This is a genomic window from Paenibacillus sp. FSL L8-0502 (assembly GCF_038593055.1).
Classification (GTDB): domain Bacteria; phylum Bacillota; class Bacilli; order Paenibacillales; family Paenibacillaceae; genus Paenibacillus; species Paenibacillus polymyxa_D.
The window spans coordinates 3,460,416-4,383,161 of the sequence record NZ_CP151958.1; the positions used below are offsets into that span (position 1 = coordinate 3,460,416).

801 protein-coding genes, 15 tRNA genes, 3 rRNA genes, 1 other RNA gene, 13 pseudogenes, 3 riboswitches and 5 other annotated features (2 of these 841 running past the window's edge) are annotated in these 922,746 nt (G+C 45.2%); of the genes and pseudogenes, 153 read left to right on the forward strand and 680 right to left on the reverse strand.

Annotated features, from left to right (window positions below; genetic code table 11):
* Both lpdA and NSQ57_RS14885 read right to left on the reverse strand, forming a co-directional pair.
* A protein-coding gene (gene lpdA, locus NSQ57_RS14880; protein ID WP_069012719.1) for a dihydrolipoyl dehydrogenase crosses the window boundary here: on the reverse strand, positions 1 to 206 show its 5' end (the start). 1,216 nt of this gene lie to the left of the window's left edge; only the first 206 of its 1,422 coding nucleotides appear in the window; it begins with the start codon at positions 204 to 206; its stop codon lies beyond the left edge, outside the window.
* 126 nt (positions 207 to 332) lie between these two features.
* A complete protein-coding gene (locus NSQ57_RS14885) occupies positions 333 to 566 on the reverse strand; it encodes a hypothetical protein (RefSeq protein WP_165147045.1) in 234 nt (77 codons plus the stop codon).
* A 208-nt stretch (positions 567 to 774) separates the two neighbouring features.
* Here NSQ57_RS14885 and NSQ57_RS14890 point away from each other — a divergent pair, with 208 nt between their 5' ends.
* Both NSQ57_RS14890 and NSQ57_RS14895 read left to right on the forward strand, forming a co-directional pair.
* Positions 775 to 1,371 (forward strand): thymidine kinase, encoded by a 597-nt coding sequence (locus NSQ57_RS14890; protein ID WP_029517279.1) that lies wholly within the window; start codon positions 775 to 777, stop codon positions 1,369 to 1,371.
* A 171-nt stretch (positions 1,372 to 1,542) separates the two neighbouring features.
* A complete protein-coding gene (locus NSQ57_RS14895) occupies positions 1,543 to 2,319 on the forward strand; it encodes a sporulation protein (protein WP_029517278.1) in 777 nt (258 codons plus the stop codon).
* 106 nt (positions 2,320 to 2,425) lie between these two features.
* Here NSQ57_RS14895 and NSQ57_RS14900 read toward each other — a convergent pair whose 3' ends face one another.
* The 34 genes from NSQ57_RS14900 to NSQ57_RS15065 form a co-directional block, all read right to left on the reverse strand.
* The gene (locus NSQ57_RS14900) at positions 2,426 to 2,830 is read right to left on the reverse strand and encodes a hypothetical protein (protein WP_069012721.1); all 405 of its coding nucleotides are present in this window, start codon (positions 2,828 to 2,830) and stop codon (positions 2,426 to 2,428) included.
* 368 nt (positions 2,831 to 3,198) lie between these two features.
* A complete protein-coding gene (locus NSQ57_RS14905; RefSeq protein WP_342424979.1) occupies positions 3,199 to 3,510 on the reverse strand; it encodes a hypothetical protein in 312 nt (103 codons plus the stop codon).
* Between the two features lie 14 nt (positions 3,511 to 3,524).
* Entirely contained in the window at positions 3,525 to 3,752 is a 228-nt protein-coding gene (locus NSQ57_RS14910; RefSeq protein WP_342424980.1) for a hypothetical protein, read from the reverse strand.
* A 113-nt stretch (positions 3,753 to 3,865) separates the two neighbouring features.
* Positions 3,866 to 5,566, reverse strand: coding sequence for a methyl-accepting chemotaxis protein (locus NSQ57_RS14915; RefSeq protein ID WP_342424981.1), 1,701 nt, complete (start codon positions 5,564 to 5,566; stop codon positions 3,866 to 3,868).
* A gap of 300 nt (positions 5,567 to 5,866) precedes the next feature.
* A complete protein-coding gene (locus NSQ57_RS14920; RefSeq protein ID WP_342424982.1) occupies positions 5,867 to 6,616 on the reverse strand; it encodes a class I SAM-dependent methyltransferase in 750 nt (249 codons plus the stop codon).
* Between the two features lie 379 nt (positions 6,617 to 6,995).
* Complete coding sequence (gene spo0A, locus NSQ57_RS14925; protein ID WP_029517271.1) at positions 6,996 to 7,799, reverse strand: sporulation transcription factor Spo0A; 804 nt, start codon at positions 7,797 to 7,799, stop codon at positions 6,996 to 6,998.
* A gap of 216 nt (positions 7,800 to 8,015) precedes the next feature.
* Positions 8,016 to 9,176, reverse strand: coding sequence for a SpoIVB peptidase (spoIVB, locus tag NSQ57_RS14930; RefSeq protein ID WP_069012724.1), 1,161 nt, complete (start codon positions 9,174 to 9,176; stop codon positions 8,016 to 8,018).
* Positions 9,177 to 9,299: 123 nt separating this feature from the next.
* Positions 9,300 to 11,018, reverse strand: coding sequence for a DNA repair protein RecN (recN, locus tag NSQ57_RS14935; RefSeq protein ID WP_342424983.1), 1,719 nt, complete (start codon positions 11,016 to 11,018; stop codon positions 9,300 to 9,302).
* Between the two features lie 58 nt (positions 11,019 to 11,076).
* On the reverse strand, positions 11,077 to 11,526 hold the full coding sequence (argR, locus tag NSQ57_RS14940) for a transcriptional regulator ArgR (RefSeq protein WP_013310809.1): 450 nt from the start codon (positions 11,524 to 11,526) through the stop codon (positions 11,077 to 11,079).
* Between the two features lie 16 nt (positions 11,527 to 11,542).
* On the reverse strand, positions 11,543 to 12,019 hold the full coding sequence (locus NSQ57_RS14945) for a hypothetical protein (protein WP_340955807.1): 477 nt from the start codon (positions 12,017 to 12,019) through the stop codon (positions 11,543 to 11,545).
* 155 nt (positions 12,020 to 12,174) lie between these two features.
* The gene (locus tag NSQ57_RS14950; RefSeq protein ID WP_029517267.1) at positions 12,175 to 13,026 is read right to left on the reverse strand and encodes a TlyA family RNA methyltransferase; all 852 of its coding nucleotides are present in this window, start codon (positions 13,024 to 13,026) and stop codon (positions 12,175 to 12,177) included.
* Positions 13,027 to 13,102: 76 nt separating this feature from the next.
* On the reverse strand, positions 13,103 to 15,001 hold the full coding sequence (dxs, locus tag NSQ57_RS14955) for a 1-deoxy-D-xylulose-5-phosphate synthase (protein WP_318627127.1): 1,899 nt from the start codon (positions 14,999 to 15,001) through the stop codon (positions 13,103 to 13,105).
* Between the two features lie 107 nt (positions 15,002 to 15,108).
* Positions 15,109 to 16,032, reverse strand: coding sequence for a polyprenyl synthetase family protein (locus NSQ57_RS14960; protein ID WP_069012726.1), 924 nt, complete (start codon positions 16,030 to 16,032; stop codon positions 15,109 to 15,111).
* A complete protein-coding gene (gene xseB, locus NSQ57_RS14965) occupies positions 16,004 to 16,264 on the reverse strand; it encodes an exodeoxyribonuclease VII small subunit (protein ID WP_013310814.1) in 261 nt (86 codons plus the stop codon). The genes NSQ57_RS14960 and xseB overlap by 29 nt, the downstream gene beginning before the upstream one ends.
* Positions 16,254 to 17,618, reverse strand: coding sequence for an exodeoxyribonuclease VII large subunit (xseA, locus tag NSQ57_RS14970; protein ID WP_165147057.1), 1,365 nt, complete (start codon positions 17,616 to 17,618; stop codon positions 16,254 to 16,256). Before xseA ends, xseB begins: the two co-directional genes overlap by 11 nt.
* 12 nt (positions 17,619 to 17,630) lie before the next feature.
* Positions 17,631 to 18,488, reverse strand: a complete 858-nt coding sequence (gene folD, locus NSQ57_RS14975) for a bifunctional methylenetetrahydrofolate dehydrogenase/methenyltetrahydrofolate cyclohydrolase FolD (protein ID WP_029517261.1) — start codon at positions 18,486 to 18,488, stop codon at positions 17,631 to 17,633.
* Between the two features lie 37 nt (positions 18,489 to 18,525).
* A complete protein-coding gene (gene nusB / locus NSQ57_RS14980) occupies positions 18,526 to 18,975 on the reverse strand; it encodes a transcription antitermination factor NusB (protein ID WP_013310817.1) in 450 nt (149 codons plus the stop codon).
* A gap of 136 nt (positions 18,976 to 19,111) precedes the next feature.
* Positions 19,112 to 19,345, reverse strand: a complete 234-nt coding sequence (locus NSQ57_RS14985) for a DUF2273 domain-containing protein (RefSeq protein WP_023989248.1) — start codon at positions 19,343 to 19,345, stop codon at positions 19,112 to 19,114.
* A gap of 15 nt (positions 19,346 to 19,360) precedes the next feature.
* Positions 19,361 to 19,900 (reverse strand): alkaline shock response membrane anchor protein AmaP, encoded by a 540-nt coding sequence (amaP, locus tag NSQ57_RS14990; RefSeq protein WP_029517260.1) that lies wholly within the window; start codon positions 19,898 to 19,900, stop codon positions 19,361 to 19,363.
* A gap of 73 nt (positions 19,901 to 19,973) precedes the next feature.
* On the reverse strand, positions 19,974 to 20,387 hold the full coding sequence (locus NSQ57_RS14995) for an Asp23/Gls24 family envelope stress response protein (protein WP_029517259.1): 414 nt from the start codon (positions 20,385 to 20,387) through the stop codon (positions 19,974 to 19,976).
* Positions 20,388 to 20,512: 125 nt separating this feature from the next.
* On the reverse strand, positions 20,513 to 21,856 hold the full coding sequence (gene accC / locus NSQ57_RS15000; protein WP_029517258.1) for an acetyl-CoA carboxylase biotin carboxylase subunit: 1,344 nt from the start codon (positions 21,854 to 21,856) through the stop codon (positions 20,513 to 20,515).
* Between the two features lie 61 nt (positions 21,857 to 21,917).
* Positions 21,918 to 22,409 carry an acetyl-CoA carboxylase biotin carboxyl carrier protein gene (gene accB, locus NSQ57_RS15005; protein WP_029517257.1) on the reverse strand — a complete coding sequence of 164 codons (492 nt, stop codon included), beginning with the start codon at positions 22,407 to 22,409 and terminating at the stop codon, positions 21,918 to 21,920.
* 138 nt (positions 22,410 to 22,547) lie between these two features.
* Positions 22,548 to 23,372, reverse strand: coding sequence for a SpoIIIAH-like family protein (locus NSQ57_RS15010; RefSeq protein WP_340955811.1), 825 nt, complete (start codon positions 23,370 to 23,372; stop codon positions 22,548 to 22,550).
* Between the two features lie 62 nt (positions 23,373 to 23,434).
* Entirely contained in the window at positions 23,435 to 24,076 is a 642-nt protein-coding gene (gene spoIIIAG / locus NSQ57_RS15015; protein ID WP_342424984.1) for a stage III sporulation protein AG, read from the reverse strand.
* Positions 24,077 to 24,092: 16 nt separating this feature from the next.
* On the reverse strand, positions 24,093 to 24,863 hold the full coding sequence (spoIIIAF, locus tag NSQ57_RS15020) for a stage III sporulation protein AF (protein ID WP_342424985.1): 771 nt from the start codon (positions 24,861 to 24,863) through the stop codon (positions 24,093 to 24,095).
* A gap of 39 nt (positions 24,864 to 24,902) precedes the next feature.
* Positions 24,903 to 26,093 carry a stage III sporulation protein AE gene (spoIIIAE, locus tag NSQ57_RS15025; RefSeq protein ID WP_029517253.1) on the reverse strand — a complete coding sequence of 397 codons (1,191 nt, stop codon included), beginning with the start codon at positions 26,091 to 26,093 and terminating at the stop codon, positions 24,903 to 24,905.
* Between the two features lie 12 nt (positions 26,094 to 26,105).
* Positions 26,106 to 26,495, reverse strand: coding sequence for a stage III sporulation protein AD (spoIIIAD, locus tag NSQ57_RS15030; protein WP_013310826.1), 390 nt, complete (start codon positions 26,493 to 26,495; stop codon positions 26,106 to 26,108).
* A gap of 8 nt (positions 26,496 to 26,503) precedes the next feature.
* Positions 26,504 to 26,707 (reverse strand): stage III sporulation protein AC, encoded by a 204-nt coding sequence (spoIIIAC, locus tag NSQ57_RS15035; RefSeq protein ID WP_010345636.1) that lies wholly within the window; start codon positions 26,705 to 26,707, stop codon positions 26,504 to 26,506.
* 12 nt (positions 26,708 to 26,719) lie between these two features.
* Positions 26,720 to 27,238 carry a stage III sporulation protein SpoIIIAB gene (gene spoIIIAB / locus NSQ57_RS15040; protein WP_029517252.1) on the reverse strand — a complete coding sequence of 173 codons (519 nt, stop codon included), beginning with the start codon at positions 27,236 to 27,238 and terminating at the stop codon, positions 26,720 to 26,722.
* Positions 27,231 to 28,226, reverse strand: coding sequence for a stage III sporulation protein AA (gene spoIIIAA, locus NSQ57_RS15045; protein ID WP_340955815.1), 996 nt, complete (start codon positions 28,224 to 28,226; stop codon positions 27,231 to 27,233). Before spoIIIAA ends, spoIIIAB begins: the two co-directional genes overlap by 8 nt.
* A 413-nt stretch (positions 28,227 to 28,639) precedes the next feature.
* Positions 28,640 to 29,893 (reverse strand): aspartate kinase, encoded by a 1,254-nt coding sequence (locus NSQ57_RS15050; protein ID WP_165147069.1) that lies wholly within the window; start codon positions 29,891 to 29,893, stop codon positions 28,640 to 28,642.
* A 194-nt stretch (positions 29,894 to 30,087) separates the two neighbouring features.
* Positions 30,088 to 30,645 carry an elongation factor P gene (gene efp / locus NSQ57_RS15055; protein ID WP_029517249.1) on the reverse strand — a complete coding sequence of 186 codons (558 nt, stop codon included), beginning with the start codon at positions 30,643 to 30,645 and terminating at the stop codon, positions 30,088 to 30,090.
* A 33-nt stretch (positions 30,646 to 30,678) separates the two neighbouring features.
* On the reverse strand, positions 30,679 to 31,752 hold the full coding sequence (locus NSQ57_RS15060) for a Xaa-Pro peptidase family protein (protein ID WP_340885765.1): 1,074 nt from the start codon (positions 31,750 to 31,752) through the stop codon (positions 30,679 to 30,681).
* A gap of 81 nt (positions 31,753 to 31,833) precedes the next feature.
* Entirely contained in the window at positions 31,834 to 32,415 is a 582-nt protein-coding gene (locus NSQ57_RS15065; protein ID WP_340955816.1) for a YqhR family membrane protein, read from the reverse strand.
* A gap of 285 nt (positions 32,416 to 32,700) precedes the next feature.
* On the opposite strand from NSQ57_RS15065, the gene NSQ57_RS15070 reads away from it, so the two are divergent.
* The 3 genes from NSQ57_RS15070 (at position 32,701) to NSQ57_RS15080 (ending at position 35,185) form a co-directional block, all read left to right on the forward strand.
* The gene (locus tag NSQ57_RS15070; RefSeq protein ID WP_340955818.1) at positions 32,701 to 33,699 is read left to right on the forward strand and encodes an iron-siderophore ABC transporter substrate-binding protein; all 999 of its coding nucleotides are present in this window, start codon (positions 32,701 to 32,703) and stop codon (positions 33,697 to 33,699) included.
* Positions 33,700 to 33,864: 165 nt separating this feature from the next.
* Positions 33,865 to 34,857, forward strand: coding sequence for a DUF1385 domain-containing protein (locus tag NSQ57_RS15075; protein ID WP_342424986.1), 993 nt, complete (start codon positions 33,865 to 33,867; stop codon positions 34,855 to 34,857).
* A gap of 7 nt (positions 34,858 to 34,864) precedes the next feature.
* The gene (locus NSQ57_RS15080) at positions 34,865 to 35,185 is read left to right on the forward strand and encodes a hypothetical protein (RefSeq protein ID WP_342424987.1); all 321 of its coding nucleotides are present in this window, start codon (positions 34,865 to 34,867) and stop codon (positions 35,183 to 35,185) included.
* A 119-nt stretch (positions 35,186 to 35,304) separates the two neighbouring features.
* On the opposite strand, the gene NSQ57_RS15085 is transcribed toward NSQ57_RS15080, so the two are convergent.
* From NSQ57_RS15085 to mntR, 3 genes are all read right to left on the reverse strand, one after another.
* Positions 35,305 to 36,294 (reverse strand): patatin-like phospholipase family protein, encoded by a 990-nt coding sequence (locus NSQ57_RS15085; RefSeq protein ID WP_342424988.1) that lies wholly within the window; start codon positions 36,292 to 36,294, stop codon positions 35,305 to 35,307.
* Positions 36,295 to 36,389: 95 nt separating this feature from the next.
* The gene (locus NSQ57_RS15090; protein ID WP_165147075.1) at positions 36,390 to 38,132 is read right to left on the reverse strand and encodes a family 10 glycosylhydrolase; all 1,743 of its coding nucleotides are present in this window, start codon (positions 38,130 to 38,132) and stop codon (positions 36,390 to 36,392) included.
* Between the two features lie 136 nt (positions 38,133 to 38,268).
* Complete coding sequence (gene mntR, locus NSQ57_RS15095; RefSeq protein ID WP_029517241.1) at positions 38,269 to 38,694, reverse strand: transcriptional regulator MntR; 426 nt, start codon at positions 38,692 to 38,694, stop codon at positions 38,269 to 38,271.
* Positions 38,695 to 38,946: 252 nt separating this feature from the next.
* Here mntR and splB point away from each other — a divergent pair, with 252 nt between their 5' ends.
* Positions 38,947 to 40,011: a spore photoproduct lyase gene (splB, locus tag NSQ57_RS15100; protein ID WP_023989268.1), complete on the forward strand. Its 1,065-nt coding sequence runs from the start codon at positions 38,947 to 38,949 to the stop codon at positions 40,009 to 40,011.
* Here the strand turns inward: splB and NSQ57_RS15105 are convergent.
* From NSQ57_RS15105 to adhE, 8 genes are all read right to left on the reverse strand, one after another.
* Positions 40,004 to 40,720 (reverse strand): cytochrome c biogenesis protein CcdA, encoded by a 717-nt coding sequence (locus NSQ57_RS15105; protein WP_029517240.1) that lies wholly within the window; start codon positions 40,718 to 40,720, stop codon positions 40,004 to 40,006. The two genes, splB and NSQ57_RS15105, sit on opposite strands and share 8 nt — an antisense overlap.
* Before the next feature lie 160 nt (positions 40,721 to 40,880).
* Positions 40,881 to 42,899: a methionine--tRNA ligase gene (gene metG, locus NSQ57_RS15110; RefSeq protein WP_029517239.1), complete on the reverse strand. Its 2,019-nt coding sequence runs from the start codon at positions 42,897 to 42,899 to the stop codon at positions 40,881 to 40,883.
* Between the two features lie 414 nt (positions 42,900 to 43,313).
* Entirely contained in the window at positions 43,314 to 43,604 is a 291-nt protein-coding gene (yidD, locus tag NSQ57_RS15115; protein WP_029517238.1) for a membrane protein insertion efficiency factor YidD, read from the reverse strand.
* Between the two features lies 1 nt (position 43,605).
* Positions 43,606 to 44,097, reverse strand: coding sequence for a Fur family transcriptional regulator (locus NSQ57_RS15120; protein WP_039270917.1), 492 nt, complete (start codon positions 44,095 to 44,097; stop codon positions 43,606 to 43,608).
* A gap of 253 nt (positions 44,098 to 44,350) precedes the next feature.
* Positions 44,351 to 46,573, reverse strand: a complete 2,223-nt coding sequence (locus NSQ57_RS15125) for a copper amine oxidase N-terminal domain-containing protein (RefSeq protein ID WP_341070962.1) — start codon at positions 46,571 to 46,573, stop codon at positions 44,351 to 44,353.
* A 219-nt stretch (positions 46,574 to 46,792) separates the two neighbouring features.
* A complete protein-coding gene (pflA, locus tag NSQ57_RS15130; RefSeq protein ID WP_029517235.1) occupies positions 46,793 to 47,551 on the reverse strand; it encodes a pyruvate formate-lyase-activating protein in 759 nt (252 codons plus the stop codon).
* A 51-nt stretch (positions 47,552 to 47,602) separates the two neighbouring features.
* A complete protein-coding gene (gene pflB / locus NSQ57_RS15135; RefSeq protein WP_029517234.1) occupies positions 47,603 to 49,864 on the reverse strand; it encodes a formate C-acetyltransferase in 2,262 nt (753 codons plus the stop codon).
* A 328-nt stretch (positions 49,865 to 50,192) separates the two neighbouring features.
* On the reverse strand, positions 50,193 to 52,805 hold the full coding sequence (gene adhE, locus NSQ57_RS15140) for a bifunctional acetaldehyde-CoA/alcohol dehydrogenase (RefSeq protein ID WP_029517233.1): 2,613 nt from the start codon (positions 52,803 to 52,805) through the stop codon (positions 50,193 to 50,195).
* 258 nt (positions 52,806 to 53,063) lie between these two features.
* Here adhE and NSQ57_RS15145 point away from each other — a divergent pair, with 258 nt between their 5' ends.
* A complete protein-coding gene (locus NSQ57_RS15145) occupies positions 53,064 to 53,780 on the forward strand; it encodes a Crp/Fnr family transcriptional regulator (RefSeq protein ID WP_013310849.1) in 717 nt (238 codons plus the stop codon).
* Between the two features lie 138 nt (positions 53,781 to 53,918).
* On the opposite strand, the gene NSQ57_RS15150 is transcribed toward NSQ57_RS15145, so the two are convergent.
* Entirely contained in the window at positions 53,919 to 54,686 is a 768-nt protein-coding gene (locus NSQ57_RS15150; protein ID WP_029517232.1) for a class III extradiol ring-cleavage dioxygenase, read from the reverse strand.
* A 318-nt stretch (positions 54,687 to 55,004) separates the two neighbouring features.
* Here NSQ57_RS15150 and NSQ57_RS15155 point away from each other — a divergent pair, with 318 nt between their 5' ends.
* Entirely contained in the window at positions 55,005 to 55,304 is a 300-nt protein-coding gene (locus NSQ57_RS15155; RefSeq protein WP_342424989.1) for a hypothetical protein, read from the forward strand.
* 124 nt (positions 55,305 to 55,428) lie between these two features.
* Here NSQ57_RS15155 and NSQ57_RS15160 read toward each other — a convergent pair whose 3' ends face one another.
* From NSQ57_RS15160 to NSQ57_RS15185, 6 genes and pseudogenes are all read right to left on the reverse strand, one after another.
* The gene (locus NSQ57_RS15160; RefSeq protein ID WP_034095058.1) at positions 55,429 to 55,773 is read right to left on the reverse strand and encodes a helix-turn-helix domain-containing protein; all 345 of its coding nucleotides are present in this window, start codon (positions 55,771 to 55,773) and stop codon (positions 55,429 to 55,431) included.
* Between the two features lie 246 nt (positions 55,774 to 56,019).
* Positions 56,020 to 56,751, reverse strand: coding sequence for a ThuA domain-containing protein (locus NSQ57_RS15165; protein ID WP_342424990.1), 732 nt, complete (start codon positions 56,749 to 56,751; stop codon positions 56,020 to 56,022).
* 20 nt (positions 56,752 to 56,771) lie between these two features.
* Entirely contained in the window at positions 56,772 to 57,740 is a 969-nt protein-coding gene (locus NSQ57_RS15170) for a sugar phosphate isomerase/epimerase (protein ID WP_029517230.1), read from the reverse strand.
* Between the two features lie 75 nt (positions 57,741 to 57,815).
* Positions 57,816 to 58,898 carry a Gfo/Idh/MocA family oxidoreductase gene (locus NSQ57_RS15175; RefSeq protein ID WP_029517229.1) on the reverse strand — a complete coding sequence of 361 codons (1,083 nt, stop codon included), beginning with the start codon at positions 58,896 to 58,898 and terminating at the stop codon, positions 57,816 to 57,818.
* Entirely contained in the window at positions 58,891 to 59,658 is a 768-nt protein-coding gene (locus NSQ57_RS15180) for a sugar phosphate isomerase/epimerase (protein ID WP_340955836.1), read from the reverse strand. Before NSQ57_RS15180 ends, NSQ57_RS15175 begins: the two co-directional genes overlap by 8 nt.
* Positions 59,659 to 59,842: 184 nt before the next feature.
* Positions 59,843 to 60,136 (reverse strand): annotated as a pseudogene (locus NSQ57_RS15185) (Gfo/Idh/MocA family oxidoreductase); the annotation flags it as partial.
* Between the two features lie 166 nt (positions 60,137 to 60,302).
* Between NSQ57_RS15185 and NSQ57_RS15190 the strand changes: the two are divergent.
* On the forward strand, positions 60,303 to 61,121 hold the full coding sequence (locus tag NSQ57_RS15190; RefSeq protein WP_029517226.1) for an AraC family transcriptional regulator: 819 nt from the start codon (positions 60,303 to 60,305) through the stop codon (positions 61,119 to 61,121).
* An 84-nt stretch (positions 61,122 to 61,205) separates the two neighbouring features.
* Here NSQ57_RS15190 and NSQ57_RS15195 read toward each other — a convergent pair whose 3' ends face one another.
* The 5 genes from NSQ57_RS15195 to NSQ57_RS15215 form a co-directional block, all read right to left on the reverse strand.
* On the reverse strand, positions 61,206 to 62,690 hold the full coding sequence (locus tag NSQ57_RS15195; protein WP_341039559.1) for an alpha-N-arabinofuranosidase: 1,485 nt from the start codon (positions 62,688 to 62,690) through the stop codon (positions 61,206 to 61,208).
* A 318-nt stretch (positions 62,691 to 63,008) separates the two neighbouring features.
* Positions 63,009 to 63,287 carry a hypothetical protein gene (locus tag NSQ57_RS15200; RefSeq protein WP_029517224.1) on the reverse strand — a complete coding sequence of 93 codons (279 nt, stop codon included), beginning with the start codon at positions 63,285 to 63,287 and terminating at the stop codon, positions 63,009 to 63,011.
* A gap of 95 nt (positions 63,288 to 63,382) precedes the next feature.
* Positions 63,383 to 63,703 carry a hypothetical protein gene (locus NSQ57_RS15205; protein ID WP_342424991.1) on the reverse strand — a complete coding sequence of 107 codons (321 nt, stop codon included), beginning with the start codon at positions 63,701 to 63,703 and terminating at the stop codon, positions 63,383 to 63,385.
* 72 nt (positions 63,704 to 63,775) lie between these two features.
* Positions 63,776 to 64,720, reverse strand: a complete 945-nt coding sequence (locus NSQ57_RS15210) for a Gfo/Idh/MocA family oxidoreductase (RefSeq protein WP_029517223.1) — start codon at positions 64,718 to 64,720, stop codon at positions 63,776 to 63,778.
* Positions 64,721 to 64,885: 165 nt separating this feature from the next.
* A complete protein-coding gene (locus NSQ57_RS15215; protein WP_029517222.1) occupies positions 64,886 to 65,575 on the reverse strand; it encodes a TerC family protein in 690 nt (229 codons plus the stop codon).
* Positions 65,576 to 65,925: 350 nt separating this feature from the next.
* On the opposite strand from NSQ57_RS15215, the gene NSQ57_RS15220 reads away from it, so the two are divergent.
* Together NSQ57_RS15220 and msrA are read left to right on the forward strand one after the other, a co-directional pair.
* Positions 65,926 to 66,543 carry a TVP38/TMEM64 family protein gene (locus tag NSQ57_RS15220; protein WP_029517221.1) on the forward strand — a complete coding sequence of 206 codons (618 nt, stop codon included), beginning with the start codon at positions 65,926 to 65,928 and terminating at the stop codon, positions 66,541 to 66,543.
* A gap of 178 nt (positions 66,544 to 66,721) precedes the next feature.
* Positions 66,722 to 67,693 carry a peptide-methionine (S)-S-oxide reductase MsrA gene (gene msrA, locus NSQ57_RS15225; RefSeq protein WP_342424992.1) on the forward strand — a complete coding sequence of 324 codons (972 nt, stop codon included), beginning with the start codon at positions 66,722 to 66,724 and terminating at the stop codon, positions 67,691 to 67,693.
* Between the two features lie 108 nt (positions 67,694 to 67,801).
* Here the strand turns inward: msrA and NSQ57_RS15230 are convergent, their stop codons facing one another.
* Complete coding sequence (locus NSQ57_RS15230; RefSeq protein WP_342424993.1) at positions 67,802 to 68,605, reverse strand: lipid II flippase Amj family protein; 804 nt, start codon at positions 68,603 to 68,605, stop codon at positions 67,802 to 67,804.
* 151 nt (positions 68,606 to 68,756) lie between these two features.
* On the opposite strand from NSQ57_RS15230, the gene NSQ57_RS15235 reads away from it, so the two are divergent.
* Positions 68,757 to 68,948: a hypothetical protein gene (locus NSQ57_RS15235; protein WP_029517218.1), complete on the forward strand. Its 192-nt coding sequence runs from the start codon at positions 68,757 to 68,759 to the stop codon at positions 68,946 to 68,948.
* Between the two features lie 113 nt (positions 68,949 to 69,061).
* Here NSQ57_RS15235 and NSQ57_RS15240 read toward each other — a convergent pair whose 3' ends face one another.
* Positions 69,062 to 69,766, reverse strand: a complete 705-nt coding sequence (locus tag NSQ57_RS15240; protein WP_029517217.1) for a YitT family protein — start codon at positions 69,764 to 69,766, stop codon at positions 69,062 to 69,064.
* A 460-nt stretch (positions 69,767 to 70,226) separates the two neighbouring features.
* The gene (locus tag NSQ57_RS15245; RefSeq protein WP_342424994.1) at positions 70,227 to 71,117 is read right to left on the reverse strand and encodes a DMT family transporter; all 891 of its coding nucleotides are present in this window, start codon (positions 71,115 to 71,117) and stop codon (positions 70,227 to 70,229) included.
* A gap of 301 nt (positions 71,118 to 71,418) precedes the next feature.
* Between NSQ57_RS15245 and NSQ57_RS15250 the strand changes: the two genes are divergently transcribed.
* From NSQ57_RS15250 to NSQ57_RS15260, 3 genes are all read left to right on the forward strand, one after another.
* Entirely contained in the window at positions 71,419 to 71,820 is a 402-nt protein-coding gene (locus NSQ57_RS15250) for a hypothetical protein (RefSeq protein ID WP_049816977.1), read from the forward strand.
* 148 nt (positions 71,821 to 71,968) lie between these two features.
* Positions 71,969 to 72,505, forward strand: coding sequence for a spore germination protein (locus NSQ57_RS15255; RefSeq protein WP_342424995.1), 537 nt, complete (start codon positions 71,969 to 71,971; stop codon positions 72,503 to 72,505).
* 140 nt (positions 72,506 to 72,645) lie between these two features.
* Positions 72,646 to 72,948: a Ger(x)C family spore germination C-terminal domain-containing protein gene (locus tag NSQ57_RS15260; RefSeq protein ID WP_165147087.1), complete on the forward strand. Its 303-nt coding sequence runs from the start codon at positions 72,646 to 72,648 to the stop codon at positions 72,946 to 72,948.
* 14 nt (positions 72,949 to 72,962) lie between these two features.
* On the opposite strand, the gene NSQ57_RS15265 is transcribed toward NSQ57_RS15260, so the two are convergent.
* A complete protein-coding gene (locus tag NSQ57_RS15265) occupies positions 72,963 to 75,488 on the reverse strand; it encodes a transglycosylase domain-containing protein (RefSeq protein WP_342424996.1) in 2,526 nt (841 codons plus the stop codon).
* Positions 75,489 to 75,704: 216 nt separating this feature from the next.
* Between NSQ57_RS15265 and NSQ57_RS15270 the strand changes: the two genes are divergently transcribed.
* Complete coding sequence (locus tag NSQ57_RS15270) at positions 75,705 to 76,973, forward strand: DNA polymerase IV (RefSeq protein ID WP_029517212.1); 1,269 nt, start codon at positions 75,705 to 75,707, stop codon at positions 76,971 to 76,973.
* 150 nt (positions 76,974 to 77,123) lie between these two features.
* Here the strand turns inward: NSQ57_RS15270 and NSQ57_RS15275 are convergent, their stop codons facing one another.
* From NSQ57_RS15275 to NSQ57_RS15290, 4 genes are all read right to left on the reverse strand, one after another.
* Entirely contained in the window at positions 77,124 to 77,411 is a 288-nt protein-coding gene (locus tag NSQ57_RS15275) for a stage VI sporulation protein F (protein ID WP_013310877.1), read from the reverse strand.
* Positions 77,412 to 77,522: 111 nt separating this feature from the next.
* The gene (gene recG / locus NSQ57_RS15280) at positions 77,523 to 79,571 is read right to left on the reverse strand and encodes an ATP-dependent DNA helicase RecG (protein WP_029517211.1); all 2,049 of its coding nucleotides are present in this window, start codon (positions 79,569 to 79,571) and stop codon (positions 77,523 to 77,525) included.
* A 1-nt stretch (position 79,572) separates the two neighbouring features.
* The gene (locus NSQ57_RS15285; RefSeq protein ID WP_029517210.1) at positions 79,573 to 80,442 is read right to left on the reverse strand and encodes a DegV family protein; all 870 of its coding nucleotides are present in this window, start codon (positions 80,440 to 80,442) and stop codon (positions 79,573 to 79,575) included.
* Between the two features lie 49 nt (positions 80,443 to 80,491).
* Complete coding sequence (locus NSQ57_RS15290; RefSeq protein ID WP_029517209.1) at positions 80,492 to 82,276, reverse strand: DAK2 domain-containing protein; 1,785 nt, start codon at positions 82,274 to 82,276, stop codon at positions 80,492 to 80,494.
* Positions 82,277 to 82,785: 509 nt separating this feature from the next.
* Here NSQ57_RS15290 and rpmB point away from each other — a divergent pair.
* Positions 82,786 to 82,974, forward strand: a complete 189-nt coding sequence (rpmB, locus tag NSQ57_RS15295) for a 50S ribosomal protein L28 (protein WP_013310881.1) — start codon at positions 82,786 to 82,788, stop codon at positions 82,972 to 82,974.
* Positions 82,975 to 83,198: 224 nt separating this feature from the next.
* Here the strand turns inward: rpmB and spoVM are convergent, their stop codons facing one another.
* The 17 genes from spoVM to NSQ57_RS15380 form a co-directional block, all read right to left on the reverse strand.
* A complete protein-coding gene (gene spoVM / locus NSQ57_RS15300; RefSeq protein WP_010345573.1) occupies positions 83,199 to 83,279 on the reverse strand; it encodes a stage V sporulation protein SpoVM in 81 nt (26 codons plus the stop codon).
* Between the two features lie 390 nt (positions 83,280 to 83,669).
* The gene (gene rpe, locus NSQ57_RS15305; RefSeq protein WP_029517208.1) at positions 83,670 to 84,338 is read right to left on the reverse strand and encodes a ribulose-phosphate 3-epimerase; all 669 of its coding nucleotides are present in this window, start codon (positions 84,336 to 84,338) and stop codon (positions 83,670 to 83,672) included.
* Between the two features lie 4 nt (positions 84,339 to 84,342).
* Complete coding sequence (gene rsgA, locus NSQ57_RS15310; protein WP_029517207.1) at positions 84,343 to 85,260, reverse strand: ribosome small subunit-dependent GTPase A; 918 nt, start codon at positions 85,258 to 85,260, stop codon at positions 84,343 to 84,345.
* Positions 85,261 to 85,332: 72 nt separating this feature from the next.
* On the reverse strand, positions 85,333 to 87,612 hold the full coding sequence (gene pknB, locus NSQ57_RS15315; RefSeq protein WP_029517206.1) for a Stk1 family PASTA domain-containing Ser/Thr kinase: 2,280 nt from the start codon (positions 87,610 to 87,612) through the stop codon (positions 85,333 to 85,335).
* Positions 87,609 to 88,385 (reverse strand): Stp1/IreP family PP2C-type Ser/Thr phosphatase, encoded by a 777-nt coding sequence (locus NSQ57_RS15320; RefSeq protein ID WP_029517205.1) that lies wholly within the window; start codon positions 88,383 to 88,385, stop codon positions 87,609 to 87,611. The genes pknB and NSQ57_RS15320 overlap by 4 nt, the downstream gene beginning before the upstream one ends.
* 6 nt (positions 88,386 to 88,391) lie before the next feature.
* Positions 88,392 to 89,432 carry a 23S rRNA (adenine(2503)-C(2))-methyltransferase RlmN gene (rlmN, locus tag NSQ57_RS15325; protein WP_029517204.1) on the reverse strand — a complete coding sequence of 347 codons (1,041 nt, stop codon included), beginning with the start codon at positions 89,430 to 89,432 and terminating at the stop codon, positions 88,392 to 88,394.
* 187 nt (positions 89,433 to 89,619) lie between these two features.
* Positions 89,620 to 91,035, reverse strand: coding sequence for a 16S rRNA (cytosine(967)-C(5))-methyltransferase RsmB (rsmB, locus tag NSQ57_RS15330; RefSeq protein WP_165150240.1), 1,416 nt, complete (start codon positions 91,033 to 91,035; stop codon positions 89,620 to 89,622).
* Complete coding sequence (gene fmt, locus NSQ57_RS15335) at positions 91,032 to 91,991, reverse strand: methionyl-tRNA formyltransferase (RefSeq protein ID WP_069012749.1); 960 nt, start codon at positions 91,989 to 91,991, stop codon at positions 91,032 to 91,034. The genes rsmB and fmt overlap by 4 nt, the downstream gene beginning before the upstream one ends.
* A gap of 6 nt (positions 91,992 to 91,997) precedes the next feature.
* Positions 91,998 to 92,495 carry a peptide deformylase gene (gene def, locus NSQ57_RS15340; RefSeq protein WP_013310890.1) on the reverse strand — a complete coding sequence of 166 codons (498 nt, stop codon included), beginning with the start codon at positions 92,493 to 92,495 and terminating at the stop codon, positions 91,998 to 92,000.
* A gap of 139 nt (positions 92,496 to 92,634) precedes the next feature.
* The gene (gene priA / locus NSQ57_RS15345) at positions 92,635 to 95,211 is read right to left on the reverse strand and encodes a primosomal protein N' (protein WP_029517200.1); all 2,577 of its coding nucleotides are present in this window, start codon (positions 95,209 to 95,211) and stop codon (positions 92,635 to 92,637) included.
* Positions 95,211 to 96,515: a bifunctional phosphopantothenoylcysteine decarboxylase/phosphopantothenate--cysteine ligase CoaBC gene (gene coaBC / locus NSQ57_RS15350; protein ID WP_341070972.1), complete on the reverse strand. Its 1,305-nt coding sequence runs from the start codon at positions 96,513 to 96,515 to the stop codon at positions 95,211 to 95,213. Before coaBC ends, priA begins: the two co-directional genes overlap by 1 nt.
* Positions 96,516 to 96,605: 90 nt before the next feature.
* Entirely contained in the window at positions 96,606 to 96,809 is a 204-nt protein-coding gene (gene rpoZ, locus NSQ57_RS15355; protein ID WP_013310893.1) for a DNA-directed RNA polymerase subunit omega, read from the reverse strand.
* Positions 96,810 to 96,931: 122 nt separating this feature from the next.
* Positions 96,932 to 97,504, reverse strand: a complete 573-nt coding sequence (gmk, locus tag NSQ57_RS15360) for a guanylate kinase (RefSeq protein WP_013310894.1) — start codon at positions 97,502 to 97,504, stop codon at positions 96,932 to 96,934.
* Between the two features lie 14 nt (positions 97,505 to 97,518).
* Positions 97,519 to 97,779 (reverse strand): DUF370 domain-containing protein, encoded by a 261-nt coding sequence (locus NSQ57_RS15365; protein ID WP_005548256.1) that lies wholly within the window; start codon positions 97,777 to 97,779, stop codon positions 97,519 to 97,521.
* A gap of 56 nt (positions 97,780 to 97,835) precedes the next feature.
* On the reverse strand, positions 97,836 to 98,723 hold the full coding sequence (locus tag NSQ57_RS15370) for a YicC/YloC family endoribonuclease (RefSeq protein ID WP_029517198.1): 888 nt from the start codon (positions 98,721 to 98,723) through the stop codon (positions 97,836 to 97,838).
* Between the two features lie 35 nt (positions 98,724 to 98,758).
* Complete coding sequence (locus NSQ57_RS15375) at positions 98,759 to 100,645, reverse strand: bifunctional homocysteine S-methyltransferase/methylenetetrahydrofolate reductase (RefSeq protein WP_341070973.1); 1,887 nt, start codon at positions 100,643 to 100,645, stop codon at positions 98,759 to 98,761.
* A 147-nt stretch (positions 100,646 to 100,792) separates the two neighbouring features.
* Complete coding sequence (locus NSQ57_RS15380) at positions 100,793 to 101,815, reverse strand: hypothetical protein (RefSeq protein WP_029517196.1); 1,023 nt, start codon at positions 101,813 to 101,815, stop codon at positions 100,793 to 100,795.
* 255 nt (positions 101,816 to 102,070) lie between these two features.
* Between NSQ57_RS15380 and NSQ57_RS15385 the strand changes: the two genes are divergently transcribed.
* A protein-coding gene (locus NSQ57_RS15385) for an IS1182 family transposase (RefSeq protein ID WP_342424997.1) occupies positions 102,071 to 103,470 on the forward strand; the annotation gives its coding sequence in 2 pieces (ribosomal slippage) (positions 102,071 to 102,638 and positions 102,638 to 103,470; 1,401 coding nt in all).
* Positions 103,471 to 103,596: 126 nt separating this feature from the next.
* On the opposite strand, the gene dapF is transcribed toward NSQ57_RS15385, so the two are convergent.
* On the reverse strand, positions 103,597 to 104,430 hold the full coding sequence (dapF, locus tag NSQ57_RS15390) for a diaminopimelate epimerase (protein WP_029517632.1): 834 nt from the start codon (positions 104,428 to 104,430) through the stop codon (positions 103,597 to 103,599).
* Positions 104,431 to 104,539: 109 nt separating this feature from the next.
* Positions 104,540 to 107,338 carry a calcium-translocating P-type ATPase, SERCA-type gene (locus NSQ57_RS15395; RefSeq protein ID WP_029517633.1) on the reverse strand — a complete coding sequence of 933 codons (2,799 nt, stop codon included), beginning with the start codon at positions 107,336 to 107,338 and terminating at the stop codon, positions 104,540 to 104,542.
* Positions 107,339 to 107,567: 229 nt separating this feature from the next.
* Here NSQ57_RS15395 and NSQ57_RS15400 point away from each other — a divergent pair, with 229 nt between their 5' ends.
* A complete protein-coding gene (locus NSQ57_RS15400; protein WP_342424998.1) occupies positions 107,568 to 109,313 on the forward strand; it encodes an NFACT RNA binding domain-containing protein in 1,746 nt (581 codons plus the stop codon).
* A 93-nt stretch (positions 109,314 to 109,406) separates the two neighbouring features.
* On the opposite strand, the gene NSQ57_RS15405 is transcribed toward NSQ57_RS15400, so the two are convergent.
* The 9 genes from NSQ57_RS15405 to NSQ57_RS15445 form a co-directional block, all read right to left on the reverse strand.
* Positions 109,407 to 110,276: a PHP domain-containing protein gene (locus NSQ57_RS15405; protein ID WP_039270856.1), complete on the reverse strand. Its 870-nt coding sequence runs from the start codon at positions 110,274 to 110,276 to the stop codon at positions 109,407 to 109,409.
* The gene (locus NSQ57_RS15410; protein ID WP_069010585.1) at positions 110,276 to 111,232 is read right to left on the reverse strand and encodes a selenium metabolism-associated LysR family transcriptional regulator; all 957 of its coding nucleotides are present in this window, start codon (positions 111,230 to 111,232) and stop codon (positions 110,276 to 110,278) included. The genes NSQ57_RS15405 and NSQ57_RS15410 overlap by 1 nt, the downstream gene beginning before the upstream one ends.
* Before the next feature lie 211 nt (positions 111,233 to 111,443).
* A complete protein-coding gene (locus tag NSQ57_RS15415; protein ID WP_340885824.1) occupies positions 111,444 to 111,881 on the reverse strand; it encodes a hypothetical protein in 438 nt (145 codons plus the stop codon).
* 228 nt (positions 111,882 to 112,109) lie between these two features.
* Positions 112,110 to 112,370 carry a YlbG family protein gene (locus NSQ57_RS15420; protein WP_029517637.1) on the reverse strand — a complete coding sequence of 87 codons (261 nt, stop codon included), beginning with the start codon at positions 112,368 to 112,370 and terminating at the stop codon, positions 112,110 to 112,112.
* Positions 112,371 to 112,408: 38 nt separating this feature from the next.
* Positions 112,409 to 112,849 carry a YlbF family regulator gene (locus tag NSQ57_RS15425; protein ID WP_013310906.1) on the reverse strand — a complete coding sequence of 147 codons (441 nt, stop codon included), beginning with the start codon at positions 112,847 to 112,849 and terminating at the stop codon, positions 112,409 to 112,411.
* A gap of 108 nt (positions 112,850 to 112,957) precedes the next feature.
* Positions 112,958 to 114,982, reverse strand: coding sequence for a helicase-associated domain-containing protein (locus NSQ57_RS15430; RefSeq protein ID WP_342424999.1), 2,025 nt, complete (start codon positions 114,980 to 114,982; stop codon positions 112,958 to 112,960).
* A 6-nt stretch (positions 114,983 to 114,988) separates the two neighbouring features.
* Complete coding sequence (locus NSQ57_RS15435; protein ID WP_340955864.1) at positions 114,989 to 116,755, reverse strand: DNA repair helicase XPB; 1,767 nt, start codon at positions 116,753 to 116,755, stop codon at positions 114,989 to 114,991.
* 297 nt (positions 116,756 to 117,052) lie between these two features.
* Entirely contained in the window at positions 117,053 to 117,481 is a 429-nt protein-coding gene (locus NSQ57_RS15440) for a CBS domain-containing protein (protein WP_029517640.1), read from the reverse strand.
* An 84-nt stretch (positions 117,482 to 117,565) separates the two neighbouring features.
* Positions 117,566 to 118,771 carry a M20 family metallopeptidase gene (locus NSQ57_RS15445; protein WP_340955866.1) on the reverse strand — a complete coding sequence of 402 codons (1,206 nt, stop codon included), beginning with the start codon at positions 118,769 to 118,771 and terminating at the stop codon, positions 117,566 to 117,568.
* Between the two features lie 249 nt (positions 118,772 to 119,020).
* Here NSQ57_RS15445 and ftsW point away from each other — a divergent pair, with 249 nt between their 5' ends.
* Positions 119,021 to 120,280, forward strand: coding sequence for a putative lipid II flippase FtsW (ftsW, locus tag NSQ57_RS15450; RefSeq protein ID WP_340955867.1), 1,260 nt, complete (start codon positions 119,021 to 119,023; stop codon positions 120,278 to 120,280).
* A gap of 226 nt (positions 120,281 to 120,506) precedes the next feature.
* Here ftsW and NSQ57_RS15455 read toward each other — a convergent pair whose 3' ends face one another.
* Positions 120,507 to 120,872 (reverse strand): Asp23/Gls24 family envelope stress response protein, encoded by a 366-nt coding sequence (locus NSQ57_RS15455; RefSeq protein ID WP_013310912.1) that lies wholly within the window; start codon positions 120,870 to 120,872, stop codon positions 120,507 to 120,509.
* A 192-nt stretch (positions 120,873 to 121,064) separates the two neighbouring features.
* Between NSQ57_RS15455 and cax the strand changes: the two genes are divergently transcribed.
* On the forward strand, positions 121,065 to 122,135 hold the full coding sequence (gene cax, locus NSQ57_RS15460; RefSeq protein ID WP_029517643.1) for a calcium/proton exchanger: 1,071 nt from the start codon (positions 121,065 to 121,067) through the stop codon (positions 122,133 to 122,135).
* 141 nt (positions 122,136 to 122,276) lie between these two features.
* Here cax and NSQ57_RS15465 read toward each other — a convergent pair whose 3' ends face one another.
* The 5 genes from NSQ57_RS15465 to NSQ57_RS15485 all read right to left on the reverse strand — a co-directional run bounded on the left by NSQ57_RS15465 (position 122,277) and on the right by NSQ57_RS15485 (position 127,264).
* Positions 122,277 to 122,567: a YlaN family protein gene (locus NSQ57_RS15465; RefSeq protein WP_007431028.1), complete on the reverse strand. Its 291-nt coding sequence runs from the start codon at positions 122,565 to 122,567 to the stop codon at positions 122,277 to 122,279.
* 141 nt (positions 122,568 to 122,708) lie between these two features.
* A complete protein-coding gene (locus NSQ57_RS15470; RefSeq protein ID WP_013310915.1) occupies positions 122,709 to 122,951 on the reverse strand; it encodes an HPr family phosphocarrier protein in 243 nt (80 codons plus the stop codon).
* 89 nt (positions 122,952 to 123,040) lie between these two features.
* Positions 123,041 to 124,156: an aminopeptidase gene (locus NSQ57_RS15475; protein ID WP_340885832.1), complete on the reverse strand. Its 1,116-nt coding sequence runs from the start codon at positions 124,154 to 124,156 to the stop codon at positions 123,041 to 123,043.
* Positions 124,157 to 124,232: 76 nt separating this feature from the next.
* Positions 124,233 to 125,084 (reverse strand): hypothetical protein, encoded by an 852-nt coding sequence (locus tag NSQ57_RS15480; protein ID WP_342425000.1) that lies wholly within the window; start codon positions 125,082 to 125,084, stop codon positions 124,233 to 124,235.
* 194 nt (positions 125,085 to 125,278) lie between these two features.
* Positions 125,279 to 127,264 (reverse strand): sensor domain-containing diguanylate cyclase, encoded by a 1,986-nt coding sequence (locus NSQ57_RS15485; RefSeq protein ID WP_029517646.1) that lies wholly within the window; start codon positions 127,262 to 127,264, stop codon positions 125,279 to 125,281.
* 436 nt (positions 127,265 to 127,700) lie between these two features.
* On the opposite strand from NSQ57_RS15485, the gene rpsD reads away from it, so the two are divergent.
* On the forward strand, positions 127,701 to 128,300 hold the full coding sequence (rpsD, locus tag NSQ57_RS15490; RefSeq protein WP_013310919.1) for a 30S ribosomal protein S4: 600 nt from the start codon (positions 127,701 to 127,703) through the stop codon (positions 128,298 to 128,300).
* A gap of 78 nt (positions 128,301 to 128,378) precedes the next feature.
* Here the strand turns inward: rpsD and NSQ57_RS15495 are convergent, their stop codons facing one another.
* Entirely contained in the window at positions 128,379 to 129,248 is an 870-nt protein-coding gene (locus NSQ57_RS15495; RefSeq protein ID WP_029517647.1) for an AraC family transcriptional regulator, read from the reverse strand.
* 201 nt (positions 129,249 to 129,449) lie between these two features.
* Positions 129,450 to 130,703 (reverse strand): tyrosine--tRNA ligase, encoded by a 1,254-nt coding sequence (tyrS, locus tag NSQ57_RS15500; protein ID WP_013310921.1) that lies wholly within the window; start codon positions 130,701 to 130,703, stop codon positions 129,450 to 129,452.
* A 65-nt stretch (positions 130,704 to 130,768) separates the two neighbouring features.
* Positions 130,769 to 131,034: a binding site (T-box leader), on the reverse strand.
* A 135-nt stretch (positions 131,035 to 131,169) separates the two neighbouring features.
* Between tyrS and NSQ57_RS15505 the strand changes: the two genes are divergently transcribed.
* Complete coding sequence (locus NSQ57_RS15505) at positions 131,170 to 134,193, forward strand: transglycosylase domain-containing protein (protein ID WP_342425001.1); 3,024 nt, start codon at positions 131,170 to 131,172, stop codon at positions 134,191 to 134,193.
* Between the two features lie 88 nt (positions 134,194 to 134,281).
* Here the strand turns inward: NSQ57_RS15505 and acsA are convergent, their stop codons facing one another.
* Positions 134,282 to 135,997 (reverse strand): acetate--CoA ligase, encoded by a 1,716-nt coding sequence (acsA, locus tag NSQ57_RS15510; RefSeq protein WP_340885840.1) that lies wholly within the window; start codon positions 135,995 to 135,997, stop codon positions 134,282 to 134,284.
* Between the two features lie 240 nt (positions 135,998 to 136,237).
* Between acsA and NSQ57_RS15515 the strand changes: the two genes are divergently transcribed.
* Positions 136,238 to 136,870: a GNAT family N-acetyltransferase gene (locus NSQ57_RS15515; protein WP_069010578.1), complete on the forward strand. Its 633-nt coding sequence runs from the start codon at positions 136,238 to 136,240 to the stop codon at positions 136,868 to 136,870.
* A 13-nt stretch (positions 136,871 to 136,883) separates the two neighbouring features.
* On the opposite strand, the gene NSQ57_RS15520 is transcribed toward NSQ57_RS15515, so the two are convergent.
* The 4 genes from NSQ57_RS15520 to NSQ57_RS15535 form a co-directional block, all read right to left on the reverse strand.
* Positions 136,884 to 137,582, reverse strand: coding sequence for a 5'-methylthioadenosine/adenosylhomocysteine nucleosidase (locus NSQ57_RS15520; protein ID WP_025724019.1), 699 nt, complete (start codon positions 137,580 to 137,582; stop codon positions 136,884 to 136,886).
* Positions 137,583 to 137,696: 114 nt separating this feature from the next.
* The gene (gene ccpA / locus NSQ57_RS15525) at positions 137,697 to 138,704 is read right to left on the reverse strand and encodes a catabolite control protein A (protein WP_029517652.1); all 1,008 of its coding nucleotides are present in this window, start codon (positions 138,702 to 138,704) and stop codon (positions 137,697 to 137,699) included.
* A 107-nt stretch (positions 138,705 to 138,811) separates the two neighbouring features.
* Entirely contained in the window at positions 138,812 to 139,153 is a 342-nt protein-coding gene (ytxJ, locus tag NSQ57_RS15530; protein ID WP_069010576.1) for a bacillithiol system redox-active protein YtxJ, read from the reverse strand.
* A gap of 101 nt (positions 139,154 to 139,254) precedes the next feature.
* A complete protein-coding gene (locus tag NSQ57_RS15535) occupies positions 139,255 to 139,701 on the reverse strand; it encodes a hypothetical protein (protein ID WP_039270826.1) in 447 nt (148 codons plus the stop codon).
* A gap of 338 nt (positions 139,702 to 140,039) precedes the next feature.
* On the opposite strand from NSQ57_RS15535, the gene NSQ57_RS15540 reads away from it, so the two are divergent.
* Positions 140,040 to 140,570 carry a type 1 glutamine amidotransferase domain-containing protein gene (locus NSQ57_RS15540; protein ID WP_029517654.1) on the forward strand — a complete coding sequence of 177 codons (531 nt, stop codon included), beginning with the start codon at positions 140,040 to 140,042 and terminating at the stop codon, positions 140,568 to 140,570.
* Positions 140,571 to 140,763: 193 nt separating this feature from the next.
* On the opposite strand, the gene ptsP (NSQ57_RS15545) is transcribed toward NSQ57_RS15540, so the two are convergent.
* The 4 genes from ptsP (NSQ57_RS15545) to aroA form a co-directional block, all read right to left on the reverse strand.
* Complete coding sequence (ptsP, locus tag NSQ57_RS15545) at positions 140,764 to 142,509, reverse strand: phosphoenolpyruvate--protein phosphotransferase (protein ID WP_342425002.1); 1,746 nt, start codon at positions 142,507 to 142,509, stop codon at positions 140,764 to 140,766.
* Positions 142,506 to 144,389 carry a glucose PTS transporter subunit IIA gene (locus tag NSQ57_RS15550; protein WP_023989337.1) on the reverse strand — a complete coding sequence of 628 codons (1,884 nt, stop codon included), beginning with the start codon at positions 144,387 to 144,389 and terminating at the stop codon, positions 142,506 to 142,508. Before NSQ57_RS15550 ends, ptsP (NSQ57_RS15545) begins: the two co-directional genes overlap by 4 nt.
* A 302-nt stretch (positions 144,390 to 144,691) precedes the next feature.
* Positions 144,692 to 145,126, reverse strand: coding sequence for a CoA-binding protein (locus NSQ57_RS15555; RefSeq protein WP_029517656.1), 435 nt, complete (start codon positions 145,124 to 145,126; stop codon positions 144,692 to 144,694).
* 33 nt (positions 145,127 to 145,159) lie between these two features.
* On the reverse strand, positions 145,160 to 146,452 hold the full coding sequence (gene aroA, locus NSQ57_RS15560; RefSeq protein WP_165150279.1) for a 3-phosphoshikimate 1-carboxyvinyltransferase: 1,293 nt from the start codon (positions 146,450 to 146,452) through the stop codon (positions 145,160 to 145,162).
* A 267-nt stretch (positions 146,453 to 146,719) separates the two neighbouring features.
* On the opposite strand from aroA, the gene NSQ57_RS15565 reads away from it, so the two are divergent.
* Positions 146,720 to 147,025: a rhodanese-like domain-containing protein gene (locus NSQ57_RS15565; protein ID WP_010345522.1), complete on the forward strand. Its 306-nt coding sequence runs from the start codon at positions 146,720 to 146,722 to the stop codon at positions 147,023 to 147,025.
* 248 nt (positions 147,026 to 147,273) lie between these two features.
* On the opposite strand, the gene gndA is transcribed toward NSQ57_RS15565, so the two are convergent.
* Together gndA and NSQ57_RS15575 are read right to left on the reverse strand one after the other, a co-directional pair.
* A complete protein-coding gene (gene gndA, locus NSQ57_RS15570) occupies positions 147,274 to 148,680 on the reverse strand; it encodes an NADP-dependent phosphogluconate dehydrogenase (protein ID WP_013310934.1) in 1,407 nt (468 codons plus the stop codon).
* Positions 148,681 to 148,853: 173 nt separating this feature from the next.
* A complete protein-coding gene (locus NSQ57_RS15575) occupies positions 148,854 to 149,453 on the reverse strand; it encodes a hypothetical protein (RefSeq protein ID WP_039270817.1) in 600 nt (199 codons plus the stop codon).
* A gap of 279 nt (positions 149,454 to 149,732) precedes the next feature.
* On the opposite strand from NSQ57_RS15575, the gene NSQ57_RS15580 reads away from it, so the two are divergent.
* Complete coding sequence (locus NSQ57_RS15580; protein ID WP_165150291.1) at positions 149,733 to 150,365, forward strand: DUF1054 domain-containing protein; 633 nt, start codon at positions 149,733 to 149,735, stop codon at positions 150,363 to 150,365.
* 25 nt (positions 150,366 to 150,390) lie between these two features.
* On the opposite strand, the gene NSQ57_RS15585 is transcribed toward NSQ57_RS15580, so the two are convergent.
* On the reverse strand, positions 150,391 to 151,674 hold the full coding sequence (locus NSQ57_RS15585; RefSeq protein ID WP_165150293.1) for an MFS transporter: 1,284 nt from the start codon (positions 151,672 to 151,674) through the stop codon (positions 150,391 to 150,393).
* Positions 151,675 to 151,861: 187 nt separating this feature from the next.
* Between NSQ57_RS15585 and NSQ57_RS15590 the strand changes: the two genes are divergently transcribed.
* Positions 151,862 to 153,337 carry an aminotransferase class I/II-fold pyridoxal phosphate-dependent enzyme gene (locus tag NSQ57_RS15590; protein ID WP_029517663.1) on the forward strand — a complete coding sequence of 492 codons (1,476 nt, stop codon included), beginning with the start codon at positions 151,862 to 151,864 and terminating at the stop codon, positions 153,335 to 153,337.
* A 110-nt stretch (positions 153,338 to 153,447) separates the two neighbouring features.
* Here the strand turns inward: NSQ57_RS15590 and NSQ57_RS15595 are convergent, their stop codons facing one another.
* Both NSQ57_RS15595 and NSQ57_RS15600 read right to left on the reverse strand, forming a co-directional pair.
* Complete coding sequence (locus tag NSQ57_RS15595) at positions 153,448 to 153,753, reverse strand: DUF1292 domain-containing protein (protein ID WP_007431055.1); 306 nt, start codon at positions 153,751 to 153,753, stop codon at positions 153,448 to 153,450.
* Between the two features lie 79 nt (positions 153,754 to 153,832).
* Positions 153,833 to 154,390 (reverse strand): hypothetical protein, encoded by a 558-nt coding sequence (locus tag NSQ57_RS15600; RefSeq protein WP_013310940.1) that lies wholly within the window; start codon positions 154,388 to 154,390, stop codon positions 153,833 to 153,835.
* Between the two features lie 201 nt (positions 154,391 to 154,591).
* Between NSQ57_RS15600 and NSQ57_RS15605 the strand changes: the two genes are divergently transcribed.
* Positions 154,592 to 155,350, forward strand: a complete 759-nt coding sequence (locus NSQ57_RS15605) for an MBL fold metallo-hydrolase (RefSeq protein WP_340932583.1) — start codon at positions 154,592 to 154,594, stop codon at positions 155,348 to 155,350.
* A gap of 122 nt (positions 155,351 to 155,472) precedes the next feature.
* Here NSQ57_RS15605 and NSQ57_RS15610 read toward each other — a convergent pair whose 3' ends face one another.
* Both NSQ57_RS15610 and NSQ57_RS15615 read right to left on the reverse strand, forming a co-directional pair.
* On the reverse strand, positions 155,473 to 155,709 hold the full coding sequence (locus NSQ57_RS15610) for a DUF3892 domain-containing protein (RefSeq protein ID WP_029517665.1): 237 nt from the start codon (positions 155,707 to 155,709) through the stop codon (positions 155,473 to 155,475).
* A gap of 87 nt (positions 155,710 to 155,796) precedes the next feature.
* A complete protein-coding gene (locus NSQ57_RS15615) occupies positions 155,797 to 156,240 on the reverse strand; it encodes a GNAT family N-acetyltransferase (protein WP_029517666.1) in 444 nt (147 codons plus the stop codon).
* A 125-nt stretch (positions 156,241 to 156,365) separates the two neighbouring features.
* On the opposite strand from NSQ57_RS15615, the gene NSQ57_RS15620 reads away from it, so the two are divergent.
* A tRNA-Val gene (locus NSQ57_RS15620) sits at positions 156,366 to 156,437 on the forward strand.
* A 249-nt stretch (positions 156,438 to 156,686) separates the two neighbouring features.
* Here NSQ57_RS15620 and nirD read toward each other — a convergent pair.
* Both nirD and nirB (NSQ57_RS15630) read right to left on the reverse strand, forming a co-directional pair.
* Positions 156,687 to 157,016, reverse strand: a complete 330-nt coding sequence (gene nirD, locus NSQ57_RS15625; protein ID WP_029517667.1) for a nitrite reductase small subunit NirD — start codon at positions 157,014 to 157,016, stop codon at positions 156,687 to 156,689.
* 12 nt (positions 157,017 to 157,028) lie between these two features.
* Positions 157,029 to 159,461 (reverse strand): nitrite reductase large subunit NirB, encoded by a 2,433-nt coding sequence (gene nirB, locus NSQ57_RS15630; protein ID WP_342425003.1) that lies wholly within the window; start codon positions 159,459 to 159,461, stop codon positions 157,029 to 157,031.
* A gap of 446 nt (positions 159,462 to 159,907) precedes the next feature.
* On the opposite strand from nirB (NSQ57_RS15630), the gene NSQ57_RS15635 reads away from it, so the two are divergent.
* Complete coding sequence (locus NSQ57_RS15635) at positions 159,908 to 160,510, forward strand: ANTAR domain-containing protein (protein WP_340932587.1); 603 nt, start codon at positions 159,908 to 159,910, stop codon at positions 160,508 to 160,510.
* 19 nt (positions 160,511 to 160,529) lie between these two features.
* Complete coding sequence (locus NSQ57_RS15640) at positions 160,530 to 161,603, forward strand: anthranilate phosphoribosyltransferase (RefSeq protein WP_340932589.1); 1,074 nt, start codon at positions 160,530 to 160,532, stop codon at positions 161,601 to 161,603.
* A 126-nt stretch (positions 161,604 to 161,729) separates the two neighbouring features.
* Here the strand turns inward: NSQ57_RS15640 and NSQ57_RS15645 are convergent, their stop codons facing one another.
* Entirely contained in the window at positions 161,730 to 163,910 is a 2,181-nt protein-coding gene (locus NSQ57_RS15645) for a molybdopterin oxidoreductase family protein (protein ID WP_342426132.1), read from the reverse strand.
* Between the two features lie 81 nt (positions 163,911 to 163,991).
* Positions 163,992 to 166,166 carry a nitrite reductase large subunit NirB gene (nirB, locus tag NSQ57_RS15650; RefSeq protein WP_342425004.1) on the reverse strand — a complete coding sequence of 725 codons (2,175 nt, stop codon included), beginning with the start codon at positions 166,164 to 166,166 and terminating at the stop codon, positions 163,992 to 163,994.
* Positions 166,167 to 166,585: 419 nt separating this feature from the next.
* Between nirB (NSQ57_RS15650) and NSQ57_RS15655 the strand changes: the two genes are divergently transcribed.
* The 4 genes from NSQ57_RS15655 to NSQ57_RS15670 all read left to right on the forward strand — a co-directional run bounded on the left by NSQ57_RS15655 (position 166,586) and on the right by NSQ57_RS15670 (position 173,074).
* Positions 166,586 to 167,827 carry a nitrate/nitrite transporter gene (locus NSQ57_RS15655; protein WP_029517674.1) on the forward strand — a complete coding sequence of 414 codons (1,242 nt, stop codon included), beginning with the start codon at positions 166,586 to 166,588 and terminating at the stop codon, positions 167,825 to 167,827.
* 379 nt (positions 167,828 to 168,206) lie between these two features.
* Entirely contained in the window at positions 168,207 to 169,925 is a 1,719-nt protein-coding gene (locus tag NSQ57_RS15660; RefSeq protein WP_318627887.1) for an NAD-dependent malic enzyme, read from the forward strand.
* Positions 169,926 to 170,024: 99 nt separating this feature from the next.
* The gene (locus NSQ57_RS15665) at positions 170,025 to 170,984 is read left to right on the forward strand and encodes an AEC family transporter (protein WP_029517676.1); all 960 of its coding nucleotides are present in this window, start codon (positions 170,025 to 170,027) and stop codon (positions 170,982 to 170,984) included.
* A gap of 326 nt (positions 170,985 to 171,310) precedes the next feature.
* Entirely contained in the window at positions 171,311 to 173,074 is a 1,764-nt protein-coding gene (locus NSQ57_RS15670; RefSeq protein WP_342425005.1) for a HAMP domain-containing methyl-accepting chemotaxis protein, read from the forward strand.
* A gap of 96 nt (positions 173,075 to 173,170) precedes the next feature.
* On the opposite strand, the gene NSQ57_RS15675 is transcribed toward NSQ57_RS15670, so the two are convergent.
* From NSQ57_RS15675 to NSQ57_RS15705, 7 genes are all read right to left on the reverse strand, one after another.
* Entirely contained in the window at positions 173,171 to 174,223 is a 1,053-nt protein-coding gene (locus tag NSQ57_RS15675) for a glycosyl hydrolase 53 family protein (RefSeq protein ID WP_341070983.1), read from the reverse strand.
* Complete coding sequence (locus NSQ57_RS15680) at positions 174,220 to 176,337, reverse strand: beta-galactosidase (protein WP_342425006.1); 2,118 nt, start codon at positions 176,335 to 176,337, stop codon at positions 174,220 to 174,222. The genes NSQ57_RS15675 and NSQ57_RS15680 overlap by 4 nt, the downstream gene beginning before the upstream one ends.
* A 26-nt stretch (positions 176,338 to 176,363) precedes the next feature.
* A complete protein-coding gene (locus NSQ57_RS15685) occupies positions 176,364 to 177,242 on the reverse strand; it encodes a carbohydrate ABC transporter permease (RefSeq protein ID WP_029517680.1) in 879 nt (292 codons plus the stop codon).
* 27 nt (positions 177,243 to 177,269) lie between these two features.
* Positions 177,270 to 178,160 carry an ABC transporter permease subunit gene (locus tag NSQ57_RS15690; RefSeq protein ID WP_029517681.1) on the reverse strand — a complete coding sequence of 297 codons (891 nt, stop codon included), beginning with the start codon at positions 178,158 to 178,160 and terminating at the stop codon, positions 177,270 to 177,272.
* Positions 178,161 to 178,411: 251 nt separating this feature from the next.
* Positions 178,412 to 180,094, reverse strand: coding sequence for an extracellular solute-binding protein (locus NSQ57_RS15695; RefSeq protein ID WP_029517682.1), 1,683 nt, complete (start codon positions 180,092 to 180,094; stop codon positions 178,412 to 178,414).
* A gap of 136 nt (positions 180,095 to 180,230) precedes the next feature.
* On the reverse strand, positions 180,231 to 181,856 hold the full coding sequence (locus tag NSQ57_RS15700; RefSeq protein ID WP_341039610.1) for a response regulator: 1,626 nt from the start codon (positions 181,854 to 181,856) through the stop codon (positions 180,231 to 180,233).
* Positions 181,831 to 183,651: a sensor histidine kinase gene (locus NSQ57_RS15705; protein ID WP_029517684.1), complete on the reverse strand. Its 1,821-nt coding sequence runs from the start codon at positions 183,649 to 183,651 to the stop codon at positions 181,831 to 181,833. Before NSQ57_RS15705 ends, NSQ57_RS15700 begins: the two co-directional genes overlap by 26 nt.
* 114 nt (positions 183,652 to 183,765) lie before the next feature.
* Between NSQ57_RS15705 and NSQ57_RS15710 the strand changes: the two genes are divergently transcribed.
* Positions 183,766 to 183,942, forward strand: a complete 177-nt coding sequence (locus NSQ57_RS15710) for a hypothetical protein (protein ID WP_176715684.1) — start codon at positions 183,766 to 183,768, stop codon at positions 183,940 to 183,942.
* Here NSQ57_RS15710 and NSQ57_RS15715 read toward each other — a convergent pair.
* Positions 183,935 to 184,375, reverse strand: coding sequence for a NucA/NucB deoxyribonuclease domain-containing protein (locus NSQ57_RS15715; RefSeq protein WP_029517685.1), 441 nt, complete (start codon positions 184,373 to 184,375; stop codon positions 183,935 to 183,937). The genes NSQ57_RS15710 and NSQ57_RS15715 overlap by 8 nt on opposite strands.
* Before the next feature lie 140 nt (positions 184,376 to 184,515).
* On the opposite strand from NSQ57_RS15715, the gene NSQ57_RS15720 reads away from it, so the two are divergent.
* Positions 184,516 to 184,710 carry a hypothetical protein gene (locus NSQ57_RS15720; protein WP_029517686.1) on the forward strand — a complete coding sequence of 65 codons (195 nt, stop codon included), beginning with the start codon at positions 184,516 to 184,518 and terminating at the stop codon, positions 184,708 to 184,710.
* A 385-nt stretch (positions 184,711 to 185,095) separates the two neighbouring features.
* Positions 185,096 to 185,398: a hypothetical protein gene (locus tag NSQ57_RS15725; protein WP_013310964.1), complete on the forward strand. Its 303-nt coding sequence runs from the start codon at positions 185,096 to 185,098 to the stop codon at positions 185,396 to 185,398.
* A gap of 74 nt (positions 185,399 to 185,472) precedes the next feature.
* On the opposite strand, the gene NSQ57_RS15730 is transcribed toward NSQ57_RS15725, so the two are convergent.
* The 5 genes from NSQ57_RS15730 to NSQ57_RS15750 form a co-directional block, all read right to left on the reverse strand.
* Positions 185,473 to 187,350 carry a tenascin gene (locus NSQ57_RS15730; protein ID WP_342425007.1) on the reverse strand — a complete coding sequence of 626 codons (1,878 nt, stop codon included), beginning with the start codon at positions 187,348 to 187,350 and terminating at the stop codon, positions 185,473 to 185,475.
* Positions 187,351 to 187,470: 120 nt separating this feature from the next.
* Positions 187,471 to 187,893 carry a hypothetical protein gene (locus NSQ57_RS15735; RefSeq protein WP_029517688.1) on the reverse strand — a complete coding sequence of 141 codons (423 nt, stop codon included), beginning with the start codon at positions 187,891 to 187,893 and terminating at the stop codon, positions 187,471 to 187,473.
* Positions 187,894 to 187,909: 16 nt separating this feature from the next.
* On the reverse strand, positions 187,910 to 188,578 hold the full coding sequence (locus NSQ57_RS15740; RefSeq protein WP_029517689.1) for a uracil-DNA glycosylase: 669 nt from the start codon (positions 188,576 to 188,578) through the stop codon (positions 187,910 to 187,912).
* A gap of 259 nt (positions 188,579 to 188,837) precedes the next feature.
* The gene (locus tag NSQ57_RS15745; RefSeq protein ID WP_341039612.1) at positions 188,838 to 189,500 is read right to left on the reverse strand and encodes an S-layer homology domain-containing protein; all 663 of its coding nucleotides are present in this window, start codon (positions 189,498 to 189,500) and stop codon (positions 188,838 to 188,840) included.
* Positions 189,501 to 189,617: 117 nt separating this feature from the next.
* Positions 189,618 to 191,678 (reverse strand): glycosyl hydrolase 115 family protein, encoded by a 2,061-nt coding sequence (locus NSQ57_RS15750; RefSeq protein WP_342425008.1) that lies wholly within the window; start codon positions 191,676 to 191,678, stop codon positions 189,618 to 189,620.
* A gap of 257 nt (positions 191,679 to 191,935) precedes the next feature.
* Between NSQ57_RS15750 and NSQ57_RS15755 the strand changes: the two genes are divergently transcribed.
* Positions 191,936 to 193,879, forward strand: coding sequence for a serine hydrolase domain-containing protein (locus NSQ57_RS15755; protein ID WP_342425009.1), 1,944 nt, complete (start codon positions 191,936 to 191,938; stop codon positions 193,877 to 193,879).
* A gap of 177 nt (positions 193,880 to 194,056) precedes the next feature.
* Here the strand turns inward: NSQ57_RS15755 and NSQ57_RS15760 are convergent, their stop codons facing one another.
* Complete coding sequence (locus NSQ57_RS15760) at positions 194,057 to 194,323, reverse strand: hypothetical protein (RefSeq protein WP_340932611.1); 267 nt, start codon at positions 194,321 to 194,323, stop codon at positions 194,057 to 194,059.
* A 317-nt stretch (positions 194,324 to 194,640) separates the two neighbouring features.
* Here NSQ57_RS15760 and cysK point away from each other — a divergent pair, with 317 nt between their 5' ends.
* Positions 194,641 to 195,579, forward strand: a complete 939-nt coding sequence (gene cysK, locus NSQ57_RS15765) for a cysteine synthase A (protein ID WP_029517693.1) — start codon at positions 194,641 to 194,643, stop codon at positions 195,577 to 195,579.
* 437 nt (positions 195,580 to 196,016) lie between these two features.
* Here cysK and NSQ57_RS15770 read toward each other — a convergent pair whose 3' ends face one another.
* Entirely contained in the window at positions 196,017 to 196,364 is a 348-nt protein-coding gene (locus NSQ57_RS15770; protein ID WP_069010548.1) for a YolD-like family protein, read from the reverse strand.
* An 854-nt stretch (positions 196,365 to 197,218) separates the two neighbouring features.
* Positions 197,219 to 198,445: a serine hydrolase domain-containing protein gene (locus NSQ57_RS15775; protein WP_069010547.1), complete on the reverse strand. Its 1,227-nt coding sequence runs from the start codon at positions 198,443 to 198,445 to the stop codon at positions 197,219 to 197,221.
* Between the two features lie 299 nt (positions 198,446 to 198,744).
* On the opposite strand from NSQ57_RS15775, the gene NSQ57_RS15780 reads away from it, so the two are divergent.
* Positions 198,745 to 200,538, forward strand: coding sequence for a hybrid sensor histidine kinase/response regulator transcription factor (locus NSQ57_RS15780; protein ID WP_209949536.1), 1,794 nt, complete (start codon positions 198,745 to 198,747; stop codon positions 200,536 to 200,538).
* Positions 200,539 to 200,581: 43 nt separating this feature from the next.
* Here the strand turns inward: NSQ57_RS15780 and NSQ57_RS15785 are convergent.
* Positions 200,582 to 200,860, reverse strand: a pseudogene (locus tag NSQ57_RS15785) (transposase); the annotation flags it as partial.
* A gap of 466 nt (positions 200,861 to 201,326) precedes the next feature.
* Between NSQ57_RS15785 and NSQ57_RS15790 the strand changes: the two are divergent.
* Positions 201,327 to 201,434 (forward strand): annotated as a pseudogene (locus tag NSQ57_RS15790) (IS30 family transposase); the annotation flags it as partial.
* A gap of 382 nt (positions 201,435 to 201,816) precedes the next feature.
* Here the strand turns inward: NSQ57_RS15790 and NSQ57_RS15795 are convergent.
* From NSQ57_RS15795 to NSQ57_RS15830, 8 genes are all read right to left on the reverse strand, one after another.
* Positions 201,817 to 202,155 carry a hypothetical protein gene (locus NSQ57_RS15795; protein WP_342425010.1) on the reverse strand — a complete coding sequence of 113 codons (339 nt, stop codon included), beginning with the start codon at positions 202,153 to 202,155 and terminating at the stop codon, positions 201,817 to 201,819.
* Positions 202,152 to 203,378, reverse strand: a complete 1,227-nt coding sequence (locus NSQ57_RS15800) for an MFS transporter (RefSeq protein WP_342425011.1) — start codon at positions 203,376 to 203,378, stop codon at positions 202,152 to 202,154. The genes NSQ57_RS15795 and NSQ57_RS15800 overlap by 4 nt, the downstream gene beginning before the upstream one ends.
* Positions 203,375 to 204,508, reverse strand: a complete 1,134-nt coding sequence (locus NSQ57_RS15805; protein ID WP_342425012.1) for a glycosyltransferase — start codon at positions 204,506 to 204,508, stop codon at positions 203,375 to 203,377. The genes NSQ57_RS15800 and NSQ57_RS15805 overlap by 4 nt, the downstream gene beginning before the upstream one ends.
* A 22-nt stretch (positions 204,509 to 204,530) precedes the next feature.
* Positions 204,531 to 205,232: a polysaccharide deacetylase family protein gene (locus NSQ57_RS15810; RefSeq protein ID WP_342425013.1), complete on the reverse strand. Its 702-nt coding sequence runs from the start codon at positions 205,230 to 205,232 to the stop codon at positions 204,531 to 204,533.
* A 30-nt stretch (positions 205,233 to 205,262) separates the two neighbouring features.
* Positions 205,263 to 206,429 (reverse strand): glycosyltransferase, encoded by a 1,167-nt coding sequence (locus NSQ57_RS15815; protein WP_342425014.1) that lies wholly within the window; start codon positions 206,427 to 206,429, stop codon positions 205,263 to 205,265.
* Between the two features lie 24 nt (positions 206,430 to 206,453).
* Positions 206,454 to 206,975, reverse strand: coding sequence for a phosphatase PAP2 family protein (locus tag NSQ57_RS15820; RefSeq protein WP_029517704.1), 522 nt, complete (start codon positions 206,973 to 206,975; stop codon positions 206,454 to 206,456).
* A complete protein-coding gene (locus tag NSQ57_RS15825) occupies positions 206,953 to 207,579 on the reverse strand; it encodes a VTT domain-containing protein (protein WP_049816997.1) in 627 nt (208 codons plus the stop codon). The genes NSQ57_RS15820 and NSQ57_RS15825 overlap by 23 nt, the downstream gene beginning before the upstream one ends.
* A gap of 201 nt (positions 207,580 to 207,780) precedes the next feature.
* Positions 207,781 to 208,362, reverse strand: coding sequence for a polysaccharide deacetylase (locus tag NSQ57_RS15830; protein WP_342425015.1), 582 nt, complete (start codon positions 208,360 to 208,362; stop codon positions 207,781 to 207,783).
* 918 nt (positions 208,363 to 209,280) lie between these two features.
* On the opposite strand from NSQ57_RS15830, the pseudogene NSQ57_RS15835 reads away from it, so the two are divergent.
* A pseudogene (locus tag NSQ57_RS15835) lies at positions 209,281 to 209,609 on the forward strand (LuxR C-terminal-related transcriptional regulator); the annotation flags it as partial.
* A 1,214-nt stretch (positions 209,610 to 210,823) separates the two neighbouring features.
* On the opposite strand, the gene NSQ57_RS15840 reads toward NSQ57_RS15835, so the two are convergent.
* Positions 210,824 to 210,909 (reverse strand) — tRNA-Leu (locus tag NSQ57_RS15840).
* Between the two features lie 236 nt (positions 210,910 to 211,145).
* Here NSQ57_RS15840 and NSQ57_RS15845 point away from each other — a divergent pair.
* Both NSQ57_RS15845 and NSQ57_RS15850 read left to right on the forward strand, forming a co-directional pair.
* Positions 211,146 to 211,304 carry a hypothetical protein gene (locus NSQ57_RS15845; RefSeq protein ID WP_013311032.1) on the forward strand — a complete coding sequence of 53 codons (159 nt, stop codon included), beginning with the start codon at positions 211,146 to 211,148 and terminating at the stop codon, positions 211,302 to 211,304.
* 129 nt (positions 211,305 to 211,433) lie between these two features.
* Positions 211,434 to 211,622: a hypothetical protein gene (locus tag NSQ57_RS15850; protein ID WP_023989396.1), complete on the forward strand. Its 189-nt coding sequence runs from the start codon at positions 211,434 to 211,436 to the stop codon at positions 211,620 to 211,622.
* A gap of 75 nt (positions 211,623 to 211,697) precedes the next feature.
* On the opposite strand, the gene NSQ57_RS15855 is transcribed toward NSQ57_RS15850, so the two are convergent.
* The 3 genes from NSQ57_RS15855 to NSQ57_RS15865 form a co-directional block, all read right to left on the reverse strand.
* Complete coding sequence (locus tag NSQ57_RS15855) at positions 211,698 to 211,850, reverse strand: hypothetical protein (RefSeq protein WP_322251737.1); 153 nt, start codon at positions 211,848 to 211,850, stop codon at positions 211,698 to 211,700.
* A 95-nt stretch (positions 211,851 to 211,945) separates the two neighbouring features.
* Positions 211,946 to 212,272, reverse strand: a complete 327-nt coding sequence (locus NSQ57_RS15860; protein ID WP_023989398.1) for a YnfA family protein — start codon at positions 212,270 to 212,272, stop codon at positions 211,946 to 211,948.
* A 52-nt stretch (positions 212,273 to 212,324) separates the two neighbouring features.
* Positions 212,325 to 212,507, reverse strand: a complete 183-nt coding sequence (locus NSQ57_RS15865; protein ID WP_029517708.1) for a hypothetical protein — start codon at positions 212,505 to 212,507, stop codon at positions 212,325 to 212,327.
* Between the two features lie 353 nt (positions 212,508 to 212,860).
* Here NSQ57_RS15865 and NSQ57_RS15870 point away from each other — a divergent pair, with 353 nt between their 5' ends.
* Both NSQ57_RS15870 and NSQ57_RS15875 read left to right on the forward strand, forming a co-directional pair.
* A complete protein-coding gene (locus NSQ57_RS15870; RefSeq protein WP_342425016.1) occupies positions 212,861 to 213,139 on the forward strand; it encodes a hypothetical protein in 279 nt (92 codons plus the stop codon).
* 31 nt (positions 213,140 to 213,170) lie between these two features.
* On the forward strand, positions 213,171 to 214,202 hold the full coding sequence (locus NSQ57_RS15875; RefSeq protein ID WP_342425017.1) for a glycosyl hydrolase: 1,032 nt from the start codon (positions 213,171 to 213,173) through the stop codon (positions 214,200 to 214,202).
* Positions 214,203 to 214,274: 72 nt separating this feature from the next.
* Here NSQ57_RS15875 and NSQ57_RS15880 read toward each other — a convergent pair whose 3' ends face one another.
* The 6 genes from NSQ57_RS15880 to NSQ57_RS15905 form a co-directional block, all read right to left on the reverse strand.
* Positions 214,275 to 214,490, reverse strand: coding sequence for a hypothetical protein (locus NSQ57_RS15880; protein ID WP_013311038.1), 216 nt, complete (start codon positions 214,488 to 214,490; stop codon positions 214,275 to 214,277).
* A gap of 186 nt (positions 214,491 to 214,676) precedes the next feature.
* Complete coding sequence (locus tag NSQ57_RS15885) at positions 214,677 to 215,780, reverse strand: glycerol dehydrogenase (RefSeq protein ID WP_029517711.1); 1,104 nt, start codon at positions 215,778 to 215,780, stop codon at positions 214,677 to 214,679.
* A gap of 133 nt (positions 215,781 to 215,913) precedes the next feature.
* Positions 215,914 to 216,462, reverse strand: coding sequence for a GNAT family protein (locus tag NSQ57_RS15890; RefSeq protein ID WP_029517712.1), 549 nt, complete (start codon positions 216,460 to 216,462; stop codon positions 215,914 to 215,916).
* A gap of 201 nt (positions 216,463 to 216,663) precedes the next feature.
* Positions 216,664 to 217,650, reverse strand: coding sequence for a ketoacyl-ACP synthase III (locus NSQ57_RS15895; RefSeq protein ID WP_340955927.1), 987 nt, complete (start codon positions 217,648 to 217,650; stop codon positions 216,664 to 216,666).
* A gap of 31 nt (positions 217,651 to 217,681) precedes the next feature.
* Positions 217,682 to 218,032, reverse strand: a complete 351-nt coding sequence (locus NSQ57_RS15900; RefSeq protein ID WP_029517714.1) for a hypothetical protein — start codon at positions 218,030 to 218,032, stop codon at positions 217,682 to 217,684.
* A 183-nt stretch (positions 218,033 to 218,215) separates the two neighbouring features.
* Complete coding sequence (locus NSQ57_RS15905) at positions 218,216 to 218,869, reverse strand: cell wall hydrolase (protein WP_340932626.1); 654 nt, start codon at positions 218,867 to 218,869, stop codon at positions 218,216 to 218,218.
* 457 nt (positions 218,870 to 219,326) lie between these two features.
* On the opposite strand from NSQ57_RS15905, the gene NSQ57_RS15910 reads away from it, so the two are divergent.
* The gene (locus NSQ57_RS15910; RefSeq protein WP_165149139.1) at positions 219,327 to 219,992 is read left to right on the forward strand and encodes a cupin domain-containing protein; all 666 of its coding nucleotides are present in this window, start codon (positions 219,327 to 219,329) and stop codon (positions 219,990 to 219,992) included.
* Positions 219,993 to 220,104: 112 nt separating this feature from the next.
* Positions 220,105 to 220,335: a hypothetical protein gene (locus NSQ57_RS15915; protein ID WP_029517718.1), complete on the forward strand. Its 231-nt coding sequence runs from the start codon at positions 220,105 to 220,107 to the stop codon at positions 220,333 to 220,335.
* Positions 220,336 to 220,524: 189 nt separating this feature from the next.
* Here the strand turns inward: NSQ57_RS15915 and NSQ57_RS15920 are convergent, their stop codons facing one another.
* On the reverse strand, positions 220,525 to 220,653 hold the full coding sequence (locus tag NSQ57_RS15920) for a hypothetical protein (RefSeq protein ID WP_013371969.1): 129 nt from the start codon (positions 220,651 to 220,653) through the stop codon (positions 220,525 to 220,527).
* 168 nt (positions 220,654 to 220,821) lie between these two features.
* On the opposite strand from NSQ57_RS15920, the gene NSQ57_RS15925 reads away from it, so the two are divergent.
* Entirely contained in the window at positions 220,822 to 221,088 is a 267-nt protein-coding gene (locus NSQ57_RS15925) for a DUF2642 domain-containing protein (protein WP_025719729.1), read from the forward strand.
* A gap of 71 nt (positions 221,089 to 221,159) precedes the next feature.
* Here NSQ57_RS15925 and NSQ57_RS15930 read toward each other — a convergent pair whose 3' ends face one another.
* Entirely contained in the window at positions 221,160 to 222,704 is a 1,545-nt protein-coding gene (locus NSQ57_RS15930) for a GH25 family lysozyme (protein ID WP_029517719.1), read from the reverse strand.
* Positions 222,705 to 222,943: 239 nt separating this feature from the next.
* Positions 222,944 to 223,969, reverse strand: a complete 1,026-nt coding sequence (locus NSQ57_RS15935) for a putative sulfate exporter family transporter (RefSeq protein ID WP_069010298.1) — start codon at positions 223,967 to 223,969, stop codon at positions 222,944 to 222,946.
* A 118-nt stretch (positions 223,970 to 224,087) separates the two neighbouring features.
* On the opposite strand from NSQ57_RS15935, the gene NSQ57_RS15940 reads away from it, so the two are divergent.
* On the forward strand, positions 224,088 to 224,975 hold the full coding sequence (locus NSQ57_RS15940; protein WP_029517721.1) for a LysR family transcriptional regulator: 888 nt from the start codon (positions 224,088 to 224,090) through the stop codon (positions 224,973 to 224,975).
* A 60-nt stretch (positions 224,976 to 225,035) separates the two neighbouring features.
* Here NSQ57_RS15940 and NSQ57_RS15945 read toward each other — a convergent pair whose 3' ends face one another.
* From NSQ57_RS15945 to NSQ57_RS15975, 7 genes are all read right to left on the reverse strand, one after another.
* The gene (locus NSQ57_RS15945) at positions 225,036 to 226,613 is read right to left on the reverse strand and encodes a glycoside hydrolase family 43 protein (RefSeq protein WP_340932632.1); all 1,578 of its coding nucleotides are present in this window, start codon (positions 226,611 to 226,613) and stop codon (positions 225,036 to 225,038) included.
* Positions 226,614 to 226,629: 16 nt separating this feature from the next.
* On the reverse strand, positions 226,630 to 227,586 hold the full coding sequence (locus NSQ57_RS15950) for a pectinesterase family protein (RefSeq protein ID WP_029517723.1): 957 nt from the start codon (positions 227,584 to 227,586) through the stop codon (positions 226,630 to 226,632).
* Positions 227,587 to 227,611: 25 nt separating this feature from the next.
* The gene (locus NSQ57_RS15955; RefSeq protein ID WP_029517724.1) at positions 227,612 to 228,496 is read right to left on the reverse strand and encodes a prolyl oligopeptidase family serine peptidase; all 885 of its coding nucleotides are present in this window, start codon (positions 228,494 to 228,496) and stop codon (positions 227,612 to 227,614) included.
* 23 nt (positions 228,497 to 228,519) lie between these two features.
* Positions 228,520 to 229,881, reverse strand: a complete 1,362-nt coding sequence (locus NSQ57_RS15960; RefSeq protein ID WP_318627874.1) for a glycoside hydrolase family 28 protein — start codon at positions 229,879 to 229,881, stop codon at positions 228,520 to 228,522.
* Between the two features lie 171 nt (positions 229,882 to 230,052).
* Entirely contained in the window at positions 230,053 to 231,573 is a 1,521-nt protein-coding gene (locus NSQ57_RS15965; protein WP_029517726.1) for an extracellular solute-binding protein, read from the reverse strand.
* 28 nt (positions 231,574 to 231,601) lie between these two features.
* Positions 231,602 to 232,225, reverse strand: a complete 624-nt coding sequence (locus NSQ57_RS15970) for a DUF624 domain-containing protein (RefSeq protein ID WP_029517727.1) — start codon at positions 232,223 to 232,225, stop codon at positions 231,602 to 231,604.
* Between the two features lie 21 nt (positions 232,226 to 232,246).
* The gene (locus NSQ57_RS15975; protein WP_023989418.1) at positions 232,247 to 233,206 is read right to left on the reverse strand and encodes a sugar ABC transporter permease; all 960 of its coding nucleotides are present in this window, start codon (positions 233,204 to 233,206) and stop codon (positions 232,247 to 232,249) included.
* 268 nt (positions 233,207 to 233,474) lie between these two features.
* On the opposite strand from NSQ57_RS15975, the gene NSQ57_RS15980 reads away from it, so the two are divergent.
* Entirely contained in the window at positions 233,475 to 234,374 is a 900-nt protein-coding gene (locus NSQ57_RS15980; protein ID WP_013311057.1) for a carbohydrate ABC transporter permease, read from the forward strand.
* Here NSQ57_RS15980 and NSQ57_RS15985 read toward each other — a convergent pair.
* The gene (locus NSQ57_RS15985) at positions 234,371 to 236,632 is read right to left on the reverse strand and encodes a helix-turn-helix domain-containing protein (protein WP_069010294.1); all 2,262 of its coding nucleotides are present in this window, start codon (positions 236,630 to 236,632) and stop codon (positions 234,371 to 234,373) included. The genes NSQ57_RS15980 and NSQ57_RS15985 overlap by 4 nt on opposite strands.
* A gap of 168 nt (positions 236,633 to 236,800) precedes the next feature.
* On the opposite strand from NSQ57_RS15985, the gene NSQ57_RS15990 reads away from it, so the two are divergent.
* Positions 236,801 to 238,297: a GDSL-type esterase/lipase family protein gene (locus NSQ57_RS15990; RefSeq protein ID WP_342425018.1), complete on the forward strand. Its 1,497-nt coding sequence runs from the start codon at positions 236,801 to 236,803 to the stop codon at positions 238,295 to 238,297.
* Positions 238,298 to 238,590: 293 nt separating this feature from the next.
* On the forward strand, positions 238,591 to 238,923 hold the full coding sequence (locus NSQ57_RS15995) for a hypothetical protein (RefSeq protein WP_069010293.1): 333 nt from the start codon (positions 238,591 to 238,593) through the stop codon (positions 238,921 to 238,923).
* 255 nt (positions 238,924 to 239,178) lie between these two features.
* On the opposite strand, the gene NSQ57_RS16000 is transcribed toward NSQ57_RS15995, so the two are convergent.
* From NSQ57_RS16000 to lspA, 12 genes are all read right to left on the reverse strand, one after another.
* Positions 239,179 to 239,718, reverse strand: a complete 540-nt coding sequence (locus NSQ57_RS16000; protein ID WP_342425019.1) for a GNAT family N-acetyltransferase — start codon at positions 239,716 to 239,718, stop codon at positions 239,179 to 239,181.
* Positions 239,719 to 239,941: 223 nt separating this feature from the next.
* A tRNA-Ile gene (locus tag NSQ57_RS16005) sits at positions 239,942 to 240,015 on the reverse strand.
* A gap of 124 nt (positions 240,016 to 240,139) precedes the next feature.
* Positions 240,140 to 240,304 (reverse strand): hypothetical protein, encoded by a 165-nt coding sequence (locus NSQ57_RS16010; RefSeq protein WP_014282411.1) that lies wholly within the window; start codon positions 240,302 to 240,304, stop codon positions 240,140 to 240,142.
* 147 nt (positions 240,305 to 240,451) lie between these two features.
* Entirely contained in the window at positions 240,452 to 241,093 is a 642-nt protein-coding gene (gene pyrE / locus NSQ57_RS16015) for an orotate phosphoribosyltransferase (protein WP_013311063.1), read from the reverse strand.
* Positions 241,090 to 241,884, reverse strand: a complete 795-nt coding sequence (gene pyrF / locus NSQ57_RS16020; RefSeq protein WP_080658631.1) for an orotidine-5'-phosphate decarboxylase — start codon at positions 241,882 to 241,884, stop codon at positions 241,090 to 241,092. Before pyrF ends, pyrE begins: the two co-directional genes overlap by 4 nt.
* 67 nt (positions 241,885 to 241,951) lie before the next feature.
* Positions 241,952 to 245,167, reverse strand: coding sequence for a carbamoyl-phosphate synthase large subunit (carB, locus tag NSQ57_RS16025; RefSeq protein WP_340932641.1), 3,216 nt, complete (start codon positions 245,165 to 245,167; stop codon positions 241,952 to 241,954).
* Between the two features lies 1 nt (position 245,168).
* Complete coding sequence (gene carA / locus NSQ57_RS16030) at positions 245,169 to 246,305, reverse strand: glutamine-hydrolyzing carbamoyl-phosphate synthase small subunit (RefSeq protein WP_029517734.1); 1,137 nt, start codon at positions 246,303 to 246,305, stop codon at positions 245,169 to 245,171.
* Positions 246,306 to 246,366: 61 nt separating this feature from the next.
* Entirely contained in the window at positions 246,367 to 247,689 is a 1,323-nt protein-coding gene (locus NSQ57_RS16035) for a dihydroorotase (RefSeq protein ID WP_029517735.1), read from the reverse strand.
* 59 nt (positions 247,690 to 247,748) lie between these two features.
* Positions 247,749 to 248,663 carry an aspartate carbamoyltransferase catalytic subunit gene (locus NSQ57_RS16040; RefSeq protein ID WP_023989427.1) on the reverse strand — a complete coding sequence of 305 codons (915 nt, stop codon included), beginning with the start codon at positions 248,661 to 248,663 and terminating at the stop codon, positions 247,749 to 247,751.
* The gene (gene pyrR, locus NSQ57_RS16045) at positions 248,660 to 249,226 is read right to left on the reverse strand and encodes a bifunctional pyr operon transcriptional regulator/uracil phosphoribosyltransferase PyrR (RefSeq protein WP_029517736.1); all 567 of its coding nucleotides are present in this window, start codon (positions 249,224 to 249,226) and stop codon (positions 248,660 to 248,662) included. Before pyrR ends, NSQ57_RS16040 begins: the two co-directional genes overlap by 4 nt.
* A 504-nt stretch (positions 249,227 to 249,730) precedes the next feature.
* On the reverse strand, positions 249,731 to 250,702 hold the full coding sequence (locus NSQ57_RS16050) for an RluA family pseudouridine synthase (protein ID WP_039272237.1): 972 nt from the start codon (positions 250,700 to 250,702) through the stop codon (positions 249,731 to 249,733).
* Between the two features lies 1 nt (position 250,703).
* The gene (lspA, locus tag NSQ57_RS16055; protein WP_023989430.1) at positions 250,704 to 251,195 is read right to left on the reverse strand and encodes a signal peptidase II; all 492 of its coding nucleotides are present in this window, start codon (positions 251,193 to 251,195) and stop codon (positions 250,704 to 250,706) included.
* Positions 251,196 to 251,430: 235 nt separating this feature from the next.
* On the opposite strand from lspA, the gene NSQ57_RS16060 reads away from it, so the two are divergent.
* Positions 251,431 to 252,165, forward strand: a complete 735-nt coding sequence (locus tag NSQ57_RS16060; protein ID WP_069010288.1) for a TraR/DksA C4-type zinc finger protein — start codon at positions 251,431 to 251,433, stop codon at positions 252,163 to 252,165.
* A gap of 22 nt (positions 252,166 to 252,187) precedes the next feature.
* Here NSQ57_RS16060 and NSQ57_RS16065 read toward each other — a convergent pair whose 3' ends face one another.
* The 37 genes from NSQ57_RS16065 to NSQ57_RS16245 form a co-directional block, all read right to left on the reverse strand.
* Positions 252,188 to 252,580, reverse strand: a complete 393-nt coding sequence (locus NSQ57_RS16065) for a DUF5665 domain-containing protein (protein ID WP_342425020.1) — start codon at positions 252,578 to 252,580, stop codon at positions 252,188 to 252,190.
* A 140-nt stretch (positions 252,581 to 252,720) separates the two neighbouring features.
* Positions 252,721 to 255,810: an isoleucine--tRNA ligase gene (gene ileS, locus NSQ57_RS16070; protein ID WP_165149107.1), complete on the reverse strand. Its 3,090-nt coding sequence runs from the start codon at positions 255,808 to 255,810 to the stop codon at positions 252,721 to 252,723.
* A 79-nt stretch (positions 255,811 to 255,889) separates the two neighbouring features.
* Positions 255,890 to 256,171 (reverse strand) — a binding site (T-box leader).
* A gap of 167 nt (positions 256,172 to 256,338) precedes the next feature.
* Complete coding sequence (locus NSQ57_RS16075) at positions 256,339 to 256,848, reverse strand: DivIVA domain-containing protein (protein WP_023989434.1); 510 nt, start codon at positions 256,846 to 256,848, stop codon at positions 256,339 to 256,341.
* A gap of 172 nt (positions 256,849 to 257,020) precedes the next feature.
* Positions 257,021 to 257,803 (reverse strand): YlmH/Sll1252 family protein, encoded by a 783-nt coding sequence (locus NSQ57_RS16080; RefSeq protein WP_342425021.1) that lies wholly within the window; start codon positions 257,801 to 257,803, stop codon positions 257,021 to 257,023.
* An 8-nt stretch (positions 257,804 to 257,811) separates the two neighbouring features.
* Positions 257,812 to 258,069: a YggT family protein gene (locus NSQ57_RS16085; RefSeq protein ID WP_029517743.1), complete on the reverse strand. Its 258-nt coding sequence runs from the start codon at positions 258,067 to 258,069 to the stop codon at positions 257,812 to 257,814.
* Positions 258,070 to 258,076: 7 nt separating this feature from the next.
* On the reverse strand, positions 258,077 to 258,529 hold the full coding sequence (locus tag NSQ57_RS16090; RefSeq protein WP_069010286.1) for a cell division protein SepF: 453 nt from the start codon (positions 258,527 to 258,529) through the stop codon (positions 258,077 to 258,079).
* Entirely contained in the window at positions 258,520 to 259,221 is a 702-nt protein-coding gene (locus NSQ57_RS16095; protein WP_342425022.1) for a YggS family pyridoxal phosphate-dependent enzyme, read from the reverse strand. Before NSQ57_RS16095 ends, NSQ57_RS16090 begins: the two co-directional genes overlap by 10 nt.
* Before the next feature lie 8 nt (positions 259,222 to 259,229).
* Positions 259,230 to 260,114, reverse strand: coding sequence for a peptidoglycan editing factor PgeF (gene pgeF / locus NSQ57_RS16100; RefSeq protein ID WP_342425023.1), 885 nt, complete (start codon positions 260,112 to 260,114; stop codon positions 259,230 to 259,232).
* Positions 260,115 to 260,195: 81 nt separating this feature from the next.
* Positions 260,196 to 260,540, reverse strand: a complete 345-nt coding sequence (locus NSQ57_RS16105; protein WP_176715675.1) for a YlmC/YmxH family sporulation protein — start codon at positions 260,538 to 260,540, stop codon at positions 260,196 to 260,198.
* 112 nt (positions 260,541 to 260,652) lie between these two features.
* Positions 260,653 to 261,435, reverse strand: coding sequence for an RNA polymerase sporulation sigma factor SigG (gene sigG / locus NSQ57_RS16110; RefSeq protein WP_007431182.1), 783 nt, complete (start codon positions 261,433 to 261,435; stop codon positions 260,653 to 260,655).
* Between the two features lie 96 nt (positions 261,436 to 261,531).
* Positions 261,532 to 262,272, reverse strand: a complete 741-nt coding sequence (sigE, locus tag NSQ57_RS16115; RefSeq protein ID WP_176715674.1) for an RNA polymerase sporulation sigma factor SigE — start codon at positions 262,270 to 262,272, stop codon at positions 261,532 to 261,534.
* A 104-nt stretch (positions 262,273 to 262,376) separates the two neighbouring features.
* Positions 262,377 to 263,363: a sigma-E processing peptidase SpoIIGA gene (gene spoIIGA / locus NSQ57_RS16120; RefSeq protein WP_029517748.1), complete on the reverse strand. Its 987-nt coding sequence runs from the start codon at positions 263,361 to 263,363 to the stop codon at positions 262,377 to 262,379.
* Between the two features lie 188 nt (positions 263,364 to 263,551).
* On the reverse strand, positions 263,552 to 264,676 hold the full coding sequence (gene ftsZ, locus NSQ57_RS16125) for a cell division protein FtsZ (protein WP_013311084.1): 1,125 nt from the start codon (positions 264,674 to 264,676) through the stop codon (positions 263,552 to 263,554).
* 67 nt (positions 264,677 to 264,743) lie between these two features.
* Entirely contained in the window at positions 264,744 to 266,015 is a 1,272-nt protein-coding gene (gene ftsA, locus NSQ57_RS16130; protein ID WP_039272246.1) for a cell division protein FtsA, read from the reverse strand.
* A 199-nt stretch (positions 266,016 to 266,214) separates the two neighbouring features.
* Positions 266,215 to 266,979, reverse strand: a complete 765-nt coding sequence (locus tag NSQ57_RS16135) for an FtsQ-type POTRA domain-containing protein (RefSeq protein WP_340885914.1) — start codon at positions 266,977 to 266,979, stop codon at positions 266,215 to 266,217.
* A gap of 56 nt (positions 266,980 to 267,035) precedes the next feature.
* Positions 267,036 to 268,346: a UDP-N-acetylglucosamine 1-carboxyvinyltransferase gene (gene murA, locus NSQ57_RS16140; RefSeq protein ID WP_342425024.1), complete on the reverse strand. Its 1,311-nt coding sequence runs from the start codon at positions 268,344 to 268,346 to the stop codon at positions 267,036 to 267,038.
* Positions 268,336 to 269,241 carry a UDP-N-acetylmuramate dehydrogenase gene (gene murB, locus NSQ57_RS16145; RefSeq protein ID WP_029517752.1) on the reverse strand — a complete coding sequence of 302 codons (906 nt, stop codon included), beginning with the start codon at positions 269,239 to 269,241 and terminating at the stop codon, positions 268,336 to 268,338. The genes murA and murB overlap by 11 nt, the downstream gene beginning before the upstream one ends.
* 146 nt (positions 269,242 to 269,387) lie before the next feature.
* Entirely contained in the window at positions 269,388 to 270,497 is a 1,110-nt protein-coding gene (murG, locus tag NSQ57_RS16150) for an undecaprenyldiphospho-muramoylpentapeptide beta-N-acetylglucosaminyltransferase (RefSeq protein ID WP_165149089.1), read from the reverse strand.
* 6 nt (positions 270,498 to 270,503) lie between these two features.
* A complete protein-coding gene (gene spoVE, locus NSQ57_RS16155) occupies positions 270,504 to 271,601 on the reverse strand; it encodes a stage V sporulation protein E (RefSeq protein ID WP_318627865.1) in 1,098 nt (365 codons plus the stop codon).
* Positions 271,602 to 271,650: 49 nt separating this feature from the next.
* Positions 271,651 to 273,072, reverse strand: coding sequence for a UDP-N-acetylmuramoyl-L-alanine--D-glutamate ligase (murD, locus tag NSQ57_RS16160; RefSeq protein WP_039272249.1), 1,422 nt, complete (start codon positions 273,070 to 273,072; stop codon positions 271,651 to 271,653).
* A gap of 4 nt (positions 273,073 to 273,076) precedes the next feature.
* Positions 273,077 to 274,045, reverse strand: coding sequence for a phospho-N-acetylmuramoyl-pentapeptide-transferase (mraY, locus tag NSQ57_RS16165; protein ID WP_013311092.1), 969 nt, complete (start codon positions 274,043 to 274,045; stop codon positions 273,077 to 273,079).
* 22 nt (positions 274,046 to 274,067) lie between these two features.
* A complete protein-coding gene (gene murF, locus NSQ57_RS16170; protein ID WP_029517756.1) occupies positions 274,068 to 275,471 on the reverse strand; it encodes a UDP-N-acetylmuramoyl-tripeptide--D-alanyl-D-alanine ligase in 1,404 nt (467 codons plus the stop codon).
* On the reverse strand, positions 275,471 to 276,958 hold the full coding sequence (locus tag NSQ57_RS16175; protein WP_029517757.1) for a UDP-N-acetylmuramoyl-L-alanyl-D-glutamate--2,6-diaminopimelate ligase: 1,488 nt from the start codon (positions 276,956 to 276,958) through the stop codon (positions 275,471 to 275,473). The genes murF and NSQ57_RS16175 overlap by 1 nt, the downstream gene beginning before the upstream one ends.
* Positions 276,959 to 277,013: 55 nt before the next feature.
* Positions 277,014 to 278,930: a stage V sporulation protein D gene (locus NSQ57_RS16180; RefSeq protein WP_025721601.1), complete on the reverse strand. Its 1,917-nt coding sequence runs from the start codon at positions 278,928 to 278,930 to the stop codon at positions 277,014 to 277,016.
* 82 nt (positions 278,931 to 279,012) lie between these two features.
* Complete coding sequence (locus NSQ57_RS16185; protein WP_342425025.1) at positions 279,013 to 281,367, reverse strand: penicillin-binding transpeptidase domain-containing protein; 2,355 nt, start codon at positions 281,365 to 281,367, stop codon at positions 279,013 to 279,015.
* Between the two features lie 60 nt (positions 281,368 to 281,427).
* Positions 281,428 to 281,808 carry a hypothetical protein gene (locus tag NSQ57_RS16190; RefSeq protein ID WP_029517759.1) on the reverse strand — a complete coding sequence of 127 codons (381 nt, stop codon included), beginning with the start codon at positions 281,806 to 281,808 and terminating at the stop codon, positions 281,428 to 281,430.
* Positions 281,809 to 281,832: 24 nt separating this feature from the next.
* Positions 281,833 to 282,783: a 16S rRNA (cytosine(1402)-N(4))-methyltransferase RsmH gene (gene rsmH, locus NSQ57_RS16195; RefSeq protein ID WP_023989455.1), complete on the reverse strand. Its 951-nt coding sequence runs from the start codon at positions 282,781 to 282,783 to the stop codon at positions 281,833 to 281,835.
* Between the two features lie 17 nt (positions 282,784 to 282,800).
* On the reverse strand, positions 282,801 to 283,238 hold the full coding sequence (gene mraZ / locus NSQ57_RS16200; protein ID WP_013311099.1) for a division/cell wall cluster transcriptional repressor MraZ: 438 nt from the start codon (positions 283,236 to 283,238) through the stop codon (positions 282,801 to 282,803).
* 332 nt (positions 283,239 to 283,570) lie between these two features.
* Positions 283,571 to 284,836, reverse strand: a complete 1,266-nt coding sequence (locus tag NSQ57_RS16205) for an adenosylhomocysteinase (protein ID WP_318627862.1) — start codon at positions 284,834 to 284,836, stop codon at positions 283,571 to 283,573.
* Between the two features lie 65 nt (positions 284,837 to 284,901).
* On the reverse strand, positions 284,902 to 286,533 hold the full coding sequence (gene bshC, locus NSQ57_RS16210; protein ID WP_342425026.1) for a bacillithiol biosynthesis cysteine-adding enzyme BshC: 1,632 nt from the start codon (positions 286,531 to 286,533) through the stop codon (positions 284,902 to 284,904).
* A 122-nt stretch (positions 286,534 to 286,655) separates the two neighbouring features.
* On the reverse strand, positions 286,656 to 287,594 hold the full coding sequence (locus NSQ57_RS16215) for an ATP-binding cassette domain-containing protein (protein ID WP_029517761.1): 939 nt from the start codon (positions 287,592 to 287,594) through the stop codon (positions 286,656 to 286,658).
* An 11-nt stretch (positions 287,595 to 287,605) separates the two neighbouring features.
* On the reverse strand, positions 287,606 to 288,556 hold the full coding sequence (locus tag NSQ57_RS16220) for an ABC transporter permease (RefSeq protein ID WP_013311103.1): 951 nt from the start codon (positions 288,554 to 288,556) through the stop codon (positions 287,606 to 287,608).
* A gap of 4 nt (positions 288,557 to 288,560) precedes the next feature.
* Positions 288,561 to 289,493, reverse strand: coding sequence for an ABC transporter permease (locus NSQ57_RS16225; RefSeq protein WP_039272253.1), 933 nt, complete (start codon positions 289,491 to 289,493; stop codon positions 288,561 to 288,563).
* 197 nt (positions 289,494 to 289,690) lie between these two features.
* Positions 289,691 to 291,394 carry a peptide ABC transporter substrate-binding protein gene (locus tag NSQ57_RS16230; RefSeq protein WP_340932662.1) on the reverse strand — a complete coding sequence of 568 codons (1,704 nt, stop codon included), beginning with the start codon at positions 291,392 to 291,394 and terminating at the stop codon, positions 289,691 to 289,693.
* A gap of 153 nt (positions 291,395 to 291,547) precedes the next feature.
* Positions 291,548 to 291,937, reverse strand: coding sequence for a DUF3397 domain-containing protein (locus NSQ57_RS16235; protein WP_013311106.1), 390 nt, complete (start codon positions 291,935 to 291,937; stop codon positions 291,548 to 291,550).
* 4 nt (positions 291,938 to 291,941) lie between these two features.
* Positions 291,942 to 292,901, reverse strand: coding sequence for a 2-dehydropantoate 2-reductase (locus NSQ57_RS16240; protein WP_340956092.1), 960 nt, complete (start codon positions 292,899 to 292,901; stop codon positions 291,942 to 291,944).
* Between the two features lie 126 nt (positions 292,902 to 293,027).
* Positions 293,028 to 293,678: an RsfA family transcriptional regulator gene (locus tag NSQ57_RS16245; RefSeq protein ID WP_039272257.1), complete on the reverse strand. Its 651-nt coding sequence runs from the start codon at positions 293,676 to 293,678 to the stop codon at positions 293,028 to 293,030.
* A gap of 297 nt (positions 293,679 to 293,975) precedes the next feature.
* Here NSQ57_RS16245 and NSQ57_RS16250 point away from each other — a divergent pair, with 297 nt between their 5' ends.
* A complete protein-coding gene (locus NSQ57_RS16250; protein ID WP_341039646.1) occupies positions 293,976 to 295,061 on the forward strand; it encodes a hypothetical protein in 1,086 nt (361 codons plus the stop codon).
* A gap of 101 nt (positions 295,062 to 295,162) precedes the next feature.
* On the opposite strand, the gene NSQ57_RS16255 is transcribed toward NSQ57_RS16250, so the two are convergent.
* The 5 genes from NSQ57_RS16255 to NSQ57_RS16275 form a co-directional block, all read right to left on the reverse strand.
* Positions 295,163 to 296,494, reverse strand: a complete 1,332-nt coding sequence (locus tag NSQ57_RS16255; RefSeq protein WP_029517767.1) for a PhoH family protein — start codon at positions 296,492 to 296,494, stop codon at positions 295,163 to 295,165.
* A gap of 301 nt (positions 296,495 to 296,795) precedes the next feature.
* Complete coding sequence (locus NSQ57_RS16260) at positions 296,796 to 297,857, reverse strand: LCP family protein (protein ID WP_039272259.1); 1,062 nt, start codon at positions 297,855 to 297,857, stop codon at positions 296,796 to 296,798.
* A 125-nt stretch (positions 297,858 to 297,982) separates the two neighbouring features.
* Positions 297,983 to 299,824 carry a translational GTPase TypA gene (gene typA / locus NSQ57_RS16265; protein ID WP_029517769.1) on the reverse strand — a complete coding sequence of 614 codons (1,842 nt, stop codon included), beginning with the start codon at positions 299,822 to 299,824 and terminating at the stop codon, positions 297,983 to 297,985.
* A gap of 291 nt (positions 299,825 to 300,115) precedes the next feature.
* Positions 300,116 to 300,607 (reverse strand): hypothetical protein, encoded by a 492-nt coding sequence (locus NSQ57_RS16270; protein ID WP_039272260.1) that lies wholly within the window; start codon positions 300,605 to 300,607, stop codon positions 300,116 to 300,118.
* Between the two features lie 94 nt (positions 300,608 to 300,701).
* Positions 300,702 to 301,361: a TerC family protein gene (locus NSQ57_RS16275; protein ID WP_342425027.1), complete on the reverse strand. Its 660-nt coding sequence runs from the start codon at positions 301,359 to 301,361 to the stop codon at positions 300,702 to 300,704.
* Positions 301,362 to 301,578: 217 nt separating this feature from the next.
* Here NSQ57_RS16275 and NSQ57_RS16280 point away from each other — a divergent pair, with 217 nt between their 5' ends.
* Positions 301,579 to 302,274, forward strand: a complete 696-nt coding sequence (locus NSQ57_RS16280) for a TerC family protein (protein ID WP_069010274.1) — start codon at positions 301,579 to 301,581, stop codon at positions 302,272 to 302,274.
* A 73-nt stretch (positions 302,275 to 302,347) separates the two neighbouring features.
* Here the strand turns inward: NSQ57_RS16280 and thiI are convergent, their stop codons facing one another.
* The 6 genes from thiI to NSQ57_RS16310 all read right to left on the reverse strand — a co-directional run bounded on the left by thiI (position 302,348) and on the right by NSQ57_RS16310 (position 307,156).
* Positions 302,348 to 303,574, reverse strand: coding sequence for a tRNA uracil 4-sulfurtransferase ThiI (gene thiI, locus NSQ57_RS16285; protein ID WP_209949506.1), 1,227 nt, complete (start codon positions 303,572 to 303,574; stop codon positions 302,348 to 302,350).
* A 1-nt stretch (position 303,575) separates the two neighbouring features.
* Complete coding sequence (locus NSQ57_RS16290) at positions 303,576 to 304,724, reverse strand: cysteine desulfurase family protein (RefSeq protein WP_165149077.1); 1,149 nt, start codon at positions 304,722 to 304,724, stop codon at positions 303,576 to 303,578.
* Positions 304,725 to 304,882: 158 nt separating this feature from the next.
* The gene (locus NSQ57_RS16295; RefSeq protein WP_318627858.1) at positions 304,883 to 305,575 is read right to left on the reverse strand and encodes a lytic transglycosylase domain-containing protein; all 693 of its coding nucleotides are present in this window, start codon (positions 305,573 to 305,575) and stop codon (positions 304,883 to 304,885) included.
* A gap of 222 nt (positions 305,576 to 305,797) precedes the next feature.
* Positions 305,798 to 306,190 (reverse strand): hypothetical protein, encoded by a 393-nt coding sequence (locus tag NSQ57_RS16300; RefSeq protein ID WP_322251723.1) that lies wholly within the window; start codon positions 306,188 to 306,190, stop codon positions 305,798 to 305,800.
* Positions 306,191 to 306,234: 44 nt separating this feature from the next.
* Complete coding sequence (locus tag NSQ57_RS16305; protein WP_029517777.1) at positions 306,235 to 306,462, reverse strand: DUF1540 domain-containing protein; 228 nt, start codon at positions 306,460 to 306,462, stop codon at positions 306,235 to 306,237.
* A gap of 187 nt (positions 306,463 to 306,649) precedes the next feature.
* On the reverse strand, positions 306,650 to 307,156 hold the full coding sequence (locus NSQ57_RS16310) for a YpuI family protein (protein ID WP_029517778.1): 507 nt from the start codon (positions 307,154 to 307,156) through the stop codon (positions 306,650 to 306,652).
* 186 nt (positions 307,157 to 307,342) lie between these two features.
* On the opposite strand from NSQ57_RS16310, the gene NSQ57_RS16315 reads away from it, so the two are divergent.
* Positions 307,343 to 309,223 carry a S8 family peptidase gene (locus tag NSQ57_RS16315; RefSeq protein ID WP_318627856.1) on the forward strand — a complete coding sequence of 627 codons (1,881 nt, stop codon included), beginning with the start codon at positions 307,343 to 307,345 and terminating at the stop codon, positions 309,221 to 309,223.
* Positions 309,224 to 309,280: 57 nt separating this feature from the next.
* Here the strand turns inward: NSQ57_RS16315 and NSQ57_RS16320 are convergent, their stop codons facing one another.
* Both NSQ57_RS16320 and NSQ57_RS16325 read right to left on the reverse strand, forming a co-directional pair.
* Positions 309,281 to 309,511, reverse strand: a complete 231-nt coding sequence (locus NSQ57_RS16320; protein ID WP_080658632.1) for a hypothetical protein — start codon at positions 309,509 to 309,511, stop codon at positions 309,281 to 309,283.
* An 88-nt stretch (positions 309,512 to 309,599) separates the two neighbouring features.
* Positions 309,600 to 311,075, reverse strand: coding sequence for a PLP-dependent aminotransferase family protein (locus NSQ57_RS16325; protein WP_029517780.1), 1,476 nt, complete (start codon positions 311,073 to 311,075; stop codon positions 309,600 to 309,602).
* Between the two features lie 116 nt (positions 311,076 to 311,191).
* Here NSQ57_RS16325 and NSQ57_RS16330 point away from each other — a divergent pair, with 116 nt between their 5' ends.
* Positions 311,192 to 312,412, forward strand: coding sequence for a PLP-dependent aminotransferase family protein (locus tag NSQ57_RS16330; protein WP_029517781.1), 1,221 nt, complete (start codon positions 311,192 to 311,194; stop codon positions 312,410 to 312,412).
* A 415-nt stretch (positions 312,413 to 312,827) separates the two neighbouring features.
* Here the strand turns inward: NSQ57_RS16330 and rnpB are convergent.
* The 33 genes from rnpB to NSQ57_RS16495 all read right to left on the reverse strand — a co-directional run bounded on the left by rnpB (position 312,828) and on the right by NSQ57_RS16495 (position 354,823).
* Positions 312,828 to 313,226: RNase P RNA component class A (gene rnpB / locus NSQ57_RS16335), an RNA gene on the reverse strand.
* A 79-nt stretch (positions 313,227 to 313,305) separates the two neighbouring features.
* Positions 313,306 to 313,872 carry a flavin reductase family protein gene (locus tag NSQ57_RS16340; RefSeq protein WP_342425028.1) on the reverse strand — a complete coding sequence of 189 codons (567 nt, stop codon included), beginning with the start codon at positions 313,870 to 313,872 and terminating at the stop codon, positions 313,306 to 313,308.
* Positions 313,873 to 313,933: 61 nt separating this feature from the next.
* Positions 313,934 to 315,049, reverse strand: coding sequence for a Nif3-like dinuclear metal center hexameric protein (locus NSQ57_RS16345; protein ID WP_342425029.1), 1,116 nt, complete (start codon positions 315,047 to 315,049; stop codon positions 313,934 to 313,936).
* Entirely contained in the window at positions 315,025 to 315,786 is a 762-nt protein-coding gene (locus tag NSQ57_RS16350) for a tRNA (adenine(22)-N(1))-methyltransferase TrmK (RefSeq protein WP_342425030.1), read from the reverse strand. Before NSQ57_RS16350 ends, NSQ57_RS16345 begins: the two co-directional genes overlap by 25 nt.
* Complete coding sequence (locus tag NSQ57_RS16355) at positions 315,783 to 316,622, reverse strand: hypothetical protein (RefSeq protein WP_029517785.1); 840 nt, start codon at positions 316,620 to 316,622, stop codon at positions 315,783 to 315,785. Before NSQ57_RS16355 ends, NSQ57_RS16350 begins: the two co-directional genes overlap by 4 nt.
* 87 nt (positions 316,623 to 316,709) lie before the next feature.
* Positions 316,710 to 317,843, reverse strand: coding sequence for an RNA polymerase sigma factor RpoD (rpoD, locus tag NSQ57_RS16360; RefSeq protein ID WP_007431230.1), 1,134 nt, complete (start codon positions 317,841 to 317,843; stop codon positions 316,710 to 316,712).
* A 43-nt stretch (positions 317,844 to 317,886) separates the two neighbouring features.
* The gene (gene dnaG / locus NSQ57_RS16365; protein WP_029517786.1) at positions 317,887 to 319,761 is read right to left on the reverse strand and encodes a DNA primase; all 1,875 of its coding nucleotides are present in this window, start codon (positions 319,759 to 319,761) and stop codon (positions 317,887 to 317,889) included.
* A complete protein-coding gene (locus NSQ57_RS16370; protein WP_029517787.1) occupies positions 319,754 to 320,230 on the reverse strand; it encodes a YaiI/YqxD family protein in 477 nt (158 codons plus the stop codon). Before NSQ57_RS16370 ends, dnaG begins: the two co-directional genes overlap by 8 nt.
* Positions 320,231 to 320,345: 115 nt before the next feature.
* Complete coding sequence (gene glyS / locus NSQ57_RS16375) at positions 320,346 to 322,421, reverse strand: glycine--tRNA ligase subunit beta (protein WP_342425031.1); 2,076 nt, start codon at positions 322,419 to 322,421, stop codon at positions 320,346 to 320,348.
* Positions 322,414 to 323,301, reverse strand: a complete 888-nt coding sequence (gene glyQ, locus NSQ57_RS16380) for a glycine--tRNA ligase subunit alpha (RefSeq protein ID WP_023989480.1) — start codon at positions 323,299 to 323,301, stop codon at positions 322,414 to 322,416. Before glyQ ends, glyS begins: the two co-directional genes overlap by 8 nt.
* A gap of 403 nt (positions 323,302 to 323,704) precedes the next feature.
* Positions 323,705 to 324,457, reverse strand: a complete 753-nt coding sequence (gene recO / locus NSQ57_RS16385) for a DNA repair protein RecO (protein ID WP_013311133.1) — start codon at positions 324,455 to 324,457, stop codon at positions 323,705 to 323,707.
* 42 nt (positions 324,458 to 324,499) lie between these two features.
* Positions 324,500 to 324,637 carry a YqzL family protein gene (locus NSQ57_RS16390; RefSeq protein ID WP_080658633.1) on the reverse strand — a complete coding sequence of 46 codons (138 nt, stop codon included), beginning with the start codon at positions 324,635 to 324,637 and terminating at the stop codon, positions 324,500 to 324,502.
* A gap of 507 nt (positions 324,638 to 325,144) precedes the next feature.
* Positions 325,145 to 326,047 carry a GTPase Era gene (gene era, locus NSQ57_RS16395; RefSeq protein ID WP_029517791.1) on the reverse strand — a complete coding sequence of 301 codons (903 nt, stop codon included), beginning with the start codon at positions 326,045 to 326,047 and terminating at the stop codon, positions 325,145 to 325,147.
* A 49-nt stretch (positions 326,048 to 326,096) separates the two neighbouring features.
* Positions 326,097 to 326,471 (reverse strand): diacylglycerol kinase family protein, encoded by a 375-nt coding sequence (locus tag NSQ57_RS16400; protein ID WP_025722122.1) that lies wholly within the window; start codon positions 326,469 to 326,471, stop codon positions 326,097 to 326,099.
* Complete coding sequence (gene ybeY, locus NSQ57_RS16405) at positions 326,471 to 326,968, reverse strand: rRNA maturation RNase YbeY (RefSeq protein ID WP_029517792.1); 498 nt, start codon at positions 326,966 to 326,968, stop codon at positions 326,471 to 326,473. The genes NSQ57_RS16400 and ybeY overlap by 1 nt, the downstream gene beginning before the upstream one ends.
* A 55-nt stretch (positions 326,969 to 327,023) precedes the next feature.
* A complete protein-coding gene (locus tag NSQ57_RS16410) occupies positions 327,024 to 329,270 on the reverse strand; it encodes an HDIG domain-containing metalloprotein (protein WP_069010263.1) in 2,247 nt (748 codons plus the stop codon).
* A 95-nt stretch (positions 329,271 to 329,365) separates the two neighbouring features.
* The gene (locus NSQ57_RS16415) at positions 329,366 to 330,337 is read right to left on the reverse strand and encodes a PhoH family protein (protein ID WP_029517794.1); all 972 of its coding nucleotides are present in this window, start codon (positions 330,335 to 330,337) and stop codon (positions 329,366 to 329,368) included.
* 6 nt (positions 330,338 to 330,343) lie between these two features.
* On the reverse strand, positions 330,344 to 331,537 hold the full coding sequence (yqfD, locus tag NSQ57_RS16420; protein WP_029517795.1) for a sporulation protein YqfD: 1,194 nt from the start codon (positions 331,535 to 331,537) through the stop codon (positions 330,344 to 330,346).
* Entirely contained in the window at positions 331,534 to 331,827 is a 294-nt protein-coding gene (gene yqfC / locus NSQ57_RS16425; protein ID WP_029517796.1) for a sporulation protein YqfC, read from the reverse strand. The genes yqfD and yqfC overlap by 4 nt, the downstream gene beginning before the upstream one ends.
* Before the next feature lie 381 nt (positions 331,828 to 332,208).
* Positions 332,209 to 333,618, reverse strand: a complete 1,410-nt coding sequence (locus NSQ57_RS16430) for an amino acid permease (RefSeq protein ID WP_165149027.1) — start codon at positions 333,616 to 333,618, stop codon at positions 332,209 to 332,211.
* 421 nt (positions 333,619 to 334,039) lie between these two features.
* Complete coding sequence (locus NSQ57_RS16435) at positions 334,040 to 334,618, reverse strand: hypothetical protein (RefSeq protein ID WP_069010261.1); 579 nt, start codon at positions 334,616 to 334,618, stop codon at positions 334,040 to 334,042.
* A 44-nt stretch (positions 334,619 to 334,662) separates the two neighbouring features.
* A complete protein-coding gene (floA, locus tag NSQ57_RS16440; RefSeq protein ID WP_029517799.1) occupies positions 334,663 to 335,664 on the reverse strand; it encodes a flotillin-like protein FloA in 1,002 nt (333 codons plus the stop codon).
* Positions 335,665 to 335,707: 43 nt separating this feature from the next.
* Positions 335,708 to 337,075, reverse strand: a complete 1,368-nt coding sequence (locus NSQ57_RS16445) for an NfeD family protein (RefSeq protein ID WP_029517800.1) — start codon at positions 337,073 to 337,075, stop codon at positions 335,708 to 335,710.
* 279 nt (positions 337,076 to 337,354) lie between these two features.
* Positions 337,355 to 337,798, reverse strand: a complete 444-nt coding sequence (locus NSQ57_RS16450) for a GatB/YqeY domain-containing protein (RefSeq protein WP_013311146.1) — start codon at positions 337,796 to 337,798, stop codon at positions 337,355 to 337,357.
* A 16-nt stretch (positions 337,799 to 337,814) separates the two neighbouring features.
* Positions 337,815 to 337,988 (reverse strand): 30S ribosomal protein S21, encoded by a 174-nt coding sequence (gene rpsU, locus NSQ57_RS16455; protein WP_005547957.1) that lies wholly within the window; start codon positions 337,986 to 337,988, stop codon positions 337,815 to 337,817.
* Between the two features lie 171 nt (positions 337,989 to 338,159).
* Complete coding sequence (locus NSQ57_RS16460) at positions 338,160 to 338,519, reverse strand: histidine triad nucleotide-binding protein (RefSeq protein ID WP_025722131.1); 360 nt, start codon at positions 338,517 to 338,519, stop codon at positions 338,160 to 338,162.
* A 162-nt stretch (positions 338,520 to 338,681) separates the two neighbouring features.
* Entirely contained in the window at positions 338,682 to 340,025 is a 1,344-nt protein-coding gene (locus tag NSQ57_RS16465) for a PLP-dependent aminotransferase family protein (RefSeq protein WP_069010259.1), read from the reverse strand.
* Positions 340,026 to 340,353: 328 nt separating this feature from the next.
* Complete coding sequence (locus NSQ57_RS16470; RefSeq protein ID WP_029517802.1) at positions 340,354 to 340,758, reverse strand: hypothetical protein; 405 nt, start codon at positions 340,756 to 340,758, stop codon at positions 340,354 to 340,356.
* A gap of 260 nt (positions 340,759 to 341,018) precedes the next feature.
* Complete coding sequence (locus NSQ57_RS16475) at positions 341,019 to 344,414, reverse strand: SMC family ATPase (RefSeq protein ID WP_342425032.1); 3,396 nt, start codon at positions 344,412 to 344,414, stop codon at positions 341,019 to 341,021.
* Positions 344,411 to 345,595, reverse strand: a complete 1,185-nt coding sequence (locus NSQ57_RS16480) for an exonuclease SbcCD subunit D (protein ID WP_341039658.1) — start codon at positions 345,593 to 345,595, stop codon at positions 344,411 to 344,413. Before NSQ57_RS16480 ends, NSQ57_RS16475 begins: the two co-directional genes overlap by 4 nt.
* A gap of 28 nt (positions 345,596 to 345,623) precedes the next feature.
* Positions 345,624 to 349,643 (reverse strand): helicase-exonuclease AddAB subunit AddA, encoded by a 4,020-nt coding sequence (addA, locus tag NSQ57_RS16485; RefSeq protein WP_341039659.1) that lies wholly within the window; start codon positions 349,641 to 349,643, stop codon positions 345,624 to 345,626.
* Entirely contained in the window at positions 349,640 to 353,206 is a 3,567-nt protein-coding gene (addB, locus tag NSQ57_RS16490) for a helicase-exonuclease AddAB subunit AddB (protein ID WP_069010255.1), read from the reverse strand. Before addB ends, addA begins: the two co-directional genes overlap by 4 nt.
* A 237-nt stretch (positions 353,207 to 353,443) precedes the next feature.
* Positions 353,444 to 354,823: a class I SAM-dependent rRNA methyltransferase gene (locus NSQ57_RS16495; RefSeq protein ID WP_341039660.1), complete on the reverse strand. Its 1,380-nt coding sequence runs from the start codon at positions 354,821 to 354,823 to the stop codon at positions 353,444 to 353,446.
* Between the two features lie 394 nt (positions 354,824 to 355,217).
* Between NSQ57_RS16495 and NSQ57_RS16500 the strand changes: the two genes are divergently transcribed.
* A complete protein-coding gene (locus NSQ57_RS16500; RefSeq protein ID WP_341039661.1) occupies positions 355,218 to 356,240 on the forward strand; it encodes a Na/Pi symporter in 1,023 nt (340 codons plus the stop codon).
* Here the strand turns inward: NSQ57_RS16500 and NSQ57_RS16505 are convergent.
* The 5 genes from NSQ57_RS16505 to prmA all read right to left on the reverse strand — a co-directional run bounded on the left by NSQ57_RS16505 (position 356,230) and on the right by prmA (position 360,727).
* Positions 356,230 to 356,664, reverse strand: a complete 435-nt coding sequence (locus NSQ57_RS16505; protein WP_342425033.1) for an NUDIX domain-containing protein — start codon at positions 356,662 to 356,664, stop codon at positions 356,230 to 356,232. The genes NSQ57_RS16500 and NSQ57_RS16505 overlap by 11 nt on opposite strands.
* Positions 356,665 to 356,768: 104 nt before the next feature.
* Positions 356,769 to 358,112 (reverse strand): tRNA (N(6)-L-threonylcarbamoyladenosine(37)-C(2))-methylthiotransferase MtaB, encoded by a 1,344-nt coding sequence (gene mtaB / locus NSQ57_RS16510; protein ID WP_341039662.1) that lies wholly within the window; start codon positions 358,110 to 358,112, stop codon positions 356,769 to 356,771.
* 1 nt (position 358,113) lies between these two features.
* The gene (locus NSQ57_RS16515; RefSeq protein WP_029515345.1) at positions 358,114 to 358,878 is read right to left on the reverse strand and encodes a 16S rRNA (uracil(1498)-N(3))-methyltransferase; all 765 of its coding nucleotides are present in this window, start codon (positions 358,876 to 358,878) and stop codon (positions 358,114 to 358,116) included.
* 188 nt (positions 358,879 to 359,066) lie between these two features.
* Positions 359,067 to 359,759, reverse strand: coding sequence for a site-2 protease family protein (locus NSQ57_RS16520; RefSeq protein ID WP_029515346.1), 693 nt, complete (start codon positions 359,757 to 359,759; stop codon positions 359,067 to 359,069).
* Positions 359,760 to 359,761: 2 nt separating this feature from the next.
* Positions 359,762 to 360,727, reverse strand: a complete 966-nt coding sequence (prmA, locus tag NSQ57_RS16525; protein ID WP_165148997.1) for a 50S ribosomal protein L11 methyltransferase — start codon at positions 360,725 to 360,727, stop codon at positions 359,762 to 359,764.
* A 39-nt stretch (positions 360,728 to 360,766) separates the two neighbouring features.
* Between prmA and NSQ57_RS16530 the strand changes: the two genes are divergently transcribed.
* Positions 360,767 to 361,165, forward strand: coding sequence for a hypothetical protein (locus NSQ57_RS16530; RefSeq protein WP_141695525.1), 399 nt, complete (start codon positions 360,767 to 360,769; stop codon positions 361,163 to 361,165).
* An 84-nt stretch (positions 361,166 to 361,249) separates the two neighbouring features.
* On the opposite strand, the gene NSQ57_RS16535 is transcribed toward NSQ57_RS16530, so the two are convergent.
* The 10 genes from NSQ57_RS16535 to hrcA form a co-directional block, all read right to left on the reverse strand.
* Positions 361,250 to 361,435: a YfhD family protein gene (locus tag NSQ57_RS16535; protein ID WP_029515349.1), complete on the reverse strand. Its 186-nt coding sequence runs from the start codon at positions 361,433 to 361,435 to the stop codon at positions 361,250 to 361,252.
* Between the two features lie 24 nt (positions 361,436 to 361,459).
* Positions 361,460 to 361,834 (reverse strand): hypothetical protein, encoded by a 375-nt coding sequence (locus tag NSQ57_RS16540; protein WP_069012560.1) that lies wholly within the window; start codon positions 361,832 to 361,834, stop codon positions 361,460 to 361,462.
* A 168-nt stretch (positions 361,835 to 362,002) separates the two neighbouring features.
* A complete protein-coding gene (locus NSQ57_RS16545) occupies positions 362,003 to 363,199 on the reverse strand; it encodes a malic enzyme-like NAD(P)-binding protein (RefSeq protein WP_029515351.1) in 1,197 nt (398 codons plus the stop codon).
* Positions 363,200 to 363,262: 63 nt separating this feature from the next.
* Complete coding sequence (locus NSQ57_RS16550; RefSeq protein ID WP_318627849.1) at positions 363,263 to 364,609, reverse strand: 2-hydroxycarboxylate transporter family protein; 1,347 nt, start codon at positions 364,607 to 364,609, stop codon at positions 363,263 to 363,265.
* 121 nt (positions 364,610 to 364,730) lie between these two features.
* Positions 364,731 to 365,438, reverse strand: coding sequence for a two-component system response regulator DcuR (dcuR, locus tag NSQ57_RS16555; RefSeq protein WP_029515353.1), 708 nt, complete (start codon positions 365,436 to 365,438; stop codon positions 364,731 to 364,733).
* Positions 365,431 to 367,086 (reverse strand): DcuS/MalK family sensor histidine kinase, encoded by a 1,656-nt coding sequence (gene dcuS / locus NSQ57_RS16560; RefSeq protein WP_080658565.1) that lies wholly within the window; start codon positions 367,084 to 367,086, stop codon positions 365,431 to 365,433. Before dcuS ends, dcuR begins: the two co-directional genes overlap by 8 nt.
* Before the next feature lie 155 nt (positions 367,087 to 367,241).
* Positions 367,242 to 368,372: a molecular chaperone DnaJ gene (gene dnaJ, locus NSQ57_RS16565; protein ID WP_029515355.1), complete on the reverse strand. Its 1,131-nt coding sequence runs from the start codon at positions 368,370 to 368,372 to the stop codon at positions 367,242 to 367,244.
* A 247-nt stretch (positions 368,373 to 368,619) separates the two neighbouring features.
* A complete protein-coding gene (dnaK, locus tag NSQ57_RS16570; RefSeq protein ID WP_342425035.1) occupies positions 368,620 to 370,464 on the reverse strand; it encodes a molecular chaperone DnaK in 1,845 nt (614 codons plus the stop codon).
* Between the two features lie 177 nt (positions 370,465 to 370,641).
* On the reverse strand, positions 370,642 to 371,214 hold the full coding sequence (gene grpE / locus NSQ57_RS16575) for a nucleotide exchange factor GrpE (RefSeq protein WP_029515357.1): 573 nt from the start codon (positions 371,212 to 371,214) through the stop codon (positions 370,642 to 370,644).
* A gap of 121 nt (positions 371,215 to 371,335) precedes the next feature.
* Positions 371,336 to 372,367 carry a heat-inducible transcriptional repressor HrcA gene (gene hrcA, locus NSQ57_RS16580; protein ID WP_029515358.1) on the reverse strand — a complete coding sequence of 344 codons (1,032 nt, stop codon included), beginning with the start codon at positions 372,365 to 372,367 and terminating at the stop codon, positions 371,336 to 371,338.
* Positions 372,368 to 372,694: 327 nt separating this feature from the next.
* Between hrcA and NSQ57_RS16585 the strand changes: the two genes are divergently transcribed.
* Positions 372,695 to 373,261 carry a hypothetical protein gene (locus NSQ57_RS16585; RefSeq protein WP_342425036.1) on the forward strand — a complete coding sequence of 189 codons (567 nt, stop codon included), beginning with the start codon at positions 372,695 to 372,697 and terminating at the stop codon, positions 373,259 to 373,261.
* 82 nt (positions 373,262 to 373,343) lie between these two features.
* Here NSQ57_RS16585 and NSQ57_RS16590 read toward each other — a convergent pair whose 3' ends face one another.
* From NSQ57_RS16590 to gpr, 6 genes are all read right to left on the reverse strand, one after another.
* Positions 373,344 to 373,820 carry an N-acetyltransferase gene (locus NSQ57_RS16590; protein WP_029515360.1) on the reverse strand — a complete coding sequence of 159 codons (477 nt, stop codon included), beginning with the start codon at positions 373,818 to 373,820 and terminating at the stop codon, positions 373,344 to 373,346.
* 156 nt (positions 373,821 to 373,976) lie between these two features.
* Entirely contained in the window at positions 373,977 to 375,164 is a 1,188-nt protein-coding gene (hemW, locus tag NSQ57_RS16595; protein ID WP_029515361.1) for a radical SAM family heme chaperone HemW, read from the reverse strand.
* Between the two features lie 335 nt (positions 375,165 to 375,499).
* Positions 375,500 to 377,314, reverse strand: coding sequence for a translation elongation factor 4 (lepA, locus tag NSQ57_RS16600; protein WP_342425037.1), 1,815 nt, complete (start codon positions 377,312 to 377,314; stop codon positions 375,500 to 375,502).
* A gap of 71 nt (positions 377,315 to 377,385) precedes the next feature.
* The gene (locus tag NSQ57_RS16605) at positions 377,386 to 377,901 is read right to left on the reverse strand and encodes a hypothetical protein (RefSeq protein WP_029515363.1); all 516 of its coding nucleotides are present in this window, start codon (positions 377,899 to 377,901) and stop codon (positions 377,386 to 377,388) included.
* Positions 377,902 to 377,929: 28 nt separating this feature from the next.
* Entirely contained in the window at positions 377,930 to 379,189 is a 1,260-nt protein-coding gene (locus tag NSQ57_RS16610; RefSeq protein ID WP_029515364.1) for a stage II sporulation protein P, read from the reverse strand.
* Positions 379,190 to 379,411: 222 nt separating this feature from the next.
* Positions 379,412 to 380,413, reverse strand: coding sequence for a GPR endopeptidase (gene gpr / locus NSQ57_RS16615; protein ID WP_029515365.1), 1,002 nt, complete (start codon positions 380,411 to 380,413; stop codon positions 379,412 to 379,414).
* 198 nt (positions 380,414 to 380,611) lie between these two features.
* On the opposite strand from gpr, the gene rpsT reads away from it, so the two are divergent.
* Positions 380,612 to 380,884, forward strand: a complete 273-nt coding sequence (gene rpsT, locus NSQ57_RS16620) for a 30S ribosomal protein S20 (RefSeq protein ID WP_013311181.1) — start codon at positions 380,612 to 380,614, stop codon at positions 380,882 to 380,884.
* 143 nt (positions 380,885 to 381,027) lie between these two features.
* Here rpsT and holA read toward each other — a convergent pair whose 3' ends face one another.
* The 8 genes from holA to NSQ57_RS16660 form a co-directional block, all read right to left on the reverse strand.
* Positions 381,028 to 382,059 (reverse strand): DNA polymerase III subunit delta, encoded by a 1,032-nt coding sequence (gene holA / locus NSQ57_RS16625; protein ID WP_029515366.1) that lies wholly within the window; start codon positions 382,057 to 382,059, stop codon positions 381,028 to 381,030.
* A gap of 213 nt (positions 382,060 to 382,272) precedes the next feature.
* The gene (locus NSQ57_RS16630) at positions 382,273 to 383,730 is read right to left on the reverse strand and encodes a zf-HC2 domain-containing protein (RefSeq protein WP_165148979.1); all 1,458 of its coding nucleotides are present in this window, start codon (positions 383,728 to 383,730) and stop codon (positions 382,273 to 382,275) included.
* Positions 383,727 to 384,275: a sigma-70 family RNA polymerase sigma factor gene (locus tag NSQ57_RS16635; RefSeq protein ID WP_013311184.1), complete on the reverse strand. Its 549-nt coding sequence runs from the start codon at positions 384,273 to 384,275 to the stop codon at positions 383,727 to 383,729. Before NSQ57_RS16635 ends, NSQ57_RS16630 begins: the two co-directional genes overlap by 4 nt.
* Before the next feature lie 403 nt (positions 384,276 to 384,678).
* Positions 384,679 to 384,891, reverse strand: a complete 213-nt coding sequence (locus NSQ57_RS16640) for a hypothetical protein (RefSeq protein ID WP_069010454.1) — start codon at positions 384,889 to 384,891, stop codon at positions 384,679 to 384,681.
* A gap of 126 nt (positions 384,892 to 385,017) precedes the next feature.
* A complete protein-coding gene (locus NSQ57_RS16645; RefSeq protein ID WP_340887098.1) occupies positions 385,018 to 387,591 on the reverse strand; it encodes a ComEC/Rec2 family competence protein in 2,574 nt (857 codons plus the stop codon).
* A complete protein-coding gene (locus NSQ57_RS16650; protein WP_238794850.1) occupies positions 387,521 to 387,673 on the reverse strand; it encodes a hypothetical protein in 153 nt (50 codons plus the stop codon). Before NSQ57_RS16650 ends, NSQ57_RS16645 begins: the two co-directional genes overlap by 71 nt.
* Positions 387,674 to 387,851: 178 nt before the next feature.
* A complete protein-coding gene (locus NSQ57_RS16655) occupies positions 387,852 to 388,370 on the reverse strand; it encodes a cytidine/deoxycytidylate deaminase family protein (RefSeq protein WP_069010453.1) in 519 nt (172 codons plus the stop codon).
* Positions 388,371 to 388,459: 89 nt separating this feature from the next.
* Positions 388,460 to 389,107, reverse strand: coding sequence for a ComEA family DNA-binding protein (locus NSQ57_RS16660; protein ID WP_165148973.1), 648 nt, complete (start codon positions 389,105 to 389,107; stop codon positions 388,460 to 388,462).
* A gap of 294 nt (positions 389,108 to 389,401) precedes the next feature.
* Here NSQ57_RS16660 and comER point away from each other — a divergent pair, with 294 nt between their 5' ends.
* On the forward strand, positions 389,402 to 390,247 hold the full coding sequence (comER, locus tag NSQ57_RS16665) for a late competence protein ComER (protein WP_029515371.1): 846 nt from the start codon (positions 389,402 to 389,404) through the stop codon (positions 390,245 to 390,247).
* On the opposite strand, the gene leuS is transcribed toward comER, so the two are convergent.
* Positions 390,228 to 392,666 carry a leucine--tRNA ligase gene (gene leuS / locus NSQ57_RS16670; protein WP_069010451.1) on the reverse strand — a complete coding sequence of 813 codons (2,439 nt, stop codon included), beginning with the start codon at positions 392,664 to 392,666 and terminating at the stop codon, positions 390,228 to 390,230. The genes comER and leuS overlap by 20 nt on opposite strands.
* A gap of 61 nt (positions 392,667 to 392,727) precedes the next feature.
* Positions 392,728 to 392,985, reverse strand: a binding site (T-box leader).
* 184 nt (positions 392,986 to 393,169) lie between these two features.
* Between leuS and NSQ57_RS16675 the strand changes: the two genes are divergently transcribed.
* Positions 393,170 to 393,559, forward strand: coding sequence for a tautomerase family protein (locus NSQ57_RS16675; protein WP_029515373.1), 390 nt, complete (start codon positions 393,170 to 393,172; stop codon positions 393,557 to 393,559).
* A 72-nt stretch (positions 393,560 to 393,631) separates the two neighbouring features.
* On the opposite strand, the gene NSQ57_RS16680 is transcribed toward NSQ57_RS16675, so the two are convergent.
* From NSQ57_RS16680 to spoVAC, 15 genes are all read right to left on the reverse strand, one after another.
* Positions 393,632 to 394,405, reverse strand: a complete 774-nt coding sequence (locus NSQ57_RS16680) for a class I SAM-dependent methyltransferase (RefSeq protein WP_029515374.1) — start codon at positions 394,403 to 394,405, stop codon at positions 393,632 to 393,634.
* Between the two features lie 3 nt (positions 394,406 to 394,408).
* Positions 394,409 to 395,317: a S1-like domain-containing RNA-binding protein gene (locus NSQ57_RS16685; protein ID WP_029515375.1), complete on the reverse strand. Its 909-nt coding sequence runs from the start codon at positions 395,315 to 395,317 to the stop codon at positions 394,409 to 394,411.
* Positions 395,314 to 395,661 (reverse strand): ribosome silencing factor, encoded by a 348-nt coding sequence (rsfS, locus tag NSQ57_RS16690; protein ID WP_013311194.1) that lies wholly within the window; start codon positions 395,659 to 395,661, stop codon positions 395,314 to 395,316. The genes NSQ57_RS16685 and rsfS overlap by 4 nt, the downstream gene beginning before the upstream one ends.
* Positions 395,658 to 396,254: a bis(5'-nucleosyl)-tetraphosphatase (symmetrical) YqeK gene (gene yqeK, locus NSQ57_RS16695; RefSeq protein ID WP_341039668.1), complete on the reverse strand. Its 597-nt coding sequence runs from the start codon at positions 396,252 to 396,254 to the stop codon at positions 395,658 to 395,660. Before yqeK ends, rsfS begins: the two co-directional genes overlap by 4 nt.
* Positions 396,238 to 396,828: a nicotinate-nucleotide adenylyltransferase gene (gene nadD, locus NSQ57_RS16700; RefSeq protein ID WP_341039669.1), complete on the reverse strand. Its 591-nt coding sequence runs from the start codon at positions 396,826 to 396,828 to the stop codon at positions 396,238 to 396,240. The genes yqeK and nadD overlap by 17 nt, the downstream gene beginning before the upstream one ends.
* Positions 396,829 to 396,845: 17 nt before the next feature.
* Positions 396,846 to 397,142 carry a ribosome assembly RNA-binding protein YhbY gene (yhbY, locus tag NSQ57_RS16705; RefSeq protein WP_013311197.1) on the reverse strand — a complete coding sequence of 99 codons (297 nt, stop codon included), beginning with the start codon at positions 397,140 to 397,142 and terminating at the stop codon, positions 396,846 to 396,848.
* 68 nt (positions 397,143 to 397,210) lie between these two features.
* On the reverse strand, positions 397,211 to 398,080 hold the full coding sequence (aroE, locus tag NSQ57_RS16710; RefSeq protein WP_029515378.1) for a shikimate dehydrogenase: 870 nt from the start codon (positions 398,078 to 398,080) through the stop codon (positions 397,211 to 397,213).
* Between the two features lie 110 nt (positions 398,081 to 398,190).
* Positions 398,191 to 399,318, reverse strand: a complete 1,128-nt coding sequence (gene yqeH, locus NSQ57_RS16715) for a ribosome biogenesis GTPase YqeH (RefSeq protein WP_069010449.1) — start codon at positions 399,316 to 399,318, stop codon at positions 398,191 to 398,193.
* Complete coding sequence (locus tag NSQ57_RS16720; protein WP_013311200.1) at positions 399,311 to 399,841, reverse strand: YqeG family HAD IIIA-type phosphatase; 531 nt, start codon at positions 399,839 to 399,841, stop codon at positions 399,311 to 399,313. Before NSQ57_RS16720 ends, yqeH begins: the two co-directional genes overlap by 8 nt.
* Positions 399,842 to 399,949: 108 nt before the next feature.
* Complete coding sequence (locus NSQ57_RS16725; RefSeq protein WP_029515380.1) at positions 399,950 to 402,160, reverse strand: transglutaminase domain-containing protein; 2,211 nt, start codon at positions 402,158 to 402,160, stop codon at positions 399,950 to 399,952.
* Complete coding sequence (locus NSQ57_RS16730) at positions 402,157 to 403,404, reverse strand: DUF58 domain-containing protein (protein WP_318627844.1); 1,248 nt, start codon at positions 403,402 to 403,404, stop codon at positions 402,157 to 402,159. Before NSQ57_RS16730 ends, NSQ57_RS16725 begins: the two co-directional genes overlap by 4 nt.
* A 3-nt stretch (positions 403,405 to 403,407) precedes the next feature.
* The gene (locus NSQ57_RS16735; RefSeq protein WP_039272322.1) at positions 403,408 to 404,367 is read right to left on the reverse strand and encodes a MoxR family ATPase; all 960 of its coding nucleotides are present in this window, start codon (positions 404,365 to 404,367) and stop codon (positions 403,408 to 403,410) included.
* Between the two features lie 215 nt (positions 404,368 to 404,582).
* Positions 404,583 to 404,939 (reverse strand): stage V sporulation protein AE, encoded by a 357-nt coding sequence (spoVAE, locus tag NSQ57_RS16740; RefSeq protein WP_013311204.1) that lies wholly within the window; start codon positions 404,937 to 404,939, stop codon positions 404,583 to 404,585.
* Positions 404,936 to 405,958, reverse strand: a complete 1,023-nt coding sequence (gene spoVAD, locus NSQ57_RS16745) for a stage V sporulation protein AD (protein WP_029515383.1) — start codon at positions 405,956 to 405,958, stop codon at positions 404,936 to 404,938. The genes spoVAE and spoVAD overlap by 4 nt, the downstream gene beginning before the upstream one ends.
* Positions 405,955 to 406,461 (reverse strand): stage V sporulation protein AC, encoded by a 507-nt coding sequence (gene spoVAC / locus NSQ57_RS16750; protein ID WP_029515384.1) that lies wholly within the window; start codon positions 406,459 to 406,461, stop codon positions 405,955 to 405,957. Before spoVAC ends, spoVAD begins: the two co-directional genes overlap by 4 nt.
* A 185-nt stretch (positions 406,462 to 406,646) precedes the next feature.
* On the opposite strand from spoVAC, the gene NSQ57_RS16755 reads away from it, so the two are divergent.
* Positions 406,647 to 407,726 (forward strand): M42 family metallopeptidase, encoded by a 1,080-nt coding sequence (locus NSQ57_RS16755; protein WP_069010446.1) that lies wholly within the window; start codon positions 406,647 to 406,649, stop codon positions 407,724 to 407,726.
* 98 nt (positions 407,727 to 407,824) lie between these two features.
* On the opposite strand, the gene NSQ57_RS16760 is transcribed toward NSQ57_RS16755, so the two are convergent.
* Positions 407,825 to 408,541 (reverse strand): metal-dependent hydrolase, encoded by a 717-nt coding sequence (locus tag NSQ57_RS16760; RefSeq protein WP_209949476.1) that lies wholly within the window; start codon positions 408,539 to 408,541, stop codon positions 407,825 to 407,827.
* A 479-nt stretch (positions 408,542 to 409,020) separates the two neighbouring features.
* Here NSQ57_RS16760 and NSQ57_RS16765 point away from each other — a divergent pair, with 479 nt between their 5' ends.
* Positions 409,021 to 409,734 (forward strand): expansin EXLX1 family cellulose-binding protein, encoded by a 714-nt coding sequence (locus NSQ57_RS16765; protein ID WP_340956189.1) that lies wholly within the window; start codon positions 409,021 to 409,023, stop codon positions 409,732 to 409,734.
* 262 nt (positions 409,735 to 409,996) lie between these two features.
* On the opposite strand, the gene map is transcribed toward NSQ57_RS16765, so the two are convergent.
* Both map and NSQ57_RS16775 read right to left on the reverse strand, forming a co-directional pair.
* Positions 409,997 to 410,743 carry a type I methionyl aminopeptidase gene (map, locus tag NSQ57_RS16770; RefSeq protein ID WP_029515388.1) on the reverse strand — a complete coding sequence of 249 codons (747 nt, stop codon included), beginning with the start codon at positions 410,741 to 410,743 and terminating at the stop codon, positions 409,997 to 409,999.
* A 26-nt stretch (positions 410,744 to 410,769) separates the two neighbouring features.
* Positions 410,770 to 411,489 (reverse strand): TetR family transcriptional regulator, encoded by a 720-nt coding sequence (locus NSQ57_RS16775; RefSeq protein ID WP_318627840.1) that lies wholly within the window; start codon positions 411,487 to 411,489, stop codon positions 410,770 to 410,772.
* 266 nt (positions 411,490 to 411,755) lie between these two features.
* Between NSQ57_RS16775 and NSQ57_RS16780 the strand changes: the two genes are divergently transcribed.
* Positions 411,756 to 414,017, forward strand: a complete 2,262-nt coding sequence (locus NSQ57_RS16780; protein WP_069010441.1) for a helix-turn-helix domain-containing protein — start codon at positions 411,756 to 411,758, stop codon at positions 414,015 to 414,017.
* Between the two features lie 76 nt (positions 414,018 to 414,093).
* Here the strand turns inward: NSQ57_RS16780 and NSQ57_RS16785 are convergent, their stop codons facing one another.
* The 5 genes from NSQ57_RS16785 to NSQ57_RS16805 form a co-directional block, all read right to left on the reverse strand.
* Positions 414,094 to 415,635: an extracellular solute-binding protein gene (locus NSQ57_RS16785; protein ID WP_029515391.1), complete on the reverse strand. Its 1,542-nt coding sequence runs from the start codon at positions 415,633 to 415,635 to the stop codon at positions 414,094 to 414,096.
* A 111-nt stretch (positions 415,636 to 415,746) separates the two neighbouring features.
* Positions 415,747 to 416,640 carry a carbohydrate ABC transporter permease gene (locus tag NSQ57_RS16790; protein ID WP_340932712.1) on the reverse strand — a complete coding sequence of 298 codons (894 nt, stop codon included), beginning with the start codon at positions 416,638 to 416,640 and terminating at the stop codon, positions 415,747 to 415,749.
* A gap of 18 nt (positions 416,641 to 416,658) precedes the next feature.
* Positions 416,659 to 417,654, reverse strand: coding sequence for an ABC transporter permease subunit (locus tag NSQ57_RS16795; protein WP_029515393.1), 996 nt, complete (start codon positions 417,652 to 417,654; stop codon positions 416,659 to 416,661).
* A 207-nt stretch (positions 417,655 to 417,861) separates the two neighbouring features.
* On the reverse strand, positions 417,862 to 419,052 hold the full coding sequence (locus NSQ57_RS16800; protein ID WP_342425038.1) for a copper amine oxidase N-terminal domain-containing protein: 1,191 nt from the start codon (positions 419,050 to 419,052) through the stop codon (positions 417,862 to 417,864).
* Between the two features lie 142 nt (positions 419,053 to 419,194).
* Positions 419,195 to 420,082, reverse strand: a complete 888-nt coding sequence (locus NSQ57_RS16805; RefSeq protein ID WP_039272332.1) for a DMT family transporter — start codon at positions 420,080 to 420,082, stop codon at positions 419,195 to 419,197.
* A 217-nt stretch (positions 420,083 to 420,299) separates the two neighbouring features.
* Between NSQ57_RS16805 and NSQ57_RS16810 the strand changes: the two genes are divergently transcribed.
* Positions 420,300 to 421,049, forward strand: a complete 750-nt coding sequence (locus tag NSQ57_RS16810; RefSeq protein WP_318627835.1) for a YdcF family protein — start codon at positions 420,300 to 420,302, stop codon at positions 421,047 to 421,049.
* A 105-nt stretch (positions 421,050 to 421,154) separates the two neighbouring features.
* Here the strand turns inward: NSQ57_RS16810 and NSQ57_RS16815 are convergent, their stop codons facing one another.
* On the reverse strand, positions 421,155 to 421,616 hold the full coding sequence (locus tag NSQ57_RS16815) for a DUF523 domain-containing protein (RefSeq protein WP_039272334.1): 462 nt from the start codon (positions 421,614 to 421,616) through the stop codon (positions 421,155 to 421,157).
* Between the two features lie 114 nt (positions 421,617 to 421,730).
* Positions 421,731 to 421,893: pseudogene (locus tag NSQ57_RS16820) on the reverse strand (sigma factor); the annotation flags it as partial.
* Between the two features lie 241 nt (positions 421,894 to 422,134).
* On the opposite strand from NSQ57_RS16820, the gene NSQ57_RS16825 reads away from it, so the two are divergent.
* Together NSQ57_RS16825 and NSQ57_RS16830 are read left to right on the forward strand one after the other, a co-directional pair.
* Positions 422,135 to 422,764, forward strand: coding sequence for a TetR/AcrR family transcriptional regulator (locus NSQ57_RS16825; RefSeq protein WP_340956197.1), 630 nt, complete (start codon positions 422,135 to 422,137; stop codon positions 422,762 to 422,764).
* Entirely contained in the window at positions 422,761 to 423,735 is a 975-nt protein-coding gene (locus tag NSQ57_RS16830; RefSeq protein ID WP_342425039.1) for an alpha/beta hydrolase, read from the forward strand. The genes NSQ57_RS16825 and NSQ57_RS16830 overlap by 4 nt, the downstream gene beginning before the upstream one ends.
* Before the next feature lie 158 nt (positions 423,736 to 423,893).
* Here the strand turns inward: NSQ57_RS16830 and sigK are convergent, their stop codons facing one another.
* Both sigK and NSQ57_RS16840 read right to left on the reverse strand, forming a co-directional pair.
* Positions 423,894 to 424,595 (reverse strand): RNA polymerase sporulation sigma factor SigK, encoded by a 702-nt coding sequence (gene sigK / locus NSQ57_RS16835; RefSeq protein ID WP_013311218.1) that lies wholly within the window; start codon positions 424,593 to 424,595, stop codon positions 423,894 to 423,896.
* 280 nt (positions 424,596 to 424,875) lie between these two features.
* Complete coding sequence (locus tag NSQ57_RS16840) at positions 424,876 to 425,247, reverse strand: hypothetical protein (protein WP_029515399.1); 372 nt, start codon at positions 425,245 to 425,247, stop codon at positions 424,876 to 424,878.
* A gap of 217 nt (positions 425,248 to 425,464) precedes the next feature.
* Here NSQ57_RS16840 and NSQ57_RS16845 point away from each other — a divergent pair, with 217 nt between their 5' ends.
* On the forward strand, positions 425,465 to 425,974 hold the full coding sequence (locus NSQ57_RS16845) for a discoidin domain-containing protein (protein WP_069010434.1): 510 nt from the start codon (positions 425,465 to 425,467) through the stop codon (positions 425,972 to 425,974).
* Between the two features lie 49 nt (positions 425,975 to 426,023).
* On the opposite strand, the gene NSQ57_RS16850 is transcribed toward NSQ57_RS16845, so the two are convergent.
* The 7 genes and pseudogenes from NSQ57_RS16850 to NSQ57_RS16880 all read right to left on the reverse strand — a co-directional run bounded on the left by NSQ57_RS16850 (position 426,024) and on the right by NSQ57_RS16880 (position 437,633).
* Positions 426,024 to 430,610, reverse strand: coding sequence for a fibronectin type III domain-containing protein (locus NSQ57_RS16850; RefSeq protein WP_342425040.1), 4,587 nt, complete (start codon positions 430,608 to 430,610; stop codon positions 426,024 to 426,026).
* Between the two features lie 193 nt (positions 430,611 to 430,803).
* The gene (locus NSQ57_RS16855) at positions 430,804 to 431,682 is read right to left on the reverse strand and encodes a hypothetical protein (RefSeq protein WP_342425041.1); all 879 of its coding nucleotides are present in this window, start codon (positions 431,680 to 431,682) and stop codon (positions 430,804 to 430,806) included.
* Between the two features lie 213 nt (positions 431,683 to 431,895).
* On the reverse strand, positions 431,896 to 433,365 hold the full coding sequence (locus NSQ57_RS16860) for a hypothetical protein (protein ID WP_342425042.1): 1,470 nt from the start codon (positions 433,363 to 433,365) through the stop codon (positions 431,896 to 431,898).
* Positions 433,366 to 433,638: 273 nt separating this feature from the next.
* Positions 433,639 to 435,121: pseudogene (locus NSQ57_RS16865) on the reverse strand (Ig-like domain-containing protein).
* A 478-nt stretch (positions 435,122 to 435,599) separates the two neighbouring features.
* Positions 435,600 to 436,430 carry a siderophore biosynthesis protein gene (locus NSQ57_RS16870; RefSeq protein WP_069010429.1) on the reverse strand — a complete coding sequence of 277 codons (831 nt, stop codon included), beginning with the start codon at positions 436,428 to 436,430 and terminating at the stop codon, positions 435,600 to 435,602.
* A 10-nt stretch (positions 436,431 to 436,440) separates the two neighbouring features.
* Positions 436,441 to 436,893, reverse strand: a complete 453-nt coding sequence (locus NSQ57_RS16875) for an AAA family ATPase (RefSeq protein WP_069010428.1) — start codon at positions 436,891 to 436,893, stop codon at positions 436,441 to 436,443.
* Positions 436,894 to 436,895: 2 nt separating this feature from the next.
* Positions 436,896 to 437,633 (reverse strand): tRNA(His) guanylyltransferase Thg1 family protein, encoded by a 738-nt coding sequence (locus tag NSQ57_RS16880; protein WP_318627367.1) that lies wholly within the window; start codon positions 437,631 to 437,633, stop codon positions 436,896 to 436,898.
* Between the two features lie 20 nt (positions 437,634 to 437,653).
* Between NSQ57_RS16880 and NSQ57_RS16885 the strand changes: the two genes are divergently transcribed.
* Positions 437,654 to 437,959: a DUF4395 domain-containing protein gene (locus NSQ57_RS16885; protein ID WP_342425043.1), complete on the forward strand. Its 306-nt coding sequence runs from the start codon at positions 437,654 to 437,656 to the stop codon at positions 437,957 to 437,959.
* Between the two features lie 27 nt (positions 437,960 to 437,986).
* On the opposite strand, the gene NSQ57_RS16890 is transcribed toward NSQ57_RS16885, so the two are convergent.
* Positions 437,987 to 438,334 carry a DUF2294 domain-containing protein gene (locus NSQ57_RS16890; protein WP_013311231.1) on the reverse strand — a complete coding sequence of 116 codons (348 nt, stop codon included), beginning with the start codon at positions 438,332 to 438,334 and terminating at the stop codon, positions 437,987 to 437,989.
* A gap of 117 nt (positions 438,335 to 438,451) precedes the next feature.
* Positions 438,452 to 438,880 carry a MarR family transcriptional regulator gene (locus tag NSQ57_RS16895; protein ID WP_069010426.1) on the reverse strand — a complete coding sequence of 143 codons (429 nt, stop codon included), beginning with the start codon at positions 438,878 to 438,880 and terminating at the stop codon, positions 438,452 to 438,454.
* A gap of 156 nt (positions 438,881 to 439,036) precedes the next feature.
* Here NSQ57_RS16895 and NSQ57_RS16900 point away from each other — a divergent pair, with 156 nt between their 5' ends.
* Positions 439,037 to 440,347 (forward strand): amidohydrolase family protein, encoded by a 1,311-nt coding sequence (locus NSQ57_RS16900; RefSeq protein ID WP_069010425.1) that lies wholly within the window; start codon positions 439,037 to 439,039, stop codon positions 440,345 to 440,347.
* Between the two features lie 236 nt (positions 440,348 to 440,583).
* Here the strand turns inward: NSQ57_RS16900 and NSQ57_RS16905 are convergent, their stop codons facing one another.
* From NSQ57_RS16905 to moaA (NSQ57_RS16940), 8 genes are all read right to left on the reverse strand, one after another.
* Positions 440,584 to 442,119: a right-handed parallel beta-helix repeat-containing protein gene (locus NSQ57_RS16905; protein WP_342425044.1), complete on the reverse strand. Its 1,536-nt coding sequence runs from the start codon at positions 442,117 to 442,119 to the stop codon at positions 440,584 to 440,586.
* 244 nt (positions 442,120 to 442,363) lie between these two features.
* Entirely contained in the window at positions 442,364 to 443,029 is a 666-nt protein-coding gene (modB, locus tag NSQ57_RS16910; RefSeq protein WP_039274516.1) for a molybdate ABC transporter permease subunit, read from the reverse strand.
* Positions 443,030 to 443,056: 27 nt separating this feature from the next.
* Positions 443,057 to 443,878, reverse strand: a complete 822-nt coding sequence (modA, locus tag NSQ57_RS16915; protein ID WP_342425045.1) for a molybdate ABC transporter substrate-binding protein — start codon at positions 443,876 to 443,878, stop codon at positions 443,057 to 443,059.
* 102 nt (positions 443,879 to 443,980) lie between these two features.
* On the reverse strand, positions 443,981 to 445,054 hold the full coding sequence (locus NSQ57_RS16920; protein WP_029515414.1) for a thiazole biosynthesis adenylyltransferase ThiF: 1,074 nt from the start codon (positions 445,052 to 445,054) through the stop codon (positions 443,981 to 443,983).
* 64 nt (positions 445,055 to 445,118) lie between these two features.
* Positions 445,119 to 445,850, reverse strand: a complete 732-nt coding sequence (locus tag NSQ57_RS16925; protein ID WP_029515415.1) for a molybdenum cofactor biosynthesis protein MoaE — start codon at positions 445,848 to 445,850, stop codon at positions 445,119 to 445,121.
* Between the two features lie 56 nt (positions 445,851 to 445,906).
* On the reverse strand, positions 445,907 to 446,155 hold the full coding sequence (locus NSQ57_RS16930; protein ID WP_039274509.1) for a MoaD/ThiS family protein: 249 nt from the start codon (positions 446,153 to 446,155) through the stop codon (positions 445,907 to 445,909).
* Between the two features lie 133 nt (positions 446,156 to 446,288).
* Positions 446,289 to 447,101, reverse strand: a complete 813-nt coding sequence (gene fdhD / locus NSQ57_RS16935; RefSeq protein ID WP_039274507.1) for a formate dehydrogenase accessory sulfurtransferase FdhD — start codon at positions 447,099 to 447,101, stop codon at positions 446,289 to 446,291.
* Between the two features lie 40 nt (positions 447,102 to 447,141).
* Positions 447,142 to 448,155: a GTP 3',8-cyclase MoaA gene (gene moaA, locus NSQ57_RS16940; RefSeq protein WP_069010421.1), complete on the reverse strand. Its 1,014-nt coding sequence runs from the start codon at positions 448,153 to 448,155 to the stop codon at positions 447,142 to 447,144.
* 640 nt (positions 448,156 to 448,795) lie between these two features.
* Here moaA (NSQ57_RS16940) and fdhF point away from each other — a divergent pair.
* The gene (fdhF, locus tag NSQ57_RS16945) at positions 448,796 to 451,738 is read left to right on the forward strand and encodes a formate dehydrogenase subunit alpha (RefSeq protein WP_342425046.1); all 2,943 of its coding nucleotides are present in this window, start codon (positions 448,796 to 448,798) and stop codon (positions 451,736 to 451,738) included.
* A gap of 12 nt (positions 451,739 to 451,750) precedes the next feature.
* A complete protein-coding gene (locus NSQ57_RS16950) occupies positions 451,751 to 452,233 on the forward strand; it encodes a DUF1641 domain-containing protein (RefSeq protein ID WP_342425047.1) in 483 nt (160 codons plus the stop codon).
* Positions 452,234 to 452,315: 82 nt separating this feature from the next.
* Here the strand turns inward: NSQ57_RS16950 and NSQ57_RS16955 are convergent, their stop codons facing one another.
* The 6 genes from NSQ57_RS16955 to NSQ57_RS16980 form a co-directional block, all read right to left on the reverse strand.
* Positions 452,316 to 452,669 carry a hypothetical protein gene (locus tag NSQ57_RS16955; RefSeq protein WP_029515421.1) on the reverse strand — a complete coding sequence of 118 codons (354 nt, stop codon included), beginning with the start codon at positions 452,667 to 452,669 and terminating at the stop codon, positions 452,316 to 452,318.
* A gap of 163 nt (positions 452,670 to 452,832) precedes the next feature.
* On the reverse strand, positions 452,833 to 453,834 hold the full coding sequence (gene kdgT / locus NSQ57_RS16960; protein ID WP_342425048.1) for a 2-keto-3-deoxygluconate transporter: 1,002 nt from the start codon (positions 453,832 to 453,834) through the stop codon (positions 452,833 to 452,835).
* 48 nt (positions 453,835 to 453,882) lie between these two features.
* On the reverse strand, positions 453,883 to 454,890 hold the full coding sequence (locus NSQ57_RS16965) for a tripartite tricarboxylate transporter substrate binding protein (RefSeq protein ID WP_342425049.1): 1,008 nt from the start codon (positions 454,888 to 454,890) through the stop codon (positions 453,883 to 453,885).
* Between the two features lie 129 nt (positions 454,891 to 455,019).
* Positions 455,020 to 457,467 (reverse strand): AraC family transcriptional regulator, encoded by a 2,448-nt coding sequence (locus NSQ57_RS16970; protein WP_342425050.1) that lies wholly within the window; start codon positions 457,465 to 457,467, stop codon positions 455,020 to 455,022.
* A gap of 215 nt (positions 457,468 to 457,682) precedes the next feature.
* On the reverse strand, positions 457,683 to 459,347 hold the full coding sequence (locus NSQ57_RS16975; protein WP_029515425.1) for a HAMP domain-containing methyl-accepting chemotaxis protein: 1,665 nt from the start codon (positions 459,345 to 459,347) through the stop codon (positions 457,683 to 457,685).
* Positions 459,348 to 459,374: 27 nt separating this feature from the next.
* Positions 459,375 to 460,379 carry a BMP family ABC transporter substrate-binding protein gene (locus tag NSQ57_RS16980; RefSeq protein ID WP_029515426.1) on the reverse strand — a complete coding sequence of 335 codons (1,005 nt, stop codon included), beginning with the start codon at positions 460,377 to 460,379 and terminating at the stop codon, positions 459,375 to 459,377.
* 284 nt (positions 460,380 to 460,663) lie between these two features.
* Here NSQ57_RS16980 and NSQ57_RS16985 point away from each other — a divergent pair, with 284 nt between their 5' ends.
* Positions 460,664 to 463,840, forward strand: coding sequence for a cytochrome P450 (locus NSQ57_RS16985; protein WP_342425051.1), 3,177 nt, complete (start codon positions 460,664 to 460,666; stop codon positions 463,838 to 463,840).
* Between the two features lie 95 nt (positions 463,841 to 463,935).
* Here the strand turns inward: NSQ57_RS16985 and NSQ57_RS16990 are convergent, their stop codons facing one another.
* The 4 genes from NSQ57_RS16990 to NSQ57_RS17005 form a co-directional block, all read right to left on the reverse strand.
* Positions 463,936 to 464,523: a restriction endonuclease gene (locus NSQ57_RS16990; RefSeq protein ID WP_029515428.1), complete on the reverse strand. Its 588-nt coding sequence runs from the start codon at positions 464,521 to 464,523 to the stop codon at positions 463,936 to 463,938.
* 175 nt (positions 464,524 to 464,698) lie between these two features.
* Positions 464,699 to 466,108 (reverse strand): aspartate ammonia-lyase, encoded by a 1,410-nt coding sequence (aspA, locus tag NSQ57_RS16995; protein WP_029515429.1) that lies wholly within the window; start codon positions 466,106 to 466,108, stop codon positions 464,699 to 464,701.
* A 185-nt stretch (positions 466,109 to 466,293) separates the two neighbouring features.
* Positions 466,294 to 466,839, reverse strand: a complete 546-nt coding sequence (locus tag NSQ57_RS17000; protein ID WP_069010415.1) for a GNAT family N-acetyltransferase — start codon at positions 466,837 to 466,839, stop codon at positions 466,294 to 466,296.
* A gap of 112 nt (positions 466,840 to 466,951) precedes the next feature.
* Complete coding sequence (locus tag NSQ57_RS17005) at positions 466,952 to 467,353, reverse strand: VOC family protein (RefSeq protein WP_029515431.1); 402 nt, start codon at positions 467,351 to 467,353, stop codon at positions 466,952 to 466,954.
* 396 nt (positions 467,354 to 467,749) lie between these two features.
* On the opposite strand from NSQ57_RS17005, the gene NSQ57_RS17010 reads away from it, so the two are divergent.
* Positions 467,750 to 468,913 carry an aminotransferase A gene (locus tag NSQ57_RS17010; protein WP_318627377.1) on the forward strand — a complete coding sequence of 388 codons (1,164 nt, stop codon included), beginning with the start codon at positions 467,750 to 467,752 and terminating at the stop codon, positions 468,911 to 468,913.
* 512 nt (positions 468,914 to 469,425) lie between these two features.
* On the opposite strand, the gene NSQ57_RS17015 is transcribed toward NSQ57_RS17010, so the two are convergent.
* From NSQ57_RS17015 to NSQ57_RS17045, 7 genes are all read right to left on the reverse strand, one after another.
* Positions 469,426 to 470,499, reverse strand: a complete 1,074-nt coding sequence (locus NSQ57_RS17015) for an ABC transporter substrate-binding protein (protein ID WP_029515433.1) — start codon at positions 470,497 to 470,499, stop codon at positions 469,426 to 469,428.
* Positions 470,496 to 471,317, reverse strand: coding sequence for an ABC transporter permease (locus NSQ57_RS17020; protein ID WP_322252249.1), 822 nt, complete (start codon positions 471,315 to 471,317; stop codon positions 470,496 to 470,498). Before NSQ57_RS17020 ends, NSQ57_RS17015 begins: the two co-directional genes overlap by 4 nt.
* Entirely contained in the window at positions 471,307 to 472,119 is an 813-nt protein-coding gene (locus NSQ57_RS17025; RefSeq protein WP_023989586.1) for an ABC transporter permease, read from the reverse strand. Before NSQ57_RS17025 ends, NSQ57_RS17020 begins: the two co-directional genes overlap by 11 nt.
* On the reverse strand, positions 472,109 to 473,218 hold the full coding sequence (locus NSQ57_RS17030) for an ABC transporter ATP-binding protein (RefSeq protein WP_029515434.1): 1,110 nt from the start codon (positions 473,216 to 473,218) through the stop codon (positions 472,109 to 472,111). The genes NSQ57_RS17025 and NSQ57_RS17030 overlap by 11 nt, the downstream gene beginning before the upstream one ends.
* Positions 473,219 to 473,293: 75 nt before the next feature.
* The gene (locus tag NSQ57_RS17035) at positions 473,294 to 474,430 is read right to left on the reverse strand and encodes an N-acetyldiaminopimelate deacetylase (RefSeq protein WP_029515435.1); all 1,137 of its coding nucleotides are present in this window, start codon (positions 474,428 to 474,430) and stop codon (positions 473,294 to 473,296) included.
* 181 nt (positions 474,431 to 474,611) lie between these two features.
* On the reverse strand, positions 474,612 to 475,325 hold the full coding sequence (gene dapD / locus NSQ57_RS17040) for a 2,3,4,5-tetrahydropyridine-2,6-dicarboxylate N-acetyltransferase (protein WP_029515436.1): 714 nt from the start codon (positions 475,323 to 475,325) through the stop codon (positions 474,612 to 474,614).
* Between the two features lie 212 nt (positions 475,326 to 475,537).
* On the reverse strand, positions 475,538 to 476,446 hold the full coding sequence (locus NSQ57_RS17045) for a hypothetical protein (protein WP_318627379.1): 909 nt from the start codon (positions 476,444 to 476,446) through the stop codon (positions 475,538 to 475,540).
* A gap of 239 nt (positions 476,447 to 476,685) precedes the next feature.
* Between NSQ57_RS17045 and NSQ57_RS17050 the strand changes: the two genes are divergently transcribed.
* Both NSQ57_RS17050 and NSQ57_RS17055 read left to right on the forward strand, forming a co-directional pair.
* Complete coding sequence (locus NSQ57_RS17050; protein ID WP_318627380.1) at positions 476,686 to 477,630, forward strand: DMT family transporter; 945 nt, start codon at positions 476,686 to 476,688, stop codon at positions 477,628 to 477,630.
* A gap of 75 nt (positions 477,631 to 477,705) precedes the next feature.
* Positions 477,706 to 478,569, forward strand: a complete 864-nt coding sequence (locus tag NSQ57_RS17055; RefSeq protein WP_342425052.1) for a sulfurtransferase — start codon at positions 477,706 to 477,708, stop codon at positions 478,567 to 478,569.
* 299 nt (positions 478,570 to 478,868) lie between these two features.
* On the opposite strand, the gene NSQ57_RS17060 is transcribed toward NSQ57_RS17055, so the two are convergent.
* From NSQ57_RS17060 to NSQ57_RS17105, 10 genes and pseudogenes are all read right to left on the reverse strand, one after another.
* Complete coding sequence (locus NSQ57_RS17060) at positions 478,869 to 479,234, reverse strand: hypothetical protein (RefSeq protein ID WP_069010409.1); 366 nt, start codon at positions 479,232 to 479,234, stop codon at positions 478,869 to 478,871.
* A gap of 138 nt (positions 479,235 to 479,372) precedes the next feature.
* Positions 479,373 to 479,999: a class I SAM-dependent methyltransferase gene (locus NSQ57_RS17065; RefSeq protein ID WP_342425053.1), complete on the reverse strand. Its 627-nt coding sequence runs from the start codon at positions 479,997 to 479,999 to the stop codon at positions 479,373 to 479,375.
* Between the two features lie 21 nt (positions 480,000 to 480,020).
* Positions 480,021 to 480,476 (reverse strand): DinB family protein, encoded by a 456-nt coding sequence (locus tag NSQ57_RS17070; protein ID WP_029515442.1) that lies wholly within the window; start codon positions 480,474 to 480,476, stop codon positions 480,021 to 480,023.
* Between the two features lie 234 nt (positions 480,477 to 480,710).
* On the reverse strand, positions 480,711 to 480,836 hold the full coding sequence (locus NSQ57_RS17075; protein ID WP_342425054.1) for a hypothetical protein: 126 nt from the start codon (positions 480,834 to 480,836) through the stop codon (positions 480,711 to 480,713).
* Positions 480,837 to 480,869: 33 nt separating this feature from the next.
* Positions 480,870 to 481,605 (reverse strand): annotated as a pseudogene (locus NSQ57_RS17080) (class I SAM-dependent methyltransferase).
* Positions 481,606 to 481,954: 349 nt separating this feature from the next.
* Positions 481,955 to 482,641 (reverse strand): hypothetical protein, encoded by a 687-nt coding sequence (locus tag NSQ57_RS17085; RefSeq protein ID WP_342425055.1) that lies wholly within the window; start codon positions 482,639 to 482,641, stop codon positions 481,955 to 481,957.
* A gap of 848 nt (positions 482,642 to 483,489) precedes the next feature.
* On the reverse strand, positions 483,490 to 484,077 hold the full coding sequence (locus NSQ57_RS17090; protein WP_342425056.1) for a hypothetical protein: 588 nt from the start codon (positions 484,075 to 484,077) through the stop codon (positions 483,490 to 483,492).
* A 933-nt stretch (positions 484,078 to 485,010) separates the two neighbouring features.
* Positions 485,011 to 485,424: a GNAT family N-acetyltransferase gene (locus tag NSQ57_RS17095; RefSeq protein ID WP_069010404.1), complete on the reverse strand. Its 414-nt coding sequence runs from the start codon at positions 485,422 to 485,424 to the stop codon at positions 485,011 to 485,013.
* 88 nt (positions 485,425 to 485,512) lie between these two features.
* Complete coding sequence (locus NSQ57_RS17100; RefSeq protein WP_342425057.1) at positions 485,513 to 485,962, reverse strand: GNAT family N-acetyltransferase; 450 nt, start codon at positions 485,960 to 485,962, stop codon at positions 485,513 to 485,515.
* 302 nt (positions 485,963 to 486,264) lie between these two features.
* The gene (locus NSQ57_RS17105) at positions 486,265 to 486,822 is read right to left on the reverse strand and encodes a TetR/AcrR family transcriptional regulator (RefSeq protein WP_342425058.1); all 558 of its coding nucleotides are present in this window, start codon (positions 486,820 to 486,822) and stop codon (positions 486,265 to 486,267) included.
* A gap of 240 nt (positions 486,823 to 487,062) precedes the next feature.
* Between NSQ57_RS17105 and NSQ57_RS17110 the strand changes: the two genes are divergently transcribed.
* Entirely contained in the window at positions 487,063 to 487,812 is a 750-nt protein-coding gene (locus NSQ57_RS17110) for an SDR family NAD(P)-dependent oxidoreductase (protein WP_342425059.1), read from the forward strand.
* A gap of 243 nt (positions 487,813 to 488,055) precedes the next feature.
* Here NSQ57_RS17110 and NSQ57_RS17115 read toward each other — a convergent pair whose 3' ends face one another.
* The 20 genes and pseudogenes from NSQ57_RS17115 to NSQ57_RS17210 all read right to left on the reverse strand — a co-directional run bounded on the left by NSQ57_RS17115 (position 488,056) and on the right by NSQ57_RS17210 (position 507,766).
* Positions 488,056 to 488,511 carry an NUDIX domain-containing protein gene (locus tag NSQ57_RS17115; protein ID WP_071644342.1) on the reverse strand — a complete coding sequence of 152 codons (456 nt, stop codon included), beginning with the start codon at positions 488,509 to 488,511 and terminating at the stop codon, positions 488,056 to 488,058.
* Between the two features lie 276 nt (positions 488,512 to 488,787).
* Positions 488,788 to 488,988 (reverse strand): hypothetical protein, encoded by a 201-nt coding sequence (locus NSQ57_RS17120; RefSeq protein WP_342425060.1) that lies wholly within the window; start codon positions 488,986 to 488,988, stop codon positions 488,788 to 488,790.
* 386 nt (positions 488,989 to 489,374) lie between these two features.
* A complete protein-coding gene (locus tag NSQ57_RS17125; protein ID WP_069010401.1) occupies positions 489,375 to 490,061 on the reverse strand; it encodes a hypothetical protein in 687 nt (228 codons plus the stop codon).
* A gap of 117 nt (positions 490,062 to 490,178) precedes the next feature.
* Positions 490,179 to 490,532 (reverse strand): hypothetical protein, encoded by a 354-nt coding sequence (locus tag NSQ57_RS17130; protein WP_069010400.1) that lies wholly within the window; start codon positions 490,530 to 490,532, stop codon positions 490,179 to 490,181.
* 215 nt (positions 490,533 to 490,747) lie between these two features.
* Positions 490,748 to 491,116 (reverse strand): hypothetical protein, encoded by a 369-nt coding sequence (locus tag NSQ57_RS17135; protein ID WP_029515456.1) that lies wholly within the window; start codon positions 491,114 to 491,116, stop codon positions 490,748 to 490,750.
* 223 nt (positions 491,117 to 491,339) lie between these two features.
* Positions 491,340 to 491,690 (reverse strand): annotated as a pseudogene (locus NSQ57_RS17140) (hypothetical protein).
* Between the two features lie 770 nt (positions 491,691 to 492,460).
* Positions 492,461 to 494,182, reverse strand: coding sequence for a helix-turn-helix domain-containing protein (locus tag NSQ57_RS17145; RefSeq protein WP_342425061.1), 1,722 nt, complete (start codon positions 494,180 to 494,182; stop codon positions 492,461 to 492,463).
* 109 nt (positions 494,183 to 494,291) lie between these two features.
* On the reverse strand, positions 494,292 to 495,068 hold the full coding sequence (locus NSQ57_RS17150; protein WP_029515459.1) for a (2Fe-2S)-binding protein: 777 nt from the start codon (positions 495,066 to 495,068) through the stop codon (positions 494,292 to 494,294).
* A 1-nt stretch (position 495,069) separates the two neighbouring features.
* Positions 495,070 to 496,110: an iron-siderophore ABC transporter substrate-binding protein gene (locus NSQ57_RS17155; RefSeq protein ID WP_342425062.1), complete on the reverse strand. Its 1,041-nt coding sequence runs from the start codon at positions 496,108 to 496,110 to the stop codon at positions 495,070 to 495,072.
* A 619-nt stretch (positions 496,111 to 496,729) separates the two neighbouring features.
* The gene (locus NSQ57_RS17160) at positions 496,730 to 497,230 is read right to left on the reverse strand and encodes a hypothetical protein (protein ID WP_016821718.1); all 501 of its coding nucleotides are present in this window, start codon (positions 497,228 to 497,230) and stop codon (positions 496,730 to 496,732) included.
* 213 nt (positions 497,231 to 497,443) lie between these two features.
* Positions 497,444 to 498,847 (reverse strand): caspase family protein, encoded by a 1,404-nt coding sequence (locus tag NSQ57_RS17165; protein WP_342425063.1) that lies wholly within the window; start codon positions 498,845 to 498,847, stop codon positions 497,444 to 497,446.
* Positions 498,848 to 499,097: 250 nt separating this feature from the next.
* A complete protein-coding gene (locus NSQ57_RS17170; RefSeq protein WP_342425064.1) occupies positions 499,098 to 499,490 on the reverse strand; it encodes a hypothetical protein in 393 nt (130 codons plus the stop codon).
* A gap of 186 nt (positions 499,491 to 499,676) precedes the next feature.
* Positions 499,677 to 500,336 (reverse strand): hypothetical protein, encoded by a 660-nt coding sequence (locus NSQ57_RS17175; protein WP_340932774.1) that lies wholly within the window; start codon positions 500,334 to 500,336, stop codon positions 499,677 to 499,679.
* A 281-nt stretch (positions 500,337 to 500,617) separates the two neighbouring features.
* Entirely contained in the window at positions 500,618 to 501,427 is an 810-nt protein-coding gene (locus tag NSQ57_RS17180; protein ID WP_340932776.1) for a class I SAM-dependent methyltransferase, read from the reverse strand.
* Positions 501,428 to 501,633: 206 nt separating this feature from the next.
* Positions 501,634 to 502,005 (reverse strand): hypothetical protein, encoded by a 372-nt coding sequence (locus NSQ57_RS17185; RefSeq protein ID WP_040103232.1) that lies wholly within the window; start codon positions 502,003 to 502,005, stop codon positions 501,634 to 501,636.
* 193 nt (positions 502,006 to 502,198) lie between these two features.
* The gene (locus tag NSQ57_RS17190; RefSeq protein ID WP_340932780.1) at positions 502,199 to 502,825 is read right to left on the reverse strand and encodes a hypothetical protein; all 627 of its coding nucleotides are present in this window, start codon (positions 502,823 to 502,825) and stop codon (positions 502,199 to 502,201) included.
* 177 nt (positions 502,826 to 503,002) lie between these two features.
* Entirely contained in the window at positions 503,003 to 503,491 is a 489-nt protein-coding gene (locus tag NSQ57_RS17195; protein ID WP_340932781.1) for a hypothetical protein, read from the reverse strand.
* A 1,215-nt stretch (positions 503,492 to 504,706) separates the two neighbouring features.
* Positions 504,707 to 505,693, reverse strand: a complete 987-nt coding sequence (locus tag NSQ57_RS17200) for a hypothetical protein (RefSeq protein ID WP_340932783.1) — start codon at positions 505,691 to 505,693, stop codon at positions 504,707 to 504,709.
* Positions 505,680 to 507,203 (reverse strand): AAA family ATPase, encoded by a 1,524-nt coding sequence (locus tag NSQ57_RS17205; protein ID WP_340932785.1) that lies wholly within the window; start codon positions 507,201 to 507,203, stop codon positions 505,680 to 505,682. Before NSQ57_RS17205 ends, NSQ57_RS17200 begins: the two co-directional genes overlap by 14 nt.
* A gap of 359 nt (positions 507,204 to 507,562) precedes the next feature.
* Positions 507,563 to 507,766 carry a helix-turn-helix transcriptional regulator gene (locus NSQ57_RS17210; protein WP_010345194.1) on the reverse strand — a complete coding sequence of 68 codons (204 nt, stop codon included), beginning with the start codon at positions 507,764 to 507,766 and terminating at the stop codon, positions 507,563 to 507,565.
* A 171-nt stretch (positions 507,767 to 507,937) separates the two neighbouring features.
* Between NSQ57_RS17210 and NSQ57_RS17215 the strand changes: the two genes are divergently transcribed.
* Positions 507,938 to 508,225, forward strand: coding sequence for a hypothetical protein (locus NSQ57_RS17215; RefSeq protein ID WP_028542323.1), 288 nt, complete (start codon positions 507,938 to 507,940; stop codon positions 508,223 to 508,225).
* A 157-nt stretch (positions 508,226 to 508,382) separates the two neighbouring features.
* Here the strand turns inward: NSQ57_RS17215 and NSQ57_RS17220 are convergent, their stop codons facing one another.
* The 8 genes from NSQ57_RS17220 to NSQ57_RS17255 form a co-directional block, all read right to left on the reverse strand.
* Positions 508,383 to 508,964, reverse strand: a complete 582-nt coding sequence (locus NSQ57_RS17220) for a hypothetical protein (protein WP_340932788.1) — start codon at positions 508,962 to 508,964, stop codon at positions 508,383 to 508,385.
* A gap of 171 nt (positions 508,965 to 509,135) precedes the next feature.
* Positions 509,136 to 510,131 carry a hypothetical protein gene (locus tag NSQ57_RS17225; RefSeq protein WP_340932789.1) on the reverse strand — a complete coding sequence of 332 codons (996 nt, stop codon included), beginning with the start codon at positions 510,129 to 510,131 and terminating at the stop codon, positions 509,136 to 509,138.
* Between the two features lie 43 nt (positions 510,132 to 510,174).
* A complete protein-coding gene (locus NSQ57_RS17230; protein ID WP_340932791.1) occupies positions 510,175 to 510,300 on the reverse strand; it encodes a hypothetical protein in 126 nt (41 codons plus the stop codon).
* Positions 510,301 to 510,337: 37 nt separating this feature from the next.
* Positions 510,338 to 510,466 (reverse strand): tyrosine-type recombinase/integrase, encoded by a 129-nt coding sequence (locus NSQ57_RS17235; protein ID WP_231517242.1) that lies wholly within the window; start codon positions 510,464 to 510,466, stop codon positions 510,338 to 510,340.
* Positions 510,467 to 510,829: 363 nt separating this feature from the next.
* On the reverse strand, positions 510,830 to 511,210 hold the full coding sequence (locus NSQ57_RS17240; RefSeq protein WP_340932795.1) for an immunity 22 family protein: 381 nt from the start codon (positions 511,208 to 511,210) through the stop codon (positions 510,830 to 510,832).
* 157 nt (positions 511,211 to 511,367) lie between these two features.
* On the reverse strand, positions 511,368 to 513,431 hold the full coding sequence (locus NSQ57_RS17245) for a methyl-accepting chemotaxis protein (RefSeq protein WP_342425065.1): 2,064 nt from the start codon (positions 513,429 to 513,431) through the stop codon (positions 511,368 to 511,370).
* Between the two features lie 284 nt (positions 513,432 to 513,715).
* The gene (locus tag NSQ57_RS17250) at positions 513,716 to 514,255 is read right to left on the reverse strand and encodes a CueP family metal-binding protein (RefSeq protein ID WP_165149793.1); all 540 of its coding nucleotides are present in this window, start codon (positions 514,253 to 514,255) and stop codon (positions 513,716 to 513,718) included.
* 229 nt (positions 514,256 to 514,484) lie between these two features.
* Complete coding sequence (locus tag NSQ57_RS17255; protein WP_342425066.1) at positions 514,485 to 516,872, reverse strand: polyprenyl synthetase family protein; 2,388 nt, start codon at positions 516,870 to 516,872, stop codon at positions 514,485 to 514,487.
* A 177-nt stretch (positions 516,873 to 517,049) separates the two neighbouring features.
* On the opposite strand from NSQ57_RS17255, the gene NSQ57_RS17260 reads away from it, so the two are divergent.
* Positions 517,050 to 517,619 carry a TerD family protein gene (locus NSQ57_RS17260; protein WP_342425067.1) on the forward strand — a complete coding sequence of 190 codons (570 nt, stop codon included), beginning with the start codon at positions 517,050 to 517,052 and terminating at the stop codon, positions 517,617 to 517,619.
* A gap of 43 nt (positions 517,620 to 517,662) precedes the next feature.
* On the opposite strand, the gene NSQ57_RS17265 is transcribed toward NSQ57_RS17260, so the two are convergent.
* The 4 genes from NSQ57_RS17265 to NSQ57_RS17280 all read right to left on the reverse strand — a co-directional run bounded on the left by NSQ57_RS17265 (position 517,663) and on the right by NSQ57_RS17280 (position 521,902).
* Positions 517,663 to 518,583 carry a hypothetical protein gene (locus tag NSQ57_RS17265; protein WP_165149789.1) on the reverse strand — a complete coding sequence of 307 codons (921 nt, stop codon included), beginning with the start codon at positions 518,581 to 518,583 and terminating at the stop codon, positions 517,663 to 517,665.
* A 212-nt stretch (positions 518,584 to 518,795) separates the two neighbouring features.
* Positions 518,796 to 519,737 (reverse strand): ADP-ribosylglycohydrolase family protein, encoded by a 942-nt coding sequence (locus tag NSQ57_RS17270; protein WP_165149787.1) that lies wholly within the window; start codon positions 519,735 to 519,737, stop codon positions 518,796 to 518,798.
* Positions 519,738 to 519,821: 84 nt separating this feature from the next.
* Entirely contained in the window at positions 519,822 to 520,907 is a 1,086-nt protein-coding gene (locus tag NSQ57_RS17275) for a hypothetical protein (RefSeq protein ID WP_341071043.1), read from the reverse strand.
* Positions 520,907 to 521,902: a hypothetical protein gene (locus NSQ57_RS17280; RefSeq protein WP_209950147.1), complete on the reverse strand. Its 996-nt coding sequence runs from the start codon at positions 521,900 to 521,902 to the stop codon at positions 520,907 to 520,909. The genes NSQ57_RS17275 and NSQ57_RS17280 overlap by 1 nt, the downstream gene beginning before the upstream one ends.
* 182 nt (positions 521,903 to 522,084) lie before the next feature.
* Here NSQ57_RS17280 and NSQ57_RS17285 point away from each other — a divergent pair, with 182 nt between their 5' ends.
* Complete coding sequence (locus NSQ57_RS17285; protein ID WP_318627423.1) at positions 522,085 to 522,735, forward strand: hypothetical protein; 651 nt, start codon at positions 522,085 to 522,087, stop codon at positions 522,733 to 522,735.
* Between the two features lie 34 nt (positions 522,736 to 522,769).
* Entirely contained in the window at positions 522,770 to 523,339 is a 570-nt protein-coding gene (locus NSQ57_RS17290; protein WP_342425068.1) for a DUF1697 domain-containing protein, read from the forward strand.
* Positions 523,340 to 523,433: 94 nt separating this feature from the next.
* On the opposite strand, the gene NSQ57_RS17295 is transcribed toward NSQ57_RS17290, so the two are convergent.
* Both NSQ57_RS17295 and NSQ57_RS17300 read right to left on the reverse strand, forming a co-directional pair.
* Positions 523,434 to 526,841, reverse strand: coding sequence for a hypothetical protein (locus tag NSQ57_RS17295; RefSeq protein WP_342425069.1), 3,408 nt, complete (start codon positions 526,839 to 526,841; stop codon positions 523,434 to 523,436).
* Positions 526,842 to 527,060: 219 nt separating this feature from the next.
* Positions 527,061 to 528,806 carry a methyl-accepting chemotaxis protein gene (locus NSQ57_RS17300; RefSeq protein WP_069010522.1) on the reverse strand — a complete coding sequence of 582 codons (1,746 nt, stop codon included), beginning with the start codon at positions 528,804 to 528,806 and terminating at the stop codon, positions 527,061 to 527,063.
* Positions 528,807 to 529,154: 348 nt separating this feature from the next.
* Between NSQ57_RS17300 and NSQ57_RS17305 the strand changes: the two genes are divergently transcribed.
* Entirely contained in the window at positions 529,155 to 529,742 is a 588-nt protein-coding gene (locus NSQ57_RS17305) for an alpha/beta hydrolase (protein ID WP_245249137.1), read from the forward strand.
* Between the two features lie 106 nt (positions 529,743 to 529,848).
* On the opposite strand, the gene NSQ57_RS17310 is transcribed toward NSQ57_RS17305, so the two are convergent.
* The 9 genes from NSQ57_RS17310 to NSQ57_RS17350 all read right to left on the reverse strand — a co-directional run bounded on the left by NSQ57_RS17310 (position 529,849) and on the right by NSQ57_RS17350 (position 539,487).
* On the reverse strand, positions 529,849 to 530,385 hold the full coding sequence (locus NSQ57_RS17310; protein WP_342425070.1) for an SMI1/KNR4 family protein: 537 nt from the start codon (positions 530,383 to 530,385) through the stop codon (positions 529,849 to 529,851).
* Positions 530,386 to 530,437: 52 nt separating this feature from the next.
* A complete protein-coding gene (locus tag NSQ57_RS17315; RefSeq protein WP_209950142.1) occupies positions 530,438 to 530,872 on the reverse strand; it encodes a hypothetical protein in 435 nt (144 codons plus the stop codon).
* 28 nt (positions 530,873 to 530,900) lie between these two features.
* Complete coding sequence (locus NSQ57_RS17320; RefSeq protein WP_342425071.1) at positions 530,901 to 531,560, reverse strand: DUF2625 domain-containing protein; 660 nt, start codon at positions 531,558 to 531,560, stop codon at positions 530,901 to 530,903.
* 35 nt (positions 531,561 to 531,595) lie between these two features.
* Positions 531,596 to 532,114 carry a hypothetical protein gene (locus NSQ57_RS17325; protein WP_069010518.1) on the reverse strand — a complete coding sequence of 173 codons (519 nt, stop codon included), beginning with the start codon at positions 532,112 to 532,114 and terminating at the stop codon, positions 531,596 to 531,598.
* Positions 532,115 to 532,144: 30 nt separating this feature from the next.
* Complete coding sequence (locus NSQ57_RS17330; RefSeq protein ID WP_342425072.1) at positions 532,145 to 533,305, reverse strand: immunity 26/phosphotriesterase HocA family protein; 1,161 nt, start codon at positions 533,303 to 533,305, stop codon at positions 532,145 to 532,147.
* Between the two features lie 83 nt (positions 533,306 to 533,388).
* Positions 533,389 to 534,396: a phosphotransferase gene (locus NSQ57_RS17335; protein ID WP_029515486.1), complete on the reverse strand. Its 1,008-nt coding sequence runs from the start codon at positions 534,394 to 534,396 to the stop codon at positions 533,389 to 533,391.
* 93 nt (positions 534,397 to 534,489) lie between these two features.
* Positions 534,490 to 535,488: a helix-turn-helix domain-containing protein gene (locus NSQ57_RS17340; protein WP_029515487.1), complete on the reverse strand. Its 999-nt coding sequence runs from the start codon at positions 535,486 to 535,488 to the stop codon at positions 534,490 to 534,492.
* 28 nt (positions 535,489 to 535,516) lie between these two features.
* Positions 535,517 to 536,710 carry an MFS transporter gene (locus NSQ57_RS17345; protein ID WP_342425073.1) on the reverse strand — a complete coding sequence of 398 codons (1,194 nt, stop codon included), beginning with the start codon at positions 536,708 to 536,710 and terminating at the stop codon, positions 535,517 to 535,519.
* Positions 536,711 to 536,724: 14 nt separating this feature from the next.
* Positions 536,725 to 539,487 carry a family 78 glycoside hydrolase catalytic domain gene (locus NSQ57_RS17350; protein WP_340886104.1) on the reverse strand — a complete coding sequence of 921 codons (2,763 nt, stop codon included), beginning with the start codon at positions 539,485 to 539,487 and terminating at the stop codon, positions 536,725 to 536,727.
* A gap of 260 nt (positions 539,488 to 539,747) precedes the next feature.
* Here NSQ57_RS17350 and NSQ57_RS17355 point away from each other — a divergent pair, with 260 nt between their 5' ends.
* On the forward strand, positions 539,748 to 540,752 hold the full coding sequence (locus NSQ57_RS17355) for a hypothetical protein (RefSeq protein WP_342425074.1): 1,005 nt from the start codon (positions 539,748 to 539,750) through the stop codon (positions 540,750 to 540,752).
* A gap of 128 nt (positions 540,753 to 540,880) precedes the next feature.
* On the opposite strand, the gene NSQ57_RS17360 is transcribed toward NSQ57_RS17355, so the two are convergent.
* The 4 genes from NSQ57_RS17360 to NSQ57_RS17375 form a co-directional block, all read right to left on the reverse strand.
* Positions 540,881 to 541,282, reverse strand: coding sequence for a hypothetical protein (locus NSQ57_RS17360; RefSeq protein ID WP_029515491.1), 402 nt, complete (start codon positions 541,280 to 541,282; stop codon positions 540,881 to 540,883).
* Between the two features lie 22 nt (positions 541,283 to 541,304).
* Positions 541,305 to 541,631, reverse strand: a complete 327-nt coding sequence (locus NSQ57_RS17365) for a hypothetical protein (protein ID WP_165149765.1) — start codon at positions 541,629 to 541,631, stop codon at positions 541,305 to 541,307.
* Between the two features lie 94 nt (positions 541,632 to 541,725).
* Complete coding sequence (locus tag NSQ57_RS17370; protein WP_342425075.1) at positions 541,726 to 542,580, reverse strand: CbrC family protein; 855 nt, start codon at positions 542,578 to 542,580, stop codon at positions 541,726 to 541,728.
* Positions 542,581 to 542,695: 115 nt separating this feature from the next.
* Entirely contained in the window at positions 542,696 to 543,898 is a 1,203-nt protein-coding gene (locus NSQ57_RS17375) for an MFS transporter (RefSeq protein ID WP_342425076.1), read from the reverse strand.
* 360 nt (positions 543,899 to 544,258) lie between these two features.
* Here NSQ57_RS17375 and NSQ57_RS17380 point away from each other — a divergent pair, with 360 nt between their 5' ends.
* Together NSQ57_RS17380 and NSQ57_RS17385 are read left to right on the forward strand one after the other, a co-directional pair.
* Positions 544,259 to 546,019 carry a methyl-accepting chemotaxis protein gene (locus tag NSQ57_RS17380; RefSeq protein WP_342425077.1) on the forward strand — a complete coding sequence of 587 codons (1,761 nt, stop codon included), beginning with the start codon at positions 544,259 to 544,261 and terminating at the stop codon, positions 546,017 to 546,019.
* Positions 546,020 to 546,320: 301 nt separating this feature from the next.
* Entirely contained in the window at positions 546,321 to 547,883 is a 1,563-nt protein-coding gene (locus NSQ57_RS17385) for an S-layer homology domain-containing protein (RefSeq protein WP_342425078.1), read from the forward strand.
* A 90-nt stretch (positions 547,884 to 547,973) separates the two neighbouring features.
* Here NSQ57_RS17385 and NSQ57_RS17390 read toward each other — a convergent pair whose 3' ends face one another.
* From NSQ57_RS17390 to NSQ57_RS17525, 28 genes and pseudogenes are all read right to left on the reverse strand, one after another.
* Entirely contained in the window at positions 547,974 to 548,936 is a 963-nt protein-coding gene (locus NSQ57_RS17390) for an AraC family transcriptional regulator (protein ID WP_340932817.1), read from the reverse strand.
* A gap of 129 nt (positions 548,937 to 549,065) precedes the next feature.
* Complete coding sequence (locus NSQ57_RS17395) at positions 549,066 to 549,461, reverse strand: hypothetical protein (RefSeq protein ID WP_029515498.1); 396 nt, start codon at positions 549,459 to 549,461, stop codon at positions 549,066 to 549,068.
* Between the two features lie 42 nt (positions 549,462 to 549,503).
* Positions 549,504 to 550,487, reverse strand: a complete 984-nt coding sequence (locus NSQ57_RS17400; RefSeq protein ID WP_342425079.1) for a sensor domain-containing diguanylate cyclase — start codon at positions 550,485 to 550,487, stop codon at positions 549,504 to 549,506.
* A gap of 24 nt (positions 550,488 to 550,511) precedes the next feature.
* Positions 550,512 to 551,318: an alpha/beta hydrolase gene (locus tag NSQ57_RS17405; protein WP_069010507.1), complete on the reverse strand. Its 807-nt coding sequence runs from the start codon at positions 551,316 to 551,318 to the stop codon at positions 550,512 to 550,514.
* 86 nt (positions 551,319 to 551,404) lie between these two features.
* Positions 551,405 to 551,755 (reverse strand): hypothetical protein, encoded by a 351-nt coding sequence (locus NSQ57_RS17410; protein WP_342425080.1) that lies wholly within the window; start codon positions 551,753 to 551,755, stop codon positions 551,405 to 551,407.
* A 19-nt stretch (positions 551,756 to 551,774) separates the two neighbouring features.
* Positions 551,775 to 551,932: pseudogene (locus NSQ57_RS17415) on the reverse strand (methyl-accepting chemotaxis protein); the annotation flags it as partial.
* A gap of 146 nt (positions 551,933 to 552,078) precedes the next feature.
* Positions 552,079 to 553,536: a 6-phospho-beta-glucosidase gene (locus NSQ57_RS17420; RefSeq protein WP_342425081.1), complete on the reverse strand. Its 1,458-nt coding sequence runs from the start codon at positions 553,534 to 553,536 to the stop codon at positions 552,079 to 552,081.
* Between the two features lie 30 nt (positions 553,537 to 553,566).
* Positions 553,567 to 555,480 (reverse strand): beta-glucoside-specific PTS transporter subunit IIABC, encoded by a 1,914-nt coding sequence (locus NSQ57_RS17425; RefSeq protein ID WP_342425082.1) that lies wholly within the window; start codon positions 555,478 to 555,480, stop codon positions 553,567 to 553,569.
* A 107-nt stretch (positions 555,481 to 555,587) separates the two neighbouring features.
* A complete protein-coding gene (locus NSQ57_RS17430) occupies positions 555,588 to 556,421 on the reverse strand; it encodes a PRD domain-containing protein (protein ID WP_165149749.1) in 834 nt (277 codons plus the stop codon).
* Between the two features lie 585 nt (positions 556,422 to 557,006).
* Complete coding sequence (gene moaA / locus NSQ57_RS17435) at positions 557,007 to 558,023, reverse strand: GTP 3',8-cyclase MoaA (protein WP_341071059.1); 1,017 nt, start codon at positions 558,021 to 558,023, stop codon at positions 557,007 to 557,009.
* A gap of 37 nt (positions 558,024 to 558,060) precedes the next feature.
* The gene (locus tag NSQ57_RS17440) at positions 558,061 to 558,294 is read right to left on the reverse strand and encodes a MoaD/ThiS family protein (protein WP_029515506.1); all 234 of its coding nucleotides are present in this window, start codon (positions 558,292 to 558,294) and stop codon (positions 558,061 to 558,063) included.
* A complete protein-coding gene (locus NSQ57_RS17445; protein ID WP_342425083.1) occupies positions 558,287 to 558,730 on the reverse strand; it encodes a molybdenum cofactor biosynthesis protein MoaE in 444 nt (147 codons plus the stop codon). The genes NSQ57_RS17440 and NSQ57_RS17445 overlap by 8 nt, the downstream gene beginning before the upstream one ends.
* Before the next feature lie 85 nt (positions 558,731 to 558,815).
* Positions 558,816 to 559,835 (reverse strand): ThiF family adenylyltransferase, encoded by a 1,020-nt coding sequence (locus NSQ57_RS17450; protein WP_029515508.1) that lies wholly within the window; start codon positions 559,833 to 559,835, stop codon positions 558,816 to 558,818.
* On the reverse strand, positions 559,828 to 560,982 hold the full coding sequence (locus tag NSQ57_RS17455; protein ID WP_029515509.1) for a nitrate/nitrite transporter: 1,155 nt from the start codon (positions 560,980 to 560,982) through the stop codon (positions 559,828 to 559,830). The genes NSQ57_RS17450 and NSQ57_RS17455 overlap by 8 nt, the downstream gene beginning before the upstream one ends.
* Before the next feature lie 166 nt (positions 560,983 to 561,148).
* Complete coding sequence (locus tag NSQ57_RS17460) at positions 561,149 to 561,679, reverse strand: hemerythrin domain-containing protein (RefSeq protein WP_029515510.1); 531 nt, start codon at positions 561,677 to 561,679, stop codon at positions 561,149 to 561,151.
* Between the two features lie 22 nt (positions 561,680 to 561,701).
* Positions 561,702 to 562,349, reverse strand: coding sequence for a response regulator transcription factor (locus NSQ57_RS17465; RefSeq protein WP_023989699.1), 648 nt, complete (start codon positions 562,347 to 562,349; stop codon positions 561,702 to 561,704).
* A 7-nt stretch (positions 562,350 to 562,356) separates the two neighbouring features.
* Entirely contained in the window at positions 562,357 to 563,421 is a 1,065-nt protein-coding gene (locus tag NSQ57_RS17470) for a sensor histidine kinase (protein WP_029515511.1), read from the reverse strand.
* Positions 563,422 to 563,874 carry a GAF domain-containing protein gene (locus tag NSQ57_RS17475; protein ID WP_029515512.1) on the reverse strand — a complete coding sequence of 151 codons (453 nt, stop codon included), beginning with the start codon at positions 563,872 to 563,874 and terminating at the stop codon, positions 563,422 to 563,424.
* Between the two features lie 45 nt (positions 563,875 to 563,919).
* A complete protein-coding gene (gene narI / locus NSQ57_RS17480; protein ID WP_029515513.1) occupies positions 563,920 to 564,603 on the reverse strand; it encodes a respiratory nitrate reductase subunit gamma in 684 nt (227 codons plus the stop codon).
* Entirely contained in the window at positions 564,603 to 565,169 is a 567-nt protein-coding gene (gene narJ / locus NSQ57_RS17485) for a nitrate reductase molybdenum cofactor assembly chaperone (protein WP_342425084.1), read from the reverse strand. Before narJ ends, narI begins: the two co-directional genes overlap by 1 nt.
* Positions 565,162 to 566,739 carry a nitrate reductase subunit beta gene (narH, locus tag NSQ57_RS17490; protein ID WP_028542275.1) on the reverse strand — a complete coding sequence of 526 codons (1,578 nt, stop codon included), beginning with the start codon at positions 566,737 to 566,739 and terminating at the stop codon, positions 565,162 to 565,164. Before narH ends, narJ begins: the two co-directional genes overlap by 8 nt.
* Positions 566,729 to 570,403, reverse strand: a complete 3,675-nt coding sequence (locus NSQ57_RS17495) for a nitrate reductase subunit alpha (RefSeq protein ID WP_342425085.1) — start codon at positions 570,401 to 570,403, stop codon at positions 566,729 to 566,731. Before NSQ57_RS17495 ends, narH begins: the two co-directional genes overlap by 11 nt.
* Before the next feature lie 198 nt (positions 570,404 to 570,601).
* A complete protein-coding gene (gene modB, locus NSQ57_RS17500) occupies positions 570,602 to 571,279 on the reverse strand; it encodes a molybdate ABC transporter permease subunit (protein WP_341039749.1) in 678 nt (225 codons plus the stop codon).
* On the reverse strand, positions 571,276 to 572,130 hold the full coding sequence (gene modA / locus NSQ57_RS17505; RefSeq protein ID WP_341039750.1) for a molybdate ABC transporter substrate-binding protein: 855 nt from the start codon (positions 572,128 to 572,130) through the stop codon (positions 571,276 to 571,278). Before modA (NSQ57_RS17505) ends, modB (NSQ57_RS17500) begins: the two co-directional genes overlap by 4 nt.
* 29 nt (positions 572,131 to 572,159) lie before the next feature.
* Entirely contained in the window at positions 572,160 to 572,879 is a 720-nt protein-coding gene (gene ric, locus NSQ57_RS17510; RefSeq protein ID WP_029515518.1) for an iron-sulfur cluster repair di-iron protein, read from the reverse strand.
* Positions 572,880 to 572,988: 109 nt separating this feature from the next.
* Positions 572,989 to 574,410: a protoporphyrinogen oxidase gene (hemG, locus tag NSQ57_RS17515; protein ID WP_208332668.1), complete on the reverse strand. Its 1,422-nt coding sequence runs from the start codon at positions 574,408 to 574,410 to the stop codon at positions 572,989 to 572,991.
* Positions 574,394 to 575,509: a TIGR04053 family radical SAM/SPASM domain-containing protein gene (locus NSQ57_RS17520; RefSeq protein WP_069010498.1), complete on the reverse strand. Its 1,116-nt coding sequence runs from the start codon at positions 575,507 to 575,509 to the stop codon at positions 574,394 to 574,396. The genes hemG and NSQ57_RS17520 overlap by 17 nt, the downstream gene beginning before the upstream one ends.
* Positions 575,510 to 575,523: 14 nt before the next feature.
* Entirely contained in the window at positions 575,524 to 576,312 is a 789-nt protein-coding gene (locus NSQ57_RS17525; protein WP_049816889.1) for a YwiC-like family protein, read from the reverse strand.
* 169 nt (positions 576,313 to 576,481) lie between these two features.
* Between NSQ57_RS17525 and NSQ57_RS17530 the strand changes: the two genes are divergently transcribed.
* Complete coding sequence (locus NSQ57_RS17530) at positions 576,482 to 576,904, forward strand: hemerythrin domain-containing protein (RefSeq protein WP_029515522.1); 423 nt, start codon at positions 576,482 to 576,484, stop codon at positions 576,902 to 576,904.
* 29 nt (positions 576,905 to 576,933) lie between these two features.
* Here the strand turns inward: NSQ57_RS17530 and NSQ57_RS17535 are convergent, their stop codons facing one another.
* The 5 genes from NSQ57_RS17535 to NSQ57_RS17555 all read right to left on the reverse strand — a co-directional run bounded on the left by NSQ57_RS17535 (position 576,934) and on the right by NSQ57_RS17555 (position 580,548).
* On the reverse strand, positions 576,934 to 577,731 hold the full coding sequence (locus NSQ57_RS17535; protein WP_069010496.1) for a hypothetical protein: 798 nt from the start codon (positions 577,729 to 577,731) through the stop codon (positions 576,934 to 576,936).
* A gap of 78 nt (positions 577,732 to 577,809) precedes the next feature.
* Positions 577,810 to 578,277 carry a hypothetical protein gene (locus tag NSQ57_RS17540; protein ID WP_341039751.1) on the reverse strand — a complete coding sequence of 156 codons (468 nt, stop codon included), beginning with the start codon at positions 578,275 to 578,277 and terminating at the stop codon, positions 577,810 to 577,812.
* 52 nt (positions 578,278 to 578,329) lie between these two features.
* A complete protein-coding gene (locus NSQ57_RS17545; protein ID WP_039274393.1) occupies positions 578,330 to 578,800 on the reverse strand; it encodes a DUF6097 family protein in 471 nt (156 codons plus the stop codon).
* 99 nt (positions 578,801 to 578,899) lie between these two features.
* Positions 578,900 to 579,601: a DUF1963 domain-containing protein gene (locus NSQ57_RS17550; protein WP_165149720.1), complete on the reverse strand. Its 702-nt coding sequence runs from the start codon at positions 579,599 to 579,601 to the stop codon at positions 578,900 to 578,902.
* A 20-nt stretch (positions 579,602 to 579,621) separates the two neighbouring features.
* Positions 579,622 to 580,548 (reverse strand): cell division protein ZipA C-terminal FtsZ-binding domain-containing protein, encoded by a 927-nt coding sequence (locus NSQ57_RS17555; RefSeq protein ID WP_341039753.1) that lies wholly within the window; start codon positions 580,546 to 580,548, stop codon positions 579,622 to 579,624.
* Between the two features lie 160 nt (positions 580,549 to 580,708).
* Between NSQ57_RS17555 and NSQ57_RS17560 the strand changes: the two genes are divergently transcribed.
* From NSQ57_RS17560 to NSQ57_RS17575, 4 genes are all read left to right on the forward strand, one after another.
* Complete coding sequence (locus tag NSQ57_RS17560) at positions 580,709 to 581,455, forward strand: hypothetical protein (protein WP_341039755.1); 747 nt, start codon at positions 580,709 to 580,711, stop codon at positions 581,453 to 581,455.
* A 269-nt stretch (positions 581,456 to 581,724) separates the two neighbouring features.
* Positions 581,725 to 582,810 (forward strand): WXG100 family type VII secretion target, encoded by a 1,086-nt coding sequence (locus NSQ57_RS17565; RefSeq protein ID WP_341039756.1) that lies wholly within the window; start codon positions 581,725 to 581,727, stop codon positions 582,808 to 582,810.
* 35 nt (positions 582,811 to 582,845) lie between these two features.
* Positions 582,846 to 583,682, forward strand: a complete 837-nt coding sequence (locus NSQ57_RS17570; RefSeq protein ID WP_341039757.1) for a hypothetical protein — start codon at positions 582,846 to 582,848, stop codon at positions 583,680 to 583,682.
* Complete coding sequence (locus NSQ57_RS17575; RefSeq protein ID WP_069010490.1) at positions 583,675 to 584,160, forward strand: DUF5381 family protein; 486 nt, start codon at positions 583,675 to 583,677, stop codon at positions 584,158 to 584,160. The genes NSQ57_RS17570 and NSQ57_RS17575 overlap by 8 nt, the downstream gene beginning before the upstream one ends.
* Positions 584,161 to 584,334: 174 nt before the next feature.
* On the opposite strand, the pseudogene NSQ57_RS17580 reads toward NSQ57_RS17575, so the two are convergent.
* The 3 genes and pseudogenes from NSQ57_RS17580 to NSQ57_RS17590 all read right to left on the reverse strand — a co-directional run.
* Positions 584,335 to 584,493, reverse strand: a pseudogene (locus NSQ57_RS17580) (5'-methylthioadenosine/S-adenosylhomocysteine nucleosidase); the annotation flags it as partial.
* Positions 584,477 to 585,652 carry an aminotransferase class I/II-fold pyridoxal phosphate-dependent enzyme gene (locus NSQ57_RS17585; RefSeq protein WP_341039758.1) on the reverse strand — a complete coding sequence of 392 codons (1,176 nt, stop codon included), beginning with the start codon at positions 585,650 to 585,652 and terminating at the stop codon, positions 584,477 to 584,479. The pseudogene NSQ57_RS17580 and the gene NSQ57_RS17585, both read right to left, overlap by 17 nt.
* 69 nt (positions 585,653 to 585,721) lie before the next feature.
* Positions 585,722 to 586,561: a MetQ/NlpA family ABC transporter substrate-binding protein gene (locus tag NSQ57_RS17590; RefSeq protein ID WP_341039759.1), complete on the reverse strand. Its 840-nt coding sequence runs from the start codon at positions 586,559 to 586,561 to the stop codon at positions 585,722 to 585,724.
* Between the two features lie 289 nt (positions 586,562 to 586,850).
* Here NSQ57_RS17590 and NSQ57_RS17595 point away from each other — a divergent pair, with 289 nt between their 5' ends.
* Positions 586,851 to 587,408, forward strand: coding sequence for a YdhK family protein (locus NSQ57_RS17595; RefSeq protein WP_342425086.1), 558 nt, complete (start codon positions 586,851 to 586,853; stop codon positions 587,406 to 587,408).
* 86 nt (positions 587,409 to 587,494) lie between these two features.
* Here NSQ57_RS17595 and NSQ57_RS17600 read toward each other — a convergent pair whose 3' ends face one another.
* From NSQ57_RS17600 to NSQ57_RS17620, 5 genes are all read right to left on the reverse strand, one after another.
* On the reverse strand, positions 587,495 to 589,378 hold the full coding sequence (locus NSQ57_RS17600; RefSeq protein ID WP_342425087.1) for a stalk domain-containing protein: 1,884 nt from the start codon (positions 589,376 to 589,378) through the stop codon (positions 587,495 to 587,497).
* 159 nt (positions 589,379 to 589,537) lie between these two features.
* Positions 589,538 to 589,825: an antitoxin Xre/MbcA/ParS toxin-binding domain-containing protein gene (locus tag NSQ57_RS17605; RefSeq protein WP_039274373.1), complete on the reverse strand. Its 288-nt coding sequence runs from the start codon at positions 589,823 to 589,825 to the stop codon at positions 589,538 to 589,540.
* Positions 589,826 to 589,838: 13 nt separating this feature from the next.
* The gene (locus NSQ57_RS17610) at positions 589,839 to 590,324 is read right to left on the reverse strand and encodes a methylated-DNA--[protein]-cysteine S-methyltransferase (protein ID WP_049816894.1); all 486 of its coding nucleotides are present in this window, start codon (positions 590,322 to 590,324) and stop codon (positions 589,839 to 589,841) included.
* 25 nt (positions 590,325 to 590,349) lie between these two features.
* On the reverse strand, positions 590,350 to 590,910 hold the full coding sequence (locus tag NSQ57_RS17615; RefSeq protein WP_039274368.1) for an Ada metal-binding domain-containing protein: 561 nt from the start codon (positions 590,908 to 590,910) through the stop codon (positions 590,350 to 590,352).
* Positions 590,911 to 590,947: 37 nt separating this feature from the next.
* Complete coding sequence (locus NSQ57_RS17620; protein WP_342425088.1) at positions 590,948 to 591,736, reverse strand: isocitrate lyase/phosphoenolpyruvate mutase family protein; 789 nt, start codon at positions 591,734 to 591,736, stop codon at positions 590,948 to 590,950.
* Positions 591,737 to 592,001: 265 nt separating this feature from the next.
* Here NSQ57_RS17620 and NSQ57_RS17625 point away from each other — a divergent pair, with 265 nt between their 5' ends.
* Positions 592,002 to 593,006: a chitosanase gene (locus tag NSQ57_RS17625; protein ID WP_342425089.1), complete on the forward strand. Its 1,005-nt coding sequence runs from the start codon at positions 592,002 to 592,004 to the stop codon at positions 593,004 to 593,006.
* A 227-nt stretch (positions 593,007 to 593,233) separates the two neighbouring features.
* Here the strand turns inward: NSQ57_RS17625 and NSQ57_RS17630 are convergent, their stop codons facing one another.
* A complete protein-coding gene (locus NSQ57_RS17630; RefSeq protein ID WP_029515541.1) occupies positions 593,234 to 593,605 on the reverse strand; it encodes a hypothetical protein in 372 nt (123 codons plus the stop codon).
* Between the two features lie 514 nt (positions 593,606 to 594,119).
* On the opposite strand from NSQ57_RS17630, the gene NSQ57_RS17635 reads away from it, so the two are divergent.
* Positions 594,120 to 594,857, forward strand: coding sequence for a GNAT family N-acetyltransferase (locus NSQ57_RS17635; protein WP_342425090.1), 738 nt, complete (start codon positions 594,120 to 594,122; stop codon positions 594,855 to 594,857).
* Positions 594,858 to 594,958: 101 nt separating this feature from the next.
* On the opposite strand, the gene NSQ57_RS17640 is transcribed toward NSQ57_RS17635, so the two are convergent.
* From NSQ57_RS17640 to NSQ57_RS17655, 4 genes are all read right to left on the reverse strand, one after another.
* Entirely contained in the window at positions 594,959 to 596,131 is a 1,173-nt protein-coding gene (locus tag NSQ57_RS17640) for an MFS transporter (protein ID WP_342425091.1), read from the reverse strand.
* 71 nt (positions 596,132 to 596,202) lie between these two features.
* Positions 596,203 to 596,481: a metalloregulator ArsR/SmtB family transcription factor gene (locus NSQ57_RS17645; protein ID WP_029515545.1), complete on the reverse strand. Its 279-nt coding sequence runs from the start codon at positions 596,479 to 596,481 to the stop codon at positions 596,203 to 596,205.
* 223 nt (positions 596,482 to 596,704) lie between these two features.
* Positions 596,705 to 597,442 (reverse strand): SDR family oxidoreductase, encoded by a 738-nt coding sequence (locus NSQ57_RS17650; protein ID WP_340886129.1) that lies wholly within the window; start codon positions 597,440 to 597,442, stop codon positions 596,705 to 596,707.
* A 49-nt stretch (positions 597,443 to 597,491) separates the two neighbouring features.
* A complete protein-coding gene (locus NSQ57_RS17655) occupies positions 597,492 to 597,773 on the reverse strand; it encodes an Atu4866 domain-containing protein (RefSeq protein WP_340932842.1) in 282 nt (93 codons plus the stop codon).
* 198 nt (positions 597,774 to 597,971) lie between these two features.
* On the opposite strand from NSQ57_RS17655, the gene NSQ57_RS17660 reads away from it, so the two are divergent.
* The gene (locus NSQ57_RS17660) at positions 597,972 to 598,901 is read left to right on the forward strand and encodes an AraC family transcriptional regulator (RefSeq protein ID WP_342425092.1); all 930 of its coding nucleotides are present in this window, start codon (positions 597,972 to 597,974) and stop codon (positions 598,899 to 598,901) included.
* Positions 598,902 to 599,041: 140 nt separating this feature from the next.
* Here NSQ57_RS17660 and NSQ57_RS17665 read toward each other — a convergent pair whose 3' ends face one another.
* Together NSQ57_RS17665 and NSQ57_RS17670 are read right to left on the reverse strand one after the other, a co-directional pair.
* Positions 599,042 to 599,692 carry a hypothetical protein gene (locus tag NSQ57_RS17665; protein ID WP_342425093.1) on the reverse strand — a complete coding sequence of 217 codons (651 nt, stop codon included), beginning with the start codon at positions 599,690 to 599,692 and terminating at the stop codon, positions 599,042 to 599,044.
* Between the two features lie 118 nt (positions 599,693 to 599,810).
* Positions 599,811 to 600,848 carry a LacI family DNA-binding transcriptional regulator gene (locus NSQ57_RS17670; RefSeq protein WP_039274347.1) on the reverse strand — a complete coding sequence of 346 codons (1,038 nt, stop codon included), beginning with the start codon at positions 600,846 to 600,848 and terminating at the stop codon, positions 599,811 to 599,813.
* Positions 600,849 to 601,188: 340 nt separating this feature from the next.
* On the opposite strand from NSQ57_RS17670, the gene NSQ57_RS17675 reads away from it, so the two are divergent.
* The gene (locus NSQ57_RS17675; protein ID WP_029515549.1) at positions 601,189 to 602,241 is read left to right on the forward strand and encodes a 2,3-butanediol dehydrogenase; all 1,053 of its coding nucleotides are present in this window, start codon (positions 601,189 to 601,191) and stop codon (positions 602,239 to 602,241) included.
* Between the two features lie 186 nt (positions 602,242 to 602,427).
* On the opposite strand, the gene NSQ57_RS17680 is transcribed toward NSQ57_RS17675, so the two are convergent.
* The gene (locus NSQ57_RS17680) at positions 602,428 to 604,422 is read right to left on the reverse strand and encodes an AraC family transcriptional regulator (protein WP_342425094.1); all 1,995 of its coding nucleotides are present in this window, start codon (positions 604,420 to 604,422) and stop codon (positions 602,428 to 602,430) included.
* A gap of 274 nt (positions 604,423 to 604,696) precedes the next feature.
* On the opposite strand from NSQ57_RS17680, the gene NSQ57_RS17685 reads away from it, so the two are divergent.
* Both NSQ57_RS17685 and NSQ57_RS17690 read left to right on the forward strand, forming a co-directional pair.
* Positions 604,697 to 606,040: an amino acid permease gene (locus NSQ57_RS17685; RefSeq protein ID WP_340956375.1), complete on the forward strand. Its 1,344-nt coding sequence runs from the start codon at positions 604,697 to 604,699 to the stop codon at positions 606,038 to 606,040.
* A gap of 7 nt (positions 606,041 to 606,047) precedes the next feature.
* Complete coding sequence (locus NSQ57_RS17690; protein ID WP_342425095.1) at positions 606,048 to 607,205, forward strand: VanZ family protein; 1,158 nt, start codon at positions 606,048 to 606,050, stop codon at positions 607,203 to 607,205.
* A gap of 143 nt (positions 607,206 to 607,348) precedes the next feature.
* Here NSQ57_RS17690 and NSQ57_RS17695 read toward each other — a convergent pair whose 3' ends face one another.
* From NSQ57_RS17695 to NSQ57_RS17725, 7 genes are all read right to left on the reverse strand, one after another.
* On the reverse strand, positions 607,349 to 608,002 hold the full coding sequence (locus tag NSQ57_RS17695) for a nitroreductase family protein (RefSeq protein WP_069010473.1): 654 nt from the start codon (positions 608,000 to 608,002) through the stop codon (positions 607,349 to 607,351).
* Between the two features lie 52 nt (positions 608,003 to 608,054).
* Positions 608,055 to 608,447 (reverse strand): MarR family transcriptional regulator, encoded by a 393-nt coding sequence (locus NSQ57_RS17700; protein WP_013311380.1) that lies wholly within the window; start codon positions 608,445 to 608,447, stop codon positions 608,055 to 608,057.
* Between the two features lie 243 nt (positions 608,448 to 608,690).
* Positions 608,691 to 610,067: an NADP-specific glutamate dehydrogenase gene (gene gdhA / locus NSQ57_RS17705; protein WP_029515556.1), complete on the reverse strand. Its 1,377-nt coding sequence runs from the start codon at positions 610,065 to 610,067 to the stop codon at positions 608,691 to 608,693.
* A 381-nt stretch (positions 610,068 to 610,448) separates the two neighbouring features.
* The gene (gene thrC / locus NSQ57_RS17710; protein WP_342425096.1) at positions 610,449 to 611,840 is read right to left on the reverse strand and encodes a threonine synthase; all 1,392 of its coding nucleotides are present in this window, start codon (positions 611,838 to 611,840) and stop codon (positions 610,449 to 610,451) included.
* A 216-nt stretch (positions 611,841 to 612,056) separates the two neighbouring features.
* Positions 612,057 to 613,400, reverse strand: coding sequence for a TldD/PmbA family protein (locus tag NSQ57_RS17715; protein WP_342425097.1), 1,344 nt, complete (start codon positions 613,398 to 613,400; stop codon positions 612,057 to 612,059).
* 3 nt (positions 613,401 to 613,403) lie between these two features.
* On the reverse strand, positions 613,404 to 614,798 hold the full coding sequence (locus NSQ57_RS17720) for a TldD/PmbA family protein (protein ID WP_342425098.1): 1,395 nt from the start codon (positions 614,796 to 614,798) through the stop codon (positions 613,404 to 613,406).
* Positions 614,799 to 615,156: 358 nt separating this feature from the next.
* On the reverse strand, positions 615,157 to 615,423 hold the full coding sequence (locus NSQ57_RS17725; RefSeq protein ID WP_052452895.1) for a hypothetical protein: 267 nt from the start codon (positions 615,421 to 615,423) through the stop codon (positions 615,157 to 615,159).
* 108 nt (positions 615,424 to 615,531) lie between these two features.
* On the opposite strand from NSQ57_RS17725, the gene NSQ57_RS17730 reads away from it, so the two are divergent.
* Entirely contained in the window at positions 615,532 to 615,756 is a 225-nt protein-coding gene (locus NSQ57_RS17730) for a helix-turn-helix transcriptional regulator (protein ID WP_165081852.1), read from the forward strand.
* A gap of 210 nt (positions 615,757 to 615,966) precedes the next feature.
* Here NSQ57_RS17730 and NSQ57_RS17735 read toward each other — a convergent pair whose 3' ends face one another.
* The 4 genes from NSQ57_RS17735 to NSQ57_RS17750 all read right to left on the reverse strand — a co-directional run bounded on the left by NSQ57_RS17735 (position 615,967) and on the right by NSQ57_RS17750 (position 620,806).
* Positions 615,967 to 617,022: a hypothetical protein gene (locus NSQ57_RS17735; RefSeq protein WP_342425099.1), complete on the reverse strand. Its 1,056-nt coding sequence runs from the start codon at positions 617,020 to 617,022 to the stop codon at positions 615,967 to 615,969.
* Entirely contained in the window at positions 617,023 to 617,970 is a 948-nt protein-coding gene (locus NSQ57_RS17740; protein WP_165081848.1) for a hypothetical protein, read from the reverse strand. It lies immediately after the preceding gene.
* Positions 617,971 to 618,289: 319 nt separating this feature from the next.
* Positions 618,290 to 620,107: a DUF4209 domain-containing protein gene (locus tag NSQ57_RS17745; protein WP_342425100.1), complete on the reverse strand. Its 1,818-nt coding sequence runs from the start codon at positions 620,105 to 620,107 to the stop codon at positions 618,290 to 618,292.
* A 12-nt stretch (positions 620,108 to 620,119) separates the two neighbouring features.
* Positions 620,120 to 620,806: a restriction endonuclease gene (locus tag NSQ57_RS17750; RefSeq protein ID WP_342425101.1), complete on the reverse strand. Its 687-nt coding sequence runs from the start codon at positions 620,804 to 620,806 to the stop codon at positions 620,120 to 620,122.
* 398 nt (positions 620,807 to 621,204) lie between these two features.
* Here NSQ57_RS17750 and NSQ57_RS17755 point away from each other — a divergent pair.
* A pseudogene (locus tag NSQ57_RS17755) lies at positions 621,205 to 622,034 on the forward strand (methyltransferase domain-containing protein).
* A 445-nt stretch (positions 622,035 to 622,479) separates the two neighbouring features.
* Here NSQ57_RS17755 and NSQ57_RS17760 read toward each other — a convergent pair.
* On the reverse strand, positions 622,480 to 624,720 hold the full coding sequence (locus NSQ57_RS17760; RefSeq protein ID WP_342425102.1) for a right-handed parallel beta-helix repeat-containing protein: 2,241 nt from the start codon (positions 624,718 to 624,720) through the stop codon (positions 622,480 to 622,482).
* 200 nt (positions 624,721 to 624,920) lie between these two features.
* Here NSQ57_RS17760 and NSQ57_RS17765 point away from each other — a divergent pair.
* A pseudogene (locus NSQ57_RS17765) lies at positions 624,921 to 625,172 on the forward strand (phenolic acid decarboxylase); the annotation flags it as partial.
* A gap of 943 nt (positions 625,173 to 626,115) precedes the next feature.
* Here NSQ57_RS17765 and NSQ57_RS17770 read toward each other — a convergent pair.
* Positions 626,116 to 626,538 carry a GNAT family protein gene (locus NSQ57_RS17770; protein ID WP_342425103.1) on the reverse strand — a complete coding sequence of 141 codons (423 nt, stop codon included), beginning with the start codon at positions 626,536 to 626,538 and terminating at the stop codon, positions 626,116 to 626,118.
* Positions 626,539 to 626,963: 425 nt separating this feature from the next.
* On the opposite strand from NSQ57_RS17770, the gene NSQ57_RS17775 reads away from it, so the two are divergent.
* Both NSQ57_RS17775 and NSQ57_RS17780 read left to right on the forward strand, forming a co-directional pair.
* Positions 626,964 to 629,954, forward strand: coding sequence for a YwqJ-related putative deaminase (locus NSQ57_RS17775; RefSeq protein WP_342425104.1), 2,991 nt, complete (start codon positions 626,964 to 626,966; stop codon positions 629,952 to 629,954).
* Positions 629,944 to 630,417: a toxin-antitoxin system YwqK family antitoxin gene (locus tag NSQ57_RS17780; RefSeq protein ID WP_340956443.1), complete on the forward strand. Its 474-nt coding sequence runs from the start codon at positions 629,944 to 629,946 to the stop codon at positions 630,415 to 630,417. The genes NSQ57_RS17775 and NSQ57_RS17780 overlap by 11 nt, the downstream gene beginning before the upstream one ends.
* A 122-nt stretch (positions 630,418 to 630,539) precedes the next feature.
* Here NSQ57_RS17780 and nfi read toward each other — a convergent pair whose 3' ends face one another.
* Positions 630,540 to 631,217 (reverse strand): deoxyribonuclease V, encoded by a 678-nt coding sequence (gene nfi, locus NSQ57_RS17785; RefSeq protein WP_340956445.1) that lies wholly within the window; start codon positions 631,215 to 631,217, stop codon positions 630,540 to 630,542.
* Between the two features lie 813 nt (positions 631,218 to 632,030).
* Here nfi and NSQ57_RS17790 point away from each other — a divergent pair.
* Complete coding sequence (locus NSQ57_RS17790) at positions 632,031 to 632,390, forward strand: putative zinc-binding protein (RefSeq protein WP_013311396.1); 360 nt, start codon at positions 632,031 to 632,033, stop codon at positions 632,388 to 632,390.
* A gap of 354 nt (positions 632,391 to 632,744) precedes the next feature.
* Here NSQ57_RS17790 and NSQ57_RS17795 read toward each other — a convergent pair whose 3' ends face one another.
* The 4 genes from NSQ57_RS17795 to NSQ57_RS17810 form a co-directional block, all read right to left on the reverse strand.
* On the reverse strand, positions 632,745 to 633,869 hold the full coding sequence (locus tag NSQ57_RS17795; RefSeq protein WP_340956448.1) for a serine hydrolase: 1,125 nt from the start codon (positions 633,867 to 633,869) through the stop codon (positions 632,745 to 632,747).
* Positions 633,870 to 634,181: 312 nt separating this feature from the next.
* Positions 634,182 to 634,706, reverse strand: a complete 525-nt coding sequence (locus tag NSQ57_RS17800; protein WP_342425105.1) for a VOC family protein — start codon at positions 634,704 to 634,706, stop codon at positions 634,182 to 634,184.
* 51 nt (positions 634,707 to 634,757) lie between these two features.
* Positions 634,758 to 635,384, reverse strand: a complete 627-nt coding sequence (locus NSQ57_RS17805; protein ID WP_318627503.1) for a type 1 glutamine amidotransferase family protein — start codon at positions 635,382 to 635,384, stop codon at positions 634,758 to 634,760.
* Between the two features lie 109 nt (positions 635,385 to 635,493).
* The gene (locus tag NSQ57_RS17810; protein ID WP_340886138.1) at positions 635,494 to 636,456 is read right to left on the reverse strand and encodes a YafY family protein; all 963 of its coding nucleotides are present in this window, start codon (positions 636,454 to 636,456) and stop codon (positions 635,494 to 635,496) included.
* Positions 636,457 to 636,832: 376 nt separating this feature from the next.
* Here NSQ57_RS17810 and NSQ57_RS17815 point away from each other — a divergent pair, with 376 nt between their 5' ends.
* Both NSQ57_RS17815 and NSQ57_RS17820 read left to right on the forward strand, forming a co-directional pair.
* Entirely contained in the window at positions 636,833 to 640,021 is a 3,189-nt protein-coding gene (locus tag NSQ57_RS17815) for a contractile injection system protein, VgrG/Pvc8 family (RefSeq protein ID WP_340956456.1), read from the forward strand.
* Between the two features lie 4 nt (positions 640,022 to 640,025).
* The gene (locus tag NSQ57_RS17820; protein ID WP_340932874.1) at positions 640,026 to 640,448 is read left to right on the forward strand and encodes a hypothetical protein; all 423 of its coding nucleotides are present in this window, start codon (positions 640,026 to 640,028) and stop codon (positions 640,446 to 640,448) included.
* A gap of 476 nt (positions 640,449 to 640,924) precedes the next feature.
* Here NSQ57_RS17820 and NSQ57_RS17825 read toward each other — a convergent pair whose 3' ends face one another.
* The 10 genes from NSQ57_RS17825 to NSQ57_RS17870 all read right to left on the reverse strand — a co-directional run bounded on the left by NSQ57_RS17825 (position 640,925) and on the right by NSQ57_RS17870 (position 651,843).
* Entirely contained in the window at positions 640,925 to 641,806 is an 882-nt protein-coding gene (locus tag NSQ57_RS17825) for a carbohydrate ABC transporter permease (RefSeq protein ID WP_039273008.1), read from the reverse strand.
* A 55-nt stretch (positions 641,807 to 641,861) separates the two neighbouring features.
* On the reverse strand, positions 641,862 to 642,743 hold the full coding sequence (locus tag NSQ57_RS17830; RefSeq protein WP_039273005.1) for a sugar ABC transporter permease: 882 nt from the start codon (positions 642,741 to 642,743) through the stop codon (positions 641,862 to 641,864).
* Positions 642,744 to 642,769: 26 nt separating this feature from the next.
* Positions 642,770 to 644,113 carry an extracellular solute-binding protein gene (locus NSQ57_RS17835; RefSeq protein WP_165149579.1) on the reverse strand — a complete coding sequence of 448 codons (1,344 nt, stop codon included), beginning with the start codon at positions 644,111 to 644,113 and terminating at the stop codon, positions 642,770 to 642,772.
* 136 nt (positions 644,114 to 644,249) lie between these two features.
* Positions 644,250 to 645,050, reverse strand: coding sequence for a response regulator (locus NSQ57_RS17840; RefSeq protein WP_165149581.1), 801 nt, complete (start codon positions 645,048 to 645,050; stop codon positions 644,250 to 644,252).
* A gap of 2 nt (positions 645,051 to 645,052) precedes the next feature.
* Entirely contained in the window at positions 645,053 to 646,813 is a 1,761-nt protein-coding gene (locus NSQ57_RS17845) for a sensor histidine kinase (RefSeq protein WP_029515621.1), read from the reverse strand.
* 297 nt (positions 646,814 to 647,110) lie between these two features.
* Positions 647,111 to 648,103 (reverse strand): Gfo/Idh/MocA family oxidoreductase, encoded by a 993-nt coding sequence (locus NSQ57_RS17850; RefSeq protein WP_340956457.1) that lies wholly within the window; start codon positions 648,101 to 648,103, stop codon positions 647,111 to 647,113.
* A 166-nt stretch (positions 648,104 to 648,269) separates the two neighbouring features.
* Complete coding sequence (locus NSQ57_RS17855) at positions 648,270 to 648,713, reverse strand: HEAT repeat domain-containing protein (protein WP_029515623.1); 444 nt, start codon at positions 648,711 to 648,713, stop codon at positions 648,270 to 648,272.
* Between the two features lie 119 nt (positions 648,714 to 648,832).
* Positions 648,833 to 649,174 (reverse strand): cupin domain-containing protein, encoded by a 342-nt coding sequence (locus NSQ57_RS17860; protein WP_165149587.1) that lies wholly within the window; start codon positions 649,172 to 649,174, stop codon positions 648,833 to 648,835.
* Between the two features lie 75 nt (positions 649,175 to 649,249).
* A complete protein-coding gene (locus NSQ57_RS17865) occupies positions 649,250 to 650,500 on the reverse strand; it encodes a PTS ascorbate transporter subunit IIC (RefSeq protein ID WP_342425106.1) in 1,251 nt (416 codons plus the stop codon).
* A gap of 320 nt (positions 650,501 to 650,820) precedes the next feature.
* Positions 650,821 to 651,843: a substrate-binding domain-containing protein gene (locus NSQ57_RS17870; protein ID WP_029515627.1), complete on the reverse strand. Its 1,023-nt coding sequence runs from the start codon at positions 651,841 to 651,843 to the stop codon at positions 650,821 to 650,823.
* A 378-nt stretch (positions 651,844 to 652,221) separates the two neighbouring features.
* Here NSQ57_RS17870 and NSQ57_RS17875 point away from each other — a divergent pair, with 378 nt between their 5' ends.
* Together NSQ57_RS17875 and NSQ57_RS17880 are read left to right on the forward strand one after the other, a co-directional pair.
* On the forward strand, positions 652,222 to 653,415 hold the full coding sequence (locus NSQ57_RS17875) for a glycoside hydrolase family 5 protein (protein WP_342425107.1): 1,194 nt from the start codon (positions 652,222 to 652,224) through the stop codon (positions 653,413 to 653,415).
* A 215-nt stretch (positions 653,416 to 653,630) separates the two neighbouring features.
* Positions 653,631 to 653,960 (forward strand): hypothetical protein, encoded by a 330-nt coding sequence (locus tag NSQ57_RS17880; RefSeq protein WP_029515629.1) that lies wholly within the window; start codon positions 653,631 to 653,633, stop codon positions 653,958 to 653,960.
* 145 nt (positions 653,961 to 654,105) lie between these two features.
* Here NSQ57_RS17880 and NSQ57_RS17885 read toward each other — a convergent pair whose 3' ends face one another.
* Both NSQ57_RS17885 and NSQ57_RS17890 read right to left on the reverse strand, forming a co-directional pair.
* The gene (locus NSQ57_RS17885; protein ID WP_029515630.1) at positions 654,106 to 654,687 is read right to left on the reverse strand and encodes an NAD(P)H-dependent oxidoreductase; all 582 of its coding nucleotides are present in this window, start codon (positions 654,685 to 654,687) and stop codon (positions 654,106 to 654,108) included.
* Between the two features lie 74 nt (positions 654,688 to 654,761).
* A complete protein-coding gene (locus tag NSQ57_RS17890; RefSeq protein ID WP_209949784.1) occupies positions 654,762 to 655,346 on the reverse strand; it encodes a TetR/AcrR family transcriptional regulator in 585 nt (194 codons plus the stop codon).
* Positions 655,347 to 655,628: 282 nt separating this feature from the next.
* On the opposite strand from NSQ57_RS17890, the gene NSQ57_RS17895 reads away from it, so the two are divergent.
* Positions 655,629 to 655,808: a hypothetical protein gene (locus NSQ57_RS17895; RefSeq protein ID WP_238437886.1), complete on the forward strand. Its 180-nt coding sequence runs from the start codon at positions 655,629 to 655,631 to the stop codon at positions 655,806 to 655,808.
* On the opposite strand, the gene NSQ57_RS17900 is transcribed toward NSQ57_RS17895, so the two are convergent.
* The gene (locus NSQ57_RS17900; RefSeq protein ID WP_080658569.1) at positions 655,786 to 656,427 is read right to left on the reverse strand and encodes a DUF4183 domain-containing protein; all 642 of its coding nucleotides are present in this window, start codon (positions 656,425 to 656,427) and stop codon (positions 655,786 to 655,788) included. The two genes, NSQ57_RS17895 and NSQ57_RS17900, sit on opposite strands and share 23 nt — an antisense overlap.
* A gap of 446 nt (positions 656,428 to 656,873) precedes the next feature.
* Here NSQ57_RS17900 and NSQ57_RS17905 point away from each other — a divergent pair, with 446 nt between their 5' ends.
* Positions 656,874 to 657,287 (forward strand): DUF4183 domain-containing protein, encoded by a 414-nt coding sequence (locus tag NSQ57_RS17905; RefSeq protein WP_013311418.1) that lies wholly within the window; start codon positions 656,874 to 656,876, stop codon positions 657,285 to 657,287.
* A 161-nt stretch (positions 657,288 to 657,448) separates the two neighbouring features.
* On the opposite strand, the gene NSQ57_RS17910 is transcribed toward NSQ57_RS17905, so the two are convergent.
* Positions 657,449 to 658,186, reverse strand: coding sequence for a cyclase family protein (locus tag NSQ57_RS17910; protein ID WP_023989797.1), 738 nt, complete (start codon positions 658,184 to 658,186; stop codon positions 657,449 to 657,451).
* 380 nt (positions 658,187 to 658,566) lie between these two features.
* Here NSQ57_RS17910 and NSQ57_RS17915 point away from each other — a divergent pair, with 380 nt between their 5' ends.
* Positions 658,567 to 659,850: a pectate lyase gene (locus tag NSQ57_RS17915; RefSeq protein WP_029515634.1), complete on the forward strand. Its 1,284-nt coding sequence runs from the start codon at positions 658,567 to 658,569 to the stop codon at positions 659,848 to 659,850.
* Positions 659,851 to 659,997: 147 nt separating this feature from the next.
* Here the strand turns inward: NSQ57_RS17915 and NSQ57_RS17920 are convergent, their stop codons facing one another.
* From NSQ57_RS17920 to NSQ57_RS17940, 5 genes are all read right to left on the reverse strand, one after another.
* Positions 659,998 to 661,065: an ABC transporter ATP-binding protein gene (locus NSQ57_RS17920; RefSeq protein ID WP_029515635.1), complete on the reverse strand. Its 1,068-nt coding sequence runs from the start codon at positions 661,063 to 661,065 to the stop codon at positions 659,998 to 660,000.
* A 214-nt stretch (positions 661,066 to 661,279) separates the two neighbouring features.
* Entirely contained in the window at positions 661,280 to 662,659 is a 1,380-nt protein-coding gene (locus tag NSQ57_RS17925) for a HAMP domain-containing sensor histidine kinase (RefSeq protein WP_340956461.1), read from the reverse strand.
* A 2-nt stretch (positions 662,660 to 662,661) separates the two neighbouring features.
* Positions 662,662 to 663,372, reverse strand: a complete 711-nt coding sequence (locus tag NSQ57_RS17930; protein WP_209949782.1) for a response regulator transcription factor — start codon at positions 663,370 to 663,372, stop codon at positions 662,662 to 662,664.
* Positions 663,373 to 663,540: 168 nt separating this feature from the next.
* Positions 663,541 to 664,038: a hypothetical protein gene (locus tag NSQ57_RS17935; protein WP_340956463.1), complete on the reverse strand. Its 498-nt coding sequence runs from the start codon at positions 664,036 to 664,038 to the stop codon at positions 663,541 to 663,543.
* Positions 664,039 to 664,195: 157 nt separating this feature from the next.
* A complete protein-coding gene (locus NSQ57_RS17940) occupies positions 664,196 to 670,444 on the reverse strand; it encodes a WIAG-tail domain (protein WP_342425108.1) in 6,249 nt (2,082 codons plus the stop codon).
* Between the two features lie 189 nt (positions 670,445 to 670,633).
* Between NSQ57_RS17940 and fabV the strand changes: the two genes are divergently transcribed.
* Both fabV and NSQ57_RS17950 read left to right on the forward strand, forming a co-directional pair.
* The gene (fabV, locus tag NSQ57_RS17945) at positions 670,634 to 671,821 is read left to right on the forward strand and encodes an enoyl-ACP reductase FabV (RefSeq protein WP_342425109.1); all 1,188 of its coding nucleotides are present in this window, start codon (positions 670,634 to 670,636) and stop codon (positions 671,819 to 671,821) included.
* A gap of 295 nt (positions 671,822 to 672,116) precedes the next feature.
* The gene (locus tag NSQ57_RS17950) at positions 672,117 to 672,269 is read left to right on the forward strand and encodes a DUF1540 domain-containing protein (RefSeq protein ID WP_013311427.1); all 153 of its coding nucleotides are present in this window, start codon (positions 672,117 to 672,119) and stop codon (positions 672,267 to 672,269) included.
* A gap of 190 nt (positions 672,270 to 672,459) precedes the next feature.
* Here the strand turns inward: NSQ57_RS17950 and NSQ57_RS17955 are convergent, their stop codons facing one another.
* Both NSQ57_RS17955 and NSQ57_RS17960 read right to left on the reverse strand, forming a co-directional pair.
* Complete coding sequence (locus NSQ57_RS17955) at positions 672,460 to 672,663, reverse strand: hypothetical protein (RefSeq protein WP_049816899.1); 204 nt, start codon at positions 672,661 to 672,663, stop codon at positions 672,460 to 672,462.
* A 93-nt stretch (positions 672,664 to 672,756) separates the two neighbouring features.
* Complete coding sequence (locus tag NSQ57_RS17960; protein WP_029515642.1) at positions 672,757 to 673,128, reverse strand: DUF4190 domain-containing protein; 372 nt, start codon at positions 673,126 to 673,128, stop codon at positions 672,757 to 672,759.
* A 223-nt stretch (positions 673,129 to 673,351) separates the two neighbouring features.
* On the opposite strand from NSQ57_RS17960, the gene NSQ57_RS17965 reads away from it, so the two are divergent.
* Positions 673,352 to 673,939, forward strand: coding sequence for a hypothetical protein (locus NSQ57_RS17965; protein ID WP_029515643.1), 588 nt, complete (start codon positions 673,352 to 673,354; stop codon positions 673,937 to 673,939).
* A gap of 11 nt (positions 673,940 to 673,950) precedes the next feature.
* Here the strand turns inward: NSQ57_RS17965 and NSQ57_RS17970 are convergent, their stop codons facing one another.
* The 5 genes and pseudogenes from NSQ57_RS17970 to NSQ57_RS17990 form a co-directional block, all read right to left on the reverse strand.
* On the reverse strand, positions 673,951 to 674,298 hold the full coding sequence (locus tag NSQ57_RS17970) for a hypothetical protein (RefSeq protein WP_029515644.1): 348 nt from the start codon (positions 674,296 to 674,298) through the stop codon (positions 673,951 to 673,953).
* A gap of 177 nt (positions 674,299 to 674,475) precedes the next feature.
* Positions 674,476 to 679,989, reverse strand: coding sequence for a S8 family serine peptidase (locus NSQ57_RS17975; protein ID WP_342425110.1), 5,514 nt, complete (start codon positions 679,987 to 679,989; stop codon positions 674,476 to 674,478).
* A gap of 524 nt (positions 679,990 to 680,513) precedes the next feature.
* Positions 680,514 to 682,138 (reverse strand): annotated as a pseudogene (locus NSQ57_RS17980) (S8 family serine peptidase).
* Positions 682,139 to 682,657: 519 nt separating this feature from the next.
* On the reverse strand, positions 682,658 to 684,439 hold the full coding sequence (locus NSQ57_RS17985; protein WP_342425111.1) for a SulP family inorganic anion transporter: 1,782 nt from the start codon (positions 684,437 to 684,439) through the stop codon (positions 682,658 to 682,660).
* A 29-nt stretch (positions 684,440 to 684,468) separates the two neighbouring features.
* Positions 684,469 to 684,798: a metalloregulator ArsR/SmtB family transcription factor gene (locus NSQ57_RS17990; RefSeq protein ID WP_013311437.1), complete on the reverse strand. Its 330-nt coding sequence runs from the start codon at positions 684,796 to 684,798 to the stop codon at positions 684,469 to 684,471.
* 548 nt (positions 684,799 to 685,346) lie between these two features.
* On the opposite strand from NSQ57_RS17990, the gene NSQ57_RS17995 reads away from it, so the two are divergent.
* From NSQ57_RS17995 to NSQ57_RS18005, 3 genes are all read left to right on the forward strand, one after another.
* A complete protein-coding gene (locus NSQ57_RS17995; protein ID WP_342425112.1) occupies positions 685,347 to 686,804 on the forward strand; it encodes an RtcB family protein in 1,458 nt (485 codons plus the stop codon).
* Between the two features lies 1 nt (position 686,805).
* Positions 686,806 to 688,086: an AAA family ATPase gene (locus tag NSQ57_RS18000; RefSeq protein WP_029515648.1), complete on the forward strand. Its 1,281-nt coding sequence runs from the start codon at positions 686,806 to 686,808 to the stop codon at positions 688,084 to 688,086.
* Between the two features lie 262 nt (positions 688,087 to 688,348).
* Complete coding sequence (locus NSQ57_RS18005) at positions 688,349 to 689,503, forward strand: MFS transporter (protein ID WP_342425113.1); 1,155 nt, start codon at positions 688,349 to 688,351, stop codon at positions 689,501 to 689,503.
* 118 nt (positions 689,504 to 689,621) lie between these two features.
* Here the strand turns inward: NSQ57_RS18005 and NSQ57_RS18010 are convergent, their stop codons facing one another.
* From NSQ57_RS18010 to NSQ57_RS18020, 3 genes are all read right to left on the reverse strand, one after another.
* Complete coding sequence (locus NSQ57_RS18010; RefSeq protein ID WP_069012511.1) at positions 689,622 to 690,374, reverse strand: amino acid ABC transporter ATP-binding protein; 753 nt, start codon at positions 690,372 to 690,374, stop codon at positions 689,622 to 689,624.
* Between the two features lie 14 nt (positions 690,375 to 690,388).
* Entirely contained in the window at positions 690,389 to 691,057 is a 669-nt protein-coding gene (locus NSQ57_RS18015; RefSeq protein ID WP_069012510.1) for an amino acid ABC transporter permease, read from the reverse strand.
* A gap of 73 nt (positions 691,058 to 691,130) precedes the next feature.
* Positions 691,131 to 691,982 (reverse strand): amino acid ABC transporter substrate-binding protein, encoded by an 852-nt coding sequence (locus tag NSQ57_RS18020; protein WP_165149613.1) that lies wholly within the window; start codon positions 691,980 to 691,982, stop codon positions 691,131 to 691,133.
* Positions 691,983 to 692,261: 279 nt separating this feature from the next.
* Here NSQ57_RS18020 and NSQ57_RS18025 point away from each other — a divergent pair, with 279 nt between their 5' ends.
* The gene (locus NSQ57_RS18025; RefSeq protein ID WP_069012509.1) at positions 692,262 to 693,563 is read left to right on the forward strand and encodes an MFS transporter; all 1,302 of its coding nucleotides are present in this window, start codon (positions 692,262 to 692,264) and stop codon (positions 693,561 to 693,563) included.
* Positions 693,564 to 693,681: 118 nt separating this feature from the next.
* Here the strand turns inward: NSQ57_RS18025 and NSQ57_RS18030 are convergent, their stop codons facing one another.
* Positions 693,682 to 693,939: a GlsB/YeaQ/YmgE family stress response membrane protein gene (locus tag NSQ57_RS18030; protein ID WP_013311445.1), complete on the reverse strand. Its 258-nt coding sequence runs from the start codon at positions 693,937 to 693,939 to the stop codon at positions 693,682 to 693,684.
* Positions 693,940 to 694,236: 297 nt separating this feature from the next.
* On the opposite strand from NSQ57_RS18030, the gene NSQ57_RS18035 reads away from it, so the two are divergent.
* The gene (locus tag NSQ57_RS18035) at positions 694,237 to 694,500 is read left to right on the forward strand and encodes a YkgJ family cysteine cluster protein (RefSeq protein ID WP_238437904.1); all 264 of its coding nucleotides are present in this window, start codon (positions 694,237 to 694,239) and stop codon (positions 694,498 to 694,500) included.
* Positions 694,501 to 694,536: 36 nt separating this feature from the next.
* Positions 694,537 to 695,487: an alpha/beta fold hydrolase gene (locus NSQ57_RS18040; protein ID WP_069012508.1), complete on the forward strand. Its 951-nt coding sequence runs from the start codon at positions 694,537 to 694,539 to the stop codon at positions 695,485 to 695,487.
* A gap of 130 nt (positions 695,488 to 695,617) precedes the next feature.
* On the opposite strand, the gene NSQ57_RS18045 is transcribed toward NSQ57_RS18040, so the two are convergent.
* Positions 695,618 to 695,941 carry a DUF3817 domain-containing protein gene (locus tag NSQ57_RS18045; protein ID WP_029515655.1) on the reverse strand — a complete coding sequence of 108 codons (324 nt, stop codon included), beginning with the start codon at positions 695,939 to 695,941 and terminating at the stop codon, positions 695,618 to 695,620.
* A gap of 151 nt (positions 695,942 to 696,092) precedes the next feature.
* Here NSQ57_RS18045 and NSQ57_RS18050 point away from each other — a divergent pair, with 151 nt between their 5' ends.
* Positions 696,093 to 697,097 carry an LLM class flavin-dependent oxidoreductase gene (locus tag NSQ57_RS18050; protein ID WP_069012507.1) on the forward strand — a complete coding sequence of 335 codons (1,005 nt, stop codon included), beginning with the start codon at positions 696,093 to 696,095 and terminating at the stop codon, positions 697,095 to 697,097.
* 331 nt (positions 697,098 to 697,428) lie between these two features.
* Here the strand turns inward: NSQ57_RS18050 and NSQ57_RS18055 are convergent, their stop codons facing one another.
* From NSQ57_RS18055 to NSQ57_RS18070, 4 genes are all read right to left on the reverse strand, one after another.
* Positions 697,429 to 699,042: a cellulase family glycosylhydrolase gene (locus tag NSQ57_RS18055; RefSeq protein WP_342425114.1), complete on the reverse strand. Its 1,614-nt coding sequence runs from the start codon at positions 699,040 to 699,042 to the stop codon at positions 697,429 to 697,431.
* A gap of 404 nt (positions 699,043 to 699,446) precedes the next feature.
* On the reverse strand, positions 699,447 to 699,698 hold the full coding sequence (locus NSQ57_RS18060) for a hypothetical protein (protein WP_039273050.1): 252 nt from the start codon (positions 699,696 to 699,698) through the stop codon (positions 699,447 to 699,449).
* Between the two features lie 228 nt (positions 699,699 to 699,926).
* Positions 699,927 to 701,687: a dihydroxyacetone kinase subunit DhaK gene (dhaK, locus tag NSQ57_RS18065; RefSeq protein ID WP_342425115.1), complete on the reverse strand. Its 1,761-nt coding sequence runs from the start codon at positions 701,685 to 701,687 to the stop codon at positions 699,927 to 699,929.
* Position 701,688: 1 nt separating this feature from the next.
* Complete coding sequence (locus NSQ57_RS18070; RefSeq protein WP_069012504.1) at positions 701,689 to 702,822, reverse strand: glycerol dehydrogenase; 1,134 nt, start codon at positions 702,820 to 702,822, stop codon at positions 701,689 to 701,691.
* A gap of 188 nt (positions 702,823 to 703,010) precedes the next feature.
* On the opposite strand from NSQ57_RS18070, the gene NSQ57_RS18075 reads away from it, so the two are divergent.
* Complete coding sequence (locus NSQ57_RS18075) at positions 703,011 to 704,042, forward strand: PocR ligand-binding domain-containing protein (RefSeq protein WP_069012503.1); 1,032 nt, start codon at positions 703,011 to 703,013, stop codon at positions 704,040 to 704,042.
* Positions 704,043 to 704,212: 170 nt separating this feature from the next.
* Here NSQ57_RS18075 and NSQ57_RS18080 read toward each other — a convergent pair whose 3' ends face one another.
* From NSQ57_RS18080 to NSQ57_RS18185, 22 genes are all read right to left on the reverse strand, one after another.
* Positions 704,213 to 705,145 (reverse strand): DUF2167 domain-containing protein, encoded by a 933-nt coding sequence (locus NSQ57_RS18080; protein WP_342426133.1) that lies wholly within the window; start codon positions 705,143 to 705,145, stop codon positions 704,213 to 704,215.
* Positions 705,146 to 705,910: 765 nt separating this feature from the next.
* Positions 705,911 to 706,531 (reverse strand): suppressor of fused domain protein, encoded by a 621-nt coding sequence (locus tag NSQ57_RS18085; protein ID WP_029515664.1) that lies wholly within the window; start codon positions 706,529 to 706,531, stop codon positions 705,911 to 705,913.
* A 56-nt stretch (positions 706,532 to 706,587) separates the two neighbouring features.
* Positions 706,588 to 707,076, reverse strand: coding sequence for a hypothetical protein (locus NSQ57_RS18090; protein ID WP_342425116.1), 489 nt, complete (start codon positions 707,074 to 707,076; stop codon positions 706,588 to 706,590).
* A 10-nt stretch (positions 707,077 to 707,086) separates the two neighbouring features.
* Entirely contained in the window at positions 707,087 to 709,813 is a 2,727-nt protein-coding gene (locus NSQ57_RS18095; RefSeq protein WP_342425117.1) for a hypothetical protein, read from the reverse strand.
* A 24-nt stretch (positions 709,814 to 709,837) separates the two neighbouring features.
* Positions 709,838 to 710,227, reverse strand: coding sequence for a DUF4280 domain-containing protein (locus tag NSQ57_RS18100; protein ID WP_342425118.1), 390 nt, complete (start codon positions 710,225 to 710,227; stop codon positions 709,838 to 709,840).
* A gap of 15 nt (positions 710,228 to 710,242) precedes the next feature.
* Positions 710,243 to 710,767 (reverse strand): hypothetical protein, encoded by a 525-nt coding sequence (locus NSQ57_RS18105; RefSeq protein WP_342425119.1) that lies wholly within the window; start codon positions 710,765 to 710,767, stop codon positions 710,243 to 710,245.
* Positions 710,749 to 711,396, reverse strand: coding sequence for a hypothetical protein (locus NSQ57_RS18110; protein ID WP_342425120.1), 648 nt, complete (start codon positions 711,394 to 711,396; stop codon positions 710,749 to 710,751). The genes NSQ57_RS18105 and NSQ57_RS18110 overlap by 19 nt, the downstream gene beginning before the upstream one ends.
* Complete coding sequence (locus tag NSQ57_RS18115; protein WP_342425121.1) at positions 711,393 to 712,805, reverse strand: phage baseplate assembly protein V; 1,413 nt, start codon at positions 712,803 to 712,805, stop codon at positions 711,393 to 711,395. The genes NSQ57_RS18110 and NSQ57_RS18115 overlap by 4 nt, the downstream gene beginning before the upstream one ends.
* Positions 712,802 to 713,401, reverse strand: a complete 600-nt coding sequence (locus NSQ57_RS18120) for a hypothetical protein (protein WP_342425122.1) — start codon at positions 713,399 to 713,401, stop codon at positions 712,802 to 712,804. The genes NSQ57_RS18115 and NSQ57_RS18120 overlap by 4 nt, the downstream gene beginning before the upstream one ends.
* 25 nt (positions 713,402 to 713,426) lie before the next feature.
* Positions 713,427 to 714,203, reverse strand: a complete 777-nt coding sequence (locus NSQ57_RS18125; RefSeq protein ID WP_342425123.1) for a DNA and RNA helicase — start codon at positions 714,201 to 714,203, stop codon at positions 713,427 to 713,429.
* A 107-nt stretch (positions 714,204 to 714,310) separates the two neighbouring features.
* Entirely contained in the window at positions 714,311 to 714,889 is a 579-nt protein-coding gene (locus tag NSQ57_RS18130; RefSeq protein WP_029515674.1) for an RDD family protein, read from the reverse strand.
* A 68-nt stretch (positions 714,890 to 714,957) separates the two neighbouring features.
* The gene (locus tag NSQ57_RS18135) at positions 714,958 to 715,470 is read right to left on the reverse strand and encodes an RDD family protein (RefSeq protein WP_029515675.1); all 513 of its coding nucleotides are present in this window, start codon (positions 715,468 to 715,470) and stop codon (positions 714,958 to 714,960) included.
* 62 nt (positions 715,471 to 715,532) lie between these two features.
* Positions 715,533 to 718,184 carry a molecular chaperone gene (locus tag NSQ57_RS18140; protein ID WP_029515676.1) on the reverse strand — a complete coding sequence of 884 codons (2,652 nt, stop codon included), beginning with the start codon at positions 718,182 to 718,184 and terminating at the stop codon, positions 715,533 to 715,535.
* A gap of 31 nt (positions 718,185 to 718,215) precedes the next feature.
* The gene (locus NSQ57_RS18145; RefSeq protein WP_134902813.1) at positions 718,216 to 718,905 is read right to left on the reverse strand and encodes an iron-dependent peroxidase; all 690 of its coding nucleotides are present in this window, start codon (positions 718,903 to 718,905) and stop codon (positions 718,216 to 718,218) included.
* Positions 718,902 to 720,221, reverse strand: a complete 1,320-nt coding sequence (locus NSQ57_RS18150) for a normocyte-binding protein (RefSeq protein ID WP_069012495.1) — start codon at positions 720,219 to 720,221, stop codon at positions 718,902 to 718,904. The genes NSQ57_RS18145 and NSQ57_RS18150 overlap by 4 nt, the downstream gene beginning before the upstream one ends.
* A 44-nt stretch (positions 720,222 to 720,265) precedes the next feature.
* Positions 720,266 to 722,143, reverse strand: a complete 1,878-nt coding sequence (locus NSQ57_RS18155) for a serine/threonine protein phosphatase (protein ID WP_340956508.1) — start codon at positions 722,141 to 722,143, stop codon at positions 720,266 to 720,268.
* A gap of 22 nt (positions 722,144 to 722,165) precedes the next feature.
* Entirely contained in the window at positions 722,166 to 722,996 is an 831-nt protein-coding gene (locus NSQ57_RS18160) for a protein phosphatase 2C domain-containing protein (RefSeq protein WP_342425124.1), read from the reverse strand.
* Between the two features lie 41 nt (positions 722,997 to 723,037).
* Complete coding sequence (locus tag NSQ57_RS18165; RefSeq protein WP_342425125.1) at positions 723,038 to 723,565, reverse strand: FHA domain-containing protein; 528 nt, start codon at positions 723,563 to 723,565, stop codon at positions 723,038 to 723,040.
* Between the two features lie 67 nt (positions 723,566 to 723,632).
* Positions 723,633 to 724,181, reverse strand: a complete 549-nt coding sequence (locus tag NSQ57_RS18170; protein ID WP_342425126.1) for an FHA domain-containing protein — start codon at positions 724,179 to 724,181, stop codon at positions 723,633 to 723,635.
* A 32-nt stretch (positions 724,182 to 724,213) separates the two neighbouring features.
* A complete protein-coding gene (locus NSQ57_RS18175) occupies positions 724,214 to 724,663 on the reverse strand; it encodes a DnaJ domain-containing protein (protein ID WP_342425127.1) in 450 nt (149 codons plus the stop codon).
* Between the two features lie 130 nt (positions 724,664 to 724,793).
* Positions 724,794 to 725,219, reverse strand: coding sequence for a hypothetical protein (locus NSQ57_RS18180; RefSeq protein WP_013311475.1), 426 nt, complete (start codon positions 725,217 to 725,219; stop codon positions 724,794 to 724,796).
* Between the two features lie 119 nt (positions 725,220 to 725,338).
* Complete coding sequence (locus tag NSQ57_RS18185) at positions 725,339 to 727,507, reverse strand: hypothetical protein (RefSeq protein ID WP_023989860.1); 2,169 nt, start codon at positions 727,505 to 727,507, stop codon at positions 725,339 to 725,341.
* Positions 727,508 to 728,147: 640 nt separating this feature from the next.
* On the opposite strand from NSQ57_RS18185, the gene NSQ57_RS18190 reads away from it, so the two are divergent.
* A complete protein-coding gene (locus NSQ57_RS18190; protein WP_340956514.1) occupies positions 728,148 to 730,235 on the forward strand; it encodes a vWA domain-containing protein in 2,088 nt (695 codons plus the stop codon).
* 43 nt (positions 730,236 to 730,278) lie between these two features.
* On the opposite strand, the gene NSQ57_RS18195 is transcribed toward NSQ57_RS18190, so the two are convergent.
* The 15 genes from NSQ57_RS18195 to gcvH form a co-directional block, all read right to left on the reverse strand.
* Positions 730,279 to 731,190, reverse strand: a complete 912-nt coding sequence (locus NSQ57_RS18195; RefSeq protein ID WP_029515684.1) for a serine/threonine-protein kinase — start codon at positions 731,188 to 731,190, stop codon at positions 730,279 to 730,281.
* Between the two features lie 177 nt (positions 731,191 to 731,367).
* Positions 731,368 to 732,621, reverse strand: a complete 1,254-nt coding sequence (locus tag NSQ57_RS18200) for an OFA family MFS transporter (RefSeq protein ID WP_069012491.1) — start codon at positions 732,619 to 732,621, stop codon at positions 731,368 to 731,370.
* Between the two features lie 190 nt (positions 732,622 to 732,811).
* On the reverse strand, positions 732,812 to 733,576 hold the full coding sequence (locus tag NSQ57_RS18205) for a LytTR family DNA-binding domain-containing protein (RefSeq protein ID WP_029515686.1): 765 nt from the start codon (positions 733,574 to 733,576) through the stop codon (positions 732,812 to 732,814).
* Positions 733,573 to 735,234 (reverse strand): sensor histidine kinase, encoded by a 1,662-nt coding sequence (locus NSQ57_RS18210; RefSeq protein ID WP_176715758.1) that lies wholly within the window; start codon positions 735,232 to 735,234, stop codon positions 733,573 to 733,575. The genes NSQ57_RS18205 and NSQ57_RS18210 overlap by 4 nt, the downstream gene beginning before the upstream one ends.
* Positions 735,235 to 735,276: 42 nt before the next feature.
* A complete protein-coding gene (locus tag NSQ57_RS18215; protein WP_029515688.1) occupies positions 735,277 to 735,525 on the reverse strand; it encodes a hypothetical protein in 249 nt (82 codons plus the stop codon).
* A gap of 189 nt (positions 735,526 to 735,714) precedes the next feature.
* A complete protein-coding gene (locus NSQ57_RS18220; RefSeq protein ID WP_342425128.1) occupies positions 735,715 to 737,211 on the reverse strand; it encodes a methyl-accepting chemotaxis protein in 1,497 nt (498 codons plus the stop codon).
* A gap of 284 nt (positions 737,212 to 737,495) precedes the next feature.
* On the reverse strand, positions 737,496 to 738,137 hold the full coding sequence (locus tag NSQ57_RS18225; protein WP_342425129.1) for a 50S ribosomal protein L25: 642 nt from the start codon (positions 738,135 to 738,137) through the stop codon (positions 737,496 to 737,498).
* 232 nt (positions 738,138 to 738,369) lie between these two features.
* Entirely contained in the window at positions 738,370 to 740,904 is a 2,535-nt protein-coding gene (pulA, locus tag NSQ57_RS18230; protein WP_029515691.1) for a type I pullulanase, read from the reverse strand.
* Positions 740,905 to 741,159: 255 nt separating this feature from the next.
* Positions 741,160 to 742,815 carry an ABC transporter ATP-binding protein gene (locus NSQ57_RS18235; protein WP_340932917.1) on the reverse strand — a complete coding sequence of 552 codons (1,656 nt, stop codon included), beginning with the start codon at positions 742,813 to 742,815 and terminating at the stop codon, positions 741,160 to 741,162.
* Positions 742,808 to 744,961: a DUF454 family protein gene (locus NSQ57_RS18240; protein ID WP_340886192.1), complete on the reverse strand. Its 2,154-nt coding sequence runs from the start codon at positions 744,959 to 744,961 to the stop codon at positions 742,808 to 742,810. Before NSQ57_RS18240 ends, NSQ57_RS18235 begins: the two co-directional genes overlap by 8 nt.
* 214 nt (positions 744,962 to 745,175) lie before the next feature.
* Complete coding sequence (locus NSQ57_RS18245; RefSeq protein ID WP_342425130.1) at positions 745,176 to 746,321, reverse strand: mannitol-1-phosphate 5-dehydrogenase; 1,146 nt, start codon at positions 746,319 to 746,321, stop codon at positions 745,176 to 745,178.
* Positions 746,318 to 746,752, reverse strand: a complete 435-nt coding sequence (locus NSQ57_RS18250) for a PTS sugar transporter subunit IIA (protein WP_165149651.1) — start codon at positions 746,750 to 746,752, stop codon at positions 746,318 to 746,320. Before NSQ57_RS18250 ends, NSQ57_RS18245 begins: the two co-directional genes overlap by 4 nt.
* Entirely contained in the window at positions 746,749 to 748,827 is a 2,079-nt protein-coding gene (locus NSQ57_RS18255) for a BglG family transcription antiterminator (protein ID WP_342425131.1), read from the reverse strand. Before NSQ57_RS18255 ends, NSQ57_RS18250 begins: the two co-directional genes overlap by 4 nt.
* A gap of 81 nt (positions 748,828 to 748,908) precedes the next feature.
* Positions 748,909 to 750,387 (reverse strand): PTS mannitol transporter subunit IICB, encoded by a 1,479-nt coding sequence (locus tag NSQ57_RS18260; protein ID WP_340956525.1) that lies wholly within the window; start codon positions 750,385 to 750,387, stop codon positions 748,909 to 748,911.
* Positions 750,388 to 750,814: 427 nt separating this feature from the next.
* The gene (gene gcvH, locus NSQ57_RS18265) at positions 750,815 to 751,207 is read right to left on the reverse strand and encodes a glycine cleavage system protein GcvH (protein WP_069012484.1); all 393 of its coding nucleotides are present in this window, start codon (positions 751,205 to 751,207) and stop codon (positions 750,815 to 750,817) included.
* A 300-nt stretch (positions 751,208 to 751,507) separates the two neighbouring features.
* Positions 751,508 to 751,699, forward strand: a riboswitch (glycine riboswitch).
* A gap of 176 nt (positions 751,700 to 751,875) precedes the next feature.
* Here gcvH and gcvT point away from each other — a divergent pair.
* The 3 genes from gcvT (at position 751,876) to gcvPB (ending at position 755,951) form a co-directional block, all read left to right on the forward strand.
* Positions 751,876 to 752,976 carry a glycine cleavage system aminomethyltransferase GcvT gene (gene gcvT, locus NSQ57_RS18270; RefSeq protein ID WP_340886200.1) on the forward strand — a complete coding sequence of 367 codons (1,101 nt, stop codon included), beginning with the start codon at positions 751,876 to 751,878 and terminating at the stop codon, positions 752,974 to 752,976.
* Between the two features lie 126 nt (positions 752,977 to 753,102).
* Positions 753,103 to 754,458 (forward strand): aminomethyl-transferring glycine dehydrogenase subunit GcvPA, encoded by a 1,356-nt coding sequence (gene gcvPA, locus NSQ57_RS18275; protein ID WP_342425132.1) that lies wholly within the window; start codon positions 753,103 to 753,105, stop codon positions 754,456 to 754,458.
* Positions 754,455 to 755,951 carry an aminomethyl-transferring glycine dehydrogenase subunit GcvPB gene (gene gcvPB / locus NSQ57_RS18280; RefSeq protein ID WP_342425133.1) on the forward strand — a complete coding sequence of 499 codons (1,497 nt, stop codon included), beginning with the start codon at positions 754,455 to 754,457 and terminating at the stop codon, positions 755,949 to 755,951. Before gcvPA ends, gcvPB begins: the two co-directional genes overlap by 4 nt.
* Before the next feature lie 118 nt (positions 755,952 to 756,069).
* Here gcvPB and ptsP (NSQ57_RS18285) read toward each other — a convergent pair whose 3' ends face one another.
* From ptsP (NSQ57_RS18285) to NSQ57_RS18330, 10 genes are all read right to left on the reverse strand, one after another.
* Positions 756,070 to 757,782 (reverse strand): phosphoenolpyruvate--protein phosphotransferase, encoded by a 1,713-nt coding sequence (gene ptsP / locus NSQ57_RS18285; protein ID WP_029515702.1) that lies wholly within the window; start codon positions 757,780 to 757,782, stop codon positions 756,070 to 756,072.
* Positions 757,775 to 758,050 carry an HPr family phosphocarrier protein gene (locus tag NSQ57_RS18290; protein WP_013372579.1) on the reverse strand — a complete coding sequence of 92 codons (276 nt, stop codon included), beginning with the start codon at positions 758,048 to 758,050 and terminating at the stop codon, positions 757,775 to 757,777. The genes ptsP (NSQ57_RS18285) and NSQ57_RS18290 overlap by 8 nt, the downstream gene beginning before the upstream one ends.
* Before the next feature lie 110 nt (positions 758,051 to 758,160).
* Positions 758,161 to 760,206, reverse strand: a complete 2,046-nt coding sequence (ptsG, locus tag NSQ57_RS18295; RefSeq protein WP_029515703.1) for a glucose-specific PTS transporter subunit IIBC — start codon at positions 760,204 to 760,206, stop codon at positions 758,161 to 758,163.
* A gap of 238 nt (positions 760,207 to 760,444) precedes the next feature.
* Positions 760,445 to 761,320: a PRD domain-containing protein gene (locus tag NSQ57_RS18300; RefSeq protein WP_029515704.1), complete on the reverse strand. Its 876-nt coding sequence runs from the start codon at positions 761,318 to 761,320 to the stop codon at positions 760,445 to 760,447.
* Between the two features lie 189 nt (positions 761,321 to 761,509).
* Positions 761,510 to 763,045 (reverse strand): flotillin family protein, encoded by a 1,536-nt coding sequence (locus NSQ57_RS18305; RefSeq protein ID WP_134904679.1) that lies wholly within the window; start codon positions 763,043 to 763,045, stop codon positions 761,510 to 761,512.
* A gap of 48 nt (positions 763,046 to 763,093) precedes the next feature.
* Positions 763,094 to 763,612 (reverse strand): membrane protease regulatory membrane protein, encoded by a 519-nt coding sequence (locus NSQ57_RS18310; protein WP_029515706.1) that lies wholly within the window; start codon positions 763,610 to 763,612, stop codon positions 763,094 to 763,096.
* A 174-nt stretch (positions 763,613 to 763,786) separates the two neighbouring features.
* Positions 763,787 to 764,950, reverse strand: a complete 1,164-nt coding sequence (locus NSQ57_RS18315; RefSeq protein WP_069012479.1) for an iron-containing alcohol dehydrogenase — start codon at positions 764,948 to 764,950, stop codon at positions 763,787 to 763,789.
* 184 nt (positions 764,951 to 765,134) lie between these two features.
* Positions 765,135 to 766,778 carry a UDP-glucose--hexose-1-phosphate uridylyltransferase gene (locus NSQ57_RS18320; protein ID WP_029515708.1) on the reverse strand — a complete coding sequence of 548 codons (1,644 nt, stop codon included), beginning with the start codon at positions 766,776 to 766,778 and terminating at the stop codon, positions 765,135 to 765,137.
* A gap of 17 nt (positions 766,779 to 766,795) precedes the next feature.
* Positions 766,796 to 767,785 (reverse strand): UDP-glucose 4-epimerase GalE, encoded by a 990-nt coding sequence (gene galE / locus NSQ57_RS18325; protein ID WP_013311504.1) that lies wholly within the window; start codon positions 767,783 to 767,785, stop codon positions 766,796 to 766,798.
* A gap of 1 nt (position 767,786) precedes the next feature.
* The gene (locus tag NSQ57_RS18330; protein WP_342425134.1) at positions 767,787 to 768,965 is read right to left on the reverse strand and encodes a galactokinase; all 1,179 of its coding nucleotides are present in this window, start codon (positions 768,963 to 768,965) and stop codon (positions 767,787 to 767,789) included.
* 219 nt (positions 768,966 to 769,184) lie between these two features.
* On the opposite strand from NSQ57_RS18330, the gene NSQ57_RS18335 reads away from it, so the two are divergent.
* Complete coding sequence (locus tag NSQ57_RS18335; protein WP_069012478.1) at positions 769,185 to 770,051, forward strand: AraC family transcriptional regulator; 867 nt, start codon at positions 769,185 to 769,187, stop codon at positions 770,049 to 770,051.
* Between the two features lie 126 nt (positions 770,052 to 770,177).
* Here NSQ57_RS18335 and mgrA read toward each other — a convergent pair whose 3' ends face one another.
* From mgrA to NSQ57_RS18355, 4 genes are all read right to left on the reverse strand, one after another.
* On the reverse strand, positions 770,178 to 771,176 hold the full coding sequence (mgrA, locus tag NSQ57_RS18340; RefSeq protein WP_039272878.1) for an L-glyceraldehyde 3-phosphate reductase: 999 nt from the start codon (positions 771,174 to 771,176) through the stop codon (positions 770,178 to 770,180).
* A gap of 84 nt (positions 771,177 to 771,260) precedes the next feature.
* Complete coding sequence (locus tag NSQ57_RS18345) at positions 771,261 to 772,001, reverse strand: NAD-dependent protein deacylase (protein WP_340886205.1); 741 nt, start codon at positions 771,999 to 772,001, stop codon at positions 771,261 to 771,263.
* The gene (locus NSQ57_RS18350; RefSeq protein WP_342425135.1) at positions 771,998 to 772,768 is read right to left on the reverse strand and encodes an HAD family hydrolase; all 771 of its coding nucleotides are present in this window, start codon (positions 772,766 to 772,768) and stop codon (positions 771,998 to 772,000) included. The genes NSQ57_RS18345 and NSQ57_RS18350 overlap by 4 nt, the downstream gene beginning before the upstream one ends.
* A gap of 14 nt (positions 772,769 to 772,782) precedes the next feature.
* Positions 772,783 to 773,589 carry an alpha/beta fold hydrolase gene (locus tag NSQ57_RS18355; RefSeq protein ID WP_342425136.1) on the reverse strand — a complete coding sequence of 269 codons (807 nt, stop codon included), beginning with the start codon at positions 773,587 to 773,589 and terminating at the stop codon, positions 772,783 to 772,785.
* 313 nt (positions 773,590 to 773,902) lie between these two features.
* Here NSQ57_RS18355 and NSQ57_RS18360 point away from each other — a divergent pair, with 313 nt between their 5' ends.
* From NSQ57_RS18360 to ilvD, 3 genes are all read left to right on the forward strand, one after another.
* A complete protein-coding gene (locus NSQ57_RS18360; protein WP_069012476.1) occupies positions 773,903 to 774,937 on the forward strand; it encodes an acyltransferase family protein in 1,035 nt (344 codons plus the stop codon).
* Between the two features lie 176 nt (positions 774,938 to 775,113).
* Positions 775,114 to 775,362, forward strand: a complete 249-nt coding sequence (locus tag NSQ57_RS18365) for a general stress protein (protein ID WP_023989894.1) — start codon at positions 775,114 to 775,116, stop codon at positions 775,360 to 775,362.
* A 344-nt stretch (positions 775,363 to 775,706) separates the two neighbouring features.
* On the forward strand, positions 775,707 to 777,395 hold the full coding sequence (gene ilvD / locus NSQ57_RS18370) for a dihydroxy-acid dehydratase (RefSeq protein WP_039272868.1): 1,689 nt from the start codon (positions 775,707 to 775,709) through the stop codon (positions 777,393 to 777,395).
* A gap of 99 nt (positions 777,396 to 777,494) precedes the next feature.
* Here the strand turns inward: ilvD and NSQ57_RS18375 are convergent, their stop codons facing one another.
* Complete coding sequence (locus tag NSQ57_RS18375; RefSeq protein ID WP_069012475.1) at positions 777,495 to 778,880, reverse strand: polysaccharide deacetylase family protein; 1,386 nt, start codon at positions 778,878 to 778,880, stop codon at positions 777,495 to 777,497.
* 179 nt (positions 778,881 to 779,059) lie between these two features.
* Between NSQ57_RS18375 and NSQ57_RS18380 the strand changes: the two genes are divergently transcribed.
* The gene (locus NSQ57_RS18380; RefSeq protein WP_209949778.1) at positions 779,060 to 780,214 is read left to right on the forward strand and encodes an AI-2E family transporter; all 1,155 of its coding nucleotides are present in this window, start codon (positions 779,060 to 779,062) and stop codon (positions 780,212 to 780,214) included.
* Here the strand turns inward: NSQ57_RS18380 and NSQ57_RS18385 are convergent.
* The 11 genes from NSQ57_RS18385 to NSQ57_RS18435 form a co-directional block, all read right to left on the reverse strand.
* Positions 780,202 to 781,977, reverse strand: coding sequence for a penicillin-binding protein 2 (locus NSQ57_RS18385; RefSeq protein ID WP_342425137.1), 1,776 nt, complete (start codon positions 781,975 to 781,977; stop codon positions 780,202 to 780,204). The genes NSQ57_RS18380 and NSQ57_RS18385 overlap by 13 nt on opposite strands.
* Positions 781,978 to 782,103: 126 nt before the next feature.
* Positions 782,104 to 784,350: a methyl-accepting chemotaxis protein gene (locus NSQ57_RS18390; protein ID WP_342425138.1), complete on the reverse strand. Its 2,247-nt coding sequence runs from the start codon at positions 784,348 to 784,350 to the stop codon at positions 782,104 to 782,106.
* Between the two features lie 224 nt (positions 784,351 to 784,574).
* Positions 784,575 to 785,906 carry a U32 family peptidase gene (locus NSQ57_RS18395; protein ID WP_342425139.1) on the reverse strand — a complete coding sequence of 444 codons (1,332 nt, stop codon included), beginning with the start codon at positions 785,904 to 785,906 and terminating at the stop codon, positions 784,575 to 784,577.
* A 32-nt stretch (positions 785,907 to 785,938) separates the two neighbouring features.
* Positions 785,939 to 786,868: a peptidase U32 family protein gene (locus NSQ57_RS18400; protein WP_342425140.1), complete on the reverse strand. Its 930-nt coding sequence runs from the start codon at positions 786,866 to 786,868 to the stop codon at positions 785,939 to 785,941.
* Between the two features lie 11 nt (positions 786,869 to 786,879).
* Positions 786,880 to 787,908, reverse strand: coding sequence for an endolytic transglycosylase MltG (gene mltG, locus NSQ57_RS18405; RefSeq protein ID WP_342426134.1), 1,029 nt, complete (start codon positions 787,906 to 787,908; stop codon positions 786,880 to 786,882).
* Between the two features lie 94 nt (positions 787,909 to 788,002).
* Positions 788,003 to 788,308: a DUF1292 domain-containing protein gene (locus tag NSQ57_RS18410; protein WP_013311522.1), complete on the reverse strand. Its 306-nt coding sequence runs from the start codon at positions 788,306 to 788,308 to the stop codon at positions 788,003 to 788,005.
* Complete coding sequence (locus tag NSQ57_RS18415) at positions 788,305 to 788,607, reverse strand: DUF1292 domain-containing protein (protein WP_013311523.1); 303 nt, start codon at positions 788,605 to 788,607, stop codon at positions 788,305 to 788,307. Before NSQ57_RS18415 ends, NSQ57_RS18410 begins: the two co-directional genes overlap by 4 nt.
* Before the next feature lie 13 nt (positions 788,608 to 788,620).
* Positions 788,621 to 789,037: a Holliday junction resolvase RuvX gene (gene ruvX, locus NSQ57_RS18420; RefSeq protein WP_029515724.1), complete on the reverse strand. Its 417-nt coding sequence runs from the start codon at positions 789,035 to 789,037 to the stop codon at positions 788,621 to 788,623.
* A gap of 9 nt (positions 789,038 to 789,046) precedes the next feature.
* Complete coding sequence (locus tag NSQ57_RS18425; protein ID WP_007431624.1) at positions 789,047 to 789,307, reverse strand: IreB family regulatory phosphoprotein; 261 nt, start codon at positions 789,305 to 789,307, stop codon at positions 789,047 to 789,049.
* Between the two features lie 136 nt (positions 789,308 to 789,443).
* Complete coding sequence (gene alaS / locus NSQ57_RS18430) at positions 789,444 to 792,077, reverse strand: alanine--tRNA ligase (protein ID WP_029515725.1); 2,634 nt, start codon at positions 792,075 to 792,077, stop codon at positions 789,444 to 789,446.
* A 351-nt stretch (positions 792,078 to 792,428) separates the two neighbouring features.
* The gene (locus NSQ57_RS18435) at positions 792,429 to 793,496 is read right to left on the reverse strand and encodes an AI-2E family transporter (RefSeq protein ID WP_342425141.1); all 1,068 of its coding nucleotides are present in this window, start codon (positions 793,494 to 793,496) and stop codon (positions 792,429 to 792,431) included.
* Between the two features lie 211 nt (positions 793,497 to 793,707).
* On the opposite strand from NSQ57_RS18435, the gene NSQ57_RS18440 reads away from it, so the two are divergent.
* Positions 793,708 to 795,681: a methyl-accepting chemotaxis protein gene (locus tag NSQ57_RS18440; protein ID WP_342425142.1), complete on the forward strand. Its 1,974-nt coding sequence runs from the start codon at positions 793,708 to 793,710 to the stop codon at positions 795,679 to 795,681.
* Between the two features lie 165 nt (positions 795,682 to 795,846).
* Here NSQ57_RS18440 and NSQ57_RS18445 read toward each other — a convergent pair whose 3' ends face one another.
* From NSQ57_RS18445 to NSQ57_RS18460, 4 genes are all read right to left on the reverse strand, one after another.
* Entirely contained in the window at positions 795,847 to 796,059 is a 213-nt protein-coding gene (locus NSQ57_RS18445) for a hypothetical protein (protein WP_013311529.1), read from the reverse strand.
* A gap of 10 nt (positions 796,060 to 796,069) precedes the next feature.
* Positions 796,070 to 796,591: a PRC-barrel domain-containing protein gene (locus NSQ57_RS18450; RefSeq protein WP_029515728.1), complete on the reverse strand. Its 522-nt coding sequence runs from the start codon at positions 796,589 to 796,591 to the stop codon at positions 796,070 to 796,072.
* 136 nt (positions 796,592 to 796,727) lie between these two features.
* A complete protein-coding gene (locus NSQ57_RS18455) occupies positions 796,728 to 797,879 on the reverse strand; it encodes a cysteine desulfurase family protein (RefSeq protein ID WP_029515729.1) in 1,152 nt (383 codons plus the stop codon).
* 10 nt (positions 797,880 to 797,889) lie between these two features.
* Positions 797,890 to 798,309 (reverse strand): Rrf2 family transcriptional regulator, encoded by a 420-nt coding sequence (locus tag NSQ57_RS18460; protein ID WP_013311532.1) that lies wholly within the window; start codon positions 798,307 to 798,309, stop codon positions 797,890 to 797,892.
* A 304-nt stretch (positions 798,310 to 798,613) separates the two neighbouring features.
* On the opposite strand from NSQ57_RS18460, the gene mnmA reads away from it, so the two are divergent.
* Positions 798,614 to 799,735 (forward strand): tRNA 2-thiouridine(34) synthase MnmA, encoded by a 1,122-nt coding sequence (gene mnmA / locus NSQ57_RS18465; protein WP_342425143.1) that lies wholly within the window; start codon positions 798,614 to 798,616, stop codon positions 799,733 to 799,735.
* 90 nt (positions 799,736 to 799,825) lie between these two features.
* Here the strand turns inward: mnmA and NSQ57_RS18470 are convergent, their stop codons facing one another.
* The gene (locus NSQ57_RS18470) at positions 799,826 to 800,290 is read right to left on the reverse strand and encodes a DinB family protein (protein ID WP_069012468.1); all 465 of its coding nucleotides are present in this window, start codon (positions 800,288 to 800,290) and stop codon (positions 799,826 to 799,828) included.
* A gap of 99 nt (positions 800,291 to 800,389) precedes the next feature.
* Here NSQ57_RS18470 and NSQ57_RS18475 point away from each other — a divergent pair, with 99 nt between their 5' ends.
* Positions 800,390 to 801,220 carry a PPK2 family polyphosphate kinase gene (locus NSQ57_RS18475; RefSeq protein ID WP_165149671.1) on the forward strand — a complete coding sequence of 277 codons (831 nt, stop codon included), beginning with the start codon at positions 800,390 to 800,392 and terminating at the stop codon, positions 801,218 to 801,220.
* Between the two features lie 114 nt (positions 801,221 to 801,334).
* Here the strand turns inward: NSQ57_RS18475 and crcB (NSQ57_RS18480) are convergent, their stop codons facing one another.
* From crcB (NSQ57_RS18480) to NSQ57_RS18555, 16 genes are all read right to left on the reverse strand, one after another.
* The gene (gene crcB, locus NSQ57_RS18480) at positions 801,335 to 801,691 is read right to left on the reverse strand and encodes a fluoride efflux transporter CrcB (RefSeq protein ID WP_029515732.1); all 357 of its coding nucleotides are present in this window, start codon (positions 801,689 to 801,691) and stop codon (positions 801,335 to 801,337) included.
* Positions 801,688 to 802,089, reverse strand: a complete 402-nt coding sequence (gene crcB, locus NSQ57_RS18485; RefSeq protein WP_029515733.1) for a fluoride efflux transporter CrcB — start codon at positions 802,087 to 802,089, stop codon at positions 801,688 to 801,690. The genes crcB (NSQ57_RS18480) and crcB (NSQ57_RS18485) overlap by 4 nt, the downstream gene beginning before the upstream one ends.
* A gap of 85 nt (positions 802,090 to 802,174) precedes the next feature.
* On the reverse strand, positions 802,175 to 803,485 hold the full coding sequence (locus NSQ57_RS18490) for a replication-associated recombination protein A (protein ID WP_029515734.1): 1,311 nt from the start codon (positions 803,483 to 803,485) through the stop codon (positions 802,175 to 802,177).
* Positions 803,486 to 803,843: 358 nt separating this feature from the next.
* Positions 803,844 to 805,985: a UvrD-helicase domain-containing protein gene (locus NSQ57_RS18495; RefSeq protein WP_029515735.1), complete on the reverse strand. Its 2,142-nt coding sequence runs from the start codon at positions 805,983 to 805,985 to the stop codon at positions 803,844 to 803,846.
* Positions 805,986 to 806,220: 235 nt separating this feature from the next.
* Positions 806,221 to 808,038 carry an ABC transporter ATP-binding protein gene (locus NSQ57_RS18500; RefSeq protein ID WP_029515736.1) on the reverse strand — a complete coding sequence of 606 codons (1,818 nt, stop codon included), beginning with the start codon at positions 808,036 to 808,038 and terminating at the stop codon, positions 806,221 to 806,223.
* Positions 808,039 to 808,135: 97 nt separating this feature from the next.
* Positions 808,136 to 809,434 carry an NCS2 family permease gene (locus NSQ57_RS18505; RefSeq protein WP_029515737.1) on the reverse strand — a complete coding sequence of 433 codons (1,299 nt, stop codon included), beginning with the start codon at positions 809,432 to 809,434 and terminating at the stop codon, positions 808,136 to 808,138.
* 174 nt (positions 809,435 to 809,608) lie between these two features.
* A complete protein-coding gene (locus NSQ57_RS18510; protein ID WP_029515738.1) occupies positions 809,609 to 810,358 on the reverse strand; it encodes a tRNA threonylcarbamoyladenosine dehydratase in 750 nt (249 codons plus the stop codon).
* Between the two features lie 152 nt (positions 810,359 to 810,510).
* The gene (aspS, locus tag NSQ57_RS18515; protein WP_029515739.1) at positions 810,511 to 812,289 is read right to left on the reverse strand and encodes an aspartate--tRNA ligase; all 1,779 of its coding nucleotides are present in this window, start codon (positions 812,287 to 812,289) and stop codon (positions 810,511 to 810,513) included.
* 85 nt (positions 812,290 to 812,374) lie between these two features.
* A complete protein-coding gene (gene hisS, locus NSQ57_RS18520) occupies positions 812,375 to 813,619 on the reverse strand; it encodes a histidine--tRNA ligase (protein WP_342425144.1) in 1,245 nt (414 codons plus the stop codon).
* A 1,215-nt stretch (positions 813,620 to 814,834) separates the two neighbouring features.
* Positions 814,835 to 815,434: a TetR family transcriptional regulator gene (locus NSQ57_RS18525; protein WP_340932966.1), complete on the reverse strand. Its 600-nt coding sequence runs from the start codon at positions 815,432 to 815,434 to the stop codon at positions 814,835 to 814,837.
* Between the two features lie 294 nt (positions 815,435 to 815,728).
* Positions 815,729 to 818,002: a PEP/pyruvate-binding domain-containing protein gene (locus NSQ57_RS18530; RefSeq protein WP_342425145.1), complete on the reverse strand. Its 2,274-nt coding sequence runs from the start codon at positions 818,000 to 818,002 to the stop codon at positions 815,729 to 815,731.
* 476 nt (positions 818,003 to 818,478) lie between these two features.
* The gene (locus tag NSQ57_RS18535) at positions 818,479 to 818,949 is read right to left on the reverse strand and encodes a hypothetical protein (RefSeq protein ID WP_069012463.1); all 471 of its coding nucleotides are present in this window, start codon (positions 818,947 to 818,949) and stop codon (positions 818,479 to 818,481) included.
* A 59-nt stretch (positions 818,950 to 819,008) separates the two neighbouring features.
* Entirely contained in the window at positions 819,009 to 819,515 is a 507-nt protein-coding gene (locus NSQ57_RS18540; protein WP_029514821.1) for a type 1 glutamine amidotransferase domain-containing protein, read from the reverse strand.
* Between the two features lie 231 nt (positions 819,516 to 819,746).
* The gene (locus tag NSQ57_RS18545; RefSeq protein ID WP_165150826.1) at positions 819,747 to 819,908 is read right to left on the reverse strand and encodes a hypothetical protein; all 162 of its coding nucleotides are present in this window, start codon (positions 819,906 to 819,908) and stop codon (positions 819,747 to 819,749) included.
* 118 nt (positions 819,909 to 820,026) lie between these two features.
* Positions 820,027 to 820,473, reverse strand: coding sequence for a D-aminoacyl-tRNA deacylase (dtd, locus tag NSQ57_RS18550; RefSeq protein WP_069012461.1), 447 nt, complete (start codon positions 820,471 to 820,473; stop codon positions 820,027 to 820,029).
* A 137-nt stretch (positions 820,474 to 820,610) separates the two neighbouring features.
* On the reverse strand, positions 820,611 to 822,788 hold the full coding sequence (locus tag NSQ57_RS18555) for a bifunctional (p)ppGpp synthetase/guanosine-3',5'-bis(diphosphate) 3'-pyrophosphohydrolase (RefSeq protein ID WP_025720225.1): 2,178 nt from the start codon (positions 822,786 to 822,788) through the stop codon (positions 820,611 to 820,613).
* Positions 822,789 to 823,057: 269 nt separating this feature from the next.
* On the opposite strand from NSQ57_RS18555, the gene uraA reads away from it, so the two are divergent.
* Entirely contained in the window at positions 823,058 to 824,368 is a 1,311-nt protein-coding gene (gene uraA, locus NSQ57_RS18560) for a uracil permease (protein ID WP_318627548.1), read from the forward strand.
* Between the two features lie 137 nt (positions 824,369 to 824,505).
* Here the strand turns inward: uraA and NSQ57_RS18565 are convergent, their stop codons facing one another.
* The 7 genes from NSQ57_RS18565 to NSQ57_RS18595 form a co-directional block, all read right to left on the reverse strand.
* Positions 824,506 to 826,563: a methyl-accepting chemotaxis protein gene (locus NSQ57_RS18565; protein WP_341039872.1), complete on the reverse strand. Its 2,058-nt coding sequence runs from the start codon at positions 826,561 to 826,563 to the stop codon at positions 824,506 to 824,508.
* A 222-nt stretch (positions 826,564 to 826,785) separates the two neighbouring features.
* Entirely contained in the window at positions 826,786 to 827,298 is a 513-nt protein-coding gene (locus tag NSQ57_RS18570) for an adenine phosphoribosyltransferase (protein ID WP_029514814.1), read from the reverse strand.
* Between the two features lie 69 nt (positions 827,299 to 827,367).
* On the reverse strand, positions 827,368 to 829,764 hold the full coding sequence (recJ, locus tag NSQ57_RS18575; protein ID WP_342425146.1) for a single-stranded-DNA-specific exonuclease RecJ: 2,397 nt from the start codon (positions 829,762 to 829,764) through the stop codon (positions 827,368 to 827,370).
* A gap of 33 nt (positions 829,765 to 829,797) precedes the next feature.
* Positions 829,798 to 830,754 (reverse strand): cation diffusion facilitator family transporter, encoded by a 957-nt coding sequence (locus tag NSQ57_RS18580; protein ID WP_029514810.1) that lies wholly within the window; start codon positions 830,752 to 830,754, stop codon positions 829,798 to 829,800.
* A gap of 199 nt (positions 830,755 to 830,953) precedes the next feature.
* A complete protein-coding gene (gene secF / locus NSQ57_RS18585; protein ID WP_051718082.1) occupies positions 830,954 to 831,871 on the reverse strand; it encodes a protein translocase subunit SecF in 918 nt (305 codons plus the stop codon).
* Positions 831,861 to 833,117, reverse strand: a complete 1,257-nt coding sequence (gene secD, locus NSQ57_RS18590; protein ID WP_039275022.1) for a protein translocase subunit SecD — start codon at positions 833,115 to 833,117, stop codon at positions 831,861 to 831,863. The genes secF and secD overlap by 11 nt, the downstream gene beginning before the upstream one ends.
* A gap of 90 nt (positions 833,118 to 833,207) precedes the next feature.
* A complete protein-coding gene (locus tag NSQ57_RS18595; protein WP_013311570.1) occupies positions 833,208 to 833,465 on the reverse strand; it encodes a post-transcriptional regulator in 258 nt (85 codons plus the stop codon).
* Positions 833,466 to 833,772: 307 nt separating this feature from the next.
* On the opposite strand from NSQ57_RS18595, the gene spoVB reads away from it, so the two are divergent.
* Positions 833,773 to 835,347 (forward strand): stage V sporulation protein B, encoded by a 1,575-nt coding sequence (spoVB, locus tag NSQ57_RS18600; protein ID WP_342425147.1) that lies wholly within the window; start codon positions 833,773 to 833,775, stop codon positions 835,345 to 835,347.
* 5 nt (positions 835,348 to 835,352) lie between these two features.
* On the opposite strand, the gene NSQ57_RS18605 is transcribed toward spoVB, so the two are convergent.
* A complete protein-coding gene (locus tag NSQ57_RS18605; RefSeq protein ID WP_039275025.1) occupies positions 835,353 to 836,129 on the reverse strand; it encodes a DUF421 domain-containing protein in 777 nt (258 codons plus the stop codon).
* Positions 836,130 to 836,335: 206 nt separating this feature from the next.
* Between NSQ57_RS18605 and NSQ57_RS18610 the strand changes: the two genes are divergently transcribed.
* Entirely contained in the window at positions 836,336 to 836,725 is a 390-nt protein-coding gene (locus tag NSQ57_RS18610) for a TIGR04086 family membrane protein (protein ID WP_039275026.1), read from the forward strand.
* Positions 836,726 to 836,812: 87 nt separating this feature from the next.
* Here NSQ57_RS18610 and yajC read toward each other — a convergent pair whose 3' ends face one another.
* From yajC to NSQ57_RS18945, 67 genes are all read right to left on the reverse strand, one after another.
* Positions 836,813 to 837,148 carry a preprotein translocase subunit YajC gene (gene yajC, locus NSQ57_RS18615; RefSeq protein ID WP_029514804.1) on the reverse strand — a complete coding sequence of 112 codons (336 nt, stop codon included), beginning with the start codon at positions 837,146 to 837,148 and terminating at the stop codon, positions 836,813 to 836,815.
* Positions 837,149 to 837,182: 34 nt separating this feature from the next.
* Entirely contained in the window at positions 837,183 to 838,322 is a 1,140-nt protein-coding gene (gene tgt, locus NSQ57_RS18620) for a tRNA guanosine(34) transglycosylase Tgt (protein WP_342425148.1), read from the reverse strand.
* Between the two features lie 20 nt (positions 838,323 to 838,342).
* A complete protein-coding gene (queA, locus tag NSQ57_RS18625) occupies positions 838,343 to 839,371 on the reverse strand; it encodes a tRNA preQ1(34) S-adenosylmethionine ribosyltransferase-isomerase QueA (protein WP_029514801.1) in 1,029 nt (342 codons plus the stop codon).
* 7 nt (positions 839,372 to 839,378) lie between these two features.
* On the reverse strand, positions 839,379 to 841,472 hold the full coding sequence (locus tag NSQ57_RS18630; RefSeq protein WP_342425149.1) for a SpoIID/LytB domain-containing protein: 2,094 nt from the start codon (positions 841,470 to 841,472) through the stop codon (positions 839,379 to 839,381).
* A gap of 229 nt (positions 841,473 to 841,701) precedes the next feature.
* A complete protein-coding gene (gene ruvB / locus NSQ57_RS18635) occupies positions 841,702 to 842,709 on the reverse strand; it encodes a Holliday junction branch migration DNA helicase RuvB (RefSeq protein WP_013372650.1) in 1,008 nt (335 codons plus the stop codon).
* Positions 842,710 to 842,759: 50 nt separating this feature from the next.
* Positions 842,760 to 843,374 carry a Holliday junction branch migration protein RuvA gene (gene ruvA, locus NSQ57_RS18640; protein WP_307347889.1) on the reverse strand — a complete coding sequence of 205 codons (615 nt, stop codon included), beginning with the start codon at positions 843,372 to 843,374 and terminating at the stop codon, positions 842,760 to 842,762.
* On the reverse strand, positions 843,371 to 843,874 hold the full coding sequence (gene ruvC / locus NSQ57_RS18645) for a crossover junction endodeoxyribonuclease RuvC (RefSeq protein ID WP_029514797.1): 504 nt from the start codon (positions 843,872 to 843,874) through the stop codon (positions 843,371 to 843,373). The genes ruvA and ruvC overlap by 4 nt, the downstream gene beginning before the upstream one ends.
* 229 nt (positions 843,875 to 844,103) lie before the next feature.
* Positions 844,104 to 844,808 carry a BofC C-terminal domain-containing protein gene (locus NSQ57_RS18650; protein WP_029514796.1) on the reverse strand — a complete coding sequence of 235 codons (705 nt, stop codon included), beginning with the start codon at positions 844,806 to 844,808 and terminating at the stop codon, positions 844,104 to 844,106.
* Between the two features lie 115 nt (positions 844,809 to 844,923).
* Positions 844,924 to 844,997: transfer RNA gene (locus tag NSQ57_RS18655), tRNA-Pro, on the reverse strand.
* 7 nt (positions 844,998 to 845,004) lie between these two features.
* Positions 845,005 to 845,084: transfer RNA gene (locus NSQ57_RS18660), tRNA-Leu, on the reverse strand.
* A gap of 12 nt (positions 845,085 to 845,096) precedes the next feature.
* Positions 845,097 to 845,173, reverse strand: a tRNA-Arg gene (locus NSQ57_RS18665).
* 5 nt (positions 845,174 to 845,178) lie between these two features.
* Positions 845,179 to 845,253: transfer RNA gene (locus tag NSQ57_RS18670), tRNA-Gly, on the reverse strand.
* Positions 845,254 to 845,288: 35 nt separating this feature from the next.
* Positions 845,289 to 845,364, reverse strand: a tRNA-Lys gene (locus tag NSQ57_RS18675).
* A gap of 28 nt (positions 845,365 to 845,392) precedes the next feature.
* Positions 845,393 to 845,469, reverse strand: a tRNA-Asp gene (locus NSQ57_RS18680).
* 26 nt (positions 845,470 to 845,495) lie between these two features.
* Positions 845,496 to 845,572, reverse strand: a tRNA-Met gene (locus tag NSQ57_RS18685).
* 29 nt (positions 845,573 to 845,601) lie between these two features.
* Positions 845,602 to 845,677 (reverse strand) — tRNA-Val (locus NSQ57_RS18690).
* A gap of 10 nt (positions 845,678 to 845,687) precedes the next feature.
* Positions 845,688 to 845,759 (reverse strand) — tRNA-Glu (locus NSQ57_RS18695).
* Positions 845,760 to 845,776: 17 nt separating this feature from the next.
* Positions 845,777 to 845,868: transfer RNA gene (locus tag NSQ57_RS18700), tRNA-Ser, on the reverse strand.
* A gap of 3 nt (positions 845,869 to 845,871) precedes the next feature.
* Positions 845,872 to 845,947: transfer RNA gene (locus NSQ57_RS18705), tRNA-Asn, on the reverse strand.
* A gap of 19 nt (positions 845,948 to 845,966) precedes the next feature.
* Positions 845,967 to 846,083: ribosomal RNA gene (gene rrf, locus NSQ57_RS18710) — 5S ribosomal RNA — on the reverse strand.
* Between the two features lie 150 nt (positions 846,084 to 846,233).
* Positions 846,234 to 849,160: ribosomal RNA gene (locus NSQ57_RS18715) — 23S ribosomal RNA — on the reverse strand.
* 286 nt (positions 849,161 to 849,446) lie between these two features.
* Positions 849,447 to 851,002 (reverse strand): 16S ribosomal RNA (locus tag NSQ57_RS18720).
* Together the 16S, 23S and 5S rRNA genes with 11 tRNA genes alongside form the textbook arrangement of a ribosomal RNA operon.
* 492 nt (positions 851,003 to 851,494) lie before the next feature.
* A complete protein-coding gene (locus NSQ57_RS18725; RefSeq protein ID WP_342425150.1) occupies positions 851,495 to 853,093 on the reverse strand; it encodes a LysM peptidoglycan-binding domain-containing protein in 1,599 nt (532 codons plus the stop codon).
* 159 nt (positions 853,094 to 853,252) lie between these two features.
* The gene (gene ilvE / locus NSQ57_RS18730; RefSeq protein ID WP_165148833.1) at positions 853,253 to 854,137 is read right to left on the reverse strand and encodes a branched-chain-amino-acid transaminase; all 885 of its coding nucleotides are present in this window, start codon (positions 854,135 to 854,137) and stop codon (positions 853,253 to 853,255) included.
* Between the two features lie 17 nt (positions 854,138 to 854,154).
* On the reverse strand, positions 854,155 to 855,054 hold the full coding sequence (pheA, locus tag NSQ57_RS18735; RefSeq protein WP_342425151.1) for a prephenate dehydratase: 900 nt from the start codon (positions 855,052 to 855,054) through the stop codon (positions 854,155 to 854,157).
* Positions 855,051 to 856,019, reverse strand: a complete 969-nt coding sequence (gene thrB / locus NSQ57_RS18740) for a homoserine kinase (protein WP_165148813.1) — start codon at positions 856,017 to 856,019, stop codon at positions 855,051 to 855,053. The genes pheA and thrB overlap by 4 nt, the downstream gene beginning before the upstream one ends.
* Positions 856,020 to 856,046: 27 nt before the next feature.
* The gene (locus NSQ57_RS18745) at positions 856,047 to 857,333 is read right to left on the reverse strand and encodes a homoserine dehydrogenase (protein ID WP_029518429.1); all 1,287 of its coding nucleotides are present in this window, start codon (positions 857,331 to 857,333) and stop codon (positions 856,047 to 856,049) included.
* A gap of 43 nt (positions 857,334 to 857,376) precedes the next feature.
* Positions 857,377 to 857,814 carry an ACT domain-containing protein gene (locus tag NSQ57_RS18750; protein WP_013311587.1) on the reverse strand — a complete coding sequence of 146 codons (438 nt, stop codon included), beginning with the start codon at positions 857,812 to 857,814 and terminating at the stop codon, positions 857,377 to 857,379.
* A gap of 157 nt (positions 857,815 to 857,971) precedes the next feature.
* Complete coding sequence (gene obgE / locus NSQ57_RS18755) at positions 857,972 to 859,282, reverse strand: GTPase ObgE (RefSeq protein ID WP_039272573.1); 1,311 nt, start codon at positions 859,280 to 859,282, stop codon at positions 857,972 to 857,974.
* 13 nt (positions 859,283 to 859,295) lie between these two features.
* Positions 859,296 to 860,033, reverse strand: coding sequence for a Spo0B domain-containing protein (locus NSQ57_RS18760; protein WP_029518427.1), 738 nt, complete (start codon positions 860,031 to 860,033; stop codon positions 859,296 to 859,298).
* A 146-nt stretch (positions 860,034 to 860,179) separates the two neighbouring features.
* Positions 860,180 to 860,497, reverse strand: a complete 318-nt coding sequence (gene rpmA, locus NSQ57_RS18765; protein WP_039272574.1) for a 50S ribosomal protein L27 — start codon at positions 860,495 to 860,497, stop codon at positions 860,180 to 860,182.
* A 5-nt stretch (positions 860,498 to 860,502) separates the two neighbouring features.
* On the reverse strand, positions 860,503 to 860,841 hold the full coding sequence (locus NSQ57_RS18770; RefSeq protein WP_013311591.1) for a ribosomal-processing cysteine protease Prp: 339 nt from the start codon (positions 860,839 to 860,841) through the stop codon (positions 860,503 to 860,505).
* A 13-nt stretch (positions 860,842 to 860,854) separates the two neighbouring features.
* Complete coding sequence (rplU, locus tag NSQ57_RS18775; protein WP_013311592.1) at positions 860,855 to 861,166, reverse strand: 50S ribosomal protein L21; 312 nt, start codon at positions 861,164 to 861,166, stop codon at positions 860,855 to 860,857.
* Positions 861,167 to 861,179: 13 nt separating this feature from the next.
* Positions 861,180 to 861,267 (reverse strand) — a sequence feature (ribosomal protein L21 leader region).
* A 98-nt stretch (positions 861,268 to 861,365) separates the two neighbouring features.
* Positions 861,366 to 862,550 carry an Rne/Rng family ribonuclease gene (locus tag NSQ57_RS18780; protein WP_340932982.1) on the reverse strand — a complete coding sequence of 395 codons (1,185 nt, stop codon included), beginning with the start codon at positions 862,548 to 862,550 and terminating at the stop codon, positions 861,366 to 861,368.
* A 47-nt stretch (positions 862,551 to 862,597) separates the two neighbouring features.
* On the reverse strand, positions 862,598 to 863,476 hold the full coding sequence (locus NSQ57_RS18785) for a M50 family metallopeptidase (protein WP_029518424.1): 879 nt from the start codon (positions 863,474 to 863,476) through the stop codon (positions 862,598 to 862,600).
* Positions 863,469 to 864,314: a M23 family metallopeptidase gene (locus tag NSQ57_RS18790; protein WP_340932984.1), complete on the reverse strand. Its 846-nt coding sequence runs from the start codon at positions 864,312 to 864,314 to the stop codon at positions 863,469 to 863,471. Before NSQ57_RS18790 ends, NSQ57_RS18785 begins: the two co-directional genes overlap by 8 nt.
* A 340-nt stretch (positions 864,315 to 864,654) precedes the next feature.
* Positions 864,655 to 865,452 carry a septum site-determining protein MinD gene (minD, locus tag NSQ57_RS18795; RefSeq protein WP_013311596.1) on the reverse strand — a complete coding sequence of 266 codons (798 nt, stop codon included), beginning with the start codon at positions 865,450 to 865,452 and terminating at the stop codon, positions 864,655 to 864,657.
* A gap of 3 nt (positions 865,453 to 865,455) precedes the next feature.
* Positions 865,456 to 866,118 (reverse strand): septum site-determining protein MinC, encoded by a 663-nt coding sequence (gene minC, locus NSQ57_RS18800; protein ID WP_165148804.1) that lies wholly within the window; start codon positions 866,116 to 866,118, stop codon positions 865,456 to 865,458.
* A gap of 82 nt (positions 866,119 to 866,200) precedes the next feature.
* Complete coding sequence (gene mreD, locus NSQ57_RS18805; RefSeq protein WP_029518421.1) at positions 866,201 to 866,731, reverse strand: rod shape-determining protein MreD; 531 nt, start codon at positions 866,729 to 866,731, stop codon at positions 866,201 to 866,203.
* Positions 866,731 to 867,552 (reverse strand): rod shape-determining protein MreC, encoded by an 822-nt coding sequence (mreC, locus tag NSQ57_RS18810; RefSeq protein ID WP_029518420.1) that lies wholly within the window; start codon positions 867,550 to 867,552, stop codon positions 866,731 to 866,733. Before mreC ends, mreD begins: the two co-directional genes overlap by 1 nt.
* A gap of 55 nt (positions 867,553 to 867,607) precedes the next feature.
* Positions 867,608 to 868,642: a rod shape-determining protein gene (locus NSQ57_RS18815; protein WP_013311600.1), complete on the reverse strand. Its 1,035-nt coding sequence runs from the start codon at positions 868,640 to 868,642 to the stop codon at positions 867,608 to 867,610.
* A 106-nt stretch (positions 868,643 to 868,748) separates the two neighbouring features.
* A complete protein-coding gene (radC, locus tag NSQ57_RS18820; RefSeq protein ID WP_342425152.1) occupies positions 868,749 to 869,441 on the reverse strand; it encodes a DNA repair protein RadC in 693 nt (230 codons plus the stop codon).
* A 13-nt stretch (positions 869,442 to 869,454) separates the two neighbouring features.
* Positions 869,455 to 870,063 carry a Maf family protein gene (locus NSQ57_RS18825; RefSeq protein ID WP_039272577.1) on the reverse strand — a complete coding sequence of 203 codons (609 nt, stop codon included), beginning with the start codon at positions 870,061 to 870,063 and terminating at the stop codon, positions 869,455 to 869,457.
* Positions 870,064 to 870,085: 22 nt separating this feature from the next.
* Positions 870,086 to 870,328, reverse strand: a complete 243-nt coding sequence (locus NSQ57_RS18830; RefSeq protein ID WP_023989955.1) for a DUF4321 domain-containing protein — start codon at positions 870,326 to 870,328, stop codon at positions 870,086 to 870,088.
* A 121-nt stretch (positions 870,329 to 870,449) separates the two neighbouring features.
* Positions 870,450 to 871,670, reverse strand: a complete 1,221-nt coding sequence (locus NSQ57_RS18835; protein WP_340956574.1) for an SPOR domain-containing protein — start codon at positions 871,668 to 871,670, stop codon at positions 870,450 to 870,452.
* A gap of 163 nt (positions 871,671 to 871,833) precedes the next feature.
* The gene (murC, locus tag NSQ57_RS18840) at positions 871,834 to 873,213 is read right to left on the reverse strand and encodes a UDP-N-acetylmuramate--L-alanine ligase (RefSeq protein WP_013311605.1); all 1,380 of its coding nucleotides are present in this window, start codon (positions 873,211 to 873,213) and stop codon (positions 871,834 to 871,836) included.
* Between the two features lie 6 nt (positions 873,214 to 873,219).
* The gene (locus NSQ57_RS18845; protein WP_342425153.1) at positions 873,220 to 874,596 is read right to left on the reverse strand and encodes a folylpolyglutamate synthase/dihydrofolate synthase family protein; all 1,377 of its coding nucleotides are present in this window, start codon (positions 874,594 to 874,596) and stop codon (positions 873,220 to 873,222) included.
* 36 nt (positions 874,597 to 874,632) lie between these two features.
* The gene (locus NSQ57_RS18850) at positions 874,633 to 877,299 is read right to left on the reverse strand and encodes a valine--tRNA ligase (RefSeq protein ID WP_340932987.1); all 2,667 of its coding nucleotides are present in this window, start codon (positions 877,297 to 877,299) and stop codon (positions 874,633 to 874,635) included.
* A 53-nt stretch (positions 877,300 to 877,352) separates the two neighbouring features.
* Positions 877,353 to 877,637: a binding site (T-box leader), on the reverse strand.
* Positions 877,638 to 877,708: 71 nt separating this feature from the next.
* Positions 877,709 to 879,046: a LysM peptidoglycan-binding domain-containing protein gene (locus NSQ57_RS18855; protein ID WP_318628060.1), complete on the reverse strand. Its 1,338-nt coding sequence runs from the start codon at positions 879,044 to 879,046 to the stop codon at positions 877,709 to 877,711.
* Between the two features lie 126 nt (positions 879,047 to 879,172).
* On the reverse strand, positions 879,173 to 880,087 hold the full coding sequence (locus NSQ57_RS18860; protein WP_209950330.1) for an RluA family pseudouridine synthase: 915 nt from the start codon (positions 880,085 to 880,087) through the stop codon (positions 879,173 to 879,175).
* Complete coding sequence (gene hemL / locus NSQ57_RS18865) at positions 880,084 to 881,388, reverse strand: glutamate-1-semialdehyde 2,1-aminomutase (RefSeq protein WP_069011263.1); 1,305 nt, start codon at positions 881,386 to 881,388, stop codon at positions 880,084 to 880,086. Before hemL ends, NSQ57_RS18860 begins: the two co-directional genes overlap by 4 nt.
* A gap of 30 nt (positions 881,389 to 881,418) precedes the next feature.
* Positions 881,419 to 882,417, reverse strand: a complete 999-nt coding sequence (hemB, locus tag NSQ57_RS18870; protein WP_069011262.1) for a porphobilinogen synthase — start codon at positions 882,415 to 882,417, stop codon at positions 881,419 to 881,421.
* 48 nt (positions 882,418 to 882,465) lie between these two features.
* Positions 882,466 to 884,022 (reverse strand): uroporphyrinogen-III C-methyltransferase, encoded by a 1,557-nt coding sequence (gene cobA / locus NSQ57_RS18875; RefSeq protein ID WP_342425154.1) that lies wholly within the window; start codon positions 884,020 to 884,022, stop codon positions 882,466 to 882,468.
* Between the two features lie 4 nt (positions 884,023 to 884,026).
* Positions 884,027 to 884,953: a hydroxymethylbilane synthase gene (gene hemC / locus NSQ57_RS18880; protein WP_209950328.1), complete on the reverse strand. Its 927-nt coding sequence runs from the start codon at positions 884,951 to 884,953 to the stop codon at positions 884,027 to 884,029.
* Position 884,954: 1 nt separating this feature from the next.
* Entirely contained in the window at positions 884,955 to 885,602 is a 648-nt protein-coding gene (locus NSQ57_RS18885) for an NAD(P)-dependent oxidoreductase (protein WP_069011260.1), read from the reverse strand.
* A gap of 8 nt (positions 885,603 to 885,610) precedes the next feature.
* Complete coding sequence (ccsA, locus tag NSQ57_RS18890; protein WP_029518408.1) at positions 885,611 to 886,438, reverse strand: cytochrome c biogenesis protein CcsA; 828 nt, start codon at positions 886,436 to 886,438, stop codon at positions 885,611 to 885,613.
* 16 nt (positions 886,439 to 886,454) lie between these two features.
* Positions 886,455 to 887,849 (reverse strand): glutamyl-tRNA reductase, encoded by a 1,395-nt coding sequence (gene hemA / locus NSQ57_RS18895; RefSeq protein WP_029518407.1) that lies wholly within the window; start codon positions 887,847 to 887,849, stop codon positions 886,455 to 886,457.
* A 246-nt stretch (positions 887,850 to 888,095) separates the two neighbouring features.
* Positions 888,096 to 888,494: an adenosylmethionine decarboxylase gene (gene speD / locus NSQ57_RS18900; RefSeq protein ID WP_025365654.1), complete on the reverse strand. Its 399-nt coding sequence runs from the start codon at positions 888,492 to 888,494 to the stop codon at positions 888,096 to 888,098.
* Positions 888,495 to 888,762: 268 nt separating this feature from the next.
* Positions 888,763 to 889,350, reverse strand: a complete 588-nt coding sequence (locus tag NSQ57_RS18905) for a hypothetical protein (RefSeq protein WP_029518406.1) — start codon at positions 889,348 to 889,350, stop codon at positions 888,763 to 888,765.
* Positions 889,351 to 889,637: 287 nt separating this feature from the next.
* Entirely contained in the window at positions 889,638 to 890,249 is a 612-nt protein-coding gene (yihA, locus tag NSQ57_RS18910; RefSeq protein WP_029518405.1) for a ribosome biogenesis GTP-binding protein YihA/YsxC, read from the reverse strand.
* A gap of 18 nt (positions 890,250 to 890,267) precedes the next feature.
* Entirely contained in the window at positions 890,268 to 892,604 is a 2,337-nt protein-coding gene (gene lon / locus NSQ57_RS18915; protein WP_342425155.1) for an endopeptidase La, read from the reverse strand.
* A gap of 110 nt (positions 892,605 to 892,714) precedes the next feature.
* Positions 892,715 to 894,442, reverse strand: coding sequence for an ATP-dependent protease LonB (gene lonB, locus NSQ57_RS18920; protein WP_029518404.1), 1,728 nt, complete (start codon positions 894,440 to 894,442; stop codon positions 892,715 to 892,717).
* A 218-nt stretch (positions 894,443 to 894,660) separates the two neighbouring features.
* Positions 894,661 to 895,779, reverse strand: a complete 1,119-nt coding sequence (gene ispG / locus NSQ57_RS18925; protein ID WP_025718670.1) for a flavodoxin-dependent (E)-4-hydroxy-3-methylbut-2-enyl-diphosphate synthase — start codon at positions 895,777 to 895,779, stop codon at positions 894,661 to 894,663.
* A gap of 110 nt (positions 895,780 to 895,889) precedes the next feature.
* The gene (clpX, locus tag NSQ57_RS18930) at positions 895,890 to 897,146 is read right to left on the reverse strand and encodes an ATP-dependent protease ATP-binding subunit ClpX (protein WP_013311623.1); all 1,257 of its coding nucleotides are present in this window, start codon (positions 897,144 to 897,146) and stop codon (positions 895,890 to 895,892) included.
* A gap of 12 nt (positions 897,147 to 897,158) precedes the next feature.
* On the reverse strand, positions 897,159 to 897,749 hold the full coding sequence (gene clpP, locus NSQ57_RS18935; protein ID WP_016324659.1) for an ATP-dependent Clp endopeptidase proteolytic subunit ClpP: 591 nt from the start codon (positions 897,747 to 897,749) through the stop codon (positions 897,159 to 897,161).
* Positions 897,750 to 898,160: 411 nt separating this feature from the next.
* Positions 898,161 to 899,474 carry a trigger factor gene (gene tig / locus NSQ57_RS18940; RefSeq protein WP_028541569.1) on the reverse strand — a complete coding sequence of 438 codons (1,314 nt, stop codon included), beginning with the start codon at positions 899,472 to 899,474 and terminating at the stop codon, positions 898,161 to 898,163.
* Between the two features lie 143 nt (positions 899,475 to 899,617).
* Positions 899,618 to 900,526 (reverse strand): hypothetical protein, encoded by a 909-nt coding sequence (locus NSQ57_RS18945; protein WP_185156363.1) that lies wholly within the window; start codon positions 900,524 to 900,526, stop codon positions 899,618 to 899,620.
* Positions 900,527 to 900,783: 257 nt separating this feature from the next.
* Here NSQ57_RS18945 and NSQ57_RS18950 point away from each other — a divergent pair.
* From NSQ57_RS18950 to NSQ57_RS18960, 3 genes are all read left to right on the forward strand, one after another.
* A tRNA-Arg gene (locus tag NSQ57_RS18950) sits at positions 900,784 to 900,857 on the forward strand.
* A 311-nt stretch (positions 900,858 to 901,168) separates the two neighbouring features.
* Entirely contained in the window at positions 901,169 to 902,248 is a 1,080-nt protein-coding gene (locus tag NSQ57_RS18955; protein ID WP_069011259.1) for a hypothetical protein, read from the forward strand.
* 16 nt (positions 902,249 to 902,264) lie between these two features.
* Entirely contained in the window at positions 902,265 to 903,029 is a 765-nt protein-coding gene (locus tag NSQ57_RS18960; RefSeq protein ID WP_029518401.1) for an exodeoxyribonuclease III, read from the forward strand.
* A gap of 86 nt (positions 903,030 to 903,115) precedes the next feature.
* On the opposite strand, the gene NSQ57_RS18965 is transcribed toward NSQ57_RS18960, so the two are convergent.
* The 3 genes from NSQ57_RS18965 to NSQ57_RS18975 form a co-directional block, all read right to left on the reverse strand.
* A complete protein-coding gene (locus NSQ57_RS18965) occupies positions 903,116 to 903,379 on the reverse strand; it encodes a hypothetical protein (protein WP_342425156.1) in 264 nt (87 codons plus the stop codon).
* An 86-nt stretch (positions 903,380 to 903,465) separates the two neighbouring features.
* Positions 903,466 to 903,744 carry a hypothetical protein gene (locus NSQ57_RS18970; protein WP_029518399.1) on the reverse strand — a complete coding sequence of 93 codons (279 nt, stop codon included), beginning with the start codon at positions 903,742 to 903,744 and terminating at the stop codon, positions 903,466 to 903,468.
* Positions 903,745 to 903,762: 18 nt separating this feature from the next.
* Positions 903,763 to 905,109: a GH1 family beta-glucosidase gene (locus tag NSQ57_RS18975; RefSeq protein ID WP_342425157.1), complete on the reverse strand. Its 1,347-nt coding sequence runs from the start codon at positions 905,107 to 905,109 to the stop codon at positions 903,763 to 903,765.
* Positions 905,110 to 905,420: 311 nt separating this feature from the next.
* On the opposite strand from NSQ57_RS18975, the gene NSQ57_RS18980 reads away from it, so the two are divergent.
* The gene (locus NSQ57_RS18980) at positions 905,421 to 906,461 is read left to right on the forward strand and encodes a LacI family DNA-binding transcriptional regulator (protein ID WP_342425158.1); all 1,041 of its coding nucleotides are present in this window, start codon (positions 905,421 to 905,423) and stop codon (positions 906,459 to 906,461) included.
* A gap of 86 nt (positions 906,462 to 906,547) precedes the next feature.
* On the opposite strand, the gene glpK is transcribed toward NSQ57_RS18980, so the two are convergent.
* Positions 906,548 to 908,041, reverse strand: a complete 1,494-nt coding sequence (gene glpK, locus NSQ57_RS18985) for a glycerol kinase GlpK (RefSeq protein WP_342425159.1) — start codon at positions 908,039 to 908,041, stop codon at positions 906,548 to 906,550.
* Between the two features lie 32 nt (positions 908,042 to 908,073).
* The gene (locus tag NSQ57_RS18990; RefSeq protein ID WP_069011256.1) at positions 908,074 to 908,898 is read right to left on the reverse strand and encodes an MIP/aquaporin family protein; all 825 of its coding nucleotides are present in this window, start codon (positions 908,896 to 908,898) and stop codon (positions 908,074 to 908,076) included.
* Positions 908,899 to 909,216: 318 nt separating this feature from the next.
* On the opposite strand from NSQ57_RS18990, the gene NSQ57_RS18995 reads away from it, so the two are divergent.
* The 5 genes from NSQ57_RS18995 (at position 909,217) to NSQ57_RS19015 (ending at position 915,259) form a co-directional block, all read left to right on the forward strand.
* A complete protein-coding gene (locus NSQ57_RS18995) occupies positions 909,217 to 910,698 on the forward strand; it encodes a PTS transporter subunit EIIC (protein WP_029518394.1) in 1,482 nt (493 codons plus the stop codon).
* 197 nt (positions 910,699 to 910,895) lie between these two features.
* Positions 910,896 to 912,179, forward strand: a complete 1,284-nt coding sequence (locus tag NSQ57_RS19000) for an extracellular solute-binding protein (protein WP_342425160.1) — start codon at positions 910,896 to 910,898, stop codon at positions 912,177 to 912,179.
* A gap of 33 nt (positions 912,180 to 912,212) precedes the next feature.
* Complete coding sequence (locus NSQ57_RS19005; protein WP_340956590.1) at positions 912,213 to 913,088, forward strand: sugar ABC transporter permease; 876 nt, start codon at positions 912,213 to 912,215, stop codon at positions 913,086 to 913,088.
* Between the two features lie 22 nt (positions 913,089 to 913,110).
* Entirely contained in the window at positions 913,111 to 913,938 is an 828-nt protein-coding gene (locus NSQ57_RS19010) for a carbohydrate ABC transporter permease (protein WP_250240135.1), read from the forward strand.
* A 148-nt stretch (positions 913,939 to 914,086) separates the two neighbouring features.
* Complete coding sequence (locus NSQ57_RS19015) at positions 914,087 to 915,259, forward strand: iron-containing alcohol dehydrogenase (RefSeq protein WP_340956596.1); 1,173 nt, start codon at positions 914,087 to 914,089, stop codon at positions 915,257 to 915,259.
* Between the two features lie 57 nt (positions 915,260 to 915,316).
* Here the strand turns inward: NSQ57_RS19015 and NSQ57_RS19020 are convergent, their stop codons facing one another.
* On the reverse strand, positions 915,317 to 916,735 hold the full coding sequence (locus tag NSQ57_RS19020) for a sodium:alanine symporter family protein (RefSeq protein ID WP_340956598.1): 1,419 nt from the start codon (positions 916,733 to 916,735) through the stop codon (positions 915,317 to 915,319).
* Positions 916,736 to 916,895: 160 nt separating this feature from the next.
* Positions 916,896 to 916,990: riboswitch (glycine riboswitch) on the reverse strand.
* 18 nt (positions 916,991 to 917,008) lie between these two features.
* Positions 917,009 to 917,085: riboswitch (glycine riboswitch) on the reverse strand.
* A 165-nt stretch (positions 917,086 to 917,250) separates the two neighbouring features.
* Positions 917,251 to 918,708, reverse strand: a complete 1,458-nt coding sequence (locus NSQ57_RS19025) for a glycoside hydrolase family 1 protein (RefSeq protein WP_069011251.1) — start codon at positions 918,706 to 918,708, stop codon at positions 917,251 to 917,253.
* A gap of 213 nt (positions 918,709 to 918,921) precedes the next feature.
* Here NSQ57_RS19025 and NSQ57_RS19030 point away from each other — a divergent pair, with 213 nt between their 5' ends.
* The 3 genes from NSQ57_RS19030 to NSQ57_RS19040 all read left to right on the forward strand — a co-directional run.
* Positions 918,922 to 919,893 (forward strand): LacI family DNA-binding transcriptional regulator, encoded by a 972-nt coding sequence (locus NSQ57_RS19030; RefSeq protein WP_029518387.1) that lies wholly within the window; start codon positions 918,922 to 918,924, stop codon positions 919,891 to 919,893.
* A gap of 233 nt (positions 919,894 to 920,126) precedes the next feature.
* Positions 920,127 to 920,969 (forward strand): PRD domain-containing protein, encoded by an 843-nt coding sequence (locus NSQ57_RS19035; protein ID WP_023990001.1) that lies wholly within the window; start codon positions 920,127 to 920,129, stop codon positions 920,967 to 920,969.
* 233 nt (positions 920,970 to 921,202) lie between these two features.
* A protein-coding gene (locus NSQ57_RS19040) for a beta-glucoside-specific PTS transporter subunit IIABC (protein ID WP_342425161.1) crosses the window boundary here: on the forward strand, positions 921,203 to 922,746 show its 5' portion. Its footprint extends 313 nt past the window's final position; the window shows 1,544 of its 1,857 coding nt (coding positions 1-1,544); it begins with the start codon at positions 921,203 to 921,205; the stop codon falls past the right edge of the window.

Here is a 922,746-nt window from a genome sequence, read left to right on the forward strand (position 1 = left end):
TATTGTGCACTTTCCTTAATTGTCGCATATACTTCCGCACTGCGCAGCAAGGCCTTACTCGGAATGCAACCACGGTGCAGACAGGTTCCGCCAAGCTTGTCCTTTTCGATGATAACCACTTCTTTGCCAAGCTGGGCGGCACGAATAGCTGCTACATACCCCCCGGTTCCTCCACCCAAAATAGCGACATCACAATGTATAGTCATGTTTCTCCTCCATTAACAATTGATTATATATAGCTTATTGTACTCTCTTTATTTCACTGTACAAAATATAGCGTTTAGGCATAGGCTACAAAAAAGTTAACCATTTAATCCAGATCTCTTTCCATATCATTCATACAGCGCATCTCGTAATTTGGTAGACATCCTTGAACTTTGTGCTGATTTGGCTCGCAGCGCCTTGCGAAATGATTCATTTTGCTTGCGCAGAAAGTTCAGCTCTGTCTCCAGCTCAGTGATGAGTTCTATAGCTTGCGGGCTAATCAGTCCTTGCTCCAGTAATGCTCCTTTTTTGGCACTATAATCCGTATTTTTTTCGTCCATGCCTTTCACTCTTCCCTTCATTCCACTACGCTTCACCATATCATGCCCGCGGCGGCAGAGCAATGACGACCACATTTACGTTTTAGGAATGGACATACAAAAACATGTCGAAAATCAATATATTTTCTCTAGTCTGTATACGGCTGGTTATGGTAATCTATAATGGCGTTTTCTTTCGGAGAAGAAGATTAACAGTGTTATGTACATGTTAGAGAGAGGGGAATTCGCTTTGCCTACAGGACGAATTACGATTATTACAGGCCCCATGTTCAGTGAAAAATCCGGCGAATTGATTCGCCGCTGTCAAAAACTAATCCAATACGGGCATCGTAAAGTGGTCGCTTACAAACCCGCTGAAGATAATCGTTATGCCGAGGACGAAATAGTAAGCCGGATCGGATATCGGCTGCCCGCTATCTCTATCCCCAGAAAACTCACAGATGAGCTCGTTCAGCGTATTTTGCAAGAAACACAAGATGCCGACGTGGTTGCCTTTGACGAAGTCCAGTTTTTCAGTCGTCATATTATGTCGCTCGTACAAGAGCTAGCTTATTGCGGCAAGCATGTCATTGCCGATGGGCTGAATCTGGATTACCGAGGCAAGGAATTCGGCTATGTCGGTGGTCTGCTCGCCATGGCGGATGACATCGAGAAGCTGACTTCCTTTTGCGCTGTATGTGGCAGCTCGGAAGCAGTATTTACGCAACGTATGGTAAATGGTAAACCTTCCACTGTGGGACCTATTGTGATGATCGGCGACTCTGAGGCTTATGAGCCTCGTTGTCGAAATTGCTTTATACCTCCTCATAAAGTGAACTGCGATTAGTAGACAGATGGATCGACAAACTGCAATATGCCTACGTGAGTACCAGTGACTTTTTTCTTGCATTTTTTTGGAACGATTCGAATCATTCCCCCGTATATCCGGTTAAGCTGTACAAGTTTTTAGTCTTCGTTTGTATATCATGACCATGAGATTATATGGGGGGAAGGAATAATGAGTTTCTTTAACAAAATCTTAGCAAGCGCAGGAATCGGTTCAGCTAAAGTCGATACGCTGGTGGATCAAGCCGTATATGTGCCTGGGGAAGAACTTAGTGGCGTCATGCGCATCAAAGGCGGCAAAATTGATCAGGAAATCGGCAAAATTGACATCGAGCTCAAGACTGAATATATCGTGGAGCACGATGATAAAAAAACTACCACCACCTGCTGCATTGCACGAATTAAGGTATCTGACGGCTTTCATCTAGAGCAAGGACAAGAGCTTGAAATTCCTTTTTCCTTCAGATTGCCGTTGGAAACTCCTGTTACTCACGCCAAACAGCCCGTCTGGCTGGAAACAGCATTAGATATTGGCATGGCTTTGGACCCGACCGATCGTGATTCACTCAAAATTGAGCCACATCCCTATATGAATACAGTGTTTGAGGCGGTTCACCTGTTGGGTTTCCGATTCCGCTCCTCCTCATGCGAACGTCACCCCAAGCTTGGACGCAGTGTTCCATTCGTGCAGGAGTTTGAATTTACGCCCGGCTCGGAATATGCACGGGATATCGAGGAACTAGAGTTGGTTATGCAGTTGGAACCCGAGGGTGTGCATGTGCTTGTAGAAGTAGACCGCAGGGGCAGAGGGTTGTCTGGCTGGCTGGAGAGTGCCTTTGATATGGATGAGCGTCATGCCTGGTTGAGCTTAAGCCGGGAAGAGCTATCCTATGGACCAGATCACATAGCAGATGCGCTTGAGGAATTAATTGACAGGCAACTTAGATAACAATGTAGAACATAGGCAAAAAACTCCTAACCAATTACTACATGGGTTGGGAGTTTTTATTAGTTTAAGAATTCTCTTAATGATGGTCCTCAACAGTCTGTATAGACTAAAGTGGCAACATATCTTGTCTTTCCGCCTTATGCTTACACTCTTTGCAGACCCCATACAGCGATCCATTGTCATCCGCATAGAAGGTTAATTTCTCTTCTTTTTTACAAAAGGAACATTTTTGCTTGCCAGTGCCCTGGATTGAGTCAGACAGTCCAAATCCAGTTTGGGCCTGAATACCTGCTGCTTTTGTATTCACGCGTGAACCGGAAGACCCTTTAGACTTAGATTCATTTCCAGTGCGGGATTGTCGAGCAGACTTACGAGGACGAAATTCAACGACATTACTGCCCCGCTGTTCATTCACTTGTTTGTTGCTGCTGCGATTACGCCTTGCTTTAACAATCCAACCCAATGCCACCAACAACACGCCGAAGAACACCCAAGTCAGACTATTCCACATGCTCTCATCCCCGCCTTTGCTTCAGAATCAATTGGGTTAATACCACTAGCCCGTTCAATGCGATGACTTAGCCTATAGTTTTATTCATTAAAATATACCCGTGTGTACAGCCTTTGTGCTGTTCATCCAATGCCTACCCACATAAAAACCGTACCCTCCAATGCAACATCCGACTCGCCTCTTAGCAAGAAATTGAGCATGTTAGGTAAATCATCTTCTCCTGAGGAGTACATTGACCGTTTTACAAATTGTACATCATCCTTTTGAAAAACGATAATATCTACTCTATGGAAATCGTTCTCCTTATCAAAATGCTTATCTACTGCTCAATGGTGAGAACAAGAACAAAAATGCCTCAGATGGCTACATTACTCCCCTTGATAATAAAAATCAATGAATCTTTTCGTCAACGGATTAAACTTATCAAAGCGTTTGCGATGCGGTAAAAAACCTGACTTATGTACTCGTTCTGCTAGTGTTTCTATATGTTCAAATCGCTTGAAAAAAGGCAACGCGAAAGTGTAGATATCTTCAATAATCTCTTGGATCACGCGCTCTCTTTCTGCTTCTGTGGACACAAGGTAATCCCTGTTTCCCGTATATTTCTTGGTCAGAGCAATCAACTCACTCTGAAAACAAGCCCCCGTACTATACTTCTTTTTTATTTTTTTGGATTCCACGATAATATAAACTTTTAATGCACCATATTTAGTCGCACCAAAATAAATTCAAATATAAATTCCTTGGTGTCTTTTTTCAAAACTTTTCTGCTTTTCAGATACTTAAAATTATTCAAAAATGGTGTGGCTATGATTTTATCTATCGCTAACTGACGTAGGTCACTTGCTTTAAGTTCAGTCTTATTGTCCATGATGTCACTCCAACCCAAAGAATTTCCCACCATTATATCATATCGTTCCAATTACAGGCTCTTCTTATCTCCACTCTTTAATTGCAATGTATTAATAAAAAACAGAAAAAAGCCGCTCACAATAGAGCAGCTATTCCTCTGAGACATAAAAAGCAGTATATGAATTATACTTTGAATTTACCAATTTGCCCTTGCAGATCTTCTGCCATTTTGGACAGGTTTCTTGCAGAGGAAGCAATTTCCTCCATCGATGCCAGTTGTTCTTGAGTCGCAGCAGACACGTGCTGTGTCCCGGCTGCAGCCTCTTCAGCAATTGCTGAAATTTGTCTGACAAAACCAACAATCTCATCAGTACTTGCAGACATTTGTTCTGATCCGGCAGAAACCTCTTCAATTTCACTGGCCACTTTATTTACGGTTTCCTGAATGAGTTCAAAGGATGCGCCTGCATTTTGTACAACTTCACGCCCTGTCATGACATCCTTCCCGTTGGATGCTACCGCCTCAATTGCATGGGAAGTATCCTTTTGAATCAATCCCACAAGCTCCGTAATTTGTTGAGCAGAGTGAGCTGATTGTTCGGCCAACTTGCGAACTTCGCCTGCAACTACAGCAAATCCGCGACCATGTTCCCCTGCGCGGGCCGCTTCAATCGCAGCGTTCAAGGCAAGAAGGTTGGTCTGACTAGAAATATTGGTGATAACATCAATGATCTTGCCAATTTCGTCTGAGCGCTCTCCCAATCCACCCATGAGATCTGCTAATCCATTCATGGAATCATTCACGGCATTCATCTGCGTAACTGCCTGCTGAATCATCTGGTTACCTTCAGCCGATTTATGGGCTGCATCTTGCGCAGATGCGAATACATTTTGCGCGCGGATGGCGATTTGCTCAACACCGATAGACATTTCCTCAATAGCTTGGGACGATTTCGTCACCATATCCACCTGGTCTCCTGTTCCAGTAGCTACTTCTTGCACCGTTTCGGTTATTTGTGCAGAAGCTTGGCTGTTTTGCTCTGCACTGGCCGTCAATTCTTCTGAGGAAGTGGTTACCAACTCAGTCGTCTTACTCACAGATTGAATCAGTTCACGAAGGTTCTCAACCATAACATTGAAGGAATGTGCCAATGTACTGATCTCGTCCTTGCCCTTCACATCGATAGCTTCACTTGTAAGATCACCCGATGCAATACTTTCAGCAGCACGACTGATCCGCAAGATAGGTTTAGAAATGATTTGGGCTATGATGATTGCCATGATCAATGCTAATATAACGGCTGCTATACTCAAAACGATGACCAATTGTCTCCCTGAAATAAAGTTATCAACAGCTTCTTTCGTAGTCTGTTTAGATCCGTCTGCATTCAATTTAATGAGCTGACTGATCATATCGTTTGAACTATACCATAACTTATAGGACTCTTGATGAAGGATGCTTGATTGAGTGTAATCATTAGCTTTACCCGCTTCAATCACTTCTGGCAACTTAGCCAAATACTCCGTATAATTTTTGGAGAATTCTTCATACATTTCGCGTTCTTTAGGGGTAGCAATTAATTTTTCGTATGTTTTTCGGCCGTCCTCAACCTTTTTTAGAACCTTATCAAATTCGGCCTGAACCTTCTCCATTTCCTCCGCGTCGCGTTCTACAATAATGTTTAATGAGATCCGCTCTACATCAGATATATCACCATTTAGTGTTCCCAGGATAGTCACACTTGGCATCCAATGGCTATCTATTTCCATCGAAGTGTCGCCTAAATTTTTCATTTTTGAGATAGATGTTGTACTAATGACAATCAATAATATTATTACCGCAAGAAAACCCAATATCAATTTTGTTCGAATGTTAAATTTCATATATTCGCTCCTCAGTTCTCTTTATATTAGATACTATATCGACAAGAAACGACACATAGTTTATATCAAAATTAAAGAGAATTTCAGAACTGTCTACAAAAGGAAAATTTTTCTTTGTGATGGTTAGCGGAACTAATTCAGGTTTATATTATATACCTCTTGTAGAGTATTATGTTTTATAATTCCCAACAATTGTACCGTCATATATAGCAAGAGAGATGCTGCAAATCTTTATTCACTTATTGCATCAAACTTCTAAGTTTAAAAAAAAGATACCCAAAACGGGTATCTCTTTATGTTTTACTTCCTAGCAATCACCATAAATCGTTCTGAATTTGTCCTTATTCCTATTTCGGTTTGGTTTTCCAAAATAAATTGTTGGAGTATTTGAAAATCAATTTCTTTTTCTCCGAAGTTAGGAACTATTGGAGTGTATTTCAAGAGAAATATTAAGTCTGCAGGAGTCTGATAATATTCGGTTGCATTGAATTCAAATGACTGTATGTCGTTAAAGCCCGCATCACTTAATTCCGTAATATATTTAGCTTTTAACGAGTCTTTCTTAGCACCCCATGCCTGTCCTCTTCCAAACGCTTCTTTAATATTTAATTTGTCGTTTTCGCTTACTTGCTGTGTCAGGAACATACCACCCTTTACTAACACCTTTTCTATTTCTTTTGCATAAAAACATGAGTGTCGAGAAGAGATTACATTAAAGAAGTTCTCAGGAAAATTTAGATTTTCAGCACCCATCTGGAGAAAACGAACATTTGCTATGTCTGATTCAGCAGAATTCTTGGTTGCTGTTTCAATCATTCCGGTGGAATAGTCAATCCCAACTAGAAGTAATGCAGAATCTGCTATTGATAAAATGGCTTCCCCGCCGCCAGTACCGATGTCAAGCAATATGTCCGACTTCTTGCATGTCTTCGCTACTTCATTGTAGAAGTCCCATTTTACGCCTTTGGAGATACATTTCACGTTACTGAAATCCCATCCGTTGATTTTTCCAATCTTATCATAAAACTCTTTATACTCTATTGAATTCATTTACTTTTCACCTTCCAAATAAGGATAAAAGCTACGGGCTAGCAGACCGATATTCAAAATTTTAGTTTGTTTAGTCAAAAGGATAGACTCCCCCCTTGACGGCTGGTACGCGTTTTTTCCAACCCGGAAACTAAATACTTCGAACAGTACGGAAAGACATCCGATTCACCTCATTTGAAAGATTGTTTTAATTATAAAAAATACCGCTCCTTTACTGGTGTCTGGAAGAACCAATAAAAAGGCGGTATTAGTTGTCCACTATTCAGAAGTATATCGGTATCGGGACGGCTGTTGTGGAGATTCGTAGCCGTCCCTACAATTATCATTGATAAACGTCAAAACCCAAGAATTCCTTGCTTCATCAATCATTCTGGCCCTTTCAGGACACCTTGTTCTCAATTCTCAGCTTATCTGCCACCATCGCTATGAACTCTGAATTGGTTGGTTTGGACTTACTGATATTAATGGTGTAACCGAACAGGTGTGAAATGCTGTCGATATTTCCGCGGGTCCATGCTACCTCGATAGCATGACGAATGGCGCGTTCTACGCGAGATGCCGTCGTTTTGAACTTTTCGGCAATTGCCGGATATAATGTTTTGGTGATGGCTCCTAAAATTTCGATATTATTGTACACCATCGTAATGGCTTCACGTAAATATTGATAGCCCTTGATGTGAGCTGGTACACCAATTTCATGTATGATGGCCGTGATACTGGCATCCAGGTTTTTCGTCTTACCCATAGGTACAACGTTGGACCGCATGGATGAAATGGTCACCGGACTGCTGTTAACTAACTGAGGTCCCACCAATTGGCGAACACGGTTAGCCAGCACTTCCATGTCAAACGGCTTCAAAATATAATAAGATGCCCCGAGCTGTACGGCCCTCTGTGTAATATTTTCTTGACCGAATGCAGTCAGCATAATGATTTTCGGCTGTGGAGTCAGGTTCATTTCTCTCAAACGCTCCAATACACCCAGACCATCCAGATGAGGCATAATAATATCCAAAATAAGTACATCAGGTATGTTGCGGGATTCTGCGATGCGTTGGAGCACTTCTTCGCCGTTATAGGCGATTCCTGTAACTTCCATATCCTCCTGATCGGAAATATATTCAGCAAGCAAATTCGTAAATTCCCGGTTGTCATCAGCCAACAATACCTCAATTTTTTGCAATGTACTTCCTCCTCATTGAGTGATATTCCATTGTGATATCTGTTTACAGTATATAAATATTTCTTGTCGGAGTATATGATTTCGACATCGAATTATGAATTCCTTCTGTCGAAAATTATTTTTATTTATTTTTTTTATAGTTTCTATTATAATTGATTCTTTATCTTGCAATTATGAGCTATTCCCCTGCTTTTCGACAAAAAAATCTTAAGGCCACTAGCTCGCCTTAAGATTAGAAGATGATTTTAAGCTTACGTTATTCTGCATGATTCCTGCATCGCGCAGCATCCATTCGATAAAACAACCGTAACCTGATTTAGGATCATTCACAAATACATGTGTTACAGCCCCGATAAGCTTACCATTTTGGATGATCGGACTACCGCTCATTCCTTGCACGATTCCCCCGGTCTTATCCAACAGCTTTGGATCTACAATACGAATCACAAGTCCTTTGGTTGCCGGTTTGTCCTGCTGAGAAATGTGTACAATTTCCGCCTGAAACCGCTGAATTTGTTGACCTTCCAGTACAGTCAAAATTTCTGCAGGTCCTTCCTTTACTTCATTCGCAAGAGCCACCGGAATAGGAGTCGAATACAATCCATATTGCGGCTCATCTGACATTTTCCCAAAGATTCCGAAATTCGTATTTCGTTCAATATTTCCTAATACCCGATGATCTTTGAGAAAATGAGCGCGTTTTTCTCCTGGTTCCCCACTTTGGCTTTTCGCAATTGATGTCACATTGGACTGCACAATCTCTCCGCTTCCCACGACAATAGGGGTTTGGGTATTCATATCGGTAATTACGTGGCCCAAGGCCCCGTATACACCTTGGTCTGGTGCGTAAAACGTTAATGTACCTACACCTGCAGCCGAGTCCCTAATATACAACCCAAGCCGCCATGCTTTATCATCCTGATCATATGCTGGTGTTAACTTGGTGGAAATGGTCTGCTCACCTCGACAAAGCGTAATGTCGAGCGCCTTTTTATTCTTACCTGCTTCGTCTACTACTTCAGCAACCCTTGCCAGGCTATTGAGTGGTTTGCCGTTCATGTGTGTAATCCGATCCCCTAGGCGAATCCCCGCTGTTTCACCAGGTGATACCTTACGATCATTACTTTCCTGAATGATATGGTGACCGACGACAAGCACTCCTGAAGATTTTACTTTAACCCCAATCGTCTGCCCTCCCGGGTATACTTTTAAATCGGGAATTACACTTTCTTGGGTTGTCCTCACGCTTTTAGAACCGAACAAATCCAAAGAAGCTTGTGGAGGCAGCGCTGCTTGCACATGCTGAGCGTTACCGATAGAACACATAAGAAAAACAAGCAAAAGACCGAGCAATTTGATCCTGGAGTAAAAATTCAATGGCTGTCACGCTCCCTTTGCTTCTTTCGCTTGACGAGTAAAGGTGGTCGCCAATTGCGTACCTATAAGGTAACCTTGCCCCCAGGCTTTTATAACTGTTAAACATTACGCCGGCCGCTCTTTTCAGGCTTTCTTTCCTTCCGCCAAATTCAGCATTTCCTGTGCGTGATGCAATGTTTTTTCGGTAATTTCCACACCGCCCAGCATCCGTGCCAATTCTTTAACACGCCCGTCCTCCGTAAGTCCCTCAATTTGAGTCATGGTCCGTCCGTCATGAACATTTTTCTCAATAAGGTACTGATGATCTGCCATACATGCCACCTGTGGCAAATGAGTAATGGAGAACACCTGACAAACGGAAGATAAACGATATAGCTTCTCGGCAATGGATTGAGCTGCACGACCACTCACCCCAGTATCCACCTCGTCAAAAATGAGTACTGGAATTTGATCATGACGCGCAAAAATACTTTTCATCGCCAACATGATACGTGATAGCTCACCGCCTGAAGCGATCTTACCAAGTGGACGTAATGGCTCACCTGGATTAGGGGAAATAAGAAATTCAGCATTATCAATGCCCTGCTTGGTAGGTCTTACCTTCAGACCTTTGTACTCATATCCGCGTGGATCTTCAATTGGATCAATGCGCACCTTGAGTGACGTTCTTTCCATCTGTAGGTCTTTTAACTCCTGCTCCACTTGCTCTGCAAGCTCTTCAGCGCAAATTTCACGTGCTTCTGTAAGCTCTTCCGAAATCTCAAGCAAATCGGACAGCAACTCGTCCCGTTTTGCAATGAGCTGCTCCAGCCGCTCATCTTTATTTTCCAGCAGATCGGTTTCCTGCTCAATACGGCTATAGTATTCCAAAATCTGCTCTATACTATCACCATATTTTCGCTGTAATCCGGTAATTTGATTCAAACGTTGTTCCACTTCATGCAGCTTGCCTGGATTAAATTCAATATCCTCACGATAAGAACGTAATTGGAATGCTGCGTCCTCCAACTGGTAAAAAGCAGACTGAATCTGCTCTGCAATGGGCTGAAGGCTTTTGCTGTCATAGTTTTGGACATCGTTCAATCTGGACAACACGTTATTGATCGTATCCAGTCCACCTCTGCCGCTTAAGAGTTCGTATGCTCCTGATATCCCATCCATCATTTTCTCACTATGGGATAGCTTGACCCGTTCTTCTGCCAATAATTCATCTTCTCCCAATTTCAACTCCGCCGCAGCGATCTCTTCTAGTTGAAATCGGTACATATCCAAAAGCTGATAAGCCTTTTGACTGGAGCTTTGCAGTTCTCTTACTTCTTTTTCCGCTTTGACAAAAGCATTGTAACGCTCCCGATAAAGCGTTTTGACCTGACCGATCACCGAATCACCGAACGTATCCAGCAGCGCCAGATGGCGATCTGCACGTAGCAGGCTTTGATGCTCATGCTGCCCGTGTATATTGACGAGTTGTTCACCTACCTCACGCAGCATCGTTAAATTAACCATCTGGCCGTTAATTCGAGAAGAGCTTTTTCCCTGAACCGTAAGTTCACGACGAATTAGCAAATGCTCCTCCGCATTAGCCTTAATCCCTTGTTCCTCAAGTGTATTCCAAACGGGATGTTTTACTGGCAGTTCAAACAAGGCTTCCATCTCTGCTTTATCACAACCGTAACGTACTAAATCAGCAGAGCCCCTACCGCCTGCAATTAGCCCAAGCGCATCGATAATAATGGATTTACCAGCACCTGTTTCCCCGCTCAACACATGAAACCCTTTATAAAAATGAACATCGACGGCCTCTACGACCGCCAAATTCCGTATAGACAAAGTGACCAGCATCGTTCTTTCACCTCTATGATGTACAAATTAAAACGCCTAATATGCGTAGCCATTATAATTAGGAAATGTAGCCCATAAGACGATTCACGATAGCTTCGCTGTTTTCTTCCGATCGGCAAATAATCAAAATGGTGTCATCTCCGCTAATCGTACCCATAATTTCGGACCATTCAATATTGTCCAATAAAGCAGCAATCGAGTTGGCTGTTCCCGGCAGACACTTCATCACAATCAGATTGGTTGTGTAGTCAATATGCAAAAAGTTATCAACCAACGTACGTTTCAGTTTCTGGGCTGGATTGTAGCGCTGATCTGAAGGCATCGAATATTTATATCTGCCATCGTCCATTGGGACCTTGATGAGCAGTAGCTCCTTGATATCACGCGATACGGTCGCCTGCGTGACCTGAAAACCAGCCTTACGCAATGCTTCAACCAGATCATCCTGCGTCTCAATCTCATGTTGTGAAATAATTTCCCTAATTTTAATATGTCGTTGACCCTTCATATAATCCTCCTATGGATTAACCTTCATATTCCTCTTCTACGAGGTCTTCCACTAATGTAATAAGGCGAATACTTCGCTCGTCCGTATCAACGTACAATACACCCGCGCAACCCGGATAGAGCAATAAATACGGCATGAGCCTGTCCCTTAAATCAGGACCACTCCACTCCATTGGTTTCTTGCGGCGTGACGTTTTGACCATATATGTCGAACCGTTTCGTACAGCCACGTAGTCTATAAACAAACGGCTATACACGGTATGTCCGTTCACTTTAAAAGCAAGCGGTATTTTCATCTTCCCGCCCACTACTTCATATCCTGCTTCTTCGAGTAGGTCTGTGGCAGGTCCTTCGTCCAAGTCCTCGTTAATCGGTATCGTCTTTAGCACAAGCGGCTCTGGCTCCTTCAACCAGGCACGTAGGCTATACAAAGCCCATATTCCTAATATCACCCCGATCACAGCGATGATAACCGTATCATATCTTGTGTCCATGGACCGATCACCTCATGGACATATTCTAGGACAAGATGTAAAATCCCTTTTCCTTTGTACATCTCATTATAGGCGAACGTGAGTTCTATAATCAATCCCTCACACCAAAAAGAGGTTCCCTTAAGTTCACAGAACTCATGGAGAACCCCTGAATGTTACTTACGCGATGGACCATTATTAAAAGTCTGACCTGCTTCCTGAACGGTACGTTCAATCAGTGGTCTGAAATCCATCTTCTCCAGCTGCGATTCTGCAGCAGGAAACCCATCCAAACGCCAATGCGCTAAAAATTCAATATTGCCTTCTCCACCTGTAATAGGCGAATAAGCCAAACCTTGCAGCGTAAGTCCAAGCTCATGTGCAAACATCAGAATGGTCTGCAACACTTCTTTATGCGTAGCAGGATCACGGACCACACCGGATTTTCCGACCTTTTCGCGTCCAGCTTCGAATTGCGGCTTGATTAGAGCTACAATATCAGCAGGTTGATGCAACAAGGCAAGCAACGGGGGCAAAATAATACGTAATGAAATAAAGGAAACGTCAATACTAGCAAAATTCGGCACGGAACCATTCAAATCCGCGGGTGTCATATATCTGAAATTCGTTTTCTCCATTACGCATACTCGTTCATCATTACGAAGCGACCAATCCAGCTGGTTATAACCCACATCAATGGCGTATACGTATTCAGCTCCATGCTGAAGCGCACAATCCGTAAAACCTCCAGTGGACGAGCCAATATCCAGCATTGTCCTGCCCTTCATATCCAGCTCAAATTGACGGATGGCCTTCTCCAGCTTCAATCCTCCACGGCTTACATACGGATGCACCGAACCCTTAACTTTAAGCTCGCTGGCGCGTGGTACCTTCATCCCCGCCTTCTCGATCCGTTCGCTGTCCGCCAGCACTAGCCCAGCCATAATCGCAGCTTTAGCTTTTTCACGGCTTTCAAAAAAGCCTTGTTCTACAAGTAATACATCAATGCGTTCCTTCGGAACAGACATGTTAATCTCCCTTTAGGCAGCCAGGCTGCTCTTGTCATACTTTTTATAAACGTCATGGTCTTCACTTCAAGTTACCCTATACAGATTGTCCCATGCCATATGCTGGCTCAGCAGCCCATTTACGCAACTTTAAGCATACATCTTCAATGGTGAGACCTACTTCAGCACGCTGCTCTTTGATGGAGCCATGCTCCACGAACAGATCGGGAATCCCCATTAGGCGCACCTGTGCCTCTTGTATTTCGGCTTTAGCGTAAAATTCCAGTACAGCGCTACCCAAGCTTCCTGCTTCAGAAGCTTCTTCCAATACGATCAGCTTCGTATGCTGACGAGCCAGCTCACGCAACATATCCTCGTCCAAAGGTTTCAGGAAACGAGCATTCACGACGCCCACTTGCAAACCTTCCCGTTTCATCGCCTCCGCAGCCTCTGTCGCCACCTGGAGCATCGGTCCTGATGCAATTACAGCAAAGCCCTCACCCTTACGCAGGAGCTCCCAACTGCCGATGGGAATAGCCTGTAATTCTTTATCCAACGGCACGCCAACCACATTAACACGTGGGTAACGATAAGCAATTGGACCATCTTCATAGTCGAGCGCTGTTTTCATCATATGACGTAGCTCGTTCTCATCCTTTGGCATCATAAGCACAAGATTGGGGATATGACGTAAGAATGCCACATCAAACACGCCATGATGAGTTTCCCCGTCAGCCCCAACAAAACCTGCACGGTCAATCGCGAACATCACATTCGCATTATGACGACAGATATCATGCACAATTTGGTCATAAGCACGCTGCATAAAAGTGGAATACACCGCAAACACCGGCTTCATCCCTTCCATTGCCAACGCAGCACACATGGTAGCTGCATGCTGTTCAGCAATACCGACGTCAATCATACGGCTAGGAAACTCTTTACTAAACGGTACCAGTCCTGATCCACCAGGCATAGCAGGTGTGACCGCAACGATGCGCTCATCCTGCTCAGCCAACTCAATCAGCGTTCGGCCGAAAATTTCCGTATACATCGGATTACCCACAGCTTTGAGTACCTGGCCCGATTCAATCTTGTAAGGACTGATCCCGTGCCATTTGTGTGAATCTGCCTCCGCAGGTTTATAGCCCTTGCCCTTGGTGGTTACGACATGCACCAATACAGGGCCAGTGACATTATCAGCCTGCTGGAAGGTTTCGATTAGCTTCGGCAAATCATGTCCGTCCACTGGACCGAGATACGTAAGTCCCAACTCTTCAAACAGTACACCAGGCACCATCATATATTTAAGACTGTCCTTGACACGGCCAGCCGATTTGGCAAGTTTACCGCCGATCGCGGGTATTTTTTTCAGCAAAACTTCCAGCTCATCTTTTGCTCGCAAATAATGACGGTCCGAGCGGATTTTGCTCAAATAATTATGCATGGCCCCTACATTAGGTGCTATGGACATTTCGTTGTCATTCAGAATGACCATTAAATTTTTGCGCTCATGTCCGATATGATTCAACGCTTCGAAGGCCATCCCCCCAGTCAGCGCGCCGTCTCCGATCATTGCAATGACTTTATTGTCCTCGCCCTTCAAATCTCGAGCCAAAGCCATTCCCATTGCGGCCGACAGAGAAGTGCTGCTATGACCGGCTTCCCAAACATCATGCTCGCTCTCACTTCTTTTTACAAAACCACAAAGTCCATCACGCTGACGAAGTGTATCAAAACGGTCCATTCGCCCTGTCAATATTTTGTGTACGTAGGCTTGGTGCCCAACGTCATAAATCATCTTGTCCTTCGGACTGTTATAGCAATAATGCAGGGCGATCGTGAGCTCAACCACTCCCAGATTCGATGCCAGATGCCCCCCAGTCACGGACAGCTTCTCAATCAAAAAGCTCCTGATTTCCTCGGCTAGAGAAGTCAACTCCTCAACCGACAGTGATTTCAGATCGCCTGGTTGCTTTATGTGTGGAAGCAGCACGCATATCTCCCCGCTTTCCTTCAAGTTTGTGAGTAAAGTTAACAAGTATTATATCACACTTTTTGACTGTGCTTAAACGCAGACAAGTCAAAACAGCTCTAACGCAACTAATGATCACGCTTCATCAGGTAATCGGCTATCTCCAGCAAACGAGAAGAATCGGGAATACCACTCTCTATTATCACTCTTTTAGCAGATGCGGTGAGTTCCTCTACCTGCTGCAAAGATGCGTCCATACCAATGAAATACGGATAGGTGACCTTCTCTTGTTCAACATCACTTTGCGTTTTCTTACCCATTTTACTCTCATCGCCTATGAGGTCCAGTATATCGTCCTGTATCTGAAAAGCCAGCCCCAAGTCTCGTCCAAAGCGGCGAAGCGCCTCTAATTGACCCTTGTCTGCCCCACCAATCCGTCCACCTGCCAAGAGCGAGAAAATAATCAAATCAGCAGTTTTATGAAGATGGATATATTCCAGTTCCTCGATCCCCGTCATTCCTTGCTCGCCTGACATATCGGCGACCTGTCCGCCTACCATGCCCCGCGCGCCACTCATTTCGGACAAATCCTCAACTATGGACAATAGCGAATCAGACGAAACACCGTGACGCCGTCCTGCTTGCACAATACTGTAAAAGGCATGGGTCAACAAAGCATCACCCGCAAGGACGGCAACCGCCTCGCCGTATACCTTATGATTCGTCAGCTTACCTCGCCGATAGTCATCATCATCCATGGCTGGCAAGTCGTCATGAATGAGGGAGTACGTATGTACCATTTCTACCGCACATGCCACTGGCAGCGCAGCTTCCCTGCTTCCACCGAATGCTTCAGCAGCAGCGATCACAAGCAGAGGCCGCAGCCGTTTTCCGCCTGCGGTGAGTGAATAATTCATGGATTCTCGAAGAACATCGGGAATGTCCCAATCGGCCGGGAATTGCTCGGTCAGTGCGGACGAAACCGCATCCGTCGTCCCGGTCAAATATTCCTTGAACGACGGTCTATTCAAGTCCTTCACCGCCGTTTTCATCCAGTCCCCCACCAAAAGGCTTCTTGCGCAAATCTCCATCCTCTTCCACGATCATTTCAATTTTACGTTCAACCTGCTCCAGCTTCTGACTGCAAAGTTGAGACAACTTCATCCCCCGCTGGAACAAATCAATGGCTTGCTCCAGAGGAACGTCTCCATGCTCCAGTTGTCCGACAATTTCTTCAAGAGCAGCCATAGCTGCTTCAAAATTCAATTCCGTTTCATTCGCCACCGTGCTTCGCGTCCTCCTTCATTCCCCATACTTGGCAGTCCAACTGCCCATCACTCACTTTAATCTTGATGGAATCTCCCGGCTGTACGTCTTTGAGCGACTTAATCAGCCGTTTTTCCTGCTCATCGTATACCAAGCTATAGCCTCGGGCCATGACTTTGAGTGGGCTCAGCGCATCCAGTTGACGAATTCCCGTGTGCAACTGCTGCCGTCCCGTTTTCGTAATAGCACGCATCGCAGACTCCAGCTGACGTTGCGCCATATCCGTCTGCTTGCGTGCTGAACGAATTTGTTCACGCGGATTAAACCGTTCTAGTACCTGACGCATACGTGCGTTCTTTTCTGCGTTCAAACGAGAACGGTTACGCGCTGCGCGGATTAGACGCTGATGCAGCATGTCCATTCGCTCTGCATGCTGTAGCATATAGCGGCGTGGGTGCAGCAGGACTGGTGAACGCTGAAGCCTCGCCAAGCGTACACGGCTGGTTTCCAGCCGCTGCCGGAGGGCGTTGCGCAACCGTTGCTCCCGCTGGAGCAGCTGATCCCGTAGCTCTGCCTGATTAGGCACGGCCAACTCGGCTGCTGCGGTTGGCGTTGCCGCACGTAAGTCAGCCACAAAATCGGCAATGGTAAAATCCGTTTCGTGTCCAACTGCCGAAATAACCGGAATGACCGATGCGTAAATGGCGCGCGCAACCGCTTCCTCATTAAACGCCCACAGTTCTTCCAACGAGCCACCTCCCCGTCCGACAATCATCACCTGAACCTCTTGCATACGATTCATAGTTTCAATTGCCTTGACGATCGAGGGGGCGGCACCTTTTCCTTGTACAAGCACAGGATACAACACAATTCCAGCCTGCGGGTATCGCCGCTGAAGTGTCGTAATAATATCACGCACAGCCGCTCCAGTCGGTGACGTAATCACGCCAATGGTTACTGGATGGGCAGGGAGGTTACGCTTACGAGCAGTATCAAACAGTCCCTCTGCATCCAGCTTTTGCTTGAGCTGCTCGTAAGCTAAATAAAGGCTTCCTATACCATCAGGCTGCATTTGAGTCGCATAAAACTGATATTGTCCATCTCGTTCGTACACGGATACGTTTCCCCGGGCAATAACACGCGTACCTTCTTTCGGTACGAAAGGGAGCCGCTGATTATGGGTTGCAAACATAATCGAACGTATGCGGCTCCCCTCATCCTTGAGCGTAAAGTACATGTGACCACTTGAATGATGCGTAAAATTAGAAATTTCCCCGCGTATCCATACATCAGACAGCACCTGATCCGACTCCAATTTCATCCGGATATAACGATTCAGGTCCTTTATAGAGTAAATACGTTGTTCAGCCACAGGCAGCTGTCCTTATGCCAAACCGTGCGACCGCTTGGCCGCTACGAGCGTATTTTGCATCAGCATCGTAATTGTCATCGGCCCTACTCCGCCGGGAACAGGCGTAATCGGACCAGACACTTGCTTCACGCTCTCAAAATCAACGTCCCCCGCCAGCTTTCCGTTCTCCAGACGGTTCATCCCTACATCTATCACTACCGCTCCGGGCTTCACGAACGAAGCATCAATAAAGTTGGCTTTGCCGATCGCAACGACTAAGATATCTGCTTGTCGACTTAGGTCCGCAATATTCGCTGTACGGGAGTGGCACATCGTAACCGTAGCATTTTCACGCTGCAACAATAAAGACACTGGCTTGCCCACGATATTACTGCGACCAATAACTACCGCATGTTTACCGGCTATCTCCACTCCAGCACGCTTAATTAACTCAATGACTCCAGCAGGAGTACAAGGCAATAGACTATCGTCACCGATGACCAAATTCCCTACGTTCACCGGATGGAATCCATCCACATCCTTCTCCACTGCAATCGCGTCAATGACAGCTTTTTCATGAATATGCTTTGGCAACGGCAGTTGCACCAAAATTCCATGGATGGTACTTTGATGGTTCAGCTTGTTTACCAGTTCCAGTAATGCTTCCTGCGAAGTATCTGCTGCCAACCGATGAACCTCGGAGTAATAGCCGAGATCATGGCATGCCTTTTCCTTGTTTTTAACATACACTTGCGAAGCGGGATCTTCGCCTACCAATACAACAGCCAGTCCGGGTTGAAAGCTGTGCTCTTTCAAACGAATGACCTCTTGCTGAATGCTTGCGCGAATATCCTGAGAGATTTGTTTACCATCAATGATCGGTGCTGACATGTTTTACCACTCTCCAACCTGATTCAGTAGTCTCTACTTAAAAACGTGCTTTCAATTGCTCCAGTTCTTGTATCACTCGCCCCAGTACGCCATTAACAAATTTACCGGATTCCTCGGTACCAAAGTGCTTCGACAACTCAATCGCTTCATTAACAGCTACCTTGGCTGGAACATCCTCACGGAAAATCATCTCATATGCCGCAAGCCTTAAAATTTGACGATCTACACGTGAAAGCCTGCTGATCTGCCAGCCTTTAAGATAATCCACCAGCAGCCCATCAATGGCTTCCTTGTGCTCCCACGTACCCCGCACATGCTCCAAGACATACGCTCTTAACACTGCTGCATTTTTAACGACAACTTCCGCTTCGTTTTCCTCAGCGGCTTCCTGAAGCAACATGTCCACGGCTGCTGCCGCATCCACTTCATTCATTTCCATATGGTACATACTCTGTACCGCTAATTCCCTCGCCAGACGTCTTTTCATGCCCTGCCTCCTACGCTTGCCTATATCTATTTTTCATTCTAACCAATTTCCACAAAAAAACCTGTGAACGCATCCTCCAAAACGTTGGGCGCAAAGAAGCTACAGCTCTATTTTTGGAGAACACGTATCACAGGGTTCATTTAAAAGGACGCCAACGTTGCGACAACCAATCGCCCCATTCCTTCCAAGGGAGGAATGAACCGAGCGCTGAATCGCTACGTCTTCCTAGCGTATATCCGATGAACACCATCAATGCAAAGAACAACATATTCCAAAAGCCTGCCCACAAATAAATAAAACCGAAAAAAATACCAGCCGTGATCCCCATGATCCGGCCCTTGTAACTTCCCCATATTTCTTTCCAGGGCATCAGGGAAAATCACCTCTATTCCACACGACTCTTAAAGCTGGGTGACTGAGAAACATTAGCGATGTACACCGATACATTGGACACAGGAATTCCTGTAATTTCTTCCACATGATCGTGTACCCCCTTTTGTACCTCGGAGGTTAACACCGGAATGGAGCTTTCCCCGTCTACAACCGCCCGAATCGTAATATCAAGTCCCGAATCCAACACACGAACGCGTGCTTTCAAATCCTGCATCCCGCGAAATCGGGAAGCTGCTTTGAGGCACAGATTTTCAATGGTATCCACTGAAATCTGAATGTCACCGTATTCCGTTCGTTGATCAATAGAATGCTGTACGGTTTGGTTCCGTCGAATAGAGATATAAAAAAAACGAAGACTCAATAACAACAGAACCCCTGCAATAATCAGGCTGGTAAACCACACTACTCGCTCATCCTCAATACTTAAAACATACGGAATGGCCCCGCTCAGGAGGAGGATGGCGAGAATGGAAATAATTCCGATACTTAAGCTGTACAAGAACAGCAGAAGTCTGTCCATAACTTTAGCCACGAAACGCACAGCCTCCTTAAATTAGAGTAAACCCTCGACCCATAAGGGTCGGGGGTTTGTACAAAGTATCGCTCTATTTAACCCGTCCGGCGCCCAGCACTTCCGGCTCTTCTACTTTATCGGCATTTTTGAATTGAACATCATGAATTTGCACGTTCACTTCAACAACGTTAAGACCTGTCATGTTCTCAATCGAACGCTTAACATTATGCTGAATAGCAGCAGCCACCTCAGGCAGACGGTTACCGTACTCAATAATGACGGAGACGTCTACAGCAGCTTCACGCTGTCCGACTTCCACTTTTACACCTTTAGATAAATTTTTGCGGCCTAGCAGTTCGGCAAACCCACCAGCAAATCCGCCACTCATTCCCGCCACGCCCGGTACCTCAACGGTAGCCAGTCCGGCAATGACTTCAATAACTTCTGGGGCAATTTGAATCTCCCCAATTTCTGTACGTTCGAATTCGGTTGGCACTGTGCTCATACCTTCAACACCTTTCGGTCAAAATAAGTTTCATTCCAGCTTTAGATTTCAAAGCAGACATGCTCACTTATTATCCATACTATATCATTTGGCGTTCATTATGACAAACGGAGGAAATATACCGATTAAACTTCGTTTTCCTCCAAAAATTTAATATCAAAATCGCCTTTAATAAAGGTCGGATGCTCTAGCAAGCGCTGATGAAAAGAAATCGTTGTGGGTATGCCCTCAATAGCAAACTCAGTCAAAGCCCGCTTCATTTTGGCAATTGCATCCTGCCGTGTAGGTGCCCACACAATCAGCTTGGCGATCATAGAGTCATAATAAGGAGGAATGCTATAACCTGGATATACTGCACTGTCTACCCGTACCCCAGGACCGCCTGGAGGCAGATAAAATCCGATTTTACCCGGTGCAGGCATAAAATTACGATCCGGATCCTCAGCGTTAATACGGCACTCTATCGCCCAACCATTGATGGTGACTTCTTCCTGCGTAAAGGAAAGCGGATGCCCTTCAGCGACAGAAATCATTTCCTTAATCAGGTCTACACCAGTAATCATTTCTGTTACGGGATGTTCTACCTGAATACGTGTATTCATTTCCATGAAATAGAAATTGTTGTCCGGGCCGAGCAAAAATTCGAGAGTACCTGCACCAGAGTATTGAACGGCCAAAGCTGCACGAACAGCTGCCTGACCCATTTCTTCACGGACATCCTGCGAAAGTACAGGACATGGTGCTTCCTCCAACAACTTCTGACGACGACGCTGCACAGAGCAGTCCCGTTCGCCCAAATGGGCAACATTACCATGCTTGTCCGCTATGATCTGTATTTCCACATGTTTCATACCGGTCAAATATTTTTCTAGGTACACACCCGCATTGCCAAATGCTTTTTGCGCCTCCTGCTGAGCGGTAGTGATTTGCTGAATGAGGTTATCCTCATCTTCGGCGATACGAATACCTTTACCTCCGCCTCCTGCTGTGGCCTTGATAATTACCGGATATCCGATATCACGTGCGATGCCGATCGCATCCTGCAAATCCTCAACCAGCCCGTCTGAACCCGGAATAACTGGAACTCCGGCATCCTTCATGGTCTGCTTAGCTACGGCCTTATCTCCCATTTTGTTAATGGCTTCAGGAGAAGGACCAATAAACGTAATATTACACGATTCGCAAATTTCAGCGAAGTCTGCGTTTTCCGCCAAAAATCCGTAACCTGGATGAATGGCATCACATTCAGTCAATGTAGCAACGCTCATCAGATTCGTAAAATTAAGGTAGCTGTCCTTAGATAGCGTCGGTCCGATACAGTAAGCCTCATCTGCGAGACGCACATGTAACGAATCCTTGTCAGCTTCCGAATATACAGCAACTGTCGAAATATTCATTTCGCGGCAAGCGCGAATGATACGAACCGCAATTTCTCCACGATTCGCAATCAATACTTTTTGAAATGTCATGACTTTATCCTCCCTGGGAGCAGTCTTGCCGAACCCTCAAAAGAGGGTGCAAACAAGCTTTTTACTCCGGTTTCACAAGGAACAATGGCTGGCCATACTCGACCAACTGTCCGTTTTCGGCCAAAATTTCCACAATTTCGCCCTTCACTTCAGCTTCCAGCTCGTTCATCAGCTTCATCGCTTCAATGATACATACCGTTGTTTTTTCGCCCACTTTGCTGCCGATACTCACATACGGAGCCGTATCCGGTGATGAAGAACTATAGAAAGTGCCTACCATCGGAGATACGATTTTATGTAGATTGCTTGCATATTCCCTCGGTTCTCCAGCAGTTGTAGATCCAACATCGGACTGTACTTGTGGATTTGGAATAACAGCTTGTGGTGCCACTGCATAAGCAGGTGTTGCCACAGGAGCCTGTACTGTAACGATTTCGCTTTTGCCCGGTTTCCGGATCAACAAGCGAGTTCCTTCATTTTCAATTTCAAGCTCATGCACAGACGTTTCATCCACCAGCTTGATCAATTCCTTAATCTCGCTTAATTTAAACATCTCTATTAATCACTCCTTCAGCATTTTGCCGGTTGCTGATAACATTGTTGAAACAGCTTTATGTATTATATCACAATCATTAAAAATAGAAAGAGCCCGGAATAATGCAGAAATCCGGGCTTTTTCGCGTTTTTTGTCTTATTGTGTAACATATTGGACACTGATCTTATCCTGCGTTACATTCAGTTCCTTCATGACTTTGTCGACAATTGTTACCGCTTGCTTAGCATCCAATTTTTCACTCAGAACCACTACTTTGTATTTATCAGCGTCTTCCTCACGGACGACCGCATTGGCGAACTGTTGCTGAAGCTCTTCTTCAATTCCAGTAATTTTAGCCTGCTTATCTTCAAGTACATGTAATTCCTTTTGAGCCTCCGCAGCTTTCTTTGGTGTGCTGTCGTTCATTGCGGTAGTCAGTTCATCATTTTTCTTCTGATTTTCCACGTCCCGTTCCAGCAAATAGTTGTCAATCACAGCTGCTGCTGTAGGTTGAGCAGCTTGATCAGTTGCCACTTGATCCAGTACCTGCTGGTCGGTTTTGGCTGTAGAGGCTGCTTTGTCGTCACTTTGTGCTGTCGCGTCCGTCTTAGTCGCTGTTGTGTTTTGATTGGATGTCGCCGGTTCAGTAGTAGGGGTAGCTGCCGTACCTTTGTCGCCTTTTGAGTTTTCTGTTGCTGGGTCAGTTGTAGAAGCCGTATCCGACTTTGTGGAATTTGCTGATGCTCCATCAGTTACTTCTCCATTCGTCACTACTTCGTTTACCTTCAGTTCGTTCAATTGTTCCTCTGCCTTCGTCGTTGCTTCCTGTGCAGCATCCTGCTTATCCTTGCTCACTTGCTCGCTATCGGCTACTGGTGGATTTGCAGGGCTTGAGTCCTCCGTAAACAAATAATACGCAGACAGCACGACCATTAAACTCAGCATGGACACCAGCCAAACGGTTTGTCTTTTATTATTCATGTTCCGTCCTCCATATTCATTAATGGTTTAAAATATAAACTTCTTTGTTCCCGAATTCCAAATTATCCCTGCTTGCGCGGTACGACTGAAATTTTGTAGGAAGGTACATTTAGCCCCTTCTGTACAGCATCGACAATTAGCTGCTTCACTGTAGGGTTTTCTGCCCCCATAGCCACAACAAGCACTCCCCTCACCTGCGGTTTTACTTTTTTGGTCACAATCGGGGTGTGCTGACCACCAGATGATTCATAGGTGACAATTTCGCCATCACGTGTATATTGAGTAGTGTGCCGTTGTCCACCATTGGCGTCCGTCTCATTGTTCTCTTCCTGCATGTCCTTTACATTGCGTTGAACGATAACTTCTTCGGTGGAGTCTACCGTAACCATGACATCAACGGTTCCTACGCCAACAATCTGCTCCAGCATCTGTTTCATATTGTCCTCAAAAACCTTCTCAATCCCGGCAAAAGAACTTTTTTCACCTGTTGTTGTCTCTAACGTAGGCTCATTTTTCATCACGCCAGGCGGCTCACGCCCTACGTTTTCTGGATCAACCTTTTTTACATTAACGAATGAATTAAAGAGCATAATCGCTACACCGATAAGGCCAAGAATAAGCAACCAACGAAATGAATTGAACCTTTTCGCCCCATCCGCCCCTCCACCCAGCCATTGCTCCAGCTTTTTCAGCCATTTGCTCATTTCTGCTCACCTCCTGTTACCATTCATGTGTTCCATCCTGCGAAGAAAGCACCTGAACATTTTTGCTATCTATCCCCCATTTTTCACGTAAAAGTCCTGTAATTAAGCCAAATGCTTTCGTATCTGTTGGCTTTCCGTCCTCAACAGTTTTGTCAGGATTACGATCATCCTCTCGCGTTCCTTCATTAAAATCTGAAGTTTTTGCATGTGTTGGCTCTACACGAATATTCACTGTCTTTTCGGCTACAGGCTCCACCATAATCGGCTTGACATCTGCACCAGGCGAGACGTCTGTGTTTTTCTTTTCTTTTTCTGGCTGCTGTTCTGCCAATTGGACCACTACCGACTGGACACCCGTTCCTGCCTCCAGCCCTGATTCCTCCTGTTGAATCTTTGCAAGGGTAACCTGGACCGACTGAATTGCTAACCCAGTATACTGTTCCAACTGTCCTTTCATTTCCTTAGCTACCTCTTTGCCAGCCCATTGCATGGAGCTTTGTTCTTGCTGTAGCTTTAACTGGCTGCCTTTTGCTAGAATCTCCTCCAATGTCGGTTCCCTCTTGCCTGTCTCAGCCTGACGTTGAAGATCCAATGCTCGCCCTAGAATCTCGGAAGGACTGGTGCTCAGTAAGCGCACGACCGGAGACAGCAACGTCAGCAGAATAAGCAGGCTGAGAACGAGTTTGACATATCTCTCCATAGATCGGCTCGGTAAGATCATATCGACAAAAGAAGCCAGCAACACGATTAGCACCAGTTCCTTGAGCCAGCCTCCCAGCCAGGTCACGTCACTCTCCTCCCCCCTTGTTGGTTTACGTGCATTGGTTCACCTCATCATGACTGTCATATTGCCTGCTGCGAGCATGACTGTAATTGCAAGGAAGGACATCAATCCCACTGCTGCCAGCGCCGCGAAAACATAAATCATGCTCTTGCCGATCGCATCCAGACATGCCACGATAGGCGTATCACCCAAAGGCTGCATGATCGCTGCTGTCACTTTATAAATGAGCGCCAGCGTCAGAATCTTGAGGGCGGGAAAGGCGCATAGGAACAAAATAATAATGACTCCTACCAGACCAATGGCATTTTTAACGAGCAGCGAAGCCGAAATAACTGTATCTGTCGCATCTGCCAACGCCTTGCCGACCACCGGAACAAAGCTACCTGTAATATATTTGGCTGTACGGATCGTTAATCCGTCAGTAACGGACGATGTCAAGCCTTGTACCGAAATGACTCCTAGAAAAATGGTCAGCAGCACTCCCAGCACTGCTACTCCAGCGTTCCGCAACAGATCGGCTAGCTGGGTCAGCTTGTATTTGCCCGTCAGCGAGTTGACCAAGTACAGCACAGCCGAGAAGAACAGCAGCGGGAAAACCAGCGTATGAATGACTGTTCCGACTGTGTTGATCATAAATACAATCAGCGGGTGGGTCACCGAAACTGTTACGACGTTCCCCATCGAGGCTAGCATAGTAAACAGCAAAGGCAACATTGCCATCATGAAGTGAATCATGCTATCAATCGCTTCTTTGGCATAACCAATCGCTACACTAAAGCTATTAATCGCCAAAATGATAATGACCATGTATACGATAGCGTAGGCCACTTTGCTGACCTGTTTGCTTTCAAAAGCGCTTTGTAGCGTTTCCAGCACCATACTCATAATGCTGAGCATGACGATGGTGACGAGCAACTTGGCATTTACTCGGATTTCATGGATGAAAAAATCAGCTATAGCGCTCAATACACCCTTTATGCTGAACCCTTCACCGCCTGGAAGCAGCATGTCCATGAAGGAAGGCGTTTTCTGATCAGGGAAAAATCCGCCATATTGCTGCATGAGCCCGTCCCAATAATGTTCTACTTCATCTTTGGGCATTTGCTCCGCCTGCTGTCTGATCCATTCGTTTGTCGGTGTATCTGCAAAGAGGAACGCAGCCGAGGCACACCATAGACATAGCAGCAACATTGCAATTACTTTGAGATTCGGCATGCCCCCCAGCCTTTTCATGGCATCACCCCCTCAGGCGGGCATCAGCTTCAGAATGGTATCAATAATAATGCTGATAATTGGGATTGCGAGCACCATAATGAGTACCTTTCCGGTAAGCTCAATTTTGGAAGCAATCCCGTCTTGTCCTGCATCCCGAACGATTTGCGCTCCAAATTCAGCAATATAAGCGATACCGATTATTTTCAAGACGGTTTTAAAATAGATCATGTCCATGCCTGAAGACCGGGCCAGTCGCTCCAGTACAGCAACCACAGATCCGATCTTGCCAATCAGCAGCAAAAAAATGACGATTCCCGCAGCTGTTGCAATCAAAAAGGCAAACATCGGCTTCTGTTCCTTAATGACTAAAATAAGGACTGTGGCAATGAGGGCGAAGCCCACCACCTGAATAATTTCCATGTGTCCACCTACTGAAAAAGAAAGATAGATTTGATCTCTTGCAGAAGGTTATCCAGCATTCGCACCACCATGAACAGGACCACGACGAAGCCGATGACCGTTACCCAGTGCGCCATGTCTTCTTTGCCCATTTGCTTTAATACGGTATGAATCATAGCGATAATAATGCCAATTCCGGCAATTTGGAAAATTGCGTTCACTTCTAAATTCATTCGAGCACCCCGCTAATAGATCAAAATGACGATCAATGCTCCGATCAGCAGTCCCAGGCTCCTGCTCATACGCTCGTACCTCACCTGATCTGCCTGCGCCTGCGCTTCCTCATGGGATAACTGCTGGATGGTCAACGCAATGTGCTTGATCTGGTCTTCACGGTCGCTGGTTCCAAGACTGTAAGCAAGCTGCCGCATCGCTTCCTTCTCGGCTTGCTTCATAGAGGAACGGCTCCACGAGTCTTCAATGGCTTTATGCAAGCTTTCTCTGGCAGTCAGGCCAAAAGAGGGGTGCATCCAGCGTGAGGCTTGCTGAAACAGAGTGCGTAAGGGCTCTCGCAAGGGCTCTCCTGTCTTGGCGAAAGCATCTGGTAGCGGAGACACCCCGTAGGAAACCTCGGTGGTCAATCTTTGCAGCGCAAGAATCAACTCCCTGATTTGCCGCGGCCTCATTGCAAACTGCCTTGCCCGTTGCCAACCTGCCAGCGTAGCGGCCAGTATAACCAAGGCTGCACCCAGCAGCTTAAGCATAGGAGATGCCCCCATTCTGCCCTTCTCCAGACAGTGTAAGCCTGCGTTGCTTGGCATCTGCCAGTCGGAATGAGACGCCCCGGCTCGTCCGCTCCAGCATGACGTAGAGTTGAAATAGCTCTTGTCCTGTAGTTAATCCAGCAAAAGCAGACCGGGTCGCCATTTCAGCCACATCGCGACCATGTGCGGAAGCAATGACTGCAATGCCTGCATGGAGCGCTTCGCGCACCGCCTCCGCATCTTCCGGTCGTCCGATTTCATCAACAATGAGGACATCCGGTGACATCGAGCGGATCATCATCATCATGCCTTCTGCTTTCGGACATCCGTCCAATACATCGGTGCGAGGCCCGACATCAAAACCCGGGATACCTTTGTGACTACCAGCGATCTCAGAGCGTTCGTCTATAATGCCTACCTTGAGTCCATTCCGTCGCCCCCCATGGCTTTCCATCCCTCCGTAACTGAGTTGCCGAGCCAAGTCCCTAAGCAGTGTCGTTTTGCCATGCTGAGGAGGGGACAAAATGAGGGTATGCCGGATTTTCCCGGACATTCGATCTGCTACATAAGGCAATATCCGATCAGCTATGCCGGGAATTGCACGCGCAATTCTTACATTAAAGCTGCTTATATCCCTCAAATGCTCCACTCGTCCTCGGTTGAGCACGGTTCTCCCTGCCAAGCCAATACGATGACCGCCAGGGATCGTAATAAACCCTTTACGAAGCTCCTCTTCCATCGTATAGAGGGAATGATTGCTGATAAAATCCAGCAGTCGGTGGGCATCCTCACGGTCAGGCTTATAGGCTTCCACAGGGTTCAAAGTCAGCTGACCAGCAGACGTTACAAAATGATGTTCACCGTTTGCATTAATTTCCAACGGCCTTCCTTCCCTGACCCGGATTTCTTCCAGTTGCTCAAATACCGTTTCTGGAAGCCTTCCGAGTATACCGTGCAACGGTTCGGGAAATAACTCCAGCCATTCCATACCGATGCAGCCCCCTCACAGTTGTCCTTTTTCTTTAAGACAAGTCTATGGTTGACTCTCGCTTTTTATGCCGAAAATATATTGAAAACCTAGGCAAACTTTTGCTAACTCCTATCAACGCTCAACAGACCTTTCTCCCGCTTGTTTAAGCACCATTCTCTAATTTGCACAAATAAAAAAGGGCCTCTCAAAGCCTTGTCGGCTAAGGGAAACCCTTGGGTAGAAAAGATAGATTCAGAAAAAAAGAGGCTGCCCCTCAGTTTAACTCTCACTGATGGAACAACCTCTTAACCTACTGCTGTATTCTATGATTTATCAAACTATAAATAGAAGGCATATAATGTATCAACCTTTACCTGTCATAAGCATCGTTCACATTAGCCATATTCAGTGTCTAGATCACGTTGCAGTTATTAACGACGGTCTTTCGGTCCACCCACAAACGCTTGCTCCTCGGTGTCCAGGTTATAAGCTGTATGCAACGCCTGAATAACCTCATGAAGCTTACCCGCTTCAATTACACACGATACTTTGATTTCAGATGTGCTTACCATTTTAATGCTAACGCCTTGCTCTGCCAGTACGGCAAACATTTGCGCAGCAACACCCGGATGGCTAACCATTCCTGCACCTACAATGGAAACCTTCACCAAGTTTTCCTCAGACGTTACTTCACGGTACGGAAGCTCTCCACGAATACCTTCCAGCGTCTCCAGTGCCGCTTCACGATCCGTCAGAGCTACTGTAAAGGAGAAATCCGCTTTACCAGCTTCAACCCCGCTCTGTACAATAATGTCTACATCAATTTTGGCTGCCGCCAGTGTTCCAAATACTTTCGCCAGTACGCCGGGAATATCGGCGACGCCCAAAATACTGATTCTTGCTACATTTTTATCATATGCAATCCCACTGACTACAACGCCTTGTTCCATTACTGCATCCTCCTTTACGACCGTTCCTTCATTATGGTTAAAACTGGACCGCACGATCAGCGGTACCCGGTTATGTTTGGCATATTCTACCGCACGAGGATGCAATACAGCTGCACCCAGATTAGCTAATTCCAGCATTTCATCATAAGAAATTTCTTTTAGCTTACGAGCAACCTTCACGATCCGTGGATCTGTTGAATAAATGCCGTCCACATCCGTGTAAATTTCACAGGCATCCGCTTGAATCGCCGCCGCCAGCGCAACCGCCGTCGTATCAGATCCACCACGTCCCAACGTCGTAATGTCTCCCTCTACAGACATCCCTTGGAAACCAGCTACAACAACGATCTTGTTGCTGCTCAGTGCATCCAGCACACGCTGAGGTTGAATATCCGTAATCCGTGCTCGACCAAAGTCAGATTCAGTACGGAAACCAGCCTGCCATCCCGTAAACGATACCGCTTCATGACCCAACTGCTGAATAGCCATCGACAACAAGGCGATTGAAATTTGCTCACCTGTCGTCATCAACATATCCAACTCACGTGCAGGCAACTGCTCATTCAACAATTTGGCCTGGTCAATCAGTTCGTCTGTCGTGTCTCCCATTGCGGAAACGACCACTACACATTGATGCCCTTCACTCTGTTTCTCCACAACGCGTTTTGCCACGCGTTTCATGCGCTCCGTGTCACCGACGGAACTGCCTCCGAATTTCATGACATACAAAGACAACGATATTCACTCCCTCAGACTCAGTATGTAACCTTGAGATGGCACCCAACGACTTGAACGTGACATCCTGCGGAATAACTTTAGTACAGTATAATACGAAAGTGCTGTGCGGAGCCATTGTTTTTTAATATTAGTGCTTATAAAAATATCCCCTGCCCTTCACAAGGACAGAGGAAATCTAAAAGCAGCAAATTTTATGCGCGAGACATGTATTTGCCGTCACGTGTATCAATTAACAATACGTCATCTTGGTTAATGAACAAAGGAACTTGAACATTCAAACCCGTTTCCAATTTGGCATTTTTGGTAGCACCTGTAGCTGTATTACCTTTAATACCTGGTTCTGTTTCGATTACTTTGAGTTCCACGCTGGTAGGCAGGTTAATACCCAGGATTTCGCCATTATAGCTAACGATATTTACATTCATGTTTTCTTTCAGGAAGTTAAGTTCCCATTTCAGTTGATCGCTGGACAATGTGAATTGATCATATGTTTCATTATCCATGAATGTATGATCGTCTGCACTAGCATACAGATAAGATACACCGCGGTTTTCGATTTGCGCCCGACCGATCGTTTCACCCGCACGGAATGTACGTTCAACGGTGTTACCGTTACGCAAGTTTTTCAACTTGGAGCGTACGAATGCTGCACCTTTACCCGGTTTTACGTGTTGGAAATCCAGCACCGTAAAAATATCTCCGTCTACCTCGACGGTCAAACCTGTTTTAAAATCATTAACGTTAATCACTAAAATACCCCTCCTACAGGACTGTTATCGTTATTAAACGACTGTAAATTCTTTGCTCGAATGTGTTAATAATTTGATGCCGCTATCTGTAATAACGATATCATCCTCGATCCGTACACCGCCCAATCCAGGCACATAGATACCTGGCTCGACCGTTACCACCATACCCGGCTCCAGAATATCATCACTCGCCTTCGACAGGCGTGTAGATTCATGTACTTCAAGACCCAGACCATGACCTGTACTGTGCCCGAAATTGTCTCCATAGCCATGGCTTGCAATAATATCCCGGGTCAGTGCATCCGCTTCACGGCCTGTCATGCCCGGCTTAATATGTTCAAGTGCGTGAAGTTGCGCCTTAAGTACAATATCGTAGATCTCACGCAACTGGGGCGCTAAATCCCCTTGTGTGGCCACTGTACGTGTCAAATCGGAGCAATAGCCATCCAGCAACGCACCAAAATCAAACGTAATCAGCTCGCCTGCTTGTACTAACTTAGCACTGGCTACGCCATGAGGCAATGCCGAACGAACCCCAGAAGCCACAATTGTGTCAAATGAAGAGGATGTAGCTCCCTGCTTGCGCATGAAGAATTCCATTTCCAGATCCAGCTCACGCTCGCTGACACCTGGCTTGATGTAAGGTAAAATGTGTGCAAAAGTAGCATCTGCCAAATCCGCTGCCCGCTGCATCACTTCCAGCTCTTCTGCATCCTTGTACACCCGTAATTTCTCTACAATGCCCGACACCGGAACCAGTGAAATAGGTGACAAATCTTCGCTATAAGCTTTATGCGTCGCAACAGTTACAGCGTCTTGCTCAAAGCCTGTTTCGCTGATCTGATGGGAAGACAGCAATTCTTTCACCGTTTCCATGACCTGTGCAGCGTGCTGCACTACCGTGAAGCCTTCGGCTTGTTCGGTCGCTTGCGTCATATAGCGAAAGTCAGTCAGCAAATAGCTATGGGATTCCGTAATCAGCACATAACCTGCCGAACCTGTGAAGCCTGTCAAATATCGACGATTGACAGGGCTAGTAATCAGCATAGCCCGCAGATTATGCTCGCCCAGCGCCTGCCGCAGCTTTAACACCCGGTCATTCTTCATCTTTCATTCCGCTCCCCTCTGTCAAATAACCAAATGCTATTTTAACACAGGGAATAGGCGCTTGAGAAGTTTTTGTTACGTTCAGCCCTCAGCTTTCTCAGGCTCGCGCTTTCTTTCATCCGTATACTCGACAGCAACGGTATATCCGATAAATAGTCCCCACAGTAAAAACACACAAATTTCCGTATATAAGGAATTCCATGTTAACCGATCAGGAGCATTCATCATTCCTAGCTTAGGACCTGTTAATACAAATAAAACAACCCACCAAATCAGGCCATACACAATGCCGGGTAAAGGACCCTTAAATCTGCGCAGCAACAGAGTGTACACCAGTGAAGCTACGACGGATAATCCAATAAAAAACAGTAGCCCTACCAGATGTCCCGCCATGGTGTTCATAAATGAATGCTTGAAAAAAGGCTCTGCGAGAAAACCAGGCGCTACTACGGTAAAGTGCAACTTATAAAACAGCCAGCGCAGCAATCCCCAGAGCAAACCCGAAAAAAAACCCAACTCAAGCGCAAAAGGAATGAGAGGCGTATGTATTTTGCCTGACTGCTGCCTGCCCCTACCACTGTCGTTATGATTACGTGGATCCTGAGATCCACGAGGCTGCTCCTGTTCATGTCCTATCTTGGGTATAGAGAAGGTTTCGCTCATGTTGTTTAATCCCCTTTCAATATGAAAACTTTTTCCCATCGTAAAGACTATTGCAATCGGAAATGCATGTACTTCCATCGGATTCTGCATTCCATTTTGCTGGTAGTATGCTCCAAGGGGGGAGAGTTTAACAATGAACAGGAATGCTGAATAATGGCAGCTTTCGACTTGAGTGCACGGACCCGTTTTTTACATTGACAAAATTTCAATCCTCTATCATAATATAATGGTGAAAATGATAATCATTATCATTTTATAAAAACATATATACGGGAGAACGCTTCTATGAAAAAGGGATTCATCGGGATTTTATTGTTAATGGTTTTTACGCTCACTCTGGCAGGTTGCGGAGCAGCCGACAATGCATCGGACAAAGATCAGGTAGCCACGGGTAGTAAACCGACTGACACAGCGACCGGTCCTGTGACGGTAAAGCATAATCGTGGTGAGGTCACGCTCGACAAGCCCGCACAGCGTGTCGTAGTGCTGGAATGGACATTTACAGAGGATTTGGTTGCGTTGGGCGTTCAGCCGGTGGGTAATGCTGACAATGCCAACTACAAGGTGTACGTGACACCGGAGGCGGCTCTGGATAGTAGCGTGGTCGATGTCGGCACGCGTAACGAGCCGAATCTGGAAGCGATTGCTGCATTGAAGCCGGATCTGATCATTTCCAATGTTGATGGGAATGAAGCTATCTATGAGCAACTTAAGGCCATCGCTCCTACGATCGAATATAATCTGAACAATGGTAATGGCTACGATCATGATAAAATGGTAGAAATTTTTAATAGCATCGCGGTTGCTCTGGGAAAAGAAGACAAAGCTAAGCAGGTGCTTGCCGAACTGGATCAGCATTATGCTGAAGCCAAAGAAAAGCTCGCCGCTGCTGGCAAATCGGATTATCATTATGTACTGACACAAGCTTTCACTTCGCAAAATGCGGCCAGCCTCCGTATGTTTTCGGATAACTCAGTCGTCGTGGCAACACTGGCGAAGATCGGTATGATTAATGATTGGAAACCAAGCAAAGTTGAACCGTATGGCTTTACAACCGTCGGTATTGAAGCTCTGTCTGCTGTTCAGAACAGCAACTTTATCTATATTGTGCAGCCGGACGATGATGTTTTCGGGGCACCTATGAAAAATAATTCGGTCTGGAACGGTCTGAATTTCGTTAAAGAAAAACGCACCTATCCACTGAACGGTACGACATGGACATTTGGCGGCCCCCTCTCATCAAAAGGACTGGTTGACCAGGTTGTTGGGGCAATTACGCAATAGGTTGTTTCCGAAGTTTTATAATGAGTAGCATTTATGTGAGCAGTCTGACGCTCCATAAATGCTTTTTTTATAAGCCTGTGGTTACACCAGTTTCATCTAACTAGATATTCCCTTCCAAATTCGATACAATATACAAAAAAGCATGTATTAAGAGAGGTGAGACGGTTGTCACAAGCATCCAAGCCTGTGAGCTACGGTGGTCAGGCAGTCATTGAAGGTGTCATGTTCGGCGGCAAGCGTGTCAATGTCACGGCAGTTCGCCGCAAAACTGGCGAAATCACATATTTGGAAGTACCACGCAAGGAGCAATCCTGGGTATCCAAATTCCGCAGAATTCCTTTATTGCGGGGGATTGTAAGCATCATCGACTCCAGCGCCAAAGGTACCAAGCATTTGAACTATTCAGCTGATGCGTATGCTGATGATGAAGTAGATCCGGAAGAACGCGCTGAGCAAAAGAAAAAAGAAGAATCTCGCTGGAGTCTGAGTATGATGATCGGTGTAGCGGCAGTCGGGATTATCTCCTTTTTGTTCGGCAAAATTGTGTTAACCCTCGTTCCGGTTATTGTAGAGAATTTCCTGTTCGGCAGCTTATTTCACAGCCAAATTTTGCATAACCTCGCCGAAGGAGCCATTAAGCTGATTCTGCTGCTGGCTTATTTATGGGGTATTTCCCAAACTCCGTTAATTAAACGATTGTTTCAATATCACGGTGCAGAGCATAAAGTAATTACGGCATTCGAAGCTGGGGAAGAACTAACCCCGGCCAATGTGCAAAAATACAGCCGTCTGCATTATCGCTGCGGTAGCAGCTTTATTATGCTGACCGTGATCATCGGGGTACTTGTCTATTCCCTATTCACCTACGATAATCTGTGGGAGCGTATGGGGCAACGGCTTCTACTGCTTCCGATCGTACTGGGGCTTTCTTTTGAATTTCTCAAGCTGACCAATGCTCTTCGTGAAATTCCGGTACTTCGTTATTTAGGTTACCCCGGTCTGTGGCTGCAACTACTTACCACCAAAGAACCGACTGATGATCAAGTGGAGGTATCCATTGCCTCATTTAAGCGTATGCTTAAATTGGATGCTGAGTTGGAAAATGTACCTGTAAAGGAGACCTTCAACAGTCCTGCACTTGATCCTGTGAAAGGATGAGTGAATAATGAACAGACATGCTGTTATTTTCTGGCTTACCCTTGCTTTGGGTGCATATGGGATTGTGGATATGCTGTGGAGAGGAAGTTGGGGCTTTCTCATGAGTTTACTCATTCCCGTCCTTGTTTTTGTAGTTATATTTCTGCTATACAAATACCTGCCAGGACAAAGCAATCGTACTCCCAAAATCAAATCCTCTGTGCGCACCATGGCCAAAACAGCCAACGCACGTAAGCAGCAGACTACGGGCAAGCGCAAAGCGTATCCTTTTCATGTGATTGAAGGTTCCAAGGGCAAAAATGAAGAAGAACAACCTAAATATCATTAACGATAATAATCATCCTTTAAAATGCAGCACAAAGGAGCCGTCACCCGCATATTCAAATATGACCGGGAAGAGGCTCCTTTTTTACACCCTTTTAAATTACTTTAACTGCCAATTAGTGTTCATTTCATAGCGTACATGGTATCCTTCATCAATTGGTATTTGCTATACTGCTGCTGGTAAGAAGTGATGCTCCATTTGTGGAAAAAAGCATCCCCTGCCTGCACACCGGAAGCATACAGCAAATCACTTTGCACTGTAGAAATGTTAAATTGTGCAGTGCGGATCCCCAATGTTGGAATTTTAATCGTCCGATACCGATTCTCCTGCTCAATATATCGTTCATCGTGTGCTGATAGCATGGTATCGAAAATAGCCTGCAGCATGGTCAAAGGACCCCGTATATAAGAAACTTTGGTCTCCGTACCCGTCTTGCCCACCATTTGAAACCCTACCGTTGGAATCGTTTTGGCCTCACGTTCATTTACAGGCTCATCAAAAAGCCACAAAGGCAAATTGCTTAGTAAAGCCCCATCAACTACAAATACAAATTGCTGGGAAAAGGTTTTTCCCTTGGCAAGTGCAGAATCAAGTCTTAACATAACGGGATCAAAAAAGTAAGGGATACTTGTGCTCATCCGAATGGCCTTTGCTACCTCCAGTGAAGAAGGATTTATACCAAAACGTTTGATATCCTCAGGTAGCACCAGAATGCGTCCATTCGTGATATCTGATGCAATAATGCGCAGTTTGCCAGGAGGTAAATCCGCAAACGTACGCACTCCCTTAGCTCGTAACAGCTCACGTACCCAGTGCTCCAGTGCCTCCCCTGAGTAGAGACCTTTTTTAAGAAAGATACGAGCTGCTGGTCCAATCCACTTAATATTGAACACTGGAGAACGTCGTAACAACTTGACCAAGGGGGTTTTCTCAATTACGGCTTTCATTTCATCCGCAGAGTATCCCGCAGCCAATAAAGCAGCTACAATAGCACCTGATGATGTACCTGCTAAACGATTGAATACAATTCCATGCTCCTCCGCAGCCTTAACTGCACCCGCCAGCGAAATTCCCTTAACCCCTCCACCCTGGAACACAGCATTGATCAGCATAGATCAAAAAACCTCCGTTCTCTTGGGAGTAAGCAGTTCTACTGCTTATCTATGAGAACGGAGGCCCAAATAGAACCTATATGATCCAATTTATATCACATTTGATAATAATTTTGAAGAAGCTGAATGAGTCCATATGGATTTTTACGCAAATGCTGTGCACTAAAGTAAATATCCCCTTTGACCTGTTTATAATCTTTGTTCAGTTCAAGCTGCTTAATTAGCTCTTGAGCCGTTTGCCAGCCCTTTTCAGGGGTGCCGATTTTATACGGAGAATGACCGATATACAGCTTAACATCTGAATTTTTGACCTCATTGGACCACCATGCGACAAGCTTGTCATATCCCGCCGCAGGGAAACCGATACTCCAGTAAACTTGTGGAGCTACATAATCAATCCACTCTTTGTTAATCCAGGTTCTCACATCCGCAAACGTCGTATCATACGCTGTAACGCCTGCCTTCGTGTCTGAACCCGTTAAGTCCTGAGATTTGTTACGCCATACCCCAAAAGGGCTAATTCCGAATTGAACCTTAGACTTGCTGGCATGAATGCTTTTGCCCAAATCGCGAACAAAACTGTTCACATTATCTCTCCGCCAGTCGCCCTTATTAGAGATTTTGTTGGCATTATATGCTTTGAAGGTCGCATCATCATCAAAAGTCCCGCTGTAAGGATAAAAATAATCGTCCAAATGGACGCCGTCAATATCATATCCGTTCACGACCTCCATAATCGCCGCAATGACATGCTGACGTGCAGCCGGAATTCCTGGATTGATGTACAATTGGCTACCATTCTTAACAATCCAGTCCGGGTGTTGATTAGCCACATGGTTTGCAGCCAAACCGCTGGTTGTTCCTGTAGAATTCGCACGGAACGGATTAAACCAGGCATGGAATTCCATCCCTCGCTTATGCGATTCGCTAATCATAAATTTCAAGGGATCATAGCCTGGATTTTTACCTTGGGTGTTGGTCAAATACTTGCTCCAGGGTACGAGACTTGACGGGTAGAGCGCATCACCGCTGGCACGAACCTGAACAAATACCGCATTGATGCCCATCCCCTGCAAATCATCGAGCATTTTAGTAAACTCCTGCTTTTGCTTCTCGGAGCTGCTTCGGGCAGCGGAAGAAGGCCAATCTCCATTGATGGTAGAAATCCATGCCCCACGCATGGAAGTTGAAGCCTTTACCTGAACAACATTTGCCTGTGAAGAACTTGAACCGTCCTCACTAGTAGACGTTGACGGTGAAGTGACAACCGTCTGCTCATTATCGCTGGCTCCCTGATCCGTACTTACACTCTCCTGATTGCCAGATGCAGACGTATCTGATGTGGAAGCACTGTTTCCCGCCGAGCTACTCCCACCCGTAGAGACACCTTCCTTACCACTGCTTAACGTAATGACTCGCTCTGAAGCTTGCCAATCCACTTTTAATCCCAACTCTTCCCCAACAAAACGCAGTGGCACCATGACTCTTCCGCTTGTCATACGGGCAGATGCATCCAGTCGAACTGACTTACCATTCACCGTAGCGCTTTGTGCACCATTCTCCATAGATATATTTTTGTTCTGTGCTGTAATCGTTACCGTACCGGACGATTCCGACCAGTTGACCTGAGCGCCCAATCCCTCACTAATCACTCGCAAAGGAACCATCGTAACATTGGCTCCCTGTACAATATACGGTGATGCGTCACTTTGCAGGGACTGTCCGTCCAATATAATTTCAATATCACCAGTTGAAGCTGCTTGGACTCCAGGAACGATGGCAGTCTGCACTGCTAAGAGTATGCCTGCAGCCAATGCCACTATTTTCTTTCGATTCATATTATTACAATCCTCCGCTAACCCTGTTAATTTTAACCCCTATATTGTCCTGCTATATAATGGATAGACGCTAATCACCGGACATTTGTTGCGGTCGGAACAAATAAAAAAGCATCGTCCATAAGGACAGATGCTTTTAGGAATCTCCACTCAATTCCTTGTGTATGTCATGAAGCTGGCGCAAGCGATCTTCATCCCGACGAAAATATTCAACCAATGTTTCGATACGGGTGATGGAATCCCAGCTCAAATGATGCTCAATACCTTCCACATCTTTATATATCAGGTCCTTCTCAACCCCAATCATATCCAGAAATTGCTCTAATAACTGATGGCGATCAACCAACCGTTTGCCGACCTTTTTCCCTTTTGGTGTCAAAATCAGTCCCCGATACTTCTCATATACAAGATAATCGTCCTTATCCAACTTCTGAATCATTTTGGTGACGGACGAAGGATGCACCTCTAAACCCTCTGCGATGTCCGAGACACGAGCATATCCCTTCTCATCAATCAGTTGGTAAATGCGTTCCAAATAATCTTCCATGCTTGGCGTTGGCACTTGTTTCCCTCTTTTCTGTTATTGAACGGGCGCTTACCGCCTTCATTTCCTGCGTTAAACCTACTATGTAATGATACATGTTATCATTGCCCATTGGCAAGTCTCATCCCTTCACTCACATCTATTGCCACGATTTGTTCAATTTAAGCCGGGTACACTAATATCGTCGTCCCTGTATCGTTTACTTCTGCGGCAATATGTTAAAGTTGGACACCAGAGCACTGTGGATTTATTTTGAAAGGAGCGTTAGCCATGTCTACGCTTGAGCGTACTCCTGTCCAAACCAGAGGAACCAAGCCATTTTTGCCTGACCTGGTGTTTTTTGAGCCAGACGCACTAAATTATCCCAAGGGCCAGCGTATTATGGATTGGGTTAAAGCCAAGGATATTCCGTACCGGATGACTACCTCTCACAACCGAATTACCAATTTACCAGGTGAAACTGAAGTTGAAAAGTACCGAATGGCAAAAAAAACTTTGGTAGTTGGTATCCGTAAAACGTTAACTTTTGATCAATCCAAGCCTTCTGCTGAATATGCCATCCCCATTTCGACTGGTTGCATGGGGCATTGTCACTACTGTTATTTACAAACAACCTTGGGAGCAAAGCCGTATATTCGTGTATATGTCAACACTGACGATATCTTATCAGCAGCTAAAGCTTATATCGAGGAGCGTGCGCCTGAAATTACCCGTTTTGAAGCAGCTTGTACCTCCGATCCGGTTGGTTTGGAGCATATCACCGGAACGCTTGGAGACTTGATTCGTTTCATGGCAGATGAGGAATTTGGCCGTCTGCGTTTTGTTACTAAATATCATCATGTTGATCCATTGCTGGATATTAAACATAATGGTCATACTCGCATCCGCTTTAGCATTAATTCCGATTATGTTATTAAACAGTTTGAACCTGCAACTTCCCGCTTCGAGGAACGTATTGAAGCCGCGGGCAAAATCGCACGAGCCGGTTATCCGCTTGGGTTCATCATTGCACCCATCATCTGGTATGACGGCTGGGAAGAAGGTTACGGCGAGTTACTGCGCAAATTGGGAGAAACCTTGCCCCAGCATGCTACAAAAGATTTGACGTTCGAATTAATACAGCATCGCTTCACCAAAACATCCAAAGCTGTCATCGAGAAACGTTATCCGAAAACCAAGCTGGAGATGGACATAGAGAAACGCAAGAAAAAATGGGGACGCTGGGGACAAAACAAATACGTTTATCCCGATGAACAGCAAAATGCACTGCGAGAGTTTATCACAGAGCGTATTTTTGAACATTTTCCTTTAAGTCGTATTGAGTATTTCACATAACTAGCATCCAACCCGGGGTAATCCGTTGTAAAAATAGCGTTACATCGGTCATATGATCCGTTACCAGTAAAATGCCAGTGATAACAAGTAGTATGCCACCTGTTTTGATGAGGATGGAGGTATAGCGAGAGGATAGCCGAACAGAGCCTACCAGCAAAGCTAATACAAAAAATGGAATCGCAAACCCGAGCGCATAGCCTGTAATCAGTTTGAACCAAATGTGATGCTCTACTGCAGCCAAAGCGATAATAGCTGTTAGCATGGGACCGATACAGGGCGACCAGCCTGCCGCAAAACCAATTCCGATTACAAAGGAACCGGCGTACCCGGCAGGCTTCCATGTCCAGCGAAGCTTATGCTCCCTCATTAGAATCAAAGGACTTACCACACCGAGAGATACCAGTCCCATTAGTAAAATAAGTAACCCTGCTACCACTCTTAGCGTATCCCCATAATTGGCAAACCATTCTCCAAGCAACCCGACACCTGCACCCAGTGAATAGAAAACGACCGAAAAGCCCAGTACAAAAGCAAGTGTATGCCCCATCGTACGATAACGAACCTCGGCCTTATGCCGTCCTTCAGCCAGTTCACGCGCAGACATCCCTGTCATATACGATAAATAAGATGGATACAGCGGTAAACAACACGGTGAAAAAAAAGAAACCAGTCCGGCTACTATCGCCAATCCGGCGTTAATATCTGTCATCCTCATTTCCTCCCCTGTCTTAAGTGAACACGAGCAAACAAGCCCTGCCTACTAAACATACGTGTAGCGGGAGCAAAATATGATGCACGCCAAAAAGCGCATGCCCAAGAAGAATGATTCTCGGGCATACGCTCATTACGTTCTTTTATTAACTAGCGTACTACTTTACAACTGCACCATTCGGCATACCTTCCGGTACGGTGGCGAGCGTAAGCTGATCTCCATGTGAAGCTGCCAAAATCATACCTTGCGACAGCTCTCCCCGAAGTTTTACCGGCTTAAGATTGGTCACACAGATCACCTTGCGCCCAATGATATCTTCAGGTGTATAAAACTTCGCAATCCCTGATACTACTTGCCGCTGCTCATAACCAAGATCAAGTTGGAGCTTCAACAGTTTATCTGCCTTCTTCACAGGCTCGCAAGCGACGACCTGAGCAACGCGCAGTTCTACCTTGGCAAAATCCTCAATGCCAATCTCTTCCTTTGCCTCCGGCGCTTCCTGGCTCGTCTCAGATGCATTCTGTGGTTGAACTTGTGTCGTAGCTTCCTCTGGTTTCTTACCTCCTGTCATTGCTTCCACGATAAAAGCAACCTCTTGCTCTGAATCCAGACGTGGGAAGATCGGATTACCTTTGACCAACTGTGTTCCTTCCGGAATACGACCAAACTGCTTGCCGCTATCCCATGTAGTCAGCTCACCTTGGCTAATACCGAGCTGTTCCCAAATTTTATGAGGAGCACGGGTTAAGAATGGCTGAAGTAAGATGGAAGCGATGCGCAAGCTTTCTACCAAATGCAACATAACCGATGCCAATTCACGACGTTTTGCCTCATCCTTAGCCAAATTCCATGGTTGCGTCTCGTCAATATATTTGTTGCTACGGCTAATAAATTGGCTAATCGCCGTTAATGCCACGGAAAACTCCATGTTTTCCATGGCTTCTTCTACTTTGCTATAAGTCGATGTTGCCATGTCTTCCAGAGCTCCGTCGAATTCTGTTACATTTGCTTCATAAGCCGGAACCTTGCCGTCAAAATATTTATCTACCATCGCCACGGTACGATTCAACAAGTTGCCCAGATCATTTGCCAAATCCGAATTAACTCGATCTACAAAACTTTCTGGTGTAAATGTTCCATCTGCCCCAAAAGGCACCTCGCGCAGCAAGTAGTAGCGAAGTTGGTCCAGACCATAACGGTCAATCAACGTTACCGGGTCTACCACATTGCCTTTAGATTTCGACATTTTACCATCTTTCATAAGTAACCAACCATGTGCAAATACTTTTTTAGGTAACGGAAGATCCAATGCCATCAGCATGATTGGCCAATATATCGTGTGGAACCGTACAATCTCTTTACCCACGATATGCACATTTGCTGGCCAAAATTTATCGTACAGCTCAGTATTAGAAGAACCATATCCCAAGGCTGTGATGTAGTTGGAAAGTGCGTCAATCCAAACGTATACGACATGCTTCGGGTCCCCCTTGACCTTAACACCCCAGTCAAAAGTTGTACGGGAAACAGCCAGATCCTCTAGCCCCGGCTTGATGAAGTTGTTAATCATTTCTTTTTTCCGGGATTCCGGTTGGATAAACTGCGGGTTCTCTTCATAAAATTGCAGCAACCGATCAGCATACTTGCTCATGCGGAAAAAGTAGCTCTCTTCCTTGACCAATTCTACAGGGTGTCCACTATCCGGGCTCTTACCTCCAGTCACATTGCCTTTAGCGTCCTTCACCACGTCAACCAGCTGAGTTTCTGTGTAGTACGTCTCGTCAGGGATGCTGTACCAGCCTTCGTATTCTCCCTTGTAAATATCGCCTTGTTTTAATAAACGATCAAAAATTTCCTGTACGACAGCCTTATGACGTTCCTCCGTAGTACGGATAAAATCGTCATTGGAAATGTCGAGCTTCCGCCACAGGTCTTGGATGCCTGCCACAATGTCATCTACGAAACGTTGTGGCGTTTTTCCAGCTGCACTTGCCTTTTGCTCAATCTTCTGACCATGCTCATCCGTTCCTGTCAAATAACGCACTTCATAACCGCGTAGCCGCTTGTAACGGGCCATTGCATCTCCCGCAACTGTCGTGTAAGCATGACCTATATGTAGCTTGTCGCTCGGATAATAGATCGGTGTCGTAATGTAAAATGTGTTCTCATTGGACATGTATGTTGCCTCCTGTTTTGTTCACGGCAGCTCGATAAGACCTGCTGACATGATGGTACTCCAATTTATGAATTTGGAACAAATTGGGCACAAAAAAGACCCCCGCCCCTATGGGACGAGAGTCACCTCACGCGTTACCACCCAATTTTCCTGTATCCTCGCAGACTACAGGCTTCACCGGTCACATCTGACCGCCCATTAACGCTGGAACACGCCTCCCCCTTACGTTTGCCTCCCGTGCACAAATAACTGTGGCAAATACGCTCGAAAAAGGTTCCTCCAGGACCATATTCAGGCTTCACTCCAGACCGGTTTGCAGCTAACCCCGGCTCTCTGTACTGGACAATTCACCCTACTCATCCCTTCGCAGGAAAACAATATTAACCAAAATATAACCAAATCCGCATAGCGCTGTCAAGTCAGACTCTTCTCGGAATGAGTAGCCAAACGATCTTCGCTAGACCTGTCTGTCTCCTTTTTTGCAGGAGGAACCAAATCTACGCCTCCTGGATGAAAGGGATGGCATTTGGCTATACGCTTAGTAGCAAGCCATGAACCTTTGAGCGCACCATGCACTTCTACCGCCTCCAACGCGTACGCTGAACACGTTGGATAGAATCGGCAGGTAGCCGGCTTTAACGGTGAAATATAGGAACGATAAAACTTAATCGGAGCCTGTACCACTCTGCGTGTGGTGATTTTCATTTCAGTAGCCCCCGTGGCTGTGAGTGTGACTGCTCGTCTGTCTGAATCCCCCATCCGAATTACTATCAGTATGTCCATTCTTCTGTTGACATTCTTTACAATAACCAAAAATTTCAAACTTGTGCTCGACGATTTGGAATTGATCCGTTGTATCCGTCATTTGCATTGGGCAAAAAGAAATCGGTAATGTTTTCTGACAGCTCAAGCAAATCATATGGTGATGGTGATGATGCTCATTACAGCTCACCTTGAACTTCATTCCATCCTCAAAAGATACCTGTTCCAGCACACCTAATTCCTGCATTACACGCAAATTACGATAAACTGTATCAAAGCTAAGTCCACTGTACTTCTTACCCATATATTCATAAACGTCTTTGGGGGACAGATACCCTTCATTCTCGGAAAATAACGTGGCCAACGTTTTGCGCTGATCTGTAATACGCAGCCCCTGAGCGGACATTGTTGCAATAATCTCATCCTTTGTCAGCATGCGTTTCACCCTCCCCTGTCTGTAGTTTCAGGTTTTCTGATGCAGGCTTAGGCTTGCATCTATTTATTATACCACGATTAAAGTCAATATTATAAGAGATATTCGCATCTATACATAAGAAAAAGACGCTCTCCAGCGCTACGATCAAATTCGCAGCAGGAGAACGCCTATATTCTGCAAGTGACATCGACTTTTAAACGGTGAATGACGAGACCCAAGGTCTAAGCCGGTAAACAGTACCGGTTAATTCATATTAATTTTTAATAGCTGGTAAAGGCATAACTACTACGGAAACCGGCAAGTTACTTCCTGCAGCAGCAGTGAAATACATCTCTACACTTTCCTCGATATGCCCTGTGCGATACAGCACACTCATCTCATTTGGAGCCCATACCGAGCCGTTTGTCGGGATACCCACAACCTGATTGTTTACCATCGCATAGCCGGAATATTCGCCTCCACGCGGGTTGAACGTAATCAGTGAATACGGCGCTACATGATCCAATTTAACTTTATATACAACACCAAAATTACCGGCATTGGAAGCAGAAGAGCCGTCCAGACCATCCGTACCAATCAGGTTCGGGTCTACCTTATTATCGCCAAGAACGATACGTTGAGCTGTTTTACCAACCTCTTCGGTATAATTGAGTGAGATATCCGAATTAGCGTACGTTCCACGGTTATGAATACCGTCCTTAGGCAGTTTTGCCAAAGTAGGCAACACGGTCAACGGATCTGTATTTGCATCTAACACAATAACCGTGTATTGAATAGGTTGATCCGTATATAAATCGGATAACAGAGAAATGACTTGTTTTTGCTTGATTTTTTGTGCGTTCAGATCCTGTAAAATAACGCGGCTTTCGCCAGGATTTAGAACTGTGCTAGAACGCTTGCTTCCATCCTGCATGGATTGAAAATATCGTTGAATCGAGACTTTACCCGCAGCCGTTGCAAATTCAGATGGTCCGGCAAAACCGGAATTTTCGACATTCATGTTGGCAGGAGTAATATTGTTGTTGGTTGCAATCACGTACATTTTCACATCTCGACCCGTTTCATTCACATGATGGACGAGTATGCGCGTGCTTCCTGATCCGGTTTCCTGATACACAATTCCGTCCTGAAATACACGTTCCGGGCTGTTAGCACGGATCAAAAGACGCGGTGAAGATGTACTTGTCAAAGGAATGGTAGCCATGGTAGGCACCTGACTGCCGTCTACTGTATATTTATCACCATATGGTGTGAAGATTTTATTGAAATCATCTTCGTTGTACAGCAGTTCATTCGTAATTTTAATCGTTTCACTTTTGGTACCTGTTGCGCCGTGCTTATCAGTCACGGTTAACGTAATCGTTACATCACCTGGTTGGAAGAAGGCAAGTTTCTTGTTCTCCCAATCACGCTTAGTAATAGCATTCTCATCATCCGTACTCAGGTCCGTAATGGTGATCTTTTCACCCATCTTGTACTCTTTTTTATCTGTAGTAAACAGAGCGACTGGCGGTTGGTTCGGCGGTCTTACTGTAATTGTAACTGAGTAAGGATCACTCCAGTTTCCAGCTGAGTCAAGAACAGAATAGGTAACTACATATGTACCCGGCTCCTGAAATACGTCCTGCTTACCTTCCCAACGTTGGTTCACAATCGGTAGACCTGTAGGAGAAGATTCCTTCGTCAAATACGTAACTTGGGTTTCGCCCGCATAGATATCTTTTTGCTGAACCGTGAAGGAAGCTTTAGGCTTCTGATTCAAATCCATGATAACTTGTTTAGTCGTATTATTCACAGTATAAGGAATATTTAAGGCCTGTGTAATCGAGGTCAACGGCACCATAAATACGTTCTTTTGCTGAAAAGCCGGTCCCTTCATTTGTCTGGCTTCACCGTTAACCGTATAAACCTTGCTGTCTGTTTTGAAGCGCAGGACATTTGTTCCTTGTGTGATTACGGTTTCTTTGGTGGCAGTGTCATAACTAAACTGCAATCCGACACGGCTGACAAGAGAACGGATAGCTACATAGGAAACTCCGTCCTTAACAGTCATCGGCTGAGTTGCCGTATATACCTGTCCGTTTTGTTCCATTTTCGCACTGTTTAAATACAAAATCAGTTGATTAGCCCCCATGTTTGTTGGAGCTCCACCAGGATTGGTGATCGTTCCGTCTCCACCGTATACATCATTGGATACGTTCGATCCGTTGGTTGTATCCGTAGGCAGGCCAGTCAATGGATCATTGGTTACGCCTGTGTTATCTGGTGTTACCGTGTTGTTTTGTGTGCCTGTTCCCTCTTGAGCTCCGATACTATTCTGAACGCTGGAATCAGCAACATTGGTCTGAGCCTGCTGTGCGCTAACCGAATCGGTGGATTGAACGGTTGTTGATGCTGCTTCTGCTCCTACAGGGGCTACTGCGGCCACCTGAGCTACCGCCAAAGCGGTGAGCATGGTCCATTTCTTGAAATTCATTGTCTGTCTCCTTCTATCACCAAATTATTATCATTCCCGTAAAAAGTCATACTATTAGACGCGTCAGTTGTTAAAAAGTTTCTGGAAATTTTGCTTATCATGAAAAAAAGGGAACTTTCTCCTGTGACTGCAAAAAATTCAACAACAAAAAACCGCCACCCATCTGACCTGATGTGGCGGCGGCTTCATTACTAAGAAATAGCTTTTGCACCATTTACATTATGATGGACGACAGACAGCATTCTTTCCTGCAGTCTCCAGACGACCCTCTTCAATGAGTCGGTAAGCACGTTGAACTTCTTCGTCTGTAGGAGATGGAACTCCCTCCAACGGATACTCCTTACCGAGCATTTCCCACTTGTAAACACCCATTTGATGGTAAGGTAAAATTTCGAATTTCTCGACTCCGTTCAACGTTCCGATAAACCGTCCCAAATTCAATAAATCTTGCTCGTCATCATGAATACCCGGTACAAATACGTGTCTAATCCACATTTTACGCCCTTGCTCAGACAACCAGCGAGCTGTGCTTAGCATACGGTCGTTGGACTTGCCTGTAAGCTTAATATGCTTGTCGTTGTCAATATGCTTAATATCAAGTAACACCAAGTCTGTTACGTCCAGCAGATCATGGATACGGCCCGCATCATTAAAGCCATTACTGTCCAGTGTCGTGTGCAAATTCCAGCGACGTTTCACTTCTTTGAACAGCTCTGCTACAAAATGAGCTTGCAATGTCGGTTCTCCACCGGATACGGTCAATCCGCCTCCCGAAGAACGGTAATAGGCTAAATACGGTTCAATTTCAGCCAATACTTCCTCTAGGGTCATTGGATTGCCTTCATTCAAGGCCCAAGTGTCCGGATTATGGCAATACTGACATTTCAACAAGCATCCTTGCATAAAGAGCACGAAGCGGATGCCGGGACCATCGACGGTCCCGAAGGTTTCCAATGAGTGTATGTGTCCTTTCAACATGTTGCATCATCCTTCCCGCATCCGCTATGCGTGCGTCATTGTAATACTTATTTACATTGTACCGTGGAAAGTACGGTTAATAACATCCAATTGTTGTTCACGAGTCAGCTTGATAAAGTTAACGGCATAACCGGAAACACGGATCGTCAGCTGTGGATAGTTTTCTGGGTGTTCCATTGCATCCAACAGTTGTTCGCGAGCAAACACATTGACATTCAGATGATGTGCGTGGCTTCCAAAATAACCATCCATCATCGAAACGAGGTTTGTTTTGCGTGTTTCTTCTTCTTTACCCAGTGCTTTAGGCACGATAGAGAAGGTGTTCGAGATACCATCCAGACTGTGTTCATAAGGCAATTTGGCTACGGAACTCAGAGATGCCAAAGCACCTTTTTTATCACGGCCGTGCATTGGGTTTGCCCCTGGTGCAAACGGTTCGCCTGCTTTACGTCCATCCGGTGTTGTACCTGTTTTCTTACCATACACCACGTTAGAAGTAATAGTCAGTACAGATTGAGTAGGAAGCGCATTACGATAAGCTTTATGCTTGCGAATCATGCTCATGAAGCTCTCTACCAGTTCCACAGCGATGTTATCTACACGGTCATCGTTGTTACCGTAGCAAGGGTATTCGCCTTCAATTTCAAAGTCCACAGCAATCCCTTTTTCGTTACGGATTGGTTTAACTTTTGCAAATTTAATGGCACTCAAGGAGTCGGTAGCAACTGACAGACCCGCAATACCACAAGCCATGGTGCGGAGAATATCACGATCATGCAACGCCATTTCAATGCGTTCGTAGCTATATTTATCATGCATGTAGTGAATAACATTCAAAGTGTTCATATACAGTTTTGCCAACCATTCCATCATAGGTTTGAAGCGACTCAACACTTCTTCATAATCCAGAACTTCACCTGTAATGGCTGGGAATTCAGGCCCTACTTGGACGCCAGATTTTTCATCTTTACCACCGTTAATTGCATACAGCAGAGCTTTAGCCAAGTTAGCACGAGCACCAAAGAATTGCATTTGTTTACCGATTTTCATTGCCGATACACAACAAGCAATACCATAGTCGTCTCCATAAATCGGACGCATCAGATCGTCATTCTCGTACTGAATGGAGCTAGTTTCAATAGAAACTTTCGCACAATATTTTTTGAAGCCTTCAGGCAATTTTTCCGACCACAGTACAGTCAGGTTCGGTTCCGGTGCAGGTCCCAGATTGTAGAGGGTGTGCAGGAAACGGAAGCTGTTTTTAGTTACCCGAGTTTCTCCAGTTACGGACATACCACCAATGGACTCAGTAACCCAAGTTGGATCTCCACTGAACAGTTCATTATAGTCAGGTGTGCGCAAGAACTTAACAATACGCAATTTCATAACAAAATGATCGACCAGTTCTTGAGCTTGTTCTTCTGTCATTGTACCCTCTTCCATATCACGTTGAGAGTAAATATCAAGGAAGGAAGATACACGCCCTAAGGACATTGCTGCACCATTTTGTTCTTTGATTGCTGCAAGATATCCAAAATATACCCATTGGAAAGCTTCTTTCGCATTGTTAGCAGGTTTTGAAATATCAAAACCGTGCTCAGCAGCCATTTGTTTCAGTTCATTCAAAGCACGAATTTGCTCGGAAATTTCCTCACGCAGACGAATTACGTCTTCTTCCATGGAATCAACTTCAAGGCTTTTCAGTTGCAGCTTTTTATCTTGGATCAAGAAGTCTGCACCGTATAAAGCTACACGACGATAGTCACCGATAATACGACCACGGCCGTATGCATCTGGCAGACCAGTAATGATACCAGCTTTACGAGCTGCTCTCATTTCATCTGTATAAGCGTCAAATACACCTTGGTTGTGAGTTTTACGAATATGAGTGAAGATATCAATGATACTTTCTGGCACTTCAAAACCATAGGCTTTGCAAGCGTCGATCATCATTCGAATTCCGCCAAACGGCTGTAAAGAACGTTTGAATGGAGCATCTGTTTGTACACCGACAATTTGCTCTTTATCCCGGTCTAGATAACCCGGTTTATGTGAAATAATAGTGGATGGCGTATTCACGTCTACATCAAGCACGCCGCCGTTTGCCAACTCTTTTTTGGTAAGATCGGATACAATATCCCACAATGCAGTTGTGTTGGCCGTAGGACCAACCAAAAATTCTTCATTGCCAACATAAGGTAAGATATTGGTTTCAATAAAATCGTTGACGTTGACTTCTTTAGTCCATTTGCCTTTTTTAAAACCTCTCCAGCCAGATTGTTGCTCTTGTAATTCTCTCTCAATCACCGACATGTAAATCCCTCCAAATTGTTTGGTCTTCCGGACTTGTGATTTTTTTCACGATAAAGCTATTTCTTGAGCCCGGCCTGTTCACCGATGCCTTACGCTCAGTGTCGGGACCTTTCTTACACCCTTATTGTAGAATAATGATAGAGTGTAGTATGTGACAAAAATCACAATATGAGTGATTTTTGTCACTTTATTTTCCCTAGCTTCGCGCCTATATCCTTAGCCTTGCCTTTCACCTCCCTTCCCAAACCAACAGGCCCTCTATATAGAGAGCCTGCATCGGTATTGAACGAGAAAATGCTTTTTCACAAGCCTCTTCTTACCTATTATATTATTGGTCAAAACGTCCGTAGAAGGCATTGCGATAGACATCAGCCAACTCAGTAACCAGTGGCAACTTAGGATTCGCAGTTGTACATTGATCTTCAAATGCGCGGTCAGCCAGATAATCTACACGTGATTCGAAATCTTTCGCATCGAAACCGATTTGTTGGAACGATTCCTCGATACCGAGTGTTTTGTTCATTTTACGGATCGCTTCGATCAAGCTGTTAACCCCTTCTTCGGTGGTGCGTGCAGGCAGTCCCAGTATGCGCGCGATTTCTGCATAACGCTCATCCGCAACAAAGTGCGAATATTTAGGGAACGAAGCAAATTTTGTCGGTTTTTTCGCATTATAACGAATAACGTGCGGCATCAAAATGGCATTCGTGCGGCCATGCGCTGTATGGTATTGTCCACCCCATTTATGTGCAAGACTGTGGTTAATGCCCAAGAATGCATTAGCAAACGCCATACCAGCAAGTGTGGAAGCATTATGCATTTTTTCACGAGCCAGCTTATCACCGGTCAGAGCCGATTGTTCTAGGTATTGGAATACCAATTGAATGGCTTTAATTGCCAGACCATCTGTGTAGTCATTAGCCATTACGGACACGTAAGCCTCGATAGCATGTGTCAGAACGTCCATACCTGTGTCCGCTACAGCTGTTTTAGGCAGCGAATATACAAACACTGGGTCAATAATTGCCACATCAGGAGTCAACTCATAGTCAGCCAGTGGGTACTTCGTGTCGCCCAGGTTTTTGTCCGTAATTACTGCGAACGATGTAACTTCGGAACCTGTACCCGATGTTGTAGGGATAGCTACAAATTGTGCTTTTTGGCCCAGACGTGGGTACTTGTAAATCCGTTTACGGATATCCATGAATTTTTGTTTTAAGTTATTGAAATCAGTATCTGGATATTCATAGAACATCCACATGCCTTTAGCGGCATCCATTGGCGAACCGCCGCCCAGTGCGATGATGCAATCCGGTTGGAAACGTCTCATCATTTCAGTACCACGTTCTACCGTAACTGTCGATGGATCTGGCTCTACTTCAGAGAACACTTCGATAGCTACTGGTGTTTGGCGCTGATGCAGATAATGAATAACACGATCTACATATCCCAGTTGTACCATCATAGGGTCTGTGATAATAGCTACACGTGTGATATCAGGCATTTTAGCAAGATACTGTGTCGAATTTTTTTCAAAATAGATTTTGGAAGGTACTTTGAACCATTGCATATTCACCGTCCGTTTCGCCACCCTTTTCACATTAATCAGATTGACTGCCGATACGTTCGACGAAGTCGAGTTACGACCGTACGAACCGCAACCAAGTGTCAACGAAGGAAGATTGGTGTTGTAAATGTCGCCAATTGCACCATGTGTGGAAGGTGCATTTACAATGATACGTCCTGTTTGCAAACGGTTTGCAAACCGAGCGATAACATCCTCATCGTTCGAATGAATAGCGGACGAGTGACCCATGCCCCCGAATTCCACGACTTCAGCAGCGCGTTGAATACCTTGTTCCGCATTTTTTACTTTATAGCAAGCCAATACAGGACTCAATTTTTCCGCAGACAATGGGAATTTTGTTCCTACCCCTTCAATCTCAGCGACCAAAATTTTAGTTCCTGCTGGTACTGTAATACCACTCATTTCAGCAATTTTCACAGCAGACTGCCCGACAATAGCTGGGTTCACTGCACATTTCTCGACATTCATAGCTCCTTGAGTGAGCTTAGCTGCTTCTTCTTTATTTACAAAATAGCAACCGTTAGCGATCATCAATTTTTTCACTTGTTCGAAGATTGGCTCTTCGATAATAACCGCTTGCTCCGAAGCACAAATCATACCGTTATCAAAAGATTTCGAGAGGATAAGATCGTTCACGGCCTGTTTGATATCTGCTGTTTTTTCAATAAAGCAAGGCACGTTACCAGGACCTACACCAAGTGCTGGTTTACCGCAGCTATAAGCTGCCTTAACCATGCCTGATCCACCAGTTGCCAAAATTAGCGCCACATCAGGGTGGTTCATCAATACATTGGTCTTATCCATCGAAGGTGCTTCAATCCATTGAATACAATCGGCCGGAGCACCATGTTTAACAGCTGCTTCGAGCAAGACGCGGGCTGCTTCCGCACTACACGATTGAGCAGATGGATGGAAACCGAAAATGATTGGGTTACGTGTTTTAATGGCAATCAGCGCTTTGAACATCGTAGTCGAAGTCGGGTTTGTCACTGGAGTGATCCCCATGATAATACCGACTGGCTCTGCTATCTTTTGAAAACTGTCAAAATCATTGTCTTCAATGACACCGACGGTTTTTTCATTTTTGATACTATGATAGATATATTCTGTTGCAAACATGTTTTTGGTGATTTTGTCCTCGTACACACCGCGTCCTGTTTCTTCAACAGCCAACTTCGCCAGGTACATGTGTTTATCCATCCCTGCGAGTGCCATAGCTTGTACGATTTCGTCAATCTGTTCCTGATTCATACTCATGAAAGCTTGCTGTGCCCGGTTCCCCCGGTCAATCAGCGTTTGAATATACTGCTCTGCGCTTTGCTCTTTTTGAATAACCTCGTTTTTAACAGCCATTTCCCTCATCCTCCTGTTATCTCGTGTACTATCTCTTGTTCACGCACTGATCGTAACACAGCTTTTCAAGATATATTGTGATTTTTTTCACAATCTATTTAAAATTTTATTTTATGAAGTGAATTAAATCACAAAGTTTGGAATTCTGCCACTTTTACCCCCTCTTCTTGCCCCAAAAACTCATTGCACAAGTATATAATGAATTTGAATTGATCAAGTTGCAGATAAAAAACATAGGATACAAAGGGGAAATGGACGATGAGAAACCCTACAAATGTAATGGAAGCCCGCGGCAACACCTGTTGCTTCTCGGAGGCCAGCTTCAACCGATTGCAAGTAATGATGAAAGATCGAGTTATGCCAGAAAGCTCGCATCTGTTCTGGGAAGGAGATACAGCGGATAAGCTGTTTTATATTAAGCGCGGACGCGTGAAAGTAACCAAAACAACGGATGAGGGCAAGGAACTTATTCTATATATGTATCAAAGCGGCGATCTTGTTGGTCAAGCCGATCCATTTTTCGGTACTAAGCATTCCTTTTCTGCTGAGGTTCTGGAAGACAGTGATATTGGCGTAATCGATCATACAGATTTGGAACTGCTTATTTGCCAGCATTGTGATTTTGCGATTGACTTTATGAAATGGATGGGTTCACATCACCGCATTACTCAGACTAAGTTCCGCGATTTGATGATGTACGGCAAGCCAGGCGCTTTATGTTCAACGCTCATTCGTCTATGCAATACCTATGGTGAGCCTCACGGCGAACATATCCTGATTCATAAAAAAATTACTCATACTGACTTATCAAATATGATCGGTGCGACCCGGGAAAGCGTAAACCGGATGCTTAGTGATCTACGTAAGAAAAATGCAGTTGAATATGATAATGGTATGATTGTTGTCAAAGATTTGGAAATGCTGCAAGGTGTATGTCATTGTGAACTATGCCCTCGTGAGATTTGCCGGATATAATAAATCGTTTTTTTATGTAAAAGGGAGTGTTATAAGCCACTATAGCTTATAACACTCCCTAATTTATTTCCACTCCCCTACTTATACAGGAGCAGTAGCGAAGCATTTTAATGACAGTCCTTCTTCTGGCAACACTCTTTAAAACTGTAAGCATAGATAACTTAAATTCCCCATCTCATAGCTTCTATGGATAACCTTGGCTTTGTTTGCAGGATTGCCACTCCCCATTGCAATAAACAACGGTACAAAGTGTTCTGCTCTGGGTACGGCCTGGCGAGCATACGGTGCTTCGCTTTCATAGTGATCCAAAGCCTCTATATCTCTACTTTGTACTTTTTCAATAATCCAATCATCAAAATCTATAGCCCAAGGTTCTGTTTTCGTTTCCCCCCATTTGACGATACGCAGATTATGAACAGTCACTCCACTACCAATGACCAGAATATCCTGTTCTCCCAGTCCTCGCAGCACTTCACCAATAGCATATTGTGCTTTGGGTGAGAGATATGGATTTACAGAGATCTGAACTACCGGAATGTCTGCCTCAGGATACATACGATGCAACAATGTCCAAGATCCATGATCCAATCCCCTCACCCGATCAGTTTCTACGTCAATGCCCTTTTGTTCATATAATTTTTTCAGCTTATTGGCCAGTTCCACAGAACCATGTGCTGGATATTTCACTGTGTACAGTTCCGGTGGAAAACCGCCAAAATCATAAATGGTATCGTACACGTCATCCATCGAACTGATTGTCAACGTTTGTGTTTCCCAATGAGCAGTAAAGATAACTATTGCTTTAGGACGAATACTTTTCCCCAGTTGCTCTAAAAATGAAGTATAGTCCGTCTGTTCAATAGCAAGCATCGGTGAGCCATGGGCCAAAAATAAAGATGGCATCATATAAAGATCCCCTTATCATCAACAATTTATTTTATTCATCAAGTAACTTTATGTAAGTAATGATACATAAGTAATAGAGTCATGTCAACACAGATTTTAACATACACTTAAAGGTCAAAGATTCTATAAATAAAGATTGATATAGGTATAATGTCATAGTAATATGTAACTAATAAATTTTAAAATTTCACTTTATTTCGATACAAAGGACTGGTTTCTATGGAGATACATACTTCTAATTGCCCAAAATGCGGTTCCGTTTTTCGTCAAAACCTTAGAAACCTCTGTAGTACTTGTATTCAGGAAGAAAATATATTCTTGGACCGCTGTTCTAACTATCTATGGAAGCATCCTTCTACTCATACTCGCCAGCTCAGTGACGTAACTGGTACACCTATAGAATTGCTCACAGATTGGGTAAGAGCAGGCAAATTTCCCTCCACATACAGTCAGCTTGATTATCCTTGTGAGTCCTGCCGTTCCCCTATTTATGCAGGGAGACTTTGCCATTCCTGTCTGGGTACATTCCGTTCGGCCGCGCTGGATATTCAAACCCGTGTGCCCCGCCGTGCAACAGCAGCATTATTCTCAGTTGCAGGGCGCGCCAAAGGTTATTAAGCCTTGCTGCCTATGCACATCATTTCTGCAAAATGGATAAGTAGTCCTATACGCAAAATAAAAAACAGCCTTTTTCCTAGGAAAAGGCTATTTTGCTATGAAAAACGCTTATTTAGTTTGGTGCTCATCTAATCCATTCCTCAGCCCAAAATTGAATCTGTTCCATAACCGGCTGAAGTGCACGGCCTTTAGTTGTTAGCTCGTATTCAATGCGGACAGGAGTTTCCGGATATACATGACGTGTAAGAATTCCTTCATTTTCCAAATCTTTCATCCGCTCTGATAACATTTTGTCACTCATTGTGGGAATCAGATTGGAAATATCCTTAAACCGCTTAGGACCGCTCATCATGGATTGAATAATTAATCCATTCCAACGCTTGCCCAAACATGAAAAGGCGGTTTCAAAACGCGGACACATTTTTGTACATTGCGGTTGACTCTCCAAATTTTTCACCTTCTTTTGCATTTCGGTTTGATAAAGCTTTCCTTTTGTTAGTATATATCATTTTAGCACACTTTATCCCGAAAGAAAACACTTTCTTCTTAAATTAAATACCTGCGCCGATAAAGTTGCCATGACCAAAACTGATTATACAACAAACCAACACAGCAGGTATATGTCTAAATCGTTAAATCAAAAAAGGCGGAATCCCCAGAGGTTCCGCCTTTCAATCTATTCATTATATAGCTCATCAAAATGTGATGATTATCATTATACCAACACTCCACCGAGAGGTCTTACCGGTTCACTTCTACCATATATTGGTTTGTTAATATTTGTTGGAGAAGTCCAACGAATACTATTGGCAATAACCTTCAAAATATCAGGCTGGTAATAAGTCGGATAGGTCTCATGGCCTGGGCGGAAATAGAATATCTTACCGCTACCTCGGCGGAAGGTACATCCGGTTCTAAATACTTCGCCGCCTTCAAAGTTACTAACAAATACCAGTTCATCCGGCGTAGGAATATCAAAGAACTCGCCATACATCTCTTCCTGCTTCAACAATATTTTGGCGTCAATGCCTTCTGCAATGGGATGTGACGGATTCACCGACCAAATAATCTCCTGTTCACCTGCCACCCTCCATTTCAGATCGCAGCTAGTGCCCATCAGGGCTTTGAATGGCTTGGAAAAATGGCCTGAGTGCAGCACGATTAAGCCCATTCCTTCCTGCACTCGCTTGACAACACGCGCCGTAACTTCATCGCTCACCTGATCATGGGCTTTATGCCCCCACCACAGCAGCACATCTGTGGAATTCAAGACTTCTTCTCCCAAACCATGCTCTGCATCATCACGCAGTGTAGCTGTTCGAATGGCAAATCCCTCTCCTGCCAGGCCGTCAGCCAACGCTTTGTGTATCCCGTCAGGGTATATCTGTTTGGCTTCATCATTCAACTTTTCGTTCAAAAATTCATTCCAAATGGTGACGTTAATCATCAACATTTCCCCCTATTAGGTTAGACCCACCACATCTCGCTCAGCGGTTCTTCAATCAGTACCTGGCGAAGATTGTGGACAGCCTTAGTAAAGCCCTCTTCCACGGACATCAGACCATCTTCATGCTCAATACTCACTACATGATCGTATCCCACCAGGCGCAGAGCACTGATAATATCTGCCCAGGTTTTTACATCATGTCCATAACCCACAGTACGGAACTGCCAAGCGCGATCTAGCATTTTCGTATATTCCTGCATATCGGTAAGTCCATATTTATTTACATTAATCGGATCAATCGTCGTATCCTTGGCATGAAAGTGGTGAATAGCTCCCTCTCGGCCCAAAATTTGAACTGCCTGCACAGGGTCAATTCCCTGCCACCACATATGGCTCGGATCGAGATTAGCACCAATAACCTCTCCCGCAGCTTCACGTAAACGAAGCAAGGTCGCTGGTGTATGAACGGAGAAGCCTCCGTGTAGCTCCAATCCAATTTTAACATGATGATCTGCTGCAAATTTCCCCGTCTCGGTCCAGTAAGGAATAATTTTATTCTCCCATTGCCACTTCAACACTTCTTGAAAATCATTAGGCCACGGAGCCACAGGCCAGTTTGGATATTTCGCATCCTCATGATCTCCCGGACAGCCGGAGAAAGTGTTCACAACTGGAACTTCCAGCTTTTCTGCCAATCGAACGGTTTTAAGAAACGTATCATGATCAGCCTGGGCCAAATGCTTTTGCGGATGAAGAGGATTGCCGTGACAGCTAAGTGCGCTAATCGTTAGTCCGCGGGACTCTACTGCCTTTTTAAAATTTTTGAGCGCTGCATCATTCTCCAGCAATTCATCCGGCTTACAATGCTTATCCCCCGGGTTGCCGCCTGTACCGATTTCTACAGCATCCAATCCTTGAGAAGCCACATAATCCAACGCTTCCTCCAGCGAACGGCCACCGAACAACACCATAAATACTCCAAGTTTCAAAAGAAATCCCCCCTGTATCATATGTGAAAAAAGCTGCTTTCATTATAACGATGGTCTATTCGGGATAATTACGGCTTAGTCAAAATAGACAGCTTTTCCCGTACGTGCCGATTCATAGATAGCTTCCAAAATTTCAGTAACAACCAGTGCCTGTTCCGGCTTCACAAGAGGTTCTTTGTCGTCCAGAATAGATTCGATCCACAGGCGGGCTTCGCGGTCTGCTTCATTTTCCGTCTCCCCAGAGTAAAAGGCAACACCACCTGCATCCAGATCTATTTTCGTATCAAACAAACGGCTGTTCTTTTCTCCGTTAATGCGCAATCCATCCTGCATATCGGCTCCGCCTTCGGTACCGCATAACAGTGTCTTCGCTTCGCCAAACTCTACAACGTTTAATGCCCAGCTGGATTCCAGTACAATCGTAGCTCCATTTTGCATCGTAATAAAACCAAAAGCTGAGTCCTCTACCTTAAATTCCTCAGGGTTCCAAGGCCCAAAGGCATTTGCCGCATCTTTACGATCCCCTAGCTTATGGAAAGTTGAACCTAGTACGCTTTTAGGCTTGTAATTATCCATCAGCCAGAGTGTCAGGTCTAGTGCATGCGTGCCAATATCAATAAGAGGACCACCGCCCTGCTTCTCTTCATCCAAGAATACTCCCCAAGTCGGAACCGCGCGACGGCGTAGAGCAATGGCTTTGCCCAGATAAATTTCTCCAAGCTCTCCTTGCTCGACTAATTGCTTCAGGTACAAACTGTCATCACGATAACGGTTTTGATACGCTATGGACAGCTTCTTACCTGTGCGGTTGGCCGCATCAAGCATCTCCCGTGCTTGCTCAGCAGTTTTAGCCATCGGCTTTTCACACAGCACATGCTTACCTGCCTCAAGCGCCGCTACGGTAATTTCCGAGTGCGAGTCGTTAGGTGTACATACATGTACGACTTCAATGTCTTTATTTTCTAACAGCTTACGGTAATCGCTATAAACTTGCGAGCCATCAACACCAAACTTTTCTGCTGCCTCTTCAGCGCGCTCCTGAATGATGTCACAAAATGCAACGATCTCCGCACGCTTCTGCTTGGCAAGACTCGGCAAGTGTTTGCCGTTGGCAATGCCTCCACAACCAATAATCCCGATTTTAAGTGTTTTAGACATGAATATTTCCTCCCTGAGCTGCGTATTGTTGGAGCCATTTAATGCTGGTTTCAATGCTTTCGATTGGAGGGTTTGAGCAGAAATCCTGTTCCACGACGACCCAATCCACACCTGCCTGAATAGCGGCGTCTGTAATGGCCTGAAGCTGCACTTCGCCTTTGCCAAGCTCTACAGTCACTGCTTTTTGCTGCTCGTCACGTGCCATATCCTTTAAGTGAATGATAGGCAGGCGTCCATTATAACGTCCGATGTATTCCACTGGATCATAGCCCCCGTAGTATACCCAACAAGTATCCATTTCGACCTGTAACAAATCATCGGAAACTGCATCATATAAAGCATCGAATACTGGGCGATCATTGATCTTTTCTGTTAATTCAAAATCATGATTATGATAAGCCAGTATCAAACCCTGTTCCTTCACTTTTTCACCAATACGATTTAAATTAGCAAAAAGTTCATCCCACTCCCGCTGTTCTTCGGTTAAATAAGGAACGATTAGGTACTTATTGCCCAATTCTTTGTGGTATGAAATCTCCTCATCCAAATGATTCAGCAAGCGAGAATATTGTACATGAGTTCCGACAACTTCCAGATTCAGTTCATCCAAGAGCGCTCTGACATCCCTGGCATTGCGTCCGAAAAAGGTATGAAATTCTACTCCTTTATAGCCAAGCTCAGCTATCTTGCGCAATGTACCTTCAAAATCCTGTTCAAGCTCTTCCCTTACGGTGTACAATTGCAATCCTACTTTAGCCATTACCCTTCACCTCTTTAAGTTAGGAACCATTATATCTGTTCCATAATACACATCCTCGTCCGGCTTGAACGTACTTACCAGCGTAATGTATTGCCTTCCAATGATGAGTGCTGAAAAGCATGCATGGCTTCTAACACATGGTAGGCCAGCTCAGCATTGGCACGATGGTCCGTGAATTTCAATGCGCCAAAGGCTTTTCACTGTACACATGCTTGCCTGCCTCTAGTATCGCTATATCTGACCATACGTGGCTGCCAGGCACGGTCAGATTAAATACAAGCTCAATTTCAGGCTGGCGCAGTAATTCATCCGATTTGTATACGTTTTCAATGTTGAATTTATCGGCCCTCTCCTTTGCCCTCTCATCCAGTAAATCAGCGATGGCCACCACTTCAATGAGTGGGCTCTTTTGGAGATTTTCAAGATATACCGAGCTAATAGTACCGCATCCGATAATCCCGGCCTTCATTCGTTCCACGTCGTCACACTCCTTGGCCTCCAACATGTACTTTCTCATCTAACATGTAAGCTTTACAGTTCACATAGTATTCTATTTCTGTTTCGTTTAAAATGAATAATATGATTAAAACATGAACAATCTGGTCAATATTTGAAACAGCCATATGCCCAAAGGAGTCATCATCATGTCTATCGTCGAGCCTTGTCAGGTTCTTACCGCAGGCTATTCCTTCCATCGAAAGCCCTTTTATTCGAACCAGCCTGAGGGGATCAAAAATTATTTATTCCGTTTGCAAACAGATGGACGTTGCCAAGCCCGCATTAACGGGGAAATGACACGGATTGAGGCAGGTGACCTACTGTTATTCAATCCTACCGAGCCTTATGAACTGGATATTCATAGTGAGTTGAATCCCATGGGAGAGCTGGTCGTGGAAAGCGGAGATTATCACATTTTTTTCGGTGGTTCCTGGGTAGATGAGTGGTGGAACCATCATAAACGACCCAACAGAATTAAGGTTCAGCTCACAGAAGCCCTGCTTGGCCTATTTCGTCAGCTTGTGATGGAGCAACGACGTATTTCTAATCCTTACCCGGAAATATCAAGTTATTACATACGCATTTTATGTTTGGAGTTTGACCGTATGCTATCCGATCATCCTATCGCTACTCATCATAACTATCTTGCGTATCAGATTAAAAATTATATTGAAGAAAATGCATCCTCTAACTTCAAGCTAGATGACGTGTCTTCACACGTCGGTATCAGCGTATCCCGAGCAGTGCATCTGTTTAAGGAAACATTTGATACGAGCATTATGCAGTACACGCTGGACATCAGGCTTAACATGGCGAGAGAACGAATCATTTTCAGTCCCATGTCACTGGAACAAGCCGCCGAATCGTCAGGATTTGCAAATTACACGTATTTTCACCGTGTATTTCGTTCCCGCTTCGGTATGTCGCCTAAGGAATTCAGGGTGATTCACCGCGAGCAATTGTAGGACAAAGAGAGCGTTCACCTGAACGCTCTCTTTGTTCATAACCAATAATAGTGGATGCTGCTTACATACCACGACCCAGCTTTTTTACGGAGCAATTGTCAGCATCACTACTGACATTGGTGGCAGTGTAACATCCAAATGCTGACCTTGAAGCTGATAGGATGTGAAAGCTTCCTTTTTCACACGCTCTGGCTGATCAAACGTATTATGTGCCTGCATATCGTCGTTGGCAAGGACAACACCACTGATCTTTTTAACCTCTTCCAGTCCTCTTAGCTCCAAATTCAAGTTTGCCGACACGCCCGGATGGACGTTGCAAAAGCTGATATGAATATTACCATCCTGCGCCTTGGAGGCGGACACGCTTACTTGCGGGATGGAATCCCCGTCATATTCATAATCGCCTACCTTTACATGAACAGCCAGTGCTTGCGCATCCTGATGCACCTTAAACATTTCAAATATATGGTATGTCGGCGTCAACAGCATAGCAGGACCTTCGGTCAGAACCATTGCTTGTAAAACATTGACCATTTGAGCAATATTCGTCATCTGTACTCGGTCATGGTGATTATGGAAAATGTGTAGATGCAGCCCAGCTACCAGCGCATCGCGCATCGTATTTTGCTGATACAGGAAGCCCGGATTGGTCCCTGGCTCAGTCAGGAACCAAGTTCCCCATTCATCGACAATCAGTCCGACCCTTTTGTCAGGATCATATTGGTCCATAATAGCAGAATGACGAGTAATCAATTCATCCATGTGCAGTGATTTTTTCATCGTCTCGAACCATTCCGCTTCATCAAAGCCGAGTGCTTGCCGTTTCCCTTCCCAGTTTCCCGGGATCGTATAGTTATGCAGGCTCAAACCGTCCATAAGATGCCCAGCTTCACGCATCAACACTTCGGTCCAACGATAATCGTCCACATTCGCCCCACCTGCAATCCGATAAATGCGGTTCTCGCCATAGTTACGGACATATGTCTGATAGCGGCGATACAGATCGGCATAATATTCTGGGCGCATGTTACCGCCACAACCCCAGTTTTCGTTACCCACTCCAAAATATTTGAGCTTCCATGGTTTCTCACGACCGTTTTCCTGACGCCATGCAGCCATTGGGGACTCTCCATCGAAGGTCATGTACTCTACCCATTCCGACATTTCCTGAACTGTACCACTGCCGACATTTCCACAAATATAAGGCTCTGCATCTAACAGCTCGCACAATTGAAAAAACTCATGTGTGCCAAAATGATTATTTTCAACCACACCGCCCCAATGCGTATTTACCATTCTCTTACGATTTCCTTTGGGTCCGATACCATCTTTCCAATGATATTCATCGGCAAAACAGCCTCCCGGCCAGCGCAGCACAGGAATATTCAGCTTTTTCAGCGCTTCCACCACATCATTACGAATTCCGTTTGTGTTCGGAATCGGTGAGTCCTCTCCAACCCATATGCCTTCATAAATGCAACGTCCAAGATGCTCAGCAAATTGTCCATAAATGTTTTTATTAATAATGCCTTGTTTCCAATCGGTATTAACAACAATAGAACCCTTCACAACAAACCCTCCCAAAATATTAAGATTGTTGGAACATCCGCATAAATGTTTACGCTTTCATTTTGGTGTAAATATCACTCATTCCACCGAGCTTCTTTCGATTTTAATTTTTACGCATCATCACATCTAGCGAACATTAATATAGTTATTAATAATTAAATAAAAATATTTCACGTGTTTAATATATTTTATTGTCTACTTTTTGTCAATCTTTAAGAAAAGATCCAATCAAACCAAAAAGCCTGCCATTAAGGCAGACCAAGGTATGATTACTTTAACACGTAATCCAGGTTCAGCCGAGCCTGAGCATTGTATCTTTTAGGCTGTTCCTATCCACCGTGAACCATGGTAACTGGGACAATTTTGAGCTGCCGCCAAAGCACGTACACGAACAATACTTCCGCTGATACCACACGTATGTCCGGACATTAACTCTTCACATTGTGAGCAGGCCAACAGTCTGGCTTCGTACACTTCATCATTTACACATTCCATTTTGGGTCTCATGTTGGTTAGAATTCTGGTAATTTGCTCTTCCGATATCGAGATATCTCTTTCACAACCTTTGCAGGTGCTTGGCACAGGTATATCTTCCATCGTCAGCTTACCTCCCCATCAACAATGTCTTAAGTAAATATAGTGAGTCCATGATGCCATAAATGATAACAGTATATCCTTTATTCTGGCTATCCCTATTTCCATTCCGACGTAAGGCTGGCAGCCGCCTCGGATACGACCATCGCCAAGTCCTCATTTCCGAACATGGATAGTACCCCTAATACTGTATCCAGCGGAATATCACCCGCTTCTTCACGCGATACAGTCAATTTGCGTACTCGTAGCAGACGCTCGTTGCTATCCTGATGCGGATACGCTACACGATATAATTCCTCTGGCTCCAACCCGTGATTGATACACCATTGCGCAAATACAAGAATCATCATATCTTCTTCTTGCTTATAATTTTCGATGATGGCTTCTTCTAGCTGTTTACCACGATTATCTTCTTCCATTCATTCATTTCTCCTTCAACCTAATTCTTGATGTCTGTCTGGACTGTTAAGATCATGTTCGGACGTTCCATATTAATCACTCAAACGGTTGATCAGTTCGTCAGCCAGCATATGGCTTTCCAATACTTTTCCAGCTCGTACAGCACACTCCTCCGGACGATGAATATGCTCCAGAAAATGATTCACGACTCCTGTGAATCCTCGTCTTTCCAAAATCGTATCCCAGCTTCCAAAAGCTTGCGTTAATGGTGAATGATTTTTTTGCATAAAAACAGCCTGTTCCATATTTGTTACTTCAACAGACCGTCCTGCCCCGTGAAGCTCCAGTTTTTCTATGTCAGCTCCTGCCTGTCTACTCATACTGTAGCTTCCGGTGGCATTTCCCAAACGTACAGTCCCGAACGCAGCATCCATATATCCTTCACTCGTCGTATTCAGACTACTATGCAGCAGTTCATAATCATCGCCACCCAGCCACAAAAGCAAGTCAAGCATATGAATTAAATCATCATAAACCGTCTGTGCCGCCGGTCTTCGATCATATCCAGTACGATGTTTAATAGCCGCACATTGACTGAATCCACCCGCTTCCTCTAACCAAGCCTTAGCAGCAACATAATGCGGGGCAAAACGCCGATTAAATCCCACCGCCAGCAGCACGGCCTGTGCTTCCGCAAAAGCGGTCATTTCCAGATTCTGACGAACATCATAGGACAACGGTTTATCCACATACACGGCAATCCCTTTTTCAATACACGCCATAACCAGATCAAAATGAGCTTCGGTCGCGGCATGTATAAATACAGCTTCCGGTTCCCATGCCAGCATCTCCTTCACATCTGTCGTTCCTCTAGGCAACCTATATTGCTCCATGACGGAACTTACCGGCTCCTGTGAACGGTTCATGACACCTACAATGTCTACACCTTGGTGTGCAGCCAGTAACGGCAAATATACTTTACGAGCAATACCACCCAGTCCCGCAATGGCTACCCTTGTCTTCGTTTGCTTGTCCATATCATTCCCACCTCTAATCACTCATTCATCTGTTGTCTAGTTTACATGGAAGTCTGCTGACAAGTAAAGAAAAGAGACTGCTCCGGGTCCAGTTGGACAATAACGGAACAGCCTCTATGGCATGAACATTCAGCTTCAGCTAAGTTTACCTCAATGTAAGTTAGCTTAGGCGTGCTGCACTTGCTTTCTTGTTTTTTCACTTTTGATTTTTTTAACACGCATCCCAATGGCTACAACCAGAACCACAACCAGAACCTCAAAGCCGTATTTAACGACCCCGTTCATAAACCAGTGTGCAATCAACGGTTCCGCCACCACCATTTTGGCAGCAGTATAAGCAAGTACAGCAGCCCCAATCGTAATAACTACTGGGTAACGTTCTGTCAGCTTCAAGATAATCGTACTTCCCCACACCATGATTGGAACAGAGATTGCAAGACCCAATATAACGAGTAGCATATTTCCATGAGCTGCGCCCGCTACAGCAAGTACATTGTCGAGCCCCATCATCGTATCCGCGATAATAATGGTGCGGATCGCTGCCCACATTTGATTCGTGGCTGAAATTTCATGCTTCTTCTCTTCGACCAGTAGCTTATAGGCGATATAGATAAGTGCGAGTCCCCCAATCAAACGCAATCCATAAATTTGCAATAAATACGTGACCAGCACCGTAGCAATCACACGAATGATGACCGCTCCGACCGTCCCCCAAATAATGACCTTCTTTTGATTGGCCTTATCAACATTGCGAGCCGCCAAACCGATTACGATTGCATTGTCACCAGCTAGCACCAGATCAATGATAATGATGGATACTAATGCGGTTAAAAACTCAATTGACAACAAATCCATACGTTTCTCCCACCTTTTTTATTTATTTGTTATACTGTACATAGTTCAGCGCTTTATACTAAAAAAGCGCCATTTCACGGAATCCGGAAACGGCGCTGACCCAAATTTGGCATCAAAAAAAGACCATTTACCCGGATTCCTAAAATCCTGGCAAAGGTCTCGCTTACAACATTACGTTGCCAATAAAGCCGGGGATTAAAAATCCCGTAATGACGACTTTACTCGTTGAGCTACTCCCCTTTGGGAACTATTCTATTAGTGGCAGTATAGCACACATTATTAGGAATGTGAACCCTATTTTTTTCTGTATAAGCGATAAGCCGTACAGGGATATTGAAAGAGGTATGTAAATGAAAAAATGGCTACTTGCCGCTGCTTATGTTTCGCTGCTTTGCATCGCGTTTATCTACAGATATGATTGGCTCGCCTGGGCGGACAAGCAAACCTCCTTTCCAGTTCTGCTACTGCTCGCATTTTTATTCGCGTTAATACCGTTTGTGCCTTACAAGCTGATTATCGCTTCTATTGCTTATGCCGCAGGTCCTTGGCAAGGTGCTCTGATTTGCTGGCTAGGCACTACCATGGCTGCACTGGTCGTTTTCATTGCAGTACGTACCCTGTTTCGTGACAAAGGACGAGCCTATTTGAAGCGGGTTCCTGCATTGGAGCGCTTCAATCGGGTCATGGAAAGGGAGCCTTTTGCTGCTGTTCTGCTGGCTCGCCTGATTCCGGTCATCCCCCAGGCAGCGGTAAATGTATACGCTGGAGTAGCGGGGTTTCCGTTCTGGAGCTTTATCCTAGGTACAGCTATTGGCAAGCTTCCCGCAATTGCGGTGTATGCTTATGCTGGCGGCACCTTTGCAGAACACCCAATCACTGGTTTGCTCATTTTGGTGCTATATACTGCATTGGTGGGCGGCGGCTTTATACTCTACCGAAAAAGGCTTCAACGCATCAATAGAATTTAATGCGACAGTTTGCTACCGTTTCTGTAGGATGTTTCATGGCGATTTTGGGGACAGAGCCAGTTACACTGCCGTTTGGTTTCTGACGTTTCGTTGGATTTTGCAAAAATCTCGTATATAATTTAATTGTAAGCTATTTAAATAACAACTAATTAAACATTCTCAGATTGGAGTGACAAATATGAGCACCAACAATCCACACACGGTAGAAAAAGCAACTTTTGCAGGTGGCTGCTTCTGGTGCATGGTTTCCCCTTTTGAGGAATTACCCGGTATTTTGAAGGTTAGATCTGGATACACAGGGGGACATACCGAAAATCCTACCTATGAAGAGGTATGCTCTGAAACAACGGGGCATGTGGAAGCCGTACAGATTACATTTGATCCACAAGTTTTCCCGTATGAAAAACTGTTGGAGCTATTCTGGCAGCAGATTGATCCGACGGATGAAGGTGGACAGTTTCACGATAGAGGTTCATCTTACCAAACGGTTATTTTCTATCATAATGAAGAGCAGCGAATCAAGGCAGAAGCTTCTAAAGAAGCTTTGGCTCAAAGTGACCGCTTCGACAAGCCCATTGCTACACCGATCCTGCCTGCGACCACTTTTTATGAAGCAGAAGAATATCATCAGGACTACCATAAGAAAAACCCCGCTCATTACAAACGCTACCGCAAAGGTTCGGGACGTGAGGATTTTATCGAACAAAATTGGTCTGACAAGATTGATAAATCCGATCTTAAAGATCGGCTCACGCCTATTCAATACGAAGTAACTCAAAAAAACGCGACCGAGCGCCCTTTTCAAAATGAGTTTTGGGATCATGAGGGTGAAGGCATTTACGTAGATATCGTATCAGGAGAGCCCTTGTTCAGTTCATTGGACAAATATGATGCAGGTTGCGGTTGGCCCAGCTTTACCCGTCCGCTGCGCAGCTATAATGTCAAAGAAAAAACCGATCTCAGCCATTTTATGATCCGTACCGAGGTGCGAAGTCGCGAAGCTGACTCCCATTTAGGGCATGTATTCGATGATGGTCCTGGTCCAGATGGTCTGCGTTATTGCATCAATTCCGCCGCGCTCCGCTTCGTGCCTCAAGCAGACTTGGAACGTGAAGGATACGGAGCATATAAGTCATTATTTGAACAGTAAGTAACCATAAAATCATTGGAGCTGACCCGCGATCTATCTTTAATAGATGATCACGGGTCAGCCCTTTTTTGGGATATGGCAGCAGCACATCATTACGAAAGCTAGCAATTAACTCATTACCCATCCAAGCCAAATTGCTAGCGGTACTAGCAATAGCTGAGCTAATAAAGTACCTGCCAAACGCGACATGATCATCCAGCCGTACATACTGTTCATCCGAGTTAAGGGTAGCTCCCCTCGTAGCGTTTTCTCCGACAGTACCGCCAATCTTGGATCAATTAACAAGGTCAATAATACCGTTGCAACGCCATTGATTAGACCTGACGACATTGACATTGCTGTACCTTGTGCAGGCCACAGGAATGAAGCATATAAAGCAGATACTACTCCTGTTGTATAAATCGCAGTAACGGTTATATTCAGAATAATTAGACGTTTGGGTATCGCTCCGCTAATCAATGAAGTAAGCATAGACCAGGTGGGACGTTTTATGTAGTAGCCTGCATGTTTCCAGCGACTTCGCAGCATTAAATGACGCACCAAAGCCGGAATAGATCCGGTATGCTCCAAATGCACAATCCATCTGGCTGACATGCGTACCACTGTTGGATACAGTAATATAGCAAGTATGGTTCCAACGGTTGCTGCCAGCAGTACCCCATGCATATATAGTTCCAGTCTAATATCCGTTCCGCCCACTTGTGCTGCAGCTTTAGCCTGATCGACCATCCCTCCGAGTAAAGGCCCCTGCGCCATGTTAGAGGTGCGTGAAACCAACAGCAGCATTCCCGCAACGGTTAACGCTAATCCAATCCGACGCGCTCGCAAACCACCAAGCCGCAGAGCATAGGACAAGCTATCTGTAGTATGAATGATGATAGTCAGCAAAAAAACAAAACCCCAGGTAAGCAAATGCTTCACTCCTTTTTCTGGTATTCTGCACACCATTATACGCTTTTTCTCAAGATACATTTTACAATATATTCATTTCTTTGATTTCCGTTTGTTTAATCCTACAACGGGTAATACATAGTACATCATCTGCTATAAGGAGTGTGCAACTATGCCTTGGAACAAACATGATTACCCTCCATCCATGAAAAACCTGGAACCTCGTGTGCGAGAAAAAGCCGTTGATATTGCTAACGCTCTACTCCGTGACGGCTATGAAGAAGGTCGCTCGATTGCGATTGCCACTTCCCAAGCCGAGGAATGGAACGATAATCATCCAGCCGAGCAAGATGAGAAACAGTAGAAAAAATATAAAACGGACGCATTCAGTCTACTTTAAAACCTTCCTGATAGAAGCTGAATACAGCGAAAGGGTGTTACGTAAGAAGATTTCTCTCCTAACGTAACACCCTTTCCTTATTGACGAAGGCTGTGGACGACCGGCACTGTTTTGGCAACTACCTTTTTAGCGGGAATAGCCGCTGGCAGTACCTTTTTCACAGGTCGGTGCAGTTGGAACGTGGTCGTCCATGTAATTATTTTTCCGGCAAGCCACACAGCCAGTATTGTAAACATTGTTTCCTTCATAGGCAGATACAATAGTGATAATCCCAGTACGATGATGTCACTGACAATAAACACGTTGCCGATTTTCCACCCGCGCCACTCACTGATCAGCAGAGATAAGATATCATCGCCCCCGGTTGCTCCACCGAATCGCAGTACGATTCCGGCTCCCAAACCTGTAAGCACCCCACAAAGTAGAGCAGCTATCAGCAGATTTCCATGTAGATCTATAACCAGAGTCGAATACTTCTCAAATCCTGCATAAAACAGTGAAAAAGCGACGGCTCCGATTAACGCAAGCAGCATAAATCTTTTGCCCTTCAGTACCCATGCCAGCAATATGACGGGAATATCAAGCAGCAACATACTCCATGCTGGAGATATGCCAAACGCGTAATGTCCCAGCAGGGCCAAGCCTGCAAATCCGCCTTCTGACAAATGATTTTGGGCATTAATGTGATAGTACGTAAAAGCTAAAATGCATGTTCCGAGCAACATGACAGCAATCTGTCTCAATGCTCCATTGTTCACGATAGATTCGTAAGTTTTCCTCATACAGGCTCCCTCGGTTTCTCGTAAGTTTGATGTGGATGAACCCACTCTTACGGAAACTACCAGGTAAGATGTGCCTGGAGGACTTGGTCCTTCGCATGTACAATCCCCTCTTCCGCAGAGTTGGCTTTCGCAACTTGACGTTACTCCGCGGAAAAGCTAAGTATAAGACAGATCAAATCGTTTCCAAATCGTCCTTTGGGGAAGTATCCTTCGGGGACACATGGTATCCTGATCCTTTCTTTTGTGGAATAAAACTCCGACATTTCTGTGGTACATATAATTCTATAATTTATTATACCACACCTTGTCACCTGCTAAACAGCTTGCTTTTTTGCTGCACCATATTTTATTTTATGTGTGAGCATGCTTTATTGTATGTGTGAATTAACGCATTATACCGAAGGTTTGGCGAATGTACATTTAATATAACCCAAATCGTATTTTATTTTTGTTTAGATTATTATCCACTTAATTTGGCGGTTCTACGCTGATTGGCCATAAACACTCCTCCAAGTATAAGGACCAGCCCGGTTAGAACGTTCCAGCCGATATGTTCATTCAAGAGCAAAAAGCCCCATACAATGGCACTTACTGGTACAAAATACGTCACCGAAGAAGCAAATTCCGCACTCCCCCGCAAAATCATGTAGTTGAACAAAATATATGCTACTCCTGATCCCAAAACTCCCAGTCCTATAAGAGAACCCAATACACCTGAATCAGAAACAATCGACAAATCAGGTCTCTCCACCATTGCCATCATAATGCCACCCCCTACCACCGCACCAAGCAGTGTCGCAAAGGTAGCCTGATACATGGAAAGATTGGAAAGAAAACGTTTGGAGAGCTGTGTTCCAAATCCGTAGCAAAGAGTCGCAAGCAGCATACACCCAAAACCCACAGGATCAACAGAAATAATAGATGCAGGATTAATACCCAATAAAATAATAATTCCTACAAAAGCGAGACCCATTCCTAACCACTGCATTCGATGAAAAATAGCTCCGAAAAAAACAAGCCCCACCAACATGGTCCATATGGGCGTGGTAGCATTCAATACAGAAGCCATGCTGCTAGCTATTCTGGTCTCGCTAAAACCGATCAATGTCCATGGCAAGACCATGTTGACCGAAGCTACCAGAGTAACCGATTTCCACGGAATGCTTTTGATTTTAAACGGCCTGCGCATAAGTATCATTAACAAGACAATAAAAATAAGCCCAAAGCTGGACCTGAGAAATACAATAGTCCACGGCCCTACCTGATGTAGCAACAACACCTTGATAAACATAAACGAACCGCCCCAAATGAGGCTCAACAGTAATAAAGCTGCATATAACGAACGTGACAATATGTATACCTTCTTTCTCCACTTTCTTAAGTTAAATAGTAAAGGCTGACCGCAGTCAGAACGATCTCCCCTTTTATGTAAGTTTTTATCCATTAGCTTAACATAAACTCTGTTTGACTGTCATTGGCGATAAACGTAAGATTCTTTACATAATGGCACATGGGTATCGCTCCCCATCACTTTTCCAATAATTGATGATTGCTTTAGCCATGGAAAAATTCCTATGATGAGGTATAAATAGAACATACGTTCTATATACTGATTATATATTGTATTCTTACTCGGAGTAAAGGAGATTTTTATGCCAAGCCAAAAGATACTGAACCACAAGAGCAAAGCTCCTTTACCTTCTGAAGAAGACACAGGGCTGGTCAAGATGTGTGTACTTTTAACTCTTGTTCTGGATGTGCTGGAACGAGACATTCGTATTATAAATACCTCTCCTCTAAAAATGCCCGATTTGTATGTTCGTAGCCTGACTGGAGTACAACAGCGCGTAGCTGTTCAATTAGCAGAGACAAAAGCGCGAATGAAAACACTAGGAATTAAAATTTACAGCGAAATCCGAAATCATGAAGGCGTAGAGGTTTTGTATGTATGCCGTGGCTATCAAAGGCGATTTTTCATGCTTTCATCCTTTGCTCGCAGCGAGGTCCGGCGGAAACTGGGACACTATCTAGGAATTGATCCGACGCAAGATTAAGCCTCCTTGTAATCTGGTGATTCAAGAATGGATAAGTCACCAGATCATGGATAAACTCAGTCCATTTGGCACACATTATGCCTATCTCATCCAAAAGGAGGTGCTCTCTTGGCTGGACATGACGCAGCTTCCGTTGAATTAAGCAGAAATGTTTGAGCAGTTATCCATCAATCTGAATCTGATTCGCAAACAAATTGTCACCCCGTCACTGGTTGTACGCTACTTTATGTGGGATCTAAAATCCCGAACTAAAATCGTTATTGTCTATGTTCAAGACTTGGCTAATCCTGAGCTGGTGAAAGCAGTGAAAACGAGAATTAAAGCAATCTCCTCCGATATGGCGCTCCCTGCCGGTTTTATTCAAGAATTTAAGGAGGACAATTCTTATTCTCTTCCCTCAATAGCTCAGACGGAACGACCGGATCGTGTGACCGCCAATCTAATGGAGGGACGGATTGCGATTTTGGCTGATGGTAGCCCAACTACTCTAATAGCTCCCATCTCTTTTTCTGCATTTTACCAAAGCCCAGACGATTATCACGCTCGTTGGATTATTAGTTCATTTCTAAGAACGATTCGAATGACGAGCTTTTTAATCGCTTTTACGCTGCTTGCCATTTACATTGCGACGATTACTTTTCATCCAGCTATTTTGCCATTAGAGCTGGCGCATATCATCAAATAATAACTAGGAATTGATTCTACGCCCAATAATTTTACTTATTTCCCCCTAATTGTGTTCCCTTTTTCTGCTGCTGATTCTATCCTATCTCTTCAAAAAAAAGGAGGGACCTGAAACATAAAAAAAAGAGCAGAGCGCTTGGAATGCTGACTCTACTCATGTTTATAACAGGCTGCTGGGATCAGAACAATTTGAAGGATGCCCGATTGGCAAATGCATCGGCTTATGATCTCACTCCTGAAGGCGTGTTGTCGCAAACGCTAGAGACTGTAGATGATCCTCAAAGCAATCAGGAAAATGGATGTGATGCCTTTGGCGTAGACAGACAGTTGATCGCTCATCATCCAGTAGTATGGAAAAGTGTAGATTGGAATGAAGAATACCCCAATGTTCGTTTTCATCCGCAGGTCACTGTAGACATTGTTGGGAACGGCATTTTAAACTAAACCGTTCCTGTCGTTTAGTTTTTGGGTTGATCAGATATTATTTCTGGATAAGTAACTTCGTCAGATTGGTTTTTTGGAGTCTCACTCTGGCTTTCCGATTCAGAAGGAGTCTCCTGTTCATTTTCAACAGAAGGTTGCGAAGTATCTGTTGATGGCACATCGTTGTTCTCATCAGGCATATCTACTTCTGTGTCTGCGTCAGGAACAGCAGGATCCGTTTCCTCTGGTGGAATTTTCTCTTGATCTATTGCAGGGACCTCAACCTCTGGGACTGCTTTTTCCTTGATATCTGGTTTGGATGGGACCACTGGTCTAGCAGAACGCGGAATCTGTTCTCTTCCAACCTCGGTAGGCACATATTTTTGATTAAACCAGTCAGTCACGAGTTGACCCGATTGACGGGAATAACGCCCTGGTAGCTTACCTGTAAGGCTAGAAACCGTAACTCTTACAACACCTTCCGGCTGTATAAAGTGCTTATTCTTAAAAAGCTCAGGCTGGTCCTTGACCGCCTCATTCATGATCAGTGCCCACACTGACTGTGCTCTGGAATGACCTTCTTGAGATAATGTATTAACCTGTTGGCGGTAACCAGCCCAGACGCCTAGTGTAACGTCAGGTGTGTACCCCATAAACCACACATCACCAAAGTTTTGTGTCGTACCGGTTTTACCGGCGATATCAATGGCACCGTAGCTTTTAAAAGTATTTTGCAGACGTTTGCCAGTTCCCCTCGGATCTGATATAACCGTTTTGAGCATATCCGTCATCAAAAATGCGGTTTGCTGCGAATATACACGTCTCGTCTGCGGTTTAAATTCATATACGATCTTCCCGTTGGCATCCGTAATTTTGCTGATCAGATGAGGTGCATTATATACACCCATATTGGGAATCGTTCCATATGCTGCGGTCAGTTCCTCGACGGATACCCCTTTACTTAGTCCACCCAAAACCCCTGTCTGTGCATGTTCATCCTGCGACTGAATGGTCGTAATTCCAAGAGAACGCACAAAATTCCAAGCGTTAGGAATTTTAACTTCATATAAGAACAGCCTCAGCGCAGGGATGTTGATTGACCGATTGAGTGCTTCACGGGCTGTCATAAGCCCCTCGTACCGTCTGTTATAATTTTTAGGAATATGATAACCTTTACGTCCGTCTTTCAATATGATTTGTGAATCATCAATAAGACCGGCTGGCTGAGTGTAGCCTTTTTCCAAAGCAGGTAAATAAGCAGCAATAGGCTTCATGGCAGAACCGGGCTGACGTGTCATTTGAGTTGCATAGTTCATTTGCTCGGTATTAAAATCTCTGCCCTCGATCATACCAAGTACAGCCCCTGTTTTATGATCAATCATGATTGCTGCAATCTGCTCTAATCCCTTCTTCTTACTGTATGGAGAAAAGTTTTGTGGATTGGCTGCAATCTGCCGCATATTATTATAAATTTTCTTATTTATCGTTGTATAAATTCGATATCCGGACCTTTGCAACTCTTCTCGCGTATTTTGAAGAAGCTCGGCATGCTCAGGCTTGGAAATTTCGGCTGGCGTGATATCCGGATTTTGCTGGAGCGCTAACAATTGGGCCGCTTCCCGCTCTGTCTCCAGCATCAAATAAGGGAATGTGTTATAACTTTTTTCGCGATGTGGCGCAAGAGTGGCTTTCACATCAAATTGAAGCGCCTCATTATATTCGGATAGCGTAAGTTTACCTGTTGCCAGCATTCTTCCCAACACGACACGTTGACGCTCCATCGCTTTATTGAAGCCTTCTTCATCAAAGTTCCCTTTACCATCAAAAGCGGAATAAACAGATGGCAGTTGCGGGAGACCTGCCAAATAAGCCGCCTGAGCAATATGAAGCTTATGTAGATCACTTACATTGAAAATTCCTAACGAAGCAGACTTGATTCCATATAAATTGTAACCAGCGGAACCATTACCAAAAGGCATTTTGTTTAAGTAAGCCGTTAATATTTTATCCTTGCCCATAAACCGTTCCATACGCAATGCTAGCAGCATTTCCTTCACCTTGCGGCTGTCCGTCTTATCCAGACTGAGAAAAACCCTTCGGGCTACCTGCTGCGTCAGTGTGCTGCCGCCTGTTTGGCGGTTTTCATTCAAAAGCTTCTGCTTAACGGCACGAGCTGTTCCCTTTAAATCCACACCACGGTGCTCATAAAATTGGCTGTCTTCCGTTGAAATGAGGGCGTCCACAATCGACTGAGGGACATCCTTCAGATCAACGAGCTGTCGATCCTCCTCCATGCGCATTCTTCCAACCGGAGTTACCTGATCATTAAAAAATACAAAGCTGGTCAGAGCGTTCTCATTTACCTTTTCATATATCAACTGACGTGATCGTACAGGTTCATCATGAACCAGTGCCGCTACATAGCCGGATATAAGACCTCCAGCAAATAGCAATCCAAGTACACCCGCAAACGAGAACCACTTGATATTAATTAGCAAAACTCTGCCAAAAATACGCCACCTACTGCGTTTTTGAGATGATGGTCGACGTTTTGGGTTCATAAAAATGGTTTTCTCCCCTCAATATTCATTCATTTCCACTTGTTTTTGCTCAAGATATTATGATACGCCATGTTAGGTTTTACGTAAACTCTAACGTTCCAAAAAATACATTTGTATTAGGAACACTTGTTCTGTATATAATACTACTATAAGAGTATACATTCAAGAATATTTTGGTAGGATGATCAACACCTATCAGGAGAGGAGGTCGAATTTTTGAAGGAACGCAGAAATAGAACCATATTCTTATCGGACTGCCAAAGTTTTTATACCAGCATCGAAAAAGCAGATGATCCCAAATACCAACATAAGCCACTCGTTGTGGCCGGTGACCCTGCACTTCGTTCAGGCATTATTTTAGCTGCATGTCCGCTGGCCAAAAAATACGGTATATCTACAGCAGAACGTCTGGGAGAAGCGGTGAAAAAATGTCCTGACCTTATCATTGTACGCCCGCGTATGCAGCATTATATCGATGTCTCATTAAAAATAACAGAAATCTATAATGAATATACGGATTTGGTTGAAGTTTTCAGCATTGATGAACAGTTTCTGGATATGAGCGGAAGTCTCTCTCTGTTCGGAGATCCGGTGAGTATTGCAAGTGAAATTCAGCAAAAGGTACTGGCACAAACAGGAGTATGGATTCGAATTGGCATCAGCTCCAACAAAATGCTGGCTAAAACCGCGACAGATATATGGGCTAAAAAAAATGACAGTGGCATTTTCTTGTTGCCTACATCCGATATTGCAGCGTTGCTGTGGCCTCAGCCAGTACGTCTTATGTTCGGCATTGGTTCGCGTATGGAACGGCATTTGGAGAAGCTTGGACTACACACCATTGGAGATATCGCACGTACCCCCTTACCCCGGCTACAGGACAGATTCCGGTCTCATTTCGGCAAGCAGTCCGATATTCAGGCAGAGGTGATATGGCGGACTGCTAACGGGATCGATCACAGCCCGGTCAAGCCGGAAACATTTAATACACCTCCCAAATCCATCGGTCATATGATGACTCTTCCCCGCGACTATCTCCAGCCTGCGGAAGTGGAAACCATCCTGCTTGAACTAACAGAAGAGGTGTGTCGGGACGCCCGCCGCAAAGGATATATGGGCTCAGTTGTGACTGTTCATTGTATATGCAGTCCCTACGAGGCACCAACTGGGTTCTCCCGACAAATGAAGATACCCGATCCTACAAACCATACCCAAAAAGTATATGAAACCGTTAAAAAAATCTTTTATACTTTTTGGAATCATATGCCCGTGAAGCGCGCAGGGGTTACTTTAAGCGGATTGGTGGATGATCAACTATATCAGTTGGATTTATTTGAGGATCAGGAGCGATCCCGTGCTTTGGAAAAGGTGACGGACACTTTAAAGGATCGGTATGGTCAGTCCATCATCATGCGAGCATCATCGTTAACAGATGCCGGGCAGGCCATGGAACGCTCTATCAAAATTGGCGGTCATTACAAATAAAAAGTCTCATGATAAGTACACACTAGCTATTGCCCGGGGAATGAACTAAAACAAACCAAAAAGGATCGCCTGATATCAGGCAATCCTTTTTTTATCTGTGCTTCACAAAAAAACATGGAGAACGCTTTGAAGCACCTCTTCAAATAGCAATCAACGGAACATTCCCCACAGCTTGATTAGATGAAATGTATTGGACGGATCAATTTTTTGTGCCAATACGAAGGCGGTCAATTGCTCCTCCTGCGCAGCCGTCAAACGCTCGTTTAAAATAGCAGAAGTGGACTTCACAAGATGACGCACCTTAGCTTTATTTTGCAGGTCCGCTTTAGTCACACCTTCAATCTGCTGCTTAACCCGCTCCTTGAGCGCACGATTCTTCATTTTCAACTTAATCCGCTCCACCAGTTGCGGACTGATTCCATATTGCTGATAGCTCAATGTTGCCACACCTCCCATATCATTCGGTCATTCCCAAATATATGACGGCCAGCCTGTCCATTGTGCCTATCTGTTTAAAACGTTTAAAACAATCTCATAATTCATGGTGGATTAGTCGATGAGATCCCCCTGAAAAATCTGCTCTTTTTGCAAATAACCGCGCAATGCTTCATACTGCGGAGATGTCCAAAAGGACGCATCCTTGATTAGATCAGTTGCATCCTCACGCGCCTTTTCCAGCACCTCAAAATCCGCTACCATATCTGCTAAACGAAACTCGGGTAGCCCACTCTGCTTGGTACCAAAAAAGTCACCCGGCCCCCTCAAATCCAGATCGCGTCTAGCCACCTCAAAACCATCGTCCGTATCGGTCATAACCTTCATCCGCTCCTGACCAACCTCCGACTTAGGGTCAGCGATCAATACGCAATACGAGGCATGTGCACCCCGTCCGACTCGTCCACGTAATTGATGTAACTGGGATAGTCCAAAACGATCCGCATCCATAATGATCATTAGTGTCGCATTGGGAACGTCTACCCCTACCTCCACAACCGTCGTTGAAACGAGCAACTGAATTTCATTCGCATAGAAAGAACGCATAACTTCTTCCTTTTCTGCGGGAGTCATTCGTCCATGTAATAGCCCAACGCGGTAATGTGGAAAAGCCTGCTGCATTTGAATATGCAAATCGATGGCATTCTGTACGTCTAGCTTCTCCGACTCTTCAATCAACGGACAAATCAGATAAGCCTGCCGTCCCTGGTCTACCTCGCGGGAAATAAAACCAAGTACCCGATCCATCAGTTCGTGCTTCACCCAATAGGTGGAAATTGGAATACGCCCCTTCGGCCGCTCTGACAACGTAGAAACATCCATATCGCCAAACGCAGTGATGGCCAGCGTACGAGGGATCGGTGTGGCCGTCATCGTCAGCACATCGGGATTATAGCCTTTGCGACGCAGTACACTTCGCTGGTTCACTCCGAATCTATGCTGCTCATCCGTTACAACAAGCCCAAGCTGACGAAAATATACATCCTCCTGAATGAGAGCATGGGTGCCTACTACAATGTCCAGCAGACCCATTTGGAGAGCAGCTAGCAGTTCCTTACGCTTCTTCCCGGTTGTACTCCCAGTCAGTAGACCAACGCTGATTCCAAAGGGTTCAAACAGCTTGTGAAGCGATCGCATGTGCTGCTCGGCCAATATTTCGGTTGGCACCATCAGCGCTCCCTGAAAACCGGAACGTACTGTGGCAAATAAACCGATGGCAGCAACAACTGTTTTACCTGACCCAACATCCCCCTGAAGCAGACGGTTCATACAATAAGGTGAGCGTAGATCGTGCAGTATTTCAAGCTCTACCTTCTTCTGTGCATCCGTTAATTCAAAAGGCAAAGCCCTTACAAATTCACGAATCGTGGCGTTATCCACCGTATGTACCACCCCGTCCGCACGACCGCGATTTAACGCCCGGAATGCCAGCATTTTCAGCTGAAATAAAAACAGTTCCTCATACACCATCCGCCGACGAGCCTCTTGCCCCTCGCGGTTGTCCTGAGGCTGGTGTATACCCGCAATAGCCTGCTTGCGCGGCATCATACTATATTTGCGTACAAGCAACTCAGGCAATATTTCGGGGATCATTTCACCAAACTGCTGGAGCGTCTGGTTCATTATTTTTCGCATCCAGCTTTGGGTGATCTTGCCGCCTATAGAGTACACCGGTTGAAGTGTCCCCGAGCGGGCTACCCCTTTATCAGGAAACTCAGAATCTGCAACAGTCATCTGCATACGTTTGAGGTCCCATTTACCAGTCACCACAATTTCACGACCTGAGGTTAGCTGCTCCTTCATGAAATGCCGATTAAACCACGTTGCGGTAAACATCCAATCCTCGGCCATCAATTTACAAGTCAACCTTGATTTGCGCCCGTAACGCTGAAGCACTGGAATGCCCATAATTTTGGCTTGTACCGTAATCTTATCTCCGTCCTTCACTTCGCTTAGCGAGCGCAGTCGGTAATCTTCATACCGAAACGGATAATATTCCAGCATATCCTGTATGTTAAAAATGCCAAAAGCGTGAAGCTCTCCCTCTTTGAGAGCACTCACGCCATGTATTTGTTTTAAAGGTATTTGATCCAATTGCAGCATATTACCTCTCATCTCCGGCCGGCCACACAAAAATGCCAATCGTTCCTGGCCCTACATGGGTCCCAATCACAGCGCCAAGTTCAGTATATATTCGATCTCCTAGCTCAAAATGCTCTGCCAGCTGAGCCACGAACGCTTCTGCCGCTGAGCGATCTGCCGTATGACCCACAGCAATATTAATTTTTTGGCCTTTTAAGTCCCGCTCCAGTAGTTCAATAATTCTCGCTGTCGCTTTTTTATGCCCTCTCGCCTTATCAACCGAATAAATAATGCCTTCTTTGTCAATCGAAAGTATCGGCTTAATGTTAAGCAACGTGCCCACCATTGCCGCTGCCTTACCAATACGTCCGCCTTTTTGTAAGTATTGCAGGGTATCCACCAAGAAATACAAACAACGGCGCTCTCCACGACGTTCCACAGCCCGAACAATATCAGCCGGGGAGTGCCCAGCTGCCGCCAGCTCTGCCGCATAAACCACTAGCATACCGTATCCGTATGAAGCTGATTTGGAATCCACCACAGTCACTCTATGTTCATGCTTCTCCAGCATGGATTTGCCCAGCAGAGCAGACTGATACGTTCCGCTCACACCCGAGGATAAATGGATAGAGATAACCTGGCTCTCAGGGTATTGCTCCAACAGTGTCGTGTACGTCTCCAAAAAACGGGCTGGTGAAGGCTGTGAAGTCGTAGGCAGCTCATCAGCCCGTACCAGTTCGCTGTAAAACTGCGCCGCTGACATCTCAATGCCGTCCAGGTAAGCTGCGCTGCCGAACATCACTGTCAGTGGTACAACGACTATACCGAGACGGTCTGCTAATTCCGGTGGAATATCAGCCGTGCTATCCGTCAAAATGATGGTACTACTCATCAGTCAGACCTCCTTTTGTAGTGGACTTCCATGGACGCGCAAAAGCACATCAGGTTTCCACTGAGAACAAATAAGGATAAATCGGCTGACCACCTTCATGAACTTCCACTTCAGCATCCGCATAATTTTCTTCAATCCATGCAACAAGCTGATCTGTGTCTTGTTGATTCGCGTCCGAACCTGTAAGAATCGTAACAATTTCATCGCCATTCACCAGCATTTTCGCTAGCAAAAGACGGGACGTTGCCATTAAGTGTTCCTCGGTCGCAACAATCTTGGAATCCTGAATACCGATGTAGTGCCCTGCTGTAATATGCAGATCATCAAGCGTCGTATCCCGTACCGCGTAGGTCACTTGCCCAGACTTCACCCGGGTGACTGCGTCACGCATATTGTCCTGATTCACCTCAAAAGCCTCTTCCTCCTGGAAGGCAAATGCTGCCGCAATGCCCTGAGGAATTGTTTTGCTCGGAATAACCGACACCAAACGTTCCATCTCTAGCAGTTCACGTGCTTGTTCTGCCGCCAAAATAATATTGGAATTATTCGGAAGAATAAAAATATGTTGAGCCGCAATCGAGCGGGCCGCATTAACGAAGTCCTCTGTGCTCGGATTCATTGTTTGGCCGCCAGCAAGGACAACATCGACGCCTAAACTTCTGAAAATATCAGCAATTCCTTCACCGGAAGCCACAGCTATAAAACCAAAGGATGCCAGTTCATGAGCGGGAGGCTCAGACGGCTCTTCCTCACGTACAGGCTCTGTTGGTATTTCAGCAAACCACTCAGGCTCAGGAGCAACATCCATACCCGCAGACAACAAATCACGATGCTGCTCGCGCATATTTAAAATACGAATCTGTGTAATTTCTCCGTAACGCAGTGCCAAATTCAGTACTTCACCAGGAGCCTTAGAATGCACGTGAACCTTGATGACGTCATCGTCTGAAATCACGATAATAGAATCACCATCTACAGATAACGCTTTCCGGAAGGCTTCCTCATCAAAATAGGTACCTTGCGCATCGCCCAGTTGTCGATTAATAAAAAACTCCATATCATACAAAAATTCAATATTATCCGTTTCGAGCTTCGCTTGCGCAGAAATCGGCGCATCTGGGGAAGGAACAACTGCAGGAGCAGTAGGTCTCTCCGATACGTGAGGAGCAAAAACCTGGCGTGCATTATCACTTTTTGCAATTGGAGACGTCACCAAGCCGCTTCCAAGATGCTGCATAAAGCCTTCATAAATATACACAAGACCTTGCCCACCCGAATCTACAACTCCTACTTGCTTCAGTACAGGGAGCATGTCCTGCGTCATGGCAAGCGTTTCCTTCGCTTTGGCAAGCACTTCTTCCATCAGTTCCGTGATATCGTTCGTCCGGCGCGAGAAAAACACAGCATGCCTGGCCGCTTCCTTCGCCACGGTAAGAATTGTACCCTCCACCGGCTTAACCACCGCCTTGTAGGCCGCATCCACCCCGCTCTGCAATGCCGATGCGAACTGAAGGGTATTCAATTCCTCGTATGGGGCAGCGTAACGGCTGAAGCCACGAAACAACTGAGACAGGATAACCCCTGAATTGCCGCGGGCTCCCATCAGCAAACCTTTGGATAATATGCCGGACATGACACCGATGGAGGAAGAATCCCCCCTCTTTAATTCCGTTACGCCCGCGCTCATCGTCAAATTCATGTTGGTCCCCGTATCACCGTCTGGCACCGGGAATACATTTAGTGAATTGACATGTTCCGCATGCTGCTGTAATTGTTCCGCCCCGGCTAAAACCATTGCGGTAAAATCTGTTCCATTCAAAGAACGATTACTCAAGAGAATTCCCCTTCCTAGCTTAATACACTTGTTTTACTATCAACCTTCACCACACCTTATTCAACTGTGCCTACAGGTTCAATTAAATTATACTAAAGCCAGACGACGAATACGAATGTCACACTTTCATAAGCTCTTGTACTCACGTCTGGTTGTTCTTCTACAGGTCATATACAATGAAAAACCAGTCAACTGCCCCACAATAAATCATCGGCTGGAATGATAACTATAGTCCCGCCTCTGAACCGCCGGCATGACTGGAATAAGAATTCACATTCCATTTAAATACAAAATAATCGCAACAATAACTATCCCATATTGTACTATAATGCGAAAGAGAAATAAATAAAGTTTTTGAATCAGTTGACGGAGCTTTTTTGACTATGATATTATATTTAAGTATTGTTTTGTTCAGGTTAGTGACTTACAAAGTCCGGCTGACCCAGTCGGCCTGAAGAGAGACCCGTTCCATATGGAATTTGGTTATTTTCAGAATAGGAGGTGGAATCATGTCTCGTAAATGTTCTGTAACAGGCAAAAAGCCTGGCAGCGGTAACCACGTATCTCACGCTAACAACCGTAATCGCCGTACTTGGGGCGTCAACGTACAAAAAGTTCGCATTCTCGTTAACGGTAAACCGAAACGCGTTTATGTCAGCACTCGTGCATTGAAAGCCGGTAAAGTGACTCGCGTGTAGTCGTAAAAAAATATCGTTATAAACAAAAGGCACCTCGTTTTAAACGGGTGCTTTTTTGGTTATTCGAAAAGTAATATCCGCCTAGTTCAGGAGAACAAAATGTCAGGCACCTTCCCGTGCGTTCTTATCTTTTACTACCGAGCTACCTATCTGTTATGCCCGGGAAGCGTGCCCTGTGTACCTCTAGCTTTCATCCTACATCCTGTGTTTACATTACGTTGAATTCAGTTTTTCTGGAATGTATTCAAAATGGCTTTAACGAATCCACCCAGAAATTTTGGCAGCTTGATTGTGTAAAACTTCATGCCTCACCCTCCCCATCATCCTCCTGCATCCGTTCTCTGTAGTTTATGCAACCTGTCAAGGGTTGTTACCCCACAAAAAAAGGCTACATGAGAATCCCGCTCATGTAACCATATTTATGCACAACCATCCCAGGCTATACCATCAGACAAGTCCGCGAACATAGAGATATGCTGAGAGTATGAAAATAAACAGGATATAATAAAGTACGCTGCACACCACAAAACCTATTCGTAAACCACGCCGTTCATTTTTACGAAAATAAAACAGCACAACTAGAACAGCCAAAAGTGAAAGAACGGCATTCCAAGGAGCCTTCACAAGCGAGAAACAGCTAAGGGTCAACCCCGTCGCCATGCTCGCGGCAGTCATCCACAATGCTTCGGTCAGCTTCACTTGGACAAACGAGCTGCACTGTCCCGAATCGTAGCAATAGCCGCTGCGCGGTCTGCTCTGCCGAATACCGCACTACCAGCCACCAGCACGTTAGCCCCCGCTTCAAATACGGCTGGTGCCGTCTCCTCCGCAATACCTCCGTCAACCTCGATATGTACGTCTGGACGACCCAATTCGTTCAACCAAGCACGGATTTGTCTGATTTTATTCAACGTCTCTGGAATGAAGGACTGTCCTCCAAAGCCAGGATTGACCGTCATCACTAGAATCATATCTACATTTGGCAGCACTTCCTTGATCGCGTATGGTGAAGTACCCGGATTGAGAGCCACTCCAGCCAGAGCGCCTTGCTGCTTGATCAAGTGAAGGACACCATGCAAATGAACACACGCCTCAGCATGAACAGTGATGATATCGGCTCCTGCTTTTACGAAATCGCCAATATAACGTTCAGGATGCTCAATCATCAGATGAACATCCAAGGGAAGAGTCGTATGCGGACGAATAGCCTGAACGATAGGTGGACCCAATGTAATATTGGATACAAAATGTCCATCCATTACATCCACATGAATCCAGTCTGCCCCTCCTGCCGCAGCTTCCGCAACTTCACTGCCCAAGCGAGCAAAATCAGCGGATAAAATCGACGGTGCTATTTTTAACATAAACTTAGTACCTCCGTTTTTTTTCTTTTAATTCCTGATAGAACTGCAAATAGCTATCATACCGTCCCTGTGAAATATGTCCTTCTTCCAGGGCCTCTCTTACTTTACAGCCAGGCTCGTGAATATGGGTACACCCCCGAAATTTACATCCTTCCGCATACTGCTGGAATTCACGAAAACAGGGAGATAGTTCATCCACACCCAGCTCCAGAAAATCCAACTGGCTAAACCCCGGCGTATCTGCTACAAACCCTCCGTTGTCTAAAGGAATAAGCTCTACATGACGAGTCGTATGTCTTCCTCGGCCCAGCTTATTGCTTATGGCGCTCGTCTCGAGCGTTAACCCAGGCTCCAAAGCATTAAGCATGGAAGACTTCCCTACACCTGACTGCCCGGAAAACACGCTGATTTGACCAGCCAACAGCTTCTTAAGCTCAACCGTTCCTTCTCCGGTACGGGCACTGGTTACCAGCACTTCATAACCGATCTTCCGGTACATTTCCTGAACGGTCAGCACGGTGTCATCCTCTGAAGGGCTGCCTTCATACAAATCGCGCTTAGTCAGACAGATAATCGTATCCAGCCCGGCGTGCTCAATATGGACTAAAAATTTATCCAGTAAAGGCAGGTTTAAATCCGGCTCACGCAAGGAAAACAGCAGCACAGCAAGCGTGGTATTAGCTACCGGAGGACGAATCAGCTCCGTTGTACGCTTTCTAATCTCCTTGACCATACCTTCCCCGTTCTCAGTCAGTTCGTAAACGACCCGATCACCGACAAGAGGCGTGATCTCTTTTTTCTTAAAAATGCCGCGTGCTCTGCATTGTACCGTAGCTTCGCCAGATACCGGACGCCCATCCTGATCCAGGCTGGAGACATAATAATATCCGCTAAGCGCCTTGACGATCAGACCTTCAGGCATGTGTAAGATGTCCTCCTTCATAATGTTTAAGTTTTATTGCGTATAGCAGGTTGAACATCTCCTATTGCACGTTTACTGATGCTGAACAGCCTCAATCACTTTTTCCTTCTTTTTGTGGGAAGCGTGACCTGGGTTGTTTTTATGGCTAACTGCCAACTCACTGCGCGTAGCCCCCGTGGAATTCGTTCCAGGAACAAAGGCGGAAGGGTCACCATTACCTCCTGTGCCCTCCTGATTGTTCGAGTCGCCTCCACCGTCACCACTATCATTAGAAGATCCCCCGTTATCACCTTCCTCGCCGTTTCCACTTCCATTTTGCGAGGAATTACCATCAGGTGTATCCGTTGGTGAAGTTCCAGCAGGTGGGGCAATTTGAGGCATCGTCACTGTTCCATTTTTCGCATCAATATAAGAAACCGGATACGTATCAATAAAGTCACCATCTCTAAATACTGAGACAACACTGTCTTTGTTCGGAGCCATTAGCAGGTTGATAGTGAACACCTGTGTCGTATTAATTGTACGGCTTCCCCATTCCTGATTTTCTCCACGTGCATCCGTATAAGTAATACGAATTTTGCTGTTTTTACCCTCTTCCTTCGGTGCAACAGGCACATTAAATGGCAGCGTAATCGCTTCTGGCGGGTAACCAGTGCTTACATAAAACGTAATTTCCGTATTTGGTGGCAACTCACTGCCTGCCTCGGACGGCCATTGTTTGGTTACTCTTCCTTTTTCCTGCTCATAGCTAAATTCTTCTTTAATCGAGCCAACCTTCAGCCCTGCCTTTTTGACCTCATTTTCCGCTTGGTTCTGCGTTTTCCCTACGAGACTTGGCATTTTTACAGTGTCAGCGCCCTTGCTGACTGTGAGCACAACTTGGACTGAATCCTTATCAAATGGCTCATTTGCAGCTGGAGTCTGACTAAGGACGGTCCCAACGGCCTGATCACTGAACTGCTCATTTTGCTGAATCTGCGTCTCCTTAATTTGCTGGGCGGTCAGCAGCTTAACAGCATTCTCGTAGCTTTGGCCTTTTACATCCGGCATTGGGGTGAGCGGCTTGGCAATCCCGACTTTCAGACTAATCTTGGTTCCTTCCTTGACTAAAGAATCTGCAGGATAGCTTTGATAAAATACAATTCCAGGCGCGATCCCCTCTTTGTATTCATGCTGGATTGGCTCCTCAATGAGTAAACCCGCTTTACTGAGATTAACCTTCGCTTGGTCTTCTGTTTGTGTCAATACACCTGGTACTTTTACCTCAGGCACGACAAGTACACTTTGCACATAGTACACCACTCCGCCCATGCACAGAAGTAACACCAACACTAGTGTTACCCACAAGATCGCTTTTTTTCTATTTTTCTTGGACGATTGCTTGCTCGGAAGCTGTTCAGACTCACGCGGTTGGGCAGGTACATCTTCCCCGCTAGAAGACATCCCTAATTGTTGAGGCTTAATAGCCGGAATAACCCGTGTTTGATCCTCATCATCCAAATGTGTAAACTCCAGCTTGGATTCATTACGCCGTCCCGGCAGCAAACAGGTTTCCAAATCTTTTAGCATTTCATCTGCCGATTGATAACGCTCTTCTGGATTTTTGCGCATGGATTTTAGAATGACATTTTCCACACTTTGCGGAATCAACGGATTAATTTTACGCGGTTCCTCAAACTCCTCTTGCAAATGCTTGAGCGCTACACTAATTGGACTTTCTCCGAGGAAAGGGAGCTGCGCCGTCAGCATTTGATATAAGACAATACCTAAAGAATATAAGTCCGATTTTTCGCCGGTGACGACACCCTTTGCATGCTCAGGTGAAAAATAATGAACAGAACCTACAACAGAACCCGTCTGGGTAATGGTCGTTGACGTAACAGCTCTAGCAATCCCAAAATCGGTTACCTTAACCCGTCCATTACGTCCAATTAATATATTATGAGGCTTGATGTCTCGGTGAATGATCTGATTTTGGTGAGCATGCTCCAGCGCATCACAAATCTGGGAAGCAATCCGTACTGCTTCATCCACTTGCAATGGCGCACGTTCTTTAATAATCTCATTCAAATTTTTACCTTCGATGCACTCCATTACAATATAATGGATTTCATCCTCTTGGCCGACATCATAAATACTGACCACATTCGAATGCGAAAGCGAAGCCGCAGACTGCGCCTCACGCCGAAACCGGCGAATAAATTCCTCGTCATGAACAAATTGCTGGCGCAACACTTTAACTGCGACATTGCGATTCAGCAAAATGTCTTGAGCCTTGTACACCAGAGCCATACCGCCGCCACCGATACGCTCAATAATTTCGTATCTTCCCCCTAGCAGGTGCCCGATCATGCGTCACACCCCTTTTCATTCAATGAAACCGTGTCATCGGGCAATTCAAACAAAGCTACAGTAATGTTATCGTCTCCTCCGGCAAGCAACGCCAGATGTAGCAGACGATCCGCACGCTCCTCCAAAGGATTCTCTGCGGCACCTACTACTTTACTGATTTGTTCTTCCGTTACCAGATTGCTTAATCCGTCGCTACACAGTAACAGTACATCGCCTTTATCCAGCGTAATGGAGTCAATATCCACTTTCACCTCGGAATCAGTGCCCAGCGCCCGTGTCAGTACATTGCGACGAGGATGGTTCTCCCGTTCTTCCTTACTGATCTGACCGTTTTTGAACAGCTCGTTAACCAAAGTATGGTCTTCTGTAAGCTGACGTACCGCTCCTTTGGATATGACATAGGCGCGACTGTCACCGATATGTCCGATAATTCCGGATGCGTCGTATAGTAAAACCGCAACAACTGTCGTTCCCATATTATGATACTTCTCATCGCGTGCAGCCGTCTGGAAGATGACTTCATTGGCATGCAAAATAGCGTCGCTGAGCGCCGCCGTCAAAGAATGTGCGGATAATCCGCTCTCCAGCGTCGCCAAATCAGCGGCAAGTGTCTCTACCGCAAGGCGGCTGGCCGTATCACCGGCCAAATGCCCCCCCATACCATCGGCAACAATCCCAAGAATATAGCCTTGCTCTAAGTGCCTGATCCAGGCAGAATCCTCATTCACCGAACGTACACGTCCGACATGGCTGACATGAACTGTTTTGATCAAATGGTTTCACCCCAACTCCATATGCTTTGCACGCAACTGACCGCAGGCAGCGGCAATATCGTGACCCTGTTCACGCCGGATCGTCACATTGACGCCTTTTTCGGCAAGAATACGTTGAAAATTAAAAATATCGCTACGCGATGTGCGCACATACTTGCGCTCAGGCACATGGTTGACTGGAATCAAATTAACGTGACACAGCATGTCCTTTAACACATCCGCTAGCTCTTCAGCATGTTCTGCCTGATCGTTTACCCCACCAATCAGGGCATATTCAAACGAAATTCTCCGCCCCGTCTTAGCAAGATAGTAACGTAGAGAATCCATAACATCCTTAAAGGGATAACGCCGATTTACAGGCATTAGCTTCGACCGAAGTGCATCATTAGGCGCATGAATGGATATTGCCAGATTAATCTGGGTATCCTCGTCGGCAAATTTATAAATATTCGGTACAATACCGCTGGTCGACACTGTGATATGACGTTGACCAATGTTCAGACCTTTTTCATGAACCATTGTACGCAAAAACGTCATGGTCGCTTCATAGTTTTCGAAAGGCTCGCCCGAGCCCATAATCACGATGCTGCTCACTCGTTCATTCGTTTTATCCAAAATTTTCTGAGCCTGTACTACCTGTGCAGTAATTTCACCAGCTGTCAGGTTTCGTTTGAGGCCTCCAAGCGTCGAAGCACAGAAAGTACAACCAATTCGGCAACCCACTTGTGTCGTTACACAAATACTGTTTCCGTAATTGTGTCTCATAATGACCGTTTCAATGGCATGATCATCATGCAAACCGAACAGGAATTTTACTGTACCGTCCTTTGATTCCAACTTTGTAATTTCACTAAGCGTCACAAAACTAAATTGCTCCTCAAGCTTCTCTCTCAGCGCCTTGGGCAAATTCGTCATCTCGCTGAAATCATTGACCCGCTTCACATACAGCCAGTCAAAAATTTGTCCTCCACGAAAAGCAGGCTCGCCATTGTTCTTGGCCCAGTCCTGAAGCTCCTCCAAAGTTAAATCATATATAAAAGGTTTCATCAATGTTTGCACCCGTTCCTTCTTCATTAAGTTCTGTTTGATCGCAGATCGTATTTTTCATTCTTCCTATTTTAGCACAAATCCCTGAGGGGGTAAAAATTTTTCGTTTTCATGCAAAAAACCGCCGGAAATGTTCCGGCGGAATGTGGAAATGCTGGTGGGCAGCTGCATGGAATTCTCTTCCGCGCTATTTCACCCGACGCAGGCGCGCGATATAAAATCCGTCGCTGTGGAAATGCTGCGGTAACAGCTGTACCGAGCCTCCCTGTATACTATCCTTTTCGCGGCTCACGTCCGGGAAGGAATGACCCTCTGCCAATTCATACTCTGGATGTTCGCTTAAAAACCGAGTCAATTGTCCTTCATTTTCGTCCGGCTCAATCGTGCATGTGCTGTAGACCAGAATACCACCTGGCTTCAACAGTCCCGCTACACTATCCAGCAGCTCATGCTGAAGCTGTGTAATGTCGCGAACATCCTGCGCAGTTTTACTCCAACGCAGGTCCGGTTTACGACGAATTACTCCAAAGCCAGAGCATGGCGCATCCAGCAAAATACGGTCAAAAGAAGCTGGGGCATATCGTTCCTTCAGTTCTAGCGCATCACCAGTGACTGTTTCCACGGCATCCAGGCCAAGTCGTTTAGCCTGTTCACGGATTAATTGATGTTTATGGGCATGCAGATCATTTGCAATGATCTGGCCGCGATCCTTCATCAGCTCAGCCATATGAGCTGTTTTGCCGCCTGGAGCGGCACAGCAATCCAGTACCAGCATACCGGGCTCAGGAGCAACTGCTTCGGCAACGAGCATAGAGCTTTCATCCTGTACGGACAGCAAGCCGTCCGTATACCACGAGGTAAGCGCCATATTGCCACCGCTACGAACAACAATGCCATAGGGACTAACTGCCGAAGGAACGGCATCAAGTCCTTTTGAGCGCATCTCGTCCAGCAGCTGATCACGGCTGGTCATTGTCGTATTCACCCGTACGCTGACCGCAGGGGGCATATTATTAGCCTGACAAATAGCCTCAGCAGTATCTGCACCGTATTGCTTAATCCAACGCTTAACCAGCCACTGTGGATGAGAATGTTCTAATGAAATCCGTTCCTCTGGTGACAAATCGTCAGGAATACGCAGCTTGTCCGGCTCACGCAGCATGCTGCGGAGCACGCCGTTGACCATACCGGAAATCCCCTGATGTCCACGACGCTTGGCAATGGTCACCGCTTCACTAACGACTGCATGATCTGGAACTCGATCCAGATACACCACCTGATACACACTCATCCGCAGCAACGAACGTACCCAAGCCTGAAGCTTGGCCGTTCCTTTTTGAACAAATTTATTCAAAAAATAATCTAGTGTATTTCGGCGTGCGACTGTACCGTATACAAGTTCAGTCGCCAAACCAGCGTCACTTGCAGATAAACCTGCCTGCTGAAGTCGACGATTCAATTCAAGATTGCTATACGCACCCTCTTGCTCCACACCGGTCAACACATCAAGTGCAACTTCCCGCGCCGTCTGTTTGCGAGTATTGCCGGATCTGGCACCCACTCCCTTGCCTTGGCCTCCCCGACGGGAGTGACTCCCGCTCATCCGAGCACCGTGCCTGGCTTCATCTGTCCGCCGCGCGCAAAGGTTCCGGCATCCATAACCTTTTTGCCAGCCGGTTGAACCTGAGTCAGCCAAAGAGTTCCTTCGCCTGTCTGCACCTCAATGCCACGAGCGGTCAATTGAAGAACCGTTCCGGGTGCTGGAGCATTTGAGCCACTCACTTCATTATTTATGAAAGGCTGCTCAGCAGCCCATATTTTAAAAACATTTTCCTCCCAAAGCGTAAACGCGCCCGAAAAAGGAACAAGGCCGCGGATCCGGTTGTATATCTGCTGTGCATTGTCACTCCACGAAATACGCTCATCGTCGCGGTTCAGATTCGGAGCATAGGTCGCCTCGTCCTCGTTTTGCGGCGTACGGTCTGATTGCCCAGCCAGCAATTTAGGCAGCTCGCCCTGCAAAAGCTTTGCTCCAGCTACGCTTAGCTTCTCAAAAATCGTACCGGAGGTATCCTCCGGTCCTATAGCAACCTCAACTCGCGATATCATATCGCCAGTATCCAGTCCTTCTGCCATATACATCAGCGTCACACCCGTCACGGTCTCACCGTTAATAATCGCACGCTGGATCGGTGCACCTCCCCGATAACGGGGAAGTAACGAACCATGCACATTCAGGCAGCCGAAACGAGGCAGGTCTAGTACGGATTTTGGCAAAATTTGCCCATAGGCTGCGGTTACGATCAGATCAGGACGCAGCTCCGCCACCTGAGCCACCGCTTCTGGCTGGCGCAGGCGGGTCGGTTGCAGTACAGGTAATCCGCGTTTTTCTGCCGCTTCCTTAACTGGTGTAGGCGTCAATATTTTTTTCCGTCCCTGTGGCTTATCGGGCTGTGTAATCACACCGACCACGTTATAACCATTATCCAATAACATGTTCAACGATGGCACTGCAAACTCAGGCGTACCCATAAAGATAATACGAATGTCTTGACTCATCGAACCTCACTCTCCTATCTGACGGTTCGGTCCTGGCTGTTCCAGCGCAACCTCATATACTTTTTCTGCAATATCCGTGAACAAAATTCCATTTAAATGGTCGATTTCATGCTGAAAAGCACGAGAAAGCAATCCTGTCGCTGTAACGGTAATGGCCTTACCCTCGCGGTCCAGTCCCTTGACTGTAACTTTCTCGGCACGACGCACATCCCCGTTCAACCCTGGTATACTCAGGCAGCCTTCTGGACCCAATTCCTCCCCTTCTTCGGCCACGATTTCTGGGTTGATCATTTTAATCAAACCATGTTCATCTCCAGCATCTACAACGATGAGACGCTTCAAAATACCTACTTGCGGAGCAGCAAGACCTACACCCTCCGCTTCATACATCGTATCTGCCATATCGTCGAGCAGCTTTTGCACGTTAGGTGTAATTTTAGTAACTTCCTTTGCTACTTTGTGCAATACATCATCCGGCTCCAACACTATAATTCTAATTGACATGACAACAGAACACCTTCCTCTTTATCCTTTTTCCTTCGTTTAGGCTTAACTGTATTCATCACAAACGCGACTGCTACATTATCCTATGTACGGACGACTTGTCCGCATTAATTGTGCTAATAACTTTTGTGGCAACGCTCTACATAAGCATTTGTGGATCAACATCCAGACTAATCAGCAACTTTTGCGCCTGTGCGGATTCGGCCATTTCATCAGCTACTTGCTGAGCCAAACTAATCGCGTCGATATTTCCACGCCATTTTATCATACATTGAAATCGGTATCTATTCTTGATTCTCGAAATGGGAGAAGCTACTGGCCCCAAAATGTCGAGTACATCCGATGTAAGACGATCCATATTCCCGAACCAGCCTCGTTGTCTGGCCCGTCCCTGTAGTGTTGCTGAATAATTCTCTGCCAGCCGGACCAGCACCGGGAGTTGTTCATGAGAAAAGGTTACCAAAATAAGACGGCAATATGGTGGATAGTGCAAATTGCGGCGGTGTTTCAATTCTTCCCTCACAAAAGAAGCATAATCATGGCGACTTGCGTGAATCACCGAATAATGCTCTGGAGTATAGGATTGTACGAATACTTCCCCTGGCAATTGATGTCTCCCAGCACGTCCAGCTACTTGTGTTAACAGCTGAAATGTCTTTTCCGCAGCCCGAAAATCCGGTAAATTGAGAGCTGAATCCGCAGTAATGACACCAACCAGTGTCACATCGGGAAAGTCCAGGCCTTTGGCAACCATTTGAGTACCGAGCAGCACGTCCGCTTTTTTATCACGAAATTGCTTGAGGAGCTTTTCGTGGGCATTTTTTTCTGTCGTTGTATCAACATCCATTCGAACAACACGTATACCGGGGAATAGCTTCGCCAGCTCTTCTTCCACTCGCTGGGTACCTGTACCGAAATAGCGAATATGCTCACTACCGCATTCAGGGCAAGTCTGAGGCACAGGCTCGGAATAACCACAGTAATGACAACGTAAATTGTTCGACCGCTGATGATACGTAAGCGAAATATCACAATGCGGACAGCCCGCCACATAGCCACAGCTACGGCACATGACGAATGTGGAGTGTCCACGCCGATTCAACAGGAGCACCGTCTGCTCCTTACGCTCTAACCGCTCTGCAATCCCATTATGCAACGCACGGCTAAACATAGAGCGGTTGCCAGCACGCAGTTCCTCACGCATATCCATGATATGTACTTCGGGTAACGTGTTCCCCAATGCGCGAGTTGGCATTTCAAGTAGCAACGGCGCAAACTCGTCGTTGCTTTGTGAGCGAGCCGCATAGTAGCTTTCCAGCGACGGTGTAGCCGAGCCGAGAATAACGACAGCCCCATGCTGATGGGCTCTGCGAATGGCGACATCACGCGCATGGTATTTAGGTGTCTCTTCCTGCTTATAGGACGTTTCGTGCTCCTCATCCATAATAATAAGACCTAACTCACGAAAAGGCGCAAATACTGCCGAGCGAGCACCAATCGCCACTTTCACACGGCCTTCGCGTATTTTGCGCCACTCATCGTACCGTTCTCCTCCAGACAACCTACTGTGCATCACTGCTACCTGATCGCCAAACCGACCTTTAAAACGCTCAACCATTTGTGGGGTTAACGATATTTCAGGTACCAGCACAATGGCCTGCCGATTCTGCTCGATACAACGTTGAATCGTCTGTAGATAAATTTCCGTCTTACCGCTCCCCGTGACTCCATGCAACAAATAAGCTCCTTGCTCACGCGTGTCCAGCTGGCGAATAATCCGTTCATACACCGACTGCTGCTCTGCTGTGAGAGGGAGTGGCTCTGTAGGCTTGAAGTGTCTGCCCCGGTACGGGTCGCGGAACACTTCGACATCCTCCAGCAACACATAGCCCTTATCTTCCAGCGCCTTAACCGTTGCAGCAGACACACTCAATGAGGTCATGACTTCCTTGAGCGACAGAGGCAAAAACTCGCTACGTTCCAGCAAAAAAGCAAGTACCTCCCGCTGACGCTGTGCTTTGGCAGAAAATTGCTCCAGTACCGTTGATGCCTCGTCTATGCCGATAGCCAGATCAACGGATTTCATGGTCTTTTTGCCAAGCTTGTCTTTAATAACTTGACTTTCCTGAAGCACACCCCGGCGTAACAGTGATTTAATAACCTCCGCTTCCTCAGGGAAACGTCGACTGAGTTGCTGCAACGGGACTTGCTCCTTCTCCTGAATGAAGCTGACAATCCGACGCTCTGTCGGATCACTCATACCATCGTCGGTCAGAAGTGCCCATTCGAGCTCATCGCCCTGATTCGGTTGTATACTACGCTGTGGATGCGTTAACTCATGCTGTTCCGCAATTGAGATATAACGTTCTGCTTTGCCTTTGAGCGCGGTAGGAATCATCACTTGCAATGCCATAATTTGATTACAAGCATAACGTTCACTCATCCACTTGCCCAGTTCGACTAGGTCGGCAGATAAAGGTGGCACCAAATCCAGCAACTCCTGAATCGCTCTCATCCTGTATTTCGGTGGTTCCTCAGCTGGGACTACCGAGATGACGAAAGCCTGCACCGTCCGTTTGCCAAATGGCACAGCTACCCGACTACCCGGCTCAATCCAAGGTCTCATTGAATCCGGTATCAGATAATCGAAGGTGCGGTCCGTATCCTTGGCAGGTACATCGACAATGACCTTGGCAACTAAATTGCCCGTCTCCATTAATGCAGCACCCCACCCATGCGTCCCGCGGCTATAGTAAGCAACTTACGCGCAACTTCTTCCTTTGACTGTACAGGAATACGCTCAACGATCCCGCTTCGGTCATAAATTTGAACAGCATTCGTATCGACGCCAAAACCAGCACCATTCACAGTTACATCGTTTGCCGCGATCAAATCACAATTTTTACGTTCTAATTTATCTTTCGCATACGTCTCCAAATGTTCAGTTTCAGCTGCAAAGCCAATTAAAAATTGATGTTTCTTACTCCGTCCGAGTGATTCTAGAATATCGACGTTCTTCACTAACTCTAGCGTAAATACACTATCTTTTTTCTTGATCTTGGTCTGTGCTATCTCACGTGGTCGATAATCTGCAACTGCAGCAGCCATAACGACCATATCGCTCGTTTCCCATTGTTTTAATACAGCTGCGTACATGTCTTCAGCCGACTGGACTCTTTCAAGCATAATACCAGCAGGCGGTTCCGCACTGGTATTGGCAGCAATCAAGTGCACCTCTGCCCCCATCTTTTGAGCCACTTTTGCAATGGCGAAGCCCATTTTTCCAGATGAATCATTTGTGATATAACGCACTGGATCAATTCGCTCGATCGTGCCTCCAGCCGTTACAATGACTTTTTTACCTAAAAACACCGATTCATTCTCATTCACAGGTGACTCAGGCACTTGAGCCTCCACAGATTCGCCACCAAACCATCGGGATTCAGACTTAATGTTGTTTTTTTGTTCCTGGGCTTGCTGATCAAAAAAGTGCTCTATCGTTTGCACAATTGTGTCCGGCTCTTCCAAACGTCCTTTGCCAACGTAACCGCAAGCCAGTAATCCTTCACCAGGCTCAATCATCTTCACACCACGTGATACAAGCGTCTCCATATTTTGCATGACTGCCGGATGAGTGTACATATGTACATTCATCGCAGGTGCCACCATAATAGGCGCTGTTGTAGCCAACAACGTTGTAGACAACATATCATCAGCAAGGCCATGCGCCATTTTTCCAATAATATTCGCAGTTGCAGGTGCAACAAGCACCAAATCAGCCGCATCTGCCAGATGAATATGGGATACGACGGACGGCTCTCTTTCATCAAACGTATCACTGTACACCGGATTACGAGAGAGCGACTGCAGTGTAAGCTCGGTAATAAACTCCTTAGCAGAGGCTGTCATAATCACATGAACATCGGCGCCCTTTTGTGTCAACCTACTACATAACGCAGCCCCTTTGTAAGCAGCAATTCCACCGGTTATACCAAGAATAATAACTTTCCCCTTCAACATCGTTAACTCCCCCTGACCTAAAAAAATAACAACCTTGCGGTTGTCAAAGGAATTGGCATTGCGCCCGGTTATAATAGTTGTGTATAATTCTTACTCGTCTTCGCCGCTTTCAAGACGCAGATGATCCGCGTAAATCTCTTCCAACGCCACTCCAACCTGTTTGTGGGATTTAGGATTCTTGAGAGTCGTCTTTTCACCCTCGCGCAACTGTCTGGCACGACGTGAAGCCGCTACAACCAACGAATACTTACTATCTGCCTTTTTCATCATTTCATCAATGGAAGGATACAGCACGAATAGACACCTCTTCATGTAGTTTTGGGACTGTATAAGCTGAACTCCAGTGTACACCTTCAAGCTCAGCTTATACAGTATTATTTCTCTTTAGGTACGCTTGGCATATGTAAAGCCCTCGTTTAAGGATGAACCTTACAATGTTCGGCGATAATAATGGATTCTATTCGTTTACAAGCGAAATCAATCTCATCATTGACAACCGCATAATCATAGTGACGCAACAGATTCATTTCATCCACAGCTACCGACATACGGTGGTCTATGGTCGCTTGAGTTTCTGTGCCCCGTCCCCTGATTCTATCCTTTAATTCATCTAGCGAAGGCGGAAGCAGAAAAATGAATATGCCTTCTGGAAATTTTTCTTTAACCTTTAGCGCTCCCTGAACTTCAATCTCCAGAAAAATATCTTTTCCCTGCGCAAGCGTCTGATCTACAAAATCACGTGGAGTACCATAATAGTTCCCTACATACTCAGCATACTCCAGCATTTCATCTCGTTCAATCATACCCAAAAATTCTTCACGCGTTTTAAAAAAATAGGTCACTCCATCCTGTTCACCCGAACGAGGTGTTCGAGTTGTAGCAGAAACGGAGTACGTTATCTCTGGTAGCTTGTCACGCAATGCGTTGCCTACCGTCCCTTTACCGACACCCGAAGGTCCGGATATTACAAATAATAATCCCTTAGCCATAGTACACTCCATTTTTATTCGTCATTGTCATCATCTTTAGTGGATAGGCGATGAGCGACCGTCTCCGGCTGCACCGCAGACAGGATTACATGATCACTGTCTGTAATAATAACAGCCCGCGTCCGGCGGCCATAGGTAGCATCAATTAGCATATGACGGTCCCTGGCTTCCTGTATAATCCGCTTGATCGGAGCAGACTCCGGACTGACGATGGAGATAATTCGGTTGGCCGACACGATATTGCCGAAACCAATATTGATCAATTTGATTGCCATATTCAGGTCTTTCCCCCTATACATGTGACTCTTGCAGCCGTGCCGCTACCAGGTAGCTACTCAATATTTGCAGCCTGCTCACGAATTTTCTCGAGCTCTGCTTTCATCTCAACGACCAAATTAACCAAGTTGAGATGATTAGCCTTGGAGCCGATCGTGTTGACTTCTCTATTCATTTCCTGGATTAAAAAATCTAATTTGCGACCGGCCGGCTCGTCCGATAGCAGCAACCCCTTGCACTGCCCAAAGTGACTTTGAAGCCGGGTAAGTTCCTCATCAATATTGCTGCGATCCGCGAATAACGCAATCTCCATTCCGAACTTATGTTCATCAAGCGTAAATGAACCGTCCTGAAGCTCTTTAAGCCTGTGTTTCAGCCTGTTACGGTAGTCGCTCACAACATGAGGAGCCAGCACCGTCATTTCATGATGCAGGGATTCCAGACGTAAAATACGGGATTTCACATCTTGCGCCAAATGCCCGCCTTCTCGCCTTCTCATCTCCAGTAAACCTTGCAAAGCTTCATTCAAAGCTCGCTGTAGTTGCTCTTCCCAGTCCTCTTCGTCTCCATGGAAAGCCTCTCCAGGCTCACCCAGAACGTCAGGCAAAGCAAGAATATCGCTTATCCCTAACGTTCCTTTCACTCCATAACGATCCGCCAGCTGCTCCGCTGCATGCAGGTAAGCCTGCACCACAGTGTCATTTAACCGCGCGGCGGGCATCTGTTCTTCATCACGTTCCCTGTGGATAAAGACATCGATACGACCGCGTTTAATCTGCTGTTGAACCGTTCTTCTCAAGCCATCTTCGTAACGAGTCCATTCGCGCGGAATTCTCATCATCACTTCGCAATAGCGGTGATTTACCGATTTCAATTCCAAGCGCACTTTATAGCCCTCATAATGAAGGATAGCTTGACCGTATCCGGTCATACTCAATGACATCGGCATCACATCCATTATACTATTGTAATTGATTATTATAGTCGAAACAAGGGGGCCTGTGCGCGGCCTGATTTTTGCCATACGTAAGAAGTCAGTTCAGCTGTCATTTCATAGAACATAAATGGAGTCATAAAATAGATACCATTAAAATGTTCCATTGCCGTATTGAGTAGCTCCTTGGCAATAGACACACCCATTGTTCGTCCTTCCGGACCCTCAAGACCAGACATACGTGCACGCACCTCATCGGATAACTGAATGCCTGGTACTTCATTGTGCAAGTATTCTGCATTGCGCCCACTAGCCAGCGGCATAATACCGATAAAAATCGGTACTTCCAAATGTCGTGTCGCTTCCGCGATGGCTGCAATCAACTCGTGGTCGTATACGGGCTGAGTCATAACATAGTCGGCTCCGGAGGCAATTTTCTTCTCCAACCGCTGTACGGCTTTACCCAAATGCTTGACGTTAGGATTAAATGCGGCACCTACCACAAAATTAGCTTTCTGCTTCAGTGGCTTACCGGAAAATGCGACACCATCATTTAATTGCTTGATCATGCGTATGATTTCAAAAGAGGTCATATCATACACCGAACTGGCGCCTGGCAAATCACCGAACCGCGCCGGATCTCCAGTAACCGCCAGTACATGGTCAATACCGAGCGCGTCAAAACCCATCATGTGGGATTGAGTACCAATCAGATTGCGATCACGACATGCTATATGAATTAATGGACGCAAGCCTGTTTCAATACTGACCAAATGTCCAAGCGCCATGTTGCTCATGCGAGTGACTGCAAGCGAGTTGTCAGCCAGTGTAAGCGCGTCGGCCCCGGCTTTCTTCAACGCATGAGCACCTTGCATAAACCTCGTAATGTCCAGATCGCGCGGAGGATCCAGTTCTACAATGACCGTATGTCGTTCCTTTACAAGATCCACGATGTTGGGCTCACTGGTATGTCTGCCATTTCCTCGTTCCCTTTCATCTGCAATCTGCTCCGCCACTTGAAAGGACTCTTTCGACAAAGCTTCTTTTGAAGCAAGAGGAGGCGGTTGCAAACGGTTCAAGGCTTTGGATATAGCAGCAATATGATCCGGTGTAGTTCCGCAGCAACCACCGAGCAGCCTCGTTCCCAGGTCTACAAAGGTTTTGGCACATTCTCCAAAATATTCAGGTGATGCACCGTATACATAGTGACCGTCCACATAATCTGCTAGTCCCGCATTCGGATATACGGACAACGGTACAGACAAAGGGCCGTCCAGCTGCTCCATTACACTCATAATTCCCTGCGGACCCGAGTGACAGTTAAATCCAAGGATGTCTGCCCCCTCATTACGCAGCACCGAAAAAGCTTCCGCCACTAAAAAACCATCCTGAGTACGACCAACCTGATCGACCGCAAACTGACAAATCACCGGAATATCACTATATTTACGTACACTGTGAAGCGCTATGCGTATTTCATCCAGTGAATAAAACGTTTCGCACAAAATACCGTCGACTCCTTCGGAGAGAAGGGCATCAATTTGCTGTTCATAGTTTCTTGCCAGCTCCAGCTTTGATATGTTAAGCCGTTTGCCCCCACATATGGAACCCACTGCACCTACCACATAATGTTCAGGTCCGGCCGCATTTCTGGCAATTCTCACACCAGCACGATTGATCTCTTCTACCTTAGATTCCAGTCCAAACCGGGCTAACTTATAATCATTTGCAGAAAATGTATTAGTCTCCAGCAATCGAGCTCCTGCACTTAAATATTGACCATGCACGTCTGATATAACATCAGGCGAAGTGATGTTCAGTTCTTCGAAAGACGTATTTACTGGAAATCCTAGCTGATATAAAAAAGTCCCCATTGCGCCGTCTCCGACAATAATTTCACGATTCAGCACAGTACGCAAATCCGGTTTCATGTCCTCTGCTCCACCCCGCTCTTTATTTTCATACTAATGTAACATAAAGAGACTTCAAACATAAGCCAAAAACTAAAAAAGCCGCCCCACTCCCCGACAATATGATATCAGGAGTAGAGCGGCTTGATTCATCTTTTCTATTTCCTACTACATTTTCCCAACGGAAGAATGGAGAGAGTAAGCGTAAAAAGTCCCTTTTTTATTTACTTTAGCCACAATAGAATCCGTTCCCTTTTGCTGCTTGTAGAACGTATATTGATTCCCTTGAACTTTCACTTTATAGCCGGTCAAATTGATATTAAACAACATCTGAGCCTTGGGCTTGACTAGCTTCAAAGCTTCTGAGGCAGTATATTTCGGGCTTGCAAATGTTTTTTTGAAATCTGCGTCATCATTCCAATCCACCCCATAGGTGGATACGGCCAGCACTTTACCGGTTACCGCGCTAATTTTGACCTCACTGGCCTCGTTTGCATCCTCAAACGACCAATATGAAAGCCCCTTCGTTTCGTCCTTGTACCGTGAAGCGTGCTGCACCTTAATTGGCTGTCCACTCACACGCTTAAATGTGTTCATTGCACGGTTCAGTATCAGAGGGTCCACCCGCTTCAGCGCATAGTCCGCGTTGATGGTAATAGCGTTACCTCGATCCACATCCACATACAACGAGGAAGCCTGTTCACCTGCGCCCCAAAATACCCAGTAATTTGATGGCTTGTTGGACTGATAAGGGGATTTGACCCGCCAAAATGCTTCAAATTGCAAAGGACGCTTGCTGTCAAACGCTTTGGCGCTGTTTAGCACTTTCGTCTTGAGTGGCGCGTTCATCGCTTTTCCCAAGCTGCTTATTTTATATCGTATGGTTGTAGAATCTACTCTATTTTTTTCTTTATTATATTCTGTCTGTAACGTAGCAGTTCCATCTTCCAGTCCGCCCTCTACAATCCAAGTTTTCCCCATATCCGTCACATCGTCAAATTGAAATGCTGTCTTCGAGCCGATGAGTTCTTGCACCGCTTTTTCTAAACGGCTTACCACTGTCGGAGTTAGCGACCCAACCTGCTTATCCGTCGTTTCCGCGGCGGCCGGAATGGTCGCCGCCTGAACCGGAAGCGCGGTGGCTACAAATATGAGGACTGCAACTGCTGAAATCCAACGAAATTTCCGCACTATGAACGGCCTCCTTATTGTTTTTCATTTTCTATATTATACATCGTTCAGGCGCCAAAAAAAGACAGAATGTTGCTTTGTTCATCATATTCCTTGTATACAGGGGCATCTAAGTCCAAAAAAAGAAGACCTACTAAGGTCTTCTCAGATTGTCGAGAAAGTCTCGACAGCCTATTTTATGTTAATTTTGTTTAAGACGACACCGCGTTAATGTTGTATAATATAGGTAACTATTGTAGAACGGATGGTGTTGATATGCTACGCTCCAACCGCGAAAAACAACAATCCTACGAATTTGTTTCCATCGAAAATCTGGTTCCTCAAGATCACTTGCTCCGCAAAGTAGATAAGTATATCGATTTTTCGTTTATCGATGATAAAGTTCGACCACTGTATTGTGCAGACAACGGGCGTCCTGCCATTGATCCTACCGTATTGTTTAAAATGATCTTTCTCGGTTATTTCTATGGCATTCGCTCAGAACGGCAACTCGAGCGAGAAATTCAGACGAACCTAGCTTATCGTTGGTTTCTGGGGTTGGGCTTAACGGATAAAGTTCCGGACCATACGACGATTAGCTGGAATCGTCGCACTCGCTTTAAAGACACCACGATCTTTCAAGATATCTTCGATGAAATTGTGCTGCAGGCGATCTCTCACCGAATGGTGGGTGGGCGTGTTCTCGTCACCGATTCCACACACGTCAAAGCCAATGCTAACAGGCACCAGTACATCAAAGAACAAGTGTTGCAGAATACTAAAGACTATATGGACGAGCTGAACGAAGCGGTGAAGGATGACCGGAGAAACCACGGAAAAAAGCCTTAAAATCCCGAGAGGAAGTGAACGAAGAAAAAGAAATTAAAGTGAGCAAAACAGACCCGGACAGCGGCTATATGATCCGTGATGGCAAGCCCGAAGGCTTCTTCTATCTGGACCACCGCACGGTGGATATGAAGTACAATCTGATTACGGACGTGCATGTGACACCAGGGAATGTACATGATTCTGTCCCCTATTTGTCCCGTTTGGATCGCCAAAGAGAACGTTTTGGTTTTCAAGTAGAAGCTGTTGCACTAGATTCAGGTTATTTAACAACGCCGATTTGCCGAGGTTTGCAGAACCGAAAGATTTTTGCCGTGATTGCTCACCGAAGATTCCATCCCAGACAAGGACTGTTTCCGAAATGGAAGTTTGAATACGATGCCAAACGCAATGCGTATAGATGCCCAGCCCAACAGGAACTGCCCTACCGAACGACGGACCGTAAGGGATACCGGCAGTATGCCTCTGACCCAGCTCAGTGCCAGCATTGCCCACTGCTAAGTCAGTGTACCCAGTCTCGAAACCACCGCAAAGTGGTGACTCGGCATGTCTGGGAAGACAGCAAAGAGTGGGTACGGAGCAACCGGCTGAGCCCATCTGGTAAAAAGCTGTACCGCAAACGAAAAGAGACGATTGAGCGAAGCTTCGCGGATGCCAAAGAGCTCCATGGGTTTCGCTATTGCCGTTTGCGCGGTCTTCCAAACGTCAGGGAACAAGCCCTTATGACGGCAGCCGCGCAGAACATGAAGAAGATGGCGATCCACCTAGCTCGCCTGGAGAAACAGGGGTACCCCCCCTGCTTCTCCAGAGACCAGAGCATTATGATGTAAAAAAGAAACCCACGTCTCAAAATGACGGGGTTTCTCGACAATCTGAGAAGACCTACTAAGGTCTTCTTTTCACTCACTTCTATACGATTCATAAGTAGTTGCACGTTATCTTTATAGTCACATGATTCAGAACAGACGACCTTCGTACACGATCTCAGCCGGACCCGTCATATATATGTGATTATCTTCCTCGCTCCATTCGATATCCAGATCGCCGCCCTTCAGGCTTACAATGGCGTGGCGGTCGCTATATCCGTTTAGTACAGAAGCAACAAGCGTAGCACAGGCTCCGGTTCCACAAGCTAGCGTCGGCCCGGCTCCTCTCTCCCATACTCTCATATCTATATGCTTACGGCTACGTACCGTGGCGAACTCAACATTTGTTTTTTTAGGGAATAACGGATGGCATTCCAGCTTTGGCCCCCAGGCTTCCAGATCAAAGCTTGGCGCATCCTCCACATAAATGACACAGTGCGGATTCCCCATAGATACAGCCGTAAAGCGAAAACCACTTCCTCCAGCTTCAATGGGCTCATTAATTACGCTAGTCAGATCCAGAGTAGTCGGAATCTTCAAACCCTCAAGAATTGGCTCTCCCATATCTACCTTCACCATACGAACAAGTCCATTCTCTACAGTTAGTTCGACCTGCTGCACACCTGCACCCAGCGTCTCAATCGTGATCTGTTCACGGTTGATATGCTTACGGTCATATACGTATTTGGCAGCACAACGGATAGCATTACCGCATTGTTCGGCCTCTGAGCCGTCCGAGTTAATAATGCGCATGCAGAAATCCGCTTTTTCTGATGGCAATATATATACCAACCCATCGGCGCCAACACCAAAATGTCGATCACATAGCCGAACAGCTAATTCCGAGGCGTCAGACGGCAACTCCTGATGCCCAAACCAAACGATAAAATCATTACCTAGACCGTTCATTTTTGTGAATTCCATAGCTTACCTCCGCCGTTGCTGCTGATGTCATGTTCCTCATGAAGCTTTGATCCCATGATATCATACAGGGCAATAGTGGGAAAGCGATGCGATATGCATAACCCGATTTCTAGGATGAAAACTTCGTACGTCCCGCTGAAAAGTGTGTATTTCCGCCGCGACGACGGTTGCGTCGACCGCCCCACACACTTCCCGCTCCCATCAGAAACGTCGGAATCCCAGCTGCGACAATGGATAGCGCCCACTCACGCAAACCGAGCGGTACCGTTTTGAAAATAGGTTGCAGCATAGGCACGTACATAACCACTAGCATTAGTACTATTGAAGACAGCACGGCAAGCACAAGATAACTATTTTGAAACGGATTACGATGGAAAATAGAACGGGAACTGCGGCAATCAAACACATGAATTAACTGCGCCAGAACTAGCGTAGCAAAGGCAACGGACTGTGCTTTGATCAGTTGTCCTGCGTCATCCGGTGCAATACGTAATGTCAGCCAGAAGGCCGCTAGCGTACATAAACCAATCAACAAGCCACGACTAATGATTTTCCAGCCCAGTCGACGAGCAAAAATATTTTCCTTTGCGCCACGAGGTTTGTGCTCCATGAGATCCTTTTCTGGTTGGTCCACCCCCAGAGCCATCGCTGGTAGGCCATCTGTCACCAGATTCACCCATAAAATCTGGATCGGTAACAAAGGTAATGGCAGCCCGGCCATCATGGCAAAAAACATCGTCAAAATTTCACCCACATTGGAGGCGAGTAGATAACGGATAAATTTACGGATATTCTCGTAAATATTCCGTCCTTCCTCAATTGCGGCTACAATCGTAGAGAAATTATCATCACTCAGAACAAGCGCAGCCGCTTCTTTGGTCACGTCCGTTCCTGTAATACCCATTGCAATGCCGATGTCCGACGCCTTTATCGCTGGAGCGTCATTGACGCCATCTCCAGTCATGGCTACGACATGTCCGCGCCTTTGCAGTGACTTGACGATCCGTAGCTTGTGCTCCGGCGAAACCCGTGCATATACAGAGACGGTATCAACGGCTTTGTCCAGCGACGCATCATCCATCGCAGACAATTCCTGTCCTGTTAACACGTGGGATCCGCGCTGAAAAATGCCCAGCTGCTGTGCAATGGCCTCTGCAGTTGTACCGTGATCTCCGGTAATCATCACAGTGCGAATGCCAGCACGACGACACTTGCCAATGGCTTCGCGAACCTCGCGACGTGGCGGATCAATCATGCCTGTCAGCCCGATAAAGATCAGTTGTGCTTCAGCCTCCTCAACCGTGGAGACACGCTCATGCGAGCGGATATCACGGTAAGCGACACCAAGTACACGTAGCGCCTCCGAGGCCATTCCTTCGTTAGCTGCCAGTACCTTTTGGCGCAGCGTACCCGTTAACGGAACGACATTTCCTTCCCATAAAATGTAGGAGCACTGGCCCAGCAATACATCCGGTGCACCTTTGGCAAAGACAATGTGTCCTCCCTGGTGGCGTACGAGTACCGACATTCGCTTCCGATCCGAGTCAAAAGGAAATTCTCGCTCCCTTGTGTATAGCTCATATAGCCCTTGTCGCGTGACTCCGCCCTTGGCAGCTAACGTGACCAGCGCTCCTTCCGTCGGATCACCCTTTAGCTCCCAAACGGAGGACGGCGTCGGCTCTTTGGTTTTCTTTTTCGAACGTAGCTCCTCTGTATCGGCTTGAACAATTTCCGCATTGTTGCAAAGCACACTGGCTTGCAGCAGTCTACGCAGAGATTGTCCGTTTTTAAGATCGGCAGGAAGGTCTCTATCCATAATATGCCCGTGAGGGTCATAGCCCTCTCCCGTAACTCCCCAGAAGCGGCCGTCCAGCCATAGCTTGGTAACCGTCATTTTATTTTGGGTCAGGGTACCCGTTTTGTCGGAACAAATGACAGATGCACAGCCGAGCGTTTCAACAGAAGGCAGCTTACGCACAATCGCCTTTCGTTTAATCATACGCTGCACACCCAATGCGAGCGCAATCGTCACAATAGCTGGCAACCCTTCCGGTATAGCCGCCACAGCCAAGCTCACTCCGGCCAAGAACATGCTCATGGCTGGCTGTCCATGTAAAATGCCTGCTACGACAACGAGCACCGTTAGCGCCAACGCTACGATAATCAAAATTTTGCCCAATTGCTCCAATCTGTGCTGCAACGGTGTCTCCTGCGACTCCGTATTTTCTATCAAGTCTGCGATCTTACCCATTTCGGTACTCATACCTGTACGTATAACTATTCCTTGTGCGGTTCCTCTAGTCATCATCGTGCCCATAAAACCGATGTTTTTTTGATCCCCAAGTGGTACCTCGGCGGCATGAATAGGGCGGCAATGCTTACTCACCGGAACCGATTCACCTGTCAGGGCGGACTCCTCTACATCACAGCCGTTCGTACTCAACCACCTTACATCTGCGGGAATGCGATCACCACTTTCCAGCAGCACAATATCACCCGGTACCAGTTCTCTGGCTTGAACTTGAATTCGTTTTCCGCCCCGCAACACTTTGGCCGTCGGAGCCGATAGTTGTCTCAAAGCTCGCAATGAACGCTCAGCTCTGAATTCCTGTACAAAGCCAAGAATTCCATTCAGTACAACAATAGCAATAATGGTAATCGCGTCCAAATACTCGCCAAGCAGGCCGGATATCAGGGTCGCTCCCATCAATACAAGCATCATAAAATCCTTGAACTGGTTGAGCAGCAGCAAGATCGCCGAAACTCGCTTCCCCTCGCTCAGCTCATTCCATCCTGACCTTTCTCTTCGTTCCGCAAGCTGTTCCTCCGAAAGACCCTGCTTCGGGTCGACTTCCAGACTTGTTGAAAGCTGTTCATTGCTTAATTGGTGCCAGTGTGCTTGTTCCATTCTCCCCAATTCCCTCCCGGTCAGATAGTCCGCTTCCGTCGGTTGTGCGTAGGATGGCTGCCCGTTATTATATTTTTGTGCCGCGATTGCTGATAAGCTGGACAGACTTTCTAGATTCAATCTATTCGGACAGGATCTGAAATATCACAAAGCCGCTTAAGTTTTGTCCCAAAGTTATGTATCATAGTAGGAAGGCGAAAATACATTTGCTTCAAAGGAGAACATAATTATGGCATTGGACGGAATCGTAACCCGCGCTATCGTACACGAACTGCAAGGCATCCGAGGCGGGCGCATTAATAAAATACATCAGCCAAACGATCGCGATATCGTGCTGAATCTGCGGGCACAAGGCGGAAGCGTAAAGCTGCTGCTGTCAGCTAATCCGACCTTCCCGCGTGTACATTTTACAGAACAAAGCTTTCTTAATCCGACAGAAGCTCCTATGTTTTGTATGCTTCTTCGCAAGCATTGCGAAGGAGGCGTTATTGAGAAAATCACGCAGGTGGGCATGGAGCGTATTATTCACATGGATGTACGTCAACGTGATGAACTGGGAGATGTTTCACTCAAACGAATTATCATTGAACTGATGGGCAGACACAGCAACATTATTTTGCTTGACCCGGAAACAGGCGTGATGCTAGATGGCATTCATCATGTTACACCGTCTATTAGCAGCTATCGGGTCATTATGCCCGGCTTTCAATACACGGAGCCTCCTGAACAAAACAAGCTGAATCCACTAGAAACAGAAGAGGCGGCTTTCAGATCCTCGTATCAAACAGCGATTGAGGCCGAAGAAACCCCCAAACGCTGGATCGTGAACACTTTTACCGGGCTCAGTCCCCTCATTGCTGAAGAGATACTAACTCGAGTAACTAATGAAGTATCTGGTGGTAGTGATCATTCACTATGGAGTACATTCAGTCACATCATGGATGACGTGCGGAATCATCGTTTTCAGCCGGTATCTGGACTAAATGCACAAGATAAAGTGATATTCTCAGCTATTCCGCTGACGTTGATCCAAGGAGAACGTAAGGAATACGCTACGATCAGTGAGTGTATGGAGGACTTCTTCGGTGAAAAGGCAGAAAGGGATACGGTTAAGCAAAAGGTCAGTGACCTACTGCGGTTTCTGCAAAACGAGCGAAGTAAAAATGTAAAAAAACTCGACTATCTCCAGCAGGATTTGGCCGAGGCGGAAGATGCCGATCAATTTCGCATTTATGGAGAGTTGCTGTTCGCTTCGCTGCATGAGGTGAAAAAAGGGGACAAAGAAGTGACGCTCACCAACTTCTATGATGAGGAACAGCGTCCAATGTCCATCCCACTGGACCCACTACTCAACCCGTCGGATAATGCACAACGGTATTTTAAAAAATACAACAAATATAAAAACAGCCTGGCTGTCATTGACGAACAACTGGAGAAAACACACGAAGAAATCCGTTATATGGACAGTCTTCTTCAGCAGCTAGCCCATGCCTCTATGAATGACATTGAGGAAATACGTGAAGAACTGGTTCAGCAGGGCTATCTCAGAGATCGGGTCAAAAAAGGAAAGAAAAAGAAGAAAAACGACCGTCCAACCCTGCACGTCTATACATCATCCGAAGGTATCGAGTTACTGGTTGGCAAAAACAACTTGCAAAATGAATATGTAACAAATCGACTGGCCGGACCAAATGACACCTGGCTGCACACAAAGGATATTCCGGGGTCACACGTCGTTATACGTGCTGAGCAATTCGGAGATGCGACGCTGGAGGAAGCAGCTCAACTCGCTGCTTATTTTAGTCAGGCCAAGCAGTCCAGCAGTGTACCTGTGGACGCCACCCTGATTCGACATGTACGTAAGCCTAGCGGAGCCAAACCTGGCTTTGTCATCTACGACCATCAGCGTACGCTTTTCATTACACCCGATGAGGAACTAGTCAAAAAGCTGCCGAATCGCATCAAAAACGGCTAAGTCCTACTAGCCTATTGAATCCACAAAAAAAGCCCTTTGTTCTTTGCACGATACACTTCTTGTGTTCCATGCATAAGGCAAGGGGCTTTTTATTTACTTTTGTCCAACAGCAGCCTTCCTCAATTCCTCGACTACCTGCCCTTCCACACTACGGCTACCCAGATCACCGTGAAAAATAACACCTTGACGCGCGCCGTGAAAATCCGAGCCGCCAGTTGCAATGAGCCCATATTGCGCCGCCATCGCAGTATATCGGCTCTCAGCCTCAGCATCATGGTCCGAATGTCGCACCTCCAAGCCCGCAGGCTTCGCCTCCTCTATAATAGAACGAACCAGCTCATCATTTCCGTACAAGCCAGGGTGGGCCACCACGGGTACCCCTCCTGCTTCACGAATCCAGTTTATGGCCTCCGCAGGCTCTACACGGGGTACAGACACATATCCGGGCGCTCCTTCCGCCAAGTAACGGTCAAACGCGTCCCGCATATCCTTCGCATATCCTTTTTGAACCAGCGTATCCGCCATATGCGGACGTCCAATGCTTTCATCTGGTGCCAGCGGTCTGCCCATCGTAGCCACCACTTCATCCAGTGTGATTTCCACACCCAGACTACGCAATTGACTCAAAATCAAATCATTACGGGTATCCCGTGCCTGGCGAAGCTTTTCCAACCGTTCCAAAAACACTTTATTGCGGTAATCCATAAAATAACCGAGTATATGAATATCCTTATCGCCAGCTCGAGTACTAATTTCCACTCCTGGCACCACAGTAATTCCTATGCGTTTTCCCTCTTCCAGAGCTTCCTCCAGGCCAGCTACCGTATCATGATCTGTAATGGCCACACCTGCCAGTCCTTTTTCCTTGGCCCAGCGCACATTATCTGCAGGTGGTTGCATTCCGTCAGATGCTTGGGTGTGTGTGTGTAAATCATATCGTTTTACGTTAATCTGCTCCTTCATTATACATCCTCCTTCTCTTTCACCTTTGCAAGCTCGTCCTGCGAGTCCCTCAGGACGTCCGTTCCCTGATCATGACGACGCAAGTAAGACAGGAAGGTTACTACCGGAATCGGCAACAACGCCGACTTCAAATGAATTGCATAAAATTCTCGTTTGAACGTGATATCTGAAATATTTACAATTTTCAATAATCCGAGCGCAACTTCATGCTTCACCGAAGATGGTGATAGCATGGTAATACCCAGTCCAGCCTCCACCGCCGATTTAACCGCTCCAGTGCTCCCCATCTCCATTACAATCCCAAGTCGGGAGGCATCCATACCACGATTTTTCAGCTCATCTTCTATTACTTGACGTGTACCAGATCCCTTTTCTCTGGCTACAAAAGGATGCTTGAACACATCTTCCAGAACCACTTTTTTAGCCTTGGCCAGCGCATGTCCTGAAGGCACAATCAATTTCAGTTCGTCCTGCATCACAGGTTCCACCACGATATCCGGATGCTGGACTGGGGCCTCAATCAGTCCTAAATTCAGCTGATGTTTTAGTATATCATCCATAATCTGAGTTGTATTCATCACATTCATCGCCATGCGTATATGAGGGTATTCCTGACCAAACGGTCCCAGCATTCTGGGTACAATATACTCACCAATCGTTAGGCTGGCGCCAATATGCAATCTTCCCTCCAACATGTGAGTAAAAGCAGACATCGCCTCGTCAGCTTCCCTGATCAGTTGCATGCTTTTTTTCGCAAAAGGCAGGAGTGTCGCTCCCGCCTCTGAAAGTTCGATTTTTTTAGTCGAACGTTGCAGCAGTTTTGTGCCAAAATAATCTTCCAAAGACTGAATTTGCATCGTCACCGCAGGTTGTGTCATATGCAGCGCTTGTGCCGCCGCCGAGAAGCTCCCGCGTTCCGCTACGGTATAAAAAATGTGCAACTGATGAAAGTTCATACTGACAGCCCTCTCCCCTCTGTTCTCCCTATTTTAACATAAGAAAAACGTCTGTCGAAGCATTTCCAAGTAAACTTACTGAATTGGGTAGTTTTATTATTGGAAAATAAAAAAAGCATGCAGCTAATAAGTGCATACTTTCTACTTAAACTTAACGGTATTCAGGAAGTTTGGAGATTTTTTCATCTGAAGCCGTTCTCCAAATGACCGTCTATTTTTGCTTACGAGTGCTTTTCATCAGTGTCATGCGCCGCGAATGGCGTAACCATGAATAGTATGACTTCAAATCCCTTAATTCAATGGTCTCCGACATCCGGCCCAAAAAGGTAATGACAATCATTTTGTGAAGCGGATTCCCCGCAATATCCATCTCGCCGGGCAACTCTCCAAATTCGGCCACGACGACCAGATCACCATCAATTAAATATACATCCTCTTCGTTATGATAATAGGACTCCATCCTGTTTTGCTTCAGGCATTCCCAAAGCCAGGCGGCGATATGATTCGTCTCGGACTGTTTCTGCTCTACCCGATCTAAGTAACGTGATTTCGCATGATTTGTTATCACGATATCGGCGACTTTTTTATCGCCCATCTCCACGTAGAACGGTTCGTATGTACTCCATCGCTGCATTGCTTTGTCACGCACGGGATCACTCTCCCCACCAGATAGGTCTTTATATCTACCAATATATTCATATGTTACCTCAACAGACCCGGGACTACAAGTTACAAAATTGAAGTTTATGGGTGATATTTAAGATTTTTTAGGTCTAACAGCATCAAGACCATTATGCAAAAGTCCTGACTTCACGAAAAAAAGCCAGCCTGTAGGCTGACCTTTCAAAAAATGTTTACAATTTATAGACATTTAATATTATATTTCATATTCTTTCATCTTTTCCTTATCGTCGTTGTAATCCGTCCTAATCTCATTTCGAAAAGAGCGCTCGACCTTACGCACATAGGAAAGTCTGCGAATATTTTTAACGGTGTCTTCTGCCCGATCCGCATTCATATATATCACTACATAATGCATACGCTTTGAAATAAAGTGGACATTTCCGTATTTCTCCAGATTGCGGGCAGCCTTGATATCGCTTACCCAAATGATGTACCCTGTCCGCTCGGCAAACATTCGCTTCATCTCCCCCCACTCGGTATCATTCCTATGACCTATCCACAGGAGCATTTCCCTCCGCTGCCACATCCGCCTTTTTTCACATTCGGATCATTGCTCGGCACCTTAATAGTCTCGGACACGGAATATGCAATCGTTTCAGACATGGCATGAAGCATATCATCCAGCGCCTTTTCGGCTCGTTTGAACTCCTTAACATCCACGAATTGTTCCAGTTCCAGCTCAACGACCTGCACTGCATCCTTCGCTTCATGATAGTTCGGATGAAAATGCCCAAAACGCTCCGTTTCCGCGAATAGCTCCTTTTTGGCATCCAGCTTGCGTACACACGCCTGAATAGACGGATTCAATTCCACACGCTGTTTCCAATATAAATAATCCGATACCTCAAAGGATCGGTTGACCATATCGCCCAATTCATAGGCGTTAATAAGCACTTCTGCCATATTGACCGTGTTCAATTCGGCTACGCTCATGAATGTTCATCTCACTTTATATAAAGTTCTACCCTGTAAAAGTAGACTCATTTATCATACCACATCCTTCTTTTGAGAAGAAGGAGTTTCATGCACTTCCTGGCCCTACTATGTAAAAGGAACCAGCAAGCGCATGTCTGACCATTCACTTGGCTGTAAGGTCGCAGGAGAAAGTGTTTCGTCATCCCTTCCTGAGGCATACCAGCCTGTGACACTCCATGGTGCACCGGAAACCACCGCCTCCGGTATCCATTTAACCTCTTTCCCACCGATTCGCAGCCCCACAGCAGCCTGCCAACGAATCGCTTGCTCGATCAACTGCCGGGCAGTGGAAGTATGGTAACTTCTCCATTCTTTTGTCCATGAGGAGGGGACTGTAGATCTTTCTGGAAAATAGTCAGACGGATCAGGCAGTGTATGCTCTTGTTCGTAAAAGTGCAGCGTTCGCCCTGTATAAACCAAACCTGCTCTCCCCTCTTGGGAAAATATAGAACGGGCTTGAATAGGTTCGGACTCCATTTCACTGTTGAGGCTGCCTGAATTTATGTTCTCTGTTTCCGAAATCAGTGGATAATGATGAGCTGGCTCGTCCACACCTTCGGGTTCACGACGTGGACCTAATCCTATTGCAGCAAGCGTTTTTCGTATTTTGACAACAGAGCTCGCCGGAATAATAAAGTCCTTGTCGCCAAGCCGTTCCAGCAATCCTTCCAGCGCGGGATGGCGTGCAACCATGTCTGCATCCTCCTGTGTGCTACATCGCAAAAGTGTTACCGTTGCAAATGCCGTCCGTCCGACATCGCCTGCCCACTGTTCTACCGCCATACGTACATGATCAGGCACGCCTGTCCGGCTGAACTTGTCCAGTAGAGCAGGAATTGCTTTAGCTTCCATCCCTAACTCGATTGCCTCTGTAACACTTTCTCTGGTGATCCGGTATATTGCCATCCGATCTCCTGTCACACGTTCACAGCAGCATTCCAGTCGCCAGCGCACATCATATGCCACATCTGGCGGAACCAATATTTCAAAATCAGGTTGTACATAAAAAGTACCTTGTTCTTGATTTGTATCCTCGTAATTATTGGGACGAAGCATGTCTAACACAGATACATTCCAGCGAAAACACAGTTTACCCGATGCAGTCTGGCCCCAATCACCCATTCCAAACGCAGTCAGGGCCTTCAGCCAACCCTCCAATCCCTCCATGAAAGATCCATTAAAATTAAAATCAGAACCCGTTTCTCCCGCAAACCCTTCCGGATTTGAGGTTGTAGGAATAAGGTCTAAAAGGGCGCCGTTCTTGGAATCAGCTCCGCTCGTACTCTCCTGCTGGATTAGGCCTACTTGAAGCATCCATTGCAGCAGACACTTGATAGATATCCACCCTTCTATTCCCATATACTGGGAGACGGCACACAGCATATAGCGAAAATGCTGCATGGATGCTTCGGCCTTGCCGTATCTTTCCATGAGTGTAGCAAAAATATGCTTGCGCATTTGCCAAGCAGACAAACGAATCCAAGTCGCCAGTTCCGTTTCCTGAATGCGAAAAGACACCGTTTCTTTCACTAACAGCCCCAAACTGAGTAGCAAATCCATCATGACCACCGTTTGCACAGGATACAGCTCTGCATGCGCATAATGCAACCCAAGACCCATCAGGTCCTCCGGGCGAAAGGGGGTCAGTTCATTCAATTTTTGCAATGATCGCTTATGTATGGTTCCTTTGGCCGTCAAAGGGACGCCCTGTACTGCAATACGTGACAACGCATGCAGCAATTCCGACTTCAGGCCTGTCATTGATTCATGTACCGTTATCGGATGATCCGAATGCATCATGTTCATTGGATTTTCCTCTAACAACATATCGTACAGATCCGGTAGTCGATAAACCGGGATATATAAAATTCGTTCGCCCCACGATTTGGTAACAGCCTCCAGCCAGCCCCGGGCACGTAATCCACGCAGTGCCAGTTTCGTTTCGACTCCGCTTAACGATCCCCGGGTAAGCTGTATAGGTTCTTCTTCCTTCATGGGCTGTCCCGCGTGCCGAATAAAGCATCGTCTAAGTACCAGCAGCTCATCCGATGAAAGCTCATTCCAGCTGTCTTGCGTGTTCGTTACGCCCATTCTTGATTAGGCCTCCTTTTTCTTTCCACGATCTCCAGACTTAGCATCCCTGCTTCCAATAGCCTCTGTCACACTAAATCTGCGAACCGCATATTCATAGCCTTGCTCAATCAGGAACAGCTGACGACGAGCTGCAAAATCCATCTCCTTGCTATTCTCCGTCACTAGAGCATAAAAATAAGCTTTATTCTCGCCTGACTTTGGTCGCAAAATGCGTCCCAGTCGCTGCGCTTCTTCCTGGCGAGAGCCAAAGCTGCCCGATACCTCTATGGCTACTGCTGCATCCGGCAGATCCACCGCAAAGTTTGCAACCTTGGACACCAATAGGGTCCGAATTGCACCCTTGCGGAATGCATCAAACCAACGCACCCGCTCCGTCTGGCTCATTGAACCCGTAATCAGTGGGACACCGAGCTCCTGAGCCAATGTACGCAACTGGTCCAAATATTGACCAATAATGAGCGTGGGCAAACCACTGTGCTGCTGCATCAGGCTACGCACCGCCTCCAGTTTGATCGGATTTTCGGCTGCAATTCGGTACTGCTGTCTGCCCTCAGCACGCATACTTCGCTCCAAAAGTTCAGCTGTCATTGGAAGCCGCAACTCCACACAATCGACCTGAGCGATCCAGCCCTGTCGCTCCAGCTCCTTCCATGGCATATCATACCGTTTGGGCCCAATTAAAGAGAACACATCCCGTTCACAACCATCCTCTCGAACCAGCGTGGCCGTTAACCCCAAACGACGGGTAGCCTGAATGTCAGCCGTCGCCCGGAATACTGGCGCGGGCAGCAAATGAACCTCATCATATATAATGAGTCCCCACTTCCGCTCACTCAGCAGTTTCATATGCTCAAAATCCCCATCCTTGGTGCGACGGTGTGTCAAAATTTGGTATGTTGCCACCGTAATCGGGCGCACTTCTTTTTTCTGACCACTATATTCCCCGATGGAATCGGCAGAAATATCCGTCTTTTGCTTTAATTCTTCTACCCATTGCCGTACAGAAGTAGTATTAGATGTTAGAATAAGCACTTCACACTGAAGCCGATTCATCACCGCCATGCCTATCACTGTTTTTCCAGCTCCGCATGGAAGCACCAGTACACCACTACCCCCTAAGCCGTCGGCTCCTTCAAACGCATCAGCGGCCTTTACTTGATAATCACGAAGCCGCAACTTCGTTTGTCCCTTTCCCAAGGTAAAACTAAGCTGATTCCCTTCAAGATAGCCTGCCGTATCCACAACGGGATATCCCAAGCGAGTTAATTCCTGCTTGAGCAAGCCCCGACTTTCGGGCGGGACCGATGCGCTTTCCTCATCAACGCGAAGTAAACCAAGCTGTATTAGCTCTTGCTTGGTCAGTAGCTCATCCAGTAAAGCGGGGGTCTCTGCTGCCAAGATCAAGCGATCACCTATTGCATAGCTGTTGGCTTTCCCTGTCTTTATACCTCCGTTTTCTTTCGTACCTCGTGAAAGCGTCAACGTCCCATAGCGAGAAACGAGCTGTTCAATATCATTCAACAAATCACGTGGAATATCCCAACGGGAAATGGAATACAAACTATTTTGAATGTCCTCAGCACTCCATCCGAGGGCAACTGCATTCCACAAAGACAGTGGAGTGATGTGGTATGTATGAAAAGCGGACGGACTTTTAACCAGCTCCGCATAAATCTGCAACTGTGAACGAGCCCATTCCGAACCGGGCAAGCCCATTTCCAGCAGAACGGTAAAATCACGTTGTACAATACAAGGATGATCTGGATTCATGACTACCTCCTGATAATCTAACAATACATCATTTTAAAGTTGAATCAATTTCATAACTCATTAAAGTTTGGTGGTTGTAACTAGATACAGACAAATCGAATCATTTTGATCTATAACTAGTTTTGATTGAAGCAGCTAAAGGTATTATGAAATTGATTTAGTTATATAATAAATAGCTTATCCGTTTATTCGAATATCAACCAGAATAGCAAGGAGTCCAACCCATATTCGGGTTGAACTCCTGATTTAACGCCCGGGGTTAAGACCCCCCAACAAATGCCTACCTTAATTATTCTTCTAGTGGACCTGCTCGGAAATATGACTAAGCGCCTCTCCAGCGTTGTCTGCAAAAATATTACGAACAGCCAAATCCCCGATTGAGACAATCCCGATCAGACGGTCTCCTTCCGTCACAGGCAACCGACGGATTTGCTGCTCCGCCATCAGTTCAGCTGCTTGGTCCACCGACATGTCCGCACTGGCTGTACGAATACCTGTCGTCATAACCGTATCGACTGAACCCGAACCCGAATTTTTAGCCGCATAACCGCGAACGACAAGATCACGGTCCGTTACTACGCCGATCAACTTATCACTGCCTTCGCTTTCCACAACCGGAATAAAACCAGTATCATTGTCCTTCATTTTGACCGCAATTTCATAAATATTGTCCTGCGGGGTAACCGTTACGCATTCTTTAGTCATAACTTCCTGAACCTTTTTCATGGGTACTCCCTCCTTTTCAAGAGTAGGGTACCCCATTTCATTCAGCTCATACTCCAGATTGAACCGTTCCCAATTCAACTCATTTTAGCCCTTAATTGCCCCTGCTTTTCGTTCCGCAGCGTATCCCGTAGACATCGCAATAAACAACCGAACCGCGTTAATCATAGCATCCTCATCAAAGTCAAATTTAGGATGATGGTGTGGATAAACCGCTCCTTTAGCTGGGTTACCCGCTCCTACGAACATGAAGCAACCTGGCACACGTTCCAAATAATACGCAAAATCTTCAGCAGGCATCAGCTTCGACGCTTCCTGTACATTCTCCTTGCCGAAAACAGATTTTGCTTCATTAAAGAAACGAGATGCTTCATGTGCGTCATTGACAACTGGTGGGTATCCCATAATATAGCGAACCTGTGCTGTTGTACCGTATGTTGCGGCTGTGAGCTCTGTTACCTCATGCAGTCGCTCCTTCATCACCGTTCGTGTCTCCTCATCAAACGTACGAATCGTTCCACTCAAGCGACACGTTTCTGCGATCACATTTTGCGCAGAGCCCCCTTGGATGGTTCCCACCGTCAGCACGGCAGGTCGTAATGGGTCGACTGAACGACTTACGACACTTTGCAATTGCATGACAAGAGCTGAGCCCGCCACGACACTATCATTAGTGGACTGAGGCATCCCACCATGCCCACCCTTACCTGTGATTTCAATATAAAAATCATCTGCCGCCGCCATCAGCGGCCCTGCACAACTCGCAGCCGTTCCGACAGGAAAAGGTGTCCATAAATGGATACCATAAATGACGTCCACACCTTCCAATATACCATCCTTTATTACACTGACCGCTCCGCCAGGCAGCAATTCCTCCGCAGGTTGGAACAACAACCGAATTTCTCCTTGCAGCTCGTCCCGATTCAGACTGAAATAGTAAGCCGTTCCAAGTAGCGCGGATGTATGTCCATCATGGCCGCAAGCATGCATGGCTCCGTCTACGTTGGAGCGATATTCACATTCCTTTTCATCCTGAATAGGAAGAGCATCCATATCGGCACGCAGCAGGACGACAGGCCCGGGTTTAGCACCACGAATGGTGCCTACAACACCGTGTCCCCCTACCTGACGGCGAATCTCGATTCCCCAACTCTCCAACTTATCCGCTACAAAAGCTGCAGTTTTGCTTTCCTGAAAGGAAATTTCGGGATTCTTATGTAAATGTCTACGCCACTCCACCATATTTTCTTGCAACTGGTCAAACCAGGTCTTGTCTAGCGCATGTTGTGTCATATTGCTCCACCTCTCCTTTTAAAGCACCGGGCAAGTTCCCGATTCATCTTGCAGCGTCACCACGTATGCACCGCTGCTCTCAAGTCTTCATTTTTATCCTATTGTAGCAGATATGGAATTGTTGTGATATCTGTTGCTTCAGGGAGGTTGCAGAAGCCCATCAAACATAATATGATAAAATGGGTAAACGATAAAATGATAACCGTCTGCGAGGAATATACCTTGTGGCGAATACCGGGGGAAGCTGATATGAGAAATACGAAGCCGGAGACTCGAAGAAGAGGCACACCGGATTTCCAATTGCTGATCCTCACTTTGTTACTGGTTGGATTCGGTGTAATTATGGTATTTAGCTCCAGCTCCAGCGTAGCTTTGCTGAATAAAGAATATAATTTTGACTCTTTATATTTTGTGAAGCGCCAATCTGCATTTGCTGTACTTGGACTTTTTATTATGTTGGTAGCTATGAATATTAAGATGGAAAAATATAAAAAGCTTTTTGTACCTTTATTTTTCATAACTATATTACTGCTAATCATCGTTCTTTTTACAGGCTCACTTAACGGCGCAAAAAGCTGGCTCAGGTTTGGTAGTGTTGGTTTCCAGCCAACGGAGCTTGCGAAAATTTCCATCATTCTTTACTTATCTGCACTGATTGTCAAAAAAGGAGATCGCTTTAGAGATCTGCGGACTGGCTACATACCTGTAACAGTCATTGTAGGCTGTGTTGCAGGACTCATCATGCTTCAACCTGATTTAGGCTCCTGCTTCATTTTGGTTGCTACGAGTGGTCTGATTATTTATGCCGGGGGAGCCAGTGTCAAGCATATTACAGCATCCATTGTTCTGCTCGTGCTAGGCGCTTCCATCGTATTTGGTATTGGGTCGTTGTTTGGAGGAGATTCTGGAACCACAGATGGACAAGTTGCTGCCAAGCAAGATTATAAAATCGGACGCTTTCAAGCCTTTCTTAATCCCGAGAAATATAGACAAGGAACGGGATACAATCTGGTACAGTCCTTGCAAGCTATAGGTGAAGGCGGCTTAAACGGCTCAGGCTTTGGTAAAGGTATTATCAAGCTTCACTATCTTCCTAATTCATTTAATGATTTTATCTTTTCTGTAATTGGTGAAGAATTCGGATTTATCGGAACAGCCATATTCCTGATGCTATATTTGTATTTCATTTGGCGAGGCATGATCATTGCTCTGCGTTGCCATGATCCGTTCGGAACGTTGGTAGGCACCGGTATCATGGGTTTGATCGCCATTCAGGCCTTCATTAACATCGGCGGTGTAACCCAAACGATTCCTATCACTGGCGTAACGCTTCCATTTATCAGCTTTGGTGGCTCCTCCTTGCTTGTCATGATGTTTTCGATGGGCATTATGCTCAGTATTTCTCGTGAGAACACCAAACAAGCGGTGCAGGAACGCACCACAGGGGTGGCTGTCCGTAATGAAGTACCCAATCGCTTTCAAACTCGTAGAACCAACCGTTTTCGCTAAAAAAAGAACTTCCAAGGACCACTTACAACGGTGGCTTTGGAAGTTCTTTTGGTTATGTATAAAAATACGGAAACCCTCTGCAAAAATGGCTATGCTGTTGATTCATAAAACGAAAACTGGCGATTCTATAACCACCAGTTTTCGTGTTTTTATTCGGGTTATCCTACGGAATTCCCGGCATGTATACAATTGGTTAAAAATGTAGCATTATCGGTCCTTGATTCTATTACACTGCGTCGTCCTTGAACGCGACACCTTCCACTTTTACGTTCACTTCCACGACCCGCAAACCTGTCATACTTTCGACGGCTTCTCGTACATTTTGCTGAAGAATTCGGGACACCTCATGAATAGGTGTTTCGTAGAGTACGATAATACGTAGATCAATGGCAGCTTCCAGCTGTCCAACCTCCACTGATACGCCTTTTTGCACATTTTTACCGCTCAGCCTTTTGGCCCAGCCTTCCGATAAACCACCTGACATTGCAGCAATGCCCGGTGTCTCTAATGCGGCCATCCCGGCAATTTTACCTACGACATCGTTGGAAATCTTGATGTTTCCTGCTTCCAGTTGTTGAATTTGCTCTGCCATGACCTATGTCCCCCTTCATCCATCCTTTATTTGTATTGTAAAGCCTCAGCCACTCCAAATGCAAACCCTACGTATGAAAAACAACTTTCGTTTACAACCTATATCATTTTGGGTATATTAATTTAGAAAATCCATACAAGTGACAGCTTTCACCAAACTTGTACACATTTATTGATATCGAGGTGCTCTTCATTGAAAAAATGGTTATCTCCCGCTTTGCTTATAGCGACATTTGCTCTTAGCGCAGTCGCCCATTACACGCATTGGAACGCTATAGCCCAATTTGTCATTTGTGCAATTTCTGTTGTATTCGTAGCCGGTTTCCTCGGCAGGGCGACCGAAAGCGTCGCGCATTATGCTGGCCAACGTTTAGGTGGATTCTTAAATGCCACCTTTGGTAACGCAGCCGAACTGATCATCGCCATCTTTCTTGTTAAAGAAGGTCTTTACGATATGGTAAAGGCTAGTCTTACTGGTTCTATCATCGGCAATCTGCTGTTGGTGCTAGGAGCAAGTCTGTTCGCTGGCGGTTTAAAGTACAAAGTACAAAATTTCAATATATCGCTGGCTGGATTAAGTGGTTCTCTGATGATTGTGGCTGTTATTGCCTTGTTCGTTCCAGCTGTCTTTTTGAACACACACGTTATCACGGATAGCGAATCAGATACGCTCAGCCTCATTGTCGCAGGCACGCTCATTGTCGCGTATATTGCGTGGCTTATTTTTTCTATGATTACGCATAAGGACTATTTATCTGATGTGACCGAACAAAAAGATGAAGAATTACCACATGAGCATGCCCCTGTATGGTCCAGAAACAAATCCATTGCCTATTTGATACTTGCTACCGTCATGGTCGCTTTTGTCAGCGAATGGCTGGTAGGTACGCTGGAGGTGTTTACGACCCAATTTGGGCTCAGCGAATTGTTCGTAGGTGCCTTCCTCGTCGCTATTATTGGTAATGCAGCCGAACACAGCGCTGCTATTTTACTGGCGATGAAGAATAAAATCGGTGCATCGGTTGAAATAGCTGTCGGCAGCAGTTTGCAAATTGCGCTATTTGTTGCCCCTGTGCTGATATTTGTCAGTTACTTTATGGGAAACACGATGAATATTGTTTTCACTACTATTGAGCTGGTCGCCATTGCTGTCGCTGTATTTATCGCCAAATCCATCACCCAAGACGGCTCAACCAACTGGTATGAGGGGCTCATGCTATTGGTAGTGTATGTATTGTTAGGTGTATCCTTCTTTCTTGTGTAGCTTTTTAAGGTTTTAAAATGTTCATTAGGATGGTGGAAGGGGATGCGCTTTTACCATCCTAAAAGAACATTTTTTTAAAAAAAGGCATCAAAAAAAGCATGCTCTCAAGCTCCGCATGCTCTCATCAATTCAACCGTCTTCCTAATTGGCCTTATTATTCATGGCCTCATATAGAATAGCCAGATTGCGTTCCAGCTCACTGACCAGCTGTTTACCTACCATTTCCGGAAGAAGTCCAGCGCGAACCGCAAAATCCACTTCCTTGGAAAATCCGTACATCTGAGTATCCAGCACTTCCTCATAGAGAGGGCAATAACGGGTTGCCAGATTCTCCATCTGTACTTCAATAAGCTTCTTTATTTTATCTGCATCTTCCTGAAGCAGATTAATAGCCTTGATATTCAATTGTTCCTGCAAATCAGATGAAGTCATGGATTCTTCCCCCCTATGTCTCAATGTCGCACAAGACGTCCTATCCTTAATATTAGACCAAATTGCAGGCTAATACAAGAACCTGACAAAAAAAGCATCCCTACAGTTACAGGTAGGGATGCTTTTGCTTCAAGAATAAAGTTAGCTGGCTACTGAAATATGAAGTCCGTGCTTCTCGAACACCTCGATGATCGCTTTCTTGGCTTCCTCCGCATCTGGTCCATGAACGTGTAGTTCATAGCTATGGCTGCTGACTAGGGTCGTAAACAAGCCCAGTATACTTTTCACATCAATATACTTATTTTCGGAATGAAGGACGATGGAAGAGGTGAACTTGCTCGCCGTCTGTGCAATTTCAACAACCGCCGCGTTATTATTGGACATAGAAATCCCTCGCTTTACTGAATTGTCATGTATCGTTACTCATCCATAATGATACATTGAAATCGCTTTCTCAGCAAGAACGGATATCGTTATTTTAAATTTTCAGGGTTTAATGGCTCCAGCTCAGGCAGTACAAAGATGCCATCTTTACGAATCAAAACATCGTCAAAATAAATTTCACCACCGCCATATTCTGGACGCTGAATCAACACCAAATCCCAGTGGATCGATGAACGATTACCGTTATCCGCTGTTTCATAAGCTTGACCCGGTGTAAAATGTAAGCTGCCGGCGATTTTCTCGTCAAACAAAATATCCTTCATTGGATGTAAGATGTGCGGATTAAACCCGATGGCAAACTCGCCAATATAACGTGCTCCCTCGTCAGAATCGAGAATATCATTCAGCCGCTTCGTATCGTTACTCGTCGCTTCCACGATCTTACCATTTTCAAAACGGAATTTAACATTTTCAAAAGTAATGCCATTATACAGGGTTTGTGCATTGTAGCTGATCGTTCCGTTAACGGAATCACGTACAGGCGCGCTGTATACTTCGCCATCCGGGATATTACATTGACCTGAACACTTGATAGCTCCAATTTGCTTAATAGAGAAATTCAAATCCGTACCCGGTCCACTAATCCGTACCTTGTCCGTCCGATTCATCAGGTCTGCCAATGCATCTTGAGCTTTGTCCATTTTTGCATAATCCAGATTACACACATCGAAATAAAAATCTTCGAACGCTTCTGTGCTGATATTCGCCAATTGAGCCATGCTGTCATTCGGATAACGCAGCACTACCCATTTGGTGTGTTTCACCCGTTGTTCGCTATGTACCGCATGCTGATAAATGGAATTATACAATTTCATTTTATCTTCCGGCACATCTGACAAATCATTTACATTTTCACCTGCACGAATTCCGATATAGCAGTGCATTTGCTTCATCCGGTTAAGGTCAATCTCAGCCCAGGTCTCCAGCATCTCCTTTGTCGCGTGACGAAGCATGGCGCTCTGTACCTTACGGTCTGTAAGTTGTACAAAAACATTTCCACCTTTTTTACCAACTTCATGAATGATGGCGTTAAGTAAGTCGCGCTCTGTACCAATCATTTCGATTAATACATTTTCTCCAGGCTGCACTTCAACAGAGTAACCTACTAAATTTTCCGCCAGCTTAAGTATTCTAGGATCTTTCATGTAGTGTCTCTCCTTCTCTATTTCATTCTTTTTGAACAATGGTTAATTCAAAGTCCATTGTATCACGCCCGCCACGTTACTTGTAGTCCTCAAAAGTAACTCTGGTTATCAAAGCCTCTTGATGCAGATCTTCATTCGCTCCCTGTCGGGTAATCTGGCATTCGGATGAAAGCTTTAAGGGTAAACCTGTTTGGCGATCTATGGTCAAATGATACACCGTATGCACAATTGATTGCTCCAGCTGGTTGTTCATATCCTCACAACTTTGCGCCCATATTTGGCTCAGCTTCTTTCGCAGCTCTCGATTCGTTCCTGTCTGCTGCGTTTTTAATATCACGATTTGAGGGTTTAACGTATTCATTTCTTTTATTAAACGATCTTTCAACCAGCGCTTTGCCGAAGCAGATTCCGGTTCAATCCTCAACACCCAAGTTCCCCGGGCAGCTCCCGTTTCCATACGAATGCTCTTATTCAGTGTATTTAATTCCTCAAGCTCCTGAATCGGATTGAAGCGATTTAACATACCATTTCCAACCACAGGAGGATAACCGGATGTCAGCGAAACCCATTTCCCACTCTGACGAATAAAACGTTCCTGTGTAACATCATGCTCGGACTTACCTTGTTTCAGAGCTGTGTAGCCACCTTGCTTACGGAAAGCCTCTGCAGAACCCCAGTGCATGGTCAATTCATCGTGATTTCTTAGCCTACCGCGATATTCAAACTGCTTATTCGTTGGCAGACCACTGTCTGCTCTAATTGCAGTCCGTCCAGTAAACGTTACCATCTCTTTGCCAGCCATTCCTGCAACTGCTCTCTTAAAAATCTGCTCAGGCGTATATTGTCGATCCAGTGCACAACCACTTAACACACCTATTACAAGCAACACACCACAAACCTGCATCATCCATTGCTTTTTCCAATGCATCCCATCATCCGTCCTATCCTGAACATAACTGTACTCATGAGCAATAATCCTGCTTCAAGCCAGTTATGCTACCTGGTTCACTTCATCGTGTTATCCCTATAGTTCAATCATACACACGATATAGCTACGTTTAGGATTACCTGTCCGCAATGGGTTATACAAGACAAAAAGAGAACATTCCCTAGGAATATTCTCTACACATTGGCTACATGATCAACAACTATTCGATTGCGTCCTTCATTTTTTGCTTCGTACAAGGCCATATCAGCCCTATAAAATAAAGATTCAATACTGATCTGCTCGTCCAGCCAGTTCCATTCAGCAATCCCGCAAGAAACAGTCACCTGAGGCTCAGTTTCATGCTGTACGCGGTAACGTATTTTTTCTGCATATCCGAGCGCTTGCTGTACCCCCAGCTGCGGTAAATAAATGGCAAGCTCCTCGCCGCCCCATCTCGCACATACATCCTCATCGCGAGTCGCCGAACGAACGATATTGCTGACGCTTTTCAAAATTTCGTCACCCGTCTGATGCCCATGCGTATCATTCACCTGTTTGAATTGATCAATATCTACCAAAATAAGAGATCCACAGAAATCCTTTTCCTGATGTTGCTGAATGATTTGGTCCACATAATGACGTACATACAGACCTGTTAACATATCCATATTAGCCAACCGCCGCACCTCAGCGTGCAGCATAGCATTGGTTACCGCCAACCCGATATGAGGGGCTAGCATTTGCAACATTTTGTAATTATCGTAAGAGAAAAAGTGCGGAAGCTTGCTGGACAATAGTATAACCCCTTTAGGAGTACCGCTGGTCTTCATAGGTACAGCCATCAAAGACTGGGAGTGCGTCGCATCCATAAAATGAGAGGATATCTTCCCATCCTTTCTATAGTCCGACACAATCACTGGTTCCCCTGTTAAGCGTATTAGTCCAGCAAATCCATCTTCAAGAGGGTAACTTTCCAGTCTTAAGCTTTCCACATTACTCGACATGACCTTAAAACAGTTTCCATCCTGGTCAAGCTGTACAATACAACAAAAGTCCGCCATGAACATTTTTAATAACTCCTGCACGGCAAATTCAAATATTTCATTTAACTTCAGGCTCTGATTCAAGCGCTGAACCAGTTCATTAATGAGACGCAATTCATGGATAAGTACATTCGATTGCTCAAGCAGCTTTGCATTTTCAAATGCGGTGCCAGCCGTATCCGCCATCATGGCAATCAGCTCTACATCCACTTTTTTCATACTATCCGCGCCCGATGGAAGAATCATATGGAAAACACCGTATACGCCCTGCTTACCACGTAATGGGATGCCGATTTCAGTTATTTCATCTTGTGTACCGACAGGCTCATTCACAGCCATTTGCCCTTTCATAAATGCACGGACGCATACATCTTCGTCCCGTTCATGCAGCAGTAAAGGTTTGACCTGCGGATTGCGACTATGTCGATCCTGACTCATATACAAGGTGATATCTACATGGGGAAACAAATAGGCGATGCTCCCGAATACCTCATCCAGCACGCCTTCTACGTCAATTTTGTCATGCATCCGTTTTACAATCTGAAATAAAATAGAACGGCGTCTACCTTCACGATCGCTTCGATTCCGCATCCCAAGGACATCTTCCATAAATATGTACTCAAACTTCGTGTAAAAGCAGGATTTAAAATGTAAAGCAGCTGATAACAATGTGTCCAGATTTGGGACAGAATGTTGAGCAGGCCGTGTAAAACGAAGAGCGGCAAAGGGCTCGCTCTTGTAATTACGGCATAGTATGGGAACCATATACACAAACGAAAGGCTTCCATCACGAAGTTTGCGCTGGCTCACTTCCATCTCTCTAGATATGCAACAACGTTCGACCAAATCCAAATCCTCGTCATCATCTTCTTTTTTACCAGCAACACGAACACCTATAAAATTAAAAACAGCAGTATATTCTTCGTTAATCCAGGATATACCATTGCCCTGTTGTAACCAACTCCGATATCCTTGAACAAGCAGCTGGTTAATATAGGGGAAATCATAGGGTGTCATATCCATGTTCTGGAGCCAGGCAAAAGAAGTATATCCTTTATCATCAAACAGCGGAGCACCGCTAGCCTGGACCGTTTTACTGTCAAGCATTTGCTGATCCGTTGTTGAAAATTCCGACATATTAAGGCGCTCCTTCACAGCAAAATTAGCTGTACCAAGACAGCGGCTATACACCACTATAGCTCATAATATGATCTATTTTACTCCCAACTCTAGAAATTTGCATCCATTTTCCAGAAATTCGTCCCACTTTTTTAGTTCTAAAGCCCTATCGACAAAATTTGACGTTTTCATTCTTTTTCTCTTCTTGACATTGACCTACTCTTACATGTAGTATATATTATTGAAAAAGACTGTACGGCAGAACTATCTACTGTGCGGATCTTAAATTTTGGGCGTAACAGTTTGTGTCACCCTCATCTTTTTTGTTGCTGACAGGACAGCGGCTGAACTTTTCTGTCAGTAGTGCGTCTCACCTTAATAGGTAGCGCCGAACAAATTGGAGCGCAAAGAGAGCCCCAACTCAAATTTTAATTATGAAGGAGTTAACTCTATAATGGCACGTTACACTGGTCCTAAATTTAAATTGAGCCGTCGTCTCGGTATTTCCCTGAGCGGCACAGGTAAAGAATTGAAACGCCCTTTCCCTCCGGGACAACATGGTGCAAACCAACGGAGAAAAATCAGCAACTACGGTATGCAGCTTCAAGAGAAACAAAAGTTGCGTCACATGTACGGCTTGGGTGAAAAACAATTCCGTACCCTGTTCAACAAAGCTCAACACATGCACGGTATCGCTGGTGAAAACTTTATGTTCTTGCTGGAAAGCCGCCTGGACAACCTTGTATTCCGTCTTGGCTTTGCTAATTCCCGTGCAGGCGCACGTCAATTGGTAGCTCACGGTCACGTTACTGTGAACGGTAAAAAAGTTGACATCGCTTCTTACCAAGTAAGCCCTGGCGACGTGATCGGTCTTCGTGAAAGAAGTCGTTCCCTGTCTTCCATCAAAGAAGCTTTGGAAAACCGCAACCACTTGGTAGCTTACCTGGAGTACAATGACGCAGCTCTGGAAGGTAAATTCATTCGTTTGCCTGAGCGTGGCGAATTGTCCCAAGATATCGATGAAAAACAAATCGTCGAATTCTACAACCGCTAATCCCTGCATTAGCACCAAAAAGCACCCGAATTTATTCGGGTGCTTTTTTTATATTCCTTATGATCGAGCCTGAGAGTTTTATTCAATGGGGATGTATACTTTCATGCTCAAATGATCTGGATAGGAGGAATTCATCACGTCCGTAATTTCAAAATCTGGTCCCTCCCTCCGTTCAAAATTAGAATTAGGAAGCCATGTGCCATAGATAAAGTCTCGTATATTCTGAACCCGTCCATCTGAACCCGAAGCGTCAAACTCAGCATACTTCCCTGCTGGAATCTCCATATATATGAAACCCTCTGCCAGTTCATTTGACTCTTTTTCAACTGCCTCGCCCACCACAAATGAAAATGCACCATTGTCTTCAAATCGACAGGCAACCCCATATGACATTCCCGGTGCGATCTTGTTCGGGATACACATAAAATATTCATTGGCTCCAAAGTGCCCATAAAATCCTGGAATTTCTTTATAGTGCTGCTCATTATTCAGATTTGTTTTATATTCATACCCTATAATTTTGGTCGTTTCGAGCTGCAATATCACTGGCTTGTTCACATCCAAATCCCCCTTCGTATTTTTTTGATAATCCAGAAAATTAATTTTGCTTTGTCCAGGAAGCTCAATATCACTGTTACGATATTTCCCAGGGGTGATCCCAAAATTCTTTTCAAAAGCGCGGGTAAAGGCTTCTTGCGAGTTGTACTGAAACTCAATAGCAATGTCCAACACTTTTTGATTGGATTGTTTTAGCTGTTCAGCCGCCTCGGACAATCTTCTCCTTCTTATATACTGTTGAACCGTAAAACCCGAAATGGCCTGAAAAACCCGCTGGAAATGAAAAGCTGAAAAGCATGCCTGTGAAGCAATATCGGCAATTTTTAGATCCTCCCGGAGATTCAATTCAATAAACTCAATCGCACACTGAATTCGTTTAAAATAGTCCATATAATCCTTCCCCACACTCGTAATTATTCTGATTATCGATCCTACACCCAAATTGTGCAACCCACGTTTTCATTATGTATAACTCTTCACCTACATGTTTGATTATTTGTGCTAAGTTTACCATGACTTTTCACTTGGCAGAAATAAAAAAGCAACGCTGAGATCGAGACAATCTCAGCGCTGCTTTTGAATATATTTTCATTATCCAAGCTTGATTTTAGCAAATTTCCGTTTACCTACCTGCACAATGTCGCCTTCCTTCGGCGTGTATGCTTCGTTCACATCGGTCCATTTCTCTTCGTTAATTTTGACCGAACCCTGCTGAATACTGCGCTTGGCTTCACCGTTAGATGCTGCAAAGCCCAGATGAGTCAGCAACTGGATCACACGAATGCCACCTTCTTCTAACTGATCAGCCGTCAAGGTGAACTCTTCAATATCGTCAGGCAGCGCGCGCTGCTGGAATACGGTCACAAAATGCTGCTTCGCTGCTTCCTCTGCTTCTTCACCATGGTACATGCGCACTAACGTTCCAGCCAGCTTCATTTTGGCATCACGTGGATGCACTGAGCCGTCCTTAACACCTTTCGCCAGCTCTGCCAACTCCTCGTTGTTGATATCCGTTGCAAGCTCAAAATATTTCAGCATCAGCTCATCAGGAACGGACATGGATTTTCCGTATATTTCGTTCGGCTCCTCATCAACACCAATGTAGTTCCCCAAGCTTTTACTCATCTTCTGAACTCCATCCAGCCCTTCAAGCAATGGTAAAGTAATAGTAGCCTGTGGCTCAACTCCGTATTCTTTTTGCAGGGTTCTACCCATCAGAAGATTAAACTTCTGATCCGTTCCCCCTAATTCAATATCGCTTTGGAGAGCCACGGAATCCATGCCCTGCATCAGCGGGTAAAAGAACTCATGGATGCTGATCGGCAATCCGTTTTGGTACCTTTTTGTAAAATCATCCCGTTCCAACATACGGGCAACCGTTACTTTGGCCGACAGGGTTACTACATCAGCAAAAGACATTGGCCCTAACCATTCGGAATTGTAAAATACCTTTGTTTTTTCAGGATCGAGAATTTTAAAAATTTGTTCCTTGTATGTTTGGGCATTGCGCTGTACATCTTCCTCAGTCAGTTGCTTACGAGTCTCCGATTTACCTGTCGGATCACCAATTCTGCCTGTAAAATCTCCGATAATCAGTTGTACTTGATGGCCTAATTCCTGGAACTGGCGCAGTTTGTGCATAACAACCGTATGTCCGATGTGAATGTCGGGAGCAGATGGATCAAGGCCCAGCTTAATTTTGAGCGGCTCGCCGCTAACGACCGATTTGATCACCTTACGCTTCAGCTCATCCTCCGGTACAATTTCCGCTACACCCCGCTGTATCACCTCTAGCTGTCGTTCTACCTCTACCTGTTGCTCCGGCTTCAATTCTTCCCACTTCATCCTGTATACCTCCTATTTTTCATCCAAATATTACATATTAGACAAACCAAAAAGCCCCTTTCATCCCAAGGGACGAGAAGGAGCTACTCGCGTTACCACCCTAATTAAAGAAACGTATGTCAAAGACAGACATTTCTTTCACTTCATTCCTATAACGGGCCTACACCCGGTACTGGATTACTATGGTGCTTCGCAAACCTGCAAAAGCTTTCCATTCATCCAGACAGCTCCAGACGGTAATTCAAAGGAGGGACGCTACCGATTCACACCACCCATCGGCTCTCTGTACAACGTGAATCCGCCTTCTACTGAAGTCTTTCTCTGCTTTTCACGATATTTACTTTGACCTATTTATAACACACTGCTTTTATGTAGTCAACGACACCAAAAGACAGGCTTTTTAGCATATGGGTTCATTTTGTAATTTTATGCTATAATAATGGCTGTTATAAAGGAGGAAGACTTAATGGTTGAAGAAAAAAACAATGTATCAGAGCCAAAGCCTTCCCGCTTGCGGACAACCATGCGAAGGCTCGGCCGTGTCATAAAGTGGGTCGTCATCATCGGTTTTATGGGGGCACTATTTGCAGGAGGGGCGGCCGCCGGCTATGTTGCTTCTATTGTAAAAAGCGAACCCGTGCGTTCCAGATCCATGATCCTACAGGAAATAGATAAGAATGCAATTACAGGCTTCGCTTATTTCAATGATGGCTCTCCCATCGGACAACTCCGGACAGAAGAAGATCGAAGACCTGTCACGTTTAAGGAGATTCCACAACTCGTCATTGACGCAGTCATTGCCATTGAAGATAATCATTTTTACGAGCATAAAGGTGTCGATCTATCGGGAACACTGCGTGCTGTGAAGCAAAAGGCACTGCATGAATCCGTACAAACCGGGGGTAGTACCCTCACCCAGCAGCTTGCGCGTCGTGTCTTTCTAAATCTCGATCGCACGGATGATCGCAAGGTCAAAGAAATTTTGCTGTCTCTGCGCCTTGAGCGCTTCCTAAGCAAGCAACAAATTATTACGGCCTATCTTAATAAAGTACCTTTTGGTAACGGTTCAAGCGGTTACAACGTCTTTGGCATTAAAGCAGCGGCCAAAGGTATCTTTAATGAGAATGATCTGAACGAGCTTAATATAGCCCAGGCTGCCTATCTGGCAGGTTTGCCACAGCTTCCTTCTTCCTATTCTGCTTACAACGGTAAGGGTGAGTTTAATGAAGCTGGCTTTAAAAGAGCCATCAACCGCCAGCACCTGGTGCTCAGTCGAATGCTGGAGGAGAACAAAATCAATAAAGCACAGTATGATGAAGCGATGGCTTTTGATATCAAAAAATCTCTCGCACCACGTACTGTTAAGGCTTATAACACCTATCCATATCTTATGATAGAAACAGAACGACAAGCTGCGCAGGCACTCATGTCTGTCACCAATCCGGGTCAAGCAGCTAATGCCAGTGCAGATGCCAAAACCAAGGACGATAATGATTTGCTCAAAGAAGCTGAACAGCAGCTTCGCACAGGCGGTTATATGGTGTACACCACCATTGATAAGAGCGTATACAAATCTATGCGTCAAATTGCAGAAAATAAGAATAACTTCTCTGCCACTAGTAAAACCAAGGGTGACGAACAAGCAGCGGCTATTCTGATTCAGCATAAAACAGGCGCCATTCTTGGAATGATGGAAGGTCGGGACTTCCAAAAGGAGCAGATGAATTATGCCACCCAGATGGTTCGTCAGCCGGGTTCGGCAATGAAACCGATTGCTGCCTATCTCCCTGCATTGGACAGCGGTCTTGTGCAGCCTGGTAGTATCGTGGATGATGCCCCTATTATTTTGAAAGATGGCAGTAATGGGTATCACATTCCGAAAAATTCTAACAACCGCTATCAAGGATTGGTCACGGCGCGTTATGCACTGAATCAATCGCTCAATACGGTAGCACTCAAGCTGTTTAACGAAAAAGTAGGGATCAGCAAAGCCTGGGCTTTTGCCAAGAAGCTGGGCATCACCACCTTGGAACCCAGTGATAACAACGCCCAAACGGGTGTACTTGGCGGCTTGGCCCATGGGGTGACCGTCGAGGAGCTTACGAATGCATATGGAGCCATTCCAAATGGCGGTGTGTTTAATGACGCCTATATGATCGAAAAGATTGTGGATTCGCAAGGCAATATTATATACAAGCATCAGCCTAATCCTGTGCAGGCCTTCTCACCGCAAACCGCCTACCTGATGACAGATATGTTGCGTACAGCCGTGTCTGAGGGCACAGGCAGACTGGTGAAGCGGAACTTTGATCAATCCGGTAAGATTCCGATTGCCGGCAAGACAGGCACTACGCAATCCTACACTGATGTTTGGTTCGAGGGCTTTACGCCTGACGTCACACTGGGTGTATGGGTTGGTTACAAGCAACCTGTCAATAAGCTTGAAACGAAAGTCCAAAAAGAGCGGGCTCGCCGCTTATGGGCTCTAATCATGAATGAAGTAACAACTAAAGATGCTCAGCTGTTCCAAACGGACAGCTTCAAGAGACCTGACGGCATTGTAAGCCGTACAGCATCCGCGTATGGTTCGGACATTTATAACAGTAAGTATCCACCTAAAAACAGTGAAAATGGTGTGAGTCGTGCGAAATATATTACCTACCAAGGTGTGAATTATATTCCACGCGATGGTACACCGGATGATATGTTATATGAACGGACCGTTAGGAAACGGGAAAAGTCAATCTCAGAATTGATTAAAGAGCTTCAGCAAGCCTTTAAGGTGATGAGACGACATAATTCGTTGTCCTACTATCTGCCTCAGGATGCAGATAAGGAAGCTCCTACTCAGATTGATCCACGCAAGGACGATGGAGCAGCTCCTAACGCTCCATCTAGCGTCAACGTAAGCTATAGTGATGGTAAAGCCATAATCAGCTTTAGCCCAAGCGGAAACAGCGACGTCGTAGGATACCGTCTGTATCGTTCTACAGATGGGGGGAGCTTCCAACGGCTTGGCAAGGTCGTTATGGCTGACAGCTCCAAGGTGTTCTCTGACAGCCCTGGGGGCAGCAGCTCTAGCTACTACGTGACCGCCGTTGATGTGGGCGGCCATGAGTCCGGTCCAAGCACGAAAGCAAGCGCAACACCTGTAGTGCCACCTGCAGATTCTGAGTCTCCAGACGTTCCGGGCGAGGGAGATGGAACAGGTGAGCAGCCTACAGAGGTCCCTACTGCCCCTGGACAGCCTCAAGCTAAAGCCGCAGGCTCATCCGTAGCGCTCCAATGGAGCGCAGGTAAGTCGGCGGACGCTATTACAGGCTATAACGTGTATTACAGCGAAAGCGGTGCGGAGCCTTTTACAAATATAGGCTCTACCGCATCTACCAGCTTTGAATATAAGTCGAAGAAAAAGCCAAAAGGCTGGTTTCGTGTCACTTCCATGAATGCCATGGGGGAATCGGCTCCTTCTGGAGCCGTCCGTCCATAACTGAAGACAAGAGTAGAAAGTGATAGGAGTCCCCTTAGCCATTAAGGCTTTGGAGACTCCTTTTTTTAATTCTAATATACACTGTACTTCAATCCTCTATGGTAGATAAGTCACCTGTAGGAAGGTTAAGCTCCCAGGCTTTCAACACGCGTCTCATAATTTTACCAGAGCGGGTTTTGGGTAACCTTTCCTTAAATTCAATTTCGCGTGGAGCAGCATGGGCAGACAGCCCTTCCTTAACGAAGCGATAGATGTCCTGCTGTAAAGCTTCAGACGGTGCATAGCCTTCACGCAGTGCAACAAAAGCTTTGATAATCTCTCCCCGCACGGTATCTGGTTTTCCAATGACTCCGGCTTCCGCTACAGCAGGATGCTCCAGAAGCTTGCTTTCCACCTCAAAAGGGCCGATTCGCTCTCCAGAGGAGTTAATGACATCATCAATCCTACCCTGAAACCAGAAATATCCATCCTCATCCATGTAAGCCGAATCACCCGATACATACCAACCGGGAAAGCGGAAATATTCCTGAAACTTGTTCGGATTGTTCCATATACGATTCATCATGGATGGCCATGGTGTACGGATCGCCAAGTGACCCATCCGGTTAGGAGGCAACACCTGCCCTCTGTCGTCCAAAATAGCAGCTTGAATACCTGGGAGTGGCTTTCCCATCGAACCCGGCTTAATCGGCAGCTCAGGGTAATTACAGATCAACTGTGCGCCTGTTTCCGTCATCCACCAAGTATCATGAATGCGCTGTGTATATACTTGCCATCCCCATCGCACCACTTCGGGATTCAGCGGTTCCCCAACGGATAATACATGCCGCAGACTGCTGAGATCATATTTGGAAACAACCTGCTCCCCTGCGCTCATCAGCATCCGAAACGCTGTAGGAGCACTATACCATATGGTCACTTCGTGACGCTCAATCGTACGGTACCAGTCTTCCGGGCTGAAACGCCCCCCACGAATGACATTCGTCGCTCCATTTAGCCATGGAGCAAAAATACCGTATGACGTTCCCGTGACCCAGCCAGGATCAGCAGTACACCAATACACATCATCTTCCCGCAAATCCAGCACCATTTTGCCAGTATAGTAATGCTGAATCATTGCATTTTGCACATGATACACGCCTTTGGGCTTGCCTGTTGAGCCTGATGTATAGTGAATAATTAATCCATCTTCACGATCCAACCATTCAGGCTCAAGTTCCTCTGAGGACGTAAGCATTTCTGTCTCAAAATCGATAATTCCCTGCTCGCGTTCATCCATATCACCAACCACAAAAATATGCCGTAGCTCAGGAAGCTCCTCACGTTTTACCCGTGACAGAAGCGCAGGTGTGGTCACTAATGCAACTGCCCCACTATCCTCCAATCGATCCTTAACCGCAGTTTCCATAAACGCCTCAAACAATGGACCGACAACAGCCCCTACCTTTAGAACACCAAGTAAACTAATAACCAGCTCAGGTGAACGTGGCATGAAAATAAACACCCGCTCCCCTTTACCAATACCGTATTTGCGCAGCACATTTCCGAACCTGTTAGAGCTAGCACGAAGCTGAGAGAAGGTGTAGGTTTCATGACGGTTTGCGTCACAATACAATAGTGCCGCTTTCTCACCCCGTCCTTCCTGTACATGTCGATCAATGGCTTCATGTGCCATATTTACCTTGCCTGTTTCATACCACGTAAAATGACGCTCTGCATCCTCCCACTGAAAGTTGTTGTAAGCTTGTTCATACGGGCCCATGTTGGATGTGGGAACTACAGTCTGGAGTTCTTCAATCTTCATGCGTTCAGCCTCCTCACAATGGATTAATGAGAAACACGCAGGACAAGATAACGCTTACAAAAATCAATAAAGCAGATAGATTCCTTTGGTTTACTGGTTGATTTAAATTGTGAACATTTTATGTCTAAAACAGTATATCATAGGTCACGATGTGACGACCATCCTTTTCATTTAATTGTTTTTTTGCTATAAGTATGGGATATGAGGAACGAGCTCATGGCGAACAAGGAGGGCGTACGTATGCAGCATTTAAAACTGTACCACTCGGATACGCTGGATCATAACGGACAAACAATCTATGTAGAAGGCCCCGTATCCGCGGATCAACTACGTTCATTTCAAATGCACAAGCAATTAGATGCCTTTCGCAAACCAAGGGAGCAATTCGACGCGTTGGTGGATATTTCGGAACTGCCAGAAGGCAGAATTATCATTGCCCACAACGGGGAAACCCTTTTGGGATATGTTACTTTTCATTACCCAGATGAGATGGAGCGCTGGTCGGAAGCTGGCATGAAGGATTTATTGGAACTCGGAGCTGTTGAGGTAGCCGATGACTATCGTGGTCTAGGCCTGGGTAGCCGAATGATTCGGATTGCCTTTGAGGATGGACAGCTTGAATCCTATATTATTTTTACGACCGAATACTATTGGCATTGGGATTTAAAAGGCAGCGGTCTCTCCGTATGGGAATACCGCCGCATGATGGAGCGTCTAATGAAAACTGTAGATATGGTCTGGTACGCCACGGATGATCCTGAAATATGCTCACATCCTGCTAACTGTCTGATGGTACGAATGGGAAAGGATGTGCCCCTCGCATCACAAGAGCAGTTTGACCATATCCGATTTGTCCGAAGATTCATGTATTAAAAAAATTATACCATTAGCCCAAATGCTTGAGCATGAACTCCACAATACGATGCGAACGATGTGAAGCTTCTACCGTAAATTCAGCATAATTAACGTGGGCCGATCCATCAGCCTTATCTGACATAGATCGTAGTACAACATAAGGCACAGCGTTCATATGAGCTGTCTGAGCCACAGCCGCACCCTCCATTTCGGTACAAGCGCCGTCCATTTCCTGATGCAATGCAGTCACTAACTCACGATTTGCAACAAATTGATCGCCAGAAAGTACCTTGCCGACAATATACCGATCGCCAAACGATTTGCAGGCTTGCTCAGCTAGACTTACAAGCTCGGGATCAGCCACAAACTCTGAGGTGTCCTGATAAGGAATGACCCCTCTGGCATAACCCAAAGGCGTTACATCCATATCATGCTGCATACATGTTGATGAGATGACAATATCCCCAATGTTTAAATCAGGATGAACCGCCCCTGCCACTCCCGTGAATATAATCTGTTCTACACCAAAATGATCAATCAGGATTTGTGTTGTTACCGCAGCATTAACCTTGCCTACACCGGATTTACAGACGACGACTCTTTGCCCGTGAATGATTCCTGTAGTGTAAGTGATTCCAGCCTTGACCGTCTTACTCGCTTCCGTCATCGCTGCCAGCAGCAATTCAATCTCTTCATCCATAGCACCCATTAATCCATAAAGTCGGCTCATTACGCATCCCTCTATTCTTAGTTTGATGATGATGTCCAGAAGAAGCTTTATATCCACGAAAAAAGCTCCATCAAAGGAGCTTTCATCGAAGGTATATCCTATTCAGCACTGCGTCTAGTCTAAATAATTAACTGACAACCGCAAAATAGTTTCATGCGGCAAAATAACGCGAGGGTTCTCCACGTTTTCCTTTTTCATCAGCTTGGTCAGCAAACGCATCGCTACCGCACCCAAATCGTACATCGGTTGCGCGACGGTTGTCAGCTGAGGACGAACCATAGAGGCCATACGAATATTATCAACACTGATTACCGAAAAATCATCAGGAACTTTCAATCCCTCATCCTGAATACTATGGATCGCACCAATTGCCATTTCATCCGTTGCAGCAAAAATCGCACTTGGCTTCTTCTTCAGGCCGAGAAAATATTTCATGGCTTCAACACCAGATTCATAACGGTAGTTCCCGATTCGCACCAGATCCTCCTGATAATCAATTCCGGCTGCTTCCAATGCTCTCTTGTAACCTTGGAAACGTGCATAGCCGTTTGCAGGGTCTTGAAGCGTACCACTGATCATTGCGATTTGACGGTGTCCATGGCGGATCAACGTGTTTACTGCATCAAAAGCAGCCGCTTCATGGTCAATATCGACCGAAGGATAGCTTCCTTTTTCATCACTCGTTGCACATAGAACGATAGGGACCGCAGCTGTATGGAACGCCTGAATATGCTCGTCCGTTACTGTACCACCCATGAACAGAAGACCATCCACTTGCTTTTCAAGCAATGTGTTGATGACACGAATCTCTTTTTCTTTTCGCTTGTCGGCATTACACAAAATAATATTATAGTGATACATATTCGCTATATCCTCAATACCGCGTGCAATTTCTGCAAAAATTGAGTTCGATATATCCGGTATAACCACGCCGACGGTCGTTGTCTTCTTGCTGGCCAGACCTCTAGCGACCGCATTTGGGCGATATCCCAATTGTTCAATCGCTTCGTACACTTTCTTGCGGGTCTGAGGTTTCACATTAGGATTATTGTTAACTACGCGGGACACTGTGGCCATTGAGACACCAGCTTCGCGAGCTACATCATAGATCGTTACCGTCACATTCCTTCTCTCCATTGCCAATAAATTTTCAACCGAATCCTAGATCAACTAATTAGAACCATGATACGACAAAATACTACTTTATGCAACGACAGCACACATTCTATCTATGTGAGATGATCGTGGAGTGCACGGGCTGTAATATTCGAATGGGATGTATGCCAAACAGCTTCTCCGCCCTTGATTAAAATGGCCTGCGGGGATTCATGCTTCACCTGAAGCCTGTCCGCGGTTTCATTGGACACCGGCCGATCTTCTACTACATAAATGATACCGTATTCAATATTTTCGTTGGGAGCGTCATGCAAATAGGACTCCACTTCCTGATATGCGCCTGCACTTATCGGACAACGTGTGCTATGTTTAAAGAGAAGCAACGGCTTGTCTGATGACGCTTCCAGAGCCGTATCTAATTGTTGAACAGTAGTCATTTTTGTCATCGTCGCCATTGGATATACATTCCTTTCTGTGTCTTGTCGTATGGCCTATTCCCATCGTAACAAAAAGAACATGTAAAATCCAATGGTGACCATGAAAATTTTCATATTTTTTAGTTTTTTGTATTTGTAAATACCGATTCACTGGTAAAACCGGATAATTGGACCAATTTTTTCTCTACATCATTCATCCAATCTTCGTCTCCCAGACTTCTCGCATAGCGATAAAGATCCAGTAAGAGATTAATTCGAAGCTCCATCCGCTCCTCCAAAGCAGATTGCCAATCTACATTGGGATTGTCCGCTTCCTCCAGTACAAGCTTGCGAATGATTTCTGCCAGTTCATTGTTGCGAGCAAAAGAAATTCTCCGCGCCGTAGGTTTGCTCCCTAGACTTTGTAATAGTGCCTTAATGTCCTTCGTCACATGCTGCAAAACCTCACTGGAAAAGCATGACGAGCATGAGAATACAGGGACGTGCAAAATTTCAACCTTGTCCGCATAGATTACCTTTCGCAGTTCCAGTCCCATCGGTTTGCCACATTGACATTGCTTTTGCATTTAACCACCTCATTACGTAGGATCAAACTATACGAGGATCTCATCAGAATCCAAATATATCTATCTACTAGTCTAATAAATATTTGTTAACTCCATTAAATCTATCATACCTTGTTTTATTTCGACTTTGGGACTTCAAATCCTTCCACACGTTGCAGCTATGAACAAATTACCAAAGCTTTGGCGGGTCAGAAAATGACGACAATTGCCGTCAAAGAGCAGACTACTAACATAAGAATCTGCGAAGGAATGGACTTCGGGCGTTCTTTTTCTTAAGATGTAAAAGTACAGATTACAAAACAGAGGTGTCATCATGTGACGCACGAAAGGATGGTTGGATGTCAAGACTTGCCGGAAAAAAGGTTATCGCCCTAGTGGATGAGGAATTCGAGGATCTGGAGCTGTGGTATCCGATTTACCGTGTTCGTGAAGAAGGCGCAGAAGTGCATTTAGCCGGTGCGGAAAAGGGTAAAAAATATATTGGAAAATATGGCGTACCTGCCGAAGCGGAATATGCCTTTGAGGAACTGAATAGCAGTGATTATGACGGGATTCTTGTCCCTGGCGGTTGGGCACCTGATAAACTGCGCCGCTATCCCAAGGTCATTCAACTCGTACAGGAGTTTCATGCTGCTCATAAGCCAATTGGACAAATCTGCCATGCAGGCTGGGTACTGATCTCTGCTAAAATTTTGGATGGTGTTACGGTAACCTCCACACCAGGTATTCGTGATGATATGGAAAATGCAGGAGCTACCTGGAAGGATGAAGCTGTTGTGACGGACGGACATATTGTTTCTGCTCGTCGGCCGCCTGATCTTCCACCTTACGGAAAAGCGTTCTGCGATTTGTTAGCAGATAACACCTAAACCGTAATCACAACAGACTGTCAACAAGATGAAAAAAGAACCTTCAAAACCATGAATGAGGTGGTTTTGAAGGTTCTTTTTCGTCCAAATCATGCTACGCCATTAAGGTTTGTCACGACAAGTCTAACAGTATGGAGTTTTTGGCTCCCCCCAAAAGTGTATGCTAATTGCGAAGCTTTGCGGACATTACATATTACTGCCGTCCAGGCCCGGCCGGAGTGCAGCTGACATTAGCTGCAGTCAGCTTGTCTTCAATCGCTGCACCAGTGGACATGCCAAAGCAAACCTGAGCGACCGTCGTTGCCTCAGATGCAGTCGTATTCAGCACACGATGCTTGACCCGCAATAAAGATTGGGGAGACATGCTGAGTTGATGTATCCCCAGTTCCAGCCAAAGCGGAACGGACCGTTCATCTCCAGCCATCTCACCACATACACTCACATCAATTCCTGCTTGATGTGCCGCTTGTGCAGTCATGCGCAGCATTCGAAGTACAGCTGGATGGTATGGATGGTACATATGTGCAATCTGCTCATTCATACGGTCTACAGCCAGCACATATTGAACCAGATCATTCGTTCCGATACTAAAAAAATTGGTTTCAGCTGCCAATAAATCAGCGATCATCGCTGCAGCCGGTACCTCAATCATAATTCCTCGCTGAATGTTCGGATTATAGGCAAGCCCTCTTGCATCCAAATCCGCCATAGCCTCCTTCAAAAGAGCATCTGCCTGGCGGACCTCCTCTACAGATGAGATCATCGGATACATTACCTTGATATTTCCCATTGCACTGGCTCGCAAAATTGCAGTCAACTGGGTTTTAAACAATTCTTTCCAATCCAGACTGATCCGTATAGCACGGTAACCCAGAAAAGGATTTTCTTCCTCTGGTAGTTGAAGATAGTCCAACGGCTTATCTCCACCGATATCCAAGGTACGGATGACCACAGAGTGGTTTCCTGCCTTTTCTGCTATCAGCCGATATACTTCATACTGTTCCTCTTCATCTGGAGCAGATTTGCGATCCATGTATAAAAATTCCGTGCGGAACAGTCCTACACCTTGAGCGCCATGCTTCAAAGCTGCCTCCAGCTCTTTAATCGAACTAATATTGGCCGCCAGCCTCAGGGTGGTTCCATCCTTAGTCACGGCATCTACAGAAGCAAGTACCTGAAGCTGCTCTTTTCTACGTCGCTGCTCGTCGCGCAAAATTTTATAATGATCAGTTACCGTTTTTTCCGGATTCACATAAACTTTGCCCAGGTCTCCGTCCACAACCATTATGTCTCCCGTTTGAACGGGCAAATTCAGTTTGCTCTCCAGTCCTGAAACGAGTGGAATCCCAAGTGCACGGGCCATGATCGCAGAATGCGAAGTTTTACCACCATTCATAGTTACAATCCCTAAAACATAGCTAGGATTCAAGTGTGCCGACTGGGAGGGTGAGAGCTCCTTGGCTACCAGAATATAGGGCTGTGTGTCCTTGGGAAGAGTCACCTCCGGTGCACCCAGCAAATGCTTGAGCAGCCGGTTCCCCACATCTTTGATATCGATTGCCCGCTCCTTCATATATTCATCGTCCAGTAAATCAAACATTGTCACAAAATGATCAATGGCTTCCTTCACGGCCACCTCGGCCGCCTTGTACTGACGCTCAATAATTCCACGAATTTCATTCATGAATTCCGGATCTTCCAATATCGCAAGATGAGCATCAAAGATGCTGGATTCTTCTGGCCCCACCATCTCTCGAAACTCATCCTTAATAAACTGGATTTCACTTTTGGATGTGCGTATCCCTTCATACAAACGTTCAAATTCCTTTGCAAGATCTACCGCATCCATTTTTTGATCAGGTAAATCCCACTCCCAGCTCGGCAGGACAAATGCCTTCCCGATTGCCACACCTGCTGCGGCGCCGATGCCTTCTATCATGTTTCTACCCCTCCAACATTCCTGTCATGCAGCACAACGGACATTACCGAGGCCTGACCTTTTTTCACTGTTTTAAACGGAGCAAAGCTCCACGACTTGACGCGATCCGGATTCGTGATGACCATAGGAGTCACCAGCGATGGAGCTTGCTCTCGTAGCGCCTGCAAATCAAATTTGATCAGCAATTGCCCCGGTTCCACCGTATCGCCTGCTTCTACCATAGCAGTAAAATTCCCTTTTAGCTGTGAAGTATCAATCCCGATGTGAAGTAGAACTTCAAGTCCTTCTCGTGTGGAGATGCCTAAAGCGTGCATGGTCGGATACAAATGCATCACAGTACCATACACCGGAGAAACAAGTTCACCGCGTTCAGGAACAAAAGCAACACCGTCCCCAACCAGCTTCGTCGCAAAAATTTTGTCAGGCACTTCATGAATCGGTAGCATTTTTCCATGTACAGGAGCGTTGAACAAAATTTGAGGGAGATCACGCTCCATCAGCTTCGCGATTTCCTCACGAATCAGTTCTGAATACGTTCCGAATACAACCTGCAAATTACCCCCACCCAGATTGATAAGCCCAGCCGATCCCAAAGCCTTCATCGCTCCGGTATCAATCAGCCTGTCATTGTGGACGGTCAGCCGCAAACGTGTGATGCAGGCCTCTACTTGCACAATATTTTCCTTCCCGCCAAGTGCTTCCAAAATAAGCGGAGCACTATAAGGAATATTGCCGGCCCAATCCTCCAGAACCGAACCTTCCTCGCGTCCAGGAGTTGGAATACGGAACCGCCGGATAGCCCATCGAAACAGTACATAATACACAAGCCCGTACGCGACTCCCACTGGAATTAACAACCAGGCGTTATGTGAGAGATGAAAATTAAGGACATAATCTATAAAACCCGCCGAATAGGAAAATCCGTGATGAATATCCAGCTCAAAGGTAAGCCACATGGCCAGCCCAGACATAACTGCATGCACGAGGAACAAATAAGGAGCAGCAAACAAAAAGGCAAACTCAATCTGTTCCGACACTCCAGTAAAAAAGCAAACAAGCGCAGCTGTCAAAAATGTTTTTTGCACCTTTGGCTTCAAATCTTCACGCGCTTCCTGAATGATCGCCAGCGCAATGGCAGGGATCGCAAACATCATAATGGGGAACAACCCGGACATGAAATAGCCCGCTGTCGGATCGCCAGCAAAAAACCGGGGTAAATCTCCCTGCACAACGTTACCAGACGGTGTTTTATATGTACCCAGTTGAAACCAAAAAATATTATTAAGCAGGTGGTGAAGACCAAAGGCCGCCAGTAGTCGGTAGAGAATACCGTAGATAAACAGTCCAAAGCCGCCCAAGCTCGATTCCAAACCTACTATAAATTGCAGCCCTCTCTGTATGAGTGGGGCAATAATTAGCATGAGTCCTGCAAACACAGCCGAGAAGAGGCCAATAAGCAGCAGAACAAATCGGGTACCTCCAAAAAATTGAAGCACCTCGGGCAATTTGATGCTTTTGAAGCGATTATAGGCCACCCCTGAAATGACCCCCAAAATGATACCAATGAGCGTCGCCGGTTGAATGAGTCCGTTTCCAAATCTCAATGTGACCTGATCGTATATAGCCATACCAGCCAATGCTGCCAGTCCCGCCTGACCTGCCTGATTCGACATACCCAGGGCAACACCAACCGCAAACAAATATGGCAAAAAATAAAAAATCCCGTGTCCTGCCGCATTTGCCATATCAGACACCATGGGGAATCCCCATGTCGACCAAGGAAGGCTGCCGAGACTTAGCAATATTGCAGCGGCTGGTAGCACCATCGTCGGGAGCATGACAGCACGACCGAGCTGTTGTAAGGATCCGAGCCAATTCATGGCATTCCTCTCCTTTCTATCCCTGATGGTAAGCCGAATAAATACTTTTGTCAAAGCAATGATTCCATCTGCCAAAATATTTATTTACGCTACTACAGGTCCAAAGCTTTATCATCACAAGATAACACTATGAATCCGTTTAGATCCATTTCATCAACAAGGCATACATACATTATATGAATTCCTGAGAGGATAATATACTGTACCATATTCCTCATTTCGCACCAAAAACCTTCAACCCTGTGAAGCAAGGGAAGAAGGTTTTTATTCATCTGCGTATAGCACAGATTACTGATCCATGTTTATCCTTTACGCACAGCCTGGGTCACTGAGTCCTCCACCTTAATGCAACGGTCCATAATAACCGTCATTCCATGCTCCTGCGCAATGTCAGCGGCTTCCTGGCTTATAATTCCCTGTTGAAGCCACAAAACCTTAGCTCCAATAGCAGCTGCTTCACGCGCAACCTCTGCACAGTATTCACTGCGGCGGAATACATTGACCAGCTCCACAGGCTCAGGTACTTCAGCAAGACTGGCATAGCAAGTCTCCCCAAGAATCGTTTGCCCTGCCGCCGCAGGATTAACCGGAATAATCCGATATCCCCGTTTCTGCATGGCATAAGAAACCATGTATGAGGTACGGTCCGATTTATCAGACAAACCAACAACCGCTATATTGCCTACTTGTTCCAAAATGGTTTTAATCTCTTCTCTCGACGGATTTTCAAAAGCCATCCTGTTCCCTCCTATTCGCATCTTCGTTTGTTTTTATTTTACCCATTCTACAGAAGCACCAAGCGTCGTTAGATGGTCAAAATACTGCGGATACGATTTGGCGACATGATGTGCGTCCTTAATCACTAACGGCTTCTGTGCGCGCAAACCAACAATCGTCAAGGCCATAATAACACGGTGATCAAAATGCGCATTAATTTCCACGCCACCTTCGACACCCTCCGGTCTGCCATGTACGATAATTTCCGCTTGGCGTTCTTCTACCTGAGCTCCAGCCTTGGTCAGCTCATTCAAATAATCGGTAATGCGGTCACATTCCTTATATCGTAAATTTTCCACGTTATAAAAACGGGACGTGCCTTCAGCAAATACAGCCGCAGCCACCATTGCGAGCACAGCGTCTGTTGCAGCATCACCGTCAAATTCGACAGCTTTCAATCGACCATTGCCCTTCACAACGACGGTATCGTTCTCATGTGTCAGTGGTACTTCCATCATGCGCAGCACATCTACGATAGCGCGTTCTCCCTGTTTGCTCTGCTCCTTAAGACGATGGATGGTAACATCGGAATTCGTTACTGCAGCAGCCGCCAGCACCGCTGCACTCCCTGGATAGTCTCCCTGTACCGTATACGTACGTGGCTGATAGGATTGCCGTCCCGGGACACGGAAAAACATGTAATCATCGCTTGCATGAATGATAATACCAGCCTCTTGCAATACCTCCAGAGTCTGCCCAATGACCACCTTGGATTTCAAATCATGCAGCACTTCGATTTCACTGTCTTCCTCCAGTAAAGGCGTAAGGAATAGCAGGGCGCTCAAATATTGTGAGCTAACCGAGCCGGACACCTGAATTTTACCGCCTTTCGCCTGACCACCCTGAATACGAATTGGCAACTTACCTTCACGATGGTCTACTTTCACACCCAATTGCCCCAGTGCATCGATTAGATCATCATGTGGTCTTTTGCCCAATGAGTCGGGATATGTATTAACAAATGTAACATCCGGACATAGAGATGCAATACCCATCAAAAAACGGAGCACCGCTCCTGCATTTCCCACATTCAATTCCTTCACAGCTTGAGGATGGCTACCAAAACCTGTAATAACTATTTTTTCATCATCCTCTTCCAGTACTGCACCCAGATCGGCGATACAACGACGCATAGCATCACTGTCTTCACTATGGGCAGGATAATAAATGGTACTTTGTCCCTCAGCAAGTGCCGCAGTGAGCAGATAACGAGTAGTGTAGTTTTTAGAGGACAGGGCCCCAATCTCTCCTTGCAAGGAAGGGGTAGGTCTAACGATAACATCCATAATGTACATGCTCCTTTTCGGTTCAACCATCCTATTATACGTTAATTATACAAGTTGTAGCTCATTTCTCCACCCAAAAAAATAAGAAATATTAATCTAGGTCACCCGAGTGAATCCCGTCGGTTATTTAATCTATACCTGCCTTCAGGATTAAGCCGATTGACAGCCTAGAGATAGCTTAGCTATCATACATAGAGTGTGTGTGACATTTTGCACACGTCAAAAACATACGTAGCACCCATTATATATCAGAAAAGAGGTCCGGCCATGACGCAAATCGCCCTGATTGAACCTTCTGAGTTGCGCGCACGTCTGCAAGCAGGAGAGCAATTGCAACTAATTGACGTCCGCGAAGCGGAAGAAGTAGCGGAAGGCATGATTGAAGGTGCCAAGCACATTCCGCTCGGACAGCTTCCGGGTCGTCTTGAAGAAATTGAACGCACCGGTGAAATTATCTTTATTTGCCGGAGCGGTTATCGCAGTGAACGAGCCTGCGAATATCTACAGCAGCTAGGTTATGAAGGCTGTACTAACATGACTGGCGGCATGCTGCAATGGTCACAGGAGCAATAGAATACCTACTTCACAAAAGAGACGGGAACCTTCCCGTCTTTTTTGTTTTAACTCAAAGCTTAGACGCGGTAATGCATTAAAATATTTTGTCCCTATCATAACATAGCGCCAAAAGATTACACAATCCTCTACTGCCATCATAATCGTATCCATAATTATAAATTAAAAAACGGAAGCTTCTTCTACCCATAGGGCAAAAAAGCTTCCGTTGTATTACATAATGCTATTCATACATATCCGTTCGTTCATTAGAACCATTGATGATGGAATACGCCTTCTTTGTCCACACGTTTGAACGTATGGGCACCAAAGTAGTCACGTTGTGCTTGCAACAGATTTGCTGGCAAACGCTCAGTGCGGTAGCTGTCATAGTATGCAAGCGCGCTGGAGAAACCAGGCACTGGAATACCTTGGGATACAGCCACGGAAATCACTTGACGCCATGCATCTTGATACGTTTCAACTACATTTTTGAAGTAAGAATCCAGCAACAGGTTTTTCAAGGCAGGATCGCGGTCATATGCATCCTTGATATTTTGCAGGAATTGCGAGCGGATAATGCAACCGCCGCGGAAGATCATAGCAATTTTTCCGTATTTCAAATCCCAATCATATTCATCGGAAGCTGCACGCATTTGAGCAAAACCTTGAGCATAGGACACAATTTTACTTGCAAACAGTGCTTTACGTACGCTTTCGATAAATTCTTTCTTGTCGCCACTGAAGGACTCAGCATTAGGACCGCTCAGCACTTTGCTTGCCGCAATGCGCTCGTCTTTCATAGCAGACAAGAAGCGGGAAAATACAGATTCAGTAATCATGGACAATGGCACACCCAGATCCAAAGCGCTTTGGCTTGTCCATTTACCTGTACCTTTTTGACCTGCAGCATCCAAGATAACATCTACCATTGGCTTGCCTGTTTCAGCATCGTACTGGGAGAAGATGTCAGCTGTAATTTCGATCAGGTAGCTGTCCAGTTCCCCTTTATTCCATTCCGTGAAGATTTCATGCAGCTCTTCTGCATTCACGTTTAGGACTGATTTTAACAGGTGATACGCTTCACCGATCAATTGCATGTCACCGTATTCGATACCGTTATGCACCATTTTTACATAGTGACCAGCACCGTCGGGACCGATATATGTACAGCATGGGTCGCCTTCCACTTTAGCAGAGATTGCCGTTAGAATCGGCTCTACCAGTTTATAGGCACTTTCTTGTCCACCCGGCATGATCGCAGGACCATTCAAGGCACCTTCTTCACCACCGGACACGCCTGTACCAATAAAGCGAAGTCCTTTTTCCTCCAGCTCCTTGCTGCGGCGCTGTGTATCAGGGAAGTAGGCATTGCCTCCGTCTATAATAATGTCGCCCTTGTCCAGATGAGGCACAAGCTGTTCAATCGTGGCATCTGTAGCTTTACCAGCTTGAACCATGATCAGGATTTTACGGGGCGATTCCAATGAGTTCACAAATTCTTCAATGGAGAAAGTACCCGTCAGTTTTTTACCTTCTGCTTCTTTGATAAGATCGTGCGTTTTTTCTGGAGAACGATTAAAAACCGAGACAGTGAAGCCTCTGCTCTCAATATTAAGGGCTAAATTCTTACCCATTACCGCCAGGCCGATCACACCAATTTGCTGTTTTGCCATCTGGTTCCTCATCCTTTGCAACATATTTTGTCTTCTATATCGCCGCTTTACCGCATTACACTTTATGTGAATCGGAATACGTGCACTTCTATTTTAACGTTTTTGGTGTAAGAAGTGAACCCCTGTCTATTCACAGATGAAAACACCCCATTTACATGAGGTGTTCAGATGTACTACGCTTCCATCATCAGCAGTTGGTGGGATAGCGTTTGCAGGCGCTCATGGCAATTCCCGATTTCAGCCTTATCTCCATCTGTCATCGCTGTGAACAGCTTCTCCAATGCATCGTCCACTTCCATTTTAAGCAGCAGCAGTCGGGTTTCTCCTTCATTGGAAGCGTACATATCCTCCATTTCCTGTGCTGACAGCACCGGTCCCTTCTGATAAATAACACGCTGCTTAAAGCCTGTAACCTCGACCAGACGAATGACCTCACCAAACAAAATATTTTCTACTAAAATATGATGGTCCTTGACTCTTTTGACAATGGCATGGCCCCGGGTGCTTCCAATCAGCTTCTCCAGCCACTCAGCCAGCTTGGCATCGCGAATTACATAATCTCCAGCCAGCTTGTAGTGTCCTGTGCGCAATTGTTGAAAACGGAGCTTCACCAGCTTGCGCCCGGTTCTCACCGACAAAACCAGATACGACTCATCCTCGCTCCAGTACAGCGAATACCCTTCCGATATCAAATCCTTGATCAGATTATGGATATGCCGACGGCTAAACCGGAGCTCTAGATTGCAATATTCTACCTCACAGCCCTTGTTCACGGCATTCCCTCCTTTTTCAAGTCCGATTCAAGAAGTCCGGCTACAGCAAGCCTGCGGCTTTCCCGCTTGATCTTCCCTTGCTCTATTTTATACTTCATTTTATGTAAGGGTACTTGGTTATTTGACCTATTTTTATGAGTAACAGCGCACAATCCTACTTTTGCCTTATATGCTTGTACCGAGCCTGGCCTAAAGTCGGTCAAGCCCGCTGACATTATGCTATAATCGGACATATTACGCCACACGACATGGCTTAACCCATTTACAGGAGGAAAAGGAATGACATTTAGTGGATTTACTGCAAAGGACTTCGATGTTTTTGAAATACCGGGGTTGGAGCCTCGTATGGAAGTGCTGATTCAGCAGATTCGGCCCAAGCTGGAAGCGATTGGCGAGGAATTAGCTCCATTTCTAACAGACTTATGTGGGGAGCCTATGTATGTTCACGTTGCCAAGCATGCACGACGCAAAGTCAATCCCCCGATAGATACATGGGTAGCCTGGGCGGCAAATAAGCGCGGGTATAAGGCGTTGCCCCATTTCGAGGTAGGTATGTTTGCTTCCCATATTTTCGTCATATTCGCAGTCATTTATGAAAGTCCCAATAAAATAACGTTTGCCCAGGCGCTTGAAGCCAACCTGAGCGATGTGCGCTCTAACATACCGGGCCATTTTTACTGGTCCATGGATCATATGGCTCCAGAAGGTACAGAACAGCAGCACATGGACACTGAAGAGTTTCAAACGATCATCCACAAGCTGCAACAGGTAAAAAAAGCCGAGGTCATGTGTGGGCTCCGTATTGATCGTAATGACCCTCTCGCCAGTGACGGAGCAGCATTGCTGCAGACGGTGCGTTCCACCTTTGAGCATTTGCTGCCGCTGTACCGAATGTCTTTCTCAAAAGAGTAGCCCTCGCTGCTTTTCAAGGCGCTGTTCAGGCCTCCACAGTCTTCCTGCGTGGATTCCGCGCCAGAGCCAAGTGGCAGCCAAACATGAGCAGCATCACGACCCCACTGATGATAAATGGAGCTGTGTGTCCAGCACGGTCCCATAGCACTCCTGAAACGAGCGGGCCTATAACCATGCCGGAGCCTTGAAGTGTTAAAAAAAAGCCCCATACCGTTGCTCGCTCGTTTTCCGGAATCAGTCGGGCAAGAAACGTGTTCCATGCAGGCAAAATGAGCGCATATCCCAAACCAATAAGCGCTACGGATACAAACACCAGCGGAATAGATCGAACGATTGAGAAGAAAAACAGCGTAATTCCGGCTAACAAAAAGCCAACATGTAGAAAATACTCCGTTCCAAGTCGGTCGACCAATTTGCCGCAAGGGATCAGTGCCAGCACAGTCACCCCACCGCCTGCAATCAGGAGCACGCTGTACAAGTTCGGTGAAATCCCAAGGTCCGTCCGAGCGTATAGCGTAAGTACTGGGCTGATCAAACCGATAACAAAAGACTGCAAAAACAGCGCCGGGTAAATTAACGGATTGACGTTAAGCTTTGTTTTGAGTACGCCGATCGTCTCTTGGATTCCCCTTAGAGTCCCCCGCTTCTGCTTTATGTACCCATCAGACGACACTAGAGCGCTCTGTTTGAGGTCATCTTTGTCAGCAGACCTTTTCGGTCCTGGCAGCATCAGAGCAACCAACAACAACACAATACTGCATCCTATCAACATCATGAACACCATGCCGTAAGAATGTCCATAGTGGGATATGGCGAAGTTCATAATGAGCGGGCCCAATCCCGTTCCGCCCATAGACGCAATTTCCAGTGTACCCATCGCCGCGCCATTGCTGTTATTAGGCCCGGACATTTCAGTCGTTCCGGTCATAACACAAGGCCAGAGCGGAGAAGTACCTAGACCGAGCAGCAGACACGCGACGACGAGCCACACAGGCTCTGTCAGTACGCTCAGCATAATAATCGCTACAAGCGTAAACAACAGCGCGGTCGACATCGTTCCACGGTAGCCGAGTCGTTCAGCCATCCAGCCCGCCGGTGCCCGAAACGCGTTGTCTCCAAAATACTGAAGTGAAAAGGCCAAACCAATAATCCCGGCCGACAAACCAAGCGTTTCTCCCATATATACCGGCAGGATGGATACCAGAAGTGATCCTTTCATAAATTCGACCAGAAATACCAAAACCCATAATTTAGTAAAGAAAGGAACCCACAACCGCTGCGGAGCTTTTTTTCGTCCTATTTGTCTCATCTAATCCACATCCTCCACCTTCATTTTTTGGCTATAAAGACCGGGTTCTCCGCCTACTCCACTCTTTCGCAAATAAATGCGCCCTCAATCGCTTGCATTCCTACTTTAAACTGCTATACTCAATTTTGTTCTATTATCACTTGCACAGGATTGTCGAAATCCTGCACGAAAGGTTGTGACAACACTAATGAATCAAAGCAACACCCCGCTTTTTACTGCTTTGAAAAAGCATGCTCAGAGCAACCCGGTTCAATTTCACATCCCAGGTCATAAAAAGGGAGTGGGAGCAGATTCGGAATTTCGCGAATTTATGGGGGATAATGCCTTTTCCATAGATATGATCAACATCGCTCCATTGGACGATCTGCATCAGCCTTCAGGCGTCATCGAAGAAGCTCAAAAGCTTGCAGCAGAGGCCTTCGGAGCTGATTATACGTATTACAGTGTACAGGGGACAAGCGGAGCCATCATCACCATGATTATGTCGATTTGCATGCCTGGTGATAAAATTATTGTACCCCGAAACATACACAAATCTATAATGTCTGCCATTATCTTCGCTGGTGCGAAGCCGGTATTCATTTCTCCAGTCAGTGATGAGAATCTCGGTATTCACCACGGGGTTACAACCAAGTCCGTACGCCGGGCATTGGAACGCCACCCTGACGCCAAGGGCGTCCTTGTTATCAACCCGACATATTACGGTGTGTGCGCCGATTTGAAGGAAATTGTAGATCTCGCTCACAGCTATAATGTGCCGGTCCTGGTCGATGAGGCTCATGGAGTACTGATTCATTTTCACTCTGATCTACCGATGTCCGCCATGGAGGCGGGAGCAGACATGTCAGCTACAAGCGTTCACAAGCTGGGTGGTTCCTTGACTCAAAGCTCAATCCTGAATGTAAATACGAAAAACGGATTCGTTAATCCGCAGCGTGTACAAACGATTTTCAGTATGCTGACAACAACGTCGACTTCGTATATTCTGTTGGCTTCGTTAGACACATCCCGACGTAATCTGGCCCTTAACGGTCATGAAATAGCACAACGCGCCCTTGATTTGGCTGAATATTGCCGCTCAGAGGTTAACAAGATTGAAGGGCTATATTGCTTTGGTAGTGAAATTCTCGGCACGGAAGCTACCTACGATTATGATCCAACCAAAATTACGGTTCATATCCGCCATTTGGGCCTTACCGGATACGATGTGGAAAATTGGCTGAGAGATCACTATAATATCGAGGTTGAACTTAGCGATATGTACAATATTCTTTGTTTGGTGACCCCTGGGGATACCAAAGAGGAAATTGAAATTTTGTTGAAAGCTCTGCGTGAGCTGGCTTCTCTGCACTATTCCACAGGTCAGGAGCATGAGCTGGTTGTAAAGATACCAGATATCCCTCAGCTCTCCCTCATTCCAAGAGACGCTTTTTATGGAGATACGGAAATCGTGCCCTTCAAGGAATCTGCTGGTCGCATTATTGCAGAATTCATTTATGTGTATCCACCGGGTATTCCGATCTTACTGCCAGGAGAAGTTATTTCGCAGGACAATATTGATTATATTGTTGATCATGTAGAAGTAGGCCTGCCTGTTAAAGGACCTGAGGACCGAACAGTACATCAGGTGAAGGTTATCGTCGAGACTGACGCTATTTCATAATATTGATCGGACAACACATGCTTACAAAATATGTTGATAGTTAACAAAAAAAGCCCCTATTTGGGGGCTTTTTTTTCTTGAAGAGCTTATAACAGCTGCTATTTCCAATTCTATTCGTATTGGGCAACAAGCTCGCTATATGCAGCTTCTACACGTTTCCACTCATCTTCGTCCTCAATATTGTAAAGCACCATTTCTTCGTTTTCTTCTTCCATACGAAGAATAATGCCATCCGCTTCGGGATTGCCTCGCTCAAGCAGAAGAGCATAAACGTGATCTTCTACATCAAAGGTCTCTACCAGCACCATTTCTACATCTTTACCATTTTCATCAGTTAGCGTAAGAACCATTTCTTCATGTTCGTGGTCATGATCGTGGTTGCAGGCTTCACCGTGTTCATGTTTGTGATCACTCATGGAAATACCTACCTTCAAATTGTTTTATTTTCCCCCGTATCGTAACATGATCAAGGGTGCAGGTCAATTTGTGGTATGCCTAATTTATCGCTGTAATGACTTTTTCGGACACCAAGGTATAGCTGCCGTCTTTGCTCTCTTTAATATAGAAACCAACCCGGTAATTCCCTGCTGTTTTGAAATCATACGTAAAGTCGTTCGTACGGAACCAGAAGTTATCCTTTTGCGCTCCTTTGATATCTTGAGACTGAATATCCTTCACGTTGCCCGAAGGGTCGGTGATCGCTACCTTCACTCCGGAGATATCTGTTTTCAAGGTATCAATTTGACTAAATACATTAAATTTCACTTTATTGCCTTTATTCACGTTACCAAACACAGTATCTCCCTTGAACAGGAACATATGCACGTTAGGCTGGTCGAAAACAACTTTTCCACCGGATGGATCAAAATTTACAAGTCCGTTAAAATCACGGATGGGCACATAAGTCTTCCCATCAATGACAACTGCACCATCTTTTGACACCTCTCCATTAATAATCAACTGCACTTGGTCCTTGGCGGATTCCGCCGAAATGGCGGTCCCTCCCATTATTGAAAAGGCCATCATTAGGGCCATCACTCTTCTCCATTTCATCACTACTAATCCCTCCATCGTCATCTGTTAAAAACCTTCTGTCGTACATTTATACCTAGCTCAGCCGCACAAGTTGCGCTGTGTTTCACAAATTGTCCAAAGTTTTTACAGAAGGAGCCAAATCTTTAGTTCCAGCAGCATAGGTGGTAAAATACGACTGTAGAATGTCCTAGTACACAAAGTCTGGAGGATAGATCCATTATGAGCCTAACGATACAAATGCTTGGCACAGGCAGTGCCTTTGCCAAACATTATTACAACAACAACGCGCTGCTGGACAGCGGAGAAGGCAAACTGCTAATCGATTGTGGTACAACCGCTTCGTTAGCATTACACCAAATGCGCGTTCCTTTGCCTGATATTGACGCCATTTTAATCACACATATTCACGCAGATCATGTCGGAGGTTTGGAGGAATTCGGTTTTCAAATGAACATTCTCCATCGTCGCAAGCCTCTACTTTATATCGCCGAACCCCTAATCCACCCTTTATGGGAGCATACACTCAAGGGCGGGATGTCACAGCAGGGTATGATTGACAAGCTTGAAGATGTATTCGAGGTAAACGTAATAACGCTTGGTGTGCCCACTACATTAGTATCCGGTATCCAGGTGGAGCTGATCCCTACACGGCATATTCCTGGTAAAAACAGTTATTCCTTATTCATAAATGACCGACTTTTTTATAGTGCAGATATGGTTTTTGACCCTGATTTGCTTCATCATCTGGTGCATGAACGAGGATGTCGGAGTATTCTGCATGAGGTTCAATTACAAGGTGCCGGAGAAGTCCATACGACGTTGAACGAGCTGCTAAGCTTGGCGCCATCTCTTCAAGAGCGGATTCATTTGATGCACTATAGTGATGATATGGAACAATTCAGGGATAAAGCTGGCGTCATGTCCTTTCTGGAACAGCAACGATTATATCAACTTGCAGAGTTGGAACGTGCAGAGTAGCATGCTAAATACAGCTTAACAATTAACAAAAAGCCGCCTGGCTATCCTTTGTAGGAAAGCCAGGCGGCTTGCTAGTTCTTGAATATATTGATGAACTTGCATTCTAATGTTGCGAGTTAAGGTCAGAACAATGGCAGTTGATCCAGGTTATTAGAAGGATCTCCGTCGGCATCTCCCCGAATTCGTTTGCTGCCATCCTTGGCCTTGAAAACGTTAACGCCTGCAATTGAGCCTGTCTCAATCTCATTCAAAGCTTGGCTATAATCTAAAATTCGACCGGTAGATGTCTGAAAAGACGTAAGGTCGCCATCCCCGTTTTTACGTACTGCTGTAATTTGCTCCCGTTCTGTATTAGCCATGCTGTATCGCTCCTTATCCATAATATAGTGGAGGAACTTTTACTAGCATGCGCATTGTACAGATTTGTATGCACCTTGCGCTGCCGACTACAACTTTTTGCGCATACGAACATGCGGTATTCCCGCATCGTCAAAAGGTTCATCGGAGATCGTCTCGTAGCCAAGCTTTTCGTAAAACTTCTCGGCTTGACATTGGGCATCTAGCAACGAGTATCTTAACCCCAATTCACGTGCACGTTCCTCCAGTGCTAGCAGTAATACACGTCCATAGCCTGCGGCACGATGCTCCTTGAGAACGGCAATACGTTGCATTTTAGCTGTATCTTCCTCATAGTATGTCAACCGACCAGTGGCCACCATTTCACCATGTTCACAAATTAGCAAATGATGGGCCGTATCTCCCAGCTTGTCATAATGGTCAATTTCTAAATCGAGAGGAACCTTTTGCTCATCGACAAACACTTTGGTACGGATCGATATTGCCTCCTGTAGCTGCTCCTCTGTTGTTACACTTATAATTTCTGCGGCCATCACCTGTTCCCCCTATCATTAACTCCAAATTCGAATTATATATATAAATGGTCATGAAGTACAGGCTGACTTCTATTTTTTCACTTTACATATATGGTTAATACATGATATTATCTAATAACCGAAGGACGGTAGCTCAGCGGGAGAGCATTATCTTGACAGGGTAAGGGTCATGGGTTCGATCCCCATCCGTCCTATTCGTCAAAAGCCTTGATATTCAAGGCTTTTTTGTTTGTCTAGAGATAAATCCAGTTATCCTGTTTTTTAATCAAAATGATACTTATAAGATAAAAAAGCCGCCCGGAAAGATAGGGTCGACTTTTCTGTATACTCAGATCGTTGTAATTTAACAATGTCATTTTTTCTTCAGCAAAGCTTTTCACCTTAATCCTTCTATTTATATAGAAGAAAAAAAACAGGACCTCAGCACAATACGCATAGAACTCTTAGATTACGATATAAACCGCCCCGCTCTCACCGTCAATCTCCGTCGGGTAAGCAGTCACACATCCAGTATCTGGCTCTTGCACCCGGCCAGTGGAAAGGTCAACTTTCCAGTCATGGAGCGGACAATGGATTGCTGAGCCACATATCATTCCTTCGGATAACCGTCCCCCTTTGTGCGGACAACGATTCTCAAGTGCATGCACGCTGCCATCGCTCAGACGGAATACAGCTATTTCTGTATCATGAATGCGAACTGTCCTTGCTCCACGTCGGTCAATTTCGTTCAAATTAGCTATTCTGATTCTGTTGGTTGTCGTATTGGTCTCCATTTTGTCAGCCCCCTATTCCATTACTGGCTTAAGTTCCGGCAGCTGCACAAAATTTTTGCGCAGCTCTTCGTTGTGAATAATTTCGTGCCACGGATCAGTCGTCGTGCTTAATGTCTCTTCAATTCTGGTCACCAGTTGCTTCCTCGTCTCTGCATCCGAAAGTGCCTGTTTGATGGATTCCACTCCGACCCGTTCCAACCAATGGGCTGTGCGTTCGTTCCAATTGGCCTGCTCACGATAATACTGCAGATAGGCACCGGTCCATTCCATCACTTCATCCTCGGTTCTAACGGTACAAAGTAGTTCAGCTGCCCGAACCTTGATACCCCCGTTACCTCCAACGTAGATCCCCCAGCCACCGTCAATAGCAACGACGCCCAAATCCTTGATCGTCGCTTCAGCGCAGTTACGCGGGCAACCGGACACAGCCAGTTTGACTTTGGATGGAGCATTCAGACGTTCAAATGCCTTTTCCAACCGGATGCCCATCCCCATAGCATCCTGAGTGCCAAAGCGGCAAAAGGTGTTACCTACACACGTCTTAACCGTTCTCAAAGTCTTTCCGTAGGCATATCCAGACGGCATATCCAACTCGGCCCAGATCCCTGGCAAGTCCTCCTTTTTCACACCAAGCAGGTCAAGACGTTGGCCACCCGTAAATTTGACCAGAGGCACATTGTATTTCTCCGCGACAGCAGCAATTTTCTTCAGGTCGGCAGGTGATGTAACTCCTCCATAAATGCGGGGCACGACAGAATAGGTGCCATCTTTCTGTATGTTGGCATGGTACCGTTCATTCGTGAATCTGGATTCCTTCTCATCCTCATAATCCAGTGGCCATAGCATACCTAGATAATAATTGAGGGCCGGCCGACATTTCGTACAACCTTCCGGTTCGTTCCATCCCAGCACATTCATCACTTCTTTGACACTCTTCAATCCCATCTCCCGAATGCCATCAATGATCGCTTCCCGGTCAAGCGTCGTACAACTACAAATCCCCTCTTTCATTGTTTCTCCGGCTTCTGCGCCTGCGTATAACTGTAAGAGTCCCTCCACTAATGGCTTGCAGCCGCCACATGATGCCGATGCCTTTGTGCATGCCTTAATATCCCCGACACTCCGGCAGCCAGCCGCAACCGCCTCTCCAATGTCACCCTTGGATACACCATTACATCCGCATACAATTTCGTCATCAGGCATCTGCTCCAGCATCATGGTGCCACTAGCTTCTGGTTGACCAGGATTGAAGCCAAGTAATAACTCTTTCTCTCGGCCAACCACCGACTCGCCACTTTTGATCAACGAAAACAGCATAGCTCCGTCAGACGTATCCCCAAACAGAACGGCTCCGACCAGTTTTTCTTCCTTGATTACGATTTTTTTGTAGACGCCACCAATATCATCCTGATACCGCAGGGAACGTGTTCCCGGTTCATCCTTGTAATCCCCTGCTGAAAACACGTCGACACCCGATACCTTCAACCTTGTCGAGGTAACAGAACCACTGTAGCCGGGAGTCTCCATTCCCGCGAGTCGCTGAGCCAGTACACCACCTTGCTCATATAATGGAGCAACCAGCCCGTAAGTGATTCCCCGGTGTTCTGCACATTCGCCAACGGCGTAGATGCCGGGGATGTTCGTTTCCATGTGATCATTTACGATGATCCCGCGGTTTACAGGGATTCCCGCCGACACCGCCAGTTCAATGTCTGGTTTGATGCCTACCGCCATAACGATCAGATCCGCTTCCAGCTCGCTGCCATCGGCAAATTTCAACCCTTCCACGCGGCGACGCCCTGTTATAGCCGCCGTCCGCTTATTGACCAGAAATGTCATTCCCTGCTCCTCCAGCTCGCGCCGTAGCAGAAGGGAAGCAGCCTCATCCAGCTGCCGATCCATAATATATCCGTTAATATGAATAACTGTGACGTCCATCCCCAAGTTAAGCAGCCCCCTGGCTGCCTCTAGTCCAAGCAATCCGCCACCGATGACGGCTGCTTTTTTGTGCGTCTTCGCCGTCTCCATCATCGTTTCACAGTCACGAATATCCCGGAAACCGATAACACCATCCTTGTCGGCCCCTGGAAGCGGCAGAATAAAGGCTTTAGAACCCGTTGCCAACAACAATAAATCATAAGAGATGCATACGCCGGAGCGTGATGTCACCTGCTGCTTTTCCGTGTCGATAGCTGTGACAGGATCATCGGTATACAATCGAATATTGTTGTCTTCATACCAACTCCAGTCGTTGATGACAATATCCTGCAAACCTGCCCCTCCCGCCAGAACGGAAGACAGCATGATCCGGTTATAGTTTGGATGGGGCTCGGCCCCGAATACCGTAATCTCATAGCTACCTGGTGCAAGCTTCAGCAAATGTTCGAGAGTGCGTATCCCCGCCATTCCGTTGCCGATCAACACTAACTTTTGGATATTGTTCATCAGGTCACTCCCCTTCCATTGGTATCCTCAAAACATAAAAAGCCTGCTTCACATATGGGGATTCAAAATATCCCCCCACATGAGAAAACAGGCTCCATTGCCGTTTCATCGAATACGCCGTTGTATCCATCAGAGTATGGAATTAAAAAGTATTGTAGCTAATATATAATGGTTCAAATGATATGTCAACATTCCTAACGCATAAACTTATAAAAAATTATATTTTATCACCATGTAACATGTCTATGACGTATAAAATATCACTTCCCTACAAAATTAGGATTGATTTTCAGACCAAAACACGCCAAAATGGTTTAAAAGTCCGTTTTAACTTGATGATGGTGGAAAAATAAAGCAGACGGATAAAATCACATGTCATATTTGTTATCAATGAATATCATCCCCATCGCTAACTACCCTTCATATTACAGAGAGGAGGAGCCCGCTTGCGTTCCTTGTTGGTAATTCACTTACATTCTGACCATGTATCTGAGCAGACACACGCCGTTTCCTCATGGCAGGCAGGACCTGAACACCTTTTAGAATCCAACGGATACCTAACTCTGCCCTGCCGCAATGAATCTGAAATCAAACAGCTAATCCTTAATGCAGATGCGGCGGTACTAAACATCCCTGTAGGCACGATTAGCATGTGGGGTGGCAGGCTGGAGCAAACCAAAGCGGTCCCGTTGCTCTGGTGGTGCAGCGCAGAATCAGCGCTATCATCGACAGAGGCTTGTGAAGCTGATGTCACTGTTGATGGCATTCTAACCCCTTCTATGGCAGCCCATGAGCTGAATTGGGCTCTTCATTTTAGTGCCAAACGCTTTTTTGAACGCCAGCACTGGCAAAGTGAACGCAAGCAACTGACCGCTCGGCTGGAAGAACGCAAATGGATTGATATGGCGAAAGGAATACTTGGAGAAGTAAACGGTATCCCGGAAGCGGAAGCATATGATGTGCTACGGAAAAAAGCAATGAACGAACGCAAACGTATCGTTGATGTGGCCATTTCTATCGTCAAAGCGCAGCAAATGTTAAAAGCATAAATCTGAAAGGGGCCTGAACATGAATATCATTGAAATATTAAAAGAAGTTGGTCGTGGCAAAAGGGGCGCCCGGGATCTGAATTACGCCGAAGCCGAAGCTGCTGCCGAACTTATTATGACCCAATCAGCAACCCCTGCTCAAATCGGAGCTTTCTTTGCCGCGGAGCGCATTAAAATGGAGAGTGTTGGCGAGCTGGAAGCATTCGTAAACGTCTGTCGTAAATATACCCATCGCTTCCCGATGCAGGAAGGTATTGATTTCGCCGGTCCGTATGATGGCAGGAAGTCTTCATTTATTGCCACCTTCGCAACGGCCTTTCTACTCGCCTCATGCGGAATTCCTGTAACGATGCACGGCAGTGCACCTCTCCCTCCCAAATGGGGTGTTACGCTCCCGCTTTTATTGCAGGAAATGGGGGTAACGCCCCGGAACATGACGCGTGAAATCGCCGTTCATGCCGCGAAGCTGACTGGTGTACTGTTCGTAGCCTCCGAACAGTGGTGCGTGCCTCTGCGAGATATGCGGCCCATTCGCGAAGAACTGGGGCTTCGCACAGTGCTGAATACTGCCGAGAAACTGGTTGATTACGGTTCTTCCCCATATATTGTATTCGGCGTTTTCCACAATACTGTGTTCGAAAAGACGGCGAAACTCATACAAAATCTGAATTACCACAGAGCTCTGATCGTCCAAGGGAGCGAAGGATCGGAGGATCTGTTCATCGATCGGCCGACCCGGACTTACCTGCTTGCTAACGGCGAAGTATCATTACAGGTTATTGATCCGGAAATGTACGGACTGGATTCGGTGGTACCAGAGCATAACTGGACCCCCGCTGAACAACTGCGCATTACGGAGGAAGTGCTACAAGGCACAGCTTCTATAGCCTTTTCGAATCAAGTGTTACTCAACAGTGCGGTCCGGCTGTTCGTTGCAGGGCGAGTTGACTCCATAGAGGAAGGTTTGTATACCTGCAAACCGCTGCTAGAAAATGGGCACGCCTGGGGTTTGTATTGTCACTGGCGGGAAGCCATGCTCAGAACAGAAATAAAAACGGGAGCAGACAGATCTGAAACCCGATTGCATTTATAATTACTGGCGTCACGCAGTCTAGTGATTACGAGCCCTAAACTGTCCAACTCAAAAAGGCTAGCTCCCTCACTCATACAAGGGGGCTGGCCTTTTATGCAAAGAAAAAGTCACTTACTCCGTCCTGCTCTAGAACTCCGACCATTCCTCGTTATCTGCACTGGTTGCGGCTGCAGCCAGATGAAGGGGACGGATGCGTACAGCTGCCGTTTTGAAGCCAGGCATCCGACAGAACGGATCAAGATCAGGGCGGGTCGCCCGATTAACATTTTGTATCCCACCCCAATGCATGGGCACGAAGAGCGTATCTTCGCGGATATGTGGTTTGATCCGGCTGCGGACAGTGAAGCTGCCGCGCTGTGATGCTATTTCTACCCACTCCCCGTCCCTGATGTGCCAGCGTCGCGCTGTCCGCGGATGAATTTCCACATAATTCTCAATCTCTCGCGCGGCCAGCGACGGACTTCTGCGCGTTTGTGCACCGGTCAAATAGTGAGCCAGTACACGGCCGTTCGTCAAAATAAGCGGGTACTCCTCTGATATCTCCTCTCCTGCTCCACAGCTTTCAACCACCGTAAAAACAGCCTTTTGATCAGAATGGGCAAAGGTTTCCCGAAACATTGTATCCATACCGGCTCTGTCCGTAGACGGGCATGGCCAATATACTCCTTCTTCACGACGCAGCCTGTCGTATGTGATCCCGTAGTAATCGGCAGGACCGCCCCGGCTGGCGAGCCGCAGTTCTTCAAAGATATGCTCGGCATCCCTGTACGAGAAATAGCCGCCCTTGTTTAGCTTTGCAGCCACCTGACACAAAATGTTCCAGTCATCTCTAGCCTCGCCTGGTGCGGGCCTCGCCGCTTCCCGTAGCAGAACGCGGCCCTCCAGATTGGTCATCGTCCCCATATTCTCCAAATAAGATGTCACAGGCAAAACGACGTCAGCCATTCGCGCGGTTTCCGTGAGAAACATATCCGCCACAACCAGCAGATTCAGCTTTTTGAGGGCTTTCTCCACCAGCCGGACATTCGGGTTAGATACAATAGGATTAGAGCCCATCACGAACAAAGCTTGGATTTGTTTCTGATGGACAAGCTCCATCATTTCATAGGCGGACACCCCTTTTCCTGGCAAACTGCTTGGTTTCACTCCCCATACGGACGCCACATAGGCTCGATCTTCTTCATCCTCAATCGATCTGTAACCAGGAAGCTGGTCAGCCTTTTGGCCGTGCTCTCGTCCCCCTTGCCCGTTTCCCTGACCTGTGATAGCTCCATAACCGCATCCTTCCCTTCCAATCTTGCCAGTGGCCAGCACCAGATTAAGAAATGCACGCACCGCCATATGTCCATCTGTCTGCTGTTCAACACCCCTGGCCGTAAAAACGATGCCCGTCTCCACACTGCCAAAGGCACGTGCTGCCTGCTGGATCATTTCTACTTCAATTCCGCACAACGCAGCCGATTCTCTCAGATCCACACCCTTCAAATGAGTCAACAGCTGGTCATAGCCGTTGGTCCGCTTGCGGATAAACTCTTCATTCGCAAATCCCTCATCCACGATGACCTTTAGCATGGCATTGGCCAGCACAGCATCCGTACCCGGCTTGATTTGCAGGTGCAAATCAGCGGCGGCCGCCGTTGGTGTCGCGCGCGGGTCAATTACGATGACAAAGGCGCCGTTTTCCTTCGCCTGGTGAAAGTAAGGCATTAAGGTCGGCTGGCATTCAGCGATATTCGTACCTGCGAGCACAATACAACGAGCCAACGGAATATCAGCCAGCCTGCAGGTCAGTCCGCGATCAATGCCAAACACTTTACTGCCAGCGGATGCCGCTGCCGACATGCAGAAGCGCCCGTTATAGTCGATATATCGCGTACCTACAGCCACTCTTGCAAATTTGCCGAGTAAATAAGCCGTTTCATTGGAGAGTGAACCTCCACCGTAAATTCCGATTGCATCAGGACCTTGTGTGGACAGTAGCGTAGAGAAACTGCTAGCTATAGTATCCAACGCCTCCTCCCACTTGACGGGAACCAGTTGACCCTCTTTGCGAATGAGGGGCTGTACCAGCCTTTCCGCATGAGTCGCATGCTGATGCGCATTCATTCCCTTGATGCACAACCTACCCTGCGAGGCTGCATTATGCTTCCCTTCCGCCTTATACACTGTACGAATGATACCCGCAAGTGTCTCTGTACCCGTGCTAACGGTCATCTTACATTGCACGCTGCAAAACGGGCACTGCGTATCCATTACTGACGGTACATGTAGCCCAGCTTCCGGTTTGCCTTCTCCCGACTGACACATCAAAGCCACCTTCCTTTCGCCATTTTTCGGAATTTTATCGTCTGCACGATAGATAATTCGCCATAACTCCAACTCAACCCGTCATCCTGTCAGCATTTTGGTCCGCAGACTACCCGCTAGACCACTTCGAAGAGCAGCGTCAAGCACACTTTCCCGTAATGCCAGAACACCAGTCCTTTCAATCCACTCCCACATTTTTTCCCCATACCGGGCACTATGTCGGTATATTTGCAAGCAAGTTGCAGTCAGCAGAACCGCTTCTGTCGGGTCTTCCTCCAATCCAAGCAGGTGCCCCTGGCGAACCGGATGCTCTGCATGGCCACCCGCATAGACCTCCCAGCCTGCTGGAGAACGAGATATTCCAATATCGTGGACAAGTACACCTCCGGGATACGCCGATCCAGGACAAATAGCAACTGTAACTAACGCTGGCAATGCGAGACTTCCCCATAAAGTTGCCAACCGCTCTCTTAGCCAGGCTACTTCTACAAATGCCTGATCCATCAGATCCGACTCAACAAAAGACCGATCCTCGGCATTTAGGTTCGTAAAGCGCAGACCCGCAGAGGGCGCCTCTCCTCCGTACTGCGGTGTGACCTGAACCGCAACGCCAGCCCCTAATGGATTTGTCGCAGATCTGTCGCGCAACCCGAGAGATTCCAAGTAATAAAGTACAGCCGGACGACACAATTCACACCCCTGCTGTCTAGTCCAACCGAGACGGGATACTACTTCACCTGGAGTCTGACAGATTGCGTCCACCATAGCTGTTTTAAGCGAATCATGATCGTAATGCGTACATCCACACACAGGGACAATTTCTTGGGCGGTTGGAGTAACTACAGGTCCGGAATCTGTGGATCGGGACAAAATATTTTTGACCAGTGCAGCCACCAGCGGCCGACATCCCCCACAGGAACCGGACGCTTTGGTCCGGCTCTTCACCTCTTCCACCGTCTTCAGCTTATCCGTGGCAATCGCTCGCAAAATAGCCCCCTTACTCACGCCGTTGCATGCACATACCGTTTCTTCTTCCGGCAGTGCGGCTGCCGCATCCTCTGCTTTGCTCCGGCTGTTATCCCGGGATGTAAGCTCTGTAGCGGACGCCCCGCGCCGTACCATTCCGAGCAACGAGGTACTTTCCGCCGTATCTCCGTACAAAATGGCGCCAGTGACAGCACCGCCGTGCATCATCACTTTTTTATAAACCTCCAGCATCCCGTTATATTCCATAACTGCTGTCTCGTTTCCCTCATCGCGAATGTCTCCTGCGGAAAACACATGGATCCCCGCTACCTTGAGCTGCGCATACGGAATCGTCCCTTCATAGGGAGCCGTTTCACGACCACAAATAACTTTTGCCAGCACTTTGCCCTGCTCATATAGCGGCGCCACCAGTCCGTATGAAATCCCCCGGTGCTCAGCACATTCGCCGACGGCATAAATACCAGGAATACTCGTGCGCATATAATCATCCACGACAATGGCGCGGTTTACAGTCAGACCGCTATCCTGAGCTAATTCGATATTCGGTCGGATACCAACCGCCAGCACAACCAAATCCGTGTCCAGCCTGTTCCCGTCCGCAAACATCAAGCCTTGTGCCCTGTTTCGGCCTATGATGTTGACCGTTTCCTTCGCCAAATGAAACCTCATGCCCTGTTCCTCCAACTTTCGCTGCAGAAGCACAGCTGCCGTCCGGTCAAGCTGACGGTTCATAAGATACTGCGCATTATGAACAACCTCAGTTTCCATCCCTAGATTCAGCAGGCCTTGAGCAGCTTCAAGTCCTAACAGCCCCCCTCCGATAACCGTGGCCCTGCGGTATGTTTTGGCATATCTAGCCATGGTTTCACAATCATTCACATCACGAAAAGCAATTACTCCCTGTTTTCGCACTCCAGGAATGGGCGGCATGAAAGGCAATGAGCCCGTTGCCAATATGAGCATGTCATAAGGTTCTTTCATGCCGGATTCCGTTTCCACCATCCCGGCTGCAACATCAATACGACAGACGCGTTCACCCGCGTACAGCTTTACCCCGTTCTCTTCATACCAGTCCCAGTCATGGGTAACGATATGTTTAAATGAGCTCTCCTCCTGAAGCATTTTGGACAGGAGCACTCGGTTGTACCCGGGACGGGGCTCTGCACCAAATATCGTGATTTGGAACCGCTCTGGCTCCAAATTGAGTATTTCCTCCACACATTTGATGCCTGCCATACCATTGCCGACGACGACCAGTTTTTTCATCATGTTAAACCAGCCCCATTCTCCGAATAAAATAAGACAGAAAAAGCCCTTCTCCATTCAATGGAAAAGGGCACCGTTGCCGTAAAAGTCGGCACATCGTTGTGCCGATATGTATCTAAGATTACTGAATTGTGAATGTCATGTCAACATTCAATACATGAAAACTATATTTTCACCTTTTATTTAATTTTTTTCTCGAATTTGTGTTATGTATATTGACATACATTAGATCCTTTTTTATAATTTGAATTAAAATCACTCCAACGTGATCATACCAAGTCGACTCACAATGAAGTGTGTCAACCACGGCAATGAAGCCGCAAACCGTTTCCTAGATACCATGTAGGGGCGATTTGCGGCTTTTCATGTTCAAATTACATTTTGCAGACAAAGAACAACAATTAGAACAGGAGAGATGGAGAATGAACAAAAAAAGTTTCTGGAAAAGCGGACACAAGCCCACCTTATTTGGTTCCTTTCTGTATTTTGATATCAGTTTTATGATATGGGGGATGATCGGACCGTTGGCCGTTGTAATTGCCAATGATTATCCAATGGACCCTGTACAAAAAGCCAATCTTGTCGCTCTACCCATACTCGGTGGTTCCCTGCTGCGGCTCGTGCTCGGATTCATGTCGGATTATATCGGTCCCAAGCTCACAGGACAGATTGGTATGCTTGTCACGATCATCCCGCTTTTGCTCGGCTGGCTGTGGGTTGATTCGCTGGAGCAATTATACGTTGTTGCCCTACTCCTGGGCGTAGCTGGAGCTTCATTTGCAGCTGCGCTGCCGTTAGCCGGTCAATGGTACCCCAAAGAGCATCAAGGCTTGGCTATGGGAATTGCCGGAGCCGGTAATAGTGGTACCGTCCTTGCGACTTTGTTCGCCAACCGCATTGCTCAACATTTTGGCAGTTGGGAAGCCGTTTTCGGATTGGCCATCCTCCCCATCTTAATCGTCTTCATTCTGTTCAGTATTTTTGCCCGCAACAGCCCTCACCGCCCGGCACCAAAAAATCTGTCGCAATATGCTTCGGTGCTCAAACAGAGGGATGCCTGGGTATTCTGTGCCTTTTATTGCGTGACGTTTGGCGGATTCGTTGGCCTTTCTAATTATTTGACTATTTTCTTCAATACCCAGTATGGCCTCTCCGCGGTACATGCCGCCGATTTTGCAACCGTTTGTGTGATTGCCGGAAGCTTTTTTCGTCCTGTAGGTGGTTTTTTATCCGATCGGATTGGTGGTTCACGCATGCTAATGTACTTGTATGCGGGGGCCGGGATTATGCTCGCCGGCATTGCGTTTTTACCGCCACTTACCGTGGTAGTTGTGCTGCTGTTCGTAGGCATGATGTGCCTTGGCGCTGGCAACGGCTCTGTATTCCAGCTCGTGCCGCAGCGCTTCGGCAACGAAATCGGGCTCATGACCGGCATCGTCGGCGCTGCTGGTGGCATAGGCGGGTACTTTCTCCCTCTTATACTGGGTCATCTGTACAAATCAACGGGTTCCTATATGCCGGGCTTCATCTGTCTGAGCCTACTTACGTTCTGTGCCTTTACCCTCGTCATCATAATGCAATTGAAATGGCGTAACAGCTGGATGCGACGCTCTGCTACAGTTACTGATGAAGCCGTCAATCGCATTGGAGAATTAAATGCCTGATATTCATTAAATATAAAGCTGCGAAGCATTGAATTGTCCCTCAATCATCCCTATAGCCCAAAAAATGGCTTAACTTCGTTTATATAAAATGAAGTTAAGCTATTTTTCATGCACACTCAATCGAATCACACCTATAAAAACTATGATAATTATCACATTTGATCAATGTTTTCCGAAAATATTATGAAAATTAAATGAAATTTTCATTTAAAAAACATTGAAAATCGCTTTTATTTTCATAATTTCTCTTATGTAAACACTTATATAACCATTTTTCACACAACATACTTGTTCACTTGGTTTAAAATAAGGCGTATACTTGTTCACGAATTGTTCAAGGATGAACTAAATGTAATTTTCTAGAAAGAAGGAATTAAAAATGCGTGCTTTTCATTTTACGGAAGACGGATCTATCGAAACCAAATTAACCGGAAAAGATCTACTTGCCAACCCACTGCTGAATAAAGGAGTGGCTTTTACCTTGGAAGAACGGAAACAACTTGGACTTGACGGTCTCCTTCCTCCTACGATATTAACTATTGAGGAACAGGTTCAACGGGTTTACGAGCAATTTCAGAGCCAACCGGATAATTTGCGTAAAAATGTTGCGTTAAATGATCTTTTTAATCGCAATACGGTCCTTTATTATCGTTTGCTCTCTGAGCACCTAAGCGAAATGCTCCCGATTGTTTATACACCAACAGTAGGCCAGGCTATACAGGAATACAGTCATGAATATCACAAGCCCGGTGGTATGTATTTATCTATTGATAATCTGGCGGGTATCGAAGAGGCTTTTAAGAATTTGAACCTGGACCCTGATGATATCGACCTGATCGTAGCCACAGATTCCGAGAGTATTTTGGGAATCGGGGACTGGGGAGTCGGAGGTATTAATATCTCTATTGGTAAGCTTGCTGTGTATACAGCTGCTGCTGGTATAGATCCTAGCCGGGTGCTGGCAGTTGTTCTTGATGCAGGTACAAACAACGAGAAGCTATTGGAAGATCCTTTATATATGGGGAATCGTCACAAACGTGTACGTGGAGAACAATATGATCAATTTATTGACACTTATGTTCAGGCTGCACTTTCCTTTTTCCCGAATGCTCTGCTGCACTGGGAAGATTTGGGCAATGTCAATGCACGGAACATTATCAATAAATACGGAAATAGTATTTTGACTTTTAATGACGACATTCAAGGTACTGGAGCGGTTACACTCGCAGGTGTGATGTCCGGTGTTCAATTGTCCGGAATCCCACTGAGCAAGCATCGGGTTCTAGTCTTTGGTCCAGGAGCTGCCGGAATCGGCAATGCAGACCAAATTAGCGCCGCCATGATGCTGGAAGGACTGTCAGAAGCAGAAGCAAGACGTAACTTCTGGGCTTATGATTACCGTGGCCTGCTTACCAACGAAACAGAAGGACTTTTTCCATTTCAGGTTCCTTATGCGCGTGATGCTGCAGAATGCCGTGACTGGGAACATGCTGAAGATGGAAAAATCCCTCTGCTTGAAGTCATTCGCCGCGTGAAACCGACGATTATGATTGGTACTTCCGGTGTTAGTGGGGCATTTAGTGAGGAAATCGTTAAAGAAATGGCCAAACATACAGAACGTCCTATAATTATGCCTATGTCCAACCCGACTCCACTTGCAGAAGCAACTCCGCAAGATTTGATCCACTGGACCGAAGGAAAAGCCCTGATTGCCACAGGAAGTCCTTTTGAGCCGGTGATCTATAACAATATTAAGTTTGAAATTGGGCAATCCAACAATGCTTTCGTGTTCCCGGGTCTTGGTCTTGGCGCAATCGTGGTAAAATCCAAAATCATAACAGATAGCATGTTTGCTGCAGCTGCCCATGCAGTAGCTCAAATGGTGGATTTGTCGCAGCCTGGTGCTTCCCTGCTGCCAAAAATCAATGAATTACGCGAAGTATCTGAAGCGGTAGCCGTGGCTGTGGCCAAGGCAGCAGTTCAGGATGGAGTAGCGCGTCATCAACCGGACGATATCGCACAAGCAGTTCGAGATGCGATGTGGGACTGTAAATATAAACCCATCAAACAATATGGTCAGGAAGCGGTCCTGGTTTAAAAAATAGCGAACAACATCAAATTTATACTTGCATACGCAAAGTGATTATTTAACTGATGTCCGCCATTTTTGGCGGACATCTTCATTGGAGGCGACATCATGGCTACAGGTCATATTTTTATTATCTTAATTCCTATTTTCTTTGTCATTTTAATTGGTTATTTCGCAGGATTGTTTAAAGCTTTTAACCCCGCTTCTTCTAAGGGATTAAATACACTCGTGACGAAGTTTGCTCTACCCGCACATTTGTTTATTGGGATTACGACGACACCAAGAGAGACGTTGATTCAAAAGTGGCCCTTTCTTGTGGCTTTGCTACTTGGTGTAATCGGCTTTTATATTGTATTGCTCATTGTTTATCGCTTAATTGCCAAAAAAGGCCTGACTGAATCCTCCATGTTCGCATTGAATTCAACACAGCCTTCTTTTGCATTCATGGGAATTCCGGTTCTGGGCAGCTTGTTCGGAAGTGCGGCAGTCGCCATCCCGATTGCGATTACCGGGATCGTCGTTAATGCCATTCTTGATCCGCTTGCAAGTATTTTGGGAACGGTCGGCCAGCGCAAAACAACAGAATCCGACGGCACTAAAGGCAACTTATTTAAAGTCACTATGAAATCAGTCCTTCATGGACTCAGCGAGCCACTTGCCTGCGTACCTTTGTTTGGTGTCATATTGACTCTATGTGGATTCCACGCTCCGAAACTTTTACAATCCATGTTTGATCAAATCGGCAATGTTACTGCCGGTACAGCCCTATTTGCCATCGGGGTAACCATTGGTATCAAGAAGATTACGTTCAGTCCAAAAGCACTTAGCATTGCTGTGCTGAAAGCCATCGTAATGCCTATTGTTATGCTCGGTATTGCTGTTCTGATAGGACTATCCCATGAAGATGTAAGCAAAGCCGTACTGCTTGTCGCTTTTCCCGGCTCGGCTGTGGCCGCTATGATTGCTACCCGTTATGAAACACTGGAAACGGAAGCTGCATCTGCATTTGTTATTAGCTCAGTCTTATCGCTCATTTCACTACCCTTGCTCATTTCACTTCTTTTATAAGGGACAGAAAAGTTAAGAACCCTCAATGCAATCCAGGTATTTATAGGTGTAAAGCAAACCCGTTTGTCCTCATTTATCTTATTTTTTAAATATTGTCTGAACAATAAAGTGATTTAGTAAGAATTGAGTTGGAAAAACAACATAAATCCAGTTTGCCGACAAGCGGCGGCCCCATCGTTTCATTCACTCGGGGGCCGCCGTTCTTTTTGTATAACCTTCTACTCTCCCTTTTAATAAATACCTAACAATTAGAAAGCAAATTGTCGAAATATATATGGGATAGGTTGTATATGAAACTAAATCGCTAATTCAAAGGAGAAGAAAACGTGAAAAACTTGAAGTGGAGAACTATGTCCTTTTTTGGTAAAAATCTATTAATCTCTTTTCTTAACATCGTATTAATAGGAGCTATTCTCATCACATCCAGCTATATACTTCAAAAGAACATTCTCACCACGCAGCTGCAAGACCAAGTTAAGGTATTGACTAAAAAATGGGCAGAAGATGTTGATAAAACAAAAGTACAACAAGCATTGAATGAAAAAGATTATAACGGCTCTGTGCAACAAGATTTACGCAAATTTCTCGATTCTATTCACACACTTTATCCTAACGTTGCCCAAGCTTACATATTCGGCACAGAGCTAACAGAAGGAAATCAGACCTCCATTATTGGCGTTCCCACAAATTTAGTCCAAGCTTTCCAAGACTTAAAGATGAACATTGGGGACATGTACACTCTTCCTGACGAAAATGCACAAGCCGTAAATAAGATGCTTCAATCTAATGAATCAGCATTAAGCAGCTTTTACACGGACGAATATGGCACATGGACTACTATTGTTTACCCGATTACAGATGCTAGCGGGAAAGTCACAAGTGCGATTTACTTTGACGTAGATGCGAGCTCTGTACCTACCGGCCTTCATAAATTGCTTGTATACGGTGTTTCACTGCTCATTCTGTTTCTTGCCATCTTCTTAACGATTCAATATTTACTGGTAAAACGCACCCTCTCCCCGATTCGTAGCCTGATGAAGGGCATTGAAGAAGTCAGCGAGGGAAATCTGAATGTAAAAATCAAGACAGGCGAGGACGACCTTGGCATTATCAATCAAAAATTTAATTCAATGATCAAACACCTTAACGATACAATGGTGAAAGTACAGGATACCACGCAAGAAGTTACGGGATCTGCCCAGGAATTGTTAATCATTAGCGAGAAAAACAGTACGAATACGAACGTCATTAACAGCAATATTCAGGAAATAACCCAAGGGCTTGAAGCTCAGGATCACGCAGCACTTGAAAGCTCCAGAGCTATGAATGAAATGTCGACGGTTATCCAAACCATTGCGGAGAGCTCCTCTTCCGTAGCCGATCAAGCTTATTCTATGGAAAAACGCTCCGTTGAAGGCAATCAGGTAGCCCAAAAGCTTTCCGCTCAAATGGACTCCATCTCCACTACAATGGAAAGCACAGCTGATTCCGTTAATGCGCTGCAGAACCGTTCTAACGAAATCAGCAATATCGTCAGCATCATTACAGGCATTGCCAGTCAAACGAATCTGCTTGCACTGAACGCTTCTATTGAAGCTGCCAGAGTCGGTGAAGAAGGCAAAGGTTTTGCAGTCGTAGCGGGAGAAGTGCGTAATTTGGCTGAGCAGTCTCAAGAGTCTGCCAAACAAATCGCGGAGCTTATTGAAGAAATCCAAAAAGAAATTGAGCAAACTGTAAAAGGCATCAGCGTTGGTACAAAAGAAGTTCACGTCGGGCTGGAAGTTACAAAGCAGACAGGCGAAATGTTCTCTGAAATTTTAGATGCGTCTAATAAAGTGTCGTCACAAATCCAGGAAGTATCCAGTGCAACGGAGCAGATCTCGGCCAGCACGCAGGAAATGTCAGCTACCTCTGACGAGCTGTCTTCCACAGTTAGCAAAACAGTGGACAGCAGCAAACAAATTGAACAAACCATTGGAGAACAAGCTGAATCCATGGCTTCTATTGTCAAAGCTTCTGACAAGCTTACATTGATGTCTGGCGAGCTGGAAGAGCTTATTTCTTTCTTCAAGGTAAACCGAGAAGCCTAATTTTATAACTTCTAAATAGCCATAGATAACAGTAAAGAACCTCTAATCTGCATATAATGCGCATCAGAGGTTCTTTGATATACTCTTACGTACTTCTTAATTTATAAATCCTTCCAAAGCTGAAGTTGGCTTACCGTCAGCCTGCCAAGCACCTTTGTTATAACCCTGATTGTAACCTGGAGTTGCAGCAGGCTCCCAATAAAATACCCCTGTACCTTTACCGCCTCCGATGTTCCGAACCTTCGTTTTGATTGCAAATATAAATGACTTGGAAGCCGCAGGTTCATTATATTCCATCCCGATTTCACTGATGACAATACCTTTGCCGTATTTTGCAATGAGGTTATTGGCATTGGTAATCGTCTGATCCACCTTGCCCTGCCAGTCCGAAGGAGACGGATACAGAGACAGCCCGATGAGATCAAACTGAGCTCCATTATCAATCAGCCCGCCGATATTCCAGTTCAACACGGAATCATTATCTCCATTGGCTAAATGTACGATCGTTTTAGTACTACTGCTTACCGATTTTACAGCATTATTACCTGTATTGACGAGCCAGGCATAGTTTTTCATGTTCACTGAAGCTTTGCCATCTTCCCAGAGCATTCCATTGTTCGTCTCATTACCGATCTGCACCCAGTCCGGTGTTACCCCCTTGCTTTTCATCGTGTCCATAACATAGACCGTATGGGACCAGACTGCATCCATAAGTTGTGTAAATGTGAAATTGCGCCACGCATAAGGTTTGTTCTGTTGCCCTGGATCTGCCCAAGAATCACTATAATGTAGAGTCAGCATAACGCTCATACCTAACTTTTTAGCTCGTTGCGCCAGTTCTGCTGCCTTTTCGGCATTCATGTATCCGCTTGCATAATCTTTCATGTCAGGGTTTACCCACACACGGATACGCACCGAGTTGATCTGATAGTCATCTCGCAAAATTTGCAGTATATCTCGACGAACACCCTTCTTATCCTTCCAACTCATACCTTGCGCTTCCATTCCTGCTACCCAGCTTATATCTGCTCCTTTGGCGAAAGCAGGGGCGGCCGAAGCCGCACCCAACCCTACAGAACCGAACGGATACAATAAGCTGGATAACAAGATCAACATCGCAAATACCATCGTGCGGTTACCTGTTTTCATAAGTCATCTCCCATCCGAATTGTATACTTCTCATTGCGCTCTGTCTTTAAAACCTTAACAGCGTAGGCATCCAATTGAATGCTACCGTCATCTATCACATGATTTTCAAGCATATCCGCATAAGTTCGTCCATCCAACATAATCTTTTGCGGCTCATGCGTGAAATTCAATATGAAAATATAATCATGAACTCCATCGGTACGAATCGCCGTATTCACTCCATGAGGCAACTTCACATTGAGCGCTTTACTGATTCCTGCATCATCAATTAAACTTCTGTAAAAATGACTGTGGAATAGTCCGATGTTGCGTGATGCGATGTAATAAGCCTTTCCTTGTCCCAAACGGTTCACCGTCAAAGCTGGGCGTCCTGCATAAAAGTCTGAACCGTACACAGCCAGTACCTCTGCACCCTCTGTATGAATGAGATCACACAATTCTACAGCTTCATACTCCCCTTGCAGATCCAGCTCATTGCCTTCAACCGGCAAAATGTGATTACGGTCATGATCATGCAATCCGTCAATCTCTTCCGACCAGATCCCCAGCGTCTTACGAAGCGGGCCCGGAAAGCCTCCAAGGAAGCACAAATCATGTTCATCTACGATACCAGACCAATAGGTTGCTACGAAAATACCACCGTTTTCAACAAACTTCTGTATACGCTCCCCCACACCGCTGCGGACCATATATAACATCGGAGCTACCAAAAGTTTGTATTTGGAGAAATCTGCATCCATATGAATGACATCTACAGGCATACCCTGCTCCCACAGCGCCAAATAATGCGCTTCAGCTGTCTCTTCATATTTTACACCTTTGTTCCGCGGTCCCTGTGAATCGTTGATTCCCCAACGGTTCTCCCAGTCAAAAATGACTGCGGCCTCCGCCGGTACAGATGTACCGATAACCTCCTCCAATTTTTCCAGCGTATTACCGACATGGGTCACATCCCCGAATACCCGAGTGTGCTCATGTCCGACATGATCGACAACCGCACCATGCAGCTTTTCACTCGAACCGCGGCTTTTCCGCCACTGAAAATATTGAACGGTGTCTGACCCGTGTGCCACAGCCTGTAAAGACGAGAGCAGATGCATTCCCGGCCGCTTCAGCTTGCTAACGTCTTGCCAGTTCGTCAAACTTGGTGTACTCTCCATGAGCATCCAAGGCTTACCTCCCTTGATTGAACGAATAATATCATGCATCATGGCCACTTTAGCAGCCTGACGGCTATCATCTCCCTCACGATCATGCCATGTTGGGTAACTATCCCAGGATATAACATCGAGCAGATCAGCAAACTTCCAGTAGTTCAATCCTTCAAAAAACTCCATCAAATTGGTTGTGACCGGAATTGCTGGATTTGCAGCCTTGAGCGGCACAATCTCATGCTTGATAAAATCTGCGGTCTGATCGGTCACAAACCGTCTCCAGTCCAAATTCATGGCATGAACCTGTGTTTCACCGTGAGGTGCCGGGGACTCAACTTGGCTCCAGTCCGTAATCGTATGACTCCAAAAGGTCGTCCACCATGCGTGATTTAGCTTGTCCAGCGTACCGTATTTATCCTGGACCCAAGCGCGAAATGCCTCCTGACAATAATCACAGTGGCAATCTCCACCAAATTCATTGGAAATATGCCAGCCAATAACAGCCGGATGGTTAGCATAACGCTCGGCTAGCTTCGTATTCATGATACGTACTTTTTCCCGGTAAACAGGCGATGTAGCACAGTGATTATGGCGAAACCCGTGCAGATTACGGACACGGTTAGCCTCCACACGCAGCACCTCAGGATATTTTTGTGACATCCAGGCTGGTCTTGCTCCACTAGGAGTAGCCAAAAATGCATAGATTCCGTTCTCAGCAAACGAATCCAGAATACGATCCAGCCACTCAAACGTAAATACACCTTCCTCAGGCTCCAATGATACCCATGAGAAAATGCCAACAGACATCACGTTACATTTGGCTAGTTTCATTAGACGAATATCCTCCGCTAACACCTCAGGGTAATGCTGCCATTGCTCCGGGTTATAGTCCGCTCCATGCAGCATACGTGGAATTCGCTCACTAATCGGGGGGTACTTAGTTATGTTTTGATACGTCACTGTAAATCATCTCCTTATTATTTCTATTACTCTTTGACGGAACCTAGCGTCATACCTTTAACAAAATACTTTTGTAAAAATGGATATACAATGAGAATAGGCGCTGCACCAATGAAAATTTGCGCTGCATTAACCGTCGTTTGAGAAAGTAATTCCATCTCCTTTGGACTCATGCTCATGGAACTCATGTCCTTCTGAATAATTACAGTTTGCAGGAACGTCGCGAGCGGATAGTCCTTTGCATTGCTCAAATAGAGTAGACCGTCAAACCAGGAGTTCCAATGAAATACCATACTAAACAGCGCAATCGTCGCAATGGAAGGCATGGATATCGGTAAAAAGATACTAAACAATGTCCGAAAATGTCCTGCTCCGTCGATCAATGCGGCCTCTTCCATCTCTTTGGGAATTCCTCTAAAAAAGTTCAACATAAGGATGACCAGAAATGTGTTGACCGCTCCTGGCAAAACAAGTACCCAGAAGCTATCCATGAGATGGATCTTTTGAATAACCATATAGAATGGAACCAGACCACCGTTAAAAATCATGCTGAACACGAACAACCATGAATATACGTTTCGGCTACGGAACACAGATGTTTCCTTTGAAAGTGGATAAGCAGCTAAAAAGGTAATCAGCAGTGTCAAGCCGGTTCCCAATACAGTCCGACAGACAGAAATCCAGATGGAGTGCAGAAAAATCGGGTTATTCATTGTCTTCTTATAGGCTTCTAATGAAAACTGCACTGGCCACAGTCCAACCAGATTGGCATCTGCTGCTGATTTAGCACTAAATGATACCGCCAACACATGAATCAGTGGAACGATACACATGATAGACAACATCACTAGTAAGCAAATATTAAACACATTGAAGATGCGGTATGGCGTTGTTTTATGATACATGACTCTCCCTCTTTCAGCCTCGTGGAATCAGAATATGCGGTAACCTGCCCATTTGTAAGCAAGTCGATAAGATATCAGAATGAGAATCATACTGATAACGGATTTGAACAAGCCGATAGCGGTGGCAAAGCCCATTTCCCCATTGATTAACGCTGTCCGGTAGACGAATGTATCAATAATATCGCCTTTTTGGTAAACCAGTGGATTATAAAGGTTGAAAATCTGGTCAAAACCGGCATTCAGTACATTGCCAAGTGCAAGCGTTCCAACAACGACTACCATCGGAATTAACGAAGGTACAGTGATGTGTAGCGTCTGTCTCCAGCGGCTCGCTCCATCCATTTCAGAAGCCTCATACAACGAAGGATTAATACCCGCCAGTGCAGCGAGAAATACGATGGTGTTGTAGCCGAACTCCTTCCATATATCTGAAACAATGACAGTAAATCGAAACCAGTTATTATCTCCCAGAAAAAAGATAGGCTGGATCCCGAAACTACCGAGAATACGGTTCATAAATCCATCTGTAGCCAACAGGTCAATCAGAATTCCGCCCAAGATGACCCACGACAGAAAGTGTGGTAGATAAACCAGTGTCTGAATGGATCGCTGAAGTCCGACCTTGCGAATTTCATTCAGCAGTATAGCAAAAACAAACGGAACCACCAGATTGAAAAACATCTTTAACACAGCAATAATTAGTGTATTCCAGACAACTTGAAGACTGTCCTCCCGTTGAAACAAAAAGCGGAAGTTATCCAGTCCAACCCACTCGGAACCCGTTATGCCTAGCCAAGGCTTGTAATTTTGAAAGGCCATCACGATGCCGCCCATCGGAATGTAGCTGAATACAATTAAGAAAATGATGGCTGGCAGCAGCATGATATGAAATGGCCACGTACGTTGCAGACTTCTCATTGCAGTTCCTCCTGTAACTTTCATTCATGGTATACTTCAATTATAAAAGCGTTTTCGCAGTCCCGACAGTTCAAAAAACCAACATACATGGCACAAAAGCAATCATTTTTTTAAGCTCGCCAAACGAATAAAACTTTTTTTCAAATACACCATGATAGCGCATTCATTTCCACTCGATACGGGTGAAACTGTAGTAAAAAGGCTGCCCACCTCGGGACAGCCTTCCTACTCTGTTACAACATCATTGGTTTTTACTTTTCGACGCTTTTATACCATTCGTTTACTTCATTTGTAATTTGTTCGCCACCCGCTGTTTTCCACGTCTGCACAAAGGTATCAAAAGCAGAGATCGGCTGCTTGCCATAAATAATTTCATTGAAGGTCTGACTTTCAATTTTATCCAGATAGTCCTTTTTAGCCTTCATGGTTGGCGTAGTTGGACCTGTGAACTGATCTTTCATGGAGATATCCTTCTGTTCCATAAGCACTTTGGCAGCTGCAGGAGTACCTTTCCCGTAGTTCACCATTACATCTTTCTCCAGACGGGTCTTCGGTTCTGCGCCGTTAGCCAAACTTAGCAAAGCCTTCATTTGGGCATCAGGTATACGCGCACCATCACGAACCAGCAAATAACGAATAGAGTTTACATAACCGCCTGGTATTTTATCGATAGACATTAGCTTTCCGTCCGCATCCAAATCATAATCGTAGCCCTTAAACAGCCCATTCGACAAATCGCTATCCGGTTTGGCATTAGCATAATGGTCAAACAAATAGTTTTGATAAGTGAAAAAAGCTTCAGGATGCTGCATTTGTTTGTTGATTAGTACAACACCATTGGTGTATTGCGTACCGTGACGCATGGCTTTGTTGTCAGGACCTGCTGGAATCTTAATCGGCTTCCATATGGCACCCGGCGCATTTTTGACTGTATCCTGAAGCGGCCAGCCGCTCATCCAATATGGCCCAGGAATCATGCCGGCTGTTCCTGCGACTGTAGGTTCTGCCGTTTTATTTTCATCCCACAATGCTGCTTCCTGAGGGATATATCCCTTTTTGAGCCACTCGCTCAGCTTTTGCAAACCCGGCTTCATGCCAGGCTGCACGGAGCCATATTCCAAACTGCCATTCGCGCCTTTGTTCCACTGCTGAGGTAGTGTGCCATATGCCCCGAAAATCCAGGACGGGTCACCCATCCAAGTGTTCATGGATGTTTTAAAACCGATACTGAGCGGAACCACTTTGTTCGGAGCCAGTCCGTCCGGATTTTTATTTTTAAAGGCATCCATCACTTTTTCCAGATCATCCATCGTCTCAGGAGCCTTCATACCCAGCTTATCCAACCAATCTTGTCGTACCCACAATACATAATCATGGTTATAGGCGAAATCAAGCACAGGAATACCCATTTTCTTACCATCTCGGCTATACTGATTCCATACATTCGTATCCTGATTCATCGCCTGCTTCCAGGAATCCGAAGCGTACTTGTCAAACAATGGACCAGCCTCTGCAAACATACCGGAATCGATCATGTCCTGTGCCAGTTGCTCATTTTCCGTCCCCAGTACAACGACGTCCGGCATCTCCTGACCGGAGGACATAGCCAAACGCAGCTTCGTAGCAAATGCACCATTCGTATCCGTGACGGACCAGAGTGATTTGATATTAATACCGAATTTCTCTTTAGCCCATTTGGTCGCAATGTTATTTTCGATAGATTCACCATTTTTAAATTTTAAGGCGGGATCTACACCCCATACCGTGGAAATTGTGACTTCTGGATTGTATTTTTCTTTGTATACGTTTTCAGTTTTAGCTGTGCCGTCCGCATTCCCATCATTTTCCGCACCTGAGCAGCCCACAAGGCCAACTCCTAATACCATAGTTGCGGCGAGCAACGACAACAGCTTTTTCTTCGAATGAACTCGCATATTGTTCCCCCTCTAGAAATCATTTTCTACTCTTTTATTATAGAAGGGCTTTTCTTCACAGCCTATGTCACAAAATAAATATTTCTGCACCTTTCCCAACTGATCTTTACTGATTTCGTCTTTACTGGTCCCATCTCTACTGATCTCGAAATTCGTGCGGAGTCATTCCGTAATGCTTTTTGAACATTTTACTGAAATATTGGGGATTCTGGTAGCCTAGTTCCGTCGTAATTTCGTATATTTTTTTGTTGGAATATTTGAGCAAATAAAGAGCCCGCTCCATTCTCATTCGGATAATATAGTCACCCAGACCTTCTCCGGTTTCAGCTTTATAAATTTTAGACAGATAGACTGGATGAAGATAAACCTGATCAGCAATCGTCTTAACAGACAGCTCCTGGCCTTTATCCTGGGAGATGAGCTCCTGAACCTGCTTGACCACATAACTTTTAGCGCTTTGTTCGCTTGCGGACCATTCAGATTTAAGTTTGTTCATCATGGAAAATATCCACTCTTTGAGGTGGGGGAACGAATGAACCATTTTCTGCGCATGTAACGGATCGAAGCCTACTTGATCCATCTGTGTAATGAAACGTCCTTGTTTGTGCGCTGTATACATAAAGGCGCTCGTCACCGAAATAAACAGCTCATATAAATGCTCGCGTGTATATCCCACCTCTTCCATTTTTCCAAATACACGGCTCACTTTCGCTTCAGCCTCGTCCCATTGCCTGGATTCGAGCAGATGAGTAAGCGTAGGGTGCATATAAAGCCCCTCTAGTGACTTAACTGAACTGTGTGGCTGTTCTGTCTGTTCTTCTATGAATAGCAGTGCATCCGTTTCCTCCTGATGATTCCAGTATAAGGATCTAATCGCTGTCTGATATAGCTTAGGCAGTTCCTCTGGAAACTTAAACCATCCGGTTAATGCAACGTAAATTTCCCCTTTCAAGTAATTGCTTACATTTTTTCGAAAGGCCTCAATCGCCGCACTCAAAAAACGATTCTGCTCATCCACACTCCGCTCAGGAAATGAATTCCAATTCCCTTCTATTAATACAATTAAGCAGTCATGCGGCGCTTTGCAATGCCAAACGTGAAAATCAGGTGCGAACACTTCTTCGGCAATATTTCCAATCGCATACTCAATTAAGGAGACTGAATGATAGTCCATATCAGAAAAATGCTTTCCTAGCTGAATAAGCAGCATACTGGCAGGATGTCCCGTACGTAGCTTGATTTCGTACTCGGACATTTTGCTCTCTATTTTTGGTACTGGTAAATCACGCCCGAGTAGCAAATCATGCATCAAATGGGTCCGCAGTACACCAAAATCGTTTCTGCGGCTATATTGTAATTGATGAACCTTGTCAAATGCTTCCCATTCTTCCTTTAGCGAATCCATGGCGGCTGACACACATTTGATAAACTCTTCATCATCCACCGGCTTTAAAATGTAATCAAAAGCCTTAAGCTGAAGCGCTTTTTTAGCATATTCAAAATCGGCATAGCCTGTCAGTAACAAACTTCGGATATGCGGCCATCGCTCGTTTACTTCAACAATCAACTCCAGTCCCGTCATACCAGGCATACGAATATCTGTTACCAGAATATCAATATCGTACGCTTCCAGCACATCCACTGCTGCTAATGCGGAAACCGCTTGATGAACCCTCTCGATGCCTAGCGTCTCCCACGGAATGGTAGCTGCCAGACTTTCTGTTACATAACTCTCATCATCTACTAGTAATATCTGAACCATCTGGTCCCTCCGTTTTAACTATATTCGAATCTGGCGAAGGCTCAATTAAACCATTCGCATGCTCTCCTTCTGTTGAGATCGACCATTTTAATACTGCACGCAATCCTCCCAATGGAGACAAAGAGAACTCCAGTCCGGCATCTTCCCCAAAATGTAATCGCATGCGGTGATGCACATTCCACAAACCGTATCCATGATCCTCTTCCACAGGCTTGTCAAGCGTTGATGTCAGGGCAGCTATAGCCTCTCTACTCAAACCGAGTCCGTTATCATCCACAATCAGGTACATATACGAGCCAACACGCTCAGTCAAAATATGAATTAGACCCTCCTCCGCTTGAGGCTCTATTCCGTGCAGCACCGCATTTTCCACCAGTGGCTGCACTATAAGCGGCGGAATCGGCAGACTGCTGGCCTGCGAAGAAACATGAACTAAGAACGTTAGCCTTGGCATACGCATCTGCTGTATCCTCAGATAATATTGAACAAACTCGACTTCTTCTGACAATGGAACCAAATCCCGCTCCTGTCTTGTCGTATACCGATAATACCTGGATAAATTATGAGCCATAGCCACGACCGCCTCATGATTGCGCAGCTTCGCCATACTTGTGATAAACGAAAAACAATTATAAAAAAAATGTGGATTGATTTGTGACTGGAGCTGCTTTAGTCGCGCTTCCTTGACATGTAGCTGCTCAACATACACCTTCTCAAACAGCTCCTGAATCTGTTCGACCATCTGATTGAATTGACTAGACAGGAAAGCAAACTCGTGACTCCCCCTTAGACTTAATCGAACAGCATAGTCTCCGTCCTTTAGTCTCCTAAATGCCCGCACAAGCTGAAGAATCGGCACTTGTACCTGTGAATGAAGCAAGTAAGCGCCAATCAGGCCTACCAGCAGCGAGCCAACAACCGTTATATAAAACAGTCGATTCGATGAGTAAATCGGAGACATCATATCGGACAAAGGCATGTAATCAATCAAATACCAACCCGTCGTTTGCGAAAGAACGGCATGAACCAGGTAGCTTTCTTCTCCAATTTTCACAGTCAGATTGTCAACTTCATGGAGTCCCATTTTTTCTAATTTTGAAATCAGCTGTCCAGACAGCTCTTCATTGGCAGTACGATTATAGATCGCTCCTACGCCTTTTTTATAATAAAAAGGCTCCTTGCGTCCATCACCTTTGAAGCGGTCAAGCATATCCTGAATATTACTGCTGTCAAATTCAACCTTAATAATCGTGTTAGCAGTTTCTGGATTACCAAGTGAAGAAAACGGGGATAATGTATACAATGAAAATATAAATTGGTCTTTCCCGTATGATCTTTTTTTGGATACCTGCCAGCCGTCTTTTATCAGCTGATTTAGTTTTTTCTGGTCATATAAACCTGCTCCATTTTCCGATACAACCCGTCCAAGCGAAGGAGAATAGATACTCAGTCCGGTTCTCCAATTAGAAGAGCTTTCCTGAAGCCCAAGCTTGGTTTGAATCCGTTTGACAAGGTTAATTCCATCCAGATTGAGAACTTTGTCCTTCAAAAAAATCGCTTGAAAACTGGCTACATCAGGATCATGAATCAGCAGATGCGGCCAGGAGGAAATCATTTCAATATTCGTATTCACCTGGTTTTGAAAAAAAGTCAGCTGATTATAATTAGATTGATTCAGCTCCTCACGTAGTACACCTGTCGTTGTCTGATTAGAATAGACATACAGGATCAGCAGAGGTATAAGCAATACGATAACGATGGAGACGATTTTAGTATAAAAATTAAATTTAAACATGAGTTCTACACATCCTCTGCACAAGAAACAGGCATACTTAATTGGTATGCCTGAGCCCTGACCTTTGTTGCCGTCAGTACATACACTACATTATCAATGGTTGGCGGTGATAATATGTTTGATGCTAAGCAAATGGAATGGTTTAACCAACTATCCGCTGAAGACTTGGCCATTTTAGGTGCCGGCTTCAATACACTAGGTGATTTTTTTGATTTTCTGGCGTTGGTTAAGGCCAAACAGGAAACATCTAAGGAGCTAAAAGGTAAAAACACGAAATCAAAAACTATTTAATAACGAATTTTACACGAGTTCCATCCTCATACTCATCCAATTGATGACTAACCCATGATCCTGCCCCACGATTATCCTTAGGGGCTATGTATTTGACATTTGCACCTTTGCCTCCTTCTGAACACATAGCCATCGGCCATTCATCACGATCGTATCCCTTACGAGTGGGAACACCTGTAAGCGAATGCTTGCGATTTTGCTCGGCTCCTTCACGGTCAATTGTGCATACTGGTGATTTTCCCGCCTGAATGGCTTCCTTAATATGCTGCGCCGTTTCAGGGTAACGACCTGACGGGAATTGCAGCGTTACCTGAGCCGCCGAGGAAGGCGGGTTCTCTCCTGTTATTTTCGTAAGAAGATTGCCTCCTTCAAACCAGTACGCGCCCGCAGCTAGCAGAACTAAAGCTATAAAACTTAGCAACTTTTTCTTCAATTTCTCTCTTCCCTTCAAGCTATTCCAATAGATGCCTTCAACTAAGGTGATCCCCGGATTTTATTTTTTGTAACCCCTTACTAACTATAAAAAAAGGTTGAATATTGGACGACAAATAGTATAGAGAGGAGGTTGCACGAATGAACGATGAGATCAAACTGGCCGTGAGCCAAATGCAAGCCGTTGTAGTCCGGTTACTGAATGGAAGTACCGTAATTGGCTGGCCTAAGCTCCTATCTGACCAAGAAACTCAGCAATTCAAGCTCTATGATGACGAACACGTATATACGATTTCTGTTAATGACGTGGATACAGTCGCAAGAGTTATTGTATAAGATACAGGAAGCGACTTAATGAGACATCCAGCGGACAAGCCCAAACAAGGCACACCACAGAAGAAGACTAATCAGAATCCCCCAAAATAAACCTTTAAAAAGCTTCATACCATACTGACAACCTTTCCGACTGGGCTTTTCCCCATTATAACATGTCAGAAAGACAGCTGTCGCAGCTTGCTCTTGCATCATCTTCGTATCATATATTTTAAATTTTAAAATCACAATACAAAGGAAAATAATGAAATTTTCGAAAATTATGCCTGATCACCATTGAAAATGCAATCATGACATAATAAAAGTCACATTTTAATCAAAATTTAATGAAAGTTTTCCGAAAATGATGTATAATTATTGACATAACAAAACGCACGAGGTGATCATCATGGCATTATTAAACAGAGTTCATGAATTAAAATTGCAACTGCCTAACGAGCATCATAGCATTTCCCAATACGTGGAGCATGCATTGCATTCGATTGACAGTTTTGTGGAGCAACATCGTCAATTTATAGCCGCTCAGGCTCTATATGGTGAAAAGATCAATGGTACGGAAGAAAGACTGTTCCGAGACACAATTTCTGAGATTAAAGCCCAACTGGTAGCTACTTTGGAAAAGACAGTTGAAGACTTCGCACACAAAGGCGATAAACATTGGAAAAATCATTATCAGGACGGCGTAGAATAAGCTGAAAATAACCCCCGGTCTTTGGACCGGGGGTTTATTTGTTGGTATACGCCGGATGTGGCAATGTACGTAGACTATTTTAACACTTTGGCAGATGTCGTTACCTTCTTACCACCATAGACTACTTTAATACTGGAGCTTCCACTATCCAAGGCCTTCACCTGACCGCCAGTAACCTGTACGATCGACGGTTTGGAGGATGTCCATACCGCAGAATTGGTTACATTCGTAGTCGCACCTGAATCATAAACAGCACTCACGCTAAGGACTTGAGATGAGCCCTTAGGCAACTTCAGGTTTTTATTGCTCAATACCAGCTTGAGCAGCTTAGGTGTAACCTTAATCTCCACGTTAAACGACTTATCCTGGTACGTACCTGTAATGGTTGCTGTTCCAATTCCAACAGCTTTAATGGAAGACCCTTTTACGACCACTACAGAAGCATTCGATGTTGTCCATTTCACTTTACTGCTCAGGGTAACTTTTTTACCATCCGTATATATGCCGACGACTTTGATGGACTTACTTCCCTTCAAATTCATCTCAGCATTCGAAAAGCTTGGTGTCAATGTAGAAATAGCTCCCTCCACAATGACAGGTACTTTCACATATTTATTCATATACATAGCTTTGATTCCAGAGTTACCGCCACTCACCGCTTTTACTTTACCATTTGCTACTGTAACTGCGGCTGTTGTACCTACCCAGCTTACCTGATTGGTAATATCCAGTATTCCACCACCAGCCATGTGGGCTTTTACTGTCGGAATACTTGCTTCTTGGCCTGCAACCAGTACATATTTTTTCTCAGAAGCCGTCAGCTTGAGCACTTTATATTGCACAGTCACTGGAATATCCAGTTTGAGCGCACCTACCGTTGCTGTCAATGTTGCACTGCCTGGGTTCACTGCAACCAGCTTACCATTTGCTATTTTAACTGCACTTTCACTGCTTAAGCTCCATTTTACATCGGATTGAACTGCTTTTTTTGCTCCATTGACCAAATAAGCAGATATACTCGGAAGAGAAGTTTTGCCTCCTGTTTCGAGAGTCAGACTGGCTTTGCTTGAAACCAGTTTTTCAACCGTCGGAAGTACATTAATCTTCAGAGTCTTGCTCAAACCATGATAGGACGCTGTAATCGTCGAATTGCCTGCATCCATCGGTGTGATTTTACCTTGCTCGACTGTGGCAACCAGCGGATTGGAGGAAGTCCATTCTGCCGTGTTGGTCACATCTGTTTTGCTGCCAGTCAGGTTGACATCAGTTGCACTAACCTGAATTGGGGAGCTACCTAAAAAGACCGATTTGGACCCAGTTGCACTCAATACCAATGCCTGGGAAGAAGAGCGCACATACACAATCGTTTGTGCTTTGAGTTCATCTTTGCTTGCTTTAATGTAAGTCACGCCTTTGGCAAGTGGACGAATAAGACCATCTTTAACGGTAGCAACAGCCGCATTCGAAGAAGTCCATTCGACACCGGATACATTTTCCGTCCCACCTCCAGTAAGAACACCTTGAGCAGTCAATTGCTTCGATTCTCCGCCAATCGTCAGATTCAGTGGACCCGTCGGATTTAATTGCAGCTTGCTGTAAGGCGATTTTACTGTAATCGTTGTACTTACCGTTTGCTGCTCATATGTAGCAACAATCTTAATCTGCCCTTTTGACACAGGAGTAATGAGTCCCTTATCTACCTTTAAAATACTTGAATCCCCAGAGATCCATTCTGCCTTTTGTGTAACATCTTCCTTGCCCTTTTCTGTCAATGACCACACTTTTAATTGAGCGGGGCTTCCACCCAGATTCAATGTAGTCGGATTTTGACTATCCCACTCTACCGTGGAGGTCTTGCTCTCCTCAGCCCGGATCAAACCTGCTGGCCATGCTGCAAATACAAACATCAGCAACGCAAGTAAGAAGGTACTCCGTTTGCTCATACGTTTCATTCGTTTCGCTCCCTTTGTTTCATTCTATAAAACAGGGTATTATTAACAATCCCATTATCTTTTATCGGTAAGCAGTTAACTAAATTGAACCCTTCATCAAAAAAAGGTGAATTATTACAGTTAAAGTTCTCCACGCAGTGACCTTACCACAAACAAATGCTCTTCCTTAGATAAGGTTTGTCCATCTTCAAGAATTACATCGTGTGCCGAGTGACTAACCAGCTTTACATTATAAGCAATCAGCTGATCCTCTCTCCAAATCGTCACCGCCGACTGAAAATGAATGGCATTATCAAACTGTAACGGAACGCTCATTACATAACCAGTAGCGTTCAGCTTCGCCGGATGGCGGCTTCTACGCTCACGCCCCGGAGGAAACATGGTAATATGCGTAATATTTTCAAAAGGAATAGCCAGCATTTTCGGGCCTAAAATAACACACTTTCGTATCTCATCCCATTTTTCAAGCGTGCCGCGCACCTTCTGGGTATGACCATTGTTGCCGTGATATAAAATGACCTGACGTCCCTTCCATTGACGCATGTCCTCACCTCCAGTGCTAGCGGCTATGAATCTCCCACCGAATCGGTTCCATTCCATGCTCCTGCAAAAATGCATTGGTACGCGAAAAAGGTTTGCTGCCAAAAAAACCTCTGTGAGCCGCCAATGGACTCGGATGAACGGATTTCAGCACCAAATGCTTGCTGGTATTCACGAAGCTTGCTTTTTTCTGAGCATGGCTCCCCCACAAAATAAACACTGCTGGCTGCTCGCGCTCATTAATCGCTTCAATGACAGCATCCGTGAAACGTTCCCAACCTATTCCCTGGTGAGATTGCGGTTGTCCTTCACGCACGGTTAACACGTTGTTCAGCAGCAGCACACCTTGCTCAGCCCAAGGAACGAGGTATCCCTGATTCGGAATGGGAGTACCGATATCATCGCGAAGCTCCTTGTATATATTTAATAGAGACGGTGGCGTTCGCACACCAGGTCTAACAGAAAAGCTTAAACCGTGAGCTTGTCCCTCTCCATGATATGGATCCTGTCCCAATATAACCGCTTTGGTCAGATGAAATGGCGTTAATTTGAGTGCGGAAAACAAGTCTTCTTTTGGAGGATATACCTTATGTAACTTGTACTCTCGGGCTAACGTATACCTTAAATCATTAAAGTATGGCTTTTCGACCTCTTCTCGTAGTACATCATCCCAGTCATTCCCAAACATACTCCTGTCTCCTCTCAATATGTAAATCAGTGAAAAGGGTAAGCTTTTTGATCCAAAAAAATAAGCTGAACTCCTCATCCGGAGCCAGCTTATTTATTCGTTACCTGTGTTATATGCCGAAGGACCAGGAAAATATCCTTACGGTAATCAGCTACCGCAGGTCTAAATTCGATTTCCTTATTATAACATTAACGATAATGATGTCAAGTAACTGAAAGCTTAATTCCCTCTGAAGAAAAGCTCTTTATTGCTGTATTTATTACGAGTTTGTATGAGTATTCAAGTATTCCAATGCATTATATAACATAACAGCAGCTTCGGCACGTGTAATCTCGCTTTTTGGATAAAACTTTTCATTTGCATCCAAGGTATTGACCTTGTAGACTAGCGAGCGTTGAATGCTACCTTGGTAAGAAGGCTCCAGTTCGCTGTCATCCGCAATATTCGCAGGTGCGATTTTAATCATCGGAAGAGCGCCTGCTTTTTCCATGCCCTGAATCAGCATATGGGTGAACTGTTCCTTAGTCAGAGCTTTGGCAGGATCAATATCCTTTGGAATAACCACACCATTATAATGAGCGTTGATAAAAGCTTCAGCGTACCATGCAGTATCCTTAACATGGGTAAACAGTCTACTGACCTGTGGCTCCTTGTTCAAATCAATGGCGGCCAAACTGAGCTGGAGTCCGCCGGAGATCAACTGAATGCCTTGGGCAGCGGTGACTTTAGATGACGGGAGAAACTGCGTGTCAGAGGCACCTTTGAGTAGACCCTGATCTTTAAGGGATATAATTTTTTCTTTACCGCTTACGTTATTCAAATCCTTAAATTGGCGGTCTGCCGCAGACATTTGACCTCCAACGGAAAAGGACAAAATGGCTACAGTTGTAATGGCTGCAAATGCACCTTTTCTCATACTCATGTTAAATTCCACCTTGTAGTTGAATTAGGCCGCTTGGCCATTAACAACTTCATTGACGTAGTACAAGCTGGAAAGGTTGCAGGCAGACGCTGTTGCTTCTTATGCTACATGCCTTCCTTAATATAATACCTTCTCCAGACTGCGTGCCAACTCATCATCGGGAAGGGGCTTGCGATGCGTATTCTCTAGGTAGATATATTTCTCTGTTTCTGGCATTAAATATTGTTTGGACCACAGGAACATATCCGGACTGTCTCCCTGAAGACGAAGAAATCTCCGTACAGTGTCCGCATGTGAAATAGTATTATCCAGATTGGTTAACCAATCTGCCCGGTAGAAATGCTCCCATCTTCCAGTTCCTGCGAGCGATAAAGCTTCTTTACCCATCCGGTAGCTCCAAACGGCATGAGAAGCTTGTATAAATGCTCGTGGATAATCTTTTTCAAGGAACAGCCCATAAGCGCTACATAAGCTTGCCAGTCCACGTGAACCACTTAGATGCAGTTCAATCTGCACAAGCAGTTGATTATATAGCCTGCGACATTCATCTTCAGACAACTGCTTCATGATTCGTAGACACCGCTCTCGCAGTTCAACCCAGTCGGGAATTGCCGACTCGGCTTTTTCCTTGAACCAGCGAACTTGTTCAGGAAAAGGCCTTTCTCCAGTAGCCCAGTACAGCCGTTCATCACTGCCTTCTTTGCCTTGTAGCCAATACCCCATAATTTGCCGAGCTGGATGGTGATAGAATTCCTCCCCTGCTCGATCATCCTTATGCGGGCCATAAACGATAGTGCAACGGGAATAATCCCGGTATAATTGGGAAATCTCTTGAAGCTGACTACTGTACAGCCGTCCAATAAAATCAGTAAGCTGCTCTTCAGCATCCACTTCACCCTTCATCCATAAATTTGCTACTAAATCCAGCGTATATACATGCGGCAAAATATTACCTGAATTGACCAGCAGGTACTCGTCCGCCCCTGAAGTAAACGCTGTTGTTAATTCCTCTACAATCAAGCTGGCTGAGGAGGGAAGTTGGGTAAGATGGTTCGACGCTTGCAAATCGTGGAAGGTCACATGGTAATATACTCCATTCTTGTCCCCATCCTGCGTCTCAGGCAATGCTGGTACACGATAATTAAGATTCCCATGGCGCCGAGATACCATTTTACCGTAACCATTGTCCGCCCATACTTTAATCACCCCTTCGGGTACTTCCATATGCCCCTGCTTGTATAACTCGGCAATCTCACCATACATCGCCATACAGCACACAAGATGCTCCACAAATTCACAGATCATATTGTACTGCTTGCGAACCACATACGAGATTAATTGTCCGCGTTTGTCCGGCGTATTAAAGGAAGGATCATCTTCCCAAAAAGGCTTGTCACCCTGCCCGCGAAAAGATAATACCCATACAATCTTTTCTTCCTTTTGCCGTTCAATCGCTTCCTGCCACAGCTGTTCAAACAACTCGGGATGCTCTCTGTAGCTAGCTTGTTTACCCGGAAAGGCGCGCAAAAACATCTCCGCCCCCAACGGTTCAGCATGATGATGTGTGATCCATAAACCCATGTCTGCTGCAAGCTTATGATGGATACCTGTGCGTGGTAAATCGGTTCCGGGAATCACCATATTTCCACCACAGCGCAGTAACGCTTCAAAAACGGGCTGCCACACCTGCTCCGTCGGTGGATAATCATCTTTCCAGCCAATCAAGCATACCTCATCATTGACAAACCATCCCCGATACCGGACCTTGGACGGTATACTGTCAACATTCTGACTCGGTATTATTATGGTATCCCGCTTAGGCGGGAGGAGCTCCGCCCAGAACCAGAAGGGCTCCACACCCAGAGCGAAACGGCTGTAATGAAGCAGTCCATAAATAATTCCCAATTCATCACGGCCAATAATATGGAGTACCGTTCCCTTGCTACCAGCAACAAAACGCAGACAATAGCCCTCTGGCCAATGCGGACAGCTATCTCCTTCCTGTGCATAACGGATAATGATCGAGGGCTCTACTTCTGTTTGCAATGGCTCGCGGCCAAACACTTGCTTATGATCTCGCGCAATCATGTTCCAAGCGTGGGCAATGGGCAGACTTTCATCGGTTTGAAGATTGTATCCGCTTTCAGATGAAATAGTCAGAGGTTCACAGGCTTTCATTTATTGTCATCTCCTATTTTTTTCAACTATGAGGATTCTTCTTGTCTTTATTTTATAGGTTGTCAACATACATATAAAGCTGTACCAACGTAAATATAGCTTTTTTCCGGTAAATCATTTGAGAGTTGAAGCTTCATTTGAGAAAGAAAAAAGTAAGGAACAGGAGAGAAATAAGAAAGACTTAACTGCTACACTAAAAATGTTCCAAAAAACAGACTGCTCTTAAAGATTCAAGCGCAGCAAAAAGGAGACTTGATATGAAATTGAAAAAACGATTTGCCTCTTTGTTCCTGTTGGCATTGATGGCATTTATCCCGGTCCAGGCATATGCTTCTGGGGCCGTTCCAACCACTCCCTCTGGAATCCCGATTTCCGAAATCGAAAACAGAACAGATCAAATTATGAAAAAATATATAGGAACAGCGATTCCTGGTGCTGCGGTTTCCATAGTAAAGGACGGAAAAATTGTTTTTTCAAAAGGTTACGGATACGCAAACATCGAGAAACAAACATCCATGAGTACGGAAACAACCTATATGGAGGCCGGTTCCGTATCGAAATTGTTCACCTGGACGGCAGTAATGCAACTGGTTGAGCAAGGAAAGCTGGATTTGAATACGGACATCCGCACATACTTGCCTGACGGCTTTCTCAAGCCTTCTTTTGATAAGCCTATTACCCTAAAATCACTGATGAGCCACACGGCAGGTTTTGAGGAGCGCCTGGAAAAACTTTTGGTTCATGATCCTGCTGATCTTAGGCCTCTCAAGGAGCATGTCGCACCCGGAAACCAGCCTCAACAGATTTATGAGCCTGGAACAGTGATTGCTTATTCCAACTATGGGACCAACCTGGCCGGTTATATTATAGAACGTGTATCCGGAATGCCTTTTGAAACCTATATTCAGAAACATATATTTGAGCCTCTAGACATGAAACATTCTTACTTTACACAACGGTATGATCTTATTCCAGAGGTTATCGAACATAAAGCAACAGGCTACTCCAAGAAGGATGGAAACTGGGTGGCAAAGCCGAATGTTTTCTTTAATGATGTGCCGGCTGGTGCGTTAAACATTACTTCGGAGGACATGGCTCATTTTATGCTTGCTCATATGAACATGGACCATTCCTTAAAATATTCGCTGTTCAACAAGAATGAAACCTTGCGAGAAATGCATGAGGCTTCGTATACCCACTATCCCGAGCTTCCGGGGAATGCCCATGGCTTTTGGGAACGGTTCGCGGGAGATTATCGTGTTATCGAGCACGGTGGAAATACAGATTCATTCTCCTCTCTGGTCTCTATCGTGCCGGATCAAAACTTTGGGATCAGTATTCTGACTAATGTGGAAAATGAAATGTTCGGGGCAAGAAGCGAACTCATTGACCTGTTTGTCGGGGGTTCCCACGCTACTCCGCAAGCGGACAGCACGTTGAAGCATAGCGCGGATGTGGAGGGAAAATACCGTTCTGCTCGCGCAGTATCATCTGGTATATTGAAGCTTATACCCGTATTATCCAATGCGGAAGAAGTGGTCACAGCCAACGGCAATGGCGGAATCACTCTGAGTATTCCATCCATGAATATTCATGTTGATTATGTAGAAACCAAACCCTATTTTTTTGAACGCGTGACTCCCGGGAGCACTCCTTATGATCACGCGGGCCTAAACATCAGCCGTCTTTTTTTCTTAACCAATGCCGATGGTAAAGTGACGCAGTTGTCATATGGAGTGATCGATGACCAATTGCCGATATCCTTCCTGCAAACATCCATCTTCAGTTATATTCTGGTCGGGGGATGCGGTATTTGGTTTGCGCTTGGGTCTATTTTCGGTATTATTGGATGGCTGCGGAAGCTCAAGGACGCAAGAAAGCAGAAGAGTGCTTCGCGGCTTCCCTTGCCTGACAGCGTAACCGTAATCCCCTTGCTGGGTCTGCTTGTGATCGTCAATCTCATTGCTTCAAGCATCCAATTGATAGGCGACCCCTATCAGCCTATGTCCAATTTCAATTTCAATATTATCCTTTTCTGGGTACTTGGGCTTGCCTTTGTACCGGCTGCCTATCTTGCTGTAAGAAAATGTAACGTTTCGGAGGCTACATTGTTAAGAAAGGTATACACCGCGACGCTGATTCTTTCGTTTTTAGCTATTTCGTTTTTCTTGTATTCCTATAATTTCTATTTTTTCGCATAGATCTACTTAATTTTATCCTTTTTATAGCATAGATAGCCTCCACGATATATTTCGAGTCGAAACATAGAAAAGGCCGTCAATAGACGGTCTTTTTTGTATTCTCTTCTCTATGAACACTCTTATTCATATTTCATAAACTACTAGTGTAGCAAATATGTCTACAGAAAGAGGGTTAATTCAAATGAAACCAAAGAAAAGTGGAAAAGGCGTAGCCCCTGTCATATCCTCCCGCACTTTCTCAATCTCGGGAAATTCAAGAACTGTTTCCAGAGATTTAGTGTTCCGTGTTACAGCAGAGGACACCTTTGCCACAATTCTTTTAGATGATGTATCGATATCCTTATTAAGAACATAAATTACTTCGTATTGTAGGCATTTAGTCGTAAGCTCTCGCAAGAGCAACTTGATGGCGCGAATTGATACACCGTAAGCTTGCCAAAACAAAAACGCCTCCCCGTATGTTAACGGTGAGGCAGAAGGATTAATTCCTTACTGCTCTTTTTGCCTTCTACTAAATACAAATTCGTTATCCGCCGACCACTAGGTTAGCGGGTAAAAGGATACACTGTATACATTCTTAATGACTCTCAGGTTCTGAATAAGCTTGGACTACTTTTTTATGAGTAGTACCTTAGGTTTAAACTGTTCCATCCGTTCCCGCTCCTCACTATGAATTAACAGGACATGGTTATGAAGAAAAATTCGTGATAATATCTATGTCATAGTAAGTAGATATGAATTAATTGTTTGGAGGGATAATTTTGACTAAAATTCACCAAAAGTTGACTGAATTAATTGGAAATACTCCTTTGCTAGCACTGTTGAACTACAGCCAAATCCAAAATATTGAGGCAAACGTGGTAGCTAAGTTGGAATATTTCAATCCGGCTGGTAGCGTTAAGGACCGCATTGGATATGCTATGATTAAAGACGCTGAGGAGAAAGGCTTAATCAATAAAGACTCCGTTATTATCGAACCAACAAGTGGAAATACTGGAATCGGACTTGCATTTGCAGCTGCGGCTCTTGGATATAAACTTATAATTACACTTCCTGAAACGTTTAGTATCGAACGTCGCAAGCTTTTGACTGCGTTCGGTGCTGAGCTTGTGTTAACACCGGGATCCGAGGGGATGAAAGGCGCTATCAAGCGTGCTGAACTATTGGCTGCCGAAACACCAAACTCTTTCATACCACAGCAGTTTAGCAATCCTGCCAATCCAGAAATCCACCGCAAAACTACAGCTGTAGAAATCTGGCATGATACGGATGGCGGTGTAGATATTTTTATTGCGGGCGTAGGTACAGGTGGAACTATTTCGGGCGTTGGCCAGGGATTGAAGGAACGAAAACCTTCTGTAAAAGTGATAGCCGTCGAACCGTTCGATTCACCAGTGCTGTCTGGGGGTACTCCAGGTTCACATCAACTACAAGGACTCGGTGCTGGTTTCATTCCAAATAACTTTAATGAAGAATATGTGGATGAGGTTTTCAAAGTTAAAAACGAAGATGCATTTGAAACTGCACGTCTGCTTGCCAAAACAGAAGGGCTGCTTGTTGGTATTTCTTCTGGGGCTGCGGTTTATGCAGCAACACAAATTGCGAAGCTTCCAGAAAACAAAGGCAAGACGATCGTGGTCATATTACCTGATACAGGTGAGCGTTATTTGTCCACTCCGCTTTTCTCAGACGTAGAATAATAACAAAAGAGACAGGAATCCCGCTGCCTCTTTTGTTAATTTTCCAAGTACACAAGCAAGAGCTCATAGAATTGTTTCATTAACCTGAATTGATTTCTTTCTTCGCTAGCGGTCCATTTTTTGCACAACAAATGGACCGTTAGTGAAGAAAAAGTTACCTTGGTCCAGCGCGATGTTGTTGGAGCTCATCAGGATTTTCTGTAAAAGTAGGCTTCCCCATAGTAGTCTTGTACCAATCTGTATGCCTCTTTCTTTAACTTGATGCGGGTGTAGTGCATCGTCATCAGGAAGTTTTCGATTGCGATATGAGGATTGATCTGCTCAGCTAAAACACTAGCATCAAATGCTCCTAGAAAGACTTCGGCTGAATTGTCGTAGATAAGGCAGCTGAGACATTTCTTGTTTGTTGAATAACATCAGTAGAATATTTACTACCCTTAGATTTTTGCTAGATACTTGCTGAAAATGATATCCTCCAACTTGATCCAACTAAAATCATCCTCGCCACGAAACAGTTTCACTTCCCTGCGAGCAGTATTTATAGACGTGATTACACCTGTGAGTTCTTCGTCATCGAACGGGCTAAAAACCACTAGTGTTATAGGTTGACGTGTGTTGTAGGACTCTATAAGCGCTTGCTCGATCAACTGGACTTCCTGATCGTCAAGTTCCGGCTTGCCTCTCCGCTGACGGTCTTTCATGAGTTTTAAGTATGCTTCCTTGTGTTCTGGTATGATAATCCTGCTGCTTTCCCATAAGCCGTTACCTTCTAATTTTTTCGACATGTATGTAGCCTCCTGATGTATTATGTAGAAATTATATTCCGAACATACGTTCTAGACAAGGCTTTTTGTATACCGAATCCAAAACTTTTGTCCTAGAAAAATATTCCTAGGTCTGATAGACTAGACGAAAATACAAAATCAGAGGGATAAAATGAAAATTTTGGAGCATTAAAATTGGCTAACCACCGCATATTCACCTGGTTAGATCAAGTTTTGAATAATGATTAAGTTTCTTTCCCTCAAATTCATCTCCTATATTGTCCCATACGATTGTATCGACATTATTCCATGCATCTTTCGAATTGTCATATCGCTAGTCTCCATAAAATAAGTTTTAGACGGACTTTGAAATTGGAACAGTGACAACCAGTACGAGAAAATAATGTCCTAGACTGTCGCTGTTCCATTGAACTAACGTATCCCGTTAGCGGAATAACATATACGAAATTCTGATATTTTTGTACAATAGTCTTAATGTTTGATTTTCCTTGAAGTCTTTTTTAAATAGAAATTGTAGTCTGGTGCAATATGTAGGTTAGTAATATTACGTTGTCTATACCTACTATGTATTTCTAAAAATCCATATATCTCTTCTTATTCTCTATATCGAATTTGCGTCTAACCTATTTTACGATTTTGGCGGTAAACCATCTGTTGGCGGGAGTGGTAAAGAAGTCGATAGTAGAGCTTGACCGACCGAATATAAAATACGCCGTCGTTATGCCCCTCGTGAATCTTATCTATCGTTTTATTCTGAATGCGGACATTTGTGCCTCGATTGCATGAAACGACGGTTAATCACAGCAGAAACCGACATCCGCCCTCAAATAAAGGACGCGATGTCGGCTTTAAACTTAACGGCCAAACTCCTTATTGATTATTTTATTGTGAGCAGGCTCCACTTCCGGAGCTACCGAGTTGATGCACGTTACCAAAATATGCTGCCCGCCTAGAGATCCGAAGGCTCTCGATTCAAATCCGAAAGTACCGCCAGCATGCCCCCAGTATGATTGCCCGTCAGCTGTTTTTATTTCATAAATCCCTAGTCCAACTTTACCTATAGGTGAATCTACTGTCGTGAGCATCTGGTCCATTATCTCTTGATTTAGAAGCTTTCCGCCCAACAGCGCACTGAAGAAGGTGGTCAAATCTTTGGTTGTTGAGACTATATCTCCGGCTGCATTTGCCCATGATTGATTCATCTCTGTTAAATCATACAAATGACCCGATCTGTCCATATTATATCCTGTGGCATGCTTACCTGGAATATCGTGACTATTTTCCATTACAAATGTCCCTGTCATCCCGAGCGGTTCGATCAACCGTTTCCTGATCTGCTCCGCATACGTCTCTCCTGTTACCTTCTGAATAATTTGACCGGCTAGTATAGTATTCATGTTCGAATAGTTCCAGCCCTTCCCTGGCGCATATACAGGCGGCTTAGCTAGTCCCATGCTGATAAGCTCGTCGGACGAATAGTAACGGAATGGATTTTGAGGCAAGGTAATATCTCGAAAATCAAGATCAGTATAGCTCGCAAGCCCGCTTGTATGGTTCAATAACTGACGAATCGTAATTTTGTTGCCGTCATACCCATTACCCTTTATGACCCCCGGCAGCCATTTTTCGACCGAATCATCCAGGTTCAATTTTTTCTCCTGAGCCAACTGCAATACAACGGTAGCAGTGAATGTCTTCGTGATGCTTCCAATACGGAATGAAAAATCCGGCTCCACCGGGCGTGGTACTTCGAAACTGGCTGTACCCGTAGCGTAGGACCAGCGTTCCCCATCCTGTAGCCCGCCTGCCACGACACTTGGAACTCTTTTGTTGGTAACTACTTGATCCATGACGCGTTTGACTTCTTCCCGATGCTTTCTTTTCTTTTCTTTCTCGTTGAGTTCTTTTTTGGGTTCTTTTGCGAATTCCGACGATAAAATATTGTCGGTATTGGCAGCTTTATTGATAGCTTGATAAGTTGCCGTCTGACCCTCTGCGTGGACAGTTCCATAGGCCACTGTACCCGCCAATATAGCTATTAAAGTAAGTGCAACTCCTTTTCGAATGGTGAATGATTTCATAACGCATCGCTCCTATTATTTTGAATGTTGTTCTGCTTTACCCCCTCACCTTACCTCTGATATTGTTAAATCGAACAGTGATAAAACCGTCTAGCTTTTGATGACATCGTACTTGGACTTGTCACATATACCGCATGACAAACTATCAACTGTCTTATATGACGTGCTTGCTAAGCTACGTTCTAACCGCCGTTACCCCACCCTCTTTCGCTTGACGGATCGGGAAGTTATATTGCATGATAGGTCTGAATCATTCGGAATTTGATTTGCAAAAAAATATAAGAAGGTGTGCGTAATTCGTGTTCTCGATAATGAAAAAAAGGGTCTGGTATGATTGGATACTTGTGGCCATACGAACGCTTTGGCTGGTCATTATCGCAAGCGCTGGTTTTGTCGATCCGTCATTAACCGTTGTGTCGCTTTGGGTTGTACTTTCTCTCGCTTTCGTCGTTTATCTCGTTCCATTAATCATCCTCTATAGGAAAGAAGACTGGTATCTCACAATCGAAGTCACGATAACGGGCTTTTTTTATCTTTATTTAGCTTACGCAGCCCCGGGATTGCTTTGGTCTTTTGTTTTACTCGTGATTACTATCGGCTTGACGAGCAGTCGAAGAAACTATGTGTGGACAGGTATCCTTAGCGGAATCGTATTCCCGGTATTGAACGGTTGGATTGCTGATCGTCTCCCGTATGAGTTTATCGTTAGCTGCAGCCTTGGTTTTGCCATCGGCTTCGCGTTTAATATTTTAATTCAGTCCCATAAGCAAGCCCGAATTATTCAAGAGCAAAAGCTGTTGCTGGAGCAGCATATTAAGCGGATTGAGGAACTTACGCTGATGGAGGAGCGCAGCCGGCTGTCACATGAGCTGAATGACACGATTGGCCATACGCTTACCTCGCTCATCGTCGGCGTCGAATCACTGCGATCGTCCGTACCAGATGCGCAAATAGAGAGGATCAATTCGCTTGTCGGAATCGCCCAACACAGTCTGGTTGATATCCGAAAGCATCTGCATCAGCTCTCTCATACTCCGTTGAACCATTCGTTAAGTGAATCGCTGCGGCAATTAACTGAAAATTTTATGAAGTCAACAGGTATAACGGTCAAATTCCGTGTGATCGGCAGTGAGACTCTTGTTATGCAAAAAATAAACAATTGTTTATATCGTTGCCTTCAAGAGTCTCTAACCAACGTAGTTCGGCACGGCAAGGCGAGCATGATATCCGTTCAGTTACATTTCAATAGTCAGCAGCTTCGATTACAGATCGAAGATAACGGCATCGGAATGGAAGAAATCCAATTTGGATCTGGGCTCAATGGAATGAAGGAACGACTTGAACTATTTCACGGCACGGTGTCCGTGCATTCCGAGTCAGGACAAGGAACTTTCGTCATATGTGATATTCCGTTGCAGACAGAGCCTGTACATGATGCAATCCGCCTGCTGATCGTTGATGACCAGGTGATCATTACCGACAGCTTGAAGCAAATTTTGGATCAGCATGCTGATTTTAACGTCGTTGGTACAGCCAGGGACGGGCGCGAAGCATTAGAACATTGTGATCGCTCCCAACCAGATATCGTGCTAATGGATATTCGTATGCAAGGAATGGGCGGGATTGAAGCTTTAGTTGAGATGAAACAACGATGGCCTGATATGAAGGTTGTATTCATGACAACGTTTAAGGATTCCTCGCAGGCAGCAACTGCATTGGAGCGCGGGGCAGAAGGCTACATGCTGAAGTCGATTCATCCGCGGGAGATGAAGGAAGCCTTGAAACTTATTTATAATGGAGGAACCTGGATTGACCAATCGGTCGCTACGCGAGTCTTCGAAGAGATGAAGCGTCAACGTGAGCAGTTGGAGAAAATCGGTTCAAGTCAGGGAAACTACCCGTACGGGCTTACGAAACGCGAGATGGAGATTCTGGAGCAACTGTCGAGCGGTCTGCGCTACAAATCGATTGCCGCCAAGCTATTTTTATCGGAGGGAACGATCCGCAATTACTGCTCGATTCTCTACTCGAAACTCGGCGTCAACAACCGTGAAGAAGCATTAGAAATGGCGCGAATGAAGAATATCGTGTAGCTGGAGAACTTCCCGATGGTACTCACGATATAGGGGTCACGTGCTGTTCTTTCACAAAATGGGCCAGGTTCAACCAGTAGTGGTCGGTTGTTTCCATGCCAACGATGACGTCCTGGAACCCTTGCTCCGTAGCAATCTTTCTGAACCAGCTAACGAACAATTCAAAGCCTTCACGGTCGTTCTCAAACGTAATAGCCTTCCCGAACTCGACTCCGCGGTAGTCTTGTGCCCGGGCGACATGTTTGAATTTAGCGATGTCTACACCGATAATTAAGGTAGAAGAAGTGATTTGATTAATACGTTCATTTTGAGTAGAATTCATCTTGTAGTCTCCTTGGTTTGTTTTTGGATCCAGTCGCTGGCCAGCATCGTGGACCCATTTACATCATACCAAGGAGTCTTTTTCATTCTGAAACCTCTTATTTCAACTTACGCTTATATAAAAACTAAACCTACTTCATTATCAATATAGGGGACAAACTTGATAAATAGTGATTACTTTCTCCGTTGCAACGGCATTTTAAATTGACTGATTATTTATGTATTTGAAAGGCCTGATTTGCAGCGTCCCAATACGATCCGTAGCCGGAAAACCTTCGGTCACTGGGAGCTGGATACGGTCGTTTCCAGCCGAGGAAAGAGTAAACTTGTGTCGACACATCGTAGAGGCAAAAACACGTTTTTACCAAGTGATTATATGACGATCGCACGGCATTATCGATGAAGATCGCGTTTGGCTTACTGGCGGCTCAGTATCCGATGTCTGCGATTCGGAGCGCGACCGTGGGCGAGGGAAAGAATTCGCCTGTCACAGAGAATTGGAACGACTGTACGGCGTGGGTGTCTATTTCGCCGGCCCGTACTCATCCTGGCAACGAGACTCCAACGAAAATACCAAGTCTTGGGCGTGAATTAATCTCAAAGGGTCATAACTTCGCTCAGGTGACAGATGCTGATCTGGGACAAGCTCTCGCCCTGATTAACAACCGACCCCGAAAAACTTAAGATGGAAGTCCTCTTACGAATCGTTTCAGGAGGAACTGTTGTACTTGTCTTGACAATCCGTCTATTAAAAAAGGTGAAAAAAAACCATCATTTCACTGGTTTTCTTTCACCTTTTACGGTTTAAAGCTTTTTCAGTAGCTTATATAATGACTCTAATTATTCAAACCGTAAATTTCCATCAGTTATTATAAAATCCAAATGTTTTATTTAAGGCTTGTAACTCACTCTCATGAACTTCCGTTATTTTGATTATCTTATTGTTATCATCTTTAATCACTTTGAAATCGGATTTCCTTTAGCATCATAGTAAAAGTTATTTGATCTACCTTCATTTTTTATATCCTTATCAACAAACAATCTGACTTGCTTGCCATGGAAGAGAAATCTGTCCTCTTTCTTATCATAAGTTAGACCATAGGCAATGTAATCCTTTAAAGAATCGTAATTAAAATCGGCACCTTCACCAGCTTCTTGTGCTGAGGTAGATGAACTGAGGCTTGTATCGTGATGATTTTCGATGGCTTGGATTTCAGGTGTACTCGGCGGATGGGGAGCGCGATGAAGTCCAGCGGCAAGCCGATGAGCAAGACCAGGTATCCATATTCGGTTCAACTAACCCGATCAGGTCCATGAGCGTTCTCCCTCTTGTGCTGCAAAGTCCCGCCAGCCGAGACCAGCTTGTTTTGCGGCAAAATCAAATAAAAAAGTGCAAGAACCGCCAGTAAAGCAGCGCTGATGCTAATGGCAGCGGCATTCGTATACTGGCTGGCTATCCCTCCCCCGATGACCGGGCCAATCATAATACCGAGCCCTTCAATCCCGGAGAGTACTCCCCACCCGGTCCCCTTCTGATCCTCCGGAACAAGGTACGACAGCACCGCATTCCAGGCCGGAAGCACGGCTGAGTAAGACAATCCCAGCATAAAGGCAAACAGCATCGTTAATGCAGGCGGGGGCATGGATACGACTAACAGAGCCAATACGACCGTAAGCGATACGAAACCGGCGAACAGCATTTGCTTGTGCCCCCATCGATCAGCCAGCTTTCCCATCGGGACAAGAAACAGCATCGCGCCGGCCCCGCCTAATATGAGCATTAGCGAATATTGCGGCTGGCTCAGACCAAGATGGTCAGCGGCAAAACCGGGCAGTATCGGCAGCAGCAGTCCCGCGGCGGTCATCTGCAGGACCATGCCTGGCAGCAGCCATTTTAGCTGAACGAGCCTTCTTCGCAGTCCTGCCGCTTGTTCGGCAAAGCTGACGTTCTGGAGATGCAAGGGAATTGTTCTGTTAATCCCGAACGATGCGATGCAGCCGACGGCGAGCAGCGCAACCATCAGCCGGAAGGCAGGTTCGAAGCCATAATCGAAGGTGAGATTGATTGTGACCGGCCCCAGACCGATGCAGGCCAGCCACACGGTGTATATCGCTCCCATCTGGGCCGCCCGCTCCGTAAGTCGGACTTTCTCCAGACAAATGAGCCATATAGGCGACGCCCCCATCCCAAGTATCACGGAACCGGCAACAAGCCCCCAGGCATACGGACTAAAGAACACGGCGGCTAGTCCGGACAGCATCAGGACGAAAGTGGCAGGCAGCAGCCAGCGCAGCGAAAACCTGTCCAGCAAATATCCAGCCACACATTTAATCAGCGTATCGGCTGTATAATGAAGCGAGACGGCAAGACCGACCAAAGCAACAGTTTGCCCCGACTCGTTGACGGCAAAGTTCGGCAGGAACGAGAACAAGAAAGCGCTTCGGACAAACTCTGTGCAAAAAAGCACCGTGAACAGCGTCAGAGTAGAATGCTTGAACGCGCTCCTCCCGCTCATCATATTCCACTCCTTCTTAAGGGACTTGCCTCAGGAAACAAATGCCGGACAATATGGTCCGCAGCCGCTTTCTGCCTTGCTGCGAGCAGCCCGTTCATCATCGACTGCTTGATCTGCTCAGAGGAGATCATCGCTTGTATCTGCAACACCAGATCATGAATCGTAAAGGCCACGACTGCCGCTCCTTTGCGCTGCAAATACAGGGCATTTTCCTTCTCCTGCCCCAGAAACGGATTTAGGATGAAAATTGGAACCCCGGCCTGAATCGTCTCGGATAGTGTAACGCCTCCCGCTTTCGTGACTACGCAGCAGGCGCTGCTCATCAGAACATGCAATTGATCGGTGAAGCCGAATACATCCACTCTTGCATCATCCGCCCAGCTCTCCGCAAGCCTCCGTCTCCATCCTTCCTGCCGGCCGCAAATCACTCGAATGCGGACGCCTGACAAGAGCAGCAGCTTCCCGATGAGCCTCGATAGCGAATGCAATGTGCCGCAGACGTTAGCCATAAGCAGAATCACATGCTCATCTGCTTCTTTAACGGAGCCGGGACCACTCATTGCCGCATCATGAAATGACTCCCTGACCGGAATTCCGGTCACGGTAATACGACTCTCGGGGACGCCCTGCCTGACCATGGCCTCTTTCACGTCGCTGGCAGGGACAAAATAATGATCCGGCTTGGCGAACAGCCATCTTCGGTGAACGTCAAAGTCCGTTATGACAACAGCAGTCCGGGGACGGATCGCAGATAATGCCTCGCTGCTTGGCAAGCTGCCGAACGGGAATGTATAAATTAAGACTTCCGGCTGGTACTGGAGGATGATTTTCTTGAGCCTGTCGCCGCCAAGACTGTTCATCCAGGCTGCGATCTTTCCTTTCATGGGAAGCTGGTTGGTCAGATGGTAGGTCCATCCGTAATAGGGAATCCCCAGGCTGTCTGCATACAGGCTTTGCCGGTACAGATAGCGGATTATTTTGTTCAGCACAGGATAAGCTTCCCGGAACAAGTCGACAACCGCCACCTGGCTATAACCATTGCGGATCAAGCTTTGCTGCAACACCTTGGACACCTGATGATGACCTTCTCCGTAATCGGCCGTTAAAATTAAAATTTGCGGTTCCTGTCCCACTATTGTCACCTCATTTCCTTTGTCAAGCCATTTCATCCAAACGAACGAATTGCAAGTTGCGTCCCTGTAATTGATGCAGTACTTCCTCCAGAGCCCGAAGCATAAAATATGGCGCGTGACGGTCCGCTCCCGGCGAATCTCCGCTGTCATGCAGCAAAATAACTGATCCGTCCGTAATTCCGTTCAGCAGCGTTGCCTTCAGTTTCTTGCGGCAGCTTCTGCTGCGCCAGTCCCCCGCCTTCAAGGACCAGAGTACAATGCGGTACGATTTGGGATGAAAGAAATCGAAAGCGTTCATGAGCCCCCACGGCGGACGATAGTGATCCGGCCTTTTTCCAATTATGGATTCAATAATATCTGCGGTCCGTTTCATATGATCACGCCGCACCGTCCAGGGAAGCATCAGCCAATTGGAGATGTGATTGTAATTGTGGATTCCAATCTGATGACCTTCACGATCCATTCTTCTGATCAGATCCGGGTGCAGCTCCGCCTGCGAGCCAAGCACGAAGAATGTGGCCTTCACTTGATAATCCTGCAATAAATCCAATAATTCCGGTGTATACCTCGGATGCGGCCCATCGTCGAACGTGAACGCTACCTGGTTCTTGGTCGTTCCCTTACGAAAGGCCCCAAATTTGATCATTCTTGGCAGAAAACTAGGAATTATCATATACAGACTGATGAAGCCTATGAGCCCAACCAACAAATATTTAACAAGCAACGTCTTTATCCCCCTTAGTGAAAATTAAGCTTAAGCATACTGCTGCAAGGAGCAAACCCATTTTTCTTCCTGTGTATCGCTCTGCATGCTCAGAATTTGTATGACCGCATGTCTGGCGGAATCCTGCTGTCTGCACAGCCCTGCCTTCTCCCTCATTTCTTCCAATAGGGAAGGCTGTTGAACCAGCCGCTGAAGCTGATCCTGCAAATTGTCAATCTGACATAGATATGCTACTCCCGCTTGAATCAAATAATCGGCATTATCCTTTTCCTGCCCCAGCCGTGGCTCCAGCAGCAGCATGGGAAGCTGAAGCGCCAGCGCTTCGGAGGTCGTCAGTCCGCCCGGCTTGGTAATCAATACGTCTGCGGACGCCATCCATTCATGGATTCCCTCCATGAAGCCTGTCAGTATGACGTTATCCCTGTCTCCCAACGCTTCACGCAGGCGGTACAGCAACTTCACATTGCGTCCGCATACGATGACAAATTGCACGTTAGGGGGAAAAGAGTCAGATTGCATTTGCTCGATGAAGGATTTATCGATAATCCCGCAGCCGCCACCCATCACCAGCACGACAAAGGCGTCAAGAGCCAAGGCCAGCTTCTCGCGCAGCCGGTCTTTATTGTCATGCTGACTGTAGGATGGGCGAACAGGGATGCCCGTTACAGCGATTTTGTGGTCAGCAACGCCTTTTCTCTGCAGAGCTGCACGCACGCCTTCGGAGCCAACCAGATACAGATCCGTAGACGGATGTATCCAATAGCTGTGATCGGAATGGTCGGTAATGACCGTTGCCGCAGGCAGATCCGTCATTCCTTTTTCCTTAAGCAAGGAAATGGCGGCTGATGCCAGCGGGAACGTGCTGACAATCAACGTCGGCTGTTCCTCATTCAGAAGCTTGAGCAGCCGCTGCAGGCTGGTCGTGAGAAAATGCTTCAGGAAGAAAGTAAGTGTACTGTCCGTCCGGGTCTTCTGATATATATATCCGTATGAGGAAGGAAAATGCTTCACCCATTGCAGGAAGCAATACCGTTCAACCACATGCATGCGGGGATGGATCCATTGCATAAAGTCGACCACCTCTACTCCCTGTTTGTACAGCACCGATGCCTCTAAAATCGCCTTGGCCGCCTGCATATGTCCATCCCCGAGCGCGCCGGACAGAATCAGCAGCTTTTCCCGTTTCATGCTATTCATCAACAATCGCCTCCCTCGTGAAATTTAACTATGCATGAACAAAACAACCAGCACCGCCGTTAGGAATCCGACCATCCCACCAGCCACACAATCGATCGGATAGTGATAACCCCAATAAACCCGGGATATGGCCACCAACAAGGCCAGACCAATCAAGACAAGCATAATTGCCGGCGATGAGGCCAACATAAAAGGTGTAACCAGGGCGAAAATAGCGGTAGTATGGCCGGATGGGAAGGAATAATCCTTCAACGGGAATTTGCCTACCTTCACCTGCTCCAGCTTGCGGAAAGGCCGGTCTCTGCGCACCTTTCTCTTGATCAGGACAGCAATGATATGGCTAACGGCCAGTGAGATCAAGCTTTGCAGCCCGATTCTGCTGAACTCCCCCTCGGCGAACCATGCCAAGGACACTGCGCAAATGATGGTAAACAAAGCTCCGCCCAAATGGGTAATCCATCCGAACAATCGGTCCATTGCCCGACTGCTCAGCCGCTGGTTGCACCAGAAGAACATCGTTTGATCAATTCGCCTTATCCACTGCATCCTGTTTTCCGCCTCCATTCCCTGTTTTTTCGATCGGTTGATGTTCATCCCTTATCTTCCTCCGCTCGCACAGCTTCCGTATCAAGAACCATATTGCCGCAATCGCAACACCAATGCCCACCAGCGTAATCGTGAGAACTTGGTTCACCATATTCTCTGCCGCACGGCCATATATATAGAAGAGAAAACCGACTACATAAAACTTCACCGCCCGGCCAATGGCCGCATAGCTGAGCAGCTTCCACAATGGATAATTCATGCATCCAGATAAAATCGTAAATATTTTAAATGGGATCGGAGTGAACGATCCGATCAGGATTGCAGCCTCGCCGCGGCGGGCAAATAAGTCGCTTGCCGAATCCAGCCATTTTTTCTTCATTACACCACCCATAACATGCTTTCCCGACACCTTGCCGATCCCATAACCGATCGGTGTCCCAAGCAGACTTCCTGCAAAGCCAACCGTAGCGAGCCATAAAGCCGACTCCGGTTGCACCGCGCTTAAAGAAAGCTGCAGGAAGAACGCCGGGATGGGGAAAATAATCGCATCGAGCATAGCGTGAATGAAAAGTCCCGTCGCTCCAAAGTTCTGTAAAAATTCCATAATTTTATCCATGAATGCCTATCCCGCCTTTGTTACAGAGCATGATGAAAAATAGGTTGCCTCCGGGCGGTATGGGTTTCCAATCGCTGTGTTTCCAACTCCATACCGCCCTCCAGGAACTTACTCACCACGCTCTTAGTTTCTTTTTTTTAATTAATTGGAGCTTGATTTGGGTAGACATAACTCCTTTGAAACGGACCGTCACTTCACCGTCATAAATCGGTTCCTCAGCGAGCAGCGGGAGTGAATCAGCATCATCGGTATCAATTTTTCGGTCTTGCGGCCAATCCGCTTCTTGCCTTCAGGGTGCATGACGGATAACAATAATCGGAGATAAGCCGTTGTAATGCGTTGGAACAGATCGGACTTCATCGGTTGTTGTTCGAAACCAAGACCATGTATCAAACCACGATGAAGCAGCGTAACGCCGACTAACGCCTTCACCTCTCTGAACTCCGGCTGACTTGCGAATGCCTCGCTGATCTGCTGCATGGATTTCCGTGTAAGCCGGGCCGTCATGAGCGCTGCGCGGTCTGAGTCTTCGGATTTGATCAGCGTCAGAATCGTTTCATTATTGAGATGGAGTTCCCCGACCAGATCGCCTTTATTGATGATCGTGGAGTCCGCACAGACGATACTCTCCCCTCGGTGTTTCTTAATCATGACTTTGCAAATTCCAAAGTGCGATGTATGCGAGCCGCGAAAGCGTGAAATCCAATCGAACCCTCTTTCCCACACCATCCAGGCCGCCTGCATTGAAGATTTGCGTAAACGAAGCAACATTGATCCAATCATCCCTCATTCTTATTTTAATCGACAAATTTTATTGAAATTGTCCAACTGAAATAATATTCCTATGTGAATTCCTTATTTTTGTTACTTTTATGATAGAGGATTTAACCAAAAAAGCATCCGGGCTGAGGTACTGGATGGTGGCCCGTCTTGAGGGGGGCCTTCACTCAATTTGATGCACATCGCTGATCGCTCAAGTTTAATCTGATATATAAGTGCGACCAAAAATAATTTCGTTACATGCTAGTTGAGATTCATTTGCACTCCTAACAATCCAATCAGGTAATACTGATAAGATGGCTTCTCCTTCTGAAAAGTCCGGATGACCCGAATCACATCGGTACGATGCTGATCGGAAACCTTCAATTAAAGCAGTGTGCAGCGCGTGCCGGGAAAATGACGGAAAGTCCCCTCATAGACATCTTCTTCAACAAACCCTGCAACCTAAGGATTCGTCGCCCTCTTACGGCCGAAGCTAAACAATTCATTCAGTTCTGCGTACCACCTGTAAGAAATGTACAGCTGAATAAGAACGTGAGTTCAAATCCCTGAAGTAGCGAATCGTTAAAGAGCAGCGTTAGGAATCCGTCTCCAATATAGCTATTATAGTAAGTGCAACTCCTTTTCGAATGGTGAATGATTTCATAACGCAATCGCTCCTATTATTTTAGAATCTTGTTCTGCTTTACCCCCTCATCTTACCTCCGATACTGTTAAATCGAACAGTGATAAAACCGCCAAGCTTTTGATGACATTGACTTGGACCTGTCACATATACCGCATGACAAACTGTCAACTGTCTTATATGACGTGCTTGCTAAACTACGTTCTAACCGCAGTTACCCCACCCTCTTTCGCTTGACGGATCGGGAAGTTATATTGCATGATAGTCTGAATCATTCGGAAATTGAGATGAAGGAAGCCTTGAAACTTATTTATAATGGAGGAATCTGGATCGACCAATCGGTCGCTACGCGAGTTTTCGAAGAGATGAAGCGTCAACGTGAGCAGTTGGAGAAAATCGGTTCAAGTCAGGGAAACTACCCGTACGGGCTTACGAAACGCGAGATGGAGTTCTGGAGCATCTGTTGAGCGGACTGCGCTACAAATCGATCGCCACCAAGCTATTTTTATCGGAGGGAACGATCCGCAATTACTGCTCGATTCTCTACTCAAAACTCGGCGTCAACAACCGCGAAGAAGCAATAGAAATGGCGCGAATGAAGAATATCGTGTAGCTGGAGAATTTCCCGATGGTACTCACGATATAGGGGGCACCTCACGAAACGGAAAAAATCGTACGCTAAGCAATGCGTTGCAGAAAAAACCGGACCCTTACAGGGGAATCCGGTTCTCGTCATAGCAGCAAGTGAAGTTGAACTATCGTGTCCCGTTACTTTAACGATGTAATCGAACTGAAGCTAAATGCATTAGATCCAAATATCATTGACTGCTGTTAATTCTGACTCAGTCTCGCCAGTGTTTACTACGCCCCTGGGCTCTACTAACATGATATGATACTCCTGGTTAGCGAAAGTTTTGTGTTCGACACCCTTGGTACAATAAACAACATCTTGGGAAATCTTTACTTGGCTATCGCGGAAATCAATGAACATCTCTTCTTCGAGCACGATAAACACCTAGTTGGTATCTTGATGAGGAGACCAATGTATTGATCTTAGATAATTTCTCATTCAGACTATTACTTTATTTTTCAGTCTAGAACTTTAGACACCTACAATAAAGACCGCAAAGGCTTAAGCCCTTACGGTCTAATTTACTTCTGGCATCCTGAGTCCATTTTCACTTTTCTTGTTTCGTTTCGTCCCCCGTCCATAGTCGTTGGTGACAAAATCCAGTATTCGGTTGACAGCACCAAAAATGGCCAGGCGGACATTACAGTTACCAAGAATGAAGCATCTAACGATTATGTAGATATGCCACAATGGTACATGGAGGAACTGGCCGTCCATGTTAAAAGCATGCGGAAATTAAGGTTTGAGACAAAGGCAAATGGGACATGGAAAGGCGGGGATCGTAACTTTGTTTTTCATTCAGGTACAGGGAAACCCTATTACCATACAACGCCGTCCCAGCAGTGGAAAAACTGGTGTGAGCGGCACAGCTTCCGTAATGTATCACTTCATGATCTCCGCCATACAAATGCAACGTATTTGCTTGGCTAGGGAGCATCTATCAAGGAGATTCAACATCGATACGACATTCCACATCTCAGGTGTCTTCAGATACCTATGCTCACATCACCAAGAAGCTTAGTCGTAAAACAACAGCACACCTAGATGTCTTCGATCCAAAAGTTCGTCCCCAATCCGTCCCCAGGAGCGAAAAAGGCGCTCACTCCCTGTGATCCTGTGATATGGAAGCGAGGATTTCAATCACTAAAAAATAAAAAACCCCTTGATAATCAAGGGATCCAAAAGAAAAACGATAGTGCCGAGGACCGGGATCGAACCGGTACGGTAGTCACCTACCGCAGGATTTTAAGTCCTGTGCGTCTGCCAATTCCGCCACCCCGGCATAATCTTAGGAACGCTACTCTTTACACTTACTTGTCTTACAAGTATCTGAGAAACACAGAAGTGTTCTCGCTATGTAAATGTCGTTCAACCGGGCACCAACATATAATACGATAATTTCATCGGATTGTAAAGTGTTTTTTAAAAAAAATAATAAAATTTTCTTTTTGTATAACTTATGCACATTTGAATTACACTAATAAACGTCTTTCCAAACTACCAGAAGGGGTGTTACGAATGCGTGAAGGTATGATTCCAGCTGTTCTTGGAACGGTAGTATCGGCTTCAGGCGCTGTGTTGCTGAGCAGTAAGTACAAACTTGCAGCTACAGGCATTCTCGGTTTCGGACTGGCTCATGTTGTTCTGGGAGCGATTGATCTGATTGAGCATCGCTAGTTGTTTGGGAAGTGCCGGGCGGGATTACTCCCCCCCGGTTTTATTTTTATCAACGTTTAGTCTGGAGTACAAACGTTTATGTAAAGTATAGAAGCTGAATTTACCTAATAAAAGGAGCTGTGATGTGCTATGAGAGATAATAACTCTGAAAAGAATCGTACTGACGATCAAATTGAACATAAACAATCCCTGGACAAGCGCGAGCCAGGATTTAATCGCATTCCTGACACTGATGCAGATACACCTGCTGCTACCGATATGATTGATGAAGCCATAGGTCGCGGGATAGACAAGTTACGTAACGATTTCACAAAATAAAGCATGGGTAATAGGACATAGGTTTAAAGTAGCCCTTAATGCATTTGTTTTGATATGTACAGCGATTTCGTAAAATCACTTAAAGATCAGCATGATCCAGCCAATGATCGAGATCCACAGCACGATGCTGATTAAGAGTCCACACATGATACCAAAAGAGAAATTACCTTCATTCTTTGGCATGGTACTGCCAAATTTCAATTTAAGCTTCATTTGATTCCAGTTCATAGAACCCCCTCCTTAAGTTCTATTTCGGAATATGAAGCTTGTTTTTGTAGACCTATAGTCATGTTTTTAAAAATAAAAAAGGGTTTTTCGTCCTATCACCCTGATCGCGGAAACAGGATTACAGCTATACCGACCAAACAAATCAATCCACCAATGAAATCGTACAAGTCGGGTGTCTTTTTATCAATCCACCAGCCCCATGCAATGGAAAGAACAATAAAGACACCACCATATGCTGCATATACACGCCCAAAGGAGGAAAATACCTGAAAGGTAGCAATAATTCCATACACAGCTAAAATTACTCCGCCGCAAAGTCCGACATACCATGTCTTCCCTTCCCGCAGCCACTGCCAAATCAAATATCCTCCTCCAATTTCAGCGATGCCAGCCAATATAAAAAGTAAAGCTGCCTTTAGCACCATTTCACATCCCTAATTCTTCAAATTCTTTTTGATTTTTTTGGATATCTCATTAGAGCACTCGACCTAAAATGATAATCAATGCAATCACACCAACCAGAATCAGCAGGTTGCTGACCTGACGCCATAAGCTAGGCACTCCCTCGGAGTGAAGCTTCCGCTGATTGGCATCAAAGTTCGCTTTTGCTCCTTCAGCATCTGCCGATCTAGAGAATGGTCTGTTTTCTTCATTCATAAGAGTACCTCCTTTTCAATCCACTTTAATCATACCAAACTTTTCCGTCGATTTCGCGTTGCTTTTATGTATATACTTACCACATATTTCTGATTGCATCTTCATATATGTGAAGTGTACCCCCTTATGTCAATATTTCGCTGAATATAAAGTCTGATGTCGAATCAAGGTAGAGTGGGTATTTAGACGTCTTTCATTGCAGGACGGTAGTTATGGTATAATTTAGTCAACTTGTTCAAGATCGTAACCAGTGCTCAATTGTTTACTCAACTTGCAATTAAATTCACATCCAAGAATCCACATTCCGTTTACAACCTGCATATTCTGTTTGTAAACCCAGGAGGAGGATACCGATGTCCCCAATCTTTATAGCAAGTTTAATGATAATGGGTATATTTTTATTTCAGGCAGCCATCGTTTTCGGCATCATACATTGGATTTCGAAACGCACTCAACGTCCAGCACAAACCAAAATGTATCTCACAATGAGTTTGCTCGTTGTAATTTTAGGCTTCCTTGTATGGGACAACTGGATACACTCACAGGAATTCAATGGATGGGCCATGATTAGTCTGTTGGTGATTATTATTGGTGCCTATATACAGCTTAGAAAGCAAAAAGAAAAATACTAATCCCATTACCATGCATCAAAGGAGGAGCGCCATGAAATCTCACTCAACACGTTTTTGGTTACAGAGGGTGCTACTGCTAATGCTTGTTTTACTCTTCAGCGGCTCTCAGCAATCGTTCATTGTTGCCGATGCCGCCCCGCCAATTAATGTTCAGGCCTCTGCCAAAGCCAAGCAATTACTTGCCTACCTATCTAATGTACCGGATGGTATGCTAATTTCCGGGCAGCATGATTACTTAGAGGCACCGGATGAACAAAATAACAAGCTTCAACAAATCAGCGGACAATACGCAGGGCTTCACGGCTATGAGTTTGGAGGATTAGCCAATCAGTCTCTTACGGCCCTACGAGAACAACGTCAGCATGTTGTGAATAGTGCTATCCAATGGAGTCGGGGCGGCGGAATCGTAGCTGTTACCTTCCATCAGGCGCTACCGGGCAAACCCAAAACGTGGAAAAACGTACAAGCAAAAATTACTCAAGCTGAATTTAATCGTTACATCACGCCAGGTACCCCGCAATATAAACAACTGATCGCCGATCTGGATGAGGTGGCTTTGTCCCTTAAGACCTTACGAGACGCGGATGTACCTGTTTTATGGAGGCCCTATCATGAAATGAACGGCAACTGGTTTTGGTGGGGAAACAAGCAAAATTACGCTAAGTTGTGGAATTTAATGTATGATCGATTTACTCATGTCCATCATCTGGATAACCTGTTGTGGGTGTGGAGTCCCAATGCCCCAAACGCATATAGCACTCCTTATGATCTTTCCTTCCCAGGTATTAACCGGATAGATATTCTAGCAGCTGATATCTATAACAATGATTACAAATCCTCTTACTATACCGAATTACTAAAGCTTGCGCAAGGCAAGCCTATGGGAATCGGAGAAAGTAATATTCTGCCGAGTGCGAAGGTGCTGCAGAACCAGCCAGCCTGGGCCTATGCCATGACATGGGGTAAGGAACTGTCGGCAACCAATTCACAAGCAGCAATCAGACATTTTATGAACCAAAATAATATCATTACACGAGACCTTCTTCATGAATCTCTGGACTGAAAGAAAAAAGCTTTCACTTCGCTCTAGAAGCAAAGTGAAAGCTTTTTTATACCAAAATCCAAATAAAGTTCTCTAACTATTCCTGATAACCTCTTCTAGATCAATATCGGCATATGCCTCTTCTCCAAGATGTACGGATACAATGGTGTAGATCCGCTTGGACAGTCTAGACATCAGCCGATCACCCGGTGCTACAGAGTATTCTTCCCGATAATCTCCAATTTTGTGAAAACCGCTGGACATATGGATGTACAAGTTGCCCCTACGTGTTTTACCATGCACCAACATCAAATCTCCTCCTGCTGTGTAACCAACCTAATCTCCCTGTTACATGTATATCGGTCAGAACAAGATAGGATATAAGTCCCTGGTATCCTTCTTTCGTTTCTCATGTAGTGCACGTACACGAAACGGGTCTGCCAGTGATGTGACAGACCCGTTTTTGCAAACCCATTTTCGTGATTTAGGAAGAAACTATTCTTGATAGGATTCTGCTATTGCATTCGCTGCAATGATTGCATTGTACACGTCAGCAGGACTAACCGGGAACGGCATGTTGACCATTGTATCATTCGATGCACAAGCAGCTTCAGCCACTTGGCGCCATTCAGCCTCAACAAATTCCTCTACACCCAAGTCACGAAGTGTCAATGGAAGACCTACATCCTTAACCAGTTTAATCACGGTTTCCAGTTCTTCTTTCGGTGCATTTTCCAGCACTAGCTGGGTTAACAAACCAAATGTGACTTTCTCACCATGCTGTGCTTTATGAAGCGAAGGAACAGCCGTCATACCATTATGAATGGCGTGTGCTGCTGCCAATCCACCTGATTCTGCACCAACACCGCTCAGATAAATGGTAGCTTCAATCGTATCCTCCACCGCACGAGTATATACTTTACGATCCACAGCACGTTTGGCCTTCACAGCATTTTCCAGCAACGTATCATAACAAAGACGAGCAAGTCCCAGCCCTGTAGTGGAAGGCTTATTCAGAACCAGGTTATCCCCGTTGGCCTGATAGCAAGCACGAGCTTCAAAATAAGTGGCCAGTGCATCACCGATTCCAGCTGCAAAGAAACGTGCAGGCGCTGCTGCCAGAATGCCTGTATCCGCCAGTACAACGTCTGGATTAGTAGGCAGGAACAGATATTCATCAAAAGAGCCATCTTTTTTGTATATAACCGCAAGCGCGGTACAAGGAGCATCTGTAGAAGCAATCGTTGGGAAAATAACAACAGGCAGCTTTTCATAATAAGCCGTTGCCTTAGCGGTATCCAATGTTTTTCCCCCGCCAATGCCTATGATAATGTTCGAACCATGTTTACGCACCAATTCGCGGTTACGATCAATCTCTTCTTTTGTACATTCATATTGGAATTTCTCGAAGACCACTTGGTTACCAGCTGCTTCAATTGAAGCGCCTGCCTCCTTTTGGGCCCTTTCAAGTATGAACTCATCGCAGATAACAAAGGCTTTATCGCCATAATCCTTAATATAGTCATTTAACGACGAGAGCAGATTTTGTCCAGAAATAAATTTCTTGGGTGAAGTGATGGATCTTACAACGTTTGCCATGTAAATTCCTCCTCAGCTTTGACTCATACTCAAATTAATAACCATTTGGGCATGTGACCCCTTAACTATAAACCTCTTTTCACATTATTAAAAGGCTTATTATGGAATATTTTATGAACAAATTGTGTATCTATTATACTTGAACAGTCGAGCTCCATTCAGAATACAGGATACCCATCATGATACGATCATAACTGTTGCCATCACGAAGAACAGCGGAACGAACTCTACCCTCAAGCTGGAACCCCGCCTTCTCATAAGTTCGGATCGCTTGTGTATTGTACTCAATCACATCCAAGCCGACCCGATTTAAATTGAGCTCATAAAACGCATACCGAAGAATGAGACCTACAGCTTCTGCCCCAAAGCCCTTGCCACGGTACTCCGTATTACCTATACCTATTGCCAGTTGTCCGCTGCGATTATTCCACTCAATCCCGTGGATAGCAACAAATCCGATCAGGACATCATCTGCCAATGTTCTTAATCGAAAATAGACCTCGTTAGATCTGGGAGATCCTTCTGACTCCATCTGTTTCAACGTGTAAGGAAGCGCTAAATCCGTATCTACATTTCGCAGATACTTCGCATCCTCACCCCATTTGAACATCACTTCGGCATCTTCTTCCCTGACTGCGGCCAGCTTTATTCGTTCTCCATAAAATAAATTTTCGATCTTAATGACCCTTCAGCTCCTATTATGAAATGTGTGCTATGTTTTCTGTCATAATTATCATGCTATCCGATGTCCGCAATATAAGCTCTCCCTTATGAATTCAATGTTTAAATTTTACAAAATAATCAAACATAACACAACCAAATCATTACAATTGTCATTGTGTGATACACAAAAAGACCTTGCAGCTGCAAGGTCTTCGCATAACTAATATTTAAACAACATAGCAACCAGCTGATACCCAGCTCCAATCGTCCAGAACAGCACATAATCACCGCGCCGGATACGACCCGATTCAATACCTTCATGTAGAGCAATGAACGGGCTACTGGTTCCTGTGTAACCATATCGATCACCCACATAAATCATTTGGGTATCCTCTAGCTCCAAGTGATCCTGAATCTTTAATACATTTGCTAACGAGAACTGAGACAGACAATAAGCCCGTACATCCTGAGGCGACAGCCCATTCTTTTTTAAAATGCGTTCAAGCAGATCAAATGTAGGAGGCAAGGCCATATTAGCATCGAACGGAAGCCACTGAATATATTTTCCGGGAGCATTCCTTTGGAGTGTTGCCGCTAATCCCTGAGCCGGGTACAAAATTTTATCTATATTGACTGGGTCCGTAAAATACATAGAATCTATAAATCCGGTGTCTTCTTCTGTACGCTCCAAAATAACCGCACATGCAGCATCTCCATAGTTCGCATAAGTAATCTCATCCTCCGGACCGGAAATGAGTGAATTATAATCCGACCCGATAATAAGCGCTGTCCGCACGTCAGGATTAGATAACATCGACCGACTGGCTTGATCGACAGCGACTGTCATCCCTGCACAATTCGCGTTGGAATCCATCACGGCCACATCATGTCTGGCCCCAATCGCATGGTGAACAAACAAGGCATTCATCGGAAACAGTGACTCAGGAACTTGAGTGGAGAACACGATCATATCCACGTCACGGCCTGTCATACCAGCCTGTTCCAGAGCTTTTTGTGCAGCCGCAATTCCCATGGTTAAACCGTTTTCGTTCGGGTCATCAATGATATAACGCTGTCTTCTGCCCATATGCTCCATGAAACGTCGAATATCCTTGCCCCGCTCGTCAAAATGGCGAACATAGTATTCGTTATCCAACGAATGGGACGGATGGTACACACCCAGTGCTTTTATTTTGATATGGCTCATCAGGCTTCCCCCTTACACATACGTCAGCGCATTATTGTACAACAATATCTACGTTGTTTAATCCTGCTTCGCGTGCTACTCGACCAAGCTGCATTTTAATAATGGTTTGTTGAAGGCTGATACCAAAGATTACTTTGGCAAATCCGGTTTCTTTATAACGTACAAATGAGCCCTTCAATTTTTCCACTTCTCCCGGACCCAAAAGTGCCATCTGGGTACAATCTACCTTGAGTGTAAAGCTGGACGCCTGAATGGATGAGGTTTTGGCTACATAATCTTTTACAAAGCTATCATACTCCTCCTGGCTAAACACTCCATTCACCGCCATATGTACCGTTTTCATGGCTTGATCTACTTCGATAGTGTAAGGATGTTGACTCATTTTAGAAAGACTCCTTTAATTTCATTTTTTTGTCTATTAAGAGTATCGGAATAATAGGTAGAATTTTTAATATTAAATCAGATAAATCACCACTAAAATATTACAAATTTGCGAATATAAAAAACCGTCACTGCTCCTAAAGAAGCAACTGACGGCTAGAAATTTGCGTATTCTCATGTGAAATTAATTCGTAAACGTATGGCGACCGAGTGAGATGACAGCCGGGCGACTTTTACTCCATTTGGCTGTGGCAATGGCCGGGTTGTAATAAAACAAGGACCCATTGGTCGGATCAGCACCATTAAGTGCCTGTCTGGCTGCGCGGTACGCAGTCTTGTTGGGTTTCAGGCGGTATTGTCCATCCTGTACAGCGGTGAATTGGCCAGGCTGCAAAATAACGTCCGGGATCGAGCTTGGAAACTCGCCGGACTGAACACGGTTTAATACGACAGCGCCGACAGCCACTTGACCTTCAAACGATTCTCCGCGCGCCTCAGAATAAATGATACGAGCCAGTTGATCCAGCGCGGTTACGCGCACCTTACCGAAGGATTTCAGCTTGGCTTGTGTAGCCGCTCCGGCTACTCCATCAGGTGTCAGACCGTTATCCCGTTGAAAACGAGTCACCGCTTTACTGGTCAGAGAACCATAGTACCCAGTAAACCCGGCTTTGAAATAACCGAGCGAATGAAGCTGCTGTTGAAGCTCCAGCACCCGTTCGCTTTGAACCCCTTTCTTCAAAGCTGACGATTGTGCTTGTGCTTGTCCTGGTGCGGCTGAAAATACAGTACCTAACATACATGCGCAGGACAGGATTAAAATAGATAATTTTTTCATATTCCAGACAACCTCCTCTTTCATGTTCTGTCCGGTGCAACCATTCCGGCCTGTACAACTCAGGGACGTTTATCCGATGATGTTTCTTATGACATAACTTATGCCTAGCTGCAGAAATGACGCGTGGCTACATACGGAATGGGACAATCATGCTTTCACACGTCCGTTGCAGTATACCACAAGCCGCATTTACGTATCATCCGGCTCTGGTCCTAAGACTACCCAAGCAAATAAAACGCCATCCCTAAAGGAATGACGTGTATTAAAAGCAATGGAGCATGTTCTGGATACACTTGAATACGTGACTTTTTTCGCTATTTTTCGCTTTAACTTACCCGGGACCGAAGCCTGATTTCTATGAATTCAAATCACATTTCCGCGCACACATATATGGGCGTATGCATAGAGTAGCGTACGATCCTCAAATTTCGAATAACAGAAAGGCTGGAAACGACGCGTGAATTCATATATGGATTACACCTCTCCTACTGTACAATTCACCTATGATTTAAGAGACAATGTTTTGTTTCAGAAGGATGCTCAAAATTCGATCAACGAGCTGTCGATCCAGCAGCTGAATACATTGGCAAATGTATCGCTGCTGGATATTCGCCTCAGCACTGCTAATGTTGTGGAGCCTCACTATCATCAAAATGCCACAGAACTGGTCTACTGCATCTCTGGAGCCGTAACCGTGTCACTGATTAACCCCTTTACCCGCGAGTTACGGCATTTTCCGATCACACCTGGCCAAGTGGCTAACGTCCCTCAAGGATGGTGGCATTATCTGGTCGCCACGATGGATAACACTCATTTGTTGACGATTTTTGATGCCCCGACCCCTGAATTTATACTGGGATCTGACATTTTGCGCCTAACGCCAAATAACATTATGGCTCATACTTACTGCCTGGATGAGAATAAGGTTCAGGAAGCGCTCGTCCCTATTAAAAAGCCTGTCATCATCGGTCCTCCCAATGACTGCAAGCAGCAGCCCCCCCGAAAACCTGGGATACATGTGAGGCTTGCTGATACTTCACCACACTATCAAGCCGTCCCCCAAAGAGATTACGCCTATACTAACGGATATCCTGGCTTCTCTTTTAATCCCTATCAAGAATAGGCTAACTCTAGTCAGGTCCTAAGTTCGAGGGAATACCTTTTCCCTGTATGTTCGCCGTTACCATAAGACCGTCCCTCTCATAAAATGCCAATGTATAAGAGGGGGTGATGGAATGGACGCTTACTACAACTGTTTGAACTGCATGAATAAAAAGGTGCGTATTCTCACCATGGACGGAAAACAGTACGAAGGAACCATTATGGATGTGGATCGTAATAATGTGTACTTAAAAACAGAACGGAACGGACGTGTACAAACGTCTGCCTTTTACCCTGGCTACGGGTATGGGAATCAAATCTTAACATTGAGCCTGTTCACCCTGCTGGCGATTGCGTTAATTTAATCCCTGACCCATTGTCCGTTCCTGTCTATAGATGCCAATGTACCTCAAATGACAGCTGTCTCGCCCGGCACCATTTGTGTAGGGCTTGTACGCTGTTATTTGAGGTGTTTTATCATTTATTCCATCCTCTAAAACACTTAACCCCCCATCAGTTATATACCGATGGGGGGTTAAGCTACTCATTTTAAATTAAACCCATAAAGACTTCGTAATGATAACGAGCAGAATGAACAGTACCAGAATAGCTCCTGTCGATGTCCAAACTCCTGGGTAGCCTCCTACTGAACCGCCGCCACAACCTCTTTCACATTCACTCATGGTCATTGCCTCCTTCAATTCAAGGTACAACATAGCTTATGTATTGAGCTTTCCTATGGACCGGGCTTTTTGGCAATGTTATGAATGTTTTCGCTGATGGGCATTAGCCTACACCTTTCCTAGGCAGGAGCATAGGATAACACAACTAATCTTGAAGGAGTGAAGCAATTGAATTCAAATCAAATGCTCAATTACAACGTTAATCAACCTTTTCCTCACCATCCTACCTCTCATCACGTCGTGGTGCACCCTGTAGATCCATACGTCGTAGAAACATTAAAATCGGTGATCGGCAAGTACGTTGTACTTGAGACCACTCGTGGCAGAATTGATGGATGCGTAGTTGATTGTAAGCCCGACCATGTCATTTTAGATGTATATGGGAAAAAATTCTTTGTTCGAATCAGCGAAATCGTATGGATCATGCCCAACTAAACAAAACAGACATTAAAAATCCTCGCAGATCCTATTCCGGATTCGCGAGGATTGATCATGATATGATTATGCTAATCGAGCTCTCCTCCAAGTGAAGCCCGGAGTTCATCTATCGTTCCGTTGTATTCATCCAAATCCACTTGGCCTCGAATACCCGGAACACTGCCTGTGCTACTGTACTGCCAAGCCCACCAGTTATTCCAAGCTGGAACCGCGGTCGGCTTTTGCGTAGTGCTGTATCGGGCTACCCACAGTTTATACATAGAAAATGTAGGATCAAACTTGGAAGCAAAGACATTACCCGTGTATACGATCGGCTGACGTCCGGTAAGCCTCTCCATTTCATCCAAAAAGGCATGAGCCACTTCATTAATTTGTGCAGGAGTAAGACCTTTGGGGTTATTTTCATAGTCCATCACAGGGGGCAGATCCAGCCTGCCTCCTGCTGAATCTAGAGCCCTAGCAAAGTTAGCAGCTTCCTGACGAGCTCCATCCGCGGTAGTTGCGTTCAAAAAGTGGTAAGCGCCAACCAAGATGTTAGCCTCTCTGGCACCCTGTACATTTATCAAAAATTGATTATCTTGATATTTTGTGCCCTCTGTAGCTTTAATAAAAGCAAATGTTTTACCTGCCGCTGCCACTTGCTGCCAATCAATATTGCCATTATAGTGTGAGACGTCAATCCCTTGCGCGTGTCCATCGGAAGAAATCACAGGTGCAACAGGTATGGTAGGTAAAACGTTCTCGGTAGTTGATGGCTCCTCCGTTTCCTGATCCAATGCTATAACAACCTTACCATCATCTGCATTGAGTATATGAAAAGGTGTGCTGTTATTAAGATCAACCACAATACGTACCGATGCGGGAGTTGTACTAAACATGGAATATCTTACTTGGGAAACATCTGGATCTTCTGTGACTGGAAAACTTCCTTGTCCACTATTGTCAAATGATTGCGATGCTAGAAATTCCTCAGCAAACTTTGTATCCGGTATGTCTACAACAATACGGTCTGCATGAGTCAACGTAGTTACTTTGGGGGTTACTTTTCCATTAACAGCTATAGTCAATTGGTGATTAGCGAAGCTAATTTGGTTTATAGCCGTGCGCGCACTCTCTTTAGGATTACTTACAGCTGGAGTAGCAGAATGATCATGAGTGGACTCGCTATTCCCGCTTGAAGCAGGTGGAGTCGTCAGGAACACGGTTTTAAGCTCGTTGTTCCAGACCACATCAACCCCTGTCTGTTCGGATACAAAGCGAAGCGGAACATAAGTCGTCCCCTCTCTAAGCAAAGGCGCTACAGCCAATCCCATTTGATGATCATTAACAGAGGCCATGGGATTGTTGACCTGAAGACTGAGGTTAAGATTTTGCTTATGTATAGTTATGGTCCCTGTCTTGGACTCCCAATTCACGCTATAACCCAATTCCTCTACAATGAGACGGAGTGGAACCAGTATATTCCCCTTTACTTCTTGAATCTGAACACCTTTGCCAACACTTATATCTTTACCGTCTAACTGAAGATGTGAACTCGAAGAGGCAGCGTGACTCTCTCTTGGAAATGCTAGTAGAAACAGAAACAAAAAAGCAAATAAACAAATTTTCTTCATTATGTACCCTACCATTCTCTATATTTTCGCTTATGAAATTCTTGCACTCTATGATTCTCAGGACCTCCATTTTGATAGACGCGAATCATATGTAAAAAGTTACGATTGATTCAGTACATATTTCAGTTTTATCATACAAAAGTACTAAAAAACTCTACCAGCTATATAGCAAGCAGAGCTTTTTCCAGTTTTATTAATCTGGTTTACTAGCAATCTTATCACAAACGAATACTTCATGTTCATACTGTTAAAAATGTTAAACCTATAAGAATAATCGAGGTAACAGACAGTACCAGTAAGGGAAGCATTGCTTTCTCTCGCAAAGCCTTAAAGCTCACATTCAGCCCCATACCTACCATAGCCATCGTTAACATAAAGGTGGTAACTTGAGAAATTCCGTTTGTCAGACTAGATGGAACTACAATATATTTTCCAAAAACATAGCTGCCCACAACACTTGTAGCCATAAAGCCGATGAGGAACCAGGGAAACTCCACTTTAGCATCTGTACGAATTTTTCCGGTTCGTTTCATCCAAACCATTAAAACAAAGCTGAGCGGTATGAGCAAGAAAACACGCCCCAGTTTGGCTAATAAGCCCATTGCAAGAGCATCCTGTCCGGCAGGCGCTGCAGCTAAGGCCACATGTGCAATTTCATGTAAACTGACGCCCGACCAGATCCCATATTGCATATCCGTCAAAGGAAGCCAGGGTCGAAGCACGGTAAACAAAATGGCAAATATCGTACCAACCAAGGCAATGAGTCCTACTCCTATGGCTGTATCCTCATCTTTGGATTTTAACAAGGGAGAAACCGCTGCAATCGCTGCTGCACCGCAAACTCCTGTTCCAATACCAAGAAGAAGCGAAAGCGAAGCATCTGCCTTGAAACGTTTTGCCAGCCAAACCGTAAAAAAGATGGAAAATACAACGGTGCCCACATCACGCAAAAGTAAACCCAGTCCATGATGAATGACAACATCCATATTCAGCTTCAGCCCAAATAACACAATCGCTCCGCGTAGTATTTTCTTTGCTGAAAACTCAACCCCTGAGCGCACAGCTTCAGGGTATCCCCACAACTGTCGGTACAGAATAGCGAGAAACATGGCACAAGCCAATGGACCTACATAATGAAAGCCTGGCAATTCGTTCAGACCGTAGCCTGCCAAAGCAAATAACATCGTTAGGATAATGCCAAATATACGCTGGAATAATCGCCCTCTGTTCGAAAATAATTTGGTATGTTGTGTATGACTATTCATGGTGAACCCCTCCAATTCTACATACATCCAGCTTAATATGTTTTTTGTCATAAGAAAAATAAATCATTATAATTATGATAATAAGTAAATAGATATAATAAATTTGGAGGAATGGGCTTTGGACCAATCTTTAATCGTATTTGTTAGGGTCGCAGAGAAACAAAACTTCACACGAGCTGCCGAGGTATTACACATGACCCAACCTGCGGTAAGTCAGTATATTCAAATGCTGGAACGTAGCGTAGGAACCCGTCTCCTGGAGCGTAGTAATAAATATGTGCGCTTAACCAAAGCAGGTGAAATTGTGTATCATCATGCCCAGGAGATTATCCGACTCCATACACGTATGCAGTACTTGGTGGATGAGCTAATGCATACGGCAAAGGGTAACCTGTCTATTGGTGCAAGCTACACGTATGGCGAATATGTGCTGCCGCATGTGATTGCGCAAATGAGAATCCAGTATCCACTCATTCAGCCCTCCATTACCATCGGCAATACATTGGAAATTGAAAAGCTCGTGATCCATAATCAACTGGATGTGGGGATTATCGAAGGAGAATTTCAGCATGACCATCTACACATTGAATCATTTGCTGATGATCGAATGTATATCGTCGTTCCGCAAAATCATCGTTTGGCTGGTAAATCTCAAGTGGATATAAATGAGCTGCATGAGGACATCTGGATTCTGCGGGAAGAAGGCTCTGGAACCCGGGAGGCGGCTGAAAAGATGTTTGCACAGCTTCGATTTTATCCTTCTCATATGATGAATTTTGGCAGTACACAGATCATCAAAGAGTCTGTAGAAGCAGGCTTGGGGATTTCTTTGCTGTCCCAATGGGTCATTCAGAAGGAACTTGCTTTGGGAACATTAGAAGTATTGGATATTCTCAATCTCCCGTTCATTCGGAAATTTTCTTTTCTGACCCCTTCTGCAGTATTTGAGACGAAAGCATGCACCGCTTTTTTGGAGGTTTTGCGAAGTTATAATGTGAAAAGATAACGTGCATAAACAAAAAAGCACCCATAAAGGTGCTTTCAGCATTCATCATTATAATATTTTTTATGAAGAAAGATGATCCATACCATGATATAAGAAATGAGAAAAATCAGCGTAGCTTCCTTGGAACTGTTGCATATCATGAGCAGCAATACCTACAAAATTCCCTGTAAAACCACCGGATAAAAAGCTGATATCCTGCATTTCAAAAAGTCGCTTCCAAGCAGGTCTATCTCCGACTCCATAATAAAATTGCCCGTGGGATGCATGGACTTCCACAGCTAAATGTATAGGAAGATCGTCCTGAAGCGTAATCGCTTGGGGAACTAAAGTAAATGTATTGGCTTCACATCGCATCAAGCGTAGTACCTTCCCTTGTCCTTCCTCATAGCTAATATAGGCGTACAAATAATCTTCTTCATTAAGGTACAGTAGTAGCCCCGCCATCTGCAAATAGCTTGTTGGCTGGTACTCCAGTGCTGTTTCTACCCGGAAATGATGATCTGTTTGCCGAATGGCAAGCACGTGATGCTGGAACAGACTTTGTATGGATTCCCCAGCATGGATTCGAAGATAGCCCGGGCGCTGACTTAATGAACACCAGCTCTCGTTCGCTAGGATACGCAATGTGTTCCACGTTTTATCTAATAGGGCTCCCTCGAAAAAATCCTCGAAAATATTACTCTTTTGCTCTTGCTTAACCGAAATTGTCCCTTGAGGTGCAGGCACCTCCAATTGAGGCGTATGGCCCCCCGCGGTTAATCGCAGCCAGCCTTCATCATTCCAGTACACTTGCTGCAAGGCTGTTTCCCGTCCTAAAATGGCATATTTCCCCTCTACCGGACGTGTGCATAAATGAGCCATGTACCATTCGCCGTCCGGTGTTTGTACAAGACTGCCATGTCCTGCACATTGTAACGGGAAATCCTGTCGATCACGTGATGTAAGCATCGGGTTGTGCGGGTCTACTTCATATGGTCCGGTTATTTGCTTCGAGCGTGCTACGGTAACGGCATGCCCCGTACCCGTTCCGCCTTCCGCTGTAACAAGATAATAATATCCGTTTTGCTTGTAGATATGAGGCGCTTCTGTTTTCTTCAAAGGAGTACAATCAAAGATTTTAACAGGCTCCCCAATGAGCTGTTGTTGCTTGCTATCATACTCCTGCATGACGATACCGGAAGATTTATTGCTTTCCAACATGCGATAATCCCACAATGCGTTCAACAGCCATTTGCGTTCGTCATCATCATGAAATAAAGACGGATCAAATCCGCTACTATTCAGATAAACGGGTTCCGACCACGGTCCTTGGATCGTAGGCGCCGTCATCACAAAATTATGAACATCCTTGAACGGACGTTTGGTGCTTTTCACATCCGTATAGAGCAGATAAAAAAGGTTATCCGCATAACTAAGCTGTGGTGCCCAAATACTGCAATTTTTAGGATTACCTCTTAAGTCAACCTGATCGGTCAAAATATCTGTGCAGTGCTCCCAATGGGCCAAATCTTTGGACTGGTACACCCGTACTCCAGGCAGCCACTCAAACGATGACACCACAATATAGTAAGTATCCAGGGCTCGTGTAATACACGGATCGGGATTAAAGCCTTTTAATATGGGATTTTGGATCATCATGAGACCTCACTTCTCCTTACTTCCAAAATGTGACTTCAGCAAAAACCTGTTCCTTGCTCCATGCTTCTGTTCCCGCCTCAAAACAATCCGCCCACGGAACACGCTGCTTACGTAACGTAGCAACTTCATCGGGTCCGTTATATTCCTGATAACAGACGGTTTTCTCGTTCGCAACATTGTTCCAATTGTCCCAGCCACGTGGGTCAATATGATCGCCCATTTTACAATCGACAAATACGGTTTTGGCATATTCCCGCCACGGACGGCCCAAAAAAACCGGGGTAATATCAGGCTCTGCAGTTAGGTAGCATTGGTTGAATACATAGCCATACGCTTGTCCTTGCGGCGTAGAGGCGGCTGTGACGTAGCTCGTTTGGTTCTCATGATGGCGTAAACTGCGAATTTCGCAATCTTCAAAATAAGCGGTAGCCCCACCAAAAATAAAGTCCACCGTACCCTCTATATAACAATGCTGATAGAGCTGCCGATAGTGTCTATGGTGCTCCTTCAAATGGATTCCACCAAACTGGAGTCGTTCTTTCGGTGCAGGAGGTAGAGGGCCTGTAAATAAAGTATCCTGGTGCCCTTTAAAGGTACAGTTTCTAAAGACCGTTTCATCGCAATGAGCGTATACCGCAACGGCCTGCCCAATGGCTTCTCCCTGTCCTGCCGTGTTGGAAATCGTGAGATTTTCCAAGATCAGATGGCTACCGCCTAAAAATAAAGTGGGTGTCGCAAAGGTCCCTATTTCCTCACCCGCTTCATTCCGCTCCTTGGCATACCGATTCATTCGAATCTCTACCTGCCCGATGCCTATAATATGAAGATACGAACGGTAAATTCGCACCTCTTCCTCATAAATACCTGATAAAATAGTTAACGTTTCCATTTCATTGGAAGCCGACTGCTCCAATACAGCAATTGCCTCCTGAATCGTATGGAAATCACAAAAGGATTCTTTTCCAACTAGCATGATTACCCCGATCCTTTCATTTGATTTACAGGTGCTTGGCTAAAAATGTCTGCCACGCCGTGCGCATTTGCAGCGTCTCCATATGTCCACCGCCTGCAATCACAGGCTGCCAATGCTCTGGGTGACCTGCCTGCTGGTAAGCTTCCAGCAACCCTTTTGCCAAATGCTCGACTCCTTCAATAGGACACATCCGGTCATTTTGACCTGTTATACTCATCCGTGGACGAGGTACGATCCGCTTTTGAATATCAAGGGTGGTAAAATGCTTCAGCAAGCCGGGGACATAGGAATAAAAGCCATGATGGTCCAATCCCCGTTTAGCGATTAGCGTATGGGCATCTACCTGTCCACAAATATCAACCGTAACCTGTATCCGTTCATCTAACGCAGCCATCCACCATGCCATGAGTCCGCCCATCGACATACCGATTGTTGCGATACGGGAAGCATCAATGTCTTCACGCTGGCACATATAATCCACCAAGCGACGGTTATCATACAGCATCATGCCCCACAGCACTTGGCCCTGCCAGAGCATTTCCTTTACCAGCTCGCTTTCGGTTTTGCCCCCACGTTCATTGAAGCCCCACATGTCAATGCAGCATACGCAGTACCCCATGTCTGTCAGGGTTGTAGCAAACGAGGGCTGCTGCAAGTAAGAGCTGCTATGGAGCAGTTCCTTACGTCCATTCGTATAGTTGCCCCCATGCGAATGGTTAAAAACGACCATTGGAAACGGACCGTTCCCTTGCAAGGGTGTAGCTACATAAGCGGGTACAGATTCGATCCCGTTCAAGTCCAGCAGGAGACACTCCAGTCGGTACCCCTCACGCTCTTCTTCATTCAACAGAGTTGCCGTTATAGGGCGATCTGCCGGAAGGTCTCCCAACAATGCTTGTAATTTATCCACGTTGTACCTCCTTTCATGTCCTCCTAATTCATCCTATTTTGTTCAGAAGGTTGTATCGTTACTTGTTCTATCAGCTTTTCGGGCTGAGCTGTATTCTTCGAATGGCAACGATTGATTTCAACGTCTTCCCCATTCTCAATATAAAAGGCAGGACCTTGATGATTCTCAATCGTCACCTGTTGAAAACGAATATCCCTCACGTTACCTAGATAAAAACCACGGTTATTCATATCTTCGATCCCTGTCATCATGGCCGGACGACCGGGAATTGCATTTTTAGCCATAGAAATATCAATATTGGAGAATGTAATTTCAGCAATATATTGTTCTGCTAGTCCGTATAAGAATCCAGCAGCCGCATGAACCTGTCGTGCTGTAATATCGGAAAAATGAATTCGTCTAAAGCACGGGGTTTCATCGGTAATCGGATAGGGATTTTTGTCCCACACATATTTGTCTTTGCCCCGAGGGCCGCAGAAATAATACAGGTTCAGAATAAATGGACAAATGACCTCCTCCATCACAATGTTGCTGACGCGGATATCCTCGATGATTCCGCCACGTCCCCGTCTGGATTTCAGACGTATACCCCGATCTGTTTGCTTGAACACACAATTGCTGATCGTAACATTACGAATATCACCACTCATTTCGCTCCCCAGTACAACTGCGCCATGTCCATGCACCATCGTACAGTTGGTAATCGTAATATTTTCACATGGAATTCGCTCTTGTGTATCTTCGGTCCCTGCTTTGATCGCAATACAATCATCGCCCACATCTATATTGCAGTTGCTAATACGAACATTGGAACAGGATTCAGGATTAATGCCATCCGTATTGGGGGAGTCCGCCGGGTTAAGAATGGACAAATTATCAATCGTAACGTTATAGCAAGCGATGGGGTTCACAGTCCAACTGGGGGAATTTTTTAACATAACATCTTTAATGGTAACCCGCTGACAACGGTCAAAGCTGATTAATTTGGGTCTCGGATACTGTAACTCCTCTGGATGATTTCGGTGCTTTTCCCACCACGGCTGACCATTTCCATCCAGCGTTCCGCTACCTGTAACTGAAATATTCTCAAGATTCTGTCCATAAATGCATGACGCATGCACTTCCCGCTGAACGCCTTCCCATCTGGATTCCACTACAGGGTAATCAGCCAGATCCGTACTGAAGGACAGAATTGCGCCAGGACTTACATGTAGTTCAATGTTATTTTTCAGAAAGATAGCACCTGTCAGATACGTCCCAGACGGAACAACAACGGTTCCTCCTCCAGCATTGCTGGCCGCTTCAATGGCAGCCGCAATCGCTCCCGTAGCCAACGTCGTGCCATCCTGAACTGCTCCATATTCTACAATGTTATACAATTGCATTTCGTTCTCTCCTGTCTTTTTTTTGTGAATACGAAAATGATTTATAGACTGGGCTTGAAAATACACTGGAAAACGGAATAGGCGGAATGGTGCTGGACAAGTGTCAGCGATGGTAAGCACCTTCCGCCTGCGTAGTGGCAATTCATGTACACTCATGCTCAACCTATATCTTTATTTTTTCGTTTTCTTATACGCTTCCTCATACTCAGCAGTAATCCGTGATCCACCGGAGTTTTTCCAGTTTTCTACGGCTGCTTTAAATCCGGCTTCGTCAAGCTCACCCATAATAAATTTGAAGGAGGCGTCGGTAATGATTTTCTCCAGCTCTGTTCCTTGCTCATTAGCGGTGACTGAATCCAGTGGCACGGTCGGGTCCAGAACAGCAAATTCATTATTTTCTCGGACTAATTCATTAGCCAGTTCCTTTTCTGGATTGGCATCTTTTAAGTTATAAGTCACTTCACTTGGTCTGGAGCTTGAAAATGGCTGAACATCTGCTTGCCACAAATCTGTATTCGTAATTTTGAAGGCTCCATCTTTTTCGATTTTATAATGAGTGCCTTCAATACCACCGGTCATATACATATATACATCTTTGTCAATTAAATCATCTACAAATTGCAGCAGTCTCTTCAACTCAGCTTCTGTTTTTACTTCGGATTTCGGAAATGCCAGCAAACCTCCTACCCCGCTTCCCTCAGACCATACGTGGTATTTGCCATCTCCATTCGAAATCTTGTTAACTGGTACCAGCTTCAGCCCCTTTTGCAGGCCTTGGGACAAAGTTCTGAGGTTAGAGATATCGATCATGCCTGTATAAATACCTGCTTTACCTTGTGCAAATTGTTGCTGCTGGTCCGTTTTAGCGGTTACAGCAAAGTCTTTAGAGAGATATCCGTTTTTGTATAACTTATTCGAATACTTTAAGGTCTCCAAATATTGGGGAGTATCAAATTCCGGCGTAAACTTTCCGCTTTCATCTACTTTCCAGCCATTAGGTGTGCCAAAGTAGGAACTTAAAGTTTTGAAGCTGCTGTAGCGTAGATCCGATCTGTCAACAAATCCAGTCGTATCCTTTTTTCCATTCCCATCCGGATCATCTTCTGTAAACGCTCTCGCAACTTCATACAACTCATCCAGTGTCGTCGGCACCTTCAATCCTAAGCGATCCAGCCAATCCTGACGAATGACCAGACCTGCCCGAGCCAGATTCTTCTGGAACGGAACGCCATACAGTACCCCTTCAATGGATGCGGCTTCTCGCACTTCAGGCGGGATCTTCTTCAAATTTTCATAATCATCCAAATACTTTCCTACATCCCAGAATAGTCCTGATTTCAATGAACTACGCACTGAAGAGTTAGTCATCATCGTCAGCGTCACCATATCAGCCAGTTCACCAGAAGCCAGTGCGGTGGTAATTCTCTCTTCTTTGGAAGCATCCGGCACCCAGTTGAACGTGATTTTAGAATTGGTGTATTCTTCAATTTTGCTTTTGATCGTTTCTGTAGGCGGAGAAGCTGTATGCAATACGTTTAACCAGGTAAATTCCAGTTTGGATTTCGGATCATAGGTTTGGCCGCTTTGATCCTCTCCCCCCTTATCACCACAAGCTGCTAAAAAAACACTCATGACCATTAGTACAGCAAGAAGGCCTGATACTCCCTTTTTCGTCGTGATTCCCTTTTTCATCGTGTTTGCTCCTTTTCTGTTTGTATATTCATGCCATATCTTCCTCTTTCACCAGAACCTCTCGCTCTATTTTGCTGAATACCTGATGCGTCATCCACATCACGAGATAGCCCATAATACTTGCTCCGGCAAAAGTTAGAATTCCTGGGTACAAGCCTAGAATCAATGCAAATAGCACGACAATGGCTACAAAAAGAACAAGCGTGTATTGTAAATACGAAAATCCAATCACGATCGACATCTTGACCTTCAGTCTGATGCCTCTCCAATCATAGTGAGCCAGCAGCGGGAAAATATAGGCCAAAGAGATAAGATACAAAAAGGCTCCAATAAGCGTCACCACACGAACATACCAGGACGAGACGTTGACGATATCCACGTAGAGCACGTAACCCACAAGGCTGTAAAGCCCCCCAATGATGGCTGCTTCTTTAAAGCTTTCTCTAAAGTAACGTACAAACGTCGAGAAAATGGCGACTTCCTCATTGCCCCGAATCCACTGTCTTAAAATACTAAGCATAGCAACGGTTGCAGGCCCAACGCCTATAAAACCCAAGCCCAGAATCGTCGCAACCGTCCAAAGCAAGTTAAGGTAGACCAGGCGCAGCAGGCGCATGCACCATTTGTTCATGTTTTCTACAAACCGCACCATTTTGCATCCTTCCCGTCGTCATTAGTAAACGCCGTCTTCACCAAATTTCTTGGCCAGTCGATTGGAGCCCATAATCAGGATTAAACCTACCACACCTTTAAAAAGCCCTACCGTTGTACTAAAACTTAATTGTCCATTCTTTAAGCCCGCAGTATAAATGTAAGTGTCAAAGATTTCGGCAACTTCGCGGTTTAAGGAGTTCAATAGCAGATACATATGCTCAAAGCCCAAATCCAACGTGCTACCGATCTTCAAAATTAACAATGTAATAATGACTGGGCGGATCGCAGGCAAGGTAACGTGCCATGTCTTTCTCAGGCGTCCAGCTCCGTCCATCTCTGCTGCCTCATACAATTGCGTATCTACCACTGTAATCGCAGATAGATAAATGATGGTAGACCATCCCAGTTCCTTCCAAATCACTTGCCCGATGTAGACTGTTCGCAGCCATTGCGGAGAAGTTAAGAAACTGATCTTCTCACCACCTAGCGCGGCAATCATTTCATTCAGCACCCCACCGTCTACGGTTAGGAATACATAAGAAATCGAAACAATGATAACCCATGACATAAAGTGCGGGATGTAGATAATGGTTTGGATAATGTTCTTAAAGAACATCTTCCTGACTTCGTTCAGCATAAGCGCCAAAATGATGGGCAATGGAAAAAAGATTACAATGTTCAATGCAAACAAAACCAGCGTATTGCGAAGCAGCATAAAAAACGTAGGCTCGGTAAACAAACGAATAAAATGCTTCATGCCTACCCATGGACTGCCTGTGATTCCCTGAAAAGCTTGATAATCCTGAAATGCAATCACCAATCCCCCCATAGGAAAGTACTTAAAAATAATGAAGTATACCAGTCCGGGTAAAACCATTAGATAGAGCAGCTTGTGTTTCTGCATTCGTAAAAGGCTTTCCGTCGTTCTTTTGTTCTTTTTCATTTTCATGTTTGGTGCGGGGACACTTGAAACTTTCATTAGTTCGACCTCCTTCAAACGTTCCTGTATACGTTTTCAAGAGTATGCGATTTTCAGCATTCCGCATATAATCACCAAATGATAGCGTTTACAAAATTGGGTGTGCAGCCTACTTTTCAACCTTTCACCTTAGCTAATGATTACTACACAACCTAATGATCATTCGCCTTTTTCCAGGCTTAGGGAACACCTCAAGATTTGATTATATACGGAATTCTTTCCTCTTGATAAGGTTGCCATGTAAACGATTACGAGGAGGTCAACCACATTGACACAGCCATTACGAAAACAAAAATTACGAAAAAAAGAATCGCTGGGCAGCCGTATCTTCAACATTGTAAACAGTACACTATTGATTCTCATTGCCCTCACTTGTCTCTTACCTTTTTTGAATATCATCGCCAGCTCTTTTGCCTCAACCGAAGAAGTGATAGCCAAGAAGTTCATTTTATTCCCAGTTACTTTTTCCTTGGATGCCTACCGCTATATTCTGTCGACTCCCACCATTTTTAGAGGTCTCGGGGTTTCGGTCGGCGTAACGATCGTCGGTACAGTTGTAAGTATGATATTTACTGCTTTTATGGCTTATGGATTATCCCGAAGATATCTACTCGGCCGCAATACGATTAACTTCATTGTCGTGTTTTCTATGTTGTTTAGTGGGGGGATGATTCCAACATTCCTGGTTGTAAAAAGCATGGGGCTTATCAATTCGTATTGGTCCTTGATTCTTCCTGTCGCCATTAATGCGTTTAACCTGATTATCATGCGTAACTTCTTTCAGGCGCTGCCAGATGATCTGGAGGAATCAGCCAAGATGGACGGGTGCAACGATTTTGGTATCTTCTTTAAAATTATGTTGCCATTAGCCCTGCCTTCTATTGCAACCATCTCTCTATTCTACGCTGTTGCCTACTGGAATACGTATATGCACGCCATTCTCTATATCAATGATTCTGCCAAATGGCCGATTCAAGTCTTGCTACGTCAAATTGTAATCGTTTCCAGTGGTATGCAGGCAGAAGGAACTGCTGTAGATGTCATTCCGCCTGCGCAGACGATTAAGATGGCGGTCATTGTCATTGCGACCGTTCCGATGTTAATCGTGTATCCATTTGTGCAAAAGCACTTTGTCAAAGGAGCTTTGTTAGGAGCGGTTAAAGGTTAATTGGCTTGCTTCATCTTTCGGTAAGCTCCCGGTGTAACCTGTTCCTTTTTCCGAAAAGAGCGGATAAAGTTTTGCGAATTATGATATTGCAGTCGCTCGGCGATTTCCTTAATCGTCATATCTGTCTCAACGAGCCACTTCTTACCCATTTGCAGCCGGTAGCCCATCAGATATTCACTAAACGTCGTTCCGTATTCTTTTTTGAAAATACTGCTTAAATAATTCGGATTGTAATGAAGTCGGTCTCCAATGAGTTCTAATGATAATTCCTGGTCATATTCAGCACGGATAATAGCAGCAATTTTCTCCGAGAGACAGCGGAATTGCTGGTTGGTCTTCTCCTTCATGCTTTTTACCATGGGGAAAATAACTTGCTCTATCAGCATACGTTCTATCTCTTCCGGGTTACGGATGTCCAGCAAACGATGATACAAGGCATGATTGTCTTGCGTCAGCAGCACTTCAATCCCTAATAGTTGCTCTAATTGGATGAGGTTATTCACAAACCGTACCAACAGCACCTCAAAGTTCATGGAATGATTGTTTTTTACCATCATTTCCTCCAATAATGAGTGCACGGTATGATATACCTGCTCTTCGTCCCCTATTCGGATGGCATCAAATAGTTTTGATTCCAATTCCGTAGGATAATGGAGCAGCACCGGACCTGAAATGACCATGGAAATATCTTCATAAAAAATAATCGACTCTTTGCCTAAATTTAAACGGTGATGCAAAGCTTGCTTGCTCATCTCACAGGCTTCTTTACTTTCTAATAAGTTATCATACGCCGTACTAATGCCGATGCTGATGGAAACATTTAAATACTCTTTTACGTTTCGAACCAAAAGGGTCGCATCATCCAAGACTTGCTTTCTCATTTCCTGTTCGCTCAACCCTGTCAAAATTAATATGGTGGCCTGAGTGTTATCGTTCAAAATGATGGGAAGCATTCGCTGCTGCTCTGGAATCGTTTCTTCTACGATTTTGTTAATAGCCAGCAGCAAAACATCTTTATCCGAGGGCTCTCGATCTCCCAGATTATCCAGTTGGACTAACAAGGTAATATACATTTGATTCTCGATCTGCGGATAACCCAAGCGTGGCATTTTTCGTGCCAATTCCTCTGCAGAAATACGTTTGCGGAACAGGTTGAGAATCAATTGGGTTTCCAACTGTGGCATTTCGGACTGAATGAGACTTTCCAAGCTTTCCTTCTCGGTTACAATGTTATCGATGGAATTAATAATCCATTCAATTTCATTTTTAGAAGGTTCATTTTTGAAAGCGAAATTGGGATTTTTAGGCAAGCTTCGTTTTATTTGCTGAAATGGCTTTGTAAAGTAAATGGCAATGAAGTACGCCACTACCACCATTAAGAGCGTTAATACAAGTCCCATCATGATGATCCCAAATTTGGTCGTTTGAAAGGCATCCGCAATTTCTTTTTTATCTAATACTGTTAAATAAGTCCAATTGTTATAGGCAGATTTGGCGTAAATGACTTGTCGTGCAGGCTGCTGATCCGTTTTCTCCAAAGTTAGCATACCTGTGTTGCTCGGCTTCACTGTGGCTTCTGAAATATGCTGGAGCTGCTGGGTGGACAATAATTGTTCGGCAGGCTGGGTTTCATACATTAAATCGCCTTGATTATTCAAGATAAAAACAGCCATATGATCCTCGGTTTGAATCGTATGATTTAATGTTTGCAGCGAAATATCCGACAGAGCAATGGCTTGCTTCTTCTTAGAGAATACAGGCAAGGTATTAACAAAACGAATCCCTTTATCTGTTTTAACCCAGAATAGTCCCTGATTCTGATGGTCGATATAGGTATTAACCAGCTTCTCCCTTTCTGCTTTCGTCAAATAAGACAGGCTTCCATTGGAGATTCTCCAATTCTGATCCAGACTGATGAGTGAATATTCCGTTCCCTCTAATCCCATTGTAGCAATATAATTGAGTTGAGTATTCACATTCCGATACGCTATAAAATCTTTTTCTGTAATGGGATTTTTCACAACATCATTAAAGGAACTGGTCGTGCTATACGTATTAAAAGCATATTCAATCGTTTGAATTTTCTGCTCCAGGCTATTTCTGATCTGTGCCATATAGCTTTGCTTGGTATTGGAAACCCTCTCCACAACGGAGCTAATTGTTGTAAAATAGATGTAGCTGCCAAAACTGGCCACAAATCCTATTCCTAAAACCAGAATCGTAATAAAAATGGTGTAGAACATTCTTCCTTTTTTCATTGCGCTCCCCCTCTGGCTCTTTGCATCACATCAAAATTATAGCGCTTTCATAACAAGGTTTAAATCATTTTTTTCACGTGTGCATTATTTTTTACATCCGTATCATTCCAATTTAAGTCGATTTTGTTTGGTTGGCGGCAGTTAAAAAGAAATTTGGAGGAATTACTTATGTTACATGTTGTTAGTCCTAAAGAACCGATTGTAAAAGAAGAATTTCCGTCAGAAACTTCCTTTCTCTCCCTCTATCCCCTAGCAGTTGGTGAAGCTCGTCCTTTTATATTGGTATTACCTGGCGGTGGTTACGAGCATTTGGCCTCACATGAAGGAGAGCCTATAGCTCGGTGGTTAAACGATCTAGGTATTCATGCGGGTGTGCTGGAGTATCAAGTCGGTGATTTCGAGATTACTTCCTTGTTGGAGGATGTAGAACATGCTCTGCAATGGATTCGCCAAACATCGCATGACTGGCTGGTCATCCCTGACCAAGTGGGGCTCATCGGTTTTTCAGCAGGCGGTCACTTGGCCTCCATTGTCTCCACTATAGGGACGGTAAAGCCAGATCTTCTGTTGTTGGGATACCCTGTAATTTCATTTTATGAGCCTTATACACATATCGGAAGCCGTACGCATTTTTTAGGGGAACAGCCGACGCTGGAACAGCTTCAAGCCTTTTCATCCGATCGGCAAGTGACTTCAAAGACACCTCCAACTTTGATGTGGACTACAGCCAATGATGGCGCTGTACCGGTAGAAAATAGTCTGTTGTTCGCTTTTTCATTATCCAGGGAACGTATTCCGTTTGAACTGCATGTATTTGAGGAAGGACGACACGGCTTGGGACTGTCAGAGGACAACCATGAATGCCATCAATGGCTCAATCTGGCGGAAACTTGGCTTCAAAAACATGGATATGCTCGGGCGAGACAACAGATCACAACTCGACTGTTTATCGCCGGGGACTCCACTGCAGCTCAAAAAGGGGCTACCGAAAAACCGATGACAGGCTGGGGTGAACACTTGCAAAGCTATTTGGCACCGTCTGTTCATGTGGACAATCGTGCTGTCAATGGGCGAAGCACCAAATCTTTTATAGCAGAAGGCCGATTAGCTGATATTGAAAAAGATATTCTAGCTGGAGACTATCTGTTTATTCAATTTGGACACAACGATGAGAAAAAAGAAGACCCCACTCGCTATACCGATCCTGATGGAGATTATCGTCAAAACTTAATTCATTACATTCAGTCCGCTAGAGAGCGTGGTGGAATTCCAGTGCTATTGACCTCTGTAAGCCGCCGCCGATTCACCGCAAACGGTGAACCTGATCCGCTGGCTGTAGGAGCCTATCCCGCTGCCATGAGACAAGTAGCCGCGGAAACCAAAACACCCCTGCTCGATATTTTTGAAGCTTCTCAGCGGCTTTATCGTTCCATGGGTGAAAAAGAGTCCCAGCAGCTATTTATGTATTTGCCTGAAAAAACACATCCTAATTACCCCGCTGGTATAACGGATAATACCCATTTTTCTGACAAAGGAGCCAAACAGGTCGCCCAGCTTATAGCGGAAGCCATTCGTCAGTGTGCGGAACTGTCTGCATTAAAACAGCGTATGGTAGAAAGGAATCTAGACAACGATGAGAGACTTGCACACCAACTTGTCAACTGATATCAAGAACTAGAAAGATGCAAACACGAAAAACGGACTTGGGACTAATCAACTCTGACGTCCGTTTTTTAATTCGCTTTAGGTCAAAGATTGCCTAGCTATAGAGAATAGTTCAAAAGTATGATAAATCGAAAGAAAATTCTTCATTTATTATTATTTAATTTTTCAGTATTACATAGGTCTTTTGTATCATTTGAATGTCTTATATTGACAACATTTGTCGAATAAAGTGAAAATAACAATTTACATGGTATATTTTAGGAGCTTGTATAAATACATCAGGAGGTATTTTTATGAATACTAAGAAAATCTTATTAACAACAGCAATGTCTTTGGGGCTAATTGGTAGTATCATCGTCCCTAGTGCGTCCGCAGCAGTAGGTCCTTCGCCAGTAATTACGCCTGTTGTAGAAGTTAACGGAGTATATTACAGAACGGCTACATTGCCACGAAATTATTCCTATGCGCTGTCAAATTACCCGGGCGATACTTATAAAGTGGCGAGCGGAAATGTCACAGTCTCCTCTTCCGGCGTGGTAACAACCACCACTGCAACGAGCGCAAGAGTAGAAATTTACGGCGGTAACGGTAAATTGAGAATGGTGTATACCGTCAAGGTAAACTAAGGTTGGAATAAGCGTTCCTGGGAGTACGAAGTCAACGATCATTATCAAAATGGTGATTTGATAGCGAGTTTTTTAAGCACTGTCCGTTTATTGGGACAGTGCTTCTTTATGGGGCGAGTAGAACTCATACTGCTATTTTATCAGTAGAACTCTATATTAATTTTCATTGAACTCTATTTAACGGCCTCTTGAGAAGTTTTATTTAAATGATCCTCAAAACTGCTCGAACGTCCTCTTTTCTAAACTTTCGTGAGATCAATAAAGATACCCAAAAAAATCCAAGTCCCCCTCGCTCCAATCGATCTTTCCTACTTTTTTAATCATTATTCCATCAATTTCCTCAAAGCCTATTCCATTTGTAATCATTTTTTCATTATCAATTTTTAACCATTTAATTTTGTTCTTTACAGGCTTATATCCATTTCTTAAATACAAGTTCATATTATCTGCACATAAAAGTATAAAATCAATATTTCCTGTAACGGATAATTTTTCAATTTCTAAAAGCAGCGCTGAAGCTATTCCCTGTGATCGAACATTTTTTGAAACACACAAATCAATTAAACCCAGTACTCTTATGGATTCTCCGTTTAGATTCATTATCCTATAATCTAATCCAACATGACCTATAAGTTGATATTCATGGTTAAAAGCTAGAAATCTAAAATGAGGAAGTTGCTTGAAATAAATTCTATCCTTAGGGTAGATTTCTGAAAAACTGTCGATTAATAATGTTTGTATACTGGCTGCTAACTCTTCACTTATGTCATGTTCAAAAACTTGATCTATTTTCAAAATACCACTCCATCCTTGAACCCGCATTAGCACTAGCTTAATAAAGAGGCTTTGGCAAATTCAATTTAACATCATAAAAAAGCATCCTCGATGAACCAGCGGTGGAGTACGAGCCTTATCCGAAACAAGGTCTGTCTCAATGAATACCGTGGGCAGTTCAAAATTTCCTTTTCCCTCTAGGAAAAACAAAAAAACCCTTGCTACGCAAGGGTTTTTGAGGAAATGGGCCCTGAGGGACTCGAACCCCCGACCAATCGGTTATGAGCCGACCGCTCTAACCAACTGAGCTAAGGGCCCTCAAAAAAACATGTATATTCACGTCACATATTCATAACAGCAACGTTAATTAATATACAACATTTTCTTGTGTTTCGTCAATAGTCTTTCGAAAATTTTCTTTTTAAAAATTATTTTTGTGGACTTACGGAATAAATCGGACACCATAACGACCTTTGCGCGAGCGGTACACCTCCACTGCGCGGGGATCATTGTAGCCATACATCCAGCCGTCGTGCTCCAACCTTTTTGCCAGACATCCTGCCTGAAATTTAGTCGTGTACAGTCTGCCATAGTAAATCCAATACATCCGAGCTCCCTCTTTTCACATGATGGTAGGAGTTAGTGTAACCGGATCGAATTCGATTTACACGGCCTGGGCCATAACAATCTACAATGGTTAGCAAAGAGTACGAATCGCTCTAATCATTAGACCTATTGGCCTCTATAGCTCATCTTATTTACCAAAGGAAGCGGGGTCCTGGCGCCAGGAACGCAGCAGTTCCATCTCTTCTTCCTGAATGGTTCCTTCACGCAAGGCAACGTTCATCAGGGCTGTATAATTGGACAAGCTTTGCAGCTCCACACCCGCTTCTTCAAAGGCTTGAGTCGCTTTGTCTAGCTGGTAGCTGAAAATGGCCAGTACCGCTAATGGCTGAGCGCCTGCTTGTGCTACGGCCTGTGCTGCTTTAATGGAGCTGCCTCCTGTAGAAATAAGATCCTCGATAACCATAACCTTCTGACCTGCACTAATACGGCCTTCGATTTGGTTTTCTTTCCCATGTCCTTTGGCTTTGTCCCTTACATAGGCCATTGGCAGATTTAGCTTTTGCGCCACCCAGGCTGCATGAGGAATCCCTGCTGTAGCTGTCCCTGCAATGACTTCAGTTTCGGGGTATTGCTCACGAATAAGGGCAGCAAATGAGTCTGCGATCAGCTCGCGCACCTCCGGGTAGGACATGGTCAGGCGATTGTCACAGTAAATTGGCGATTTAATGCCGGATGTCCATGTAAAAGGCTGTTGTGGGCGCAATGCCACCGCCTGAATACGTAACAGATGGGATGCAATTTGCTCAGGTATACTATTGAATGTGGTCATACTTGTATCATCTCCTCAATAATGTGTTCCGCTGCGGCGCGTGGGTCTGCTGCTGCGGTGATAGGACGTCCAACGACAATGTAGCTGCTGCCTTGTGCAATGGCTTGGCCAGGTGTAAGCACACGCGACTGATCGCCTGTAGCACTACCTGCCGGGCGTATGCCAGGAGTTATCGTCTTAAAGTCTGATCCACATACAGCACGAATGGCAGGCACTTCCAAAGGTGAAGCTACCACACCATCCAGTCCCGCCTCACGGGTCAGTTGTGCGTAACGAACCACTGCATCCTGTACCGTACCAGGAATACCTAATTCCTTATTCATGGTCGTCTGATCCGTGCTGGTCAGCTGTGTGACTGCAATAATGAGCGGCATGGAAAGCGAGCTGTCTGCGGAAATAGCTGCTTCTGCACCAGCTTTAGCGGCTGACATCATATTAACGCCCCCAGCAGCATGTACGTTGAACATATCTACACCTAAGCGGGTAATGCTCTCTGCCCCTCCCCGCACCGTGTTAGGGATATCATGCATTTTCAAATCCAGAAATACGGAGTATCCTCTGGACTTTAGTTGTTCTACAAAAGCTGGCCCTGCACTATAAAACAGTTGCATACCTACTTTTATATAACAAGGAATCCCTTCTAGCTGCCGAATTAACTGCTCAGCCTGTTGTGCATTGGGATAATCTAACGCAACCATCAGCCGTCCTGCCATCTGCTGAAATGCTCCATTCACCGTTCTCCATCCCCTTTTTACGTCAATTCGGGTGCATTTGCCCGTGATAAAGGACATCCGTCAGCCGAAGCTGATGAATGTCCTTCCCTGTGCTACTTATTTCCTCACATCTATTCGTAACGCATTATTTGCTCAGGACCGGCATGGATTCGGATGTGAAATTGATCGTTTCCAGCATTCTTAGCAAAGCGCGTACTGTATCCAGTGAGGTCATGCAGACAATGCCATTCTCAACTGCTTCGCGGCGGATACGGAATCCATCACGCTCTGGCGTTTTGCCTTTGGTCAACGTATTGAAGACAAAGTTGGCTTCACCCGTGCGAATCATATCCAGGATGTTCGGATTACCTTCGCTCAGTTTGTTGATCGTGTTCACTGGAATATTGGCCTGCTTCATAGCAGCCGCCGTTCCACCTGTTGCAATAATTTTATAGCCCAGTCTGTAAAAGCCCTGCATCAACTCGACAGCTTCTTCTTTGTCCTTATCTGCCACTGTAATGATGATCGCCCCAGTGGATGGAATTTTCATACCAGCTCCCACAAGTCCTTTGTACAGTGCTTTGGCATACTGAATATCGCGTCCCATAACTTCACCTGTCGATTTCATTTCCGGGCCCAGCGTCGGCTCTACACGACGCAGTTTGGCAAAGGAGAATACCGGAACCTTAACCGAGACATAATTACTTTCAGGCCATAGACCTTCTGAATAACCTGCATCTTTAAGCTTACCGCCCAAAATAGCCTGTGTAGCCAGATTCGCCATTGGGATATTTGTTACTTTACTCAAGAAAGGAACTGTCCGCGAGGAGCGAGGATTAACCTCGATCACGTACACCTCGTCTTGATGAATAACAAACTGGATATTTACCAGACCGATCGTTTTCAATTCCTTAGCGATGCTGATTGTAATTTCCACAATTTTTTGTTTCAACTCGGCAGACAAGTGCTGTGGTGGATACACCGCGATAGAATCACCTGAGTGAACCCCGGCCCGTTCTACATGCTCCATAATGCCTGGTACCAATACTGTCTCGCCGTCGCAGATGGCGTCAACCTCAACTTCTTTACCCAACATATAACGGTCGATGAGCACCGGGTGCTCTGGATTGATTTTAACCGCTTCTTCCATGTACCGCAGCAATTCCGTATCTGAGTACACGATTTCCATAGCGCGTCCGCCCAGAACGTAGGATGGACGTACCAGAACCGGATAGCCCAGCGCCTGTGCGGTTCCTACTGCTTCATCAACTGATGTGACCGTGTTGCCTTTAGGCTGTGCGATAGCCAGACGAGACAAAAGTTGCTCAAACTTCTTCCGGTCTTCCGCTTCATCGATACTTTCCAGACTCGTACCCAAAATATTCACGCCTGCCGCACTCAGTGGAGCTGCGAGATTAATGGCCGTTTGACCCCCGAACTGGACGATAACCCCAATCGGTTTTTCCTGCTCGATAACATTCATTACATCTTCGAAGAAGAGCGGTTCAAAGTAGAGGCGGTCGGATGTGTTAAAGTCCGTAGATACCGTCTCCGGGTTGTTATTGATAATCACTGCTTCGTAGCCCGCTTTTTGAATAGCCCATACCGCATGTACGGTGGAGTAATCAAATTCAATCCCTTGCCCGATCCGAATCGGTCCGGAACCGAGTACGATAACTTTCTCTTTGCTAGATGGAATCACTTCATTTTCCACCTCGTAAGAGGAGTAGTAGTACGGAGTTGTGGCTTCAAACTCGGCTGCGCACGTATCTACCATTTTGTAGACCGGACGCAGGTTTTGAGCTAGACGGAATTCACGTACCTCACGCTCGGTTGTCATACTGTCGTTTTGGCCCATACTGCGAATCTCGGCGATAGAGCGGTCGGTAAAGCCTTTACGTTTGGCCTGATAGAGTGTTTCGTAGGTCAGCTCAGATTCTCCAGCGATAATGGCTTCGAACTTGATGATTCCCTCTACCTTATCGAGGAACCACCAGTCAATTTTTGTCAAATCTTGAATCTCCTGCTGCTGCCAGCCGCGACGGAACGCCTCAGCTACCAAGAACAACCGCTCATCATCTGCTTTAATCAGACGATCCTTGAGCACGTCATCAGACAGCTGATCGGCTCCCTTAAGATGCAGACGGTGTACACCGATTTCCAAAGACCGTACCGCTTTCTGGATGGACTCTTCGAATGTGCGTCCGATGGCCATGACTTCACCCGTTGCTTTCATTTGCGTGCCCAGCTTGCGGTTGGCAGAAATGAATTTGTCAAATGGCCAGCGTGGTATTTTGCTTACGATGTAATCCAATGTTGGCTCAAAGCAAGCATACGTCTGTCCCGTTACCGGATTCACAATTTCATCCAACGTGTAACCCAGTGCAATTTTGGCAGCCATTTTAGCAATCGGATATCCGGTTGCCTTGGAAGCGAGCGCCGAGGAGCGGCTTACGCGCGGGTTTACTTCAATGACATAGTATTGATAGCTGTGCGGATCAAGCGCAAACTGTACATTACAACCGCCTTCGATATTGAGGGCGCGGATAATTTTCAGAGAAGCAGAGCGCAGCATCTGGTATTCGCGATCTGACAGCGTCTGACTCGGAGCTACGACGATACTGTCGCCAGTATGCACGCCGACTGGATCAAAGTTCTCCATATTACAGACAACGATGCAGTTATCATTGCCATCACGCATGACCTCATACTCGACTTCCTTCATGCCTGCAATACTTTTTTCCACCAAACATTGTCCGATTGGACTGTATCTCAAGCCAGAGCTGACGGTTTCACGCAGTTCTTCTTCTGTGGAGCAGATACCACCGCCTGTTCCCCCTAGCGTATAAGCCGGGCGAACGATAATTGGATAACCGATTTCGTTAGCAAATTCTAAAGATTCTTCCAAGGTTGTTACAATGACACTCTCTGGTACAGGTTGTTCCAACTCGCGCATCAAATCACGGAACAGATCACGATCTTCGGCTTTTTCTATCGAATTCAGTTGAGTTCCCAGCAACTTGACGTTTTCACGCTCCAGCACTCCGGCGCGAGCCAGTTCCACTGCCATATTCAGACCTGTCTGTCCTCCCAGCGTAGGAAGCAGACCATCTGGACGCTCTTGACGGATAATCTGTGTTACAAAATCAAGTGTAATCGGCTCGATGTATACTTTGTCTGCCATGTTGGTGTCTGTCATGATGGTTGCCGGATTACTGTTGATCAGTACTACCTCGACGCCTTCTTCTTTGAGCGCTTGACAAGCTTGTGTACCAGCATAATCAAATTCTGCTGCCTGACCAATGACGATAGGACCGGAACCGATCACGAGTATTTTTTTAAGTTCTGTATTTTTCGGCATATTAGCGCTCTCCTCTCACTGCGGCGGCGATAGCAGCCTGACGCGGTTGCTTTGGATAATTTCTTTTGTGCTCACGGATCATGTCCAGAAAGCGGTCAAACAGGTAACCATTATCGTAAGGTCCTGGTGCAGCCTCTGGATGATATTGCACCGAAAACGCGGGATACTTGGTATGTTTAAGACCTTCAATCGTTTTATCGTTGTTATTAATATGCGTCACTTCAAGCTCAGTACCTTGGATCGAATCCTCATTTACCGTGTAGCCGTGATTTTGTGATGTGATAAAGCAGCGTCCGCTCTCCAGTTCTTTCACCGGATGGTTACCACCGCGATGTCCGAATTTCAGCTTTTCCGTATCCGCTCCCGAAGCTAAAGCGAACAACTGGTGTCCCAAGCAAATTCCGAAAATCGGATATTCCCCTAACAGTTCTGCTACCGTACTAACGGCATGGGGTACGTCTTTTGGATCTCCAGGGCCGTTAGACAGCTGAATACCGTCCGGGTCCAAGCGACGAATTTCCTCAGCCGTCGTATCATGTGGAACGACAACTACATCGCAGTCCCGTTTATTCAGTTCGCGCAAAATGCCGCTTTTTGCACCGTAGTCAATCAATACGATCCGCTCTCCGTTGCCAGGACTGCTGTACGGATGAGGTGTAGAAGTCATAGGAACCTGATTGCGCAGTTCTTCAATGGTCAAGTCAGACATCATTTCTTTCAGTTCTTCCAGCGGCTGGGAACCAGTCGTCAAAATGCCCTTCATCGTGCCGTGATGGCGAATAATCCGGGTAAGCATGCGGGTGTCGATGTCGCTAATGCCAATGATGCCATATTCCTTCAGCAAATCGCCCACGCTGTATTGAGCACGCCAGTTACTTGGCGCTGGCTCGTAATGTCTAACAGCAAAGCCATGGACATAAGGCCGTACCGATTCAAAGTCATCACGAGTAATTCCATAGTTGCCAATCAGCGGGTAAGTCATCGTTACGATTTGTCCGCAGTAAGAGGGATCAGTAAGCACCTCTTGATAGCCTGTAATCCCTGTGTTGAAAACGACCTCACCTGTTTTATCACCTTCCGCACCAAATGATGTGCCTGTAAACAGCGTGCCGTCCTGAAGTAACAATCTTGCCTGCATCCCGTCTCACTCCTCTATATTGTTTCCTGCTATAAGGTTCTATTTTTTTAGTGGTTTCTATTTATTTTGCTTCGTCAGCAGACCATACCAGTTTGCCATCTACCCAAGTTTTCACAGGCCAGCCTTTGAGCTTCCAGCCTGTAAAAGGAGTGTTGCGTCCTTTGCTGGCAAACGTTTGCGGATCAACTGCCTGCTCCTGCTCCAGATCAATCATGGTCAGGTCAGCTGGAGCCCCTTCTTCCAGGCGTCCCGTATCAAGGCGGAAGACACGCGCTGGATCAGCAGTCATACGACGCACCAGAAAGTCCAGCGTCCACTGTCCGGTAGCTACGAATTTCGTGTACAACAGCGGGAAGGCCGTCTCAAATCCAACGATCCCGAATGGCGCCAGCTCCATCCCCCTTGCCTTCTCTTCCTCACTGTGCGCTGCATGGTCGGTTACGACGATGTCAATCGTACCGTCTTCCAGTCCCTCGATGCATGCCTGCACATCACGCGGGGAGCGTAGCGGAGGATTCATTTTCCAGTTCGCATCCAGCCCAGGGATATCCTCATCTGACAATACCAAGTGGTGCGGGCATACCTCAGCCGTTACCTTGATGCCAAAAGATTTCGCATGGCGGATTAACCGCACTGACTGCTCCGTGCTGACATGGCATACATGATAGTGTGCCCCGGTTGCCTCGGATAGTAAAATGTCCCGTCCGACGTGAATCGCTTCAGATTCGTTCGGAATGCCTTTAAGCCCGTGGCGCTTGGCAAATTCGCCGTCCGTCACTGCCGCTCCTTCAACAAGTGTGTTATCCTCACAGTGTGCAATAACCGGCATATCCAGTGCTTTGGCCCGCGTCATGGCGTCCTTCATCATTTGCGCGCTTTGCACCCCGACACCATCGTCAGTAAAGCCGATGGCACCTGCTGCTTTGAGCGCTTCAAAATCTGTCAGCTCACGACCCAGTTCGTTTTTCGTGATGGCTGCGTAAGGAAGAACCTTGGCTAGCCCCGCTTCCTGTCCCTTTTTCAATACCAGCTGAACTGTGTCCACATTGTCCGTCACTGGACGTGTATTTGGCATGCAGGCAATCGTCGTAAATCCGCCTTTAACCGCCGCGCGGCTACCCGTTTCAATCGTTTCTTTATATTCAAAGCCGGGTTCTCTCAGATGCACATGCATGTCGATTAAACCGGGGATGACCAGCTTCCCCTGGGCGTCAACTTTCTCGACTTCGCGCTCCTGCCCAGATGCGCCTTCTTCCATAAGTAGGCTGATTCCAGCATCCGCACTTGCGATAGCCAAAATCTTTCCGTCGGCGATTAGGATGGATTTCAATTCAGCCTCGCCCTGCTCGTTCAATACGCTTGCATTCATAATTAATTGTTTCATCTGAAATATTCCTCCGCTCAGTTTTTTGCAACTTTTCCCTACGATCCTACTGACAGCTTCTACAGCTTCATTGCCCGTTCCATAACCGCCATGCGGATCGGAACCCCGTTTGCCATTTGAGGAAAAATTCGCGATTGTTCGCTTTCCACAACTGCACTATCAATTTCCACATTCCGATTCACTGGAGCTGGATGCATGATAATCGTTCCGGGCTTCAGGTTCGCTGCTCTTTTCTCTGTCAAACCGTACTGCTCTCGGTATTCATCCGCTGAGCGCAACATCCCTTCGGCATGCCGTTCCAGCTGTACCCGAAGCATCATGACCACGTCCGCTTGTAGTGCCTCTTGCATCGGAACATAAGGCGCGTAGGCCGCAAGATCAGGTGCTTGCATATTATCAGGAGCGCAGAAGCTTACCTTGGCTCCGAATTTTTGCAAGGCCCACAGATTCGAGCGAGCGACACGGCTGTGCAGAATATCTCCTATGATGGACACTCTCAAGCCTTTAAGCTCACCGAAAGTTTTGCGCATGGTGTACAGGTCCAGCAGAGCCTGCGTTGGATGCTCATTGTTGCCGTCCCCCGCATTAACCAGTGGGACACTGACCTTCTCAGCGAGCTCTTGCAGCACTCCGGCTGGCTTTAACCGGATGACTCCTGCATCAATGCCCATGGATTCGAGCGTACGTACTGTATCGTAAATGGACTCCCCTTTTTCCACACTGGAAGCCGCAGCGGAAAAGTTCAAAACCTGAGCGCCCAGCCGCTTCTCTGCCATTTCAAAAGAAAAGCGGGTACGAGTGCTGTTTTCAAAAAACATGTTGGCCGCAAAGCGTGATTGCAGTACTGGAACCAGTTTTTCTGGTTGAGATTCCCAATAATGAGCGCGATCCAGAATGGACTCGATTTCATTTCGGCTGAGTTCCTTTAACCCGAGTAGGCTACGTTCTTTAAGTTGACTGGCTGTGGTGATCATAGCTGTTCCCCCCGGTTCTGAATGATTGTCACTTCGTCCTTACCGTCCGTCTCTTGAAGGGCTACTACGATTTCCTCAGATTTGGAGGTCGGGATGTTCTTGCCGATGTAATCCGGACGAATCGGAAGCTCACGGTGTCCGCGATCCGCTAGTACTGCCAGCTGAATCATTTGCGGTCGTCCGCAGTGCATCAATGCATCCATCGCCGCGCGGATGGTGCGGCCTGTGTACAGCACATCGTCAAAGAGAATGACTTTCTTATCATGAACCGATACGTCAGCAGGATTCATCAAAAGCTCTTTTCCATTTCCTTTAGCTTCGGCTACGCTGTTCCGGTCATCCCGGTAGGCTGTGACGTCCAGCTCTCCCCATGGAATTGGTGCGCCTTCAATCTCAGCAATTTTTTCAGCCAGGCGTTGCGCCAGATGAACTCCGCGTGTTCGAATACCTACTAGCACACAATCGTCAATACCTTTGTTTTTCTCCAAAATTTCATGTGCAATCCGTGTCAATGCCCGACGAATCGCAATTTCATCCATCAGTACATGTGTTTCATTACTCATGCTTCCAGCCTCCTCAGGTGATGTTCCCTTCAGACCTGGTCCCGTGTTCGGATACAAAAAAGACTCCTTGCCCAAGTTTGGCAAGGAGTCTCGTGTGAACAGTCTTCTACTGTTCTCCGATCTCTCGGACACACTGAAGACATACCGCCGCAGCGGATGCACTGATCAGTGATCCATTCACGTTACCTTGCCAGCCTCACGGGACTGATTTAAAGGTGCTATTCAGGATTTCCTTTGTCCTGCTTCTCATAGTGTGAGATGGTTAGCCATCTCTTGGACAAAGTTCATCGCAACTACAAGAAGTATGACAGATTGAAAATCGTGTGTCAACACCCGTTCAACCGGAACCACCGGAAGCACTTTAATAATTATACAATGTCATTGTATAATTATCCATAGTTGTTTTTACCCATGCCTTGTCTCACAATAAAAAAACCGCCATTTAGGCGGTTTAACTTAATAATTTATTCAGGTTTGTGAATAGGAATGCAAATCACCATTGTTTTAACGACTACGCAAGGATGCTAACACATCCTCCATATCAGGAGGAATCGGTCTGCTGAATTCCATGTATTCTCCAGTGGATGGGTGCTTAAAGCCCAGTACCGCCGCATGCAGCGCCTGACCATCCATACGAACCCCTTTGCTGCGCCCATACATAGGGTCACCAACCAATGGGTGTCCAATAAATTTCATGTGAACACGAATTTGATGTGTTCGTCCTGTTTCCAATTGAAGTTCAAGGAGGGTATAATCCCCCAATCGTTCAATGACGAGAAAATGGGTGACGGCATGCTTGCTGTTACGTTCCGTCACTGTAAACAATTTGCGATCACCCGAATCACGGCCAATCGGAGCATCTACCGTTCCCTGATCGTGGCTCAAATGACCGTGAACTAAGGCTATATATTTCCGAGTCACACTATGATCCTTAAGCTGTGCTGCAAGTGATGCGTGAGCCTGATCATTTTTAGCCGCCATCAGCAGTCCTGATGTATCCTTATCAATACGGTGAACAATACCAGGACGTAATTCCCCGTTAATGCCCGAAAGATCGTGACAGTGGTACATCAGTGCGTTAACTAATGTTCCTGAAGAGTGTCCCGGTGCAGGATGCACGACCAGACCACGTTGCTTGTTAATAACAATAACGTCCGAGTCCTCGTAAACGACATCCAACGGAATATTCTCTGGAACAATATCTACACTTTCTGCTTCCGGTACTGATAATACAATCCGGTCTCCTTCAGCCAGCTTGTAGTTCGCCTTAATCGTCGTACCGTTCACCAGCACGCGACCATTTCCGATCCACATCTGTATCTGAGAACGAGACACTTCCTTCATTTCTTCGGCGATATATTTGTCTATACGCGTTTTGGCATCGCTGGAATCGGCCGTCCATTCCAGAGATTCACCCTCCAGTTCGTCCTCATAAGACAGACCTGCGGCTTCGCCGTTTTCATTCACTTCGCTCATGCTATGACTTCCCTTCAATGCTATCATTGCCATTTCCCTTTTCCCGACGCGATTCCAGCAATGTATCCAAAATAATCAGTGCTACACCGATGACAATTGCCGAATCTGCCACATTAAAAATGGGGAACGTATAGCTTCCAAAATTAAATTGCGCAAAATCAACCACTTCCCCTGAAATAGCTCGATCCAGAAAGTTACCGACTGCTCCCCCCAGCACTAAACTTAGCGCAACAGGAAGTAGCTTTTGTCCAGCCTTAACTGTTTTTCGCAGATACCAGACGATACCAATCACCACTACAATTGTAATCACGATAAAAAGCCAACGTTGACCTTCCAAAATCCCAAAAGCGGCTCCACGATTACGATGGGAGGTGATTAAAAAGAAATTGCCGATGACTGGTATTTGTTCGTACAATTCCATTCGTGTAGCCACCAAATATTTGACTCCCTGATCAATCAAAAAAATTATTAGCGCAATACCAAAATAAATCACAGTCCTTCGTCACTCCGATCCGCTTATATCCGTTGTTGAACCCATTTATTGTAGCATAAGCGTTCTCAGATCGTCCACGAAACCCGCAAGCTATCAAGCACAGACCATCCATAAAATAAACTCCTTCGCATTTGATTAGAATTTCCTATGTAAAAGAGGTCTTCCCGGTGCAAACTACAAGAAGCATACTCGACACAACGCATGCGCATGAAACCTAGAACAAGGAGAGGATTCCATGTCCCCATTGACGGAGCAACAATTGCAGGGTCTGCGTAACGAACTGCTGGAACGCAAAAAGGAAATTGAGCATCGCTTGCAAAACAACGACCATTACGGACTCGGTGATTCACAGCGCGATCAAACCGGTGAGCTTTCTCCCATTGATAACCATCCAGGCGATCTGGCTACCGAAACCTACGAGCGAGCCAAAGATATTTCCTTATTGGAGCATGATGAGTTTCAATTGGAACGTATCAAATCAGCCTTGATGGCAATGGACAAGGGGACCTATGGCATTTGCGCCGCCAGCGGTAAACCTATTCCCTATGAACGGCTACTGGCTGTTCCCTATACCATTTACTGCAAAGAGTACAGTCCCGAAACAGAAGTGTCTAACCGCCGCCCAGTGGAGGAAGAATTTCTCGCTCCCTCGTTCGGCAGAACGAGTCTGGATGAGCGTGATGATCAAAACGGCTTTGACGGTGAAGATGCCTGGCAGATCGTCGAAAATTGGGGTACCTCTAACACCCCAGCCATGGCCGAAAGCGGAGAAATCCACAGTTATGATGATATGGAAATTGAAGCAGGCGATGATAATATGGGCTTCGTAGAACCATACGAAAGCTTTGTTGCTACTGACATTTATGGACAAAATGTATCCGTTATTCGCAGTTCCATTTATCAGCGTTATATCGAAGATGGCGAGGGCGAAGGTCTACTGGAGCCGGATACGCACGAAGACGAATCGTGAACTTCAAAGTGGAGATCGCTGCCTAATAGGTAGTAAGCTCCAGCTGTCGTTGTACGATCCGTACAATATCAGCGATATAATCACCGATAATCGGTAAATTTAGCGCACCGAGCACTTGCAGCACATAAATAATGGTAGCGGCAAAAAAAGTAAAACCTAGCGCGATGCCGATTCCCCGGGAAACACCGGATATTAGATTTAACCAGAGTAATCGCCAAGGCTTATTTAGCAGCAAAGCGTAATCTGCAATACGTGTCCGTTCCATCTGCTCTGACACCGTACGTACCAGCTTTTCAACACGACTTAATCGCTCTGTCTGATTATCTGTTTTGCTTTTATCTGCGGCTATGGCAGCCCCTTCTCCGTTCCCTCCTCGGAGACTCCTTCCCTGTCTACGCCTTGATCGTGCCGTCATATGCACAATCCCCCTTTTCCCATGGCTGCCCTGAACGCAGCAAACGAGCCGGAGCACGTAACGGAGAAAACCCGTTTCCGATGCTTAGGCTCGTTTTTATATGCTGCCTGTTATTGTATTATGGGACAAGGGGCTTGTAATTATTCCCCAATATGAACGCCGATGGTTTTACCGTTCACTTCCACATGTTCTGCCGGTTCGGCTTGACCAAATGTCACAGTCGTAACCAATACGTTCTCACGCAACACAGTGTCGAAGCTTGCGATGGCCTGGCGCAGCTCGTTATCTACATCCAACGTCAATGCCACATACTTTTCAATCGGCAGATCCAGTTTTTTACGGTAATCCTGTACCGCACGAACCACTTCACGTACCCAGCCCTCTTGCTCCAGCTCCGGTGTAATGTCCGTGTTCAACGCTACCGTTAAGCCATAACCGGAAGCAGAAGCGAAGCCTTCTTTCGCTTTTTTCTCTACCAGCAATTCTTCAGCTGTAACTTGCAGCTCTTCACCTTCTGGAGAAGCGACATTTAACATTCCCTGTTCTACAACAGTACGGGTATCCTCAGCAGACATTCCTTTGAAAAAGTTTTGTAGGAAACCGACATTTTTGCCGTATTTCTTGCCTGCTACTTTCAAATTCAGTTTCAGTGTAAAATCTACAAAGCCGCTATCGTCCGTCTCAACATGAATATGCTTCACGTTAATCTCATCTTTGATGATCTCCTCATAGCCACTCAGTTCAAAATCTTGATCCATGGATAGAATCAACTCAGACAACGGTTGACGCGTTTTCAAACCCGTTTCGTTGCGGACGTTACGCGCCAATTCAACGACACGACGTGCCGTTTCCATATCTCGTTCCAATTCCAGATCGATCAAGGATTCATTTGCAGTCGGATAATCATCCAGATGAACACTTTCCCCGTTACTCAGGTTGAGGTAAATATCCTCTGCAAGCAGTGGTGTAAACGGCGCAAGCAGTTTGGCAGTCGTTAACAGCACTTCAGTCAGTGTACGGTATGCATCCAGCTTATCTTCTGTAAGACCATTGCCCCAGAATCGGTCGCGTGAACGACGGATATACCAGTTGCTCAGCTCATCCACAAACGACTCAATTGCTTTGGATGAGTTCAGGAAGTCATTTACAGCCAGCGCTTTGTCCACTACCAAAATCAGGCTGTTCAGACGGGACAAAATCCAGCGATCCAACTTATGAGCCGATGGTTTGAACGGGTGCTGTGCCGGATCAAATCCGTCGATATCCGCATACAGAGTCAGAAATGCGTGTGTATTCACAAGCGTATCTACCAGCTTCGATTTAGCCTCACCTACGATGCCTTTGGAAAAACGTTTGCTATTCCATGGTGCACTATCGGACAGCAATGCCCAGCGGAAAGCATCTGTACCGTACTCGTCAATCACTTCCCACGGATCAATAACATTACCCTTTGATTTGGACATTTTCTGCCCTTGCTCATCCAGTACATGGCCTGTCGCCATGACAGCTTTATAAGGAGCTTTGCCAGTCAGCATAGTCGAAACCGCAAGCAAGCTATAGAACCAGCCACGAGTCTGGTCAATCCCTTCACAGATCATGTCTGCCGGAAATTGTTGCTCGAACGTTTCATTATTTTCAAAAGGATAATGATGCTGTGCAAACGGCATGGAGCCGCTATCAAACCATACGTCGATCACTTCCGGTGTACGAGTCATTTCGTATTTACCGCATTGGCTACGAACCTTAATATCATCTACATATGGTTTGTGCAGCTCGATGTCCGCTGGTACGTCGCCAATCGCACGTTCCCTCAATTCAGCAATACTATGCGGAGCAAACTGTTCTCCAGTTTCCTCACAAACCCAGATGTTTAGCGGTGTACCCCAATAGCGATCACGACTGATGTTCCAATCCACCAGTTCCTCCAAAAACTTGCCAAAACGTCCTTCACGTACATGACCCGGATACCATTCGACTTCGCTGTTGTTGGCAATCAGTTGATCCTTGATCGCAGTTGTTTTGATAAACCAACTGTCCATAGCATAGTACAATAATGGAGTATCGCAACGCCAGCAGAACGGATAGCTATGCTCGTATTTTTCCTTGCTGTACAGCAGGCCTTTTTCGGACAGCATTTTTACAATATCTACATCACAGTCTTTCACAAAACGACCTGCAAAATCAGTGATTTCCTCTACATAGTTACCTTGAAGATCCACCACGTTAATGAACTCAACACCATTTTCACGACATACCCGGTAATCATCCTCACCATGCGCTGGAGCCATATGAACGATACCTGTACCGCTGGAATCTGTTACGAACTTCGCACCCAGAATCTGATTACCCTTCTCAACCTGAAAATACGTAAATGGCGGGGTATAGGTTTGGCCAACCAGTTCTGAACCAGATAGCGTGCCAATCACTTCATGCTCGCCTTTAATGACGTCTTCAACCAGATTTTTAGCAACGATGTATACACCGTCTTCCTGCTTCACACGTGCATATTCCAGTTCAGGGTTGACGGCGAGCGCCACGTGACTCGGCAAGGTCCAAGGTGTTGTCGTCCAAGCCAGTACATATTCACCACTGCTATGCAGCTTGAATTTGGCCGTGGCACTCAGATCCTTTACATCTTTGTAGCCCTGCGCTACTTCATGAGAACTTAGCGTTGTCTGACAATCCGGACAATACGGACTCACACGATGACCACGATACAGCAGATCTTTTTCATGAATGGTCGCCAAAATGTTCCATACGCTCTCGATATAGTTATTATCCAATGTAATGTACGGGTTATCGAGGTCTGTCCAGTATCCGATCGCTTCGGTTAGATCACGCCATTGTTGCTCGTATTCAAACACGCTCGCCTTACATTTTTTTATAAACTTTTCAACGCCGTATTCTTCAATTTCAGGTTTATGGGAGATCCCCAGTTGCTTCTGTACACCTAATTCTACCGGCAAGCCATGCGTGTCCCAGCCTGCCTTACGTACGACGCGGTATCCCTTCATTGTCTGATATCGGCCCACAAAATCCTTAATTACACGGCCCAGCACGTGACCGATATGCGGTTTACCGTTAGCTGTTGGTGGGCCCTCATAGAACACAAAATTTGGCTTTCCTTCACGATTTGTGATGGATTTACGGAATGTGTCCTCCTGCTTCCATTTGCTCAGGATGCGCAGGTCACGGGACCGTGCTTTTTCTTTAACATCCACTCTGTTCATACTGTCATACTCCCTCTCTGCTCATCATTGATTTCCCTAGCATTTCCTAAAAAAAGCAACAAAAAAAGCCCCATCCCTGTAAAGGGACGAGACTGTGCTCGCGTTACCACCCTGATTCCGTAAAAATAGACCATTCTAAAAATACAGTCTCATCACGGCTCTCTGAGCCCCACTCAACTACAGCAGGGCGCCATTATAACGCATGGCAAACGGTGATTGCTTACACACGCCATACATCTTAAGCGCTTCAGCTCACTTCTCCGGGAGGATCTTCGGTCATGTTCTGAACGTTGGCTTGCACCGGAAGGCCAACTCTCTGAGGGACAAATCATGACGTACTCGTTCCCATCAACGAATTAAACATGTTAAATTCATCGAATATTAAACAGCAACATCGTTACCTTGAATAACAACCATCAGCCGACGGACGGATAATCATTGAATTCAGTATAGTATTTACAGTTATAGCCTGTTTAAAGTGAAAAGTCAACCCTAACAACGTCTAATAAAAGCTTGTCAGAAATGAAATTAGTAAATTTCTTTCATCTCACGCTCGCGTTCCAGTACTTCGCGTTCCCGGTTTTCAAGAGCTTCCCAGCCGTCTTGGCTTAACAAGTCAAGCTGTGCTTCCACCAGTGTACGAAACCGTGCTCGGTAAATCGATGCCTGCTTCTTCAGCTCTTCAACCTCCAACGCGATCTTGCGGGATTTGGACAATGCTTCGTTCACAATACGGTCCGCATTTTTTTCCGCTTCCTTCACGATCAATTGGGATTCTTTCTTGGCGTTGTTACGAACTTCATCTGCGGCTTCCTGCGCTACGATAATCGTCTTACTCAGCGTATCCTCAATGGTCGCGAAATGATCGAGCTTCTCCTGTACGTTCAACAACTCGGTGCTCAGTTCTTTATTTTCACGAATAACGCCCTCGTAATCTTTGATCACCTGATCCAAAAATTCATTAACCTGATCCTCATCATAACCGCGAAGCCGGCGGGCAAATTCCTTGTTATGTATATCCAATGGCGTTAATGGCATGCCGTCCACCTCCTATAAGATTGACAAAAAATACATTTTCCGCGTCACGACGCTCACTATCATCTATCGGTCATCATACCCCGTTTTGTGAATACTGTACAGAGCAAAATCGTTCCAGTTCTTCGCTATAGCTTAATTCTTTCGACAGAAAGCTCGTGATTCCTGCCTACAGCTATACAAACTTACCAATTTTGACACGGAATCTTCCCTTTTTTGTCATCCCGTCTGTTTCAAGCACTTTGAAACGCCCAAAACCCTGCATGGAAATAATGTCTCCAGCTTTAAGTGGAGTGGATGGATTCTCCTCCACCTTCCAATTTACCCTGCACCGTCCCGCCCGAATCGGTGTTAATATTTTACTGCGGCTTAGCTTGTACACATCGCTGGCAATACCGTCCAGACGCAAAGAAGCGACCGTCAGGTCTAGCGTCTCTAATGCAACTTCCTTCGTTCGCAGACTCGCTACAGGCAACAGTTCTGTCCATACATGAACACGGTGTACCTGCTGCAAATGCATCGTCATAAAATCACCGATCTCTGAAGCTACCAATACATGACACCCATCATCCAGTACATGAATATCTCCAATTTTCCCACGTTTGATTCCAAGTCCCAGTAGGGCACCTAGATAATCACCGTGCTCAAGGGTACCTATTTTATGATCGTCAGACGTGATGGAAAGGACCTGAATCCCCATCTCCTCACCGTCCAAATACGAATAATCGGGCGCAATCAGCGCCCGCTTTCGTTCCGAAGCCATGTATCCGCCATCTACCCTAATCGTGACCTTGTCTTCCTTCGAAGCAAGTGTCTCCAATATGTACTGTTGGCGCGGGTCCAAAAAATCAGTCAGCTTCTGCTCATGATAAGCCCCCGCATGACTGATCCATTCGGAAGCACGATCCACATAATCCCGTTCATCCGGGTGAAAATGCTCATAAATCTCAGTTCGCATAACTCCTCCTAGACGAGCTTACCAATTAAAGAAATCAAACCGTACGACGCAAAACGCAGAGCAATCAGCGCAACGATGGGAGAAATATCAATCATCCCGAAGATTGGCGGTATAAACCTGCGAAAAGGAGACAAATACGGCTCCACAAACTTGGCAAGTAAATCACCAATCACACTCTCTCTAGCATTAGGAAGCCATGACAGCAGAACATATGCAATGATCATGTACGAATAAATCTGAAATAGCCAGTAAATTACCTCGATCAAGAAAAGTTCACCTCATTCTGTTAAGTTCTTGTTCAGTGTCAGCCAGTATTTCCGTAATAGAGCCTTGAATCTCAACCGTATCTGGTGTACACAGAAAAATATTGTTCCCGACCTTGGAAATACCACCACCCAGTGCATACACAGTACCACTCAAAAAATCAATAATGCGTAGCGCCTGATCCTTGCGAATTCGTTGCAAATTGACTACGACGGTGCGATGGGAACGGATATGGTCGGCAATTTCCTGTGCTTCATCATAAGAACGCGGCTCATACAGGACAACTTTCACATTTTTCTGTGAATGGATGCTGACAACATTAGTGCCCTTCTGGTTCTTACGTTTATCAAAGCTTGGGGTTTCAATTTCTTGATCTTCCTGCGTATTCATAACCTCTCGCTCTATAACTTCCTCTTCTTCCTGAAGCCCCAGAAAGTTCATGAACTTATTCATTACGCCCAATGGAAATCCTCCTCTCGTCCGACCAGTACGGAACCAAGCCGCAGCCAGGTCGCTCCTTCTTCAACCGCCACTTCAAAATCATTGGACATCCCCATAGACAAGTGAACGATGGGGTCCCTTGTCAAGGCTTGTCCATTTAACCTATCCCGTAATTCACGCAATCCCCGAAATACAGGCCGAGTTTTTTCCGGGTCTTCCTCATGAGGAGCCATTGTCATCAAGCCAATCACGTCCACATGTTCCAGCTCGCGAATTTGTTCCAAAAAGGGGACAACCGCCTCAGAGGACAAGCCATATTTGGACATTTCCCCAGAAATATTGACTTGCACAAAAGCTTTAACTCGCAGTCCCAGAGCAGCTGCCTTCTTATCCAATTCCTGAGCGAGTGATAAGCGGTCAAGCGAATGTATAAATTTAAATTTTCCAATTACATCTTTAACCTTATTCGTTTGGAGATGACCAATAAAATGCCACGTTCCCCGGTCACCCAGCTTACTCCATTTATCCGCAGCATCCTGCCAGCGATTTTCGCCCACATGCTCTAAGTCGCTATCCAATACCGATGTCATTGTCGCCGCCGAAACATATTTCGTGACAGCGATCACATTTACTTCATCACGCGAACGTCCGCTTCGGGCACATGCCGCTTCTACACGGGCATTCACCTCTTTAATTCGTTCCTCCAAAGACACGGGAGGACTCACCTCTCTTCCAGACCAATCCAACTCGCCATTCTTCCTGTGACGCCGCCTTCTTTGCGATATGAAAAAAACAAATCGCTACGGCTACTCGTGCATAAGGTAGTACATTCGATATGGCTCGGCAATATTCCTGCTTTCATCATAATGTGTCGATTGCATTGTTTCAAGTCAAGTAGTGTTTTACCGTCGGCTAAGGGGAAGTAAACACAACCTTCCCATTTATCATTACCCGGGCAATCATGCTCCAAAACCCGAATTCGGTTCATCACGTGCTCATCCACCTCATAGGATTCAGAACCAATGGAAGGACCAATAGCTGCTAGTATATCTGACGGCTGAGATCCATATTCGTTTTGCATGGTCTGTACCATTTTCAATGCGATTTCCGCAACGGTTCCCTTCCAGCCTGCATGCGCCAACCCAATCACACGGCGCACTGGATCACAAAAATATAAGGGTACACAGTCTGCATAAAAAGACGTCAGCAAAATGCCAGGTACATTCGTCAACAGTCCATCTGTGTCCTGAAAAGCGGATGCACGATCTATAAAGCCCCGCCCGCGGTCAGTAGCCTTGACCACAGCAACATGATGACCATGAACCTGCTCACCGCACGTCCATGCTTCAGCAGCAAAACCAAGTTGCTCTGCAATGAGCCGCCGGTTACGAATGACTTTCTCGGGGTCATCCCCTACATGAAACGCACAGTTCAGACTAGCGTAGGGAACCTCACTGACACCTCCATGACGACCTGTAAAACCCGCTGTTAATCCCTGAACCTGTCGTTCCCAGGATTGAATATATAACAACTCCGGTACGGGACGTCCGCCATCTTGCATTGGCATAGCCCCCGTAGCCTCGGTATTCATTACAAATGGTTCCATTCATTCTCACCTCTACTGCCCAGTGTACCAAAAAGCCGCCGCTGTGTCTTCACAACATACTAAATTACGTGTCCCTCTTGTTCAAAAGACCCGTCGGTCATTCCGCTCCTGACGTTCGATATACGGCTTTTCCTCCCTTTCATCCGGTGGATCATGCAATCCCTCCAATCGAACAAGCACAACATCCGAACCAATTTTCACAATGTTGCGCCACGGAATAACCAATTCGCTTCCCCCTCCAAACCAGCCCATGAATCGACTGCTGCCCGGAACCACAATAGCTTCAATTTTCCCTTGTCGTACGTCAATCTCCAGATCACTGATTTGTCCCAGACGTCGCCCATCTACAATGTTAATGACATCCTTGGTTTGAAACTCGGAAATTTTCATGGCTCTTACTGACGTTTCCGGTGCACTCACACGCATCACATCCTTTAATTCACTATATGAGCGAAAGAGCCCAAAAAATGTCCTGTAAACGCAAAAACGATCCGGATAGGATCGTTTTTATCGCTGAATCATTCAAGCATTCATTTCATTAGGACTTTACATGTTTTTGCATTTGCTGAATAGCCGACTTCTCTAATCTTGAAACCTGGGCTTGAGAGATACCGATTTCGTCGGCAACCTCCATTTGCGTCTTTCCTTCATAAAAACGCATAGACAATATCATCTTTTCACGCTGGCCCAGGCGATGCATCGCTTCCCGCAGAGCGATTTCCTCAATCCATGAGACGTCTTTATTTCTGTCATCACTGATCTGATCCATCACATAGATTGGGTCGCCCCCGTCGTGATATATCGGCTCGAACAGCGAAACCGGATCCTGAATTGCATCCAACGCGAACACAACATCTTCTTTAGGCACATTCAGTGCCTCTGAAATTTCAAAAATCGTGGGTTCCCGCGAGTTCAGATTCGTCAGACTGTCCCGCACCTGAAGCGCCTTATATGCAATATCCCGTAACGAACGGGATACTCGGATCGGATTGTTATCCCGCAAATAACGGCGGATCTCTCCGATAATCATCGGCACCGCGTAAGTGGAGAACTTTACGTTTTGCGAAAGGTCAAAATTATCAATCGCCTTCATTAGGCCGATACATCCTACCTGAAACAAATCGTCCACAAACTCTCCCCGATTGTTAAATCGTTGAATCACACTCAGGACGAGTCGGAGATTACCGTTGACCAATTTTTCTCTGGCTGATCGTTCATTATTTTGCTGAAGTGATGTGAACAACTCGCGCATTTCTGCATTGGTTAATACCGGCAGTTTGGCGGTATCCACACCGCAAATTTCCACTTTGTTTCGGGTCATCGTGTCTTACCTCCCAAGGAGCAACATTAATGTACATTATCTCCTGAGGGCATTTTTTTATTCGCCGTTTCCATCGCTTCCGGATATACCCATGCATTATACCATTTTATTAAATTCTTTTCGTAAGCGCTTTATTATTCGTTTTTCCAGACGCGAAATATACGATTGCGAGATACCCAACAGGTCAGCAACATCCTTCTGTGTCTTCTCTTCTCCGTCTTGTAAGCCGAAGCGCAGCTCCATAATCAAACGCTCTCGATCCGTCAACTTATCCAGTGCTTTATGCAATAATTTACGGTCTACCTGCTCTTCAATATTACGGTAAATGGTATCATTTTCCGTCCCCATCACATCGGAAAGCAACAACTCGTTACCGTCCCAATCAATATTCAGAGGCTCATCAAAAGAAACTTCCGTTCTTGTTTTACTATTGCGACGCAAATACATCAAAATCTCATTCTCAATGCATCGGGACGCATAGGTGGCAAGTTTGATTTTCTTCTCCGGATCAAAAGTGTTAACCGCTTTGATTAGTCCAATAGCACCGATGGATACGAGATCTTCAATGTTGATGCCCGTATTCTCAAATTTGCGGGCAATATATACGACTAACCGCAAATTTCTTTCGATTAGCATCGACCGTACTGCCGCATCTCCAGAAGAAAGTTTTCCCAGCAAATATTCTTCTTCGTCTCTCGTCAGCGGTGGGGGGAGCGCCTCGCTGCCGCCAATATAATAAATTTCTTCACTTTTCAGCCCAAGTAAAAATAAAATACGATAATATTGCAGTTGCAACGCTAGCCTAATTTTCATCTTCAATTTCATCTGTTCCCGCATATCATTCTCCCCCTTTTGAAATAGTGCAATTCCTGCTGTGCTCCGTGCATTTCACCATTGGATATTTCTTGTCGCCTTCAAACATCATTTTGTGTTATGCTCCATCATCCTGATTCTGTAAAATGTTCACTCAAATGTGCATCTCGTTTCTGGTTGGTATCAGCACTGCCCCCTTCTTGTGCCGTCACATCCGGGTGGATGATGGCGCGATACTTCCCCTCTGCCGACAATGTTCCCCCGTCCAAGCCAATCAACACTCGATGATGTACAAAATGAACCCCATTCATCACCACCTCTACCCGGTCTGGTTTAAGGGCAAGCATAAAGGAATGACTGCGGTTAATTCCACGATAGGGGACGAGACGAACACGATCCTGCCAGCTAAACGATTCGTCTCCCAGTTCCATCACCAGTTGGTCAGCATTACCCTCAGAACATTTTTGGAGCCAGGAAGCGGGCAAATACGACTCCCACAATGCTGCCTCCATGACCATCACCGGGGTTCGGGTCAAAGGATCATGGAGCTGGTTACCTGTATCCAACAAGCCTGTACACTCAATATGATCCTGCCCAATCCACACCTGCACTTGTCCCAGAAACCCACTCATCCTTTCTGTGCGCTGCTTTGAGGACTGCACAATTCGAAAGAAAAGCATCACTCCGCCAAATGCGCATAAAATAAACCAGAATGCAATTTTCAGTTCAAAAGACATTCCTCCTGAAGCGGTGTACCAGATGCCATTAAACAATTCCCCCGTATTTTGGAGAAAATAATGCATCCCCAAAATGCCACCTGCAGCTACAAAATTGATCATGTAAAAGGCACCCATTGTACGAAGATACTTTTGCATGCTGCCAAATCCAAAAGCCACCAGCAGCATTATGACCGATAATGCCAGTTTGATCAGGAACGTAAATAAAAAGGACAGTTCCGGCACAAACATCATGACCACGTACATTGCGCCGATTCCAGCTGAAGCCATCAACCTCCACCACACCGGACGGATTTTTCTCATCCAAGCGGTGACCATCAGCAGCACAGCATCAATGAACAAATTGGCCAAAAAAATCAAGTCGATATAAACAACCAAGGCTTCACCCGCCCAGCGTTTGCAGGATAGGCTTAAGTATAGTAGTCATGCTGTTCAAAGTCTGTCTAACGGTGGGGACGGTGACCGACTAATTTTGTCGGAAAGAGGAGAAGCACCTGAACTGCAGGATACGGAAAACAGAAAGAAGCCCGCATCTCCAGGGAGAATGCGGGCAGTCTGAATTGAAACTAGTTATCGTTATTATTATTGCGCGAACGGTTACGTAAAAATGTAGGAATGTCTAATTGATCACTGCTTTGAGTGTTACCAAATGGACGCAAGTTAGGAGAGCCTTTTTCCGCCGATTCAGAAGTAGCCGGGTTAGCTGCCGGTTTACGTCCCGGTGCTGGTTGACTTGGCTTGCCTTCAAAGCCAGTGGCAATGACGGTAACCTTGATCTCTTCTTTCAACTCTTCGTCAATGATAGCACCAAAAATCATGTTTACTTCCGGATCGGAAGCCGATGTTACAATTTCAGCTGCTTCATTAACCTCATACAGAGACAGGTTGTTGCCGCCAGTGATGTTCATAATCACACCGCGAGCACCTTCAATGGATGTCTCCAACAACGGGCTCATGATCGCCTTGCGTGCTGCTTCAGCCGCACGATTTTCACCAGTTGCTTCGCCAATCCCCATCAAAGCGGAGCCACGCTCCGTCATGATCGTCTTAACGTCAGCAAAGTCAAGGTTGATTAGACCCGGTACAGCGATCAAATCTGAAATACCTTGTACCGCCTGACGCAGAACATTGTCCGCTTCACGGAATGCTTCCAACATCGGGGTTTTCTTGTCCACAATTTCAAGCAAGCGGTCATTCGGGATTACAATCAAAGTGTCTACTTTTTCTTTTAATCCCTCAATACCAAGTTCAGCTTGATTGGAGCGCTTACGCCCTTCAAACGTGAACGGTCGGGTTACCACGCCTACGGTCAGCGCGCCGCATTCCTTGGCAATTTCAGCAATGACAGGAGCCGCTCCGGTTCCTGTACCGCCACCCATTCCCGCCGTTACGAATACCATATCCGCACCTTTGAGCGTATTCATAATGAGCTCACGCGACTCTTCAGCCGCTTTTTTACCCACATCCGGGTTAGCGCCAGCACCCAGACCGCGGGTCAGCTTATCGCCAATTTGAAGCTTATGCTCAGACTTCGCTAAATGAAGTGCCTGGGCATCTGTATTGACTGTAATGAACTCCACACCCTGAACACCATTTTCGATCATTCGGTTAACCGCATTGCTGCCGCCGCCTCCGACGCCGATCACTTTAATTTGAGCCAAGCTCTCCATTTCAAAATCAAATTCCAACATACTATTCCATCTCCCCCTCAATGTGCATGGATGGCCCGTCCATGATTGGCATAATTAGCAATGAACGTTATATAAATTCACTGAACATATTTTTTAAGCGTTCAATCAACCCCTGCTTTTGCTCGCCTTCCGCAACGGGACTACTGCTTTTGGTTCGGTTAGTCGGCTTCTTGGCACTTCCGCCACTGTTGCTAACGCTAGTCGATCTTCCGCGATAGTAACGAATAGCATTATGCAAGATTCCTACTCCGCTCGTGTAGCCCGGATCCCTTACACCGATAAAATCAGGTACGGCGATCCTTACGGAAGCGGCCAGTTCGCTTTGTGCCACCTGAAGTACACCAGGCATGGAGACGGTGCCTCCGGTAAGTATATAACCTCCCGGAAGCTCTGTGTAACCCAAGCGCTTAACTTCCGCCTGAATGAGTTGAAAAATTTCCTGCACTCTCGGCTCAATAATAGCAGCCAAATCCTGCTGGTTGAACTCCTTATCCACATTACTGCCGATACGTGTCACTTTAAAGACGACATCGACTGCCGCATCATCATACCATGCGCAGCCGTATTTAAGCTTTACTTTTTCGGCTTGATCGGTAAGGGTTCTCAGTCCGTAGGCAATATCATTGGTTACAAACTCTCCACCAATCGGAAGTGTTGATGTGGCAACAATCGTTCCTTCCTGGAAAATGGCAACATTCGTAGAACCTGCACCAATATCCACCAGCACTGAACCCATCACCTTTTCATCCTTCGAAAGAGACAATTGTCCGGCTCCAAGAGGCAGCAAGACCAGATCTTTAATCCTCAAGCCAGCTTTCTCAACGCAGCGCAACAGATTATGTATCGGGGTCTTGCCTCCAGTAACAATCGTAGCCTCTACTTCGAGACGAACTCCAATCATACCGCGAGGGTCCTGAATGCCTTCAAGGCCATCTACGACGTACTGCTTGGCTACCACGTCAATAATTTCTCTCTCCGGTGGTACGGCAATAACTTCAGCTGCCTTCAGTACACGCTCAATGTCCTCCTCACCGATTTCACGGTCCTCGTTGGACACAGCTACTACGCCATGACTATTTTGCAGGCCAATATGATTGCCTGAAATCCCCACATACACTTCTGTTATTTGAATACCAACCATGCGTTCTGCGTGATCCACGGCGTTACGGATTGATTGCACGGTTTGATCAATGTCTACAATTGCACCTTTGCGAATCCCTTCCGAGTCGGCAGATCCAACTCCAATAATATTAAAGGTTCCATTATTCATTTCCCCAATAATAGCCCGAACTTTGGATGTACCGATGTCCAAACTAACAATGATGTCATTGTTGCTCAAGTCTGTGGCACCTCCTGACTCCAAAATGAATTTCGTTCTTTAAACACACTCTGTACATATTCAACAAACTCCATGCTTTCCCTCTTTTTTCTACAAATTTTTTAGAAGCCAATTTATGGTTGCAGTCACATAAAAATTTGAAGAAAAAAGAAGGAGGCAAGTCTATTACCCATAAAATCAATTCTAGCATTTTTTCACATCACTGAGTAGTATCTTTTTCTTGGCTCTCTTCACTCGTATCTGGTTTGAACGGAACGTAGGAATCCGCCTCCAACATGGTGATCAAACCTGGATCTTCTGTTTCTAGCACCTGATTCAAATAGCTGATTTTAGAATTCAGTAGAGAAACGGTTGTTATAACCTCAAACTGGGAACGTGTGTACATTTTGATGCGGTCCGGAAAAGAAGGAATCGGCGCAGGAATGATTTCCGAAATATCGGCAGTCCATTCTCCCGGAATGCGTGATAAAGCATCACACAGCTTCGCTTTGTACGGATCATCAGATTTCCATTTGGTCAAAATAGGCTTCTCAACGGCTATTCCGCTACTCCCCACGCCCACGCTTGTCCCATTCGCTAGAATAGCACGAAGGCTCCCGTCACTCTGCAACTCGTAAGCGACCGTAGCAAACTCTTTAATGTGAATAGCAATAATACCCGGAAACTGCTTGTCCACTGTGACTTGCTGTATCGATTGAATTTCTCGCAACTTCTCAGAGATGTCAGATGAACTGACTCCGAAATACTGATCTCCAACAGCCAGACCGCTTCGGTTAAGAAGCTGGTCTCGGGTCGAAAATACATTACCATCAAAACGAATTTCAGAAACCCGACTCAACGAAGAACGGAAAAAGAGAACAGCGAGCAATACGATAAACAACAAAATGAGAAGAATAGTAATCTTCCGGCTTGTTCTTTTTTTCGTTCTGTTCTTTTTAAGAACAGGTATTTGAGCATTTGGCATAGCTTCTCTCCACAAAAGCCTTTTGTCCCCCCGTTAATGGAGGGACATTACAGGCATTAATTTACGAAATCCAGTTGCTCCGGCACCGGAGACTGACGGCTCATTCGGGCACCCAGTCCCTGAAAAAGACGCTCGATCCGGTCATACCCTCTGTCAATATGATGAACCTGCTCGACAACGGTACGTCCTTGAGCCGCTAGACCCGCTATGACCAGCGCAGCCCCTGCCCGCAGATCGGTAGCCTCTACCGTAGCCCCGTACAGACGTGAAACTCCTCTTATAAAGGCAGCATTTGCATCAACCGTAATATCAGCACCCATTACATTTAGTTCATCCACATGTTTGAATCGGCTTTCGAAGACGGTCTCTTTCATGACACTGAATCCGTCCGCCAAAGAAAGCAGAACCATGACCTGAGATTGCAAATCCGTCGGAAAAGACGGGTAAGGGGAGGTAACGATCCTCTCCACTGCTTTGGGACGACTCATACAACTTACGGTCATTATATCATTCAAGATGCCGACTTGAACACCAGCCCGCCTGAGGACATGAATCAGAGCAGACAAGTGGGATGGATTGCAGTGTGTCAACGACACACTTCCTCGTGTAGCTGCAGCTGCGATCATAACCGTTCCAGCAACTATGCGGTCAGGAATGACCTCATACGTACACGGATTGAGGCAACTGACCCCCGTAATTGTAATCGTGTCGGTTCCAGCACCGATAATGCGGGCTCCCATGGCATTCAAGAAGTTTTGTAAATCCTGAATCTCCGGTTCCTTCGCTGCATTGGTGATTGTTGTTCGTCCTTCAGCCAACGCAGCGGCCATCATAATATTTTCCGTTGCACCTACACTCGGGAAATCCATGTGGATGTCCGAGCCGATCAGCTTGTGGGCTCGAAACGTAATTTGCTCGTCTTTTTCCTCTATCTCTGCGCCAAGAGCTTTTAAGCCCTCTAGGTGAAGATCAATTTTGCGCTCGCCTATGGCACAGCCTCCGGGCTGGTAAATAGAAACTTCTCCATATCTGGCGAGCAGCGGTCCCATCAGAAAGATAGAAGAGCGCATTTGCTTCATCAAATCTTCCGGAATTTGGAACGTTCGGACGGACGACGTATCCACGTATACCGTTTCCTCTTCATGTCGGCATGTACAGCCTAGTCTTTCAAGGATGTGCAGCATGACCTTAATGTCTAAAAGATGGGGCACATTCCGAATTTCTACCTTACCTTGTGCAAGTAAGCTCGCTGCAAGAATAGGTAGTGCCGCATTTTTTGCCCCATGGATACGTATGGTGCCTGACAGGGGACGGCCTCCCTCAATCACCAATTTGTCCAATGTATCACCTCCGAGTTTACCGCTCACCCACTACGAAAACCTCCGGAACTAGCTTGATGCCGGTTTGAGATGATATTGTACTTTGAATATGCTTCATTAGGGTAAGCACGTCCTCTGCTGTCGCTTGACCGGTATTTACAATGAAATTGGCATGCTGTACAGATACCTCTGCGCCTCCCGCCTTCAAGCCCTTGAGACCTGCGCTCTCAATAAGACGGGCAGCATAGTCTCCTGGAGGATTGCGGAACACGCTTCCTGCACAAGCTAACTGTAGCGGCTGAGTCAGCCGACGGCGGTCTTTAAAAGCCGCAAGCGCTGCTGAAATTTCCTCGCGGTCGCCCCGCTTCATCCGAAACACTGCCTCTGTCACCATTCCACGTTGCTCATGCAACACGGAGTGACGATAGCTGAAATGCATATTCTCGGCATCATACACAGCCAATTCCCCTGTATCCAGCACAATCTCAGCGGACTGGAATATTTGTGACACATCAGACCCATGGGCGCCAGCGTTCATGTAGACAGCCCCACCGACCGATCCTGGGATACCACCAGCAAATTCAAGACCGGATAGGCCCTGTTTGCTGGCCATAACGCACAGTTTGACCAGTGAAACGCCTCCTCCAGCAACGATCTGTTCATCTTCAAAATGAACATAATCAAATCCTGGTCCCAGCTTGATCACAAGTCCCCGTATCCCTTTGTCAGAGACGAGCATGTTGGAGCCCCGCCCCAACTGCATCCAGGGAATTCCGTGCTCGCTAGCCAGCTTCAAAACTCTTGCCAGCTGCTCTTTGGTATCCGGGATGACAAGTGCATCCGCAGGGCCTCCAATCTTCCATGTCGTATATTTGGACAGCGGCTCATGCTCCAGCACTTTTCCGATATCATGCTCCGCTAATAATGGCATCCATTGCTGCATTGTACTGAAACCTCCTTGTTGCTTGCCCCGCATGGTTATAAGGCTCTCACCTGACAACCGGCAGCCTGAGTGATGGTCACAATCTATAGGGTATCCTATGTAAATACCATCCGGTGTGTGACAACCGCCCAATTCTACGCTGCAAACTACCTTTTACGGGCAAGACGTTCCATTTCTTTTACTAAAATATCCGCTGAGTCAGGCTTGCCAAGCGCAGACGCCGACTCCGCCATGCGACTCCGCCATGCCGTATCCTTCATAATTCCCGCTATAGATTGAAACAGGGCCGGGCCACTCAGTTCTTTTTCTACAATCATGACGGATGCGCCTGCCTTTTCAAGGGTACGAGCATTAGCCTCCTGATGGTTATTCGTCACATTAGGCGATGGGATCAGAATGGACGGAATGCCGAGCGATGTAATCTCTGCCAAGAAGGACGCACCTGCGCGATTAACAATTAAAGAAGTACAGGCCAGCACCTCTGGCATATTGTGAATATAGGGAAGTACATGTAGATGATTGGGCAATGAGCCGATCTGATTCCGTATGCTATCCAGCGTTTGCTCGTAATAAGATTCACCGGTTACATATACAAAATGGACGTCTTTCAGTTGCGAAAGTTGCGGAGCCATTGCAATCATGGCGTCATTAATGGCCTTCGCTCCCCTGCTGCCACCGACCACAAGGACAACTGAGCTGTCCATCGGAACCCCAATCGTAGCAAATCCCCGATCCCGGTTAGCCAAACGAACTGTTGTAGCACGTGGGTTTCCGGTGTACAGTACATTTTTAGCTTTGGGAAAAGCTCCTTCTGAGCCTTCAAAGCTAACAGCCACTGTATCCACATAGCGACTCAGAAATGTATTAGTCAGCCCTGGAATTGCATTTTGCTCATGAATAATGCTGGGAATTCCCAACTTGGAAGCTGCATAAACGACGGGGCCACATACATATCCCCCAGTTCCAATAACGACATCTGGCTTAAATTTCTTTAATAATGCTTTGGATCTGCGAACCCCTTTGAAAAAACGCATGATCGTTTTTATATTTTCCACAGACAAGCTGCGACGAAATCCTGTGATATCAATAGCCTCAAATGGAATTTTTTCCTGAGGAACCAACTTACTTTCGAGTCCTCGTTGACCGCCAATGTATAAAAATTCAGCGTCTGGATCAATCTCTTCGCACTGTCTGGCTACGGCCAACGCCGGATAAATATGCCCTCCGGTGCCGCCGCCGCTCAACACGACGCGCATAAACGTTCACCTCGCATAACGTGATAAATTTAGTAAAATGCCCAGAGCAGTTAGCATTAAGGTCAGAGAAGAACCTCCATAGCTGATTAAGGGCAGTGTTATTCCTGTCACCGGCATTAAACCGATAACGACACCAATATTAATGACGACCTGTACGGCGACCATTGCGACAATACCCACCGCAAGCAAACTACCATAGGTATCCGGAATGGTTATAGCGACACGCATTCCTCTCCACACGAGAACCAAAAAGAGCCCCAGCACCGTCATTCCACCGATAAAGCCAAGCTCCTCCGCCAAAATGGAAAAAATAAAATCAGTCTGCGGCTCAGGAACGTAGCTATATTTTTGTCGACTCATTCCGAGTCCCAAGCCCGCCAGCCCGCCAGGACCAATCGCATATAGCGATTGAATAATTTGATAGCCTGCGCCAAGCGGATCGGACCAAGGGTCCAGAAAAGCTGTGATGCGCTGGAGTCGATAAGGCGCAGCTGCAATCAGTGCAGCAAACCCCGCTGCTCCCGACAGAGCCAGCAGACCGAGATGCTTCATACGCGCGCCTGCCGTAAATACGATGAGCATGGACGCTCCCATCATTACCGTACCTGTGCCCAAATCGGGCTGGAGCATAATAAGCCCAAAAGCCAGTCCCATGAGTCCAAGCGGCGGCAACAGGCCGCGCGTAAAAGAGCTAATATGATAATCAGGACGACTGAGCCAACGAGCGAGAAAAAGAATCATACCCAGCTTCATAAACTCGGAAGGCTGAATGCCGAAAGAGCTAATACCGAGCCAGCTTCGTGCCCCGCCTCTTACTACACCAATGCCGGGAATTAATACGGCAACCAGCAGCGCTAGACAGATCAACAATACGACCTTGGCATATTTCTGCCAGACCCGGTAGTCCGTTCTGGCAGTAAAGTACATCGCTACTAGGCCGAGCCCCGCAAACAGCAATTGTCGCTTAACAAAATAGTAGGAGTCCCCGTACTCGTGAAAAGCGAGGACGGCGCCCGCACTATATACCATAACCATGCCGATGGCTAATAAGCTTACAATACAAACGAAAAGCCATAGATCCGGCGCTGGACGAGACTGCTTCATCAGGAGGCCACCCCTTGCATAAAAGTAGGGGCTTATCCAACCCCCCTACTTACAATTTATGCGCCGCCTCTTTAAAAATACGTCCACGCTCTTCATAGGATCGGAACATATCCCAGCTTGCACAGGCGGGTGAGAGTAATACCACATCTCCCGTCTCAGCAAATTCAGCAGCCTTGTTCACAGCCTCCACGAGCGTAGCGGCGGCATCCTCCCCATTATCGACGACCTTGACATGCTCTATTCCGGCCTGCTTGGCCCGCTCAGCCAGCTTATGCCGTGTCTCACCCAGGAGCACAACGGCTTTCACACCTTCCTGTAAAGAAGGTACGAGCTCTGTATAATCAGAGCCACGATCCAATCCTCCGGCAATGAGTACAATAGGCTGCTTAAAGGAAGATAAGGCCATCATCGTTGCTTTCGAATTGGTTGCTTTGGAATTATTGTAATAAGCTACACCAGCGTGTTCTAAAACATATTCAAGCCGATGTTCTACGCCGCGAAAAGTACTTAATGGTTCCGCCAAATTTGCTGGTTCTGCGCCTGCAGCAATGGCGATTGCGCAGGCAGCAAGAGCATTTTCTACGTTAAAACGACCCGGAAGTCCAATCTCAGCTATGCCTATAATGGGATGCAGCACACCATTTCCATCGCGGTATACGATACTACGTTCAATATCGTCCGTCACATCCGGTATGTATGGCGGATCAGCGAACAACCCTTCCTGCAAACGTTCTGTCATAGAGAACGGAAGCAGCTTCGCTTTTATATAGGGTACGAGCTCCCGGCAGACGGGGTCGTCCCAGTTCACCACCGCAGTATCCGCCGCCGTTTGATTGGCAAATAGACGCGCCTTGGATGCAACGTAGTCCTCCATGCCTCCGTGGTAGTCCAAATGGGTCTCTGCTACATTGAGCAGGCAGGCCACAGCGGGCTTGAAATCCTTTGTTCCTTTTAACTGAAAGCTGCTCAGCTCCACAACCATCCACTCGTCCGACTTGGCGTCCACAGCCGCCTCACATAAGGGCGTACCGATATTACCAGCCACGATTGGATTCATGCCGGATGCCTCCAACAGCTTGCCTACCCAAGTGGTCGTGGTCGTCTTTCCGTTGGAGCCAGTAATTCCGATGATCGGAGCTTTACATAGATGGTAGGCGACCTCAACCTCGGTCACAACCTCAATGCCGAGCTCGACAGCTTTCTGTACGGGAGGGGCCGTATAAGGAATGCCTGGATTTTTGACAACCAGCTTCACTCCAGGATGAATCAACCCCTCTGGGTGACCCCCGCATAAAACGGAAATTCCCAAAGCCTCTAATTCAGAAGCTTCGGGACATTGTTCCCTATCTTTTTTATCATTGACTGTCAGCTTCGCTCCGGCCTGGTGCAGCACCTTGGCAACTTGCACGCCGCTTTTGGCCAGACCGATAATGACGACTTCCTGATCTCTGTATGCGTCTGGATGGTTCATTGGTCTACAACCCCTTGTTGAGATAAAGTCCGAGTCCTGCCAACAGCAGTCCTACAGCCCAGAATGTAATAACTACGCGCCATTCGGACCAGCCGGACAGCTCGAAATGATGATGAATCGGGCTCATTTTGAAAATACGCTTGCCACGTGTTTTAAAGGAAGCTACCTGCAAGACCACGGACAGCATTTCAATTACGAATACACCGCCGATAATGAGAAACAAAATTTCGCTTTTCGTAACGATGGCAATGGCACCTATGGCGCCGCCGATTCCCAGCGAGCCTGTGTCACCCATAAACACCTTGGCAGGATGAGCATTATATACGAGAAATCCTAGTACAGCGCCAATCATAGCTGCTGAGCATACTGCTGCCGGAAGCGAGGTTGCCTGAATCGCGACAATGGCATAAGCAGCAAAGGCAATGGCACTTGTACCGGACAGCAGCCCGTCCAGCCCATCCGTGAAATTGACAGCGTTGCTAATTGCCAGCATCATGATAATGATGAACGGATAATAGAACCAGCCGCCCCAATCAAATGACCATGACGTTCCAGGGATGCCGATCGCAGTACTATGATCATTGCTAAGCAGAAGCCAGCACATGATCGCGCCAAACAATAATTGTCCAAACAGCTTTTGACGCGCCGTCAGGCCTAACGAGCGTTTGAATACAATTTTGATATAGTCGTCCAAAAAGCCGATCAGCCCAAAGCCGAGCGTAGCAACCAGCAGAACGTAAAAGTCCGTATTTTTGATAGCTGAAAACTTAAGAAAGGTCAGCGTAAAAGCCACCAGAATCACGATACCGCCCATTGTAGGCGTACCTATCTTTTTAAGATGGCTTTGTGGCCCGTCATCCCGGACCTGCTGGCCAAATTTCATTCGCCGCAGCAGCGGAATGAGCAGTGGAGCGGCAATGACCGCCAGTATAAACGATACGACGATCGTCAGCAGTAATAATTGAATATCCATGGGAGTCTCCCTCTCGTCAACATCAGTTCTGTAGCGGACCGTTTTTCAGCGCATCCACAATTTCTTCTAGTCGCATCCCTCTGGATGCCTTAACCAGCACAATATCATTGGCGTGGAGATGAACCCGCAAATGCTGGATCAACTCTTGCTTATCTGTATAAGCGTGCACGTTAACAGCTGGCATCAACCCTTGCGCGCCCTGTGCAATCGAAGTGCCTAACGCACCGTAGGTAAACAGTACCTCTACGTCGTGCTTTGCCGCGAAAATTCCAATTTCCTCATGGAATTGCTTTTCCTCAGGTCCCAGCTCCAGCATGTCACCAAGTACGGCGACTTTACGTCCATCCGTTTTATACGCAGACAACGTCTGAATTGCAGCCTTCATTGAAGCCGGACTGGCATTATAAGCGTCGTTTAGCACAGTAAGTCCATTAGGACAGTTCACGACCTCAATACGCATGCCCGTCAGTTTTAAAGACGACAACCCTTTACGTATATGATCTGCATCGACATTGAAATGACGCGCTACCGCCAGTGCTGCCAAACCATTTACAACATTGTGCTGTCCAAGCAAGGGAAGTCGGAAAGCCTCTTTGCCAGATTGGGCTGTTATGAATAAGCTACCTTCTCCATCCGAAGTGATTTCAGTTGGATAGTCATCGTTGCCTGCAGCTAGCCCGAACGTAAATAATTTTAAACCTTCAGGCTTGACCGTTTCAGACTCCGCCAACACTTGTGAAAGCAGTGGTTCATCCCCGTTGTAGATCAGCAAACCACCGGGCTTAAGGCCACTTGTGATTTCCAACTTTGCACGAGCGATTTCCGCACGAGAACCAAGCTGCAGCAAGTGCGATTCGCCTATGTTCGTTATGATAGCTACATCTGGTTGGGCAATATTAGCCAGCAGACGAATCTCTCCACGTCCACTCATGCCCATCTCCAGAATGAGAATATCTGTATCCTGCGGCATGGACAGTACCGTTAAAGGCAAACCGATATGATTGTTATAATTTCCTTCGGTTTTGTGTACTTTAAAAGTCGTGCCCAGCAGAGCGTTTACGATGTCTTTCGTTGTCGTCTTGCCGTTGCTTCCCGTGATCCCAACGACAGAAACGCCAGTTTCGCGTAAGTATGCAGCTGCTAGATGCTGAAGGGCTTCTAACGTATCCTCTACCTCAATAGCGTTCTCAGCCGGAGGTACGCCATGATCCTTTTGCCATAAAAATGCAGCTGCACCTGCCTCACTTACGATCTGCTGCACATAATTATGCCCATCAAATCGTTCGCCCACGAGTGGAACAAACAACCCTTGGCTCTGCGGCCTGCGAGAATCTGTAAAAACGCCTTCGACTATCTGTTCGGCGTCCGCTTCTCCGTGAAGTGTTCCTTCACACATAGATGCAATCTGACCGGTTGTTCTTTTCATCACTTGGATAAACCCCTTATCGCTTCTTTGGCTACGATGCGGTCATCGAATTCATGCACCGTTTTTCCGATCAACTGGTAAGTCTCATGACCTTTTCCCGCAATCAATACTACATCGTCAGGGCTTGCCATTTCAACAGCTTTATGAATTGCAGTTCTGCGATCCACGATCAATTCGTATCGTTCTGCGGGTATACCTTCATCAATCAGCCCTTGTTCGATGTCTTTCAAAATCACTTTCGGGTCCTCTGTCCGCGGATTGTCGGAAGTAATAAACGAATGATCACTGTAACGCGCAGCAATTTTCCCCATCAACGGACGTTTCGTACGATCCCGGTCACCCCCGCATCCAAATACACACCATACTTTACCGACCGCAAATTCCTTTACGGTGCGAAGGACATTTTCCAATCCGTCCGGTGTATGGGCATAGTCTACAATAACAGCAAAGGGCTGACCCGCATCTACAGGCTCTACCCGCCCATCTACGCCTGCGATAGACTCTAGACTCCTCTTGATATCCGCCAGCGAAATTCCCTCCAGCAGAGCTGCGGTAATGGCCGCCAGTGCGTTGTACACATTGAACTTGCCCACCATTCGAAGCTCAATATCGGTATCTCCTTTAAAAGTGGACACATGGAAGAAGGTTCCCTTGGCACCAATAGTGATACGAGATGCCTGCACATCAGATTCCTTTTCCACGCCGTATGTAATCACTTGGGCCGCAGTTTGAGCCTGCAAATAGGAAGAAGCCGGATCGTCTGCATTCAGAACAGCATATTTGCTATCTGATGCATCGCGCGAGAAAGCATTTCCCAACCTAGAGAACAAAAGTCCTTTTGCAGCACGGTACTCCTCCATTGTGTTGTGGTAGTCCAGGTGGTCCTGCGTCAGGTTTGTAAATATAGCTGTGCGAAAATCAGTTCCCTTGACGCGACCCTGCTCCAACGCATGTGAGGATACTTCCATGACACAGCATTGAACCCCCTGCTCTGCCATATTTCCCAGATAACGTTGAAGTTCCACCGCTTCGGGCGTAGTGCCAGACATTGGATAAGACTGACCACCGTAACGCATTTGAATCGTACCAATCAGTCCGGTGTTCACCCCGGCGTCCTTCATGATCTTTTCAATCAGATAAGTTATCGTTGTTTTACCGTTGGTTCCGGTTATGCCGATCATGCGCATGCGTCGGCTCGGTGAATCAAACATATAATCCGCCAAAACCGCCATGGCATGTCGTGCATCCTTAACTACAAGCTGCGGAACAGGTACATCCAGTTCGCGTTCAACGACCAAAGCTGCCGCTCCGGACGCAATTGCCTGCTCAGCATAGTCATGTCCGTCCACTGTAAAACCTGGCAGACACAGAAATAAATCTCCCGGTTGCACTCGACGTGAATCCGCCCCGATTCCTCGGCAATCCACTGTACCGTCACCCACGACACGGGAGACGGCCAGCAGTGAAGCCAATTGTTGAAGCTGCATCTTTCATTCCTCCATTGCTCTCTCGTTATTCATAGTATGGTATAAAATGAACCTATCAATCCCCCATGTAAATACGGATCGTTGATCCCCGCTCCAATCTGGAGCCCGGCTTCGGCGCCTGACTCACGACCGTCTTGCCTGACCCGGATTTTACGAGCATAAAGTTCATATTCATATCTTCGTACAAATCAGCTGCAGTAGCACCTACCAGATCAGGTACCGTTTCGATCGGATTTTCTCCATACTTGTACTCTTTGGCAATTTGATTGGTGCGAGGTGGTATTTTTAAGGCAATCAGCGCGTCCTTTAAAATATTTTGCACGATTGGCGCAGCAACAACCCCGCCGAATTGAATGCCCTTCGGGTTATCGACAGCGGTATAGACGACGATTTGCGGATCATCTGCCGGTGCAAAACCAATAAAGGATACAATATGCTCCGAGGAAGAATAACGCCCGTTAATCACCTTTTGTGCTGTCCCCGTTTTACCTCCCACCCGGTAGCCTTCAATAAAAGCAGGACGACCTGTACCTTTAGCAACGACACTTTCCAGCGCTTCCCTTACCTGTCGGGAGGTGTCCTCTGAAATGACCCTACGTACCAGTTCTGGTTCTACTTTTTCCAGCACTTTTCCGGTTCCCGGCTGAACCCAACCTTTTGTAATGTGAGGCTTGTAAAGATTACCGCCATTGATTGCCGCTGATACAGCCGTAACCTGCTGGATCGGGGTGACAGACACCCCTTGACCAAAAGCGGTCGTCGCCAGTTCTACAGGACCTACCTGAGGTAGCTTGAACAAAATGCCGTTGCCCTCACCAATCATGTCGATCCCCGTTTTGCTGCCGAAGCCGAAATTGCGAATGTACTTGAACAGTGTTTCTTTGCCTAACCGCTGCCCCAATGTTACAAAACCAGGGTTGCAAGAATTCTCCACAACTTGAAGGAAAGTTTGGCTCCCATGTCCGCCTTTCTTCCAGCAACGCAGACGTGCTCCACCGACTTCAATATATCCCGGATCAAAAAAACGGTCATTTTTGAGATTGACCTTCTTTTCTTCCAAGGCAGCCGCCAATGTAATAATTTTAAAAGTAGACCCAGGTTCATATGTCATCCAGATAGGCAGATTTCGATTGTAGATTTCAGGCGCATATTGCTTGTATAGCGCTGGCTCATAGCTTGGTCGTCCAGCCATGCCTAATATTTCACCCGTCTTGGGGTTCATAGCTATAGACAACGCGGACTTCGCCTGAAATTTGACCATGGCTTGGTCAAGCTCCCGCTCCATAATGGACTGCACAGACTTATCAATGGTTAATTGTAAATTCAGTCCATCCTTCGGTTCAATGTATTTTTCGGAAGAACCTGGCATCAGACGACCACCTGCATCTGATAAATATGCAATACTTCCGTCAATTCCCCGAAGCTTACTGTTTTGCTGCTTCTCTACGCCTGTCAGCCCTTGATTGTCAATTCCTGTAAACCCAAGAATATGAGCGGCTAGATCACCATAAGGATAATAACGTTTGTTGTCTTCAGCAACAACGATACCCGGCAGCTTCAAATCACGAATTTGCTGCGCTTTCTCCATCGTAATTTTTCGTCCGCCGGGCTGAAGTTTTTGGCTTGCTGTTCGTTTGGTAATCAGCTTGAGCACTTTATCCTCACTCATATCCAGCAAGGGCGCCAGCCTGCGTGCCGTTTCTTCCGGCTTCTTAATCTGTACTGGTATCGCCATGACTGTGGGCGAACTGACATTGTAGGTCAGCGCCGTACCCTGCCGATCCAAAATTTCGCCACGCTTGGCGGCAAATGGAATATTGCGGCGCCACGAATCCTCAGCCTTGGCCGAGAGCTCGCCTCCTTTACCCAATTGAACATAGGCGAGCCGGATTGACAAGGCCGCAAACAGTACAAATAATCCCATTAGCCCCCATACCAGCCTTCGCCGCATGGTCACGTTAGATTTTTTCAAACGCGCTCCCTCCGTTCCTCAAATACTCATGACATGTCTTACCTCATGAATATTCAAAAGAACGAACATTAAGAACAAGCTATCAGTTATCCTCGCCTTTAATCTCAGCAGCACTTTTCTCATCTGCAACAGCCGATATTCCTCTCTTAGGAGTTCCCGCATCTGTTCCAGCTTCGGCAGTAGTACCGGATTCGTTTTTATTATCGGCCTCCGTTTTTGTTGCGCTCCCAATCTGGTTAGCTGCAACTCCATTGGTCGAGTCCTGTGTATCCTCCGGTTTCACTCCGGTCACCGTTTCTTTGGCCGGCTGAAGCATCACACTGACGATTCGCTTTCCATTTACCATTTGCGCCTTTTGAGAGACGACATAACCTTCGCCGCTTACCTGCACACCAACCCTCATAAGGGTTAGAACTTGAAGTGTGTCACGCAACGAAACACCTGTAAAATCAGGAATAGTCATGTTGGCACTATCCTCAGTCAGCAAGTAAATGCGTTGTCCGGGTTTCATTTTGACGCCTGCTTCAGGATACTGGCGAACAATTTTGGAGCCTTTGCCTACCGTTTCATAGGCAATCCCCTGTTTGAGCAATGCGTTTTGCGCATCCTTCTTCACCTGACCCGTTAATTGTGGTACCGTTGGCAAATTCACTGTTTTTACAACAGCGCCACCTGATTTATTCGTTTTAGTTCCCGTTTTTGGAACACCCATATATTGCAACGATTGGGATACAATTTTTTTAAATACAGGCGCTGCTGCTGTACCGCCGCCTACCGATTTGTTAGGTTCGTCCATAACAACCAAAACAGCCATTTTCGGATCATTTACCGGTGCAAAACCTATAAAGGACACGACATCCTTCGAATGGTCATATACTTTTCCAACGACCTTCGTCGCTGTACCTGTTTTACCAGCTACACGATATCCGTCGATATAAGCAAGGCGTCCCGTACCAATTTCCTGGTCAGACACAACCTGCTCCAGATAGCTACTTGTCTGAGCTGCAGATTCCTGAGTAATCACTTGGCGGATTTCCTTTGGCTGAATCGTCTGCACTTCGCCTGTATCTGGGTTTATAATTTCCTTTACCAGATGAGGCTGCATCAGCTTCCCCCCGTTAGCAATTGCCGAGATGGCAGCTACCTGCTGGATTGGCGTCACCTGGACACGTCCGTGTCCATATGACGCCGTTGCGACCTCAGATTTGTACTGGGTATGGAATGTGATAGCTCCGGTAGACTCACTCGGAAGATCAATACCCGTTTTCACTCCGAATCCAAAGTTATTAATATATTTCTTCAGCCTTTCGCCACCCAACTTATCCAGCCCCAGATGGACAAAGCCGACGTTACTCGAACGCTTGACCCCCTGAAGATAAGTTAACGTTCCCCAGTTACGGCTTACGTCACGAATATCCCAGCCTCCGACCCGAATCATACCAGATTGGTAGGATTCATTCGGATTGAATACCTTTTCTTGAACCGCGGCAGCCAAAGTGACAATCTTAAACGTGGAGCCCGGCTCGTAGATGGACTGAGTAGCATTATTACGGAAATATTCCAAAGGTGTACTCCCATATGTATTGGGATTAAAATTCGGGTAGGTCGCCATACCGAGAACATCCATCGTTTTGGGATCAGCCGCTACCACAGTCATCGTTTTCGGATTGTATTTTGCTATAGCTTCCTGCATGGCATCCTCTATATAATACTGAATCGTATCGTCAATCGTCAGCTTTAAATTTTTACCATTTTGTGCCGGCTCATAGACACTTCCCGATCCTTGAAGAGGAACTCCCTTCCGATCCCGCTGATAGAGAAGCTTTCCAGCCGTCCCCGAGAGCTCTTTATTATAATAAGCTTCCAACCCCATACCTGCTGTGCCATCTTTTCTTTGATAGCCAAGAACATGGGAAGCCAGCTTATTTTCTGGATAATAGCGTTTGGATCCTTGAACAGTGTCCACAGCTCCAATTACTTGATACTTATCCTTCAAATACTCTTTGAACGTATCCACTTGTGCCTTGACCTCAGGATCTACCTTCCAGCCTCCATTACGGATCTCGCGGTTTTTTAAGTAGTTCCCCGCTTTATCCTTTGCAGAAAGATGCCTTCTCAGCTCATCCTCAGGTGTTTTGAGTAATTGGTGTAGCTTAGCTACAACCTCATTCTCCAAATCATACTCCTGAATGATGGTAGGATTGACAACTACCGTATAAGCCGGTGCATCCGTAGCCAATACGTTTCCTTTACGGTCCGTAATGGTTCCACGCTTGGGCTGAATCACCTGATCTTTTTCCACTTGAGTAACTACCAGGTTATGCCAGTACTCCCCGCTCACAACTTGAATCCAAAATACCTTAAGTAGCAGAACAAGAAAAAAGAGGGTAATACATCCCCCTATCAGCAGTGTACGAAGCTTTATTCTTTTGACCATAGCTCAAACCTCTCTGCAAAAAAATGTACGTCAGAGCATAGCTTGATGCTATGCCCTTAACTATTTGGCAGCCTGCTTTTCCACACGAATGGGCTCTCTTGTTGGTTCGATATATCCCTGTTCCTTTGCAGTCGGCACGATCTGATTTTCCAGACGCTCCTTTTGAATCTTCAGTTGGGCGATATTGGTCTGTAATTTGGAAATGTCCTTGCTTGCCGTATTAATCGAATAATTGATTTGATAAATGTGAGCGTACCTGCCAATCAACATACCAGCAATGACAATGCACGCTACAAGTGTCAATAGATACAGCAGCTTTTCTCGAATCGGCAGCTCTCTGCGGCGTGTAACGACTTTGGTGGTCTCACGATACCGTTGTTGCTGAACCTGTTCCTGACGGGCTCTTTCTTTTACAGCCAAATTACCGCGTGTATAAGCCATGTCGCCTCTCCTTCTCCATTAAATTTACAATTTTTCGGCAACTCTCAGCTTCGCTGACCGGGACCGTGGATTAAGCTCCAATTCCTGCTCTGACGCTACAATCGGCTTACGGTTCACCAGCTTCAGATCGCCTATCATTTTGTCCTCCAAAATAGGCAAATCAGATGGATAGATGCTTTTCGCCAAATACTCCTTGAAAATATGCTTGCATATCCGATCCTCCAGAGAATGGAATGTAATGACCGAAATTCTGCCTCCTGGAGCCAGACATCTTATTGCCTGATGCAAAGTATCTTCCAGTGCACCCAACTCATCATTTACAGCAATCCGCAAAGCCTGGAAACTGCGTTTAGCCGGATGTCCCCCGGTTCTGCGTGCCGCAGCCGGAATTCCTTCTTTGATAATATCGACAAGTTCCCCTGTTGTGTGAATAGGCTTGTTCAATCGACGTTCAATCATGATCTTTGCGATCCGTCGTGAAAACTTCTCTTCTCCGTAATGAAACAAAATACGCGCAATCTCTGCTTCCGACCATTCATTTACAATTTCGTAAGCCGTAAGCGAGCTACTCTGATCCATCCGCATATCAAGCGGCGCATCATGATTGTAACTAAATCCCCGTTCCCCCTCATCGAACTGGGGCGAGGACACACCCAGATCGAACAAAATACCCTGGACCTGCGGGACGCCGTCTTTTTCGGGCAATCCCAATTCAGTCAGCTTGTCCTGCAAGTGGCGGAAGTTAGATTTCACTAATGAAATTTTTCCTTCATAGGCTGACAGCTTCTCTCGCGCATTGTTCAATGCCCAGTCGTCCTGATCAAAGGCAATAAGCCTTCCCTCAGGGCCAAGCTGTGATGCAATGACGGAACTGTGTCCTGCCCCTCCCAACGTGCAGTCCACATAAATCCCGTCCTGCCTGATGTTTAGTGCCTGTGTTGCTTCTTCTTTGAGTACGGTAATGTGGTGAAACAAACGGCTGACCTCCTAAATTACAATTCAAAGTTGAAATCAACCAATTTCTCAGCAATGTCATTAAATGCTTCCTCTGATTGGTTGAAATATTGCTCCCAAGTGTGCTTGCTCCAAATCTCTACACGGGTGGACACTCCCAATACGACGCACTCTTTAGTAAGCTTGGCGTATTCGCACAAATTCCCCGGTAAATTTACCCTGCCCTGTTTGTCCAATTCGCATTCAGTCGCCCCCGAGAAAAAAAAACGGGTAAACGCCCGCGCATCGGCCTTCATCAGAGGCAGTGCTTTAAGTTTTTTCTCCATGACAGCCCACTCATCCATAGGATACACGAAGAGGCATTGGTCCAGCCCGCGGGTAACCACGAACGAGGCACCGAGAAGTTCACGAAACTTGGCCGGTACAGTAAGCCGACCCTTCTCATCAATGCTATGTTGGAACTCCCCCATAAACATTGGTTTCGTCACCCCTTACCCCATTCTCCCACTTTGGCCCACTTTCCACCACCTAAGCATAATAGATTCGCTTTAAAAAATCAAAGACCTCTTTTTCATTACCAAAAAGTGATAGAAGCTGGATCCATAGCATTATGTCTGTTATTGTAGCCCTGCGTCATAAGATACAAAAAAGCCCCTTATCCCATGAAGCCGGCACCCGACAATATGCATCAGGTTTCGAAACCACACGGAATAAAGGGCTTACTCTCTGTCCATTATGTCAACCTAAACAAACACTTGCATTAAAAACACAACACTTTTGCAGCGAAAATCGTGACGAAAAAATCCGATTACGCGTTCCAGCTGTCCAAATAGACCTTTTGGTCTTCAGTTAACGTGTCAATTTGAATTCCCAGACTATCAAGCTTGAATCGAGCTACCTGCTCATCAATTTCATAAGGTACATTGATAACGGCCTTACCAAGCTCATTATAACGATCATTCACGTATTTCAAGCCAAGCGCCTGAAGCGCAAATGTCGTATCCATAATTTCTGCTGGATGACCATCGGCGGCAGCTAGATTCACGAGGCGTCCTTCTGCCAGCAAATACATTTTACGTCCATCTTTAAAGCGATATTCCTCAATATTACGACGCACCGTACGAATGGATTCGGAACGTTTAGCAAGCTCAGGCTTACTAACCTCCACATCAAAATGCCCTGCGTTACACAGCACAGCCCCATCCTTCATCACATCAAAGTGTTCCCCTGTAATTACAGCCTTGTTACCAGTTACTGTAATAAAGAAATCACCCAGTTTGGCAGCCTCTACCATTGGTAACACATGAAAACCATCCATATGGGCTTCTACAGCCTTGATTGGATCAACCTCGGTTACAACAACGTTGGCTCCCAACCCTTTCGCACGCATTGCAACCCCTTTGCCACACCAGCCATAACCTACCACAACCACTGTACTTCCTGCTACAACCAGATTAGTCGTACGAATAATGCCGTCGAAAGCTGACTGTCCTGTACCATAGCGGTTGTCAAACAAATATTTGCAGTAAGCATCATTAACAGCCACCATCGGAAAGTGAAGTTGCCCTTCTTTTTCCAATGCCTTCAAACGAATAATGCCAGTAGTTGTCTCCTCTGCTCCCCCACGGATCGTAGAAATCAGATCAGGCCGTTCGGATTGCAACAGAGTAACCAAGTCACCACCATCATCTATAATGAGATCCGGCTTTGTTTCCAGTGCCTTGATTTGCAAATTTTTGAATTCTTCTGGGTCCGGATTGTATTTAGCTAATACTGTAACGCCATCTTCAACTAATGCGGCGCAAACATCATCTTGTGTGGACAATGGATTACTACCCGTAATAGTTACCTGCGCTCCACCTGCTTGTACCACTTTAGCCAAATAAGCCGTTTTGGCCTCCAGATGTAGACAGATGGTTACCTTCAAACCAGCAAAAGGCTGCTCTTGCTCGAATTGTTGACGTATACGGTTCAATACCGGCATATGTGCTTCTACCCAATCAATTTTCAAATGACCTTCAGGAGCCAATTTAAGATCGTGAACTATGCTATTTTGCAGAGAATGGGAAGTCATACTTTGTTTCCTCCTTCAAATTGGTTAAATTTTATTCCATGATAAATCCTATATAAAACAACAAATTATACATAAATAACACGATGCGTCCCCGTCAAATCCAATGGTACATTCATAATCGTATCCATCAGACTGAGACCATAACGATTCAGAAAATGATAGATCGTATACGCCCGCTCCTGCGGCTGTCCAAATGGGAAAAGCGACCATTCAATACGATCCCACTGGCGAAGTGCTGTTTCATTTTGTCGAAGCAACGCTTCCTGAACTTTTGCCTCCAGATAGGCGATCTGTGACAGAATCTTATCGCGGTTGGTTTCTCCAAGCCGTAGCAAACCTTTTTCAATCAAACCTGTCTGCTGCACAAGCGGTTCGTACATGCGGACAAAAGCTTCCTTTGCCCCGGAAAACTGATCCTGCATTCCAAGCTGATCTTGAGTGGCAATCCATTGCTTTTTCCGTTCCTCAAGTCCGTCTCGAACTTGACCAAAACTTAATTCATACTTAAGCATATGCTTCTCCACACCTGACTCTACCAACGTAAAAGACATTCGTGGCAGCAGTATCGGCATCTGCATCTCCAACACCCCGAAAGCATCCCGTGTAATCGCCCAGTAAGCAATCTCTCCTAGACCCAGCACAGATGCCAGCACCGGAAACAGTGAATCCTGCATTAGAGGACGAGTTAGCACATTATTACTAAAACGTTCGGGATGTCTATCTATCTCTTCAAGCAGTTCATCCACAGTAAACACCACCAGACCGTGTCGATCTGTGAATAGCCCAGCTTTTTTGAAAAGCAGCAAACGTTCATCTTCATGGATATAAAAGAGATTCGCGCCGCCTTCATGCACATCCGCTTGTAAATGATAGCCATAATCTACGATCCGCGTGGCAGTCGTCCGGTAAGCCTGCTCCAACTCATCATTGTGCTGAACCAGCCGCTTAAAAACGGATGCTTCCAGCTTGCGTAGCGAAGGATCTGCTGAATCCAAAAGTACTAATCCATAGCTACCGAACAAAAGGCCCAGCAACTTGGCAAAGGCTTCACTCAGTCCATATGAGTCCGTTAATCCGTTCTCAATCATGCGCATTATATCAGCCTTATGTTCTGAATCTGGCAAGCTTTGCTCTATATCCGCTATCGCTTGCTTCCACTCAACAGTATCAACTTTAATCGCACTAACCGAAGAACGGCGTTCTAGTTGCTTATTCAGCTTGATTTTGACGGCTTGTGGGTCATTTGCCATTACGTATGTATGATTGACCTCATCCCAGTCATGATCTTCGCCAGCAATCCAGAAGACGGGGATAACCGGACGTCCAAGCCGTTCCTCAGCTTCTCTCGCTGCCTTAATAATTGTAGCGGCTTTGTAAATGACCAGCATCGGACCTGTGAACAGTCCGCTTTGCTGTCCGCCAGCTACTACTAAGGCATCTGGACTATCCAGACGGTCCAATGAAGCACGAACCGCCTCATGCGAATTGTATTTCTCATTGTATATACGAAGACATGCTACGACATCCTTACGGTTTAATCGCAGATGCCCCGTCTTATCCAGCCACTTCGCCCGTTGGGCATAAGCATCGGCGTGCAGCACATTATACTCATACAAATCGCTTGCGCGTCCCGTACCCTGTATATAATCTTCTGCCAAAGCCGACCCTCCGCGAAGCGTTTCCGGAATTATTTTCATGGGTCTGCCTCCTGTCTCCACCAAAACCTTACTGCTTGATTGTACCGAAAGCCCATGTCCACGTCAAAGCTTCCTACAAAAAAAACCGCCGAATAACTCGGCGGTTGTTGCATAAAACAAGATCAGGCGTAAGGCTCAGCTACAAAATGTCCTTTAGACACTTCGATAAGCGTGGCATTTTCCAGGTTATAAGCCCCTGTCTTATTGCCAGATGCATCATGAATCGGGCCTGCTTGGTCGCCTGGCATAATAATCCGTTTTTTGTTAGCTTCTACTTCTGGATCAGGAAGTGGGATCGCCGACAAAAGCATTTTCGTATAAGGATGGATCGGATTTGCATACAACTCAGCGCTTTCTGCAAGCTCGACCATTCTACCCATATACATTACAGCTACCCGATCACTGATGTGCTTAACCATCGACAGATCATGCGCAATGAACAGATATGTCAGACCCAAACGTTCTTGAAGCTCTTTTAGCAGGTTGACAACCTGAGCCTGGATAGATACGTCAAGAGCTGAAATCGGCTCATCACAAATGATGAATTTAGGATTAACCGCTAGTGCGCGTGCAATACCGATCCGCTGACGTTGACCACCAGAAAACTCATGCGGATAGCGTGTTGCATGGTCAGGGTTCAAACCAACCAGATCAAGTAACTCTTCAATCCGTTTCTTACGTTCTGCACGGCTACCCGCCATATTGTGAATATCCAGCGCCTCACCAATAATATCAGAAACAGTAAAACGCGGGTTCAATGATGCATACGGATCTTGAAAGATCATCTGCATATCACGGCGCATGGCTTTCATTTTACTCGGTGATAATTTGTAAATATCCGTCCCGTTAAAACGTACGCTTCCTGCTGTAGGTTCATACAAGCGCAAAATCGTACGACCCGCTGTAGACTTACCACAGCCGGATTCGCCAACCATACCCAGCGTTTCACCCTCACGAATATAGAAATTCAGGTTGTCCACCGCTTTGAGCACACGGTTTTTGCCAACATTAAAATACTTTTTAAGACCTTCAACCTCAATTAAATTGTTGCTACTCACCATGATCTCACCTCCTATTTCTTCAACTTCGGATCAAGCGCATCACGCAAGCCGTCGCCAAAAAGGTTGAACGCAAGCATAATCAAACTGATCAAACCTGCCGGGAAAAGCATCCGCCACGGGTAATACATCCACCCGGTCAGAGCTGATTCAATCATTGAACCCAGCGACGCCTGAGGAGCCTGTACCCCTAATCCAAGGAAGCTCAGGAATGCCTCGGAGAAAATAGCACTTGGAACTGTCAAAGTCAGTGTGACAATGATTGGTCCTACCGCATTAGGCAACAAGTGACGGAACAGCAAACGACCTGCACCAGCACCCATCGAACGGGAAGCAAGTACGAATTCTCGGTTTTTAAGTTGTAACATCTCACCACGTACAATCCACGACATGTTAATCCATCCCGTTACACAGAGCGCAATAATAATTGTGGTAATACTTGGCTCCAGTACAACCAGCAGCAGGATCGTAACAAGCAAGTAAGGAATGGAGTACAAGATTTCAGAAAATTTATTCATGATTTCATCAACGCGGCCACCAAAGTAACCCATGATTCCACCATAAATAACTCCAATCATCAAGTCAATCATTGCAGCAGCCAAACCAATAATCAAGGAAATCCGAGCACCCATCCAAGTACGTACAAACATATCACGCCCCAGATCATCTGTTCCGAACCAATGTTCCGCCGAAGGAGGAAGATTGGTGCTCAACAAATCATTCGTGCGGTCATCGTATGGGGACAGCATCGGGCCAACGATTGAAGCAAGCACAATGAGAACCAAAACACTCAAGCTCGTCATAGCCAGTTTATTTTTACGAAGTCGCTCCCAAGCATCTCGCCAAGCGGACAAGCTTTCGCGCTGAATAACTTCAGACTGCTTTTCATCCGCTCCGACCTTCTGGAAATCTTCCGGTTTTACCTGAAGCTTATCCAAGTTCACAGCATTATCTTTAACAGACATAAAGTTATCCCTCCTTCCCGCCAGTAAGCTTAATCCGCGGATCAATAAATCCATATGCAATATCCGTAATAAAACGTGCCACCATTAGCAAAATACCGTAAAAAATAGTAACTCCCATAATCATGGTATAATCGCGGGTTGTAATACTATCTACGAATACCTTACCAATACCGCCAATCCCGAAGATACGTTCAATAACAACTGAACCTGTAATAATATTGGCTGTCATTGGTCCTACATAGGTAACAACCGGCAGAATGGCGTTACGTACAACGTGTTTGAACATAATTGTAATGGACTTTAAGCCTTTAGCTTTGGCAGTCTTAATGTAATCCGCATGGAGCACTTCCAGCATGCTGGAACGCGTTAGTCGTGCGATAAACGCAATCGGTGAAGCGGATAGAGCCGCGACAGGCAGAACGTAATCCATCGGACCTTCAAAGCCCATAACATTAAACCAACCTAACTGTTGAGCAAAGTAAAATTGAATTAACGATGCCAGAACGAAGCTGGGAACCGCAATCCCCATGATAGCTAATATCATTGCGACGTTATCTATGAGCCTACGATGGTACAAAGCTGCCAGCATACCTAGCAAAAGACCGACAATTATCGACACGATTATGGCAACAAAACCCAGTTTCAAGGAAACTGTGAACGTTTGTCCGATAATGTCAGTAACACTTTGATTCAGTTTTTTCATAGAAATGCCAAAATCACCTGAAGCAATATCACCTAAGTATTTGAAATATTGGATATATACAGGCTTATCTAGCCCATATTGCTCCATTAACCGGGCTTGAATCTCAGGAGAAGTCGCTTTTTCACTCATGAAGGGGTTACCCGGAATTGCTTTCATGAGAAAAAACGTCGCAGAGATCAGAATGAATAAAGACAGCAGCATATAGAAGAATTTACTGATCAAATAACGCGTCATTGCCCGTTTACACCCCCCATAAATTTTTTTCGACACCATTCGATTTTATCGAAATAGAATTGGACTGTCCAATCTACTTATTTGCATGGTTACATGATGATGGTAAAGACTAGAACACACAAAAAAAACGGGATATATATGGCTCTATCCACATATATATCCCGAAGTAACTATCAAACTTCAGAATTGAGCTTCAGTTACTGTGTAATATACGCTCTTGTGAAATCAATTGCTCCACTAAAGTCAAGCCCGATGTCTTTTACATTCGGTTTCGTTAAGGAAACATTTGAATAGTAGTAGATCGGAAGCATTACCATATCATCTTGAACCAGAATTTTCTCTGCTTTTGCAAAATCTTCCATGCGTTTAGCTGGATCAGTTTCTGTTTTGGCAGCTTTAATCAAAGCATCATATGCAGGGTTAGCGTAACCTGCATTGTTATTACCATTGCCTGTTGTCCACATATCCAGGAATGTCATCGGATCATTATAGTCAGCAGACCAACCACCACGAGCGATTTGGAAATTCAGCTTGTTACGTGTTTGGATAAATACGCCCCACTCTTGATTTTGGGTTTTAACGTCCACACCAAGGTTTTTCTTCCACATATCAGCTACTGCCAAAGCAATCTTTTGGTGACTTTCACTGGAGTTATACAGCATGGTTATTGTAGGAAGTGTAGTTATGCCTTCCTCTTTCATACCTTCTTGAAGCAATTTTTTCGCTTCAGTGAAGTCTTCTTTGAAGTAATCATCTTTATTCTCACTACGGAATTCTTGAGATACTCCTTTGATACCTGGAGGTACAAAGCCGTAAGCAGGAATTTGACCGCCCATTGTTACACGTTCAACGATCGGTTGACGTTGAATAGCCATCGCAAACGCTTTACGGATTTTGGCATTGTTAAATGGTTTTTCAGTTACATTAAACAGGTAGTAGTACGTACTTGCAATTCCTTTAGCCTTAAACTCGTTAGACAATTCGTTTTTCACAGCCGTAATTTGGTCAGTAGGAATTTCACCTGTTGGCATACCTGCATAATCAAGTTGTCCACTTCTGTACGAAGCCAGTTCAGTTGCACCACTGTTTACAAGGGACATCGTAATTTTGTTCAACTTGATTTCGTCTTTACCCCAATAGTTTTCGTTCTTGGTTACTTCGATCTTTTGACCGCTATCCCAAGCCGTTAATTTGAAAGGTCCGTTAGTAATCATGCTATCTTTCTGAACAGCCCACTTATCGTTACCTTTAATAGAAGGATTTACAGGATAGAAAGTGTAGAAAGAAGTCAATCCTAAGAAGTACGGAGTTGGGTGATCCAGCTCTACTTGCAATGTATGGTCATCAACAGCTTTAACACCTACATCTTTAAAATCTGTAATTTTAGTGCCTTTATAAGATTTCGAAGTGCTCAGGTTGTAGCCCTCAGCATTTTTGATATAGTACAATTGGTAAGCATATGGAGGTGCCGGAGCCGTCGAAGGATCCAATACCCGTTGCCAAGCAAATACGAAGTCGCTTGCTTTAACTGGGTCGCCATTACTCCATTTTGCAGTATCACGAAGTTTGAACGTGTAGGTTTTGCCGTCATCAGAGATTTTCCAAGATTCAGCAACGCCAGGGATTTCTTTGCCGTCAGGGCCCATACGTACGAGACCTTCATACAAAGTTTTCAGAACCGCGTTCGTTTGACTATCCTGAGCTTGTGCCGGATCGAAGGTTGGCGGCTCGGAAGAAAGGTTAACGCGCAAAATTTGCTTGTCGGCCGGAGCCGGCGTAGTCGAGGTGTTTTCTTGTGCGCCCTTACCATTGGTATCGTTCTTGCTGGAGCCGCAACCTGCGAGCAATGCGCCAACTGCAAGAATGAGTGTCAAAAGGACTAAAAAGCTTTTCCTTTTCATCTAGCGTTTTCCCCCTAGTTCTAAAGTGGTATATGTTTATAGATTATACAACCAGCGGTCAAAAAAATCTACATTACATTTCTTCAAATTGAGCTTTTTTTTCAAAAAAACATGATTAATTCATATTTTTTCACCATTCCATGTCATCTTATATCACATGATGTTGAATATATTCTTAAATATACCAACAACAGTCAACAAAATATACGCCAATGTCATTGCTATAAAAGTTAATCTCCAGACCGCTCTACATAATCTTTTACCATCAACCTTTCCTTTTATTCGATTTTGAGCTCCTCCAATTAAACCCAAGGCCAGTAATAGGAGCAGTAGAATCAAATAAAAACCGAATCGAGATGTAAAAATGACGTTAAAGAGTGCTGCGACGGAAAATATCAGAAAAAACGTGGTAATATCCATAGAAGTAAGTAACGATTTCTTTTTTTCCATTTTAAGAATGTAGCGACAAACCGCAAACACGATCAAAAACGGAAAAAAGGGAAGAATACTGAAAGTGATAATAGTACCTTGTATAAGACTCAACTGATCACCCCTCTTTTAGCCGCATACCTTCAATTAATTGCCACAATACCTCATGAGTTGGTGCAGTAACCCCAGCCTGATCTGCCATCTGCACCAGTTGTCCGTTAATTGAAGCAACTTCCGTCATGGACTGTGCAAGTACATCAGCTAGCATGGACGAGTGATTTTCTGCCGTTGACCGGCATACATTTATAATTTGCTCCCACCATGCGTTTTCCCAGTGGATACCATGAGCTTCATACACTTGAATGCCTTCATCGTACAACCTGCGCATCATATGTATTCGAATAGGGTGCGAAAGCAGCTCGCCATTACGAACTCGCCATACCGCCGTCAGCGGATTGATTACAGCATTGATCAACAACTTGCGATACATACCGTTCTCGATTTCTTTCGACAAGCAAGCGTCAAATCCTGCTGCAAGCAGCCGATTTAGCACACATTGGTTAAAATTATTGTTCTTCGACTCCTCCCCTTCCTCCGAACAACCTATTTCAGTAACACCCGATCCTGCATGTACAATAGATGCGACTCCCTGCCTCTTGGCTCCTTCAGTCGTCACAGCAGGATATACCACAGCTTTAGGCCAAGCCTTTCTAATGCGTTCTATATGACCGATTCCATTTTGCAAGCAAACGATTCCTATAGCTCTGTCCATTTGAGCTGCAGGCTGGATCTGTTCTAATACTTCCTCAATCGCCCCCTGTTTGGTCATAAGCATTATCCATCGTGCCGGAGCCTGTGAATTTAACCGTTGCCAATCTGCCAATGGCGCTACCTTCAATTTATCTCCGGACACATGTATTGCCACCTGTCCCTCCTTATCAAACACAGTAATTCCTTCATGAGTAATGACGCGTGCCTGCTCAAGTGTACGTGTCCACAGCCTTACTTTTGTACCCGAGGCAGATAACCTCCCGGCAAACAACAATCCCAGCGAACCCGCTCCAATAATATCAATCACCTTTGTATCGTCTCGCTTCCATCTTTTTTTCTACTATATCATATGCACTCTAAAGAAATACAAAAAACGCCAACTACGGCAAAGCGCTAGTTGACGTTTTATTTCAGAATTGCAGAAGTAATCTTGTTACTCAATGCGCTCCAGATTCCCATTGGCGTCCATTTTGAATCTGGATTTAAGCTCTTCCTCATCTTCAGTAATTAGAGCCAAGCGCCGAGCCCGGTCCATAATCTGAATCAGAGCTTTATAATCATCATTCACAACACGATAGTCGGTTTGCACCTCATTCACTTCTTTGGACAGCCGGTCATTAATGGAGCGAAGCTGATTCAATTCTTCTTCCTTTTCCCGTAAATCTTTCTCCAGCATCTTAATCTGCCGATTCGTTTCCTGGACGGATCCCTTCCATTGACGCAAGAAACGAATTACTGCATCAATAGATAATGTATCCTCACTCGTACCATCTGTTCTGTACCCACCTTCAACTGTATCAAGCGAGGCAAAAGCCGCAACCTGTGATACACCTACCGGGTTCTGCTTGCGGATATAACTGCGCTTCTGGCGCTGTGCTTTGGCAATGCTAATTGCTTCATCGTAACGTTTGCGCACGCAACTGTTCCAACGAAAGCCGCATGCTGCAGAGGTTCTTCCTATCTTTTGTCCAACCTCCTCAAACGCAGCAAGCTGCGTTCCACCTTCACGGATATGCCGCAATGTCACCTCCGCCAATATCAAGTCATCTTCCACACTCCATGCATCTTGTCTTATTGCAGTCATGCCTCTAGCCCTCCTAACAACATCCTGAAATAACCGTCTTCATGAACCGATCCTGCCGGTATTTGAATAGGGTATAAAAGCTGTTTATTCATTCCTATGCCTCTCGTAGAGTTCATAGAATCTATTTGATACTAAATTGTATTTCCATTTCTGCAAGAACTCATACGTGAACGTAAACAGTTTCGGGTTTCAAGCATGCTCAGACTGCTGTACAATAAAATGAATGGTTAAAGAAACAGAAAGGATCATATACATTACTATTAGTTTTTTTCGGGAATACATAAAAGGGGAAACCAAATGAACAAACGAATAAAAATCACAATCAGCACCCTGCTGAGCACCATTATGTTGCTAACTTTCATTTATGTACGTCCTACTCTAGCCGCTCCCTCCCAAGAAGAAAGTCAGATTTTACAAGATAGCCTGTCGATTGTAGAGATAGACCATGAAATTGAGCGAATCAGTCAGGAGCAACAGACTCTTTTGCAGCGCCAGCAGGAACTGCGAAGTAACCTCACCGTTCAGCAAGAGCAAATGACCATACAACGGAAGCGTGCAGGCTCTGTGCTGCGATCTTATTATATGGGGGAAAGGGACAAGCTGTTAAGTGTGGTGCTAGGGGCAAAAAGTATAAGGCAACTTCTCTCTCTGTACGATTACTACTTGTTATTGATTAGTCACGATCAGGATGTGCTTCAAGAATACGAATCCAATTATCAATCTATGCGAAAAACAGAACAACAAGTCACCCAAGCCTCAATGGAATTGGAGACAGTCAAAACAAGCTTACTGGCTCAACGTAAACGCATTGTCCTGCTTCAGTCGCGTGTAAATGACGGCGTTAACGCCAGTAATGACCCGGATACCCTACGCAAGCTAATTGGCGAAATGACAGCTTATTGGGAGAATGTAGGTGTCTACGAGGTAAATAAACACTTTAAAGCATTAGCTCAAGCTATGCAGGATTTACCGCAATTCATTCAACAACAACAAGGTGCCATGGTTACAAATGGAAAAGTCATTACGATAAGCATTCGTGAAGAGGACTTTAACCGTTTTTTAAAGTCAGAAAATGAATTGTTTAATCACTTCAACTTTACATTTGCGCAGGATCAAATTATGGTAGAAGGCCAACAAGGAACGATGAAATTAAGGGTAGAAGGTCACTACACGGTGGAGAATGAACCAAAAAATTCAATTTTATTTCATGTGGATCGATTAGTATTTAATGGTCTGGAACTACCTGATACGACCCGCAACAAGCTGGAAAGGGATTTTGATCTGGGTTTCTACCCACAGCAGCTTATTTCCTATGTCAAAGCCACAGAAGTACGTACTTTAGCAGGAATGCTTGAAGTTAAGCTCGAATTAAATTTTAAGTAAACTGGCTTTTGCTTGCCTTCAATGTTCTGAATTTTCACGCGTATAAAACAAGACCCCGGGATATTCCCGAGGTCTTGTTATTTGTAATAACGATATGGACTTTATAGCAGATCGGCTGCCAACTGTGCGAGCTTGGAGCGTTCTCCTTTTTCCAACATGATATGCCCGCTAATCCCTTCTTGCTTAAACCGCTCCACTACATAGGTTAAACCGTTGCTGGCTGCATCCAGATAAGGGTGATCAATCTGCTCCGGGTCTCCCATCAAAATGATCTTGCTTCCCTCACCCACCCGAGACACAATCGTTTTAATCTCATGTCGGGATAAATTCTGCGCCTCATCGACTATAATAAATTGCCCAGGTATCGAACGTCCGCGAATATAAGTAAGTGCCTCCACCTGAATACTGCCCAAGCCCATCAAAATTTTGTCGATATCACCTGATTTTTTGGCATCAAACAGATACTCCAGATTATCGTAGATTGGTTGCATCCACGGACGAAGCTTTTCATCCTTTTCTCCTGGTAAATAACCAATATCCTTGCCCATAGGAACAACAGGTCGAGCAATCAGCAGTTTCTTGAAGCGATGTTCATCCTCTACTTTAAGCAAACCTGCCGCCAGCGCCAGCAACGTTTTGCCCGTACCCGCTTTTCCTGTAATGGTCACGAGAGGGATATCATCATTAAGCAAAAGCTCCAATGCCATCCTCTGTTGAGCATTGCGCGCGCTGATTCCCCATACTGATTCGTTACTTAAGTACAGCGGCTCTAATCGCTCTGCCTCCTGGTTAACTTTCAGTAATGCTGATTTTCCAGTTCCCATTTCATCTTTCAGAATGACAAATTCATGTGGATACAGTGTATAAGGTAGTTCCAGTGACTTGATTAGTAAAAAACGGTTAGAGTAAAATTCATCTATGATGGACGGGTGCACCTGTATTGCCGAGTATCCGGGGTATAGCTCACTTAAATCGCCTGTTCTATCGGAGAGGTAGTCTTCAGTCAGCAGTCCCAATACATCTGCTTTGATCCTAACCAGCACGTCTTTACTGACCAAAACGACCGAACGCGGCTCAGGCTGCTCCTGCTCTTCCAGATGATAATTCAAGGCGACCGCCAAAATCCGGTTATCGTTCGAAACCTCCCCGAACATCTCCTGAACTTTCAAAAAACTTCGGTGGTTCAACTCAACCTTAAGCCTTCCACCTTGGGGAAGTGGAACGCCACTATGCAGATGGCCCACTTCTCTCAACCCGTCCAACAATCGCGATACATTGCGGGCATTCCGTCCAATCTCATCCGCGTTGCGTTTTTTGGAGTCGATTTCTTCCAGAACTACAGCTGGAATAACAACTTCATGTTCTTTGAAGGTAAAAATGGCTTTCGGATCATGCAGCAGCACATTCGTATCCAGCACAAAAATTTTCTTCACTAAATCCCCTCCAAAGCGGCGTGGACAATCTCGTGTTTCATACCTATACCTATTCACCGGGTACCTAATACTTGCTGATTCCCTGAAAAAAGAACCCCAAAGCAGCATAAAACAACGAAAAGTTGTAAGTGAAATAGCCTCTGAGCCTGTCCATTTTTGAATTTAGACACAAAAGGCCCAGTGATTGCTCACTGGACCTAGACTTGGTTCACTATAACTTTAGACATACCTCAACCCCCTTATGTTATATAAGAGCTTTACTCGCTGCGAGTATAACATAAGCGGGAAGAAAGATACATACTCAGGAATTGGAAGAAGCTGCGGTATTGTCGCTTGCTTTTTTAGCTAACTCCTCTTGTAGCGCTTGTTTGGCCAAATCGAGCTGTTGCTCATCAATGTACACATACGGGCTACGCCATGTTCCCGCTACCGGATTGTATTTCACATTTTGCTTGGAAATATTCCAATAGGTTTGTACGATATTCTTCATTTGCTGTGACTCAATATCTGTCATCATATTCTTATCAACCGATTTAATAATTGCACTAAACTTGGTCAAAGCGTTAAAGGATTGCATTTGGTCAATTAGAGAATGAAGCACCTGATTTTGTCGACGATTGCGATCAAAATCGTCAGATTCAGCTGTTCTCGGACGACAATTCGATTTGCGGTAGCGAACAAAATCAAGAGCCTGGTCACCGTTCAAATGCTTGGCTCCAGCTGTCAGATTAATATCGGTACCATCTGCACGGTCACGATAACACATGTTTTTATCAACCGTCACATCTACGCCACCCAAATTATCTACTACATCTCTAAAGCCCTGGAAGTTAATAACCGTCACATAATCGATATCAATGTTTAAATATTTGCCGATCATCTTCTTCATCTGTTCTTCAGCAACTTCACCAGATTCTTTTTCTCTAGCCTTAAACACCGGATAATACTCATTCAACTTGCGAGGTTTATATCCATCCATTTCTAGACGCGTATCGCGCGGTAGGGACACGATGGTAGACGATTTAGTATTGGGGTTCAATGTAGCTACCATAATAACGTCGGACAAATAAGTCGGATGATCAGGGCGGTAATCGGTTCCTAGCAATAAGATAGTCAAAGGCTTAGTTTCTGCCAATTGTGTTTTGGGTACTTCCTTGTTGATCCCCGTATCCAAAACTTCCTCTACCTGATTGTAAAGATAGTAGGTATAACCACCTGCTGCTAAAATACCTATAATGAGCAGAAACAAGACAAACTTCATAAACGATCTGAAAAAGCTTTTTTTCTTTTTCGTTTTTTTCGGTTTGGCGGATTTTTTCCCAGTTTGTGTCCGGGGAGGCAATCCGTTCGAAAGATTACTCATGCTTCAACACCTTTTCCTGCGTTTTGAGAAATATAGCTTTCTCCAAGTTTACAATCCTAAAACACATACAGCGGCGCATCCCGTTCCCGGGCGTCGCCGCTGTGGCCAAAGACCAATCCAATCAATTACATATTTGCTTGTGCTGTTTTACGTTGTTTCTCTGCACGCTCGCGTTCACCTTTGTTCAAAATCTTTTTACGCAAACGGATGGCATTAGGTGTAATTTCGCAATACTCGTCATCATTCAGGTATTCGAGCGCCTGCTCCAAAGAGAAGATTACAGGTGTTTTCAGTTTAACTGTATCGTCTTTTGTTGCTGAACGAACGTTTGTCAGTTGTTTTTCTTTACAAATGTTAACGACGATGTCGTTATCACGTGTGTGCTCTCCAACGATCATACCCTCATAGATTTCAGTACCTGGCTCTAGGAACAAAATACCGCGATCTTCTACGCCCAGCATACCATAAAATGTAGAGCTGCCGTTTTCTGTTGACACGAGTACACCCTGATGACGTCCACCTACTTGACCGCCAACAAATGGTCCATAGCTGTCAAACGCATGGTTCATTACGCCATAACCACGAGTCAAAGTCAGGAAGTTTGTAGTGTAGCCGATCAGACCACGTGCAGGGATCAGGAATTCCAAGCGAACTTGTCCGGTGCCGTTATTAATCATGTTAACCATTTCGGCTTTACGGGAGCCCAAACTTTCCATAACTGCGCCCATGCTTTCTTCCGGAATATCAATAAGGAGACGTTCGATTGGCTCCATTTTCTTACCATCAATTTCCTTGACGATAACTTCCGGTTTGGACACTTGCAGTTCGTAACCTTCACGACGCATGTTTTCAATCAAGATACCCAGATGCAACTCACCACGTCCGGATACAATAAAGGCGTCCGGGCTATCCGTTTCATCAACACGTAAGCTGACATCCGTTTCGAGTTCTTTCAGAAGACGCTCACGCAATTTACGGGATGTTACCCACTTACCATCGCGACCTGCGAATGGGCTGTTGTTTACCAAGAAGGTCATTTGCAGTGTCGGCTCATCAATCTTCAGTACAGGCAGCGCTTCAGGATGGTTTGGATCAGCAATGGTTTCACCAATGTTGATATCTTTAATTCCCGCAATCGCTACAATGTCACCAGCGCCCGCTTGATCCGTTTCAATACGTTTCAGGCCTTGGAAGCCGAACAGCTTCTCAATACGCGCCGATTTACTACTACCATCACGTTGCATAACTGTGACTGCTTGCCCCTGCTTGATGATACCGCGGTTTACACGACCTACTGCAATTCGGCCAAGGTATTCGTTATAATCCATCAGTGTTACGAGGAATTGAAGAGGCTCATCTACATTCTCAGTTGGAGCCGGAATATGCTCTACAACTGTTTCGTACAATGCTTGCATGTTATCGTCTTGCTTTTCAGCATCCATGCTGGATGTTCCGTTCAGCGCCGAAGCGTACACAACAGGGAATTCCAGTTGCTCATCATTCGCACCCAGCTCGATGAACAGATCCAGTACTTCGTCAATAACTTCTGCCGGACGAGCCGCCGGACGGTCAATTTTGTTCACTACAACGATAGGCGTCAGATTTTGTTCCAGCGCTTTACGCAGTACGAATTTCGTTTGCGGCATGCAACCTTCGTAAGCATCTACGACAAGTAAAACACCGTCAACCATTTTCATAATCCGTTCCACTTCGCCACCAAAGTCGGCGTGTCCCGGTGTATCTACAATGTTAATCAGATAATCTTTGTAAGTGATAGCTGTATTTTTAGCCAAAATCGTAATACCGCGTTCACGCTCCAGATCGTTGGAGTCCATGGCGCGCTCCTGAACAGCCTCGTGTTCTCTAAATGTTCCGGACTGTTGAAGCAGCTTGTCGACAAGCGTCGTTTTTCCGTGGTCGACGTGGGCAATAATCGCAATATTGCGAATGTTTTCTCTAGCATGCATGGTTTGTATCCATATCCTTTCCGTATATCAAAATAGTGTCTCTATCCTGAAGCAGTGCTGATTCAAGGCTAACAATCGTTCTTTAGGCCCACTCCCTGCCAGCCTTCTATATGTTTCAGGCTTTGTACAGACAGCTTCTCTCTCCGATTCGCGTGAAAACCTTAAAATAAGCGTCAGAAATCATTCCGACGCTCTTATCATATCCATTATATTATAGTTGAAATATGTCATAAAGCAAGACATTATTGCCTGTTCCGTAATTTACCGCCATAAAATCTCATTGCTTGTCGTTTACCATTTGCGTTTGCCACGGTTGTTTACGACCAACCAGATTCCAGCGCCGATCAGTAAAACTGCAATAACATATATGATACCCGTTCTTAACAGGGTAATGACCAATAAAAACACCGATACCAAGCCCAATATCACGCCCCCCGTATATACATTACGAGAAAGCGAAATATCATTAATGGCGTACTCCCATAATCCAACCGCCACACCTAGAAGTAACAAAGGCCATAAATAGGCCATTAAATGCCAGCCCCAAATATTGCAGAGCAAAAATAAGAAGCCATAAACCGATAAAATCCCTGCTGGCAGCAACATAAAGGGTGAAACTTTACGCTTCATGTACATTGCATGCAGTACGATTCCAGGTATTAAAAACAGCAAAGGCCAAAAGTTTCGTCCCAAGAAGGAGAACGTCCCCAGTTTCCCCAACAAAATAATCAGTCCTACGGCAACAATGCCCACTCCGATCATACGCTCTTTTCCGGAATTCATCGTGGTCTCCTTTGTTTGCTGAATTTGTTTTTAGGTCGCTTAATGTGATTGTTTTTAAGTATATTTTAGCCGATGTTTTCCAAAAAAACTACGTTCAAATATGATGAGCACGTAGCTGACGATATATTCCTGCAATCACAACTGCTGAGGCTAAGAGTCCTGGTAACCATGCATGTATAAGCTCTCCCGCACCTGCTAACCATACACCCAATCGGGGATCACGCAGTAGCATTTCTCCTGCCGTAAAAGCCAGGATTGCAGATCCGAGCAAAACAAGTACAGGGAACCGGTGAAGCCAGATCGCAATTACGTTGCTGCCCCAGACAACTATCGGAATGCTAATTGCAATACCAATGACAATAATGGCGATATCCCCATCTGCTAGTGCTGCAATAGCTAATACGTTATCTAGACTCATCACAAAGTCCGCTACCAGAATCACCTGTATAGCCTTCCATATGGTTGTTTCTGCTCTGACTCCTACATGATCCTCACTCTCATAAAGCAGCTTAAACGCAATCCATAACAGAAGTAGACCGCCTGCCGCCTGAATAAAGGGTATGCCCAGCAAAATGACAGCTACAAAAGTCAAAACACAGCGCAGGAGGACTGCACCGACTGCCCCCCACCATATAGCTTGACTCCGCTGCCTTGCAGGCAAATTTTTGCTCGCCATGGCTATAACAACCGCATTATCACCGCTTAACACCAAATTAATCATTAATATTTTCAACAGCAAAATGATATGCTCCATGTGTACAAACACCCCCATCCTACTTGTATGCGAAATAGGACGAGGCTATGCTTATAAGCTTTGTCAAATAAGTCATCATTTATTAAAAAATGATGTCAAATTCGTTGAGTAAAGACCTTGAAATCAATAACAAACAGCCATATAATGAATCGTATTTCCGGAAAACGGGTATTAAAATAAACAACATACAATGACTTTAGGATGTTTAATCAGGGAGATGAGAACGATTGATATGTCCGGACTTCAGTTCTTTTGGCTACTGCTTAATGTGATATTTATTGATCTTCTGCTCGCAGGGGATAATGCGATTGTAATTGGACTTGCCGCCAGAAAGCTGCCTCCTGCAACGCAAAAAAAAGCGATTCTGTACGGCACCGGTGGTGCCCTGCTTATTCGCATAGCAGCCACCATTGTGGTACTCTGGCTGCTTCAAGTACCGTGGTTGTTACTCATCGGGGGGATTATGTTAGTCTGGATTGCGTATAAGTTGCTCGTAGACCAGGAGGACCATACCGAAGTCAAAGCGGGAACAACATTATGGGGTGCTATCCGCACGATTGTTGTAGCCGATGCGGCTATGGGTCTGGACAATGTGATTGCTGTTGCTGGCGCTGCCCAGCAGCATTTGCTACTTGTAGTGCTGGGTCTGTTAATCAGCGTGCCAATCGTGGTATGGGGAAGCACTCTTTTTATTAAACTGATCAATAAATTCCCCTGGATTATCTATTTGGGATCGGCTGTGCTTGGTTATACGGCCTCTAATATGATTACTGAAGAACGTAAGCTGGAACCCTACTTTACCGAGCACCCTGCGCTGCGCATCTTGTTTATTGCTACAGTTATGGCTGGTATTTTGCTCACGGGATATCTTCAAAATCGCAAAGCAATGTCCAGTCGAGAAAAAGCTGTTTAAAATGCTTCAAAAACTGTTTTAACTAAAATCAAAAAAGGCAGACCCCATAATAACAGTGGGTCTGCCTTTTTGTTTAAAACCAATCTTCCTGTATAACTTCCTCATTACGCCCCTCTATAGCTCCGCCTGACTCCAGGACAAGCGTTTCCGTTGCAGCCACAGCCTGTTCAATCAAGGCATTTAAATCCCGAATAGAGGCTTCAATCTTTTGAACAACCCACAAATTTGGATTGGTCGTTGGGGATTTAGGAACAAACAATGTGCAGCAATCTTCATATGGAAGGATGGATAAATCGTAGGTGCCAATTTGCTTAGCGATTTCCGTGATCTCCTGCTTATCCATCATGACGAGAGGTCGCAGCAATGGTAATTCTGTTGAACGGCCAATCACATTCATGCTGGATAACGTTTGACTAGCAACTTGACCCAGACTGTCACCCGTCACGAGTGCCAGCGCTCCTTCACGCTCAGCCAGCATCGTTGCAATTCGCAGCATAGACCGTCTCATTAGCGTTATAATCAGATTGTCCTGTCCAGTGCGCGTAAAGGCCGTCTGCACCTCTGTAAACGGTACAAGGTGGATTTTGATCCGCCCTGCATAGCCTGCTAATACCCTTGCCAATTCAATGACCTTTTCTTTCGCACGCTCACTTGTAAACGGATAGCTATAAAAATGTACACATTCAATTTCCAGTCCTCTACGCATGGAAGACCATCCTGCTACCGGGCTGTCGATTCCACCAGACAGCAGCAGCATAGCTTTACCGTTCGTTCCTAACGGAAAGCCCCCTACAGCCATAATAACATCGCTGAATATATAGGCCGCCTGCTCTCTGACCTCCACACGCAACTCAATATCTGGTTGATGCACATCGACCCTCAACGCTTGAAACTCTCGCAAAATAGGAGAACCAATTAAATGGTTCATCTCTTGTGAGGAATGAGCAAACTCCTTCCACACTCTGCGGGCATTTACCTTGAAAGTCGTTCCCTCGGCCACATTCAGCTCACGCATCAAAGCTACAGCGGTCTCAATTATAGCACCCAGCTCGACAGGAGCCATTTTGACAGGACTTATTGTCGTGATGCCAAACACTTTTTGTAACACTTGAATGATCTGTTCATAAGGCTCTCCTCCGAGTACCACATAAATCCGTCCAAATTCCTTCCGCAAAGAAGCGCCGGGAAACGGCTTGAGCAGCAGCTTCACGTGATTCAGTACTGCCTTTTCAAAACGAGTTCTATTCTTCCCTTTTAATGTAAATTCACCGAAGCGAAGTAACAGCATATCATAGTGCATTTTAACGTTTCCACCTTTCAAGGGATTCCAGCTTGGCTACAGCCTGTTGCAGTGCAAGTATAAGCTCATCGATATCCTGTTCCGTATGCTCGTCACCGAAGCTGATACGAATGCCGCCAGATGCTTCTGCCTCATTGCGGCCCATCGCCTGCAGCACCCGGCTGGGCTCGGCCAACTTCGAAGAACAAGCCGATTTGGTGGATACGGCCACACCTAGTTGCTCCAGCGTATGCAGCAGCACCTCGGCCTTCATACCCGGATATGAAAAGTGGACAATATGCGGTGCTTCCTCCCCGCTGTTTAGCCGCAGTTGAGGGATTGTCTGCACTTCTGCGACCACCCGTTCTCTCCACTCGGTCATACGTCGTGCTGTTTCTGCTTGTCGTTCGCCCGCTAGTCGTACCGCTTTGGACATACCAACAAGCAGTGGCACATTTTCCGTACCTGCACGAAAACCCTGCTCCTGAGAGCCGCCACTATGCAGTGGGAAAACCTCTACACCTTCCCGAACGAATAGTAGTCCAGCACCTTTAGGTCCACGCAGCTTATGCGCAGAGAGGCTGTACAGATCAGCCTGCCAGCCCCGGATATCAACCGGCAGCTTTCCAAACCCTTGTACACCGTCAATATGAAATAGAATACGGGGGAACTGTTTCTTCAGCGCAGCTCCGATATCATGCACCGGTTGCACCCTTCCCGTCTCATTATTGACATGCATAATACTGACTAAAATCGTATCTTTACGGACAGCGGCACAAACCTGTTCGGCGCTCACATGCCCTTCTGCATCGACAGGTAAAAATGTAACCTCAAAACCCAGATTTGTCAGTTGTCTGCAAGCTTCATACACAGACGGGTGTTCTGTCGATACAGTAACAATATGCTTGCCTCTGGTCTGATACTGCAAAGCTACTCCCTTAATAGCAAGATTGTTGCTTTCCGTTGCCCCAGATGTGAAGACAATCTCTGATGGATACACTCCCAAAGCCGCAGCACATACTTCGCGCGAACGCTTAAGCAACTTATCCGCATCCTCTCCATACCGATGCATCGAAGATGGATTGCCATAGTGGCGTCTCATGATCTCGGCAACGGTTGTAATCACCTCTTCAAAAGGCGGAGTTGTCGCGGCATAATCAAAATATTTCATTAAACTCCCCTTTCTACCCTACAACTGCTGCAACAAAAAAAGACCAAAACAGGGAAAGGTCGCTACATTATAGCGACACCCTTTCCCCATATTGACCCTGTTCTGCGGACCTAATCTAAATTGAAATTACGCACTTTTTTCGTTATAAGCTATAGGGCTTAGATCGTATATTTTTCACGTGCATTTTGAATCTTGTTAATATATCTTTGCGTTTCCAGCGGAAGCTTATCCAGTACAGACATTAACTGTTCATCACTACTTACACCAAGCCGCTGCACCCGTCCGGGACCTGCATTATATGCAGCCAGCGCCATATTTTCTTGTCCGTTAAAACGTTTAATCTGATAAGACAAATAACGAACTCCAGCATCAATATTTTGTCCAGGATCATACGGGTCACTGACTCCCAGACCTTGAGCCGTAGCATCCATAAGTTGCATAAGCCCTTTGGCCCCGGCCGAAGAAGTGACCGACGGATTGAATGAAGATTCCGTATCAATAACTGCTTTAATCAACGCTACTGGAACGCCGTATTTCTGACTAGCCTCGTTAATCAAATCATCATATGCCGTAGGTGTTGTAGGTCCGTCTGTTGCTGTGCTGGAAGGAGCGGGATACAATGACGAAGCCGTTCCCCTCGAAGGTCCCAATTGAAGCCAAAGCAAACCATTTTCGTCTCTGGTAACATCACTTGAATTTTCTCGAGTCACAGCACCATCTGTTTCCAACTGACCTACTTGTTCCAGTAATCCGGAAAAAGCGTCCGTTGTCCCCGTCTGGGTTGTAGCACTCATATTATTTAACAGCTGCATGTCTAACATGGACTTGGACACGCGCGGATCAATTTGCATGTGGTGTTCCCAACTTTCTATAGTTGTTATATCCCAAATAGCTTGTCGTTACTGCTATGATACAACTTTTTACTATGTACTTCCATACCTTTTAATGAAAAAAAGCTCCGTTTCTGTCGAAAAGACAGCGGAGCTTTATAGATCAGCTTAAATGTAATTATATCACTAAGATGATTTTTCTCGGATATACAAAAGAAAACTGTACTTTTTCCTCCAGCAAGGTCAGCGAACGAACGGGATAAAAGCAAAATAACTCAATGTCGCCAGCGCCCCAAGACCAATCGACCAAATGCCGGTCGTTTTGCTGCCATTCACATAAGCAAAAAAGCCTAAAACTGCAGCAATAGGCCCCAGAACAATGGACCACATAAACAATGAGGCAATTCCCGCAGCCAGACCAACATAGCCAGAAATACGACCACTATTGTTTATAACTTGCTCTTCACCCTTGACCTCATGTCGAGTCGCAACTGAGCCGGGAGCAACCTCTGCTGCATATTCCTCACGATCATTACGGCGCTTGGCAGATCGTTCATGAATGTGACGGGGGTAATCTACACGTTTGCGGCTAACATGCTCTTCATTCTGATGCTTGTCGTTTTCATGATCTTCCATAATAAACTGCACCTCCAAATGCAAAATGAATCGCGTAATAAAATTTACACGGACTTCGGTTTAAAAGTGTGGCAACAGGTTGCGGCTGACGTGTCGGCCTTATCACGTTCTTCTGAACTGAAGCTTTCCCCCGCATATTCTTCTTTAAATTTCTTTCCGGCATGACCATCAACTTCAATCATGATCAAATCTGCCTTGCACAAGTTGTTTTCTCCCCAATAATGACAATTGGCTACGCTACACTTAACGATTGGCTTGGCCTCTTGGCTCATGATCATCACCTCGGATTCATTGTCCCCCCGCTATCCCGCACCTATGCGTTTATGGTATATGGCAGTTGGTGACATACGAAAAAAGCCGCTTCCTTCACCTCCTCCAAAATGGCAGGAAGCAAGTAGAAAACGGCTTGCTTGTCTTGTTTTAGTTTTTGATTAGAAATGATCTTCCCCGTTGAATGCTTTATGCATGAGTACGGCGAGTCTGCATCCGGCGCTGAGTCAAATAGTCACTTTCATAATAAGTCAGATCATCACGCAATTCTTCAAAATTTTTCGTAATGTCCATGATCACTTCGCGAGCGGCTGGCACTGGCGTTTTACGGAAGCGGATAGCATCTTGCCCCGTATACGCATAGCGTCCATCCTCTGCGTAAGATTCATTTTTGGGATAAAAAAAGCTGTTCACGCAGTCATGGTAAACGTTATACAATGCCTTTTCCGCAAAATCGACGTCAAAATTGGCACGGCGTAAAGCCACACCCAACTTTTCATAAGATACTTCGGAAAAAACAAGGACATGACGGAGATCCGACAAAAAGCCTTTGTAAAAGAGCACGGACTCCTCATTGCCATCTGCAGCCAGTTGCGGCAGAGCATGCTCATTGAGGAATGTTTCCACCCGTTTCACGGCAGTTTTCAGTCTCTCCTGCGCCGACTCACATAATTTTTGTACGTTGACTGCTGACATCAAGGCAGCTCCCCCTTATTTGTTGCTTGTTCATCAATTTGGTTACCCGAAAATAGTCCCCTCTAACCGAAAGAGCTGTAATTTTCAGTATTTATCCTACCACAAATAAGCATTGAAAGGTATAAAAACATGCCAACCTCCTCACGCTAAACCATAAATTTATGAATTCTCAAGGAGGACGGTCCCATGTCTCGGCGAAAATGGTTAAAACCCCTGCTAGGAGCAGCTGCCGGGGTGCTTCTCATCACACTGATGCTGCCTTCCCGTGATCACCGCCATACACCGCAGCCCGAATATACGGCCAAGATGGTGCCACAGCAAGAGAAGCAACTCAAAAAAGGAATGTTGGCTTTGGACCTGTCCGCTACGGATACCCTCACACGCATGGATGCAAGGCAGGATATTCAGTACGTGATGCGGGAACTTGATGGTAAAACTGCTGATCAGAAAAGGGAATTTACCCGCACGCTACAGCAATCGCACAGTCATCTTCATACGTTACAGTGGATTCACACAAGCGACGGGAATACGAACACCTACACGGGCAGCAAAGCACAAACTCGTCTGCTCAGTCATCCTCAAATTAAAAGCAGCTTGGCTGCGGCTCGCCGTTCCGTCATGCAAAATAAATCCTACGAATCTGCTGCATTTCAGGCTGAAGGCGGTAAATATTTTGTCATGGCAGAACCATCGGCTGACGGAACATGCGGCGTTGCTGCTCTGGTCAGTCAGCAAGTATTGCGTGACGTGGAGAAGCATCAGCGGAAAAATTTACGTTTGATTCCCTACCCAAAAGAAGGCAGCTACAAAATCGAATCCGTACACCCCGACACATTGCACGATATTACTGTCAAGACGGGCCACGACAACGAAAATGCAAGCCATTATTTTGAAAATGAAATTGTCGTTCGCTTCCGTCATAATCCTGATTCACGACAACTGCAGGAAATTGCAGCAGATTTACACTGTGCGCCAGGCCGCAAGCTTGGTTATACCTATGTATTTCATTCGGATAAGATGAACTTTAAGGAACTAAAGCAATATTTTTCAAGAAAGTGGAACCCGCTTTATACGGAACCTCACTATATGTATCTAACCAATGAGAGCACACCTATCAAAGCGGACAGCTCTATTCCCAATGATTTGCTCTTTTCCCGCTATCAATGGAATCTGCCGGCAACTGAAACCAACCGAGGTTGGAAATTAAGCAAAGGCAGCAAGGACGTAATTGTCGCTGTCGTAGATACGGGAGTAGATTTGGATCACCCCGACCTAAAAGGTCAAATCCTTTCAGGTCATAACGTGGTAAACCCGTCTGAAAAGCCTTATGATGACGTCGGTCATGGAACGCACGTCGCCGGCATCATTTCTGCCCTCGTGAATAATGGTGAGGGGGTCGCTGGCATGACATGGTACAACAAAGTCATGCCGATCAAGGTACTTGACCAATCCGGCTCCGGTACGACTTACTCGGTTGCAGAAGGTATTATCTGGGCAGCTGATCACGGTGCCAAGGTTATCAATTTAAGTCTGGGCAATTACGCACAAGCTGAATTTTTGCATGATGCGATCAAATACGCCTATGATAAAGATGTCGTATTAATTGCAGCCACAGGCAATGACAATACGGAACGGCCTGGGTATCCAGCAGCGTATCCTGAAGTGTTTGCCGTTTCCGCTACAGATTCTTCTATGCACCGTGCATCCTTTTCTAACTATGGAGATTATGTAGACGTCATGGCTCCAGGTGCAAGTATTGCCAGTACGTACCCAGGGAATCAATATGCTGCACTGTCGGGCACTTCAATGGCCAGTCCCCATGTATCAGCACTTGCTGCCCTGATTCGATCCGTTAACCCCGATCTGACCAACAAAGAGGTTATGGATTTAATGAGAAGCAGCGTAATTGACTTGGGCACACCAGGGCATGACAAATATTTCGGGTATGGTCAAATTGATGTGTATAAAGCGTTGAAAGCAGCACAACGTCCATATGTTCCTTTGCAATTCTATCCACAGCATTTAAGTGACAAGTTAAAATCTATTTTGAAGAAACTGGAAACGTAAGATTCCTTATTGGAAAAAAGCAGCCATGTTGCTCCATGGCTGCTTTTTTGGGCTTTATTAACGCTTGGAACTGCTGCGAACAGGACGCTTGCTATGACTGCGAGTATGACAGCAAGGTTCTCCAGGATCCTTTATACTCACCGGAAATACGTGATGTGGTACAGGTACAATGTGCGTCTGATTAACAATTTCAATTGGATGAACCACAGGCACGACTTGTGGGAAAAATTGATGATTTACAAATTGGATCGGCGGGCACACGATCGGGTCGTAAGGGCAATGACTCATAATGTGCAACTCCTTTCGGTGAATTAGTACAGCATATTAAGAAGGCATGTGCTGTGCTTGGATGTTTACCCCCTAATACAAATATCCCTTATAAAATAGGCTTCCGTTCAACAATGACCGAATGATCAAGCAGTTCGCCCAACAAACGGCACAGTTTGTGAAGACCTGTTATAAGTGTTTCCTTGTCCACATACGAAAAAGAAATACGGATATGATTACTGTCCATACCACCTGCATAGCACACTGCACCAGGTAAAAAGGAAACGCCTTCTCGGTCAGCCAGCCGCTCCAATTCTGGAATATCAACATTAGGAGGAAGCTTAATCCACACATTTAAGCCGCCTTCGGGAGCATACCAGCTAACCTCTGGCGGAGCATAGCGCTGGAGCGTATACAATGCGACTGTCAACCGATCCCGCATTTGTTCCCGCAACCAGACAAGATGTCGATCAAGACGGTTCCTGATAAAGGGCAATAGCGCTTTTTGCGTTAATAGAGGGCTCCCCAAATCCGTAGTAGACTTGGCAGCCACCAAACGATCCATTACACTGCCAGTGGCCGCTACACAAGCTATACGGCAGCCGGGAGCAACGGTTTTGCTAAAGCTTTTGATATATATCACATGTCCGGATTGATCATGTGCCTTGATAGAGAGTGGCGGCTTTGTTTTATAGTAGAGGTCAGAAAATGGATCATCCTCAACAATGAGGCAATGATAACTTTGAGCTAGATCCAATAATTGTGTGCGTCTGGCCGTCGTTAAAGTTACTCCGGTAGGATTATGAAAGGTGGGTATCGTGTAGATCAGTTTTGGGGGATGAGTATCACAAAGACGCGTGAGGATATCGATCCGCATGCCCTGCTCATCCATCGGAATCATAATTACTTTGGCACCACGACTGGTAAATACATCAATGGCCCCCGTATATGTAGGAGCCTCCATGTAGACAACATCTCCAGAACCAACAAAAGTACGTGCCACCAGGTCAATGCCCTGTTGGGCACCACTGGTCACGAGCAGCTGTTCTGCAACAGTGCATAGGCCACGTTCGTTCAGGTGATCTACAAACACTTCCCTCAGCGCTAAATCACCTTCAAAAGTACCGTATGCTGCCATTGCATCAGGATTTCCAGAGGATAGACGTTGAGTATCAGCGATGATTTCGCGTGTAGGAAGAAGCTCCGGTTGAATTGCTGCTATATGAAAAGAATAGGGAACCTGTCTGCTATGGTTAAAGTTTCTCCATAACTGTGCGCGTGGCAAATAATCGATCAGCGACATTTGCCATGACAAATCCTGCGCTCCCTCACGTTGAACAGCTACCGAAGGCTCTGCTACATAGCAACCTTTTCCCTGTGTACAGGTAACCAGATTAATAGACTCCAGCTCAGCATATGCCTTGCTTACAGTTACGGGACTTACCGCAAGCAAACTGGACAAATGACGGACAGAGGGAAGCTTTGTGCCCTGAGGCAACAGTCCAGACTGGATGCGATCTGCTAATGTTTTGGCAATCTGTAAATATAATTTAACACTGCTATTGCGGCTGAGATCAATATGCATCGGAACCGTCCCCTCCAAAAATCAACTGTTACATTTAGACGTTTACTGTTATACTTCATTATCGATATAATACAACAAATTTCATAGTACAGTATAGAACACAGGAGATGATTGGATTGGAACACAAATTTTCGGGTATGGCTCGTACTCAGGGCTCGTCCATGGTAAGGGACATTTTAAAGCTGACACAGGGAACAGATGTGTTATCTCTGGCAGGCGGCCTTCCTGCCGATGCCTTTTTCCCCATCGAAGCTGTTGCTAAAGCCTATGAGCAGGTATTTCGCCTCGGCGGTACTACCGCTCTTCAATACGGCCTAACCGAGGGCTACATTCCTCTACGGGAACGTCTTGCAGCAATCATGTCATCCCAAGGCATCTCCGTCACCAGAGATAACATCATCATGACGACGGGCTCACAGCAGACCATTGATCTGGTTTCGCGTGTATTGCTCGATCCGCAGGATACTGTATTGGTGGAGTCCCCTACTTATTTGGCAGCTCTTCAGGTATTTAATTCCTATGGTGCCAACATTGTAAGTGTAGATACAGACTCTAACGGTATGCGATTAGAAGATCTTGAAGCCAAGATCAAAAAACATCAGCCTAAATTCGTGTATGTCATCCCAACCTTCTCCAACCCGGCAGGAAGTGTTTGGAGTATGGAACGAAGAACAGGCGTTGTTGAAATATGCCGTAAATACGGCACTTTGATTTTTGAAGATGATCCTTACGGACGTCTTAAATTTGACGAAAACCTTAACTTTCCATCCCTTTTCTCAATCGATCAACAGCTAGGTGGAGACGGTCATGTGATGTACACTTCTACATTCTCCAAAACCGTCGCTCCTGGTGTTCGATCTGGTTGGCTGGTAGCTAATCAAGCGATTGTCGTTAAAGTCGCCAATGCCAAACAATCTGCCGATCTGCACTCCAGCAGTATTGATCAACGTGCTTTGAATGAGTTATTGGACTTTTTTGACTTGGACGGACATATTCGTACTGTGTCTGCTGAGTACCATACTCGTATGCTACGTCTCACGTCGCTGATGAAAGAACGCCAATGGGAAGGAATCACCTGGAATGATGCACTTGGCGGTATGTTTATGTGGGTTACTTTACCCGAGGGATTCCGTTCTGATCGGTTGCTGCAACTCGCAATTCAGGAAGGAGTGGCATTTGTGCCTGGACAAGTCTTCTATGCTGACCTAAGTGGCAGCAACCATATGCGAATCAACTTCACGCATACGGATCCTTCCTTGCTTCCAAAAGCAGTTGACCGATTGGATCGGGCACTGAAGATGTACACAGAGGAAAGTGTTGTAAACAGCGTGCGATGATGGAGTTGGCAGGACACGTACGTGAGGCCGCTTCACGAATCATTTGATTTTACGATCGCTGTTCCCTCTGATTCGTTTGGAATTTGAATAGCATGTTGGAATCTGGGACAAAGATGTACGCCTCGCCTCTGTAGATTCAAATGCGTTTGCTACGCTGACTACGTGCCTCATTCTCGAACGGTTTTACGGTAGAGAAGTAAAAATTAGGATGAAAGCCCACAGTAATTATGCTGGGGGCTTCATTCTAAGAATGCACTATATCTGCGTAAGTACGGTATGTTAAAAAGGGTGTGCCATCATTCCCGCAGGAATATGACACACCCTTTTTAATTCAATAAATACATTTGGATTAAAGGCTTTCATGCAAACAGGTCATTTACAAAAGTTAAATTCATACTTTTTAAGGTGTTGCAGTGGGGAAAGTTTTCCGTAAGCCGGGTTCTGTGCTATTCGTGGTACAGACGGGAACTACCCTCCCACTACAAGCGACAATCATCTATCTAGGCCGAACATTGCTATCCAGCTCCAGCGACCAACCTAGACACGCCTCGGGCTAAGGCTGCTTCGCGAAGAAGCTGTGTCCCATTAGGTCTTGCTCCAGATGGGGTTTACCAGGAACGAAGTCACCAGCGTTCCTCGGGGTCTCTTACACCTCGGTTCCATCCTTGCCTGTGCCGCAAGCGGCCATCGGCGGTCCATTTCTGTGGCACTATCCTTCAACTCGCGCTGACTGGACGTTATCCAGCATCCTGCCCTATGGAGCCCGGACTTTCCTCTCGCGGCTTACGCCACCAGCGATTGTCTGTCAAACTTTCCGAACAACATTACATAGTATACAGGGAACGCGCGCATGATACAACCCTGAAAATATTGTAAAACGTATAGATCTCTGTTTACTTGCCCAAATAAAACGGATGTACCTTTCTCTGCAATGAATCATCCGCCACATAATAAGCAGACCTTCCCACGTATAGCGGGATAGAAAGCTTACTAAAATCAGGAACGTCCTCATCTAGGAACAGTTCATCATCTCGGTAGGTCTGCTGTATTTCACCGACGATCCAATCATGATCTCCATAGGTATGAATATCCACGACTTTACACTCATAAGCAAGATAAGCCTCCAGCAATATAGGCACATTGACTGAAATTCCATCCTCATATGCAATGCCAAACTGCTGAAACTTATCTACATCTTTACCACTAAAGGTACCTACAGCCTGAATCCATTCCGATCTGTGCGCAGGCAGAAACTGAATACCAAAGCCTCCGCTTTTCTCGATCAGTCCGTGAGAATATGTTTCCTTCCTCAGTGAAATGCCATACATGCCCGGTGATGATCCGATATAGGTATGCCAGCCTGAGGCCATTACATTATTTTCCTCCTCATAGCGGGAAGTAACAACAGCGACCATGCCTGGATAGGCATGAATTGCAGAATCAGCTATCAGCGTCCGCATAGAACCTCTCCCTACGAAAAAAATAATAGAACGTCTTTATTTTCTCATAGATGTTGATATTTTACAAAAATTGAAAAGGCTCGGTTTCTACCTGAGATACATGTACTTCCGTTGAATAACGACCTTCTGTCAAGCGTTTGCGCATCCATTCTGCGGTTTTAGGCTTCATAATCTTTTCAGCATTATGTCCAGGGTCAATAATAGCAATCCCCGCCATCAGGGCATCGTGAGCCGTATGGTAGTCAATATCCCCTGTGACCAATACATCAGCGCCTTTGAAAAGCGACTTATTCACATAGCGGCTGCCTGAGCCCCCAAGCACGGCTGCCTTTTTGATCATACGGTCTAAGTCGCCCACCACACGTACATGCTCGACCTTGAGACCGTTTTTCACAACATCGACAAACTCCCGTAACGTGCAGGTTTCCTTGAGCTTGCCGACCCGTCCCAAACCAAAGCTACGACCTTGCAAATCCATATGGTACAGGTCATAAGCCACCTCTTCATAAGGATGAGCCTTTAGCATCGCTTGAACAACTTTATTGCGTACACCCTGCGGTATAATGGTCTCAATACGAACCTCTTCACTACGTTCCATTTTACCCTGCTCACCCAAAAACGGCTGTGTGCCTTCACCCGGCACAAAAGTTCCATAGCCGTCAATGTTAAAGCTGCAATGGCTGTAGTTGCCGATATGTCCAGCTCCCGCCCCCAGTATGGCATCCAGTACCCGTTGATGATGTGTTTTTGGTACGAAAACAACAAGCTTGAATAATTGCTCGGTGTGAACATCCTCCAGCGTACCTTCACTTTGAATACCCAGTGCTTCAGCCATCCAGTCATTCATGCCGTCCTCAGCTGTATCCAGATTCGTATGACTGATGTAGACAGCAATATCATTCTTGATCAGTTTTTCATACAATCTACCCGCAGGCTGATCTGTGTTCAAAGCTTTAAGTGGGCGGAATATAATTGCATGATGCGCAATAATGAGGTCAGCTTTTATGCGGATTGCCTCTTCGACAACCTCATCATTAACATCCAGAGCTACTAATATGCTTTTGATTTCCTTTTGCAGACTACCCAGCTGAAGCCCAATTCTATCGTCCGGAACTGCCAAGTATTTCGGAGCCAGCTGCTCCATATAGCTAATTACTGTCTGTCCTTTGGCAAACATGCAAGTACCTCCTCTAGCTGTTCAATTTGCTTGCGCAATTGCTCCCGCTTATGCTGTGCGGATTCCTGATCTGATCGTGCCACTTGTGCCAGCACATCCTCAAGCTTGCGAATCTCCAATTTCCATTTATAAAAAAAGATTTCAGTCGGTGCTTTGACCAATAGTGGTCCGAGTTGCATCAACAAATCCGGTGTCAGTACCAGCGAACTATCGGGAATTTTCCATGGTTGATACAGCGCATCCTGTTTCAGTGGGCTTACCGAATCAGGTACTGCCGTCAGAATCTCATATATTTTCCCGTCTTCTTCCATAATATGTTCACTTGTTAGTATCCATTGATGTTCGATGAGCCAACGGCGTAAGATATCCTCTCCTACGTTAGGTTGTAGAACAAGTTGTTTCACTGAAACAAGCTTGTCTTTCCCTTGCTCTAAAATGGTAGCGATCAAGGCACCACCCATCCCGGCTATCGTAATAACATCAACTTCATCGACCTTAATTACAGCCAAGCCATCTCCCTTTCTAACCGCAATGCGATCCGTGAGACCTGCTTCGGCCACCTGCTTTTGAGCCGCACGCAACGGTCCATCATTGACTTCACCCGCCACAGCTTGCGGTACTCTGCCACTACGCACTGCGGCCACGGGGAGTAGTCCATGATCCGAGCCAATATCCGCAAGTCTGCTCCCGGCAGGAATTTGTTCCATAATATATTGTAATCGTTGAGAAAGTTTCATAACGTCACCCACGTAATCCATTTTTTTCGAGTCCAAAATAAAATTCCAACAACAAATGCCAACTTCAGTAGGCTGTAAAACACCACATCTCCCGCCGCTTGATGGCGCAGGATAATCGTGTCTGCTTCAGCCATGAATGCTAGTGTCATGCCTATAGCGAAATAAACCAAAGCGAGACGCGGAAAGCGGCGATGTACCCACCAGCTTAACCAGATCAACAATACTGCGTGCAAAATCCAAAATGCCTCAAGCATCACTAAAGTTGCTGTAGGCCAGAAGCGGCCTATAAGGATCGCGTACACTAAAAGTAGCCCAGCAATGCCACAGTAATGAAGTAAGCTGTTGCGCAAAGTTAATCCCACAAGACACCATACCACACCGCATAGGCCTACGAGCAAAAGAAACCAAACCTTAGCTTCACCTTGATGGAGCTGAATGATCCATACACCCGAACCCAACATAATCGCACTGCCTAAAGTGCTCAACATCGCGCTCATACTCTTTTCAGAAGACCGCCAAAATGCGGCCACTCCATAGCAAATCGTAGTAACTGCACTCGCCGAGAATATTTGCATTGCCAACGGAAAAGCGGTAAAATAAAAACCGATCAAACAAATGCAGGAAATAATGACAAAACCAAGAAGCCAGGCGATCCCATGCCCGTGTCTAAGATATGTAAGCAGCCCGGTGTTGTTACGGTTCTGGCTCTGCGACGGATCTTCGTCCTCCCGATACAGGTTAGACAAAAAATCGCAATATTGCTCAGGGAGCAGCCGACTTCGCCGCCAATGCTCAATTTCATGTAACAGTATTGCCCGCTTTTTCTCCTGGTCCAAGCTTCTTCCCCTCCACCAAGGCTGCCATGAGATAAAAAAAGACCTCCTGCGCGCTTCAAGCCGCAGAAGGTCCGCAATGTAACGCTTCTATTCGAGGAAATCCTTCAGTCGCTTACTGCGGCTTGGATGGCGCAACTTACGTAGCGCTTTGGCCTCAATCTGACGAATACGTTCACGTGTAACACCGAACACTTTACCCACTTCTTCAAGGGTTCTGGTTCTTCCGTCGTCCAAACCAAAGCGGAGACGCAAAACATTCTCTTCCCGTTCGGTTAACGTATCCAGTACATCCTCGAGCTGTTCCTTCAGAAGTTCATAGGCAGCCGCATCTGCAGGCGCCAACGCTTCTTGATCCTCAATGAAATCCCCCAGATGTGAGTCATCCTCTTCACCAATTGGTGTTTCCAATGAAACCGGTTCTTGGGCAATTTTCATAATTTCCCGTACTTTTTCCACGCTCAGCTCCATCTCGGCAGCCACTTCCTCCGGCGTAGGTTCGCGCCCCAGCTCTTGCAACAGTTGACGCGATACGCGAATCAGCTTGTTGATCGTTTCCACCATATGCACCGGAATACGAATCGTTCTCGCCTGATCGGCTATTGCGCGCGTAATGGCCTGACGAATCCACCAGGTTGCATACGTACTGAATTTAAAGCCTTTTTCGTAATCAAATTTTTCTACTGCCTTAATCAAACCCATATTACCTTCCTGAATCAGATCCAGGAAAAGCATTCCGCGACCAACATAACGTTTGGCAATACTTACAACCAGACGCAAGTTCGCTTCTGCCAACCGGCGCTTAGCTTCTTCATCGCCGTTATTGATCCGTTTGGCAAGCTCCACCTCATCATCAGCAGAAAGCAACGGTACACGACCGATTTCTTTCAAGTACATCCGGACTGGGTCATTAATTTTAATACCGGGAGGCAGGCTCAGATCGTCATCGAAATTAAAATCATCCCCATCATTGTTTTCCGGGTCGTCATTTTGACGCAATCTGGTAACTTCTTCGTCGTTGTCATTCACAACCTCAATCCCCAAGTCACCCAGCTGCTCATAAAACTCATCCATTTGCTCGGGGTCCTGATCAAACGGCGATAGTTTTTCCATGATATCTTTGTAGTTCAGAGAAGAACTTTTTTTACCCAACTCAATCAGTTGATCTTTAACCTGATCCAGTGTTAGTTCCGTCTCCAGTTCAGTATGCTGATCATTCGCCATCTTTCGACTCCCTCCTCCCTAGAAACATCCGACCTCTGTGTGTTCATTGTCTCTCTAGGGCTATAATCTCACTTGCAATTTGTGCTGCGCGCAGAAAGTCACCTAAGCGCTCAGCGGCTCTCATTTCTTCCCTCTTCAAATCCAGTTGCTCCTGCAATGGAAATTTTCGCACTTGATGAATATAATCATCCAAAATGTGCGGTGCCCATACGCCTGGAGCATCCATCATCATGATCGAACTTACGTTCTTCTCCAGTCGGTCGTCTTGCAAAGATGAAATAAAACGGCTTGTATCCGGTAACTTCCCTTGCGCGTAATAGGCATATAGATAAGCAGCAATTGCTGCATGATCCTCAATATTAAAGGCGTCGCCCAGATGCTTTTCTACATACTCTGCAGCTTCTAAATCCTGCATCATCCAGTGAAGCAGTCTGCGTTCAGCCACATGGTAAGCCGGCAACAGATTAGGTGTGGAGACCTGCCCTTTTTTATGCCTACCATTATTCCACCCATTTTCGTTATTATCCCCAAAGTTCTGTTTTTTTTGCAGGGATTGACGCAGTAAATTGCATTCTTGCTTCAAGGTTTCAAAATCCACCTTGACTTCGGCTGACACTTCGCGCAGATACACTTCCCGCTCGGTCGGGGATGACAGAGGTGCAATGACATTTAATGCTTCGCGGGAATACGCGATTCTTCCTTCTTCCTCTTGCAGTATATGGTTTTTTTTCAGATATATAAGCTTAAATTTCACCGTTGAAACAGCACTTTCGATAATTTGGCGCTGGAATCGTTCGCCGCCGTATTGCCGGATAAAATCATCCGGGTCCATACCGTCACTGACCAGCGCTACTTTCACGTGAAGCCCCGCATTTTCCAACAGCGGAAAATTTTTAAGCGCAGCAGCTTGTCCTGCCCGGTCACCATCATAACAAATAATGACCTCGTCGCACAGTCCTTTTAACATCGTAGCATGGTGCTCTGTTAGAGCAGTGCCCATGGCGGCCACCCCATTTTGTACGCCAGCTTCCCATGCCGAGATGACATCACCGTAGCCTTCAAAAAGAACACTTTGGCGAAGCTTGCGAATTGAGGTTTTAGCATGATGGAGATTGTACAGCGTTCGGCTCTTATTGAATAGCTTGGTCTCCGGTGAATTCAAATACTTCGGCTGTCCCTCACCAAGTATACGGCCTGCAAAGGCAATAACTTTTCCGTTGCGATTCCAAATGGGAAACATGATACGATCTCTGAATCGATCCACATATCCATCACCCTCATGCCGGGGAGAAATAAGCCCTCCCTTTTCCATCTCCACGGGATCAAAAGAACGCTTATCCAGAAACTGAACGATCGTATCCCATCGGTTGGGTGCATAGCCAATTTGAAATTGATCAATGATCTTGTCACTGAATCCTCGTGAGCGCAAGTATTCCATAGCTGGTTTGCCGTGCTCCGTATTTTTAAGCAAAAAATGGTACATCTTAGAAGTTAACTCATACGCTTGCAACAGCCTGTCCAACTCAGGATGCTGATGCGATGAATCACGTCCCTGCCATTCGCCGAGCGGGATATGACTTTCTTCTGCCATTGTCCTGACAGCTTCGGGAAAGGATAGTCCTTCGATTTCCATCATAAACTTGATGGCATTGCCTCCCGCGCCGCAGCCGTAGCAGTAAAAAATCTGACGATCCGGTGTCACGGTGAATGAAGGGGTTTTTTCGGAATGAAAAGGACAGAGGCCTTTCATATATTTCCCCTGCTTGGTCAAATGCACGTACTTGCTTACCGTATCTACAATATCATGATGTTGTAAAACTGACTCAATGATATCGTCCGGTATGTTACCTTGTCCGGCACTCATATTAACCACCTTCATCTCTTTAGCACGTAAATATAATTCGATACCGTTACTCATTCTCCTGCAAGCGAAGTAAAAGTTTTGTCAGTTTATGTTGAAAAACTTCACGATCCTCTAATGAAAACGGTTTAGGACCTTTTCCATAACGTCCTTTTTTCCGTTCTTTGGCAGAAGTATGACGTCGGTCAAGCATGAAATCTATCGAATCGTTTCGATACATAGCTCCGCGAAAAGACATCACTTCACAACCTTTTGCCAAGGCAAGTGCAGCAAGACCATAATCATTGGTGGTTACAATATCTCCGCGGCGGATATGATTGGCAATATAGAGATCGGCACTTTGGTCGCTTCGGTCTACTTTAACGACGCTTACACCTTTGCTGCCCTGAATGAGATGATCATATGAAGATACCATAATAACCTCAATATGAAAACGGGAAGCTATCTCCGCAATTTCACTTTTAACAGGACAAGCGTCCCCGTCAACAACGATCCTCACACCCAGTAAAGTTCCGGTTCCCCCCATAAGCATCCCCCATCCGCATTCGAGTAAAATACGGAACGGCTGCAAGATTACTCTTACACCGTTCCGTATATTTATACCCATTTTTTCAAGTTATTCATACTACCACAACTGACGTTTAAACTACAAGCTTGGAAAAATCGGCAAAACGCTTCAGTTCTGAGTCAATAACAGCCAGCAATGCCAAACGATTATTACGAACAGCGTCATCCTCAGCCATAACCATAACGGAATCAAAGAACGCCGTTACCGCAGGGGTAATGGATGAAGCTAGCGCTAACGCACGTGTCGCATCACCTTCCTGTAAAGCTACGCTGTAAGATTCATAAGCGCTATACCATGCTTCGTAAAGCGTTTTTTCGCCTTGTTCCGTAAACTCACCCGTATTAACTGACTTATGCACTGCTTTAGCAGCCAGATTACCTACACGATTAAAGGACTCAACTGTTGCTTTGAATACCTCACCTGTTTGTATGGCAGTCATTAACGCAGCTCCGCGGTTAACAACGGAAGCAACATCGTCATATCCAGCTGCAAGCACAGCATCCACAACGTCATAACGAAGTGTCTCAGACAATAGTTTCTTCACGCGTAATCCAAAAAACTCATGTAATTCTTTACGTATTTCATCCGCGGAACGTTTCATATTTCCAAGGTTGCCGTGCACATCGAGCGCGATATTGAACACATCAGACAACGTAGCTGAAAGCTTACGATCCAACAAAATCTGCACAATACCTGCTGCCTGGCGACGAAGCGCGTAAGGGTCCTGTGAACCTGTTGGAATAATACCGATGGAGAAGCAGCCTGTAATAGTATCTATCTTGTCTGCGATACTTACAATCGCTCCAGCGTTCGTTGAAGGAACCGTTTCTCCTGCATAACGCGGCTGGTAATGCTCAAACACCGCTCTGGCCACTTCTTCCTTCTCTCCAGCCTTACGAGCATAATCCTCACCCATTACACCTTGCAGTTCCGGGAACTCATATACCATTTGTGTTACCAGGTCAAATTTACAAATATCCGCTGCTCGACTAACCGATTCCTGTGTATCTGGAGAAACGCGAAGCTTCTCTGCCAGAGCATCAGCAATGCGGCGAATCCGGCGTACTTTGTCTCCAACCGTTCCCAGCTCTTCGTGGAAAACGATACTTTCCAGTTTGGAGAGTGCATCCTTAATTTCCAGCTTCTGATCTTCTTCATAAAAGAATTTGGCATCAGACAGCCGCGCACGCAATACTTTTTCATTCCCTTTAGCAATGACTTCCAGCGATTGACTTCCTCCGTTACGTACCGTAACAAAATATGGCAGTAGCTCTCCTGTGCGATCCAGCACTGGGAAATAGCGTTGATGTTCACGCATGGAAGTAATGAGTACATCCTTCGGAATGTTCAGGAACGCAGGATCAAAACCTCCGAACAGTACTGTTGGGGTTTCCACCAAATACAGCACTTCTTCCAGCAAATCATCCTTGACCGCAATCGTCCAATCTTTTTCGGCTGCCAACGCTTCAATCTGCTTTACAATAAGCGTTTGACGTTCCTCAATGTCCACAATGACATGCTGCTTGCGAAGTACTTCAACATAGTCAGCTGGACTTTCTACAACGGCATCCTGTCCCAGGAAACGATGCCCTCTTGTCACATTTCCTGACTGTACGCCGGCAATCTCCAAATTAACAATATCGTTACCAAACAAGGCAATCAACCAGCGGATCGGACGAACAAATTTAAAGTCATAACTTGCCCAGCGCATGAATTTAGGGAATGTCATCGCATGTAAAATGTGCAATAAACCTTCGGACAGCACTTCCGCTGTTGGTACACCTATGCTGCTCTTAGTTGCGTAAATATATTCGACGCCTCCAAGCTCCTTGAACGTGAACTGTTCAGGATCAACACCTTGGCTACGAGCAAAGCCTAGTGCAGCCTTGCTCCAGTTACCAGCTTCGTCGAGTGCGATTTTGCGGGAAGGACCTTTAACTTCTTCGTTAATATCTTCTTGCTTCTCCGCTACTTCCTTGACAAGTACCGCCAAACGGCGAGGTGTAGCATAAGCCTCTACAGCACCATAAGCAATACGCGAGCTGTCAAGCCACGCCGTCATACGCTGCTTCAACTGCTGAATTGCATTCGGGATAAAACGTGCAGGGACTTCTTCCAATCCGATCTCAAACAATAAATCCTTAGACATTTGCCGCACCTCCTTTCTTCAACAGCGGGAAGCCCAGCTTCTCGCGCTCCTCCAGATAGGTCGCAGCCACCTGACGCGCCAAATTGCGCACTCGTATAATAAACCCAGTCCGTTCCGTCACACTGATCGCTCCGCGAGCGTCCAGCAAGTTGAACGCATGAGAACATTTCAGCACATAATCATAGGCTGGAAATACAAGATGCTGCGCCATCGCTTTATTTGCCTCTTCTTCGTACATATTGAAAAGAGTAAAGAGCATTTTGACGTCAGATACTTCGAACGTATACTTGGAATGCTCAAATTCAGGCTGGTGGAAGACATCACCGTACGTGATTCCATTGACCCACTCCAAATCGAACACATTCTCCTTGTCCTGGATGTAGGAAGCAAGACGTTCCATACCATACGTGATTTCTACCGCAACCGGACTGGCATCAATACCGCCCACTTGCTGGAAATAGGTGAATTGGGTAATTTCCATACCGTCCAGCCATACTTCCCAACCTAAGCCCCACGCTCCCAACGTCGGTGCTTCCCAGTTGTCTTCAACGAAACGAATATCATGCTCCAGAGGGTTAATGCCCAAACGGCTCAAACTCTCCAAATACAATTCCTGAATGTTATCCGGTGAAGGCTTCAAAACGACTTGGAACTGATGATGCTGATACAGGCGATTCGGGTTCTCACCATAACGTCCGTCTGACGGACGACGAGAAGGCTCAACATAAGCTACATTCCACGGCTCAGGTCCGATCGAACGTAAATACGTCATTGGGTTCATCGTGCCTGCCCCTTTTTCCGTGTCATACGGCTGTACAATAATACAGTTGTGTTCAGCCCAAAATTGTTGCAGCGTTAAAATCATCTGCTGAAAATTCATTGGTACACGCTCCCTTTCCACTTCTCTCAAATGTTGGTGATTTCTTCTCATTAAGCTCGTATGTACAGGGCTATTTTATCCCAAAAGCCTTGCTAGAGACAGCAAAAAGCCCCCGCCTCTACGCCTGTACAGACGTAGGGACGAGAGCTGACTCCCGCGGTTCCACCCTACTTGATTGCGATCCTATATCACCAATCAGATCGTAATCCTCTTTTCCGTGTCCATTCAGACGCTCCCGAGTGCCTTGTTCACGAAGAATTCCCGCTGGGCTTACACCGTCCCCAACTCGCTAATTACAGAGAATACATCCCGCTACTTTCTCGTTCAATGCATCTGCTCCCGAAGGAGATATATAGTAGGATATTACACGGTTTCAGCAATACAGTCAAGAGAATAGGGCGTTTCACATATCGTATTTGTCGAGCTGATCCAAGAAATTGCGGGATTTCAGCTTGACCTCCAACTGCATATCCATGAACTGACGCATGACATGTTTGATCTCCAGCTTGGTGGAGTCCTTCACGTCAATGTTGCCGAGCCGATTCAAATCCATTCTGGCGAACAAGCGCAGCAACTTCAATGTACGTGGAGTCACGCTCAATGCCGCTGGATCAAAATGCTTGTAGCTCCGACACAAAACTCCGCCTAGTCTCGGACTGACAAACATATCTTCATCAGCACATTGTTGACCACTTGAAATACATGCATCAAGCTGAGGAGCATATCCGGCCGCCTGCAATATTTTAAATTCATAAATACTCATGACGATCAGCGGATCTTTGCCACTCTCCAGCGCCTCCAAACATGCTTTTAGCTGCTTAAACCAGAACGCACCTGTTTCCTCATCCTGTAACACCCGATCGAGTAATTCACAAGCATAGGAAGCGTAAGCAGCCTTAGTAATATCCTCGCGTAATGTATGGTGGGATTGGATGATTTCACCGGCATTCAACGTGCCTAAGCCTGTGTTTCGAAAAAAAACGAATTCACCGTACGTAAACGGCTGCGTTAAAGCAGCGTGACGGCTTTTGGACTTTTTTGCACCTCTGACCAGCACGCCTGCTTTGCCTCCGCTTTCGGTGCAAAGCGTAATAATTTTGTTCCCCTCACCGTAATCCATGCTGCGGATGACGATTCCTTCCACCCTGTAAAGCATGCCTCTTCCCCCAAACATTCGCGAAGAAGCCAGTGGCTTGTACTATTCACGGGCTTCTTCATGCTCGTCCGACTCTCCTTCATCCGTATCTTGCTCCCTTGTCATGGCGCTCTCCCGGTATAACAGATACGCACCGACATCTCCAGTCATCGCAAAATACTTCCACGAAAAATCTCGCAATCGTATTCATCCTCTCTTCGGAAATGACGTTTGCATCTCAAAATTAGGATGATGCGAAGAGAAGGGAAGTATGCGATGAAATAAATGGATTGCGTTAAAAAAGGCTGCTGTATGTAGAATGGAATACGCTTCGCAAATGATTTGATCTTACGATCGCTGTTACCCCCGAATTTATTTGAATGTAAAACATACAAAGGGTTAAATTCGGGGGTAAAGGCGAACGCTATCGCTTCTTCAGATTCAAATCCTTCGCTCCGCACATCGTGCATACAAGGCCTTTTTTAAAGCACACCTATTTCATCGCTGGAAGAAAAGGATAAAAAGAGCAAGAAGTTAAGCGCCGCACATACGCGGCGCTTTAAATGATCAGGAGACTATTACTATCTCAGCCAAGAGATCGGGACGGCTTTTTTATGATGCTTACTACAACTATACATATTTATATAATATCAATTTTTAACCTCAATAAACCCTTGAACTAAAGTGACGTAGAATCGAGTTCTGTTTTTAAGCGTCGCGATGAAAGCCAAGGTCACGAAGGACGCGTTCCTGGTTGCGCCAGTCTTTTTTGACCTTAACCCAAAGTTCCAGGAAAATCTTGGAGCCTAACAGGTTTTGGATATCCTGGCGTGCCTGTTTGCCCACTTCTTTGAGCATGGCTCCCTGTTTGCCGATAATAATCCCCTTCTGGGAGTCACGTTCTACAAAAATAACAGCCATAATATGCACTACACCATTATCCTGCACTTTCATGTCTTCAATCATAACCGCAATAGAATGGGGTACTTCCTCACGTGTCATATGCAGAATTTTTTCACGCACCAGCTCGGCAATGACAAACTGTTCTGGATGATCGGTAATTTGATCATCCGGATAATATTGCGGACCTTCTGGTAAGTATTTTTGCACCTGCTCCAGCAGGGTGTTTACATTGTTGCCCATTTTGGCCGAGATGGGTACGATTTCTGCAAAGTCGTACAACTTGCGATACTGCTCAATCAGGGGTAACAATGCTTCTGGCTCAATACGATCAATTTTATTCAGCACCAAAATAACTGGCGTTTTTACTTGTTTAAGCTGTTCCGCAATAAAACGGTCGCCACCGCCTAGACCTTCAGCAGCGTCAATAAGAAAAAGTACCGCTTCTACTTCACCCAACGTATTAAAAGCAGTCTGATTCATGTAATCGCCTAATTTTGACTGACGCTTATGAATCCCGGGTGTATCCAAAAATACAATTTGCGTGTCCTCTGTAGTAAATACGCCGTGAATTTTGTTGCGTGTAGTTTGTGGCTTGTCTGACATAATGGCGATCTTCTGCCCAATGACGTGGTTCATCAGTGTTGATTTTCCGACATTAGGTCTGCCAACAATTGCGACAAAGCCTGATTTAAAGTGTTTCTTAGCCATTTCATTTCCTCCAGCGCGATTAAGCACCTATTTTATTTTGGTTTTTCCATTAAAACAGCGAACTAATTAACGTCAACATAGGCCTATAAAACACAAATATACCAATAATTACAGCAAAAACCGCTGCCAGGAGCACGGCTCCGGCGGCGGTGTCTTTAGCCGCTTTGGCCAGCGGATGAATATCAGGTGAGATGAGATCCACCGCTGCTTCAACAGCGGTGTTGAACAGTTCGGCTACAATGACTATAGCGATAGCCACGCAGACGAATAACCAGTCGAGCCGGGAGATGTGCAGAGTTAAGCCTGCTACAATGACAAGGAGCGCCACGGCCACATGTATCCGCATATTTACTTGCGTACGCAGAGCGTACATCACGCCTTCTGCCGCATAGCGAAAAGTCATTCTCCAAGGCTGACGTCTCATTACCTTGTCAACCCCGCTTGAGCCAGTACAGCTTCCTGTTTGCCCATCATTTCAGCTTCACTCACATCATCCTGATGATCATAGCCTAACAGATGAAGAAAGCCGTGAACAAACAAAAAACCGATTTCACGCTCAATCGAATGTCCGTATTCTTCACTCTGAGCTTGCGCTGTTTGTACAGAGATTATAATATCCCCCAAAACATCAGGTACATCATTCAATGAATTTTCATCATTCGGTTCGTAAATAATTTCAAGCTCTTCATCCAGTGTTTCCTTCATAGCAAAAGACAACACATCGGTGGGACGATCAATTCCCCGATAGTCCCTGTTCAACTCATGAATTTGCTCATCATTAACGAAGGTAAGGGCTACCTCACCGTCAGTGACTCCTTCCACTTTGCCTGCCTCCTCTAATAAGGTGTTCAGCAGCGTAATCAAGGATTCGTTAATTACCATATCGTTTTGTTCATTATTCCAAGCTAATTGAAGGCCCATGCCAACCGCTCCTTTTAATTCTAGTGCTCTAACCGTACTTCATGCACAAGTTATATTAAGCTTTTCCGTTTTCAGACTTGGGCCTTTCCTCCGGATACTCAATACGGGAATGGAAAATCCCCATTACTGTTTCCTTGAGGGTTTGAGCCACGATATCAAGCTCCCGCATGGTCAGCTCGCAGTCGTTAAATTGGTGATCATCAAGACGGCTCTTAATAATTTTCTCAATCATGGATTCAACCTGTTCCACTGTCGGCTTCCGTAAGGAACGAACTGCTGCCTCCACGCTATCAGCAATTCCCACCACAGCAGACTCTTTAGACTGAGCCTTCGGTCCCGGATAACGGAAATCATCCTCCGTGAAGTCAGGCTCCACCCCCCGCTCTTCAGCTTCGCGCAACGCCTTGTGATAAAAATAGTGTAAGAATGTCGTTCCGTGGTGCTGCTCGGCAATATCGCGAATGGGCTTGGGCAGCTTGTAATCCAATTGCATTTCCACGCCGTCACGAGCATGGGCGATAATGATGGATTTGCTCAGCTTGGGCTCTATTGTATCATGTGGATTTTCCAACCCATTTTGATTTTCAATGAAGTACGAAGGCCTCTTGGTTTTACCAATATCATGATAATACGAACCAACCCGGCACAACAAGCCGTTTGCCCCTATAGCCTCCGCTGCGGCCTCTGACAGATTACCCACCATTACACTATGATGATACGTTCCCGGTGTCTCCGTAAGCAGCTTGCGGAGCAATGGATGATTGGGATTTGACAGCTCAACAAGCTTCAGTGCCGACAAGATACCAAAGGTAGACTCAAAAAATGGCATTAGCCCAATAACAAGTATTGCTGTTATCAGACCGCCTGCAAAAGCAAAAGCTACCCCATAGAGCGTCGTCGTTTGAGTCCAATTCCCTTGGTCAATCAGTGCCAGAGAAAAAACAGACAGGGCACCGAACAGGCATACCATAATCGCCCCTTTGAACAGTGTTGAACGCTGGCTGGCTCGATGAGTAGAGAAAATCGCTGCCAGACAGACCACAATAGCAAAAAATCCAAAATTAAAGTCGAAAATTTGTCCCTGACGGACATTCAAAATAACACTTGCCAATATACTGAATATAACGGCACATACGAAAGCCAACGACATATCAAGCAACAGCGTTACAAGCATAGCTCCAAGCGCGATAGGCGCCAGATAGCCGAGATAGGAACGTTCATTGTTCTGCAGTATGGAAATTAACATCATTGCTCCAACTGTTATCACAAAGATTAATACTAGCATGAGCAACTGCGCATTATTATACTTGAAGTTTCGTGTTCGTGATTGGAATTGACGAATATACATAAACAGGCCCAATGCCAGCATCATAGACAACATCAGTAGGCCAAATTGTGGCCAATAATTGATTTTATCCTTGAGCAATTCATTTTCATCAAGCAGTGTATAGATTTCCTGGGTAATAATCTCACCCTTCTTGACGAGTACTTCACCCTGTTTAATGTAAACTGTCGGTGTATCTTCACGAGCCTGTACCTTGGCGTCCTTCGTTGCTGTATCATCATAAAACTTGTTGGCGGTAATCACAAGCCTTGCAAGCTCCTGAACAACCTCCCGTGAAGTACGCTTGGTAAGCGAGCTTGTACTAACCCGCTCAGCTACTTTCGCTCGGGCTGTCTGAGCATCCGTAATTTGATCATTCATCAACCCTGTCACAATCTCACGGGCAACAGGCCGCATTTCAGCAATATCCTCAGATGTAAGGCGCGGAATTTTAATGAATGTCTCCTCTGGAATTCGGTACGTTTGCTCTTTCGTTTTTTCCAGCACTTCATCCAGCAGCTTATCTGGGTAGGCATCCGCATTACGGCTGTTATTCACAAAATTTTGCACAAATTCCCGTGCACGTTGCGGAATCTCATCCTTATAAATCGAAATCTTATCTGCTCTGGAAACCTGATCATCCTGATTGAGCCGTTCAATTCGATCCAAAATACCAGTAATCAGGTTATCGTTGCGAACTGGCACAATGGTATACATGGGCTGCACACGTTCAGCTGATTCCTCTTGAGCCTTCAAAGTCGCCTTACTGTTAGGAAGCTGCATCGGGGCGACAATTTCCTTTTCACTCGGTTGATTTACCCGAATATCATAACGCTCGGGAAGCAGCTTGGACGCAAAGCCTACATAAAAAAGAACCACCAAAAATAAAAACAGAAGATAGCGTGTCGCCACGCTATACTTCCATCCATTCATTCTATGCTGGAACGTTTTCCCTTTAGATAATTCCTTCGAGGTCATCTAAAACAATCCCTCTCCATCATCTTTTTCAAGGCAGCTACACTGCTCATTTTATACTTTTTCTGGTCGTACACGGCATACTCGTGATTGAATGACTATCCTTGATTTTCGGCAACTCGGTCATAAGCAACAATAATTTTCTGTACCAGGGAATGACGGACAACATCCTCTTCTGCAAACTGGACAAAGCCTATTTCCTCAATCCCTTGTAAAATCGCATTCGCTTCAATCAGACCGGATTTTTTGCCACGAGGCAAATCAATTTGCGTAACATCGCCGGTAATGACCATTTTGGAGCCAAAGCCAAGTCGAGTCAAAAACATTTTCATTTGCTCGGGTGTAGTGTTTTGCGCTTCGTCCAAAATAATAAAAGAGTCATCCAGCGTACGTCCCCGCATATAAGCCAAAGGTGCAATTTCTATTAATCCGCGCTCCAGTGCCTTTGCAGTCTGCTCTGGGCCCATCACATCGTATAGGGCATCATACAATGGGCGTAAATACGGATCAACTTTTTCCTGTAAATCCCCTGGTAAAAAACCTAAATTTTCACCTGCTTCCACCGCAGGACGAGTCAGTACAATGCGCTTGACTGAACCTTCCTTCAGGGCAGCTACGGCCAGCACTACAGCCAGATAGGTTTTACCAGTACCCGCCGGGCCAATTCCAAATACAATATCGCGTTTCTTAATCGTGGTTACATAGTGCTTTTGTCCAATCGTTTTGACGCGAATCGGTTTACCCCGGAACGTCGTCGTAATTTCACCCTTGAACAAATCGAGCAGCTGATCAGCGCGCAAATCTTTTGCCAGTTCAATCGCATAATGGACATCCCTTTCGGTCAGTATATACCCATTGCGAATTAACTGGAGTAATACGTCGAACAATTGTTCGAGCACTTCCACCTCGTGAGCATTACCAAAAACATTAACTTCTGCCTCACGAGATGCTATTTTTGCGGGAATAGCTGCTTCGATTAATTTCAAAAAGGAATCCTGCGGGCCAAATAACGCCTGTCCTTCTCCCGCATTGTTCAATGCAATTTGTATGCTGCGTTGTTGTTCTGCCAAATAGCCTCATTCTCCTTGGTTATGAACTAACGGAAGTTCTTCCGCAATATCCTGCTCCACTTCAAAAAGCACTTTCATATAAACTTTACCATTCTCTCTCTTCTCATGCAAAATTTTTTGGCTCATTATTTTCGTTCCTTTGCCGTATTTAGCTAAAATATCAGCTCGCGCGCCTTCTAAACCTGACATTTTCGCTTCTGCTTCCGTAAGCTTCTGCTCCTGTATCTTTGTCTCCCTCACACTTTCGGTCATCCAACCCATCGGAAGTTTGTAGGAACGCCATGTTAGCGGATCATGTTCAACTGTTGTTTTATGTGTAGAATAAGGTATTTTCCCATATCCCCACAATTGTATCGCACGGTTGCCTAGGACCAGATACAAGCGGTCATGACTGATACCTGTATACGTGCTGCTGCGTTGCACCGTGGGACTGCTAATTTCGTATTCATGCCATACAAGACCCTTAACCTCTCCTTTGGCTACGACCTGCTGTTGGTTCTCCTCATCTCCAAGCGTTCCAGAGATGAGGATGGCTCCTTTTTTGACACGCGTATTTTTATGCACGACAGGACGACCCTGCTCGGCAAAAATTTCAGTAACTACCGCATCTGCCTTACTAATGATATGACGAGGGCTGTAGAGCGGCGCAGGGGTAGGCTGTGAAGCTTCAACAACCTGAATCGTCACCAAAGTACCCTGCTTTTCCACACCGATCCAGGATGCCTCTGGAAGCTTCTGCATGAGCGCACGTGAAAGCTTGTCTTGACTGGATAGACGAAAGCTCCATTGAAATGGATACAGGCCCTCCTGTCGAGCGGCTTTGAGAACAGATTCCGTCGATAGCTTATCATTCCCCTTTACTTCAATGTCCCAGATAAGCGAAGACATCAGCAGAAGACCTATCCAGAACAAAGCCAATCCAGCCAGGAAAAATTTACGTTTGGCAAGTCGTACAGCAGTAAAGGGAAGCCCTTGCCGCTTCAGAACATGCATTTTACAGCCTGTCCTTCTCAAAAGCGGGCGTAGGAGGAAGACGTGCGGCAGCAGAAGGTTCATTTCTGCATGTCTAGTACCCATCGGCCGCACGTTCCACACAGGTATATGGTGATCGGTGAGTAAATTAATGAAAGCTTCCACACTTTCGCCCTTGATAGCAAGGGTAACCGTACCACGCAGCTTTGCTAAAGCAGGATGTTTCACGAGCCTTCCTCCGTTCCTTCCATTTGGATATCCGTTATATGTCCCTCCACACTTACCTGCTCTGGCAGAATAGACGTAATGACTAGATCATGGCCGGACACCCTCAGCCTGCCTTGCGCAAGTGCAAGTACGAGCTGATCCGGCGTGAAATCCACCACGCCCCGGTGATTCTCCACATAAAGCTGACGGCTGCCGATGAGGGTTAACCGCGGCAGGTCAAATAGAATGTCCTGCGGAAGCTCCAGCGTCTCGCTGGCCCACTTTCGCAGTTTGCGGCTCATCCTGCTCATACGGCGAAATCTCCCTTCCTGTCATCAAAATATTTGTTATCCAACGGCTTAGAGTTGTTTTGATGACAGCACGCTGCTATTTTTTCATCTTCTGTTATTGCCATCCGGTACCCATAGATGTTTCAAGGCAGCTACGCTGCTGGCTTTCCATCTTATATTCTTATTATCAGTGAACACCATTACACCAGCGCCACAGATATCTGTACTGTACATTTTATGATCCAGTCGCGGCATTTATGAGGCTAAACTTACAATTCGTAGTAGCTACTATATTGCAGAGGAAAAAGATGTGTCCTTTCAAAATTCACAACAAAAAAGACAACCTCATTTTCATATTGAAAACAAAGGTTGTCTTCTTTTGAATTTCATTAAATGACACGGTTATTTTTCGCTATCTCGATTTAAAAGAGAGTTTTTTCTAGAGTATAAGAAGTAAACAGCCATACCAATGACAAGCCAAATAATAAAGCGAATAAATGTCTGGCCATTCAAATTAAGAATGAGCACCCCACATGAAACGATAGCCAGGATCGGGATATACGGAACTCCAGGACATCGGAAGGCCCTTGGCAAGTCAGGTTGTGTTTTTCTCATAACGATAACGGCGACCGAAATCAGAATAAATGCTGACAAGGTTCCAATGTTCACCAAACTTGCTAACTCATCCAGCGGAATCAGTCCACCCATTAATGCAGATAAAGTGCCGAAAAACAACGTGTTAATGTAGGGCGTTTTGTATTTGGAATGAACCTTGGATAATACTTTGGGGACTAAGCCGTCACGTGACATAGCAAACATAATACGAGTTTGACCATAGAGCATTACCAGCATGACCGTTGTCATCCCTAAGATGGCTCCTATATCTACAATACCTGCAACCCAGTTCTGGCCTGCAACCTGCAATACCAATGACACGGGGTGAGAGATACCTTCAAATTGCATAAACGGTACTATACCAGTCATAATCGCGCTAACAATGACATACAAAAACGTACAAATAATGAGAGAGAAAATAATGCCTCGCGGTAAATTAGTAGTGGGATTTTTAGTTTCTTCAGCCGCTGATGAAACAGCATCAAAACCAATAAAAGAAAAAAACACAAGAGCTGCGGCTCCAAACACCCCACTGAACCCAAACGGCATAAACGGTGTCCAATTATCTGGCTTCACATATCTAAAAGCAACAATGATAAATAATAAAATAACAACAATTTTTATGATTACCATGATGTTGTTTATCCGTTTTGATTCTTTTATCCCTAAATAAAGCAAGAACGTGATACCCATCAAAATTAAAAAAGCTGGGAGATTAAAATAAGTAGTTTGGTCTTTCAAAGCCCCCGGTGCGGCAGTGAATTCAAGCGGAATGTGAAGGCCAATTCCGTTCAAAAATGATACAAAGTAACCCGACCAACCTGCGGAAACGGCGCTGGCTGCCAGCATGTATTCCAAAATTAAATCCCATCCAATAATAAAGGCCAATAGCTCCCCCATCGTAGCATATGTAAAGGTGTAAACAGAACCGGATACTGGAACGGTGGATGCAAACTCCGCATAAGCCAATGCTGCGAATAAACACGCGAGTCCCGCAATCACAAAAGAAAGAACCAAGCCTGGACCAGCCGTAACTGCTCCTGTACCTGTCAACACAAAAATTCCCGTTCCGATAATGGCTCCAATTCCAAGCATCGTTAAATCAAACGCACCCAGCTCCCTTTTGAGTGCTTTTTCCCCTCGCGTAGCGGCAATCAACTGATCAATGCTTTTCTTTCTAAACAAGCTATTTCCCATCGATCCCATCCTCCTAAAAATTAATTTTTCCATTTTTATAACCTTGTTGTATCACCTCGATATAAATAAAATTTTAGGTAAAATTGGAGTTAATTTCATAAGTATCTATCATTGAGAACATTATATATAAAAAAGAAAAAATGAAAACTGCTTTCGGAAAGCTCCATTCATATTGTTACATTTGATCATTTTTCAGGAATATATTTTCATAAATGAGGCGCTAAATTAGACAAAATGCCACCATTTTAGATGACAACAAATGTGAGAAAGCTAGAGCACACAAGGGATTATCACATTCGTTGTCAGGTAATTAGAGCATTTGTCGTTAATTCACTTTTTATTCCGAGCATGGTTATGTATTCCTAAAGCATCACAAAAAAAGATCCGCCACAGCCAAAGCCGTGACGGATCCACTATCATTTTAACGTCTTCCTCCACCCATGTAGCGCTTGGAACGTGGAGGACCTAATATTTCTGCCCAAATCACACCTCTGCGCAGATCAGCCGTATCCACCGTATTACGGTCTTGCGAAGCTATCTCTGGCGCATCTGTAATTTCCCCTGACTCCCTCGCATTGGATATACGATCGAGACGGGCTAAAACCATTTTTCGTTCTTCTTCCATAGCACGGATCCGATCCTCTAGAGTCGAACCATTATCTAATAAATCCCGGTCCATCCGTTCTTCGGTTTCCGACCGATCGCCCATTTCTTCTATGCGACGAGCTTCCATAACCGTCCGTCGTTCATTAGGAAATTGACGTTGCAACTCTCCAGCAATATCCTGCTGACGTTGCTCTTGCCCATGTTCCATTGTGAAGGGTCTGGATGACGTCGAGGGTCCACGAGAACCATGATCACCACCAAAGGTAGGCATACCTTTTCGCGGCGGTGATTTCCGCCCTGTACCTTGGATGCTTTTCCCCAAAAAAGACACCAAAGCAAAGCCAATCACGATCAGGATATACAAATGTTCAAAGATCCAGCTGATAAAGTTCATTACTCACCACCTAGCTGCCGTAATTCATCGGCTATGTCCCGTTATTAATCCCGGTTCTTGTTGTCATTCCCCGAGTTCTCATTCGGTTTGCCTAAGGAGCCACGCATTTGCGTATCCGCCTCAATATTTTTCAAATTCATATAGTCCATGACACCAAGCTTCCCGCCGCGTAGCGCTTCAGCCATTGCCAGCGGTACTTCGGATTCGGATTCCACCACGCGTGCTCTCATTTCTACAACACGCGCCTTCATTTCCTGCTCCTGCGCTACAGCCATCGCACGCCGCTCTTCCGCTTTTGCCTGCGCAATACGTTTGTCGGCTTCCGCCTGCTCTGTTTGCAGAAAAGCACCGATATTTTTACCTACATCAACGTCCGCAATATCAATGGACAGGATTTCAAATGCTGTCCCGGCATCCAAACCTTTGGACAATACGGTTCTTGAAATTGAATCCGGGTTCTCCAGCACGTCCTTATGCGAGTTACTGGAACCTACGGTCGTAACAATACCTTCACCGACCCGTGCAATAATCGTTTCTTCTCCAGCACCCCCAACAAGTCGATCAATGTTGGCACGCACCGTAACACGAGCTTTAACCTTCACTTCAATACCATCCTTGGCGACCGCAGCAACAATAGGTGTCTCAATAACACGCGGATTAACGCTCATTTGGACCGCTTGCAGAACATCCCGTCCAGCAAGGTCAATCGCTGCCGCACGTTCAAACTCAAGCGGAATGTTAGCACGCTGCGCAGCAATCAACGCATTGATCACTCGGTCTACATTCCCTCCTGCGAGAAAGTGGCTTTCCAGCTGGTTGATGTTCAAGCCCAGACCCGCCTTGGTTGCCTTAATGAGTGGATTGACAATTCGGCTTGGCGTGACGCGCCGTAAACGCATAGCTACCAGCGTAATGATGCCAATGCGCACACCCGAAGCCAATGCTGAAATCCACAGCATCACCGGGAAGAAACTAAAAAATACGCTCAATACAATAATCACTACAACGGCAATCAGCAAAACGCTGACAATACCCGATTCGAACACTCGCATCATCCTCCATTAATCTAATTCTTTGTTATTTGCTTGTTTAGACGCTAGTGTCTGCCTTGACCACAATTCGCCCGCCTTCTACTTTGGATACTATAATCGGCATATCTGTAGCAATAAACTCGCCGTTCGTTACAACATCGACTCGCTCATCAGCGATCAGCACCGTTCCGGCTGGACGAAGTGGAGTCAGACTGACACCTCTTTGACCTAATAGCATTTCCCGGTTCACAACTGAAGAAAAACCTTGTTCAGCCGTTAAACTTTCTTTAAGTATAAAACGGTTCCATATCCCTCGGTCCTTGAATACAACCGCGATGATCGCCACCACGGCAACCGCAGCTGCAAAGGCAATGCCCAAAGATATAAACGCATGCTGCATGTTGTATGCTGCACGAACAACTCCGGCGACAAGGCTGACGGAACCCAGAATGCCCAAAATACCAAAACTCGGGATGAACATTTCAAGTATAAGCAGAGCCAGACCGATAATAAACAACAACCACGTCTCCGAACCTGCAAAACCAGCGATATAATTGCCGAAAAAATACAAACCAAATCCGAGTATGCCCAAAATTCCCGGTACACCAAAACCGGGTACGATCAACTCAATAACAATACCTGCGATACCGATAAATAAAAGCAACGTCTGTACAATTGGGTTGGTCAATATCTCGGCTGCTTTTTCAGCCCATGTTCGCTCCACATGAATGACATCATCCGTGCTGTAACCCATCCACTGAATAACCTCTTGTTCGGAAGACGCGATGTGATCCGCATAACCCAACTTCAGCGCTTCCTCACTGGTTAAAGAAATGATCTGACCATTTTCCTTGTTAAAGTTCATCTCAGGAATAGATATGGTCGTTTTAGAGTCAACCATACCTCTGGCAATATCCGGATTACGTCCGCCAGCTTCTGCGGCAGATGCCATGCTACTCTTCCACCAGGCTATCGTTTTTGGATCTGTGATAGCCTGCCCCCCGCCGTCTACTAACGCTGCTGCTCCGATAATACTCCCCGGTTTCATAACAATCTTGTTTGCGCTCAACGCAATATAGCTACCCGCTGAGGCCGCTTCGCCCCTTATATAGGCTACGGTCGGAATTGGACTGTCTTTAATCAGTTTGCCCAGCTTCTCCGCTGTATCTACCCGTCCACCGGGAGTGTTAATATCCAGTAAAATCAGACCTGCTTTGGAATCTGCTGCTTCTGCAAATCCACGTTCCATAAATTTGCCCAGGCCATGCTCAATTTCCTGATCGACTGGTATAACAAACACAGCTCCACCTTTAGTTTGGGCCGCCGCTGATTCGGAATGAACTAAGGGCAACAGCAAAACGGATACCATAATCCACAACGTTAAAAGGATCCATTTGCGACTGGAGTGGTGATGTTCTCTATGCATTTCTCTCCCCCTTTCGATCTCTCTATGTTACAGCATACCAAACTTTGTTAGACAAACTATACAGTTTTCAGGATTTAATGTGAAATTATTGGGTATATTGCTAATCCTGACGGCTGCCAAATACTTTACGCACCCAATGAACATCACGTTTCACATAATTAACAATAGCGCTTACATATAAGAATCTTCTCATCATTACATTCTATGGTAGGCAACACATATATAGAAATAACACCCTCTGTAAACAGAGGGTGTTGTGTTTTCCTGTTTGTCGCAGGTTTATTGCAGAAATTGCTGAACCGCTTGGTTCACGAGCTTACCGTCAGCGCGGCCTTTTACCTTAGGCATCAAGGCCGTCATTACTTTCCCCATCTCGGCTTTCGAAGAAGCACCGGTTTCCTGGATGGTCTGCTGTACAATAACTTTAATTTCTTCCTCAGAAAGTTGTTCGGGAAGGTACTGAGCGATGATCTCTATTTCTGCTTTAGTGCTTGTCGCAAGTTCATCACGACCGGCTTTTTCAAATTCATGGAGGGCATCTTTTCGCTGTTTGATCTCACGACTCAGAATATCAAGCACTTCGTTGTCGTCCAAATCCCGTTTCAAATCTATTTCAAGATTTTTAATCGTAGAACGAACCATTCGAATGGTGGAGAGTTTGAACTTGTCCTTACTCTTCATTGCTTGCTTCATATCTTCGTTCAATCGTTCGCTCAAATTCATGATTGCTTAGATCCTCCTAGAACTTTCTCTTACGAGCAGCCTCGGACTTTTTCTTGCGCTTTACGCTTGGCTTTTCATAATGCTTGCGTTTCTTCACCTCAGCCAATACGCCATCCTTAGCAATGGAACGTTTAAAGCGACGAAGTGCAGCATCAATTGTCTCGTTTTTGCGAACTTTAGTTTCAGACACCAGTTTTCCCTCCCTCCGACCAGACCGTCCAAGAGCAATAACACGGTTCATCAAATTTTATTATAGGTGAAACGGAAACCAGGTGTCAACCTATAAGAAAAAATGAATACATAAAGGGCCACTTTTCTCCATTCACATCCGTATTACTGAAAAGACAAGCTCTGTCATTTTTTAAGAATGTGAGTCCGAAATACCTGTCAGGGCACCCAATTTGGCGCCGCCCAGTAAGTGATAATGCAGATGCCCCACCGCTTGTCCACTATCCGGGCCACAGTTGTTAATCAACCGATAACCAGACTCGGCGATTCCTAACTTTTTTGCAACCTCAACCGCAACACGATGAATCTCCGCGATAAGAGGAAGATCCTCCTCCGTCACAGCGTTCATTGAAGGAATATATTTTTTGGGAATAATGAGCACGTGTACTGGCGCCGCAGGCTGGATGTCATGAAATGCGAGCACATTGTCGGTTTCCAACACCTTCTTGCTGGGGATGGTTCCATCCACAATTTTCAAAAACAGATCGTCCATTCAAAACCCTCCTTTGGCAGTGAGCCGATCCTAAGCAAATAGACACAACCCCCCCTTGCTCTCGGCATTCAAAGTTATGTATTTCCCACACTGAATAGAAACATATACAGCCATGTTTGGTTATACTTATGTTTCTATATGTATCATAACGGAAAAAGGGTCTTAATACCAGTTTCCCTTACTAACTTCCTCTACAATGGCTTTCACCCCTCCATCAATTTGATCCAGCTGCGCGCGCGAAATACTTATGCGCAAAAACTTCTCTTGTTCCCTATAGCCTGATAAATAAAAACCTTTGCCAGCTACAACCTGGATGTTCCTCGCAGAAAGACACTGTACCAAGCGTTCCAAATTCACTGTCCGAGGCAGTTTAAACTGCATATAAACTCCTGAGGTTACAGCTGAAGTCTGAACGTATCCGGCCTGATTGTATCGTTCCACGGCCTTGTTCAGAGTACGAATGCGCTCCGAATACAGTTTACATATCGTGTGCTTGTGGCGTTCATACATTCCATTTTTAATATAAATATCAAGCGCCGCCTGAGACAACATAGATGTGTCGACATATCTTTTATAAGCGTTAAACGTCTTTAATAGGACTTCTGGCAATACCGCAACTCCTAATCGCAAGCCTGGGAAAATGATTTTCGAGAAGCTTTTCAAATAAATAACATGGTCCGAATGGTCGTATGCATAAATGGGATCAAAAAGATGATCGGCCCCCAAATCTGCCATATAGTCATCTTCTACGATGTACACATCATATTTGGCGGCTAAGGCAGCTATCGCTTTTCGCTCCTCTGTGTTATATGAGATCCCTAATGGATTATGATATCTTGACATGGTATAAAAAAACTTGATGCTCTCGTTCTTAAATTGATTCTCCAATTCGTGAAAATCCATACCTTTCGCTGTCCGGACGATGGTACTGACGGGTATGTTCTCTTCCTCCAGAAATCGCAAATAAATATCGTAACTTGGCTGCTCGACCAAAACCTTTTCTTTGCCATTGGGAAACGGCATTTTAGCGAGTATCTCCAATGCCTGCTGAACACCCGAAGTAACGATAATCCGATCCATTTTTGCAAACACCTGAGTATTAGCCAAATGGGAAACCAACGTATGACGCAGTGTTTCCAGTCCTTGCGAATCGCCATAAGTGAATAGATGATATTTGTAGGTATCAATAGCCTGATTCAAACAATGTTGGAAATCCAGATAAGGGAATACATTTAAATCCGGGGAGGCCGAAGCAAAATCAACGGAGTCTTGCATATGACTATGGTGTAAATCGCCCGAATTTTCCACTACATAGTATCCACTTTGCGGTATGGAATAGATGGCGTGTTTCTTTTCAAGTTCAGAATATGCCCGCAGAATCGTGCTTTTGCTGCATCTATATAATTCTGAAGCCTCACGGACCGACGGTAGCTTGTAACCTGATTTATATTGTCCCTCGCGAATTTTAAGCTCTATATCCAATAAAATTGATACATATTTTTTCACAATATCCACCCACCTGCTCTTTACATACTCATTAAATGCTCATTTCATTACATGCTTATTCCGTCTTATGTTTCTTTCACGCTAGATGTTACCATGGTTTATGGATAAACAGGATACCTTATTTCATTGAACTGTACTGATACAGTTTCAATTATTGGATCATATTTGGGATGGTTTACGTGAAAAAGAGGCTGTTTCTTCATAAAGGAAGAAACAGCCTTGCATGGTGATGATGTATGGATGCGCCTTAAAGTCACTTGTACTGTACAAGAGCTGTAGGCGGGAGAGAGCAGAGAATTCACTATATCTGGCGACTAAGAAATTAGGATTAGTAATAAGGCAGCAAGCTGATCGCTGTCAACGCTGCAAGTGGCAGAATCAAACGATTAAAGCGACGGCGTCCGTAGGGGAACCCATATGCATAAGCAGGTACTGGATACGGGTACGGATACGGATACGGAGGATAAGATGCATAGCCACCATAAGCACGGGAACCGCAGCCACAATTGTTAGGCGGATACGGGAGATTAACATTGACATTCTCCATCTCGTCTCCACCCATAGGAACGGCTAAGTATATCTTTTCATCATCCACATGCTCTACAATGCCATCATACATTGTCCCGTCCTTCACCCATACGCATACATAACGATGCATATGCTTTTGACATAGTGTTTTAGCATCCGTCTGTTCCGGTGCTGTAACTTTTTCGGTTGTCATGCTTTTTTCCATGGTTGTTTCCTCCTAGGCTCTGCATGTATACCGTATGTTATTCAAAAACGGGCCATTTGCTACATCAAATTGGGCGAATTCCGGCTTGCAAAAAAAAGAAGCACCCCGGGAGCTCTTGGCAGAGCCCCTCTGAACGGACGTATGATGGGAAGATTTCTTCCGCAGCATACGTCCGCCGGGGTGCTGTATGATTAACTTGTCGGCTTGGCTGTATTATAACAATAGTTTGAAACTGTATCTGTGACCTGTATCACATTACTTCAAAAAGTTTCCATAACCACACGTGATCCGCCTCCAGCCTGCTCTGCTGGAAGAACAACCAACTTGCGCGGAAGACGGGCCCGTAGTTCAGGCACATGACTAATCACACCAACAGACAATTGATCGTGGTGCAGCTTTTCCAGTGAGGTGATCACCGTGTCAAGCAGCTCAGGGTCCAACGTTCCAAAGCCTTCATCCAGAAAGAAAAATTGCAGAGGGTACTGGCCCCGCAATTGAATTTGAGCCGACAGCGCAAGCGCAAGCGACAAGGAGGTCAGGAACGTTTCGCCACCGGACAAGGTCGATACCGGACGTTTGACCCCACCGTTGGCATCGTCACTAATGACAAAACCACCGCTGGAATCTACCTCTAGCGCGTATCGCTGCTTGGTCAGAAAACGCAGGCGGCGTGAAGCCGATTGACTGACCTGCATGAGCTGCTCCTCAGCAATATATTCAACAAAGGCATTGCCGCGAAAAACAGTCTGGAGCTTGGACATTTTTTCCGCTTCACTACGCAAATGTACACGATTGGACTCCAGCTCCATCCAGCGGACGTGCCGACGCTGCAAGTCCTCTAAATCACGCTCAGCCTTGGCGCGATTTTGAAGCGCCTCTTCATCGCGTGCACGGCAATCACGTAGCTGTGCAGTGGCCGCTTCCCACTGTTCCTCTGTTACCGTTGCTCCATTCAGCTGCTCTTCGACATGCTTTAAGCGGGAAGACATCTCCTTTTCCCGTTCTCGATGTAAACTCACTTCACGCTCATAGCGTGCGGCTTCTTCCGGTCCCAGGCAGCATTCCATAACCTCTGCTTCCGTAGCAAAAGAGGAGGCTTCCAGACGACTGCCCCAACGGGACTCTGCCATCTGACGTCTTTCTTCTGCCGAGTCGGAGGCCTGCCGGGCAATCAGTGAAGCATGAACGGCTTGCTGCTTGCGTTCTTCCGCTTCAGTACGTTGTCGTGCCGCGACTTCGGCTCCGTTTTTCAGCCCCAACAGTCGCGAGGTCGCTTCTTCCAGCAATGAAGCCGCTTGGCCATCTCCAACCCACTTTCGGAGCTGGGTCAGCTTTTCGCGAAGCGAATCATCTTTGCTTTGGAGCCCTGTACGACGGGCAATAATGATTTTGTCTTCCTCGATGATACTCTGCTGTATCTGTTGAACACGCGCCGCCTTTTCTTCGAGGAAGGTCACACTCGTCTCCAGCCGGGACCGCAGCTCTTCCGCGCGCCCATCGCGCTCCTGCATGGCGCGGTAACGCTCCGCGGCTTCGTCCGGAGCGACATCCGTTAGCTGCGCCGCCCATTCGGCGCGCAGCCCCTCGCTGCGCGTGGTGCATGCCTCGCGCTTGCTCTGTGCCTGCGTCAGCGCTACAGCTGCTGCCTCCTGCTCGGCGGCGGCACGGATACGCCGCTGCTGTCCAGCGGCGTCTGCTTCGCGCAGCGCCAGTGCCTCGGCAGGCAGCGCATGCGCACGTGCGGCTAGCTCGGCTGCAGCACGTTCCAGCGCCGCGCAGCGCTCCGCCCATGCTGCGGCACCACGCGGCTCTGCTGGCGCTGCCGCAGGCGTGAAAGGCTCGCCCGTGGCGGCAGCGCCACTGTTTGCGGTGGCGGGCTGCGCCAGCAAGCTGCGTTGCTCGTGCAACTGCTGGCGCAGTGTGAGGCGCAGCTCCTGCAAACCAAGCCGCAGGCGGTGCATCTCATCTGGCGCAGCGGCATCCGCGCTATGCGCCGCGACGACGGCAGGCGCGGGGTGATGCAGCGAGCCGCACACTGCGCACGGCTCGCCTTCGCGCAACTCGGCAGCGAGATGCTGAGCGAGACGCCCCAGCTCCTCGGCACGGAGCTCGTGACGCAGCTGTTCTTCCTCGGCAGCCAGTGACGACATATCGGCGGTGATTTCTGCCTCCAACGTCAGCAATGCCTCAATGCCATCAGCTGCCTGTGCAGCAAGGGCAGAACGCCGTGCCTCCGTCTCCTGTGTCTCCTGGTCCGTCAGCTTTAGACGTTCGTCAGCTTGCGCAAGCCGTTTCTCCTGAGTCACGTACTCCAGTTCAGCTTCACGCAATTGCTCATTCGCGATTTCCAGCTGTTGCAACCGTTGCACAGCCTCTTGCAGCATACGCCGCTCATCTGCTCGCACTTCATTTTGCTTTAGCTCTTGTTGAAGCTCTTGCTGTCGCTTCAAGCCTCGCGTCTGTAGCTCTTGTTCCTTTGCGAGTCCTTCTGCATGTTCAGCAAGGATTTGTTCGCTATGCCCAAGCTCGGCCGCCAGACGGTCCCGTTCGGTCCGCAACGCTTCCGTATCACGCTCCAGTTGAAGCGCCTGTTCTAGTTGGTCGATCCGAAGCAATAGCTTTGGTTCTTCGGCACTGAGTGCTTGCCGGGCCTGCTCATCTGCTTGCGCAGAGACAAGCGCAGCCTTCTGCGCGGTAGCGGCCAGGACTGCCACTTCTTCGGCAGTCTTATGCCGTTTTTCCGCTTCAGCAATGGCTTCCTTCCAATCCGTCAGTGCAGGCAGCAATGCCTCGGCTGAAGTTGCTTGTCGAAGCTTACGCTCCAGTAAAGCAATGCCCGGCTCCTGTGCTGCCAACTGCTCCAGCTCGTTCAATCTTTGGCTGAGCTCGATGACCAGCTCACGGGTTTTGTTTAGCGCCTCCGATTCACGTGAGACACGCTCTAGCTCGCGACGCGAAGCTTCTGCATTGGCAATCGCCTCTTTGAGACGCAACTCTACATGTTCAAGTGCTTCAGCACTCGCATCCCCCAGCCCTTGCTGCTCCGCCTCTAATGCTTTCAGTGCGATATCGTTATCTTTCACACGACGGCTTAGCTTCTGTGCAAGTTGATCTCCGTACTTCTCCAGATGGAACAAACGCTGTAGCATCTGTCTGCGTTCACTGCCCTTTAAGGACAAGAATTCCGCAAACTTTCCCTGCGGCAATACGACAGCTCGTGTAAAATCGTCCATTTTCAGGCCGATATACTCCTCCACACAGCGCGTCACATCCTGCACCTTATCGGCAAGCACTTCCTCGCCATCCTCTGTTAACGCAATAAAACGGCTAAGCGTATTATTAACCGATACGCCTCCAGCACGTTTGAAACGTCGTTCTACACGGTAACGACGAGGTCCTTGAGCTGACATTAATTCAAACGTAAATGCAACAGACAACGTATCCTCGGCATGATTCATAATGCCTTGTGTACCATTCACTGCCCGCTCCACTTTACCGTACATAGCCAACGTAATGGCATCCAGCAGCGTTGATTTTCCACTACCCGTTGGGCCAAAAATTCCGAACAACCCAGTTTCGGTCAAATCGTCAAAGCGAATTTCCTGCGACTCCCGGTAGCTTTGCAACCCCGCCAGTTTTAGAAGGATTGGTTTCATGCGTCCTCCTCCTCAGCGTGATCTCTTGCATCATCCTGTTCCACCAGCTCCAGAAACAACTGCACTAATCCGTCATCTGGCTGTGCTCCGCCTGTCTGCCGCTGATAGAATGCCCGGAACAGCTCATGCACTGGCAGTTCTGATCGTTGGTGCTCCAGCTGTGCGGCAGCCATTTCTGGATACATGGGGCGAATATGAATGATACCTTCACGGCTTTTGCGCAGCCGCTGAATATCTCCCATCGACATTGCTTCATCCAGCGTAATTTCCAGATCAATAAAGGCATCGGCATCTAGTCCTTCGTCCAGCCAGCGATATACTTCCTCCAGACCTCCCCGTGCGCGCCACCTCACTAATGGGCGTCCACTGGTAATATACAGTTCCTCGACCTGAGCAGGCTTGCCAGCAACCACGTCAATTAACGTAACCGATTTGGCTTGTCCGGCTTCGGAAAAGCTATAAGCCAGCGGCGAGCCACTGTAACGCATCAGCCCGTCTCCTTTCACATATTGGGGACGATGCAAATGTCCTAGAGCCGTATACTGTGCCCCAATGCTCAAAGCAGACGGATCTACGGTATACGCCCCCCCGACCTGAATCGGGCGTTCCGAGTCCGACTCCAGCCCGCCGAGCACATAAATATGGCTCATTGACAAATTGACGGTGTCAGGCCGAAATGCTGTACCCAGCTGTGACATCAGCAAGCCCACACGGCGACTGTATGCCTCGCGCAAGACTGTTTCATCTCCGTCTTCAGACAATAGCTCGTTCAGACGAGACTCGGAGGGATATGGCAAGGCTGCAATGCATGCCAGTTCACCCGTTCGCGGTGTACGAACGCGTACCGCTTCCCCATGGGGCAGTCCCAGCAATGTAATTCCGCGCCCGCTCACCAGTGGTGTGACCGAGGATACCCTTTCCGGCTGATCATGATTGCCCGCAATGACGACTAGTGGTCTTCCTCCAGCCGTAAGACGGGCAGACGTTTCATAAAACAATTGCTCGGCTGCGGCTGAAGGATTGACTGAGTCGTATACGTCTCCAGCCATCATAATCAAATCGGCCTGCTGATCGTCAGCCATTTTCGCTAGTTCTTCCAAAAACGCCTCCTGCTCCTTCAAACGGCTGCGTCCTTCCAACGTGCGACCCAAATGCCAATCACCTGTATGCAAAATCCGCATGTTATTCCTCCTCTCCCTAGCTATATAACTACAGCTGTACACTCTCTCCAGCTTCTAAAAAATACAGCCACTTCTCAGCAACCTTTTTGCCTGTAATTTCTTCGATCACACGGGCATACAGCTCCAATTGAAAACGATATTGGTCTGTTAAATGGGACAGTGTACGATACTCAGATATCCGATCTGTTTTATAATCCACCAGCACGAGTCCTTCGGGAGTTTCAAATAGACAGTCAATAATGCCGTTCATCAGCACTTTATCTCCGTCCTGTCCACCTTCCGAATCTGTTTCTTGTCCTGGTGACATCGATGGTAAGCTGTGGTTCCAGTAATCGTTTGCCCGCATGGTATAAGTAAACGGAAGCTCTCTTTGAACATGCGATGCCCCCAACATTCTGCTACCCAGCTCACTAGTGAAAAAGCGTAATATTTTATTCGTATCTAGCGCCTTTGCATGGACATTCAGTAACATACGCTGATTGAGCAAACGAGCCTTTGTTTCCTCAATAACTTCGGCGCTCATCCCCCCATCTAGTGGCAAATGCAGCATCAACGTATGATAGACCGTTCCTCGTTCCGTTGGAGTCAGTCGCTGATTCCCCATAAACTTAGGTCTGCGCAAGTGTAATTGACTGCCCCCAGTGTGAGAATCCTCCCGATCCTCCGGTAACTCTGCTAGTACGGAGGTAGATAGATTCAACCAGTCGTCCGATCCCATCTCCTGCATTTCCAGCCATCTTTTCATCTCAGTAACCGATGTATTGGCTGCCGTCTTGCCGGCCCGCTCATACGGATAGGTCCAGGAAAGAGCAGCTTCAATGTCTGTTTCACTCTTTTCGTTCAAGTCGATTAGCTCCGCATTTCTCAGTGCTTCTGTCTTCTTTTGGCGCTCTTCGCCCGACACCTCTTCCTCATGATCTGAGTTCACACGAGAGCCGGAAAATGTTTCCGAGGCCACAATTTTAAATAACCAGTCTGTTCCCGGCATATGTTCCAATTTGTGATAGTACCCATCTTGATCACCTGCCGCTTCCCTCAACAAAGTAGCAGAAGGATGCCGAATCAAAGCGGGACCTACCCAGTCCAGATAGCTGCGGCCTGCCGCCAGCATATAGTCTGGTAAGACCGTTTCCGTATGCTCTTTGGCACGTGCCCAACCCGCTGCGCGTGAAGCTAGATCCTTCACGGTTCCGGTCATAATCAGCTTTTCACGCGGCCGTGTAAGCGCCACATATAACACCCGCATTTCCTCAGCCAATAGCTCCAGCTGTGAGCGTCGGCGGATCGCTAAATTGGGCAGCGTAGGGTAGCTGACACGATTTTGTTCCTCCACATATTTAGGACCAAACCCCAACTCCTTGTGCATAAGAAACGGCGCATTGAGATCCTGTTGATTGAACATTTTTGCCGTCCCGGCTATAAACACGATAGGGAATTCAAGTCCTTTACTTTTATGAATGGTCATAATGCGGACAGCTTGATCGGGTTCGGTCCCCCCGCTAATGGATCCTAAATCACCGCCTCGCTCCCGTAGACGGGAAATGAAGGTCAGAAATCGGAACAATCCTCGGTTGGACGTTGAAGTCTCATACTGTCTCGCTCGGTCATATAGCGCCCGCAAATTGCTTTGACGCTGTGAGCCGCCAGGCAGTCCACCGACCCAATCCAGATACCCTGTTTCCTCCAGCACATTCCAAATCAATGCACTTAAGCTACCTTGTCGGGCTTCCTGCCGCCAGGCTTCCAAATTATGCAAAAATGAACGTAGTCGGGCAGACAACGTATTCCCGTTATTTCTATTACCAAAGTCAGATGAAGATAAAGAGTCCTCAGGGAAAAGATCCAACTCCATGATGTCAGCAGTGGTCCCTTTTTCGCTCTCCTTCAGTGGGTCCGCCTCTGCCGCCGCCAGCAATGCGCCATAAAACAATCCATCCGGCTTTTCCAACCGAATTTGTGCCAGTTCATCTTCGGTCAAGCCGACAATCGGCGAACGAAGCACGGATGCAAGCGGGATGTCCTGCTGTGGATTATCAATAATGTGCAGCAGAGACAACATTACCTCAACTTCCGTTGCTTTAAAAAAGCCTGTCGTCTGCTCCCCGGAGGCCGGAATGCCCTCAAGCCGCAGTTCCTCTACAATTAGGGGGGCCCACACGCTTGCCGAACGAAGCAAAATGACGATATCGCCGTAGATTGCCGGGCGCATCGCTTTTAATCCTCTGTCGTAAATCAACAGTGGTTGTCCGGTATCTCCGGTCAGTTCTTTAATCCGTTGCGCAATCGCACGAGCCTCTAACTGTGCCGTTTCCAGTTCCACAAGCTCAGCCAGCTCACTTTCCTGAAAAACAGATTCGTCCTCCGTTTCGGACAGCTCCGAAGCCTCGGAAAGACCATGGCCACCCTTATCTACTAACAGCAGCTCAGGTGCGTATACAGATGCGGTGTCTTGATCCGACGGGTCGGGATAGGATGCGCCGTGTACCAGCCACGCTCGTTCATCGTACTCAATTTCCGCCACATCCACACTCATAATCTGGCGGAACACCAAATTGACCGCATCGACAACTTCCTCCCGACTGCGGAAATTACGCGCCAAATCAATTAAAAATCCATCTTCCTGCTCCTGCATGCCGTACCGTTGATACTTATTCAAAAACAGACCCGGCTCCGCCAGCCGAAACCGATAAATACTCTGTTTCACGTCGCCCACCATAAAACGGTTACCTGGTTCCTCCCGTGATACCAGCCTAACGATATCTTCCTGTACGGTATTCGTATCCTGATACTCATCTAACAGCACCTCGTCGAATTGCGCCTTGTATTCGAGCGCAGCGTCGGAAGGTAGTAGCTTGTACGGAGTAGAATCGGGATGTCGTAATATTTTCAGACAATAATGTTCCAAATCCCCGAAATCCACCAACCCTTTTGACTGCTTGTGCTGTTGAAAACGTTCCCCGAATACAATCACGGTTTCTACCAATTCGTCCATCAACGGAGCTGCGGCGTGTAGCTCCTCCCAATAGGCTTCTGCTCTCCTGCCAAACAGAGAAGCCTTCATATCTGTAATCATTTTTTTGGCTGCTTCGCGCAGCGTCTTAACCCGTTCCTGCAATGCAGGCTCAGTCTGATCTTTTTTGACCGGCTTGAGCTTACCGAAGGCAGCTGCCTGAAAATGATCATATAGAGATGCCCACGGCTGTGTCTCCAATTCCTGCAGCAATCCCTTCACCATCGCCGTATCCTCTTGCAGCGTCACTGTATAAGGTGCAGGACCGCCGGGCTGCATAGCAGTTTCATGCGCCTGTTCCAGCAAGCTCGCTGCTCCGCGCAATGAAAGTGCAGCATCCGCCAAAATGCTGCGAACCCAAGGCGTCTCTCCGAGAGCCGCTACATCCTGCACACGAAATGCAGCTGCTGTCTCCCGCAGCCAATGCTCCGGCCAAGGATGACTTTGAGAAAAATCATACAATCGCTGAACAAGCACATACATCGCATCATCGGTGCGTTCTCCACTAAACCAGTCGACTAGTCTGCGGAATGTACTGCCTTCATCATGAGCCTCATATTTCTCCTCAAACAGTTCTTCTAGAAGCTCCTGGCGCAGCAATTCTGTCTCATGCTCATTCATAATCCGAAAACCAGGATCAAGGGGAATGGCCTGATAATGCCTGCGGATGACCTCCATACAAAATGAGTGAAGCGTCGTAATCGAGGCCCGATTCAGCAACGATAGCTGACGGCGTACATGTTCACTTTCCGGTTCCTGCTCCAATACACGTTCCAACGCTTCGCGTATCCGTTGACGCATTTCGGCGGCGGCTGCCTTCGTAAAGGTCGCTACCAGTAACCGATCCACACTGAAGCCAAGCTGGGGATCGACAATTTTACGAATAATACGCTCTACAAGCACCGCTGTTTTACCAGACCCTGCCGCTGCCGCAACCAGCATGTTGTTACCAGATTCCGAAATGGCACGCCACTGGTCATCGCTCCACATACTGCCTTCCGGCTTCGGTAAACCTTTAATGTTTGACATGCCTATCATTGGTCCATTCCTCCTTTCCCTTCCTGTGTATGACCCAGCAGATTCCAGATCTGATCCTTACCGGGTTTACCCCATTGATTGTAGCCACTGCCCTCCAGACTGTCGTCAAATTGACAAACAGGCTTAAAAGAGCAGAAGGTACATGCCGTCTCTTGCTGGATACGATACGGTTCAATGGCCACATCGCCCTCTGTCATCCGTGTACCAATCGTCCGAATATTATTACGCACCGAAGCTAGCAGGCTGTCCCACTGTTCCGGCGAAGCAACCGAGGCACTGCTATAAAAACTACCGTCTGCTTTCACCGCAACAGGTAAAATAGAAGAATATCCCTTGTCCAATGATGTATCCATCTGCCCAACTACATCCCGATCCGCGAGCAACAATCCCTTCATCTTGAAGCGTTTCAAAAGCTCCTGACGGGCCTGTTCTTCGCTAAGACCGTTAGGCGACTGTAACATCGGATTGTGGACGTGAAAATACAGCGTACCCGCCGGATAAGCAGTCTCGCCCAACCATTCCTCCGCCGCATTCAGCAGCACATCCAGGTACGTGAGCATTTGCAAGGACAAGCCATAGTACACTTCATGCAGCTTGAGATCCTTTTGGCTGGACTTGTAATCGATGACACGCAAAAGTAAACCTTTTTCTCCCTCTGCCACATCTACACGGTCGATCCGTCCGACAATTTCCATCACAACACCGTTATCTAACCGGAAGCTTAACGGAGGAAGCTGCTGACCCGGCCCAAAGTCCAACTCCAGCCCAATCGGCTCAAAACTACCTCTTCGCGCATGTTCACCTAAAATCAACGAAGCACGGCTCACGATATCTTTCAATTTGCGCAAAATGTACCCATACCGCTTGGAGCTCATTAGAATCTCGCCTTGCAGACGAGGAGCCAAACGCTCCACTGTACTTTCCGCCTCTTGGCGGCATTCCTCCGTGCTGAGACTGCCCCAGCTGACATTGCGATTACGCAGATTGATCGCCATCTCTCCAAGCGCTGCATGGAATAATTGTCCGATATCCGGGGCCTTCAGGCGATACATTTGACGTTCCTTCAAACGAAGACCATGAGAGGCAAAGTGCGAAAATGGACATGCCACAAAACGTTCCATACGAGATACGCTGGTACGCAGCTTGCTGCCGTACAGACGACGGCTCGTTTCCTTCTGCATTTCGGCATGGTTCTCGTAAAAAAGTGAGGTCAACAGCTGACGCAGCTTGTCCTTCTCACGCCCTTGCTGGCTGGCATACCAGTTATATACCTCCCACCAAGGAGATAAAATGTCACCGCCACGTCGCCATTGTCGTAATTGCGCAATAAGCTGCGGCAAAGCCTCGGACGGATGAGAAGCATACTCCCATTGCGTCGTCCAAGCATCCCCAGGCAAAGGGTATCCAGCCAGTGGGCGTTCGTCCAGACTAGGAAACAATTGCCGCACATGTCGTACTAACTCAGACGGCAACAATGACTTGCCTTCTTCATCAGTCACGGCATAGCTCATCCACAGGCTTCTACCGGCTGAAGTAAGGGCCGTATAAGCGAGAAAACGTTCGTCCAGCAGACGTCTTGTCATATCCGGCGCCAGCTCTACGCCTCGTTCGTTTAATGCCGTACGCTCCTGCTCATTCAGCACACCGTCCTCATGGAACACAGCCGGCATCACACCTTCGTTCATACCTAGCACAAAAGCATGTTGAATACCGGTCACACGTGTACGATCCGTGTTTCCGACTAGAACCTGATCCAGAGCTGGCGGAACAAGTCCCATACGGAATTCAGCCAATCCCGTTTCCAGCACACCCGCAAACAAAGAGGTATCCAGCCTCTCGTCACCCATCATTTCGACGATTTGATCCAGTAGTTCAAGCACTGCATCCCATACCTGACGATGCTCCTTGGCCTGCTCAGGATTTCCTGCTTCCTCTGCCTGATGAATGAAGGCGTCCAGCTTGTGGCCAATTTCTGCATCCTCCAGTAACAGATATACCGCTTCACACTTCTCAAGTGCAGTTCGTGCCTTGCCCACACGTTTCTCAAACGCACGTAAAGGCGTCACGATTACATCCCGACACAGCTCCATCAAATCCAACGTTTCATCCCGCCTACGGTTCCGTTCCTGCTCCTCCAGCTCCAGTGACAAGCTGGGCACAGCCTGCCACGGGCGACCGTCTGTCCAACGGCTACCTTGTATTCCGCAGGCCAGTACATAGTTTTCCAGACGATCCATCTCCTCGCGGCTCACCCGACCATCCAGCGGCAGGAGAAGATCTGTTTTGACCGCACGGAATACATCCTCATATCGCCAGCGTCGCTGCACGATATCCAGTGAAGCCCGAATCAATTCCACTAAGGGATGATGCAATACACTTCTCCGCTGATCCAGAAATACTGGAACCTCATATTGTTTGAATATCGGTTCCACCCATGACTCATAATCTTCAATATGACGCACAAACAGGGCCATCTCCCGATAACGCGCGCCCTCATCTCGGGCTAAACGACGCATTTCGCGTACAGCACCTTCCAACTCAGCGCGGCGATTCGCCGCAGCATACAGTTTTATGCCTTCCGGCTGTTCTTCTGTCCACTGCTCTCGTAGCTGCTGCAGCCGCATCCGTTGTTCCTGATTCCGTAACCCTGTACGATATTCAAAGTTAGCCTCCAAATACGCCAACGCCGGACGCTCCTTAAATCTCGGCGGCGGATCAGGGCGAAGTAATTGTGTCTGCGTCTCTATCATCAGCTCGTCTGCCATTCCTTTGAGCTTTACATACGTAGCGGCCGAAGGATGAAACAAATCCAGCTCATGCGGAAGCTGTCCGCTCTCGTAGCTGCGGTTGCAAGTCAGCGCCACTGTCAACGAAGAGGCATGCAGCATAAGTTGCTCCACCACTTTATATTCATGTGGTGTAAACCTACGGTAGCCATCCATCCAAATGTCTGCTCCACGCACAAGGGAAGACTCTGCAATCTGTTCTGCCAGCATGCGCAGCGTATCTTCACCGTCAATATATTTAAGCGTCAGCTCTCGTTCAAAATCCTCGTAGATTAGACTGATATCTTTGAGCTTGCCGCGCAAAATCGGAGTTGACTCTCCAGCAGCGTTCATTCGCTCCAGTTGCTCGGGTACAGACCGAGTATCATTTCCATACTGCTTTAGCTCCGTGAACAATGTATTCAACCGATCCACAAAGCCGAGCTGGTCTCCCGAATCCTTAAACAAACTCAGTTCATCCTTGCGACGACGAATAATTTTATATAAAAGCATCTTCTTGCCTTCTTCCGTTACAGGCACCAGCGCTGAACCCCCGGTTTCCTGCATAACTAAATAGGCAAGACGGTGAAATCCCATCACTTGGGCGCGCACCGACCCCTGAATACCGTTTCCGGCTTCTGTAAGTAACGCATGCTCAGAAGCAAATGACGATTGCTCCGGTACAAGTAACAGCATAGGCTTACCTAGCGGCTCCTCGCGTAACAAAGACGTCATTTCATTGCGGATTAACGTACTTTTACCACTCCCAGAGCGGCCAATCAACAAACGGACCGACATGATGCGGCCTCCTTTCCAACGAACAACATTCTATTAAACAGTATAGCATATCAGGCAAGAGAGAAAAGAACGTACGTTTGCCATGTTGTAGCAATTCTTTCTCCCTCTAAAAAATAAATCAGTCCCGCAGATTGGCTTGGTGCACGCCTTCTCTACAGGACTGATTTATACCTAAAACGAGTTTTATTTTACCTATTTAATCACCAAAAGGGCGATTGACTTTGACTTTGTATGAAACTACAACTGTGTCCGGCTGCGCACCTCAAAGATGGCGAATTTCAAGTAATGGCCTTCCTCCACACCCAAAATTTGAGGATGGTCCTTACCAGCTGCTCTCCAGTCTACCAGACGAAGGATTTTGCCGGCATCTGCCGCTGCTTCCTTAATGGTGTCCAAAAACAACTCCGGCCGCATGTGGAACGAGCAACTCGCTGTCACCAGATAGCCGCCCTCATTAACGAGCTTCATCCCGTGCAGGTTGATATCTTTATATCCACGTGTAGCCCCTTTGACAGCGTTCTTCGTTTTGGCAAAGGCTGGCGGATCAAGAATGACCACGTCAAAGGTGCGTCCGCCACCCGCTGTCAGCGGCTTAGACGTATCTCCTTTGCCCCCGGCTCGTGCATTGCGTTCCTCTACACCTTTCACCTGATTGCGCAAATATTGAAAAGCATCGTCGACGACAAACTCGACGCGTTCCTCAAAACCGTTCAGCTTGACATTGTCCCGCGCACTTTCAATCGCATGCTCAGAAATATCAAGACAAGTTACTTTTTTAGCACCATATTTACAGGCATTGAGCGTAAAGCTTCCCGTATGTGAAAAACATTCCAATACGGTTGCGCCGTCCCAGAATGGGAATTCAACAACCTTACCACTTTTATTCACTGGCTTCATGACCGTTGTGGCAGCGTCCCCTGAGTCTGTAGCAACTTCTTGTAGCGTAATTCCACTACGTGCTCCCCAACCTGTCATCAACGGTGCTATGGCCGCACGATTTTCACGCTGGTCAAAGAAATAACCCGTCTTCTGGCCCTCTACGATATCAACCTTGATATGCAGGCCATTTTCCGTCACCACTACATGACGCGGGCAATCACCGTACAAAGGACCCTTCGTTTGTTTCAATCCTTCCAGCTCTCGGATGGATACATCACTGCGCTCATATATACCAACAGGACCCACTACTTCAACGAGCGCATCCCTGATTTCTTCCCTGCGCCGATCCATGCCAAGCGTTAACAGCTGCACAACCAACACATCACCAAAACGGTCTACAATCAGTCCAGGCAAAAAATCAGCCTCGCCGTACACCAACCGATAAGCGTCTCCCCCGGTCACAAAACGTTCGCGGTGCTCCAGACATTTGCGAAAGCGTTGGGCAAAAAAGTTTTGATCCATCGCTTCCAGCGGCTCATAGGACATCACACGCACTGTAATTTGTGAAGCCGGATTATAGTAACCTGTCGCCAAATAACGCCCCTGATGGTTAACAATACTGACCAAATCGCCTGCCTCTGGGTCTCCTTCGATCTTGGCTATTTCGTTTTTAAACACCCAAGGGTGTGCGTGCTCCAGCCTTTTTTTACGGCTGCGTTCTAATATTACTGAAGGCAAAATCCTTCACTCCCATTCTTGGATTACTCAAAGTGTTAAAACGTTGTTCGATAGGGGCGCGGCTCTGCGGATCATTTGATCTTACGATCGCTGTTGCACGGGGATTCTTTGGATTTTATAAATGATTTTAATGGTAAGAATCCCCCTAGGTTTATACTTCCGAAGCAGCTTTCCTTTGGAAAGCTTTCAGGCGAACGCTCTCGCTTCTCCAGATTCAAATGATCCGCTTCGCTACTGCCCGCCTGTATATCGGCGTCACGCTTTTAAAGCTTGTGAAGATACTACAAAAATTATCGTTTTCCTAAAAAGAGCTTAGCCATGCTTGTCATGGCTGTCCTCGACAGATCATAGGCTGTTACATAAGTATTTTCACCTAGAAAAGGGGGCTATGCCCGTGCTTATACATGTTATACTCCCGCTGTGCGGCGGACTGTTTATTTTTTTGGGCGGGATGAAGCTGATGGAAGCAGCCCTCCGGCATTTGGCTGGCCCCTTCCTCACCCGTTGGCTGAACCGCGCCACCGTTTCCCCTTGGCGGGGTATGCTGTTCAGTTCAGGCATTACCGCCCTGTTGCAAAGCAGCACCGCTGTAACGGTGCTGACGATCGGACTGGTCAACGCCGGGCTATTGACCTATGGCCGTACGCTCGGCATCATTCTTGGCACCAATATCGGTACCTGTCTCACCACCGAGCTGATGGGGCTCCAGCTTGGCAAGCTGGCTGTTCCGCTGCTCTGCGGCTCACTGCTCTGCTGGAGCGCCGCCGTACTGTGGGGAGAATCAATCTCCGTTCGCCAGTACGCGTCTGCCGGAGTTTCACCCGGCTCCAATGGGCTTAGCCCTCCGCAGGCTGTACAATATATCAGCCTCGTATTTGCTGGATTTTCGCTGATTCTGGCGGGTATCCGCGTAATGCAAACGGTCGGCCCATGGATTGAGCAGGCCGGACTATTCCGCTGGTTTCTTGATCACGCTGCGGCCAACATGTGGTGGGCCTTCGCTGCGGGTGCCTGCCTGACCGCACTGGTTCACAGTAGCGCAGCCGTTATTGGCATGGCGATCAGCCTTGCCGCTGCGGGTGCCTTGCCAGCCGATGTGGGGATCGCCATCGTCATCGGCTCCAATGTAGGCACCTGCGTAACCGCCCTGATTGCCGCTGTTGGTGGCAGCGTGTCCGGCAAATTTGTAGCCTGGTCCCATGTGCTGCTGAACGTAGGCGGAGCCTTGCTCTTTATGCCGTTGATCCCTGGGCTAGAAATGGCCGCCGCCTGGATATCTACCGAGCCCGGAGCCAAGGTAGCCCATGCCCAAACCCTGTTTAACGTCATTAGCTCTCTGCTGGTCTTGCCTCTGTGCTACCTACCTGTATGGACGCGTTTAGAGGATCGTATATCTCCCCACAGAATCAAACGTTAATTCCTAGCATGGACAGCGCCTTGCTCAAAATGACATCATTATTGTCATATCCGCCCTGGCGCTGGAGAAGCCATGCTTCCTCAGGCTTATGCCATGCAACTCCCTTAATTTCTTCGATTTGTGCCTGTAAATCCCCATCTAGTGCCTCTACAAGATAATAGTGTACTTCTTTATCCACTTCCCCAAATTCCGGATGCTGATACGTATAAGCAATCATATCTACATGCTGGATAATCCGCCCGTTCAACCCTGTTTCCTCGCGAATTTCACGTAAAGCCGTCTGTTCGATTGTTTCTCCCAACTCCATTTTTCCTTTAGCCAAGGATACCTTGCCATATCGGTCAGTAATGAGCTGAATTTCAAGCTGCTCCCCCTGTTTGCGAAACACAACACCGCCTGCGGAAATTTCCTTTTTTGTTGCCATCCTGTAATCTCCCTTCCTTGCGCAACAAGGATTCCGTCCTCTCTGTAAGGAAAGGCGAAATCCTTGTTTGCCATCTCTATTGCCTTTTCAGGCTTTTTTTGTTCTTACAGAGCTGTTTGCAGCCCATTCTCCAGTACGCGAACCAATTGGCCTTCACTTTCATTAATGCCTGCCTTCGTTAGCTTCACGCGGCATACCTTGCCAACCAGATCCTCAGTACCTTCAAACGCCAGTTGAATATAATTGTCACTATATCCATGGAGTATGCCGCTATCTTCGGTCCCTTTCGGCGCAACTTCCGGAATGACCTCCAGCACCTGACCTACAAACTTCTCAACATACGCCAGTTGCATTTGCTCTGACAGTTGTATCAGCTCATGCACTCGTACATTTTTCACGTCTTCGTCCACCTGATCCTCCATACGCGCCGCAGGAGTTCCACTACGCTTGGAGTACGGAAACACATGCATTTCCGAAAAACCGATTTTTTTCATCAGCTCATAGCCATTGCGGAACATTTCATCCGTCTCCCCAGGGAAGCCGACAATTACGTCCGTTGTAATCGCAACATCGGGCATTGCTTTGCGAATCATAAGCATTTTGTTATAAAACTCTTCTGTGGTGTACTTACGACGCATCCGTTTCAATACAGTGTCGTCCCCCGCCTGAAGCGGTATATGAAAATGACGAACCAGCTTGGTGGAACGGTTCAGTACATCAAGCATTTTTTCATCAATCTGGCTGGCTTCAATCGAACTGATGCGGATACGCTCCAGCCCTTCCACCTTCTCCAGATCCCACAGCAGATCAGATAGGTCATAATTATCCATGTCGTCACCATAACCGCCAGTATGGATACCAGTGAGTACTATTTCCTTGTAGCCTGCGTGTACCAGTTGACGCGCCTGTGCAATAATGCTCGCAGCGTCACGACTGCGGGATAGCCCCCGCGACCATGGAATGATGCAGAAGGTACAGAAGTTATTGCACCCATCCTGAATTTTCAAAAAGGCCCGAGTATGATTAGCAAAATCAGGCACATCCATTTCCTCAAATACACGCGTTTTCATAATATTGCGCACGGCGTTCACTGGTTGACGCGTCCCTTGAATTTCCTGCACGAACGGAATGATTTTGTCCCGATCTTGAGTCCCGATAACGAGATCAACGCCAGGAATATCCATAATTTCGGCAGGAGAAGTTTGGGCATAACAGCCCGTCACTGCAACAATGGCATCTGGATTCCGGCGAATCGCGCGGCGAATGATCTGACGACTCTTTTTATCACCGGTATTCGTAACGGTACATGTATTAATAAGATAGACATCCGCGGTCTGCTCATCAAAGTCCACCTGTTCATAACCTTCATTTTTAAACAGCTGCCAGATCGCTTCTGTATCATAAAAGTTTACCTTACAGCCCAATGTGTAAAATGCCACTGACGGCATATTAAACCCCTCCCATTTCTCCTGTCTCATATAAAATGCAAGCCAATGCAGCCATTCCTGCGGTCTCAGCACGCAAAATACGTCTTCCCAGTCCTGTAGACTGGGCCCCAGCCTGCTCGGCCTCCAGGCTTTCCGCTTCAGTAAAGCCGCCTTCCGGGCCTACCACCAGCAGAACACGCGGCATGTCCGTCGACGCCCATTGTCCTACCAATGGCTGGATTACATCCCGTAGCTGCTGACCCTGCTCTTTTTCATAACAATAACATATCAAATCATACCCAGCAAAAGAAGCCAGAAGTTCTTTCCACGTCATTGGCGCACTAATTTCTGGAATCCGGTTACGGTGGCTTTGTTCAGCCGCTTCCTTCACAATCTTGCGCCAACGCTCCAGTCGCTTGCCTTCTTTTTTGGCATCATACTGCACGACCGTACGCTCGGACAAAAACGGTACAAACCCGGTTGCTCCGATTTCTGTACATTTTTGCATCACCGTCTCCATCTTGTCTCCTTTAGGAAGACTCTGAGCGATGGTGACCTGCACATGCGGTTCAGAGGTCATCTTCAGCGGCTCAATAATCGTCGCCGTAACATGATCCTGCTCTATCGTATCCAATGCAGCCAGTGCTTCCCTAGATACCCCGTCACTGACTATAATTTTGTCACCACTACGGCCCCGCATGACTTTAGCGATATGCCGCGCGTCCTCACCCGCAACAATCACGTGATCTTCTAGAAATTGCTCTGCCGGAATAAAATAACGCTGCATTCTCTCTCACACCTATTCCTGGATTTTGCAAAAATCCTCATTCTAAAAATAACTGTTATCCACTAATGTTCCGTACAAAATCCGAATAAATCACCAAGCAACATCATATCATCTTTTGCGCCTGTATGACCAGTCTGTTCACTCTTCTATTCAAGGTATACCTACCATTCTCGTAAAAAAAGGAGCCCTTAGGCTCCGAACAATCCAGTGATATAAAAAGAGAACTGCAAAAACTGTATATAAATCATCTGGGCCAGCGTGTAAAGAGGTTCAATCGTTACAACTCGAACCTGTGGAATGACCAGGATAAGCAGAAAAATAAAGATCGACCACTGTTCAAACTGCTGGAGTTTGCGACGTACAGGAGTGGGGGCCACATCTTCCACAATCCGGTATCCATCCAGTGGAGGCAGTGGGATCAAATTAAAGATAAACAAAAACAGATTTAAATTGATCAAAGCATTGATAAACAAATAGATTGCTTGAGCCACCCGTTGGTTCTCCATCCCCGGCAATACTTGAAAATGAAGGAGCACGGCATAGATTAAAGTAGTAACAAATGCAAGCAGCAGATTGCTGAGCGGACCCGCAGCCGATACAATAATGCCCATGAGGCGCGGACGACTAAAGTTATCACGATTAACCGGAACTGGCTTGGCCCAGCCAAAGCCTCCGATCAGCAGCAGTAGCGTACCCAGCAGGTCAATATGCACTGCCGGATTTAAAGTCACGCGCCCAAGTAGCTTGGCTGTAGGGTCACCAAATTTATTGGCATAAAATGCATGTGCAAACTCATGAACCGTGAACGATATGATCACGGCCAGCAAATAAAATGGAAGAACATTTAAATTTACACGAAAAATATTTTGTAAAAAATCCATACTTACCTCTTTCTCGCCACAAACGCCAGCCAATCTTCATCCCGGCTTATTTCGGCAATCTCAAAGCCAGCTGCCTTCAACGCAGTTTCGACAACTTCTTCTTTGTTCTTCCAAATCCCTGAAGCAATATAAATACCACCTGGTTCCAGGGCTTTATATACATCGTCAATGAACAGCAAAATAATCTCTGCCAATATATTAGCTACCACTAGCTTGACGGGTAACTGGATACCCAGCGTTGGATCGCTTGCATTAAGCACCGATAGCAAATCACTTTCTTTAATGGTAATGCGTTCCTCCAGCCCGTTCAGACGCGTATTTTCCCGCGCACTGGATACTGCCACCGGATCCAGATCCAAGGCAAGTACATGCTTCGCTCCCAGCTTTACAGCTCCAATGGCCAAAATACCGGAACCCGTGCCGACATCAATGACTTCTTCCCCGCCCTTAATCACAGATTCCAGCGTTCTCAGACAAAGGGATGTCGTAGGATGCGTTCCAGTCCCGAAGGCCATACCAGGGTCCAGCTCAATGATTTTTTCCTCTTCACTCGCAGGCTCATAGTCCTCCCAAGTAGGTTTAATCGTCAGACGGTCCGACACACGCAAAGGCTTGAAATATTGCTTCCAAGCATTTGCCCAGTCATCCTCATCAACTGTTTTCAGTTCATACTGAACCTCACCAGGGTCAATATCGAAAGTTCTCAATTCTTTGACGCGCGGCTCAATTTGCGAACGAATACTATCCATGTCCACTTCTTCGGCAAAATAGCCTTTGATGATCGCTTGTCCTTCAGGTATGTCGTTCAAAGGTCGATCATACCACTGTCCATAGGACGTATCCCGCGGCTTGTTGAGCGAACCGGATTCTTCAATGGAAACCCCTCCTGCACCTGCTTCGTGCAGAAAATTCGAAATCATTTCGATGGCTTCTTCGGTTGTATGTATTGTAATTTCATTCCACAACATGGTTTTCATTTCCTCCTCATTTCACATGCATACATTACATTGTACTATATACATGCACAGGAGTTCAAAAAAGCTGGTAATCGTCCTTTTCCGATTTCTCCAGCCGGACTTGGAATTGCTACGACATCTGTATTTATTGATCCTGCTATTTCTGGTGCTGTCAACAACCGTGTAGAGTTAAAAGCCTCGATTGGACTACGTTTCGTCGGTGTCGGCAACATTAGAGTACTTGTACGTATATGGAGAGCCGGCAAGGAAATTTATTACGGACTGGAATCCAATGTCTTCGATAACAATATTATTCTTAATGTCGAAACGGTAGACGTTGCGCCTCTGGGCGTGCAAAACTACCAACTAATTATTGAAAATCAAACGCCTGCGACTACTGCTTTCGTCGCCGGTCCTCTTGTTTTTAGTGCAACAGCATACAGCGGATAATGAATAGAAAAAGGAAAGAACACAAATAAAACGGGCTATCCCACAAATCATCCTATTGATGGAGATAACCCGTCTTATTAAATTCTACTCATTGTCGTTTATGATACGCTGCTGACGACGGTCAGCTCCTTCGCTACGCCGGATCGCTTCCAGATCCTCAGCATCTGCCTGATCTGCTGAGAACTCAACATCTTCATTTTTAGCAGATTGCATGCGTTTGATTTTCTCTGTTTTGGTTAGCACTTTATCAAACCGTTTGTTTTTAGACATCGGTCACTGCCCCTTCCAAACTTTTCACAGCATTCCACCCGCTTGTTCCACGATGGACATTGCCTGATGATGAATGGATTCATCCACCACAGCAGTCAACAAAATATCGCGGCCTGTCGGTCCGCCCTGTCCTCCATCACTCATGCCACTGGCGGACGGATCAGCCGCAGCCAGTATTGCTGGAGTTGCATCTGTAAAGTCCACGCCCTGTGTCAATGAGGACAAGCTGCTAATCTGTCCTGAAAATACAGGCAATCCGGCGTTGCCAGTAGACTGCCGCGGATACCGGCTAAATCGGTCTATCGACACATCGGCTGCCCGGAGAGCTTCCAGTTTTCTAGCAGCTCCCTGTGCTTCCTCAGGACTTTTGAAATACGCCAAAATATTTTTTTCGCCCATCTCAAAATCTCCCTGTGTAGTATTGAGCGCAACTGCTCTTCAAGAGCATAGAGCGTTACGCTTTGTTATATCCTGCTCATTGGCACGATTTTATATTCCGACGGATGCAGACGATATCAAGAACAGTAGGCCAAGACAGTGAACCAGAGTTTGTGAAGAGCATAACTTTTACGGGTGTAAAACAGCTGCTGGAGCTTCACCTGACTTAGCTACTCCTGTCTCCCAAGCAGCGCGAATAACTGCATCCCGTACCTTTTGAACCACCTTCGGATTAAAGACATTCGGTATGATATAAGTTTCACTTAGCTCCTCAGGACAGATCGCATCAGCGATGGCAAGTCCGGCAGCTAGTTTCATTTCCTCATTAATCGTCGTAGCATGACAATCTAGAGCACCCCGGAAAATTCCCGGGAAGCACAGCACATTGTTAATCTGATTTGGAAAATCGGAGCGGCCAGTAGCGAGCACACGTACATAAGGTGCAGCTACAGCCGGATCGATTTCCGGAATCGGATTCGCCATGGCGAACACAATAGGATCAGTTGCCATGCTCTGTATATCCTCTACAGTCAGTATGTTCGGGCCTGACACACCGATGAATACATCAGCTCCCACAATCACCTCGGATAAACTCCCACTTAAATTGTGCGGATTAGTCATGTTCGCATACTCTGTCCAATGCGGATTACTGTACTCCACATCACGGTGAATAGCTCCCTGTCGATCAACGCCAATCAGATTGCGCACACCTGCCTTAAGCAGCATACGGGAGCAGGCCATACCCGCTGCACCGATTCCTGCAAATACGACTTTGACATCCTCCATTTTTTTGCCACATACCTTTAATGCATTGACCAGACCCGCTAACACAACGACTGCCGTACCATGTTGATCATCATGAAATACTGGAATGTCCAGTTCCTGCTTCAACCGTCTCTCGATTTCAAAACAGCGTGGCGAAGATATATCCTCCAAATTAATGCCGCCAAAAGCAGGAGCAATCATTTTAACAATTTGAACAATTTCATCAGCGTCCTTCGTGTTGAGACAAATCGGAAAGGCGTCGACACCTGCAAATTGTTTGAACAACACCGCTTTACCCTCCATTACAGGCATAGCGGCCTCCGGTCCGATATCTCCTAATCCAAGTACCGCGGTTCCGTCTGAAACGACTGCTACTGTATTCTTTTTGATCGTTAATTGATACGCTTTGGCTGGGTCATTGGCGATTTCCATACAAATTTCAGCTACACCCGGCGTATACACTTTGGACAACCCTTCCATCGTTTCAATTGGCTTCTTTGGTAAGGTCTCCATTTTGCCACCTGCGTGTAATTCTCTAATTTCATCTATTAAACTGCTCATATTTTTCTCCATCCTTTCATGTCTCTATTTGGATATGAAACTCAATCCTGTGTATAAAACTCATCAGCTCCATAATTGGAGTAACAAAGTTGCTAAAATGACCGTGCCTGCCCCTCCAATACGTGTTGCAATTTGCGCAAAAGGCATCAGTTCCATCCTATTGGATGCAGACAGAATGGCTACATCTCCCGTGCCCCCTAATCCACCGCGACAACTGGTCACCAAAGCAGCTTCTACGGGATACATGTGAATCCATTTTCCTGTGAAGTATCCTGTAACAATCAATGCAACTACAACAGATGCGCAGGTGATGGCATAAGGAACCGTTAAGATCCCAACCACACTATCCAAAGGTACATACAAAATACCCAATCCCACCATCAAGGGCCATGTCAGACTTGCCGTTATACATTTGTATAAGTGAAAAGCTCCCTGCTCCAATGTGTTCGGCATAATCTGAATGCACTTAATTAACGCCGCCGCCAGAATCATGAGGATCGGACCTGGAATATGGAGATACGGCTCCAGCAACTTACCTACAATAAAGAAAGTGCAAGCTAACAGCAGACCTCCTCCCATCAATGGAAAAGAAATCGATTGTTCCAGACTTGCCGGGGCTAGCTTTTCTACATCTTTCTCCAGTTTCAATAACCTCCCGTTACCTGAAGTTTTTGGATTTTTCTCCGCTAATCTCTTCAGAATACCCGCACCTATGATTGCAACAATGTTCCCGATAATTGCAGCGGGGATAAATTGAGACACGAATATTGCCGAATCCTTGCCCAGCACCAATCCATACGAAATGGACAACGGTAAAATGCCTTCCCCAATCCCACCGGAGATAATCGGAATGATGATGAAAAAAAATGTATGATAGGCGCTATAGCCAAAAGCCATACCCACCACCATCCCCACAGCAACAGCTGCAATAGATCCTATAATAATGGGAGCAAAAATTTTGACAATTCCGTTCATCAGCATTTTCCGATCCATACCCAGAATACTCCCAGTTACTAGACATGCGATGTAGAAGTAAAGAAAATTCGAGGTTTTCATAAGCGTGTGTACCGCACCCATCGCAGATGGACTGAACATATTCCAAAATACCATTAACGATGGGACCATAAGAGATAAAATGGCCGGCCCGCCAATATGCTTAAGCAACGGAAGTTTGGCCCCTAGATCACTGAGCAGTATGCCCAAAATCATGATGACGGCAAACCCGCCCAATAGATCGTTCGGAAGTCTTTCAGTAATTGCAGCTGCATAAACAATCAGCGCGATCACGGCATAGAGCGGAAGAGGAATAACTCCCACCTTTACCCTGCCCAGCATTCTGATGCCATCTACAAAATTTTTACTCCATCTTTGCCCCTTCTGAATGACAGGCTGATTCGTAGCATTTTCCATAAGTCTCCCTCCAAAAAGTGAAGAATGATGATCATGTTTCCATTCTACACCTTGGAAAACGCTTTATTTGGTTTTAAAACTAATCATTCACTTTTGTAATTAAAGTAATCGGAAAGAAGACTTATATAAAACTATTCATGATACCTTCTGCCTGTGGTAATATTCGATATTGGTAAACGGGGCGCCCTATGGTACCGTATATGGTTTCCATGGAAAGAGCTTCAATCTCTGTCATAAAAGCCAGGTACTTGCGCATAGACACCCTGGATATCCCTGCGCTCTCCGCAATATCCTCGGTGGAAAATAGCACCTTATGATGCCGCTGGATACAATTCCATATCATAGCCAGCGTGGATTTAGTTATGCCTTTGGGCAACCTTGCCAAGTCTTTAGTCAAGCTTTTATGATAAATGAGTCGGTCCAGCTCCTCCTGAGAAAGTAGACTGCGCTCACGTACGATGCTAATGTGCTCTCGGTACCCCGTGAGGGCCTCCAAAAAACGGTTAAAGTGGAACGGCTTAATCAAGTAATCCACCGCCCCAAAGTTCATCGCTTTTTTGACACTGTTCATGTCACTTGCAGCCGAGATGACAATGACATCTATATTTACACCTGTCTCCCGTATGAATGACAGTAAATCGAGGCCATTGCTTTCCTGCATATACACATCTAGTAATATCAGATCAATGGCTTGTTCAGCTATAAATTTCCTAGCCTCTTCCACAGAAGAAGCCCAACCCCCACATCGAAAACCTTCCACCTGCTCCATATATTTGCGGTTAAATTCCGCAACCATCGGATCATCTTCTACAATCAGGACATTAATCATGTTCATCATTCCCCGCTATAATGTATGGAATCGTAATCTGAAAACAGCATCCTTGCTCGGCTGGGATCAACTTTATACTTCCCTGTAATCTTTTCACGCTTTGCGTCACGAGATAAAGCCCCATCCCTCGTGACTCTCCCTTGGTCGAAAAGCCTTTTTCAAATATAGCCTTCACAAGCCCTTCCGGTATACCCGGACCATTATCGCACATGATACAGGTCAGATAGCCATTCTTGTGGCTTTCCTCATAATAAAGTGAAAGGGTAATCCGCTTGTGCTCCAAAGATTCCATAGCCTCTACCGCATTATCAAACAGATTGCCAAGAATAGTAATCAGTTCATGTGTCGTTTGAGTTTGACTGGATTCGGGCAAGTAACTACCTGGAGTCAGTTCAAAACTTACGCCTACCTCTCTGGCCCGGCTTAATTTTCCCAACACAAACCCTGCCATTACTGGGTCCCTGATCTGCCGGGTGATGGAGCCAATTTCCACTTGATGATGCTCGACGGCATCCATAATGTAATGCTCCAGTTTATCGTACATTCGCAAGTGTACCATTCCCATTATGACATGCAGCTTGTTCATAAATTCATGAGCCTGCGCACGTAGTGCTTCCGTGTACAGGGACACTCCTGTCAAACGTTCTGCCAGCTGGTTCATTTCCGTTTTATCTCGAAAGGTTACAATTGCTCCCACAATTTCCCCTTTGACCCGTATCGGAACACTGGTAGTCAGCAAAGTTATTCCACCCAGCTCCATTTCCTCATCCATTTGTGGAGTACTCGCTTCCAGGACCTCTTGCAATCGAAAAGCGGATAGATAAACGGTAATTTCCTGTCCGGAGAATGAGAAATCTTCAATCCCCGCTTGTCTAAGTAGACGAATCGCTTCTGCATTCATCAGCATGACGCGACCGAATTCATCTACCGCAATAACTCCTTCCTTGATGGATTGCAGCATAGCGCTGCGTTCCTCCAGCAAGCGTGCGATTTCCGGCGGCTCCAGACCGACCAGCATATTTTTGATTTTACGAGCCAGCACTACCGCACCTCCAGTGCCGATCAATATTCCGATGCCAAGGGCGATAGCAATAAGACGGTTGTTGCCTTCCTGAGCCATCTGTACATCTTGCATGGATATACCAACAACAATCGCCCCTACCTGCTTCCCCGTTGAACTGAACACGGGGGAAAAGGCTCGCATGGACAAGCCCAATGTACCCTTCGCAACGGACACGCTCTCATGGCCATGAAGTGCAGTATACTCGTCTCCACCGACAAAAGCTTTGCCGATCATCCTAGCATCCGGGTGCGTTTTACGAATTCCCTTCATATCCATAGCCACGATGAACTGGATGTGATTTGCTACTGAGACCCTCTTTACATACTCCTGCATGGAAAGAGACGAACCTGTCCCTTGCAATTGCTCGACAATAAGCGGCGTATGGGCGAGTGTACGCGCGATGGACATTGCCTTTTCTTCCAGTCCCTTCTCAGTTTCCTGCTCCACTCTCTCCGCAAATAACAGGGTTACAGGCAGAAGCACAAGTGCCATAACTAGACATACTAGCAGTGTAATTAGGCCTCTGAGCTTTAATAGTGGTTTACCCCGACGCAGCTTGAGCTGTACATTTCCGATGGAACTCACCCCTTTCTACTTGATATTAAGTCTCGATAGTTCAACATGCCTATACAAAAATGGTTATGTATGTGTTTACCTGAATATAAAAAAAGGAACTACCCCGCAATTGCGGAATAGTTTCCTTTGATTCATGGTTGAAGCTCCGCGATTTCTAATTGGGCTTAGTCGCCTCGGAAGGCGCGCTTCACACGGTCAAAAAAAGACTGCTCATTCTCATGCGTCTGTTCTCCGCTAAGCGAAGAGAACTGACGCAGCAAATCCTTTTGTTCCTCACTCAGCTTGCTAGGCGTTATCACAACTACCTTAATATGCTGGTCACCCTGACCAACGCCACGCAGTTTTGGCACACCTTTTCCTTTAAGACGGAAGTAAGTACCTGTTTGCGTACCTGCTGGAACTTTCAACTTCACTTTCTCGGTCAACGTCGGGATCTCGACTTCATCTCCCAATGCTGCCTGTGAGAACGTCAGCGGAATTTCGCAGTAGATATCGTCTCCCTCACGCTCAAAGAAGTCGTGCGATTTCACACGGAACACGACGTACAAGTCACCTGCCGGTCCTCCGTTGACACCGCCTTCGCCTTCACCGTTAATACGCATTTGTGCGCCGTCATCCACACCCGCTGGAATGCGAATATGAATTTTACGTTGCTTGCGTACCCGACCGGAACCGCTACAAGTCGTACATTTTTCTTTAATGATTTTACCGGAACCGCCGCAATTAGAGCAGGCGCGTCGATTAACCATACGACCAAACGGTGTATTCTGCACCACTTCTTCCTGTCCGCTGCCGTGGCAGACGGAGCAGGTTTGTGGTTGAGTACCCGCTTTGGCTCCCGTACCGTGACACGTATCACATGTTTCTGTACGTTCAATATGAATGTCGGTTTCTTTACCGAACACCGCTTCCTTGAACTCAATCGTCATCGTATATTGAAGATCGTTCCCACGCTGCGGTGCATTCGGATCACGTCGACCATTGCCGCCGCCACCAAAGAACATATCAAAAATATCGCCAAATCCGCCACCGAAGTCGGCACCACCACCGAAGCCGCCTCCCATGCCCTGGTTCGGGTCTACATGACCGTACTGGTCATATCTTGCCCGCTTCTGACCATCGCTGAGAACATCGTAAGCTTCTTTGACTTCTTTAAATTTAGTTTCCGCGTCCGCAGCCTTGTTCACGTCCGGATGATACTGACGCGCAAGCTTACGGTAAGCCTTTTTGACTTCATCATCCGAAGCGCCCTTCGCGACGCCCAGCACCTCATAATAATCACGCTTATCAGCCAATGTTCCACCCCCATGCCTACAACGTGTCTGCACTACATATAAAAGGAAAGCCAAAGGCACGGGATGACCCGGCTTTGACCTTCCCATCATTTCAAGGCAGTACAACCCGTAATATGCTTATTTATCTTGGAAATAACTGTTACCCTTCGGCTAATTGTTATTTATCAAGGCAGCTACGCTGCAATTACTATTCAGTATATCATAACGCATCGGTGTACCGTAAAGCTACCACTACCCGATCCGTAACTTAGTCTTTCTTCTGGTCTTCGTCAACAACTTCATAGTCCGCGTCAACCACATTGTGACGGCCTTTGCTGTCTGCTGCGCCGTCTTGGCCTTGTTGAGCCTGTGCTTCTTGAGCAGCTTGCTCATACAGCTTTACAGACAATTGCTGAACGATTTCAGTCAGTTCTTCAGTAGCTTTTTTGATATCTTCCAGGTTGTCGGTTTCCAGCGTTTTTTGCAGATTTTCTTTAGCTGCATTTGCTTTTTCGACTTCGCCTGCATCCGCTTTTTCGCCCAGATCTTTAATCGTTTTGTCTACGGAGTAGATCAGTTGATCCGCAGCGTTTTTCGCTTCTACCAAATCTTTGCGTTTTTTATCTTCTTCCGCATGCAACTCGGCATCCTTCATCATACGTTCTACTTCCTCGTCGCTCAAGCCGCTGGAAGATGTGATCGTAATTTTTTGGCTTTTGCCTGTGCCTTTATCTGTAGCGGATACGTTCACGATACCGTTCGCATCCAGATCAAAGGTAACTTCGATTTGCGGTACACCACGTGGTGCTGGAGGGATATCTCCCAATTGGAAGCGACCCAGTGTTTTGTTGCCTGCTGCCATTTCACGTTCACCTTGCAGCACGTGAATTTCTACGCTAGGCTGATTGTCCGCATATGTCGAGAATACCTGCGATTTGCTCGTAGGGATTGTCGTGTTACGATCAATCATTTTAGTAAATACGCCACCTGCGGTTTCAATACCGAGGGACAGTGGAGTTACGTCAAGAAGAACGACGTCTTTCACATCACCAGTCAGTACACCCGCTTGAACTGCCGCGCCCAAAGCTACCACTTCATCAGGATTTACGCCTTTGTGAGGCTCTTTACCTGTCAGCTTTTTGATTGCTTCTTGTACAGCCGGAATACGTGTGGAACCGCCGACCAGAACGATTTTATCGATGTCGCTGGCACTCATGCCTGCATCTTTCATCGCTTGACGAGTAGGTCCCAAAGTACGTTCTACCAGACCTTCAGACAATTCTTCAAATTTCGCACGAGTCAGGTTCAACTCCAAATGCTGTGGAACGCCATCAGCTACTGTGATAAACGGCAAAGAAATCGTCGTTGTCAGTACGCCAGACAGTTCTTTTTTCGCTTTTTCCGCTGCGTCTTTCAGACGTTGTACAGCAGCTTTATCTTTACTCAGGTCGATGCCTTGATCTTTTTTGAACTCATTTACGAGGTAATCAATAATCACTTGGTCAAAGTCATCGCCACCCAGCTTGTTATCGCCGCTTGTTGCTTTAACTTCGAAGAAACCGTCGCCCAGTTCCAGAATGGATACGTCGAATGTACCGCCACCCAGGTCATATACCAGGATCGTTTGGTCTTCGGATTTTTCCATACCATATGCCAATGCAGCTGCTGTTGGCTCATTGACAATCCGCAGAACTTCCAGACCGGCAATTTTACCTGCATCCTTGGTTGCTTGACGTTGACCGTCATTGAAGTAAGCTGGAACAGTGATAACAGCTTGAGAAACGGTTTGTCCCAGGTAAGCTTCAGCATCGGATTTCAGCTTTTGCAAAATCATAGCGGAAATTTCCTGTGCGGAATATTCTTTGCCGTCGATGCTTTCTTTATGATTTGTACCCATGTGACGCTTGATGGACATGATTGTACGATCCGGGTTTGTAATTGCTTGGCGTTTTGCCGTTTCCCCTACAGTACGTTCTCCATCTTTTTTGAAACCAACAACGGAAGGGGTTGTGCGCGCGCCTTCCGGATTTGGAATAACGACTGCTTCGCCGCCCTCCATAACAGCCACACAAGAGTTGGTTGTACCTAAGTCAATACCGATTACTTTGCTCATCGGACAATTCCTCCTTCTGTATATACGAGGCCCGCAGGCCAGAATGGTTGAATCAAAATGATGTATTTCTAATGTCATAATTTCGCAAAATTCGATTCCAGTCGCTCCAAAGTGCAATATTGTTCATTGAAAGTCGCTTATGGGATTTTTGCAAAATCCTCATGTATATTGAAAAAGCTACATGCTCACTTTTACCATCGCTGGACGAAGCACCTTGTCCTTCAGCATGTACCCTTTTTGTACCTCTTCAACAACAATGCCTTCCTCATGCTCTTCGCTCTCCACCTGCATAATAGCCTGATGGAAGTCAGGATTAAACGGTTGTCCCACCGAATTCATGGCCGTTACTCCTTCTGCCTGAAGCACACTCTCAAACTGGCGGAAAATCATTTCCACGCCTTTGCTGAATGACTCAGACTCCGCTCCTTGCGGTGCTGTTGCCAGCGCACGCTCGAAGTTATCCAAAACAGGCACCAACTCGGTAACCAGCTTCATAGATGCATATTTGGCAAGGTCTTCTTTTTCTTTCAGCGTACGACGGCGGAAATTATCAAAATCCGCCTGAGCGCGTAAAAACCGTTGCTGATGCTCTTCCGCCTGAGCGCGAAGCTTATTCAGCTCTGTTTCGCTTTCTTGGTCTTCCAGTGCCGCCGCTTCATTAACCGGCTCTTCCTGCTGGCTCGCTTCGGCGGCTTCCTCTGTGCTTACATTTTGTTGTTTTTCTTCTTGGAACGCTTGTTCTTCCTTCAAAATGTTTCACCTCCTTCAAGTCATAACTACCTTTACAAAAACACGCAACAATGCACCCGCGCAGGATACGAACCGTATCCAGACGCGGAACATGTAGTACCGCAACCTATGCGGCTTTGTTCTATTTAAACCGCTGCGTTAGCATTGCGGTCAAATCCTTAGACAGGATACCCAAAATATTAATAACTCTCGCATATTCCATCCGTGTCGGACCCAGTATGCCTATAGTGCCCAACGCTTCTCCGTCTACTGCATACGTAGCAGTAATCAGGCTGCAATTGGCAAACGCCTCATGATCATTTTCAGTGCCGATGCGGACTTGAATTTCAGGTGCCCCGACAACAGGTGTCATTAGTTTAAGCAGCGTTGGTGTTTCCTCCAGCAGATCGAGAATATGTTTAACCTTTTCTACATCTTTAAATTCAGGTTGATTAAGCATGTTTGTCGCACCGCTCAAATACAAGCGCTGATCCGATTCATTATCCAGTGCTTTATCCAGCACCTTCATAGCGTCCTCAAAATGAGACACATGCTTCTCCATCTCCTGACCAAGTGCGGTGTAAAGGCGTGATTTAAGCTGATAAATCGGCACACCGACCAGCTTGCTGTTCAGTAAATTCACAACCTTCTCCATCTCGGAAATCGAAATTCCCGGTGGAATATCTACCGTTTTGTTCTCCACCTGACCGGTATTGGTCACGATTATCGCCACAGCCGTCGTTTCGTTGAGCGGCAGCAGCTGAAAATGACGCAATGAAGTATGAAAAACCTCCGGCCCAAGCAGGATGGAAGTATAATTGGTCATATGGGACAAAATGCCTGACGCATGCTGGATCACTTGCTCCATTACATTCAGCTTTTCGGCATAAAAGGCTTTCAGTTCCCGCATTTCCATAGGCTTCAGTGTATTCAGTGGTACCAGATGGTCCACATAATAACGATAGCCTTTATGAGACGGGATGCGTCCCGCAGAAGTATGGGGTTGCTCCAGATAGCCCTGTTCCTCCAAATCCGACATTTCATTACGGATCGTGGCCGGGCTGAATCCGACATCCTGCCTTTTGGATATGCTGCGGGAACCCACTGGCTCAGCCGAACGAATGTAGTCATCAATAATCGCATTCAGAATGAGTCTCTGACGTTCGGTTAACAAGCGAATCCCCCCTTGTTGTTTATCCATAATAGCATGATTGTTAAATGGAATCATTAGCACTCGTTCGCGTTGAGTGCTAACCGATAATACAAAAATACCAAACCGACCTGATCATTGTCAAGTCAGATCAGTATTTTCAATAAACAAGATTTATCACAGCAGTTTAGTTTACTGGAATGAATCCAGAACGTTTACACTTTTTCACGAAAAACCTCAATATCCAGCGTATAAAAACCGTATTTATGTATAGTGACACAGAAAATAGAAAAATTCGAGACTATGTCTCCATACCATTATAACTTCTTTGTCCTTGAGGAGGAATTAAATTTGAGAACTAATCGCCGCAACCTTTTATACGCATCGATCGCACTTTTACCTACAATTTGTATGTTTCAGATTTTAATCGAGTTGTTTCCGTATACAGGACTAGGAAGAATAGTTGCTTTGCCATTGGTTTTCATCCTGAATGCAGCCCTTATTATTTCAGTCATCCATTTAATTCGTAAATTAAGCCCCCTATGTTGTGCCTTACTCTTGGTTCCTACAATACTTTTAAGCATATGGAATACCATTTTGTTTTACCCTCAAGAATTCAGTCCAAGTATTCCCAAGCAAATAAAATACAGTATATCGGCAATACAACATTACGATGATTTAACACTAGCCGATTGGGAAGGATATACACATAGTCCAAGCAGAAGCGGAGAGTCTGAAAGATATGTTGTCGCCTTGTATAAATATAAACACCGAGTTCCATTAGACGGCACTGCATATTTTTATAATGATACTGATTATCATAAGGACCATCCCATAAGAAGCCTGAATGGAATACCTTCCGAGCTGGAGCCTCATCATCAATTCATTTGGTGGTTGCTCAAAACATATGAGAAATAAACCCGCATTAAACAATGTAGGCTGTATAATATACGCATGATTAGGTCCTGATGAAAAAAGAACTGACCTCATTATTGACAGGTCAGTTCAGTACTTTCAACACTGCGATTTCATCACAATTGTTTTGTTTACTACAGTGAATGCAGTCGGTCCATACCTTTTCAGGGAAAATCTCTTTGCTTACTACATCAAAACCGTTTTTTATAAAAAAGGAGACCTCGTAGGTCAATGCCATAATTTTAGGAATACGTTGCCGCCGTGCTTCTATCATAAGGCCCTCCACGAGCTTAGAGCCAATACCCATACCTTTGTGTCCCTCAGAGATGCCAAGGGAGCGAATCTCTACCAGGTCAGCGCCCAATTTGCATAAAGAACCACAACCAACAACTTCGCCGTCCACCTCTGCAACAATAAACAGCTCCAGTTGGCGCGTTAGCACTTCCCTCGAACGTGGCAGCATAATCCCCCGCTCTGCATAGCCGCTAATCATTTGATATAAAGGCTCCACATCCTCAGGAACCGCACTTCTGCACAATACATCTTTACACACTGAAGCCATCTTGCTCTCCTCCTACCGCTTGCCGCATATAATGAATAAATATACAACATCACGCATAGAATCGCAATACTCCATTTACCCTGCTGTGACAGAATGGTGTAATAAAATGATGGTCCCAGCTTACGAAGTTGAAACGCGCTGTATTGAAGCTACGACTTATGAATTTACCGTGATTGAACCAATAAACTCTGCAAATACATCATTTCCGAATAAAATGCCACGTTCACTCAAACGATAACCGTCCTCAATCGATTCGATTAACCCCGCATTGAGCATTTTTCCAAGAGGAGCAGTAAACGTATCCTCCAACGCCTGACCGAATTGAGCTTCAAAGCGAGACTTGGAAACGCCCTCTAGCATTCTCAAACCGACCATAAGAAAATCCTCCATGGCTTCCGCCGCTGGCACCTCAAAGCTATCTAGACGCGGCAAACCATTACGACTAGCCTCCACATAAGGGTTAATGCCCTTAATGTTCATATGGCGCTCTCTGCCAACATATCCATGTGCCCCAGCTCCGAGACCGTAATAGTCCTCATTTCGCCAATAGGTCATGTTGTGCTTGCTCCCCAAGCCTGGTTTTGCGAAATTACTAATCTCATACTGTTCATAGCCCGCTTCTTTCATGCGACGCATGAGGAGTAAGTACATTTCCAGTTCGTCATCCTCATGTGGAAGCGGTAGCTGATTTTTCTGGTACAGCGTGTGGAAGAGCGTGTTTTCTTCAACCTTCAAACTGTAGATAGAGTAATGAGGAAGCTCCAACTCTAGCGCTCTACTGACGCTTTCATGCAGCATCTCCACCGTTTGATTCGGCAAACCGAACATCAGGTCAATCGACAGGTTGTCCAAGCCAACCTTACGTGCGTTTTCCAAACTACGATATACGTCATCTGTACTGTGAATACGACCTATGCCTGTGAGTAGCTCATTCTGAAAAGCCTGTACGCCAAAGCTGAGTCGATTGACGCCGCCTTCTTTCATCACAGAGAGTTTTTCAAAATCAGTGGTACCTGGATTAGCTTCCATGGAGAACTCAATATCTTCCGCCCAATGCGGGAAGTAGGTTCGGACGCTCTTCAGGAAATATTCCATTTCTTTCGGATTTAGGGTAGTTGGTGTTCCACCCCCGACAAAAATGGTTTTAATCTCTCCTGGTGGGTGAAGCTTAACTGTATGTTCCATCTCCCGTTCCAGTGCATACAGATATTCCATAACAGGTTGATCCTTGAGCACATAAGAGTTGAAATCACAGTAAAAGCATTTATTCGTGCAAAAAGGTATATGCAGGTAAACCGCTTGAGGCGCGGATGAATGTTCATGTTTTTGTATGGATGCGGTCATACCGATCCTCCTTGTCAATTCAGGGAATAGTGAAAAAATGCGCCGAGGTCTCGACAACCGCTTCGTGTTCCATTTGATCTTCTGATCGCTGTTACTCCAGATTCAAATGGACCACTCCGCTGCTGCCTACCACCATCGATCATTTTTTTGTAATGTAGGTGTTGCAGTAAGAGTAAAGCATCTATAGAAATACGCTAAAGATACTGTTGTTATACTATTTTTGCAACTGAGATAACAAACACTCCATCTCTGGATAGCTTGCTCAAATAAATAACGTCCATTCTCCATGCACGGCAAATGCCCCATGAAAGAATGGACGAATACTTCAAACAACTTTACTCATCTATTTTCAGTACCGCCATAAATGCTTCCTGAGGTACTTCTACGTTACCGACCTGCTTCATACGCTTTTTGCCCTCTTTTTGCTTTTCAAGCAGCTTCCGTTTACGAGAAATATCGCCGCCATAACATTTGGCCAAGACGTTTTTACGCATCGCCTTAACGGTTTCACGCGCCACAACCTTTGTTCCTACAGATGCCTGGATCGGCACCTCAAACATTTGACGCGGAATTAGCTCGCGCAGCTTCTCACAGATAATACGTCCGCGATGATAAGCCCGATCTATATGCACGATGAACGACAGTGCATCGACCTGCTCGCCATTCAACAAAATATCCATTTTCACCAGGTTGGACTGGCGATAGCCTGAAATCTCATAATCAAAGGAAGCATAGCCTTTGGTACTTGATTTAAGCTGATCGAAGAAATCATATACGATTTCAGACAGTGGAATTTGATACGTAATGGTTACCCGTGTCGTATCCAGGTATTCCATATTTACATACTCACCACGTTTGGTTTGACAAAGCTCCATCACCGTACCCACGTAATCATTAGGGACGATAATGCCTGCTTTTACATAGGGCTCTTCCACATGTTCAATCCGTCCGATTTCCGGATAATTCGATGGATTGTCGATCTGGATCGTTTCCCCATTCGTCAACTTTATGCGGTAAATAACACTTGGTGCCGTTGTAATCAGCGGAATGTTAAATTCACGTTCAATCCGTTCCTGGATAACGTCCATATGAAGCAGACCAAGGAAGCCGCAACGGAAGCCAAAACCCAACGCGCTTGATGTTTCCGGCTCAAAACTGAGCGAAGCATCGTTCAGTTGTAGCTTTTCAAGCGCCTCACGTAGATCGTTATACTCCGATGTTTCGATTGGATACAAGCCACAATATACCATCGGATTAATTTTCCGATAACCTGGCATCGGTTCTAATGTTGGATTTTTTGCATCTGTCACTGTATCCCCGACACGCGTATCACCCACATGCTTGATACCGGCAACGATAAAGCCAACATCACCGATGTTCAGCTCGTCCACGATGTTCATACGCGGCATAAAAGCACCAACTTCAATAACCTCAAACGTTTTGTCAGTCGCCATCATTTTAATTTTCGAACCGGCTCGGATACTACCATCCACAACGCGAACATATACGATAACGCCTTTATAAGGATCATAGTGCGAATCGAAAATGAGTGCCTTGAGCGGATTATCCGGATTACCTTGCGGAGCAGGCACACTTCTGACCACCTGTTCCAAAATTTCTTTGATGCCGATTCCAGCTTTGGCTGAGGCATGTACGGTCTCGCTCGTATCCAAGCCGATAACATCCTCGATTTCCTGCTTTACCCGCTCAGGATCAGCACTTGGCAAATCAATCTTGTTAAGCACAGGCAAAATCTCCAGATTGTTGTCCAACGCCAAATATACGTTAGCCAACGTCTGTGCCTCGATTCCCTGCGCGGCGTCTACTACCAGCAAAGCACCTTCACAGGCTGCCAAACTACGGGATACCTCATACGTAAAATCGACGTGTCCCGGTGTATCAATCAAATTCAAAATGTACTCTTCGCCGTCATCGGCCTTATAAGTGAGTCGCACTGCCTGGAGCTTGATCGTAATTCCGCGCTCCCGTTCCAGCTCCATCTGGTCAAGCACTTGCTCCTGCATTTCACGGGAAGTGAGTGCACCGGTATATTCTAGAATCCGGTCAGCCAGCGTGGATTTACCATGGTCTATATGTGCAATGATACTAAAGTTCCGAATTTTACGTTGTCTTGCCAAAATGTCAGTCATGCCTTACCCCCACACAATGCCTAGTGTCAATCAGCTTATTATAGCAGTTGTAAGGGGGGTCAGCAATATTTCTATTCTGTTACTCCATCAAATACAGATACGACCCATCGAATGCCCTGTCTCGACAGGTTTTGAAGCAACCCAGCTGTTTTGTCCGCCATAGTATCCACCGAGGCTTGCTGTCCCTTGACGGCTAGCAGTTCACGCGGTGTCTCCAGACCCTGAGTATTGACATGTTGCGCAGTCGTCGAATACCATCTGGATGCTCCGAGCTGCGTCTGTTCCTCATTTTCTTCCCTTCCACCAGCTTCATTTATACCCGCTTCCGTTTTCGGCTCAACCTTAACTTCTCCACTTGTGCTATACGTACCGCTATATGCACGAGTGTTAGCTGCGGGTGTGTCCTCAATAATCGTCTGTTCATATCCAACTTTCTGTTGATTTACCGATTGAATCGTATTCCCTCCGTTCCATTCCGGCCCATACACTGAACGCAGACCAGATCCTGCCAGTTGCATACCAAGAAGAATACCTGCCCCCATAAGCAGTACAAATCCAAGTGCTTTCTTACGAAAATGTCCAGACATTACCTTCCCCCCCTTACTGCTACCTCATTTAATTATCGCTGTTGCTCTTTTTTGTATCCGATACATTAGTGCCCGCTTTCTGAGCTTTCTGATCTTCCCAATACACTTCACCGATCATGTCCGCCAAAACGTCCGAGGTCCGTTTCAACTCCTCCTCGGTGTTATCAATACCCCCGATTTCAATTAAAATGCTATGCGAAGACAAGCTTTGATTGTATTCACCGTTGTTGCCTTTGCCACCATCTTTCCCCCATACACCACGTGATACGCCATGATACGATTTTTCCAGCTTTTCATGAATACGAGCAGCAAAGGCTTCATTTTCGCGCCAATTTTTGTTGTCATGTCCTATAATAAAATACACCTTGGCATAAGAAAGTCCATTAATGGTTGCTGTTGTTTTTCCATGACGTTGCGAATCCCGGTGGATATCAAGCAAATAAGTTAAACCTTTATTTCCTGCTAAAGCTTCCTTGACTGTTTCGCGTGAATATTTATAGGAATAGTTCCAATTGTAATTTTGAACTGTAGTAGCATAATCCTTGTTTACATGCAGTGTGGATATCCCCTGCTTTTCCAGCCTCTTCTTTACAAAGTCCCCTACCCTTGACACATTGGCCGATTTAGAACCTGAATTGGGATTGGAACTGGTTTTGCTAAGTAGTGGGTTATATGCTTCTCTGGGATGAGAATGGTAGATTAATATGCGCTTGTCCCCTTTGGCCGTATCACCTGGATGATCCTCACGTACCGGATCTGTTTCCGGTGTTGTCGGAATATTCGGCGTATTAGTCGGTGGGTTCTCAGATGCATCTGAGCCACCAGGAGCATCCGTCGTTCCCTGATCGGGCTGATAATCCGTAGGACCCTCTACCTTGATGTTCCCCGAACCCTTGCGCAGCAAGACAGGTGCTCCTGCAGACATGCCAGGAATCTCACGAGAAATGAGACTTTTGGGATCCTGCGGATTAATGCCTGTAAGCATCTGAAATACAAAAGGCGACCATTGTTCACCCGACAACGAAGATTGCTGCTTCTTTTGTGCCAAATGAGGTACTTCCATACCTAGCATATCCGCAAAAAAACCGCTGGACACCGAGCCTGCCAATCCTTTCATCGAAGAAACAGGAGATGTTTGTAGACGATTTTCTGCCAATCCCCCTAGCCCCAAAATGACAAATAAAAGCGCCGAGCCCATGATCAGCAGCACAAGCGTATGTCCCATCGCCAAAATTTCGATACCTTTTCTTCTCCATCTTCCGACGTTCCAGGTCTGAATTTTTTTCATGTGAGCCTTGTCCTCCTTCGTCCCGTCGAAACCCGCTTTATATTTGGAACATAGGGTTCCTATCTGCTGCGGAAATCTCTTATATTTCAACTCTATGAACGGAGAACAATTACTAGAACACAAAAAATCTCTACCACAGGTATATCACCTCCCTTTTTGAAAGAGATTAGATTCCTGTTAAATAGAGACTTTTGTGTGAAATACGATTTTATCAACCCTTGATTAATGCGTATATGCGGCGACATTGCCAGGATCCACAGCTTCGTGCAGAGCAGCGTTCAATCCAGTAGCAATGATGTTCGCGATATCTTCAATAAATTCATCGATTTCTTTAGGAGTCACAATCAGATCATGTCCCAGCGGTTGCAGTACCTCTCTCACCAGCCCAAGTCTCTCAGGTTCTGAAATATCGTCCAGCATCCCCAGGATTGCTTTTGTAGAAGCCTTTTCTTTGGTAAAATGTGTTTTCATCAGTTCAATTACGTTATTGACAATGGTCGAAGCGTAGCATACCGTTGGAACGCCGATAGCGATACACGGAACACCCATAATATCCTTGGTGATACCGCGCCGCTTGTTGCCAATACCTGAACCCGGATGTATCCCGATATCGGCCACCTGAATGGTCGTATTGACACGCTCCAGTGAACGTGACGCCAGTGCGTCAATGGCAATAATCAGTTCTGGCTTTGTGCGATCCACGATGCCTTGAACGATTTCACTGGACTCAATCCCCGTAATACCCAGGACGCCCGGCGCAATTGCGCTCACATCCCGATAGCCCGGGTTGATTTGATCAGGTGTCAGTTCAAAAAATTGACGAGTCACCATCAAATTCTCAACGACAAGCGGACCCAGTGAATCGGGAGTGACGTTCCAGTTGCCCAGACCTACCACCAGTACCTTTGCCGTATTAGAAATCCCTATTTTTTGTATAAAATGCTCCATTTCTTTTGCAAATGCAATAGCTACACGTTGCTGGAGCCCCGTATCGCCTTCACGCAAGCCGGGTACTTCCAGTGTGACGTAATGCCCTTGTACCCGCCCAATACGGTTGGCTCCTTCTTCATTCAGTACATCCAGCCGTGTGATTTTGATTCCGTCATCTTCCTCCACGTTCTCACTGATGCCCGCCAGAGGTACAGGCTGATCCCGTTCGGCCAATTCTCTTGCCTCTAATGCCAAATCCGTGCGTACCGCGTACTTCTGCAAATCCAGATCCATCTTTTGAGCCTCCTTGGATGCCATCTTTGACTATAGTGTGCGAGACACCCAACAGGTTTATGCACATCCATTTTCATCCTGTAATTCGCATCGCCTCAGAATGTTTTCTTATTGCAATTTGAGGTGTGGCATGCTAAAATATTTTAAGTTGTGAAACGTTTGTGTTCATAAGTAATGCCTTTACAGGAGGTGAATGTAATGCCAAACATCAAATCCGCTATCAAACGCGTTAAAACTAGCGACAAACGCCGTGCGTTGAACGCTTCCCAAAAATCCGCGCTTCGTACAGCAGTAAAAGCTGCCGATACAGCGTTGGTAGGTAACGAAGCTGAAACTGCTGCTGCTGCTTTCAAAGTAGCTTCCCAAAAGCTGGACAAGGCTGTAACTAAAGGTCTGATCCACAAAAATGCAGCTGCCCGCAAGAAATCTCGCTTGGCGAAAAAACTTAACGCTCTTACAGCTCAAGCGTAAGCAAGAGCTACTTTCATACGTTAATGAAAAAAACCTGACCAGCCTTGGCTGATCAGGTTTTTTTAGTTTATAACTTTTATTCGTTTACAGCATCAGCATTCTGCGCTACATAAGCTGACTCTATTAGCAGCACATGAGTGGAATTAGATCGAAGCCCCCGCACCCATTTTCATCAAAAATAGCTCCAGTCCCAGTACCTTGTCAACGACACCTGTTTTCATATGATAATCCAGCTCGCCCAATTCGTAGAGAAGCTGACGTAGCTGCTCAGGGCGGAACCTCCGCGCTTGGTCCCCCGCAACTTTCACCCCATAAGGATGCAAACTAAGCTGACTCGCAATTTGTTGCTGGGAATAGCTTTGACCTGCCAGTTCTTTGACCTGTAACATAATACGGAACTGTCGCGTGATCAAAGCGGCAATCTTGATCGGTTCCTCTTTTTGCTTAAGCAACTCATAAAAAATACTGAGCGCCTTATCCAGCCGCAAATTAGCCAGATCCTCAACCATCGCAAATACGTTTTGCTCTGTGTTACGAGGCACCAGGGATTCAATATCAGCGGATGAAATCGTTCCCTGTGCTCCTGCGTACAAGCAGAGCTTGTCTATCTCGGCAGCCAAGGATTGCAGCCCAGTACCTGTGAATTGAATGAGGCTTTCAGCAGCTCCTGCAGCCAATTGCACTTCTCTTTCTCCTGCACGCTTATGGATCCAAGCCACAAGATCATCTCCACCCATTGGAGCAAAGGCAATAACCGAAGCATCACTTTTTAGCTTTTTGACAATCTTTTTCCGTTCATCCAACTTTTCAGCCTGAACCGTAAAAACGATGACGCTATAGTCAGTCGGGTTATCCATATAAGTCAACAGCGTCTCAAGCCGGTGCTCTATCTTACCGCTATCTTTGCCTGCTGCAAATACACTGGTATCCCGTACAATAATCAGCTTCTTTGGTACCAGAAAAGGCGCTGTTTCCGCCTCCTCCACAACCACCTCAATTGGCGTTTCGGTTAAATCATAAGGAATGATGGCGAAGTCACGATGCTCCTCTTCCACCACTTTCTCTTTAAGCATCTCAACAAACTGCTTCATTTGGTATTTTTCACTACCGTATAGCAAATACACTGGCGAAATGTCGCCTTTGCGAATAGCCTTAGAGGCTGTTTTTACATCCATTTTCCGTTCCCCCCACCCACTGATCGTACCTGACATCCGAGCGGAAGGCAAGTCATGACACAAACGAAGGGACCCTACCTATAGGCAGGATCCCTTCACCACCATCTATATCAACACGGCAGCAGAAAGCTCTAGAAACTTTCGGCCGTCGGGATACGACGTCGGTTCATATAGTTTATTCCCTGTTTTTAAAAGTGTGTCAACTTCGGGAAACTATTTTCCAGTGCTGCGCGGAACGGTGTACGTATATTTACTTGCAGTCCCATCCTGCTCCGTCTCATACATAAAGGTCTGGCTGTCTTCCGACCAGCTTCCTTTGACCCAGGCACCTTTTAGAGTACGGACTTCCAGTGTTGTTCGGTCTACACCGTTATCGGAAAGCTTATACACTTTCAGCTTTTTGCCCTCAATAGCCACCGCATAGCTACCATCAGGCGAGTTGAGCTGATCTGTAGAGACAGATTGGGCACTATAGTTGGAGGCATTATTGTTGTCCGGAGAGACCAGTGAATTAGATACAAAGCCTTCTTTACGAACCGGGTCTTGTGACACGGATGATTGCTGATCATTAGAAGCTGCATTGCTGCTATCCGTTCCCAAGGCATTGCCCGAATCCTTGGTGATGCTTCTGGAAGTCGCTTCTTTCGACGCTTCATTTGACGCAATTCGATCCTGTACCTTCAAATCCTGACTAAGCGACGAAGATGAATCATTCGTACTTGTGTTACCATTATTATCGTCCTGAGCAGTACCCGCTAGGGGTGCTTTTTCCATTTTCGGTTCCAACTGTTCATCAGGAGCAATCGTGGATTGATCAGATTTTTCCTGACTTAGCTGTTTGTCCTCAGATTTAGGAGCATCTCCAGCAGACGGATTTTCCTTTGTCACCTGACGATCCGTACGTAGCTGTCCATGCCCTTCATCCTGACGAGAAGAATGTTCGGCTTGTGCAGACTTCGTCGAATCTTCCTCCCCAGCTCGCTGATCGTCACGTTCCCCAGCATCCCGTTTGGAAGAGTTCTTTTCATCGTCTGCATTAGTTGCACCTTGTTTGCTCAGGCCAGGATCTTTATCCGCAGGTGGCTGAGATGCATCCGTTTCTTGCCCCTGCTCTGACGGCTGCTTTGTAGAATCCGAACCAATGGCTGTATCATGTCCTCCACTGCCATTGGCTGTACCTGGAAGAGTTTCCGTCTGATTCTGCGGATTCGTCACTTCGGGCGACTGGGTAGTAAGTATGCCTTCCGCATCTTGTACTGTTTTAGGCTCGAAGTTAAATACTACAATCCCCAGTACAACAGCAGCGGCAGCCACGCCTATAGCAGCGCGCCCAGCCATTCGATTCCACCAAGGTATAGGCTGGGTACGTTGTCTAGGCACTGGTCCAGGCTCTACAGCCACAGGCTGCATTTCCTGAAGCGCACTTCCCTGCTCTTCACGTGCGCGGTCAATGGCATCAAGCTGAGGCAGGATGGAATCCACCAGGCTGAACGCCGGGGAAACCGCAGGCAATTCCTCCAGCTCGCGAGAGAGTGTCTGAAGAATAAGAAATTTTTCCGCACAGTCCGGGCAAGTCGCAATATGGTTCATTAATTGGGACGTCTCTTCTTCGCCCAGCTCATGATCCACATAACGCTGCATCCAATCCATCACCTCTTCCCCACACTTCATCCTGATACACCACCTTTCTGATATTCCTGAAGTAGCCCTTGCAATTGCTGTCTTGCACGATATAAGTATGACTTGACCGTATTTAGCGGCAAATCCAGAGAATCTGCAATCTCGTTATAGGAGAAATCCTGCAAATATCTTAAGACAATTACCGTCCGGTGGTGCTCCGGAAGCTGTTGTATAGCCTCACGAACATCCTGTGCCATGTAAGAGGTCAACACCTCGACCTCCACATTTTGGGGATCGTTGAATATCATGTCGTGCTCGTCAATGGAAACCGAGGGCTTCGTTCTTCTGAATTTGTCGATGCATATATTCGTTACAATGCGTTGGACCCAGGTTTTAAACTGCGCTTTTTCCTCATAAGAGTTAATTTTGGAATAGATCCGTATGAGGGCTTCTTGTGAAGCATCCATGGCGTCCTGCTCATTGTTTAGAATGTAATATGCCGTACGGTACACATGCTGTTCTATCTCTCTTAATAGGGTAATGAGAGCGTCGCGATCGCCCGATTGAGCGGCTCGAATGAGTCCCTGCTCTACCACAAAGGATCCCCCTCTCCCTGCAATATTACAGACGTATCCCTTTTACAAATTGTTGCAGGATAGACGTCTGACACTAATTTTATTTTTTCAACAAAAAAAATTATACCAAAAAGCCCAGAATCCCCAGCGTATCCTCCCTTAGAATAACAGAAAAAGGGAAGGTAGTCACCTTCCCTTAGCTCCTACTACATCTAAATGCTAGCCTATCGAGCTGCAAGATCATATTGTTACTTCTTGGAAATCAAAAAATCCGATATGCATTCTAATTGATAAGTCAGAGCAATCGGATCTTGAAAATAAAAATCTTCGATTGAGTATTGATATACTTTACCTGATTTAACGGCAGAAAGGTTCTTCACACGCTTTTAGATAAAATATCTTTTCCTTGGCTGCTCCATCACCTCTAATACCCAACATTAAATAAGAAGAGTAATTGTACCTTTATCACTTTCATATGTACGCGTGGCAGCTTCATCTCCAGTTGATGTGGTCTTGGCAGCAGCCGATTGACCGCTTTCCGTTGCAGTCTCACCCCCACTTGTAGCATTGCGCTCAATACCAGCATTAACGAAATGATGAACAAACAAGCTGAAGCTCTAAATTTAAAATAACTCACAATATTTCCCCTATTAATAATGATTCTCATTTTCATAACTCATTTGATTCTATCAAAGCTTACAGCTACTGTCCATGTAGATTGGATTCAAAGCAAACAACACACTCCTAAGAGTGAGCACCCGTTTTAGTGTGTTGTTGTATTCGTATCTGTTTTGTACTGTTTGCGTTGGTACCGCACACTCAGTTTTCCTTGCTGTGCTCGAATCTGTATCTCTCCCATCGTATCGGTTCGATATATAGCAGAATCAACTGCTGACAAACGTTCCAATACCGCTTCATTCGGATGTCCGTAAGTATTGGTCGCACCGACCGAAATGACAGATACTCTCGGTCGCCAGTAGGATAACCACTCTTCCGAGGTAGAATACTTGCTGCCGTGATGTGCTATTTTCATGACATCTATAGCATTCCTTGCCCCTCCCGTTGCTCCCTCATCTTTCAAACGGAATGAAGAAGGGGTTAATTCAGCAAGCAACAATGACTCTGCTGCATCATCCATATCTCCTGTGAACAAAAAGGAGGCTCCCTCCATCTCCAATATCATGGCAACAGAGTAATGATTTTGTTCCTTCATAACAGGCAGCTGTTCAGATTCGTTATCCGGTAGCGTAAACGGATAGAGAAAGCGGATTTTCGTAGCCTGGTCTGGTTCCCATTCCATGCTATGATGTGCCCCGTACAGCTTGATCTGCTTATCTAAAGCCGTGTTCAACAGCTTACGGAATGGAGCTTTATCTGTCAGGGTACCATTAAAAAACAAGGTAGATACGGGAATCTGGTCAAGCACAGCTTGTAATCCTCCGGCATGATCATGATCTCCGTGTGTTAAAATGACAGCATCTAGTCGATGCACACCTCGTTGCTTTAGTAAGGGTACAAGCGTATCTTTACCTACCTCGTAGGGATCTGCACGCTTGCGCCAAGCATTTTTCCCTGTTGCAAAGTCCATTGTTCCCCCGCCATCAACCAAGATATGTTTCCCGCCCGGCGTTGTGATTAAAATGCTGTCACCTTGGCCCACATCCAGATATTGAACAATTCCCGTATTCCCCTCACCAGGAGATTGGTAACCTGTATACAATATTCCAAGCCAAGCAATAACACTTAGAGCCAGTGCCAAATGACGATAACCATTCCACTGTCGACGCGCAAATCTCCCTGCTCCCTCAGGTTCAAGAGCCGTATGCAATATAGCCGCCCACTCTGAAGAAGCTGCTAATCCTGTATAGATAGTTGATGAATTGGGAGTAGAGTCCAAGACGGTAATGTCGTTCGTTTTTCTGCGGGATGTCAGCCATGTTGTGAGCCAGTACAAAACACTGTACAAAGCTACGTAATACGCTATGACCCACAGAATGGAGGAAGACGGCCAAATACTCACATAAGCATCATCCACATTCAGCCATTTTACTAGTAAAAAGGTCAAATCGTTCAATTGCTCTGCCGGCCAAGCAAAAATGCGAGCCCCATCCCCCCACAAAAAGGCAACTCCCATCGCCACCGTACCCAATGGAAGCACGATATATGTAATAAGAGGTACAAGCACAAAATTGGCCGCAAATGATAGCAGCGAAAATTGATTAAAGTAGAATACCGTCATTGGAAACGAAACAAGCTGTGCCGTAATTGTAATCGCAACTTCACCGCCGATCAGGAAAGGCCATTTGGCGAAAAACGGCTTCATAAGCGGCATATAAATGAGCAACCCACCTGTCACCAAAAAGGAAAGCTGAAAGCTGACGCTAAGTAGATAATATGGATTCCAAATCAGCATGAGCAGCGCGGATATACTTAGAATATTAAGTCCGTCTTTGAGCAACCCTCGTCGGGCTGCAAACAAGCCGATCATCGCCATAATTCCTGCCCTCACAACAGAGGCAGAAGCACCAGTCAGCAGGACATAAGCCGGAATGAGTATCATCACGACCGTAAGAGATGTCTCGCGGCTAACTCGTAACAGCCTGAGTAGATATAATAGTGTAGCTGCATATACCGCCACATGCATGCCCGATATTGCTAAAATATGCGTTAAACCAAGCTGCGTAAACTCGTTATAGGTTGCTGGGTCCAACTCATCTGTTACCCCAAGTACCAGTCCTTTCATATATCCTGCGTGATGAAGCGATGTAAATGCCAGTTCCATTCTCTGTCCTAGCTGCTCCCTAAGCTGGTCATTCCACCTGAACAAAGTGTAGCGGTTCCATAGTGAAGCATCCTGCTTCTGTAACGAGGCTGCCCCATCGCCTTTGAAAAACCAGTGGATTTCCTGTGTGTGCAGGTATTCACTGTAATCAAAGCCACCAAAGTTCCCCGCTTTTGCAGGAGCCTTTAAGGTGCCACGCAGTAGGATCGCATCTCCACGTTGCCATGCTGCCGCAAGTTGCTGTTCCTGCTTGGCAGCCAACTTGATATGAACAATGACCTGTTCAGAAATTGGTGCACGATTCTCGTCCTTGTTCGAATGATTTCCGAAGTGATTGATTGAAGTAACTCTCATCTCAAACTGTGTTCGATCACCATCTACCTGCACTTCAGAAGCGATAAACCCTGCTGCTTGAACAGGCATGTCTTCCACCATAGATGACGATACATGAAGAGCATCGGGAATACTGCTAACATTATGCATATCATGCCAAAACCAATGAAATCCACCTCCGCTGAATACAAGCCAAAGTAACACCATATGCCGGATGGGGATTTTCATCAATAAAGCTATAAGCGGAAAGATCAGAGTAATCCCCGCCCAGAGTAACAAAAGCATACGTCCAGAATACAGACATGCTCCTGCACTTCCTGTAATCCAACAAACAGTAAGGGTCAATATAGGTCTAGTTAACACAAGCTTAGCTTGAATACGATCACCTTCCGGTAGCAAACATTGCTTTCTGTTTAAAAACACAAAACAAAAAGAACCTCTGACAAAATAGCATTCGTCAGAGGTTCTTCCTCGTTTACTTTTTAATTCATAACATCCATCAGCGTTTCTTTTGGTGGATGATAGGTCTTCAGCATGCGAAAAGCGATGCCCTTTTCCTCCATCATAGCACGAACCTTGTCGGCATCTTTGGGATAAGGTCGGTGGTATACAATCTCCACAATACCGCTGTTCGCCAACATATTGGCACACGTCCAGCATGGCTGGTCGGTGACATATACTGAAGAGCCTTCACGATCAATTCGGTCAGTAAACAGCAGCAGGTTCTGCTCTGCATGAATAGTGCGAATACAACGCTGCTTTTTAACCATTTCCTCGTGCCCATCACGGTGAACGACCTCATACTCCTCTGAAATCATACAACCTGCCTCTGAACAGTCAGGCACCCCCGATGGTGCTCCATTATAGGCCGTCCCCAAGAGCTTTTTACCTTGTACAAGTACGGCTCCAACATGACGCCGCGCGCAGCGCGAACGGGTGGATACCATATAAGCGATATCCATGAAGTAGGTGTCCCAGTCCTTGCGTACATCTGCACTCATTTCCATCTCTCCCGTATAAACAAGTTAAAACGTAAAACATTTCCGCTATTGCCGTTCTCAGAGCCTGTAGATTGTAATTCTTATATAAGTTACAAGCTGACATACGGCTTCATTTTCGCCAACATTTTAGCTCCGATTCCCTTTACATGATCCAAATCGTTCACACGTTTGAACACCCCATGTTGATTACGATAGTTTAAAATAGCCTCGGCTTTTTTAGCCCCAACCCCTGGTAGCTCCATTAACTCAGCAGCAGTCGCCGTGTTGATGTTTACCTTTTTTTCGCCGGAAACGGGTGTAGTAACCGAATCACTTACCGTATTGGTCCTACTCGTCGTTGCACCACTCGAACTGACAATACCTGTGTCTGAGCTTGGATCTGCAACACCTGACTGCTTCTCGGTATTCGAATTTCCCGCAATAGAGTTTTCGCTCACAGCAGCAGATGCACCAGTAGAAATCTGCACAGTATCGCGTATCACTTTATCAGCGGTTTCAGCAATCCTACTACGCTCAGCTTTGTCTGAAGGTTCTTTTACAGCAGGCTTTTCCTGGGCAAAGTCACTGCTGCGCTGCGACTCATTTGGCTCTGAATCCATCGCCACAGCCTGCTCCACCTTATGGTTAAGTAAAGTCCACTCTTCTTGCGGCTCAGAACGCTGTCCTCCGGCAAATAAAATAAGTCCACTGCCGATTACAGCAAGCGTTATCGCTGTTCCTGTCCATACGCGTTTCATTTCCGTATCGTCCCCTACTCCACATGGATTCGAGAAATTGAGCCGACTGAAAACACCGCCTCTATCAAACAGAGCACGTCTGTCCAATTCCCGTTTAGCCGGAGGGTGTAAACAACCTCCATACGGTCTCGCTGTGAGCATTTTTACAATAAAGTGGTACGACCCCGGGCACGATCTAACATGCTCAGACATAAAATTCGTCATGTCGGCCAAGACCAGGCGCATACACTAAGAAGAATGACAGCTGACAGCACAGCGTCTATACCGCAAAGTATGAAAGGAGGACGTTGAACAATGAAAGTTGGATTTATCGGGACTGGCAGCATGGGAAGTCTGCTAATTCAGTCTTTTATTCATTCTAACGCACTCAAGCCGCAGCAAATATCAGCAAGTAATCGAACGCATTCCAAGGTAACCGAGCTAGCCCGTCGTTATCCAGGTTTGCATGCAGTCCAAAGCAACCGTGAAACGGCAGCGGAAAGCGATGTTCTGTTTATCTGTGTGAAGCCGCTGGAATCAAAAGCCGTAACGGATGAAATACGCAACGTCATTACAGAAGAGCAAATCGTCGTATCTATCACAAGCCCGGTGCAGATTCGTATTTTAGAGCATGCACTGAAAGCTAAAGTGTCCAAAATTATCCCCAGTATCACCCACCAAGTAGGCAGCGGAGCCTCATTATGCATCCATGGAAGCCGGATTACAGAGGAGGACCGCTTCCTTCTGGAAGAGCTTATGTCCCACATCAGCAGGCCGATTCGGGTTAAAGAATCTTATACTCGGATCACGTCGGATTTTTCGAGTTGCGGTCCTGCTTTCTTGGCCTTTTTTATGGACCAGTGGATTCAAGCCGCAGTTCAAGCTACAGGTATGGACCGTACGGAGCTATGCGCTCTGGCCGGTGAAATGATCATCGGCACTGGAAAGCTGCTCACGGAAGGCGGGATGACACCAGCCGAGTTACAGGCCAGAGTAGCGGTTCCCGGAGGTATTACCGCCGAAGCTCTCGCACTGTTGGACATCAGCCTGCATAGTGTCTTTCCCGAGCTGATACAGGTAACGCACAACAAATATGAAGAGGACATGCAAAAGATAGATGTCTCCTTCGGATTAAAGCCAATTAACCGGCAACAATATTAACCAGCTTACCTGGAACAGCAATTACCTTGCGGATCGTTTTGCCGGCCAGTGCCTGCTGAACATTGTCCAACGACACAGCGAATGCTTCCATCGCTTTAGCATCAAGATCCTTGGCAATCGTTGCACGCTGCACAATTTTACCATTCACTTGCACAACAATTTCCACTTCGGCGTCCACCGTCCATGCTTCATCATAAGCAGGCCAAGCCGCGTAGGTAATGCTATCATTGTGCCCCAGCAGCTGCCACAATTCCTCGGCCAGATGGGGTGCAAGCGGCGACAGCATTTGCACGAAGTTTTCCATTGCTGCACGCGGCAGAAGGTCTGCTTTATATGCATCGTTGGTGAAGATCATCAGCTGGCTGATCGCTGTATTGAAGCGCAGTGCATCCAGATCTTCAGTTACTTTTTTCAGCGTTTTATGCCAAGTACGATTGAACTCATCGCTACCGCCGTCATTTGTAATTTTATCGTTCAGGCTACCATCCTCGGAAACAAACAGGCGCCATACGCGGGACAGAAAACGATGTGCTCCCTCTACCCCATTCTCATTCCATGGCTTGGTCGCTTCCAGCGGCCCCATAAACATCTCATAAATACGCAGCGTATCGGCGCCAAACGTATTGACAATATCATCAGGATTAATGACATTACCGCGTGATTTACTCATTTTTTCATTGTTGTTGCCCAAAATCATACCCTGGTTGACCAGCTTATAAAAAGGCTCTTTCGTTTCCACTACGCCGATATCATACAATACCTTATGCCAGAAACGGGCATACAGCAAGTGAAGAACCGCATGTTCAGCTCCGCCAATATACAAATCAACAGGCATCCATTCACGTTGTTTCTCTTTGGATACAAGCTCTTTGTCATTTTTCGGATCAATAAAGCGCAGGTAATACCAGCAACTTCCTGCCCATTGCGGCATTGTATTCGTCTCGCGACGTGCTTTCATACCTGTCTCAGGATCAATGGTTTCCACCCAATCTGTTGCGTTCGCCAGCGGGGATTCACCTGTACCTGAAGGCTTAATATTGTCCATCTCCGGCAGTACGAGCGGAAGTTGGTCCTCAGGAACCGTTTTGATCGTTCCATCCTCCAGATGAATTACCGGAATCGGCTCGCCCCAATAGCGTTGACGGCTGAACAGCCAGTCACGCAGGCGGTAGGTGACTTTGCCGTGTCCTTTGCCCTCGGCTTCCAGCCATTCAATCATCTTCGGAATCGCGTCCTCGTTGGTAAGTCCATTCAGCGGGCCTGAATTCACGTGTGGTCCATCCTCAGTATATGGCTCATTAGCCACATCTCCACCTTGGACAACCTCAATGATATTCAATCCGAATTGCTTGGCAAATTCCCAGTCACGCGTATCGTGAGCAGGTACAGCCATAATCGCTCCAGTTCCGTAGCCTGCCAGTACATAGTCAGCAATCCAGATCGGCAGCTTTTCGCCGTTCACTGGGTTCACTGCATAAGCTCCTGTGAATACGCCTGTTTTATCCTTGGCCAGATCCGTACGCTCCAGATCGCTTTTACGAGCAGCTTGTTCACGGTACTGTTGTACAGCATCCTTTTGCTCAGGCGTAGTGATAATATCCACCAATTCCTGCTCTGGTGCCAGCACACAGTAGCTTGCGCCGAACAGTGTATCTGGGCGAGTTGTAAATACTGTGAGTTGCTCGTCATAGCCCTCAATCGGAAAACGAACCTCTGCCCCGGTAGACTTACCGATCCAGTTCCGTTGCATATCCTTAATACTCTCAGACCAATCCAGTTCCTCCAGATCATCCAGCAGACGATCCGCGTATTCCGTAATTTTCAGCATCCATTGACGCATTGGTTTACGGACGACCGGATGACCGCCACGCTCACTCTTACCGTCAATAACTTCTTCATTCGCCAGCACCGTTCCCAGCGCTGGGCACCAGTTCACAGGTACTTCAGCTACATATGCAAGGCCGCGCTTGTACAGCTGGATGAAGATCCATTGTGTCCATTTGTAATAATCAGGATCCGTCGTGCTGATTTCACGATCCCAGTCGTAGGAGAAGCCGAGCGATTTGATTTGACGGCGGAAGTTATTTACGTTTTTCACCGTAATTTCGCGTGGGTGCTCCCCTGTATCCAGCGCATGCTGCTCCGCAGGCAGACCGAAGGCGTCCCAACCCATCGGATGCAGTACGTTGTAGCCGCGCATTCTTTTATAACGTGAAACAATATCCGTAGCTGTGTAGCCCTCCGGGTGGCCTACATGCAGGCCGGCTCCAGATGGGTACGGAAACATATCCAAAGCATAAAACTTCGGTTTGCCCGGTTCTTCCCCGGTGCGGAACGTCTTGTTCTCATCCCAATATTTCTGCCATTTTGGTTCAATACTTTGCGGTTGATAGCCGTGCTTCGGCTGTGTGTCTGTCATTGTCTTTTCCTCCTCAAACGGTATGCAACAAAAAAACCTCTGCATCCCGTAGCGTGTCAGCGCTAGGGACGAGAGGTTATATTCCCGTGGTACCACCCTAGTTAGCAGAAAGCGTTCTTCGCGTTCTACTCCCTTTGCACCTGATAACGGAGGTGATCCGATGCGGGTTAATAACAGGATACAAGCACCAGTATAGGGCGTTCCTGCGTTGGACGCATATCTCCGAGGCGAGTTCACTTTGTGCTGTCAACCGGCTTGCACCACCCGCCGGCTCTCTACATGTCCAGACAAAGCTACTACTCCTCATCAGCGATTGTTTAACCGTTAATAATGGCACTATTATATTGAAAACCGCGAAAAAAGTCAAATAAGGACTACCTTTGGTGTTAAGAGCCCTCTCCATACTAAATTTTCATGACACATGCATACGAATGTTTTATAATAATTCCGAGTTAAATCGCTTCAAGCTGAGATGAGTTGAGATAAGAAAGGTGAGCTGAGACATGGCACAAATTAAAATTTACGGAATAAAAGAGACTCTAAATCCAATCAAAAAGCAACTTTCAGAGGTGATTCATTCTGCTGTGGTGGATGCGTTCAAATATCCTCCTGACAAGAGGTTTCATCGTTTTTTTCCTATGGATCAGGAAGATTTTATATATGCCGATGGTCGCTCTGAGGCGTACACCATTATTGAAATCAGTATCTTTGAAGGCAGAACGATAGAAGCTAAGAAGCAACTCATTAGCCTGTTATTCCAAAGAATTAACGATCTTTTGGGTATTTCTCCACAGGATCTTGAGATTACTATATTTGAAACACCCAAACAGAACTGGGGCATTCGGGGTGTACCGGGTGATGAGCTTCAGTTGAACTATAAAGTGAATATATAAGTGCAAAAAGACGCCCTTCATGTCATCATGAAAAGCGTCTTTTTTTTCCCATATTCGTTCAATGAATCTTTGCTATTTTACAGCAACATAAAACAGTCTCGCCGCGTCATCTTCTGCTTCTACCCATTCAAAATCCGCATATACCTTCACATCGCGAAAACCCGCTTTGGACAATTCTGCCTTCATCCAGTCTGGGTCATAGGCACGTTGTACATGTATTTCCTCGAAACGCTGGTATAGATCGCGTCCTTCATGTTCTGCTTTCGCAAAGATACTAAGATGATGCTCAATTTCACAACGGGGAGTGTCCAACGCACATGTCCAGATATATGAGATAGAGCGTTCGTCCAGTACGAAAGGCTGCTCTTCATCATAACGTAAAAACGTCTGGGGATGATGCACATCGAACAAAAAGGTTCCGCCAGGCTTCAGACCAACATGCGTTCTGCGAAAAGTAGAAATGATATCTTCTTCCTCCAACAAGTAATTCAGACAATCGCAAAAAGAAATTACAGAATCCACAGGCTCGGGTAAAATCCATTCTCTCATATCCTGCTGTATCCAGCGAACGCTTCCCTCACGAAACAATCGCTGTCCCTGTGGAGTGGTTTCCATTTTGCGACGGGCTACTGCCAGCATGTCAGAGGATAAGTCGATTCCAGCCACTTCGAACCCTGAGTTAACCAGGGGAATCGTAATTGAACCCGTTCCGCAGCCCAGCTCGGCCACCGTATGCGGCATCCCGTACTGATCCCAAGCCTGCCGTGCAAAGCGCAACCAGTCCGGGTACGGCATGTCCTGCATCAGCTCATCATACACATAGGCAAACTTCCGGTAAGAAGCCATTTTTTATTCCCCATTCCCGTCCTTCGGTTTCGGCATTTTCTCCACCAGGTAGGTCCAGTTTTCCTTTTGTGTAACCATTCCTTCCTTCATCAGCTTGCCCATCGCACGCTTGAAGGCGGATTTACTAATACCAAACCGTTGCTTGATAATATCCGGCGGTGTTGCGTCGGAGTAAGGCATACCGCCGCCCGGACGCTCTTTCAGAAAAGCAATCAATCGATCCGCATCCTCATCACGGCCCACTTCCTTGCGTGGCGACATTGCCAGATTGACCCGACCGTCTTCGCGAACAAGCGTGACCCGTACCTTAACCTCTTCGCCCAAGCGAAGCATCCGGTTGCGTTCTGAGGAGTGAATCATCCCAATCGCGCCAAAACCAAGCACCCCTCCGTCCACCAGAACGAATGTGCCCATTTGAAGCGGCTTGTACACAGTCGCCTGCACCCACGTATTCAGCCACGAATCAGGGGCGTGGAAGCACAACGGAGCCAGTTCCTGTTCCCCTGCCAGCTTAGCCCGCAATCTGCCTTGCTTGTCATGCTCCATAATGGCATACACGTAGTCGCCCACCCGAGGATGCAAATCTCGGTTTTCTGGCAACTCACGAATCGGCAGCAAAAGCTGACGACCCAATCCCATCTCCAGGAAACAACCCAAACGCGGATGCACATCGGCCACCTCAAGCTTAGCCATTTCGCCCAACGACAAGAACGGCTTTTTCATGGTTGCAGCCAAACGGTCCTCTGTATCGTGAAAAATAAATACCTCCAACCGTTCACCAACTTCAATTTCACGTGTCAGCTCCGTATAGTGCAGCAGCACATCCTGCTCACCAACAGTGAGAAAGTAGCCGAAAGGAGATACCTCACGATCCACCATAATGGTGACATAAGTACCGGCGATCAAACTCATACCTTTTCCACAACCTTAGCATCCGACCAGAGTCGTTCAATGTTGTAATATTCGCGCTCGTCGCGATGGAAGACATGCACTACGACATCCCCCAAATCCATTAGAACCCAACGGGCGGAATCCATTCCTTCGATTCCTTTGATAGTTACACCTTCATCATGAGCGCGTTTGCGAATTTCTGTTGCAATCGCCTGTACCTGTGTATCCGAATTACCGTGGCAGATGACAAAATAATCAGCTACAAGTGATATTCCCCGCAAATCCAGTGCGACAATATTCATTGCTTTTTTATCATTTGCGGCATCAACCGCTGTTTGCATTAATTGCTCATTAGTTAGGGTCATTCATGAACCTCCGTTTTTCTCTGTTTTAGTTGTTGAATCAAGTCATTGCGCGACAAGACTGTCAGTGGAAAAATAACCTTTTTCTTCTCCAGCAACAATGAAATTGTGGAGTCAAATCCAGCGACAAGGCCCTGCTCCAAACTTTTCTTTGCCTGTTTACGGATATGCTCAACCCCGGGAAAATCCCGTCCCGGTTCGATGTAATCAGCGAGACACACGACTTTGTCCAGCAGGCTCATACCTACGCGTCCTGACGTATGCCAGCGGATCGCATTCCTTATTTCAGAATCATCCACTCCGTAATCTCTTGCTGCAACGCAGTATCCTACCTCTGAATGCCAGAGCTGCTTGTCATGTTCCAAAAGCTCCTGATCACATTCGGGATGACTGCGAATCACCTCTTCCATCTGCTGAACAGGCCAATATTTCGCTAAATCATGCAAAATAGCCGCCAGTTCGGCCTTATCCGGATCTGCTCCATAACGCTTCGCAAGCTCCACTGAGGTATGCATAACACCTAGTGTGTGCTTCCAGCGTTTTTCAGGCATTTGACCAGATACGGCTTCCATTAATTGCTCACGGCTGTACTTCATACAAACCGCCCCTTGTAATATAGTCATGCACTCGATCAGGCACAAGATAACGGATAGTGCGCCCTTCCGCAGCACGCTCTCGAATATCCGTGGACGAAATGTCCACCACTGGCATATCTGCCAGCAGTACCTTGTCCTGCAAATATTGTGGCAACTCATCCATTGCAAGCTGGAATCCTGGGCGCCGAACACCAATGAAACAAATTCGCTGCGCCAGTTCCTCAATTCCCTGCCAATGAGGCAAGTAGTTCACCATATCCGCACCAATAATAAAATAAAAATCCACAGCAGAATGCAACTCCTGAAGCTCCTTGATCGTGTCAATGGTATAGGATACTCCCCCGCGAAGCACTTCAATATCCAGCACTTCAAAAGCAGGATGACCCGCCACCGCTTCACTCGTCATCTCCAGACGCTCTTTACCGCTCGCCCCCGCCTGATGCTTGTGCGGAGGAATATGAGAAGGCATAAACCATACTTGATCTAGCCCATAGGCATCTCTTGCCGCTTCTCCAGCCAGCAGATGTCCAATATGAATCGGGTCAAATGTACCACCCATAATACCGATTTTCATAATTTTCTCCCCGCATGTTATCCTCTAGGCAACTCAATTTCCTTATGGTCACGGGATTCTTTGTACAAAATAATAGTGCTCCCGATGATCTGTACAAGCTCAGAACCTGTCTCCGCGGCCAGTTCTTCCGCAATTTCATGCTTGTCGTCCAAACAGTTGTTCAAAATTTGTACTTTCATCAGCTCACGCTTTTCAATCGCATCGTTGATGTGACGCATAAGATGCTCATTCGTACCGTTTTTGCCTACTTGAAAAACCGGGTCCAAATGATGCGCCATTGAGCGCAGATATCTTTTTTGTTTACCTGTTAACATGTATATTTAACCCCTTCGTCGCCACATATGCAATGCAGCATTTCCATAATTTTAATGTACCCTCTTACTTACGACAGGCTACTCAGCACAGCTGCTCTCATTTGCTCTACAGCAGGGACAACCCCTGTAAAATACTCAAAAGCCACAGCCCCCTGGTACACGAACATGCCCAAGCCCCCATGTACAGTGCAGCCGCGCTGTTCACGGCTTTCCTGTAAAAGTCTCGTTTCCAACGGGTTGTAGATCAAATCACTCACAATGATTCCCTCCGGAATCAAGCTCGTTTCCAGTGGAAGTTCATCCGATAAAGGAGACATTCCCACCGAGGTTGTGTTAATCAAAACATTCACTGTGGCGAGCACGCTCTTGGCATCCTCGTTGGAATAACCCCTCACTGGGATCGCTTCCGTCGTCCACTCTAATGCCAGTTGCTCAGCTTTGTCACGTGTTCGGTTCAAAATAATGACCGATTCCGGCTGCTCCTCCAACAGAGCATGAATCACGCCACGAGCAGCCCCTCCGGCTCCAAGCACAGCAATTCTTGCTCCCTTCAACTCAACAGAAGTCTCTTCTTTGAGGGAACGTACGTAGCCAATTCCGTCCGTGTTATACCCCTTAAGCCGTCCATTATCATTTACTATCGTATTGACAGCGCCAATGAGTCTGGCACCTTCATCAATCTCATCCAGATATTTCATAACCTCGACTTTATGGGGAATCGTCACATTGACTCCGCGGAAATGCAAAGCGCGAATCCCCTTCATGGCATCTTCCAGCTGATCCGGTTTTACATGAAGAGGTACAAAATCTCCTTCAATCGCCGCTGCCTGCAAAGCTATTTTATGCATAAGAGGCGATTTGGAGTGCTTGATTGGATCACCCAATACGCCCAATAGTACAAGACCTTGTTCAGTCGCTTCAGACTCCCCGCTGTTCATCGTCGCTCTCCCCCATATTGCAAAATATTAGGCCGCACAAATACATGAATGGCGGCAGGAACCAGTACAGTACCTGTTCCTTGCCGCCCTATAACATGGTTACAGCAACGTTATATCAACGCAGGCCGCAAAAGCACACGGACTCCCCGAGGAGCATGAATCGCAACCAGAGCTCCGTTCTCGCTATTTACCCTGATCCATCCCAAGCCGGAAATATAGATGTCCGATGGAGACTTGCGTGGCACGCGGAACTCATGTCTTGTCCATTCCGGCATCTCTGCCAATTGATCGCGTGTTGGCGGAGATAACAATTCCCCGGCATGATCAGCGAACAACTGATCAGCTCGCTCCAGCTTCGTGCGATGTATCTTAAGACCACCGTTAATGTAGCAGGTAAAAGATTGGTGCTGACCGTCGACAAAATCAAATCGGGCCATACCGCCGAAAAACAATGTTTGTCCGGCATCAAGCTGATACGCAGCAGGCTTCAGCGGCTTGTCCGGCATAATAGCGCTCAAGTCCTGACGGGAGACGATCTCACTGAATCGCCAAGGGTATACAATACCCGGAGTATCAATAATGTGCTTGCCGTCGTCGAGCGGAATATTCACCATATCGAGTGTAGTTCCCGGGTAACGGGACGTTGTGAGCTCCTGCTCCATGTCGCTATAATCACGAATCAAACGGTTAATGAGCGTGGATTTACCCACATTTGTCGCTCCAACCACATATACATCGCGGTTACCACGGAGCTCAGATACCACATCCAAAAGACGGTCAAAGCCCTGATTTTTTTTAGCTGAGCACAGTACGATTTCTTCCGTGCGAAGCCCTTGCTCCTTCGCTTGCTTTTGTACCCAGTTACGTATCTTGTTCCAATTCGTTACCTTAGGCAGCAAATCGGTCTTGTTTACAGCCAGTATAACCGGATTAGAGCCTACAAAGCGTTGCAGACCGGAAATCAAGCTGCCTTCAAAATCAAAAATATCTACAATGTGGATAACGAGTGCATCCTTGTCGCCAATCTGGCTGAGCAGCTTCAAAAACTCATCTTGATCCACCGTCACTGAAGACGTCTCATTATAGTTTTTGATTCGGAAACAACGCTGACAGATGACAGGTTCGCGAGTAAGCAATTTTTCAGGAATAAATCCCGGAAGCTCCGGGCTAGTGGTCTGCACGGTTATACCGCAACCACTACATTTGACGGCAGTGCCGCCGTCAGGTCTTTCAGTCATTCTTCTTTTCCTCCTCAAGCCATAAGCCTTTCTTACGTAACCTTGTGAGCGCGATTCGCTCCAACCGCCGATTAAATCGAGTCATGACTCCTTCATCATGAATGGATATCGGTAGCACCAACACCGTATGCAACCCCAGTCGGTTACCTCCCAATACGTCCGTCAACATTTGGTCTCCGACCATAATAGTTTCTTCCGGAGTCAGCCCCATCATACGGATGGCTCTACGAAAAGACGAGTTGGAGGGCTTCCGTGCGGCATGTATAAATTCAATGTCCAAAGGCGTAGCAAACACGGATACACGGTCCATATTGTTGTTAGACACGATGACAAGCTTAAAACCCGCCTGTTTGACCTTCTCAAACCAGGCCACCAGCTCGGGAGTTGCATTCGGCGCTTTTGCGCCGACCAGCGTGTTATCCAGATCCGTAATAATGCCGCGATATCCTTGAGCATATAAGCCTTCAAGATCAATATCAAAGACGGTATTCACCCGTAATTTGGGCATCAGCATTTCAAACAACGTCGGTCACCTCAGTTTCATACGACAAACTATACCATATTACTATGGCTTAGTAAAAAGCTATCCGCAACAAACGGACAGCTTTTTCACTAAATATATAGCTAAAGATTAAAATAGACGTTTTATCCAGCCTTCTTTGTGTAACAGAGAGGCTTGCTTGCGAACCATATGCCAATCTTCTGCGGTTACGGATGAGGGACTATAACGCGCCTGTTCAAATCGTCCAAGCAGCTGATGTAAAATTGAAGCCTGTTCCGGTACTTCTAGCGACCATCTATCAACTGATTCCCTCAGTGTTTCGTGACTGGCGCGGACAAATCCCCTTCTTCGCATGTACCTTAACCAGTGCTCAGTTTCGACGACCACCTTTTCATCCGGAGTCAACGGCTTACCTCTGCGTAAACGCAGCAGGTAAAAGTGAAGGTCTGCCCGATTACGCCAGACGACATAAGCAGCCCACAACAGCAGAATTGCAGCAGCAGAACCTATAATTACAGGATGAATCTTTGAAGCTTCCTCCGGATTAGTCTGCGGGGTCTGCTCAGGCTGTTCCGGTTCAGACTGATCTTTAACCTCTGGGGCTTCTGGAGTCTTTGAATCCTCCTGTTCCGTAAGCAGCGGCATATCAAAGCCAGGCGTTGCTTCTACAGGAACCCAACCGTATTCACCTAAATATACTTCCGCCCAGGAATGAGCATCCGCATTTGTCACGGAGTAAGAGGACATATTTTCGTCACCTTCACCCGTTGTTGCATCATCTGAAAACGTCTGCTGACCAGGTGCATACCCTTTAACCCAACGGGCCGGAACCCCAACGGAGCGAGCCATCATGACTAATGAGGTGGAATAATAATCGCAATAGCCCTCCCGAATCTCAAACAGAAAGGCATCCACAAAATCTCTGCTTCTTTTCCGTGAGAGATCCGGATTGTTCGTATATGCATAATTTTGCTGCAAATACTGCTGTAGTAATCCGACTTTTTCATATGGCGTTTTCGCCGTTGACGTTACGTTCTGAGCCAAATCACGAACCCGCTGTGGCAACTCATCTGGAATTTGTAGATAGGCTTCCTGTTTGTTTTTTCCGTACAACTCATTAAAAGTTTTTGTGCGTAGCTCTTTCTCAGGGATCACAGGGACATGCGATACCAGAGTATACGTTTTAGGATAAGCAGTTCTTCGGGAGGATGGATTCCAAAGCAGTTCCGCCTGTTCCGGCTTCCAACGTAACCCGTCTGCCCGTGAATCTCTGTCCACCGATTGAACACGCTGCACCGAATAAGCGCCAAATAGAACAGGATAGCTTTGGTCGTTTTGCATCGTAATGGTCTGAACGACCTGCTCAGTCGAATGCCGCGTTTCTTGTGTGTTTTCAAGCTCTGCGGTCATTGGAACATCATTTAACGTTTGATCATCGTTGCCCTTGTCACTCCAGCCTGTACCGGAATAGGTTCGTTTCGTTTCCCCCCGCCAATAGCTTCGTTGAGTGGTCGTGATGGTCATGACAGGAGAATAGTCAAAATTAAAACCTCCCCCCAACCGATTATCCTGGCGACTATAACCCGATGCAGTGTTCATCCGCTGATCCAGTGCCCCAGATCCATTGTTGATCCCGGCGGTAGTTGAGCTATTTCTCTGGGTCCACGCTGTATAGGGATCCGTCAAAGCGGGCTGTACCTCGGGCATATTGACACCAGCCATAATAATGAGCGCAAAAATGACCGCAATATTGGCTGCTATTTTATATGGATAGCGCCGAATATGCTTCCATCCTTGAGGATAATGCTGCCGAAAATACTGCAGATGCTGTGTCACCAGCCAACCCATACCAGCAAAGACGATCCAAGCAACCTCCTCCCACAGCACAGTTGGCGTGAAGGAATCAAGTACTGCCAGCGCGGCAATGTTAATACCCACAAAAACAAGAATCCGCTGCTTCGTTGTAACGATGAGCGGCACCATTTCAATAACTAGCCAAGCAATGAGGGAAAACCAAATATAAGGTGACATATTGGAAATAAACTGGTCCAGGCGATTGGCTACCCCTCCGAAGGGGATAATGATTGAATAAGACACCAATGTCCGATACAAAATAAAAAACAGTGCCGCCGCCTTAACAATAAATTCAATCCAGGGACGAACTGGTAGTACAATCTTCACCAGAGCCAGCATTGTAATGGTCATTAGTACGAGTGCTCTTGTCTCTTCCAACCATAATTCGGAAGCAAAAGAAACCCATTGCATGGCAATAATAATAATCCATAAAAATGTAAAAGCGGGGACCCAGGAACCCTTTAACGATTGTAACCAGCTCTTCATAGTGTCCCTCCCCCCATTACAGCCGGGAGCTCTTCAAGGCTCTCAACATCGTAGCCCTTAATTCCCCTTGCACGAAGCATGCTCATCCATTCTTCAACTTCTCCCTCAGCAGAACCTTCTCCGATATAAACGTGGCACGGAGTCATCCCCCGGGTATCGGCCCAGCGAAGAAGCTCCATCGCCTGATAATCCTTCAGCGGACTAATCAGTATAAAATAACAGCCTTGCGGAAACTGGCGCACACTGCTTTCTACAGCGGATTTCAAGCTACCTTGTGAAGTGGTGTGTATGTCTACCAAGTGATGCATCATTCGTTGTCGTTCCATTGTCTGCTCACTTGGTTGAAAGACGGTGCCTTTCTCTCCAGCTGTGCACAATCCAACCCCCATTCGCTCCCGTCCACCATATTCCAGCAATGAAGCGGTAGAGGATACAGCTAGCTCAAACTGTTCGGCGTTCACATAATGCTTCATGTGTACGTCCAGCACAAGCATCGTTTTAGGAACGGTCTCATGCTCAAATTCCTTGGATTTCCAGCTACCTGTACGCGCCGTCGCATTCCAGTGGATGCGCGAAAACCGATCTCCATATACATAATCCCGTACACCGTTAATTTGTGTCGTTTCACGCCGCGTACGAGTTTGAACGGTCTGCGGTCCAGACATCCTTGAGCGACGGTCATTCATCTGCCAATACGGAATGAATACCGTTCGGGGCAGAACCCGAAATTCACCGCGTGCGTTCAAGCTGCCTTTGTGCTCCAACAGACCGAAGATGTCCTCACTCACACATTCCGTTTCCTCAAAGTGATAGCTTCCTCGCTCTAAAGCGGGAGTCTGAAATGTAAGCTTACCGCCCCCTTTTAGACTGGGAATGACACTATCCTCAAACGACCAGGACTCACCTGTATGTCGCTTAAGGACCTCACGGACAATGACATAGGGTAACGGAAGAAATCCAGGAATGCTGAGGCTCAGCTTTACATGCACCTGATCTCCTGCATGCAGCAGTTCTCCAAAATCCGAGCCTTGCGAAAGCTGCCGGGAGCCTTGCACACGGCGAACTCCGCTCAGACCAACGATCCATAAATAAACGATTAACAGCGTAACCATAGACAACAGCATGACCGACGTCTTGCCGCCCTGAAACAACAAATATAGCAGGCACACCACCCATATGACCATCAGAAGCCAGATGCGGCCTGACAGCCGGGGAAGCCTGCGCTTCCTTTTGACCATATTCATTACCTAAGGACGCTCCATTCGTACGGGTACATGTACCTGCCGAAGGACAGCCTCCAGCACGGACTGGGCATTGGAACTATCCAGGCGCGCCTCGGGACGCAGCAACAAACGATGCGTTAGCACATAAGGTGCCAGCGCCTTCACATCATCAGGCAGCACATAGTCACGGTTGTCCAGAAAAGCGTATGCCTTCGCAGCCATTACAAAAGCAAGCGCCGCCCGGGGGCTAGCTCCCAGCAGCACGGATGGATGTTCTCTTGTCGCACGTACGATATCAAGTAAATAGGACGTCACTGCTTTGTCCATATAAATCCCTCTAATTTCCTGCTGGATGTCAGCAATCTGCTCCATATGAGCTACAGCCTCCAGACGATCTGCTGGCTGGCCTGCCTGATGATGGAGCAGCATGTTTCGCTCCGTCTCCATATCAGGATAACCCAAGCTGATTTTGAGCATAAAACGATCTAACTGTGCTTCCGGCAGCATATAAGTGCCTTCAAAATCAATCGGGTTTTGTGTCGCACACAACATAAAAGGATGAGGCAACATATGAGTGTCCCCATCCACCGTCACACTGCGTTCCTCCATAACCTCCAGCAGAGCTGACTGGGTTTTCGTCGTCGCTCGGTTAATTTCATCCGCCAGCAAAATATTAGTCATCACAGGACCCGGACGGAAATAAAAACGCTCGTCCCGTGGATGAAATATAGATACCCCTGTAATATCACTCGGGAGAATATCAGGATTACATTGAACACGGCGGTAATCACCGCGCATGGATTTGGCAAGAGCCTTGATCATTTGCGTTTTTCCCGTACCCGGAACATCCTCGATCAGAATGTGTCCACCCGCCAGCATAGCCGTAAGCAGTAATTTTATTTCAAAGGATTTACCTAATATACATGATTCCAGATTAGAACGGATTGCAGATACAATCTGCACAGATTCTTGACGTACGGGCATAGCTCTGTAAACCTCCTAGATAGCAACCTGTTTCCTATTATTGTACATGAAGGTAGGCACAGAGTACACTTAACCCCCTGCCCATATTATTCAAACTCCATCCTTCTTTCGATCTCTCATGTGCAGAACAATCAAAAACCCTTCGGTCATTAGATCCGAAGGGCACATGTATACAATTATTTATCTTACGATGTCAAATCTAAAGTACGCTGCTTTTATATGCTTCCTTTTGGACGAACAAACAAGCATGCCAGAAAAGAGAAAATAATCGCAGAGGAAATCCCTGCACTTGTCAGACTAAAAATCCCTGTAATGACACCCAACCATCCGTCCTTCTCCAATTCGGTTAATGCGCCGTGTACAAGTGAGTTACCAAAACTGGTAATTGGAATGGTCGCACCCGCCCCTGCAAATTTAATAAGCGGATCGTATATCCCAACAGCATCAGCAATTGCACCTGCAACTACCAACGTACTCATCGTATGTGCCGGCGTCATTTTGAACACATCCATCATCAATTGGCCCACGACACAAATGGCACCACCCACTAAAAAAGCCCATAGAAATATCATACTGTTCCTCCCGCCTCAAAAGCTACAGCATGTGCAACACAAGGAATGCTCTCACCCTGCTGTGTAGTCAAAGGAGATAATAACGCTCCAGTCGCCACCACCAGTACCTTTTGTAGCTCTCCTTTTTCGATCCGCTTCAACAAATGCCCGTAGGTTACAACAGCCGAGCAGCCACAACCACTGCCTCCTGAAATGACTTTCTTTTGCTTATTAATGTCGTAAATCAGTAAACCGCAATCATTAAATTCCGTCTGATTCATATCAAACCCATCTTTTTTGAGCAACTCCTTGGCAATCGGCAGCCCCACAGAAGCTAAATCGCCCGTTACAATGAGGTCATAGTAACTAGGGTCACGGCCAGTATCTCGAAAATGAGACAACAGCGTATCCGCAGCCGCGGGAGCCATGGCTCCACCCATATTAAAGGGGTCTTTAATGCCCATGTCCATTACACGTCCAATGGTAGCACAATCCACCACCGTCCCTGACTTGGCATGGCCCACTATTGCGGCGCCGGAACCGGTAACAGTATACTGAGCCGTAGGAGGCTTCTGCGATCCGTATTCATTAGGATAGCGGAATTGTTTTTCCACAGTACAATTATGGCTAGTCGTACCCGCCATCACGTAGTCACCGGCCTCTGAGTCCACAATAAGTGCGGCTAAGGCTAAGCTTTCCATGGATGTTGAGCATGCTCCAAAAACACCCAAATAGGGAATGGCCAGCTTGCTAGCTGAGAAGGAGCTACTGACAATCTGATTCATTAGATCACCACTAATAAAAAACTGCACTTCTTCTTTGTTCAAATTGGCATTAATTAGCGCCAGCTCTGTAGAGTGCTCAATCAATCTACGTTCCGCTTTTTCCCACGTTTTCTCGTTGATTTCTATATTGTCATAAATATAATCAAAATCTGTGGACAACGGCCCCTCTCCTTCATCCGGGCCCACAACAGTGGCACTTCCAATGATGCGCGGTCTCGATTCAAACTTCCAGGTTTGTCCTCCCTGTCTTCTCATAAGTGATTGCCTCCTACACCAAGGATGGCATATATAACGCCTATGATAAATGCAGCCACCACCCCGAATACGACAACCGAGCCTGCCAGTTTGAACATATTCGCGCCCACTCCGAGCACCAGCCCCTCAGAACGATATTCCAATGCAGCCGAACACATGGAGTTAGCAAAGCCTGTAATTGGCACAGCGGTTCCCGCTCCCGCCCATTGGGCAACCTTATCGTAAACCCCGATACAGGTTAATATGACCGCCAGCAAGATCATCATAGATGAGGTCGGCGGGGCGGCCTCCTTGGCTGATATGTGCATCCCTGCCATAAAAGCCTCCTGAATCGCCTGTCCAATCACACAGATCCCGCCTCCAACCAGAAAAGCGCGCACACAATTGGCAAATACTTTTCTCGAGGGCTCATGCTTTTGTGAAATATTCTGATAGTCCTTCTCATTTATGGACAGCGGCGACGTATTGGTACGAAAACCGCGCTGCCCGGATTTAGCTGGCATCATTCACCACCCCTTATCTGTAAGTTTTCGCGCTTGGCGGTTCGAATTGCTTGGGTCTTTTTCATTATGAGCTTTTTGGAGAAATGTTATGTCAGGAAAATGATATCGTGGACATTCCGTACAAATCCATTCATACTAAATACATGACGACCACTGGTTAATTAATAAGGAGTGAGGTATACATCATGGAATCAAAAACATTGGAATTGTTTAAAACCTTAACGGAGTTTCCTTCCATTCCTGGGCATGAGCGAGAGTTACGGGCATGGGTTAAGGAACGGATATCCGGCTATACCGATGAAATCGTGCAAGATCGATTGGGCAGTCTTTTTGGGGTGCTACGCGGTCAAGAGAGTGGACCACGTGTAATGGTGGCAGGCCATCTGGATGAAGTCGGTTTTATCGTGAATGGTATTACGGAAAATGGAATGATTCGTTTTCAGCCGGTTGGAGGCTGGTGGAGTCAAGCCATCATGTCACAACGTCTTCAAGTATTGACTCCAAAAGGCCCAGTTATCGGTGTAGTTGGCTCTATCTCGCCTCATTTGCTGGATGAATCGCAACGCAGTAAACCTATGGACATCAAGCATATGTATCTGGATATTGGCGTAGACAGCAGACAGGAAGCTCAGGATCTGGGGATCGTACCAGGAACAGCCATAGCGCCAATCTGTGATTTCACACCACTGGCAAATCCTAAAAAAATCATGGCTAAAGCGTGGGATAACCGCTACGGTGTAGGCTTGGCTATTGAACTGCTTGAAGCGTTACATAAAGAAAAAGACAAGCTTCCCAATACATTGTATGCGGGGGCCACTGTTCAGGAGGAAGTAGGACTGCGCGGTGCACGCACAGCGGCCAATCTGATTCAGCCCGATATTTTCTTTGCACTGGATTGCAGTGCAGCCAATGATATGGGCGGTGACCCGAATGCTTACGGACACCTCGGTAAAGGCGCACTGCTGCGGGTATTTGATCCGGGTATGATTACACACCGCGGGATTGTGGAATACGTGCAAGACATGGCGGAAACTCACAAAATCAAGTATCAATATTTCATCTCCACAGGGGGAACCGATGCAGGCCAAGTGCACTTGAGCGGAATTGGCGTGCCATCCACCGTCATAGGCATCTGTGGACGATACATCCATACTTCCTCGTCTATTATTCACACTGATGATTATGATGCAGCCAAAGAGCTGATCATCAAGCTGGTTCAAAACCTGGATCGTACAACGCTGAATACCATTATTGAACGAGCTTAAGGTGTAATAGAGAATCGCTATCTATAAAAAACAGTCAAGACACGTACAACGTGCATTGACTGTTTTTTTAATTTAATAGAAACAAAAGATAGAACATTTCAAATCAAATGCTTATAACGAAGCAAAGCAATCACTACAAGTACAGCAGTTAGAGCAATGCAGACGTTTTCTACCTTAGCTCCCTTCCGGGTTCCGGTACTCATCAATTTAAATCGCAGCTTCCATTTGAACGGCGGCAAAGGTTTAATTCCATTATTCGTCAAGGAATCTGCCAGTAAATGCAGCAAGTACGCCATACCTCCAGCCAGCCATATGCTGTCACCGTGCAAACGTGTTGTACCATAAAGCAGCGCAGTCCATGCGACTGTCCCGTATACCGTATGAGTTAACCCCCGGTGTGGGACTAGCGTACAAATGATCAGCAGACACCCAGCGATATAATTCCACGGTGCATATGATTCTCCATACCAGGCGAGGCCGATACCAATTAGAAAGATAATAACCTTGCGCATGGATCGTGAAGGCATAAAAGAAGCACTAATCATCAGCAAAGCCAGAACAAGATTCCATGGCGGCGGAGCCAAACGGGTGAAAAATACCCAACCAGCAGCCCCAATCATTAGAAGCTGTACGAATCTAAGCATTTTGGTTGGCAGCGCACGGCTCACGAGCATGGAGTTAGGCTCGTCAATATCCGGCAACAGTGAACCGACCACAGCAGCTGCCACGGCAGCCGGGGTCACTTCGTATCCACTTAGAGCTAATACCGACAGGGAGACCCCGGTTCCAATAATCAAATGGGCTCTTCCCATCATGGTGCAAAACATCCTTTCGTTGCAGCATACAACAGAGTTCAACATCACTCCATTTGAATCAGCATGATTCGATTGTATACGACAAACAAAAGGAGAACAATAGTTCGCTTATTCTATTTAAAAGACTTCATTCAAAAGTCCTAGTTTAATCGCTCTAAAGTATTTTACTGGCGGTGCATAGAAGACATTCGTCCTTATTATTAACCCCCTCCTCTGTCCTTACTCTCCAGTCAGCCCTGTCCTGTGTTATAAGGATACATCTTCCTGAACTTATCGGCTGCCCTGCAAACTTTCTGCGAAAAAGAGCACCGTTCAACCATTTCCAAAAAAAACAAGACATATGGCCTATGAGTAAGTTGACAAACATCTTCAATATTTTCTTTTTGCCTCAAAGTCCTATTGTACAATTTGAAATATTAGGTAATATAGTGTTTATATTTACTATATGAATCTATTAAATGAATAAGGAGGAAATGATTATGCAAAAAAAATCGACGTTCCGAAAGTTCAAAACCATCGGTCTGACATCGTTGTTAAGTATTGTATTATTCGCCCTTCCCGCTTCAGCTGCTTGGAATGATACATACACAGGCTACGCCACATATACGGGATCAGGTTACTCTGGAGGGGCATTACTACTTGATCCCATCCCTTCGGATGCCAAAATCACAGCGCTTAACCGCACACAACTGAATTATAACGGAATCAAAGCTGCATTAGCTGGAGCCTATTTGGAAGTTCAAGGTCCCAAAGGGAAAACAACCGTATATGTAACTGATCTTTACCCCGAAGGTCCAAGTGGCGCACTCGATCTGTCCCCAAACGCGTTCAACCTGATTGGCAATCAATTAGACGGAAAAATTAATATTTCTTGGAAAGTTGTCAAAGCTCCTGTTAGCGGCAATGTCTCCTACCGTATTAAAGAAGGCAGCAGCCAATGGTGGGCAGCCATTCAAGTACGCAATCATAAATATCCGGTCTTGAAGATGGAAGTCCAACAAAACGGACAATGGCTCAATCTCGAAAAACAGGATTACAACCACTTTTTGGGTACCAACTTAGGAAAACAGCCTCTGAAAATAAGGATTACGGACATTCGTGGTGCCGTGCTCAACGATACCATCCCAGCTCTAGCGGAAAATGGCACAGGCCAAGCCTATATCGTTAAAGGTAACGTTCAATTTCCAGACTGATGAAGTACTGCCTCTCTTTGCTTACGTTATTTCAGGATCGATCCCCTAGGCTAATGGGAGTGTTTTACTTCTAGGCCATTTTCCCCGGGGAAACGGTTTTCCGTAAATCGGTAAAAGTTTCAAACCATGCAAAAAAAGCGCTGATCCAGGTAGGCCCAGCGCTTTTTCGTGGTTTCGGATTACGAACTTTCGTCAGGCCAAACAGGCCGGGTTGGCGACTTATTTCCTGAAATGACGCATTCCCGTCCGTTCGCCTTTATTCTTACTGGGCCGTTAAAATCAGCGGCCCGTCCGGCGTGACTGCGATCGTATGCTCATATTGCGCTGACAACTTGCCGTCGGCCGTCCTCGCCGTCCACTGATCGTCGTCGATCGTGATACGAAACGTACCTTCGTTGACCATCGGTTCAATCGTAAACACCATGCCTTCCTTTAACCGAATGCCTTTGCCGGCTACGCCGATATGCTCGTAGCTCGGCTCCTCATGCAGGCTCCGTCCGATCCCGTGGGCCAGCAGATCGCGTACGAGCGAAAACCCGTTCGCTTCCGCATGCTGTTGAATCGCCGACGTTATGTCGCCGAGCCGGCCCCCAGGGAGGGCCCGGGCGATCCCCAGATCCAAGCATTCCTTTGTCACCTTCATTAATTTTTGCGCCTCCGGCCGGATATTGCCCACCGCATAGCACCAGCACGAATCGCCGAACCATCCGCCGTATTCCACGACGATGTCGAGCTTCAGCAAGTCGCCGTCCATAAGCATCTGGTTCGAAGGAATGCCGTGAGCCACCACATCATTGACCGAAATGCAGGTTTCGGCGGGGAAACCGTTGTACCCTTTCGTAAACTGCTTGCCGCCCAGCTTGGTGATGTGTCTGGCAACAAAGTCATTGATTTCCCGGGTGGTGATCCCAGGCTCGATCAGTTTGGCCACCTCGCGGTAGCAGTCCGCAACGATTTGGCTCGCCGGCTTCATCTCTTCGATTTCCCTAGGTGATTTTAAAATAATCATCTTTGTTTGTTCGCTCCTTATCCATTCTATAATTTTAAAAGTCGGACGATATCCCTGGCCTCCTCGTGCAGCTTTCCGCGGCGAAGCGAAAGCGCGGCGCAACCGACCAAAGCGGCCAGCAGCATTTCCGCGCGCTGTAGCCGATACGACGGCTCCGTCGCGTTTTCGCCGGAAGCGGTAGACCCGTCCGCCACACACCCGGTTTCCAGCAGCGCGGCAAACGGCGCGAGCACCTCCCGGCGAAAGGCGGCCGAGAGCGGGACCGAGCGCGCTTCAGGCAGCGAGGCAAAGCCCTCACCGGCCAGCTTATGCAGCAGGTACAGGGCGTGGTCCTCCGCCCAAAGCTGCAGCAGCCGGACGCTGGCAGCGGCAACGGGGCCAAGCTCTGCGACAGCCAAGTTCCCAGTGTCCGCCGCATCAGCCAAGCCAAAATGCCCGCCCGCCGGCTCCTCCCCCGAAGCCGAAACGTGCGGGACCTCCGGCGGAACCTTCAGCGGAGCCTCTAACGAGGCCTCCAGCAATCCCCCGGCCCGCTCCAACGCATCCCATAGCAGATCGTAGAGCAAATTGCCCTTATTGCTGTAATAATGGTATACCGTGCCATAGCCGAGTCCCGCCTGCGCGGCCACATCGCGGATTTCCAGTAAAGGCCCTTTATTCAAAAACACATCGGCAGCAGCTTTCCGGATTTGCTCCAGACGCCGCAGTCGAATCTCTTCGTTTTGTTCCTTCGTACGTGGACTCATCTCGTCCGTTCACCTCTTTTATTTTTGACCTACTCTTATGTCAATATAAAACATTGGCATGCAAATAACAAGAGATTAGCTGGCGGATTTCCGGCTCAACCTAGAAATCGGTACTTGACCAACGGGTTAGCTGCTTAACGAAAAATCATTATTTTTCACAAAGAATCGGTTTGTTCACTGTTCTGTTCACAAGATCACACGTATAATGAATACATAAATAGGGTGTACTTTACAGCTACGTGCACACAGACAGGAGGCCTGTTCAAATGAGCAATTTCAAAAAGCATCATAAGCTTCACAGCAAATTGCTGGTCAGCATTACGTTATGTATTACGCTAACGTTGCTGGTATCCACCACTGTGTATTATTTTTACTATATTCGTGTGGAAAAGGAGCAGGCATTCGAGGCCAATCACAACAGCTTGACGTTGAGAAGCAGAGAGGTTATTAACATGACATCTATCGCTCAATCGTTGGCATTCCAAATGTATCGCAGCAGTACCCTATCCAAGTTGTTGTATTATCCCAAACCTAATGTATATGATGTAACTGCTGCCATGACCGAATTGAACAATTATCTTAACTCCATGCCGTATATCGAATCCATCTACGTGTTTAACCCTAAAAGCGGCACCTTCTACATTGCGTCTTCACAAGGTCAAAACGGGTTATTTAGCAAACATGAACTGGCTGATACAGATATCATTCGCGTACTGGATCATTATCAGGACTATAAACCCTTTACGCCTATTCCACGCACGTATCCGCTGCTGACTGCCTCAGACTCCAGAGCTGGAGTAGAGCAAGCAAGCCCAGATATCGCAGCCTATACGTATTTATGTTATGACGCAATTAACTCGAACGAAGCGATAAATTCGGCTGTGATTGTGAATGTGTCGGCGGCCTGGATGAACAAGGAAATGGCGGCGAATCCAATCTCAGGCGGGACCGCTTATATTTTAGACGATCAGGGCAGGCTGTTGTCTGGTACAACATTGACAGACGAAACTTTGAACGAAAAAGAGCAGCTATGGTTGCATACGAGAGTCAAAAAACAAGAAACAGGCTATTTTGTAGAAGACTTTCATGGTAAAAGATCACTCATTTCCTACACCTCCCCGGACGGACTAGGTTGGCAGTATATTAGTGTCACACCATATGAAAGCGTTATCAAAATGGCGAGTGTTATTCGTAATGCGATGTTACTGATAGCCGCCATCATTGCATTGGCAGGATTCGTGGCTTCGTGGCTGCTGTCCAAAATGCTGTATACGCCTATTGGCCAAATCGTTGTGCATATGAATTCACTGGAATCGGAGAAACGAAACAGTATGTACACGATCCGGCAAAACATTTTAAGAAATGTGATTCGGGGAATTCAAAATATCCCTGCCAGTGAAGAACCGGAACGATTGCGCGAGCTTGGGATTACGTTCCAGTTCGACAAAGACTACCGCCTTGTGCTGCTACGCATAGATGAATATACCCGATGGCAAAGCGAACGTGGACCTGATCTGCTACCCTATAAGTTTGCAATTATGAACATTGCTTCTGAAATATGCGGACAGACGTACCGGGTGGAGACTGTTGATATGGATGAGGACAGTGTACTGCTGATGCTTAACATTCTCGATCCCGCAGAACATACAGACACTGTACTACTAGAAACTTTATTACGCCAAATACGCGAAGCTTGCTTTGAATATTTGAAGCTGAGCGTTTCACTGACTTACAGTGCCATCACGAGTCAACCAGAACGGCTACATTTGCTGTACCGCCAGGTACAAGACGCATCTATGCACCGATTTTTTCAGGGACATGGCTGCATTATTAATGCGCAAAACACTACAGATGAAGATATCCAAAATACTTACGTATATCCAGCCGATAAAGAGAAAAAAATGCTGGATATGCTACTGTCTGGTCATACGGAGGATGCACACAGTATGATCAAAGAATTATTGATGCATATGGAAAAATATCCGTTTTCCTCTATTCGAGAGGCGATATCCCGGCTCATCATGAGTGTGAATAATGCTGTTCGGCATATCAGTGAGCTCAATGGATTTGCTATAGAATCTAAACCTGAATTACCATCCGCAGATCGGTTAGAGACCGCTGAAAACCTTATTGATCATTATCAATTGGTCTTTGATCATATTCGCTCCAGTCTATCGGAAAAACGAAACACGAAACAGGAACGTTTGGTGCGACAAATTAATGAACGAATGGAGCAGGCCTATACGGATCCCAATTTTTGTCTCAATCAGATTGCGGAAGAGCTGGATATGTCGCCGATCTATGTCAGCAGGCTATATAAGCAACAGACCATGTCTACTATCGTTGACGTCATCCAACAACTCCGTATTCGCAAGGCCTGTGAGTTACTGGAACAGACCGACTGGTCCGTGGCTGACGTAGCAGAACAAACCGGATTTGCAAGCAGCTCTTATTTCCATCGCATGTTCAAACGTAGCTTGGGCGTAACACCGACAGATTTTCGCCGTTCTAGAGCAAATGCGCAATAAGTAAACTGACATAAAAAAAGCAAGCCTCCAACTTTCTGGAGACTTGCTTTTCTTCTTTATCACAATTCTTTAGGTTTTATTTAATCCCCTTCTCCTTTACATAAGCTTCCCATTGTTTTGTATATTCGGTTTGAATTTTCTCCAAACCAGCTTGGTTTGCCTTTTGCAAGAAGGTCTGCAAGCCTTGATCTACATTGTCGATCAGTCCAGCTTGGAGTGGATACAGATATTGCTTCTCAACCTGTTCTAGAGCTGCTTTTTCTGCTTGGTAGGTTGTGTAGTCCTCTGCAAAGCCGGTAAACAGGTCAGGCTTCTGAATTTTATCCAGCTCAGCAAAAATCTTTTTCACACGGTCAAAGCCTGAATCAAACAGCATATATTCCGGGTTACGCCAAGCCCAACTGTTCATACCTTCGCGTGAAAATCCATTAGAACTGCCGCTACCTATCATATGGTAGTAACCATCTTTGACTTCGTAGTTTTTGCCTTCAATACCATATTGCGTGAGCAAGTTATAGCGTTTGTCCGTCACAAGCTTTTCATAAAAAGCTAATGCGCGCGCCGGATTTGGGCTGCTTTTTGGAATTGCAAAGCCGTTATGAATCGGATGCACTGGAGTTGCATAACCTGTCGTCAAAGGGAATGGGTAATACTCGAGCTTCCAGTCCGGGTGAGATGCTTTGAGCTTAATGACCATATCATTAAACCGGGTTGGATTGTCACCGAAAATACTCGCTGCTTTACCAGAAGTCACTTGATCCTGAAGCGTATCTTTTACGTTTAATACATTTTTGGGAATGAATCCTTTATCGGCCCAGCGTTTGTAAGTATTCAGCTCTTCTTTTTGCTCATCCGAGCCCCAAAATTTATAAACCTCTGTTGGTTTTTCATATTTAATACCAATGCCATAAGGCAAGGCACCTATACTCTTCGTTACTAATTCGGTATATCGGTCATGTAGATTTCCCTTGATATCGCTGTTCAGAGATACGGTTTTCATATTTGGTTCATGCTGACGTATCCCATCCATATAAGCCTCGTAACTTTTGATATCTGTCGGTTTAGGCAAATTGTACTTCTCTCGTAAATCCTCACGCCATACAAAGCCGTTAGTGACATACTCTTTATACGTGCCAGGCACGGTATAAATTTTGCCTCCGATTTTAACTCCATCCCACATGTCCTGAGGCACAAATTTTTGCAGGGCAGGTGCGGCCTTAGGCAGCAGATCGTCTAGCGGCAGGAATGCGCCCTTCTTGGCATAGGCCTGATACTGCGTCCAATCTGCAGTGAATATCAGGTCGATAGGCTGACCCGAAGACAATAACAGCTTATATTTTTGATCCCAGTCTGTCCACGTCGTATAGTTAAATTTGACGGTGGCATTCAGATCTTTTTCCGCCAACTTATTAATCTCTGCCTCAATGGTAGACAGATCCTTAGGAGCATCACCCAGCATATAAAATTGCAGCTGCACTTTTTGGGATTTATCATCCTCTCCATTTGCTTTTTGTGCGCTGTTTCCGCTACCGCCTCCACATCCGGCTAATAGCGCCATGATGACCATTACTGCAATCAGGATGGACATGCGTTGTTTTCTTTTCTTTGTGAATGTCATGTGAATCCTCCCTTTGAAATGGTAGTCTGTTTAAATAAAACGCTTACAAAAAGTGCTGCTTTGATGGCATACCGTCAGCACGTTATGCCATCTCAGCCCGTTAGTGTCGCTTCAGCCTTTTACCGCGCCAATGGTCAGCCCCTTGACAAAGTAACGCTGAATGAACGGGTACAGCAGCAAAATGGGTCCAGTAACCACGATCGCCATTGCCATTTTCGTCGATTCTGTCGGCATATCATTGGAAAGGGACACACCAGTACCTGCACCCATTTGAGCGATAAATTGCATGGAGTTAATTACATTATACAGATAATATTGCAACTGGTATTTATGCGGATCGTTAATAAAGAGTGAGGATGAGAACCAGTCATTCCAGTAAGCCAAGGCCAGAAACAGCCCCACAGTGGCAATACCCGGTGTAGATAAAGGCAGTACAATTCGATAGTAAATTTTAAAATCACCTGCACCATCTATTTTAGCGGACTCGAACAGCTCTTCCGGCATGGAAGAACGAATGAAGTTTTTCATTAAAATGATCAGAAACGGAGTCATCAATCCCGGAAAAATAAGCACTGTATACGTATCAAGCAATCCTAAATACTTCGTCAGCATAATGTACCAAGGTACCAACCCGCCCCCGAACAGCGTCGTAAAGTAAATATAGAAGGAAAACGCATTGCGGTATTTAAAATCTTTGCGTGCCAGCACATATCCTGCCATCGTCATCAGGAACAGGCCCAACGTCGTACCTACAACCGTGGTAAAAATCGTCACCCCGTACGCCCTTAACACCTCTTCAGGAAAGGTGAACACCGTCCGGTAACCTTCCAGTGAGAATTGCTGTGGTATAAAGTGATATCCATCCCTGATAATCGATTCATTACTGGTCAGTGAAGCCGAAATAATAAGTAGGAACGGGAGTAAACAAGCAATGGAAGCCATAATGATAATCACATAAGAGATAATTTTAAAAATTCGGGTGTATACATCCTCTTTGATCGCCATCCGTTTGGGTCCTCCTTTCTAGAATAAGGCATACTCGTCGTTCAACTTACGGATGATATAGTTCACAGTCATGATCAGTACAAAGCCGAACAAGGATTGGTATACGCCTGCCGCCGAAGCCATACCCACATCAAAAGTCACTTTCAGCGATCGGTACACATAAGTGTCCAAAATATCCGTCGTATTGTACAGCACCCCATTGTTGCCGATTAACTGATAGAAAAGATCAAATTGTCCTTTCATAATACTACCAAGCGCAAACAACAGCAGCACAACGAATGTCGATTTAAGCATAGGAACGGTAATGTACCAGATTCGTTGAAAAATGTTGGCTCCATCCATTTTAGCTGCCTCATAATATTCGTCACTGATACCTGTAATCGCTGCTAGATAGATCACCATACTGTAGCCAAGATTTTTCCATAAATAGAATAGGATAATCAGGAAAATCCATACCCATGGTTTGTTGTATACATCCACGCGTTCACCACCAAGTTGCAGCAGCAGCGTATTCAGAAAACCATTATCATAATTAAATATGTTATACACGATGACACTTAGAATAACGAAAGAAACAAAATAAGGCAGGAACATCACAGATTGAGCGATCTTTTTAAAGTAGCGGCCTCGCAGCTCATTTAGTAAAATAGCGAGAACAATCGCTAACACGTTACCAAGTAAAATAAACGCTGCGTTGTATCCGACCGTATTCAATGTCAGTTTTGTCAGCGTGCCGGATTGCCATAAAAAGCGAAAATTTTGGAGTCCGACGAACTTGGCATCAAACAGGCTGGTATTAAAGTCGAACTGGGTAAATGCATAATAAATACCCACCATAGGAATGTAGGAATTAATGAAGAAAAAAATTAAAGTGGGCAACAACATCAGAAATAATACTCGATTGCGGAACAGTTCATAGAAAAAACCGTGTTTTCTACCCGTTCCCAGCCTCTTACCGTTCAGGCGGGAATCCGCTGTAAGCATTGCAGAATTTTTGGGCATAGGCTGATTCAATGTGAGTCACTCCCCCTCTGTATACGTTGCCGACAGCAAGGTTTGTAGCACTGCCGCCGTATAACTATATTTTATGTAAGCGCATTCAAAATAAAAAGTGAAGCCTCTCATGCTTCATGAACAAAGGAGTGACCTGAGGAGTGAACAATTCGGATATTTGTGAAGTTTTATGTAATATGAGGCGTCTGATCGACGCCTTAAACCCATTCACAAAGCATATTTGAACGTTTGAGGCCGTCCTTTACTATCATGTAGCTCGAAGCGCAGTTCACCGTCATTTTTGTTCTGACCGATAAACTTAATACCATCTTCCCTGGATCCGTTCAGTTGCTCAGGAGCTAATTGAAGCAACTCATACACCAACAATGACTGGTGGGTTTTAAGATTAATTAATATTAAAAAGCCCTCATCATTCGATCTGGCAAGAATAAACCCCTCGCCCATGCCTTCCACCGCAAAGCTGTCCTTCAAACGACCGGAAAGCTTCCCCATATTCCATATTTCTTTTACAGAACCATTAGCGCCAATCAGACGAACGGTCTGTCCATCGTTCATGACTGCTTTACCATTATAAAGCTTGATATTGTTGGCATTAAAATTCCAATAATGAGCCTTTGCCTGACGAAGTACCTTGCCTTTCTGGACGAACAGCGTATAAAAATCGTCATTAATCATGGGCTCGCCATACGCTTGCCATACCGTAACCAAATCTGCATCCTCCGTAACCTTGGTTGATATGATTTTCGTCATGCCAAAATAATCTTCTTTCAATTTAATATTTGTTGGACTGAGCGCACGGATACGGCCGCCATCCTCTTTATGGTACAATACTCCGCTGCTTGCATCCAGCAAATAGCCCTTGCTTTCCTCCGATTCCCCAACCAACTGAGGATAGCTTATGCTAGCCATTCGTTCGTTTTTCTTCCATTCGAGCTTGCCCCCGACCACATCACTGATAAATGCCAGAGGAACATAAAGCGTTCCACGAATGCTACTGGCTGAAACGTCGTAAGTAACCTTCCTGTTATGTACAAAACCTATATTGGAGTTAGCCTTTATTCGACCGGAACCCAGACTGGCTATACCATTGGTAAGTGTAAGCGTCTGTGTTTTGGGGTCATAATCCGTGGCTATTCCTGGCAGAGCAGCATCTGTAATAGGAATCATGACCTGTCCCTTGTTTATGAATGACTCTCCTTTGGGAAACGACATCATATTTCCGTTAAAATAAACACGGACACTTGCAGTTCTCTGACCTTGCTTTATAGATGCAGAAGTTCCCGCTGCCTGAGCACACTCTCCATCGTTCAGTCCGATTGCCACACTTGCCAATAAAACAAATGCAACTATTATCCGCTTGGCAGACTTATACCGTTTGACATTTTGAAGCTGGATCATGCTTGAACCCCTCCTTATAGATCAAATTCGTTTCAGCCGAACCCGTTTCATTCTTCCTAAAATTCGCCGGACAGGTGTTAAAATCCTCTAAAAAAGGACCCTGCTACCTGCGCAGAGTCCTTGCTTGTACCATATCCTATTTTCAAGCTTGTCGTACTACTCTCACTCTGCGATTCACCAAATAAATGCTAAGCCCGATTAAGATCAACCCGATCAGCAGGAAAGCCGTAATCGCTTCGCCCAGCACCAACGAGCTGACAAACACCGAGATCACAGGCACCAAAAACGTATAAGATGCAACCTTGCTCGCATCCCCTGAATTAACAAGTGTGAAATACAGCAACCAGGAAAGAGAAATTCCCAGCACCGTGCCGAATATCAGCCCTGACACATACGGGACATTCCATACGATATCTGACCAGCTTTCCGTTACCGTTCCAGCTCCCGTCAGCACGACGCCTCCCAGTGTACATTGAAATGCAACCAGCCACAGCGAATCCACACGCTGGTTTACTTTTTTCACATATACCGTTCCCAATGCCCAGCTCACGGCTGTAATAATGGCGAGGATTACACCTGCCATAGCCACATGTCCTGAAAATCCGCCGACACTGACAGCCGCAACGCCCAAAAATCCGATGACCAATCCAAGCACTTTAAGTCTGGACATCGCTTCCCCTAGCCACATCCATGCAAAAATGCCGACCAGTACAGGCTGGAGATATACCAGCACAGAAAACAAGCCAGAGGGGACGTACATCAGTCCCACCGTTTGCAGACCATAAAACAATACCACGTTAAAAATACCTGAAATAGCATACACCCGCCAATTTTCTTTCCAACGAATGCGATTCCATCTCGGTACTAAAATCACTCCCAATAGCAGACCGCCCAGCAGTGTACGTAGTCCTGCAAACAATAGTGGAGGTGTGAATTCCAATGCAACTTTATAAATGGGCCAAGAAATGCCCCACAATACAACCAGTAGCGCGATCATCATCATCCGCTTGGCTGTCGTTAACTCTCCCATGACGCTATCGCTCCTCTATGAAAAAAATCACTAGACTTTATATACTACGCCTACAGAACAACTTTATCAAACAAAAAATATGTATTGGAAAGCTCCAACTTTCATGCCCGCTTGTTCATCGAGGTATGTCTTCGGACAGAGGAATCCAGTCAGTTGCCTATGTTACAATATACCAAAAAGACAGATAAAGCTTATAAGGATAGGAGGTTGTCTGCACTTGATTTATATCATCAAATTTTTGTACAGCTTTGTGCTCCCTCCCGGTTTGTTCATCCTCGTGATGGCAGGGCTCGTGATTTGGCTATGGAAAAGGGCACGTATACCTGCGGTCGTACTGCTTCTTGTCACATTGCTGCTGTATGTTTCCTCGACCAATCTGGCTGGAGATTTGTTAATCAGTAGCCTGGAAAAACAGTACCCACAACCCCGTACTGTTCAAGGCGATGTCATTGTTGTGCTTGGGGGCGGAGCCACACAGGGAACCCCCGACATCAATGGACAAGGCAATCTGCTAGGATCTGCGGCTAATCGACTGCTCACTGCGGCCAGATTGCATGAAGCAACAGGCTTACCCATTCTTTTCTCCGGCGGGCAAGTGTTTGGAGACAGTGGTAATGAGGCGAATATTGCACAAAGACAGTTACTGGGACTCGGTATTCCGGCAAAGGACATTCTGATCGAAAACCGTTCTTTGAACACACAGCAAAATGCCGTATATACATCGCAAATTTTAAAAAAACATCAACTCACTAGAGCTGTTCTGGTGACCTCCGCTTTCCATATGCCCCGTGCTGCACTGGAATTTCAGCGTGCAGACATGCAGGTCGTAGCTTATCCTACCGACTATCTGGCAAGTGAAAAGCTGTCACTGTATGCTGGCAAACTCTCGCCGTCTGCTGGAGCCATGTCTACAACCGGAACAGCCCTCAAGGAATACTTGGGGATTCTTGCATTAAAGCTTAAATAATGTGATGTCTATATCATATAGCGGCATACAGCACAAACAAGCGTCTTACGCTCCGCAGGTATAAGCCTGTAAGCTAGCAAGGCGCTTGATTTACCATTACATATTCTAATCCAAAAAAATATCCGAAATTTGTTCTTCCGATATGACCTTAAAGCCTTCCTTTTTTAACAAAGCCGAGGTTACCCCATTACCAGCTATTTTACGATTTTCGAATGACCCATTATATATTGCTGCTGATCCGCAGGACGGGCTGTTTTCTTTTAAAACAACATGCGTTGCGTTAACCTCTCTGGCTATATTCAAGGCTTCGTACGCACCCCTAATGTACATATCGCTGACATCGTTGCCTGAAAACTCGACCACCTTGGCTGTGCCGTTCAGCACATCCTCGCCTGTCCCTCCAACAATCTCAGCAGGCTCTCTCGGAGTCACAAAGCCCCCCAAAAGCTCAGGACAGATTGTCACAGCTTTCTTTTCCTCTACCAACTTCTGTATATATACATCCAGGCTATCCGTCCCGTTATATCGTACCTTCATGCCCGCCAAACACGAACTTACCAGAATCATTAGTTCCACCTCATATCCATTACATTCACTATTAAGTAGTTAAAGTATAAACAAATTTTCTCGTAGAGTCATCGTGCGAAAATTTTGACTCGCCTCAACGTCTGCGTTCCGTAAGAGTGATACGTCTTTGCATGTTTTTCAGAGATCGCAAATGCATCAGGATTTCATTTTCTATACAACGGGCTGCAAATGTTGCCAGCTTGGTGCCTTTCCCAGTCTGAAAGCTTTCAATGTCCTTCATCAGGCCGATGGTACCGAAGGGTATGAGATCCTCCAAATATTCATTGTTTTATTCATTTAAGGAAGGTGGAGCGTGTACTCATCCAAAATAACCTGATAAAACAAGCCGGAGGCGCATGTTGGGCAGCCTTCGGCTTATTTTTATATGTTGAGGTTCATCCTGCTCGTAAGTAAGATAAATTTCACTCTTGCTATAAGTCATAATTTAATATATATTATTAATTAAATAATCATTCATTTAATTAATTGAAGTTTAGTTTAAAGAGAGGAGAATACATTTGGCAAGACCCATTAATGAAGAAAAAAGACTGGAGCGGCGTAAACGTATTCTAGAAGAAGCTGTTGTCCTGTTCGCAGAAAGTGGATATTCTAATACCACAACGGCGATCATTGCGCAGAGTGTGGGAGTGACTCCTGGAACCATTTTTCAATATTTCCCCAGCAAAGAAGCTTTATACTACGCTGCTGTCCTTGAGCCGCTTGCTGATATTCAGGCGAAATCACTTGCTTGTCTACAAAAAGAGGGGACGCCGGGCGTATTGATTAAAAGCATGGTGGCAGAACAATTCAACCATATCTACTCCTATATAAATGAATTGCGACTTGTTCAATCTGTCTTAGGACAACGAGTAAAATTCCCCGAACTTACACAGAAGGTCCTTGAAAGTATAAAGGTAATGACAGATGCGATCGAATGCGTCTATGCCAAGGGACAGTTAATGGGAGAATTCAACAAAAGCTTTTCTCCAGCAATGATCTCTCGTGCCTATATCTCTTTCTTAAATGGAGTGGGCTTAACTCTTGGAGAAAGTATTATTCATCATCCCGAGTGGGAAAATCTGAAGGGGCATGCCTTTTATTTGTTCGCACCCATACAACCTAAAGAAAAACTGGAGGAGTCTGAATGAGTCAAGCATCATTACAACCCGATCTGACATTTAACGTTCGTGTGAAAAAACGAAAGAAAATTTTATGGAGCCTAGGGATCGTGCTTTTGCTTGTGACGGCTCTTGTATTTTTTATATCTTATAAAGTAGTAGACACCTTGTTGCACCATCCTAGAGACACTAATGTCAGCTACGGATTAAATATCGATAAAACTCCCTATGAAGAGGTCGAGTTCAAGAGTGAAAAAAATGATAATACGATTAGAGGTTCCTTCTTTCCTGCAAGTGGTCTTTCTGGTAAATCAAGTAGTAAAACGATTATTGTCGTCCATGGATATACGAGCAATCGTTTAGTCAAAGGGCGGACCCAAAAGTTAGTAGAGCACTTCGTTCCGAAAGGCTACAATGTATTGGCATTTGACCTCAGTTCACAAGGTAAGTCCGATGGTGATTTGATTACGCTAGGCCTCAATGAAAAATATGATTTGCTAGGAGCTGTAAGCTATTTAAAATCGAGAGACCATACGGGTGATAACATTGGAGTTATCGGTTTTTCAATGGGTGCTGCTACTTCTTTGCTAGCCGCAAGTGAAAGTGATGACATCAAAGCCGTAATTGCGGATAGTCCTTTTCGTAATGCTGGTCTATTTCTGAGAGAGGGTTTGCCCTTCTTTTCAGGTTTACCTGCGTTTCCATTCAGTTATACATCGACATGGATGGCAAATTGGGCCTTTAAGGTTGATCTTGATTCCATATCTCCTATGGATGCGGTAAAAAAGATGCAAGACAAGCCAGTTATGCTCATTCATGGTACTGGAGATCAGCAAATTAGTTATAAAAATACAGAAATTATTTACGAGTCCTTAAAAGATAACCCAAAAGCAGAAGTATGGTACCCGCAAAATACGGAGCACATCGATGCCATCAACCATTACCCCACTGAATATTTCAAAAGAGTAGATCGCTTTTTGGATGAATATGTAGGGAAATAAATTCAATCCAAGAGAGCCAACTAGCTGAACGAGTAACCACACTTATAGGAAAATTCCCTAGCGCTTTTCAGCGTAAAGAAGCAAGTAATTGAATTATGAAAAAGACCTAAAAAGGCCCTGTAAAGGGCCTCAATCGGGTTCATATATCTCCTTATCCATTACCCCTTCTGCTTGTAAAATTCATGGTACAGCTTCATTAATGCACGCTTTTCAATGCGGGACACATACGAACGCGAAATCCCCAGCTCTCTGGCGATTTCCCGCTGTGTACGTTCTTCACCTCCGGCTTCCAGGCCGAATCGACCAATAACTACTTCTTTTTCACGCTCATCTAAAATATCCAGGTTGCGATAGATTTTACTCTTCTCGATTTTGAGCTGTACTTTATCTACAATATCGTCCGCCTCGGTGCCGAGGATATCAATCAAAGTAATCTCGTTGCCTTCCTTATCAGTCCCTATAGGATCGTGAAGTGATACGTCTTTGCGTGTTTTTTTCAGGGATCGTAAATGCATCAGGATTTCATTTTCTATACAACGGGCTGCAAATGTTGCCAGCTTGGTGCCTTTCCCGGTCTGAAAGCTTTCGATGGCCTTGATCAGTCCGATGGTGCCGATGGATATAAGGTCCTCCAAATCTTCACCGGTGTTATCGAATTTTTTCACAATATGGGCCACCAGCCGTAGGTTATGTTCAATGAGTGTGTTACGAGAGTGTGCGTTGCCTTCGGCAAAAAGCTTTAGGTGTCGAGCTTCCTCTTTCTCAGTCAATGGCTGCGGAAAGGCGTTGTTTTTCACGTAGGAAACGAGTAGCGTCAATTCCTTGATGAACAGAGCGATAGCGCTAAATAGTCCGGGCACGGATGACACCTCCTGAGGTAGTTGCGAACTTACCGGCCTTTGTTACTTACCGGGCTTGCGGTCTGTTTATTGTATGTAGGCAGGTGCCCATCCGTGCCTGTACTCCGAAAACTGCTCTGTAACAATTTGCCGGATATCTTTCTAGAGCAACTTCCAATACTTGATCCGAAACGTAGAGATCTCTTCGACACAAATCAACGCACTCCATATAGGCAGAGAGAAACCCGGGATAGCTTTACATTATTCATCACTTGGTTTCCCATTTTCTTTCAGCAGAGTATTAACTTCTTTCTAAATATGACAATGGGAGTGGAGAATAGACCATTGTATCTCCATCTTCATCACGTTTTAAAACAATAGCAAACTCAGCACCATTACTTTCATCACCTCTTGGCAACGGGAATATCATAGCCGGACAACGCAACTCATAATTATGAGGAAATTCTTTTCGAAAGTTCTCTAAAGCATAATTCAAAATCGCATCTATTTTGTCGGTAAGCACATTAAATCCGCCTATTACAAAATCATTGTATTCTTGGGAAGCGGTGTACTTCTCAAATAATTTTCTTTTATATTCCTCAACAGTACTAAAACAAACTTCCCAATCCAAAGGGAATATGCCATTTCCCAAATAATAAGTGTATATTTTCATATTCAATCCATTTCCTTTCTCGCACCTCATTTAGTTATTTATATTCTAAACATGCAACTCTCCGCCCGCAAATGAGTTTGCTATTATGATGTCAGACCGCTTAAACACTAGTATGCATTCCATGATCAAGGAATATATTCATAGAGAGTTTCATATAAATGATATATATCAACCTTTTCAACACATTCAAAAATTAAACTTAAGGAGGAATTTCAACATGGCAAAATTCAGTCAAAATCCAGACAACTATACTTTTTCCATGGATCCTGTTGTTATAGCAGAGGAAAATGTATCAACCAACGGAGATTCCAAAAATACTTTTCCGAAAAATGTTTTAATTGATAATAATCTCTATTGGGAAAGCAGCTTAAACGGTAAAGGTGGAGAAATCATCTTTAAATTAGATACAGGTAAGACGATCAATGATATTCTTTTAGCTCAGCCATCTTCTCGAGCTTTTATACTTTCATTTTCTTTTCACGGCTCTAGAGACGGAGAAAATTGGTTTAGGTTAGGTGAAGTCGAAACTTTGCCAACCACTGCAAAAACAACCTATCAATTTAGTAATGAGATTCCTTTTTCATATTATAAAATAACTGTACTTTCATCGGGAATGAGTAGTACAACCTCCTATTATGGTTTACGATATGTTCAGCTAAGAACCGCACTCATTAATGGCGTTCCTGCCTACAGAGCATCCAATCTAAACCCCGCTATTGCGGAATAAGTTAGTATACACAAAAAAGGGGCTGGCCAACGCCGCCCCTTGATTCATTCTATTTCATTTGAAGCATGTTATAAATCATCTCTGCTGCTTCTGCACGTGTGACCTCCTGTTTGGCACGGAAGCTACCATCTGGATATCCTTGTACTAAATTAATTTCGGTTAGACCAAGTACATCCTTTCTGGCCCACTCTACAATTTGAGAGGAATCTGAGTATGCACTGCTTTCTTGCTGTGGTGTAGCCTTGACAATGTTATTCACCATTTTAGCCGCCTGCTCACGGTTAATGACCCGATCTGGGCCAAATTCTCTATTACTAAACCCGCGAGCAACCTGATCTTTAATCGCCGTTTTGAGCAGATCAACGTACCACGCCGATGGATTGATATCCTCGAAGCCTAAAGTCACATCCGTTTCGAGCGGTAATTTCAAGGAACGGACCAGCATAGAGGTAAACTCCATACGTGTTACAGGTCTGTTCGGCTCAAATAGCGTGTGGGTTGTTCCCTTTACTACACCTAAATCAGCAAGCACATTTATTTTTTCTCTATTAAATATCCGATCAATGTCACTAAAACGATTTGGCTTCTTTTCAACGGTTGAATCTTGAATGTGCTCTGTTTCTATCGGTTCCTTTATAACAGGCTGAATCGGTTTTACACTCTCCGCCCCTCCTGCTCCGCCACCTGCTTCCACAGTATTACCCGTTGTTTTGCCATTCGCTTGTTTTGCCTCTGTGCGTTTTCCTTGACTATTTTCTGCCCAAAGTTGAACGGTATACAACCGCTTCTCTTTAAGCTGTCTCCAGATATAGCCTCGATCCTTACCACGATATAGCTCTGTTCCTCCTTCACTGGCGAGGACGAAAATATCATTCTCATGGTCAGATTCCCAATGGATGATAAACTCACTATTCGTTGTTTCCATCTTCGAAAACGCAAATGCTGGAGACGGCAGCGTCTCCACTTCACCTTCTGTCTGCTTACCCTCACCACTTGTGTTCAATGGCTTGACGGTAATACGATACAATGTAGAACTATCCAATCCATCTACTTTAAATTCATGGGTGGTCGTATGACCGATAAGCATCTCGTTTTGGTAGACATTGTAGGCATCTGCACCCGGAGCTTCTTTCCACGTAACAACCAAATCGGTATCTGTTACTTTTTTCACAGTCAATCTACTGTCTGATATCTGACCTGGCAAAGCGTGATACGTAAACGGAGCTAAATTACCTGCCCCCGTTGTATTCACGGCCTGTATACCAAACGAGTAAATCATACCAGGCTGGATACCTGAAAGCTTAATATGGGCATCTCTGGTGTTAAAAACTTCCCCCGTATCTTTACGGGTTACAGTATATTGATAAGCGCTCTTGATTTCATCCCAGCTCAGTGAAATCTGGCCAGCCTCATGTTCTGTAACATTCACATTTTGTACTTCAGGAGGAAGTGTCAGCAGCTCACCCAACGCTGGCTGGCTAAAACCACTACTGTTCCCACTGCTCACTTGAAAATCATAGTTACTCCCACCTGTTAAACCAGCTATAACCACACGTGGTTCCGTACTATAATAATCTTGACCGTTGATCGTCACCTTATATTGAGTTGCCCCATCAACCGAGGCCCATATCAATATGGCATCGTGCTCGCGAACATCTACAGTTGCAAGTTGTACAGCCGAAATCGGTAGTGTTAATGCGTTGATAGAAGTACCCTTACCTGTACCACTTCGATTGTAGGCTCGTATTTTAATATTGGCAGACCTGCCCGCTGGCAAGCCCTCAAAAGTATAAGAATGAATACCACGCGCAACCCGGACCTTCGGTTCATCGTTAACATTCAAGATGTATCCTTCAGCCCCCTGCACATCCTGCCACTCAACACTGACAGCATACACATCCTTCGTCACACCCGATAATGTAGTTACTCGATCAGGTAAAGTGATGACTCCCAGATGAGCATAGTCTCCGAATCCTGTTGCATTTTCAGCGGAAACGTTATAATCATACTCTGTTCCCGCCTGAAGATCAGTATCGGTGAATTCTGTATACACATCGTTATAAACCGATACTTCATTACGTTCTAGGGCATAGTAGGTGGCAGTGATTACAGAATTCCACTTCAAGTCGATTCCATTTTCTCTTACAGTTACATTCCGGAATCCGTTCGGGCTGTCTGGTAGGCTTAGAAAAGATACATGCTTTGCTGTACCCTCTCCAGTGTCATTAATAGCTGATACAGAAATATCGTAATATTTACCAGGCTTCATTCCCGTAATTGGATTATACACATCCTGTGTAACCGTATCCTTAAATATGATTTCTCCCGTACTTACGTCTGCTGCTGTAATATTATATCTGTTAGCTGATGAAACTGGCGTAAAGTCAGCCATGATTTCTGTAGAATGACGAGAGACAGGTCGTAACTGGATATGATCAGGAGCATCAGGTAACGTTAATACATGGACTCGATTGGAATACGCATTGCCTCCTACATGATTACTAGAACGCACTTCATATTCGTATTGTCGTCCTCCTTGTAGCCCTCTATCTGTAAAAGAATTTGTCGGATGCGTAACATCCCAAACCTCATTAGTTGTTATATTTCGGACTGTATAGACGTAACCATCGTCAAGGCCCGACGGGAGTGTCCACTGCAAATCAGCTTCTGTATTTCGTACGGATGTCGCAGAGAGCACAACCGACTGGGGCTGGTTTTGAATGCGAAGTGCACCGCTAACCGTTTCATAAATGTTACCCACCCTATCTTTGACCTTGGCATGAACATACCATTCACCTTCATTTGAAAGATCCATCTGGATTGTTGTGTCAGCTGCAGCATCCCAGTTTTCGGGTGAATCAGGGCTGTTCGTGATTTTATACTGCATTGTGGATGACTCAATCCCCGAATGCTGATCGGCATATCGTATCCTTACAGGAATATGAGTATCTTTCCATTCACGCGAATCCGGCGTCAGTTGGATCGTCGGTGGTTCCAAATCAATATAAGACACCGCGGACACCGGATCGCTTCGATTTCCAGCTGCATCTACAGCTTGTGCAGTCAATTGTATGACCCCCGAACCCTTTAATATTCCCGATGAACCAGACACATAAGCGCCAGAACCTAATTGATATTCATAATGTACTGCTGTAGTATCCGTCGCACCCGATAGAGCAAACTGAACTGGCTTATTGGTATATCGAGTAGGTATCGTCACCTCGGAAAACGTAACTTTTGGAGCCGTTGGCTTGGTTCGATCAATAATAACCGATTGAGTTACGATTGAACTAGACACATCAAGATTATTGATCGTCCGTGCTGATAATTCGTAAATTCCTTCTGTGTTTAATGTAAAAGTACCCTTGTAGGTCAACCACTCCCCAGATGGATTCAAGCGATACTGTGTCATCTTAATTCCATTTATAGGGTCACTTCCTGAATCAATGGTAATATTCACATCACGGTTCGTTGGGCCTGTTTCACTAGCCCGGATGACAGGAGCCGTCGGTCCCTTTTTATCAATAGTGACTTCCTTGCTTACTTCTCGGCTCACATTACCGACGCTGTCAATGGAGCGTGCATGTACCGTGCTTTTACCATCTTTATTCACATGAAACACTTCACTATAATCCTGCCAATCCTGATTCACAACGCCTGTCATACGAAATTGAGTATGGGCTAGTCCAGAATAATCGTCTACACCTGGTTGTAATGAAATCGTATAGTCATTACTATTCCCTGTTGCTTCTATGCTAGGGGGAGTTGGTGGCATCTTGTCTATTCGAACATTCCCGGAAGAAAGGCCACTATACTGGTCATTCACATCCACTGTCCGGGCATAGATTGTATTTACACCATGGTCATAGACAGTGAAAGGCCCGGTGTATGGCTGAAATGCTCCTCCGTTCAGACTATATTCATAGTATTTTAATCCTTCAGGAGCCACATCTCCATCGATCCACACGGTTACAGGGTCTTTGGTCCACCCTGTAACAGCTTGTCCCTCTGCGTCTGCGTGAATCTGGGGTGGTTTAGGCATGAGGTCCGATTTGGGAATAACACGGACCCCAAACTTGGATATTTCATTACTTGTCTGTTGGTTAGTTCCCATCGCTCTGAAATAGCGAACATCCCTTAATGTAATTGAGTCGGTGATATCTATCCATTTTCCCTGGTAATAGCTATCAGCATAGAATTTCCTTACATTAATCCATGTATATAGATTCGTTCCGTTAGGCCTCCAACTGTCGCCTGCGGCGGCATTAGACGTATATATATCGGTATGATAAGACCCTTCAATATAAACAAAAATCTTGTAATCCGAAGCCTTAATAGATCTTCCAATATCAATAAAACGATTTGTCGGCTGTGTAGTCCCATCACATTTATACCTCGCCGAACCCGTGCCAGTGTATACTTCTGTTGCTCCTATCCCATTTCCTGACCAAGAACCCCAACTATCGCCCCCACCCGGCAAATTGTTTTGGCAAAAAGGGCCCCCAATGATCTCCTGAGCAGCAGCGGATACCCTTTCCGGAAATATGGGAATCATCGTTAATAGTAGGACTACAGCCAAAAATCCATACACCCACTTCCTATACTTCCTTACCTTTCGCTTAGTTTTTCGATACATACACTTCTCCTTACTTTATTTTATTTTCAAAGAGTTTTACAAACTCGCTTCGAGTAAAATAGAAAAAGCACCTCAAACGAAGGCGTTAATGCCTAGGTTTGAGGTGCTTCCTCTATATCACGAGTATGTTTTGAAGCTATTATACTTCGTTCCAAGCAGGATGTAAACAGAACTGACAAATTATTTAAGGGTGTTAATGAACTTGAACGCCTAAGCTCCGAAAAAATCCTCGCATATTCTGCATGTAAGAATCCTGAGTAGCGGAAGATTCCTTAAGAAGATTTTGCATGCTGTTCATAAAAGCAGAAGCTGATGTCGTATCCGCTTTGTCAAAGCGATTGTTTAACGGTGTGTTATTTAGCAACTCTGCATTCTGTCCCATACGTTCCTTGTATTTCTCAATCCAATCAGGATGTTGAGGAACTTTTTGCGCAAAATTTAACAGTTGGCCGAGCCCATTTCCTCCACCTTTAATATCATTCATGTACGCCGTATATTTTTGAGGATCGACCTGCTTCATCACTTCCGACAACTTGACATAATCCTCAGGAGCGCCTGACGGACGATCCATTGGAGTCGTGTAGCTAATATCTCCGGTCTCTGGATCAGTGGATCGTGTTAAAGCAATACCCGCGATCTGGTTCATGGTTTCCATAAATTCCTTGGCTTTATCGCCTTCCATGTAATGATCTGCAATATACTTGGATTGGGAAACTCCCATTTCCAGCAGCACCGCGCGCTGCTTCTCATCCGTTACCGTTCCGTCGACAATAAAATTGGATTGAATCATGTTGTATACTGCATTGGACACTTCTTCCGGCTGATCTTCCAAAACCCGGTTTAATGCATCATTGATCTGTGTTGTACCAAAATACTTGGCAGCATGTGACACGATATCCCCTTCAGCCAGCATTCTACCGGCTTCGCTGATCTCCACGGTGTCCTGAACGACGAACCTGGACAGTTTTTCTTCATGGAGCTGGGGAGACGAAACTTGCTTGCTTGCCGGGTCTATCCGTAAGCTACCAGAGCTAAGAACCGCTTGTTGTGCTCTAAGAGGTTCAAAATTCATCCTGTTTCCTCCTGTCATGTTTGTAACAGGCAATCTAAGGCGTATGTATAATTGTAATGTAACCCTGTTGCTATATATATCGGACAAAGCATAAATGGAATGAATATATGCTTTGTCCCAAAAATGAACAAATATTGAAGCAAACTACTTTTGATTCAAATATAAAATACTCAAGCAACAAGTTACCTTAGGGTTAGCTTAATAACCTATCTATCAACCGCCATAAATACTATAGGCAAAGTGATATACAATATCCGTATCTATAATCGAAGTACCTGACACCTGAGCGGCTACCCCTGATAGATCATAGTAGTGTGTAAAACTGATGGCTCCAGACAGGTATTCCGCTATACTTCCAGTGGAAGATGGCAGGGAAAGAGTCACACTAAAGGCTCCATTCTGGTCCGTATAAGCTGTGCCTGTACGAGTACGATTCCCGCTGCCTTCAGTCCAGTTCTGATTCAACCATGTCACATCAACAGGTGCATTTGCCACTGGATAACCATCAGTTGTCTTAACTACACCATTCACGGTAAGGTTACTGCGTTGATTAACCCGATAATGACGACCATATGAGTAGTTCGGATAATCATTAGGGCCATTAGCAGAATCATAGCCGGTAATTTCAATTTTGCCAGCCCGAAGCACCGGCTTCAGTGTAAGTGTGTACAAATAATTGGGTGAATACTGATTGGTTGTGTACACTCGCACATAGTAGGTTCCTGTATTTAAGCTAACATTATGGTTCGTTTGCGGCAAAAGCACCATTTGGTTTCCGGTAAGGACTCCGTAGACTTCCGCTTTGTAGCCATAACCGTCCGAAACACTGTCAAGCTTGACGTTCAAAGCGTCATAATTGCGGCTGGCTGGGATCGTAACTTGGTACCAGTCATTATCAATGCCTGAATGAATGGAGCGTGAATTAAGCGATGAACCGCCCGTACTAAAGGTAAAGTTGTAGGCATGGAAAGCACTCTCATCTGGTTCATATGCATCGTAGCTGGAACTTGTATCGACCGTTAGATAGAAAGGATCATTGATACTGGAACCTTTTTTGGCATGGACAGCAATCGCATATGCCTTTTCATTTCCAGAAGCGTTGCGGGTTCCTACGTTTTCAGGAAGTGAGGCAGCCCCCTGTTCATAATTGTTAAAATAAGTACCATAGGTGGATGCGTCAATGGCATTAGGATTAATGTCCCCTGTCGTCATATCAAACTCATATAAGTATAAATCATAGTCAAGCTGGGCTGAAAATGGACCATCCAACTGGGCCTGCAACAATTCACCAGGCTGCAAATAGATTGGATATAAAAATTGTGTACCTCCCTCTTGCGTAATCGTACCGGAATACGTAGCAGAAGAAGCTGTGGCTGAAGCAACCATTGGGCTTTCTTTCAGCGAAGACATGGATTCCCTTTTCAATGAGGTTGTCTCTGGTGTCTTGAAGTTGAGATTTTCTTGCATGACATAAACCGAAGACGTAACGCTGTCTGGCTTGTCTGCCCGCGTTAAACGCTTAATTAAGTCTCCACTTTCAGTTGTTAGCTGAATCTTGGGTTCTGACTTAATCGCTTGATCCGATGCAGCCTCCTTACTTTCACTCGCGTTCGCAGTCATTCCGAAAGCAAACAGAAGCATCATGCTTAACATCATTGCAATAGCCTTTTTGAACCTTTTCATACTGAAATCCCCTCTCAAATGGTTTAAGGAATTCCCGCTATCCCCGGATAAACCAGGGTGATTTCTAGGCTGCATGGCTCTATCATAAATCATCTTTGGTTCTATTGGAATATATTATGCAAAACATTTTCTATTTGTAATCTATGAAAAAAAGACTATTTTCTTATCCTTGCTAAATAAACATGAAAAGTCGCTCTTTCAGAAATGGAAAGCCTCGGCTAACCCTTCAGAAAAAGCGACTCTCTCATGATCAAAATGACATTAAAGCATTTCTTAGTTTCTCAAGCTGTAAGCAAATAGATAAATAATGTCCGTCGCACTAATCGAAGTTCCATCGACATGAGCCGCTACTCCTGTAAGATCAAAATAGTGTGTGGAACCAATTTCACTTATATATTCTACATTTTTTCCTGTCGATTTGCGGAAGAGAAAGGGTCACACTGAATTTACCGCTATCATCGGTGTACGTAGAAGCCGTTCTCGTACGGTTACCGCCACTCTCGCTCCAGTTCTTATCCAGCCAAACGACCGTGACAGGAGCATTGGGAACCATTTGACCATCTGTTGTTTTCACAACACCGTTCACGATCAGACTGCTGCCTCCGTTAATACGATAATGACGACCGTAAGAATACGTCGGATAATCATAATAGCCATTGGAGTTATAGCCGGTAATTTCAATTTTGCCAGCTCGAAGCACCGGTTTAATCGCTAGTGTATACAAATGGTCGGCTGAATACTGACTTGTGCAGTACACTCGTACATAGTAGGTCCCTGTGCTTAAGGTAACATTATGATTGGTTTGCGGTAGAAGCACCATTTGGTTGCCAGCAAGAGCTGCATATACTTCCGCTTTGTACCCATAGCTTTCCGAAGTGCTGTCCAGCTTCACATTTAATGCATCATAATTACGGCTGGCTAGTACTGTAACTAGATACCAATCGTTATCTATAGCGGAATGAATGGTACGGAAGTTAATCGAGGAGCCTTTGTCGTTAACCGTAAAATCATAAGCATGAAAGGCACTGTCATCCGGCTCATAGGCATCATAGTTGGAGCTTACTGCTACAGTTAAATAAAAAAGATCATTAATGCTAGACCCCTTCTTGGCATGAACTGCAAGCGCGTATGCCTTCTCGGCTCCGATTGAGTTGCGAGTTCCTACGTTTTCTGGAAGAGAAGCAGCTCCTTGCTCATAATTGTTAACATAAGTCCCGTAGTTGGAAACATCTATAGGATTGGAATTAATATCACCTGTCGCCATATCAAACTCATACAGGTATAAGTCATAGTCTAGCTGGGCTGAAGACGGACCATCCAACTGAGCCTGTAACAATTCACCCGGTTGCAAATAAATCGGATATAAAAACTGTGTGCCTCCCTCTTCTGTAATCATGCCGGAATATGTAGCAGTAGACGCTGTCGCTACGGTCGCTGCAGCTTTAGCTGATACTGATTTTGTGCTGGCTTTGAGCGAAGGGGTAACTTTCTTTTTCAATACAGATTTCTGTGGTGTCGCCAAGTTAATATTTTCTGTAATGGTGTACACCGAATTTGTGATACTGGCAGGCTTGTCCGCGCGTGTTAATTGTTCAATGACACTTCCCTTATCAGTTGTTAGCTGCACATTGGAAACTATTTGAATCGCTTGATCTGTCTTCACCTCTGGGCTTGCACTCGCGTTCGCCGTCATCCCGAATGATAGCAGGAGCATTGAGCTTAGTGTAACTGAAACCACCTTTTTAAACCTTATCATACTGAAATCTCCTCTCAAATGTATTAAAGAAATACAGCTATTCCTAAATATATGCAGGGAAATTCTAGGATGTCCTTTTCTGTCATAAAGGAATTCTGGTTTCAATGGAATATAATTCTTAAAATATTCTTATTTGTAATCCGTATGAATAGGGTTTAGGTTAATTAACTTAATTTTGACACTATTTTACCGCAAAATCCCTACCATTCTCTTATTTATACGATATAATCAAATAATATGGATAGTTCTTTTAGACTATGAAATGAATCGAATTACCCATAACATACATAAAAAAGGGGATCTGAACTTAATTAATGAAAGTAACACCAAGCTAAGCGAGGGTAGAAAGCTATTCAGAGATTTTGGCGAACAGGTTAACACACTTGCTAAAGAGCATGATGTGACTTTGAATAAGAAATAAACAAAAAAACTCCCATTATGGGAGTTTTTTCACTTCAGGATTTTGCAAAATTCACACTTATGAATATTCGAAGCAAATTACCGCTTTACTTAATTCTTGGTCGTAAAATAAATAGACGGTATCCGCCCCACACGCTTGAAAATAATACCCGGTAATGGAACCGATATAGGTAAAAGTCTCACCATTGGGACGCTTAGGCACATGAAGCAGATTGGTTTGCTCGAACTGGAGCATCTCTTCCAGAGATTCATGATATTCCTTGATGTAACTTTGAGCCTTGTCAGACTGAAAAGCGATATCATCTAAAATTCCGTTAACTTCAGGGTAACTCAGCCCCCAACCACTGGATTGCTTTTCCTCAAAATCACGGGTGAGTTCTTCAACAGACTTTTTAGCCTCTCCAAAGGAGGAATATGGATAAATTTTATTATTTTCCAGGAAAAACGCTTTGCGAGCTTGGTAGTCTTGTTCATTATTCATATACACCTGTTCCAGTCCGCCCAACGCCATGACTTCTCTCTTCATACGTAGGTACGCTTTATCCCCGGTTGATTTCAGCGCTTCATAGGTAGCTTCCAATTGCTCCTTCTGATGAAGACTAAAATAATTCCAGTCTGCTTCGAACTTGTATTTGCCGTCAACTACATCGAATCCCAGCATATCTTCCTTGGTATATGAGGTATGAAAGTCCTGAGTATTTTCACCCACACAGCCTTCGTAGATTTCTTTTACGGAAACAAAATGCAACCACTCGTCCTGCTCTGGAAATAAGAACTGAAGATTAATCGAGCAAATCGGCAGAAAATGCTTGCGATGATGTTCAAGATCGCTGGCAAATACGTCCTCGTATGCTGGAAAACGTTTGATGAATCTCTCAGGTATGTTCATGGTAGTCCCCCTATATTGTATAGTTTTCCGGTAGCCTTCTAATCTGAAACGTTCCTTCCATGGAAATCACGCTATAGAGTTCATCAAATCCTTCTTCGTAGCTCGGAACCTCTAGTTTACGCATAACACTTTTAATACCGATTTCAGGAATATACTCTTTGCCTGTACGTTGCTCATTACGTTTAATAGATTCTACAAAATCGGGCTCAAAATAGTAGCCAATAATTTTAAACGCCTTATTTTTACAAGCATCTATATATTTCTTCCGTTCGATAACAGTGGCATTTGTATTATCTACAACAAAGCGCTGCATTGCTTCGATGGAGGCCTGAAGGTAAATATTTTCTCTATTTCGTGTTTTAAGCATATCCAGATTTATTCGCATATGTGTTTTGAAGAATTGTTCTTTATAAAAAGTCGACTTGCCCGAAGCCTGAATTCCTATAAAAATAACACACTCCAAATCTACACATCCTTGTCCAAGTATACATATTGGTTAATATAATCTCTATTCTGCGAAAAAATCGGTGTCTCATGATCAACATCCCACTTGCTTCTAACGGCTTCGCCTTTGTTGTATTGTTGTTTGGTAATGCAAATTCCCCGCTTTTGCCAGACCGGAAGGTCGTTCCAGTTTAGCCCTTTTTCCACAAAAAGCTTGTCTTGGAGCTGATTTCCGTTCAATCCTTCTAGATCTGAATGCCTGAAATGGGCTTGAGCAACCATAGAAATGCTGTTTTTAGTAGCATCTTGTTGTCTCCATAGGAAGTAGTTTGTAACCTCATCCTGAGGCAAAACCCAAGCTCTCGCATCAAAAGTGGCTAAAGGCTGACCTGGGTAAACCTTTTGGATTTCCTCATTAAATTTGGCTGTAGCCAGAGAGGCAGATATGGACACCATCTTTTGAAGATTATTTTCAAACCAGGATTGCGTCGTTAATTTGTCATCATTCGTAAGAAGCAGTGAGATTTCATCGCTCTGATGATACACCAATTTACATCCCATAATGTTATAGGCCAAATATTTACACGTCTCCCATAATGCAAAAATTAGTTTCTCATCAAAAGGTTTCGTCATCCCACGCGTAAAGGTATGAAAATGCGCACCATCAATTCTGATGATTACTGGTAAACGGCGTGGTAGGCTTAATCTATAGGCATTTTCATATTCCTTCATCCTATTTCCAAAATCATTTTTTTTCATAAACTATGTAGGTTCCTTTCATGATCCGTGATTTACGTACGCAGTACAGGGGATATGGGGTGCGGATAGCCAAGCTTTTCTTGAAGAAAAGTCCCTCTTCGTATGTGCAGGAGGACCGAGAACAGCAAAGGTTTAATCAGCTTCTTGCCGTCTTTTTTCTGTTGGTCGCTTGGGTAGGATTTATGCTCCAGTGGAGTATTGTCGCTTATGTATTCTCGACCATGGGCCTGGTGGCGGCCTTGGTGGCTATCCTTGGTTTTTGCATAGGATGTTTTATTCTCTACCAATGGTCCCAATATCAATATCGAAGAAGAAAACACGTGTAAACAGACTATGTCGGTTCCGCCTTCTTATTATTTTGCAGTAATATTATCCTCAAACACAAAAACAGAGATGGCTATATCTTCCTCCACTTTAATATCTGAAAAGAGGTGCAGCAGCCGGGAATCCATGTAATCCTCCAGTTCTTTATTGAAGTGTGTGGGATAGATTTTTTGAACCATTTTGGTTCGGGCTGCATGCACCATCTCTTTCCCGGATTCTTCTTGTGCCAGAAACTTTTCGGATGGGGTTAAATTTCCATACAGCATCGTGATGGCCATATTATCTACAAAGGTTGTATGTATGCGCTCCGGGCCTTTCCCAAATAGCTCTTTACGTACTTTTCGAATAATTTCGTTAAAACCCGTTTCCCTTCTCATATCGCACCGCTCTCCTAAAATCTACTAAAATCCCTATTACTATTTCCATCATAACCGATTCCTATCATATAAAACAGAGACTAGCGAAAGTGATTTTTGGAACATGATTTTACGCAATTATAGGCGTTCATTAATTTTGTTTAACATTCCCTCTAAAATTCGCTTCTCCTCTTCGGTCAGGGCCTGAACAATTTCGTCCTCCACCTTTTGGAAAGAATCACTAAAAGTTTCAATCAATTCAATGGCTTTTGGTAAAACATAAATATTTTTTTGCCGTTCATTATTGGCCGGGATTTTGCGCTCGATGAATCCTTTTTGCTCAAGACCTTGAAGTATGCTTGTAATGCTGGCTCCGCGCAGATGAAACCGATCGGCAAGATCCTTCTGAATTAAATTATTTTCTTGATTCTCGTAGATATATCTAATCATTTTTCCTTGTTGAGCATTTAATCCCAACTCTTTTATGCTCTCGTCCGCTCTTTTCTTTAGCTTAAGACCGATAACCTGAAACAAATCCAGAAAAACCGTATCCTTTTGGGTTTTCATCATCGTACCTCCTCAAATTATTAGAAGTCTAATTGTCAGTAAATAAACTATATAAATCTCTAAACTGTTTGTCAAATGAAAATTAGTTTATTGACAGTTATACAACTAACAGTTAGAATTCTAATTGTTTGAAGCTGAACACTAAGGAGGAACGACATGAAGAATGTAACTCAAAGCTCTACGGTAGAAAAAGTTACAGCGATTACGAATGTACGTATTTTCGATGGAGAAAAAGTTATTGAGCCCAGAAATGTTATCATCCAGGGGAAAACTATTATTTCGGTAGGTGGAGACCTTCCGACGCATGCAACGATCATCGATGGGGAAAATGCGACATTATTGCCCGGCCTGATTGATGCGCATGTCCACACTTCAATCGGTGGGTTACGAGATGCTTTAAAATTCGGCGTCACGACAGAACTCGAAATGAACGGCAGTTTTACAGAAAGAGGGCGCAAGATCCAGTTAAAAAACGTGAATGACGCCGCTGAAGTCCGTTCCGCCGGCACAGCGATCACTGCTCCAGGTGGTCATCCGGATGAATTATTGCAGGATGAGGATGAAATTCCTGAGTTCGTATTAAAGGAATTGGAGAAGTTACCCAAGAAAGACCGGGAAGCTATGCTAGCCGCTTACGCTCACGATCACGAAAAAGTGCCCCAAGTGACGACAGTGGAAGAAGCGATCAAACATGTGCATACCCAAGTGGAGAGTGGCGCCGACTTTATTAAAATCATGATTGAAGAAGGGACGGTCTTGGGTGCCCCTGGACTGCCTATTTTAAGCGACGAGATTTTAAAAGCAGCTGTGGTAGAAGCCCATAAGTTCGATAAAATAGTCATAGCCCACGTCTTGACGGCTCATTCTTCGCAAACCGCCATCGATATTGGAGTCGACGGATTGGGTCACTTATTTCTCGACAGGCCCGAATACACATCTGAGTTGGTGAAATCCATAGCGGATTCAGGCGCATTTGTTATACCGTGCTTAGTATTGAACTCATCCATTCTAGGGAATCCAGCATCAGAATTGGCGAATGATTCACGTGTTTATTCCAAATTAAGTCCGGAATGGATCGATATTTTGAAATCAAGCTTCCATACTTTCCCGCAAGGCAATTTGGAGAATAGCTTTAAAAATGTGATGGATCTTCACCGTGCCGGTGTGGATATTCTGGTCGGGACGGATGTCGCCCCCGTTCCTGTTCCCAATCTTGGCGGCCTTGCTCATGGAGCCAGCGTTCATCATGAAATGCAATTGCTGGTTGAGGCCGGATTTACTCCCATAGAAGCGCTTCAGTCGGCTACCGCGAAACCGGCCCGTTGCTTTGGGCTTAACGATCGCGGCTGTATTGCCGAAGGTTCGCTCGCTGACCTTATACTAGTAAACGGTGATCCGACAACCAACATCTCGGATACTTTGTCGATCAAATCCGTATGGTTCAAAGGTGTGCAACAACTATGTTAATCGGAGCCTATCGAACAGGAACAACTTTCTAATCTCATTTATATGACTTCCATTTTTACTTTCCGAAGATAGCTTAATCTTGTTGCCAACGCAAAAACACCTCCAAGGTTATCTCCATATCTTACGACATGGGGTTTCACTTTGAAGGTGTTTTAATTGCAAGGAACATTGTAAAAATGTACAAACAGTGGTCCCAAATAATTTCGCCATGCTCTGTTTGTCATAAAATATACGGCTTACTCGTAGGCACCGATGTTCACAGCGGCTCCCTGTACTCTTGGCTTCCCGTCGATATCCAGTGTTCCAATGATGGCAAGGTCCGTGTTCCCGGCACCGATCGCAGGTGACGAAGACTGCAAATGGAAGTCGCCGTTCGCGGCATTCACGAATTTAGGATCGGCAAATAGGGAATGCGTATCGTTGCCGGTCCCCGATTTGTACGCGGAGAAACCCGTATACTCCTTTTTTTTCCAAATCCAATTTGCTTCCGAGCTGCCGCTCGGAGCAAAATATAAATTATAATCCACAACATTGCCGGAATTTTTGGTGTATCCATTGGAGATCAGCATATCCGTGGAGCTGGCCACGAAAATATTGTTTTGGATCACGTTGTTTCGCGTATCATATTGAACCAAAAACTGGCCGCTTCCATCTTCAAACGTATCGTTCTTGTATAGTGTATTGTTCACGATCTTGCAGTTTACCGTGGAGCCACGCTCCTCATTGTAACCGCCCATGGCAATGCCGGTCAGTCGGTTGTTATATATCGCGTTGCTGCGGACCGTAATATTGCTGGTGGCTTTACCGGCGTGCTCGGAGGCAATTTCGACGCCGATATCGTTGTTGTAGCTGTAGTTCTGCTCAATAATACTGTCCTTGCCCCCATCTACATAAATGCCCCCGGCCGAGTTGTCATCGCTCTTGTAAGATGGGTTATTTTGAACTGAATTATTATACACCCGATTGCCCTTCACCAACCCGTTCCGCGCCTGATCGTAAGTCGTATTCGGCGCGGTGCCCTCAAAGCCGATCAAATCAATCCCGATGTTGTCATTATCGTGAATGAGGTTGTCGGTCACCGCAAAGCCATCCACGTTGCCGTTTAAAACGAGCGATTCGCTGGAGCCCAGCACGAGATTGTACAGCTCATTGCCGCTGATCGTAAGATCGTGAATCGAAGCCGGAGCTTTCGTGCCGTAAACAGCGATACCGTGAGCATCCCGGCCCAGCCGATCTTTGCCGGTCGGAGTGACCATGTTTTTGATGTCATGGATTTTATTGTTGGATAGATTAATGAAGCCGCCCGAACCGTGGACATAAATACCTACAGGCACCACGTTCTTGGAAGCAGTGGTAAAATTGCGGATTTCAAACCCCCGAACAGTAACGTAATTGACATCGGCCAGTTCGATCAGCCCTTCGTTCCCGCTGACCGAAAGTCCGCTGCCATCAATAATGGCGGTCTCTGTCCCATAGTTGGTGAACACAATGGGACCTTGCGAAGCGGAGCCAGAGCGGGTAATCTTTACTTTCTGCTTGTACACGCCGCCCCGGACGTAAACCGTGCTGCCCGCAGGAGCCACGTCGGCCGCGTGCTGCAACGTCTTCCACGGCGCATCGTTCGTTCCGGCGTTAGAGTCGCTGCCGCTCGTGGCCACATAATATTCTGAACCGGCCGCGGAAGCGACGGGAGGTTGCACATTTCCGGCCACCAGACCAAGCCCGAAAACCACGGCTAAACCTACCAGAAACATTTGCCCGAATTTCTTCATGTTCCTCATCCCCTTTGTTTTTCTTGTAAATTGTACCCTAATTCCACTAAATCTGGTTCTTTGGCATCGGCCATTAGTGCAACCTAATGCGCCATACCAAAGAACAGGAGGTCACCGTAATCGCTGTCGATAGAAACAAGAAACCCTGCGTTTTAGTAATCGCAAGGTTTCTTGGTGATCAAAGCTGCTAACGTTGCCGCAGCTGCCCTATCGGCAGACTACGCATATTCTTACTCCAAACGAACTAATCCTTTACCAGTCGATTAGAAAGCATCAACATGATAAAAGAGAATAAAATGATGACAGCTACCCAGCTCCAAGAGAGTGTCATATTTCCGACCTCGGACGCGGTGTAAATTGCTGTAGGCAGGGTTTGAGTCTGTTCAGGAATATTACCTGCAAGCATCAGCGTAGCACCAAATTCCCCTAACCCTCGGGCAAATCCGAGAATGTATCCTGAAATGAGGGGGCGGTAGGCAAGGGGCATCGTAATGTGGCGAAACACTTGCCATTCGTTGGCACCTTGCGCACGTGCAGCCTGCTCTACCTCCGGGTCTACAGCTTCAAAACCTGCTTTAATGGTGCGGTAAGCCAGTGGAAAAGCAACAACTACGGCCGCCACCACTGCAGCTCCCCACGTAAATACAATCGTCTGCTGGAACAGGCTTTCGAAGGCAGTGCCAATCCAGCTTTTCCTTCCCAGCAAGATGAGCAAAATAAAGCCGACAACAGTGGGAGGCAAAACGAGCGGAAGAAGTAGGACGGTCTCAATCACGCTGGTTCCCCTCCGTGACGTGCAGTTCGCCATCATCCGTGCTACCACAGTAGCTAATAAAAAGACGATGATGCTGGCGACGACAGCGACTTTAACAGATACGATAACCGGAGGAAGAAAAGCTGACCAATCCAACGGGACCCCCTCCTTTATCTGTAAATTCTATTTTCCCGTCATTTCTGTAGGGGCTGAAAATCCATCTTTACTGAACACACTCATAGCTTCATCTGTTCGTAGAAAATCAAGAAACTCTCCTGCTTCCTGGCTGTGTTTGGTTGCTTTTACAATGCCTTCAGGATACAGGATGGGTGCGTGCAATTCCTCGGGCACTTCCAGTGCTATGACCGTTTTATCGGATGATTTGGCATCCGTTAGATAGACGAGTCCTGCATCGGCGTTGCCTGTTTCAACATAATTTAATACCTGTCTTACGTCCTTGGCGAATACCATCTTAGGTTCCAGCTTGTCCCATAGCCCAGCCTTCGTTAACGATTCTTTAGAATATTGTCCGGCGGGAACGGTAGTAGGCTCCCCAACAGCCACTTTCAGGAAAGAAGGACCCATCAAGTCATTGAGCGTAATGCTTTTGTTATCTGTGCTTTTCGCCTTATCTTGCGGAATAACCACAACCAGTTTATTTTGAAGTAGCACGTTATCCTTTTCCACCAATGAAGCATCGGTTAATGCCTTCATTTGCTTCATGCCTGCCGAAATAAATACGTCAGCGGGTGCGCCTTGCTCAATTTGTTTTTGTAATGTACCAGATGAAGCGTAGTTAAAGGTAAGTTTGATATCTGGGTGCCTTTTCTCATACTGGCCTTTGAGCGTATTCAGACTATCTTGAAGACTCGCAGCGGCAGATACGACTAGTTCTGTCTTGGGTGCGGACTGTGCCGACTGTACAGCAGCCGGAGACGAACACCCAGCCAGAACCCATGCCAACAATCCAACGAACGTGAATATGTACCCAAATTTCTTTTTCAACTTGTTCTTCCCCTATCCTATAAATTCCAAAATGAGATAACAAAATGTGATAGCGAAAATAAGGAAGCATTGTACATCTCATAACGGGTCGAATCTATTGGGTCAACCCAAATATTTGTGATAAATTGATCTCGCCTCGGCGATGTCCTTCGTGCCATGAATTAAGACGCGACCATCCTGAAAAAGAACGATTCGATGCGTCCCGATAACAACGGATACCAGGTATGGATTATGCTCCACTTTGCCCCCCTGACGGGATAACAAACGTGCCGCTTCATTCAGATCACGTACAGCACCCGAAGCCGGGCGGATTTGAACCGTATCTCGTCCGCACAAGACAGCCGTTTTAGCCTGATGCTCCGATTGTAAAAAAGGATACACTGGGTGCTCACCACACGTTGGACAATCGGCTTTCTTCATGGCGCTGATTTGGATTGCCTGATGCTGATTGTTCCACAGATCGAAAGAAATCAGCTTATTTTGCAAAGCCGAATCGTCCCCTGTGAGCAGCTTCAATGCCTCGGCGCTTTGATAAGCCGCTACCATCTGTACAGCCGGGCTAATCACACCGACCGTATCACAGGTTGCACCGCCGAGCGGTACAGTTCCGAGCAGGCAATGCAGGCACGGTGTCTGCCCTGGCACGATGGTAAAGGTTGTCCCATAACTACCTACACATGCCCCGTAAATCCAGGGTATTCTGTGCTTGACCGCATAATCGTTCATAAGCAAACGTGTATCGAAATTGTCAGTGGCATCTACGATGAGATCCACCCCTGCTGCGATATCATCGATTTCCTCCAGCGAGACGTCCCGGACTAGCGCACGAATGTCCACGTCCGAATTGGTTTGCTGCAATCGCTTCTGCGCGGCCACTGCCTTGGGGATCTGATTACGGGCATCCGCTTCGTCATAGAGCTGTTGGCGCTGCAAATTACTCCAGTCTACATAATCACGGTCTACCAACGTCAGCCGTCCGATGCCCGCTCGCACCAGCATGTCAGCATTGGCAGTGCCCAGTGCGCCGGCCCCCACCATCAGCACGTGCTTACTACGGATATTTTGCTGGCCTGTCGGTCCAATTTTCGAGAATAATTCCTGTCTAGAATAACGGGCATGAGACGTATGCGCATGTGCAGCAACTTCTATTTTCTGGATCTTGTCCATTTCTGACATCGTTGATTTACGCCTCCATACTTATCCATTGAATAGCTACAAGTTGATCAGACAAGCTAAAAGCTTAGATGTCCTCGCCCTTATTTGAAAGCTTTGGGGTACTTTGAGGGTTCCAGCCACCCAGCTGATGCCCCTTCCATTCTGAGCCGTCCTCCCACACTTCCTTTTTCCAAATCGGTACGATTTGCTTTAACCGTTCAATGGCATGGCGGCTGGCTTCATAGCAAGTATCGCGGTGTGCAGCTGAGACAGCAATCACCACACTCGTCTCTCCAATTCTTACCGTGCCAAGCCGATGTGTAATCGCAGTACGTGTGGAAGGCCAACGTTCTGCAATTTCGTCACCAATCTGCTTCATCGTGTTCATGGCCATCGGGACATACGCCTCATATTCAAGCAACACCGTTCGCTGACCTTGCGTAAATTCCCGAGTCGTACCATTAAAGGTCAGCGAGGCGCCATGAGAAGGGTCGAGTACCTTTGAGGTTACTTCATCGGCATCAATCGGGTCGTACGTAATGGCAAATAAACCACATTTTGAAACGACCGTCTCCATCCCGGATGCTGACTGATGAAGAGCAATTGCATCTGATGGAAGCACAAGTTCATTTGGAGAAGCCAGCTTTTTATGATGGGTAAAAAAAGAACCTGGCAGTTGTGAAGCCACTTCCGGGTACAGCTCATTCAGCCTTTTTCGAATGTCTGCAATGGTCACCGCTTCCTGTGAAAGTTCTACCGTGATCACATCACCAAGTTGCTCCGCCATATCTGCGAATAGTTGAATACGATATTGCATATGATCTGCCCCCTTGCACCTATTCTATCGAATTCACCTATCCTATTAAATAAAATCTACCCTCCTGAAACCGGAGGAATAATCGCAATCTCATCATGTATACTCACGAGGTCCTCAGGAGCGGCGTAGGCTTGATTTCTGGCAACAAAAGAACCCTGCAACTGAGCTGCTGATTCAGGGAAACGCTCGGATAGCAAGTCTTTTAATGCGGCAACGGTCATCGTTTCTTGCTCAGTAGGCACCATAATTATAGGCCCTCCCATCTGTTCCGCAAGTCCAGCAAATACTTGAATATGATAGTTCATTTAACATCCCCTCCTTTTCAGTACAGTGACTGCCCACCACATATGTACCAAGAAAAACCAACATGAATGAATACCTCGAAAGGTTTTATTCCATGCTGGTTAACTATGACGGTGTACATTGAAGATTATTATATTATATTTTAGATTCGACCAGTTCATCAATCCGTTCGGTATGCGTATATACATTCAGAGAACGACTGCGTATAAAGCCAACGGTCGTAATCCCCAGGTCCTCAGCCAACTCAAGTGCAAGCTCTGTAGGAGCTGACTTGGACAAAACAACTTCACAGCCAATCTTCGCAACCTTCAACAAAATTTCAGACGAAATGCGTCCGCTGAATACTATGATTTTGTCTTGTAATACAATATCATGTTTTAGGCAATGCCCATAGATTTTATCTAGCGCATTGTGTCGGCCGATATCTATTCTGGATAGGATCATCCCGTTTTTATCGCACAGCGCTGCATTATGAACACCACCGGTCTCCTGAAACGTAAGTGCCGAGTTTTGCATTAAATTCATCAAACGAAAACAATCGTCAAAAGACAGCGTAACATGGGTGTCATTCATTCTTTTTGCCACTTTGGCATCATTGATAAAATAAAAGCCCTGTCTACTTTTTCCGCAACAGGAGGTAATGTACCGTTTGGAATGAAAGTTTTGATAAAACTCATTCATTCGACGGGTTTTAATATGAACAAAGCCTTCTTTTTCCTGAACCCAAATATCTTCGATATCATCGTACCGTTGAATGACGCCTTCAGAGGCCAAAAAACCTACTGCCATATCCTCCACATACTCCGGTGTACAAACCATGGTAGCAAATTCCTGCTGATTGATTTTGATGGTCACCGGATGCTCCGTCACCACCGTGTCTTCAAAACGCTTGATCTGACCGTCACGATAACGGAAAATCTCACGTTTCACCTCAGCTGGCTTTTCCATGTGCTCCACTCCCTCATTTCTGACAGGCTGGCTCTCCGGCTCACCCGCCGATGTGTGACATTTCAATTTTAGACGTTGCTTGCTGTGTATGATTCAGCCGTTCCTCTGAATAGCGGTCGGTACGGTCTCTCCAAACACGCTCAATGTAAGCTCTAATCTCGTCATCGGACTGTTCGGAACGTAGCATCGCGCGAAGCTTGTACCCTTGAGAGGCAAACAGGCACGTGTACAAGGAGCCTTCAGCAGAAATTCTCGCTCGTGTACATGTGGAGCAGAAGGCGTCCGTAACAGACGAAATAATACCGATTTCCCCGTCCCTGTCCTGATACCTGTAGCGCGTCGCCACCTCACCTTTGTACTGGGGTGCGACAGGCTCTAACGGCATATGCTCGTGAATGGCTTCGATGATCTGCTGCTTGGAAACGACCTGATCCAATTTCCAGCCATTGGTGTTGCCTACATCCATAAACTCAACAAAACGTAAAATATGCTTTTTCTTTTGGAAATAGTCGGCCATGGGAACAATATCCTGATCGTTAAAGCCCTTTTGCACGACCATATTTATTTTCACCTGCATCCCTGCTTGATCCGCAGCCTCAATACCATCCAGCACCGCCTTTACGCTGCTTCTGCCCCCGTTCATTTGGCGGAACCGATCATCATCGAGCGAATCCAGACTAACCGTCACTCTCTTCAGTCCCGCCTCTCGCAGTGCTGCAGCATATTTAGGCAAAAATACGCCGTTTGTCGTCATTGCAATATCTTCAACCCCATCGAGTTGAGTTAACGAATGAATAAGCGAGGACAAATTTTTCCTCAGCAACGGCTCACCACCAGTAATACGCAGCTTCGTAACGCCCAGCGAGACAAAAATACGGGAAAGGCGTGTGATTTCCTCAAAGGTCAATATTTTCTCTTTTGGCAAAAACGGATAGTCATGGCCAAATATTTCTTCCGGCATACAATATCGGCACCGAAAATTACATCGGTCTATGACGGATATTCTTAAGTCCCGTAACGGACGATTCCATTGATCGTCGCTCCGGTTCGCCATCCTGTTCACCTCAATCCGTCTTCATTAATAAAACTCTTTACCCTTTAAATCGGAACGGTATTTCCATTCATTTTATACTGAACCAAAAAACCGGCATCACAACAACTTCTTCGCTTATGAATATCGAAGAATCTGCTAAATGCCGGTTAATTTATCTACATCAGGATTTTACGAATCCCACATCATGCGATATAGAAAAATCAAACTAACAAGCGCTGCGACAAATAAAATATACGCGATTCCCACGTACACTCCATTTACGATTGCTCAGAAATAGACTACATTCCTATTGTTAGCAATCCTGGAACGTTTGTCAATGATTTTTCGTTTTCTCAAACGATAATCATTATCAATTAAAAAATTAGTAATGTACCGTTGAACTATCTTAAATTTTACGTTATAGTTACACGAGATAACATGCAGAAAATGACATATCTAAGTTATTCAGAAGTTATTGATATACAGACGGTGCGTACTGTTTGTTATTAATACATATTCAAATGGCGGATTGGCCTCCAGGACCTAGAGCTTGGTCACTACTCCACCATAAACACAAGTGCTGGAACATGAGCACTTGTGTTTATGGTGGAGTTTTTTTATTCCTAATTTTTAAATTTAAAATCTGAAAGGAGCCTGAACCGTGACTGATAGTACGATCAAAATTACATTAAACGGACAGGAACTGAAAACGAAGAGCAGCGCAACGATTCTTGAAGTGATTAACGAAAACAATATCGCCCATCCCCAGCTGTGTTACGTTCCCGAGGTCGATCCGATCCGTACCTGTGACACATGTATCGTGGAAGTGGACGGAAAACTTATGCGTTCTTGCTCGACATTGGCTTCGGATGGAATGAATATTCATTTACATTCGGATCGCGCGAAAGCAGCTCAAACCGAGGCTATGGACCGATTGCTGGAAAATCATCTCCTCTACTGCACCGTATGCGATAATAACAACGGTAATTGTACTTTGCATAATACAGCAGAGCTTATGGAAATTGAACATCAAAAATATCCATATCAACCGAAAGTTGACCCAACAGAAGTAGATATGTCTCATCCCTTCTACCGATATGACCCCAATCAATGTATTGCATGCGGCCAATGCGTAGAGGTATGCCAAAACCTTCAGGTTAATGAAACGCTGTCCCTCGACTGGGAGGCTGAACGTCCTCGCGTCATATGGGATGACCGGGTTGCGATTAACGATTCCTCCTGCGTTAGCTGTGGTCAGTGTGTAACCGTCTGTCCATGTAATGCCTTGATGGAGAAATCTATGCTGGGAGAAGCAGGCTTCATGAGTGGCATGAGCAAGGATTTATTAAATCCGATGGTGGATTTAATAAAGGAAGTGGAACCGGGCTATAGTGGGATTTTTGCTATTTCCGAAGCCGAAGCAGCGATGCGCGAAACCCGTACGCAAAAAACGAAAACCGTCTGTACGTTTTGCGGTGTAGGTTGCAGCTTTGAGGTTTGGACCAAAGGCCGTAAAATTTTGAAGGTACAACCTACCTCTGAAGGACCTGTTAACGGTATCTCGACATGCGTAAAAGGAAAATTTGGCTGGGATTTTGTGAACAGCGATCAGCGTCTGACCTCCCCTTTAATTCGTCAAGGTGACGAATTTGTGGAAGCAACCTGGGAAGAAGCACTGAGCCTGATGGCCAGTAAAATGGGAGCTATTCAAGAAACTTACGGTGGCGAAGCACTCGGCTTTATTTCTTCGTCCAAATTTACCAATGAAGAAAACTATTTGATGCAGAAGTTGGCTCGTCAGGTCTTCCAAACGAATAACGTCGATAATTGCTCACGGTATTGCCAATCTCCTGCGTCATGGGGGCTGCAATACACCGGAGGCATCGGTGGGGACAGCGGTACGATTAAAGATATTGCCAAAGCAGGTTTGGTCGTGCTGGTCGGTTGCGCGCCGGGAGAAGGACATCCGGTGCTGGCTACGCGTATCAAACGTGCGCATAAGCTGCACGGTCAAAAGTTAATCTCGGTCGACTTGCGCAAGCATGAAATGGCAGAACGCGCAGATCTGTTCATTCGTCCGAAGCAAGGTACTGATTATGTATGGTTATCCGCTGTAGCCAAATACATCATTGAGCAAAACTGGCATGATGCAAAATTCATTGAAAAGCATGTAAACTTCTATCCTGAATATTTGAAATTGCTAGAGCGATTCACCCTGGACTTTGCCGAACAGGAAACTGGTATTTCTAAAGAAACACTGATTCAGGTAGCGACTATGATTCACGAAGCCGACGGCACTGCCATTTGCTGGGGCATGGGTGTGACGCAAAACATTGCAGGCTCTTATACTTCAATTGCGATTGCCAATCTGCTGCTGGTGACCGGAAACTTTATGCGTCCAGGTGCGGGCGCATATCCGCTTCGCGGACATAACAATGTTCAGGGTGCTGCCGATATGGGTACGATGCCGGATATTTTCCCGGGCTATCAGCCCGTGACAAACGATGTCGTTCGTGCCAAGTTTGAAGCGGCCTACGGCGTACAAATTCCAGGTCAACGCGGACTGGACAACATTCAGATGCTGGAAGCCATTGAAACAGGTAAGCTTAAAGCGATGTATATCGCTGGAGAAGAGATGGCATGGGTGGATGCCGACTCCAACCATACCCAAGAAATGCTGGCGAATTTGGATTTCCTTGTCGTTCAAGATGTATTTCTGAGCAAGACAGCTGAATTCGCTGACGTCATTTTGCCAGCCGTACCTTCACTCGAAAAAGACGGAACCTTTACGAACACTGAACGTCGTGTCCAGCGTTTATACGAAGCACTCCGCCCTATGGGAGACAGTAAACCGGATTGGTGGATTTTCAGCCAATTTGCCAAGCATATGGGATTTGATTGGGGTTACAGCCATCCAAGTGAAATTTTTGAGGAAATGGCGTCGCTCACTCCATTTTTCTCCCAATGTAATTATGACGTATTGGAAGGCTGGAACAGCTTCCACTGGGGATCGCCGGATGGTAGCAATACACCGCTGCTGCACACCAACGGCTTTAACTTTCCAGATAAAAAAGCGCGTTTGGGACTTTTCGAATATGTACCACCAAAAGAGTACCCTGTTGAATTCGATCTGACCTTAAATAATGGTCGACTGCTCGAACAGTTTCATGAAGGAAATATGACGACCAAATCGGCAGGCATTCAGCTCAAACTCCCAAAAGTATTTGTGGAAGTGTCACCTGAATTGGCTGAGGAGCGCGGAATCAATAATGGATCGCTGGTTCGACTGGAATCCCCTTATGGTGCGGTCAAGCTACGTGTTCTGGTGACAGATCGGGTGCAGGGAACTGAAATTTATGTGCCAATGCACTCTACCAGCCATGATAGTGCTGTCAATCTGTTAACTGGAGGAGCGTTCGATGTGGTCACCCGCACACCGGCCTATAAACAAGCCAAAGTACGGATGCAAATTTTGGAGGTAGACGGTCAAAATCCACTGCCACGTGTCAATCCGCGTTACAAAAAGCGTCATCCGCAAAATGGGGTTGAAGTGGACCGCAAGTGGAACCGTCCCGGTTACGTCGATTTGGTGGATCAAAAATAAGGAGGTCAAGCCGTGGCTAAGCCTATTTCAATTGTGAGAAAACGTGTTTTGACAGAAGAAGAACGCCAAAAACAATCGCTGGATCAGCTTACTGCTGATCTGGCGGACAATGGAGCGGCATTGCAGAAGACGCTTGAAATCGTACGTGAACTGCACGACAGTGGTCTTCTCGAAGCAGCTCAGTCTATGCTAAAGGCCAAAGAAAGCATCGCTAAAATCGCTGTAGGACAAGCGACGCGTAAGCCTGTGACGAATATCATCAATAATCTCATGGGAGCAGCCGGAATGCTGTCTGAGGTAGACCCTGAGCTGATGAAAAAGCTGACAAACAGCGTTACTAATGGCCTGAACGAAGCCAATGAACATTTAAAACAGAATAAAAAGACTCGTCTGCGCGATCTTATGAAGGCGATGAATGATCCAGATGTAAACCGGGCAATGGGATTTGGCATTCATTTTCTCAAAGGAGTGGGAAAAAATTTGTCAGATAAATAACTCATAGAGCGTGAAGGTTGAAGACTAGTAACAATAGACAATAAAAAGAGCTGTCCCCGTTTTCGGAGCCAGCTCTTTTTATTTATTTTTTATCCACCTGCAACAACGTCACCGTTTTAAGAGAAACGGCATCTTTTATTTGCTCCTCTGCGATGACCTTGAGCTTAAGCAAACTGGCAATCTTCGACGTATCCGGCTTGGAAAACAAGCGCCATAGCTGCGGATCAGGTAGTGAATCATACAGCTTTGTATGATCGTATTCCTTACGGTGCTGCTGCACAATCTTGACCCGATAGTTGCCAATTTCCCAATCTGACACTTCCTGCTGCGCACAATGAGCGGTAATGTCATTACGCAAATCAGTCAGTTCACCTTCAATTTCTTTTTGCTTTTGCTTTAACTGGTAGTAGCGACGCACTTTGTTTTCCAATCCCATCACGCTCCTCTGCTTACATATGTATGTTTGCAGAAGCGTTTTAGGACAAGTTTTGTGAGGTTAGGATTGAAGGTATACCTGCAAAAGCATTTCCCGGGTAATGGAAAGATCCTTAAGTTGAACCATCACCATCCAAACTTTATTTCAGGATTTTGCAAAATCCTCATTTAGGTACATTCGCTCCTGGATTTACAGGCCCTGCTCCTCGGGATTTCTCCTTACGCTTCATATAATTGGCCCAGTATGCCGTCAGAATAGGTACCAAAATCGAGGTCACAATGACCGAAGCGGCAACTAAGGCCGTTGCAGATTGCGCAACAGGCAGGAACTCAGGCTTGATATTGGCGACAATGACTGGGTTCGCTACTGCTGCACCTGCTGTACTGGAAGCTGCGATTCCTGCTGTACCGTTGCCACCACCGATATATTTGTCCGCCAAAATTAGTGGAATACCTGTAACGAGAATGACAAAAATACCCAATAAAATACCGAGCATACCTGTCTGGACAATGACACTCAAGTCAATGGAACAACCAAGTGCAAAACCGAAAAATGGAATTAAGGCTTGCGTTGCGTTCCCAAAATACTTTCGGAAATCATGATCCAGATTGCCCAACATAAAGCCGATCAAAAATGGTAATACCGCCCCCACAAATGTCTGCGGTTCGAAAACGGCCAGTCCGGTGCTACCCAAAATAATCATGGTCACTAATGGACCCGATTCCAGTGACATCAGTACAAATGCTCCCGCCTCTTCCTTGGAGCCATACTGCTGCATAATGGAGGCGTATAACCCGCCGTTCGTCATATCCATAGCCGAGATCAGCGCCAGCACCGACAAACCTGCAAATAGCCCACTTTCTACACCCCCAACAGGCAGCAATCTGGATGCAATGATCGCCACTACCCACGCGACCGCGATTTTAGTCAATACGAGCGTTCCTGATTTACGCAATACAGTACCCGTCGCTCGCACATCTATAGAAGCCCCCATACAAAAAAACCACACTGCTAAAATGGGTACCGTACCTGTCATCAGCCCCTTGGTAAAAGATCCAAAATAGTCGCCTGCCCATGGAGTAAATGTATGAAAAAGCGCGCCAATAAACAGCGGCACCAGCATAATGCCCCCTGGAATTTTATCAATGTTTTGTTTGATTTTCATAACTTCGTTCAACCCTTTCGTTTTTGCCAATGCAAAAACAAGGCCGTGTCACTTGCGGCTCAAACCGAGCTCGGGAATCAGTCTCGCGAAGGTATCATGACTCTCCTTCAGTTGTCGCGCGAATGCGTCTGCATCCTGGACACGCAATCCCAACCCATGCTTACGCATTTCCTCCCTGAATTCCTCGTCTTTCGTTCCCTTGATCAGTGCATCCGTTAGCGTTTGAGCAACTGCATCCGGTGTATCCTTAGGCACAGCCAGCCCTCTCCAAGTGCCGATAAAATGTACACGCAGCCCAGTGGCTTGCTGTAGTGTCGGCACTTTTGGAAACGCTTCCGAAATAGTGTCTGACTGGATCGCCAGTATGTGAAGTTTCCCTTCGTCCACGTATTTCTTCACTTCTGCGGGACTGACGGGTACAGCATCCACAAATCCGCTCATTAAAGCGGAGACGGCTGGGCCTGCTCCCTCATAAGGGATATGGGTAAAGCGGACTCCACTTTTCTGTTCCAGCATTGCGGCAGCAAGGTGCCATATGCTCCCTGTGCCTGCATTCCCCATTTTGAGTTTGCCGGGATGGGCCTCAGCATCCTCCAGAAATGCCTCCGCTGTCTTCCATCGTGCATCCGCCCGAACCGTAATGGCGGAAGGGTCCATATTGGTTTGAAGCAGCGGCTTAAATCGCTCATAGGTGAGCGGTAGCAGTCCCAGATGAGGCAACGTAGTCAGCTCAGCGACCAGATACGTTACGGTATAACCGTCCGCCTGCGCCTCAGCCCCTTCCATCAGCCCGACAGAACCGCCTCCTCCCGTTCGATTGACGACGATGATCGGCTGATCGAGATGCTTTTCGGCGGCTTTCGCCAACGCTCTCGCGGTAATATCTGTACCGCCTCCGGCTGCATAGGGAACGACGAGGGTTATTGGCTTCGTAGGAAATATACGGCTGTGATCCTGCAAGGTGCGGTGATCCACATATTCACTGATACTCAAGGCAGAAAGCATAGCTACTCCCGCCGCAACCAGCACATATTTTTGCCATGGCTTTTTCTTCATTACGTTTCCTCTTCTCCAAAAATGAACTGGGCCCGTCATGCGCCCGTTTTCACCTCCACCGTTTTCGGTCTTGTTGTTTGCGTTTACATGAAGTCAATGTACCGCAACGTGGAGGGCTACAGCTATCGCTTAATCTTCGTATTTATCTTCTATTTCGCCAAAGTATCGGCCTTTTGACCGATCTGCATATTCATTGGAAGATTTGCTGATTTGTCTGAATTTCCCTGGGGTCACTTGCTTATGCTTGCGGAATACTCGGATAAAGCTGTTCTCATTTCGGTATCCGACCTGTTCTGCAATTTCTCCGATTTTCAAATGGGTTTCACATAGTAATGTGCATGCCTTTTTTACGCGTAATCCAGTCAAATAATCGTAAACGGTGGTCCCTGTTTCTTCCTTGAACATACTGCTCACCGAGGACACGCTCATGTGAACATGATCCGCAATTTCCTGAAGCCCGATGTTCAAATGCAAATGATGTTCCATATATTCGATCATCTCTTGTACACGCACAAAATCTTTGGACTGAATACGTCCGTGCCATTTTTCTTCAATATCAGTCAACATAGTGACCAGCAATACCTCAATGTCTTGAAGGTCTAGCGTCAGAATCTGATTCCAGTGGTAATCAGCAAGCTGATCCGGCGGCGTCACACTCTGAGTGGCACACCATTTTAGCAAATCTTCCAGCAATTCATGAACAAACAAGTAGACCTGGGCTGGGGATGTTCTGTGGAGTCGAAGTTCTTCTACCCAGTGGCTGATTAGCTTTACACTTGCACCCGGTTCCTGCGACTCCAGGGCATGAATTATTTCCACACGCCGATCGTCCAACAATGTTGAATCCTGAATTTGCTCCTTTGACTGTTCATCCACTGTATTATCCTTTTTCACACTTATATCGCTGTCCATATTCGTATATGAACGTCCATACCCCTCATACAAACGCAAATTAAGGGCCTCTTTTCCTTTTATAAAAGATGCCCGTGCCTCTTGAATATCCGTGACCATATGACCAATCCCTATAGAAATGGTCAAAGGAAGATACTCACCGACAACCTGAATCAGTCTATCAACGCTTTTGTGAAGCAAAATACTCTCTTGGAGGGCAGTCTCCGAACCAACTTCAACTTCATTCGAACTCTCGCTGTACTGTAACAGCACAATAAAACCACTTTCCTCTTCCGGCGAGCATACTGCTTTCCAGTAAGGTTCGAGCATCTCTAGCAAAATATTGTTCAGCGCATACTTGAGCAGCATTTTATCCTCTTCTGGAAAGCTTGCAGCCCACGCAGAATATCGGTCGATGGACACGATTATGACAAACAAAGAATTACCGTCCCAATCGGAAAAATACTGTTCCCATTTCATACGCATTTCCTGTATGCCCATTCTACGCTGGATGACATCTTCCATATATTTGGAACGCAGCTCCGGCAGGCTTCGCTCTACCACCAATGATTTGCGATGAAACTCTCCAACCAGTTTGCTAATCACAGGTTCCAGGTCATACAATCCTCCTTGGCGCGTTCCCTTATTACCCGAATTCAATAGGCTATTAATTTTTTTCATGGGGCGAAAAGCTGCATAGTTGTAATAGTAAACTGCTGAGCACCCAGCCAGTATGGAGATAAAGGCCAGCCACAGCATCATATTGCGCGCCAGCTTTACATTTTTTAGCAGCTTGTCCATCGGAACGAGCGAGACTAGACGCCAGCCCGTTACATCAGAAAAGGTTTGGTTCGCCATATATTCCATATTCCCTATCTCCACATAAGCATAGGGGCTCACATCCAGCTCTTTCAAAACCCTGCCCATATCATTTAAGGGTAAGGACAATCTCAGCTTGGGATAGATCAACTCGCCCTCCAGATCATACACGTATTGCGAGTTGGATAAATGAATATATAGTTTGGAGAAAAAACGGTCGTAATCCAGATTGATTAGCACCGCACCCATGACCTGACCATTCTCTACTATGGGCCTGGCCAGCGAAAGCAGCTCTAACGTCCCCTGCTCACGATCGGTGCCGTACCATCTCCGCTTAATCAACAACGGTTTTTTTTGAATGTCCTGAATCCAGGGAACCCATGTGGTATCCGGTGCCTGCTTCCAATCAGGCATGTAACCATAATTGCTGGATACGAGAGCATGATTGTCCAAAGAAATCACTTCAACCGAATAAATTTCTTCGTGTGAAGAAAGGGTTTTCAAGTATTTCTGAAGCCGATCTATGACGGAGGCGTTATCTTCCAGCGATTTCCTATCCGTTTGGACACGTACAAAAGCCTCTACATCCGGATGATATGCTGCATCCAGCGCCTTGTTATCAGACTCACGAAAAGCCCGATTGGTTACATCCAGATTGATTTGCAATAATTCTATATTGGGTGTGTTCAGCTCGGTATCCAAACCTTCACGGTATCCTGAATACGATAGCAAGCCGATCACGCTAATCACGAGCGACACACACAAAGTGAGCAGTAGAATCAGTCTTGTCTGTTTATTTTTCAGTATCAATTGAAGCTTAAGTCGCAACATTCCCGTAACTTCATCCTTCCGGACTTCGTTGTCCATCTTCCTCTTGCCCATATACGTGGTGGCATATTCTCCCTAAATCTATTTGACGTAAGAGTTGGAATTCCCTGCCTATGTAAATCAAACTTAATAAAACTTCATATGAGTACATCATTAAAATAAAAAAAGAAGAAGTCTCCCTGTGTTAGGTAGAACTTCTTCTTTGGCTGCTTATATTCATTATTCAGCAAAAACAGATACTCGCTTCACAGGTTTTAGCTTGTCTTTTCCACCTGAAAACGATCCAGTTCCCGCTGCATTTCCTCGCGAATCTGACGAAGCTCTTTTACCTTCTCAGCCGATTCCTCAAATGAACGCTTCTGCTCTACCGTGGAAGCTGTAATCTCTTCGCTGCCTGCGGCGGATTGCTGAGTGATTGCGCTGATATTTTCGATAGCTTGCTGCACCTGTACGCTCAATTCTCGCGATACATTCATGTCCGTTGATAGCTTGCTGACTTGGCCGGCAATTTGCTGCACTTTGCCACTAATCTCTGTAAACGATTCTCCGGTCGAGGAGGTTGCCTTCTCCTGCTCACGGAACAGCTCCTGACTTTGCGCCACAGAAGTCTTCACTTTATCCATAGCCTGCGTAATACCGTCAACTGCGGTATAAATTTTCTTTACAGCAGACTCTGATTGATTCGCCAGCTTTTTCACTTCATTGGCAACCACAGCAAAACCTTTTCCTGCTTCACCCGCACGTGCAGCCTCAATAGAAGCATTCAAGGACAACAGCGATGTTTGGCTCGCAATTTCGGATACGTATCCAGTCATGGTTGTAATCTCGGCTGCATTAGCTTCCAGCTCCTTGACTGTCTGCTCCACTTCGGACATGGCTGAACGATTTTCTGCAACAATACGCAGTTGATCGCTCATGACCCGCGTACCCTGCTCAATGACACGCAAAGCATCCTCACTATACGCGGTCGATTGAGTGGTCTCCAGCAGATTCGATTCAAACTTTTGCTGCATCTCGTCCACAACACCAACTGTCGACGACAGATCCTCAGCAATTTTCTGACTGCCTATCGCCAGTTCCTCTGTTGACGTGCTGACTTGTGTCACAATTTCCTTCATGGCCTCATTATGGTGATCAATATCCCGAGCCATCAGATCGACACGATTACCCGCCTGATCAATGGAGAGTACAATGCTGCGCAAGTTCCCGATCATTACCCGGAAAGATTCATTGAGCTCGTCCAGCTCATCGCGTCCCTTCGTTTGTGCGAGCTGAACGGTCAGATTCCCCTCGGCAATTTGCTTTGCGGCATCCGTTAACTTACGTGTTCTAAGGGCAAGCTGCCTGGAGGTGTATGTATTATATAGCCCAACTGCCACCAGAAGTAAAACTGCACCTGCTAAGGCCAATTGCCAAGTAAAACGAATGCTCTTGGTCAAATCTTCTGTGTATTGGTCATAACGTGCCTTGGTCAGCAGATCCAGCATAAAAACATCGTTCTGAATCCCCTGGGCGCGCATGGCCTCCCGCTTGGACTCCGGACTGTTTTGGGTACTCATTGCTTTCTCCGTTGCTACTTTCAATTGGCTGAATTTTGTTTTAATCGTATTCAGTCGTTTTTGCTGTTCTTCGGTCTGCATCATGCCCTGTGAAAGCAAAGCAATCGTCTTTTCAGACTGAGTCAGTTGATTTTGCACATCAGCTTTGTTGCTCTCTGTCATGGAAGCAGAATAATTTTGCAACGCCTGTCCCGACTGAATCAAATAGGCATTGAGCTGCTGTACATTCAACATAGCCGGAACCAAATTACTACTTTGCGAGTTAATACGAATTAATTCAAAAATGATATATGCCACTAAAGCCAGACAAGCGATCAAGGAAATCATCGCATTCAGCACCAGTTTACCTTGCAGTTTCATCAGCTTTCATCCTCCGTTTGCGAAAATTTATTGGGTGGGAACAGTAAGTGTGCCGGATTTGATTTTTTCCTTTAAATCATCCAACAACTTTTGCTGATCCGGACTCAGTGTCACGACACGAATAGGCGCTAAACCTACGCCATCTTCTGCAAGACCAAACACCATATCCTTCTCCGTAAATTTTCTTTGATGATCTGCAAAGCCTTTGACTGCTGTATAAATTGCAATGTCTACATTTTTAAACATCGAGGTCACTACCGCCTTTTCCGCAATAAAAAACTGGTCGCTATCGACCCCGATGGCTAATTTTTGCTGTTTTTGCGCTTCCTGTAGCGCACCTACGCCCGTGAGACCTGCGGCTGCAAAGATAACATCAATCTGATCCTGATTAATCATGTCATCTGCAATTTTCGTACCCAGTTCCGGCTTTCCAAAATCTCCTGCATACGTTGCAGTAACTTTGGCATTAGGCTTGACTGATTGCACCCCTGCGCGGTACCCAATTTCAAATTTTTTCAACAGAGGAGATTCCGCACCTCCAAGAAAACCCACCTGTTCGGTGCGACTCGTCAAACCGGCAACGACCCCAGCCATAAAACTGCCCTCTTCTGCTTTGAAGCTAATAGAGGCCACATTCGGTAAATCTGATTTCTCATCCACGATTAAAAATTTACGGTCTGGGTATTTTTTGGCAATGGATTCCATACTGTCCTTCACCATATAACCCAACCCAATGATTAAATCCGCTTTTTCTTGAGCAAGCTGCTCAAAAGCCGCATCATACGTCTTGGTCTCCGTTATTTCCCGGTATTCAAAAACAATCTTCCCCTCATCCCGTGCCTTGACCAAACCTCGAAAAGCCGCGTCGCTGTAAGATTGGTCACCCAGACCAATATCTGACAGTACGATTCCCACCTTAATGGGTTCGGCCTTGGTTTGTACGTCTGATTGCCCACATGCACTTACCAATAATGCAAAGATCGTGACAATGGGAATCCACCTAAAAGTTAATAATAGAGCTCGTTTCTTCATGACATATCACCTCAACATAAAATGCAAATCCCCAACATCTTTATATCGGTTATAAAAGCATATTTTTTCATAAGAGTTTCTGTAAATTCATTGTTAATAGAAGTGTGATAAGTGTGATGTCTTTGTTTATTATGTAAAAAATGTATATTTTGCTTTGTTTTTATTATACGAACTGTCCAAATTCATTTATTTTCGTTTATACCGGAAGAATAAAGTGTAATTTGGAAAACATAGGTACTTTGAAACCATCACCCTATTTCAATCTGAAAGGAGCAACATTTAAAATGGCTTCGACCCATTTAATTCCACAACCCAAAACATATGGTCCCTTAGGAAATCTGCCCTTGATCGATACACATGCCCCTGTCCAGTCTCTGGTTAAGCTTGCTAATGAGTACGGTCCCATCTTTCGCATGGATCTGCCTGAAGGAACGAACATTTATATTTCCGATCATAAGCTGGTGGCAGATGCTTGTGATGAATCCCGTTTCGATAAGCAGGTGTGGGCTCCCTTACAAAAAGTACGAGCTTTTGCTGGAGACGGACTATTCACAAGCTGGACTGAGGAACCGAACTGGCGCAAGGCCCACCAAATATTGCTACCAAGCTTTAGCCAGCGGGCTATGAAGGGTTACCACAATATGATGCTTGATCTTGCGGTTCAGCTGGTGCAGAAATGGTCTCGGCTCAATCCAGATGAAAGTGTAGAGGTACCGGAAGATATGACCCGGCTGACTTTGGATACCATCGGATTATGCGGCTTTAATTATCGTTTTAACAGCTTTTACCGCGACCAGCCCCATCCGTTCGTGACCAGTATGACACGCGCACTGGATGAAGCAATGGGTCAGTTGCAACGCCTCAATTTGCAAAACAAGCTGATGTTATCGAAGAAAAAACAGTTTAAACACGACATCGAAACGATGTTCTCTCTGGTGGACAGCATTATTCAAGAACGCAAAACCCTGGGCAACCAAGGTGAAGAGGATTTACTGGCGCGTATGCTGGAAGGCAAGGACCCGGAAACAGGTGAAACGCTGGATGATGAAAATATCCGTTATCAGATCATCACCTTCCTCATCGCCGGTCATGAAACGACCAGTGGGCTTTTATCCTTTGCCATTTACTATTTGCTTAAAAATCCACGAATGCTAACTAAAGCCTATGAAGAAGTGGATCGCGTGCTCACCGATTCGCTGCCTTCCTATACTCAGGTGCGTGAGCTCAAGTACATAAGGATGATACTGAATGAAGCTCTGCGGCTATGGCCGACAGCGCCCGCCTTCTCGCTCTTCGCCAAAGAAGATACACTGCTCGACGGAACCTATCCGCTTAAAAAGGGCGACAGTGTAAATGTACTCATCCCGAAACTGCACCGTGATACCGAGGCTTGGGGTGAAGATGTTGAGGAATTTAGACCAGAACGCTTTGGGGACCCATCCGCCATTCCACAAGATGCCTATAAACCGTTTGGCAACGGTCAACGGGCCTGTATTGGACAACAGTTTGCCTTACAGGAGGCCACCCTTGTGCTGGGTATGGTACTGAAACATTTTGAGCTGATTGATCATACTCATTATGAGTTGAAAGTCAAAGAGACGCTCACACTCAAGCCTGAGGGCTTCACCATTCAAGTACGACCGCGTAGCACACAGACTGCCGTCATGCTGCCGGGTGCCGCTCAAGAACTTCATGAACAGGAGGAACAAAAAGTTGCAGCTCCTCATGCCGAAAAACATGATACTTCTTTGCTGTCTTTGTACGGCTCGAATCTGGGTACAGCTGAGGGACTTGCGGGTGAACTAGCCGATTTAGGTCGGAATTGGGGTTTTAACAGTAGCATAGCAACTCTGAATGAACATGTGGACCATTTGCCTAAAGAAGGCGTGGTACTTATTACGACTGCATCTTATAACGGACATCCGCCGGATAATGCTGATGCCTTTGTAGAATGGTTGAAGCAGGTAGACGAGGGCCAACTGGCAGGCATAAGGTACGCTGTCTTTGGTTGCGGTGACCGGAATTGGGCCAGCACGTATCAGCGCATTCCAAGGATGATTGATGAGCTAATGGCTGCCAAAGGGGCAAAACGACTGTATGATCGGGGCGAGGGCGACGCCAGTGGTGACTTCGAGAAGGATTGGGAAGTCTGGAATCGCGGCCTATGGCCGGAATTGCTGAATGCTTTCGGCATAGAGCACAGTGATACAGAACCACAGGACACCAGCAGTCTGAGCATAGAGTTTGTAAGCGACGTACTTAGCGCTCCTCTGGCGGCCAACTATGAGGCAACTACTGCCGTTGTTACCGCGAATCGTGAATTGCACGCTGCTGAAAGTGAACGCAGTACACGGCATCTGGAGATCCAATTACCAACCGGATTGTCCTATCGCGAGGGTGATCATCTGGGTGTTTTGCCGCGTAATCCTGCTTCGTTGGCGAATAGAGTAATGCAACGCTTTAAGTTACAGGATCAAGACTACATCGTATTGAGAGGCAGTGACCGGGATGCGGCGCATCTCCCCTTAGATCGGCCTGTCAGCGTAGGAGATTTGCTCACTCTCAGTGTGGAACTGCAAGAACCGGCAACGAGAGCCCAGCTACGGCAACTAGCATCCTTTACAGTGTGTCCACCGCACAAGAAAGAAATCGAAGCTTTGCTAGAGGATGCTACCTTTGATCAAGAGATACGACAGAAGCACGTCACGATGCTGGATATTCTGGAGAAGTATCCAGCCTGCGAGCTGCCATTTGAAAACTTTATCTCGCTGTTACCTCCACTCAAGCCTAGGTACTACTCCATCTCAAGCTCTCCGCTTGAATCGGAGAATTCAGCGAGTATAACCGTGGGCGTCGTGCGTGGACCAGCCCGTAGCGGACAGGGCGAATACCTGGGAATTGCCTCCAACTATTTGGCGCAGCTCCAACCAGATGATCCAATTGTCATTTTTGTGCGTAAGCCTCAGTCGGGCTTCCGTTTGCCGGAAGATCCGACGGTGCCTGTCATCATGGTCGGTCCAGGTACTGGAGTGGCACCATTCCGCGGATTCCTCCAAACCCGCCATGTACTTAAAGAAAGAGGGGAACAGCTCGGCGAGGCTCACCTATACTATGGCTGCCGTAATCCTAAGCTTGACTATCTGTACAAGCAAGAGCTGCAAGCCTGGGAGCAGGAAGGAATCGTTACGCTTCATACAGCCTTTTCACGTCTGCCCGATCAACCCAAAAGATACGTGCAGCATGTCATGAAAGAAGATGCGGACACTCTGATTCACTTGCTTGATGAAGGAGCGCATCTATATGTATGCGGTGATGGTAGCCGGATGGCTCCCGATGTAGAAAACACCCTTTGTGCTGCTTACGCGGAAGCACACCATACCAGTAAAGAAGAAGCACAGCAATGGTTGGATCGTCTCCAACAGGAAAAACGCTATGCCAAGGATGTCTGGACAGGCATCTAATGATAACAGTATAAGAACAAGCACCATGTTAAAAAATAAAAGGGACTGATTACTGGCCTTCAAACTCGTCGCCAGTAGTTCAGTCCCTTTTATGATTATCTTTCACTCCATTTGGAAGCAATCACATCTACTTTACTTTCTAATAGGTCCATAACCTCCTCGCGGTGCCTAGCCTTGAATAAATCTATGATGTCGATCAAGTCGTTGCGATCTAATAATTTAACCCCGTTGACAGCAGCAAGTGTTTTACAAGATTCCGTATAACGGCCGGAGGTGATGACGATAGACTTGTCGGCCGCATAATAACGCATAGAGGTGTAAATTTCCTGTACTGCTCCCAAGCCCACCGGATGTTGTACGCCATAACGTTTGGCCTGTATGACAACTCTGACGCCTTCACGGTCTGTAAAAACCAGATCCGCTCCAAAATCCCGGCTACTGGTTGTTTTATAGATGTCCTTATAGCCAAGCGCGGATAATAACCGTTGCAAATAAAGCTCAAATTCCGAGCCATCCTCCATACGATCTATATCCTGAATTCCAATTTTGCGTGGGTCCAGATCACGTAAAATCCGATTTCTGCGACCGCGTATCAGTCCTCTGATGATGAGCGCAAACAACACTAAAAGTACAATGAGCCCTATTCCTAATTCCTTGTATGCCAATAATTTTTCTAGCAACATCCAACTCTCCCTTTTCTACCATAAGCGTAGCCGTATCATCCTTAACAGGGAACTCCCCTATGCACGCTGGCTCCCCTATTACATCTCTCTTTATCACATAACAATAGCCCCGCCAGATTCGACGGGGCTATCTTCGTCTTGCCTCAAAGCTGTCTAAATTCCATACTCCGCATCATTATTCGCGATTCAGCAAAGATTCTCCGGCAATACCAGGCTGAGTCATTTGGTACGGGTCCAATATAATGTCCAACTCTTCCTCGGTCAGTACATTATACAGCAGGCACAGCTCGCGCACCGATTTCCCCGTCGTAATTGCTTCGCGGGCAATACGTGATACTACCTCATATCCAAGGTGGGGATTGAGTGCTGTAATAATACCTACACTGTTCTCCACATATTCACGGCACCGCTCCACATTTGCTTCAATTCCTTCTACACAATGTATACGGAAAACGTGGAAGCCCTGCTTCATAATTTCCAGCGATTGCAGCAGATTGTAGACAAGCACAGGCTCCATCACGTTCAGCTCCAGCTGACCCGCCTCTGAAGCCAGGCAGATCGTATGATCATTACCAATGACCTGAAAAGCAATTTGGTTAATGACCTCACACATCACCGGATTTACCTTACCTGGCATAATGGATGACCCTGGCTGACGAGCAGGCAGACTCAGTTCTCCCAGACCTGCACGAGGTCCGGAAGCCATTAAGCGGATGTCATTTGCCACCTTAGACATATTCATCATACAAATTTTCAAGGCGGCAGACACTTCGGTATAAGCATCCGTATTTTGTGTAGCATCTACAAGATTTTCGTCAGCTTCCACAGGGAAGCCACTGACGTCTGCCAGTACCTCTGCAACACGCTGAATATAACGACGGTCTGCATTCAGGCCAGTACCCACCGCAGTTGCACCCATATTAATCGTTAACAGGTGCTGTTTGGTCGCACGCACGCGTCCGATATCACGACCCAGCACACGCGCATAAGCCTGAAACTCCTGTCCTAATCGGATTGGCACTGCATCCTGCAAGTGGGTTCTACCCATCTTAATCACACTATCAAACTCATTGGCCTTGCGGGAAAATGCCTCCTGAAGCTCACTCATGGTATCCAACAGTTTATCAATCATGCTTAATACAGCCAAGTGTACGGCTGTAGGAAAAGCATCGTTCGTCGATTGCGCCATATTAACATGATTATTAGGACTGATCTCCTGATAATCTCCGCGTTGCTTGCCAATCAGCTCCAACGCGCGGTTCGCAATCACTTCATTTGTATTCATATTAATGGACGTGCCTGCGCCGCCCTGAATGGGATCGACGATGAAATGATCATGCAACTGTCCTTGTATAATCTCATCAGCAGCCTGAATAATGGCCTCTGCTTTGGGGCGGTGTAAACGGGTTAGTTCCATATTTACCGTCGCTGCTCCCTTTTTCACGATCGCCATGGCTTTAATCAACTCAGGGTGCAGTCGTTGGCCTGTAATTGGAAAATTTTCTTTTGCCCTCAGCGTTTGTACACCGTAATAGGCATCTAATGGTACTTCCTTGGTACCTAAAAAATCATGCTCCAACCTCATATTCTCTGATTCCTCCGCTGTGTTTGCTACGTTCTTCAATTCAGTACAGCCAAATTGACATAAAAAGACCTCTTCTGATCCCCTCTTCATTATACGTTCCGATTCCCGTGCTTTACCAGTCGAATAAACGCGGAAAAAGGTTATGTAATCCTATGACAAGTTATGATTACCCGTATATACCAGGGTTATTCGGCAAATGCTCCGCTATGACTGGAATACGGATTTAATGGCTTATAATAATATCGAGTGGCATGCAGTTGACCATCGGCTGATTGAGCGTAATCCGGAATAACACCAGCTTCCACGAACCCGATCGACTCGTATAGTCCATTGGAGGGATCACCCACCCGCGTATCTAGCACCAGTAACGTTCTACCCTGACTTAGTGCCTCTTCTTCCGCTGCCTTCATTAACTGACGTGCGATCCCAAGCCTGCGCCCGGACGGATGTACCATAAGCTTTGCAATTTCCGCACGATGAATTGCGTTAGCTTTTTGAGCCAAATGAAGCTGGACCGTCCCTACAGGTACTTCGTCCTTCTCGGCAATCCACAGAACTACGCCATCCTCAAGTACATTATTCCAATAAGCTGCTGCTTCCTGATAACCTAATGGAGGTAAGAAACCTATAGATGCACCGTCTGCAACCACGTCGATTAACAGTCGACTCAGTGAATCTGTCAGGGCTTCGTTCAGAGCTTGAACAGGGTAAACTCTCACTTCGTTAGACATTGTGATTCCTCCCGGTGAGTTCGATAACATACAATAAAGAAAGTAAACTATCTTTTTAGGATAGCTTACTTTCCATGGTACTTTGTTTACTACTTAATCACCCTTACTTCTATTACTGCTCTGCCATATAAAAGAACTCCCACAAATGACCATCCAAATCCTGAAAGCTCCATCCATACATAAAACCATGATCTTGAGGTTCATTCGAGGGCTGGCCGCCTGCTTCCAAAGCCTTGCGAACGATCTCGTTCACCTTTTCTCGGCTCTCCACCGATAGAGCAACAATCGCTTCTGTGCTTTTCGTGGCATCTGAAATTTCCTTTGTAGTGAACGCTTTAAAACGTTCTTCAACCAATAGCATGACAAAAATATGCTCACTAACAACCATGCAGGTTGCATGTTCATCAGTGAACTGAGCGTTAAATTCAAATCCAATTGTAGTGAAAAAATCAATGGAGTGCTGTAGGTTTTTAACTGGTAAATTCACAAAAATTTGTTTAGCTGTTACTCCCACGATGCTTCACCTCTTCATTCTACTTTATCATACGACTTCTCCACAAAAGATAACTTAACTACCTCACAAAGTCAATCAATCTGACATTTGCAATTAAACTAACAACTCTTACCTTGTCCCTTAGCTTGCTTTACACCAAGAATAGGCTTGTACAACAAAATGGCTTCAGATGTTTTTTCATCCTGATCCACTTGATCATCCACTCTTGGATTTAGAAGCTGTTCCCTTCCCCAATTTATCTATGATTACGCTTACAAACATATCCTATATTTAAGATACCACAAATTAGCCAATTTAGTACTTAAATTATGTAAAAATGAATTCTTCTTGCCGTAGCGTAATCAGATCATATTATTGTAAACTTGTTCTAATACAGAAAAAGGTGGCACACACGCTATGGAGCATTTGCTTAACGATCAGGTCAAAAATATTCAAATCAGCGGCATCCGCAAAATCGCAAATAAAGTTGCCGCATTACCCGGAACGCTCTCCTTAACGATTGGACAGCCGGATTTCCCTACCCCTGCGCATATTATGGAAGCTGCCCATCGGGCGATTGATGAAGGCCGGACCACTTATACACCTAATCCGGGACTGCCGGAATTACGAGAAGCCGCAGCAGCGTTTGTAGCCCGTAAATACGGCCTAAATTACCGTGGACAGGATGAGGTTATCGTAACGAACGGAGCCAGTGAAGCGCTGGATATTACCTTACGCACGATTTTGTCACCCGGTGATGAAGTCATTCTACCCGTGCCAATCTACCCAGGGTACGAGCCATTGATCCGTTTGTCAGGTGGCATTCCTGTGTTTGCCGATACCCGCAGTAGCGGATTCAAGCTAACAGCCGAGGTGCTGGAGCCTTATCTGACCGAACGGACAAAAGCAGTCATTCTCGGATATCCTTCGAATCCGACCGGACGAGTGATGAGCCGCGAAGAACTGGAAGCGGTCGCCGATTTACTGAAGGAGCGCGATCTGTTTATCATTTCGGACGAAATATACAGCGAACTGATTTACGATACACCCCACGTGTCCATTGCAGCTCTTCCAGGTATGCGGGAGCGCACCATCGTCATTAACGGTCTGTCCAAATCACATTCCATGACGGGATGGCGTATTGGTTTTACACTTGCACCCGCTGAAATTACACAGCACATGGTCAAAGTCCATCAGTACAACGTGACCTGCGCTAGCTCAATTAGCCAATATGCAGCACTCGAAGCCCTGACCGTCGGGGTGGATGATGCACTTCCGATGCGCGAGGAGTACCGCCGACGTCGCGACTATGTACACGGAAGACTGACTGATATGGGAATTCCACTAGAGAAGCCTGAGGGAGCCTTTTATCTTTTCCCTTCCATCGCCCATTTTGGATTAAGCTCGATGGGTTTTACCTTGAAGCTGCTGGAAGAGCATGGAGTGGCTGTAGTACCTGGAGATGCCTTTTCTTCCTATGGCGAAGGATACGTTCGCTTGTCCTATGCTTACGGACAGGATGTGCTGGAGCAAGGATTGGATAAAATAGAGAAGTTTGTTAGAGGAATGGTGAGGGGTTAAGGTGGTTAGAGGCGCTACGCAGTCCATTTGATCTTCCGATCGCTGTTGCTGGGGGATTCTTGAATTGGATAAAACATTTATAGGTAAGAATCCCGCCACAAAAGCGAACGCTGCCGCTTCTCCAGATTCAAATGACCCGCTTCGCTCACTGCCCACCTTAAAGTCCCAAAATTCTCTAACGTGTGTGTGGAGCAGCAGGATAAAAGAATACTCACCGCTTTACACGGTGAGTAAACAGAATAGGCCTCTGAGGCACCCCTACGGGTGGCTCAGAGGCCTATTCTTCCACTACTCCCACGCGCTATCGGCGTAGGGATTCATGGGTGACTAGCTTTAAGCACGGTGCAGCGGAGGGGGCGGAATGGTACTGGACAAGCGAAGCGGTCGCCTTTAAATTCCGATTTCCACCTTTATGCGGTAATCATAAAAATCGGAATTTAACAGCGATGGTAAGCACCATCCGCCTCCGCAGCGACCTCTAAAGCGCAAACCTGAATCCTCACGCCACTCCCCTACTTTAAATGCATTTTGAATTGCAGGAACAATTCGTTGTAATGAGCGAGCATGCGCTTGCCCAGATTGTCGTACACTTCCAGCTTATCTGTAATGTCGGACGGAGGGTAAAAACGCTCGTCGCCAGAGATATCTTTAGGCAGCAATTTCTTTGCATCCTTGTTTGGCGTGGAGTATCCTACAAATTCGGCATTTTGAGCGGCTACATCGGGCTGCATCATGAAATTGATGAACTTATGGGCCGCATCCACATGGGTAGCGGTTTTTGGAATAACTATATTATCAAACCACAGGTTGGAACCTTCATCCGGCACGATGTAATCGAGCTTATCGTTCTCATCCATGATTTCAGACGCATCACCGGACCATACAACCCCGGCAGCAGCTTCCTCGTTTGCCAGCAGCATTTTAATCTCGTCACCAACAACCGCTTTGACATTGGGCGCTAATTTCTCCAACTTCGTCAAAGCCTGCTGCAAATGTGCCTCATTCGTATCATTCAAGGAGTAGTGGAGACTGTTCAGCGACATGCCCATAATCTCCCTAGCTCCATCAACCAGCAACAGGTTATTACGTAACTTCGGGTCCCACAGGCCATCCCAGCTATGAAAATCAATGCCTTTCGTCAGCTCCGGGTTAAACACAATCCCGACTGTACCCCAAAAATACGGAACCGAATATTGGTTATTCGGATCAAACGAAAGGTTTAGATAATGTGAATCTACATGCTTCAAATTCGGCAGCTTGCTATGGTCCAACGGGAGCAACAAGTGCTCCTGCTTCATTTTAGCCAAAGCATATTCCGAGGGAACCGCTACATCAAACGAAGTTCCTCCCTGCTCGATTTTCGTCAGCATCGCCTCATTGGAATCAAAGGTCTGATAAATGACAGTAATCCCCGTCTCCTTCTGAAACCGTTCCAACAACTCAGGGTCAATGTAGTCTCCCCAGTTGTACACCGTCAGTGTGTTGCCACCGGAGTAGCCTTGACTGGAATTCAGCCATGCCGCCACTCCCATCAGCCCAAACGAGATGATGAAAATCGACAGAAACACGCGCACAAGTGACTTCATCTAGGCACCCCCATTTCTGCCGCAGGCTCCTTTTTATCATTACGATTCGCTTTGCGCATAATAAAGTAGTAACCCACCACCAGCAGTACAGTAAACAGGAATATGAGCGTAGATAGCGCATTGATGGACAAGGAAACCCCTTGACGGGCACGTGAGTATATTTCCACCGATAAAGTCGAATAGCCACTGCCTGTCACAAAAAAGGTCACCGCAAAATCATCCAGCGAGTACGTTAACGCCATAAAAAAGCCCGCATAAATCCCTGGCTTGATAAAGGGCAAAATCACCTTGGTCAGTACATCCAGCCGGCTGGCACCCAAATCACGCGCAGCATCCACCAGGGATGGACTCATTTCCTGAAGCCGCGGCAAAATCATAATGACCGCAATCGGCACACTAAACGCAATATGGGACAATAAAACGGAGTAGAAACCCAGCTTAATCCCGACCATCGTGAACAAAATAAGGAAGGAAGCGCCGATAATGACGTCCGGGTTCACGATCAATACATTATTGAGCGACAGCAGCGTATTTTTGACTCGACGGTTCTGCATCTGATGGATAGCCAGCGCACCCATAATGCCAATAATCGTAGCCAACGCAGATGACAGCAAAGCAATCACCAAGGTGTTAATGACAATAATGATCAAGCGAGTGTCTGCAAACACCTCTTTGTAATACTGGAGTGTAAAACCCTCAAACTCATGCATCGTCCCGCCGCTATTGAAGGAATAGTACATCAAATACAAAATAGGCGCGTACAAAACGAGAAAAACAATCACCAAATAAATATTTCCGAATCGGTTTTTATTTACCATGCCGCACCCTCCGTTTCGTTCCCGAGGTGAGCAGCATAATGATCCCCATCGCCAAAATCAGGAACACGGCAACCGTAGAGCCCATACCCCAATCCTGAGTAACCAGAAAATGCTGCTCTATCGCCGTCCCCAGTGTAATCACACGGTTACCTGCAATCAGGCGGGTAATCATAAACAGCGACAACGCTGGAATAAACACAGCCATGCAACCAGATCGCACACCCGCAAGCGTTAACGGAAAAATAACCCTGCGAAACGCAGTCCACTTGGAGGCTCCCAAATCACGGGCTGCGTCCAGCAATGAAGGGTTTAACCCTTCCAACGCGTTATAGATGGGCAAAATCATAAAAGGCACAAAAATATAAACCGACACAAACACAAAGCTGGAGCTGGTAAACAATAATTGCTGACCTCCCAACCCAACCATACCTAACACCGCATTCACCGGACCATAGGTTCCGAAAATCCCAATAAAAGCATACGTTTTGAGTAACAGGTTAATCCAGGTCGGCAAAATAATGAGCAACAGCCACAGCTGCTTATGCTTGGTGCGTGTGAGTAAATAGGCTGCCGGGTAAGCAACTAACAGTGAAAATACAGTGATCAGAAATGCATACCAAAACGAGCTAAGCGTCATGCTCAAATAAACAGGTGTCAGAAACTGAGCATAGTTGTTGAATGTGAGATGACCATCCACATCAAATAGTGAATAGTAAAACACAAGTACAACCGGAGCCGCCACAAACAGCACAATCCATAAATAATAAGGCAGCAGATACGCTGCTCTTGTATTACCGGACATGCTGATCCACCTCTTCATAGGCTTCCAGACGCCGATCAAATTCTTCCTCTGTTTCCCCGAACCGCATCACATGGATCGCTTCCGGGTCAAATCGCAGACCGATTTCACTGCCCAGCTCCGCCTTTTTGGTAGAATGCACGAGCCATTCCTGTCCCGAATCATCATAGCAGCTTATTTCATAGTGAACACCACGGAACAATTGGGTATCCACTTTTACACGCAGCTTGCCTTCAACAACACTCGTAATCTCCAGATCCTCCGGTCGGATCACGATTTCAATGGGCTCGTTCGGACGTAAGCCTCCGTCGACACATTCAAACTGTCGGCCGTTAAATTCCACTTGGTAATCCGCAATCATCCGTCCTGGGACAATATTGGATTCGCCGATGAAATCAGCAACAAACCGATTGATCGGCTCATCATAAATATCATTAGGCGTACCACTCTGCTCAATCTTACCTTTGTTCATGACAAAAATTTCGTCCGACATGGCCAGTGCTTCCTCCTGATCATGCGTAACGAAAATAAAGGTAATTCCAAGGCGCTGCTGCATTTCGCGCAAAATGTACTGCATTTCAGTACGCAGCTTTAAATCCAATGCAGACAACGGTTCATCCAACAAGAGAACGTCAGGCTCATTAACGATAGCCCGTGCGATGGCAACACGCTGACGCTGTCCTCCGGACATCTCAGAAATTTCCCGCTCGCCGTAGCCTTCCAGATTGACAAAGGACAACGCCTGTGTCACCTTCTCTTGGATGTCCTTTTTATTCATCTTTTTGATTCGCAGACCAAAGGCTACATTTTCAAACACATTCAGATGCGGAAATAGCGCATAATCTTGAAAAACCGTATTGACCTGCCGCTCATTGGCTGGAACACGATTAATGAGTTTTCCATTTAAATAAATAGAGCCTTCTGTCGGCTCCGCAAAACCTGCAATCATACGCAGAATCGTCGTTTTACCACAGCCGGAAGGCCCCAGCAGTGTATAAAATTTACCACGCTCAATTTCAAAGCTGACGTCCGCCAGCACTGGGGGATCGTTGTCATATTGCTTGGTCACCCGTTCAAATCGGATGATGGTTTGCTCTCCCATAACACCCTCCTTCAAAAATTCGACTTCATTCCATTTCATTCTTCTCATTAAACATAATTATTCAGGGCGCATCATTTAGCCTTGAGACTTCCATGTAAAGTAGTCTGTCAGCACACGAATGGCTACACCAATCGCTTCTTCCGCAGGCTCCAGCTTCGCATGATGCAAACCATAAGGCGTATCAACGCCAAGCCAGAACATCAGACCGGGAATTCGCTCCAGAAAATACCCGAAGTCTTCTCCGGTCATCGCTTCTCCGCATTCAATAAGCTGCACATCCTGCCGGTTACTGACCCAGTTCATAAATTCCTCGGTCACCTGAGCTTCATTGTACACTTGCAAATAATTGGAGCCATAATGAATCTCGGCATGGCATTCAAACCCAGCTTCCACACCGCGCACCAGCGCTTCGATCCGCGATTTAACCAGCGCCATCGTATCGGCAGACAACGTTCGGATCGTACCCTCCAACCGGGCGGTTTCTGCGATAATATTTTGCTTCGTGCCTCCGCTAACCTTACCCACAGTAATGACTGCTGCATCGAGTGGATTCACATTACGGGCTACAACCGTTTGTAATTGTCCCACCAGTTGGCAAGCAGCCACTACCATATCATTCGCCTTGTGTGGATACGCAGCATGCCCGCCCGTACCCTTCAGGTCGATGAAAAGCTCCGACGTATTGGCAAATAGGATGCCCGGGCGAGTCGCAATTGTACCGACAGGATATTCAGGTGCAACATGCAGCGCGACAATTTCATCGGGTATCCAGTCTGCCAGCTCTGTGCTGTCCCGCATAGGCAAGGCTCCGCCCGGCCCTTCCTCAGCCGGTTGAAACAATACAACCAGATCATCCTTAATCGGATGGCTTGCAAAGTGAGTAACAATTCCCAATCCAATCGTCATATGTAAATCGTGTCCACAAGCATGCATATAGCCGGGATGGGTCGAACGGAAATCGTAACCTGTCTCTTCTTCAATCGGTAAACCATCCATATCACAACGATATCCATAGCGGCGTTCAGGAGCTGATCCATGAATGAACACTAACACGCCCGTACGCCATGTACGAATTTCCAACCGCTCCTGAGGGAGCGTTTCCAAATAATCCAGCAAATATTGTTGTGTTTTGTACTCCTCAAAACCCGGTTCGGGAATTTGGTGTAAATCTCTTCGTATTTGGACAAAAGAACGATAGTCGACCGTACTCATTGCTGCCACGCCTCCTCTTTATAGCTCATCAGCTCTTATCGGGCAAAAGAACAAAAGGACAAAAGCCCGGCGCAGCCGCCGAGCCTTGTCCGTTGTGCTTCGTCCCTAAGTTATGCTGTCAGTGCATCATGCTTCTGACAAGGAATCGTTCACCTTTGGTACATAAAAAACTTCTGCATTCTTACAGAACGCGCAGTTCTTTCAAAATCTCAGTTTTAGATTTGGTCTTATCGTCGACCTGTTTGATCACACGTGCAGGTGTACCCGCCACTACGGAGTATTCAGGCACATCTTCAGTTACGACCGCTCCGGCTGCAACAACTGCACCTTTACCAATGCGTACGCCTTCCAGTACAACCGAGTTCGCACCGATCAATACTTCGTCTTCTACGATAACAGGCTGTGCGGACGGTGGCTCAATGACACCCGCCAGGACAACGCCTGCACCGATGTGGCACATGTTTCCTACTTTAACACGACCGCCCAGCACAGCATTCATATCAATCATCGTGCCTTCACCAATGGTGACACCGATGTTAATCACTGCACCCATCATGATGACTGCGTTGTTACCGATGCCAACCATATCACGGATATATGCGCCTGGCTCAATGCGTGCATTAATGCCTTTCAGATCCAACATTGGAACAGCGGAGTTACGGCGATCATTTTCCACCACATAATCTTCTTCTTTAGCGTTTGCGCTATCCAGTACCGGCTTGATATCAGCCCAATCACCAAATACAACACCACTGTCTCCAGAAATAAAAGCTTGAACATTCTCGCCAAATGATGCGGAAGCCAAAGCTCCTTTTACATATACTTTAACAGGCGTCTTTTTCTTGCTGTTTTTAATCACGTTGATGACTTCTTGTGTATTCATTTCGATGGACATAGTAAATCTAACAACTCCTTCATCGCTTCATACGACTTCGCAAGCCGGAATGATCTTATTCTCTCATCCTTTATAGCACAAAAGTGCAGGTCTCGCAATTATAGATTAGACCCTTATAGCTCTAACCTAGCCCTTAAAATAACCATTTTCAGCGGCATGACTGCCTTAAATTCATGATTGTAAGCCGCCGATCATCCCGCATCAAAGTAGGGTTATTTATTAGCTTGCAGGCTCTCCAGCGATGTATAAATGTAGGATTGGAATCCTTCAGCAGGTTCACCTTGTGGAATGTTCACTTTCACGATGAAACCGCCTGTTTTATTTTCTACAACTATATATTGCTGTGTCATCTTCGAACTGCTCGCTTGTAAGAACAGACGGCTACTGGATAACGCTTCAGGTATGGCTGCTTTGTCCAGCTTTTGCACCTTACCGATGGAAGCTAGATCCTTTTCGCCTTCTTTTTGAAGTTCGTCCAGATTAAAATCGGAGGGTAGCTTCGTAATTTCAGCATAATAGTTATCATCTACAGCCAAGGCAACACGGTTTTGATCAGGAAACAGGGACATCGGATCAAACACATACAGCGAATATCCCTCTCCTTTTGCTAATGTCGCAGTCTGCTTTTCCTTTTTTCCCTCAAGGGTGAGATCAAAAGTTTGAGTCTTTGTGCGTTCTCCGCCTACTGCTTGACCAGCACTTCCGTTTTGATTGCCATCTGTTGCAGCCTCTGTTTTTTGTATTTTCGTTAAAGTCAGTTGCTTCGCCGTCGCGTCGCCCTCTACTGCTTTTTCGGTGTATTCAAACGCTACTGTATCGCCTTCCTTAAGTCCAGCTATTACCGTGTCCAGTCCGTCCCCCAATTGGAAGGATTGGGCTTCGCCATTGGTTCCAATCTCTACCGTATGCGGGTCAGCAGCTCCATTGTATACACCTGTGCCTTTTTTAACCTCCGACTCAGCGATTGTCTCCGGTTTAACTTGCGGCTGCTGTTGCGTTTGCGGTTGGTCTGACCCTTGAGGTGCGGTGTTATTGGTTTGCGGTTTCGTTCCACAGGCTGACAGAGCCAGCACTGCCACTACAGTCAGTAGTATGATTGAAATTGTGTTTTGTTTTTTCATAAAATCCACCTCCACTATGATAGACGAGCTTGTGCAGCAAAAGTTCTACGCAGCATCTCACTTAAAACCCAAAATCCTACCTCCTGCTCCCGTTTATTATATTCTCAGGATTTTGCAAAATCCTAATACCACGGGAATGTTAGGTACGGTATAATGGGCTGTATTAACCTAATTTTCGAGATACCGCTTGGAAGGAACATAGACGTATTTATTTTCCCCCATACGGATGGAGCTGCCACGTGAATCAAGCACACAAACCGTCGTTTTCCTTTGAATTATTGTACATCATAGGTATTATCGCTATTTCGTTCTCCTCGATCTTCGTAAGATGGTCTGAAGCCGAGGTGTCCGTCATCGCTATGTACCGTTTGTACCTAACCAATCTGATCATGCTGCCTTTGGTCTGGAAGTACCGCACTGAGCTGTTTAGCCTGACCCGCAAGCAGTGGATGCTGATCCTCTGGTCCGGTATTGCGCTGGGGCTGCATTTCTTGCTCTGGATGGGCTCACTGCGACTGACCACCGTTGCAAGCTCTACCGTTATTATGACATTGGAGCCGATCCTTGTCATGCTCGGTTCATTTTTGTTTTTCCGGACGGGCACGAATCGCGCTATGCTCATCGGGATGGGCATGGCTTTTATCGGCTCGCTGGCCATCGGAGCTGGAGACTTCCATGTCTCAGGACAAGCCCTGCTCGGGGACGCACTGTCCTTCTTGGGTATGGTAGCCGTGTCCATCCATATGCTGATGGGCAAGCATCTGCGCGAGCATTTGAGCGCGTTTGTGTATAATTTTTGGGTTTTTGCCATCGCAGCCACATCACTTGCGCTGTATAATGTGGTCAATGCCATTCCTTTTACCGGATACGCTCCACGGGAATGGGGACTGTTCCTGCTGTTAGCCATTGTACCTACGCTGTTCGGACATTACCTATTTAACTGGCTGCTCAAATACATTAACGCAACTGCGGTGTCGATGGCGGTACTCGGCGAGCCCGTTATTTCTTCCTTGCTAGCTTGGGTGCTGCTCGGGGAAAGGTTGTCTACTTTACAATTTGGTGCAGGCTTTTTCATCCTGTTCGGGGTATGGATTTTTATCCGATACGGAACGGATTTTAAAAAGAAAGTTGTCCATCAAAGTGAGTTGCCCGACACTGAGCATCCCCTGAAGGCCAGCTCTTAACTTATTTACCCCATTTTCATAAACCATACTCAATGAATTAAATTCACTTCTAAAAAAAGGAAGGCGGAATTCTCTATGAAATCCATCGTATCCAAACGCTGGCTGCTAGCCCGATTGTATGAGCCGGACATGATCATCGCCGACTGCCGTTCCCTGCTCGGACAAGCCGGAGCTGGGCGGACTCAATTTAATGAAGACCATATTCCAGGGGCGGTTCATTTCGATTTGGAAGAAGACCTTACCGCTCCTCTTGCTGAGCATGGGGGTCGCCATCCCTTACCTGATGTGGATACACTTGCTGCACGTCTAAGTCGTGCCGGAATCAATGCTGCCTTGCGCATCGTCGCTTATGATGACCAAGGCGGTATGATGGCTTCCCGCTTCTGGTGGCTCCTGCGCTATCTCGGGCATGAGCAGGTATATGTGCTGGAAGAGGGCTACAGCGCTTGGAAAGAAGCGAAGTTCCCCGTTACGGTAGACCAGCCGATTCGCATTCCAAGTACATTCACACCAAATGTACAGCCACAAATGCTCACAAGTATGCAAGAGGTGCACCGTGTATCCGAAGATTCTGTTCCTGTTGGCTCCTATATCGGTTTTTCACCTATATTAATCGACTCCAGAGAGCGGCCTCGCTACCTGGGGCTGGAGGAGCCCATTGATCAAGCAGCGGGACATATCCCCGGTGCAGTGAATTTCTTCTGGAAAGAGATCTTGGACGAAAAAGGCAGCTTTAAAAATGCGGAACAATTGCAGCAGCACTTTGCCGATCTTGATCCAAACGCAGAAATTATCGTGTATTGTGGTTCTGGCGTATCCGCCTGTCCCAATGTACTGGCCCTGAATGAAGCTGGATTTAGTAAGGTCCGTTTATATCCGGGAAGCTGGAGCGACTGGATCAGCTATGAGGAGAATCCGGTGGCGACCGGAGAGGAATAAAAAGTTTCAACGGATATACAGGTTCAAAAGACAAATAAACTGCCTTAAGCGATTTGGCTCATGGCAGTTTATTTGCTTTGTTAAAAAGTACATAAAAAATCAACTTGAGCCGAGTGAAGCGACCTTATATAGAATTCCAAAGCTGATTTTTTTCTACGTCCTGACGATTTGGCGTAAGTTTCTGACTGGTTCCACATCTCCCGAAATTCTTCTACCAGATTGAGATGATAGCCGGTACAAAAATACGTTGTTAACTGGAACTTATTTCGCCTTCGAATAGCATCGCATTGCTCTATGCACTATACGTTCACCTCATCCCATCTATAAATAACATAGCCGAGTTGACATATAACTAGTAATAAATAAATTACGTTTATACATAGATATATTTTAATTTTTTTCTTGTATTTATGTAAATCTACTTCTTCGTTCACTTCTCTTTTCTTTATTTTCTCTCTCCAACTCATTAATCTTGAGAATTCTACTGCGCCTAATACTCCCCATAGCAATGTAAATACTAAAAATACGGCATTTACTAGAGACAATAATATCCCCATTCCTACATCCATTGTTCTTATTGATCTAAAACAAATGTGCACCACTAGTGTCAGACTAAATAATCCCAAGCCTATAATACTTACTATCGGTTTATCTTGCATTCTCATTTTTTATTCCCTTCAGTTCCAAATACATGTAACGTTTCTTTATTCACGATGTCCCAGCGCTTTAAGATTAACAGTCCGGCTGCCACTTGCGGTAGCTAAGCGATGGGACATGTCTGTTGAATTACTTCCTCGAAATAGCTATCCAATATTTTGAACAACTATATATCTTAATTCATATTCTTTCTGTTGTTTCTCTACATATATCAGAGTTTCTCTCATGAAACCCATTTCTAATATATTCAAATCATTAAAATGTTCTTTTAAATCTTTTTCAGTAAAGAAGTGAGCATATTTCCCTTCCTTGTATTCATATGTTCCTTCCTCAACTTTCCTACCTACACCATTATTAGAATCACGATCAGAAAAACATGTGAAATACATTACTCCCAATTCCTTCAAATGCTTCACGCAATTCTGTATCAGTCTTTTTCGGTCTTCTAACAAAAATAAATGTAATAAATCATAACAATATATTCCATCATACCTTTGGCTTGTAGTAAACTCTAATACCGATTCTTGAATAAAATTCGTTTTTAAATCCCATTCTTTTGCTAGATCTATAGCTGAACTAGATATCTCAATTCCATCAACCTGAAAATAAGAAGAGAACGCCTTCGTATTTCTTCCATATCCAGCACCGGGAACCAAAATATTATGTGCATTATTCTTTTTGAACAAATCTATAGCTTGGGTTACAGTTTGACTTGGTTCACAACCCCAAATCATTCCTTCTTCAGTAAATCTTTTGTTCCAATAATCCCCCATATTATTCACCCGCCTATATACTCACATTGCTCTTCTTTTAAGCTCATCAATCTGTCTGATATGATGTTGATCATGCCAGATAAAATCTCTTAAATATGATATTACAGTAAACTTCCCGTCAGCATATTCTTTAGTAAACTTGTCGTCTTCAAAACTCTCTATACTCTCCAATATCATGTTACGGTACTGAATAGTCATTTTAATTAATTCTTCTTTCGTTTTTGTTTTTCCATATTCAACAGCATCCTGATTAAATTGTTCAAAATCCATATGTGTTAATGTCAAAGGCGCATCGTTTAATATCGGATTTATGGCTACTTCATAAAAGTATTTATCCCACAGTAATATATGACTTACGATATCGTGAACTGACCATTTATCTTCAGCAATCTTTATTTTCCAATCCATTTCACGAATCTCAGAAACAAAACGTATCCATTCCTTGAACTCCTCTAGTAACCGCGACCTCTCATTCATGGTTTCCGACTCCTCTTTTCATATTTGAGCTAGTTAAAATAACATATTTGTATGCATGAACCCCAAAGGGGCTGTCTGCTGTCCTAACCAAACCAGAAAATCACTCTTACATCTTCAGCATTCCCTAATTTCAATAATTTTGGAATTGTTTCATTGATGAACCTCGAACATGTATCCATAATATTTCTATATTCCATAAATTGATCACAATAATAATTTTCATCCCATTTAAAATCAATAAGTAGCAGCATCATTGAATTTTTGCTTACTCTTTTTAATTTTTCTCCAAGTACCATCAATCTGTTCATATTCGTCTCTGAAATACCTTTTCTCTACAAAAAACCAAATATCTGTGCCCATATAACCTCCCATAATATTTTTGCATATTCTACTTTAAAATCTCTGTACTGTACCAAAAGAAATCTTCATATTAGGTGCAACTAACCAGGATTCATCACTGAATTCTTTAGAAAATGTTGCTTCTGCTTCATATGTTTTTGAGCTTCCGTTTCGTTTAATCCTCTAGACAACAAATTATTAAGAACTTCTAAAACATCATTAAGTTCTTGTCCCAAGCCTTCTTCTCTCAAAGAACTATAAAGCATGTTTTTACTTTCCATGTCTATATTTTGATCAAGAAAATTCACCTTATCGCTAACCCTACATCCTACATTTCTTAAGCCTAACTGGCTTAGCATGATCGGTATTTGTATGTCTATATTCCCGTCTTTACCCATACTCTCTCATATAATTCCTGTAGACTCTTTGGATTAGGCATATGTAATAAAAAAGCATGACTGACTGCTATGTTATACTTCTTTTCTAATTCAACGTTTTCAATATCACACCCTATAAATTCAGCATCATAAGAGAGTTTTGAAAGTAATTCGTTGGCTTGCTTTATTAATTCCCTGCCTTTGTCAATGCCAGTATATGTTGATCCATTTGGTAGCAATGGAAGAAGCTTTAGTCCCAAATATCCGAAGCCGCATCCATAATCTATGATCTTTACAGGTTTATTTATCTTCCAAACCTTTTGTATAAGAAATTCCAAATAATCATCGTTATAGTACAACCAGCGGGTATTTCTTAGATAATCAATTTTATTGTTCCAAAAATATTCAGACATAAAATCCCTCTTGTTATTTCGTTTGACGATTTTCAGCTCATGTTTCTGCATTCACGAAATGCTTCAGTCTTAGACAGATCCTATCTTAGGTATGGGGAGTTTGTTGATTGAGCTTTAATTATCAAATTAATTTCCTGTATTGACACCCAAATAAATGGAATTTAAAACTTAATAATAATAATATACTATTTTTTAGAAAGAAAGAGAAACGATGGATAAATAGGTTCAAGCGCTTCTCTTTTTTTTAAAACGATGCCAGTTATTCTATTATATAGAACCAATAGTACGCTTAGCACTGCCCTATTATCGTAACTGGTTCAATTCATAATATTAGTTGCGTTCTTTGTTATTATTTTAAAAATTGTGATTCCCATGTACCATCTGCATATCCCCAAATTGTATGTGTACCAGTTTCGACTACCTCTCCAAGAGACGGATGAATAAAAGTCCAAGTGAAATATGCGGTCTGATAGGCGCTGTTGTCAGAGTTAATATATGGTTTATCTTCTTGTATGGTTACATTCACTACAGGGAACCAGTTTCTTGTAACAGTTCCACCGCCATTTAGAATATCAGTCACTTTCCCCTCACTAACTCTGTAATGTATATATACTTTTGTCGTAATTATATTGATACCAAATGTAGAAACGACTATTTCAGAATAAGGTGTATATTCAATTGCGAAAGGAGTAGTAGAGTTTTCTTTGTTTTGGTCTACTCTCACTTTTATATCTCCATTATATAAATCTGAATCTTTTCCGCTTTGTATTCCATTAAAAATTGATTTAATCACATGGGGATCATTCATATAATCCACAAATTTTTGTTGATCTTCTTTGGGGAGACTTGTGAACTGTTCTAGAATAGTAGAGGAATCATTATCGTTCAAAGAGTTGAGTCCTTTATTATTGTTTTTTAAATAGTTAATATAGTCTTCTGGGGTGTTAATAGTTAAAGAATCCTGTGCGTTAACTGAGTAAGGAAGAACACCTAAAAATAATATCAACACAACAAACAAACTTAAAAATTTTTTCACTTTATCAATCACTCCTTAGAAATAATAGTAAAATAGAACCAAATGAAGCCTTATAATGGAATCTATTTACAGGAGTTATCCTATCATACACTGAAAAAATTATCAAATGTCAAGAGAGGATATCAAATCTTTTGTATTATTAATAATGGAATATATTCACAATGTAAAGGAGAATGAATGTGGAGCTTTAATATGCATTAGGAATATGACTACGCAGGAGAGCAAGGGAAGAGAAGATTTGCTATTGTAATTGATCAGAAAAGGTTAATAGAGAAACTAGAAAAAAACCTGATTATTTAGAGTGTGAACACTACTCACATTATCAAGAATTTAAGAGAATGAAGATACTAAAGATATAAAACTAACAGTTATGGAGCCATTAAAGGAGTATAAAAGTGACAATCGCTGTTTGATTGTATAAAAAATATAATTTTCCCAATTATTCAAAAAGCAATAAAGTACTTAAAAGTAATAAAAACCTTAAAGAAGAACAACAAAACTAAACACGAATAGAAGGTAATGATAAGACTTGGAAATTACTAATTTAAAAACCGGCTACCGTTCTATTCATTAAAAGTATATTTCCTTTATTCTATTTTCATTTATATCCTTAAACCAACATTCTTCCGAATTTTCACAAGAATCCGATCCTTAGAAGTATGATACATCAAGGTCCTATCTTTTCTATTTAATAATTCTTCGACACTTCTTCATCACTTACGGGGCCAATTGCAGCAACATCATCTATGAATTTTTGATTGTTCTCTTCTTCGAACTTTACAAATTGATAATTCTTCCCCTACAACCTTCAATGCGTTGCTAAAGGTTAGGGTCGCTCACTGATATACTTACTGATATTCTTCAAATTTATATTTTGTTAATTTATTTAATTCGATCACTTGTTCTTTATTAAAATAGCCCATTAGGCAACCTTGATCTAAAATTGAAATATACAATTTCATGGATTGTTCAGTCTTTATTAGTTCGTTAAATTTCTTGAATATCTCCATATCCAACCAATCATCATATACTTTCATTTCCCATCTGATAAGTTCATTCATATATTCAAAAGAGACCCATGCAGTACCATTCTGAATATCTACGTAATCCGTTATATTATTTAAATTAAGTTTTGTCATATTCTCTAATCGTATTATTATTCTTGCATAGTCTCCATGGTCCTCAATACATTCAGTATCTAAATACCAAATTTCCTCAGATACATTTATAAATTCACCATTCACTTCAACTTCTCCACCTAAAGTAAGTAGTAGCAAGTTGTAGGGATCTTCTTCATATTCATTTCTCGAAAATTCTTCCAAAAGTAATTCTTTTTTTAAATCTGCACTCATGAAGATGCCCAATTCAGAAAGTTTGTTTAGTTGATCTTCAAATATTATTTTCTTCTTCTTAAATAAACCAAACAACTTAAACACCTTCTTTTTATGGTTTGCGTCCCTTTTCTATAACGCTTGTATTCATGAGCTCCGTCAGGGGTTGTCTGCTGAAATTCCTCTTCGATATCCAGCTCGCAGACCAAGGTTCCATAGGAGCTAACGAAACATAACTTCTTCGATTCACTTACAAAATCAGCCCTTTATCATCCTCGCCTTCGAGCTGTTTATAATTCTCAATAAAATATCTATAAGCAATTCTCTTAATCGTAGACAAAATTGCTTCGCATGAAAATGCCAACATTTATTTGTAATCATAATCCCTTAATGATAGTTCTTGAACAATTTTTCTACTGTCCTTTATTCTTAGAATTTGCTTCGGTTTATCATATATCCAAGCAAGCTTTATACAATATTCAATTAATATGGATTTTATTAAAGGTCTATATAAGTTAATGTAACAACATTCTTTCCAGTCGAACGAAATTTCAATAAAAGAAGTTTTATACTTCCTTGAATAAGCTCTAAACAATACCTCATAAGGTTTCTCATCAACAATGCAAATGAATTGATAATGTCTAACAATGATTGGGATTGCTTTTTTTTGAAATACTTTCATCATTCACCTCAACATTACTTTATCAGCAATTATGTCTAATAGCGTTCTTGTGTTCCTGAACCCGAGAAGCTTAAAGAAGCGTAGCGACTGGCTAGCTTCGGTTCTTAGCCTCGCAGGATTGTCTACCTGACTTTCACTTTCAGGAAAACGATGTTATGTGATACCTCTAGTTCTTATTTAATATATTCTTCAATCCTTGTTTAATATTATTTGGTCTCGTCTATTCTAGATTACTCTATTAAAAAAATCTCTGTAGTCTAAAGTCAATTCCTTTTTTAGTTCTATATTGGAAGAAATACACCACATATTATTAGCACTCTCTTCTTAAAATGCTTTTTACATTGATTTCCTCAACGTCAATTTTTGTTTAAATCCTTTGTCAGTATTATTTCCAGAGGTTCATTCTCAAACATTAAACATCCAGCATCTCTATATCCAAGCTTCCTATAAAAATGTTGAGCTTCTTCATTTGAAAGTGTTGAGGTCATAACCATTTCAAAACCTTTTTGTTTCATTAATTCCTCCCAATAGTGGACAACTTTTTTACCAATACCTGTTCCTCTATACTCCTCATCTATCCATATCATATTCATAAATGGTGTGTTGTCCCAGAAAAATCCGTATCTCATCCAACCTATTTTTTGATTGGATTCTCTGATTATTAGAATTTCATTTTCTTTTATTTTTGGTCTTATCAGTGTCTTATGTATGTGCTTGTCTCTTAACAAGATGTACTCATAATCAGATTCAATCGCAAAATCAATCTGCATTGTAATCCTCCCTTTCACTCTTTTCATCGAATATCTTCTTTGTAACACTCAGCACTGATGTCTCATAACGTTTGTACATTACATAAGTTTATAAAGTCTTTTTAAAAATGTATAAGTCACCTTCTTCTCTAACCTTAGTAAACCCACACTTTGAATAGAAGTGATGATTCTTCACACTCCAGCTAGGAGTATCCAGCCACCATTTAGTGCTGTCCGGAAATTTATTTTCAATTTTCTCCATCACCTTCGTTCCGATTCCTAGATTTTTAAAATTTGGATCAATAAAGATCCTTCCTAGATTATGCACTTGATTACATTCTACAAATATCATAGCTCCCCCGATTATTTCTCCATTAAAGAGCACCTTGAAATATTCGCAATTTTGCATCATCTCTTCTTGCCAACTTATGGAGTCATATCCTATGGGCCCAACGGTTTCGTTATTATTAAAATGCTTTGATTCATCCTCAAAACTGGCCTTTTGTATTTCAGCAAGTCTTTGCGCATCATTTTTTCCAGATTTTTCTAATGTCAGCACCCAACATACCTCCATTGTCTTTTTATTTTTTCCGGGGTTGTCTGCTGAAATGCCTCCTCGAACTCCATCCCAACAGGCCAAGGCTCTGTGAGGATTCTTATGCTTGAATATATGTTATCAGAAGTTACCGAACTTCTTCACTATGCATTCAAAATCAATCTGCAAATTTTTTTATCAGTAAATTTTCTTATATGCTCTTTTTTCATTTTGTAGTTTGATTATTAGTTCATATGCATCTCTTTCACTTTTCTGAGCTTTTAGTGACTCTTCTTCTGTTATTTCTATTTCTATCATTTGAACCACTATTGTTCGTGTCCCTCGACACCACGGTTCAGCAAATTCCAAAATTGTTCGACCATGACCGATGCCGGATATGGCATTGAACGGGTAATCCACCATTCCAATACCCCCACTGCCGCTGAAATTAAAAATTGCACCGTAATGTCCCTGTTCATATCCTGATCGAGGTTGATCGAATCCAGATGCTCGCACAGACTTTGCCGGAACATTGTCTCTATTTGGTTTCGAAAAACCGTACTTCCCTTGTTCGTCAGCATTATTGAGTAGAATGAAGCATGCTGCTCCAAATATTCAAACGTACGCAGTAGTGCGGTTTTGGAAGGGAGATGAAAGAAGTTATCTTCAGACATACAATTGCATAGTAACTCTTTAATTTGAGCTTCCATGCATTGATCGCGCAGATCGTACTTATCAGCAAAATGCAAATAAACCGTTCCGCGATTGACATTCGCTTCCTCAGCAATTTGATTGATCGTAATTCTCTCGAATTCCTTTTCTGACATCAGCCTCATAAAAGCATCAATAATGGCTTGCCTCGATTTTTGAATACGCCTGTCCATATCCTTCTCCCCTTTGTGCTATCCGAAAAAATGAACACTTCGAAGTCCTCTGTTGAAAAATCAACAACCACGCTTGTTTTAACCATTGAACCCCATATACCGCTCTGATACATTCACTTTATAAAATTTATGTTGATGATTCAACATATGTTCAATTTTAGTGGAGCTGTAATCATGAAATCTATTGTTTTACAATCTTTGGAATGATTTAAATCACATTGAATTAGGAGGGTTTAAAAATTGAAACTTACAGGAAACACGATTTTTATTACAGGCGGCGGTTCGGGAATTGGACGTGCGTTAGCAGAAGCTCTCCACAATCTTGGAAACAAAGTTATTATCGCCGGTCGACGTAAAGAGCGTCTGGAGGAGACGATCGAAGCGAATCCCGGCATGTCCGCAGTGGAATTGAATGTACAAGACCCTGCCAGCATAAAGGCGGCCGCCAAGCAGTTAATCAAAGAATACCCGGATGTTAATGTCTTGATTAACAACGCCGGCATCATACAGTCCGATGACGCGGCGGGCGTGATCGATGAGGATGTTTTGATTTCGACTGTCACTACAAACTTGCTAGGTCCCATTCGGTTGACTTCTGCATTCATCGAGCATTTGAAGTCCAAAGAAGAAGCCGTTGTCATCAACACGACTTCGATACTTGGATTTGTACCATTAGCGACAACTGCTGTATACTCCGCGACAAAAGCAGCACTTCATACCTATACGCTGTCCCAAAGGTACATGCTTAAAGACACATCGGTAAAAGTAATAGAAATTGTACCCCCATGGGTTCAAAGCAACAACGATGAACCGCGTGCGATGCCACTTGATTCATTCATTGATGCAACAATAAAGATACTTGGCACGGATACAGACGAAGTTCTGGTGGAAGAAGCGAAAATGTTTCGAAATAGCCCTGGCCCGAACGAAGGTGTTTTTGTGACTCAGCTTAACGATACGATGAATTCTGAACCTCCAAAAATCCATTGATCCACCTGTAATTCAATTTGCAAAAATTTAGGCGAACATGAAGTAGACACTCAGCTCCGTCTACTTCATGTTCATTTTATTGCAACTTGCTCGTGAAGTAAGAAAAAGCGCCAAGCAGTCACACCTATGTTTACCACTTAAATAATTTCGTTGATTTCACATAGCATTTGGGTATTCCTGAAGTTCAAACAGCCCTTTGTTAGGTGATATCGGGGACATCCTCGATTTACTTAAAAAATGTTTTCATGATCTTACTTCATTTAAAAATCTTGTTATTATCGGTAGGTCGGGAGGACTTATTTGATTGGGTATCTTGTTTAAATCAAAAAATCGTATATCTTGTACTTCAGCTTCATCACCTTTAATTATTCCACTGTATTCTTTACATATATAAGCTGCAACTACGTTATATACTTCATCTCCATGCGGATATCGATAATAAAGTTCCGGGCCTGAAAATATATCAAGTAATTCTAACTCTTCGGCTTCTAAGCCTACCTCTTCAAAAAGTTCTCGGCTTGCAACCTCCTTCATATTCTCACCAGGCTCCATTGAACCTCCTGGTAATCCCCATAGACCATTGTCAGTTCTTTGCTGCAATAATAATCGTCCCTCATCATCTATGAGAATCACACATGCTCCTGCCATAATTATAGGTCGGGTACCTACTAACTCTCTTAATTCTCTTATGTAATTCAATATCTTCACGCCCCTTTGAGATCCTTCAACAGACCAAGGCTCCGTTAGGAGCCACTGCTTGAATTTAACGTTATATGACGGATTCACTTCTAAAATCTACTTTCGTCAATGGATAAGGCATGTAGTCCGGGTGGCTCTGCTACTTAGCCGGTTGAATGTTTCCGTTGAATCCGCCCTTCCGAAATGCATCTTCCGGGCTAAGGGTCGGGCTTGTCCCGGCCAGATGAGTTGAATGCTATGTTAAATAACGTTGACTTTTTTCGAGTTAAGTAATTATTATTCTCGTTTCCATTTATGTGTTTCGAGTAGTTTTCCAGTTTCATAAAAATACTTTATTACTTCAAGCATAGGAATTAATTCTATACAAATGTTATCGCAATAATTGCCTAACTGGCCACCAGCAACCAGATGAATTTCACCGTTTCCCTGTTTATTGTTCATAAGAGTATATATATTACCATCAATTGTAATAGACACTATAAAATATTCCGGTCCGCCTCCAACCAATGCTGAATCTGTATCTGATACCTCAAAAAAAACTAATGTAAATTTATCTCCATCGAGTTTTTAAAAAAAACTTAAAGTGTCTGCCCACGTAGGATTCATAACTATTTCTTCATTGAATGTGGTCCCAATCCATTCATCAATACTAATAGATTTTATCACTTTTTCTTTTCATCCTCCTTTTTAGATGGTTTTATTTATTCGGGGGCTTTCATCTAACGATTCTACATTCACGATCCCAGCGAGTGCTCAGGTGTCCTACAGTGATCTCCTTTTCCGAAATCCTTCTGCCGGGCCGAGGGCGTATGCCGATGTGTGATACTATGTTATCAGATGAACTATGACAATTTTGAGGGTATCTACAAAATTTCTTCTCCCTTTAATATTTCATTTGAGAACTGGTCCACAGCCAACCACGTCGAAACATCCTCTTTGATATTCTTATTCCAAGCAACTAAAAAATGTACTTGGCATATCTCATTAGAATCAATTAGTGTCATAGGAATTTTAATGCCTTTATCAGAACTTAGGATAAAACCGTGCTTTTCAAAGTCAGAGTTTAAACATAGCGATTTAGGAATCATATCTCCTTGATTTCTTCTTGCCATTAACATATCCCCGTCTTGTGTCCCCAAGTGTAAACGGTATATCTGATTCTCGTATTCGACAGCTTCAAGATCTTCCCCAGTATTAGATCCATAATCTGTCCAACTGTAACCCTCCTTCCAAGAAGCAGAAAAGCTGCACGTACTTATTTGAGTGTTCGCATGAGGCTTTATTCTAAAAACTGCTCCCCAACATTCTTCTACTGTCAGATGTAAAGCGAGATTGAGCTTGGGTCTACAGACAACTAGCTCACAATCAAATGAATCATAATAATATTTATATAATGATCCACCATTTTTGAGTTTATAACTTTTTTCTGGATAATAGAAGTTATCAGAGACTGTGATTGAAAATTCAATTATTCCAAGAGGAGTATGTATTTGTGGCTGTAAGAGATTGTTTTCTTTAATTAAGACTTGTTCTCCATGAAATAGCTTCATTATTTTCCTCCTCATAGTCTTTCTAATAACGTTCCTGTATGCATGAACCCCAACTCGCTGGCCTAGGCTCCGATATTATGTTATGCGAAGCTTCTTCGAAAACTTTTGAACCGATGTCTACAATTCTTTGTTTAAAATAAACTCAAAATCTTCATCAGACACTAAATGATTATCTTTTATAAATGTCTCTAACTCATTCAAATAATTATTACAGAGTTTGATATATTTATCTCCATATTGATATTGAATCTTATTTGAATTGGTTTCAATATTAATGATTTCTTTACGTGCTCTTCTTAAAAACAATATTGAACTTGTATAATTATCACTTAGACATAAAGAAATTGAATTGTTAATATAGCAGACCAAGCCATAGAATACAGAATTTCTTCTTAAGCCTGTCCATTGCTTATGATTCTCTTCTGTATTTAATTTTTTGGCTAACTCAAAGACATGAGAATTCAAAAACATCTGGTATTCCTCCATCTCTAAGCAGTTTCGCATAACGTTCTTGTATCTACGAATCCGAGAGGCTTAAGGCGCAAAGCGCCGGGTCCATCGGACTTAGCCTCGCAGGGTTGTGAGCTGATCCCGCTTCTCTCTCTGCTTTCCACTTCTAGCGAACCAAGGGCAACGCCCGCAGCGTAGATGCGATGTTATATGAGGTCAGCTTTTCTTCGAGTCAACTAATAATTATGCTTCCTTGCTAGTTTCCACTTCATAAATAAATTTATATCACTTATAGCATCTAATATTATTCCTTTATGTTCTATATTATTTTTTAATTCTTTCAAAATGATTGGTTTTACTAGTCTTTTATCTAACTGTTTTTTAGTTCTTGCTATATGTGCTAATCCCAATACAGAATTCGCTCTTACATTTGGATTATCATGTTGCGCTGATTTAAGACATATATCTTGAGCAAACTTCCAATTGTGATGATACATTCCAACTGAAAGTGGTAAATATATAAGTTTTTCTACTTCTCGGCGAGTTAAAATATCTTTTATTTCCTGATCTGTGTATTCTTCGATATGCTTGTAAATTCGCTTCATAGTACTTGCTCCTAAATATAGCCTTTTTATTCCTAGCTGATCTCACATAACGTTTCTGTATTCAAGACGTCCGGCGTATGCCGAATATGTTCGGCTGATTCTACTTCATGGCTTCTCAACTTCTGCCGAACCGAGGAGCGAATGCGACGATGCTTGGATGTGATGTTATACAGAGGTACCATGAATTCATTGAATCTACTTAGAAATCCTGTTTAATTCACCATCACCATTCTCTCCATTCTTCTGTAATATCTTGATCCTCCTCAATTTCTAATCCAGCTAGTCTTGCTGCCTTATCTATAAATTCAGCCAGTTCTTCACGTTCCATCGTTTCAATAAAATAGTGTTCTTTTCATTCAATTCATTAAATGTAATTACAATTTCTTCTACAGCCTTCATAATACTTTCAGGATGTTTAGTTTCTTGTAATAATATTAATTGGTTTAGATAGTTATCAAGGACTTTATCACACATTAATAATCTCTCTTCTGTAAAAAGGTCATCTCCGTATTCAACCATTCTTTTGTTTTTACAATTGAGTTGGTTTTTCATTAAATAGGTCCTGTAATGTCATTGGGCACATCCCTCATTTTCTTGTTTTGTTTTAATAGATTTTTAAAATTGTTGCATAGTATTTCGCATATGAGTTTGCTTACTAACTTGCTTTTCACTTCACTTATCTTATTTTTTCTTTAATTCATCTTTTTTCATCTGTTAGCACACTTAAAGAAAGACCAATTACGGTCAACATCTGGTCATTACAATTGGCTTGGAGGGTTTATTCCCTTCTAAGTCTCAGATAATAAAAACCCACCTTCGGCTCTTAACCTTTAGGTGATTTTTTACCTTCTCTTGTTGTTATAGATGTATGTTAAAAATGCAAGAATAGATGTCCACAATAGTAACATTAGAGTCACCGCATCTTTTACATCCATGGTCTCACTTTTCGAAGGAAAACCATGCCCACCCAAGAGTCATTGTATCTATATTTTACCTGTATTTGCGAATGCAAACAAGTGTTCTCATTTATTTTCTTGCATTTTTCTTTTATTCTACTTGTTATCCATCATTTCTAGCATATAACGTTTCTGTGTTCACGATGTTCCTCTGGCTTATGCGAACGAAATGAGCGGCCGCCGTGCGTATGTGTCCGCCTGCCCCTCCCTGGCAATCCTCTTTGCCGGACCGAGGAACCGCCAGGTTCCGATGCGTGGATATGATGTTATCTGATGGATTGGCCATAAAAAAACAGTTCAACTTTCCCTCTATGACATAAGGCAAAGATGAACTGTCTTTAGTTCCTGTTAAAATCTCTATGCGCACAAGTAGTAACTTCTTCTCCCATCAAGCCAACAAAGCCTGAGCGATCTGATCCACAATGCCATTGATGCCTGTGGGTCCATAACAGCCGATCCATGTCGCGGCATCGACCGAGTGTATGTGCTGGCGCTCAACGGTATCAAGCATTCCCCAGACACGTTGCTCTGTCGCGGATATTCCCTCCTGCATGAGTTCATGGCTAAGCAAGAAGTAATGGCTGGCATGTACAGCCGGTAGTCTGTCAACTGAGATGTGATAGGCCGTGTCGGAGGTATCTGCCACAAATAACGGAACAGGCAGACCTAGATCATGGTACAGCACAGCCCCTGTACGATGAGAGGCAGAATGCACGCGAACCAGAGAATCCAGCGGACGGATCAGTGCCACGCTCTTGCCTGCCAGAACGCGAGCAAGTTCTTCGGACAGCAATGTGGTTCGTCGGTGATAATTCGCTATAATACGCTTTGCCTCTTCTCGTTTGCCTGTCAATTCACCGAACAGAGTCAGAATAGTCTGCCAGTTTTCATTGCGCTTAAACATGAGAACTGGAGCGATCCGGCTTAACTGTTCATAGTGCGGCTCATGTACCTCGGTGCAAATAATTAGATCCGGAGACAGTCGCTCCACTGCAAGCAGGTCGGGGTACTCATATGTTCCGAGTAATTCAGTATTCTGAAGTCCTGCCCTGATCGTTTGAGGGAAATGTAACACTGCATTGCCTAGTCCTACACTACCTGCTGGAGAGAGCCCCAGCGCAAGCAAATGATCGGCATATTGCACATCGAGTACAGCGATACGCTTCGGAGATCCGATAACATAGTATTCCCCTCGCATATGGCATATCACCGAGCCTTGGGCCGACTCATATGAAGAAGCTGTGCGGTTCCGCTGCAAGGAATGGGCATAGTCTATATCTGTTTTCGAAGCGGCATCAAGCCTATAACGCAGCGGAGGGACGCCATAATATTTCTTAAACGCCCTACTGAAATAATACATGTCGCGATAGCCCATTCTGTCAGCAATTTCACCGATGGGAGCATCCGTGTGACGCAGCATCCGCGATGCACTCTCCATGCGCAACTGAATGACATACTCAGTCAGTCCGAGCTGCTTCTCTTGTTTGAATCGTCGCTGCAGCTGTCTTAAGCTGCAGCCAGCAAGGGCTGCCAGCTCTTTAAGCTCCAGATTCTGGCGATAATGCGACGCTATATATGAAGCGATAACATTCACCATGTCAGACGCTTCTCCTCCCTGATCACGTTCGTAATCCATGATCAGTTCGTAGATCATGCCCTGAAGCAACGCATTGGCATGAAAACGTTCCATCCCTTCGCCACGACGCCATTTGGCAACGATTTTTTCTGCATTCTCGATCCATTCTGCTTGGGTTACCGAATTTTGCACAAATGAAGTGCGCAACGGATGTTTTCGATATGAAGGCAAAACAAGAGAGGCTCCCTCCATAGAAGAAGCCTTGTACATGATCACGATATAATAAATGTCGTCTGATCTGGCCGTCAGCGTTAAGGATGTCCCCTTAACAACATGACCAGCAAAAGAAGCTCCAATGTGGCAAACCTCACCATTCATTGCAAGCTCCCCTTCCCCTCCGTATGCCAGCAACAACACATTCGAAGTTAATTCCGTTTCGCGAAGAACACTGCCTGTCTGCAAAGTACCGCTATACTCGTCAAGCATCTTGATCGTTGTATCACTCCATAGACTTGTCTGTTCTTGTAGCGGCATTTCTCTCATCTCCTGACAATAGCATCCTTTGCTAGAGTGACTCGCATGGCTGGGCTTAACCAATTAACTACAACCAGGCCTGTTAGCAAAAGTAAAATTGTTGCTGTTGTCATTTTAATTGAGATTTATTCTCATTGTCAATTTTCGGACATTTTCTGCAATATTCCCCTGACATCTGGTAATAAAAACAACAGGTGGTACGCTTGCTTTTCACGGCTGGAAAGCTGTCCTTATTTTTTGTGAACCGGGTGAACGGATTTCTTTTTACACCGAACAAATGCCCAGGCGCTCCTTGCGTCAGATATGAAAAATCTGCCTGGATGTGCTGACTTTCTTGCTCAGCATTGTCTACTTCAGGAGTATATAATGGGACAATGCGTATCATGATATTCTCCCAAAGGATACTCATCGAAAGAGGAGCAATCGCAGCAAGCGTCTTTAACAGCGGTGCAAGGTGTAACGCAAACATCTCCTTTACCACCTTTTCCCGCCACACTTCCCTGTCTCCAGTTAGTGCTTCTGCCCGAAGCCCGTTCATAGCTAGAAAAGGAAAATGCGTCCCCCCCTCATTAGCTGTGAGAGTCGGATGATAGAGAAAGCTGTTGTCTAGCCGAAAAGAAACATGCTGATGATGAACGGTCATCGCGGTCAGCAACGGAGCAATCCACAGGTAGCCGATTCGCTTAGCTAACATCGAAGCAGCTACCCTCATGTCAGGCGCACCAATATACTCTTGAAGCCAGCTTAAATACTCTCGGCATGCAGCTTCTTCATGTAGTTGACTCAAAGCAATAATACGGACATTATCTTCAGACGGCTCACCAAGCCGAATCGAGTGTTCTTCCACCGTTTGCTGCCATAAGTCAGTCGATAGATAATGGTCCATTTTAATTCGATCCCAACAGTGCTTCCGATGCCTGATCTACAATAATATTAATTGCAAGTGGGCCATAATAAGCGATCCAAAGTGTAGAATTAACATCATATGCACGGTTATTTTTGACTGCATCAAGGGATTTCCATACTGAACTGCTATCCAAAGCCTCTGCCTCTGCCGCAAACAACTCATCAGACAGAACAAAATAATGATCTGCACCAATCTCAGGAACTTTCTCCATCGAGATTTCAACGGAGGTATCATCTTTGATCTTCTGGACTAATGCAGGCATTTTTAAGCCCAAATCCTCATACAGAATGCCGCCTGTTCGATGCTCAAGACCATGAACACGAATGCCTTCTTTTCTCGGACGAATAAGTGCTACCGTTTCCTCTCCCAACTTCTCCGACAGCTTCTCCTTCAGTCCTGCAATTTTGTCCTCATAAGCCTTACGCACAGTTTCTGCCTCTGCCTGCTTACCTGTGATCGCAGCCACCGTAGCTAACGTATCTCGCCAATCCTCGTAGAAGTCAAGTACGATTGTGGGTGCTATTTTGCTTACACTCTCATACTCTTTCTCTTGAAAATCAGTCATTAAAATAAGATCCGGGTCCAATGCTACAATCGCTTCCAGATTGGGCTTGTCCCGTGTACCTAAAACCTGTACGTCACCCGGCTTATCGCCTAAATATTCCGGAAATGTGGTATTGCCTTCAGCGATAACACTGCCTGCCGGCTGCTCGCCAACGGCTAGCAATTGATCCAGAAATTTGACATCAAGCACAGCAATTTTCTTTGGTTTCTCGTTAAGCGTATACTGACCCTTCATATGCGAGATCGTAACCGGGAAGGCTCCGGCAGTCTGAGACGCTCCATTCGAAGGCGTGTCCGTTGGAGTTGTAGCAGACTCATTGCCGCCATTTGTACCTGCTCCGGCACCGCAAGCCGTCAGTACAAGAACAAGGGCCAGCATCCAGCCCATTAAAAATCGTGATTTATGGTGAGCATGTGCCATGCTTCCGGCAGCTTGCCTCTTTGTTCCTTTATTCATGGTGAATCCTCCTTATGTATGATAATGATTTTCATTATCGAAATATAAGGCGAGTATAATATATCTCCACATCGCGTTACCATGTACTTTTGCGACATTTCAGCCGGACTAATGCGACATGTAAACCGCTATATCTTCATTTACAATTCTATCAGCTCTTTTACTAATTACTGCATAATCATCGTCTAATGTATCAAGCCAACAAAACCAAGAATCTCCCATTTTTTCTTTTCATTGATTTCTACCTCTTGCGTCAATGTACATTCCATATCCATTTGTTCCATTGAAACTACAACAGAGGTTTGTATGATAAATTTGTGGTACTCTTCATTAAATTCTGAATGTGGGACTCATAAAATGTTCCTTTGGATTCATAAGCCATTTTCGGTGAAACATCTATCTTTAATACCCTTTCATCCGCAGATATTTCTAAAACATTTTGCTTTCTCCTTTTATCAAGTATTTCCTATAACGTCCTTGTATTTATGCACCCGTTAGGGGGTGTCTGCTGAAATAATTTCTCTCCAACACTCTTCTATCAGACCCAGGCTCCAAAGGAGCCGCAGCTTGAATATTATGTTATGTGATGCCACATCTTCTTCGAACTTTCTACCTACAATTATTTATGGATTTGAACTTTGATTTTAGATATTTGTTTATCTATTAAATTATAGATTTTTTCGATTTCATCTTCTTTGATCTTATTTTTTACCAATTCATTTTTAATTTCTTGTTGAAGTTCAATTAACGCTTTAAGTTTCAATGTTATATACCAGCCTGTCCATTCCGTAACTAGGCTATCGTCAAAGCATTCGCCATCGGTATAAAAGAACATTCTATAATAACCTATTCTCTTTTTTTTGTAGTAAATGTCTAACGTAGATATAACCTGCTGGGAATAGTGACTGTCTGCAATCTGATAATCGGAATGAAAAATAGTTTTATACTCAATTGTATCTATTGAAGGCTTAATATCTTCTAGATTCAATTCATCAAAAAACAAACTAATTTCTTCTGGACATTCTTTCATGTAGTTATTGAATGTTACCCAAAAACCTTCTAAGGTCCTATCCATAATTTTATGTGTATCAATCCAGCTCTCTAGCGCTAAATTATCCAATTGAATCATCCATCCTTTAAAATCTTATGTGATTTCACATAACATTTCTGTATTTATGAACCTCTAAGGGGTTGTCTGCTGAAATTCCTCCCCTAAATCCATCCGCAGACCAAGGCTCCAAAGGAGCCGCTGCTTGAATATTATGTTATACGACGAAATTACTTCTTCGATTAGGCTTTATTTATATTTTTTCAACGCTCTAACCTATTTAACTTAATCATGTTTATTCGAGGGATTTTGTACTTCCAAGCGTGCTTGTATACTGCTTTTAATATATTCAAAAAATTCATTATTGATTTTCTTAATTCTTTTCATTCCTTCACTTTTATTGGCATATCTCAAATCGAAATACTTCCATTTACTTTTATCACCATAATCATATATTTCCCATCCAGTTTCATGATACGTGATGAATTTATAAAAAACGGTAATCTTATAACGTGAAATTAAAAAAACTACATTACATTGGTAAGGGAAAGTTGCCGGATAACTTGGATTTAATTTTATTTTAAGAGAGTCAAAAGTAGTATTCAGCCTTGTAAAAATACCTTTAAACTCAACTTTTGGCTTAAACAATGGGATGAGATTCCCATAAATATTGTTACTATTACTGATCTCTTCTTTCTCTACTTCAATAAAATAATCATTAGGCTTTTCATCAATCCACCTAGCTACTGAATCTATGTCTAAAATTTCTGTATAATTTGATACTTCAATAACATCTAAAGAAAATATCTCTGCAAGAAAGTCAATATTAATTATTTCAGCAAATGCTTCTTTCATCTCACTTAAAATCTTATCAATCTCATCTTTAGATGAATATGATTTAGATAATCTTTTAATTGCTTCAGTCAATGAAGTTTCTTCTTTTTTATAATCAAGAATTTGTTTTTCATATTTTTTTATATCAATATTTTTTATGATATCTGTAATATTACAAAAAATATCACTCATAGTGCCTTGAGTAACAAAATAAGGAGTTTGTTTACTTGACTGAGCAAATTTATCTTTAATGTATTCTATAATGCTTGCATAGCTGATTTCATTTCCTTTGTAATTTAAGATGGCTTCGGCAAAACTTTTTGTAAAATGACTAATCGTATCTACATAGGAAGACTGATGGCTATGAGAAGAGAACATAAAATACAAATTACTAATTGCTTTTTCTTGTTCGAAGATTTGAGTAACCTCTAAATCTCCTTTGATATAGGGTATTCCGGAATTACATGCATCAACTACTTTTACAGTTAATTTTGGATCAACTCCTCTAATCTGTTGATCAATAAAATTATTTGAAAGAGTAGTTGTATTATATTTTTCTTTTGAATAGTCTGTTAGAACAAATCTAAGATCCTCTTCTTCCCCATCATAAGTTCCATGTCCAGTGTAGTAAAAGAAGAGTTCCCCAATCTCTTCCTCCTTTATACCAGAGAAGAAACTCGTTAAACTTTCTTTTACATTCAGAGAATCGGTTTTTTCATATATTTCTAAAACATCTGTGTATTTATTTGTTGCCTTTAAAATATCTGATATAAGTTTATAATCATTTTTACAACCTGGTAGTGGCGTGATATTTTCGTAATCTGATACTGCTATTACTATAGCTACATTTTTCATGATGTAATTCTCCCTTTCTTTAACTTTGATTCTGTCGTATAACGTTTCTGTATTCACGAACCCGAGAACCTTGAGCCCCAACGGGGCGGCCGCGACGCGGTTAGGTTCGCAGGTTTTGTCCGCCTAGATCCAAATTCCTCGGGAGGACCAAGGAGCCGTCAGGTTCCGCAGCGTGAATAAGATGTTATGTGATGTCGACAACTTCCTTAAATTAGCTAAATGCCTAGTACTGAAATATAATTTTTGGATTTCAATCGCTCTTTAATCCATGTTTGAATTCGTTAATTAATTTCCTCAGTTTTTCAATGTTATTTTCATAGTCTTTTATAAATTCATCTTCACTACATCCAAAGAAAAAGCCAATATGCTCTTTAAGTGTATTCATTTCGGGTTGTCCTTCAAGAAGATTTATTACTCTTTCTAATCTCCCTAGGATTCTCCCCCAAATTTCCTTTTGAATCTCATTAAAAGCATAGAGATCATAAGTAGTATATTCATTTTCAATTGATTTCTCTATAAAACCAAATACTTCTTCGGTCAAAAAGATTGAAGTATCATTCCAACATTGACCAAGATATCTACCCGGCAAAATTTCAATATAACAAGTGCCTTCAAGTTCTTCTTTATTTCTTATTATCTTCATTGTGCTTACCTCTTAAATAATATCGTCGATTTCACATAACGTTTGTGTATCTACGAACCCTCACCACCTTAAGGACCGTAGGTCCGGCCGCGATGCGGTTAGGTGGTGCAGGGTTGTCTGGTGAATAGGCTTCCTCAAAATCCCTCTTGCAGACCAAGGCCGACAGGACGCAGCGTATATACGATGTTAACTAATGTTCCGGCCTCCTTCGAAATAATCAATACTCTGGTCTTTAAATAGTTCTTTCAATTCCCTTGATGTTTCACTAACAAAGATCTTAATAATTTCTGCTTTAAAATAGATAGGTGCTATATGAGGTTCATTCTTTAGATTTTGCAGCCATCTCACCTTATTATCCCTATACTGATTGACTTCAAGCTGCGTAATGTAAGGATTTATTGTATATCCCTTGGCTTTTAAGAGTTTTGTAAACAGTTTTTCAGTACTTCCCATTGATCTTAAGAGATCAAATTCTACTTGGCTAACTTCAAGGTTATATGTCTTTCTAATATCATTCTTTTCGCCTCTGTAGTTTTTCTCAAAATCGAAATAGACGGTATCTGTCCACCTTAAATCTGTATAAATATGTGAAAAGTAACCTATAACAAAGTCCTTCCATTCTGGCCCCGCTTGCTTCAGTAAATATTCCTTGCACTTCTCCATGATCAATTCCTTGGCTGGTAATTTATCGTTATGTACGAGATGAGTCACACCTTTTTCTTCCCTGGATACCTTCCCTCTCATATGAATCGCATCCGGAGCAATACTGCCTAACAAAAAATTGGGTGAGGGGTCATTAATAGAAAGGTTTTCTGAAATTGCAAAGTGTACCATAGGCCAAGGCAAATTAATTCCTCCTTTGATATTTCCTTCAATCATGAACTTGTCGGAATTTCAGTTAACGTTCAGGCATTCACGAACCCTCACTGCCTTAAGCGACCAACGGGAGCGGCCGCGATGCGGTTAGGCAGTGCAGGGTTGTCCGCCTGTTAATCTTCCCTGAAAATCCTCGGGCGGACCAAGGGGTGCGACAGCGACCCGCAGCGCGAATGTTTTGTTATCGGATGTCAATACCTTCCTCGAACCTCTAAAAATCTTGGAGTCAGTTTCGCTTTTGTTTCTATATCTTATAGTTTTCTTGCCTTTATCACAAAAGTTACTGGAAGCATCTTTGCTCTCTTTGCCATATCGCTGTTATCATCCCGCAATTGCATAAACTCATAATCAGATTCCTCAATCATTAGCTCAATTACAAACCCAGCTTTTGCAAGCGCGTTTACATAAGTTGACAGCATACGGTCCGCTAACAATAGCTCACCTTCATCAACTACCGGATACCAACCTTCATTAAAGTAACTCTTATTAATTACAAACCTATCATTTTCTGTAGTGACCCATCTGTGTATAGGGTGAGACCAACTGAAAATAAATAGCCCGTCTTTTTTAAGGTAAGAAGATATTCGTCGAAAGGTACCCTCAAGATTGGTGGTCCAACCTATGGCATAAATTGAATAAACATAGTCAAAATAATCCGTCGGGATGCCGCATTCTTCTTCCATGGGAGAACATATCAATTTTGCTGCTATTCCACATGACTTCAAATGTTGCGCTGCCTTTTCAATTTGTCTTTCTGAAATATCCACAGCCCATAGTTCAGATGCGTTTCGTTCCCCTTGATATTGCAAGGATTGACCATTTCCGTAGCCGATCTCCAGCAGTTTTTTTCCTGAGATATCACCAAAGAGCTGGCACTTTTCTTCTGAGATAAATGCTCCATAATAAGGGAGCACGATTGCTTTTAAGAAGTCATTGCCTTTGGTATCCCAATATAGGCTGTTTGTTTTATGAACAACATTCTTTTTTAAGTCTTCCGAGCTGCCGACACCATTTTCCCCATCAACAATAATGCTTCTTCTATTTAATGAATTCTTGTCCATGAAGGCACCTTCTCTTAGTAGATATTTATATTTGAGCATTTCAGATTTGCATTAATTTCCGATAACGTTTCTGTATTCATGAACCCCGAAGGGGTTGTCTGCTGAAATGCCTCTCCGAAATCCTTTCACAGACCCAGGCTCCAACGGAGCCGCTGCTTGAATATTATGTTATGTGTAGTTATCACTCCATTGATTGACACCCTAGTTTACGCCTTCCAACCCATCTCTTTATACAATCTTCTAATCTGTTTTATAAAACTATCATCTTCCCTTCCCTTATTTATAATCTCTTCATCGGTGGTTACAGCCCATCTAAAAATTTGTTCAATACTCCCGTAACTACGTTTAAATCCTTTGGCCAACTTCAGTATGTTTTCTTTAGTTGCGGCAAATGATAATACTACTCTTAACTCTTCATCTGTCCAAGGTCTCCCCTTATTTTCTGTACTATACGCTTGTTTTTTCTCATATTCAAAAATCAATAATTTCGTTTTGTGGATTACCTGGTCTGTTGTTAGTTCTTCAATTCCTTCATTAAGTAATTCAATTAATCTATCTTTATATTCTTTCTTTTTCATAGATTTCCCCTCCATGATCTTTTCAATAATTACACATAACGTTCCTGTATTCACGGCTCAGCGTATGCTGAGTGTCCGGCGTATGCCGGACCAAGGACGAATGTCCGCAGCGTGAATATTATGTTATAGGATGTATCCGACTTCTTCGATAATGCTAATCTATTCAATCAATCAAATGAAAGTATAGAAATACTTACTTCTTAACAACTGAAAGTTGTAATATTTCCAGATCACTTCTTAATGCCCTTTCAACAAATTCTGGTCTTGTATCTCCATCAAATGTTGTAATCACACGTTTTACGAAATAATCTGCTAAATCATACTCTTTGTACTTTTCATCATTTAATATTTTATTCCCACTACATACACTTACTGTTCTCTTACTTCTATCGTACTTATAAGGTGCTATTTTCATTACTTTAGGATTCGGCGTTATTTTTCTCATTTTTTCAATTTGTTCTTTCAATCCTTTTGATTCTAATTTACTGTTTGATTCTTTCATCAATTTTGCTTGAATAAGAATTGCTTTCTTTATTCTTTTTGCCGGATTCTCTTTATCCACTATTTCAGCTACGATTGATAAGTCAGCTCCATACTTAGACTCAGCAGAATTCTTCCCTCTATCATCTATATTCGCTCCAAAGAACTCTATTTTGTAGTTATCATCATTTATCACAGTCCCTCGTAGATTGCTTAGTAATGTCGAGGTGTAATGTGATTCTTGGTTATTTTGTTCAGGTAATGTCTTTAGAATAGCATTGTTAACATAATCCTTAAGTGTTTTTCTTATGTATTCAGGGAAACTAAATGCATGTTTCATAAGTTCTCCTCCATAATCTTGCTTTTTATTATAAATATAAATTTTTAGATATGGATATTTCCTATAACGTTCTTGTATTCATGACCCAGCGCATGCTGGGTGTCCGGCGACTGCCGGACCGAGGACGAATGTCCGATGCATGAATATTATGTTATCTGCTGTTTCTCACTTCTTTGACTAAACAGTAAGCAAGTCTTTTAACGACCATTCATTATCATTTCCGTCTTTTGAAACAAACCAAATATGAGTGTATTTTTCTGGCTTGTATATTGCATTTTTATTTCTAAGAAAATCACTCATTCCGAATATAGGAGAAGCGTTCCTAATTAAAAGCGCTATTGGATATGCAGCATCATACTTCTCTATCTTTTTTTCCTTCTGTTTCAGTAGTTCATTAAGAACCTGCATATAGCTTGCTGAATTTTCTAATCCATGCATTTCCTCAGCCGATCTTCCAAATAACATTTTAGCTTCGTCGGCATCGTAGAATAGGTGAGTTACTTCTAGAGCTACTAATCCATCTTTTATGCTCTTTAAGATATAATCTGGACGCTCACGTCTCTCTATTACTTCTAAGTGATCTTCGCGATTTAAATTATATAAATCTACAAAGATGCCAACGGCAGCTTCTTCTAAGGCAGATTTTTCATCATCATGATTTTTCATTACTTCTCCCTCCCTAAATATATTTGAGAAATTGCAGATAACGTTCCTGTATTCACGACGTCCGACAAAGTCGGATGTGTCTGCTGAAATACATCTTCGAAATCCATCCAGCAGACCAAGGGTCCTTCAGGAACCGCCGCTTGAATATTATGTTATAGGATGTCATTGTCGCCTTCGAGCCGCATTTCAAGATTTTCTACTTTATTAATGCAATTATCTACTCTGTCTCCAAATTGTATGATCAGTAATTCAATCTCTCTCTTTAAGTAATTAGAATAATCATGAGCAATTTGATCTATGTCTTTGTGGTTTAGCAAGTTATCCCTTATTTGATTTAATAATCTTTCTAGAACTAAAAGATTGTGTGCTAGACTATCTTCATCATTAAGGCTTACAGTTAATCTTTCATTATATACCTTTTCTATTTTGAGTATATTTTTGTTTACTTTCTTGACTATATTTAGATGATGTTTTTTCATTTTCTTTTCTATAGGTTTGTACTTCGATTTTTTTGGTTTAAGGTCTGAACCTTGACTAACCTTATCCTTTAGAACCTGTCTTATCCGTTAAACCCTGATGTTCTAAAAAAGATTTTTCTAATTTAAGATACTTATTAGTAAATTCAAATCCGTCTTGTTGAATAGGTGCTTTCTTAGCGGAATCAGTTCTCCCCGTTAAAACTTGAAGGAAAAGAACCGTGGAGTACAAAGTATTCGTATCTACATTTATTGTGAAGTTGCTTGAATAAGCTGATAGTAAACTTTTCAAGGACCTATATTGTTCTTTTCTTCTATAAAATAAATTTCCAGTTTTGTTTTGCATGGTTGTCAAATATATACCGATAATAAAAAGAAGTAGAGCATAAAAAAAACTTAATACAAATGTTAAGATATTCAACTCATTCGATTTCAAAGTATCGTTAAGACTAATGTACAAATAAATGCATGCAAGAGTAACAACAAGAATTAAAGAAAAAACTATGATCTTATAATACCTTTCATGTTTTGAAAAAATGTAAAATCGCATTATCTCTTTTCATCCTCTACAATGATTTCCTATAACGTTCCTGTATTCATGAACCCCGAAGGGGTTGTCTGCTGAAATGCTTCCCTGAAATCCTTCTCGCAGACCAAGGCTCCAAAGGAGCCGCTGCTTGAATACTATGTTATACGACGGAATTGCTTCTCGAATTAACTCTTGTGTCTAAGATCTTAACTACTTATTTGACTCATACTTACAAACATCATTAAAAACACTTAGAGTAAGAAAAGTTAAGGGGTTCTTCTTTACTTGTAAATATTTCTTTAATAAGTCTGTATCAATTTCTTGTTTTTTATCTTTTGTAATTAATCCAAAAATAAAATTAGAATTTGAATAAACTAAATCAAACACATCTTTTTTAGAATACTTAGGCTCTAGTCTTAATGTTTTGATATAATTATCGACTTTCAACTCTCCAGCTCCATCTAGAGTTACTTTCTTTTCTGAAAAATCAATACCAAATTTAATAAGTTCCCCAATTTGAATATTGTAAGGTGAATAAATAGGTGCATAATATTTAGTATGCTTTCCATATATACCGTTACAGCCATAGCAGGAACTCATTAAATTGTTGGGGTGCATACTAACAAACGGGTAATCTGATTTTGGTATAAAATGTTCAATAACTATGTTCCCATCAGAAATAATTGTATCCACATCGCAATATGGACATATATAGATATTGTTTTCACCTTTGAAATTCTCATGAAATATCTGCCTTGAAAAGGTGCTTGAATGGGAATCGATTATTCCCCAAATTTTGGCGTTATCAAATAGCTTTTGATAGAATACCTCAATAAAAATATCTTTTAATACCGGGTCTATATCTTCTTTCACTAAATTGAAATCAAAATTATCAAGCTGAGTATTTTGCTTTTTAAAAATTTCGAATTGTTTTCTTAAGTATCTCACTTTTTTTGTGTTAATTAATTCCTCTAAATAATATTTTATATAAAATTTATTAAATTTTAAATTTATTACATATTTTAAAACAGCATAGTAGTTTTTTTTACTGTGTTTTTGATCGAGATAATTTTCAAAAGACTGAAATAATTGTTTTTTCGTAGCGTATTTAACTAGAGTAGATAAAAATGGGGAACAGATATTATCTTGAAACAACTTCAATTTTGCTTCATTTTTGAAGTTACTAACTTTCCACATTAATCTCACCTAATTCAAGCAATTTTTTAAAAACCATTACCTTTAAAAAAGATTCCCCCATTGCTCCAAAAAATGCTTTCAAAGACGCCGTATCCTCTTCTTTTACTGCTTGAATAACTACTTCTTCAAATCTATTTTCCATTTGCTCATTGTCTACAAGTTTATCTAATATTACTCTCTCATCTGCAAGAAAAGTATTAAACTCAGGTGTCTTTATTTCATCATCTTCCAAAATTCTTATTTGTTCTGAAAATAGGCTATTAATAAAGCTATAATTGTGACTACTTATAAGTAAATGACAATCGTATTCCTTTAATAAAATTGATAGGATAGGTAGTAGATGCTTATTCCACGAATAGTTCAAATGTAATTCTGGCTCTTCAATGATTAAAATGCAATTGTTCTTTATATGTGTTAATAAAAAAAAGAGCCGACCAAACAAAAGCTTTTCTCCTGTACTCATATTTTTTATCTTATATTCTTCACCCTCATTTCGTTTGATAATTACATCATTAAAATACAAATGCTTATGTTTCAAAAGAATATAAATTAACTCCATGATATAATCTTTATGAAAGTGTTCAAAATTAAAAATGACATTGAATCCATCTACGTCCATTTCGTTTCCGAAAACTTCAAAAAATTCTCCTGTGATAAAATCTTCATTGTTAAAGTCACGAAATGCTTTGGGATATTTCTGCTTTATTTTTATTAGATCTTCGAAATACGGAATATCTGATTTCTTTATGAGAAACTTACCGTAATCTTCTACGTAACAATATCCCAATTCCTCATAAAATCCATCGTGTATATTTTCTCCTGATTCGAATTTGTAGAAAGTCGGATGTGAGTACCTAGCAAAGATCTTATTCACAAAGCTAATGTTCATTTTTTTAAATATGTAGTTCAATTGTTGATTCTGGAAATACATATTAATAAATTTAAAAATACCTTCTGAAAAGTCCATTCCGTAAGTATTTTTATAGTAAAGTTTGCTATTTATTTTTAGCAGTTTAGTAGCTAATAGATTGATCGGATATTCTAGTTCGTATTCACTATCAAAGCCAGAAACTATCACTCGTCTAGGTATAAAATCTAATATTTCATGAAATTTCTTTGTTTTTTCAGTATAGTCAGAAGGAACTTTTTCTTTATTATAATAATCTTGTCCTTTCCTTCTTCCTCTCTCGGGTAATACAAATGTTCCTTCATCATCTATCCTCATATATACAACTTCCTCATACCTTTGAATACTCACTTGATGATCATTAATTTCATAGTTAAGCTTAAAATCTGTAGGTATTTTAGACTGAGACCGCTCTAAGTTTCTAAAAATATTAGCAATAAGACTTAATATCGTCGTTTTCCCAGTGCCATTCAGGCCTATGAAAGCAGTAATACTAGCATTTTTATATAACATCTTTTCTATCTCACTTTGTGACTCCCAAAAAACAATTTCTTTTCTCTTGAATTTTTTATAATTTTCTATATATAAACTTATTAATTTCATAAATCCTCCTACTTATGAATTCAAGCTTTCACATTATTTTTTATTCATCGGTTTACCTAAAATGTATCTGCTAATGCTCCAACAGCAATGGAGATTCAAATTTTAAAGATATTCTATAACTCTTTATTGAACTGCAAAATCCCAACATTTAAAAAGTCTTATCATCCTTTTTTCTATTATTATTGATTCTGTCGTATAACGTTCCTGTATTCAAGACCCCCGAAGGGTTGTCTGCTGAAATGCTTCCCTGAAATCCTTCTAGCAGACCAAGGCTCCGAAAGGAGCCGCTGCTTGAATAGTATGTTATATGACGGAATCACTTCTTCGATTAACCAACAGTCATTCTTGATTCTAATCAGTCATTGTTCTGCTATATGTTCCAATAAATCTCCTGGCTGACAACCTAAAGCCGCACATAATTTATCAATCACTTCTAATGACACATATTCGTTCGTATTGAGTTTCGCCATTGTAGCAGACGAAATACCTGTCATTTTCAATAAATCCTGCTTCTTAATCTCCCTGTCGATCAATAATTTTTGAAAAGGTTTATAACTAATCATCTGATATTCCTTTCACACATCAAGTGAATTTTTCTTTAATTATATGAAAGTATATTTTCTTTATCAAAAACATCTTCAACATGTATTGACTTAATTATTTTACATGTTAAAATTATATTCAATAAGTTGAACTTTAATTCATAAAGTCAAATAAATTGGATGGTGTTCAGAATGCATAATTCTTTGGAAGTCTTACTTGATTCACTGATTCAGACTCGAATTGAATCTTTATATGGCGAGCTTATCAAAAACAACTCCAGCTACAACCAGTTCTCATCCGAACGGAATCTCTACTTCAAGCAGTTACATGAAGGAGTACCGGAGAATATTCAGAAGATCCTATTCCTTTACGATGATGCTGAGCTTTCTGTTCAAGCTATTTTAGAACGTGAAATTTATTTGCAAGGTTTTAAGGACGCTCTTCATCTGCATAACGAATTACATATATCTTTAGATTGAGAGCCTTCAGGCTCTTTTTCATTTTGATTCTGTCATATAAAGTTTTGCCCATTCACGAACTCCGTCAGGAGTTATCTGCCACGATTTTTCGGCAGATCAAGGAACATATTAACGGTGCGTGAATGGAATGTTATGCGGAGTCCTTGTCGTCACTGAATTATTTACTGACCTCCTTAGTTTTCTCGTTCGCAACAATTGCTTCAGCCTTATAATCCATCATTGTTCTCAAGTGTTTTTTATAGGCTGAAAATGTTGAATAAATATAGTAAACGTAAAATACTGGGATACCGATACCCAGATACATTAACAAGTCACCAAGTAACAATTCTGTCGAAAAAAGATTGATTTTGTTATTAATGCTGGAGTTATTATTTGTATAAAGACCTAAGATAAATATTATAATGGGTATGGGTGAGAACGTCTTTAACAGATCTAATTTTGTTTTAGTTATTTCAACAAAAGTCCCTGACCACACTGCATACATCTCTAACCTTGCATAAGATAATTTTTCTTTTTTAGTTTTATAAATCAAGTTCATGTGTCTAGAAAACTCAATAATTTCTTTATAATCCTTATAACATATACCAATTATTATGATCGAATAAATTAACCAAAAATAAAACGAAAACATAAATTTTGATACATCAGGAAAAAAAGTTTTTCCCAAATATGAAACTATAATCATTAGAATAATCTTAGATATAAAGGAATAAATAGATCGTTTTAAGTGATAGTTCAATTGTTTGTCTCCTTTTACAATAATTTCGTATAACATTCTCGTATTCATGAACCCCAAAGGGGTTGTCTGCTGAAATCCCTCCCCGAAATCCATCTTGTAGACCAAGGCTCCATTAGGAGCCGCAGCTTGAAAATAATGTTATATGGTATAGGCCACTTCCTCGAAAGCATGCTATATTATTTCATAAATCTTCAAACTTCTAATCTTTGAATCTAGATACCTACTTGTTCCTAGTGACTCTGAATATATGGTTTCAATGCAGTGCTCAATAATTTTGTCTTTTACTCCTGTAAAATTCATAATTACTTTAGGATTCACATCAATCTTAAGCATCTCGGTAATTGCATATTTTATAATTCCTGTAAGTCCACCTCTCCCTGTTATTTCCTTCAATAAAGTTACTCTTGAGCTTGTTTTTTCTGGTAAATCGCTCCCATCAAATTGTATTAATAATTTCGTGGAAATTGACTTACTGTCACGTATATAAATATATTCATTAAGTTGTCCTACAAGTTGCTCTGGAAGATGTATAGAAAATTCGTTAATTGTTATTATCCCAATATTCTCTTTATACGAGGTTCTAGGTAAATCAATAATTTCTCTATATGCAATTCCAGTAAATATAGTTAACTTATAAATTATTGCAGACAATAGTTTATTAAAACTAATTGAATCAGATTCTGCATACCTTGATACATCCTGTATGACGCTATTACATTCATTAATTAAATCTATAATCTCTTCTTCAGTGAATCGGCTTGACTTCCCAGATTCTTTAAGGATTGGGTGATCAGAAACTGCTTTATTTATTGAATACCTAAATGAATCAATTTTATGCGCAGGTAAACCAATAGCCTTTAACAGAGGCTCATTCTTAACATGCCCTACAGTCATTATGTATACAAAAAATTCCTTTACCACTGAAACAAACCTCTGAACAGTTGATACAGAGGTTACGTTGTTTTTCGTGATATAATAATTAATACAATCAATTATTATATCAGTTGAAATTCCCCTTAAATATTCGTTAATATTTTTTTCTGTTACATCTTTACTTTCAAGAAAATCATGAAATACACCTAAATCCTTATAATATCCAACGACATTCCTTGATTGTTCATTTTGCTTTGCTTGAATGAACTCATCAATTAAATCTTTTAGCTTCATTTAAATTCCCCCACAAGAGTAATAGAACTTCTAATTATTCGGGTTATGTCATATAACGTCTTAAATCCTGCACTTTCCCCCTTATTCTCGCACTTTCTGCGTTTCTATCCTCCAGCCCGCTCATCCGGTCCAACGGACTTTGATTCCCCCCAATGTCCCGTCTGCTCACATGTGTATACCGCTCCTCGTTCGCACACTCTGATGCCCTAGCAGTTCCTGAATATATAGTGAAGATCGATCCTATTCTCCAGTAAGTGGGTCGCAAAGCAATGCCTTAGCGAATGGATACTCACCTGTTTGCGAATGTCCGCTTCAACCAGCGCTTTTTCAAACACTTTCTGCGCTGAACGTTCCGTCAGGTGGCGGCCTTCTCTCTGCCCTGGAAATAGTCAGTCTTCTAGCTGTCCAACCCTTATGTACTGCTCGGCCACCGCAAAGGCCACTTTGGAGAGCAGCGTTTGCCGAACCTTCCTGCTTCATCCCGATAGAGTAGGTTTATCTTCATCTCACTTATCTCCTTAGTATATCAGCCGTTCAAAAATTTGGAAATCTAATTTCGCACAAAAAAAGGGCCTTAAGATGGAAATTCACCTTAAGGCCCTGATTCTTTCGGATCAAATTATTGATCCTTTAAGTTCAATTTTCATTATCATAATTACTTGGAATGAGACTCCGAAGACAAAAGAATAGTGTAACCGTTAATCTTTTGAATAAGGATATGCGGCTAAAAAGCGTAGTTCCTCGCCATTTTTTTCAGATAAACCGCTTGTATTACAATCATATATAAAGAACAACGAATTATATTTACCATCTACTTTACTTAAGTCATTTAATAGTGGAGATAAAAAAGAATCAACATAGGAAACATCTTTTATACCATCATCTGACCCATCAACCAGAAAGACTCCTTCAGCAAAATCTTCGTCAAAATCATCTATTTTATGATCATTTAAAAAACCGCTAAAAATATTCTCATTCTCATCTTCCGGGTATTTGATCTCAACATATTCAAACAACTCATCTTCAGAGGCAAAGTGACCGTACCAGACGGACACCATATTTTTTTCAAAGCAATTCATATCTTCACCCCGCTAATATTTCAGTTTATACGTATGGTCTATCTGTATCCCGCACCAGCTACCATGCCCTCTACCCCACAACAGCTGTTGAAGCTAAAAAGCCCGCTGAACGCGGGCTTTGCTGTATATTTAGCCAATATCATGCCTAGTAGACTTGTTACTCAACCTTAAACTGCTTTAATTCGTCTTGCAGCTTAGTGGACAATTGGTTTAATTGTTTGGATAGATCAGCAACCTGTTCGAAGCTCTCCAATTGTTCCTGCGTGCTAGCGCTGACCTCTTCGGTTGAAGCGGAATTCTCTTCGGTGGTGGAAGAGATGATCTCCAGCGCCTGCAAAATCTCATCTTTGTGCTTGTGGACTTTGGAGGTGTTGGTGCTGATCTGGATCATTCGTAATTTCAAATCTTCCAAATCCTTGTTAATGCTAAAGAACACCTGCTTCGTGTCCTCTACCGATCTGGCATTTTCTTCTGCAATTTTCAGACCATGAACGGTATGCTCAACCGATACACTGGTTTTTTCTTCAATCACACGGACCTTCTTGTAGATTTCCTGTGTCGCTAGTGCCGTCTGCTCAGCCAGCTTGCGAACCTCCCCGGCAACCACAGCAAACCCTTTGCCCTGTTCTCCTGCACGCGCAGCTTCAATAGAAGCATTGAGCGCCAGTAGGTTGGTCTGTGTTGCAATTTGGTTGACCGTATCCACAATGCCTGAAATCTCATGACGGCTCAGATCGATATCCTGAATGATAGCCGACATCGCTTGGGTGGAGTTATGATTTTCTTCCGCCCATTTGGATAGCTGATCAACTACTGCAAGCCCTTGTCCGCTTTGTTCGGCAGAGGTTTGCACCATCGTTTCGATGGTTTTGGCATCATTGGCAATTTCGTCAATTTGGCCGGATAAGGCTCCAGTTTTTTGTAAAATGTTATCCGTTTCGATGGATTGGTAGTTCGTTGCATTGGCTATTTCATTAATTGCTGTCGCCGTATCGTTCATCGTGATTGCGGTTCTGGAAGAAATGGATTGCAAATCATTTGAAGACTGATTCAAGACTTGAGCTGAGCCGCCTACCATTTGGAGCATGCCTTGAATTTTTTGAACCATATTGTGAACCCCTTGAGAAATTTGCCCGATTTCGTTATGGGAATTCGTATCAAACGGAACGGTCAAATCTCCATTTTCAATCAGCTTGATTTTGGCAAGCAATTTCGGAATGGATCTCAACAGGTAACGGAGCGTTATATAACAGATTACAACCAACAGAATAGTGGCTGCGGCAAAACCGCCAATCGTAATCCAGGTAAAGGTTCTTAATTCTGAGAGCGCCTCTTGTTCAGAAATGGTTAAGCCTACGGACCATCCTGTATCTTTGCTGGTTGCATACCCAATGTAGCGACGTTCGCCATTATCATTAATGAGCTGTACTCCAGACTCGCCAGCAATCATTTTCTTACTGATCTCGCCAAGATCACCTGTGCTTTCGTTAATCTTTTCTTTCAGCACTTTATTTTGATCAGGGTGATACAAAATATCACCTGTTTTGGATGCAAGAATCGAATAACCTGTGCTTCCAAGCGAATAGCTTTGCATAACGGCGGGGATGTCTTTGAATGCAATATCCACAGCTGCAAAGCCGATTAATTGGTTGCTGCTATCTTTGATCGGATAGAAGATGCCCATGACCACATTCCCTGTATTGACGTCCTTATAGGGTTCTGAGTAGTACAAACCGTCTGCTTCAACAGCTGGCTTGAAGTACGGACGCGAATGGATATCGAAATCCGGCTTGGAAGCAGCACCATCGTTCTGAAGAAAGAAGCCTTTACCATGTATTCCTGCAATCCAGGCGTCGGCAAAAGATGGCTCTTCCTTGACAATCGCTGCCAGAGTCGCTTGAGTTGCCGCAGCATGTGGAGAAGTTTTCGCCATCTCTGCTGATTCGGTGGTTTCTATATATTGTCTAAACAAAGTGTTGGTTGACATTTGCTTGACTAGCGAACCCTTTTCCTTAAACAACGCATCGAATTGACTAACGGTGGCCTGCGTCTTGGTCTGGAGCATGGCCTCTTGCTGCTTGACAAGTATGCTTCGCGTGCTTGCAAACATGAACGTCCCCAAGATTGCAAAGACGACAACGATAATAACTAACAAGACCATGGCCAATGTGTTCGCGATGCTGGATGATCTGGATACGCGCTTCTTCATATTTTGTGACATGCTGCCATCTCCCCGAGGAATATTGAGCGAAAAGCTCTTAGATAATATGTCGGAAGTTTGCAGCTATTTCAATAGGTTTTTAGTATATACAATTTAAAGTTTCGCTATCTGATTCCTCATAGATTCCCACCTAACCTGTTCCGCAACTCCAGCAAAAGATTAGGGCAGCACAAAGAGCCTCCGTCAGACGTAGGCTCTTTACTAAAAGCTATGTATGAACGCAGGGTTATGTGGACTTAAAGTGTACGAGCGATCAGTAAGCTCAACCCCATTATTCTCTATCATTAGCCTAGCTGCATCGTTGTGATACACGTATCGTTTTTCTCATATGTAGAGAATTCAGTTTCAGCCGTTTTACCTTCATGATTGACGCTAATGCGGTAGGTTTTATCCCTCGGCAGCCATAGATCAATAAAACCATTGGGTTGTGATTTCATGGCAGCATTCTCCATGATGACATTCCCTTCGGAGTCGTGAACGGTCACATTGAATTCTCCGTTTTTTATTTCGCCTTGGCAGCCGGTTAGACTATGAGTTGCACAAGGGTGGGTCTCTTCTACATATGGCGCAATCGAAACAAAAAACTCGTTGTCAGGCAAATTATAAGTTATGGGTTGGGCATTGTCTCCATTAACAATTAACTGACTGGAATTAATGGAAGCGGATTGACCTGTTCCCTTGCCTGCGCTGAAATCATGCACCAATTGCTTGATATCTGTTGTCCCGAGCTTGTCCGCTCCTTCTTTCTGCATATTTCCTGCAATCAGGTACGTGCCCAATGCCGCAACAACCAACCCTGAAGCGACCAAGATTCCTTTTTTCATCTGGAGTTCATCTCCTTGTCCGTTTTTAAACATTATAATGTAGAACGCGCCGTAACGGACAAAATACGGTACTGAAGTCACCAGATATTCACATCTTTGCTTGTTTATCCAGACGTATCTGCGTTACATTAGATGATCACCAAAGAGGGGCAAGGAAGTATGAGCAACTCTACTGTCTCAACGTACAAACACCCCACCACTCCTATGGAGCTATGGGGCACAATTCTTTTTAACGATCCCGGTTCACAATATAATTCATTAAGTGCTTCAGAAAAGCGATATTGCGTGGCACCTCTTTTAATGCTTCCATGGCAAGGCAGTAGTGCTCCCACATTTCTTTACTGGCACCTTCGTAACCAAGGATGGACACGAAATTCGAGTTATTGTTATCTGAATCCTGACCCACAGGTTTTCCAAGTAACAGCGTATCTCCTTCCACATCAAGCAAATCATCTTTAATCTGAAAAGCAATTCCCATATGATAGGCAAATTTCTGCAAAGCAGCAATCTCCAGCTCCTCGGCCTGTGCGAGCATGGCTGGCATAACGAGACAAGCCTCGAACGCCACTCCTGTTTTGTAAAAGCACATCATATTCAGCTGTTCCAATGTCAAAGCCTTTCCTTTGGAATCCAGATCCATCGCCTGCCCCATACACATATCCTCTGCCTTACGAGCCGAATATTGTATCAAGGCAAGTACAGTCTCAGCATTGAATTGGTTCAGTGACGATTGTTCCCCGATAGCCTTCTGGATCAGATATAGTCCGGTTAATTCCGCAGTAGCGCTATTGTGCACCTGATGTAATGTCTGACGCCCTCTACGGGTAGACGCGTTATCCTGGGAAGGCAAATCATCAAAAATCAGGGAGGCTGTATGCATATATTCCAATGATCTTAGAAGAGGCACGATTGCCGAAGCGTCTAAGCCATATTCATTCACACCCATGACCCAGGTCAATATAGGACGTATCCTTTTCCCATCCCCCTCAAGACTATAATTGGCAGCATCAATAAGATGTTCTTTCATGGCCTCGATCCCAGAAGGCTTGGTAATTTTCAATTGGTTGTTAATCTGGTCACGGACTGTTTTGACCATATTCATAAAGTCTTCTTTTTCCCTTGAATCGTTTTTCAGATGGGTAATCATCTGGTCCCGAAGCAGCTTATCGAAGAAATCTACATCCTCTGCTTTGCCTACCATCTTCTGAATGAGACGATTAAATTCAGGATTTCCAGATGCAAAAATCTCCATTATTTCATTGTACTTTTCTGCACCTACCCGTTCTTTATAACGTTTGAGTCCATTTATTGCACGGTCCAGTATCACCTCGCGAGCCATAGCATCCGAGTCATATACGTTATGGATCAAATTCGAAATGACCGCCCAGTATAGTTCGAAGGGATTGATCAAATCCGATCTTTGATGATGATATTTTAAATAATAGGTATAGGGTGTTACCGCACCGTCCCTCATATCGTCGGCCATATCTGCAAAATCATCAGCAAGCTGGTTATAGATACCATAATAGAATGTTCGTTGCTCAAACCCTCCATCCTCAGGAGCACTAATCACGGAACGGACAATCAAACGGGAAGAAGCAGATTTTAAAATAACGGGTATATAAAGCTCTTCATTGGTGTAATTAGCTCGTGTTAGATCCTTATCCCGGTCGATATCTTGAGAATGAAAGAAAACATAGGACTGCTCGAAAAAGGTTTGCTGTGTGTCTGGCCGCTGATGTGCCTTAATATACTCAAAAGCATCCGAGAGCTCCGAATGGATATAGCGAATGAACTTCATATGATCGCCGGACCAGTCGCCCAGTTCTGGCACAGATCCGGTAAGAAGCGCGGTACGTATCATATGGGAATATTGTTCTTTCTCTTGAACGGTCAACAGCTGAGAATCGAGCAGATCATCAATAAAAGGATAAGTCAACCCATAGGAATACCCAAGCCTGATGGCTTTATCCAGTCTGCGCGAACGTTCAACAGGTGACACGGCTTCGTCCATTTCTTCCATCACATGCAGAATAACCCCAATGATGATTTTAATCAGTTTGCGCTGGGCATGCTCTGCATCCATTTCCTCAGGAATATGAGAAGCTACAGAGTTAAGCTTGTTGATTAGCCAGATTACAGTGGTTTCGATCCCTTCCTTTTGAGACCACCGATACACCCCGGCTAAATTCATAAACTCCGCTTGATCTCTCCTGTTAGCATGGGTGGGTTGAAGCAAATATCTTTTTACGTCAGCAATGACGCGCTGAATCCGGGTCTGTGTGTCGACAGAATCTAGAGCCTTGCCTAGATCCCTCATGTAAATATAAGAGACACTCCGCTTCAGATAATCATCCAGTTTCCCTGTGTAACTCAGCCATTGAATATATCTGTAGTCATCCCGGGTATCCGGCTTTCTCTTATTCCGCGAAAAGAAGGATAACCATGAAGAAGAATGGATATGATTCCTTTTCCATATATGGATATCTTCTGTAAGAGAGGTCACATAAGTTTTATTCTTGACCTGATTATAGAGTGATGCAAAATACTGAAGCGCCTTCTGTTCAGCCAGCTGATATCCTGTATCGGCTTGAAATTTTTCATTCATATGATGCATTACCTCAACTTCTCATTTTGTTAAACATGGTTGCATTTCTCCCTGAGGGAACGAATTTGGATCATGTTTTTATCTTTATACGGAATAAAGTCTGTGAAGTTACGAATAGATTATATCCTTCTATATATATGCTACAATTTCAGAGTAGAACGAAAATAATGATAGGGAGGCATAACGTTGAGTATTAGTCTAGTTAAAGGACAGAAGGTAGACCTAACCAAAAATAATCCATACTTATCCGTGCTAAAAGTAGGCCTTGGATGGGACCCTATGAAGGGTAGAAGCATGGATATTGATGCGTCAGCGCTGCTTCTTAATGAGAACGTCAAGCTGACCCAGACGAAAAATCTAGTATATTTCGGAAACAAAAATAGCCCTTGTGGGGCCGTCGTACATAGTGGTGACAACTTGACAGGACATGGCGACGGTGATGATGAAGTCATTACCGTCTCCCTCCAGCAACTACCACCGGAAGTGCATAGAGTCGTATTTATTGTGAATATATTCCGTTTTTTCAGCTTTGGTAGACGTAAAGATTTCAGTATGGTGAACAATGCTTATATTCGAGTATTGGATGCGTCCCAAGATGAAGAGATTCTCCGATACAACTTGACAGAGGACTATAAAGGGAGGTGTAGTATCCGTGTAGGTGAAGTATACCGCTATGGAGGGGAGTGGAGATTCGGTGCTATTGGAGAAGGAAGCACCATTACCTCCCTGAATGAGCTTGTAAAAACGTATGAATAAGCATTTTTGGTGTTAAAGAAAAACCCACGTCTGACGTGGGTTTTTACGCTAACTCTCCTATAGTCACCTGATACAGCAGAGAACCTTCTCGGAGCAGCAGGCGGTCTTTTCTGAAATCCTGTTCGTGCGGCTGAAGGAACTCTTGATCGTCATTTAAAAATCGAATGTGTTGTCCTTTGCTTAAGTTGCCTGGCTTCACATTCTTTTTCAAGACATATTGTCCGTTCTTTCCATACCCGCCATCGAACAAAAAGTGATACCCATCTGTAGCCACCCCGGAGCAGCCGGAAATGCTCGGATTCATAAACGTAATATTCGTACGGTCGCTACCGGAAATACGCCCTAACGAAAAGTCTGAATAGTAATAAAACCAGATTTCCTGTTCGCTGACCACGTTCAAAGCATAGCAATCATGAATGTCTGCCGCTTGGTTTTCATATATTTTGTGTCCTTCTTTATTCCAGGCGACAAGGCCGGAGGACCCCACAGGCTCATTCCAACCATAATTCCCAAATATACCTTCATCAAAATAACTGGTCCAGATCGTACCTTCCCCTGTAACCTGAACACTCTGGATACCGTCTCCAAGCAGTAGTTCATTTATGGTACGGCCTTCATAATCAATAATTTTACCATTTAAATCATATTGGCCGGTTCCATAATAATGACAACGCGCTCCGACGAGCAGTAGATGATGATGTAGAGGCTGTACATAATGATAGTTAAACTGCTGTCCCTCCACATACACTTCTTCAATATGATCGTCTATAATGAGTATCTTGTAAGTACGTCTCTCTTTAAGAGAGGCAGGCGGGAACATCCCTCGTACTCGTTCTGGGATTTTATCAATTAGCAAAATATACACGCGCCCATCAGGGCCAAATTGGGTTGAAACAATCTCAAACCCTTTAGTATAGTTGGAAATATCGACAAATGAATGAAGCTGTTTATTTAGATGTGACAATGTAGTTCCTCCTCTGAAAGATCAGTAAAGTGAAGTATGATTTGTACTGGACTTCATTTTGTCATAACAACATGCTACTGAGGAGGGCGGAAGTATGGCGATATGGATAGTGATCCCAAGAGATGAGGCATCGGCAAAAATATTGGGAACAAAAAAAGCCGGGTTCTGCTCATAATAAAAGCAACCCAGCTTGATCTTTATAGATGTCCCTCTTAAAGTGTCTGGCCCTTGTCGGCCTTCTGCCATAAAGCCTCAGTCAGCTCATCGATCATATCCTTCATCGCCAGCTTCTCACGCCAGTGATTCGGGATACCGCTTAGCCCGTAATAAGCTCCTGCAATTTGCCCATACACCGCCCCGGTCGTATCGGCGTCATCCCCCAGATTTACGGCCAGCAGTGCCCCCTCTTCAAACGAAGTCGAATGGTGAAATGCCCACAGCGCAGCCTCAAGGGAACGAATGACATAGCCGGTTCCCTGTATTTCGGGCGGCTCCTTATCCTTGTAAGATCCCTGAATGATTTCTTCAATGGCTGCCGAATAAGCTGGCTGTTCCTGCCGCCGCCACTTATAGCAGATGTCGGCTGATAACATGGATTCTTTGTCCGCTCCCCGCAGACCTGCCACAAGGATTGAAGCAAGCACAGCACAGGCCTCCACACTTTCGACTGCTCCATGGGTGGTTCGCGAGCTCAGTTCGGCGTACATCACGGCCTCTTCCGGACGGTTCGCATAGGCCATGGCAACAGGTGCAAGCCTCATGATCGAGCCATTACCAGCAGTCATGGGGTCAACGGACCCACTGTACGGCTCTCCAGTGGCCTCGAAGCGATGCAATGCTGCTCTCGTCGCACCGCCGATATCAAAGCACGTTCCCGTGCTGCTCATATATCCCAGGTGATACCAATTGGTGTAGCGACGCATTTGGTCCGCTGGATCAAAGCTATCTTTTTGCACCATACTCTCGGCTAAACAAAGTGCCATAGACGTATCGTCGGTCCACTGCCCCGGCTTTAACCCAAAGACACCGCCGCCCACGATATCCGTTACAGGTTCAAATGTACCTGGACTGCTGAATTCCACAGTGGTTCCCAAAGCATCACCCACGGCCAGTCCAGCGAGACTTCCATAAAAACGATCCTTGATCAGTGCCATTTTGATGTACACTCCTTTAATAATTGTTATAGCTAATGCATATATTTCCATATCACTGGAAGGAAGAAAATCCGGTAACGCCATTTATTCGTAGCTTAAGGCTGTACAACCGCTATCCGGTTTTAATTCAATGAAAATTCCTGCCTCTTGATGGTAAATGAGTGGAAATCGCTCCGTATCTACATCTTCACGCACACCTCTTGAAAGCCGCCATACCTGAAGCGGGACTCCTTTCCCCCATAAGAATAATCGGTCGCCAGAAACGACCATATCCGCTTGGGGATATGGATAAATCCCGTCTTCTTCAGGCTTACAATTTAAAGGCGGGATTGCAGGAAGCACGCGTCGGTACCCGGGCTGAGTCATATCGAATAGGACAACCGCCGGTTCCACTCCTTCCTCTCCCCAATCTTCCTCCTCCAGTAAATCGGCATCCATCTGTCCCCAAACCGCCAATCTATCAGGTCCTGTCCAGCACACTGGCCCATCCCAATCTATGGTTTGCCAAAGATGGCGAACTGACGGACCATTCTCCGATTCCCATGAGTTCAGCAGCCAATTAGATAAGGACCAAGTTCGGACTACTCCTAATGGAGCCCATACCCATCCCGTATCCGCAATCCACTTTCCCTCTGGAGAAGTCAGGAGCCTCCCATGAAAATAATCTAGATAATGCTCATCTTTATTTTCGCTGTTATAAACTGGGGTAGGTCTTGCTGTCAAAAGCCTCCCCGTTTCTACATCCGTCAGATCCAGCCGATTCCATTCCGTCCCATGAACAAGGATACATGCACCGTCTTGATGTACAAAGGCCAGGGGAAACATACTTTTATCGTAGTGGTATTCGTCCCGTGATAATTGCATTTTTTCTTGAGCATGGACTAAATCATACACGGCCGCATGTCGGCCAAATCGATTGGAGATCGCCACGTACTTGCCGTCAGGACTGGTCACCATTTGGACAGGTTGCAGGGGATTAAAATCAGGAATACAAATATGTGTGCATAATTCTGCACTGCCAGAGCGAAGCTCTAGCCTCCACAGTTCTGCCTGTGTGTTCAATGCCAGCAAGGTTATGCTTCCGTGAGAGCCACCTTTTACAGGATGAATGGCCGTAAGACGTCCGATAGTCTGTGGTAAATCAGGTAAAGAAACGTGAGAGAATGGCATCATTTAACCCCTTTTAATCTGGATAAATAATAATTTATACCCGTATTTGTGAAGCTGGATTTATCAATAAAAAATCTGAGTTCAAGCAATGCAGACAATACTTTTATAAAAACTCCCGTTTTTTTCTTGCAAAAACATTTAAAATATGTAATTTCGCTAGGATTACTTTTGAGAACAAAATAGGAATAATTCATCAAGATCATAGTGGAGATGAACTGCTCTGTTGGAGATTGATGCTCATTGATACAGTCGATCAGCACCTCTAATACCCTATTTTTATTAGAGTTATAGGCTTGTATAAACATCGTTGCTTCTGCAAACGGCTTGTTGAAATCGTCATACGGAAAATCATATACATCATGACTGCCTAGGATGAAGCTGACCAACTGACCTTGCAAAATTTTTATTTTTCCTAGCGCTGCCCGGGTATCCATATCCATCTCATTTTTGTTAATATGCTCATGCAACATGTCAATTAGAATATGCATATCATACTGTTGTGCGTCTTCCATCCTGTACATCATCTTATTATTTTCAATCGTTAGACGATCATAAATGTCATCCCCTAAACCCAGTTCAAATAAGAGATGGTGAAGAAAAAATAGCCTGTCCTGAGTAAGCGAGAATTCATTCCCTCTCTCTGCTAGATGTGAAACTTGATATTGATAATAAAAACAACATAAGTTTTTTCGGCTATAAACAGCATCTTTATGTATATCAAAAACGTTAAAAATGAGCGAAAGCAATCGAATCAGACGTTCAGCATCTGCTACGCTTAGAATGGGATGATTCATTTTTGTAAATAGCGACCTGTCAAATAAATCATGCCATCGCACTAGAGAAACATAATTCTGCTCGTTTATATTCAGGGTTAGTATTCTTAGATTTTGCTCTTGATCAGGATAAGAATAAAATAGATATTCATGACTTAATTCAGAAATACGCTCATTAAAATAGGCCCTTAATTTGTAATCGTATATTTTAGAAAATGACATTTCTCTCCTCCTTGCAACATTATTTTCGAACTCCTATATTGTAAAATTAATCTGGATCGACTGGCAAGGCGGTATAAATACAGAAACATATGTTCTTCATTTCTATATTATGATATCTTTATGCTAGGAATGAAACGTTATGACGAAGGTCATAGCCTACGATTAGAAAGGAATGAACACCTATGAAACAGCTAAGCGAAGCTCTGACCCGGTTTGTACAACAACAAAACCTGTATAATGCAACCTACGGGCTGTTCCAAGACCACGACATCCAGCCCCGGACGGAGAACCTGACAGATTGCTGGGACAACCGCATACCTATATCCCCTGAGCTTGAGTACCTATATAGCCATTATGAAATGATCGATGCTAAGGCAGCGGGAACACACAAATTAAAAAATGCAGCCGTTGAAATCGGGGATGCTGCTGTTCTCTTTTTTGTCGCACCAGAACATTTATATCGCCAACAGCTGGGCTATCGCTTCATTACATCTGGAGAGCTTGTTCATGAGTCATCTTCGTGGCCCTCCCACCATGTTGTAATTGCCACGTTTAATGATGATCCAGTCATTGTCGATACTAGCGCACCTGCTTCCCCTGTATATGCTGCAATTGAAGGTGGCGCAGCGCAGCAAGTTGCTGACTCTTTAGCTAACTTCTTTACGGCTCTTTCCATCCTGATTGAAGGTGCCTGTACCTTTAAGGGAGAATTGATAGATGAAGATACATACGAAACCAAAGCAGAATATATCGAGCACGTAAAACCATTGCTACATCATTTGTTGGGCGAAAACCAAACCACGTATTTGCTGAATTACCTATCCTTTTGTTAGAAATCCTATTTGTTAAAGAGAGGTGGGGCTTTTTATGATCTATATCGCATTACTGCGGGGCATCAATGTGGGCGGCAATAACAAAATCGAGATGAAGAAGCTCAAGCAAACGTTTGAACATGCAGGTATGGGGCATGTGACGACTTACATTAATTCTGGAAACATTATTTTTTCCAGTCAGGAGCGGCCCAACCAGGAGTTATCGTCCATACTGGAACAGGCGATTCTGGAGGATTTTAGCTTACCCATCCGTGTCATTGTTCGTAATATGAAGGAGATTCAGACCATTATAGAGGCACTGCCGAATGAATGGTCTAATGATACACAGATGAAAAGTGATGTAATGTTTCTGTGGGATGAAATTAACGATATTTCCGTTCTGGACAAGCTTCCTTTAAAACCGGGTATTGGGCATGTCATCTATACGACCGGGGCCGTTCTGTTTTCTGTCAGCAAAGAACAAGTCACAAAAAGCGGGTTAACGAAATTAGTCGGCACCAAGCTGTATCAGCAAATGACGGTGCGGAATGTGAACACAGCACGGCAGATTTATAAGCTGATGCAAATGGCTGAACAGGAAGAGTTGCAGGCTTTGGACGCATGACTGTAGTCTTGTTTAAATAGGGCTAGACAAAATAGTGATTAAACAGCCAACATCTTATTACAAAGGTGCTGGCTGTTTAAATAAAGAAAACTCATCAAAAATATTGTTCGATGAAATTATCAATCTTAGTTAGATCATCCTTTATAATTTGTTCAACTGAAGAAGTGTTAAGCAATGGAGCCAACTTTTCTGGGTGCGCTATGCAATATTCATAATCAATTGCACATTCTGTCTCATACTTATTTGTGGCGATCTTCTGAAATAAATCATAAGACAAATCAGAAGTCACTTCATTAAACTCTACTTCTAACATTTCTAAAAACCTAAGTAAAGTCCAATTTTTAATTGTACTCGATACTTCTTTTTTATCGTTCATCTCTTGAAGTGTATAGACAGAAGATAAACCAAATGCCAATTGTTCTGTACCATTCAGTTCCTTTATGTGCTCAATAAAAGATTGAATGCTTTCCAAAAAATAATTTTTACTTTCATCCGCAAAAAACTCAACAAGAATACAAAATACATTATAAATATAAGTATGAAATTCGGACTCGTTAATAATCCAGTCAATCAAGCTCAAAATTTTGACTTTATTATATGAATGGTCATTAATATTCTTACATAATAGATAAACTTGAATCTCAGAGGCTATTAAATACAACCATCCATTATTATGCCCCAAGTAGCTACTCTCTTTAATCAAGTTCCATTCTTCATTTGATATATTGAGCCATTGTTTCAAATTATCCCGATTAAAATACATTTCATTATGTTCCTGCGCTGCAACTGCAATCTTGGTAAGAATTTCATATTCGGAACAATGAATTGAACTAAACATGTTGTCGAAGAAATTGCGAATCTGATTCTCTATTCTATTACCTCGTTTATATTCATCAACAATTTTCGCGAGAAAAAGCGGATCAGTAGAATAATATGTTCCTTTCCATTTAGATTTTCCCATGAACAAATCTTCTTGAACTCGATCCATGATAGTAATTTCACAGCTTACTATTCCAGCTAAATTAATTAAAGAATCCCAACTATCTTGATCATCCCTATGTATATAGGGAAGCAACTCCTCCATAAAATCCCTTTCACTTGTTTCTTCTACAAAGATATCATCATCTTCATGAAATTCGACTTGGCTTTTATTAGGATTACGATTTGTAGTCTCTTCAAAGTTAGAATGAATTCTATTCCACTTTACTGAATATCCGTCCCAATTTAGAGTTTTCTCCAATATTCTCATGGCCTTAAGGGATTCTTTTTTAACCTGTACGTTATATAATTGGATCGCTTCAGGAGCGTCTCCGAATAACAAATTCTCGATCTCAATTTCCAAATAATCGGATGCATAAAAGTCATAATCATCCCCAATAAGCCAAATAATTTTATCAGAAATTTCATTGTAGTTTTCCTGGAGATAGCAGTCAAAGTCTTGACCATATATATCTCTGAATTCATAAAAGACGATGTAAAATTTCAAAAAATTTATTTTAGAGCGATAGCCATCTAATAACTCTTTCATAGCAGGGATTTCGAACCCTTGCTTTAATAACTTATTGACAATCTTAGGAACGCCATACTTCTCTTCATCGGAAAGTGCATGACGGTCATCTTTTAACAAACTATTAATAAAAAACGCCTTTAACTTTCCTATTACATCCCTTAATTTTTGAGAGTTATATTGTTCATTCAAATCTAATATTTGTCTTAATTTAAGATTGTAACTGTTGGTATAATCTGAAGAGAAATAAAAGTCTGTAAATCTATCATCTGTACAGTATTCCTCGATTCCATTGGAGTAGATAAAATCTAAACGTTCGTAGTCTTTAGCGATTCTATCAATAATTCCTGGAATAATTGTCTGCTCAAACTCCATATTATTATGTTCATCAATTAAATTTAGTAAAAGTAAATTGTGAGCGAAAAACAAAATAGGATTCATTAAATTAACACTCTTAATAAGATTCAGCCCATACAGTGACAAATTTTTCGATATTAAATGCCTCCAAAATTCCATCATGCTATGATTGTTAAATCCTATAATTGTTTTTTTTGCTTCAAAGTCAATACCTGTCAATGTTCTGATAAAATTCATATCTCTAACGAAACAAAAAGAGGCGGACAATTGATCTAAAGCATCATCAAAACTTTGCCACTCTTCCCAAGGAAGACTTTCTTGTAAGTTCCCGTAGCATTTTCTTAAAATATTTAATTCAACCGGATATCCAAAGATCGCCATACATACACCAAGATAAACTGCACTTTTTGAAGTCTCATGAAGGTGATTATACATTCTCTCATAAATTTCATTGGGATTCTTCAATGTTTCCAACAGTATTTTTCCCGGATACATACCATCATGCTTTATTTTAGAAAGAAGATGGATCGCATCATTAATAAATCGGGGATTATAATTATCGTGATTAATAATTTTGTCAGAAACTATTACAATGCTGTGCAAAAGACTGTACTGTAAGTTTGACTTTTTTAGAATACTCCAACATATCCTCATCTTGTCTGAGCTTTCTAAGCTAGTTGAAGATAACTCAACACTCATATTTTGAATTATTACCTTTAACTCATGTAATAATTTCATACCTTCAAAAAGAATATTTTTTCTCGAAATCAATACAATTTTATGATTATTTCCACTAATAATGCTCTTAAGCATTCGATAAATTTTAGATTCACCATTTTGGATCTGATTATTGACGTAATTTACACCTAAAAAGTCATCTACTATAAATAATTGCTTTTTATCTGAGCGATAAAATTTATACACATCTTCAATAGTATCTGTAAAAAAAAGATCAAGCTCCTCATTTTGCATCAAATAATGGAACGCTATATTAAAACCTAGCATCGTTTTCCCAATTCCCGGTTCACCATATACCAATAAACAATTATGTGAATCCATAATATCAAGTGATTCATGATAAGCTTTCGTTTTTATGTAGTACTCAACGTTATTTTTCATTTCATTTAAGTGAAATTGATTAAAATTATTGGGTCCACGCAAAATAATATTTTCTAAAATATGTTCAAAAACTACTGTACTAGGCGTCCATAAATTATTGTACTTTAATTGAATAATAGAAAACTTTGGGTCAGCAAGATACTCATTTAGTTCTATTCTACCAATTATATCTTCATCAGAATGGATGTATCCTTTAAATAAATCCATTATTCCCCTTTGTTGTTCTTTATTCAATCCAACTGATGTTACTAAAATATATCGACTCGGCTTCAAATTACGCAACTTTAATACTTCTTTTTTCAAACTTCCTTTCAAAATGTTAAAATCATTTTTATAGCATTTTGCTTGAATAATAGTATTATCACTGTACCTATACCCATCAATGCCTCCATCCCTACCTTTAGGATATCTGCGAAATACATTGGGTTCTAAATTTTCTCGAACTCGAACAATATCTATTGCCAACGCCTCAAATTCAACGTCATCTAATAATGCGTGAAAATCATAATTAATTTTCATAATCTCCCATCTTTCTAAGACTGATATATTCATCTTTGAATCCTATGAATGTGTTATACTTCATGCTTTACTTTCTAACTTAATAAAGTAATCTGTGATTGTAAAAAGGGCTTTTCTTTTACTATCCATAAATTCATTAAGTTCAAAAGGGAGCCTCCTTACGGCTCCCCAGCCGTTTTTTTCTCCCTTCATTTAAATACCAACACCGTATGGTCCTCATTAAATTTTAAAGCCTGCAACCAGTTCATTTAGTCGAGCTGCACTTTCCTTCACCTGATCAGACTGGTATGCCACTTCACGAGATTTTTCCGTTGAAGACACCATATTCTCAGCAATGTGTTGGGTAGATATGGCGGACTGTTCGCTGGCGGTAGCAATCTCATGGATCGCTCTCACCATGGTTTGGATGGTTTCATTTACCTGCTTAGAGGTGGCGTTCAAATCATTGACTGTGTTCGTGTGCTCAACAGCATCATTGTAATATTGCCCTGCTGTATCCTCAAGCAGCTGATAATCCTTGCCTACCTGGGCTTGCAGGAAGTGCAGCAATTCTTCTGCATTGGTAGTCAGATTTTCTACAGACTGCACAACCTCTTGAGTAACACTCTGAATTTGGTCTACCGCGTGTTTGGAGCCGTCTGCCAACTTACGAATCTCGTTAGCTACAACCGCAAACCCTCGACCTGACTCACCGGCACGAGCTGCTTCAATGGATGCATTTAGGGCCAGCAAATTGGTCTGTGCCGTAATTTCCAAGATAGACTGAGAAAGTATACGAATCTGGTCTACTGCCTTGGCTCGCTCTAACGCTTCCGTCATCTTTTCATTAGCTTTTTGGTAAATTTCTTTGGCCGCTTTATTGGATTGACTAGCCGCCTGCTTCAATGTTTCAGCTTTTACACTCGTATCATAGGCAGACTGAGCTCTTTCTTGAGTTTTGACCGAGATATACTCTGCTGCCCGCTGCATTTCTTCCGCAGAATGGTTCATATTTTCGGTGTATGCCGAAGTCTCTTCCATAGCTGCTGACAGCTGTTCGACCGTGGCTGATACATCGCGAATCCGCTCATTGAGATCTGTCATATTATGATTCGTCTGATCACTCAGTTGGTTAATTTGATGTGACTCATTGATCACCCCTGTGATGACCATTGAGGTTGAATCTGTCATTTGCTGAATGGCACGAGCTATAACAGCGATCTCATTATTTCCTTTGAGCAAGGCAGGATCAAGTGCTGTCGTTAAATTTCCTTGGGTAATCTCTTCACAGTATTTCGTAATGGTGCTCATCCGGGAACGGATATTTCGAATGGCTGCAAAGGAGATTGTGATCAGAACAGCCAACACGAGAGCAAGAACTGTGATTAAAACAATTGTGCGCATTTTGATCTCGTTTTGCGTATTTTGATATAGGTTGGCGGATTGCTCATTGTTATAATCTGAAATCGTAGTCAGCATCGTAACAATGGCCGTACTAGATTTATTGATCCGGCCTCTCTCTTCTGTGTCATAGGTTCCAGTATTCTTTTTGACGGCCATGATCTGTTCGATGTCCTGAAAATACGTGTCTATACTCCTCTGTAGTTCCTCAAACAATTTCTGTTCCTTAGTATCCAATGTCCTTTGTGAAAATTCATTTAGCCCAGTTGTAACGCTATTTTTTCCTTTCTGCACCTGCTTATACTGTTTATCTGTATACTCCTTATTGTCGAGTATTTTTGTATAATTGGCTCGCATGTTATAAAAGTCACTTTTGACCTCAAGAATATTCGTCTGGTGTTGAAAGCGATCTGTATACAAAATACCTTGACCCTCTTTAGCTTGATACATACCGATAACTCCTACCAACGATACAATGAGCAAACCCACTAAGCTGATCATAATCATGGAGATCATCGTTGTCGTGATCTTTAAATCTCTAAAACCTTTTCCTTTTTTAGTCCTGTCCGATAGTTGGTTACTCATTCAAACCCCTCCAGCTCGTCTATGGATAATAGTTCACGCTGCTCTCAACTTTCACGAGTACTCTGGTCTTCCTCTTGATGCTGCCCTCCATACAACAAAATAAAGCAGATCACAAAACGTGATGCTATATATATCGGTAGAAAGCGCTTAAATTTATTAGCCAAATTACAGTACTGCAAAAATAATGAATATTATAATAGGCAAATTCATACATAGGCTTGCTACATGAATCAACAATTTTAGGTACTCATAAGCATTGGATGTTTGGTAAACTAGAGAGGGATTTTTACATGAAGTGGGACACATATGCAAACTAAGATCTAAACACTGGATGATGGGGGAGAACGTATGGTGACAAACCTACAAAATCAAAAACAAGTATATATAATCCACGGATACACAGCTTCGCCAACAGATCATTGGTTTCCTTGGTTACAAGATAAATTACAGGAAGACGGGGTTTCGGTAAATATACTAGATATGCCCAACTCGCAAGCCCCCAAACTTAATGAGTGGATTGAGCATCTATTGCAAAATATTAAAGCTTTACATAAAGACACCTATTTTATTGGTCATAGCTTGGGTTGTGTATCCATATTAAGGTACCTGCAGCAAGTCAATATCCCGGAACCACTAGGTGGTGCCGTTTTCGTTTCCGGTTTTACTGATCCATTGCCAAGCCTGCCGTCATTAGATGAATTTACAAATGACCATTTGGATCATCAGCAGATCATGGATTCGCTAAAAGCGCGTGTAGTTATAGCTTCAAAGGACGACGCGATTGTCCCCTTTGCACTTAGTAAGAAACTAGCGGAAGATATCCAGGCTGATTTTCACGAATTAGATCATGGAGGACACTTTTTACAAAGTGACGGCTTTACCACCTTACCGATCGTCTCTCAAGTTTTAATGGAAATGATAAATGAAAATAAGTAGCGTTAAAAACCCGCAAAATAGACCTGGCAAAAAGGGTCCAGCTTGCGGGTTTTACATTTTCTACTGGATGAATTAGGGGGAATAAAGCGTATGTTTAGTCAAGATATCAATACAATGCCCATTTTTCCGTACACAGCTCTATAAATGAATGGGCAACCTGTTCACATTCGTCATACCCCAAGCTACCAGAATGAGCAAAAAGAATGGGATATTCGTTGTTACTTTTTTCCTCTCTCATATCAAACATATAGTGGTTTCCGCTACCATCCATCGCAAACGACACGGCACCCGGCATATACTCTGGCAGCTCGTAGGCGAGGTTCATTTCTCTCAAATCTTCAGTATTGAAAAACTGGAAATAACGTTCTCCATTCTGAAATTCACCGCCATTAGAATATTTCAGCAATTCTATGTAACTATCAGGAAATTGTCCTTGGGGCAAATGCCAGCTAACAGGATCTAGCGGTTTATATTGATCATAAAATGGAGACGATTTCGGAAAAGGGTTCACTTGTCTTTGTTGGATTTCGTGAATTTCCTGCTCCGATAGCTTGATGTTCCATGTGCTCAAAAAATTCGCGATTTGTTCACCAGTTGCTTCCGGACATTTTATAAATTGATGTTCAAAGTGAATACTCCACATAATAACCACCCTCCTACCTTCACGTCTCTAAAAGTTGTTGTTGCTATCTTTTTCAACCTTCTCCATCTTTTTCAACCCATTCAGCCACACTCTCATGAGGTTGAAGGTTCTCACGTTTATAGTAAAAAACGGTCTTGAGCTCGTAATCCAAGCTTTCCGCAGCAATGAAAAATCGGGTACCAAACGTTTGATCCTCCATACAAATCACAGGCCCCTCAAGAAATCCGTAAGAGACAGTTTTTAACATTTCCAATTCCTTGTCATTAGCCAGTCTAAAGCATTCAATTGAAAATACACCACCCGGACAGGAAAGAAACGAGACCTCGTAAAATGTAATCTCTATGTTGTGATAATAGCTAAAGTCAAAGCTCCCTGCTAGTACCAGCTTGGGGCGACTTGTATAATCATAAATGTAGTAATGGTCAATGTTATTTTGAGAAAGTATTTCATTCAGCTGCATCAGTTTGGATTGAATGGAATGATTCATGATCTTATGTCCCCCTCCCCACTCGCGGCTATTCCCGATCCGTCACCGCCTGCCACGCTTCTGTTAGTGCTATAGGTGATTTGTGGCTGGTCTCTCCGCCACCTTCCTGAGTCCATAGCGGCGGATAATAAGCAAATACCTCTCCTGGCTGAAGTTGCTCCATATCCGACTGCCAACCATTCCAGCGGAATGTCTGGTAGAACAAGCCCAAATCTCCCTCAGCCAACCAGCTCAAGAAACCGGAATAGGCCAGCTCAGTGGATTCCCACTCCAATGCATCCGGTGCAAAATAGTAGATATGGCCGCTACGTCCAAACTTCCCTGTATCCAATCCAAAGAAGCCACCTGCTGCATCATAGGCCACAATCAGCATTCCCCCAAGTGCAGGAACGCTCGCTGGCTCTTGCAGCCCGTTCCACGAAGCCAAACTACCGTAAATTTCAGGCCCACCTGCACCCAGTAAGGTGATCCATCCGTGGTCAAATATGATCCCTCCTGTTTCATAGGCAACCGTTCCCAAGTACGATTTTGTGCTCACTTGCAAACGGTAGAGCGAATCTCCCCTAGCAGATTCCGATTCTGCCGGTACAATGCGAAATGGATTATTCCCTTCTTGCAGAATGTTTCTGACCTCTTCCCATGCATGGTTGTCCTGATCCACCAGCTCATCAACCGTTAACGTATGCATATCCATTCTCCTTCCTGTATTCCGATATCTATCTTTCAACCTTTGAACTGATTTTCGAAAACCTGCGTTTGCTCTAAAATCACCCACTGATTCAGCTCGTCGTAGCCCTGGACAATCGCCGTGATCTCATGCCTCGGATACATCCACTCAGATGGGGTCTTTTCCGCATATGAATGGGTGTCTGCCAATCCGACTGTATTGTGCTGGAAAATATGAATAAGTGTTCCATGTGGGAAAAATGCTTCAATATAACCCTTTACCTTAGTCCCAACGGGCAGTACGGTTTTGACTTGATGCCATTCCTTGTTAAAAGTGTGAAGATTGTTGGACCAGACTTCTTCAAACTCTTTTTTTGTAATTTTCGTATAATAGGGCTCTGTATCATCAATCGCTTTCTCGGCTAACAAGAAATGATATTGCTCGTGCTTACGATTAGAAGCAATAAAAGTACCGTCATCCTGGATCACAATTTGCCGATAGGCTACGCCGTCTGAGTCTATTTCAAAATACCAGGTTCCCATGCCTGGTTCCGGACAATCTTTAAGATATTTCATTCGTACCTCCTAAAAGGATGTATAACCGTGTCATTTCATCTTTCTTTTTCCGCTATAAGTCCTTGTCAAATATGCGAGATATTCCGAACGCGTCAGTCCTCCTGTTTGGCGATTGAACTCATCGTACGAAATGTCTTCCGGGAATCCGAATTCGGACAGTGCTTTTCGGCGCTCTTCCCGATACAACGGGTTATCCAGCGTGTGGTGCCACTCCCGCTCTTCCCAAGGACCAAAACAGTCTGCAATGACACCTGAATATACACCGTTATTTAACAATTCGCGCGAAGACTTGAACACTGTCTTTTCTTCCGGTTTGGAAATTGTGCCCGTTCCCCAGGACAGTCTATATATTCTTTCTTTACTGCTATCTATGCTACTGCCGTAACCAATCGGAAACACAATATCCTCTTCCGCCAACGCTTTATGCCCTATCCGCTCGTAGGACCCTCGCATAAAGGAATCATCCATGACAATCCAGGTTGTATCAGATAACGGGGCGGCCGTGATGGATTCCAAAGTTATTGAACGGTCACGACTTGTACACAAATACGGACGTACGAACAAAGGCATTGTCATGACACTATTCCATATGCTCTCCTTTGCAAACAACTGATCCTTTTGCATTTGGCGCAAATCTCCGACGACCAGTACATAGCCATCTGTAAAAAGGTCTATTTCCACGCGGAAGATGTCTCCCGGAATGGTTTTATAACGCAGGTTTTTCATATGCTTCAATCGTTCCACCTTACGATCATAGTCGTTAGGCACAAGCGACGGGTAACGTTGAAGCCAATCGATGATCTCTTCTTTACTATGTAAATGCTCACATCCAGTGATGGGCAATCTCACGCCAGTTTTGCTATTCACAGCAGTAACATAACTAATATTACGATCTCTTCGAATGCCTGCTGAAAAGGACACACCTTCTGCTGTGATGCTCGAAACACTTGTATAATTCAGTTTTTTCTCTTTGCCACGAGCCGTTTTAGGCAGAACAAATGCCCGATCACGAGTAAAAATCTCTACATCAGCTTCTCCATAAGCATCCTCTTTGGAAGAAATTCGCTTGCGAATAACATCTCCATCCATACAAATAAAATATCCTTCTTTAATTTCTACTACGTCCCAATGTTCTTCCAGCGTCTCCAGCCCAAAATAGGGTCGTAACGCGTTCGTTAACCAACTATTCATCTGCTCCTCCTGTTCCGAGTACAATTCAGTAGACTTCATTTCTGTTATTCCAGAAATTATAACATAACACGGCATGTAGCTCGTTATTCATACATTATTCTAGCTTGGACTAACTCCTCCTGAATCCAGCTACTGCTAGTAGACAGTTGGAGCAAGTCGGCCGTGATCTGTTTGATCTGTTCTTGCAGCACGTGTGGCTGATCTGTTCCTTCCAGAAAGCGACTCATAAAATGAAGAAAAACGTCTACCTTCCTAAGCAGCATTAACACAGGCAAAGCGTCAACCTCGGATTGGCTTAAACGAACCTGACGGCTGAAGCCCCGGCAAAAATCACGAACAGCTGTCGTTTCCTCCGGTTGTCCCAAAAATCCTGATAAAATGACCGCCGGATCCATGACCCGAACGTCCAGCGTACAAAATTCAAAATCAAGCAGTACAGCCACCTGACTAGGGTCAGAATCCTTTACCAACAAATTGGAAGCGTTCAAATCTCCATGTACAAGCTGATGCGGCAACTCTTCCAATGCATGAAGTGAATCTATAATCTCTTCATATACTTTTCCTATCAAACGCAGCTCCTCATGGAAATCTTTTAGAGGCTCCGGCGGGTTTAAACAAAAGCCTTGGATTACTTCCCGGTTACATAATGGATAGGATTGCTGCAAAGCATAATACGGCCGATAGACTGGAGTCATATCAAGATTGAGTGTTTCAAGTGCAGCAGATAATTCGCCAGCAGCCTCGCCAAAAGAATAGGCAAAGCTAGGATCCTGCTCCGATGGGGATGTGCCTTCTATGTATTCGAACAGACACACATATTTTCCACTATCCTTCTCAACCTGTGCAAGTGTCTCTCCCGTAATCGTTCGGATTGGCATTGGAACCCTGAATGATAGAGAATGCCTGCTCAGTTCCTGCAAAACCGCATGCTCAAATTCTATTTTGTTCCGATCCCTGTGTGTATCGTAGATGCGCAGTACCCCACTTCGCCCACCGCTCTTAACAAAATACGTCGTATTATTCCAACCTCCGGTTCGTCTCTGTAGTGTCCCGTCCCACTCCGGCCAGTGCCGTCTTAATACCGCTTCCAAAATGTATCCTCCCTATTAAACATCCGCTTATGAATTTGCCGATATTATAACAAATATAGACGCCCATTAGAATTGGACGTCCTTGTGTATCCTTCATTTCCTCATTTGTTTGTTTCGGATATTCTGCGGGGTGGCACCATACGCTGTTTTAAATTTTTTATAGAAAAAACTCATGCTGTTATATCCGACCTGCTTAAAGATCATTTCGAATGGCAGGTTGGTATTGACTACCAAAGAATAGGCCGCATTAAGTTTAATGTTGGCAATAAGCTGCGTGTAAGTAAGACCGGTTACTTTTTTCAACTTATTACTTAAATACGTACTATTGTAATTAAAATGAGTAGATAATTGCTGGAGGCTTAAATGCTGATAATGCTCTTCCATGTAATTCAGAATAGAAGTAATATTACTTTCCTGCTGGTTTAAGTGAATATTATGCTCGCTTTCCAATACACGGACCAATTCCCCAAATACAATGGACAAATAAGCCTTGACCAGCTCCATTGAATCCTCTTGCCTGGAAAAATATTCGATCAAGATTCTACGCAATATATATTGAAGGTTTTCATTATGCTGTGACTCAAAAATAATAAAGTGATTATGATGCTGATGCTGGAGGACTGAATTGGCAAGAAACTCGCCGATCAAACTTTTTTTCTTAGATAGCCGCTGTAGAAATAGGGATGAAATCGTTTCTCTTTGCAGGAGGATATTAATCAGTATATCGTTTTCTCCCAAAGGTGCGATGCTGTGCGGTACATCCTTATCGAGGACACACACTTGGCCTTCACAAAGCTCAATTTCTTTACCCGCTATGATTTGGTTGCACTTACCTGAGTAAACATAGTTTAACTCAATAAATTCATGCATGTGCTCCAGCATCGGAGCAAACCTGTTGTGCTTGCTAATATAAATATCATGTTCTCCGAAGAAAAATAAAGCAGGCATTCGATACATATTCTGATTTATATCAAAAAATCGCTCATTTTCCGATTCTTTGGAGAGATCATTAATCACTTGATTGTTTTGCTGTTGTAAAAGTTCAATTTCAGTTTTACTTCTCAGCAACTGATCCAACTCATGAAGGTTCATAAACACAGACTCCTCCTTCAGACTCCCATTAACTGTGAACTGCCGTCTGTGTTTTGCTTCCCTTTCCTCTAATAGCGATTCCCAGACAGAGGAGCGCAGCAATCATAAATACAATCGCAGAGACGAGAAAGGAAAATGAGGCAGTTTCATTCCCAGACAACACCCCAACTAACTTGATAACATAAGGCGAAGCAAACGCTCCCAAATTGGAGCCTACCATTGCAATCGAAATAGATATCGTCTCACTGCCTTTAGGTACGATTTTAGTTAGTATCGTAAAAATATAAGGAATAAACAGCGCAAAGCTAAAGCCAATGATCAGCATGGCAACCGTAACCATGGTCACATTCTGAGCAAACCACAGCAGGACAAAACCTGTCGCTGTTAATAAACTGGAGATAAAAGGTGCGTAATTTCTGAACCATTTATATATTCTACCGAACAAGAAGCCTGCAATCATAGTTGACAAGGAGAACAGCGTCAAAGCGGTCCCTAAAAACCCTGCGTTAGGCATACTCTTTTCAGCAATCATAATACCTGTTTTGGTATACACAATCATGATAAAGGTCATAAACAGGAAAAGTGCAGCCCCTAATCCAAGTACAGGTAGGGACATTCCCCCACTCTTTTGGCCCGTTCCTGTCGTGCTCACTGTAGGCTCCTCACGCTCTGGTTCAGGAATGATAAAAAAGAACAACAGTGCGATAGGAATAGTGATCGCATAGCACAAAAAAGCAAACGGCCAGTCGATTAGGGCAAGCTGTCCTGCCACAAAGGTAGCCAAGCTGCTTCCGAGCCCTTGTACAGCGCTTTGAAAACCTATCAATTGAGCACGTTCGTCCCCTTCAAAAAAATCACTAATTAAACTGACAGCCAGCGAATTGAACATCCCCAGACCTGCACCTAGCACCAAACGCAACACGAGAATCCATGTAATGTTCGTAGTGAGCATAGGAAGTATTCCGCCGATGACCACGAGCAAAAGTCCTAGCAGGATTGTATTTTTTTTACCCAAGCGGGAAGAGATCGGGCCACTCAACAGCACAAACAGCATCATCGAGAAAGATGGGATTGTAACTATGCTTTCAATCAGTGAACTGGAGACTCCCGGTAATTGGTTCAGCATCATCGGGATGATAGCTGAAATAGCACTCGCTGATGTCAGGACTAAGGAAATGGACAACAATGCTGTTTTAAACCATATTTTGTTTTTAATATTCATCAAGCTTCTCACCTCTAGTCTATGTTATTTAGCCTCTGGTTGTATTTGTACTGGAACGTATACTGTCCAGATCCGACGGTAAACGTCAATTCATGATCTCCACTCAGTTCGAAAATCGCCTGTTCTCCGGGAGAACCTGATTTCCCGGCCAGCTCTTGTGGCACATTACCAGGCGGATACTGAATCGACGGGTATTGCTTAGTAATGGTCTGTTGTAATGCATCTGGCTCTAGAACGCCCGGAAGCGTAATCTCAGCTGTCGTATTATGTGGTACGTGAACCGTCATCCGCATTTCTTCATTCACGATTTCCCAATGGACAGCAACCTCACCATAAGGTGTCTCCAGCTTGCCATGGGCCGAAGTAAGATTAACAGGCGGTTTGGGTGCTAACCGTGACTTTTTGTAGCCCGCTTCAAGCACATCGATTCCGGCAATATTTTGGTACATAAAGTCTCCAACTGAACCGTACGAATAGTGATTGAACGAGTTCATATCGGTGCTCCAGAACGAGCCGTCCACTTTGATACTGTCCCAATGCTCCCACATGGTCGTTGCTCCCCGTTCAACCTGATAGAGCCAAGAAGGATAATCTTTCTGAAATAAAATTTTATAAGCTATATCTGTATAGCCATTGTCGGATAAAACCAGGCATAGATAGGGTGTGCCTACAAAGCCAGTATCCAAATGCATATCATTTTTTTCTATCAGCCGTACGAGCTCCTGAACCACTTGCTTTTTATATTTTTCTGGTACCAATCCGAAGTACAAAGCCACAACCTGTGCAGTCTGGGTATTAGAAGTCAGTTTGCCAGCGTCATCAAAATAACGGTTCGCAAAAGCGCTTCTAATCCCCTCATGCAAGCTTTGATAGGTGTTGTAATCGGTATACCGATTCAGCAGTTTGGCCGTCTGCGCCAAGATATGAGTCGAATACGCAAAGTATGCAGTCGCTACCAGCATTCCATCGGTCGCTCCAAAATAGCTCCCTTCCTCGCTATCCAGCGCCAGCCAGTCTCCCAGCTGCAAACCAGTATCCCACAGATGTTCCTCGGTCCCCTGGGCACGAATATAATCGACCCATGCTTTCATACTGTCATACTGCTGAGCTAGAATTTGCTTATCCCCGTAACATTGATAGATCGTCCACGGACATATAACTGCTGCATCTCCCCATGCGGCTGTCGTTTGGTCCATATTGTCTGCAAAGGTTCCTTTGAGGACATCCGGCACGACAAAAGGCACAGCCCCATTCTCCAGCTGATTGTAAGCCAAATCTTTCAGCCACTTTCGAAAGAAGGAAGCACTATTCATATTGAAGCTGGCCGTTCTGGCAAAAATCTGTGCATCGCCGGTCCAGCCTAATCGCTCATCACGTTGCGGGCAATCGGTCGGCACATCCAGGAAGTTCCCCTTTTGTCCCCATACAATATTGTGCTGGAGTTGGTTCAGCTTTGGATCGGATGTCTCGAACAAGCCAATTGTCGCCATGTCTGAATGCAAAACAACGCCTGTAAAATCTTCAATGGCTACGCCAGCCGGAAAGCCCTCAAGCTTCACATACTGGAAGCCTTGAAAAGTGAAATGCGGCCTAAATATCTCCGTCCCCTTGCCGCTGCAAATGTACGTAATCTGCTGCGCTGCATCACGAATATTATCTCGGTAAAAGTTCCCTTGCTGATCCAGTACTTCACCATGAACCAGATTCAGAACCGTACCTTCGGGGGCTTCCACTTTAAATTCCAGCCAGCCTACCATATTTTGACCCAAGTTAAGTACTAGTTCGCCTTTAGGAGTCCAAATCAGTTCAACAGGCTTTAATCGGTTCATTACACGGACAGGCTCGTTCTCCTGAGCAACCAGATGACTTAACGGAAACGGGACGACCTGCATCATTTTCCGTTCGTTCAAGAAGCGATGTTCGGCTGCCTGCTGCTCCAGTCGAGCATCATAGATTTCGCCGTTATAAATATCTGACATCAAAATGGCACAGCTCGTTTCCTCCCAGGAAGAATCAGAGCAAATGAGTTCTGAACGGCCATCTTCATAGCTAATCTTCATTTGAAATAGCAAAGCATTCGTGTTCCCGTAGGTATCCTTGCGCTTTTGCCAGCCTAGATAGCCGCTGTACCAGCCTTCTCCCACCGTTGCTGTGATGCGGTTATGTTGTTCTCGAACGGTAGAAGTCACATCATAGGCTTGCACCTGAACACGATCGTTATAATCTGTCCATCCCGGGGTAAAGTAGGCATCGCCTACTCTTTGTCCATTGAGCTCCAGCTCATACAGACCAAGGCTTGTGGCATAAATGACTGCTTTTTTCACTTTTCCCTCAACTGAAAAACACTTGGAAGCAGCAAAAGGGGCTCTCGTCTGAAACTTTTCATGGATGCTTCGCTCCTGCACTGTAATCCATTGTGCCTTCCAGTCCTGCTCATGGAGCAGCCCCATTTCCCAAAAGCCAATCTCACTCCATTCCGATTCCTCGGGTTCGGTGTCACCCGCTCCCTGAGCCCATACTTTTACCCGGTAATGATATCTTTGTCCTGATTCGAGTGGAGGACCTTCATAGGGAAACAAAATGGATTGTTCCGAATAGGAAAAATGATTCCAGAGCAGCGGTTCAAAAGCGGGATTTATGGCTACCTGCAATTGGAAGCGTTTTTGGAAAACATATATGTTGTCAGATTCAATTTGCCAACTTAATCGAGGCTTTAGACAACCCAGTCCAATCGGATTGTTTACATGTTCACATCTAAGCGCTTTCACTTTTAGCATCTTATGTCCTCCCTGAGATCTTCTTTTGTGTTTCTATACTCAAATTAAAACGCTTCCATTAGTTGTGCGCAATGTTGTATCCCTGCATGTTGTATGCTTGATTTACAGGTATTGAATGTCCATCCCTCATATCGAATCTTAAAATGGGTCTATTAGAAAAATATGTACGTGTGACAGCGCAGTACTCAAAAGGAAAACTCTTGTTTTTTGTACATATGGATTGTAGTATTAAGCCGATCAGTGAAAGGAGAATTACAGTAATGGAAACGAACTACAGAAAGCTGCTGGATCAGATGATCGCACCCTATGATGAAATGCTGCAGATTCTAATAAGTGATCACGCCGATTTTTCGAAGGTTGACTATTTGGAGCAACACAGTGAGGAATATGGAAAAAGTGATGCCAATTATACCCATCGCTTGAAGGTGCTTTTGGCTTTGTATAATCTTGAGGATCGAGATTCCCCGCATTACGAACCGATTGTGAGAAGGCTGCTCGTTAATGAGATTATAGATAGGGAAACGAACAGTTTTCAGGGGATTGGCGATGCTCTATACTACGCCGTTTTTTTACTGCAAAAATATGAGCGTGAGCAGGACCAAGTTTTGTTCCAGCAGGCCAAGAAGGCCAATTTTGATACATATGCCGGGTTTGACCCTGCGTTGATTTTGGAAACATATTTATTCAGCAAAGATACAGCTGATCTTGAAGATTGCATCAATATCGCGAGTGAACTCGGGGAAGATGTATACCTATCATTATTTATTGATTTGTGGATCAGAGAGCAGACGGATTGGGACAAAGAAAATTTGCGGACACTCGTTTATCATGAGAGATGGCGCAACCATCCAGAAGGTGAAATTGAAGCCCTCAAAAAGCTGGCTGAAATGGAGAAAATAGAAGAAAATTCTAGTAACTACTGTTCTACTGCATCCAGCTTGGCAGAAAAGCTCATTGAAACAGGACGATGGGATGAAGCTTGGGAAACGATGGCAACCATCATTCCGCTTATTACTAAGGAAAAAGAATGGTTCCTGTACGGACTTGGCCGCAATATAATTACAGCCTGTATCCACATCATCATGCATTTTGGAGCAAAAAGCCGACAGGCTACTTCGTTATGGCAAACGATAAAAGGGGTTCTTCAACCTGCCGCTAACAATATGGGGACCATTCAATATCAGCTTGCTGTATCTGTCAGCAAATTTATGGGTGATACCAAATTGGAGCAAAAGTTACTCCGGATTCGGAAGCAACGTCAATAATCCAGTTGCCATAAGGAGCCTGTCGCATGCAATGTAAAGAACGAGGCATTTGACCCAGCAGCTCGCTTTCCAGTTGCCCCTCGAAGCGAGGGGCAGCGAAAATACGGATTGCAGTGCATTGCCTTCCTCTACAGATTTCCGGTCACGATAATACCATCTGCTTGCTTCAAATGCGCTCTGACCCATGCTGTAAAGGAATCGATAAATATGCGTAATTCTGGCTCCTTGGCAGGCCAAGCATCCAATTCTGTTAATATTTCATGCCATACCGACGCCTGAATCGGATTATCCCAGCAGGCATCAAAAGCCTCATACGTTTCCCCCGTGTCAGGATCGACAAGTGGGTATTTGGACTTTAACACAGACAGCACGATATCAAAGTCATCTGCGTAGATGAAGATCATCTCCTCCAGCTTTGGCTCATCTGTATCCCCATAGCGCAGCGGTTCAAAAGTATATCCAATATTGGCTCTTGGACCACTATAGCGATAGATTAGTGTCTGAATCTCTGTTTTTCCTTTCTTAGTCACTCTCTCTTACTCCTCTCTTCGGCTACAACTCGAACCAATCCGCAGCGCATTTCTCTTCTTCCAGTGCCCTACACATTCCTTCCCTCAACCTTATCGCATCTCCGCCGCCAATATGAAATAGACAATAGATATAAGGTTCATCATCTTCTAACCCTTCAATATTTCTTGCCTCTTCCACTGAAATCTGAAGCGCTTCAGGCCAATCAGAATTATTCTGAAGCAGAACAAAACCATCCTCATCCCTTTGCATCCGATATCCCTCAATCCTAGGCAATGCTTCAGCTAAGCGTTCCATTAGCGCTTTAATATCCTTAACATCTGCGACCTTAATCCCATACTCCCAACCCATCTGCATTCCTCCAATTTTATGAACTCCTCCTTAATTAGAACCACCCCTAAATTGGGTTTCACCTTCTCATTCACCTCAGGAAATTCACTTGGATTCAGTCATAGTCCGCATATAAGAGGTATTCCTTACAATGCCTGCACTGAAATAAATAACCCCGGAACGATCCGTCACGTTCCATGCTTTCCCGTATTCGACTCTTAGCCTCTTTTTCATCATACAAAGCCAGAATAAGCATAAACATCAGGTTGACATCATTTTCTATTTCTCTACTAACAAGTTCCTTCCAGCCAACAAAATCTATAAAAACACAGTAGTCATCACAGTGATCCAGCCACGCGGCGGTCTGCCATGCCTCATAACCGGGAGTCCGATGCAGTAGCTCATCCAGCTTTGGTTCCTCCAATTGTGCACAGCAAGCAGGGTCATGAAATGTTCCCTGTAGCATGCTCGCAGCGCTACCATTCGCAATACACCAAGGACAGATCGCCTCATAAGATAATGCTGTATAAAAGGGACCCGCGTACCAGATATCGGTCTGCCGTCCACAACAGGAACACGTTTTCAAAAAGCCTGATTTAAGGATCTGAGTGCGTACAGGGTCTTGATGATAAGTAAACACAGGGAGATCGGAAGTTTTCTTGCGCTTGGCTACTTTGATTAAAGGCTTAATCACCGGCAGTCGAATCGGGCTATTAATCATCTCTTGAATACTCCACTGTTTCTTCAAATCTGCTTTATTTTTCCGGTTCATGACGGACATAAAAACCTCTAGCGCCTCTTCGTATTGATGCAGGTGAAGATACAACTCTGTCAAAATTCTGGCAGCCTGCTCGCTTTCTAAGCCCTCAAGCTCTTCCTTCAATTGGTACATGGCTTGTACAGCCTCGGGACTGGGTGCGTACAAACTATATCTTTTGTTTAGTGCCACCCATTTTTGCTGGATTTCCATAAGCCCCCCACTTCCTTCTGATTTTCCTGAAATTTCTTATAACTTATTATAATAGATATAGGCTTCCGGTGAGTATACCCCGGAAGCCTATGGATTCATCTAACCAATCTTTTATTTATTTTGCCTTATGAGGAACAGGCTCACTATTCCCGTTTCTTTTTCTCACTACCCACATAATAACAGCCATAACAGCTACCAAGACTGCTATAAGCATAAAGGGAATATATTTGTCCACTCGATACAAGGTGGTCGTCAAAATAGGAGCAATGATCGCGGAAATTCCCTGTACCGCAGCTACCAGCCCCGCTGCTCCCCCTTGCTGCTCTTGACTGACTGAAAGCGAAGCACCTGCCATAAAACCGGGCATCAGTAAGCCTGTGCCTATGCCAAACATAAAGAACGCTGCATAGTAAACGACCAAGCTGGCTGAAATCAGAAATAATGCCATTCCAGCAATCAGGAATAGAGAACCAAGTAAAATCATCGGCTTAGGCTGCCATTTAAGCCATTTCATCTGGATGATCTGCACAATCAGCATCGCTGCCCCGGAGAACATAAGTCCAAAGGACACGACTCTTGCTGTTTCTTCGGATGTAAGACCTAACTGATCTTGAAAATAAAAACCACCTATAACCTGAATAGTCACAATACTTATCATCGTAACCAAGCCTGCAAACAAATACATTCTTAGACCTGGCTGGAGGGGGTTAATTCGAGCGGGTTTTTGCTGAATAACGGGCTGGGCCGCCGGAATCGCCAGCAGAGACACCACGAATGCAACAGCGGCAATGACAATTCCAAAATATAAGGGCCATAACAGCCCTATTAAAGTAAAGGCACCTGCAATCGCGGGACCAAATACCAGCCCAAGCCCATTCGCCGCACTAATAATAGCCATACCACTTCCACGCTCTTCTCCTTCCGTTACATCTCCCATATAAGCTTGGGACGATGACAACACCGCCGGGATAAAGCCACCAATTAAGCCGCGTGTAACAATCAGCAGGACTAACAGCAGCCCCCCACTGAGCCAACCATTTAATCCTGCAAAAAGAGTAAGTGTAAACAACAGGCAGCTTACACACATCCCTATGAAACCAAGCAGAATCACCGGCTTGCGTCCCTTTGCATCACTTAGATTTCCCCATACTGGAGCCATTAAGGCCATCGTTATAGAACCAAGCGATATAATTAATCCGGAATGGCTTTCTCTTAAGCCTAATTCACGAATAAGGGGCGGCATAATTGGAGCAATGAGCATGAGCCCTAGCATAGCCACAAATACACTGAAAAAGATGCTCCCTTTTATTCTATTCATCCTCGCACACTCCTCTGTTAAAGATTCTCTCTATGCAGAAGTATACGGAGCATACCAAAACGCTACTGCCTATAGACGGATAAATTTGCGGTTAAACGGATTTAATTTTGCGTATAAAACAGCAGCCAGTCTTCAGACAGTAAAAAATGGCCTGCATTCTATGGCCCAATGGGCGTCGTTAATTATAGAGTCGCTCTTTCGTTGTGAAATGAACTACATCGGTCTCTTCATCGCTGACTGGATGGAAGGGCTTCATTTCCTGGCATGTTATTACGATATATGATGTACAGTCTTTTGCCTTTAGTAATTAGCGTAGCTGTGGGTTGAGTCTGTATATCGATGTCTAAGGGGGAAATCTCAGTGAAAACAAAAATAGGATCAATCATGAAGGTAAGATCGTTAAGAACGAAGTTAACCATCATGTGCTTGATTATTTTAATTGTACCCACATTCGTGATTGGAATCAGTTCTTATGTTGTTTCCAAGAATGAAATGAATGAATCAGGCAAAGTAGCACTTAAGAATAGTGTGCAAATGGTAATTGGTATGATTAGTTTCCTCAATGGGCAAGTCGAAGCCGGTAATTTAACATTGGAAGAAGCACAGGAAAAACTGCGCATCGAGCTGCTCGGTGTAAAAGATGCTAATAACAAAAGACCGGTAAAGATTAAATATACTGTAGGTAAAACAGGTTATCCGTGGGCAGTCAACCAAGATGCCGTTTCAGTGATGAACCCTTCAAATGAAGGCCAGGATTTAATAAATGCCGTATCGGAAGACGGTGTGCATGTGGGAAAAGAGTTTGTAGAAGCCGGTACAAACGGCGGGGGATTCGTCACTTATAAATGGGCTTTACCTGGTACAGATCAAGTGGAGACGAAAATTTCGTACGTTGAAAGGGATCCTTATTGGGGATGGATCATCGGCTCTGGAGCATATTTTAACGAATTTAACAGCGGGGCGACCAAGGTCCTTTATATTGTCCTGATTATTACGACTATTGCAGTTATTCTGGGAGCAATTATCGTAAGCTTTGTTTCGGGCCGTTTTACGAAGCCTATTATCATGATTGCAAAGCGGCTTAATGCAGTTGCGGACGGTGATTTAACGGTCGAAGAAGTCAAAATGAATTCAAAAGATGAGGTTGGCGAGCTGGCACAGGATTTCAATCATATGATTAAAAATATTAGATATTTGATCGGTGAAGTAAACCTGTCCACAAAGCAGGTAGCAGCTTCCTCGAAAGAATTAACCCTTGGTGCAGAGCATACTGGGCAGGCAACCGAGCATATCACCATCGCGATTCAAGAATCGGCGGCCGGTGCGAAGGAGCAGCAACTGATGCTCCAGAAGACAACCAGCTCGCTTGAAGAAATTTCAATAGGCATGCAGCGGATCACGGATAGCTCCTTGACTATTGCTGAATCGTCTGCAGACGCGATGGAAATGGCGAGCCTTGGCGGTACTGCTGTACAACATACGGTGAAGCAAATGGACTTGATTAACCATTCCGTCAATGAAACCGATGCGGTTATGAGGATGCTGGATGAACGTACTCAACAGATCGACACGATGCTACATGCCATTACGGATATCGCACAGCAGACCAATCTGCTTGCCTTAAATGCTTCGATTGAGGCTGCCCGTGCAGGCGAAGAAGGCCGCGGTTTCTCCGTAGTTGCTTCAGAGGTAAGAAAACTGGCCGAACAATCGAACCAGTCTTCTGGGCAGATTTCTGAGTTGATTCAGAATATGCGCAAAGATATGGAGCATTCGCTTCGGACCATGGAACGCGTAAAACAGGATGTCGACTCCGGCATTAAAATTGCTAATGAGACGGAGCAGCAGTTTAACAAAATTGTGACGTCCACCAATCATATCGCACAGCAAACGGAAGAGCTCGCGAGCATCACGGAGCAAATAACCGCAAGTGTCCAGGAAATTTCAGCAAGCGGAGAAAACGTATCGAGTCTGGCGCTTCAAGCGGCGGACAACTCGCAGAATATTGCAGCGTCTGCAGAGGAGCAGCTAGCTTCGATGCAGCAGATCACCAGCCTGGCAACGACCTTGTCGGATATGTCACAGAAATTACAGGATCTGACGGTCAAATTTAAATACTAACGGAATAATTCTTTCCAAAATATCACGCTAAACTGTCATTCATATTATGAGGTCAACCAGTTTTTTCTGGTTGACCCTTTTCGCATTTGCTCTGAGAAATTACGGAAAAGCTCGCAAATCGTGATCCCCTTCTAGCGATGTGAATTGAGCACGCGGTTTTTGTCGATTTGGTTCAGAATTGGTTCAGAGGCATTTAGTATAGTAAATCAGTAATGTAAGAAAGAAAATTATATTAGTAGGTTAGTCATCATGGAGGATTTAGTCAGTTCATCGTGACACCGGAATTTTATGGAGGAAATTTATGAGTAAAATCAAGTCTTTTTGTTTATCTTATCTTGCTGTTATCGTCTTATTTGGAACCTGGACATGGAGTTTTTCCGAGAGTACTGTGTATGCAACCTCCTCACCAGCACCTAGTGTAACGGATGCGGTGTATGCTACTGAAACCACGGTAACGAGTTGGACAAATCCTTCTAAACAAGGTCAATCCGTAACGTTTAGCATCAAAACCATCTCAACCCCACAAATTACGAAAGATTTAACCGGCTCGGTTATCCTTATGGACGGTACGGATATATTAGATACGCTGACGATGAGACCAAATGGCATTGCGAATGGATATGCCACTGCGACCTACACCACAAGCGATTTAAGTGTGGGAAGTCACCCAATTACTGCTATATATAGTGGGGATGCTCGATTTGCCCCCAGTACATCTGAGCCATACATTCAGGTCGTAAATGCATCTGCGCCTACACCTTCACTGAGACCTACAGTAACTACAATATTGAGTTCGCTGAATCCGTCTAATCAAGGTCAGGAAGTAAGGTTTAGCTTGAGGACAACCTCAAACCCACAAACTTCGGGCGATTTAACCGGAACGGTCATCCTTATGGACGGCACGAATATATTAGATACGCTGACGATGGAGCCAGTGGGCATTTCGAATGGCTATGCCAATGCGTACTACACTACAAGCAACTTAAGTGTGGGAAGTCACGCAATTACTGCTATATACAGTGAGGATGCTCGATTTGCTCCGAGTACATCTGAAGCATATATACAGGTTGTAAATGGAAATGCAGGCACGGGTGATATTAGCAATAACGACAGCAGCAGTAGCAATAAAAAAGATAAGAAGGATAACGCGGATAGCAGTGATTCATCTTCTTCAAGTGAAACAACCGCATCTTCATCACCATCGGCTTCTTCAACGGTTTTACCGACTGCGGAAATCATGCCAGTAGAGCAATCCGAGGTTGCGCATGAAAAATATATAACGGGTTATCAGGATGGTACATTCAGACCGGACCAGTCGATTACACGAGCTGAAACCGCTGCGATGATGGCTAGGATTATAAAGTTGGAAACAAAAGAAAGCTCAACGACATACAAAGATATACCTAACACTTATTGGGCAAAGGATTCGATTATAGCACTCACGACACAGCACCTTATGAATGGATATGCAGATGGAACATTTCGGCCAGAGCAACCTATTACCCGTGCAGAAATGGCAGCCATACTCGCATCTTGGAAGCAGCTTAAAGGAACGCAAACCACAGCGTCTCCTTATACCGATATCGAAAAGCATTGGGCAAGAGATTCCATTGTAGCGTTAGCTAATGCAGGATGGATTACTGGTTATAACGATAACAGCTTCCAACCCAATAAATATATAACACGAGTAGAAACCGTTACCATTTTGAACACGATCTTAAAACGAGGACCCCTGGAAGGAACCATTCAGGCTACATGGAAGGATGTACCAACAGATTACTGGGCATTCAAAAATATTGAAGAAGCGTCTCGTACCCATACTTCAACCATCAATACAGATGGCATTGAAACTTTCGTGAAATAAGCACCAAATAAAAAGGCTGGAATCCTATCTATACAGGGTTCCAGCTTTTTGTTACCTTGATATTTTTTTAAAATGGTCAAAACAGAATTTTTAAAATACTTTCTTCAAAGATGATGGTTTCACTCCGTATTCCCGAAAAAATTGCTCTGAAAATGCACTCACATTACTGTATCCTACAGCCATCGCAGCTTCTGTTACATTGCTTTCCTGGCTTCTAAGCAGCTTCATCGCATAATCGAGACGAATTTGGCGCAAATATTCAAATACAGTCGTTCCAAAACATGCTTTGAATCCTTTTTTTAATTTATAATCGTTTAATCCAACTTTTTTGGATAATGCGATCAGTGAAGGAGGGTCAATCATGCTGGATTCAAGAATTTGCCGAGCCATATGCAACTTTCTGACATCTTCTTTAGATAAGCCTTCGGGCATGGGAGTTAAATCAAATAATTGAATCATAAACCTATTCAAAATCTCTAGTGCCGCTGCTTCCATTAATAAAGGAGATCTATACACACTTTTCAAGTTTTTGATCAAATGTTCAATCATCACTATACTTCTGTGATCCAGTTCAAAACTAAGGTGATGGAATGCACCACCCTTCAGAATTTGATTAAATTCAATAGCTACCTGTCGATGAGCCGCCAACTGTGAAGCTGCATAATTAAACAACGAAACAGGAATGCCAAGCGCAAAGGATTGGTATTGTTCGTTAACCGGAGGATGAAAACGTGCCTTGAAATCCTGTAAAAAAATAAGAGCACCCCGCCCTATCGGGAGCGTGTAGTCCAGACCAGCTATATTTACATAACGTTGACCCGAAAGTGCAAATTGAAGTTCAATCATTTGTCCTCTGGAGGCAAAGTTCGTTGGATAAGGCTCGTGATATTGAATATGCGAATACACAATCTCGATTCCGCTGTAAGTCGTAACTCGGTAGATATTTCCGTTACCCGCTTCCGGTAACATCATATACGTATGCTCATTTTGTTTTCTAAACGGAGTTTTTTCTAAATAATGCTGATATATTAATGATAACGAATTTGAATTCACTAGCGTCACCTCAAAGGTTTTCATTCATTCTGATACCACAAATGAGAATCGTTATCATTAATATTAGCTGAATTTGACCGGTTTGACCAGGCTTATTGGAGTATGCTGTGGAGATATTCGGGGAATCTATTAATCCCAATCCATATAAAACGTTGCTTTCAATTTCCCCTTTTCACATGCTGGGCAACTTAAATGAACAGGCACATTGTTTTCAATGTGTTCCTGCTCCATAACACTCGCGCATCTAGGACAAGCATAAGAAATTTTATACTGTGATGAGTCCGATATCATCTCAATAAACAGTTCATTGCGGATGGCCTGACAGACCGGACATACATATATCGCGTCATAAGCATCATATCTCGTCGAAGGGTTGCCTATGAATTCCCCAATACGTCGTTTAAGGACAGTATCCTGTACAAACGAAGCAATGGATTCCAAACTCATATATAATAAACCAAACCCCACAAATATGTTCTTAGTATAAGCACAGGTATCACAGTCCAGCTTGTACGCTTCCCCCATGTTTATCCTCCCCAACTCTTCATGCGGTTATTGAAGCCTCATTTATTTCTTTACGAGACTTGCTGCATGCGTGACCCGGTTTCTCCCGCCACTTTTGGAAGCATACAGAGCTAAATCCGCTTGATGAACAATTGTTTGTTCCGTATCCGCTTGCGTAACCGTTGCCACGCCAATACTCACAGTAATGCTGTATTCTCCCCAATCCCTTGAGGCCGTCATGGAACGATATTTTTCTGCCGTACGAATGGCTTCCTCTTGATCGTTGCCCGGAAGAATAATGACAAACTCCTCGCCACCATAACGAGCGACAATATCCATCTCCCGTGACATGGATTGCAGTAATTCTGCCAGATTCGTAAGCACCAGATCGCCCACCGGATGACCATAAGTATCGTTAATACTTTTGAAACGATCAATATCAATGATAAGCAGCGAAAAAGATATTCCGCTCTCATGAAAGGACGCGAGGCTAGCTAGTAATTGATCTTGAAAATATCTTCTATTCTTTAGCCCAGTTAACGGGTCGGTTGATGCCATCGTTTCTAGCTGGAGATTGATCCTCACTAATTCCTGCTGCTTGATTTCATATTCTTCGTGCAACCGTTCAAGCTTCTGGTTGGCTTCATTCGTCGCCTGATATAATTCCTGAAGCTTGGTTTTGGTCTGTAGTATATCTTTTTCGTGTTCAATACGCTTACGCATCACAAGCACTACACAGTCAATCACTGCTTCTCCATTTCGTTCCTGGCGAATTCCGTTTAGAAGTACAGGCACATCCTGTCGATCACTTGTGCGAAACGAAAAGTACATCTCATCGACACGCCCGTACAACTGGATGTATGGATAAAAATAAGTATGAAAAAATAGCTTGTTGGTAACAGACATTGTTATTTCAATCGGCCATCCGAGCAATTGATCGCGTTCATAAAGAAGCATGTCCAATAAAGTTTGGTTTACCGATTGAATGATCCCAGCGTCCGAAATTGAAAAGTATCCACAGGGAGCTTTATCTAATTGAATATCCATTAAATGACTGCCTTTCTTTCGATATTACACACTAGCTAAATATTCTTTGATTAAATCGCTCGTTTCTCCTGGTTGGCTTAAATGAGGATAATGCCCCTTTGCTCTCATCTGCTGAAGTCTGCTATTTCTAAGATGGGTATGCAAATAATCCCCTACCTCAATCGGAGCAATACTATCATCTGAGCACTGGAGAATAAGTGTAGGAACCGAAGCATGCTGAAGATCAACACGGCAATCTGAAAAAAATGTAACCTCTGCGAATTGCCGTGCAATATGAGGATCTCTTGAACAAAATGCCTTTTCCAATTCTTCGGTTAAGTCCCCTCGCTCGGGATTCTGCATAGCAATGGGCGCCATGTAACTAGCCCAGCCAATAAAGTTCATTTGCATCATATCCAGTAATTCATCAATATCACTCTTATCGAAGCCCCCATAATAAGAAGGCAGGTCATTCACATAGCGTGGAGAAGGACCGAGCATGACAATGCGTTCAAAATATTGAGGGCTGCGGATCGATGCGAGCATTCCGATCATGCTGCTAACGGAGTGTCCGACGAATATGGTATTTCTTAAGTCTAACGCTTCCATAATATCCAGCACATCCTGGGCATACCCTTGCAAGTCACTGTATTTTTGGGAATCATAGTACTTTATTTGAGAATCTCCCGAACCAACATAATCAAATAAGACGATTTGGTAGTTGTCGATAAAGCTAGGGACGATATAACGCCACATATCCTGGTCGCATCCAAAGCCGTGAGCAAACACAATCGTCTGGCTACCTGTGCCTAGCACTTTTATATTATTACGTAGGAGAATATCAACGGTCATTGTGAATCACCTCTCTGAGGTAGTATCTGTTCTATGGCTTCTCTTCCCTATTATATCGGAAAAGTTTCGATTATGGATAATGACTCTCATTCATAAATCCAGCGTTCAATGATCCCTTTTACCTTGTGCACATGTTGCTGTGATAAGGAACAAATAATAACCAATTCGTTTTTCCCATTTGTATCTAACCAATAGTGAACGTCATCCTCTTCATTAACCGTTTCTTGAATGATTCTGATGGATTTATGACTTATTTTTGATTTAGCCGAAAAAATGGGGTTCATATCCATGACTTTCTGACCATTAGAAAAGGATGTATTGTAATAAGGAATCACCCAGTTCTCATTATCCTGATCTTGTACTACATTTAGAAATACACGCACCCAATAATCCTCTAGTTCTGTGTAACTCTGTTCATTCAACTCATTCAAATTCATACATGTAACCACCCATCTTATACACTGGTTGTCTGACGGCTTGCAAGGATTGTTCAATACGCCCTGTTGCTTCCTTGGTGCCCGTAGACATTTTGCAGATTTCTGTAGCGACAACCCCAAAACCTGCTCCTGCGTCACCCACCCGAGCAGCTTCAATCCAGCATTTAATCCAAGCAGGTAATATGTATCCACTTCCTCAAATTTTGATATCAGCCCTACCCTCTATTTCGTCATTTTCATCCCATGTATTTAGGGAAGCAGCGCGTACCGATTAAGATTGGCACGCGCTGATGGTATGACTTTTATGAAACAGGCATTAAGATCTAATCCAACTGCTCTCCATTAGTTTCGATCACATTCTTATACCAATAAAAGCTCTTCTTTCTAGATCTGGCAAGTGTCCCATTGCCTTCATTATCCTTATCGACGTATATAAACCCATAACGCTTTTTCATTTCTCCGGTTCCCGCACTGACCAGATCAATACATCCCCATGGCGTATACCCTATTAGGTCCACTCCATCAGCAATTGCTTCTTTCATTTGCTCAATGTGTTGCTTCAGATAATCAATTCGATAATCATCGTGAATGGAGCCATCTTCTTCCACTGTATCTACGGCGCCAAGACCATTTTCAACAACCATTAACGGGATTTCATATCGGTTATAAATATTATTGAGGGACCATCTCAATCCCTGTGGATCGATCTGCCAATCCCAGGCACTTGCTTTTAAATGAGGATTCTTTAAGCCCATAGATAAATTCCCTCCCACTTTCTCCTGGTTAGGATCGGCACTGACACAAGTAGAAGAATAATAGCTGAAAGTATAGAAATCTACGCAGCCTTCTTTTAAGATGTCCTCATCTCCTTCTTGCATTGTGATCTGAATGTTATGATCTCTAAAATAGCGTTTGGCAAATCCCGGATAAGCTCCTCTTACTTGGACATCTGAGCATAGGAAATTACTTAAGTTATCCTTTTGTTGAGCCAGCAGAATATCATCAGGATGACATGTAAGTGGGTAGGAACACATATAAGCAATCATACAACCGATTTTAAAGTCCTTGTTGATTTCATGACCCAGCTTTACAGCCTTTGCACTGGCAATAAATTGATGATGCAACGCCTGATACAGAACCTGCTCATCCTTCACTGTAGCATGGGCTAGCTCTCCATTCCCCTCCGGCATCATAGCTCCAGCCATGAATGCTCCAAATGACAAGGTTAAAATATTGATTTCATTAAAGGTTAACCAGTATTTTACGACATTTTTGTATCTGTTAAAAAGCACTTCACAATATCTCACATAAAAATCTACGACTCTGCGATCTGACCAACCATTATATTTTTGGGTCAAATGAAACGGTGCTTCATAATGTGAGATTGTAACCAAAGGCTCAATATTGTACTTTTTCAATTCTGCGAATACACGATCATAGAACTGCAAGCCTTGCTCATTCGGCTCTGCATCATCTCCATTAGGAAATATTCTTGACCACGCAATGGACATCCTAAAGACCTTGAATCCCATCTCTGCAAATAAGCGGATATCCTCTTGATAGCGGTGGAAAAAATCAATAGCCTCATGACTCGGATAGTTCACTTCTTCTTCCAGCATAGGTGTAATTCTTCGGGAAGTCGTATGCGTTCCAGCCGTAATCACATCAGCAGTGCTTAAGCCTTTACCTTCTTCATTATATCCACCTTCAAATTGGTTGGCAGCCGTTGCACCTCCCCATAAAAATCCCTGTGGAAATTCCAATGTAGTTGTATTTTTCATTGTTTAATTCCTCCTCAACATTAATTAGGATTAGACTACGACGGTCAATAAGTCCTCTTGATACTCAATTGCCTTTTTCTCTGTTTCAATGACATCCAGGTAATTCGTAGTATTGGCAACGATAACAGGTGTGGTCAAAACATAACCAGCCTCTTTTATAGCTTCCATATCAAACTCCATAAGTAGCTCGCCTTTTTTAACAGCATCCCCCTGTTTTACTTTAGGATAGAAGTGTTTGCCTTTTAATTTGACCGTATCTTTGCCTACATGGATGAGGACCTCAACACCGTGGTCACTTGTAATTCCAATCGCATGACCTGACGAAAATAATGATGTTAATACACCATCTACAGGTGAAACGACCTTACCTTCAGAAGGTTCAATGGCAATCCCTTTACCCAGAGCACCTGTCGAAAAGGCTTCATCTGTTACTTCAGATAAAGACTTCACTTCACCTTTTAATGGACTCATCACCGTCTCTTGCTTTACTAAAACTTCTCCTTTGGCTGATCTCGAGGTGCTATCTTCCTTTTTAGCTTCTTTCACTTCATCATCTTTAAATCCGCCAAAGAACATAAGCAAGAAGCCTAATACAAAGCTTACCAGGATACCGATAACAGCCCCATAAAATCCACTGTCTATTCCTGACGGACTGATATAGCTCGGGATCGCGAAAATGCCCAATCCACCAATGATGTAACCTTTAGTTCCCATCATGCCTATAATACCGCCGCCTACTGCAGATGCTATACAGCTTAAAATAAATGGTTTCTTACGTGGTAATGTAATCCCGTAAATCGCTGGTTCTGTCACACCAAAAATCCCGGAGATGACAGCTGGAATGGAAAGTGATCTCAGTTTTACATTTTTGGTTTTAAACAAAATCGCCAGTACGACGCCCGTCTGAGCAAAGGATGCTCCCAGCGTAGCCGCAAGAATCGGATCGAATTTAAGCACGGCTAAGTTGTTCATAGCGATAGGAACAAGTCCCCAGTGTAATCCAAAGATAACAAACACTTGCCAGAAAGCGCCCATGATTATGCCTTCAATCATTGGACTTAAGTTATACACAAAGAGAGTTGCTGCCCCAAGCAGTTGACCTGCCCAAGTCGAGAGAGGTCCAATCACAATCAATGCTAAGGGTACAATAACTAACAATGTGAAAAACGGAACCAAAAATGTTCTCACTACGCTAGGGATTACCTTTTTAAAGAAGTTTTCTATTTTTGAGCCTACATAGGTGGATATGATAATCGGAAGAACGGTTGACGCATAACTCATCAGAATGACCGGAATGCCTAAGAAGGTGATATATACCGGTGACTCAAATATAGTACCGCTAAATAGAGTGTATAGTGGTTTGCCTGAGGCTGTTATCGTGCTAAATGTGGGGTACACAAGCGATGCACCTATAGCCATACCTATGAAAATGTTGGCATTGAACTTTTTAGCTGATGTATACCCCAGGAAAATAGGAAAGAAGTAAAACAAACAATCACCTAAAGCATTGAGAATTTGATAGGTACCCGATGTAGTGGTCAGCCAGCCCAAAGCTACAAATAAGGCAGTGAAGCCCTTAATCATACCCGTGGCACTTAAGACACCCAGCGTGGGTGTAAATACACCTGAAATGGTATCAATAAATCTATTGAACAAACTCATTTTTTCACCTGATGCTTCTTCTGAATCTCCTGTCTGAAAACCGCCTACAGCAGTAACATCAGCATACACCTCAGGTACATGGTTACCTATAACAACCTGGTATTGCCCGCCACTCTTTACCACAGTGACAACACCATCCATATTTTTCAAAACCTCTGTATTGGCTTTACTTTCATCTTTTAGTTTGAAGCGCAAGCGTGTAATACAATGAGTTAGACTATTCACATTTTCTTTGCCGCCGACATTTCTGATGATGTCTTTTGCTAATGTCTCATACTTCATTGTAATTTCCCCTTTAATTGTATTTATAAAAAAAGGCGAAACCAAAATAGATCAAATTCGATCTAGGTTGGTTTCGCCTGCATTACCAGTAACAATCCAAGAGTTATTCAATTTTGTCTTTGGGTCACACGCTGAATATGAATCGTGATATACAGCTTTTCCTCATCTGACAATACCATATCCAAGTATTTCTCAATCTTCAGCATGCAGCCATAAGCCTTTTTGTACTTTGCTTTCACTTGCCTCCATAAAAAATCGTCTTCCAGTTCTACTTTTTCTTTTTTATTTAATCGCTGAAAGAAGAATCTTAAATGTGTAATAAATCGCTCATAACTGATCGAGTGTTCATCTATGGTGGTATTATAAGAGTATTTAATAATATTCAAGATGTCGTGTATTTTTTGAGTTTGCTGAGCAACATCTGCTACCTTGTTGCAGGAGCCGTTTACTTGAGCATTGATTAAATGAAGAGCAATATTACCTGCTTCATCTTCTGACAATCGTTTGCCTATTTCATCTTCAATAAACTCCAGTGCTTTTAAGCCAACCGCAAATTCTTTGGGATAAAATTTTTTAATCTCCCAAATTAACGGATTTGCATTTTTAAACCCTTCATCAAACATTTTAAATGCATTGTTCATATGATCCGTAAGCGAAACATATATATAATCGCTCAATTGTACTTCTAATATGCTTTTTCCATATTCAATGATGTCATAGCATAACGAAACATATTCTGATGGAACATCCTCTAACAATAACTTAAATTTCTCTGAAGCATCTTTATGTTTAAGCACAAAGACCTTTTCAATTAGATGCTCTTCTACTTGTTCGCCTGCACTCTTTTTAAATGCAATACCACGACCCATAACAACAAATTCATCTCTTTTTTGATCTTTGGCTATTATGGCGTTGTTATTAAAGATCTTCGTTATGATCATCTAACTGCCCCCCTTATCCCATCAAATTTAAAAAAGGATTTAGATGCTGGGCGAAATTTCAGATAGGTCACAAGACGGTAATAGCCGATCAAACCTTCGTCGTAAATCAAATTCAAATGTATTGATTTACAATTCCGTGTTATGAAAACGCATTCATAATAAGAGACAAAGCCTTACGTTTTCCATCATTGATCTTGAGTGCTCCCAAACCGATCTGATATTCCGTTCTGAAAATGGATATAGTCGGTTAACCACGTCCCATGACATCATTTTTCGGATGTCGATTCGTTGGTCGACGTCATCATCTTTGTTGTTCAGCACTTGTAAGGCTTTATATCACTCACCTTTCTGCGTTATGGCTGGGCAGATTTTCATATCATGCAGGATATCGCAAAGCATGTATTCTAAAAAGAAAAGGCAAAACCCAACACATGGAAATTGAATTCCATGCCTCGGGTTTTGCCTTTTCAGTAACAATCCCAAAATCATAATAACATCGAATTTAAGTTTTGCCAACAAAAATGTTTGCGCTTTCTTTTTCGGAGCAACCACATCAAATACAACACACTATCATGGTATAAAATGTCATCCGCCAATGTAGGACATGTTAATCTTTTTTTTGTTGTTAGCTGTCTGCTCCGTACGTTCATCGGAATACCGGTCTGTACGTTGTTCCCATACTGAAGTAATCACATCGAGTAGTTCCTGGTCATCCGCTTCATTACGAAGCATCTGGCGTAAATCGAATCCGCCTGAAGCAAACAAACATGTATAAAACTTGCCATCGCACGATAAGCGGGCGCGTGTACAAGACGAACAAAATGATTCAGAAACCGAAGTAATAAAACCAATCTGTGCGTCGCTGTCTTTATAACGGTAACGTTTTGCCACTTCTCCAAAGTAATCCCGATCCATCGGCTCCAGCTCGTACGCATTCTTAAGTCGTTCAACAATTTGTTTTTTGGTTAGTACCTTTTTGAAGCTCCATCCGTTGTCATTCCCTACATCCATAAACTCGATAAAGCGAAGGGTTATTCCCTGCTCCTTAAAATAAGCGGCCATCGGCAAAATCTCCGAGTCATTAACGCCTTTTTGAACGACCATATTGACCTTGATTTCAAAGCCGATTTCTCTTGCATATTCGATCTGCTTCAAAATAAAATCAGGCTTAATCCCCCGCCCATTCAATCGCCCAAATAGCTCAGGGTCCAGAGCGTCCAGACTGACATTAAGCCGTCGTAGCCCCACGTCATAGAGAGGCTTAGCCTGCTGTCCTAGCAGCACACCATTGGTGGTCAAGCCGATATCTTCCACTCCGTCAATGGACAGGATTTGGGAAACCAGGTCGGATAGATTCCTGCGCATTAATGGTTCGCCGCCCGTGAGTCGGATCTTTTTTACACCCAGGGATACAAAGAGCTTCGTTAGCCGGTGTATCTCTTCAAACGACAGACATTCATTTTGAGGAAGAAAGGCGTAATCGTCACCGAATATTTCTTTGGGCATGCAATAGGAACAACGGAAATTGCAGCGGTCCGTAACCGATATACGCAGGTCACGAATTGGCCGCTGCAACGTGTCTTTCAGTGGATAAAAATTCATACGCCCTCTCCTTTCTAGTTGTTTAGCATCGTTATTATTAGCCACCGCTGACTGGGGGAATGAAGGCTGCAATGTCTCCATCCTGTAATACATCCGTAGACAACGCATACTCCTCGTTTATCGCAATTCGCACAGACTCGATCGGCATATCTGGATATTGATCTGTTATCCAATTGGATAAATCGCCTACCGTTTGGCCCGCCAAATCTGCCAATTCTTCTGTTTTTCCCGTCACCTCACGGAGTCCCGCAAAGTAGTACAGCTTAATCATGACTGATCTCCCCCGGCTTTTTCTTTTGATCTCCGACCCACTGCGTTCCATCTTCCCAAATCTCTCGTTTCCAAATAGGAACTATTTCTTTAATTCGTTCGATCGCGTATTCATTTGCCTCATACGCATCCGAACGGTGAGGTGAAGAAACGGCAATGACAACGGCGATATCACCGATTTGAAGCTCGCCAATGCGGTGCGCGATTGCCACTCGCGTCCCTTCCCATTTCTGTTCGATTTCGCGACCAATCTCTGTGAGTTTTTTTTGGGCCATGGGGACATAGGCCTCATAAGCAAGGTATAAGGTCCGTACGCCTTGAGTCCATTCTCGTACGTGCCCTGTAAAAATAGTCACCGCTCCTGCTTCCGGCCTTAGGACATAATCCGCATAACCCTGCGGGATAATGGGCTCCGTCACGATTTCAAATACACTCATCTTTTCCACCTTCCAGCCCCCGGACAATCCACTCTCCGGTGACAGACTCTTTTAAATATTTCTGCTTTTTGTATCTATATCTCATTTAACCGAACAGCTGATGATATAGTTTTTGACCGTTGGCAACACTCCGTACACCGTGTATGAGAAGCCTTCCGTTTTTGAATAAAATCATTCGATGCTTAAAAGCATAAAATTCAACGAAATAAGGGGTTCTTTTCACACGATCTGCTATAAGCCTGCCCATTTTTTCTGCATCATCGAGCGTGATCGGACGTTGTGGGTCTGGAAGAACCTGTACAACGTTCCGTCCGCACAGAGCAGCATACGCCGAGCGACGTGATGCTGTCAGTGCAGGAAACGTAGGATGTTCTCCACAGGTTGGACAATCTTGGTTACGGATGCGGGAAATCCCTATGTCCATCTGCGTGTTCTCCCATAAATCAAATAGATGAACCTTGCGACGCATCTTATCACGTCCGCCGCTCAGCCACTTCATGGCTTCTGCACATTGGAGGGCGGCTGTCACCTGGACTGCGGGTGAGATGATTCCAGCCGTATCGCAGGTCTGATTGATCGCAGGCAGCGATGGCAGAAGGCAGCGTAAACAAGCTGACTCGCCCGGCACGAATGGAAAAACAACGCCTGTGCTTCCAACACAGGCTCCATAAATCCATGGAATTCCTGCCTTCAGTGCAGCATCGTTGATCAGCAGACGAGTTTCGAAATTGTCCGTAGCATCCATCAGTAATATACTCTTGCTGGCAAGTTCTAGAACAAGCTCAGCATCTAAATTATCGAGATATGTGTGCAAGCGCACGTCTTCTCGTATAGCTTTCAGCCTTTTTTCGGCTGCCATAACCTTGGGCTGCATTTCCGCGGCGTCCTGCTCCGTGAACAGCTGCTGACGTTGCAGATTCGACATCTCTACGTAATCCCTGTCAACAAGATGGAGCTCCCCAACGCCCGCTCTTACCAGTGTTTCGGCGATGGCAGAACCCAGTGCCCCGCAACCGATAATGGTGACGACAGCAGCGGATAGATTACGCTGCCCTTCGCCACCAATGGGTCTAAATAAGATCTGTCTGGAATAACGCTCATTCATTAGATTGTGTCCCTTGATAATACAGCCATATGACGAGGATCAGGCTAGCCAGCGCCACTTGGGAGAGCAGCATGAATCCAATGGAGTAATGGCCAGTAGCGGCATGAATCGTCGACAACAAGATCGGAGGGAAAAAGCCACCGAGACCGCCCATCATGGATACAATTCCGTTAACTATACCTGCTTGTTTATTAAAATAAAATGGAACTAGCTTGAAGATGACGCCATTCCCTACTCCAGCACATACAGCGATCGCCAAGCAGCCTACTGTATAAAGGGTGATCCCTGGTGAAAAAGCCAAAAGAATCGCAGCGACCGTATAAACAGAGAACGTGCCTACCAGCAGGAACAGAGGCTGAAACCGATCCGCCAGCCAGCCACCGATAGGGCGGAAGAAAGTAGCAATCGCAATAAAGCCAGCTGTACGCATCCCTGCATCCACTTTGGTCAGTTCAAAATTTGATACCAGGAAATTCGGCAAGTACACCGTGAACGCTACAAATGAGCCAAATGTAATAAAATAAAAGAGCGAGAAAAACCAAAGCTTCTCATTTTTATAAACCCCTTTGATCTGCTCCATAATGGGCGTCTTCACTTTAGCTTCATGACGATCCCCAAAGAAGAAATTCAAAACGATAAAAACAAGCAGCAGAATGAGATACAGCTTCACTGTAGGGGCCCAGCCGATTTGGGTAGCCACAATAGGGGCCGAGAAGGTAGTGACGGCTGTTCCCAAGTTTCCTATACCATACATTCCATTTACAAACCCATGCTTTTCCTTTGGATAATACTTCGGCAGCGAAGTCACCCCAACCGAGAACACAGCTCCTCCAATCCCAAGGAACAAGCCACCAATAATTAAATCCGTCATCGTAGAAGCTTCACTGATATAGTAGACGGGAAACAAAAGCAAAATAAAGCTAACGAGAAAAACGATTCTTGCTCCGAAGATGTTGGCATAATAACCAAGCGGGATGCGCAGAATCGAACCAAGCACGACCGGAATCGCCGTGACCATGGCCAATTTTCCGGGCGGAATAGCAATATCCTCCGTAATGAACGGCATAAGCGAAGAAATGATAACCCATACCATGAATCCAAGAATCAAGTTCAATGTTTGTAACGGTAACTGCATTTTTCTAATCATTTAACTCACCTTTTCAACGTTTTTTCTGTCGAATTATTAAATTGAATTTCTGTCCCCATTGTAGCCGCTAGCCGATCTGTTCGAATATAGGGGACTCCCCTTTACCCGACAGGGGACTCCCTGAAAATATAAAAAAGCCGCTTCTATAGGAAGCGGCTTGGTCTTTTTAAGAGATAAGTGTATTTAATTTGTCACATAACTTGGTTAGATCATTCCGATTGATCTGTTGCTCTGCCATAGGAAAAAGTACAGTTTCTTCTTTTATAAAATGTACAGTCAGCACTTCAAAGGCCTCTCCCGCGTTCTTGGCTGCCTCTTGAATGTCATCAAGCGTGAGCAAACTCAAATCGCCCTCCGTCTGATGAAGAAAATGATCGATATAGCCCTCTATTTCACGGTGCTCCTCCTGTATACCGACGAGCGGTCCCTGCTCAAAACCAATGTAGGTTCCTAGCATAGAAAAGAAGTGTTCTTCTTCCTTTTCGGTATGTTTCTTGAGGGGTACCCTAAAGTCGAGAATCTGCATTCTCAGTTTTTCCAGTTGCTTGCGGCCTTCTTCCAAATCTAGTATTCTGTGCTGCTCAAACCACAATACAATGGCATGCCATTCATCCATCAGATATGTTAGATATCGATGCTCATTTTCAAGAATACGCATGGCAGGTTTGGAAAAGCGCAGTTTCTCATTTTCCAGCACGCGGATTTCCTCCATTCATCGGCTAAAAATCCAGCATTTTTTTCTTTAATGCATATTGGACCAGTTCAGGCCGGCTTCTTAAATTCAATTTTTCCATGATCTTCGCTTTATTTGCTTCCACCGTCTTGACAGAGATGAACAGCTTTTCCGCAACTTCCTTGTTACCGTAACCTTTTGCGACCAGAGGCAGAATCTCCAGTTCCCGCTTGGACAGGATCTCATAAGGATCTTCTGATTGTGACGTTGTATCTTTTTTGATGAACTCACGAACGAGAGAAGTAGCCATTTTAGGATGGATATAAGTCCCACCCCCATGAATGGTTCGTATGGCAAGTAATAGCTCCTCATCTGGAGCATTTTTCAAAACGTATCCTGAAGCACCATTCTTTAAAATATGAAAAAGATATTCTTCATCGTCATGCATGGTCAAAATCAGAATTTTAGTATCAGGGTGGTCTTCTTTAATCTTGCCTGTGGCGATCAATCCACTTTCGCCTGGGGGCATGCTGAGGTCCATGATTAGAATATCCGGACGATATTTAGCTACCATCGTATACGCTTCAATGCCATCCGCAGCCGTTCCGACAACCTCCATATCCGATTGGAAGTTCAAAATCATGGAAAATCCGCTTCGTACAATAGCATGGTCATCCGCTAACACAATTTTGATCAAGTCTCTATTCCTCCTCTTGGCCAATCGGAATTTGCAAAAAGACTTTGGTTCCCTGACCCACATTTGATAGGACGCCAAAACTTCCGCCTACCAGCTCTGCTCGCTCCTGCATGCCATATAAACCTAATCCCGTTCCAATAGGCTGGCTCCCCTTTTCAAAGCCAATTCCATCGTCCTCTACAGTCAAACGAAGCGTATGATCGTGCTCAGTCAAAGAAACTTTAACCATGTCTACCTGGGCATATTTTAAGGCATTGAGAACAGCCTCTTGGCAGACACGGTAAATGACCGTTTCCTTTTCACTTCCGTATCGCTTTTGGGGAAGATCCGACACAAATTCAACGACAAGACCAAAGCTTTGTTCAACCCTCTTAAAGTGGGAACGAAATGCCGCTTCAAGCCCAAAATCATCAAGTGTGGCGGGGCGTAGTTCCACAGACAGGTTGCGGATATCATCCAGCAATCGCGTCATGGATGCTTCAGTCTGCTTCATGTTTTTGATGAGCTGTTCATCATTCGTCATGTATTTTAACACCCGCAGCTCAACAACCGCACTCATCAATTCCTGGGCGACGCTGTCGTGCAGTTCCCTGGAAAGCCGTTTACGCTCATTTTCCTGCGCTTCAATGACATGCTTCATCATTTTGTTTTGATACAATTTTTCCTGCGTCTGAAATTGCGGAGTCAAGTCCCTCAACATCAACACCCTTGTTCCATGTTCAGAATCAATGGTGTGAAAAGAAGCGGCATAGGGGATCATTCCGTTGCTCTTTGTTTCCAGATATACCTGAAAAGAAGCGAAATCCTTGGATTCTGGCATATTGAAATAACAATCAAGGCAGGTACGGGGCTCCGTTTCGCTTGTATAGCCCCTGCATGTTCCACACAAAGCTTTTTCCTTCCCTTCATAGAGTTGAATGAGGACGTCATCGCTCACAATCTCCTCCGCTGCCGGGTTCATAGCTAGGGTGTTCCCTTGCCCATCAAAAAAGAAAATGGCTTCTGTACTGTTCTCAAACAACTTCACCATTAGCGCATTCAAAGAGCCAGTCCCTACAGATAATGTCAATTACATCACTTCCTTCCCGTTCAACTCTCCAAATCCCCTATGCGCCAAAGCTTCCAAATCACGCATCATGGCTGCGGTCATCAGCAGTTCTTCCCGAAATCCACCAAGCAGTACGCCCGCGACGCGAGCATCATTCCATAGGGGAACAGCCCCGAGACTCTTGAGTTTCTCGGATTGAACGATCGGGTAGTTAAACAGGTTGTCTGCCCCCACATATTGATGAACAGATGGAATGAAAACGGATTTCCCAGTTTTGAACACGACTCCTGCTATGCCCTTTCCGGATTGCAGTACAATTCGCTTAAAGCGATCATTTAAATTACCGGCTGCATTTTTCCATTTAATTACGTATTGATATTCGGCCGGTTCAACCAGAGCAAGCGCCATGAAATCATAACCGAAATGTTCGCGTATTCGCTCAAGCTCCCTTTGATAATCCATCCTATTATTCATCGCTCTCTCCTAATAGAATTAGGAAAGAAGGCAGAGCCCGCTTTCCTAATTCGATTTATGTCTTCTGTAAAGGATATAACTTCTGCGCACATAATTCAACGGAACACTCCACACATGTACAAGCCGGGTAAACGGCCAGAATGCAAAAATCGCAAAGGCCATAAGAATATGAAGCTTGAAGGACATCGGTACGTCTCTCATCAGTGTCGGGTCGACACGGAATACGAATAAACCGCGGAACCAGATTGAGATCGTCTCTCGATAATCGAATTCTGGCTGTACCGCATTCGTTACGAGAGTCGCAAACATCCCCATGCATACAATGGCCAAAAGCAATACGTTTACTATCAAATCAGACGCCGTACTTAAATGGCGCACATTGCGTATTGTAAATCGACGAGAGGTAAGAATCAACATACCGAGGAACGTCATCGCTCCAAATATTCCACCAATATAAACTGCTCCAATATGATATAGATGATCGTTTACACCCAGTGCATGCATCCAGGTTTTGGGTATGCCCAGACCGGATACATGACCCATAATAACCGGGATAATACCCAGGTGGAATAAGAGACTTCCGATCATCAATTGTTTCTTTTCAATAAACTCACTTGATTTCGCTGTCCAATTGAACTGATCATTTCTGTAGCGGAAAATATGCCCTACAATAAAGACGACCACACACATATAAGGGAAAATAACCCATAAAAACTGCTCTAGCATCATCATTGCGCAGCTGCCTCCTGTTCTACGCATGCTTTAAGCGTTTCGCGCAGTCCCTTGACCAGATGAAAATACGGGCTTTCCATTTTCTCCAGCGCTTTAAGTAAATGATATGTGCCGTCTTCCAGGATCGCGATTGGCATGCGGAAGTTTTCTGTCGTCTTCGGATCTTGCGACCATTCGGCGGCATACAGAAATTCACACATGAGCGGAAGGTAATCTGGCAGCTCACCATCTGGCATTTCAAGACCATACATCTCGTATAGCACCTTTAACTTGACCAACATTTGTCCCCGTTCTTTTGCATCTTCGAATTTGAAGTAAGTCATATATAGTGCACAATTTTTTTGAAAATCAAAGGTTTCTGTATACATTTCCTGAATCTCTTCCATACTGAACTCTTGCATAAGGGACCAGTAGGTGTTCGCATGCGTATATGCCGGATGGTTTGGATCAAACGATGCTTCCAGAAAAGCCGGATGAAAATCCAGCTTTTCCGGGTACATGAGTTGTTGGGCGAAAAACCCGAATGATGGCTTGCATTCATACAGCTTCGCTACATTAATCACGCCAAATACCCCCGTAGAAGTTTTCTTCATACATTTCTTTGCCCGTTTTCAAAGGCTCTTCCATCCCCATTGAACTTGCCATACTACAGCCGTCACATCCAGAGCCTGAACCCATATTTCCCATGGTATCTCCGTAACCCGCAGATCCTTGAGCCCGGTACGGATTCGAATATCCTTCTTTATGCGACGTTGGAATTACGAAACGATCCTCATACTTGGCAATCGCCAGAAGCCGATACATCTGCTCAGTCTGCCGAGGTGTCATGCCAATGCGCTCAAGACGGCTTTCATCAAAAGATTGTCCTGTGGATTGAGCACGCATATAGGAGCGCATCATAGCCATTCTTTGCAAGGATTCCTTCACGGTTTGGGTGTCGCCCGCCGTCAGCATATTGGCAAGGTACTGAATAGGGGTACGCATTTCTTCGATAGCCGGAAAAATCATATCGGGATTCTCAATCGAGTCTTTCCCTTCAAAGTAATTCATGATCGGGCTAAGTGGTGGAACATACCAGACCATAGGTAATGTACGATATTCCGGATGAAGCGGGAATGCCAGCTTGTGCTCAATGGCAAGCTTGTAGACCGGCGAGTTCTGCGCTGCTTCAATCCAGTCCTCCGAGATGCCGTCTTTTCTCGCTTGAGCGATCACTGCCGGATCACTAGGATCCATGAACAGGTCACACTGCGCCTTATAAAGCTCTTTCTCGTCCTGCGTAGAAGCGGCCTCAAGAACCCGATCCGCGTCATACAGCATAACACCGAGGTAGCGAATTCGTCCTGTACATGTCTCGGAGCAGACTGTCGGCAGGCCTGCTTCCACACGTGGGAAACAGAAGGTACATTTTTCCGCTTTGTTCGTCTGCCAGTTAAAGTACACTTTTTTGTATGGACAGCCCGTCATGCAATACCGCCAGCCGCGACATGCTTCCTGATCCACGAGCACAATTCCGTCCTCGTCCCGTTTGTACATAGCACCTGAAGGACAGGACGCGACACAGCTCGGATTTAAACAATGTTCGCAAAGCCGTGGGAGATAAACCATGAACGACTTCTCAAAGTTAAATTTAATCTCTTCTTCGATTTTCTGAATATTTGGATCAAGCGGACCGGTTACATGCGCACCCGCCAGGTCATCTTCCCAGTTTGGACCCCACTCCAAATCCATTTTTTCACCCGTTACCGCAGAGTGCGCGCGTGCCACAGGTGAATGCTTCTGTTCACCGGCGTTGGTCAGTTGCTCGTAATTGTAAGTCCAGGGCTCATAATAATCTTTCATTTCTGGCATGTCTGGATTGTAAAAAATCTTACCCAGTGCTATTTTGGACAGCTTGTTGCCTGACTTCAGTTCCAATTTCCCTTTGCGGAGCTGCCAGCCGCCTTTATATAATTCCTGGTCTTCCCAGCGCTTCGGATAACCGATACCGGGTTTAGTCTCCACATTGTTAAACCACATATACTCCGCACCTTTGCGGTTCGTCCAGGTTGTTTTACATGTCACGCTGCACGTATGGCAGCCAATACATTTATCCAGGTTCATGACCATGGCAATTTGAGCTTTAATCTTCAAGCCAGTTAACCTCCTTCATTTTACGTACCGCAACGTACACATCACGCTGGTTGCCGATTGGACCATAATAGTTGAATCCATAACTAAGCTGAGCATATCCACCGACCATCTGGGTTGGTTTGAGATGAATTCTTGTTGGTGCGTTATGACTACCGCCGCGTGTATCCGTGATTTCAGAGCCTGGCACTTGAATGTGCTTATCCTGAGCATGGTACATGAACATAGTCCCTCTTGGCATCCGATGGCTGACAACGGCCCGGGCGGTTACGACGCCATTACGGTTGTATACCTCTACCCAGTCATTGTCAGCAAGATCGTGCGCCTCTGCGTCTTCATTGTTGATCCATACGGTAGGACCTCCACGAAACAGCGTAAGCATGTGCTGGTTATCCTGGTAGGTGGAGTGAATATTCCATTTACCGTGCGGTGTCAGATAGCGAAGCACGAGTGAATCTTGTCCGCCTTTTATTTCCCGATCCCGAGGACCGAACACCATCGGTGGCAACGTCGGTTTGTAGATCGGCAATGATTCTCCAAATTGTTGGAAAATCTCATGATCAATATAGAAATGCTGTCTTCCCGTCAAAGTACGAAACGGAACGAGACGTTCAATATTCGTTGTAAATGGTGAATAGCGGCGTCCCTTCTTGTTCGATCCAGTGAATACTGGTGTCGGTATAACTTCCCGAGGCTGTGCCGTGATACTTTGGAAAGTGATTTTTTCCGCTGCCCGATCAGCCGAGATGTCTTTAAGTTCAACACCGTGAAGCTCTTCTGCCTGCTCATAAGCCTTTTGCGACACCCGTCCATTAGTCGCGGATGAAAGATGAAGAATTGCATTGGCCACTTGGCGAGCTGTCTGGATTTTTGGCAGTCCGTCTTTAATGGACTCATCGTAATAAACTCCGTTCAACTTTTTCATTTCCTCATATTCTTCTGCTACGGAGAAGCTGACGCCATGCGCACCTGCTTTCCCAGTAGTCAAATTCGGACCGAGTGAGATAAATTTATCGTGAATTTTAGTATAGTCACGTTCGATGATGCTGAAATTCGGCATGGTTTTACCCGGGGTCGCTTCAATCTCACCCTTCGTCCAATCCTTTACAAGACCCATCGGCTGTGAAATTTCACCCACACTGTCGTGTGCGAGCGGCGCGGTCACAAGGTCTTTATATATACCTGGCAGGTACTCTTTCGCCATATTAGAAAAGACTTCGGAAAGCTGGCGGTAAATATCCCAGTCTGCACGAGATTCCCACAGTGGATTAACGGCCGGATTAAACGGGTGTACGAAAGGATGCATATCGGTTGACGACAAATCCGTTTTCTCGTACCAGGTTGCCGCCGGAAGCACGATATCCGCGTACAATGGGGTTGTCGTCATCCGGAAATCAAGTGCAACCATCAGATCAAGCTTTCCTTCTACATCTTCTCTCCAAACGATTTCCTCCGGTTTCTGCTCCTCGTTCGGCCGGGCAAGCAGGGCATCAGATGCTCCGAGTAAATGCTTCATGAAATACTCTTGTCCCTTTGCCGAACTGGAAATCAGATTGGACCGCCAAACAAAGAGTGAACGCGGGAAGTTCTCGGCTGCCCCAGGATCTTCTACAGCGAAGCGTGTCTTACGTGATTTAATCTCTTCCACAGAATGTTTAATGATGTCCTCGTTGGACTTTTTGCCTAATTGCGCTGCCTCTTCGGCGAACAACAGACTATTTTTATTAAACTGTGGATAAGAAGGTAGCCAACCCAGACGCGCTGCGAGCACGTTGTAGTCTGCTGGATGTCTGTAACTGACATCCCCGCCAGTCGGTGACTTCAAAGTGTCTGTTCCACTTTCTTCGTAACGCCACTGCTCTGTTGCAAAGTAGAAAAACGATGTAGCATTTTGCTGTCGAGCTGCTCCTTGCCAGTCTTTTGCAAAGGCAATCGTTGACCAGCCTTCGATTGGGCGGAGCTTTTCTTGACCCACATAATGCGCCCAGCCTCCACCGTTTACACCTTGGGAAGCCGTCAACACGACAAGGTTCAAGATGGACCGATAGATGGTGTCACTATTGAACCAGTGGTTGATACCCGCACCCATAATAATCATGGAGCGCCCTTTGGTATCGATAGCATTTTGAGCAAATTCCCGAGCAATCTGTACCACAACAGACGCCTTCACACCTGTGATCTTCTCCTGCCAGGCAGGGGTATAATGCGAAGCTTCGTCGTAATAATTCTTGGCGTTATGAGAGCTGTCATTGCGTGCGACACCGTACTGGCTCATCATCAAATCGTACACGGTTGCTACGTAACGTTCCGAGCCATCTGCCAAGCGTACTTTTTTGGCCGGAATTACACGTTTGAATGTTCCATTACCCGCGTTATCAAAATAAGGAAATACGATTTCTTCCCATTGCTCGCCATGACCTTCCACAGTGAGTGCGGGCTCAACTTTTGTTCCGTCTTCCCGCTCCAGAATCAGGTTCCATTTCTTATCCTGCTCCCAGCGCTGTCCCATCGTACCGTTCGGAACCAGCATTTCCCCCGCTGCTTCGTCATATATGACTGGCTTCCAGTCCGCATGCTGCGAAGCATCTCCAAGGTCACTCGCCCGTAGGAAACGTCCACCTTTCCAGGCTCCCTCGTGCGGATCAAGCAGAATCATAAACGGCATATCTGTATATTGTTTGGCATAGTTAATAAACATCGGTTCTTGGCGCTCTTTGTAAAACTCATCCAGAATAACATGTGTCATAGCCTGGGCTACAGCAGCATCTGTACCCGGATGTGGTGCAAGCCAGTTGTCAGCGAACTTCACATTCTCCGCCAAGTCGGGAGCCACTGATACAACTTTTGTCCCCTTATAACGTACTTCCGTCATAAAATGAGCGTCTGGCGTCCGGGTAAGTGGTACATTCGATCCCCACATGATCAGGTAACCCGCATTGTACCAATCAGAAGATTCCGGTACATCCGTCTGCTCACCCCAAATTTGAGGAGATGAAGGCGGAAGGTCGGCATACCAGTCATAGAAACTCAACATCTGTCCACCAATAAGCGAAATGAATCTGGCTCCTGAAGCGTAGCTTATCATTGACATCGCCGGTATTGGCGTAAAGCCCGCGATCCGGTCAGGACCATACTTACGAATGGTATAGATGAGTTGCGCCGAGATCAGACGCAGCACATCGTCCCAAGCGACACGGACATGACCGCCTTTTCCGCGAGCTGCTTTATAGAGCTTGGCTTTCTCCGGATCTTCCACAATGCTTGCCCATGCTTCCACCGGATTGGCATGTTCCTGGATGGCAGCCTGCCAAAGCCGCAACAGCTTACCGCGCATATAAGGGTATTTCACACGTAATGGACTGTATTCATACCAGGAAAATGTAGCGCCACGCGGGCATCCCCGCGGTTCAAATTCTGGCATATCTACACCGCAGGAAGGATAATCGATCTGTTGATTTTCCCAAGTAATGATGCCGTTTTTCACAAAAACCTTCCAACTACAGGAACCCGTGCAGTTCACTCCGTGAGTCGTCCGAACCACTTTGTCGTGAGACCAACGCTGTCGGTACACGTTTTCCCATTCTCTATTTTTTTCCTCAAGGATTGACCAATTTCCCGAATAGCTTTCGATCGGTTTAAAAAAGTTGAGGTTGTATTTTTTTTTCATCGATGACCAACACTCCTTTTTAGAATAAATCATCCCAACGCAAGTTCCATGGGAAGGTTCATTCGCTTACTCTCATTATGTAATTCATTCATCGCTGTTCCCATTAGGGAATGTCCTATAGCGCTACAGGAAATCCCTCGTTCTATCGAAAGATACAAAAAAGCCTCCCCCTGCTAAAGGGAAGCTTATATGAAGAGATTAATTGTTCTTTTGGCCCGTTAACAGGAGCATGATAAAAGAAATGAGTATGATAGAGCACGTCCAGGCCCAGGCCATAGGAAGATGCCCAGAATCCACCGCAATATAAATGGCCGTCGGAATCGTTTGTGTTTTACCCGGAATATTTCCGGCAATCATCAACGTAGCACCAAATTCGCCCAGGCCGCGGGCAAAACCGAGTATAAAGGCAGCTTTAAAAGAAGGGAAAATTAAAGGAAAGGTGATATACCGGAAAACCTGCCATTCACTTGCACCCATCGAACGTCCCGCGTTTTCCAAGTCCTGGTCAACAGAAGACAATCCCATTTTCAGTGTCCGATAGACAAGAGGAAAAGCCACTACCACCGCTGCTATAACCCCAGCCCACCACGAGAATATAATAGGTTCTCCAAACGATTGCTCCACAAAACGTCCGAACCCGCTTTTTCGTCCTAGTAATATTAGTAGTAAAAAACCAACAACCGTCGGTGGGAGTACCAAGGGCAGCATAAGCACAGTTTCAACAACCGTTTTCCCTTTAAATAAACCTAACCGTGACATGGACCATGCCACAAGCAAACCTAATATGATTACTAGAACGCTGGATAACAGTGCAACCTGCAACGATAAGCGGATAGGAGGCCAATATTCATTCCAATCTATATCTTGCATGCTCACTTCGGTATGGTAAATCCATACTTAGCCATAATATTCAGAGATTCTTGTGATTGTAGGTATGCATAAAAGTCTTCGGCTTCTTGAATGTGCTTTGAACCTTTGATAATCCCGATTGGATACTCAACAGGTGAATAGGTTTTGGAATCCACCGCAAAGGCGATTTTTGCCTTTTGTGAAGTTAATGCATCTGTTTTATATACAAATCCGACATCAGCATTCCCAGTTTCCACATATTGCAGCACTTGTCTAACGTCTTTTGCTTGAACCAGCTTGCTCTGTAACGTGTCCCAAAGCTTCGCTTTCGTCAGCGCTTCCTGTGCGTAGTTGCCTGCAGGAACACTTTCAGGAATTCCGATCACAACTTTCTTCACTTCTCTTTTTGTTAAATCGGTTACACTCGCAATGTTCATCGTCCCATCTGCTGGGATAACCGCGACCAATTCATTCGTCAGCCATGTTTTTTGTTTATTACTCTCTATTAACTGCTGATCTACGAGAGACTTCAAGTTTTTCTTCGAAGCGGACAGAAACAAATCCGACGGCGCTCCTTGCTCAATTTGTTTTTCCAACGCACCAGAGCCACCGAAGTTAAAATTCAATTGGATGCCTGTATGGGTTAATTCGTATGAATGCTGAATTTCTTTGAGCGCATCCGTTAAACTTGCAGCTGCGGATATGGTAAGCTCAACAGTTTCAGCCTTTTTCGAAGAATCCTGGCTGGAGGCCTCGTTGTTCTGGGCCGTGCTGCTACCATTTGAAGCTGATTGTTGCCCCGCACCGCACCCTGAAAGTAATAAAATGATGGAAATAACCAAAACGAAAACAGTGCTACTTTTAATTAATTTATGCAATTGGTTCGGCTCCTCATGTTAGTTCATCATTAATTAATGGGTTTTGCTATTAGCTGTGCCTGTTTCGTACGTTCGATCAATGTACAATTTTCAAGAAGAATATGATTAAAAATATCTGCTTCCAGGTCTTCTAACCGTTTCAATACGAGTCGGTGCGTACCACAAGCTTCCTGCATCGGCTCAAAGCCATTTGTGATCAAGCGCATTTCCTTCAGGAATTCCACCACCGTTTGATGTTCGTTTTGCAACTTGGACAAAATTGGATTTAACTCATCTGCTCGTTCCATTGTTGATTCTTGTAAAAATGCTTCAATCATCGGAAACACAAGGTCCTCCTCATATTGAATATGTTCCGATATTTCCTGTTTAAGCAAGGTGAACAGTTCATTAACTCGCTTTAGATGCGGATAACGTTCGCCATGAACCCGCGTTAGTTTGGTTACATACGGCGTTAACGCCGATAGTTCTTCCCGAAGCTTCGTATGATACTCATTTTGAATATAGGCGATTAGTTCTTTGGGTTCGAGTGAAGGAGGTTGCATTTGCTTATGCTGTGCCTGCTTTTCTTCCACTTCATGTATCTGCGTCAGCAGTTCACCAGCGTGGAGACCTTGATTGGCTGCTGCTTCACGGAGCGATATTTTCCCTCCACAGCAGAAATCAATCCTCAGTTTGCGGAACAGATCTCCCGTTTTGGGTACTGCTTTCACAATGTCCGCCACCCATGTTTCTTCCGTTAACTGGCTCATCTTCCATTCCTCCATCTTACTTCGATTTTATACTTAACTTTCATTCTACGTCTCCCTTAAAGCTGAACCAATCAGGGGGTTCCCTCTTTCATTCGTGGAAAGAGCCTGATTATAAAAAATCAGAAAGCAACTGTTCAGCCGCTTCTTTCCCTTGAGCGATGCAATCTGGAATTCCAACGCCCCCATAGCCGGCACCACATAGGAAAACACCCGGTAAATCCTGTGCGAAGTCCTGTCTGATCTTCGCCATATGCTCTTTGTGTCCAATCGGATATTGCGGCATTGATCGATCACACCTACTGACTTCGGTGAATTCCGGTTCCGCTTCCAGGCCCATTAAATCTTTCAAATCTTTACGCGCGGCATCCACAAGTTGATCGTCTGTCATCTGAATCCACTCCTGTGCACCTGCATGTCCAATGTAGGTCCGTAAAAGCGTATATCCTTCAGGAGCAGTATGGCTCCACTTCGTCGAAGACCAAGTACATGCCGTAATCTTTTTACCTTCTTTGCGGGGTACTAAAAATCCCGTTCCCTCAAAATTAAGATTAAGATCTGTGTTTTTATAAGCAAGAGCAATATTGGCTACGGAAACATAGTGAATCTTGTGTAACCAGCTAGCGCTTGCAACGCCGGAGAATAATGTAGCCGCTTCAAAAGCTGGAACAGCGCAGATCACCGCATCCGCATCTATTTTTTGTCCATGTTCTAAAATGACCTGATAACCGCTTTCTTTCCTTACTTCAACTACACCTTGCCCCATAACAAAACGTACGGTATCCAGCCTTTCCTTTAGCCGCTCCACGATCGAAGATAATCCTAGCCGATAAGAAAGAAACATACTTTTCTTAGCGATATCTGGCAGGTTGTCTTGTACTGCTGGCTTTCTCCCCGCCCCTTTAGACATACCCTTAATCAGACTTCCATGCTTTTGTTCCATTAGTTTAAATTGAGGGAAGGTTGACATGAGGCTCAGGGAATGTGTATCCCCAGCGTAAATTCCAGACAGCAGAGGTTCCGTAATCTGGTCCAGAACTTCTTTGCCGAGACGCCGTTTGATAAAATCACCTAGAGATTCGTCTGCATCACCTTTCTTTGCCGGAATGATTAAATCCAGGGCTGCCCGTGCTTTTCCCAGCGGAGAAATAAGTCCTGTCCGAATGAAGGGAGTGAGCTTTGTTGGAATGCCCAGAATGAAGCCCATCGGCATCGTATGAAGTTTACCCTTATGCAAAATGCTAGCAGATTTGGCTTTCGGGTTTGTCGATACCAGCTCTGCTTCCAGCCCCAACTCCATAGTCAAATCCAATATTGCCGTCTTTCTGGCCAAGAAAGCATCCGGTCCTTTTTCGATCATAAAATCGTTTTGGCGAACGGTTTGCAGTTTTCCTCCTAGACGTTCACTTTTCTCCACCAGTGTAATCTCCACTTCAAGTTGCCGATCCTCAGCCAGCTTTTTCACATAAAAGGCAGCACTTAAACCGCTTATTCCTCCACCGAGAATAACGACTTTTTTAGAACTTTTCTTCATGAAAACACTTTTCCTCTCCAACCCCGGGTATATAAGCGCAATAAGGGTCACTCTCCAAATAGTCTCCTGTTATTGCAAAAGCCCTTGCTCTGGAGCCCCCACAGACAGCCTTGAATTCACAGACTCCACATTTACCTTTAAGTAGGGACTTATCTCTAAGATTCATCATGATCGGAGAGTTGCGATAAATGTCTGCCAAGCTATCCTTTCGTACATTCCCGCACATAAGAGGCAGGAAACCACTAGGGTATACTTCGCCGATATGACTAATAAAAACAAATCCATCTCCGTCATTTACGCCTTTAGGAGCACGTCCTAAAACATCTGCCCTCTTTTGTCCGTCTGCTACACTGTTCTCACCTGCGCTGTGCTTTTGCTGCAGCACGACCCTCCGGTAGTGAGGAGCTTCTGTAGCCTTCACTCCGTACGGCATCTGTTGCTGTATTTGATACAACCATTTCATTACGGCTTCATGCTCATCAGGAGTAATCATATCTTTCTCCATGCCACGTCCAGTTGGAACAAGGAAAAATAAACTCCATAACACAGCCTGCATTTCCTTTACTCTTTCTGCAATTTGCTCCAGATCATGAAGATTGTACCGGGATACCGTAGTGTTCACTTGAATAGGGATGTTCAGTTCCTTTAAATAACCAATTCCTCGCATGGTCGTATCGTAAGAACCCGCTGTACCCCGAAAATGATCGTGAATCTCGGCACATGAACCGTCCAGACTAAATGCCCACCGCGATAATCCAACTTGCTTTGCTTTTTCTACCGCTGTTCGTGTCACTTTAGGAGTGGCACTGGGGGTCATTGAAACCGACAGATTTTTCTCTTCAATTGCATATTGAGCCAGTTCAAACAGATCAGGACGCATTAAAGGATCTCCGCCTGTGAATACAAGCAACGGATGATTCATTTCAGCGATTTGATCTATTAGCTTCTTACCTTCTTCTAATGTCAGTTGACGAGGATCAGGTTTGTACTGAGCTTCCGCTCTACAGTGAAGGCACTTTAAAGCACAAGCTCGTGTAACCTCCCAGATGACTATAAACGGGTCAGTATGATAATCACGCGGCGTTTTTAAAGATATCATTGATGTCTCTCCTTTTAGAAATATAAAAACAACACAAAAACATAGAGCATCATTGAAAATCCAATTTCCGCCATGCCAACTTGTTTTGCCTTTAATCCGAGTTTAGGAAGCCATATGGCTCTTATCAAAAAAATTAAAAAAGGAACAAACAGAAATAACTTTAACCAAATGGCAAACAACAAAATCACCACATGATAGATAACGGAAGCATAATGGTAACGTATATTTTTTCTTTCACGAATGATCGTTTTGACATACAAAGCAGTTCCGATAAAGTAAAGCACCAAAAGCAAGAATAGCTCTGTTGCTACCCTCCAATCCTCTCCTCCCCCCATATAAATAACGGGATATATAAAAGAACAAAAGAGTAGAATTGCAACAATGTCATTGAGTAAAGCACGTTCATTTTTCGTTCTCGCAAAATAAATATTAGCCATAAAAAAGAGCAATAAAAGAACTCCATACCAGATCAAGGCAGGCTCAAACCATATCAGTGAAATTAACAAAGGAAGTAATATCACTCCGTATACAACGGCGGGTTTGCGATATCTTTCACTGCTGCCTGTTTTGATCCATTGGAGGACAGGAAAACTGAATAAGTAGATAAAAAACCAGCACACAAATAGGGGTATATGAATGAGATCCCCTCGAGAAGCAGCTAAACCGAATAAAAATGGAAGAATGAGCATAGCCCAGGCTCCATGTTGATTGGGTATGTATCTGCTCATCCCCCTCAAACCCTTGATCCTTTTTTCACAATCTTTTTTATGTCTGTTATTTCGGTTAATCGATTCATCATCCATTCCCCCAAGATTGAGTTTTATCTTCTAACTTCATTCTAAGTATTATATGAAATTGAACCAATTAGGGAGTTCCCTTTTCCTTAGAGGGGAAAATCCTAACCGGAAAAATAACGCTATTTTCTTATGCTATACTGTACTAAAAAAGGGAACAAAGAAAGGATGAACTGTTATGGGAGGACCTTCTTTACGTCAACTGCATGCTCATCATGCCATTCATCAAGGCGGGCTATCTGGCGCTCTAGATAAGACGAGAGAAGTAGAGGAATTATTGGAAGCGAAAGAATTCCAGGTGGCGCGCCAGGCTGCCGACCACTTGATCGAATATTGGGAAACCCGCATTCTCAGCCATGCTGATGCAGAAGAGGAAGGATTCTATCAGGAGATGGTCGAGAAAAAACCAGAACTGCAGGAGGCTGTCGTTAAACTTACACGAGATCATGATTTGCTCCGAATCATTGTAAAAGAGCTCAAAGCCGGGATCCGTGAAGAAGGGCTTACGCCTGAAGTTCTTCAACAGTTCCACGCGCTTCTGGTTGTCAATGCCATTCATAGTCGGGAAGAAGAACGTTTATTGTTTGAGCAACCGTCATAATCAAGATGTGGCATGACGATTCACATTCTCTATAAAAACGTACCAAAGAAATAGTCCAACGCCTCTTGTGAGTATCCGTCATCTCCTTGCCAGGCTGCTACGGAATAAAAATCATGATTGCCGTGCTGTCGTTTACGAGGCGTGTCCTGTGGGACCAGCAGTCCGGCATATCCCCACACCTCCATGACAACATCACGCTCGTTTTTGCTGGATGGAAACACATCCTTCCAGCGCTTTTCCAATTGACGTGCACTGCTTTGAGCATCACAGTTCTGAACAGCTTCGAGCATGTTATGGAGTATAGCTAGATCCTCATCGGAAACCTGAACATCCTCTTCTTGACTGAACAATTCAAGGTCCATCCAGCAATACAGAAGGTGGTTCAGACGAATACCGCCCCATTTGATTCGTTCAAAATTTAGTACATTCAAATCTTTATTGACGTATTCCTTATCGGACATCAATTTATTAAAATTACAATCCCCACAGCTACTGTAATTGGGCAGGACGACAGGCCGCTCCCCATAGGTGTGCAAAGGAAGCCCTGCGGTTAATGCCCAGCTCGATAAGGCGCTTCGTAAATGAACCTTTTTCGTGGAAAGACTATGCAAAAATGCTGCTGCCACTCGTTCTTTTGTAGCCTTTTGCTGGTGCAGCTCATGCAGCCTGTTTATAATCTCGTTATGTGTAATGGTGATCGGATCGAACATCAAGCCCTTACTTTTGGCATATTCAAAATCCTCACCCGAAAAAGATCCCCGCTCCTGCTTCCAGCCGCTAGAGGACCAGAATGTGTTCATCAGTATTTTTTTCGCCTTTTTATCCACAACACATCTCCCTTACTCATCCAACACCCTCACCTCCAGCACAAAGCGCAGGGTTGTCGTGTATTTTATGTAAGATCACTATTCATCTTTATACTTAAAAGCAATGGCCGTATTTCCCGACCGGGGGTCAAAATAAGAAGAGATTTTCCCCCAGTTCAGTTCATATTCCATATAGGGGTAAGGCTTTGTTTGACGATAGCTTGGCTTTACGGACAAATGTTGCTGTAACAAACGATCATGCTCCCTTTGCCGCTTTCTCTCCCCTTCTTCAGACCAATTATCCCACGAAGTTGGAAATTCATTGCCCTGGAGCGAAATCTCCACGACAACTAGGCTGGTATCCTTAAAGCATACAGACACAAAAAAATGCCGACGCAGCAAAGAAACCTGATCGAAATGATACCAGATATACTCATTTCCTAGCTTTCTTACAGAATGAAAATATTTCGAATACCAGTCGGCCTCTAACAACTGATCTTCCGTTAACGATGAGTAAATCGCACGCTCACCATCGACCTGAATGATTCCCGATTCCCAGTCATTCATTGCTGCCACTCCTTCAGCTATTATGCCAATCTCCTACAGTTGCTCTCTGCCCTTATTTGTCCACATGATTGAAAATGGCCTGCCAGGCCCGATCTAGCACGCGCGTATGTAATTGTTTGGCATAAACAGTTCTAACGATGGCGAGAACGATCACACCCACGAATACAACACTGAGCAAAGTAATAGAGGGAACCCAATAGTCAAACATGGCATTCGCCAGCACTTGCAGCAAATGTCGTTCGGGTTGTAAATATTCCATTGCCGCAACGATGCCTGCTGCCAGCAATATGATCACAGATATGATCATAAGTATTACATTGATTACTTTGTATTTAGCAAGCCCTCGCTGAAAAACGCGAGTTCCCGTATATTGCTCCAGCACGATGATCTGCTTGTGAAAATCATGTTCTACCTGCTCTACAGGCAGATCGTGCTCCTGAATAAATGCATGAGCTTTCTTCAGTTCGGATTGAATAAATAAACTACTCTGGATAGCAGATCCCAGCTGACCTAAAACATTCATATCTTTTCACTCCACTTCAATAGTATCTAACTTACGAGTATATAGGGTTGCCATGCTCTACAAAACGATCGGTTCCAGACTGCTCTCTAAATGAGCCTATTAGTAAAAATCAAAGTAACCCCGCCAGACTCCGTCATTCTGATGCTTGGCAAAATAAAAGCTGCCTCCATCCACAATATTCAATTGGGCTTTGGCATCCGAAGCAATCTGAAATACAAATTCATAGCCCTCGCCAAAGTCAATGCCCGATTGAATAAAGCTGGGATAGCCACCGATTTTGTGAACCGCATATATTTCCTCTACGATGTCCTCAAAATAGTCGGGTTCCTCCTTGTCCATTTGGTTAAGGGCATCGCCGTATTCCTCAGGGATGTCATCACCGTCCCAGACCGGATAATCATTCTCTTTGAGTTCAGGGAACAGCGGAAATGCTTTGATTTGCATAAATGACGGACCAAAATCTTTTTCGACCAAATCCTCTACCGACGTATACTCACGAATACACATATACCCTTCCATGTCCTCATGATCCAGTACATCGGGAGACAGGAAGACTGTCAACAGCTTGATGCTACGCATAGCTTCAGGGACAAAGGGCAAGCCCGGCAAATACAATTGCATGATCGGAGCCATAGCATTCCCCTGTACATCAATGGGTCGTTCCTCCGTTGGCAAAGCCACTGTAACTCTACCAATCCAGCTTTGTTCAAGGGAATCCGACGGTCTACGACCCCCTGTATGAAAAATAGTAGCTTTACGTTTTAGAATCGTTCTTAGCTTTTCAATAGCGTTGCTGGACAACGAAATCACTCCTTTCTAATCTAGAATAGAAACAGAACAACATCCTCGCCTGCTTTAAATCCAAACTCTCTTAGTCGATCTTCCATCTCTTGAATCTGATGTAGATAATCTTCCGGCACAGCTGGCAGACCCTGTTCATTCACTAATGTCCCGCCGAGTCTGGTGCGTGCATATTCGGCACTTTTCCACATCGCCTCAAACACCGTTTGCGGCTGCGCGGTTCGCACCCCATCCATACTAAAAATTAAATCTGCAAAGCGCTCCTCTGCGAGTGTACTCAACCAAAAAAAGCCAGGCTCGGTTCCCGTATGTACGCTAAATAGTTCATCATAACCTCCCGTCCCGTGATGGTGTGCATGGAAAATGTCCATATCTCCCCACTCCATTCCGAGACTCAGCATGACATCCCAGATATCCGCTCCACGGTAAGATTGGCCTTGATCCGCTACTAGCCTAAGCATGACAGCGTGTTCCCTTTCACCTTCCTGATCTGTAAATGCTTTAAGTTTTTCCGCTTTTGCACGTGCATGGGCAGCATCCTCTCGAGGAAGCACATGAACAGTTCCCTTCTCCTGAAAACGCGCTGGCAGTGTGTTCATAAAGTCTGCAACCTTGGCTTCATCCAAACAAACCTGCATCTCTACATTATCGAATATATCTATACAAACACAAATTTTATCAAAATGGCATTCGCCTGCTGGTCTGCGCCCCACACTAGTCCACACCTGTAAATCATGAACATGCCCATACACGATATATCCTTTGAGCAATTGCAAAATATCCTCATCTGACAACGTAAAACCACTAAATTCCACATCAATCAGCCAATAGATATTAGCATCAGGCTCCACTTGATGGATTCCTTTTATGGTCTTGACAGGCTCATGTTCCAACTCCACGGCAAGGATGCTCGATACATCCTCACTCCCATGTTCGGGTAAATTCATGAATCTCTCTCCTAACTAGCTGTTTTCACTTTACAGTTTCCTATAATTCTCAATATATATTAAACTATAAATCACCAAGCACAAAATAGTATAAAAACGGTGCTGGGTTGTTGAACTTAACTTTTTAGAAATTCAAAGCTTCGAAAGGGGAGAACTCATGATGCAAAAACTTTGGCAAAAAGGCAAGGCTCTATCACTGCCTATTATGGTGTCCGCATCGCTGATATCTGGAGCGCTGTCTGTAAGTACACCTGCGGCGAATGCGGCTGCAACCAAGGAATTGCTTCAGCTATCCGGTCAGACTACTTACTATGGAGAGGTCGAGAATGGGCAGCCTAACGGACGTGGTACGATCAAATGGAGCGAATATAAGCAGTATTCGGGTGATTTTGTGAATGGCAAGCGATCAGGTACCGGAAAATATACAAATCAATACACGGATGCAGATGGACAGAATCATAAAGTCGTATACAACGGAACTTGGAGCAATGACACGATGAGCGGCAAGGGTACGCAGACTGAAGAAGTGACGCAAATGGATGAAACCGTACGTTCGAACGAGATCCAAGTAGGTACTTTTCAGAACAATGGATTACAGAACGGCTACCAAGTGATCCACGCCGTGGCCGATCCAGACTACAGCTTCACTTATAAAAATAGCAATGAAATAATAAATATCTTGCACAGTAATCAAGATCTGGTCCAAAGGTGGCAAAAAGGAGACCTCTTCTCCGTAAATTATAAAAATGGCTCTGTCCAAAAGGAATACTCCATGTTCCCTGAAGAGACTGCCACCAAAGAACGCCAAAGACAAGCGTCCATTAAGTATCTCAAAGGAATTACTGCCAAGGTCACTCCTCACTTGCAGCAGTTTGAAAAGCTGTCCAAGCAGATTCCGCTAAAGTAATTAAACCGACGCGAAATATGTATTAGTCTCTACGCAAGAAGGCCTCTCTTTCTAATGGAAAGCTCCATTTGAAAAGAGTGGCTTTTTTCATTTCGTTATGAGTGACTATAAGAACTTCGGATCATACACCTCCTACTATTCTCCCTTATGCACCCTCATGAACTCATACAAATGACTTATTTTTCACTAAAACCCCCTCCTTTTTTTGCTAACCCCCACTGGATTCACTAAAATATAAGTAATTATTTTAATCATCCGAGGTGGACATCATGGCTAAAATTATGGTTCCTCCTGAGAAACTAGAAGCGGTTTCCAGGCAGTTCGCACAGGCACGTGAGCTGGGGGCACAAATTTGCGGACAACTGTCACAGCATATTCAGATGTTGGAAAATAGCTGGGCAGGAACAACACAGCAGCGCTTTTATCAGGATTTTCATAAAGCGCGTGGACAAATGGATGCTTTCACTCAAACTGTCAGTTCTGTCAGCACAGAGCTGCGTTCCATTGCAGTAAAATTTAAGGAAACAGATACCCAAGCAGACACGGGGATTACCAAAGGAGATCACAGCGGACAGATCAGCAACAGCGAAGGGGCAACTTCCGGGAAAAAAGGACCCGATCCAGCAGATATAGCCATTAACAGCCTGTCAGAGGCCAACAAATGGCGCGGGCAACTAGGATTTGCCGGAACAGCGATCTATAGCGGTCTGGCTTCCACACTTGTGCTCACCAAAACAGTAGAATTCAAGAAAAGTCTGAAGAATCCCACTCGAGCGGTTATACATAATGCGGCATGGGTGAAAGGCAAGGGTAACAATGCTTTTATGCGTAATTTGGGCAAAAGCCTAAACCGCCAATTCGCCAAACCCGGTATTGTGATGAAGGGGTTAAAGGGCTTTGATCGATTAGTTGGAAAGCTTCAAATGGGTAAGCTCGGCCTCGGATTCAACAAAGCCAACAGCTTTCCTCAGTGGACACGGAACGTCATCGCCGGGGTGGAAAAAGGACGTTACGGCATAGCCACCCGCCAAATTCCCGGTATGATTGCCAAAAAGCTCTACCCTATTAATGCCACCATGAATATTGTGGGCGAGGGCATCAGTCTGGCTGGAAAATGGAAAAGCGGGAAGCTTACCGGAACGGATGTAGCTGTATCTGCCTCTAACGTAGCGATTAAAACCGCCGCAACTTATGGCGGCGCTGTCGTTTTGGGGTCCATAGGCGGTGCTATCGGTGGTCCGGTCGGCGCAGCCGTCGGGGCATACGTCGGCGGTACAGTGGGAAGCTGGGCAGGCGGAAAAGTCGCCAAATTTGCCGAAAAAGGGATACGCTGGGCCAGCAAATTATTTAAATAATATACACACCTAACAGATGGAGAAGGAGCCTGACTATGGACAAACAAACGGTAATTTTAACGCTTGAAGAGCTAGGCTTTGCCTTGACCGCATTGGGCGCAGAAGATATGGCTTCTGGTCTGCTCCAATCTTATTACGGGGAACTAACCGAAGATCGCTGGGAACTACTTTTTCATGCCGCAACGCATAGCCTGATATCCAAGGGTTTGATGGAACAACGGGATGACGAGCAACAACAGCTCGAATTTGATGCGTTCATTGTTGAAATTTTAGCTCATCTGGTACAAAGTCGTCAGATGCTACGTGGCTTTAAGGAGCAACAAGATAAGCAAAATACGTTAACGATACACCATGGAAATGAACGTTTTCTGTATCATTTCTCCAGTCACAATGAACTCCATTTCTTTCGCTGGTCTTCTCCAGAAGACTGGCATCACGACATTGATCAACTGTTCGGCCTGTCTGCTCCGAACTTCAATGCGCACAGCCGATACGTCGATCTGACCGAAGAACAGTGGAATGAGTTAACCTCATCCAACTTCACCATGCAGCAAATGACAACGTGGAAGCTTCATGAGTCGGCTCAACAAATGATACAAGACTGGCGGGAGGATTTTGATCGTAATCAGTGTAGCCTTGATAATTTGAGCCAAATGGTATACACGGATACGGATGAAAATGGTCCTTCTGTTACAAATCTGCTATTTGTTCTTAAAGGAAAGAATGATGTGTGGATTGTAAGAAATACAGAACTGGATATGCAGGCCACTCCATGTCTGCGAATTGAAAGTGTGACCGAAGCTGACTGGATAGAACGGATAACTTATTTCATTCAGGCGTTTGTTCCCGACGAGGCGGTATTCCGTGGATAAAATTGTATATCGAAGATCTTTGGCATTTTGGAAAGCCATGGGCAGCTTGATGTTTGTGCTTATTTGTCTGTTTTTGCTGCTGCTCATTTTTATCGACGAAGATATCTCAGCTCTACAAATCTTCTTCTTTATTACGTCCGCCATTGTCGGACTTCCTTTTTTCGGTAGCTATCTCGTGGTTTGTTTGAGCAGAACGCTTCGAAAGGATACCTACCTGTTCATCTTTGACGAGCACAGCATTTCAGATGGTATTCGAACTGTCCCGTGGGCTGCAATCACTAAAGTCGAATTCGAAGGGGCCTCCATCCGCAAATGGCTGCGCCCTCGCTTTCCCGCCTTTATTTTTCATCTGAATGACCACAGCACCTGGGAAGTCAGCACCGACTATGTGTTGAACGATATAGAGCTGAACCAAACCGGGAAACAACTTCGAACTCTCATTAACCAGCATGGCAAGTCGAAGAAAAAACGTTCCTGAATAGTGCCATTGAATATATCAAAGCTTGTCTCTATCATATGCGGCCGAATTGGCCGCAGCCAAAAATGGAATACCAAACTGGCTGCGGATAAAGGAGTCTGCCGTCGTAATCAAACCCTTGACGATCTTCCCCTCAATCCTGGTCTCCGCCAGCGCTTCTGTCGCAAAAGCAAGCAGCGCTGGATCGAGCCCACCCGCAGACCCGGTATTAATGACAAGCTCTGGGCTAAAACGCTCAATCAGCAGGGCCGTAGTCGAGGCAGCGTTCGCTTTGCCAATTCCTGATTGCAGCAAAATAACTTCCTTGTATTCCGGCTTATACTTGAAAAACACCCGTCGCTGCGATACGCTGCACCGCCTCCAGCAGCCTTTCCTCACTGTTTACCAGACTGACCCGCACATAAGAAGCTCCTGCACGACCAAAGCCTTCTCCAGGAGCGACCGCAACGTGCGCCCCGTCCAATAAAAAGTCTGCAAAGGAAGCCGATGTATGCCCCTCCGGCACCTTGAACCAGGCAAAAAAAGACCCTTGGGGAGCTGCTACATCCCAGCCAATACCTCGTAACGCTGCAATAAGAACATTACGGCGCCGCTCATATAACTTCGCGAGCTCCTGTACTGGCTCCTGGGTGCCCAGCAATGCGACAGCTCCCGCATCCTGTACCGCGCCAAAAACAGTGCTGTAGGCATGCGTATGATAATGCTTGAGCGCACCAATAACGGACGCATTTCCAACCGCAAATCCGAAGCGCCATCCAGCCATGTTATACGTTTTGGAAGCTGTATACGTCTCGACGCCATACTCCTTGCCGCCGGGGATTTGCAATAAACTAATCGGCTTATGCCCGTCAAATCCAAGAGCACCGTAAGCAAAATCATTCATAACTGGAAACTGATACCGAGCGGCATAATCCAGCGTCTTCGTCAGAAAATCTGCAGTAGCTACGGCTCCAGTCGGATTGTTCGGATAATTAATCATAAGCAATTTGACCTGCTCTGCGATTTCCTCTGGCACGGTTGTATAATCAGGCAAGAAACCAAGCTTCTCATCAAGCGGAATCGTATGAATATGGGCTCTTGCCAGCGCAGCAGCGGAATAATATTGGGGATATGCCGGATCGGTGGTCAATAACCAATCACCGGGATTCAGCAGCGCCTGTGGAATCCCCATTACGCCTATGGCTGAGCCGTTGAATATGGCAATCTCCCGGTCAGGATCCAGCTCCACCTGATACTCCCGTTTATAGAACGCGGCGACAGCCTCCAGCGTGCTTTTTTTTCCATGAAAAGGCGGATAGCCCTGATTGATCGGTTGATCAACCGCTTCCTTCAAAGCGCTGATAATATGCGCCGGTGTTGGCTGATCCGGGTTGCCGGCTGCCAGATTAATTACATCTATTCCTTTACTTTTATACAGATTCACTTTGTCATCTATTGCGCTAAAATAGTTGTCAGGCAGAGCCTTGACGAAATCAGAGGATGAAAAAATCACGTTCATATCCACCTTCTATCCATAAGATACAGGCTGACAACGTCAGCCCGCAGAAGATAATGCCCCATATTATTTGAAATAGCTTGGCAACTTGTAGCCTTCATAATCAGGGTTCGAATGGATGTACTTTTGGAATTCATCTGAATGATATCCTTCAATAATGTCTTTGACGAAGGGCTTATCCTTGTTCTTGCTGTCCACAGCGACCACGTTCGTGAACGGATCTGTCATATTTTCAAGCTTTAATGCCGAGGTCAGCTTTATTCCATTCGATACAGCAAAGTTCCCTTGTATAGCCGCAAAATCAACATCCTTCAGTACACGTGGCCCCTGTGCCGGATCGGTAGCAACAAATTGCAGATGATGCGGATTAGAGGTGATGTCGTTCACCGAGGTTTGCAATGGATCGATATTGTCCTTTAACGTAATCCAGCCTACTTCCTTCAAAATATTCAGCGCACGCAGCATATTGACTGGCTCGTTGGGCAGGTTGATTTGGGCTCCATCGCCGATTTCGTCAAGGCTGGTATGCTTGCTGGAGTACAATCCCATTGGAGGAGTGGGGACCTGTACAGCACCAATCAGATCAATATTCTCCCGCTTATTCATAGAATCCAGGTAAAGCGAATGCTGAAACACATTAGCATCAATATCCCCCTTAGCCACGGCTACATTGGGCTGAACACCGTCTGTAAACTCTTTATATGTAATCTTATATCCTTTCTTCTCCAAATATGGAGCCACACCATTCTTAAACTGATCGCTATATGGACCAGGATTAAAGCTGATATGCAGTGTTTTCTTTTCTTCACCCGCAGCATTGCCCGACGTATTCTTGCTGCCGCAGCCTGAAATAAAAAGCACGACTGCTCCCAACAGCAATATAAATGAAATCCATGGTTTCTTCATTTGATGTCTCCCCCTGCTCCTTGATATCATCTACTTTTGGTGAGTTAAAATGTTTACAGTCGCTCAAAATACCAAGTAATTTGATGAGTTTTATAGATATTACAATGATTTTTTATTCACTGTCAACAACATTTAATTACGCATCTTCTGCATAGCAAAAAAAGGGGCACAACTGGAGATCACCTTGAAAGCAAAACACTTCACATGTTTGTAATATTATTCCGTTTCAATTATACCCCCCATGGGTATAATTGAATATGAAAATAAAACCCTAAAGGAGCTATTAAATATGAGAATGCAATGGGCTTTGCTCGCTGGTACAGTCATGATGATTTTGAGTGGGTGCGGGAACAGTAACGCGCCGAACCAGGAGCATACGGCAAACAGCAGTCAACAGCACGACACATCGGAGATGAACCATTCCACTTCCAGTGAGCTTCCTGTCGGATTAAAAGAAGCTGAAAATCCAGCCTTCAAAGTTGGTAGTCAAGCGACTATACGAGCTGACCATATGGCCGGCATGAATGGGGCTACGGCCACGATTGCGGGTGCTTATACGACTACTGCTTATACAGTCTCCTATACACCAACCACTGGAGGAGAAAAAGTGAATAATCATAAGTGGGTTATTCATGAAGAGATTAAGGATGCAAGTAGTGAGCCCTATGCACCGGGCACAGAGGTTATCCTTGCAGCAGATCATATGAAGGGGATGGATGGGGCTAAGGCTACCATTGATTCCGCCGAGCCAACGACCGTATATATGGTAGACTATACGCCGACTACAGGGGGAGAGCCTGTCAAAAATCATAAATGGGTGACGGAGAGTGAGCTTTCAGCCCATTAGAACTCTTTCATCACAGGTCGCTTGTGATAACAAAAGGGAGCCTGGCATCGGCTCCCTTTAACGGCTTTATTTGAGTTTGGACAAACCTACTTCGCTAAATTCAGCTTGGCCTCCTTGATATCATACAAAGTCCCTTCGTTGGAATCTACAAGCTTTTTCATTTGTTTGTTGGCTAGTCCATTTGCAGGCACGATTGCATTAAAAATAACATCATTTTTCTGTAATTGCTCGTTGATCTCATCCACAGAAAAACGGGCTTTACCCAGGGCTGTATTCTTATCATGAACTGGTGCATCTGTAATGAATATGATTGTTTTGGAATTAGAATTTTTGGGAAATTTACTTATAGCTAACTGAATAGCCTCTAATCCCGATTCCTTCAAATCCCCGCCAGCGGAAGGGCGCAGCATATTCAAGTTACCTTTTAACTTATTTTTATCGGTCGTAAACTCCAAAAATTCTAAATCTTTATCTGCCTTCAGATTGATATCCCGAAATGCTACGACAGCAAAATGAGAACCTGCTGGAACGGAATCAACAAAGCCTTTCACCTTATGTCTCACATAATCCAGCGTCCCTGTCATACTACTCGTAACATCTATGACGAACACAATATCCGTAGATTTGGAGAAGGTGGTGGATATCTTTTTCAGAATCGTTGGATTGGATTGTGATGAGGAAGCATCTTCATTTTCCTCCATTAATTGTTCACTTTCGCTGGTTGTCAAAACCTGCGGTGGAGCAAGGAAAATCACAACGCTCTGAGCAGCAATATTCCACTTTACCTTCGCACCCAGCGCCTCACTAACAAAGCGAATAGGAACCATTACTTTGCCGTTAATGAGTCTTGGCGCCGCATTGAGACGCACTAATTTTCCGTTGATATAGGCATCCCTGGAGCCTACAGTTAACTTGATCGTTGTATTTCCTTTGGTTGCAGTAACGGTCTTGGTAGCTCCATCCCACTTCACTTTCGCCCCAAGCGCCTCAAAAACGGCACGAAATGGCACCAGCATAATTCCGCTAATAGAGGTCGCAGGCTGCTCATATTGTTGCAATTTACCGTCTATAAACACCTCAACCTGCTGAGCCTTGTTATTATTTATAGGAACAAATTGGGGTACAGACGCTGCCGAATTTCCCGACTGATCGATCATTTTGATATAAAAGTAATATCCACCTGTAGATAAATTCAGGTTACTCAAAGGGTAGCTAAACGTTGTTTCCGGATCGAACTGAATCCGTTTAATTAATTGAGCATCCGCATTTTTGACCATAACATATGAAGTGTACGTGGGTTGAATATTTTTCATCTTCAAACGAACTGAAAATGATGTACTTGAAGAGTTGATTGTAAATGTACCCGGAAAATTTTCTCCAGATGGGATAGACAAAGGGATTTCCGGTGACTCATCAACCGCTTGGTCCACTTTAGGCTCCTCGATCGGCTGGGTTACTTGCGGTTCAATTACTTTCGGTTCATCCACAGGTTGAGCAACTTTGGGTTCACTGGGAGTGGGAATCTCTTTTATATGGGTCTCCACCTCAGGCTGCGTTACTTTCGGCTCCTCCGCAAGTGGAGTTACTGTAGATTCATCGACTGACTGCACAGTCCCTTTCATAGTTATAGCTATAGGAAGTTCTATATGATTTTCTGATCCTGGCCCAGGTGCTGGTCGTGAATCCGCAATCGTAATTGTGGAGTTGGCATAATCGATCGTAAAGTCACCAGAAGGAATTTCAATGTTGTTGCTATACAGACGAATTGGTGTATCAGGCTTAATCGTAAACGGGAGATCAAATTTAAACACTCTGTTTACTCCATTACCATCATCAAGAATAAGCTTAAGCTTATCTCCATCTTTGAATACTGTCGAATTGGCAGCCTGAACACTTTCTGTGCACAAAGTGATCAACCCTACAAATATCGTTAAAAACGAAAGTAGGAACATCATTTTTTTGAGCTTCATTCTTATTTCCCCTTTTAAATCTATATTCTTGTCGGTAAATCATAGCATAGGGTTAGATGAAGTTCATTCCATCTGATTACAGTTATGGATATAGGAACTCACTTTTTCCATCATTCGCGCTCTGTTCAATGTTCATATGTATCTTCTTGGTCCGCTTCTTCAACGTGGCATACGTAATATAGCCGCCTTCAGTGCTTTAGTCCCTTCTTCGCTTTTCAAATAATCCGACGGTGTTTCGTTGCCGAGTGCGGGGACTTTTCGATCCATCCAAATCAGCAAATACTCCCCCATATCGGGCAGCAGCACAATCTGAATCTCCTTGGGAATTTTACTTTTGGCCACTTTTGCTCTTATAGCCGGATCTACCTGTGCATACCGCTCCTGATAGACCTGAACCATGTTGGCCCAGTTCTCCGGCTTAAACTCTTTCAAATATATGTCTCTCATCTACGAACCCTCCTTAGGGCCTCAGACAACGCTTTTCATGCTGGAGCAACCATTCTTTTCTCCATAGCCCTCCTGCATAGCCCGTTAGTTTCTGATTGGAACCGATAATTCGGTGACATGGAATCACAATGCTCAGCTTATTTTTTCCATTAGCACTGCCTACGGCTCGGATCGCTTTTTCATTTCCAATAGCAAGAGCAATATCTTTATAAGCTGTTGTTTTACCGTACCCCACGGACACCAGAGCATTCCATACTTTTTGCTGAAAATCCGTACCTTCAAAGGCATAAGGAAACGTAAACTCAAAGCGCTCACCTTTAAAATACTCGTCAAGCTGGGTAGTGCATTCCGCTAATACTTGGATTGGAACCTCTTCTATAGCCCTCGTTAAGGGCTCATTCCGATTAGAGAACATAATAGAATAGACAGCCTCATTTGTGCCCTGTATCTCTACCTCTCCAATCGGCGATACATACTTCATTACGTATAGTTCGCTCATAAAAGGATACAACCTCCTTCCTTTTCTATTCCCTACTCAACTTTCTATACTCACTAGGAGAACAATGGTTCAAGCTACGAAACGCCTTATAGAAATGGGAGGGACTTTGGAAGCCCGTCTCATAGCAAATCTCAAGATTCGTAAGATTTGTACTTTTAAGAAGATAGGCTGCCTTATCTACTCTTATTTTTTCCAAATACGTGCGCGGGGTTTCGGCGGTTTCCTGTTTAAAGATCCGATCCAAGTAAAAGGAGCTTATTCCGATATGGTCCGCAATATCCTGCAATACAAGCTTTTCCTTGTAATGATTAACCAAAAAGGTTACCACATTCTGCACAAGTCTGATATACGGCGAATGGTCTGTATGGGGCTGGCATCTTTTGCAAGCACGAAAACCCGCCTTTTCCACTTTGTCCAAATCAAAGTAAAACTCCACATTTATTTTCTTCGGCTTTTTGGATCGACAGGAAGGTCGGCAGTATATGCGGGTTGTTTTCACAGCGGTAAAAAACAACCCGTCATACTTACGATCACACGCTATAATTTTCTCCCACATTTCTTCAAAAGAAAGACTAAGGTTAGCCATGATCGAATGCTCCGTCCTTTCTATAGTTCATATTCATCTAGCTCAAGGATTTTGCAAAATCCTCATATAAATGTGATGTATCTTGTAGCTCTATCAACTGTTCTGCATTCTTTTGCAAAGCAACTATTATCTTATCAGAAAATGCATTTCCAAAGCTAAACCGTTTAACTCCTAACTGCTGAAGCTGGTGGACATTCGTCAGACCCGGCAGGGATAAAACATTAAGCGGAGCATGTATATTAAACACAACTTCCCTGATCTCTTCATCACGCTTTAATCCTGGAACAAAAATTCCGCTCGCACCACTATCCTCATACGCTTTGGCCCGCTCTATGGTCTCTGAAAGTGGAGTATTCATCTGCAAATATGTATCCGTTCTTGCGTTTATAAAAAACGCTTGAAACCCACGCACATCCAAGGCCGCTCTAATTTTGGACAATAGGTTACTGTGCAGACCCACTTCTCGAAGTCCCTTTTGCATTTTCAAAGAATCCTCAATATTAATCCCTGCAACTCCCACATCGGCTACCCTTAAAACATGCTCAACAATCGTTGCCGTGTCCTCTCCATATCCTGCTTCAATATCTGCCGACACTGGAATCTGAACATGCTCAACAATCGTCCGAATAATACTTACGTGCTGGTCAAAATCAATAAGCTCTCCATCTGAAAATCCAAGCGTATTGGCAATCCCCCAACTCGTCGTACCTATCGCCTTAAAACCTGCTTTCTCCAGAGCCACCGCAGATAGCAGATCCCAGGCGTTCCCTAAAAATAAAAGTTCCTCTAATGTGTGAAGTGCATGAAACTGCTGGATTTTGTTCATAAATATAGCCTCCTGATATGTGATGTAACTCATTTTATCAAGAGGCTATCTTTGTTTCGTCCTCATTCTTGCACTTATGGTCAGTAGGAATCTAGGAACAACTTGGTCCATTTATTCACATATAAATCATAATTTTTGAAAAAAACGGTTATTTAAGCTCTATTCAATCCTATGCTTCTTATCTATACTCTTGCTAAATCCATTCGAGTTAGATGAAAATCTACGCTTTTAGCCTTTCACAATTACATTTTATAGGAGGAGTTATATGTATAAAATAAAGTTCCTTATGATCTTGCTAAGCTTTACTGTAGTCGCTTCTTTCTCTAGCTTGTCCGGCTCTTCACCTAGCAAGGCTTTTGCTGAAGAGAATGGGACTCCGGTGCAGAAAACGATCGATTTAAATGAGGGCTTCGACAACTCAAATGAAGCTAGTATACAGCCATTATCCCTTACCAGCGAAGAAGCTACTAGCCAAGCAGCGGTTACAGCTATTGACCATAATGCTAATTTCTCACCCTCAACACTTCAGTTCCTGAAGGCTAATACAGGACTCGACGGTGAGCAGTGGGATAACATTATGAAGCTAGTGAACAAACCAGAGCAAGATTCTTTGAAATGGACTGAATTCTATGGCTATGCTGAAGATATCGGCGATAATCGTGGGTACACCATTGGTATCTTTGGAGCAACAACAGGCGGTTCAAATGATACGGGACCAGATGGCCCGTACTTATTTAAAGCTTTTGATGCTGCTAGTGGAGCTAGCAACCCTTCCATTGCAGGTGGATTAACACGTGCTGGTCTAAAGGGGAAGATGAATGGTTCGATTCTAAAGCTCAGCGATAGCGATAGTGTAATCAAGAAGAAGATCAACGCTCTCCAAAACAATGAAGCTTGGAGAGAAGCCATGTGGCGTACGTTCTATGACACCTATATCGAATATAGTGTACAGCAAGCACATAAACGCGGATTTAATACTGCTCTAACGATTGGATCATTTGTCGACACAGCACTCAATCAAGGCGCTACTGGTGATTCAGGTAGTCTTGAAGGAATCCTCTCACGTTCAGGCAGTAGTACGAATGAGAAGAATTTCATGACTAGCTTCTATGCTAAGCGTACATTGGTTGTCGATACCAACGATTATAACCAACCTCCCAATGGTAAGAATCGTGTGAAACAATGGAGTTCTCTCTTAGCTTCTGGCGAAACAGATCTTAAGAACGCAGATGCAGCCGTGATCAAAGCAACGAATTGGGAACTGAAGTAAATACAATATACGTCATTAGGAGGGCATATCGTATGTCCTCCTTTATTTATTTTCATAAATATTGAGTTGGTGTTGACTACTAACAAGGTCCCATTTTCCCAAACAGTTCCTCTCATCATTCAAATATGTGGGTCGCGTGTGCAAATAGAGAGACTGTCCCAAAAGCCCGAAAGTTGCAAGCTCCTGAAACAGTCTTGTAAAATGGTTATGAAGTCGAAATAAGGCCGTTAGATGATTCGGTAGCCAGATGGAAGTCTACCGCTACTGCGGATATTACGGATTTGTTGCAACGTCAAACGTTGATTGGTAGAGATAATAGATTCCACATCATTCCCACGAATCAGATCATCCAGGTCGGCGATGCTGCGATTGCCTCTAAACACACGGAAGTTACCTCTAAACCGCGTGCCTGTAAAGAGTACCAGTGTAGCATTGCTGCTGGTAGAAAAGAAACGCAGACTTTCGATGCCGTCGAGAATGTTATCGGTATTACGAATGCCTAGGTTTCCTCTGAATACTCTCCTGGAACCCCGAAAATTTTCTTCGTTGTAAACTGTAAGTCGTGGATACGTTTGAGATACATATGCTTTGTTGTCCATGTTGTAATTCCTCCTTTCAACTTATCTTATGCCTCACCATCCGATTGGCGCGGGCCTCGCAGCATCCATCTAAAAATGGTTATGTGATTGAATAGAGCGATGCAGACTTGAAAAAGGAACATATGTTCTGTATAATCTAGCTTAGCAATTTGGAAAATCCTGAACTAACGGAGATGCGGACATGGACGATAAATTTATTGAGGAACTACGTGAAATTAGCAGAAACGACAAGCGAAGATCCGAATTTCTTATTAAGGGTATGAAGGAAACACTTCAGGAAAGAAAAGAAAAAAACTTTATCGAAAGATGGATTTGGCGACAAAAAAATAAGAAGCGTATAGCGCGGAAGTTTAAATCCTAGTAGATATAACAACCGAATCTTCATAGCTTCATAGCACTTTACAAGTGCTTAGGTCACAGCTCATTAGGAGGCAGAGTCATCATTGAGCAACTAGTCCCAAACGACGATATATTAAATCAAAATCTATTTTTGGCTGATGAAGTTCGATACCATTTGATCCATCGAATTTGTGAGTCAGAAGGATCAACATGCCTCAAAACGTCCGATAAAAATATGGTCTTTGCTCAATCACCCGGACATAAGGCCTGGTTATGGATCTCACAACAAATCACAGATAATCATAAATTGACCTATATAGGAGAACTCTTACGTTATTTAAAAGGAACCACCCTATCAGGTGTATGTGGTGATGCCGAAACAGCCGAGAAGTTCGCAAATGCTTACGCACAACGTCGTCATGCTGCTCAGGTACATACCCATATGGTCATGGAATCTTATTTCTGTCCTAAATATAAAAAGCCCTCGGGCGTTGAGGGAATGATCCGACAATCCATCCCAGAGGATGTACAATTAGTTGCCCAGTTTCTAGCTGGTTTTTCAGAAGAAGCTTTAGGTAGTTTTATTGATCCGGTTAGTCAAATATCGGTTGCGGAGAAGACCATCGGGACAGGAAATTTGTATCTTTGGATTGTAAATAACATGCCTGTGTCCATGGCTAATATTGCTCACCGCTCGCCGAGACATGCTCGCATTAATGCTGTGTATACCCCGCCTAATTTACGAAAGAAAGGTTTTGCCAGCGGAATGGTATCCGAGCTATGTTCGATTTTGGAAAATGAGCATTTAGTACCCATGCTATATGCAGATTTAAAAAATTCGGTTTCCAATCAAGTTTATAAAAATATCGGCTTTAAGGAAGCCGGCAAAATCACTGATATTACGTTTGAATAAGTCCTCCTACTGCAAGAGAGCATATTATTGTTCATTCAAAATCAAAGAAGACCACAATGTCACCTTCATCACTGGGCCTCCTTTTCACTTATCTATAAGCTTTACTCCGTAACACCCAATTCCGTGTGGACTGAGGATCTTCGTGAAAGTAAATATACAGCCACAATAGCTACAACGACCCCTGCTGCTCCAAACCAGGTGATGGAAGCCAGCGAAACCTGACCTACAACTACACCACCGATCCCGGCTCCGGCCGCCATGGCAAGCTGCATCGTAGACTGATTGAGACTCAGCATCACACCGGAAGATTCAGGCACAAGAGTGACCAAGTTATATTGTTGAGTAGGTCCAGTTGTCCAGGCAGCGAACGACCAAAGGATCAATAAAGCAAATACTGCGATCAGGGAATGAGCGGCGACAGGAAGTAAAAGCAAGGAAAAGACATGCAACACCATGCCCCCGAATAATGTAAAGGAAATACCCTTTTTATCTGCGCTGTATCCACCGATTTTCGACCCGATCAGGCTGGCAATCCCGAAGGCAAGTAATACTGAGCTTAGCATATTATCCCCTACACCTGATACATTCAGCAAGTACGGTGAAATGTAAGTATACGCGAGGAAATATCCCCCTCCCCAAAAGAAGGTAATCGCCAATCCCAAAGCAACTTCAGGCTTCTTCAGAAGAGCAAATTGCTGTAGTAAGGGAATCGGTTGATCTCCTTTTAAGCGAGGGATTGTCATAGCGATAACGATCAAAGCAATAATCGCTGTCAAAGCGATGCCGAGAAATACGGTTTTCCAGCCATATGCAGAAGATATCATTCTTCCAAGCGGCACCCCGATAATCAGCGAGGCTGTAAAACCCATAGTAACTGTAGCAATAGAACTGGCCTGCTTGCCGGCTGGAGCAATCTTCGCAGCAATGCTCAGTGCTGTAACCACAACCATCCCCGCCCCGAGGGCCATAAGAATACGTGCGGCGATAAACATTCCAAAACCCGGCAGAATAAAGGAGAGGGCATTAGCTACTGCAAATAATCCGAGCGAACTCAGGAGCAGCTTGCGTCTGTCCCATTTAGCGGTTACTGCCATCAGAATCGGCGTGCCAATCGCGTAAGCAAGAGAAAAGACTGTAATCAACTGTCCCGCTGCGGACACCGTAATCCCCATGGTTGTCGCAATCTGATCCAAAATGCCTGAGATAATGTATTCGGATGTGCCTACCAAAAAACTAACAATGGCCAAAATATACACTTTCCACGTGCTCTGCATTTTTAAATAACGCCTCTTTTCTTATATTGTTTTTATATTTTTACAAATATCGAAATTAAGACTAAAAAAAATTATGTCATCAGGAACGGGGCATATTTCTGCGCTGCTTCCACATCCAAGCTGTAATAGATAAACGTCCCCTCTTTACGGTATGTGAGCAGCCCCGACTCTGCCATTTGCTTCAGATGATGCGATAGCGTTGAAATAGCTACACTGTTCAGCTTCTCGCCCAGCACAGAGCAGCATTGGCCACTTTCCTCTTTTAGCAGAAGTGCTATCTTGAGACGAGTTGGTTCTCCAAGTGCTTTATATATTTTTACAGCTTGTTGCATTTCCGTTGTATCTTTCACCCTGTTCGGCTCCCTTCTGTTTCAGTCTTAATTTCGATGTTTGTCGAAATAAAGTTATCACAAACATTTGTAAAAGTAAACCCGTTTATTATAAAGGTACAGCTTTTTTACACTCTGAGGTGTGAATGATGGTCTTTCTCATCCGATAAATAATCCCCCATCCATAAAGGATGGAGGAAAAAAAACTGAGTATAGAGGGAGAAACGTCGTGGATGCCATGGCGTTAATTCAGGCTTGCCGTGGGTCTGACAATAATTTCATTAACATCTACATCCGCTGGCTGCTCCATGGCATACAGAATGGAACGGGCTATGGCATCAGGCGAAATCGAAATACGACGATACTCTTTCATTCCTTGCCGGGCCTCTTCATCTGAAATACTGTCAGCAAGCTCAGATTCGGTTACTCCCGGCGATACCAACGTCACGCGAATATCTCCCCCCACCTCCAAGCGCAATCCTTCAGAGATCGCCCGAACCGCATACTTCGTAGCGCAATACACCGCTGCAGTCGGGGTTACACTATACGCGCCAATAGAGGCGATATTGATAAACTGACCAAATCCTTGCTTTTTCATAATCGGAAGCCCTGCCGCAATCCCATGCAGAACGCCTCGTATATTTACATCAATCATGCGATCCCATTCCTCTACCTTCAGGGCCTCTAATTTTGAAAGAGGCATCACTCCCGCATTGTTCAAAATGACATCCACACGCCCAAATGTTTTTTCCGCGTAGTTAATGAACGCTTCCATCTGGTCCCTCTTCGTCACATCCAGTTGCTGATAATCAGCCGATCCACCTTTAGAACGAATCTCGGATGTCAGAGCCTCCAGTCGCTCTGTGCGTCTGGCCCCTAATATCACATGAGCCCCATGGCGAGCAAGTAAACGGGCAGTAGCTTCACCGATCCCACTGCTTGCCCCCGTAATAGCTACGACTTTCCCTTTAATATCCAACATGCTTATTCCTCCTCTAGTTTAAAATGTCACTGAAAAAAGATAAAATAGATTACTTTTTCTCTTCCCTGTAAAAAACCATCCCTGCATGATACAAGACATCATCTTTAAATTCGCCATCTGCCGTAAATCCGGTGTCGTCCACATACTCGATATAGTCATCTTCTACGATGATATAGCTGCCTGTGTAGGCACTTTTCCTCTGACCCCGTGCTTCATCATAACGGCCATTAGGCAAGAGTTCGTGACGGATATTTCCGTCTTCAGTTACCCACATCCCTATACAGGGATGCTGCGAAGCGTGTACACTTTTTTCCGCTTTGTTACTCTCCATGACTCCCACTCCTTTGCACTTCTATTTTTTTCTCAATTGCTCATTAGGTGTTGTATCTGCATCTTATTATGAGAGGAATGTCCATCGGGCTGGTAGAAGAATCAGAGCAAATTATTGCCTAATCCTCCAAAGACCCTTAATATGTAATAAACTACTGAAAATGAAAACGGGCTACGTTGAAAGAAGGGATGTGTCAAGATGGGGGCAACCAAAATAGAGGGTTCTACCATGGAAAAACAAGCCGAATTGGCAAGGCTTATAGAACGATTTTCAAATCAGGACGGAGTTCTCACTACAGCCATACCTTCGCTTCACTTCGTCCGAAGTTCAAATACAACCGTTCCGGTACATCAAGTCCATGAACCTGCCTTATGTATTGTGGCACAAGGCAGAAAAGTCGTGATGCTCGCAGAGGAAAGCTACCATTACGGCACATCCGACTACCTTGTTGTGTCGGTGGATTTGCCGATCTCGGGGCAGGTCATCCAAGCGTCATCAGAAGCTCCTTATTTGTGCCTCCGGCTCAATTTTGGTCCGCATCAGGTTTTGGACCTGATCAAGGAATCTGCTTTTCCCACAAGCCCCATGCCTGATTCCAGACGAGGCTTGTATGTAAGTCAAACCAACTCTCTACTGCTGGATGCCGTGGTAAGGCTAGTGCATCTTTTGGAAAACCCGCAAGATGTTCCGGTGCTTGCTCCATTAGTCATTCGTGAGATACTGTATAGGATTTTACAGGGGAATCAGGGGGAATCCTTAAAACAACTGGTCATGACCGGTAGCCATTCCAACCGAATTGCAGAAGTCATAAAGCGGATTAAGCAGGATTATGATAAGCCGTTGCGTATTGAAGAATTGTCCAAACTAGCGAATATGAGTCCTTCGTCACTACATCGACATTTTAAAGAGGTTACGGCTATGAGCCCCATGCAATATCAAAAACAATTACGTCTACAAGAGTCCCGCCGCCTGTTGTTATCCGAATCAGCGGATGCGGCAGATGTCGGTTTTCAGGTAGGTTACGAGAGTCCCTCACAATTCAGCCGCGAATACTCCCGTTTGTTCGGCCTGCCTCCAATTAGTGACATCAAACGCTTGCGCTCGGATCAAGATCACCCGACCACTTGAACACGTTGTTAGATGAACACAAGAAACCAATGGTCCTACTAACGCTTATCCCAATCATAGATGGCAGGATGTAAAAAACAGCACAAACAGCCGCTCTTCCGGTAGAGACGCGGCTGTTCAATATTTCCTCTATGCATGCATCAATACGGATTATCCAGCTTGACGAACAAAGCTCGAATGACATCCTTCTCTGCCGTAGTAAGCTTTTGTCCTGCCTGCCATTGTTGAATCTCTTTCTTGACTTCCTTGAGTTCTCTATAGCTGAGAGCATACCCGATGCTTCCTATACCTTGTGTGCGGTTGGTTTTATCCATATTTGCCAATGCTCGAGTCATCGCAGTTCTGTCTCTTGTAAACAAATCTCCCATAAGGGCAGCATAGCTTTCGCTTAAAGCTCCATCCAATCCTTCAGAAGCTCGGATCACATTTGGAAAACTTTTCGATGGAATAAAAGCTCGCTGCCTATACAAATATTCGATAATTTCCAGGCTTTGATGTTCATTGTTTTCGTTCATCTTTCCCCATTGGATTCCTGCTAAATGGTCCGTTATATGACGTACTTTTGCTTCATCACTGAGGGAAGAATCCTTATAAAAGGACAGCACAAGCTCCTCTTTACTTTGCTGGGTATGCTGCGTATCGGCTGCAATTTGCTTGGACTCCCCATGGTTTGCTCCGGACGGCGCCACAGTTTCAGCATCTTGTCCCACTGGATGGGGAGTACACCCTATGGTTACAGCCATCATTAGTGCAGTACAAGTTGCAAAAACGAACCCATTACCTTTTAACATGAATCCACTCTCCTGTCTGAGCAAACAATGGTCGTTATAATTGCCCAAAATCCATTCCTATCTTGCTACGCCTGCAACCGTTCATCCATCTAACAATAGGAAGATCCCATCTAAACTTCTACACGTCACGTCCCACCGTAGGCTTACGGATCACAGAAACGCTCGATTCCCTCACGATCAGACGAGGCTCGAATTGCACACGCTCATAATCCCCAGGTGTCTGTTCCTGAATCCGCTTGAGCAGCAGCTCCGCAGCCAACCGTGCCACCTCTTCCCCCATGATGGAAACTGAGCTGATCTGAGGAGTCGTTACCATAGCCCACAGATTGTTATCAATACCAACTACAGCAACCTCATCCGGCACTTTTACGCCCAAATCCTTAAATCGATTGACGATCCCTATCGCCACCATATCATTAACCGCATAAATAGCATCCGGCATATGTTTCAAGCTGTAAAAATAATCGGCAGCACGCAGCCCTGTCTCAAAGGAGAAATCATCGCCAAAATAAACGAGTGAAGGGTCCACATGCTGGAGAGACTGCTCATAAGCAAAGTATCTTTCCTCGATTTTGTCCTTCGCAGCACCTGCATAGGCAATTCTTGTTCTGCCGATTTTAAGCAAATGCTCCATCACGAGTCTTCCCTCTTGCCGGGCCAGACTGACGATATCCGCTTTGACATCTTCGCCCAGCTTCTTGCCATAGTTAATAATGGACACGGGAACGCTAGCTTTGTTAATCAGATCTACCAACATTTTCGGATACGCCAGCGGCATAATGATGAGCCCGTCGACATGCAGCTTCTTGACCTCACGAACTGTTTCAAGCTCCATTCTGGCATTCCCGGCGGTATTGATTTGCACGACACGGTAACCATGCTGCTTGGCGGCCTGCTCTACGGACCAAGCGATTTCCGGAATAATCGCGTTACGAATGTCCGGCACGGCCAGCGCGATTTGTCGTGTCTGACGCACTTTCAAGCTCTGAGCCGAGGTGTTGGGCGTAAACCCCATCTCTTCAATCACTTGCAAAATCAAGGCTTTCGTTCTCGGGCTGATGCCCTCACTATCGTTAATAGCTCTGGAGACAGTCGCAATACCGACTCCTGCCCGCTTGGCTACATCCTCTATGGTTACTTTCTTTTGATCTGTCACGCCCAAAATCCTTTCAAGAACGGAATCGTTTTCTGACTTTCTAAAATAAAGTCTTAATACTGATATTATACCACAGAATAAGTGTCTAAAAATTGAAGCCGTTTTCTTCTTGTCTTTGCTTCAACTGAAAAATCCACAAAATCTCTTTGTATAAAAGTAACGAGCCAAATATAGCACTGCAGTCACAAGTGATTATATTCACAAAAAAATCAAGTGCTTTTTGTATGAATTTGGTTTGACAATGTGTAAAATTTGTGACATATTATTTTTCGGAAACGTTTCCTAATTCATTCACTTTTATAGAGGCAATGATCATATATTCTTCAAGGAGATGACAAACATGCAAGCATTGAGATGGCATGGAGTAAAAGACTTACGATTGGAAAACATTGAGCAGCCCGCCGCTCTGGCAGGAAAAGTAAAAATCAAAGTAGAATGGTGTGGCATTTGCGGAAGTGATCTTCACGAATATGTAGCAGGACCAATCTTTATTCCCCAAGATGCTCAGCATCCATTGACTGGCGAAAAAGCACCGATCGTAATGGGACATGAATTCTCCGGACAAGTCGTCGAAATCGGCGAAGGTGTAACCAAGATTCAGGTTGGCGACCGTGTCGTTGTAGAACCGGTTTTTGCATGTGGAGAATGTGATGCATGTAAACAAGGCAAATATAATCTTTGCGATAAAATGGGCTTCCTCGGTCTGGCAGGCGGCGGCGGTGGATTTTCTGAATATGTCGCAGCTGACGAGCACATGGTTCACAAAATTCCAGAAAGCGTATCTTTCGAGCAAGGCGCATTGGTAGAGCCTTCGGCCGTTGCTTTGTATGCTGTTCGTCAAAGCCAACTGAAAGTCGGCGATAAAGCTGTAGTATTTGGTGCTGGTCCTATCGGATTGCTGGTTATTGAAGCGTTGAAAGCTTCGGGCGCATCTGAGATTTATGCAGTAGAGCTTTCTGAGGAGCGTAAAGCTAAAGCTGAAGAGTTGGGTGCTATTGTGCTTGATCCTAAGACTTATGATGTGGTGCAAGAGCTGCACAAACGGACCAACGGTGGCGTAGATGTAGCCTATGAAGTCACTGGAGTACCTCCTGTGCTGACTCAAGCTATTGAATCTACTAAAATCAGCGGACAAATCATGATCGTCAGCATTTTTGAAAAAGAAGCTCCGATCAAGCCTAACAATATTGTCATGAAGGAACGCAATCTGACGGGTATTATCGGCTACCGTGATGTATTCCCGGCTGTTATCAGCCTGATGGAAAAAGGTTATTTCCCTGCCGACAAGTTGGTTACCAAACGCATTAAGCTCGAAGAAGTGATTGAGCAAGGTTTTGAAGGACTCCTGAAAGAGAAAAATCAGGTTAAAATCCTGGTATCTCCGCAAGCCTAATTTAGAAAATAAACCAGATGTCTGCTCTATGCAGGCATCTTTTATTATAAAACCGGATTGCACGGCAAGAGTCCATACGGAATTAAAAAAACGAAACAGCGCTCTCCTACTGTGGCCTCTGCCGTTAAGTGAGAATAGCGCTGTTTTATTGTAATCTAGTTTATTAAGTTACATTACTTAATTACATTACTTAATTACATTTTTCAGAACATCGTCAATCATTTGACTGTTTGCGATTGTACCTGTATACAACCAGCTGGAATCCTTGCCAAAATCGTATACATGGCCTTCTTTAACGGCTGGAATTCCCGCCCATACAGGATCTTTTACAATATCTTCTTTACTTACGTTTTTGCTGTTCACGATAAAGACATAATCCGCATCCAGCTCGGCCAGCTTCTCCAGCGATAAATTACTCCAGTTCGCCTTAGCCGTTTTGGAAATCTCCTGTACGACTTGTGGAATCTTGAATCCCAAATCCTTATACAATACATCACCGCTGGATAGATTCTGGTTTACGACATACACGTTTTTATCCGTTACCCACAATGCCGCCGCAGCTTTTTGTCCCACTGTCTGACTCAGCTTGGCTTTAGCCTCTGCTGCTTTTTTGTCGTAGTTGCTCAATGCCTGCTTCGCTTCATTGCTCTTATTTAGCACCTCACCCACGGTCAGCAGCTCTTGACGCCAATCATTGTTCATATTACTGCCTACCACGTAGGTTGGAGCAATTTTAGAGTATTGATTATATTTGTCGCCTTCCACCATGCTCGCACTGTCCATAATGATCAAATCAGGCTTGAAGTTCAGAACCGCCTCAAACGGAAGATCAGAAGCGATGGTAGGAACGTCCTTCAGTTCTTTTTGCAGGTAAGCTTGAACTGAATTTTTACCTACCGACCATTGAGCTACGGGTTTAACGCCTAGGGCAACCAGATGATCCTCCAGATAAGAAGCGATCACTCGCTGAGGCTGAGCCGGAATCTTCACCTCATGCCCAAGTGCATCCTTCAGCACCCTTTCCTGTGATGTTGGTTCCGTCGATGTATTATTAGTCCCTTGGGAAGCGACATCGGTTGCCGTAGGACTGGATGCGCCTGAGCACGCGCTGAGCAGCAGGGTAAAACTAAGTAATAAAATAAATGCCATGGAATGCTTTGCGTTTCTATTCATTTGTAAAATCCCTTCATCATAATTTTGATAATGATTATTATCCTCAATAACAGTATGCAGGGCGCCACTTATCGAATCAATGGAACATTCGGACATGCTTAATGGATTATCCAGACGAGTTTCTCTCACAAAAGCAGATGAATACAGGCTGTCCCGGTAATGCACCGGGGATACACCCGTATATTTTTTGAATGCCCGGCTAAAGAAATAGACATCCGGGTACCCCACACTGGTAGCGATATCCTGTAAAGTCGCATCCGTTTTCCGCAAAAGCTCCTTCGCCTTGTCCATTCGCAGTTGAATTAAGTACATAATCGGGCTACAATCCGTTTGTTTTTTAAATAACCGGGTCAAATGTCTCGGACTGCATTCCAACAATCCGGCCAAACGTTCCAGCGTTATGGACTCCGCGTAATGATCCTGCATAAATCGAATGGCCTGTGTCACGATATCCCGCGCAGAAGTTCGAGCCTTCGGTTCCTGCAATTGCCGCATACATTCATATGCAAAATCATAGAATCGACCCTGAGCCTGAATCTTGGATAGCGCCTCTTGATCCTGCCATGCGTACTCCAGTAGTTGCAGCTTTTGATACAGTATAACCGGATAAGGCGGTACAAAACCATGAGCTATCGAAGGATGATTATACACCGTATGTCCTGATAGAGAAGTCGCTTTATATAGTACAAGGATATATTCAATTCCACATTGCGAGGGTTTCATATTCAGTTCAAAGCCTTTGCTGCCATGCAGTACGTACCCTGAATGTGGCGTATCCTTCCAATCACCATCCAAACGCACGCTACCCTGCAATACAAATACAAAAGCCTGCGCTGGAAGACGATACGGTTGAAGCAACTCTTCTGGCTCCAATCGAATATGCCGGACATCCATGACACGGATCGACGAGTGGAGCCATAAGGGCAGCAGCTCGTTCAGCTCGTCAGCCTCATGCTCCTTACTCGTCCCGGTGTGGGAACCTGTCTGCTTTTTCCGGTCCTGCTTCACTTATCAAGGCCTCCGCTTCATAAATATCATACTTTTTTCCCAAACCAACCTCATTATATATCATAAAGACAGAGTGATATCGATAATAAAACAATCATCAACGATATCATTCTGCCTCTGTTTCTACATTTTGTCCTCTATCGATTTCAATCTCCCTACCAGATCCTATTTCTTTCATTTCCTAATTGGATATTTTCATGTAGTATAAGTCTAATTGAAGTAAGCCTGTTTGGGCCATGCTGAAGCTATACATTATATGAAGGAGGATTTCATATTGAAATCAAATGAAGCAACTTTGCACAAAAAGCTGCTCCCACGGCATATTACCTTTATGGCTATGGGCGGAGTCATCGGGACGGGTATTTTTAAAGGAAGCACCGAAACGATTAGCTTGGCGGGACCAGGAGTTATTTTATCCTATGTCTTCGCAGGACTCCTGCTCTTGGTCGTTATGGGCGCAATTGCCGAGATGGCTACCGTCTATCCCAACATGAATATGAAGGATTTTATTCGCAAAGCTTTTGGAGAACGACTGTCCTTTATTATCGGCTGGTTGTATTGCTTCATGTGGCTGGCCGTCTGTATCATTGAGGTCATTGCTGCGGGTAGCTTCCTGCAATATTGGTTGCCAGATGTCCCTCTATGGGTACTCAGTTTAGTCAGTGCGGCTTTCATTATTGTCGTCAACATGCTGAGTGTCGGCGGTTTAGGAGAACTGGAATTTTGGCTTGCGGGTATTAAGATAGCCATGATTATTATCTTCATCGCCTTGGGTGGCTGTATACTGTTCGGGATTATTCACACGGAAACTCCACCTTATCTAAGCAACTATGTGCAGCACGGCGGATTTCTACCCAATGGCTGGTTGGCTATCTTTTCAGCGCTGCTGGTCGTTACCTTTTCATACGGAGGGTCCGAGCTGATTGGACTGACGTTGACGGAGACAGAAAACCCGGAAAAGGTGCTGCCTAAAGTGGTTAAAAGCTTCATTCTTCGCGTTGTTCTGTTCTACACGTTGCCCATTCTCATTATTTGTGGCTTGATTCCCTGGAACCAACTGGATACGAATACCAGTCCGTTTGTACAGGTATTGTCTTCTGTAGGGCTTCAAGGCTCGGCTCATGTCATGAACTTTATTCTGATCACTGCTGTACTGTCTGCCGCCAATTCGGGGATTTACGGGGCTACACGTATGCTGCATTCGTTGGCGGTCAATGGAGAAGGTCCTAAATCACTCGCTCGCGTATCTTCTAATGGGGTTCCAGTGAATAGTCTCAAATTCTGCGCTGTAGTCCTGATTGTCGGTTCCATGGTTGCTTATATCGCTCAGGACGGGCTGTTCCGTATTTTGATGGCTGTACCTGGCTTTGTCGTGCTGCTCGTCTGGAGCTGCATTTGTCTGTCCCAATTGAAATTGCGCAAATCTTATCCAGTGGAGCCTACTTTCAAGATATGGGGATTCCCTTATGTAACGGCAGTTACAGTAGGATGTCTATGGGTCATTGCGTTCCTGTTCTTGCTTGACCCGCAAAATCGCATCAGCATTAGCGTGTGCGTGGCGTTCATGGCATTTCTGATCATCTGGTCGTTAGTGAAGTTCCGGAGAAAGCAGGCGTAAGCAGCACATGATTCAATCGTACCTGTTTCCTGTTTCATATGCCTTTCTTGCGTTTCCTTTTGCTGCGTTATTGTTCACACTGCCATTCCTAATCGTGCAATATCGCAGGTATGGCTATATTCACAAGGCTAGAGCATGGCTGCTTTACTTGATGCTTTTATACTTGATGAACGCCTTTTTTCTGGTCATACTCCCGCTTCCGGCATCGCGTCATAATGCTGCATTAGCCGGGGGAGCGTTGCAGTTAATGCCCTTGCAATTCGTGCAAGACATTATAAGAGAAACATCCGTCTCACCCGCCCATCTCTCCAGCTATGTTCATTTGCTGAAGGAGCGTGCTTTTCTGCAAGTCGTTTTTAACGTTGTGATGACTGTGCCTTTCGGTATGTTCTTACGTTATTATTTCCGTGCACGATGGGGATGGTGTCTGATTTTGTCCTTTATCCTCTCCCTCTTCTTTGAAGTGACACAGTTGACAGGACTGTATGGATTTTTTGACCATGCGTATCGCGTGTTCGATGTGGACGATCTGATGGCTAACACATTGGGCGGTATGCTGGGCTTTCTGCTCGGCGAATGGTTCTCACGCTTCCTTCCCCGTTTGGAACATCTGGACAAGCACTTGGACATTACGACCAAACGGGTGTCCTATACGAGACGAGGAGTAGCCTATTTAGTGGATTCTATCCTTTGGGCAGGGTTGCTCAGCATTATGGAGTCCATGCATGTATCTGCTGCTTTCTGGGTTTCCAGTGGAATTTACTTTATGGTGGTTCCTTACCTGACAAATGGACGAACTCCGGGGAAGTGGCTGGTACGCATTCATCTGATAGGGAGAGGAAAAAGAGTTGCCCTGTGGGAGCTCATTAAGCGCTACAGTCTCTTGTATTGGTTGTATTTTGGACTTAATTACGTACTAGGTGGATCTGTACTGGGATCTCATCTGTCTCCTTGGATAAATGTTATGATCAGCCTTGTGCTGTTGGTGATGAACGGATGGTTCTTTTTCCATCTAGTCATACGCCTATTCAAGAAAGCACCGTTATTTTATGAGGAGCTTAGTCATACTTCGCACCAGATTATATGGCCCAAGCGCTACCATCCTACTCAGAATGACCCCGCTGACCCAACACAGACGTCGGGAGCGAATATAGTACAAAAATAACCAGAGGATCGACACGTCATCAAGCCCCGGATCTGCATTGCATCCTGGCGAATAAAAAAACAGGCGAAGCAAAGGGATGTGCCTTTGCTCCGCCTGTTTTTATTTTGCGTATATTTTTATGTTGCATATAGATATAACTTAACTTATTTCCACTGTGCAATTTGATCAATAGGTAAACGTGTGGAAGGATGACCATCGTTGATTCCTTTACCCATGGAAATGAGCATAACAGGGACATAACGATCTTTGTCCAGACCAAAGGCTTCAGCAATTTGATCCTTCTCATAACCGCCGATAGCGTTGGTGTCGTATCCATGAGCGCGCGCCACCAGCATAAGCTGCATGGATACCAAACCACCGTCGATCAAGACCGTTTCTTTGTTCACAACGGGATCAAGCGCTGCAAAGTGAGCTGCTACTTTTTCCTGTTGCATTTCTTTAATGTCTTTTGGCATATAGCCCAGTTCTACAGCTTCTCCGAAAATTTGTTCGAAATTATCAAAGTTGTTCAAATCTCCAAACACAGCGATCACTGCCGAAGATGTCTCCACTTGACGTTGGTTGAAACGGGCCAATGGTGCCAGTGTGGCTTTACCTTCAGGGCTGTCAATGACGAGGAAACGCCAAGGTTGCAGGTTAATGGAAGATGGTGCGCGTGTAGCTTCTGTCAAAATCTCTGTCATTTCCTCACGGCTGATCTTCACGGACGGATCGTATACTTTTACAGAACGGCGTCCCAGGGCGATTTCTTTAAAATCATTCGTTTTTACCGTACTGGATGTATTCGTATTATTCATTCCAATCTCTCCTTAACCCTCTGTGGGTATAGTAATGTTAAAAAAAATGTTGTCAGTCCATATCGGATATATGACTATTCATCACTTGCAGCATATCAGCTAGTTGGTGCCGCTGGGTCTCGTCGAAGCTCTGTAGCAGCTGAGCTACAAATTGCGAGCGCTCCTGCTTAAAGATGACAATGCGTGCACGCCCATAATCGGTCAGGCTTACCAAGGTAACCCTGTTGTCCTCTGGCTTCGTGCGTCGTGTGACCATTTCTGTCGCTTCCAGTTGTTTCAAATGGCGCGTTACGGCTGCAGCATCAATGCCAACCTCTTTTTGCAGCAGAGTTTGACTAATCTCCTGCACTTGATACAACTTGCATAATAGCTGCAATCTGGATGCACTGACTCCTGCACAACGCTCAAACTTGGAGCTAATCTGCTTGTTCAGCAACAACAGCATGTCAAAAATATACTCAGGCTCGGATGGTGTCTGGGTGATATCAATCTCTCCTCCCTTAAGCATATCGCTGAGTTTCACGATCCAACCTTTGATCCATCAATTATTGATCTATCAAGTAATATACATCCTCTTTAAAAATAAATCAAGTCCCTGAGAAAAATAAAGTGCTCTTTGCAAATAAAAGCTGAGCGACTCGCACAAGAGCCGCTCAGCTTCAATTCAACTTTATTATGTTCCGTTGTGCTAAATAATTCCGTGTGACAGCATTGCGTCAGCCACACGCACAAATCCTGCGATATTGGCTCCGACAACCAGATTGCCCGGCACACCGTATTCCTCAGCCGCCTTTACGCTGTTAGCATAGATATTTTTCATAATATCATGCAGCTTGGCATCCACTTCCTCAAAGGTCCAAGACAGACGCATGCTGTTTTGTGACATTTCGAGCGCCGACACGGCTACTCCGCCTGCATTGGCAGCCTTGGCTGGCCCAAACAGAACTCCATTGTCCAAAAACACTTCAATGGCCTGTAACGAGGATGGCATATTGGCACCTTCGCCTATAGCTTCTACGCCATTGCTTACCAGCAACTGAGCTGCTTGCTCGTCAATTTCATTCTGAGTGGCGCATGGCAGTGCGATGTCGCATGGGATCGACCAGATCCCCGAACAGCCTTCTGTATAGATTGCGCCTGGACGCTCTTGCGTATACTCGCTAATCCGCAGACGGTTCACTTCTTTCAGCTGCTTCACCAGCTGCAGATCGATACCGTCTGGATCATAGATGTAGCCATTCGAGTCACTACATGCCACGACTGTAGCACCGAGCTGCTGTGCTTTTTCAATCGCATAAATGGATACATTCCCCGATCCCGACACGACGACGCGCTTTCCTTCAAAGGACGATCCCTGAGCCTGCAGCATCTCGTTTACAAAATACACACAACCGTAGCCGGTCGCTTCCGTACGTGTGAGACTGCCTCCGTAATGAATCCCTTTCCCCGTCAGAACGCCGCCTTCATGTCCTCCACGAATCCGTTTGTATTGTCCAAACATGTACCCGATCTCGCGGCCACCTACGCCAATATCCCCTGCCGGAACGTCGGCATCTGGACCAATATATTTATACAACTCCGTCATGAAGCTTTGTGTAAAACGCATCACTTCGTTATCTGATTTCCCTTTGGGATCAAAATCCGAGCCGCCTTTACCACCACCGATGGGAAGACCCGTCAATGCATTTTTGAAAATCTGCTCAAAACCCAAAAACTTGACGATTCCGAGATATACAGACGGATGGAAGCGAAGTCCACCTTTATAAGGCCCTATCGCACTGTTAAACTGCACACGGAAGCCACGGTTGACCTGTACAACCCCCGCATCATCCACCCAAGGTACTCGGAAGGTAATGACTCGCTCCGGCTCCACTAGCCGTTCCAAAAGCCCCTGCTGCATATACTTAGGGTGCTTAGCCAATACCGGAATTAGCGAATCCAATATTTCCTTGACGGCCTGATGGAATTCATTCTCATGAGGATTGCGCGCGATAACCTTCTCAAAAACGGACTGCACATATTCGGCTGCTGCTTGTTGACTCTGCTCTGGACGGATCATGGTCATTACTTAATACACCCCTTTTATAATTAGCCCCTCTGTTAAATGACGGAACGACTTGATTCTGCACCTTCGAGAGTGGAACCTTATGTATTCATAAAATTTAGTTAACTATACATGATTTTTTATAATAATACAGCAAATTCGTCTATAAAAGATTTTTGTATCCTTCATTAAATAACTCTATGAATCTCTCATTGCCTGTTAGTTTCCTGAAGCTAAATCCCTTGATTTACGGGCTTTTTTCACGATTTCTAAGGCCCTAACACCTTACTCTATATGGCATTATAATGTGAACAAATTCAAACTAATACATACATCATATCTGGAAAATATGGATATAAAAAAGGAGGCTGCGCACAGGGCGTAGCCTCTTTTCCCATTCTGTTACACATAAAAGGCTCCAAGCTGACGCACAATTTCTGCTTCGTCATGCTCTACCACCTGCTGATGCTGCGATTTCGAGAACAATTGTTCAATTTGCGCCGGGAACTCCTGCTTGATGTCCACCAGACGGATCGCTTCATCGAATTTGGCCGGATGTGCTGTTGCAAAGGTCACACATACTTCGTCTGCGCCATTATACGCCTCATACGCGGCAATACCACAAGCTGTATGCGGGTCGAGCAAATAATCGTACTCGGCTTTGTATTTTTTGATCAGCTCCAGACACTGCTCATTGGAAGCACCGAGCGCTTCAAAATCCTGCTGCACCCGTTTCAAATCCTCTGCACCGATCACAATCCGTCCCTCGGTTTTGAGGTTATTCATGTATTCAGATACCTTGGCCGCATCCTCCTCGAGGAAGTAGTACAGGTATCTTTCGAAATTGCTTGCCACCTGAATGTCCATGGAAGGACTGTATGTGCTTTTGAAATCGCCCGGTTGGTATTCGCCAGTCTTCACGAAGCGCTCCAAAATATTATTTTCGTTCGTGGCAATGATCAGCTTATGGATGGGCAGACCCATTTTCTTCGCAAGAAAGCCGGAAAAGATATTGCCAAAGTTGCCGGATGGCACGCTGACATTGATCTTCTTCGTACCCGCAGACTCCTGTGCCCGGAAATAAGCATAGAAGTAATATACGGTTTGCGCCAAAATGCGCACAAAGTTAATTGAGTTAATCGCCCGCAAATGATGTTTGGCTTTGAAATCCAGATCGGCAAACAGGTCCTTAATGACCTTTTGACAATCATCAAAGTTCCCTTTTACGGACAGATTCAGTACATTCTCATCGTCTACCGTCGTCATTTGCAGCTCTTGTACCTTGCTCACCTTTTGGTGTGGGTGCAAAATACAGATTTTAATTCCTTCCTTGCCGCGCACGCCCTGAATCGCTGCTGCCCCGGTATCGCCCGAGGTTGCACCCAAAATGTGAATGATTTCATTCTGCTTTTTGGACACGTAGGAATAAAATTCCCCCATGAATTGTAGCGCCACATCCTTGAACGCGAACGTAGGCCCGTGGAACAGCTCCAAAATAGATAGGGAATCGTTGATCTTCTTCACTGGCGTAACTTCTGGATGGCGGAAGCTTGCATAACTGCGCTCTACCAGCTGCTCCAAATCTTCACGAGGAATCTCATCATTGATATACAGCGCAAAAACTTCCAGCAGCAGCTCTCTGTAGCTCAATGTCGCCCATTGCTCCAAAGTAGCTGCCGACACGGTCGGAATCTGCTCCGGTACCATTAGACCTCCATCGTCAGCTAACCCCATGAGCACAGTATCAATAAATCCCTTGGCTTCTACTCGACCTCTAGTGCTTATATATCTCATATACATCCCCCAATAAAAATTCAATTCGAACCTTTTTTCGAATATATTATTGTCTATAATACCCTGTCGCGGTGCTGTAACCAAGCCTTTTTTTCATATTTTAAAGACTTTCTCCTACTTTACCATACCCCGATGCATCAGGCATCTATCATTGCTAGACAATCAGAACGTCAGGAACAGGTCGTAAGTCTGAAAAAAAGCAGGCTGCTTCAGCCATTAGGAGCCTGAAATCGAGAGTGCAGCCAGCTTGAGCGAAGGAGATGTGCAGCTTCCTGTAAAACGCAAATCGTTGCCCACTTCCTCTACCTGCTGTAGTACGTCAAAGAAGTTGCCCGATACGGTAATTTGATTAACCGCTCTGACCACTTGCCCCTGCTCAATCCAGTAGCCCAGACAAGCCAGCGAAAAATTACCGGACGCCGTATTCGTACCTGCATGCAGCCCTTGCAGCTCAACGATCATCAGCCCGCGATCCATCTTGCGAATCATGTCTTCCAACGAAGACGCGCCTGGAGCCACGTACAGATTATGATACGACACCCCGATTTTACCGTTATAGCTGCCTTTGGAAGCATGAGAGGTACTCTCCACCCCAGCCTTACGGGCCGTCTTGCGGTTATGGAAATACGTCCGCAGTTCTCCATCCTTGATGATCTCGTTGCGGCGGGTCGCACTGCCTTCCGCGTCAAACGTGCTGCCTACCGGAACATTCTCCATTAGCGGATCATCAATCAGTGTGATATGTTCGCTTGCCACCTTTTGCCCCAGCTTCCCAGCCAAGCGTGAAAAGCCTTTATCCACCGATTCGGCTGAAAATACCGACGTATAGGCAGCCAGCAATTGCGCGGCTGCATCATGGCGGAAAATGACCGGATAGTTATCCGATTGGATCGTGTGCGCACCCAGCTTGGAAACAGCCTCTTTCACGGCTCTATGCGCCACATCCGCAATATCGATCTCTTCCACGCTCCGCAGCGAATAATCATGCCAGCCCCCGGTAACGGTCTCACCTTGGTCTGCTGCAATCACATACACATAAGCGGTCGCCAGACTTTTGTGACGATGGCAGTGCAGTCCTTTGGTATTCACAATCAGGACTTCATTCTCACGAATGCTGACCGAGCAATGTCGAGCCATCACAATCCGTGGGTCTGCGGCAAGCGCTGTACGCTCCATTTCCAGCGCCGCTTCGATCAGAATCTCAGGAGCCGTGTCAGCAAGCGTTGAGGCATAGGCAGGCTGCTCAGGGTAGCTCTCAGAGCCTGCAAACAGCTCATCCTGCTCCTCGCTCTCCAATATGTCCGCGTTACTACGTGCTTCCTCCAATAAAAAGTCGATCACATCCAGTTCAAGCTTTTCCGTAGAGGCGTAGCCCATTTTGCCGTTAATGACACCACGGAAGGAAAGTCCACCGTTTTCAACGATGGTATATTGGTCAATCTCTCCCTTTAGCACCTTTACCGAGGTAGAACGTCCATTTACATAGTAGATTTCCATATCCGCGTAGCCCATTTCCCGGCCTTTGGCGAACAATGCTTCCTGAAATTGCTGAATATTCATCGCCTATTCCCCCTTCCGTCCGCCGACGGTCATCTCGGACACGCGAATTGTCGGCTGTCCGCAGTTGACCGGAAGACTTCCGCTGACCGAGCCGCACATCCCCTGACCATGATCCAGATTGTTGCCGACCTTATCAATATTTTGTAGGGTTTCAATCCCTTTGCCGATTAGCGTTGCGCCTTTGACCGGCTCGGCAATTTTGCCGTTGCGAATCATGTATGCCTCTTCAACCGCAAAATTAAACTCGCTCGTCGAGGTGTTCACCGAACCACCGCCCAGCGATTTGGCATAGATCCCGTACTCCGTATTGGCAATGATCTCTTCACGCGTCGAATCCCCGTTCGCAATAAACGTATTGTTCATACGGGATGCAGGCGCAAATTTATAGGATTGTCTTCGTCCTGACCCTGTCGCAGGTACACCCATCTGGCGCGAGCCCATGCGGTCAATCAGATATCCTTTTAAAATGCCGTTCTCGATCAATACGTTGCGCTGTGTTGGTGCCCCTTCATCATCGATATTGAGCGAGCCCCATGCATTCGGAATCGTTCCATCATCTATAGCCGTGACGAGCGGTGAAGCCACCTGCTGCCCGATTTTATTGGCAAACACGGAGGTTCCATGCGCCACCGCCGTAGATTCCAGCCCATGCCCACACGCCTCGTGGAAAAGAACGCCGCCAAAGCCATTCTCAATCACGACAGGCAGTCTGCCGCTAGGCGCATATCCCGCTTTGACCATTGTGGACGCAATCCGAGCGGCGTGTCTGGCATTTTCTTCGATATTCAGATTCTCCAGAAATTCAGTCCCAGCATACGCTCCCGGTCCACGGAACCCGGATTGTCTATGCTCCCCATGAGTCGCAATCGCGCTTATTCTCATGCGGGTATACGTACGGGTATCCTCCACCAGCAGCCCGTTGCTATTGGCGATCAAGACGTTCTGGATCGAGTTGCTAATCCCAACAGAGGTTTGCGTGATGGAAGGGTCATATTGGCTTGCCGCCTTATGCGCCCGTCTCATCATGTCGATCTTGGCACGTTTCTGCGAACCGTCAGGGATGATCGCAATTGGATGTTGGTTAGGGATCGCATGGGGATGGAGGGTAATGGTGTGTGTACCTGGCGTTCCACCACCGCGAATAGCCTTGGCAGCCGATTTGGCCAGTCGAATCAGGCTCTGTTCGCTCATATCGCTGGTGTACGCATACACCGAAAAACGCTCCTTTATGATCCGAATACCAATCCCAAAATCTCGGCCTGACAGCGCCGTATCCACGACGCCCCCGGTCATGCCCAGTTGTCCATTGGTACGGTCCTCGACGAACACCTCTGCAAAATCCCCGCCCGTCTCCAACGCGGCTTGCAGCATATCCTGAATCTGTGTTGGATGTATCATCACGTTCCTCCTCATTTTTGCCATGTTTCATATTGTACGTCTAAGCGATCAAGATCATATGCGGGTTCATGTTTATTTCCCATAACTTTACTATACATGATGTTGGGAGTGGGTGTAACTATCTGGGTGGCAAGTGTTGGGTGGAGCTTGAAGATTTATTCGCGGGGATGGGGGGATTGAAATGAAAAAACCTGATCAGACCTTGAAAGGTCATGTCAGGTTAGCTTGAGTTGCTTGATTACTGGTTGGATTGAGCACGTATGTGCATGTAAGGACGCTACGTGGACGGATCATTCTTCCGATCGCTCCGCTTCTTCAGAACGATTCCGTCCCCTCCACTGCTATGCTTAGGTTTGCTTCATTTTGTTTCAATCTCTAACTGATTAGTTAAAATACTTTTCTCTAAACGGATATAGTACAAAACATGGTTTAGTTCAATTTCCGTTGAGTGTAAATAATAAGCCGCTTCCTTAACTGAATCCATGCTCAACGCTCCTGCTTTGGCAGCAATAATGTTAAACGCATCTCCAAGTAATTTAATACAAGTTTGAATCCTCGCTGTGTATTGCTTTTCAAGTTCTACTAACTTTTCATACTCTGCTACCATGTCACTCTGAGAAGTCAAAATATTCCCCACCTTTTGGTACGTGTATGAGTACCAGTTTTACAAAAATTATATGTTACGTTTATGCGTATCGTCAAGAAAAATTTGTAAAATAAGGTGGGAACCCTAATGGCAAAGAAAGTAATTGTGAAAATAAACGAAATTACGAGAAAACATAATATTTCCTTGAGAGAACTCTCACGTTTATCTGATGTACGACACGCTGCTCTAAGCGAACTTCAATCTGGGAAACGTGAGAGCATCAATTTTAATCATATCGAAAGAATAGCCGAAGCTATGAACATTGAAGATATTCGGGAAATTATTGATCTGGTTGAGATAAAGGAGAACTAAAGAATTAAATGTTTTTAAACAGGAGCCATTTACTTAGTCCTAGTATAAATGACAAAAAAGTAAGACTATATAAATGGCCTGTTAAGCATAAGTAGAAGCTATTTATTGAGAAACTGCTTTTTGAAATCCTATTAAATAGTAGCTTGCGGTAATAGTAATCGTGAAAAAGTGAAGCCTTGAATCGAATACAAGTATCAGCAACCCATAACACTATTTAGCCAAATCTACAGTAGCATATTTTTGTAGCTTTGGTCTAAGTTGCTTCCAATTTTTTTTAATTACTCTATTATAATAAGCGATATCATAATCTTCTAAAGAATCGAAATTTTTATTTCCATTTATTTTGATAAAGTATTCATTAGCTTTCAATAAGGAATCGGTTGAGATTTCTTGTAAATAATCGTGATTTATCATATTTGGAAACACAATTCTTAAATTTTCTTCCATACAATCTACAGCTAATATACTTCTTATTAATGCCGGAAGATAGTTAGAAGTATGAGTATTAAATATACTTTTAGGAGTACCTTGATCCATAAGTAGGAACAAAAGATGAATAGAGGAAACGAACATTCTAATAAAGGTGGCGAAATCGTCAATATAGTTTGAAATAAATTTGTCTTGCGTTGTTAGTAGTAAAGTTCTTACAAGTTGGGCAATGGCAAAAGCGTCCGCATCCATTTCAATTGTTTGAAGGTCTAAAGTAGGTATGATATTCGAGTAATCTTCCCTTATCGGATCTATCATCTTTAATGAAGTAATAGAATGGATATATCCCAGATGACCATTTATGTGATGACCTGCTTCATGATTAATAATGAATTTGATTGCAAACATTGCCATGTATTCCGCTATAATTATCCTTTCTCTGTTTAATGGATAACTATAATTGTAAGAATACGGTATAGATTCATCATTATAAGTATAAATGTTCTGTATATTAATGTGGTCTTTAGATAAATGATCTAAAGATTCAATAATAGAAAAATTCGATAGTATATTATAAAACAATGTATAAATTCTAAGTATTGTTCCAACATTTATGCTAATCACTGATTTATTTTTTTCATACGATGCAGATCCGTTAATTGAAAATTTCTCTACATATTCAAATACTAAACCATTAGGGAATGGATAATGTTTATTAATATAATTTGTATAAGATTTGTAGTAATCAAATGCTATCATTTCTTTCCTTTCAAAGTCTTCTAGAGAGTATTTGGAGACTTGTCCAAATAAGAATAATTTTTTAATTTTACTTCCCATTTAATCATCTCTTCCTCCCGAAATACTACGATCAAACTCACTAAAAACTTTTTGTACTATGTTAGTCTCAAAATTTTCTTTCCTACAATATTTATTGTTTAGCAATAAATAAGGAATAGTTATACCAAATTCGTTCAAATAAACCAAAATTTCATAACATATAATAGCTCCATTTTGAATATTTAATTGCTTTAAAGTTTGATCTTCTGATCCACTACCTAAAAAATAATCAACATTATCAATTTTCAGAACCTCTGTAATTTCAGAATCATCAACAATTTGTTCTGAATAATGTTTAGTAAGATTCATTCTAGCTCTTAAGAGGATAATCAAATCCCTCACTGTATAATGTAAAGACACAGTTAATTCATATAGAGTGTCATGTTTTTTAGTATAAAAAAGTACATTAATATTATTACCTTTTAGAAGCAAACTTTGAAGATAATTTTTTTTATGTTTAGGTAAGTTAATTTGTGTGTTGAAATGATTAACAATACTCGTTTCAGGAATTCTTAACACGGTATTAAAATGGTGTTTTATCAAGGAATAGTATTTCTCACATAAGCCAATCCAGTAATCTTTGTCTCTTATTTCAACACCAGAATAGATATTTTTCAATTGATTTATTTGTGATCCAGTTAAATTAATATTCGTACAAATGACATACTTTTCCCAAAGTAATTCATCTTTTATTTTTAGAGCAGCTTCTAGAGAATCTTTGGCTTTTTTTATATTAAACTTTCCGCTATCTTGAATAACACATTTGCATTGATAAGCTATTTTTTCCTCCTCATAATAAAGGTCTACTCCAGACTCCGGAGGTGATCTTCTAAGAATATTATTTGTCCCCTTCTCAAGCTTTAGCAATTTCAAACAAATATTTTCCCACATATCAGAGAAATTATTTTCTTCAGGTATATTTAAAAACGGTGGATGTAAACGGAACATTATCATGAGTATCCCCTAAGTATAAGAATAATTTTTAATTAAGTTAAACACTTATGAATCTCTGTCACACGGTTCTTGCCATACAAATATACAGTGCTACAGGTTAGCTTTATTAGCATGATGATTCACCTTTAAATTCCTGCAAACATTTTCTCGGTTGGAGTATATCAATAACTCAATCTCTTTTTTTGCAAAACACAACTTTCCAAGCCTATCACCTTTGAAACATCAAGAGCATGAATATAAAAAAACAGACTCAAATTAAACCGATGTATAAAGATAATTCTTTATACGACAAATATGTTTTTTTGTATTTCATTTATTCTAGGACGTTATTTTTAATATTTCTTATATAGATAGACTTATAAAGGCAACAAAGATGCAATGTAATCCACCACAGGTATTCTAATTCAAATGAGTAGAACTGATCATAATCTAGAAGTCCATGAGCCATCCTATTCCTTAAATTGCTGCCGAATCTCTCAACTAAAAGTCCCTGCAAGTCAAAGGTTATATCCGCTGTCAAAAGATCTTCTAGCTCTGGTAGATATAATAAGGAATTTAAATTACGTTCATCTTGTATCCCCTGAGCATCTATTCCAGACACTAAATATCCTGATTCATAGAGGATATGCCTTATCGAATTCTCAAGTTGAGGGATTAAAAGATGAGAACTAATCAGAAATTCACCATTTATACCTTGCTGAAGTCCTTGAGCAAAAATCAATTCCCGACCTATTGGTACAAACGGGTTGTTATACACAATTGGATAAAAATCTTGAATTTTAACATAATGATCCAATGAAATTTTCTTTCTTGCAGGATCAACTAAGCCTTGTGTATGAAGAAAGCGGAAATATTGACCTTTCTTATACATCTCAACTCTTATCGCTGCTTCAACTTCTTCTGGGTTACTTGACGTCATCGATGGTTGACGTTCCATCACTTTACCCATTTCATTTACTGCAACAGAAGTGAAAAGATGTTGAAACATAAATTTCTTAGATGATTTTTCAACTTGTGTTCTTAAAATTGATTTATCTTGTGGCTTCCCAAGCGTACCCAAGGCAAACAATGCATCAATTAAATTTTTATTACTTACTATTTTCTCTGCTTCTTCTACATAATGACTTATATCAATTTTACCGCTCGATACCTCTATCAATTCCGAAACTGATTTTTTTTGATACCTGATTAACACTTTATGGATTTCGTCAATTCTACTTTTCGTATTTCCAGCTCTTCTCAACGCTTCAATTGCACTTATTAAATGATTTGAAGCCTTCGTATAAATAGGTTTTTCTCGGGAGATCTCATTTTCTGATTCCTTAACAAACGTTTCTGCTAAACAAATCAATTTTTTTCTTTCATTATCTTTATCTTTTCTTATATGGTGCCATCGAGCACAAATTCCCCAGTATGCTCTTGCTTTCGCCATATTATTATCATTTTCCGATTGTAACGCCATTGATTCTGACAAATTAGAATATTTTAGCGGATCACCTTCACGATATTGTATGAGTAATTCCATTAACGTTTCGGATAAATAGAAGGGATCGTTACCATTTAGTTTGTCTAGTGCTTTTTCAACTGTATCAATACTTGACTGATAAGGGGTATTCTTTCGTCCCAATAAAACAGCTATCTGCAAGGCTCTTTCTATTCTAGTGCAGCAACCCGTCCAGTCTTCTGGATCAATTAAATTCCAAAAAGATTCGAGGTACGAATTTACGGCTAAAGCAGCGATCTTAAAATCTCGTTTCATAACCCATAATATATCCGCTACTCTTGCTCTCATCTCAGCATTAATTATATTTTCAACAATTAAATCAAGTAGATTCAGATCAAACTCACTAAGATCTTCTAGATTTGCGCTCCTAGACTCATTTAAAATTACGGAAGAACTAAACGGTGCACTAGACATGTTGTTAGAATCAGTATCTAAATGGAATGAGGTAATCATCCCTAACAATTCATATACCTGATATTCCAATTTATTTTTTGCTTCTTTGGCTTCACGCGCTTTTTGATAAAATAAAGGATAATATGAGGTGCATTCTTTACTGTCAACAACAGAAATAACATTCTCCCAAAAGACACCATCAATATCTTGTTTATTGATATTTTCGGATAACAAAGGTTCGCCCTCCTATATTACACGATTCTTTTTCCACCTTTTTAGCCTATCAGCAAGCGCCACCCCATTAATCAGCCTAATGTTCAACCTATCCGCCGCCTCTTTAGCAGCCTTTGTAAAATTACTCGTCGTCACAATCCAAGCATCATAGCAACCATGTACCTGTTTACCAGCCTTGAGCCGGAGTACTATATCATTCCCGACATCACGCTTCCAGCGTTTACATTGAACAGCTATTTTATAGCCCTCTTTACCTTTGAGGATCAAATCAACTTCATGATCACCTGACCCACCAACTCGCTGTACTGAATAACCTTGATCTGTATAATAAAGCTCCATTAATCGTTCAAAATCTGTTCCTGATAGTGTATCTACATTAGCTTGGAGAATCTGTGCATCAGTTAGTTTTTTACTCGTTATTTTCCCTTTTGCCTTGCTTACCCCATTGTTCGTGCTAGCAGTTCTACTCCTACCAGTTTTTTTCGTACCAGCGACCTTACTTTTCTTTTTCTGTCGTTGCTTTCGTGTCCACATCGATCCAAATATTTCTCCAAGAATCACAGAGCCAAGTAAGATGCCAAAAAGGTACCCCCAATGTAGACCAGGTATTTTAAAATAAATAGTAAGACCGACTATAATAAATAACCCTCTCAATACATAAGCAGCTTGCCTGCCTTCTGCATAATAAGTTCTTGCCACTTACTTTCACCTCATTGGAATATCTCAATTTATATCAAAGGACTATATACCCACGACCAAGGAAATAAAAAAAGCCAAACCCCTATTAAATTCTGCATAAATCTTCTTTATTTCTTACACTATAGCATATTCATGGGGATATATGGAACAAAAAAAGCCCTTGAATAATACCAAGGACCTAATTCATTTCATCTTCTAATTTAAGAGAAGACTGAGATTATTTGTGTTCTGTAAAAAACAAGGAGTCGTTGATAACATATCAGTAATACATTATAGGATTGGTCAAAAATCTTTTTGCTCAACTGGTGGTTGAAAATTATAAAAAATCAAATATGAGGTTATTGTTCGTACCAACAAACTCAAATAGAATTGGATTACATAAAGGAGTGTGAGAATTTATGAAGGAAAAATTAGCAAGAAACATAAGCATATACCGCAAAGAAAGAGGACTTACACAAGAAGAACTCGCAAAAATACTTGGACTTTCATTTCAAGCCGTTTCCAAGTGGGAAATGCTTATACAATGCCTGATATATCGTTACTACCTCAGTTATCAAGAACTTTAGAAGTAAGCATAGACAAGCTTCTTGGGTATGTATCACAGGATAAAACGATTACCATTTACGAGGAAGAATATAAAACGCAAGAATATTACTGGGGTACTGCACCTAATAAAGTGTGTTATCAGGTTTTGCAGTTTATGCCCCCCAATAAACACATAAAATTATTGGATATTGGATGTGGTGAGGGAAAAGACGCCGTATTTTTTGCTAGAAATGGATATGATGTCACTGCATTTGATGTTTCGGACGCAGGTATAGAGAAAACTAAGAAACTTGCTGAAAAAATCGGTGTTCATGTTAATGTATTCAAGGCAGATATTTTAGATTATCGTTTGGATACACATTTTGACGTAATCTTTTCAAGTGGTGTCCTACACTACATAAAACCGGAATTCCGCAAAGAAATATTTGAAAATTATAAGCAGTATACAAATCCAAACGGCTTGCATATCTTTAATGTGTTTGTAAACAAGCCGTTTATTGCTCCACCACCTGAAAAAGAACCTAATGCATATAAGTGGTACTCTGGTGAACTGCTTACACATTATCACGACTGGTTCATTGAAGATAGTTCGGAAGTTATTTTCGACTGTAACTCGTCAGGCATTCCTCACAAACATGCCATGACTAAAATTATTGCACAAAAGATAACCTCATTAGGCTAAAGATGCTACTATTTTAAATCAACAAAAAGAGGGATTCTCCCCTCTTTACTTTTAAGCAAGTATATCGCTAATAATCTTCCGTACTAACAGCACATGGATTCCGCGTAACCAATTTATGTGAATAAAATATATTCCCGCACTCAACCCTAAAGACTTTTTTGAATGCAGGAACATATTCAAGTTGCTCTTAAACCCTCGTTCATCACTGCTTCCTATCTCGACATATTACGACCACGCACTCCACATGCCTTGAGTGTACAAAAATGATGACCCTAAGGCCTGATCGCCCCTTGGTGGAAAATCTATCGTTTATAGATCAGAGTCTTTATGTCTTTCTTTTTTTATTTTCTACTGAAAGTGTCCCTCCTGATCCATCTGCCCCAAGGCAGTCTTGGTTTTTCTGACTTTCTGACAATCCTGTCAAACATAAAACCAGTAAAATAATTTATTGCTCAACTACCCCAAAATCATCCACATAAACATATGCTGTACCAGGATTCTTGTAAGCATACACTGTTGCCCTGGTAGCGCCTGCTCCGGTTGTAAAAGGAATGTTTACCATTGTCCAGGATGTACTGTCAGATGTTGCGGATGCATCCGTTCCTTCAAAGCCATTAACGCCAATCTGAATCCGCTCTCCTATGTCTGCCTTAACCCAGGCGGTACACATATAGCTGGTATTAGGACTTAGCCCCGTAAGTACCTGCTCGATACCATCTTCTCCGGGTCCCAATCTAACACTCTTAGAGCCGCTTCTTGGTACCGATACACTTGCAGCAGTATCTGAATATGTTGCTGCCCATGGTGAGATTATCCCTTTCTCGAAATCAGATTGCCTTACGTTATTAACATAAAGTAAGCCGACACTCTCAAAAACCGGGTCCGGAGGTGAAGAAAAATCATGCCCGGCAGTCCAGTCAGTTCCACCGAACTCATATGCTCCAATATCCGGTGCCGCACCAACATAATCATTCGTGATTCCAGATATTACAACCCCTGCATTAATAGCTGGAGAAGTAGACTGCAACCTGAAATCATATGCTGTGGGATTCACAAATAACGGATTGGTTTCTGAGGTAATATTATTTCCCTCTATATGAGTACCAGGCAGTGTAAAGGTAGTAGTAAAGATATTGTTGAAAATTCTGTCGCCGTACATATCTGACTGAAAATTACTTCCCCAATATCCTACATTTCCGTTACTGTAGGTGGTATTGTTATAAATCAGGTTAAAATTACTGGGTGTATTCAATCTTATCCCTGTATAGTTTCCCCATACAACATTATGATGCACAATATAGCCCTTGCTACCGTTATCCAGATAGATACCAGTGCCGGAATAATTCTTTGCCAGATTATCATGGATGTAATTATGATGAATTACCGTCCCTTGCCCATCCCAGGCAAATTCATAGAGTATTCCGCAGTCTTTTGTCAGCTTTCCTGCATTGTACAGATTATTATATTGTATCTGGCTGTTTTGGGTAGGCATAAATATCAGATGACGCCCAGCGTTATATACCGTATTATGACTGATTAGATGGTTTGCCCCCAATAGATAGATTGCCGGAATATCCGCTGCCGAATAATTTGCTTCATGAATAAGATTATTAATTACCTTATTTCCTGTTCCCTCTATACTCACCAGATTACCGGAACTGTAGGTCAAAGTACTGTCTCTAAGCTCATTATTGGTACCGGACATAAATATCCCTGTACTGTATTGTCTGGTAACATCCGAATCATGACTGACATATTCCGCAATCATATTAGAAACTTTACAGTAATTAGAATTCGACATTTTAATGCTGGAGGCAAAGATATTAATTCCGGTAATATTTATGTAAGATCGGGAACTTAAATCAAATGCATAAGTCCGCTTCTTTGCTTCTACTGTCAAAGTATTCGGATCAACTCCACCAGGTGCCCATAAATAAAGTCTGCCAGTAATGCTGTCATAATACCATTCTCCCGCACTGTCAAGATCTTTAAGATTACCAGTAATATAATAGCTGTTACCGCCTGTCGCTGCAGTATCTATTTGATCAAAGGTAATGGAGCCGTCACTTGAACTGGTAATGGTACTTTTATAAGATTTGTAGCCTGTTCCCGGAACACTCCAAACCGTTTTGCCAACCCAGTATCCAGGTGGCTGAGTTAAGTCCCCATCCTTGATGGTTGTAGTGGAACCGGAATCAACTGTTGCATATGTTAAATTTAAGGGATCAAGTGTTGGTGAATTGGGCCATCTGGCTTCAAATTGCATTTGCTTATTAACAAATATCTGATTTTTTGTTCCAAGGGAACCCTTCATTTCCGCATAATAGATGGATCCGGAGTAATTTTTCCAGCCAGTAACCGGATCGGCACCGGATACCGTTACGTTCTCTCCTGTATAAGCCTCAAAGTTTATGGGTTTTGCAGAAGTTCCGGAAGTATGAAGTGTTACTGTTTCTCGGTATGTACCACCTCGTATGATGCAGGTATCTCCGGTTTTCATGGTATCTGCTGCCTTTTGTATGGTTTTCCATGGATTTGATAGTGTACCGGTTCCAGTGATGTCATTCCCCGTTGTAGAAACATAATATACGGAATTTGCCTTTACAGTTTCCACACCCAGATTAAAAGTAAATACATAAATCATCATAATTACAACTAAAAATCTAAAGCCTGTTCTCTTATTCATAGCTTACCTCCTGGAATGAATTCTATTTTTAGATACGGCTTCTATGCCTGGGCTTAAGTTCACTGCTAGGTATGTTCTAATATAGAAATTTGTGTATATATAAGCCCTTAATTATTTAATCGACTTATACCGACTTAAAGTTTATGATTCTTTCGGCGAAGCTTCTCCGATACTGAACCCATCCAGCCATTTCATTGACCATGCATGGTATTATTTTCTTTCCGAAATGGGTGCATGAGCATCCAGAGATTAAAGTACGCTATCAAATTGATTTCATCCCTCTGATGGAAGAATCGCGTGAAAAGTATGAGACTTATCCGAAGCATGTAGTTCCTGAATTCGCATATATTACTTTCATTGAAAATGCAGGTGTGAACAACGAGAAGTTGATTGCCCAGGCACCTTACGCGGGCATGACAGATGATATTCGTGCGGGTAAGTTGCAAGCATAGTCAATCAAGACGAATTGAACTGAAAAGCCTGAGCCTGTGTCTCATAACGTAAGACAAATTAAAACACCTACCAACCTGGTCATACCCTGTCTACTTGACAGGGGTATGACCAGATTGGTAGGTGCCCAGCATCTTTTTTAATGTTCTCTATAACCATCTAATCTCCATTGGCTATTCTTCTTTCTCTTTTTCATCATGAAGCATCATCTCTAATACAACATATACAAACTGTGCTCCGTCCTTCATGCCCTGTCAGTACAAAGCTTCATTCTCCAATGCTTGCTTGTAATGATGCTTATCCTCCCATTCCGAGAATTCAGGTCTGTTCACAATATCCATCTCAGAAAGTCTCTTCGGTAAGTTTAATCAATTTCTCCAGATCTTTAAATTTATCCAAGGGGTTCACCTTCCCTGCATCCGTATTTATTTAAAGTAATTGCACCACAGCAAGTTGATTGCACGTCACAGAAGGGAATAACCTTATTGAATGAGGAATTCTTACAGGTAGCGTACAAAGAAAAGAACGCCAAACTAGGGACGCTCTCTTGAATACTCACATTTTCAGTTAGATACATCGGATGTGTCCAACCACTTTAAATCCAAAAAAATCGAAACATTTATTTTGTTGTGCCATACCTTATTTCTATAGACTTTTCCCCAGCTCGTAAAGGACATAGGAAGCTACAATTAAGCACCTCTATATATCGACTCGACATAGCTTTACTACGGCCTCAACGTGTGTCGAGAGGATGAAACGGATTTACTTGAAATTAACTCGTTCCATTTTAAAAATAATAGTTCAATTTCCTTCTTTTTCTTTTTCAGCTAAGCTAGCATGCTCTCTTTTTAGCAAAGAATAATGATATTGATCGCATACCGAACCATCACTAAACCAGTAATGCTCTCGATAAGTCCCTTCCAGCTTAAAATGGAATTTTTCTAATCATTTTATAGAAGCTTGATTACATGCTGCAACCGTTGCATAAATTTTGTTCAACTCCAAATCCTTACGTTCAAAAATGGTATCTATAAATAGCTCTAGCAATACATTCGCATATCCTTGTTTTCTATGTTTTAGAGGCAAGTAGTATCCGATCTCGGCACTTTTATTTCGAGAATTATAGTCAAAAAGCTGTATCTTTCCTATCCGCTTATTACTGTTACTTTTATCAACCAAGATATATATTAATTGCCCATTTGCAAGCCTTTTCAGTACATTCTCTTTATAATTGTTATATGGAGGAAGTTCGATTATGGGTCGGCAAGTATGTTGCTCTTTTTCGGTTTTAGTAAGACTCCAATCATATAAGTCTGGTAAGTAATCTTCAATATTCCCACTATTTAAAAGCACAAGTCCCCTTATCATTCTATCACTCCATTATTTTTAAATTTAGATCGTTTGGACAGGCCACCATTTTGGTTTTAGGTAACTGATTTGCCAACACGAAAATGCATCATAATGGCAAACCATGTGGCGTATCACTATATTTCCATATTAACTCATGTTACACTTCCCTCCCGTATCAACTGCCTCCAAAAATACACATAGCAAATCCCCCAACCGATGGGTCATTCTGTAAACTAAATCTCTCTTTTAACCGATAAATACATATGTTGGGTTGTTTATTAAATATCGCCTCTCGTCCCTTTTTAGCGTACAAACCTTGTTATACATATTTATATTGACTCACTGTTATACTCATCTGCGGCTTCTTTAATCAAAAGCAATTTCAAGAAGACGTGCTTTACTTAGAAATACCCATCGCATCTAGAAAGGAGACATGAACTCACTTGAGCGTATTATCAGATGGGATCGGATATGAAAGCCTACGCTTTTATGGTCCCTTTCAGCCATTACACATCGAACAACTTCAAATAACACGCGCCATTAATGATCATGCCTTTTTACATATCAGTGGGATGCTCTCCGAAGAACAGGGAGCGGCTTGTATTGATCAAAATATGGAGCAAGAGTCGATTGTGATTCGTCAGTTGAATGATCAGGGACAATCGCTGAGAAGGCTGTTCCATGGAATTGTTACACGTATGTCCGTACACTGTGTGCGAGGCGTATATACATTTGAACTGGAGGCCGCTTCCCATTCGCACCAGATGGATATCAAACGTAAAAGACGCTCCTACCAAGATATTCACCGCACCTATGATGATCTGGTCACTGCACTGGTTCGAAAATATCAATATGGAGATGCCATTGATACAGTAAGCAACTATGCCAAACTAGAGACATTTGTTTTACAATATGATGAGACCGATTGGGCGTTTTTAAAACGTCTCGCTTCTCGCTTTGGTTCCGTACTCGTGCCAGAGGTAACCGCAGGCTCACCCAAGGTTTTCTTCGGGATGCCAGAAGGCAAGCAGCATAAGGTGGAGCGAGATGTATTTTATCGAGTACGAAAAACGTTTCATGAGTTGGATGGGAAAAAGCCAGGCGAACGTGCTGGCTCATATGTCACCTATATGATCGAAAGCCTGCAATACTATGCGCTGGGCGACCTCATCACGTTACCGATTGGACAAGGTAAAGAACTGGTCGTCGTTCGGGCCGTGACCACACTAACGGATGGCTTACTACGTACTCGCTATGATCTTCAAGCCGAACAGGATATCCGGTATGCCCGGTATGAAAACGACCAGGCCACCGGGATTTCACTGACAGGAACGGTGCTCAAGGTACAACAGGATTTTGTACAGCTTCAACTGGACATTGACCCGAAGCAAGATCCTGCCAAAGCCTGCTGGTTTCCCGTAGCCACCCGTTATGTCGCGGAAGAACACAGTGGCTGGTACGATATGCCTGAGAGCGGGGAACAGGTGGAACTGTATTTGCCTACCCACCGCGAACAGGATGCCTATGTCACGGATTCGCTCCGACAACAACGCCACGCAAATGGAAGGCCGAATGTTAAGGTATGGCAACATATCCAAGGTAGCGGCGTAGAAATGTCTGAACATGAACTGACCCTATCCACCTCCGGTGAATTTTCCATTACACTGCATGAAAGTAGCGGCATTACCATCGACAGTCCGGGGAATGTGCAGATTCAGGGTGGTCATGTGAAGCTGGGTGCAGGCGAGGAACTATCACTCGAAGCTGGCACGGCGCTATACTTAAAAGGTGGAGCCAGCAGCATGGTACTGGATGGTGAGACGGATACCAAAGCTCCAGTGATTTATCAGGAAGGAACGGTGAAGGCACCTGTTTTCGTAGCCGACCTCCCTCCTGTGCCTGAGCCACCATTGATGAGCATCAAAGCATACGAGGCGGCGCAAGCTCCATCAGCAGCTGAGACATCACCAAGCAGCACTCCTACAGCCAAAGTAACAAGTCCGGCTGCACTTCAACAAGCGAACTCTTTGTTGGGTACGGTGTCCAAGCTATTAGGCTCCATTCCAGTGATGGGCAAAGTGGCTGGCGTTGTTGCGGGAGCTTTAGGTGGGCCTGCGGCGGGTGTCATTCTGAAAGCAACCGCAATGATCCCCGTTCGTAGCAAAGGAACTCCTACGATTGGAGGCGGTAAGGGGAACGGTATTCATCCGTTGAAACACTTGGCTGGTCTAGCACTCCAAGGATTGATTAACCAGTATGAACACGACCAAGCGAGACAAGCCTACTATAGCAAGTGGATTTTAGGGAAAGTGTTTACGAGTGCGCGTCATATAGCGCATTCTGGTGGCCCACTAGAGCTGATTCAGAACCTGCTAAAAGAGTCTAATGCCATGGTTCATGCGTATCAACAGGTACCTGGAGATCTGAGACAACGCTGGAGAGCCAATTATGACAGCTACATGGCAGCTGAAAAAGCCAAAGTATCCTATAATTTTGATGAGTATGATAAAAAATTTATGGGTACTATGTGGGTCCTCAGTAAAAATGGAGTTACCGATCAGAAAGCTGCACAAGCTTCTCTTGCCTATAATGAAGCTATCAAAAATGGAGAAATCAAATTACATCACGAACCAGAAAATGTGGATATTTTCGTAGAACAAATTAAAGCAGCTAAAGAAGGAAAAAACTATTGGACAGGTGAAGAAATACCAAAATGGCAGGCAAATGCGATTATTGTAAGTAGCGTATTCTCTGAATTTCAAATGGTTGGAAGTTTATACGGTGCTAAATTTGGCAGGAATATAAAGATACCTTCTAAATCAATTAAAGCTCCAGTATCTATTGTTGAAGAACCAGGAATCGTAAAGCCTGCTTCTTCAAAACCTATTGAACCACCCAAAAGTGGGGGAGTGCCTAAACAAAGCCGTTTAGAGGAACTAAGAGCTAAATATGGTAAACTGAGTTCTACTGAACTTCATCAACGAATTAATTTGAGGGGAGCAGTGCACGAGGAACTAGACAGGGTAAAGAATACAGGATTAAGTAAAAGTGAATTAGGCCCAGCCTTAGCAGGGGTATTAGATAAGAAAACAGGGCAGTACTATTTTGATATTAATAACCCTAAAGGAGATCTACCTGCGAAACAGCATAAAATAATTAACGAAAGAATTACTAATATGCCTGCAAAGATAAAGGAAGAATATATAAAGACGGCTGGAGCAGGATCTCATGCAGAAGTAAAAGCCTTGAACAGAGCTCTATTGAAAAGGCCAGATGCCAAATTATCTGATTTTATGCTCTTTGTTATTTCTGCCAGAAAAATAAATAAAAAAATGCCTATAGGGACCCCTATGCCACGTTGCCCTCATTGCGAATATATAACACAGGGAACGAATTTTATACCGGAGGTTTTGAAACATAATCATGGAAAATAAAGATGAATTATATACTTTGGATTATGTCAAAAAAAATGGGGTAGATTTTGAAGACTTGTGGTTTTCTTCTACTAGTGATGAAATTTTGGACAACCCTGAAGACGAGGGTGGAACCCCTTTTACAGGATTAACCTATGAATTATACAATAACGGTCAATTAAGATATTTTAGTTTTTATAAAGATGGTTTTAAACATGGATTACTTCGAGAGTTTTATAATACCGGGGAGAGAAAATCTGAAGAGATTATGCATTATGGTCAGACGAAAGGAAAAAGGACTCAATGGTATGAGAATGGACAACTTAAATCGGTAAGCGAACATGAGTTGGGGGTGGAGTTAAGTTATCAGGAATGGGACGATAAACACAATTTGATTAAGTCTAGCAAGTTACAAGAAACAAGTGAGATTTTTAATTATTTATTAACCGAAAGAAAGCTGAATAGTAAATTAGGAAGAGACTAGAATAATTCTTAAAAGTATTTATCTTCTCCGAATTTCGGTTGCTATATCAGTTGATCACTATGTACAAAATTAGCTTTATCTTGATGGGCGTTCAGCCCATCAAGATAAAGCTAATTAGGCTATTAATATATCTTTGATAAAACTTTTTTCACCAGTTGGTCAGCTTGTCGAGTTGTTTCTGGTAAGCGATAACGTGGAGAGAGCTTTAGAATCCAATTGCAGGCTGTTTCTAATGAAATACGATGACCTACCGATACAAAAAGAGGTTTAATGTTTTCTTGGGTTCTTAATACACTTCCGATGATTTCCTCACGATCCACTAATAATGAACATGCACCTCTTTCTTGAGATGGTTCTTGGAAATCCCCCAATAGCTTCGTTTTGCCACAGCCAATTGTAGGAATATCAAAGATTACTCCTAAGTGACTGGCTAATCCAAATCGTCTAGGATGAGCAATTCCTTGACCATCGCAAACTACAAGCTGAGGAAAGGTCTTTATTTGTTTAAATGCTTTAACTATAGATGGTAGCTCCCTGAATGAAAACAATCCGGAGATATAAGGGAATTGCACAGAATCTTCAACTACTACTGATTCCACTATATTTAAAGAGTTTGCCTCTAAAATAACGATTGCCGCAACTAATAAATCACTTTGTTCACTATATGCCACGTCTACCCCAGCCACGTAATGAATTTCAGGCAATTCATCCTCTTTTGTAACTTTTTTAGATAACTCCTGTTGTAATTTTATCGCTTCCGTTTCAGCTAAATCCCAATTATGCTTTAAGACTGGTTCCATTTTGTTTTCTCCATTTTTAGAATATTAGAATCAAAATTTATGAAAAATGAGGTATGTTAAAAATGTACAAAAACTGGATGATTATATACCAACATACACAACATTAGACCTTGGTACAAAAATGGTTGTGTGATTTTCCGAATCAACAATAATGAAAAAAGGGATGGATTATGACACTGCTCATGAGATGACAGTCCAAAAATATGATGTCTCACTCTTCATTGTGTATCATCCTGATATTATTAAATAAATGCCAGAAATTTTCAAGAAAAACTGGGGAAATTTCCAGGGGGCTAGAATAATTACGTTAATCCGAATGGAAAGACTCACAGGATATTAGCTAAGTCAGGATAAGCAATCATCTATATGGAAGGAGAAAAATACGAGATTCGCTCGATCCTTCCCGTCATACACTCCACAAATATTCTCTAGCCTATTGAACGCATTATCCTAAGATTTTTTAGGTTTACATTTTAAAAGCAGTCGTTCACAGCAACAAACTAGACATAAAACAACTTAACAAGCGCCTATTTTCTATTGCAAGAAATTTTAATGGTGATTAAGAATGATGATCCAGATTTATATTTAGATAAGGCTAATTCTCTATTAGAAAAAATAAGTTGAAAATGGGGATCTCGCTGAATTGTATATACACAGTTAGCCCTATAATAGATTTTTCAAAATAATGTCGTGATCACGATCACGGTTTAGACTGTAAATTTAAGTTAAAATATAAATAATTTAAATTTTATTTCATCTAAAACCAAAGATACCGTGATGGATCACAAAGAAAAAACAAGGGAGTGTACAAAGATGAAAAGAACTGATTTACCTCTTGTCTATTCATGTTCTGGATGTTCCTCCGCAGCACAAACCGCTAACATGATCGCTATACAAATGGATCGAGAAAAAGTTGCTGAAATGTCCTGTATTGCTGGTGTTGGTGGTGATGTCAAACCGCTTGTCAGAACAGCAAAATCGGGACGTGACATCATTGCAATTGACGGCTGTCCCTTGTCCTGTTGCAAGAGTTGCTTAGCAAGACATGAAGTTCAACCCAAACACCATTTCCTGCTGTCTGACTTTGACGTACCCAAGATAATAGGAGAAGATCCTAACCCCGATCATTATAGGAATGCTTACACACAAATCTTAGAACAAATTGGACAATAATTCTTAATCAAAATAAAAGTGTGTATCGAATTTTTACTGGTGGCTCCTAACACATCTTTAAGGGTCACCAGTATTATTTTTATACAGCAACATCTTTTTAATAAGGAGAATAATTTTTGAATGTTTAAATGAATTTGTCTCACAATTTAAAATACCTGGTACACAAATTCTCAAACCGTCGTTCTAAAGGAGTGGATATAATGTATGAAATACTAGATAAAATACAAATAAATACTTGATATATCGCTAATAAACCATAAAGAGACACGAAATACGGTTTTTAAATGGAAAGTAAGCCATGATACAGTAAAGTATAAGCGGAATCAGCAGAATTTTTACAAAATAAAAAAACATTCAATTTCTTCCCTTATCATATGATAATTTGCTTCTTACCTCTTCTTGAAATGCAGTATCCGTTAATAATTTGTAAAAAAACAAATCCAGCTTCTGCTTGAGCCAAATATGATCCACCCCAGAATCATCTTGAATAAACATGGCTAGTTGAATGTCATTTCCTTCCCGATCCGTACAATATAAAGCCTCTGTTAGAACAGAAATGGTAGATCCACCTTTGTTTCCAAACTCTATTAACTTGGAGTTATCTACTTGTCGCTGAATTAGCATTTTTAAATATGGATTTATAGTAGAAGGAACCAACTCCTCCTTGTGTATGAGCTTCATGAGGTAAGCATATTCTTTAGTCGTTGAACGAGGAAGCTTGCGCGATTCCAGCACTTGAAGCTTTCGTACATAATTCTGCCTGGTGTTCCATTTCTGAATACATTCTATCCCCTGATCACGATTTAAAATCTGATGAATTTCAATAGATTTTTTCATATATTCCTCGTAGCTCATCTCACTTATCTTTTGTATCGACTCTTTAAAGCCTATGTTTTCGGTCTCTTGGGTATAAGGAGACATGAATCCCGCAGATGAAAAAGGAAAGATTTTATCATGGGAAGAAAGTGAGAGTTTGATAATATTCTCATTTATCTTATCCAAACCCATTTTCGCCATCAGAAATTCTGTATTGGCATTGGAACTATATGCTAACATACCGTGAGTAATATCCAATAACGTAATTTTTCCTTGAACCTCTTTATGGTTTGTGCGAATGGATTGAATCCAGTTATGATGAGCGTTACCATCGGAACCAGGGATATAAAATTTATTTAATTCCTCTAAAGGAACAAGTTCCTGCTCGTCTAATATTTTCGCCACAACTTGGCGAGCAAATTCGATAGCAATGATCACTTTGACCGTGCTGGCAAGCGGCATTTTAACTTCTGAGTTATAGCTGATTTTCTCCATACCATTTCTGACCATATACAAAGATGCTTTACTCGGATTTTCCTTTAAAAAGTTCAGAACATCCATTTCTGTTTTCTTATTATTTTGGCGCTTCGCAATGAGCAAAAACAGGATACATATGAGAACAAATATTAAAATTATAGCTACTATTAATAAAATTATTTTCATACTTTGCTCCTTAATGGACACGCTTAGACTGAAGTTCACATAAGCCGTCACAGTTCCCCACGGGAATCACTTTTCTTTTAGAAGCTAGTAATCATACAAATAACCACATATACCCATTTTTTTTGAAAATGATTATAAAGGGAACCGCCCACCAAAGATACGGTATCCCTATACAAATTTGTGCAATAGAGTCATTATCAACTAGAACCTCATTGAAGAACAAATTACCAATGCATTCTATCTTCAATCTTTCCTTAACATCATTTCAGCAGATAGACACTTTTAATAATTTCACCAAAAATGTGATTGCATTTATTCTCCACTCAAGCTTTTGGCCCATTCAGCAACCCTACGACTGCTTTCTTCTTCTGACAAATCCTCGATTCTGGTCATAATAGACCATCTTACTCCACAAGGATCCAGTATACTTCCGAATCGATCACCTGAAACAAAGTTTGTAACGGGTTCCCTTACTTTCGCTCCTCTTGCTACCGCATTTTCAATGACCTGATCCACATTCATTACGTAAATTCCGAAAGAATAACACGCATTGTCTCCATCTGGCGGCAAGACCAATTGATATGTCGGATTCGCTGCCCCCAGCTGCAAAAAACCATTTCCAAAATCTAATTCAGCATGAACAATGATTTTATTGCCATTCTCATCAGGAAATTCAGTAATATCCTTAACCCTTGCATTGAAAACACTTTTATAGAACTCTATTGCTTCAGAAGGATTCTTCACTGTAATAAAAGGGGTAATAGATGTAAAGCCGTTGGGCATCCCCTTCTTTGTATATTTACCTGACACTCCCATATATTCTCTGCTTTCAGTCATTTTGACTCCTCCTTTAAATGATCGTAACAGTTCAGTTTTATGCTTATTCCTTTATTGGATTGAATTCATCAACTCATAGTAATATTTGGATGCACGAGTCTTATTTAGACTATACCAGGCTTCTAATGTCTTAGAAGAAAACACACCCAGAGCTTTCAAGACGTGTACGGAAAATTCCAAAGGAGCTGTTCCAGATGCAGTGATTAGTTTTCCATCGGTTACAGCAGACTCCATTTTGTAATACTTTTCGCCCGTGTAGGTGGGACAGATCATTTTGAGGTATTCCAGATCATTGCTTGTATGCCAACGTGAATTCAGTAATCCTGCCTGGGCAAGTCCCATGGTCGCACCACAAATCGCAGCAACCCATATCCCTTCCTCTAAGCACCTCTCAGCGATTTTTAAAATCGGTTGATGAATGGTTTCTGTCCATGTATTTCCACCGGGTAAAATCAATGCATCTGTGCTTTCAATACTGCACTCATCCAGATTGATGTCAGGCAGTATTGTCAATCCGCCCATGGTAGTTACAGGAGTCTTTTCCAGTCCCACGGTAACAATTTTGGATGGGGACAGCCCCTTTTTATAATATCTCCCCGAGTTCAGTTCGGCAGTTAAGTAACCAATCTCCCAGTCTGCCATAGTGTCAAATACATACAGATATACCGTACTATTCATTCACAGGTTCTCCTTATTTTATAATTTATCAAGTGATACCAACCCTCGGTAATCCGTGATTATCCTCATTATAAAAAAGCTTCACTGACATCTGCTGTCAGTGAAGCTTTTAGCGCTGATAATATTCCATTAACTCCGACGCAACAGCGACAAGCTTTTTCTTCAAACTCTGTGGTTCGATGACTTGAATAGATTTCCCGTAGGTTAGGAGCAAATAAGGGACATAGGTATGAAGTGATTTTTCCTCAAGCAAAAAGATGGCTTGATTGGATGTGCGCTCTTTCAGATGATGCCCCAAAAACCAATGCAGACATAAGTCATCCAATGCCTCCGACCTGCCTTCGATCATTAAAGAAATTAAACCGTCTTTGCCTACTAAATCAGGCAACAGATTTTGCATAAAAAATTCACGAGCCAAAAAAGCCTCAGGACGCTTAAATAGGATTGGAGTACGCTTGATTTGTAAAATCCGATCTGCCCGAAAGCTACGGATCTCATTCCGTAGGTGACAAAAAGCAACAGTATACCATTTACTGTTCCAGTAAACCATTCCATAGGGGTCTATCACCCTATTCTTGGGTTGTTCTTCATGGCTTGTGCGATAATCCATTTCTACAGAGAATTCATTGGCTACAGCCTGCTCCAATTCTGCCAATATCGGCTGAAGAGAAGGTTCTCCCATGCGATTTATCACTTCAAATCCGGCTAAATGACGGCTAAGTATACTTTCCTGCTCCTGATTCGAATACATTTTCAATTTTGATGTCGCACTGCTTAATGCCTCACTCAAAGGGTATCCAGCTTCTTTTGCAAAAACAGCAGCATGAAGGAGTGCCTTTTTCTCCTCCATATCAAATAGTAAAGGTGCTCTAATAAAATTATTCAGCAAGCTATACCCGCCATTATGGCCCGTGTCGGATATTATAGGCACTCCACTGGCGCATAAAGCATCAATATACCGATAAACTGTCCTTATATTTATTTCTAACTTTTCGGATATTTGTTTTGCGGTCATTTTTACACCCGAATTCAACATCCATAGAATGGCCAGCATATTATCGTTTTTTGGCATAACATGAACCCTCCTCTCTCATTAAAACTCAATCTTTATAAATAACTCTTTGTACTCTTCTTACCACCTATTATATGCTTTTTTCCATTTTATACGTCCCTCTCATATCTTCCAATTCCAGATTTACACATAGTAAATACCATAATGAATGGGTCATTCTGTAAACTAATTCTCTCTTTTAACCGATAAATACATATGCTGGGTTGTTTATTAAATATCACCTCTCTTTTCTTAATCCAAACGACCACCGTAATACATTACATATCTATCTTGACTCACAGTTGTACTCATCTGCTGCTCGATAATCAAGGTGATTTAAGTTGATGTGCTTTACTTGGAAATACCCATCGCATCTAGAAAGGAGTCATGAACTCACTTGAGCGTATTATCAGATGGGATCGGATATGAAAGCCTACGCTTTTATGGTCCCTTTCAGCCACTACACATCAATCAGCTTCAAATAACACGTACCATTAACGATCATGCCTATTTACATATCAGTGGGTTGCTCTCCGAGGAACAGGGAGCAGCTTGTATTGATCAAAATATGGAGCAAGAGCCTATTGTGATTCGTCAGTTGAATGATCAGGTACAATCGCTGAGAAGATTGTACCATGGGATTGTTACACGTATATCCGTACATTGTGTGCGAGGCGTGTATACGTTTGAACTAGAGGCCGCTTCCCATTCGTACCAGATGGATATTAAGCGTAAAAGACGCTCTTATCAAGATATTCACCGCACCTATGATGATCTAGTCACTGCGCTGGTTCGAAAATATCAGTACGGAGATGCCATTGATACGGTAAGCGACCATGCCAAACTGGAGACGTTTGTTTTACAATATGAGGAGACCGATTGGGCGTTTTTAAAACGTCTCGCTTCTCGCTTTGGCTCCGTACTTGTGCCAGAGATAACCGCAGCTTCGCCCAAGGTTTTCTTCGGCATGCCAGAAGGCAAGCAGCATAAGGTAGAGCGGGATGTATTTTATCGAGTACGTAAAACGCTCCATGAGCTGGATGCGGAAAAGCCGGGAGAACGTGCTGGCTCGTATGTCACCTATATGATTGAAAGTCTGCAATACTATGCGCTGGGCGACCTTATCACATTACCCATTGGACAAGGCAAAGAACTGGTCGTGGTTCGAGCCGTGACCACACTAACGGATGGCTTACTGCGTACCCGTTATGATCTTCAAGCCGAACAGGATATCCGGTATGCCCGGTATGAAAACGACCCGGCCACCGGGATTTCGCTGACAGGAACGGTGCTCAAGGTACAGAAGGATTTTGTACAGCTTCAACTGGACACTGACCCGAAGCAAGATCCTGCCAAAGCCTGCTGGTTTCCCGTAGCCACCCGTTATGTCGCGGAAGAACACAGTGGCTGGTACGATATGCCTGAGAGCGGGGAACAGGTGGAACTGTATTTGCCTACCCACCGCGAACAGGATGCCTATGTCACGGATTCGCTCCGACAACAACGCCACGCGAATGGACAGCCAAATGTGAAGGTATGGCAACATGTGCAAGGTAGCGGCGTCGAAATGTCTGAGCAGGAGCTGACCCTATCCACCTCCGGTGAATTTTCCATTACACTGCATGAAGGTAGCGGAATTACCATTGACAGTCCGGGAAATGTGCAGATTCAGGGTGGTCATGTGAAGCTCGATGCTGGGAAGGAGCTTTCACTTGAAGCTGGAATGGCACTGTATTTAAAAGGCGGAGCCAGTAGCATGGTACTGGATGGTGAGACGGATACCAAGGCTCCGGTGATATATCAGGAAGGTACGGTGAAAGCTCCTGTTTTCGTGGCCGACCTCCCTCCTGTGCCTGAGCCGCCACTCATGAGCATCAAAGCCTATGAAGCAGCCCAGTCAGCAGCTAAGGATTCATCTAGCAGCCAAGCCTCTACCCCTAAAGCAAAAGTCACAAGTCCAGCAGAACTTAAACAGGCGAATGCATTGATGGGTACGGTGTCCAAGCTATTAGGCTCTATTCCAGTGATGGGAAAAGTGGCTGGCGTTGTTGCAGGAGCGCTAAGTGGACCTGCAGGAGGTGTGATTCTGAAAGCAACCGCAGCGATCCCTGTTCGGAGCAAAGGAACCCCTACCGTTGGAGGCAGTAAGGGGAACGGCATTCATCCGTTGAAACACTTGGCTGGTCTAGCATTACAAGGGTTAATTACTCAGTATGAACATGAGCAAGCGAGACATGCCTACTATAGCAAATGGATTCTGGGGAAAGTGTATACAAGCGCACGTCAAATAGTACATTCCGGCAGCCGATTAGAGCTGATCCAAAACTTGCTGACAACATCGAAAACCATGGTTCATGCCTATCAACAGGTACCTAAAAGTGTTAAAGATAGAATGCTGAGGGAATATAAAGAACAAGAAAAAGCTAGGGCTGAAGCTGCTCTTAAAGCAGAAAAAGAAGCTAGAGCTAAAGCCCTTAAAGCGAAAAAAGAAGCTGCGCCACCAGAGCTTACAGAAGAAGACTACAAAAAGATCTGGCAGGATTATCGAAGGAACATATATACCGAAGACCGTAGGCCCAAACTTAAACCGGGGAGTTATCGAGGAGAAGATGGTGTTGTACGTACTCGTGACGGTAAACCCGATGTCCAATACTATAGTGAATGGAAACATAATTATCCCGAAGATGATGATTTCTTCATGCAAACTAGGAAGCAAGGTATAACCGAAGAAGAAAAAAAGTGGATGTTCTATGCTATTTCCATAGAAAACCCTCTTATGGTTGGTGGTCGAGGGGGTATGGACAATACTAAAGAATTGAAGGGGATACTCTCAAAACTGGGTAGAGGGAAAGGGTTCTTTAATATTTCTTCTGGAGTAAGTGCAAAAGTAAGAGTCCAGGAATTATTAGCGAGACAACAAATAGAAGCTACAGAAAACGTAGCTTCCCAAAAAATTAACCAAACTCTTGAAACCAAAGGCTACAAGCCACAGCCAAATGAAAGGTTAACAACGAAAAACCAATATAAACAACAGGATCAACAGGCAAGGAAAACATTACGGGAGACTGCCTCCAAGGCAGCTAGAGAAAAAAATAATCAAATTCAAAAGAAGGTCATATATAATGTAGCCAAGAGTACAAATACAAGAAAATCCTCAAATATAAAAGAATATTTAAAAAAGGAAAAAGAAATTGTTAAATCGAAGAATACTAGACCTGTAAATTCCTCTATAGAGTCTTTAACAAGAGACCAGGCCAGACAAGGAGCACAAGATCTATTGAAAAATGGGGAAATTAGCTTATCCAATTTAGAATCTATGATCCCCCCAGATACGTCAAACACATTTTTTCCAACAAGTACAATTAAAGATGGAGCAAAGTACGAATTTTTACTGGCTGATGGACAGAAGGCAATTATTCGATGGCATTCGCCAGATCCTATAGCTGCAAGTAAGTACTCTGGGTCAGTATCAGGAACACGTTGGACTGCACAAATAAAAATAGGTAATAAACAATTAAAAACCGATGGAACATGGACTAAAAATCAATCCTTAAATGAAGTTCACATTCCAATAGAGGGGAAATAAAAAAATGAATCTTAAAGAAATTGAGAAATTACCCGATGTATTACCAACAGAAACATTAGCATTGATGTTTCAAAACGTATTGAATGAATTTAATACTGGTAAAATTGAGAAAAAGGATTTTTTATTAATTCTTAGCCAATTAACAGATAGACAAGTTATGACCTACGAGTTATTGGAAAGTGAAGTAAGAAATAGTATAGATATGGTTCTTTATAGGTTATGGAATACCGATTCTTATGATGATGTAGATATCATTCTTTCAATTGTTGTAAACCTCGGACTGAAAAATTGCTTTCAAAAAATTAAAGATTCAATAAATCAAGATAAGGATATAGACGAATTAATATTAAACGAAATTATAGAAACAATTGATGAAGTTGGTGAAAATATTTCGAATCCATATCATGCTTTGGAAAGATTCAAATAAGCCATGTCAATAGCTTGCTAATAACTTCGGACAAATTTAATTTATAATATTAACAGATTTGCAAACCAACATCTTAACACAAACATGATAGCCCTTTAAAGGCACAGTCCAACTTGAGACACGAGTAGGAATGTGCTTTTTTCATGCCAAAAATAAGCAGTCAATTAGCAAAATGAATCCCAATTCCTATATGAATAACACAACTTGCCCTTCCTCCCTATCAGGGTTACCAACCACATCATAACCTCTGATCCATTCACACAATTGGTCCGTAAATAAATATCAACACGTTCGTTTGCTTTCCATTTAATTTCTGAAAAAGCTTAAATTTATGGAGTTTATACTTCATTTATATATTCCTTCAACTCAACCCAGACCCGCACAAAAAATGCACCCCCTAGCATTCATCGGACAAACCAAGAGGTTTGATCCAATGTCTACACTAGTGGGTGCTATTCTAGCCTGGGGAATTTGTTTTACCCCTTAACCGACCCGGCTGCGATCCCTTCCACAATCCGGTCACTCATGATGAGGAACACGAGCAAAATGGGCAAAATGCTGATCATCAGCGTTGCTCCGATAGCTCCCCAGTCGGTCGTATATTGTCCAATAAAGTTTTGAACGCCGACGGTCAGTGTTTTGTTTTCGTCCGAACTAATAAACGTATTCACGAAAATAAACTCATTCCAGTTATAGATCATGTTAATAATAGACGTCGTTGCCATGACGGGGGTGGTCATGGGCAGCACAATCCGGAAGAACATTCGGTTGACGGAGCAACCGTCCATAACAGCCGCTTCTTCCACTTCACGGGGCAGGGCGTAATAGAATCCCAGCAAGATCATCATCGTTGTCGGCAGATTAAAAGCAACATACGACAGGATGATAGAGAGTGAAGTGTCTGTTAAATGCAGTTTGAGAAACATACTGAACAACGGAATCAAGGTGGAATGGACTGGAATCATCAGTCCGACCATAAAGAGCCCGAGAACCAGCTGACTTCCTTTCCACCGCATACGCGTAATGGCAAACGTTACAAAGCTGGCTAGCAGCACAGTCACTGCCACAGATATGACCGTAATCCACACACTATTGAAGAAATACCTCCCGATATTGCCGCTGGTCCACACATTCATATAGTTCTCCCAATGTGGCTGGGACGGGAGTGCAAACGGCGGAAGGTTAAACACTTCCTGATTATTTTTAAGTGAGAACAGCATCAGCCACACCAGCGGTAAAAGCTGCGTCACCGCCAAGATGATTAAAATGATATACAAAGCGGCATAACCGACCCGAGTTAACATTTTGCCGCGGGTAGCGACTCCAAGCGGATAGTTGGCGGCTGCCTGGGTTTTCATATCCGTTCCTCCCTCTTCCTGTCCTTTGTTACCCTCATCTATTTGCATGACCGTATTATGAATACTGGATGGTGTCACTAGTAGCCGTAACCTTGCGGATCAGCCACGTAGCGATCAGACAGATGAGCAGCAAGGCGAAGGCTGTAGCACTGCCGTATCCAAAATCAAAGCTGCGGAATGCCTGGTGGTACATGTAAGAGGCCATCACTTCACTGGCTCCATTCGGTCCACCATCCGTCATGACGTAGATGAGATCAAAATATTTGAGCGAGCCGACAATGGACAATATAATCGTAACGTTAATCACCTCGCGCAGCAGGGGCAATTTGATACGAGTCGCAATCTGCCAGGCACTGGCCCCGTCGATCCGGGCAGCCTCCATTAGCGTTTCGGGAATGTTTTTCAGCCCGGCATAATAGATCAGGATATAAAAGCCTGCATATTGCCAAATAATCGGGATGAACAAAGCAAACAGCACCAAGGACGGATTAGCTAACCATTCAGGCGGATTGTGGACTCCGACTGAAGCCAGTATGGAATTGAACACTCCGTTCGTTGGATGATACATTTTGAGCCACAGCTGTGCGATCGCTACAGATGACAACAGCATGGGAATCAGATAAATTTTCCGCAGCAGATTCGCTCCCTTGATTTTTCCTGACAAAATCATCGCAATGACCAGATAACCGATCAGACTGATGCCTGAAAACAAGGCCAGCAGCAGCGAATGCCAGGCACTTTGCCAGAATGCACTGTCTGTGAGCAAATGTTGATAATTGTCCAGCCCCACAAAAGTCATAGAGCCGATTCCATTCCACTGATTCAGGCCGTAATAGCCGGTCAGTACGATGGGCACATAGATCACGGCGAATAACAGCAGTAGAGAAGGCAATACATAGAGAGCAATGACAAGCTTATTGGACATGACCTTTTCCACGGTTGGACCTCCTTAGGTGGTCAATTTCAATTTCCTTTCTCGATGGCAGCCTTATGCTGGTCGGCAAATTGTTGCGGTGTCACCGCTTTACCAAACAACGCCTGAATCATATTCAAATGTACCTGTGCTGCATTCGGCTTCATCTGTACATCGGCGAACAACGTAATACTGCTGGCTTGATTCAGTCCGTTCAGCAAATCGACATACAGCTTGGGCAATTTTTCTTTGGAGGTGTCCACTTTCGTCGCCGGAATAACGCCCGCCTGTGTGACCGATTGTTCTCCCCATTTGACTACAAAGTATTCAACGAACGCTTTGGCCTCTTCTTTCACCTTGGAATTCTCAGAAACAAACAAACCTACTCCCGGACCTCCTACCCAACTGTTCTCGTTGCCCTTACCGCCTGCAACCATCGGAAATTTAAAGAAGCCAATTTGATCTTTAAATGCTTGCGGGATTGCGGGATTGGTCGTAAAATTCGGCAATTCCCAAGTAGCCATTAAATACATAGCCGCTTTGTTGTTCATAAATTCGGATTTTCCCTCATCATTGGACAAGCCGTTAAATCCTTTGTTAAAGGCATTCATATCCACAAGCGTCTGAACTTCGGAGGCCGCCTGAATTAAACCAGGGTCATCGAACGATCCTGAGCCGTCAATCGCTTTTTTCAGCGTTTCGTTACCTGCTATACGGTCCGCCAAATACATATACCAGAGCGAGCCGGTCCAGCGGTCTTTATTGCCCAATGCAATCGGTGCTACTCCATGATCCGTAAGTGTTTTCACAACCTGCTTAAATTCGTCAAATGTCGCAGGTACCTTCAAATTGTATTTTTGGAATATGGCTTTGTTGTAATAAATGGGTGTAATATTTAATTCAATCGGAAGCGCATACGTTTTGCCATTCAGCGCATAAGCTTCGGTCGTTCCCGGTACGAATTTGTCCTTCAGCTTGGAACCTTGCAGCAGGTCATCCATCGGCGTAAATAATCCACCTTTAACGTAAGGCTCCATAAAGCCTGCTGCCCAGGTGATGCCGATATCCGGCAATTCATTGGAAGCTGACAGCACTTTGAGTTTGTTTTTATATTGTTCATTTTCCAGCACTTCCTGCTGAATGACGACATTCGGATGATCCTTTTGGTATTGATCTATAATCTGAGTCACTAGCTTGCTCTGCTGTGCCGAACTTCCCTCGGGCCACAGGTGCATCATTTTGAGTGTAACCTTTCCCCCGTCTCCACTGGAACCGCCTTGACCATCTTTACCAACACCGCAACCGGATAACACCAGCATGAATGACAGCAGCAGGGTCAACCCAGCAAACCATTTTTGATGTGAGCGCTTACGTAAACCATACTCGTTGGACATCGTTAGACCTCCGTTTGTTGTATTTATATTTTTTTGTAACCGTTATCATTTGTAAGTTTAGCATTCTATTCCTGCTTTCAACAGGGTACGCTCATTGGGTATAATTCCACTTTTATTGGGTTTGATCTGCCTACTGTCAGTCGATATTCTCCGGCCCTGTACGCATCTGCTGCCTGTAGCGGCTGGGACTTATCCCCTCGGTCGCTTTGAATACTTTAATAAAATATTTATCTGTTCGGTAGCCTGATCGTTCGCCGATTTGGGCAATCGTCAATTGGGTATGCAGCAGTAGCTCCTTGGCCCGTTGCATCCGCAGCCGATGCAGATATTCGCTGAAGGACAAACCACTTTGCTCCTTGAATAAAACACTAAAATAGCTCGCATTCAGGTGTGAATGCGCGGCAGTCTGCGCCATCGTAATGGATTCGTGAAGATGCTCCGCCATAAAGGTGAAGGCACGTCGTACCGGATCACTAAGGGTAGCCGCCTGGAGATCAAGCTCTAGGAGAACAGGGTCAGCCAGCTTGTCCAGCTTCTCGTATCGCTGCCGCTCCTCTTCCAGCCGAAGCGCTTCATTGACCGCATTCAGCAGCTCTTGTTTATCAATCGGTTTGAGCAAATAATTGACGGCTCCCAGACGAAGAGCCTGCTGGACATAATCAAACTCCGCATAGCCTGAGATGACAATGGTCGCTGGTCGTCGTGAATCCCGTTCCAGAGAGCGGATTAAATCCAGCCCACTGAATTCCGGCAACCGGACATCCGTAATCAACAGATGAACCGTCTCTGCACGCAGTATATTTAGTGCTTCCAAACCATTACCGAATGTCACAATCCGGTATTTCCCGGCTGCCCATTGCTCCAGTGTCTGGTGTATCCCCTGACGTGTTCGCTGTTCATCGTCTACAATGACAATGGTTTTGGATGAAACACTCATTCCTACCGCCCTCCATATTCATCAGGAATTTCAAAAGCGACCACCGTTCCTTCCTGCTCAGCACTATGTATCAGCACACCGTCCGTTGGATAAGATGCGCTGTCATAATAGAGAGCGAGCCTGCGCTGCACATTAACCAGTCCCATACCGGTTCCCTTGCTCTCGCAGGCTGCTCCCCCCATCAACGCTGTACGCACAGCTGCAAGTTCTTCCATTGTCATTCCAGGTCCGTTATCTATGACCGCGATCCTGGTCCACCCCGGTCTGGTCGAAGGAGTGACACTGATTTCAACACGGCCGTTGCCGATGCGATTTTCCACACCATGCAAAATAGCATTCTCTAGAATAGGCTGGATCAGCAGTTTAGGAAGCGGAATTCTGGCTGCCTCTGAAGGCATATGAATTTGCCAGCTCAGACGTTCCCCCAGACGCATCTCCATCAGTTCCAGATAACGACGGATTTGCGCCATTTCTTCCCCGAGGGTCACCCAAGAGTCATGGTGAGCCGGTTCAATAACATAACGAAACAGCCGCGACATGGACACCATCAGCCCGGCAAGCTCCTCCTCTCCCTTCTCCTGTAGCGACCAGTTGAAAGCATCCAGCGTATTAAAAAGAAAATGCGGATTGATCTGTGCCTGCAGAGCTTTAAGCTCGGTCTGGCTTTGTAAAACCTCCTTCTCGTAAATGACATGGATCAATTCATTGATATCGACAATCATCGTATTGTACTCTGCGTTCAATTCTCGCAGCTCGACCGCTGCTGCCGGTTCTGGATTCAGAGCCAACGCCCCTTCCCGTGAACGACGCATCGCCTGAATCAAGTGACCTATCGGTCTTGTAATCAACGTAGACAACATAAAGGACATAAATAGGAATAGCACGGCACCAAGAGACGCGGAAATGATAAGCGTAGTCCGTAAAACCGTAATTCCGTCTGTGACGACGCTAACCGGAATCAGGATCAGCAGCGACCAGCCCGTCCGCTCCGACTGCTGAACAGCCTTCACATATTCCCGCTCCCCAATATGAACCGTCTGTGTCTTGCTGTGCAGTACACCTGACAAATCCGTCTGGTTCATTGGTTCACCCGACAGCAGCTGGCCTTGACGATCTACAAGCAGCATGGTTTCATCCGCTTCTTCATTGACTGCTGACGCACCATTCAGTCCAAAATAACTTCGCTCCATACGGGTAATGAGGTACCCTCCGCGTGAGAACCAGCGATCCACCAAGCTGACCTGCCGAATTGCTAGCAGTGACCTGGGGTCCTCGGGATCAATGCCGATCCAGACCAGTCTTCCTTTCATCTGATTCGCTTCCCGGATGTCTGCCTGTCCGATACGTTCCTCCAGACTGCCCTCTCTAATCGGAAACAACATCTTCCCTTCAGCAGTATACAGTTCCAGTGAGCCGACACTCGGCATATATGCCTGATAGCTATGCATCACTTGCAGTAGGGATTGACGCTGTCCAAAATTCACCTTGCCCCCGTTGCGCTCCTCCAGCAAAATATGCTGAACAGACGGGTGATTAGCGACCTGCTCCGTCAAACTGTCCATCTGGCCGATTAATGCATCCAGCCTACCGCTTGCTTGTACCGCAGTTTGACCAATATGTCGCTCGGCACTGTCTTTTAACAGGTGAGACACATTGAGATAAATGAACGCCCCCGCTACACTCATCATAATAAGCATCACCAGTATAAATCCGATAAAAATCTGATTACGTAATGTGTTTAATGGTTGGTACCTTAAACGCATATGCCATCTCCCCCTGAGCCATCGCAGAAAAGTAGATAATGAGAACGCTTTCTATTTTCTATTCTAGCGCATCATTCTCCTTTGTTGGCATATTTTCAGCAGAGATTATATCAAAATGGACAGCAATCTCTGGAATCATTATGTTCGACAATAACACGTAATAACGATACTTATTAAAAAAAATGACTCCCGACACATGCAGGAGCCATCTACTGACCAGTTAAACCGAAGCTTCTTTAAAATCACCCAAACTAAGGTACCGTCCAGGCTCCGAAGCTTGGATATAAAATAGGTATCCTATTGGAGGGCAGCCAAAATGCGGTCGCACAGCTCCATCGTTTTCACGTTGTCTCGTCCACTTGAATCAGGCGTCCGTCCTTCTTGGCAGCAGTTCATGAAATGAGCAATTTCACCGACAAAACCGCGCAAGTACAAATCACGGTATCCGCCCGACATCGCGGAAGCTGATGGTGTCAGAACCGTATCATTTTCCGCAAGGGATTTCCAAGGAAGCTCTGTATGACTCTCCGACTTGTGAATGATCAGTGTATTCACCTCATCCGCGTTCGCAAAACCGTGGTCAAAGGTTACCGTAATCCCTTCACTCTCGCGTGTCCATGCTGTCATACCTGCGAAGTATAGGCTGCCCACTACACCATTTTCAAATTTCAAGGCAATCGTATGGGAAATACACTCACCGTTATCGTTCGCAAATCCGGTAACCTGTACCACTTCCCCGAACAAATAACGTACCAGGTCGATCATATGAACCGCCGCCAGCTTCATGAAGTCTTCGCCAGTTTTACAAAACTGGGTACTGTCCACGAGAAATTTTGCCTGAAATGAGCGTGCGGCTCCAAGCGAGCCACCCTCAATCCATTCTTTTAACTTTATGTATACAGGTGCGTAGCGCTTCATGAAACCAACCATCAGCACAACGCCTGCTGCTTCTGCCGCATCTGCAATTTGGGCCGCTTCCTCGGCATTCCAACCCAGTGGCTTGTCTACAAAGACATGTTTTCCAGCCTTAATGCAGTCTAGTACGAGCGAAGGATGATCTGCCGCTTGTGCTATCACGACAACTCCATCACAGTCTTCCTGCTCCAGCATAGCCTTGTAATTGTCATAAGGTGTGCCACTACTTCCAAACCGCTGAAGTGCTGTCTTCGATCTGCTTAAATCTCTAGTCGCAATCGCCTGAATTTCAGCACCTGCCCCAATAACAGCAGGATATATATTCGTTGAAGCGTGAAAGCCAGCCCCGATAAAACACAGCTTCGCCTTGCTCATGTTAGTCCCTCCCATGTACACACTAAAATAATCCGATCCCATCGTACCCTATTGCCGAAGTATATATAAAAAAACCTTAACAAAGATAATCCCTTATCCTTGTTAAGGCTCTGTCTGTATCACCTGCAACCATCCTTAAAATACATACAATTACAGGGTTCAGAAATTACCTTGTGGATAATGAAGCCCATTTTTGCTCCAGCCACTGGTCAAATTCAGCGCCCTTGTCGCCTTCATAGATGTCATAAATATCGACTCTCATCTTGTGCAGCTTCTCGCGAAAATCGTTATAGGTATGGTCGGCTGGCAGGCTTTTTTTAATCCGCACCAGTATCTTCGTCAGACCCTTAACAAGCTCACCCTCTTTGCGCACAGGCGGCTGTACATTCTCGCCCCATTCCTGAAGTCTGCGGTAAGCTGCTTCCTGAACGGCATATACCGTATCATGATTTAAACGATGTGTCAGCAAGTCAATTGTCTGCTGGTTCTTCCATGCACCCAGATCATTTACCGCAGCTAGGCGTGTTTTCCAATCGGAGGTTCGGTTTGCAGCTACTTTAAGCTGCTCATATACTTCTGCAAATTCCTGCTGAGTTTCGTTGTTTTCCAAAATTGTCTCATCCTTTTCTAAAAATCACTATATTACTGTTCATCACGATTGCCGTTTGTTAAATATAACATACTTGCCGGTCTTCTTCTAAAAAAAGATAAAAATGAAATGATCGGACGTTACAGGAAATCTGCACGTGCTGGTGTAAATGCATCTAGCAGAATTCCGCCATCCTCCAGTGGGATACAGCCATGAAGAGTATCGGATGGAAAATGGATGCTGTCTCCTTCTTTGACGGTCTGCACTTCCTTTGTTTCGCCATCATCAATCATGAACTTAAAACTTCCCTTCACTACATAGGTGACTTGTTCATGGACATGCTTATGCAACAGGATTTCCCCTATTTGTGCTTTAGCAAACATCACTTTGACATACATAAGCTGGTCGCTGTGGGCTAGCACTTTCCGGGTGGTATTACTGTCAACGATATCAATTTGAATATCTTGGTCGTTAAAAAACATGGATCATTCCTCCTCTTTTTAAGCACAAATGATTTAGATAAGTTATTTTTTGGAAAATTCATAAATCGATTTAGTTTAAAACCAGCGGAAAATAAGCCAAAGTACTCCAGAAAGGGTGGTAAAGTCGGGATCGGCGAACGTCACCCCTTCGGCACCCAAAAAAGAAAAGAGCGGCAAAGTGAGAGCTGGTAGCAGACAGAGCAAGAATCCATTAAGACAACTGGAAATAACAGCTCCTCTAAAACCACCGCTGGAATTGCCGAATATCGCGGCTGCACCACCAGCGAGGAAGCAGGCCATGATCCCTGGCACAATGACAGGCAATCCGACAAACGGGAAAAGAAAGACGCAGGCAACGCCTGTGAAGAAGCTGACCAAGAAGCCTACCAACGCGGAATTGGGTGATTTATCGAACAGTACCAGAACATCCACACCAGGGATTGCTCCAGGTGCGAACACTTGGGAGAATCCTTTGAAAGCGGGTACAATTTCAGTTGTGAACAGCTTAACACCTGCTTTTGCGATATACAAGCCGGCAGCAAAAATAGCTGACTGTTCGAGGATAAAGACGATATATTCTTTGCCATCCGATAATTTGCTGACATAATCAGAACCAGCAACCAGTCCGGATACCAGCAAAAGCACAAGCATCGTCAAGGTCGTTGCAACATTGGGGTCGCGCAAAAAACTGATGCGGTCATTAATTTTTACATTTTCGGTGTCATTTTCACGGTTGCCGAACACTTTCCCTAAATAGGTGCCCAGAATGTAAGAGGTCATGGAAGCATGAGCAATCGTATAATCATCCGATTTAATAATGTTTTTGCTAGCATTCCGGAGTAGGTAAGGAAACACCGCCATATAGCTCCCAATGACCAATGAACCGACGATGATCGTAGTCAGCGAACTGAGACCTAGACCTTTCATAACGGCTGTAGCGACAAAGCTCATAAACAAAATCAAGTGAAGAGACAAATAAATGTACTTGAACTTGGTCAGACGTGCAAGCACGATGTTAAGGATCATGGAAAAGAGCAGAATGAGCGCAGCATCCGCCCCGATCTGATCAATGGTCAGTGCCATAATGGCTTCATTGCTGGGTACGACACCTTTAAGGTTGAACGCATAAGAAAAAATTTGGCTGAAGTTAGTGAGAACGCCTCCTAAAATGCCGCCGCCGACCTTGATCATGGTGAAGCCCATGAAAGAAAGGGTAGTTCCCGTAATGATTTCTGATACTTTCTTCCTCTGGAATATAAGGCCGAGTAATGTCACAATCGCGATAATGATGGATGGCTCCCTGATAATGCTCATAAACATTTCCATAGTGATCTCCGACTTTCTTTTATTATTTTCCATTCTTACTAAATCGATTTAGTAATACTCGAAAAAAATTTCCCTTCCGGGAATGTAAAAAGAAGCAGAATCATTTTTTGTGAATTAAATCACAAATTACTCCATACATTATTCGCTTAAGCTCCATTCCTCCCCTCTCTTCAATCACCATCATCACTAAATTCAGGACAACCATAAATGAAAGGGTATTCATGACTCGAATCATAAGATCATTATAGCTCTTTATTTTCTTTTTACAATAGAATTCATAAAAACGTTTTCAAAAAAAAGAAAAGGACTTATTCAAACATTCAGTTCAGCTTTAGGACCGATTCTCTGTGGTTGATGACCGGATTCATACGGATGATTTCTGACAGCTCCTCATGATCCTGTTCTTTTTGATCAATTTTCTCCAGCAGTAGCCTGGCACTCCTTTTCCCCATTTCAAAACTCGGCTGGGAAACGGTTGTGATCGGCGGATTATAAAAAGACGCAAAGGATACATCATCTATGCCAATCAAGGAAAAGTCATTAGGTATGGTCAGATGATTATTTTTGGCAAAGATCAGCACCTGCTCCAAAATCATGTCATTCGTAGCAATGATTGCGGTGGGCGGGTTCTCCATGTGGAATAGTTGTCCAATCAGATTAGGCATTTCATCCAACCTGCCGCTTTTGATATAGTTTTCATTCACGGGTATGTCATGTTTACCCAGCGTATTTCGGTAACCTGACAGTCGCTCACTTCGTGTGGTGATCGCTTTTTTGCCTAAGGGGAACGTGATAATCCCAATGTTGTTATGACCATGCTCAATGAGTGCTTCAACCGCAAGCTCGCTGGCCTTTTCATTATTCAGTAGCACCGTATCTACGCTGAGTTCATCGATTTTGCGGTCCACAAACACGAAGGGATAGCCATTTTTGACAAGGGAAACATATAATTTCTTGTTCTCTTCCGTCGGGAAAATGATAAGTCCATCCACTTGCCGAGCAATCATCGACTGGACATACTTTTTCTCTTTTAGCGAATCATCATCGGTATTGCAGACAATGACCTGGACATTTTCCAGTTGGCATTCATCTTCAATGGCACGCACGACTTCTGTTGTAAATCTCGATAAAATGGTTGAAGAAATAACCCCCACAATGAAGGTCTTCTTCTGCTTGAGACTACGTGCCACCTCATTGGGTATATAACTGAGATCCTCAATCGCTTGCTCGATCTTCTTCTTGGTGTTTTCACTCATATAGTTGTATCTCTTTTGCAGAAACTGCGAAACTGTACTCTTCGACACCCCGGCACGTTCTGCCACTTCCTTCATCGTTGTTACCATAATTACCCTCCTTTCTTTTTCTGCATGTCAGGCATGTTAATTTTCAAATATATATATTCTGCAACCTGTATGTAAAGTGAATTTCACTTTATTATATACCTTCTTTTACAGCAGGAAAATATAATAAATGAAGAGTTAGAGCGTGCCTCTACCTCATATACAAGCGCGGCCAAAAATACGGGGTGGAAACTCCTTCACGAATCTTTTACAAGAGGAACTTTCCTACTTAGCTTGATAATCCGTTGTTATAAATCTATTGATTTCGAACGAAATCTTAGAAATATACGAATTTTATGAACTTGTTTGATGGAAGATTTGAACATAAAATGAAAATGTAATCGGTTACAAATTCTTTTAAATAAAGGAGGAAGCAGAATTATGAAGAAAAAAGGATTAAGAAAAACATTTTTCGTCATTGCCTCCCTCGTAATGGGCTTCACACTGTATGGCTATACACCCGCTTCTGCAGATGCAGCCAGTGTGAAAGGATATTATCACACCCAAGGAAACAAGATTGTAGACGAATCTGGGAAAGAAGCGGCATTTAACGGCCTGAACTGGTTCGGTCTGGAAACTCCTAATTACACCTTGCATGGACTGTGGAGCCGCTCAATGGACGACATGCTGGATCAGGTGAAGAAAGAAGGCTACAATCTGATTCGTCTGCCTTACAGCAATCAGTTGTTCGATTCCAGTTCCCGTCCAGACAGTATTGATTATCACAAAAACCCTGATCTGGTCGGATTAAACCCGATTCAAATTATGGACAAGCTGATCGAAAAAGCTGGACAACGCGGTATTCAGATTATCCTTGACCGTCACCGTCCAGGCTCAGGTGGGCAATCCGAGCTGTGGTACACATCCCAGTACCCTGAGTCTCGCTGGATTAGTGACTGGAAAATGTTGGCTGACCGTTATAAAAACAACCCCACCGTCATTGGTGCGGATTTGCACAACGAGCCACACGGTCAAGCAAGCTGGGGTACAGGCAATGCCTCCACAGACTGGCGTCTGGCGGCACAACGTGCAGGGAATGCGATTCTGTCCGTGAATCCGAATTGGCTGATTCTCGTAGAAGGTGTAGACCACAATGTACAAGGCAGCAATAGCCAATACTGGTGGGGTGGCAACCTGACAGGTGTAGCCAACTATCCTGTCGTTCTGGACGTACCGAACCGTGTCGTATATTCTCCACACGATTACGGCCCCGGTGTGTCTTCGCAGCCATGGTTCAACGACCCGGCCTTCCCGTCCAACCTGCCTGCGATCTGGGATCAAACCTGGGGCTACATCAGCAAGCAAAACATAGCTCCGGTACTGGTCGGTGAATTCGGCGGTCGTAATGTTGATTTGTCTACTCCTGAGGGGAAATGGCAAAATGCACTCGTAGACTATATTGGTGCCAACAACCTGTACTTTACGTACTGGTCCCTGAATCCGAATAGCGGCGACACAGGCGGTCTGCTGCTGGATGACTGGACTACCTGGAATCGTCCGAAGCAAGATATGCTGGGTCGAATTATGAAGCCTGTTGTTTCCGTAGCCCAGCAAGCGGAAGCCGCAGCCGAATAGGCACAGGCCTTCAACTTCACTTAATTAAAAAAGCCGATTTTCCTCCTTCAGGCCAGATTATGCTGGGCTATGAAGATGTGGAGAAACGGCTTTTTTTGTTCTTCCAGTTTTACACATTGTAAATTCCCCATTGAATGGGTCATTTTGTAAACTAAATCTCTCTTTCAACCGATAAATACATATGTTGGATTTTAATTTAGAAAGGAAGTATTCATGTGATTATTTGGAAGGGTTTTGGTATTTTAAATATTATTATTCCAGGGATTTTATTTGTTATTGTCGGTAGTTTAGTATCCGCTCTAGGGCTTGACTCCATAGATTCCCGGCTGCCAATGGCTTTTGTGTTCATTGTGTCGGGAGTTATTATCTGGTATTTGGGGAAAGCACTCAACTCCGACTCGGACAAAGTGCTAGTTGATATGGAAACGGGACAACGCTATCGAATGGGAACCCAGCACAGTCTGTTTTTTATCCCTATGCATTATTGGGGCCCTGCCGGTCTAGCGATCGGATTTATTTTAATCGTTGCATCGATATTTATTTAACGTTGATTGCAAACATAAGCTATTCCGAACACCGCAATGCGAGCTAGTTGCTCCCATTGCGGTCTTTTTCCTTCTCGCAGGTCGATTATGCTCAGATACCGCTATGGTTTACCTGTAGGCCAATGGGTTTGGGTCAGGGGAACACCTAGCTCATGCTTCGACCTAGCTGCTCCACCTTGCTCAGCCAATCGTTGCGCTGCTGATCCGATAACTTATTCATAAGATCAATGGTCGTAGAACGCACTGGTTTGACACCACATAGATGCAGCGTGGAATCCTTCATCATCCGATGCCCAGGCTGTCCCTGGAAAAATCGGTAGTACCAGTGCGGACCGTCCATCGTTGTAATGAGGCGAGCTGTTCTTCCTTTTAGAAGCTTGTCAGGCAAGGATTTTCCTTTTTGATACTTAAACGCAAACCCCGGCATAATGGTACGGTCAATGAAGCCTTTCATTAATGCAGGCAAGCTGCCCCACCAGATTGGAAAGACAAAAACAAGATGTTCTGCCCATTTAATCGACTCCTGTGCTTGGATCAAATCAGGTTCCAGCGGCAATTTATTACGATATCCACCTAATAGATTTGGGTTAAAATCCAACGCGGATAACTGCAACAAACGAACCTCTGCTCCTGCAGCCTTCGCTCCTTTTACATAGGATTGAGCCAACGCTTCTCCATAACTGCCAGCGACTGGATTCCCTTGAATCACCAATATTTTTTTAGACATATAAGCCACTTCCTATCTTCACATTATGATTTTAGTTAGAAAACACTAACTTTATATTTAAAAAGAAAAGGTCACTACTGACCTTTACTTAATAAAGCTGTTAAACGTTGTTTGACCTCTGTTGCAAATGGAACCAACTGCTGTGGAAGTTCACCTTCCAGGCTGGATACGGACAAGCGTGTAATAGCTCCAATGATGAGCACACCGGATAGCTTAGCATCCTGCTTCGGCAGTTCACCTTGTTGAATCCCCTGTTCGATGAATTCAGTCAACGCCTCCAGCGGCTGACGCACATTCTGGCTCTGGCTTGCTTCAACATACAGCTCATGATGCTGTGATAGTAGAAGCAAACCATACTGGTCCTCATCATGCATATTCAGCACTTCATCCACCAGTTGATGGAAACGACTAACGAAGTTCCCACTCTGCTTGCGATAGAAGTCAATTAAGGTGGTGTAGCTATTGCAATACTGCCCAAATACTTCCAAGGCCATCGCATCTTTACTCTTAAAATGCTTATAAATCGCGGCATCCGTCACACCGGCAGCCTCTCCAATTTCTTTGACTGAAATCCCGTCAATTCCTTTGGTTGCAAATAAGCACATCGCTGCCTGCAGAATATCTTTCTTTTTGCTGTCTATATGTGTTTTCTTGTTCATAAAATTATAGTAAGTGATAACTAACTAAAATGCAAATTATATTTTTATGCAGGCTCATTCTGTCTTCATACTTTCATTTGATATATATTGTATTAAACCTAAATACCATGTTTTTATAAGTGAATGATCATAAATACAATTAATGATACGTGTATCGCCACATTTTATTCATATAAAATAGATATGTAATCGAATAAAACGGGCGCTCGGGCAGGCGGGACTCATTATGCTTAAGGTGCATGCAGTCACCCAGCAGGGAAAAGACTCAGGCAGTCTTGGCATATGAGCGACGAGCACATTTCCCCGCTGCAAAAAGTCGTGCACGCCATCCATAACCAAAGCTCCAAGGCCGGTCTTCAGCTTTGGCATGTCGGACGCAAAGGCTCGTTGCCCCAAAAACAGCTGTATCTGCCTCTGGGTTGCCTCACCGCGAACAGTATCATCCACTGGCTCGCACACTAAATTGAACAATTTCCACAATAATAGGTGTGCCGGAGGAAATTGCCTCCCCTTCGTTAAGGCGAATCGTCAGCGATTCAGGTGTCAGTCTATACAATGTGCTTTCTTGTATCATTCCATTAATGTATAGATTGGCATAACTGTTGCTTCCGACATTAAACCGCTGAAAGGGCTCCTGTACACCATCTACAGAAAATTGATCCGCCATAATCGTGATTGAAGACTCAATTGTAGCAGGTGCAAAATAAAAATATCGCTCGGCTATGGGTATAATTTCAATATTTGAAATGTCAGCTGCCGGACCGGTTGGGCCTGTTATTCCTTGGGCTCCGGTTGGGCCCGCTATGCCCTGTGCTCCAGTAGGGCCGGGTGCACCTGTTGCACCTGAACTACCTTGGACGCCAGCCGGACCTGGCGCTCCCCGTGTTCCTGCTGGACCCTGTATTCCTGGTATTCCTTGGACTCCCGGTGTTCCCGCAGTTCCCGGTATGCCTTGTGCTCCTGCTAAACCTGGAATACCTTGTACCCCTGTTAACCCGGCTTCGCCTTGCTTCCCTGTCAAACCAGGAATACCCTGTGCTCCTGCCGAACCTGGAACACCCGGCTTTCCCGTCTTGCCCATTCTCCGCCTCCGCTTGGTAGGAGCATTTCTACATCTCCGTTGCATGATTAGCTTTGGATGCTTTTTGGCATGGAACCCCGTTTTTGTTCTACCTTTGAGTGAATAACTTGTTTTACACTTTTTACGTTTGTTGATCTTGCAATGTACGGTTCTTTTTCCTTGCCTTCTTAGTGATGAATCGCGTCTCCTCATACCAGTCGTGTACACCTCCTTCTCACATGCTTATTTATGTATTGTATGCATATCCCTCTTTAGGGTTTTAGGCATTTGTAGGATGCCGATTCCAAGTATTCGCTTCCATCTGTATTTGTAGCAAAATAGGCCTTCTCCATTCACCCTATTATTAATAGAAAGGTTAATATGCCGTTTCCGAATAGGTTGAGAAATCATTTATTGATTAAGAGCCACCGAATGGCTCATACCAGTAAAGAAAGGAGATGAAAACTATGCCCATCATAAAACCTGTGTACACAGCAGTAGCTACTGCTCCCGTAGCAACTGGTGGTGCCATAAGCACGACTGTAACCCCAGCCGTGACTCGTTTTTTTGCAACAATTACAGCCGGGATGATCGGAGCAACAACAACAACTATTCCTGCTGCAAGCTTCGTAGATGACGCCGACGCTCCCGTTGTTGCTTTACCAACATTAACGGCTACTGATTCTGCTAATTATTATATTAATGGAGTTATTCAGCAGAGCTCCTTATTCACCCTGACCACGGCAAGTCTGGTCATTGCCTCTGTAGATATTACACCAGGTGTCCCCGCTGTCATAGAAATATCTGATTTTAGCGGCACAACCTCCACCATATCAACTCAGCCCACCATCTCTGCCCCTACCGTAACGATTATCACTTAAGATGTTTCATCATGTTGATTCAAAGATGGACTGAACGGTCATTCAGGCTGTACATTCCCCGTATAAGCTAGAAAAGACCGATTCAGATGTCGATATCTGAATCGGTCTTTTAAGCTCAAGATGAATATACAATCGTTTTCAAATGACTGGGTACTGTATGATTAAGGCAAAATAGCAAAGGAGCGCACTGGAAATCCGGGGGAATCTTGAATGCTCGGAACGATATTATATATGACCGCGCCCGTCGGGGGCAACTTGTCCAAATTTGTCAGCACCTCAACTTGATACCGATCCTGCTCCAATATGTAATATTCCCCTACCAGCTTGCCAGCTTTGCGATAAGCTACAGAAGAATCCGTATCTAGCGTTTCATGTCCAATGGCAGCCACATTTCGTTCTTCTACCAAAAAGCGTAGCGCCTCTAGCGACCAGCCCGGACAGTGTGCATCTCCGGCGTCATCCTTGTTCGAGAAGGCATCTGAATCAGGCCAACGTTTGCTCCAATCACTGCGAAAAGCGACAAAGGACTGATCAGCAATGCGTCCATGCTCTTTCTCAAAGTCCAAAATATCCGCAACCGTAAGTTCATAGTCAGAATTGGCTGCAACGGCTGCTGAACGGTCAATGACAACGAGCGGCAAAACCAGCTCCTTCAATGAAAGCTCATGCAAGTAACGTTTGCCCTTCACAAAATGAACGGGTGCATCAATGTGAGTCCCATACTGACCTGGAAAGCAGTATTGTTTTACAAAAAAGCCATCGTCGTGGGTAAACAGGGTATCCACCTGAACATTATCGAATACTGGAAAATGAGGGATTTCAGGATAAAAAGCGTGGGACAAATCTACCCACTCTTTTTGCTTCAACAACTTCAAGATATCTGCTAAATGCTCTGCCATGATGCCCATTCCTCCTCAGCTTTATTACAAGCCATTTTACCTGAGGATTCTGCAAAAATCTATAAATCGACCTTCCAGAATGTATAGATTGAAATCGTTAACATTTTGAGAAAAAACACAAAAACAATTCCATATATTCATATATACATTTCCTATTCCGTGTGATTGTTAACGTTTTCATTATTACATATACGTCTTGATTGGAAAAAGTAGGGGGCTATTGAATTATATAAAAAATTCGACAAAAATTTTAGTATGTAACTTTTATTATATTAACAAATACTGGAACACGAAGTATGATAGAAAATGTAGAAACCACAGGAGCACCCGGGACTCCCTTCGTTTGTCTACTCTATTCATCCAATATACGGAGGTATTTTATGAAAAAGAGATTTTCACTCGGAATTGCAGCAGCTCTGCTATTCACTACCCTGTCCCCTCTTGGTTCACCTGCTCATGCAGCCAGCGATATTGGTAAAGAAACGCTTGGTAACAAAAACGGTTGGGCAGCCTTTTCTACAGGCACAACAGGCGGAGCTGCAGCCTCTTCTTCTAATATTTTCACCGTAACGAATCGCAAGCAATTAGTCGATGCTTTGGGCAAAAACAGCAATAGTACGCCTAAAATCATTTATGTCAAAGGCACGATCAACGCCAACGTCGATGACAATAACAAGCCGTTGGGATTGAACGATTACAAGGACTCTAAATATGATTTTGACGCCTACCTCAAAGCTTATGACCCATCCACTTGGGGTAAAAAGGCTCCGTCCGGCACATTGGAAAAGGCACGTGAGGCTTCACAAAAAAATCAGGCCAGTCGTGTCGTCATTGAGATTCCTTCTAATACAACGATTGTCGGTCAGGGTAGCAATGCCGTCATTAACGGCGCGAACCTTCAACTAAAAAAAGGGACAGATAATGTCATTATCCGTAATATTGAGTTCCAGGATGCCTACGATTATTTTCCTCAATGGGACCCAACGGACGGCAGCACAGGCAATTGGAATTCGGAATATGACAGCATTACAATTAACGGCGCCACACATGTATGGGTAGACCACAATACCTTCAATGATGGATCTCACCCAGATAGCCAAAACGGCTCCTTTTACGGTCAAGAATACCAGCATCATGATGGGCTTCTCGATGTGATTAACCAGGGCGATCTGGTTACGGTTTCTTACAATCATTTTTACGATCATGATAAATCATCGATTATTGGCAACAGCGACAGTAAAACAGCAGATGAAGGGACTTTACGTGTAACCCTGCATCACAATTATTATGAAAACACGGTACAACGCACACCACGCGTGCGGTATGGACAAGTCCATCTGTACAACAATTACTATACAGGTGATGTAAAACGCTCCGAATATCCTTCACTGTATATATGGGGCGCAGGTAAATCCTCCAAAATCTTCGCCGAAAACAATGTTATTGACGTTGCCGGTTTATCTGCAGCTAAAATCGTGACTGTCTTTGGTGGAACTGCCCTGTCAGATACGGGCACAATCCTGAATGGACAAGCTGTTAATGCAGGCTCCAGTGCGGGTCTTAGCTCCTCTGTAGGCTGGAAACCATCGCTGAACGATAAAATTTCCCCATCCGCCAGTGTGAAGGCAGAAGTCACTTCCCAAGCTGGCTCTGGTAAGCTGTAAACACTGCCCGTTAACACAAATAACCGCAGACGCATACAACCTGCGATTTTACACCAAAAAGGCTGTTTCCTCCGTAGAATGATTCCACACGGAGAGAACAGCCCTTTTTTTATTTTTCATTTGTTTAATTACAAATTATAGCGCACATTAACTACCGTATTGTTCTACCAAAACCGGCTTTTCAAATGCGTTATCCAGCTTGCGAAGCTTAGCCTTTACCGCATCTGGTGGCTCAACCGCTGGCGCATCTGGATGCAGCAACCATGATTTCACAAAGTGCGTATCGGATAATTGAAAGAGTGGAGGCTCTTTCTCAAAGTCAATTTTCATAGCATAAGAACTGCGGGCTGCAAAAGCATCCCCTACAGGTGGGTGAAGCAGATCCGGAGGTGTTCCCGGGATAGCTGCCAGCTTCTGACCATGGCTGTCCAAACTTGGCATAGAGGCGAGAAGGCCCCATGTATATGGATGTTTCGGGTTGTAGAAAATTTCATTAACCGTACCTGTTTCCACGATTTGTCCTGCGTACATAACAGCAACGCGATCAGCCATCTTCGCCACAACACCGAGGTCATGAGTAATAAAGATGATGGAAGTATCGATCTTTTTCTGAAGATCCTTCATCAGCTCCAAAATTTGAGCTTGAATCGTTACGTCCAACGCAGTCGTCGGCTCATCGGCAATCAGAAGTTTCGGATTAGCAGCCAATGCCATCGCAATGACGACACGTTGACGCATACCACCACTAAATTCATGCGGATATTGGTTAAAACGCTGTTCAGGATGTGGAATACCTACTAGATTCAGCAACTCAATACCCCGCTTGCGAGCAGCATCCTTGGATATTTTTTCATGCTTGAAAAGCACTTCCGTGATCTGCTTGCCCACTTTCATCGTCGGGTTAAGCGAAGTCATTGGGTCCTGAGAAATCAGGCCAATTTCCTTACCACGAATTTTTTGCATCTGCTTTTCCGTTTTATTAATCAGCTCTTGTCCGTCAAACATAATTTGACCCTTTTGATAAATGCCCGGAGGGGTCGGAATCAACTTCATAACAGCTTGTGAGGTTACGCTTTTACCTGAGCCGGATTCGCCCACAATCGCCAGCGTCTCTCCTTTATTGACATGAAAGTTTACGCCACGAATGGCCTGCACTAGTCCCTGGCGGGTCTTGAAAGATATCGTTAAGTCCTTCACTTCCAAAAGGCGGTTCATCTCATCACTCTTTCATTTATTATTCATCACTATTATTGACCACTATCTAAAAAAACGACGTCCATGAGTCAAGGTATATACGATTAATTTTACTCAGTTTAGTACCTACCAGTCAAGCTATATCTCAAATATCACCGAAAAACTTCCATTCGATGTTAGATAAATGAAATGTTTCTCCGAAAAAACGATCATTTTTAACCATTTTTGTACTCATTTATAACATGCGCTGGATATAGCTGAAGCGTGCTCCACCCAATGGCGAACGTGTGCAGAGTAGTTCTCCATTCAACCGGGTAGCAATTTGACGACAAATAGCCAATCCAAGACCTGTGACACCATTCGAGCCCGCATAGAATCTTCCGAACACCTCGGTTGCCTCTTGTTCGGTCAGCCCTTCCCCATCATCATCCACATGTATAACCCATACAACCTCCGGTGTTGTCCCTGTCTCCAAATGAATGACAACCTCCGTAGAGGTATGCCGAACTGCATTTTGCAGCAAATTCAATATCATGCGGAACAATTGCTCGGCCGGAACGGCCACATGCAGACCCTCTCCCTCCACTCGGAGCGAGATAGAACGTTCAGCAGCCACCGGCATCAATAGATGAACAGCATCCTCCGCCATGCTTCTAAGATCAACCAGAGAGACAGGCCATTCTTCATTCAGCGCCTCCAGCCTCGATAGCTGCAGCAGCTTTTCCACCATGTCAATTAACCGCTGGGACTGCACTTTGATGATACTCAGTCCCTCGTCCTGGGATACCACTTGATCCTGTATGGCATATACATAGCCTTGAATCGACATTAACGGTGTCCTTAGCTCGTGAGATACATTTTGTAGAAATTCAATTTGACCGTGATGGTGCTGCTGAATACGGGCGGACATGGAGTGAAAGGTGCCGATCAGCTCGCCAATCTCACTTTTATCCGCCTGCGGAAAATCACTATCCTGCGGCTGATTCGGCTCATAGTTGCCAACCGCCTCCTTCAATCGTTTGAGCGGACGCACCAGACGTGAGACCACCATCAGACCAATGACGAGAATCACTAAAAAACCCGCGATGATAGACAGTAATGTGGTTCTCATTAACGGTACATACAGGGCTCTCAAAGAAGATAAGGGTGAGTATACAAAAATACGAAAAGGTTGTCCGGGCAATTCCTCATTCGTAAACAGTACCTTTTTACCTTGAAGCACAGCCACCCCTTCATGTGTAGCGGTCAGATCCTGGGCAGACGGATGAACCGATGCAAAAAATCCCTGGCGGATCAAAAGCAAATGTTCGATCTTTTTGCCTTCCATTCCAGAGACGCTTGAGTCGATGATGTGGTTATCCGTGCTTAAAATAAAGTAATCGGTAGATAAAAGCACGCCCTTGATAACATAGTTAAATTCAGCATTATCCAGTCGATCAAAGCCTCCATCGCTCATAATATGGACGGCTTTGCGTGCCTGCTCATGAAGTTTGGATTTGACTTGATTCACCAGAATGTCGTCGATAAGCCTAACGAATAAAACCACCGTAATACAGACGGTAATAAGCATGGCGATGGACAGGGAAAGCAGTATTTTAGCTCTCATCGTACGCATGATTACAACTCCTGAACCGTTGCTTTATATCCGAAACCCCATACGGTGTTAATGACGAGCGTAGAGTGATATTCAGCTAACTTTTTACGAATCCGTTTGACCAGATCATCCACGACTCTCACATCACCTATAAAATCATAGCTCCACACCTGCTGAATCAGATGTTCCCTGCCAAAAGGTCTTTCCAGATGATTCGCAAGAAACAGCAACAGATCGAATTCACGTGAGGTTAAATTCAGCTCTTGTCCGTCCACTGTGACTTTACGAAAGTCAGCAAAAATACACAGATTGCCCGCATGGCATAGATCTGCGTTTTCTGCCGCTTGCCTATCGTCCGATGCAGACATTCCGGCCTTGCTCAGTCTCAGCATCGCTTTGACCCTTCCTACCAATTCCCTTGGATTAAAAGGCTTGGTCAAAAAATCGCTGCAGCCCAGCTCCAGCCCGTGAATACGGTCGTTTTCTTCTCCACGGGCAGAGATCATAATGATCGGCATTTCCGTAAACTCACGAAGCTGAGTCAGTAGAGAAAGCCCATCAATGCCAGGCATCATAATATCAAGAACGAGACAATCCGGACGGTTCGTACGGATATGCTCTACCAGTGTTTTACCGCTGGAAAAGGAAGTCACCTCGTAGGATTCTTTTTTCAAATATTCAGATATTAATTGCAGAATGAACACATCGTCATCCACTACTACTATTTTTGTCATGGCCTTAACCCCTTGCCGTTGTTCTGGATGCTTCCATCCTCTCTTTAAGCTTAACAGAAGCCTAGCAGAATAGACAAAAGACGGGTATACCGTTCCCGGTCCCGTCTTTCTTATCATGAATCGCTGCTGTATATGCCAGGCGAGCTGAGTGCTAACTACGCATCAAACTTATTTCTTGGTTGTTACTACTTTGGCTGCTGCTTTTGGAGCTGTTTTTGCTGGGACTGCTTTTTTAACTGGAGTTTTGTGGGTCACTTTTTTAGCTACGACATGATGTGTACGAGTTTTATGAGCTGTTGCTTTGTGTTTAACAACATTATGTTTTTTGGCATGATGTTTAACTGTACGGTGCTGCCCTTTCACTGCTTTTGTTTTGTGGCTTGCCGCTTTTTTCGCAACGGATTTTTTGGCAGGGGCTTTCTTTGCTTTGGTTGTTGTTTTATGAGCTGTTACAGCTTTTTTAACCGGTGTTTTTACCACAGGTGTTTTCGTCACAGGTGCTTTTGCCGGTGTTTTGGTAGCTGGTGTCATAACCGCAGGAGCTTTGGTTACTGGTGCAGTGCTCGCTGGAGTCGTTGTTGCTGTAGCGGCGAATGCGCTGCTTGCTCCTCCCAGTACACTTACTACGGTCAATACGGCTGCTGCATTTTTAGTCCATTTTTTCATGATTGAATCACCTCTCCTTTAAAGTATCTTTAGCTTATCAGGAGAATTCGGCATAATTGTGGAGCAAATGTGTGAAAAGTATATGAAAAAGCGTGCAGCTCTGTATTTAGAAAATACATGAGTCTGCACGCTATGAGTTTTACAATAACCGTCTTCACTAGCCAATGGCGATCCAGGAAATAATACCGTAGTTATGCGCGGTTTCGTTCCACTTGGTTACGACGATCACTGCTCCATTCGGCGTCTGAGATTTCAGCGTCGCATGAAAGAGAGGGTGGTTCGTCATCGCTACTAATGTGTAGTCCGGGTTTACAAAAGTCTCCCCGAATACAATGGTCACTTCCGTCTCTCCTTCACTGCCTTTCAAAAGAAACGGCGCTCTGCCGAACTGCTGCAATGCGGGCTGATTCGCACACGTACGAACCGGAGTGATGCTCAAATGCTCCGGCTTCACTGCGTTCAGCTCCAACTCACGTGAGCCTACAGTGCCTTCCACCAGATGATGGCCTTCAATGCTCTGCTCTGCTACATGATGGCTTTGTACCGCAGCGGCCTGCAGATGCTCTGCTCCCACAGCTCCCGGGCTCAGCACCTCGCTGTCGACGGCCTGAGCTTGCAGATGGTTTCGAGATATACTGTTTGCCTGAAGTCTGTCGCCACTGATACCTTCCTCTGGCAAAAGTCCCGAGAGATGAATATCTGTGGACAGCTGAGCCCGTGTCACTGAGCCTGCTTTTAGGTGATGCGAATCAATAACTTCCTCTCCAATGTGGTGGCTCTCAATAGCCTCCTCAGCCACATGACGGGACTGTACCGTTCCATCTGCCAGCTTGCTGGATGTTACCGCTCCTTCTTGTATAGCATCCTCAACCACCGCCTGCCAGCCTACATGCTGTGGTTGAATAGCCCCTGCTTGCAGATGCTCCGACTGGACTGAATCCAGCGCGATATGCCTGGACTGCACCACGCCTTCTGCCAGTGCGGACCCTTGGATCGCCCCCTCGGCCAAATGCTGAGCGTGTACGGCATGCTCCGTTAAATGCACGGAGTTTATGCTGGCTTCTGCCAAATTCGAAGCACGCACCGCCCGAAGTGCAAGCTTCTCAGCGTTCACACTGCCTGCCTGGAGCGCGTGAACCGATATACTCCCCGGCGCAATATGCCGAGTCATCACTGCCGAAGCCTGCAAATGATCAGAGGTGACCGATTCAGGAGCCAGGTGGCTCGACTGGACGGCCTCTTCTGCCAAATGATTGGCTTGCACCGCTTCGTCTGTAATGTGCCACGGCTGGACCGAATGAGGAGATATTTTAGCGGCAGTTACGCCATCATCCGCTAGTTTGTCGGACGTAACGGACTCATTCTGCAAAGCATCGGTCGGTATTGCTTGTGAGGCGATATGCACACCCTGAATGGTTCCCATTTGCAGATGATGCGACTGGACGGACTCCGGTGCGATATGCACGGATTTCACTGCCCCTTCTGCCAGCGCTCTGTCCTGTACTGCACCAGGTGCCAAATGCCGGGGGTGTACGGCATGCTCAGACAATTGTGAAGGGCCGACGCTTCCTTCCGCGAGATTCGTCGCTTGCACCGAGCGTGCCGCCAGCTTTTCCGAGGTGACGCTTTCTGCTTGTAACGCACGGCTAGACACACTATCCGGGGCCAGATGGCTCGCAAGTACCGCCGAAGACTGCAAGTGGGCTGAAGTGACAGATTCCGGTGACAGATGGCTCGACTGGATGGTCTCTTCTGCCAAATGATTGGCTTGCACTGCTTCGTCCGCAATGTGCCACGGTTGTACCGAGTGAGCCGACAGTTTGGCAGCAGTCACACCCTCATTCGCTAATTTATCAGACGTAACGGACTCATCCTGTAATACATCGGTCGATATCGACAGGGATGCCAGATGCTCGCTCTGAATAGTTCCAGGGTGCAGGTGATGCGGCTGGATGGATTCCGGGGCAATGTGTACTGACTTCACTGCCCCCTCAGCTAGCGCTGTATCCTGCACAGCGCCGACTGCCAAATGCTGAGTGTGTACCGACTGTGCAGATAAATGCGAAGGACCGACGCTGTCTTCCGCAAGATTCGTCCCTTGTACCGAGCGTGCTGCCAGCTTTTCCGAAGTGACGCTTTCCGCTTGTAGCGCAAGACCGGATACACTATCCGGCGCCAAATGACTCGCAAGTATCACCGAAGACTGTAAGTGGGCTGAGGTGACAGATTCCGGCGCCAGATGACTTGATTGAACGGCCTCTTCTGCCAAATGATTAGCTTGCACTGCTTCATCTGTAATGTGCCACGGCTGTACCGAGTGAGCCGACAACTTAGTGGCAGTCACACCCTCATCGGCCAATTTATCAGATGTCACAGACTCATCCTGTAAAACATCAGTCGATATCGACTGAGATACCAGATGCTCGCCCTGAATGGTTCCAGGGTGCAAATGGTGTGATTGGATTGATTCTGGAGCGATATGCACGGATTTCACTGCTCCCTCTGCCAACGCTCTATCCTGTACCGCTCCGGCTACCAGATGCCGGCTGTGTACGGAATGTGCAGACAGATGTGACGGTCCGATGCTGCCTTCCGCAAGATTCGTCCCTTGTACCGAGCGCGCTGCCAGCTTTTCCGAGGTGACGCTTTCCGCCTGTAGTGCACGACCGGATACACTATCTGGCGCCAGATGACTCGTAAGCACTGAGGAAGCCTGCAAATGGCGAGAGGTAACGGATTCGGAAGCCAGATGGCTTGACTGGATGGATTCTGCTGCCAAATGATTTCCTTGCACTGCTTCGTCTGTAATGTGCCACGGCTGTACCGAGTTGACCGCCAGCTTGGCGGAAGTCACACCCTCATCCACCAATTTATCGGAGGTAACAGACGCATCCTGCAAAGCATCGGTCGATATGGCCTGGGATGCGATATGCTCGCCCTGAATGCTTCCTGTGTGCAGGTGATGTGGCTGGATTGACCCCGCGGTAATGTGTACCGACTTCACTGCTCCCTTTGCCAGCGTTGTATCCTGTACTGCGCCAGTTGCCAAATGCCGGGCGTGTACCGACTGTGCAGACAAATGTGACGGGCCGACGCTGTCTTCCGCAAGATTCATTCCTTGCACCGAGTGGGCTGCCAGCTTTTCCGAGGTGACGCTTTCCGCTTGTAGTGCACGGCCGGACACACTATCCGGGGCCAGATGGCTCGTGAGCACTGACGAAGACTGCAAGTGGGCTGAAGTGACACTTTCCGGTGCCAGATGGTTCGACTGGATGGATTCTGCTGCCAAATGATTTCCTTGCACTGCTTCGTCTGTAATGTGCCACGACTGTACGGAGTGGGCCGACAGCTTGGCGGCAGTCACGCCCTCATCTGCCAGTTTGTCAGATGTCACAGACTCATCTTGTAAAGCATCGGTCGATATGGCCTGGGATGCAATATGCTCGCCCTGAATGATTTCAGTATGCAGATGGTGTGGTTGGATCGATTCCGGGGCAATGTGCACGGACTTCACCGCTCCCTCTGCCAGCACTCTATCCTGTACCGCTCCAGCTGCCAAATGCCGCGTGTGTACGGACTGCACAGATAGATGTGAAGGGCCGATACTGCCTTCTGCAAGGTTCATTCCTTGTACCGAGCGGGCTGCCAGCTTTTCCGAGGTTACACTTTCCGCTTGAAGTGCACGACCGGACACACTATCCGGAGCCAAATGTCTCGTTAGCACCGAGGAGGCCTGTAGGTGCACCGAGGTGACCGCTCCAGATGCCAGATGGGTCGAGTCCACAACCGCCACGGCCAAATGGTTGCTTTGTACAGCTTCATCCATAATATGCCCGGACTGCACTGCATGGGCTGACAACTTGGTAGAGGTTACACTTTCCTCTGATAGTTTGGCAGAGGTAACCGCTTCATCCTGTATGGCTTGAGTCGCTATAGCCTGCAATGCAATATGCTCTCCCTGAATGATCCCGCTTTGCAAATGCTCGGATTGGATGGATTCTGCTGTAAGATGCTCAGACTTCACAGCATTCTGGGCTAATATCGTGTCCTCTACTGATCCTGCGGCCAAATGTCTGGTTTGTACGGCCTGTGCAGCCAAATGCCCGGGTCCCACGCTGTTTTCCGCCAGGTTGGAAGCCTGCACAGCCCGAGCCGCTAACTTCTCGGAAGTGACGCTTTCCGACTGAAGTGCATGGCCGGACACACTATCTGGGGCGAGATGTTTGGTTTGGACCGAAGCAGACTGCAAATGGTTGGAGGTGACGGATTCCGGCGCCAGATGATTCGCCTCCACTGCTTCAACAGCCAGATGGTTGCTCAGTACTGCTTTATCCGTAATATGCCATGGCTGCACCGAACGAGCAGACAGCTTGGAGGAAGTGACACTGCCCTCAGCTAGCTTAGGCGCAGTAATCGCCAAATCATTAATTTTATCCGTAGCCACACTTTCCGGCGATAGTTTCAACGAAGTAACGGCATGATCCTGTAAATGGTGGGAGTATACCGCACCACTGGCCAAATGCGCGGTATGAACAGCGCCTTCGCCTAGTATGTCTGCGGTAACGGACTGTTCTTGCAACGCCGCGGTTCCGACACTGTCTTCCCCAAGATGCTTGCTCTGTACAGAGCTCTGGGCCAAATGGGTTGAATCCACCGATTGAGCCTGTAACGCCTTTCCGCCCACACTGTTGTCGGCAAGGTGGTTTTCACGGATTACTCCCGTTGCAATGTGTACGTGGGTAATGGCTTGAGACGCAACTTTATTTCCGGTTACCGCCCCTGTGCCAATTTTAGTTTCTATAACCGCCTCGTCAGCGATTTTGTCAGACTTAATAGCGCTCGAAGCGATGTGACTTTCCTTGATAGCCTGATTCGCCACATGGTAATCCAGAACTGCACCCTTCCCTATTTTCTCGCTTGTCACAGCCCCGGAATGCAAATGTTGCTCCGTAACCGCCTCTGGTGCAATATGATCTTTCCGAATAATTTCGGATTGAAGATGCACGGAAGAAACTGCCTCTGGAGAAATCTGAGGTCCTTGTATGGCTGCTGTTGCAATATGTCTGGTAAGTACTGCCTCATCGGCAATTTTGTGTGGGAGAATGCTCTGATCCGATATTTTGGATGAAGTGACGGATTGATCAACAATCTGCAATGAGCCTACAGACTGATCTGCCAGTTTATTGGATTGAATACTCCGATCCGCGATATGCCGGGCTGTTACTTGGCCCGTTCCAAGCTGCTCTTCCCCGATGGAGCCAGGACCCAGATGCTTTCTTTCAATCGCTCCTGCCTGAATGTGCGTACTGGTGACTGCCTCAGACTCCAGATGACGCCCGCTGACAACACCTTCCTCCAATTGTTCCCTGCCCACAATTCCGTCGGATAGCTGCTTGCGATTAATCGAACCGGGGGCCAAATGCCTTGCATGAACGGCATGCTCGGTCAGGTGCGCGCTCTCAATGCTGCCTGCCTGGATTTTAGTTCCATCCACAGCCCCATCCCGCAATTTGGAGGTGGTCACAGACTGATCGCCCAGCTTGGAGCTATCAACAGCTTCATTCGCCAAATTGTTCGATTGAATCGTACCGCTGCGAATTTTATCGGAGGTGACCGACTGATCTTGAAGCATATCTGAAGACACGATCCATTGCTTGAAATGACGGCTTTCAATCGAGCCATTGGCAATATGATCGCCGCTGATAATTTTATCCGCCAGCTTTTCTGGAGTGATGCTGCCATCACGAAGTTTTTCACCACTAATAGAGCGATCCTGCAATTTGCTGCCTGCCACTGATGCGTCTGACAGATGCTCGACCGTAATGGAGTCGGGAGCAATCTTCGAAGCAGTCACAGCACCGTCAGCTATTTTAATTGTATGAACAGCATAATCTGCTAGAAATTCCGTTTGGATACTCTCTTGTTTCAGCTTGCTGGAATCTATGGAAGCGGGAGCGATCTTTTCACCTGTCACAGCGAAATCACTCAAATCGTCTGTATAGATGAAAGCATTGTTTACATGCGGAGCCTTCTTATTGTTCAAAATTTCTTCCACATCAATTGGATCAGGTTCTGGTTCTGGTTCCGGCTCTAGCTCTATCTCTGGCTCTGGCTCTAGCTCTGGCAGTGGGGGTTCTTCCATCAAAGCTGGAGTCTCCTCTACATCTGCAACCTCAATTTCTTTCTCGTGCAGAGCCTCGACTTCAGGCTCGACAACTGTCTTTAGCTCCGACTCCTCTGTAGTTGGGGGAGGCGGAGAAGCAACTTGATGAAGTCTTGCTTCTGTCTCCCTCTCCGCAGGCAGTGGTTTTGAGCGTTGTATCATACTTAACTCATTCATATCCGGGTCAATTACACGATAGAGCGGCTTTTTGTTTCTGTTGGTTTTTCGGCTCTTGTTCTTCAAGCAGCTCTCTCCCTTCTCATGTTTATCGTTACAGCATCATATGCAGACCCTTAGGCACTTGCCACCCTGTACAGAGATTCACTTTTGGGTAAAAAGGATACTTACTAAAATCCACGTTTGAAAAAAAATAGTTAAAAGTTAAAATAGTAAGGGTGAAGATCGCTACAAGAAGAGAGGAATTACAATAACATGATTATCAAACCAAGAACACGTGGCTTTATCTGCACCACTGCTCATCCGGTGGGCTGTGCCCAACATGTTCAGGAGCAAATTGACTATGTACAGGCCCGTCCTGCTATCCAAGGCCCCCGTAATGTACTTGTAATCGGGGCATCTGCCGGATATGGATTGGCTTCTCGCATTACTGCCGCCTTCGGTGCGCGTGCCAATACAATTGGCGTGTATCGTCCTAGCAATGCTACGGCTACACGCACAGCATCGGCAGGCTGGTACAATTCTGCTGCATTTGAAAAAGCCGCTCAGGAAGCTGGGCTTAAATCCTTAAGCGTGACAGGAGATGCCTTCTCGGATGAGGTCAAAGCCAAAACGGTGGAAGCCATTCGCGAAGAACTGGGACAAGTCGATCTAGTGGTTTATAGTGTCGCTTCAGGTCGCCGTACAAATCCCCGCACAGGCGAAACGTTTAATTCGGTGCTTAAACCTATTGGTAAGCCTTACACAAACAAGACCGTTAACTTCCACACCGGGGAAGTCAGCAGCGTGACGCTCGAACCCGCAACAGAAGAAGAGGTACAAGGAACTGTAGAAGTTATGGGCGGTGAGGACTGGAAATTGTGGATTGACGCCTTGCGTGCTGGCGGCGTGCTCGCCGATACTGCAACGACCTTCTCTTTTTCGTACATCGGTTCAGATATTACACAAGCCATCTACAGAGAGGGCAGTATCGGAAGTGCAAAGGATCATCTGGAGGAGACAGCACGTCAGCTGAACGATCAGCTGAAAGTTACAGGCGGACGCGCCTTCGTCGCAGTCACCAAAGGACTCGTTACCCAATCAAGCTCCGCTATCCCTGTCGTTCCTCTGTATATTTCTGCTTTATATAAGGTAATGAAGGAAAAAGGGCTGCATGAAGGGTGCGTAGAACAGAGCTACCGCCTGTTTGCTGAGCGTCTGTACGCACCAGAAACTCCTGTAGATGAAGAAGGACGTATTCGTATTGATGATTGGGAACTACGTGAAGACGTGCAGGCAGAAGTTGCAAAAATATGGGAGGCGCTGACGACCAACAATATCTACGAATTGTCCGATCTTGAAGGATATCGTCGCGAATTTTTCCAACTGTTTGGCTTTGAGTTCGAGGATGTAGACTATGATGCTGACATTGATCCCATCGTAAATATTCCTAACGTGCGCTAAGTCTTTTAATATCGTCATTATGTCAAAAAACAAAAAAAGCTGTTCTCCAGCAGAGAAACATTTCGTTCTGCATGGAGGACAGCTTTTGTTTTTAATTAAAAGGGACACTTATGTCCGCTTTGAACTGCAAATGATGCTAACATTGCAATTTTAAATTTCATTTGATATTGTACAGGTAGGCATAGCAAAATCCCTCTTCCTAACAAGAGGGTAAGCACAGTTGGACAAGTCCTACCTTGACTGACCGTGATACTATTTGCTCAGCCCATCACACCCATATAAGGAGGTGTACAACATGGCAAAAGACGTTCTGTGTGAAGTCAACTCTTGTACGTACTGGGCCCAAGAGAATAAATGCAGCGCTAGCTCCATTTACATCGTAAGCAACAGACCTGAAGACACTCACAAATCCGAAGAAACAGACTGCAAAACCTTCGAAGCCAAGTAAATCTTTGATTTCAAGCCTAGCTTTATAATGAAGGAGCCCATGCCCGGGTTCCTTCTTTCTTATGATATTCTAACAAGAATGATAATTATTATCAAGTCCTTTTTCGGTACAGAAAGGCGCTTTTCGCTTGTATACAATCATTTCTCTGCTACTTTATAAATCCACGCTGAAAAGGACACTGCTGTTCTCTCTAAAGACAAAAAAAAGAAGCGTCGCTCTGAACGATTCGCTTCTTGTGCTTGACCTTTTGTAATTGTTCCTGCTTGGTCGGCTTCATTCGTATGTGCTGTGAAATCTCGCCATAATGGTCATTTGTTTTGCGGCTCTGTGCCGCGCAATAGATTCCAGCGCGTTTTGCCTTGCTTAGCGCTTTTTGTGTTTGAGTACGTGCCATACGGCTTCACTCTCCTTCATTGGACTCCTTTTATCATAGCATCCAATAGTCAAATCGTGAATGGTTTGTCTGACTCAAGCATTCTTCAATTCATTAAATGTCTGAAAAAATATCCGGATCGCCACTGGAGGCCGCTACAATAAAAACAATAACTATAAAAATGATGATCAGTGTATAAATCAGTGTACCGATAATACTACATACCAGTCCAGCAATGGCCATACCTCTGCCTTGCTCGCCATGACGATTAATTTCCTTCAGGGAAAGACTGGACAAAATAATACCCACAATTCCGATAATCAACCCAAGATAGGGAATGACAACAGATAAAATCCCGAGCACCATCGAGGCAACAGCTTTACTATTGGTAGGTGGAACTACTGGGGGCGGGTTAAATGGGGCGTTATAATCGTTCGTCTCCTGAAAAGGATCGGAAGATCGAGGCTCCTTGTACAAATCACTCATCTGTTAAATTCAACTCCAATACGAAAAATAGCAATTATATAAGTTCTAGGGTACCACAATCTTACAAATCAGGACAGTACTTATTTCGAATTTTTAAATTAGAACGTTAAAAAGAAGAAACATAGCGATATTAGCACTTTTTGAGGTAACTGGGCATACAGTATTTTACCTGTTACAGATCAATTGTGCTCCATGAGAGCATCCTGCCAAGGAGGTCGGAGCTATGCTATATCGTGCAACATCCCACAGAAAGCGCTCGCCTCACAAACGTTTAAATGCAAACACACTTAGGATAATATCCACTGCTATGCTGCCATTTTACAAAGCTATTGCAACCCGACGTGCTTTTGCCGTCCAATGGTCACGAGCTGTCGTTCAGGCGAATTTGGATCGGATGAAATCCCTTCTCTGCTCAGTAGCTCCATTTGCCGCCAAACAAGGCTTAGGCACGAACGGCATCGGCTACTTTATTTCCTTTTTAGCTCAGCCACCGATGCTCTATTATACGAATGGAACAACGATTCCACCGGGGACTGTGCAGTTTACATTTGAGCCGAGAGTTCATCGCGCCATCGCAAAAGCCGTTTTTCCGCTGTATCGCGAATTGGCACGTAATCCATGTTTTGCTTCTGCCTTAGCCAAAGCGATCAACAGACAAGACCAGCGTGCAGTTCATGTCATGATCCGTAGTTTGATTCCATCCTCTGCGCTGAAATCCGTACAAATTGAGGACGATGGCTTTGCATTGCTTTTTAAGTATTCCTTTAGTAAATACCCCTATCGCAATCTGCTCTTTCGAGAGTTCACTTAAAAAGGTTGCTACTAGCGTGCTTGCTTGAGTTCTCCAATGAGCTCTTTTCCCAGTTGTATGGCCATATCTGTCAGCACTCGGATTTCGTCCTTGGATGCATGGTCCAAATGTGTCCCGCAGCAAATGGCAAAATTGCCCGCAAACTCTTTTCGTAAGCGAACTGCAATTTCTTCGGTAATATAAAACTCCTTGTGATTTTGCAATTGCACAGTTTGAATCGGCTCGAGTCTGGCCCCTGCTGTAATCGTTCCCAAATGGGGCTGATCACCGCCAGAAATGAGTACAACGATATCTTCCCCCATAAAATAGGCATCCAGTACAAGACGGATACGTCCGCTTTCTTTTTGCAAATGAATCATATGATCCTCTCCTGCTAAAATATTATTGTGAAACGATTCACTTTATAGAGTTCTACTCATTGTATCGCTTCCTGAACGGTTCGACAATTAAAAATGGCCCACAGCAGCCTATAAACCGTAGCTTGCTGTGGGCCTTCATTGTTATTCTAAAACAAGCATTCCATTTCCTACTGGGTGTTAACGGATCGTGATCGTATGCACAGTCTTACCGCTTGCGCCGTCATTATCCGTCACCGTTAGCTCCACGGTATACGTTCCAGCTGTGGTGAATTTATGCTTCACCTTGGAACCGACCGCCGTATCACCATCCCCAAAATTCCAGCTGTAACTGACGATCTCACCGTCTACATCACGGGAAGCTTTGGCGTTAAATTGTACATTTTTGTTCTTCTTAGCGGATTCATTAGCCTGAATAATGGCTACTGGCTTCTCATTGGATGTAGGTGGATTCGGATCAGGGTTCTGTCCCCCACCATTGGTTACATACAATCTTCCCGGCGCCTCCGTCTCCACTTCATTTCCCGCTGCATCCCTTACCCGGATCACGATGACTCCGCCTTCCAGGTTCAGAGAAGATGAAGTGAAATAAGTACCTTCATAGTGGCCTGACGAAGTCTCATTTAATGGAATATCGTTGCGGCCCAAAGTGGACAGGTTGAAAGGCAGCTCCACATGGAAGGACGCCTCCAAACCGGATGCACTGTCAAAAGATACCCGTACTGACTGCCCTGGAGTAATACGCACATCCTCAGCAGGGTTAATGTTTTCAAGCTTCGGCAGAGCTGTATCGACATACACCGAGCGCGTAACGGTTGTTTCGTTTTCGGCAAGATCCTTGGCCGTCACCGTAATTTGATTTTCACCTTCGTTGATAAGCAATCGCTTGTTAAAGGTGCCGTCACTTCCAAATTCGGCTGGCTCGCCGTTAATCGTCAAATCGGTGAGGAATTCGTCATACACCGTACCGGTGACGCTCACGACACCCGCATTCGTACGGGCTCCTTCATCTGGCGAAGTCAGGATCAGACCCGGTTTAGTCTGGTCAAGTGTCACGACCACCGGTTCGGAACGATCCGTTATTTTGCCGTATACCGCTGCTTGGACACTTAGCGGATTAGCACCTGGTTGAAGATCAACCGACAAACTGAACTGGCGATCCTTCACCTTCGTTGTGCCAGCCAGCTCCTTACCGTTAAAGAGCTGAATATCGGCTCCTTCTGCCGGAGAAGTTCCTGTTACGGTAATCGTCTCTTCCTGCGTATAGGTAGCCTTCGTAGGAGTCGTAATCGTTGGAGCATTCACCGGATATCTGACGATAGCCCGGATCATGTAGTTACCCTCCTCCTCAGGTGATTGGCTCCATGTGCCGCTTACACCTTGCCAACTTCGAAGCGCATTGGGACTGCTTTCATCTGTAGCAAGACCCGGCGACTGTGTGCCTACAGCAGACTGTGTATATACGATGTAGAAGTCACCTTGAACCGTCACCGGCTCTGGGAGCTGTACCGTCGTCCATTGTGTCTCATCCCGTACGGCAGTCCCGTCGAATGGACCAGCCAACAATCGTCCAGGTGCTCCTGCGGCACCGGAGGCGTCATAGACAGAATATTGGAATGCCGTTCCTCCCGGATTCGGGAAGGCAGAGTTCCAGAACAAAAGCGATGCTCCTGTCACTTGAGTCACTTCCGACTCAGGTGTCATTCTGACTGCCCATGAATTGCCTGCCGCGTTAAAGGCTCTAGCATTTTCTCCTGTCCCGTCATCGTAAGCAATGCCTCCTTGGAACCCGATAAAAGGTTTCAACATGACATTCGCTTCCACACTACCGTTCGGAGGAGCAGTAACGGATACACTGTCGCTATAATAATTTTCGGCTGCAATGGACAACGTGTATGTTCCTTCCAGCACGTCCAGCGTAAATTCTCCAGCCTCATTCGTTTCGACCGGAGCAATGCGTGCATCCTCCACCACCAACACTTTCGCTTTTTGGATCGGTTCACCGGATTGCTTGTCGGTAATGACCCCGTGAATCGTACCGTGAGGTATGGCCTGAAGACTAAAGTTTGCTCTGATGACTTTGTTATTCTCAATCGTGACTGCTTTCGTTTGAGGAACGTAACCGTAGGCTTCAGCCTTCAGCGTATAGTCGCCGGCTACATGGGTGAAGCTGTATTTGCCCGTTGTCGGATCCGTTTTTACCGAACGTCCGGTTTCCAATACCGTAACCGTAGCGCTGGCTGGAAGACTGTCGAGACCGACACGTCCACGTTCCACCGTTGTTTCTGCCGGCTTCACTTTCTCCTGGAATTCACTCTTTTCAGTACTTGTAATTTTGTACAGCGGGAACTGTTCTTCCGCTTTTTCCAGCTTGATATTCGACTCAGGTACGATGTCCTTAGTCACTGTCGTAGCTGGAATGCCAAGCACACGGAAATCGTCAATATACCAGCCGTTCTTGTTCACACTGTTATCCGATTTCAAACGGAAGCGAATTTGGATTTCATTGCCGGCGTAGCTATCCAGATTGTAATAAACCGGAGCCCACTTTTTCCCGTTCGTATTGTGAGAAAATTTGCCCAGCTCGCTCCACGTGTCACCATTGTTTTTGGACACTTCCACATAACCGTAATCATAGCCAGCCTCAATTTCAAACCAGTGATTGAAGGTCAGTGTTGCGTTGCGTACAGCTTGCAAATTAATTTTTGGTGAAACCAGCGAAAAGTCAGCTCCGTTCTCATAATTGCTATCCAGATCGGTTGCCCACACATTCGGTTTGGACACCGCACTCTCTGGTCCTACTTCCTTAGGAACGCCGCGTTCCCACTCATCTTTGGTGCCGGAATGAGTCCAGCCATTATCCGAGCTGCCATCAAAATGATCGCTATACAGCGTATCCGGCACGTCTACTCTCAGAGAAGCCTCATTCGACTTGATTCCTTCATTGCCACTATAATCCTCGGCCGCCACTGCATAATGGTAGGTCGCTCCACCGACCGTGATGGTATCTGTGAATGTCAGTGCTGAGGTTGTACCGACGGAAGCATAATTTTTACCTGACTGGGTAGAACGATACACCTTGTACTGCTTCACATCTTCATCGGAGGAAGCATTCCAGGCCAGCGTGACGTTGCCCACAGTATCTGCTTCAGCAGTCAAATTGCTCGGCGCAGCAGGTGCAACGGTGTCTGGCTCCTGAATCGACAGATCGTCAATATACCAGCCATCTTTCACAACCGTATTGTCACTAGTAAAGTTGAACAGGAGGTATACCTTTTGACCCGCGAATGCCCGCAAATCAAGATATTGTGTTTTCCAGCCGTTGCTGGCGCCGGTAAACGATAATACCTGCTCAAACGCATTCTGATTGTTTGTGGTTGCTACGTACACTTTGCCGAAATCAGAATTGTTTTCAAGATCGTACCAATGCTTGAAGCTGACCAGTGCCCCTTTTGAGCTCTCGGTCAGATCAATCGGAGGGGCCATAAAATAACTGTTGGAGTTGGTCTGATATTGGCCTTCGAGATTGGTCGCGATGACCTTTGTACCCGAATGTGCGCTTTTAGGGCCGCTTGTTGGAGTTCCCCATTTCCAAACACTGCCCTGTCCACCGATATTAATACCGGCAATGTCTTTTTCAAAGTCTTGTGTGTAGCCTGGTTTTACCCCTTTAGAGATTTTCACCTTATATACTTCAGTTTCAAATCCGTTATTACCGTAATCATTTACACGAATATAGTATTCCAGACCAGCGCTATCCACCAAAAAAGTCGGGATGGATGCTTGATATGTACCATCTTTGCTGTCGCCGGAGGTCCGTTCCAACGGAATATATACATAGTTTGACGTACCCGCTGTTTTGGCAAATGCCTCAACGGCTGTCACGCCGACATCATCCGTTACATGAGCAGTCAGAGGTATATCAATACCCTCGAATGCCGCAGCGGGCGGTGTATGCTCGAGAACAGGTGCTTCCAGATCGTCGCCACCCGTTACAACTTTACCAGACACGGAGCCCAGACCCTGCATGACCGAACCGACCGCATCCAGCGCATTAATGACACCATGTCCGTAGCCATTGTTTGGTGAAGTAGGATATGTGCTGTCCGTTCGTGGTGTAGCCGTATTCATCAAAATTTCCTCAAGTTGATCTACGGTAAGCGAATGATTCGCTTGCAGCAACAGCGCTGCAAGGGCCGCAACATGAGGTCCCGCCATAGAAGTACCGTTATATCCGCCTTTATAGGCGCCACCAGCAACAGATGACCGGATATTAACACCCGGCGCGGAAACTTCGGGCTTCACTTCACCATAGGGTGAGGGTCCTAACAATGAGAAGCTGGCCAGATTATCATTGCTATCCGTGGCTCCAGTAGCGAAGGATTCCGGATAGTTCGCCGGATTGGCTACTGAGGCAGGTCCGCCCGGATTGGAAAGAGAGGTGTTACCTGCAGAGAATTCGGGGAAAATTTGAGCATCCCGCCATGCCTGAACCACAGGCCGGAACCATTCATCAAGACCCGGTCCGCCCCCCCACGAGTTGTTCACTACGTCTGGAGCAAGCTCGGGATGAAGATTCCCTTGGGCATCTTTTGGCGCAAGCAGCCATTGACCGCCATCCAGTATAATTGCATCCGTCGTTTCCGGATTAAAAATCCGAACCGCAATCCACTTCGCGCCAGGTGCAACGCCCACTCGGTTCGTTCCGTTTTCCTCAGAGCCGACCATCGTTCCCATCGTGTGCGTACCATGGGAATCGGCTTCCTGATCGACCGGAAGCGTCGAATGACTATGCGGATCGTACCAGCTCAGCTCGGGATTCACGACATTGCCTGCCGCGTCCAGACCCCGCCATTTGCGATGAAGGGCCGGATGTGTATAATCTACACCTGTATCCAGATTGGCGACCACGATTCCGGTTCCGTCGATTCCTTTTTCCCAAACTTGTGGTGCGTTAATATGGGATATGTTCCATTCCACCGTAGATGGGTCTACAGCGTTCTTACCTGCATTGCCAGGCTTAGCCGATGTTTTGCCATCGTCCTTCTCCAGCTCTACAGCTTTCTCTACCGATGCAGACTTCGCCGTTGCTGCTGTCGCTGTTGCAGCTGTTTCAGCCGTTTTGGCATTTGCTCCCTCTGCTTGCTTGTCAACTGTCACCTTTTGCAGATAACGCGTTTCATTCGGTAAGACTTTATCGACCTCAGGTAGTTTCGAAATATGATCCAGCACCTCCTTGGTGCTTGTTACAGCCAATGCATTGACAATAAAATAGCTTTTATATTCCTTCACTCCGCCGCTCTCTGATTGCTTGTCCAAGTAATTTTCAAGCCCATATTGGGTTCTTGAAGCGGTTTCACGCAGAGAGCTGATCACATGGCTGCGTGCAGCCATTTTGGCAGCGGAGGGTGTTATTTTCTCAAGTGAGGCCTTTTGGAGAGCATTTTTGGAAACCTTGTTGGTGTCTACCTGTTCTTTTAATTTGACCAGATAGGTAACATAGTTATTCTCCTCAAACTGTTTGGTCAGTTTCGGAGATACCTTCGCGGTCGTGACCTTGTGAGAGGCTGATTTCAGCTCCAGCTTGGAGCCATCCGGTGTGTTATTCGCCAAAGCAGGTTGAACAAAGGAAAAGGCCATTAGTAAAGATAGTCCGATAGACAGTGGTTTCTTGAATCGTTTAGGTTTAATCAATTACTTTTCCACTCCTTTTACTAGGTTTAATGTTTCTGAAATAACCTGTACAGAGTAAGACCTCATGCCTTGCACATCAAACACACGGGTTGCGCAACATGATGTGGTTGGCGACCACCTCCTTCATAGAATATAGAGGCACAAAAATATTTGGCTGTTCATAGATGGCAGTACTTCATAGGCGAGTTTACAATCCCAATAGAAGAGCGATGAAATTCAGTAGAAACCAAGGAGAAAAAGCAGGAGAACTTCGAAGAAAAACATGTTATATCATTACAGTTTATATTAAAAATTGATATATAATCATATATTATGGAATAGTATAAAGTTATCAAAACAGATATACAAGTCATTTTTTTGCATTTTTCTTGAAATTCTATGACTTTTATATTCTTTTATGTACGAAAACCCCTTTTTAGCGGCTACGTAATTAGTGCATTACACGGTTAGCAGGTGTATGCAATCTCTGTACGAGCCGCTCAAAGGGATTTTCGGAAGACTTTCTTAATCCTGTCTGATTATTTTTACTTAAGTACGGAGTTCACCGCAGCAAGCGCGTCGATCAGACCATATCCGTAACCATTGTTCGGTGAAGTCCGATACTGGCTGTCTGTCAGCGGAGTTGCTGTTTTTGAAATAACATCCTCCAGTTGGTCCACGGTCAAAGATGGTTTGGCCTGAAGCAGTAATGCTGCTAATCCGGCAGTATGCGGGCCTGCCATGGAGGTACCGTTCCATCCCCCCTCATACACTCCGCCCGGTACAGAAGAACGGATGTTTACACCAGGAGCCGAAATTTCAGGCTTCACTTCGCCATAAGGAGAAGGACCGCGCAGCGAGAAGCTGGCTAGCTTGTTGTTAACGTCCGTGGCTCCTGTCGCATAAGCCTCCGGCAGATTTGCCGGATTGGCTACAGACCCAGGTCCGCCCGGATTGGACAGTGTTGTGTTGCCTGCGGAGAACTCAGGGAAAATCTGAGCCGCTCTCCACGCCTTGGTGACTGGACGATACCATTCATCCAGGCCAGGTCCACCGCCCCAAGAGTTATTCACCACATCCGGTGCAAGCTCAGGGTGCTTTTTACCGTTTTTATCTACAGGAGCAAGAATCCATTGTCCACCGTCCAGTAAGATGGAGTCGGTGGTATCTGGATTGAATACTCGAACCGCAATCCATTTGGCGCCAGGAGCAACACCGATTTCATTCGTACCGTTGCTGTCCGAGCCAACGCTTGTACCCATCGTATGTGTACCATGTCCATTTGAATCAGTTGGCAGCGATGCTCCATCAACCGCATCATACCAGCTCAGTTCTGGATTCACGACCTGACCGGAAGCATCCAGACCACGCCATTTTCTTTTCAACGCCGGGCGAGTATATTCAACGCCTGTATCCAGATTGGCGACAACAATGCCTTTGCCGTCAATGCCTTTGGCCCAAACCTGTGGTGCTTTGATTTTAGAGATATTCCACTCGACACGGCTTGGTGTTACCGCATCCTTATATACGGATTCTTCCACCGATTTTTGCGCATTCTCTTCCGTCACAGCCGTATCTACAGCGGCCTGATCTGCAACCACTTGGTCAGCTGTAGATTCCTCAACCACAGGCTGGGCATCCTTATCTATTTCTACCTTTTGCAGTTCCCGCTTTTCATCCGGTAAAATTTTGTCGATCTCAGGAAGTGTGGCCAGATTATCCATGACCTCTTTGGTGCTGGTGACCGCAAAAGCGTTCACGATAAAGTAACTCTTGTACTTTTTGACGCTTCCGTTATTAACTTCTTTCTTTAAGTATTCTTCCACGGATTGTTGCGTTTTTTCTGCTGTATCCATGAGAGAGTTCACAACTGTTGTACGTACAGAAAGCTTAGCAGCAGCGGGTGAAATCTGCTCTGCAGAGGCCTTTTGGAAAGCATGCTTGGCAACGGACTCCGTATCCACCTGATCCTTCAATTTAACCAGATAGGTGACATACTCACTGGCACTGAATGGTTGGTTCAGCTTGGCTGAAACCTTGGCGGAAATGGTTGATCCTCCTCTGAGGTGGTTGTGCTGGAATCCCCATATACCGGGGAAATTAGAGAAAAGGCAAGAAGAGCGGTAAAACTGACCGACAGCGTCTTTTTGATATTTTTCGACTTAATCAATACTTTCCATCTCCCTTTACTTGGTTTTTTAATTCTCAAGGACAACCTTCCGGACAGCTACGTCAAAAGCTCACAAAATAGCCTCTGGTACTCACCTCCTTTAAAAAATATAGATTCCGCCGGGGTGAAATCCATAGATCATCATTCTGAGGTGAACAACCCTTGGTGCAGACCGTAAAAAACGAGCATCGGGTAGAAACAGGTGGACAAGTTTGAAAATGATAAGTGAAAAAAATGAAGAGAAAGGTAGGATAAGAAATTTAGAAGTAATCGAGGAGGTTAATGTGCAAGTATTAAAATACAATTTAAAACAAAAGAATGAAACATATGGTATCTTTTGAATCTAGTATAGTGTCATAAAATCAGATATTCAAGCATTTTTTTGAATTTTATTCCTTTTTTCCTTGAAGAAAAGAAAAATCTCTTCCATTTTCGAAGCAAATGCAAGTCTTCATTGTGCACTTGGTTTCGGAGATCAGAAGAGATTTTTCGACATTCAGCAAGAAACTTAAAAGAGTGTTATCTGCCGCTATTTACAGGTATGGGAACCGAGACGGCTCCATCTGGAAAGGATGATTTGGTTGGCTGCGGTCTGCGGCACAGACTCGTACATTCTCGGAAAGCCATTTGCCTGCATCCACAGCAATGATCCTGATTCACCAGTGCAAGAGCAGCCGTAAGGGCCTCTCCTGTGTGTTCAAAAAAATGCTTTTGTCCAATCATGTCGTAGCATCCAGTTTTCTGTAGTAATGCCAGCGGTTGAGGCTGGAGTCCGGAAACAAGCACTGTCCCGCCAGACTTCCGGTATTTCTGAATTAATGCAGTAAAGTTACCTTCTCCCGTCATATCCATAAAAGGAACCTTTCCCATACGTAACAACAAAATCCCTTGTAGGTGATCAGTCCGGCCTCCCACACCTGAGTTTTCCAATACCGAGGCTGCACCGAAAAATAGAGGGCCTTCCACATTGTAAATAGCCACTTGTGGACAATCATGCTGATCTGTGACCATATGGGCGCCTACTTTTTCATGTTTTACAGAAGGATCAGGAAGTACCTTGTCTACTGAAAGTGTACTGCTCATACGTTTAACAAACAATACAACCGCTAGAATCAGGCCTACCTCCACAGCCGTTGTCAGCGTCGTAAAAACCGTCAGCAAAAAGGTGACAACCAGCACAATAGAATCCGCTGTCTGCGTTTTGAGAATGTGCGCAAAATGCTTGCGCTCACTCATATTCCACGCTACTACCATCAGCACCGGAGCCATACTGGCCAACGGAATGTTAGATGCGTAAGGTGCAAAAAGCACCAGAATGAGGAGCACCACGAACCCATGTACGATGCCTGACATAGGAGAAACAGCACCATTACGGATATTTGTGGCGGTGCGGGCAATTGCACCTGTCGCAGGAATACCGCCGAACAGCGGTGTCAGCAAATTAGCAATCCCTTGTCCAACCAGTTCACGATTGCTGCTATGCCGGGCTCCCGTCATACCGTCAGCTACCACCGCTGAAAGCAGAGATTCAATAGCTCCCAGCATTGCAATAACAAGTGCTGGCGGCAAGAGTTTCACGATCAAATCCCACGTCACCGCAGGAATATGTAGCTCAGGCAAAGATGCTGGAATTGCGCCATACGCAGAGCCAATCGTAGCCACCTGCCCTGGAAAAAGTAAAGCTGCCACCAGCGTTGACAAGAGTAGACCAACCAGTGATCCGGGTATCTTGGGCCATTTTTTAGGCACCAAAATAAGCGCGGCAAGACAGATACAAGCCGTCAGGATACTATACACATTCAGTGAAGGAAGTCGATGGATGAGCTCTGCCATGGAAGGCAGAAAAGTTTCATGCCTCTCTACCCCGCGCAAGCCGAGAAAGTTAGCAATCTGACCACTGAATATCGTCACGGCAATTCCGGCCGTAAAGCCAATCGTTACTGGCTTGGGAATAAACTTGATCAATGCCCCCAGCCTGAGTACACCCATTAAAATGAGCATAATGCCCGCCATAAAACCGGCTATGAGTAAGTTCTCATAACCGTATTGCATGACAATAGCTAGCAAAATCGGAATAAACGCGCCTGTAGGTCCTCCGATCTGGAATTTGGATCCTCCCAGCAGCGAAACCAAAATTCCCGCAACAATGGTCGTATACAGCCCATATTCCGGCTTTACTCCTGATGCAATGGCAAACGCCATACCGAGTGGAATCGCCACAATCGCTACAATACTTCCGGAAATGAGATCCTTTCGCAAAGCCCCTACGTTATAGCCTTCGAACCTTCCTATCCACTTCATTCCTGTAACCCTTCTTTTCTGTAATAGCATTACTTCTCGTTACGTATACCTTCCAGCAACGAGATAGCTTCGACCAAATGATTGTCAAAAATCCGTCGCGCCACTGCAAGCAGCTCCGTCAAAAGCGGATCACGTAGTGAATACACAACCGATGTACCTTCCTTGAAGCTGTTCACCAAATTTTTGGCTCGTAAAACGGCCAATTGCTGCGATACGGCAGAACCTTCAGAACCGAGCGCAGTCTGCAGCTCGTTCACATTCCGTTCCCCTTCACTCAGCACCTCCAAAATGCGGATGCGCAGAGGGTGAGCCAATGCTTTGAAAAAGTCGGCCTTAAATTTCTGGAGATCTCCTTCCATGCCTGCTCCGTCCCCCTCACAGAATTGTCCTATAAACGATCAACAATATCTGAATATTTGAATATTTAGTACAATAACAGCTTCGGGCCAATTGAACTATGATGTTACTCACACTTCACCATGAGTAAAGTCACATTTTTCCACACTTCTACCTTTCAGGGGTTGACAGCTTCCACAGGTTTCCATTAACATAGCAATTAACTTTAAGAAAAGGGGGCCGACAGACATGACCGTGCTTTACATGATAACGACAGACAGGCAGCATGATACAACCACATATTTGAGTTTTCGTCTCATCGGCCCCGTTCGGGCGACATGATGGGTGATATCACGCTGTCTGACGGCGTGATTAGCCGGGCTTTTTTATTTTTTTATGCTATTGGAAGAACAGGTTATTTTACGTATTTATGATGTGTTGATCATAAAATGTAATAACACTTTCGGTGCAAGAAGCCGTAGACGACAAGTCTGCGGCTTCTTTTTTGTTTTTTAAATCTTTTTATGCAAGTATTTATGAATTTACTTGAAGAAGGGAACTACCCATTTATATGAATATACAACATACAACCGACTCGTCCTTGCATGAAGGACCATACAGCCATCTGATGAAGCTTCCGGCAGGTGATCTAACTGTCTATGCTTCTCAGCAACTTTTCTCCTCACTGGATTACAAAGTGTTCGAGATGGCTAATAACAATTTACAAATTCCAGGTATCCGCTATATGGGATACACACCAGATGTACATGTAGGCGTCGGAACCTGCATCGGTACGACTGCTGTATGGGGAATGGAGGATGGTTACGCATCTCCCTCCATCGTCGGCAGTGATATTGGCTGCGGCATGCGCGTACACCTGACCAATCTGCACAAGGATGCTTTGAAGGAAACCAAGCTGCGCCGTAAGCTGGTCAAAACCATCGACAAATATTTGCCCATGGAAGCCCACCAGCGCGGGCATTATTCGGATATCCGACTGGAGCATATTGTACGCAAGGGTCTACACGGCTTACCCAACAAATATATTCCGGACAGCTACACTCCTAAGAAATCCACCTCACTCACCCATGTAGAGCACAGTAAGTTCTCCTTTGACGAGGAGGTGCTGAATCTTGTCGAAGACCGTACATGGCACCGGGCTCACCGACAGCTCGGCACACTGGGTGGAGGCAATCATTTCGTCGAAATTCAGGCGATTGAAATCGCGGAGGAAAACCGTGAAACAGCTGAAGCTTGGGGGATGTTCGACGGTCAGGTGGCTGTGATGATTCATTCTGGATCGCGGGCTTGGGGTGGAGCAGTCAGCCAGGCTAGTTCATCTGCCATTGCCAAGACGATGAGCCGTCTCGGACTCGGTACCTCTGACCCGAGACTGGTATTCGCACCGCTGGACCATCCCGAAGCTTCACATTATGTCGATATGATGTATTCAGCGCTGAATTATGCCGTGGTGAACCGACATCTTATCGCATATTCCGTGCGTGAAGCCTTCCGCGATGTCTTTGGTACAAAGTGCGAGTTGCGTACTTTGTACGATCTAATGCACAATTATGCTTGGGAGGAATCCCATCCGGATCACGGTAGTGTGTTTGTGCATCGTAAAGGTGCTACGCGTGCTCTTCCAGCAGGACACCCCGACAATCCGCGGCCTTATCAGGCGACAGGGCATCCGGCCCTGATTCCCGGCTCTATGGGAACAGCCTCTTATATTATGGTAGGTTTACCGGGCGGTCAGGATAACTTCCACTCCATTTGCCATGGAGCAGGCCGTATTCGTTCGCGTTCTGCGACCAAACGACTCGTCAGTGTTGACGATTTTGCAGGAGCCCTGGGTGTAGGGACAGACGACGAAATTGTGGTCAATCAGGCATCACTGGAAAGCATTATCGACGAATCTCCACAAGCCTACAAAAATGTAGATGATATTATCGAAAGTGTCACCGGGGCAGGACTCGCAGCAGTTGTAGCCAAATGCAAGCCGCTAGCTGCCCTGAAAGGAGCCAAATAAGTTGAGTATAGACATCCCAGCTATTTACGAATTTGATGAACGTACAGATGGACGCATTACCGGTTATGCCGCTTATGCCCGTCTGATCGACGGTATCAGTGAAGCACTCTATAACCGCTATGGCGTAAAATACGTGCTGTATGCCAGCGATGATCCCAATATTGAGTATTGGGATCTGCTGGAGGAGGATATTCGTTCAGGTAGTCCCGACCTGGAGCATGTGGCACGGGTCTTCGATCGTTTGGAGGAACGCACCATCCAGTATGATGATGACGGACCGACTCCTGAATACGGCGTGCATCTGTCGATGCGTAATAATGTATTCGCCTATCCCAAGTGGGGCATCGCGCTGGCGCGAGTTCCCTTTTTCCGTGATAATGGCGTGTACAATGAAGATTACGTATTTGCGATAGGCGACCAGGAGCTGCAAGGCTTCCTCGCGGGAGTACGCGGTCGTGAACGTAAGCAGAATATGAAGCGTGTCACCGTGTTTACCGACACAAGCCGTGGACTTTCTCGGCAGGCAGAGCCGATAACCCGCGCAATTACGCGGGATGACGTGATTTTGAAAGCGGAAATCAAACGGGATATTTTCCGATCCCTCGACCAGTTTTTTGAAGCGGATCGTACCTTCTATCAGACTTATAACATTCCTTACAAGCGCGGTATTCTACTATACGGCCATCCGGGCAACGGTAAAACAACACTTGTAAAATCAATTGCCAGCAGTGTACCGGGTCCGGCAGCCTACTGGCAAATTACGGAGTATACAACCAGTGAATCGGTCAAAGAGGTGTTCGAGGCGGCTACTCGCCTGGCTCCGATGGTGCTGGTCATTGAGGACATTGATTCCATGCCTCAGGAGGTGCGTTCTTTTTTCCTGAATACCCTCGACGGTGCTACCTCCAAGGAGGGCATCTTCCTGATCGGAACGACCAATTATCCCGAAAAAATCGACCCGGGTCTGATGAACCGGGCAGGGCGTTTCGACCGGGCTTATGAAATCAGTTTGCCTGACGAAGCGCTGCGACTGGCATATCTCAAGTTGCGTAACTTCCTTGTTTTTGCAGGAGAAACGGGTACACAGAAGGCGGCAGCCATGACTGACGGGTTTTCGCTGGCACAGCTCGGAGAACTTTATGTCAGCACGGCTCTGGAGTGGCATGAGCAGGGAAAAGCCGATATTGAACTGATTATCAAAGGTATGCGAGGCGAGCTCGATAAGAGCCGTAAGCAGGACTGGCTAAAAAATGTGGCCGAAGGACGAGTCGGGTTCTTCTGATTTATCCTTTCATTGCCTTATCAAGAAATTTATGTTACGTTGATAAACAATAAAGTATCGAAAGGGTGACCTTAAGCCAATGATCTACTAATCCTATTCCACCAAAGAAAAAAATCGTAATCTTACGAATTTTCTGGATAGGATTAGTGTAGGCTTTTGGGTATTAACGATAAGAGCATTGCTTCTTTGACGGGAGCAGTGTATCTTCTTGTTCGTATGTCTGCCTCCTATCCAGAAACCAATGGATAAGGAGGTTTTTTGCATGAAAAGAATACTTGGGATTCTAATGATTAATATCTTCATTGTTATGGTGGGCGTGGGTTTAATTACCCCCATCCTGCCGGAACTGATCATTGAGTTTGGAGCCAGTGGGCGGGTAATCGGTTTATTGGTAGCAGCCTATGGCATAACGCAGTTCCTGCTCTCTCCCCTGACTGGACAGCTGTCTGATCAATATGGGAGAAAAGTTTTTATCCTCGTAGGTGTCATTGTTTTTGCTGTAGCTAAATTTATCTTTGCTATCGGAGATGAATTATGGATGCTGTATACCTCAAGACTTCTGGAAGGAATGGCAGCAGCCTTGATTGTTCCTCCTATGATGGCATATGTAGCGGATATTACAACAACCGAAGAACGCGCCAAAGGGAACAGCCTGCTCGCCGCAGCCATGTCATTCGGATTTGTTATTGGACCTGGATTGGGTGGTCTTCTTGCAGGATATGGAACGAGAGTGCCGCTTTACACAGCGACAGGTGCTGCTATAGCTGCTGTTATTTTTTCAGTGTTTTGTTTGCCTGAAAGTTTATCGAAAGAGCAAATGAAAGCAGCACGGGCAAGAATGATTCAGAAGGAATCTATTTATAAACAATACGCGAGATCATTGAAGTCAAAATATACAATGCTCTTTGTACTTGTCCTGGTGATGACCTTTGGACTCGCTAATTTTGAATCTGTTCTTGGTTTATATGTAACGAACCGCTTCCAATTCTCGCCGCAAAATATTGCTGTCATTCTGACCGCAGGTGCTGTGATCGGAGTCGGTATGCAAGCATTAGTTGTTGCTAAAATAATCAATAAGTTTGGTGAACAAAGAGTGATCAAAGGATCGCTTCTTTTCACCTCTGTTGCTTATATTTTATTTCTCTTAGCCAAAGATTTCTGGAGTATCTTCCTTGTCACTTCCCTTATTTTCTTTGCCACAGCTATGCTTCGTCCAGCTCTTAATACACAATTATCGAAGATGGCCGGGAATGAGCAAGGATATGTAGCTGGTATGAATAATGCCTATATGAGTGTTGGGAATATTTTAGGCCCTACTCTAGCGGGTTTTTTATTGGATGCAAATCTGTTCGCTCCATTTATAGCAGGCTGTTGTATTCTGTTGATTACTTTTTTGCTTACATTAAAAATGAAATAAAAGAAGACAACTGATGAGCAAAAGGCAGCTACGGGTGCGAGGCTTATTTTTCAATGCCCGGCTGTAGCTGCCTTTTATTCAGTCTAAACGCTTATTTTAATAAATACTGTAGTTCCCTTTATTCCACTTCCCCGCTCAGACGATTCAAAAACTGAATAGCCCGTGGACTGGTGGGCTGCTCCAGAACCTCATGCGGCGTACCCTGCTCAACGATTATGCCCTGATCCATCAAAATCACATGGTCCGCGACCTCGGCTGCAAATTTCATTTCATGGGTGACAATGACCATCGTCATTCCTTCAGCAGCCAGTTTCTTCATGACCTTGAGCACCTCGCCTACCAACTCAGGATCGAGCGCGGAGGTCGGCTCGTCGAACAAAAGCACCTCAGGTTCGACCGCCATTGCCCGGGCAATACCGACCCGTTGCTGCTGTCCTCCTGATAACTGATGCGGATAGGATTCGGCTTTATCAGCCAACCCCACTTTTTTAAGCAATTCCAATGCACGTTTGCGCGCCTCGTCCTTGCTCTTTTTCTGAACCGTGACTTGTCCCTCCATCACATTTTGTGCTGCTGTCATATGTGGGAAAAGGTTGTAGGATTGAAACACCATCCCTGTCCGCTTGCGCAGCGCCAAAATATTTTCTTGCCGGAGCTTCGTTCCTTTCGCAAAATTCAGTGCAATATCCCCTACTTGAATCTCTCCTTGGTCAGGAATCTCCAGCAAATTTAAGCAGCGTAAAAACGTTGTTTTACCAGAACCGGAAGGACCGATGATAACAAGCACCTTCCCCTTACCCAACGTTACGTCAACACCCTTAAGCACTTCCAGCGAGCCGAACGATTTGTGTATATTCCGAATTTGGATCACCGGTACAATCTCCTTTATCTGACGGAAAAACGGCCTAGTCGCTTCTCCAGGTAATTTTGCAGCACAGTCAAAATAGTGCTAAACAGCAGATAAATAACCCCCGCCTCGGTATACACCAATAGCGGTTCGTATGTGGTAGCTACAATCTGGTTAGCCGTTCTGAACATTTCCACATAGGTGATGGTCGCAGCCAGTGAGGTATCCTTCACCAAGCTGATGAATGAATTAGCCAACGGAGGTATGGACACACGGGATGCTTGCGGTAGCACGATACGTCGCAATACTTGCCAGCGCGTCATCCCCAGGGAGTATCCCGCCTCCCATTGGCCTTCCTGAATAGATATGATAGCCGCACGTATAATTTCAGAGCTATAAGCCCCTACGCTGAGGGTAAAACCGATTACTGAAGCAATAAACGGGTCCAATGTAATACCTACGGAAGGTAAACCATAGAAAATAATATACAATTGCACCAGCAACGGAGTTCCTCGAATCACCCATACATAGAAGCCGAAAATCAGCTTGAGTATTCTCCATTTGGACAGCCGGGCTAACGCTGTAATCAGCGCCAGCACGAGTCCCAGAGCAAAGGAGATAAGCGTGAGCGGAATCGTAAAAGAAACCCCTGCTTTTAGCAGAGGCAATAATGAATCCATAATGATTTGTATTTGGCGATCATCCATTGTACAGACATCCTTTGAAAAGATAGGTTTGAGAAGATTCGGTTCGCCTTGGCGAACGTTTGGTCTTCATTTATTATTTGGATACGTCGGCTCCAAAATATTTCTCGGAAATTTTCAGATACGTACCGTCAGCCTTCATATCAGCCAACGCTTTGTTTACTTCCTTGATCAAATCTTCGCTGCCTTTATTGAATACAGCTGCGCTGTGTGAAGCATCTGGAGATTCGTCCACCTTTTTGATGGGTGCGTCTGGCTTTTGCTTTTTCAGATCGAGATAGGATAATCCATCATTGACGGTCGCATCCACCCGTTTGGAAGTGAGGAGGTCAATGGCTTGGTTGAATCCCTCTGTTGCCACAATTTCCGCACCGTTGCTTTTCGCGATTTGAGTCAGGTTGCTGGTCAGGGATTGCCCGGACTTTTTCCCTTTTAGATCAGCAAATTTATGGATGTCTGTATTGTCTTCGCTTACGATCAGAACTGCCTTGGAGACAATGTACGGATCGGAAAAATCATATTTTTGCTTGCGCTCGTCTGTAATGGATACTTCATTGAACACTGTGTCAAACCGCTTGGAGTTCAACCCTGCGAATATGCCGTCCCATTGCGTCTCGATAAACTCCGGTTGTACACCCAGGCGTTTGCTCACTTCAGTCGCAATATCGACATCGAAGCCCGTCAGTTTACCAGCAGCATCATGGTAGGTAAACGGAGCATAGGTGCCTTCCGTGCCAATTCTTAGCTTGCCGCTTGCTTTTACAGATTCAAGAGTAGCTGTAGCAGTGGTATCTGCTTTTCCATTATTAGATCCGTTTTCTCCGGTAGATGCATTATTGGTACTGGCGCCTTTATCGTTGTTCCCGCAGGCCGAAACCAGCAATGCCATCACGATGAGTACAATCGGCAAAAAACTAAATTTTTTCATGGTATCCACACTCTTTCCCTTTTCTTGATAACCTAGCACGCGGCTGGTCATTGAATAGTACATCATTCATTTTCACGCGTCAATGCTTTTATCCAATAATCCCTATGAAAAAGGTAAGTTATATATTTTTGTGGCCTAAAGTTATTCTAGGTTGACTCTTTCATTGGCAGGTTATTCATTATAACTCCCCTCACAGCAACTTTTTCTGTACCCTCACGTTGGAGATTTCGTATAATAGGTTTTAATATGCAATTTAGAAATATGTACCGGAGTGTGATCATGGATACCCAGAATTCAACCTTATCCTCTACTTCACCTGAAGGCAGTCCCTCGGCCTGGGCTACTTTCACTTCACCCTTAAAACAATCCAAAGCGTTCACCTTGTTGTGGCTTGGACATTGGATCGCAATGTTGGGGAGCTCAGTCACCACAGTCATTTTGCCACTGGTTATCTATTCCCTAACAGGCTCGACTACTATCATGGGACTGGCGATGACGGTTTATATGCTGCCTAATGTACTTATTCTGCCTTTCGCAGGAATGATTGTGGACAGAATTGACCGAATCCGTCTCCTTCTGTTTACGAATATCGCCCGGTTTGGGCTGATGTTCATTGCGGCCGTGCTGATGTTTACGGGCGGGATGAAATTGCCGTTTCTATTCGTTGGCCTAGCGTTATACGGATTGATGGACGGTATCTTTAATCCCGCTTATTCTGCCTTACGTGCACAGGTGTTCACACCGGACATACGCAATGCAGCCAACGCGCTTAGCCAGATTAGTATACAAGCCGTCCGTCTACTTGGTCCTCCGTTAGGAGGCTTCATTGTATCTTTTTCCTCACCGGGTGTGGGCTTTGGGCTGGATTCTATCGCTTATCTGATATCTTTTGCCTGTTTTTGGATGCTGAGCGCTCATTTGGCCTCCATCATCGGCAAAGGTCAGGTAGATCCAGAACAGCAAGATCAGGGGGGACAGCATTTTCTCAAGGATTTTATCGCAGGCTTTACCATTCTCAAAAGCCATCCTTGGCTATGGATTACGATTCTTGCCTTTTCATTCATTAATATTTGTTATTCAGGCATTATCGCTGTACTCATTCCATGGCTGTTCAAGGTTCATCATGGCTACAATCCAGTCGTATATGGCATTGCGATGGCAAGTAGCGGTATTGGCGCCATGTTGGGGGCCTTTGTGTATGGATCACGCAAGCATTGGAAGCATCGTGGCCTGCTCGCTTACTTAGGAGCTTTTGTCAGCGGTCTTGCTTTACTACTGTTGTCTGTAGTCACTTGGATGCCAGGACTGATTATGAGCATGATGCTCGAAGGGTTTGGCATTATGATATTTGCGATTATCTGGGAGACGAGCCTTCAGGAATTAGTCCCAGCCGAGTCTTTTGGACGTGTAGCTAGTCTGGATCTAATGTTTTCCTTTGCCCTGCTCCCTGTCGGCTATCTGGCAGTAGGTGCTGTGGCGGATAAGCTTGGTGGTATGTTCACCATGGGTATGTTTGCAACCATCGGCATGTGTATCGTGCTAGGCGTTCTGAGTGTTCCTCATATCAGGCGTTTTCAATAGGACTTTTCCTCAAAAAAAAGCTGCTCCCACAGGTTCATTTGCGAACCTTGCGGAAGCAGCTTCTTTCCATTTTAGCCTTGTGCCCCATAGGGGCTAGTCTATTCAATGATTCGTAAAGTTAGCCTCTAGTCCGTCCAACGGAACGGAAGATCAAGCTTACAATCACGACCAGCACAATCGCACCAATTAATGCAGGAACGATGTAGAATGATCCGATTTCAGGACCCCAGTTTCCCAGAATCAAGCTACCCAACCATGCGCCGATAAAACCAGCGATGATGTTACCTATCACGCCACCCGGAACATCACGACCTGCAATAATTCCTGCCAACCAACCAATAATACCACCAACAATCAATGCCCATAACCAACTCATTTTGCGTCACCTCGTTTAAGTTTTTATCGTTGTGTTCTATTATTAACCACTCGAACTCCTTTTGAACACACAAAAGACGATTGGTTAATATTACCACAGTATGGAACACTGATTTAGGGACTTGATACCATCTTACGTGCCTCTACGACTATTTATACCCCTTGTGTGAAAAGTGTGTCTCATATGCGTTTATCCTTGTATTCCTGCTTTTTTTGTGCCATCCTCACATTATGGCTTCATCAATGTCACTTCATGCATAAGTTACAAAAATAACAGATTATTAAGGAGTGACCCCAACTGGAGTGTCGAGTAGGATGTGCCGCGTGCTGCATTGCCATTACGATTTCTTCCCCTATTCCCGGCATGCCAGATGGAAAACCAGCTGGTGTTCCTTGCCCTCAGCTAACTTCCGATTACCGTTGCCGATTGTTTGGCAAACCTGAGCGCCCAGTTGTATGCAGTGGGTTCCATGCTGATGAGGATACGTGCGGAAGCACTAATGAAAGAGCATATCAGCTACTGAGAGAGCTAGAGGAGTCAACTTTACCGGGTAAAACTTAAGGAGAAGTTCATTCTATATGAAGGAGAATTTTGATTATGAATGTTATTGAAAAAAGAATTGCCGAATTGAAGCAATATCGACCCGATCTTACCGCTCCGAAGGATATAGATTTATTCTGGGCCAAAACACTGGAAGAAGTCCACGCCAAACCTGTACATGCGTTCAAAACTCTCGTAGAAACGCCATATCCTCATATTCTTGCCTACCGGGTTACTTTTGAGGGTGTCGATGATACGCCTCTGCATGCCTGGTATGTACGCCCCCGATTTGCCGGAGATCAAAAGCTGCCATGTATCGTTCTGTTTCATGGCTATACAGGCGGAAAAGGCTATCCTGAAGATTATTCCTCCTGGCTTATGCTTGGCTTTGCTGTATTGGCAGTAGATGTACGTGGTCAAGGTGGAGAAACGGGAGACCGTCTGGGTGATGCTCATGGTACGGTTAAAGGCTGGGTAACGAAAGGAATATTGGACAAAGATACCTGCTACTACAAAACGATTACAACTGATGCCCTTAGAGCCGTAGATTGGGTAGCGGAGCAGTCGGATGTCGATTCGGCTAAAATCGCAATCAGTGGCGCCAGTCAGGGCGGCGGACTTTCATTAATGGTGGCTGCGCTCAGCGATAAAGCTGCTATTACAGTAGCGGATATCCCCAATATGTGTCATATGGATTTTGGTATGATGAATTCTACCAGTTCGCTGACGGAAGCAGCTGAATTTGCTAACCGATTTCCGGAGCATTTGGAGCAGGTGCTACATACATTAAGTTATTTTGACGTGATGAATCTTGCTCATCGTATTCGTATCCCGATCATGGTATCGGTAGGGTTCAAGGATACTGTGTGTATGCCAGAGACGATTTTCGCCGCTTATAACCGTATTGAATCACCGAAAACGATTGAAATTTATCCGTTTACCGGACATTGGGTTGAAGGCTTTCAAAGACGTAAAACAGTTGAATTTTTAGTGCAGCATTTTTCATAATTCCTCCGGTGCACAAAAAAAAGAACACCACGCATCAACCTGCGTAATGTTCTTTTCTGCTGCATCGGGGCCAGTCCCGCTTACGCCAGACAAACTCCTCGACAACTCACACAAAACAAAACTTCTAAGATTACGATGCAGCTCGCTGTTCTGCTGCCGAATCCCCTGTCCATTTTCGCACCCAAACAAAATCCATAATCATCAGACCAAACGGAATGAAGGAGGCAAACATAATAAAAAGAGGCCGCCGTATAGACCAATGCAGTGCTGTTTTCCCATAGATCAAAGCAACGAGGAGCAACAAAAAGCTCACCCGGTATATGTTACCAATCACCATAACCGCCTGGGCCATGCCCGCTGCTTGCAGCGGCTGGTGGGTGAATAGTATCGCCAAATAAGCTATAGCTTGAATCCAGAGCATGAGTCGGACACGCCCTAAAGGTGTTCTTAACACAATTTCAATCCCCTCTCCATTAGCAAGGATGTACTCTCATCCTTTACACATCCTTTATTATAACGAAAAGGTCCCCAAACTCCAACCTATCCATTTTGAATTTTGACCTAGTGAGTTGTGTCTGATAGAGTTGTGTAAGAGGTGATTATAAATGCTTAAACTGGGTATACTGGACCAGTCTCATATTCCTGAAGGCGGTACTGCTCAGGATGCATTATCCAATACAACAGATTTAGCCCGCGAAGCTGACCAACTGGGGTACAGCCGTTATTGGGTATCCGAACATCATGCTTCCAAAACACTAGCGCATTCCAGCCCTGAGGTGCTGATTGCGCATTTGACTGCTCACACATCACGCATTCGTGTGGGTTCAGGCGGTATTATGCTGCCACACTATAGCGCGTATAAAGTCGCCGAAAACTTCCGTTTGCTGGAGGCACTCCATCCAGGACGTATCGACCTGGGAATAGGACGGGCTCCCGGCGGTTTACCGCTTGCTACTCGCGCCCTGCAGGAAGGCAAGTACCAATCTGTCGAACAATATCCACAGCAGATTCTCGATTTAATCGACTACTTCCATGATTCGGTGCCTGACAATCATCGGTTTGCCGGTCTTCATGCCTCCCCGATGATATCGACCGTTCCTGAATTATGGTTGCTCGGCTCCAGCGGAGAGAGCGCCCGATTGGCCGCGATGATGGGGGCCTCCTATGCCTTTGCCCAATTTTTCGGGACTCCAGGCGGTGTAGAAGCTACTGCACGTTACCACGAGCAATTTCAGCCTTCGATCCTGGGTGATAAGCCCCATTCCATGGCGGCAGTTACGGTGGCCTGCGCTGAAACCGAAGAAGAAGCTGAGCAGCTGGCGTCCAGTGCTAGTTTGTATTTCCTTTTGCTCATGCAAGGTAAAGAAATGAGTTCTCTTCCGTCGGTGAAAACAGCAATGTCCTATCCATACACAGAGTTGGATCGTGAGCGGCTGCGTCAGTCCGCAGCATGGCGTGTTGTTGGTACCCCTGAACAGTGTAAGGAACAGCTACTAAGACTGGCTGAGCAGTATCGTACCGATGAGTTACTGGTCGTTTCATCCATTCATGACTTTGATAAACGTGTTCAGTCCTACCGTCTGCTGGCCAAAGCTTTTGATTTGGTATAGACAGCCGTTGAACGGAGGCTGAGCTTCAGAAACATAAAAAACCCCCGCCAGCCTATAATGGCAACAGCGGGGGTTTGTCGTAGAGAAGGGTTCATTGGAACCAACCCATCTACACTATGGAAGTAATTCAAGCACTACAAAAGTCTAACACCACATGGTACTTTGGTAGTATACACATCGAAACTAAAGTTCCAGTTGTTACCTCCTAAAGTTCCAGTTCGTATATACCAAAGGCGCATATTCTATACTCCAAACCTTGGAAAAATTGCACCCAAAAGTCCCATTCTTTACTCATTCCGATAAAGTTAATAACGGTTAAATTCTAAGGTTCCTAAGGTTCTATACCCCAAACCAGCTTACCCTGCTGATATACAGTGCCATGGTCCCAGTCTGCAAATGCTTTTTGGGTAGCACCATAGGAGTAATCGTTGGTCTCATCAAAATTGCTCCAATTTGCAGCATGAATACGGGGTTGAATTTCTCCGCTTTCCCCACCGGGCTGAATCGTTCCGGCTCCATCTGTGAAAGAAATCTCCACATATTTATCAGCCTTGGCCTTTGGATTCGGCAATGTTACAAAAGTTGCTTTTACCTTCTCATTGCCAATCCTGGCCCAGTCTACAAAAAACTGCTGAGCTTGTTTGCTTTCATCTGTGTAATAGTAGCGAATTTTTAGATCGCTCAACTTCACAGCTGTTTTCCCTGTATTTTTGATATTAAATTCAGGACGGATTGCGTTATCCTTGGCATTTGTGTCACCGGTGCGATACTGTAGCACAATTCCTTGATCGTTACTGCCTGGTGTACTTCCTCCGTTGTCGTTATCGCCGCCGTTGTTGCCACCACCGTTATTACCGCCAGTGTTGCCATCTCCGCCGTTATCCCCACCGTTGTTTCCGCCTCCACCAATGTTGCTGGAGCCTTCCAGAATCGCCTGTTTTACGAATTTTCCAGAAGCGGACAATTGTGAATCAGACCATCCGCCCTTACGGTCAGCACCAGACATCAGCGCAGCAGAGGTCTCATTTTTATCTGACAGCGACCAGTTAGTCCAACTGATTCCACGGCTAGCCAGAAAATCAGTCCATACTTTGGATTCATTCAGGAACGGACCACCGTTACCCGAAGCATCGCTTGTACCCCACTCGGTAGCAAATATGCCCACGCCTTTGTTCAGTGCATAATCGACCCGATCGCGCAAGAATTGTCCATGCGTACCCGCATAGAAATGTACGGTATACATTGTATTCTTGTCTGGAAGTGGATGGTCTGCTGCATCATGTACATCCTGACTCCATGTGCCTGTTCCTACAATAATAATATTGTCCGGGTCCTTAGCGCGAATAACCTGAGATACCTCAGACGCATAAGGTCGGATTTGATTGTTCCAGTTCACATTTCCATTCGGCTCATTGGCAAGTTCATAGATTACGTTAGGTAAATGGCCGTACTGAGTTGAAAATTCATTAAAGAAAGCTTTGGCTTCATTTTTATGAATGTTCGGATCGCCATCTGAAAGAATGTGCCAGTCGATAATGACGTACAAGCCCAGTTTCTGTGCTACCTCAATCGCTTCTTTCACTTTATTTTTCAAAGAAGGATTGGCGATATAACCACCTTCTTCAGTGTACAGTGCAACCCGAAATATGGAAATGCCCCAATCGTCCCGTAGCCATTTCATAGAGTCCTGATTTACCAGATCCCCAAACCATTGGACGCCGTGAGAGCTAATACCTTTGAGTTGCACAGGTTTACCGTTTTTATCCACCAATTTACCATTCTTTACTGAAAGTTGTCCGTAACGTTCCACAGGTGTCGTCCCAGCAGCCTCTGCTGTTTGCGTATTCCAGTTGAATCCGTTCGTTAACGTTAATAGTAATACTGCTGTTAGCATCACCGCTACTCTTTTTGCGATCCTTGACAGGATCCATTGCCCATTCATCATTTACACATTCCTTCCTTTTTATAAAGTAGATGAGACTTATCAGTACGTTGTTCTCTGCTCTTTTACCCCCTCCTTTATACAACAAGAGGATCAGGTCCAAACATCGATGTCACTTACCTGTATATGGATGATACTACTATTATAGTTAGTTCCATGTTACATTTCGACTTTATGATAGAAAATGAACAGGAAGTCACGGTTTTGGGATGTGTTCTACTTGGTTGGCTACTATGGAGTACTAAAGGGACAAAAGACTCATTTACCAATTGCAAAATTCGGAGAATTTTAGTTATTTTAATAAAAAAAGACCGCTTCCCGTGCCTTGGCTCGGTAGCAGTCTTATAGATGATCTTATATGTGATCGAATAATGTTACAAATATCGTCTTAACGTATGATCTCCCTATTACCCCTGAGCAGTTGCTTGAGGTTCTTTGGTCGTCTGATCTTTCTTCATATCGCCGCCATCCGTCGCTTGCTCTGTCAGTACAGTCTCAGATGAGTTACCTATTACCTTGTCAATAAGTTGCAGCCAAGGTTCTTCACTACCTCCACAGCTCTCAATATCACCGAGCAGGGACTCTAGCGTGGTTCCTTCTTCTGGCAAATCAATAACTAAACTGTCTTCGTCAACTTGGATGGTGCAGCAGGTTTTCATTGTAAATCCCTCGCTTAATTCATATTTGAGCATGCAGTAAGCTAGCTCAGATGGGATGAACTCCCATGGATTCCGGGATAAGCCCGTTGAATCCGTCTGAAATTATAAACCTAATGCACATCAATTGCAATGAACAAACCTTGAATTTTTAAGAATTAGCGAGTGGTACGGGCAGGAATGGAAATCTAAACGAAGTGTTCGTGCCAGTAATTTTGGATTTATAGAAAATCAGTTCAAACAATCAGCAAGCTCCGTAAAAATCACACCAAGCGCATAAGCCCCCGCGTCTGGATAACCAAGGCTTCTCTCTCCTACCGTTCCGGCACGGCCCATACGCGCCACGATGTCTTCCGTCTTTTTGGCCCCTAATACAGCGGCTTGAGCACCACTTACAAAGGCTGTCTTCACGTCAAAATCTAATTTTGCGCTCTCCAACCAGCTATCTGCACATGGCACTAATGCATCAATAAGCGTTTTATCGCCAACAACGGCTCCTCTGCCGAAAGAACGTTCGCCTGTTGATTGTATGCCTTGCACCGCAGCCTGCATCATATCTGCGAATTCGGAAACGGTGAGTTCGGTTCGTTCGCCAGCAGATCGTGCCGCTGCGCGAAATGCTGAGCCCCAGATCGGACCCGAAGCGCCACCGCAGTATTCCATGATGACGAGCGAGCATGAATGAAGAAAGGCTCCCATCGTCAAAGAGTCTTGATTCAGGATGTCTCTCCATTCCCGTTTCAGCTGACGAAATCCCTTAGCAACGCTCATGCCAAAGTCGCCGTCGCCTGCATGAGCGTCAAGATCGCAGAAAGGTACCTCATTCTTGATGATAACCTCACTCATCTTATCGACTAGGTAGGTAAGATTGTTCAACGTAACTTTGTTGTTCTCAATAACTGCGAAGGCAGGGTCCGTTTCTACCTCAAAGGATACTTGCCGCTTTTCGTCTGCTACAGTTGAAATATCCGTGAATACGACATGATCAACAGGTCCAGCCACCTTGAACGCAGGCGCGTTGCTTTCATGAGAGAGGAGCGTTTTCAGTTCCTTGTCCAGCTTCATGATGGAAACCGAGATACCTGCCATATCGATACTCGTCATATAATTGTTGACAAAAGTACGATCAATCTTGACCCCCTTCGCTGCTAGTTCGCGAGTGACCGAATGGTTGAAGAGGTACAGTTCTTGCAGAGGCGTACCGCCGAAACCATTGATCAACAGGGCGATTTCTCCGCTGAATCCAGTTTCGATCTGCATGTCTCGAAGGAGATCGGTTACCATTCTGGCTGCCAGCGTATCTGCATCCGTCAGCTTCTCGCGGCTGGTCCCAGGCTCGCCGTGAATGCCAACACCGTACTCGATTTCATCATGCCCGAGCTCTAATGTTGGCGTGCCCTTCGCCGGCACGGTACACGAAGTCAATGCGAATCCGATACTGCGTACATTCGCAGCGGCTTTCTCGGCTACTGCTTTAACTTCCGCCAGACTCCGGCCCTCTTCCGCCGCTGCACCCGCGATCTTGTGGACGAGTACCGTTCCCGCCACTCCGCGCCGTCCGACTGTATATAGGCTGTCTTCTACCGCGATGTCGTCCTCAACCTTTACATAGTCCACTTCCAGACCGTCTTCAGTGGCCAGATGGGCGCCGTTTCTAAAGTTCATAATATCGCCGCTGTAATTTTTGATAATCAGCAGCGCACCTTTTTTCCCGGTCGTCGCTCGGATGGCCTGATATACTTGAATTTGTGAGGGAGAGGCGAAGACATCACCGCAGACCGCGGCATCGAGCATCCCTTGGCCAACGAAGCCGGCGTGGGCGGGTTCATGCCCGCTGCCACCGCCGCTGATGAGCGTTACTTTCTCCGCGTTCAATTCCTTTTTCTTGAGCACTTTGTATTTTGGCAGAAATTCCAACTCAGGATGCGCGAGCGCAATACCACTGCACATCTCAAGGACCAAATTTTCCGCACGGTTGATGACCTTTTTCATGCTACTTTACCTCCGCTTTGTACTGGCTCCCGATACGGTTGGCCGCAGCGATTGCCGCTGCAACCTGCTCCACTGTGACCGGAAACGGCATGGAATGAATCGATTCCTCCAAAATGCAGGCCTTTGCAGCTACTTCCATAAGTTCTTCCTGGCTGATATGATCGACGCCGATATCAGCCAAGCAAACCGGTAAACCGACGGCTAAACAGAAATCAAGTACCTGATGTAATTCTTCCGTCGGTGCGTTTTCGAGCACCAGCTGTGCGATCGTGCCGAACGCAACTTTCTCTCCATGATAATAATGATGCGTGCCTTCCAAAATCGTGAGTCCATCATGAATCGCATGGGCCGCCGCAAGTCCGCCGCTCTCGAAGCCGAGGCCTGAGAGTAAAATATTAGTTTCAATGATATTCTCGAGTGCTTGCGTAACCTGGTTTTCATCACATGCCGCTTTTGCTTTGGCACCGTCTTTCAACAGCATTTCATAGCATAGCGTTGCAAGTGCAATCGCCGCATTTGTACCTACTGCTGGCGCACACTGTCCTTCGCGTACTCCGTTAGGCAGTCCGGCATTGACCCTGGAGTAAGAACGGGAGGTCGCACGGGCTTCAAAGTAAGTCGACAGTGCATCACCCATACCTGACACAAGGAATCGGGTTGGTGCATTGGCAATTACGGTGGTATCGACTAATACGACACTCGGACTTTGCTTAAAATAGGCGTAATCGTCGAAAGCACCTTCCGGAGTGTACAGAACGGCCGAGTGACTTGTCGGTGCATCCGTCGCAGCAATCGTCGGACAGATGATAAGCGCTTCCCCTTGAGCCACACATTTCGCCGCGTCGATCGCTTTCCCGCCGCCGAGACCTACGATACAATCGCATCCGTTTGCAGTAGCAATTTCCTGAAGTCTGGACACTTCCTGTCTGGAACACTCACCCATAAAACCGCTTTCAATAAAGGTCACGTTATATTTACCCAAAGTGGAATCGAGTTTATCTTTTACCCGCGCCACATCGGCAGGATGCGCAATCAGTAAAGCGGATTTGCCGAAGGTGCTCACATAGTAACCCAAATTCAACAATTCGTTTTCACCTTGTACATATTTGCTTGGGCTGATAAAAGCTTTTCTCATCTATAATTCCTCCTTATGATTGTGTTGGCTTCGTTCTGATTAAAACTATAACCGAACCATGTAAACTTTACATTGGAGGAATCAAGGAATATATTATAATCTACAATCGTATTTTTTTGCACTAAGGATCACGAATTGTACTTTTTTGTTATCGCTTACAAGATAATTTACTATTAAGGGATGAGATCTTGATACGTGAACATTTGAGCATCCAGAAAATCTTTGATTTAAAAAAGTGGGAGCAGTTGCAGGATTCATTAGCATCCGTTACCCAATTAGCCATTCTCACCGTCGATTATAAGGGGAATCCCGTAACTAGCCACAGCCAATGCCAATCGTTCTGCAAGAAGGTTCGTCAGAATGAGAATCTTCTTCCCTACTGCCAAAAATGTGACTCTCGCGGTGGACTTGAAGCGGTACGTTCCAACAAACCTTATATTTATCTCTGTCATTATGACATCGTCGACATCGCGGTACCGATCATTATTGACGATAAGTACATTGGCGCCGTCATGGCAGGTCAGGTCCGCTTAGCCGATCCTTCGAGTGCCCTACAGCTGGAGCAAATCCTCACGTCAAAAAATGAAAAACTGTACAGTTCCAAATGGGAGGAACTTAAGAACGACTACGCCGATCTGCCCTCCATGACCTATCAGAAAATTCAGACGATCTCCAACATGTTATCCTTACTGTGTAATTATATTGTTGAAGAAGCGATGAACAAAAATCTTCTCGCAGAAATGTTCGAGAAGGCGTCGGCCACACAGTCCACTCCGCAGTTGTCCGAGATCCTTCCTGGCTACTCGCTGGAGCATATTGAAAACCTTAAGAAAGAAATGAATAATTTCTTAGCAAATGCCTATCTGAATTCCTCAGGAGATGTGGATATTTCGTGCGGAAATCCCGTACTCAAACCCGCCTTCGAATATATCTTTGAGCACAAGGGTGAAACTTTTTCTTTGAAAGCCATGGCTGACTTGTGCCACATTAGCCCAAGCTATTTTAGTCGGCTGTTTGCCAAGGAAACGGGTGAGAACTTTTCCAGCTATCTTTCCCGCCTGAAGATTAAATGGGCGAAGCAGTTGCTCGAAGCTACAGATATTCCTGTATCTCAGATCAGTAGCGAGCTCGGCTTTAATGAGCCGGGGTATTTCATTAAAATATTCAAAAAGTATGAAGGAACAACGCCCGCGGTGTACCGAAAGTATTACAAGGGATAAAACAAATGAAAAACAGATGATTCACGGGTCTAACGTCACCATGATCATCTGTTCATATTGTTCTGCTCAAATTACGTATCCAGGTTGTGCTTCTCAGGCTACCTGAGATTGTGTTTTACGCTCAACACCATCTCCTTTTTATCAGCAATTTTATGGAGTGTTTTTTATCTTTACTGTAGTGTTTCTGACTGATCCTGGGCGTTCGTTTCATTGTGCATGGATTCCGATTTTTTCTTGCGAAATAATTTGGCAAAAAACTTGCCTATCACGCCAAACACACCTGCACAAGCAGCACCAATAAGTAGGATAACCTTAATTCCCGCGCCCTTAAAAAAAGCAATGAGTAATGCCAACAAGCCTACTTTTTTAGCTACTGCCAAGCCTGCTCCTCCCAAAATCAACCCGGTTAGGCCGTATTCGGAAATTTTGTCCGTTGAAGCATTAAAATCCTCGTACCGCTCACCTGATTTGACTGTCAGCTTGGGTAATATGTTCTCATTCAAAAACTTCTTATCTGCGTCCAAATGCGCAGGATCGGACACTAATATTGCAGAGATATAACCCTGACGAGTGAGCAAGCGAACATTATAATTGATCAGCTTTTCCTTGTTCCCATCCTCCGCCAACATAGACCAGGTTAGATTATGGGTCGCTTCATTATAAAAAGGCTCGACATCCCAGCCCGTAACATACAAGCGATCACTTTCCGCTTTTTCCTTATTACTCTCTTCCGTCCCCTTTTTATAACTATCTAGAATGGCATCCGCATCGATATCTTCTTTTTCATCATCCTTGATGTGTCCAAGTTCATCGTATTCAAAAACAACTTCCCAATTTTGATTTTCATCTTTCGGAAATATACTCCCAATCTCCTTACCAGATGGCTTGTCATGATTCATCTCGCTTGCCTTTGCTGTGTTAGCTGCATCCAAGAAAAGAAGAGATGAGTCCAGTTCAACCGCAGCCATTTTTCCCAAGTCTACCTTTCGGCCGCCCTCAATCCAATTTAATTGTTCATTAGATGAGGCCCACGCGTTACCCCCACTGAGTAACACCAGACTAAGCGCCAACAGCGCTCCAAAAATCGTTTGGCCCCATTTCATTTTGTTACTACATCTGTTATCTAGTCTCTTGTTCAAAACTCATTACCCCTTTATAAATTCCAATATCTCCCGTGTCCCCAACCATATTAGCCACTGCTTCATATTTTGTCAATTCACAGTAGCAAAGGGAGTTTCCGAGACTTAATACTCATTTTTATACATATGTATGCAAATATTCTAATCTAATCGAACTGAATTTATAACATGTGAATAAGCGATAAGAAAACCTCATAAAGGACAAGCACAATTGCGCAATAGCACTACTTCTCCGTTCCAGTTTCCTACTTATGAATTCCTAAAAGAGGCTTATTCCTTGATACGACAACCCCATTGACTTCTAGCTTAATTTCGAACAATCCATCTAGCATAAAAAATGTCGAATTTCATCAGATTAAGGAATGCATAATTCATCTAACAAGAGACTTTAGTCTTAGTGACTTTTCACCTGTTTTTAGACATATGTCAACTTTTTTATTTAAAAGAATGTATAGGCTTTCATAGGGTTGATTTAATTAGAAATAAGCTAATCATTGAATAGCCTTCTAAGAGTTCACTGCTTGTTTTGGAGACTAGAGGCTATTCACCAGTATTTTATAGTGTCACCATAGCACACAACTGGTTATTCTCTACGAGAAAAAAACTTATTCCTCTCATGTTCGAGTGAAATAAGTTTTTTAAGATAAATTATAATTTTGGGGCCAATTAATTGTGTGAATTCTTTTTACAATCTGTTATTCTCGCTCTTTTAATTAGCTATTAATATCCTTATTTACATGCATTTAATCTATTAACTTCAACAATATCATTTACGTTGTATTCATCAAACTTTTCAAGAAGAGCACCAAAACCTTTTGATAGTTGAAATTCCATTTCTTCCTGATATATTGGACAAACAACTAAAAATTGTATTGTTTTATCTTTACTTAACATTAACGAGCTAAATCCTTCATCTTCACGAATGGGAGGTAATAATAGCATACAAGTGAAATTATTGTCATTTGCAATTGGTTCTGGAGGTTCCCCATTAGGTATAGTGTCTCCATAACAAAACCATGTGTTTCTTTCATGCGGGAACTTGCCAAGTTTTCTTAGCCAACCAAATGGCCAATAATCTTTAAAATCTTTAATATCCTCTTTAGCCACAGGCCATGATGCCGGAAGATACATGATAAGTTCTGTATATTCCCAATCTTTATTATCTTCTGAAACTTGTGCAGGTAATAAGCTCATTCCTGACGTTATAATAGTATGAAAGTCTCTTTGGTCGTTTGCTCGAAAAATGATTAAGTTTATATTTAGACTTTCTGAAACGGTCTCTATATTTATTAAATCTGGCTCACCAATGTATTTCTTATAATGTTCTAATAATTGATTATTTATATCCAATATTATCACTTCCTCTTATAAGCAATCTCTTTGTATTGAAGTCCTCCCATAGGCTGTTAGAATACCAATAGGCTTCCTTGAGGCCACTTCCCTTTCCAACCACAAGGTATATGTCCTGAATTATATATTTCCAACAATTCTGTATGAAAGCCTGGTTTTACATACGTGCTATATGCATATTCCATCATTGCAGTAAGCAAATCCCACTCAACGCTCTCATATATACAATTGTTTAATTTATTTCTTTCTATAAATGTAGAAATATTTTTAAGGACTCCATCCTTAAGTAATAATTTAGCCTCCATAGTAATATTATTCCACTGTCTGTATTCTTCTCGCCAATTCTCATGTAGAGTCGAAGTTAGTTGATTTCTTATTTGGAGTCTAACATTATCCCAAGTAGAATTAACTTTTTTTTCAACATCAACCCAGTTACGTACTTGCGTAACATTAACATTGAGTGCAGCATTAATAGCATCCCCACAGTTACTGAAAAAGTCAATTTTAGATATTGTATTATCGTAAAAATCCTTTACTTCGTTCATTTTCTTCCCCTCAGTTTAGTTTTATTTTTTGAAATAAATATTTATATATAGAATTTATTTGTCCTGGTATTTTTGGTATTGGATCATCATCTTGTAAACCATATTTTAACCGTTGGCTTCTAGCTTTCTCCACTACATCTAAGGTTTGTTTTTCGGTTAATCCGGCCTTTCTCAACGATTTATATAATGCTACGTTATATTCAGCATTTGTAGGAATTAAACCTTTTTTATCCCCTTTTCTATATCTATTAAAAAATTCTTCCATAGTTTTATGTGCCATAAAATGTGGTGAACCAACATCCTTAAATGCATTGCCCTCTAATTCGATAGTATATCCTTCATCTGACGGGATTACCTGTTTGCCATTCCCATCTTTTTTAAATGCAGCATCTTGATTAAGGTGATGCTTTTGCTTCCCAGATTTATCATATTTCCACTCACCATACTTCTTAACAGTTACTTTTTCTTTACTTCCTACTGTTCCCTCAACCTTTTTCGCCGCGCTCTCTTCCATTTCCTTCATGACCTTGTTGTAATTCTTCTGCACATCCGTCTGTGGAAGTGGTCCGCTGTCCATCTTATTAACGTGCGGAACTGGCGCTCCGTTGGCTGTGGCCAACTTCCCGGGGCTGAGGCCGTCTGCCATTTTACTCAGTTGCTCATTGAACTTCTGACCCAGTTTACTGCCGGACTGCTCCAGCTTGGTTACAGCTTTGCCAAAGCCTGCCCCGACTGCATCTACACCTTTGCTAATCCATTGCGGTGTAACCTTGCTGCCTACTTTTTCAGCGAATCCGCCAATGGCCTTGCCTACTTTGGAATCCAGTACGCCTACGGTGACAAAACCCAATCCCGCGTCCTTTGCTACTGAGCCCCAGTTGATCTTTTCACCACTCAGCACCTGACTCGCTAGATTTTCCGCGGCATTTGTGACACCGCCGATCGCTGCTTTCCTCAGTAAGGTTCCCCCTACACCGAGAGGGCCAAAGATTGCTCCAGATACCGCCCCGATTCCCGCTTCCTTCAAGCCAGTCAGGGCATAGTCGCTGAAGTCGCTCACTTCCCCTCGGGCGATATCTGATGCGGCCAAGCTTGCTACACCCAAGCCACCCGCCAGCAGCGCTCCTCCGGCTACAGCTGCAATGACCACCGTACCCGCTCCAAGCGTCGCTACCGTAATAGCTGCTACCACGGCTACAGCTGCCACAACCGCCAAACCGCCCAAAATATTCATCCCCAGCTTGCCCCAGTTAAACGGTTCAGGGGGTGGCGGCGGTGGAGGTGGCTCGCCTTCCTTCGGTTCATCATCAAACGGCGGGTATGCAGTTCGGTCGCTACCGTCCGCCCAGACGTTTCCTCCCAACACGTGGTATTCGTTTTCTACCGAAAGCCCCGTGCTTCCTCCCGTTTGATACGCCATGACCTGGCTGGTTCCGTCAATAATGATTTTCTTCTGCGTCTTCAGAATGATTTCCTGTTCTGCTTCTAACGATAACTTCTTGGGACTAGTTAATTCAATCCCAGTAGCATCGTCCAGACTCATCTGCAATGTCCCACCCGGATCACCCATGATATGGATGCGACCCGGTGCTATTTTCAGCTCACTTCCATGCTCCGTTCCAAAATATCGATCATTGGGATTACTCGTTTTCGCGCAACCGTCTCCATTTGTACGAACCGCACCCAAAATCATTGCTCTGGAACCAGACGCATCTGGAAAATACAGGCTTGCCTGTGTTCCCACCTTCGGCATACTGTACATCGCACTTCCCGTTGGGGGGGCGAACGGATACCAATGCGGCTCGGATACCCCATCATCCTTATCAATCGCCAGCCGCAGCTTCACTTCCTCTCCCTGTACCGCAATGACCTCTCCTTCCAGAGAAATTCCGATTGTTTTGGGATTGGGGATGAAATCACTGCGAATGCCCTCCGCGCGGGCCAACACATAACTGAATAGCAAATGCCCCTTTTCCATGCGGCTTCGCAATTCAGTTACAATCATTATTTTCTGGCGAAATTGCACCTCGTCTCCAAGAGCATACCGTTCTCCGCTTTCAATCTCGTATTTGAAAAAGTCGGTATCATGTAGCCCGGCTGACGTTCCGCCTGCCCGCTGGTAGCCCTTTAAATCCTTACTTGCCGTATATGGCGTATCCTTCCGAATGGTTCGCTGGGTGCCAGCAGGCATGCCGAAATACAGTTTCGGCGATGCGGACTCCCATATGTCGCTGACCACTACTGTATGTAAACGGCTCGCCATCCGTTTCATAAACTCCCAGTCGGTTTCATCATACTGTAAAATGGCTTCGCCTACCGACTGCTCACCGGTCTGGTACAAGACATCACTTCGCTCATAGCCTTGAGCAAGCTTATTCACTAACTGTTTATATGTTTGTTTTTCCTCAGGAAAAGACCGCTTTCTTTTGACAATATCCAGCTCAAATGAGCCACTGATTCCTTCCAGTGTAAGTGTATACACTCCATTATGGTTCTCAACTTCTACCGTATGGACAACACCCTTAAACAAGCTAATTTCCTCTTGTCCATTCTGCGCATACACATGTAGCTGATCCTCTGAGGTCGCATCCAGCGCAGCCGTGGCATGACTCGACTCCCTACAAATGCCTGTGAGTGTAATACGCCCATGTTCACCCGGCTTCCACTCGATCTGAACATCCTTTAAGACCTGAATGGGGTAGGGGGAATCTATTCGAATCTGATCATATCCTATCATGTTTTCAAACCTCCCTTCCAGCTACTACTCCTGCTGGCCATTCGTATGAAATTCGATAAATCCATGATATAAACAAGTCTGAAATGAAGAGGTCGTCAAGGCTGGCTGGCCTTCCACCTTTGTCGGTTCTTTTGTGTTTTTCCACTTATCCGTCAGCATTGGTAAGCATGGCTTCCCTGAGATTGTGGAGCCATCTTCGGCGATCAGATATATAGTCTCGGCACTCGGCTGTTCTGGACTGGTGCAAATTCCAAAATGAGGGACATTCTCAGGAGAATAATCTCCTTCATTCATCATGGGTTTACCATTAACAAAAGCCCCGTGGCTGTTCGGCAAATTGATCTTTCGAGGATGCGTCCCGCAAGTGCAACGCATACAGGCCCCCCGTACGACATAATACTCATTATCTGACATGTTCCCTTTCCCTCCCTATTTCACCTGGACTTGCTCCAAAGCGATCCCGGTATAATCACGCCGCAATATACTTTCCGCCACATCCAAACGGACGATGATCATCGGGGTAGAACTCTCCTGGATTGTAAATATCTTGTGGCTCCGAATAGCATCTGCTTGTAATACCAGCTTTCTAAGCACACTTTGATCCAAATTCCATTCGCTTTCTGGATGTACTGCTGCAAGCCGCTCCACAAAAGGAATATAGTAATTCTTCTGTATCTTCTGTTCGATCTGAGTAAGTACCGTTAATTTCATAGGCATCTCCGGCACATAGGCCTGGACAAGGCGTTTTAAAGCACCTGAAATGAGTGGGATGGGACCTTCTAGATAATCAATAAAAATACTTTCTGCATCTGCCTTCACATGAAACATCAATGGCTTGACAATATCCTCCGGCTGCAAATCATACAGCTTCCACGGATCAATCGTTTCCATCACCTTTTGTAGCGTAGGAACATGGGTATACCGCACATCCTGCTTTAAGAGGAAATAATCCATGAAGATTCCCCCTCTCGTGCCTCTGCTCCCTCACTACGCGTAAAACGGCACAATATTTCGCTATCATCTCGATACTCTCCAGCAAATATCGTGCATACATTTGCTTTTGGCATCCTTTCTAACGAAGGGGAAGCGATAAACACTGGCATCTGGCTTTTCAAGAACTCTACAGTTAGCAGATGGTATTTGACCGCCTCAATTTGTTGAATTTGTTCAATATCCATCGTCGAGATCTTACGGGCATAATCTGATTTAAGCTTTTCCAGCTTAGCCATACGATTGAACAAAGGCTCGAAAACAAAGTCTGCCGACCATTCCACAGCGCATTCAGTCTCATCCAGAAACCAATTTTCATCATAGGCATCTATACGATAAACCGCTTTATTTTTCACAACACGAGTTCTGAGCAAGGAGATATAAATATATCGAATATCCCCCTTACGACCTTGCTCGTGCTGAAGGGTAGCGAGCCGGCATAGCGACTCTAGAGCTGCTATAAGCTCGTCTTCAATGGCTTGCTGGCGCGTCAGAAAGTTGTTTTCAATAAGAGCCAAATCATGTATCCATTCCGTAAATACGTGCTTTTCCAGTAAATCCTGCAACGCAGCATCCCGATCCATGAGCTTCATTCAATGTTCACCTTACCCCCGGTTAATCTCACATCATCCATGATGTCGAGTTTGGCTCCGGATTGAATAAAACTTACGCCTTCTTTCCCCTCCATAATAATTTTCGATCCCCCTGTAATTTGGATATCTTCCTGAGCAGACAGGGTTATTTTTTTGTTACTGTTAATTTCGATCCCGCCTTCATCCGTGAGACGCATGAGCATTTGCCCACTGTTGATAATTTCTACTGCACCAGGCTTGAAAACGACTTGTTTGCCGTATTTGGTGCTGATACTTTTGACCGCAGGATCACTTCGTTTAACAGGATCAGAAGAGGCCAGATCGACAGAACTGGCGGCAAAAGCATGCTGCTCCCGTTCATCTGGAAAGTACAGACGGATTTGATCACCTACTTCCGGCATAACATACCAGCCGCTGCCATCAGGAGAAGAATAAACCGTAGAATAGGGAAACCACATAGCCCCAGATGCATTCGAGCCTTGATCAATTTCCAGCTTGATTTTCACTTTTTCTTTGGAAATATCAATTACCTTGCCAAACAGAGAGGCTCCTGAAAGATCATAGGCATAGACGGTCGGGCATTTTAACCCATGTGCATCCCGTAAAATGTAACGATTAACGATCAGATTTCCTTCTGTGGTCGTCTCCGCCCTAGCTATGTAAAGCGTTCTTTTATGAAAAGTGACGGAACTGCCCAGCTCTAGCACTTTGTTGCTGGTCACTTCATAACTCAAGCTGTTAGACTCACCATATCCCGGCAGTCCGTTACGGGACATGAGCTTGTGCTCCTTCAAGTCTTTTTTTATGGAATAGTTATGTTCGTTCAGCAGTTGAGGGGCACTAGAATGGGGGACACCAATCACATATTTCAATCCTTGTTGCATCGTAATTGGAATTAAAGCAGCATGCAGCCGAGAAGCAATTCTTTTGACAAAAGCCCAGTCCGTTTCATTGTATTGCACTAATAATTCACCGATAGCTGCGCCATTAGAAGCCTCGTCAATCACTTCTGCATCAGTATATGAACTTGTAACATGCGAAAATAGATTGTTATATGACTCCGCTGTTTTTTGGAATGAACGACGTTTGGGGCGAATGTCCATCATTAAGGTTTCACTGCTAGCCTCAATCGTAAGCTCTCGTACTCCGTTTACAGCTTTTACAGCAATATTCGTGACGATTCCCTGAAAAAACCGGATCTCCTTGCCTTCACTTTTTAAGAAGACTTCGATGTGCTCATCTTCATCTGCTTTTTCTACGTATTGATCCAGCTTGTCTTCCGAAACAATTCCACGTATGCAGAAGCTCACATGTTCGTTTAACTGTTTAATAAGATGGATACTTAATACACGCTGAAACTGATAAGGGGCTACCTGAACATCTGCTGTGGTGTAAATGGGGTTACTCATTCATATCCCTCCTTTTCTGCCTCGTCAACCGTTTGAATGGTACGAATCATCTGCAGGGCGGCATCCCGCCATTCAGCATACTGCTTATATGGACAACAGAATGTTCCCATGACCGTCTTTCCTTCCAGCTCAAAGTAGAACATATTGTGGTAGATGGGCTCGTCCAGCGCAGGACTTTTAAAGTCAAAATAGCCAATCTGCTTACCATGTACCTCTTCTATTTTCTCTTCATAAAATACGTGGGCAGGATTCATATTTTTCATCATTGCCTTCATGCCAGAAGTGAGCTGTTCCACCCATTCATCTTGTAGCGTCTGGTCCACCCGATTCAGGGTAACATCCACACTGCCCAAATCATTCGTCAAAATCATTTCTGGACGTTGCTCATGAGGATATTTAATCTTTTGCAAATGCTTGGGCATTGGAGTAAAGATAGAGGGGACATGCATTTTCAGCCGATCCTTAAAAAAAGATCGCTCTTCAAACACATAGGATTGACCGTCAATGATTATGGGTCCTGCTAAAATATTGTTAGGCCTCTTCAGCTTCTCCATCTCACGGAGCTGATCCAAAATCTTTTCATCCTCATATTTCATAATGCACACTCCTCTACCTGATTTTCTAATCCACAATCATCCGTCCGGCTCCGCCGCCCTGCCAACGGCCTGCTGTTCGTTTTCCACGTCCGGCGCCTTCTAGAATAAGTACTAGCTGTCTATGCAGTTGAGCATGAGAATAATCTCTGTATTCCGTAGCATTTCGGTTTGCGATGTAATGCTGAATGGATTCCCTGTCTACAACTTCCGAGTTCAGGCACATCAACGCAAACATACAATCCATCGGATCGGATGCACCACTTTTAAGCAGCTCGGATGCGAAATAGCGCATCGTCTCCGGGCGCAATGTACTCTGCTTCAAACCCGCAAAAGGAGCATGGATATCACTCCATGTATTGAATTCCGTTGCCATGTCGGCAAAATCCTGATAATCCGAGCGAAGCACGGCTCCCTCTTTGAGCTTGAATCGGCCCAGCTCCATCTCATCCAGACCGATTTCTGCCTCATCCTCCAGCACGATATCTGCATGATGGGCTGTGAAATCCGGGCGATCTGTTTGTTCCAAAAAGAGCAGCTTCAACACCGACAGCCGCCCTGTGGCCGCATACGACACTTCCTGCTCCTGCTCCAGCAGATACAATCTACCCTTGTGCTTCACGATGCCTCTACCAATGGTTAGCGTGTACTCCCCGACAGTTACGTTCATTCCTGTAATGATGCCATCCGAATAATCCTGATACCGGATATCGAGAAAGCTGCGGGGGTAGTCCCGCAGGTTCTCTAGCATCTCGGTTTTGAGAATACGGCCTTTCTCGAACTTCGGCACGATATGGGTTAACATGTGGTTTCCTCCTCTCCGTGCCGATTTCGGCACAAGTGTCGCCCGGCACCTCAGTAATGACATTGCGTAGCAACGTTATGCGCCAGCCGGGTCGCTCTGCGACGTCATTACTGCTCTTCTTTATTCAAGGGAACGGACAACCGATTCACACCGGGTGCAGGAGCCGGGACAGGCATCTCTGTCAGCGATGGATTTTGCTTAATATACTCAGAGTAGTCCAGCCAATTTTTGTTCACCACATAGGTACGAGCGATTTTGTCATGCAACGCCTGCTTTTTTTCAGTGAAAGCTGCCATGATATAGCCTACAAATATAGTGACTAAGCTAATGATTTTACCCCAGTAGCGGGCGTTGGCCCGTCCGAAAGATATTTTTTCATTATTTTCATCCGCAACGACAATCCCCGCAGCCAGCTTGCCGACCGTTCCTCTGCATTTTGATGATTCCATGATGGTGTGGTAAAGCCAATCCAATAAAAGAGGGCCAAAAATAATAATAGCTCCCAAAATTCTCACCGACACATCGTCTAAGTGTGAAACAAACTCCGAAAAATTCGGCATTTTTACGAACGCAGAGACAAACCCTATCGTCACAAACGGCAACGTATCAATCAAACGAATAGTCACAAATAAAATAGTATAATCTAGCAAATGGGCTAAAAATCTTTTCCAAAAACCAGCGTACATCCTACTGCTCCTCCTGTTTAAAGCCTGCTGTTCATCAGAATCTTTGAATCTGTGTGCCAACCTAAATGTTACATTCCAGCTCCGCGCCCAGCCTGCTCACGAAGGATATAATTCAGCTCGCGTTTGTCCACAACGTAGGTACGGGCAATCAGATCGTGGAGAGCCTGTTTTCTCGCCGTAAAGGCTGCCATAATAAAGCCGGCGAACAAAATGATGACTGATAGAAGCTTACTCCAGTAGCGGGCACTAGCACGTCCAAAGCTGAGCTTGTGATTAAACTCATCTACTACAACGATGCCGAGAGCCAGTTTGCCCACCGTGGCTTTGCATTTCGATGATTCCATAAGCGCATAATATAGCCATATAGCTCCCCAATTCAGCAAGGTCTGTCCTATTACTTTCATGGTAACAATAGAAGACGATCCGTCTGAGAGCAAAGAGCTTTCTGCCGGAGACGGTACCCAATCCCCTAAGGTCCGAATTACCATCCAGATCAATCCAAATATTAAAAATACAAACCATAGAATAAGGCCATCGATGATATAAGCCAAAGTTCGTTTCCAAAAACCTGCATACAGCACGTTATCCCCTCCAAGTGTTGTGTACTTTTCTAATTTCAGCATTTTGCAAAACCCTTAATTTACTATTTCGTGCCGTCAAAGAAATCCAGCTCGGAGAGATCATTCTCGAAGGCAAAAAAGCGTTTGGGTCCCAGATGCAGCAATTCATCTCGGCGAGTAATCGGCACTACATAAAAGCCCCAGCGGCTATCTCCGACAAAAACAAAATATTTCGTTTCCCCATTACGGATGGAGTCCGTATCATCCTGCGGGATATCCCGCCCGTACAGCACTGCAATTTCCTCATACGGCATGGGTTCAAAAGCTTCTGGCCGACTACGATACACATGGCGCTGACGCAGCTTGCCGCCGTCGGCCGTCAGGAAGAACTCCACCTCAGCCGCATGAGACGGCCGGGAAATAGAACCGCGTACCCGGTTGCTTTCCAAACTCGCAATCAGCTCCTTTTCGCGCCCCGTATGCGTCCATGCGCTGACCGTGTACGGTATAGCCGGAATGTGATTGGTAATGACAGGCTCAATCGTGCCCATTTTTTTAGCGTTCAGGTAGCGGATAGCCCCGCGCAGACAGGCCATTTTCAACTCAGGTACCCGGCTGAGGTCCTCTGCCTTTTGACGAAACTCAATACTGCGCCCCGGTACAAATTCCTTGAGTGCTTCGCGAAATACGTCAATCCGGCAGGATTGCCCGGTTAGCTTGATAATCGAATAATCCTGCAAGCGTCCCTCCAGATAAAACTCATCCAGAAACTTGCGCACAATATTGTAGATGTCCGCCTTAAGAAGCTGCTGTATTTCCCGAATGTTAAACACCACATCAGGCAAACCATATTCATCACGAAACCGTCCGTTCTCGATGACTGAAACCAGCCAACGGTCCATCACTGCAATGTTCAGGTCGCTTTCAGCAGATAATACCTGCTCGGATTCGAAGCGGCTGCGCAAGATCCCCGTACGTAGAAAAAATTCCTTTTTCATATTTTCTGCCGCGCTCCACAACAGATGAAAATTACTCAGTACCCGCTGATATTCATCCCGTGTAGCATGCTCATACTGTTTGAACGCGGTAGGCAAGATGGCCTCTGCCTCTCGGTAGCGCTCCTCCAGTCCCGCATATACAGCATCTACACCAAACTCATCCACATGACGGTACAAATCTCCCGAAGGAATGCCGATCAGGGCATCAATATCGGTGTCAGGCAAACGCGTCTCGGCAGCATAATAACCTGCAAATACAATTTTCATAAACTGCATAATCCGATACGTCAGATTATTGCCGCCAAAGTTGGTATCCCCGTTTTCATATGTTGTGTGAATATCCAGCTTGTAAGCAATACGTCCGTCCTCAATTCGGAATCGGCAGGAAGACAAATCTGTCGTGCCTCCACCACAATCAATAACAAGTGCCTGGTACTCCTCACCGTCCGCAAAAGTCCCTCGTTCCATCTGGTCTGCCAGCGTGTTGTACAGCACAGCCAGCCCTTCGTCCAGCGCATCCTCCGCTTCAATCTGGTAATCAGGCAAAATATCACTAAACATCTCTATAAACTGGGGCTGCAGCTTTACCGGAGCAGAAAAGTGCAGGTTGCGGAACCGACACTTAAATTGCTGCTCGGCTGTAGCAATCACATAACGGATAAAAGCAGCTAAAATATCACTGCGGGAAGCGGTTGCTGTATTCCCCTCGGAATCCATTAATTCCTCAATTCGCTTATAATCGTTGACCCACCGCTTGATCCCCCGCAATACTGTTGCACGGCTTCCTGCCACGTCAGATCCACGTAGTGCATCCTCCCCAAATACATAAAGGATATGTTCTGGATTGGAGCAATCTGCGACGCGAATAGCAGTCGGCAATACTTCGATCCAGTCGCCTTCTGCCCCTTCTGGGCCGGGGAATGACACATAATTGATGGCGTTCAGCCTTACTGTGCTGCTCATACCTGTATCAGGAGCCGTAACGTAGGAGCTATCCAAATAAGCACCTGCTGTGGTGTTCGAGGTGCCAAAATCAATCGCAAGTACCGCATCTGTAGTTTCCGTGCCCCGAATGATCAGCTCTGCCACCGGAATCCGGTGACCTTGAAGCTTCAGCGGCAGCATGGGCTTATCTCCATAGTAGAGGTTATAAAAATATTCTGATTCCTGTCTTCGCAGAAACAGCAGGCTATAACTATGATTGGACGTCTCTCGCAGTTCAGCATCACGATGACGAGAAAGATAATATACGCCTGTTCGTGTCTCATCCTTCACCAAATTCAAAACACCGCACAGTTCTCCTGTTGCATTCACCAGCAGCACATTAGATGAGCTCAGCCAAGGCAAATCGGATTCAATCCGGTAGTTGTCCATGCGACCTGTGCGTACACCCTGATACAGCGTGATTTTGGCGGGAACCCGGATGCCGCTGCTCTCCTGCCGACGGTCGTTCCAGTTTCGCTGTAGTGCCGATTCCATGCGTTCAAAGCCGCCAGGATTTGGCCTTGTGATGAGTAAATGCTCTTCCGCGCTCCGAAAACGTAAAATCACGCGAATCAACTCTTCACGTGCCAGGCGATTGGCAAAGCCCTCGACCAGTCGTTCCTTATCGCATATTCCGCGTAACTGAAAGGTCGTCATTTGCTCCAATTCCGCCCGCGTGTATTTCGCCGTGAAGCGTATGCTTTTTCGATCGGTGAGCGGGTCTAGCAACCTGTATGTATAGGGTCCGTTCATCGTTCACATGTCCTTTCTTAGCCATTTAGCCTTAATAGAGGGCGATAGCGTCTATTTTCATCGTAGGATCTTCCTCCAAAATGCCGAAATGACTTGTCCAATACAATTCCGTCGTAAAACGTGCCGGAAGAAACAAATCCAGAATCAAATCCACTTTAATCCGTGACAATGGTGTCTCCTCTTGGCCGATATAGATGAGCAGTTCGTCTTTTTCCTCACAATTGGTGTAAATGATTGAGCGATGAAAGACGCGCCGCATCGTTTCTTTTAGCAAATGTACGGCTTCTCCCGTCTCATACAGGCGCAGCAATCCTTCAGCAATCGCGTCCTGATCCTCACGGTTTAATTGTCCAAAGCCTTCCTTTACCTTCGGGCCAAAAATGCCCTCTGCAATATCACGCTGAACAAACCGGATATGGTACTCCCGCCGATTCATCCCTTGATACAAGTCCATTTCCGCCAGGAAATGCATCATAATATCAAATAGCGATTCTCTCAGCTCTAGATACTCTTCAGCATCCGGTGGAAACAGATCCCGAAAAATAGAATAAAAGCGGTAGTACGGATTGATTTCCACTACCTGCTCCAAATGGGAAGTATTCAACTCTGCCAGACTAAGCTCCATATACGGAGAGTAGCTGACAGCGGGTACGAAGCGGAATTTATCTACATCCAGCCCCTGTTCCCTCGCGCGCATGAGCAAATCCCAGACGTAATTCACACCCATTCTCCTTCACACTTGTACTCCGGAAAATACATCTGCACTTCTGATACTAGAAAGCTCATTAAATCGGATAAAATATAAGCAGGCGCAGTGGGCAAAACATCGTCAGAACCACGTCTGAACCCCAAACGCATGATCTGCTTGCCTTCCTCTGTCCGTACGTTATCGCTGACAAACGGATTTAACGGATACGTCTGGGTTTTGGTTAAAAGGTTGCTTACATCATTTCTCCCTGCACCTCCCCAGATGTCTACACGTTCCAGCTCAAGCCCCTGCGCTGCTTCAAACGAGTTTACGATGCGCATGATTTCCGCTTTGGCACGGACAATCACGGCCTGTTTTCCTGCATAGCGGCCCAAAAAGCTGTCCTGTCGCCGATTGGACAATAACGGATAAGTCTGACGACTAAGTCTCGTTGTAACAGGCTTCGTAACCTTCAACACATTCCATTCGCCAGACTTATCACGTGGTGTGACAATCGTCAGTTCCTCTTCTGTACGCTTGATATACCGGATATCGCCTTCAGTCCCGTCAATCAAGTAACCATGCTCAGGACCTGTTTTTCGCAAAGGTAGCACATGCTCATAATTCACACGATCCATAGCGGGTATAGGAAAGCCGCTGTTCTTTAGAGATAGCCTTTCAATGTTCCAAAGCGGAAAAACGTCACCCTTCTTAAAACCGTCGAATTCCTCCAATGAAATTGTAATTTCATGAATTTCTTCATGGGCGGCCGGCTCGCCGTCTCCACCAATCAATACACAGTCCACAAACTTATAAGCGTACGGGTGATTAATTGTTTTCCACGGCATGCCATTTTGCATAAACGTGTGATATAACTGCTCAATCTCTAAAATATAAGAACGGTTATGCTCCAGACGAAAACGAATCGGATAATTGCCGGTTTCCGTGACCAACATTCCTGAGAAAATTCGCTTGCTGCGCACCAGTGCTGAGATTCGTTCGGTCTCCATCTCAAGGAAAAGCGTAAACAGCGGCATCGATCCGCCTTCGCGTACCACCTCTGCCACATGGCTGATGTCAATCTGCTTTTCCTCCGTATCCGACGGTAACACAGGGTATAAAAATTCATGAATCGGGTCATAGTCCTCACGCGATGTCAATGACACGTACACATCAATCTTTTCTTCCGTATTCTCAATTTCCTCAAATACCCGCCGTTCTAGCTGGCGGGTCATTTCTTCCTGATATTCGACGAGGTTCATAAATACCCCCGCCATCATATTTTTCAGTAAACGTCTCTGCTCCAAATCGTCCATCTTGCTCAAACGGTCCTGTACCAGCTCTTTCACGACGTCTCACTCCTTTCGGCTCCAGCTTCATTGAACATGAAAACTTAACTTCCATTCGCAGCAGCCCGATCTTGGTTCTCTGAATCAGACGCTCCTTCTGCTTTAGAAGCGGAATCAGCAGTTCCTTGTTCTTTGCTGGTGCCCGCCTTGGCCGAAGAGGCATTTCCATCGCCCGTACCGCTATTTTTTGCCGCTGAAGAGACTTCCTTCTTCGCGGGTGTAGTTCCCGCTGAAGCCGTTGGCGTAGCCTTCGTTTGCGATTCTGCAGCAGGGGTTGCAGCGACGGAAGCTGAAGCATTACTCGCTGCGTCCCCTGCGTCCGTGTCGTTCAACGCTCCGTCAGACAATCCCAATCCAGCAGGAAGCTGACCGTTTTTCTGCTGCTCAGCGCTCTGCTTTTCCTCCGCCTTGGCTATGCTCCGCTCCAATGCCAGAACACTTTCGAGCTTATCGATCTCCTGATAAATTTCCTGTGCCCCGCTATAGGCATCAATGGCTCCTTCATAATCGAGATCCTTCATCATTCGATCTCCTTTAGCCTGAAGCTTGCCAGCTTGAATCTCCTTGAGCTGCTGCTGAATAGCAGTCAATTTATCGTTGGCCTCGGTAATTTTCTTCTCCAGTTCTTTTTGCGCAGACGTATAACCGGATTCCATCGCAGCCTTATTTGCTTTTTTGTACAACTTGAGTGCATTCGTGTAATCGCCGCCCTGAAATTTCATATCTCCGTCCTTCATCCAGCTCGCCGTCTCAGCATAGCTGTCCAGTTGGTCGATTTTATGCTCAATATCCTTCACATTGAAAGGCGGGTACAGACCAGCGCTTTTCCGTGCTTTCTCGTAGCTGGCTTCAGCTTTGGTAAAGTCCGCCTTTTCCACGTAGCCGTCTCCGTCAACCAGCAATTGAGACAGTTTCTGCTCGGCTGTATACATTCGTTTGTGAATTTTATCGTTAATTTTAACCGCCGCGTTTTTCGCTTCACTGTAGGACTTGAGTGCCTTCGCATAATCTCCTGCCCTGGCATAATCATCCGCGGCCTGAGCCGATTCGACCATCGTTTCCAGCGCAGCCGCCTTGTTCGCTGCCATACGCGCCAGTGTAATCCATGCTCCCCCTCCCACGATTACAAAGGCGAGCAACGCAATCAAAATCCGTTTGATCAGCTTACGGCGGTTTTTAGGCTTTTCCTGAAAAACTTTATTTACATAAATGGCCGCAGCCGTGTAATTGTTCACCGTCCGGTGCTGTTTGCTTAGCAGAACCTCTTCCAATGTGTCCGTCAGCATGACCGGATCCTTCGCTTCCTCTAGCGCCCCCAGCATTTCCGCCAGCTCAACGTCCTCCCACATCCCGGATGTGGCGAGCAGGATTACATCTCCATCTGCAAGCTGGGTCTTTTTGGCGTAATGGGCATGAACTCCATTCGGATTTCCCAAGTATTCCAGCAGATTACCTCGTTCCTCATGTGTGCTGGTCGCTTCGTCTGGAATGCGTCCATCATCTGCCAATGACTGAGCCAGACTATGATCCTTGCTGCGAAAATTAAGCCTTCCATTGCGAAAATGATATAGCCGCACATTACCGCACGAAACGTACACCATTTTGTTGTAGTTGGTCACTACCATCAGCAGACTGGCTTTGAGCCGAACACGACGGCTTTCAAATTGCAGCCATTCCTGCGCTTCACGCAGATCTCTCATCAAGCGCCGCTTGGACATGGAAGGCTTCTCCATGAAGTTTTCCAGCACCGTTTTGACAACCATTTCTGCGCTGCGCAGCTCCTGATCCGAATCCAGACCGTCTGCGAGGACATAACAGGCCATGTCGTCCGTCTCCATGAATGCAAAATAGTCCCGGTTGTCTATGTAAGAGCCCGCTTCCGACACAAAGGCGGTACTAAAATCGCTGTTGTCCTTGCGCATCGCTACCCCCGTCTTTCTTGTTTCATCCTATCGCCAAAATAAGTACTGTTGCATTATCCTGACTTTTAAAGCCTTTATCATTAATGGCGTCGATCATGGCATCCGCTGTTTCCTGCGGTGTTCCACCCTTGCGCATAATCTCTTCCAATTCAATCTCCGTCAGCGCCTCCTGAATGCCATCGCTGCACAACAGCACATGATCGCCCGAATACAGACGAATCGGTGCACTCCCCAGTTCCATGCTCTCAAAGCCCTCATAGCCCAAGTAGTTGACCAGTTGATTGCGCACTGGACTCGTTTTGGCTTCCTCCGAGGTCATTTGTCCAGCAAGCACTCGTTCCTCCAGCACTGTTTCTGCTGTATGCTTGGAATTGACTGTTTGGAAATGACCATTACGGTAAATCGTAATCAGGCTGTCACCCACCGCTCCGTAATGCAGCTGATATCCGCACACAATGACCGCAGCCAGCGTCGTTCCTCCACCCTGTCCATTCAAATTTTGCAAAATGCCGCGATTGCTTTGAGTTGCCGCTTCTGCAAAATATCCGTTCAAATTCGTTGCATCTTCCAGCTTGGCAAATGCCTTTGTAAAAGTCGTCACAGCCAAGGTACTGGACATACGTCCATTGGCCAGTCCACTAATACCGTCTGCGACAACAGCCAGCGTACCGACAGGTGTCGTCATACTGGAGAAATAATCATCCTGCTCGCTCCGGCTCCCGATCGTTTGACCATTTCCGATCTCAATTCCACTTACGGTACGGCTGCCGGAACTTCGCGTCAGTCGTATACGGATCATGAGAAGAACAGCGAATAGTACCACAGCTCCACTTACAACAAAATAAGGCTGCATATCGTTACCCCCCTGCACCATTGCCCAATTCCAATTCCGTCCTAGTTTTCGTTATCCCACTCAAAATGGGCGCCACACAGCGGGATAAAGATGAATTTGCTGTGTCCCAGCTGAATCACGTCATAGGCAGCCAGCTCTGCTGGTGAATATACCGCCTCGTTATTGTGGTACGCCAAACCTGATGAATCGCCTGGCAGCAAGTAAAAGTTACGTTTCTTCGGATCATACACAATGACCGCATGATTTCTGCGGGAAATCGTATTGTCCCCGATAATGCGGACATGCATTTCCTCTGCGCGCCCGATAAAGTTCTTCTCCGCCATAATGCGATAGTCCTGACCCACCTGTGCTCCTTCGATGCATACCAGCCATCCAGTTACCGGATGAATCCCCACCGTCTCACCCAAATACGGCATTGTTTTGTCGTTATCTCCCGCGACGTTTGTTTTCACTGCTGGCTCCGCGCTCTTGGGTGCAGCCACATTTACTACCGTGTTGCAATATGGACACGTATTTCCGTGCTTTCGTGTACTAAACATGTGTCCGTTCGGGCATCTTGTCAAACTCATAGTCGGTTCCTTCCCCCATTGTCATGATTGTCTTTTCAGCGATCTGAGAATTTTGCAGCATCCTCATCTATTTAACGAGCAGTCTCGTATTGGCAATATATAATAAGTCACCTGAATAAATCCGGTATGGCTCACCGCTTTCCAACTTCTTGGTTACACTTTCGTTGGCAGACCGCAAGCCTGTACCATTATCGGAATCCACATCCTCCACAAACCAGTCGCTGTTCACCCGGTTGAGTACCGCATGTTCCACACTTACCAGGGAGGCATAATCTGTACCTGCCAAATCAATATCCGCCTCCGAACGTGACGTCGTTTTGCCGATTAAGAGCGACGTTTCGCCTTCGATATACCATTCTTTAATGGACTCGCCCTCTTCATCAATCAACACCAGCTTGGCAATCCGATGACGTTGTGCCTTTGGCTTGGGCACAGGTACAACGGATACTAGATTGCGCAGTATGTATACAAGCACGCCGATTCCAATACCTATCGCGACCACGGTTTTCAAACCGCTGTAGCCTGTACGATTAAACACATAAAAGGCGATCGCCAGCATCAGCCCGAACATGGCAACATCTATGATGAAAACCCATCTGTTCTGCGCCGTTTTCACTGCTTGCTTCCCCCATTTCTATCCTGAAATCATCACTTTTTACGAATACCGAAAAATTGGTTAAACATCGCTGAGGTATCCGTCGAATCACCGGATTTTTTCGTTTTTTTCCCTGGTGAGCCTTCCTTCGTTTTCGGATGAAAACCAAAAAATTGCTCAAAATCAGTTCCTATATCAGCTGGATTGAATCCTTTGGCTCTCGTACGCGCACCGCCGGAAGATGTAGCCCCTCTCCCTCTCTCTTGCTGTTCCCCGCCAGCTCCCTCAGTTTTTCGGATGAGCTCGGCATCGTATGCCTGCCGCAATGCTTCGTCACGCAAGGTATTGTAAGCCTCGTGAATCAGCTTGAACTTGCGCGTTGCTTCCTCGCTTCCCTGGTTGGTATCAGGATGATACTTTTTGGCCAGTTTACGGTAAGCCTGCTTAATCTCTGCCTCCGAAGCATCCCGGCTGACACCGAGCAGCTCATAGTAGTTGGTCATTGTGTGATGTTCCCCTCTCCGAAAAAAATAAATATTAAGAGACCCGTAGGCCTCTTAATATTTATCCACCCTGCACTTGTGTGCCGGGTGAGTGTGTGTTTAAGCTGCACTTAACGTGAAGACGTTAAGCTTAAACCGGATATCCGCCGTCGATTGTAGCCAGCTCGGTTTTGTCTTTCTTTTGTTTGATGTAGAGTGTAAATGCACCTACACCTTCTGTGTCGCCGAAGTGCTCGTTGTAGTCTACAACGAAAGCATTCGGGAAGTGGATTTTACGCACAACTTGATCAGCTGCGATAACTTCCAGTGTTACTTTACGGTAGCTGTCTGCTTTTTCAGCAGGAACCAGAGACCACAAAGCCAGTTTCAGCGTGTCATCCGCGCTGTCACCGTCTACTGCTGTGATGATTTTGCCGCTGATGCGCAGCGTGGAGCCCACGTCAGTGGAGCGTGCATTGGAATCGTCCGGTGTATCGGTGTCATAAATAACCGTTTGGATGTTATCCAAGCCCAGCTCAATTGTTTCTTGTCCTTCTACTTTCAATCTGAATCCCATGTGTGTTGCCTCCTTGAAATTAGGTAATATGATGGCGGAAGAAGCAGAGCTTCTTCGCGATTTATGTATAAAGGCGGTTCTAGAAAGAAACGCCTCTAACATCTTTCGTAGGGCTCGGATCATGATTTGACCGAGCTGGTTCCTTTAGTGATCATGACTTCCAGGTTCTTCACATTACCGTTGAAGACCAGGTCGATATGGCACATATTGCTTTTCTCATCAATAATGAAGCTCATATCGTCTCCGTCCTGAATGATCGAGTTAACAGATCCTCTGCTGCTCAGCCACTTGCTCTTCTGACTGCTCGGATTGTTACTGAAGAAGCGGACGATATTTTCGTGTTTGAAGTCCCCTGTCTGGTAGCGCAAAATACGTTCAATGTACGTGCTGACCAGCGTCTTGTAGATGGAGTCAAAACCGTCCTCAGACATCGCCATGCTTCTCGCCTTGTAGACGGTAATCCGGCGGATATCCTTATCCTGGATCTGTGCATTCTCGGACGAGAATACAAAGCCGAAGTTTTTACGGTTGATGGCATCCTTGATCGTGTTGGTGAAACCGGTGATTTCCTTGGCCATCGTCGTCACCGTGCGCAGACTGTTGTCTCCTGCCTCGATATCGAAGCGTACGCCAGGGAAGTTCTTATTGACCGTTTTGAACGTCTCACGCAGGTATTCAGGACACTGATAGGAAGCGACCAAGCCGGCGGCAACGTAGGCTGCACCTACATAAACGCCCTCGATCCACAGCTTGAGAATATCCTCTTTCTCCTTAGAGAGCTGTACACCATCTTCGGTCTGTAGCATTTTGCTGTCGATAATGACACCCGATTTGTCCTTCGGAATAATCGTAAAGTTCGGTACACAAGGAATTGCAAATTCGCTATATTCTCTGCGAACGAGACTAGCGCATTTATCGACATATTTATCAATGCCTGCTGTTGCCATACTGTTGAAAGTCGTTTCTTCACCGGATTCAAAATTAAAGAACATTTGAATTTTGTAATCCTTCACGACTTGCAGCAGCATCGAGAGCGATTCCATTGAATTGCCGCCCTGCTTAACGACCTTCTCGTTGCCCTTGAAGCGTTCACGTGAAACTTTTACCTTACCGGCTGCTTCCAGCTCGACGGATGGAACGATACCGAACCAGATCGTGTCGCTGAATTCATTCTTAGCATTCACCGTGTTCAGGTACGTTTCCAGGCGCGGGATATTGCTGCTTTTTACCAGCATGTCCAGCTTGTTGTTCGCCACCAGCATTGTCGGCAGCATGCCTTTGCTCTTCGTTGCATATTGATCGAAGAACATTTTGACACCGAGAATTTTTTCCACAAGCGGCTTAACCGCCTTTACGAAATCATCCTTGGCATTTTTATAGAACTCCAGATACGTGTTGTAGTTCTGAACCTCAACTGCTGTATCCACCTTGGTCTGAACAGCTGGCAGTGGCACAAACGTGCGAACTACCAAATCCTTCACATAATCAGAAGGCGTATCTGTGATAGAGTTATAATCTTCTTCGAATACTTGAGAGAGATCGCCAGTGCTGTTCTCATCCAACAACATCAGCTCAGTGCTGTCGCTCTTCGGCGCTTCAATAATTTTCAGTTCGCCGCTTTCCCCGATGGAGAGCATGCCCACCTGGATCAGTTCACCGGAGTTTTCCTCTTGGGCGCCACCGAGCAGAAGGCGGGTTTTGATGTCCTCAATTGCCAGTGGGAGCATAGCCATAACGTTGTTGTAGTTTTGACTCGCTTCCTCGAACATGCCATTCAGCTTGTCACCCATGTCAAGTTTCTTCGGGTCACCATCATCCAGCTTGTCGTATTCACCATACATATAGTGAATTTCTTTGCGGACTTGGCGAATATCATCCATGACCTTTTTCGGTGAAATCATATCCAGCAGATTTTCAAATTTGAAATCTACATTAGTGATTCCTTGACTGCGCTTGGTATCGATGAGCGTAAACAACATTTTCAGAAAGTCATTACTTTGATTTACACGAATTTCAGAAATGCTATCCTCATCAATTCCTTCTGGCTTTTTAAGGGTGTAGACGACTTTTTGATTGGCCGCGTTAAAAAACGAATACACGGTCGGTGAAAACTTATCCAAAAATTCGTCAAAGCTGCGCACCAGAAGGTGCTGATTAATCTCCTTGATCTTCTCATCGCTCAAGCTGTCAATACCCTTCACATCACCTACTATGGTGATCAGGTCCAGCTTTTCCGGGTTAATCTCTTCAAAAAGCATTGTCCGGTTGGTTTGATAAATGATTTCCATCGCTGTCGGCAAATGAATAAAGTATGAGTTATAGGTCCATTGCTCCATACACGGACACGGGATGTCCAATTTGAAACGGACGAATACTCATTTTTAGTTCTTTTGCCTCCTCCCCCCTACTTATACATTTAAATTCGTCAAAGGATTGAGCTTATACCACATTTATGGTACAGGCATGTAACCTCGAAAATCGGTCCGAAGCGTTATTCGGCTTTTAACGGCAAAGCATGCAAGTGAGATGTTTTTTTAAATCACAAAGTCAGATAACACAGAAATTTTAAATTTATGATTTCGTATTCCTAACTTCAATCCCAATTTTTGCCGTTGATACGAGAGCTATCATACAAAGCACCCTTCAGTTTTGTCAATTTCTGTAGTCTCAGATTGAAACAGGGCATTTTGACTCATTTTATGCGTGAATACGTAATTTTTATGATATGTTAGACCTGTTTCTTCAGGGAAATATTCACAAATGGAACTCAATTACCGATAGAAGTCCATTGGATATTTCTGATAAGCGTAAAAGAATCAAATTCATGGCTAATGTGAGGTTTATCAGCTGTTTTGATCCTTTATCCCTTATATCCCAAGGATTAGGAGAGTTGATCCCCTCACGTTGGCCTCGGCGATGGAGGAGCTTATGTTCAGAATAAGGAAACTAGCGATTATTGTTTTCATGACTTTTGTACTATTTTTACAAATGGGCTTAAATGGGGAAATTTGCAGTGTAAATCAGGCTAATGCAGCATCTTTAGGTGCTGTCCCGATCGAGGGTTATGATGCCGTTTTTGTATTGGATACCAGTTATTCCATGAGGGATACCGATCCTGAGGGCATTGCCGCGGAAGTCATCAATATGTTTATGGATTTGAGTGATGCAGACCGCACACGCGTCGGATTCGTTGCCTACAATCATCACGTGGTCGCCTCGAAACCACTCACTTCGATTGCCGTGGCAGCGCAAAAATCCCAGATCCAGCAGGAAATCAGAACACTTAACCGTTCCGGTTATACGGATTTGGGACTTGGGTTGCGCAAAGGCTCGGAGCTTCTAGCCGCAGGAGCATCCCAAGGGCGTCAGCCTTTTATGATTCTATTGTCAGATGGAGAGACTGATTTTGGTGCCTCCTCTGGTTCCCGATCCAAAGGTGACTCCAATAACGATGTATCCTCTGTCATCAAATCTGCACAGACCAAAGGATATCCGGTGTACACGATTGGTCTGAACCATGATGGCACAGTGAACCGACAAGAACTCGAACGGATCGCTTCTCAAACGGGTGGAGCTTCTTTTATTACGAGTAGTGCCGAGGATCTGCCGGAAATTCTGAACCGTATTTTCGCCAGTCAAATTCGCTCCAAGCTCGTTCCAATTGCTGCAATTACGACCACTGGCGAGATGCAGGAATTAACTGTAACTCTACCTGATTCCAGTATGGAGGAAGCCAATCTGGTGCTTTTGTCGGAGCATCCCCTTCTGGAAACACAGCTATATTCCAATTCAGAAAATGTCCGCAGGTACAAGTCGAGCCGATATGCGATTTTAAAAATCGAGCATCCACAGGCAGGCAAAGTGAAGTTGAAACTACGGGGCATACGCGGGGATTTGGTGAAAATCAATTTACTTGGCAGCTACCGACTGGAAGCCGAAGCAACCATAGGAGGAAAGCAAGCATCGGCAACTCATGGCGACAAGCCTGTGCAGTTGCTGAAAGGTCAAGCCACACCGTTTCAAGCTCAGCTCCTGTTACCCGACAGTCAAAAGCTTACGGATGAAGCCGTATATACGTCTCTCCAAGCCCATATTATTGTTACTCCAAAGGGGGGCACAGCCAAAAAGGTGCCTATGACCTATAAGTCAGGAGCCTTCCATACCGAATATGCGTTCCCTCAAACCGGGGATTATACATGGCAGCTATCTCTGGATAGTCCGCAATGGTACCGTAAGGGAACTGTACATAAAGTTCACGCGGCCAATGCAGCGCCACAGGTCTTAAAAGACCTGACGATTCACCTGGTGAAAGAAGACGGTGATTCCCGTCGAAGTGTATCGGATTTTATTGTTGACCCGAATCATGACAAGCTGAACTATAAGTTGGATTCAGAAGCCTCTGGGGATGCGATCCATGCTGAGATTAACGGTAATGATCTGCTGCTATCCGAGCTCCGCACAGGTGACTCTCAGCTAAAGATTACTGCCACCGATCCGGAAGGAGCATCCAGCAGCGCTACACTAACCGTTACCGTACAATCTCGGTATACAGCCATTAAATGGACAGTAGCCATCAGTATCGTGGTAGCCGCTCTTCTGTATTGGTTCTTGCGGCCGAAGCCGCAGTTTGCCGGAAGAATCGAAGGATATTTTCTCGCTACAGCAAGTGGGCAGGAGATTCCGGTAAAATCCTGGCCGCTCACCTCCTTTCCGGGTCGTAAGGTCAGCTTGCAGGAGTTGTTCCGTACGCTTGACGTTCACGAACCGTTGCCAGAAGCGGAACGGATCCTATTTTCCGCAGGTAAAAAAGGGAGCCTGATCGTGAAACATGATACACGCTGTGCCTTACAGCATGGAAAGATCAGATTAGCTCGCAACAAAAAAGCGGTCATGGAGTACAGTGACAAACTGTACATTACATTCGAGGATGGTGTCACTGAAATCGAGCTGCGATACAAAGCGATTAAACCAAATACTTCAGTGTACACCGACCATATCCAAGCTCCGACAGGATAATGTCGGTCACAACGTAAAAAAAGAGAAGCGCCGTCTCTTACGATTAACGAACCGTAAGAGTAGGGCGCTTCCCTTTTTTTATCCAATATTCCGCACGTAGTGCGGCTTTAAACCATCGAAGTGAGCGGCAGCGCTTGTTAGCCTGTACCTCCAGACCACGCCGAATGACATACGGCAGCAGAGAAAGTCCCGCATTTTCAATCTGAATCCGCTCAGCATGATCTGCAAATAATCGGCCTGGCACATCTGGCGGAGGTGTTCCTTTTCGGCAATAATACAGCGTAGCGGCCAAACTATAGATATCCGACACAGGTCCCTGCTGCGAACGATTAGAATAAAATTCCAGCGGAGAATAGCCCGCTGTGGTGAAAATCGGATGCTCTTTGCCTTCAAAATGCACAGCCGAACCAAAATCAATCAGCTTGACGTTGCCATTTTCCCCAATCATAATGTTGCCCGGCTTAATATCCCGATGAATAATTCCTTTGTCATGAATGTACTCCATGGCATCAATTAAAGGTAGCAGCGTATGGTACAAAAAAGTGGGGTCATACGTTGGCGCAGCCTCTTCTTTCATCATTCGATCCAAGGTCTTGCCTGCACAGTATTCCATGACCAGATAAGCAGTTCCATTTTCCTCAAAGTGATCTATATAACCGACAATTCCCGGATGACTTAACTCCTTCAACATTTGCCCTTCACGCAAAAAATAATGCATAAACTCCACATATTTGGATTGCATCGAAGCACCGCAAGTGACCGTTTTTCGATCCATCCCCCGCAAAGCCAGTGCATTCGGAAAAAATTCCTTCACAATGACTTTTTCTCGGTTGTCCAACAGCCTTGCCGTATACACGATGGCCAGCTCACTGCGGGACAAGGCGCTTCGAATTTGATATGTATTTCGCAGCTTCGTATTGCGGGCAAGCAGATTCCCGCTTGTATCCACGATCATGACTCGTCCTCCTGTCAGGTTCTTAGCTTATGTCTTTTGTATATATCGGCTTATTACATATCTTTTTATTATACCGTAAAATAGATTATTGGAAAAACAAATAACCTGCCATAATCTCCCTTAGAGAAATGATGACAGGTCTTTTGGCATTCATCTGGTTCTTTTTTCTCAAATCATTTAACCCAGTTTCGTTCCAGGCTTCATGCTGCGCACACTGTTCGTATTTTTCTTCCGTTCACTACGCAGTTTGCCTTTACCTTGTTCTGGAGTGCGAATGGTAAGGGCAATCAGGAACGATACGACGCACAGCACAGCAATTGTGGTAAAGGTCGGGATGAATCCGCCGAGCAAGGCTGCGATAAATGACCCCGCCAGCGCACCAAGGCCAAAGCCTTGATACACAATACCATAGTTTTTACTTTGATTTTTCAGTCCAAAGAAATCAGCTACGATGGCAGGAAAGACTGTAATGTTGCCGCCGAAGCAAAAAGCAATTCCTGCTACACAGGCAAAGAACAAACCATAATTCAGCGGTACCAAACTTAACACTGTAACTGCAGCCGCCGTTGCCAGCAACGCACCCGCTACTACTTTCAAACGACCTACTTTATCCGATAGCGCACCTAAAATGATCCGACCCGCCGTGTTGAAAATAGCGACCATAGCGACCGCATTAGCGGCTGTTGCTACATCCAGACCGGCCATCCGTACGCCGATATCTTTGACGACTCCAATCAGGTAGAGACCACTCATACAAGCGGTAAAGAACATGACGAACAGCAGGTATGCCTGCTTGGTGCGCAACATTTCTTTAACGGTGTAGTCCCGCTGTACGACCCCATTTTGTACCGAAGGCTTGTTCACGACTACAGCTTCTCTTACCAGGAAAGAACCACCCACAATCATGATCAGCACGATCATTCCCCAATATAAGAACGCTTGCGATACACCAACGGACTGAATCAACGAACCATTAATATACTTGAATATAAGACTGCCTGTTCCATATGCCCCAACCGAAATACCGGAAATAAGTCCTTTTTTCTCAGGAAACCATTTAATCAGATTAGAAAGTGATGTAATATATGCCGTTCCATCCGCAAAACCTACGACAATACCCGCCAAAATGTAAAGCAGGGATAACGAAGTTACCTGTGAACTGAGCATGAGCCCTGCTCCTAACACGACACCTGCACACAAAATCAAACGACGTAGTCCCCATTTATCCTGTAGTTTGCCTGCGAATAAGGTAGCAAACGCCAGTGCAAAACTGGTAATTGAAAATGTAATGGCAACCGAACTGAGGTTCCAGCCAAAGCGGTCCACCAACGGTTGATTAAATAAACTCCATGTGTAAATGGTTCCTAATCCCATTTGTACAATTATTGTTCCAAGTACGACAAGCCAACGATTTCCGCTGTTTGTTTTCATTTCAATCTCCTCTTTTCATTCCGGCTCTACAGCGTCAATTTGTGATTATGATAACCGGGAATCCAGTATACTTTGCGCCTGAGGAGGAGCAAGTCTGTAAGGATTCTCTCTACACGGGTTATTATAACCCTGCATGTCAGCCAGAAATCGTTTGAGGAATGAAATGCACATATAGCGGAATGAAATGCCTTTAAAGTCGCATAATTTGCCGAAATTCCTTGGCCTTGCTACGGCTTACTGGAATTTCAGCCTCTAGTCCACGCAAACGCAGGAGATACGTATGATTAAACCAAGGTACAATTTCACGGATCTGCGACAGATTAACTGTGTACGATCGGTGACAGCGGAAAAAGTCCTGCTGCGGCAACCGGCTATGAAATTCTGAAATGCTCATCGGCATCGTATATTCTTCGTGCCTAGTAAAGACACGGGTCACCTTTTCCTGCGCACACGCATAGTAAATATCGTTCGCATCCGTTACGATGATTTTGTCATTTTTCAGCAGATTAATACGACCTGGCGCAGCAACGGTGCTGGCTTCAGCAGCTCGGGGTTGCGCCGTCTGGACAGGCTCCTGTATTGGAACGTTCTGCTGCTCATAAGCATTTTCCAGCTTACGCAGCATAGATGCGATCCGTTTTTCATCATAGGGTTTGAGGATGTAGTCGAACGCCTCCAGTTCAAAAGCCTGCGCCGCATGTTCTTTATAGGCGGTCGTAAAAATAATATAGGGCTTTTTGGCAAATTTGCTAATGTTCTGTGCCAGCAGCATCCCGTCCAATGAAGGAATATTAATGTCCAGAAAGATCGCATCCGTCTCCTGATCTTGCAGAAACCGAAACACATCTAGCCCATCCTCGAAACTATCGGTCACCTCAATGTTGCTATGAGTCTGAATAAGATACTCCAGCTCTTCACGCGCCGGAAGTTCGTCTTCTACAATTATGGCCTTCATGACTTCTCCTTTGGTATGTCAAAATAAACTTCGGTGCCCGGCTCATGCTTCAGAATAATAACTCCTTCGCCGTACATAAGCTTGAGTCGTCTGTGCACATTGTACAAGCCGATCTGTTTAGCCGGAACCCGATCATGATACAGGTTATCCACAACATCATCGCGTATACCCACCCCGGTATCTGCCACAGAAATACGCACCTTTTCTCCACGATCCTTTACAGAAATGGTTACTGTACCTGCCCCCTTTTTCTTGAGGATTCCATGATTAATCGCATTCTCAACCAGGGGCTGGATAATAAGGCTTGGAATACGCACAGACACCTCATCCATTACATACTCTACCTGAAGCCGGTTGCCGAAGCGTGCTTTTTCAATTTCTACGTAATCAGACACCTGCTGAAGCTCCTTATGAATTTCAATCAAATCATCATTCAGCTCCAAATTATAGCGCAGATAACCCGATAAATTAATGATCAGCTCTCGGGCCTTATCCGGCTTGGTGCGTGTCGTCGAGGCAATGGCGTTCAACGCGTTGAACAGAAAATGAGGATTGATCTTAGTCTGGAGTGCCTTTAACTCGGCCTTATTCGCCGCTTCCTTAATTTGCTCCACACGCGATACTTCCATTAACGTGGAAATGATTTGAGACAAGCCAATCGCCATCGTCTGCAACGGATACGTGATTTTATAAGCTTTGCGATAATAAATCTTCAACGTTCCGGTTACTTCTCCCCGCTCCTCTAACGGGATAATGAGCAGGGACTGGATTTGGGGTGTTTTATCGTCTGCAATATGATTGCGGATCGTGATTTTACCGCTGCGGATCGTCGATTTAGTCACATCGCTAATGATCTCATCTCCGATGTGATAACGCTCTTCGCCAAAACCGACATAGGCCAGCACATCTCTGGTATCCGTAATCGCCACCGCGTCTGCCTTGATGTCTTCTTTTATGATCGAGCAAATCGTATGCAAGGATTCGGCATTAATGGAGCGAAAATAAGGTAACGTCTTATTGGCAATATCCAGTGCCAGCTTGGCCTGTCTGGCCGCGATATTCTCCTTTTCCCCCTCCACACTCTGGATCAACAGAACGATTAAACCGATACTGACTTCTCCGATAATCATCGGTAGACCAATCTTGGAAACGATGTCCACTCCAAGGCTATGGGGTTGTGCCATCACCATAATGAGCAGCATCGTCAACGCTTCGCAGACCATACCTGCGGCGATACCGACCAGCCATCTCTTGGAACGATTGACCCGGCGGCCGATGTATCCTGACACCACACCTGCCAGAATACTCGTAATCAGACACGGAATCGAGGTCACTCCCCCGATATCAATCAGATAACGATGGATACCCGATATAATACCTGTAACGATCCCAACCCAGGGTCCAAACAAAATACCGCCTGCCATAATTGCTATGATTCGAACGTTAACAAGCGAACCTTCAACTTCAATCCCGGTGTAGGTGCCGAACAGTGCAAACATGCAAAAAATCAATGTTAGTATGGCCAGCTCTGCCGGAGAATGACTGTTCTTTTGCAAGGTTTCCTTAAACCGTGGGATACGTGTAATAAAAAATAAACAAATCAGCAACAATGCTGCGCGCTCAAATAGCTGCATCAGCATTTCCAACAAGGCATTCACATGCGTTCCTCCCAAATAAAAACGGATATGCCTACATAGTTGTTATCGTGTACGTCGTTCATACACACCATACCCAAGTATCATCAAGCCACATACGAATAAAATAATAACAAATATATTGTCAACAAAACTCGGCATATCAGGTTCTGACATAGAAATGCCCGAACTATTCAATTTAACAGGTACGGAATTCGCAGCCCATTGAATGACCGCTATAAAGCGCTCCATCGTATATATCACTCCGCTACCCAATAGGCTCAACACGCCGAATAACAAATATTTAAGCTCCATAAGAATTTATCCCCCCTTAGTTACAAAGCATTTAAACTGCCACAAATTATACCATCAACTTCCATCTAATTATAGCTTCTAGAAATCGCCTCTTCTTCATTTCCCTTCTTCATACGCAGAAAAAAACCGGAGAGTACCGCTTGATAGCGATACTCCCCGGCTCTCTAGTCCGATGAAGAAGCTTGTCGGTTATTTGCTTTTGCTGATTTCGGTAGGACTGTTGTACTCCTTCTGATCATGTACCAGTTCTTTCAATTGGATAATCAACGCCTCTAGCTCACTAAACCCGGTCACCATATTGGAGGTTATATTTCGTTGTTCCTCTACTCCAGCCAAAATTTGTTCTGATGCTGCACTCGCCTGTTCCGTTACACTTGAAAATTCCGTCATCTCTTGAACAACCTGAGATGAATACTGCTGCATGCTATTCGTACTGTTTTCCACATCCACGGCCTGCATCAGCACTTTATTGGCGTTTTGCAGGATGTCTTCCAGTACAATTTCGGTCGAATGTGCCGATTCCATACTTTGCTGTAGCCTGTGCTGTCCCATGTCAAATTGGCTTACGACAGAATCCATCTGAGTTCTCAGTTGAGTCAAAATAGCTTCCATCGCCACCGAGGTGTTCCCTACCATTTCAGCCAAATTACGCACTTCGCCAGCTACGATGGCAAATCCTTTTCCATGCTCTCCCGCTCTGGCGGCCTCAATGGATGCATTCAAGGACAGCAAATTAGTTTGTTTCGAGATTTGAGTAATATCTTTAAGCATGGCAGACATGTTATCACTTTGTACTCTAAACTCGTCCAGTTCTTCTTTGGTACGACTCATGACTTGACCCAAATCCTTAATTTGAGACGTCAATGCAAGCAGTTGACTGCTCCCTCTGTCCCCGGCATTTTTCGTATCTTCGGAAAGCTGCTTCAGTTCTCGGGAATGATCAGCTACCTCTCGCACGTGCTGGTCAGATTGAGCCAAGTTATCCGTAACCTCGGTGATATTCGAAGCTTGCATTTCTACCCCTTTGGCAACCTCCTGAAATCCGATAGCGACTTCATTTGTCACGCTGCCCGTCGCATCTACTTGATTCCTGAATCGTTCTGTAAAGCTATGCAATCCAGCCACTGCTTGTCTAACTTGCTCAAACAGAAATTCAATTCGTTGCCTTGTAGCATCGATATCTTTATTTTGCTCTTCACTTTTCTTAAACTGCTTTTGATTTAACACCGACACCACTAACAGTAGCAAACCAATGAGTAAAACAATAATAAACTCATGCACATAACGCAAAGAACCGGTAGCCGGGGGAATTGCGGGCGTACCGATTGTTATTTGCACAAAAATATTACAGAGATTTAAGGACATAGCTACCAGAAAATATCGGTAAGATGGATACAGCAAAAACAAAGAGCAGATTAATATGGTGGTCACTACCTCGACGCTAGATAAGTTCAAAAATATACACATTAATACGCTAAAAAACGTAGTAATCCACGGAATAAGGCGGATTCCTTTCTTTTTCACATTCAGGATCGTTAAAACTGCCGCGACTACAAATCCTACACCATTAGATACCCACATCGAGGGATTAGATAATGCCGGGACGATGCCGCTCAAGGCCATAATCCAAAAAATAATGATCACCAATTTGTTTCTTTGCCACAACAATTCACTCGTTCTGTCCATGATTGTGTACGCGCTCCTTAGAATATATATTAGGTATTTATAAAATAAAAATGTAAATACCATACTTTATATATCGTCATATCAGAACACGTAGTGAATGAAAATCATGCAAACACTCCACATTCCCTTTAATCGTCAAATTACAACAGGACAACTCTTAAAGGGAAAGAGTATGTAATTGTAAATAAATGAATGCAAAGAATCGCCCCCCTGACAGGGAGCGATTTTGAATTCATTTTTGATGATCTTTGCAATTGGAAAAGGTTCATGTACCACTGATAATATTAGGATTCCTTGTTTTCAGAAGCCTCTTCAGCGCCTTCGGTTGCCGCTGCATCACCTTCCACAGCAGCATTTTCTACTTCAACTGCACGTGGAACGATAATAGAAGCAAGCAGTTCTTCTTCAGGGACGTGCAGTGTTACTCCTTTAGGGAGTTTCAAGTCGCTAGCGCTCAGCTTGTCGCCAACATCCAGCGCGGATACATCCACCTCAATGGTAGGTGGCAAATCAGCCGGAAGACCTTCGACCTCAACTTCCGTTTCCTGAACTTGCAGAATACCGCCTGTTTTTGTACCTGCAGGTGTACCCTGATAATCAATAGAAACACGCACGCGAAGCGGTTTGTTTTTGGAGATTTTCAGAAAGTCGGCATGCAACCATTGGTTATCACGCTGTTGATAATCTTTAATAATAACTGGAATGGTTTCTCCACCCTCTACTGTGAGGTTAAACACCTCTGAACGTCCGGTTTTGACTACTTTATTAAATTCCTTGGCATCGACATGTACAGGGGTTCCTTCAAGCTCAGAGCCGTAAACCACAGCTGGAATCCGTCCTTTTAACCTCAATCCACGAATGGCCGAACCCTTCTTCTCTGTTCTCGGCTGGGCGGTCAGTTGAATACTTCCTCCATTAGAACTCATGATATACAACCTCCTTCAGGTTACCTTACAAATGATTTTCCTCCAAGAATCTTGCCTGTTTACCAGTCGTACTACAGGATGTAAGCCAGCTAGCTGGCAAAACTAAACAAGTCCATAATTCTATTTTACCCCTTTTTTCTGAAACTGACACACGTTTGCATAAAAAAATAGCATTTCTCGAAATGATCGAAAAATGCTATTTTTGTGTATATACGCAACCAAGCACGCAAGTCTAACCGGCCCGATTATCATTTACCAGTAACAAATATTCTTCTCTGCCACTATGAATCAGTACCTGCATCACAGACTGGTTCTGGTCTATATCAATATATCGATCTGCCTCAACATCCTTGGCATCCCAGTGATTAAGCCGGACAATGTAGCCAATTCGCTGTATATCAGGAGCCACCTGAATACGCGCTATTGCACGACCGTCATCCAAATCCCGAAATTCGACATGTCCGTCGCGATGCCCAGTTCCCCATACCCATACGTTCCAGCCAGTGTATTGCCGATCCGTACGCTCGTAGATCAGTTCAATCGTACGAAATGGAGCGACTTCATTATCGTTTCCAAGCTGCACATCTGTCAAAGCCATGGCTGTACCTGCAATTTCTTGATCTGTTCCCTCATCCGAGTCTTCCAATTCGTTCTCCGCCTGACGATTAGCCTGATCTTGTTCAGTCAAAAAGGAGACTCGTGCAGGTTCTTCCTGATCATATAACACCATCATTGACCAGCGCGATACAGTTACACGATGGCCTACGACTTCATACCGTGTCTCATTACCAGCCCCGTGTGCGTCCACGACCACATGCCAACGATCCGATTCCGCAGGCAATACTATCGTCTGCTCCGTATCCGAGCCGTTATAAATCACCACAATATGATTCCAGGCATCGCCGTTAGCATGGTGCCTCAAAGCAAAGGCCACCACATGCCCACTGCTTTGCAGCACTTCCATGTGCTGCTCCACCAGCTCACGTTGGTCCATTCGGAATGCTGGGTGGCTGCGTCGCAAAGCAATTAAGCCTTGGTAGTAATCAAACACGGGGCGAAACCTCGCCTTGTTATCCCAATGAATGGCATTGACCACATCTGAGCTCCGGTAACTATTGTGGTCTCCATATTTGGAGCGCAACAGTTCATCCCCTGCATGAATAAAAGGAATACCTTGAGATGTGAGTACCATGCCGTTGGCCAACAGGGACTTGCGCACGGTTTCGTCCTCTAGCAGGTTATTTTCATCCAGTTCCCCATACGGATCTGCTTCGGCAACAGCATGTTCAGGTGTCCTCCCATCCTGTGGCTTCCCCTGCTCCCATTGTGGAAAACGACAGTGCTCCCGCAAATGTCTTACCGTCAAAATTTTATCCCACAGATTGAGATTATCGTGGGCAGTTACATAATTGACGGTCTCCGATGGCTGAGCTGTGAAATCATGAATAGCCCCAAAAGCACCTTTGAGCACCTGCTCCTCCTGATGTTCTGCCCCCGTGGCAAACCCGCTTCCAGTACCGTCGCTATCCCCCTTAATAGCAGAACGGTAGTTGTCGTTAAAAACAGCAAAGCCTTTGTCCCGTTGTGTTCCTTTTAGCGTAAGCAAGGGTTGTGGAGATTCTCCTCCCGTCCAAGGCTCACCATAGATCAGCAGATCCGGACGCACTTCAGAGCGAAGTTCTTGCGTAAGCTGCACCACGGTTGGTGTATCAATCAGACCCATCAGATCAAATCGAAAGCCGTCTATATGATATTCCTCTGCCCAATAGCGTAGTGAATCCTTGATATACTTGCGCACCATCGGACGTTCGGTTGCCACCTCATTGCCTACACCTGATCCATTGGTGAGCTGCCCTTGTTCATCCGTGCGGTAATAATATCCAGGTACAACAGGCTCAAATGGCCCCTGTTCCACCGAATACGTATGGTTGTATACAACGTCCATAATGACACCGATGCCGGCAGAATGCAAAGACTGTACCAGCAGTTTCAGCTCTCGTATACGTGCCTCCGGATCAGCCGGATTGGAAGAATAAGACCCCTCCGGCACATTATAATGCTGGGGATCATAGCCCCAGTTATATTCAGTATCTAATTCCGCAAAGTCATTCACCGTATGAAAATCAGCTACTGGAAGCAAATGAACATGTGTAATGCCCAGTTCCAGCAGATGATCCAGCCCGATACTGTTCCCCTCAGGATCCTTCAATCCCGTATACGTAAAGGCCTCAAACCGTCCCTGAGCAGCAGATAAGCCTTTTTTCCCTGTATTAAAATAGGTATCCATCGAAAAATCACGCACATGAACCTCATAGAGAATGGCATCCGTCGGCCGCTTAAGGGTAGGCCCCGCATCCAATTCCCATCCATCCGGGTTGGTTTGAGCCAAATCAATGATCGCTGTACGTTGCCCGTTGGCTGATACCGCTGTGGCATATGGATCGGCAGCATAATGAACAGTGTTGTCCGCCCACTCCAGCCTGTACATGTAATAATATTTGTTCCAGTCACCTTCCAGCTCTATAGACCATACCCCTTGATCATCACGGATCATGAGAAATTCCTGGCCCCCGCCGTGCTCCTGAACGTTCCCCTCCTGATCGTACGCCCCCGCATCGCTATACAACGCTATATGGACCTGCTTCGCAGTCGGGGCCCATACCTTGAACTTGCTGCCCGCAGGCGTATAAGTAAGACCCAAATCATAGCCTTCATATATGGGATATTTTGTGTGTTCAAGCTCTTTAAGCTGATTGAAATCTGACATTTCTGTTCACCACCCATTTCTGTACATCGGCTTACAGCCTCTGTTCATCCATCATTTATGATGTTTATGACTTGTCAATATACCTTAGGATTTTATAAAATCTTCACCTAATAGGCTAACAAAATAAGACAAGCTTGAAAAGCTGGATGATTTAAATAAGGATGACGCTTCCATTTCAACACACACTCCATTTTATGACAATACCATGAACAGGCTACAACTTTTGCCCTTAGGATATAACAATAGTTAGAAAAGTCAGGACAGTCTTCGATTATCCATTTGAAAAATATCATCAGCAATCCGCATGGTAGAACTTCGGTGCGAAACAAGGACAATCGTTTTATCTTGCTGCTGTTCCTTTAACGATTTTAAAATAATGGCCTCGTTCAGGCTGTCCAAATTGCTGGTAGGCTCGTCGAGCAGTAAGAGAGGCGCATCATGGACAAAGGCTCTGGCCAGCCCCAAGCGTTGACGTTCTCCACCAGACAGCCTGTCCCCCAATTCTCCAACTCGGCTGTCATACCCCTGAGGCAAAGTCATAATAAAATCGTGCACTGATGCCTTACGCGCTGCTTCCACAATCTGCTCATGTGTAGCATCAGGCTTTCCGATTTTGATATTAGCTGCAATTGAATCATCAAACAGGAACGTATGCTGGTCGACATAGCTCTGTAAGCCTTTCAAATGTCGGGTCCCAATTTCCTTCAGATCGTGTCCGGATAGCAAAATTGCACCTTGCTGCGGGTCCCTAAATCGCATCAGCAACTTTAGCAGTGTAGACTTGCCAGAGCCGCTTTTACCCTGAATGCCTAAAATCCGCTGATGCGGTATCATGAGACTTACATCATTCAGCACCGTTTGACCATCGTATGAAAAAGTCACCTTGTCTACTCGTGCCCCAGTAAAGGCGACACTCATCCCGTCGATATTTTCCTCTACCTCCGGAGTTTCCTCCAATAGACTCAACACTCGTTCCCCGCTCGCCAGCGTTTGAAGCAAATTGTTGGACAGATTGCTTAGTGCGATGACCGGACCAAATGAACTAAACAGGGCAATGACAGAAATCAGCATACCTGTAAAGTCAACCTGACCATTAGACATACCGTACAATCCAGCCAGCAGCATCAAGAATGAGAATCCAACTACAGCCGCATCTGTGATGGCTCTTGTGATGCCTTCATGATGCTTCAAGTCCTTCTGCTTGGCATCCAACTGATCCGTACGACGGTTAATCTCATTCAAACGTTGTTCTCCTTGTCCATATTGCACAATTTCCTTCATCCCCCGTAAGCTGTCCAAAAAATAACTGCTCAGCTTGCCAAAGCTGCTGCGGTATTCCATCCCCTGACGCTTGCCCATACGTGACGTGAGCAGAGGAATAAATAAACCGACAGTTAGGTAAGCAAGCGCAGCAAGCCAGCCTAGCAGAGGCTCATAAGAACCAATAAAAAACACCATGAGCAGTGAGGTGATGATGCCAATCATAACAGGAGCTATCGTATGCGCATAAAATACTTCCAGCAACTCAATATCACTTGTAATGAGTGAGATCAGATTTCCCTTGTCCTTGCCTTCCAATTTGGCTGGAGCGAGTCTTCGCAGGGCTTGAAGCACCTTGTCACGTAGTACAGCCAGCAGCTTGAAAGCGAGATAGTGACCACTCATTTGCTCGCCATAACGGAATACGCCGCGCAGTACGGCGCAAACCACGATCGTCGTCAGCAAAAACGATAGGGTGTAGCCTGTCGTGATGCCCGTTGCTGTAAGCAGAGCCAGGGCTCCAAACACTATAATGCCAATAGCACAAACAAAACCAAGCACTCCTGTAACAATCGTGATGAGCAGCACAGGTAAAAGAGGTCCCGCCAATACCAATAATTGGCCCATGATCCGTAATCCGTGTCTACGCATATACAGCCCCTCCTTTTACAAACTGCTCTACCCGGTGTTGACTGAGATACATCTCCGCATAATGCCCCTGCTGGCTCAACAGCTCATGGTGCGTTCCGGATTCTGCCACCAAACCGTTTTGCAGCACATAGATACAATCGGATTGGACTACGTTTTCCAGTCTGTGAGAGATAAGAATCACTGTTTTTTGACCTGCCAGCGCATGTATAATCTCCATAATGCCTTCCTCACTTTCACTGTCAATGTTAGAGGTGGCCTCGTCAAAAATGTACACATGACTATCATGCAGCAATGCTCTGGCTAGTGCTAGCCGTTGGCGCTGTCCTCCTGACAGATTGGCTCCCTGCTCTTCCAGTTCTGCTTCCAGACCTCCTTCTGAGAGGATAAAATCATACAGCTTCACTTGTCGCAAAGCTTCCAGCATGTGTTGCTCATCCGCGTGCTCATTGCCCATTTTTAAATTTTCTTCCACGGTGCCTTTAAAAATATAGCTGTTAAAACCGATCCAGGTCATATGACGCATGCGACTTTTTTCCGAAATATCGGTAAGCTCGGTTCCTCCAATCGTCAGGCTTCCTCGATACCCCTCGTGATGCCCAACAATCAATCCGGCTACCGTACTTTTACCAGAGCCTGATTCCCCAACAATGGATACAAAGCTGCCCTGGGGAATATCCATGGATACATTTCGTAAGGTATCTCTTTCGTCGTAGGCGAAACTCACCTGTTCCAGTCGAATATCTGTGGTTTCTATGCTTTTTTGTCCTTGTATAAGGTCCTCTGTGCTCAACATTTGGAATATTTTGTCACTTGCAGCCATTCCGTTCATGGCGATATGAAAGTAAGAACCCAGAAGACGCAGAGGAATAAAAAATTCTGCCGACAGCAAAACAATGATGATTGCTCCTGCCAAGCCAATTCGTCCAGAAGAATATTCGCTTACCGCGACCAGTACACCCGCAGCGGCACCACCAAATGCGATAAGATCCATAATGGCCACGGAGTTAAGCTGCATAGTCAGCACTTTCATCGTCATTTTGCGAAAATCTTCAGCTGCTGTGTTCATTTCCTGATGTTTATCCTGGTCTGTTCCGTACATTTTGAGCGTAGTCAGACCTTGCACATTCTCCAAAAAGCTGTGGCCCAAATTGACGTAACTACCCCAATATTTCCGAAAAAGCTTTTTAGCCATCCTCATAATGACAATGATCGACACTGGAATTAAGGGAACGCAGATCAATAGTATAATGGCTGCTTTGAAGCTGACAAAAGAGAGGGTAATGAATAACGTTACAGGGGCAAGCAGACTGTAAAATAGCTGAGGCATATATCTACCGAAATAGGTTTCAAGCTGCTCTACCCCTTCTACAGCAACCTGAATAACCCCCGAGGTGGAGGTATGATCTGTATATGCGGGCCCTATCTTCAGCAACTTGCTGTAAATTTGCGAGCGCAGCGTTTTTTTAGCATTTACCGAAGCACGATAGGATAACATACTGGCTGCATAATTGCTCAGGCAGCGAACTGCAATAGCAGCAATAACAATGACCGTCATAGATAGAATCAGCTTGCGAGTCACTTGTCCTTCCCATGCCTGCTGCATAACAAAGGCCATAGACAACACAGCGGCTATACTCCCCAAAAGACCGATCCACTGCACAAGCACACCCCATACGATATATTTTCGAGAATGTTCCACTAGACCGAGCAGACGGCTGTCGACCATTTTAGACTTTTTTTTTGGAGTAGGTGCAGGTGAAGATGATGGTGTTATTTTTGCTGCAGCGTTTCTCACTGTTCCGATTCGGAATATAAAGTAATAATATTTAAAAAGGATGACCAAGACGATGAGCGTTTTGCCCCACACATTAGGGGTGAAAATAAAGCCTATAATCAGCATCGTTGACGCTAAGCCCAATGTCGTGATTTTCGTAGACAGCTTCAACGACCTTGTTTGAACAAAACTCTCTAGATGCTTTTGGTACAGAGAGGTATTCGAAAACCACTGGTGAATCCTTTCGGACCCCCGCATAAAGAAAAAGGTCGCGAGCAGCAGAAACGGTGTAGTCGGTAGCAACGGTAGCACTACACCAATAACTCCAAGCGCTAAAAATAAAAACCCTAAGGTAATATAGATCGGTTTCACTATAATCCTCCCTAATAGTTATAATAGTAATGGTTTCATTTTATAGATAATGATAATCATTATCAATATAAACAATTTAAGCAGGTTGTTATGTGATGTAAATCACGCATATAAAAATCCTCTTGAAGCACATCTCTACAGAACACGCTAGTGTTGATGTGGATGCTTTGTCTTCAAGAGGATTATCGAAATTTAATGTTAGTAATCGGTTGTTTTATGAATTTATAATATCATATTGCTCCAATATCTGCCGATGTAACGGGTGGTCTGCGGTTATGGAAGTATAACGCGTCAGCGCCACACCCAGCCCTTCGTTGCGGATCACCTGCTGAAGCTCGACTGCCTCGGGGTCTTCCGTAATATCAAATTTACAGGCAGCAGCCATTCCTAACGCCAGATGATCCGTCGGAATGCCATATTCCTGCGCTTGGAGCGCGGGACGTACAAGACGGTCATTGGGAGACAGCTTGCGTAATGGTGAACGTCCGACCCGAGTAACATCGTCTATTAGATTAGGGTTGCGGAAGCGATCCAAAATTTTAGAGATGTACTTCCTATGCTCCTCTTGATTCAAACCGAAGCGCTTCACAAGCACCGCTCCCGTTTCCTCCAGTGACCCTTGTATCGAATCCACCACCTTGCTATCCTTCATGGCCTCCTGAATGGTAGCATAACCTGCGGTATAACCAAGATAAGCTGCCACGCAATGTCCCGTATTTACCGTGAACAGCTTTCGTTCAATGTAAGGCTCTAGATCCTGCACGTACAGGATACCTTCGATTTCTTCATGCTCAGATGCCATTTGCGAACGATCCACCACCCACTCATAAAAAGGCTCTACCTGCACATGTAACGGGTCCTCGTGTTGCTGGATCGGCACAATCCGGTCTACGGCAGCATTTGGAAAATACACCGAAGCCTCAGCCTTGGCACGGGTCGCCTCATCCAATAGCGCAAAAACATGCTCTTTCAGTTGCGCACTACCTCCGATTGCATTTTCACAGGCAATCACATGTAGCGGCCTTGCTCCTCGCTCTACCCGCCGCTTGATTCCTTCCGCAATACCTGCTGCTATGTGCTTGAGGATGCTGACCCCTACCGCGGTCGTTACCAGATCTGCGTGGTCTACCGCATCGGCTACAGCCGCTGCATCCTTGCCGTCAATCGCCGTCACATTCGTGACCAGCTCCGTATCCTTTGTATCATTGGCTAATTCTACGGTGTATTGTTTACGACGGCGTAACTCGGATACAAGGGTGTCGTTGACATCTGAAAAGACAACCTCATAGCCTGCACGCGACAGAATCAATCCGATAAAGCCGCGACCGATATTTCCTGCTCCAAAGTGGACGGCTCTCATAGCTCCAGCTCACTTTCGAACAGATCTATAATTTCCTGTGGGGTCACCGCGTTGCGAAGTTTCTCCATGTTTTCTTCCTCTGCACACACCACAGCAATACTCGTCAAAATCTCCATATGATCGCCGCCTTGTGCTGCAATGCCGATTACCATGTATGCTTTTTCTTCCCCAAAATCTACGCCTTGCGGAAACTGGACGATGGAAATGCCTGTGGATTGAATAAGCGTCTTGGATTCCTTGGTGCCATGTGGAATAGCCAGCCCGTTCCCGATATAGGTGGACACGATCTCCTCGCGTTCCAGCATCTTGTCAATGTACTCACTTGAAATATGTCCTGCATCCAGCAGGATTTGTCCAGCCATACGAATCGCCTCATATTTGTCTTTGGCGGTTGCATTCATTTTTACTTTGTCTATCGTCATAATACTCACGGTAGGTTCCTCCCTGTCCCTAATTTACTGTGGAAAAATTCAGCTAGCTCACTCGATATATAATTGACAATATGATCCCTGCTACCGTGTTCCAGTAGCGTAACCATGTCTTCCTGCAAGAGTAATGCACTAATCTCGCTCAATACCTCCAAGCTCTCTCTCGGCAGCTCACGAGGTCCCAACATGAGCAGCACGCATTCTACCTGTTCGCCTGTATCCGCCAACAGCGGCTCTGCCAGCTTATACAAGGTAAGCGAAGGCTTTCGAATGTAGTGGCTGCGCGTATGAACTAAAGCAATGGAGGTATCAGAGATCACCTGACTACCTTGGCGCTCTCTTTCCATGAGTTGTGCAGCAACCGCAGAAGGCTCTGTAACATTCCCCCGCCCCGCCTCCAACATGCATATAGCCTCTACGGTCGCCGCCATATCCATCTCCTGATTTTCCAGCGGATACACTTGAAATTGCTGTACAATGTGTACAATTTCATCGAGACTTTTCCGCAGACCGGTAAGCCACTCCATGTCCTGACCGGGCTGAACGACCTGTTCCTGCTGATGGTCATCGGGATGATTGAGTGTAATATGCTGGATAAATTGACGCAGGCGATCACTCTCCTCCTGCGTCAGCAGCGGGCTGATCTTAAGATAGCGATCTGGTTCAAGCGGTAGCTCTACTGTCGAAATGATCAGATCATAATCCTCCTTGGGGATCCGCGCCGCCTCGTACCATGAGGCCCTATCCACAATTTTGATCTGTGGCAGCTCTTTGGCGAGCCTTGTTGCCAGAAGTCTGGATGAACCAATGCCGCTCGTGCAGACTACGATGGCCCGCACCTCCCGCCGCAATTGTCGCAGCCGCTCCAGCGAAGCGCCGAAATGCATGACCAGAAATCCGATCTCTTCATTAGGGACTTTCATTTCTGTCATGTCCGCCGCAGCCTTTTTCACTGAGTCGAATAAGCTGCTGTAATCCTTGCGGATTTGCTGAAGGAGGGGATTACGAATCGACTTGCCTTCCTTCAAACGTTTGAATACCGGAGCCATATGGGCAATCAGTCCTTCACGCAGAACACGGTCCTCTTCCAATGGCGTGCCTGTTTCTTCCTCCACACGACGAATCAACTCATGAACCGACTCCAGCAGTACAAGATCATCGAGCGGCAGCAGCCGGGTAGAATGATCCTCGGCATCACGGAACAGCAGCCTGAAATAAGATCGTTCCGGGTCCGGAAAGTTAATATCCAGCGCCGCTGACAATTCTGTGCATATGCGTTCTACCATAGCTGTACGCAGCATGATATTCTCATCCGAATCTGTTTTTAAATAGGAGAGAAGAGGATCCATAACATACCCGAGTCGTAGACGTGCCAGCGAAACGCAAATCTGAATCAGCAACTCCATATATTTGCTTTCCACCATGTTTTCCAGCCACTTTTCATGGGGCTGCCAGAGGGCCTTTTCCACGATCAGCAAGTTCCCTCTGCCAATCATCTCCAGCAATTTGTCGGAGACACGAGTCACAGAACGAACCTCTCCCTGGCTGGAAAACAGATCAGATTCATCCAAATGTTCGAGGGCCAGCTCGGAAATCGCCCGTCTTTTGTCTATCTCCCGTCCGGTAATCTCGACACCATATCCCCGTCTGCGGACAAGCACGAGCCCTCGATCTCCGATCCAGTCTTGTAATTCGTCCAGATCATGACTGACCGTAGTTACCGTGACTTTCAGATCTGAAGCCAGCGCCAGCAGCTTGATCGGCTCCCGTGTATCCAGCAGCATGCAGAGAACCACGATCTTTCTCTCCTCAGCCGAATATTCGTCTGGATTCGTATACAGCAATTGCTTTCGCAGGCATACAAGCTGAGCTGGGTCTGCATCTATACAGATACCAATCCCTGACTTTTTCTCCAGCTTCACCTCATGAGTTGCCAGCCAATGCTCGACTGCGCCCAGTTCCCGATGAACCGTCCTTGTGCTGACATTGATCTTCGTGGCAATTTCCCCGGCAGTAACCTCTTTGGACTGCTCCAGAAGATATTCCACGATGTCACGTTGTCGTTTCGTAATATTCATAAGCGCATACCGTTCCTTCCCAAGCTCATCCCTCCAGCAGGAGACGTACACTGCATACAGTCCGCCTGACTATGACGGGGATTAAGAATCGGATTTCAGACGTTCAACCAGCGCTTCGTATTCAGGACTCTTCAGAAAATTGTCAATGGAAATGTGTTCAGCATTCGGGACTACTGTTTTAGCCCGGTCTGTCAACGTTTTTTGCGTAATGACAATATCCGCATCCTGTGGAATTTCACTGATTGCCGTATTCGTAACTGTTACGCCTACGCCCGCCTGCTTCATTTTTTTGCGTAAAATCGAGGCACCCATCGCGCTTGAACCCATACCTGCATCACAGGAAAAGACAATCTTGTTCACTTCGGATTTATCCTTGAGCGTTCGATCTGCGACAATCTCGGCAGCACGATCAGATTCGTGGTTATCTTCCATTACAGTGGCGTTAGCACTGGCACTCTTGCTTTGATTTTTCATATCTTTCAGGCGAGATGCAGCTTCCTCCAGCCCCTCTTCTTGTTGCTTACCTGTCTTGAGTAACACTGCTGCAACAGCAAAGGATACGACCGCAGCAGCGATCACCCCGCTCAGCATTGGCAAATATCCACCTTTTGGCGTCATTAGAAAATAGGCGATGATACTACCCGGTGAAGGAGCAGCAACCAGTCCGGCACCTGTCAACATGAAACAGAAGGTTCCCACAACACCGCCAGCTATAGCTGCAAGAATCAGAATCGGCTTCATCAAAATATAAGGGAAATAAATTTCATGAATCCCGCCGAAAAAATGAATGATGACTGCGCCAGGAGCTGACGACTTCGCAGAGCCTTTGCCGAACAGACAGTAGGCCAGCAAAATACCAAGCCCCGGCCCAGGGTTGGATTCCAGCATGAACAGTACGGATTTGCCTGTTCTTGCAGCTTCCTCCAACGCAATCGGACTCAATACTCCGTGATTCAGCGCGTTGTTTAAAAATAATACTTTTCCGGGCTCAATAATGAGGTTGACAAGCGGCAATAGCCCCGCGTTCACGAGGAACTGTACCCCTGCCGACAACACTTGACTGATCATTTGTACAACCGGGCCGATCGCCACATGGGCAAGCAGTGCTAGAATGGCACCGATAATCCCGGCCGAAAAATTATTGACCAGCATTTCAAAGCCTGATCTGACTTTGCCTTCAATGGCCTTGTCGAACTTCTTCAATATCCACGCAGCCAGCGGACCAGCTACCATCGCGCCCAGGAACATCGGGATATCGGCTCCTACTATGACACCCATCGTCATGATGGCACCGATCACACCTCCACGCTGTCCGTGAATCATCGTGCCCCCTGTATAACCAATCAGCAGCGGCAACAAATAATTTTTCATCGGATCAACCAACTGTGCAAAACCTTCGTTCGGGAACCATCCGGTCGGAATAAAGAGTGCCGTAATCAACCCCCACGCAATAAAGGCTCCCATATTGGGCATAACCATACCGCTAAGAAAACGGCCAAAACGCTGTACGGCGACACGAGTGCCTCCTTTTGAACTTGGCTTTGCGTCCAATGTACTCATATTCAAATCCTCCTTGTAGGTAAGCATCACTACCTTTTCTTAAAATTCATACTAAATGACAGCGCTATCTTCATCAACGAAATGAAAACGTACTTTCGTCATGAACGTTGATGACAACATTTAAATTTAAATTATCCAGGAAGATATTATACCTGCATAATTCTTCTTAATATGACCTGTAGCTATAGAAATTAGTCGAAAAACCGCGCTGGATTATGTATGATTCCTATATGGGGACAACCCACTATATCAGAACAACACACGTAATTACGTTTTCATAAAAAAGACAAAAAAATAGCCGCTACGTCAAATCATAGCGACTATTTTATACAAAAATCGAGCAAACTAACGATGCTCTTATTCAATTAAAAATCAATATAAAATTCCGAATAACACGCTATTATTTCATGCTGCATTGCTCTATTTATTACTCCGAAATCAACTGCTCATACTGATCCGCCGACAGTAGTTTGCCCAATGATTCCTCCACATCTTTATCCATCTCTACTTCTACCATCCAACCTTTGTCATATGGAGATTCATTCACTAGCTCAGGTGTACCTTCCAGCGCTTCATTCACTTTTAATATGGTTCCCGTCACCGGAGCAAAAAGGTCGGATACCGTCTTCACCGATTCAATCGTACCGATCTCCGCTCCCTGCTCAATCGTTACTCCCGCCTCAGGTAATTCTACAAAAACAATATCACCCAGTTGGTGCTGTGCAAAGTCTGTAATACCAATCCGCACCGTTCCATTCTCTGTCCGCTGAACCCACTCATGTTCGTCTGTATACCAAAGTTGCTGCTTCACTTCACCCATTCTGTTCCCCTCACTTCCATATGAATAAAATCGCATTTGCTCACCTGTATTAGACAGGTTAAGATTATGACAATAAGAACACTCATGTCAATAATACTAACAAAAATACTTCATATTACCTCCTATAGCGCTCTATATAAAAATATAATAATTTATAACAAACGCTTACATATCCTTATTTATATATTAAATGTTTTTTCTATTGTTTTTGATGACATTTTTATTGACATTTTGAATGAATTTGCGTATTAATGGGTTATAGCAAATACTTTGAGAAACACCCGACAACTGCAAACGCGGATGAACGCAGAGGGAGAGACTGCCAAAAAGATTCGCATAGCTGTTGCCGCTTGTGAGACAGTTGTGCACGCGAATCGGATCAAGTTGTTATCTGCAAAGCCAGGTAATATACTGCTGATCCCGAAGGTAGCGCCGAAGGAGTAAGCCTGCATTGCAGGTGAATCTCTCAGGCAAAAGGACCTCTGCCGGACGCATCTCTGGAGAGCATTCGCTATTGGAGCGGATCACCCAAGAGGAAACCCGGTACATACCGGGGTAACTTTCTGGTATCAAGGACAGAGCTGAAAAAAGAGTATAGACTGCTGTCTATACGTTTTTTTCGGCCTGTCTTTTTTGTTTAGCCGATTACACCGGATAGGAGTGGAAACATGACTAATTTGCGAAAAACACCGCTATATTCATCCTACGGGACGCAGTCTGGGGTTCGTTGTATTGACTTTGGAGGCTGGGAGCTCCCCGTTCAGTTTAGCGGCATTCAAAAGGAGCATGAGGCCGTCCGGCAACGTGCGGGTTTATTCGATGTATCGCATATGGGTGAGTTTTTGGTTGAAGGCAAAGAGGCCGAAGCTTTTCTACAAAGGGTGACCACGAATGATGTCAGCCAGTTGGAACCAGGTCAGGCACAATATTCACTCCTGTGTTACCCCGATGGAGGTGTAGTAGACGACCTGCTTGTTTACTGCAAAGGACCGGAACGCTACATGCTCGTTGTGAACGCCTCCAACATTGATAAGGATTGGGATTGGTTACTTCGTCATGTGCCTGCATCCGTTCACATGGAGAATGTGTCTGATGCAATAGCATTGCTGGCATTGCAGGGACCGGAAGCAGCACGTATTGCCGCAGCCGTGGCAGATACGGATATTACGAATCTGGCATCTTTCCACTTTCATGAGAACGTGCCATTGTTCGGAGCAAAAGCACTCGTCTCACGAACCGGATATACGGGCGAAGACGGTTTTGAATTTTACGTACCTGCCGCGGAAGCACCCGCCGTATGGGAGGGTTTGCTTCGTTCCGGTGAGTCGTATGGGCTGATTCCCGCTGGACTTGGTGCTCGCGATACACTACGCTTTGAGGCTCGGTTGCCGCTATACGGACAGGAGTTATCTGCCACAATTTCACCACTCGAAGCCGGTCTGGGTTTCTTCGTCAAGCTGAATAAAGGAGATTTTATCGGTAGAGAAGCACTTCAGCGTCAAAAAGAACAAGGGGTTCCTCGTAAATTGATCGGGCTAGAAATGATGGACCGCGGTATCCCACGCGCCCATTATCCGGTATTCGCAGAAGGACAACACATCGGTGAGGTCACAACGGGGACTCAGTCGCCCTCCTTGAAGCGTAATCTGGGCCTCGCCTTGGTGGACAGTCGTTTTAGCGCCCTCTCCACACCACTGGAGGTTGAGATTCGTGGCAAACGCCTGCGTGCCGAGGTGGTGGCAGCCCCCTTTTATAAGCGCCCACGCTGATCTTAAACTCTCCTTATTTCTATAAAGCAAACATGTCAGATATGTATTTCCGGGTTTTCATCTCACACTTTTTTATTAGCTCATTTACGGATTTAAAATTTTGCTTTTCGAAAGGAGCCAGAACCTATGAAGCAGCATCGTTATCTCCCTATGACTGAACAGGATCAAACCGAAATGCTGCGTGTGGTCGGTGTATCATCCATTGATGATTTATTCAGTGACATTCCAGAGGCCATTCGATATCAAGGGGAACTCCCTCTTTCTTCTCGACTCGATGAGAAAGCCTTAACCCGTCACTTGACCGAGCTGGCCGGACACAATGCCAATACAGACACACATGCCAGCTTTCTTGGCGCAGGAATTTATGATCATCATATTCCGTCCGTCATCCAGCACATCACTTCACGCTCAGAATTCTACACTGCCTACACCCCCTATCAGCCGGAAGTAAGCCAAGGCGAGCTACAAGCCATTTTCGAGTTTCAATCGTATATTTGCGAATTGACGGGCATGGCTGTAGCTAATGCCAGCATGTACGACGGAGCGACTGCACTGGCGGAAGCGGGCTCACTGTCCGCCGCAGCTACCCGCCGTAAACAGCTTATCGTATCGAGGTCCGTCCATCCAGAGGCACGTCAGGTATTGGCAACCTATGCACGCGGATTGAATTTGGACATCGTGGAGATCGGCTGTTCGGACGGTGTAACGGATGCTGATGCGTTAGCGGCGGCCGTATCGGAACAGACCGCGGCTGTTTTGGTCCAAAGCCCCAACTTTTTCGGAGCCGTGGAAAATCTACAGCCGATGGCTGACCTCATCCATGCACACAAAGGTCTTTTGGTCGTCAGTGCCAACCCACTGGCACTTGGCTTGCTGGAGACACCCGGCAAACAGGGCGCGGATATTGTGGTAGGAGACGCGCAGCCACTTGGCATCTCCTCTTCTCTCGGCGGTCCGACCTGTGGATACTTTGCCGTTTCTCAGGCACATATGCGCCGTATCCCCGGCCGTATTGTGGGTCAGACCACTGATCGCAATGGTAAACGCGGCTTCGTGCTGACCTTGCAAGCGCGCGAACAGCATATCCGCCGCGAAAAGGCCACCTCTAACATTTGTTCCAATCAAGCGTTGCTAGCTTTATCTGCATCTGTGTACTTGTCCGTCATGGGGAGACAGGGCATCCAGGAAGTAGCCGAGCTGAATTTGCATAAAAGCCGCTATGCGTTAGAACAATTGCTGAGCTTGAAAGGCGTAACTGCCTCATTTCACGCACCGACCTTTAACGAGTTTGCCCTTAGGCTGCCTGAAGGTACGGATGTGAGCAAACTTCAGGACAATCTGTTAGCTGCTGGATTTATCGCAGGCTATGATTTGGGCCGGGACTATCCGGAACTTGCGGGTCACATGCTGATTGCCGTGACGGAGCAAAGAACCAAAGAAGAGATCGACCAATTTGTACACACCTTGGAGGGATTGCTATGACACACACCGGACCGGACCAGAAACAAGAGCTGTTGAAGGAACACGATCAAGCGCTCATTTTTGAATTGAGCCGTCCGGGTCGCATCGCTTATTCCCTTCCCGAGTGCGACGTTCCTCGTCGCCCGGTGGCAGAGCTTTTGCCGGATTATGCGCTGCGCAGCGAACCTGCGGCATTACCCGAGGTATACGAAGTAGATGTTATTCGCCATTATACCGCCCTGTCCCAGCGCAACTTCGGCGTCGACAACGGATTTTATCCGCTTGGCTCGTGTACGATGAAATACAATCCAAAAGTGAATGAGGATGTCGCCCGTTACGCAGGCTTCGCTAAAATTCATCCATATCAGCCGGAGAATAGCATCCAGGGGGCTATGGAGCTGCTGCATACGCTCCAAAACGATCTGGCTGCGTTGACCGGCATGGATGCCGTCACGCTCCAGCCCGCTGCTGGCGCCCATGGCGAATGGACCGGGCTGATGATGATTCGCTCGTACCACGAGGCACGTGGTGAGCGACGTACCAAGGTGCTCGTGCCGGATTCCTCGCACGGTACGAACCCCGCCAGTGCAACCGTCGCGGGCTTCGAAACAATCACCCTTCCCTCCACCCCTGAGGGGCTGGTGGATCTGGACGCGCTCCGCCAAGCGGTAGGCAACGACACCGCTGCGCTCATGCTGACCAATCCGAACACGCTGGGCTTGTTCGAGAAGCAAATTACTGACATTGCCGCGATCGTGCATGACGCAGGTGGTCTGCTCTACTATGACGGGGCAAACTCCAACGCCATCATGGGGATTACCCGCCCCGGGGACATGGGCTTCGATGTGGTGCATCTCAATTTGCACAAAACGATGAGTACTCCGCACGGTGGAGGCGGCCCTGGCGCTGGACCCGTCGGCGTAAAGCAGCGGCTGATACCCTATTTGCCCAAGCCGTTTGTCGTACGTGATCCGCAGGGTGTGTACCGCTGGGATCGGGAGCAGGGAGATTCTATTGGGCGGGTCAAAGCCTTTTACGGAAACTTCGGCATTCTCGTCCGAGCCTATGCCTATATCCGCAGCTACGGTCCTGATGGCTTGAAGCGAGTGTCCGAATGCGCTGTACTCAATGCCAATTATATGATGCATCGGCTCGCTCCACATTTTGATCTGCCCTACCCTGGACATTGCAAACACGAATTCGTGATGTCGGGGCGAGGCTTGAAAAAATTTGGAGTGCGCACGCTTGATGTAGCCAAACGGCTGCTTGATTTCGGCTACCATCCACCTACAATTTACTTTCCGCTGAATGTAGAGGAGTGCATCATGATCGAGCCCACGGAAACGGAAAGTAAGGAAACACTTGATGCTTTTGTCGACACTATGATTCATATTGCGCGGGAAGCAGAAGAGAACCCTGAGCTGGTGCTCAATGCACCATATACTACTCCAGTCACACGATTGGACGAAACTACCGCAGCCCGCAAACCTGTACTGAATTGCTCATGCAGTTAAAACAAATTCTACTTAAAGCATGCAAAAAAGCCGGTATCTAATTAGATACCGGCTGCTGTATGTACACAGCAATTTTTTGTTGGAAAAAGATATAACCTTTGAAATGTAATACCCTTCCTTAGCCTTCGATGCTTTGAACCAATTCAACAACCTGTTCTGCTGTTTGCATGTCCAGAGCTTTTGTAGCCAGTTTTTCCATGTCCGCACGGGACAACTTGGAAATTTGACTACGTGCTGGCAGAATGGAAGTGGCGCTCATACTGAACTCATCAAGTCCGAGACCCAGCAGCAACGGAATTGCTGTTGTATCTCCTGCCATTTCGCCACACATACCAACCCAACGTCCTTCACGGTGAGCAGCATCAATAACCATTTTCACCAGACGCAGAATGGATGGATTGTATGGTTGATACAGGTAAGAAACCCGCTCGTTCATGCGATCCGCTGCCATTGTGTATTGAATCAGATCGTTTGTACCGATACTGAAGAAATCTACTTCTTTTGCGAATTGGTCAGCCAATACCGCTGTAGAAGGAATTTCTACCATGATGCCCAGTTGAATTTCTTCGGATACGGATACACCCTCAGCTACCAACTTTTCCTTTTCTTCCAACAAAACAGCTTTAGCTTCACGGAATTCGTTCAGCGTAGCAATCATTGGGAACATGATGCGCAAGTTACCATGCACACTCGCACGCAACAAAGCACGCAATTGAGTGCGGAAAATATCCTGGCGATCCAGACACAGGCGAATAGCACGGAATCCGAGGAACGGATTCATTTCTTTCGGCAGGTCCAGATAAGGAAGTTCTTTGTCACCACCGATATCCAAAGTACGGACTACAACCGGTTTACCTTCCATTCTTTCCAGAACGGTTTTGTACGCTGTATACTGTACTTCTTCGGATGGAAGCTTATCGCGTCCCATGTACAAGAACTCCGTACGGTACAAGCCAACGCCTTCACCACCGTTGTCCAGGACACCAGCTACATCATTAGGCGTACCAATATTGGCTGCCAGTTCGACATGGACACCATCGACAGAAACCGTAGCTTCGCCGCGCAGCTTGCGCCACTCTTCGCGTTGCTTGTCGTATGCCACTTGTTTAGCACGGTATTCTGCAACAATCTCTTCGGTAGGGTTCACGAATACGTGACCATCCAAACCATCAACGATAATCAAATCGCCGCTTTTAGCTTGAGACAATATATTTTTCGTTCCCACAACTGCAGGAATTTCAAGTGAGCGAGCCATAATAGCCGAATGCGAAGTACGTCCGCCGATATTCGTTGCAAAACCTTTAACAAATTCACGGTTCAGCTGAGCTGTGTCGGAAGGTGTCAAATCTTCTGCAAGCACAATCGTTTCTTCGGCAATTTCTGCAGGACTAACAAAATGAACACCAAGCAGGTGATTCAGGATCCGCTTGGTTACATCACGCATGTCCGATGCGCGTTCTTGCAAATAGGCACTTTTCATGTTTTCAAACATGGAAATGAACTGTGTAGCTACTTCATTCAAAGCATAGTCAGCATTAAGCTGCTCGTCTCTGATTTTAGCTTTAACCGGATCGATCAATTCAGGGTCATTCAAAATGAGCAGGTGAGATGCAAAAATTTCTGCTTTTTTCTCTCCCAGTTCCTTAAGCGTTTTCTCCTTAATCGATTCCAATTCGGTTTGAGATTGTGCCAAAGCCGCATCCAATCTTGCGATTTCAGCTTCAACATCACCAACCGCGCGTCTCTCTACAGCGTAATTCGGATGCTCCAAGATAAACGCCCGGGCAATGGCTATGCCTGCCGAAGCGGCAATCCCAGAAATCTTAAGCATGAACTTCGCCCAGCCCTTCGTTGACGATTACATTTTCAAGAGCTTTCAGTGCTTCGGCAGCTTCAGCGCCTTCGCAGATAATGTTAATAGTATCGCCTTGTTCCAGACCCAGAGACAATACACCCAGAATGGATTTCAAAGTTACTTTTTTACCGTTAGCTTCGGCAAAAGATTCAGCACCGCTGAATTTGTTAGCTGTATTTACCAGCGCAGTTGCAGGACGTGCATGGATACCGTCTTCATCCGTAATTCTAAAAGTTGTTTGCATAATTTGTTCCTCCCACTTTCCTAAAGATAATATTTGTTTACACGCAGTATACCGAATAATTGATCAGACGGCCTAAGCCGCCTAATCAACTAATCCGAAACACATAGAGTTTATTTTATCGTAATTATACCATCTTCGCCAGCCTTCAATACTCCAGTTTTGTTTAAAGTTACCGAAGAACCTTCAGGAAGGTTAGTAAAAATGACAGGTGAGATGATGGATTTAGCGTTTGCCTTCACGTATTCCAGGTCTACTTTCATAATAGGCTGGCCAGCTGACACAAGATCGCCTTCGTTCACCAAAACGTCAAATCCTTGACCTTTAAGCTTCACTGTATTCACCCCGATATGAACAAGCACTTCTTTACCGCCATCGGATTGGATACCAACCGCATGCTTGCTCGGGAATACATTGAATACTTTGCCGTAAACAGGGGACACAATCGTTCCATCATTTGGCACGACCGCAAAGCCGTCACCTGTCATACGTTCTGCAAATACCGGATCGGGAACCGTCGAGATATCAACCAATTCGCCGTTAACAGGCATTACAATATCTTCTACAATAATGGTTTGTTGTTCTTCTCCAGCTTCCTTCTCCTCTTGTGGAGCAGGTTGCGCCGGAGCTGGTGCAGGTGTACGTCCAGCCATGATATCAGCCATTTGAGATTTAATGGTGTCGGAACGTGTACCGAAAATTGCCTGTACATTGTTACCGACTTCAAGGACACCCGATGCGCCAAGTTGTTTCAGACGAGCTTTGTCAACGTTTGATTTCTCATTAACCTCGATCCGAAGACGTGTGATACAAGCATCCAGATGCTTGATATTCGATGAACCGCCGAAAGCTGCCAAAATGTTGTGTGGGAGCTCATCACTACTACCAGTTGCTGCGCCATCCACATTTTCTGTGGCTTCTTCACGCCCTGGTGTTTTCAAGTTGAATTTCCGTATGATGAATCGGAATCCGAAGTAATAAATAACTGCCAAAATCAGACCGACGATGATTACATACCACCAAGGCGTACGGGTTGGAATAATCCCGAAAATCAGGAAGTCAATAAATCCGCCTGAGAAGGTCATACCGATTTTGACATGTAAAATTTGCATGGTCATAAATGACAGACCTGCGAATATACAGTGTACTGCAAACAGCAGTGGAGCTACGAACAGGAAGGAAAATTCCAGTGGCTCCGTAATACCTGTCAAGAACGAAGTCAATGCTGCTGAACCCATAATACCTGCTACATATTTTTTGTGTTCTGGTCTTGCTTCATGGTACATCGCAAGCGCTGCTGCTGGCAAACCGAACATCATGAATGGGAATTTACCCACTTGGAACGTACTTGCTGTCAAAGCCACTCCGTCGCGAAGCTGGCTGAAGAAGATCTGCTGGTCACCGTGAACGGTTTGACCTGCTTTGTTAACATATTCACCAAACTCAAACCAGAACGGTGAATACCAAATGTGATGCAAACCAAATGGAATCAGCGCGCGTTCGATAACCCCGAACAGGAACGCCGACAAAGTCGGGTTGGAATACACCATAAAGTGAGATACTGCGTTAAGTCCTTGTTGAACTGGAGGCCAGATCAGAACCAGTGCTAGTCCGACAATAAGTGAGGATACCGCCGTTGCAATTGGAACGAAACGCTTACCCGCGAAAAAGCCCAGATACGAAGGAAGCTCAATTTTGAAAAAGCGGTTGTACATGGCTGCGGCCAGTATACCGATGATTATCCCGCCGAACACCCCGGTTTGAAGCGTTGGAATTCCCAACACGTTCGCATAACCCGGTATTTTTTGAGCAATCAGACCAGGTGTGACACCCACGGCTGTACCCAGAGTAATGTTCATAACGAGGTAACCGATGATGGCAGCCAAACCTGCTACACCTTCACCGCCCGCCAGACCGACGGCTACGCCGACTGCGAACAACAGTGCCAGATTATCAAAAACGATTTGTCCGGCATTCATCATGATCGTCGCAACCGATTGAACCCAGCCCGCATTTAATGCCGGAATGTACTGGAGAAAATCAGGATTGACCAGCATGTTACCGATACCCAATAAAAGCCCCGCAGCTGGCAAAATCGCTACAGGAAGCATTAATGCTTTACCGACACGCTGTAAAACGCCGAAAAGCTTTTTAAACATACCTTCCACATCCTTCTCTGAAATTTAGAACAGAGGCAAAACAACAAAAAAGGCATGAGCCGATTTAAGTATGTTTGAAAACAACCTTGGGATATAGCTTACCCCAGTAGGCTGTAAACAATCATAACTTAAAGCAACTCATGCCTGATCGAATCAGTAACACGTTAAATGTTCAGTTGTTGTCTTCCTCATTGCAGAATTGATTATAGCACCCCGCTAAATGCGAGGCAATACTTTTTTATTCCGGTTTTATCACTTTTTGTTGCTCCCCCTGCTCTTTGCGTTGGGACAACCGCTGCAGATGCATTGTCAAATAACTAACCTCAGCCGGATAAACAGGTTTACGTAGCCTTTTTTCCATAATCTTCGTCAGTTTCCAGGACAGCATATACATTTCTGGATATTCTTCATTCAAAAGCTTGTCCAATCGATAAATTTCCTGCACAATCTCTCCCCGGCGCACACGTTCAATCGCAAACCTCAGATGAGTCAGCAGTCGAGAATAATCAAGGGATTGGAGAGGAATTCGATAATCCAGTGTCGTCTCGACAACCTGAACCATATCAGCAATCAGACGAGAATCCTTCCTAACCTCGGAAATATGCTGGTTTGTCATGGCGCTATAAATATGCAGGGCCACGAATCCGATTTCATCTTCTCCCAGATCTACATTCATCTTATCCCTGATTAAAGCAACAGCCTGCTCAGCCATCTTGTATTCCTGAGGATATATTTCCCTAGTCTCATACAAAAACGGATTATGAATCGTAATTCCCTGTTTATGACGGTTGATGGAAAAAGCGATATGGTCAGTTAAAGCAATCAGAATGTGCTCATTTAGAGGCTTCTTTGCTTGAAGCTGAACAAGATGAAGCACCTCACCGATGACCTCGATGAGCTTTTCATCCAGCTCAGGAAGCAACCGTTTGTATTGCTCCTGTTCTTCATGGCTTTTTAATATAAATAATTTTTCAACTGAATCCAACGGCATAAGATCGCCGGGTCTGCGATTGAAACCGATTCCTTTTCCAATCACGACAACCTCATCATGCTCGGGGTGCATTCCTATAATCACATTGTTATTCAGCGCTTTGGCCACTTTTAGGCTGCTCACATCCGCACCTCTTTTATCAGAACCTTGATCCTAAGAATTATAGCATGAAGCTCAGAGGAATCCACGTTAAAGTACCAAATATTCGGCTAAAGGTCAATAAAAAGAAAACGCTTTTCATCACATTGCCGGAAAATGCTGTGATGAAAAGCGGTCTTTTGGTTAGGGATAGAAGCTCCCAAAGACTTATCGTTATTCTTTATCTGTTAGTGCTGCCTCCACCGAGGCTGGAAGAGGCTGCTTGTTCGCTTCACCGGAGGACGGCACGGAATGAAGGCCTTTTTTCCCAGTGGTCAGCCCCTTGATTAACTGCTCCACATCAATACCAGATACACTTTTCAGCATCTCGGGCGCCGTAGCCATCAATTCGGTGACATAATTGCTGACACGCGCTGCTCCTTCTCCTTTTCCCGTATCAACTACGGTGAGTTTATCAATGGACGCAATTGGTTCGGCAATACGTCCAGCCAGATCAGGCAGCATTTTCACGATAATGTCGAGCACGGCAGCCTCTCCAAACTTCTGGAACGCCTCCGCCAGTTTTTCCTTGGCCTCCGCTTCTGCAAGTCCACGCAAACGGATGACATCTGCGTCTGCCGTACCTTTGGCGCGTTCTGCATCTGCTTCTGCTTGCCCGTTTAGACGCTTTTGTTCAGCTGACGCTTTAGCCTGGGTCTCAATCGAGTATTGCAGGGATTCGGCCTCACGCATTTTACGCGATTTATCTGCTTCCGCCGCCTGCTCGACCGCATACCGATCGGCTTCGGCCTTCTTTTTCACTTCCGCATCATATTGCTTTTCACGTACCTGTATTTCCTTGGTTTGAAGATCAATTTCCCGTTCCTTGCGCACCAGCTCGACCTTCATCTGCTCCTCGACGGCAGTCTGCTTGGCACGGGCCTCCTGGATGTGATAAGCCTGATCGGCTTCTGCCTTCGCTGTATCCTGTTCTTTTTTAAACGAAGCCACTTTCAGTTCTTTCTCTTTGGCTGCCTCGGCAATGTTGGTATCTCGCAGCAGTTCGGCCTTCTGGCCTTCCTGTTCCGCACGCGCCTTCTGAATCCGGGCATCCCGCACAGCTTCGGCTTCCGCAATCTCAGCATCCCGTTTCACAGCGGCAATTCTCGGCTTACCAAGCGCATCCAGATATCCGTGCTTATCACGCACATCTTTGATGGTGAAGGAAACGATTTGCAAGCCCATCTTTTTCAGATCACGAGCAGCCACGCCCTGTACTTCCTGCGCAAACCGATCCCGATTACGATATACTTCCTCCACTGTCATCGAGCCGAGGATTGCGCGTAAATGCCCTTCCAGCACTTCCTGAGCCTCTCCCCTAAGAGCCTCCAGTGGCTTCCCGATGAACTGCTCGGCTGCTGTAGCCACATCTTCAATAGAACTGCCGACCTTGATGATCGCCACACCATCCGCAATCACGGGAACTCCTTGCTCCGTATACACTTCCGGTGTGGTTACGTCCAGTTTATGGGACAACAGAGAGATGAATTCGGACTGCTGGAAAATAGGCCAAATGAAGGCCCCCCCGCCGCGTACAATTTTAATTTTACGTCCAGAGTCATCCTCGGAAATATTTTTATTTCCCAGAAAAGAACCCGTCACGATCATCCCTTCATCCGGCCCTACCGTTTTGTAGCGGGCCCAAAAAGCGATCCCTAATATGACGATAACGATAACAACAATCCCAGGGACCAGCACAATATCTTGCAAATTTGACACTCCCGATCACGCTCCCTTCAAGTTAAGCGATTGCGCCGTCTAGGTGTCCAGGTACGCTACGCGGACGACGCCCTCTGCGACCTCAACCACGACGATACGGGTTCCCGCAGCAAGCGGTTTGTGATCAAAGCTCGATGCTGTATGTATGGTGTTGCCTGCACCCAAGCGGATCATAACCTCCCCGTAACCAACCTCAGGAACAGGAATGGTGACCTCACCAATCCGGCCAGTCAGCTCACGCATGGAGAAGCCGCTGGATACCTCCGAATTCGCCATGGGTTTGATAAACGCAAAGAACACGAGTATTCCGATGACAAACGAAATCCCTAAAGCAAGCACGACGACCCATCCCGTGCTCAGCCCGGTATACTTTGTCAGCAGTACTCCAGCTCCGCCAAAAGCGGTCATGGCTCCAAGTAAAACGACAGGTCTGAACCAATCAAGGCCCGGCAGCTCCAATGCACCATCCAGCCAACTACCGAGTACATCCCCGATCAGCACACTGACCACGGTAAAGATAGCGCCCCCTGCCAATAGCCACCAAAATATGGTTTCCATGCGACTCCTCCTTCCATGTACCTTTTCAGTCTGGTTTCCAGTCTATAACTATGTTTACGTATTCAACCTAAAAAAGTTTCAAAATTTTCCTCCAATATCCCAAATCAAACCCAAAAAAGCACGTTCGTACGTCTAATGACGCACAAACGTGCTTTAAATGATACAAATGTCGTTTTACAGGGATGCTTTGTAAATTTCGACTACATCTTCGCGATTGAGCTTGTTAAAGCCACCAAAAGATCCGAATTTCACAGCTTTATCAGCCATAACATCGATTTTGGACGCATCAATCTCGTAATCAGCCAGACGGCTTGGTGCACCAATCGAGTTCCAGAAATCACGCAACGCCTGAATACCTTCCAGCGCCACTTCCTCATCACTCTTGCCTTCTGGGTTTACATGGAACACATTGACAGCCAGTTGTTTGAAGCGTTCAGGCTTCACATGCAGATTGTGTTTCATCCAGTTCGGGAACAGAATAGCCAGTCCTCCACCATGTGGAATATCATAAACAGCAGACACCGCATGCTCGATATTGTGAGTAGCCCAGTCACCTGTCAGCCCCATGTTCAGGAAGCCGTTCAGCGCCATCGTACCACAATACATAATTGTTTCACGCAGCTCGTAGTTTTCCAGATCGTTGACCAGACCTGGAGCCGCGTCCATTACCGTACGCAAAATCGTTTCGCACCAGCCAAGTTGGACCGGAGTATTGGATTCCAGATGGAAATAATGCTCCAGCGTGTGTGACATCATATCTACGATTCCGTAAACCGTTTGATTTTGCGGCAGTGAGTATGTGTTCACTGGATCAAGAATAGAAAACGCAGGGAACGCAAATACGCTGCCCCAGCCCAATTTTTCCTGTGTTTTTTCATTTGTAATAACAGAACCCGCATTCATTTCAGAACCAGTGGCTGCCATAGTTAAAACCGTACCTAATGGCAATGCTGCCTGTGGTGCCGCTTTACGCTCTGCAAAATCCCACATGTCGCCATCATATTTTGCACCAACAGCAATGGCTTTGGAACAATCCAGCACACTACCGCCTCCTACAGCCAGAACGAGGTCGATTTGATGTGTTTTACACAATTCCACGCCTTTATGTACTGTAGATAAGCGAGGATTCGGTTCCACACCAGCCAGTTCCGTTACCTCTGCACCGATTTCACCAAGCAAACCTATTACATTATCATACAAGCCGCTGCGCTTAATGCTGCCGCCGCCATATACAAGCAATACACGTTTACCATATTTAGGAACTTCACGCTTGAGAGCCTCCAATTGTCCTTTACCGAAGATCAATTGTGTAGGATTATAAAATTCGAATGCTTTCATCGCAAACGCTCGCCTCCAATAGTTCTAAAGTTTAATATTAAGAAACTACTCTATTATAACCTTTTCGGTTACAGGAAACAAATCTGCTTTGTTTTCAGAAAAAAACCACACTCCTTGAGGAGCATGGTTCCATGTCATATCTTGGGAGGGTTCTCGTAGTATAGTATGTGCTTCGCAAGCAATTTTATTCTCCCAAAGTATATCCCAATTGTTTCATAAAACGACCAAAGGCCTGCTGTCCGGACGGATTCCGTTTATATACTCCTGCATGCTCTAAAATTTCACTGAATTTCAGTCCAACCTCATTTTGTATGGTACGAACAGCCGTCTCCTTGTCAGGCAAACGACCGAACCGAGTGTTTAACTGGTAAATCCAGTCTGCATGCTTAAACAGCGGATGTCCTTCTTGCTGTACAGCCACAGCCAGTTTGTCATCCCCACACAAAATATCTGCAATTCCATCCAGTTCATCCTTGAGCCGCCCCGGTAATATGGCAAGTCCCATAACTTCGATCAGACCGATATTTTCCTTCTTGATGTGATGCATCTCGCGGTGAGGATGAAAAATACCTTCCGGGTACTCTTCACTCGTTCGGTTGTTGCGCAGTACGAGATCCATCTGATACCTGCCTTCGGAATCACGGCGCACAATCGGCGTCACAGTATTATGCGGAATCGTTTCCCCCTCTTGCTCTGTATGAGAGAGGACATCAGCTACAGGATCACTATAAGCTTTCCAGGCTTCAAAAGCAGCATTTCCCGCTTCCAACAGCGCCTCGGCATCTGTTGACGTAAAACGGATGACCGACATCGGCCAATTTACAATCCCTGCTGTAACCTGCGGGAACGCTTCATTATGGTATACGCCGTCCACACCCGCTTTTTCAATTGGGAATGTATGACGACCACCCTGAAAATGATCATGGGTCAGAATCGATCCGCCGACAATCGGCAGATCCGCATTGGAGCCAATAAAATAATGCGGAAACGCTTTCGTAAAGGCCAGTAATCGGCGCAGTGTATCCTTCGTGAGCTTCATCGGTACATGATTATGATGGAACACGATGCAATGCTCGTTGTAATACACATAGGGTGAATATTGAAAAAACCACGGTTCCCCATTCAATTCCACCGGAATGATACGCAAATTTTGACGGGACGGATGATTTACTCTTCCTGCATATCCAACGTTTTCACGGCATAATTGACACTTGGGATAAACAGGCGGCGGCAAAAGCTTCGCCATCGCAATTTCCTTGGGACTTTTTTCTGGCTTGGACAAATTAATCGTAATTTCCATATCTCCGTAAGATGTCGACTGATTCCAGTACACATTGCTGGCAACCCGATCCATTCGGATGTAGTTCGAATCGATAGATAATTGATAAAAAGCATCAGTCGCCGCCTCTATGCCACGTTCAGCCTCCGTTTGATGAAAGTCACGGATGACTTCAGATGGTCTCGCCATCAGTAGTCCCATAATTTTGGAATCCAGCAAATCACGATACGTATCTGTGTTTTCGGGGATAAGGCCTATGGCAAAACCATAATCTATCAATACATTAAGCACAGGCTGGAGGGCTTCAGGGGCCATAATGCCCCCTACATCCCTACCTGAATAAGGCTCGGAAAAACCAAACTGATCCAATAACAAATTACGGCTGTAATCTGTGTCTTGCGGACCGACCAAGCCCTTATTTTGTGCGAATGCAACCAGTTGCTCCACCGCATATAGAGCCGACTGCTGTACAGTTTCGTCGATGTCATGGGCCAGATGCCGGGAATGTTCCCGGCCTTGGCCTTTATCTGCAGATTGGCGCTCGCTCATATGTCATCGTCTCCCGTCTATTCGTCGCCGTAGCCGTGAGGGTGCGACTGATGCCATCCCCATGCTCCGCTAATAATATCCTCCAGTTGGGTACGCGCTGGACTCCAGCCCAACACCGAACGAGCCTTGTCAGAAGATGCAACCAATATCGCTGGATCGCCTGCGCGGCGAGGTTCTGTCACAACTGGAATCTCGAGCCCGGTGACCTTGCGTGCTGTCTCAATTACTTCTTTCACAGAGAAGCCCTGTCCGTTGCCCAGATTGAACACGTTGCTGTCATTGCCTTCGCGCAAATAATTTACTGCACGCACATGAGCATCCGCCAGATCACTTACGTGAATGTAATCCCGAACACATGTGCCGTCAGGTGTCGCATAGTCCTCACCAAACACAGCGATGTGTGGACGCTGTTTCAAGGCTGTCTGGAGCACCAATGGGATCAGATGACTTTCTGGTCGGTGATCTTCGCCGATCTTGCCGCTCTCATGCGCACCAGCCGCATTAAAATACCGTAAAGACACATATTTGATGCCTAAAACTTTATCAAACCACGACATCATGCGCTCCATCATCAGCTTTGTTTCACCATACACGTTGGTTGGCTCTGTACGGTCACCCTCTTCAATCGGCACCTTTTCCGGTTCGCCGTAGGTAGCCGCAGTAGAGGAAAATACAATTCGGCGCACTCCGGCATCTTTCATCGCCTCCAACAAGCTCAGCGTGCCAAATACATTGTTGTCGTAATATTTACCAGGATTTTGCATACTTTCTCCAACCAGCGAGTTGGCTGCAAAATGGATAACTGCATCGATACTATTTTCAGAGAACAGTTTGGACAGTAATTCTTTATCCCTCAAATCCCCTTCATACAACTTGCCCCCAAGCAACGCTGCTTTGTGCCCGGTTTGCAAATTATCCAGCACCACAACTTCTTCTCCCAGATCCAACAATTCTGCTACGGTATGTGAACCGATATATCCAGCTCCACCTGTTACTAAAATGGCCATGTTATTCGTCCTCCTTCAGTTCTTTAACTCCGTCTCCTGCCTTGCATACATAAAAGCTGGCTTCCAGCCCTGTGCGGGTCTGATAAGCTTCGCCGACTTCCTTCACAAAACGTTCAACATCGTCCTCATGAACCAACGAAACCGTACACCCTCCAAATCCAGCTCCCGTCATACGAGCACCCAACGTACCAGGAATGCGTCGGGCTTCTTCAACCATGACGTCCAGCTCCGTGCAGCTGACCTCATACAAATCGCGTAATGAATCATGAGAAGCATTCATTAACTGACCAAAAGCTGCAAGTTCATTCGCCGCGAGAGCATCGACAGAGGCCAATACACGAGCGTTTTCCTCCACCACATGCTGTGCCCGCCGACGCACTGTTTCGTCCGTGATGTGGTGCTGAATCTCTCCGAAACGCGTCTCATCCAGCTGAGCGAGGTATTCCAGTGACGGCTCCTGCTGCTGCAAAATGGACAGTGCTTCGGCACATTGGCTACGACGCTCGTTATAGGCCGAGTCCACCAAACCGCGACGCTTATTTGTATTGCCGATCACCAACTTATAATCTCCCGTACGGAATGGAACTTTGCGGTAATCCAACGTATCGCACATCAGTAGAATTGCATGATCAGCTGCTCCGTTCGCTACAGCGAACTGGTCCATAATGCCGCAATTGACACCAACGTAATTGTTTTCTGCTCGCTGGGACAACAAAGCGATTTCGACCGTATCTGTTTTCTGTTTTTCAATAGTGAGGAACGCGTATCCTGTAACAACCTCAATGGAGGCTGAAGAGGATAATCCAGCACCGTTCGGTATTTCTCCGTGATAGAGCAGGTCATATCCCTTAGACGGATAAACTCCCTTATCAGCTAGCTCTACCAACACGCCCACCGGATAGTCCACCCACTCATCCGTTTTGTTTTTACCTATTTCTCCGCGGGAGATAGATACTTCATACGACAGGTTTGTCGAAGCAAAATGAATCTCATCATCATTACGCGCACGAAGGATCAGCGTCGTTCCAAATTCCAGCGCAGCCGGGAGTACATAACCACCATTATAGTCGATATGCTCTCCAATCAGATTGACACGTCCAGGTGCATGAAATATCCGCAGTTCATTGCTGCTTCCACCATATTTTTTAATAAAATGTTTCTTTAATTCAGTAGAGTTCATATCCGCATCCACCTCGTATACCGTTAGTAAAGGCCACCTGATTTCCCTGTAACATCTTAATCAGGTTGACATCTCTTATGATTTCAGTATAAATGAAAGCGTCACACAATGTAATGCATCCATGTGTTTAAGCTATGGATAAATGTGACTTGGATATGTACAATGTAAGTATACCGCATACGCTAAACTATTCACAAATGCAGGAAGGATGACCCTATTTTGCAAACGCATTCATATAGTTATGCTGTCGCCTCTAATCCAGTGTTTTATGAAAATAGCCCACTGCATGTGCTTTTTGCAGGAGAGAGCCAAACCAAATCCGGTCATGCCGTAGGGCCGAAAATCTATGATTACTATCTGCTCCACTTTGTAGAATCGGGCAAAGGCATCTTCCGAACGGAACAGCACACATATCAGCTTGAAGTAAACGATTTTTTCCTTATCCATCCTGGTCAGCTGGTGAGCTATACCTCTGATGAAGAGGAACCGTGGCGTTATCGTTGGTCTGCGTTTACTGGACACCATACTGAGCAGGTGGTGCAGGAGGCAGGGTTGCGTGTTCACCAGCCTGTCTTCCATGCTTCCGATCAAAGTCCAATCCCCGGTTATTTGAAGCAAATGCAATTGGCCTTTTATAGCAGAAAATCTAGTTCTCATTTATCAGCCTTGGGCTATTTGTATCTGATTATGGGGGAAGCAGGCAATTACCTGAGCGACTGGACTGATCCGTCCGGGGCGGATTCACAAATTCAACGTACAGTCAAGCAGATGGTGCAATATATGTCCACTCAGTACGCACATCCCGTTTCCATTGAGCAAATGTCTGAAGGACTTGGTTATAACCGTGCGTATTTGTCACGGATATTCAAAAAGGAAACGGGCATCTCCCCCGTCACCTATCTGCTTAAGCTAAGAATTGACAAATCACGTCAACTGCTGCGTGAGCGTCCTGAACTATCGGTAGAGCAAGTGGCCGCTTCGGTCGGACTAACTGATGCCTTATATTTCTCACGTCAATTCAAGCGCTTCTGTGGTCAGTCTCCAACCGAGTACCGAAGCAAGGTTAAGCAGTATCCACAGTCGTAAAACAGACTTAAACAGCCCGCATCCTTTAAACGGATACGGGCTGTTAATTTATATTGTATAAGAGAACACGAAATTAGGCCGATGACTACAAATTAACTTTCGCCATTAGGCTGTGCCGCCGTCCTGTCAGTTCCCGGCATTCAGAATCGAATCAATCCGATCCAGTTCCTCCTGAGAAAAGTCCAGATTGGATAAAGTAGCAACATTTTCTTCAATTTGGCTTACACGGCTTGCCCCAATCAAGACAGAGGTCAGACGTTCGCCGCGCAGAGCCCAGGCCAGCGAGAATTGAGCCAAACTTTGTCCGCGTGCAGCAGCCATCTGATTCAGGGCGCGTACCTTGCGAAGTGTCTCTGGCGTCACATGGTTCTCATTCAGGAAAACCGATGTACTCGCTGCACGTGAATCCTCAGGAATTCCGTTCAAATATTTATTGGTCAGCAATCCCTGCGCCAGCGGGCAAAAGGCAATGCTGCCTACCCCGTTTTCGTCCAGTACATCTTGTAATCCATTTTCAATCCAGCGGTCAAGCAAGGAGTATTTCGGCTGATGAATCAGAAGCGGTGTTCCCAGTTCCTTCAGAATGCGAGCTGCTTCCGCTGTTTGCTCCGCACTATAATTGGACACACCCACATACAGCGCTTTGCCAGAACGTACGATATGATCCAGTGCTCCCATCGTTTCTTCCAGCGGCGTATCAGGATCAAATCGGTGAGAGTAGAATATATCGACATAGTCCAGCCCCATCCGCTTCAGGCTCTGATCCAGACTAGATATCATATACTTGCGAGATCCCCAGTCTCCATAAGGCCCTGCCCACATATTGTAGCCCGCTTTGGTGGAGATGACCAACTCATCCCGGTACGGTTTCATATCACTGGCTAAAACTTGTCCAAAAAATTCCTCAGCTGATCCCGCAGGAGGGCCATAGTTATTAGCTAAATCAAAATGCGTAATTCCCAGATCAAAGGAGCGGGTAATCATGCTACGGCCATTCTCCGCGTTGTTAATCCCGCCAAAATTGTGCCACAAGCCCAACGAAATAGCGGGCAGTTTTAGACCTGATCTCCCTGTACGGTTATATTTCATACTTTCATAACGATCTTCGCCAGCTAAATAAACCATGCTATCCCAGCCTCTCTCGAAACATTGTAATGTCCATCACAACATCATCATAGCGCTTTTATCCAGGCGTTGACAAGAAAACGATTACAAACCTAATTGATGAGCAAGTTTTTCCATAACTTTACCGATTGGATCAGTGATTAAAAGATCCGCCTTATGATCATACGAGGTCGGATCTGTATTCAACAGCACCGTATGTTTACCACGAAAATAAGTAATCAAGCCCGCAGCGGGATGTACTGTCAGCGACGTTCCTCCAATTAACAGCAGATCAGCCTGCGAAATAGCCTGAACGGATTGAATAATGGTATCCTGATTCAGCTCCTCCTCATATAAAACGACATCCGGTTTGATAATTCCTCCATCTATCGGACATTTGGGTACAACCTCAGAGCTGTTCATCACTTCATCTAGACTGTAAAAGCGTCCACATTCCATACAGTGGTTGCGATGCACCGAGCCATGAAGTTCTAGTACATTCACACTACCTGCAGCCTGATGTAAACCGTCAATATTTTGGGTCACAACCGCTTTTAGACGGCCTTGTTTTTCCAATGACGCGAGGAAATGATGACAACCGTTCGGCTCCGCATCGGGATGCAGCATTTTGCTGCGATAGAAGTCGAAGAACACCTCAGGATGCTTCACAAAAAATGAACGGCTCAGCATAACCTCAGGGGAATAAGGCAATTTCTCCTCACTTTGATACAGGCCTGCTGCCGAACGAAAATCCGGAATACCGCTTTCCGTAGATGTGCCTGCTCCGCCGAAAAAAACAACATTCTGCGATTGCTGTATCCATTCCGCCAACGTATTAACATTCATACCCTACGCACCTCCAGTTCTTCATATCCACGAACAACCTTATCCGCATCCAGTAAATGACCAGAACGTTCTGCTTCTGGCGCAAATCCAATAGCGAGCCGCACTCCGGCACGCTTGCCCATCTGCATATCCCCATTGCTGTCTCCGATGACTACCACGTCCGCCGGCGACAGTCCTAGTAACGCGCAGGCTTTTTCAGCCATTTCCGGGTCAGGCTTACCGTATGTAACCCTATCATGTCCGATAATCTCGTCAAAATAAGATGTCAGCCCCATCCACTCCAAATGCTCCTGTGCAGCCTCGGTACTGTCAGAGGTCACAACTGCCAGCTTCAGCCCGGCATGGCGGCTTTGCTCCAGCAATGTCCGCAATCCTGGAAACACCTTCGCTGCCCGATGTCGCCGAATATCAGCCATCGCCGTTTTATTAAAGTCGCGGACAAGCCGCACAGCCTCATTCCACGGTACACCAGCAGTATAAAGCTGCCAAGCCAGTACCCCTGTACTTTCGTCCACCGTCCCCATGGCCAGCGGGCCAGAAGGATCGTAACCGATCACACGCCCCTCCTGATCGTGAACAGTACCTAGAACGGTACCTTTTTCCACCGTAAAACCGGCACCCGCCACGGCAAGATGCTGCTCCATCATATCCAGTATAGAACGAGCCCAGGGGCCCCACAACTGAATAAAATCCAGCAGCGTGCCATCTTTATCGAATAAGATGCCACGGCATGGGTATCGCTTCCCCTGCACGATCAGCTCAGACATGCATTACACCTCCTTTACGGGTTCTTAGAAGCTGAATCCACACTCTCTTTCATCCAATCCTGTAAAGCCGTTACCGTCTGGTTCCATTGCTCGACGGCGCTAATTTTCGCAGGATTATCCCCTTTCTGGGCACCGTAACTGCCAAATTGGGCATGGTTCCCCCCTTCGACTGTAAAATACAGCGTGTTGGCAGGTAAATAAGTTCTACCACTTTGGACATTTTCCATCTGGACGACTCCATCATCACTTCCCAGTAGAGAAATAACAGGCAGATTTTTATCCTTTAAATTTCCTTTGTTATCCGGGTAGGAGGCAAGGAAAAATACACCTTTGACCTGATCAGGATGCGCAGCTGCATATCGGGCCGCCATCACTCCACCTAACGAATGACCTCCAATAACAAACGCTTCTTTCGGATATGCCTTTAGCACTTCATTCGCTAGATCCGGGGAGATCAATGCAAGGTTGAGTGGCATTTTTGCAATAATCACATGATGACCCTTTTCCGCCAGACGGCGTGCCAAAGGCGCATAGCTTTCGGGCTTCACCAACGCCCCTGGATACAAAATGACTCCAGCTCCGCTTCTTTTTACAGGCTCAAAACCAACCCAATGTTCTTGTTCATTTACTTTCACAGCATCCGCTACTTCGGCTAATGCAGCCGCCGCCGTCTCGTCAGGCTGATAAGGCGTAAATACCTTCCATGCTCCCCACCCTGCTATCAGTGCAATAATAATCAGGATGCCTAAGAGAACTTTCCATATTCTCCGAGGACCACGTGTCCCATATGAATTGTATGATCTTCTTGTTCTTCTTCTCATTGTAAAAGTTCCTTTCGCCTTTCGTACCTCGTAATTCGTAATTTGAATATAAAATGTGCCGCTGTATTCTCAGCGTAACTATAGCCTTGTTAGGGTAACATCGTTGCACACACAGGGTCAAATCAGCATACATTTCCAAGTATTAGCCCGTCTTTGTCCGGTGTTCAAGCTTTCGCCACACAATAAGGTTATGATAACGCTTACTATTGTGAATAAAATCACAATGATAAAGTCCAGAGTATCGTACCTTGTTCCTTGTAAAGAATTATTTTTTAAATAGTTTATTCGGCAGAAGCCGCTCGGAGGGAAACACATGACGACAAGCCATGATGTACAAGGGGAAAGCTTCTTTCTCAATTTGCGATTTCTGTTGATCATATGCGTATTTGCAGGAAATGCTCTGGAGCCTCTAGTCGGTTCATTTCATATTGCTCAACAATGGTTCAGCTGGATATTCATGTTTCATATGCCGTTGTTTGTACTCGTTACAGGCTACTTTGCCCAAACATCTTTGACCGGATCTGCAGGCCGAAAAGTTCTGCTTCAGATTGGTATGCAATATCTTATTTTTCAATCGCTCTATTCGATCTTGGATGTTGCACTCTTCCACGTTCCCCATATCCATCATTCGTTCTTTGCTCCTTATTTGCTACTCTGGTTCCTTGCCAGCCATATCTGTTGGAGACTGCTAATGCTGTCTTTTCAGAAAATACCACCTGTCCTCCAATTGGGTATATCCGTGCTGCTCGGTATCCTCGTCGGGTATCTCCCTGTGGATGGTATATGGCTGAGCGTATGCAGAACCTTTGTTTATTTGCCTTACTTTGTAGCAGGTTATCATTTGAATTATGCGGACGTTCGGCGGTTCTTCACAGCTCCTGTCCGCATAATCGCTGGCTTTATATCTCTTCTGCTTATGGTACTGGCGGGAACGTCGTATTTCGACATCCCGGCAGGCTGGCTGTATGGCAATATGACTTACGGTGAATTGGGCCATACCGAATGGTACGCAGGAATTTACCGCATCGGCATTTATGGAGTTCAATGGATAGCATCCATGGCGTTCCTAAGCTTTGTTCCAGCTGTCACAGGACGTATAACCGAGATGGGAAGACGGACACTATATGTCTTTTTACTGCATGGCTTGATCGTCCGTACCGTCGTTGCGAAGGGAGTCTACGAATATATAGATACTCCAGTGGAAGTCATGTTGATTGTGGTGTGTGCTGCTGGTCTGTGCTGTATGTTGACCATGCCTTGGGTTCGAACTGCAACACGACCTCTGATTGAGCCACAGGTAGAGTGGATGCTAAGGCCAGCTCCTTATCCCTTTAGACGGTCCGCGTAATTTTTTTATCCATTTTTTATTTAACATTGAACACGCCACAACCCACTTACAGACCAACATGTGAGCAAGTCTACCCCCTCTTTACTCCACTTGGAGCCTGTTTCATACAGGCGTGACGTGGTAAGTAAAGGATGCGCGCAACAAAAAACAACTTTTTTATTAAGGAGTGATTTGTAATGGCACGTAATCAAAATCAGGGGAAAATGAGTCGCGAAGAGGCAGGTCGTATGGGTGGAGAAGCTACTTCCAAGAAGCACAATAAGGAATTTTATCAGGAGATTGGTAAAAAAGGCGGGGAAGCAACTGCAAACTCTCACGATAAAGAATTTTATCAGGAAATCGGCAAAAAGGGCGGCGATGCTACAGCTGAGTCGCACGACAAAAATTTCTACAGAGACATCGGTCGTAAAGGTGGCAGAAATTAAGGTGTAATGTCCTCTTCCGCTCTCCTTTAACATATAAACAAGCTGAGCCCATCTGCTTTATTGCGGTATGGGCTCTTTCATATTTTCCCTGATACACAAACCTATCAGTATAGATATTTCTAATAGATTCAAATTAAAACCTCTTCTAAATGCAATATATAGACAAATAAAACTGCTCATGTCTATATATTGTTGATTACAGAACACTTCTTGTATTTTTTCAATATCTTCATATATGTAGAAAAAAGCTCACATTTATGATAGACTCTTTAGAAAACATCTGCGCTATCACGGCGTCCATTGAACGCCATACTATTTTTATACTTTGGGGGGAAACCAGCATCATGACAGCTAAGACGAAAATGCGTTCCGATATGATTAAAAAAGGCTTTGATCGCGCTCCTCACCGCAGCTTGCTGCGCGCAGCGGGTGTCAAGGAAGAAGATTTTGACAAACCGTTTATTGCGGTATGTAACTCGTATATTGATATCGTACCGGGCCACGTCCATTTACAGGAGTTTGGCAAAATTGTCAAGCAAGCCATTCGTGACGCAGGCGGTGTACCTTTTGAGTTTAACACCATCGGTGTAGACGACGGCATTGCCATGGGCCACATCGGTATGCGTTATTCTCTGCCCAGTCGCGAAATTATAGCTGACTCTCTGGAAACTGTCGTGTCCGCTCACTGGTTTGACGGCATGGTTTGTATTCCTAACTGTGATAAAATTACCCCTGGCATGATGATGGGCGCATTGCGCGTTAACATTCCAACTATTTTCGTCAGCGGCGGTCCTATGAAAGCTGGTAAAGACAAGAACGGACGCTCTATTTCCCTGACCTCCGTCTTCGAAGGCGTAGGTGCATATCAGGCTGGTAAAATCGACGATCAAAGCTTGCTTGAATTAGAACAATATGGCTGTCCGACATGTGGCTCCTGTTCAGGGATGTTCACAGCGAATTCCATGAACTGTCTCGCAGAAGCAATGGGTCTGGCTATGCCGGGTAACGGCACCATTCTCGCAGTAGCAGAAGAACGTAAAGAATTCGTTAAACAATCTGCACGCCAATTGATGGAATTGATTAAGCTGGATCTTAAACCACGTGATATCGTGACTAAAGAAGCTATTGATAATGCATTTGCATTGGATATGGCAATGGGCGGTTCCACAAATACAGTATTGCATACATTGGCACTTGCCCATGAAGCAGAAGTTGACTACCCTATCGAACGTATTAATGAAGTCGCAAACCGCGTACCTCATTTGTCCAAATTGGCACCTGCTTCCGACTATCATATTGAGGACGTTCATAATGCAGGCGGCGTAAGCGCAGTACTGAATGAATTGTTGAAGAAACCAGGCGCACTGCATGGAGACTGTATTACTGTAACCGGAAAAACCATTCGTGAAAACGTAGAGGGTCAGGAAATTCTGGATACTAACGTCATCCACAAACTGGACAACCCTTATTCCGAACGTGGCGGTCTGGCTGTATTATTCGGTAATCTGGCACCGCAAGGCTCCATCATTAAAGTCGGTGCAGTTGATCCTTCGGTTGGTGGTTATCACAAAGGTCCTGCTATCTGCTTTGATTCACAGGAAGATGCACTGGCAGGTATCGCCAACGGTAAAATTAATGAAGGACACGTGGTTGTTATCCGTTATGAAGGTCCAAAAGGCGGACCTGGTATGCCTGAAATGCTCGCTCCAACTTCACAAATCGTGGGTATGGGGCTTGGTGCTAAGGTTGGCCTGATTACAGACGGACGCTTCTCAGGTGCTTCCCGTGGTATCTCCATCGGTCATATTTCCCCCGAAGCTGCAGAAGGCGGACCTATCGCTTTTGTTGAGGACGGCGATATCATCGAGCTGGACTTGAACAATCGTAAGATTGAGCTCCAGATTACGGACGAAGAATTCGAACGTCGTCGCGCCAACTGGAAAGGCTTTGAGCCGAAGGTGAAAACGGGTTACCTGGCGCGTTATTCCAAGCTGGTGACGAACGCAAGTAACGGCGGAATTATGAAAATCTAAATGCTTCGCTAAGATAGGACTACTTTATGAACGGCTAAAAAGCCTCTCGATCCCTAACAAAGGATCGAGAGGCTTTTTTATTAGGTCATCAGGGTTAGCCTATTCAGTCAGCTCGCTGTTGAGTGCATGGACATCATCTCTCTGAGCTGTTTGCTCAAGAGCTTCGTTTGAGCGGTGTGAGTCTCCCTGATGAAAACGTTCAAACAAGGTATCCAGTGGCATCACAATTATTTTCGGTACCATTACATCTTTTTTTTCATTCAATTTCTCTAAGCCCGAAGGATGGATAACACGAAATAACAGCTTAAGATATACAGTGGACACATGCTTAAACAATCCTTTGGGAAGCTCTCGAACTTGAAATCCCAACTTCTCTGGTCCCCGATGAATCATACTTACTGCATAGATCGCCTTTACACCCTTCATTTCAGAATCATGTACAATGCGTTGGGTCAGATCAGGAAGTTGTTTTTTTACAATCCGAATTAATTGAATAGCTAGATGTACCATCGACTTTGCCGTCGAACCCAATTGGAACAACTTTTTATTATCAAAATGAAGTTCGATTACCGGGTCCCCTTTTTTTAGCCACCTGCTGTTCTCCATATTTACATTTGGCCCATGATAGATACGGCGACGATAATAAAAGATCGTATCCTCCTGACTTACGGGACGAAGACGAAACAAAACATGAAATAGACGCTCATACTGAAGCCATCCAAATACCAGCGTTCTTTTATACCAACCCGTACTGGACATCTCGGAGGCAGTAGGTTGATTGACAGACTGACGGCAAAACAATGTATCCACCCGCACGCTGCGTAATTGTCGTTCTTGGGCGACCCTCAGTAGCTTCTCCAGTGCGATTAGCATATTCTGTGGCGCTTCCGCGTCTGCCCCCAATGTCGTACCACAGTCATGGAGCAGCATCACCTCGCCACCCCTTAGCTTTTTAAGCATTCTCTCTGCCAATTGTTTAGCTCCAATGCTTGCCTTCCAGTCCCCGAACATGGAAGACCATAATACGATTCGACGACCATTGGTGTTGGAAATATCAAAGAAGTTCACTATCCCCCAAGGTGGGCGATAAAAGGTCGTTCCCTCGCCAGTTACTCGACGAATGACTGACTCTGTCTGGGCAATTTGTCTTCTAACAGTAACAGGCCGCATAAGCCAATTCGATTTGTGCACATAATTATGAATACCAATTAGATGACCTTCATCATGCATGCGTTTCAGAAGCTCAGGGTGTTTTTCTGCATTTATCCCAACAACAAAAAAAGTAGCTTTGGCATCAAAACACTTCAGTAAATCAAGCAGCTGCGATGTATACACTGGATCAGGGCCATCATCAAAGGTGAGCGCATATTCTTGTTCACTTTTGCCGCGCCTGAACACCCGGAAACCAAATATACGACTAACCAGCGCCGGAATAAAAGCATAAAAAGTTGAAATGTAAAACATCCATAACAGCAAAGTCTGCACGTTTTATCCCCACTTTTCTATTCTGAACTCCCCAAGCAGGCTTCCTGAGGAAAACTCACTTACTTATATGTTATCACAATGACGTAAACATGCCGAGATTTCGCTACTTCATATGGTCAGCATTGAGGTCCAATTTAGTGTACAATAAATAAAAATCTAAAAGGAGTCGTTGTATCCATATGCTTCCATTGTACAAAAAATATTGGCGTACCGTTTTTGATATCGGTTTGATCGTATTAACCGTGTATTTAATTATGTTCGTATCCAGCAAACTGTATCAACTTGCCGCACCTGTGTTCCTTTCGTTCGTCGTGTTCTGGTGCATTGAACCTGCTGCCCGTTATTTTCATCGAAAAGGAATGAAAAAAACTTTTGCCTCCGCACTCTCCGTATTGCTGTTTATTATCCTTTTACTTGCTATTTTTTTCGGATTGGGTCTGATTCTGGTTACGCAATTTACGAAAGTCGCGCAAAACCTCCCACAGTATACTCAGATTATCCAAGCGGAATTCACGCGGTATCTTCATCTTTCTCAAGATAAAATCGCTGCTTTACCTCCGGGTGTTACCGAACGTGTGAATGAATATTTTGCGACTGCCACCACCATTGCTACGAAATGGGCACAGCTAGGCTTATCCTTTTTCATACAGTTCCTCAGTTCTTTCACTGTTTTTATGGGCAACTTTGCCATTGCAATCATTTTAGCGTTCTTTTTAAGTATGGAAATTAATCTTTGGAAGAGCATTGCCCGTAGTAAAACACCCAAGACACTAAAAACTGCTTATCTTTTTCTGAAAAACCACGTACTTAAAGCTATCTCCGCTTTTCTCAAGGCTCAAGCTCTACTGGTAGGGATTACCTTTGTTCTCGTATTTATAGGTTTACTCATTTTGCAAGTGGATAATGCCCTCTCATTGGCGCTCGTGGCAGCTTTGTTTGATATCCTGCCCCTGTTGGGTGTACCTGTTATTTTTATTCCGTGGGCCGTGTATCTGTTCATCACAGGCAATACCGGCCTGGCAGTAGGCCTGCTTATTGTCATGGCTGTCACGGTTATCGTTCGTCAGCTGGCAGAGCCTAAAATCACTGGTAATTCCATCGGTGTTTCATCTGCCTATCTGATGCTTTCCTTTGCCATTATATCGTTGTCCATCTTTGGACTGGCCGGATTAATCCTATCCCCCATTCTGATCATTTTGCTCAAGGAATTGTGGCAGCAAGGCTATCTGCAGCAATGGATTCGGTTTCCGACAGAGGAATTTGACGAGCCTCCGTTTATCGTTAAAATACAGGAGGAGGATCGTGAAGCTACTCGTGGTACTCAGGAGGATTGAGCTAACAGATCCATCACTTGACCAAACAATGCTGTAGCTTGATTTGCAGAATGTGTTGAAGCATTTTGCACAAGGACGGCGACCGCATAACGAGGCCGCTCTATCGGACCATACCCTATAAACCACTGGTGATTGATGGGGTGACCGTTCTTCAAAGCTTGGGCCGTACCTGATTTGCCGGCCAGATTCCATGATTTATTACGCAACGAGGCACCAGTCCCCTGTGTCACAACCTTTTCCATTGCTTCACGAAGCGTGCGAGCCGTCGATGTATGAATCAAGCGGCTACCCTCAGGTGAAGGTGCAGCGTGAGTAGGTAGTTCCAGTAAGGTGCTACCATCTGCATAACTGATGCGTTTGACGACGCGTGGTGCATGTACTTGACCATCATGCAGCAAGGTGACGATGAGATTGGCAGCTTGGAGAGGCGTCACCAGCACATCACGTTGGCCGATAGCTGTCTGTACACGTACGCCCGGATCAGACGCGTTCGTATGGGGGCCGAATACGGCTCCCTTTTCTTCGTGATCCAGCGGTCTGAATTGAGGTAGTCCTGCAAGATTCCGCTCCTGCCAGCCCACAGTTCGGCCCAATCCCAGTGCAGAGGCTGTGGCCTGAATTTGCTCAGGATTAAGCCGTTCGCCGAGATGAGCGAACACACTATTACAGGATACGGCAAGCCCTTCCTCCAGGTTCAGGGTACCGTGTCCTTCTTTTTTCCAGCAAGCCAAACCGTACTTGCCATAAGTTCCATGACAATGGAATTGTTCCTGCGGTTGGACAACACCTGATTCAAGTGCAGCAGCAGCCGTAACCAACTTAAAAATGGAACCAGGCGTTATCGCCTTAAGTGCACGATTAGACCAGTCTGTTTTTTTCTGGGGATCAACATGACCGGGATTATAAAAAGGGCGAGACACCATCGCCAGTACATCCGCGTTGCCTGCATCGAGCACTACCACCGCCCCTTCTGCCAAATGACTAGATTCCGTCAGCTTTTCAATCTGTTCCTGTATAGGTAGATCAATTGTAGTCTGTACCTTTAATGGATAGTGACCATTGGATGGAGCACTGACACGCAGCGGTACATGAGCCAATGGACGACGCTGCGCATCTACAAATCGGGAGACGAACGTTTCACCGACGCCGCTCAGTAGCGGCTCCAGCGTTCTTTCCAGCCCGGCTGCCCCCATCGGCAGTTCACTCGCTCGGTCGGCACGTTCATACAAAAAGCCAAGCCATTGCCTGCCATTGGGCAAATCCCTGTAACGTTTCGCATAAGGTACAAGCTCAATAAGCGAAGGGGCTAACTTCAGCAGCTTGCCTGCTTCATGCGGATTGATTTGTACGGGCTCTCCGCGCCCATCTCGCCATATGAGCGGGGATTGCAGCCCTTTCCATCGTGTCAGTAGTTGCTTCTTATTCGTACGCAGTAGCTCGGCCAGTTCTTCGCCATGTAAAGCCGCTTTGCCATCTACATTGGGAAAAAGTACTGGCGTCCATACTACTCCGCCAGTCAAGGGTCGCCCATGCCGGTCCGTAAACTGTCCACGTCCAGAGTCGATAGAAATGCCCTCCTGTCGCTGACGTGCTGACATTTCCTTAAGCGAATGCCCCCCATAAACGGACATATGAATGCCCGCTGTCCCCTGAAGCCAAGCCAGTCGGAATAATAAAATCAGCAGTAGCGCCATCACCCCCAAGGCCATATATGCAATTCGACGTTTTCGTATGAAACTGCTACCACGCCTCGGCACACCCATCCTTCTTTCATCTTTTTTCCAGTAGTATGTCCTGTAGTTGAAAAAGAAAACCCACTCAACTTTTAACGTTGAATGGGTTAACCACGGAGATCAGTGACAATCCTGATTCCCATGGTTTAGTTATATCTACACCGTAAACCGCGAAAGCTGTTCCTTCAAGTTCACTGATACTCCTTCCAGTTTATCCGACAAACCTACCAGTTGATTACCAATATTGGCCTGTTCAGTGCTGAGTGAAGCGACTTCCTGTGAAGTGGCCGAGGATTGCTCAGCTACTGCACTTACATTGGTCATTGCCTCGGACAATGTGGTCTGTGATTCACTCAGATGATGAATGGAGGCGGTGACCGTTCCCAACCGAAGCGCGAACTCTCCCATTTGCTGCTGCACCGATTGGAAAATGTCCGTTGTTTCCTGCACGGCTCCCATTTGCTCCCGGAACAGCGGGTACACCTCAGATAATGCCTGTACCGTTTCATTCATCTCATTGACGATGTTATTAGTAATACCCGTAGCTGTGCGAATAGCTTGACGTGATTGTTCAGCCAACTGCCGAACCTCATTAGCTACCACCATAAAACCACGCCCAGCCGTCCCCGCTCGTGCTGCTTCAATCGTCGCATTCAGTGATAGAATATTCGTTTGTTTAGCAATATCCTGTAATACGTCCAGCACCTTAAAGACATCGGAAGTTGTCTTCTTCAGTTCATCTACTTTGCCTACCAGAGCATGCGTAGTTTCTTCCGTAACCTTAGTCTTGCTCAATAGAGTTTTCAGTTGAACTGTCCCTTGTTCACTGGATTGTTCAACTTCTTGTGCGACCAGACTCATTTCATGATTGGAAGCCATAACCGTATCCATTTGCTGAGATATATTCCCGGTTAGTCCGCTGCCACGTTCGGCCTCTGTTGCCAAACTGGCGGCGCCATGAGCAATTTCTTCCGTTGCTGCTGCTATTTCTTTGGCTGAAATGGCTGTCTTCTTCGAGGCATCGCCTAGTTCCGTCGCTGTTTTCAGAACCTCCTGAGCTGAGGCATTCGTCTGCTCTACCAGCAATGTAATTTGCTCCATCATGATATCAAAGCTTTCTGACAACTGCCCAATTTCATCCTCAGCCTTATAGTTCGTTCGAATTTGCAAGTTGCCTTTGGCGCCTTCGACCATTAAATCCTTCAGGTGTGTCAATGGACGAGCCACGAGACGCACGATCCATAGGCCAATGAACAATGCAATGAGTGCAGCCACTGCAGCAAATATCCAGGTCGTGGTTAGAATCCCCTTAGCGTCTCTCACCAGCTCAGATACAGGTACTACACCCACGAGAATCCATTTGGAAGTTCCCAGCGTATTATGAACCGTAAGCACATTTTGCTCTTTGCCATCTGCAACCTGCTCCATAATTTGATTTCCTTCAATTCCTTCAAGCTTGGAAACGTAATCCAGCTTTGTCTTTCCTCCTGCCAAGCTCTCATTGTTAGAACCTACAAACTCACCCTTGTCTGTCACAAGGCTAATCATACTGCCTGAGCCCAAATTAACACCTTTCAACTCGTCCTCCACCGCACTGGACTTTAAATCCATAACCAGAACGTAAGTCCCTCCCAATCCAGACATACTGTTCATGGAGCGTGCTAGGCGAAAGGTCTTGCTGCCATTGTCATTCACCTGCGTAGGTAACCAAACCATTCCCTTGTTTTTCAAAATATCCTTAAACCATGCTTCCTGCCGTACATCTTTTTGTGTTCCGGTGCCCATAGCAGCAAACTTGGTTTCTTCCGGGTACAAGTACAATGAATCAATCGCTTTATTCGTAAAAGCAATATTCGTTAACTTCTTGTTTACTTCGCCCATAGCAACAAAAGATGCAAAGGGATTTTTATCTTGCTTTACAGCCTTTTGCAACTGATCACTTAATTCAGTATCAAAAAATACCTGTGTCGATGTGTCTTGAAAGCGCTCTAGAATAATGTCAAGCTTTTCTGAAGTTTGCTGAACGGTTTGCTGATAAGCCGTAGCTGCATTTTGCTCAATCGTACTTTTAGCCTTGTAGTATGAGAGCATCCCCAAGCTGACCACAAATAACATAATTGCCGCAAAAAAGATCAGAAACAACTTCATTCCAACCGAACGTATCGGATTATAGTTTTTGACCAAATGCATGAAATCTTTACTGTACCTTTCTGGCTTAAGTAAACGCTTTAAATTGTGTGTACCCTTACGAATCGCCTTAGCTAACCAGGGGGCAACCTTCGAAGACACCGCAACCATTTGTTCTCCTTTATCCGTTGCTTTACTGCCTTTCAAACCCTGCATTTGATCCGTTTTCTTGGGTTGCCTTTTTACTGTATTCCCCTCTTTTTTCCGTAAACCCATTCCTCTCACCTACCACCATATAATTAGTTTCTAATTCCACGTCATCCATTATGTATCTATTATCTATATAACTTCTATCGGAACTATTCGACAAGGAATGTAGCTTTCCTTTGAGCATCAACTAAATTTTGTGAAACTTTTTTCCTAGAAAACTATTCAAAAAAAGGCCTCTCCAACCGATAGGAGAGGCTTTTGATTCTTTTCGTCTGTGACTTAAGGCTTATTTACTTCTTTTTACGCATCATATCAAAATACGATACGGGCTGATCTACCTTCATTCTAATTCGTTGAAGCGGGTGACGAGCAGCATCCAACTCGTTGCCTTCCTCATCCCAGATCGTTCCGACCGTTTGTTTGAAGAATGTTCCGTTCGGACCGAAAAATTCAATTTCATGACCGGGTTTAAAATGGTTCCGTTGTTGAATAGTTGCGATCCCACTCGCGGCATCGTAGTCCATGACTAGTCCAGCAAAATCATAAGGGACTGCCTTTTCTTCCGGCTCATAAATATGATCCTCATGATCCGGTGTATCGTAGAAAAACCCTGTATTCAGCGGACGATTAGCTGCCTTGTTAATTTCTTCAATCCATTCTGGTTTGAGCACATAATTTTCAGGATCAGCCATATAGGAATCAATCGCTTGACGATAGACATTCACGACCGTTGCCACATAGTGGATAGACTTCATCCGTCCCTCTACTTTAAAACTGTCTACACCTACATCAATCAGATCAGGGACATTTTCAATCATACATAGATCCTTGGAACCCATAGAAAAAGCATTATCACTCTCTTCAAACAATGGAAGCTGGTTAATACCGAGCTGGAACTGTTTCAGTGCATTGCTAACCTGTGCCTCTTCTTCAGATATCCAAACCTCACCTGGGCGGGCATCCTCAAACAGATCGTATTTCCAGCGGCAAGACTGACAACATCCCCCACGATTGGAATCACGGTCTGTAAAGTGATTGGACAACACGCAGCGGCCGGAAAATGAAGAGCACATCGCACCATGGACAAAAGCCTCGATTTCGATGTCCACATGCTTTTTAATTTCTTCGATTTCCTCCAGACTGGTCTCACGTCCAAGTACCACACGCGGTAACCCCTCGTTTTTCCAAAACTTTACCGCTTGCCAGTTCAGTGTGGACTGCTGTGTGCTCAAATGCACTTCCAATCCAGGAACAGCGCGCAATGCCACGGATACAATAGCCGGATCAGCGACGATAACGGCATGAATTCCCGCCTCGTACAGATTGCGCAAGTACTCCTCAATTCCGGCAATATCTTCATTGTGGGCATAGATATTGGTGGCCACAAGCACTTTAGCACCATACTTGTTTGCAAATTCTACACCTTCGCGCATTTCCTCAAAACTGAAATTATCGGCGTTAGAACGCAGACCATATTTTTGTCCACCAATATATACAGCATCCGCGCCATAGTGAACGGCAAACTTCAGTTTTTCCAGATTTCCGGCAGGAGCCAACAGCTCCGGCTTGTCCAAACGATTCCGTTTACCTATATATTTTCTCGCTTTGGTTATCGTCCCCATGACGTTCCCCCCTCTGTAAATTCATTTTAAAATTAATAAACCTGCTCTTTATAGAAAAATCCGAAGGAAAGTTCCCGTTCAGGATCTTGAAGACGGCGAACTTCATCCAGCCAGCTTTCATCATAAGCGTAAGTATCCGGGTCGGCTGTATAACTATCTATTGCTTTACGATAAGCACGAACAACCGCCTCATTGTAAGCCGTAGGCTTCAATAAGCCCTCGATCTTAAAGCTATGCACGCCCGCCTCCATTAGAATATGCAGGTCCTCCATGATGCAAAAATCATCTGAACTCATAATATGTGTCCCATTTATATCCTCGTAAATAGGGAACTTCTCTTCTTTCCGCTCTGCTTCAATCAGAAACAAGCCGCGTCCTCTACCCAAATCCCCTTCTACATTACGTCCCTGGTGCAGCATATAACTTTGAACAAGCTTACGCTTGGAGTGATAAATATTAGTCATGCCATGTACCTGAACCTGTGCTTCTATGTTCAACTTTGGTATCATTTCGGTAATTTCATCCATACTCAGCTCACGAGCCAAAATGACCCGGGAAGCCCCCTTTTCACCCCAATAGTTGGCGGTTGCGAAGTTGGTAGAGATCATCTCACCGTTCCAGAACAGCTTCAGATGCGGGGCATACTCCTTCACGGCCATAAGCACTGCGGGATCATTAAACTCAATGGCGTCTATGCCGCATCCAGCTAGGGTCTGCACATATTCGGGAATGAGCGGCAATAGCTCGTTCGTCATCAAATTCGTCATAGATACATATACCTGCGCCGCATGCTTGCGTGCTTCTTCTACCACTTCACGGATTTGGTCCGGTGTAAAATGTCCCGGCAGTCGCATTCCAAAGCGGTCATCTCCAATAAGTAATGCAGTAGCTCCAGCCCGCAGCATATGGCGGGCATCCTCCGGAGAGCTGGCAGTTGCCAGTAGTTCGGGTTTGTAAGCCATAGGCTCACCTCCTAATTTGTCTTACGGTTACTTACCTGAATGTTATGCAAATGTTCTTTATACGTTTTGGCAAACAAATGTTCATGTGTCCCGTCTTTTTTGGTCACATAAAATAAATAATCTGTAGCTTTCGGCTGTAAAGCCGCTATCACTGAGTTCAGACTGGGACTTGCAATCGGCCCTGGTGGAAGTCCCAGATGCAAATACGTATTATAAGGACTTTCCACAGCCAAATCCTTGTAATACAGCCGTTCTTTTTGCTTGTCCAGCATATATTGAACCGTAGCATCAATTTCCAGCTTCTTACCCTGTTTGAGCCGGTTATAAATGACGCCAGCTACTACAGACCGCTCATCTTCCACAACCACCTCGCGCTCTACCAAAGAAGCAACCGTCAGCAGTTGATGCAGCGTTTCACCCCGCTGTTTCAGCTTGGCATCCAGATCGGAAACAGTCTCCAACCGCTTTTGTGTCTGTTCTAGCATCACCTGTATCATATCTTTGGCCGTGCTGCCCTTTTTCAGCTCATAGGTTTCCGGGAAAAGGTAGCCCTCCAGCGCATAGCGAAGCCCCGCCTGCTTTGGAATGTCCCGCACCAGCGCGACGTCAAAAACGGACGGATCGTTGGCCAGCTGCAAAAATTGCTGCCGGTCTGCCAGTCCTTCCTTTTGCAGCTTATCAGCCATCTGTCTAATCGTAAAACCTTCCGGGATTGTAAAACGAATCATTTCCTCTTTGACAACATCTCCAGCCGATAACTTAGTAATCAACTGATCAAAGGTTGCGCCAGGCTGTGCCTCATATTTTCCGGCCTGAAATGCGCTTCCTTGCTGTTTGAATTTTACATAAGCCTTAAACACGAGCGCATTACGTATAAGTCCCTTTTGCTCCAGCGTATCTGCGATTGCCGATGTTCCTGTTCCCTGCACCACCGTAAAAGCAACGGGTTGTGTTTGGGGCTGAACAGGCTGCATGGCATTCCAAATATAGAGGGCTACCCCTCCTGCTATAATGATAAGCAGTAGCAACAACGTAAACATCCTCGTCCTTCGCTTCACATCCACCCAACTCCTTCACAGCCAAAAAGGGCGGACTGGTCCGCCCTTTCAGGTTTGATCTCATCGCTATCCAGACTTACAGTTCTTCCGGCAACGTACATTCATCGTACAGTTCGGAAATATCTTCCCACTCATCATCATCTTCAATGGTGGTGATAGAGATTTCGCCGTCTGTGGATGAGCTTACATGGTAAAGTTCATGTTCGCCAACAGCAGCCCCGGGTCTACGCAATACGGCGTACCGTTGCTCCCCTACCTTGAACTCTGCTTCCAATTCCATGCGAATCGCATGGCCCTGTTCATCCTGCAACTCTACATCGCCGTCGAACGTTTCCTTCAAATCAGAGGTCCAACTCAGGTCTTCACGTGAATAGCTCGTCATTTCCCGTCTTCCTCTTCCTCTTCTTCTACGAATGTATTAAAGGTCTCTTCGACGATTTCCCATTCGGCATCGTCTTGGATCACAAACAATTTAATATCATCGCCTTCTTCCTCGTAACGGAAGGCGTACACATCGGACTCATCAGCTTCAGGGTCCACTGGCGCAACCATCATGTACTTCGCTTCGGAACCATCTACCTCAAACTTCATAATGACCTCGAACTCTTCCTCGTTGCCCTCGTCATCGGCAATATAAATAATTTCCGGCTCTTCTTCCATACCCACTTGATTTTCAGCCATTACGAAATCCCCCTCACCTTGTACTGTGTGCGTCCAAATAGTTTTGCAAGATCAGGCTTGCGGCCAGTTTATCTACCACCTGCTTGCGTTTTTTTCGGCTGACGTCGGCCTCCAGAAGCGTACGCTCCGCCGAACGCGTCGTCAGCCGTTCATCCCAAAGGTGAACGGGTAAACCCAGTAACTCCTTGAGTCGGTTCGCAAACTCGATGCAAATCTCACCGCGTGGACCCACGGTTCCGTTCATGTTTTTCGGCAAGCCAACAACAACCTCGCCGACCTCATTTTCACGAACCAAATTTGCAATTTTACCGAACTCGCTGTCGTCACCGCGTCGTTCTATGACTTCCAATCCTTGGGCGGTCCAGCCGAAGGCATCACTTACGGCGACCCCAATTCGGCGATCCCCGTAATCCAATCCCATTACTTTCATGCCTGTCTCCTAACGATGCTTGGCAAGATAGAAACGAACCAACTCTTCAATCAACTCATCGCGTTCTTTTTTACGTACCAGGCTTCTGGCATTATTATGCCGTGGCACATAAGCCGGATCACCGGATAGCAAATAGCCGACGATTTGATTGATCGGATTGTATTCTTTTTCTACCAACGCATCATATACGGTCAACAAAATCTCCTGAGCAGAAGCTTCCTTTTCATCTGCCTTGACATTAAATTTGACCGTTTTGTCCATGGAATCCATTGTTGACACCTCGCTTCCACAAAACATGTGTACATGTTTATGCCAGCTTATTCTTTTACATCATACCATAAGCAAAGCCCTACAAGGAAATATCTAAGCCCGTTTTTTCCCAAAAATCTGCAAAAAATATCGAACTTTATCCTTGTGAGGCTGCCGCCACCAGTTCATGCGCACGTTGAAGTGCTTCATCCAGCTTGCTGGCATCCTTACCACCGGCTTGCGCCATGTCAGGTCGTCCGCCACCGCCGCCACCGCATACGGCAGCAATTTCTTTCACGAGCTTGCCTGCATGAAGTCCGGCCTTGGTATGCTCTGCCGGAACTGCTACGACAAAATTAACTTTATCGTCCATTGCAGCGCCGAGCACCAGCACAGCAGCCGGAAGTTTCCCTTTCAGTTCATCAGCAATCGCACGCAACGCGTCCATGCTGGAAGCCTGCACGCGCGCAGCCAGCAGCTGCACCCCGCCTGCTTGCACGACCTGATCGGTCAGCTGGCCTGCCTCAATAACGCTCAGCTTGCTCTGCAGCGATTCATTTTCACGGCTAAGGTCTTTAATTTGTTGCTGCAATGATTCGATACGCTTTGGTACCTCAGACAGCTTGGATTTTACAAGTCCAGCCGATACCTTCAACAGCTCTAATTGACCTTCCATATATTCAAAACCAAAACGTCCGGTCACCGCTTCAATACGACGTACACCTGATCCAATGCCGCTCTCGCTGACAAGCTTGAACAAGCCAATTTGCGAAGTATTGCTGACATGACAGCCACCGCATAGTTCAATGCTGTAATCGCCTACTTTAACGACCCGCACGATATCTCCATATTTTTCACCGAACAGCGCCATTGCTCCGAGAGCCTTGGCTTCATCAATCGGTTTCAGTTCAATATTAACGTCCAGTTGGCTCCAGATGGCACGGTTTACACGCAGTTCAATATCCGCCAGTTCTTCTGGTGTAATGCTTCCAAAATGGGAGAAATCAAAACGCAGACGCCCAGGCTCTACCAAAGAACCCGCCTGATTGACATGGTCACCCAGCACTTCTTTAAGCGCTTTGTGAAGCAAATGCGTAGCCGTATGGTTTTTCTCAATTTCTCCACGTGAAGCTTGATCAACTTCAGCTTTCACCGTATCGCCAACGTTCAGCTCACCAGCTTCTACAACAACCTGATGCACATGCTGACCTTGTGGCGCCTTAAACAATCCTTCAACCTTCGCGGTTACCGTACCTCCACGCAGCAAGCCTTGGTCACTGACTTGTCCTCCGCTTTCGGCATAGAAAGGAGTCACATCCAGCACGACCTGGCAAGACTGCCCTTCACTAACAGTGTCCACCAGTACATCTTCATATACAATCGCCACAATTTTAGACTCAGTTACGAGGTCATTATATCCAACAAATTCACTTTTAACCGCCAGATCGGACAAAGCTCCGCCCTGAATCTTCATGCTGGCGCTGTCCTGATGTGCATCACGGGCGCGTTTGCGTTGTTCCTGCATCGCTTCATCAAAGCCTTCACGGTCTACTTTCAAGCCCTGCTCGTCTGCATAATCCTCTGTGAGATCGAATGGGAACCCGTACGTATCATACAGTTTGAAGGCATCTGCTCCACTAATGACATTGCGACCTTCTGCCTTCGCCTGAGCACTGATATCGGACAAAATTGCCAATCCATCTGTCAGTGTTTCATGGAAGCGTTCCTCTTCCGTTTTGATCACTTTGATGATGAAATCACGCTTGTCCACTACCTCAGGGTAATACACACCCATGACATCCCCAACGGTTTCCACCAGCTCAAACATAAATGGACGGTTCATGCCCAGCATTTTTCCATAGCGCACAGCCCGGCGCAGCAAACGGCGGATCACGTAACCGCGTCCTTCATTAGAAGGCAGCACACCGTCACCAATTGCAAAAGCTACGGTACGAACATGGTCAGCAATAACCTTAAGAGCCACATCACTGTCCACATTTTCGTTATATTTCACTCCTGCCATCGCCGCTGTTTTTTGAATTAGTGGCTGGAAGATATCCGTATCAAAGTTGGAATCCACATTTTGCAAAATGGATGCAAAACGCTCCAATCCAGCCCCTGTATCAATATTTTTGTTTGGAAGCGGCGTATAGCTACCGTCTTTGTTATGGTTGAATTGTGAGAAAACGAGGTTCCACACTTCCAGATAACGCTCATTTTCTCCCCCCGGATACATTTCAGGGTCCGTCATGTCGCTACCGTAGGCTTCGCCACGATCATAAAAGATTTCCGTACAAGGTCCGCAAGGACCTTCACCGATATCCCAAAAGTTATCTTCCAGTTTGATGATACGTTCGGCAGGAAGTCCAACTTTTTCGTTCCACAGCTTGTACGCTTCCTCATCCTCAGGATACACAGTTACAGCCAGACGTTCCGGATCAAAACCAATCCATTTTGGATCCGTCAGAAACTCCCATGCCCATGTAATGACTTCTTCCTTAAAATAGTCGCCAATAGAAAAGTTGCCGAGCATTTCGAAAAAGGTGTGATGGCGGCGCGTTTTACCGACATTCTCAATATCGTTCGTCCGAATACATTTTTGCGAATTGGCGATACGTGGATTTTCTGGCTTCACACGTCCGTCAAAATAAGGCTTAAGCGGTGCCATACCCGCATTAATCCACAGCAGGGAAGGATCTTTATGTGGAACAAGCGGCGCGCTTGGTTCAATCACATGTCCCTTGCTTTCAAAAAACTCCAGCCATTTGGAGCGGATTTCACTAGCTTTCATATAAGTAGCCTCCTAATTATGGTGTCACTGGTTCCTGGCACAGGCCATAAAAAAACAGAAAAACGCCCCTGAACGGATCAGGGACGATTGTATCGCGGTACCACCCTGGTTAACGCCGTCCCCTCTGTACGAAATGCCCATGCGCAAGCTGCACACCAACATTTGCTTAACGGACGATCGATCGCCTTGTTTTCACTGGTAACGGGAGCATCCCGGCGGGTTCAGCCCGCACTTCGAAATGAGCTTTCCCTACTGGATAAACACATTTAAACATACTCAATTCAGTATATCCGTGTCATTTAGCCGTGTCAACGCGATATCAGACAAGATACATACGGTGTAAGGACAAAATCAGATCGTTTTCCGCTTCACGTAATAAGCAAAAAAATGTTGAAGTCCTACCTTTAATACCGCCATCACGGGAACCGCTAAAATCAAGCCGGTAATTCCCGCAATTTCACCACCCACTAGCAGAGCGAAAATAATGGCTATCGGATGCAGATGCAGCGTTCGTCCTACCACCTGGGGAGAAATGACATTGCTTTCCAACACTTGAATACAAGTGTTAACGACCACGACAAAAAGCACCATTTTTAAGGATATTGTAGAAGCCATGATTACTGCCGGAGCGGCTCCCAAAAAGGGGCCCAAATATGGAACGATGTTAAAAACCGCCACCACTCCTGCCAGCAACAGCGCATAAGGCATGCCAATGAGCATATATCCGAGATAAGCCAGCACGCCAATAATGACGCATACCAGTAATTGTCCCCTGACATAGTTGCCAAGCGCCTGATCAATTTCCTTAAGTACCGTTACAATCGCCTTACGACGAGAACGTGGGAGGTAAGACACAATCGTCCGCTCGAACACATCAAAATCTTTCAAAATATAAAAAATGAGGAACGGTACAATGAATACATTGAACAGCATGTTGATCATCCCGCCGATGTTATCCATAAAGGTAGAAATCCCGGTTGCCATCCGATTCTCTAGTTGGAAAAACCATTGATTCATACCCGTTCGCACCCCTTGGGGCAAAATGCCGCTATCCATATTCGTCATTAATCCCTGTGCATGCATGGTCAGCTCAGGCAGATGCTCATTCAGCTCATCCAGTTGTTCAATAAACATCGGAATCAGGTTCATCAGAATCACAACGAGACTGGCCAAAAATACAGCATAGATGAGCAGCACAGCTACGCTTCGAGGCACCTTGCGACCGCCCAGCATATTGACAACAGGATTAAGTACATAGGAGATGATCATCGCTACCGCAAACGGAGCAATGATTGTTTTCAGAAATTCATACAAATGAAAAAACAAAGGTCGCAGCAGCCAGATAAAATATAGAATGACAAGTCCCAGCAGCGTCCATATTCCGTACCGGAACAGTCTACTTTTCGTTAATTGCTCCATTTCGTGCCCCCTTACCGGACTAGCCTTCTTTAAGTATATGCCTGTACCTCTACTTTAATCCTTCCCGCGAGTCTGGAATGCTCCATCGATTACCATTGTAAAAAAATGATGAAAACGGATGAAAATAATTAACAAAGTCATTCCATCTGACGATATAAGTACAAAGCACTATTTTAGGATTTCATATTTCTGAAACATCGGGGGTCATTACATGAACTTAAAAATCAAGCTTATTCTCCTTTTCACTTGCATTGTTATCGTTGCAGCCGGGCCTTTATCCGTTATTAGCATGACAAGTATCAAAAATCAGGCTAACCGTGACATACAAGAGCTTATGACTAGTAAAGCCACCGAAACCGTCAATCAGCTCGACGGATGGACCAGCGGCAATGCCAAAATTATCGAGACACTGGCTGCAGGTCTGGAATCGAGTGATATTTCATCAGATGCCAAAACCGTATCTCTGAAAGCAGCTTTTGAAAACTATAAAGATCAAAATATTTCCAACATCTACGCAGGCTTTGAAGATGGATCCTACTGGGATGGATCTGGCTGGTTTGAAGCTGGTTATGATCCTCGCGCTCGTCCGTGGTACAAGGATGCCAAAACCAAGGGAGAAATGTATTATTCCTCACCTTACACCGATGCAGGCAGCAATGACTTCACCATTTCTATTGCTAAACCTCTCAAAGATTCCAACGGCTCTATCACCGGGGTAGTCAGCGAGGATATTATGTTAAATGATATGACAAAAATCATTAAAGACATAAACCTGAACGGATTAGGCTACGCATTTCTGATTGACCAGAATGGAGTTGTGGTCGCACACCCAGACAGCAAGCTGGCCGGTAAAAACCTTAAGGATACGCCCGAGTTGGGTTCATCAACTGCGGCCCTGCTGAGCACAGCTTCGGGAAAAACAGACTATACCTATAATGGCAGTGACCGTCAGCTTTATTTTAAAAAGATGCCTAGCACTGGCTGGATTGTAGGATTGTCCATTTCAAAAGATATTGCTTTTCAGGAGTATTACTCCACTCGTAATCAGTTGATTATTACCGTTGCTATCATCTTGGTCGTTGCTATGCTGCTGGCAATCTGGGCGGCAAACAACTTTATCAAGCCAATTCGGAAGCTTCAAGTGAACGTCAAACGTATAGCTGAAGGCGATATGACAGCTCGTGTGGACATTAAGGGTAAAGATGAAATTGCCAGCCTGGGTACAGATTTTAATATCATGTCTGATAATCTCTCTCACCTGTTGCGCAAGGTATCAGATACTGCAGGCGATGTCAGCTCAGCTTCCCATGATATGCATCAGCACGCTAAGGATACTGGAACCATCGCGTCACAAATCTCCAGCGCAGTTCAGGAACTTGCCCAAGGAGCGAGCGACCAAGCTGAGGCTGTATATTCCGGCTCTGAGAAGCTGACTCACATGACAGGCTCCATCGACCAGATTGGCGAAAGTGTCAAACGGACCCAAACTGCCGTATTCGAAACAGATTCTGCCGTGCTTGCAGGGTATGAAACAGCTGAACGTCAAGCGAAACTGGCCGCCGAGTCCAGACAAACGACGACTGCGGCAGGGGAAGCCGTAGATTCACTCACGCTAAAAACTCAGGATATTGAGCGGCTGGCCGGAGCCATCCATGATATCGCCGCACAAACAAACCTGCTGGCCCTCAATGCATCTATCGAAGCAGCACGGGCCGGGGAACACGGACGAGGTTTTGCCGTCGTCGCGGGAGAAGTGAGAAAGCTGGCTGAGCAAGCGGGCAGTTCCAGTGACAGTATCATGAGTAAGCTGGAAGAAATTAAGATTGCAGGAGTACAAAGCGCGGAGGAAATGAAGAGGGCTCTTGCTGTAACTGTAGAACAGGAGCACGCTGCCATTGCAACGAGACAGGCGTTTGAGTCCATTCGTGGCGCTTCTCAGCATATGCTTGCCCAAATTGAGGACGTTACAGCCGCCGCAGATGATCTCCGTGTGAATGCCGGGCATATTTCCGACGTCATTTCCAGCGTTGTCGCTGTTTCTGAGCAAAGTGCAGCATCTACAGAGCAAGTGGCCTCCTCTGTGCAAGAACAAGGTCATGCCATGAATAATATTGCTGACCTTTCTGCCAAACTCGATTCTCATGCAGATCTTCTATTGGAAGAGGTCAAACGCTTTAAATTGTAGAACTTACAATCTTCACAATAACGGTATACAAAAGAGGGTGCCCTCAGCCATTATGGCCGTACGGGGCACCCTCTTCGTTGTTTTTTATCAAGCGTTATACAACCTACTAAGCCGTATGTAGATCACACCTCTTAGTAAGCAGCCTGTCCACTTTTGGTGTCCAGCTTAGGAAGAAGCGTGAATTTGCGGCAAGTCCTGTTGTGCCATCTCATCTCCAAAGAATAGGTCGTCCAGCGAACTGAGCGTTCCATCCTCTTCCACTTGGTAGACAGACATTTTTTCACCATTCACCTGAAGTTCGATAAAGCATCCCCAGCAATAAAATTGATGGGAGCCAATTTTTCCGATATCTTTGGAATTACAATTCGGACATCTCAATAAACTCACCCTATCCATTAACAGAATATATGGCTTTTTCCAGACGCTGCTCGCTTAATGGGGGAACCATAACAGCATTTTCCCCGATGGACATCTCTTCGGTGCAGGGCAGCCATTTCCGCCCCTCTATAATATCCGATACAAAACCATCGCTGATTTCCAAGCCTATTATGTTATTGCCCATTTCCTGGTCAAAATAAACATCCGAGATGTGCCCGAGCATAAGCCCTTCCTCTGTTAGCACGGATAGATCCTTCAGTTTACAAGGCCCAAGCAAGTACGTATGTTGTATATCATGGGCCTCCATTTTACGCACAGCCTGCTGATTGCGAATCATGATCGCATCCTCACCGTAAGCAACGATGTCATCCCAAGCAACCATTTTCACGTGAGAAGAAAAAAGTCCCTTTCCTTCCAACTCGATCCCTGAGATTCGCCAATCCGCTGTCACCATAAAGTCATGTATTTTACCAATCTGCTTCCCGTCCTCCACATCGAAAACGGCAAGTCCGATCATATCTTGAAGCTTCATATATAGGGTACCTCCTCATTCTGCAATCTGAACGAAGGTGCGGTCCTTTTCCTACATGCCTGTCAGACCTTGCTTCCGTTCATGCAATGAAATGGAAAAACCGCCCCTCCCTTCTTATTAAAATGCGGAGAAATCCCTAGTACCTAGTACGCAGCCGCTTCCATATGGTTTCAATTTTCTTGGCCGTGTATTCCATTTCTTCCGTAGTATTACCCAAACCGAAGCTAAACCGAATCGCTGAATGTAAAACATCTTCAGGAAGATCCATCGCCTGCAATACATGCGATAGCTCTAAAGATCCGGAAGTGCAGGCTGATCCGCTTGCTGCTGCGATTCCTTCCATATCAAGGTTCATCAGCATGGTCTCTGTACCAATGGCCGGAAAGCTAACATTGAGAACATTAGGTAAAGAATGATCAGGGTCACCGTTAATCACAAAATTTTGGCTACCCAGAGTGTCTTCCAACCCTTTAAGCAACGTCTGGCGAAGAACCGTATCGTGCGCCCCACGCTCCTCAATGGAAGCATTAGCAAGAGTTGCGGCTTTAGCCAGCCCCGTAATACCGGCGATATTTTCTGTTCCGGCACGGCGTTTCTTTTCCTGAAGTCCCCCATGCATTAGCGGCTGAAGGCGTGTACCTTGGCGGATATACAATGCCCCAACCCCTTGCGGTCCGTTAATCTTATGACCAGACACACTCAGTAAGTCAATCGGGAGGTTCCGGCAGTCGATGGATATATGACCGAAAGCTTGAACCGCATCTACATGGAATACAACTCCATGTTCTCTCGCAATCTGCCCTACTTCTGAGATCGGCTGAATGACGCCCACCTCATTGTTGGCATACATCATGCTGATCAAAAAAGTATCTGGTCGAATGGCAGCCTCGATATCCGCAGGGTTCACGCGTCCAAACCCGTTGACCGGGACATAAGTTACCTCATACCCCGCTTTTTCCAGCTCATCACAAGCATGAAGCACTGCATGATGTTCAACCGCAGTTGTAATCATATGCCCTGAAGTACGGCCGTCTGCCGTAGCCGTCCCAAACAGGGCCAGATTATCACTTTCTGTTCCTCCGCTCGTAAAAATAATTTCTTCAGGCTTGCAGCCCAAAGAGGCCGCAACGGCATCCCGAGCAGCGCTGACGGTGCGCTTGGCATCGCGGCCAAAGGCATGAACGCTCGAAGCGTTGCCGAATTGGCCAGTCATGATGTCCATCATAGTCTGCGCAACCTCAGGATGCATAGGAGTCGATGCGGCATGATCCAGATAAATTCTGTTCATGTTATCCACCTCAAATGTAGAACATGTAATTATCCAATTCATCATGTTCTTGGTATGTGATCAAGTCCTTAAGTGTAGTAGAATCCAACACTTCAGCGATGCTGTCACGAATTCGCAGCCACAGCTGACGTTTTGCCGGATCGTCTTCTTCCGTGAAATCGACCGGAGAAATCGGACCTTCCAGTACACGAATGATGTCTCCCGCTGTTACTCCTGCCGGTTCATTCGCCAAAATATAACCGCCGTAAGCACCACGGATACTTTTTACCAAACCTGCATTACGCAAAGGCGCAATGAGCTGTTCCAGATAATGCTCTGACAGCTGATTTTTTTCGGCAATACTTTTCAAAGAAGTTGGACCTTCGCCAAACCTGGCTGCAAGTTCCATCATAATGGTCAGGCCGTAACGGCCTTTCGTTGATATTTTCAATTGTGCCACCTCACTTATAGTAACAATTCCGTTAAACACGCGGAATAACTGGTGCTGTAAACCTCTCTATTCCGATCCTAACCCTCAGCTTATGTTAACATATTAGGGCAGGTAAAGGGAAACATTACGGTAACAATCTTAAAAAAAGTTGCTTTCGGGCGATTTGGAACAGCTTTAGCCCGTTTTATGTAGCTTTCTTCCATCGTTCGCCGTGTCGTTTGATCGTCCAAACATCGTATCTTATTATCGTTTATGTTACAATAGGTGGGTTCTACAACTATATTGAAAGAATTGGGTGATGACCATGGCTAAAGCCAATCATGAAACCCGTGTCGTCGTCGGGATGTCCGGTGGCGTCGACTCATCCGTTACTGCGCTGCTGCTGAAGGAGCAGGGCTATGACGTAATCGGCATCTTCATGAAAAACTGGGATGACACGGATGAATTTGGCCGTTGTACGGCTGAGGAGGATGCGGAGGATGTGCGCCGTGTCTGCGAACAGATCGACATTCCTTACTATACCGTCAATTTTGAAAAAGAATACTTCGATAAAGTATTCTCTTATTTTCTTGATGAATATAAAGCTGGACGCACACCCAACCCGGATGTCATGTGTAACCGTGAAATTAAATTCGGCGAGTTTCTAAATAAAGCGCTGGATTTGGGAGCAGATTATGTTGCTACTGGACATTATGCACGGGTTGTGGAAGAAGACGGCCACTTTACTTTGCTGCGAGGCGTGGACAGCAACAAGGATCAAACTTATTTCCTGAATGCGTTAGGCCAAAAGCAGCTATCCCGAACCATGTTCCCTATCGGTCATCTGCCGAAACCAGAAGTGCGTAAAATTGCGGAAGCTGCGGGACTGTATACGGCCAAGAAGAAAGACAGCACAGGCGTATGTTTTATCGGCGAGCGTAATTTCAAGGAGTTTCTGAGTGGATATCTACCTGCAAAAGGTGGAGACATGGTGGATATCGCTACTGGTGAAGTCAAAGGACGCCACGATGGTCTGATGTACTATACACTGGGTCAACGTCAAGGCTTGGGCATTGGCGGCTCAGGTTCAGGCGAACCGTGGTTCGTAGCGGATAAGGATCTGGAGAAGAATATTCTGTATGTGGTACAGGGTGATCGTCACCACAGCCTGTATTCTACCAGCCTGATTGCAACAGATGTGAACTGGATTGAAGGCGCAGATACTCGTCCGACCGGCGAATTCCGTTGCACAGCCAAATTCCGTTATCGCCAACCTGATCAGCAAGTAACTTTACAATGGCTTGCGGATGGGACCGTGCATGTCATATTCGATGTACATCAAAAGGCCATTACGCCTGGACAAGCTGTTGTATTTTACGACGGGGAACGCTGTCTGGGTGGAGGAACCATTGATAAGGTTGAAAAACTTCAGCCTGAAACGGTTTAAATGAAAGCCATTTTGCATTGATATAGCAGGAATTAAAAAAGTCGTCTCTCCAGATTTGGAAGGGGCGACTTTTTTTTATGAAAGTTTATTTTAGTTCATGGCTTGTAAAGAATTCATAATCTGCTCTTTATGATGTCTGTCATGCTGGACAAACATTTCTTGCAAAAAATTTCCCATGGTGTATGAGCTATTAGGAAATTGACGGATAAACATTGATTCTGAAACCATCTTGAGCTTCACAATCATTCGCCTACGCTCTGCAATAGCTTCATTTAACAAATCATGTGGTTTCATATTTCTGCCGAATGCAACGGACGAATCGTTAAACGCTTGTACATCAGGATGTTCTTGGAGCGTAATTTGTTCCTCATTGATAATCTGTATGAGTGTCTTAGTGAAGCTTTTGTCCCACCCCATAATATGACTGATCATATCTTGTATTGACCATGTACCCACTATGGGTTTACGAAGTAGCTCATCTGAGTATGGAGATAAAGCTGTAAGAAATACAGTCCATTTTTCTAAATCTTCAGAAATCTCAGCTATCGTCGCCAATTGAATTCCTCCTTTAAGGTAAGTAACTTTTGATAACATCCTCATTTGGGTATATGATGTAAACAAGATCATACTTCAATTGAAAAGGAGCGTGCCTTTATGTCTGATTCATTAGGAATGCTGACACCAGGTAAAAAAGTTTCTTTGAAAGAATGGGACCCTAAGGATACAAATAATATCAAAAATAAAGAAGAAATCCGACAGGAAACAGATCAATTGAAGGAACGCTTCACGGAATTACAAAGCAAATTATTTACAGAGAAAAAACAATCCGTTTTGTTTATATTTCAGGGCATGGATTGCAGCGGCAAAGATGGCGTCATCAAACAAGTATTTTCTAATCTGAATCCGGCGGGGGTGACAGTCCACAGCTTCAAATCGCCTACGGCTGAGGAATTAAGTCATGATTTCTTGTGGCGTGCTCATAGCGTTACCCCAGGACGTGGATATATTGCAGCATTTAACCGTTCTTATTATGAGGATGTGCTAATTACACGTGTTCACGGACAGATATCCGATAAGCAGGCCAAACGGAATATTAAGCATATCAAGCATTTTGAACAGTTGTTGCTGGATAATGGTGTAAAGGTGGTTAAAATCTTTTTACATATTTCAAAGCAATTTCAGTTAGAAAAGCTGATCGACCGAATTGAAAAGCCTCACAAAAACTGGAAACTCGATCCAAGTGATTTGCAGGAACGGAAATTTTGGAAGCAATATACCCAGTATTATGAGGATGTATTAGAGCTAAGCGCAACCAAACAAGCTCCTTGGTATGTCGTTCCTTCAGACAACCGTTGGTATAGGGATTATACTGTGCTGCGGATTGCCGTCCAAACGCTGGAGGAAATGAAGTTGTCTGATCCTGATCCAAGACCTGAACTCGAATCCCTTTTACCTGAATTGTACAAAGAACGAGATAAAAAATAGCTGTATAGGTACAGCACTAAGCTTCCAAAACCGTATCACGGCTGAGAATGCCTTGAGTCGGGATTGGAAGCTTTTTATTGCATTTTTACGTGTTATTTCGAAAATGTATAAAGCTTAACTGACTCTGTACCCGATAGCCGCAGCTACAACTCCTACCACGACAGAGGAAAGTACATACGTAGCCATGCGTCGGTATTCTTTGCGCTCCATCAGTTGAAGAGATTCATAGCCGAATGTGGAAAAGGTGGTGTAGCTGCCACAAAAACCTGTTCCTAACAGCATCCAGAGTGCAGGAGACAACTGGTGTTGCGTAAACTCACCATAGAGCCAGCCTAGCAGCAATGAACCGCTGACGTTAATGATCCACGTCCCCCACGGGAATACGGTACCCAACCTCTTGCCGGCCCACATACCAAGCCCGTATCTCGCCAGTGTACCCATAATCCCGCCTGCCGCCGCCCACCAGATCATAAGCGTTCCTCCTTCGGAGCAGCCTGCGTCATTTTTGTACCTAGACGGATACCTGTCCATGTCAAAAATAGCCCTCCGCCTACGCTTAGCAGGAGGTACAACACAGCCGTCAGCATACGATCGTGAACTGTGAGGCGTACAGCATCCACTGCAAAAGTGGAAAAGGTGGTAAAGCCCCCTGTAAAGCCTGTTCCGATGGCAAGTCGCAATCGCGGCTTGATCCGCCATGATCGCAAGGTTACCGTAAAGAACCAACCAAGAAACAGGCAGCCGATCCAATTAATTAGCAGCACACCAAGTGGAAAATCCGCACCCGCCGCAGGCAGCAGCGATTGCAGGCCATAACGGGTAGAGGTTCCAAGCGCTCCGCCTGCGGCAACGAATAACATGTCTTTCATTTTTTTATCCCCTTCTTCGCACTTGCACGATCATGGCGTAACGTGACGATATCGTACACACTCTGTATATTAAGTCGCACATATATTAAGACTGTGAATCCCGCCAGCGCTGGTTTTGCCTGATTTTTGACTCATTCCCCTGCTCAGTAGCCTGATAGAAGGTTTGGTCTGCTATCGCATCGGGCAAATATTGCTGCTTCACATAATGATTCGGATAATTATGTGGATATTGGTAGCCTACATGACCGAGCTTTTCCGAGCCTTTGTAGTGTGCGTCACGCAAATGGAGTGGCACCTCAGCCGATTTGATATCGTCCATAGCCAACATGGCCCGTGAAATCGCCGTATATACAGCATTCGATTTGGGGCTTTCCACAGCGAACAAAATAGCCTGTGCAATGTTCAGCTTGGCCTCGGGCCAGCCGTTATTGCGATAGGCTTCAAGCGCACTCACCGCTTGCACCATTGCCTGCGGGTTCGCCAGACCAATGTCCTCGCTGCTTGCCGCGATGAGGCGGCGGATAAAGGTCATCGGGTCCATACCGAGTTTTTCTACGGCGTACAGGAACCAGAACAGCGCGGCATCGCTGGAGCCGCGAATGCTTTTGTGGAAGGCCGACAACACATCATACTGCGTGGATTCATCTGCTTTGACAATCGGGCGGCGAATGGATTCCTCAGCGACTTCCAGTGTCACGTGAATCGTGCCGTCTGCCAGCGGAGGCGTTGTGAGCGCCGCCAGTTCCAGCGCGTTTAAAGCGCGGCGGATATCGCCGTTCGCCATGGAAGCGATGTGAGCCAGTGCAGCTTCATCGACCTGGAGCTGCATGTAGCCAAGCCCTTTGTCCGCATCGCTTAAGGCGCGGCGCATAGCAGCCAGCGAATGTTCCTGCGTTAGCGCTTCAAGCTGGAACAACGTAGAACGGCTCATTAAAGCGCCGTTGACGTAGTGAAAGGGATTTTCAGTCGTGGCGCCAATAAACACGATCGTGCCCTTTTCCACCGCAGGCAGCAGTGCATCCTGACGTGAACTGTTAAAACGATGTACCTCATCGAGAAACAGAATGGTTTTTTTGCCATACATCGATTTATTCGTCTGTGCAAGATCAATGACTTCTCTTACGTCTTTCACAGATGCTTCTACAGCATTCAGACGTACAAAATCGCCTTGCGTGTGTTGCGAGATGATATGTGCCAGCGTTGTTTTGCCGCATCCCGGTGGTCCGTACAACAAAATTGAAGAAACCTGATCTGCCTCTATGGCTCTTCGCAGCAGCTTACCTGGACCCACAACATGCTCCTGTCCAATATATTCATCCAGTGAAGTCGGACGCAAGCGATCCGCAAGCAACCGATTGCTTGGCGTTGACTCTTGGGAATATGAAAATAAGTCCATTTCTTTCACTTCCTTATGATTTATGAACGAACACTTTCTTTTATCTTTGAAAACATACTATATTTAGGTTCGCTCATACGGTTGAAAAACATGAAAATTCAAGTCATCTATAATTCTGATACGGTGTAAACCGACTCTTATTCTACCATATCCGTTAACAAGTTGCAGATAGCATGGTCATGGCACAGCTGTAGGTCTTCAAGTCAGTCGCCCATAAAAAAGAAAGAACAGCCTTAGACGAAAGATGATTTCGTGGCTGTTCTTCGACTGGCATGATTTCATAATTTCATCACTAAGATAAACAGTAAACAAAAAGGAATACAACAACTCAGGCGGTACTTTACAACGCTTTTTCTGTTTACTTCGTCTGTGCCTGTACGTAACTAGGAAGTGAGCCATCATGCAATAGCCACAACTCATGCAGCGCACGGGTACATCCTACATACAGCAGCTTGGCATCCCATGCCCGTTCTCCATAATGCTCATGGTCGGCATCCGCCACAATAACTGCATCGAACTCCAGACCTTTGGATAGGTATACAGGCAGTACTGACAAACCGCCTTCATATTGCTTTTTACCACCGTCAATCAAATTCACATCCATCCCCGCACTTGTGAAAACCTCATGCAGTTCCACAGCCTCTTTTAAGGTACGTGTCAGCACAGATACAGTACGATACTCCCTGGAGGACAGCTCTTTTAGAGCGGTGAGCAAACTCTGCTCACGCACCGATGAGTCGTAAGATATAGTGCGCACCGGATCGCCACTACGAAATACTGGAACTGCCGTAATACCGCCGCGAACTCCCTGCTCCAAAATCGTGTTTGCAAATTCTATAATTTCCAAGGTTGATCTATAGCTTCGCGTAAGCGCAAAATACCCGGTATGTTCCGGTGCAAAAAGAGAACTCATTTCCTCCCACGCATGTACGCCACGGTATTCATGAATGCCCTGCGATAAATCGCCCAGTATAGTAAAGGAATGTCCTTTGACGAACAAATCCAGCAATGCGATATGAAAAGGTGAAAAATCCTGCGCTTCATCAATGACCACATGGTCAAAACGTTGAGATGATTCTACCTCATGAATCAGCACGTGGAGATACACTAACGCAGTCAGATCTTCTTCACGGATAATCTGTTTTCGCAGATCCGACTGTGTAGCCTTAAAAATAGCAGTCGGCAGAGAAGCCTTCATCTCCGCAGCCGTATCTGCGGGTAACCCTTTAGCTGCTTGAAAAAGCTGCTTGTAGAGCGTCAGTGCGTCGTATTGTGGCCATTTTTTAGCATATGCCTTTTCCCGTGCCCCTGCCTTTTTTTTGCGTTCCTTGAGTGCTGCCGCCGAAGGCGACTTTTTCAGCTCCATTTCAATCCAGCGGTGCACTCTTGCCAGTACACGCTCCTTCCGCTTCGCGAGCGGATAAGGCTTATACTCCTCATTAAACCAATTCAAAATCTCAGTTCGCGGCAGAACCGCTCCATCCCATGGTGAAAAATCCCCCTCGGGAACGGAAATGGGCTCCAGTCGTTCAACAAAAGCTTGAAGTAACTCCATAAAGTGAACTGAACCCTTGAATCTTCCCGGCGCCTCATCCATGGATTCCTCTCTCAGACTGCCACTCTCAAACCAATAAGATAATGTTTCGGCAGGATCAGCCAAAGGTAAATCCAAACCCAACAAGTCCAGCGCCCAGTCTGCAAATGTACTTTGCTGAATATCTCCGACCCCCAGCTCAGGAAGTACATCTGAAATATAGTCGAGAAACATATGGTTTGGTGCGAAAATGACCATTTTGTCCGCTGATACCTGATCCTTGTATTGATACAGTAAAAATGCGAGACGATGCAGCGCTACCGTCGTCTTGCCACTACCCGCTACCCCCTGAATAACGAGGGCAGTATTTTTAGCCGCGCGGATGATCTGATCCTGCTCCGCCTGAATGGTAGATACGATATCCCGTAAACGGTTATCCTTGTTTTCACCCAAACGATAAACGAGAAACTCATCGGAAACGGCCGGCTCGTCGCTTTCACGATTATACGTATCGGCTACCCGTTCCAGAATTCTTTTCCGAATGACAACGTTGCGCTTCAGATAGACCAAACCCTCAATAGTTCCCTCAGGAGCTTCATAGGACGCGGTTTCTTCACCACCTGTAAACGAATAAAATAAGCTGGCAATCGGTGCACGCCAATCAATCACCAGCGGATACGCTGACGTTTCTTCACGCTCTACTCCAATTTTACCGATATAAAGCGGCTTCCGCTGCCCTCTGCCACGCTCGTCAAAATCCATACGCCCAAAATAAGGCTCCTGCGAGCTTTTAGCCAAAGCCTGACGTTTTTCCTCCCGTGCAGATTCCAGCACTTGCTCTGTAAAATCATGCCCAGTGTATACTGGCGTATTGCGAAGCCGTTCCAATCTCCGATCAATTTCCTCCATAGCAAGCGACAGCCTGTGCTGTTCTTCTTGATAGGCACTTTGAAACTCATTCTCCATTTCAGTTACCTCCTAAGAATATCAAGTCTCGATTTCTGCATCATCCACTTGCTCCGACACAAAAAAAGGAAAGTAAGCGTAACACATTTAACCATAAAAATCCAACCTTATTTCTAATCCCCCTATTTCCCTACTCTTTCACAAAAGTATGGAGCTTTGCGGCACCAGCGAAGCGGGTGATTTGAATCCGAAGAAGCGGAGCGATCGGAGGATCAAGTCACACGCGAAGCGGCCTCTAATACTCCATACTTCTCTCCCCCATCTCCACAAACTGCTTTTGAGCCAGCTCACGGTACACCTGATGGGACTCTAATAACTCTGTATGAGTTCCTGCACCGGTCACCTTGCCCTTGTCCAACACGATAATCTGGTCGGAGTGAACCACCGTAGACAAACGATGAGCAATGACAATCGTCGTGCGTCCTTCCATCAAGTTCGCTAGGGCCTTCTGTACCTCATGCTCAGATGAGCTATCCAGACTAGATGTAGCCTCATCCAGCATGAGGATGTCAGGGCTACGAAGAAGCGCACGCGCAATAGCGATCCGTTGACGCTGGCCTCCGGACAGCTTCATTCCCCGTTCTCCCACCTCAGTGTTGTAGCCTTGAGGTAGATCCATAATAAATGTATCCGCATACGCCATCGTAGCTGCTCGTCTCACTTCTTCCAAGTCAGCTTCGCGCCCCAAGCCATATGTAATGTTATCTCTGACCGTTCCGGTCATCATTGAGCTTTCCTGCGATACATAACCAATTTTGGAGCGCCAGGAGGAAAGTGTATATGACGATATCGGTTCGTCTCCATAACGAATTTCCCCTGTATCTGGCACATAAAAGCGCTCTAGCAATGAAAATAAGGTGGATTTCCCACTCCCGCTCGGACCCACGAATGCTGTCGTCCGGTTAGCCGGAATGACCAAGTTTGCATTATGAAGAACCTCTTCACCTTCGGTATAGGAAAAGACAACATCACGAAGTATAATATCTCTGCTCTCTTTTGCCGCTTCCTGCTTCAACTCGAGCGGTTCCTCTTCATGATCTAAAATCGTCTGAATCCGTTCAGTAGCCCCAACCACCTTTTGCAGACGTGAATACAGAGTCGTGAATTGTGCCATCGGTGTGATCACCTGAAATAGCAGCAAAATAAATGCCACCAAATCCCCCGCGGTCAGCACACCCGATGCAACGCGAACACCACCAACCCCCAATATAATGACCAGTACTGCAGTCAACAAGAAGGTAGAAATTGGACCTACAAGGGCCAGGATACGTGACTCTTGCAAACCGAAGCGGAACATCCGGTAAATACGATCCTCACCAGCCTGAGCCTCTCTGCTTTCGGTTCCGTAGGCCTTCACCAGTCTGATTTCGCCGATAACCTGACTTAACACTGAGGTCAGATCTGCCATCTCATCCTGCTGTTTTTTGGAGATGCGGTACATTTTTCTGCCTACCGGAAATAAAATTAGAGCTGTTAGCGGAACAATAGCCATAATAATGAGCGTCATCACCCAATCCAGATAAAATAACAATGCAATACCACCAATAATTGCAATCACATTAGAAATCAAATTGACTAGATACTCCGTAATTAAGTTCATAATCAGGCTTGTATCATTAGTGACGCGACTCATCGTATCTCCTGACCGATTTCTATCAAAGTAAGGTATAGGTAGAGATAAGATTTTATGCCATAAGCGTTTGCGCAAATTAGCCACAATCTTATGCCCAGCATAGTTCAACATATAGATAGAAACTGCCGAAGCCACCGCTTGAATCACAAAAGCGCCAAGCAGACCAACAATGACCATACGGTTTAGTGAAGAAAAGGTCAAGCCATCAATCAACCCTTTAGTCATCATGGGTACGATTAAACCAGCCATGGTCTGAATCAGGGTCAGAATCAGGGCGATGATCAGAATGGCTTTGGGCGGATGCGCACTCGCAATCAATTTGATAAACCGCCCCATGCCAGCCTTATCCGGTCTTTTACCCGGCTTTTCCTTCATCCGGTCCTCCTGCTCTTCTTGGTGTATATGATGTTCTTTTTCCATATACCATCAACCTCGCTTCCTGTCTGACCATTCTTGTTCAAACAACAACACCCGCGCTCTGCGCGGGTATGAACAGTACAATCTATCTTCGAGTTTACTACACCAGAGAATGAAGCACAAAATTTGCCACAAACAGTACAGATATGATATATAATGCGATAGGTACTTCCTTGCCCCGTCCTGCTGCCAGCTTGGCTACGGGGTATGCAATAAAACCAAATGCCATTCCGTCTACGATACTATAAGTAAAGGGCATCATCACCATGATCAGAAATGCAGGAAACGCTTCAGTAAAATCACTGAAATCCATCTCTCGCACATTTTGCACCATTAGCCCCCCAATGATGATCAACACGGGTGCAATGGCACTATCAGGAATATAAGCCAACAGTGGAATAAAGAAAAACGTCGCCCCGAATAAAATAGCAGTTACCAGCGGTGTCATTCCCGAGCGTCCCCCTGCTGCAATACCAGCCGTCGATTCCGCAGCGGCTACCGCCGGACTGCTGCCCAAAATACCGGCAAAGATATTGGTTACAGCCAACACACGCAAGCTGTTTTTAAATAAATCCGGTCTACCAATCATGTTGGTTTGTGCAGTAATCATACCAATATTCTCGAATAGCACAATGAGTAGGAGCAAAAAGACAGCGATCCAGAAAGCTACCGAGACAATGCCTGAAAAGGAAAGCTCTCCAAACAATTGCCCATACTGTCGCACCGTTTCAGAGGTTCGTACCGTGCTTGTAGGCTCTACAGCTCCCAGTATATAAGCAAGCCCAGTTCCCGCCAAAATACTAATTAGTAAACCTCCCTGAACGTTACGCACAAACAATACAATAGCGAGCAGCAACGTTACACAAGCCGTAATTACCTTGGGATCATTAAAATGGCCAATAGCCACAAAAGTCGTCTGATGAGCAATCACGATGCCGCTTTTTTGCAAACCGATAAAGGTTAAAAACAAACCAATGCCTACCGTAATTCCGTGCTGCAAATTATGGGGAATCGCTTGGCTAATCAGCTTGTACAATGATGTAAAGGCCACAATGGCGAATATAACCCCTGTGACGGCAACTACCATCAACGCTTCCTGCCAGCTCAGCTTCATGGAATGTACCAGCGTATAAGTGAAAAAGGCATTAATCCCCATCCCTGGTACAACGACCATTGGAGATTTCCCACCAAAAGCCATCAGTAGACAGCCGATCATCGATGTCAGCAGTGTCCCGAGCATCGCCCCTTGGAGGGGAATCCCGGCATCTGACAAAATAGTCGCATTAACCATAACAATGTATACCACGGAAAAATAAGAAATGGCCCCAGCGGCTAATTCCTTTTTCCAATGATGCTCGGGCTTGTAACCGAGACTTCTGGACCATAGTCCATCCTTCATACCAAAACCCTCCAGCAAGTTGTTCAATCTGTTTACAGTAAGCTGCACTTTTTCAAAACAAAAAAGAGCTGTAGCAACTGTGACACAAAGGATGTGATGCACAGAACTACAGGTCTTAAAGTGAATACATACTGCTGTAAATCTACGAATGCACTGCCATGCTATTTTTACAACTTACACACCAGCGTGTTCTAATAAATCCTTCACGGCTACACTAACCATGATCAGTCCTGCTACCGGAGGTACAAATGCATTGCTTGCAGGCGGCTGCTTCGCTTTCCGGATTTCAGGTGCGTTGGCAGGTACAATTTTTTTTGTAATTTCTTCACGTGGCTTCTTTGGTTCCTCATCGGAGAATACAACCTTGACGCCTTTGGTAATGCCTTCCTTACGCAACTTGGTGCGGATGACACGGGCAATCGGGTCCATTCTGGTTTGGGAAATATCCGCTACTTGAAAACGACTTGGATCCATTTTATTCGCAGCGCCCATACTGGAGATCAGCGGAATCCCCCGTTTCAGGCATTCCTTAATCAAATGAATTTTGTAAATAATCGTATCTGAAGCATCCAGCACATAATCCAGTTCGTACTTAAATAACTCCTCATACGTTTCTTCCGTATAAAACATGTTCAGTGCAATCGCTTCACATTCAGGATTAATCAGCTTCACACGCTCTACCATCAGATCCGCCTTTTTTTGACCTACCGTCGTTGTCAACGCATGTATTTGGCGATTAATATTGGTGATATCTACAACATCTTTATCAATCAAAATGATACGTCCAACACCTGTGCGCGCCAGTGCTTCCACTGCAATCGAACCGACACCGCCGATACCCAGCACGGCCACCGTGCTATTTTTCATAACCTCAAGACCTTCAGTTCCGATAGCCAGTTCCGTTCGTGAAAATTGATGCAACAATATGGTATATCCTCCCTCACTGATTTAAACTCTATACTTGAACTCCAGCATACAAACCACGAACCCATTATCCATAAAAGGGTAACGGGTTCACGGCATTCTATAATCTATCCACAAGCCACTCGGTGCACTTGCAAAGACAAACGTTCATCTTAAGCTTTAGGAGTAACAGGTTTCGGGGCAAGACGGATGTGAAGCTGTTCCAATTGAGCTTGATCCACTTCGCTTGGTGCATCCATAAGCAGGTCTGTCGCGCTAGCTGTTTTCGGGAATGCAATGGTTTCACGCAGGTTTGTACGACCTGCAAGCAGCATCACAAGACGGTCAAAACCGAAGGCAATACCACCATGTGGAGGCGTACCATATTCAAATGCATCCAGCAGGTAACCGAATTTATCCTTCACTTCCTCAGGCGGCAGGTTGAGCGCTTTGAACATTTTCTCCTGAACTTCACGCTTGAAAATACGCATCGAGCCACCACCCACTTCGTAGCCGTTCAGCACGATATCGTAGGCCTGAGCACGAACTTGACCTGGATCTGTGTCCAAGAGGGCCAGGTCTTCTTCCTTCGGACGAGTGAACGGATGGTGCTCCGCTACATAACGTTTTTGTTCTTCATCATAGCCCAGAAGCGGGAAGTCTACGACCCAGGCAAATTTGAATTTGTTATCGTCGATGAGGCCCAAATGACGGCCAATTTTCAGACGAAGCGCGCCCAATACATCAGCAACTACTTTTTTATTATCCGCAGAGAACAGCAACAGGTCACCTTCTTCGGCTCCCGTACGCTCTTTCAAGGCTTCGATTTCTTCCGGTGTGAAGAATTTAACGATAGGCCCCTTGAATTCGCCTTCTTTCACTTGGATCCAAGCCAAGCCCTTTGCTCCATAACGTGCTGCAAAAGGACCCAGGTCATCAATGTCCTTACGGCTCCACGTGCCACATCCTTTGGCATTGAGAACTTTAACTTCCCCGCCCTTTTCAATTACGGAAGCAAATACTTTCACACCACTGGTTGCCACGATATCATTGACATTAATCAACTCCAGACCAAAACGTAGGTCAGGCTTGTCTGAACCGTATTTATCCATCGCTTCTGCATGTGTAATTCGTTGGAACGGTGTTTCCAGTTCTACTCCAACGGTTTCTTTGAACAATTTCACCATAAGACGCTCCATCATAGGCAGCAAATCATCCTGTTGCATGAAGGAGGTCTCAATGTCGACCTGCGTAAATTCAGGCTGACGGTCAGCACGCAAATCTTCATCACGGAAACAACGTGCAATTTGGTAGTAGCGCTCCACGCCACCAACCATCAGCAATTGCTTGTACAGTTGTGGAGATTGCGGCAAGGCGAAAAACTCACCTTCATGTACCCGGCTAGGTACCAGATAATCACGGGCGCCCTCTGGGGAACTTTTTGTCAAAATCGGTGTTTCCACCTCAATGAAATCCTCACCGTCCAGGAAATCACGGAATACTTTTGCTGCTTTGGAACGCAGCTTCAAGGTCTGATGCATTTCCGGACGACGCAAGTCCAGATAACGATATTTCAAACGCAGTGACTCGTCTACTTCCACGCCATCTTCAATGAAGAACGGAGGTGTTTTGGATGCATTCAATACTTCGATTTCAGTGACACGCACTTCAATTTCACCTGTAGGCAGGTTCGGGTTAATCGTTTCTGCATCCCGTTTGACAATGGTACCAGTAACCTCAAGCACATACTCACTACGAACACGGTCCGCAATTTGCAGTGCGTCACCGGAATATGCCGGATTAAATACGATTTGTACAATTCCGCTACGGTCACGCAGGTCTATAAAAAGTACGCCCCCCAAATCACGACGGGTTTGTACCCAACCGTTCAATGTAACTGTTTCTCCGATATGCGCATGAGTCAATGCGCCGCATTGATGACTCCTTTTCATAATACACACTCCTGTTTATGTTTAGTAGTTAATGCTATATGACAGCCAGAGGGAGACTCCCCCTGACTGATGTTACACATCTTCTTTATCCTAGTTCTTCCACCAGCTGATCCAGCTTAACAGTGCGCTGCTCGCCCGTTTCCATGTTTTTCAGTGCAATTTCACCTTGAACCAGCTCATCTTCACCCAGAATCGCAGTATACCTTGCTTTAAAGCGATCGGCTGATTTCATCTGCGCCTTCATTTTACGACCCAGATAATCTCGTTCTGCGGAAAATCCAGCTTGACGCAATTTGAATAGTTGTTTGGTTACTTCCGTTCCTGCCGCCTCACCCAACGCCACCATATAGATATCTAACGGCTTGGATTCGTTCAGTTTGACACCTTGATGCTCCAAAATCAGCTGGATTCGCTCCAGTCCAATACCAAAACCAATCCCTGGCTGATCCGGTCCGCCCAGATCTCCAACCAATCCGTTGTAGCGGCCGCCTCCACCGATCGTGTCTATGGCGCCAATTCCTTCAGCTTTGAATTCGAACGCTGTCAACGTATAATAATCCAGCCCCCGTACCAAACGCGGGTTAACTGTATATTCCACACCCATGGCATCCAAATTTTGCTTCACTTTCTCAAAATGTGTGCGAGATTCATCGTCCAAGCTATCCAAAATCGAAGGTGCACCTCCAAATTTGTCCTGGTCATCTTTGCTATCCAGCACTCGTAATGGATTACGCTCAATGCGTGCTTGGCTCTCCTTGGTCAACGTATCCTTAATTGGCATCAAGAAGTCCACCAGATGCTGACGATAAGCTGCGCGGCTGGCTGCATTACCGACGGAGTTAATCTCCACCTGTACTCCTTTCAGACCCAGCTCACGGCAGAATTGATACCCGAAAGCAATAACTTCTGCATCCAGTGCCGGATCAACCGCTCCAAATGCTTCAATTCCAAATTGGTGAAACTGGCGCTGACGCCCAGCCTGTGGACGCTCATAACGGAACATCGGACCGATATAATACAGCTTAGTTACATCCGGCTCCCCGTATAGTTTGTTCTCCACATAGGAGCGGACAACCCCTGCTGTTCCTTCCGGACGCAAAGTCATGCTGCGCTTCCCTTTATCCTCAAAAGTATACATTTCCTTTTCCACTACATCCGTCGTTTCACCCACACCTCGAACGAACAAATTCGTTTGTTCGAACATTGGTGTACGAATCTCTCGGTAATTAAAGCGGCGGCTAATCTCACGGGCTTTTTCCTCGACCACTTGCCATTTTTCTACACTGCCCGGCAGCAAATCTTGTGTTCCCGTCGGTTTTTGAAAGGCCATTAACGTATCCCCCCATCGTTGTATTTCATATTGTGCTCTTTCTTCTTGCTCCACTTTCAATATAAAACAAAAAATCCCTCGTCCTGTTAACATTAACAGGGACGAGGGATTGTCGTTTACAAATCACCCGTGGTACCACCCACATTCCGGAGTTTGTCCAGACAACCAGCATAAAATCACTCATTGCCCGTCAGCAATATACTGACTCCGCTCATACGTATAACGCCCGTAACGCGCAGTACGGCTATTATGCAGGACCATCCACTGTCGGCACAATTACAATGTACTTTCAGTAGGGTTTCCTCAATTGTTCGCCGCCTGTTCTCGGGGAGGTCATTCATCCGTTCATCAAGGGAATTTTTACAGCCTGGAAATTCCTCTCTGCGCTTGTGGGTTCGGAGTACTTGGTCCCGTCATCAAATCATTTTTCATTATTTTATGATTTTAATGAACCGCTTCGACAAAGTCAAGACATTCTATAGCTTCTCTGCAACTTTGTATCATTGTCACACATGGACACGAAGAGTTTCCGATGTTCGCCAGGTAGGCAGACACCTCACAAAATACAAAAAAACAGCCTGACTTAAAAAGCCTAAACTGCTTTTAGTGATGTAATGTATCCCTGGTTTTTCCTAACAGTCTGTGTTTGGGAACTATCGCATACATTGACGACGGATTGTAGAATTTACGTATCATCGCTCGAACCACATTTTCTTGTCCGGTTTCGACATGCAGCACATACCAGCTCATAATCGCTGTCAATCCCTTCTCAGTAGAGACGCAGAAATATTTCAATTTTAAATATTATATTTATTCCCTTTTATAGTTATATTATGAAGTAGATATTATCAAAAGGAAAAACATTAATCAACAACTAATTTCATACAAATTTCGACACCTATCTATTTTTTATCCAATTAAATCATTTCCTGATATCATACGGTATCATGAATATATAACAGCTTTACACTAATATCATTTGTTGAATTTATGCATTTAATTTTACTATACATAAAAATTATACGAACAGGATGGTCCATCACTACCATGAAAAAATCATAAATTGATATAATCAGTATATTTTATGTATTGTGAACCCAAACAAGCTGCCTCCGACCAGATACCGAAGACAGCTTACCGCTTGTTTATTTAATATTATGAAATGAGATTTAAGGAGGAAAACAGAAGCCTCTTCTTAAACATAGGCTCAATTGTTTATAGTGGAAGGCCAGTCTCCAAGAGATTTAATGCTTCAGATAATAATTCAGAAAAATTTTCAGTTGGATTTTCCGCATAATGCAACATAACAGATATGTTAACACCTATGACGGCGCCTGCAAAAGTTCGAATCTGCAAGTCTTCAGGATCTCGTCCCACCCGTTTGGAAACCATCTCAGCAATCATATGCATTGTATCAGTCAAATTATTCAAGGTTGCAGCCCGGAGTTCCGGTACTGACATCACGAGTTGGTTACGCTCACGTGTAGTAGACATTTCGTCGCCGGACATGTCAGACATGGTTGCTAACATAGCATTACGCACAGCTTGAAGTGGAGTTAAATGAGCTGGCTGTTCTTCAAATGCAGATATAAGCAGGGGATCATAGTTATCTGTAACAATCACATCCTCCTTGCTCGAAAAATAGCGAAAAAAGGTGCTTGGTGAAATCTCCGCTGCTTCTGCAATCTGTTCCACAGTAGTTTCGTTATATCCCAGTTCGCTGAATAGGCGTAACGCATGCATTTGAATCGATGCAATGGTTTTTGCTTTTTTTCGCTCCCTCAGCCCAAGATTTTGCTGGTGTTCAAGTGACATTTGTTTCACTCCTCAATAGATTGCTCATTCAAGTTTCACTCCTCATCGAGCAATTTGCTTCAGCATATATTTTTGACCACATGCACATTATTGCCCGATTTTGCGTTTACACTCAGTTTATCATGATCCTTTGTACTTCACGATACCCAGGATTGTATTATTCCTGACTGTAAAGCAATACATCAAAACTTGAAACCACTCCAATTTCAGCTTTTATAGGCGAATATGCGGCGTACAGAAGCTGATAGGTTGAATCAGGTTGGTTCTATTGAGAAATTCAAAAAATTTATCTCCTCACCTCGTTAGTACAATTCCCTGCCCACCATCAACAATAACCCTGTCGCCGGTTTTCATTCTTGTAGTAGCATTTCCACATCCTACAACAGCTGGAATGCCTAGCTCTCTGGCTACAATTGCAGCATGAGAGAGTGGTGCTCCTATATCTGTTACAATCGCAGCTGCTTTTGGAAAAAGTGGAGTCCAGCCTACATTCGTTGTCGAGGTCACCAGTATTTCACCAGGAAGGAGCTGGTGTCCATCCTCAGGATTCCTCAGTACACGTACAGTCCCCTCAATTCTACCTGCCGCTCCAGCAACTCCTTCAATGATTTCAGAATGGATAGAGCTATCTAATGGTATATATGGATCATAATAATCTACTCTGCGATTGGGATCCTCCATCCATTGTAAAGGTTCAAATCGCCCACGTATAATCGAGGGGAACGCAGGCAGTTGCTTATATTTTAAATAGTTCACTTTTCTGGTCGAGATTCTCTCCTCAATAACACTTCCTCCTGCAAGCCAGCCCAATATCTCATCCACATATAAAAAAAATACATCTTCTCCTATGCCAATCAACTCGCCTGCTTTCAGCGCGAAAGAGCGATTTAATCTGAAGACACGCGTCCATTCCGAACGAACAGCTTCCCTTAAATGCGGTCCTTCAGAAATTTTTGCTATGACACGTTTCAACTTATTTATCTTGTATGGAAAACGCTGCTCCAATCTTCTCCAAACCACTTCATTTTGTTCACGTTGTTTATACAATAAATCGTCAACATTTATTCCAGATTTCTTTGTTTCTTGGATTTGCTTTTCCAGCCAACTCGGTTCTTCTCTTGGATCAGGTATCGATAGCTCAAACTCATGTGGGCCTCGGTGACCATATTCCAATAGATAATCCTCCTGACTCATTTCACCTTTCACGACTGAAGATATACCAACAACAGGTCCCAAGCTGGCCAAACCTGTACTTCCGCTCAGATTAGATAGAAGTACACTAGCATCATCACGTCCAAGCCATTTCTCCAACTTTTCCTTCAATCGAACAAAATTTTGCATCTTGCTACTAGGTCCTTCCAGTGCAATCCACATCGCTTCAATATTTTTAGGCCAAAGCTGCTCACGCCATAATGTAATCAATTCTTCCTTGGACTGGACATTGCCAATTAACTCTTCCGTTTGAGTGCACCAGGCCGCTGTTTCTTTTATGTGCTGTGGTAATAATTTCATCGCTTTTCGGGTCTGTTTAAAAGCATACAGCATCTTGGGGAGCATTATTTTAATGAGCTCTTTCCTAGAAAACGGATATATAGGAATTTGGATTTCATCTGGAATTTCCCCAAAAACATTGCTCATTTTTTTTAATATTGACTTTTTATTCCACCCAAATGCAAAAAAAACGGACAATGGTACACTCACATTGGAGTATACTCTTCCACAGATATTACCAGACATTAAATAATGACCAGGAATCACATTATGTTCTTCGTCCAAAGCACGAATAATAGACCAGCTTAAGGGAGTAACAACATCTGAAATGGATTCACCTACATTAGTATTCGTCCAAAGAAAATCACCTGATAAAGAATCATTCCATTCAAATGCATCCATATTTCCAGGGCTTAAAGTAGTAACAGGTCGTGCTTGTAAAAAAAAGAGTTGGCCATTGGCAATGGCCCATTCAATATCCTGTGGTTCTCCCATCGCTTTTTCCAGACGGGAAGCATACCAATATAGCTTTTTGATATAAGGAAGTAATTCTTTTGGCCCTTTATATCGACCTGAGGGTTTAAATAAGGAGAAAACACGAGCATTTCCTTTACCAGATACCAGTTGCTCCCCTAACCCGAACACAAAATTTCCAGACATTACTGAACGATTGCCCGTAATAGGGTCTGCTGTAAAAAGAACACCCGAGATTTCAGAAGGAACCATGATTTGGACTACAATCGCCATTTGGTGTGCTTCTTCAAAACCCTTAACTGCACTGTATGCCCGCACCCTCTCACTGTATTGAGAATGGTGAACCACATACAAGGCTTTCAGAACGTCCTCGTTTGTTTGTACTTCTAAGACACTTTCAAACTCTCCTGCAAAAGAAGCTAAGGCTGAATCCTCGCTCAAGGCTGAAGACCTTACTGCAAATGAGACATTAGGGTAATCCTTACGAAGCTTTTCCAAATACCTGATCATTTCTTTCCATGTCTTTTCCTTAAGTTTTTCCCCTTGAAAGGCCTGTGGAAAAACAATAAAACCATTAGGAATCGGATAACCAGCTTGAAGCATCCTAGCAAGCATCCCTCCTTTGCCTCCGGTCCATTTCCGCAGCTCAGGAGTTATCTCTGCAAACCATTCTATTTCATTACCCATTTTGACACTTCCTAACTTTTTCAGTTGTAATATTTCGGTCCCGTAATTGGAAATGGGTATATTTATTGTTTATATTTTTATTATTTCGGGACTTAGTATCTTTTTACACTTTATACAAAAAGACAGTCAGTGTCAAATTAAATAATCTTCCACTTTTTTTGTATCCTGTATCGTTAGCCTCATAGCAACTTACTGTACAAATAAGTCCTAAAAAAGAAAATAGCCTGCGGAAACGGTCCGCAGGCTCAAAAAGATATATCAAAAGGGGGTCATGCTGTTATTATAAACTGCTAATATTAAGGAATGATGTTTCGAATATTACAATTGTATTACAGTCACTCTTTTGTAGCTAAATTCTCAAGTATCGACAATCTTGTGCCGTGCTCTCAACTTTAATCCAACTGCGATACATATCCACGATTGGAACGCAGCTTATAAATGACCTCATCATAATCGGCATCATTCACCTTTGCAGATAATACATACCGTAATTCATCTTGATCACCGTTAATATACACATCTGTTGCACGGAGCAACCCTCCGTCATGATTCGTTGTTCCGCTCCGATCTTCATCCAGATCCCTTTGGGCTGAGCCAGAGTTAATCTGGCCATCCTTCACATCTGGTAAAATATTCTCGCCATAAGCACCCGCCGCAGGGATTGCCGCACCCGCTGAGCCTCCTGTGCTCACAGAGCCAGTATTGTTATAAGGGACCAACGGAATTAAAACCCTCGTCTCCCGACCGAGCGTCTCATCCAGAGCACCTACTTCCAAATGTTCAGTTCTATAAGCCTGAAGCGAAGCTCTAGCGCCCTCAGCTTCATCTTCTGTGCGAAAATAAGCCTGAATCTGTTTAGCCATATCAAATCCTCCTCGTTAGGGAATTGTACTGGCATAAATCTAGGAAGCATTCACGGAAATTACAATGCCTTTAACAACTCACGCACAAAAGCGGGCTCATCCTTAGGGGTCCGAGACGTAATAAAGTTACCGTCCACAACCGCCTCTCGATCCTCAAAATAAGCACCCGCATTAATCAAGTCATCTTTCAATGGAGGATAAGCTGTAATCGTCCGGCCTTGTAACAAATCGGCACTCGCCAAAATTTGTGGCCCGTGACAGATAGCGCCAATCGTTTTTTTGGACTCATTAATTTCAGTTACAAATTTCAGAACATTTGCATCCAAACGGAGATTTTCCGGAGATGATCCACCAGGAATAACAACTGCATCATAATCACTTGATTTCACATCTGCAATGGCTTTTTCAATAGTATAGCTTGCTTTACCTTGCTTACCGCTCACTTTCTCACCTTGCTTCAGCCCAACAATATCCGCCTCATGTCCAGCCTTTTTTAATTCATCATAAGGTACCTTCATTTCGGAATCTTCAAATTGGTCAGCCAATAAAAATGCAATTTTACTCATGAATGTTCAGATCTCCTTTCCGGTTATCCCTGATACAAGTTTAAAATTAAGCTTATTTTTCTACCACGATTTGTTATTACCCGCTTGATCTGTTTTTATAACAATTCGCAGCGGCGGAAAAGAAAAAGGAGCCTTTCGGCTCCTCCACTAATTCAATGCTACATATTTTATTTTTGGCCACTTTATGCTACTTTCGGGTGGCACCTTATTAACGCTCCATTTAACCCAATGTTACCTGCGCGGCAAAGCGCCGCGTCCTGGCTTGTCTATGGCTGTTGCAACATGCTGTAATAACGTATCAGCATTACGAGTAAGGCTGATTGCCTCCTGCATACTACCGGGAAAAAGCAGCATAGTGCTTCGATGCCCGTCCATTTTTGGGGTTTGACGCATAGCTTCGTCTCTCCTGTCACCCTTAGGCTATCCGCCTGGCTAATCACCAATTGGGATGACATTATGGTCCCTCTGAACAGCTATTTTATTCTACTCAGACCTCGCCGTGAATGTATAGTTACGAACGTTCGGTATCCAAAATCAGTGTGACTGGGCCCCAGTTCGTCAATGAAACATCCATCATAGCCCCAAAAATTCCCGTTTCTACCTTCAGGCCCTTGGCTCGAAGCTGACTGTTGAAGAAATCATACAGCTTCTCCGCTTCCTCAGGTTTGGCCGCCCCCATAAAGTTAGGCCTTCTTCCTTTACGGCAGTCACCATACAACGTAAATTGAGAGACAGACAAAATGGCTCCACCGACATCCAGAACGCTGTCATTCATTTTGCCTTCAGCATCATCAAATATACGTAATCCCGCCGTTTTATCCGCCAAATAAACGGCATCGGCTGCTGTATCTCCCTGACCAATACCAACCAGCAGCATTAATCCGGTTCCAATCTTGCCAACCACCTTTTGATTCACCGTTACCTGAGCGTCTTTACAGCGCTGAATAATGATCTTCATCGACTATCCGATATCTCCTTTAACCTTCCCTTTTAAAAGGTGCTCACAGCCGTACTACGGCTCTTTTAGCAGCCTATGGGTCTTTCTACCCAAGATATGTTACAAAGGCTATAAACCTATCTGTACGCTTCATAAGGTTATTGCATAATCCGATGCACGGTGTATACATCCTTCACCCGTTTAATCCGTTCGACAACAGAATGCAAATGATCCGTGTTGCGAATGAGAATCGTGATGTGAATCATCGCCATTTTATTTTTATCTGTACGACCTGTAACGGCCGAGAAGCTGGTTTTGTTCTCAGAAATGGCCTGAAGCACTTCATTCAGCAAACCGTTGCGATCATGGCCCGTAATCTCAATATCGACACTGTAATTGACTTCCGCTGCTTCTTCCCACTCTACTTCAATCACACGCGCCTGGTCTTCGCCCGTACCCGAAGGAATATTCGGGCAATCCGTCCGGTGAACGGATACGCCGCGTCCACGTGTTACATAGCCAATGATGTCATCTCCCGGTACGGGATTACAACATCGTGCAAAACGAACGAGTAAATTATCGACGCCTCTGACGCTGACACCGTTGGTAGGTGTTTTTTTCCGTTCGCCTTGCGGCTTGTACTCCTTGACCTCGGTCGTCAATTCGATCAACCGTGCCTCTTCTTGTTCCTTACGCAGCTTCTCTGTCAAACGTGTACAGACCTGCGCTGCGGTTATACCACCAAAACCAATCGCAGACAGCATATCTTCGGAATCGTTAAAAGAGAACTTCTGTGCCACTTCCTGAAGCTTGTCGTCGCTCATCCACACCGATGGCTCGATATCGCGTTTTCTTAGCTCACGTTCCAGATTTTCACGGCCTTTTTCAACATTCTCCTCACGCTTTTCTTTCTTGAACCATTGTTTGATTTTACTGCGCGCGTGAGAGGACTGAGCAATCTTGAGCCAGTCCTGACTAGGTCCATAAGAATGTTTGGACGTCATAATTTCGACAATATCCCCAGTTTTAAGCCGATAATCCAAAGGTACGATTCTTCCATTTACCTTAGAGCCAATCGTTCGATTGCCAACTTCGGTATGAATACGGAAAGCAAAGTCCAGCGGAACGGATCCGGCTGGCAACTCAATGACCTCTCCCTTAGGAGTAAACACAAACACAAGGTCTGAGAAAAAGTCCATTTTGAGCGATTCCACAAATTCCGACGCATCCTTCGCTTCATTTTGCAGCTCCAGGATTTCTCGAAAAAAGGTGATTTTATCCTCAAAGTTAGTGTTGTTTGCTCCGTTGCCTTCTTTATAGGCCCAATGGGCCGCAATCCCGAATTCAGCGGTACGATGCATATCCACTGTGCGAATTTGGACCTCGGTAGGCTCCCCGTTAGGACCTACTACTGTCGTATGAAGGGACTGATACATATTGGCCTTAGGCATAGCGATATAATCCTTAAACCGCCCCGGCATCGGCTTCCACAACGTATGGATAATCCCCAGTGTGGCGTAACAGTCTTTAATGTTATCCACAATAATTCGAATCGCCAGCAAATCATATATTTCATTGAACTGCTTGTTCTTCGTCGTCATTTTTTTAAACACACTGTAAATATGTTTAGGGCGTCCGGACAGATCAGCCTGAATGCCCATCTCTTCCAGCTTTTCTCTGATACGCTGTATGACATTATCAATAAACTGCTCCCGCTCTGCCCGCTTCTTATGCATCAAATTAGCAATGCGATAATACTGCTGAGGATTCAGATAGCGCAGAGCAATATCTTCCATTTCCCACTTAATGGCTGAAATACCCAGTCGGTTTGCAACCGGACAGAAAATCTCTAACGTTTCATAAGCAATCCGACGCTGGCTTTCCTCTGACTGATATTTCAAGGTACGCATGTTGTGCAGACGATCTGCTAACTTAATGACAATGACACGAATGTCCTGCGCCATAGCAATAAACATTTTTCGATAATTTTCGTTCTGTTGTTCTTCCTTGGAACGGAACTGGATACGCTCCAGTTTCGTCAGACCATCGACAAGCATCGCACATGTATCGCCAAAATGCTCGCGAATCTGCGCCAAAGACACCGTCGTATCCTCCACAACGTCATGTAAAAGAGCGGCGATAATGGAGATGGTATCCATCTGCATATTAACGACGATATCAGCAACCGCAAGCGGATGCAGAATATAAGGTTCACCGGACTTACGAGTCTGGCCGGAATGGGCCTGTTCGGCAAAATCATAGGCGTCCCTGATGCGGATAAGATCTGCTTCTCTGGTATAGGCCCCGGCCTTTTTAAGTAATTGCTCTATCCCCATTCTGCTCTATTCCGTGTCCTTTCTATGCAAAATGGAACCCGCCGATCAATGTCGCGCAAAGGTTCCCTTTTAAAAGTGATTTCCTACAATTATGACGGTTAGCACGTCACACGTCAACTATTACAGGTTTGGCATTGTAGCATTATTCTGTCACACATGGATAAGTAAAATGAGGAATGTTGACGAATTGAAACGAATTATATTGAAAAAATTACGAAAAGTAATTAATGTATATAAGAATAATTGAAAGAACTAAGGAGTGAACTGCGTTGCAACGCGAAATTCAAGTTAATGAAAAGCTACCGGCAGGACCTGGGTTCCTGCTCAGCGTACAGCATTTGTTTGCCATGTTTGGCAGTACCGTGCTGGTGCCGAATATTTTCGGCGTCGATCCCGGCATGATTTTGCTAATGAACGGTATTGGCACATTGTTGTACATCTGGATCTGCCGTGGCAAAATCCCCGCCTATCTCGGCTCCAGCTTCGCTTTTATCGCTCCCGTCAGTCTTGTGCTTAAAAACAATCCCGGCGGCAACGGCTATGCTATGGCCCTCGGTGCTTTCATCATTACAGGTATTATTTTCTGCCTCGTCGCACTGGTGATCAAATATGCCGGAACCCGTTGGCTGGACGTCGTTTTTCCTCCAGCTGTTATGGGCTCCATCGTAGCCTTAATCGGTCTGGAGCTGGTTCCGGTTGCAGCAGGCATGGCAGGCATTATCAATGCCGATCCTACTAAAGCATGGACTCCAGATCCCAAAACGATTACTCTTTCGCTCGTTACACTCGGGGTTACTGTTCTGGGTGCGGTGTTGTTTCGCGGGTTTGCCAAAATCATCCATATTCTGATCGGTATCGTAGTGGGCTATGTGCTTGCTTATTTTATGGGCATGGTCAATACACAGGCCATCGCAGACGCTCCTTTTTTCGGACATCCTGCAATTACCACTCCAGTTTTTAATACCTCTGCTATGCTGACGATTCTTCCTGTTGCTCTGGTCGTCATCGTAGAGCATATTGGTCACTTACTTGTGACTAGCAACATTGTCGGGCGTGAGTTGTCCAAAGATCCTGGTCTCCACCGCTCTCTGCTGGGTAACGGTATTTCCACCGTCATTTCGGGTTTTGTCGGTTCTACGCCTAATACGACTTATGGTGAAAATATTGGTGTCATGGCATTAACTAAAGTGTACTCTGTATGGGTTATTGGCGGAGCGGCTATCATTGCCATCCTGCTGTCCTTTTCAGGCACGTTCTCAGCGATTGTTTCTAATATTCCAGCTCCAGTTATGGGTGGCGTATCCTTACTATTATTCGGTGTCATTGCTGCCTCCGGTCTAAGAATCTTCGTTGAGCAAAAGGTTGATTTCGCCAAGCCAACTAACATGCTGCTTGCGACCATCGTGCTTGTTGTCGGAATCAGTGGTACTACGCTCACTTGGGGCGCTGTAACCTTGAAAGGTATGGCATTGGCTACAATCATCGGCATCATCCTCAGCTTGTTCTTCAAGCTGATTGACGTGCTCGGCTGGTCCAACGATAAATCACAGGAACCTTTAACCGAGAAAACACCAGATTGATATCTTTTTTTCAACTTTAAAAGGCCGCTCCATGTTAGTTATGGATCAACACGCTCAGGCTGTATAGACAAGCGTGTAAAGATCCATATCTCAATGGAGCGGCGTTTTTTTATGCACGGCCTTTTTTTCTAAAGATATCACACACGAAAGCGAGATACGACCTGATTAAGCGTATCAGAGACACCTGTAAGTGTCTTGACAGAGCTGTCCATACCTTCCAGATCCTTAAGCTGCCGTTCGGATCGTTCCGAGGCTTGCTCTGTACGTTTAGCTGAAGCTTTCGCAATGTCTGCAAGATATCCAATAGAGGCTGCAACTTCCTCTGAACCTGCCGACATTTCTTCTGAGGCAGATGAAACCTCCTGCACTTCTATCGCCACCTGCTGAATATCTTGATTCATCGCAATAAAACGTTCTTCCACCTCAAGTAAAATAGATACTCCTTCATCCATCTCCAGAGCACCCTGCTGCATTCCTTCCAAAGCTAATTTGGTTTCTTCCTGCATGGATCGGATTCGACTCGTAATTTGTTCCGCAGACTCGCTCACGTTTACAGCCAGCTTGCCGATTTCTGAAGCCACCACAGCGAACCCTCGGCCATGCTCCCCTGCACGTGCGGCTTCAATGGAAGCATTCAGTGATAGCAACTTGGTCTGCCCACTAATTTCCTGAATCATTCCAATTATGCTGCCAATTTGGGCGGACCGCTCATTCAATGAGCTTACTACCCTGCCTGCCTCATCCATAGATATTTTCGCTTTATGCATTCCTTGGTTGACCACGGTCAACCGTTCATTTCCTTGTTGTGCCTTATGTTCAATCTCAGTGGTAGCCTCGGATACATGCTGGATAGATTCAGCAATACGCTGTATGCCAACAGCCATTTCTTCCATCGCAGTCGCACTCTCTGCTGCTGCGACCAATTGAAGCTCGGCTCCTTCCTTCACCTGTGCCAGTTCTCCTGCATTATGCTGCGCATCTTTAGTAGCCCCAGAAATCTCTTGGGAAATTTTTATAGATACGCCTGAGATAACATCTGACTCTTCGCTCAAACGTGATGCCATTCCTCTGGTTGCCGCAATCACCTTATTGATCCCGTCAGCCATTTGGCCAAATTCATCCTTACGTTGTTGTGTTAGTTCAACGCTGTAATCCCCATGAGCCATACGATTGGTTATCTGCATAATTTTTTTAATCTCTTTGATCATACCTGAATTGTTAATTAATAACGCTCCCATAATTAGCAAGATGCCTATAACACTAACAATAAGAAGAAGTTTAAGCATTTCGTTCGCAGAGCGGTTCAAATCGGATTCTGGCAGTAATACGCCGATTTTCCATCCGGTTTGTGGGAGTGTTTCGTACATTATCCGGTAGTCCTCACTATCAATGGGTACGGATAGTTGTCCGGACGTACCACTTTGAATAGATTGTGCTGCTTCCGCATTCATCGTTTTTGTTAACGGCTCGCCTGCTTTTAAGGACGGAAGACCGGATGACAAAATGGCTCCATTCTTATCCATCAAGATCGCACTACCGTTAGCACCAAACTTCATTTTTTCAATAAACGTTTGAATGTTTGTCATATTCAGGTCGCCAGTAATGACACCTAACAGCTTCCCTTCCCTGTCATAAAATGCTTTCCCTGCAGTAATCATATTGACTTTCAGTCTGCTATCGTAAAAAGGCTCCGTAAAATTTATTTCCTTACCACGTTCCACGGCTTCTGTATACCATGGCTGTGTTAAGTAGTCATATTGTGGATCATCATATTCAATCGTTTGCTTCACTAGCTGGCCATCTCTATGCACATATATGGAACGGTAAGTCACTCCCGGATCATACGCACCTTTAGCAAAATAAATGCCCAACCCGTATGACATATCATTTAAAGCCAACTCTTGTTCAAAAAAACGTCCATAACCCTCAATGTTCATTCCTGCTCCCAGTTGTTCCGCACTCTTAGTCAGCATCGAAACAAGTAAAGCATGACGATCTACGTTAGCTGCAATATCCGTTTTAACCCTCGACAAGGAATGAGCAGCATTTTGGCTTATTTCCGTATCTAGCTTCTGCTTGGCAAAAAAATAAGACAAAAAGCTGATTAAAATCAGCGTTATAAGTACAAGCGGAATCAAGGTAGAAAATGTCCGTGCCTGTAAACTCTTAAATCGAAATAAACCCAATATGACCACCTCTGCTCCTTTTTAATTATTTATCGACATTTATTTTAAATTTTTTATAACTATTCCCAATAAAAACAGTGGTAATTTGCACCAATCAAACAAAGTCACACCTAAAACGCTTCTAAACAAAATAGCCCGATGGAGCAACTCTTTAGATAAAGAGATGTTCCATCGGACTATTTAGGCAATCCATACATAATTATTTCCCGGGAAACCCGGGTTTCGAAATACTTAATACGTAATCAGGGTGAATACATCTACGTCAGGCAGCTTCGCCCGACCGTTTAGATCAGACAGCTCGATAAGAAAAGCAGCCCCTGCCACATTGCCACCAAGCTGGCGTACCAAGTTCACGGATGTAGCAATAGTTCCACCTGTAGCAAGCAGGTCATCAGCAATCAAAACATTTTGGCCTGGCTCTATAGCATCCTTATGCATCGCCAGCGTATCTTTACCATACTCCAAACCGTATGCTTCCTCAATGGTTTCTCCAGGGAGCTTGCCACTTTTACGGATCGGAATAAAACCAACGCCAAGCGCATAAGCCAGAGGCGCACCGATAACGAATCCACGTGCTTCTGGACCTGCAATCAAATCAATTTTTAAATCCGATACCAATTCCTTCATATCGTTGATAGCCTTGCGGTACAGTTCACCATTTTTCATTAGGGTTGTAATGTCTTTAAAACTAATCCCTGGTTGTGGAAAATCGGAAATCACCCGAATATATTCTTTGTAGTCCAACTTAGTTCCTCCTACTGTAAACTTCAAATTAGTATATACATTTTACAACATAAATTACGAAATAGTATCTCAAGACGCACCCTTCATAAGCGACATAATCCAGCTCGTCATCTGGGTGGTGTCCGCATCCAGCAAATACCGCTCCATTTCAGCCATATTATATAATTCCTGATAGCGCGGAGAAGCAGTTAAATCCCGCTTGGGCGGATTGGATACAAAACGGAATTGACCATCTGTACGCGTCATAAACTCAAGCTCTTCGAAGATGTCCAATACTTTGGATAACATGCGTACTGAACAGGAACACTGTCGGCTAAGAGCAGGCAGCATTGCCTTTTCATCAATAGGCTGTGTTCCCAATCGGGAAAGCACAACGTAAATGCGCTTGAACAGCTCTCTGTCTGGGCTTACGAGACGACCGCCACGCTCACTGACCGAATGAAGGAGAAATACGTTTTCTACATTTTCAAAGGTAGACCATAATGCCTGAAACTGATCCGGTGTATCCGGTGGCTCCAGTACGAATAACGACTTCACAGAGTGCTGTGCATCTCTTTGACCATCACTGGGAATAACACTGCCGTCTTTATCGTATAACCATAAGGATTCAGTGTCCACGGAGCTCGATGGACGAAGCCTAGAAGAAGGGTGGATCAACACCGCAACGTCCTTCTTTCTTTCCTCTATGCGTGGATGAAAGATCTTCAGTCCCCGTTCTAATTCGGCAAAAGGGTCCGACACTCCACGATAATCAAAAATTTGCGGCGCCTGCACTCGAATGTCCTGCATCATGAGCTGGAGAGACCTTTTACCGTTCCATTCGTTAATTGACAATTCACCCAGCAGATCTATCTCCGTTTCTTGCTGTAAAAAATCAGCCAAATCGCCACGACGGAAGGCAATCGCGTCCAGCGATAAACCGTTCTGCTCCAGCAGGAGCTTCACATGATTTTTCTCACGTCCCATTTTACGAGCCTCGCGCAATTGCAGACCCTGTAATACGAATCGTGGAGATGGATTCCCCATACCAAAAGGCTGAAGCAACTCCAGTTCTTCAACCACTTGCAAAGATACCTCGTCCAAACGACAGACCATATCAGCCTCACCTACAGGAATGAGATCGTCTGGTGTCAAAATGGAACCCGCATAGCGGTTCAGCTGCTCTTCAAACAATTCCAGATTATCACAGGACAGCGTCATACCCGCTGCCGAAGGATGACCACCAAAATGCTCCATAAGCTCATGGCTGTCCGTAAGAGCACTGTAAATATCCAATGCAGGAATAGAACGGGCGGAACCTTTGCACATGCCTGTCTCAGCATCTATACCCAGAATAATGGTCGGTCGATAATAGCGATCCAATAGCTTGGATGCCACAATTCCGACAACGCCGACATTCCAGCCTTCACCAGCCAACACAATAACTGACGGTAGCTTGCCTCCATTCAGTTTGGATGCCAATTGTTGCTCGGCTTGCTCCACAATACGTTCAACCACCTGTTGACGCTCACGATTGAGCAGGTCCAGCGCATGCGCAAGTTGGTCTGCTTCTTCCTCTTTTTCTGTCGTTAGCAAAGAAACGGCTCGTCCTGCATGATCCAGACGCCCGCTGGCATTAATCCGCGGAGCCAAGGCAAATGCGATGTTGACTGAAGTCACTGTAGATATATCTACGCCCGCTACATGGAGCAACGCACGAATCCCCGGAAAAGCAGAGTTTCTCATGGATTGAATCCCTCTGCGTACCATCGTCCGATTTTCACCATGTAGTGGCATCAGATCGGCTACCGTGCCGATAGCGGCGATTTCAAACCATTCCTCCGGCACTTCACCCAACAGCGCCTGAGCGAGCTTCAGGGCAACACCAACACCTGCAAGACCTTTAAATGGGTATGGGCAACCGGGGAGCTTCGGATTAATCAAAGTATATGCCTCGGGAAGTACTGCAGGCGGCTCATGATGGTCCGTCACAATAACGTCTATCCCCAAGGAAGTTGCATAAGCAATTTGCTCTACTGCACTAATTCCCGTATCTACCGTAATGACCAGTGTAACTCCCTGCTGATGTGCCCAATCAAGGGCATGGTTATGCAGACCATATCCCTCGTTAGAACGATGAGGAATATAAATATCATAGGAAGCCTTTAGAAAACGCATGAGCTGAATCATCAATGATGTACTGGATACGCCGTCCGCATCATAATCTCCATAGATTAATATATGCTCGCCACGTTCCAGAGCCTGACGAATTCTCGGCACAGCCTCTTCCATACCAAGAAGCAAAAAAGGGTCGTGTACATCGTCCACACTTCCGTACAAAAAGCGGTTTGCTTCCCCGGCGGTAGTGACGCCCCGGTTCACTAAAAGCCGGGACAACAATGGTGAAATCCCCAGTTCCTCTGTCAACAGCTGAGCCGCTTCCAGGTTAGCCTCTGGGGTCTTCCATCTGTACTGCGAATGAAGCAATCCTATTCACCTTTCTTTCATAGTCGTCCTGCCCTATTGAAGCAACGACGACACATCATTATCTGGCAGTTCATGATTGGATTTGTATGGATATCCGGCTTGATAAGAAATGAACTGCATTTGTACATGGGTCACCTGTGGAAAACGGGCTAACAGTAAATTTTTGGCTCGATCGGCGATTTCCTGCGCTTCCTGTACCGTAATCCGCGGGTTCACACTTATCGTTACATCCACTGTTATGAAATGCCCTGTTTCCTGGGCATGTAAGTGTTCAACCGTTACAATACCATACACCCGTTGAATCGTCTCCATAAAGCGTCGGGAGTCTTCCTCCTGCAAGGGCTGCGCAGGAACCTGGTAAGCGGTATTCATTACCATCAAATATCCTTTACGCAGCACCAGACAGGCTACGAGCAAAGCTGCGGTTGGATCAAGATATAATAATGCAGGCCATTCCATTGCTTCGCCAGTCATTGCGCCGATCATGCCAATCAATGCAATCAACGATGCATACAGCGAGTAACGTTCATGGTTTGCGTACCGATCTGCTTCCTCTTTATGACCATGTTTAATCGAGTAGCGATATTGAAACTGAAATAGCGCTTCTCTCAATACCAACGCAATAAATACGGTAATTAATGCATACAGACCGGGTGCCTGCGGTTCCGAACTGCTTAATGAACGAACAGCCGAGATAGCTAGCTGAAGACCGCTCATCAGCACTAAAATAGCCAGTACCACAGATATGACCGTTCGAACCTTTTCACCGTTTCGCAACCGTGCCAGCATTCCGTGCCCTGTAGCACCCTTGGAACACAGAAGCTCCTGCAAACGGGAAGCACTATCTGCAGCCGTGTGCAGTGCATCTCCCAACAACGCCTTGCTGTTTGCCGCATAACCGACGGCTCCCTTTAGAACAGCCAGCGCGAGATTACCTACAATCCCGCTCAACGCCGCAGTTTCCAATGATCGGCTGCGTTCGCTATTCACAACGTTTCCCCCTCAATCCTGAACTAACCCTTTCCCAATAAAGCTCAATCTAAAATAACCGAATTTCTCAAAATCAAAAACCATTCACATTTAAGTGCCACTACTGAGCCTTACTTAAGGTAAATCTTAAAACCTTAGAAAACCGCGCCCAAGCAGACGCGGCTTTCTCTTTAATTTATACTACTGGTATTTGCGTAACTTAAGACTTTGCAGTTTTGGCCGCGCCCCCGCCAGCTGTCGGAGATTTTTGTTTTCCTTTCAATGCCACCCACAGCGGGCTGGCAATGAAAATGGAGGAATAAGCACCAAACAACAAACCAATGACCATTGCAAGTGAGAACATACGGATCGATTCGCCGCCAAATATGAACAAACATACGGAGGCAATAAACACCGTAAACACGGTTGCAAGTGACCGAGTCATTGTCTGCGCAATACTGTGATCAACTACCTGCTCTAAGTCGTCCCTGGACTTCTTCTTCGCAAATCGTAGATTTTCCCGAATACGGTCAAAAATAACGACGGTGTCATTAATGGAGAAACCAACAATCGTCAGAATTGCCGTAATAAAGGTCAAATCCACCTCAAGCCGGAAAATCGAGAAAATACTGATGACGAGGAAGGCATCATGCAACAACGAAACAATTGCTGCAACGGCAAACCGCCATTCAAAACGGATTGAGATATAAATAGCGATAGCCACAGAAGCCAATAAAATCGCCCATAACGCATTTCGTTCTAGTTCTTGCGCCATTTCCGTATCCACTGTATTGACCTCAAAGGAAGCCTTCGGATCCAGCTGTTTATTAAAAGAAATCTTAAAATCATTCACTTGCTGATCCGTCAAAACCTGTGAGAAGCGAATGCCGAAACGCTCTTTCCCCGGTGTATAATCTACCTCTTTACCGATTTTCTGCTTGTCCAGCAAAGTTTGGATCTGTTCCTGTGTAACAACCTTAGTCAAATTGACATCCACATTGGAACCGGAACGAAAGTCTACCCCGTAATTCAAGCCGAATATTGACAAGCTTAGAATACCAAGCAGTGTGATAATAATTGAGAACGTGTAAAACCACTTGCTCATCTTAATATATTTCAAGTTCCAATTAAAGCGCACTGATATCACTCTCCTTCACACCAAAATACTTGGCCTTCTTCACAGCATCCGCTTTAACCAGCAGATTGAGTAAGAAGCGGGAGAAGAAGATATTCGTCAAAATACTGGTGACAATATCAACGATGAGCACCAAAGCGAATCCTCGAACGGAGCCTGTTCCCAGACCAAACATAACCGCTGCCGCTATAATTGTCGTAACATTGGCATCCATAACGGTACGGAACGAAGCCTTACTACCTGCAATGACAGAAGAACGAATCGTTTTGCCTGACTTGATTTCTTCTTTAATCCGTTCATACGTAATGATGTTGGCATCGACCGCCATCCCGATCCCGAGCACAAAGGCGGCGATACCTGGGAGTGTGAGTACAAATCCACCCAAGTAGAAAATCGCAAGCACTACCCAGGTATGAACGATGAGACAGAAACTGGCCACTAATCCCGGTACACGGAACATTGCAATCATAAATACCAGAATAATGATCGAGCCGATCAATCCAGCACGAATCGTCTGATCCAGTGACAATTGACCCAGCGTAGCACCTACACTCTGAGAATATTTTTCCGTCAGTTTGAGCGGAAGGGCACCCAGATTAATCGTATCCGCCAGTTTATTCGCTTCATCACGAGTGTAGCTACCTGTGATTGACGCGCTACCGTCCGTTAATTCCCCACGCACTGTGGGTGCAGACAGCAATTCCTGATCAAGGAAAATAGCTAATTCTTTATTCAGAAGCCGCTTTGTGATTTCTGCAAATTTAGCTTTGTCCTTGACTTTGATACTAATCTCAGGTTGATTCAGCTGATCATAGCCTACAACAGCGCCATTCTCCACAAAATCATTACCGCGGAGCTCAATTTTGCTGTATTGACCTGGCTTCTTAGCATCTGCTGCCGTTGCACTGCGAAACGTTAATTCTGCAGGCTTTTTCAGCATGGAGCGAACTTCTGCCTCATTAGTGACACCAGCAAGCCGCACGCGAATACGGTTGCTCCCCTCTGTTGTTACTTCCGGCTCAGTCGTACCGAGCGCATTAATCCGTCTCTCCAGACTTTGAGCTGTTTGTATAAGAGACTGTCTGGTTACACTCTGCCCGGCTTCCAAAGGCTGGGCTTCATATAAAATTTCAAAGCCTCCCTTTAAATCGAGGCCTAATTTTAAACTGTTCAGTAGGCCCGGGCTTGTCCCGATCATAACACCAGTAGTTATGAGCACGACCACGATGAAACTTAGAATTCTCTTCATTCCGTCCCATGTTCCCCTTTCATTCTCAATATTCCTATTATAGCTACCCCTCAAAAAGCAGTCAATTTGAACGCAAAAAAAGACCCCCTTCTATTCGAAAGTGGAGCCCCGTAATGCGGACATAGTCAAATAGTTCATAAAGCTCGTCGCTTTAAGGGAAAGTATATCGTTAACGAGCTTGTGCAGCGGAGGAATACCCTCCTTTTCATATTTATGGCTGACGCAATTCCACACGTCCTTACTTGTGACATGCTCATAGCCTACGAGAATCAACTCGTCCGCCTTACTTTGACAAAGCATCTCAATTGCGTCATCCCAATCCTGCTCATCCAGCTCTTCCATACCCACGATGGCCGTTCCTCCTCCCAGCGACTACCGGTTCCGCAGATCAGCAATTAGCGGGGTTATTGACTGCTTTGTAGAACATTTCTGTCCTGATCCTGGAAAACCCTTCTTCTCGTTGAAAATAGCCTTAAATCAACAATATATGCAATCATTTCGCTCGTCAATAGCAGAATTCACCACTCTCCCTCTTGTTGTCTAAATCACTTTGTTTCTGAACGGAAAAGCTTGTCATGAAGATGGACAGGTCCAGCATATCTTCTAAAGTAATGTATAGACGCAGAATTACATTTTGGGGAAGAGGGAGTTGCGATTGAAAAAGCAGACATTCATCCATGGAGCAATTATTTTATTGGCAGCAGGAATTATCAACCGGATACTAGGTTTTATTCCCCGAATCGCACTCCCACGTATCATCGGCCCCGAAGGAGTTGGCTTGTACCAACAGGGGTATCCCTTTTTTATCGTTCTGGTGACGCTTATTACAGGGGGAATCCCTCTTGCGGTAGCCAAGCTAGTAGCCGAAGCCGAAACGGCGGGACAGCCCGAAATGTCGCGGCGTATTTTGCACACCAGCCTGCGCTTCACCATTACACTCAGTCTGATCGCCATGGTGCTCTGTCTTGTGTTCGCGCCTTGGATCACAAGCCATCTTCTGACCGACAGCCGCGTGTATTATACATTCGTGAGCATGAGCCCAATGATTGTCATTGTAGCTGTTTCTTCAGCTTATAGGGGCTATTTTCAGGGAAAGCAAAATATGATTCCTTCCGCTAGTTCCTCGATTGCCGAGACCGTTATGCGCATTTTTTGTGTCATTTGGTTTGCTTACTTGTTACTTCCCCATGGGGTAGCCTACGCTGCTGCAGGTGCCATGCTCGGTGCTCTGGCGGGCGAATTCATTGGCATGATTGTGCTTCTATGGCAATACGTGTGTAACCAGCGAAAAGATCGCATCCTTCAGCCGAATTCGCCTGCCCCCTCCTCTGAGGTTTATCCCGAGCAATCATCTGTTTTGTCACGTCTTATGTCTATATCCGTTCCCGTGACTGCTGGAAGGCTTGTCGGTTCCTTATCCTATTTGCTCGAATCTATCTTGTGCATGCGCAGCCTTGCCGTAGCAGGCATTGCAACTGGCGTGGCAACCGCACAATATGGAGCCATGCAGGGCATGGTCATTCCTGTGTTATTACTACCTGGGGTTCTGACCAGTTCATTAGCTGTTTCACTCGTTCCTTCGTTATCCGAAGCAGCGGCTAAGGGGCATATTATAGCCATTCACAAACGTCTACATCAATCGCTTCGGCTCGCTTTGGTTGCAGGAGCCCCATTTGCCGTGATCATGTATGTATTGGCGGAACCTCTGTGTCTGCTACTCTACAATAATGGCGATATTGCAGGAATGCTTAAGCTCATGGCACCTTTTGCTCTTTTTATGTACATTCAGGCCCCGCTTCAGGCAGCACTTCAGGCGTTAGACCGTCCTGGAAGTGCCTTATTAAATACCTTTATCGGAGCCGTTATCAAAATTGTGCTGATCGTCTGGCTTGCATCCCAACCTCAGTACGGTATCTACGGAGCTGTCATCGCCATTTGTATTAACAGTGCCATTGTTACTCTCCTTCATGGCTTCAGTGTCAGCAGGCTACTTCGCTTCCGCGTACGTTTGCTTGATTTCTGGAAGACCGGGATAGGCATGATCATCATGGCAGCAGCAGTGTTATATACCTACAGACATTTAACGATGTTCGATCAAATGTGGCTCCAATTTATTTTTGCCGCAGGCTTGGGAATTATTCTGTACCTTTTCCTGATGACCTTGATCAAAATGATTGATTGGGACAACCTTACACGCATTCCAATCCTGAGAAGATGGTTTAAAGCATAAGAAATCTAATCCGAAGATTTTCCATAGGCCGGTGGTGTAATGTACACATCACCTCTATGGTTAACCGAGCATAAAAAAACATCCTTAAAATCTTTGTGTCCCTTCGCTTGAATTTGATTTTTAAGCCAAAACCGGTTCATATCCATCCGTTCCAAATTTCGATCCAGCACCTTACCATCCATGATTAATGGAATAGGCAGTCCCTCATATCTAAACTTTCCACCGATTTGTGGAGAAGGATGGACTTTATCCACCTGTAGCTCTTTGTTTGCCAAATCTGTTCCGTTTAATTCCTGCTTCATTTTTTCGTGTTCCACTCCATCGTTATCATCCTTACCTATAACCGTTAGCTTACCTGTCGTTTCCAAAATAACATATTCAACTTCGTCCAGACTTTCTATATTTTGTTCACGAAGTTGTAACAGCAAGTCATCCAAATTGTAACGTTGTTTCACCATTTCGTCCTTGTTTAATTGTCCATTAGAGTACAATACACTGGGCCTACCATCAAATAGTAAGCGCAGTCGCCGACTTTTCAGACTGAAATAGGAAATCCCAATTTGCAAAATTAACAGCACTCCTAAAGGAATCAATCCTTCGTAAAGTGGACGTTTTATGTCCTCCAGACTGAATACAGCAATTTCTGCAATCATAATGGATATGACGAGATCGAAAACAGACAATTTACCGATCTCCCTTTTACCCATCAAGCGCATCACCAGATATACAATAAAATACATGAGCAGCGTCCGAAAAATATGAGCAAAAATATCGTGACTCAATATGTTCGCCTCCTCCCCTGTACTTGCAATAAGACATGAGTCGTTCATTGTACACGTATTCTGACCGTTCCTCACTTGGCTCATACAAAAAACAAAAGGCTAAATTATTGAAATAAAGAGAAAGACTGCTTGCGACTTGGTACTAAGCCGTGAGGCTTGGCCATAGAATGATAATAGTTCAAACCTTGGTACAGGAGGAATTATCAATGGAGCTCATTCGCCGCTGGTGTTCGTTTCGTCTGGCCCATCCTATTTTATCCGGCTTATTCTATGCTTTTGCATGGATGCTGCTTGGCGCATTGATTCTTTCACTACTCTTGTGGCTGACACAGATGCAGGAACAGGACTTATCATTGTATACGTACATCGTCCATGCATTCGCCATGCTATCTGGTGGCTTCGTCGCCGGTAAAAGATCAGCAAACAAAGGCTGGTATCAAGGCGGTATTACAGGTATCCTGTATGGACTAATCGTTCTGCTGGTCGGTTTTCTGGCATTGGATGCGGGCATGGTCGGCAAGGACCTGTTACACTTAGGTTTCGCGTTTGTCATAGGCGCAGGTGGTGGGATGTTTGGCATTAATCTCAGCAAGTAATCAAAATGTTTGTACCCATGTAATAAAACAACACAAAAAACCGAGCCTCCTCAAAGGCTCGGTTTTTGTATAACGGTCACCAGCATTTTACGATTTGGAAACAACTTCCTCAGATGCCGTGTCTTTTGCAATCGCGTTGCTGATTGCACTGCGGTCAAAGGTCAGCTTCGTGACATCATTCACACGCAAAACTACTACATCATCCGTAATCTCCATAATTGTACCGTGAAGACCTCCGATTGTAATGACTTTATCTCCCTTTTTCAAAGCTTGAAGCATCGTTTGACGTTGCTTTTGTTTTTTCTGATTCGGGCGAATCAGCAAGAAATAGAAGATTACAAACATCAGAGCCAGTGGCCAGATCATTTGAAAAAGTCCGCCAGTTCCACCGGGTGTAGCAGCGGCTGTAGCAAAATGAAACATGTTAAATCCCCCTTTCGTATACTCTCCCTAAAACTTAAAAGCCTTTATCATTATTATGAAGACCGTACTGCTCAAAAAATTCATCTCGGAAATCAAGCAGCCTGTCATCCATAATCGCTTGTCTGACATTACGCATCAATTGTATTAAGAAATGCAAGTTATGATACGTTGTCAGTCGGAGCCCGAAGGTTTCATCCGCTTTAATCAAATGTCGCAAGTAAGCACGTGAATAATTGCGACAGGTATAACAATCACAAGCGGGATCAAGCGGGCCAAAATCGCTTGCATATTGGGCATTGCGAACGACAAGACGACCTTGGCTGGTCATCGTTGTCCCGTTGCGAGCAATTCGGGTTGGAAGTACACAATCGAACATATCCACACCACGGATAGAGCCTTCAATCAAAGCATCAGGCGAACCCACGCCCATCAAATAACGTGGCTTGTTGGTGGGAAGCAGAGGAACCGTATAATCAAGCACTTCATACATCAAATGTTTCGGTTCACCTACGCTCAGTCCACCAATAGCATACCCCGGGAAATCCATGGAAGTCAAATCCGCAGCGCTTTGCCTGCGCAGATCTTCATGCATGCCTCCCTGAACAATGGCAAACAGACCTTGATCATGAGGACGCGCGTGTGCCTCTAGACAACGCTCAGCCCAACGGCTGGTGCGTTCCAGTGACTTTTTCACATACTCATATTCAGCCGGAAACGGCGGACATTCATCGAAGGCCATCATAATATCTGAGCCAAGTGAGTTTTGAATTTCCATCGCCACTTCAGGCGAAAGAAACTTTTTATCTCCATTTAAATGAGAGCGAAAATGAACACCCTCCTCTGAAATCTTGCGCATTTCACTTAAAGAAAACACCTGGAATCCGCCGCTGTCCGTTAAAATAGGGCGATCCCAATTCATAAACTTGTGCAGTCCACCCGCTTCACGAATAATATCGTGGCCAGGACGAAGAAACAAATGGTACGTGTTACTCAAAATAATTTGAGCATCCATCGCTTTCAGTTCCTCAGGACTCATCGTTTTAACAGTCGCTTGAGTTCCCACAGGCATAAAGGTTGGTGTCTCAATAACTCCGTGAGGAGTGTGTACACGCCCGAGACGGGCTCCCGATTGCTTGCAGGTTTTGATATGTTCGTATCTTATTGCTGGTGCCATATTTTCTCTACCATCCTTAATTAATAAATGAACATTGCATCCCCGAAGCTGAAAAACCGATATTGTCGGTCAATCGCCTCCTGGTAAGCATGCATAATATTCTCCCTGCCCGCCAGTGCGCTGACCAGCATAACCAAGGTGGATTTGGGCAAATGAAAATTCGTAATCATCGCATCCACCACACGGAATTCATAGCCTGGATAAATAAAAATCTGTGTCCAGCCACTACTGGCCTCTAATACTCCATCACCAAATTTATTACCCACCGTCTCCAGCGTCCGGCAACTGGTCGTCCCCACCGCCACGACTCTTCCACCGCGCGCCTTGGTTTCATTGAGCACATCGGCTGTTTCCTGTGACAATGAATAGTATTCTTCATGCATTACATGCTCTTCAATCGTATCCACAGACATCGGTCTGAACGTCCCTAAGCCAACATGAAGTGTGATAAAGGCAACGGTAACGCCCTTCTTTTTAATCTGGTCCAGCAATTCTTCTGTAAAGTGCAGCCCTGCCGTTGGAGCCGCAGCCGAACCTTCATGCCGAGCATAAACGGTCTGATAGCGCTCGCGGTCATCCAGTTGTTCCTTGATATACGGCGGAAGCGGCATTTGGCCCAAGCGGTCCAATATCTCCTGGAAAATACCGTCATATGAAAATGACAGTACCCTGCCGCCCATATCTCCTTCTTCCTCAATTACTGCTTTCAGCTCATCACCGAAAACGATAACAGCACCCTTTTTCAGCTTTTTACCAGGTTTCACCAATGCTTCCCATCGGTCCCCTTGCAGTTGCTTAAGCAACAAAACCTCAGCCTTAGCTCCCGTGTCTTCCTTGATGCCAAACAAGCGTGCAGGAATCACTCTCGTATCGTTTAATACCAACGTATCCCCTGGTTGGAGATACTGCACAATATCCGAAAACGTATGATGGCCCACTTCACCGTTATTTTTGTTTAATGTCAGTAATCTGGAAGCGCTCCGATCAAGCAAAGGCGTCTGTGCAATTAATGTTTCAGGCAGTTCAAAATCGTAGTCGTTTACGTTCATATATTGGTCAGTCCTTAACTATATCCACATTTTTATAATAGTGTTGCAAAATTTTCTTGTAATCATACCCCTGCTCGGCCAAACCATTGGCACCCCATTGGGATAAGCCCAAACCATGACCATTTCCTTTACCTGTAAAAATAAAGCTTTGTGTTTTGTCAATGACTCGTGCATGACGATCTTCATTCATGACGATCACCCCGTTACCACTTGAAGTACTGCTGCCAGATGCGGACAGGATTTGAGTGCCTTGTGTACCACTTACATGAGAAGTAGCCCCATCAGCGCCTAATACAGTATAACTTCCGGTACTCGCAATATCAAACAGTGTGCTCGGGAGTCCGCCCATTGCTGAGCGAAACATATCCGGATACTTCACTTTCAAAGGGGATCCGTTCGCTTCAACCTCCAACACTCGCCCTGATGGACCACGTTTGGTGACATCGAGGTGATTAATAGAGGAAGGCACTGTACCCGTTACTTTCCCTTGCAGGGTTTTAGCAAGCTGAGCTGACGTAAAGGGCCCCCTCACCCATGCATAGTCTCCGGACTGAGGCACCTTTTCTAATACAATGATCTCTTCACCCGGCTGCGCCTTGGCTATTGGTGTAACCGTCGATTGAATTTGGGGAATAGGACGCACATTTGTATTTTCCGCAGTGACGGTGATTTTGTCTAACCCCGCTTCTGTGACACCCTCCAGTTCCTTAGCATTATCCTCACGAATATACCCTGTCTTGCCACTGGAGAGAAGTACATGATACCATTCCTGTGCTCCTTTTTGCGCCGAAGTATCCCCCGAGCTGTCTACGCTGGCAAAGGCTTCGCCACCACTGTTCCACACCTCAGAAGCATCTGCTGTCACACCGCCCGCATTAGATGAAAATACAGCTTCGACCACTTTGCCGCCACTTTTAATGACTTCACCAGCTGTTACATCTACAGCCTCATTGACATTGGCATGTTCCGAGCTCTTACCGTTGTAAGCCTGGCTTAACGTGCCGTCTACCACATTGCCGATCTGAAACCGATTGCCTTGGGCAAGCGCGTAGCTACGAGCCGCTACCGCTTGAGCCTTGAGCGCTTCATCTGGCCATGAGGAATAGACCTCTGCTCCTACCACGGAATACAAATACTGCTCCAAAGGAACTTCGTTCACAAGCGCCAGCTGACCTGACGTCATGCCAATCTCCATCTCGCCGCGATATATACGCTGTGATCTTTCCATCACTTGTATTCCATCATTACCACCGCTGACAATTACCTTGCTATTATCAGAACCACTTAGCATGTAATGAGACATCACCTGCGAGCCAGTCGTGACTCCTGCTTCCTGTCTTATAATGAGGCCGGTTTGAGTAGCATTAACTTTAGACAGCGTGAGTCTCGGTTGCTTGCTCTCCAACTCAGTTTTCAAAGCCAACAGCTTGCTGTCATTACTTTCTTCTCCAACCCACACAGCATACTGACCTCTTGATTGAATCACAGTAAAAGCATCAAAGCCCGCCGCAGCAATTGTCGTTCGAACGAGATTAGCTTCCTGCTCGCTTCCGTAGCTTCCAGTGGACCAATGCTTGTTTCCCTTCACCTCGGCCTGCGCTCCGGTTGCCGAGGAAATCCGCTGTACAGCAGCCTGCGCAGACTGTTCACTAGCATATATTCCCGCGTACACTTGATACACAGAGCTACCATTTTTTGAACCGATAAAAACCGTAGGTTTATCATTAGTCTTTTGCAGGGCTTGTGCCGCTTTTATCGCCGCTGCTTCATTTCCTTCAAGTACCTTCACCCGATAGCTGTCTACACTAAAACGAGCTGTACTGTCTGGCAGTCCCATCCAAGTTTGAAAGCTGCCTCCACTGTTCTGTCCAACACTCAGACCTCCTGATGATTTCAAGGTTACAGCGGGGACTGTCGCTTTATATTTGCTGCCTAGATCCGCAAAAATCACTACACGAATATCCTCTTGGGCGGCGGCAGCGTGAACGCCCGAAGACCAAGGTATGCACACTGTAGCTAATACCATAATCGCTGCTGCTCGTTTGGCCCGGCCCATCCATGCACCGAAAATACTTTCTCGGTTAAATGCTTTTCCACTCATTTCTGGCTCCCCCAATCTAGCTGCCTAGCACTTATATTTGCGTAATTTATCGGGCTCTCGATCCTTGTCTGTCCCTTTAAATACATCGGCGGAATAAACCAAAATATAAACCCGCCAAAATCTTACTTATACTCTCATTCCCTCAGTCATCCGTCAGCCGATATCGTATTCACCATACTGCATGTAACCATGCAATAATTTTTTTTAAAAAGTGCATCATGTTTCCTAATCACCGTGGATCCGTTGGCATGGGGATTCCAAGGTGGGCATATGCCGCCGGAGTCACTGTTCGTCCCCGAGGTGTTCTTTGTAAAAGACCAATTTGTAACAAATAGGGTTCATACACGTCCTCAATAGTCTGACTCTCTTCACCAATGGTTGCAGCAATTGTGTCCAATCCTACAGGTCCGCCCCGGAATGAATGAATCATGGCCTTAAGCATTTTATGATCAATTTCATCCAGCCCGAGAGGATCTATTTGAAGTCTCTTTAGCGCCTCTGCAGCCAACTCAGAATGAATAATTCCATCTCCGGCAACCTGGGCAAAATCACGCACCCTTTTTAATAGTCGGTTGGCAATACGCGGTGTCCCCCGTGAACGCAATGCGATTTCCTCCGCCGCATCCCCGACAATTTCAATCTCCATAATATCCGCGTTCCTAGACACAATGTAAGCCAGCTCGTCTGTCGTATAAAACTCTAATCGACTAATAACACCAAACCGGTCACGCAATGGCGCAGAGAGCAGCCCAGCGCGCGTAGTGGCCCCTATAAGTGTAAAGGGTGGCAAATCCAGACGGACTGAGCGTGCACTCGGGCCTTTACCAATCATAATATCCAGCGCAAAATCCTCCATCGCCGGATACATGACTTCTTCCACCGTACGATGAAGGCGATGAATCTCATCAATGAACAAAACATCACCCTCTTGAAGATTGGTCAGCAATGCTGCCAAATCTCCCGGTCTTTCAATTGCAGGACCTGAAGTCGTACGCAGATTAACCCCCAACTCATTGGCAATAATGTTAGCAAGAGTTGTTTTACCCAACCCAGGCGGTCCGTACAACAGTACATGGTCCAACGCTTCTTTACGCATTTTGGCCGCTTCAATATATACTTTCAGATTTTCCTTAACCTGATTTTGCCCGATATATTCATTTAGATAACGGGGGCGAAGGCTTAGCTCCGCCGTCTGGTCTTCCATCATCAAATTGGCGGAAATAATCCGGTCATCCATATTCCATCGCTCCTCTTTTCACCAGACACTTGTTAACGGACATCCGCGTCCTATCCGGCAAACAACAGTTGCAAAGCCCGCTTCATCAAAATATCGGCAGATTCATCAGGTTTTGCATCTTTCTTCATTCTGCTCCATACCTTATCCAACTCAGTATCAGTATAACCGAGGGCCTTGAGCGCCTCACGGGCCTCGCCCCAATATGAACCTTCGCCTTCTTCTACGACAGGCTCAGCAAACAATCCGGTTGCCATCCCTAACGAGCCAATACCGTCCAGCTTGTCTTTCAAATCCAGAATCATACGTTGTGCCGTCTTTTTACCGATCCCCGGTAACTTGGTGAGAAATGTGATATTCTCCTGATAAATCGCCGTTACCACATGAGCAGGCGTACCGCCTCCTAAAATACCAAGCGCAACACGCGGTCCAATACCAGATACATCAATCAGTTTACGGAATAGCTGCTGCTCCTCACGGGTCGCAAAACCGAACAGTAAAATAGCATCTTCCCTTACATGATGGTGAATATAAATAACCACTGGACCTTCAGTTTTGGCGAACGCGTAAGGATTCGGACAAAATACCCGGTACCCTACACCCTGTACATCTAAAACGACATATTCATTTTCCAAATGGGCCACAGAACCACGCAAGAAATCTATCATTTTCGCAATACCTCATTTAATTTTGAATTTAGTCCATAGGAGTGCGCATGACAAATAGCCACCGCCAAAGCATCCGCTACATCGTCCGGTTTCGGCACAGTTTGAAGCTTTAGAAACATTCTAACCATTTCTTGTACCTGTTTCTTCTCAGCCTTACCATACCCTACAATAGCCTGCTTTACCTGCATCGGCGTGTATTCACCTATAGGCAAATTACGTTGTTTTGCAGCCAGCACCAGCACCCCACGTGCCTGACTTACAGACATAGCGGTTGTAACGTTGCGATTAAAAAAGAGCTTCTCCAGTGCTACTGCATCAGGCTTATATTTATCTATTAATTGCAACATGCCTTCATACACATGAAGCAGCCTTTCTTCTTCCGGTGTATGAGCCTCCGTCTGGATGCAGCCATACTGTACAGGCACCACTTTACTGCCAATCTTGTCTACAAACCCGAAGCCCACAATAGCAATACCCGGATCAATTCCTAGAAAACGCAAAAAAATCTCTCCTCTATCGCTCAATCATGGCGTAACTAACCAATAGTCAACGTTATCCTGAATATACTCAAAAGCCAAATACCATATAAAGCGAACATATGTGTCGTTCTTTTCATTATAACAAAACTTTGTATCTAATAGAGGAAAAAATTTAAACATGAGTAAAAACATAAAAAGAGACGCTTCAAGCCTCACCTCATGGGCAAAGCCTAACGTCTCGCAGTTGTAATCAATAGTGCTGTTTTAATACCCTTTGTGTTCGCTCCACGGCAAAGTCACTAAAAGTGGAAATTACACTGTTATACTCATTTATATCCTGTACACGGATTCCCTGCTGAAGTTGTTTATACACCCCTTCTGGCAAGGCCGTCTCCATGGAACCCACATCCAATTGAAAAAAAGTGCGGATAACTTTTTCTCTTTTAGGCAGTCCTTCATACAATGTAAGCTGGCCGTCAGTGCTCAAACCCATGTATCCACGCTCTTTGCATGACTCTGACAAGTCTTCCACCCTGCGTTCCAGCCACACCTCTCCTTTGGTATTAAGTCGTCCCTTCCAATCGGGATGTTGCTTCAGTAAGGTCTCTAGCTGCTGTGAACTTAGCGTTCCCAAGGAAAGTGTTTCCGTACCACATACGTAGGTGGTTAACAGACGGGTCTTCCTGCTTATACCGGAAGCACGAATACTTTGTAATAGTTGCATATGTGAGGAGTGATCTTCAGTTGGACCCAGATGTGAAGCCTCCTCCATGCCCTCCTCTGCCATGACGGTAGTAGCGAGTGGCTGTGACAACATAGCCTGCATATAATTCGATAACAGAATACCCAACCCTGCCAGCAAACAAGCCGCACCCAAAATGCTACAAGCCCACACTGTTCTTCTCCACTGTTTCCAGCGCCGTTTCATCTGCTTTTTCCAACTTAATCGCTTCACAGTAATCCCTTCCGTCCCACTTTTTGTGTTAGTGTGACCTGGTGATTACTGATTTATACAAAAAGATAATTAATATAACAAAAAAGCCGCTGCTTCCAGCGACTTTCCTTTTGAATCGGGATGACACGATTTGAACATGCGACCCCCTGGTCCCAAACCAGGTGCTCTACCAAGCTGAGCTACATCCCGAAATACATGCCGGTGAGAGGACTCGAACCTCCACGGTTTCCCTCACGATTTTGAGTCGCGCGCGTCTGCCAATTCCGCCACACCGGCTTATGAAGTTAATGGCGCGCCCTGAGAGATTCGAACTCCCGGCCTTTTGATTCGTAGTCAAACGCTCTATCCAGCTGAGCTAAGGGCGCAAATATGGAGCGGACGACGGGAATCGAACCCGCGACCCTCGCCTTGGCAAGGCGATGCTCTACCGCTGAGCCACGTCCGCAATATCATTATATCCATGACATATAAGTGCATGAATGGTGAGCCATGAAGGACTCGAACCTTCGACACCCTGATTAAAAGTCAGGTGCTCTACCAACTGAGCTAATGGCTCCCAACAGGGTAACATAACTTTGTAAAAATGGCGGAACTGACGGGATTCGAACCCGCGATCTCCTGCGTGACAGGCAGGCATGTTAGGCCTCTACACCACAGTTCCATAGCAGTTTACATTCAAAAGTTAATTGGTTGCGGGGGCAGGATTTGAACCTGCGACCTTCGGGTTATGAGCCCGACGAGCTACCGAACTGCTCCACCCCGCGATAATATAAGGGACTTCTATTTAAATAAATGGTGGAGGCTGAGGGGTTCGAACCCCCGACCCTCTGCTTGTAAGGCAGATGCTCTCCCAGCTGAGCTAAGCCTCCATATTACTTATGACCCGTAGGGGATTCGAACCCCTGTTACCTCCGTGAAAGGGAGGTGTCTTAACCCCTTGACCAACGGGCCATACAATAAAATAATTATGGCGGAGAGAGAGGGATTCGAACCCTCGAGACGCTTTTGGCGCCTACACGATTTCCAATCGTGCTCCTTCGACCAACTCGGACACCTCTCCATATGGCTCCCCGAACAGGACTCGAACCTGTGACAACTCGATTAACAGTCGAGTGCTCTACCAACTGAGCTATCAGGGAATAATAATCATAAAGCTCTGCTTGGCGACGTCCTACTCTCCCAGGACCCTGCGGTCCAAGTACCATCGGCGCTGGAGGGCTTAACGGTCGTGTTCGGGATGGGTACGTGTGGAACCCCTCCGCTATCGCCACCAAACATGAATTTGCTACGCAAATTCTTCCGTAAGGTTATTCGGTTCATCACTTATTGTGTGAATGAATAGCCATGCGCTTGTCGTATGTCACTTGTACATACCTTCAAGGTTACACCCTGAAAACTGGATCCGAAACTCATTGCGTTTTATCTTAGGATAAGCCCTCGACCGATTAGTATTGGTCAGCTCCATGCATTACTGCACTTCCACCCCCAACCTATCTACCTCGTCGTCTTCAAGGGGTCTTACTAATTGGGAAATCTCATCTTGAGGGGGGCTTCACGCTTAGATGCTTTCAGCGCTTATCCCTTCCGTACATAGCTACCCAGCGGTGCTCCTGGCGGAACAACTGGTACACCAGCGGTACGTCCATCCCGGTCCTCTCGTACTAAGGACAGCTCCTCTCAAATTTCCTACGCCCACGACAGATAGGGACCGAACTGTCTCACGACGTTCTGAACCCAGCTCGCGTACCGCTTTAATGGGCGAACAGCCCAACCCTTGGGACCTACTTCAGCCCCAGGATGCGATGAGCCGACATCGAGGTGCCAAACCTCCCCGTCGATGTGGACTCTTGGGGGAGATAAGCCTGTTATCCCCAGGGTAGCTTTTATCCGTTGAGCGATGGCCCTTCCATGCGGTACCACCGGATCACTAAGCCCGACTTTCGTCCCTGCTCGACTTGTAGGTCTCGCAGTCAAGCTCCCTTCTGCCTTTGCACTCTTCGAATGATTTCCAACCATTCTGAGGGAACCTTGGGGCGCCTCCGTTACTCTTTAGGAGGCGACCGCCCCAGTCAAACTGCCCACCTGACACTGTCCTCGCACCGGTTCACGGTACCAAGTTAGAACCTAGATACGATCAGGGTGGTATCCCAAGGATGCCTCCCTTCAAGCTGGCGCTCAAAGTTCGACGGCTCCCACCTATCCTGTACAGATCGTACCCAAATTCAATATCAAGCTGCAGTAAAGCTCCATGGGGTCTTTCCGTCTTGTCGCGGGTAACCTGCATCTTCACAGGTATTAAAATTTCACCGGATCTCTCGTTGAGACAGCGCCCAAGTCGTTACGCCATTCGTGCGGGTCAGAATTTACCTGACAAGGAATTTCGCTACCTTAGGACCGTTATAGTTACGGCCGCCGTTTACTGGGGCTTCGGTTCATAGCTTCGCCCCGAAGGGCTTACCACTCCCCTTAACCTTCCAGCACCGGGCAGGCGTCAGCCCGTATACTTCGCCTTGCGGCTTCGCACAGACCTGTGTTTTTGCTAAACAGTCGCTTGGGCCTTTTCACTGCGGCCCCCTCGGGCTATTCACCCTACCGAGGCACCCCTTCTCCCGAAGTTACGGGGTCATTTTGCCGAGTTCCTTAACGAGAGTTCTTCCGCGCGCCTTAGAATTCTCTTCTCGCCTACCTGTGTCGGTTTGCGGTACGGGCACCTTCTCCTGGCTAGAGGCTTTTCTTGGCAGTCTGAGATCATGACCTTCGCTACTATAATTTTCGCTCCCCATCACAGCCCAGCCTTACGATGTGCGGATTTGCCTACACACCAGCCTCACTGCTTAGACGGACATCCATCAGTCCGCGTCACTACCCTACTGCGTCACCCCATCGCTCATAACGGATTACGGTGGTACAGGAATTTCGACCTGTTGTCCTTCGACTACGCCTATCGGCCTCGCCTTAGGTCCCGACTTACCCTGAGCGGACGAACCTTCCTCAGGAACCCTTAGGCTTTCGGCGGATCTGATTCTCACAGATCTTTTCGTTACTCATACCGGCATTCTCACTTGAATGCAGTCCAGCGCTCCTTACGGTACACCTTCAACCCGCATTCAACGCTCCCCTACCCCTGATGCAAGCATCAAGCCATAGCTTCGGTGGTGTGTTTAGCCCCGTTACATTTTCGGCGCAGAGTCACTCGACCAGTGAGCTATTACGCACTCTTTCAATGGTGGCTGCTTCTAAGCCAACATCCTGGTTGTCTGTGCAACTCCACATCCTTTCCCACTTAACACACACTTGGGGACCTTAGCTGATGGTCTGGGCTGTTTCCCTTTCGACAATGGATCTTAGCACTCACTGTCTGACTCCCGGAACTAAATCTATGGCATTCGGAGTTTGACTGAGCTTGGTAACCCTTGCGGGCCCCGCACCCAATCAGTGCTCTACCTCCACGATTCTTCTTTCCGAGGCTAGCCCTAAAGCTATTTCGGGGAGAACCAGCTATCTCCGGGTTCGATTGGAATTTCTCCGCTACCCCCACCTCATCCCCGCATTTTTCAACATGCGTGGGTTCGGGCCTCCAGTGCGTGTTACCGCACCTTCACCCTGGACAGGGGTAGATCACCCGGTTTCGGGTCTACGTCCACGTACTCATTCGCCCTATTCAGACTCGCTTTCGCTGCGGCTTCAGCTCTTCACCTTAACCTTGCACGGGAACGTAACTCGCCGGTTCATTCTACAAAAGGCACGCCATCACCCCTAGATCGGGCTCTGACTTCTTGTAAGCACACGGTTTCAGGATCTATTTCACTCCCCTTCCGGGGTGCTTTTCACCTTTCCCTCACGGTACTGCTTCACTATCGGTCGCCAGGGAGTATTTAGCCTTGGCAGATGGTCCTGCCGGATTCATACGGGGTTTCACGTGCCCCGCACTACTCGGGATCCGTCTCGGAGAGAACAAGTTTTGAACTACAGGGCTTTTACCTTCTCTGGCGGGCCTTTCCAGACCTCTTCATCTAACCGGTTCCTTTGTAACTCCATGTGAGACGTCCCACAACCCCAAGGAGCAAGCTCCTTGGTTTGGGCTAATCCGCGTTCGCTCGCCGCTACTGACGGAATCACTATTGTTTTCTCTTCCTCAGGGTACTTAGATGTTTCAGTTCCCCTGGTCTGCCTCTATTCTGCCTATGTATTCAGCAGAAAGTGACTGTCGATGAAGACAGCCGGGTTTCCCCATTCGGACATCCCCGGATCAAAGCTTGCTTACAGCTCCCCGAGGCTTTATCGTTGTTCGCCACGTCCTTCGTCGGCTCCTGGCGCCTAGGCATCCTCCGTGTGCTCTTTGTAGCTTAACCTAGTATTTACATCGTAAATACGATTTGCTTTGAATTTCGGTTCAACACTTACGTGTGAATGAAATTCAAGGCAGCTACCTTTATTTCACTTGTTTACACAAGATCAGCTTAAAGGAATATTCTAAAACGCAATTTCGTTTCGGTATCCAGTTTTCAAGGTGCAAAGCTGTAAACAACCAGCTTTTTTTGAGAGTTTGAGCTCTCAAAACTGAGCAACGAGTGAGTAGTTTTTGAAGCTTACGCTTCATATTTGAATGTTTCCATCGCAGGAAACGATTCTCCATAGAAAGGAGGTGATCCAGCCGCACCTTCCGATACGGCTACCTTGTTACGACTTCACCCCAATCATCTACCCCACCTTCGGCGGCTGGCTCCCTTGCGGGTTACCCCACCGACTTCGGGTGTTGTAAACTCTCGTGGTGTGACGGGCGGTGTGTACAAGACCCGGGAACGTATTCACCGCGGCATGCTGATCCGCGATTACTAGCAATTCCGACTTCATGTAGGCGAGTTGCAGCCTACAATCCGAACTGAGACCGGCTTTTCTAGGATTGGCTCCACCTCGCGATTTCGCTTCCCGTTGTACCGGCCATTGTAGTACGTGTGTAGCCCAGGTCATAAGGGGCATGATGATTTGACGTCATCCCCACCTTCCTCCGGTTTGTCACCGGCAGTCTGCTTAGAGTGCCCAGCTTGACCTGCTGGCAACTAAGCATAAGGGTTGCGCTCGTTGCGGGACTTAACCCAACATCTCACGACACGAGCTGACGACAACCATGCACCACCTGTCTCCTCTGTCCCGAAGGAAAGCCATATCTCTACAGCGGTCAGAGGGATGTCAAGACCTGGTAAGGTTCTTCGCGTTGCTTCGAATTAAACCACATACTCCACTGCTTGTGCGGGTCCCCGTCAATTCCTTTGAGTTTCAGTCTTGCGACCGTACTCCCCAGGCGGAATGCTTAATGTGTTAACTTCGGCACCAAGGGTATCGAAACCCCTAACACCTAGCATTCATCGTTTACGGCGTGGACTACCAGGGTATCTAATCCTGTTTGCTCCCCACGCTTTCGCGCCTCAGCGTCAGTTACAGCCCAGAGAGTCGCCTTCGCCACTGGTGTTCCTCCACATCTCTACGCATTTCACCGCTACACGTGGAATTCCACTCTCCTCTTCTGCACTCAAGCTCCCCAGTTTCCAGTGCGACCCGAAGTTGAGCCTCGGGATTAAACACCAGACTTAAAGAGCCGCCTGCGCGCGCTTTACGCCCAATAATTCCGGACAACGCTTGCCCCCTACGTATTACCGCGGCTGCTGGCACGTAGTTAGCCGGGGCTTTCTTCTCAGGTACCGTCACTCTTGTAGCAGTTACTCTACAAGACGTTCTTCCCTGGCAACAGAGCTTTACGATCCGAAAACCTTCATCACTCACGCGGCGTTGCTCCGTCAGGCTTTCGCCCATTGCGGAAGATTCCCTACTGCTGCCTCCCGTAGGAGTCTGGGCCGTGTCTCAGTCCCAGTGTGGCCGATCACCCTCTCAGGTCGGCTACGCATCGTCGCCTTGGTAGGCCTTTACCCCACCAACTAGCTAATGCGCCGCAGGCCCATCCACAAGTGACAGATTGCTCCGTCTTTCCTCCCTCTCCCATGCAGGAAAAGGATATATCGGGTATTAGCTACCGTTTCCGGTAGTTATCCCTGTCTTGTGGGCAGGTTGCCTACGTGTTACTCACCCGTCCGCCGCTAGGTTGTGTAGAAGCAAACTTCTACACAACCCCGCTCGACTTGCATGTATTAGGCACGCCGCCAGCGTTCGTCCTGAGCCAGGATCAAACTCTCCATTAAAGACCAACCGAAGCTGGTTTATAGAAAGAGCGATAAGCTCATGTTGAAACTGACGAGATAAAAATATCTCTTGTTTGATTTTGCGAACAAAATCGTTTTACTCACTCGTTGTTCAGTTTTCAAAGATCAAACCTACATCATATCTCACTTTGTTTCACCACCGCATCTCAGCGGCGACTTAAATAATATATCATGTTTTCTGCGTCTTTGCAACACTTTTTTTAAGAGAATTTTATAATCAACTCTGCTTTGTTTTCGTGTTGCTAACTATCTTGTAAAAGACAGCTATAAGAATATACCACATATATAAGCTTAGTAGCAACACCTTTTTTAAAAAATTATTTTCTCATCTTTAAAATCACTGCATTTAAATAAAGAGACCATTATTCCCTCAAGCAGAATAACAGTCTCTTTAACATTCATTTCTTTCTCTTAATGACTAATAAAGCCAGGGCACTACTAGGAGTCTCTCTTCTTTTACTTTTAGCCACGTCAGTCCCTAATCCATGGATTTTTACGCGAACGAGCACTAAAGGATGAGGAACGAGTTTCTCCTCCAGTTGAATTACGGGATTTTTGCTTCTTATGAGTAGCATTTTTACTGGAAACCTTGACTTTGGACGTCTCTTCTTTGGATGTGCTGCCAGAGCTGTCTTTTGATTTACCTTTACTCACGCTACGATCCTTTGTTTTAGAAGAAGAATCAATTTCATTTTGGGATGCTATAGTCAGATTGTTACCTACCTCCTGCGTTCCTGGAATTGCTGGTGCCGACTGGACGTTCTCTTCCCGGCATCCACAGTCTGGCATAAACATATAGGGTGTTGTATATCCCTCTAATGGATACATAGGTGCATTCCCATGCGCAAACGGATGATAAGGGGAATTCGCAGATTGTTGTCCTTGTAGTTGGCTATAGTCGGATACGTGTCCAGCCGCAGGCAAACCATATGGAGGTCCTCCCCATGCCTGGCTCCATTGACTGCTCTGGACTGTACTCTCTGAATACTGCGGCGGATGCCCTTGATGGATAAATGGAGGATAGACAGGATAGGATGCATTTTCAGACACTTCATGGCTCGGATAATATCCGGGGGCGCAGCAATCTGAATAGGCAGGATAAGGTGTTGGATAGGCATTTATAATTGGTGTCTGCACAGGCCCCCAGCACCATGGATGCTCACAGTCATGATGATAGCCCTGATCAGAAACTACAATAGGAGAGGCATATTCTGCTAAGGAGGTATTTATAGGCGCTTGAGGAGACCCAATCCCCGGATACCACGAGTTCGGCATTGCATTTATTTGTGGGCTATAATCAGATGTCGGCTGTTGTATCGACCACTCGGAATTTACCATCGACTCCGATTTTGTGCAGCCGCAAAACTTTTCAGCTACAGGTTGCTTCACAACAGTTGTAGGAAGCTGTGGCTTAGATGCAATCGGTTGGGTAACTATAGGTTGCATTTGAGGTGGAGCAGGTGGTGTAACTATGGGCTGCATTTGAGGTGGAGCGGGATTTACGGGTGCCATAGGAACTTCAGGCAGTTTTAATTCAGGAAGCTTAGGAGGATTCACTGTTTCTTTCGGCTGTGTCATCTCTTCTTTAGGGCTAGGCATATTCTCCGGTTTAGGCTGTATTAATTCCGCCTTGGGCTGGGTAAGTTCTTCCTTGGTCGGGGATTCGGTTTTAGGCTGTGTCATCTCTTCTTTGACTGCGGTATTTTTTTTATTCTCAGTAAAATCAGAATTCTCTTCTTTGTAGTGTGGAATATTAACTGTTTCTCCAACCAGTAGTGCATTCGGGTTTTTAAGCTGGGAATTGGCATCAATAATTAGCTTGAGCGGTACATTCCACGCCTTGGACAATTTCCACAATGAATCTCCTTGCTTAACCTTGTGTTGATATACCGTTGACGGCTGTGTTTCCATCGTGACAGGCTCTGTCGGAATTTTAATTTTCTCTCCGATGCTCAACTGATTAGGGTCTGCCAATTGGGGATTGGCGGCAATAACTTTCTCCAGCGTCACATTATACTTCTGTGCCAGCAAGTATAGAGTGTCACCTTTTTTGACGATGTGTATTTTCACAGGTCACAAACCTCCTAGACTTTCGTTCGGGCGGGATAAACGCCCGGCTTCTGTTATTACATCCTATGCACCTACCGGGCGAATGACCCCATACAAACAAAAAAATCCTTTTAACTAAATACTCTCGCGAGCATTCAGTTAAAAGGATTCGGTTTTATTTTAGTCCTGCCACACTTTGTAGCCATCCTGATCCACGATCTTCCGGAATTCAGTCAGGAGCTCCAAAGTCACTGGGCCAGCAACGCCGGAGCCGATCGTACGACCATCCACCTCATAAGCTGCAATAACTTCTGCCGCAGTTCCTGTAAAAAACACCTCGTCCGCAACATATACATCATGCAGTGTAAAAGGTTGTTCCTTAAGGGAGTACCCAAGCTTAGCACACAAATCGATAATAGCATTACGAGTAATTCCTTCAAGCGCTCCCAAATAGCAAGGAGGTGTATACAACACTCCGTTTTTGACAATGAAAATGTTGTCTGCAGAGCCTTCCGTCACATATCCTTGGGAATTGAGCATAATAGCCTCACCTACACCAGCATAGTTAGACTGGATCTTCACGAGGATATTGTTGAGATAGTTCAATGATTTAATCTTCGGATTCAAAGCATCCGGGATGTTGCGACGCTGAGAGACAGAAATTGTCTTCAGGCCAGTCAAGTAAGCTTCTTCTGGGTAAATGGCGAGCTGCTCCACGATAATGATGACACTCGCCTTCGCACAACGAAGAGGGTCTAAACCTAGATTTCCTGCACCTCGGGATACAACTAGACGGATATATCCGTTACGCATTTCGTTAAGACGAATCGTTTCAGCCATTGCTTCCAACATTTCATCAGAAGACAACGGAATGTTTAATTGAATGGATTTCGCAGAATCATACAGGCGCTCCAAGTGCTCCTTACATTTAAAAATATTCCCGTTATAAATACGAATGCCTTCAAATATACCGTCTCCGTACAAGAATCCATGATCATATACGGAAACCTTTGCGTTTTCCTTAGTCACATGCTGCCCATCCAGATAGATCCATTGTTCTGCCATTAAAATCACACCTCCGATTAATGTTCCTTTAAAGTAGGTTCGATCGCTGCTTCAACATACTTGTAGCTTGGATAAGAGCCAAGAATACGTACACGGCACCCCAAAGCCTCGATCTCTGCAAAGGCTGCTGGAAGCAGAACGGAATGCAGAGATTCCAAAACTTCAATGTAAAAATAATAATTCCCCAATTGCTTTTTGGTCGGACGCGATTCAATACGGGACAGATTTAACCTGCGCCATGCAAATGCGGATAAAACCTGATGCAGCGCTCCCGGGAAGTCCTGCGGCGGCGTGACCAAAATACTGGTGCGCTGACCTTCAGGCACACCCGGGAGACTTATAGGTTGATGACCGATCAAGACAAAGCGGGTAAAGTTGTTATCGTGATCCGTCACTTTGCTGGCCAAAATATCCAATCCGTGTTTGGCAGCCGCAAGCTTGGTTCCGAGAGCGGTCCAGCCTTTACCGGGGTTATGTTTAACAATTTCGACGGCTTCCGCCGTACTTCCTGCACTCTCCAGCTCGGCCTGAGGAGCGAAAGCCTGTATGAATTCTTTACACTGAGGAAGCGCTACAGGATGAGACATAATTTTGACCACTTTGCTCAAATCCAGCTTGTCCAAATCCTTCGTAAATTCACTGCGATGACCAATAAGATTTTGAATTGAAGGATATACCCATTCCGCCTGCATTTGAATGTCTACTTCATGTACAAGCCAATCCATATGCAAACTTACAGAGCCATCAATCGTATTTTCAATGGGAATTACACTATAGTCTGCCTGACCCTTGTCTACTGCCTGAAATACGTCCGCGATATGTTTGTAAAAAAGTAATTCATGGGACGTATCTCCTAACAAATACTTAATCGCTTCATGAGAAACAGTCCCCTCAGGAAGAAGTGCAATTCGTTTCATATCGTAAGTTCCCCTTTAATCATATCCATAAAAGGGAGAGTATTCCCTTCTGTATATACTTTAACTCCTTCATTCTCAGGGCGCAATTTTAAAACAGAAGCAGTGATCCCCTCTTTGTTCATGGTATCCGTTAAATACTGCTCCAGCTCTGCTTTCCGATTTTCCCGCCGATCTGTCAATGCCAGCAACGTTGGTCCAGCCCCACTTAGAGCCACACCCAAAGCACCATAATGGTGCGCATCCTGCAAGATCTCTGTCATACCTGGCACAAGTGCCGCGCGGTAAGGCTGATGAAGCTGATCACGCATCGCTTCAGCGATTAAGTCGGTTCGCCCTGATGCCAATGCTGCTACCAACATGGAAGCATGACTTATATTATATACAGCATCCTTCAATGATACTTGTGCGGGTAGAACCTCTCTGGCTTTCGACGTGGACAGCTGAAAATCTGGAATAACTACCATAACCTCCAGATTGGTATCCGGTTCAAGTCGTAAATGCCTAGCACGCTCACCGTCCCACATCGCTGTAATAATACCGCCAAACAGAGAAGCTCCAACATTATCCGGATGTTTTTCAATGGCGCTTGCCATATCGAACAACTTGGAATCCGGCAGAGGCGAGCCAATCAACGTATTTGCAGCGACCAAGGCGCCCACAATGGCGGAAGCACTGCTGCCCAAACCACGAGTGAGTGGAATATCTGAGTACATCGAAATATCGAGCTCAGGAACTGATACACCTGCTTCCCGAAAAACCATTTGTGCTACCTTGAAAATCAGATTAGTTTTATCTTGGGGAACACCATTCATTTCATCTCCGTATAAATGAAAAGCCGTCTGTTCGGCCTCCTTCATTTCAATCCATGCATATAAGGACAATGCCATGCCCAATGTATCAAAGCCGGGACCCAAGTTGGCCGTACTCGCAGGCACACGCACTCTTGCTGTTTTTAAAACGGTCATACAGACAATTCCTCCTGCTTTTATTGACTATCCCTCTACTCGATATACGCTCTTGATCCGACGGATGACGTCCAAAGTTTCAAAATGCTCCAAAACCTTTTTCATACTTGCTTTACTGGCTAAATGAGTCACGATAATAATTTCAGCATCGGGGTTAACCTCATTCGGTTGCTGCACAACAGATGCCAGACTGACATCAAATTCAGCAAATACTTGCGTAATCCGTGCCAACACCCCTGCTTTATCATCCACATGCAGAAGCACGAAGTTTTTGAAATACACATCTTCGTCGTTACTAATTTTTTTAGGGTTGTAAGGAACGATGGCTTTAAGCCCATTGACACCAAGTTTGAGATTTTTCACTACAGCTACTAAATCGGCTACAACCGATGTTGCCGTTGGCATTTCACCTGCACCCGCACCATAAAACATGGTTTCACCCACTGCTTCACCATGCACATATACCGCGTTGAATACCCCGTTCACCGAAGCCAATGGATGCTGCTTTCGTACCATAGTCGGCTGAACGTTAATCGTAAATTCATCACCTTGTCTCTCTGCAATGCCGAGTAATTTCATTTCATATCCTAGTTTTTTAGCAAAAGCAATATCTTCACTGGTTACCTTTGAAATGCCGCTGACACTTACATCCTTGAGCTCTACATTAGAGCGGAAACCCAGCGTGCCGAGAATTGCCATTTTACGGGCTGCATCCAGTCCTTCCACGTCTGAGGTCGGATCGGATTCAGCATACCCAAGCTCCTGCGCTTCCTTGAGAACTTCCTCGTACGAGGCCCCTTCCTGACTCATTTTGGTTAAAATAAAGTTTGTCGTACCGTTCACAATCCCCATAATGCGGGTAATGCGGTCGGAGGAGAAACCTTCAATTAATGTACGAATGATCGGGATACCACCTGCTACACTCGCTTCATAAAAAATATCACACTGCTTTTCCTGCGCCTTTGCTAATACTTCAGAACCGTGCAAAGCCATTAAGTCCTTATTTGCTGTTACGATGTGTTTACCCCGCTCCAGCGCTTCCAGAATGTACTCCTTCGTCTGATCAACGCCGCCCATGACTTCGATAATTACATCAATTTCAGGGTCCCGAATAACTTCCCATGGGTCCTCAGTAAGCTTGCTCGTCTCCACTTCAATGGAACGATATTTTTCTATGTTTTTTACAGCTATTTTTTCAATGATGATCGGTGAACCGACTTGTCTGCTCAAGTCTTCCTGATTGCCTTCTACGATTCGAACGACTCCCGTTCCTACCGTCCCCAAACCTAACAATCCTACTTTGACCGGTTTCATCCATTCCCCTCCTGCTAACTTTTATCCAATGAACTGTATTGCCTTAACCTTGCCCAATCAGGCGAACACGTTTGACTCCAGAGATATCTTCCAAGCCCTCCAGTAGAACACCCAACTCTTCACTGAGTCTGGACATTTCTACCGAGATGACTACGTTGGCTCTGCCTTGCAGTGGAATACTTTGCTGGATCGTCAGCACATTGCCTCCGAAATCTGCCACTCTGCCAAGCACCCTGGACAACATTCCGGATTGATGCTCCAAATCAATAGAGATATTAACAATTCGCTCACGCTCCAGCTGGTTAACCAAATGTATGCCATCCTTATATTTATAAAAGGCGCTTCGGCTTAGCCCAACTTGCTCGACGGCATCATGCACGGTTTTAACATCTCCTGAAGCCAGCAGCAGTTTCACCTGTATGGTCTTAACAATAGCTTCAGGCAAAATATCTTCCCGTACCAAGTAATAGCGCTCTTTCAAGAACGTCCTCTCCTCAAAGACTTATGTTTTTGTATAGAGGACATTATATCGAAACTCATGAAAATCGGCAAGCAAACAATGCAAAAAACGGCTACTGCCTTCTATAGAGTTTCCTATAGTACAGTAACCGTTCAGGTTTTAGACCTTAATTTAAAATTTAGTAGTAGCTGCTGCCTTCAACAAATTCGAACTCGAAATCAGCAATGCGTACAGATGTACCATCTTTGGCACCACGCTTGCGTAACTCAGCATCCACACCCATGTGGCGTAACGTTCTTGCTAATTTCAAAATAGCATCATGCGAGTTCAACTGCATGCGCTTCATCATGCGCTCAATTTTAGGGCTCTGCACCACGAATGTATCGTTTTCACGTACAATTGTAAAGCCCTCGTCTTCTGCTGTATCCAGCTTAAATACCTTACGTTCATTGACTTCTGCTACTTCCTCAACAACCGGCTCGTCTGGTATTTGATCCAGCAAATCAGCAGCCCGGTAGAGCAGTTCCTTCACACCTTGACGTGTCAGTGAGGAAATAGGCATGATTTCAAGATCAGGACGTATAGAAGCAATCTGCTCTTTGAAGTGAGCCAGGTTTTCTTCCGCTTCCGGCATATCCATTTTATTGGCCGCCACAATTTGTGGACGCTCAGCCAATGCTGCATTATATTGTTTCAATTCGTCGTTAATTTTAGTCCAATCTTCAAACGGGTCACGTCCTTCGGAGCCCGCCATATCCACGACATGGATAATAATACGCGTCCGCTCAATGTGCCGCAGAAATTCATGTCCCAGCCCAATACCTTCATGAGCTCCTTCAATCAAACCAGGCAAATCCGCCATCACAAAGTTACGATGATCACCCACATCTACAACGCCCAAATTCGGAGTAATCGTTGTAAAGTGGTATGCCCCAATTTTCGGTTTCGCGGAAGATACAACAGACAACAAGGTAGACTTTCCTACACTAGGGAACCCGACCAAACCTACGTCAGCCATCACTTTTAACTCAAGCGTGATATAACGTTCTTGTCCTTCTGCGCCATTCTCAGCCAACTCAGGCGCTGGATTACTCGGCGTAGCAAAACGGATGTTCCCGCGTCCTCCGCGTCCTCCTTTAGCTACGACGACTTGTTGACCATGACGTGTCATATCTGCTACTACTTCACCAGTATCATCATCTATGATGACCGTTCCCGGTGGTATACGTACGATCATGTGCTCCGCATTGGCTCCGTGTTGACTTTTGTTACGACCTTTCACTCCACGCTGGGCTTTAAAATGTCGTTGGTACCGAAAATCCATCAAGGTACGCAAACCCTCATCTACACGGAAAATTACATCTCCACCGTTCCCTCCGTCACCACCACCTGGGCCACCTTCAGGAACGTATTTCTCACGACGAAACGCAATTAATCCGTCTCCGCCGTCTCCGCCTTTAACAAAAATCTTCGCTTTATCTACAAACATGGTTACACCTTCCTTATGTCTGGCACTGCATCCGAATTTGAAACATTTCGCCCGTAGGGAGCTTCTCTGTTCGAATGCGTTCACTTCCGGGTACGGATCTGACCCGCTTAAGGATATTCAAATCCGCAGGTATGTCACTTCCTTCAAAACGGACGATAACATCATTCTGATCCATACCGAAATAAAGTGTCAATCTGCGCACTTCTCCCCAGGACGACCGGCCCCCGCCATATTGATACGCACGCACCGTTTCTATGACGGCCGAGGCAAGCGACTCGCCGTCTTCGGGAGACATGACAGCGTCTAACTTTAACTGCTCCTCAACCTGTACCGACAACTGTAAATTACCGGCGTTCACGCGAAAAGACTGTAAATAAAACACCAGTGAGGGAATACCCAACTTAGATATTTTACTGTCTTCCGCCACGCGCCCTTTTATTGTTTCCACATAAGCAACAGATTTATCATGCTTATTCATGCGAATATATCCATAAAGCACCTGCAAGTCATTCATCCAGTCATGCCGATGATGGTTAAGCATTGCAATCGCTGTACGCTCAAAAGAACGCAAAGCAGCTTTCCGCTCATACTCAACCTGTCTATTCGTATACCACATACCAAAACATGCAGCAACTACAGACCATACTGCTAATAAGATAATCGTTAATACTTCGGGATAGAGCAGTGAAAAAACCAAAGGAATCAGAATGGAACCCAACGCCAGATAAGGCGCTCTTATCCGCTGGAACATGGCTTCTCTCCGTTCTGCGATAATTAAATGGATTATTAAAGAACCTTAATCCAGTATAGCACAGACTAACTTTCCAGTTCATTACCATCATGCAAAAAAGCCTCCGACAAAAGTGCCGGAGGCTTTTCAGCGTGTCTAAGCCGCTATTAAGCTTCTACAGTAGCTGCTACTGGAGCAACGTCGATCGGGTAGATGCTCACCTTTTTGCGATCACGGCCCCAACGTTCGAACTTCACAACGCCGTCCACTTTCGCGAACAGGGTGTCGTCCTTACCGATGCCCACGTTCGTGCCCGGGTGAATTTTCGTTCCGCGTTGACGAACCAGGATGCTACCGCCGGTAACTGCTTGACCGTCAGCACGTTTCACTCCAAGACGTTTCGATTTACTGTCACGTCCGTTTTTTGTGGAACCTACACCTTTTTTCGATGCGAATAATTGAAGATCCAATGTCAATTTCAACATGATGTCTACCTCCTTCTTTGATTATTTTCTATTTGAATATACTTACCGTATGATTCAGCAATGCTTGTCAGCATAATCACCATGGACTCCAGCAACAGTTGAACCTGTGCGTTCGCATCATGATAACTTTCAGGAGAAAGATACGCGCTTAAAAAGCCGTTTTCCATTTCCGTTTCCATCTCAACGTCCGTAAGAGCTCCAATCGAATTGACAGTTCCTACTGTTACCGCCGAAACGCCAGCACATACGATATCCTCGCCAGATTTAGCGAAATTTGCATGTCCTTTAACGGAAAACCCCTGTATGCTGCCATCCTCCAGTCGTGTAATACGCACGATAATCACTTATCGCACCCTCTTACGCTTGGATTTTTTCAATCGTCACTTTCGTGTACGGTTGACGATGACCTTGCTTCACATGGTAGTTCTTTTTAGGTTTGTATTTGTATACGATGACCTTTTGACCTTGACCATGCTTCTCAACTTTAGCTGTTACAGAAGCTCCAGAAAGAAGCGGTGTACCTGCTGTCAAGCCATTGTCGCCGGACACTGCCAGAACACGATCGAACGTTACAGTTTCACCATCATTAGCTTCCAACTTCTCGATGAACAATACGTCGCCCTCTTGAACTTTGTATTGCTTACCACCTGTTTCGATAATTGCGTACATTTGCTTGCACCTCCTTATGTCTCAGACTCGCCTAATAGCAGGTGGCAGATTCCCTTAGGATACTGCACTTCAGTACCTGATTGGAGCGGTTACAGCATGTGCAGCCAATCTTACGCATCACACATACTAAATGATTATAGCACAAGCTTTATACACATTCAACCTTTAGTTTTAAAATGATTTTGGGTTACGCATCGCTCTACACGAGCGTCTTTTCTTCACGCACTTTTTTGCGGGTCATTTCCAGCAAACCTAACCGCGTCCAACCGACAACATAAGATTTGGTCCGATCCTTCTTCAATCTTGCTTCCAGCACAGAGGATACTTCCCGACGGTTCTCCTCTTGTTCCATGTCAATAAAATCAATGATGATGATACCACCAATATCACGCACACGTACCAGGCGGGCAATCTCTTCAGCTGCTTCAATGTTAGTCCGGGTTACCGTTTCTTCCAGATTACTGCCTCCCGTAAACTTTCCCGTATTCACATCAATAACGGTTAATGCCTCTGTATGATCAATGACAATGTATCCACCGCCCTGCAGCCATACCTTTCGCGCAAAATCGCGTTCCAGCTGCTCATGAATGCCATAAGCTTTAAAAATCGTTTCTTCTGCACCACGAAATATACTTACATGAGCTTTCGCAGGACCAATCTGTTGCAGCATGATTTCTGCATCCTTTGCTTGCTCTTCACTGTCAATAACCAGTTCATCCTGTTCAGGTGTAAACACATCCCGAATCAATCGCTGAACAATACTTAAATCCCGGTGTAATTCGCACGGAGCCGAGTATTCACCCGCTTTACGCTGAATAGCCGTCCACTGCTTACGCAGTTGATTCAGATCATTTTCAATCGCATCTATACTCATGTCCTCCGAAACGGTACGGATTATGAGTCCTTCCTCACTTGTGCGTAGCTGCTCTCCCATTGCTTTCAAACGGGTGCGCTCGCCCTCACGTTCGATCTTCTTGGATACGGCCACATAATCAGCACGGGGCATATATACGATCCAGCGACCCGGAAGTGAAAAATGAGTGGTGACCCTGGCTCCTTTGCTACCAACTGCCTCTTTTAATACCTGTACTACAATTTCCTGCCCCACCTTTAACACTTCAGAAATGGATGGCTTTACCTCCGGCTGCTTGTCCAAATGAGCATGAAGTACGTCATCTACGTACAAAAAGGCATTCTTTCGCTGTCCAATGTCAACAAAGGCGGCTTGCATACCTGGTAGCACATTGACCACCCTCGCTTTGAAAAAAGAACCTAGAATCCCCCGTTTTCGCGGTAGTTCAGCCGCATATTCAACCAATCGTCCCTCTTCCAACAGCGCCATTTGGGTCATCTGCTGCTGGCATTGTACAATCATTTGCTTCATGGTTTTTCAACCTCTCTGGATACAGCCTCTTTCTTACTCATAAAACATTATTTAGGCTTGGGTTCTCCACCATCTGGCGGGCGTGTCGCAAAATAAGAGCGAATAAGGCGTTGCTCCGGCAGTACGGCTACAATTCGTCCCTGTTCATTCATAACATAAACCATATGATACCGATCTCTTCTGAAAAGACGCAAAATAGGCTCCAAATGTTTCATTGGCAGGGATACAATAGGTAAGGCAATACTTCCCTTAGCTATTTCGCGGTAAAAAAGCTCGTCCCTCCCCAGCAAAAACCGTATAAAACGGTAAGGGATATTCCGATAATCCACAATATTAGAATAAAGCAAAAAAATCCCTACCGCCAGCAGATTTAAATGCATAGGCCCATTTTGCCTTAACAACGGTGAAATACCATACATACAAAATAGCAGACTCGTTACGATACTGGCCCTAAAGGTCCACACTAATGTGCGGTGATAAGAAAAGGATAAGCTAATCATTGCCTGCAATATTTTCCCACCATCAAGTGGTAAAATGGGCAGCAAATTAAACAGTGCAATAACTGCATTCCCCTGAATTATATAATTTACATAATCATACTCCGGTCCACTCACATTTTTGAACCATAAAAGGATGATGATCATGATTCCGTTTTGCAGGGGCCCCGCTAGCGCAATGACAATCTCCTTCCACGCATTGAGCTTCCCCTGATCCTCAATGACCGCAACTCCTCCAAAGGGTAGCATCTGTATGGAAAGCACCCGCGCGCCTAACAACGAAGCAGCTGTCGCATGACCTAGCTCATGAATAAACACCAATGTAAATAAAGTGATGATCTCGATAAAATGTCCCGTTATTATGGAGGTCAGCATAACCAATACAAACAGTGGATGTAGTGATAAGGTCACCCCTCGGACATTAATCAAGGGCTACCACTTCCGACGGGTCAATGTAGTGATCCCCTCTCTGAACTGCCAAAAATAAAGTTGCCCCCTCGCTGCCGCTGCGACTTGCTGGCAGTACACCGATCTCATCTCCCTCCTGAACCCAGTCGTTCACTTTTAAGGTAGAGCGGGAAAGCCTCCCGTAAGTTGCTGTGATACCGCCAGTGTGTCGAACTGTAACCGAAATCCCGCTTTTGGGATGATTTAATATGTCTAATACTCGTCCTGCATCTATACTTTTAACAACGATTGGCCCGTTGTCAGTGACATTCGGCGTAATTTCTACCCCTTTCAGGCTCAGTACAAAAGGCTGTGTTATAGTGCCTTCGATCGGTGGAGAGCCCTTTCGATTTGCGGCTACCTTGTGCGTTTCATGCTCCTCTCCAAAAATCGGCAAAAAGGAAGGAGCTCCGTCAAAATAAGTTTCATACCATTGTCCGACGGCTGCAAAATCCATATCCTTATTCAAGGCATCCGCAATAAACATTCTCAAATTCACTGCATAAGGAATATCCCAACGAAACATTCCCCATACCATTCCAAATAACACCGTTGCTATGACTGACCTTCGCCAAAAGGAAGTCCAAAAAGACGGAGCACGATTCGCCCCAAAAGATTGCTGCCAGTGTTGCCGCTCATTTTTCCACTCCGTTTCTGGGTCTCTGGGCGAGTCGGCACTGACTATAGGCATCGACCTCATATCTTTATCCCCGTGCCTGTACTGATATATGCCAGAGGGATACGTCTCCGCTTTGCTTCCCGCGATTAGCTGCTGTATACGTTCTTCTCTGCGCTGCTTGATTCCGGAATTTTTATTCATCCTGTTCAGCCCCCTCAGCGAGGTATGTTTGATACATCTTATGAGGACGGGCTTCAACTTATGTTGTCCGGTTCGGGAATAAGTACCTAAAAATCAAAAAAACCGGCGCTAGCGCACCGGATTTGTTTTGTATTTATAATATTTATGTAGTGACCCTAAATTTTGAGAAGCCGTATTATAGGAATTTAAAAAGACAAACCAAAAACACTTAAATAAGATTATTACTTATTTAAGTGTCTAGTATTACAAATGAATACTACTACAGCTCCTACCTTAGAACCAATAGAAAATCACTTAGGAAGCGTGGAAGCAATTTACCAGCCATAACTTCCGGTTTTCCTCATCCACCCATACCAAAAAACTTCTTAAAACGTGTCATCACGCTTTTCTTCTGGTCTAGCTGCATGAGGGGCACTGTATCGCCCAAAATCCGTCTCGCAATGTTACGGTAAGCAATCGCGGCCTGTGAATCTGGATTCATAACGGTAGGCTCCCCTGTATTAGCTGCTTTAATTACCATTTCATCATCCGGCACAATCCCAATAAGGTCTATGCTAAGCACTTGTAAAATCCCATCAATATCCAACATATCTCCGGATTTAACCATGCTATTGCGAATGCGGTTAACCACCAACTTGGGTGATATCACATGTGAGCTTTCCAGTAAACCAATTACCCGGTCTGCATCGCGTACGGCTGCATTTTCCGGAGTAGTCACAACAATAGCCTGATCCGCCCCAGCAATGGCATTTTTAAAGCCTTGTTCAATACCCGCAGGGCAATCGATCAATATATATTCAAAATCCTTTTTAAGCTCCAAAATAATATCCTTAACCTGCTCCGGCGTAACAGCACTCTTGTCCTTGGTTTGAGCGGCTGGCAGCATATACAGCTCCTCAAAACGCTTGTCCTTAACCAGTGCCTGATTTAAACGGCAACGACCTTCCGCTACATCAACAAGGTCGTAAATAATTCGGTTTTCCAGACCCATCACAACGTCTAGATTACGCAAACCGATATCCGTATCCACCAAACATACCTTTTTGCCGAGCAGTGCAAGCGCTGTTCCTATATTGGCTGACGTCGTCGTTTTGCCGACGCCGCCTTTTCCTGAAGTGACGACGATAGCCTCTCCCATGTGCTACACCCCTTTGAACACGTTAAAATCGCGGCCCAGACGCACAATATTGCTCATTTTATCTATTTGCATAGCGCCATCCTTGAGATACGCAAATTCCATACCGGATTCACGTGTCTCCCATTCGTCTGGTGGACGGCTGATCATATCGGAAATTCGCAACTGTGTCGGTGCAAAATAGGAAGCCGCTATAATCGCTTCACTATTTCCCTCCATCCCTGCATGCGCCATGCCTCGCAGAGCGCCGAGGACATAAATATCACCAGTACATGTTATAATTCCACCCGGGTTTACATCTCCCAAAAAGAGTAGGTTCCCATTGTGATGAAGCACTTGACCAGATCGGATAATCCCTGTCACCGTATGAATAGGAGGCTTTCCCTGCACTTCCACAGGCAGTCCAGGTGATTCTACAGACCTGATGAGCAGATTCCCCTTTTGCTTCAAAATCTCCAGAATACTTTCCTTCTGTTCCTCTGTCACTTCTCGGCTTCCCAGCTTAATATCCACATGAATGATCGGGCCTGTTAAAATATTTTGATGACTGTGCTCCAGCTTAAAACGCAGCTCACCCAGCAAATTCTCAAACTCGCATTGATCGTCCAGCAGGAATACCAGGCCATCTTTGATGCCTTTAATCGTGACATGATTCGATTTCACTGCCATTAGCCTGTCCCTCCTATCTCAATCATTTCGTCCCCGGGACGTCAAATCCCTGCTAACCCGGACAAAATGTGTGTAAAAAGACCTAGACAGCCTCTTCCTTTTTCACACGGGTACCCAAACGCTGCAACTGCTTGCGAACTGGGACATAAATGATGAGGGCGAACAGAAAATGGATAAATAAATCAGGAATTATATACTGAGCAAGTGCCCAATTGAAAGTCTGATGATTCAGCTGGAACAGCTGGTCAATGGCAAAAAGCATAGAATCCAAGAGGAAACTACCAATCAACACGGCTGCCATCATAATGGGCATCTGCGCACGTCGAGCTGTAAAAACAAGCCCCAATAAGTATGCAGACAACCCCATTGCAAAAGAATAAGGCCCAATGATAAACCCATAGAACACTACATCATGAATAAGTCCAAAAACAATACCTAGCACCAATGCTGTATGACGGCTGTAATACACAGACACAAACAAGATCACGACATACACAAAATTCGGAACCATTCTTGAATGCCAACTATCCGGAAGAAGCCATGGAAGAATCGTCCCTTCAGCTATAAACAGTACAAACAGCAGCAGTATTAGAACCTGACCGCGCATCTTCATTATTCCGGTACCTCAGGAGTGTAGAGGATGAGCAGTTCTTTCCAATCCACAAAGCTGGCTGCCGGTTTAATAATCGCTGTCCGTGTTTTGCCAAACTCCCCAACCTGAATCTTCTCTACCGTTCCAACCATTAGGTTTTTGCGGAATTTACCACCTGCGCCAGATGTAATAATCTGATCACCCTTTGCGATTGGATCTTTTTCCTCAATGCGAGTCATTTGAAATCTGTTCGTACCCGGATCATAGCTTTCAATCATACCAAACGATTGATTTTCCTTGCCCAAGACTGTCGCTGCAATAGCATAAGAATTCGGATTTTTAGGATCCAATGTAGTCAATAGGGTAACGGTGGACGTAAAATTCCCCGTTTGACTAATGACTCCGACAAATCCTTCAAGCGAACTGACTTCCTGACCAACCTTCGCTCCGTCCTTCTCACCAATATCGATCACAAGCGTTTTGGAATCATTGCTGACGCTGTTCACTTGAGCAACACGATAATCATAATTATTTTTCGCCTTTTGCGTTTGGGTGAACTTCAGTTCATTCTGCAGTCTGGCATTTGTTTCAACATAATTATGGGTCTGAATTTGGTCACGAGTCAGCTTTGCCACAGCAATTTTTAACCGTTCATTTTCTTCGTAGATACTGCGCATATTCCCAATATCTTCAAAGAAGCCCGCTATTGCAGAAGCGGGCCTGTAAAAGATACCTTGCACAAAGCCAATCGAATCTCTGGCGAACTTCTCGGGCCAGGTTAAGGAATTCCTCTGTCCAAGTGTAATCCCCATAAGGGCAATAAACAGAACGATTCCTATCAATAGAACAAATAGTCTTTTATTGCCAAACAGCTTAAACAGTTCCTACACCCCCGATTCAACGTTTGGAACGGACGGCAGAACTGCTGCGCGATTTGAACAAATGAATATTTTCCAACGCTCTGCCTGTACCGATTGCCACACAATCTAGAGGATTTTCTGCTACGATCACCGGCATTCCGGTTTCACCTGCCAACAGCTTGTCCAGGTTACGTAGAAGTGCTCCACCGCCAGTAAGTACAATACCTCTATCCATGATATCCGCTGCCAATTCGGGAGGGCATTTTTCCAGTGTTACTTTAACCGCATCCACGATTGCATTGACTGTATCCGATAATGCTTCACTAATTTCATCAGAAGTAATCGTGATCGTCTTCGGCAAACCTGTTACCAGATCACGTCCGCGGATTTCCGAGGTTTCCACTTGCTCTAATGGCATAGCTGAACCCACTTCCATTTTCAGTTGCTCTGAAGTCCGTTCACCAATCATCAGATTGTATTGGCGCTTCACGTATTGGATGATGGACTCGTCCATTTCATCGCCAGCGACACGCACGGAGCGGCTTGTTACAATCCCACCCAGGGAAATGACTGCCACCTCGGTTGTACCTCCACCGATATCGACAACCATACTGCCTGTAGGCTCCCATACAGGAAGATCAGCGCCAATTGCTGCTGCAAACGGCTCCTCTATCGTATATGCCTCTCTTGCGCCTGCTTGCTTCGTCGCATCTTCAACAGCACGCTGCTCCACCGCAGTAATGCCCGAAGGCACACAAACCATCACGTTCGGATGGCGTGGAAACAAAGAGCGTTGGGCTTGCGCCTGACGGATAAAATATTTGATCATCGTTGCTGTCGTATCAAAATCAGCAATGACACCGTCCTTCATCGGACGAATCGCACGGATATTTCCCGGTGTGCGACCGATCATTTTTTTCGCAGATTCACCAACAGCCTCAATGGTTTTTGTATCTGTACGCAAAGCGACTACAGATGGTTCACGAACCACAATTCCTTTACCTCTTACGTATACAAGCGTGTTTGCCGTCCCCAAATCTATTCCCAAATCTTTTGTAAAGCCACCCAGCATGATGTAATCTCCTTTTCTCTTCCCTGAAATCTGTTATCCAATGTATAAGCGGTTTATTCAGGCCGGATTATCCGGTCGTGTTTAAATGTTTGATTTAAATATTATATTATATCAGACCTTGTTCCTTCAAACTTACAAAGGTCCCGTCCCCGATCACTATATGATCAAGCACGTCGATACCCACGATGTTGCCCGCTTCCATCAGGCGGCGAGTCAACTGGACATCTTCGGGGCTTGGCTTCGGATCACCGCTCGGATGGTTATGAGCGCAAATTATTGAAGCACTGCTGCATTTGATTGCTGCCCGAAATACTTCACGTGGATGCACGATGGCAGAATTCAGGCTACCCATAGATAGTGTTTCCTGAGCAATGACATGATTTTTAGTGTTAAGGAACAAGCATACAAAATGCTCTTTCTGCAAATAACGAAGCTGCTCAAACAACAGATCTGCCACATCCCGCGGGCAACTAATCACCGGGGTCTCCAAATGGCGAGACAAAGCTAATCGACGCCCCAGTTCGATACTCGCTTTTAGCTGTATCGCTTTAGCATCCCCAATACCCTTAATCTGGGTCAACTCGCTCAAGCTCATATCCACCAGTTGACGCAAATTTCCTGCCTGCTGCAAAATACGCTGCGCTAAATGCACCGAAGACTCATTTTGCGTTCCTGTACGCAGCAATATTGCCAGCAACTCCGCGTTGCTTAAGGCATCCGCCCCATATGTCATCATGCGCTCTCTTGGTCGTTCTTCATGGGGGAGGTCGCGAAGCATCAGTATTGGCGACTCCAGCATATGTTTATCCCCTTTATGGACGCAACACATTCACTCCAAAATCGGACAGCATGTCCGACAGCAAGGAAAGCGGCAATCCTACGACGTTAAAATAACAACCCTGAATAGATTCCACCAGCGTAGCACCCATGCCTTGAATGCCATACGCTCCTGCCTTGTCAGACGGTTCACCAGTATTCACGTATGCCACAATTTGCTCTTGACTCAGAGGCTTCATTGTAACCTCCGTTTGGCGATGTCTGACAAGCACTTCGCCGGTTCCGGTATGTATGCAGGCTACCCCGGTGTACACGCGGTGTGTCCTTCCCTGCAATGCAGTCAGCATGCGAACTGCGTCCGCATGGTCGGCTGGCTTGCCCAATACCGAACCATCCAGCACGACAATGGTATCACTGCCAATCACCAGTCCGGCTTCCTTCGACTGAGTGACGGTGTTCACGACCGCTTGGGCTTTGCGTGCCGCAAGGGTCTCCACGATTTGCTGAGGCGTCCAGCTCTCAGGCGTGCTCTCATCCGCATGACTTGGCACCACCTCAAAGGGGAGTCTCAAAAATGCGAGCAATTCCTTCCTTCTTGGTGAAGTCGATGCCAAAATAATGCGGGGCGTAATTTTCCCGTCCATAAGGGAAGCTCCTTTTCATCAGTTAGAGCCTGCGGTACAGCCAGAACGCGGCAATGATGCCGATCAGACTAAGCAGGCTCAATTCAAAATTTATTGTTATGTTGTAGCTGATAATATCCAGGTCCGCTCTCGGCGACCAAGATATCCTAGTGGGGTGGGTCAGAAAAGAAAGGAATTTGATCGATTGAAGGGCTTTGGCAATCCATGCACCCAAGAGCCAACCGAGCAATAAAAACAGTATAAGCATTCCTACATTTTTTTTCATCCTGATCTTCCCTCGCCATTTTTTGACACCTTCATTATTATACGGTGATTTGTACTGCAATACAAACAGAAATCCGGCATGGGGAACTATTTCCAGTTCCTTGCCGGAAAATATGGTTAGCCTATTGTTTTATGAATTGGATAAATTCCCTCTCACGCAAAACATATTCCATCATGGAGGACTGAATCTCCCAAATGTGTTCCTTGGCTGTATTCTTATTATATTCCCCAAGTGCAGAGATCGCGCTGTTCATCGCCTTTTCAAGTGAGGTTGCGGAGGCAACCGCTTCCTTCGGAAGAGCACTGGGAAGTACAGTGATATTTTGTGTCCACTGCTGATGCAGGTCGTTCAGCTCCTTCATGTCGGAGGCTGGCACCGTATTCGGACCTCCTTCTCCGAGCAAGTTTGAGGAAAGTCCGCTCAACTTACCCACCAATGAGCTACTTAACTGAAAAAAGCTAGTGAGTTTATCACCTTCGCCTCCGTAAGCCGCTTTTTCAAATCCAGGCAATTCAAGCTCACGAACATACAATTCGACTCCTTGTGTTTTCAACTGATTGCTGAGCAACTTGGCTTGCTCCCTATCCGGTGATATTCCTGCATATACCCGGTTTTGGTCCTCGGTATCCCCTCCTGCTGCAATACCTGCCTTTAATAGTTCTTCTTTTGCTTGTAAGGCCCGTTCTGGGGTGCTGAAAACCCCATATTGCAACAAATAGTAGGTTTGAGGTGGTACCTGAGCCTCTATGACAGTGACAGGGACAGAATTCTCTTTTGCAGATATTGCATCCACACCAACAGATTCTTTAAAGACCGGTACAGCCTCCTCTACTGAAGGATCTGATCCCGGAACCATGCCTCCTCCGTTAAACAGTAACAACATAATATATCCAAACATGCCTCCGGTCACCAGTGCGCTGGCTACAGAGCCAACCAGTTTCCATCTAGAAGGGTTGGGCGGACGTCTTCTGTACTCTTGGCCAGAATGATAAGCTTCCTCATCCTCTTCCAGGCTATCCGGTAGAACTTCCGCATCTGACCAGGAAGCCGCCGAACGACCAAAGGGGTCATCCCATCCCTCTTGTACTCTTAATGTCGGAGCAAAACGCCGACTTGAAATGCGTTTATTCCGATCCTCAGGCTCATTGATCTTTGATTCTTGTGTAGTTGCAGTATTTTTCTCCATTCCTCTGTTCCGTTCCGTTCCTTTATGCGGGTTATCAGTTTCACGCTGTTCGTTCGTAATCGACTCGTTTTTGTACGGAAGCACCTGTAGCTTATCCTCCCGGCTTGTCTCCGGCAACTGTTGGTCGAACCGGAATGTCATCTTGGTCTTGTTCATGGATGCACTTCCTCCTTGTCCCATACTTCCTCATAGTCTGTTGTATGAGTTAAGCTAAGAATATATGCCCCAGCATTACAAAAAAGGGTATCCCGAAACACAGTCGTGTTCGGAATACCCTTTTTTTGTAATTCATTGGTGCAACAGCTCATTTTTATACGGTTTACACTTGCTGTCCGCGAAGATGGCGCGCTAACGCGTCACCTGCTTTCCAGATATCTCCTGCTCCCATCGTCAGCACAAGATCACCCGGCTGTAATCGATCTTTCAACTCCTCGATCACAGCTTCTTTGGTCGGCAAATAGATTGCATTAGCATTGCTGTTTTGGACGATTAAATCCACGAGCTTGGAAGAATGCACGCCTTCAATCTGTTTTTCTCCCGCTGGTGAATAAATATCGGTAATGATGACTTCACTAGCCTCGCTAAACGCGCGGCTGAACGCATCGAGCAGGAAAAAGGTGCGGCTATAGCGTTGCGGCTGGAATACAGCAATAATACGCTTGCCAGTCGCTCTCGCTGCGCTAATCGTAGCCTCAATCTCTGTTGGGTGATGCGCATAGTCATCAATAATCAGTATGTCATTGCTTTCACCTAGTACTTGAAACCGACGCTTCGCTCCGTGAAATTCCACAATTGTAGCAGCGATTTGATCGAATGGAATCCCTGCTTCCAAACATGAAATTACAGTTGCCATCGCATTATACATGTTATGTTTACCCGGCACTGATAGTTCGATTGTTCCGAGTGCTGTTCCCTTACGGCTCATAGTGAAGCTTAATCGACGGTCACCTAATTGGATATCTGTCGCCATATAATCCGCTTCATGCTCCACTCCATAAGTAATGACCCGAGTCTGGAGTTGAGGCAGCATTTCCCGGATGTTCTGATCATCTGCGCATACAATAGCCGCTCCATCCGGTCGAATTTGACTCAAAAACTGTACATAAGCACTTTTCAGACGATTAAAGTCGCCATCGTAATTTTCCAAATGATCTGCTTCAATATTGGTTACGATGCCTTGCCAAGGATGATATTGCAGGAAAGAACCATCACTCTCATCCGCCTCAGCAACGACAAACTCGCTTTTACCTGCTTTGGCATTCGTCCCCAAATTCGTGATTTCGCCGCCAATAATATACGTTGGATCAACGTTACATCTCTCCATAACCAGAGCGATCATGGAAGAGGTTGTCGTTTTACCGTGCGCACCCGCAACAGCTATTCCCTTACGTTCGTTAAGCAAGCGAGCCAGCATCTGCGAACGGTGCAGAGTTGGAATATTCAATTCCTCCGCTGCCACCCGCTCCACATTGTCACGTGACAATGCTGTTGAATAGACGACGATATCCGCGCCTGCAATATGCTCAGGCGTGTGTCCAATATATATTTTTGCGCCTTTTGCCGCCAGTTTTTCTGTCAGCTCCTGTGATGCCACATCTGAGCCAGTCACGGTATAACCCATCTCCAGCATGACTCGAGCAATCGCGCTCATCCCGTAGCCGCCGATACCGATAAAATGAACATGTTCCGAAGTAATCAACAAATTTCACCAACCTTTTTCCGAATCGGTTTGATACATAAGGGTAGCCCGTACATCCGCAATAAGGTACAGCGTGCCGGACACCACCCCCAGATCTTCCGCTTCCGTATGTGATTGAAACAGGCCAAGAGCCTTTTTCCAGTCACCTTCTACAATTATTTTTAAATCCGTTTTGGCATAAGACGGCCGCAGCTTCTCCACGAGATGAGCCAATTCAGCGGCATTCATTTTGCGCCGAAAATCGGGCTCGGTCAGGATAAGCGTATCCACTAGTGGCAGTATATGCTGCAAGTATGCTTCATGATGCTTGTTTGACAGCATCCCCATCATTAAAACCAATTTTTTGTACGAATACACTTGAGGAAGACTCTTGGCCAGCGTCTGTGCTCCTTCTGGATTATGAGCCCCGTCAAGAACAATTCTCGGTGATGTACTGACTTGTTCGAGACGCCCTGCCCAGGCAGTTTGCCTAAAGCCCTCCAGCAGTTCTGCATCATCCAACACAAAAGCCATATACTGACGTAGGACCTCAAGTGCCATCATAGCTCCTGCCGCATTAGAACATTGGTGCTCGCCTAACAACGTGATGTCAATTTCCATATGTCGGAAGGGCCCCGCGAATGAAAAGGTTTGAGCTGTTTCATCTCCGTTTAGCCGTTCATACGTAAATTGTTCTCCTGCCAGGTACAAGGTAGCTCCTTGCTTTGTCGCCGTTTCACGTATGACCTGAATAGCCTCGGGTTGGGAAACACAACTGACGACAGGTACACCCGGTTTGATGATACCGGCTTTTTCCCTTGCAATCTGTTCGAGCGTATCTCCCAAAATATCCGTATGGTCATAGCCGACATTTGTAATAACCGAGAGGATTGGATTCACGATATTAGTTACATCCATCCTTCCCCCAAGACCTGTCTCCCATACCACAACATCTGGGAAAGATACCGTAGCATAGTATAAAATAGCCAACGCTGTCGATACCTCAAACATTGTAGGTGATCCCAATTCACTATCTGCGATTTCTTTCACCAACGGATACAAGCAATTGGCAAGCAAAACCAGCGTTTCATCGGGAATATCGGTCCCATTGAATTGAAAGCGGTTCGTAAATCGGGTGATGTACGGAGACGTAAAAGTCCCGACATCGTACCCACATTTAAGTAGCACAGAGGTCAGAAAGGCACAAGTCGAGCCTTTACCGTTGGTTCCCGCAATATGCACAAATTTCAGATGTCGTTGCGGATCACCCAATTTACTCATTAGTTGTTCAATTCGTTCCAGTCCAGGTCTGATACCAAACGGAATCAAGCCGTTAATCCATTCCACTGCCTCATCATAGCTTTGTAAAGGAGCCGTATCTCCGCCCCTGATCGTATCTGACATCCTCTTCACCTTCAGGTCATTTTATTGTGAGTGAAATTATCCCTTGAGTTCTTCAATACGTGCGATAACTTTAGCGCGCTTATCTGAGTAATCGGCTTGCTTGGCCTTCTCTTCCTCGATGACTTTAGCTGGTGCCTTCGCCACAAAGCCTTGGTTAGATAACTTTTTCTCCACGCGCTCCACTTCACTGTTCAAATGCTGAAGTTCTTTTTCCAGTCTGCTAATTTCCTGGGCAATATCAAGCAGTCCGGCCAGCGGCAGGTACAACTCTGCGCCGCTAACTATAGATGTCATCGCTTTATCTGGAACGGTGAACTCTAATCCCGCGTCGAATTCAGACGTATTACAGAATCTACGCACATATTCCCCATTGCGGTTAATGATATCGAGAACGGCTTGATCGCCGGGTTTTATGAGCAACTCAATTTTTTTACTCATCGGCACATTGACTTCAGCACGGATATTGCGCACAGCACGAATTACGTCGATCAGCAAATTCATTTCTGCAACTGCATCCTTATCCTCAAAAGCCGGATCATAAACAGGCCAAGCGGCCAGTGTAATCGTTTCTCCCTCATGTGGAAGATGCTGCCATATTTCCTCAGAGATAAACGGCATGAACGGATGAATCATGCGCAGCGTCCGGTCCAATACATATGCAAGTACGGACTGCGTTTTCTTTTTCGCATCTGCGTTGTCGCCATATAGGGAAAGCTTCGCAAACTCAATGTACCAGTCGCACAAATCATCCCAAATAAAGTTATACAGAAGGCGGCCTGTCTCGCCAAATTCATAAGCATCTATTAGACGCGTGATGTCGCGTGAAGTTTCGTTTAGACGATGCAGAATCCAACGATCAGCGGTGCTCAGGTCACCAGTAATGTCTATATCTGCCGAAGTGACGCATTCCAGATTCATCAGCGCAAAGCGTGACGCATTCCAGATTTTATTGGCAAAGTTGCGGGCCTGCTCCACCCGCTCCCAGCGGAAACGAAGGTCTTGCCCAGGCGTGCTACTGGTGGAAATCATATAACGCATGGCATCGGTACCATATTGGTCAATCACGTCGAGCGGATCAACACCGTTGCCGAGGGATTTGGACATTTTTCTACCGTCCGCATCACGAACCAACCCGTGCATAAGTACGTCCTTGAACGGAATCTCTTCCGTAAACTCGAGTGCTGTAAAAATCATACGCGATACCCAGAAATAAATAATGTCATAGCCTGTAACCAAGACATTAGTCGGATAGTAGCGTTTGAGGTCCTCTGTCTGCTCAGGCCAGCCCAGTGTCGAAAACGGCCACAAAGCCGAGCTGAACCAAGTATCCAGCACATCCTCATCCTGTTTTAGCTTTCTGCCAGCATACTCAGGCAAAGTTGTAGGGTCCTCCGCCGATACAATCACTTCTCCGGTATCCTCATCGTACCAAGCCGGAATACGGTGTCCCCACCATAATTGACGGGAAATACACCAGTCACGCACATTTTCAATCCAATGCAGATAAGTACGTTCAAAGCGATCCGGTACAAAGTTTACCCCGTTGCCAGCCTTCTGCACTTCAATGGCTTTAGCTGCCAGAGGCTTCATTTCCACAAACCATTGTGTGGACAGATAAGGTTCTACAACTACACCTGTACGCTCGCTGTGGCCTACTTGATGTACGTGCTCTTCAATACGAATCAGTACGCCCTGCTCTTTCAGATCAGCGACGATTTGCTTACGGCAATCGCTACGATCAAGGCCCTGATATTTGCCTGCTTCGGCATTCATCGTTCCCGTTTCGTCCATCACTGTAATTTGTGGCAGCTGGTGACGTTGTCCCATTTCAAAGTCATTCGGGTCGTGAGCCGGTGTAATTTTAACCGCGCCGCTACCGAAATCTTTATCAACATAATCATCCGCAATGACCGGAATTTCCCGTCCGATGATTGGGAGCACAAGCGTTTTGCCGATCATTTGCTTGTAGCGTTCATCTTCCGGGTGTACAGCTACAGCTGTATCGCCCAGCATCGTTTCAGGACGTGTAGTGGCTACCGTAATAAATCCGCTACCGTCTTTCAGTGGATATTGCAGGTGATACAGATTTCCGTTCACCTCTTTGTATTCCACCTCAATGTCCGATAATGCAGTACGTGCAGCAGGGTCCCAGTTTATGATGCGTTTACCGCGATAAATCAGACCCTTCTTGTACAGTTTAACGAATACCTCGCGTACCGCTTGGGACAGTCCCTCATCCAGCGTAAAACGCTCACGAGAATAATCGAGAGAAAAGCCCATCTTTTCCCATTGGTTATGGATATTATCTAGGTAAAGATCCTTCCACTCCCACACTTTCTCCAAAAACTTCTCGCGGCCCAAATCATAACGTGTCAGGCCTTCTTCACGCAGCTTTTGCTCTACCTTTGTTTGGGTAGCAATACCCGCATGGTCTGCCCCTGGCAGCCACAAGGCATCATAGCCCTGCATCCGCTTGGCGCGAATAATAATATCCTGCAAAGTAAAGTCAAGAGCATGTCCAATATGCAACATACCTGTAACATTCGGTGGTGGAATAACGATTGTAAAAGGCTCTGCCTCTGGATGTTGCCCAGCGCGGAAATAGCCCTTCTCCATCCACGTTTTGTACCATTTTTGTTCTGCTGATTTTGGATCGTACGTTGTTGGCATTTCCAAGGTTGTCTTGTTGTCTTGTTCTGACATATCAGGATACCTCCATGATTTTTCAATTGGCAAATAAAAAAAGCCCTTCATCCTCAAAGGACGAAAGGCTGTTCTCTCGCGGTACCACCTTTGTTTCACCCCTAGTGTATGTATCCACTGATCCATTACACATGGTGTGACACTTTATGCAGATAACGGTTGCGGACCGGCCTTATTCTACCGTGAACCTCTTATCTTCCGTAGGAATTAAATGAGGAACCGTTCAAACAGGCGACTCCCGGGTGACTTCGGCCAGTAGCTTCCTGCGGAACCTCACAGCGCTGCAATTCCACTCTCTGAAGGGCTTGCTGCCTACTCTTCCCGATCTCAGTCTTTCAATAACTATACCACATCATACATTTCCCATTGACTATAGTCAACACCCGCTGTGCATTTTTCAGCAACCGGATCAAGGGATGTACAATACCTGTCCTTCTTCCACATGATGCTCCGCCAATCTGTTATACAGTTGAAGCTCACGCGTGCTGAGCTGATAACGGTCAGCTATGGTTTCCAGTGTATCCTCGCGCTGTACTATGCATAACCGCACCTTACGAAAAGGTGTTTCATCTTGTGTATGAAAAAAAAGGTTCTTCCACTTGGCATTCTCCCGCTCTTCTTCGGCTTTCTGATCCTGCGGCTCCTGCTCCAATTGCTGCTGGTATTCCGCTTCTTTCACCGAACGGCTGGATTGGAGCAATGATGAGTAGACAACCGGGTCTGGCTCGTCTGCCTCTTCATCCTTTTTACTGTTAAGCGCCACACGCATCTCTGGCTTATCCTCAGTAAAAGTGTCATGGGCCTCGTGATTCACCTGTTCTGACGCTTCAGGCCTGAAGTCGAAGCTATCTACTTGACTCGCTTCCAACTGTGGCTCCAGATAGACCTCGGACTCCGTAGCAGGATGCGGTTCAGACAGCAAAGGGTCATAATTTACATTAGGAGATGCGGAAGATACTTTGGACTCATTTCCCCCTGCCCATGCTTCCTTTTGCTGAAATCCCCACACTTCCGGAGACCCATGCTCATGTTTGACCTCGGGAGAGTTATCTTCAACTGCTTTGCCCGTCCAAGGCTCATAGAATCGGTTAGGATCTACTGCTGGCTCATAAGCTTGCTGTTCCGACGATGATTGCTGTTCCCCTTGGTCCTCAGACAGCTGTTCCCAGGAAACGGACTCCTGTTGTACTGGCACACTGTAGGAGGTTTCAGGATCTGTAACGTAATCAGAGGTCGAATCATTGGTAGAATCATTGGTAGAATAGGCCTCTGCCTGACGATACTCTTCATCGGCGGAAAGGGATTGAACCGGATGCTCAGGTGCATGCACTACGGTAAATTCCTCATCCAACCAGACCGCCGTCTCTTCCGCGTGCGAGCTTTCCACACCATGCAAAGAAAGAACGCCTGTAATGTTTAGACTACGTAAAGAAAGCAGGTCTACATCAAAATTTTCAATCTCGACAGAGATATCTTCCAATCTCCCTACGCGGTTTAGCGGAATGGTAATTTCCACAGGGATCAAATGATGAAGCTCGCTCGTGAACTGTTCAGGTGTGCGGTACACGCCCTCCAGCAGCAAATGCCCTCGCAAAGCGGCATGGTCGCCGTGGGTTACAACCTGAATGCGTGGCAGAAGCTCGATTTCCTCCAACTCAGCAATCCCGGCAGCTTCCTCCGTCAAATGAATGCGTTCATAAATATCAAAACGCAAGCCTTGCGGCTGATCATTCTGTTGTTTGTTCAAGGATGGCATCCTCCTTTGGGCAGTCTCCGCACATCCTCTGACTTCTGGTCAGGCGCACGGAAACTCCATATTGCAAACCGTTTCTAGGTTCAAGTATATGCGCCAAAATAGAAGGCATGCCATCTTTTATAGCTGTTTGTGCAGCTTTTGAAAATCATCCGGCCAAGCATCCTCAACAGTAATCGTTTCGCCACTCAGCGGATGACAGAAGGTAAGACACTCTCCGTGTAGCGCCTGCCTGCCAAAATCAGTAGCACGCCCCCCGTATAATACATCCCCAAGCAACGGGTAGCCAGCATGACTAAGATGTACGCGAATCTGGTGCGTCCGTCCTGTCTCCAGCGTCAGATATACGAGACTCACTGCACTTGAACCGCTTCCCCATACTTCCCCGAGTTCAATATGGGTAACCGCCTTCTGCCCAGTCGGAGATACACGACGGCGCTGCTTATGATGCCTGTCCTTGCCAATCGGCCAATCCAACGTTCGCAGCGATGGAGGTACTTTCCCTCGTACCAAAGCTACATACCGGCGGTCGATATCCTTAGCTCTCATTTGCTCGTCCAGCTTGAGCAACGCAAACTCATTTTTGGCATATAGCACTGGGCCCGTCGTATCCACATCCAGACGATGTACATGCCGTACCACCGCATGAATGCCATTCATCTCATAGTAGGATGCGACAGCATGATCCAACGTCAGCGGACCATCCTGCACACCACCGTCCGGATGTACTGCCATACCTGCTGGTTTATGTACTACCAGGCAAAAATCATCTTCATACAGTACCTTCAAATCATACCAGCGAGGGGTGATGCCAAGGTTCATTACAGGAAAAAGGGCCAGCCGCAGCCGGTCCCCTGTAAGTTCAATCTCTTTATCATGGCGCAGTCTGCGCCACAGCTTTTCCGGTAATTCCAAACGATTCAGCAACCACTGATCTACAGCATCAGCGCTGTTTTTTTCCCCGTCTGTGATTTCCCGTCCTGGCGTGACTTCCAGCCACGGTCCTCTTCTTTTCCAGCCACCTTGCCAGCTCATAGACGTTTGAGCGCGCGATAGTTCGCCTCAATGGTGGCATCAATATCCTCTACCGTATGCACGCCCGATACAAACATACCCTCAAATTGAGATGGTGCTACACTGACTCCCTCATTCACCATTTCAGTAAAGTAACGACGGAAGTGGTCCTGATTACTCGTTTTAGCTGTATCAAAATTGACAACCTTTTCTTCTGTAAAAAATGGACAAACCATGGAACCCACGCGATTGATCGTGACAGGGATACCTAGCTCGTTCGCATTACGTTCGAATCCGGCTTGAAGTCGTGCTGCCCGCTCTTCCAAGCGATCGTATACTTCTGGCGTCAGCAATTTAAGTGTCGAATAACCTGCTGCCATAGCCAGCGGATTTCCGCTAAGCGTACCCGCTTGATAAATGGGCCCCGATGGAGCAATCCGCTCCAGAATATCACGACGTCCGCCGTAAGCACCTACAGGGAGTCCACCACCAATCACTTTACCCAAACAGGTAAGATCCGGTGTCACACCAAAGCGACCTTGAGCCGAATGAAGTCCAACCCGGAATCCAGTCATCACTTCATCAAAAATCAGCAGACTTCCGTACTGCTGGGTTACCTCACGCAAACCTTCCAAAAATCCAGGCTGTGGCGGTACAACTCCCATATTGCCTGCTACTGGCTCGACAATAATTGCGGCAATCTCTTCGCCAAATTTCTCAAAAGCTAGCTTCACCGAAGCTAGATCATTATAAGGGACAGTGATGGTATGGGTGGCCACAACTTCAGGCACACCGGGACTATCGGGCAAGCCTAATGTGGCAACACCAGAGCCTGCTTTAATCAGCAAGCTGTCCGCATGACCGTGATATGATCCCTCAAATTTAAGAATTTTACTACGGCTCGTAAATCCGCGTGCGAGTCGAATCGCACTCATAGTCGCCTCAGTACCGGAGTTAACCATACGTACAATGTCCATAGAAGGAACACGCTCACATACGAGCTTGGCCATTTCGGTTTCTGCCAACGTTGGTGCGCCGAAGCTGGTTCCTTTTACAACAGCAGCCTGTAAAGCTTTAACCACTTCGGGATGTGCATGGCCCATAATAAGCGGTCCCCATGAACATACATAGTCTAAATAGGATTGACCATCAATATCATATACGCGCGATCCTTCGCCATGGTCGATATACACAGGTGTAATTCCAACAGATTTAAAAGCCCGTACCGGGCTGTTTACGCCACCCGGAATGTATTGTTTTGCCTCATCAAAGGCTACTTTGGAGTTCGTATCCTTGCGCACTGTTCGTTGTTCGTCGATCATTCTGACCACTCCTATCTTCTGAAAATAGACTTATTGCTTCAACCATCTTGCCGCATCCTTGGCCGAATAGGTAATAATCATATCTGCACCCGCACGCTTCATACTTGTCAAAATCTCTAGCACCATTGCTTTTTCATCAATCCAGCCTTGAAGAGCCGCTGCCTTGACCATGGCATATTCACCACTAACGTTGTAAGCCACCATAGGCAGATCAAATTGATCCTTAATCGTGCGCATTACGTCAAGATAAGAAAGGGAAGGCTTCACCATCAGCATATCTGCCCCCTCCAGCACATCAGATTCTGCTTCTCGCAATGCTTCACGTGCATTAGCAGGATCCATCTGATAGGATTTGCGGTCACCAAACTGCGGCGCAGAATCTGCGGCCTCCCGGAAAGGACCGTAAAAAGCAGACGCATATTTGACGGAATACGACATAATTGGAATATGTGAAAAGCCTTCTAGATCCAACCCCTGCCGAATCGCCTGTACAAAACCGTCCATCATATTAGATGGCGCGATAATATCTGCACCAGCTCTGGCCTGAGATACAGCTGTACGTACCAGCACCTCCAGAGATTCATCATTCAATACCTCACCGCATACCTCACCATCATGCTCATGCATGTGCACCATACCGCAGTGTCCATGGTCCGTAAACTCACACAAACAAGTGTCAGCCACAACCAGCAGTTCGGGATAACGCGACTTGATCAGACGAGTAGCTTCCTGAACAATACCATCGTCCACAAAAGCCGAAGTCCCTACGCTGTCTTTGGTTTCTGGGATGCCAAATAGGAGCACAGCGGGAATGCCGAGCTCACTAATCTCTTTCAGTTCTTCCTCCAGCCGATCCAGAGAAAAACGGTATACACCTGGCATAGAGCTAATTTCCTGTTTCACCCCAGTGCCAAATGTTACGTAGATCGGTTGGATAAAATCAGTGGGATTCAATACGGTCTCACGCACCATACTGCGGATTGCAGCCGACTGGCGCAAACGGCGATGTCTGGTAAAAGGAACACTCATGATTACAAACCTCCATTTTTTATACATTCGTTAGTAAAAACAAAAAAATTATAATGTCATAACAGTACTTGAACGTTTCCACTCACACAACGATTGGATCAGACTTTCAATGGTCGCCTTCTCTGACATAAAACTTACAGTCAAGCCGGCTTGGGTAGCTGTCTCACCGGTCAAAGGACCTATCACAGCAATCGTAACTCCCTCCAGCAGCGACACCGGATCATGGATCCCCATTTGTCTGAGGGCTTCTAAGAAAAAGGTTACAGTTGAGGAACTGGTAAACGTAATCGCATGAATGGCACGCTCCTGAAGCAGCTTGAGAAGTTCATCATCCTGTGTGTTGGCTGCTAGCACCGTTTGATACAAATCAGCCTCGGTCACATGAAGTCCCATCTCCCTCAGCTTTTCTGGCAGCCACGGCCGAGCTAGATCACCTCTTGGGAGAAATACGTTCTGCCCTGCCTGCAAATCCTGCTCAAATCCTTCGAGCAAGCCCTCTGCCTGAAATGGGCCCTCGATCTGTTCTGCCACAATTCCGTGCGTCCGAAGCGCGGCTGCTGTAGCCGGTCCGACTGCGGCAATACGCGCTTTGAACAGCATACGTACGTCCTTGCCCTGTTCCTTTAAGTGCGTGAAAAAGTATTCCACTCCATTAACGCTGGTAAAAAACACCCAATCATATTCTGGCAGTCGCGCAAATGCCTCTTTAATTTCCTGTTTGGTTGGCTCGTCCGAAGGGGCGACCGTCTGAATAACTGGAAATTCATAAGGCTCGCCACCAAGCTCTTCTATCCGATGGACCAGACTGCTGGCCTGCGCACGCGCGCGAGTAACCAAAATTCGCTTGCCAAACAAAGGCATGTCCTCAGCCCATTTTAACTGTTCACGTTGATTGACCACTTCTCCGACAACGATGACGGCGGGAGGCTGAAAATTCGCAGCCTTCACCTTAGCTTCAATATCCGCAAGCGTACCCACCAGCGTATCCTGCTCGGCACGGGTTCCCCAGCGGATCAAGGCAACAGGAGTATTTGATGGCTTGCCGTGTTTTATCAGCTGTTCACTGATATAGCCAATCTTTGCTACACCCATCATAAAGATCAGTGTGCCCGTTGCGTTCGTCACTTTATCCCAATGAATACTTTTGTCGAGTTTATCCGGACTTTCATGACCTGTAATGATAGATAGCGATGAGGCCATATCCCGGTGTGTGACTGGAATCCCCGCATAGGCGGGCACACTGATTGCTGATGTGATGCCGGGTATAATTTCATAGGAAATACCATGTTTACGCAGTAGCCCGGCTTCCTCGCCGACTCGTCCAAATATAGTAGGGTCTCCCCCTTTAAGACGAACAACTGTTTTTCCTTCCAAGGCCAAATCCACCAACAGCTGATTAATTTCCTCTTGCTTCATAGTGTGACGATCTGGCAACTTTCCAACATATATTTTTTGGGCCTCTGGCTTCATCAATCCCAAAAGGCGCGGGCTTGCCAGTCTGTCGTACACAATGACATCGCCCAATTGAATGCATTCCCAACCCTTGACCGTAATTAATCTTGCGTCTCCGGGTCCTGCACCTACCAAATATACTTTTCCTGCCATGCTATCATCCCCTCACCTGCGCCAGAATCTGTTCTGCTCCTTTGGCTATCAAACTGGCCGCCACCGCTTCTCCCAGCTTTTGCGGATCATTTCCCTGGAGCGTTTCCTTCAAAATAACCTCGCCATCTGGCGAGCCTACCATGCCCGTAAGGCTGATTTCTTGACCAGCCCAGACGGCATGAGCCCCGATCGGCACTTGGCACCCCCCATTTAACACGCCCAAAAAGGTTCGTTCTGCCGCAACGGTAGCCGAGGTATCCCGGTCGTTGTAAAGGCGCAGCAAGGCCAATAGCTCTTCATCACTCGCGCGACATTCAATACCCAGCGCTCCCTGCCCAACCGCCGGCAAACAGTCTTCTTCCGGTATATAGGATGTAATTCGATCTTTCCAGCCCATCCGATGCAAACCTGCTGCCGCCAAAATGATAGCGTCAAAACCTTCCGTCTCCAGCTTTTTCAGACGGGAATCAATATTCCCACGCACAGGCTCCAATTGTAGATCAGGTCGCATGGACTTGATTTGACTGGCTCTGCGCAGGCTACTCGTGCCCACCTTTGCCCCTTGAGGCAAATCCTCCAGGCTCTCGGCGCCCAATGTGATCAGGCAATCACGTGGATCCTCACGACGCGGTACAGCGCCGTTGACAAGCCCTTCCGGCAATTCGGAAGGCATATCCTTCATACTATGTACTGCCATATCAATCTCACCAGCCAGCATGGCCTGTTCAATCTCTTTGACAAAAAGCCCTTTGCCACCCACTTTGGACAAGGTTACATCCAATATTCGATCACCCTTGGTCAGGATTTTCTTTACGACAAATTGCAAATCCATTCCATGCTCCGCGCATAGCGCGTTCAAATCTTCAATGACATGCCCGGTCTGAGTTAACGCCAGCGCACTCTGTCTGCTGCCTACCACAATTGTTCGCATGTTATTCCTCCTGATTTTGCGCAATCCACAGGTCTATTTGTTGTTCGGTCCAAGCCATAAATTCATGACGGCGTATTTGATCCAAAATTCCGCTACTCGCCAAGCGCCTCAGTAGTTTAGTCCTTTGCTGTGGGGAACTTATCTTACGTTTGATGATCTGTCGCATATCGTGCATGAAATCCAGATATGGCTCGTATTCGCTACCAAACAACGTATCCAAGGCTGATGTAATATCAGCGGTCACAGCGGGGCCTGCCCCTTCTGTAGAGATACTAATCGTCAGTCTCCCTCGTCGGATGATGCCCGGCGTTATAAAATCTCCCTCTTCCGAGCGATCCGCCACATTTACCAGTATACCCCTTTGTCTGGCCTCATGCGCAACCTTATTATTCACTTCTCTCTGGTTCGTAGCGGCATATACAAGAAAGGCTCCCTGGAGGTCACCCTCGCGATATACGCGATTTACCCAGTGGAGCTGCTTGTGATCGGCCAGGACCTGTAAATCCGGCGTTATATTCGGGCTAATGAGGGTAATGGACGCCCCACTTTCCATCATCCCCTTAACCTTTCGTTCCGCAATCCTGCCGCCGCCTACAATACAACAGATCTTATTGTTACAATTCAACGAAATCGGGACAAAATGCTGCAAATGGCTTTTCACTCTCCCGTCCACTGATGAAATACAGACCAGGAATTCAGCAAAAAATTAAGAATCAATAGCGTGTAGCCCACCAATGCCCACTTTGCCATCACAAGCCCTGAACGCTGATTCAATCTTTTGCTCACTAAAAATATAATATACACACACAGGGCAATCGCTGTCATCAGCACCTTGGTATCTAGCAAGAGAAGCCAGCGTTCCTCAGCAATAATAGAAATAACGGCAACTACAATAGAGACTCCCAGCAAAGGAGTACCAATCAACAGCGCCATATGCGTATACCGATCCATCATTTCCAGACTCGGCAGGCGTCTGATCGTGTCATTCCATTTCTTTACTTTCAATTTACGATGCAAAAACAGATATAACCCCGAAAATACAGCTGCTACCGTCATCGCTACAAAACCAAGATTAGCCAGCGCAATATGAATCAGGAGCAGCCCATGCACGGTATGCCAATTTCCAAGTGGATTGTCGAGAGGCTCCATCCATATATTGTTGAGCACCAGCACTGCAAAACTAATAATATTAAGCAGCAATACCGCAAATTCGGAACGCTGATAACGTGTCAAAATCAAAGAAATCAGCACTAAAATAACTGAAAACAGAAATAGAAAATCGTAGGTCACGAAAATAGGAAGGTGCCCTTCATTCCAGGTTCTTATCCCCATATAAGCAAGCTGGAGCACCAGAACGACAACAAGAAGCCCTGTACCTGTCCGTTTAGCATTCGCATTGCGACGAATCCCATCCGAGAATACAAACAGAAGGCTCAGGGCAAAAACATAAATCATTGAATCATATATAAGCATGCCTGAAGCCACGTCTGTTCACCCACTTTTACAGGCTGGCCGGCGCAAACGACGCTGGCAAAGCCTGAGCCTGAACGGTTTTTTCATGAACACCGGCTTCCGGTTTTATTAACGCAGATGCATCGCTTTTATCTACTTTCTGAGCGGCGTCATCCAAACGATCCTCCAGAGCAAAAATGTGGCTAAACATGTCCAGGGCCTCATTCCCCTGTTTTTGGACAGCCAGTTCCTTTACCCGATTGATCGGATCATGCATCATCTGGTTCAGCATGCTCTTCGTCAAACGGCTAATCACTTTGCGTTGCCGTTCATCCAGCTCGGGAAGCTTATTGAACAAGCTTTCCAACGTATCCTGATGTACAGACTCCGCTTTTTCCTGTAATGCACGAATCACCGGACGCACTCCCATCGTTTTCAACCATTGATAAAACTCGCTAAGCTCATCTTCGATCATATGCTCGATTTTTGTAGCTTCGGTACGGCGCATTTCCAAATTGCTCTCCACGATCCCTTCCAGATCATCAATATCGTACAGGAAAACATTCTGTAATTCACCAATAGCCGGGTCGAGATCACGCGGAACCGCAATATCAATCATAAACAAAGGACGGGACTGTCGACGTTTCATACTTGCTTCAACCCGAGTCCGATCCAGAATATACCCCTGGGCACCTGTCGAGCTAATAACAATATCCACGTCCGCCAACCGATTCATGCCTTCCTCCATCGTAACCGGCGTTCCATGGAACTTGGAGGCAAGGTCTTCCGCACGGGACAAGGTTCGGTTGGCTACAATAACCTCGGCTGCTCCGCCGCTGTACAAATGCTTAACCGTAAGTTCACTCATTTTACCAGCACCGAGAATCAGTACCTTTTTATCGGTAAACATCCCGAAAATCCGTTTGCCTAGCTCAACTGCTGCATAGCTGACAGATACGGCACTTTCTCCAATAGATGTCTCTGAATGGGCACGCTTGCCCAATGTGACGGCCTGCTTAAACAACATATTAAACCACGTTGCCGTAATTTTCTGGGATTGAGCCTGAAGAAAAGCGTTCTTTACCTGTCCCAAAATTTGTGTTTCTCCGATTACCATAGAATCAAGACCACAAGTCACACGGAACAAATGCCGAATCGCCTGCTCGTCCTCATATATATATAAATGTTGTGTAAATTGATCACGCGGAATGCCAAACCATTGCTCCATAAAACTGCGTATAAAATAGCCGCACATGTGAAGGCGGTCCACTACAACATATATTTCAGTCCGATTGCAGGTTGCGACAACTACGCCTTCCAACACACTTTTGGTAAGTTTGAGTTGCTCCAGCGCTTTTGGCAAATCTTGTTCTGCAAATGTAAAACGCTCTCTGACTTCCACAGGCGCCGTACGATAATTCAACCCAACAACGACGATGTGCATTGCAAATTCACCTGCCTAAACTGTAATAAGAATAACCACTGTTATCATAAACTATGTTAATTATATCACAGAAGTCCGAATCTCCTCCGGCTGTTTTATGAATTGTTTATGAAAATTGAATAGCTTTCATGAAACCAGCACGTTCTGTATGATTTGATTTAGTGTAGACCACTTTTAAAACAAATAACCATGGAAATGTTCCATGGCTATAATATAGGACGCACAAACGGCTCCATAAAAAACGATTTACACTAACTCAGCCAGCTTGCACTCTGGTGATTCCACCTGAAGTTCTCCCAAGCCGCGAATCAGCTTTTTCGCATATGTTTTTTTCGGTTTTAGAACGGATACCAGGTAATCAATAGCCAGCTGCGGATCGACAGTCTCACCGCAAGTATAACAATCAATAGCGGCAAACCCTCTCTCAGGATACGTATGAATAGAGAGATGACTCTCCGACAACAGTACAAGCACGGTAGCTCCCTGTGGTTCGAACTGCTTGGATTGAACGGACATCACCGTTGCTCCGCAAGCTTCAGCTGCTTCAACTAATTGAGCCTCCAAAAACTGCGCATCATTCAGTAATTCAAACTCAACACCCCAAGTATCTACGGCAACGTGTCTTCCGAAAGTTGAGTACTCCAATTCCATCTTTCGGTTCCCCCTTCCTAGGAATAAAATGTTTGGAAAAATTTCATCCGCTAGGACCTACGTCATTCACTTCCCGAGGGAATAACCTCTCGCAACATTCAATGTCCTGAGTGAATCCTGGTTCCTATATTTCATTTTCAACGAGATTAAAAATAACATCTATGTGCAGCAAATGCAATCATTTTTTAAGAATAAAAAAGCCTATTTCGGTAAAGAAAGGGACTACATGGCATAACGATTCATTCCATATATTCATGCCTTATTAAGCTTCCAGTGCAAATAATTTTGAGCAACTCATTCGAAGCTTGTGGTCAATCTGTTCCAACTCCGAGAAAGTACGCGCCAAATTCCGCTGGTCAAGCAACGAATTAATGAGATGATATACGTCAGATATTTCATTTTCGACGTTCTGATGCTGAAAAAGCTGTTGCAATTCCTGCACCGTATTTTTATATTCGAATACCAGCCTGGAACCTCCGGCATTCTTCTCCATAATTTTACGAACCGTACCTTCATTATAAAAATACACCATAGTGAATCCTTGATACATTCGGTAAACGATGCCTTCGCCCTTAAAACGAACAAAAAGTTTGCGTATAAACAGGGTTAGTTGCGGATGAATTAAGCGACAAGTCAATTCACACACAAACGCTCCCTCTTTGGCTTCAAAAAACAAATGAACTTCCTCACCCGCACTATGCTCCAGAACGATTTCCTGTCTTCCGTTATCTAGAACTTTAATATAGTAATGCACCTGGGGATCATCCACTGCCCGCAAAAATTCGTCCATTTGGGTTTCCGACAAGGTCAAAGTGGTTTTAACATACTCTGTGGCTAACCGCTGAGCCATACCCATCTCCTCAATTCTTTCCTGAACCTATAAGTTTAAGCTTTAAATTTATTATACATCAGACCTAAAGTGCTTTTCTTGCACATCAAATCATAAATTCCCGCCATACATCGGAAATAAACGGAAAATGATGGGGTTGAGACTGCATTATCCCCCATATACTCACTTTTCGGCTTAAAATCCACGAGTTCTTTTTGTTATTATATATTATTCCCACCTATTTAGTAAGTTTATTTTTTTGAAGCCCGAACCATGAAAAAGGGACGTCCTCAAGGACGTCCCTAGCCTTACAATTCCGTCTGCTCTTCTTCGTCATTCTCTATATAGCTGGAGATGACAGACCACAGCTCTTCCTTGCCCATACCTTCTTCGGATGAAAAGGGGATAAACAATCCCCCGGGAAGTATTCCGAGTTCCTGCTTGATTACCTTGTAATGCTTTTCTCGCCGCGTTTTAGGGATTTTATCTGCCTTCGTGCCTACAACACATACGGGAAGCCCGTTATGACGCAGCCAATCATACATCATGATATCGTCCTTGGACGGCGGATGGCGCAAATCTACCATTTGAAGCACCAGTTTGAGTGGCTCACGCTCCAGCAAATAAGACTCAATCATCTGCCCCCAAGCCTTGCGGGACGTTTTGGATACCTTGGCGTAACCGTAACCGGGAAAATCGACAAAATAGAGATCATCATTAATCCGGTAATAATTGAGTTGCTGGGTTTTACCTGGCGTAGAACTGGTACGCGCCAAATTTTTACGGTTAATCAACCGATTAATCAATGAAGACTTTCCTACATTGGAGCGCCCCGCCAGAGCAATCTCTGGCAAAGCGTCCACAGGAAACTGATCGGGACCAACCGCACTTATTATAAATTCTGCTTTTGTTACTTTCATTGTGTCCTTAATTCCTCTCTAATGTACCCTTGCCTGCTCAACCAAAGCATGCTTTAGCACCTGATCCATATGGGCAACGGGGACAAATTCAACATCCTGCCGGATACTGTCGGGAATATCCTTTAAATCCCGTTCATTATCTTTGGGAAGCAGAATTTTTTTGTAGCCTGCCCGGTGGGCAGCCAGCGACTTCTCTTTTAAACCACCAATCGGCAATACACGGCCGCGTAGAGTAATTTCGCCCGTCATAGCCACATCCTTGGATACATGACGGTTGGTCAAAGCTGAAATTAACGCGGTAGCAATAGTAATTCCCGCAGATGGACCATCCTTCGGAATCGCACCCTCAGGAATATGAATGTGGATATCATTTTTCTCATAAAAGTCTAGTTCAATGCCCAGATCAACTGCTTTGGAACGGGTGTAGCTGAATGCCGCCTGTGCAGATTCCTTCATAACGTCTCCCAGTTTACCCGTAAGAATCAGTTTACCACTACCAGGTACGACCGTCACTTCAATCATCAGTGTTTCACCACCGACCTCTGTCCATGCCAAGCCTGTAACCGTACCGATCTGATCCTCCAGTTCTGCAACACCGTAACGGAATTTAGCGATACCCAGATGATCCTTCAGATTATCCGGTGTGATTTGAATTGGTCCTTCGCCACCAGATACAACGGACTTCGCCGCCTTGCGGCACAGAGAAGCCATTTGCTGCTCAAGATTCCGCACACCAGATTCACGCGTATATTCGCGAATGACACGCAGTAGCGTATCCTCCCCGATAACCAGTTGTTCCTCGTCCAAGCCATGCTCTCTCTTCTGCTTGGGCAATAGGTACCGATTGGCGATTTCCAGCTTCTCCAGTTCGGTGTAGCCAGGAATATAGAGCGTCTCCATGCGGTCCATTAGCGGACGCGGGATGTTGTGTGCAGCATTGGCTGTCGTTACAAACATCACATTGGACAGGTCAAACGGCAGCTCAACAAAATGGTCACTGAACGTATTGTTTTGTTCAGGATCAAGCACTTCGAGCAATGCCGCCGATGGATCTCCTCGAAAATCGGAAGCCATTTTATCAATCTCATCCAGCAAAAATACTGGATTAGACGTTCCTGCGGTCTTCATCCCCTGAATGATCCGCCCTGGCATCGCACCAACATAAGTCCGACGGTGACCACGGATTTCCGCTTCATCCCGCACACCTCCGAGAGAGATGCGGACAAATTCCCGACCCATGGATTTGGCAATCGAACGGGCCAACGAGGTCTTGCCGACCCCTGGCGGACCCACGAGACACAGAATCGGTCCCTTAATGGTCTTCACCAGCTTGCGTACAGCCAAATACTCCAATACACGCTCCTTGGGTTTATCCAATCCGTAGTGGTCGTTATTAAGTACCTCTTCAGCTTTGACGATATCCAGATCATCATCGGTAAACTTGTTCCATGGCAAGCTTAACAACCAATCCACATAATTACGGATGACGCCACCCTCGGCAGAGCTTGCCGGCATTTTTTCCAGACGATCGATTTCCTTTTCGACCTTCTCCTTCACCGGAACAGGCAACTCCAGTTCACTTAGCTGGTTGCGCAGTTCTTCAACTTCTCCCGCGCGACCTTCCTTCTCGCCAAGTTCCTTCTGAATTGCCTTCATTTGTTCACGCAGATAATACTCCTTCTGCGTCTTTTCCATCTGCTTCTTCACACGCTGGTTGATTTTACGTTCCAGCTCCAGTACTTCACGCTCATTGTTCAAAATATCCAGAAGCTTCTCCAGACGCTGAGTAACGTCGATCGTCTCCAGTATATCCTGCTTTTCCTTAATTTTGAGTGTCAAATGACTTGTGATTACGTCTGCTAGCCGTCCCGGCTCCTCAATATCCGATACCGCAGCGAGAGTCTCCGGTGTTACCTTTTTGGACAAGTTGATATAATGCTCGAACTGAGTTAATACAGTGCGCATTAGCGCATCCGTCTCAGGCTGTACGTTTTCTGCCTCGTGCAGCTCCTTCGCCATTACCTCGTAATATTCTTCATTGTCCGTATATTGAATAATCTCGGCCCGTTCCAGCCCTTCCACCAATACTCGAATGGTTCCATTAGGAAGTTTGAGCATCTGGCGTACCTTGGCTACCGTGCCGACTCGAAAGATGTCCTCTTGTGTAGGTTCTTCAATATTTACTTCTGATTGAGAACACAGGAGAATCAAATTGTCTTCAACCATCGCTTTTTCCAAAGCCTTGACCGATTTTTCCCGGCCCACATCGAGATGCAGAACCATACTCGGGTAGACCAGAAGCCCTCTTAAAGGCAGCAAAGGAAAACGACGACCTTTTGTCTTGGTGGGTCCCATCGCTTTCGCACCTCCAGTGATTCTCAGGTTCCGGATTTTACAATCCTCAAGTTGTTATCTTTCATATTTTATCAAATGTTTTATGAAAAAACCAATGAAAGGGTGGTTCATCAGCAAGATCCTGTATCTGATATCGTCCCGTTATGCGTTCCATCAGCCTGTAACAAGGAAGATTGGGATGGGCGAAAAGTCTCAATTGGCGCATGTACAGGCGAATCCGACGTTATCTCTTCCCCGAACACATGTCGGAACACTTCGGTAACCGACTGTACGGGAATCACTTTTAAACCCTCAATGCTGTCAAAAAGAGCTTGCCAGTTGTCCTGCGGAATGATCACTTTTTTGGCTCCTGCCTGAAAAGCGGCTTCAACCTTGGCTAATACACCACCAATCGGTTTGACACGACCATGGATGCTAATTTCGCCAGTCATTGCAATTTCATGATCCACCGGAATTCCCCGCATCGCGGAAGCAATGGCTGTTGCCATCGCAATTCCTGCGGACGGGCCATCTACCGGCGTACCCCCAGGAAAATTGATATGCAAATCGTAATTCGACGGAGACAATCCGAGCGTACGCAAAACGGTTAGAACATTTTCTACAGAACCTTTAGCCATGCTCTTACGGCGCAGTGTACGGGACCCGCCTCCGATTTCTTCCTCATCCACAACCCCCGTAATATTATAGCTGCCCTTTCCCTCAGGAACCGGAACTGCTGTAACTTCAATTTCAAGCAGCATCCCCATGTTCGGGCCATATACAGCTAATCCGTTAACGAATCCGATTTGCGGCAAGCCTGGTATTTTTCGGTCAGGACGCGGTTGAATTTGACTACTGCCCGCTACCCATTCGACGTCGGAAGCATTGAGACATTCCCTTTTCTCGGTAAGTGCCAAACCAGCAGCCAGCTGGATCATATTGACCGCCTCCCGACCGTTCGTTGCGTAACGCTGTACAACTTCTACCGCCTCAGGACAAGGGCCAAAGCCTAGCTTGTGGACGGCATCCTCTGCAATACGAGCAATCTCCTGTGGCTGCAAGGCACGGAAATAAATCTCCATGCACCGGGAGCGAATCGCAGGTGGCAGTTCATGCGGCGAACGGGTCGTCGCACCCACCAAACGAAAATCGGCTGGCAAACCGTTTTGGAAAATATCGTGGATATAAGCAGGAGTATTCGAATCTTCCGAGTTGTAATACGCACTCTCCAAAAATACCTTGCGATCCTCCAGTACTTTCAAGAGTTTATTCATCTGCGTTGGATGCAGCTCACCAATCTCATCAATGAACAGCATCCCCCCATGCGCCTTCGTCACAGCTCCGGGTTTAGGTTGTGGGATACCCGCTACCCCCATCGCTCCTGCCCCTTGATAGATTGGATCATGCACTGAACCTATCAGCGGGTCCGCAATACCGCGCTCATCAAAGCGGGCCGTCGTAGCATCAATCTCCGTGAATTTGGCATCTCCCTTGAACGGAGAGGACAGATTCTTCTTAGCCTCTTCCAGCACCACGCGTGCAGCAGCTGTCTTCCCTACACCCGGCGGGCCATAAATAATGACATGCTGCGGATTCGCACTACATAACGCAGCCTTGAGCGCGCGCAGTCCATCCTTCTGACCCACGATATCCTGTAATGTGGCAGGACGTGTGCGTTCAGCCAACGGCTTGGTAAGTGAAATAGAACGCAATTTGCGTAGCTTATCCAATTCCTTGCGGGATTCCCGATCCACCGCACTACGGTTCGTTTTCTGGCTCCGCAGGAGGTTCCAGAAATACAGACCAATAACAATCCCGAAAAACATTTGCACCAATAACAAAATCATAGTCAAGTCCATCGTATTTCCTCCGTTTCTCATCTCAGCAATTTTAAAAATGCCGCTCTATGAAAAACAGTATTTCCTTTTCCGCGATAGCTAAACGGCGGTCTTTCAAAAGATCAGAGAGAAATACAAAAACACCGCGAAGAACAGTTCTGTAGCAGAGCTGCTCTCCACGGCGTTTAAATGATGACAATAGATTATGACTATGCCTCTTTATAATAACTGCTTTTTGCCTACACCTTCTCGGCGGTATGACGTTCTTCACGTCCAGGTATTTTCCCTGTTTCCTCATATGCTTTGACGATGATATCAATTTCTTTTTTCAATTCGTCCACCATATCAGCCTCAGGTACTTTGCGAATCATTTTTCCATAACGGAACAAAAGGCCTTCACCGCGCGCTCCGGCAATTCCAATATCAGCTTCCTTCGCTTCACCCGGGCCATTTACTGCACAACCCAGTACTGATACTTTAATCGGTACCTTGAGTTTTGCAATGTAGTCTTCTACCTCGTTGGCAATAGAGAACAGATCAATATCCAGACGTCCGCAAGTCGGACAAGAAATCAATGTAGCTGCGTTTGTGATTAATCCAAACGTCTTGAGCAACTCACGAGCTACCTTCACTTCTTCCACCGGATCAGCACTAAGTGAAATACGCATTGTGGAGCCGATGCCTGATGCTAGCAAAGCGCCCATACCTGCCGCGCTTTTAACTGTACCCGTAAAGAGTGTACCCGCTTCGGTAATACCCAGATGGAGCGGATACTTAATAATTTCAGCGGCCTTCGTATAAGCAGCAATCGCCATAGGAACATCAGACGCCTTCAGTGACACGATAATGTCATGGAAATCAAGTTCTTCCAGTATCCCGATATGATACAGCGCACTTTCTACCATCGCTTCTGGCGTAGGGTAGCCATACTTATCAAGTAAATGCTGTTCCAATGACCCGGCATTCACACCAATTCGAATCGGAATCCCTTTTTCCTTACATGCCTTCACGACAGCTTCTACTTTTTCACGTCGTCCTATGTTACCTGGATTAATGCGAACTTTATCAATCCCATTTTCAATTGCCAGTAGAGCCAGCTTGTGATTAAAGTGAATATCTGCAACTAGCGGAATATGAATCCGTTTTTTAATTTCCTTAATGGCTGCGGCAGCTTCCTCATTGTTGACGGTAACCCGCACCAGTTGACATCCGGCTTCTTCCAAGCGAAGAATCTCGGCTACAGTTGCTTCCACATCTGCTGTTTTAGTTGTACACATGCTTTGGATGATGACTTCATTGCTGCCGCCAATCGTCAGATTCCCGACTTTAACGGGACGTGTGTCTTGTCTTAAGAACATGTACTTTTCTCTCCCATTAACGCCAAACCTCCACCCCTTAAAACCTCATACAGGTTTAGTGAAGTGGAGATCCGGCTTCTCATGTTTTAGAGATCGCGAAGTATCAATCCTTAGGCGCTCTCTTCTTGTTTTTTATCCTTATCTGTACCACCGAGTTCCGGTGCGATTTTGTCTTTTACAACCTGCTCATTGATGACGCAAGTAGTCACATCCTCACGGGAAGGAACCTCATACATTACGTCCAGCATAATACCTTCGATGATCGCACGAAGGCCACGGGCACCCGTGTTACGCTTGATCGCTTCACGAGCAATGGCTTCCAGAGCATCTTGCTTAAACTCCAGTTGCACATTATCCAGCTCAAGCAGCTTCTGGTATTGCTTGGTTAACGCATTTTTCGGTTCGGACAGAATACGAACCAATGTGTTCTCATCAAGCGGCTCCAGCGTAGAAATTACTGGCAAGCGTCCTACAAATTCCGGTATCAGACCGAATTTCAAAAGATCCTCAGGCAATACCATTGAAGTATATTCGCCTGGTTTCAGGTCTTTTTGTTCGCTGGTAGCGTTGAAGCCGATAACCTTTTTACCGATACGGCGTTTGATCATTTGCTCCAGACCATCAAAGGCACCACCGCAAATGAACAGGATATTCGTGGTGTCAATTTGAATAAACTCTTGATGTGGATGCTTGCGACCGCCTTGAGGTGGTACAGAAGCAACCGTGCCTTCCAAAATTTTAAGCAACGCCTGCTGTACACCTTCACCCGAAACGTCACGCGTAATGGACGGGTTTTCGGATTTGCGGGCTACTTTATCAATTTCGTCAATGTAGATAATGCCGCGTTCGGCTTTTTCTACATCATAATCGGCAGCTTGAATCAGTTTCAGCAAAATATTTTCAACGTCTTCACCCACATAACCTGCTTCCGTAAGGGAAGTGGCATCTGCGATAGCAAAAGGAACGTTCAAAATTTTAGCCATGGTTTGCGCAAGCAACGTTTTACCCGAACCTGTAGGTCCAAGCATCAAGATGTTACTTTTTTGCAGTTCCACATCATCAATTTTGTTTTGAGTATTAATTCGTTTGTAGTGATTATATACCGCTACAGACAACGATTTTTTCGCTTGATCCTGACCAATAACATATTGGTCCAGAATGTCACGGATTTGCATTGGTTTCGGAATGTCTTTCAGATCTACTTCTTCTTCATGACCCAATTCCTCTTCTACAATCTCCGTACACAACTCAATGCATTCGTCACATATATATACGCCCGGTCCGGCAACAAGCTTGCGAACCTGATCCTGAGATTTACCGCAGAAAGAACATTTCAATTGTCCTTTTTCATCATTAAATTTAAACATAGAGCCACCCCTTTACAGATTAATCGGTTTAGACAGCACCTGGTCAATGATACCGTATGCTTTTGCCTCTTCCGCTTCCATGAAGAAATCCCGGTCAGTATCACGTTCGATTTTTTCGAGGGGCTGACCCGTACGCTCTACATAGATTTGATTCAGCTTAGCACGTGTTTTGATAATCCAGTCCGCATGAATCAGCATATCGGAGGCTTGCCCCTGAATGCCACCAAGTGGCTGATGAATCATGACTTCACTATTGGTAAGCGCGTATCTCTTACCTGGCGCACCCGCTGTTAGCAGCAACGAACCCATACTTGCAGCCATGCCTACACAGATCGTCGATACGTCCGGCTTAATGAATTGCATTGTATCATATATACCCATGCCCGCAGTTACAGAACCGCCTGGCGAGTTAATGTACAAATTAATATCCTTCTCTGGATCTTCCGCAGAAAGGAACAATAGCTGTGCAATGACGAGATTGGCGACATCGTCATCAATCGGGCCACTTAGGAAAATAATACGATCCTTAAGCAACCGCGAGTAAATATCGTAAGATCGTTCTCCTCGATTCGTTTGTTCCACAACCATAGGGACGAGACTCATCACGACCAACCTCTTTTCTTTATTAAAATGAACACCTGTATTCATCCGCTTCCTTATGTCCCATTAAAACGGAAGCAGCAAGCATGAAACGTGAACACCTTACAAAATATTTTAACATGTTCAGAGTCTCGTGTCATATTTGCATGCGCTCATATATGCAGTGCGGGCTATTTACAGTACACTCTGCCGAGACCTTCTCATATTTAACCATGTTTCGTATGTATGTGCAAATATACGGTAGTGACTTATGTAAAACAAGAAAACGCGACTCACAGCACTTTCCATAAACGACTAAAATTTGGGTTATCAAAGGTAAAAATAAGGCACGTAACTTTCACTACGTGCCTTATCCCTATCTAATTACTACGTTTCAGCTTGTTACAGCATACTCCGTATATTTTATCGTCTGAATTACTCAGCAGCTTCAACTGGCGCTTCTACTTCTTTGCTGTTTTCCACCAACAAAGCAATGGTTTTGCGCAGTGAAATTTCTTCTTTCAGGTTAGCGAACGAGCCGTTACCTTCCAGAATGCTACGGATTTCTTCAACTGAACGTTTGTAAGCTTCAGCCATGTTTTTCAGTTCTTCATCAATTTCCGCTTCGGAAACTTCGATGTTTTCTGCTTTAGCCACTTGCTCCAGCACGAGGTTGTTACGTACGCGCTTCTCAGCATCAGCTTTCATTTGCTCTTCCAGGTCTTCCTTGCTTTGACCAGAGAATCCAAGGAACATTTCAAGGTTCATACCTTGGCTACGCAAACGGTTGTCGAAATCGCGAACCATGTTTTGCACTTCGCTCTTCACCATTGCTTCAGGAATGTCGATTGTTGCATTCTCAGCAACCTTCTCCACTACAGCACCCTCGCGAGCTGCTTTAGCTTCGTTTTCCTTACGATCCAACAATTGCTTTTTCAAGTCTTCCTTGAATTCAGCCAGTGTGTCAAATTCGCTTACATCTTTAGCAAATTCATCGTCCAGCTCAGGAAGAACTTTGCGTTTCAGTTCGTGAACTTTCACTTTGAATACCGCTTGTTTGCCAGCGAGGTCAGCAGAATGGTAGTTCTCAGGGAACGTTACTTCAACGTCCTTGGAATCGCCAGTGTGCAAACCAACCACTTGCTCTTCAAAACCAGGGATGAATGTGTTAGATCCCAGTTCCAAAGAATACTTCTCAGCTTGTCCGCCTTCGAATGGTACACCGTCCACGGAACCGTCGAAGTCAATAATAGCTGTATCACCGGATTGAGCAGCATCTTCATCAACGACAACCAGTTCAGCATGACGTTGTTGCAGGCGCTCCAGTTCTTGAGCCAGTTCTTCGTCGCTTACTTCGAGTTTGCTTACAGGCACTTCTACGCCTTTGTAATCGCCCAAAGTCACTTCAGGTTTAACAGTAACCTTTGCTTTGAACTTGAAAGATTCGCCTTTAGCAAATTGATCAATTTCAACGTCAGGGCTGTCAACCGGGAAGATGTCCGTTTGCTCTACAGCTTGGCTGTAAGCTTCTGGCAACAGGATGTCAATTGCATCTTGGTACAGACTTTCAATACCATAGCGTTTTTCAAAGATAGGACGTGGTACTTTACCTTTACGGAATCCTGGTACACTTACTTGTTTTGCCACTTTATTAAAAGCTTTGTCGAGTGCAGCGGCTACACGATCCGCGTCAACCTCAACTTCAAGAACCCCAAGGTTCTTCTCTATTTTCTCCCAAGTTGCTTTCATTTTATGCTTTCCCCTCCAACAAAATCTTCACTTAGTTTTCATTACAATCAACGCACACAAAATAACCACTATAGTATATCTAACATTACTGTCTTTTTCAAGAGCAGCCCTTTGAATGCTTCACAGGTAAACGTTTCCGGTCACTAAGGAGTGTGCATTCCCGCCGCTACGAATAGTCGCATCGACCGATACGCCTGCTCAAAACGGAAGCGCAACGCATCTGTAATACCATATATAGCACGGGTTTCTTCCTCATTATTATTACCGTTCAAACTTTCCGAAACGGTCTGATGGAGTGCTGCAGCCCAAATATCCGGCATTCCGTCCTCTTCCACCAACATGGATCTATAATCATTCGTACCGTATACTGCCATCACAAACTGTGACCACAACTCCTGTGCAAAATAGAATAGTGTAGGCTCGTGCACCTCAGTCTGATCAGCCACCCGTTCCAAAATACGCATAATCGACTCTGGAAAATCACCAGGCTGTAACGGAACCGTTTCAATGTCGATTTCCGCTTGTTCATCACCCCGTCTGATTTCTATCGTCCCTTCCATTCCGCGTCGTCGCATTGTCTGTAGAACACGGAATTGAAGTAAAGGATGGATTTCCCGGTCCGTAATCCAGCGAAGCAAGGCATCGTCGATTTCTGGCAGTTCCAAATAGGACAACTGCTCCAACGCTAAAATCGTCTGTTCGGATAAGGGTTCATCCATAGCCATCCGCAACAGCTTGTTGCCGTAGCCCGCATCCTGCTCCTGCTTAAAGCGTGCATGACGGCGAGCTAACTCTACTTCACTGACCTCTTCTTCCACAGCGTCCGTTACCGCCCCGCTGTCAGCGTACTGTGGAAATGCAGCTTCCAGCCATTGTAATAGAGCGTTCCATTCATCGTATTGCTTCTGCTCCTGTCCCTGACACTGCATTAAAAAACGCAGCATCGCCATCGCCTCTCCGTAACGTTCGTTTTCAAGCATCACGGTAAGTTGGATTTGATAATAGTCCAGTGTCTTCGGAAACAATACAATATTATTTTCTTTTGTCGTCACCTTGGAGTCCTTTATTCAAGGCACCCCCTCTCCTTCACAAGCTCAAGTATTTGTAGATTATATGAGAAACAGTAGCCGAAGTCCAACCACTCGTCTTACACATATTCACCTGTATTCTAACATACCCTTTTATAAGGCAAAAAAAACTACGTCTACTCAGAATTTATGCTGTATAAAGCCTAAATAAGCGATATATGCAAAATAAGACTTGAATTTCTTTTATCCATATGATATATTAATATTCGCTTGAATTTTATGTCCCAGTAGCTCAGCTGGATAGAGCAACGGCCTTCTAAGCCGTCGGTCGGGGGTTCGAATCCCTCCTGGGACGTCATAACAAGAAGCTTCCATAATGGAGGCTTTTTTTGTTCTCATGAAATAACTCACAGGGGAACGTCGGCCCATCGGCATCGTTAGCCTATACTTCGCAATCAACCATAGGGAGAGTATCTCTCTTGATAAATTACATCAAAAAAAGCTTCCGCAAGGGAGCTTTTTTTGATGATAAATAATGTAGAAAGAATAGTCTGCCACGCTACTTTAGGCGCTGGTTTCAAGTCACTACTCTTTCAATAAAACGCAGATATTGCTATCATCTATCATGTTACACCATTTTGAAGTAAAGGAGGTTGGCTGACTCCCTTGACTACGAATAAACTCCAAAAGTCGCGGGAAATTCATCGTTTTGTTGCCACTTTGCTTTCTATATTAGGTACTGGATTGGGTATGTTTTATCTCGCCATTCCTTCCTATATGATTGGAGGAGCGGCTCTGATCATCACACAGGGAATTCTGATCTATTTTACATTATTTTCTCTCGGATACCTGCTTATTATTTCGGGACCGCTGGCCATTATTCTCCACATTTTAGGCATTATTTTTACAATACGATCTTTTCAAATTACAAGCAATGTGGGTAGCGCGCCGACAAGTGCATCGTTGCCTTCCAAATGGCGCATGTTGCTCAGTCTCACTGTGGGAGCTACACTTCTACTTCTTGCAGTCACAATGAAATACGTAGATATTATAGAACCTTTTACACAAACAGGTGAAAATAAACGCAACGTAGCCGCAGAATCAGAGCAATATCTGGAGCAGAAATACGGAGAGGACTTTCAAATTCAAAATATTAGCTATCATAGTATTCCCTTCACTGAATATACCATGGAGGCGATCTCTAATCGTCATCCTTCCGTCCTCTTTAACATGACCAAGCGTCCTTATGAGGATGTCCCATTTAGAGAAAAATATCTTAACGCCCTTTGGGAGAGCCAACTGGACATGAAGCTCAAACCTGTTATACAGAAGCTATACAATGATGCAGCCGCTGTTCATTCTGGGGTGCAAGAAGGGGAAACAGATAAAATGATCAAAGAATACGACGATTTTAAACTGAATCCCGAAGCGGTCGGCGATCAATATATTCGTATAATTGTATTCGAGGATCTAACTGACTCAGGATTGTCATTGGAAAAAGAACGGGTATTACAAACTGCAAAAGTTCTCAAAACAGTGTTGGCCGGAAATAAAGCCTCATTAGACATCGAATACTTCCCTTCGGCTATGAATACCAACCGAAACCTTAAGGCAATAGAACTAAACGATTATATGTTTGGTCAGGACCATTTTGATGAAAAGACCTATGAAGTCAAGATAGAAGACATTTATAAGCTTATGTCAACAAAGGATATACAAATCACATCGCTTGACCGCGTGAAGTAGCAAGGAGATTAATCAAATGAAATTAATATCTTGGAATGTAAATGGCTTAAGAGCCTGTGTGACCAAAGGGTTTTATACTTATTTAAAAGAAACGAATGCCGATATTTTTTGCGTACAGGAAACGAAGCTTCAAGAAGGGCAGATCCTCATGGAGAACATGGAGGAATACACACAATACTGGAATTATGCTGAGAAAAAAGGATATTCCGGCACGGCTATTTTCACCAAAATCAAGCCGCTCTCTGTGCATTATGGACTTGAAGAAAATGAAGAACCGGAGGGCCGAACCATCACTTTGGAATTCGAAAAATTTTATCTCGTCAATGTGTACACACCAAATACCAAACGGGACTTATCCCGACTGCCCTACAGACTGGAATGGGAAGACCGTTTTCGCAGCTACCTGCAACAACTGGATGCTTTGAAGCCTGTCATCGTGTGTGGAGACTTGAACGTAGCTCATCAGGAGATCGATCTCAAAAACGCCAAAGCTAACTACGGAAATGCCGGTTTTACGCCTGAGGAACGGGAACGCATGTCACAGCTGCTAGACGCCGGATTTATAGATACCTTCAGAACCTTTTATCCTGACCGGACGGATGTTTATTCCTGGTGGTCCTACATGCCAAAGGTGAGAGAAAGGAATATTGGCTGGCGGATCGATTACTTCCTCGTCTCGGAGAGACTTCGTTCGCTATTGATGGATGCGAACATTGATTGTCATATTACAGGCAGTGACCACTGTCCTGTGATATTGGAGTTGCAAGATATTTCAGCATAAGCCCCCTGCCCTGACACAAGGATTTATGAAACTTTAAAAAGCGGTCATGCTCTGTTATTGCAGCATGACCGCTTTAATGAATGGAGCTATGTCCCCAAATATACCTCGATACGGGAAATCAACCGCTCTCTCACATCTTGTGCCTCTTTATGATCTAATATAGCCTGTCTTATCGTCTTCTTTTCGCCACTAGCGTAATGCAGTACATACTGGGTCACTATGCATTCCGGTGGATAAGTATCCTTGCGATCCGTATTAAAATAAGTCACCTGACAGCTTCCGAGAAAACAGAAAGATAGCTCACCTGTAGCTGTGAACAGCCAGCCTGGCAGCTTGGGCTCCAGCTTCAAGGATAGGCCCCTATGATCATAGCCAAACGGCTACCCGCCCGTCATCATCCATATCCACATATGAATAAATTCTGCCGTAGATCCGCTCAGCCTCGCGATATATCCCGTTCCATGCAAACTTGCATCAGGATTAGCACTGCTAGCAATAAAGGAGCTGTTCGGTTGGCCGGAAAAAACTCCATGATAGCTCCATTCTTATCCTCCACACCAAAGCTCGCAATTCCTTGTCCACGATTAACATAATACGCCCACAGAGGAATTCCCTGAACACCAGCAATACCGGGTAGAAAACTGGAAAAGGGCTTGGCCTGCGCAAAATTCTCAATCACAAAACGTCCTTGATCGTCAAAATAATACTGCTGCATCGTGCACCCCTTTTCTTTTTAAAACCCGTTATTCGCCATCATTTGCTTGAACCACAGCGCACTTTGTTTGGGTGTCCGTTCCTGCGTATCGTAATTGATGTGTATAATACCAAAACGTTTGCTGTATCCCCAGGCCCATTCGAAGTTATCGAGGAATGACCATACAAAATAGCCCTTAAGCTGACCTCCCTCCCCAATAAAGCGATGGCATGCCTTTAAATGTTCCTCAATGTAATGCTGACGCCCAATGTCTTCAATCTTTCCATTCACCAGTTCGTCCTTCATCGCTGCTCCGTTTTCTGTAATCAGGATGGGTAATCCTCTGGTAAAATCCTTCTCAATCCGTGTCAGCAGCTTATAAAAGGATTCAGGGTGAATCTCCCATCCCATATCCGTTACCGGTTCCTCTATGGAAATCTGCTCGACCTGAAGCAACGAAGCGTCTGTAGTCGCTCGAATGATACTGCGGGCGTAGTAGTTGATGCCCAAAAAATCCCCTGGCTGCTGAATCAGCTCCATATCACCAGGCTGTACAAAATCCAATCCGTTCAAATGCTCCCCGTACCATTCCACCATATCCTCAGGGTATTTCCCGTTAAACAATGGCTCGGCAAACCAACGATTAATAAAGCCATCCCGCCGGACAGCAGCGGCTACATCCTCGGAGTGTTCAGAGCCTGCATCGACATGCTCCATGTTCAGCGTAATACCGATATTGCCCGTCAGGCCCTTTTCCTTGTGTAAGTTCATGGCTATCCCGTGACACATCAGAATATGATGAGCGGCAGCAAGAGCTTCCCTCCAGTTCTCATGGCCGGGGGCATGCTCGCCTGTGCCATAGCCCAAAATAGAGGCGCAGTAGGGCTCATTTATCGTATTCCACCAGCTTATACGCTGTCCAAATCGATCCATGATTACAGAGGCATACGTTTTAAAATGTTGGATAGTCTCTCGCTGCGTCCAGCCACCCTCGTCCTCAATCCATTGCGGCAGATCCCAATGATACAGCGTCAGCATTGGAATTAGCCCAGCCGACTCAATCTCATCCAGCAGACGCTCATAGAAGAGTAGCCCCTGTTCGTTAACCACGCCAGGTGCGGGAATAATGCGCGGCCAGGCCACGGAAAAACGGTAATGTAAAAAGCCAAGTTGCTTCATTAATTGCACGTCTTCCTTAAAGCGGTGAAAATGGTCACAAGCCACATCTCCGCAGTCCCCTCCGATCACCTTCCCGGGTACTTGACAGAAAGTATCCCAAATAGAAGGCGTTCTTCCTTCCTCATCCACGCCACCTTCAATTTGATAAGAAGAGGTCGAAGTTCCCCACATAAACGTGGTGGGGAATGTATAGGTATTCTCATTCATACTTGGTATCATCCTTTCAGGAATCAAGACTTCACAGCTCCGGCTATCTTAGAATAAATGCACTTACCTTTACGAAAGCGGTTTAGTTAATTACAGCTACTATTATGTATCGGATAGCCTGTATTTGTAAATAGAGATTTGTAAATTATCAAATAAAATACAAATCACCGTTATTACTCCTTAAAATATTAGGAACCATCCTTTATTAGCACGGTTGACTCACTTCTATGAGGTAGCATAGAATACGAGTAATCATTAATTTTGAAAAACAAAGTCAATTTAACTAAATCAGTTTAGTTGCGGAGGATTCCATGAATATAAAAACAATAGCTAGCATGGCAGGCGTTTCAGTAGCAACGGTTTCGAAAATCATTAACAATTACACAGACATCAGTGAGGAAACCCGGCAGCGGGTACTTAAAATCATGGAGGAAACAGGCTATAGACCCTCCTCCTCGGCTAAAACGCTTGCTACCAAAAAATCTAATCTGGTAGGCGTTATATTTGCTGGTAAGCTGAATGTTGATTTTAGTCATCCTTTTTTTGTAGATATCATTAATGTCTTCAAAAAACAGATTGGCTTGCTCGGTTACGATCTGCTGTTTTTTTCAAATGAGAAATTTCTGGATAATGGAGAGGACTATTTGGCACGCTCGAAATATTTTTCAGTGGACGGGTGCATTATTATCGCTGGAGATGAAGTGGAGAAGAGTGTTTTTGATCTCGATGCCAGCCCTATCCCCTGTATCGGTGTCGATATTGAACTAACCGGAGCCAGTTCTTGCTACATTATGTCCGACAATCAGAAGATTTCAATGAAGGTTGTTGAGCACTTTTACATGAATGGATACCGCGACATGGGGTTTATAGGCATTGAACGCCCCTCCTTGGTTATTAAAGAGAGAGAGGAGGCCTTTATTGCTTCACTAAAACGGTTTAGTCTTGATGTTAGACCTGAATGGGTCGTGTATGGTAAGGACTACGCGGCAGAAGATGGATACCAGGTCGCGAAAGCGTGGATACAGCAAGGAAATTTACCAAAAGCTATTTTTGCGGCGACCGACCTGCTTGCCTTTGGTGCCATACGTGCTTTCAAGGAAAGCGGCTTGAGGGTACCCGAGGATATTGCTGTAGTGGGATGTGATGATATAGAAGCCTGTCGTTATACCGAACCTCCACTGACGACTGTAAAACAAGACAAGCAAAAAATAAGCCGTCTAGCTGCTATGGTGCTGTTTGACCTGATGAATAAACAAATGGATACCAAATGTATTAAAGTCGAGCCGGAACTGGTCATTCGTAGTTCCTGCGGAGCCGGCCAACATTGGAACCATACGAAGGTCAAAGGTTAGCTCATGCCTTAAAAAAGATGACTCCTGATAAGACTCAGAAGTCATCTTTTTGCAGTTTAATATTCAGAGACCCAGCGCTTAATCATTTACTTGTAGGCCATCATCGCATTCACAGCCTTTTTCCAGCCTTCATACAAGCCTGCACGTCTTGATTCATCCATATTCGGGGCAAAAGAGGTTTCCACCCTCACCCGCTTACGAAGTTCATCCGTACTCTTCCAATATCCAATAGCCAAACCTGCCAGACATGCAGCCCCCAGTGCCGTCGTCTCATGGATCACTGGCCGCTCCACCGTTGCATCTAAAATATCGCTCTGGAATTGCATCAGAAAATTGTTCAATACAGCTCCTCCATCCACCCGCAGCGTCTTCACCGCAATACCTGAATCGATCTCCATGGCTGTAAGCACATCTTTGGTCTGATAAGCGAGTGACTCCAATGTGGCGCGGATAAAATGCTCCTTCGTGGTCCCTCGTGTTAGGCCGAACATCGCTCCGCGCACCTCGCTATCCCAGTAGGGGCTCCCCAGTCCGACAAAAGCGGGGACAAGATACACTCCTTCCGTAGACGAAACACGAGCGGCATAAGGCTCACTGTCCTTCGCTTCACGGAACATACGCAGCCCGTCTCGCAGCCACTGGATCGCCGACCCCGCTACAAACACACTCCCCTCGAGTGCGTATTGCACTTTGCCTTCCTCCAGTCCCCAAGCGATGGTCGTAATCAGGCCGTGTTTAGATTCAACAGGCTGATCCCCCGTATTCATTAGCATAAAGCAGCCTGTGCCGTAAGTATTTTTGATCATCCCTTTTTCGTAACATGCCTGACCGAACAAGGCTGCTTGCTGGTCACCTGCTGCACCGGCGATCGGTACATTCTGACCGAAGAAATGATAATCCACGGTGTGCGCATATACCTCAGAAGAAGGTCTTACCTCAGGCAGCATGATTTTCGGAACACCCAGAATGTCCAGCAGCTCTTCGTCCCACTTTAGCTCATAAATGTTGTACATGAGCGTCCTGGCTGCATTCGAGTAGTCCGTCACATGTGCCTTTCCGCCGGATAGTTTCCAGATCAGCCACGAGTCAATCGTACCGAATAACAGGTCACCTCGTTCCGCCTTTTCCCGCGCGCCCTCTACATGGTCCAGTATCCACTTTACTTTAGTGCCTGAAAAATACGGGTCGATCAGCAGCCCTGTTTTGCTGTGAAACAGTTCCTCGTGCCCTTGTCGCTTCAATTCTTCACAGATGTCCGAGGTTTGGCGTGATTGCCATACGAGTACATTATATACGGGCACTCCTGTATTTTTGTCCCACACAGCCACCGATTCTCGCTGATTGGTAATGCCGATGGCAGCCACTTGATTTGCTTTTACACCGGATTCGGAAAGACAGGAGGCAATGACTCCGAGAATAGAGCTCCAGATTTCATTCGCATTCTGCTCTACCCAGCCGGGATGAGGAAAATATTGCGGAAATTCTCGCTGAGCCGAGTACACTACATCTCCCTCGCTATTGAACAAAATCGCTCTTGAGCTTGTCGTTCCCTGATCTAGTGACAAAATATATTTTCCCATTGTTCATCTCTCCCCGTGTAAATCCATCGTTTTTACGCTGTAAGTTTGTGATCCGTTTTATGATTTTTATAAGTACGACTCATACGGAAGGTAATCAAGAGTACAATCACGATGATCCCTAGTAAAATCCAGAAAGCCGGAGTCACACTCCCCTTAAAAACAGCCTGATAAAACAGCCCTGCGAAAGATCCACCCAACAGAGGCCCTACAATGGGCACCCAGGCATATTTCCAGTTGGATGCTCCCTTACCGGGAATCGGTAGTAAATAATGCATCAGACGCGGCCCAAAATCCCTCGCTGGATTGATGGCATAGCCCGTTGTGCCTCCAAGGGATAAACCGATACTGACAACTAAAAAACCAACAATCAGCGGTTTCAGGCCGTCTGTAAATGAATTGGCGCCAAACGACAGTAAAGCAAGAACAAAGATGAAAGTACCTATCATTTCACTAAGCACGTTGGCAAACGGATGATCAATAGCTGGTCCTGTCGCGAATACACTGAGTTTGGCTGCTGTGTCCTCCGTCTCTTTCCAGTGGGGCCAATAATGCAAAACGACGATGATCGCACCCGCCATGGCCCCAAGAAGCTGAGCCACAATATAGCCGGATACATCTTGCCATGGAAAACTACCCTGAAATGCCAACGCGAGTGTAACTGCCGGATTCAAATGCGCTCCGCTGATTTGACCCACTGCATACACCGCAATAGCTACCGCAAGCCCCCAACCCATTCCGACCACAATCCAGCCGGAAGCGTGGGCAAATGACTTTTTCAGGGACACCCCTGCGCACACTCCGCCACCTAGGGCAATAAGAATCATTGTCCCTATGAATTCGGCTGCGTATGGCGACATACAACCTACCTCCTCAATAGATCACCCGATTTTGATCGCTTTCATCGCACAAAAAAAAGAAAAGCCATCACAAATCAACCCTGTGCTGTACCATGGGATGTCTGCGTGGCTCTCTTGTCTCCGTCACGATTATTAACTTAAATTTGATACTATATAAGCATGTAAGCGATGTCAACTGCGGATTTACGTCATTTCATAGCTTAAAATAATCGTTGACCATGTTAGATCCCCCGATTTATGATGTAAAAAAATGGGCACAAGTAAGGATTTCAGGATGAATACGACACTCCCAAACTCGATGAAGAAGGGAAGAATGTTATGCTGAAATTTCTGCAAAAAATCGGCAAGTCGTTAATGCTTCCAGTAGCTACTCTACCCGCCGCAGGGATTTTGCAAGGATTAGCTCTGATTAATTATGAAACGGATATACCGTTTGGTCCCGTAGTTGGCGGATTTCTGAATCATTATGTCACTCCTTTTCTGAACGAGGGGGCGGGGGCTATCTTCGGTAACCTTGCGCTCATTTTCTCCATTGGTGTTGCCATTGGTCTGGCAGGCGACGCAGTAGCCGCATTATCGGCAGTCATTGCCTATATGGTGTTGACCCGTATTTTGGCGGCAGTGCCGGGTATATTTGCATATATTCCAGACGACGTCAAGCTGGACATGGGCGTATTGGGTGGTATTTTTATCGGTGGATGGTCTGCTTTTCTGTTTAAAAAATATCATAATATTCAGCTCCCGGATTGGCTTGGCTTCTTCTCAGGCAAACGTTTTGTCCCCATGATTACCGCCTTCACGACCATGATTCTGGCCATTCTGCTCGGAATGATCTGGAGTCCGGTACAAGATGGGATTGCAGCCTTCGGCAACTGGATTGTCGGGTTTGGCGGAATCGGATCAATGGTATTCATGATTGCCAATCGGCTGCTGATCCCGCTCGGTTTGCATCATGTACTAAACTCAATCGCGTGGTTTCAGATTGGTAACTACACGAATGCAGCTGGCGAAGTTGTTCATGGTGACCTGACCCGTTTCTTTGCAGGCGATAAATCAGCTGGTCTATTCATGTCCGGTTTCTTCCCTATTATGATGTTTGCTCTCCCGGCAGCCGCTCTCGCATTCATCCATACGGCTAAACCGGAAAAACGTAAAGCCGTCGCTTCCATTTTCATCGGTTCTGCGCTGGCATCGTTCCTGACCGGAATTACCGAGCCCCTCGAATTTTCGTTTATGTTCATTGCACCATTGCTTTACGGCGTTCATGCTCTGCTGACAGGCCTGAGCGGCCTGGTCGTATACCTATTGGATGTCAAACTGGGCTTTTCCTTTTCAGCAGGACTCATTGACTATTTGGTCAATATGAAGCTCTCCACTCACCCATTGCGAATGATCCCGGTCGGGCTTGTCTTCGCCCTCATCTATTACTTTCTGTTCCGATTTATCATTCTCAAATTCAACCTAAAAACTCCTGGGCGTGAAGATGATGGAGAAGACAGTCTCCTGTCTGAGGCTAACGAATCTGTACCCAATAAAAAAGCAAACGCTACATCCGACACTCCGTCCAGTCAGGCAGGCAGGGTACTAACCTATCTCGGCGGTTCGGACAATATCCTAAGCATTGATGCCTGCATCACACGGCTGCGTCTTGTCGTCAAAGACGACAAAGCAGTTAACGATCAAGCTCTCAGGCAGCTCGGAGCGTCGGGAATCATCAGGCTTGGTAACGGTACCCTGCAGGTTATTTTCGGGACTCGGTCCGAAATTCTGAAAGATGAAATACTGCGGTTGATGTCATGAGCTGAATCCCTAACTTAAGTACGTGCGTTCTTCATATAACAGACGCACGTGCTTTTTTTTATGGATAAACGTTTCAAATTTTTTGTTTTTGGTTAAGGCAATGCACATAAATGGGTAACAGCTTCATATGATGGAGCTAAACCATTTACAACTTGTTTAGCAGGCAGATTATCTCAGACAGCAAGGAGGGAAATGATGTGAAGACAGTACAATGGTTGGTATTATGTCTTGCTTTTCTCACTATGTTCAGTGCTTGTAGTGGACCCTCGTTCTCTGAAAGTCAATCATCTGAAACTAATTTGTCAAATGGAAAAAAGATAACGCTTACATTATGGTATTGGAACCGTTCCATTGATGATGAACTACTCGCCCAAGCGGAAAAACACTTTCCCAACATTGAATTAAAAACTCAAAAAATAGGTGGTGACTTCAAAGCTAAACTGAAGACAACGCTCGCAGCTCGTTCTGGTGAACCAGACATCGTAGCTCTGAACGACTGGATGGTGGAGCTATTTCCAAGTGCGGATCGTTTTTATGATTTAAGGGAGCTCGGAGCAGACCGCCTAAAAGATCAATATTTGGAATGGAAATGGAATCAGGGGATCACTCCTGATGGTAAAATGATTGCATTTCCCATGGATACTGGGCCTACTGCCCTCTTCTATCGAAGCGATCTATTTGAGCAAGCAGGCTTGCCTAGTGATCCTGAAAAGGTTAGTGCCTCGATCCGCACATGGGATGATTACATGGCAGCCGGAGAACAACTTCAGCAGAAATTCGGAAGCCGTTCGTTTTTGGCCGATAATATTGTAAACGTTTACAATCAAGTGCTCGCTCAGCATACAAACCTCTACTTCAAGCCGGATGGCAGCTATATTGGCAATCAATCTCCTGACATCCGTCTGGGCTGGAAAACCGCTGTCGATTTCCACAAGAAGCATCTGCTCGCCAATGCGGATGGCTGGACTCCCGAATGGAACGCTTCGGTCAATAACGGCAAAATTGCCTCTTTTGTAGGGGCTGTTTGGATGAAGCAAGTTCTCACAGAGGCCGCGCCGGATACAGCGGGCAAATGGAGAGTCGCCCGTGCTCCTGGAGGAGACGGCAACCTGGGTGGTTCTTTCATTTCTATCCTCAAATCCAGCAAACATCCCAAAGAAGCCTTTGAAGTCCTGACCTGGCTGCAAAACCCGGAACACCAGTTGGAAGCCTACCACAAAATCGGACTGTTCCCGTCCACTCCCGGTGTCTTTGACGATCCTATCATGGGAACACCCGAGCCTTTCTTTGGAGGTCAGGCCACCGGACTCATCTTCGCCGCCTCCGCACAAAATGTGAAAAGCAGCTATTTCGGCGAGCGCTATCCTGTCATCCACGGCATTGTGACCCGTCGCCTTGCTAATGTCGCCAAACAGGATGCCAATTCCGATGTATTATGGACGGAAACCATGGAACGAATCGAACGGGAATTACAGCGATAAAAAAACAAAATTCAAAAAAGGCGTGTGGACAATATGCTGAGAGAAATCTGGAAGCACCGTGCCGTTTATGCTGCGATCTCGCCGTTTTATCTGCTGTTTGGCATCTTTGGACTGTTTCCGATTGGTTTTTCATTATACCTGGCGTTTCACAAATGGGACGGAATCGGAGACATGACCTACAACGGCTGGGGCAACTTTCGCTACCTTGTAACAGATCATGAATTTTGGCAGGCTGTAGGCAACACCTTTGTGATCTGGGTGTATGCAACGATTCCAATGCTATTCTTCGCACTGATTATTGCCTTCCTGCTTTATGCCCCTTTTGTGAAAATGCGCACCTTATGGCGAGTTGGATTCTTCCTGCCCAATGTGACGTCTATTGTGGCTGTTGCCATCATATTTGGTGCCTTATTTGCCAACAATTTCGGATTTCTCAACTACCTTCTGCAACTCTTGGGACTGCCCATGGTTCAATGGCTGAATGTGCCATGGGGTATCCAAATTGCCATTTCTTCTATGGTCGTATGGAGATGGATGGGCTATAACGCAATCATCTATCTGGCCGGACTTCAGAGTATTCCGCATGTGCTGTATGAGGCCGCCAAAATAGACGGAGCAACCGGAGCGCAAGCTTTTTTCCGCATCACTATCCCCATGCTGCGCCCAGTCATTCTGTTTACGGTCATTACGTCCACCATCGGCGGTATGCAACTCTTCACCGAGCCACAGGTCCTGGTCGGTAATGACGGCGGTTCCGGGGCAAGTGGCATGACCATCGTTTTATACCTGTACCGCGAGTCGTTCATTAACAACTATTTTGGATATGGTGCAGCCGTCGGATGGGGCATGTTCCTCATCATTGCTCTATTCTCCATCATCAACTGGAAACTTGTTCGAGGTAAAAAATAACGATGGGAAGGAGCTTCACAACATGATGCAGACACGTGCAAAATCCTTTGTTTTATATGCCGGATTGTTGGTGGGAATCATCCTGTCGATGTTTCCATTTTACTGGCTGATCGTCATGGCAACCCGTACAACTTCAGACATCTATCGTTTTCCACCGCAATTGTGGTTTGGTAGCCACTTCTTGGATAACATAACGAGAGTATTGCAGCAGATTAATTTTGCCGGAGCCTTTTTTAATACCCTTTTTGTAGCCGGTTCTGTTACCCTATTGGTTCTGTTTTTCGATTCACTGGCAGGTTTTGCATTCGCCAAGTTTGATTTTCCGGGCAAAAAAGTGCTATTTATCGTTCTGCTAGCTACAATGATGGTCCCTTCACAACTTTCGCTTGTCCCCTCCTTTGTCATGATGGCCACCTTTGGATGGGTAGGTACGTTCAAAGCGCTTATTATCCCGGGGATGGTAAATGCCTTCGGCATTTTCTGGATTCGTCAATATGCGGAAGAATCCATTCCAAAGGAGCTGCTGGATGCGGGGCGGATGGACGGATGCAGCTTTTTTCGGCTGTACTTGAATGTAGCACTGCCTATTCTACGTCCTGCGTTCGCTTTTCTCGGCGCGTTTACCTTTATAGGAGCCTGGAATGATTATTTATGGCCGTTAATCGTCTTAACGGATGAGCGTAAATTCACACTCCAGATTGCACTGTCACAATTAAACGGGATATACAATACGGATTATGCGATGGTCATTGCGGGCACCCTGCTTGCTGTACTGCCACTTATAATTTTATTTCTTTTCATTAGCCGCCAGTTTATTTCCGATCTTGCCGCCGGAGCGGTCAAAGATTAGATTTATTTGAATTCCCTTATTCATTTCATGTATAATAGTTAATCGTCATTTCAAATAGCTTACATGGTAAAGTTAGGTATTCAACAGGCAATCAGGTTAAGCGATTTACGATTTGAACATGAACTATGAACTGAGGGGAACTTTCCAGATGAACAAATTCACATATTATAACCCCACCAAATTAATATTTGGAGACAATCAAATTGAAGAACTGCAGCAGGAGCTGCTGAATTACGGCAAAAATATTTTACTGATATACGGAGGCGGAAGTGCCAAGCGAAATGGTCTGTATGACCAGGTATTAAACGCGTTAGAGCCGCTACATCTTAACATTCATGAATTGTCCGGCGTAGAGCCGAATCCGCGCTTGTCCACCGTTAAGAAGGGCATCGACATTTGCCGAAATGAAAACATCGACTTCTTACTTGCAGTAGGCGGCGGAAGCGTTATTGATTGCACCAAAGCCATCGCAGCAGGGGCTAAATATGACGGCGATGTGTGGGATATTATCAACAAAAAGCACATGCCGACCGAGGCTCTACCATTCGGCACCATCCTCACACTCGCCGCCACCGGTTCAGAAATGAATCCGGATTCTGTCATCACCAACTGGGAAACGAACGAAAAATACGTATGGGGCAGCGCGGTGACGCATCCGAAGTTTTCGATTCTGGACCCAAAAAACACCTTCTCTGTGCCACGTGATCAGACGGTATATGGCATGGTGGATATGATGAGCCATGTGTTTGAACAGTATTTTCACAATGTTAAAAATACACCGTTGCAAGATCGTATGTGCTTTTCCGTGCTGCAAACCGTGATCGAAACTGCACCTAAACTGCTGGAGGATTTGCACAACTACGAGCATCGTGAAACGATTTTATATGCCGGAACGATTGCTCTTAACGGAACACTGCAAATGGGCTACTTCGGGGACTGGGCTTCGCATACGATTGAACATGCATTATCTGCTGTATATGATATTCCTCATGCTGGCGGTCTGGCGATCCTATTCCCCAACTGGATGAGACATACGGTCGATCAGGATGCTGCACGCATGAAACGGCTGATGCTCAGCATGTTTGACTTAGACACCGTAGATAAAACAGATAGAGAAATCGCTTTGGAGGGTATTGACCGTCTTAGTGCATTCTGGACAAGTCTCGGTGCCCCTTCCACCCTGGCCGATTACAATATTAATGATGAGCAATTGGAAAAAATTGCAACCATTGCAGCCCGTGAAATGGAATATGGAGGCTTCGGTAATTATAAAAAGCTGAATCAAGAAGATATTTTAGCTATTTTGCGTGCATCGTTATAACATTCAAAAGGGAGTGTCCTCAAGCCTGTGATGGCTGAAGGCACTCCCTTTTGGAATTTATGAATTAACCGTGTGTCCCTTTTCTTCTACTTGAATAGCTGCCCCTACACTGGCACCTGCAAGAATGCCCTTTTTCTTACTAGAATTCAGAGAATCCATATAGATTCGGGTTTCTGCAACGACAATGCCTGACAAACCAAGCAGTGCAATCAGGTTCGGGAAAGCCATCATTGCGTTAAAGATATCTGCCAGCAGCCAAATGGCTTCCAACTTGATGAACGCACCTCCTGCCACAAGTGCGATGAACAAATAACGGTATGGTTTAATCCATTTGACACCCAGTAAATATTCAACACAACGTTCCCCGTAGTAATTCCAGCCCAGTATCGTTGTGAATGCAAATAAAATAAGGCTAATCGTCACGAGTTCTGCACCAGCCGGAAAGGCACTGGAAAACGCATGCTGGGTCATCAGACCTCCATCGTCATTTCCACTCCATATTCCCGTAACCAGCAACGTAAATCCCGTCAGATTACAAATAATCATCGTATCGATAAATACGCCTGTCATGGATATCAACCCTTGTTCTGCAGGCCATTTCGTCTTAGCAGCAGCTGCTGCAATTGGCGCACTTCCCAAACCGGCTTCATTAGCAAAAATACCTCTGGCAACTCCACTTCGCATCGCCAACATAATCGTCGCTCCGGCAAATCCACCCGTTGCAGATGTGGTCGAGAAGGCCCCTTGTAATACTAAAGCAATCGCATGAGGAAGCTCTCCTGCAAACTTAATGAGTACAATTAAGCAAACTACGATATAGAGCCCCGACATGAATGGAACAATCTTTGTGGATACCTTGGCAATACTTTTGAGTCCTCCAATCGTAACAACAGCAGTTAACACGGAAATAATGATCGCTGTAACTACCGTTGGCACTCCAAAGCTACTTTCCGTCGAAGAAACGATAGCCTTTACTTGCGGAAAAGTACCGATTCCAAATAGGGCTACAAGAACACCAGAAAAGGCAAACAACATCGCCAGCGGCTTGAAACGGCGGCCAAGTCCATTTTCAATATAATACATCGGACCACCCGAAAATTGTCCGTTCCGGTCTTTAACACGGTATTTAACGGATAATAATCCTTCCGCATATTTGGTTGCCATCCCGAAAAAAGCTGCAACCAGCATCCAGAATAATGAACCGGGCCCACCCAGCTTGATCGCTGTCGCTACGCCAACAATACTTCCTGTACCTACAGTAGCTGCCAGTGCCGTACTCAATGCACCGAAGCTGCTTACATCTCCGCTACCTTCGTCCGGCGCTTTACCAATTAGCTTGAGCGCCAAAGGCAATCGAATAACCTGAAGCAGCTTCAAGCGGATCGTTAGCCACAACCCCGTGCCCATCACGAGAATAAGAAGCGGCGCTCCCCATATCCAGCTGTCAATCGTTTCTAACACATGTACCAAATTCATTTTCAACCCGCTCCTCCAACATATTAGAAAACAAAAAAGAGTCAAATCAGCTGATTCGACTCCTGGAGAGGTTAAAGGCACGAAAAAATACAACCATCTTGTGCAGGTTTCTGCCTCTAATAGCTCATAAAAAAGCCTAGGGCATTCCCTGTCACAGGTTATTCGCGTCTCTGTCCTTTTGCCTGAGAGTTTAAGCAGATGTTCTCTGCGGTGCACCTTCGGCGCCCAATTAAGGGTCTCTCCAGAGTTCTGTCCGTTTACGGTCCCCGCTTGTGGCTGTAAACAGCCTAAGCACCTGAGAGTTTTGCCCCTTCGGTCGGAACTTTCGTTCCATCTCCCGCAAACATCAACCAGACATATGAAATTTTTATTCATTATACAGAAAACTTTCAGCTTATTACAAGTGAAAAGTTTGTGAAGCCCTCTGAAATATTATTATGTCTATCAAAAAAGCGGGTACAGCAGATTGCATCCTTAGGATGTCCTCTGCTATACCCGCCCGAGACGATATGAAATTACAATTCTTCACCATTGGTTGCTATCACATTTTTATACCAGTTAAAAGAGTCTTTTTTGGAGCGTTTGAGCGTTCCGTTACCGTCATCATCCAGATCAACGTAAATAAATCCGTAGCGCTTGGACATTTCGGAAGTAGACATGCTCACAAGGTCGATAGGGCCCCAGTTGGTGTAACCAATCAGATCAACACCGTCGGCAATCGCTTCCTTCATTTGGACAATATGCTGACGCAAGTAATCAATGCGATACGTGTCATGCACAGAGCCGTCCTCTTCCACCTTATCATATGCACCCAAGCCATTTTCCACGATGAACAGAGGCTTTTGATAGCGATCATAAAACGTATTCAGTGTAACACGCAGGCCGATCGGATCGATCTGCCATCCCCAGTCGGAGGATTGCAGATACGGATTTTTCACGCCGCCAATCAGGTTTCCTGCTGCTTTCTCGCCTTCTGGACCTGCCGATACGGTCAAGGTCATGTAGTAGCTAAATGAGATAAAATCAACCGTATTATTTTTCAAAATTTCGTCATCGCCGGGTTCTGTCTGGATCACAATATTATTTTCTTCAAAATAACGATTCATATAGTTGGAATATTCCCCACGGGCATGCACATCCGTAAAGAATAGGTTCATCTGATTTTCATGCTGGGCTTTCAGTATATCCGCTGGGTTACACGTATGTGGATAGCTTTCTATACGTGCCAACATACAGCCGATCTGAGCACCCGGGATGATCTCATGTCCCCGTTTGGTTGCCAGTGCACTAGCTACAAATTGATGATGCAATGCTTGATATATCGCTTGCTGTTTGTTTTCTACACGGTCAATAACCACACCGCCACCGGTGAACGGACTCATGGTCATTACATTGATTTCATTAAAGGTCAGCCAGTATTTTACTTTATCCTTATAGCGTGTAAACACCGTTTCGGCATAATTGACGTAATGCTGTATGACTTCACGACCCAGCCAGCCATTATACTTCTGAGTCAGACCTAGCGGTGTTTCATAATGTGACAATGTTACCAAGGGCTCAATATTATATTTGCGCAGCTCATCAAATACATTGTCGTAGAATTGCAATCCTGCTTCATTCGGCTCGTGATCATAGCCATTCGGGAAAATCCGCGACCAGTGGATGGACATACGAAATACTTTAAAGCCCATTTCAGCGAACAATGCAATATCTTCTTTGTAGTGGTGGTAAAAGTCCACACCTTCACGTTTTGGGAAACGGGCATTGACTTTGCCTGCCAAAATGTCTTCGAGTCGCTCGGACGAAATCTCTATAGCGTGATCGTTCTTACGTTCCGCTTTGGGTACATAAGCAATCATGTCTGCGCTGGACAAGCCTTTTCCATCTACGTCAAAAGCACCTTCCAATTGGTTGGCTGCAGTTGCCCCGCCCCACAAGAAGTTTTTCGGAAATCCTTTTAGCATCTTCGTCATGGTATAAAGACCTCTTTCCGTATATAAGATTTTTACTTTGGCCTAAGTAATCCCATCAAATGCTGCAAATGTGAATCCATACCTAACGGTAACCGTTCTCCTTTGAAATGCATTGACAGATGCTTTAAAATAGACGTAATGCCCTCATAAGCATCCTAATTGTTGTAACGCGTTTCATGTCAAGTATTTTTTTCTTATGTGAGGAGAAGCTCCATGTCGAATCTTGATCAAATTGCAAAACTGGCGGGCTTTTCCAAGGCTACGGTATCCAGAGTATTAAATCAGTCCCCCCATGTCAGTCATGAAACAAGAGCTAAGATTTTGAAAATCATGCAGGAATTAGATTATGTTCCTAATCGGAATGCCATTTCCCTATCCAAGGGTCAGACGCTTCAGATTGGTATCATCACTTCAACGATTAATGAAATTGTTCTTGCTTTTCTGGACAGCTTTGTAGAAATCGCCGGACAATATGAATTCCAGACCATTATTTATACTTCGGGAGAAGACAAAAAGAAAGAGCTTCAAGCTTTTGAAGATTTAAAAAGAAAAAGAGTCGACGCGCTGGTCATCATTTCCTGCGTGAATGACACTGATTTTTTGAGTACCTATTGTAAATATGGCCCAATCGTGGCCTGGCAACGAATGGAGCATACCGATATTCGCTCCGTGGCAATGGATCAATATGAAGGTTACATGCTAGCACTAAAGCATTTGATACAAAAAGGCTATACTCGTATAGCCAATGCTTTTGGCCGTCCGAGCAGCATCAATACCCATAGCAGACAACGAGCCTATGAACAGATCATGAGTGAGCACAATCTGCCAGTGTTGCAACACTGGAATCACTCTTCAATTTATAATATCCGTGATGGCGAACAGGTCGTACGGGATTTGTTACAGCATCGGGGGGAATTCCCAGAGGCTATTTTATGTGCTAACGATTATGTAGCCGTGGGCATTCTCTGCGAAGCACGCAGACAACGGCTGAACGTACCGGGAGATCTGGCGATTGTTGGGTTTGATAACACGGAGCTGTCGCATACGTTGGGGATTACAACGATTCAAAATCCCATCATGGCTCAAGCACAAAATGCCTTTTTCATGCTTTCCCCCCAGCTGATTGGACGCCAAATGGAGCTTCATTCGCTAGAGTACAGCCTCATTGAACGTACGACCACATAAGGTAACGCTTTACTTGCAAATTAGGCAAAAGGGCCTTGATATAAAATCTTTTTTGTCGAAACAGAATAAAAAATGTTGAAATCGCTTTTTTTTGTGCTACAATAGCACTATATCGAAGGATTGTGACCGGTGATGCGGGCAATGCCTGAGTTCAATTCAGTACTATTGCTAACAATAGTATTGAATTGTGCTTAGGCATTTTTTATTGGTAAAGGATGGGAGGGGGAACTTCAATGATTATTGAGAAGGTGCTCAATAACAACGTCCTATTGACTAAAAACGATAAAGGCAAAGAGGTCATCGTGATGGGAAGAGGTATTTCCTTCAAAAAGGTGGCTGGCGATCAAGTCGATGATGATAAAATAGATAAGATTTTCATGTTAAATGAAAACGAGTTCACGGCCAAACTAACCGAGCTGCTGAACGATATTCCTGTATCTCATCTGGAGGTCGTGAATGAAATCGTAACCCATGCAACAGAAGTGTTGGATACGGAGTTAAGCGATAATATTTATTTAACGTTGACCGACCATATTCATTTTGCCATACAACGGCAAGAAAAAGGACTGGCACTCCAAAACGCGATGCTGTATGAAATTAAACGCTTTTACAAAAAGGAATTTGCAGTTGGACTGGATGCTCTCCAAAAAATTGAAAATACGCTCGGAGTAAAATTGGGCGAAGATGAAGCGGGATTTATTGCATTGCATATGGTGAATGCACGGATTGACGGTAACGAAATGAAATCTACACTGAAAATGACCGAGATTGTCCAACATATATTGAACATTATTACGTACCATTACGGGATTGTGCTGGATGAGTCTTCTTTTAGCTATTCGAGATTTTTGACACATTTGCAATATTTTGCGATGCGAGTGATTCGTAAAGAAGTCATTCACAGTGGTGAAGAATTTTTGTACAACCAGGTGAAGCAGACGTATACCGAAGCTTTTGCTTGTGCTCAAAAGATCAATGAGTATCTGGAAAAAACATACGATCAATATTTAAGCAAGGATGAATACGTATATCTAACTATCCATATTCATCGGGTTACTGAGCGTAATAACATATAAGACTAATAACTTCATACCCCTCATCGTTCATGGATTGTGACTGGTAAGGCAGGCAAAACCTAAACTGATGGTGAAATCGACGTTCCTCTATAGGAGAGAGTGCGCAGTTTTCACCACGAGTTTAGGTTTTTCTTGTTTACAAGGTTAAAAAGATGCATGCCGGCGCATCTTAGCAACAAATGTAAACAGTAAACCCTATCAGTAGCAAGAATAACCCATAAGGAGTTCTAAATATGAGTGATAAAGAACTATCTAAAAAAATAGTGACTCTCGTTGGCGGCGAAGAGAATGTCAATTCCGTATTCCATTGCGCTACACGCTTGAGATTTAAATTAAAAGATCGCACAAAAGCAGACAAAGCTGCACTGGAAGCAACACCTGGTGTCATTACAGTGGTGGAAAGCAGCGGCCAGTTCCAAGTGGTCATCGGCAACAATGTAGGTCAAGTATTTGAGCATATGATGGCAGAAACGAATTTGCAGGATGCAGACAATCCTAATGCCAAAAAGGGAGAATCTTCCGAAAAAACAAATGTTCTTGGCAAAGCGGTCGATATCATTTCCAGCATTTTCTCACCTCTCTTGGGTGCTCTTGCCGGAGCAGGTTTGCTCAAAGGGATTATGGCCTTAATTGCGTCGCTTCATTGGATTGATACTATAAGCGGTACGTATCTCATTTTGAACGCCGCTTCGGACAGCGTATTTTATTTCTTGCCTATATTCCTAGCTATTACTTCGTCCCGTAAATTTAAGACAAATGCCTTTGTATCGGTCGCAGTTGCTGGAGCACTCGTGTACCCGGATGTTATTGCAGCGGTGGACCATCCGGCAAAACTGGCTTTTCTCGGGATTCCAATCATTCTGATAAAATACAGTTCCAGCGTAATCCCAATTATTCTCGCGGTATGGGTACAGTCCTATGTGGAACGCTGGTTCAATTCCTTTATCCATCAATCAGTTAAAAACATTATCGTACCTATGCTGTCTCTGCTGGTCGTTGTTCCGTTGACGTTTTTGGCCTTTGGTCCAGTCGGTAACCTGATCAGTCAGGGCTTGGCGAACGGTTTTACATGGGTATACAATTTAAGCCCATTGATCGCCGGTGCTGTTGCTGGAGCGTTCTGGCAAGTGTTTGTTATTTTCGGCGTGCATTGGGGTTTCGTTCCTATCATGCTATCCAATATTGCTACATTGGGTTATGACACGATGCTTCCGATGCTTACAGCAGCTGTACTTTCTCAAGCCGGTGCAACACTGGGGGTATTCCTGAAATCACGGAACACCCAGATGAAGGCTTTGGCTGGTTCATCTACACTGGCAGCTGTATTCGGGATTACTGAACCAACGATTTATGGTGTAACTTTGAAATTGAAAAAACCTTTCATTTATGCTTGTATATCCGGTGGTATTGGGGGCGCTATTATCGCTTCTGGCGGAGCGACTGCAAAATCCTTCTCCCTACCTAGTTTACTGGCGCTGCCAACTTATTTTGGAACTGGATTCTTGTGGGTAGTCATCGGTTTGCTCGTTGCCTTTGTACTCGCAGTTGTGTTGGTTATGATTTTGGGCTTTGATGATCCAAAAGAAGAAACTGCAAAAACAGAAGCTGCGCCTATAAAGAAAGAAGTGACAATCGAGAAAGAAATTCTCGTAAGCCCACTGCAAGGTAAAGTATTGCCTTTGGAACAATCTTCTGATGTTGCTTTTGCTTCAAGTGCTATGGGGAAAGGAATCCTTATTGATCCTACAGAGGGTGTGCTGACATCTCCTGTCAATGG

Bases quoted from the DNA above. Each gene is read 5' to 3' on its own strand.
- NSQ57_RS14885 (WP_165147045.1), bottom strand. From the start codon at position 566: ATGAAGGGAAGAGTGAAAGGCATGGACGAAAAAAATACGGATTATAGT.
- NSQ57_RS14895 (WP_029517278.1), top strand. From the start codon at position 1,543: ATGAGTTTCTTTAACAAAATCTTAGCAAGCGCAGGAATCGGTTCAGCT.
- NSQ57_RS14900 (WP_069012721.1), bottom strand. From the start codon at position 2,830: ATGTGGAATAGTCTGACTTGGGTGTTCTTCGGCGTGTTGTTGGTGGCA.
- NSQ57_RS14915 (WP_342424981.1), bottom strand. From the start codon at position 5,566: ATGAAATTTAACATTCGAACAAAATTGATATTGGGTTTTCTTGCGGTA.
- NSQ57_RS14920 (WP_342424982.1), bottom strand. From the start codon at position 6,616: ATGAATTCAATAGAGTATAAAGAGTTTTATGATAAGATTGGAAAAATC.
- recN (WP_342424983.1), bottom strand. From the start codon at position 11,018: ATGCTGGTCACTTTGTCTATACGGAATTTGGCGGTCGTAGAGGCCGTC.
- argR (WP_013310809.1), bottom strand. From the start codon at position 11,526: ATGAAGGGTCAACGACATATTAAAATTAGGGAAATTATTTCACAACAT.
- NSQ57_RS14945 (WP_340955807.1), bottom strand. From the start codon at position 12,019: ATGGACACAAGATATGATACGGTTATCATCGCTGTGATCGGGGTGATA.
- NSQ57_RS14950 (WP_029517267.1), bottom strand. From the start codon at position 13,026: ATGTCTGTTCCGAAGGAACGCATTGATGTATTACTTGTAGAACAAGGC.
- NSQ57_RS14960 (WP_069012726.1), bottom strand. From the start codon at position 16,032: ATGAAAACGGCGGTGAAGGACTTGAATAGACCGTCGTTCAAGGAATAT.
- folD (WP_029517261.1), bottom strand. From the start codon at position 18,488: ATGTCAGCACCGATCATTGATGGTAAACAAATCTCTCAGGATATTCGC.
- nusB (WP_013310817.1), bottom strand. From the start codon at position 18,975: ATGAAAAGACGTCTGGCGAGGGAATTAGCGGTACAGAGTATGTACCAT.
- NSQ57_RS14985 (WP_023989248.1), bottom strand. From the start codon at position 19,345: ATGCCCTGGAAAGAAATATGGGGAAGTTACAAGGGCCGGATCATGGGG.
- NSQ57_RS14995 (WP_029517259.1), bottom strand. From the start codon at position 20,387: ATGAGCACAGTGCCAACCGAATTCGAACGTACAGAAATTGGGGAGATT.
- accC (WP_029517258.1), bottom strand. From the start codon at position 21,856: ATGACATTTCAAAAAGTATTGATTGCGAATCGTGGAGAAATTGCGGTT.
- accB (WP_029517257.1), bottom strand. From the start codon at position 22,409: ATGTTTAAATTAAGCGAGATTAAGGAATTGATCAAGCTGGTGGATGAA.
- NSQ57_RS15010 (WP_340955811.1), bottom strand. From the start codon at position 23,372: ATGAATAATAAAAGACAAACCGTTTGGCTGGTGTCCATGCTGAGTTTA.
- spoIIIAG (WP_342424984.1), bottom strand. From the start codon at position 24,076: ATGAGCAAATGGCTGAAAAAGCTGGAGCAATGGCTGGGTGGAGGGGCG.
- spoIIIAE (WP_029517253.1), bottom strand. From the start codon at position 26,093: ATGAAAAGGCTGGGGGGCATGCCGAATCTCAAAGTAATTGCAATGTTG.
- spoIIIAD (WP_013310826.1), bottom strand. From the start codon at position 26,495: ATGGAAATTATTCAGGTGGTGGGCTTCGCCCTCATTGCCACAGTCCTT.
- spoIIIAC (WP_010345636.1), bottom strand. From the start codon at position 26,707: ATGAATTTAGAAGTGAACGCAATTTTCCAAATTGCCGGAATTGGCATT.
- spoIIIAB (WP_029517252.1), bottom strand. From the start codon at position 27,238: ATGCTTAAGCTGCTGGGTGCAGCCTTGGTTATACTGGCCGCTACGCTG.
- spoIIIAA (WP_340955815.1), bottom strand. From the start codon at position 28,226: ATGGAATGGCTGGAGTTATTTCCCGAACCGTTGCACGGTATACTCGGA.
- NSQ57_RS15060 (WP_340885765.1), bottom strand. From the start codon at position 31,752: ATGAAGAATGACCGGGTGTTAAAGCTGCGGCAGGCGCTGGGCGAGCAT.
- NSQ57_RS15065 (WP_340955816.1), bottom strand. From the start codon at position 32,415: ATGAGCGAAACCTTCTCTATACCCAAGATAGGACATGAACAGGAGCAG.
- NSQ57_RS15070 (WP_340955818.1), top strand. From the start codon at position 32,701: ATGAAAAAGGGATTCATCGGGATTTTATTGTTAATGGTTTTTACGCTC.
- NSQ57_RS15080 (WP_342424987.1), top strand. From the start codon at position 34,865: ATGAACAGACATGCTGTTATTTTCTGGCTTACCCTTGCTTTGGGTGCA.
- NSQ57_RS15085 (WP_342424988.1), bottom strand. From the start codon at position 36,294: ATGCTGATCAATGCTGTGTTCCAGGGTGGAGGGGTTAAGGGAATTTCG.
- NSQ57_RS15090 (WP_165147075.1), bottom strand. From the start codon at position 38,132: ATGAATCGAAAGAAAATAGTGGCATTGGCTGCAGGCATACTCTTAGCA.
- splB (WP_023989268.1), top strand. From the start codon at position 38,947: ATGTCTACGCTTGAGCGTACTCCTGTCCAAACCAGAGGAACCAAGCCA.
- NSQ57_RS15105 (WP_029517240.1), bottom strand. From the start codon at position 40,720: ATGACAGATATTAACGCCGGATTGGCGATAGTAGCCGGACTGGTTTCT.
- metG (WP_029517239.1), bottom strand. From the start codon at position 42,899: ATGTCCAATGAGAACACATTTTACATTACGACACCGATCTATTATCCG.
- yidD (WP_029517238.1), bottom strand. From the start codon at position 43,604: ATGAAAATCACCACACGCAGAGTGGTACAGGCTCCGATTAAGTTTTAT.
- NSQ57_RS15120 (WP_039270917.1), bottom strand. From the start codon at position 44,097: ATGCTGACAAAGGATGAGATTATTGCAACAATGTCCGCTCAGGGGCTG.
- NSQ57_RS15125 (WP_341070962.1), bottom strand. From the start codon at position 46,573: ATGAATTTCAAGAAATGGACCATGCTCACCGCTTTGGCGGTAGCTCAG.
- pflA (WP_029517235.1), bottom strand. From the start codon at position 47,551: ATGTTGAAAGGACACATACACTCATTGGAAACCTTCGGGACCGTCGAT.
- pflB (WP_029517234.1), bottom strand. From the start codon at position 49,864: ATGTCGGTGATTGAGAGAGAATTACAAGAGCAACAATCTGGCTGGAGA.
- adhE (WP_029517233.1), bottom strand. From the start codon at position 52,805: ATGGCTGTTAAAAACGAGGTTATTCAAAAAGAGCAAAGCGCAGAGCAG.
- NSQ57_RS15145 (WP_013310849.1), top strand. From the start codon at position 53,064: ATGAGAAACCCTACAAATGTAATGGAAGCCCGCGGCAACACCTGTTGC.
- NSQ57_RS15150 (WP_029517232.1), bottom strand. From the start codon at position 54,686: ATGATGCCATCTTTATTTTTGGCCCATGGCTCACCGATGCTTGCTATT.
- NSQ57_RS15160 (WP_034095058.1), bottom strand. From the start codon at position 55,773: ATGCAAAAGAAGGTGAAAAATTTGGAGAGTCAACCGCAATGTACAAAA.
- NSQ57_RS15165 (WP_342424990.1), bottom strand. From the start codon at position 56,751: ATGATTAACGTCACCATTTGGAATGAATTTTTGAACGAAAAGTTGAAT.
- NSQ57_RS15175 (WP_029517229.1), bottom strand. From the start codon at position 58,898: ATGTCTAAAACACTTAAAATCGGGATTATTGGTTGTGGAGGCATTGCC.
- NSQ57_RS15180 (WP_340955836.1), bottom strand. From the start codon at position 59,658: ATGGCTAAAGTAGGATTGCAATTGTACACCGTAAGGGAAGAGCTTGAA.
- NSQ57_RS15190 (WP_029517226.1), top strand. From the start codon at position 60,303: ATGTCTATCGTCGAGCCTTGTCAGGTTCTTACCGCAGGCTATTCCTTC.
- NSQ57_RS15200 (WP_029517224.1), bottom strand. From the start codon at position 63,287: ATGGAAGATATACCTGTGCCAAGCACCTGCAAAGGTTGTGAAAGAGAT.
- NSQ57_RS15205 (WP_342424991.1), bottom strand. From the start codon at position 63,703: ATGGAAGAAGATAATCGTGGTAAACAGCTAGAAGAAGCCATCATCGAA.
- NSQ57_RS15210 (WP_029517223.1), bottom strand. From the start codon at position 64,720: ATGGACAAGCAAACGAAGACAAGGGTAGCCATTGCGGGACTGGGTGGT.
- NSQ57_RS15215 (WP_029517222.1), bottom strand. From the start codon at position 65,575: ATGGATTTGTTGTCAATTGAGTTTTTAACCGCATTAGTATCCATCATT.
- NSQ57_RS15220 (WP_029517221.1), top strand. From the start codon at position 65,926: ATGAAAAAATGGCTACTTGCCGCTGCTTATGTTTCGCTGCTTTGCATC.
- msrA (WP_342424992.1), top strand. From the start codon at position 66,722: ATGAGCACCAACAATCCACACACGGTAGAAAAAGCAACTTTTGCAGGT.
- NSQ57_RS15235 (WP_029517218.1), top strand. From the start codon at position 68,757: ATGCCTTGGAACAAACATGATTACCCTCCATCCATGAAAAACCTGGAA.
- NSQ57_RS15240 (WP_029517217.1), bottom strand. From the start codon at position 69,766: ATGAGGAAAACTTACGAATCTATCGTGAACAATGGAGCATTGAGACAG.
- NSQ57_RS15250 (WP_049816977.1), top strand. From the start codon at position 71,419: ATGCCAAGCCAAAAGATACTGAACCACAAGAGCAAAGCTCCTTTACCT.
- NSQ57_RS15255 (WP_342424995.1), top strand. From the start codon at position 71,969: ATGTTTGAGCAGTTATCCATCAATCTGAATCTGATTCGCAAACAAATT.
- NSQ57_RS15260 (WP_165147087.1), top strand. From the start codon at position 72,646: ATGCTGACTCTACTCATGTTTATAACAGGCTGCTGGGATCAGAACAAT.
- NSQ57_RS15265 (WP_342424996.1), bottom strand. From the start codon at position 75,488: ATGAACCCAAAACGTCGACCATCATCTCAAAAACGCAGTAGGTGGCGT.
- recG (WP_029517211.1), bottom strand. From the start codon at position 79,571: ATGCTGCAATTGGATCAAATACCTTTAAAACAAATACATGGCGTGAGT.
- NSQ57_RS15285 (WP_029517210.1), bottom strand. From the start codon at position 80,442: ATGAGTAGTACCATCATTTTGACGGATAGCACGGCTGATATTCCACCG.
- rpmB (WP_013310881.1), top strand. From the start codon at position 82,786: ATGTCTCGTAAATGTTCTGTAACAGGCAAAAAGCCTGGCAGCGGTAAC.
- spoVM (WP_010345573.1), bottom strand. From the start codon at position 83,279: ATGAAGTTTTACACAATCAAGCTGCCAAAATTTCTGGGTGGATTCGTT.
- rpe (WP_029517208.1), bottom strand. From the start codon at position 84,338: ATGTTAAAAATAGCACCGTCGATTTTATCCGCTGATTTTGCTCGCTTG.
- rsgA (WP_029517207.1), bottom strand. From the start codon at position 85,260: ATGCCTGAAGGTCTGATCGTCAAGGCGCTTAGCGGATATTATTATGTC.
- pknB (WP_029517206.1), bottom strand. From the start codon at position 87,612: ATGATCGGGCACCTGCTAGGGGGAAGATACGAAATTATTGAGCGTATC.
- rlmN (WP_029517204.1), bottom strand. From the start codon at position 89,432: ATGAAACCTTTTATATATGATTTAACTTTGGAGGAGCTTCAGGACTGG.
- rsmB (WP_165150240.1), bottom strand. From the start codon at position 91,035: ATGAGCGGGAGTCACTCCCGTCGGGGAGGCCAAGGCAAGGGAGTGGGT.
- fmt (WP_069012749.1), bottom strand. From the start codon at position 91,991: ATGAGTCAAGACATTCGTATTATCTTTATGGGTACGCCTGAGTTTGCA.
- def (WP_013310890.1), bottom strand. From the start codon at position 92,495: ATGTCAATTAGAATTATAGTGTTGGAGCCGGATGATGTATTGCACAAA.
- priA (WP_029517200.1), bottom strand. From the start codon at position 95,211: ATGGAGACGGGCAATTTAGTTGCCAAGGTCATTGTCGATGTACCTGCC.
- coaBC (WP_341070972.1), bottom strand. From the start codon at position 96,515: ATGTTGAAGGGGAAAGTTATTATTCTTGGTATAACCGGTGGAATTGCT.
- gmk (WP_013310894.1), bottom strand. From the start codon at position 97,504: ATGGCTAAGGGATTATTATTTGTAATATCCGGACCTTCGGGTGTCGGT.
- NSQ57_RS15365 (WP_005548256.1), bottom strand. From the start codon at position 97,779: ATGGCAATCAAATTGATCAATATTGGTTTCGGCAATATCGTGTCGGCC.
- NSQ57_RS15370 (WP_029517198.1), bottom strand. From the start codon at position 98,723: ATGTCATTGAGTATGACCGGATACGGTCAAGCTATCCTTCATTATGAG.
- NSQ57_RS15375 (WP_341070973.1), bottom strand. From the start codon at position 100,645: ATGAAACCGGATTTGCGTACTGTGCTGAATCGTGAAATTATTGTCGGA.
- dapF (WP_029517632.1), bottom strand. From the start codon at position 104,430: ATGGAATTCACAAAAATGAACGGTCTAGGTAATGATTTTATCGTTTGG.
- NSQ57_RS15395 (WP_029517633.1), bottom strand. From the start codon at position 107,338: ATGGAACAAGCACACTGGCACCAATTAAGCAATGAACAGCTTTCAACA.
- NSQ57_RS15400 (WP_342424998.1), top strand. From the start codon at position 107,568: ATGGCATTGGACGGAATCGTAACCCGCGCTATCGTACACGAACTGCAA.
- NSQ57_RS15405 (WP_039270856.1), bottom strand. From the start codon at position 110,276: ATGAAGGAGCAGATTAACGTAAAACGATATGATTTACACACACACACC.
- NSQ57_RS15410 (WP_069010585.1), bottom strand. From the start codon at position 111,232: ATGAACTTTCATCAGTTGCACATTTTTTATACCGTAGCGGAACGCGGG.
- NSQ57_RS15420 (WP_029517637.1), bottom strand. From the start codon at position 112,370: ATGTTTGCCGAGCGGACAGGGTACATCATTTGGGTAAGCGATATCAAG.
- NSQ57_RS15425 (WP_013310906.1), bottom strand. From the start codon at position 112,849: ATGAGCGTAGCCGAATTGAACACGGTCAATATGGCAGAAGTGCTTATT.
- NSQ57_RS15430 (WP_342424999.1), bottom strand. From the start codon at position 114,982: ATGGGCGTAACGAACACGCAAGACAGCTGGAATGAGCTTTCATCGGAT.
- NSQ57_RS15435 (WP_340955864.1), bottom strand. From the start codon at position 116,755: ATGAATCCAGATCATCCTTGTATTGTACAACGTGATTTTACCGTTCTG.
- NSQ57_RS15440 (WP_029517640.1), bottom strand. From the start codon at position 117,481: ATGAAAAAGGTTCAGGAAGTTATGACTAAAGAATGCGTAACGGTTACC.
- NSQ57_RS15445 (WP_340955866.1), bottom strand. From the start codon at position 118,771: ATGACACAACATGCGCTAGACAAGACCTGGTTTGACCAGTTGCAAGAA.
- ftsW (WP_340955867.1), top strand. From the start codon at position 119,021: ATGAGAAATACGAAGCCGGAGACTCGAAGAAGAGGCACACCGGATTTC.
- NSQ57_RS15455 (WP_013310912.1), bottom strand. From the start codon at position 120,872: ATGGCAGAGCAAATTCAACAACTGGAAGCAGGAAACATCAAGATTTCC.
- NSQ57_RS15465 (WP_007431028.1), bottom strand. From the start codon at position 122,567: ATGACTTCATCTGATTTGCAGGAACAATTGAATATCAAGGCTATTAAT.
- NSQ57_RS15470 (WP_013310915.1), bottom strand. From the start codon at position 122,951: ATGTCCAATAATAACGCGGCGGTTGTTGAAATTGCACAGACGGCGAGC.
- NSQ57_RS15475 (WP_340885832.1), bottom strand. From the start codon at position 124,156: ATGAAAGATCCTAGAATACTTAAGCTGGCGGAAAATTTAGTAGGTTAC.
- NSQ57_RS15480 (WP_342425000.1), bottom strand. From the start codon at position 125,084: ATGCATTGGAAAAAGCAATGGATGATGCAGGTTTGTGGTGTGTTGCTT.
- NSQ57_RS15485 (WP_029517646.1), bottom strand. From the start codon at position 127,264: ATGTCGGAATTTTCAACAACGGATCAGCAAATGCTTGACAGTAAAACG.
- rpsD (WP_013310919.1), top strand. From the start codon at position 127,701: ATGGCACGTTACACTGGTCCTAAATTTAAATTGAGCCGTCGTCTCGGT.
- NSQ57_RS15495 (WP_029517647.1), bottom strand. From the start codon at position 129,248: ATGGACTATTTTAAACGAATTCAGTGTGCGATTGAGTTTATTGAATTG.
- tyrS (WP_013310921.1), bottom strand. From the start codon at position 130,703: ATGAAGTGGGAAGAATTGAAGCCGGAGCAACAGGTAGAGGTAGAACGA.
- NSQ57_RS15505 (WP_342425001.1), top strand. From the start codon at position 131,170: ATGGTTGAAGAAAAAAACAATGTATCAGAGCCAAAGCCTTCCCGCTTG.
- acsA (WP_340885840.1), bottom strand. From the start codon at position 135,997: ATGAAGATTGAAGAACTCCAGACTGTAGTTCCCACATCCAACATGGGC.
- NSQ57_RS15515 (WP_069010578.1), top strand. From the start codon at position 136,238: ATGCAGCATTTAAAACTGTACCACTCGGATACGCTGGATCATAACGGA.
- NSQ57_RS15520 (WP_025724019.1), bottom strand. From the start codon at position 137,582: ATGAGCCGACTTTATGGATTAATGGGTGCTATGGATGAAGAGATTGAA.
- ytxJ (WP_069010576.1), bottom strand. From the start codon at position 139,153: ATGGCGACGATGACAAAAATGACTACTGTTCAACAATTAGATACGGCT.
- NSQ57_RS15535 (WP_039270826.1), bottom strand. From the start codon at position 139,701: ATGCAAAAGCAATGTCAATGTGGCAAACCGATGGGACTGGAACTGCGA.
- NSQ57_RS15540 (WP_029517654.1), top strand. From the start codon at position 140,040: ATGTCAAGACTTGCCGGAAAAAAGGTTATCGCCCTAGTGGATGAGGAA.
- ptsP (WP_342425002.1), bottom strand. From the start codon at position 142,509: ATGATAGAAGGCATCGGCGCCGCAGCAGGTGTGGCAATCGGGAAGGCA.
- NSQ57_RS15550 (WP_023989337.1), bottom strand. From the start codon at position 144,389: ATGAATTGGCTCGGATCCTTACAACAGCTCGGTCGTGCTGTCATGCTC.
- NSQ57_RS15555 (WP_029517656.1), bottom strand. From the start codon at position 145,126: ATGGCTTTTGAAAATCCGTCGAGAGAAGAGATTAAAACCATTTTGGAA.
- aroA (WP_165150279.1), bottom strand. From the start codon at position 146,452: ATGGATGTTATCGTTAGACCTACCCCTTCCTTGCAAGGAGAGATTGGG.
- NSQ57_RS15565 (WP_010345522.1), top strand. From the start codon at position 146,720: ATGACGCAAATCGCCCTGATTGAACCTTCTGAGTTGCGCGCACGTCTG.
- gndA (WP_013310934.1), bottom strand. From the start codon at position 148,680: ATGGCAAAACAGCAAATTGGTGTGATCGGCCTGGCGGTAATGGGTAAG.
- NSQ57_RS15580 (WP_165150291.1), top strand. From the start codon at position 149,733: ATGACATTTAGTGGATTTACTGCAAAGGACTTCGATGTTTTTGAAATA.
- NSQ57_RS15585 (WP_165150293.1), bottom strand. From the start codon at position 151,674: ATGAGACAAATAGGACGAAAAAAAGCTCCGCAGCGGTTGTGGGTTCCT.
- NSQ57_RS15590 (WP_029517663.1), top strand. From the start codon at position 151,862: ATGAATCAAAGCAACACCCCGCTTTTTACTGCTTTGAAAAAGCATGCT.
- NSQ57_RS15595 (WP_007431055.1), bottom strand. From the start codon at position 153,753: ATGAGTGATCACAAACATGAACACGGTGAAGCCTGCAACCACGATCAT.
- NSQ57_RS15600 (WP_013310940.1), bottom strand. From the start codon at position 154,390: ATGAAATGGAGAAGAGTGATGGCCCTAATGATGGCCTTTTCAATAATG.
- NSQ57_RS15605 (WP_340932583.1), top strand. From the start codon at position 154,592: ATGAGCCTAACGATACAAATGCTTGGCACAGGCAGTGCCTTTGCCAAA.
- NSQ57_RS15610 (WP_029517665.1), bottom strand. From the start codon at position 155,709: ATGGCTAATACAGAACGGGAGCAAATTACAGCAGTACGTAAAAACGGG.
- NSQ57_RS15615 (WP_029517666.1), bottom strand. From the start codon at position 156,240: ATGGCCGCAGAAATTATAAGTGTAACAACAGAGGAGCAGCTACAGGAG.
- nirD (WP_029517667.1), bottom strand. From the start codon at position 157,016: ATGGAGACCAATACGACAACCAACAGAATCAGAATAGCTAATTTGAAC.
- nirB (WP_342425003.1), bottom strand. From the start codon at position 159,461: ATGAACAATATCCAAAAGTTAGTGTTGATCGGCAACGGAATGGCGGGG.
- NSQ57_RS15640 (WP_340932589.1), top strand. From the start codon at position 160,530: ATGAATATCATTGAAATATTAAAAGAAGTTGGTCGTGGCAAAAGGGGC.
- NSQ57_RS15645 (WP_342426132.1), bottom strand. From the start codon at position 163,910: ATGTGTCAGTCGGGAGAAGGCAAACCGGAAGCTGGGCTACATGTACCG.
- nirB (WP_342425004.1), bottom strand. From the start codon at position 166,166: ATGATGAAAAAACTGGTCGTCGTCGGCAATGGTATGGCAGGCATCAAA.
- NSQ57_RS15655 (WP_029517674.1), top strand. From the start codon at position 166,586: ATGAACAAAAAAAGTTTCTGGAAAAGCGGACACAAGCCCACCTTATTT.
- NSQ57_RS15660 (WP_318627887.1), top strand. From the start codon at position 168,207: ATGCGTGCTTTTCATTTTACGGAAGACGGATCTATCGAAACCAAATTA.
- NSQ57_RS15665 (WP_029517676.1), top strand. From the start codon at position 170,025: ATGGCTACAGGTCATATTTTTATTATCTTAATTCCTATTTTCTTTGTC.
- NSQ57_RS15675 (WP_341070983.1), bottom strand. From the start codon at position 174,223: ATGAAAACAGGTAACCGCACGATGGTATTTGCGATGTTGATCTTGTTA.
- NSQ57_RS15685 (WP_029517680.1), bottom strand. From the start codon at position 177,242: ATGTATCATAAAACAACGCCATACCGCATCTTCAATGTGTTTAATATT.
- NSQ57_RS15690 (WP_029517681.1), bottom strand. From the start codon at position 178,160: ATGAGAAGTCTGCAACGTACGTGGCCATTTCATATCATGCTGCTGCCA.
- NSQ57_RS15695 (WP_029517682.1), bottom strand. From the start codon at position 180,094: ATGCGAGTTCATTCGAAGAAAAAGCTGTTGTCGTTGCTCGCCGCAACT.
- NSQ57_RS15700 (WP_341039610.1), bottom strand. From the start codon at position 181,856: ATGGTTCAGATATTACTAGTAGATGATGAGAGTTATGTAACAGAAAGT.
- NSQ57_RS15705 (WP_029517684.1), bottom strand. From the start codon at position 183,651: ATGTTTAAATTTAATTTTTATACTAAAATCGTCTCCATCGTTATCGTA.
- NSQ57_RS15710 (WP_176715684.1), top strand. From the start codon at position 183,766: ATGTTTGATGCTAAGCAAATGGAATGGTTTAACCAACTATCCGCTGAA.
- NSQ57_RS15720 (WP_029517686.1), top strand. From the start codon at position 184,516: ATGAACGATGAGATCAAACTGGCCGTGAGCCAAATGCAAGCCGTTGTA.
- NSQ57_RS15725 (WP_013310964.1), top strand. From the start codon at position 185,096: ATGGCATTATTAAACAGAGTTCATGAATTAAAATTGCAACTGCCTAAC.
- NSQ57_RS15730 (WP_342425007.1), bottom strand. From the start codon at position 187,350: ATGAAACGTATGAGCAAACGGAGTACCTTCTTACTTGCGTTGCTGATG.
- NSQ57_RS15735 (WP_029517688.1), bottom strand. From the start codon at position 187,893: ATGCGTCAATGGAAGGGACGTCAGGTCATTTTATATCACGGCAACAAT.
- NSQ57_RS15740 (WP_029517689.1), bottom strand. From the start codon at position 188,578: ATGTTTGGGAATGACTGGGATGATGTACTACGAGAAGAGGTCGAAAAG.
- NSQ57_RS15745 (WP_341039612.1), bottom strand. From the start codon at position 189,500: ATGAGTATGAGAAAAGGTGCATTTGCAGCCATTACAACTGTAGCCATT.
- NSQ57_RS15750 (WP_342425008.1), bottom strand. From the start codon at position 191,678: ATGAAAGCCTGTGAACCTCTGACTATTTCATCTGAAAGCGGATACAAT.
- NSQ57_RS15755 (WP_342425009.1), top strand. From the start codon at position 191,936: ATGAAATTGAAAAAACGATTTGCCTCTTTGTTCCTGTTGGCATTGATG.
- NSQ57_RS15770 (WP_069010548.1), bottom strand. From the start codon at position 196,364: ATGTCGAAAAAATTAGAAGGTAACGGCTTATGGGAAAGCAGCAGGATT.
- NSQ57_RS15775 (WP_069010547.1), bottom strand. From the start codon at position 198,445: ATGAAATCATTCACCATTCGAAAAGGAGTTGCACTTACTTTAATAGCT.
- NSQ57_RS15800 (WP_342425011.1), bottom strand. From the start codon at position 203,378: ATGATGAGCGGGAGGAGCGCGTTCAAGCATTCTACTCTGACGCTGTTC.
- NSQ57_RS15815 (WP_342425014.1), bottom strand. From the start codon at position 206,429: ATGAATAGCATGAAACGGGAAAAGCTGCTGATTCTGTCCGGCGCGCTC.
- NSQ57_RS15820 (WP_029517704.1), bottom strand. From the start codon at position 206,975: ATGCAGTGGATAAGGCGAATTGATCAAACGATGTTCTTCTGGTGCAAC.
- NSQ57_RS15825 (WP_049816997.1), bottom strand. From the start codon at position 207,579: ATGGAATTTTTACAGAACTTTGGAGCGACGGGACTTTTCATTCACGCT.
- NSQ57_RS15830 (WP_342425015.1), bottom strand. From the start codon at position 208,362: ATGTTGCTTCGTTTACGCAAATCTTCAATGCAGGCGGCCTGGATGGTG.
- NSQ57_RS15845 (WP_013311032.1), top strand. From the start codon at position 211,146: ATGCGTGAAGGTATGATTCCAGCTGTTCTTGGAACGGTAGTATCGGCT.
- NSQ57_RS15850 (WP_023989396.1), top strand. From the start codon at position 211,434: ATGAGAGATAATAACTCTGAAAAGAATCGTACTGACGATCAAATTGAA.
- NSQ57_RS15855 (WP_322251737.1), bottom strand. From the start codon at position 211,850: ATGAACTGGAATCAAATGAAGCTTAAATTGAAATTTGGCAGTACCATG.
- NSQ57_RS15865 (WP_029517708.1), bottom strand. From the start codon at position 212,507: ATGAATGAAGAAAACAGACCATTCTCTAGATCGGCAGATGCTGAAGGA.
- NSQ57_RS15870 (WP_342425016.1), top strand. From the start codon at position 212,861: ATGTCCCCAATCTTTATAGCAAGTTTAATGATAATGGGTATATTTTTA.
- NSQ57_RS15875 (WP_342425017.1), top strand. From the start codon at position 213,171: ATGAAATCTCACTCAACACGTTTTTGGTTACAGAGGGTGCTACTGCTA.
- NSQ57_RS15880 (WP_013311038.1), bottom strand. From the start codon at position 214,490: ATGTTGGTGCATGGTAAAACACGTAGGGGCAACTTGTACATCCATATG.
- NSQ57_RS15885 (WP_029517711.1), bottom strand. From the start codon at position 215,780: ATGGCAAACGTTGTAAGATCCATCACTTCACCCAAGAAATTTATTTCT.
- NSQ57_RS15895 (WP_340955927.1), bottom strand. From the start codon at position 217,650: ATGAGCCATATCAAAATAAAAGCACTGGGTGTGTACCATCCGTCCCAT.
- NSQ57_RS15900 (WP_029517714.1), bottom strand. From the start codon at position 218,032: ATGAGTCAACATCCTTACACTATCGAAGTAGATCAAGCCATGAAAACG.
- NSQ57_RS15905 (WP_340932626.1), bottom strand. From the start codon at position 218,869: ATGAAAAAATTATCTATTTTAATCCTGTCCTGCGCATGTATGTTAGGT.
- NSQ57_RS15915 (WP_029517718.1), top strand. From the start codon at position 220,105: ATGGACGCTTACTACAACTGTTTGAACTGCATGAATAAAAAGGTGCGT.
- NSQ57_RS15920 (WP_013371969.1), bottom strand. From the start codon at position 220,653: ATGAGTGAATGTGAAAGAGGTTGTGGCGGCGGTTCAGTAGGAGGCTAC.
- NSQ57_RS15930 (WP_029517719.1), bottom strand. From the start codon at position 222,704: ATGAAGAAAATTTGTTTATTTGCTTTTTTGTTTCTGTTTCTACTAGCA.
- NSQ57_RS15935 (WP_069010298.1), bottom strand. From the start codon at position 223,969: ATGAATAGTCATACACAACATACCAAATTATTTTCGAACAGAGGGCGA.
- NSQ57_RS15945 (WP_340932632.1), bottom strand. From the start codon at position 226,613: ATGATGATCCAAAATCCCATATTAAAAGGCTTTAATCCCGATCCGTGT.
- NSQ57_RS15950 (WP_029517723.1), bottom strand. From the start codon at position 227,586: ATGCTAGTTGGAAAAGAATCCTTTTGTGATTTCCATACGATTCAGGAG.
- NSQ57_RS15960 (WP_318627874.1), bottom strand. From the start codon at position 229,881: ATGCAATTGTATAACATTGTAGAATATGGAGCAGTTCAGGATGGCACG.
- NSQ57_RS15965 (WP_029517726.1), bottom strand. From the start codon at position 231,573: ATGAAAAAGGGAATCACGACGAAAAAGGGAGTATCAGGCCTTCTTGCT.
- NSQ57_RS15970 (WP_029517727.1), bottom strand. From the start codon at position 232,225: ATGGTGCGGTTTGTAGAAAACATGAACAAATGGTGCATGCGCCTGCTG.
- NSQ57_RS15975 (WP_023989418.1), bottom strand. From the start codon at position 233,206: ATGAAAGTTTCAAGTGTCCCCGCACCAAACATGAAAATGAAAAAGAAC.
- NSQ57_RS15985 (WP_069010294.1), bottom strand. From the start codon at position 236,632: ATGAAAAAAGGAAGAATGTTCTACACCATTTTTATTACGATTCTGGTT.
- NSQ57_RS15990 (WP_342425018.1), top strand. From the start codon at position 236,801: ATGTTACATGTTGTTAGTCCTAAAGAACCGATTGTAAAAGAAGAATTT.
- NSQ57_RS15995 (WP_069010293.1), top strand. From the start codon at position 238,591: ATGAATACTAAGAAAATCTTATTAACAACAGCAATGTCTTTGGGGCTA.
- NSQ57_RS16010 (WP_014282411.1), bottom strand. From the start codon at position 240,304: ATGTATTGGATTTACTATGGCAGACTGTACACGACTAAATTTCAGGCA.
- pyrE (WP_013311063.1), bottom strand. From the start codon at position 241,093: ATGACCACATTCAATAGTATACCTGAGCAAATTGCATCCCATCTGTTA.
- pyrF (WP_080658631.1), bottom strand. From the start codon at position 241,884: ATGTCCTTTATCACGGGCAAATGCACCCGAATTGACGTAAAAAGGGGA.
- carB (WP_340932641.1), bottom strand. From the start codon at position 245,167: ATGCCGAAAAATACAGAACTTAAAAAAATACTCGTGATCGGTTCCGGT.
- carA (WP_029517734.1), bottom strand. From the start codon at position 246,305: ATGCAGGCAAGATTGTTACTTCAGGACGGCACGCTGTTTACAGGCACA.
- NSQ57_RS16035 (WP_029517735.1), bottom strand. From the start codon at position 247,689: ATGAAACAATTAATTATGAATGCAAGCGTATTGAACGAGCAGGGCGAG.
- NSQ57_RS16040 (WP_023989427.1), bottom strand. From the start codon at position 248,663: ATGATCACCACAGCCAGTCAACTTAAAGAACGTAGCCTACTCGGGTTA.
- pyrR (WP_029517736.1), bottom strand. From the start codon at position 249,226: ATGAGTAATGAAACACATGTACTGATGGATGAAATTGCGATTCGTCGG.
- NSQ57_RS16050 (WP_039272237.1), bottom strand. From the start codon at position 250,702: ATGAGCGAAGTGAATGAAAACGGCGAAGCCGCAGGTCTGTCTTATGAG.
- NSQ57_RS16060 (WP_069010288.1), top strand. From the start codon at position 251,431: ATGTCCCCATTGACGGAGCAACAATTGCAGGGTCTGCGTAACGAACTG.
- NSQ57_RS16065 (WP_342425020.1), bottom strand. From the start codon at position 252,580: ATGACGGCACGATCAAGGCGTAGACAGGGAAGGAGTCTCCGAGGAGGG.
- ileS (WP_165149107.1), bottom strand. From the start codon at position 255,810: ATGAACAGAGTGGATGTTAAAGAAAAAGCACGGTCCCGTGACCTGCGC.
- NSQ57_RS16075 (WP_023989434.1), bottom strand. From the start codon at position 256,848: ATGCCATTAACGCCATTGGATATACATAACAAGGAATTTGCCCGCCGG.
- NSQ57_RS16080 (WP_342425021.1), bottom strand. From the start codon at position 257,803: ATGCGAACTGAGATTTATGAGCATTTTCACCCGGATGAACGGGATTAT.
- pgeF (WP_342425023.1), bottom strand. From the start codon at position 260,114: ATGGAACCATTTGTAATGAATACCGAGGCTACGGGGGCTATGCCAATG.
- NSQ57_RS16105 (WP_176715675.1), bottom strand. From the start codon at position 260,540: ATGCGTGTGAGTGCACCGGAAACGTCAGTAAGAGCCATGAAAATTTCC.
- sigG (WP_007431182.1), bottom strand. From the start codon at position 261,435: ATGACCCGAAACAAAGTGGAAATTTGCGGTGTGGATACCGCCAAACTG.
- sigE (WP_176715674.1), bottom strand. From the start codon at position 262,272: ATGCGGGAACAGATGAAATTGAAGATGAAAATTAGGCTAGCGTTGCAA.
- ftsZ (WP_013311084.1), bottom strand. From the start codon at position 264,676: ATGTTGGAATTTGATTTTGAAATGGAGAGCTTGGCTCAAATTAAAGTG.
- NSQ57_RS16135 (WP_340885914.1), bottom strand. From the start codon at position 266,979: ATGCCAAATGCTCAAATACCTGTTCTTAAAAAGAACAGAACGAAAAAA.
- murB (WP_029517752.1), bottom strand. From the start codon at position 269,241: ATGCAGCAATGGATGCCATTATTAGCGGAGCATGATATCGGAAAAGTG.
- murG (WP_165149089.1), bottom strand. From the start codon at position 270,497: ATGCGCGTCGTGTTGAGCGGCGGCGGCACCGGAGGGCATATTTATCCG.
- spoVE (WP_318627865.1), bottom strand. From the start codon at position 271,601: ATGAAGCAGTCTCGTCCAGCGCCGGATCTATGGCTTTTCGTTTGTATT.
- murD (WP_039272249.1), bottom strand. From the start codon at position 273,072: ATGAACCATCCAGACGCATACAGAGATCAGGAAGTCGTCATTATCGGT.
- mraY (WP_013311092.1), bottom strand. From the start codon at position 274,045: ATGGATATTCAATTATTACTGCTGACGATCGTCGTATCGTTTATACTG.
- murF (WP_029517756.1), bottom strand. From the start codon at position 275,471: ATGAAAAGAACAACCGGTCAGATTGCATCTATGTGTGAAGGAACACTT.
- NSQ57_RS16175 (WP_029517757.1), bottom strand. From the start codon at position 276,958: ATGCAGCTTCAACAATTGGCTTCACTGCTGGCCGTCTCCCGTGTCGTG.
- NSQ57_RS16185 (WP_342425025.1), bottom strand. From the start codon at position 281,367: ATGGTCAAAAGAATAAAGCTTCGTACACTGCTGATAGGGGGATGTATT.
- NSQ57_RS16190 (WP_029517759.1), bottom strand. From the start codon at position 281,808: ATGGCTTATACACGCGGTAATTTGGCTGTAAAAGAAAGAGCCCGTCAG.
- mraZ (WP_013311099.1), bottom strand. From the start codon at position 283,238: ATGTTTATGGGGGAGTTCCAACATAGCATTGATGAGAAGGGTCGGCTT.
- NSQ57_RS16205 (WP_318627862.1), bottom strand. From the start codon at position 284,836: ATGACTTCCCATTCTCTGCAAAATAGCATAGTTCACGATCTTAAATTG.
- bshC (WP_342425026.1), bottom strand. From the start codon at position 286,533: ATGAAAATAATTCCGGAAACGCTTCGCGGAGGGTCGGCTTTGGCAGAA.
- NSQ57_RS16215 (WP_029517761.1), bottom strand. From the start codon at position 287,594: ATGGTGAGTAGCAACAATTTAATTGAGGTTGAAGGTCTTAAAAAGTAT.
- NSQ57_RS16220 (WP_013311103.1), bottom strand. From the start codon at position 288,556: ATGTCTGTTAAAGATAATGCTGTGAACTTGGATAAGCTTCAGGTAAAA.
- NSQ57_RS16225 (WP_039272253.1), bottom strand. From the start codon at position 289,493: ATGACGCGTTATTTGATCAGTAAATTCTTCTATATGCTGCTGTCTTTA.
- NSQ57_RS16230 (WP_340932662.1), bottom strand. From the start codon at position 291,394: ATGAAAAGGAAAAGCTTTTTAGTCCTTTTGACACTCATTCTTGCAGTT.
- NSQ57_RS16245 (WP_039272257.1), bottom strand. From the start codon at position 293,678: ATGACTGCAATAAGACAAGATGCATGGAGTGTGGAAGATGACTTGATA.
- NSQ57_RS16250 (WP_341039646.1), top strand. From the start codon at position 293,976: ATGAACAAACGAATAAAAATCACAATCAGCACCCTGCTGAGCACCATT.
- NSQ57_RS16260 (WP_039272259.1), bottom strand. From the start codon at position 297,857: ATGAGTAATCTTTCGAACGGATTGCCTCCCCGGACACAAACTGGGAAA.
- typA (WP_029517769.1), bottom strand. From the start codon at position 299,824: ATGCATGCTAGAGAAAACATTCGCAATATTGCGATTATTGCCCACGTC.
- NSQ57_RS16270 (WP_039272260.1), bottom strand. From the start codon at position 300,607: ATGAATTCCGGAAAAGAGCGTATGATCGGAGTGGGCATTGTTGCCGTA.
- NSQ57_RS16275 (WP_342425027.1), bottom strand. From the start codon at position 301,361: ATGGAGCATATCATTTTGCTGTTGAAAATATTAATGATTAATTTGGTG.
- NSQ57_RS16280 (WP_069010274.1), top strand. From the start codon at position 301,579: ATGAGAACGATTGATATGTCCGGACTTCAGTTCTTTTGGCTACTGCTT.
- thiI (WP_209949506.1), bottom strand. From the start codon at position 303,574: ATGCACTATGATATGCTGTTACTTCGCTTCGGTGAATTTACATTAAAA.
- NSQ57_RS16290 (WP_165149077.1), bottom strand. From the start codon at position 304,724: ATGAAATATTTTGATTATGCCGCGACAACTCCGCCTTTTGAAGAGGTG.
- NSQ57_RS16295 (WP_318627858.1), bottom strand. From the start codon at position 305,575: ATGCAAATTGATCCGCGCGTGTCCAAGTCCATGTTAGACATGCAGCTG.
- NSQ57_RS16300 (WP_322251723.1), bottom strand. From the start codon at position 306,190: ATGGAAGATCATGAAAACGACAAGCATCAGAATGAAGAGCATGTTAGC.
- NSQ57_RS16305 (WP_029517777.1), bottom strand. From the start codon at position 306,462: ATGAGCCAAGAGGCCAAGCCAATCGTTAAGTGTAGCGTAGCCAATTGT.
- NSQ57_RS16310 (WP_029517778.1), bottom strand. From the start codon at position 307,156: ATGTCAGCAGTCAACGTACAAAAATTATGTGAGTCGGCGCAGGAGAGA.
- NSQ57_RS16315 (WP_318627856.1), top strand. From the start codon at position 307,343: ATGTCTCGGCGAAAATGGTTAAAACCCCTGCTAGGAGCAGCTGCCGGG.
- NSQ57_RS16320 (WP_080658632.1), bottom strand. From the start codon at position 309,511: ATGAGTCATTGCCCTTACGACCCGATCGTGTGCCCGCCGATCCAATTT.
- NSQ57_RS16325 (WP_029517780.1), bottom strand. From the start codon at position 311,075: ATGCATATTGATCTCAGCCGCAATAGCAGTGTTAAATTATATTTACAG.
- NSQ57_RS16340 (WP_342425028.1), bottom strand. From the start codon at position 313,872: ATGCGGACGCTGATAGCTGATTCTGCAATTCATGCCTATCCAGGCATG.
- NSQ57_RS16345 (WP_342425029.1), bottom strand. From the start codon at position 315,049: ATGTTTGCCAAAGGACAGACAGTAATTAGCTATATGGAGCAGCTGGCT.
- NSQ57_RS16350 (WP_342425030.1), bottom strand. From the start codon at position 315,786: ATGAAACTTTCTCAACGATTACAATATATTATGGAACAAATTCCTGCC.
- rpoD (WP_007431230.1), bottom strand. From the start codon at position 317,843: ATGGCGAATGATCAGCATACTGAACTGGAGACGGAACTAACACTGGAT.
- dnaG (WP_029517786.1), bottom strand. From the start codon at position 319,761: ATGAGTAACGGTATCGAATTATATTTACGTGCTAAAGAGATGAAGGTG.
- NSQ57_RS16370 (WP_029517787.1), bottom strand. From the start codon at position 320,230: ATGGGGGGAACCGGAACTTTACTGGGTGTGAGGATCGTTGTTGACGGG.
- glyS (WP_342425031.1), bottom strand. From the start codon at position 322,421: ATGTCTAAGGATTTATTGTTTGAGATCGGATTGGAAGAAGTCCCTGCA.
- glyQ (WP_023989480.1), bottom strand. From the start codon at position 323,301: ATGAATTTTCAGCAGATGATTTTAACGCTGCAACAATTTTGGGCTGAA.
- recO (WP_013311133.1), bottom strand. From the start codon at position 324,457: ATGCTTTACAGGGTGGAAGGAATCGTCATCCGCAGCATGGATTACGGT.
- era (WP_029517791.1), bottom strand. From the start codon at position 326,047: ATGGCTAAGAAACACTTTAAATCAGGCTTTGTCGCAATTGTTGGCAGA.
- NSQ57_RS16400 (WP_025722122.1), bottom strand. From the start codon at position 326,471: ATGAGACGTCAGCCTTGGAGAATGACTTTTCGCTATGCGGCAGAAGGC.
- ybeY (WP_029517792.1), bottom strand. From the start codon at position 326,968: ATGGGCCTTCAATTAGCTTGGAATAATGAACAAAACGATATGGTAATT.
- NSQ57_RS16410 (WP_069010263.1), bottom strand. From the start codon at position 329,270: ATGACCTCGAAGGAATTATCTAAAGGGAAAACGTTCCAGCATAGAATG.
- yqfC (WP_029517796.1), bottom strand. From the start codon at position 331,827: ATGAGCAGGATGAGCCGCAAACTGCGAAAGTGGGCCAGCGAGACGCTG.
- NSQ57_RS16430 (WP_165149027.1), bottom strand. From the start codon at position 333,618: ATGGGAAATAGCTTGTTTAGAAAGAAAAGCATTGATCAGTTGATTGCC.
- NSQ57_RS16435 (WP_069010261.1), bottom strand. From the start codon at position 334,618: ATGAACTTTATCAGCTGGATCTTTGAACATTTGTATATCCTGATCGTG.
- NSQ57_RS16445 (WP_029517800.1), bottom strand. From the start codon at position 337,075: ATGCATAGAGAACATCACCACTCCAGTCGCAAATGGATCCTTTTAACG.
- NSQ57_RS16450 (WP_013311146.1), bottom strand. From the start codon at position 337,798: ATGAATTTGAGCGAACGATTGAACGAAGATATGAAGCAAGCAATGAAG.
- NSQ57_RS16460 (WP_025722131.1), bottom strand. From the start codon at position 338,519: ATGGACGATCTGTTTTTGAAAATTGTGGATGGAACCATCCCCAGCAAG.
- NSQ57_RS16470 (WP_029517802.1), bottom strand. From the start codon at position 340,758: ATGGAAAAAAGCATGACAACCGAAAAAGTTACAGCACCGGAACAGACG.
- NSQ57_RS16475 (WP_342425032.1), bottom strand. From the start codon at position 344,414: ATGAAACCAATCCTTCTAAAACTGGCGGGGTTGCAAAGCTACCGGGAG.
- NSQ57_RS16480 (WP_341039658.1), bottom strand. From the start codon at position 345,595: ATGCGGATTTTGCATACAGGTGATTGGCATTTGGGTCGCACGTTGGAA.
- addA (WP_341039659.1), bottom strand. From the start codon at position 349,643: ATGATAGGCATGTCAAACATTAAAGGTTTACCGAAGCCGGAAGGCAGT.
- addB (WP_069010255.1), bottom strand. From the start codon at position 353,206: ATGTCGGTCCGTTTGTTGATTGGCCGCTCTGGGAGTGGTAAAAGTACG.
- NSQ57_RS16505 (WP_342425033.1), bottom strand. From the start codon at position 356,664: ATGGCAACAAAAAAGGAAATTTCCGCAGGCGGTGTTGTGTTTCGCAAA.
- mtaB (WP_341039662.1), bottom strand. From the start codon at position 358,112: ATGCCGTCAGTGGCATTTTACACATTGGGCTGTAAGGTAAACTTTTAT.
- NSQ57_RS16515 (WP_029515345.1), bottom strand. From the start codon at position 358,878: ATGCAGCGTTATTTTATTCCGGCAGAGCAATTTCTAGAAGATCACGTG.
- NSQ57_RS16520 (WP_029515346.1), bottom strand. From the start codon at position 359,759: ATGGATTTTTTACAAAATATTTTTCGTGTAAATTTAAATGTTCTTCCA.
- prmA (WP_165148997.1), bottom strand. From the start codon at position 360,727: ATGTTGTGGAATGAAATTACAATACATACAACCGAAGAAGCCATCGAA.
- NSQ57_RS16535 (WP_029515349.1), bottom strand. From the start codon at position 361,435: ATGTCTAAAAACAAACGGTTTGATAAAGTGCTAACCAAAACAGAGAAA.
- NSQ57_RS16540 (WP_069012560.1), bottom strand. From the start codon at position 361,834: ATGGGCGAAAAAAATATTTTGGCGTATTTCAAAAGTCCTGAGGAAGCA.
- NSQ57_RS16545 (WP_029515351.1), bottom strand. From the start codon at position 363,199: ATGAGCAGTTTAATAGATGAAATTAGAGAATTACACGCAGGTGGCAAA.
- NSQ57_RS16550 (WP_318627849.1), bottom strand. From the start codon at position 364,609: ATGGAAAATGCTACGAATCAGCCTGTCATTCAGAAGGGGCAAAGATGG.
- dcuR (WP_029515353.1), bottom strand. From the start codon at position 365,438: ATGATTAATGTCCTGATTGTAGAAGATGATCCGATGGTTGCGGAATTT.
- dnaK (WP_342425035.1), bottom strand. From the start codon at position 370,464: ATGAGCAAAGTAATCGGTATTGACTTAGGTACAACCAACTCTTGTGTG.
- NSQ57_RS16590 (WP_029515360.1), bottom strand. From the start codon at position 373,820: ATGGCTTCAGTGTGTAAAGATGTATTGTGCAGAAGTGCGGTTCCTGAG.
- hemW (WP_029515361.1), bottom strand. From the start codon at position 375,164: ATGACCGCATCCATACAAAAACATGAACATTCATCCGCGCCTCAAGCG.
- lepA (WP_342425037.1), bottom strand. From the start codon at position 377,314: ATGACTGACATTTTGGCAAGACAACGTAAAATTCGGAACTTTAGTATC.
- NSQ57_RS16605 (WP_029515363.1), bottom strand. From the start codon at position 377,901: ATGTCTGGACATTTTCGTAAGAAAGCACTTGGATTTGTACTGCTTATG.
- NSQ57_RS16610 (WP_029515364.1), bottom strand. From the start codon at position 379,189: ATGAAAAAAATTCAGACCTGGAACGTCGGAAGATGGAGAAGAAAAGGT.
- gpr (WP_029515365.1), bottom strand. From the start codon at position 380,413: ATGGATCTGGATTTGCAGAAGTACGCGGTACGCACGGATTTGGCATTA.
- rpsT (WP_013311181.1), top strand. From the start codon at position 380,612: ATGCCAAACATCAAATCCGCTATCAAACGCGTTAAAACTAGCGACAAA.
- holA (WP_029515366.1), bottom strand. From the start codon at position 382,059: ATGGATGTAAAAACAGCCTCTAAGGCTATTCGCAAAGGCGACATTTCG.
- NSQ57_RS16630 (WP_165148979.1), bottom strand. From the start codon at position 383,730: ATGAAGTGTGGGGAAGAGGTGATGGATTGGATGCAGCGTTATGTGGAT.
- NSQ57_RS16650 (WP_238794850.1), bottom strand. From the start codon at position 387,673: ATGTCTGTATTCTGGACGTATGCTTTTGTTACTCTGGGCGGGGATTAC.
- NSQ57_RS16655 (WP_069010453.1), bottom strand. From the start codon at position 388,370: ATGAGTGCAGATGTACGCAAGGACTGGGACACCTACTTCATGGATATC.
- NSQ57_RS16660 (WP_165148973.1), bottom strand. From the start codon at position 389,107: ATGAAACGCGTATGGACAGGAACAGCGATAACGCTTGCTGTAATCGGC.
- comER (WP_029515371.1), top strand. From the start codon at position 389,402: ATGAAAGTTGGATTTATCGGGACTGGCAGCATGGGAAGTCTGCTAATT.
- leuS (WP_069010451.1), bottom strand. From the start codon at position 392,666: ATGACAGACACACAGCCGAAGCACGGCTATCAACCGCAAAGTATTGAA.
- NSQ57_RS16675 (WP_029515373.1), top strand. From the start codon at position 393,170: ATGGCACAAATTAAAATTTACGGAATAAAAGAGACTCTAAATCCAATC.
- NSQ57_RS16680 (WP_029515374.1), bottom strand. From the start codon at position 394,405: ATGGCTTCTTACCGGAAGTTTGCCTATGTGTATGATGAGCTGATGCAG.
- NSQ57_RS16685 (WP_029515375.1), bottom strand. From the start codon at position 395,317: ATGAGTTTGATCGCCGGTACTTATGTCACCATTATGGTGGATCGTGAG.
- rsfS (WP_013311194.1), bottom strand. From the start codon at position 395,661: ATGACCCTAACTAATGAGCAATTAATGCAAACAGCGGTTGATGCCGCA.
- yqeK (WP_341039668.1), bottom strand. From the start codon at position 396,254: ATGAAGTACAGCCGTGAGCAATTAATGGAAGCCGTATCTGGTCAAATG.
- nadD (WP_341039669.1), bottom strand. From the start codon at position 396,828: ATGAAAATCGGTATTATGGGTGGTACATTTGACCCGATTCATATTGGA.
- yhbY (WP_013311197.1), bottom strand. From the start codon at position 397,142: ATGTTAACAGGTAAACAAAAAAGATATCTGCGCTCAATGGCGCATCAT.
- aroE (WP_029515378.1), bottom strand. From the start codon at position 398,080: ATGAACAGCGGGGAGTCTGAAGCGACTGAACAAGGTCTTGTACTATTG.
- yqeH (WP_069010449.1), bottom strand. From the start codon at position 399,318: ATGACTGAAAGACCTGACGGCGGCACTGCCGTCAAATGTAGTGGTTGC.
- NSQ57_RS16725 (WP_029515380.1), bottom strand. From the start codon at position 402,160: ATGAAGAGCTGGTTACAATCGTTAAAGGGTTCCTGGGTCCCCGCTTTT.
- NSQ57_RS16730 (WP_318627844.1), bottom strand. From the start codon at position 403,404: ATGAATATGGTCAAAAGGAAGCGCAGGCTTCCCCGGCTGTCAGGCCGC.
- NSQ57_RS16735 (WP_039272322.1), bottom strand. From the start codon at position 404,367: ATGCCCGTACGTCAAGAATCTGTGCAGATTGTATCTGCAATCCGTTCT.
- spoVAE (WP_013311204.1), bottom strand. From the start codon at position 404,939: ATGATATTTCTATGGGCTTTTTTAGTGGGTGGTGCCATTTGTGTCGTG.
- spoVAD (WP_029515383.1), bottom strand. From the start codon at position 405,958: ATGAGAAGACAGGGAGGACAAACCTGGAAGTTTGAATCGAGACCGCGC.
- spoVAC (WP_029515384.1), bottom strand. From the start codon at position 406,461: ATGCCAGCTAAATCCGGGCAGCGCGGTTTTCGTACCAATACGTCGCCG.
- NSQ57_RS16755 (WP_069010446.1), top strand. From the start codon at position 406,647: ATGGAATCAAAAACATTGGAATTGTTTAAAACCTTAACGGAGTTTCCT.
- NSQ57_RS16760 (WP_209949476.1), bottom strand. From the start codon at position 408,541: ATGATGGGAAGAGCCCATTTGATTATTGGAACCGGGGTCTCCCTGTCG.
- NSQ57_RS16765 (WP_340956189.1), top strand. From the start codon at position 409,021: ATGCAAAAAAAATCGACGTTCCGAAAGTTCAAAACCATCGGTCTGACA.
- map (WP_029515388.1), bottom strand. From the start codon at position 410,743: ATGATTATTTTAAAATCACCTAGGGAAATCGAAGAGATGAAGCCGGCG.
- NSQ57_RS16775 (WP_318627840.1), bottom strand. From the start codon at position 411,489: ATGAGTCCACGTACGAAGGAACAAAACGAAGAGATTCGACTGCGGCGT.
- NSQ57_RS16780 (WP_069010441.1), top strand. From the start codon at position 411,756: ATGAGCAATTTCAAAAAGCATCATAAGCTTCACAGCAAATTGCTGGTC.
- NSQ57_RS16785 (WP_029515391.1), bottom strand. From the start codon at position 415,635: ATGACATTCACAAAGAAAAGAAAACAACGCATGTCCATCCTGATTGCA.
- NSQ57_RS16790 (WP_340932712.1), bottom strand. From the start codon at position 416,640: ATGGCGATCAAAGAGGATGTATACACCCGAATTTTTAAAATTATCTCT.
- NSQ57_RS16800 (WP_342425038.1), bottom strand. From the start codon at position 419,052: ATGATCCAGCTTCAAAATGTCAAACGGTATAAGTCTGCCAAGCGGATA.
- NSQ57_RS16805 (WP_039272332.1), bottom strand. From the start codon at position 420,082: ATGGGAGAGTTAACGACAGCCAAGCGGATGATGATGATCGCGCTACTG.
- NSQ57_RS16815 (WP_039272334.1), bottom strand. From the start codon at position 421,616: ATGATTCTGGTAAGTTCGTGTTTGGCGGGCATGAAGGTACGATATAAC.
- NSQ57_RS16830 (WP_342425039.1), top strand. From the start codon at position 422,761: ATGAGTCAAGCATCATTACAACCCGATCTGACATTTAACGTTCGTGTG.
- NSQ57_RS16840 (WP_029515399.1), bottom strand. From the start codon at position 425,247: ATGAAAATATACACTTATTATTTGGGAAATGGCATATTCCCTTTGGAT.
- NSQ57_RS16845 (WP_069010434.1), top strand. From the start codon at position 425,465: ATGGCAAAATTCAGTCAAAATCCAGACAACTATACTTTTTCCATGGAT.
- NSQ57_RS16850 (WP_342425040.1), bottom strand. From the start codon at position 430,610: ATGTATCGAAAAACTAAGCGAAAGGTAAGGAAGTATAGGAAGTGGGTG.
- NSQ57_RS16855 (WP_342425041.1), bottom strand. From the start codon at position 431,682: ATGAATTTTGAACCTCTTAGAGCACAACAAGCGGTTCTTAGCTCTGGT.
- NSQ57_RS16860 (WP_342425042.1), bottom strand. From the start codon at position 433,365: ATGAAAAGGTTCAAAAAGGCTATTGCAATGATGTTAAGCATGATGCTT.
- NSQ57_RS16870 (WP_069010429.1), bottom strand. From the start codon at position 436,430: ATGAACATACCTGAGAGATTCATCAAACGTTTTCCAGCATACGAGGAC.
- NSQ57_RS16880 (WP_318627367.1), bottom strand. From the start codon at position 437,633: ATGAAAAAAAATGATTTTGGAAATAGGATGAAGGAATATGAAAATGCC.
- NSQ57_RS16885 (WP_342425043.1), top strand. From the start codon at position 437,654: ATGATCCGTGATTTACGTACGCAGTACAGGGGATATGGGGTGCGGATA.
- NSQ57_RS16890 (WP_013311231.1), bottom strand. From the start codon at position 438,334: ATGAGAAGGGAAACGGGTTTTAACGAAATTATTCGAAAAGTACGTAAA.
- NSQ57_RS16895 (WP_069010426.1), bottom strand. From the start codon at position 438,880: ATGAAAACCCAAAAGGATACGGTTTTTCTGGATTTGTTTCAGGTTATC.
- NSQ57_RS16900 (WP_069010425.1), top strand. From the start codon at position 439,037: ATGAAGAATGTAACTCAAAGCTCTACGGTAGAAAAAGTTACAGCGATT.
- NSQ57_RS16905 (WP_342425044.1), bottom strand. From the start codon at position 442,119: ATGAAGAAATTCGGGCAAATGTTTCTGGTAGGTTTAGCCGTGGTTTTC.
- NSQ57_RS16920 (WP_029515414.1), bottom strand. From the start codon at position 445,054: ATGTCAGAAATGGACAAGATCCAGAAAATAGAAGTTGCTGCACATGCG.
- NSQ57_RS16925 (WP_029515415.1), bottom strand. From the start codon at position 445,850: ATGCAATATCGTATTCAACTATTCGCAGATATGGCGGAGCAACTTGGT.
- NSQ57_RS16930 (WP_039274509.1), bottom strand. From the start codon at position 446,155: ATGAACTATCATATTCAAGTATTTGCTGGACTTGCGGAACAGATGGGA.
- fdhD (WP_039274507.1), bottom strand. From the start codon at position 447,101: ATGGAAAAGCCAGCTGAGGTGAAACGTGAGATTTTCCGTTATCGTGAC.
- moaA (WP_069010421.1), bottom strand. From the start codon at position 448,155: ATGGCGAACCGGAGCGACGATCAATGGAATCGTCCGTTACGGGACTTA.
- NSQ57_RS16955 (WP_029515421.1), bottom strand. From the start codon at position 452,669: ATGGGATTGGAAAACAAAGTGCGTCGCTACTACCAGTTAAAGCAAAAG.
- kdgT (WP_342425048.1), bottom strand. From the start codon at position 453,834: ATGAAAATCAAACAAAACATTGATAAAATTCCAGGGGGCATTATGCTG.
- NSQ57_RS16965 (WP_342425049.1), bottom strand. From the start codon at position 454,890: ATGAAGAAAAAGCCATGGCAAAAATATGTGCTGGTTGCGGCGGGAGTA.
- NSQ57_RS16970 (WP_342425050.1), bottom strand. From the start codon at position 457,467: ATGGACAACGAAGTCCGGAAGGATGAAGTTACGGGAATGTTGCGACTT.
- NSQ57_RS16975 (WP_029515425.1), bottom strand. From the start codon at position 459,347: ATGAAACTGCAAGGTAAACTGGTGCTGAATGCGATGATTTCCTTGATC.
- NSQ57_RS16980 (WP_029515426.1), bottom strand. From the start codon at position 460,379: ATGAAGAAACGAGCTCTATTATTAACTTTTAGGTGGATTCCCATTGTC.
- NSQ57_RS16985 (WP_342425051.1), top strand. From the start codon at position 460,664: ATGGCTTCGACCCATTTAATTCCACAACCCAAAACATATGGTCCCTTA.
- NSQ57_RS16990 (WP_029515428.1), bottom strand. From the start codon at position 464,523: ATGTTGCTAGAAAAATTATTGGCATACAAGGAATTAGGAATAGGGCTC.
- aspA (WP_029515429.1), bottom strand. From the start codon at position 466,108: ATGAGGTTGGAGCATGATTTTTTAGGTACCAAGGAAGTACCATTAGAT.
- NSQ57_RS17000 (WP_069010415.1), bottom strand. From the start codon at position 466,839: ATGTCTAACGAAGTGAGAGTTTACCCTGTTCAAGCTCTGAACGAAGCC.
- NSQ57_RS17010 (WP_318627377.1), top strand. From the start codon at position 467,750: ATGGAGCATTTGCTTAACGATCAGGTCAAAAATATTCAAATCAGCGGC.
- NSQ57_RS17015 (WP_029515433.1), bottom strand. From the start codon at position 470,499: ATGAAGTCACTTGTGCGCGTGTTTCTGTCGATTTTCATCATCTCGTTT.
- NSQ57_RS17020 (WP_322252249.1), bottom strand. From the start codon at position 471,317: ATGGTAAATAAAAACCGATTCGGAAATATTTATTTGGTGATTGTTTTT.
- NSQ57_RS17025 (WP_023989586.1), bottom strand. From the start codon at position 472,119: ATGTCCGGTAATACAAGAGCAGCGTATCTGCTGCCTTATTATTTATGG.
- NSQ57_RS17030 (WP_029515434.1), bottom strand. From the start codon at position 473,218: ATGGGAGAGCAAACCATCATCCGATTTGAACGGGTGACCAAGCAATAT.
- NSQ57_RS17035 (WP_029515435.1), bottom strand. From the start codon at position 474,430: ATGAGTACGGTCGACTATCGTTCTTTTGTCCAAATACGAAGAGATTTA.
- dapD (WP_029515436.1), bottom strand. From the start codon at position 475,325: ATGTCCATCGAAATGAATACACAAGAAGTCATCAACGTGATTAAAAAC.
- NSQ57_RS17045 (WP_318627379.1), bottom strand. From the start codon at position 476,446: ATGAAAAAACAAAACACAATTTCAATCATACTACTGACTGTAGTGGCA.
- NSQ57_RS17055 (WP_342425052.1), top strand. From the start codon at position 477,706: ATGAAATCCATCGTATCCAAACGCTGGCTGCTAGCCCGATTGTATGAG.
- NSQ57_RS17060 (WP_069010409.1), bottom strand. From the start codon at position 479,234: ATGAGAATGCAAGATAAACCGATAGTAAGTATTATAGGCTTGGGATTA.
- NSQ57_RS17065 (WP_342425053.1), bottom strand. From the start codon at position 479,999: ATGGGGGATTATTGGAACAAAAGATTTACTGAAGAAGGAATGATTTGG.
- NSQ57_RS17070 (WP_029515442.1), bottom strand. From the start codon at position 480,476: ATGAATGAGAGGTCGCGGTTACTAGAGGAGTTCAAGGAATGGATACGT.
- NSQ57_RS17075 (WP_342425054.1), bottom strand. From the start codon at position 480,836: ATGGGCACAGATATTTGGTTTTTTGTAGAGAAAAGGTATTTCAGAGAC.
- NSQ57_RS17095 (WP_069010404.1), bottom strand. From the start codon at position 485,424: ATGCAGATTGATTTTGCGATTGAATCTGATTATGAGTACATCTTGTTA.
- NSQ57_RS17105 (WP_342425058.1), bottom strand. From the start codon at position 486,822: ATGGACAGGCGTATTCAAAAATCGAGGCAAGCCATTATTGATGCTTTT.
- NSQ57_RS17125 (WP_069010401.1), bottom strand. From the start codon at position 490,061: ATGAAGCTATTTCATGGAGAACAAGTCTTAATTAAAGAAAACAATCTC.
- NSQ57_RS17130 (WP_069010400.1), bottom strand. From the start codon at position 490,532: ATGTTTTTGAATTCTCATGTCTTTGAGTTAGCCAAAAAATTAAATACA.
- NSQ57_RS17135 (WP_029515456.1), bottom strand. From the start codon at position 491,116: ATGAAGCGAATTTACAAGCATATCGAAGAATACACAGATCAGGAAATA.
- NSQ57_RS17145 (WP_342425061.1), bottom strand. From the start codon at position 494,182: ATGCCGCTACAAGAACAGACAAGTCTATGGAGTGATACAACGATCAAG.
- NSQ57_RS17150 (WP_029515459.1), bottom strand. From the start codon at position 495,068: ATGGACCATTATCTATCGACTGACTTATGGCAGCAAACGGTGGAAGAA.
- NSQ57_RS17155 (WP_342425062.1), bottom strand. From the start codon at position 496,110: ATGAATAAAGGAACAAAGAGGCAAGCTGCCGGAAGCATGGCACATGCT.
- NSQ57_RS17165 (WP_342425063.1), bottom strand. From the start codon at position 498,847: ATGAAAAATGTAGCTATAGTAATAGCAGTATCAGATTACGAAAATATC.
- NSQ57_RS17170 (WP_342425064.1), bottom strand. From the start codon at position 499,490: ATGAAGATAATAAGAAATAAAGAAGAACTTGAAGGCACTTGTTATATT.
- NSQ57_RS17180 (WP_340932776.1), bottom strand. From the start codon at position 501,427: ATGGACAAGAATTCATTAAATAGAAGAAGCATTATTGTTGATGGGGAA.
- NSQ57_RS17185 (WP_040103232.1), bottom strand. From the start codon at position 502,005: ATGAAAAAGAAAGAATATAAAGATAGATTAATTGAATTACTTAATGAA.
- NSQ57_RS17190 (WP_340932780.1), bottom strand. From the start codon at position 502,825: ATGAAACATGCATTTAGTTTCCCTGAATACATAAGAAAAACACTTAAG.
- NSQ57_RS17195 (WP_340932781.1), bottom strand. From the start codon at position 503,491: ATGAAAAATCATGATGATGAAAAATCTGCCTTAGAAGAAGCTGCCGTT.
- NSQ57_RS17200 (WP_340932783.1), bottom strand. From the start codon at position 505,693: ATGTGGAAAGTTAGTAACTTCAAAAATGAAGCAAAATTGAAGTTGTTT.
- NSQ57_RS17205 (WP_340932785.1), bottom strand. From the start codon at position 507,203: ATGAAATTAATAAGTTTATATATAGAAAATTATAAAAAATTCAAGAGA.
- NSQ57_RS17210 (WP_010345194.1), bottom strand. From the start codon at position 507,766: ATGATTAGTTATAAACCTTTTCAAAAATTATTGATCGACAGGGAGATT.
- NSQ57_RS17215 (WP_028542323.1), top strand. From the start codon at position 507,938: ATGCATAATTCTTTGGAAGTCTTACTTGATTCACTGATTCAGACTCGA.
- NSQ57_RS17225 (WP_340932789.1), bottom strand. From the start codon at position 510,131: ATGAAGCTAAAAGATTTAATTGATGAGTTCATTCAAGCAAAGCAAAAT.
- NSQ57_RS17240 (WP_340932795.1), bottom strand. From the start codon at position 511,210: ATGAATTGCTTTGAAAAAAATATGGTGTCCGTCTGGTACGGTCACTTT.
- NSQ57_RS17245 (WP_342425065.1), bottom strand. From the start codon at position 513,431: ATGTCACAAAATATGAAGAAGCGCGTATCCAGATCATCCAGCATCGCG.
- NSQ57_RS17250 (WP_165149793.1), bottom strand. From the start codon at position 514,255: ATGAAAAAAGGAATCTTGGTCGCTTCAGGGTTGGTTGTTGCGGCATTG.
- NSQ57_RS17255 (WP_342425066.1), bottom strand. From the start codon at position 516,872: ATGCATCATATGAATGAAAAATTTCAAGCCGATACAGGATATCAGCTG.
- NSQ57_RS17270 (WP_165149787.1), bottom strand. From the start codon at position 519,737: ATGGCACTGATCAAGGATCGTTTTTATGGAAGTCTCGCTGGACTGGCC.
- NSQ57_RS17275 (WP_341071043.1), bottom strand. From the start codon at position 520,907: ATGCCATTCTCTCACGTTTCTTTACCTGATTTACCACAGACTATCGGA.
- NSQ57_RS17280 (WP_209950147.1), bottom strand. From the start codon at position 521,902: ATGTCATTTTCTAAAATATACGATTACAAATTAAGGGCCTATTTTAAT.
- NSQ57_RS17285 (WP_318627423.1), top strand. From the start codon at position 522,085: ATGAAACAGCTAAGCGAAGCTCTGACCCGGTTTGTACAACAACAAAAC.
- NSQ57_RS17290 (WP_342425068.1), top strand. From the start codon at position 522,770: ATGATCTATATCGCATTACTGCGGGGCATCAATGTGGGCGGCAATAAC.
- NSQ57_RS17295 (WP_342425069.1), bottom strand. From the start codon at position 526,841: ATGAAAATTAATTATGATTTTCACGCATTATTAGATGACGTTGAATTT.
- NSQ57_RS17300 (WP_069010522.1), bottom strand. From the start codon at position 528,806: ATGAGTAACCAACTATCGGACAGGACTAAAAAAGGAAAAGGTTTTAGA.
- NSQ57_RS17305 (WP_245249137.1), top strand. From the start codon at position 529,155: ATGGTGACAAACCTACAAAATCAAAAACAAGTATATATAATCCACGGA.
- NSQ57_RS17310 (WP_342425070.1), bottom strand. From the start codon at position 530,385: ATGTGGAGTATTCACTTTGAACATCAATTTATAAAATGTCCGGAAGCA.
- NSQ57_RS17315 (WP_209950142.1), bottom strand. From the start codon at position 530,872: ATGAATCATTCCATTCAATCCAAACTGATGCAGCTGAATGAAATACTT.
- NSQ57_RS17320 (WP_342425071.1), bottom strand. From the start codon at position 531,560: ATGCATACGTTAACGGTTGATGAGCTGGTGGATCAGGACAACCATGCA.
- NSQ57_RS17325 (WP_069010518.1), bottom strand. From the start codon at position 532,114: ATGAAATATCTTAAAGATTGTCCGGAACCAGGCATGGGAACCTGGTAT.
- NSQ57_RS17330 (WP_342425072.1), bottom strand. From the start codon at position 533,305: ATGAATAGTTGGTTAACGAACGCGTTACGACCCTATTTTGGGCTGGAG.
- NSQ57_RS17340 (WP_029515487.1), bottom strand. From the start codon at position 535,488: ATGAACCTTCATGAGTTGGATCAGTTGCTGAGAAGTAAAACTGAAATT.
- NSQ57_RS17345 (WP_342425073.1), bottom strand. From the start codon at position 536,710: ATGAATATTAAAAACAAAATATGGTTTAAAACAGCATTGTTGTCCATT.
- NSQ57_RS17350 (WP_340886104.1), bottom strand. From the start codon at position 539,487: ATGCTAAAAGTGAAAGCGCTTAGATGTGAACATGTAAACAATCCGATT.
- NSQ57_RS17355 (WP_342425074.1), top strand. From the start codon at position 539,748: ATGGAAACGAACTACAGAAAGCTGCTGGATCAGATGATCGCACCCTAT.
- NSQ57_RS17365 (WP_165149765.1), bottom strand. From the start codon at position 541,631: ATGGGTTGGGAGTATGGGATTAAGGTCGCAGATGTTAAGGATATTAAA.
- NSQ57_RS17370 (WP_342425075.1), bottom strand. From the start codon at position 542,580: ATGGAAATCCAGCAAAAATGGGTGGCACTAAACAAAAGATATAGTTTG.
- NSQ57_RS17375 (WP_342425076.1), bottom strand. From the start codon at position 543,898: ATGAATAGAATAAAAGGGAGCATCTTTTTCAGTGTATTTGTGGCTATG.
- NSQ57_RS17385 (WP_342425078.1), top strand. From the start codon at position 546,321: ATGAGTAAAATCAAGTCTTTTTGTTTATCTTATCTTGCTGTTATCGTC.
- NSQ57_RS17395 (WP_029515498.1), bottom strand. From the start codon at position 549,461: ATGGGGGAAGCGTACAAGCTGGACTGTGATACCTGTGCTTATACTAAG.
- NSQ57_RS17400 (WP_342425079.1), bottom strand. From the start codon at position 550,487: ATGGATATTCAATTAGATAAAGCTCCCTGTGGATACTTTTCAATTTCG.
- NSQ57_RS17405 (WP_069010507.1), bottom strand. From the start codon at position 551,318: ATGACCGTTGATATTCTCCTACGTAATAATATAAAAGTGCTAGGCACA.
- NSQ57_RS17410 (WP_342425080.1), bottom strand. From the start codon at position 551,755: ATGAATTTGAATGAGTTGAATGAACAGAGTTACACAGAACTAGAGGAT.
- NSQ57_RS17420 (WP_342425081.1), bottom strand. From the start codon at position 553,536: ATGAAAAATACAACTACATTGGAATTTCCACAGGGATTTTTATGGGGA.
- NSQ57_RS17425 (WP_342425082.1), bottom strand. From the start codon at position 555,480: ATGAAGTATGAGACATTAGCAAAAGACATCATCAGAAATGTCGGCGGC.
- NSQ57_RS17430 (WP_165149749.1), bottom strand. From the start codon at position 556,421: ATGATCATAACGAAGATCTTTAATAACAACGCCATAATAGCCAAAGAT.
- moaA (WP_341071059.1), bottom strand. From the start codon at position 558,023: ATGAATTTTTATCCACTGAAAGACACGTTGCAGCGGCCAATTCGTGAC.
- NSQ57_RS17440 (WP_029515506.1), bottom strand. From the start codon at position 558,294: ATGATTAAGCTGTACTACTTTGCGGGACTCCGTGAGGTGACGGGAAAA.
- NSQ57_RS17445 (WP_342425083.1), bottom strand. From the start codon at position 558,730: ATGAGTGTATTTGAAATCGTGACGGAGCCCATTATCCCGCAGGGTTAT.
- NSQ57_RS17450 (WP_029515508.1), bottom strand. From the start codon at position 559,835: ATGAATGAGCGTTATTCCAGACAGATCTTATTTAGACCCATTGGTGGC.
- NSQ57_RS17455 (WP_029515509.1), bottom strand. From the start codon at position 560,982: ATGATTAGAAAAATGCAGTTACCGTTACAAACATTGAACTTGATTCTT.
- NSQ57_RS17475 (WP_029515512.1), bottom strand. From the start codon at position 563,874: ATGAATAATAGGATGGATTATCAAAGGGAGCTTGAGCGAATACGCGAA.
- narI (WP_029515513.1), bottom strand. From the start codon at position 564,603: ATGATGCTAGAGCAGTTTTTATGGGTTATTTTCCCTTATATGTGTGTG.
- NSQ57_RS17495 (WP_342425085.1), bottom strand. From the start codon at position 570,403: ATGAAAAAAAAATACAACCTCAACTTTTTTAAACCGATCGAAAGCTAT.
- ric (WP_029515518.1), bottom strand. From the start codon at position 572,879: ATGAGCCAGTTAACGGAAGAAACATGGGTGGCGGACATTGTGAAAGCA.
- hemG (WP_208332668.1), bottom strand. From the start codon at position 574,410: ATGAAGAAAAGTTCTAAAAAAGTCGTTATTCTCGGTGGAGGAATAAGC.
- NSQ57_RS17520 (WP_069010498.1), bottom strand. From the start codon at position 575,509: ATGATATCTTTAAAAACGCCGCGTGATTATCATACTGACCCGTTTATA.
- NSQ57_RS17525 (WP_049816889.1), bottom strand. From the start codon at position 576,312: ATGGATGATGAATCGATTAACCGAAATAACAGACATAAAAAAGATTGT.
- NSQ57_RS17530 (WP_029515522.1), top strand. From the start codon at position 576,482: ATGGGAGGACCTTCTTTACGTCAACTGCATGCTCATCATGCCATTCAT.
- NSQ57_RS17540 (WP_341039751.1), bottom strand. From the start codon at position 578,277: ATGAATGACTGGGAATCGGGAATCATTCAGGTCGATGGTGAGCGTGCG.
- NSQ57_RS17545 (WP_039274393.1), bottom strand. From the start codon at position 578,800: ATGAATGTTTTAGGTCAGCTGGGATCTGCTATCCAGAGTAGTTTATTT.
- NSQ57_RS17555 (WP_341039753.1), bottom strand. From the start codon at position 580,548: ATGAATTTACCCGAACATGGGAGTGAGGATGTATCGAGCATCCTTGCC.
- NSQ57_RS17560 (WP_341039755.1), top strand. From the start codon at position 580,709: ATGCAAAAACTTTGGCAAAAAGGCAAGGCTCTATCACTGCCTATTATG.
- NSQ57_RS17565 (WP_341039756.1), top strand. From the start codon at position 581,725: ATGGCTAAAATTATGGTTCCTCCTGAGAAACTAGAAGCGGTTTCCAGG.
- NSQ57_RS17570 (WP_341039757.1), top strand. From the start codon at position 582,846: ATGGACAAACAAACGGTAATTTTAACGCTTGAAGAGCTAGGCTTTGCC.
- NSQ57_RS17590 (WP_341039759.1), bottom strand. From the start codon at position 586,561: ATGAAGAAACCATGGATTTCATTTATATTGCTGTTGGGAGCAGTCGTG.
- NSQ57_RS17595 (WP_342425086.1), top strand. From the start codon at position 586,851: ATGAGAATGCAATGGGCTTTGCTCGCTGGTACAGTCATGATGATTTTG.
- NSQ57_RS17600 (WP_342425087.1), bottom strand. From the start codon at position 589,378: ATGAAGCTCAAAAAAATGATGTTCCTACTTTCGTTTTTAACGATATTT.
- NSQ57_RS17605 (WP_039274373.1), bottom strand. From the start codon at position 589,825: ATGAGAGACATATATTTGAAAGAGTTTAAGCCGGAGAACTGGGCCAAC.
- NSQ57_RS17610 (WP_049816894.1), bottom strand. From the start codon at position 590,324: ATGAGCGAACTATACGTAATGAAGTATGTATCGCCGATTGGAGAGGTA.
- NSQ57_RS17615 (WP_039274368.1), bottom strand. From the start codon at position 590,910: ATGGCTAACCTTAGTCTTTCTTTTGAAGAAATGTGGGAGAAAATTATA.
- NSQ57_RS17620 (WP_342425088.1), bottom strand. From the start codon at position 591,736: ATGAACAAAATCCAGCAGTTTCATGCACTTCACACATTAGAGGAACTT.
- NSQ57_RS17625 (WP_342425089.1), top strand. From the start codon at position 592,002: ATGTATAAAATAAAGTTCCTTATGATCTTGCTAAGCTTTACTGTAGTC.
- NSQ57_RS17630 (WP_029515541.1), bottom strand. From the start codon at position 593,605: ATGGACAACAAAGCATATGTATCTCAAACGTATCCACGACTTACAGTT.
- NSQ57_RS17640 (WP_342425091.1), bottom strand. From the start codon at position 596,131: ATGCAGAGCACGTGGAAAGTGTATATTTTGGCCATTGTTAGTTTTTTG.
- NSQ57_RS17650 (WP_340886129.1), bottom strand. From the start codon at position 597,442: ATGTTGGATATTAAAGGGAAAGTCGTAGCTATTACGGGGGCAAGCAGT.
- NSQ57_RS17655 (WP_340932842.1), bottom strand. From the start codon at position 597,773: ATGGAGAGTAACAAAGCGGAAAAAAGTGTACACGCTTCGCAGCATCCC.
- NSQ57_RS17660 (WP_342425092.1), top strand. From the start codon at position 597,972: ATGGGGGCAACCAAAATAGAGGGTTCTACCATGGAAAAACAAGCCGAA.
- NSQ57_RS17665 (WP_342425093.1), bottom strand. From the start codon at position 599,692: ATGTTAAAAGGTAATGGGTTCGTTTTTGCAACTTGTACTGCACTAATG.
- NSQ57_RS17675 (WP_029515549.1), top strand. From the start codon at position 601,189: ATGCAAGCATTGAGATGGCATGGAGTAAAAGACTTACGATTGGAAAAC.
- NSQ57_RS17690 (WP_342425095.1), top strand. From the start codon at position 606,048: ATGATTCAATCGTACCTGTTTCCTGTTTCATATGCCTTTCTTGCGTTT.
- NSQ57_RS17695 (WP_069010473.1), bottom strand. From the start codon at position 608,002: ATGAATAATACGAATACATCCAGTACGGTAAAAACGAATGATTTTAAA.
- NSQ57_RS17700 (WP_013311380.1), bottom strand. From the start codon at position 608,447: ATGCTGTTGTTGCTGAACAAGCAGATTAGCTCCAAGTTTGAGCGTTGT.
- gdhA (WP_029515556.1), bottom strand. From the start codon at position 610,067: ATGACCATGATCCGTCCAGAGCAGAGTCAACAAGCAGCAGCCGAATAT.
- thrC (WP_342425096.1), bottom strand. From the start codon at position 611,840: ATGAGATATATAAGCACTAGAGGTCGAGTAGAAGCCAAGGGATTTATT.
- NSQ57_RS17715 (WP_342425097.1), bottom strand. From the start codon at position 613,400: ATGAATATTCAGCAATTTCAGGAAGCATTGTTCGCCAAAGGCCGGGAA.
- NSQ57_RS17720 (WP_342425098.1), bottom strand. From the start codon at position 614,798: ATGATACATCCAACACAGATTCAGGATATGCTGCAAGCCGCGTTGGAG.
- NSQ57_RS17730 (WP_165081852.1), top strand. From the start codon at position 615,532: ATGGCAAAGAAAGTAATTGTGAAAATAAACGAAATTACGAGAAAACAT.
- NSQ57_RS17735 (WP_342425099.1), bottom strand. From the start codon at position 617,022: ATGGGAAGTAAAATTAAAAAATTATTCTTATTTGGACAAGTCTCCAAA.
- NSQ57_RS17740 (WP_165081848.1), bottom strand. From the start codon at position 617,970: ATGTTCCGTTTACATCCACCGTTTTTAAATATACCTGAAGAAAATAAT.
- NSQ57_RS17760 (WP_342425102.1), bottom strand. From the start codon at position 624,720: ATGAATAAGAGAACAGGCTTTAGATTTTTAGTTGTAATTATGATGATT.
- NSQ57_RS17770 (WP_342425103.1), bottom strand. From the start codon at position 626,538: ATGATAAGGGGACTTGTGCTTTTAAATAGTGGGAATATTGAAGATTAC.
- NSQ57_RS17780 (WP_340956443.1), top strand. From the start codon at position 629,944: ATGGAAAATAAAGATGAATTATATACTTTGGATTATGTCAAAAAAAAT.
- nfi (WP_340956445.1), bottom strand. From the start codon at position 631,217: ATGGAACCAGTCTTAAAGCATAATTGGGATTTAGCTGAAACGGAAGCG.
- NSQ57_RS17790 (WP_013311396.1), top strand. From the start codon at position 632,031: ATGAAAAGAACTGATTTACCTCTTGTCTATTCATGTTCTGGATGTTCC.
- NSQ57_RS17795 (WP_340956448.1), bottom strand. From the start codon at position 633,869: ATGAAAATAATTTTATTAATAGTAGCTATAATTTTAATATTTGTTCTC.
- NSQ57_RS17800 (WP_342425105.1), bottom strand. From the start codon at position 634,706: ATGACTGAAAGCAGAGAATATATGGGAGTGTCAGGTAAATATACAAAG.
- NSQ57_RS17805 (WP_318627503.1), bottom strand. From the start codon at position 635,384: ATGAATAGTACGGTATATCTGTATGTATTTGACACTATGGCAGACTGG.
- NSQ57_RS17810 (WP_340886138.1), bottom strand. From the start codon at position 636,456: ATGCCAAAAAACGATAATATGCTGGCCATTCTATGGATGTTGAATTCG.
- NSQ57_RS17820 (WP_340932874.1), top strand. From the start codon at position 640,026: ATGAATCTTAAAGAAATTGAGAAATTACCCGATGTATTACCAACAGAA.
- NSQ57_RS17825 (WP_039273008.1), bottom strand. From the start codon at position 641,806: ATGAAAACCCAGGCAGCCGCCAACTATCCGCTTGGAGTCGCTACCCGC.
- NSQ57_RS17835 (WP_165149579.1), bottom strand. From the start codon at position 644,113: ATGTCCAACGAGTATGGTTTACGTAAGCGCTCACATCAAAAATGGTTT.
- NSQ57_RS17840 (WP_165149581.1), bottom strand. From the start codon at position 645,050: ATGAGTGTTTCATCCAAAACCATTGTCATTGTAGACGATGAACAGCGA.
- NSQ57_RS17845 (WP_029515621.1), bottom strand. From the start codon at position 646,813: ATGCGTTTAAGGTACCAACCATTAAACACATTACGTAATCAGATTTTT.
- NSQ57_RS17850 (WP_340956457.1), bottom strand. From the start codon at position 648,103: ATGAGCAAGGCGAAGCTGTGTTTTATCGGGGCTGGCTTTCACGCTTCA.
- NSQ57_RS17860 (WP_165149587.1), bottom strand. From the start codon at position 649,174: ATGTTTTTTAACGACCAAGATATTCAAATTGATATCGTTGACAGTAAT.
- NSQ57_RS17865 (WP_342425106.1), bottom strand. From the start codon at position 650,500: ATGGAAATGTTTATGAGCATTATCAGGGAGCCATCCATCATTATCGCG.
- NSQ57_RS17870 (WP_029515627.1), bottom strand. From the start codon at position 651,843: ATGGTAACAACGATGAAGGAAGTGGCAGAACGTGCCGGGGTGTCGAAG.
- NSQ57_RS17875 (WP_342425107.1), top strand. From the start codon at position 652,222: ATGAAGAAAAAAGGATTAAGAAAAACATTTTTCGTCATTGCCTCCCTC.
- NSQ57_RS17885 (WP_029515630.1), bottom strand. From the start codon at position 654,687: ATGTCTAAAAAAATATTGGTGATTCAAGGGAATCCAGTCGCTGGCAGT.
- NSQ57_RS17890 (WP_209949784.1), bottom strand. From the start codon at position 655,346: ATGAACAAGAAAACACATATAGACAGCAAAAAGAAAGATATTCTGCAG.
- NSQ57_RS17895 (WP_238437886.1), top strand. From the start codon at position 655,629: ATGAGCGACGAGCACATTTCCCCGCTGCAAAAAGTCGTGCACGCCATC.
- NSQ57_RS17900 (WP_080658569.1), bottom strand. From the start codon at position 656,427: ATGGGCAAGACGGGAAAGCCGGGTGTTCCAGGTTCGGCAGGAGCACAG.
- NSQ57_RS17905 (WP_013311418.1), top strand. From the start codon at position 656,874: ATGCCCATCATAAAACCTGTGTACACAGCAGTAGCTACTGCTCCCGTA.
- NSQ57_RS17910 (WP_023989797.1), bottom strand. From the start codon at position 658,186: ATGGCAGAGCATTTAGCAGATATCTTGAAGTTGTTGAAGCAAAAAGAG.
- NSQ57_RS17915 (WP_029515634.1), top strand. From the start codon at position 658,567: ATGAAAAAGAGATTTTCACTCGGAATTGCAGCAGCTCTGCTATTCACT.
- NSQ57_RS17920 (WP_029515635.1), bottom strand. From the start codon at position 661,065: ATGAACCGCCTTTTGGAAGTGAAGGACTTAACGATATCTTTCAAGACC.
- NSQ57_RS17925 (WP_340956461.1), bottom strand. From the start codon at position 662,659: ATGCGTACGATGAGAGCTAAAATACTGCTTTCCCTGTCCATCGCCATG.
- NSQ57_RS17930 (WP_209949782.1), bottom strand. From the start codon at position 663,372: ATGACAAAAATAGTAGTAGTGGATGACGATGTGTTCATTCTGCAATTA.
- NSQ57_RS17935 (WP_340956463.1), bottom strand. From the start codon at position 664,038: ATGAAAAAATGGACTAAAAATGCAGCAGCCGTATTGACCGTAGTAAGT.
- fabV (WP_342425109.1), top strand. From the start codon at position 670,634: ATGATTATCAAACCAAGAACACGTGGCTTTATCTGCACCACTGCTCAT.
- NSQ57_RS17950 (WP_013311427.1), top strand. From the start codon at position 672,117: ATGGCAAAAGACGTTCTGTGTGAAGTCAACTCTTGTACGTACTGGGCC.
- NSQ57_RS17955 (WP_049816899.1), bottom strand. From the start codon at position 672,663: ATGGCACGTACTCAAACACAAAAAGCGCTAAGCAAGGCAAAACGCGCT.
- NSQ57_RS17960 (WP_029515642.1), bottom strand. From the start codon at position 673,128: ATGAGTGATTTGTACAAGGAGCCTCGATCTTCCGATCCTTTTCAGGAG.
- NSQ57_RS17965 (WP_029515643.1), top strand. From the start codon at position 673,352: ATGCTATATCGTGCAACATCCCACAGAAAGCGCTCGCCTCACAAACGT.
- NSQ57_RS17970 (WP_029515644.1), bottom strand. From the start codon at position 674,298: ATGATTCATTTGCAAAAAGAAAGCGGACGTATCCGTCTTGTACTGGAT.
- NSQ57_RS17985 (WP_342425111.1), bottom strand. From the start codon at position 684,439: ATGAAGTGGATAGGAAGGTTCGAAGGCTATAACGTAGGGGCTTTGCGA.
- NSQ57_RS17990 (WP_013311437.1), bottom strand. From the start codon at position 684,798: ATGGAAGGAGATCTCCAGAAATTTAAGGCCGACTTTTTCAAAGCATTG.
- NSQ57_RS17995 (WP_342425112.1), top strand. From the start codon at position 685,347: ATGAATATACAACATACAACCGACTCGTCCTTGCATGAAGGACCATAC.
- NSQ57_RS18005 (WP_342425113.1), top strand. From the start codon at position 688,349: ATGAAAAGAATACTTGGGATTCTAATGATTAATATCTTCATTGTTATG.
- NSQ57_RS18015 (WP_069012510.1), bottom strand. From the start codon at position 691,057: ATGGATGATCGCCAAATACAAATCATTATGGATTCATTATTGCCTCTG.
- NSQ57_RS18020 (WP_165149613.1), bottom strand. From the start codon at position 691,982: ATGAAAAAATTTAGTTTTTTGCCGATTGTACTCATCGTGATGGCATTG.
- NSQ57_RS18025 (WP_069012509.1), top strand. From the start codon at position 692,262: ATGGATACCCAGAATTCAACCTTATCCTCTACTTCACCTGAAGGCAGT.
- NSQ57_RS18030 (WP_013311445.1), bottom strand. From the start codon at position 693,939: ATGAGTTGGTTATGGGCATTGATTGTTGGTGGTATTATTGGTTGGTTG.
- NSQ57_RS18040 (WP_069012508.1), top strand. From the start codon at position 694,537: ATGAATGTTATTGAAAAAAGAATTGCCGAATTGAAGCAATATCGACCC.
- NSQ57_RS18050 (WP_069012507.1), top strand. From the start codon at position 696,093: ATGCTTAAACTGGGTATACTGGACCAGTCTCATATTCCTGAAGGCGGT.
- NSQ57_RS18055 (WP_342425114.1), bottom strand. From the start codon at position 699,042: ATGATGAATGGGCAATGGATCCTGTCAAGGATCGCAAAAAGAGTAGCG.
- NSQ57_RS18060 (WP_039273050.1), bottom strand. From the start codon at position 699,698: ATGAAAACCTGCTGCACCATCCAAGTTGACGAAGACAGTTTAGTTATT.
- dhaK (WP_342425115.1), bottom strand. From the start codon at position 701,687: ATGAAAAAGGTCATCAACCGTGCGGAAAATTTGGTCCTTGAGATGTGC.
- NSQ57_RS18070 (WP_069012504.1), bottom strand. From the start codon at position 702,822: ATGAGAAAAGCTTTTATCAGCCCAAGCAAATATGTACAAGGTGAAAAC.
- NSQ57_RS18080 (WP_342426133.1), bottom strand. From the start codon at position 705,145: ATGAAATGGGGCCAAACGATTTTTGGAGCGCTGTTGGCGCTTAGTCTG.
- NSQ57_RS18090 (WP_342425116.1), bottom strand. From the start codon at position 707,076: ATGAACGAAGTAAAGGATTTTTACGATAATACAATATCTAAAATTGAC.
- NSQ57_RS18095 (WP_342425117.1), bottom strand. From the start codon at position 709,813: ATGATAGGATATGATCAGATTCGAATAGATTCCCCCTACCCCATTCAG.
- NSQ57_RS18100 (WP_342425118.1), bottom strand. From the start codon at position 710,227: ATGTCAGATAATGAGTATTATGTCGTACGGGGGGCCTGTATGCGTTGC.
- NSQ57_RS18105 (WP_342425119.1), bottom strand. From the start codon at position 710,767: ATGGATTATTTCCTCTTAAAGCAGGATGTGCGGTATACCCATGTTCCT.
- NSQ57_RS18110 (WP_342425120.1), bottom strand. From the start codon at position 711,396: ATGAAGCTCATGGATCGGGATGCTGCGTTGCAGGATTTACTGGAAAAG.
- NSQ57_RS18115 (WP_342425121.1), bottom strand. From the start codon at position 712,805: ATGAGTAACCCCATTTACACCACAGCAGATGTTCAGGTAGCCCCTTAT.
- NSQ57_RS18120 (WP_342425122.1), bottom strand. From the start codon at position 713,401: ATGAAATATGAGGATGAAAAGATTTTGGATCAGCTCCGTGAGATGGAG.
- NSQ57_RS18125 (WP_342425123.1), bottom strand. From the start codon at position 714,203: ATGTTAACCCATATCGTGCCGAAGTTCGAGAAAGGCCGTATTCTCAAA.
- NSQ57_RS18130 (WP_029515674.1), bottom strand. From the start codon at position 714,889: ATGTACGCTGGTTTTTGGAAAAGATTTTTAGCCCATTTGCTAGATTAT.
- NSQ57_RS18140 (WP_029515676.1), bottom strand. From the start codon at position 718,184: ATGAACGGACCCTATACATACAGGTTGCTAGACCCGCTCACCGATCGA.
- NSQ57_RS18155 (WP_340956508.1), bottom strand. From the start codon at position 722,143: ATGCGCAAGGACAACAGCGATTTTAGTACCGCCTTTGTGTCGGAAGCG.
- NSQ57_RS18160 (WP_342425124.1), bottom strand. From the start codon at position 722,996: ATGCAGCCTTATTTTGTTGTAAGTGGAGCTGTGGTACTATTCGCTGTT.
- NSQ57_RS18165 (WP_342425125.1), bottom strand. From the start codon at position 723,565: ATGAGTTTGACAAGATGCCCGAACGGACACATGTTTAGTACACGAAAG.
- NSQ57_RS18175 (WP_342425127.1), bottom strand. From the start codon at position 724,663: ATGACCAACTACTATGAGCTGCTCGGTGTCAGCCGGGATGCTTCGGAG.
- NSQ57_RS18180 (WP_013311475.1), bottom strand. From the start codon at position 725,219: ATGGGATTCAGATTGAAAGTAGAAGGACAAGAAACAATTGAGCTGGGC.
- NSQ57_RS18185 (WP_023989860.1), bottom strand. From the start codon at position 727,507: ATGGAAATCATTTATCAAACCAACCGGACAATGCTTTTTGAAGAGATT.
- NSQ57_RS18190 (WP_340956514.1), top strand. From the start codon at position 728,148: ATGTTCAGAATAAGGAAACTAGCGATTATTGTTTTCATGACTTTTGTA.
- NSQ57_RS18195 (WP_029515684.1), bottom strand. From the start codon at position 731,190: ATGATCGTGGATACAAGCGGGAATCTGCTTGCCCGCAATACGAAGCTG.
- NSQ57_RS18200 (WP_069012491.1), bottom strand. From the start codon at position 732,621: ATGAAAACAAACAGCGGAAATCGTTGGCTTGTCGTACTTGGAACAATA.
- NSQ57_RS18205 (WP_029515686.1), bottom strand. From the start codon at position 733,576: ATGAAGGCCATAATTGTAGAAGACGAACTTCCGGCGCGTGAAGAGCTG.
- NSQ57_RS18215 (WP_029515688.1), bottom strand. From the start codon at position 735,525: ATGGAGCTTAAATATTTGTTATTCGGCGTGTTGAGCCTATTGGGTAGC.
- NSQ57_RS18220 (WP_342425128.1), bottom strand. From the start codon at position 737,211: ATGGACAGAACGAGTGAATTGTTGTGGCAAAGAAACAAATTGGTGATC.
- NSQ57_RS18225 (WP_342425129.1), bottom strand. From the start codon at position 738,137: ATGAGTTCTAATGGAGGAAGTATTCAACTGACCGCCCAGCCGAGAACA.
- pulA (WP_029515691.1), bottom strand. From the start codon at position 740,904: ATGTCAGATTTCAATCAGCTTAAAGAGCTTGAACACACAAAATATCCC.
- NSQ57_RS18235 (WP_340932917.1), bottom strand. From the start codon at position 742,815: ATGCGTAGACACGGATTACGGATCATGGGCCAATTATTGGTATTGGCG.
- NSQ57_RS18245 (WP_342425130.1), bottom strand. From the start codon at position 746,321: ATGAGAGCCGTCCACTTTGGAGCAGGAAATATCGGTCGCGGCTTTATC.
- NSQ57_RS18255 (WP_342425131.1), bottom strand. From the start codon at position 748,827: ATGAATATTACGAAACGACAACGTGACATCGTGGAATATCTTCTGGAG.
- NSQ57_RS18260 (WP_340956525.1), bottom strand. From the start codon at position 750,387: ATGAGTACATTGGACGCAAAGCCAAGTTCAAAAGGAGGCACTCGTGTC.
- gcvH (WP_069012484.1), bottom strand. From the start codon at position 751,207: ATGGGTGAAGTGAAGCAGCAACTTTGGTATACAGACGAACATGAGTGG.
- gcvT (WP_340886200.1), top strand. From the start codon at position 751,876: ATGACTAATTTGCGAAAAACACCGCTATATTCATCCTACGGGACGCAG.
- gcvPA (WP_342425132.1), top strand. From the start codon at position 753,103: ATGAAGCAGCATCGTTATCTCCCTATGACTGAACAGGATCAAACCGAA.
- gcvPB (WP_342425133.1), top strand. From the start codon at position 754,455: ATGACACACACCGGACCGGACCAGAAACAAGAGCTGTTGAAGGAACAC.
- ptsP (WP_029515702.1), bottom strand. From the start codon at position 757,782: ATGCTTAAGATTTCTGGGATTGCCGCTTCGGCAGGCATAGCCATTGCC.
- NSQ57_RS18290 (WP_013372579.1), bottom strand. From the start codon at position 758,050: ATGCAAACAACTTTTAGAATTACGGATGAAGACGGTATCCATGCACGT.
- ptsG (WP_029515703.1), bottom strand. From the start codon at position 760,206: ATGTTTAAAAAGCTTTTCGGCGTTTTACAGCGTGTCGGTAAAGCATTA.
- NSQ57_RS18310 (WP_029515706.1), bottom strand. From the start codon at position 763,612: ATGGAAACCATATTTTGGTGGCTATTGGCAGGGGGCGCTATCTTTACC.
- NSQ57_RS18315 (WP_069012479.1), bottom strand. From the start codon at position 764,950: ATGAAAGCATTCGAATTTTATAATCCTACACAATTGATCTTCGGTAAA.
- NSQ57_RS18320 (WP_029515708.1), bottom strand. From the start codon at position 766,778: ATGAGCGAGCGCCAATCTGCAGATAAAGGCCAAGGCCGGGAACATTCC.
- galE (WP_013311504.1), bottom strand. From the start codon at position 767,785: ATGGCCATTTTAGTAACAGGTGGAGCTGGATATATCGGTTCACATACC.
- NSQ57_RS18330 (WP_342425134.1), bottom strand. From the start codon at position 768,965: ATGAACTCTACTGAATTAAAGAAACATTTTATTAAAAAATATGGTGGA.
- mgrA (WP_039272878.1), bottom strand. From the start codon at position 771,176: ATGGTTTATTTAGCTGGCGAAGATCGTTATGAAAGTATGAAATATAAC.
- NSQ57_RS18345 (WP_340886205.1), bottom strand. From the start codon at position 772,001: ATGAATGTTAATACGTTGGCGGAATGGATACAGCAATCGCAGAATGTT.
- NSQ57_RS18350 (WP_342425135.1), bottom strand. From the start codon at position 772,768: ATGTCTGAGCTGATCGTGCAGGGGAAGCGATACCCATGCCGTGGCATC.
- NSQ57_RS18355 (WP_342425136.1), bottom strand. From the start codon at position 773,589: ATGAGAAGAAGAACAAGAAGATCATACAATTCATATGGGACACGTGGT.
- NSQ57_RS18360 (WP_069012476.1), top strand. From the start codon at position 773,903: ATGACGACAAGCCATGATGTACAAGGGGAAAGCTTCTTTCTCAATTTG.
- NSQ57_RS18365 (WP_023989894.1), top strand. From the start codon at position 775,114: ATGGCACGTAATCAAAATCAGGGGAAAATGAGTCGCGAAGAGGCAGGT.
- ilvD (WP_039272868.1), top strand. From the start codon at position 775,707: ATGACAGCTAAGACGAAAATGCGTTCCGATATGATTAAAAAAGGCTTT.
- NSQ57_RS18380 (WP_209949778.1), top strand. From the start codon at position 779,060: ATGCTTCCATTGTACAAAAAATATTGGCGTACCGTTTTTGATATCGGT.
- NSQ57_RS18385 (WP_342425137.1), bottom strand. From the start codon at position 781,977: ATGGGTGTGCCGAGGCGTGGTAGCAGTTTCATACGAAAACGTCGAATT.
- NSQ57_RS18390 (WP_342425138.1), bottom strand. From the start codon at position 784,350: ATGGGTTTACGGAAAAAAGAGGGGAATACAGTAAAAAGGCAACCCAAG.
- NSQ57_RS18395 (WP_342425139.1), bottom strand. From the start codon at position 785,906: ATGGGGACGATAACCAAAGCGAGAAAATATATAGGTAAACGGAATCGT.
- NSQ57_RS18400 (WP_342425140.1), bottom strand. From the start codon at position 786,868: ATGGCTTACAAACCCGAACTACTGGCAACTGCCAGCTCTCCGGAGGAT.
- mltG (WP_342426134.1), bottom strand. From the start codon at position 787,908: ATGTTTACGTTGTTGCTACTGCTTATCATTATAGCAGGAGGGGTAGCC.
- NSQ57_RS18410 (WP_013311522.1), bottom strand. From the start codon at position 788,308: ATGACGAGCTATTCACGTGAAGACCTGAGTTGGACCTCTGATTTGAAG.
- NSQ57_RS18415 (WP_013311523.1), bottom strand. From the start codon at position 788,607: ATGGCTGAAAATCAAGTGGGTATGGAAGAAGAGCCGGAAATTATTTAT.
- ruvX (WP_029515724.1), bottom strand. From the start codon at position 789,037: ATGAAAGTAATGGGATTGGATTACGGGGATCGCCGAATTGGGGTCGCC.
- NSQ57_RS18425 (WP_007431624.1), bottom strand. From the start codon at position 789,307: ATGGATTCCATGGACAAAACGGTCAAATTTAATGTCAAGGCAGATGAA.
- alaS (WP_029515725.1), bottom strand. From the start codon at position 792,077: ATGAAAGCTAGTGAAATCCGCTCCAAATGGCTGGAGTTTTTTGAAAGC.
- NSQ57_RS18435 (WP_342425141.1), bottom strand. From the start codon at position 793,496: ATGGAGCAATTAACGAAAAGTAGACTGTTCCGGTACGGAATATGGACG.
- NSQ57_RS18440 (WP_342425142.1), top strand. From the start codon at position 793,708: ATGAACTTAAAAATCAAGCTTATTCTCCTTTTCACTTGCATTGTTATC.
- NSQ57_RS18450 (WP_029515728.1), bottom strand. From the start codon at position 796,591: ATGAAGCTTCAAGATATGATCGGACTTGCCGTTTTCGATGTGGAGGAC.
- NSQ57_RS18455 (WP_029515729.1), bottom strand. From the start codon at position 797,879: ATGAACAGAATTTATCTGGATCATGCCGCATCGACTCCTATGCATCCT.
- mnmA (WP_342425143.1), top strand. From the start codon at position 798,614: ATGGCTAAAGCCAATCATGAAACCCGTGTCGTCGTCGGGATGTCCGGT.
- NSQ57_RS18475 (WP_165149671.1), top strand. From the start codon at position 800,390: ATGTCTGATTCATTAGGAATGCTGACACCAGGTAAAAAAGTTTCTTTG.
- crcB (WP_029515732.1), bottom strand. From the start codon at position 801,691: ATGATCTGGTGGGCGGCGGCAGGCGGGATTATGGGTACACTGGCGAGA.
- crcB (WP_029515733.1), bottom strand. From the start codon at position 802,089: ATGAAAGACATGTTATTCGTTGCCGCAGGCGGAGCGCTTGGAACCTCT.
- NSQ57_RS18490 (WP_029515734.1), bottom strand. From the start codon at position 803,485: ATGGACTTATTTTCATATTCCCAAGAGTCAACGCCAAGCAATCGGTTG.
- NSQ57_RS18495 (WP_029515735.1), bottom strand. From the start codon at position 805,985: ATGGAGAATGAGTTTCAAAGTGCCTATCAAGAAGAACAGCACAGGCTG.
- NSQ57_RS18500 (WP_029515736.1), bottom strand. From the start codon at position 808,038: ATGGAAAAAGAACATCATATACACCAAGAAGAGCAGGAGGACCGGATG.
- NSQ57_RS18505 (WP_029515737.1), bottom strand. From the start codon at position 809,434: ATGAAGGATGGACTATGGTCCAGAAGTCTCGGTTACAAGCCCGAGCAT.
- aspS (WP_029515739.1), bottom strand. From the start codon at position 812,289: ATGAAAAGGAGTCATCAATGCGGCGCATTGACTCATGCGCATATCGGA.
- hisS (WP_342425144.1), bottom strand. From the start codon at position 813,619: ATGGCCTTTCAAAAACCGACGGGAACACAAGATTTGCTGCCGGGCAGT.
- NSQ57_RS18525 (WP_340932966.1), bottom strand. From the start codon at position 815,434: ATGTCACTTGAACACCAGCAAAATCTTGGGCTGAGGGAGCGAAAAAAA.
- NSQ57_RS18530 (WP_342425145.1), bottom strand. From the start codon at position 818,002: ATGCTTCAAGCTGGTTATCCGATTCCTAATGGTTTTATTGTTTTTCCA.
- NSQ57_RS18535 (WP_069012463.1), bottom strand. From the start codon at position 818,949: ATGGCTAAACAGATTCAGGCTTATTTTCGCACAGAAGATGAAGCTGAG.
- NSQ57_RS18540 (WP_029514821.1), bottom strand. From the start codon at position 819,515: ATGAGTAAAATTGCATTTTTATTGGCTGACCAATTTGAAGATTCCGAA.
- NSQ57_RS18545 (WP_165150826.1), bottom strand. From the start codon at position 819,908: ATGCGTCAAACCCCAAAAATGGACGGGCATCGAAGCACTATGCTGCTT.
- dtd (WP_069012461.1), bottom strand. From the start codon at position 820,473: ATGAAGATCATTATTCAGCGCTGTAAAGACGCTCAGGTAACGGTGAAT.
- NSQ57_RS18555 (WP_025720225.1), bottom strand. From the start codon at position 822,788: ATGGGGATAGAGCAATTACTTAAAAAGGCCGGGGCCTATACCAGAGAA.
- secD (WP_039275022.1), bottom strand. From the start codon at position 833,117: ATGAAGAGAATTCTAAGTTTCATCGTGGTCGTGCTCATAACTACTGGT.
- NSQ57_RS18610 (WP_039275026.1), top strand. From the start codon at position 836,336: ATGGAGCTCATTCGCCGCTGGTGTTCGTTTCGTCTGGCCCATCCTATT.
- yajC (WP_029514804.1), bottom strand. From the start codon at position 837,148: ATGTTTCATTTTGCTACAGCCGCTGCTACACCCGGTGGAACTGGCGGA.
- tgt (WP_342425148.1), bottom strand. From the start codon at position 838,322: ATGGCACCAGCAATAAGATACGAACATATCAAAACCTGCAAGCAATCG.
- queA (WP_029514801.1), bottom strand. From the start codon at position 839,371: ATGAACGTAAACGACTACGATTTTGAACTGCCTGAAACATTAATTGCA.
- NSQ57_RS18630 (WP_342425149.1), bottom strand. From the start codon at position 841,472: ATGAGTGGAAAAGCATTTAACCGAGAAAGTATTTTCGGTGCATGGATG.
- ruvB (WP_013372650.1), bottom strand. From the start codon at position 842,709: ATGGATGACCGGATTATTTCCGCCAATTTGATGATGGAAGACCAGACG.
- ruvA (WP_307347889.1), bottom strand. From the start codon at position 843,374: ATGATAGATTTCTTGCGTGGTTCTGTGGCCCATTTGGAAAATGAATAT.
- ilvE (WP_165148833.1), bottom strand. From the start codon at position 854,137: ATGGCAGAACAATGGATCTATCTGGATGGGCAGCATGTGACTAAGGAA.
- pheA (WP_342425151.1), bottom strand. From the start codon at position 855,054: ATGAAACGAATTGCACTTCTTCCTGAGGGGACTGTTTCTCATGAAGCG.
- thrB (WP_165148813.1), bottom strand. From the start codon at position 856,019: ATGACCGTTTTAAAAACAGCAAGAGTGCGTGTGCCTGCGAGTACGGCC.
- NSQ57_RS18745 (WP_029518429.1), bottom strand. From the start codon at position 857,333: ATGAAACCGGTCAAAGTAGGATTGTTAGGTTTGGGGACGGTAGGAACG.
- obgE (WP_039272573.1), bottom strand. From the start codon at position 859,282: ATGTTTGTAGATAAAGCGAAGATTTTTGTTAAAGGCGGAGACGGCGGA.
- NSQ57_RS18760 (WP_029518427.1), bottom strand. From the start codon at position 860,033: ATGTTCCAGCGGATAAGAGCGCCTTATCTGGCGTTGGGTTCCATTCTG.
- rpmA (WP_039272574.1), bottom strand. From the start codon at position 860,497: ATGTTGAAATTGACATTGGATCTTCAATTATTCGCATCGAAAAAAGGT.
- rplU (WP_013311592.1), bottom strand. From the start codon at position 861,166: ATGTACGCAATTATCGAAACAGGTGGTAAGCAATACAAAGTTCAAGAG.
- NSQ57_RS18780 (WP_340932982.1), bottom strand. From the start codon at position 862,550: ATGAAGCAAATGATTGTACAATGCCAGCAGCAGATGACCCAAATGGCG.
- NSQ57_RS18790 (WP_340932984.1), bottom strand. From the start codon at position 864,314: ATGAATAAAAATTCCGGAATCAAGCAGCGCAGAGAAGAACGTATACAG.
- minD (WP_013311596.1), bottom strand. From the start codon at position 865,452: ATGGGAGAGGCTATCGTCGTCACTTCAGGAAAAGGCGGCGTCGGCAAA.
- minC (WP_165148804.1), bottom strand. From the start codon at position 866,118: ATGGCAGTGAAATCGAATCATGTCACGATTAAAGGCATCAAAGATGGC.
- mreD (WP_029518421.1), bottom strand. From the start codon at position 866,731: ATGAAGATGCGCGGTCAGGTTCTAATACTGCTGCTGTTTGTACTGTTT.
- NSQ57_RS18815 (WP_013311600.1), bottom strand. From the start codon at position 868,642: ATGCTGGGTGGCTTTACAAAAGATTTGGGAATAGATTTGGGGACGGCA.
- radC (WP_342425152.1), bottom strand. From the start codon at position 869,441: ATGCTGGAGTCGCCAATACTGATGCTTCGCGACCTCCCCCATGAAGAA.
- NSQ57_RS18825 (WP_039272577.1), bottom strand. From the start codon at position 870,063: ATGGACGGGAAAATTACGCCCCGCATTATTTTGGCATCGACTTCACCA.
- NSQ57_RS18830 (WP_023989955.1), bottom strand. From the start codon at position 870,328: ATGAAAAAAAATGTAGGAATGCTTATACTGTTTTTATTGCTCGGTTGG.
- NSQ57_RS18835 (WP_340956574.1), bottom strand. From the start codon at position 871,670: ATGAACAAGACCAAGATGACATTCCGGTTCGACCAACAGTTGCCGGAG.
- NSQ57_RS18845 (WP_342425153.1), bottom strand. From the start codon at position 874,596: ATGTCAGATACGATCAGGGGCGGAGATACGGCTCCTTTACAAAGCTAT.
- NSQ57_RS18850 (WP_340932987.1), bottom strand. From the start codon at position 877,299: ATGTCAGAACAAGACAACAAGACAACCTTGGAAATGCCAACAACGTAC.
- NSQ57_RS18860 (WP_209950330.1), bottom strand. From the start codon at position 880,087: ATGAGCTGGCAAGGTGGCTGGAAAAGAAGAGGACCGTGGCTGGAAGTC.
- hemL (WP_069011263.1), bottom strand. From the start codon at position 881,388: ATGATCGACGAACAACGAACAGTGCGCAAGGATACGAACTCCAAAGTA.
- hemB (WP_069011262.1), bottom strand. From the start codon at position 882,417: ATGAGTGTTCCTTTTACCAGACATCGCCGTTTGCGCCAGTCGGCTGCA.
- cobA (WP_342425154.1), bottom strand. From the start codon at position 884,022: ATGGCAGGAAAAGTATATTTGGTAGGTGCAGGACCCGGAGACGCAAGA.
- hemC (WP_209950328.1), bottom strand. From the start codon at position 884,953: ATGCGAACAATTGTGGTAGGCAGCAGACAGAGTGCGCTGGCGTTAACT.
- hemA (WP_029518407.1), bottom strand. From the start codon at position 887,849: ATGCACATCGTCGTTGTTGGGTTGAATTATCGTACGGCGCCTGTGGAA.
- NSQ57_RS18905 (WP_029518406.1), bottom strand. From the start codon at position 889,350: ATGGCTCAGCGGTTAGCCACAGAGTATGTTAAAACCACTTTGACCTTG.
- yihA (WP_029518405.1), bottom strand. From the start codon at position 890,249: ATGAAAGTAACAAAAGCAGAATTTATAATAAGTGCGGTTGGTCCCGAT.
- lon (WP_342425155.1), bottom strand. From the start codon at position 892,604: ATGGGACCCACCAAGACAAAAGGTCGTCGTTTTCCTTTGCTGCCTTTA.
- lonB (WP_029518404.1), bottom strand. From the start codon at position 894,442: ATGGACTTGACTATGATTTTGTTATTGGTGCAAATGTTTTTCGGGATT.
- ispG (WP_025718670.1), bottom strand. From the start codon at position 895,779: ATGTTCTTAAGACAAGACACACGTCCCGTTAAAGTCGGGAATCTGACG.
- clpX (WP_013311623.1), bottom strand. From the start codon at position 897,146: ATGTTTAAATTTAATGATGAAAAAGGACAATTGAAATGTTCTTTCTGC.
- clpP (WP_016324659.1), bottom strand. From the start codon at position 897,749: ATGAGTCTCGTCCCTATGGTTGTGGAACAAACGAATCGAGGAGAACGA.
- tig (WP_028541569.1), bottom strand. From the start codon at position 899,474: ATGAAAGCAACTTGGGAGAAAATAGAGAAGAACCTTGGGGTTCTTGAA.
- NSQ57_RS18960 (WP_029518401.1), top strand. From the start codon at position 902,265: ATGAAATTAATATCTTGGAATGTAAATGGCTTAAGAGCCTGTGTGACC.
- NSQ57_RS18970 (WP_029518399.1), bottom strand. From the start codon at position 903,744: ATGCAGCAGTATTATTTTGACGATCAAGGACGTTTTGTGATTGAGAAT.
- NSQ57_RS18975 (WP_342425157.1), bottom strand. From the start codon at position 905,109: ATGAATGAGAATACCTATACATTCCCCACCACGTTTATGTGGGGAACT.
- NSQ57_RS18980 (WP_342425158.1), top strand. From the start codon at position 905,421: ATGAATATAAAAACAATAGCTAGCATGGCAGGCGTTTCAGTAGCAACG.
- glpK (WP_342425159.1), bottom strand. From the start codon at position 908,041: ATGGGAAAATATATTTTGTCACTAGATCAGGGAACGACAAGCTCAAGA.
- NSQ57_RS18990 (WP_069011256.1), bottom strand. From the start codon at position 908,898: ATGTCGCCATACGCAGCCGAATTCATAGGGACAATGATTCTTATTGCC.
- NSQ57_RS18995 (WP_029518394.1), top strand. From the start codon at position 909,217: ATGCTGAAATTTCTGCAAAAAATCGGCAAGTCGTTAATGCTTCCAGTA.
- NSQ57_RS19005 (WP_340956590.1), top strand. From the start codon at position 912,213: ATGCTGAGAGAAATCTGGAAGCACCGTGCCGTTTATGCTGCGATCTCG.
- NSQ57_RS19010 (WP_250240135.1), top strand. From the start codon at position 913,111: ATGATGCAGACACGTGCAAAATCCTTTGTTTTATATGCCGGATTGTTG.
- NSQ57_RS19015 (WP_340956596.1), top strand. From the start codon at position 914,087: ATGAACAAATTCACATATTATAACCCCACCAAATTAATATTTGGAGAC.
- NSQ57_RS19020 (WP_340956598.1), bottom strand. From the start codon at position 916,735: ATGAATTTGGTACATGTGTTAGAAACGATTGACAGCTGGATATGGGGA.
- NSQ57_RS19025 (WP_069011251.1), bottom strand. From the start codon at position 918,708: ATGACGAAGATGCTAAAAGGATTTCCGAAAAACTTCTTGTGGGGCGGG.
- NSQ57_RS19030 (WP_029518387.1), top strand. From the start codon at position 918,922: ATGTCGAATCTTGATCAAATTGCAAAACTGGCGGGCTTTTCCAAGGCT.
- NSQ57_RS19035 (WP_023990001.1), top strand. From the start codon at position 920,127: ATGATTATTGAGAAGGTGCTCAATAACAACGTCCTATTGACTAAAAAC.